Here is a 901585-nt window from a genome sequence, read left to right on the forward strand (position 1 = left end):
TCAATCACCACATTTTTCTTCACAGATTCAATTTGGGGCTTGCGGGGCGCGCGACTCAAGCTTGTTCCACGCGTCGCGGCTGTGGCACCGGTCTGAAACACCCCTCTCATGGTAACTACGTGCTTAATCTGCCGTTGACGGGATTCCCCGGCTGATTCATCATCTAGTGGTTCGGTGCAAATCGGACCCCCAAGCCTTGGTGAATCATCGACCGTCCCGAAGGGGGCGCAAGGCGGATGATTCGCTCCGGCCCAAGGGCTCCGCCGCGCACCGCAGATGGGACTGACCGACTGTCCTGCAGGCCGCCCGGAGGGCGTATCTGTTGGCAAGTCTGTGGACCAGCAGGTATAGAACAGAATCGGAACATGGCCTCTTGTGCCATATCCCCGATTCGGGGGACAAAGTGGGGCTGACAATGGATTTCAAGGCGAGCGAAAACGTGCCGGGTGATGTGACGAATGAACTGGATACTGGCACGGGCGCTGCGCCCGCCGCGGGGGATGAAAAGGCTGTGACAATGAAAACGATGGATGCAGGCTCGGACGCGCTGATCGCCGCCAAGGCGACCGAGGCGCTCGGCAATGCCATGGTGGAAGCCGCCAAGGATGCCGCCAAGAGCGACAGCAAGAAGGTCAACGACCGCCGCTTCACGATTCAGACCGATGCTGCGCGCGATGCACGGCTGACCGATTTCGGCAAGGAGACGCTGACCGATCGCTACCTGCTGCCCGGAGAGACCTATCAGGATCTCTTCGCCCGCGTGGCCGATGCCTATGCCGATGATCAGGATCACGCCCAGCGCCTCTATGACTATATCTCGAACCTGTGGTTCATGCCCGCCACCCCGGTGCTCTCGAACGGCGGCACCAACCGGGGTCTGCCGATCTCGTGCTACCTCAATTCGGTCGAGGACAGCCTCGAAGGGATCGTCGGCACGTGGAACGAGAACGTGTGGCTCGCGTCCAAGGGCGGCGGGATCGGCACCTATTGGGGCAATGTCCGCGGCATCGGTGAGCCGGTGGGGCTGAACGGCAAGACCAGCGGCATCATTCCTTTTGTGCGCGTGATGGATTCGCTCACGCTGGCGATCTCGCAGGGGAGCCTGCGGCGCGGGTCGGCCGCGTGCTATCTCGACATCTCGCACCCGGAGATCGAGGAGTTCCTCGAAATCAGGAAGCCCTCGGGCGACTTCAACCGCAAGGCGCTAAACCTGCACCACGGCGTGCTCGTCACCGACGAATTCATGAACGCGGTGCGCGAAGGCGCCGAATTCACCCTGCGCAGCCCGCGTGACGGGTCGGAGCGCGGCAAGGTCGATGCGCGTTCGCTGTTCCAGAAGCTGGTCGAGACCCGCCTCGCCACCGGCGAGCCCTATATCGTCTTCAATGACACCGTGAACCGCATGATGCCCAAGCATCACCGCGATCTGGGGCTGAAGGTTTCGACCTCGAACCTGTGCTCGGAAATCACCCTGCCGACCGGGATCGACCACCTCGGCAATGACCGCACGGCGGTGTGCTGCCTGTCGTCGCTCAACCTCGAAACCTGGGAAGAGTGGAAGGGCGACAAGCAGTTCATCGAGGACGTGATGCGCTTCCTCGACAACGTCCTGCAGGACTATATCGACCGCGCGCCGGACGAGATGGCCCGCGCCAAGTACTCCGCCAGCCGCGAACGCTCGGTCGGCCTCGGGGTGATGGGCTTCCACTCCTATCTCCAGCAGAAGGGCGTCGCCTTCGAAAGCGCGATGGCCAAGGCGCTGAACCTCCAGATGTTCAAGCACATCCACGCCAAGGCCTCGGAGGCCTCGATGCTGCTGGCGCAGGAGCGCGGGCCTTGCCCCGATGCCGCGGACATGGGCGCGATGGAGCGGTTCAGCTGCAAGATGGCGATCGCGCCGACCGCGTCGATCAGCATCATCTGCGGCGGCACCAGCGCCTGCATCGAGCCGATCCCGGCCAATATCTACACCCACAAGACCCTGTCGGGCAGCTTCATCGTCAAGAACCCCTATCTTGAAAAGCTGCTCGACAAGAAGGCCAAGAACTCGACCAATGTCTGGAACTCGATCCTCGAACGCGGCGGATCGGTGCAGCACCTCGACTTCCTGACGCCGGAGGAAAAGGCGGTCTACAAGACCAGCTTCGAGATCGACCAGCGCTGGCTGCTCGAATTCGCCGCTGACCGCACGCCCTATATCGATCAGGCCCAGTCGCTGAACCTGTTCATCCCGGCTGACGTCGACAAGTGGGACCTGATGATGCTGCACTATCAGGCGTGGGAACGCGGCATCAAGTCGCTCTACTACCTCCGCTCGAAGTCCGTGCAGCGCGCCGGCTTCGTCGGCGGGGTCGAGGCCGATAACACCTCCGAAGCGCCCAAGATCGAACTCTCCGCCAATGGCGAGCAGACCGATTACGAGGAATGCCTGAGCTGCCAGTAGGCCGCACACCGCAGCGCCCGGGCGGCCCGCAACGCCGCCCGTCAGCGCCCGCGAAACCGGGGGAGAAACCGCAATGAACCTGCCATTTGTCGTCGCGCTCATCGGCCTTGCCGTCAGCGCCTGGTTTGCCGTCCAGTCGGTGCGCGAATTGAAGCGCAACAAACCCGGTCATCTGCGCAATGCGGCGGTGATCCATCTCGGCATGGTGGGGATGCTCGTCCCCTTCTGCCTGATCGTCATGGCCTTTTACTGGCCCAACTGAATCCGAGCGCCCGCCCGGCGCGTATCTGCTATACAAGAACACCCGAAGGAGTATCCGCCCATGTCGCTGCTCGAAGCCCGCTCGACCTACAAGCCGTTCCAGTACCCCTGGGCCTATGACTTCTGGAAGCGCCAGCAGCAGATCCACTGGATGCCGGAAGAAGTGCCGCTCGGCGAGGATTGCCGCGACTGGGCGCAGAAGATCACCGATCACGAGCGCAACCTGCTCACCCAGATCTTCCGCTTCTTCACCCAGGCCGATGTCGAGGTGCAGAACTGCTATCACGAAAACTACGGCCGGGTGTTCAAGCCCACGGAAGTCAAGATGATGCTCGCCGCCTTCTCCAACATGGAGACGGTGCATATCGCGGCCTATTCGCACCTGCTCGACACCATCGGGATGCCCGAGACCGAATACAGCGCCTTCCTCGAATATGAGGAAATGAAGGACAAGCACGACTTCCTCGGCCAGTTCGGGGTCGATACCGATGAAGACATCGCCCGCACCCTCGCAGCCTTCGGCGGCTTCACCGAAGGGCTTCAGCTCTTCGCCAGCTTCGCCATGCTGATGAACTTCCCGCGCTACAACAAGATGAAGGGCATGGGCCAGATCGTCAGCTGGTCGGTGCGCGACGAATCGCTGCACTGCGAAGGCATCATCAAGCTGTTCCACACCTTCTGCGAGGAACGCCAGTGCCTCACCAAGTCGGTCAAGGAAGACCTGATCGACATCTGCCAGAAGACCGTGCGCCTCGAAGACGCCTTCATCGACCTGGCCTTCGAAATGGGGCCGGTCCACGGGATGAGCGCCAAGGAGATCAAGCGTTACATCCGCTACATCGCCGACTGGCGCCTGAAGCAGCTCGGCCTGCAGGAAATCTACATGATCGAGGAACACCCCCTGCCGTGGCTCGCGCCGCTGCTGAACGGGGTGGAACACGCCAACTTCTTCGAAACCCGCGCGACGGAATATTCGAAGGGCGCCACCCGCGGCGACTGGAACACCGTGTGGTCAAGCTTCGACAAGCGCCAGAAGGCCAAGGCCGCGAACGAGCCGGGCGCCGAAGGCGAGGCTGAGGCCGGGCTGTTTGGGGCTGAGGCTGCGGAGTGAGTGAGGGAATGGGGGGCTACAAATCTCTCCCGTTCGCTACCTATGATTTGGCGGTGTATCTACCGGGCGGGGCCATATTGCTTGTCCTCGCCCAGTACTCATTGGAAACCATTTTAGGGAGCCCGGCGCTCGCACAAGTCAATCATTTCGGCAGCGACCTAGTAAATACCGTAATCCTCGCGATATTATGGATTTCGGCGAGTTACCTTGCCGGCCATCTCGGTGCATACCTGTCTTCCATTTTCATTGAAAAATTTGTCCATACGGCCTTAAGCTATCCTTCAAACGTATGGATTAAGAAGGAAGAATACACGGCTGCAGGAATTTCATGTGACCAGTTCACCAAATCATTTCTTACACAAAAGATTTCTGAGGCATGGAATAAGCACAGGTCAAGGCTTACCTCTATTGCTCTTTTTGTTTTTCTTTTCCCGATTTGGTTGCCTTTGTCGTTCTTTATATGGCTGAAGCCGGTAAGCTTCTATGATCCCAAGCTCCCGGAAGGATTATTGCCAGATGTTAGGAGCGAGTTTTCCAAGATCAGCCGGACGGTAAAGGTAGAAGAGGGCACTCGGTGGGAAAAAATGGTTGAGCATCACGTTGCGAACAATTGCCCTCTCGCTTATCAGAGGATGTACAATTATCTGGTGATATATGGTGCCTTGAGGCTTCTCTCCTTTATAATGATCATTGCTGGATGGGTAATCATTGTGAAGTCTGTTGTGGCCTTTTTTAGTGTAGATGGATGGGTTCTATCATACAGGCGCTCAGCATTATATTTCGCAGCGTCCATTGGGGCCTACTTCGCAATGCTTGCATTTGCCAAATTCAACAGGCGTTTTTTTGAGGAATGCATTTTAGCCCTCTTACTGGCAGATAATCCTCGAACAAAAAATGCGAACGCCTCCTATAAGTTTCGAAGCTGGGGTGCGATCGCACGGCGCTAGAGTGCCCTGCCGCCTCCGAGAGCGGTTAGGGGTGGGCCAGCGCGACGCTTCCAACTCGCGGGACGCTCTACAAACCCCGGCGTAGGCCGGGGCCCAGCTTCTTTCCGCTACGTTTGCACTTGACCGCACTGGATCCCCGGCCTGCGCCGGGATGACGTGGGGTGGGGTGGCGTTGTTGACGCGCCCACCCCCGGCCCCTCCCGCAAGCGGGAGGGGTGAAGTGAAGTAGTCCCCCTCCCGTAAACGGGAGACGAGAATTGGGGCGCTTAATCCCCCTCCCGCTTGCGGGAGGGGTTAGGGGTGGGCGCGGGGCCACCGCAGATAGAAGGAAAATCCCAAACCCTCGGCGCAGGCCCACCCCGCTGCGACTAACTTCGCCTTCGGCTCAGTAAGTCTCGCGACCCTCCCGCAAGCGGGAGGGTTGATCCGCGCGCAACCGCTCCACCTCGATGCGGATCGCGGTCACCACGCCTTCGATATTCTCCCGCACAGCGGCGTTGGTGAACCGCAGCACGGTAAAGCCGCGCTCCGCCATCCATGCATCGCGGCGTGCGTCGTGTTCCGGCGCGACGTCGTGGCTGAAGCCGTCGAGCTCCCCCACCAGCTGCAACTCCCGGCACAGAAAGTCGGCGAAGAACGGGCCGACCGGCATCTGGCGGCTGAATTTTGCACCAAGCTGGTTGCGCGCAAGAAACACCCACAGCGCCCGCTCCGGCCCCGTCGCCTCGCGCCGCAGGGTGCGCGCGCGGGCGGTGTCGCGGGGTGTCCACTCAGGCATTTCAGGAAGTTATCGCAAGTCGAAGGTTTGGACAAGACAGGCCCACCCCCGGCCCCTCCCGCAAGCGGGAGGGGAGTTAAGTCCCCCTCCCGCTTGCGGGAGGGGTTAGGGGTGGGCAAGTGCGCGGCCGCATAAACCAACCCCCGCTACCACCCCCTTTCCTACCGCCCCGCCCGCGCCTTACCCTCGCGCCCATGCCCCGGCTGCGCTTTCTCTCCCCTGCGCCCGTCGCTCCGGCCTTGCCGCGCGGCCCGGATGCGCTGGCGACGGGCGAAACACAGCCCCTCTCCCCTGTCCGTCAAGCGCGCGAAATTCCTCGCATAGTGCTGATTATAAGGGATAAATTGCGGGACGCCTTGCTTGACAGGGTGTCAAGTTTGTCAAGTGCGGGCGGCCCCACACCAGCCGCGCTTCGATCCGCCCCAGCGGTGGGCGAGGCCCTCGCTCACCAGCACGTTGCCGAGGCTCTGCCCGCCGCGGGTGATGATCCTGAGCTCGCGGCCAAAGCGGTCCTGCGTGCGCCCGCCGGGGGGTGTCTCCAGCCGGAAGGCCCCGGCGTTGAGCAGTTGCCGCAGCCGCTCGGTCGCGCGGCGGCCAAGTTCGCGTTCGCGCGGGCAGCCGGGGCGGGTGACTTCGGGGGTGTCGATATCGGCGATGCGGATCTTGGTGCCGCGATACCAGATGGTGTCGCCATCGACGACGCAGGTGACCCGCACCGGGCCGGAGCAGACGGGGAACAGCGCGCGCTCGGTCCCGTCCTCATCCTCGCGGCCCTGCGCCTCGCCGGTGTCGGGCCAGAGCGCAAAGCCGCCTGCAGCCGCCAGCGGCAGAGCAACAAACGCCAGCCAGCGGCGGCGCAAAGGCGTCGGTCGTGTCATGCTGCTATCCCGACACTCAGAATATCGCGGATGCAGAAAGGTTCCAGTCCTTTTGACCCCGGTCAAATACCGAGCGGGCGCGGGTGCCTAAGCCGGGGCATCATCAGGGAGAGACACATGTCCGCACATACACCGAACGAACTGGCCGATATCTTCGCCGGGGATACCGCCGCGCTGCACCAGCTGAAGCTCACCAACGCGCATTTCGCCCGCTTGGCCGAGCGGCATCATGTGGTGAACCGCGAAATTCACCGGATCGAGAGCGAAGTCGAGGCGGCGAGCGATGAACGGCTCGAAGGACTGAAGCGGGAGCGGCTCAATCTGCTCGACGAGATCGCGGCGATGCTGGAGCAGGTTCACGCCGAATAGCCGAGGCTTGCGCGGGCGGGGCATGAGGCGATGCTCCGCCTGCAACCCTTGGCGGGCGGGCGCTCAATCCTCGCGCGGGGTGGTGCGGCGGTCGGTGCCGGAACGGCGATCGCCCTTGCGGCGGTCTGGCCCTTCAAAGGGTCGGTCGGCTTGCCGCCGGTCGCCCTGTCGGCGTCCCCCGCCTTCCGGGTCTTTGCCTGGCTTTTCGTCGGGACTGTCGGTCATGGTGGCCCCCTTTCTCCAAGCGTTTACCATGATTTGCGGCCAAAGCCTAATTGCTCGGCGCGGTGCAGCCGGGCGCGGCGATGCAGCAAGCCGCTTGCTCCGCGCAGGGCCAAGCCTTAGGGCGCGGCGAAAGCGCGATCCGCGCGCGGAGACGACAACGCCGGTGACTGACAAGCAGATCCATCCCAAAGCCGAAACGCTCGATCTGGCGAAGGCCGAAGTGCTGATCGAGGCACTGCCCTATTTCCAGCGTTACGCGGGGCGCACCTTCGTGGTGAAATATGGCGGCCACGCGATGGGCGATCCCGAAGCAGCGCGCGACTTTGCCGAGGATATCGTGCTGCTGAAAGCGGTCGGCATCAACCCGGTGGTGGTCCACGGCGGCGGGCCGCAGATCGGCCAGATGCTGAAGCGGCTGGGGGTGGAGAGCACCTTTGTCGACGGGCTGCGTGTCACCGACGAGGCCACCGCCAAGGTCGCCGAAATGGTGCTTTCGGGCGCGATCAACAAGGAACTGGTTGGCTGGATCGCAGGCGCGGGCGGCAAGGCGATCGGCATTTCGGGCAAGGACGGCGGACTGGTGACGGCCCGCAAGGTCACGCGTACCACCCGTGATCCGGACAGCAATATCGAACAGGCGGTCGATCTGGGCTTTGTCGGCGAACCGGCGGAGGTCGATACGTCGGTGATCGATACCATGGTGGCCGCGGGCATGATCCCGGTGATCGCACCGATTGCTCCTGGTAAGGACGGCGCGACCTACAATATCAATGCCGATACCATGGCGGGCGCAATTGCGGCGGCGCTGGGCGCGGCGCGGCTGTTCCTGCTGACGGACGTTGCAGGCGTGCTGGACGGCGAGGGCCAGCTCCTCACCGATCTCACCCCGGCAGACATCGCGCGCCTTCGCGATGAAGGCGTGATCCGCGGCGGGATGGTGCCAAAGCTCGAAACCTGCGTGGCTGCGGTGCAATCGGGCTGCGAGGCGGCGGTGGTGCTCGATGGCCGGGTCGGCCACGCGATGCTGCTCGAATTCTTCACCGCGCGCGGGGCCGGGACCCTGGTGCGCGCCTGAGGCGGGAACACAGATATGGCGCAGGGCGTATTAAGAAGCTAATACGCCTGCAAGGGACATGACAGCGCGCGGCAAGGCTCCGCGTGCGCCAAGGAAAGCAATGGCAATGCAAGGACTGGCCGTACTCATCGATATCCTCGTGATGATCACCCAGGTACTGGTGATGCTGATCATCGTGCAGTTCCTGATCGGGCTGGCTTTCGCCTTCAATGTGGTGAGCCCGAGTAACGAATTCCTCCGCCAGGTCTATGACTCCATCGACCGGCTGCTGACCCCGGTGCTGCGCCCGATCCGCAACATCATGCCCAATACCGGTGCGATCGATTTCTCGCCGTTGGTGCTGATCCTGGGATTGCAGATCCTGATCCGGGTGCTGGACGGGATCCAGAGGAGCTATTGATGGCTGAGGCAATGGTGATTGACGGCAAGGCCTTTGCCGACGCCCTGCGCGCGCGTCTGGCAGAGCACGCGGCGGCCTTTGCCCATCAGGCCGGGCGGCGCCCCGGCCTTGCGGTGGTGCTGGTGGGGGACGATCCGGCCAGTCAGGTCTATGTCGGGGCCAAGGGCAAGGCTTGCGAGGCTGCCGGCATGGCGAGCTTCGAACACCGCCTGCCTGCCGATACCTCGGAAGCGGCGCTGCTCTCGCTGGTCGAGCGGCTCAACCATGATCCAGAGGTCGACGGCATTCTGGTGCAGATGCCACTGCCGGCCGGGCTCGACGAACAGGCGGTGATCGCTGCAATCAGCCCGGACAAGGACGTGGATGGGTTCCATGTGATCAATGCCGGACGGCTCGCAGTCGGGCAGAAGGGGTTCGTCCCCTGCACGCCGCTGGGTTGCATGATGTTGCTGAAGGACCGGCTCGGCGATCTGTCGGGGCTGGACGCGGTGGTGATCGGGCGCTCGAACATCGTCGGCAAGCCGATGGCCCAACTGCTCAATGATGCCAACGCAACGGTCACCATCGCGCACAGCCGCACGAAGAACCTCGCCGATGTGGTGCGCCGCGCGGATATCGTGGTGGCGGCGGTGGGCCGACCTGAAATGGTGCGCGGGGACTGGATCAAGCCGGGCGCCACCGTGATCGATGTCGGCATCAACCGCCTGCCCCCTGCCGAGGGCAAGGAAAAGGGCCGGCTGGTGGGCGATGTCGCCTTTGCCGAGGCCTCTGCGGTTGCGGGTGCCATCACGCCGGTGCCGGGCGGGGTGGGGCCGATGACGATTGCCGTGCTGCTCAGGAACACGCTGGTCGCCGCTTATGCCCACGCCGGGATGACCGCGCCCGCGGGCCTGTGACCCTGACGGAGGACAGAATGCGCCGCATCACCTGCGCACTTGCCATGGCCGCTCCCCTCGCGCTGGCGCTTGCGGGCTGTGTCGGCGGAGGCGGGCCGCCCAAGCCGAACAAGCGTCAGGTCGCGCTGATCGACCGAATGCTGGTCGGAGCGCCGGGATCGGCCCAGCCGAGCACGATTGTCGCGGCCGACATCGCCTTTTCGCGCGCGGCGCGTGAGCGCGGGCAGTGGACTGCTTTCCGTCTGTTTGCCGCCCCCGGCGCGCAGTGGCATCAGGCAGGCGCCCCGCCCTTTGCGATCGAACCCTGGCTGGCGGGCCAGACCGATCCTGCCGAGGCCGTGCAGTGGGAACCGCGCGCGGTCGCGATCAGCTGCGATGGCGCCGTGGCCGTGAGCCAAGGGCGTTTCCGCGATCCCGACGGCACGGTCGGCAATGATCTCAAGGTGTGGGAACGCCAGCCAGACGGCGCCTATCGCTATGTCTTCGGCGCGAGCGGGCCTGACGTGCCTCAGCCGCCACCGCGCAAGCCGGTCGAGGACGGCAATATCGTCGTCATGGCACTCGATTCGGTACTGGGCCTGATCGCCACTTGCCCGCGCGGCGGGAACCCCGCGCCGCCGCCGCCCGCGATTCCGGTGGGCGAGGACGGCAAGACGGACGCCCGCCTGTCGCGCGATGGCACGCTGCGCTGGCGCTGGGAGCACCGCGACGACGGCACACGCTATGCCGCAGCCGATTACTTCTACGAAGGCCGCTGGAAGCTCGCCTTCGAACAGACTCTGCTGCCGAGCGGGGGCGAGTGAGCACGCGATGGTTCTGACCGAGCTGTTCCTGTCCGCCTTCGTCACCTTTTTCGTGGTGATCGATCCGCCCGGCTGCGCACCGATCTATGCCGGGCTGACCAAGGGGGCATCGCCAGCACAGGCGCGCAGCATGGCGCTGCGGGCGACATGGATTGCCAGCATCATCCTGCTGATCTTCGCGTTGTTCGGCCAGCAATTGCTCGGCGCGCTGCATATCGAGCTCAATTCCTTCCGCATCGCAGGCGGGCTGATGCTGTTCTTCATCGCCTTCGACATGGTGTTTGAAAAGCGCACCCAGCGCCGCGAGGAACGTGCCGAGAAAATCGCGGCTACCCCGGAAATCGAAGATGTCTCGGTGTTCCCGATGGCGATGCCGATGCTGGCCGGGCCGGGCGCGATTGCGGCGGTCATGCTGCTGATGAACGAGGCCGATGGCTGGCCCGACAAGTTCGAAGTGCTGGCCGCGCTGGGTGCAGTGCTGATCATCACTGCCGCCGCGCTGGTCGCCGCTGGCCCGCTGATCCGGCTTTTGGGCGACAAGGTCGAAGCGGTCATCACCCGGCTGCTCGGCGTGCTGCTGGCCGCGCTGGCGGCGCAATATGTGATCGACGGGCTGAAGGGCAGCTTCGGGCTCTAGCCTGCCCGCGCACTCCACGGTAATGCGGCCCGCCGACGCACGGCGCGGCCAGAAGGATGGATCGACGATGTTCAAGCATTTCGGCGGCTCGCTGCTGTTCACGGCTGCGGGCCTTGCGCTGGGCGGCTGGTATGGCTGGGCGCTGACCGGCACCCTCGACGGGATGCTTGGCATCGTGTGGATCTGCGCCGTTCTGGCAGTGCTGGAAATCTCGCTGTCCTTCGACAATGCCGCGGTCAACGCCTCGATCCTCAAGGACATGGACCCGGTCTGGCAGCGGCGCTTCCTGACATGGGGTATTGCGATTGCGGTGTTCGGGATGCGGATTGTCTTCCCGCTGGTGATCGTGATGGTTGCAGCCAGCCTTGGCCCCATCGAAGCGATGAAGCTCGCACTCAATTCCCCGGCCGAATATCAGCGCATCGTCAGCGATGCTCATATCGGGTTGATGGGTTTTGGCGGAGCGTTCCTGGGGATGGTCGGCCTCAAGTACTTCTTCGATTCCGACAAGGACGTGAACTGGATCGAGACGATCGAGCGCCCGCTCGCCAAGGTCGCCGATATCGAGGCGGTGGCGATCGGGCTGGTGCTCGCCGGTACCTGGGCGACATCGACGATGCTGGCCGATGATGATGCGCTGACTTTCGTGATCGCCGCCATTGCGGGTGTGCTGACCTATCTCGCGGTCGAGATCGTCAACCACGTGCTTGAACCGCCCACGCCGTCTGCGGGCGATGTGGCGAAGGCAGGCTTCGGGGCATTCCTGTATCTTGAAGTGCTCGACGCGAGCTTCTCGTTCGACGGGGTGATCGGAGCCTTTGCGCTCACCAACAACCTCATCATCATCGCCATCGGCCTTGGCATTGGCGCGATGTTCGTGCGTTCAATGACGATCTTCCTCGTCAACAAGGGAACGATGAGCGAATATCGCTATCTCGAACACGGTGCCTTCTATGCGATCATGGCGCTGGCGACGATCATGTACATCAACACCTTCGCGCACATCCCGGAGGTGATTACCGGGCTGATCGGGGCGGTGCTGATCGGGCTGGCGTTCTGGTCTTCGGTGCGCTGGAACCGGGCCAACCGCGATGGCGGTGCGGCCTAGGCCCAGTCGCCCAGCAGCGGGGTGAATTCGTCCACCCGGATCAATTGCCACACCCCTCCGGTAAGGTAGGGGTCATCCGCCAGAATCGCGCGGGCGGCGGCTTCGTCTTCGGCCTTCACGATCAGCAATGATCCGATGATCAGCCCGTCCGCGCGCTTCAGCGGGCCGACGATCACAAAGTGTTCGGCATTGGCGTGAACGAATTCGAGATGCGCGGGGCGGTGGATCGCGCGCAGCCGTCCGCCGTCTTCGCCGTCGCGGCAGTGAAAGCAGAACATGCGCATGATGGTGAGGCCCCTGTTGCTGAGGTCGCAGGCTAACGCTGCCGTGCGGCGCGGGTCAAGGGACCGGGCAGGCAGGGCCGTTGCAAAGACTGCGCTTGAAGCGGAGCCTTCGCGGGTTCAGACGCCGGGTTTGTCCCGCGAATCGTTGCAGGTGAAACCATATGGCCGATCACTCCGCCGCTGCTGCCCGCCTCTCTGGCATCGACCGCACCGACCTGCGCCGCGCCTACCGGCAGGAGGAGGAAGCCTGCATCGCCGAGCGGATCGAGCAGGCCGCCCCGGCGGCGCGGGTGCATGCCGCAGCAGCGCAGCTGGCCGTGGCGCTGATCGAGGGCGCGCGCGGCAAGAAGGCGAGCGGCATCGACGCTTTCCTGCAGCAATATGGCCTCGACACGGATGAAGGCATCGCGCTGATGTGCCTTGCCGAAGCGCTGCTGCGCGTTCCTGATGCCGCCACCGCCGATGCGCTGATCCGCGACAAGATCGGCCAGATCGACTGGGGCGAGCATCTCGGCGAAAGCAATTCCACCTTCGTCAACGCCGCGACCTTCTCGTTGATGCTGACTGGCGAAGTGCTCGACCCGCCCGAAGCGCATCAGAAGGGATTGGGCGGGGCCTTCAAGCGAGCGATGAACCGGCTGGGCGAACCGGTGATCCGCACCGCGACCGCCCAGGCGATGAAGATCCTCGGCGGGCAGTTCGTGTTCGGCCGCACCATCGAGGAGGCGTTGAAGCGCGCTGCGCCGGAACGCGCCAAAGGGATCACCCACAGCTTCGACATGCTGGGCGAGGCGGCGATGACCTTCGCCGATGCCGAGAAGTACCGGCTGGCCTATGACGCCGCGCTTACCCGGCTGGCGCGCGAGGCGGGGGCGGGCGTGACGGGCTCGCCGGGGATCTCAGTCAAGCTTTCCGCGCTGCACCCGAAATACACCTTCTTCCACGCCGAAAGGGCGCGGGCAGAGATGGTGCCGGTGGTGCGGGCGCTGGCGATCAAAGCGCGCGATGCCGACATTCACTTCACCATCGACGCGGAAGAAGCCGAACGGCTGGAGCTGAGTCTCGACATCATCGAGGAACTGGTCGCCGATGATGACCTGTTCCGCCGCCCCGATGGCAGCCGGTGGGAGGGCTTTGGCCTTGCCATTCAGGCCTATCAGAAGCGCGGTGTTGCCGTCTGCGACTGGGCGGGCAAGCTGGCGCGCAGGCACGGGCGCAAGCTGTTCGTGCGGCTGGTGAAGGGCGCCTATTGGGACAGCGAGATCAAGCTTTCTCAGGTCGGCGGCTACACCGATTACCCGGTCTTCACCCGCAAGGTGGCGACCGACGTGTCCTACCTCGCCTGCGCCGCGCGCCTGTTCGAACACAGCGACGTGATCCGCCCGGCCTTTGCCACCCACAACGCGTATACCATTGGCGCGGTCAAGCAGCTCGCAGCCGGGAAACCCTTTGAATTCCAGAGACTCCACGGCATGGGCGAGGAAGTCTATGACGCGCTCCACGCGCTGGAGGGCAATCAGCGCACGCCGGTACGCATCTATGCGCCGGTGGGCGGACACAAGGAACTGCTCGCCTATCTGGTGCGCCGCCTGCTGGAGAACGGAGCCAACACCAGTTTCGTCAACCGCATGGGCGATGCCGACATTCCGGCCGAGGAACTGGTCGGCGATCCGGTGGCGGAACTGGCCGCGCTCAGCCCGCGCCGCAACCCGGCAATCCCGCTGCCTGCCGATATCTTCGGGCAGCGCCGGAACAGCGCCGGAATCGACCTGTCCGACCCGACCGTGCGCGAGCCCCTGATAGCGCGGCTGGCGGCGCTGGAGAGCGTGCAATGGCAGGCTGCACCGACCTTCCCTGCCGCCACACCCGGCGAGATTGCCCCGATCACCATGCCGCACGATCTGGCACAGGTGGTTGGCACGCGCCGCGATGCGACTGCCGAGGAAGTCGAGGCCGCCTTCACCCGCGCTGCCGCGATCCAGCCCGGTTGGGACGCTCTTGGCGGCGAGGCCCGCGCGCTGCTGCTCGAAGAGGCAGCAGAGCTGTTCGAGGCGCATACCGACGAATTCCTCTCGCTGTGCCAGCGTGAGGCGGGCAAGACCCTGCTTGATGCCGTGCTTGAACTGCGCGAGGCGGTGGATTTCCTGCGCTATTACGCCGCCGAAGCCCGCCGGCATTTTGCCACGCCCTTGCACCTGCCAGGGCCGACGGGGGAGGAGAACACCCTGAGCCTCCATGGGCGCGGGATCTTCGCCACGATTTCCCCGTGGAACTTCCCGCTGGCGATCTTCATCGGCATGGCCAGCGCGGCGCTGGCGGCGGGCAATGCCGTGATAGCCAAGCCCGCCGAACAGACCCCGCTGATCGCGGCGCTGGCGGTGAAGCTGTGCCATCAGGCGGGCATCCCGCCCGAGGCGTTCCAGCTGCTGCCCGGTGCCGGGACAGTCGGGCAGATGATCACCGCCGACCCGCGCCTTGCCGGGGTCGCCTTCACCGGATCGACCGAAACCGCGCGCATCATCAACCGCGCACTGGCGAACCGTGATGGGCCGATTGCGACCTTCATCGCCGAGACGGGCGGGCAGAACGCGATGATCGTCGACAGTTCAGCCCTGCCTGAACAGGTGGTGCGCGACGTGCTGGGCAGCGCCTTTCAAAGCGCCGGGCAACGCTGCTCGGCGCTCAGGGTGCTGTACCTGCAAGACGATATTGCCGATGCCATGCTGGACATGATCCGCGGCGGGTTCGCGGCGCTCAACGTGGGTGATCCGGCCGAAATCGCCACCGATGTCGGCCCGGTGATCGATCCTGACGCGCAGGCGGCGCTGGAACGGCACGTGGCACGCAGCCAGACAAGCGGGCGCATCGTCGAGCGTCTGCCGGTACCGGAAAGTACCGCCAAGGGCTGCTTCGTTGCCCCGACGATCATCGAGATCGGGTCGATCCGCGAACTGACCCGCGAACATTTCGGCCCGATCCTGCACGTGGTGCGCTTTCGTGCGCGCGATCTGGCGCAGGTCATCGAGGATATCAACGCGACCGGCTTCGGCCTCACTCTCGGCCTCCACAGCCGGATTGCCGAGACCCGGCGCTTTGTCCGGTCGCGTGTGAGGGTCGGCAATTTCTACGTCAACCGCAACCAGATCGGCGCGGTGGTGGAAAGTCAGCCCTTCGGCGGCGAGGGCCTGTCCGGCACCGGGCCAAAGGCGGGCGGGCCGCACTATCTTGCCCGCTTCGCCACTGAACGGGTAATGACGATCGACACCACCGCGGCCGGTGGCAATGCGAGTCTGCTCGCAGCGGGGTAAGGGAAGGCGATGGCGCGCAGCTTCAAGGTCGCGAGCTACAACATCCACAAGGGCATCGGCACCGATGGCAAGCGCGATCCGGCGCGAATCCTCAAGGTGCTGGCCGAGATCGATGCCGACATCGTCTGCTTGCAAGAAGCCGATCTCAGGTTCGGCACCCGCGCATCAGTGCTGCCGCCCTTCCTGATCGAGAGCCATACCGATTACGAGCCGGTGCCGCTGGACGTGCAGCACGACTCGATGGGTTGGCACGGCAACGCGATCCTCACCCGGCGGGATATCGTGGTGGAGCATCATGACATCATCCACATTCCCTGCCTCGAACCGCGCGGGGTGGTCACAGCCACGCTGAACCTCGGCGGGGCGAGCATCAGCGTGTTCGGGATGCATCTCGACCTGTCGGGCCTGTGGCGGGCGCGGCAGGCCCGCACCATCGCGGCGCTGGGAGAGGCGGCGCGGGATCAGCGTCCCACCGTGCTGATGGGCGATCTCAACGAATGGCGGGCCAGCGCCGGGGCGTTCCGCGAATTCGGGCGGCATTTCAACCTGCTGGATCCCGGCCCCAGTTTTCCGAGCCGCCGCCCGCTGGGCCGGCTCGACCGGATCATGCATTGCCCGGGGCTGAGGGTGACAGGCTTCGGCGTCCACCGCAGCGTGCTGGCGGCGACCGCGTCGGATCACTTGCCGGTGTGGGCAGAGTTCAGCCTCTAGCGATGCGCTAGAGCGTCTGTCCGTCGTCGAGCACGAAATCGGTGCCGGTCACGAACTCGGAAGCGTCCGAGCACAGGAACAGAATCATAGCGTCCAGCCCCTCCTCGCCCATCAAGCGGCGCTTGGGGAAACGGGCGATCTGCTTCTGGCCGCCTTCCGTGTCGAACCACGCATCATTGATCGCGGTGCGGATGTAGCCGGGGGAGATGGTGTTGACGTTGATACCCGTGCGCGCCCATTCGCGGGCCAGCGTGCGGCCCGCCTGCACCACGCCCGCCTTGGACGCGGCATAGGCGACGAGGCCGGGGGAGGGCTCGAAGGCAGTGATCGAGGCGATCAGCACGATCCGGCCATTGGTCACTCCACGCGCGATCATCCTTCGCGCACCTTCGCGTGCCGTCAGTATCGCGCCCTTGAGGTTGATCGCGAGGGTCTGCTCGATCTCGTCTTCCGAGATGGTCGTCGCCATGCCTGCCCCATCGACGCCCGCATTGGCGATGACGGTGTCGATCTTGCCAAAGATCGCGTCCGCCTCGTCGAAGCCGGCGATGATGTCCGCCTCGCGCGCCACATCCATGCGGATCGCGGCGGCGTTCGGGCCGATTTCTGCGGCGAGCGCCTCCAGCCGATCCTTGCGCCGTGCGCCGAGCGCCACCTTTGCGCCGCTTGCAGCCAAGATGCGTCCGAAGCGCGTGCCAAGGCCCGAAGATGCGCCGGTGACGAGCGCGGTGCGCCCGGTGAGGTCGAAGGAGAATGTCATGCCTGCCTGCTTAGCTGCTTATCGGGCCGCAGGAAGCTCTCCGTTCACATATTTCATCAACGTGCTTTGGAAGTGGCGAACCCGGCTGTCCTGATAGTGGCCGAGTTCCATCATCCCGTCCTTCATCGCCTTCATGCCTTCCTGCACATAGGGCAGGTTGGCCATGTCCTGATCGAACACATTGGCGAGCTGCGGCCCCATGATGTCATTGGCCCAGGCGAAGGGTTCATCATCCGGGATATAGGTCGGCGCAACCGCGCGGGGGCGTTCCTGACCCTTGGGCGTGGGGAACAGCAGGCGGATTTCCATGATGCACCAGTCGGGCGTGTCGCCCGGCAGCCAGCGATACACCAGCGTCGGCAGGAACCCGATCCACGGCGAGAAATTGGGGAAGATGTTGTAGGTGAAATTGTCGAGGATCTCGGTGTCCGAGGCGTCAGAGTAGTCATAGCCATATTGCTCGGCAAAGCCCTTGCGCCCGGCCTCGGCCAGCAGCTTGCGCGCGCCCAGCGGATCATCGGCTTCGTAGCCTTCCTCCGGCCCTTCACTGGCGGAAAAGCGCCGGTTGGTGCGCGCGTCCTGCCCGCCGGAAAACTCGTTCATCTTCTCCAGCACGTAATCGGAATTCTTGCCCTTCACGTGCGGGGAGAGCACGCCCGACGGCGTGATCGCGCGGTTGAAGTGGTCGCCGATGAGATCATACCGCGTGTTGGCATCGCCGAGAAAGGCGAGCAACTGCGGGTGGGTGGTGATCGAGTGCCAGGCCTCCATGAAGGCCTCTGCCGTGGCCTTCCAGTTGGCGGGGATCTTCTTCTGCACCCACATGCCGGTGTAGCGGTTTTCGAAATCGTACCGCTCGTAATGCGACGCCGCCGGGCCGAGCCAGGTCTTGAAATCGGGCAAGCTGTGGTTTTCTGTGAGCATCACGAAGCCCTGCCACAGCTCGACGCGGGCTTCGGGCAGGCTCATGTCCTTGCCTTCGAGATGCTTGAAATCCCACGCGCATGGGATTTCCTTGAGGCTCCCGTCATTCCTCCAGGTGAACCCGTGGAACGGGCAGCGCAGCTGCACCGAATTGCCGCTCTCGGTGCGCAGCTTGCGGCCACGGTGGAGGCAGGCGTTGTAGAAGGCGCGCACACTGCCGTCCTTCTGGCGGATCAAGAGGAAGCTCTTGCCGGCGATGTCGAACACCACGGTATCGCCGGGATCGGGCAATTCATCCTCGCGCGCGGCGAACAGCCAAACGTTGGGCCACATCTTCTCGCGTTCGAGACGGGCGAATTCCTCGGAAATATAGGGCGCGACCGACAGCGGCTCGTCACCCATTTCCATGTGGGTTTCCTCGAACAGGTAATCGGGCGGGCGGCGGGTGTCGCCGTTCAGCATGTCGGTATAGCTGATCCCCGGGCAGCGGTCGGCGCGGGCAATATCCTTGATCTCGTTCATCGGGTTGCTTCCGGTCCTCTGTCAGGGCGTGGCCCCGTCCCTCATCCTCGCACTTTGTGCAGTGTCTCCGGATAAGAATATCACACAGGTTCGGACGCGCGGCACACTATCGGATTGGAGAGGAACATGGCGGATTGGAGAGGAACATGAGCCTGCCGGGAAAAATCGCGTCGCTGGGCGATATCATGCAGCTGGCGTTCGTGCCGGAAGATTTCGATGCGGCGGTGACGCACTGGACGCAGACCATGGGCGTCGGCCCGTTCTTCATCATCGAGGGCATCCACCTTGAGGGCATGAAATATCGAGGGCATCCGACCGAGGCCGTGTTCGACCTCGCGCTGGCCTACTGGGGCGATATCCAGATCGAACTGATCCGCCCGCGTGACGATCACCCCTCGATCTATCGCGGTGAATACGGCGCGACCGGCAATGGGCTGCATCACGTGTGCATTCTGGTCGACGATATCGCCGAGGCAAGGGCCGTGTGCGCGGAAGCCGGGGCGGAAGTCATGATCGAGGGGCGGTTTGGCACCAGCGAGGTGATTTATGTCGATGCAGGGGGTGGCCCCGGAACGCTGGTGGAAATCCTCCAGCAGGCCAAGGACGGACCGGATCTGTTCGGCATGATCAAGGCGGCAGGAATCGGCTGGGACGGCTCGGAGCCGCTGAGAAGGTTGGGGTAAACACAACACCCCGCCCCGGGCTTGACCCGGGGCCCAGCTTTTCTGCTGATCGCGCCACATCAGGCAAAGGAGCGGGGCCCCGGGTCAAGCCCGGGGCGGGGAAAGGCTTAATCAGACGCCCCCAGATACCCCAGCTGCCCGGCCTTGAAGATCGTCTGCGCGCGGTTGACGCTGTCGAGCTTCTCGCCTGCGCGGTGGATGTGGTAACGGATTGTTGCGTGTGACCGGTTGAGGATCATGCTGATCTCCTTGTCGGTCTTGCCGATTGCCGCCCAGCGCAGGCATTCCACCTCGCGCTTGGATAGCACGCAGTCCGAAGGGATGCGCCGCTTGGTGCGGTTGGCCTGCACGTAACCCGCCACAAAGCACCGCGTCACCATGGCGAACAGCGCGCCATATTCGGCAAATTCGGCCGAGAGATCTTCCTTGTCGCGGTCCATCGAGATGAAGCTCGACGCGCTGATCTGGCCGAACGGCAGATGCACCGGGATCACGATCGCCGCCTTGCACAGCGCGCGGCGTTCGAAATCATTGAGGTCGATCTCGGCGAGATAGTGGTTGCGCCAGCGGGTGTTGAAGCCGTGGCGGTTCACCCAGAACGGCTCGCTTTCATAGCGGCAGGCGCGCGGCAGCGGCGAATGCAGCGCCAGCCGGTGATCCTCCCACCAGCGTGCGCCGTCGTCCAGCCAGCGGAAGATATCGGCGTTGAGGATCGTGCCATCGGCATCGACCATCGGTTCCTTGGAGGAAATGTCGTCGCACACCGCGATCTGCATCCCCCGCTCCTGAGCGATTCGCGCCAGATTGACGGCAGCATCGTGGATGTCCTCGGGGCAGGTGATGGTGACGGAATCGAGCAATTGCTCAAGGGATTCGCGGCCTTGCGGCGTCCGCAGCTCGACAACATTATGGGCCATTGTCAGCCTCGCTCCTCTCGTTTCTTCTCCCGCAGGGACAGCCTAACGCAATTTCCGACAATGTCCCTCATCATTTACGTAGGGGAACCTCAGGCCGGGCGGGGCTAGCGAAAGAGACAGGGAGAGATCCAAGGATGATGTTTGCAGGTGCGAATTTCGGGATGGTGCTGAAGGCTCTGGCGGGGGCGATCCCGCCAGAGCGTCCGGCGCTGGTGCATGGGGATCGGGTGGTCACTTGGGGCGAGCTTGATGCGCTTACCGACCGCATCGCCGCAGGCCTCGCCGCGCGCGGATTGCGCGCGGGCGACATCGCCGGGCAGATGCTGCGCAACACGCCCGATTATATGCTCGCATGGTTCGGTTGCGCCAAGGCGGGCGTGGTGCCGGTCAATGTGAACTACCACTACCGGCAACGCGAACTGGCCGACATCTTCACCCGATTCGGCCTGAAGGCGCTGTTCACGGAAAGCGACTTTGCAGAGTTGGCCCGTGCCGCCATGCCTGCTGGCACGTTGACGGTGAATGTCGGTGCGGCCGAGTGGGGCGTCTTGTGCGAGAGCCCGCTCCCCGAAGGCTTTGCCATCCACGACGACCCCGCAGCCCTGTTCCTCACCGCGACCGGCGGCACCACCGGGATGCCCAAGGCGGTGATGTGGCCGATGGATCAGGCGTGGCAGGCGTTCAATATCGGGTTGTGGCAGCGCCCGCCGGGCACGCCGCCGCTGATTGCGGGCTCGCTGGAGGAGCAGGTGGCCGAGGCGGTGCGGATCGGCCCCGATCACCCGGCCAGCACTTCGCCGGTGCTGCTGCTCTCCCCGCTGATGCATGGCGCGGGGCAGTTTTCCGCGCTGATCCATCTGCTCAAGGGCGGCACGCTGGCCTTGCTGCCGGGGCCGAAGTTCGACGCTGATCTGGCGCTGGACGAGATCGCACGCATCGGCGCGCGGGGGATCTTCATCGTCGGGGACGCCTTTGCCTTGCCGCTTGCCGACCGGCTGGATGCGCGGGGCGACGGGGCGCAAGTGCTGGCGTCGCTCCGGTCCATCACCTCGTCGGGCGCGGTGTTCTCGCCTGCCTTGAAGCAGCGGCTGATCGCGCATCACCCCTCGCTGATGATCGTCGATGCGCTGGGATCATCGGAAAGCTCGGGCACAGGCATCGTCATCACCACCGCGCAAGGCAGCACCGGAGGGGGCAAGTTCCAGCCGCTCCCCGGCCGCGACACCAAGCTGTTCGACGAACACCTCAAGGAAATCCCCCCCGGCACCGACGGCGTCGGCATCGTCGCGCGTACCGGGCCGTTGCCGCTGGGCTATCTTGGCGAGGACGCCAAGAACGCGCAGACCTTCCCCGTGATCGGCGGCCAGCGCTGGCTGATGACCGGCGACCGCGCGCGCTGGGCGGCGGACGGGAGCCTCGAATTCATCGGCCGCGACAACATGTGCATCAATACCGGGGGCGAGAAGGTCTTTCCCGAGGAGGTCGAGGCGGTGCTGCTCGATCATCCCGCGGTCAAAGACGTGCGCGTGGTGAGCCTTCCCGACCCGCGCTTCGGGCGCAAGGTGGTGGCTGTGGTGCAGGCCGATGTTGCGGTGGGGGGTGCGGTCGATGAAGCTGCGCTAGACGCCCACGCCCGCGCCGGCCTTGCCGGTTACAAGATTCCGCGGTTCTACATCTTCACTGATCGCTCGCTGCGGCTCAACAACGGCAAGCCCGATTACAAGACCGCACAGGCTATCGCCGATGCGGCAGCGGGATAGCAGAATGGCGGAACGCTACTTCACCTCGGCAACGATGGTGAAGGCAGGGTTTTCGACGAAGCCGAAGAATTCGCCCATGATGCGCTGCACCGTGTCGCCTGGCATATCCTCGGCGGTGAAGCCTGCCATGTCCTCGATCGCGAACAATTCGACATAGTCGAAAGGCGGTGGGCCTTCGCCGATCAGCCGCTGTTCGGCGCGATAGGTGACGAAGGAGCCGACCCGCTTCAGCCCGCGCATGGCGGGGTAATCGGTGTCGCGCACCCAGGCTTCGAAATCGTCTTTCGCAACGCCGGGCCGCAGGGTGTAGGTCAGGACGAGATTGGGCATTTTCGGTCTCCTTGCCTGCGGTTTCCTGTGAACGGTCAGCCGAGCAGCCTGCGGGCGAGCCAGCCACAGCCTGCCGCTCCCGCCAGATGTGCAGCCAGCAGGGCGGCGATCCAGACGAGCCGTCCCTCGACAGGCACGCTTATCACCACGATGATGGCGCTGGCGATCCAGAAGCCAAGTCCCGCCAGCACAGCCGTTCGCACAGAGACACCGCGCGCCCGGCGGTCACGCCAGGCCACTACGATCCCCACGCCCAGCGCCGGCACCGTGCCAATTGCGTAACCGAGAATGACGGCAAAGATTGAACCTGCAATCAGTCCGCCCACGACCTGCTTCGGCACGGCACCGGGATCGCCGCTGGCAAGGTCGCTAAAAACCGCAAGCAGAGTGGAGAGGATGGCAACCGTGACCCCTCCCACCACCGGCCCCGCGAGGCCGAACAGCGCCACAATGCCCAAGCTGCGGGCGATGGAAGCGCCCGCTTTCGTTGCGGAGGGATCATCGTGGGCCGTCATTGCCGCGATCCTATTGCACCACCGCCGGGCTTCCCATCCCCTGATCGGGTGAGGCAAGGCCGATGCAAGACGATGGGCGAGCGCCCTGGCGGCGATTACCCGAACAGCCGCCCGGCGACCGCGTCGAGCTTGGCCATCACTGCCGGATCATGCTCGTCCGGCGCGGTGATCACCGCATCATCAAGCGCCGTGTCGATGGGCGAAGGCTCGCGGATCTCGGGCAGGGCCTCGATGAAGTTGCGGATCATCGCCCGGGCGAGCGCGCCGTTGGCCTGCATCTGGCCGACCACCTGCGCGACATCAACCGCCTCGCCCTCACGCCAGCAATCATAGTCGGTCACCATCCCCACAAGGGCGTATGGCAACTCGGCTTCGCGGGCGAGCTTGGCTTCGGGCATGGCCGTCATCCCGATCACATCCGCGCCCCATGCACGGTACATCCGGCTTTCCGCGCGGGTGGAAAATTGCGGGCCTTCCATCGCCAGATAGGTCGCGCCGACTGCGACCTTGCCCTTGGCGGCAGCGATGGCGTGGGCGGCCATGTCCGACAGGCGCGGGCAGACCGGATCGGCCATCGAGACATGGGTGACAAAGCCACTGGTGTAGAAAGTGCTGGGCCGGGCGAAGGTGCGGTCGATGAACTGTTCGACCACGGCAAAACGCCCCGGCTCCAGTTCCTCGCGCAAGGAACCCACTGCACTGACGGCGAGAATGTCTGTGCAGCCTGCGCGCTTCAGCGCATCAATATTGGCGCGCGAATTCAGTTCGGTCGGGCTGATCGGGTGGCCACGGCCGTGGCGCGGCAGAAAGCGCACCTTCACCTCGCCGATCCGGCCGCACAGGATCTCGTCAGAGGGATCGCCCCAGGGCGTTTCGATCGCGATCCACTGCGCGTCCTCGATGCCGTCCATGGCATAGAGGCCCGATCCGCCGATGATCCCGATGCACCATTCGCTCGCCATGCGTGGCTCTGCCCTCTCCTGTGTTCTGCGTGAGCGGCTTAGGTCAGGTCGAAGCGGGTCGGCAAGGCCTTGCGGATCACCTTTTCCGCCGCCGCGAAAGGTTCGGCGATCAGCGGCAGGCCCTGCATGGTGGCAAAATGCCGCGCAAGGCCGGGCCATTTGTCGAGCGGGGTTTCCGCCACCAGCGCGATCTGCCCGATCACGGCTGCGACCGTGATATCGGCAATCGAGAGCGCATCGCCGGCAAAGAACGCCCGCCCGCCAAGCCGCGCTTCCAGCACGTCGAAGATGGGCGGCAGTTGTGTGGCCCAGGCCTCGCGCGCCTTGTCCAGCCCGGGTTCCTCCCCCTTAGAAATGGCGAAGAAGATCGGGCGAAAGATGCCGAGGCCCCCGGCCATCGCCAGTGCGGTATCGGCATATTCCTCGATGAACAGTGCCTCGCCCAGAGCCATCGGATCATCGGGGTACAGCGCCGGCGCGGGGTGCTTTTTCTCGATGAAGGCGCAGATCGCGGAACTGTCGGCGATGGTCCCGGCCACACCTTCTTCCGCCACCGCGCGGTCGCGCAGCACCGGGATGCGTTTCATCGGCGAGATGTCGCGGAACCACGCAGGCGGATCGAACACGTTCACCGCCTCGATCTCGTAAGGCACACTTTTGGCGATGCACACCCCTGCAACCTTGCGTACGAAGGGCGATACCGGGCTGCCGTAGATCACCAGATCGGGGCGGGAATCAGTCATGAGCGCGTCTCTCCTCGGCAAGCTGTTGGCTGCCTCCATAGGCATGCGAGCCAATAGCGCAATCGCTAGGCGATGAAGGTTGCTGCGCCGCTTACAATCCCGCCACAGCAGCGATTGCGTTTTCGGATGCAACGCGCCACTTTGCGCGGGCGAGAGACGAGTCCCCCCATTTGCAGGACGAGAGAGGAACCACCATGGCTACCCAGTACAAGAACCTCATCAACGGCGAGATGGTCGCGACCGACCGCTGGCTCGACGTGGTGAACCCCGCCAACGAGCAGGTGATCGGCCAGGTCCCGGCCTGCGGCAAGGCCGAACTTGACCGCGCCGTCGCCGCCGCCCGCGCCGCGTTCAAGACCTGGAAGAACACCCCCATCGAAGAACGCCGCGCCGCGATCATGGCGATCTCCGGTGCGATCAAGGCCAATGCCGAGGAACTCTACCGCCTTCTGACCAGCGAACAGGGCAAGCCCCACGATCAGGCGCGCGGCGAAATCTATGGCGCTGCCGCCATGAGCGCGGCGCAGTCCACCCTTAGCCTTGATGACGAGATCAACGAGGACAGCGACACCCGCCTCAGCCGCACCCGCCGCGTGCCGGTGGGCGTGGTCGGCGGGATCGTGCCGTGGAACTTCCCCGTCATGATGGCGATCCAGAAGATCGTGCCTGCCATGCTTTCGGGCTGCACCATTGTCCTGAAGCCCTCGCCCTTTACCCCGCTGACCACGCTGCGCATCGCCGAGCTGATCGCGGACAAGGTGCCCGCGGGCGTGGTCAACATCATTACGGGTGAGGATGACCTCGGCCCGATGATCACCAGCCACCCGGATATCGACAAGATCACCTTCACCGGCTCGACCGCAACCGGCAAGAAGATCATGGAAGGCGCCTCGGCAGACCTCAAGCGCATCACGCTTGAACTGGGCGGCAACGACGCCTCGATCGTGCTCCCCGATGCCGATCCCAAGAAGGTTGCCGAACAGCTGTTCTGGTCGAGCTTCTCCAACGCAGGCCAGATCTGCGTCGCCGCCAAGCGCGTCTATATCCACGAGGATATCTATGACGAGCTTTCGGCGGCGATCGTCGAATACGCCAAGACCGTGAAGGTCGGCGACGGCAGCGAGCAGGGCACCGGCGTCGGCCCGATCCAGAACAAGAAGCAGTATGACCGCGTGCTCGAGCTGATCGAGGATGCCAAGTCCAACGGCTACAAGTTCCTGCTGGGCGGCAATGTCGATCCCTCCGGCACCGGGTATTTCGTGCCGCTGACCATCCTCGACAACCCGCCCGAAGACGCCCGCATCGTCGCCGAGGAGCAGTTCGGACCGGTCATGCCGCTGATGAAGTTCTCTTCGGAAGAGGAAGTCATCCAGCGCGCCAACAACTCGGAATATGGCCTTGCCGGCGCGGTGTGGACCGGCAACCCGGAAAAGGGCGTCGAAATCGCCGAGCAGCTCGAAACCGGCACGGTGTGGGTCAACGAATACCTCCACCTCTCGCCCTTCGCGCCGTTCGGCGGGCACAAGCAGTCGGGCTTCGGCGCCGAATATGGCAAGGAAGGCCTCAAGGAGTTCACCTATGCGCAGGTGATCACCGTCAAGAAGGACAACGTCCCCGCCTGATCCGGTGGCGATTAGCGTTGAAGAACTGAGCGCCGGGCTGGCGCGGGTGGCATCCCGCGCCGGTCTCGGCGCTTTGTCGTCTCAGCCGCAGCGTCTCACAGGCGGAGCGGTGATGGAAAGCTGGCGGTTTTTCGCTGGCGGCTGCGATTACGTCCTGCGCCGCGCGCCAAGCCTCGCCTTCATGGAGGGGCGGCCCTATGGCCACGCGGTCGAGGCGGCGCTGATCGAGGCGGCCCGCGCCAAGGGCGTGACCGCGCCGGAGGTGGTGGCGGTGCTGGAAGAGGGCGACGGGCTGGGCTCAGGCTTCATCATGCGCGCGCTGCCGGGGACGGCTGATCCCAAGGTGATCCTCGGCTGCGACGATCCTGACGGGCTGCTGCGCGCAATTGCCCGCGATCTGGCGCGCATCCACCGCCTGCGGCAGGCGGACGTGCCCGAAGGCGTGCCGGTGATGCACTACGGCGCCGCTATCGCCGACCTCAAGGCGCAGTTCATGGAGGCAGGCGGGGATCGCCCGATCATCGCACTGGGGCTGAAGTGGCTGGAGGACAATTGCCCCGCGCAAGTCGAGCCCGTCCTCAACCACGGCGATTACCGGATGGGCAATCTGCTGGTCGAAGGTTCAAACCTCACCGGCGTGCTCGACTGGGAGATCGCCCATTTCGGCGACCCTCACGAAGACCTCGCCTTCGGCTGCATGGCGGTGTGGCGCTTCCATCGCTACGACCGCCCCGCGCTGGGGCTGGGGAGCATCGCGGACTACATCGCCGCCTATGAGGCCGAGGCGGGGGTGAAAGTCGACCCCGCCCGCTTCCGCTTCTGGACGATCTACCGCACCGTGTGGTGGGCGCTCGGGTGCCTCAAGATGGCCGCGCAATGGCGCTCCGGCGCGGACCGGATGCTCGAACGCGTGGTGATCTCGCGCCGGACGAGCGAGCAGGAACTCGATCTGCTGCTGCTGCTGGAGGAGGATGCGCCGATGGTTGAGCGGCTGCGTCATGTCTATCCGCCCACCACGCTCGATCACCACTATGGGGAGGCGGACGTGGGAGAATTGGCGTCTGCGGTCTTGGAGTGGTTGGCCACAATCAAGGATAAACTCAGCGGTCACGACCGCTTTCAATTGGCGGTGGCCCGGAATGCCTTGGGGATGATCTCAAGGGAGAGTGAGTTTCTTCCGCTTCCCACCGACACGGAAACGGCAGGAGCGTGCCTGTCAGGCGTCCTCTCGCTTTATGAGATTGGCTTCCTTCAATCTCTCAGGGAAGGTGTCTTGAGCAAAGTGATGGTCGACTCCCCGAAGTATCCTGCGCTTACCGTTGCGCTGAAGAAATGGGCACCAGTGCAAGAGGATCTTGATTGATGGACTTCGCCATCCCCGCCGACCTGCAAGCCTATCTCGACGAACTCGACGCCTTCATCGCCGCCGAGATCAAGCCGCTCGAAGCGCAGGACGACAATATCCGCTTCTTCGACCACCGCCGCGAGCACGCGCGCACCGATTGGGAGCGCGGCGGGTTGCCCCGGCACGAGTGGGAGGAGCTGCTCAAGGAAGCCACCCGCCGCGCCGACAAGGCGGGCCATTGGCGCTTCTCCGCGCCGGTGCGCTACGGCGGCAAGGACGGCAGCAACCTGTGGATGGCGGTGATCCGCGAACATTTCGCGCGGATGGGCCTCGGCCTCCACAATGACTTGCAGAACGAGCACAGCATCGTCGGCAACTTCCCCTTCGTCGCCATGTTCGACCAGTGGGGCACGGAAGAACAGAAGCAGGAATTCATCCTCGGCGGGTTCGAGCGCACGCGGCGGGTCGCCTTTGGCCTCACCGAACCGCACCACGGCTCAGACGCCACGCACATGGAGACGGTCGCGGTGCGCGAGACCCGTGACGGCGTGGACGGCTGGCGGATCGATGGCGAGAAGATGTGGATCACCGGCATGCACGTCGCCACCCACTGCGCGATGTTCGCGCGCACCAGCGGCAAGGCGGGGGATGCGAGCGGGATCACCTGCTTCCTCGTCCCCAACCCCACCCCCGGCCTCGAAATCGAGGAGTGGATGTGGACCTTCAACATGCCCACCGATCACCCGCGCCTGTCGGTGACGAACGTCTGGGTGCCGGACAGCGCAATCCTCGGCGTGGAGGGCCGCGGCCTCGCGCTGGCGCAGAGCTTCGTCCACCAGAACCGCATCCGTCAGGCCGCCTCAAGCTGCGGCGCGGCGCTCTATTGCATCGATGAAAGCGTGAAATATGCCCGCGAGCGCAAGCCCTTCGGCGAGGAACTGGCGCGCAATCAGGCGATCCAGTTCCCCTTGGTAGAGTTGGCGACGCAGGCGGAAATGCTGCGGCTGCTGATCTTCAAGACTGCGTGGGAGATGGACAACATGCCCCATGAACAGATTGAACGTACCATCAGCGACAAGGTCTCGATGTGCAATTACTGGGCGAACCGGCTGGTCTGCGAGGCGGCGGACCGCGCGATGCAGGTCCACGGCGGCATCGGCTATTCGCGGCACAAGCCCTTCGAACACATCTACCGCCACCACCGCCGCTACCGGATCACCGAAGGCAGCGAGGAGATTCAGATGCGCAAGGTGGGGGCCTACCTGTTCGGGTATTTGGGGCCGAAGCGGGGCCAGTTTTCCTGACGCTCGACTAACCCCGCCGTCTCCACCACCCGGCGAGCAGGCTCCCGATCACCACGTGCCACACCGCCGAAATCGCCGCTGGCACCGGGGCGAGCGCGGCTTGGCTCACCTGCGCGAATTGCGCAGCGAAGGCGGGGGTTTTCGCCAAGCCCGACCCTAGCCCGGAATTCTGCATCCCGACCTCGATGCTGATCGTCCGCGCCTCGATCTCGCCGAGGCCCAGCACCCGCGCCAAAACGTAACCCAGCGCAAAGCCGCTCGCGTGGAGCAGGAAAGTCGCCAGCAGCAGCATCCCTGCATGCTCCATGATTTGCGCCTTCGACCCGCCGACGATCCCGCCGACGATCAGGATGACGAGCACGATGGCGACCAGCGGCAGCACCGCATTCACCCGCTCCGCCGCGCGGGGAAACAGGCGATTGAGCAGCGTCCCCAGCACCACCGGCACCAGCACGATGCTGACCATCTGAACGAGCAGGTTCAGCCGGTCGATCTCGACGTAAGCCCCCGCCAGCGCGCCCGTCAGCAGCGGGGTCAGCGCCACGGCGGCCAGCGTCGAGGCCATGGTCATCGCCACCGACAGCGCGACATTCCCGCGCGCGATGAAGGCCACCACGTTCGACGCCGTCCCGCCGGGGCAGCAGGCCACCAGGATCAACCCCACCGCCAGCCCCGGCTCAAGCCCCAGCACCTGCGCAATCGCGAAGCCCGCCAGCGGCATCACTGCGAATTGCAGCCCCACCCCTGCCAGCAAAGCGCGCGGCATCCGAGCCAGCGCGCGATAGTCGTCAAAGCTCAGCGTCAGCCCCATCGCCAGCATGATCGTACCCAGCGCGAGGCTGAGCAGCGGCTGGCCCGCCACCGCGATCCGCCCGTCGGTCATCCATGTGAAACCCGCCGGCCACACCCACGCCAGTCCGACCCCCAGCACGGTAAGCAGCGCAAAGTTGTTGGTGATCATGCGCAGCATTGCTTGCCCCTTAAGCCGCCGTTCCTGATCGACCAACGACATTCCCGCCCCTAGCAATATCGTTTCGCACCGCTAGTCTCCCGCGCCAACAGAGGGAGACTTTTCATGCGCCATTTCGCCGCCGCCCTGCTTGCCGGGGCCGCCTGCCTTGCCAGCCTCATTGCCGCCCCGCTTGCGGCCCAGTCGAAGGGCAAGGCCGCCAAGACCGAAGACAAGTGGAGCGTCGAGGCGCCCAGGGGCGCGAAGATCAGGCAGGTGCCGATCCGTACGGACGAAGGCACATGGATGGACGTGGATGTGTCGCCCGACGGGCAGACCATCGCCTTCACCCTTCTGGGCGATATCTACACCATGCCGATCACCGGCGGCACGCCCAAGCGCATTGCGGAAGGTCTGGCATGGGATGTCCACCCGCGCTTTTCGCCCGATGGCACGCGCATCGCCTTCACCTCGGACCGCGGGGGCGGGGACAATATCTGGGTGATGAACGCCGACGGCAGCGACAAGCGGCAGGTGACGAAAGAAGACTTCCGCCTCCTGAACCAGCCCGCCTGGTCGCCCGACGGACGCTTCATCGCCGCCAAGAAGCATTACACCACCGAACGCTCGCTCGGCACCGGCGAGGTATGGATCTACCATGTCACCGGCGGCGGCGGGGTGCAGGTGGTGGAGCGCGCCAATGACCGGCTCCAGAAGGAACTGGGCGAACCTGTCTTCGCCCCCGATGGCTCGGCGATCTACTACACCCGCAACACCACCGGCGGGAATGTGTTCGAATACGCGCAGGATTCGCAGAGCGGCATCTTCGCCATCGAACGCCACGATCTGGCCACCGGCGAAGTCACCACGGCGGTCTCCGGCTATGGCGGCGCGGTGCGTCCCGCGCCTTCGCCCGATGGCAAGGAACTCGCCTTCGTTCGGCGCGACAAGGACCAAAGCCAGCTCTGGGTGAAAGACCTCGCCAGCGGGCGCGAGCGGATGATCTACGGCAAGCTCGATCTCGATGTGCAGGAGACCTGGGCGGTGACCGGGGTCTATCCCAATATCGACTGGCTGCCCGACAGCAGCGGAATCGTGTTCTGGGCAGGCGGCAAGCTCAACCGCGTGAACCGCGACGGGTCGGGCCATGCGGTGATCCCCTTCGCCATCAACGACACCCGCGGCATTGCCGACGCGCCGCACCCGGTGATCGAGGTATCGCCCGAGAGCTTCACCACCACCATGCCGCGTTTTGCCATGCTGTCTCCCGATGGCGCACGGGTGGTGTTCGAAAGCCTCGGACGGCTCCACGTCAAATCGGCCAAGGGCCGCGACCTGCCGCGTCCGCTGACCGGCGATGATGCCGACGTGGTCGAAGCCTTTCCCGCATTCAGCCGCGATGGCCAGACCCTTGCCTATGTGCGCTGGAACGATGCGTCGCTGGGCGAAATCGTGATCGCCGATGCGAACGGCCAGAATCGCCGCGTGCTGACCGGGCCGGGGCATTTCGGCAACATCGCCTTTTCGCCCGATGGCAGCATGATCGCCTTCGAAAAGCGCCGCGGCGGATATCTCACCGCGCCTGCCTTTTCCGACAATGCCGGGGTCTATGTGATGCGCGCGGACGGCACGGACGAGCCGCGCCTTGTCAGCCGCGACGGGGCGAGCCCGCAATGGGGCGCTGGCTCTGACCGGCTGTTCATGCTGGGCCGCGAAGGTGGCGGGCTGGCGCTGGTCTCGACCGACCTCGACGGCGAGGCGCGGCGTGTCCACGCCAAGGGCGAACTGGCCAATGATCTGCGCATCGCACCCGATGGCCGCACGATCGCCTTCCGCCAGAATTACGAGGTCTTCGCCATGCCGCTCGTCCCCGGCGGCAAGCCGGTCGATGTCAGCGAGAAAGCGACCGCGTTGCCTGTGACCAAGGTCAGCACCGGGGGCGCGGACTATCTCGGCTGGGCCAATGGCGGCGAGACGCTGTTCTGGTCGATCGGTCCGACGCTCCAGAGCGCGCGGGTGAGCGAATTCTTCGCCGCCGCGCCCAAGGCCGATGGCGACAAGACCGCAGCCTATACCCCGCCCACCACCGGTATCCCGCTCGGTGTGACGGTGGAAAAGGCCAAGCCCACCGGCACCACCGTCATCACCGGCGCGCGTATTCTGACCATGAAGGCAGGCCTTGCTGCCGATGACGCAGGCGTGATCGAAAATGGCGTGATCGTCATCGAAGGTGACCGCATCACCGGAGTCGGCCCGGCGGGGAGCATCGCCATGCCGGCGGGCGCGACAATGATCGACGCCAGCGGCAAGGTGATCATGCCCGGCCTTGTCGATGCCCATGCCCACGGGCCTTACGGGGTCGGCGATCTGATCCCGCAGCAGAACTGGACGCTGTTGCAGGATCTGGCGATGGGGGTGACGACGATCCACAATCCGTCATCGCAGGCCAGCACCGTCTTCGCCGCTGCCGAACGCCAGCGCGCCGGGCTGACGCTCGGCCCGCGCATCTTCTCCACCGGCGAGATCATCTACGGGGCCAAGGCGCCGGGGGTCTATGCCCGGATCGATTCCTACGAAGACGCGCTGGCCCATGTGCGCCGGATCAAGGCGCAGGGGGGGATTTCGGTCAAGAATTACAACCAGCCCCGCCGGGAACAGCGCCAGATGGTCGCCCGCGCGGCGGCAGCGGAAAACATGCTGGTGGTGGCCGAGGGCGGATCGCTGTTCGGGATGGACATGAACCTTGTCGCCGATGGCAATTCGACCATCGAGCACAATGTCCCGGTCGATGTGTTCTATGAAGACGTGCTGCAGTTCTTCGGGGCCTCGAACAGCAATTACACCCCGACGCTGGTGGTGACCTACGGGGGCCTCGCGGGCGATCCCTATTGGCGGCAGGCAACCAATGTCTGGGAGAACCCGCTGATGGTGCATACTCCGCCCAAGATGCTGCTGGCCGAGACCGGCCGCCGGGTGAAGGCGCCGGAGTGGGCCTTTATGGATGACAACAATGCCCGCGAGGCACGCAAGCTGGCACAGCGCGGGGTGAAGGTCAGCATCGGCGCGCATGGCCAGCAGGCGGGTGTGGGGGCGCATTGGGAACTCCGCAGCTTCGTGCGCGGCGGAATGAGCCCGGTCGAGGCGCTGAAGGCCGGGACCATCGTCCCGGCGCAGTCATTGGGCATGGCCAAGGACATCGGCAGTATCGAGGCAGGCAAGCTGGCCGATCTGGTGATCCTTTCCGCCGATCCGAGCGCGGACATCGCCCATTCGGACGATGTCGAGCAGGTGATGTTGGGCGGGCGGCTTTATGATGCCAAGACCATGAACGAAGTCGCCACCGGCACGGCGACGCGTCGGCCCTATTGGTGGGAAGGCGAGGGCGCTCTGGGTGCAGGCGGATCGCAGGAAGTGACTGCCGAGGGCCGGGGCCATGCCGATGGGGATGACGGGTAGCCAGCGATGTCGTCGTCCCGGTGAGCGCCGGGATGGCGGCTGGCGTTGACGGGTTCTGACCCTCGTCAGACCCCCGCTTGATCGCGTTCACCCCCCCCTCAAGGTCGGTTTGGCCCCGGTTAGACCCGGCCTTGCAGGTGCTTCACGTGAAACAATCGGCCTCCAGCAGCGTGCGCAGGTCTTTCAGCGCCTTGGCGCGCAACTGGTGGACGCGCGGCACGCTGACGTCCAGCACGGCGGCTATTTCGGTGAGGTTCAACTCCTCGACGAAGAACAGCTGGAGCACCAGTTTCAGCCGGTCTGGCAGCTTGATCATCGCCGCGATCAACCGCTCCCGATCCTCGGCGGCGCACAGCGCCTCGAAGGGGTCGGGATCGTCGCTGGCAAAGGCTAGGCTGGTTTCGTCATAAGCGTCCTCGATCGGGGTGAGGCGCACGCCTGAGGCTTCGATGGCGAGCAGTTCGGCATCGGAAACCTCCATTCTTTCAGCCAGTTCGGCGCGGCTCGGCTCACGGCCCAGTGACCCGCGAAGGGCTGCGAGCGCCCGTTCATAGGCGGTGCGCCTTGCCCGCGCGGTGCGGCTGTCGAGGGCGGTGCGGCGCACCTCGTCGAGCATCGCCCCGCGCACCCGGATCTTGGCATAGGCGGCAAATCCGTCCTCGGTTGGCCCCGCGTGCCGCTGGGCGCATTCGGTAAGGGCGAGGATTCCGGCCTGCACAAGGTCTTCGATTTCAAGGCCTTCCCGGCCCCGACCGTTGATGTGCCAGGCCGTGCGGTGGACCAGCGGGAGGAACCGGCGCACGCGGTCTTCGACCTCGGCACGCGAGGGGGAATAGCCTTGCGCCAGAGCGCCAAAGGCGGCGGGGTCATGCTTCATGCGGCAAGCTCCTGCATCTGCGGCGCGGCAAGGCCGGGGGGGTGCTCATCGCGGGCGCCGATCACGCCCACCACCGCAATCGGCTGGGCGGCGGGCAGCTCGGCGATCGACAACACTACGCAGCGCGGGCTGCGCGTCTTGAGCAGAGCGGCCAGCGCCCGACGCGCGGGAGGCTGCACGATCAGCGCAACCGGGCTGCCTTCGGCCTCGGCGACAGCGTTGACTTCGCGCACAATCATGCTGCCGCAATCCGGCTCGATCAGCGGTTGTCCGGTCGCGGGATCGACCATCCCGCCAAGGATCGCGCTTTCCAGCCCGGCATCGAGCGTGACGACCTTGAGCGGTTCGTCCGGCCCTGCAATCCGGGCCACCAGACGCGCGCCCAGATCGGCCCGCACGGCATCGATCACCGCGTCGAAATCACTGGTCTTCTGCAAGGCCAGCGCCAGCGAAGTGAACAGCGGCTGCGGGTGGGCAAGGCCAATCCCGTCGGCCAGCAGCGCGCGCAAGGTGCGGGTCAGCGCAGCGAGCGGGAGCGGATCGGGATAGACCGCCTCCACCAACGCAGGGGCGCGGGTCTTGAGCCCATCGACCCAGTCGCGCACCTCGTCCGGGCCGAGCAGCTGATGCGCTTCTGCCAGCAGGGCCTGATTGGCATGGGTGGCGATGACGGTTGAGGGATCGACCACCAGGAAGCCTTCGGCAATCGCGTGATCGCGCGCGGCGGGCGCGATCCACAGGGCCGGGCAATCGAAGCTGGGGTCGCGCGTCGGCTCGCCGGTCAGGCCATGTCCACCTCCAGCCATGGGGCGCACCTCGCCCGCGTCGATCGCGAGCAGCTTGCCGGGGCGCAAGCTCCCGCGGGCAACGCTGACCCCGCCCATCAGCACGGCATAATCCTGCGCCGCCAGATCGAGCGAGTCCCGGATGCGGAACTGCGGCAGGACAAAGCCGAGATCGCGGGACAGTTGCTTGCGGATCCCCGTGATGCGGGTGATGAGCGGCGCCCCCGCTTGCGCATCGACCAGCCCGACAAGACCATAGCCCAGTTCGATGGTGACCAGCGTGCTGTCGGCCACATCGGCCAGCACGATTGTGTCGGGGGAGGGTTCATCGATCGGTTCGGGGAGTGGCGCGGGCGCGTCGGCGCGGCGCTTCAGCTGCCACCAGATCACCGCGGCGATGGCCGCGCCGGGGAGGAAGATCGTCTGCGGCATGGCAGGGACAAGGCCCACCGCGCCAAGGATCAGCGCCACCGGCAGCCACCCGCGCGGATCGGCGAACTGGCCACCGATCTGTCCGGCAAGGTCGCGCTGATCGCTGACCCGCGTCACGATGGCTGCGGCGGCAATCGACAGCAGCAGCGCCGGCACTTGTGCCACCAACGCATCGCCTACAGCCAGGGTGACATAGGCTTCCCCTGCCGCGCTGGCCGACAATCCATGGCTGATCATGCCGATGGCAAAGCCGGCGATGATGTTCACGCCGAGGATCAGCAGGGCTGCCAGCGCATCGCCTTTCACGAACTTGCTGGCCCCATCCATCGAGCCGTAGAAATCGGCCTCGACGCTGACTTCGCGGCGGCGTTCGCGCGCTTCGTCTGCGGTGACGAGGCCCGCGGCGATATCGGCATCAATCGCCATCTGCTTGCCGGGCAGCGCATCGAGCACGAAACGCGCCGAGACTTCCGAGACGCGGCCTGCGCCCTTGGTGATGACGATCATGTTGATGATCATCAGGATCGCAAAGACGAACAGCCCGACGACGAAATTGCCGCCCACCAGAAAGGCAGCGAAGCTTTCGATCACGTGGCCTGCTGCCGCGCCGCCTTCATGGCCGCCCACCAGCACGACACGGGTCGAGGCGACGTTCAGCGCCAGCCGCAACAGGGTCGCGAACAGCAGCACGCTGGGAAAGCTGGAGAAATCGAGCGGGCGCCGCGCGTTCAGCGCGACCATCAGCACCGCAATCGAAATCGCGATGTTGAGCACGAAGAAGATGTCGAGCAGCAGCGCCGGGATCGGCAGCACCATCAGCGCCAGCAGCACGAAGATGCCGACCGGAAGTGCCAGCGTCGCGGGCATGGCCTGGAACCGGGCGAACGGCCCGACGAGAGCGGGGGACGGGTTGCGCATGGTCACAGGCCGAGCGCCTTCAGCCGGTCATAGGTGCGGCGGACTTGCGCCGGAGCAGCGAGCGGATCGCTGCCGAAGGTTGCTCCCAGCACCTGCGACATCGAAGGTCTTCGGGGAGGTCTGAACCCCGGCTGCGCTGCCGGGGCGGGGAAGGAGCCCAGTGTCAGCGGTGGGGGCGTGCCGGGGCCGAACACGGCCTCATCCGCGATCAGATAAGGCGTGGCGGTGAAGCTTGCCCCGGCATCGCCTCCGATATTGCCGTACTCCGCGCGGGCAAGGCGCATGGGAGAACTTTGGTTTGCAGTGGCCCGGTCGAGCGCGCGACCCATCTTGCCCTCGATCACGCCCATCACCTGCGCAAGGCTGCGCGCTTTGCCATCCGGGCTGAAGAAGATCGCGCGGTTGGCGGCAGCAGGCCGGGCGAACAGCGCCGACGCGCTTTGCCCGGGGTCGGCCTGCAATTCGGACAGGAACCGCCCGGCGCCCCCGGCTCCGAGGAAATGGGCAAGGTAGAGCTCGGCGTGACTGGGCTGGCGACCAAGGATCGGCGTCAGGTGCGCGCGGTTGTCTTCTGCGAGACCGGCGGCCATCAGCGAGGCAATCTGAGGATCGTTGCGCAGCGCGAGAATCGCCTCGCGCCGGGCCGGATCGGCGACATAACTACCACCGGCAGCCGTCGTCCTGATCTGGTCGGCCACGCTGCCAAGGCCAAAGCGATGCCCGTGGCGCTTGACCGTGTCCAGCCAGGTGCTGTCGATGAACTGGTACAGCCCGGTGGCGCTCGATGTCGCCGCGCGGGCATCGGGGTTCATGGCGGATTCGACCTCGGCCTGTGCAAGCAGGTAATCGAAATCGATCGTGGTGCGCTCGGCGGCACCGGCAATCGCGGCCTCGACCGAGCCGGTCGGGGCGGCGATCTGGCGCATGGCGGGCAGGGGCGCGCCATTCCGCATCGCCGCATGGGTGCGCGCGGCCTGTTCGAAACCGGCACGGATCGATCCGGCCGGAATGCCGAGGGTAGGATAGGACTGACTCACAGATCCTCCGCCTGATCGGGAGCGCCGCAGAGGGCAGCACTTTCACAGGCGGAGGGTTAGCAAACGCCGTGCCAGATGGGCGTGGGCGCGGATACGCAAGAACGCGTATGTCGTCAGAGCTAGGCTCGCGCCGGTGTGTAACTGGCGCGTGCAGCATGGCGCCCGCCGCCGAGCGCCTCGATCCGGGCGGCCACATTGGCAGCCAGCAGGTTGCGCACCCGGCGGTTGACGTCGTTGAGCTTGCGCGCCGTCTCCGCCAGCCCGCGCGTTTCGCCGTCGAGCATCTGCGGGCCGATCATGGCGATTGCATCGCACAGGCTTTCCTTGGCGTGCGCCGCCTCGATCAGATCATCGGCATCAAGCGCGGCAAGCGCGTGCCGCTCGCGTTCGAGCACGGCAATCATCTGCCGCAGGCTTGCCGCCAGCGTCGTGTGATGCGCCGCAGTGGCGGAAAGGCCCAGGGTGTCGGCCATCGGCTCAGCTCCGTTCGGGCAGCGACAGCGTGACCTGCGCGGCGATCATGGCGTCTGCGATCTTGGTCGGGACGAGCGGATAGGAGCCGTCCTGCAAGGCGGCACGGATCAGCGCGACACGCTCGGCATCGACCGGCGGCGTGGCGGCATCGCTCACGCTGGCGGTGGTCACTTCGAGGCTGATGCCGCTCGTGCTTGCGGGGGTGCCGGAGACGACGGCCGAGGAGCGAGAGCGCGCCTCGATCTGCGCGCGGTCGCCAGCGGCCACTGCGCGCGCGGCGCTGACGCTCGGCAATTTGCTCAGTTCGACAGAGGGCATGGGCAATGTCCTTGATGGGTTCCTGTGGACGAGAACGGCGGTCGGTGGGCGAGTTTAAGGGGGCGTTAAAACTATCCTATCCCGCCGGAATGATGGCGAGGCCGGGGCGCTCGATCCGGGCGCGCAGAGCCTCAGCCTTGCGGCTGGTGCGCACGAAAATCCACTCGCCGACTGCGCCCGCTTCCATTGCTTCGCCGGCCTGCTGGACGCTGAAGCCCCGTCCACGCACCATGATGGTCAGCGCATCGCCGCGCTTGACGGCGGGAGCGGGCTTGGCGGCTATGGAAACTGCCGACGCATCAGATGACGCGGCGACGGCAACGAAAATGCGCCAGTTGGTCGGGCCGGGACATTCGACCTGCACCGCTGCGCGCGACGTGCCATGCCAGCTCACCGCGAGCGGCCCCTGGCAGGCGGCCAGCTGCAAGCGGGGATCGGCCGGGGTGCGTGCGCCGCCCGGCGTGCCGATCGCGGCACCGGTGAAGGTAGCAACCGCGCGGTCAATCGCGGCCGGTTCGGTAACGGCGCGGGACTGGGCGGCCGCAGGCGGGCCATCACACAGCGCCACCAGAGCGGGCAATACCAGCGGAGCAAAACGCCAGCTCTCGCTGGAAATCGGGAGGGTAATCATGCTCGTAACCTTCCTTGTCCTGCGCCCTTGATTGGGGCGCTGTAATGCGAGGACCGACAGCCCGGCCCGCCTTGACCCGGATCACGCAGCAAAAGACATGCCAAGATCGCCCTGCGCACTGCCGACACGCCAACAGGCTTGCGTGGGTTACGTAGATGTCCGGGCAGGACACGTGGGGGTGATTAAGCGCGTTTTGGTAGAGGCATCGCACGAAGTTTCAGCTTGTGATGATCCGCCATGCCCTTTGCTTCCGGTTTTCTGTCCCGTTCTGTCCGCGCTGTGACGGCGTCTGCCGCCCGGCCCGAAGCTGACGTCCCCGCCCCTGCCGCTGCGCCCGCTGGCCGCCGCGCCGAGGAAGCCCGCCGCGCATTGCTCGACAAGATTGCAGAGTTCGTCATCCGCCACGATCTGGCGGTGACCGCGCCCAACCTTGCGACGATCTGCGGCGCGCTGTCGGGCTCCCACCCGGAACTCGCCCGCGCGCTGGTGCAGCGCGAGGTTGCTGGCGATCCGATCGACCAGCGCTGGCTTGATACGCTGGCGCGGCTCGACCCGGACGGCAACAGCCGCATTGCCGAGCTCGAGACGCTGACCGACAAGCTCGAATATGCGATGATGCGCTTTGCCCAGACTGCCCGCGCCGCGCAGACCGAAACCAGCGACCATCGCGGCGCAATCGGTGTGCAGATCGAGGCGCTGGCCGGGCCGGAGGAGCTGGCCGAGGTGCTCGACCTCTCGCGCGCCATGCTTGCCCGGATCGAACAGGTGGAGGCCGCGATGGCCCGCAGCGAGGCCGAGACCGAGCGCCTGCGCGAAAGCCTCGCCAAGGCGCGGATCGAGGCCGATGTCGATCATCTCACGCGTCTGCCCAACCGCCGCGCCTTCGAGCGACGGCTGGTGTCGGCTGCGCTGGAGGCGCGCTGCAAGGGCGAACCGCTGGCGCTGGCCTTCTGCGATGTCGATCACTTCAAGGCGGTCAATGATCGCCACGGTCACGATGCCGGCGACCGGGTGCTGTGTGCGCTTGCTGGAACCTTCACCGAAATGGCAGGCGATGCATGCTTCGTCGCGCGCCACGGCGGGGAGGAATTCGTGCTGATGTTCTATGGCATCGGCAAGGAAGCGGCGCAGGGCAGGCTTGATGCGATCCGACGGGCGCAAGCCGCGCGCCAGTTGATGAACCGCGAGACTGGACAGCCTTTCGGGCGCATCACCTTTTCCGCTGGCGTTGCCGAAGTTACCGAGGACGCGGACACCCGCAGTGCGCTTGCCCGGGCCGATGCGGCGCTCTACCGGGCCAAGCAGGAAGGCCGCAACCGGGTGATGCTGGGCTGACAATTCCGCTCAATGCAGCGCAGGTGATGCGACTGGCACACGGCCTCAACCTTGGGGCGGGGCGTCATAAGCAAGGCTGGCATAGACTTCTGCCCCCTTGCCCGGCGCAATGATCGTGCGCACCGCAACGCCGCTGCGACGTGCCTCAAGCGCCAGCGCCTCGGCCCGCGCCCAGGCCTCCGCTTCACCGCCTGCGGGATGCGCGGCGAAAACTGTCAGCGTGGCGCGCGGATCGGGTGCCTGTGCGGCCAGCCATTCGCTCAGTCCCGGCCCATGCGCGACCGGACGGAACAACGCTTGTGCCGCGGCGATTTCGGGCTTCGGCACAGGCCGGGTTTCTGCCTTGCGCGCGGCGCTATCGGCGAGACGGCGACCGGTCTCTGCTTCGGAAGCGGGCAGAGTTGAAAGTGTCAGCAGGAACAGGATCAGCGCCAGATCCGCAAGGATCAACTGCCAGCCATGCCCACCACGCGGCGTGGCTGCTGCGATAAAGCGGTTCATGCAACCCCCCGCAGATGCGTGCGTCGTTCCTGCGCGTCACAATCGATCCGGCCGATCTGGTCCGCGAACCATTCGGCCAGAGCGTCCCGGCTTTCCTCGTCCGCCAGCCCGCGCCGCTCGATCGCGCCTGCCAAGGGGTAGCAGACGAGATGCGCCAGGAGCGCGCCGTAGAGCGATGTCAGCACCGCGCTCGAAATCGCGCCCATGATCAGCGCCGTGGCTTCGCTGCCGGTGGTGGGCGCAAGCCGGGTGAGGCCGAAAAGTGTCCCGACCAGACCGAAGACCGGGGCCAGCTCGCCCGCCCAGATGAACACCTGTGCCGCGCTCAACCGGCGCGCTTCACTCAGCGCGCGTTCGCTGCGGCGAACTGCCCCCAGCGCGTCGATCACGCCGTGGCGCAGATAGGTTTCCAGCATGAGTCCCAGCGCACGGTCGGGCGGGAGTGGCGGGCTCGCGCGGTGGTGACCGTCCCTGTGGATCGCGGTGACAGCCTGGGCAAGCGTCTTGCGGTTCTGCTCGCCATCGAAGCTGCGCCGCGCCAGTCCGCCCGCCGCGCGCAAGGCCGCCCCGCAATCGCGCCAGCCGGAGCGGGCAGCCGTGGCGAGCACAGTACCGGCTACGACGATCCCCAGCGAAGCCGGATCGAACAGGCTGGTGATGGCGGTAGGCACTGCGGTTCCCCTCGTCTTCGACTGCACCGCCCCAGAACGGCAGGCCAAAGAGCGGATTAAGCCCTTGAGGGTAACGGCAGCCGCTTGCCCTGTTCCCGCTGAACGGGCGGCAAAAGTCTGCCGCCTCATCGCTTGCCTGCCCTGTTGTCCCTCAGCGCGGCGCATTTGGCACGCTTCCTGCTGAACCACTGGCGAGCGCGGGTCTTTCCCCGCATCACAAGGAGCTGTCCGACGTGAACGAGCGACTTTTCGGTATCCACGGCGCCGCGCTGACCCTGCGTTCGCAGCGCATGGGCGTGATCGCGTCCAACATCGCCAATGCCGCCACCCCCGGCTACAAGGCGCGCGACATTGATTTCAACGCCGCGCTTGATGCCCGGCTGGCGCGGGCGCACGGGGCCAGCAGCGCCAGTCCCGATGCCGGGATGGTGTGGCGCCGCCCGACCATGCCCTCGCTGGATGGCAACACGGTCGAGCTGAACCGCGAGCAGGTCGCCTTTGCTGAAAATGCGGTGGCCTATTCCGCCACGCTCAGTTTCGTGCAGGGCAAGGTCAACACCATTACCCGCGCGCTGAAGGGCGAATGACGATGTCTGATCGTCAGCCCATGACCCTGTTCAGCCTCACCACCCGCGCCATGAGCGCGCAGATGGTGCGGATGAATGCGGCGACTTCGAACCTCGCCAACGCCGGTTCCGTCTCCTCGACTGAAGAGGGCGCCTATCGCCCGATCCGCGCGGTGTTTGCAGTGGAGCTCGACCGCGCCTCTGGCCTTGCCGGGGTGACATCGAGCGGCCTCGTTCGTGCCGAGACCGCACCGACCAAGCGCCATGATCCGTCTCACCCGCTCGCCGACAGGGATGGCTACGTCTTCGAATCCCCCGTCGATGAGACCGCCGAGATGGTCGAGATCATGGAGAGCGCGCGTCAGTACCAGAACCTGGTTCAGGCGCTCCAGACCGCCAAGCAGCTGATGCTTGAAACCCTGAGGAGCCAGTAATGGAAACCACCGCCATCAACCCCGCTGCGCAGACCACGCTTGACCGGCTCAACACCCCCTCGCGGGTACGCGGCAGCGGGATGCAGTCGCTGGGGCAGGCCGATTTCCTGCGCCTGCTGACCACCCAGCTGACCATGCAGGACCCACTGGAACCCACCGACAACAAGGAAATGCTCGCGCAGATGGCGCAGTTTTCCGCGCTCGCGGCCACCACTGAAAGCGGCGCAACGCTTGAGGACATCTCGGCCAAGCTCGACCGGTTGATCGCGGCGCAGGAAGCCACCGCGCGTGCCGTGACCGCCCCCCAACCCTGATCATCGTTTTCCCTGCTGAAAGGATCACAGCCCCATGTCGTTCTTCACCTCCCTGTCGGGTCTGCGCAATGCCGAGACCGATCTGCGCGTCATCGCCCACAATATCGCCAATGCCGAAACCGTGGGCTTCAAGAAAAGCTCGGCCCAGTTTGCCGATCTGGTGGCCACCGGCGCGCCCACCGATCCGCGCCGCACTGCTGGCATCGGCGCAACCGTTTCGGCGATCACGCAGGATTTTGCGCTCGGCCCGCTCGAACAGACCGGCCGCAGCCTTGATATCGCAATTGACGGCGACGGGTTCTTCGCGCTCGAAAACCCGTTTTCGGGCGATCTCAGCTTTACCCGCAACGGCAATTTCCAGCTGCGTGCGACCGGCGAATTGCAGGATGCCAACGGCAACCGCCTGCAGGCCTTCCCCGTCGATGCGGCAGGCGTACCCACCTCGGCAGTGCCGACCAGCGTGATCGTGCCGCTCACCAATGCGGCGGGCTCGGCGCTCGCCAATGTCACGATCGACAACCGCGGGATTGTCAGTGCGGCCTATGCCGATGGCAGCGCGACCCCGATCGGCCAGATTGCCCTCGCGACCTTCGCCGCCACCGGAGGCCTGCGCTCGATCGGCCAGACCAAGTGGCAGGCTTCGGGTGACTCCGGCCCGCCGATCTTCGGCAATCCCGGCATCGGCAACAACGGCGAGATGATCAGCGGCGCGCTCGAACGCTCCAACGTCGATCTGGCTGAGGAAATGGTTTCGCTGCTCACCGCGCAGCGCAACTTCCAGGCCAATGCCCGCGCAATCGACACCGCGACGCAGATTTCGACCACCGTCATCAACCTGCGCCAGCAGTAAGGGCGGCTGACCGATGGACCGGCTGATCTACACCGCCATGACCGCGATGAACGCGGCGATGGACCGGCAGCGGGTGGTGGCGAACAACCTTGCCAACGCCTCGACGCCGGGCTTTCGGCAGGAGATCTTCGCGGTCACCCCCGCCACCCTGCAGGATGGCTCGCTGGAGGCCCGCGCCATGGCGCGCGGCAATGTCCGGGGCGCGGACATGAAGGCAGCGCGCGTGGTGCCGACTGGCAACCCGCTCGACGTGGCTTTGGAGGGCAAGGCGCTGATCGCCTACCAGTCGCCCGACCGCCAGGGCGAGATCTATTCCCGGCGCGGCGACCTCAGGGTGGCCACTTCGGGCGTGCTGGAAAATGGCGAGGGGCTGGCGGTACTGGGTGAAGGCGGGACACCGATCACGGTGCCGCCCGGTTTCAGCATCAGCCTTGCCGCCGATGGCACCGTGCTCGCCAGCGACCCTGCGACACCGACCGCCCCCGCCGAAGCGATCGACCGTATCCGGCTGGTGAACCCCGAAGGCAGCCCGCTCGCCAAGGGGATCGACAGCTTTCTGAAGGTGCCGGGTGGCGGCGTTCTGCCCCCCGATCCGACCGCGCGCCTCACCCCCGGTGCGCTTGAAATGTCCAATGTCGAGACCGCCGATACCCTCGTCCAGATGATCGAGGCGCAGCGCGCCTTCGAACAGCGCGCCAAGATCATCGCCACCGCAGGCGATCTCGATGAAGCCTCCAGCAGCCTGATGACGCTGCGCTGACCCTGATTTCGACCGGAGAACCGATCCATGCCCACTTCCGCCCTTCACGTCGCCCGCACGGGGCTTGAGGCACAGGATGCGCGGATGCGCGTCATCGCCAACAACCTCGCCAATATCGGTACCACCGGGTTCAAGCGCGACCGCGTGGATTTTGCCACGCTCGCCTATCAGGAACAGCGTGTTGCCGGGCAGAATTCGACCGGGCAGACCGCCTTTGCCGTCGGTCTCAACCTCGGCACCGGGGTGCAGGTGCAAGGCACCACGCGGATTGCAACCCAAGGCACGCTCAACGCCACGGGCGATGTGCTCGATCTGGCGCTGGACGGCGACGGGTTCTTTCAGGTGGAACTGCCGCCCGGCGGCCAGATCGGCTTTACCCGCGCGGGCAATTTCACCCTCTCGAATGATGGCACGCTGATCACGTCGCAGGGTTTCGCGCTGCAACCGCCCCTGCAGGTGCCGCAGGGCGCGCAGTCGATCACCATCGCCCCTGATGGCACGGTGAGCGCGCTGACCCCAGGCAATGCCGAGCCGACGCTGCTCGGCCAGTTGACGGTCGCCAGCTTCGTCAACCCGGCAGGCCTGCGCGCGATTGGCGACAACTTCCTGGTCGAAACAGCCGCCTCCGGCCCCGCCGAGCTTGGCTTTGCGGGCGAGAACGGGCGCGGGCAGATCCGTCAGGGGATGCTCGAACAATCCAATGTCAACGTGGTCGAAGAGCTGGTCGAGATGATCGAGGCCCAGCGCGCCTACGAGATCAATTCCAAGATGGTGAGCGCGGTCGACGAGATGCTGCGCAACGCCAACCAGACATTGTGAGGGAACTTATGAAGGGCCGCATCACTATCCTTGCCGCACCCTTGTTCATCACCGCCTGCATGGGCAGTGGGGGCAAGGGGCCGCAGATGGGCTTCACCGCGCCGCCGCCGCCGGGGGCTGCCATGATGGCCGCCGGGGCAAGCGATCCGCTGCTGGTCGCCGCGCCGCAACCGATCGCGCAGGGCGGCAGTGCCGGGGCGATCTTCCAGACGGGATCGGGCTATGCCGGCCTCGTTACCGGCACCCGCGCGCGGGCATTGGGCGACATGGTGACGATCATCCTCACCGAAGCAACCACCACCACCAAGAGCACCCAAGGGCGCACCAGCCGCGAAGGCAGCTTCGGGATTACCCCGCCCGCCAGCGGCCCGCTCGATTTCCTCAACCCCGATGCCCTTAAAGCTGCGGCCGAAGGGTCGTTCAGTGGAGGGGGCAATGCTGCGCAGCAGAGCCGCCTCAACGGGGCTGTCGCGGTGACCATCGCTGCGATCTACCCCAACGGCACCGCCGAAGTGGTCGGAGAAAAGCAGATGATGTTCAGCCAGGGCGAGGAATGGGTGCAGTTCGCCGGCCGCATCCGCCTGATCGACATCGACAGCGACAACCGCCTCGCCTCCTCGCAGGTTGCCAATGCCCGGATCATCTATTCGGGCAAGGGCGCGGTGCAGCAGGCGAGCCGTCCGGGCTGGCTCAGCCGCTTCTTCAACATGATCTCGCCGTTCTGAGGAGGCCTGCTGCCATGACCCGCATCCGCATTCTTGCCCCGATCCTCTATCTGCTGATCGCGCTCGTCGCCGGGCAAGTCCCCGCCCCTGCTGCTGCCGAGCGCATCCGCGATCTCGGCCAGTTCGAAGGCCTGCGCGCCAACCAGCTGACCGGCTATGGCGTGGTCGTTGGTCTGCAAGGCACGGGCGACAACAACCTGCAATATGTGACCGAGGCGATGAAGGGCGTCTCCGGGCGGCTCGGGCTGCAACTGCCGCCCGGTGTCTCGCCGATCCTGCGCAACTCGGCCGCCGTGATCGTGACGGCAGAGCTGCCGCCCTTCGCCAAGCCGGGGCAGCGTATCGACATTACCGTCTCCACCCTTGGTCAGGCCTTGAGCCTGAGAGGTGGCGCGCTGATCCTCACCCCGCTCTACGGGGCGGACGGCCAGATCTATGCGATGGCGCAGGGCAATGTCGCGGTCGGCGGGCTGGGGGTGACGGGGCGCGACGGTTCGCAGGTCAGCGTCAATGTCGCCACCGTGGGCCGCATCGCTGACGGGGCGACTGTCGAACGCGCCGTCGCCACCGGGTTCGACGCCGCACCGTCGCTGCGCTTCAATCTGCACAAGGCTGATTTTCTCACCGCCGCGCGCGTGCGTGACGCGATCAATACCCGCTATCCAGGCCTTGCCACCATCGCCGATGGCGTGAGCATCGAGCTCGCCTTGCCCGCTGGCAACGATCTGCGTTCGGGAATCATGGCCGAGATCGAAATGCTCGCCGTTCAGCCAGCGCCAATGGCGGCAAAAGTGATCGTCAATTCGCGCACGGGTACGGTCGTCATCAATGATGCCGTGCGCCTCGCGCCCGCTGCGGTCAGCCACGGCAAGCTGGTGATCCGCATCGACGAGAACCCGATGATCGTCCAGCCCGCCCCGTTCAGCGATGGCGTCACCGCGCAGGAAGAAGCGACCGACATCACGGTCGAGGAAACCGCGGATCGGGTCGCCTATATGCCCGCGGCTGCCTCGCTGACCGAAATCGTCGATGCGCTGAACCTTCTCGGCGTCGGCGCATCGGATCTGGTGGTGATCCTCGAAAGCCTCAAGCAGGCCGGCAGCCTGCAAGCCGAAATGGTCGTCCTGTGACCGGGCCACTTGCCCCCTACGGCCCGGTTGCCCCCGGCAGCTCGGCACGCTCCCAGCCCCCCTCGCCGGAGCGTGCCGAGCTGCGCAAGGCGGCTGAAGGTTTCGAGGCGATCATGCTGCGCAAGATGCTGGCGAGCGCCCGTGCGGCGAGCTTTGCCGAGGATACGCCTTTGACTGGCGGAGGGATGAAGCAGTTCCAGGCGATGCGCGATGAACACCTCGCCGATATCGCCGCTGCCACCGGCGCCTTCGGGTTTGCCCGGAGTATCGAGGCGAGCCTCGCGAAACACCTCTCGGCTACACCGGCGCAACAAGGAAACAGCTGATGCCGAGCGCGATCTTCACCATTGCCCGCAGCGGTTTGACCGCGACCCGCCGCAGCCTTGAGCTGACGGCGCAGAACGTCGCCAATGCTGCCAACCCGGATTTCTCCCGCCGCTCGCTGACGCAGGGCGAGCTGGTGATGACCGGTTCGATCGGGCTCAATGCGGTGGATTCGCTTGGCGGGGTGCGTCCTGGCGTCGTGGAGCGCGCGGAAAGCGCGCTGGTGCAACGTCAGGCGCGTGATGCATCCTCGGCTCTGTCCACCGCCGATGCCGAGTTCCGCGCATTGCGCGACGCGGAAAGCGCGATCGAGACGTCGGGACTGTTTGCCGGGCTGGTTGACTTCGAGGCGGCGCTGACCCGGCTCGAAGGCAATCCGCTGGAACCTGCGTTGCGGCTTTCGGCGCTGGAAAGCGCACGCAAGCTGGCAGGCAATTTCCGTGTTGCAGATGGCACGCTTGCGAATGCGCGTGCGCTTACCCAGGGCGAGGCCAGCAGCGAAATTCTGGCCGTGAATGAACTGGCGGGTGATCTGGCCAGGATCAACGCCGATCTGGTTGGTGCGCGCGAAGGCACATCCGGGCGCGCGGCGCTGCTCGATGCCCGAGACAAGGCGCTACGGGGGCTGGCCGAACAGTTCGCCATAACTCCCACGATCAATGCCAATGGTTCGGTCGATGTTGCGCTGGCCGGGATGCCGGGCGTTGCGCTTGTCACGGGCGCGACTGCACAGAGCGTCAGCGTCACCTTCGCCGCAGATGGCACGGCCAGTTTTGCCGTGGGCGGGGCCGGCTTTGCGCCTGCGGGCGGAGCGATGGCGGGCCGTGCCAGCGCGCTTACGGAAATGGCGGTGCTTCAGGCGAGCCTCGATGCGCTTGCCGCCTCGGCCATCACTATTGCCAACGGCGCCCAGAGCGCCGGCGTGGCGGCGGACGGTTCTGCGGGCCAGCCCCTGTTCGCTGGCACCGGCGCGGGTGACATCGCGGTGGTGCTGGCCTCTGCCGCTGGCCTTGCGACTGCGCCCGCCGGGGCGGCTGCGGGCAGCCGCGACACCGCCAATCTCGCCGCGCTGATTGCTGCGCTGGGTGCGCCGACCGGGCCGACAGCCGGTGCCGATACGCTGCTGATGGGCCTGTCCAGCCGCGTCTCTGCACTGGAAACCCGCCGCGACGGGCTCGCGGTGGTCTCCGCCAGCGCCGAGGCCGAGCTGTTGCGCGAAACCGGGGTCGATCTCGATACGGAGGCCGCCAATCTTGTCCGGCTGCAACAGGCCTTCGAGGCCAATAGCCGGGTGGTCCAAGCCGCCGCCGAGCTGTTCGACACGATTCTGAGCATCCGATAGGGGAGCGCGCCGCCATGACGTCCGTCACCAATTCGACCGGTTCGTTCTTCAACCGCTCGCTCGCCCAGATGGCCGATCTCAGGGCGGGGATCGAGCGTACCCGTTCGCAGATCGCCACCGGACGACGGCTTGAGCGCGGGTCGGATGATCCTGCCGCTGCGGCGCAGCTTCGCAGCGTTGCCCGGCGCGAGACACTGATTGGTGTCGAGAGCGACAATGCCGCGCGGCTCGGGCAGGATCTCGGCGCAGCGGCCAATGAAGTGCAGGCGGTGACCGCTGTGCTCCAGCGCGCCCGTGAACTGGCGGTGCAGGCAGCGAGTGCTCCGCTCGGAGCCGATGGCCGACGCGCGATTGCCTTCGAGCTCGAACAGCTCGGGCAGGAGTTGTTTGCCCGCGCCAATGCGACCACGGCGACCGGCGAACCGCTGTTTGCAGGTCTGGCATCAGGACAGGCCTTCACCCGCGACGCTCTGGGCAATGTCACCTATGCCGGAACGCCAACAAGCGGCGCGGTTCCGCTTGCACCTGGCACCGCGATCGAGCGTGGACTGCCCGGCAACGAGGTGTTCCAGTTCGATCTGAACGGCACGCCCAGCAGCGCCTTTGCAGTGCTCGGCGGGCTGGCGGCTGCGTTGCAGGGCGGCGCGCCTGATCCTGTTGCAGCAGCCAATGCCGCGATCGAGGGGATCGACACCGCGCTCGACACGGCAAGCCGCGCCACCACCATCCTCGGTACCCGCATGTCATGGGTCGATCAGGTGCAGCAGCAGCAGGGCGAGCGGCGCGTTGCCCTGGCCGAACGTCGCAGCCGTGTCGGCGATACCGACATCGCCGACGCCATCGCCCGTTTGCAGCAGACCATGACCGCGCTCGAAGCCAGTCAGGCCGCCTTCGCCCGCGTCAGTTCGCTGACCCTGTTCAACGCGCTGCGTTAAGGAGCTGAACCCGTGTTTGTCGCTATCGGCATTGTCGTGCTGCTCGCCATGGTGTTCGGCGGGTTCATCCTCGCCGGCGGGGCCATGGGCCCGGTGCTGGCCGCGCTCCCGCTTGAATTCATGATGATCGGCGGTGCGGCCACAGGCGCGACGCTGATCGGCAATTCGATGCACGAGATCAAACTGCTCGGTGCAGGGATCGGCAAGATCTTCAAGGGACCGAAATACACCGATGAGGATCACATTGATGCGATCGCGCTGACGAGCAAGCTGATGAAGCTGCTGCGTGCGGAAGGTGCGGTGGCGCTGGAAAGCCATGTCACCGAGCCGGGTAGCTCGGCCATCTTTTCCGAATATCCGCGTCTCCAGGCCGACCCGGTCGTCACCGCGATGATCTGCGATCCTCTGACACTGATGGTGGTATCGTCCGGCACGCTCGATACCCATGCGGTCGAGGAAGTGATCGACAGTGCGATCAAGACCCAGCTGCACGAGATGGACGAGCCGCAGCACATGATCCAGTCACTCGCCGACGCGCTGCCGGCCTTGGGGATCGTCGCGGCGGTTCTCGGCATCATCAAGACCATGGGCGCGATCAGCGAGCCGCCCGAGATCCTCGGCAAGATGATCGGCTCGGCGCTGGTGGGTACGTTTCTGGGGGTGCTGCTCGCCTATGGCTTTGCCGGACCGCTGGGCGCCCGGTTGAAGCAGATCAACGCCCACGACAGCCAGATCTTCCATTCGATCAAGCAGGTCATCATCGCGAGCCTGCATGGCTATCCGCAACCGCTGGTGCTGGAAGCGGCGCGTTCGGGCCTGCCGCCTGCGCACCGGCCGAAGCTGACCGACCTGCTCGACATGATGCGCGGGCGCTGAGATGGCCCTGTCTGATCCCACCCAGTCCGGCGAAGGCGCGGCAGCCGCGATCCCCGCTCCGATCATCGTCAAGAAGGTTACCATCGTCGAAGGTGGCCACCACGGCGGGGCGTGGAAGGTCGCCTATGCCGATTTCGTGACGGCGATGATGGCGTTCTTCCTGCTGCTGTGGCTGCTTGGCGCGACCGAGGAAAAGCAGCGCAAGGGGATCGCCGATTACTTCTCCCCGACGCTGGTCAAGCTGCGGCAGGAAAGTGCAGGTTCGGACGGGATGCTGGGCGGCAGCTCTCTAACCGATGTTGATAATTATCCCAATGCGATGGGCCAGACCGGCACGCGCGCGATTACCATTCCGCGCGGCGTCACCGGTGGGCCGGTGGAAGGCGGCGGGCGCGGCGAGCTGGAGTCCGAAAAGCTTAAGGAACTGCGCGACACGATCGAGAAGAAGCTCGTCCAGCGCCGCCAGCTCCGCCATCTCGCGCGGCAGGTGCGGGTGATGCGCGCGCCCGAAGGCATCCGCATCGACCTGATGGACAATGCCGATTTCTCGATGTTCGAGCTTGGCACCACGATCCTCACCAAGGAGGCGCGCGGGCTGTTGGAGGTCATGGCCGAGACGCTGAAGGATGAAAGCGCCCCGCTGATCCTGCGCGGTCACACCGATTCGCTGCCGTGGCGCGGCGGTGTTGCGACCAACAACTGGTCGCTTTCCGCCGGCCGGGCCGAGGCGACACGTCAGGCGCTGGTGCTGGGCGGGGTGCCGCAGCCGCGCTTCGCCCGGATCGAAGGCGTCGCCGCGACCGAGCCGCTGGTTACCGACAACCCCGCCGATCCCCGAAACCGCCGCATTTCGCTGCTGCTGCTCGACCGAAAGAGCGCCCCCCGGCCCGAACGCAGGGGGCCGCCGGTCAAGGCGAGGCCTGCGGATTAAGGCGCGGGGCTGCTTGGCGCGCCAGCCGGTTGGTCACCCTTTGCGACAAGTTTCTCCAGCGCGCCGTGAACCTGGGCGAAGGTCTGCGTGGGCGGGTCCGAAGGACGCTTCGACGGATCGCAGACCTGATCGAACATTTTCTGCTGCACGGTGCCGGCTGCGGGCTTGGTCAGGCTGCCCATGCTCTTTTCGCGCCCCACCAGCGTTTCGCCGAGGAAGATCACGCTTTCCCAGTACTGGACGGTCCCGGCCTCGCAATCGATGTTGTAGAGCAGCGCGCTCTTGTCATAGTCGCCGACCCTGGTCGACATGGTGTAGGATTGGACATCCCACAACCAGATGAAATGCGGATTGCGCGACATCGGCCCCGGGAGGTTTCCGCCGAGCAACGTGATGCCCTTGCCCCGGCCCTGCTTGTCCTCGAACAGGCGCAGGAAGTGGAACGGCCCGCCGGGCGATATGCCCTTGCCATAGCGGGTAGACACCGGGGTCAAATCAATCCGGCAAGCCGCGATTTCCAGCCCGAGGAGATTGACCGGTTCCTTGCCTTCATTGATGCGCTTCAGCCGGGCCTCGGCCGATTTCATCACCTGCTGTTCGATCTGGAGCTGGTTCGCCCCGCGGAAGATGCGCAGGTGCTTGAGGATCGCAGCCTTGGATTCGGCGATGGCCCGCGCCTGAAACTGCTGGCCTTCATAGCCGACCATGTAGAGTGCTTCGGCACAGGTGAGTGCATCGGGCGCGCCGTACCAGAACACCGGGGCATAGCCGTGGGCCTTGTCACAAGCAGTCAGATTCCGACCAAACTCCGGGGTCATGATCGCTTTCGGCGGCATTTCGCCCAGCTTTTCGCCCTTCTTTTCGGGCAGGATCAGCCGACCGCCGGGAAAATTGGCCTTGATGAGTTCGCCGCCGATGGATTGTCCGGGCTCTCGCACAGGGCCGGAGACCTTATCCGCCAGCGCCTTGTAACGGCCGCTGAAATCGATGAAGCGGGCATTGCTGTAGCGCCATAGGGCATCGGACACGCCGGTCGTGACGGTGCCCTCGGTGTAGAGCGCGGCCTCACCCTTCGGATCGTAGTATTTGTAGAACAATGCAGTCAGGCCCACCGGCTCGTAAAGCGCCGCGCAGGATTTGGCATCGGGGACGAACGGCTGTTGTGCGGCAGCAGGCGCCGGGATTGCAGGCGTGCCGACACTGAGCGCAGCGGCCAGCACGCTGGCAATCGCGCGGCGGGGCAATTGCCGATCGGGAGCAGAGGTGGGGATCATGGTGCCCTCATCCGGTCGCAGGAGGATTTGTGGCCGAGGGAGCAGCCGCGCTCGAACATCGCGCGGGACTTGGCCGGATCGGCAGGTGCGCCGCGCCCTTCGCCATAGACGAAGCCGAGTGTGAAACAGGCATCACCATGGCCGCCGTCGCAGGTTCGGGTGAGCAGGGCGATGGCGGGTGCCGTCTCGACCGGACCGCCCTGCCCGGTGATCATGATCCGGGCGAGATTGGTGCAGCCCATCGGCTCGCCCAGATCGCAGGATTTGCGGAACGCGGCGCGGGCGCCTGACCCATCGGCCGGGCCGCCATCGCCCTTCAGCAGCATTCCGCCGTAATTGTAGCAGCCCTGCCGATGATCGGCTTCGCAGGCGCGGCGATAGGCGGTGCGTGCGGCGACCGGATCGCGCGCACCGCCGCGTCCCTGATCGGTCATGATACCGAGGTTGAAGCACGCCTCGCGGAAGGCCCCTTCGCAGGCCTGCGCGAACAGGCCGCGCGCGGTCGGCGGGTCGCTCTGCATCACAGCATTGCCAAGCACGCTGCACCCTTGCGCATTGCCGCGCTCGCAGGCCATGCGCCACCAGACCTGCGCACCCGCAGGATCGGCCGGGCCACCCTCGCCCCTGTCAAGCATCAGGCCGTGATTGGTGCAGCCAACGGCGGCGCCAGCCTCACAGGCGGTTCGATAGGCGATCCGGGCGGCAGCCAAGTCGCCGCGTTCGCGAGCGGCATCGGCTTTGCGGAACGCCTCGATGGCAGCGGGAGGCGGCGCGTTTGCTGCCGGCTGGGCGGCGACTGACACCGCGCCAAGCGCCAGCGGCAAGGCCAGCAGAGCAAGGCCCGCGCGCCGCAGACGATCCCGAACAGCAGGGAGACGAAGGCACAACAGCAAAGGCCATCCTTTCATCGCGGAAAGCGTGGATGGCCTGACCATATCCGTCCCGGTCAGCATCGGAAATCCCCTGAACGGGTAGGCGGGAACGGGCAGGAATGCCGCAACGCAAAAGCCCGGAGCCTTGCAGCTCCGGGCTTTCCGTGTGGCCCGCCCAAGGGGTGCAGGCGGGTGCGGGGGGGCGGATTAACGCAGCAGTGACAGCACGTTCTGCTGCGACTGGTTGGCCTGAGCCAGCATCGCGGTCGAGGCCTGACCAAGGATCTGCGCCTTGGCGAGTGCAGTGGTTTCCGCCGAATAGTCGGTATCTTCGATCCGCGAACGGGCGTCCGACAGGTTGGTCGAAACGTTGGTGAGGTTGTTGACCGCCGAGATGAGGCGGTTCTGCCCAGCGCCCAGCGTGGCGCGGGTGGTCGAGATTGTCTCGATGTCGGTGTCGATGGCAGCCAGCGCAGTGCGCGCGTTCGAGCCGTCGGTCCCGCTGACGTCGAACGTGGCGGCGGCGCCGCCGCCGGCAATGCCGCTCAGGTCATCGAGGGTCAGATCGATCGTGTCGGCATCGTTCGCGCCGGCCAGAACAGTGACGGTGGAACCGCCATCGAACAGGTTGATCCCGTTGAATTCGGTGTTCGAGACGACCTGGCCGATCTGCGCGGTCAGTTCGTCGACTTCGGCCTGGATGTTGGTGCGGTCGGTATCCTGATAGGTGTCCGAACCAGCCTGCACCGCCAGTTCGCGGATGCGCTGAAGCATGTTGGTGACTTCGTTGAGTGCGCCTTCAGCGGTCTGGGCAAGGCTGATGCCGTCATTGGCGTTGCGAATGCCCTGGGTCATGCCGCGGATCTGCGAGGTCATCGAAGTGGCGATGGCGAGACCTGCGGCATCGTCGCCCGCGCTGTTGATGCGGCGGCCGGTCGAAAGGCGCTCCATTGCAGTGCCGAGCATGCGGTTTGCCGAAACGCTCGCGTTCTGAGCGCGCAGGGCCGAGGAATTGGTGTTGATCACAGTCATTGGTCGAAACTCCTGAATGGTCAGGCAGGACGAACAGGCCCGTCGCTGCTGGCCCTTAGAGCGGCTGGCTCCGGGAATGTTTAAGTCAGAAAAAATAGGATGGAAAAACAGTGTTTTGAATTGAGAGCGGCAGTGACTTGCCGTGATCGAGGCAGGCCAGCGCGGGTGTTCGCAGCGGGCGGAATAAGGAAAGTTACGAGGGCTTAAATTTGCCACATCTCCAACGTGCGGGCGGCAGAAGATTGCCTTGTGAGACAACACAAAGGGGCAATCATGATCGAAGCGGCGACAAAGACTGTGCGCGGCGATGCGGCTGCGGCGCCAGCAGAGGCAGGGGTTGCGGGTGCGGCGCATGACGCCCTGATCGGCATGACCGTGCCGCTGATGGGCGTCGCCTGGCAGCGTGATCGGATCGTGATCGGCGACACCATGTCCCCCGCCATGGCTGCCGCCATCGCACGCAGCGGAAGGATTGCCGTTGCCCTGTCGCATTCAGCCTCCCCTGCCTTGAGCATCGCAGCACCGCAGACCGGCGGCCGGCGCATCGCCTTGGCCTATGACCCTGCTGATCTGCCCGCAGCACGGGCCGCACTGATTGCCGCTTCGGCGCTGGGCGGCTGGCCGGTGGCAGGCGATCCGCAATCGCTGGCTCTGCTGACTCTTGCCGAACGCATCGCAGCGAGCGAAATTCCCGTCCTGCTCGAAGGGCCGACCGGCACCGGCAAGGAAGTGCTGGCGCGCTTCGTTCACAACCTTTCGGCCCGCAGCCAAGGCCCCTTTGTGGCCGTCAATTGCGCGGCCATGCCTGAAGCGATGCTGGAGGCGCTGCTGTTCGGCCACAAGAAAGGCGCCTTCACCGGCGCTGCCGAGGCGGGCGAAGGGCTGTTTCGCGCGGCGGACGGCGGCACGCTGCTGCTCGACGAGATCGGTGAACTGCCGCTGGCGCTGCAATCGAAGATGCTGCGCGCGCTTCAGGAAGGCGAAGTGCTGCCGCTGGGTGCCACCCGCCCGGTCAAGGTCGATGTGCGCATCATCGCCGCCACCAACCGCAACCTCGCCGCCGAGGCCGAGGCGGGACGTTTCCGCGAGGATCTGCTCTATCGTCTCAATGTCTTTCCGCTGCGCCTGCCGGCCTTGCGCGAGCGGGCGGGCGATATCGCCCCGCTCGCCTTCGCCATGCTGTTGCGCCACGCAGGCGCGCCCGGCGCTCCGGCATGGTTCGCCCCCGATGCGCTGGCGATGCTGGAAAGCCACGTCTGGCCGGGCAATGTCCGCGAGCTTGAGAACGTCATTCGCCGAGCGATCCTGATGGCGGATGGCGCCGAGATGATCGCGGCGCAGCACATCATCTTCGATACGGCAGTGCGCCCTGTGGTGCAGGCTGCAGCCAGCTTTCCGACCAGCGCCGCAGCGCGGTCGCTCTCCGATGTCGCCTTTGCTTCGGAAGCGCGGGCGATCATCGAGACTCTTGGCCGTCATGGCGGCAACCGCGCCGCCACCGCCCGCAGTCTCGGCATCTCCGAGCGTACCCTGCGTTACCGCCTTGCCTCGATGCGCGGCGCCGGGATGCTCGCCGCAGGAGGGTCTGCATGAGCGGGATTCGGCCAAGCTTCGGGATCGGGGATGTGATGGCGTTGCGCAGTCAGGTGCTGTCCCGCAGTGCCGCCTTGCGCGATGTCCATGCCGCAAGCGAGGGCGCGCGGGCCTTTGCCCCGGCCCAGACGCCCGGTGCCGGCTTTGCCGCTACACTCAACACCGCCTTGCAGCAGGTCAGCGCGGTACAGGAACATTCGAGCGCGATGCAGGTCGCCTATGAACGCGGCACCGTGACCGATATCGCTCAGGTGATGCTCGCGCGGCAGGAAGCAGGCGTGGCCTTCGAGGCGACATTGCAGGTCAGGAACAAGCTGCTGACCGCCTATCAAGACATCATGCGGATGGGAGGCTGATAGATGGCCGACGCTGTTCTGCCCGTGCCGACCGAACCGGCGGGTCTGCCGCTTGCCCCCGCGCCCGCAGCAGCGGGATGGCGCACGATGCTGCCCCCGCCGGTCGCTGGGTTCGTCAGCCAGCCTGCGTTCGCTCGCGCTCTGCCTGCGCTGGGCGCATTGGGTGCCGTGGCGGCGGCAGGCGCGCTTTGGCTGGCTATTTCATCGGGGCCGGACCGGGTGCTCTATACCAGCCTCACCGATGCCGAGCGCGCCAAGGTGGTCGAGACGCTGGAGGCGGGCGGGATCGGTTACAGCATCGACAATGCCACTGGCGCGCTCTCTGTCTCGGAGAATGATGTCTACCGCGCCAAGATGCTGGTCGCGAGCAACGCCGGGATCGCCGCACCGGCAGGCGCCGAGGCGATGCTCGATTCCATGCCGCTCGGCACGTCGCGCACCCTTGAGGGCGAACGTCTGCGCCTGGCGCGCGAACGCGAGCTGATGCTCACGATCCGCGAGATCGACGGGATCGAGAGCGTGCGCGTCCACCTCGCCACGCCTGAACGTTCGGTCTTCGTGCGCGAGAACAACCCGCCCAGCGCATCGGTGATGGTGCGGCTGGTTGGGGGTCGGAGCCTGTCGCAGTCGCAGGTCGAGGCGATCGTCAATCTCGTTGCTGCGTCCGTGCCGGGCATGAACGCCGATGCGGTGCGGGTGGTCGATCAGAACGGTCGCCTGCTGTCCGATCCCAGGGAAAAGACGGGCGAGGGCCTGACCCTTCAACGCGAACATGAAGCCAAGCTGCGCGAACAGCTCGACGCGCTGCTGCTCCCCCTGCTGGGTGAAGGCAATTTTTCGGCGCAGGTGCAGGTGGCGCTCGATCAGAACGAAGTCACCACCGCGCGCGAGACCTATGATCGCGAAGGCGTGGTGCGTAGCGAAAGCGAGCGCAATGCCACCCGAACCGGCGCTGCGCCCGCAGGCGGCGTGCCGGGCGTTACCGCCAATACTCCCCCGCCACAGGCCCAGCTGGTCGATGGTGCGCCGCAGCCCGCCCCGGCGCCGGGCGCGGCGACCGATACCGAAACTGCGACGGACCGCAGCTACGAACTGGGCCGCGAAGTCGCTGTCACCACCGCACGGCCCGGCGGGCTGGCCAAGCTTTCGGTTGCGGTCGCCGTGAGCGATGCCGCGCTCAAGGCCGCTGCGCCGTTGACAGGACCGCAACTCGAAGCGCTGGTCAGTGCCGCCGTCGGCGCCAATGCGGAGCGCGGTGACATGGTCAAGGTGGTGGCGAGCACATTCGAGCCGGTGAACCTCGAACCGCCCGCCTTTTACGAACAGCCGTGGTTCGCGATGCTGGTGCGGTACGGCACGGCGCTGCTGGCGGTGCTGCTGGTGCTGCTGCTGGTCGTGCGCCCGCTGATCGCGCGGCGCGGCAGCAAGCGCAATGCCGGGGGTGAAGCCGATGAACGCGCGCTGGCCGCCGCCGGGGATGAGGCTTCGCGCGCCATGATCTCTGGTGCGAGCGAACCGACCGAAGGGCAGGGCAACCCGGCCCTGCGTGATGGCGATGGTGCAGGCGGCGTCGCGCTCGATCTCAGCGGAGCCGATCTGCCGCGTCAGGTGGAGCTGGTGCGGCGGCTCGCCGTCAGCCAGCCCGAACGTGCGGTCGAGGCGCTCCAGCGGATGCTCGAAGCCCCCGATCCGCGCACGTCTGGAACAGGTGCAGCATGAGCCTCGACAACGCCCTGACCGATCCCGAGGCGGATATCGCCGCGCCGGGCGCATTGCTCAATCGGGTTGACCGCGCTGCGGTGTTCCTGATGCTGCTCGGCGATGATGAAGCCAGTGGGCTGTTGTCGCGTCTTGCCCCTGACGAGCTCGAAAGGCTCGGCGCTGCCATGATGGGCCTGCGCGAGATCGAACAGCCGCACATGGCCGAAGCCCTCGCCGATTTTGCCGGGGAGGCCGCGCGCGAGATGTTGCCGATGCGTGGCCGCAATGACCGGGTGCGCATGCTGCTTGACAAGGCGCTTGGCCCGGCACGGGCGGATTCGATGATGCAGCGGATCGAGCCCGATGCGCCTCCCCGCAGCGTCGAGCTGGCCAAATGGCTCGCGCCCGGCGTGCTGGTGCGCCTGATCCTGGACGAACACCCGCAGGTGATCGCCGCGCTGTTGCTGCTGATCGACCCTGAACCAGCGGCTGAAGTGCTGGCGATGCTGCCGCTCGAACTGCAGACACTGGTGGTTGAACGGGTGGCGAAAAGCGGCGCGATCTCGCAGGCCGCCATCGGCACGCTCGACACGCTGCTGACCCAGCGCATCAGTGCAACCTATGGCACGGCGGCGCTGATGCTGGGCGGGCCGAGGGACGCGGCGAACCTCATCAACCTTGCCGCAGGCGAGGTGCGCAATAGCGTGTTGCCCGCCATTGCCGAGCGCGATGCACCTCTTGCAGAGCGGATCGAGGAAGAGCTGTTCACCTTCGAAATGCTCTACCAGCTCGATCCCATGTCGATGGGCCGCCTGCTGCGCGATGTCGACAACACCAAGCTGGTCGATGCGCTCAAGGGCCTTCCGGAACCCGATCGTGCGCCCTTCTTCGCTGCCATGTCGAGCCGCGCGGCGGACGGCGTGCGCGACGAGATCGAACTGCGCGGGCGCCTTGCCAAGAGCGAAGTCGCCGCCGCGCAGAAGGCTATCGTCGAAACCGCGCGGGCGCTGGCCGACGCGGGCGAGATCGTGATCGGAGGCGGCAGTGGCGAATTCGTCTGACTGGCTGGAGGCCGTGGCCGTATCGGACACCGCCGCGCCCGGGTGGCTCTCGCTGCTGGACAGCGCGCAGGGTTTCACCGATGTGCTGCCGTTCGGCGGCAAGACGGCGCAGGCACCCGAACCCGAAGTTCTGATCCCGCCAGATCCCGAGCCCGTGAAAGAACCGCAGGCCGATCCGTGGGAGGCGGCGCTCGCGTCAGCCTTTGCCGATGGTGAAGCCGCCGGCCGTGCTGCTGCCGAAGCGGAAGTCGAGGGCCGCCTTGCCCGTCAGCGCGCCCTGCGGCTCAGCTTTCGGGCGCTTGATGAAGCTGCATTGGAGGCGCTTGCCGATGATCTCGCCGCCACAGTCAGCGCCCTGTGCGAAGGCGTGCTGGGCGAAGCGGCGCGCGATCCTGACAATTTGCTGGCACGCTGCCGTGCCGCCGCCCGGCGGATCGGCGGAGCAGCCGACACGCTGGTGTTGCACCTTCATCCGGATGACATGACGCTGATCGAGCCCGATGCGTTGGCAGGCTGGCGCGTGGTCGGTGATGCGGCGCTCGAACCCGGCAGTGTCGTGATTGAAGGCCCGGATGGCGCGGTCTGCGATGGCCCTGCCGAATGGCGCCGCGCGATTGCAGCGGCGGTGCGCGGATGATCGCCGAATTGCAGCTCGATCTGGCGCGGATGCGGGCCACGCCGCTCGCCTGTGGCCCGGTGCTGACCGGGCGCGTGGTCGCCTGTGATGGCGGGCTGATCGAAGTGGCGGGCCTGCCGTTGCCGGTCGGCTCGCTCGGCAGGATCGAGAACGACGCCGGGGACGAATGCCTGGCCGAGGTGATCGGATTTCGTGCCGGGCATTCGCTGATGATGCTGCTTGGCGATACCATGCTGCTGCGGCCGCAGGCGCGGGTGCGTGCGCTGGGCGCGCCTGGCGAGGTGCGGGTCGGCGCAGGCCTGCTGGGGCGCGCGGTGGATGCGCTGGGCGAACCGATCGACGGCGGCCCGCGGCTCGATCTGCCCCACGCCTGGCCGCTGGCGGGCAAGCGCGAAGGCGCGCTGGAGCGGGCGAGTGTCACCCAGCCCTTCGATTGCGGCGTTCGCGCGATCAATGCGCTGGCCACCATGGGCGTCGGGCAAAGGCTCGGGATCATGGCGGGATCGGGCGTGGGCAAATCGGTGCTGGTCGATACCATCGCGGGCCACGCCGTCGCCGATGTCACCGTGGTCGCACTGATCGGCGAGCGCGCGCGCGAGGTTTCGGACTTTGTGAACCGTCACATGGCCGGGGCGCGGCGCGGCGGGATCGTGGTGGTTGCTGTCCCGGCCGACCATGCCCCCAACCTGCGGCTGCGCGCGGCGCAATATGCCAGCAGCATCGCTGAATATTTCAGAGCGCAGGGCAAGCGCGTGCTGCTGATTCTCGACAGCCTCACCCGCGTCGCCCACGCCGCGCGCGAACTGGCGCTGGTGCTGGGAGAGCCGGGTGCGGCGCGGGGCTATCCGCCGTCGGCGCTGGCGGCGATCACGCGGCTGGTGGAGCGGGCGGGCAATTCCGCACGCACGGGCGGGGCTGTGACGGGGATCTACACCGTGCTGGCCGATGGCGATGACACCAATGATCCGGTGGTCGATACCGCGCGTGCGATTCTGGACGGGCATATCGTGCTGTCGCGCGAATTGGCTGCGCGCGGCCATTATCCCGCGATCGACATTCCCGCGTCCTTGAGCCGGGTGATGGATGATATTGCCCCGCTCCCGGTGCGCGATGCCGCGCGGCGGCTGCGCGGCTTGATCGCCGCGCGCGAAAGCGGGCGCGATCTGGTGATGATGGGCGCATACCGGGCTGGCGGCGACCCGCTGCTGGACGAGGCGCTGGCGCTCTCCGGCCCGATCGATGCCTTCCTGACACAAGCGCGGGGCGAGGCCGAGGCGCTGGCCGCCAGCCATGCCGCGTTGCTTGCGCTGATGCCGCCGCATGACGCGTGAGGCGCGCCGCCTTGCGCTGCTCCGTCGCCAGAGCCTGATCGCCGAAGTGGCGCGCAAGCAGGCGATCAAGGCGCTGGCCGAAGCGATGGAGGCCGAGGCGCATTGCCATGCACTGGCTGAACGTGCGCGCGCTCTGGTGGCTGCGAGTGCGCCTCAGCCGGGGACTACCAGCGGTGCGGCTCTCACCGGTCGCGCGGGCTTTGTCGCAGGGCTCGCCCAGTTGGCGCGCCATGCCGGTGAAGGCGCCGAGGATGCCGTCCGCCAGCGCGCATGGGCGGCTGAGGCCTATGCTGGCAAGGATGCCCGCGCCCGCCGCCTTGCCGATCTTGAGGCGGATGCCCGTGCGGCGCTCGAAGCCGTGCAGGAACGGCGAGAGGCGAACCGCGCGCTGCCGCTGGCACGCAAGTTGCAAAGTCGGCCCCGGGGCTGATCGCAAGCCCGCCCATTTCAGAATGCCAAGGGGAAAACCATGATCCCGTTCCTGACCGATCTGCCGAGCCTCAACAGCCCGATGCCCGCCACAGCCCTTTTGCCGCAGACGGCTGCGCCTGCCGGTGGCATCGGAGCGGATTTTGCCGGATTGCTGGACGCGGCCTTGCCATTGCCTGCCCCTTTGCCAGAAGAAAGCGCCGAGACGATCGCCGCTGTGCCTCTCGCCGCGTTGCCGCCGGGCGGCACGATCCTGCCGCCGACGGGCAAGGCCTTGCCGGGAGCGGCGCAGGCTATGTCCAGCGGCGACCCTGCGGCTGAATTGCCTGATGCACTGTCGCAGCCGCCCTTCGCGCCGCCAGTTGCCATGTTCTCCAGGGCTGAAGATGCAGCCCCTGCGCTGGTCGAGGCATTGCCGACCGCAGATCAGCCGGGTGCGTTTGCCCTCACCTTCGCCGGAACGCCCAGCGAAACCCAGACCGGCGACCCCGTGTCGCAGGCCCCCGTTCCAGCGACCGCATCGCTGTTCGTCACAGCACAGGAAGCCGGTTTGACGCCTCCACCCGCGCCGTTGATGTCCGCGCCGCTGATGTCATCCCTGCGCCGGGATATTTCAGCAATGCCGCCGCGCCCGGCCCTGCCAGGCATGGTCAAGGACGCATCGCCGTCGGGCATTGCTGCCTTCCCTGAAGGCCTGCCAGCACCGAGTGACGAGCCGATCCTGCCCACGGCATCCCTGGCAACGCCTGCGCCTGCTCCGGCAGCGGTTGAGACCATCGCCGCCGCCGCCGCCTCTTTGTCCGAGCCTGCATCCTCTGCTTCTGGCCCCGCCACTGCGCCGCAGATTGCGTCCGGCACCCCCGCGACCGAACGTGGCGAGGCGCGGATCGCCAGCGCGCCGCAGCTTGAAAATGCGATTGCCCAGGTTGGCGAACTGCGCGAGGCGTTGAAAGCGGCGCGTCCGGAAATGACCTTGCGCCATGACGAGTTCGGCTTTGTTTCCCTGCGGCTCGAAACGGTCGGCGCCGATGGCTGGCGGGCGATGCTGGCGAGCCGTGACCCGGGCTTTGTTCCCGCGATCCAGACCGCGCTTGCCGAACGGGCGCTTGCCGTCAGCGCTTCGGCCAGCGCCGATCCCTCCGGGACGCAGACGGGAAGCGGTCAGCATGGCTCTGGCGATCAGCGTTACGGGTCATCCCCTAACGGTGGCCAAGCAACGTCTCAACCATACTCGGGGCAATCAGGGCCGCGAGACGGCGAGGCTGCGTCCGACCACCGCCGCTCCTCCACCGCCGCCGCGCTTGCGGAGCGGGTCGAGGAGCAGGAGGCCGATGCCAGCCCAGCCCTGCGCAGAGGCGGGATGTTCGCCTGAATGCGCCGGAACGAAACAGGGAGCTGACAGGCCATGGGCAAGGGCGCTGGAAAGAACGGGGACAGGCCCGACAACGCCGGTGACGGCGCAAGCAAGGGCAAGGGCGGGATCATCAAGATCGCGCTCGGCGCGGTGCTGCTCCTCGGCATCGGCGCAGGCGGGGCCTATGGTGCCTTTGCCATGGGCCTGTTCGGCAATGTCGGCGGCCCGGCCGAACCTGATCAGCCCAAGCTGGTGCTCAAGGGCGAGAACGACCCCTATACCCTGCCCGGCGCCGAGAAGGAAAAGGACGCTGCTGCGCCGGTCTATGGCGAGGGCGGCAGCAAGTATCGCACCGCCTATTATTCCTTTGCTGACAGCTTCACCTCCAATCTCGCGGATTCGCCGGGACTGGTGCAGGTCGAACTGGCAGTTTCGACCCGCCATGACGGGCGGGTGCTGCAATGGGTCAGGAATCACGAACTGGCGATCCGTTCGGCGATCCTCGCCCAGCTTGCCGCCACCACCGAGGCCGAGGTCTATGATGTTGCCGGCAAGGAGAAGCTTGCGAAGCGCCTGACCAAGGCGGTCAATGATGTGCTTGAAGAGAACGAAGGCTTCGGCGGGGTCGAGGCGGTGCATTTCCGCGGGTTTCTGGTCCAATGAGGATGGCCCACGCTTTTGCCGCCGCGCGCCCTGCGGCGCTGCATTGCCCCGAACTCACGTCGCGCGGCCCCCGGCCTGAGGAACAGGCCGCGCTGCTGACGGCATGGCGCCGTGATCTGGCGCGGATGCTGGCCGATGATCTGTCGGGCCTGCTGTCGGGTGACCGGCTGGAGGTGATGATCGGCGAGCCTGAAACCTTGAGCGGCGCCGAGGCGCTGGAGCGGATCGGGCCGGTTGCCGCCAACAGCCTGCTGCGGGTCGGCATGACCGGCGAAACCGCGCTGCTGTGCTTTGATTTTGCCACCGCGATTGCCTTGACCGATCGCAGCTTTGGCGGTGACGGACGCATTGGCGGCAGCATGCCCGATGCACTGCCGCGCTCGGCCGCGCTGCTGGTCGAGGAGGCCGCGACCGCCATCGCCGGGGCAATCACCCGCGCCAGCCAGGGCGATGCGCCAATCGCCAACGGCAGCGCCGCGCAAGGGGCGCCCGGCGGCGAAGTGATCGTCCGCAGCGAAAGCGCCAGCCGCCTCAAGCCCTTTGCGCTTGATGAAGCGGTGCTGCTGAGCGAGATCGTCATCGCCAACCGGCAGGGTTGCCAGTGGCGTGCGGGGCTGGTGGTAGCGGCCGAGCGGATGAGCCGCCTGTTGCCGGGCGGAGATCGGCGGTCGCGCCCTGAGGGCGCGCGCAGGCCTGCGACCGGCATGGCGGGGCCTTTTGCCGACATGCCCTTGCCGCTCCACGTGGTGCTGGCCGAATTCGATCTCTCGCTGATGCGGCTCGAAGCGCTCAGGCCGGGCGACACGATCCCGCTGACAATGGGTCGGCAGGTGCCGCTGATGGTGGGCGAGACGGTGCTGGCCCACGGCAGCGTCGGCACCGCCGAAGATCGCATGGCCATCCGCGTGACCCGTTTTCCCCAATCTCCCCCCGTCCTTGCCGAAGGTGTTGCATCATGACTGCATTTCAGCCCGCCGCTTTCGCCCGCTTCGGCGATGTTGCCGTGCGCCTGTCGGTCGAACTGGGCCGAACCGAGATGCCCTTGCGCGACGTCCTGATGCTGGGCGAGGGCAGCACGGTGATGCTCGACCGCATGACTGACGAGCTGCTTGATGTCACCGCCAATGGCCGCGTGATCGCGCGCGGCGAAGTGGTGGCGGAAAAGGGCCGCTTTGCTCTGAGGATCGTTCATCTGGTGGGTGACGATGGCGCCGATGTGCCGCCCTCGCCCGGCTATGCCCCGTCTGCCTCGTCCACCGCCGAGCCGCCCGTGCCGACGCCAGTGCCGGCGGTGGGGCCGCAGACCTCCGCGCTTGACGATCTGCTCTGATAGGGGGGCGGGACGATGCTCGAATACCTCCTGCGCCTTGCGCTGCTGCTGCCGCTGCTGGGCGGGCTTATCTGGGGGAGCCTGTGGCTGACCCGCTGGCTCCAGGCGCGCCTCCACGGCGTGCAGGCAAACAGCGCAGGCGAAAGGCATCTGCAACTCGTCGAAGCCCGCCTGGTCGCACCGGGGATGAAGCTTGCCGTGGTGCGCTTCCATGACCGCGAGATCCTGCTGGGCTGCACCCGGCAGGGCATGGTGCGCCTCAGTGAAACGCGCATTGCGGTAACGGAGAGCGAATGATGCGACGAACCGCGCTTTTCCGTGCAGCCCTGCTGTGCCTTGCTGCGTTAACCATGTTCTGGGCTGCGCCGGTGCTTGCCGCTGTGCCGGCACCCGATCCTGTGGCGGCGGGCGTCGGCCCTGGGATCGGGGGAGCGATCGAGCGCGCGTTGGGCGATGGCGGCGCGGGGGATGACAGTCCGCTGAGCATGTCGCTCCAGCTGTTGGTGGTGATGGGCCTCCTCACCATCCTGCCCTCGCTGGTGCTGATGATGACCAGCTTCCTGCGCATTCTGGTGGTGCTGGCGATCCTGCGGCAGGCGCTCGGCCTGCAAGGTTCGCCGCCGGGGCAGGTGCTGGCCGGATTGGCGCTGTTCCTCTCGCTGTTCGTGATGGCCCCGACCCTCGATGTGGTGAACACACAGGCGATTGCCCCCTATGCCGCCGGAAGCCTTTCGGCCGATGCCGCCATCGGCAAGGCGGGCGAGGCCTTCCACGCCTTCATGATCGCCCAGACGCGCGAGGCGAACCTGATGATGTTCACCGATATCGCCGGGGGCGGCCAGTTCAGCAGCAGCGCGGATGTCCCCTTCTCGATCCTGCTCCCCGCCTTCGTGACGAGCGAGCTGGAGACCGCCTTCCAGATCGGCTTCATGATCTTCCTGCCGTTTCTGGTGATCGATCTCGTCGTCGCCAGCGTGCTGATGAGCCTCGGCATGATGATGCTCTCCCCCACGATCATCTCGCTGCCGTTCAAGCTGCTCTTGTTCGTGCTGGTGGATGGCTGGGCGCTCTTGATGGGCAGCCTTGCCCTGAGTTTCGCGCCATGACGGAAGACGCGCAGCTCCTTGCCCTTGCCGATCAGACCCTGTGGGTGACGGCGCTGATCGCGGGGCCGGTGCTGATCGCGGCGCTGGTGGTGGGCCTCGTGGTGGGGATCATCCAGGCCGCCACTTCGGTCAACGAACAGACCCTCAGCTTCATCCCCAAGCTGGCCGTGACAGCGCTGGTGTTCGTGGTGCTGGGCGCGGCGATGATGGCCTTGCTCACTGACTTCACAGCCGAGATCATGGCGCAGGTCGCCAATCTGAGCGCGTGAGGCGATGAACGCGCTCGATTTCGGCTTCGGCACGATCGAGGCACAGCTGTGGCAGATACTGTTCCTGTCGATCCGTTGCGGCGCGGCGCTGCTGGCCGCGCCGATGGTGGGCGGCATGGCGGTGCCTGCGCCGGTGCGCATCCTGCTGAGCCTTGTGCTGGGATACTTCATCGCCAGCTGGGTGCCGGTCCCCGCACTGCCTGAAATGATGAGCCTTGCGGCGGTTCTCGCCGTGTTTCAGGAAATCGCCGTTGGCCTGATGCTCGGCTTCGTGTTGCAGCTCGCCTTCGCCATCCCGCTCGTCGCTGCCGAACAGATTTCCGGCACCATGGGCCTGGCCATCGCCACTTCGATCGACCCGGCAAGCGGCGCGCAGTCGGGGGCGCTCGGCACCTTCTTCGGCCTTGTCCTCAGCCTGCTGTTCTACGCCATCGGCGCGCATCTGCTGTGGTTTGAACTGCTGATCGAATCTTACCGTCTGCTGCCCGCGGGCGCCTTCGCCTTCGGCGCATGGCGGGCCGAGAGCGTGGTGATGTTCATGGGTTATGGCCTGGCCGCCGCCGCCGCCATCGCGCTGCCGGTGGTGCTGGTGCTGCTGCTGGTGCAGATCGTCACCGGGCTCATCGCTCGTTCCGCTCCGGCGCTGAACCTGTTCGCGCTGGGCCTGCCTGCTGGCGTGCTGGCGGGGGTGGCGGCGCTGATCATTGCCATGCCGGTGATGGTCGGCCAGTTCCGGGGCGTCATCGAGACCGCCCTCGATCAGTCCGCCGCGCTTATCGAGGCGCGCTGAAATGGCTGAAGAGACTCCGGGCGAAAAGACCTTCGCCCCCACCCCGAAGCGCCGTGAGGATGCCGCCAGGAAAGGCGATGTGCTGCGGTCAAAGGAGCTTGCCACCCTTGCCGCCACGGGTGCAGGCGCGCTGGCGCTGTGGGGTCTGGGGGCATGGCTGACCGAAGGGCTGGGTCACCTTGCCCGCGCCGGGTTCACCTTTGACCGCGCCGCGCTCGACGGTTTCACCCCCGGCGCAGCGCTGGGCGATGCCGCATTGGCTACGCTGCCGCCGGTGATGGCGCTGGGCCTGATTGCCGCGCTTGCCGCCGCTGCTTCGCAATTGCTGCTGGGTCAGGAGGGGCGCTTTGTCGCCGGAAATGCTGCCTTCAAACCTTCGCGCATCAACCCGGTGAGCGGGCTCAAGCGCATCCTCGGCTGGCAGGGTCTGATCGAACTGGGCAAGGGCCTTGCCAAGCTGGCGCTGCTCGGCGGGATCGCCTGGGTGTGGGCCGGGGATCGCGTCGTGCCATTGCTGGCGCTTGGCAGCCTTTCGCTCGAAGCGCAGCTGGGCGTGGCCCGTGATGCGATCGTCAGCCTTGTGGCTGCGCTGCTGATCGGGCTGCTGGTGATCGCCGCCATCGACTACCCGCTGCAACGCTTCCAGCGCGACAAGCGGCTGAAGATGAGCCTGCAAGAGATGAAGGAGGAGAACAAGCAGGCCGAAGGCTCGCCCGAAATGAAGTCCGCCAGGCGCCAGCGCCAGCGCGATCTGGCGCGCGGGGGTGTGGCACGCGCAATGAAGGAGGCCCAGTTCATCATCGTCAACCCGATGCACTTCGCCTGCGCGATCACCTATGATCCGGCCCGCGCGCCAGCCCCGCTGCTGCTGGCGAAAGGCCGGGGCGAGACCGCGCTCGCGATGCGCGAGATCGCCGCCGAAGAGGGCCTGCCGGTGCTCGAATATCCGCAGCTGGCCCGCGCGGTCTACTTCACGACCCGCCCGAACCAGATGGTGCGCGAAGAGCTTTATGTCGCGCTCGCCTCGCTCGTGGCTTTCGTACTGGCATTGAAACGCGGTCAGCGCCCGCGCCGTCCGGTGGTGGAGGTGCCACAGGCCCTGCGCTTCGACGGCGATGGAAGACCGGAAAATCATCCTTAAACTTTGCCGCCGCCTTCCGTCCTCACCGGCATGACCACCGCAGGCTCCTCGATCATTTCCGCGCTCGGCGCTGGCAGCGGCGTCGATTTCATCACGCTGGCGCAGGACATTTCCGCCGCCACCTTCGCTGCGCAGCGTGACCAGATCGCCGCGCGCAAGACCGCGCTGGAGGCGCAGATTTCCGCAGCCGGCCAGCTGCGCGGGGCCATCACCGGCCTTGCCAGCGCACTGGGTGACCGCATCCGCACCGGCGATCTTGCCCCGCGCGGCGATCTTGCCAATCCCGCGGTTGCCCGCGTCAGCGTACCGGCGGGCCTGTCCCCGCGCGGGAACTTCCAGCTTGAAGTGACCCAGCTCGCCAGCAGCCAGACGCTCGTCGCCCCGGCGCTGGCCAGCCGTGATGCGCTGGTCGGCGAAGGCACCTTCACCTTGCGTTTCGGCACGGTGGATGGCGCGAGCTTCAATCCCGATGCCGCACGACCCGTGATCGACATCGCCGTCACCGCCACCGACACGCTCGCCACGCTGGCCGTCAGGATCAATCAGGCCAGCGGCGGGGCGGTGCAGGCCTATGTCGCCAACGGTACGGGCGGCGCGCAACTGGTGATGAAGGGGCGCGAAGGCGCGGCGAACGGCTTTGTCATCGAAACCACCGGTGCGGGCGGGGGAGCGGTTCCGGGCGATCTCGACTATCTCGGCTGGGCTCCGGCCAGTGATGCCGGACAATTGCAGGGCAGCGCGCGTGATGCGACCTTCCGGCTCGATAGCGTGGCCATGTCCAGCCCCACCAACCGCGTGACTGGCCTGCCGGGCGGCTTTACGCTGGATCTGACTGCCACCAATAGCGGCGCGCCAACCACGCTCAGCTTTGCCAGCAACCCGCAGGCGTTTGCGGGCGTGATGGAGGATTTCGTGACCGCCCTCAACGATATCGTGGGCGAGCTCAACCGGCTGGCTGCGCCGCTGGGGGGCGAGCTGGGCAATGATCCCGGCGCGCGCGAATTGCGCCGCGATCTGGCGGGCCTGTCCGGACGCGTGGTGATGCCGAATGCGGCGGACGGTGCGCCGCGCACGCTCGCCGATCTCGGGCTGGCGCTGAACCGCGATGGCACTTTCCGGCTCGATACTGCGGCGCTGAACCGGGCGCTGGAGACCAATTCCGATGCGGTCGCGGCGATGTTCACCACCGGGGTCAACGGCGTGTTCGCGACGATGGACCGGTTTGCGCGCGAGAACAGTCTCGTCACCGACCCCGGCACGCTGGGTGGCTCGTTGCGCCGCTTCGAACAGCAGGTCGCCGCGAGCGACGAGCGGCTGGCCCGGATCGCCGAGCAGCAGGAGACGCTGCGAGATCGCCTCACCCGCCAGTTCACCGCCTCCGAACGCCGGGTGGCGGCTTCGCAATCGACGCTCACCTTCCTGCGTCAGCAGATCGACATCTGGTCGGCGCGGGATCGGTAAGGGAGGCCTCGCGCGATGCAGATGCTCGCCCGCAATCCTGCCGCTGCCTATCGCCGCGTCGAGCTTGACGCGCGGATCGAAGCTTCGGGCAGTGCAGACCTCACGCGCATCTGTCTTGAGGAGGCGGAGGCCGCGCTTGGCCGTGCCTTGATCGCTTCAGGTCGGGGCCAGACCCCTGCCAGAGAGCCGCTCGAACGGGCGCAGACGATCATGCTGTGGCTCGCTCAGTCGGTCGCGCCGGATCATCCGCTGGGGGCCAGCCTCAAGGCCTTCTATGGCGGGCTGGCGGGCCAGATCAGGGGGCAAATCCTACAGGCGGATGCCGGGGCTTTGGCAAGGATTCACAGGGATATCAGGGATTTGCTTGAAGCGGCGGGGTAGTGTTTCACATGAAACATTTACGGAACACGGTCACTCACCGATAAACTCCGCGATGATCCGCGCCGCATCCTCCGGGTCCTGGAAGGGGTGGAAATGGGTCATGTCCGGGCGGTAGAGATCGGTTCCCTGCGGCAGGATGCCGGCCAGCTGAGGCCAGGTCGGCGAGCTCTTGAAATCACTGAGGTTGGTCATCTGCGCGCGCACCACCAGCGTGGGAATCGCAACCCGCTTTGCCGCCTCCAGAATGGCGCCGTTGCTGCGGCTTGACCCATAGACGCTGGCCTCGACTTCGGGCGCGCAGGCCAGTTCCAGCCCTTCTCCCGATGCTGCCGGGACAAGCCCGTGGCGGCAGTAATCCTCGAACACCCGTCGGTCGAACAGGTCATAGGGATCGCGCGTGGCAAAGCGTTCGATCATCGCTTCGACGCTGGCGAAGTCGCGCTTGCGGCGGATCGCGGGATGGGGGTTGTCGGCGGTGAACTGCGTTTCGGCCGCGGTGTAATATTCGGGCGCGAGGATCACGGGGTCGAACAGCACCAGACGCGAAAATGCCTCGGGATGGTCAGCCGCAACCTGAAGCAGCGTGTGCGCGCCCATCGAATGGCCGATGCCGACAGCTCCGGCAATGCCCGCTTGATCAAGGAAATCAGCCACATCGTTCGCCAGCACGCGCCAGTCGGCGATCGGCCCGGCGCGCGATTGGCCATGCCCCCGGATGTCGATGGCAAAGGCGGGATGATCGGGAAAGCGCGCGATGATGGCGTCCCACACCCGCCCGTGAAATCCGGTCGCATGCGCAAAGACAATCGGCACACCGCCGCCGATGCTGGGCCATTCATGCACCGCAAGATCAATGCCGCCGGTGGGGTAGAAGCGGGTGAGGGGGGCAGGTCGTGAAGCACTCATGGCCTCGACCAAGAGCATCGCCAGCCCCAAGTCAATCGCACGAATTTGGCAGGGGGTTACTGCACCGGGGCGGGGGCGCCCTCCGGCGTGGTGTCACCATCGCCGCGGTTGCGCAGGAAGCGCAGCGCCTCGGCCAGCCGATCCGGGGCCATCAGGCGCAGCAGGGCGAGATACAAGGCCACGCCCAGCACCACCGCCAGCGTCAATGTCACCAGCGGCACCGCGGCAGGCAGCGCCGGAAGCAGCAGCGCCACTCCCATCGCCATGCCGAGCGCGGCGCCCAGCGGCGGCGCCACGGCGCGCGCCAGCCCCGCCAGCGGCAGTTCCAGCACCCGGCGTGACAGTGCGATGGTGGCGCAGGTCAGCACCGCCATGCCGCCAACCCAGCCCCATGCAAAGCCCGTAACCCCCCATTGCGATCCAGCCATGAAGGCGGTCGGCATCACCACCGCGCCGAGCATCGTCACCCTGAGCGCAATGCCCGGAAAGCCGCGGGCATTGGTTGCGGGGGAGAACAGGATCTGCAGCGTCAGCATCGCCATTGCCAGCGCGAGGATCGGCAGCAGCGGCACGATCTCGATCCACTTGTCCCCCAGCAGCACCGGCACCAGCACCGGGGCGACCACGGCCATCCCGGCATAGGCAGGCAGGGCCACCAGCATCACCAGCCGGATCGTTGCCAGCACCGGCTCAGGCCCGGCGGCCTGCTGGCGCGAATAGGCGGCATAGGCGACTTCGTTGATCGGCGGCACGAACTTGGCGGCGAGCAATTGCGCGAGAAACAGCCCGGTGGTGTAGACGCCAAGGCTGTGGGGATCGAGCACTCGCCCGGCGATCATCACATCGGCCTGGCTCTGGACGAACCAGAACAACTGGGTGGCGGTCATCACCCCGCCGAAACCGGCGATGTGTCCTGCCCCGGCAAAGCGGAAAGTCGGCCGGATCGGTGCGCGCGCGGCCCACGTCATGCCGACTGCCTCGGTCAACAGCATCACCATCGGCGCAGCGACCAGCGTCCACACCCCCCAGCCTGACAGCGCGCCGGTAAGCGCGGTTGATGCGCCGATGACGGCAGCGGCAAGGCGCACCTGTGCCGGACGCCGGAAATCCATCCGCCGCGCCAGGATCGCCGAGGGCAGGGCGCAGAACGGCACCGCGAGATAGAGCAGCGATTGTACCCGCAACAGGTCGGCGACCTGGGGCTGTTCGAACCACAGCGCCACCAGCGGCGCGGCCAGGAACTGGGTGATTGCCAACCCGCCATTCAGCAGCATCAGCATCCCCAGCGTCTGGCGCAGGCGTTCCTCGCTGACCTCGTCCTCGCGGATCAGCGCGGACGCGAGGCCCCAGCCGTTCATCGTGCTGAGCAGCACCAGCATCACCTGCGCCATCGCGAACAACCCGTAATCCTGCGGGGCGAGCAGGCGGATCACGATCAGGGTCGAGGCCCATGACACGATCTGGGTCAACACCTGACTGCCCGATCGCCAGATGACCGCTGTGCGAACCTGCGATGCGAACGAAGGGGCGTCAGCCATGGACAAGCCCGCGCGGCACATTGTCGATCAGACCCGGCCCGCGCACTGCCTTGCCCCAGACGCGGGCCAGTACCTGTGCGGCGGTGCGGCTGTGCACGAACAGCAGATCGGCCATGTCATAGCCTTTGACCGCGCCCATTTGCGTTTTGTAGCCTGAATCGCCCGCACCAAGATCCATCAGGCTCTGACCGTCGGCGATGGAATCGGTGACGGCACGGTAATTGGCAAGCTTGCCGATCTCGTACTTGCCGAGCTCGCTGACATAGGTTCCGGCGATGCCATATTGCACCGGCCCGTCGTCAAGGTCGAAGCTGAAGGCGACCGTGCGCCCGTCGATCGTCAGCAGCGTTGCGCACAGGTTCTGCGCAAGCACCGGATCAGCCAGCGCCCCGCGCCACTGCGCGCGCTTGGCAGGCGACATGAACTTGGCGCCGCTGCCGTCGGTGGTGCGAGCGATCCAGCTGGCGGCCTCGACTGCGGCAAGCTCGGCCAGCACGTCATCGTTCCACCCATCGCCGCGCACGTGGCGCCAGGCGACCGTCCCCAGACTGGCGAGGCGTCGTTCCGCCTTGGCAAGGCGCTTGGCGGTGGAGGCGCGCGGCCAGCCATCACGCCGCGCCTGATCGAGGTCGATCACCCAGCTTGTCCCGGCAGGGCGGGAAAGCACCGTCCACCCGGCAAGCTGGGCGGCGTCGATGAGAACGGCGATCCCCGGATCGTCGCAGCGCGCCGGGCCAACGCGCCATACAGGGCCGAGCGCGCGCGCGGCGCGGTGATCGAGCGCATGGGCAAGCTCGAAGACGCTGCAATCAGAAGCAATCAGCGCCCCGCGCAGAGGCCAGTAGGAGCCGGGAACCTTGCGTGCGCGCGCGATTGCCGGGCCAAAATTCACGGTCGGGATTGCGGCCAGGACGGCGTCAGTGTCTGCGCCGCCGCGCCGGATCAGCAGGGTTCGTCCTGTACCGGTGATACCTGCGCCAAACCACGCGGCCCGCAGAAAGCCATGTCCCGACAGATTATGCGCCGACAGCACGTCGATTTCAGGCGGGAAGCCCTCGACGGTCGTCACCGTGAGGTGATCGGCTGCAATCCTGCTCTCGAACATGGCTCACCTTCTGCGCCCGCAGGCGATCGCGGTGACTGGCCATAGCGCCGCAGCGTAACCACCCGGTTAACCACAGGCTATAAAAGCGGATTTTCGAACCCTAGAACACCACGACGCTGCGGATCGACTTGCCTTCGTGCATCAGATCGAAGGCGGTGTTGATCTCCTCGAGGCCCATGACGTGGGTGATCATCGGGTCGATTGCGATCTTGCCGGTCATGTACATGTCGACGATCTTGGGAACGTCGGTGCGGCCCTTGGCCCCGCCGAATGCGGTGCCGCGCCAGTTGCGCCCGGTGACGAGCTGGAACGGGCGGGTGGCGATTTCCTTGCCCGCTTCGGCGACCCCGATGATGATGCTGGTTCCCCAGCCGCGGTGGCAGGCTTCCAGAGCGGTGCGCATCACTTCGGTGTTGCCGGTGGCATCGAAGGTGTAATCCGCGCCCCCGTCCGTCATTTCGACGATCTTGGCGACGATGTCCTCGCGGCTCATCCCCCGGCTGTCGAGGAAGTGGGTCATGCCGAACTGGCGGCCCCACTCCTCACGCGCGGGGTTGATGTCGACCCCGATGATCAGGTTCGCCCCCGCCAGCCGCGCGCCCTGAATGACGTTGAGGCCGATCCCGCCGAGGCCGAACACTACGACATTGTCGCCGACCTGCACCTTGGCGGTGTTGGTCACCGCGCCGACGCCGGTGGTGACGCCGCAGCCGATGTAGCAGGCGCTCTGGAACGGCGCGTCCTCGCGGATCTTGGCGACGGCGATTTCGGGCAGAACGGTGAAGTTCGAGAAGGTCGAACAACCCATGTAATGATAGATCGGCTGGCCCTTGTAGCTGAAGCGGGTGGTGCCGTCGGGCATCAGCCCCTTGCCCTGGGTGGCCCTGATGGCCGTGCACAGGTTGGTTTTGCCGGAGAGGCAGCTTTTGCACTGGCGGCATTCCGGGGTGTAGAGCGGGATCACGTGATCGCCCGGCTTCACCGAGGTCACGCCCGCGCCCACCTCGCGCACGATGCCAGCGCCTTCGTGGCCGAGCACGGAGGGGAAGATGCCCTCGGAATCGAACCCGTCGAGCGTATAGGCATCGGTGTGGCAGATGCCGGTCGCCATGATCTCTACCAGCACTTCGCCGGCCTTGGGGCCTTCCAGATCGAGTTCGACGATTTCGAGCGGCTTTTTCGCTTCGAAGGCAACGGCGGCGCGGGTTTTCATGAGGCAGTCTCCTTGAGGCCTGCCTATTCCCGCAGCTTTGCAGCTTGGCAAGCCTCACCCGCGTTTGGGGACTGCCTCATGGTCATAGGGACAGTGGCGGCAGGCCGATCCGCAGCACTTCCCGCGCTTGAGATGCGCAAGGCGGGTGAAGACGGTGTATCCGGTGTCGGGATCGCGATAGGTTGCCTCTCCGCGCGCGCAGGCGGCTTCGTGCAGAGCGTGCCAGGCGGGAAGCGTCATGACCCCATCCGATAATGCCCCGTCTGGCAGAGCGAAAGTGTCACTGATGCCATGCACGACATAAAATTGCCGCTCTGCGCAGGATAGCGGCTTGCACACTTGCTGCTTTTGCGCTCTCTCAGGCGTCTGCCATTCTTGCCGGAGAACGCCCCTTGCGTTTCGTTCTGTTTTTCGTCGCCCTGTTCCTTGCTGTCCCTGCCGCCGCGCCGCTGGCGGCTCAGGGCGTGCAGCAGACCAAGGGAAGCTTTGAGGACAAGTTCCGCCAGCTCGATGAAGTGCTGCCCGATCCCAACACCTATCGCAACGCCAGCGGTGCGCCGGGGCATGAATACTGGCAGCAGAAGGTCGACTACACGATCGAAGCGGAACTCGACGAACCCAAGCGTCGTCTGACGGCGCGGGCGACGGTGCGCTACACCAACAATTCGCCCGATACTCTCCCGTGGCTGTGGATGCAGCTCGACCAGAATATCTTCAGAACCGATTCGATGGCCGAGCTGACCGATGCTTTCGGCGGTGCCGGTCGCCGCGGGCCGAAGGTGACGCTGGGCGGAGGCAATGAACCGACCCGTCTTTCGATGGACGAGCTGCGCCGCCAGCAGGCGATGGCCGACAACAAGTATGGCTATGACATCAACGCCGTGCGCACGCTGGCGGGTGCGAACCTGCCGCATACCATCGTCGGCACGCTGATGCGGATCGACCTGCCCGAGCCGCTTGCGCCAGGGCAGACCACCGAATTCGCTATCGAATGGGCTTTCAATATCGTCGAGGAAGACGCCGTGGTGGCGCGTTCGGGCTACGAACACTTCCCTGATGATCCGCGCAAGGGCGGCAACGACATCTTCCTGCTGGCCCAGTGGTTCCCGCGCATGGTGGTCTATTCGGACTATGAAGGCTGGCACAACAAGGAGTTCCTCGGTCGCGGCGAATTCACGCTGGAATTCGGCGATTACGACGTCGCCATGACCGTGCCGGATGATCACATCGTCGCCTCGACCGGGGTGCTGCAGAATCCCGAGACCGTCCTGACCGCCGCTCAGCGCCAGCGGCTCGAAACCGCCAAGAATGCCGATGCGCCGGTGTTCATCGTCACCCCGGCCGAAGCTGCCGCTGCCGAGGCAGGCAACCCTCGCGGCAAGAAGACCTGGCGCTTCTCGGCGCAGAACGTGCGCGATTTCGCCTGGGCCTCCAGCCGCAAGTTCATGTGGGACGCGCAAGGCCACAAGCAGCCCGGCGCCGAGCATGAAACCGTGCTCGCCATGAGCTTCTGGCCCAAGGAAGGCGGCGAGCTGTGGCGCAAATATTCGACCGCCGCGGTGGTCCACACCATGAAGGTCTATTCGCGCTTCAGCTTCGATTATCCCTATCCCACCGCGCAGTCCGTCAACGGGCCGGTCGGCGGGATGGAATATCCGATGATCACCTTCAACGGCCCGCGCACCACCCTGAACAAGGACGGCAGCCGCACCTATTCCTTGGCCGAGAAGATGTTCCTGGTCGGCGTGGTGATCCACGAAATCGGCCACATCTACTTCCCGATGACGGTCAATTCCGACGAGCGCCAGTGGACCTGGATGGACGAGGGGCTGAATTCGTTCCTGGATTCGGTCGCGGGTTACGAATGGGATCCGAACATGCCCTGGACCCGCAGCGTTCCGCGCGATCTGGTCAGCTACATGGTCTCCAGCGATCAGCAGCCGATCATGACCCAGTCGGATTCGATCACCAACCTCGGCGCCAACGCCTATGGCAAGCCGTCGGCCGCCTATCACCTGCTGCGCGATACGATCATCGGGCGGGAACGCTTCGACTTTGCGCTGAAGGAATATGCCCGCCGCTGGAAGTTTAAGCGCCCGACCCCGGCGGATTTCTTCCGCACCATCGAGGAAGCCTCCGGCACCGATCTCGACTGGTTCTGGCGCGGGTGGTTCTACACCACCGATCACGTCGATATCAGCCTTGATTCGATCTACCGGCTGAAGATGGACACCAAGGATCCGGACATTGATCTGCCGCGTCGCCGCAAGGAGCGTGACGAGGAGCCGGAGCTGGTCGGTATCGGGCTCAACCGCGAACAGCGCCTGCCGATCTGGGTGCTCGAAAATCCGGGCGTGACCGATTTCTACGACAAGAACGACCAGTTCACTGTCACCCCCAAGGACCGCAAGGGCTATACCGACTTCCTTGATGGGCTGCTGCCCTGGGAGCGCAAGGCGTTTGACCGTGCGGTGAAGGAGGACGCGAATTACTACGTCCTCAATTTCAGCAACAAGGGCGGCCTCGTGATGCCGATCATCCTTGGCCTGACCTTCAAGGACGGGTCGAAGGAGAAGCTCAACATCCCTGCCGAGATCTGGCGTCGCAACAGCAGGGAAGTGGCCAAGCTGCTGGTCTATCCCAAAGGCAAGGAACTGGTGCAGGTGATGGTCGATCCCGATTGGGAAACCGGCGATGCGGATTTGGAAAACAACCACTACCCGCGCCGCATCATCCCCAGCCGGGTCGAAGCCTTCAAGGACGAAGCCAGCCGTTCGCGCGTCAGCCGCGATCTGATGGGTGAGGCGGTGGGGGCCGAGCCTGACAAGAAGCGCAAGTAATGCTGCGCTGTCTTGCGGCGCTGGCGCTGTTGCTGGCCCCGGTGTGGGGCAGCACGGCGCTGGCGCACCAGCAGAAGTTCACGATCACCACCATCGCGCACAATCCGCGCACGGGCATGATCGAGATCATGCATCAGGTGCCAGTGCATGACGCCGAACATTCACTGGTGGTGCAGCGCACGGGCAATCCCAACACCCACTCGCCCGATATCATCGGCAGCGAGGAAAGCCGTGAAGCTTTTGCCCGCTATGTCACGCGGCGGTTCCTGTTCCAGCTGGGCGATGCGATCATCACGCCCGATTATGTCGGGAGCGAAATCACGGGCGGGAGCCTGTGGGTCTATCAGGAAGTTGCTGCGCCTGCTGAGGGCGAACTGCGCCTCAGGGTCAATTCGCAGATCTTCACCGATGTCTGGGCGCGGCAGGAAAACCGGGTTAATCTTGGCGGTGGAACCAATGTTTCCACCTTCATCTTCCACGGCGGAGACGCGCCACAGACCGGGCTGCTGCCGCGCTGATCAGGCCCTGCGGCGTACCTCTGCCCGAGCGGCCGCAAAGCGCGCCTGCATATCCGGCAGCAGCGCCGGGCGGCCATAGCGGTAGCCCTGCACATGCGGGCAGCCGATCGCGCGCAGGAAGGTTTCCTGCTCCTCGGTCTCCACGCCTTCCACCACCACCCGCAGGCCGAGCGAATGGCCCATCTGCACGATCGCCTGAATGATCAACCGCGACTGGTGATCCTCGCCGATGGCAGCGATGAAATCGCGGTCGATCTTGACCTTGTGGATCGGGAAGGCGCGCAGGTGAGTGAGCGAGGAGAAGCCGGTGCCGAAATCGTCGAGGCAGATGGTAAAGCCGCAATCGTCGAGCATCGCCAGCGAGGCGCGCAATTGCCCCCCGGCGTCAAGCAGCATCGTCTCGGTCACTTCGATGGTGATGTTGCGGGGGCTCAAGGCGCTGTCGTCGATCACCTCGATCAGGTGACGGACGAAATCGCCCTGCCGCAGATCGGCTTCTGACAGATTGAGGCCGATCCGGGTGTCCGGGCCGAACAGGGCAAGGATCGCAGGACCATCGGCCACCACTTGATCGAGCATCACCCGGCTGACCCGGCGCGACAGGTCGGGATCGAGCAGGGCGGCGAAGATGTCGCTCGCGGCGATCAGCTGGCCATCCTCATCGCGCAGCCGCAGCAGCGCTTCGACCGAGACCACCCGGCCACTCTCCAATTCGAGGATCGGCTGATAGGCCGCCAGCGCCCGCCCGCCATTGAGCGCGCTGCGCAGGAGAGCAATGGCGCGCTGGCGTTCGGACTGGCGCGCTTCGATCTGGTGATCCCAGCATACCACCGTGCCGCGTCCGGCTTCCTTGCCGCGATAGAGCGCAAGGTCGGCCCGGCGCATGATTTCCTCGCTGCTTGCCGGGGTGTTCATCTGCGCCACCCCGCAGGTCGCTCCGATCTTGAGCAATGTGCTGCCGAGCGGCGGCATTTCGTCAAAGTCTGCCAGCACATCGGCAAGGACACCTGTCACGGCTTCGACGGACATTCCTGACGGGAACAGCATGGCGAATTCGTCGCCGCCCCAGCGCGCCAGGAAAACGCCTTTGGGAATACGGTTCTGAAGCTGTCCGGCGATCGTCTCCAGCACCCGGTCACCGACCAGATGGCCCAGCGTGTCGTTGACGTCCTTGAACCCATCGAGGTCGAGCAGCGCGACCGCCACCGTTGCGTGTTCGACATTCTGCATGGCAATGGCCAGACGACGATCGAAGGCTGCACGGTTGTAAAGGCCGGTCAGCCGGTCGCGTTCCGCGGCGCGCTTCAGCGCGACATTGCGCAGGTGTTCCTCGGTGCAGTCGAGGATGATACCCGCCACCGAATCCGGCTCGCCATCGACCTGAATGCGCTCGCCCACGACCCGGATGCGCCGCATTTCACCATCGCGCCGATGGATCGTGGTTTCGAACATGAAGGGTTTGCCGCCCTCGATCGTGTCATCCATCGCCTTGCTGACCATGGCGCGGTCCTCCGGCTGATAGAGATGCACCACGTCGCGCACGTTGATCGCAGGGCCGGGCTCCAGCCCGGTGATGGCATAGACCTGATCGGACCAGCGCAGCCGCTGCGTGGCAAGATCGACCCGCCAGCTGCCGATGTTCACGGCACGTTCGGCCTGACGAAAGATCTGGCTCGATTGCTGAAGCGCTGCATTGGCGAGGCTGAGGGCGCGGGTGCGGGCATGCAGCGCAAGGCTCTGTTCGGCAAGCTCTGCCAGCATCGCCAAGGGGGCGATCTGTTCGGGTGTGAAGGCTTCAGGCTGAGGAGAGATTGCGCACAAGGCGCCCAGCAGCACGCCGCCTTCGCCGCGGATTGGCACGCCGAGGTATGACCGGATGAAAGGCGATCCCGTAACCAGGTTGTTGGCGCTAAGGCGCGGGTCGGAGCGCGCGTCGGGGATCAGCAGCGGTTCCTCGCTCTGGACGCAAACGGAGCAGAAGGAATCGGTGATGGGGGTTTCGGTAAGATCCGTCCCGGTTCGCCCTAGAAACCACTGTCGTTCTTCCTCCACCACCGAAAGCAGTGCGATCGGGCAGCCGAGCATGGTGCTGGCGAGGTGCGTGATCCGCGAAAACACCTCTCGGTCGCTGATCGCCTCAAGGCCGAGGGCGCTCATGGCTTCAAGGCGAGGGGCTTCGATCACCCCCTGCCCTTGGCGCATCAGCGGTTAATAAACCGTCGCCTCAAATCACGGGAATCTATGGATAAGCCGGGTAACCTAAGCGGCTGGGCGGGCATATGGCCCCCCAGTGGGAGGAAAGTCCCGCTCCGACCGATCGTCTGCTGTCAGGATACCGGAAAAGTGGTGCGGTCGAGAAGACTCGAACTTCCACGGGCTTTCGCCCACAACGACCTCAACGTTGCGCGTCTACCAGTTCCGCCACGACCGCACTCGGGGTTTGTCGGAGCAGCCAAAGCGCTGGCCCCGCGGTAGGAGCGCGCCACTAGCAAGGGGTTTGACGCCGCGCAAGCTCTTTGACGCAAGCGTCTAAAAGCAGCCTATCCGGGCGCCCAGCCAAGGTCGGCAACGGCCGCGCCGGGGGGAATGTCGGTGATTGCTTCGGTGACAGTGACGGTCTCGCCCGGGGCAAGGCTGCGCTTGGCGGGGGTCACCGGCCAGTCACCGATATTGCGTTCGCGCGCGTCGCTGAACACCACCAGCAAATTGGGAACCTCGCGCGTTTCGGGGGCGGTGTTGGTGATCGTGCCGCGCACCCGGAAAATGGTCTCCCCGTTCTCCAGCGTTTCCTTGCGCTGCTGCGACTTGGGGAAATCGAGCTCCAGTCCAGGCTCGCCAATGCCGAAAGTGGGGCGGGCGATCGGCACCCAATCCGGCAGGCCGTAGTAATTCACGGCAACGATGGTTCCGGTCGCCAGCGCCGCGAACAGTGCCGCGGCCAGCGTCCACATCTTGAGCGTGTTGCGCCGCCGCGTGAAGGGCGCCCGGTAATCGAACTGCGATGCGCCCTCATCATCGGCATCCGCACCATCATCGTCATCGAAGGGAGGATCGGCCTCGGCTTGGTCGAAGGCGGGCAGACCGGTGGGCGGGCTGGCGGGCGGGTCGCTGGTAACCGGCGCGGGCGATCCGGCATCGGCCTGCTGGCCCAGTCCCCGGCGCAGCGCGCGGGCCGCAAGCGAACCTTCGTCCACCGGCGCTGGATCAGCATCCGGCGTACGCCAATGGCTGACCGATGGCCCTGCGTTCTCAGGTTCGGGCTCAGGTTCGGGCCGAGGTGCTGGCGGTGCCGGCGGAGGTGGCGCGGGCGGAGCTGCCGCCGACGGAGGCGGAGCGGTCGGTTGAGCCGCAACCGGAACGGGCGCAGGCGAGGCCAGTTCCGTTTCCGGCGGTTCCTGAAACCAGCTGTGCTTGCACTTGGCGCAGCGCACGGTCCTGCCCTCGCTGCCGATGGCAGCATCGGGGACTGCATAGCGGGTGCCGCAAGCTGGGCAGGCGATGATCATGACAGTAAATGCAATAGTCTTCACGCACCCTTGCACAAGAGCAGGTGCGCCGGGGGCGGCCATTTACCCGCTGTTTTCCACATTGCGGGGCAAATCTCGGCCATTCTGCACCTTTGGACGCGATGTTCGGCTTTTCCCTTTGATGCCGCGCTGATAGGTGCCGGGCATGAACGACCGCCTTGATGGACAGGTGAAATTCGACAATGTCGGGCTGCGCTACGGCACCGATCCCGAAGTGCTGAGCAATCTCAGCTTCACGCTCTATCCCGGCAGTTTCTACTTCCTTACCGGGGCAAGCGGCGCGGGCAAGACCAGCCTGCTGAAGCTGCTCTACCTTGCTCAGCGGCCATCGCGCGGGGCGATCCGGATGTTCGGACAGGATCTTGTCACCATGCCGCGCGAACGCCTGCCGGAACTGCGGCGGCGGCTGGGCGTGGTGTTCCAGAACTTCCGTCTGGTCCCGCATCTGACTGCTTTCGACAATGTCGCCCTGCCGCTGCGGCTTGCCGGGACTGACGAGAAAAAGGCGACCAAGGCCGTCGGCGACATGCTCGACTGGGTGGGCCTGTCGCACCGCGCGCACGCGATCCCGGCGACCATGTCGGGCGGCGAACAGCAACGCGTCGCCATCGCCCGCGCGGTGATTGCCCGGCCCCGGATGCTGATTGCCGACGAGCCGACCGGCAATGTCGATCCCGATATGGCGCTGAAACTGCTGCGCTTGTTCGAGGCGCTGAACCACCGGGTCGGCACGACCGTGGTGGTGGCGACCCACGATGTCCACCTTCTCAAGAAAGTCCCGGATTCGCTGATCATGCGGCTGAACAAGGGCCAGCTTTCCGATCCCACCGGCGCGCTGCGCTATCCCCCGCGTCCGATCGGGCCTGCCGGAGACGCTGGCGCATGAGCACGCCGCCGCCGCTTGCCGCCGCGCCTGAGGGTGTGGAGACCGAGGCTGCCCCCGAAGCGGGGGTAACAGGCCGTCGCCGCTCGGCCGCACGGCTGCTGCCTCCGGCGCGTCTTGCCAGCCCGATCCCCTGGGTGATCGCCATCCTGATCGCGCTGGTGGTGATCGCCGCGGCCGGAGGGCTGGCGCTGCGCAATCTCACGGCCACCGCCCGCGCCGATCTGGCAACCGCGGTAAGCGTGCAGGTGATCGAGCCCAATCCCGATCTGCGCGCCGCACGCGGCGCGGCCGCCGTCAAGGTGCTGACCGCGCTCGACGGGGTGAAGTCCGTCCGGCAGGTGCCAGAAGCGGAACTTGCTGCAATGCTCGAACCCTGGCTGGGCGAGGGCGTGTCCGGCAGCGAAGTGCCGATCCCGGCGCTGATCGACGTGGAGCTCAGCGGCAAGGCGGGGCCGCAGCAGATTGCCCGGATCGAGGCCGCGCTCGCCGCCGAGGTGCCGGGCGCGCGGGTCGATGCACAGGGCGATTTCCTGCGCCCGGTCTATGGCGCGCTGGCGGCGCTGCAATGGCTGGCGCTGGGTCTTGTCGCGCTGGTTGCGCTGGCGACTGCGGCGGCGGTGTGGCTGGCGACGCGCAACGCCTTTGCCGGAGCGCGCGAGACAGTCGAGATCATGCATCTGCTTGGCGCCACCGCGCGCCAGATCGCCGTGGTGTTCCTGCGCGATGTGCTGCGCGAGGCGGCGCTGGGCGCGGTGCTTGGTGCGCTGACGGGGGCGGGCGCGGTGTGGCTGCTCGGCCAGCAATTCGCCGCGCTCGATAGCGGCATGACGGGCGGCGGCACCTTGCTGCTGGGCGATTGGCTGGTGATCGCCACCATTCCGGTCGCTGCGGTGATGCTGGCGCTGGCAACGGCCCGGATCACCATTGCGCTTGCCCTCAAGGACATGCTCTAGGGCGCAACGATGATCCGGCGTGTGTTCTCTGTGATGTTTCTGGTCTGGGCGATCGGCTTCCTGTGGTTTGCGGTTGCCTTGCCCAAGCCGGCCGGTGACGCGGCCACCGATGCGGTGATTGTCCCCACTGGCGGGCCGGGGCGGATCGCGCGGGGCCTGGAGGTGCTCGATCAGGGATGGGCGGACAAGATGCTGGTCAGCGGTGTCGATCGCGAGGTGCGACCGCAGGAATTCGCGGCAGAATTTGCCGTCGAGCCTGAGCGGATGGCCTGTTGTGTCACGCTCGGCTTTGCGGCGGTTGATACCCGTTCCAATGCAGCCGAAACCGCCAAGTGGGTGGCGCAGAACGAAGTGCGCTCGCTGCGGCTGGTGACGACCGACTGGCATATGCGCCGGGCCGCTGGCGAGCTTGACCGAACGCTGCCCGATCACGTCACGGTGATTCGCGATGCGGTGCCTTCGCAGCCTGATCTCGGCACGCTGTTCCTTGAATATCACAAGCTGATCGCCAGCCGTGCGGCGGGACTGGCGGAGCTTTGAGCTGGCTGATCGCCGCCCTGCGCTCGCTTGCGTTCTATGTGCTGTTCTATGTCGGCTCGGCGCTGCTGGTCGTGGCCTCGGTGGTGGCGGTGACAGCAAGGCGCGGCTGGCTGCGCGGGATCGTGGGGCGCTGGGGTGCCTGGCACCTGTGGTGCGTGGAAAACGTGCTGGGGATCGAGGTGGTGCTTGAAGGGTCTCTGCCGCAGGGCCCGGTGCTGATCGCGGTCAAGCATGAGGCCTTCTTCGAGGCGATCGATACGCCGCGGCTGTTCGCCTACCCCGCCGTGTTCGCTAAGCAGGAACTGTTCCGGATTCCGGGCTGGGGCTATTCGGCGGTGGTCTATGGGTTGATCCCGGTGGCGCGCGAGGAAGGCGCCAAGACCTTGCGGCAGATGCTGGCGCTGGCAAAGGAGCGGGTGGAACAGGGCCGGCCGCTGGTGATCTTCCCCGAAGGCACCCGCGTCGCGCACGGTACGCGCCCGCCGCTGCAGGCGGGGTTTGCAGGCCTCTACAAGCTGCTCAAGCTGCCGGTGGTGCCGATTGCGGTGGATAGCGGACGGCTCTACCACCACGTCGTGAAGCGCCCGGGCCGGATCACCTACAAGGTCGGCGAGACGATCCCTGCTGGCCTGCCCCGTGAGGAGGTCGAGGCGCGGGTTCACGCTGCGATCAATGTGCTGAACGGGCAGGGTTGATCCGCGATCCAACGCCCCTTGGATTGAGGTCGCTTTCAGACCCTGCCAGGGCCCTGCCTGATCTGCCTCAGCCCTGCCTTAGACCCCCGTCAGCCCCTCTCAGACCCCCTCCAGAGGTGTGTTGAAGCCGGGGTTTCACGTGAAACATCGGCTGGCGTGTTATGCCCCGTGTTCGCGGCCGAAGTCGGGGCGTTCGTCGTCCTGCCCTTGCTCGATCACCTGACGGCGGATGGCGCGGGTGCGGGTGAAGAGGTCGAACAGGGTGTCCCCGTCGCCCGAACGGATCGCCCGTTGAAGCGCGGTGAGATCCTCGGTGAAACGGCCCAGCATCTCCAGCACCGCCCCCTTGTTGGTGAGGAACACGTCGCGCCACATCACCGGATCGGAGGCGGCGATGCGGGTGAAATCGCGGAAACCCCCGGCGGAGTACTTGATCACCTCGCTCTGGGTGACGTCCTCCAGATCGCTCGCGGTGCCGACGATGGTGTAGGCGATAAGGTGCGGGATGTGACTGGTGACGGCCAGCACCAGATCGTGGTGCGCGGCGTCCATCAACTCGACCTTGGAGCCGAGCTGCGTCCAGAAGTCCGAAAGCGTTTCAAGCGCCGCGGGGTCTACGCCTTCGGGCGGGGTGATGATGCACCAGCGGCCCGCGAACAGCGTGGCAAAGCCCGCTTCCGGCCCGCTCTGCTCGGTCCCGGCGACGGGGTGGGCGGGGATGATGCAGGCCTCGGGCAGCGCCTGCTTCAGTGCGGCGGCGACCGCCTCTTTCGAGGAGCCGACATCGCTGATGATGGCATCAGGCTTGAGGCCGGGCGCGATGGCCCGCGCCGCATCGCCCATCGCGCCGACAGGGACGCACAGGATCACGAGGTCGGCATTGGCCACGGCGGCCTCGGGGGTGTCGTGGACGGCCCCCACCAGCCCGCGCGCCGCCGCCCTTGCGCGCACGGCAGGGTCGCGGTCCCAGCCGGTGGTGGCGATGTGCGGTGCGCGTGCCTTGGTGGCGAGCCCGATCGAGCCGCCGAGCAGGCCGAGGCCGATGATGGCGAGGCGCTGGATCGTCATGCCGCCTCTCCGCACAATTGCCGAAGGGTGGCGATGACGTCGGAGGTCGCCTCGGTGGTGCCGATGGTGATGCGGAGGCTGTTCGGGAGGCCCTGACTGGGCAGGTGGCGCACGGCATAGCCCGTCTCGGACAGCGCCTCGAGCGCGTGCGCGGCGGTCACCGCGCCTTCGAAATGCACGAGCAGGAAGTTCGCCTCGCTGGGACTCGCCGAGATGCCGTGGTTGCCAAGTGCCGCGATGGCCTCGACGAGACGGGCGCGTTCGCGGGTGTTGTGCTCACGGGTGGCGGTAACGAAGGTCTGGTCGCCCAAGGCCGCCAGCGCCGCCTTCTGCCCGCTGACCGAGACGTTGAACGCGCCCCGCAGCCGGTTGACGAGGTCGACGAGGTGGGCCGCGCCGGTGACCCACCCGACCCGCTCCGAGGCAAGGCCGTAGGCCTTGGAGAAGGTGCGGCTGACGAGCACGTTCTCGTGCGCGGCGGCGAGCTGGAAGGCGGCGGACTGGAAGGCCGGGTCGACATATTCCCCGTAAGCCTCGTCCACCACCAGCAGCACGTCGGACGGGAGCCCGGCATGGAGACGGGCGACTTCGGAGGGGGGCAGGAAAGTGCCGACGGGGTTGTTGGGATTATCGAGAAGAACCACTTTGGTTCGTTCGGTGACAGCCGCAAGCAGGTTGTCGACGCTGGCGCCGTAGCCCTCCGGCTCGGCGAACACCGGGGTCGCGCCGACCTTCTGGGCCAGCAGCGGGTAGAGCGAGAAGGAATAGCGCGACGCCAGCACCTCGTCCCCCGGCCCGCACAAGGCCTGCACCGCGCAGTGCAGCAACTCGCCCGAGCCGGTGCCGCAGACGATGCGATCGGGATCGAGCCCGTGGATCTCGGCGATCGCCACACGCAGGCCCCGCGCATCGGGATCGGGATAGTCGGCTGCGACATGACCCTCAGCCAGCGCGGCCAGAGCCGCGGGGCTGGAGCCCAACGGGTTCTCGTTCGCCGACAGCTTCACCAGCGGCTTGCCCGAAGCCGACTTCGACTTGCCGGGGACATAGGCGTGGATTGCGGCGATCCAGGGTTTGGGTTCGGGTCTACTCATGCGAGTGGCGCGATAGCCAGTTTGGCCTTGCGAATACAGCGCGAAAACGCGAGGCCTGCGGGGAGCGATTGACATGGGCGGGGGGCTACCCCAAGTCGCGGGCCACGATGAACGCTGCTCCGCCTGTTTCTCCGGTCTACCGCCTCCCCCACCCCCTGCCGCTCGACAGCGGACAGGCGCTGGATGGCTGCGAGATCGCCTACGAGGCCTATGGCACGCTCGCCGATGACAAGAGCAACGCCGTGCTGGTGTGCCATGCGCTGACCGGCGACCAGTATCTCGCCAGCCCCCACCCGATCACCGGCAAGCCGGGCTGGTGGGAACGGATGGTCGGTCCGGGCAAGCCGATCGACACGAACCGCCATTTCGTGATCTGCGCCAATGTTATCGGCTCTTGCATGGGGTCGAGCGGCCCCGCCAGTCTCGCCCCCGACGGTCAGCCCTACGCCATGCGGTTCCCTGTCATTACCATCCGCGACATGGTGCGCGGGCTGGTGGCGCTGCTGGATGGGCTTGGGATTGCAAAGCTTCACGCTGTCGTCGGCGGGTCGATGGGTGGGATGCAGGCGCTCAGCCTCGCCGCCAATTGGCCTGAACGCGCCGCGCGGGTTCTGGTGATTGCCTCGACCGCGCGTCACTCCGCACAGAATATCGCCTTCCACGAAGTCGGGCGGCAGGCGATCATGGCCGATCCCGCTTGGGCTGGTGGCGATTACTACGCCAGCGAAGCCAAGCCCGACAACGGCCTCGCCGTGGCGCGGATGGCGGCGCATATCACTTACCTGTCGGAAGCGGGCCTGACCGAGAAGTTCGGCCGGCGCTTGCAGGACCGCGAGGCGAAGGGCTTCAACTTCGATGCCGAGTTTCAGGTGGAAAGCTACCTCAGGTATCAGGGCAGCGGCTTCACCCGGCGGTTTGATGCGAACAGCTACCTCTACATCACCCGCGCGATGGATTACTTCGATATCGCCGAGGAGCACGGCGGAAAGCTGGCGGACGCCTTCGCGGGGACCCAGGCGCGGTTCTGCCTTGTCAGCTTCGATACCGACTGGCTCTATCCGACCAGCGAGAGCCGCCACATTGTCCACGCACTGAATGCGGCGGGGGCGAAGGTGAGTTTCGTGGAACTCTCAGCGCCGCACGGGCATGACAGCTTTCTGCTCGAACACGATCAGCTGGACCGGGTGGTGAAGGGGTTTGTCGAGTGATGCTATTGCATACGCCCGCCACAACGTTTGGCCTTCGACCCGATCTTGCGGCGATTGCCTCGCACGTAAAGTTCGGATCGCGCGTTCTCGACATTGGGTGTGGGGATGGCGCCTTGATGGACGCGCTGCAAACGCAGATGGGCTGCGATGCGCGCGGGATGGAGCTGGACGGCGAACAGGTCGAACGCTGCGTGTCGCGTGGGCTCAGCGTGGTGCAGGGTGATGCGAACCTCGACCTTGCCAACTACCCCGACAAGGCGTTCGATTACGCGATCCTCAGCCAGACGCTCCAGACCGCGACCCGACCCGATCTGATGCTTGATGAGCTGCTGCGGGTGGGGCGGCGGGCGTTTGTCTCGTTCCCCAACTTCGCCCATTGGCGCACGCGCATGGCGCTGCTGCTGGGTGGCCGGATGCCGGTGACTCGCGCGCTGCCGGTGAGCTGGTACGCAACGCAGAACATCCACCACGTCACGGTTGAGGACTTCCGCGACCTGGCGCGGATGAAGGGCGCGACCATCGAGCGCGCGTGGTTCTTCTCGGGCGAAAAACAGATCGGCGCGCCAGCCGCTAACTGGCGCGCCGAATTCGCAGTGTTCGAATTGAGCAGGTGATTGGCGGTCACGCTAGCGCGCGACGCAGACCTCCCGCCCCGCCTCCCCACCCGGCCGCCATAACATAGTGGTACTTTTGGTGGCCGGGTGGGGAGGCGGGGCGGGGGGTCCGAGGGGTCACGCCAGTGTCCCCTTCACATCAAGCCCTATGCAGCATGCACAGCTTGTGGCCATCGAGATCCAGCACATAGCCGAGGTTCAGCGTGCCCATCGGCCCGACGCGCGGACCCGGCGGGTCTTCGATCGACTTGCCGCCCGCAGCCACAGCCGCATCGTGGAACGCCTGCACCTGCTCCAGCGAATCGCAGGCAAAGCCGATGGTCGAGCCATTGGCGCACGTCGCGGGCTGATCATTGATCGGCTCGCTGATCGAGAACATCCCGCCATTGTGCATCCAGAACGCGCGCTTGTGGCCGGTGGCGGCGACGTTGATCATCCCCGGCCCGGCGCCGAGCGTGGCGAGCACGGTGTCGTAGAACGCCTTGGCGCGATCGAAGTCGCTGGTGCCGATCATGATGTGACTGAACATTTTTCTAGCTCTCCTCTCATCGGAAGGGTTGCGGATTAGGACGGATTTACCCGCGCGGCAATGTGCATTTCCGGTAGCCACAGGTTCATCTGGCAGGGCATACAGGGTGCCATGCCGACATTGATCCTTGCTGCGGCGCTGCTGCTTCAGGCCGTCTCCGCTCAGCCATCCGCCGAAGCGCCTGTGATCTCGCAGGAGAACCGTGCGTTGCTGCGTTGCGCGGCGGCTTTTGCTCTGGTGAGCGCAGGTCAGGCACGCGGAGAGGCAGACGCCAGCCGCTGGCCGACGCTGGGCCTGCGCGGACGCGAATTCTTCGTGCGGGCGCTGGCGCAGTTGATGGACGCGACCCAGCTTGACCGGGATGGTATCGCCGCACTTGCCGAGGCCGAGGCCCGGGCGCTGTCCGCCAACGGCGATGTCGGCAAGATCATGCCCTCGTGCCTGCTGATGCTCGAAGCATCGGGGGTTTGATTACTCCCCGGTTACTGGTGCGCGGTGCTGGATTTGCCGCGCGAATTGCGGCACAGATCGCAGCCGTATGTGGCACCTCCATCAGTTTCCGCTTTGCCCCTTCAGCCGCAAGATCCGGCTGCTGTTGAGCGAAAAGAACATCCCCTTCGAACTTGTGCGCGAAGACCCTTGGGCCGCGTCGGACATGTTTTTCAATCTCAACCCGGCCGGGCGCACCCCGGTTATCGTCAACCAGGACAGGAACATCGTCATCCCCGATAGCCGCGCGATCGCGGAGTATTTCGAGGAGACGGTGGACCGCAATCCGATGATCAACGGCACTGCTGCCCAGCGCGCCGAGATCCGCCGGCTGGTGGCGCTGTTCGACGAGAATTTCTACGCCGATGTCACCGCGCCATTGCTGTCCGAACGCATGAAGAAGCGTATCCTGCGCCAGCCCCCCGACAGCGGTGCATTGAGAAACGCGATGAAGATGGCGCACGGGCATCTCGACTATCTCGACTGGCTGATCGACAACCGCCCGTGGGTGGCGGGATCGACCATGAGCCTTGCGGACCTCGCAGCGGCGGCGCAGATCTCGGTTGCGGATTACCTCGGCGGGATCGACTGGGCGGGGCATGAGCAAGCGCGCGGCTGGTATGCCGTATTCAAGAGCCGCCCGAGCTTCCGCCCGCTGCTCACGGAGCGGATGGATGTGATCAAGCCGCCCGCGCATTACGCGCTGCTGGATGGGTAGGAGTCTTTTGTGTTCCGCGTCGCCTCCGCGATGCGAAATCCTCGCTCATGCGACCTGAAGGTCGCGTCGCTGCGGGCGGCCAGTCGGCCTTGCGGATTGCCTGCGGCAATCCGATAATCGCTCTGATTGGAGAGATAGTCTATGATCGAGGATCCCCGCACCATCACCGACGCCGAGTGGCGCGAGAAGCTTACTCCGATGCAGTATCACATCCTGCGCGAGGCGGGGACCGAGCGCGCCTTCACCGGCGAATACGACAAGTTCTACGACGAGGGCGAATACCACTGCGCCGCCTGCGGTACGCAGCTGTTCTACTCGACCGCCAAGTATAACAGCGGCTGCGGCTGGCCGGCCTTTACCCGCCCCGCCACCGACGAAGTGATCGAGGAGCACCGCGACGTCAGCTATGGCATGATCCGTACCGAAGTGCGCTGCGGCAAGTGCGGCGGGCATCTCGGCCATGTCTTCCCAGACGGGCCGCGCGATCAGGGGGGCTTGCGCTATTGCATCAATTCCGCCGCGTTGATCTTCACCCCGACCGAAGATTGACAGACCCGGGCGCTGATCGGGGGAGAGCCGCGGGGTGGCGGGTTCACCGCCGGTTACAACTTGCCTATGCAAGGGCCGCTGCCCCACCTTTGGTCTGGTGGGCATCAGATGGACATCGGAATGTCGAAACGGGGTGAGCGTTTGCAGAAGAAAGGCGTGCGCGGGACGCGCCGGGCAGCAGCAGATCGGGCAACCGAAACGGCACGTGGCGGTTCCGGCGGTGACGGCGGCAAGCCGTCCTCTCGTCTGCGCCTGTGGGTCAAACGCGCCTTCATTTGGGGTGGAGCTCTGGCGCTGCTGGGCCTTGTGGTTCTTGCGGTTGCTGTTGCCATGGCCGCACAATCACTGCCGAGCTACGCCACGCTCAAGGCCAACCAGCCTGGCCAGACGATTGTCGTGCGCGCGCGTGACGGGCGCGAGATTGTCGAACTGGGGCCAAGCTTCGGCGAATGGCTCGATTACGACGATATCCCGGTGAACATGACCAACGCCATGATCGCGGTGGAGGACAAGCGGTTCCATTCGCACCTCGGCGTCGATCCCGTGCGTCTGACTGGCGCAATGATCGAGGGTGTCACCGGCTCGCGCGCGCGGCTTGGCGGCACCTCGACCATCACCCAGCAGCTGGCGCGCAACCTGTTCCTCAACAACAACCGCTCGCTTGACCGCAAGGCGCGCGAGGCGGTTCTGGCGATGGCGCTCGAATGGAAGTTCTCCAAGCAGGAGATTCTCGAGCTCTATCTCAACAAGGTCTATTTCGGCGGCGGCGCCTATGGCATTGATTCCGCCTCCCGCAAGTTCTTCAGCCACCCCGCCACCGAACTCAGCGTGGGCGAAGCAGCCATCATTGCCGGCCTTGTGAAGGCGCCTAGCCACTATTCTCCTACCGCCGATGCCGATGCTGCCGTCGAGCGCGCTCAGGTGGTGCTGAGGCTGATGCGCGAACAGGGCTATATCACCGCCGACCAAGCGATGGTCGATGTCAGCGCGGTGCAGTTGAAGGAAAAGGCGGGCCAGAACTCGGTGCGGTATTTCACCGACTGGGTCCTGCCCCAGCTCGATATCATCCTGCCTGAAACCTACGAGCCGATTGAGGTGTGGACGACACTCGACATCGGGATGCAGCGCGCCGCGACCGCCGCGATCGAGGCCAACACCCCCAAGGGCGCGCAGGGTGCGCTGGTCAGCCTTGACCGTGACGGGGCGATCCTCGCGCTGGTGGGCGGCACGGATTATGTCGCCAGCAATTTCAACCGCGCCACGACCGCCATGCGCCAGCCGGGTTCGGCGTGGAAGCTGTTCGTCTATCTTGCCGCGCTTGAGGCCGGCTACACGCCCGAAGATAAGGTGGTGGATACACCCGTCACCATCGACGGGTGGAGCCCGCGCAATGCCAATGGCCGCAATGTCGGCGAAACCGATGTGCGCACTGCCTTCGCCTATTCGATCAACACCGTCGCGGCACAACTCGGTAATGAGGTGGGGTTTGGCACGGTCGCATCGATGGCACGGCGGTTCGGGATCAATTCGGAAGTGGACACCTACCCCTCGATGGTGCTCGGCTCCTCCGAAGTGCGGGTGATCGAGATGACGCAAGCCTTCGCCGGGGTGGCCGCCAAGGGCGTGCCGGTGGAGCCTTACGGCATCACCAAGGTGACAGGCGCGAGCGGTGATGTGCTCTACCGCCGCGAGGCACCCAATCGTCCGCAGCAGGTGCCTGATTATGTGGTGGCCGGGATCACCGATCTGCTGCAGGCCGCAGTGCAGACCGGCACGGGGCGCGCGGCGCAGATCGGGCGGCCCGTGGCGGGCAAGACCGGAACCACGTCGTCGAACAAGGATGGCTGGTTTATCGGCTTTTCCTCCGGCATCACCACCGGCGTGTGGATGGGGCGCGACGATGCCAAGGCGGTTCCCGGCCTGCAAGGCGGACGCGCACCCGCGCAGGCCTTTGCCGCCTACATGCGCTACGCGGTCAAGGATCGCCCGGTCGAGGAATTCGATGTCACGCTTGAACTGCCCGAGTGGCAGCTTGAGCCGGACGAGGAAGCCTTGTTCGGCAGTCCGGACGATTATTACTACATTGATGAACAGGGCAACCTGATCGAACCGGGTCGGCGCGACCCTGGCAGTGATCCGTTGGGGAGCGACGGTGAGCGCGCGGGCTCTGCGCCGCCGGCGGCCAGCGTGGACTTTCTCGAACAGGCAACCGGCGGGGCATTGCCCCAAACCCCCCGACCGCCGCGCCGCGCCGCCGCCGCCGCCTCAGCAGCAAGCGATCAAGCCGGGCGACGAATAGAGCGGTTTCCGTATCGCCAATGATCGAAACGAAAGGGCGCCGGAATTGCTTCCGGCGCCCTTCGTGTCTGGCAATGTAGCGAGGCGATCAGCGCAGCCGCACCGGAACGAAGGCGGGCGGCGCCGTGCGGCGCTGGATGCGCAGCAGAATTGCCTCGCGCTTCTCGGCGATGGCAGCATTGACCTGTCCCAGCAGCGCTTCGACCGTGGCGACATCCTGATAATTGGCCGACAGAATGATGTCGCCGCGACGCAGACCCTTGCGGGCGGCGTCCGAATTGGGATCGACCGCCGCGATCACGACGCCGCTGGTATCGGCCGGCACGCCGAGCGAACGGGCGATCTGCGGGGTCATCGGCATGACCTGCATCCCGAGCTTCTGCTCGATCGTCTGATCCGACGAACCGGGTGCCATCGGTTCTTCCGCGTCCGGATCGAAGGTCTGCGCCTGTTGCTGCAACTCCGCCTCGCTCGGACGTTTGCCGAGGGTGACATTGATCGCCAGCCTCTTGCCGTCACGCAGCACTTCGACCGGCACCTTGGCGCCCGGTTGCAGATTGGCGACGAGGAAGCTGACGGTCTGATCGGAGGAGACATCCTTGCCGTTGACCTTGGTCACGACATCGCCGGCCTTGATCCCGGCCTTGCCTGCGGGGCTTGTCTCCTCGACCGATTGCACCAGCTCGCCGCGGCGCTTGGGCAGGCCGAGCGAGGCAGCGAAATCCTCGTCGATCGGCTGCAGGCGCACGCCCAGATAGCCGCGCTCGATCTCGCGTCCGGCCTTGAGCTGCTCGACGATCGGCGCAGCGATTTCGGCGGGGATGGCAAAGCCGATCCCGACGCTGCCGCCCGAGGGCGAGAAGATCGCGTTGTTGATGCCGATCACATTGCCGCGCATGTCGAACAACGGCCCGCCGGAGTTGCCCTTGTTGATGCTGGCATCGGTCTGGATGAAGCGGTCATAGGCGCCGCCCTGGCCGGTGTTGCGGTACACTGCCGAGATGATCCCGCTGGTCACGGTGCCGCCAAGGCCGAAGGGGTTGCCGATCGCCACCACCCAGTCGCCCACGCGCGCCGCGCTCGAATCGCCGAAGGTGACGAAGGGGAAGGTCTTGTTCGCCTTGATCTTGAGCACCGCAAGGTCGGACTGCGGATCCGCGCCGATCAGGTCGGCTTCGTACTCCGTCCCGTCGGGCAGAGTGACGGTGATCGATTCCAGCTTGGCCCGGTTATCCGGTGAAACGACGTGGTTGTTGGTCACCACAAAGCCATCGGCCGAGATGATGAAGCCCGAACCCAGCGACTGCGCCTCGCGGGTCTGGGGCTGTCCGCCGCCACGGCGGTTGAACAATTCGGCAAAGGGCGTGCCCGCAAAGGGGTTGTTCTGCACTTCGATGCGCTGGCGCGTGGCGATGTTGACCACGGCCGGTTGCAGCTGCGCGGTGAGATCGGCGAAGCTCGCCGGAGCGCCTGCAACCGGCACCACGCGATCCATCACTGCATCATCGTTCTGCGCCACCTGCGCGCCCAGCGGCGAGCCGGTGATCAGCGATACAGCCGCGCCGCCCACCAGCAGCGCGCTCGACAATCCGTATACATAGCGCACTTTGTTCACGTCCTTTTGGTCCTTATCCTTGAGAGGAATGCGCAAGGTTCCCGCAGCGTTCCTCAAAGCCATTGACGGGGCCGACCACATAGGCCGGGTTCAGTCCCCAAATGCCCTTCAGCGGGCTGAACGCGAATTGAACGCGACCGGCATTCGCCGTTGCCGGTCTGCGTTTGATCGATTGCGTCAGCCTACCGCTCGCCCTTGAACTGGCGGAAGTACTCACTGTCCTCTGACAAGACCATCGTGCTCTGCCCTTCGCCGGCAAGGAAGGTCTGCCGGTAGGACTGCATCGCACGGTAGAAGTCGTAGAACTTGGGATCCTTGCCATAGGCCTCGGCATAGATGCGCGCGGCTTCGGCCTGAGCTTCGGCCTGAATGATCTGCGCATCGCGCTGGCCGGCGGCACGGATCGTGGCGGCTTCTTCCTGACGGTCTGTCTCCATCCGGGTGAAGGCAGCGTCGAGCGGACGGCCTTCGGGCAGGTCGGCTGCCTTGATGCGCACATCCAGCACCTGCGCGCCGTAATTGCGAGCCTGCTTGTCAAGCGCGGCGGTGATATTGGCCATCGCCGTCCCGCGCTCGGCATTGATCAGTGCCGAAAACGGCCGCCGCCCGAGCTCCTGCCGCAGCACCGAGGTAAGGATCGGGAGCAGCTGCGCTTCGAGCTGGCGTTCGCTTCCTGCACGTTCGACGAGCTTCACCGGATCGATGATGCGATAGCGCGCATAGGCATCGACCTGGAGGCGCTGCTGATCGTTGGAGAGCACCTGGGTGCGCTCCATGTCGAGATCGAGCACCCGGCGATCGATCATCTGCACCTGTTCGACGAAGGGCAGACGGAACTGGATGCCCGCCCCGGTCTGGCCATAGGGTACGTCCGGCTTGAACTTGTTGAAGACCCGCACCGGCTTACCGGTGAAGATCACCACGCCCTGATGGGTTTCAGGCACGATCACCACGCTCGAAAGAAGGGCGATTACCACCACGACTGCGCCGACGATTAGCACCTTGGCGTTCTGAAACAGACTGGTCATGGCCTTATTCCCCCTGTCCGGACTGCGGGGCGCGGCGCTTCATTTCGGGAAGCGGCAGATAGGGCAGCACATTGCCGGATTCGACGATGGTCTTGTCGGTCTTCGACAGGATCGCCTCCATGGTCTCGTAATAGAGGCGGCGGCGCGTCACTTCGGGCGCGAGCCGGTACTCCGCGTAGATGTCGTTGAATTCCCGTGCATCACCTTGCGCGCGGGCCAGCACCTGCTGGGCCACGGCGCGCGACCGGTTGATCGCCGCGTCGGCATCCTGCTGCGCCGAGGAAACGTCCTTGAAGGCTTCCTCCACCCGGCCTGGCGGATCGACCTTGTTGATTTCGATCCCCTGCACCGAAATCCCCGAACGATAGGCATCAAGCCGCGCCTGCATCCGTTCGCGCACGTCCTGTTCGATTTCCGCACGGCCCGCGCCGGTCAGCACCGTATCGAGGTTCTGCCGCGCGACTGCCCCGCGCATCGCCGCCTCGCCGATTTCCAGCAGGGCGTTACGCGGATCGTTGAGCTGATACTTGTAGAGCGTCAGGTCGGAGATGTTCCAGCGGATCAGGTAGCTGAGATCGACAAGGTTCTGGTCGCCGGTCAGGATCAGCTTTTCGGTGTTGGTGCCGGGGATCTCTTCCGAGCGGATCTGGGTCACGTTTTCCTTTTCGACCATCTGGATCGGCCAGGGCGCGGTCCAGTTCGTCCCCGAATCGAGCGTGGTCGAGTACTTGCCGCCGAACCACGTCACCACGGCCTGTTCGCCGGGCTGGACAAAGTGGACACTGGTCACGGCAATCCAAATCGCCGCGACACCGCCGATGATCACTGGCACCCAGCTCTTGCCGCCGGGGCGTTCAGGCAGGCGAAAGCCACCGCCCGGGCCGCCACCGCCGCGGCGCGGGCCTTCGGGGCCGCGGTTCTTGAAGATGTCTTCGATGCTGGCCGAGCGCCGCTTGCCGGGCTCGCCACCGCCGCCGGGCAGCCATGGGTTGCGCGGGCCACCGCCGCTTCCGCCCGCGTCGCCATCTCCCGAAGCGCCGCGGTCACCGGGATCGTCGCCGCCGCCGCCCCAGGGGTTGTTCTTGCCAGCCATGGCGAGCCCGCGAGAGGCTCTGCCAAGACGTTCTTTCCAGCCGTCCAGTCTCTGCATTCCCACGTTATAGGCACGCGATCTCACGAAAAACAGGGGTTGGCTTCGCTAATTTCATGGCTAGGGATGGCCGCAAGACCCCGGAAGCCGCCGCTGCCGCTTCCGGCGAGGACAAAAGGCCATGACGACCGATCCGGAACAACGGGCGCAGGAACGTGCGCGGCAGGCGGAGCTGATTCGCCAATACCTTCCCCCGCAACTTGATGCGCGCGTACAATCGGCGCGGATCATTTCCGGCCGGGTGGTGGTGGTAGCCGAGGCCGGTGATGTCGCCACCGCTGATCGCCCCGCGCTCGAAGCGGAGTTCAAGGCCGCGCTGGCCAATGTACCGGGCGCGCAGGATGTGCGTATCGCGCTGACCGGCGAACGGCGCCGCATCCGTCTGATCGCAATTGGATCGGGCAAGGGCGGGGTCGGCAAGTCGACCGTGACCACCAATCTCGCCGTCGCGCTTGCGAGAATGGGGCGCAAGGTCGGCGTGGTTGATGGTGATATCTACGGCCCCTCCCAGCCGAAACTGCTCGCCACCGAAGGCCAGAAGCCGATGGTGGAAGGTGACAAGCTGGTCCCGCTCGAAAGCCGCCACGGCGTGAAGGTTCTCTCGATCGGTCACATCGTCGCGCCCGGCAAGGCGCTGGCGTGGCGCGGGCCGATGACCGGGAAGGCGCTGAGCCAGCTGATCGATGCGGCTTGGGATGACACCGAAATCCTGCTCATCGACCTGCCACCCGGCACCGGTGACGTGCAGCTTTCGATGCTGTCCGATCATCGCCCGGATGGCGCCGTGCTGGTGTCGACCCCGCAGGATCTCGCTTTGATCGACGCTGCGCGTGCAGGGCAGATGTTCGATCAGGGCAAGGTGCCGATCATCGGTCTGGTCGAGAACATGGCAGGCTATGAATGCCCCCATTGCGGCGAGGTCAGCGATCCCTTCGGTCAGGGCGGGGTCGAACGCTTTGCCGCGGCGCTCGAAATCCCGTTCCTCGGTCGTATCCCGCTGACCATCACGACCCGCACCGCCGGGGACGCGGGCAACCCGCCTGCTGCCGGGGACGGGCCGGAAGCCCTGCCCTTCACCGCAATCGCGACGCGGCTTGACCACTGGCTCGATACCGGGACGATTTAGGCGATGGCACTGACCCGGCGCGGCATTCTGGCCGGAGCGGCGGCGGGCGGAGGCTTGCTGGTCGCATGGTGGCTGATGCCGCGCAGCTATAGCACCCCGCTGGTCGCGGCCAAGGGCGAGCATATCTTCGGCGCATGGCTCAAGATTGCCAATGATGGTGTCGTGACGGTTGCCGTACCGCAGCTGGAGATGGGGCAGGGCATTACCACCTTGCTGCCGCAGATCGTTGCTTACGAACTGGGCGCCGACTGGCGGCAGATCGCGGTCGAGCCTGCGCCGGTTTCGGGTGCCTATGGCAATGTGCCGCTGGCGCGCAAATGGATCGCGCTGTGGGATCCCAGCTTTGCCGGGCTGTCAGACCGCACCGATGCGATGATGGCGGCGCGCTTTGCCGGAAGCCAGCGGTTCAACGCGACGGCGGCAGGCACCGCGATAGAGGCCTATGAAATGCCTTGTCGCGAGGCCGCTGCCGCAGCGCGGGCGATGCTGGCGCAGGAAGCTGCCTCGCGCTGGGGCGTCGCCTGGGAGGAATGCGAGGTCGAGGGTGGTTTCGTCACCAATGGCACCAACCGCGCCACCTTTGGCGAACTGGCCGAGGGCGCGGCAGATTACACCCCGCCCGACCCGCCGCCGCTGCGCACCGAGCCTCCGCGTGAAAAGCCGCTGCCGGCCGAGGTCGACGCAGCGCCTGCCTTCCCCCGGCTCGATCTGCCGTCCAAGGTCGATGGTTCGTTCCGCTTTGCCGGAGACGTGCGCCTGCCGGGGATGGTGTTCGCCTCGATCCGCCACGGGCCGGAGAGCGACTCCGAACTCGCCGGCTTCGACCGCAACGGCGCTGCCGGGATACGCGGGCTTAGGGGGATCGTCGAAAGCAAGCGCTGGCTCGCGGTCGCCGCTGATACCTGGTGGAGCGCCGAGACTGCGCTTGAGGCGATGAAGCCGAAATGGACGACCGGCGCGCCGGTTGGCAGCAACGAGATCGCCGCCAAGCTCGATACGCTTCTGACTGGCGGCGCGGCGTTCACGATCGCCGAGACCGGGTTCGGCGGCGAGGCCTTGAAGCGGGTCGATATCGGGCGGCGATATGAGGTCGAACCGGCCTATGCCGTCCCGGTCGAAACCGCCACGGCAGCGGCACGGTTCGTGGATGGGCGGCTTGATCTGTGGATCGCCAGTCAGGCGCCTGAACAGGCCCGCATCGCTGCGGCCCGCGCCATCGGCATCGCAACCGAGGATGTGGCGCTCTACCCCATGCCCGCCGGGGGCAGTTTCGATGCGCGGCTCGAGCATGATCACGCCATCGAGATCGCGCTGATCGCAAAGGAGCTGGACAGGCCGGTGCAACTCACCTGGCCGCGCCGTGACGAACTGATCCGCTCGCGCCCGCGCCCGCCTGCCTGGCTGCTGCTGGGTGCGCAGCTGGCCAAGGCCGGGGCCGGGGGCGAAGGGGGCGCGATCGATGCGATGCGTATCCGTATCGCCACGCCGCCGGCGGCCCGCGAATTCGGCAGGCGGCTGTTCGGCAATCTCACCCCTGCCGCCGCGATCCGAGAAACCGCGGGCGAGCCCGATCCCCTCGCCTGCGAGGGCGCGGTGCCGCCTTATCAGCTGCCTGCGGTGCTGGTGGAACACGTGCCGGTCGATATCGGGCTGTCGGTGGGGCGGGTGCGGGGCAATGCGCACGGGCCGGCGATTTTCGCGATCGAGAGCTTCATCGATGAAATCGCGGCCAAGAACGGCCGTGAGCCGCTGTCCTTCCGCATGGCGATGCTGGGAGGCGACGTGCGACTTGCCGCGTGTCTCCAGCGCGCAGCACAGCTGGCCGGATGGGATGGCGGGGTCGATCAGAGTGGACAGGGTCTTGCCTGCGCACGGATCGGCGACGGGCCGGAGGCTGCGCGCATCGCCTGTGTCGCCACCGCGCGGCAGGGCGAGGGTGGGGTGCGCGTCACCCGCTTGACGGCGGCCGTCGACATCGGGCGGATCATCAATCACGACATCGCGCTCCAGCAGATCGAGGGCGGGCTGGTGTTCGGCATGGGCATTGCGCTCGGCAATCCCGTCAAGCTGCGCGGCGGGCTTCCCGAAAACACCGACTATGCGGGGCTTGGTTTGCCGCTGATGGCTGATTGCCCCGAGATGCGGATCGAATTCCTCGCCAGCGAAGCCCCGCCTGCCGATCCGGGGGAGCTTGGCGCCGTGGTTGCCCCGCCAGCGATTGCCAACGCGCTGTTTTCCGCTACGGGGTTGCGGTTGAGACGCTTGCCCCTACTTTCGGACGGCATATGACCCGGACATTTTTGCCACATGACGCCCGGGCAATCGGATGCGCCCGGAAACGAATGCTCTGCCAACCGTTAGGCGGGCTATGACCTGGCAGACCCAGCGCCTTCCGGGCGACCACCCCCCCGTTTCCAGCGGCAAGATCGGCGTTTTGCTGATCAACCTCGGCACGCCCGACGGGCCAGACCCTGAATCGGTCAAGCGTTACCTCAAGCAATTCCTGTCCGACACGCGGGTGGTGGAGATCCCGCCGATTGCCTGGCAACTGATCCTGCGCGGGATCATCCTCAACACCCGTCCCCAGAAAAGCGCGAAAGCCTATCAGAAGATCTGGACGGAACGCGGCTCACCGCTGGCGGACATCACCGCGCGTCAGGCCGAGGCCATGGTGGGGCGCTTTGGCGAGAATGTGCAGGTCGATTGGGCAATGCGTTACGGCAATCCCTCGATCGAATCGCGTCTCACCGCGCTGATGGCCGATGGCTGCGACCGCATTCTGATTGCGCCGATGTATCCGCAATATTGCGCCGCGACGACCGCGACCGTGTTCGACGAGATCGCCCGCGTGCTGAAGAAGATGCGCTGGCAGCCCGCGCTTCGGTTCGTGCCGCCCTATCATGATGATCCCGGCTATATCGCCGCGCTCGCCGATGACCTGACCCGGCAGGCGCGTGCGCTGACCTTCAAGCCTGAGGTGATGCTGCTCAGCTTCCACGGGATGCCGCAGCAGACGCTGGAAAAGGGCGATCCCTATTATTGCCACTGCATGAAGACCGCGCGCCTGCTGCGCGAGGAGCTTGCGCGCCGCCCGGAGTTTGAAGGCGTCAGGTTCGAAACCACCTTCCAATCGCGCTTTGGCCCGGCGGCGTGGCTCGAACCTTCCACCGATGCGACCCTGATGGCCGAGGGCGACAAGGGCACCAAGCGGCTGGTCGTCGCCGCGCCAGGCTTTGCCGCGGACTGCGTCGAAACGCTGGAGGAACTGGCACTGGAGGGCCGCGACGAATTCATGGAGCATGGCGGGGAGGAATATGCTGTGCTCGATTGCCTCAATACATCGGACGATGGCCTCGCGATGATCGACGCGATGCTGCGGCGCGAGCTTTCAGGGTGGATTTGACGCGGGCGGTTGTTTACACCAAAGTCAGTTGCGAATCCGAACCTTCACCGGAGCATCGAGACCCCCATGGCCACCCTTGCCGAAGCCCCGCGTTCCGCCTCTGGCGCCCCCGACGATGCTCCCCGCCATTGGGGAGAGGGTCGTCTGACTGAAGCCGATCTCGCCCACATCCCCGGTGAGGCGGGCTGGCCGGTGGTCGGCAACACCTTCACCATGCTCGCCGATCCCCACGCCTTTGCCGAGCGAATGATCAAGACCCACGGCAAGGTCTACAAGAACCGCGCGTTTGGCGGCTGGCAGGTCGCCCTGATCGGCGCGGAGGCGAACGAGCTGCTGTTGTTCAACAAGGACAAGATCTTCTCCAGCGAACAGGGCTGGGGGCCGGTGCTCGACCAGCTCTTCCCGCGGGGTTTGATGCTGATGGATTTCGAGCATCACCGGATTGACCGCCGCGCGCTCTCGATCGCGTTCAAGCCCGAACCGATGCGGCATTACTCGGGCGCGCTCAATCGCGGGATCGCTCGCGAGGTGGCGGGCTGGGCCGGGCCGAAGGAGTTCTACCCGGCGATCAAGAAGCTGACGCTCGATCTGGCCGCCGACAGCTTCATCGGCCTGCCCTGGGGGCCTGAGGCCGACAAGATCAACGAGGCTTTCGTCGACATGGTGCAGGCCTCGGTCGCACCGATCCGTAAGCCGCTGCCCTTCACCAAGATGAAGAAGGGCGTCGATGGCCGCGCCTTCCTCGTCGACTATTTCACCCGCGAGACCCTGCGCCGCCGCGCGGAAGGCGGCGGGCAGGACATGTTCAGCCAGTTTGCCACCGCCACCCGCGAGGACGGCTCCCTGCTGCCGGTCGATGAAGTCGTCGATCACATGAACTTCCTGATGATGGCGGCGCATGACACCATCACATCATCAGCCACCTCGCTGATCTTCCACCTCGCGACCAATCCCGAATGGCAGGAGAAGCTGCGCGAGGAGATTTTCGCGGTCACCGGCGGGCCGGACGGCGATGGCAACCCCCGCCCGCTCGATTACGACGATCTGGCCAAGCTCGACCTAACCGAAATGGCGTTCAAGGAATCGCTGCGGATGATCCCGCCCGTTCCATCAATGCCGCGCCGGGCGCTGCGCGAATTCGAATATGGCGGCTACCGTATTCCGGCGGGTGCGATGGTCGGGATCAACATCTACTGGACCCACCATTCCGAAGAATATTGGGACAATCCCTTCACCTTCGATCCGATGCGCTTCACCCCCGACAAGGTGAAGGCCCGCCACAAATATGCCTGGGTGCCGTTCGGCGGGGGCGCGCATATGTGCCTTGGCCTGCACTTTGCCTACATGCAGGTGAAGATCCTGCTCGCCCAGCTGCTCCAGCGCTACCGGATCGAGGCGGCGTCGGGTTATAACCCCGAATGGCAGGACTGGCCGATTCCGCAGCCCAAGGACGGATTGCGGGTGGAGTTCAAGCCTCTCTGATTCCTACCCCTCCGTCAGCCGCCTTCGGCGTCTGCCACCTCCCCATCCCTGCGGGACGGGGAGGGATTTGACCCCTTATTCCTCCCCGTTCGGAACGAATGGGGAGGTGGCAGCGCGAAGCGCTGACGGAGGGGTCTTCATCTCTCAAAAATCGACCGCGATCCCGTCGCCCCGCTCCCAGTCGCCGTAGCGGGTGGGGGAGAGCTTCTCGTCATTCTTGACCGCCTTGGGCACCGGCACCGGATCATTGGTCCAGTGCGGGGGCTTCTTGAAGTTCTTCGCGGCTTCGGACTTTTCCTTGGTCATGGGGGTCAAATGCGCGTGCTGGCGCTTTGTTTCAAGGACGGTTAGGGGCGAGCGATGCCTCAGACCCCCGGATTGTCCGTGCGCCGCGCTGCGCTTCGCTTGCTTGATGCGGTGCTGCGCCGGGGCGAGACGCTGGAGCAGGCCGAAGGCGCGGCGCTGTCCGATATCCGCAAGGCCCCCGACCGCGCGCTGGCCAAGGCGATTGCGGGCGAGACTTTGCGCTGGCTGACCGATCTCGACGCCCTGATTGACAGCGCCACGCAGCAGAACCTACCCGATGATGCCAAGGCGCGCATGGTGCTCCGGCTGATGCTGGCGCAGGCGCTGCGGCTCGACACGCCGCCGCATGCGGTGATCGCGACCGGCCTGCCGCTGCTGGCAGGCGGACCGCGCCGGCTGGCGCATGGGGTATTCTCGGCGCTGATGAAGCGGGGCGATTCTCCCCTCCCGCCTGCGGGAGGGGCCGGGGGTGGGAATGTTGATCAGGCCCACCCCAACCCCTCCCGCGAGCGGGAGGGGCTATCCCTGCTGCCCGATTCCCCGACCCTGCCCGGACGCGTCATCGCCCGCTGGGGCGCGGAGAAAGCCGCCGCCATTGCCCCCGGCCTCGCCTTCCCGCCCGAGCTTGATCTGGCATTGAAGGACGCCGACGAAACGCAGGCCCGTGCTGTAGCGATGGGCGGCATCAGCCTCGCCCCCGGCCATATCCGCCTGCCGAGGGGCGCAGCAGTGGAGAGCCTTGCGGATTTCAAGGCGGGCGACTGGTGGGTGCAGGATCTCGCCGCCTCGCTCCCCGCCCGCTTGCTGGGCGCCGGGGGTGGCAGGAGCGCGCTCGATCTGTGCGCCGCGCCGGGCGGCAAGACGATGCAACTCGCCGCCGCCGGATGGAAAGTCACCGCGCTCGACATGAGCAAGCGGCGGCTCGATCTGCTCAAGGACAATCTGAAGCGCACCGGCCTGAAGGCCTCGCCGGTGCGGGCCGATGCCCTCACATGGGAGCCCAAGCACCGCTTCGACGCAATCCTGATCGACGCGCCCTGCAGCGCCACCGGCACCTGCCGCCGCCACCCGGACGTGCTCCACCGCATCGGCAAGGGGCAGATTGCCGAGATGGTGGAACTGCAACGCACGATGGTGACGCGCGCGGCGGCATGGCTCAATCCGGGTGGCGTGCTGGTCTATGCCGTGTGCTCGCTGGAGGCCGAGGAGGGCGAGGAACAGGCGGCGTGGATCGATGCCAACCTTGGCCTGACGCCCAAGCCGATCACGGCGGAGGAGCTCCCCGCAGGCCTCACGCCGACGCCCGAGGGCTGGTTGCGCACCCATCCCGGGATGCTGGCGGATCAGGGCGGCCTCGACGGGTTCTTCGTGGCGCGGTGGGTCAGGTAATCAAAACCCCGTCACCCCGTGCTTGACACGGGGCCAGGCTTTTCTTCGATGGAGTGGGCAGAAAGAAGCCAAGCCCCGTGTCAAGCACGGGGCGACGATGCTTGGATTGTGGCCTATGCGGTCGCTTGCGGCAATTGTGCTTTCGGGATGATGCTCGGGCGCAGCGAATGGCTGGAAGTGGTTGGTTAGCGGACAACTCTATTTTTCGCCTCCCCGGACTTGATCCGGGGCCCCGCTGCCTTTCAATGCAAGACAAGAAAGAAGCGGGGTCCCGGGTCAAGCCCGGGAAGGCGTGAGTGCTGAACGACCGCAATGGGGTCGATAGCCGAAAGTCAGCTTTTTCCCGAATGACCAAGAAAGCAGCCTTTCCGCTCAACCCTTCACATATTTCTGAAACGACTTCCTCAGCTTCATCAGCTTGGGGGGGATCACCGCGAGGCAATAGGGATTGCGCTGGCCTTCGCCGTCCCAGTATTCCTGATGGTAGTCCTCGGCCGGATACCATTCTGCCGTCTGCGCGCCGCCATCGAGGCCTTCGATGGTGGTGACAGCCATCTTGCCGTTCTCGGCATTCCAGCGCCCGATCGCGGCCTTGGCTTCCTCGCCCTGTTCGGCGGACAGCGGGAAGATCGCGCTGCGATACTGCGTGCCCACGTCGTTGCCCTGCCGGTTCAGCTGCGTCGGATCATGCGTGCCGAGGAACACGTCATAGATTTCCGCAAGGCTGATGACGCCCGGATCAAAGGTCACGCGGATGCCCTCGGCATGGCCGGTGGTGCCGGTGCAGACTTCCTTGTAGGTCGGGTTCGGCTTGGTGCCGCCGATATAGCCGCTCTCCACGCTCTCCACGCCCACCACATCGCGGAACACCGCCTCGGTGCACCAGAAGCAGCCGCCTGCAATGATCGCCGTTTCCATATTGCTCACTCGAATTCTCCGCTGGTTTCTGGCACAGATAGGGGCATCAGCCGTTTTTGCCAGACGGACACACAATCCATCCGCGTTTCAGGAGAGACCTTCGTGAACAGACTGATCCTTGCCGCCGCTGCCAGCGGTCTTGCCCTTGCCGCGCCGCTCATGGCGCATCAGCACGGCGATCATGCCGGGCATGGTGCGCATGGGGATGACCATGTGCGCGACACCGCCACCTTCATGAAAATGCACGGCGAACAGGTGTCGGCGGCGATCAACCACCCCACCCGCGCCGAAGATGCCAAACGCGATGTCCACCGCAATCCGGCAGAGGTGCTGGCCTTCTTCCATGTCGGCCCGCACATGAAGGTCGGCGAATATTCCCCCGGCGGCGGATGGTATTCGCGCCTGCTCGGCCACTATCTGGGCGGTGAGGGGCAGCTGGTCGGGATCTATGCCAATGCGCTGACCGCGACACCCGACCCTGCCCGCCAGCAGCGCATTCGTGATCAGGCCGCAGGCTTCGGCAAGGAAGTGGCGGGCTATACGGGCCTGCCGGCAGAGAAGTTCTCCGGCCTGACGCTCGATGCCATTCCCGATGACCAGAAGGGCACCTTCGACCGCATCCTGGTGATCCGCGCACTGCACAGCCCGACCCGCATGGGCACCGCCGATACCGAGATCCGGGCGATGCGCGAGCTGCTCAAGGATGACGGGCTGATCGGCATCATCCAGCACCGCGCCAAACCCGATGCGCCGTGGGCCTATGCCAATGGCTCGAAGGGCTATCTCAAGCAGCAGGACATGATCGACTTCATGCGCTTGCAGGGCTTCGAACTGGTCGCCGCGAGCGAGATCAACGCCAACGCCATGGACACCGCCGATCATCCGCAGGGCGTGTGGGAAATGCCCCCCTCGCTCGCCACCAAGCGCGATGACCTCAAGGACAAGGGCGAAAGCGACCGGATGACTCTGCTGTTCAAGAAGGCGAAGTAATCGCGCCTTTGTCTGCCGCGATTTCCGAGCCGTTCGGTGTTCCACCGAACTCGAAATCGCTATAAAGGGCGGCGGCATGAGTGCTATCACCGTCGCCGCCCTTCAGCTCCCCCTCGGTTCCGAGGACGAAGCCACCAATATTGCCGCCGTCAGCGCGCTGGTCGAACAGGCCGCCGCCGCTGGCGCGCAGCTGATCCTGCCCCCGGAGCTCTTTTCCGGCCCCTATTTCTGCCGCGAGGAAGACGAGGCGCTGTTCGCCCTCGCCCGGCCCACGCCTGAGCACCCCAGCGTGATCGCGATGCAGGCGCTCGCCGCGAAGCTCAAGGTGACGATCCCCACCAGCTTCTTCGAGCGTGACGGACACCACTATTACAACACCCTCGCGATGATCGGCTCGGATGGCGCGATCATGGGCACCTATCGCAAGAGCCACATTCCCGATGGGCCGGGCTATGAGGAAAAATACTATTTCCGCCCCGGCAACACCGGCTTCAAGGTGTGGGATGTGCCGGGGGAGGGCGGCGCGCTCGCCCGCGTCGGTGTCGGCATTTGCTGGGACCAGTGGTATCCCGAATGCGCGCGGGTGATGGCGCTGATGGGCGCGGAGCTGCTGCTCTACCCCACTGCCATCGGGTCCGAACCCTATGACGCCGATCTCGACACGAGCCGGATGTGGCGGCGGGCAATGATCGGCCATGCCGTGTCGAACTGCATGCCGGTGGTCGCGGCCAACCGCATCGGCACGGAAGGCGGGCAGCGGTTCTATGGCCATTCCTTCATCAGCGACGAATGGGGCGATCTGGTCGCGAATTATGGCGCGGACGAGACCGGCGTGCTGACTGCGCGGCTCGATCTGGCGCGTGCCGCCACCCACCGCGCCGGCATGGGCTTCTTCCGCGACCGCCGCCCGCAGCTTTACGGGCGCATCGCCGAGGATATCTGAGGCTGTCCAGCACCTACCTCGTCGCGCTGGGCAGCAACCGGCGGCACCATGCCCATGGTGATCCGCGCGGGGTGCTGCTGGCGGCGATGGAGGAATGCGCCGCCTTCGGCACAGTGACAGCGCGCTCGCCCGTGATCGCCACGCCGCCAATGGGCGCGGCGCAGCGCCGTTTTGCCAACGCCGCGCTGGTGCTGGAGAGCGAACTTGCCCCGCCCGCTCTGCTCGCTGCGCTGAAGCACACCGAACGCCAGTTCGGACGGCGCCGCGGCCAGCGCTGGGGCGACCGTGTGCTGGACTGCGATATTATCCTGTGGAGCGGCGGGATCTGGCGTTCCCATGGCCTCGCCATCCCTCACGCCGCCTATGCAGGTCGCCGCTTCGTGCTTGATCCGGCCTGCACCATCGCCCCCGGCTGGCGCGATCCGGCAACCGGTTTAAGCATCGCGCAAGCCCAAGCCCGCTTGACCCGCCCGCGCCCCCTGCCTAGGTGAGCGCGCTCCCGCCAACGCGCGGGAACGCGTGTGGGCCCGTAGCTCAGTAGGTAGAGCAGCTGACTTTTAATCAGCGGGTCACAGGTTCGAATCCTGTCGGGCTCACCATTTTTATCAATGAAATCAAGGGTATATTAGGGAAATCTTCGACCAGAGGATTTCCCTGAAAAGGTATAAACAGGTATAAACTGTTTTCTGGAGATTCGGTGGTGTTTGCCTGGCTGTTCAATAATAGGGCGGGTCTCAGGCGTCCGGCCAATTTCCTCATGAATGGTGATGGCTCTTTCGTCTCGGCAAAGGCATGGTAATCAAGGACTATCTCAGTCCCAAGGAAGCCCATGAACGCCGTCGAGATCGAGGAAGCTGTAGCCGAGCTAATCCAGCAACCGTATGAACCGCTTGCCTTTATCACCGGCTTCATGGCAGCCTACGGCGCTTCGGCCACAACGATAACCCGCCTCAAAGAGGGTGACGGCAACACATCGGATCTGTTGGATGGCATCCTTTGGAAGAAATGGGTCCACTTCCAGCCATCCGCTCCGGGGCAGACCTCGGATGCGTTGGATGCAATTGAGGCCAGCCGGAAGACGGCCCAAGGCAAGGTCCGGTATGCCATCACCACAGATGGAAACGAATTTGCCGCCCGTGACCTGAAGACCGGCGAAGCCCTCTTCTGTCCGTTGCCGGACCTTGAAAACCGCTTTGGCTTCTTCCTGCCGATTGCCGGAATCGACCGGTATGAGGTGGCTGACGAGAATCCGGTTGATATCAAAGCAACGGGTAGGCTTGCCAAACTCTATGACGCACTGATCGCAGAGAACCCGGACTGGGCAACAGATGCTCGCCGGCACGACATGAACCAGTTCATGACCCGTGTGATTTTCTGCCTCTTTGCGGAAGATACCGGCATTTTCCCGGACAACATTTTTTCCGAAACGCTGGCCACTCGTTGCTCAGCTCACCCAGAGAATATCGCTCCAACACTGGAAACGATGTTTGAGGTGATGAACCTCAACGACAAGGATGGCAGTCGAGACGGGAAACCGACTTGGGTCTGCGCCTTCCCGTATGTGAACGGCGGTCTGTTCGCCGGATCGCTGAAAGTCCCTGAATTTGACTGGATGAGCTGGCGCTACCTACGGGATGCCGGGAAGCTGGATTGGAAGGTTATCAACCCGGACATTTTCGGGTCCATGATCCAATCGATCGTCAATACCGACGAGCGTGGTGAACTGGGGATGCACTACACCTCGGTTCCCAACATCCTGAAGGTGCTGAATCCCCTTTTCCTCGATGGGCTGCGGGAAGAGGTTGAGGCTGGATGGGGCAGCAAGGCAAAGCTGCAAGCCGTCCTAAAACGGTTGATGAAGATCAGGGTTTTCGATCCGGCGTGTGGCTCGGGCAATTTCCTTGTGATTGCCTACCGGGAAATGCGGGAAATCGAGATCCGGGTTCTCAAGCGGTTGCAAGAGCTGACCGGCGAGATGGCTGGGCTGTGGTCCCACGTCGAGCTGAAGAACTTTTACGGCATTGAGATTGGAGACTTTGCCGCCGAAACGGCCAAACTGGCGCTGTGGATCGCACAGCATCAGATGAACCAAAAATTCGAAGATGCGTTTGGGAAGCTTCCACCCGAACTTCCACTAAGGACAGGCGCTACTGTCGTCTGCGGAAATGCTCTCCGGCTCGATTGGTCGTCAGTGTGCTCGCCACCTTCTGCCGAACTGGAAACATATATTGTTGGCAACCCCCCTTATTTGGGAAGGCAGCGACAAACAAATGAGCAGAAGCAAGACAAAGAAAAACTGTTTTCGGGTAGGATAAAAAATTACAAGTCACTCGATTATGTGTCGGGATGGTTCCTAAAATGTAATGATTTTGTGACCATGGCCAGCGGCCGCTCTGGTTATGCGTTGGTTGCAACGAACTCAATATGCCAAGGTCAGCATGTTTCTATTCTCTGGGAAAAACTTCTTGCGGCAGGTGTGGAAATCGGTTTTTCGCATACTTCCTTTGCGTGGAAGAATAACGCCAGAAACAATGCTGCTGTCATAGTAGTAATAGTGGGAATATTGAAAAATGTTCATCCACTTAAGAAGAAAATATATGATAACGATCTTGTTTATGAATGTGACAATATAACTCCATACATAACAAGTGGCCGAAACGTTATAGTCCACCCAGTTTCCAACGCATCTTCTAATAAGCCGAGAATGCAGTTTGGGAATATGGCTCTGAATGGTGGAAGTTTAATCTTTGACCAAAGGGAAAGGGATGAGTTCCTCCATAGAAACCCTAATGCAGAAAAATATTTTAGAAAGCTCGTTGGCTCTGAGGAATTCATCCGTGGCACGATGAGGTATTGCCTTTGGATACGTCAAAATGATTTGGAGGACGCAGCCAGCATACCCGATATTGCCGATCGCATAGCTACTGTTCAGCGCCTGAGACTGGAGAGCTCAGATGCCGCTACTCGACGGATGGCTGAAATGCCATACCGGTTCCGTGAGCAGCACGAGTCTCATAGCTACTCCCTCATAGTGCCGAGGGTGTCATCAGACAGAAGAATTTATATTCCGTGCGGAGTTTTAGATTCTGAATGTATAATTTCAGATTCTGCATTTGCCATTTTTGATGCGCCTCTCTGGACCATGTCCGTCATAAGTTCCAAGATGCACATTTGTTGGATCCGAGCGGTTTGCGGAAAGTTGAAGGGTGACTACAGATATTCCAATACAATCGGATGGAACACCTTTCCCATTCCGGATCTGGATGAAGGCTCACTCACCGAACTCGCAGCCAGCGCAGAAACCATTCAGTTAATCAGAGACAGCCATTTCCCATCGACTATCGCAGAGATCTACGATCCGGAGGGCATGCCAAGGGATTTGCTGGATGCCCACCGGTCCAATGACGAAGTGATTGAAAAGCTGTATGTTGGCAGGACATTCAAGAACGATACCGAGAGGCTTGAGCATCTGTTCAAGCTCTACACGAAGATGGTAGCCTCAAAGGGCAAGGCATAGGGGGCCACGTCATGCAGGAATTGGTGCATGTCACGTACGAGCAGACCGGCGAAAGTCAGCATCAGGATGCCATGGGCATGCGGGCCATGCAGCGCCGTGTCTTCAAGGAGCGTGGCTCTCAATATCTGTTGGTGAAGGCCCCGCCCGCCTCCGGTAAGTCTCGTGCCTTGATGTTTGTCGGCTTGGACAAGCTCGAAAACCAAGGGATCAGGAAGGTCATCGTGGCCGTCCCCGAAAAGTCTATCGGCAACTCGTTCCGCACAACGAACCTCACCAGCGGTGGGTTCTTCACCGACTGGGTAGTGGACTCCCGTTGGAACCTCTGCACCGACGAACCGGAAACCCGGACGGTGGAGAAGGGCAAGGTTCAGGCCTTCAAGTCGTTCCTGACCCAGCCGGACAAAATCCTCGTATGCACCCATGCCACCCTGCGCTTTGCCTTCGATGACCTTGGCCCGGAACCGTTCGATGGCTGCGTCCTTGCCGTTGACGAATTCCATCATGCCAGCGCTCATGAGCAAAACCGCCTTGGTGAGGTGGTCCGTGCGCTGGTTGAACGGGACAAGGCTCATATCGTAGCCATGACCGGATCGTATTTCCGTGGGGATGCGGAGATGGTCCTTCGACCGGAGGACGAGGCCAAGTTTACCCGTGTCACCTACACCTATTTTGAACAGCTGAATGGCTACGAGCATCTCAAGTCGCTCGGCATTGGCTACCATTTCTACAAGGGTGTGTACCTCGACAGCATCTCTGAGGTGCTCGATTGCAACAAGAAAACGATCATCCACATTCCGCACACGGCAGCGGCGGAAAGTACCAAGGACAAGTACAGCGAGGTTGGTCACATCCTCGATGCCATCGGTGATTACAAAGGTGTTGATCCGGCCACGGGCTTCTACCTCGTGCAGTCGGGAGACCGCTTGCTGAAGGTCGCTGACCTTGTGGAAGATGATCCCGAAAAGCGGATGCGGGTGCAGGCATCGCTGCGGAAACTCGAAGATCGGGATGCCGTCGACATCATCATTGCCATGGGAATGGCAAAAGAGGGCTTTGACTGGGTTTGGTGCGAACATGCGCTGACTGTGGGCTATCGGTCATCGCTTACCGAAATCATCCAAATCATTGGCCGGGCCACCCGTGATGCCCCGAACAAGGTCCATGCCCAGTTCACCAATCTGATCGCTGAACCTGATGCAACGCAGGACACCGTGATTTCAGCGGTGAACGATATGCTGAAGGCAATCTCGGCCTCCCTGTTGATGGAGCAGGTGATGGCCCCAAAATTCAAGTTCTACACGAGGAAAGACCCCGATGGTCCCGCCGGTGGCGGCGATGATGCTGACATCGAGATCGACAGCAACACCGGCGAAATCCACATAGGCATCAAGGGCTTTAAGGAGCCATCAACGGAACGTGTCCGGCAGATCGTGGAAGAGGACATCAATGATCTTGTAGCCAACGTTTGTCAGGACACCGTAATTGCCACCCAGGCATCAGCCAATCCCAACGTGACTCCCGAAGAGGTCAACAAGGTTTTCATCCCACGGATCATTGAATCCCGTTATCCCGACCTCTCGATGGATGAACAGGAGGAGGTCCGTCAGCAGTTGGTTGCCCGGATGAGCATCGTAGCAAAGGCCAACGACGAAGCCCGAAAGAGTGGCCGTGTCGGCATTTTGGAAATGATCAAAAAGTTCATCAACGTTCAGGACCTGAACATTGACCTGATCGACAGCATCAACCCCTTCCAGCAGGCATATGAGGTTCTGTCCAAGTCGCTCGACAGCAAGACGTTGGCCCAGATTCAGGAGGCCATTGCCGGCAAGAAGGTGAACCTGACCGAAGAGGATGTGGTCAACCTGTTTCCCAAACTCCAACGGTTTGTTGAACAGCACAAGCGGCAGCCGTCCCTGAACTCTGCCGATCCCGTGGAGCGGGTGCTGGCCGAGGCTCGTGCATGGCTCGTGGCCAAGAAGCGTGAGCGTCAGCAGCAGGAAGCTTCCCAGTAACATGTCGAAGCCATCCCTTGACGATATCCTGAATGGACCGGACCCGCTCGGCATCCTGCACGATGACACCCCGATCAAAGTCCGGACGACGGTGGATGACCGCACCAAGGCTGGCTTTGATGAGATCAATACGTTCGTCGATGCACATGGCCGTGAACCAGCGGAGGCTGACGGCGCTGATATCAAGGAAAAGGGGTTATCCCGCCGCCTTCAAACCATCCGTGCCAATCCGTCACTAGTGGCTGCGCTGGCGGGCATAGATCGGCATGGCTTGTTGGCCGTTGGCGGAGAGGACGAAACATCCACCCCGAAGAGCCTTGATGAGATTCTGGACCTCATCGATGATGACGGTGACGACGACAGCATTTTTTCTCTCCGTCACGTGAAGCCACGAGAGGAATTAGATCAGGCTGATTTCGTAGCTCGCCGGCAACCGTGCCGAGATTTTGATAAGTTCAAGCCGCTCTTTGAAAAAGTCCAACGGGAGTTGGAACTCGGTGTCCGCAAATCGGTGGAGTTCAAGGTCGAAAAAGAGATCGACCAAGGGCAGTTTTTTATCCTGAAGGGGCTAATTGCCTATGTGGCCGAGGTCGGGGAAACCTTCATCAAGAACGGCAAGGAAAATGCCCGTATCAGAACGATCTTCTCAAACGGTACAGAGCTGAACAACCTTCGCCGCTCTTTGGCCAAGGAACTCTATCGATATGGTGACGGTAGACGGATAACTGACCCGTTGCCGGGAGTGCTGTTCGGCGGAGAGCCAGGGGAAACCGATATAGGCACCGGGACCATCTACGTCCTTCGAAGTCTCTCCACCGATCCGAACGTTGCCCCGCACAAAAACGTCCTGCACAAGATCGGTGTGACCTCAATGTCGGTCGAACGTCGGATTGCCAACGCCGAGAATGATGCGACATATCTGCTAGCACCCGTTGAGATCGTTGCCAGCTACGAGCTGTTCAACATCAACAGCACTAAGCTGGAAAACATGCTCCATCGCTTTTTTGCAGCCGCTCGTGCGGAGATCACAATTCCTGATCGGTTCGGCAAACCTGTCCAGCCACGGGAGTGGTTCTTTGTCCCACTCCCGGCCATCCGGGAGGTGGTAAGGCGTCTGGAAGATGGCTCCATCACCCGAAGCCGTTATGATCCAATGACTGCTTCGATCGTCGATATCTGAGCCATTCAAATGACCCAGCCACAGATCAAATCCCGCCGCCAGCACATCCGCCTGTGGTTCGAGTTCTACAAACTGGCCCTTGATGACCCTGCCTTGCAGGACAACCTCGCCAAGGTCCGCACCTTCTACGAGCCATGGGGCGATCCCCGTGGCGTGGACTTTCGTGTTTGGTGGAAGGATCACGGCTACCTGTTTGGCGCTACGCAGGTCGAGGAGGCAACCAAGGTCTCGAGGGCTCCGAACGTCCTGAACCTCTCGATCCCCCTGAACCTGCCTGTCACGAAGACGCTACCTGACGTCAAAAGGCTGATTGAGGCGAAGCAACGAGAACGTTTGCAGGAACTGGGGCTGAATCCAGATGCAGCTAAGTCGCTTCATGCGGGGTTCGGCACCTATGAGATAAACGCAAAAGAGCTCCGTGGGCGACCGCTCCACGAAGCTCATGTGATTTACTGCATCTGGTTGGAGATGGGGAAGCCGACCATCAACTCGGACTTCTTACAGGCGGTCAGGGATAGGTTGCTGAACCGTCCAAGGGCAAAATGGCTGCCGAGTTTTCTGATGAGAGAGGCTGACGTTGATCGAAAGGGAAGCCGCCGCTTTGCCGAAGAGCAAATTCGGCAAATGCGGCGGTCTATTAAGAAAGCCCAAGACGTTTGCGAGGCTGTTTCTAAAGGGAAATTTCCCTCATGAATTGAGCTTAGTTAAGAGCCAACATCAATCGAAATCAGATTTTCTTTAATCGAAAATCCTTCAACGTATATCTCTTCATTGATGTAAAGGTCGACGTACCTCGACAATCCGTCAAATATATCATGAAAATATTTTGACTGAAGTGGCTCAATTTTACCGCAGAATTGAATAAATTTTACGGCATCATTTTTAATGATTCCTCTGTCGGTTCGCATAATATGGATATCTAAAGTTTCGAGGCTCAACTTAAGATTTTCCCTAGTCATTTCGACGGAATCATCAATGCATCGCAGATGCGGTGCCATCTCCAGCTCATTCTTTCGGAGTGCTAGATCCAAGAACACGATGCACGGCTTATGAAGGCGGGAGATTCCCCACTGATGGAAGTTCAGAAAATAACGAGCCATCTTCATGGATAGACTGCCAATCTCCCCTCTCCCAATCTCAGAAACATGGAAGTAGAGATCGTCGGTAATGACGTCGGATTGTCGATATGAATTGATGATATCACCTGAGTCTGAAATCTCACATACTATAAGGTCAACTTTTTCACCGGATTTTACTTTTGTATACATATGTTATGTTCCATTAAGATTCGAAATTTGCACTAAGAAATCGAAGTTATGAATGATTGACTGCTCAAAAACAGGTTGATGCCGTCCGAGTGACGCCCGTGTCGCTGTCGTTAAGGAGCTGCTTTCGGAGGGGCTTGGGGAGCTGCCATGCCGTAAGCGCTGTTTTCAGCCCACGTGGGCGTGCGGCAGGAGCTCGTCTATCCGCGATGCGGGGTGACCATTGGCGAGACTGGTGAGCGTCGCGGTCAGCCATGTGTGCGGGTTGATGCCGGTGAGTTTGTGCGATGCGGGGTGACCATTGGCGAGACTGGTGAGCGTGCGCGGTCAGCCATGTGTGCGGGTTGATGCCGGTGAGTTTGCAGTTCTCGATGAGTGTGGCGATCACCGCCCAGTTGTCGCCGCCCTCGTCGGAGCCGGCGAACAGAGCGTTCTTGCGGTTGAGAGCCAGCGGGCGGATGGCGCGCTCGACTGCGTTGTTGTCGAGATCGATGCGACCATCGTCGAGGAAGCGCGTCAGGCCATCCCAGCGTTTGAGGGCGTAGCTGATCGCTTCGCCGAGCTTCGCCTTGGCGCTGACCTGCCGGCCGCGTGCTTCAAGGAACCTGTAGAGGTCGTCGACGATCGGCCGGCTGCGCTGATCACGGACGCGGCGACGCTCGTCAGCAGATAGGCCGCGGATCTCGTCCTCAATGGCGTAGAGGGAAGCAACGTGGCGCAGCACGTCGGCGGCCACCGGCGAGCTCTCGGCAAGCTCGTAGAACTTGCGGCGCACGTGCGCCCAGCAGAACGCGAGGCGGATCTGCTGGTGACGCCGGGCCAGCGCCGCATAGGCACCATAGCCGTCGACCTGCAGGATACCGGCAAAGCCGTGCAGATGCGCTTCGGGTCGCTCGGTCTTGCGATCCGCTGCGTAGACATAGGCGACCATCGGCAGGTCGCTGCCGCCCCAAGGCCGGTCATCGCAGGCATAGGCCCAGATCTGGCCGGTCTTGGTGCGCTTGCGCCCGGGTTCGAGCACGGGCGCGGTGGTCTCGTCGGCGAACAGCCGCTCGGATCGTCGCAATCGCTCGAGGATGTGATCGCGTAAGGGACGCAGATACCAGGCCGCTCTGCCGACCCAGTCTGCAAGGGTGGAGCGGTCAAGCTGGATGCCCTGCCGCGCATAGATCTGCGCTTGCCGGTAGAGAGGCAGGTGATCGGCATACTTGGAGACCAGCACCTGCGCGATCAGTGCTTCGGTGGGGATGCCACCTTCGACGATCCGTGCCGGCGCCGGAGCCTGCACAACCGCGTTCTCGCAGGAGCGGCAACCATAGCGCGGACGCCGCGTGACCAGCACGCGGAAGGTGGTGGGGACGACATCGAGGCGTTCGGCAACATCCTCGCCGATCTGGTGGAGCGCGCCGCCGCAGCACGGACAGGCCTTCTCCTCGACATCGACGATCTGCTCGATCCGCTCAAGATGGGCGGGCAGCGACCCGCGGTTGGTCTTGCGCGGGCGTTCGCTCGGAGCCTTGCTTGCCTTGTTCCTGGCGAGCTCGGCCTGCGAGAGTGCGGCCTCAACTTCCTCGAGCGCCAGCTCGAACTGGTCCGCATCGAGCTGTTCAGACTTGCGGCCAAAACGATGACGCATCAGCGCATTGATGATCGCCTGCAGCCGCTCGTTCTCAGCCCGAAAAACCTTGAGAATATCCAGCTCGTGGGCCTGTTCGAGGACGAGCGCGCGCAGCGCGTCAACGTCATCGGGAAGGTCCGCTTCCATCAGCATGAATAGGTTGAATCAGTCCGCGCGCACCCCGTCAAGCCGCAATCTGGGGCGCGATCGGACGGCGTCCGCCGTGCACGCGGCGCCAGTCCAGACCTTCGAGCAAAGCGCCCAGTTGGGCAGCGGTGAGCCGCATCACGCCCTCCTGGATCCGGGGCCACTTGAACGCACCTTGCTCCAGTCTCTTGGCCATCAGGCACAGGCCCGTTCCATCCCACCAAATGAGCTTGATCCGGTCCGCGCGCTTGGCGCGGAACACATAGATCACGCCGGAATAGGGCTTGCCGCCATACTCTGCTGCCACCAGCGCCACGAGCGAGTCCGCTCCCTTCCGGAAATCCACGGGCCGCGTTGCCACCATCACCTTCGCGCCGGGTGCAGGACCGATCATTGCGATGCCCGGAGGGCGGTGATGACCGCGGTGATCGTATCCGCATCAGCGGCGCTGCCGATCCTGACAAGCGCGCCGCCGATCTCCAACTCGATCGCGCTGGCTCTGGAGCTTCTGCGTTGCGATGCCCGCTTGCTCGCTACAGTCGGCGGCGATGGCTCTTGCTCCTCGACTACCGCTGGCACGAACATCGGAGCCTCGCGAGGCCGGACTGGTAACGCGATACCGCGCTCCTCCATCTCCTTGCGCAGCAGGCGGCGCCAAGTGAAGAGCTGGGATACCGACATGCCATGGCGGCGCGCCACCGCGCTCACACTCTCCGTGCCCGAATAGCTCTCCGCGACGATCGAGGCCTTCACCTCAGGCGGCCAGTCCCGGCGCTTGCCGACACCGGTGAAAACCTCGAAGCGCCGCACACTGCTGATACCAGCATCATCACATGACATCGTCATAGCACCAGCGCCCTCTACAATCAGGGCGCGGACACTCGGCGCTCCGCGTCACCCGTGCAAGGTGGGCTCAGGACATCGCTTACGCCATGCCTGAGCTAATTCTCGCCGAACGTCGGGATCGGGGTGAACAGACAAGAGCGCAAACAGCTCTGCGGTATCGGCATTTTCGAACTCCATGATTTGACGTGCTAAGGGTGCGGCGAACTCTTCGTCCGCTAGGCACCATTCGATAAGAAGATCGGTCGTCGCCCAAGCTCTAAAGGGCTCGGAGTGCACCAGTGTACGGCGGACCGCCATCTTTCCAGCATTGGCCAAAGCTTCGAGAGCTGCCGAAGGAAGGTCTGACCTAGATGCGAGGGCGCATTGCACTTGCGTTGAGTTGTGTGCAGCCAATGCAACAAGAAGTTCTGGCGCAGTCCCTTCGGGAATTGATGAGCAAACTGCTGACAAGAACTCGGCATCATTTCCAACGATAAATGATTCGGAATCAAAAGAGATTGAGATTGTGGTAGTCATGTTATTCTCCAATATTGATAAATGTTGATGTGTGGATTTGCATCCACAATCTCAACTTAGATGAATTGGAGAATGAATCAGGGACATTGGATGATTCTTAGATTTGTCCGAGATATTTTTCGGAATGTCCGCATAAATAAGGGATAAAGATATCAAATATATAGGTTTCATTATCCCATGCCACACATCCAACCCGCCAGAATCCAGACGGCGATCCGCCAGTGGGTAAGCCTTAAGCAATGGCAGCACCCATTCGCTGTGACGTTGACGCTTAAGCAGGTTAGGTGGATTGATGGCGGCGTAGTGGTCACATTGTCGCCTGAAATTGCCTCAAGGAACGTTCGTCATTTCCTGAACGTGCTCAACAAGCAGGTTTATGGCTCCGCAGCACAAAGGCATGGGAAGCGACTTAGGTCGCTTGTTACCTTCGAGGGATCAGGTGCCAAGCGGCTTCATTGCCATTTAATGATCGACTGTCCTCGAACCGATCTCGTCGAGACATTTCCCGCCTTGGTGGCCCGTGCGTGGTCTGCTGCTGACTGGTCTGATTGCCAGATTGATGTTCAGCCCTGCGACGATGGATGGCTGACATACATGACGAAGTTCAGGGACAAGCCTGACTTTGCTTCTGCCTTCGATTGGGACCTCTGCCACAACCCGAACTGACATTCGGTGCTGTGGTGCGGTCGCTGGGTATAGACCCCTTCACGCAATCCCAATCCTACATCCCAATCCACTAAAGGGCCCGCAGACCGCAGCGGAGCCTTGATTCATAACTATACCTATTTGAAATCAGAATGATAAATCGAAAGGAAATAAGCCAATGGAAGCAATCCGATTAACAAACTTCAACGTACCAATTGATACAAGAAGACGCTTTGATGCAATCTGCCACGCCAGTGGCAGAACGAGGACGTCAGTCCTCGTTGAACTGATGACCAATTACGTCCTTGAAGAAGGCCGACGTCTGATAGAACGCCGTAAAGAGCTTGGTGATTTCGATAAGCGATTTCAGGGATCTTTGGGGATCCGGGGTTCCACCGATCAGGTGGATATCTGTCACCGACCCACCCATTCAGTGCAGGAGCATTGGGGAGACAAGGAGTACGATCTACCCGATCCAATTTTTTCAGATGGTCAGGGAGATTGGTGATGCTGTCCAAAGTCCAGAAACCGAAATCGAAACAGGAACTGATCAAAGCCCTTCAGTCAGCCCCGATCCAATCGGTCACTGTTTACGAAGGATCGGACCTGAACCTGATCCCATCAAAATCCGATCTCGTTCGACAGAAGGCGTCGGTGATAATCGTCCGCTGACAAGTGATTATATTTTCTATGAAAGATAATCGGTTCGGATAACCGATTGAGTCCATTGAACGTTTTCCGGCACCTGATCCGTGGCCCATTCCCACTGATGATATTATCGTGAAATCCTACGCAATCATAATTAGTTAGGACACGAAAATGGCTCTCGGGAAACAGGCCAAGGTGCTAAATCCGAAACAGGTCGATGCCCTTCTTCATCATGTCGGCAATCTGAGAAACGGTCCCCGCAATCAAGTCATCGTCCTTCTTTCGGTCAAGGCTGGTCTCCGTGCAAAGGAGATCGCATCGCTGCGATGGTCTATGGTCTTAGGAGCTGATGGGAAGGTGGGAGACTGCATCCACTTGACTGATGGCGCCTCAAAGGGACGGTCTGGTCGAATGATCCCGATTAACAAGCAGCTTCGGGCGCTGCTGATCGATGCTTATGAAATGGCAAAGATAGACGCTCGGAAAAACACTTATGTCGTGTTTACCGAACGTTCACCACGCACATCAGCCCAGGCGGTCGTGAACCTGTTCCAGCGCTGGTATCGTGATTTGGGTTTGGTCGGCTGCTCGTCCCACAGCGGACGCCGTACCTTTATCACCAATGCGGCTCGGAAGATTTCCACGGTTGGTGGATCACTGCGGGACGTTCAAAATCTAGCAGGGCATTCCTCGCTTCAGACCACGCAGCGATACATCGAGGGGGAAACTGAAGCGAGGAAGCGGATTGTGGACTTGGTGTAAGGTGCATCTTCGTAGGGAAAAGAGCACCCCACCTCGTTGAGAGCCTGAACTACTTTTTCGAGGCAAACTTCGTTCTGATTTCGGACGAAGCTTTGGAAAGCTGCTCATCCAGATCACCTTCCAGCACCATGGACCTGAGGACGGAAAGTGCCTCTGCAGCGTGTTCGATGGTATCACACTGGATGGCAAACATCCCCTTTTTCAGTTCGATAGCGTTTCGGCCGTATTTGATCGGCAGGAAATATGTGCCGTCCCCATCCATCCAGACCCAAGAAGTACGAGGCAAAAAGCCATCCTTGGCATTCTGAATGAGGCTGATCTGCTGATCGAGGCGGCGAACAAGCCGCTGACGACGCTGAACAGCGACATTGACGGCTTCCGGCTTCTTGGCGGCAACAAACTTGAATTCCATGGTCACATCTCCTTGTTGATGTAACCATCGTCGGCAGAGCGCAATTAGAAGGCCACCGATTCCAGCTCCGCATTTCTGCCTTCTTGGCCGGACTGGGCATTGCCAGAATATGGGATTGATCAGGAACGCAATGGGAAGCAACTTCTTCCCGCAGCAGCTTGTTGCCGTACTGATTGAAATTCAATGCATCAGAATCAGTCTTTTCCGACGTGAAAGGTGATACTTCCATCAGCATTTTGACGAATTTGAGCATCCCCCGTGGCAACAATGGAAGCCCCAATTCCAGCTTTGATTGAGGTGCCACTGGTCGTCATGGAGCTATCATTGCCAAAACTAGCAGAACCTCCATTACTCCCAAATACGATCTTATCGGACGAAAATATATTTGTTTGATCTATTTTTAATATTCCGTGTTTTGCAAGTGCCTCGATTACATTTTGAGCCGTTATTTCAACCCCTAAAAGGCTTAGCTCGTTTTGCAAATCTTCTGCGGCTTTTTTGGTATTAGCTGAACCATTACTTAGTTTCTGGACCCATGCATAAATGGCATTTGACGCTACCCCATACCCGAGTTGGGCCAAGATGGTTGAAAGCTCTGTCATAGAATATTCCTAAGTGCCTTGGACAGCTCCACCATCAAAAAATTTCAAGTGATGTCAAGTTTCTAGGTGATGCACTTCTTGGCGTTTGACCATCATAGTGGTGTTCCCAGCTCGTCGAGGCTGCGAACAAGCCGCTGACGGCGCTGAACAGCGACATTGACGGCTTCTTAGTAGTGACCTGCCCCCCGTTGGTCCCGCGTTCATAACGAGAGTCCGCCGTTTTGATATTCGTGCTCGCCCGCCGGCACAAGCGCGCCGGGTGTGATGCTTCCATCTTGCAGGAACGCCCGGCGCGCTTGTGCCGCCGTTCGGTTCCCCAGGGATGAGTGCGGCCTGACGTTGTTGTAATCGTAGCGCCAGACCGCCAGCTTGCGCCGGGCATCGGCGAGGCTGTCGAAGAGCTCCTCATTGAGCAGCTCGTCGCGCAGCGACCCGTTGAACGATTCAATGAACGCATTCTGCTGCGGCTTGCCCGGATCGATGTAGTGCCACTCGACCCGGTTCTCGCTCGCCCACTTCAGGATCGCCCGGCTCGTAAACTCCGTCCCGTTATCGCTGACGATGCAAGCCGGTTTGCCATAGAGCCGCACCAGCGTGTCGAGTTCACGTGCGACCCGTGTCGATGCCGGATGTATTCTCCCCAAAAGTGCCGAACGAAAATTCCCCAGTTTGAGGTGAGCGCCAATTCGCTCCGGGGCTAGCCCCGGAGCGAATTGGCAACGACCCACACGGATCACCCCTATGCTTCCCGGATCGACGGGAGGCGTGGCTGGTGATCAGACTTGAGGAAATTGTCATGATCCATGACTTGAAGCGGCAGGGACTGTCGGTGTCCGCGATTGCGCGGCAGACGGGCCTTGACCGCAAGACGGTACGCAAACACCTGGCCTGCGGCGTGAAGGCGCCGGTCTACAAGCCCCGGCCACCGCGTCCGCGTGAGCTGGAACCCTATGAGCCGTACCTTCGCGATCGCGTCGCGCTGTATCCCGGGTTGTCTGGCAAGCGCTTGTTCCGCGAAATCGCTGCGATGGGGTTCAAGGGCGGCTACACGACTGTCACGGACTTCCTGCGCCAGTGCCGCCCGCCGCGAGTGGTCCAGTTCGAACGGCGCTTCGAGACACCGGCGGGACGGCAGGCCCAGGTCGACTTCGCCCAGTTCAAGGTGGCGTTCAGCGATGAGCCGGGTGTGACCCGGATCTTCTGGCTGTTCTCGATGGTGCTGGGTCATAGCCGCTGGCTGTGGGGCCGGTTCTGTCCGACCCAGGATCTGCAGACGGTGATGCGCTGCCACATCGACGCCTTCGATGCGATGGGCGGTGCCCCGTCAGAGGTGCTCTACGACCGCATGAAAACCGCGGTGATCGATGAGGATGCCGAGGGTATCGTGATCTACAATCGGTCGCTGGTTGCCTTGCTGGACCATTACGGCGCTTTGCCGCGTGCATGCCGGCCCTATCGGGCCAAAACCAAGGGCAAGATCGAACGGCCTTACCGCTATATCCGTCAGGACTTCTTCCTTGGCCGCACGTTCCGCAACGCTGATGACCTGAACCGGCAGTTCCGCGAATGGCTGGACACGGTCGCCAATGTTCGGCTGCATGCCACGACCCGGCGGATCGTGAGCGAGCACTTTGCTGAGGAGCAACCCGCACTGACGGCCTTGCCTGCAGCGCCTTACAATGCGGTGCTCACGATCGAGCGGCGGGTCAGCCATGAAGGCATGGTCTCGGTTGGCGGCAATCTGTACTCGGTGCCCGACGCCACGCGCAAACGGGTCGTGGAAGTGCAGAATCATCCCCGTGAGATCAGGATCTTCGAGGATCGCAAGCTGATCGCGGTGCATCCGGTTCTTGATGGTCGCAATCAGCGCCGGGTTGATCCGTCCCATCGGCGGCTTGCTCAACCCCGCGCGGCAACAGTGCCGCCGCCTGCAGGGCTTGAGATTACGAGGCGCTCGCTGGGCTTCTACGAGGCGGTGGGACGGCGACTGGCTGGCAGCGAGGTGCGGCCATGACGGAGATCATCGACCGTATCCGCACGAGCCTGGTTGGACTGAGAATGCCCCGTGCGCTCGAGGTGCTTGATCATACCATGCGGTGTCTGGAGCGCGGCGAAATGACCGCGCTTGAAGCCATCGATATCCTGCTCTCGCATGAGCATGGCAATCGGGAAAGCAGGCGCTTCACTGTCGGGCTCAAGACCTCACGGCTCATGCCCATGAAAACCCTTGAAGGCTTCGACTTCTCGTTCCAGCCTTCGCTGGATCGCGGCCGCATCCTCGCACTGGCGCAGCTCGACTTCATCGAGCGCGGCGAGGTGGTCCATCTGCTGGGACCGCCGGGCACGGGCAAGAGCCATCTGGCGACAGCTTTGGGCGCGGAGGCTGTCCGGGCTGGCAAGCGGGTTTACCGCGCCAGTCTGGCTGAGGTGATCGACATGCTGGTGCGCGCCGAGCGCGATGGGCGGCTTCCTGAACGGCTCCGGTTCTTCAACCGGAACACCCTTCTGATCGTCGACGAGATCGGCTACCTCCCGGTGACGCCGGGCGGTGCCAACCTCTTCTTCCAGCTGGTCAACTCCCGTTACGAGAAGGGGGCGATGATCCTCACATCCAACCGCGGCTTTGCTGAATGGGGTGAGGTGTTCGGGGATCCGGTGGTTGCAACGGCCCTGCTGGATCGCCTGCTGCACCATGCCATCGTCATCCAGATCGAGGGCGCAAGTTACCGCTTGCGCGCCCACTCCGACCTCGTGCCCGAGCACACCAGAGCGATCTCCGCCATCACCCCGCCGCCACCGCCAAAGAGACGCGGAAGGCCACCGAAGGAGCGCACACACGATCACTGGAACGGCTGATCACCGAAAACACAAACTGGGGAATTTCAACCCGGCACTTCTGGGGAAATTTTAGTCAGCGTTGACAACCCGAGCGCCCGAGATGCTGGTGTCCCCCAGCAGGCACAGGTTCTCCCGGCAGGCGTCATCGTTGATGGCCAGGATACGCAGCCTGCGGGAAGCGCCGAAGGTGTCTGCCACAAAGTCCATCGACCAGCGATCGTTCGGCCGCAGCGGCACTGGCATCGGCGTCCGACTGCCGCGTACCCGTTTGCGACCGCGCCGTCGCCGCACCGACAAGCCTTCTTCGCGATAGAGTCTGTAGAGCTTCTTGTGGTTCATCACATGCCCCTTGCGTTCGAGCATGACGCCCACACGCCGGTATCCAAACCGACGGCGCTGAGCGGCGATCTCGCGCATCTCCTCGCGGATCTCGGCATGGTCAGGCGGACGTTCTCGCCTGACCGTCTTGGGGTCGACGCCAACCAGCCCGCAGGCCCGGCGCTGTGAGATCTGGTAATCTATCTCGCATCACGCCGAGCGCTACGTCCCGTCGCTGGCCTGACGTCGTCAGACTTTTCCCAAGAGGTCCTTGAGGATCGCATTGTCCAACACACTTTCGGCCAGCAGCCGCTTGAGCTTGCTGTTCTCCTCCTCGAGCAGTCGCAGACGCCGCGCCTCCGATACCTCCAAACCGCCATACTTGGCCTTCAGCTTGTAGAAGGTGGCAGGGCTCAATCCATGCTTCCGGCAAACCTCGGCAGTCGGCAGCCCAGCCTCCTGCTCCTTGATCATGCCGATGATCTGCTCCTCGGTAAAACGACTCTTCCTCATTCATCTGCTCCTTCGATCAGGGCAGACTCTACATCAAATCGAGGGAGCCAGCGGGGGGCAGGTCAGTAGCAAAAAGCTTGAATTCTTCGATCACATCTAATTGCTGATGTGACAGTCGTCGGCGTCCCTCGTTATGAGTGCCACTGTTTCAGGAGTGCGCTCTGCTATCCGCCAAACTGCTGAAGGTTGATGGCCATTTCTCGGCTGAGCGGCAGATTTTTGGCATAGAACCGTTCGATCTGCTCCACGGAAGTCCCGGCGTTCTTGGCAAGGTTGAAGATATTGACCTGACCGTGTGACAGGATGATCCTCATACAGATAGCGGTATGGCGGAGTGAGTAGATCGTATATTTGATCTTGGCCTCGGGATCGTCCTTTACCCCGGCATAAGTCATGACCTCACGAAACTGCCGCTGAACGATTTTTGATGCGGTTTCACGGTTGGCGTAGTCTGGATAAAACAGATAATCATCCGGACTGGCGTCGGGATATCTTTGCCTGATTCTGTCGTAGACCGACACGGCTGCCGGCATAGTGTTTGCCACACGGTAGCCAGTTTTTCCGTTCCTGATGGTCAGAAGCAGACGCCGTGGATCTTCGGCGACCGTCACATCTCTATGCCGCAACGCATAAAGTTCGGAGATAATGGGCCGAACAAACGAATGTGACGTGAACAGGATCAGGTCGTAGAGTTCCTCGGTAATGGGGACTCCTCGAACCAAGGTGCGGCTTTCGGCCAGTTCCTGTGCGGCCTTTAAGACTGCCTGATATGCATCTTTGTCTTTCGATACAAGCGGATAGAACGGGAAATAAGAGCGAGGATTGTCTTTCTGCCTTGAACGTGGCGTTGCGGGAATAGTATCAATTACGCCATCGTCTCTGGCAACTTTCAATACATTCCGAAATGTCGCCGTCAGCATATTACGAGTTGAAGCCGATAGGTCTGGCCGTTTGGTTGCCAATCCATCCATGAATTCTTGGTAGTCTCGGGTTCTGAGCTCTCGTACATCACGGACATGAAATGCTTTTTCCAAGCCCCATTCTGGGTTGTTAAGGCATAGCCGGATCGTTCGCACGTAGTTTGCGTTACGCTCACCTTGGGCAACAAGGCGCTCCCCCTTGGCTATGAGGCGTGAAGCGTAATGGCGGAACGTGAATTCCCTTTCGACCCGCTTCTCACTTCCAAGCAGCTCGAAGGCCATTTCCCTTGCTGCAATTCGGGCTTGGACTCGAGACGTCTCTTTGGTCGAACGGACAATGTAGCGTTTGATGCGAGGATCACGGATGCGGACCTGCCAGAACGGACTGGCACCCACTTTGTAGATGGCCAAGCCTCGGCTGATCGTGATAATCTTACCATCGAGGGCGTTCTTCGACTTTCGGGGCATTCCATCCTATTAGCCGAAAAGAACTTTTCAGGCAAAAGCTATAAACAGATGGTGTAAACATCATTCTAAGTATCTGAATTAAAACAGATCACAGCGAACTTTTAATCAGCGGGTCACAGGTTCGAATCCTGTCGGGCTCACCATTTTTGCGTTCAGCGCGGGACGGCCACCTTCTTGCAGGTCATCGGCATCATCCGCCCGACCGTCCAGGTCGCCTCGTCGCCCTTGCTCCAGAACTGGTGCGTCGCGCTCATGTATTTCGCGCCCGAGGCGGCCTTGTCGGCGGGGAGGGTAACGGGCTTGTTGTCGTTCATCTGCACCATGATGCGGTCGCCCGAGAGGTTGTCGACCTTCAGCCGGGTTCCGCCACCGCAATCGTAATAGGCGCTCATCCCCGGCCCACCCACCGGCGCGCAGGCTGCCAGTGCAGCAGTGGCCGCGATTGTCGCAATGATCGCGATTTTCATGATGTTACCTCCCATACAACCCGGCGAGGATACACCCGATCAGGCGAGGGTCAAAGCCCCGAAGGCGTCCCGCGCCCGTCCAGCCACCGCGCCGCGCGCACGCCGCCGGTGATCAGGAACGGCACCAGCACGATGCTCAGCACCACCTTGGCCAGCACCTGACCGATCATCAGGTTCATGATCGGGAACAGGCCATAGAAGGCGAGCGTGATGAAGATCACCGAATCGACCGCTTGGGACAGCGCCGAGGCAATCGCGCCGCGCACCATCAGGCCAATGGTGGTTTCCTCGCCGCTGCCCTTCAGGCGGTCGAAGATCCAGATATTGAGCAGCAGCGAGGTGATGTAGGCGGCCGGCCCCGCGGCCCAAACCCGCCAAACCGTCGAATGCACCCGCTCGAAGGCGGCCAGATCATCGGCGCGGCCCGCCAGCATCTCGGTCGAGGCGGGGAGCTTCAGCACCAGCAGCATCAGCAGCGAGGCGATCAGCAGCGGCAGGAACCCCCACCACACGATCCGCTGGGCGAATTGCCGCCCATAAAGTTGCGATAGTGTGCTGGAGATCACCACCAGCAGCAGGAAGGCGAAGATCCCGCTTTCGACCGCCAGATCAGTTGGCCACAATTGCACCTGCTTGAAGGCGAGAACGCCCGCCAGAACCGTCATTCCGCCATAAAGCAGCGTGAATACGAACAGGCCCAGCGGCATATTGGGCGGCGGGGCGGCAGCTGCGGGCGCGGTGTCGGTCATCGCCCGATTGCTAGCCAGCCGCTACGCAAATGAAAAGCGCGCCGGCAGGCCCTGTCACCAACGCTTTTACCGGCACTTTTGCGCAGGCTTGCGCGCTGTCGGGGTGCATGGTGCTTGCAACCCCTTCCGCAAACTGCCACGCCAAGGCGTCGCGTGCCGGGCCGTGTGCCGGTGAGAGCGACAGGGGTCATAACGCTTTCACGCAAATGAAGGGCATCTGCTGCCGTGAACGAAAGTCTCACGTCCACCCTGCCAAGCCTTGCCGGGGTGCTCGCCATTCTGGCCATTGCCTTCGCGCTGTCGTCCGCGCGGCGTCGGATCAACCTGCGCGTTGTCGGCTCGGCCTTTGCCTTGCAGGCGCTGACTGCGCTGATCGTTTTGCGCACCGATGCGGGTGTGGCCGTGATCGGCGGGCTGTCACAGGGCGTGATCGCGCTGCTCGATTTCTCCAAGGTCGGGATCACTTCGGTGTTCGGCCCGATGGAGAGCAATCCCTTCGCCAACACCTTCGTGATTGCCGCGCTGCCGGTGATCGTGTTCTTCGCCGCGATCGTCTCGATCCTCTATCACCTCGGCATCATGCAGCGGCTGGTGCGCTGGGTGGGCGGGGCGATTGGCTGGATCACGGGGATCAGCAGGGTCGAAGCGCTGGGCGCTGCGGCGAACATCTTCGTCGGCCAGTCGGAAAGCCCGCTGGTGGTGCGGCCCTATCTGGCCGCGCTCAGCCCGTCGGGTCTGTTCACTCTGATGAGCGTCGGGATGGCGGGTGTCGCCGGTACGATTCTGGCCGCCTATGCCAGCTTCATTGGCGAGGAAGCGGTGCCGTTCCTGCTGGCCGCTGCCTTCATGTCGGCGCCCGGCGGGATCCTGATGGCCAAGATCATGATGCCTGACGATGCGCTGGCCGCAGCCGGCCGTGACGATGGGATCGCTGCCGCTGCCGTGGCGCGGGCGCGGGGCAAGACCAATGCCCTCACCGAAGCGACCCGCGTGGTCATGTACGACGAGAACGGGCAGGAGGTCGAACTCCCGCAGGCGCGCATCAGCGCAGTCGGCCCGGCCTCGATCCTCGAAGGCGGCGCCAAGGCTGACGAAGTGAGCGCGGCCGAAACCTTCGAGGAAGGTCAGCGCCCCGCCAATATCATCGAAGCCGCCGCCCAGGGTACCCAGACCGGTGTCAAGCTGGCCGTGGCGGTCGGCGCGATGGTGATGGTGTTCGTGGCGCTGGTGGCGCTGGCGAACGGGATGCTGGCCGGGATCGGCAGCGGGATCGTGGGCCTTGCCGATGGCATGGGTTCCCCGCTCAGCGCCGAGACCGCGGCCTGGCTCGAAGGGATCAGCTTCCAGCAACTGCTTGGCTATGTGTTCGCGCCGGTGATGTTCCTGATCGGTATTTCCGACTGGGATCAGGCGCAGATTGCGGGCGGTTTGTTCGGCACCAAGATCGTGCTCAACGAATTCGTCGCCTTTATCGATCTGGGCGCAATGACCGATGGCCAGCTGACCGAGCGCAGCCGGGCAATCGTCACCTTCGCGCTGTGCGGCTTTGCCAATTTTTCCTCTATCGCGATCCAGATGGCGGTGACGGGCGGGCTTGCCCCGAACCAGCGCCCGGTGATCGCGCGTCTGGGGCTGAAGGCGCTCGCCGCCGGGAGCCTCGCCAACCTCATGAGCGCGGCGCTCGCCAGCCTGTTCCTGCCTTTGTAATCTGCTTGGCAGGCCCGTTCGGGCGGGTGTAAGGCGCGTGTCATGATGAACATTGCCTCCGTCTCGCTCGCTCAGCCGCTCGAAACCATCGCCGATGAACTGGGCCGCAGCTTTGCCGAATATGGCTTTGCCGTGGTGCGCGATCACGGCATCCCGCAAGAGCTGATCGACGAGGCCGAGGCGGTCTCGAAGGCCTTCTTCGCGCTGCCCGACGCGGTGAAGCGCGCCTACAAAATCGAAGGCGGCGGCGGCGCGCGCGGCTACACCCCGTTCGGGACCGAAAAGGCCAAGGATGCCGAGGTGTTCGACCTCAAGGAATTCTGGCACGTCGGGCGCGATCTGCCCGCAGGCCACCCGCTGGCCGAATTCATGGCGCCCAATGTCTGGCCGACCGAAGTCGAAGGTTTCCGCAAGACCATGAGCGCGCTGTTTTCGGCGTTCGAGGTTGCTGGCGGCCGCGTGCTCGAAGCCATCGCGCTGCACCTTGGCCGCCCGCGCGATTTCTTCGCGGCCAGCGTCGAGGACGGCAATTCGGTGATGCGCCTGCTGCATTATCCCCCGCTCGGCGACGATGCGCCCGAAGGTGCGATCCGCGCCGCCGCGCATGGCGATATCAACACCATCACGCTGCTGCTCGGGGCCGAGGAGGCGGGGCTCGAACTGCTGACGAAGCAGGGCGAATGGCTGCCGATCCCGGCGGTGAAGGGCGCGCTGGTGATCAATGTCGGCGACATGCTCGAACGCCAGACCAACGGCCGCCTGCGTTCGACCACGCACCGTGTGGTCAACCCGCGCGGGGATGCAGCCAAGCGGTCGCGGTATTCGATGCCGTTCTTCCTGCATTTCCGGCCCGATTTCATGATCGAACCGCTGCCCGAATGTGTCGAGGAAGGCGCCGCGAATCCCCCGCTGCCCCCGATCAGCGCGCATGATTTCCTGATGCAGCGCCTGCGCGAGATCAATCTCGCCTGACGGGCGGCTTTTCGACCCCATTGATCTGTTTCGGAAAAATCCCCGCGGGCGTTGCTGCGATGCAACACCCGCGAGAGGAACTCGCGCAAATCCGACACTTTTCTGGCGTTTGTGCGGACTCGCATTAAGGAATCGCCGCGTCGCGGCAGGGCATTTCATCAAACTGTCACAGAACAGTCGCTTTGCCGCAAGCGTTCGGGCCTAGGGCAGGCCTTATCACGTCAATTCAGTGTGTCTCTCTCCACCGCAAACAGGGGCTCAGTCCATGAAGCTTAAGTATCTCCTTGCAGCGAGCGTCGTCAGCCTTGCTGCGACCACCACCATCGCCACGCCGGCCTTCGCGCAGGAAACCACCTCGACCGTCCGCGGCGACGTTGTTGACCAGAGCGGCAACCCGATTGCCGGCGCCACCGTCGTCGTGCTCCACGTGCCGTCGGGCACGCGTTCGACGCAGACGACCGATGCAAACGGTGGCTTCAACGCTCCCGGCCTGCGTCTCGGTGGCCCCTTCACGATCACCGTGACGGCTGAAGGCTTTGAAACCGCTGAGCAGGAAATCGGCTTCCTCGCCGCAGGTCAGGCACAGCGTGTCAGCGTGGCGCTGGCCGACATGGGCCAGACCATCATCGTGTCGGGCGCGCGTCAGACCTCGTCGATCAAGCTCGCCACGGGTGCAGCCACCGTGCTGACCGCCCGCGACATCGAAGGCGTTGCCAACATCAACCGCGACATCCGCAACCTTGCCGCGCGCGATCCGCTGGTGACGCTCGACGCCACCAACAATGGCGCGATCAGCATCGCCGGACAGAACAACCGCTTCAACCGCTTCACCGTGGACGGTGTGGCGTTCGGCGATCCCTTCGGCCTCGAATCCGGCGGTCTCGTGTCGTCGCGCGGCCCGGTGCCGCTTGATGCCATCGGCGAATTCTCGGTCGAAACCGCGCCGGTCGACATCCAGCAGGGCTTCTTCCAGGGCGGTGCGATCAACACCCAGCTGCGTTCGGGTGGCAACAATTTCACCTTCCTGGGCAGCGCCTATTACCAGAACGACGATCTGCGCGGCACCCGCGCCCGCAATCTGACCCGCGTCGGCGCGTTCGATTCGCAGGTCTATGTGGCGCAGGTCACCGGCCCGATCATCAAGGACAAGCTGTTCTTCGCGGTCACCTACGAGCGCACCCGTGACACGGTTCCGGCCGATATCGATCCTGCGCAGCTGGGCATCACCCCGCAGGACATCCAACTGATCAGCGACACCGCGCGCAACACCTACAACTTCGACACGCTGGGCGTGGCCAACGACATCGTCGAAAGCGACGACAAGCTGGTGACCAAGCTGGACTGGAACGTTGCTGACGGTCACCGTCTGTCGGCGACCTATATCTGGAACGAAAGTGCGCTGCTCGCCGGCCAGACCGGCGTTGGTGCGCTCAATGCCATCGGCAACGGCAACCCGACCTTCAACCTGCTGTCGAACAACTACACGCAGGGCGCGAAGAACCACTTCGGGATCATCCAGTCGAACAACCAGTGGTCGGACAGCTTCTCGACCCAGCTGCGCGTGTCCTATGCCGACTACGTGCGTCTGCAGGTGCCGGTGGGCGGCAACCGTGACTTCGGTCAGTTCCTGGTCTGCCTCGATCCGGTGAACCCGGCTCCGCCGCCGGCTGGTGCGCCGCAGAACGGTTCGGCCCCGGCGGTCTGCTCGCCCGGTCAGGAACGCCTTCAGTTCGGCCCGGACATCAGCCGTCAGGCGAACGAGCTCGACAGCCAGTCGCTGGCTATCGAATTCCAGGCGACCCTCAAGCTGAACAACCACACGGTCAAGTTCATCGCCGAGCGTCGTCGTCAGGACGTGCGCAACCTGTTCGCCCAGCGCGTGTCGGGTGCGTGGCTGTTCGACAGCATCGCCGATTACGAAGCCCAGCGCGCCAACGAACTCGACATCGCGATTCCGCTGCGTGGCGGCATCGACACCGTGACCGCCGAATTCCAGAACAACAGCTGGACCTTCGGGATCATGGACACGATCGACGTCACCGACAACCTGACGGTTGTTGCGGGCATGCGTTACGACCTGTTCGACACGCCGGATCGTCCGTTCTTCAACGAGTTCTTCCTTGATCGCTTCGGCTTCGCCAACACCGCGAACCTCAACGGGCGCGACCTGTTCCAGCCGCGCTTCGGCGTGAACTGGAAGCCGACCGACCGCCTGCAGCTGCGCGGTTCGGCCGGTCTGTTCGGCGGCGGCAACCCGCTGGTGTGGATCTCGAACAACTTCTCGAACCCCGGGCCGACGCTGCAGCGCGTCCGTCTGCGTCGCAACGCCAACGGTACGTTCTCCTCGCCCGAACAGGGTGTGCTGGGTCTGAGCAATGATCAGCTGCAGGCGATTGCCGCGCAGACGCTCAACAACGTTACTGGCGGCACCGGCATTCCGCAGTCGCTCGTCGATGCTGTGCGTCAGGCTGGCTTCATCGGCTCGCCGACCAACGCGCTCGATCCGAACTTCAACCCGCCTTCACAGTGGCGTTTCTCGGGCTCGGCCGATTATGAAGCCAACCTTGGCCCGCTCGGCGATGGCTGGAACCTCGGCGTCGACGTGATCTATTCGAAGGTCAATGACGCGCTCGAGTGGACCGATCTGCGTTCGGTCCAGACCGGCACCCTGCCGGATGGTCGTCCGCGCTACAACGTGCTGACGGGTGCGGCTGGCGAAAACACCGACATGCTGCTGACCAACACCGGCTTCGGCGAAAGCTGGAACCTGGTGGCACGCTTCAACAAGCGCTGGAGCTCGGGCTTCTTCCTGAACGGTTCCTACACCTTCCAGGACGTGACCGATCAGAACCCCGGCACTTCGTCGGTGGCGTTCTCGAACTACACCAACACCGCCTTCACCGATCCGAACTTCGCGGCTCAGGGCATCGCCAACTATCAGCGCGATCACCAGTTCCGCCTGGTGGCCGGGTATGACGCCGAGTTGTTCGGTGACAACAACACCCGCGTTGAACTGTTCTACAATGTCCGTTCGGGTCAGCGTTACAGCTTTACCTTCCAGGACATCACCAATGGCCGTTCGTCGGTCTTCGGTGTGAACGGTCGCGGCGCGCGTGGCCTGCTGTTCGTTCCGGACGTGAGCAGCCAGACCGCTGACCCGCGCGTGGTGTATGATTCGGCGGCGACCTTCGCGGCGTTCCAGAACTTCGTGAACAACTCGGAGCTGGCCGCCTTCCAGGGCCAGATCGCGCCGAAGAACATCGGCCGCACGCCGTGGGTGCACAAGCTCGACCTCTCGGTCCGTCAGGAAGTGCCGTTCGTGTTCGGCGGCAAGCTCGAACTGCTTGCCGACGTCGAGAACGTGCTCAACCTGATCGACAAGGACTGGGGCACGATCCGTCAGGTCGGCTTCCCCTACACCGCGCCGGTGGTGAACGTGCAGTGCCTCCAGGCAGTTGGCGGTGCGGCAACGGCGAATGCGGGCCAGCCTTGCGCGCAGTACCGGTTCTCGAACTTCCGCGCGCCCAACGAAGCGACCCAGATCAATGGTTCGCTGTGGGGCGTCCGCTTCGGGGTTCGCGTCCGCTTCTGATCGCGGTAGCAAAGCACCAGACCATGAAAGGGCGGCCCGGCGACGGGTCGCCCTTTTGCTTTGGGGCATGAGGGAGAATCATCTTCTGGCCTGACGATCAATTGTTCGCGCGGGAGGCGTCGGTTGTCTGTGCCTCGCCAGCGGCAAGTGCCAGCAGCTGCCCGGCCAGCTTCCGGCAGGTATTGATCCCTTGTCGACGCACCAAGGCTCGCTCCAGCGACGCTGCGGCGCTCCCCAGTTCGGGTTCGTCAAACATCGCGGCTGTGCCTGCCACCTTGTGCGCGAGCCGGATCAGACGGTCGCGCGCCGCGTCGGCTTCGGGGCTTGAGGCAGCCTTCGCTGCGCCTGTGGCCAGTACGCCGCCCTCGCGCAATGCTTCTTCGACCGCCTCTATCACCTCCTGCCGCCGGGCCTGCCAGCGGGTCATCAGCTGCGGCGAACGCGCCAGCGCCGAGGCACGCGACGCGGATTGCGAGGGCGGCACGGTGCCAGCCTGATCCGCTTCCACGATGCGGGTCGGCAGCCAACGTTGCAGTGCGCGGGCGAGCTGGGCAAAGACCACCGGCTTGGCAAGGTGCGCCTGCATTCCCGCCGCCCGGGCTGCGGCGATATCCTCGGGAAAGGCATTCGCCGTCAGGGCGACGATCGGCAGCAGGCCCGGCCCGATCCCTTCGGCCCGGATTGCGCGGGTCGCCTCCAGTCCATCGCAATCGGGCATCTGCATATCCATCAGCACCAGATCGTAGGGACGCCCGCGCATGATCGAATCGATCACCATTGCGATCGCCTCATTGCCATCATGCGCCACCGCGACCTCCTGACCGCAGCGCTCCAGCATTTCGCTCACCAGCAAGCGGTTGATGTCGTGATCCTCGACCAGCAGGATCCGCGATTTCACAGGTAGCGCAGCCAACGGCCCCGCCGGCTCGGCGAGGGCGACGGGCAGGGTTGCCGACGGCGCTGGCGGGGCCAGTGTCGCGGGCAATATCAGAGTAAAGCGCGATCCCGCACCCGGTGCGCTCTCGACCTCGATCCGCCCACCCAGCAAAGCAGCCAGCTGGCGACTGATCGACAGGCCAAGGCCGGTTCCGCCGTAGCGCCGCGCGATGTCACTGTCTTCCTGGGTGAAGGGATGGAAGATCGCTTCCAGCCGCCCCGGACTTATCCCGATGCCGCTGTCGGCCACAGTGATCCGCACGCCGTCCGGGCCGATCAGGCAGCTGATCCGGATCTGCCCTGCTTCGGTGAACTTGACGGCATTGCCGATCAGATTCAGCAGGATCTGTCGCAGCCGCAGACCGTCTGTCAGCAGCCAAAGGGGATGTTCCGGCGCGCCGTCACCTTCGCCCTTGGCGGCTTGCGCCGGCGCCACGATCAGTTGCAACCCCTTGCGCTCGGCCGCCTGCCGGTGGAGTGCGGCACATTCGGCAAGGCTTGCATCGACATCGACCGGGGCGCGGTCGATCGCGAACTGTCCGCTCTCGATCTTGCTGAGATCGAGCACGTCGTTGAGCATCATCATCATCGTGCGGCCGGATTGCACGATCAGCTCGGCAAAGCGGCGCTCGTCGTCCGCCAGATCGCCCTGCAGGATCAACTCGGCAAAGCCCAGCACCCCGTTCATGGGGGTGCGAATCTCGTGGCTCATATTGGCGAGGAATTCGGACTTGGCGCGGGCCGCGTTCTCGGCATGGCGGCGGGCGCGGGTCAGAAGCAGCTCAAGCTCGACCCGCTCGGTCACATCGCGGGCCGCCACGACAACACCTTCCCGCTCGGCTGTGTCGGGGTTGCGGATCACCGCGCAATCGGCTTCGAGGAAGACGGGGGAGCCATCCGCCTTGTCGGCAAAGCGCCGATAGGTGACGCGCTCGCGCTCGCTCTGGCCGTCCAGCAGCCGCCCGAGCGCCTGCATCGTGCGGTCGCGGGTGTCGGGATGCAGCCGGTCGGCCGCGGGCCTGCCCAGGAACACCTCTGGCGCCACCCCCAGCACTTCACGAACCGAAGGCGAGGCATAGGTGCATACACCCTCCATGTCATAGCGCAGGATCGCATCGCTGATATTGTCGGCGAGCAGATCGATCTCGCGCTTGCCCGCCGCGAGCTGGGCCATCATCCGGTCACGCCCGGCAAGGATCGCGGCAACCGGAAGGCCGGTCAGGAAATTGGCGGCGATGAAGGCCTGCAATAGATGCAGTTGCGCGATGCCGCCGCCCGCAGCATCTGCGATGGGGCCTTGGCCTGACCATGTCATCGCCCCTGCCACCACCGCCAGACCGCCGACATGGAGCGCACTGCCAAGACTGCCGAGCCTGAAGGCGTGGAGCAGCGTGATCGGCTGGATCAGGAACACCAGCGGATAGAGCGTCTGGTCGAACACCAGATAGGCACAGGTCGTGCCGCCCGCGAGCAGCGCAGCGCTTTCGATCCGTCCGGCGGGGGCAGCAGGCAGGGTGCCACGCCACCGATCAACCAGCAGCAGCAATGCCGGTACGATCAGCACCATGGCCATGCTGTCGGTCAGGAACCAAGCGGTTGTCCCGGTGCGCACTTCGGCCAGCGTCTCACCCATCACCGGCGCAGCGACCAGCGCCGAGAGCAGCGGTCCGACCAGCCCCCCGGCCCAGACGAAGCGGGCCAGATCGGCCAACCGGTCCATCCGGGGCTGACGTGTGCCGCCCTGCCGGGTCAGCGCCAGAACCGCGACAATCTCGACAAGGTTTGCGACCGAGAACAGCAAGGCCATCGGTTCGGGTTGCTGCGCCACGACATTGGCGGCAAGGCTGGCCGTCACCGTCGTCGCGAGGAAAGGCAGTTCGTTGCTCAGCCGGGCGCGCAGCAGGAACGCAACGGCGCAGGCATTGGGAAGCCAGATTGGGCTTACCGCGCCGTCCGATCGTGCCAGAACAAGGCTGATGCAGGCCAGCGCGAGATAGGCCGCCCCGCCAAACACCATTGCGTTGAGGCTGCCCCGGTCGATCGGCCCGGCTGTCACACCAACCACAGCGGCCAGGCGCGCCAAAGGCGAGTGCGGTGCCAGCGCCCCGCGCGTTGCATCATGCGGCATTTCGGTTTGCAGCATTTGGGCGCGCGAACCGCCCTCACCCGGCGGGGCAAGGTCATCTTCGGCGTCCGGCAAATCGCCCACTACGCCCCGTTCATCATCCAGTGCGCGGTCGATCGCTGCACTCCATCGCCAAGCGCCCGGGCTTTGATATAAAGGCAATCAACGGACTGCGGCTGAAACTGCATCCGAAACGGAGCGATAACGGAGCAGGTCTTTCGCCGATGCCGACCACCCGCAACTTCCGCACGCGCCGCCGTCGGCTGAGCTGGCCGCTGATTGCGGGTATCATCATGCTGCACCTTGCGGCGCTTTATGGGCTTGCGCGCGCACTTGCGCCGGATTTTACCGCCGTCGTCGAGCGTGAGGTCGTGTCGGCCTTTACCGTTACGATCACGGCGCCGCCAGACCCTCCGCCCCCGCCGGACAATCAGCCTGAACCTGATGAAGGCGCGGCTGGCGATCCTGGACGCGATGCGGTGCCGCAGCCGGTCACCGGTCAGCCACCCAAGGTGCGGGTCAAGCGGGATGACCCGCTTCCGCGGGCGTCATCGACCGGCACGGCCAATCAATCCGGAGCGGCCACAGCCGGCGATGGCACGGGTGCCGCTGGAAGCGGGCTTGGCACAGGCAGCGGCAATACGGGCAGCGGGCGCGGCGGAGTCGCTGTGACGAAGCCCGTGCACATCTCGGGCAGCATCGACAATGCCCGCGATTTTCCCGTGCCGCCCGGAGGGCGCGCGGCGCGGCGCGGGACACAGGTGATTGTGCGGGTGATCGTAACCCCCGACGGGCGCGCCCGCGATTGCCGGGTCTACCGCCCGAGCCCCGACCCTGAGGCCGACCGGATCACCTGCCAGCTGGTCGAATCCCGCCTCGGCTTCCGCCCCGCAACCGATGCCAACGGCAACCCGGTCGCCGCGCCGTTCTACTGGCGGCAGGAGTGGTTCTAGGTGGCATTTTAACTCGTTTCTGCGGGTCATGCTGATATAGGCTTCTGGGAAACGAAGGATATTCGAGTGAGCGCGATCCATCCGGTGATCCTGTGCGGCGGCAGCGGCACCCGGCTGTGGCCGATGAGCCGCAAGGCCATGCCCAAACCGTTCCTGCCCCTGGTGAGTGCAGAGACCCTTTTCGAACAGGCGGTGCGCCGCGTGGCAGGGGATGAACGCTTCGCTCCGCCGATGGTGGTGGCAGGCGCGACCCATGCCGATATCATCACGGCGCAATTGGGTGACGCGCCCGGCGCGCGCCTCGTGATCGAACCTGCCGCAAAGAACACTGCGCCTGCCATCGCTCTTGCGGCGGCGCTGTTGCCCGCCGATGCGGTGATGCTGGTTTGCCCGAGCGATCACCACATCGCCGATGCCGCCGCCTTCCGCGCTGCCGCGCTGGCCGCTGCGGCTTTGGCGCGCGAGGACTGGCTCGTCAGCTTCGGCATTGCGGCAGACCGCCCGGAGACCGGCTATGGCTATCTGCGGCGTGGGGAGCCGCTGGCAGGCGGCTATGCGATCCGCACCTTCGTCGAAAAGCCTGACCGTGCGCGGGCCGAGGCCTATCTCGCGTCGGGGGAGTATAGCTGGAACGGCGGCATCTTCGCCTTTCGCGCCGGGCAGCTGCTGGCTGAAATTGCCGCCTATCGCCCTGAAATGGCGAGGCTTGTTCTCGAAGCGGTGGCAGGGGGTGCCACCGATGGCGTGTGCTTCCATCCCGCGCGCGAACCCTTTGCCGCGATCGCGGGCGATTCGATCGATTATGCCGTGATGGAGAACACCGCCCGCGCAGCGATGGTGCCTGCGGACATGGGATGGTCGGACATCGGCAACTGGGCCGCGCTCGCCGACGCGCTGGTGGGTGAGGCCGATGACAGCGGCAATATCGTGCGCGGTAGAGCCGATCTGGCGGCGTGCAGCGGGGTCTTTGCCATGACTGACGGCCCGCGCATTTCCGCTGTGGGGCTTGAGGATGTGTGCATCATCGTCTCAGGCGGCGAAGTGCTGGTGACCACCCGTGACGGCGCGCAGGCGGTCGGCAAGCTGCCGGGGGCAATCAACCAGTGACTATACGCCGGCTCCCGACCCGCATGGTCGAAAAGGTGTGGGGCCGCGATGTCTTGCCCGCGCCCTTTGCCTCGACGCATGGTGAGCGGATCGGCGAGATCTGGTTCGAACCGCCTGTCGAAGTGCCGCAGGTTCTGGTCAAGTATCTGTTCACAAACGAAAAACTGTCGGTGCAGGTGCATCCCTCCGATAGCACCGCCCTGCCGGGAGAGGCGGGCAAGGAGGAATGCTGGCTGGTGCTCGATGCCGAACCTGACGCAAGGCTTGCGATCGGGTTCGAGCGCGAAATGACGCCTGCCGAAATCGCAGCGGCGGCGCAGGATGGCTCCATCGAAAGCCTGCTCACCTGGCACCCCGCGCGCCCCGGCGATCTGTTCTACCTGCCCGCCGGGACTGTCCATGCCATTGGCCCCGGCCTTGCGCTGGTCGAGGTGCAGCAGACCAGCGACACGACCTTCCGCCTGTATGACTATGGTCGGCCAAGAGAGCTTCATCTCGAGCGTGCGCTGGCCGTTGCCGAGGGTGTTCCCTACGCCGCCTGCCACCGGCGCAGCATTGCCGATGGGCCAGTGCTGGTCGATGGCCCGCATTTCCGGCTCGACCGGATCGAAGGCGCCCCCGATGCCGCGACGCTGGCGGCCTATCCCGGCGCCTTGCTGGCCTTGCCGCTTGAGGGCGAGGTTGCCGCGAAGGACGGCTCGGCGCGGGCCGGGGCGGGGGAGTGTCTGGTCGCCGATGGTCTCGGCAGCCTCGATTTCAGCGCCGCACACGTCACCCTGCTCACCCGCGCCGCCTGATCCGTCGTTGTTTCACGTGAAACCGCGCCGCACACCCTCGCAGATGGGGGTCTAGAGGGGGCTAAGGGGGGTCTGGCAGCCAGCAAGCGCCGCGCAGAACCGATCAGGCCCCCACCAGCAGGCGCTCGATTTCGGTCATGCCATAGGGCTTGCGCAGCACCGCGTCCGCCCCCAGCCGTTCGAACCCGCCTGCCCCTTCGGCATAGCCGGTCGCCAGCACGAACCGCACCCCGGCCGCGCGCAGGGCAGCGGCAATCGGTTCGGAGCTTTCCCCGCCGAGGTTGAAGTCGATGATCGCGAAATCGGGCCGTGCCTCGGCCAGTGCCGTCAGCGCCCCTGCCACTGAACTTTCGATCCGTACCTCGGCCACGCCCAGACGCTTGAGGTTTTCCTCGGTGTCGAGCGCGATGATGATGCTGTCTTCCACCACCAGCACCCGCTCCGGGGCCTGCCCCGTGCCGTCCTGCGCGCCCGCGCGTGCCGGATCGGATTGCGGCGCTGGGGCAGCGGTGCGGCGCGCACCAGCATCCGCCAGAGCGAGATAGCGCGCCGGGACGAGGAATTCTGCCTCCACCCCGGCGAGCTTGTAACGCACATCGGCCTCGCCCCCCAGATCATGCGGGATCGAGCGGGTGATGATGGTCGAACCGAAGCCGTGGCGCGTTGGCGCACTCACCGGCGGCCCGCCCGCCTCGCGCCAGCGCAGCGCCAGATCGCCGAAGGCGGTGCGCGCCAGCGCCACCTCGACCGTTCCCGCCCGCGACGAAAGACTGCCGTACTTGGCCGAATTGGTCGCGAGTTCATGCACCACCAGCGCAAGGATGGTGTAGGCCTCAGGCACCACCATCACGTCCTCGCCCGACAGGCGGAGACGCGCGCGGTCGGTGCCGCAATAGGGCGCCAGTTCAGCCTCGATCAGGCGCAGAAGGCTGGCCGGCCCCCAGTTCTTGGCAGTGATGTTGTCATGCGCGCTCGCCAGCGCGGCGATGCGTCCACCGATGATCGCGGCAAAACCGGGGACGCTCAGGGCCTCGGCCTGCGACTGCGCCACCAGCGCGCGGATCAGCCCGAGGATATTGCGCACCCGGTGGTTGAGTTCCGCGATCAGCAGATCCTGCTGTTCGGCAGCGCGGGCGCGTTCGCGGGTCAGATCGGCGCTCATGCGCAGGATCACTTCGATCAGCGTGCGGCGCAGGCGCGCGGCGATTTCGCATTCCTCCGCGCTCCATTCCGCCGAATGGCCGCGCACGGTTTCGGCCCAGGCGGCAAAGCTGGCGCGCGGCTGGAGCAGTTCGCCGGGCGCGGCGACGGCCTTGGTCGGATCGCCCGCCCAGGTCACGGTGCGGTCCAGCGGGCGGCGCCACAGCACCAGCGAATCCCGCGTGCCGCGCGACAAGGGCAGCACCAGCGCGCCCGCCGCGCGATGAGCGAAAGGCGCGGCTTCCGGCACCGCGTCGGCAAGCCGCGTGGTGGCATGGGTCGCACCGCCCAGCGTGGTCGCGAGCAGCGGCGCGAGCGCGCGGAATTCGGCTTCTTCCGGCGCCTCGCCGCTGGCGCGATATTCGCCGTCGGCAAACAGCGAAATGCCGTCATGCTGGATCGTGCCGCGCAGCAGTTCCTCGATCATCGGCAGGCTGTCCGCCAGAGTCACGCCGCCCGCCAGCCGCAGCAGCAGCCGGTCATTCAATTGCCGGGCGCGTTCGCGCAGGGTTTCGGCCTGCGCCACAAGAATGCGGTCGAGCATCAGCGAGAAGGTCTGGCTGAGCAGTTCCGCCACGGTGCGCAGCGAATAGGGCGGCAGGCGGGCTTCGCGGTGGTGGCACGAGATCATGCCCCACAGCCGGTCATGCCGCACGATCGCAATGGCCAGCGATGCGCCCACCCCCATGTTGCGCATATAGGCAAGGTGCATCTTGGAGTGCGAACGCAGCATCGACATCGACAGGTCGAGCGGCGTGTCATCCGGCCCCAGCGCCGGGATGATCGGCACGGCTTCGGCGTTCATGTCGGCGATGATGCGGAAGCGGTTGCGGCGGAACAGCTCGCGTGCCTGCTGCGGAATGTCGGCCGCCGGGTAGCGCAGGCCCAGAAAGGGTTCGAGCGCGTTGTGCCGGTCTTCCGCGATCACCTCGCCGCTCTCGTCGGGATGGAAGCGGTAGATCATGACCCGGTCATATCCGGTCATCTGCCGCACAAGCCGCGCGGCGGTATCGCACAGGGCAGCGAGGGTGCTGGCCTGTTCGAGCTGGGCGATGACAGGGACGATCATGCTGACGTGATCGGCAAAGTCGTTGCGGGCGTGGGGTTCGAATTCGATGATCGAAAGCCCGCAGGAGCGGTGGACGGCGCAATCGAACAGGGCATTCTGGCCGGTGAGGTCGACACCGAAGCGGCGCTCGAGCGTATCGACCCCGGCAAGGCCCGCCAGCGCGGCTTCGATCATGGCGAGGGCGGGCGGCGCGATGATGCGGGCCAGCGGCGTGCCGGGCGCGGGAGGTTCGGCAAGGCCCAGCAATGCGCCGACATTGGCCGAAGCGTGGGCCACGCAGCCCTGCGCATCGACGGCGATCAACCCCCCGAAGCTCTGGATGGCGGCGATGTGGTGGATCGCCTCACGGTCGCATTCGGTGAGCGAATCGGGGCGCTGGTGGAGGTTCACAGGGTGAGACTTTCAGGCGCCCGCGCGTCTTCGGCGACAGCGAGGAAATGAGCGAAGACGGCCTCTGCCGCGTGGGTTGCGCCTTCGGCTTCGCTGGCGGCGGCGGGGCATTCGATCCGGGCGCGCAAGGCCTGCCAGAAGGCCATCATCGCCGCATCATCCAGAAAGGCGACGGGCCATTGCCCCTTGCCGATGCGGGCAACCTGCCGGGCAATGGCGCGGTTGCCAAGCGCGGAGCCCGCCAGCACCCATGCGGTGCCAAGCGCATGGCCGGGGCGGGTACGGCCAAGCGTGAACAGCGGGGCGGGTGGGGGGAGCGTTACCTCCATTCGCGCAAGATCAGCGGCGATCAGCGGTGTCTGCGGCGGCGGGACGAGATCAGCGGGGGCATGGGCGGCAAGCCAGGCTTCCAGCGGCGCGCGGGCGGCGTGCTGGAGCGCGAGAAAGCGGGCGTAATCGCTGCGGGTCTGCCATCCGCTGGCAGACTGCATCGCATGGTCGAGCAGGTCGTGCGCGGCCATTGTTGCGGCGCGCAGATGGCTGCGCAGATCTTCGCCTGCGGCCTTGCCTGTCCCGCCGTCTGTCCTGACCGGCGCCATGCCACCCGTCCTTCCCGCCCGAATCGGCTCCCGAGCCGATCTGCCACGCGATCCCGAACGTAAGGCAAACAAGGCAATAATTTATGTCAGTTATCTATGACACATGGGTGGGCGTCTGGCAATCGGGAGAGCGGGCAGTGGTCAAGGGGCGAGCAGCCGCCCGCCTTCCTTTTTCACCGCTGCCTCCAGCGGGCCTTTCATCACGCTGAGCAGCATCGGCAGGTTCATCGTGATGATCACCTCGCCATCGCGCACATCGACCCCGCCGGGGATGCTCATGCCCATGACCTCGGCGGTGATGTCCATGCGGTCTTCGTTGGGCCAGCCGGTTGTCACATTGGCGAGGCCGGGCGGGAAGAACCCGGCGATTTCATCGGCGTGGGCGCGCATCCGGCGGCGGACTTCGTCCTTGGGCAGATCGTGGGGGAGGGTGACGCGCATGGCTGTCAGCGTTCCTTACCGGTGGGGATCGCCGAGAAATCCGGCAGCGGGACGCCGGTATCGGGGGCCTCGCGCATATCCTCCAGTGCTTGTGATCCGCCATAGCGATATTCGAGATAGCGGCTCTTGATCGCCAGATCGTCCAGTGCGCCCTCGGCCAGCCGCCGGGTGACCCGGTCGACCTCGCCCGAAAGCTTGGTCAGGCTTTCGACGAGGCGTTCGTCGGCCGTTTTCCCGGCGTGCTGTTCCTTGCGCAGATGTGCGGGGATCTTGCGGTAGTTGTCGATCGTCTCGGGGATGTACTCGCCCACCAGTTCGCGCACTTCGGCCATCGCCGGTTCGTTATCGCCGAGGCCCTTCAGTTGCAGCCCCAGCGCATCGAGCTGCACCCCGAGCTGATCGACCAGCGCCTGCGCGGGCGCAGGAAGGGCTGGGCGCTGGGCTTCGAGCCACAGCTCGGTGCGTGCGACCATCTGCGCCGGATTGCCCAGCTTCAACTCGGCGCGCTTGGGGACTTTCACCTTGCCCGTCATCGCGAACACGCCGACCGCAACCACGGTTGCAACGATGGTCGCCATCAGGCCCCAGAACAACAGCGGGCCGACGACCGCGCTGAAAATCCCCGCGCCGACCCAGATCGCGAAGACAGCCAGCGCGATGTTGCGTACCCGCTTGAGCAGCGCCTTGGTCTTGACCTCGGCCGATGCCCTGCCGATGCTCGCCCCGCGCGGAGCGGGCCGATGCGTCCCGCCGTCGCGCTGCACAGCGAGGCTCTGCTTCGCCTCGCGCAGGATGCGTTCGCTCTCGCGGGTGCTGTCGGCCATCAGCGATCCAGCGCCAGCAGCGACGGTTCACTCGCTGCGACCTTGGCCTGCGCCTGCGCCTGCCCTTCGGCGCGGGCGATATAGCCTTTGGACTTCTCGACCTCGGCGCTGAGGGTGTTGACCGTCTGCTTCATCGAATCGAGCGCGCGCACCTTGAAATTGTCGACCTCATCCATCGTGTCGTAGATGTTCTGGAAGGCGCGTTGCAGCGTCTCCAGCGGGATGGTCGAGGCGGCGGCCTGTTCATGGATCTGCGCGGTCTGTTCGCGCAGCAGCGTGCTGGTCGAATCGATGATGTTGCTGGTGGTCTGGTTGAGGGCGGTGATCTGCCCCAGCACCAGCCGCTGATTGGTCATGGCCTGCGCCACGGTCACCGCGGTACGCAGCGCGCCGACCGTGGTGGTGCTGGCGCGGTCGACGCCCTTCACCAGTTCGACATTGTTCTTCTTGACCAGATCGAGCGCGAGATAGCCCTGCACGCTCACCGCCATCTGGGTCAGCAGGTCCTGCGTGCGCTGGCGGACATAGAACAGCGCACTTTCCCGCAGCGCCTTGGCCTTGGCCGGATCGGAAGCATCGAGTTCCAGCGCCTTGGCCTCCAGCCGCGCATCGAGCGTCTTGGCGATGTGGATCATCTGTTCCAGCTCGCCCATCGCCGCCCACAGCTTCTGGCGTTCGGTGTCGATCGCAGCGTTATCGAGATGCAGTTCCTTCTTCCCGCTTTCGAGCCGTGTCAGGATCGAGGCGATATGCCCCTGTGCCGAGGTGTAGCTGTCGAAATAGTTCTTCAGCTTGTTGCCGAAGGGGATGAACCCCAGCAGCTTGCGCGGGCCGGACAGCTTGCCCTTGCGACCCGGATCAAGGTCTTCGACCGTGCGGCGCAGCTCGGCGAGATCCTTGCCGACAGAGCCATCGGCATCCATCGCCCGCACCGGCCGGTCGAGGAACCGGTTCGACATCGCCGCCGCCGCGCGGATCTGTTCCTGACCCATGCGGGTGATCTGATCGACCTTCTCGCCGAACTGCGGCGAGTTGGCATCGACGCTGACCAGATCATTGACGAAGGCATCCACCTTGGTGTCGAGCTTCGACTTCTGTTCGTCGGTCACCGGCACGAGGCCCGCTGCCTGTTCCGGCGCGACCTGCGGCACGGGATCGGGCGGGGTGAGCGAAAAATCGGTCGCGGTCATCGTCGCCGTCTTGGTTTCGGTGCTCATGTTCGCGTCTCTTGCTCCCTCGGTTCCGCCGCGACCCGCGCGGGGACAATCTGCTGACTGTATTAGTGATCTAAAACACACCTTTCAAGCGCGCGTTATGATGGTAAGCCCTAATGCGCCTCGGGTCTATCGCCTGCACCGCGCCCAATGCCGGGATATCATGGCAATGCTGCGCCTGGCAGGCTATCTGCGGCAAAACGCCAGACTGCCAAGGAACCGGCAATGAACGAAAAATCCGCCTCGGAGGCTCCGGCCTCGCAGACCGCCGTGCTGACAACGGTGGTGCAGACGATCCGCCAATGGTGGACGGTGCACGTCATCGGCCAGGTCGATCAGAGCGAGGTCACGGAAAGCCGGCGCGAGGACAGCAAGCTGTCCGAAAACTACCTGTTCATGACCGCCATGAGCGGCGGTATCGCGATCCTTGGCCTGCTGCTGTCATCGCCTGCGGTGGTGATCGGGGCGATGCTGCTGTCGCCGCTGATGGGGCCGATCATGGGGCTGGGCTTTGCGCTGGCGATCGGTGACTGGGACTGGCTGAAGACATCCTTGCGCACGCTGCTGATTGGCAGCGCGATGGCGGTGCTGCTGTGCGCCGTGCTGGTGTTCTTTTCGCCGATCCAGACCATCACCAGCGAAATCGCGGCGCGCACCCGGCCCAATCTGTTCGATCTGTTCGTGGCGCTGTTTTCGGCACTGGCGGGTGCCTATGCGATGATCCGGGGCAAGGAAGGCGCGATTGTCGGCGTGGCTATCGCCACCGCGCTGATGCCGCCGCTGGCGGTGGTCGGCTTTGGCCTCGCCACCTGGAACTGGACGGTGTTTTCAGGCGCGCTGCTGCTGTTCGTGACCAACTTCATCACCATTGCGCTTACCGCTTTCGGCATGGCCAAGCTTTATGGCTTCAGCAATTCATTGAGCGCGCGCAACACCATGTTCCAGAACATCGCCTTGCTGACGGTTTTCTTCGCGCTGGCGGTGCCGCTGGCCTTTTCGTTGCAGCAGATCGCGTGGGAGACCAACGCCCAGCGGGTGGTGCGCGATGCCATTCGCGAGCGGTTTGAACGCCCGGCGCAGATCGATGCGGTGGAGATCGATTTTGCCGCCGATCCGGTGGGCGTCAGCGCCATCGTGTTCTCGCCAGTGATCCGCCCCGATGCTGAAAGCGAAATCAGCCGGGCTCTGACGCAGCGGCTTGGCAGGCCGGTGGAACTGACCCTGACACAGACCCAGACCGAAACCGGTGCAGGTGCGGCCCAGCGCGCGCAGCTGTCCGCCACGCGCGCGGCAGAGGAAGCCGCAAGCCAGCAACGCCTCCAGGCCCTCGCCACGCGCCTGTCGCTGGCGGCCGGGGTGCCTGAAAACGAAGTGACGATCGACCGCAACCGCCGCCGTGCGGTGGTGCAGGCACGGCGGATCGAGGGCGCAGGGCTGGGGGTCTATCGCACGCTGGAGGCGCGGATCGCGGCGAGCGAGCAGGACTGGACGATCGAGCTTGTCCCGCCCGGCGTGCCGCTGCCCGCGATCATTTCTTTCGGTGCGGAAGGCCCGGACGCAGCAGGCGAGCGGGCCTTGGCGGTGATCGGCTGGGCCGGCCTGCGGCTGGACCGCGGCGTGGTGCTGACCGGCCCTGCGGAACAGGCCGAGCTGGCCGCCGCGATGCTGCGCGAACAAGGTGTCGTCGTGAATATCAACTCCGCCCCCGCCCCGCTGCGCGCACGGTGGGCGGAAGAATAGGACAAGGAGGCTATCATGGGGGGATTGGCAAAGACCGGCTTGAGCGGGCTTGCGCTGCTGGCGCTTGCTGTCACCGCAGGCGCGACGAGCAATGGCGAAGAGGTCGATCCGCTGGTCGCGGTGGTTGAGCTTGACGATGCCGACCGGTTTGCAACGCTGTTTGCAGAGACGGAAGGCGCGCCCGATGCGGCGCAGATCCAAAAGCGTTATCTTGATCCCGCAGGCCGGGCGGTGGCCATCTTTACCCCGAATCGGATCAGGGATGCAGATCACCTCGCTGCCGCGATAGCGGGCGATCCGGCGGCCTATCGCGACGCGATCACGCGCTGCCTGCCGTGGGTGCGCGGCACCGAGCCCGATCTGCGGGCAATCTATCTCGCCTATCGCGGACTGCTGCCCGAACTGCCCTTGCCGCGCGTCGCGATGGTGTTCGGCGCGGGCAATAGCGGCGGCACCGCGCAAGCGGACATGCAGGTGCTGGGCCTTGAAGTGCTCTGCCGCAGGACGCCCGACGAGGCCACCTTTCGCCGCGTGATGCGCGATTTCTACGCGCATGAGACGGCGCACACCTTCCAGCGGCTCGACCGCAAGCGGCTTGAAGCCGATCCGCTGCTGGCAGGCGCGATTGCCGAAGGGACGGCGGACTATCTGGCGCTGCTGGTCACTGGCGAAGTGCCTGATCCGGCGCGCAACCGCTGGGCCGAGGCGCGGGCGGATTTCGTCTGGGCCGAATTCGCGCGCGACATCGAAAAAGCGCGCGATCCGGCACTTGGCGAGGCGCAGCGCTATGGTGTGTTCCGCCGCTGGGTCGGCAATGCCGGGAATGCGCCGGAAGGCTGGCCCGACGAACTTGGCTACTGGGTCGGGATGAAGATCGCCGCCGGTTACGTCGCCAACGCCAAAGACCGGCGCGCCGCCATCCGCGAACTGCTGCGCTTCGATGATCCGCGGGCGGTGCTGGCGCAAAGCGGGATCGTCCTGCCCACGCCCTCACCAGCCGATTGAGTTTGCCTCAGGCCGCCAGATCGATCGGCACAATCTCGCCCGCCAAATAGAGCTTTTTCGCCTTGGCGCGGCTGAGCTTGCCCGAGGACGTCCTCGGCAGGGTGCGCGGCGGCACCAGTTCGACGATGCAGCTCATGCCGGTGACCGAACGCACCTTGTCGGCGATCTGGTCGCGCAGTTTTACGCGCTCTTCGGGGTCGGAGACCTTGCAATGCACCAGCACCGCCGGGGCTTCCTCGCCGTTTTCCATCTCGATCGCAAAGGCGGCGATGTCGCCGTGGTTGAAGCCGGGGAGCTGCTCCACCGCCCACTCGATATCCTGCGGCCAGTGGTTCTTGCCGTTGATGATGATCATGTCCTTCGCCCGGCCGACGATGAACAGATAGCCATTGGCGGTGTAGCCCATGTCGCCGGTGTCGAGCCAGCCGTCCTGCAGGCAATCCGCGGTCGCTTCGGGGTTGCGGAAGTAGGAGTGCATGACGCTCGGGCCGTAAGCCCATACCTTGCCGATCTGGTGATCGCCGCGCAGCGAGCCGTCTTCACCCCGGATCGCCACTTCCATGTCGGGCAGCGGCTTGCCGCAATTGACGATCGCGCGGTAGCGGGCCGGACGCGACAGATCGCGCGGCGCGCCCGAGAGGCGTTCTTCCTCGACCAGTTCGACGCGGATCCCTTCGCCCGGCGGCATCACTGTCACCGCCAGCACCGCTTCGGCAAGGCCATAGGACGGGGTGAAGCTGGACGCCTTGAACCCGGCTTCGGCAAAGGCGTTGACGAAGTTCTGCATCACGTCCGGGCGGATCATGTCCGCGCCGTTGCCCGCGATGCGCCAGCGCGACAGGTCAAACCGTTCGGCGACATTGCTCTGGCTGGAAATGCGGCGCGCGCAGATATCGTAACCGAAGGTCGGCGAGTATGACAGCGTGTTGCCCGGATTGCGGCTGATCATGTCGAGCCACGCCAGCGGGCGGCGCGCGAAGGCATCGGGCTTCAGGTAATCGCCCGAGACCTGATTGGCGATCAGTGAGAGCAGGCAGCCGACCAGCCCCATGTCGTGATACCACGGCAGCCAGCTGACGCAGCGATCATTCGCGCCCAAGTTCATGGTGGTCGCATGGCCGTAAAGGTTATGCAGCAGCGCGCGGTGCGTCACCGCCACCCCGGTCGGGAAACGGGTCGAGCCGCTTGAATATTGCAGATAGCAGATATCGTCCGGACTGGCCTGCGGCAGATCGCATTCGGGCGCGGGGCGCTCGGCGAAATCCTGCCAGCTTTCGGCGGCACAGTCCTGCCGTGCGGCGGCGGCGGCGGCCATTTCGGCGATTTCCTCGGGGTAGAGCAGGATCTTCGGGTCCGAGCTCATCAGCTGCACCGCCAGCTGGTCGATGAAGCTTTCCTTGCCGCCGAAGCTGGTCGGCAGCGGCAGCGGCACCGGCCACGCCCCGGCGTAGACGCAGGCGCAGAACAGTGCGGCAAAGTCCGCCCCGGTTTCCGCGATCAGCGCAACGCGGTCTTCCTTGCCGATCCCGGCCGCGATCAGCCGGCGGGCCATGACCAGCGCATCCTCGCGCATTTCCGCATAGGGATAGACCCGCGCCAGTTCCCCGCGCATGTCATGAAAGTTGAGCCCCTTCAGGCTCTGCGCAGCGTAATCGATCGCTTCGTTGAAGGTTGCAAACTGCGCACGGATGCGCGGCAGGTCGCAATCATTCGGCGTCGGCGTCAAAACGGCGTCGGTCATATTTTTCAACGATACCCGTCAGTTGCGGCGCGTTCCGTGGTATGTCCCCGCTCGCGCTCTGGCGTTACCCCCGATCGCCAGTCATAATCTGGCGAATTACCAAGGTTCGCATTTAATAGAGAAGGTGGCACGAATAAGGCGAAATGGTGTCACGTAAAGCGAATTCGTCATCATCCGGTCGTGGAACCGGGGAGGATTCCGGGCGGGAACGCCAGGTTGGCAAGCGGGCGAAGCCTCCGCTGACCGAGGCCGCCCTGCGTGATCTGGCGCTGCATTATGCGGCGCGCTTTGCCACGACCGCTGCGCGGCTGGAGGCCTATCTCGTCCGCAAGATCAGGGAGCGCGGACTGGCCGATGATGGGAACGGGCGGACAGTCGATCTGGACATTCCCGCGCTCGTCGCAAGGCTGGTGGAACTGGGCTATGTCGATGATGATGCCTATGCCCGCATGCGCGCCCGCGATCTCGGCGCGCGGGGCTATGGTGCGCGGCGGGTTGACGAAAGCCTGCGCCATGCCGGCGTTGGCGAGGCGCTTCGCCAGAGCCACGCTCCGGGCGAGGCCGCCAGCCGACAAGCGGCTGTCCTGATGGCGAAGAAGCGGCGGCTTGGCCCCTTCGGCGGCTCCCGGCCTCAAGGCGATGATCCGCTGCTGGCGCGCAAGGCCCACGAAAAAGCCGTTGCAGCAATGCTGCGCGCAGGCCACCACTATGATCACGTGCGCTTCGTGCTCGCCGCCGCCAGCGAACAGGACGTGGAACAATGGCTGGACGAGGCAGCCGATCAGGAAGGACATCAAGGCTTATGGTAAGACGGATGCTGACAGCGGGGGTAATGGTGCTGGGCGCGCTGGCGGCGTGCTCTCCGGGGGAGACTGCCACGGCGCGGGCGCAGGCTCCCGCTGCTGCGGCGGCCCAGACAGCGCGGCATCCGGTTTCCGGGCTTGAAGTGATCGATCTGGTGGTCGAGCGCGGCGCGCAGAAACTGGCCTTCAGGGTCGAACTGGCGGCCTCGCCCGAAGCACAGGCGCGCGGGCTGATGTTCCGCACCCAGCTGGGTGACTTCGAAGGGATGATCTTCCCCTCCGCTGCGCCTGAGCCGCGCAGCTTCTGGATGAAGAACACGCCGCTTTCGCTTGATATCATCTTCATCGGGCCGGACGGGCGGATCGCCAATATCGCAGCCAATACCGTGCCCTATTCGCTCGATTCGGTGACCTCCAACGGCCCGGCCAGCGCCGTGCTGGAACTGCGCGCGGGGCGTGCTGCCGCACTCGGGATCGTGCCGGGTGACAAGGTGATTTACACGCTGCCGCGGTGATCTTCCTCTTGGCGCTCCGGCGCAATTGGGGTAGGCGCGCGCTCATGGGAATCCTGATGAAAATCTTCACCTGGTGGGACGGGGCCACCATTGGCACGCACCTTTGGGCCAGCCGCGCCAAGGGCGAGCACGTCGGCACCGATGCTGCCGGCAACAAGTATTACCGTGAGCGCGCCCGCACTGCCGGGGTCAACACCGGATCCTACACGGCCCGCGAAAAGCGCTGGGTGATCTATAACGGCGCCAATGATGCCAGCCGCGTCCCGTCCGAATGGCATGGCTGGCTCCACGGCACCTATGACGATGTGCCAGAAAGCCACCTGCCCCCGCCCAAGGTGTGGGAGGCTGATTATACCCCCAACGCCACCGGGACAGTCGCGGCCTACCGTCCACAGGGCGCGCTTGAGCGCGGTGGCCAGCGCGCCCGCGCTGTGGGCGATTACGAAGCGTGGACGCCCGGCGGCGCGAACAGCTGAGACCGGCGGACATGCGCGCCCTCCGCCTTGCTGCCGCGCCGCTCGCCTGCGGGCTGGCGCTGGCTCTGGCCGGGTGCGACGATGGCGCACCCGAGCCCGAGACGGTCAAGGTCGCGCTTGATGAGGCCGATCCTGCACCCGCCGCCTCGGCGGCCCCTTCTGGCAATGATGGCGCGACCCCGATGGCCGAGCGTGTCGCGGTGCTGGGTCTTCTGAACAAGCGCAACAATGTCTCAGAGGACATCCGACTCAAGCCTGGCGAAAGCCGCGAGTTCGGGCCGGTGATCGTCCGCCTGTCGGCCTGCGAACGCACCGCGCCGTGGGAAATGCCGCAGGAGACGGGTGCCTTCGTCCAGGTCGACATCCGCGAACGCGGCGCTGCGCAGCACCGCCGCGTGTTTTCAGGCTGGCTGTTCCGCGAATCGCCCAGTCTGAATGTGGTTGAACACCCGGTCTACGATGTCTGGGTCAAGGACTGCACGATGCGCTTTCCAGGTGAGGAGGCTTCCGCCGCGCCGTCACCCACGCCGTCGCCCGCCGCTTCGGGCAGTCCGGCACCGCGCCCGACGCCGTCCGCCACGCCTGAACCCGCGCCTGCTGCATAGCCTTCGGCAAAGCTGCGCCACGCCATGCCGAGGCTGGCGCGCGGCTGACCTGCCGCCTTCTCCACCAGCCGCCGATAATCCGCCTGCGCCATTTCAGTCGCGCCCATCGAGCGCAGGTGCTCGGTCATGAACTGGCAATCGAGCAACACGAAGCCCGCCCGCCGCATCAGCGCCACCAGCCATGCCAGCGCGACCTTGCTGGCATCCGGCACGCGGCTGAACATGCTTTCGCCGCAGAACACCCGGTCGAAACTGACCCCGTAAAGCCCGCCGACAAGGCTCTGCCTTCCGTCCGCATCCGTCAGCCAGCATTCGACCGAATGGGCGTGGCCTGCACGGTGCAGGCCAAGATAGGACTGCACGATCCGCTCTGAGATCCAGGTTTCGGGATGGTCGGCGCGCGGTTCTGCGCAGGCGCGGATGACCTGTTCGAAGGCGCGGTCGACCGTCACGGTGAAGCGATCCGCGCGGATCACCTTGCGCAGCGAGCGTGCGATGTGCAGCCCTTCCAGCGGAATGATCGCCCGCTCGCGCGGCTCCACCCAGAACACTTCGGCATCCTCGCGCCGGTCGGCCATGGGGAAGATTCCGCTGCGATAGGCAAGCAGGAGGGTCTCGACCGGGATCGGAGGGCGATGGGGCGCGTGCATGGTTGCGCTGCACAATACAGGGGGAAAGGGTTTGAGGCAAAGAGGATTGCCTAACCCAAGCGGCTCGGATAAGGGGCCGCTTCCGCCAGTGCAGGGGTGTAGCTCAGCTGGTAGAGCATCGGTCTCCAAAACCGAGGGCCACGGGTTCGAATCCTGTCACCCCTGCCATTCTTGTTTGCGAGCCCGGCTCCGCGGGCTTGTCCTCGCGGCAATTCCTTCACTTCGTGCCGGGCCGCTGCGGGCGGGCGGTCGCCCTTGCGACGCCTGTGGCGTCGGCTCGTGCTTGCCGCCGCGAGCTCGGGATGCGGTCATTTACCGCCTTCCCCGTTCATCCCCCCGCAAGGCGAACCGTGTATTCCTGTCGACGAACCGATTGACCGACCTCGCACAGGAGGCACGAAGATGAGCGCCTACACCTTCCGTTCCTCGCGCCCCGATCATTGGGTGAGCCCGCGGCCGACGCGGGATCCGGCGCGGCGGCGGGCTATTCACGGCCCGTTGCAGCCGATGCAGGCCGAGGCCGGTCTGCTGGCGCGTCTGTTGCGCCTGGGCTGACGCGGCGCGCGCGCGCGCCAAGCCGCCTTGCATTTGCCCGGCGGCGCGCGTATGGGCTGACACGTCTTTTCCGACATCGGCAGATCATCCAGCCCCTCCGGCGACCTTGTCCCGGGCGGCGCGGACCCCTACCTGAAAGCCGACCGGACACGACACGGGCATTACGCGAAGGAAACGGGCTATCATGGCCGAACAGAAGCAAGTCGCAGAAGAAAAGAAGCGCAAGACCTCGCCGGCCGAGTTCTTCTCGCAGGTGCGCGCCGAGGCCACGCGAATCGTGTGGCCGACCCGTGAGGAAACCGTGCGCACGGCGATCTTCGTGTTCATCTTCATGGTGATCTTGTCGCTGTTCTTCCTCGGCATCGACAGCGCCTTTGGCGCGATCGTGCGCACCGCGATCAGCTTCCTGCAATAGCCCTGCGCGCTGCGCTGCGCCCGTCAGACCCCATTCTCAAGGACATCGTCATGGCCCGCTGGTACATCATTCACGCCTATTCCGGTTTCGAGAACAAGGTGCGCGACGCAATCATTTCCGAAGCCGAACGGCTCGGCCTTTCCGAAGGCGTCGAGGAAGTTCAGGTCCCGACCGAAACCGTCACCGAAGTGAAGCGCGGCAAGAAGGTGCAGGTCGAACGCAAGTTCATGCCCGGCTACGTGCTGGCCAAGCTGAACATGACCGACGACATCTACCACCTCGTCAAGAACACCCCCAAGGTGACCGGCTTCCTCGGCTCGGGCAACAAGCCGCAGCCGATCTCCGAACGCGAAGCCGCACGCTATTTCGGCGGGGTGGAAGAGGCCAAGGCTGCGCCCAAGCGCGATATCAGCGTCGATTACGAGATCGGCGATTCGGTCAAGGTGCTCGAAGGCCCCTTCGCCAGCTTCAACGGGATCGTCGAGGAACTCGATTTCGACAAGGCCAAGGTCAAGGTCAGCGTGTCGATCTTCGGCCGTGCGACCCCGGTCGAGCTCGATTTCGAACACGTGGAATTGTCGAAGTAGTGACCTTTGTGTGCGTGCCTGCCTCCGCAGGCACGTCCTCGGCGCTGTTCCTTCGTCGCTTCGCTCCTGCGGGCGCGCGCGGTCGCGCTTGCGGCCTCTGCGAGGCCGGTGCAGCGCCACGATTGCAGGGGTGGACTGGGCCAGTGAAAACCCGCCCCGGCATCTGCCAGAAAAAGCGCCGCTTCGCCTCGCGAGAGGCGGCGGAGCAGGTGGCCTTGCGCGCAGATGTAACCTTGCGTGCCTACAAGTGCGCGCTGTGCAAGGCCTTCCACCTCACCAGCCGCACCAAGGGCCTGCGACGCCCGCGCGCGGCCGGGGATGGCGATGCGACCAGCCGCAAGGCCTAGCCCCGCGCCGCGCCGGCCATTACACGCGCTATGCCCGCTTGCGGGATTGGGCTTCCGGGTCCGTTATGACGGGGTCTGGGTGGAAAGCTGCCCGTCTGCAATTTCGGCCAAAAGGCCCCCGATCCCGATACGCACGGGCTCAAAGCCATACCGAGCGCCGTTCCACCCGCCGCTGGAACGCCGCCGCAAACGAGGACGCGCGCGCCCGCAGCAGCAGGCGGCGTCCTTCGGCGCTTCGGGTAAAGACGAGGTCGGACGAACCTACCTGACCAATCCAGAGTTCGGCGAAGCGTTCCGCTGCTTCCTTGCGCGCGCCAAGCGCAGCAGGGACCGCATGGTAATCAAGACGCCCGCGCGCACCCAGCCATGACTGGCGCACCATCAGGTAGCGCGGATTTTGCACCGGGCCGAGAATCTCGGCAACGGCCTGCATCACCTGACGTTCGGCGGCGCGGCTTACGCCGGTGAGGATCACGTCCTTGCGCCCATCCAAGCTCGTGCGGATTTCGACCGCGGCGTTCTCCCAGTCGCCAAGGCCGATCACGCCGACATCGAACAGGGCGCGCAGTGTGACCCACACCACCTCGCGCAGGGATCCTTCCAGCGAGCCGTTGCGCCAGGCGAGCCGTGCGGCCTTGGCGAGGCGGGGCAGGCTGGCGAGGGTCGCGATGCCCGCAATCCCCATGCCGACCAGTCCGAAATCGCTGAAGCTCTCCACCCCGCGCAGCGCATCGGCAGCGGCCATGCCCCCGGCGCCTGCCGCGCTCCAGCAGAGCGCGTGCAGCGTGTCGCTCCAGCTGAGCGCGCGCGGGGCGTAGCTGGCCGCTGCGGTCTCGCGCACCCTTGCGCGCGGCGTGCCTTCACCGAGCGACACCCGCCAGCGCTCGGCAATGGCCGGACGGTTGGCGGCGATGGCAAAGCTGCGCTGGTTGCTGCCGTCAGCCGATAGCGCAGGATCAATCCCAAGCCGCGCCAGACCATCCTCGATCAGCGTCGAGGGGCCATTGGCGATCCCCTCAAACGCCTTGAAGCGCCGCGCGACCACATTGAGGTCCGACACCTCAGAGGCACCGCCATCGCGCAGAAAGCCCCAATCGAAAGTCTGCGCCAACGCCTCCCAGCTTTCACGATCCGCCGGGTCGATGGTGGCGAGATGCCAGATATTGGCGACCTTGTCGGGCCGGGCAGCATCGATCCTGATCGCTCGTCCGCGCGTCTGGTTGGAGAGCATGAAGGAGGCGGTGTTGCTCGCCAGCACCAAGCTGTTGAGCACCGGGGCATCCCACCCTTCGCCCAGCAGCGATTGCGTGCCGACAAGGATATGCAGGTCGCCGCGCGTGAACATCTCCGTGATCACCCGCACCAGCGCCGCCGAGCTTCCGGAGCGGCAATCGATGCGGACATGGTCCGGACAGCCCGGCACAGCGGCATCGCGGAAGCCGTCAGGATCAATCCCAAATGCCCGCGCTGCCGCCTGCAGGCTGTCCATGGCGCGTCTGGGGATCAGCACCAGACTGCCGGTCAGCACCGCCAGATAGTCTTCATCAATTGCCGAGCGCCGCAGCATCTCGAAGATCGGTACCACGCCAAGCTTGGCGGGACGGTATTCCGCGTCGGGCCGGGACGGCAGCTCGCCCGCGCGGATATGGTCGGACAGCACCACCATACGCAGGTCCGCGCCGAGCGCTGCGGTCTCCGCCTTGGCGATGGCGATGATCGAATCGAGCTTGGCGAGGCTCGCCGTCATCAGCCTGAAGACCGAGCGCGTGTGCCGTAGCTGCACCCTTCCGCCCTCGATCAAGCCCTCGCGGTGCAGGCGCTCGCGCAGGTGCTTGAGCCGCGCGGGATCGAGCGGAAAGCTGTCGGCATGGCGGAACAGCACCCCGTCCAGAAAGCGTTCGAGCCAGAACAGCGAGGGGGCCGGAACATGGCTGGCGCGCACGCCGAGCAGCTTGAGCGGTGGTCCGGGCAGTTCGCGGCCTGCCGCAGCGAGCAGGACCAGCACGGATGACAGCATCTCGGGCGCTTCGAGGATCGCCTCTATGTTGCCTTCGGGGTCAGTCAGCCACGGGTGCGCGACCAGCCAATCGAGCAGGCCGCTGTCGCTGCGCAGGTCGCGCGCCAGGTCTCCCACCGCCGCGCGCCGTCGGTCGAGCAGTTCGAGCGCATCGCCGGTCGGCGTGGACAGGATCAGGTGATCCTGATGCGGGCACAGATCGCCGTTGCGGACGAGTTCGGGGATGCCGATTTCAACGTCGATCGGTCCGCACAATTCCTCATAGCGCGACCATTCGGCGAAAGTGGCGTCGTAGGGCGGGGTCGCGGTCAGCGCGACAAGGCGCACATCTTCAAGACGCTGGGCGAGTTCGATCAGGGACTTCCACCACTCCCGTCGCAGGTGATGCGCCTCGTCGAGCACAAGTGTGAGCGGCCCGTGGGCATTGAGGTTGGCGATCAGCGCGTCGATTTCCTCTGCGCGGCGAAGGCTGTCGAGCGCCTGATAGGTTGTAAGGGTCAGTTCCGCAGGATTGCCGAGATCGCGCGAAATGGTGCGAGAAGGCGGCGGCGCATCGAGGAACAGCGGGACAAGCCGCTGCTCCCACTGGTCGCGAATGGCGATGGTTGGCGAGAACACCAGTGCCGGCCTGCCGAGGCGGCGGACGATCTCCAAGCCAAGCACGGTCTTGCCCGCGCCCGGGGCGGCGACAACATGCAGCCGGCGATCGTCAAGATGCTGATCCATTTCCTCAAGGACGCGCGCCTGATAATCGCGCCACTTCGCCTTGAAGTTCATCTCCTTGAGCACGTCGAAGCGATAGCAGCGTCGATCGACCGCAACTACGAAAATTTGTGCGCATTATGTCCGCTTTGGGGTCGATAGCCGAATGTCCGCTTTCGGCGTGGCGTGAGCGATTGCGGACATTTCCTACCTGCCTGCCAGCCGCTACCCTGCGCGCCGGCTCTTTCCCAAAGTTCGGCGCGGTCTCACAGGCCGTTGGATCGGCGAGGCGCATGACAAGGCCCCGCTCCCCCTGTCCGTCAAGTGATGAGAATTGCAGTTTTATTGTTTTATATCATGATGTTGTCCGAGAAGGGTTTACTTGACAGGGTGTCAAGTTTGTCAAGCGGGATCGGGCGGGGGGCGCAGCGGCTTGCTTTTTGCGCCGGATGCCCCTAACCGCGCGCCTTCGCTTGCCTGCGTGCGAGTGATTCCGTGCGGGAGCCCGGGCCATGCACAAGGCCGGGGCGCTGGACCGCTTAACATGAGCCCGCATCGAAAGAGGCGGGCAACAGTGCGACAGGAGTAAGGCCTCATGGCCAAGAAAATCGAAGGCTATATCAAGCTGCAGGTGCCTGCGGGCTCTGCCACCCCTTCGCCGCCGATCGGCCCGGCGCTGGGTCAGCGCGGCGTCAACATCATGGAATTCTGCAAGGCGTTCAATGCCGCCACGCAGGAAATGGAAAAGGGCATGCCGATCCCGACCGTGATCACGGTCTATGCGGATCGCTCCTTCACTTTCATCACCAAGACCCCGCCCGCCAGCTTCTTCCTCAAGAAGGCAGCCAACCTCAAGTCGGGCTCGAAGGAGCCGGGCAAGGTGTCGGCCGGAACCATCAAGCAGTCGCAGATCCGCGAGATCGCCGAAGCCAAGATGGCCGACCTGAATGCCAATGACATTGATCAGGCGATGAAGATCATCGCCGGTTCGGCCCGTTCGATGGGCCTCGAAGTGGTGGAGGGCTAAGCACATGGCAAAGATCACCAAGAAGGCGAAGGTGCTGGCCGGTCTCGATCGCGAGAAGCTCTACACCATCGACGAAGCGCTGGCCGTGCTGCGCCAGTTCAAGGGCAAGTTCGACGAGACTGTCGAAGTCGCCATGAACCTCGGCGTCGATCCGCGTCACGCTGACCAGATGGTGCGCGGCATGGTGTCGCTGCCCTCGGGCACCGGCAAGGACGTGAAGGTTGCGGTGTTCGCGCGCGGCGACAACGCGGAAAAGGCGCTGGCTGCCGGGGCCGACAAGGTTGGTGCGGAAGACCTCATGGAAGACATGATGGCCGGCAACCTCGATTATGACCGCGTCATCGCCTCGCCCGACATGATGGGCGTGGTCGGCCGTCTCGGCAAAATCCTTGGCCCCAAGGGCCTGATGCCGAACCCCAAGCTCGGCACCGTGACCCCGAACGTGGCGCAGGCCGTGACCGACGCCAAGGCTGGCCAGGTCGAATTCCGCGTCGAAAAGCAGGGCATCATCCACTCCGGCATCGGCAAGCTCAGCTTCTCGGATGACGCGCTGAAAGCCAACTTCAAGGCGCTGACCGAAGCTGTGGTGAAGTCGAAGCCGAGCGGTGCCAAGGGCAAGTATGTCCGCAAGGTCTCGCTGACCTCGTCGATGGGGCCGGGCCTCAAGGTCGACCTGTCGGAAGTCGAAGGCGCGTGATCTGAAGCGCTGCCGGACGATCCCTCAGGGTTCGAACGGTTGACAATGCGAAATACGAAGGGGCCGGGTGCTGCGTCAGCATCCGGCCGCTTTTTCTTGCGATCTACGTCATTTGGACCACTTGTGTTTGTCGCGCGCGATGCCATCTTGCTTGAAGGTAGTGCAGCATCCTCTCCCTCCAGCCGCGCACCGGAAAATCGAGGCAGACAATGGTAGCTTCTCCTGATGACAGCCTCTGGCTCAGTCCAAAATGGCTGGTGCTTGCTGTCGCTCTGACCTGCGATGGCCTTCTGATCAGCTTTGACGCTCGGCTCGGCATGGCCGCAACTGCGGTGCTGCTGGCGGTGTTTGCCGGATGGCTGTATCTGGCGCTGCGCTTTGGATCGCTCAGCGGCGCGCCTTCGGGACGTCAGGCATTGGTGGCGCGGGTGCAGCAGCAGTCGAGCAACCGCCGCGCGGCGATGCGTTCAGGCGCGCAGGAGCGCCCGGATCTTTACGAGGGCACCTGATCGCTGGGCCAGTGCCTTTGCGCCTGACACTCCGGCATCAAAACTGGCCCGCGCGCCCAGCAAGGCACGATTGGCGAATGTCGGTTCGAGCAGCATCAGGCTTGAGCACGCAGCACTATGCGTGCCGAACATCGCCTTGTGTGCGCCGTCACCCTCGGTGAAATCGAACCAGCGGTAACGCTCTTCGGCAAACAGCCGCTCCAGCGCATCCATCTGCAGCACCGTACCGGGTGATAGCCGCGCCCAGTCCGGATCATAGCCGAGATGAGCGTAGACCAGCGTGCCGTGCGCCGCCGGCCCCACCACCGGTAGCGACAGATAGGCCACCGCCTGACCGCCTGCGTACAGCAGGAAGGCGCGCATCCGGTCAGCCTCCGCCGCCTCCAGCATGACGCGGCGCGCCTCTGGCGTATCCGGCAGTCCGGCATCAAGCAGCCGCGCCTGATAGGTTCGCGCCGACAGCGGCAGGGCTGCGGCGAGGAACGCCTCGATCTCGGCCGGTGAGCGGTGTTCGGTGACGGCATAGCCGCCCGCTTCCTCGTGCAGCTTCTTGGCCTTGCGTCGCAGCGTCGAGCGGGTCTTGCCCGAAAACTGCGCCATATAGGCCTCGAAGCTCTGGCCCATGTCGATGTAATGGCGGCGATAGTCCTGTCGTCCGCCTGCGACAAAGCCGGGATAGCGTGCGCTCACTTCGGCCAGCCGCGCGGTCGGGGCGGACAGCACGCGCACCCCGTCGCGTCCACTGGGCGGGGCTGTCGGCAGCGCGCCGGCGAGCACATCGTCAAGGTTGAAGGCCCAGGTCGACAGCTGGCGCTGCACGCGCAGCAGGCGGCGCGAGCCGAGGGTGAAGTCGATCGCTCCCGATGCCATCGCTGCCCGGCCCTAAAGCGCGCCGTAAAGCGCGTTGGAGACGAATTGTTCGGCCATCCGCATCCCGGTGCGCACCGCGCTCGCGGGGAGAGGTTCGATCGTACGGATGCGGTTCGAGACCGGGGGCGGGGTATCCGCATAGGTGCCGGTGTCCACATCGCGCATCCCGGCCAGTGTCTTGACGAGTCCGGAAAAGCGGCGACGTACCACCTTGTTCACCGCCAGCCTGTTGCGGTTGATGAGTTCGAAGGAGTGGCTCACCAGCGTGAAGCTCTCCTGCCCGCCATCGCGTGCGTGGCGGATCGCGGCGATCATTTCGGCAAGGGTCAGGGCGGTGATCTGGGCATGGCGCTGTCCGCCGCCGAGCGTGCCGATGCTGCCGACCGGCACTTCAATAACGCCGCAATGCTCGCGTGGATCGCGCACCTCCGGCGCAAGGCTGATCCGGCAGTCGCCGCCGGGCAGGGCGGGGCAATGGCTCGTGTCATATGCGATGCCGAGCATGGCGAGCGCCCGCAGCGTGTCATCATTCGCGCCATAATTGCCCGCGCGGAAGGCCACGGGCGCAGGCGCTCCGGCAGCGATCAGCGTGCGCTGCGCATAGTCAAGGATGGAGTATTGCTCATCGATCGGGAAGTCGGCGATATTGCGCCCGGTGCGCCGGGAAGCGAGCGGGCTGGCGCTGCCCGCCAGTTCGAGCCATTCGGTGTGGCAGTGCAGCTGCACGTCCTGACCGCCCTCGATGATCGGCGCGACGATGTCCTCGATGGCTGCCACGCCCCATACCAGCGCGGGCATGGGATCGACGAAGAACACGGCTTTCTGGTTGTGTTCGTTGAGCAGGGCGATCTTGTGGCTGATCCCGGCTGGCCCATCAGGGGTAAGGCAGGCGATCGAACGGGCATAGTTTTCCGCCCGGTCAGCCGTTCCCGGCCCGGTATACAGCCCCGAGGAATACTCGGTGTCGATGGTGATGTAGACACGGGTCATCCTGAGGCCGAGTGTAAGGCCAAAGGGTTAAGACCGGGTGATGATGTCTCCTGCGCCTTCTCCCAGAGGTCAGATGCCGCCTGGCGTGAAGTCATAACCGTGGGTGGCAAGCCCGTCCGTCAGGGCATCGCAGCAGCTTTGCAGCGCCTCGGCTGAGGTCGAGCGGACGACGAAATTCGCCCCCACCCGCCCCTCGCGGAAGAAGGGGTATGAACCGATCTGGCAGCCTTCGTGGGCGGCCTCGCACTCGCGCAGCAGATCGGCAATTTCGCTTTCGGCGACCCAGCAGCCGATGGTCTCGGACAGGAGCGGCGCACCGCCTTCGAGCTGGCCGGTGAGCGCATCGAGCATGCCGGCGGTGATATGGGGAACGCCTGCCATCAGGAACAGGTTGCCGCGCCGGATACCGGGCGCACCCGACATGCGATTGGGAATGAGATCCGAGCCTTCCGGCACCCGCGCCATGCGCAGCCGCCCTTCGTTGAGGCCGCCGCGGGTTTCGTAATAGCGTTCCAGCAGCGCGCGCGCTTCGGGGTGAATGACGACCGGCACGCCTAGCGCCGCAGCGACTGCGTCTACGGTGATGTCGTCATGGGTCGGCCCGATCCCGCCGGTGGTGAACAGGTAATCATAGGCGCTGCGCAGATCGTTCACCGCCGCCACGATCCGCGCTTCGACATCCGGCACCACCCGCACCTCGGCAAGGCGAATGCCCTGCACCTGCAGCCAGGTGGCGATCTGCGCGATGTTCTTGTCGTGGGTGCGGCCTGAAAGGATCTCGTCGCCGATCACGACGAGCCCGGCGGTCCATATCTTTTCGGGAGAGGTCATGCCGGTGTGGTTAGGGGAGAATTGCCGGGAGAAAAAGGGCTTCGTCATATCCCTCAGCCGTTCGCCTCGAGCGAAGTCGAGAGGCCACCCGAGAGGTGTCTCGACTTCGCTCGATACGAACGGAAGTGGGGCCTTATTCAGCCGCTTCGAGCTGCTCCTCGCCGCGCTGCGCGTTGGCCCCGGCGCGGGAGAAGGTGAGGATGCCGTCGATCAGCGGGTCGTCCTTCATCCGCTTGCGGTCGACCACATATTCCTGATTGAGCCGCCACGGGTAGCTCACCGAATTCCTCGGCATGATGTGCTTGCCGCGCTGGATGTAGCCCGACGAGAAGTCGAACACGTCATCCTCGATGATCTTGGCTTCGTCGGCAGGGGTGAGCACCGGGGTGGCGATCGTGCTGCCGGTCTGGCGCATATGTTCAAGCACGCGGCACACGTAATCGGAATTGATGTCCGCCCGCAACGTCCAGCTGGCGTTCAAGTATCCGAACACCACCGCAAGATTGGGCAGGTTCGAGAACATGCAGCCCTTGTAGTAGAACCGCTCATTGAATGCGACCGGATCGCCATCGACGCTGATGGCGATCTTGCCGGCGACCGCCAGTTTCAGGCCGGTTGCGGTCACGACGATGTCGGCAGGCAGAAACTGCCCGTCGGTCAGGCGCACGCCGCCCTTCTCGAACTTGGCGATATGCCCCGTCACAACGCTTGCCTTGCCCGCCTTCATGGCCTTGAACAGGTCTTCGTCCGGCACCAGGCAAAGGCGTTGATCCCATGGATCATAGGGCGGGGTAAAGGCGGCCTTGTCGTAATCCGGGCCGAGCGATTTCTCGATCTTCTTGTAGAGCGCGTCCTTCACCTTCTGGGGGGTTGTCGCGCGCCAGCTTGAACGAGAAGTCCTGCATCTTGATGTTCTTGAACCGGGTGATCCGGTAGGCGAGCTTCTCCGGCAGCACGGCGCGCAGGAAGTTGGCAATCGCGTCCTTGGCCGGGCGCGTGAACATCCAGGTCGGGGTGCGCTGGAGCATGGTCACATGGCCTGCCTCCTTCGCCATCGACGGCACGATGGTCACCGCGGTCGCACCCGAGCCGATCACCACAACCTTCTTGCCCTTGTAATCGAGGTCATCGGGCCAGAATTGCGGGTGGATCACCTGGCCTTCGAAATCGCCGAAATCGAAACCGGGGTCGTAAGGCTCATCGTAATCGTAATAGCCCGAACCAAGGTAGAGGAAATTGGCCGTGAGGTGCGTGCGCGAGCCGTCGTTCAGCTCCATTTCGACGTGCCAGCACGCCTCGTCATGCCGGAAATCCGCGCTGACGACCTTGTGGCCGAAACGGATATGCTGGCGGATGCCGCGCTCGTCGACGATCCGGTCAAGATATTCGAGGATCGCGGGCGCATCGGCGATGCTCTTTTCATGTCGCCACGGCTCGAAATCGAAGCCCAGCGTGTGCATGTCGCTATCCGAGCGGATGCCGGGATAGCGGAACAGATCCCACGTGCCGCCCAGATTGTCGCGCCGTTCGACGATGGCATAGGAGTGGTGCGGCGCCTTGAGCTCCATGTGGGCAGCCATTCCGATGCCGGAAATCCCGGCACCGACGATCAGCACGTCGAAATCAGGCGGTGTTGCGAGCATATCGGGGCCTCTCTCTCCCTTGTTGCGGGCGATGTAACCACAGCTATCGCGCAAAAGCGAGTCTTGAATGGCAAAGTGCAACTGACTTTGCCCGCGCCGTCCCGCCACCCGGCCACACGACCGCGCGAAACAAAATTACTGTAATCGCGGCCATGGTGGCACCTTGCTGCATTGCAACAGGAAATGTGGCATTTTTGCTACTGTCGGCGATAACTTGACTGTGACTCTTGTTAGGGCGCGCGTCCCTGATAGGTTCGCCCACGCTAAACCAAGTCCGGCGAAAAGACCGGCTGGCAAGTGGAGAGAGAAAAGCCATGACGCGCAAGTTCGCATACGTCGCCTGCAGCCTGATGGCCTGCAGCGCGCTTACCACCCCTGCCTTCGCTCAGGACGAGGAAGGCGAGGCGCAAACCGCCCGCAGCACCGACAACGTCATCATCGTGACCGCGACCCGCCGCGCGCAGGACGTGCAGGACATTCCGCTCGCGGTGACGGCCATCGCGCCGCAGCAGCTCGAAGCGCAGCGCGTTGTCAACATCCAGCAGATCTCCGCGCTCGCGCCGTCCTTCACGGCCAGCCAGGCGCAGCTTGCCTCGGGTTCGGTGGTGCTGCGTGTGCGCGGTATCGGGACCACCTCGAACAATATCGGCTTCGAAAGCGCGGTCGGCATCTTCATCGATGGTGCCTATCAGGCTCGCCCCGGCGTGGCGCTGTCCGAATTCGTCGATGTGGAACGCGTCGAAGTGCTGCGCGGCCCGCAAGGCACGCTGTTCGGCCGCAACACCTCGGCGGGCGCGCTCAACATCACCAATGCCCGCCCGGATGTGACCGAGTTCAGCGGCTTCGTGAATGCTGAATACGGCAATTTCGATGAAAAGAGCCTGCAGGGCGCGATCAACGTGCCGATCGTCGAGGATACGGTCGCGGTTCGCCTGACCGGTGCCTACCGCCAGCGTGACGGCTTCCTCGATGTGGTCAATGCCGCCGGTACGAAGATCGGCGAGACCAACGACGTCGACCAGTGGCTGGTGCGCGGCCAGATCGGCTGGGATACCGCCAGCGGTCTGCGCGGGCGCATCATCGCCGACTATTCCCGCAGCCAGTCGAGCTGTTGCGGCGCGATCGAGCTGTATCAATCGCCGTTGGTGACCAATGGCATTTACGCGGCAGTCGGTGCAGGCGCGAATGGCGGCAACGGCCAGCCTGTCGTCGCCACCAACCGCAATGATCAGGGCGCCTTCGAACGTGCGATGGACAATCGCACCGTTTCGGCCAACTTCGCGCCGGAAGCCGATATCGACAACTACGGCGTGACCGGCGAGCTTGAATTCCCGGTTTCGGACAGCGCTGACCTGATCTTCATCGGTTCGTACCGCAAGTACAAGAGCTTTGAACGCTACGATTCCGATTTCACCGCGCTTGATATCTTCAACGTCCCGGCGCTGAACCTCGAAATCGACAACTGGACGGCGGAACTGCGGCTCCAGGGCGAAACCTTCGGCGGCAAGCTCAACTACATGATCGGCGGGTTCTATTCCGACGAACAGATTGATCAGTCGGTGAGCTTCTCGCTGGGGACGGATTTCAACCGGAACTTTGGTGCGCTGCTCGGCGGCGCTCTTGGCCCGGCTCCGCTGACGGTGTTCACCGGTCTCAATCCGGCCGGCACCAGCAACACCAACCGCTTCCAGCAGGATGCCAAGAGCTACGCGATCTTCACGCATAACTCGCTGGAAATCACCGACGGGCTCGAACTCACGGTGGGTGCGCGTTATTCGTGGGAAGACAAGTCGGGTGGCTTTACCCAGACTGCGGTGAACAACCAGATCTGCCCGGCAACGCTCAATGCACTGGGTGCGATCGGCGGGGCCAACCCCGCTCTGGTGCCGCCGTTCATCGGCATTGGCTGCTTCGGCTTTACTGCGCCGGCCAACCTGCCGCAGGCCGCCGCTTTGCCGCTGGTCCGCACCTTCCAGTCGGACTTCAACGACGAAGAACTGATCTATACCGTCAAGCTCGGTTATGAATTCAGCCCGTTTGTGACCAGCTATGCCAGCTTCACCCATGGCTACAAGGCGGGTGGGATCAACCTCGACACCACGGCAGCCGTGAACGGCGCGGATCCGACCTTCCTTTCGGAAGAAGTCGATGCCTGGGAACTGGGCCTCAAGGGTCAGACCCCGAACGGCGCAGTCACCGTCAATATTGCGGCGTTCTACGAGAAGTTCACCAACTTCCAGGTGCTCGAATTCACCGGTACGGCCTTCGCCACCTTCAACGTGCCGGTCGCCGAAACCCGCGGCGTGGAAATCGAAAGCCTCATCCGGCCCGCTGACGGCCTGACCCTCAATCTTGCCGCGACCTTCCTGAAGGCCGATTATCCGGAGGATTGCGCGGGCAACCAGACCTCGGTGCAGGTGGTGGCGCTGTGCGGCAATGATCTTACCAACGCGCCGCAGGTCGTCGCGCTGGCCGGGGCGATGTGGGAGAAACCGATCAACGATTCGATGGAGTTCTTCATCACCGGTCAGGTCCGCATCGAAGGCGATCAGCGCACCTCGACGCAGGCGGTGATTCTGCCGACGGTTGCAGCTGGCTCGACACAGGCCCAGGTGCAGGCTGCCGTCGCCGGGGCTCCGCCGATCATCGCTGACATTCAGGACGGCAAGGCCTTCGTGAACCTGCGGACGGGCCTGCGTTTCGGCGATGGGGCCTATGCGATCGAAGGCTGGGTCAACAACCTGACCAACGAAGTGGTGCGCGGTGTGACTTTCAACACCACCCTGCGCGGTTCGGGCGCGACCAACTCGCGTTCCGCCTTTACCCTGCCGCCGCGCCAGTACGGCGTGACGCTGCGCGCCCGGTTCTAAACCCAAAGGGCTTCGGCCAAGCAGAAGGGGCGGCTCGGTTGACCGAGCCGCCCCTTTCTTTTGGCGCTTGCGCTCCTGCTTTTGCAGGAGCGCGCAAGCCTTACATCGACCTTGCGATCAGCATCTTCATGATCTCGTTCGATCCGCCATAGATGCGCGCGATGCGGGTATCGCGGTACATGCGGGCGATGGCGTAGTCGTTGATATAGCCCGCCCCGCCGTGGAACTGGAGGCACTTGTCGACCACTTCCGATTGCAGCTCGGTGACCCAGTATTTCGCCATGCTGGCGGTCGCCACATCCAGCTTGCCTTCGAGCAGCTTGGCGATGCAGTCGTTGACGAACACGCGGGCTGCCGTGCCGCGCGCCTTGAGGTCGGCCAACACAAATTGGGTGTTCTGGAAGTCCCAGATCGTCTTGCCGAAGGCCTTGCGGTTCTTGACGTACTCAACCGTCACATCGAGCGCCTTTTCGATCCCCGCAATGGCGCCCATCGCGATGACCAGACGTTCCTGCGGCAGTTCGCCCATCAACTGGTAGAACCCGCGCCCCTCGACCCCGCCGAGCAGATTGTCGGCCGGAATGAACACGTTATCGAAGAACAGCTCCGAGGTATCCTGCGCATCCAGCCCGATCTTGTCGAGCTTCTTGCCGCGCTGGAAGCCTTCGGCACCTTCGGTTTCGAGCAGCAGCAGCGAGATGCCCTTGGCGCCCTCGGCCGGATCGGTCTTGGCAACGACGATGATGAAATCGGCCAGCTGTCCGTTCGAAATCCAGGTCTTCGAACCGTTCAGCCGGTAGCCGTTGCCGTCCTTCAGCGCGGTGGTCTTGATCGATTGCAGGTCGCTCCCCGCGTCGGGCTCGCTCATCGCAATCGCGCTGACCAGATCGCCGCTGACGAGGCGGGGGAGATATTTCTGCTTCTGCTCCTCGGTGCCGTGGCGCACCAGATAGGGCAGGATGATGGTGTTGTGCAGGCTCGCGCCGAAGCCGTCGACCCCGTATTCGCCCTGCTTGGAGATCACCACCATGTCATGACGGAAGTCCCCGCCGTGGCCGCCGTACTCGGTCGGTACGCTGACACCGAGCAGGCCGGCAGCGCCTGCCTCGCGCCAGAATTCGCGTTCGACCATCCCGTCCTCGCGCCATTTCTCGACCCGCTTTTGCGGCGCGTGCTGGGCGTAGAACTTGCCGACTGCATCGGCAAAAATGGCGATCTCTTCTTCTTCCATGAAGGCGGGTTGCGGCACGTCGATGACGGGCATGTCTCTCTCCTGATGTTCCACGTGAAACCCCGGCGCTGGCAGGGGGCTGGAGGGGGGCTAAACAGGGTCAGCGGTGGGTCTATCCCCGTGCAAACCCGTTCAAGCCCCCCGCAAAGGCAGGCTTACTTTCCGGTCCAGTTCGGCTTGCGCTTCTCGGCGAAGGCCGCCGCACCCTCTCGCGCGTCGGCCGAAACGAACACCGGCGCGATCAGCTTGGCCTGATTGGCGTAGCGTTCGTCCATCGCCCAGCCGCGCGATTCCTTGACGATCTGCTTGGACACCCGCACCGCCAGCGGGCCATTCGCCGCGATCTTCGCCGCCAGCGTCTTGGCGGCATCGAGCGCACTGCCTTCGGTCACTTCGTTGATGAGGCCAAGCTGGAAGGCGCGGCTCGCGTCGATGAAATCGCCGGTCAGGGCAAGCTCCAGCGCCACGCGCTGCGGGATCTGGTCGGGCAGCATCATCACGCCGCCCGCCGCCGCCACAAGACCGCGCTTCACTTCGGGAATGCCGAACTTGGCGCCTGCATTGGCGACCACCAGATCACACGCGATCATCAGTTCGAGCCCGCCTGCCAGCGCATAGCCTTCGACCGCGGCGATCAACGGCTTCTTGGGCGGAGCCTGCACCACGCCCCCAAAGCCCCGGCCTTCGACCGTCGGGCTTTCGCCGCGCAGGAAGCCCTTCAAATCCATCCCCGAACAGAAGGTGCCGCCCGCGCCCGTCAGAATGCCGACGCGCAGATCGTCCTCGGCGTCGAGCCGATCCATCGCCGCGGCAATCCCCTCAGCCGCGGCCTTGGTCATGGCGTTCTTGGCGTCAGGGCGGTTGATGGTGACAATGAGGACACCGTCCTCGACTTCAGTCAGCACCTCTGGGGTATCGCTCACAGCTCTCTCTCCTATCGAATTTGGCATTGCGTTTTGAAACGCAATTCTTGTGCGGGTGGTGCAGTGGGTTTACGAACCCGTCAACCGCATTTTCGCTACATCGTGAGAGGAACATCATGGCTGAGGCTTACATCATCGACGCAGTCCGCACCCCGCGCGGGATCGGCAAACAGGGCAAGGGCGCGCTGGCCGCGTGCCACCCGCAGCATCTGGCCGCGACCGTGCTGAAGGCGATCAAGGACCGCAACAATCTCGATACCGCCACGGTCGATGACGTGATCTGGTCGGTCTCCACGCAGGACGGGATGCAGGCAGGCGACATGGGGCGCATGGCGGCGCTCGATGCGGGCTATGACATCACCTCGTCCGGCACCACGCTCGACCGCTTCTGCGGCGGCGGCATCACCAGCGTCGCGCTCGCCGCTGCGCAGGTGATGAGCGGGATGGAGGATTGCGTCGTCGCGGGCGGCACCGAGATGATGAGCCTCACAGCCGCCATGGGCCAGGAAAAGATGCGCGCCGGGATCAAGCCGCCGATGATGGGCAGCTACAATGCGCGCCTGCAGAAGGTGCACCCGCAGTCGCATCAGGGCATCTGCGGCGATGCGATTGCGTCGAAGGAAGGCTTCACCCGCGAGGAGCTGGACGAAGTCGGCTACCGCTCGCAGCAGCGCGCCGCCGAGGCGATTGCCGAGGGCCGCTTTGCCAAGTCTGTGGTGCCGGTGGTGGATGACGAGGGCAATGTGATCCTCGACCGCGAAGAGTATCCCCGTCCCCAGACCACCCGCGAAGACCTCGCCAAGCTGGAGCCGGCCTTCCCCAAGATCGCCGACGTGCCGCTGGACGAGCAGGGGACCACGTTCCGCAAGCTGATCAACCAGAAGTATCCCGATCTGGAGATCAAGCACTTCCACCATGCGGGCAATTCCTCGGGCGTCGTGGACGGTGCGGCGGCAGTGCTGATCACCTCGAAGGATTATGCGCAGAAGCACGGGCTGAAGCCGCGCGCGCGCATCGTTGCCACCGCCAACATGGGCGATGATCCGACGCTGATGCTCAACGCGCCGGTCCCGGCCGCCAAGAAGGTGCTGGCCAAGGCGGGCCTGACCAAGGACGATATCGACCTTTATGAAATCAACGAGGCCTTCGCGGTCGTCGCCGCCAAGTTCGTGCGCGATCTCGAACTCGATTGGGACAAGGTCAACGTCAATGGCGGCTCGATTGCGCTGGGCCACCCGATCGGCGCGACCGGTTCGATCCTGATCGGCACGATCGTTGACGAGCTGGAACGGCGCGGCGGGCGCTATGGCCTCGTCACCATGTGCGCGGCGGGCGGCATGGCCCCGGCAATCATCGTCGAGCGGGTCGACAACTTTGTCGACTGAGGTCGCTGACAACACCCCGGTCGTGATCGGGGTGGGCCAGTATTCGGAGAGGGTGGGCGAGCCCGGCTACGAAGCCCTCTCCTATGTGGATCTGGCGGGCCGCGCGCTGGCCGGAGCTATCGCGGACAGCGGGGCGAGCGGTGATGTGGCGGGTGCCATCGACACCCTCGCCGCGATCCGCGCTTTCGAAATGTCGCGGCCCGACAGGAAGCCGCCCTTCGGCGCGGCCAACAACGTGCCGCGCGCGATTGCCAAGCGCGTCGGCGCGAACCCGGCGCGGGCGATCCTGACGACAACGGGCGGGCAGACCAACCAGCAGTTGGTGGGCGAATTTGCGCAGGCGATCGCTGCGGGTGAGAGCCAGTGCGCGGTGATCGTCGGCTCCGAGGCGATCTCGACCGTGCTGGCGCTGTCGGCCAAGGGCGAGATCCCTGATTGGTCGGAGGATGTGCCGGGCGATTTCGAGGATCAGGGCTTCGGCGTCGAGGAACTGATGGAGCCCGCGCTGTTCATGCACGGCGCGAGCGGGGCGATCCCGCTCTATGCGCTGGCTGAGAACGCGCGGCGGCATCGGCTGGGCATGGGGCTGGAGGAATATCGCCTCGCAATCGGCAAGCTGTTCGCGCCTTTCACCAAGGTGGCGGCAGCGAACCCGCATTCGGCGGCTCCGGTGGAGCGCAGCGCCGAGGAACTCGCCACCGTCACTGACCGCAACCGGATTGTGGCCGAGCCCTATCCGCGCATGACCGTCGCCCGCGATCAGGTGAATCAGGCGGCGGCAGTGATCGTGGCTTCGGCGGGGCTGGCGCGCGCTTTGGGTGTTCCTGAAGACAGGTGGGTGCACATCCACGCCGTCACCGCCGCGACTGAGCTGAAGCTGTCGCAGCGGCCCGATCTGGCGGGCAACCCCGCCTCGCTCGCCAGTGTCGATGCGGCGCTGGCGCGGGCGGGGAAGGGGATCGGCGACATCCGCTACATCGACTTCTATTCGTGCTTCGCGATTCCGGTGTTCAACCAGTGCGACCACTTCGGCCTCGCCATCGACGACCCGAGGGGGCTGACGCTGACCGGCGGCTTGCCGTTCTTCGGCGGGGCGGGGAACAATTACTCGGCCCACGCCATCGCCGAGGCGGTGCAGCGGGTGCGGGAGGATCGTGGCAGCTTCGCCCTCGTGGGCGCGAATGGCGGGTGGATGAGCAAATACGCGACCGGCATCTATTCGACCGAACCGGCGGACTGGTCCGCGAACGACCGCTTCACCGTGCTCCCCAAGGCGACCGACAAGGTGCCTGTGGCGAAAGATCCGGTCGAAGCCGCTACGGTCGAGACCTACACCATCAACCGCGGCCCCAAGGGTGCCGAGGCGATCTTCATCGGCCGGTCGGATGCGGGCGAGCGGGTGGTGGGCAATGCCGACCTTTCGGACGCGGCGACTGCTGAGGCCTTCGAAAGCGGCGAGCCTTTCGGCAATCGCCTGACTCTGACGCAGGACGAGCGCGGGCGGACGGTGGGGCGGCTGGCCTAGCGCCGCTCGCCGCCCAGAAAATCGAGCGCGTCGAAGCCCTCGGGCGCGGCGACCTCGACAATCGGATCATCGCGGTCATCGAACTCGGTGCGGAGCGCGCGGCTCATGATCGCGTGCATGTGGTAGAGGCAGGTGATGTAGGTGAGTTCGAGCACTTCCTCGTCCGAGAACTGCGCCTTCACCTCGGCGAACAGCGGATCCGGCACCCGCCCGCCGTGGCATACCAGCCGGTCGGCATAGGCAAGGACAAGGCGCTCCTTCGCGTCGAACACGTCCGAGGTCTGCCACACGGGCAGGGCGGCGATCTTGTCCTCGCTCACCCCCAGCCCGCGCAGGCTCTTGCAGTGCTGCGAGAACACGAATTGCGAACCCGTCGCCCACCCTGCCCAGGTCTGGCCCAGCTCGCGCAGCACCGGATCGAGCTTCCTGTCGGGCGAGCGGTAATAGGCGAACCCCTGCGCGGCGTGCTTCAGCGTGTCGGGCGAATTGGCGAACACCGTCCACCAGTCGCCCCGCGTGCCGGTGGCGGTGCCGGGTTCGGCCACCGGATCGCGGCTGCCGAACAATTGCGCATAGAGCGGCTGGGCGACCTTCGCATCCGCCTCTGCCAGCGGAACTTCCCTCAGACGCGGCATCAGGCGTCCTCCGCCATCGTCGCAGGCGCGTGGCGCACATCCTCCGGCCCGAAAGCGCGGGTGGTCGCCGCGAATTCCAGCATGATCCCGTTCGGGTCGGTGAAATAGACCGAGCGCACGAACACCCCTTCGTGCATCTCCTTTGCATAGCCCGCGGGGCTGTCATCATGGTTGAACACCATGTGGGTGTGCGGCACGCCGGCCTCCTGAAGCCGCTCCAAAGCCGCCTCCAGCTCGGCCTCCTCCATGTCGAAGGCGAGGTGGTTCATCGAGCCGACGGCCGTCTTGGCGTCGAAGGGAAACTTCTTCACCGAGGCGATCCCCGGCGCGGCGGGCGGAGCGTCCTTCCACCAGAAGAACGCCACCGCATTGCCCCCGCCGCAATCGAAGAAGAAATGCTGTCCGCCGTCTGGCAGTTCCACCGTCTTGAACAGCGGCATGTGCAGCACCTCGGTATAGAACCGCACCGTCTCGGCCATGTCGCGGCACACCAGCGCGATGTGGTTGATGCCTTTCGTCCTGATCATCAGCCTCTCTCCTCTGGCGCGTGAGACTGCCTGCTTCCCGCGCGGCTTGCAATTGCTTGCGCGAATCGCGGGTTTCGGGTATTTGGTTTCAATTGAAACTATCTATCCGTGACAGAGGACTCCCGCCCATGAACGTCCAGAGCAAAGACCTTTTCGATAACCCCGCTGGCCTCGACGGGTTCGAATTCGTCGAATTCTGCGCGCCGGAAAAGGGCGTGCTCGAACCGGTGTTCGAGGCCATGGGCTTCACCCGCGTGGCGCAGCACCGGTCAAAGGACGTGCACCTGTGGCGGCAGGGCGGCATCAACCTCATCGCCAATTACGAGCCCAAGAGCGCCGCATGGTATTTCGCCCGCGAGCATGGCCCCTCGGCCTGCGGGATGGCGTTCCGGGTGCGCGATGCGGCCAAGGCCTATGATCACCTCATCGCCAAGGGCGCCGAACCCGTCGCGGTGCAGACCGGCGTCATGGAACTGCGCATCCCGGCGATCCGCGGCATCGGCGGGGCGATCCTCTATCTCGTCGACCGTTACGAGGGCGCGCAGGGCGGCAACGGCCTCACCATCTATGACATTGATTTCGAATATCTGCCCGGCGTCGAAAAGCACCCCGTGGGCGCGGGCTTCCACACCATCGATCACCTGACCCACAACGTCTATGGCGGGCGGATGAAGTACTGGGCCGACTACTACGAGACCCTGTTCAACTTCCGCGAGATCCGCTTCTTCGACATCAAGGGCGAATATACCGGCCTTACCAGCAAGGCCCTGACCGCGCCCGACGGCAAGATCCGCATCCCGCTCAACGAGGAAGGCGAGGGCGGCAAGGGCCAGATCGAGGAATTCCTGCGCGCCTTCAACGGCGAGGGCATCCAGCACATCGCGCTGATCTGCGATGATCTGGTGGCCTGCTGGGACCGCCTGCAAAAGCTCGGCGTTCCCTTCATGACCGCGCCGCCCGCGACCTATTACGAGATGCTCGCCGAACGCCTCCCCGGCCACGGCGAGGATGTCGAGGCGCTGAAGATGCGCGGCATCCTGCTTGATGGGACGACGGAAGGCGGCCAGCCCCGCCTCCTCCTCCAAATCTTCGCGCAGGCGCAGGTCGGGCCGGTGTTCTTCGAATTCATCCAGCGCAAGGGCGACGAGGGCTTCGGCGAGGGCAACTTCAAGGCCCTGTTCGAAAGCATGGAACGCGACCAGATCATCCGCGGCGTGCTCAATGTCGAGGAACCGGCGCAATGACCCACCCCGTAAACCTCGCCGGAATCCACCACGCCGCCTATCGCTGCAAGGATGCCAAGGAGACGGTCGAGTGGTACGCCCGGGTGCTCGGCATGACCTACACCACCGCCTTTGCCGAGGATCACGTGCCCTCGACGGGCGAGTATGATCCCTACATGCACATCTTTCTCGATGCGGGGAACGGCAACATCCTCGCCTTCTTTGAGCTGCCGAACCAGCCGGAGATGGGCAAGGATCCCAACACCCCGGCATGGGTGCAGCATCTGGCGCTGAAGGTGCCTTCCGAAGAGGCGCTGCTGGCGGCCAAGGCGCATATCGAGGGGCAGGGCATCGACGTGCTCGGCCCGACGCATCACGGCATCTTCAAATCGATCTACTTCTTCGACCCCAATGGCCACCGGGTAGAGCTGGCGGCGGACATCGGCACGGCCGAGCAATACGCCGAACTCGCCCGCGTTGCGCCTGTCATGCTGGAGGAATGGTCGGCGACGAAGAAGGCCCCGCGCCACGCCGACTGGCTGCACGAAATCGCCCGCGCGGAGCACGCGGCGAAGGGGTGAAGAACCCTTTTTGATCCAGCGCAAAGCGCGCCGCCGCCGTCTCCCCCACCTTGGCACCATCCAAAGAGGGGGGGATTCGGCCCATGCGCATTCTGTTCGTTCATCCCAATTACCGTTCCGGCGGGGCCGAGATTGCCGGGACATGGCCCCCGGCATGGGTTGCCTATCTCACCGGCCCGCTGCGGCGCGCAGGGTTTGACGACATCACCTTCATCGACGCGATGACCGAAGGCCTGTCGGACGACGAACTGCGCCAGCGCATGACCGCGCTTCAGCCCGATGTGGTCGGCACCACCGCGATCACCCCCTCGATCTATGCTGCCGAACGCGTGCTGGAAATCGCCGCGCTCCATGTGCCGCAGGCGGTGCGGGTGCTGGGCGGCATCCATGCCACTTTCATGTACCAGCAGGTGCTTGCCGAGGCCCCGCACATCGACGTGATCGTGCGCGGGGAGGGCGAGGAGATTGCGGTTGAACTGTTCACGGCGATCAAGGAGGGCCGCTGGCCGCAGGATGCCCGCAGCATCAAGGGCCTCGCCTTCCGCGAGGGCGAACAGGTCATCGCCACCGAGGCTGCGCCCACCATCAAGGATATGAGTTCGATCAAGCCCGACTGGGACGTGCTCGACTGGAGCCAGTATACCTACATCCCGCTCGGAACCCGCGTCGCCATCCCCAATCTCGCGCGCGGCTGCCCGTTCACCTGTTCCTTCTGTTCGCAGTGGAAGTTCTGGCGCGACTACCGTGTGCGCGATCCCAAGGACGTGGTCGACGAGATCGAGGAACTGCACGAAAAGCACGGCGTCGGCTTCTTCATCCTTGCGGATGAGGAACCGAGCATCAACCGCAAGACCTTTGTGAAGTTCTGTCAGGAGCTAATCGACCGCGGCCTGCCCGACAAGGTGAAATGGGGCATCAACACCCGCGTCACCGACATCTATCGCGACAAGGAATTGCTGCCCTTCTACCGCAAGGCGGGTCTCGTCCATGTCAGCCTCGGCACGGAAGCCGCCGCCCAGATGAAGCTCGACCGGTTCAACAAGGAAACCAAGGTCGAGGAGAACAAGGAAGCGATCCGGCTGCTGCGGGAGGCCGACATTTTCGTGGAAGCGCAGTTCATTGTCGGGCTGGATAACGAAACGCCCGAAACGCTGGAAGAGACGTTCCAGATGGCGTGGGACTGGCAGCCCGATCTCGCCAACTGGGCGATGTATACGCCCTGGCCCTATACCCCGCTGTTCGAGACGCTGAAGGATCAGGTCGAGGTTCACGATTTCTCGAAATACAACTTCGTCACCCCGATCATGAAACCTGCTGCGATGGAGCGCGGCGAGCTGCTCGACGGGGTGATGAAGAACTACCGCCGCTTCTACAGCCGCAAGGCGCTGTTCCACTATCCGTGGCGCGGGACCGGGTTCCGGCGGCGCTATCTGCTCGGGTGCCTGTGGGCCTTCCTGCGCGCCGGGTTCAAGCGCACCTTCTACGACCTCGGCAAGGCGGGTTACTGGGGGCCGCAGACCAAGAAGCAGCTCGATTGGCACTTCGATGAAAGCCGTCTCGCCGCTGCTGACGCCGCGACCGACTGGGAAACCAATGCCGACAAGGCCGCGCAGGCACAGGAACGCCGCGAGGCGGTGCGCGCCCAGATGAAAGAGCGGGGTGAGAACCGGAAGCGGGATCGGATCGATGTCGATTGAGGCGCGGTTCCACGCGCGGCGACGTGAGGGCGCGCTGATCGGGCCGAATGCGGTGCTTCAGGCGGTAGCAGTGATGGAACAGCGGCTTGGGGTTGCCGAAACTCAGGCGATTCTCGCCGACGCGCAGATCGCCCGGCTCCCTTCGGGCGCGCACATGATCCCCGAGATCGAGGCGCTCAGGCTCCACCGCTGGCTGGCGCTGCATGATCCGATGGGATGCTTCGTGATCGCCGAGGAAGCGGGTGCGCGCACCGCCGATTACATCATCGCCAACCGCATCCGCGCGCGCCGCCTGCTGGCTGCTGCGCCGCCTGCCTGCCGTCCTTGCCGCCCCGGTGTTGATGGCAGCGATCAGGAAGCACGCCTGGACTTTCATCGGCGCAGGGGCCTTCACCACCGCAGGGGCCTGGGCCTTCACGATCGACCGCTCGGGCGCGGACGACACCACCATGCCGCCTGACAGCCTGTTCCACTGGTACGCGGCGGTCTTCACCCGGCTCTATCGCGCCCTGGTGGCACCCGACTGCACCTGCACCATGCAGGAGCCCGATTGCGAGATCGTGCCGCGCCGCAGCTATCGGATCGCGCGCCGAGCCTGATCCGCTATTCAGGTGCGGGGCCACAGCTCAGGCGGATTTCGCTGCCCTTCAGATCATAGGTCAGGGACGAACAATGGGCGATCTGGTCGCGCCCGATCCGCGTCAGCAGGTCAGGACGCCCGCGCCCCTTGCGGCGGCTGACGATGATCCGGCCCTTTTCGAAGCGCGGATCATCGGCGGCGATATCGCCCACGCGGTCAGGCTCGCCGTAATCCTCGATCCGCACCGCAAAGCGATCCACCACCAGTTCGCCGAGTTCGATCGGACGGGCGATCCGCATCATCCGGGTGGGCCGCTCGACGGCGAAATGCATCAGGGCAAGGCCATCCGAGCCGGGCTCGAACCCGCCGTCCTGATGGGTCGCGATGAAGTTGGCGGTAGGGGCCGTGATGAGGTTTTCGGCGCGTTCGGGGACGAAGATCATCATCAGCTTCTTCTTGCCGACCGGCACCTCGGTCCCGATCCGCGCATTATTGCCCCCGGCACGCTTCATCGGGAAGCGCAGCAGGCGCTCGCCTTCAACCGGCGGACGCAATGCGAAGGTAATCCGGTCATGGGGCAGGTATTGCGGGCCGATCACCCCATCGGCCCTGTCTGATACCGCCCGGCCAGCCCAGCTGACAGGGAGCATCGCCGGCCCAGCGCCGAAATCGGCCGCGACCGAGGTGATCTCACCATCGACCGTGACCGGCCCGAACTGCCACCCGCGCCGGTAGTCGCGCATCAGCCAGAGCCGCTGGGCGACGTCCGGGTTGATGATCGGCGGCCCGAATGCCTCAGCCGTTACCTCCAGCCGGACAAGCTCGCCATTGAGCGTGAGGGTGACGAGGTTGTTACCCTCCAGCACCAGCTCTGCCGGCAGTGGGGGGAGCGGCAGGGGGGCGGACCCTGGTGCAAAGGCGTCAGGCGGCGCAGGCTGCTGCGCTCCCAGCGCGGGGGCAAAGGACAGCGCCGCAAGCAAGGCAAGCACATGAGGCAGGCACGCTGGCATCGGATAGCACTCTGAAATCAGGGCCTTGCAGTCTAGCGCGCAGCCCCGGTCATCGCAATCATTCAGCCGCGGCGCTTCGCCTTGCGCTCCGCTTCGCGTTTCAGCGCGAGCATCTGGCCGACATCAACCACTTCGGCGCGGGCCTTCATCCAGCGGATCATGGCGATGGTCCAGACCAGCATCGCGGCCAGAAACAGGCCCAGCGCTATGAAGAATGCGGGCTCGCCTTCATGGGCTTGGGCATAGATCCCAAAGGCAGCGACCACGGGCATCAGCAGAGCTACCCACAGGCCCATCAGCAACCAGCCCCTGCGGCCACGCGGTACGATGTTGAAATTGCCGGGGCCGCGCCGATACAGTACGAAGGGTTTGTCTTCATCACGCATCGCTGTTTCCTTTACTGGCATCGCCTGGCGGGCGTCCGCGGCGCGCGGGTGTGCTGCGGGCGGGCTTTACCCCGCGCCGCGTCAGCGCCTCGCGCAGCAGAATCTCGATCTCGGCGTTGACGCTGCGCAGTTCGGCATCGGCCAATCGCTGGATTGCATCGTGCAGCGCCGGATCAAGACGCAGGGCAAAGGCTTTCTTGGCAGGCATGTTGGCAAAATCCGCCCTATCCCCTGCGGGCGGCCTTTCTCCTTTAGTAAAGCGACCCTGCGTTCACGACCGGCTGGGCTTCCTGCTCGGCGCAGAGCACCACCATCAGGTTCGACACCATCGCCGCGCGGCGTTCGTCATCCAGTTCGACCACGTTCTTCTCGCTGAGCTGGGTCAGCGCCATCTCGACCATCGAGACCGCGCCCTCGACCAGCTTGGCGCGTGCCGCGATGACGGCTTCGGCCTGCTGGCGGCGCAGCATCGCACTGGCGATTTCGGGGGCATAGGCAAGGTGGGTGAGACCGCATTCGTCGACCGTGATCCCCGCCACCGACAGCCGCTCGATCAGCGCAAGGCGCAGCTCGGCGCTCACTTCCTCGTGGTTTTCACGCAGGGTGATTTCGGTATGTTCGATATCGTCATAGGGATAGCGCGAGCCGATCTTGCGAACCGCCGCTTCGATCTGGGCGGTGACGAATTCGCGGTAATCGTCGACATCGAACAGCGCCTGCGCGGTGTCGGTCACGCGCCACACGACTTGCGCCGCCATTTCAATCGGGTTGCCGCGCGCGTCGTTGACCTTGATCTTTTCGGAGATGACGTTGTTGGCACGCACCGCGATCTTCTTGCGGGCGAGCCACGGCAACACCCAGCGCAGGCCTTCGTTGCGATCAGTACCCTTGTAGGCGCCGAACAGCTGGATCGCGGCGGCTTCGTTGGGGTTGACCATGTAGAACCCGCTCAGCGCCAGCACGCCCGCTGTCAGGCTGATGATCGCCCCGATCACCGCCAGCCCGTTTTCCTCTTCCGGCCCGACGCCGGCGATGAACAGCATCACTGCCAGCGCCACCAGCGCAAGGCTGACCAGCAGCATCACATAGCCGCTCTGCGTCGCGGCCGGGGTTTCGCGGCTGCGATTGAGGGCAGGGGTATCATCAAGTGCCATGACGAATCTCCAATTCGATATAATTATGATATCATATTTATATCAGATTCGTGGCCCGTCAAGCCGATTTGGCCAGACACTGCGGCTGGGCTGCTCATCATCGCTTGGCGAGAGGGCTGGTTTCGCTGTAACTGTCTGACACGGCCGGGCCGCAGCAAAAGGGGGGCAGACACTGGTGCAAGGCGGCAATGACAGCCCGATTGGCGCGCGCCCGCTGGTGTTCATGAGCTATTCGCGCGGCGATCTGGCGCGTGCGCGGCCGGTGATCGATCTGCTCGAAGGGGCCGGGTTCGATGTGTGGTGGGACGGGCGGCTGGAGGGCGGCGAGAACTTTCTCCAGACCACCGAAGCCGCGCTCGAAGGGGCCGATTGCGTGGTGGTGTTGTGGTCGGCAACCTCGGTGGCCTCGCACTGGGTGCGCGACGAAGCCCAGCGCGGGCGCGAACGCGGATGCCTTGTGCCGCTGACGATTGACGGCACGATGGCGCCACTGGGCTTCCGGCAGTTTCAATTGCTCGACATCAGCGGGTGGGACGGCTCCGCGGGCAGCGATCTTGCACAGCGCATCCTTGTGGCGGTGCAAGCGCGGACGGGGGTGGACGTCGCGGCGTCACCGGTTTCGCGTCAGTCCCTTGCCAGCCACGCTTCATCGCCTGCCCAGGCTTCGTCCCAAGGCGGCCTTGCGCTGTCGCGCCGGACGCTGATGATCGGCGGCGCAGGCGTGGCGGGCGCAGCGGGCCTTGCGGGCGCCTGGCAGTTCGGCCTGCTGGGCTCTCCCGCCTCGGCGGCGATCTCGATGGTGGTGCTGCCCTTTGCCAATCAGACCGGCGATCCTGACAAGAAGTATTTTTCCGACGGCCTCTCACGCGAACTGCGCACCAAGCTTGCCCGCAATCCGCGCCTCAAGGTCGCGGCGCCGACATCATCAAGCGCGATCGAGAGCGAGGATGATTTCGCCATCGGCCGCAAGCTCGGGGTCGGCCACATCCTGCGCGGCAGCGTCCAGCGCGATGCGGTGCGGGTGCGGGTCAGCGCCGAACTGGTCGAGATCAGTGGCGGACTGGTGCGCTGGGCCGAAACCTATGACCGCGCGCTGGAGGATGTGTTCGCGGTGCAATCGGAAATCGCCGAGACCGTCGCCGTATCGCTGGTGGCCGAAATCGCCAGCGCCAGCGAAGCCCAGCGCGCTGCGGCAGCGCAGCAGGAAATCGGCGGCACCAGCAATGTCGCCGCCTATGAAGCCTTCCTGCGCGGCATGGCGCTGTATGATCTTTCCGCCGGGGAGGACACCAACCGCGCGGCGGTGGAACAGTTCGATGCCGCGATTGCCGCCGATCCGAACTATGCCGCCGCCCATGCGATGCGATCATCGATGCTCGCCTCGGTCGCCAACACCGCGAGCAACAGTGCCGAATCGCGCAAGCTGTTCGAGGAGGCGCTGGCTGCGGCCAAGCGATCAATCGCCATCGAGCCGCGCCTGTCGCGCGGGCATCTGGCGCTGGGCTTCGTGCTCAACAACGGCTGGCTCAACACGGCCGAGGCTGCGACGCACTACAATGCCTCGCGTGAGCTTGCGCCGGGGGATGCCGACGTGCTGCGCGCGGTCGCCAATTTCCTCGCCTATGGCAAGGATACGGCGGGCGCGGTGCGGCTGATCAATGAAGTGCTGGAGCTTGACCCGCTCAATGGCCGGGCGTTCCGTTCGGCAGGCTATGTGCTGCTGTTCGCGCGCGATTATGCCGGCGTGGTGGAGCGCATGAAGCAGGGGCTGGCGCTCAATCCGAGCCTGTCGGGCGCGCAGTTCGGCATTGCCATCGCGCAGCTGATGCAGGGCGATCCGGCAGCGGCCACGGCATCGGCCGATGCCGAGGTGGGCGAGGCCTATGCCCTTGCCGTCAAGGCCATCGCTGCGCATCAGCAGGGCGATGCGGCAGGATCGGATGCGGCGCTCGCCAAACTGGTGGCCTATGGGGATGGTCGCCGTTACCAGCGGGCCGAGGTGCACGCCCAGCGGGGTGAGACCGAAGCGGCGCTGGCCTTGCTGGAAGAGGCGCTGGAAGTCCTCGATCCCGGCCTGCTGTGGGCGCCCAATGACCCGCTGCTCGATCCTCTGCGCGGCGAGCCTGCGTTCCAGCGTTTGCTTTCCCGTATCGGCTCATGATACCACCTCAGCGCCCAATAGGGGGCTTATGAGGGGTACGAGCAATGAAGAAGATCGTGACTGTCGCCGTTGTGGCGGCTGGCGCTCTGGCGTTGTCAGCCTGCGGCGCCAAGGAAGAAGAAGCACCGGCCGAGGCCGCCGAAACCGAAATGATGCCGGCCGCTGAAGAAGCGCCCGTCGCCGAAGAAGAAGCGCCCGCTGCCACCGACGATGCAGCCGCCAATGCCGATGATGTCGACGAGAACGGCAATCCGATCGTTCTCGACTGACGGAAAATTTCACAACAACACGGTGCTTCCCTGCGCGATGACCCGAAACGGCCGGGTCTGCCGCGCAGGGATTACCTTCGCCCGGTGAAGGCCTGTGCCGGAAAGGCTGGCCCCATCACCCGCTGCAGCCACAGCTGCACCAGCGGATGCATGATCCGGGTATAGCGGCTGGGCTTGCCGTTCTGCCCGCAATTGACCCCGCCGCTCACCACGCCGATCAGGACAGGCGCGCGCATCACATTTTCCGACAGGATCAGAGGGCCGCCGCTGTCGCCATTGCAGGCCTGCTGACGGCCGGTCTCGCGCGCACAGAGCACCAGATCTTCGCGCGCACCGCCAAAGCCGGTGATGGCAGAGCAGCTGTTCCGATCACGCAGCGCCACCCGCCCGCGCAGCAGACTGGTCGGTGCCCCGGCAACGCCGGGCTTGGTGCGCCCCCAACCGAACACGAACGCCTCCATCCCATCGGCGATGGTGCGCTGGTCGACGCCCTCGCTGTCCAGCGTAATGCGTCGCAGTTCGCCCGCAAGCGTGCCGCTTCGTACGGCTCTCGTGTCATATCTGATAAGCGCAATGTCGAAGGCGAGCGCCCGGTCGCGTCGGCGACCCAGAAAATCGGGGTGCTGGAATGTTTCGAGGATCCGGTATTCATGCCCTTCCCGGCGGCTCGCGGGATTGTTGACCCCGAGCCGGATCAGGTGGCCGCTGTTCGCGCCGACCGCCACGCCCTGATCCATCAGGCAATGGGCTGCGGTCAGCACCCAGCCCGTGGCGATCACCGAACCGCCGCACAGCACCTTCTGGTTGGCTGGCACGGTGATGTTATTGTCCTCACCCGGGCGCTTGATCACATCGGGGCGCCACACCAGCGCGGCCCATGGCGCGGTTCCCGCCTTGACGGGAGTGCCCCTGATCACCCGCATGAGCGGTTTGCACACCCTGTCGCGATAGAACACGCCTCGGAACTCCACCACATGGTTCCGGCATGACCGGGCGCGGTCATCCTCTTCTGTTTCCGGCCCGTCAGCTTCGGGCATTTCGGGGATTTCGTCACGCCCATCGGACAGCCCTGCATAATCAAAGCCACCGCTGTCTTCGGTCAGCGGCGCGGCGGGATCGGTCTGGATGCGCTCCGCCAGCACCTTGCAGGCTTCACGGTCTCCGGCATTGCAGGCGATGTCGTATAGCGCATAGGCGCGCGGCACGTTGGCGGGCATGATCTGCCCCTGTTCCAATACCGCAGCAAGCTGGCGGCAGGCCTCGAAGCCATCGGCCGTGCAGGAGCGGAACAGATAGTACTCGATCCGGTCGGCATCGCCAGGATCGGGGGCGGAGGCGCTGTCCGCAGACGATACCATCAGATCGCCGACCACCCCGCAGATCCAGCGCGTTTCGTTGGTATCCGAGGCAGTCTCGCACACTGGCCCGAGCAGCACGATGGCGCGCGCAGGATCCTCGCGCGGGCCATCCTTTTCGGCATAGAGTAGTCCCACATCCCTGCAAGCTTCGCGCTCGCCGGCATCGCACGCGCGGACCAGCAGCGGTTCGTTGCGCAACGCTTCGAAGTTGATGCAGCCGCCTTGCCATTGCTGGCAACCGCGCTCGTAATAGGCCAGGCCAGCCTGCACTCGGTCTTGGTTCGGGGTGTCGTGCCATTCCCCGCGGAAGATCGCCCGGCCAAGCACGATGCAGGCGTCCAGATCACCGGCATTGCAGCTCAGTTTCTGGAACTGACGGGTCTGCGGCCCCGGTTCGCTTTCGAGGCCGCGCCAATATTCGAGCCCGGCGTGGCAGGCTGGCACATTGCCCTGCTGACATGTGGCAATCAGGAGCTGGCGCCCGCGCTCAAGCGCACCGGGATCGCGCGGCGCGGCAATCAACTGCTTGGCCAGAGCCACACAGGCTGTCGGCATGCCGCCGTCGCAGGCCACCCAGCGCACCATCTCGGCGGCCTTGGGTTCGGGCGCTCCGAACACGCCTCTCGCGAGATTGTCTGCATGGGGTTCGCACGCCGACAGCACGCCCCCCTCGCACGCCTTGGCAAAGGCATTGGGAGCCGTCAGGTCACCAGGAAGCGGATCGGCGCTTTGCATCAACAGGCCGAGCAGGTTGCAGCCATTGGCATCGCCGCCATCGCAGGCCTGGCGATAGAGCACCTCGGCGACCGGGCGCACCAGCAGGCGTCCTTCGCCGCTCTGGTAAGCAATCCCGAGTGTCGTGCAGGATGCTGCCATTCCGGCATCGCATTCGGCCTCGGCCCGGTCGGCCTCGGCCTGCTGCCGGCTCAAGAGCGCGTCGTCAGGTAAAACCGGCACTGATCGTTCGATCGGCTTGGAATAACTGCGCACCGTCGGCACGCCCTGCGGCTCCTGCGCGGCAACCGGTGTGGCTGCCACGGCCAGCAGAGCCAGCACCCACTCCACCAGCCTCGATCCACGCCTGCGCATTGCCGCGCTCCCCCAATACCCGGTAATAATGCCTCTTTCCCCGATCAGCGTCAAACCGGCGGGCCTTGCGCGGTTCGTGCTTGTAAGCCGACATGACTAGCGATTAAGCACCCAAGAGCCTGTCGCTGACGGCGGGCGGGAGACGAAGCGCCCATGCCTGCCGATCTGCCAGCGAGCCTGCCTGCCCCGATCCGTGACAGCTGGCAGTCGCATCTGGCGCTCGGCATCACCGGGCATCGTGCTTCCAACCCTTCGTTTGCGGCCCATGCCGCGGCAATTGCGACGGCGCTGGAGGCGCTGTTCGCCCGGATTGACACGATTGCAGCAGGCCTGCCGGGCGCGCGCGGTGCGGTGCGGCTGCATTCGCTGCTGGTCGATGGGACTGATCAGGTCGCCGCCGAACTGGCCTTGGGGCGCGGTTGGGAACTGGCAGTACCGCTGCCCTTCGGTGCCGATCTCAACGCCGCGATCAACGCACACCCTGCCAGCGCGGGCGATGCAGCGGCGTTGCTGGCCAGCAGGCCGGTTGCCGATCCCGCCGTCACTGCGCGGGCTGATGCGATCAGGGCGATCACCGCCCGCGCGCAGCTGTTCGAACTTGCCCACCGCGATGCCGAGGTCGAAGCCTTGTGGCTTGCCACGCTTGCCGATCCCGAAGACCGCGTCGCCGCCCGCGCCTTTGATGCGCTTGCTTCGGACAATGTTGCGCTCGCCGGAAGGGTGATGATCGAACGCACCGATCTGATGGTCGCGGTGTGGGACGGCAAGGTGGCGAACCTGCCGGGAGGCACCGGCCACACTGTCACCGCCGCCCTGACGATGGGCGCGCCAGTGCTGTTGATCGACCCGGCCCGGCCCGATGCCTGGCACATCCTGACCCGCCCCGAAGAGCTTGGCCACCTGAGGAGGACAGGCGCGGACACAGCCGCCCCCGACATGGCGCGGCTGGAGGCGATCATTCGTCAGGCGGTGGTCGCCGAGGGCTGGAGCCCGGCGCAGCTGGCGCGCGAGCAATGGCGGCCGCGCAGCGCGCGCCGGTTCGGGCTCTATCGCCGGATCGAGCGTGTGTTCAGCGGTGAGGGCGGGGCTTTTGCCTCGCTGCGGCTCGAATTCGAAGCGCCTGAGGCCATTGCCGCAGGTAGCGGAGCCGGGGTGATCGCTGCTGCCGAGGCGTTGCCCGGCGGTGACGGCGCAGTGGCCGCGCGGCTGGCCCGCGATGTGCTGCCGATGTTCGCCTGGGCCGACGGGATCGCCAGTCGCCTTGCCGACGCCTATCGCAGCGGAATGTGCGTCAACTTTGTGCTGGCGGCGCTGGCGGTGATCGTCGGTCTGGCTTTTCTGCCTACGGGTCTGAGCGAATTCAAATGGGCCTTTGCCGGGGTCGAGCTGCTGCTGCTCGCCGGGATTCTGGCGCTGACCATGGCAGGGTCCCGGCGCGGCTGGCACCGGCGCTGGTTTGCGATGCGGCGCGTGGCTGAATACCTCCGCCATGCTCCGGCGCTGCTGCTGCTGGGCGTGGCGCGCCCGACCGGGCGCTGGCCACGGCCGGGCGGGAGCGGGGGCGAGGCAGAGTGGCCCGAACATTTCGCCCGCCATGCGCTGCGCGATGTCGGGCTGCCGCAAGTGCGCGTGACCCGCGACTACCTGCGTGCTGGGCTGCGCACCGCCGTCTTGCCCCATGTTGCCGCGCAGCGCGCCTATCACGCTGCCAAGGCACACCGGCTGGAAGCGGTGCATCACCGGCTCGACCGCACCGCAGCTACCTGCTTCGTTCTCGCGGTCGCTTCGGTGTTGGCCTATCTGGTGATCAAGGGCGCTGGCGTGGCCGGTATCATCCCCAAGAGCCTTGCGGCTGACCTGTCGCCGGTCTTCACCTTCCTCGGCGTTGCCTTCCCCACGCTCGGCGCGAACCTTGCGGGCATCCGCTATTTCGGCGATTTCGAACGCTTCGCTGCGATTTCGCGGGTGGCGGCGGAACGGCTTGCCGGGATCGAGGCCCGCATGACACTGCTGCTGTCAGGCACGCCCGCAGCGTTGACCTATGGCGCGGCGGCGGATCTGATCCATGCCCTTGATGAAGCCGTGGTCGAGGAAATCGCCAGCTGGCAGGCAGTGTTCGGGGCCAAGCACCTCGCCCTGCCGGCTTGAGGCGCATCATCCCAGCAGCATGACATTCATCAGCCGGCCGGGAACGAGGAAGGCGGCAATGCCGGGGATCATCAGCGCGGTCAGATAAGTGAACACCAGATGCCGCTTGTGCGCCCGGATATCACCGCGTCGGGCGGTCGCGATGACCTTCCAGGCAGCGTGGAAGGTGATCGGCACGAACAGGTGGATCCAGCTGTAGCCGCCCGAAGACTGGATGAAGATCGCCGAGGTGGCGGTCACCAGCATCAGCGCCAGCCAGACCTTGCCGAGCCGCTTGTGCAGCGCGGTGCCCTTCCTTGCGAGCAGCAGCCAGCCGCCCAGCGGGATCGCGGGCAGCACGGTCGCGACATGGATGATGATCGGCAGCTTGTTGTAGTAATGCAGGTTCTCGACCATCCCGAGGCCCGCCCGGCCCAGCGCGACCAGCACGGCAAAGCTCATGGTGAAGCAGGCGAGGCTGACGGCGGTGCGGGCCACGGGGCCGATGTCGAAGCGGTCCGTGGTGCGGGCCGAGGTGCGGCGGATGGCAAAAGGCAGGGTGATGGCGTTCATCGCGGGTCTCCTGTGCAGCGGTGTGTCGGTTGCTGAAATCAGGATGGCGCCGGGCCGCTCGCGGGCAATCGCGCCTGCGCAAATGGCGAGGATCCTTCGCGAAATGACCCGAAATGCCGCGCTTTGCCACTTTACGAAGCGCGAACGGACGGGCACTTGCCTTGCATGAGCCAAGCGGCAGAGCCTTTCACGCCCCATCCCTTGCGCCAGATTCTGATCGATCTGGCGGTGATGAGCGTGATCGGGGTGTTTCTCGGCCTGATCGGGCCATTCGGCAGCGATGCCATGCCGCTTGCGCCGCGACTGCTGAGCTGGCTGGCCTTCGCCTATCTCGGCTATGCGATCTATCGCCCGATGGGTGTGGTGGTGACATGGGCCGAGCGCAGGCTGGCCCTGCCGCGCGCCGGGCTGTGGGTGGCTGCGGTGCTGATCGCGACCGTGCCGATGAGCTTTGCCGTGCAACTGCTCGACAGCATGCCCGATCCGGTGCTGTGGCCGGGGCTCGAGATGATGATGGCGCATTATTCGGCGGTGCTGGTGATCGGCGGCGGGGTGACGCTGCTGTTCAACCTGCTGAAGCCGGGACGCTCGCCCGACGCGGACGCGCTGGCGGTGCCGCCTGCCAGCGCCACCCGTCCAGCACAGGCTTCCCTCGCGCCTGAGCCTGCACCGCCTGCCGCGCCGTCCAACCCGCTGCTCGACCAGCTCCCGCCCGCACTCGGCAGCGCGATCATCGCGCTGGAGATGGAGGATCACTATGTCCGTGTCCACACCGCGCTGGGATCGGCGCTGGTGCTGATGCGGATGCGCGATGCCGTCGCGCTGCTGGGCGAGCTTGAGGGGATGCAGGTGCATCGCAGCTGGTGGGTGGCGCGCGGCGCGGTGGAGGATGTCCTGCGCGATGGGCGCAACATCCGTCTGTGCCTGCCGCGCGGGATCGAGGCACCCGTCGCCCGCGCCAAGGTTGCCGAATTGCGCGACGCGCGCTGGATCTGACACGCAAAAAGGCCCCCGGTGTCGCCACCGGAGGCCTCTCTCAATCAGTCAGCCAGCGCCTCAGTGATACTTGGCGCAGGTCACGTCGAAGCGATCAGCGTTCATCACCTTGTTCCAGGCCGAGATGAAGTCGCACACGAACTTGCCCTCGTTCCCGCCTTCGGCATAGACCTCGGCCTGGGCGCGCAGCATCGAGTTGGAACCAAACACCAGATCGGCGCGGGTGGCGCGGTATTTCTCCGCCCCGGTGGTGCGGCAGGTGCCGACATATTCCTCGTCGCCCGAGCCTTCGACCGGAGCCCACTTGGTGCTCATGTCGAGGAGGTTGCGGAAGAAGTCCGGCGTCAGCGTGCCCACGCGATCGGTGAACACCCCGTGCTTGCGGTTGCCGCTATTGGCACCCAGCACGCGCAGCCCGCCGACCAGCACGGTCATTTCCGGGATCGACAGGCCGAGAAGATGCGCCTTGTCGATCAGCATCTCCTCGGTGCGGACATCGGCCTTGGTCTTGAGGTAGTTGCGGAAGCCATCGGCGAAGGGTTCGAGCGGCTCGAAGCTTGCCGCGTCGGTGTGTTCGTCGGTGGCATCGCCGCGCCCGCCCATGAACGGCACGGTCACGTCGAAGCCGGCATCCTTCGCCGCCTTCTCGACCGCCGCCGAGCCTGCCAGCACGATCGCATCGGCCACCGAAAGCTCGCCGCGATGCTGTTCGATCACACCCAGCACACGGCTGAGTTCCTCCGGATCATTCGCCGCCCAGCCGCTTTGCGGCGCCAGCCGCACGCGCGCGCCGTTGGCACCGCCACGGTGGTCCGAATTGCGGTAGGTCGAGGCCGAGGCCCAGGCCGCCTTGACCAGTTCGGAGACAGTCAGCCCGCTGCCGAGGATCGCCGCCTTGAAGCGCGCGACTTCGGCATCCGACGCCGGACGGCCGGGAGGCACCGGATCCTGCCAGATCAGGTCTTCCGCCGGGACTTCCGGCCCCATGTAGCGGATCTTCGGTCCCATGTCGCGGTGGCACAGCTTGAACCAGGCGCGGGCGAAGGCATCATCCAGCGCCGCCTGATCGTTCAGGAACTTCTCGGAAATCTTGCGATATTCCGGATCGCGCTTCAGCGCCATGTCGGCGGTGGTCATCATCGTCGGCACCTTCTTCGACGGATCGCGCGCGTCGGGGGCCATGTCTTCCTCGGTCTGGCCGATCGGTTGCCATTGCCATGCACCGGCAGGCGACTTGACCAACTCGTAGTCATACTTGAACAGCAGGCGGAAGTAGTCGCCGCCCCACTGGGTCGGATTGTTCGACCACGCGCCTTCGATGCCCGAAGTGGTGATGTTGCCGCTGGCGATTTCACCCTCGTCGACCAGCCAGCCGAAGCCCATCTGGTGCAGTTCCTCGCTTTCCGGAGCGCCTGCGAAGGTGTCAGCCGGGGCTGCGCCATGGGCCTTGCCGAAAGCATGGCCGCCAGCGGTCAGCGCCACGGTTTCCTCGTCGTTCATCGCCATGCGGGCAAAGGTTTCACGCATGTCGCGGGCCATGCCTTCGGGATCATGCGGGTTGCCCTGCGGCCCTTCGGGGTTGACATAGATCAGGCCCATCTGGATCGCGGCGAGCGGGTTGTCGAGCGCCGCACCTTCCTTGGGGCGGATGCGGGTGGGAACGCCTTCGTTGACCCACTGTTCTTCGGTGCCCCAGTAGACGCTTTCCGGCTCGTAGACGTCAGCGCGCCCACCGCCGAAGCCGAACACCGGCCCGCCCATCGATTCAATCGCCACGTTTCCGGCGAGGATGAACAGATCGGCCCAGCTGATGTTCTTGCCGTATTTCTGCTTGATCGGCCAAAGGAGCCGGCGGGCCTTGTCGAGGTTGCCGTTGTCGGGCCAGCTGTTGAGCGGAGCAAACCGCTGCTGACCTGAGCCCGCCCCACCGCGCCCGTCACCGGTGCGATAGGTGCCGGCGGCGTGCCAGGCCATGCGGATGAAGAACGGGCCATAGTGGCCGTAATCGGCCGGCCACCACGGCTGGCTGTCGGTCATCAGCGCGGTGAGGTCGGCCTTGAGGGCATTGTAATCGAGCGCGTTGAACGCCTCGGCATAGTCGAAATCCTCGCCATAGGGGTTGGCGCTGCGGCCACCTTCCTTGAGGATGTCGAGCTGCAAGGCCTCGGGCCACCAGTCGCGGTTGGTGCGACCCAGCAGGCTGCGCATTTCGGCGGAACCGTGGAACGGACAACCGCCGCCTATTTCTCCGGTCTTGGCATCCATGATCGTTTCTCCTCTCGACTGTTATCGTGTCAGACTCGCCCCGCAGGGACAGGCCTATGAGACGAAGATTACGCTTTCAGGATGGCCCGTCCAATCGATTAATGCGCAGGGATTGATTGAGCAGGGCGATTAATCAGCCTCGTCATTGCGAGCGGAGCGAAGCAATCCATGGATTGCTTCGTCGCATGCGGCTCCTCGCAATGACGAACAAAAAAGGGCGGGCTCTCCGATGAGAACCCGCCCCCTTTGCTGAAGCGGTACGAAGCGCTTTACGCCGCCTGCGCCACGTCCTCGACCGGTTCGTTGCGGATCAGGAAGTCGAACGCGCCGAGGCCTGCCTTCGCGCCTTCGCCCATGGCGACGACGATCTGCTTGTGCGGCACGGTGGTGCAATCGCCTGCCGCATAGATGCCGGGCAGGTTGGTCGCACCGTGATCGTCGATCACGATCTCACCGAACTTCGACAATTCGAGGCCGGTCTCGCGCAGCCATTCGGTGTTCGGCACCAAGCCGATCTGCACGAACACGCCTTCGAGCTGGATGCGGCGTTCCTCGCCATTGGCGCGGTTCTTGACCACCAGCCCGCTGACCTTGCCGTTTTCGCCGAGGATCTCCGTGGTCTGGCCGTTGGTGATGATCTCGACATTGGGCATAGAGCGCAACTTGCGCTGGAGCACTTCGTCGGCGCGCAGCTTCACGTCGAACTCGATCAGGGTGACGTGGCCGACAATCCCGGCAAGGTCGATCGCTGCCTCGACCCCGGAATTGCCGCCGCCGATCACCGCGATGCGCTTGCCCTTGAACAGCGGGCCGTCGCAGTGCGGGCAATAGGCCACGCCCTTGTTGCGATACTCCGCCTCGCCCGGCACGCCGAGATTGCGCCAGCGCGCGCCGGTGGAAAGGATCAGTGACCGGGCGCGTAACGAAGCGCCGTTGGCCATCACGACCTCGTGATAGCCGCCGATTTCCTTGGCCGGCTTGAGTTCGACCGCGCGGGCCAAGTCCATCAGGTCGATGTCATATTCGCCGACGTGCGCCTTCAGGCTGTCGGTCAGCTTCGGCCCTTCGGTGTAGGTCGTGCCGGGCAGGTTCTCGATCCCGAGCGTGTCCATCAGCTGCCCGCCGAAGCGTTCCGCCGCGATGCCCGTGCTGAAGCCCTTGCGCGCGGTGTAGACCGCCGCCGCCGCGCCCGCGGGGCCGCCGCCCACCACCAGCACCTCGAACGGCGCCTTGGCGGCGAGCTTTTCGGCCTGCTTGGCGTCGGCATTCTTGTCGAGACGGCTGAGGATCTCGGCCAGTTCCATCTTGCCGTTGTAGAACGGCTCGCCATTCAGGAAGGTCGCCGGCACGGCCATGATGTCGCGCGCCTCGACTTCGCTCTGGAAGGTGCCGCCTTCGATCAACGTGGCGGTGATGCGCGGGTTTTCGAGCGCCATCAGGGTCAGCGCCTGCACCACGTCGGGGCAGTTGTGGCACGACAGCGAGAAGAACATCTCGAAGTGATAATCGCCCTCAAGCGCGCGCACCTGTTCGATCAGGTCGGCGTCAACCTTGGGCGGGTGTCCGCCAGCCCACAGCAGCGCGAGCACCAGTGAGGTGAATTCGTGGCCCATCGGGAGCCCCGCGAACCGCACCCACTTTTCCGCGTCACTCTCCCGGCGGATGACGAAGCTCGGCTTGCGATCATCGGTGCCGTCGAAGCGTGCGGTCACGAGATCGTGCAGCGACGCGATCTGTTCGATCAGCGCGCGCGTCTGGCGTGACTTCTCGCATTCGCCGAGCGAGGCGACAAGTTCCACGCCTTCACGCAGATTGCCGAGATAGGTCTTGAGCTGGGCCTGCATGGCAGCATCGAGCATGGGAATCCTCCGGGCGCGGGCAGAGAGGCCGCGCGGGTCAAATTGATGCGATCCGTGGGTGGGCAACACGAGGCCGGACGCCTTCACCCCAAATGGGGGGGAGGGGTGGTGACATCCGGCCCCGGCTACGACCCGAGGGCTCTTTGAAAGGCTCTCGGGCTTTTACGACCAGCGCAAGTCCAGGGGGGGTAGGTCCTGCGCGGGCCGGTCTTGTCGGGTCAGGTCAGATCTTGCCGACGAGGTCGAGCGAAGGAGCCAGCGTGTCGCTGCCTTCTTCCCACGCCGCCGGGCAGACCTGACCGGGGTTGGCGCGCACGTACTGCGCGGCCTTGATCTTGCGGGTCAGTTCGTTGGCATTGCGGCCTACGCCTTCGCAAGTGATTTCCATGATCTGGATCACGCCGTCCGGATCGACCACGAAGGTCGCACGGTCGGCAAGGCCCACGCCTTCACGCAGCACGCCGAAGTTGTTCGACAGCACGTGGTTCTGGTCGCCCAGGAACGGGAAGGTCAGCTTGCCGATCTTGTCCGAGGTGTCGCTCCACGCCTTGTGGCTGAAATGCGTGTCGGTCGAGACGGCATAGACTTCGACGCCCATCGCCTGGAGCGTGGCGTACTTTTCGCCCATGTCTTCCAGCTCGGTCGGGCACACGAAAGTGAAGTCGGCCGGGTAGAAGAAGAACACCGACCACTTGCCAGCGAGATCCGCGTCGGTGACGGTGAAGAAGTCCTTGCCCTTCTGGAAGGCGGTGGCGGTGAACGGCTGGATGGTCGAACCGATGATACCCATGGGAGTTTGTCCTTTGGTTGGGTGGTTGAGAGAGGGTTGATCTGACGATGCCCAAATAGGGATTATTGCGATGCACAAAAGTTGATTTGTGCGATTGCGAAAATCGCTTTTTTCAATCAGCGGCGTGGGAACCGATCGGATTTGGCGGTCAGGCTCATGCGGCGCCCGTGCAAGCTCCGAGGACACGGGCACAGCGGTTGGTCTGCTTTTCGGGGTTGCCGCCGGATTTCGCTATGGCCGAAACTGGGTGGATTGGCGAATGGCGGGTTTTATTCAATGCTGCCCGGTGATCAGCTTTCGCGTAATGACATCCCCGGCGCGGGCAGTGAGACCGAAATTGCAATCGGCACCGCGCGGCTTTCGAGCCGCCACCCCGAACTGACACAAGCGCCCTCAGCAAGCACGCATGTACGCCGACGCTAACAGCTGAGGCGGATTTCCTGCGCGCTCTTGATGTATTCAATCATGCTGCACTGCTCTAGAGCGGTGCGACCAATTTCGAACGAGAATATCGGATTTGGGCCCTTGTTGTCCGGAGCGGTCACGACGATTTCCGATGGGTCGTCATCGGCTGAAGCCGGTTCGGGAAGCCTGTCGCCTGCGCCCAACCCATCAAGCCGATCGCGAACGCGCACGGCAATGGCATCGAAACTGAACGGCCCGATAACCAGCGGGCGACCAAGACGAACAAGCCTCACCGGCCGTTGGACTCCGAAAAAGATGGGCTCTTCCCAGACTTCGTCAGTAGCCACACCATCATAAGCCTTGGCAATCGCTGCACCGGCGGCGGCAGAGGCAATGGGATAGGAGCCTGTATTTTCGACCGCAAAGAGAAGTCCCATCGACCCACCATCATGGGTAAATCGGGTGAAGCTCTGCGTATCGATCCTGCCAAACAAAGGAAAACTATACGGTGTGGCCAATGCCCCGCCGAGCCGTATCGCGACACGATCATGGGGAAGGGCCCAAGGACCGACGCTGCCATGACCCTCTATACCAGACACGCCCTCAAACCAAGAAACGCGCGCCTTGTGCGGCATGCCTTCAACGGTAAACTTGATCGACCGGTTGCGTCCGGTCAGCACTTTGGTTTTACCGATCTTGATATTCGACTTTCCCATCGGGAAGGCTGGCTTGATCTCCAAACGGGCAGCCGTTTCCGGGAGCAGGTTAAAGAAGTCAATCGCTCCCGTATGGAGCGCGATTTCCAGCAGCTCGCCCTTAACCTCGACCTCTATAGGTTCATCGAGGTCGAGGCTAAGGGCGTCATCTTGCGCAGCAACGGCTTGCGCCGTCACTGCCATAAACGAAGCGATGGCCCAACAGGCCTTCGTGCAATTCGCTCTTGCCCACACCATTGCGACAAGCTCCAAATGAAGCTTTGTTTCGTTTCACGTTTTTAGCTTAGACGCAATACGAGACCGGTCTCCTTAGTCGGATCAAAAACACAGCGACCAGAATGGGGTCGGAACCTGAAGGGCAGCTTTTTGCGCAGCTCCCTCGAAAGCGGACCTTCACCCCTCGCCGTTTCCTACGTCGCACACCGCTGATATCGTGGCAGCCGGCTCTTTCCTATCGTTGTGTCCGGCCTGCGAGGCCGTTTGCTCTCCAAGGCGTGAGAAAAGGCCCGCGTCCCCTGTCCGTCAACTTGCGCAGAGTGGTTATAAGAACCTGTAATTAATATGAAAAGTGCATAGGTCACAAGTTGACACGGTGTCAACTTTGTCAAGCGCTTTGCCGAATAGGGGGCTTTCGCTGACCCAATCTGCCCGCGTTCTTGTTGCGCTACCGCTTACGCTACTTGAGCGCGTCCTTGCTGCGCTACGCTTACGCTACTTGAGCGTGTTTTTGCCGCGCTACGCTTGCGCTACTTGAGCGCGTTCTTGCCGCGCTACGCTTGCGCTACTTGAGCGCGGTGCAGCAGCTTGTGGTCCGCCAGCACCAGCGCCATCATTGCCTCGACCACCGGCGTGCCGCGAATGCCGACGCAGGGATCGTGGCGGCCCTTGGTGACCACCTCGACCGCCTCTCCGGCCGCGTTGATCGATTCCACCGGGGTGAGGATCGAAGACGTCGGCTTGAACGCCACCCGGCACACCACCGGCTGCCCGTTCGAAATGCCGCCCGCCGTGCCGCCCGCGTGGTTGGCGAGGTAAACCGGCTTGCCATCCGGTCCCGGTCGCATCCGGTCGGCGTTTTCTTCGCCGCTAAGGCGTGCGGCTTCGAAACCGTCGCCGATCTCGACGCCCTTGACCGCGTTGATGCTCATCATCGCGGCGGCGAGGTCACTGTCGAGCTTGGCATAGATCGGCGCGCCCCAGCCTGCGGGGACGCCCTCGGCGACGCATTCGACGATCGCGCCGAGCGAGGAACCGGCCTTGCGTGCCGCATCGACCTTTTCTTCCCAGCGCTTGGCCGCAGCGGCGTCAGGGCAGAAGAAGGGGTTCTTGGCGATCTCAGCATAGTCGATGTTGGCCGGGTCGATCCGGTCACCGCCCAGCTCGCAGACATAGGCGGTGATGGTGACTTCGGGGATCACCAGCCGCGCCACCGCGCCCGCCGCCACCCGCGCCGCCGTCTCGCGTGCCGACGACCTGCCGCCGCCGCGATAGTCGCGGATGCCGTATTTGGCGTCATAGGCGTAATCGGCATGGCCCGGGCGGTATTGCTGGGCGATCTGCGAGTAGTCCTTCGAGCGCTGATCGGTGTTCTCGATCATCAGGCTGATCGGCGTGCCGGTGGTCTTGCCCTCGAACACGCCCGAGAGGATGCGCACCAGATCATCCTCGCGGCGCTGGGTGGTGAAGCGGCTCGTCCCCGGCTTGCGGGCATCGAGGAAGGGCTGGATGAAGTCCTCGGAGATCGTCAGCCCCGGCGGGCACCCGTCAACGACCGCGCCCAATGCAGGCCCGTGGCTCTCTCCCCAGGTTGTAAAGCGCAGCACGCGCCCGAAGGTGTTCCAGCTCATGCTGGCTCCATTACTCAAAGTGCCGTTCGTGTCGAGCGCAGTCGAGACACCTTGACTGATGCATCTCGACTTCGCTCGATGCGAACGGGGATTTGTGCGGGAGAACACTAGCCAAGCGAGCGTGATTAGGTCAGGAACTTTGCGCTCAAGTAGCGAAGCGGTAGCGCGACAAAGACTCATGATCGCAAAACTCTCAGGCAGACTGGACGCGACCGGCGAGGACTGGGCCATCGTCGATGTCGGCGGGGTGGGCTACCTCGTCCACTGCTCCAGCCGCACCCTCGCCGCCTTGGGCGAGTTGGGGGAGGCCTGCACCGTCCACACCGAATTGCAGGTGAGCGAGAACGACATGCGCCTGCTGGGGTTCGCCGAGCAGGCCGAGCGCGACTGGTTCCGCGTGCTGACCGGCGTGCAGGGCGTGGGGAGCAAGGTAGGCCTCGCGATCCTCTCCGCCCTCTCGACCGGCGAACTTCGCGACGCCTGCGGGCGCGGCGACGCGGCGATGGTGGCGCGCGCGCAGGGCGTGGGGCCGAAGCTGGCGGGCCGGATCGTCAACGAGCTGAAGGACAAGGCGGGCGCGATGCCGGGCGGCTCGGGCGGGTTTGCGCCGAGCGCGGCGGCGGCTCCTGCCGGCAGCAAGGGCGCGGACGCGGCGAGTGCCTTGGAGAACCTCGGGTTCAAGCCTGCGGTGGCCGCACAGGCCGTGGCGCGGGCGCTAGAGGAACTGGGCGAGGGCGCGAGCGAGGGTGATCTCATCCGGGTCGCGCTGAAGAAGGCGGCGGGTTAGAACACAGTCAGGACAGGAGAGAACCCATGCGTATCGCCATCACCGCCGCTCTGGCGCTTGCCGCCACCCCGCTCGCCGCGCAGGACATGAGCGCGTTCAAGCCCGGCCCGGTGCTGGCCGAATTCGGTTCCCATGCCCCGGTGCCGGGGGTGGAGCAGCTACCCTCCGATACCGAATTCGCCATCGCCTTCGACGTTTCCACCCCTGCCGCCGAAGGCGGCGTGAATCGCGGCTTCGACAGCGCCGCGCGCTTCCTCAATATGCACGTTGCCCACGGGGTGCCGCAGGAGAATATCCGGCTGGTGGTGGTGGTCCACGGCAAGGCCGCACTCGAACTGCTGACCGATGAAGCCCACGCCGCCAATGGAGCTGCGCGCGGGGGTGATAACCCATCCGGCAAGCTGGTGGCGGCGCTGCTGGAGGAAGACGTGCGCTTCATCCTGTGCGGCCAGAGCGCGGCGGCGTACGGCATCAAGCCCGAGGATCTGATCCCCGGCGTGGAAATGGCGCTGTCGGCGATGACCGCGCACGCGCTGCTGCAACAGAGCGGCTTTACGGTGAACCCGTTTTGACAGGCCCCACCCCCCTCCACGCGCCAATCCATTCAGGCACCCGCCAACCGGGCGATCCCGACGCGGCCCTGCGCCCGCGCAGGCTCGCCGAGTTCGTCGGGCAGGAAGCCGCAAAGGGCAACCTTGCCGTCTTCATCGCGGCCGCGCGCGCGCGGGGGGAGGCGATGGACCATACCTTGTTCTTCGGGCCTCCCGGCCTCGGCAAGACCACGCTGGCGCAGATCATCGCGGGCGAGTTGGGCGTCGGCTTCCGTGCCACCAGCGGCCCGGTGATTGCCAAGGCGGGCGATCTGGCCGCGTTGCTCACCAATCTCGAACCGCATGACGTGCTGTTCATCGACGAGATCCACCGCCTCTCGCCTGTCGTGGAAGAAGTGCTCTATCCCGCGATGGAGGACCGCGCGCTCGATCTCATCATCGGCGAGGGGCCGAGCGCGCGTTCGGTGCGGATCGACCTGCCGCCCTTCACCCTGATCGGCGCGACCACCCGGCAGGGCCTGCTGACCACGCCCTTGCGCGACCGCTTCGGCATTCCGGTGCGCCTCAATTTCTACACCCATGAGGAGCTGGAGCGCGTCGTGACCCGCGCCGCGGGCCTCATGGGTCTCGCCATCGCGCCCGACGGCGCGCACGAAATCGCCCGCCGCTCGCGCGGGACGCCCCGTGTCGCCGGACGGCTGCTCCGCCGTGTGCGCGATTTTGCGGATGTCGCAGGCAGCGCCACCGTCACCCGCGCGGTGGCGGACGAGGCGCTGACCCGGCTGGAGATCGACCGGCTGGGCCTTGATCTGATGGACCGCCGCTATCTCACCATGATCGCCACCACCTACAAGGGCGGCCCCGTCGGGATCGAGACGCTCGCCGCAGGCCTCGCCGAGCCGCGCGACACGGTCGAGGAGGTGGTCGAGCCCTACCTGATCCAGCTCGGCCTTGTCGCCCGCACCGCACGGGGGCGGGTGCTGAACGATGCAGGCTGGATGCACCTTGAAATGACGCCGCCCAGAGAATCACCCCCGCCTCAGGCTGGGTTGTTCGAAGACTGAGACGGGTCCTTGCGGGCTGGTGCGGGTTAACCTTTTGCCTAACCTCGCTGTGGTTTTCGGTGCCAGTTCGGGACAGCCAAGCGGAAATCCCGCGATTTCATGGCGATTCCGGCGGGCTGATGACCGCTTGGATAGTTAACCCAATTGCCCCTTGGCGCCTTCTGACATCAAAAGAAGGCTGGATTTGGAGGAGTTGCGGCTGTCCCGCCGCTCCTGCCACACAAGCAGGGTAACGACCATGTCGCTCAAACTGGCCATCGCGAAGCTTTCCGCCGCTGCTGCGGGTGTCGCATTGTTGCAAGGCGGCGCTGTGCGCATGGCCGAGCCGATGAACACTGCTGCGCCGGATTACTCGACCAACATCGACAAGAAGCTGGTGCAGGTCGATCCGGTGACAGGCGCCCGCTATATCAAGCAGGATCGCGATCGCGTGATCCCCATGCCGGAGGAGCGTCGTCGCCGCATCGTCGAGCGGACGATCGAATGCCAGCCGGTCGGTCCGGGCGCAGCCGGTGCTGCCAGCATGCCGGCAGGTGCGGTGCAGGCCTATTTCGATCCGGCTGAATGCCCGCCCATCGCGCAGGTTGCCTATATGCCCGCACCGCTGCCTCCGCTTCCGCCGATTTCAGGCGGTGGTGGCCCTGGCGGCGGCTGGGGTGGTGGCTGGGGCGGCGGTTTCGGCGGCGGCCTCGGTTTTGGCGGTGGCGGCTTCTTTGGCGGCTTCTTCGGCGGCGGCGGTTCGTCCTCCGGCGATGTTTCGGTGGTGAGCACCACAACCACTGGTGGCGGCGATCCGGGCACGACAAGCAGCAGCAGCACCAGCGGTGGCAGCAGCGGCATCGTTATCGACATCGATATCGACAATTCGACGTCCACCACTTCGTCGTCGGGCCAGATCAGCTCGTCGACGGGTCAGGTTTCGACGTCGACCTCGACCGGTCAGGTGTCGAGCAGCACCGGCGCAGTGTCGAGCACCAGCTCCTCGGGCAATGTCTCGTCCTCGACCGGGGCGGTGTCGTCCTCGGGTAATGTTTCGTCGTCGACCGGGGCCGTGTCCTCGTCCGGCAACGTGTCGTCTTCGACCGGGGCGGTGTCGAGTTCGACGGGCGGTGTTTCCAGCTCGTCGGGTAATGTATCGAGTTCCTCGGGCAATGTTTCGAGCTCTTCAGGGAATGTTTCGAGCTCTTCAGGGAATGTCTCGAGTTCATCGGGCAACGTGTCGAGCTCGTCGGGCAATGTCTCGAGTTCCTCGGGCAATGTCAGTTCGTCGACCGGGGCAGTCTCAAGCTCGGGCTCATCATCGTCCTCCTCGTCGTCATCTTCGAGCTCGTCGTCGTCCAGTTCGTCGTCTTCATCGGGCGGCAGCAGCGGCAAGCCCGGCACCACTTCGGGTGGTTCGGGTTCCTCATCGTCGAGCTCGTCGTCGTCCAGTTCATCGTCCTCGTCGGGTGGTAGCTCGGGTGGTTCTTCCGGTTCATCGTCCTCGTCAAGCAGCAGCAGTTCGTCCTCCTCGTCCTCGGGCGGGGCGACCAGTGGAGGCAGCACCTCAGGCGACATGACAAGCAGCACCAGCAGCTCGTCGTCTTCGTCGTCTTCGTCCTCCTCGTCGAGCAGCAGCGGCTCGTCTACTTCAGGAAGCAGCGGTTCTTCGGGATCGAGCTCGTCCAGCAGCAGCTCATCGTCTTCTTCGGGCTCGTCGTCTTCTTCGAGCAGCAGCAGTTCCTCGTCCTCGGGCGGTCACGAAGTGCCTGCGCCGCCGATGACGGTTCTGTTCGGCCTCGCCGCCGCTGCGATCCTCGGACGCCGCAAGATCTTCGGCTGAGACATAATCTTTCGCCAAAAGCAAAGGGGCGGCCCGTTCAGCGGACCGCCCCTTTTGCTTTGCCTGTCGGGGCAGAGTTCAGGGTTGCTTGGTGACCGGCTGGCCAGCCTCTTGCCAGGCGAGCATCCCGCCATCGAGATGCTCGACCGGCTTGCCCGTCACCGCCGCCAGCTTTTCGCCCGCCATCCCCGATCTCTTGCCCGACCGGCAGTAGAGGACAACCTCGCGCCCATCTGACAGATCGAGTTGTGCAGGGTCGAAGCGGTCGAGCGGGATGTGCTCCGCGCCGGGGATCACGCCCTCGGCCACTTCCTCGTCGGTGCGCACGTCGATCAGGCGGACATTGCCCGCCTTGATCCGGGCCGCGAGCTCTTCCGGCGAAATGCCAACCAGAGGTGAGGCTTCTGGCAGCGGCACAGCTGCATCATCCGCCGCATCCGCCGCACCCGCCATCGCCAGTTCGAAGCCGAACGGTGCCGAGGCCGGTGCCTTGTTCCGCTCACCTGCCTTGCTCGCATCGCCTCCGCACGCCGCAACCAGCAGCGGGAGAGGCAGCAGGAGCAAGGACAGGCGCGTTGGTGTCATGCAGGCCCTTATGCCGCAAGCTTGCGCAGGACGTAATGGAGAATCCCGCCGTGACGGTAATATTCCATCTCGTTCGCGGTATCGATGCGGCACAGCGCGGTGAAGCTGAACTGGGTGCCGTCCTCGCGGGTAACTTCGACCGTGACGTCCTGACCCGGGGTCAGGTCAGCGAGGCCGCGGATCGAGAAGGTGTCGGTCGCCGTAAGACCGAGGGTCTGGCGGGTATCGCCATCCTTGAACTGGAGCGGCAGCACGCCCATGCCCACGAGGTTCGAGCGGTGGATGCGCTCGAAGCTCTCGACGATCACCATGCGCACACCCAGCAGGATTGTGCCCTTGGCCGCCCAGTCGCGCGACGAGCCGGTGCCGTATTCCTTGCCGCCGATCACCACCAGCGGGGTGCCAGCTTCCTTGTGCTTCATGGCGGCGTCGTAGATCGGCATGGTCTCGCCGCCGAAGGTCGAAAAGCCGCCTTCGACGCCCGGGACCATCTCGTTCTTGATGCGGATATTGGCGAAGGTGCCGCGCATCATCACTTCGTGGTGGCCGCGGCGCGAGCCGTAGGAGTTGAAGTCCTTCTTGGTGACCTGATTACTCATCAGGAACTTGCCCGCGGGTGAGTCTTCCTTGATCGAACCGGCCGGCGAGATGTGGTCGGTGGTGACCGAATCGCCGAGGATCGCCAGCGGCTTGGCGTCGATGATGTCGGTCACCGGCGCCGGCGTCATGGTCATGCCCTCGAAATAGGGCGGGTTGGCGACATAGGTGCTGCCCGCGCGCCACTGGTAGGTGTCCGAGGGCTCGACCGTGATCGCCTGCCAGTGCTCGTCACCGTCATAGACGTTGGCATAGCGGCTTTCGAACATCGAGCGGTCGATATTGGCGGCGCGGTGCTCGGCAATCTCGGCGTTCGAGGGCCACAGGTCGGCCAGCATCACGTCATTGCCGTTCTGGTCCTGCCCGATCGGCGTGGTGGAGATGTCTTCGGTGACCGTGCCCTTCAGCGCATAGGCCACCACCAGCGGCGGCGAGGCGAGGAAGTTGGCGCGCACGTCGGGCGAGACGCGGCCTTCGAAATTGCGGTTGCCCGACAGCACCGAGGCAGCGACGATGTCATTGCCGTTGATCGCGGCGCTGATGGGCGCGGCCAGCGGGCCGGAGTTGCCGATGCAGGTGGTGCAGCCATAGCCGACAAGGTCGAAGCCCACGGCATCGAGGTGCTCCTGCAGGCCGGACTTCACGAGGTAGTCGGTCACCACCTGCGATCCCGGCGCGAGCGAGGTCTTGACCCACGGCTTGGGCTTCAGGCCCTTCTCGTTGGCCTTCTTGGCGACCAGACCGGCGGCGATCAGCACATCGGGGTTCGAGGTGTTGGTGCAGGACGTGATCGCAGCAATCACCACGTCACCGTCGCCGATGTCGTGATCCTTGCCTTCGACGCCCACGCGCGCCGGGGCGGCCTTGCCATAGACCTTCGACAGGTCGCCGTTGAACAGCTCGTCCACCTCGGGGAGGATCACCTTGTCCTGCGGGCGCTTGGGGCCGGCGAGGCTGGGGACGACAGCGGCCATGTCGAGGCTGAGGGTCTTGGTGAAGACCGGCACGTTGGCCGGATCGAACCACATGCCCTGCGCCTTGGCATAGGCTTCGACCAAGGCGATGGTCTCCTCGCTGCGGCCGGTCAGGCGCAGATATTCGATGGTCTTGTCGTCGATCCCGAAGAAGCCGCAGGTCGCGCCATATTCGGGGGCCATGTTGGCGATGGTGGCGCGGTCGGCGAGGGTGAGGTTGGCAACGCCCGGGCCGTAGAACTCGACGAAGCGGCCCACCACGCCAACCTCGCGCAGCATCTGTACGCAGGTCAGCACGAGGTCGGTTGCGGTCACGCCTTCGGCCATCGCGCCTTCGAGGTAGAAGCCGACCACTTCGGGGATCAGCATCGAGACCGGCTGGCCGAGCATCGCGGCCTCCGCCTCGATCCCGCCCACGCCCCAGCCGAGCACGCCGAGGCCGTTGATCATGGTGGTGTGGCTATCGGTGCCGACGCAGGTGTCGGGATAGGCAACCATCACGCCGTCCGGGCCTTCCGAAGACCACACCGCCTGCGCGATGTGCTCAAGGTTGACCTGGTGGCAGATGCCGGTGCCCGGGGGCACGGCGGAGAAGTTCTTGAAGCTCTTGGAGCCCCACTTGAGGAAGTCGTAACGTTCTGCATTGCGCTCATATTCGAGCGCCATGTTGGCTTCCATCGCCTTGGGGTGGCCGAATTCATCGACCATCACCGAGTGATCGATCACGAGGTTGACCGGCACCAACGGGTTGATCTTGGCGGTGTCGCCGCCGAGCTTCTTGATCGCATCGCGCATCGCGGCCAGGTCGACCACGCAGGGCACGCCGGTGAAATCCTGGAGGAGAACGCGCGCCGGACGGTACTGGATTTCCTCGCCGGTGGTGGGGTTGTTCTGCCAGTCGACCACCGCCTGAATGTGCTCGCGCGCGACGGTGAAGCCGCCGTCTTCGAAGCGCAGCAGGTTTTCCAGCAGCACCTTCATCGAGATCGGCAGCTTGCTGATGTCACCGAGCTGCTCAGCGGCTTTCGCGAGCGAATAATAGGCGTATTCCTTGCCGCCCACATTGAGGGTCTGGCGGGTGCCGAGCGAATCCTGGCCGATTGCGGTCATGAGAAGGTTTCCGTCCTTTCTTGTCCCGCCCCCGATCCACCAAGGGCGCGGAAATTTCGCCCGCGCACCTGCGCTGTCTCGCGCGCGAGGTCAAGGGGGCCAAGGGACATTCGCCCTCGGGAAATGGTATCAGGCTGGCAAGTCGGTCGGGGCAGTGCGCGCGGGACGGGCGGCGAGCCAGCATCCGGTCACGATCAATGCCGTTCCCGCCAGCGTCGGCCAGGTCACCGCCTCGCGGAAGAACAGCCAGCCGAACAGTGCCGCCCAGACGAAGCCGGAATATTCGGTCGGCACCAGCGCGCTTGCCGGGGCTCGGGCATAGGCCCAGGCGATCGATAGCGAGCCTGCCACCGTCAGCGCGCCGGCCGCCAGCAGCGGCATCAGCGCAACGCCCGAGGGCATTTCCCACAGGAACGGAGCAAGGGTCAGCAGCACCAGCCCGCCGATACCGCTATGGAAGGTCGCAATCTCCAGCGGCCCTGCCACCTGCGCTTGCCGCCGGATGATGATGAAGTTGTAGGCATAAAGCAGCGCCGAGACGAACAGCGAGGCGACACCCAGCGCGGCGCGCTCGTCGAATTCGCCCTGACCGATGCGTCCGCCGACAATCACCAGCGTGCCTGCAAAGCCGAGCACGCTCGCCCCGATGGCCGCGCGGCTGATTTCCTCTCCCAGCAGCACGCGGGCAAGGTATAACGCCACCAGCGGCGCGATGAAGCTCAATGCAATCGCTTCGGCCAGCGGCAGTCTGGTGAGCGCGAAGAAGAAGGTCAGCGCCATGAAGGCCGACACCACCCCGCGCTCCAGATGCAGCTTCCAGACAGCCCTGGTCGGCATCGCTGGCCCGCGCGACAGCCACAGGGGCGCGATCAGCGCGGCCCCGATGAAGGCGCGCAGCACCGTGGCGGTATAGGCCCCGATCATCAGCGCGGCCTCCTTCATGAAAGCGTCCATCAGCGACAGGAAGCCGACGCCCGCCAACGCGGCAGCAAAGGGGAGAAAGGCGTGATGGCGCGCGGTCATGCCGCCGTCCATAGGCGCGCTCTCGGCGCAGGTCACGCCTGCGCATATTCATGCAGATGAAAGCCAAGATAGTTGATAGATATGGGGCGCTGCGCCTATGGCTGCGGCACAGGATTGCGCCCCGATGTGATGGCGGGCGCGGGGCGAAAAGGCATTATGGCGATGAAGTTTTCCGTGACATTGGCAGGCAGCGGTGCGCTCGCGGTCCTGCTGGCAGGTGCTGCGCTGGCGCAGAATGCCGCGACGCCTCGCCCCGGAACCCCGCCGATGAAGGCTGAGGAGCAGGGCGGCCCGCTGGTGATCGAGATGCCCAAACCGGGTGGAACCTTCGCCGATGCTTTCCCGCAGACCGTGTCCGATCCGGTGGTGCAGGGCGGCATGGAAACCCCCGCCCCGCTGGTCCAGGCGTGGACCGTCGGGCAGGCTGCGCGGCTGGTCGCGGTGATCGAGGGTATCGGGGCTGAGGGCCTTGATCCTGCAGATTATGATCTCGAACCACTCAAGGTCGCGCTGGCGTCCGGGCCTTCGGATGAATTGAATCAGCTCGCCTCGCAAAGCTTCGTGTGGCTGGTCGAGGATCTGCGCGACGGTCGCACGCCCATGGAAGCGCGCGAACAGTGGTTCGTGGTCGATCCCGACCGCGAACGTTATCGCACCGGCGATATTCTGGCCGAGGCTTTGGCAAGCGGGGACATTGCCGGGACGCTGGCCAAGCTCAATCCGACCCATCCCGATTACGCGCGGCTGCGCGACGAGCTGGCAAAGACACCTGCCAGCAACACAGCCCGGCACAAGCTGATCCGCGCCAATATGGATCGCTGGCGCTGGCTGGCGCGCGATCTCGGTCCGCAATATCTCATCACCAACGTGCCGGAGTTCCAGCTGCGCTTGACGGTGAAGGACCAGATTATCCGCACCTATCGCACCATCGTCGGCAAGCCGGGGCGCACTGCCACGCCGCAGCTCGCTGAAATGGTCGAAGGCGTGGTGTTCAACCCGACCTGGACCGTGCCGCAGTCGATCGTCAAAGGCGAAGGACTGGGGGCCAAGGTGCTCGCCAACCCCGCCTGGGCGAAACGCAACGGCTATGTCGCGACCAGGGGCGCGAACGGCTATATCACCGTGGTGCAGCAGCCGGGGCCGGGCAATTCGCTGGGGCTGATGAAGCTGGAGATGCCCAATCCCCATGCGATCTTCTTCCATGACACGCCCTCGCGTCATCTGTTCGCGAACGAATTTCGCGCGCTGAGCCACGGCTGCGTGCGCACCGAACGCGCGCTGGAGCTGGCGATGACGATGGCAATCCTCGGCAAGGGCGCGACCAAGGACGAGGCCGTCGCCATCTCGACCTCGGGCAAGTACACCAAGGTGATGCTGGAAAAGCAGTGGCCCGCCTATATCACCTACTTCACCATGGCGACCGACATCAACGGCGAGATGGCGACCTTCAAGGACATCTATGGCCGTGACACCAAGGTGTTGGCGAGCCTCGACAAGCCGCGCGTGCGCGAACGGACTTATGTGCCGACCGACGAGGTGATCGTGATCGAGGATGATCTCAGGGACAGCTAGGCGGGGGGCAATTCGTCGAGCATGGCGATGACCTGTCGCCGGTAGAACCACGCTGCGGGCAGGACGAAGCAGGACAAGGCAAGCGCCTCCTCCCAGTGCGACGGTTCGCCCGAGACGCCGGGCAATCCCCACATCCAGCGCGCCGCGACGTAGGCTGCGGCCAGCCCGGTGATCATCGCGACGAGCAGTCCTGCTGGCGTGCGGATGCGCTCGCCCAGCAATAGAGCGACCGGCAGGCCGAATATCGCGAGGTAGAAGGCCACCATGAAGGTGCCGCCGATCGAACCCAACGCTATCGCAGCGCCGCCGACGACAAGGAAACTCAGAAGGTCCTCAAGCGATGTCGCGGAGAAGGCCCCACCAAAGCTGGCGGCAATGACATATAAAAACATCAGCGAACCAGTGCCGACCACTCCCGCGGCGATACTTGCCGGGGCAATAGCAGAGGCAGTAGCGGCCAGCCGTGTTGCCGGAGTGCCGAAGCCGCCCCTGTATGCCACGCCTCAGTAAGCGCTGGCGGCCGGGGCGGTGCCGAAGTCGAGCGACTTGCGTTCGTAGCGCGCCAGTTCGGGGAGCGGCTGGATGCTGCCGTCCTCTTCCAGACCGAGCGAATCGGCGAAAAGCAGCCGCCCGCCTGAAAGGTGCATCAGCGCGATGCGGAACTGTTCCTCGCCCATGGCAAAGCAGCCGTTGGAGCGCCCGAGCCGGCCCCACTTTTCAAGGTGGGCGCTCTCGGCATAATCGGCACGGTGCATCACGATGTAGCGGCGCAGCGCCGCCTCGTTGCTCTGGTCAAGTCCGCCGAGGCGGACCGAGGTGCCATAGCGCCCCTTGTACCACTCCCAGGTCACGTAGGCCCCGCGGCTGGTGGCGTTGGAGCCTTCGGTGTTGGAGAACTGCTTCAGCCAGCCGTCATGCTGCGGGTCGGAGCCCTGCCCGTGGCTGACATGGTAGGACTGCACCTCGCCCCGGTCGAGATTCACGAAATGAAAACGCGGCTTGGCCGAATGCAGGCCGAAATCGGCAATGGCCACGATGTCGCGCTTCCAGATCGCATCACCCGCCCGCGCCAGTTCGCGCTGGGCGATGTCGAACAGGATGCGGTCGCGCGGGCTTCCGGGCGCAACCGAGGCAAATACGCGCGCGGGCAGGGCGAGTGCTGCCCCGGCTGCCAGAGTGCCTTTCAGAATGTCGCGACGCTGCATTGCGCCGTAACGTAAACCGGCAGCGTCGCGTTCCCAATAACGCAATTGGCGCAAGCGCGCGTTTTGTCGCAGCTGTGCCTCGTTTCATGGCGCTGGCGCCGGGCAAGATCGTTCTGAAGCGTCTTTTCAATCGCTTCGCCGCTTGCGATAGGAATGGCTTGGGTGGCGAAGGAGCAAAGGCGATGAAGGCCGTAATCGTCAAGGCAGGCGGCGTGCTGGCTGCAGGTCTCGCGCTGGTCGCTGTGCCGCTCGTGGCGCAGGAAGCCGAGGTTCCCCCGGTCGAGCATTACCACAATGACGAGGATGACAACGCCCTCGCCGCGATGCCGACCAAGGTCATCAGCGTGGAGGATTTGACCCGGCTGATCAACAACCGCGGGATGAGCCTGCAATGGATCGCAGGCCCGGCGCGCGGGGAGGTGCGGGTGCTGGTGGATACGGCCACCGGGCAGTGGACGCTTATGGGCACGCACAGCACTGCAGCAGGTGCCTATGTCAGCGTGGACGGTTTCATCAGCGAGGTCGGGGACAAGTATTTCCAGTTGACCGGCAATCTCACGATCCTCGACACGCCTGATCAGGGACGCATCTGCCGCGCTTTTGGCGATTGGCGATTCGAGATTACGCAGAACCGCAAGTATTACCGCTTGCGTCATTTCGAATGGTGCGACGGGCTGACCGACTACATCGATATCTATTTCTGAGGCCAGCGCCGGTTTTCGTCCGCCATCGTCAGCATCGAGGCGGCATGGCGGGCAGCGACGATGCGCGGATCATCGCCGTATCCGCCGCCCAGCGCGCTGGCGACGGGCAGGCCGCGCCGACGGCTTTCGGCGATCACGAAGCGGTCGCGCAAGGCCAGACCTTCATCGGACAGGGCAAGGCGCCCCAGCTTGTCCTCGGCGTGCGGATCGACGCCTGCCTGATAGAGCACGAAATCGGGCGCGAAGTCAGCCAGCACTTCGGGAAGGTGGCGCGTGAGGGCCTCCATGTAGCCATCATCGTCTACCCCGTCAGGCAGGCCGACATCGCGGCTGGAACGCGCCTTTCGAACCGGAAAATTCTTTTCGGCATGGAGCGAGAGAGTGAAAATGTCCTCGCGCCCGGCGGTGAGGCTGGCGGTGCCGTCGCCCTGATGCACGTCGCAATCGACGATCAGCACGCGGGCCGCGTCCCGTTCCGCGATCAACCGGTTGGCGGCGACCGCCAGATCGTTGAAAACGCAATAGCCCGCTCCGGTGTCATGCAGCGCATGGTGGCTTCCGGCGGCGGAGTTGGCGGCGTAGCCGTGCTGGCGGGCCAATTGCGCTGCGAGCCATGTCCCACCGTTGGTATGACGTACGCGCGAGGTGATTGCCGGGGTGACGGGAAAGCCGATCCGCCGCTCCTTCTCGCGCGGGACTGCGGCACGGAACACCTGATCGACATAATCGGGGCAATGCACCGCTTCCAACCATTCGCGGGGCATGGGCTGCGGCGCGTGTTCGGTGATCGCGGCGCCGCTGGCGCGCAATTCCTCCATCACGAGATAGTATTTGTCGAACTTGAAGGTGCCGCGTTCCGGGGGCGGGGCCCCATGCCTTACGGCGTAATCGGCATGGTGGACGACGTGGAGCATCGCGCTCTCAACCCGGCAGCCAGCCTGTATGTTCCGCAAGGATCTTGCAACCCAGCGCGATCAGGATAACGCCGCCCGCCCGTTCGGCCCATGCGCCCCAGCGGTCGCCTGCGATCCGGCCCAGAAACACGCCAGCCCCGCTCAGCGCGAAGGTAACGAGCCCGATCACCGCCACCGCAAGCCAAGGCGGGACATCGAGCGTCGGCAAGGTAATGCCTGCTGCCAGCGCATCCACGCTGGTTGCAACGCCCGCGATCAGCAGCGCCTTGCCGGTCAACTCATTGGCAGCCTCCTCCTCGCCGACATGCCCGCCCAGCATCCGTACCCCGAGGAAGGTGAGCAGCCCGAAGGCGATCCAGTGATCGACCGCTTCGATATAGGCGAAGGCGACCGCGCCGACCCCCCAGCCGATCAGCGGCATCATCGCCTGAAACACCCCGAAGGTGAGCGCGATGGACACGCCGCCCACCATCGTCGGGCGGAATCGTGCGCCTTGGGTCAAGGCGACGGCAAAGGCGTCCATTGCCAACGCGATGGCGAGCAGCAGGGCTTCGATCATGGAGCGATCGGCGAGGGGGCCTCCGCCAGCGCAGTCAGTTCGGCGAAAATCGCATCCTCGCTGCGGCTCGCCGCATTGCGCCAGTTGGCGGCGGTGTCGAGGTTCACCGCCTGCCCTTCAGCAGTCAGCACCAGCAGCGCGGGAGTGCCTGCCATCTCGGCAAGGCCAAAGCGCCGGGGAACGGCAAGGTTATGCCCGTCGCCCGTCTGCGGCAGGCCGACATTGACGAACACCAGCTCGTACTTGTCCGCTACCAGTGCGGTGAAACGCGGGGTTTCCAGCCATCCGGCGAGTGCGCGGCTATCATGACACCAATTGCCGCCCATCACCAGCAGCACCCGCGTGCCATTGGCACCGGCGCGGGCAAGTGCGGCGTCGACATCGCCCATGGCATCGGGCGAAACGGCGTAGGACTTCGCCTCGGGATGGGCAGCAGCAGCGGACTTGGGCTCCGGCCCGCCTGCACAGGCGGCGAGCGCCAGCGCCGTGCTGGCCGCAATCAGAGCGCGGATCACTCGGCGGCTTCGGCGGGAGTCGCGTGGGGATCGAAGGCGGTGGCCTCGCCCCGCTCGATGGCAGCGGCCTTTTCCTCGACCAGCTTGACGATGTGATCGAGCATCGCCTCGTCGTCGATCGCATGGGCCTTCATGCCGCTGAGGTAGACCATGTGCTTGCCATTGCCGCCGCCGGTCAGACCGATATCGGTCTCGCGCGCTTCGCCGGGTCCGTTGACCACGCAGCCGAGCACTGAAAGGCTCATTGGTGTCTTGATGTGTTCAAGCCGCTTTTCGAGCGTTTCGACCGTGCGGATCACGTCAAAGCCCTGCCGCGAGCAGGAAGGGCAGGATACCACCCTGACCCCGCGCGTGCGCAGGCCCAGGGCCTTCAGCATGTGGTACCCGACCTTGATCTCTTCTTCGGGCTCTGCCGACAGGCTGACGCGGATGGTGTCGCCAATTCCGGCCCACAGCAGGCTGCCCATGCCGATGCTCGACTTCACCGTGCCGCCGATCAGCCCGCCCGCCTCGGTGATGCCGAGGTGCAGCGGGCAATCGACCGTTTCCGCAAGGCCATGATAGGCCGCCACGGCGAGGAACACGTCTGAGGCCTTCACCGCCACTTTGAATTCGTGGAAATCGTGATCCTGCAACAGCTTGATGTGATCCAATGCGCTTTCGATCAGCGCTTCGGGGCAGGGCTCGCCATATTTTTCGAGCAGGTCTTTTTCGAGGCTCCCGGCGTTCACCCCAATGCGGATGGCGCAGCCATTGGCCTTGGCGGCGCGCACCACTTCGGCAACGCGGTCGGCCGAGCCGATATTGCCCGGGTTGATGCGCAGACAGGCCGCGCCCGCGTCGGCGGCTTCAAGGGCGCGCTTGTAGTGGAAATGGATGTCGGCAACGATGGGAATGCGCGCGCCGCGGGTGATCTTCTTGAAATCGCGGGTCGATTCCTCGGTCGGGCAGGACACGCGGATAATGTCCGCGCCCACTTCCTCGCACCGTCGGATCTGATCGAGGGTCGCCTTCACGTCCTCGGTCGGGGTGTTGGTCATGGTCTGCACAGTGATGGGAGCATCACCGCCGACGGGGACATTCCCGACCATGATCTGGCGACATTTGCGGCGCTCGATGGTGCGCCAGGGACGGATGCTGGACATGGGAGCGCATATAGCCGCGCGCGCGTGACGGAGCAATGACCCGCGCGCTTGACTTGCCAAGGCATCGCGTCAGTCTGCGCGGCGAGAGGGGGAGACCATGCTGACCGACACCGCAATCGAACTGCGCTCTGCATCGCCGAGCCTGCTGATGCGGGCAATCAAATGGGTGGTGAGCCGGCAGACTCCGGTCTTCCCGCTCGACGAGGCGGGCTTTCATGCGACCATGGCGGGCCGCAAGCTGCCGCTCGACGCGCCGATGCCCGAGGGGTTTCGCAAGCGCTTTGCCGTCGAGGAGCGCGAGCTGCTGGGGCACAAGGTGGTGACGCTGCATCCGAAATCAGGGCCCCAAACTGGTGAGCGCGCGTGGCACATGCTCTATTTCCACGGCGGCGGGTTCGTGAAGCCGATGTTCAAGGTCCACTGGCCGCTGGTGGCGGAGATGGTGAAGGTGTGCGGCATCAGCGTCACCGTGCCGCTTTACCCGGTGGTGCCGGAAGCAAGCTATGCCGCGCAGGATGCGCTGGCCGATGCGGCGTGGGCGGATCTGGCGGCGCGGCACGATCCGGCGCGGATCATCCTCAATGGCGATTCTGCGGGGGGGCATATGGCGCTGGCGCTGGCCTTGCGGCTGGCAGCGGCAGGCGGGCCGACACCCGGCAAGCTGGCGCTGTTCGCGCCCTGGCTCGATCTGGGGCTGGCGGACCCGGCGATTGCTGCAGTCGAGCCGCATGACGTGATGCTCAAGATCGGAACCTTGCGTGCCTGCGGGGGGCTGGTGGCTGCGGGGCGGGCGATGGACGATCCTGCCGTCAGCCCGCTCTACACCCCGATGGAATATCTCGCATTGCTCCCGCCGACCCGCATCTGGACCGGGCGGCATGACCTGTTCATTATCGATTCGCGCAGCTTCCTTGGCCGACTGCGCGCTGCCGGGGTTGATGCGAAGCTCTATGAATACGAAGCCGCGCCGCACGTCTTCATGGCGATCCTCCCCACCCGCGAGGCGAAGGATGCGCTGCGCCTGCTCGGCGATTTCATCGCAAGCTAGAGTTTGAGCTCGTAGAGGAATTCCGGGTCAAGGTGGTCTCCCACCTTGAAGGTGATGTCGGCGATCTTGGCAAAGCCATACCGCTGGTAGAACCGCTGGGCGCCGAAGTTTTCCGAATAAACGCTGAGCAGCACCGCATCATGCCCGCCCGCGCGCGCCTGTGCCAGCGTCCAGTCCATCAGTTTCGCGCCGATGCCATGGCCGGTATGGGTCGGCAGGCAATAGAGCTGGCCAAGTTCGATCGGATCGCGCGCACCGCTGAGCGCGGTGTAGTGGCTGGGGTGGCGCAGCTTGCAATAGGCCACCAGCGCGCCCGCATCCTCGACCAGACAATGCGTGCATTCGCTCCCGGCGATTTCTGCGGCGACCGGGCCGGGGCTGTGCACCTGCGCCAGAAAGGCGGCGAGGTCTTGCGGCGTGTAGAGGTGGCCGAAGGCGGCGATGAAGGTCTCTGCGCCGAGAGCTGCGAGCGCGGGCGCATCTTCGAGTGTGGCGGGACGGTAGATCATGGCGCGCGCCCTAGCCTGTGCGGGGCGTGCTGTTAAGCTGGCGAAAGCCGCAGGGCCGCGTTATGCCTTGCTGCCATGAAGAAACTCATCGCTGCGCTTGCCCTCGCCCTCCTGTCTCAACCCGCGCTGGCCGAGGAAGCCCCCAAATGGTCGCTCGCGATCCACGGCGGTGCGGGGACGCTCGATCCCGACAAGATGACGCCGGAAAAGCGCGCCGAATACGAGGCCGCCTTGCAGAAGGCGCTTGATGCGGGCGCGAAGGTGCTCAGCGATGGCGGCGATGCGATGGACGCGGTCAAGGCGGCGGTGATCATCATGGAGGATTCGCCGCTGTTCAACGCCGGCAAAGGCGCGGTGTTCACCTGGGAGGGGACGAACGAGTTGGACGCCTCTATTATGGACGGGCGGGATCGCAGCGCGGGCGCAATTGCCGGGGTGAAGACGGTCAAGAACCCGATCCTGCTCGCCGATAAGGTCCGCACCGACAGCGAGCATGTGTTCCTGATGGGCGCGGGCGCGGAGGCTTTCGCGCTGGAAAAGGGCTTTGCCGTCACCCCGCCCGAATATTTCGCCACGCCTGCGCGGCGCGAGGCGCTGGAGCGGATGAAGGCCAAGCAGCTTTCGGCGCTGGATGTCGATCACAAGTTCGGCACGGTGGGCGCAGTGGCGCTCGACCAGAACGGCAACCTTGCGGCTGGCACCTCGACCGGCGGGATGACCGGCAAGCGCTGGGGCCGGGTGGGCGATGCGCCGCTGATCGGCGCGGGGACCTATGCGGATAATCGCGCCTGCGCGGTGTCGGCGACAGGGTGGGGCGAGTATTTCATCCGGGTCGGTGTGGCGCACGAGATTTGCGCGCAGTTGAGTATGAACGAGCTTTTCAGACAGGGGCTGGCAGCGCTGGGCATATTCCCGCCCGCAACAAACGAGCCGACGATAACCGCGCAAACCATCGCCGACGAAGTCATGGACGATGTGGCGCGATTGGGCGGCGATGGCGGGGTGATCCTCGTCACGCCCGATGGCGAAGCGATCTTCAGCTTCAACACCACCGGCATGTATCGCGGCCGGGCGACCAGCGCAGGGGTCAACGAAGTCGCGATCTTCGGCGGCGAGGAGAAGGCCTCGGCGACGCCCGATCACTAAAGCTCCTTCCCCTTGGGGAAGGGGTTGGGGATGGGGGCTCTGCCCTCTGGGAGGTGGTAGCCCCCACCCCCTGACCCCCTCCCCCAAGGGAGGGGGAACCCGGTCAGTAGATCTTCCCCACGATCGGCAACCCGCGCTCCGGCTCGGCGAATTCCTTGATCACCTTGCCCACGCGGGACAGGGTCAATTCGCCGATGGGTTGCATGGAATCTTCGGACTGACGGGCCCGGAAATAGCAGGCGAAAGTGAGTGGCGGCTGGCCTTTCGGCCCTTCGGCAAACCCGATGTCGATGTAGTTATACTCCGTTCCGCCAATCAGCCCGCTGGTGCCGGTCTTGTCGCCCGCCACCCAGCCTTCGGGCAGACCCGCACGGACACGCTTGAGGCCGGTCTGCGTCTCGACCATCCAGCGCTTCAATTCGGCCCGCTCGGCCTCGGGCAGGACGTCGCCATAGACGATCTTCGCCACGGTGCGGGCCATGGCGGCAGGGGTGGTGGTGTCGCGGAATTCGGCCGTGGGGACGTTGTTCATCTCCGGCTCGTAACGATCGACCCGGCTGACTTCGTCGCCGATGCTCCGCCAGAAGGCGGTCAATCCGGCTGGGCCGCCCAGATTGCGCAGCAGGATATTGGCCGCCGGATTGTCCGAGGTGACCTGCGTCGCCCGCGCCAGTTCGCGCAAGGTCGCGCCGGTCGCCAGTCGTTCGCGGGTGAAGGGGGCATGGGCAAGCAGATCCGCCTCGCTCCACGTCACGCGTCTGTCGGCATCGATCAGCCCTGCCGCATGGCGTTGCAGCAGCAGTGCGGCGAGCGAGAACTTGAACGAGGAGGCATGGCCAAAGCGGCGATCCCGGTTGATGCCGACCGCCATCCCACTGACCGTATCATAGATCTCGACCCCCAGCGTGCCGCCGCCTGCTGCCTCGATGATGCGCAGTTCGGCGGCGAGCCGTCCGATCGGGCTCTGGTCGGGCGGAATGCAGGCCGAAGCCCCCAGCGCGAGGCTGCCGCCAATGAAGAACCTGCGATCAATCATCATGAGTACTTGTCCGCCTTGCGTTTGCCGAACCGCATGTCGGCTTCGAGCCTGGCGCGCAATTGCGCATAGAAGGCTTCAAGGAAAGCCCGCTCGTCGCCCGCGCCGGGCTGCCAGCCGATTTTGCGGCAGATCGTGTCGTGAACCGCCTTCAGCGCCTCGGGCTGGGCATCGCGCAGCATCCGTTCCAGCGTCTGCAATTCCTTCTCGCCATAGACCGCAAGTTCTGCATCGCCAAAGCTGTAGCGCACCCCGGTCAGCTCGCTCGCACCCTCGGCGGCTGCGGCCCCCTTGGTCGACAGCGCGTCGGCCAGCGCGGTGCGCGTTCGTTCGACCACCCATGTCCCGGCGACGATATCGCCGGCGCGCAAGCGGTCACGGTTGAAGAACGGGAACAGCAGGAACAGCACGAACCAAGCCGTCATCACCCAGCCTAGCGGGCCGATGTCCTCGCCCGCATTGCTGAGCGCCAGCAGTGTGAACAGCGTGACCAGCGGATAGAAGATCTCGATATCGCGCAACAGGTTGCGGGCAATCACCGCTTCGGGGGTCAGGCGGGCGCTGCCCCGTGCGGCGATGCGGATGCCGACCATCCGTTTGCCCAGTGTCGCGCCGCGCGGGCCGAGTTCCTGCACCAGGAAATAGCCATACCAGGTGGCGAACCCGATCAGGGAGAAGATCACCAGCAGGAACTCCGTCGCGCCGCCTGGCGGCCCATCGGCGCTGATCTTGGTGCTATCAAGCAGCCCGCCCGCGACCCACAGCAGCACGAGATAGAAGATGACCAGACTGAACACGACGATCATCACGTCGATCACCAGCGCCGCGGCCCGGCTCCCGCGAGAGGCGATGGTGATCGGCAAAGCCAGCCCCTCGGGCGTGATCAGCGTGCGCGTGCGGCGGTTGTCCCTCGCAAGGGCAGATGACCGGGCCGGAATGGCTGCGGTGGGGCTCATCCGGCCTCCGGGAGCGTTGCATCGCCTGACGGGCGCGGGCGGTAGAGGAAGAAATAGGCGAGCCAGAAGGTCAGCATCGTCCCCCCGATCACGAACCGGCTGTCCGCGCCATCGACCAGCTGGCGCGGGAAGGCTTCAAGCAGGGCGGCAATGATCATCATGATCACTACGCCGACCATCACCACCGCAGAGCGTCGCCCCGCTGCCGCGGCCGCTTCGAGCACCGGCAGGTTGCCCGGAAAGGCCATGCTGCGTCCTATATGCAGCCCCGCGGCGCCCGACAGCAGGATGCCGAACAGCTCGGTCGTGCCATGGACCGAAAGCCACGCGGCCAGCTCCACGACCAGTCCCTGTCCATCGAACAGCCACAACAACGCGCCCAGCATGGCGAGATTATGCACCAGCAGCATCAGCGAAGGGATGCCGAAGGCAAAGCCCAGCGCGAAGGCAAGGATGCACACGGCAGAATTGTTGCTGAACAGCTGCGCGGCGAAGGCCGACAGTCCCATTGCGCTGTCTTCCGTGGCGAGCGTCTTGAGCAATTCCTCGCGGCTTGCCCCCGGCACGCGGGTCTCACCTGCACCAGCGGGGAACAGGCGATAGAACCACGCCTCGTCCGAGGCGACCAGCAGCCAGCCGACGATTGCGCCTGCGACCATCACGAACAGCGCGATGCAGATATCCAGCCACAACGCCCGCACCGCGCGGCTCCAGCCGCCCAGCAGAAAGTCTTTCAGCCAGCGCACGAAGCCCTGCCGCGGGCCATAGACCTGGAACCATGCGCGCTGCACCAGCGCTTCGAGATAGGCGAGCGTGGCCGCATCGAGGCTGGTCTCGCGCGCCACGGCAAGGCTCGATGCAGCGGTGCGATAAAGCGCGGGCAACGCGATCAGATCGTCGTCGGCAATGCGCTTCAGCCCTCCGCCTTCCATGCGCCGGACGATATCTTCCAACCTGCGCCAATCGCCTTCGCGTTCCAGACGAAAGCGATCCGATCGCAGGGCGGCGCTTTCGATATCGGGCGGAGCGGCGACCTGTCCGCGCCCGAACCATGAGGAGATGACTGGTGCCTTCATGGGTGCCTTATCCGATTGCCTCGTTGCCGCGAATCGTCAGATAACGGTCAATCAGGCGCGTGCCGATCGCGTCCCAGGGGGCTTCAATCACGTCGATCCCCATGCGCCGCAGCCTGCCCAGTACCAACTTGCGTTGCTGGGTCAGCGTATCGGCTGTGACGGCGCGGGCGAGGGTGGCGATATCGCCCGGCGGGGCCTGAGTCATCCGCTCCAGTTCGGCATCGGCCATCGTGACGAACAACACCAGATGCTTGCCGACCAGCCGCCCAAGGCTTTCGACCATAAGTTCGGCGCTGGTGGGATCGGTGAAATCGGAGAACACCACCACCAGCGACCGGCGTTTGAGGCGTGCGGTGAGGGTCGCCAGTGCAAGAGTGAAATTGGGCTCGGCGGCTTCGTAATCCAGGCCTGCGGCGGCGCTTTGCAGGCGGTGGAAGGCGCGCGGATCGCCGATGAAGGGCGTCATCACCTGCGGCCTGCGGGCAAAGCCGAACAGTGCGACCTTGTCCCCGCCCTTCAGTGCGACATAGGCGCATGTGAGTGCCGCCGAAACCGCGCGGTCAATGCGCGGCAAGCCGTCGACCGGCTCGCACATGGCCTGCCCGCAATCGAAGGCGAACACGATCTGGTTGTTGCGCTCGCTCTCGTTCTCGCGGGCGTAGAGACGGGTGTGGCGCGCACTCGCCTTCCAGTCGATCCGGCGGCGGTCCATGCCGGGCTCGTATTCGCTCAAGGCCTCGAACTGCGTCCCCTCGCCCCGGATGCGCCGGGCGATGAGGCCAAGCTGGGCGTTGCGCAGAAAGGTCTGCAAGTCGGGCGATCGCACTGGCGAAAGATCAGGCCAGATCCGCACAGTAAGCTCAAGCGGCCGGGACACTTGCCGCGCGCCGAGGCCGAGGGGGCCGTGCCACCTGAGCCATGCCGTGCCCAGTTGCGCCGATCCGCGCCGGGTGGGCGTGACTGTGATCGAGCCCTCCCACAGCCCGACTTCGGGCGAACGCGGGACGGGGATCACCGCCCGGCCCTGTTCCAGCAAACGCGGGTCGCCCTCCAGCGCGGCTTGGACATCGCCCCGGTGGTACTTCGCAAAGACCGCGTGTGCGGTGAGGCGCGCAGGCTGGCCGACTTCGGTGTCGGAGGGCGTCTCGATCCCCCAGCGCGTCACGGCGCCTGCCAGCAGCGCGTCGATCAGCACCAGCAGCACCAGCGCCGCCCCTGCGAGCGGTGCGATCACCCACGCCCCCGGCGCGGTCGCGGCGATCACCACCGCAACCGGCGCGAGGCCTGCCGCACACCAAGCCGCTCGCTCGGTCGGCACAAAGGGCACGTTGACGCGCGGGAGAGCGAAGCGCGCCATGCCTTAGCGGGGGGCTTCGGTCACTTCGACCAGATCGGCGACCAGCGCCTCCATGTCGCGGCCCTCGATCTCGGCAGCGGGGGACAGCGTCAGGCGGTGGCGCAGCACCGGCACAGCGAGCGCCTTGACATCATCGGGGATCACGTAGTCGCGCCCCTCCAGCGCCGCGCGGGCGCGGGCGGCGCCGGACAGCAGCACAGCGGCGCGGGGTGATGCACCAACGGTCAGTTCGGCATGATCGCGGGTGGCGCGGATCAGGCGGACGACATAGGCGGTAATGTCGTCCGCCACGGTCACTTGCGACAGCGCTCCGCTGGCCGCTGCGATCCCTGTGGCATTGGTGACGGCGCTCACGCCCAGATCGGCGGGCCGCTGCGGGCCGGAACGCTGGCCGAAGCGGGCAACGATACGCGCTTCCTCCGCCGCGTCAGGGTAGGGCACCAGCAGCTTGAACAGGAAGCGGTCAAGCTGGGCTTCGGGCAGGGGATACACGCCCTGATTCTCGATCGGGTTCTGGGTCGCCACGACCATGAAGCTTTCGGGCAGAAGATGTGTTTCCCCGTCCAGCGTAACCCGGCGCTCCTGCATCGCTTCAAGCAGGGCGGCCTGGGTCTTGGGCGGAGTGCGGTTGATCTCGTCTGCCAGCAGCAGATCGCAGAAGATCGGCCCACGGGTGAGAGTGAACTGGCTGGTCTGGAAGTTGAACAGGTTCGAACCCAGAATGTCGCCCGGCAGCAGGTCAGGGGTGAACTGGATGCGCCCGAAATCGAGGCCCAGCGCGGTCGCAAAGGCATTGGCGAGGAAGGTCTTGGCAGTTCCCGGCGGGCCTTCCATCAGCACATGGCCCTCGGACAAAAGCGCAACCAGCAGCATATCGACCAGCTGCTCCTGCCCGACGATCGCCTTGGCGACTTCGGCGCGGATTGCATCGGCAAGGCTGCGGACATCGGCTAGGCTTGTGGTCATTGGTTGTTGGTCCTCAGGAAAGCTTGGCGTTCAGATCATCGAGCGCGCGGGCGGCGGCAAGGATGTCGGTGGGATTGGTCGCTGCCTCGAGCCGGGCGGCGCGACGGGAGAAAGGCTCCTCATCGGGAAGGCGGCGGGCCAAAGCGGCATCGATCGCTTCGGGGTCGGGCCGCGCAAGGCCCAGCCGTTCGGCCAGTCGCCGGGCGGAAAGTGCGGCATAGGGCGCGCCCAGCAGGGCATAGCGGCGCGCGCGCAGGATCAGGCCGGCACCATTGGCGATCAGCTGGCGCTTGCCAAAGGCGATGTCGGGGCCGGTAGCAGTAGCCGGCGGCCCGAACCGCTGGAATGCCCGCCAGCCGATGATCAGCAATGCCACCATCAGCGCCAGTGTCGCGGCCAGGAACGGCGGGCGGAAAGCCAGCGTCAGCAAGTTCTCGCTCGCACCAAAGCCATTCAGCGTCAGGTCGAACACCACCTCGTAGATGTCGCCCCCATAGGTCAGCTCGTCGATCAGCGCGATGGCGGCTGATGCGCGGGCGGGGTCAGCAAGGCCGTAATTATTGGCAAGATCGGGATCGACAAGAAAGGTGACCGGGTAGGCATCCTCGTCAGCCGTGCCGTCTGCGCCCAGACTGACCTCGAAGGCGAGCCTGCGGTTGCTTGCATCAACGATCAGCTGGCGCTGCCCATCGCCCTTCGCAGGCTTGGCGTAGAGCACCGGCGCAGCGGGCAACTGGCCGGTGTGACCAAGTCCGCTCCAGCCTGCCGGGGGCGCACCCTTCTGAGTCCCATCGACCAGCAGCGAAAACGTGTAGGGCGCGGGCAGATCCCTCGGCCAGCGGCTTGCCTGCACCCCGTCCAGCACCACCCAGCCGCGCTTGAACTTGGCGCGCACTTGCAGCGGCAGGTCATCGGACGGCTTGCCCGCCCGCCACTTGGGGACGATCACCAAAGTCGGCCCACTATAGCGGCGTTCGTTCAGCACCTTCGCCAGCTCCTCGGCATCGGCACCTGGCGGCGGGGTGAGAACGAGCAGGCCGTCGGTCTCAAGCTCGGCCGGGCTGCGCGAACGGGTGACGGTGTAGCCCTGCGCCTCGGTCAGTCGCACCAGCCCGGCATAGCCGTTCAACCCGTTGCTGGCGGCGTGGGCCTGGCCCTGGCCGCCTTCGCCGCCGAAGTCCGCGCCCGCGCCGATCAGAAAAGCGAGCGCCGTGAACAACAGCACGCCGACAGCGACCAGCGCCAGCGCGCCTCCGCGCGAGAACGCACCTTGCGTAGGTGCGGCCGCGTTCATGCGCCGCGTCCTTGCGGATCGATCCGGGCGAGCGCGAACTGGGCATAGGCTGCGCGGGCGGCTTCCCAGTCGGCGCGTTCGAGCGTCCGGAGCGCAAACAGGCTCGCCTCCACTCGCTCGGCGATGACCCTGAATGCCGTGCGCGCGGCATCGGGCAAGGCGGGCAAAGCGGCCAGCTCGCGCGCGGTGCTCGATGGCTCGACCCAGTCCGGACGCACATTGGCGATCTGGCTCACGCTGCGCTGGAGCAGCAGGTGGGTGGCCGCATCGAAACGCCCCTGGGCGGCAAGCCGGTCTGCATCCTCAAGCAGCGCGATGCTTGCTGCCCGGTCGGGCTGCCATGCGGCTTCTTCTCCCCCATTGCGCCCTCCCTGCCGTGCGCCTGCGCCAGGGCCGATCAGACGCACCAGCAGCACCAGAGCAAAGCCCGCGACTGCCGCCACCAGCGCCCATTGCAACCACCACCATGACGCCCCGAGCGCCTCGCCAACCGGGGAGAACAGCCGGGCGAAGAATTTGAACAGCTCGATCAGGGCCTCTTCGAACCAGCCGGGCTGGCGCGGAGGGACTTCGGGAAGCGGCACGGGTTCGAATTGCAGACTGCCATCACCGCGGAGCGCGTCCCAGCCATCGGGCGGCGAGGCGCCTGCGCCGGTGTCGGCGGCAGGAGGCTCGGCAAGGGGAGATGAAGTGGCCGCTGCGGTCATTCCGGCATGGTGGTGGCACGCACCGCGCGCGGGCGCAACTCGAAACCGCGCCTTTCCGTCCTAGCCCCTCGCCCGGGCTTGCGGATAGCTGCCCAGAATGCGCAATTCCTTGGAATGGAAGGCGCATTCTTCCAGCGCGCGGTCGACTGCCGGATCGCCGGGCGCGCCGATGATGTCGGCATAGAAGGTCGTTGCAGAGAAGCTGGTGCCTTGCTGATAGCTCTCCAGCTTGGTCATGTTGACACCGTTGGTCGCAAATCCGCCCAGCGCCTTGTAGAGCGCGGCCGGAATATTCTTCACCTCGAAAATGAAGGTCGTCATGACCGCCTCGCCAACCAGTGCCGCGACCTCCAGCGGCTCGCGCGCCAGAACGACGAAGCGGGTCATGTTGTCGGCGCTGTCCTCGACATTATGGGCGATGATGGTCAGCCCGTAGAGCTCGGCCGCGATGGCCGGTGCGATCGCTGCAACCGAAGGGTCGCCGCGCTCTGCGACATAGGCGGCTGCACCCGCAGTATCGGCATGGCTGAGCGGCACGATGCCGCGTTCTCTCAGAAAGCGCCGTGACTGGCCGAGCGCTTGCGGATGCGAATAGGCGGCTTCGAACCGGCGCCCTTCGGCGTTTTCCCCCAACGCCATCAGCGCGTGGTGGATTGGCATGAAATACTCGCCGACGATCGAAAGGCCGCTTTCGGGCAGCAGGAAGTGAATATCGGCGACTCGGCCGTGCTGCGAATTCTCGATCGGGATGATCGCCTGCGCCGCGCGCCCGTCCTTCACCGCGTCGAGAGCATCTTCAAAGCTGAAGCACGGCAGCGGCAGCAGCTCGGGGCGGGCTTCGGTGGCCGCGCGGTGCGAATTGGCGCCGGGCGAGCCTTGGAAGGCAATCGCGCGCAGCGGTTCGGCAGCGGCAGCAGCACGCATCCGGTCGACGATTTCAAGCGCGGGGCCGGGAAAGGATCGCATGATGCGACAGCGCCTAGAGGCGCAGAAGGCACGGCACAAGCCTGCTTGCAAAAGGTGCAAGAATTCGTGCCACGATCAGTCTTGCGCGCGCCGCTGGCCGACACTATGGAGCCGCCGGGATGACACAGGACAATTCTTCGCAGGATAACGCCGCAGGCCAGACCGGTGGTGGCGATTTGTTCAACACCGCTGCCGGCTGGGTGCTGTTCGCGGCTGGCCTCGGGCTGGGTCTGTCGATCCTCTCGGGCAAGTATTTCCACGGCAATGATCCCCAGCGTCCCGAACAGCTGGGCTACGTGATCGAAGGCGTTGCCGAGGATGCGGCCGGCCCGGCAGAGGTGTCGATTGCCGAGGTGCTGAACTCGACTCCTGTCGAAGAACTGATCGCGGCAGGCGAAAAGGCCTATTCCAAGTGCCAGAGCTGCCACACCATCGACGCAGGCGGTGCCAATGGCATTGGCCCCAATCTCGCTGGCGTGATGGGCGGCCCGGTCGCGGCCAAGGCCGGCTTTGCCTATAGTGCCGAACTCAAGGCGCTCGGCGGCAATTGGGACTGGGATCGGATGGACGCCTGGCTCAAGAACCCCAAGGGTTATGTCGCCGGCACCAAGATGAGCTTTGCCGGCCTCTCCAAGGTCGAGGAGCGCGCGGCGCTGGCGGCTTACCTCAACTCCAAGGGCGGCAACGTGCCGCTCCCGGCCTTTACCGCGGCTGCGGCTCCGGCCGAAGGCGAGGCTGCCGAGGCTGAGGCAGAAGGTGTTGCCGCTGCCGAAGCTGGCACTGATCCGGCGGCTGCCACCGAGTAAACTCCGAGAGGGCGGCCCTATGCCGCCCCTTTGAAACCCTGCGCGATGACATACCACTCCGACGAGCCCTTGCGGCTTGCCGGAGGTTTGGCGTGCTTGACGGTCGTAAAGTGCTTTTTCAGCAGGGCGAGCAGATCGGCATCGGTGCCGCCCGCCAGCACCTTGGCCACGAAGGCACCGCCGGGCGCAAGGTTTTCGACCGCGAACCACGCCGCGGCCTCGACCAGGCCCATGGTGCGCAGGTGATCGGTCTGCTTGTGGCCAACCGTGTTGGCTGCCATGTCCGAAAGCACCAGATCAGGCGGCCCTCCGAGGGCCTCGGCCAGCGCTTCCGGCGCTTCGTCCGCCATGAAATCCATCTGGAATATCGTCACGCCTTCGATCGGCTCAACCGGAAGCAGATCAATCCCCACCACCTCTGCCTTGGGCTTCTTGGCGCGCACCACCTGTGTCCAGCCGCCCGGCGCGATCCCGAGATCGACCACGCGGGTCGCACCCTTGAGGAGCGCGAATTTCTCGTCGAGTTCGATCAGCTTGTAAGCCGCGCGGCTGCGATAGCCGTCGGCCTTGGCCTGACGGACGTAGGGATCGTTGAGCTGACGTTCGAGCCAGCGCACCTGCGAAGCCGTACGCCCACGTGCGGTCTTGACCCGCTTGCCCGGTGCCTTGACGCCGCGGGTCATCGCCGACCGCGCTGGCGGTTGAGCGCCTTGAGCGAGCGTTCCGACTGACGTTCTGCGGCCATGATGCTCCTGAGGATGCCTTCGCGGATACCGCGATCCGCCACGCCCAGACGCCGGGCGGGCCACAGGTCGAGGATCGCTTCGAGAATAGCGCAACCGGCCACCACCAGATCGGCGCGGTCCTGCCCGATACAGGGCAAGGTCGCGCGCTCGTAGGGCGTCATCACCGACAGCCGCGCGCTGATGTCGCGCATCTCCGCCGCCGGGACGATCAGTCCGTCGACGGCCTTGCGGTCATAGCTCGGCAGTTCGAGATAGAGGCTGGCGAGGGTCGTTACCGTGCCGCTCGTGCCAAGCAGTCGGATGTCGGGGTGCCGCGCTGCCTGGGCCACGCGGGAGGCGAAGGGGGCAAAGCTTTCCGCCACCATCTCGCGCATGCGCGCGAATCGGCTGATGCGCGCTGCCTCGCTGTCTTCGCCGCGGCCAACCGTGTCGGTCAGAGAGACCACACCCCAAGGCACGCTCTGCCAGTCGAGGATGCGCGGCACACGATTGGTTTCGTCCGCTTCGACAAGCACCAGTTCGGTCGACCCGCCGCCGATGTCGAAGATGACCGCCGGGCCTTCGCCGGATTCGAGCAGGATGTGGCACCCCAGCACGGCAAGGCGGGCTTCTTCCTCGGCGCTGATGATGTCGAGCGCGATGCCGGTTTCGCGGCGCACGCGCTCGATGAACTCCGGGCCGTTCTCGGCGCGGCGGCAGGCTTCGGTCGCGACCGAGCGGGCGAGCCGGACATTGCGCCGCTGGAGCTTGTCGGCGCAGATCATCAATGCGCCAAGTGTCCGGTTCATCGCGGCATCGGATAAACGGCCGCTTGTCGCCAGCCCCTCGCCCAGTTTGACCACCCGGCTGAAGGCATCAATCACGGTGAAATCCCGTCCGGATGGCCGGGCGATCAGCAGGCGGCAATTATTCGTGCCGAGATCGAGCGCAGCATAGGCTTCACCGTGGCTGGTTGGCTTGAAAGTCCCGATGTCGGCGAGGTCGGGTTCCGTCCGACCACCATGCGGATCAGTACCACGAAGATGGCGACGCGCTTCGCCGCCTGCGGCCTTGCTCCGGCCGTTGCCGGGTCTGATATCGGGCTGAGGGGGGCGTTGATAGCGAAAATCGGCTATCTTGCCGGACTTGCCGCCCCGGTTGTTCCCAGCAGTTCTGTTCTTGTCCGGCGGGAGTGTTTCCGCCATGTTCGCAATGCTTCCATATCACCAGGCGTCTTTTTCCGGACGCATGGCACTTGCATTCACGGTAACCCAAGGATGCGGCAAGAGCAAGCTGGCCGGGTGCAACGCGCGCTTGACCTTGGCCTTGCACGAAACTAGGAGGCGCCCTCGTTGTTTCCGCCAGTACTTGTCTGGCGGATGGTCGATGCCCCGTCCTCTAATGGTAAGAGAGCGGACTCTGACTCCGTCAATCAAGGTTCGAATCCTTGCGGGGCATCCAGCCTGATTATCCTTTGACAACAAAGCCTGCCCGCTTTGACAAAATTCCTGCCCTCATGTGGATGCGGGCGGCGGTGAGGGCCGCGCCGACTGGCAATCCTGATGCTGCCAGTTCGCGGATTAACGTCTGAATTGTCGAGAAATTTCCTGCGAGTGCAGTGGGCGTAGCGCCTGTTGGGAAACTGGGCGCCTTGCAGTAGGATCGCACATCACGTTCGCGACGCGAGGCGGTGCCCATGAAAAGAGCTCACGAAGATGACCGGCGGTTGGTCTACGAAACGGTAGATCTCGACGAGTTTCGCCGCGATCCCTATGCTGCGCTGGTGGACGCCGACATGCGCCCCGTTGGCCTGGCACGCGACGAATCTGGTCGAGCTAGCCACATCCTGCTTTCCCGATCGGAATATGCCTCAATCGTTAAGGCCCGCGATTTCTGGATCCGAAGCCAGCTGGATCTTGCCGAAGTTGAAGTAGCGCCTGCTGAAGGCAGCGATTGACGGCCATCAGCGCGCTGTCGAAGTCCGACCTCCGGGCATTAAGCGGAGGGATTCGAGACGGAAAAAAATGCCGCTTTGCTGCGCGCTTGGTTGCCGGGCCATGGGCTTCGATGGTCGCATTTTGGGACTTTGCGGTCATTCCCTCGCGATGTCTTCAGCGGCAGGTTCTTCGCCAATACCGTCTGCAAGCCCCTATGCTGAGTGAGAGGGCTGGCGAGCATTAGAAAGAGGGGGTGAGCTCTTTCTCGTGATCGGTGCCAGTCTCGTCGTCCCAAATCAGCTTGATATGTGCGCGCCGGGGACTGCTAAGGTCGAGCGCCGCAAGGACATCGACGGACTGATGCTGCTCGAGGATCGGGACCGGAAACTTTGCCGAGATGTCCTCTTGGATGAGGATTGAATTGCTACTTTGAAGGTCGATTATACGCTCGATGGCTTTGTTGGCGGGCCGCTTTCGGGCGATACATTAGAAGGTTCGGTTGCCTTCAAGGTTTCACGGGAGGATAGCCAGTTCCCGAATCCCTTGTCCGCGATCGGTGAACCAGGCGATATTCGAGAACTGTTTCTGCAAGGTCGGCTCAACTGGCAGCCAAATGATGCGCTCACCCTTCGCGCGACAGGCTACATCATTGATGTCAATGCGCCCGGGATCTTCGAGGAAGAATATCTGCCCAACGATCGTGACCTCTATGACGCGAGCTATGGTCCGTTCAATGGCGGTCGGACAATCGGCAGGTTCGAGCTGTTGCAGGAATCTCCCAAGCGCACTGATGAACGCGACTATGTGTTTGGATTGGCGGCCACATACGAGCTTGCAAGCGGGCGGATCGATGCGGCGGTTTCGTATGCTCGTGAAGAAGAGGATTCGCGTGGGAACGACCTGGACTTCACCGCCCTTCCGACCGCAGCCGGTGCGAGCATTTTCGAACAGGATGTCTGGAACGCCGAGGTCCGGTACACGTCGCCGGCCAGCGAACGATTCGAGTATCTTTTCGGTGGATCGGTTTACTTCGAGCGGGAAGAACTGCTGATCGGCACTCTGGTCGGGTCCGGCACCTTGGCGGATTACGCCTACGCACCTCCTCAGAGCAGAAATTCGCGCGATTTTGCGATCTTCGGCTCGGCGACATTTGGCCTTGGCATAGAAGGTTTGAGCCTGACGACGGGTCTGCGCTACGATAATGCCTATCGGAAAACGGATCAGGTCGCTGGGACCCTGAATTTTGGTCCGCTTGGGGACGCGGTCTTTCAGGAACTCTCGTTCGACGACACCTTCGAAGCTTTTCTCCCTCGATTTGCTTTGACTTACCGGCCGACGGATCAGTGGACAGTTTTTGCCGGTGCCGCGCGCGGGTATATCCTGGGAGGGTTCAACCTCACTATCGCGCAGGAAGCCGTGGCTGATGATGTTGTTCGCTACGGCAGCGAGAGCGTGTGGAGCTACGAGATCGGCGTGAAGCACAGTTTTGCCGATGGGCGTGGCTATATCAACGGCGCGGCCTTCCTCATCGAAGCTGATAATTGGCAGGAAATCAGAACTATCACCAATGAGCAAGGGCAAGTGCAATCATCCGCCTTTATCGCGTCCGACGCCGCGATTGAAAGCAAGGGGTTCGAGGTCGAACTGGCTTACAATCTTCTTGAGAACCTGACCTTGAACGCGAGCATTGGTTACACTGATGCTGACTACACTCGATTGTTCATTGATTCCCAAACAAATCTCGCTGGAAACTTGGTCAAGTTAGTTCCGGAATATGACGCAAATCTGGCTTTACGATACGCGCATTCAACAGGTTTTTTCATTCGTAGTGAGATCAGTGCGCTGGGTAGAACAGCGCTCGACGAAAGAAACCGCTTCTCCCGCGATCCAGTCCAAGTACTGGGAATCCAAGCTGGCTATGAAGCCGATGGATGGTCAATCCGTGCGTTTGCTGAAAATCTGACCGACGAGCGATATCAAAGCGGGGCCGGCTTCGATAACTTCGCGTTCGGCTTCGATGGCAATTTCTACTCGGTATATGACACGCCGCGGGTAATCGGCCTAGAAACCAAGGTGAGGTTCTAGATTTCAACCGTATGGGCGCTCACCAATGACCAGTCTCGAGCTGGTGCAATAGTCGCCGAGCGTCCATTATGGGGTCGCTTCCCGAACGGCAGGAATTTTTCAGAAGAGGCGCAAAGCCGCCATTATCGGCCCGAGCTGAGCCGTGACGGCTCACGACCCAGAGGCGGTCGTTCGAGCCCATTCCATCGAGCGTCTGGTTCCGATAAAAGCCGTCACTGCGTTGGCGGGGCACGTTCTGTTGACCGCAAGCGGGGCGAAGCCGAATGACTCCTTCCTGTTCGGTAATGTCTCTCCGATGTTACACGGTGACATCGCGATTTCTCTGCGCTAGAGGCGCGCCCGCAATGTCCAGCCTTCGCGCCTTGACCCACAGTTATGCCCGGCTCTCGCTGGTGCTCGTGGTGCTTGCCCTGGCGGTAAAGGCGCTGGTGCCAGCAGGCTACATGATCTCGTCCACTGGCGAGCGATTTCTGACGGTGACGATCTGCGCCGATGCCAGCGGCACGCCGAAGCAGATGCGGATTGCCATTCCGGACAAGAATGAAAAAGGCGGCGACCATTCCGAGGCGGGAGACAAGTCTCAGCCTTGCGCCTTTTCGGGGCTTGGCCATGCCGCGCTCGGCGGGGTTGATCCGCTTTTGCTGGCCGCTGCACTGGCGTTCGTCCTGCTGGTCGGGCTCGCGCCGCTCCGGGCGCCGCCTGCCCGCGACATTCCTTTCCTGCGCCCGCCGCTGCGCGGGCCGCCTTCCCTTTCCGTCTGATCGTCAGGCTCTGCGCGCGGGTGTCTGACCCCGGCGCGTAAAGCCACTTCGCTCACTGACCCGCCAAGGCAGGTCGATGGCGCTCCGCCGCATCACAGGCGCGCGTCGACGGAAATCGGGATACATCATGCAAATCAACCTTATTAAGCGCGCTTTGTTGGGCGCGACCATGCTTGCCGCAACGACTGGCGCTTTCACCGCCCCGCTTCAGGCGCAGGGTATCGGCCAGCGGCAGGACGAGATCATCGTCACCGCCAGCCTTCAGGGCACGCCGACCGCGCCCACCCCTGACGCCGCCCGCAAGGAGCTCGAGCGCGTCCCCGGTGCAACCGGCCTCGTCGAGGACGAAGGCTTTGCCGATATCTTTGCCCAATCAATCGGTGATGTGCTGGAGCTGACCCCCGGCGTCTTTGCCGATACCAGCGCACAGCGCGAGAGCCGCATCTCGATCCGCGGATCGGGCCTCAATTCGAGCTTCGAGCGCCGCGGCCTCACCGTCCTGCGTGATGGGGTGCCGATCAGCCGGGCTTCGGGCGCGACCGAGTTCCAGGAGGTCGATCCGCTCACCATTCGCTACATGGAGGTGTTCAAGGGTGCCAATGGCCTGCGCTATGGGGCGGCATCGCTGGGCGGGGCGGTCAATATCGTCAGCCCGACGGGCCGCACCGCCCGCGCGCCGATTGCCCTGCGCGCCGAGGGTGGAAGCTTCTCCACCTTCCGCGGCAATGCTTCGCTGTCCGGCAAGAGCGGCGATGTCGACTATTGGGGCGGGATTACCGGCCTCACCAGCGACGGCTATCGCGAGCACAGCGAGGTGCGCAGCCTCTATGGCCACGGCAACCTCGGTTGGCGGGTGTCCGACAACATAGAGACGCGCTTCTACGTTACCGCGCTATCAGACAATTTCGAGTTGGCGGGTTCGCTTCGCCTTGCCGACGCGCTCGCCAATCCGCGCGCGGCGGGCCGGCCGGTGACGGCGGGGCCGTTCTTCCCCGGCGGGCCGGTGACCGTGCTCGATCCCGGCCCGGTGGCGGACGATTGGGACCGCAATCTCGATGTTTACCGCGTGTCGAACCTCACCGTGATCGAACTCGGCTCGGCCGATCTCGAGTTCGGCGCATGGTATGCCCGCCGCAATCTCGACCACGCGATCACCCGCTTTGCCGGGATCATCGTGCAGGGCGAGGACGAGGTCGGCGTCTCCACCCGCCTCTCAGGCAGCCTCCCGTTCCTCGCCGATCAGAGCCGCTGGCAGGTGGGGGCGATCTACGCCTTTTCGAGCAATGACGCGAAGACCTTCGCCAATGAATCGGGCGCGCGGGGGGCATTGCGGACGCGGTCCGATCAGGATTCGGACACGCTGACGATCTTCGGACAGGCCGATCTCGGCCTGACCGATGCCGTCACGCTGATTGCCGGCGGGCAATATGCCCGCGCCACCCGCGACGTGACCGCGATCCTCAATGCGGTGACGGGCCGGGGCGAGTATGACCAGTTCAACCCACGCGTCGGCCTGCTGGTGGATGCCGCCGAGGACATCCAGTTCTTCGGCAACGTCAGCCGCAGCTTCGAAGCGCCTAGCCTTGCCGACCTCACCAGCGGCGGGGCCTTCCCTTTCGCTCCGCTCGATCCCCAGCGCGCCACCGTGTTCGAAGTGGGCACGCGCGGGCAGGCGGGGATCGTCTCGTGGGACATCGCGCTTTACCGGGCGGAGCTGGAGAACGAGTTCCTCGACCTTGCCGTGCCGGGCGCGCGTGGGCTGATTACCGTTACCACCAATGGCGACCGCACGATCCATCAGGGCCTCGAGTTCGGACTCGATGTGCGGCCCTTCAAGGCGGCGCTGGAGAAGAACGGTCAGGCCCTGCGGCTGAGCGCGGCCTACACCTTCAACGACTTCACCTTCGATGACGACGTGGTCTATGGCGACAACCAGCTTGCCGGGGTGCCGCGCCATGTGCTGATCGCCGAAGCGCGGTTCGACCAGGTGGACAAGTTTTATCTCTCAACCACCATGCGTTGGATCCCCGATGGCCCGTGGGCGGACTATTCCAACACCGAGCGCGCACCGGGTTATGAGACTGTCCAGATCACCGCCGGGGTGACGCTGACCGATGGCATCGAGCTGTTCGGGTCGGTCGAGAACCTGTTCGATACGGTGTTCATCTCCAACGTCACCACCAACGCCAACCAGCGCCTCACCAACGAGGCGATCTACACCCCCGGGCAAGGGCGCGCCGTCTTCGGCGGCCTGCGTGCGCGGTTCTGAGGAGGCTGCAATGAGCGTCAAGACGAAGACGGCACGCTGGTCATACTCCAAGCACCAGTGGTTGGGGTTGATCGGCGGAATCAGTCTGTTGGTGTGGGGCCTCTCCGGCCTCACCCATATCGCGATGGTGCTGTTCGGCCCGCAGCAGGCGACGTTCATGCCGCCTACTTCAAGCGTGGCGCTCGAAGGGGCGCGGCCGATTGCCGAAACTCTCGCGAAAGAAGGGATTGCCGAAGCGGTGGCGGTGAAAACCGTCCCCGCTCCGGGCGGCGGGGTGCTGTGGCAGGTCACTCCGGCTGCGGATGGCGCGCGGCGCTATTTCCGTCCCGCCGATGGTGGCGAAGTCACAGACGGTGACCGGGCGCAGGCCGAATTCCTCGCCCGCCACTACCTCGCGACTGATCGGGGGATAAGATCGGCGCGGCTCCAGACCGAATTCGACGCCGACTACCCGTGGGTCAACCGCCTGCTGCCGGTCTGGAAGCTGGAATTCGCAGGCGACGACGGCCTTACCGCCTATGTCCACACCGAAACCTCGAGCCTCGCGGCGGTGAACAACACCACCAAGACCCGCCTGCAATCGGTGTTCCGGGCGCTCCACACCTGGGAATGGGTGCCGCCGGGGATGGACTGGCTGAGGGTGGTGGTGATTGCCCTGATGGTCGGGAGCTTGCTGGCCCTCGGCCTGACCGGCGTTGCCATGCTGGTGACCGTGCGGCGCAAAAAGCGCTTGCCGGGCGCGCGCGGGTGGCACCGGATCGCGGGCTATGTGCTGGCGCTGCCGCTGATCATGTTCTCGGCCTCGGGGATCTACCATCTGATCCAGTCGGCACTGGTGCCACCGGGGAGCCAGCTCAAGATGGGCCAGCCGGTCAATGTCGCGAGCGGCAAGTGGCCGGTCGAGACCGACTGGGCGCTGATCGCCAAGGGGCGCGATATCGCCTCGGTCGCGCTGGTCGAAGGGGCTGAGCGCCAACCGCTCTACCGCATCGGTCTGGCTCCCCCGAAAGATGCCATGGGCGGCGGCGAACATGATCACGGCGCTGGCAAGCCTTCCCCCGCGCACGGCATGGCCGGCCACGATCACGCGGCGATGATGGCGGCGCAGGCAAAGACGCCCACCACCGATGCCGAAATCCGCGAGGCGCGCTTCGCCGGTATCAAGCCCGATGGTCCGGCGATCTATCTCAATGCCGCAACCGGTGCGGTGGAGGCATCAGGCGATACGGATCTCGCCCTTGCCATCGCCCGCCGCTTTACCGGCGCGCCCGACAGCGCGGTGACAGGGGTGGAGCTGGTGACCCGCTTCAGCCACGAATACGACTTCAGGAACAAGCGCCTTCCGGTGTGGCGGGTCGATTACGGTGCGCCAGTCAATGCCAGCTTGTTCGTCGACACTGGCGCGGGCGTGCTGGTCGACCGGGTGGCGGACGGGGAGAAGCCCGAACGCCTCGTATTCAGCTTCATCCACAAGTGGAACTTCCTGTTCCCGGTCGGACGCCTCGCGCAGAACGTGATCGTGGGCGTGTTCGCCATTGCCCTCATCGGGTTCATGGCGGTGTTGGGGCTCAGGATGGACCTGATCCGTCGCCTCCGGTCACGGCGTCACAGCCAGAGGCGGGACGAAGGCGTCAGCGCAATGTAAGTCAACAGAGCGGTCTCCGACCATTCTGATCATGGTGTTGTCTGCTCCTCGTCGTCAGCGAGGAGCAGACTGATCATATCTCGGTGTTTTCAGCGAGTGCGAGCGCGTCTTCGATGTCGATCCCGAGATAACGCACCGTATTCTCGATCTTGCTGTGGCCGAGAAGGATCTGAACAGCACGTAGATTGCCGGTCGCCCTGTAGATGATTGAAGCCTTGGTTCGCCGAAGGGAGTGGGTGCCATATTCGCTTCGCATCAAGCCGATCCCGGTCACCCATTCATCGACAAGCCGGGCATATTGCCGGGTGCTGAGGTGCCCGTTGCGATCAACACGGCTTGGAAAGACATAATCGTCCACTGTCCCACCTCGGCGCTCAAGCCACGCCAAAAGACTGGTCCGGGCATCTGGCAGCAACTCAACCTGAACAGGACGGCTTGTCTTCTGTTGCATGACAATCGCGCGCGTTCGGATTTGCCCGCCACTCACGATATCGCCGATCTTCATTCGAACCAGGTCGCAGCCGCGCAGTTTGCTGTCGATGGCAAGGTCAAACAGTGCTCGATCACGCAAGCGGCGGCGTTCGTTGAGATAAAATCGGATCTGCCAAATCTGCTTCGGCTTTAGTGCGCGCTTCGCTCCAACACTCCTCCCCGCATTCCAGGCGGGCCGCTGGGTGGCGGTCGTTACATTTTCAGACGTCTCCATGATCGTTCTCCTGTGACCAAAATGGCCACTGGAAGATGTCTGCTGGCCTGAAGATTGAAAACGCGGTGCCGCTCACGATCAGCTATATGCCCTGCCAACGCCGTCATCGCCGCTCCACGAACCGCCGGTTTTGGCGAAATCGGACGTTCCGGTAGCTGGTGCCGATTGGCAGCAAGGTCCCAGAAGCCGCCACTGCGATGATCGGAGCACAAATGACCGCTCACGCGGGAGCGCCTCCGAATTTCTGCCATTCGGCAAACGACCTGGTTCACGTCATTGAAAACGCGCGTTCGATCGTCGAGAATTGGACAGCAAAAGAAAATGGTTGGTCAGGCCAATTGACAGCCGCTCTGCCTTAAGTGATGCATCGCCCGTCTGGGCGCGCGCTCGATCTTGCTCGGCATCAGAAAAGGTTCAATTGCGTATGCCTCGCGTCAATCGATCGGCCGATAGCCACCGGCACAATGCGCCCCTTTTGCTGAAGGCGATGCACGCGGGGCTTGCTGCTGTGCGCGGCGAATCCTGTCTGCAAGGGCTCCTGATTCCACGTCTCGTGCGGGGACGGACAGTGCTTGTCGCTGCGGGGAAGGCCGCAGTGTCGATGATGGCCGGGGCGTGCGACATTCTCGGACCCGAAGTCGCCGAGGGGATCGTGCTGACCCGGTATGGACATTGCGGCGCCATCCAGTTGCCGGCTGGCGTAGAGCTCATCGAGGCGGCCCACCCGGTTCCCGACGCGAATGGCGAGGCGGCTGCACGCCGGATTCTGGCGCTTGCGGCAGGCTTGACCGCCAGCGACCGGCTGATTGCGCTGATTTCGGGTGGGGCCTCGGCGCTGCTGACCTTGCCCGCCGCTGGGGTCACGCTGGCCGAAAAGCAGGCGCTCAATCGAACGTTGCTGGCGAGCGGGGCTTCGATTGCGGAGATCAACTGCGTGCGCAAACACATCTCGGCAATCAAGGGCGGACGATTGGCGCTGGCGGCATATCCGGCGCGGGTGGAAACCTACTGCATTTCCGATGTGGCAGGCGACGATCCGGCGCTGATCGCATCCGGACCGACCGTGCCTGACACCACCACACAGGCCGATGCATGCGCGGTGCTCTCACGCTACGGGATTGTGCCTTCGCCGGGGGTGGCAGCCGCGCTGGCCGATCCCGTCAACGCTCTTCCAGACCCCGGCCATCCCGCCTTTGCTGGAGCAAAGGTGAGAGTTGTTGCCCGGCCGCTGGCTGCGCTTGAGGCGGCGGCTGGGGTGCTGGCCGCGGCGGGGTATGATCCCGTGATCCTCGGCGATGCGATCGAGGGCGAAGCGCGCAGGGTCGGCGCACAGCATGCAGCCTTGGCGCTGGAACATCACGCGCGCAGGAATAAGGTCGCGCTGATATCGGGCGGGGAATGTACGGTCCGGCTGAACCCCGATGCAGGGCGCGGCGGGCCCAATGCCGAATATCTGATGGCGCTGGCGCTCGGCGTGGATGGCGCGGCGGGAATCAGCGCGCTGGCGGTCGATACCGACGGGATTGACGGAAGCGGCGACAACGCCGGGGCGGTGATCGATCCGACAACGCTCACCCGTGCTGCTGCCGCCGGGATCGACTGGCGTGCGGCGCTGGACGCCAACCGTTCCTATGACAGTTTCGCCGCGCTGGGCGACCTGGTGATGACCGGGCCGACACTCACCAATGTCAACGACCTGAGGATTATCCTGATCGACCCTTAAGTCGGCCAAGTCGGCTGCCTTGCAAATTGTCCTGACCAAATTATAGACTGGTCAGATAGTCTTCAGGGAGCGAACGACAATGCTGGATCGACGCACGGCGCTTGCCTCCCTTTTGGCGACCACGGCGTTGTCGGTGTCGGGTTGCCGCACCTCCATGCGTGCAGAAGCCGACTGGTTGGTCGATCCCTGGGGCCGAGCCGAGCGCATTGTTGCTGCGATCCGCCGCGTGGCGATCCCGCCGCGCACCTTCCCGCTCGCCGACTTCGCCCCGGCTGCGGAGGACGCCCGCCCCGCGATCCTCGCCGCGATCCGCGCTGCGCATGAGGCAGGCGGTGGGCGCGTCGTGATTCCGGCGGGCCTGCACCTCAGTGCCGGGCCTATCCACCTGCGCTCCCATGTCGAGCTGCACCTTGCAGCGGGTGCCACGCTGCGTTTCCTGCCGGGCGAGGAACTCTACTTGCCCCCGGTGCGCACCCGCTGGGAGGGAACGGAGTGCTACACCCTCTCCCCCCTGCTCTATGCCGAGGACTGCGAAAACATCGCGCTCACCGGCCCCGGCACCATAGACGGGCAGGGCGCGGCCCACTGGCTCCCGTGGCGCGAGACCCAGAAACCGGCGCAAACCCTGCTTCGCGACATGGGCCGCGACGGGGTGCCGGTAGAGCAGCGTATCTTCACCGGAGAGCGCCGGTTGCGCCCCCATTTCGTCCAGTTCAACCGCTGCAAGCGCGTGCTGGTCGACGGGCCGCGCCTGATCGATTCCCCCTTCTGGATGGTTCACCCATTGCTGTGCGAGGACGTGATCATCCGCAATATCCGCTGCAAATCCGATCATGTGAACAGCGACGGGGTGGATCCGGATTCCTCGCGCCGGGTGCTGATCGAGAACTGCGATTTCGACGTGGGCGATGACGGTGTCTCGCTCAAATCGGGGCGCGATCAGGATGGCTGGCGGGTTGGCATCCCGACCGAGGATGTGGTGATCCGAAACTGCACCTATAGCGGCCACGCAGGCGGGGGCATGGCGATCGGGTCGGAAATGTCGGGCGGGGTGCGCAACGTCTTCGTGGAGGGCTTCCGCATCCCCAAGGCGCGCCACACCTTGTATTTCAAAGCAAATCTCGACCGCGGTGGGCGGATCAGCGATGTCTTTATCCGCAACATCACCGCCGGCGAGACAGCCTCGCTGCTGGTCTTCACCAATGATTACCACTCGTATCGTGGCGGCAATTTTCTGACCGTGTTCGAGCGGGTGCTGATCGAAAATGTGACGGTCACCCGCACCGGAACCGGGATCGCCATCGGCGGCCACCCGCGCGCGCCGGTGAGCGATGTGGTGATCCGGGGGGTGCGCATGGGCGAAGCTGCCCAACCGCTGCTGCTTAGCCATGTCGAGAGGGTCGTGCTCGACAAGGTCGCCGCCGCCGGGCGCATGGTGACGCTGGGCGCGGCACTACCGGTGCCGGATTCGCTGCCCGGCGGTTATTGACGGCTTGACGGCAGCCGAGTGGTCTGCCAATTCGATCCCAGAGGTCAGGCCAGTTTGAGCGGGCCAAGTGGGGTGTGTGATGCAAGGCAAGCGGCTCTACGAACGCGTGGCGCAGGCGGTGGCTGGCGATATTGTCGCAGGCCGTTACAAGCTGGGTGACCGCCTGCCGTCCGAACGTGATCTGGCCGCGCTCCACGATGTCAGCCGCCCGACCATCCGCGAAGCGATGATCGCGCTGGAGGTTGACGGGCTGGTCGAAGTCGTGACCGGATCGGGCGTCTATGTTCGCGCGCTGCGGCGCAAGCATGGCAAGCCCGCCCCCGCCGATGTCGGCCCGTTCGAGTTGCTCGAAGCGCGCGCCCGGATCGAGGGCGAATCCGCTGCGCTCGCCGCCTCGCACATCACCGATGAGGAGCTCGCCGCGCTTGAAGCGCTGGTAGCGGAGATGGAGGCTGAGAACGCACGCGATGTCGTCATGTCGGAAGATGCCGACCGGCGCTTTCACATGGCGATTGCTGCGGCCACCCGCAATTCGGCGATGGCGCAGGTAATCGAGGGGCTGTGGGAGGCGCGCAACCAGTCGCTCCAGAACCTGCGCTTTCTCGAAAAGGCGCGCGCCGAGGGGGTGAAGCCGCGGATCGAGGAGCATTCGGCCATCGTCGCCGCGCTGCGCAGCCGCGATCCGCGCGCGGCGCGTCATGCGATGCGCACCCATCTACGCGGGGTCGCCGACATGGTATTCGCTGCCACCGAGGCCGAGGCGATGGAGCGCATCCGCGCCGAAATCGCCGGGGAACGCCGCCGGTTCCAGCTGGGAGATTGAGTGACGTGACCCGCCTGCATTTGCACCCGGACCGGCTGTTCCCGGCCGATCCCGCCACCCGCGAGATTGCCCGCAGGCTCTATGCCAGCGTGAAGGCCCTGCCGATCATCAGCCCGCACGGCCACACCGATCCTGCGTGGTTCGCGGACAATGCGCCTTTCCCCAACCCGGCGGCACTGCTGATCACGCCCGATCATTACGTCTTCCGGATGCTCTATTCGCAAGGCATTCCGCTGGAGGCGCTGGGCGTCCCCAAGCTGCCCGGTGCCGACGGCCCGCCGGTCGAAACCGACCCGCGCAAGGTGTGGCGGCTGTTCGCGGCCAATTACCACCTGTTCCACGGCACGCCGTCGCGGATGTGGCATGACTGGGTCTATTCGCAAGTGTTCGGCCTCACCGAGGTGCTCTCGCCGGAAACCGCCGACCACTATTACGACGTGATCGACGCCAAGCTCGCGCAGGACGATTTCCGCCCTCGCGCGCTGTTCGAACGCTTCAACATCGAAGTGATCTGCACCACCGAAGACCCGCTCGACCCGCTGGTGCATCATGCCAGATTGCAGGTCGATGGCTGGGGCCGCAAGGTCATCACCGCCTTCCGCCCCGACAATGTGCTTGATCCCGATTACGAGGGCTTTGCCGATAATGTCGCAAGGCTCGGCGCGATTACGGGCTGCGACACCGGCACCTTCCAAGGCTATCTCGATGCGCTGAAAGACCGCCGCGCCTTCTTCAAGGCGCACGGCGCGACCTCGACCGATCACGGCCACCCCACCGCCACCACCGCCGACCTGCCCCGCACCGAGGCCGAGGCGCTGTTCGCCCGCGCACTGGCGGGGCAGTGCGCGCCGCAGGACGCCGAGACCTTCCGGGGCCACATGCTCACCGAAATGGCGCGGATGAGCCTTGAGGACGGGCTGGTGATGCAGATCCACCCCGGCTCATCACGCAATCACAACGGGGAGGTGTTCGCGCGCTTCGGGCGGGACAAGGGCGCGGATATTCCGATGCGGACCGATTACGTCGCCGCGCTGCGCCCGCTGCTGTCGCGCCACGGCAACGATCCGCGCCTCAGCGTGATCGTGTTCACCCTGGACGAGAGCACCTATGCCCGCGAACTCGCCCCGCTGGCCGGGCATTACCCTGCGCTGAAGCTCGGCCCGGCGTGGTGGTTCCATGACAGCCCGGAAGGCATGCGCCGCTTCCGCGAGAACACCACCGAGACGGCGGGGTTCTACAACACGGTCGGCTTCAACGACGATACGCGCGCGTTCCTGTCGATCCCGGCGCGCCACGATGTCGCCCGGCGGATGGACTGCGCGTTCCTTGCCCGGCTGGTGGCGGAACACCGGATGCTGGAGGATGATGCGCATCAAGTGGCGCAAGACCTCGCCTACAACCTCGCCAAGGCGGCTTACCGGCTCGGCGCATGAGCACTGCTGCTGCCTCTCAGCCCATGACCTGCCACCGCTGGGTGATCTGCGCGCTGCTGTTCTTCGCCACGACCATCAACTACGTCGACCGGCAGGTGATTGGCATTCTGAAGCCGACGCTGAGCGCCGAGTTTGGCTGGTCCGAGACCGATTATGCCGACATCGTGTTCTGGTTTCAGGCGGCCTATGCGCTGGGCCTGCTGCTGGTCGGGCGGCTGATCGACCGGGTGGGGGTCAAGTGGGGCTATGCCCTCGCGGTTGCCGTGTGGAGCCTGTTCGGCATGGCCCACGCCGCCGCTTTCAGCATCGCCACTTTCGCCATGGCGCGATTTGGCCTTGGGCTGGGCGAGGCGGGGAACTTCCCCGCCGCCGTGCGCGCCACGGCCGACTGGTTCCCCAAGAAGGAACGCGCCTTTGCGACCGGCATCTTCAATTCGGGATCGAATGTCGGCGCGATCCTGACGCCCTTGCTGGTGCCGATCATCGTGATCGATCTGGCGCTGGGTTGGCAGGGGGCCTTCATCATCACCGGAGCGCTCGGATTTGTGTGGCTGGTCGCATGGTGGCTGATCTACCGCGAGCCGGAAGGCAACGCGCGGGTTAACGCCGCTGAGCTCGCACATATCCGCAGCGATCCGGTGGAGGCGACGACGCCGATTGCCTGGAGCGCCTTGCTCAAACACCGCCAGACCTGGGCCTTCGCCACCGGCAAGTTCCTGACCGATCCGATCTGGTGGTTCTTTCTGTTCTGGCTGCCCGATTTCTTCGGCAAGAATTACGGGCTTGATCTCAAGTCCTTCGGCCCTGCGCTGATCGCGATTTACCTGCTGGCGGACGTGGGGAGCATCGCGGGGGGCTGGTTCTCAAGCTTCCTCATCAAGCGCGGGTGGAGCGTCAATGCGGGCCGCAAGAGCGCGATGCTGGTCTGCGCGGTCTGCGTCTTGCCGGTGAGCCTTGCGATCTATGCCGAAAACCTCGTGATCGCGGTCGGGATCATCGGGCTGGCGGCGGCGGCGCATCAGGGGTGGTCGGCGAACCTGTTCACCCTCGCGTCTGACCTCATGCCGCGCCGCGCGGTGGCCTCGGTGGTGGGGCTGGGCGGGATGGCGGGCGCGGTCGGCGGCATGCTGATGGCGAAATATGCGGGATACGTGCTGGAGAATGTCGGGAGCTACACGCCGATCTTCCTTCTCATCGGATCGATGTATCTGATCGCGCTGGCGGTGATCCATGTGCTGGTGCCCCGGCTTGATCCGGCGAGGATCGAGGCATGAACCAGACCACGCGCCTCTCTGCCGCCGCACTGGGCGAATTGCCCGCCGATTGGGCGCGCCCGGCCTATGACCGCAGCCAGCCCTGCGGCGTGGTGCACCTCGGCACCGGAGCCTTCCACCGCGCGCATCAGGCCTGCTTCTTCGATGCGCTGCTGGCGGCTGGGCATCCCGGGTGGATGATCCGGGGGGCAAGCCTGCGTTCGCCTGCCGTGGCGCAGGCGATGAACCCGCAGGATGGCCTGTTCACCGTGCTGGTGCGCGAGGGCGGGGATGAGCGCGCGCAGGTCGTGGGATCGGTCGCCGATGTGCTGGTTGCCCCCGATGATCCGGCGGCGCTGGTGCGCGCGCTGGCCGATCCGGCGACAGCGCTGGTGACGCTGACCGTGACCGAGAAAGGCTATTGCCTCGATCCCGCCACGGGCGCGCTGCGGGTGGATGATCCGGCGGTCGCCGCCGATATCGCCAATCTCGCCGCGCCGCAGTCCGCGCCGGGTTTTCTTGTCGCAGGCCTTGCTGCGCGGCGGGCGGCAGGGGCGGCGCCCTTCACCGTGCTCAGCTGCGACAACCTGCCCGAAAATGGCCAGCGGACCCGCGCCGCCGTGATCGCGCTGGCCGAGGCGGTCGATCCGGCGCTGGCGGCGTGGATCGCCGCCGAAGTCGCCTTCCCCTCCTCGATGGTCGACCGCATCGTGCCTGCGACCACACCCGACGACCTCGACAATTTCGAAAGCGCGACCGGCTGGCGCGACGAGGCGCTGGTCAAGACCGAGCCGTTCACGCAGTGGGTGGTGGAGGACTGGTTCTGCAATCGCCGTCCGCCGCTCGACACAGTCGGCGTGCAGTTCACCCGCGATGTCGCCGGGTGGGAGAAGGCCAAGCTGCGGCTCCTGAACGGCGCGCATTCCGCCATCGCTTACCTCGGCGGGCTGGCGGGCCATGCTTACGTGCATCAGGCGATGGTTGCCCCCGGTTTTGCCGCGCTGATCGAGGCGCTGTGGGACGAGGCGGAGGCGACGCTCGATCCGGTCGATGGCTTTGACCCCGCCGCCTATCGGGCGCAATTGCGGGCGCGCTTTGCCAATGGCGCGCTGATGCACCGCACGCACCAGATCGCGATGGACGGGAGCCAGAAGCTGCCGCAGCGCTGGCTCCAGACGATCCTTGCCACCCGCGCCGCCGGTCGCCCGGTGCCGCGCGCGCTGACTTTGGCGCTGGCCGGGTGGATGCGCTGGCAGGCGGGGGTGAGCGATGCAGGTGTGCCCTTCGTGGTCGACGATCCGCTCGCCGCCGAGACTGCCGCCGCGCTCGCCGCTGCTGAGGGCGACCGGGCCGAGGAAGTGCGCGCATTGCTCGCGATCGGGGCAATCTTCGGGAGCGAACTGCCCGCCGATGCCGACTTCGTTGCCGCTTTGACCCGCGCTTACATCAGCATCGCCGATGGCTCTGCGGGCGCAGCCGTGCGGGCCTTTGCCGGGGGGCGGGGCTGAGCCATGGGACAGGCGCGCATCCTTGCCATGCATCCGGATGACAATGTCGCGCTGTGCCTCGATCCGGTCGCAGCGGGTGACGCGCTGGCGGGCGGGGTAATCGCTGCCGAAACCGTGCCCTCCGGCCACAAGATCGCGCTCCGACCCATCGCGCCCGGCGAGGCGGTGCGCAAATACGGGCAGGTGATCGGGCTTGCCAGCGCCGCGATTGCGCCCGGCGCCCATGTCCATGTCCACAATGTCAGCGCCGAGGTGGGCGGGATGCGCAGCGCCGCCGGTTCTGCTCCCGTGCCCGCGCTGCCTGCGCGCCGCGCCACTTTCCGCGGATACCGCCGCGCCTCGGGCAAGGTCGGCACACGCAACTATATCGGCATTCTGACCAGCGTGAACTGCTCGGCCAACGTCGCCCGCGCGATTGCGGCGGCCTTTCCCGATGCGATGTTCCACGATGGCGGCGCGGTCGATGGCGTGGTCGCGCTGACCCACACCACCGGCTGCGGCATGACCCCGGCGAGCGAGGGCACAGCCAACCTCGAGCGCACGCTCCAAGGCTACTGCGCCCACCCCAATTTCGCCGCCGTGCTGGTGGTGGGGCTGGGCTGCGAGATGATGCAGATTGCAGGCTTTGCCGACGCTGCCGAGGCCGCGCGGCAGAGCGTCACCCTGCGCACGCTCACCATTCAGGACGAAGGCGGCACCCGCGCCGCGATCGAGGCAGGGCGGGCGATGGTGCGCGAGTTGATCGCCGAAGCCAGCACCTGTCAGCGCGAGGAGGTCTCCGCCGAACACCTCGTCCTCGGTCTGCAATGCGGCGGGTCGGACGGGTGGTCGGGCGTCACCGCCAACCCGGCGCTGGGCCGCGCGGCGGATCTGCTGGTCGCGGCAGGCGGCACGGTGATCCTGTCCGAAACCCCGGAAATCTGGGGCGCCGAGCAATTGCTGTTTGCCCGCGCCGAGACCCCCGCGGTGCGCGCCGCCTTGCAGGAGCGGCTCGACTGGTGGGCCGATTACGTCGCCCGGAACGGCGCGGAACTGAACAACAACCCCTCTCCTGGCAATATCGCTGGCGGGCTGACGACGATCCTCGAAAAGTCGCTGGGGGCGGTGGCAAAGTCCGGCTCCAGCCCCCTGCGCGGCGTCTATCGCTACGGCGAGCCGATCGACCGGCGCGGCTTCGTGTTCATGGACTCGCCCGGCTATGACCCCTGCTCGGCGACCGGGCAGATGGCGGCGGGGGCGAATATCCTCGCCTTCACCACCGGGCGCGGGTCGGTGTTCGGCTCCAAGCCCGCCCCCTGCATCAAGCTCGCCAGCAACCGCGCGCTGGCTGAGCGCATGGCCGAGGACATGGATATCGATTGCTCCCCGGTGCTGGACGGGGTGAGCCTCGACGCGATGGGCGCGGCGATCTTCGACCTGCTGCTGCGCACGGCGAGCGGAGAGAAGTCAAAGTCCGAAGACCTCGGCCTCGGCGATCTCGAATTCGTGCCCTGGCAGATGGGAGCAGTGATGTGAGGCGCGCGCTGCTTGCGCTGGCGCTGGCGGTGCAGCCGGTCGCGGCCCATGCCGCGCCGTCCGAAGGGGAGGTTGAGACTGCGCTTACCCAGCTGGCCGATCATGCCGCGCACATCCTGATAACCGAGGAGGGCCGGGGTCGCGCCGATTACGATATGGTCGCCGCGCGCTGGCATTCCTACGAGGATCACTGGCACACCGGCCAGCTGGTCTGGGCCTTGCTGGAGACGGGCGCGGTGCTGGATCGGCCCGATCTGGTCGCCGTCGCGCGGCGCGGGGGAGACTGGTGGATTGCGACCGAATATCCGGCAGGCCATCCGCTCGCCGGGCTGGTCGCGGCGGCGCATGGCGACCGGCTGGGCGATTTGATCAACTGGACCACCATCGCCGACGGCACCCCCGGCCTGTTCGCGCTGACCCGTGCGACGGGCGATCCGCGCTATGCCGATACCGCCATCCGTTCGGGCCGCTGGCTGTGGGAGAACACCCGCGTCCCCGCTGGCACTCCGGGGGGGAGGGGCTGTTCTACAACATCATCGATCCGGCCACCGGCGAGGTCTGGCGCGACTGGGACGTGCACACGCAAGGCGCCGTCCGCGATGCAGCGCAAGCCGTCAGCGCCCCTGCACCCGTCACCCGTGTCGCTCGCCCCAATATCGAAGGCTTCCTGTTCCACGACATGTGCCGCCACACCGGCGAGCAGGTGTGGTGCGAAAGGTTCATCGCGCAGGCCGACGCGCTGCTCGCCCGCCAGCACGAAAGCGGACTGTGGCTGGAGTTCGAGCCCAACGAAGCGGACGGCAGCCAGATCCACCCGCGCTTCAACATCTGGAACGCCGAGGCGCTGCTGCAAGCCTATGAGGTGTCGGGGGATCGGCGCTATCTCGAAGGCGCAGCCCGCACCGCGCGCTGGGCGCAGAAGGTCATGCAGAAGGACGGCACGCTGTTCTATCGCACCAATATCGAGGGAGCGTCCAACCGGGCGGAAGTGACGGGATCAGCCGTCGCCTTCAACGGGGTGCTGATGCTGCGACTGAAGGACTACGGCTTCACCGAGTTCGGCCCGACGATAGAGGTCTTCGCCGACTGGCTGCTCGCCAATCGCTATGCCGACGAACACCCTGATCGCAATCTCGCAGGCGCGGTGATCGACACGCGGCTGAAGCTGTCGGGCGGCAAGGTGGCCTTGCTGAACCGCGATGTCGGGAGCACCTTTGCCCTCAGGTTCCTGTCGCTCTACCTGCGCGACCGGCGCGGCGAGGACGTCAACGCATGGCTGAATGGACGCGCGCCATGAGCGGGCTGACCCGGCGCGGCGCAATGAAGGCGGGGGTGGCCGGGGCCGCGCTCGGCACGCTGGCGCGTCCGGTGCTGGCGCAGACGCCTGCGCCTGAGGCCGTGCCCTTCCTCACCAACCTGCCGGGGCGCGAGCGGACGGCGCTCGACGGGACGTGGAAAGTGATCCTCGATCCCTTCGACGTCGCGGGCCGCAAGCCGAGCAAGCGCCGTTCGTTCTGGCTCGATACCGCCGAAACGCGCGAAACCGGCCTTGTCGAATATGAATGGGCCTCCAGCGACGAGATGCAGCTTCCCGCCGCCTGGAACGACGTCACGCCAGAGCTGACCTATTACGAAGGCCCGGCCTATTTCCGCCGCCTGCTCGATGCGTCCCCGCGCCCCGGCATCCGCCAGTTCCTGCATTTCGAAGCGGTCAATTACGCTGCGACCGTGTGGCTCAATGGCGTGGAGATTGCCCGGCACGAAGGCGGTTTCACGCCCTTCGCGGTCGAGATCACCGATCTCCTCGCCCGCGCGGGCGCCGGGCCGCACAGCCTTGTCGTGCGCGCCGACAGCCGCCATGGGGCGGACAGCGTGCCGGGGCTCGATTTCGACTGGAAGAACCGCGGCGGGATCACCCGTTCGGTGTGGCTGGTGGCGGTGCCGGAGACGCATATCCGCGATAGCTATGCGCGCCTCGAAGGTGAGGCGCTGGCGATCGACGTGACGCTCGATGGCCCGGCGCGCGAGGGGCAGACGGTGGTGGCGGCGCTGGCTGGCCGCAGCGCGCGCGCTGTCAGCGATGCCGGGGGCCGGGCGCAGCTGCGGATCGCCGCCAAGGGCCTCGCGCGCTGGTCGCCCGCGGCTCCGGTGCTGCACGATCTCACCCTCACCGCCGCCAGCGACCGCCTGACCGAGCGCATCGGCCTGCGCTCTATCGCCACCCGTGGGCGCGAGATCCTGCTCAACGGGAAGCCCGTCTTCCTGCGCGGCATCTCGATGCACGAGGAAGCCTTCGGCCCTGAAGGCGCGCGCGCGGTCAGCATGGCCGAAGCCCGCGCGCTGCTCTCCGAGGCCAAGGCGCTGGGGTGCAATTTCGTGCGTCTTGCCCACTACCCCCACGCCGATCATGTCGCGCGCCTCGCTGACGAAATGGGCCTGATGCTCTGGGCCGAAATCCCGGTCTATTGGGAGGAAATCGACTACGCTTCCCCGCGCACACTGGCGCTCGCCCGCGCGATGATGGGAGAACTGGTGCTGCGTGACCGGTCGCGCGCCAGCGTGGTGATGTGGTCGGTCGCCAACGAAACCCCGCAGTCCGAGGCGCGCCTCAGGTTCCTCCAGACTGTGATTGCCGATGTCCGCGCGCTTGATCCTTCCCGCCTGGTCACCGCCGCTCTCAACAAGAATGTCGATGTCGGCGGGGTGAGGGACGGGGAAAGCGTGATCGAGGTGCGCGATCCGCTGGGCGCGAGCCTCGATGTGGTCGCCATCAACCAGTACGAAGGCTGGTACGGCACCCGCACCCCCGCCGAAATCGCCGGGGTCAGCTTTCGCAACACTTACGACAAGCCGCTGATGTTCTCCGAATTCGGGGCCGATGCGCTCTATGGCCAGCGCGGCCCGCGCGAGGACCGCTGGAGCGAGGATTATCAGGCGTGGCTCTACGAGGAGACGCTGAAGGTTATCGAGCGCACCCCCGGCTGTGTCGGCCTTGCGCCCTGGGTGCTCAAGGATTTCCGCTCGCCCCGGCGCTGGCACGGGCGCTTTCAGGACATGTGGAACCGCAAGGGCCTGCTGTCGCCCGAAGGCCGCCGCAAGGCCGCGTTCTTCGTGTTACAGGATTTCTACCGCAGAAAGGCCGCACCATGAGCATCCTTGCCGCAAGCCTCATGACGCTCGCCGCGCCACCGGTCTGCGATATTCGCGCGCATGGTGCGGTATCGGACGACGGGGCGCATGATACGGCGGCGATCCAGGCGGCGGTCGATGCCTGCGCGGGCACAGGCGGGACGGTGCGGATCCCGGCAGGCGAGTGGTCGACCGGCACAGTGCGGCTCGGTTCGGACATGGTGCTGGAACTGGCTGAAGGCGCGGTGCTGGCGCTGCACCCCGATATCGCGCTGTTCCCCGAGGTCGAGATCGCGCCGGATGCCGATATCCGTCCGGCCCGCGCGGCGCTGATCGCCGACGGGGTCAGCGGCCTGCGGATCATCGGCAAGGGCCGGATCGAGGGCAATGGCGAGGCCTTCTGGGACAAGGATTTCTACGCCTCCGGCTTGGCGCGCCCCACGCTCCCCCGCCCCGGCCCGGCGATCGAACTGGCCAATTGCCGGGATACCCATGTCGAGGGCATCACCCTGACCAATATGCCCGCCTATGCCCTGCGCTTCCACCGCTGCGACGGGGTAAGCGCGCGCGGGGTGACGATCCGCAACGATCCGCGCAGCCCCAACACCGACGGCATCCAGATCCGCGACACGTCGAACGCCGTGATCAGCCGGGTCGATATCCGCACCGGAGACGATGCCATTGTGCTGAAGTCCGGCGACCGGGTGGTCGACAATATTCTGGTCGAGGACAGCTACCTCGAAAGCGACGATGCCGCGCTGAAGTTCGGCACCGGATCGCGAGTGGGCGTGACCAATTCCGTGTTCCGCAACCTCACCATCACCAATTCGCGCTACGGGATTGCCCTGTTCATGATCGACGGCGGCACGCACCGGCACAACCTGTTTGAGGATATCGCGATCACCACCGGCGGGCGGCATCCGCGCCAGTTTCCGATCTTCATCGACATCGACCGGCGCACGGCAGACCGCACATTCGGCCGGATCGTCGATACCACCTTCCGCCGCATCGCCATCACCACCTCGGGCGCGAGCCTGATCGCGGGCAACCCCGCCGCGCCGATCGAGGGGCTGGTGCTGGAGGAAGTCGTCAGCGATGTGCGCGGCGCGGTCGACGTCACCCGCCGCTCGGCCAAGCCGCGCGGCAATGTCCAGATCGCAGCCCAGGCGGGCAGCACCGACTATTCGACCCGGCCAGCGCATTTGGTGCTGGCCCATGTCCGGGGGCTGGAGACGCAGGAGGTAACCTTCTCCGAGGCCGCCACGACCGATCGACGGCAGGCGATCATCGGGATCGACGTGACGGCGAAGGAGGCTGGCGATGGACCGGCGTGATCTGCTGAAATCGGGCGGGCTGGCCGCGCTCGGGCTGAGCGCGCTGGGCGGCCCCGGGCCGGTTGCGGCTGCCCCCGCCTGCACCCCCTTCGCCCCGCCGCGCGAGCTGACCGAACGCCTGCGGGCGGCCGCCGCCCGCCCGGTGCTGCGGACCGACAGGCTGGGGAGCGATCCCGTCATCATCGCAAGCATCGACGTTCTGCGCCGCGACGGACAGTACTTCATCCGCGTGCGCGACCGTGACGGGGCGGAGGGCTGGACGCTCACCAATTCCGAACAGTTCCCGGCGATGTACCCCCTGATCGGCCTCAAGCTCGCCCCTGTCTTCGTCGGCCGCGATGCGCGCGATCTCGAGGCGCTTCAGGCCGAGGCTTACCTCTACGACAGCAATTACAAGTGGCAGGGCCTGGCGCTGTGGAGCTGCATGGCGCGGCTGGAACTGGCGCTGCTCGACCTGCTGGGCAAGCGCACCGGCCTGCCGATCAACCGTCTGCTGGGCGATCCGGTGCGGAGCAGCACCGGCGTCTACTTCGCCAATGGCGACCGCGCACGCAGCGCCGAATGGGTGGTCGAACGCCTGCAACGCGATGTCGCCCGCAGCGGGGCCAAGGCGGTGAAGTTCAAGCTCGGCGCGCGCATGGCCGAGACCGAGGCCAGCACCGCGCGCGACCGCAAGCTGATCCCACTGATGCGGCAGGCATTCGGCCCCGACATGGTGCTCTATGCCGATGCCAATGGCTCCTTCGGCGTGGACAGCGCGATCACGATGGGCCGGTTGCTGGAGGAGCATGATTACGGCTTCTTCGAGGAGCCGGTGCGCTGGGATCATCTCGCTGAAACCAAGCAGGTGGCCGACGCGCTCACCATCCCGATTGCGGGCGGCGAGCAGGATCCCAGCCTGTGGTCGCTGGAATGGCAGCTGGCCTCGGGCGCGATCCGGATCGTGCAGCCTGACCTTATCTATTTCGGCGGGCTGATCCGCTCCTTGCGGGTGGCGCGCATGGCCGAGGTTCTGGGGCGGAAGTGCGTGCCGCATATCTCTGGGCGGGGGCTGGGCAGCCTCTATGTCACGCATTTTGCCAGCCTGTTGCCCAACACCACCGACTATCAGGAATACAAGGGCGATCCCGATCCGGTGCCCTATGAAGTAACGGGCAAGGGCGGGCGGTTCGTCGCGGTGGACGGGCGCCTGCCGGTGCCGACTGCGCCGGGCCTCGGGATCACCTTCGATCCCGATTACCTTACCTCGCTTGAGCCGGTTCCCGCATGATCGCAAGCCACGCCTGGCGCCGCGGGTTGTCGCGCCGCAGCCTGCTGGCGGGGCTGGGGTTCCTTGGTGCCTGCGCGTTGCCACAGGGGCGTGCGCTGCTGGATCGGACGTCGGCGCGGGGTTCTCCGCGCAACATCGTCATCGTGATGGCCGACGACATGGGCTACGCCGATCTGGGTTGCTTCGGATCGGAGGTGCCGACGCCGAACCTCGACCGTCTTGCATCAAGGGGGATGCGCTTCACCCAGTTCCATTCGACCGGCAAATGCTTTCCTTCACGCTCTGCCCTGTTGACTGGGCTCTATCCGCAGCAGACCGGAACCGATCGGTCGGCCCGGGCGCCGATGCAGGGCGGGGTTACCATCGCGGAAAGCTTGCGGGCGGCGGGCTATCGTACCCTGATGGTGGGCAAGCATCACAGCACGACCCACCCGATGGATCGCGGCTTCGATCACTATCGCGGGCTGCGCGACGGATCGGCCAATTATTTCAATCCCGGCACGGTACCGCGCACGGGCGAGCCGGAGCCGGCCCGAAAGGAACCGGAAGGCCGCTGGTGGTGCTTCGACCGCGATTGCCGTCGGGGCTATCTGCCGGACACGGCCGATTTCTACGCCACCGATGCATTTACGGACTGGGCGCTCGAACTGCTCGATCGCTATCGCGATGCGCCCGTGTTCCTCTATCTCGCCTATACTGCGCCGCATGATCCATTGCAGGCCCGGCCAGAGGATATGGCGCGGTTCAGGGGACGCTATGATGCGGGTTATCATGCCGTTGCCGAGGCCCGCTATCGCCGCCAGATTGCACTGGGGATCGTCGATTCGGCGGCGCCGCGTGCAGCGCCGGGCTGGCCGGACTGGGATACCCTGAGCGCGGAGGAGCGGGCCGACGAAGCGCGCCGGATGGAAACCTATGCCGCCATGATCGCCCGGCTCGATGCCAATATCGGTCGGGTGATCGCGCGGCTTGAGGCGCAGGGGCAGCTCGACGACACGCTGTTTCTGTTCACGTCGGACAATGGAGCCAGCGCCGAGGAAGTGCTGGGGGCGGACGGTGCCGATATCGGAGCCGACCATCCCATCGGCAGCGTCGGGCGCTGGGCCAGCCTGCGGGCGGGCTGGGCCGAGGTTGCCAATACACCGCTGCGCTATTTCAAGAACTACAGTTTCAATGGCGGACTGCTGGTCCCCACCCTTGTGCACTGGCCCGCTGGCGGCATCCCGGCGGGCGCGATCCGGCGTGATCCGCTGCATCTGATCGACATTCATCCCACCCTGCTCGGCATCGTCGGGAAAGGGTTTGACGACAGCTTGGGGCCTGACAGCCATCCGGCGCTCCCGCTCGAGGGTCTCGATGTGTCGCGACTGCTCGCCGATGGCGATGGCATGGTGCAACTGCCCGATCGCGCGCTCGCCAACCGCTGGGGCGGTGGGCGCATGATCCGCAAGGCTGGCTGGAAGCTTGTCTCCCATGCTGCCGACACCGGTCGAGACGCCGGGGAGTGGGAGCTGTATGATCTTGAGCGTGATCCCTGCGAGACCCGCAATCTCGCGCGCCGCGAACCCGACCGCGCGGCGGCGCTGGCAGCAGATTATCGCGGCTGGGAGGCCCGCGTCCGATCGGGTTCGCCCTTGACCTCCCCGGTGGCGGACTGACCGCACCATTCGGGTGCGAGTGCGAGGCAGATCGCGCCCGTCGCTGTCTCCCAGCGTTGGTTGCGGGTCGATTGGGGGACGGGCGGCTCCGGGCGGCGCATCTGGTAGTGGAACACGCTGATTTGCTGCGGCATCGCGGCGGCAGCATCGGTGACGTGATCGACATTCTTGCGCGCATCGTCGACGAAGATCACCGCGTCGAAATCGCGCCCGAGGCTGGCGAGTAGCACCCGCAGCATCACGCCCTTGTGCAGGCCGGCCGCGTTCATCACTCCGTCGCTAACCCCGACGGGACGGCCCTTGCCGAAGCCAAGGCGCACGAGTTCCTGTTCTCCCAGCACTTCCTTCGCCGCCGCCAACACCGCATCGGGCGGCAGAACACCGCGCTTCACGCATAGCGGGGGGCCGCATTCAGGCGCGCGGGGAAAGGCGATACCGGCGCGGGCCAGTTCGCGCAGGGTCATGTCGCGCATGTCCTCGCCGCGCGCGGTGAGGGCATACGTGGCGATCCCGGCGGCATCGAGGCGGGCCAGTTCCCCTGCCAGATCCGGCTCTGTCGGTGCGAGCGATTTGAGATACATCAGCGCGCGTTCCACCGATCGGAATTTTTCCGGCTCGCTGTCTTTCATGTCGTCCAGCTGAGGCCCGCCTAAAGGGTCGTAAAGCAGGGTCGAGTCGACATCAAAGACGACCAAGACCCGGTCTGGCCCCACTCTGGAAGCCGTCTGCAACGCATCATCTATGGCCGAAGCCATTGAATCGATTGCGATAACCTTTGCGGAAGAGACTTTTCCGGCCATTCCGGCCTGCGCGGGACGCTCTGGGAGGCCATTCAACACCGCGAATCCCAACATCGCAAGCGCCATCAGCGCCGCCCCGTGCCTGCCTTGCCGTATCGCCATCACCTCAGCCTTTCCGCCCGCGTCTCCTCCAAAAAAGAAGGACACCCGGGCGGGGTGTCCTTCGAGAATGCGCGCCAACCGGAGAGAGGAAACCGCGCCCCTGGGGAGGCTCAGAACGTCATGCGCGCACCGATCTGATAGGTCGCACCGAAATCCTGAACCCGTTCGAACAGCGGGAAGCCGTTGCCTCGATAGAACCGGATATCGCGCTCGCTGGTGATGTTGATCGCATCGACATAAAGCTGCAGCCAATCGGTCGCCATGAAGCGCAGATTGATATCGTACTGGGTATAGGCAGCGCGGAAGCGATCCTGAGGGAAACCCTCGATGTCGGCAAAGGTGGTGGTGGATATCCCCGCCAGCGTCTCGCCCCGATGGTTGACCGACCCGCGCAGCGAGAAGCGCTTGTCCTCATAGCCCAGCGAGAAGTTGCCGGTGATGTCGGCCTGCCCGGGGAAAGGCAGGTCAGCACCAGGCCGCAGCGAGGTTTCCGCCCTGCTGTTCGCCAGCGTCAGGTTGCCGGTCAGGAACAGTCCTGACAGGATGCCCGGCGCATTGGGGAAGGTTTGCGAGTAGGAAAACTCGACCCCGGTCACCCGCGCCTTGGCCCCGTTGATGACGGTTTCGATGCTGCGGAAATTGGGATTGATCCCGGCTGGAATGGTGATCGGCGCATCGGCGAGGATATTGGTTTCCAGATCAAGGAAGAAGTCACGGATTTCCTTGTGGAACACCGCCGCCTGGAGCACCGTGGTGCTGGACGGAAACCATGACACCGAAAGGTCGAAATTGTCCGAGGTGAGCGCCGCAAGGTTGGGGTTGCCAGCCACCAGATCGCGGGTGTTGTCGGGGTTGGTGTTGTCGAAGCCGACCCGCTGGCGGTTGCTGGCATCGTCGAAATCGGGTCGGGCCAGGCCCTTGCCATAGGATGCGCGCACCAGCAGCTCCGGGGTCGCATCCCAGCGCAGCACGACGCTGGGCAGGAAATTGGTGTACTCCCGCTGGGCCGTGCCGAGGAAGATCGGGATCACCGGATCATCATCGGCATTGTTGCCCTCGCCATCGGCTTCGAGGAAGAAGCCGGTGCTGTCGAAATTGGTGTTCTCCATACGCACGCCGGCGATGGCGAGGAAGTTGGAGGCGATCTGGAACCGGCCCATCAGATAGGCCGCGAACACATCTTCCCCGACCGAGAAATCGCTTGCGGCAGAGTTGTCAGCGCGGAAGAAGCCCGGGACATTGAGCAATTGATCGCGCGAATTGAGGTAAAGTTGGCGGGATTCGGCCAGCGCCGGGAAAGGGCCGAAGGTTCCAAACCGCGGCTGCCGGGTCAGCAGCGGCAGCTCGTTCAGACGGACATCAATGCCGCCAATGGCCGGATCGCCATTGTACTCAAGCTTGTCGGCGGACTTGTCGCGCTTGCGCAGCTTTATGCCGGTCTGGAACGAGATGTCGCTGCTTGCATCCCAACGCAGATCGGTGCGCACCGTGAAGATATCGTCAACCCGCTCTTCCTCGATGAACAACAGGCTCTGGAAGCGATACTGCGCCAGATCGGTCGGATCGGGACGGGTTCGGTCGCGGAACGCCTCGATAAAGGCACTGTCGCGGTCATAGATCACGTTGGTGCCGATATCGTCGATCTGGAAGCGCCCGCGCACGCCGTCGCGCTGGGTCCAGCGCGAGCGCGAGAAATCGATCTGCGATGACCAGGTGACATCGCCAAAGGTGTTGCGGTGTCCGCCGGTGATGACGAATTGGCGGTCAGTGGTAGGCTGGAAGAAGGTCTGATTGCGCTGGCGCACATCGATGAAGCGACCGCCACCCTCGGTGATTTCCTGGATCTCGCTGCCCGTCGCGCGTTCGATCTGCCATTGCGACTGGATGCGGATGTCCTCGTCCTCAAGCCGGGTTACCTGCGTCCGGAGATAGAGCTCGTGATTGTCATTGGGACGGTATTCGATGTTGAGTGTCCCGCCGAAGCGTTCACGATTGCCGACTTCGAACCGCTGATTGACCTCGCGCGGGTAGAGGAAGAACTCTCCATTGCGCGACAGCCGCTGAAAGCCATCTTCGTTGCGCAGATCGTCGCCTTCGATGAAGCGCTTGAAATAGCTGCCGGTAAGCGCCACCCCAAGCGTGTCATTGAGGAATTTGCGGGCAAGGCTGACGGAAGCCTTGGGGCCGACCGTCTTCGCATATTCGCCTGCTGAACCCTCGACGCGCAGGACCGTCAGATCGCCCTTGGTGTCGTAGGCCGAGAGCGATTTCAGCTCCACCGCGCCGCCGATCGTGTCACCGTCCATGTCGGGGGTATAGGTCTTGGTCACTTCGATACTGCCGAGCAGATCGGACGGGATCACGTCGAGCGCAACCGTGGTCGAACCGGCTTCAGAGGTGCCGACACGCGCGCCGTTGACGGTGATCTGGGTGAAGCTCGAAGGCAGGCCGCGGATCGATACGGTCCGACCCTCACCCTCGTCGCGCTCGATGGTGATACCGGGCAATCGTTGCAGCGCCTCGGCCGTGTTCTGATCACCGAACTGGCCGACGTCGTCAGCGGTAACGACGTTCTTGAGCGTGTCGGCCCTTCGCTCGGCCAGGATCGCTTCGTTGAGCGCCCCGCGCTGGCCCGAGACGATGATTTCGTCCTCCGCCTGCGTCTGGGCAGGGGTTACATCCTGCGCCGCAGCGCCGCTTGCCAGCAGATTGCCGATTGCCAGCGTGCTGACGCCGATTGCCAGACGCGCCTGCGTCCCGAACCCGTTCATGGACGGAGCCTTCATTTCGCTTTCTCCCCCAAAGCCGGCCGCTGATCGCCCCTGAGCGTCATGCCGATCATTCAGTGCATACTGATTAGGCCGCACTTACATAATTGGCAAGTATGATTCTGCATTTTGGTCTGTCCAATTATGCAGAGCCGGGCTCACCACCCCCCTTATTCGCATAAGTCATAGAAATAGAGCGCGAAATCATGTCGATCGGGAAGGCTCAGGGGCACCGCGCCGGCGCGGTCGACCGTTAGCCTTGCAGGCGCGCCCTGTCCGGCGACGGGTGTAAGTTGCACGGTTTGACCGGGCGGCAGCAGCGTTTGCAGCTTCGCCTGGCTGCGCGCGCTGGCCTCCCGCAGCACCAGGAGATAACCCGAAAGGCCGTCGGGCGCGATCGACTGGAAGCCGGTCCAGGCGGTGCCGTCCGGCTGTTCGCCAATCGGCAGGATGTGGCCCGCGTGGATCCGCGCGGCGTGATTTCGATAGGTGCGGATCAGATCGGGATCGGCAAAGGCGCCCTGCGGCATCCCGGTCGCCTCGAGCCACGCGAGCGGCTGGGCCATCATGGTGACGGCGAAGGCATAGTCCTGCCCCGCGCGCACCGGGGCGAGCTGGTCGCCGGGCGGGTAGCGATCGGGATTGCGGGCCACATTCAGGAACTCGATCTGCAGGAATTGCGGCGGCACATGGGCGGCCAGCATCCACAGGTTCCTGAGGGTTCGATGGGGGTAGTAATTGCCCCAGTCGGTGTAGCGGTTCTCCACGAACAGGTTGCCGTAAGCATTGACCGGGTCGAGATATCCCGGCCTTCGTCCCGCGGTCGCATCGAGGTTGAACACCGCCTGCCCGCCAGTCGCGCTGTGGACTTTGGCAAATAGCCTGGCGAGGTTCGCGGCGGCGGCGCGGGTGGGCTGTTCGATCCCGTCGATCTTGAAGATGCGGATGCCGTGCTGGCGCCAGAGCCCGATCAGGATGTCGGCGTCGCGCTCCCACAGGGCATAATCATCGCGCCGGGTGGGGTTGAACCACAGGCCGATTTCCATGCCGAGTTCGCGCCCGCGCGCCACCACCGGCCCCAGGCCGCGCGGAAAGCGCGTGGGGTGGGGCCGCCAGCTTTCCGCCGACCATTCCTCCCACAGCTGCCCCTCCTTCGCCGCCGAATTCTTCGAAAGGCCCGCCTGCCAGCCATCGTCCAATTGCAGGTGGGTGAGGCCCATGCCGTGCGCGGCCTCCAGCTGTGCCAGCGCGAAGCTTTCGGACATGGCGGCATCACGGTTGCGATCACCCCAGGTGTTCATCAGGATCATGCCGTCGCGGGCGTGATCGTAAGTGCGCCGCGTCGCCATGTAGTCGCGCCGGGCGAGCAGCAACGCGGCATCGCCGTGCGGCACAACGCCGAGGGTGACCGTATGCCCCTCCTGCCAGATGTCCGGCGAGAGGGTGGCCGGGTCGATCCCGCTCCCCTCGATCCGGACATTGCCCGCTTGCAACACCATGTCATGCCCCGGAAAGGCGATCTGGTCGGCGCCCAGAGGCGCTTCCTTGATCACGAACACCTGCCCCGGCCCGAAGCGGTCGGTCAGGGTCAGGGCGCCCGCGGTCAGCGCGAGGGGCTGGCGATAGAGCTCGCCCGGCTGATCCGTCACCAGCCAGTCATGATAATCGGTCGCCGCGCGAAAGGCGGTGGCGGTAAAGGCCCAATGCCCGGGCGGCAGCGCCAGCCGGTCGATCACGTCGCCATCGGGCGCGCGGGCAAGATCGGCGCTCTCGATCACATCGCGCCCGGCCTTCGCGGCCTTGCCCCCGGCGCGCGGCGCACCGCGATAGGCGAGCGTGCAGGGGATTGCGGGCACCTTCGGAAACACCCGGCAGGTGCGCCGCACGTCGAGGGCCTTCCCCTCGGTCTCGACCGTCAATTCGAGATGCGCGGGGCGGATCGCCGTCGCCGCCACCTGCCGCAAGGATAGCCGTGCGCTGTCAGTGGGTTGGACTGTTCCCAGTGGCGCAAGGTCAGGCGCCTGCCCGGTCATCGCCCAGCCTGCGTCGCCCTCGCCAAAGCCCAGCCACACCGTCGCCAGTGCGCCATCGTTCCACGCCATGCGGCGCATGATCCGGCTATTGGCGAGCACCACCTCCACCCCGTCGAAGGCGATCCGCGCATCCTCCAGCGCGATGCTTTGCGGTGCCTCGGCGGCGGCGGCGGATGAGGCCAGCAGCGTCGCCCCGGCGAGCAGGCCCGCGCGGATCACTCACCCGCCTCGGCAGTCAGCCCGCGCGCAGAGTGGTAGTAGTCGCGCAGCACCTCCCAGGCGAGCTTGCGCTGCCCTTCAGGGTCGATCAGGCCCTTGCGGTTCCAGTAGCCCTGAAACCGCCCGTGAAACCGCCGGGGTGAACGGAAGTCCTTCAATATCCACGGCGACATTCCGGCATAATTGGGGATGCGCGCCGTCATGGCGACATATTGCCGGTAGATTTCCGCCTGATAATCCTCGCTCCAGCGCACCGAAGGATCGGCGCGGTAGCCGTGGAGCGCGCCTGCGCCGAATTCACTGAGGATGATCGGCTTGTCGAACCGCGTCTCCCACCTGACGCCTGCGACTTCGGGGGGAGTCAGCGGCCCGTACCACCCGTCATAGCGGTTGATTGCCAGCACATCCAAGTGCGCAGCCAGCGGATCATTGACGCGGATCAGGTTGCCGTCATCGAGCCCGCCGGCCTCGGGCATCTTGTCCATCGCAGCCGAGATCAGGCGCGAGGGATCGGCGGCGCGCGCCTCGTCAATCAGGCGCTGGAGGAAGCGGTTGCGGGCATCGTTGATCGGGGTCTCGTTGGCGACGCTCCAGATCACCACAGAGGGCCGGTTCATGTCGCGTGCGATCATCGCCCGCAGCATGGCGCTGGCCTCGGCATAGGTCGCCTCGCTGCCAAAGGCGATGTCCCAGTAGACCGGGATTTCGCTCCACACCAGCAGGCCCATTTCGTCGGCGAGGCGCACCATGGTTTCGGTGTGGGGATAATGGGCGAGCCGCACGAAGTTCGACCCCAGCGCCTTCGCCTCGGAAAGCAGCGCGCGGGCGGCGGCTTCGTCGAGGACACGGGTGGGCGTGGTGCCGATGGCTTCCTCGTGGATCGACACGCCCAGCAGAGTCAGAGGCTGGCCATTGAGGAAGAGCTTGTTGCCGCGCCGCTCGATGGTGCGAAAGCCGATGCGGTCGGTGACGCTGTCCGCGCCAGCCGCGAGGGTGAGGCGGTAAAGCTGCGGGCTTTCCGGGCTCCACCGGGCGGCCTTGCGCGGCAGCGGGATGGTACCCGAGACCCGCCCCTCGGCATCGGCCTTTGCGCTCCAGCTGCGGCTGAGGTCAGGCAGGCTGAAGCGCACCTCGGCTCCCGCGCTGTCCGGCCCGTCGAGCTGCGCGGCAAAGGCAATCCGCCCCGCGCTGTCGAGACCGATGCGGTAATCACGGATGAAGGTTGCGGGCAGTTCCACCAGCCGCACCGGGCGAGTTATCCCGCCATAGTTCTGCCAGTCGAAATCCTCCGCCGGGATGGTGTCGAGGCCATGCGCGGCGTCGACCGAGACGACCAGCGAATTGCTGCCTGCCTGCAATTTGCCCGTCACCTCGAATTCGAACGGGGTGAACCCGCCGCGATGCCGCCCCAGCAATTCCCCGTTGAGGAACACGCGGGTGTCGTAATTGGCGGCTTCGAAATGGAGCACATAGCGCTTGCCCGGCTGCGGCGCGGCTTCGACCTTTCGCCGGAACCACACCATGCCTTCATACATCGCCATTTCGGGTATCTGGCTGTTCCAGTCCCCCGGAACCGTCATCAGCGGCGAGGTATCCCAGTCATATTCCAGCAGCGGGTGATTGGTCGCCGGGCGATCCTGCGGGAAGTTGCGCTGCATCCCGCGCTTCCTGATGCCGAGCCGCGAGCGATCGACGATGTAGCGCCACTGGCCTGAAAGATCGGTGCCGGTGCGGGCGCGGATGTTCTCGATGGTAACGGGAGGCTCGGCAGCGGGCTCCGGCACCGGGTCCGCCCGCGCGGTTCCGGCAATCAACGCCAGAAACAGACTCAGCGCCTTGATGTTTTGCAGCCCAGTCATGGCGCCCTCCCTTCTGCATCGCACGTCTTTGTGCGGGGTAACAAGCCCGTCACCATCGGTCAAGAATTGGTAAGGACAGTTGATCTTTCTTGACAGACCAATATTTCCTGCCGAGATAGCGCGGACATTTCAGGCAGCCCGATGGGACAGGGCGGGACAGGATTGAGGGGCCATGAAGATCACATCGGCACGGGTAATCGTGACGTGCCCGGGACGCAATTTCGTCACCCTCAAGATCGAGGTTGAAGGCGGCTTGACCGGGATCGGCGACGCGACATTGAACGGGCGCGAGCTGGCGGTGGTCTCCTATCTTCAGGATCACGTCTGCCCGGCGCTGATCGGCAAGGATGCGCGCCGGATCGAGGATATCTGGCAGTTCCTTTATCGCGGCGCATACTGGCGGCGCGGGCCGGTGACGATGCGCGCCATTGCAGCGGTCGATGTGGCGCTGTGGGACATCAAGGCCAAGGCCGCCGGGATGCCGCTCTACGACCTGCTCGGCGGCAAGAGCCGCGACAAGATCATGGTCTATGGCCATGCCAATGGCGCGGATATCGACGCGACGGTGGAGGCGGTCGGCCAGTATATCGCGATGGGCTACAAGGCGATCCGCGCCCAGACCGGGATTCCGGGGGTCAAGGACGCCTATGGCGTGGGCCGGGGCGATCTGTTCTACGAGCCTGCCGATGCCGCCCTCCCCTCGGTGACGGGCTGGGACACGAGGAAGGCGCTCAACACCGTGCCCAAGCTGTTCGAGAAGCTGCGCGACACCTATGGTTTCGATCACCACCTGCTGCACGATGGCCACCACCGCTATACCCCGCAGGAAGCCGCGCATCTGGGCAAGCTGCTGGAGCCCTGTCAGCTTTTCTGGCTGGAGGATTGCACCCCGGCGGAAAATCAGGAGGCCTTCAAGCTGGTCCGCCAGCACACCACCACGCCGCTCGCGGTGGGCGAGGTGTTCAACACCATCTGGGATGCCAAGGACCTGATCCAGAACCAGCTGATTGACTATATCCGCACCACCATTGTCGGCGCGGGGGCGTGACGCATCTGCGCCGCATCGCCGATCTCGCCGCGCTCTATCAGGTGCGCACCGGCTGCCACGGGGCGACCGATCTTTCGCCTGTGACGATGGGCACCGCGCTCCATTTTGACAGCTGGGTGCCCAATTTCGGCATTCAGGAATATATGCGCCACACGCCGGAAACCGATGCGGTGTTCCCGCATGATTATCGCTTCGAGGATGGCCACATGATCGTCGGCGAGCGCCCCGGCCACGGGGTCGAGATCGACGAGGAACTGGCAGCGAAGTATCCCTACAAGCCCATGCAGCTCCCCGTCGCGCGGCTCGAAGACGGCACGATGTGGAACTGGTGAGGGCGTGGCAGGTGAGGGCGACCCGCGCGGCATCGTCTGCTTTGGCGAGTGCATGATCGAACTGAGCCGGATGAGCGGCTCGGGCGATTGGCGGATGGGCTTTGCGGGCGACACCGCCAATGTCGCGATCTATGCCGCGCGCGCCGGGGTGGATGTTGCCTATCTCAGCGCGATTGGGGCTGACCCCTATAGCGCGGAACTGCGCGACTTTCTGACCCGCGAGGGCGTGGACTGCCGCCTCGTCCTCACCCATCCCACCCGCGTCCCCGGCCTCTACGCCATCCGCACCGACGACCGGGGCGAGCGCAGTTTCACCTATTGGCGCGACCAGTCCGCCGCGCGCGATTTCTTCGCACTGCCCGATACTCCCGCCGCGCTGGCCGAGGCGGAGCGGGCGCGGATGCTTTACCTTTCGGGCATCACGCTTTCGCTCTTCGATGAAGCGGGCCGCGCCAAAGTCGCGGCACTGGCCGAGGCGGTGCGCGCCAGTGGGGGCGCGGTGGTTTTCGACGGCAATTACCGCCCGCGCGGTTGGGACGATGCCGCCGCCGCTCGCGCCGCCTTCGCCGCCATCGCGCCGCATTGCTCGATCGTTCTGCCGACCTTCGAGGATGAGGTCGCGCTCTTTGGCGATGACGACCCACAGGATTCGGTCGAACGCTGGCACAGGGCGGGCGCGCAGGTTGTGGTGGTGAAGATGGGCGATGCGGGCGCTGTGCTGTCGCAGTCGGGCGCGCCGCCGCGCCTCATCCCCTGCCCTGAGCGCAAGGCGGCGCGGGACACCACCGGCGCAGGCGATTCGTTCAACGCAGCCTTCCTTGCCGCGCTGCTGATGGGGGCCGCTCCCGAGGCCGCTGTGCGCGCCGGGCACCGCCTAGCGGGAGAGGTCGTCATGCACCCCGGCGCCATCATCCCCATGGAGGCCATGCCGCAATGATCCGCCCGCAGCGTAACGCCTGCCGCCACTTCGCCGACCTGTCGGGCGTGTGGCGCATCGCCTTCGACGAGGACGGCACCGCCGATTGGTCACACGGCATCCCCGCTGACCGCGCCTACCCCATCGCCGTGCCGGGAAGCTGGAACGAACAGCTGGCCGAGGCGGGCTTCATGAACTTCTGCGGTGCGGGCTGGCTGGAAACCGAGGTGTTCCTCCCCGCGCTGGCTCCCGGACGGACGCTGGCGCTCTATTTCGGCTCGGTCGATTATTACGGCGAGGTGTGGCTCGATGGCGAGCATCTGGGCGCCAGCTCTGCGCCGATGCTGCCGTTCGAAGTCGCCGTGCCAGCCCACCTCGCCACCGGGCGGCTGGCGCGGCTGGTGGTGCGGGTCGATGCGCAATTGCACCCGGACGAGGCGACGCAGGGGATCACCCAGGCGACCTATGCCGAGGAACGCCGCCCGCGTGACGAATACCTTCCCGCCGTGCGCTTCGACTTCTTCCCCTATGGCGGGATCAACCGCCCGGTGTTGCTGGCGGAGACCCCCGCTCAGGGCCTCACCGGCTGGCGCGCGGCGAGCGACCTCACTGGTGTGACGCTGGCGGTGGAGGCCAGTGCCGGAGCGACGGTGCGCGCATTGCTGCACGATGCCAGCGGGGGGACGCTGAGCGAGGCCCCGCTTGCCGATGGCCATGCCGAACTGCGGCTCGAACCCCTCGTTCCGCAGTTGTGGAGCCCGGACAACCCGCACCTCTACCGCCTCGACATCGAGGTGCTGGATGCCACCGACGCGGTGATCGATGCGGCCAGCCAGCACATTGGCCTGCGCAGTTTCACCATCGACGGCGCCCGCTTCCTGCTCAACGGCGAACCGATCACCCTCAAGGGCTTCGGGAAACACGAGGAAAGCCCCCTGCACGGACGCGGGCTGAACTTGCCGCAGCTGGTCAAGGATTTCCACCTGCTCAAGTGGATCGGGGCGAATTCGGTGCGCACCTCGCACTATCCCTATAGCGAGGAATTCCTCGATCTGGCGGACCGGTTCGGGGTGCTGGTGATTGACGAGGTGTTCTCGATCAATCTCGATTTTCGCCGCATCAACGCCGCCACCCTCGCCAACCACAAGCGCGCCGTCGCCGAGCTGATCGCCCGCGATGCCAGCCGCACCTGCGTCATCGCATGGTCGCTGGCGAACGAGCCGGGCTATCTCGCCGAACCCAATTACCGCGAGGCGAGCACCCCCTATTGGCGCGATCTGTTCGCGCACGCGCGGACGCTCGATCCCACACGGCCCATGACCCACGCCAATGTCGGCTATGCGGGCAATGACGATCCGGCTTTCGCGGAAGCGGACTTCATCGGCATGAACCGCTATCACGGCTGGTACTCCAACCCCGGCCAGATCGGCGCGGCGGTGGAGGCCCTGCGCCACGATCTCGATGCTGTGGCGGTCCACGGCAAGCCGGTGATGCTGCTCGAATTCGGGGCCGATGCGCTCGCGGGCCAGCACGCGACCTATGACCAGCTATTCACCGAGGAATATCAGGAGCGCCTGATCGCCGCCTATTGGGCCGAGATCGAGCGCCATCCGGCCGTGGCAGGCGGCCACGTATGGAACTTCGCCGATTTCCGCACCGCGCAGCATGGACGGCGGGTCGTCCATAACTTGAAGGGCGTGTTCACCCGCACCCGCGAACCCAAGATGGCCGCCTGGGCGCTGCGCCGCATGTGGGGGGCGGCATGAGCGAGATTCGCCCGCTTGCCCGGAAGGGCATGATCGGCTGGGCGGCGGGCGATTTCGGCTTCAACATCTTCTGGCAGACGCTCAACCTGCTGCTGCTGCCGTTCTACACCGATGTGCTGGGGCTGGACGCCGCGCTGGCTGGGACGGTGTTCCTGATTGCGAGCCTGTGGGACGGGTTTGCCGACACCATCATCGGCGCGCTGGCTGACCGGACGCGCAGCCGCTGGGGATCGTACCGGCCCTATCTGATCTTCGCCTCGCCAGTGCTGGTCGCCTCCTTCATCCTCGCCTTCCTGACGCCCGATTGGGAGCAGGGCGGGCTGTTCCTCTATGCCCTGCTCAGCCAGATCTTCCTGCGCACCGCCTATTCGCTGGTGTCGATCCCCTATAGCTCGCTGTCGGCGCGCATCTCGCAGGATGCCGACGAGCGCGCCAGCATGGCGGGCTGGCGGATGTTCTTTGCCTTCTCCGGCGGGGCCTTCGTCACCTTCGTCATGCCGCAGCTGGTGCAGTCGCTGGGCGAGGAGACGAGCGCCAACACCTATATCCTCGCCGCCGGGGTGACCGGCCTCATCAGCCTGCCGTTCTTCTGGCTGACCTTCGCCGCCACCTCCGAGCCCGAGCGTTTGCGCGACGCCAATCCGCGCGGATTCTCGGTGACGGCGAGTGTCGAGGATTTCCGCGACACCCTGCGCATGGCGGCCGCCAACGGCCCCTTGGTGCGCATTTTCGGCTGCATCATCGTCTCCAGCCTCGCCTTCACGATGACCAACAAGTGCCTGGTCTATTACGTCACCTACTATCTCGAACGCCCCGATCTGGTGCCCCGCATCGTTCCCTTCGCGCTTGCGATCAACCTCGCCTTCGCGCCGCTGTGGGCAATGCTGGCACGGCGAACCAGCAAGCGGGCGACTTGGCTCGCGGCCAATGCGCTGAGCGCGGTCGGCTACACCGCCTTCTTCCTCAGCCCCTCGCGCGATCCGATCATCGCGAGCGCGCTGATCGCGGTGATCTCGGCGGGGAATGTCGCCTATCAGGTGCTGTTCTGGGCGATGCTGCCCGACACGGTCGAATACAACGCGTGGAAGACCGGCCAGCGGCATGACGGCAAGGTGTTCGGCATAGCCTCCTTCGCCAAGCAGCTGGCACTGGGGCTGAACGGCGGCCTGCTCGGCGTGCTGCTGGTGTGGATCGGCTACACCCCGAATGTGCCGCAGTCCGAGGCGACCTTGTGGGGGTTGAAGGCGATCATGGCGCTGGTGCCGCTGACCGGCGTGGCGCTGTCGGCATGGCTGATCTGGGGCTACCCGCTCGATCGGGACATGCACCGCAGACTGGTGGAGGGACGTTATGACGGCACGCATTGACCGGCGCAGGGTGTTGGCGGGGATCGGCGCGGCGGGAGTGGCGCTGGCCGCCCCCCTGCCCTTGCTCGCCGCCAACACGGGCCGCGCGACAATCGCCAAGGTCGAAGCCTTCGCCGTCCCGCGCGCGGTGTTCGTCAAGCTCACCGCTGACGACGGCACCACCGGCTGGGGCGAGGCGGGGCATTCGGGCGGCAAGCTGGTGGCCGAAGTGATCCGCCGCGAACTCGCGCAAATCTACGAAGGCGCGGACGTGTTCGATGGCGATGCGCTGTGGGCGCGGGCCTATTACGAAATCGACGAACTCGGTCCGGGCGGCCTTGCCAGTCAGGCGCTCGCAGGCGTGGACTGCGCGCTGTGGGACCTGCGCGGCAAGCTGCTCGGCCTGCCAGTATGGGCGCTGCTGGGCGGCAAAGAACGGGCGAGCTTCCCGGTCTATGGCAGCTTCAGCCGCGATCTCGGGCGGGGCCGCTACATGACGCCCGACGATGCCGCCCGCCGCGCGGCGGAAATGCTCGGCGAAGGCTTCACAGCGATCAAGGTGCGCATGGCGATCCGCGAGGAGAACGCCGATCCGGCTGACGATCCGACGCTCCCGACGGCTCGCGCGGTGAGGAAGGCGATCGGGGATAGCATCCCGCTCTATGTCGATGCCAACAACGGCTACCGCGCCGCGCGGGCGATCGCGGTGGGCCGGGCGCTGCACGAGGAGCTTGGCGTCTCCGTGTTCGAGGAACCCTGCGCGATGCACCACTATGCCAGCATGGCTGAGGTGTCGGGCGCGCTCGACATGACGATTGCGGCGGGCGAGCACGAATACACGCCCTTCGCTTTCCGCGACCTGATCGATCACGGGCGGCCCGATCTGCTCAACCCGGATGTCTCGAAGCTGTCGGGGCTGACCGCGGCACGCCACGTCGCCTCGCTCGCCTGGCTGCGCGATCTGCCGATTTCGGTGCACAATGCCCGGCCCACGCTGCTGTCCGCCGCGCACGCCCATTTCGTCGCCTGGGCGCCGACCGCCAGCCGCCCGCAGGAGCATCCGGGCGCGGTGCGGCTGAAAGAGCTGTGGCGCTATTTCCGCGCGCCGCTGTTGCCCAAGAACGGCGTTTTCACCGTGCCCGACGCCCCTGGCTTGGGGCTGGAGCCCGACGAGGCGGCGATCCGCGCCGACGCAGCCTAAAGCCTCTCGGACACCTTATACCGATCCCGCTGCGCCGCCGCTTTGGCGCGGGCTTCCTCGATCGCTTCGATCTCGGTCGAGGCGAGCAGATATTCCAGCACCCGGCCCAGATGTTCGCGCATCGCTGTGCGTGCCGCGACCGGGTCGCGCGACCGCAGCGCCTCGATGATCGCGCGGTGTTCGTCGATCACAGGCTTGTGGCCTTTGGTGCGGGACTTCTCGAAGGTGCGGATGCATTGCGGGGAGCGGTTGCGCACCATCCACAGATGCTCGACCGCCGATTGCATCGCGCTGTTGCGGGTGCACCCGGCGAGGAATTCGTGGAACCTCTTGTCCACCATCTCGCCCGCGCCCGCGCCCGAAAGGTTGGCGGCCTCCATCTCGGCGAGCAGCCGTTCGAGTTCGGCGAGTTCATCGTCGGTGATGTTCGCGGCGGCGAGCGCAGCGGCCTCGCCTTCGATCAGGATGCGCGCTTCGGTCAGTTCGAAGGCACCGATATCGCGCTCCACCCCCTCGCGGCTCGGGGTCTGGCTGATGACATAGACGCCCGATCCGATTCGGACTTCGACTAGCCCTTCGATCTCCAGCGCAATGACCGCCTCGCGCACGGTAGGGCGGCTGACGTTGTAGAGCGCGGCCAGCTCGCGTTCGGCCGGCAGGCGATCGCCGGGCTTGTACTCGCCCGAGGCAATCAGCCGGGTCAGCTTTTCGGCGAGCGCCTGATAGAGACGCGTGGTCTGTTTGGTCGGGAGCGGTTGCATGAGCTGACACTGTCCTTACCAATTTGACTTGGCAAGTCCGACTATCCTGATTGTGTGCCCGTCGCCCTGCGAGCAAAGCGGCCTTTCGCCATTCCATCCACAAACGGTTATGATCGCGCGCTGCGCATGACCCCGAAAGTTGCACAGCGGCGTTCTGCGGAAATACCCGCAATTGTTCAGGTCCGGGAACGACTGGGTCTGGGCCGGGAGCAGCCGGCGCATCTTTGCTCAAGGTTTTCGGCTTCCTGCCCCCTACCATCGCAACCCCTGAGGCGAATTGGATCGTTCAACGGGCCCTTTGCGGACACCAGAGGTCGGACTGCCCTCCCCTCCGAAAATCCGGCTTGCCCGCTCTCTCATCAAGGTGGTGCGCTTTGTTTTCGCATAGAGGGGCTCGCCCTCGAACTGGCAGCATCAGGATAGCCAGTCGGCACGGCTTTCGCGCCCCACGCTCATCACCTTCTTTCAGGCACGCCGCTCGACCGCCCGGCTAATCCTTGCCAGCATGACCCCCGCAGGCTTGGCCACCCTGCGCGATTCCATTGCCATTCCTTCCGGCGAGACGCTGCGCGGCTTGAGCAAGCCGCGGGGCGTAAGCTGGTCGGTGCTGATCGCCAATTCCGCGGCGCAAGGATTGCTGGCGGTGGGGGTGCTTGCCTCGCTTTATGCGGGCTATCTCGTGCCTGAGTTCCGCGTCACCGCGTCGCAGATGACCGCGATCGTCAACGGGTTTGCCACGATCCTGCTGTTCGCGCTGATTGACCCGCAGATCTCCGCGCTGACCGACGACGTGCTTGACGGCAGCGTGAGCGAGGCGACTTTTCGCAGAGCGATGGTCTGGGTCTCGCTGAGCCGCCTGGTTGGCACACTGATCGCACAGGCGATCCTTGTGCTGGCCGCTGTCGCAATCGCTTGGGCGGCCGGATGGCTCTAGCAATTGCGGACTTCTAGCGGCAACTAACCCCCAGTTGTAGTCATAAGCGGGTTCGAGGCTCGATCCCGAAAGCTGCCCAGCGGCTTTCGGCGGAAACAGACGTTCATGGCTCTAATCGGGAACGACCGCCTCTGGTCGGCAGCCGATATCGCCCACCCGCTTTACACTCCTCGCTGTTCTTTTCGCGCGACCGGAACGAAGGCGATCAATGCTGATGTCGCCGCAAGGGCGCCGCTCGATTGCCGCAGGTGAGAGATATGGTGTGGCAAGTTCAGCCACACGCGCCCATTTTCGGTTCCGCAGTTCAGAAGCGCGGCACGATCAGCCCTCGATAACCCTCTAAGATCGCCGCCTGTGCCAGCTCTTGCGTGGACTCGACGTCTCGCGCCAGCATCCGGCCTCTCCATCTTTGGTCGGTCAGATCGTCGGGCGTAATCTCGAAAGCCCGAAGAACTGTGACGTTGCGGCCATCGAGCAGTGGTCCGATATCCACTCGAACTGCAACCAACACCGTCGGCTGCAACGTCCCGACCTGATTGGCCTCGCGCAGCGCGGTCTCGGGAGCAAGCGATGGTCTTGTGCGCGACATCACCTCCCGCCGCATGGCGTCTTGCTGGACGATCGGCGAAGGTGCCGTTAGTTGACGGTGCAACCGGCAACAATGCGAGGGGCAAGATTGCTATGCCGCGCCGTCTTCTATCCCGACTGGCCGCAACGTTCCTGTTAGCCGCCGCATTGGGGCCTGCGGCGCTTGCAGACACCGCCCCTGATCTCGGCGCCCTGAAGGGCAAGGCTGCGGCCGGCGATACTGCCGCACGGGTGGAGCTGGTACAGGCACTTCTTGCCTCAGTCCCCCGCACGCCGCGCGCTGATGTGCCTTCGCCTGCGCTGTTCGCGGCGCAATGCTGGTGGACCGGTCTGGATCAATCTGCCGCCATCGAAGCGCGCACCCTGTCAGAAGCAACTCTGGCCGAGATCGAGGCTGAATTTGCGGCGCGCGAGACGGAGCTTCGCCTCGTCCCGAGCGACAAGTCATGGCAGAAAGCGACGGATGAGCAGCGGTGGGGCGATGGCGCATCGGATCGGTTCGGCACGCGCAACCGCAACATCCGGGAGAGCCTGCCTGCGACAGCCGCCATACTGTTGCAATTCGCGCAGAACCGAAAGCACGATGAGGCACTGAGCCGGGCCGAGGCGCTGGATTGGGCGCGTCCCGAGACCCACGCGCTGATCGCGCAGCTGCATATCCTCGCTGGCAATCTGCCACAGGCTGAAGAAGCGGCGCAACGAACCCTGCAGCTTTATCGCGGCCACTACAGCGGTCATTCGGTTCTCGCCCAGATCGAGTTCCGACGCCTGAAGGGCAGCTATGTCTGCGATACTGCGCTTGCGTGGGAGCGTCTCGTCCAGGCCGACATGCACAATGATGAATCGACCTTGTTGGTGACCAACCTGATCGAACTCTATCAGCTCGAGCGGGATCCGATGCGGCTGAAGGCCCTGCGCGACCGGCTTGATAACCGTATCCGCTACCATGAACTGGCGGCCAGCTGGGGCGAACGCATGACCGGGATCAGCCCCTACAGGCCCTATCTCAGTGAGGCGCAGCTTGCCCAGTTTCGCACTATGCGCGATCAGGCCGACGTGGAATTGGCCAAGCTGAAACCGGCTGACAAACCTTAGTCACAGCCTCCCGATATCAGGAGAGGACACCAAGCCTTTTTGGGCCAGGTCACCCGCCCCCTGACGATCCCCGCGATCAGCCGCGTTACTTGCCGATCTCGGTCGGATAGGGCGGCGGTGCCTTGACCGGGGACACGGCGCTTTCCAGCTGCTGCAACACCGCCGCGATGGCAGTTTCAAGCTGCGTGTCCTGCCCGCGATCGAGCGCCAGCGGATCGAGCTCGACCCTGATATCGGGCGCTACGCCCTCGTTCTCGATCGTGAAGCGGCCCTGCGTGTCGTAGAACCGGAAATTGGGCACAGCCAGCCGTCCCCCGTCGATCAGGTTGGGATTGGCGCTGATACCGATCAGCCCGCCCCATGTGCGCGTGCCGATCAGCGTGCCGAGCCCGCTTTCGCGGAACGCATAGGGCATCCAGTCGCCCCCCGATCCGGCGTCCTGATCGATCAGCATCACCTTGGGTCCGTAGATCCCGCCGCCAGGCGTTGCGTAGGGAATGCTTTCGCGGTCTTTCCAGCCCGCCAGCCATTTGCGGCTCAGGACGTCGATGATGTAATTGGCCGCCTGTCCGCCGCCGTTGGAACGTTCGTCCAGGATCAGCCCCTGCTTGTCGGTCTGGGCGAAATACATCCGGTTGAAGAAGGTGAAGCCTGCGCCTGCGGTGTTGGGCATGTAGACATAGGCCACCCGCCCGCCAGTGGCCTGATCGACGCGCCTGCGATTGCCCTCGATCCATGCCCACAGGCGCAGCTGGCCCTCGTTGGCGACCGGCTCGACCGTCGAGGTGCGGCGCGGGCCGGCGGGGCTGGCCGCCACAGTCAGCGCCACCTGCGACCCGCGCACGCCAGAGAGGGCGGCGTAGATATTGTCGGCAGCGGTCAATTCCTGCCCGTTCACCGCAAGGATGTAATCCCCTTCCTTCACGTCGACGCCGGGTGCAGCCAGCGGGGCGGCAAGGAACGGGTTCCACTTTTCGCCGGTGAAGATCCGCTTGATCCGGTAGCGTCCGCCCTCGACCGCAATGTCGGCGCCCAGCAGGCCCGGAGCTGCGGCGCTGTTGTCGTAGACGTCGCCTCCGCCGATGTAATTGTGGCCAACCCCCATTTCGCCTGCCATCTCGACCATCAGTTCATTGAGGTCTTCGCGCCGTCCGACATGGGCGAGCAGCGGTTCGAACTTGGCGCGCACGCCTTCCCAGTCGAGGCCGTGCATGCCCGGATCGTAGAAGTACTCCTTCTCCATCCGCCACACATCGCCGAAGATCTGCCGCCATTCGGCCATCGGATCGATATTGAGGCGCACATCGCCGAGGCTGACCGGCTTGGGTTCAAGCTTCTTGGCCGCATCAGCCGTCATCAACGCTCCGCTGGCCTTGGTCAGCAGCAGCTTTGCGCCCTTGGCATCGGTCTCGATCGCGACAATGCCCGTTGCGACTTCATCGGCCTTGCGCTCTTCGAAGTCGAAACGCAGCAGGCGGTTGCGCTCGTCACCGCTGTCCGGCCCGGTGGCCGCGCCGGGCTGCACCTGCTCGACAAAGAACAGCGCCCCGTCCTTGGCTGTGGCGAGGCTGGCATAGAATGCTTCTGCCACCGGCAGGGCGACGATCCGGCGATCGAGGCCGACCGGATCGACCTTGGGCGCTGCGGCGCTGGCAGGCTTGTCATCGCCCTTTTTCGCCTTGGTATCCTTCGCGCCGCTCTCCTCAGGCTTTTCCGGTTCCTCGTTGGCGAGGATCGGGGCCAGCGGCGATTGACCCGCCGGATCGAGCACGGCAGCATAGAGCCCGGCGCGATAGGGGCGATCCTGCGTCGTCATGTCGAGCCCGGAATAGACCGAGCCGGCGTTGGTCGAAGCTGCGAAGAACAGCAGCTTGCCATCCTTGGAGAATTGCGGGCTGGCGATGTCGGCAAAGCCGCTGGTGACCGCAAAGGCGCGGCGCGCATCGAGATCGTAGAGGCTTAGCGCGGCGTTCTCGTTCGCGCCGCGGGTGGTGAAGGCCAGCCAGGTGCCGGTCGGCGAAAGCACGGCGTCGAAATCGCCGTTGCGGCGCGGGCTTGAGGCGATCTGCCAGCTGCTGCCGCTGGCAACGTCCATCGCGTGAAGCGTCAGCTTGTTGCTGGCATAGATGATGTGCTTGCCCTTGTTGCCCCAGCCAACCAGCTGGTAGAAATGCGCGCCCAGGGGCAGGCGCCGGGCAGGCTGAATCCCGCTCTGGTCCTCGATCACCAGTTGCTGTCCGGCGCCGTCATCGGTGATGTAGGCGATGCGCGTGCCATCATCCGACCAGATCGCGGTATAATCGCGGGTAGCGGCGCTCTGCGAGATGTTGCGGGTGGCGCCCTTGTCGGTCGGCACGGTGAACACTTCGCCGCGGGCCGTTACCGCGACGCGCGCCCCCGAAGGCGAGAGCGTGGCGCTGGAGATCTGCTTGGACACATCGCGCCAGCCCGGTCGCCGCGCGGGCAGATCGGCGACCAACGTGATCGGCAGGCGTGATGTGACGCCACTGGCAACGTCCAGCGCGTGCAGCACGCCGCCGGCCTCGTAGACGATGCGGCCGTTCTTGGCGGTGATGTTGCGGATGTCCCACTCTGCCTCGCGCGTGACCTGCGCGGTCTCCCCTGTGGCGGGATCATAGCTAAAGATGTTCGCGCGGGTGTTCCATCTGTCGGACAGGAAGTACAGCTTGCCGCCCATCCACACCGGATCGAATTCGCTGGTGCGATCACCCGCGATCGTGGTCGCGGTGCCAGCGGCAAAGTCGATCAGCTGGATCGAAGGCGCGCGTCCGCCGCGATAGCCGCGCCAGCCATTGACCCCGCCGGTGAGCACTGCATTGGCCGAACCCCAGGGGACATTGGCGAAGACCTTGCCCGTTTCGTCATAGCTGCCGGCGAAGACTTCAGCTTCGGATACCTTCTGCGGCAACCCGCCAGCCAGTGCGACGTGATAGAGCTGGCCGGAGCGTCCGGCGCGCCGTTCCCGGGCGCTGACCATCGCCACCGCCTTGCCATCCGGTGTCCAGTCGATCGCCGTATCGTCGCCCGGGTGCCAGGTCAGCCGCTGTGGTTCCCCGCCGCGCACGTCGATCACGAACACATCAGCATTGCCGTCGTAATTGGCTGTATAGGCGATCTTTTTCCCATCGGGAGAAAACACCGGATCGCGCTCGTCGGCAGGATGCGAGGTCAGGCGCACCGGATTGCTCCCGTCCGGCGCGGCGATCCAGATGTCGCCCGCATAGACAAAGGCCAGGGCATTGTCCGCCAACGCCGGATCGCGCAGCAGCTTCGTTTCGGTCTCCTGCGCCTGAGCGCCCGGCGCGGCGAGCGCGCTCGTGGCCATCAGGGCAGCGGCGATCCAGCGGTTGGTCATGAATTTTCTCCCCCACGATAAAGCAAGTCCGCACCAGCCTTAGCATCTTTTGCGGCAGACCAAAGGCTGTCGGTCGAGCGCTGGCTGGCTTTGGGCGATGCCCTGCCAGCGCGCCCGATGTTTCACGTGAAGCACCTGCGAAGCACCCGCCAAGCCAAGCCTATTGCGGGTCTAACCGGCCCCTACTAGGGGTCTAACCATGACCGACAAAGACCTGACAGATCGCAAGTTCTACCGCGCGGGCGAGGAAACCCGCTTTGCCGAAGGCGCGCCCGAGCGCACCCCGCAAACCGCCCATCCGGCGTACAAACTCGCCTTCCGCGACACTGATTTCCTGCTGCGCGACGAATTGCGCCCGGTGCGCTTCCAGCTTGAGCTGCTCAAGCCTGAAATGCTGCTCGACGAAGCGCGCGTGGGATCGACCCTGGTGATGTACGGATCGGCCCGCATCCCCAGCCCCGCGCAGGCCGAGGCGCGGATCGAGGCGGCGAAGAATGGCGACGAATGGGACCAGAAGGTCGCCGCCCGCCTCGCTGAAAAAGCGAAATATTATGACGAGGCCTACAAGCTCGCCCGCCTTGTCAGCGAAAAGGGCATTATCGAAAACGGCCTTCGCCAGTTTGTCGTCACCACCGGCGGCGGGCCTTCGATCATGGAGGCGGGCAATCGCGGCGCGTCGGACGCGGGCAGCGAATCCATCGGGCTCAACATCGTGCTGCCCCACGAACAGGCGCCCAACCCCTATGTGACGCCCTATCTCAGCTTCCAGTTCCACTATTTCGCGCTGCGCAAGATGCACTTCCTGCTGCGCGCCCGCGCGGTGGCGGTGTTCCCGGGCGGGTTCGGCACCTTCGACGAATTCTTCGAGCTCGTCACCCTGATCCAGACCGGCAAGATGAAGCCGATCCCGATCATCCTGTTCGGGCGTGACTTCTGGACACGTGTGGTGAATTTCGAGGCGCTGGCCGAAGAAGGCACGATCTCGAAAAGCGATCTCGACCTGTTCACCTGGTGCGAAACCGCCGAGGAGGCGTGGGATTGCATCGCGGATTTCTATGAGATCCGCGAGCCGTCCGATCTGACCGATTGATGCCCTAACGGCCCGTGGCCTGCGCCGAAACCGGGCGCCTGCTCGATCGCGCGCAGCACGAATTGCCGCCCCAGCCTGACCGCGTGTTCGAGCGGCTGTCCGTGGCCGAGCAGGGTCGCAATCGCTGACGACAGCGTGCAGCCTGTGCCGTGGGTGTGGGGCGTGTCGATGCGCGCGTGATCGAAGGCGACCGCCCTTGCACCGGGGACGATCAGCACATCGACGATCCGCTCGCTCTCGGCCTCCTCGACCCTATGTCCGCCCTTGGCCAGCACCGCCGTGCCGGTGGCTTCGGCGAGGTCGCACGCCGCGTCGATCATGTCCTGCTTGGAGACGAGCGGACGGCCCGCCAGCGCCGCCAGTTCTGGCAGGTTGGGCGTGATCAGCGTGGCGAGAGGAAACAGGCGTTGCCGCAGGGCTTCCACTGCCTCAGGCGCGATCAAGGCCGCGCCCGATGTCGCGATCATCACCGGATCGAGCACGACAGGCGCGCGCACGCCCTCCAGCGCGCCGGCGACATGACCGATCACGTCCTCGTCATGCAGCATCCCGATCTTCACCCCGTCCACGCCAATGTCGGCGATGCATGATGTGATCTGCTGCAACACCATCGCGCCGCTGACAGGCACAATGCCCTGCACGCCGACGGTGTTCTGCGCGGTGATGGCCGTCACCGCCGTCATGGCATAGCCGCCGAGCATGGTGATGGTCTTGATGTCGGCCTGCACCCCCGCACCGCCGGAGGAATCCGAACCGGCGATGGAGAGGATGCGGGGAGGGGGGGAGGTCATCATGTGCGGGCTATTAGCAAGGGTTGGCCGCGGGCGTCACACCTTTCGCACGTCCTGCCATCCCGGGCCGGGCCTCGACCTCGGCAGATCCCGCTCAGAAGGTCTCCACCGGCAGGGCGATGGTCACCACGCCGTCGCCGGGTTCCACCGGCGGCCCGGTGATGCCGTAGAGCGCATAGCCGTCCACCGGCGAGATCAGCCGTTCGACCTCCTTGCCGGTGTAGTCGCGGATCACGCCGATCAGCTCGCCCTTGGCCAGCGGGCGCGGGCGCGGGTCGGCGGGGTGGTAGATCCCGGCATGGTGCGCCGCGACCGAGGTGGTGCCGTCGAACAGCCGTGCAGGCGCTGCGGGCGCGGCAGGCGTGGCATCGCTCATGCCGAGGATCGCCAGCGCGTTTTCGACCCCGGCGACAATCGCGGCGACATGGCTTTCCTCGCGGCTGCCGTTCTGGCCGATCTCGATGAGGATCGTCGGCTTGCCCATGGCCACGCCCTGGCGGTTCAATGATCGACCGCTGTCGATCTGCGCCTGGGTTTCCATCGCATAGCGCACGATATTGGGAAAGCCGAAGCCCTGCGCGACCTTGAGCGCGAGCGGGAAATCCGTCGCGAGCGGCCCGCCATAGACGCCGATGAAGGCATCGAGGAATTCGGCCCCGTCGCCGCTGTGCACGTCCATCAGGAAGTCGCTGCGCGCCACCACTTCGCGCGCGATGAGGTCGGCGATGCGCTGGGTCTGGGTGCCTTGGGGGTCGCCGGGAAAGACGCGATTGAGGTTCTTGCGGTCAACCGGATTGACGTTGGGCGAGCGGCCTTCGAAGCCGTTGATGTTGGCAACACGCACCAGCACCAGCGTGCCGGCAAGCCGGGTGGGGTCGATCCGCTCGGCGAGCCGTTCAGCCGCGATGATCGAAGCGAATTCGAAGCCGTGGACGCCCGCCACCACCGCCAGCACCCGGCCCGGCTTTGCGCCGTGGATCACACTGACGGGAATGAAGGTCGCCGGGTCGCTGCCTTCCGGCACAGGAATGCGCAAATCGGTGCGGGTGCCGGGCGCGATGGTCTCTCCGGCGATAACGAAGGCTGGCGGCGCAGCGGCCTTGAGCGCCGGGGCGATGAACAGCAGCAGGGCGGCCCCGATCAGGTGCAGAAGCTTGGTCATTGCGCGGGATGGTAACGCGGCAGGTTCTCCAGCGCCACCGGGTTATAGGGCGGGTCACGGAACAGCAGCGGATAGTGGAAGGCGCGCAGTTCGCCATGGAAGGCGCGCACGCCGTCTTCATAGGCGATCATAGCGGGCGTATCGGTCCCAGCCAGCCGTTCAAAGCCGCGCTCGACCAGCGCCGTGGGGGAGAGCAGGGCGGCAAGCCCGGCGGCGCTGTCACGTGCCAGCCGCCCGTCGCGATAGGCGCGGGCGAGGGGCTCGGCCTGCATGTCGCCGACCCGCTGGAAGGCGTAATACCACTTCCATTCGAACGGCTTGGTGACTTCGGCCAGCGGCGCCCATTCGGGATGGCGGGCGATGAAGGGCTCCATGGTGGCTGCCTTGGGCTTGTCCCAGGCATCGTTCACCGCCTCGCGCTGGAGCATAAGGATTTCCGCACCATCGGGGACGGGAATGGCCGCCTCGATCGCAGCGCGCGAAACGGCCGGGACAACCAGAGCGAGCGCCAGCCACACCCCGACCAGCGCGGTCAGCATAACGGGCGGGGAGGCGGGCAGGCGGCCCTGCGCCGCGATGATCGCGCCCCAGATGGCCAGCCCGCCGATTACCAGTGCGCTCGCGATCAGCACGGGGCCAAGGCCAGCGCCCTCGATCGCCGCGCCGGTCCAGAAGGGCAGCAGCAGCGCCAGCGCCAGTCCCGCAAAACGTACGGCGGCGCGCGGGACCCACAGGCGCGCAGGCGCTCCGGCGGTGGCGACCAGCAGATCGTGCCGGCCTGCCACCCGCTCGCCCGCGCGCAGATCGTGCAGCAGCAGAATCAGCAACAGCGGTGCGACGGCGGCGGCGAGGAAAGCGAAATCGAACCGGCCAATCAGGCCGAAATCGGCATTGGCGGTGTCCGCTTCGTGGATCTGGCCTTCCAGCGCCAGCATCCGCACCCGGTGGAGCCAGGGCGCCGTGTCGCGCTGGCCCATCGCGGCAAAGGCGAAGTCGGACGGCGGGGCATAGGTCAGGTGGAACGCGCCATAGGCCGCGCCGCCCCAGTCCGACTGCTTGGAAATGGCATCGGCGCGGTCGCGCGCATCCTCTTCGAGCAAGGCCGCTATGGTCGCGCGTTGTTCGCGCACTTCGGCGATGCCGAAGCCGGTCGCCGCGGCCGAAAGCAGCAAGGCGAGCGCCAGCCACAAGGCAGCCCCCCGGTCACGGGCCAGGAACCGCGTCTCGCGCAGCAAGCCGTTCATGGCCCAAGCCTCCGCGCGCCCGCCACGATGATCCCGGTCAGCACCGTCAGCCAGCCCAGCAGCAGTGCCAGCGGCAGGGCGGCGCGGGCCGTGCGTTCGGCTGCCGGGTCAGGCGCGAAGCGGAAGGTGTCGAGCAGCCGCCAGGCGGCCGCATTGACCCGCGTACGCTGCTCCGCTTCGGGATCGGAGCTGCGGGCGGCATCGTCGGCGTAGCTCAGCCCGGTGGCGTGCAGATCATTTAGCCCCTGCACGAAATCGAAGCGCAGGGCCTCGCTCTGGCGCAGGAAACGGTGGTGGGTGGCAAGGTCGGTTCCCGCCAGCGTGCGCGAGGCCGCCCCCACGGCCAGCGTCGGCGAGGCAAGGCCGAACCATGTCACGATCCGCGATTGCGCCGCCTCGCGCGCCATGCGCTCTTCGGCATGGGCGTTCATCAGATCGGTCAGCTTCTTCTCGGCATGGCCCGCCACGACCCCGCGCCAGTTGATCGGAAGCTCCTCGACACTCTGTGCCTCGTATTGTTCGAGCACCTGCTTCTTGAGCGCCTCGAAGGCCGGATCGGCGGCGTTGTGACCATCGCCCAGCTTCCGCTCCTTGGCGAGCATCACAAGATCGCTCTCGATCTTGCCCGGCGCGTCGATGGCGGCGCTGGCGGCGTTGATACCGATGCGCGGCACGATCAGGGCAAGTGCCAGCCAGACGAAGACCAGCAGGCCGAGCGCGACGCTGCGCTGGCGCGTCCACAAGGATACGGCCAGCACCAGCGCCGCCCACACCGCAAGGTAGAGCGCATAGCCTGCCACCAGAAGTGCCGCGGCCAGTGGTGCCTCGCCCATGGCCACACCCCATAGGGCGAGCACCGCCACCGGCAGCAGCAGCACACCTGCCACCCCGGCAAGCGCCATCGCCTTGCCGCCTGCAAGCCGCAGGCCCGATTGTCCCTGGGCCAGCAGCACCGGCAGCGTTCCGCTCTCGCGCTCGCGCAGGATCACGCCGTGGCCGATGATGATCAGCAGCAGCGGGACGAGAAGTTGATAGAGATTGGCCGGGGTCAGCCCCGCAAACCCGCCCAGATCGGCAGCCGCACGGGTATCGGCAAACATCGCGGTGTTCTGGCGGTGGCCTTCAAGGAAGATCGATTGTCCCGTTACCGCGTCCACTCCCGGATCGAAGGCGGCGAGCGGCGGCGGGGTGCGGAAGGCGTAGTGGCCGTAATGCACCATCCGGTGCGGATGGCGATCGGGCTGGGCGAAGAAGGTTTCCTCCGCGCTTGCCTGCCGTGCAGTGCGACGCTCCGCCTCGTCAGCAACACGCAGGGCCGTCAGCGCACTGGTGGCGATGACCAATATTGCGACGATCAGTCCGGCCAGCAGCACCACCCGCGAGCGCGCCCACAGCCGCCATTCCTCACGCGCGATCCGGGCAAGGCTGCTCATGCCGCCTCCCGGGCGGCAAAGGCGGCGTGAACGGTTTCAGTGTCGATCCGCGCGCCCTCGACGCCCGCCTCGAAGCTTCCCACCAGCCGCCCGCCGCGCAGCAGGCCCACGCGGGTCGCCACCTGACACGCGCCATAGACATCATGCGTCACCATCAGCACCGTGCGCCCGGTCGCCGCCAGCGCCTTCACCATGTCGTGAAATTCGTCGATCGCAACCGGATCAAGGCCCGAAGTCGGCTCGTCCAGCAGCAGGATTGGCGTGTCGCGCAGCAGGGCGAGGGCAATCGCGGTCTTCTGCCGCATCCCCTTGGAATAGGACTGCATCCGCCGCCCGCGCGCCGCGGCAGGCAGAGCGACCTGATCGAGCGCAGCATCGAGCGCGGCCCGATCCACTTTGCGTCCCGCCAGTTCAAGGAAATAGCCGAGGTTCTCATATGCATCGAGATGTCCGTAAAGCGCGGCCGCCTCGGGGAGATAGGCGATCTGCGTGCGCGCGGCCTCGACATCCTCGGTGACGGGGCGTCCGCCAACCAGCACTTCGCCGCCCGAAGGCGCCAGAAAGCCGAGGAAGGTCAGGAGCGTCGTCGACTTGCCCGCCCCGTTGCCGCCGAGCAGCGCATAGACCTCGCCCGGATGGGCCGCAAAGGAGATATCGTCCAGCACCACTGCGCCATCGCGCGTGACGGATAGAGATCTGGCTTCGAGTGCGGGGTTCATCACAAGGGCCTTTGACAGGGTTCAGAAAGCGAAGCTGGCCGTCACGCGGGCATTGCGCGGCGTGCCGGGCTGCACCCAGAGCTGCGAGAAGGAATTGGCGTACCAGGTGGTATCGAACAGGTTGTCGATATCCAACCTGAGGCGGATCCCGGAGGCCAGTTCAGCCTCGGCAAACAGGCGCGCGAGGGTATAGGCAGGCAGTTCGAAGGTGGTGCCGGCCTCGCCCAGCCGTTCACCCACGTGCAGCACCCCGCCGCCGAACCGCACATCGCGCGCGGCGATCTGCGTGGAATAGGCGAGCTGCACATTGAGCGTGTGTTCGGGGACGTTGATCAGCCGGTCGCCCGCGCGGATCGGACGAGCGAAATCGGGATCGGCCACGTCGTTCTCGATTTCGGCATCGACATAGGCGTAGGACACCCACAGGTCGAGCCCGGGGGCAATCTCGCCCTCAAGGTCGAATTCGAAGCCCCGGCTCTGCGCCTCGCCGCCCGCGATGGTGAAACCGGCGTTGACCGGATCGGCAACCAGGATGTTGCCCTGCTGGATCGAGAACACGCTGGCGGTGGCGGTCAGGCGGCCATTGGCGGCGGCGTATTTGATGCCTGCTTCAAGGCTTTCGGACTGGTTGGGATCAAACGCATTGCCGGCGAAATCCGCGCCGGTCAGGGGCCGGAAATTTTCGCCATAGGTGGCATAAAGCGAGACTTCGGGGGTCGCCCGCCAAACAGCGCCGACCTGCGGGCTGAAGCGGTTTTCGCCGGTGCGCGATACTTGCCCGTTGGCACGGTTGGTGAGGCGCTGGTCGTAATCGTCGTAACGCCCGCCGATGCGCAGCTCGAAGCTTTCGGAAAAGCCGATCTGGTACTGGGCATAGATGCCGGTCGCCTTCTGCACCTCGACCCGGTCAGTGAGCGGGGTGGGGTTCGGCAAGGGAAACCGGCCATAGACGGGATTGAAGATGTCGATTGCCTGAAGCTGCTGTTCGGTCGGGTTGCTGGCGAGGCTTGGGGCGCGGGCGCGCAGGAACACCTGATCGTTCTCGAAGCGGTCGGTGTCCGCCCCGATTAGCACACGGTGATTGATGTCGCCTGTCATGAAGTTCCCTGCCAGTTCGGCGCGGGCAACGAAATAGGTCGCATCATAATCGCGCGAACGGCGCTGACGGGTCAGCGTGCGCCCGTCGCGGAAAAGCTGCTGGCGGCTGCCGGTCAGCTCGGCCTCGGTCGAAGTGCCGGAAAGCGAGGTGTCGCGGTAGTTGATCCCGACCAGCGCGCTCCAATTGTCCGAGAAATCGTGCTGCAATTCGATCTGGTGGCCCAGCACTTCGGCGATGTTCGGCCCTTCGCCAGGTTCGCCGAGGAAGCGGCTGCGCGGGATCAGGCCAAGTTCTCCATTGACCGCGACGACCCCGCGATCGAAGGGGATTTCCTGACGGGCATATTCCAGTTCGTAAACCACGCGGGTCGCCTCGCCGAGCTTCGCCGCAACCGAGGGCATGAAGCCAAAACGCCGGGTTTCGACCGTGTCGCGGAAGCTGCCCGCGTCCTCGTAGAAGCCGACAAAGCGCACGCCGACAGCATCGCCGAGGGTCGTCTGCAGGTCGGCATCGGCGCGCCAGGTGTCGAAGGAACCGGCCAGCAGGCGGATTTCACCCGCGCTTTCGAACTTCGGGCGTTTGGTGACGAGGTTGACGGTGCCGCCCGGCTCGCCGCGTCCGAACACGGCGGCGCGCGGGCCTTTCAGGATCTCGACTGCTTCGATCCCCGACATGTCGCGCGGGCCTGCAAACCCGCGTCCGGCATTGAAGCCGTTGACGAGATAGTTGCTGGGCAGGTTCTCGTCCCCCACGAAGCCGCGCACAGCAAAGGCGTTCCACAGTCCGCCGAAATTGTTCTGCCGCGCAATCGAAGCTGAAAGGTCGAGCACCGCGTTCAGATCCAGCGCATTGATGTCCCGCAGCAGTTGCGGGCCGATCACCTGTTCGGCCTGCGGAACTTCCAGCGCGTCGAACTCGCCGCGATAGGCTGGGCGGGTGGCGGTGACGAGCAGGCCATTGTCGGGGGCAGCCTCCGCTTCGGCCTCAGCTTCGGCAGACGTCGCCGTCCCGGCGAGCAGGGGCGCGGCGAGCGCGATGATCGAGGCACCCAGAAGTGGCCCGGCAAGACCGGTGCGAAATGGCTTCATTGCAGATCCTTACGAGAAAGTGGCAGGCGCCGGACAGGATCCGCACGCGACCGAGGGATGTTATTTTGTCTCACGCGGTAGGCATCCGACATTGCCCTGTCAATCGCTCTCGGCGCGCGCCATCCATCAGGCTTGGCGGGGGTATCTGCGGGTGGTGGATGGGGGGTATTGCGCGTGGAGCGCCTTGGCACGCGTCGGGCGGTCCATCAGCTCGCCGCCGCAATTGGGGCAGCGGTCATCGAGGTCTTCGGCACATTCGGCGCAGAAGGTGCATTCGAACGAGCAGATGAAGGCGCCGGGCGCCTCGGCGGGCAGCAGCACGCCGCAGGTTTCGCAATCGGGCCGCATTTCGAGCATCTTGCGTTCTCCTTTGATCCGTTCGCCTCGAGCGAAGTCGAGAGGCCTTGGTGCTGGGTGTCTCGACTGCGCTCGACACGAACGGATGTAGTTCTAGACCGCCGCGCGCACGGCCTCGCAAATGGCATCGACCACCTGCTCAACCTGTGCCTGATCATCGCCTTCGGCCATGACGCGGATCACCGGTTCGGTGCCGGAGGGACGGATCACCAGGCGACCCTTGCCGGCGAGAGACGCTTCGGCTTCGGCGATGACGGCCTTGACGTTCGCGTTCTCCAACGGCTTGCCACCGTCATAGCGCACGTTCTTGAGCAGTTGCGGCACCGGATCGAAGACGTGGAGCAGTTCGCTCGCCGGCTTGCCCGAGCGCACCAGGCTCGCCAGCACCCGCAGCGCCGCAACGGTGCCATCGCCGGTGGTGGCATAGTCGAGCAGGATCATATGGCCCGATTGCTCGCCGCCGACATTGTATCCGCCCGCCTTCATCGCTTCGAGCACGTAGCGGTCACCCACCTTGGCGCGCACCAGATCAAGGCCGCGGGCATTGAGGTAGCGTTCGAGCCCGAGATTGCTCATCACCGTCGCCACGATCCCGCCGCCCCTCAGGCTGCCGCGATCCTGCATCCGGCCCGCGATCAACGCCATGATCTGGTCGCCGTCGACCGCGCGGCCCTTTTCGTCGACCACGATCAGCCGGTCAGCATCGCCATCCAGCGCAATGCCGATATCCGCGCCTTCCTCGACCACCTTGGCCTGGAGCGCGGCAATCGCGGTCGAGCCGACCCCGTCGTTGATATTGGTACCATTGGGCGTGACCCCGATCGCGACCACCTCCGCGCCCAGTTCCCAGATCGCGCTGGGCGCCACCTGATAGGCCGCGCCATTGGCGCAATCGACCACCACCTTGAGGCCATCGAACCTGAGTTCGGCGGCCACCGACTGCTTCACCGCGTGGATATAGCGTCCGCGCGCATCCTCGATCCGGCGCGCGCGGCCGATCTTCTCGGCGGGGACGAGGGGGATATCGGTTTCCATCAATCGCTCGATCTCGGCCTCGGCTTCGTCCGACAGCTTGAAGCCGTCGGGGCCGAACAGCTTGATGCCGTTGTCGGCGAAGGGATTGTGGCTGGCCGAGATCATCACGCCGAGATCCGCGCGCATTTCGCGCGTCAGCAGGGCAATGGCAGGGGTGGGGAGCGGCCCGGTCATGATCACGTCGATCCCGACGCTGGTGAAACCTGCCACCAGCGCGCTCTCCATCATGTAGCCCGACAGGCGCGTGTCCTTGCCGATTACGACCCGATGCCGGTGGCCGCCGCGCACGAAATGGCGGCCTGCTGCCTGCCCCACCTTCATCGCGGTCGCCGCAGTCATCGCCCCTGCATTGGTGCGGCCTCTGATCCCGTCCGTCCCGAACAGCTTGCGTCCCATGAATTCCCCTGCCCCGTCGTGCCAGCATGATTGTCTCGCGCTTCTGGCGCGGTTATCGCCCAAAGGGAAGGGCGCGAGGCCCGTTTAAGGATAGGCCATTGCTGGAAAGTGAAGACCCGGGCGCAGGGACGGGCAAGTTTGCGCTGGTATCGATCCGCCTGCCGGTGGCGCTCACCTTTGCAGCGCTTGTCGGCGGACTTGGCGCCGGGATCATCGGTGCGGCGGCCGGGGCGCCGCAGAGCCTGAGCGACATCGCCGCGCTGATCGGCGGGCTGTGGCTGCGCGCCTTGCAGATGACCATCATCCCGCTGGTCGCGGCGCTGCTGGTGCTGGGTCTGGTGCAGATGATCATCGCCGCGCGGGTCGGCACGGTCGCGCGCCGCATGCTGCTGATCATGGTCGTAGCGCAGCTGGCAGGCGGTGCCTTCACCGCGATCGCCATGCCCGCCTTGCTCGCCGCCTTCCCGGTACCGGAGGGCGCGAGCGCGTTCCTGGCGCAGACGCCTTCCGACGTGGGCGAAGTGCCAAAGGTGCTGGACTTCATGGCCTCGCTGGTCTCGCCCAATATCATCGCCGCCGCTGCCGAGACGGCCATGCTGCCACTGACGCTGTTCTTCGTGATGTTCGCCGTCGCCATCACCCGGCTGCCCGAAGATCAGGGGGAACGGCTGCTGGGGTTCTTCCACGCACTGGGCAATGTCATGCTGCTGATCATCGGCTGGGTGCTCGCTGTCGCGCCCGTCGGCGTCTTCGCGCTGGCATACGGCGTGGGTGTGCAGAGCGGAGGCGGGGCCTTTGCCGCGCTTGGTCACTATGTCCTTACCGTAACCGCGATGGGGACGTTCGTGCTGGTGCTGGCCTATGGGGTCGCAGCCGGGCCGGGACGCACCGGCCTGTTGCGCTTTGCCGGAGCGGTGCTGCCCGCGCAGGCGGTGGCGCTTTCGACCCAGTCCTCGCTCGCCAGCCTGCCGGCCATGCTCGACAGCGCGGGGCGGCTGTCCTTGCGCGCCTCGACCGCCGAATTCGTCCTGCCGCTGGCAGTGGTGATCTTCCGTGCGACGTCTTCGGCGATGAACCTTGCGGTGGTCTATTACATCGCCGCGCTCGCCGGGATCGAGATCCCGCCGAGCATCGCTGTTGCGGGCATCCTGATCGCCGCAGTCATCAGCCTTTCGGCGGTCAGCCTGCCCGGATCGATCAGCTTTGTCGTCTCGATCGGGCCGATCGCGCTGGCGATGGGCGTGCCGGTCGAGCCGCTGGCGTTGCTGGTCGCGGTCGAGATGCTGCCCGATCTGATGCGCACGCTGGGCAATGTCACGATGAACGTCGCTGTCACAAGCGCGGTTGACCGCGCCGCAGGTGAAGCTAACGGCGCAAGCTGACGTTGCAGCCTTGACGCTGCAACCCTTCGCCCACATCTGCGTTGCTGCTAAAGACCCGCTGCAATCATTCAACGCCCCTTGGAGGACACCCATGGCTTTCGCACTTTCCCCGCTGCCCTATGCCGACACCGCTCTGGAACCGGCGATCTCGGCCGAGACACTGTCGTTCCACCACGGCAAGCATCACCAGACTTACGTGGACAAGATGAATGCCGCGATCGAAGGCACGCCCCACGCCGACGCCTCGCTCGAAGCGATTATCGCCGCCTCGCGCGGGACCAATCAAGGCCTGTTCAACAACTCGGCCCAGACCTGGAACCACGCCTTCTACTGGCACTCGATGGCGGCCGAAACCACCGCGCCTTCGGATGAACTGGTCGCCAAGATCAACGACGCCTTTGGCTCGGTCGACGCGCTGAAGCAGCAGCTGAAGGACCGCGGCGTAGGCCACTTCGCCAGCGGCTGGGTGTGGCTGGCCGAGAAGGACGGCAAGCTCAGCATCGAGGAAACCCACGATGCCGACACGCTCGCCGACAGCGGCTTCAACCCGCTGCTGGTGCTCGACGTGTGGGAGCACGCCTATTACCTCGATCACCAGAACAAGCGCCCGGCCTATCTGGATGCCGTGGTCGAGAACAAGCTCAACTGGGCCTTCGCGAGCGAAAACCTCGCGCGCGGAACGGTGTGGACTTACGCCTAAGTCTGTTCTGAACGGATAAGAGGAAGGCCCGGGGCAGCGATGCTTCGGGCCTTTTTCGTATCAGTCCCGCGAACTCACCCCGTTGCCGGATGCCACCGTATCCAATTCTTCGAGGATCGCGGCGTGGGCCACGTCGTCATCAGTGGAGCGCCTCGGGATAGCGCCATTGGCCAGCATTTCGGTAAGCGCGGCACGGGCGCGGCCCACCCGGCTCTTGATCGTGCCGACCGCGCAGCCGCAGATGGCGGCGGCCTCTTCATAGGAAAAGCCGCCCGCGCCCACCAGCAGCAGCGCCTCGCGCCGTTCGGCGGGCAGGGTCAGCAGCGCGCGGTGCAGGTCGGACAGATGGATCGGTTCTTCCTGCCCGGCGGGCGCGGTGAGGATGCGTTCGGCCACGCCTTCGTCATATTCGCCGCGAAAGCGGTTGCGGCGCATGTCGGTGAGATAGGCGTTGCGCAGGATCACGAAGGTCCAGGCGCGCATCGAGGTGCCGGGTTCGAAGCGGTCCTGCGCGGCCCATGCCTTGAGCAGGGTTTCCTGCACCAGATCATCGGCCAGATCAGGCCGACCGCAAAGGCCGCGCGCAAAGGCGCGCAGATGCGGGACGACCTGTGTCAGCTCGCGCTTGAAATCGGACTTTTCGCTTGCCGAGCGTGTGTCGCCTGAACGGCTGCCGTCGCTCATCGGCTCTGATCCTGCCCGCTGGCACCCTTGCCGCCTGGCGGGGGCGCATCGAGCCGGTCGAGCAAGTCCTTGAAGCTGTCGGGCAGGTCTTCCTCGACCACCGAATCATAAAGCTGCTTGAGGCCGTCCGCCCATTCCGGCGGGCGCTGGCCAGCGCGGTTGCCCGCTCCGCCGTTCTTGCCGCTCTGTCCGTGATTCGAGGCCATTTTGCTCGATCCGCCCTTGGTCCCAGTGTCCGATCCCGCTGCGGAACCCCTTCCCGCTGGTCGATCAGGACAACGGTTTGGACGATTCGGGAACGATGCGCTACCTGTTTGGTTCCGCCCGTGGTCGCTGCGTCCCGCTCTGCGTCACCGACGGGACACGGCACAGGCAGGAATTTCGCATCATCGAACCCTTCGCGCTCAGCCCTGATGCCGATCCGGTCGGCCCGCCACCACCGCCGCAATCGGGGCGGGCGCGGCGTTGGCTCGTGCTTTATCCGCGCGCCATCCCGTTGGTGATATTTCTCGCGCTGGCGGCCATCACTGCGCTCAGCGTGTTTGCCATCGAAAGCAATGCCCGCGCCCGCGAACGGGCGGTGATGCGGGAATATGCGCAAGGCGTGGCCGCCGCGCTGGATCGCAGCGGCAGCGGGTTTTCATCATATCTGCGCGCCGGAGCGGCGCTGTTCGCCAGTGTCGAGGAAGTCAGCCCCGAGACCTTCGACAGCTTCGTGCGTGCGCTGAAACTCAACACCGATTACTCGGGTGCGGAGGGGATCGGCTGGATCCCGGTGATCGAGGCACGCGACATAGATGCCTTCCTCGCTCGCACCCGCCTGCGTCAGCCTGCTTTCCCCGATATCTACCCCCGGCCCGCCAGCGCAACCGGACGAATTGCGCCGGTGACGATGTTCGCCCCCGCCAATTCCCGCAACCGCCGCGCCTTGGGCTATGACATGTATTCCGAACCCGCCCGCGCCGCCGCGATGGCCGAAGCGGAGGTGACCTTGCGCCCGGCTGCATCGGGGCGAATAGTCCTGGTGCAGGAAACCAGCGGCACTGCCCCCGCCTTTGCGATCTACATGCCGGTGTTTCGCAAGGCCGACAGTGCGGGGGAGCGCCCGCTGGCAGGCTTCGTCTACACGCCCTTCCGCGCCCGCGAGTTCCTCGATTCGGCGATTGATCGCGAAGGTGCCTCGCGTTTCGGCGTGCGGCTGTATGATGGTGAGCCGAGCACCGGACACCTGCTGGTCGCCCATTCGATCAGCGATGCCGCCAAGGAAACCGTGGCCCAGGAAGTCACGATTGCCGATCGCAAGCTGATGCTGGTCGTCGAAAGTGCTGATGCGCAGGTGCTCTCGCCACTGTCGATGGTGACCTTGCTGTTCGGGCTGGCCTTGGCGAGCCTGTTGATGCTCCTCGCAAGGCTGCTGACCCAGCAGGCGTTCGAGGACCAGGCGCGGCTGGCCTTCTTCGAGGAACAGCATTCGATCCGCAACTCCTTGACCCGCGAACTCAACCACAGGGTGAAGAACACGCTGGCGAACGTCCTGTCGATCCTGTCGCTGACCCGCCGCCGGGCAAGCGGGCTCGATGACTTTGCCGATAGCCTCGAAGGGCGCATCCGCGCGCTTTCGGCGACGCATGACCTGCTGACCGTTACCGATTGGGGTACAACCCCGATCCGCGCCGTGATCGAGGCAGAGCTCCAGCATTTCCGTGCCGTGCTGGATGATGCGATCCTGCTGGATGGCCCGGAGCTGGAACTGGCACCCAATGATGCATTATCCTTCGGGCTTGCCGTGCATGAACTGGCCACCAACGCTGCCAAGTATGGCGCGCTGAGTGTTGCGGGCGGGAATGTGACGATCCGCTGGCGCCGGGTCGAAGGGGGCGCGAACGAGACCCCGCTTGCCGAGGTCGAATGGCAGGAAACCGGCGGGCCGCCTGTCGCGTCCGAACGTCGCCGAGGGTTCGGCACAGAGCTGATCGAGAAGGTCGTGGCGCACGAATTGCGCCAGCCGGTGACACTCGATTTCGCGCCATCAGGCGTGCGGTGCGTGCTGCATGTGCCTGTGCGTCGCCCGGCTGACTTCCGGATCCGCGAAAAGGAAGCGGATCGCCGGGTGAAGAAGAAGTAGTTTCAGGCCACCTTGGGTCGCGGGAGGTCTGCATCGCGCAACAGCGCGATCACAAATCAAAGAGGTCTGGTCGATCCGAAGAACAGCGCCTGGCTGATCGCCGCGCGCACGGTGGCCTCCTGGAACGGCTTGGTCACCAGATAGGTTGGCTCGGGCCGGTCGCCGGTCAGCAGGCGTTCGGGATAGGCGGTGATGAAGATCACCGGCATCGAGCCAACCCCTAGGATGTCGTCCACCGCATCGAGCCCCGATGAACCATCGGCGAGCTGGATATCGGCCAGCACCAGCCCCGGCATTGCTTCAGCCACCGCTGCGCGGGCCTGGGTCCGGGTTGCCGCCGTGCCGCTGACCGTGTGACCGAGGCCAGTGACGAGGTCTTCGAGTTGCATGGCGATCAGCGGTTCGTCCTCGATGATCAGCACGCTGGTGGTCTGCTCCCGCTCGATCTCGGCGATGGCTTCGGCAACAAGCGCGTCGACCTCGGCTTGGGAGCGATCGAGGATCGTGGCGGCTTCGGCTGCGGTGAAATCTTCAAGTGTGGTCAGCAGCAGCGCCTGCCGCGCTGGCGGCGTGATCACCCCCAGCCGCGCCTGTGCGCCCGCTTCATGCTCGCTGGTGGCACTGCCCGCCGCCGCCGCGCCCGATGCGCTCGACCAGACCTTGCTGAAGGCGCGATAGAGCGGCACGCGTCCGCCGGACAGGCTCGCCTTCAGTTCCTCATCCGCGAGGACGGCTTCGAGCATCTCGCGCACATAGGCATCGCCGCTCGCCTGCGATCCGGTAAGCGCGCGGGCATAGCGGCGCAGGAAGGGCAGGTTGGCCGCGATCTGGCTGGCAAGAGACATGAGGCACCTTTGGCTGCGTGGAACGGGGCTGGCGAGGTATCAATCGATTCGAGGCCATAGCGGTTCCCCGCCTCGCCGTCGCGCCTATCCCGCAATATACTGGATTCACGAAATAATCGGATAGTTTCCCCCACGGCGAAAAAAAATTTTCAGAGCCTGGGAACCGTGTGCAGGGCCGATCATTATGCATTTGTCACCGCCGAGACCCCCCTCCCGTCCAAGCGGCTGGTGATACGATCCCGAAAGGCCTCCGTTGTTATCGCAACGGAGGCCTTTTTTCGTGGCGGCGCCCCTTGGGCCGCGCAGACCGCCCGCCCCGCCTCACACGTCAGCGCGACCGTTCAACCAAGCATCCTTTCGTAGATCGCATATTCGCGGTTGATCTTGCTCTGGATCGTTTCGGCAATCGCGACCATTCCCTGATTGTCTTCGAGGATCCAGCCTATCTCCCCACGGGTGGATTGGAATTTGGTGTTCGCCTGTTGCCGGATCGTTTCGATCATCATGAAGGCGAGCTGGCTGGCAAGACGGCTGTTGTGGAGCTCTTTCAGCACCCCCATCAGCGGCACCCGCATGCCTGCGCCCTTCGGATGCCGCAGCCAGCGCAGCATGGTGATCCAGCCAAACGGGAACAGCTTGCCCTTGATCTTCGCCAGCGCGTCATTGACGTCGGGGAAGGTCAGCATGAAGGCGACCGGGCGTCCGTCCACCTCGGCGATCATGTTGAGTTCTTCATGGATGATCGGTCGCAGCTTCTTGCCGGCATAGGCGACTTGGGCAGGGCTGAAGGGAACGAAGCCCCAGTTGTCCGACCACGCATCATTGAGAATGCCGAGGATGGTCGCCACTTCCTTGTCCCAATCGGCCTTGCGCACCTGGCGGACATTGATCCGCGCGTTTTTCTGCCCCGATTGCACGATCCGCTGGATCAGCGGCGGGAAGGGGCGGGTGATATCCAGATCATAGGTGTAGAGCGTCTTGGCGCGAGCATAGCCTGCCGCCTCGATCCAGCCGGCATAATGGGCCGGATGATGGCCCATCATGATCATCGGCGCGTGATCCTGACCTTTCACCAGCAGGCCGGGTTCTTCCCAGATCGACAGCGAGATCGGGCCGAGCACGCGGGTCATTCTCTCGCCCGCCAGCCAGGCTTCTGCTGCAGCCAGCAAGGCGCGGGCGACGTCCTCATCCTCGGCGTCGAAATAGCCGAAGAAGCCGGTGCCGGGGCCAAACCCCTGTTCGGCGGGCATGGCGAGCGCGAGTTCATCAATATGGGCCGAAATCCGTCCGACCGGCTGGCCGCCGCGATGGGCGATGAACAACTGCACCCGCGCATGACCGAAAAACGGGTTCTTGTCCGGATCGACCAGTTCGATCTGCTCGCTTCTGATTTGCGGGACGAAATGTTCCAGACGATCGGAAAAAGCGCGCCCCAGATCGACGAAGGCGGCCCGCTGGTGCTTGCCGCTGACCGGTTCGATCCTTATTTCCGCCCCGCGGGTCAGCACATCCGTCACGCAGTCATCCTCGTATCAGTCGGGTAAGTTTAATCTGTATCAAGGTGTCTGTGTCGCGCTCGCGCCATCTGCGCAAGGCTGTCGATCACTGTCACCAACAACACGCGTTTGGCGCAAGGCCCGATTTCAGGTAGGGCGAGCCTCAGGAATCCATGCCGATGACCATGCATCAGACCATCCCCGCTCAGCCTGCAAAGGCGACCCCCAAGCCGTCCAGAGCCCAGTTCATGGTCGAGGATGACAAGGCGATGCTGCGCGCCGCGCGTGATCTGACCAAGGGGTTGGGAGAGGCGAGGCCCGGGATCTACTGGCCTGATATGCTGCTTTCGGCTGCCGTGGGCTACGCCGGCATTGCGGTGGCGATCCTTTCGGACGGTCTGGCCGTGAAAATTGCCGCCGGTCTGGTGGCGGCGCTGGCGTTGTACCGCGCGCTGATGTTCATCCACGAGCTGACCCACATTCACCGCGATGCGTTGCCGGGCTTTCGCACCGGGTGGAACCTGCTCGTCGGCATTCCGTTGCTGACGCCGTCCTTCATGTATGAAGGCGTCCACACCATTCACCACAAGCGCACGCAGTATGGCACGGTGGAAGACCCCGAATATCTGCCGCTCGCGCTGATGAAGCCGTGGAGCCTGCCGCTGTTCGTTCTCGTGGCGCTGCTGGCCCCGGTCGCGCTTATCATCCGCGCGGCGGTGCTGGTGCCGCTGGGCGCGCTGATCCCGGCGGTGCGGACCTTTACCTGGGAGCGGTTTTCGGCGCTGTCGATCAACCCCGAATTCCGCCGCCGCCCCCCTGAAGGCGATTTCATCGGCCGGGTGCGCTGGCAGGAGGCCGGGGTGTTCGCGTGGTCGTGGCTGCTGATCGCCAGCACGTTCCTGCTGGGCTGGGGGCCGCTGGTCACCGCGCTTGCGATTCTTTCGCTCACGGCGGTACTCAACCAGCTGCGCACGCTGGTCGCACATCTGTGGGAGAACGAGGGCGAGCCGATGACGGTGACCGCGCAGTTCCTCGACAGCGTCAACGTGCCGCCGCCCGGCCTTGCTGCCGAGATCTGGGCGCCGGTCGGGCTGCGCTATCATGCGCTTCACCATCTGATGCCCTCGATGCCCTATCACGACCTGCCCGAAGCCCACCGCCGTCTGGTGCGCGAGCTGGGAACGGGTTCGACCTATGAAGGGGCGAACCACCCGGGGATGCTGGTGCTGGTCGGGCGGATTGCCCGGAGCACCATGGGGAAGAAGGACTGATTTTCGGTTTCGCTGACGCGAAACACAGACTGTCTGCGCCACCGAAGGTGGCCTAATCCAGAAAGCAGATCATCGCACAGCGCCGCTCCATCGGCATGCCGAGGGCCGCAGCGCCTTCGTGACTTTCGGCCAGATGTTCGCGGCCCTCGAAATTCTCGACTTCGACAAAGCCGAAGCGGGCGTAGAACGGCGCGTTCCAGGGAATGTCGCGATAGGTGTTGAGGGTGATCGCCCGGTAGCCCGAATTGCGGGCGTCGATCATCATGGCACGGATCAGCAGCGATCCGACCCCGCAACGCTGGTGCGCGCGGACGACGCTCAGCTCGGCTAGGTGCAGCTCGCGCCCGACTGTCCGGATCGCTGCAAAGCCGATGATTTCGTCGGCATATAGTGCTGCGAGGCTTCGCCCCTTGCCGATGATCCGCGCATGATCGGCGGCCGATGCCGTCGGCGGGATCACGGTGCCGGCAAGCGAGGGCTCTTCGCGCAGCAGGCTTGCGGCATCCTCCTCGACGCGGTGGAACGCCTCGGCATCCTCCGGCCGTGCGAGCCTGATGTTGTAGCCGCTCACTCTTCCGTCCGGATCAGCACCGTCTCGCCCAGCAGCAGGAACAGGAAGAACGGCGCCCAGGCGGCAAGGAACGGCGGGTAACCGCCAAAGCTGCCCATCGCCAGCGCCGCGTTGTCGACCACGAAATAGGCAAAGCCCAGCGCCATGCCGATGATGGCGCGCACGAATAGCTGGCCGGATCGCGCCAGGCCGAAAGCGGCAATCGAGCCGAGGAGCGGCATCAGCAGCGCCGATAATGGCCCGGACAGTCGGTGCCACCACTTGGCGCGCATTTCATCGGTGTTGCGCCCGGCAGCTTCATAGGCCTCGATGCTCTGGCCCAGCTCCCAGAAGCTCTGGGCATCAGGGTCGATCGATTGCAGCATGATCCGTTCAGGCGTCAGATTTTCGCCCACCACCAGCGCCGGGAGCTGATCGGTCATCGCGCCCGCCACATCGAAGCGCACCGGGTTTTCAAGCCGCCAGCCGGGGCCGGCATAGGTCGCCCGCGGGCTGCGCACCTGTTCGCGGATGATGCCGCCGGGCGCACGTTCGTACCACGTCACCCCGGTCAGCACGATTGCGTTGCCCGCACCCGAGAGGGTTGCAGCAGCAAGGATATTGTTCCCATCGGTGAGATAGACGCTTGATCGCACCCCGCCGATGCTCGCATCGACATCGGGGATCGGGCCATATTCCGCCGCCTCCCACGCTTTCAGGGTGGCATTGGCGCGGGTCACGATCCGTTCGTTGAAGCCAAAGCTGAGCCCGGCCACCAGCGCCGCAGTCAGCAGCAGCGGGGCCAGCACCTGATGCGCGCTGAGGCCTGCCGCCTTCATCGCCACAACTTCCGAATTCTGGTTCAGCGTCACCAGAGTGATCAACGTCGCCAGCAGCACCGAATAGGGCAGAAAGCGCGATATCAGCTGCGGCAGGCGCAGGCTGGCATAGCGCAGGATTTCCGCCTGACCATTGCCTTCCGGCGCGAGGATCTTGCCCGTCGCCGACAGCAGATCGAGCGCCAGCAGCACCAGCACCAGCATCACCAGCACCGCAAGGATGCGCAGCACGAACATCTTTGCCAGATAAAGCGTCAGCGTGCGCGAAGGGAAGAAATCGAGCTGCATCGCCGGGCCTTACTCTGCCGCTGCCAGTTCAGCGGGGGCGGGATGGCCGCGCGGGCGCTTGCGCGCGAACAGCTTGCCCAGCCGTTTCGACAGCTTGGCAAAGGCCATTTCCAGCGCGCCGATGGCCTGCCCGCCGGGGACATAGGCGACGCGGTAATACATCCACACGATCAAGGCGGCGAAGATGAAGAAAGGCACCCACAGCGCCAGCACCGGATCAAGCCGACCAAGCGCCGCCACATCCTCGCCGTACTGGTTCACCTTGTGATAGGCGACCACCATCACGATCGACACGAATACGCCAAGCGCGCTGGTCGATCGCTTGGGCGGGATCGCCAGCGCCACCGCCAGCAGCGGCATCAGGAACATCATCACGATTTCGACCAGCCGGAAATTGAAGCTGGCAAGGCTGGCGTCGCGCTGCTGCGGCGCGCTCTTTTCGCTCCAGCCGATGCTGAGCAGTTCGGGCAGGATATATTCGCGGGTCTTGTCGCCGCGCGCGCGGAATTCCTCGATCGCAGGCAGATCGATCGGCAGATCATGGCGGCTGAAGCTCAGCACGCGCGGCGTGTTGGAGCCGGTGTCCTGAATGATCGTACCTTCGGTCAGGCGCAGAATGATCGTGTCGGGGTTGTCGCGCGTGGCGAGGAATGCCCCTTCGCGTGCGGAAATGCTGAGCACCTGTCCCTTGCTGTTGGCAACGCGGGCGAAGATTCCGATCAGCTTGCGCCCTTCGTCCTCGCTTTCCTCGATCCGCAGCGCCATGCGGTCGGCCAGAGTGGTGAATTCGCCGACCTTGATCGAAGCGCCCAGCGCGCCCGACCGCAGCTCGTATTCCATCTGCTCGTAATAATAGCGGCTGATCGGCTGGATGTAGAACACCAGCGCAACGTTCACGGCCACCAGCAGCATCGTGATGATGTAGGGCATCCTGAGTAGCCGGTTATAGGACAGGCCCACGGCGCGCATCGTGTCGAGTTCGGATGAAGTCGCAAGCTTCCTGAAGGCGAGCAGCACGCCCAGCAGCAGGCCCAGCGGGATCGCGAGGCTCGCATATTCCGGGATCAGCGCGCCTAGCATCTTGAACACCACGCCCACCGGCCCGCCTTCGACCGCAACGAAATCGAACAGCCGCAGCATCTTGTCGAGCATCAGCAGGCTGGCCGCGAGCGCGAAGACACCCAGCATCGGGATGACCGTCAGCCGCAGGATGTAGCGGTCGATGCTGGGGATCAGTTGCAGCACGTGATGTTCCGTAGATAACCCCGCGGCCCTAGCGTGTCTGGCCGCCCGCGTCATGCCCTCAATTGGGGGTGGGTGATCAGCTGTGGCTGGGTCTTGCGGGGGTTACGCCTTCTCCAGCGTGCATTGCAGGGGGTGCTGGTTCTGGCGGGCGAAGTCCATCACCTGGTTCACCTTGGTTTCAGCGACTTCATAGGTGAAGATCCCGCACACCCCTACGCCGCGCTGGTGGACATGGAGCATCACGCGGGTGGCCTGTTCCAGATCCATCCCGAAAAACCGCTTCAGGACGAGCACCACGAACTCCATCGGGGTGTAATCATCGTTGAGCATCAGCACCTTGTACTGGCTTGGCTTCTTGGGCTTGGCGCGGGTCTTGGTGGCGATGCCGACCTGTCCGGCGCCATCGGTGTCCTTACCGCCATCCTCGTCACCCGCGCACAGGGGTGCGGCGAGCGGCAGCGCGGCACTGTCGGCGAGTTGGGGAACGGGCATGCGTGGCATAGCTCCCCATTATGGGATTCGCGGGCGCGAGTGCAAGCAGTTGCTGCGCAGCCGCCGGCAAAAGAAAAGGCCGGCCAGACTTGCGTCTGACCGGCCAGCGCCTTGCGGCGCGCTCTCGTGAACCGGGTTGGGAGAGAGAGGAGAGAGGCCCGGTCCAGAAATCTTTCGCTTAGGCAGCCTTCGAGATCTTCTCGGCGGCCACGCTCACGCGGTTCGAAATCGGGGCGAAGGCATCGTTGTAGAGCTTCACCCAGGCTTCGGTGCGCTTCGAGCCATAGGCAACCACGGCGTCGAAGTTGCGACGGGCGATTTCGCCCTGCAGCTGCATCAGTTCGGTCGGCGACTTGATCGCGGCGATCTTCTTGGCGTCTTCCGTGACGGTTTCGAGCACGGTCTTGCCGGTTTCGACGTTGTCCTTGAGCAGGTCCTGTGCGCCGGTGAAGAAGATCTTGCCGCTTTCGACCACGGCTTCGACATTGGCCTTGGTGAATTCGGTCGCTTCGCTGGCGAGCACGGTGCTCTGAGCGTAGGCGGTCTTGGCGCGGGTCTGGACGTCAGCCAGCATTTCCTTGGCGGTGGCGGTGATGTCGGCGTTCTTGGCAGTGGCCATGATGGTATCCTTGAGCTTGATGACGGGGTTGGTCTTGGGCGCGCTGGTCTTGGGGGTGGCGGGCTTGCTCACCTTGGCGGCAGCCTTCTTGGCCAGCACGGGCTTCTTGACCCCAGTGGTTTTGGTGGCGGTCTTCTTGACGGCCGTCTTCTTGACGGTCTTGGCTGCGACCTTCTTGGCCGGGGTTGCCTTGCGGGCGACCGGGGCCTTCTTGGGTGCAGCAATCTTCTTCGCGGCCGGGACGGCTTCGACCTTCGGCGCTTCGACGGCCTTGGCCGAGGCTTCGGCGTAAGCCTTCTCGGCGGCGGCGTCGATCTTGGCGACGGGAGCCTTCACTTCAGCAGCAGTGTTTTCAACTTCGGACATGATGACCTCGCTTCATGTTGCACTGCACAAAATAGCGAGTGCGGGTGCGAAGTCAAGCATTTTTGTGCAGCGCACAAAAACGTAGGAATCTATATGAAATCAGGATTTTGAAGCTATCTTGTCTTCACATAGCGTCCCGGCGCGTCCTCGATGATCTTGTCGCCCTTGCCCCCGGGAACCCGCTTGCCCTGCGCAGGCACACGGGTATCGGACTGGCGGTGGAGCCATTCCAGCCAGTGCGGCCACCAGCTACCCGGATGTTCGGTGGCGCCTGCGACGAAATCCTTGAGGCTGGGCGCGGCGCTGTCGCCCACCCAGTACTGATACTTCCCCGCCGCCGGGGGATTGACCACGCCCGCGATATGGCCTGACCCGGCCAGCAGGAACTCCATCGGCCCGGTAAAGTGCCGGGTGATGCGCCACACGCTTTCGGCAGGCGCAATGTGATCCTCGCGCCCCGCCTGCACGAAGCTCGGCGTGGCCACCTGCGTCAGATCAATCGGCGTCCCGTCTGCTTCCAATGCGTCCGGCACCACCAGTTTGTTGTCGCGGTAGAGATCGCGCAGATAGGCATTGTGCCACTTGGCCGGCAGGTTGGTGACATCGCCGTTCCAGTGCAGCAGGTCGAAGGCCGGGTAATCTTCGCCCAGCAGGTAGTTGTTGACGACGTAATTCCAGATCAGATCGCGTCCGCGCAGTGCGTTGAAGGTCGCCGCAAGATAGCGCCCGTCGAGATAGCCTTGCGGTGACAGCTGTCCGATCATGTCCAGCTGGCCCTCGTCGATGAAGTGCTTGAGGTCGCCTGCTCGCTCGAAATCGACCTGCGCGGTGAAGAAGGTGGCGGACTTGACCTTGTCGGCCTCACCCCGCCGCGCCAGCACCGCCAGGGTTGCCGCCAGCGTCGTGCCGGCCACGCAATAACCGATGGTGTGGACGGCGGGAACATCGAGCCGCGCGCGCACATGGTCGATCGCTTCGATCTGGGCGCGGATGTAATCGTCCCACACCACGTCGGCCATGCTTGCGTCAGCCGATTTCCAGCTCACCACGAACACCGAAATGCCCTGATCGACCGCCCATTTGATGAAGCTTTTCTTCGGTGTCAGGTCGAGGATGTAGAAACGGTTGATCCATGGCGGGAAGATCACCAGCGGCACTTCCAGCACGTCTTCCGTCGAGGGGGTGTACTGGATCAGCTGATAAAGCGGCGTTTCATACACCACCTTGCCGGGCGAGGCGGCCAGGTTTTCGCCGAGCTTGAAGGCTTCCGGGTCGGTGTGGGTCAACTGCCCGCGCTTCAGATCGTTGATGAGGTGCTGCATCCCGCGCACCAGATTGGCGCCCTTGGTTTCCATCGTGCGTTTGAGCACCACCGGATTGAGGGCCAGGAAATTGTCCGGGCTCATTGCTTCGGCCAGCGCGCCGACGGCAAATTCGAGCTGCTGGCGCTTCAGCGGATCCAGCCCTTCCATGCCCTTGACCGCCTGCCGGAAGTGGTCGGCCAGCATCAGATAGGTCTGGTGGAGCAGCAGGAAAGCAGGATGCTCGCGCCACGCCGGATCGGCAAAGCGGCGATCGCTGCGGGGTAGGGCAGCGGCATCGGGAGCTTCGGCAGCCTGACCGCCAAGCGCGCCGGCAGCAAAGCTCTGCATCACGCCCGACCACAGCTGCATCTGATCCTGCGCCAGCTTTGCCGAGGCTTCGAACATCCCCTTGGGCAGCTGCCCGAGCATCGACTGTGAAATCACCAGCCATTGCGCCGGGTCGATCGGGCTTGCGCCGGTCGCAACCTTGCTCGCGGCCCGCGTTGCCTGATGTGCCGCGAAATCAAGCCAGAGTTGCTGCAATTGCGCGCCGGTTGCCGCCCATTCGGCGACCTCGCTGGTATCCATGCCTTGCGACATCAGCGGTTCCAGACCCTTTGCGCCCATCATTTCGCGGATCGCCTCGCCCTGCATGGCGAGGAAGCCCTTGAGGCTTTCGCCTGCCGCCTGCATCGGGTTGGTATCGTCTGTCATGGCCTCGAACTCGTCCCTCTTGCGCGTCGCGCGCTGGTTGTGCCGCCAATTGCTGCGCGCCGCAATTGCCGAAAACGCCTTCCCACTCACGGCCATCTTCGCCTAGGGAGAGCCCGGCGCGGCCCCTCGGGCCTGCGCAAGACAAGGTGATGACGTGACATGAATGACCAGTTCTACCGCATGAAGCGAATGCCGCCGTACGTGATCGCGGAGGTCAATGCCATGCGTCATGCCGCAAGGCTTGCGGGGCAGGACATCATCGACCTTGGCATGGGCAACCCTGATCAGCCCCCGCCGCAGCACGTGATCGACAAGCTGTGCGAAGTGGCGGCCAAGCCCGACGCGCACGGCTATTCGCAGTCCAAGGGCATCCCCGGTTTGCGCCGCGCGCAGGCGGGCTATTACGCGCGCCGCTTTGGCGTGGAGCTCGATCCCGATACCGAAGTCGTCGTGACGATGGGTTCGAAAGAGGGCCTTTCCAGTCTCGCCACCGCGATCATTGCGCCGGGCGATGTGGTGCTGGCGCCCAATCCGTCATACCCGATCCACACCTTCGGTTTCATCATTGCCGGCGCCACGATCCGTTCGGTTCCCACGACGCCCGATGACCACTATTGGGAATCGCTCGATCGGGCGATGAATTTCACCGTGCCGCGCCCCAGCGTGCTGGTGGTGAGCTACCCGTCCAACCCAACTGCTGAGACGGTAGAACTGCCGTTTTACGAGCGGCTCGTCGCTTGGGCGAAGGAAAATCAGGTCTGGATCGTTTCCGACCTTGCCTATTCCGAACTCTATTTCGACGGCAAGCCAACGCCCTCGATCATGCAGGTGCCGGGGGCCAAGGATGTCGCGATCGAATTCACCAGCATGTCCAAGACCTATTCGATGGCTGGCTGGCGCATGGGTTTCGCGGTCGGCAACAAGCAGCTGATCGCGGCACTGACGCGGGTGAAGTCCTATCTTGATTACGGCGCCTTCACCCCGGTTCAGGCGGCGGCCTGTGCGGCATTGAACGGCCCGCAGGACATCATCGATACCAACCGTCAGCTCTATCACAAGCGCCGCGACGTGATGGTGGAGGCGTTTGGCCGGGCTGGCTGGGATATCCCGCCGCCGCCAGCGTCGATGTTCGCCTGGGCTCCGTTGCCCCCGGCGCTCAAGTCGATGGGAAGTCTCGAGTTTTCCAAGCAGCTTCTGACGGAAGCGCAAGTCGCGGTGGCGCCGGGCGTCGGCTATGGCGAGAATGGCGAAGGCTATGTCCGGATCGCCATGGTCGAGAACGAGCAGCGGCTGCGGCAGGCAGCGCGCAACATCAAGCGTTACCTCCAGTCGAAGGGCGTCAACAGCACGGCTGCCTAGGTTCGCCGGGCGCTTATTGTACAAATCCGTCCAAAATAGAAGAAATCTGCGGCGAATCGCGTTAGCTTGCTGACGACCGGGATAGATTTCTGGAGGAATGGCACATGGCGTCCGGAGCCGCTCGGCGGCTGACCGACAGACAGCGCGCCGTTATGGAACGCATTGATCGCCGCGTACCGATCAAGGTCATCGCGCTTGAACTTGGCGTGTCCGAAACGCGGATCAATCAGCATATCCGCGCGCTCAAGGACATCTACGATGCCGGTAGCCTTGGCGAACTGGTCGAAAACTACCGCGCAACACAGACGCCCACCGATGCCGAAACACCCCCGGAAAACAACCTGGGCGAAACTGCGAATGCAGATTTGCTGAAGCCCTTCAGTGAAGCTGCATACACAAAAACGCAGGTTAACCCGACGCCTGACTTGGCTGATTTCGGGCCTCGGGATGACCCGGGTCAGCTTGTTCTGAGCGACGCAATGCCGCTGATCGAGCAGGCGCCCTGGCTGAAGCCAGGCGAACCCAAGGTTGTCCCCGGAGTGCTCGATGGTGAGCATGCCGTCCTGCTTCGACTGGGCGCCATTGTCGGGATTGCATCGGGCATACTGGCTTCGGTGGTTCTTGCGGTAACCGCAGCAATGACGCTGAGCGAGGCGACGGAAGGCAAGGCGCACTACTCCGCGGAAACTGGGGTCGTGGCCGGGTGAGCACCGGCTCCGCAGAGGAAAACCGATGGAAAATCGTATCACTGTCGATGCGCTGCATCTCAAGAAACTCATCCGCGAGGCCGAGGCGCTTTCCGATGAGGCAATCATTGCAATGGCGCGGCTCAAGCAGGCCATGCTGGTGGCCCGGCAAAACCCGCAGATCGAAGTCTATACCGGCCAGCGTGCGCTGGTGCGCCTGACCGAGGCGGAAAGTCACGCCCTCGCCATGTCGAGCAACCTGCTCAGGGTGCATGACGAGCTGAGCAAACTGGCCCGGGTTCATGCGGGTGGCGATCTGGGAGAGCCAACCGTGATCCCCAAGGCGGACCTTGCTGCTGCTCCGGCCGAGCGGGAGCGGGAGCGAGCCTGAACCGATGGGCGACATGCTCGATTTCTTCAACGCGTACCGGGCCCCCGCCCAGCATCTTGTCAGCCTCATTCTGGCGGGCGCGATCTGGCGCTGGGGACGGGGGCCGGAGCGTTGGTTGATCGCGGTATTCATCGCGACGATGGTGCTGCCCGTCTATGTGATGTGGTGGTTGCAGCCCGATGCGGCTTCGTCGAGCGTCCTTGCTGCTGCCTATGTCTTTCTCGATGTGATCGCGGCAGCGCTGTTCGTCGGCATCGCGCTTCATGCCAATCGCAATTATCCGCTGTGGATCGCCGGTTTCCAGCTGGTGGCCCTTGCGGCGCACAGCATCAAGGCGGTGGTCGATAGCGTCTCGCCCATGGCGTTTGCGCTGCTCATCATCGGTCCGTCCTATTGCCAATTGCTGCTGCTGATCGGCGGCTTTGCGCGTCATGTCCTGCGCGAGCAGCGGTTTGGCCCCTACCGCGAATGGCGGCTGGCGCCACCCGGCCCGGGCTGGTTGCGCGCCTGACGGCTGGGAATGCGCCCGATGCCATATGCACCTTTCCCCTTTCGCTTCGCGGAGACGCCATGCTGACTCAAATCCGCAGCCTTCCGCGCGAGCCTGTCATGACACAGGAGCAGCGCACCTCGGCGATGATCGCCTACCTGCGCAGCGTCGTGCTGGCCCCGCCAGCCACCCACGAGCGCGGTCATGCGATCTTTGTCGATGCCAACAGCGCCTGGCTTGGCGATACGCCCTTCGGCCTTGGCAGCATGAGCGCCCTTTCCGGCCGGATGCGCGCGCTGCTGGGTGAGGCCCTGCGCCATGATGCGGTCGGCATCATCCTGGCGCATAGCCACCCTTCCGGACAGTGCCGACCCAGCGCCTGCGACATTGCCGCCACCCGCCGGCTGAGCGAAGTGGCGCGGGCGCTCGATATCGCCCTGATCGATCACCTGATCTTCACGGCGAAGGCGGTCTATTCGATGCGAGCAGGAGGACTGTTGTGAACGCCATCTCAAGAGCGGACCAATTCCCCGCGAATGACACCCTGATCCCGCGCTTTCGCGAAGCGGGCGACATCACGCTCGATCTGTTCCACCGTGACGGGCGGGTGGATGACTGCTGGCTTGGTCTTCACCCCCGCGAATTTGCACTGATGTGGCGGCTGGCCGAACAGCCGGGTGAGCGCATGACCCGGCGCGAACTGCTGGCCGAAGTGTGGCGCATCCACTTCGAGCCGGAGACCAACAGCGTAGCGGTGCATGTGGCAAGGGTGCGGGCCAAGCTTGAACCTTTCGGCCTGTCGCGCCTGATCGCGACCCACCCCGACGGCGGCTACTTCCTCGATCTTCCCACGCCTTCCGGAATGGCGGTATTGGCGGTTCCGCGACCGGCCTGAGACCCTGCACGGGGCTGGGGCGAGGCTCTGGACAGGGGCAGTCGGATCGGCCAATCTCGCGCGCACTTTCAGCCTTGAGGGATCAGCCTATCATGTCCGCAACCGCCACCACGCTCGCCAATGACCGCGTCGCCATCACCCTTGGCGAAGATGGCGTCGCCGAGGTTCGCTTCACCCGCGCCGACAAGATGAACGCGCTCGACCCCGAGATGTTCGAACGCATCATCGAGGCAGGCAGCGCGCTCCAGCGGATGAAGGGCCTGCGCGCCGTGGTGCTGTCGGGCGAGGGCCGGGCGTTCTGCGCCGGGCTCGACCTGTCGAATTTCTCGCGCAAGCCGGCCGAGGACGAGCCTGCCCTGACCGAACGCACCTATGGCAACGCCAACCGCCCGCAGCAGGTGGCGATGCAGTGGCGCAAGCTCCCCGTGCCAGTCATCGCCGCGATCCACGGCGTGTGTTTCGGCGGCGGCCTCCAGATCGCCAGCGGGGCCGATATCCGCATCGTCCACCCGGAAACCCGGATGGCGATCATGGAGATGAAGTGGGGCCTTGTCCCCGACATGGGCGGCTATGTGCTGTGGCGCGGGCTGGTGCGCGACGACGTTCTGCGCGAGCTGATCTACACCAACCGTGAATTCAACGGCGCAGAAGCGCAGGCGCTGGGGCTGGCGACCTATGTCGATGACAACCCCCGTGACCGCGCGCTCGCCATCGCCCGCCAGATCGCGCTCAAGAACCCCCACGCCATCCGCGCCGCCAAGCGGTTGCAGGCCGGCATGTGGGAGAATGACACCAATGCGATCCTGATGGAGGAAAGCATCGAACAGCACGCGATCATGCGCAGCCGCAATCAGGTCGAAGCGGTGATGGCCGAAATGGAGCGCAGGAAGCCGAACTTCGAAGACGTGTAAGCCGACGCGGCCAGCGTCCGCATTGGGGATTGCGCATCAGCCCTGCTCATGGCCGCAACTGGGTGGTAAGGCGAACGGCGGCTTTGCGGCCTTATTTTATGAAAGAGGATACGACCTTACTTTGGCACTAACCCAGATAAACATTTACCAATATCGCCTGACTCAACAAAAAGATGGTACGGCTCAGCTGTCAAACTACCAGTCTCTGTGACAGCCCTAATTACTCCGAAAGACTCCATGGCTTTCTTTAGCGCTTCAGTCGACAAATCCCCTGAGGAGGACAAATACGGCGAAAGTGCAGCTGACCCGGAGCTTACCCCAAAGGATTGAACCCTAACACTACCTTTTGCTCGGTTTTGGCTGGCCGCAACTGCAAGTGGCATTGGCCCTCCTATATTCAGGGATGACTTGGTTGTAGTGATATCGGCAGTTAGGCGAAGCCCGATACCAATTGCTATACCGCCCTCTGTTATGTTTCCAGCGGTACATGGTCTGATCGTGTAGCGATAATAATAATAATTTACACGGTACGTCCCTTTTGATGCTGCCACACTGCCAACCACCGAGGTGAGCCGACCATCTTTGTCGATTCTCTCGATCGTAACACGCTCATCGACCAAAGAGAGTTTCTTGAGGATGTCGGCAGACGGCATGCCAACCAGAGAAACTTCCTTCCCTCCAACGTCAGGCAAGGAAGTGGCCTTCGTGGGTGTCAGATATTTTCTCCCAGCGAGCGGCTCCGCTGATTTCGTAACCGTCCCAAGAGGAGTATAACTTGCACCAGATTGTTCGTTGGCGTGCGTCGAAATTGCGAGCTCATCAATTGTCATAGGCTCTGCCAGCGGAGTGCTATTTTGAGCTAACCCCGAGGTGGTAATTGCAACAACAGCGGCAGGTAGCAATTTAAGCGTACGCATAGTTCCCCCTCCCTTGCATCTATACAGGTGTTTGCCCACACTAGCGAATTTTTGCAACGCTTTTATATGGGCGTCGCGTGTAATCATCTTGCATAGAGTGCCCAAAAGAGAATGTTCGATTTTCTATGGGCAGACCCGCTTCGGTAGGGAATTTTACCGGAGCAAGGTTCCACACTCGGGGCATCGGAGAAAGAGCAAGTTACCAAAGTCATAGCGAGGCTACGACGAGTTGACTTCCGCTCCGGGGTCGATAGCCGAATGGCGGGAATTTTTCAGAAGCGGGGAAAAGCCGCCCTACTGCTTTCGGGATCGAGCGTGTGCTTCGCTTATGACCGATGGTTGGTGGTTTGCTGCCACTTCGCCAGACCGGTTCCCCGGACTTGATCCGGGGGAGCGCTGCCTTTTTCTCCGCCTGTCAGCAAAGAAAGCGGGGTCCCGGGTCAAGCCCGGGAAGACGGAAAATCTGACTGTCAGCTTCGTGATCGGTTTGCGGATGTCGGCCCTTAACCACCGACAGCCACAGCCGCAATTTCCTACAGCCTCCTGCGCGCCTATACTGGCCCGCACCCGGCTCTTTCCCATTGTCATCCCACGGCCCGCGAGGCCGCAAGAGGCGCCAGACAAGGCCCTCTCCCCCCTGTCCGTCAAGCTGACGGATTGGCAGGCAAGACATTGCTTTTCATAGGATAAATCGCAATCAGCCAGCTTGACAGGGTGTCAAGTTTGTCAAGCTCTGGCAGGCTCAGCCGAACACGGCCCCGGCTGACCTGCTCAGCCAAACACGGCAACACACTGGATGCCGTCGAGCACCTGCTTGCCATCGGCGTCCCACATCCGCAGTCGTTCCGAGGAATAACCTGCGTCGGCGTGCTGGCTGGCGTTTTCGGCGAGATACCAGCCATCGCGTGATTGGCTTTCCGGGTCGAGCACGTTGAACGACCAGTTGACCGAGCTGATCGGGCCAACGCGCTGCATCGCCCGCATCGCGCCCGGCGGCATGACGTCGCCCATCAGGACGAGCTTGGATACGGGGTCGAGGCTGTGATCCTCGGTCAGCCGCGCCCATCGCCGCACGGTCGCGCCGCGATCTGCGCCCTTGGTCTGGCCGTGGCGCAGCGCGAAGTTCTTGGCGACAAAGGCAGGCGCGAAGCCGTGGGTGACTTCGGCATTGTCCTCGGGCGGGCCGGGCCAGTCTTCGGGCGGCGCGGCGGGGGCAAGCGCATTGGCCTCGCGCCCTTCGCCGAACAGCCAGAAGGCGCTCAGGGCAACGCGGCCCTCGGAGAGGATCTCGCTGCGGACCTGCGTGACATTGCGCCCCTGGCGGACGATCTCAGCGGTCAGCACGATCTCCTCACCCACTGGCGCAACGAAGGCGATCTGCCCGGCGCGCAAGGGTGGCAGCCCGGAAAAGGCGCGGGTGGCCATGGTGTAGGCGATCAGCGCGGAGGCTCCGCCGTACAATGTGCGTCCCTGCATCCAGTCGGCGGCGTGGGTCAGGCGGGCAGGGCCGGGCTGGCCGGTGATGGGTTCGAGCAGGCTGGCAATGGTCATGGCCGATGCCATGCCGCCTGCTGCGCGCCTCGTCCAGATTGACGTTAGGGAAGGGGCTCGCCCAATCATACATTGCCAAGGGCGCGCCGAATCGCTAGTGCGCCGCTTCCGTTCGGGGCATCGTCCCCGGAAGGCTCGGCCCGATGGCGGAGTGGTGACGCAGCGGACTGCAAATCCGTATACGCCGGTTCGATTCCGGCTCGGGCCTCCACCTTTGCATTGCGCCCGCGTCCCGGCACCATTAGGGGCGCGAGCAGGAATGCCGCTTTAGCTCAGTCGGTAGAGCACATCATTCGTAATGATGGGGTCACGTGTTCGAGTCACGTAAGCGGCACCATTTTCCGCCTATCGCCGTTCTCCAGACCTGCTCGGGTAGGCGGGCCGTGCCGCGCGTGGTTAGCTTATTCGCCTAAGGTACAATTGGCCAGCGCCGCTCCGAAGCGCACATTCGGCTCAGAAGGCCGTGTGGCGAGAGGAGAAGCACCATGCTTGAGCAGGCTTTGAGCAATTTCGAAGGCAAGTCCCTGATCAAGGGCAAGTACGACAATTTCATCGGCGGCCGCTGGACCCAGCCGGTAAAGGGTCAGTATTTCGACAATATCTCGCCCGTGAACGGCAAGCGCGTGTGTCAGGTGGCGCGCGGCAGCGCTGAAGATATCGAGCTGGCGCTCGACGCCGCGCACAAGGCCAAGGCCGCCTGGGGGCGCACCTCGACCACCGAGCGTGCGAACATCCTCAATCGCATCGCTGATCGGATCGAGGCCAATCTCGACATGCTGGCGCTGGTCGAGACGATCGACAACGGCAAGCCGATCCGCGAGACGACCGCCGCCGACCTGCCGCTGGCGGTTGATCACTTCCGCTATTTCGCCGGGTGCCTGCGCGCACAGGAGGGCGGGATTTCGGAGATCGATCACGACACCATCGCCTACCATTTCCACGAACCGCTGGGCGTGGTCGGCCAGATCATCCCCTGGAACTTCCCGCTGCTGATGGCGGTATGGAAGCTCGCCCCGGCGCTGGCAGCTGGCAATTGCGTGGTGCTGAAGCCCGCCGAACAGACCCCCATGAGCATCATGGTGCTGATGGAAGTGATCGGCGACCTCTTGCCCGAAGGCGTCGTCAACGTCGTCAACGGCTTCGGCATTGAGGCGGGCAAGCCGCTCGCCACTAGCCCGCGCATCGCCAAGATCGCCTTCACCGGGGAAACCACCACCGGACGGCTGATCATGCAATATGCCTCCGAGAACCTGATCCCCTGTACGCTCGAACTGGGCGGCAAGAGCCCCAACATCTTCTTTGCCGATGTGATGCGCGAGGATGACGACTATCTCGACAAGGCGCTGGAAGGTTTCGCGATGTTCGCGCTCAACCAGGGCGAGGTCTGCACCTGCCCGAGCCGCGCGCTAGTCCACGAATCGATCTACGACCGCTTCATGGAAAAGGCGATTGCCCGGGTGAACGCGATCAAGCTGGGCAGCCCGCTCGATTTCGACACCATGATCGGGGCGCAGGCTTCGAACGATCAGCTGGAGAAGATCCTGAGCTACATCGAAATCGGCAAGGGCGAAGGCGCGAAGGTGCTGGCCGGCGGTGGCCGCCATATCCACGAAGGCGAACTGGTAGAGGGCTACTACGTCAAGCCGACCGTGCTCGAAGGCCACAACAAGATGCGCATCTTCCAGGAGGAAATCTTCGGCCCGGTGCTGTCGGTGACCACCTTCAAGGACAATGACGAGGCGCTCGCCATCGCCAACGACACGCTTTACGGCCTCGGCGCCGGGGTGTGGAGCCGCGATGCCAACACCTGCTATCGCTTCGGCCGCGCGATCGAGGCGGGCCGGGTGTGGACCAACTGCTACCACGCCTACCCGGCCCACGCGGCCTTCGGCGGCTACAAGCAGTCGGGCATCGGGCGCGAGAACCACAAGATGATGCTGGAACACTACCAGCAGACCAAGAACCTGCTCGTCAGCTACAGCCCCAAGGCGCTGGGCTTCTTCTGAGCCAGGTCACCGCAAGTCGCGTCTCCCGCACCACCTCTCTCTCTGGCGCGCGGCTTGCGGAAGTCCCCACGGGGCGGATGGCTCATCACGGGTTGTCCGCCCCGAACTTGTTCGTGAGGAGAGAGGCAAAGTGAACCAGCCAGCACGCCCGCCCGCCCGCATTCTGGCGACCCCGGCGGCGCAGGAATGGATCGAACGGCTGACGGCAAGCCACGGACCGCTGATGTTCCATCAGTCAGGCGGCTGCTGTGACGGATCCGCGCCGATGTGCTTCGTGCGCGGCGAATTCCGGGTGGGTGGGCAGGATGTGCTGCTCGGCCATATCGCAGAGGACACTCCGGTTTGGATCGGTGCGCGCCAGTTCGAATATTGGCGCCATACTCAGATCACCATCGACGTGGTGCCCGGTCGTGGTTCTGGCATGAGCCTGGAGGCGCCCGAAGGCGTGCGTTTCGTTACCCGTAGCCGGGTTTTCAGTGATGAAGAGGCCGCCATGCTCGCAGCCACCGGCGATCCTGCGTCGGGGGCGGACTGGTCGGCGGAGTGATCCTCCATGCGGGGCCTTAAATCACTTGCCGCAGGGAAAAAATTCCAACACACTTGCGTAGGGGAGAGGGCAATGCCCTCTCGGGAGACTTGGGAGAGACCATTGCACGCACCGCGCCCTTCGGCGGCTGGCGGTCTTGTCGTTGCAAGTTCGCACGCTGCCTGCCCGGATGAGGCTGTCGCTGAAATCGCGCGCGCGATTGACGGACGCGCGTTGGCCGGCGGGATCATCTTCTGTTCCAGCCGCTATCCGCGCGAAGAACTGGCAGCGGCACTTGGTCGGCGCATTGGGGGTTTTCCGCTCGCAGGATGTACGAGCGCGGGCGAAATCACCGGACGCGGTTATGATGTCGACAGCCTGCAATTCATGGGCTTCCCGGCCGAGGATTTCACCTTCCGGGTGCTGCACGTCACCGACATCGACGGTTTCGATCGTGAGGATGCCCAGCGCCAGATTCGCCACCTTGTCGCAAATGCCAAGCATGAGGGGCGCATTCTGGGCGAAGCGGCCAGCCAGGTGGCCTTGTTCCTTGTCGACGGGCTTTCGCACCGTGAGGAATTGCTGACCATGACGGTGCAGGATGCGCTGGGCGACATACCGTTGATCGGCGGGTCAAGCGGCGACGGCTTGCTGTTCAGCGAAACCGGGGTGCTGTGCGAAGGGGCATTCCGCAGCGGGACAGCAGCGATCGTGATGCTGACCAGCGCGCGCCCGATGCAGGTCTATTCCGAGTGTTTCTATGAACCCGGCGCGGCCCGGATGGTGGTGACGGCGGCTGACCCGGAAAAGCGTATCGTCCATGAAATCAACGCGAGCCCTGCCGCCGACGAGTATCGCCGTCTTGCAGGTTCAGCGGGGGCCGAGCTCGACACCGCCTTTTTCGCTGCCCACCCGCCGATGGTGCGCGCTGGCGGCACCTATCATGTTCGCGCGATCCAGACCGCCAACCCCGACGGCAGTCTGACCTTCTATGGCGCCGTCGATCGCGGGATCGTGCTGGGGATCGGCGAGCCGGTGGACAAGATCGCCCGGATGGAAGGCTTCTTCGCCCGGATGCGCGACGAGGTGGGCGAGATCGACCATGTCCTGTGCTTTGATTGCGTTTTGAACCGCATCGATGCCGAGATCAGCCAGACCGCGGGCCGGGTGTCGGACATCTATGCGAGGAACCGGGTGGCAGGTTTCAGCACCTATGGCGAACAGTTTCGTGCCGCCCATCTCAACCAGACGCTGAGCTGTCTGGCCATTGGTCGCTGATGATGGCCGCGCCCGAAAGCGACGAGGTTGCCCGGCTGACCGAAAAGGTGCGCAAGCTCGAAGCGATCAACGCCGCGCTGATGGACCGTGTCGAACGCGCCAGTGACCTTCAGGGTGGCGCCTTCTCGCTGTTCGAGAATGCGATCACGCTGGAGGCGATGGTGCGGGGACGTACCGGAGAGCTTGAAGAAGCCATGGTCAAGCTTGCTTCGATCAACGCCCAGATCGAAGCTGCTCACCACGATGCCGATGCTGCGCGCGCGCGTCTGCGCGATGCGATCGAATCCCTCAGCGACGGCTTTGCTCTGTTCGATGCCGACGACCGGCTGGTGATGTGCAATACCGCCTTTCTCAGAATCTGGCCCGAATTCCGCGACGTGGTCGACAGCCGCCCCACCTTCGGCGAACTGGTCGATCTCCTGTCAGGAAACGGTAGCGCAATCGGATCGCTGGTCGCCCCCGAACGCTGGAAGCAGGATCGGCTCGCTCGCCATCGCAACGCCGGTGCGCACGTCCAGTTGCTGTCCGATGGTCGCTGGCTGCAAATCAACGAGCTGCGTACCAGTGAAGGCGGAACCGTCAGCATCTATACCGATATCACCAGCGTAAAGGCCGAGGATGCCCGCCAGCGCGCTCGGGAATTGGCAGAGCGTAACCTCGCGCTGCAGTCCACGCTCGATACCCTGTCGGAAGGCGCCTGCCTGTTCGGGCCGAAGGGGCAGCTTCAGGCTTGGAACGACGAACTGGCGAACATGCTGCGGTTGAACCGCGACATCGAGGGCCATATCGGCACCCACGCGGCTTTCGTGAACCACTGTATCGAACAATGCCGGCTGGACCGGCCGCAGGCGGTCGAATGGCGCGAAGGGCGCGGGCCAAGGATCAGCACCGAATGCATGCTGGGCAGCCGCAATTTCGTGATCCGTTCGGTGACGCTGGCGACTGGCGGCATGGCCTTTGCCTTTGACGACGTGACCGACCGCATCCGCTTCCAGAAAAGCATGACCGAAGTCGCAGAGACACTCGACCGGGCGGTCAAGCAGCGCACCGCCGAACTGGTCGAAGTCAACCGCCAGCTGGCAGAGGCGAAGGATGAGGCGGAACTCGCCAACCAGTCCAAGACCCGCTTCCTTGCCGCAGCCAGCCATGACCTGCTGCAACCGCTCAACGCGGCGCGGCTGTTCGTTTCGGCGCTGGATCAGAAACGGTTGGCCGAAAGCACGCGCGGGCTGGTCGATCAGACGGCAATCGCGCTCGATTCGGTCGAGGATCTGCTGGAATCCCTGTTCGAGATCTCGCGCCTCGATGCCGGGGCGATTCAGCCGGAAATCCGCGTCATCGATCTCGACCGGATGCTCTCGGCGCTGCGGGTCGAATTCGCGCCGCTCGCCCGTTCGCGCGGGCTTGTGTTCGATGTTGCGCATACCGGCCTGTTCGTCACGAGCGATGCACAGATGCTCCGCCGGGTGCTGCAGAACCTTGTTTCGAATGCGATCCGCTATACCGCCGCGGGCAAGGTCGAGGTGACGGCGCGGCGTGAGGGCGATCAGGTGACGGTTGCCATCATCGATACCGGCCCGGGTATCGCCCGGCATGAGCAGGCCTTCGTGTTCGAGGAGTTCCGGCGTCTCGATGCGACGCGCAAGATCCCGGGACACGGGCTTGGCCTTGCAATCGTGCGGCGCAGCTGTGCCAAGCTCGGCCACAGGATCGCGCTGCAATCGGCGCTGGGCGAGGGGTCGACCTTCGCCATCACGCTGCCTGCGGCTGAGGCTGCGCGCAGCGATTCCCCGTCGCCGATTCGGCCCGGTCGTCGCCAGGCCGCTGCTTCAGGTGCCATCCTGGTGATCGACAACGACGAATCGATCCTCGCCGGAATGCGCGCCTTGCTGGAAAACTGGGGGCATGCGGCGATTACTGCGGTCAGTCCCGATCATCCCGAAGTGATCGCAGCGGCGCGATCGGGCCTGTCGCTTATGCTGGCGGATTATCATCTCGAAGACAGCCTGACCGGCGATGAAGCGGTTGCCCGGATCCGTGCTGTGCATGGCGGCAATCTGCCCGCCGCCATTGTCACGGCAGACCGCAGCGAGGAAGTCCGCGCCAAACTCGACGCGGCAGGCCTGCCGATCCTGACCAAGCCGGTCAAACCTGCCCAGCTGCGCGCCTTGCTGCGGCAGTTGGCCATGCCAGCCTAGAGCGTTTTCCAGTCAGGTGGAATCACCTGACGGTTCGGAAAACGCGGCAAACCAATAAATTAGAGCGGTTGATCTGGCGCAGCCAGATCGGAATCCGCTCTAGCCTTCGAACCCGACCCGTCCGGCGAGGATCACCGCCTGCGTGCGGCTGAACACGTTCAGCTTGCACAGGATGGCTGACACGTGCGCCTTGACGGTGGTCATCGATATGTCGAGCTCGTGCGCGATCTGCTTGTTCAGCCGCCCCGCGACCAGATGGCCGAGCACCACCCGCTGCTGCGGGGTGAGGCTGTCGATCAGCTTGCGGATCTTTTCCTCTTCCTCGTCGGCAAGAGGATCGCTTTGCAACTCACCCGGGACATAGATCTCGCCGGAAAGCACTTGCTGAATAGCGTCGATGATTGTTGTCCGGTCCAGCGTCTTGGGCAGAAAGCCCGCCGCTCCGGCGGCAAGCGCATCGCGCACGGTCACGCGGTCATAGGAGCCCGAGACCATCACCACCGGCAGGCTTGGAAAATCGGCCCGCAGCTGTTCGAGCGCGGAAAAGCGCGATGCATCGGGGATGTTGAGATCGAGCAGCACGATATCGGGATCAGGCGCAGCTTCAAGTTGGGTCAGGGCCTCGGTGAAGCTGCCCGCCTCGGCAATGGCGCAATCGGGGAAGCTGGACAGGAGGATCGCACGCAGCCCGTCGCGGATAAGGGCGTGATCATCGACAATCAGAACGCTTTCGAGCGGTGGGGCGTCGGTCATGGCGGTGTCCTAGCGCGGCGATCGGGAAAGAAAAAGACGGGCGGAGCGCTGTGGCCCCGCCCGTCCTTGCGGCCCTTACTTGGGCAGCTTGAAGACCCAGAGCGATCCGCCCTGGCTGATTTCCTTGAAGGTTTTGGCGACCTCGCCGCCCCACAGCGGCACCGCGCCGCCCCAACCGGACATGACCGCGACATATTGCTCGCCGTCCATCTCCCAGGTCACGGGCGAGCCCACCACGCCGGAACCTGTCTGGAACTTCCACAGCTCCTTGCCGGTCTTGGCGTCGAAGGCCTTGAGGTAGCCTTCGGGCGTACCGGTGAAGACCAGATTGCCACGGGTCGTCAGCACACCGCCCCACAGCGGCGCCTTGTTGAGGTATTCCCACACAATTCTGCCGGTCTTGGGATCGATCGCGCGCAGCGCACCGATGTGATCATCGGCAATCGGCTTGATGGTAAAGCCGGCGCCAAGATAGGCGGCGCCTTTCTTGTAGGCGATGGGTTCGTTCCAGATGTCCATGCCCCAGTCGTTGGAGGGGACGTAGAACATCTCGGTGTCGGGCGAATAGGCCATCGGCATCCAGTTCTTGCCGCCGAGGAAGCTCGGGGTGGCGAAGACCGATTTGCCCTTGTCCGCTTCGCCCGGCGCGCCGGGACGATTGTCGACATTATAGACCGGGCGACCCGTCTTGAGGTCAATCTTGCTTGCCCAGTTGGGCTGCATCACGAATGGGGTGGCATTCATCAGCTTCCCGTTGGTGCGGTCGAGAATGTAGAAGTAGCCATTGCGGTCGGCCTTGGCGCCAAGCTTCATTGTCTTGCCCTTGAACTCGCCGTCAAAGGGGATGAACTCGTTCACGCCGTCAAAGTCCCAGCCGTCGTTGGGTGTGGTCTGGTAATGCCACTTGATCACCCCGGTGTCGGGATCGATCGCTATGGTCGAGGCGGTGTAGAGGTTGTCGCCCGGGCGCAGGTGGCTGTTCCACGGGGCCGGGTTGCCGGTGCCGAAGAAGACGAGATTGGTGTCGGGGTCATAGGTGCCGCCGAGCCAGGTCGCGCCGCCCCCGGTTTTCCACATGTCGCCTTGCCAGGTCGCATTGGTCTTGCCGGTGATGCCGTTGTCCTTGCCATTGAGGGTTCCCATGTGGCCTTCGATGACAGGGCGGGTCCAGACCACTTCGCCTGTATCGACATTGCGGGCCTGCACTTCACCCACGATCCCGAATTCGCCGCCGGAATTGCCGGTTATGACAAGGTTCTTGACGATGATCGGCGCAGCGGTGGCGGAATAGCCCGCTTTGTAGTCGGCGGTCATCTTGTTCCAGATCACCTTGCCGGTCTTGCGATTGAGCGCGACCAGTCGCGCATCGAGCGTTGCGAAGATCACCTTGTCGCCGTGGATCGCCGCGCCGCGGTTGACCACGTCGCAGCAGGGCATGATGCCGTCGGGCAGGCGATGGTTGTACTCCCACATCTTCTCGCCTGTGCGCGCATCGAAGGCGAACATGCGCGAATAGGAGCCGGTGACATAGATCACGCCGTCATAGACGATCGGCTGCGATTCCTGCCCGCGCTGCTTTTCCCCGCCGAGCGACGCGGCGAAGGCCGGCACCATGCGCGCGACATTTTCGGTGTTGATCGCATCAAGCGGGCTGAAGCGCTGTTGCTGCGGCCCCATGCCATAGGTCAGGACATCGCCGGTCGATGCGGCGTCATCCATCAGCTGATCCATGGTCGGCCCGTCTTCGGCCAAGGCCGGTGCCGTCAAGGCGATGCCGGCGAGCGCGGCGCTCGCGGCGAGAATAGTGGTCAAGCCCTTCATCGTTCCCTCCTCGTTGTGTTCTTCGTTTCCCGCTGGCCATGCAGGCTGCTGACGGGTGACGCCCCATAAGGAGCGTCCAGACTACCCCCCTTGGCCGATGCAACAATTGAACCTTGGAACTAGGCAGCGCGGTCAGCCGATGGTGCGCGTTGCGGCCGCCGCCTGCCAGGTGACCCCATGCTTCGCGAACAGCGCGGCCATCCGGCCATCGGCGGTCATCGCCGTCACGATATCCTCGACCGCGAAGCCCAGCGTGCGGCTGTCCTCGCGTACCGCCATGCCGATATCCCAGCCCGGCGAGGGCATCATCGGCAAGGGGCTCTTGCGCAGCTTTGCGCCGCTGCCTGAACGTTCCGCGATCGAGGCTTCGATCTGGGCGCGGGTTGCGACTGCCATGGTCGCTTCGCCGTCATGCACCGCGACCGCAGCGGAATAGCCGTTGGGATAATGTGCCACATCCCCGCGCAGAATGCCGCCGAACCCACCGACAAGGTAGAAATCCGGCACCGAATCGATCTCGGCTGCCACCCTGCTGCCGACAAACCGCTGCGGCGGCATCTCGCAGTCGCGGGCGTCGGAGGAACACAGCGCGGTGAATTCCTCGCGGTAATAGGGGGCGACAAACACCACCTGATCCTCGCGCGCGGACAGCTGCATGTCGAACGGCACGTGCAACATCAGGTCGCAGCGCCTGAAGCCCAGCAGCCCCCCGCGCCAGATAACGTTGCGCAGATCGTCTGAGAGTTCCTCGTCGGCGGTGAACAGCGCGATTTCGGATCTGACGCCAAGCTGTTCGGCGATTGCCATGGCAAGATCGACGTCGATCCCGGCGGGCCTGCCACCACCCAGATCCCATGACCATGGGCGGTTGTCGGCATAAAGACCCACGCGCAGAACGCCCAGTTCCCTGACCCGCGCCAGCGGTGCCGCGCCCAGTGGCCCGGAAAGCGCCATGGCGCAGCCCGCACCGATCGCACCGGCCAAAAACCCCCTGCGGGTATCGGCCACCTTATTCTTCCGTGTACTTCGTTTCGAGGAAGGCGCGGATCGCCCAACCGGCTTTCTGGCCCAGGACGTCTCCGAAGGGCGGCATATAGACCTTGCCATCGTGGCTCGATCCGTTGCGATAACGCTCCATGTACCACTGATCGCCCGAAGCACCGAGTTCGAGGTAGCGCAGGTCAGGCGCAATCCCGCCCGAAATCGCTTCCAGCCCGTGGCAGCGTGCGCAATTCTGGTTGTAGGCCGACGAACCGATCTCGATCGCGCGGGTGTTGCCGCTATACGGATTTTCCTCAAGCCATGCCTCGCCGATGTCGGGCAGGTCCGACGTGTCAACGGCTTGCGGCGTCACGTCGCCATGGGCCATGATCTGCGGCCCGGCGACCAGCGCCAGAGAGGCGATTGCTGCACCTGCCAGGATGCGTCCCGCGTAGTTCTTCATCTCACAAACCCCTTTTGTGCCTCAGGTGCTGTGCCGGCAGGCGCAGCAACAATCTCCCGTGGCATCAGATTACGCGTAAGCCCCCGAATCCCCATTGCACTTTGGTACAATCGCGGGTCGCAAGCGTGTCTGTAGGATGCGGGACATGATGTTTCGTCACAGCTTTATGGCCTTGGCCGCAGCTCTGGTCGCCAGCTCCGGCGCGGCTCAGACCGCCTATGTCAGTAACGAACGCGGCTCCACCGTCAGCGTGATCGATGTCGCCAGCGGCACCGTGATAGACACCTTCGATGTCGGCCAGCGCCCGCGCGGGATCCTGTTGAGCAAGGACGGCAAGTATCTCTACATCTGCGCCAGCATCGACAACGCGGTGGAGATCCGCGATGCGAAGACCGGCGCACTGATTGCGGTGATGCCTGCGGGTAATGATCCCGAACAATTCTTCCTTTCGCCTGATGGCCGCCACCTGTTCGTCGCCAACGAGGATGACGCGGCGGCCACCGCCATCGATCTCGAAGCCCGCAAGGTCGCCTGGCAGGTCGAAGTCGGCGAGGAGCCCGAAGGCATTGCCGTCAGCCCGGATGGCAAGTGGTTGCTGGTTGCCAGCGAGGAAGAGAACATCGTCAGCTGGATCGACGTTGCCACGCGGGAAACCATCGCCGAGCTCGAAACTGATGCGCGGCCCCGGCATATCGAATTTACCCCCGATGGCCGCCACGTGTGGATCGCCGCCGAGATTGGGCAGACCGTCCACGTGGTCGACGTCGCCAGCCGCGAAATCATCGACACCATCGCTTTCGCGCCGCCTGGAGCCATGGCGTACAAGGTGCTGCCCTGCGGTATCCGCTTCACGCCCGACGGCACGACCGCGGTCATCGCGCTGGGCCGGGCGGATTCGATCGCACTGGTCGACGTCGCAAGCCGCACCGTGCGCTCCTATGTCAAGACGGGTGGGCGACCCTGGCACCTTGCCATCACCGCCGATGGCAAGCGCGCTGTGGTTGCAAATGGCACCAGCAATGATGTTGCCGTTGTCGATCTCGCCAGTGCCAGCGTGGTGTCGCGCATCCCGGCCGGTGAAGGCCCGTGGGGGGTGGTGCTGGCGGAGTAGGGCGGTTCAACACACAGAATTTATGACCAATGAGGGCCGCCCAAGCGGCCCCGGCAGGAGGGGTGCAATGCGGAATTCGAAGGGCCTCATGCTGGCCAGTGCAGCGCTGTCTTTGCCGGCGGTAGCGCAGGCCGAAAGCGCAGCGGCAGGGCAGGAGGAAGCCCTGACGACCATCATTGTCACGGGCATCGTTCCCGATGACAGCCGGTTGATGCCCGGTTCGCGCGATGTGGTGGAACGTGAGGACATCGAGGAGCGCGCCCCGATCTCGCTGCGCGACCAACTGATCGCGATTCCGGGCATCAACGTGGTCGAGGAGGATGCGGGAGGGCTTGCGCTCAACATCGGTATCCGCGGGCTCGATCCGCGCCGCTCCTCGCGCATCCTGCTGATGGAGGACGGGGTGCCGATCGCGCTGGCGCCCTATGGCGATCCCGCAGCGCATTACGCCCCGCCAGTCGAACGGATCGAGCGGATCGAGGTGGTGCGTGGGTCCGGACAGATCCTCTACGGGCCGCAGACCGTGGGGGGGATGATAAACTTCGTCTCCACCCCTGTCCCTACTGACGGGGCGATGGTGCGCGGCGAGGCGCGCGGCGGGACGCGCGGGTTATACGGATTTCAGGGCGCGCTGGGCACCGGTAGCGAAAAGGGCGGCGTCCTGATCGAGGCGACCGCGCGCGGCGGTGACGGTATCCGCGACAGTCACGATTTCGACATCTGGGAGGTGTTGGCAAAGGGCCGGGTAATGCTGGGCGAAACGCATGAGCTGCGCCTGCGCGCCAGCCATTATCAGGAACGCTCCAACATCACCGAGACGATGCTCGGCACGCTGGAATACGAGGCCGATCCGTTCCAGGCCCCGACCGGCCGGTTCGACCGTTTCGAGCAGGACCGCACCCATCTGCAGGCCAGCCATGTCTGGACGCCAGGCGACAAGGTGCAGCTGACCACCACCGGGTATTGGGTGCGCACTTTCCGCGCCAGTTTCCGCCAGACCGACAAGCCCGGAGGCTGGGACGATGCCCCCGATGAACGCGGTCTGGCAACGGGCTGGACGGTGCTCGACCGCTGTTTCGACGAGGACGATCCCGAACCCGGCACCGGCGGCAGCGCCGACAACCAGATCACGCCCGAAGCTTCGGCTGCGTGCGGCGGACGCTGGCGTCCCCGGCGCTTCCATTACTACGGTATCGAGAGCCGCCTCGATGCCGGGCATAACCTGTTCGGGCTGGAGAACACCATCACGGCAGGCGTGCGCTGGCATCAGGAGCGCGTGCAGCGCGATCAGTTCCGCAGCAGCGATCCGGCAATTCGCAGCCTCGATTTCGCGCGCAGCCTCACAGGCTCCGCCCACCGCGAGGATGCCGCGATCGATGTCCGCGCCTTCAGCGGCTATGTCCAGAACAGTACGACAGCGGGCGCTGTGACCATCACGGGCGGCTTGCGGTTCGAGCACATCGAGACCACCACGCTGGTGCGCCGCGCTAGCAGCACTGCGGTCGATATCACGGTGGATCAGACCGACACGGTGCTGCTCCCCGGCCTCGGCGCGGTGTGGCAAGTCGCAACCGGCACCGAGATTTTCGGAGGGGTTCATGCGGGCTTCGCGCCGCCGCGCCCGAGCCGCGACATCGGCACGGAAGGCCCGGCCCCGGTTGCGCCCGAACGCTCGACCAATTGGGAGCTCGGTATCCGCAGTCAGCCTCGACCGGGCGTCTCGCTGGAAGCGACCCTGTTCCGCACCGATTTCCGCGAAATCGTGATCAGCAGCGCGCTTGGCAGTTTCGTCAATGGCGGGCGTACCCGGCAGGAGGGGCTTGAGGTGGCAGGGCGGATCGATACCGGGCCGCTGACGGGCAGCGATCACAACCTGTGGCTGCAAGCGGCCTGGACCCACGTTCCCACTGCCCGGTTCGGCACCACCAGCGACGCTGCGTTCAGCGCGGGCGATGGGGGTGTGACCGGCGCGCCGTGCGACGATGACGACGGCTGCTTCAACGGCAATGGGATCATCGCAGGCAGCCGCCTGCCCTATGCCCCGCGCAATACCCTGTCGCTGACTGCGGGCTATCAGCACCCGGCGGGCATCGAGGCACGCTTCGGCCTTGATTACCGCAGCAGCCAGCAGCCCGATCCCTTTGCGCGGGTGCTTGATACTGCGATCAATGCCAGTGGGTGTTCGGATGCACTGTGTTCGGGTCTGGCCGGGGCCATTCCGGCCGTGACCCTGTTCAACGCCGGGTTGTCCTATACGCCGGACAAGGGGCGCGTGACCTTCTTCGCCACGGCCTGGAACCTGTTCGACAAGCAATACCTCGCCAGCCGGGTCGACGGGATGGCGGCAGGGCGCCCGCGCACGATTGTTGGCGGCGTACGGATGCGTTTCTGACCGGGCCTTCGTCCAAAGGTGCAATGTCGCGCGCTGCGCAAACCTGTCATTCAGGCCAGCACAAGAACCAACCATCACAGGGAGAAGACCCGTGGCCCTTCGTTCGATTTCCGCCAGCGCGCTGCTGGCTCTGGCACTGACCGCCTGTTCGGGCGGCGAGCCGGCAGCGGAAGGCACCGCCGCCCCGGCACCCGAGGTGCCAGCCGCCGAAGCTGCTGCGCCTGACGCGACCGCTGCGCCCGAGGCTGAGGCAGCAGAAGTTCCGGCGGTCGAGGAAGTGCCTGCCGCCGCAGCGGAGAAGGCTGCGGCTGTTGCCCCGGTCGCCGCGCCTGCGCCGGCTGCTGCACCTGCGCCCGCCGTGGTGAAGGTCGCAGCGGTCGCCGCCGCTCCGGCAGGTTATGCGCGCTGCGCGGCTTGCCACACAGCTGACAAGGGCGGCGAGGACAAGCTTGGTCCCAATCTTTATGGCGTCTTCGGTTCAGCGGCGGCGCAGGGCGGGTTTGCCTATTCCGATGCGCTTAAGGCATCGGGTCTCAAGTGGGACGAGGCGAGCCTGCACAAATGGCTCGAAAATCCGCGGGCCATGGTGCCGGGCAACCGCATGAGCTTTCCGGGGATCAAGGACGCGGCCAAGCGTCAGGAAATCATCGACTACCTCAAGCAGCAGAGCTGAGGGTCGCAAGGGCGTGGGCGCGGGCCGTTGTGAACCGCGCCCGCCCGCAAAAGCAGGTCAGGCCGTGCGATAGATGCTCGGCTGGATATTGGTGAAATTTGCGATGTCGGCCATCACCGCGCCTGTCGCGGGCGAGCCCATCGCCGCGTCGATTGCGGCGGCATCGCGGAAGCGCAGCACCGCCATCGCCGCCACGGGCTGGGCCGCGTCGGCAGGCCACAGGATCTCGGCCCCGGTCAGGCCGCTCGGCCCCCAGCTCGTCTCGACCAGCGGGATGTGGGTGTCGCGGTAATAGTCCGCATCGAAGGTCGCGCCTTCGTGGAGGGGGTAACTTACCACCAGATTGGCCATATCAGTGCTCCTGTTGCAAGATCCTTGCCGCGGGGACGGCGACCGGCACAGCGGTCACAAGCGTGCGTCCCGCGGCGTGCCAGCCATCGGTGCCTTCGGCGAGCCAATGGACATTGCCCACTCCCGCCCGTGCGAGACGGCGGGCGGCGTTCCAGCTCATCCAGCAATCGGTGCGGCAGAACAGGATCACCGGCTGATCGGGCGCTGCAAGGCGGGCCTCGCCAATCGCTGCCTCAAGCGCTTGCCAAAGTTCGGTGTCGACCGGTGCGCGCCCTGTCTCGGGAAACCACAAGGCACCGGGGATGGTGAGGTGTTCGCGCGTGAGCCTCCAGACCCCGCTGACAGGATCGCGCAAGCCCCCTTCGGCGGGCATCACGTCGATGAACAGCGCATCGCGCCCCGGCTCCAGGGCCAGCGCGGCTGAGATGTCGATGACGGCAGCAGGGGCGGGATCGGCCTTGATCGGGCTGCGGTAACGCGCCGCGCGGTAACCCTCGGCATCGAACAGCGCGGGTTCGCCAGAACTGGCGGCAGGCTCTTGGGCGGCCCGCGCCGGAATTGCCAGCGCCAGCGCGGCCATGCCTGCCAGAACGCCATTCCTCACGTGCATTGCGTCCCCCTTGTCCCAAGGTCCTATATGCGCAAGCCAGCAGCAGAGAATACATTGGCCATTGGTATGATAGGCAAGCTTCTCTCGCTCGTGATGCTCGCGGCGCCAGCCGCAGCACTGGCCCAGCCGCTTCCAGCGGATCCGCTCGATTCCCCGATGTGGGATTATCACGCGGCCAAGCTGTTCAAGGGCGCAAGCGTGGTGTTTGACGATCGGGTGCAGGTTGTCCTGCCGATGCTTGCTGAAAACCAGCACGTGATGCCGGTCACTGTCGATGCCCGGATGCTGGGCGATGTGGTGCGGATCGTCATCTTCGCTGACTTGAACCCGATTCCGGTGGCGGTGGAGTATGAGCCGATCAAGGCGCAGGCCTTTGTCGCGACCCGGATCAAGCTTGATCAGCGCACTCCGGTGCGGGCGGCGGTGTTGACGGCGGACGGCGTGTGGCACGTTGCGGGAGGTTGGGTCGATGCAGCCGGCGGTGGCTGTTCGGCCCCGCCGCTCAGCCGGGTGCGCGGCGACTGGGCCGATCATCTGGGTGAATTGCGCGGCGCGGTGTGGAGCACGGGCGAGGCGACCCGTCTGCGCCTGTCATTCCGTCACCCGATGGACACCGGGCTGGTCGAAAACATCCCGGTCTACAATATCGACGAACTGACGGTGAGGGACGCGGCCGGCACTGCGCTTGCGCGGATGGCGATCCATGCCTCGGTCAGCGAAGATCCCTCTTTCACTCTGATGCTGGCTCCCGGACTTGCGGGCGATCTGGCCGTAGCAGCGCGCGACACCGGGGGGCTGGAATTTGCCGGGACGCTTCCGCCTGGCAGCGGCAGCCGGGTCGCTGCCGCGATAATGCGATGATCGCACGGCGGCACCTTCTGGCCGGGGCCATGGCTCTGCCGCTGGCTGCGCGCCTTGCTGCCCCCTGTGCCGCCAGCGCGCAGGAATTCGCCGGCACCTACACCCCTGATGCGACCGCCATCGGCGATGGCATCTGGATGGTACGCGGCGCGGACGAGGCGCTCGGTTTCGCCAATGGCGGGGCGATTGCCAATTGCGTCATCATGGCGAGCGATACGGGCGCGATCGTGATCGACAGCGGCCCTTCGCTTGGTTTCGGACAGGCGCTCGGCGCGCTGGCACGCCGGTTGACCGGGCAAGCGGTCACGCGGGTCTACATCACCCATCTCCACCCCGATCACAGCTTCGGCAACGGTGCCTTTGCCGGAGCCGAGATCCATGCCCTGCCCGGGACGCGGGCCGAGCTTGAACGCGACGGCAGCGGCTTTTCCGATGCGATGTACCGGATGCTGCATGGCTGGATGGCCGGGACCGAGGTGATCCTGCCAAACGCTGCTGCGGACCAGGGCGAGGTGATCGTTGGGGGACGCCGCCTCAGGTTGCTGGCGCTGTCCGGTCATAGCGCGGGCGATCTGGCCATTCTTGATGTGGCCAGCGGCACGCTGATCGCGGGCGATCTGGTGTTCCACAATCGCGCTCCGGCGACGCCTCATGCCGAATTCGGTGGTTGGCACGTGGCGCTTGATCGGCTCACCGCGACGTCGCATCGCCAGTTGGTGCCTGGCCATGGCCCGCTGTGCGGCACTGGCGTGGCAATTGCCCAGACGCGCGACTGCTGACCTGGCTGGAGACCAGTCTGCGCCATGCTGTTGCGAAAGGCCTCGACATGGCCGAGGCTGCCAACCTGCCGATCCCGGAGCGTTTTGCCGGCATGGCGGCGGCGCGATACGAACTGACCCGCTCGGTCTCGCATTTCTACCCCCGGCTTGAGGCTGAACTCCTGCCGCGCATCGACGGTTAGCCACCGCGCACCCCCCGCTTGTCCCTGAGGTCTTAGACCAAGGAACGAGAACCAAAGTCCAATTTCGGCGCAGGCCGGGCGAGCGCAGCATCAGCGCGCCGCTTTGGACGGCGGAAAAACATAAACAGGGGGAAGGACATGAGATTGAGACATCTGCTCCATTGCGCTGCGGCCGCCTTGGTTATGGGGAGCGCCAGCACCCCGGCCCTTGCGCAAGGGACCGCGACCCAGCAATTGCTTCAGCGGCTGCACGAAAAGGGCATTCTCACCGACGAGGAATATGCCCAGATCATGGCCGAAACCAATGCTGCGCCGCCACCCGCTCCGGCTCCTGCCGCTGCGGCTCCGGTTGCAGCGCCGGCGAGCGGCGAGGCGGCTGATACCAGTCGGTTCGTGAGGATGACCGACAAGGGCATCGGGCTGGAAGTCGGCCCGGCAACAATCAAGTTCTCCGGCTCGATCAACGCCTTTTATGTCAACGACAACCCCGATACGCCCGGCCCGACCACTGCGGTCGGCGGCGGGATTGCATCGGTCGGCACCGACAGCTCGAATGCGGTGCGCAACGGGCTCTTGCCGGGCTATCTGCTGATCGATGTGACGACTCAGCAGGCCGGGCTCGATATCGGCGCGCATTTCGGGATGTATCCGGGGATCAACTCGGCCAACTGGGGGCCATTGGGCGCCAATAATGGCGGCCAGCCGACGGCGCTGGCAACCGCGGGGATCGACTTCCGCCAAGTCTACATGACGATCGGCGGCGGGTTCGGGACGGTCAAGCTTGGCCGCGACATCGGCCTGTTCGGCTCGGAAGCCATCCTCAACGATATCACCCTGCTCGCCGCTGGCCCTCCGGGCGGCAATGTCGCGCCGGGCAACACCACCTTGGGCCGGATCGGATCGGGCTATATCTACACCGATTTCCAGCCGCAGATCACCTATACCAGCCCCAGTCTCGGCGGGTTCCAGGTTTCGGCCGGGGTGTTCCAGCCACTGCAATCGCTGACCGCGCCGGCGCAGACCAACACTGCCCCCGGCTTTCAGGGCAAGCTGACCTACGACAAGACGCTGGGCGATGTCGCGCTGAGGCTGTGGGCTTCGGGCGTCACCCAGAAGCACGAAACGATCGGTGCAGGCACCGGGGGCTTGTGTCCTATACCGGACGCGGGATGGACGCCGGCGGCAAGGTCACGGTCGGGCCGTTCTCGGCGGTGGCCAACTGGTACACCGCCAAAGGTCTGGGGACGACCGTGCTCAACTTGCTCGATACCGATGCGCTGGGCAACCCGCGCGGCAGCGACGGGTTCTACGTCCAGGGCCTGGCGACCTTCGGCAAGGTCTCGTTCGGCGCAAGCTATGGCGAGAGCAATCTCGATCTGACCGCCAACGAAACGGCGGTCGGCAACACGCTGGTGCGCAAGAATTCGAGCTATGTCGGGCAGATCCGTTACGGCCTTACCGACTGGGTCACGCTGCTGGGCGAATATACCCGCGCCACAAGCGAGGCGCACGGTGGCAATGAAGCGGACAGCGACAGCATTGCGCTCGGCGCCATCCTTTTCTTCTGATCCTGCGCCGGTTATCGGGATCGGCACGGGTCGGAGCCGGGGTGAGATGTCCTCATCCCGGCAACCGGCCCGGCTGATCGCCGCGGGTTTCGGAGAAAACGGGAAAATGGACGCCACCACCTTCACGCAGCCTGGCCTGGCTGGCCAAGGCGAACGCTACAACCACGTCGCGCGGGCGCTTCACTGGATCATTGCGCTGCTGGTGATCGGGAACATTGCGGGTGGCCTGCTGCATGATGCGCTGGAGGACACCATCAACCTCATTCCGATCCACAAGTCGGTCGGGATGACGGTGCTGGCGCTGACTTTCGTGCGGATTGCGTGGCGCCTCACCTGGCGCGCGCCTGCACATCCGGCGGGCATGGGGGCTCTGGAAGTGCTGGCGGCCAGAGCGACGCATCTGGTCTTCTACGCGCTGATGCTGGCGATGCCGCTGTCGGGCTGGATCATGGCCTCGGCGGGCAAGTATCCGCTCAACTGGTTCGGGCTGGTCGACCTGCCGAAACTGGCCGTGACCCGCGCCGACCCCGCCTATCTGATCGGGCGTGAGGCACATGAACTGCTCGGCTGGCTGTTTGCCGCGCTCGCGGTGCTGCATATCGCGGCCGCCCTGCGCCACCATTTCATCCTGCGGGACGGGGTGCTCAAACGGATGTTATGACCTTGCCCACCCCAACCGCATTGCTTCCTTGCTTGAAAGTCCCGTGATGAAAATGCTGCTGCGCCTGTCCACTTGTTCGCTTGCTCTCGCTCTGGCTGTTCCGCTGGCCGCGCAGGACGAGGCAGCGCAGGATAGCCCGCCCGTGACGGTCGACAGTGAACCGCGCCCGGAGATCATCGTGACCGGGCGCGGGCTGGATCCGGCGCTCTCGACCGGGATTTATGCCACAACCACGCTTGAGCGTGAGGTGATCACCGCCAGCCCTTCGGGCCGGATCGAGGACGTGCTGCGGGGTGTCGCAGGCTTCCAGCAGTTCCGCCGTTCGGACAGCCGCTCGTCGAACCCCAGCGCGCAAGGGGTGACGTTGCGCGCGCTGGGCGGCAATGCCACGAGCCGCGCGCTGGTGCTGCTGGACGGGGTGCCGCTCGCCGATCCGTTCTTCGGCTATATTCCGCTTTCGGCCATTGCCCCCGAAACGCTCGGCACGATCCGCGTGACGCGCGGCGGCGGATCGGGGCCGTTCGGCGCAGGCGCGCTGGCCGGGACGATCGACATGGAGAGCGCCGAGCCGGGCGCAGTCAATCCGCTGCTTGCCAGCGCCGCAATCAACGACCGTGCGGAAAGCGAGCTTTCGGGCGTCCTCACCCAGCGATTGGGGCGCGGCTTTGCTGTGGCAAGCGGGCGCTGGGATCGCGGGCAGGGGTTCTTCACTACGCCCGCTGATCAGCGTGTCCCCGCCAGTGCCCGCGCGGCTTTCGATAGCTGGAACGTGGCGCTTCGCGCTGTCGCGCCGCTGACTGACGAGGTCGAAGTGCAGGCCCGTGTCGCGGCCTTCCGCGACAATCGCACGCTGCGTTTCGAAGGCGCGGATTCCTTCAGCCAGGGCGAGGAAGCCTCGATCCGCTTCGTCGGGCGCGGGGCGTGGCAGTTCGATGCGCTGGCCTATGTGCAGGCCCGCGATTTCGGGAATGTCGTGATTTCCTCGACCCGGTTCACCCCGACCCTCGATCAGCGCCGCACGCCCTCGACCGGGATCGGCGGCAAGTTCGAACTGCGCCCGCCGCTGCTCGAAGGCCACGACATCCGCATCGGCGCCGATTACCGCCGCGCCGAGGGGGAGCTTCAGGAAGAAGCGATCAGCGCTTTCACCGGGGCGATCACCGAACGCCGCCGCGCAGGCGGGGCGACCGAGAACCTCGGCATCTTCCTTGAGGACGACTGGCAGATCGGCCCGCTGACCCTCAATGGCGGATTGCGGGCCGACCGCACCAGCATCACCGATGGCTTTTTCCGCGCGGTCACCGCCAACGGCCTGCCGGTGAACACGATCGCAGCGGCTGACCGTTCGGACTGGTCGCTGAGCTGGCGGGCGGGCGCGCTGTTCTATGCCACACGGCGGCTCGATATCCGTGCAGCGGCCTATACCGGGCTGCGCTTGCCGACTCTCAATGAGCTGTACCGTCCCTTCGTGGTCTTTCCGGTGGTGACGCAGGCCAACGCCGATCTCGTCAATGAGCGGCTGGAGGGCTTCGAGATCGGGTTCGACTGGCAACCGGTCAATGAACTGGTGTTTTCGGTCACGGCCTTCGACAACAAGGTGGAAAACGCCATCGCCAATGTCACCATTGGCCCCAATCTGCGGCGCCGCGAAAATCTGCCCGCGATTGCAGCGCAGGGAATCGAGGCGAGCGTGGCGGCGAAGGTCGGACGCGTCAGCTTTGAAGGCGCGATTGCCTGGACCGATGCCGAAGTGCGGGGCGAGGGCGCCTCGCTCAATCTTGACGGCAATCGTCCGGCGCAGACACCGGAGTTTGCCGCGACGATGACGCTGGGCTGGGAGCCTGCCCCCGGCTGGCGGGTGGCCGGCACCTTGCGCCATGTCTCGACCCAGTTCGAAGATGATCGCGAGACCGACCGGCTGGCTCCGGCCACCACCCTCGACGCCTTTGTCGCCGCGCCGCTCTATGGCCCGCTTTCACTGATCCTGCGCGGCGAAAACCTCACGGATGAGGCGATCATCACCCGCAATCAGGGCGGGTCGATCGATCTGGGCGTGCCGCGCACCGTCTGGCTGGGTGTGCGCTACGGTTTCTAGGCGGCCGCCCGGTAGCCTGCGCCGCGCACCAACTGGCCGGGCCGTGCGCCGGTTGCCTCGTCGAAGCGGCGGATCATTGCGCCCGCCACGAAGGTCGCCTCATAGCCGGTGGCGCGCTGGTGCAACCGGCGTCCGCCTGCGGGCAGATCGCGCACGACTTCGGGCAGGTGGAGCGTCAGGCCGTCGAGATCGATCACGTTGCAATCGGCCCGGCCGCCCACCTTCAGTGTCCCGCGGTCATCAAGGCCCACGGCCCGCGCAGCCTTCTGGCCCAGCATATGCACTGCTTCGGCGAGGCCCAGTTGCAGCGACCCGTCGCCCTTGACGAACTGGGTCAGCAGATAGGTCGAATAGCTCGCATCGCAGATTGCCCCGTAATGCGCCCCGCCATCGCCGAGGCCGGGGACGCAATGCGGGTGGCGGAGCATTTCGTGCGCGCTTTCGAGCGATGCGTTTTCGTAGTTGCCGAGCGCGGCGAGGAACAGCCCGCGCCCCTCGGTTTCCAGCAGCCGGTCATAGGCAACTTCCTGCGGCGTGCAGCCGCGTGCGGCGGCTTGCCCTGCCATGCTCATGTGCGCTGGCGGGGCATAATCGGGCGGGTTGTCCAATGGGAACAGCCAGCGCCAGTTGCGCGCCAGCTCGTTGAAGGGGTGGCCGGGGGTGAAGTCCTCGGACAAAAGCGCCGCGCGCATCGCCGGGTCGCGCATCGCTGCAACCTGCTCTGGGATCGAAAGGTGGGCGATTTTCTGCCAGCTCGGACACAGCACGAAGGGATGCACCGTCAGTTCCAGCCCCGCGATCAGTCCGATCGGGCGCGGCATCACCTGTGCGTTGGCGACCCCGCCGCCCGCATTGGTGCGTTCCAGCATCTCCAGCACGCGCCGCCAGCGTGGCGGGCCGTCATTGCCCGAGGCAAGCGTGAAGGTCGCCGGGCGCCCGCTCGCGGCGATCACCCGCTCGATCACCGGATATTCCTTGTCCCACCCGACAAAGGCATCCAGCACCACCTGAAACGTCCCCGCGCCCGCATCGGCCATGCCGCGGGTGATCGCTTCCAGCTCGGCGATGTCGGTATCGAAGGTCGGGATCGCATTGCCATCGGCGGTCTTGTGGATACTGAGCCGCGATGTCGCAAAGCCGATCGCGCCGGCGCGCATCGCCTCGGCGGTGAGGCGGCGCATCAGGGCAAGATCATCCTCCGTGGCGACCTCACGCGCGGCGCCGCGCTCGCCCATCGCATAGACCCGCAGCGGCGAGTGCGGCAGGTAGGCGGCGACATCAATGTCGCGCTTTCCGGCGGCGACCGTGTCGAGATATTCGGGGAAGGTTTCCCAATCCCACGGCAGGCCTTCGGTCATTACCACATCGGGGATGTCCTCCACCCCTTCCATGACGTTGATGAGCATGGCGTGATCCTCGCGGCGGCAGGGGGCAAAGCCGACCCCGCAATTGCCCATCACCGCCGTCGTCACCCCGTGCGAGGAGGAGGGGGAAAGCTCCTCCGCCCAGATGCATTGCCCGTCATAGTGGGTATGCACGTCGATGAAGCCAGGGGTGACGACTTTGCCCCTGGCGTCGATCTCCTCAGCCCCGCGCCCGCTGACCTGCCCGATGGCGGCGATCCTTCCGGCTGCAATGGCGACATCGCCTTCGATCAGATCGCCGCCCGTGCCGTCGGCAATCGTTCCGCCCCGGATCACCCAGTCATAATCGGCCATGCTGTCTCCCGTCGTCTCGCGCTCCGGATGATGCGCGAGGATGGGGGGCGGCAGCAACTGCCACTTTTACCTCACCGACCGCGGGGTTAGGATAGAGGCATGACCCAAGCCCCGAACCCTCTGCCCCGCCGCGTTGCCCTTGCCGGGGCGAGCGGGACTATCGGGCAGGCGGTCGCGGCGCGGCTGGCGGCCGATGGCCATGCCGTGACGGCGCTGGGCCGTGCCGAGCTGGCAGACCCGGCTGCGCTGATCGCGGCGCTGCGGCAGACGCAGGCCGAGGTCGTCATCTCCTGCATCGCCTCACGCAGCGGCGCGCCAAGAGATGCGCGGGCCGTCGATTACGAGGCCAATTCCCGGCTCCTTGCAGCAGCGCTTGAGGCGGGCGCGGGCCAGTTCATCCTGCTTTCGGCGATCTGCGTGCAGAAGCCCCTGCTGGCCTTCCAGCACGCCAAGCTGGCCTTCGAGGCGGAGCTCGCCGCGAGCGGCATTACGTATGCCATCATCCGCCCCACCGCCTTCTTCAAGTCCTTGTCCGGGCAGGTAAAAAGAGTGCAGGCGGGCAAGCCCTTCCTGATTTTCGGTGACGGCGAACTGACCCGCTGCAAGCCGATCAGCGACGCTGATCTGGCGCGCTTCATCGTCTCGGCAATCGACAATCCCGACATGGCCGGGACAATCCTCCCCATTGGCGGCCCCGGCCCGGCGATTTCGCTGCGCGAGCAGGGGGAGATGCTGTTCCGGGTCGCGGGCAGAGAGCCGAAATTCAAGTCGGTCTCGCCGAAGATCTTCACGCTTGCTGAGCGCATTCTGAACCTTGGCGCGCCTTTTTCCGGATGGTTTGCGGAGAAGGCCGAGTACGCCCGGATCGCACGCTATTACGCGGCTGAATCGATGCTGGTGCTTGATCCGGCAACCGGTACCTACTGCGCCGACCTCACCCCCGAATTCGGCGTAGAAACGCTGGAATCGCATTATCGGCGGTTGCTAGAAGGGGGCTGAGAGGGGTCTAAGCGGGGTCTGGACCGGGCTAACGCGGGGCAAGATGCCAGCTGGCAGGGGGCAAAGTGGCACCTAAATGCGGCACAAAAACGCTTTGTGACGAATAATTAAAAGTAAAAACAAGGCTTTGCGTGCGGCGTACCCGTATTCCTTCAGGCAAATCGAGCAATTCCACACCGGCCTCGACCGCCATGCGCTCGACCAGCAGGGCCAGCAGCGCGCGGTCGGGCCAGATCCCGCAATAGCGAACGCCGTCCTTGTAGGAAACGACCGCCCGGCCTGCCGCGTCGGTCAATTCGGGAACGAGATCGCCCGCCAGATCCTCGCGCCAGCGGGTGACGGCAAAGCCATCCGCGCTGCCGGCCACCCCGTCGCGCAAGCTCTCGACGCGGGTGACGGTCACGCCGGTCAGCGCGCGCAAGGCCCCCGGCGCAAGGCCATCGGGGATCGAGAAACTCTGCGTCTTGCTCCCCGATCGCGGGCCGATGAGCACCGGACATTCGAGCGCCGCGAGTTTGTCCACAAACCCCTCCGGCACGATCGGCAGGGTCGGGATCAGCACCATGCGGTATCCTGACAGGTCGGCTTCGGGCGATACAATATCGACGTCGAGCCCGCGCGCACGCAGCGCCGAATAGGTCTCGAACACCAGCTCCAGGTAGCGGAAGCTCTGTCCCTGCGGCTGGATGCCGACCACCCATGCCGCCTCATAGGAGAACACCAGCGCTGCCGGAGCCTTCGCGCACACCTGCGGGCCGATGTCCGCCAGCACCTCCGCCGCCGCGCGCACCTCTGCCGCCGCCTCGGCCTCGCTGCTGTCGGGACGCAAGAGCCCTGCGTGCATCTGCTCCTGCGCGAACGGCGCCTGCCGCCAGCGGAAATAGCTCGTCAGTTCCGCCCCGTGGGCGCAGGCCTCCAGCGTCCACAGCGCCACCATCCCCGGCAGCGGCGCGGGGTTGAAGCGCGCCCAGTTCACCGGCCCGGGCTGCTGCTCCATCACGCCCCAGCGCCTGCCTGAACACCCGCGATAGAGATCGTGATGGAAGGCGGCGATATCGGGATGGCCCTGCCGGAAATAGGCGCGCTTTTCCTCCGATGAGAACCAGAACTGTTCGAGGAACCCCAGCGGATAGGAATCCCACGTCGCCACGTCGATATCGCGCCCGACATCATGGTGATCGAACTCGGTGAAGAAGCCCATGAAGTTGTGCGTGATATCGACGCCGGGCGAGAGCCTGCGCAGGATATCGACCTGTTCGCGGTTGAAGCTTGCCACCTGATCCGAGGCGAAGCGGCGATAGTCAAGCCAGTGCGCGGGGTTCGCCTCGGTGACGGTCAGGTGCGGGGGATCGACCTCGTCGAAGCTGCGGTATTCCATGCTCCAGAACACGTTGCCCCACGCCGCGTTCAGCGCATCCGGCGTGCCATAACGCGCCGCCAGCCATTCGCGGAAGGCGGCAGCGGCGGCGGCGGAGAAGCTCAGCACCGTGTCATGGCAGCCATATTCATTGTCGGTCTGCCACATGGCGAGGGCCGGGTGCTGGCCGTAGCGTTCGGCGAGTGCGGTGACGATCCTGCGGCACTCGTCGCGGTAGCCTTCGTGGCTGAAGCAGTAATGCCGCCGCGATCCGAAACCCCTCGGGCGGCCCTGTTCGTCGATGGCGACCATGTCGGGCATCCGGTCGACCAGCCACTTGGGCGGGGTCGCGGTCGGCGTGCCGAGAATGACCTTCAGCCCCGCCGCCGCCAGCGTGTCGATGGCGCGGTCGAGCCAGTCCCAGTCGTAATGGCCGGGTTCGGGTTCAAGGCGGCTCCACGCGAATTCGCCGATCCTCACGAGGTTCAGGCCCATGGCGGCCATACGCCGCGCGTCCTCGGCCCACATTTTCTCGGGCCAGTGTTCGGGATAGTAGCAGCAGCCGAGTTTCATTCGGGCAGTCTTTCCAATGCGATAAGCCACGCTGTTTCGGGGTGGGTGAGGGGCAGGGCAAGGCCATGGCCTATCAGTGCCGCCCCGGAAAGAGTTATCCCGGTGCGCCATTGATCGGGATTTGCGAGGTAGTGCCGGGCCTTGCGCGGCCATGGCTCGGGCAGGGTGACGCGGTAGCGAGCCTCAGGTTCAAGCCCGGCGAGGCGCAGCGGGGCGGCATCGAACACCGGCGAAAAGGCTGTCTGTGCGGCGAGGGCAAGGGCCTTGCCCTCGTGCGTCACCATCAAGCCGGTGACGTTCGGATCGGGGTGGGCGAGGCGGTGCAGTTCGCCTGCGTGCAGCACGCCGCACCACGCCTTGTAAAGCGCGATATGCGCCGCGAGGGTTGCGCGCTCCTGCTCACTCATGCGCGCAGGGTCTGCCTCCACCCCCATGTGCCCAAACATCGCGACCTTGGCGCGGAAGTCCATTGCCAGCCGCCTGCCGGTGATCGGATTGGGCGAGGGGCCGACATGGCTGCCGAGCACTTCGAGGGGGAGGAATTGCGACCATGCAGGGATAATGCGCAAGCGTTCGATGGCGTCATTGTTGTCGGAGGGCCAGACGCGCTGGCAGCGCTTGAGGACGCCGAAATCGATCCGTCCCCCGCCGCTCGAACAGCTTTCGATCTCGACTTGCGGGTGCGCGGCGCGAAGGCGGTCGAGGAGGGCGTAGAACCCTTGCGCCTGGCCGGGGGCGGTGGGGAAAAGATCGCGGTTGTGGTCCCACTTGAGGTAGGTGATGGGGTATTCGCGCAGCAGCGCGTCGAGCCGTGCGAACAGGTAATCGCGCACCTCGGGCAGGGCGAGGTTGAGCGCCAGTTGCCCGCGCATGGTGGGGCGCGCACGGCCCTCGGCATGCAGGCACCAGTCGGGATGCGCGCGATAAAGGTCGCTGTCGGGGGAGACCATCTCCGGCTCCACCCACAGGCCGAAATCCATGCCGAGTTCGTGGACGCGGGTGATCAGAGGGCCGAGGCCGTTCGGGAACACGTCGGGCGATACCGTCCAGTCGCCAAGGCTGCTCTGGTCGTTGCGCCTCCCCCCGAACCAGCCATCGTCGAGGACGAAGCGTTCGATGCCTAGGGTTGCGCCATCTTCGGCGAGTGCGATCAGCGCGGGTTCGCTGAGGTCGAAGCCCAGAGCTTCCCATGAATTGAGATGCACCTTGCGTGGCCCCCAGTGCGCGCGGGCGGGGAGGATCTCAGCGCGCAGATAGGCGTGGAACGCCTGTGCCAGCGCCGAGCGGGTGGGGGCGAGGGCGAACACGGCTTCGGCCCCGACAAGGTCGGTGCTCGCCAGCAGAGTGACCCCGGCAGCGCCCCCGCTTATCGCCATCTGCAATATGGCGCGGCCATCGCCTTGCCCTTGGGTGTCGCACTCGATCTGGGTGGCGTAATCGCCGCTCCAGGCCAAATGCGCGCCCAGCACTTCGCCCGTCGTCGGGTCATCCAGCAGCAGCCAGTTGCCGCCGCCAAAGCCCGGCTTGCCGACGCCTGAGCGGGACGCATAGCCATCAGGCGTGATTGCGCGTGGTGTCTCGCGCATCTCACCTGCCCAGCGGCCCGCATAGGTCGTCATCGCGGTGAAGCGCGCCGGGATCGGCAGCACCAGTGCCGGGTGATCGGCAAGGGTGAAGTCGCGTGGTCCGTGATTGCTGATGTCGCACCTGACCGTTACGACATCGCCCGAACGGATGCGCCACCACATATCGACATAAAGGCCAAGCGTTGTTTCGTGCCATGCGATCCAGAGTTCGCGCTCGCTGACATCCCATTTACTGACGCGGAAATCCGAGGCGACTTCGCCCGCCTGCGGTTGGGCATGATCGACAAGGCGCACCGCCGGCGTCCCGCTCCACCCTGCCTTGCGTTCGGGCAGCAGGCCGGGGACGGGCGGCACATCGGGCTGGCTTTCGTGCCGCCCGCGTGCTCTGGCCGCCGCCAGCGCAGCAAGGTCTTCGCCTTCGGGCAAGAGCGCGCCAAGATAGATGCAGTCAGCCGCCCCGCCTATCTCCAGCGCAAACACAAGCGTCAGCGCCTTCCCATCCAGCCGCAAAAGCTCCATGACCAATTTTCTCCCCAAGCACATCGCCGCGATCGGCAATCAGCACTTGCCTGCTATCCGGCAATGCGCTGTAATCGCCTCTCAGGCGAGAGGAAATGCGCAATGTTCGATACCATGCCAGTGGCGAATCTGGTCCAGATCGCAGTGTGTATTGGCCTGACCACTGCTGTGGCGCTGGCCACCTGGCTGACGATTCGTCGTGACAAGCATGATGGCTCGCGCCGCGACGTCTACCTTGCCGGGGGCAAGCTGTCGTGGCTGTTTGTGGCGGGATCGATCACGCTGACCAATCTCTCCACCGATCAGCTGGTGGGGATGAACGGCAACCAGATGCTGCTCTTGGCATGGTGGGAGATTGCGGGCTTTGTGGGCCTGATGATCCTCGCCTTCGTGTTCGTGCCGATCTACTACCGCAACAATTGCACCACCGTGACCGAGCTGCTCGAACAACGCTATGGCGGGCGCAGCATCCGCACGCTGATTGCGGGGCTGTTTCTGGCAGGCAATGTGCTGATCTACCTGCCGGCGGCGCTCTATTCAGGCAGTCTGTTCATGCAATCGCTGTTCGGCGAGGACGTGTCACTGCTGGCATTTGCCACAATCCTTGCGGTGATTTCGGCGGGCTACACGATCTTCGGTGGATTGCGCGCGGTGGCGGTGATGGACACATGGTCGGGGATCGGCATCCTCGGTCTTGCCATGCTCATCGTGGTGCTGGGGCTGGCGGCGGTCGACTGGGACATCGTCACCGGCGTTCCGGCCGAGCGCATCACCATGCTGGGCGGCCCGGACAGCCCGATCCCCTGGCCCACGCTGCTGACGGGGATGATCTTCATCCAGATCTTCTACTGGTCGACCAATCAGAACCTGACTCAGAAGGCGATGGCCGCGCCCTCGGTTCGCGAGGCGCAGAAAGGCGTGATGGTAGCTGCGATCATCCGCATCCTGATTGTCCCGCCGATCGTGGTCATCCCCGGCATTATCGCCTTCAAGCTGTTCGGCGTGGTCGGCGACAAGGCCTACGGGATGCTGGTCGCCGAAATCCTCCCGCCGTGGCTGTCAGGTGCCTTCGCGGCCATGGTTGCGGCGGCTGTCATCACCACCTTCAGCGCGGTGCTGAATTCCTCGGTCGCGCTCTATGCGGTCGATTTCCATGAGCAGTTCATCGGCGAGGTCAAGAACCACTGGACGCTGTCTGCCGGGGTTTCCAGCCTGCTGACCCTCACCGCGATCCTGCTGGTGCCGATGTATGCCAGCGCCACCAGCATCATCAATCTGCTCCAGCAATTGAACGGCCTTCTGTCCATGCCGATCCTCAGCGCCTTCATCGCCGGTCTGCTGTTTCGCGGGGTGCAGGCCCCGGCGGCGATTGCCGGGGTGGTGTGGGGTGTGGCGCTGTATGGCCTGTTCACCTTCCACCTTGCGCCTGCCGGGATCATCACGCTGCATTACATCCATTTCATGGTGGTAACGCTGGTTTCGAGCGTGGCGGCAGCGCTGGCCTTCAACCGCTTTGCGCTGGGCGGACGAGCGGTTTTTGCCCCGACCTCGGCCTTTCGCGGAGCAGCAGCATGAGCATCGACCTCGCCCGCCCGCACCGGCGTTTCAATCCGCTCACCGGCGGGTGGGTGCAGGTCTCCCCGCAGCGCATGGGGCGGCCCTGGCAGGGCGAGACGAGCGCGCCCGATCCGCTGCCGCCTGCCTATGACCCGGCCTGCTACCTTTGCCCCGGCAATGCCCGTGTCGGGGGCGAGGCGAACCCGGCTTATGAGGGCGTCTACGTCTTTCCCAACGACTTCCCGGCGCTTGCCGACGAGGCGGGCGAGGGCGGTTCCGATGATCCGCTGTTCCGGGCCGAGGCCTCTGCGGGCGTGTGCCGGGTGATCTGTTTCTCGCCCGATCACGGCAAGTCGCTCCCCTTGCTGACGCCTGCACAACTGCGCAGCGTGGTCGATTGCTGGGCCGATCAGACCGCCGAACTGGGCCAACGCTTCGCCAGCGTTCAGGTGTTCGAAAACAAGGGCGCGATGATGGGATGCTCCAACCCGCATCCTCACGGGCAGGTCTGGGCGACCACGCACTGGCCGCAGGAAGTGGCGACCGAAGACCACCACCAGCGCGCTTACATGGCCGAGCATGGCGGCGCTCTGTTGCTCGACGTGGCAGAGCGCGAAGCGGCGAGCGGCGAGCGCGTGGTCGAGATCAATGATGATTGGCTCGCCACCGTCCCCTTCTGGGCGGCCTGGCCGTTCGAGATCCTCCTGTTGCCGCGCTTTCCTGTCCAGCGCCTGCCGCAACTGACGGGGGCGCAGCGCGACAGCCTTGCGGCGATCCTCAAGGCGTTGACCACCCGTTATGACAACCTGTTCGAGACCAGCTTTCCCTATTCGATGGGCTGGCATCAGGCGCCCTTCGGCTCGAACGTCGCAATGCCCGATATCGACCACTGGCAGCTCCACGCCCATTTCTACCCGCCGCTGCTGCGCTCGGCGAGCGTACGCAAGTTCATGGTCGGCTACGAGATGCTGGCCGAACCGCAGCGCGACCTTACTCCCGAACGTGCGGCGCAGATGTTGCGTGCTGTCAGCGGGATGGTGCATTACGCAGGCTGATGGGGGGATAACAGCATGGACCGCCGCGACCGATTGATCGCCCGCGCCCGGCAGGGCTACCGGCTGGCCTACGGGGCCGAGCCGACGCGTTTCTTTGCTGCGCCGGGGCGGGTCAACCTGATCGGCGAACATGTCGATTACAATGATGGCTATGTCCTGCCTTGCGCGATCGACCGCGAGACGATCGTGGCGCTTGGCCCGGCTGATCGCGAGGCCAAGGTTCCGCGTTTCGAAGCGGTCGCGCTCGACATGGGCGACATGGCGAGCGCGCGCGACGCTTTCGACCTGATCGGTCCGATCCTGCCGGGGGAGAATGCCTGGCAGAACCATGTGCGCGGGGTGGTGCAGGCGCTGGCGCGCTATGGCCATCGCATCAGGCCAGCGCGGATCGCGATTGCCGGGGATGTGCCGATCGGGGCGGGGCTGTCCTCCTCGGCTGCCTTCGGCGTGGCGGTGGCGCTGGCCGTGTCCGAATATTCCGGCCTTGGCCTTGCGCCCGACAGGCTCGCCAAGGTGGCGCAGATTGCCGAGAATGATTTTGTCGGTTGCGCCTGCGGGATCATGGACCAGATGGCCTCGGCCGCCAGCGTGGCGGGCCATGCCCTGCTGCTCGATTGCCGCAGTCTGGAGACCATGCCGATCCCGATCCACGCCGGTCTCGCGATTACCGTGATCGACACCGGCATCCGCCGCAATCTCACCGAAAGCGCCTTCAACCAGCGCCGCGCCGAATGCGAGGCGGCGGCGGCGCATTTCGGACTGAAAGCCTTGCGCGATTGCGACAGTACCCGCCTGCTGCTGGCCGAGCCGGACCTTGATCCGGTGCTGTTCCGCCGTGCTCGCCACGTGGTGACCGAGATGGACCGGATCGAGCCGGTCGGGGTCGCACTGGCGCGGGGAGACACGGGCGTGCTGGCCGCGCTGATGGGTGAGGCGCATCGGTCGCTGTCGGAGGATTTCGAGGTCTCGCTCCCCCCCATAGACCGGCTGGCGGAATTGGTCGCGGATGCGCTGGGCGATGCAGGCGGCGTACGTCTGACCGGAGCGGGGTTCGGCGGCTGTCTTGTCGCTGTAAGCCGGCACGATGCGGTGTCGGTAATCGACGATGCCATCGGCCGCTACAACCGTGATGCCGATCTGCCCGCGCGTGCCGAACAGTTCCGCCCGGTCGACGGGGCTGCGCCAGTCGTGCTGGCCTGAGCCTTTTGTGGGTTCGCAAGCACTTCCCTGCAAGGGTGATTTACAGATATAAAAATATCTTTATATGATCCCGCGCTATGGTGATCGAGGACATCTTCAAGGCACTGGGCGATCCGACCCGCCTGCGAATCGCCCGGCTGCTGTCGGCGATGGAACTGGCCGTGGGCGAACTGGCGCAGGTCTTGGGGCAGAGCCAGCCACGCGTGTCGCGCCATGTCGGCATATTGTGCGATGCGGGTCTTGCCGAACGTCGCCGCGAAGGCAGCTGGGTGTTCCTGCGTCAGAGCGAGCCCGAAGGCGCGTCCGCAGCCCTGATCGAGGCGGTGCAGGCCTTGCTTGCCACCGCCGAGGCGACCGAGCCTGACTTTGCCGCGCTTTGCGAATCCGACCGGCGGAAACTCGCTGCGATCCGCGAAGCGCGCGAGATGGCGGCGGAAACCTATTTCGCCCGTCACGCCGGGGAGTGGGACGAGCTGCGCGCGCTGCACAGTGCCGATGCCGAGGTGGAACGGCGTCTCGCCGAGGCACTGGCCGATGCCCCGCTTGGGGCGCTGCTGGACATCGGCACCGGGACGGGCCGCATGGCCGAGCTTTTCGCCGAAACGGCCGAACGTGTCGTGGCGCTCGACAAGAACCTTGAAATGCTGCGGGTGGCGCGGGCCAAGCTGCAACACCTGCCGGCTGCACGGATTGAACTGGTGCAGGGCGATTTCGCTGACCTGCCCTTCGCCGATGCCGCATTCGATACGGTGCTGCTGCATCAGGTGCTGCATTTTGCTCCCGACCCCGCCCCCGCTCTGGCTGAGGCCGCGCGGGTGCTGCGTCCCGGTGGGCGCATTGCCATCGTCGATTTCGCGAGCCACGATCACGAGGAACTGCGCACCCGTCACCAGCATGCGCGGCTTGGCTTCTCCGACCGCCAGATGGCCGAATTGCTCCGCGCGGCAGGCTTCGCTGCCAGCCCGCCGGCCGCGCTCGAAGGCGGGACGCTGGTGGTCAAGATCTGGACAGCCAAGCGCCGCGCCGCCCCCGCTTCTCCCAAATCCCCCGCTCTGGAAACCGCCCGATGACCCCGACGCTGGATCAACTCCACGAATATCGCACCGCCACCGATACGCCGCTGTTCTCCGGCCTGCCCGGCGATGTCGCGGTGAGTTTCGAATTCTTCCCGCCCAAGAGCGAGAAGATGGAGGCGCAATTGTGGGACGCGGTGACGCAGCTGAAGCCGCTTGGCCCCAGCTTCGTCTCGGTAACCTACGGCGCGGGCGGTTCGACCCGCGAGCGCACCCATGCCACGGTCGCGCGGATCATCGCCGAAGGCAAACTTCCGGCTGCCGCGCACCTGACCTGCGTCGCGGCGAGCAAGGCGGAAATCCGCGAGGTTGCTGAACATTACTGGGAAGCGGGCGTGCGCCACATTGTCGCCCTGCGCGGTGACGCGGGCGAACCTGGCGCACCCTTCACGCCGCACCCCGAAGGCTATGCCAGCGCGGCGGAGCTGGTCGCGGGCCTCAAGGCCATCGCTCCATTCGAGATTTCGGTCGCCGCCTATCCCGAAACCCACCCCGACGCGGCCTCCCCCGCAGCCGATATCGACAACTTGAAGCGCAAGCTCGATGCCGGCGCCACCCGCGCGATCAGCCAGTTCTTCTTCTCGGCCGAAACCTTCTTCCGTTTCCGCGATGCCTGCGCCGCCGCCGGGATCGATGCGCCGATCCTTCCCGGCATCCTGCCGGTAACCAACGTCGCACAGGCGCGCAAGTTCGCTGCGGCCTGCGGTGCGGCAATCCCGGCTTGGATGGACGGCTTGTTCGAAGGCCTCGATGAAAAGCCCGCCGCCCGCCAGCTGGTCGCCGCCACGGTCGCTGCCGAACTTTGCCGCAGGCTCTATGCAGGGGGCGTGCGCGACTTCCACTTCTACACCCTGAACCGCCCCGAGCTCGCCTATGCCATCTGCCACTTGCTCGGGAAGCGCCCCACTGGAGAAGCCGCATGAGCGCCCGCGAACGTCTGACCGCCGCTGCGAAGGACCGCGTGCTGATCTTCGACGGCGCCTTCGGCACGCAGATCCAGCTGAGGAAGCTCTCGGAAGAGGATTACGCCGGCGATCTCGGCCTGCCCGCCGACCAGAAGGGCAACAACGATATCCTCGCGCTCACCCGTCCCGATGTGCTGAGCGACATCACCCGCGCCTATTTCGAGGCGGGATCGGACATCGTCTCGACCAACACCTTCTCCGCCAACCGCATCAGCCAGGCCGACTACGCCGCCGAGGGTCTGGTGCGTGAGATCAATGTCGCGAGCGGCAAGCTCGCCCGCGCGCTGGCGGAGGAATTCGAGGCGAAGGACGCCAAAAACGGTATCAGGCGCCCCCGTTTTGTCGCGGGCGCGATTGGCCCGACCAACAAGACGCTGTCCCTCAGCCCCGACGTCGAAGACCCCGGCTTCCGCGAGATTGATTTCGATTACCTCGTCGACGTCTATCTCGAACAGGCCCGCGCACTGGTGGAAGGGGGCGTGGACTTCATCCTGATCGAGACGGTGTTCGATACGCTCAACGCCAAGGCCGGGATCATGGCGGTCAAGCAGCTGGAGCGGGAATTGGGGCACGAAGTTCCGGTGATGATCTCGATGACGCTGACCGATCTGTCGGGCCGCAACCTGTCGGGCCACACGGTCGAGGCGTTCTGGTATGCGGTGCGCCACGCCAAGCCGCTGACCATCGGCCTCAATTGCAGCTTCGGCGCGGAGCAGCTGCGCCCGCATGTGAAGGTGCTCTCCCAGATCGCCGACACGCTGCTGATGATCTACCCCAATGCCGGGCTGCCCAACGAACTGGGCGAATATGACGAAATGCCGGACACCACCGCCGGGCTGGTGAAGGACTGGGCCGATCACGGGCAGGTGAACATCCTCGGCGGGTGCTGCGGGTCTTCGCCCGCCCATATCGCCGCGATTGCCAAGGCCGTGGCGAATTCCGAGCCGCGCAAGGTGCCTTCGCCTGAGCCGGCGATGAAACTGGCCGGGCTTGAGGCCTTTATCGCCGCCTAGAACACCCCTCCCCGTTCGTGTCGAGCGAAGTCAAGACACCAGCGCGGGGCCTCTCGACTACGCTCGAGGCGAACGGAAATAGAGAACGAAAATCGTGACCCAATCCTCCTCCTCCCGCTTCATCAATATCGGCGAGCGCACCAACGTCACCGGCTCGGCGGCGTTCAAGAAGCTGATCATGGCGGGCGACTATGCCGCCGCCGTCGAAGTCGCGCGCCAGCAGGTCGAAAACGGGGCGCAGGTGATCGACGTCAACATGGACGAGGGCCTGCTCGACGCGGTCCACGCGATGACGACCTTCCTCAAGCTGATCGCCGCCGAGCCCGACATCGCGCGGGTGCCGGTGATGATCGACAGCTCAAAATTCCACGTGATCGAAGCCGGGCTGAAGTGCGTCTCCGGCAAGCCCATCGTCAATTCGATCAGCATGAAGGAAGGCGAGGCCCAGTTCCTCGAACACGCGCGCATCTGCATGGATTACGGCGCGGCGGTGGTCGTCATGGCCTTCGACGAGACGGGGCAGGCCGACACCAAGCAGCGCAAGGTCGAGATCTGCAAGCGCGCCTATGACCTGCTGGTGGCGGAAGGCTTCCCGCCCGAGGACATCATCTTCGATCCCAACATCTTCGCGGTGGCGACCGGGATCGAGGAACACAATAATTACGGCGTCGACTTCATCGAGGCGGTGCGCGAGCTGCGCGAATTGTGCCCCCACGCGCACTACTCGGGCGGTCTCTCCAACCTCTCCTTCAGCTTCCGCGGCAACGAGCCGGTGCGCCGCGCGATGCACTCGGTGTTCCTCTACCACGCGATCCCCGCCGGGCTCGACATGGCGATCGTGAACGCGGGCCAGCTCGACGTTTACGACCAGATCGACCCGGCGCTGCGCGAAGCCTGCGAGGATGTGATCCTCAACCGCGATCCGGACGCGACCGAGCGCCTCATCACCCTCGCCGAAAGCTTCAAGGGCAAGTCGGTCGCGGACGAAAAGGCCGCCGAGGAATGGCGCGGCTGGGTGGTCGAAAAGCGGCTGGAACACGCGCTGGTCAAGGGCATCGACGCGCATATCGTCGAGGATACCGAACTCATGCGCGCCGCCATCGCCGAGAAGGGCGGACGCCCGATCGAGGTGATCGAAGGCCCCCTGATGGACGGGATGAACGTGGTCGGCGACCTGTTCGGTAGCGGCAAGATGTTCCTGCCGCAGGTGGTGAAGTCGGCGCGCGTGATGAAGAAGGCGGTCGCCCACCTCATCCCCTTCATCGAGGCCGAGAAGGACCTGCTCCCCGAGGAAGACCGCAAGGCCAAGGGCAAGATCATCATGGCGACGGTGAAGGGCGACGTCCACGACATCGGCAAGAACATCGTCGGCGTGGTGCTGCAATGTAACGGCTATGATGTGATCGACCTCGGCGTGATGGTGCCCTGGCCGACGATCCTTGCCGCCGCCAACGACAACAAGGCGGACATGATCGGGCTTTCGGGCCTGATCACGCCGAGCCTCGACGAGATGGTGACCGTCGCCGAGGAAATGCAGCGCGCCGGCATGACGATGCCGCTGCTGATCGGCGGGGCGACCACGTCCAAGGTGCATACCGCCTTGAAGATCGACCCGGCCTATGATGGCCCGGTGATCCATGTGCTCGATGCCAGCCGCGCGGTGGGGGTGGCGTCAAAGCTGCTCTCCGATACCCAGCGCGATGACTACGTCGCCGAAGTGGCCGACGAATACACCCATGTCCGCGATGCGCGCGCCGGAAAGTCGGCCAGCGTGCTGTTGCCGCTCGAAGAAGCGCGCGCCAATTTCTATGACGCCTTCCTGTCGGACAAGCCGGCGCCGCCCGAACAGCCCGGTCTTCACGTGTTCGACGACTGGAGCCTCGAACATCTGCGCGAGTTCATCGACTGGACGCCCTTCTTCCGCGCGTGGGAGCTGCACGGCAACTACCCCGCGATCCTCACTGACGAGGTGGTGGGCGAGACCGCGACCCAGCTGTTCGCCGATGCCAATGCGATGCTTGATCAGATCATTGCCGAAAAGTGGCTGACAGCGCGCGGCGTGGCTGGCCTGTGGCCCTGCGCACGCGACGGGGATGATGTGACGATCCACCTCGTCGAGACCGAGGAACATGTCCGCCTCCCGTTCCTGCGGCAGCAGGTCAAGAAGAGCCGCGAGCGCGCCAATATGTGCCTTGCCGACTTCATCGACCCGGCAGGCGACTGGATCGGCGGCTTTGCGGTGGGCATCCACGGGATCGAGCCGCATTCGGCGCGCTTCCAGGCCGACAAGGACGACTATTCGGATATCTTGCTCAAGGCGCTGGCGGATCGTTTCGCCGAAGCCTTCGCCGAAGCCCTGCACCAGCATGTGCGCAAGACGCTGTGGGGCTATGCGCCCAATGAACAGCTCACCAACGCGGCGCTGATCAAGGAGGAATATCGCGGCATTCGCCCCGCGCCGGGCTATCCGGCGTGTCCCGATCATTCCTTGAAGCCGATTCTGTTCGATCTGCTCGATGCGCCCGCCAATGCCGGGCTGACCCTCACCGAAAGCTTCGCCATGTGGCCCACGGCGGCGGTAAGCGGCTTCTATTTCGGCCACCCGGAAAGCGAATATTTCGGCGTCGCCCGCATCGGCCGCGACCAGCTGGAAGACTATGCGGCGCGGCGCGGGGTGAGTGTGGAGCAGGCGGAACGCTGGCTCAGGCCGAATCTTGATTGACGCAGGCGCAGGCGCGGCGATGATGGGGGCCATGATCCGCCGTCTCTTCGCCGCTCTCGCCCTTGTCGCCGCTCCGCTCGCCGCTCGGGACGCCCCGCCGCCTGCGAGCGTGGTCGTGGCTTTCGACCGCGAGAGCATCACCCCGCTGATCGTCGAAGGGCTGGCGAACAAGGACACGGGCCGCGCCGTCGAAGCCAATGATCCGGTGCGGATTGCCTCGATCTCTAAGCTCATCATGGCGCTCACCGCGCTGCGGCTGATGGACGAGGGAAAGGTCGATCTGGATCGCGATGTGTCGGACTATCTCGGCTGGACACTGCGCTCGCCCTACCACCCGGACGCGCCAGTTACGCTGACGCACTTGTTGACGCATCGCGCGGGGCTGTCGGACGCGGGCGGCTATTTCATCCCGCTGGGCGACAGCCTTGAAGCCAAGCTGGCCGACCCTGCTGCGTGGCGCGAGGTCGGCAAGCCGGGCAAGGCGGCGTTCGAATATGCCAACCTCGGCTCCCCCTTGGTGGCGACCGCGCTGGAGGCGGCAAGCGGCGAGCGGTATGATCGCCTCGTGGAACGGCTGGTGTTCGCGCCACTGGGCGTCAAGGCCTGCCTCAACTGGATCGGCTGCGATGCCGATATGCAGGCGCGCGCCGTGACGCTCTACCGCCACACCGGCGAAGTCGCCGCCGATGCGCCCGAGCGCCTGCCGCCCGCCTGCACGATTCCGGTCGCAGAGGGCGTGCCTTGCGATCTCGACGCCTATGTCCCCGGCACCAATGCCTCGATCTTCTCGCCACAGGGGGGCGTGAGGATCGGGATGGTGGATCTTGCCAGGATCGGACAGGCGCTGTTCGATACGCACGGGACGGAGCACTTCCTTTCGGCGAAGACCCAGACCCTGTTGCTCGAGACGATGGTCTCCGCGGCCAACGAGACGCCGCCGTTCGGTGCCGCGGCAGGCTTCTGCGGCTATGCTCTGGCAACCTACGTGCTGGTCGATGCTGCGCCCTGTCAGGACGATCTGTTCATGGACGGGGTCGAACGTTTCGGCCACGGCGGCGAGGCCTATGGCCTGCGGTCAGGCCTGTGGATCGCATTCGGCGAGGGCACCAGCTTCGCCTATTTCACCACCGCCGTTCCCCCGCCGACGGGCGAGGTTGAAACCGCCGCATCCGACCCGCGCGAATCGGCGCTGGTGGCGCGCGCGCTGGCGATCGTGGCCGAGGCCGACGACTAGGCCATGACCGCCATTGCCGAGCCCCGTCCCGGCACCACCCTGCCGCCCCACCGGATCGTCTGGGTCGGCGGACTGATGCTGCTTGCGCTCTATGCGGCGCTATGGGCGCTCGTGCCAGCCGATCCGGCGCTGCTGGCGAAGCTGTGGTTTCTCCCCGGCGTCGGGGTAATCGGCGCGATCATCGCCAACACCTCGGGGACGGGTGGGGGCGTGGTGTTCGTGCCGGTGTTCAACGCCCTGCGTGAGTTGGGGGTGATGAACCTCTCGCCGCTCGCCGTGGTCGGCGTGTCGATGGGCATCCAGAGCTTCGGCATGACGATGGGGAGCCTGCGCTGGACCGACCGGCTGCTGCACCAGCCTGAGCCCGGCCCGCTGGAAGCGCAGGTGCGGCTCAGGGACTTTGCCACCGTGGTGCTCGCCGTGCTGGCGCTCTCGCTCCCGGCGATGCTGGCGACCCAGCGCCTGACCGCCTTCGATCAGCAGGATGTGCTCTATGCCTACAAGGGCTTTTCGATCCTGCTCGGCACTGCGCTGATCGTGGCGACCTGGACCTTCAACGCCGCCCGGCCCGAACGCACGCAGCTGGCGCGCATCGACCTTGCCGTGCTGCTCGCGCTGGCGATCCCCGGGGGCGCGATCACCGCGCTGTTCTCGGTCGGGATGGGGGAACTGGTCGCGCTCTACCTGTTCATCCGTCACTACCCCGTGCTGCTATGCACCGGGGCGGCCTGCGTGATTTCGGCCGTCAGCTGCCTTGTGGGCGTGGTGTGGCATATCGGCGCGGGCACGGTGCAGTGGGAGGTGGTGCTGCTCGCCGCGCCCGCGGCGGTGCTGGGGGGATTTCTCGCCCGGCCGGTGGCGCTGTGGCTGGGGGCGAAACGATTGAAGACGCTCGACGGCAGCTGGATCGTGCTCTCGGCGCTCTATTTGCTGTGGCTGAACACGCGCTAGGGCATTTCGCCCGATTGACGCGGTGCAGCAATATGGGCAGGGCGGGGGCGTCTTCTGCGCGTGAAGTGATTCTCGTGCGGGCAGACGAGCGGGAGAGCCCGATGCCTTCGCAAGAAGGCAAAGGCGCCGAAGGAGCAACCGCCCCGGAAACTCTCAGGCCACCGGACCGCTCGGCTGCATGACACTCTGGAAAGCGCCTCCGGCTTCGTGCTGGCGGCCACCGAAGGGGAGGCTGGCCGCCTGCGGCTCGCCGAAGCTCTCAGGTCACCCGACAGAGGGGGCAGTTTTGCGGCGGCGCGCCTGCGTCGTCGGACTGCCGTATTCTGTTCCGGAAGGCCCTTGATGAGCGACCACGACACTGAAGACACCGTCGAAGACCTGCCGCTCGACGCGCTGCCGCTTGATGCCTGGCACCGGGCGCGAGGCGCGCGGATGGTGCCGTTTGCGGGCTACGAGATGCCGATCCAGTATGAGGGGATCGTCGCTGAGCATACCTGGACGCGCGAGAACGCGGGCCTGTTCGATGTGTCGCACATGGGGCAGCTGCTGCTGTCCGGCGCTGATCTCGATGCCGCTGTGGAAGCCGTGCTGCCGATCGACCTTTCGACGCTGAAATCCGGCGCGCAGCGTTACTCGCTGCTGCTGGATGAGGACGGCGGCGTGCTGGACGACCTGATGGTGTCACGGCTGGATGACGGCTCGCTCTATCTCGTGGTCAACGGTGCGACCAAGTGGGACGATATCGGCACGCTGCGTGAAGCGCTGCCTGATGACATCACTCTCAATCACCTCGACGAGCACGCGTTGCTGGCGCTGCAAGGCCCGAAGGCAGCCGAAGCGCTCGCGCGCCATGTGCCGGACGTTGCGGCGCTGACCTTCATGAAATTCGGCCAGTTCACGCTTGCAGGCCATCCGGTGCAGATCGCCCGGGCGGGCTATACCGGCGAGGACGGGTTCGAAATCTCGCTCCCCGCCGAGGCCGCTGCCGAGATTGCCGATCTGCTGTGCGCCGAGCCGGAAGTGAAGCCCATTGGCCTTGGCGCACGCGATTCGCTCAGGCTGGAGGCGGGACTGCCGCTCTACGGCCATGACCTCTCCCCCGAAACCAGCCCCATCGAGGCAGGACTGGTCTTCGGCATCAACAAGCGCCGCCGCACGGAAGGCGGCTTCCCCGGTGCGACACGCATCAACCGCGAGATTGTGGAGGGAACGCAGCGCAAGTGGGTCGGCCTCAAGCTGGAAGGCCGCCTCCCGGCGCGCGAGGGTGCTGAGGTGTTCAGCGGCTCCGAGAAGATCGGCACCGTCACCAGCGGCGGCTTCTCGCCCACCCTGCAGGCGCCCATCGCCATGGCCTATGTCGCTTCGCAATACGCCGCCGTTGGCACCCAGATCGAGGTGGAAGTGCGGGGCAAGCGCCTCGCCGCCACCGTGAGCCCCACGCCTTTCGTACCCCACCGCTATTTCCGAGGGAGCTGAACCATGCGCTATTTCACCGATGAACATGAATGGATCGACGTTGCGGGCGATATCGCGACGGTCGGGATCACCGATTACGCGCAGGGCCAGCTCGGCGACATCGTATTTGTCGAACTGCCCGCCGTCGGCACCGCCGTGCAGAAAGGCAAGGACGCCGCCGTGGTCGAGAGCGTCAAGGCTGCCTCCGACGTCTATGCGCCGATCGACGGCGAAGTGACCGAGACCAACGGTGCGCTGGAAGAAGACCCCGCGCTGGTCAACACCGCGCCCGAGGGTGAGGGCTGGTTCTTCAAGATGACCATCGCCGATGCCGCCCAGCTCGAAGGGCTGATGGACGAGACCGCCTACAAGGACTTCGTCGCCTCGCTCTGATCCGCCAGGCTCCTCTTTCCTCTCCAATCCTCAGGGTGAAACCCGATGCGCTACCTTCCTCTCACTGACACCGACCGGCAGGCGATGCTGGCGAAAATCGGCGCTTCGAACATCGACGATCTGTTCGTCGACGTGCCCGAAGTCGCCCGCCTGAACGGCCCAATCCACGGGTTGCCGATGCATGCGAGCGAGATGGCGGTGGAACGCCACATGAAGGCACTCGCGGCGAAGAACCTCGTGGCGGGCGAAGTGCCGTTCTTCCTCGGCGCGGGGGCTTACCGGCATCATGTCCCCGCCAGCGTTGACACCATCATCCAGCGCGGCGAGTTCCTGACCGCCTACACGCCCTATCAGCCGGAAATCGCGCAGGGCACCTTGCAGGTGCTGTTCGAGTTCCAGACGCAGGTCGCGCGGCTTTATGGCTGCGCGGTGGCGAACGCCTCGCTCTATGACGGCTCGACCGCGTGCTGGGAGGCCGTCGCCATGGCCACCCGCGTCACCCGCCGCAAGCGCGCCGTGCTGTCGGGCGCGCTGCATCCCCACTATGCGCAGGTGGTGAAGACCATGGCGCATTTCACCGGCGACACCATCGCCGACGCGCTCCCGGCGATCACCGCCGAGCCGGATCTTGACGGGTTGATTGCCCGCATTGACGACGAGACCGCCTGCGTCGTGGTGCAATATCCCGACATTCTGGGCCGCATCAGCGACCTGACCCCGGTCGCCGAAGCCGCCCATGCCAAGGGCGCGCTGCTGGTGGTGGTGAACACCGAACCCGTGGCACTGGGCGCGATCAAATCGCCCGGCGAGATGGGCGCGGATATCGTGGTGGGCGAGGGCCAGTCACTGGGCGTCGGCCTGCAATTCGGCGGGCCTTACCTCGGCCTGTTCGCCGTGCGCGATCCCAAGCATGTGCGCCAGATGCCCGGCCGGCTGTGCGGCGAGACCACGGACGCGGAGGGCAAGCGCGGCTTCGTGCTGACGCTCTCGACCCGCGAACAGCACATCCGCCGTGAAAAGGCGACCAGCAACATCTGCACCAATTCCGGCCTGTGCGCACTGGCCTTCACCGTCCACATGACCCTGCTGGGCGAAAAGGGCCTGCGCCAACTGGCGGCGGAAAACCACCGTTTGGCCTGCCTTGCGGCGGATCGTCTGGCCAAGGTGCCGGGCGTCGAAGTGCTCAACAATGCCTTCTTCAACGAATTCACCCTCATGCTCGGCGGCAAGCCTGCGCGCCAGATCGTGCGCGATCTGGCCGACCGCGGCGTGCTTGGCGGGGTGTCGCTCGGGCGGCTTTATCCGGGGGTCGAGGCGCTGGAGCACGCGCTGCTCGTCGCCGTAACCGAGACCACCACTGAAGAAGACATCGAGCGCCTCGCGCAGGAGCTGGAAGCCAGCATAGCCACCTCTATTCAGGAGACCGTGTGATGAACGCCCCCAACAAGAGCGGCTGGAAGCCGGAGATGACGTTGGCTGAGGACGGTTTCCATGGCGGGCCGGCGACCACCACCGGCAACCGCGCGCTGATGCTGGAAGAGCCGCTGCTGTTCGAAATCGGCCGCGCCGATGTGACCGGTGTGGATCTGCCCCCGGTCGATCCCGCCGCCCCGACCCGTCTCGGCGGCCTCGCCCGCAGCGAAGCCATCGGCCTCGTCGGTCTGACCGAGCCGGAGACTGTGCGCCATTACACGCGCCTCAGCCGCCAGAATTACGGGATTGATCTCGGCTTCTTCCCGCTCGGCAGTTGCACGATGAAGCACAACCCGCGCCTCAACGAGAAGATGGCGCGGCTGCCCGGCTTTGCCGACATCCACCCGCTTGCGCCCCAGAACGCGGTGCAGGGCGCGCTTGAGGTGATCCACCAGCTCGGTGAATGGCTCTGCACGCTCACCGGCATGCCTGCCGTCGCCATGAGCCCCAAGGCCGGCGCGCATGGCGAATTGTGCGGCATCCTCGCGATCCGCGCCGCCCACGAGGCCCGCGGTGACGCGCGCGAAGTGGTGCTGGTGCCGGAAAGTGCCCACGGCACCAACCCCGCCACCGCCGCCTTCGCCAATTACCGGGTCGAGGATATCCCCGCGACGCCCGAAGGCCGGGTCGATGTGGCGGCGCTGAAGGCGCGGCTTGGGCCCGATGTGGCGGCGGTGATGATCACCAACCCCAACACCTGCGGGTTGTTCGAAAAGGACTTCCGCGAAATCGCCGATGCGGTCCACGCCGCGGGCGGATACGTCTATTGCGACGGGGCCAACTTCAACGCCATCGTCGGCAAGGTGCGCCCCGGCGACCTTGGCGTCGATGCCATGCACATCAACCTCCACAAGACCTTCTCCACCCCGCACGGCGGCGGCGGGCCGGGTTCTGGGCCGGTGGTGCTGTCCGAAGCCCTCGCGCCCTTCGCCCCGCTGCCCTTTGTGCGTCGCGACGGCGACGGTACATTCTACCTTGTCGAGGAAGAAAACCGCGAGGAACGGGGCCCAAGCTTTGGCCGCATGACCGCCTTCCACGGCCAGATGGGGATGTTCACCCGCGCGCTGACCTACATGCTCAGCCACGGTGCGGACGGGCTGAAGCAGGTGGCCGAGGATGCGGTGCTCAACGCCAATTACATCCTGCGCTCGATGGAAGACATCCTCCACGCGCCCTTCGCCGCCAGCGGCCCGTGCATGCATGAGGCGCTGTTCGGTGACAAGGACTTCACCAATGGCCTGTCCACGCTGGACGTCGCCAAGGGCCTGATCGACGAGGGCTATCACCCGATGACGGTGTACTTCCCGCTGGTGGTTCACGGCGCGATGCTGGTCGAACCGACCGAGACGGAAAGCAAGGCGGCGATCGACCAGTTCATCACCGCCTTCCGCGCCGTGGCGACCCGCGCGCTGGCGGGCGACGAAGGCCTCAAGCAGGCGCCCTATTACGCACCGCGGCGGCGGCTCGATGAAACCGCAGCGGCGCGAAAGCCCAAGCTTGCTTACGAGGGGTGAGCTGCCTTTCCCCTCCCCTTGGCGAGGGGTTGGGGTGGGGGGCGAAGGCGAAGCCGACGGCTCCACGCCAGCGGCCTCGCCCCACCCCCGGCCCCTCCCTGAAGGGAGGGGAGACTAGCGTTCAGGAGAGGCGGGCCGCGTGTCTGCCCCTTCGTCTTTCGTGTCATCAACCACGACTATGCGGAACTGCTTGAGATTCATGATCGCAAGATAGAAGCCGACCACCGCCAATACGCTTGATCCGAGCACGGCAAAGCCTGCGCCCTGCGCGCCCTTCCAGTCGATCGCCATCTCCAGCATCAGAAGCGCAAGGATTGTCGGGAACAGGCGGACGAGGAAGGCGACGTGCGCCTTGCCCGCCGAAATAAGCAGGCTCTCAAGGCTCGCGCCCACCAGCTCCACCGCTCCTGCAATGCTCAGGATGATCATCGCCCAATAGAAGCCGGTGAATTCCTCTCCCGCAATCAGCGCAAGTCCTTCGCGGCCGAACAGGATCGCAGTGATCACCGCCGTCACCCCGGCCATTGCTGCGATGTTGGCCATGCGCCGCGCCATCTCCACCGCACCGTCGCGAGATTGCACCAGTTCGGGCAGGATCGCCTTTGAGATCGTCTGCGCCAGCGCGATCAGCGCGACGCCCAACTGGTTGGCGATGCGGAAACCGCCCGCCAGATAGGCCCCGCCGAAGGTACCGACCAGCAGGATCATCACCTGCTTGCCCGCCACCGCAAGGCTGCCCGACATGTTGGTGGACAGCACGAATTTCCACGCATCCTTGTGGCGGGAGGGAATGGCGCGCAGGCTGATCGACGTAAGGCTGACCGGCTGGACGCGCGCGGCGACCACCCACAGGGCAAAGGCCGTGGCCACTTCCGATGCAGCAAAAGCAAGGATGAAGCCGGTCACATCGGGCATGAACAGCCACGCCAGAACCGCACCGCTCGCCCGGATCACCGGCTGCACAGCCTCGGCCCCGGTCGCCTTGCCATATTCCGAATGGAGCCGCAGCATCCCTGTCGGGGTGGTGCGGATCGTTACCAGCGAAATGACGCAATACCAGAAGGTCAGCCACAAGAGGTCGGGCGGCACATCCAGCCACAGATGGGCCGTCAGCACCAGCACTGCCGAGGCAAGCGTACCGACCGCCATCGAGAGGAAGTCCAGCGCCACCGCAAACCCGGTCGCCTCGCGCGCGCGCTCGATATCGACGCCGGGCCTGTCGGGATCGGCGCCCCAGCGCACGATGAACTGCCAGGTCTGAAAGCTGGAAAAGCCGGTGATCGCCTGTCCCAGGGCAATGATCAATGCAAAGTGGCCAAAGCCATCCGTGCCGAGCGTGCGGGCGGCAATGGCCAGGTAGACAAGGCTCAGCACCGCGTTGAATCCGCGCCCACCGAGCAGCCAGCCCATATTGGCAAAGACCCGCTTCATGCGTGTGTCAGCTCAGGATGCCGGCCGGAAGACATTTACCATAGGGCGCTGGCCTTAGCCGCAAAGCGCAGGCCTAGCCAAGCCGCGATAGCGCAGGAAATGCAACAAATGCGGCAGGGCGCATGACCCTGCCGCCTGAAGCGCGCTGTCTCACCCCATCGTCGGAATGACAAAGGCGTTGCTGCCGTCTCCGCCGCCGTCGGGCCAGCGCTGGGTGATCTTCTTGTTTTTGGTCCAGAACCTGAGGCCCTCGACACCATACTGGTCGATGTCGCCAAAGCCCGAACGCTTCCATCCGCCGAAGGAGTGATAGGCGACCGGCACCGGGATCGGCACGTTGATCCCGACCATCCCGACATTCACCCGCGCGGCGAATTCGCGCGCGGCGTGGCCGTTGCGGGTGAAGATCGCGACACCGTTGCCATACTGGTGTTCGGAGGGCAGGCGCACCGCTTCCTCGAAGTCCTTCGCGCGCACGATCTGGAGCACGGGGCCGAAGATTTCCTCCTGATAGGATTTCATCTGCGGGGTGACATGGTCGATCAGCGTCGGGCCGACGAAGAAGCCTTTCTCGTGGCCCTGCAAGGTGAAGCCTCTGCCGTCGACGACGATCTCCGCGCCCTCTTCCTCTGCGGTGCTGATCCACTGTTCGATCCGCGCCTTGTGCTCGGGTGACGACCGGGCCGTAATCCGCGTCGGGATCGTTCGAGACGCCGATGCGCAGGGCGGCGATCGACTTCAGGAGCTTCTCCTTGAGCCGCTCGGCGGTGTCCTCGCCCACCGGCACCACCACCGGCAGCGCCATGCACCGCTCCCCCGCCGAGCCGAAGGCCGCGCCGGTGAGGTCGTTGACGACCTGATCGAGATCGGCATCGGGCAGCACGATCCCGTGGTTCTTCGCGCCCCCGAAGGCCTGCACGCGCTTGTTGTTGGCCGAGCCGCGCGCGTAGATGTATTGCGCGATGTCGGAGGAACCGACGAAGCTGATCGCGGCGATATCGGGGTGGTCGATGATCGCGTCGACCATTTCCTTGTCGCCGTGGACCACCTGCAACAGGCCTTCGGGCGCGCCCGCTTCGAGAAACAGCTCTGCCAGCCGCACCGGCACGGAGGGGTCGCGCTCGGAGGGTTTGAGGATGAAGGCATTGCCCGCCGCGCAGGCCATGCCGAACATCCACATGGGGATCATCGCCGGGAAGTTGAACGGGGTGATGCCTGCCCCGATGCCGAGCGGCTGGCGCATCGAATAGACGTCGATCCCCGGCCCTGCGCCGTGGGTGTATTCGCCCTTCATGATCTGCGGCAGGCCGCAGGCATACTCGATCACTTCCAGCCCGCGCTGCACGTCGCCGCGCGCGTCGGGCACTGTCTTGCCGTGTTCGCTGGAGAGCATCTCGGCCAGCGATTGCATGTTGGCTTCGACCAGTTCCTTGAAGGCGAACATCACCCGCGCCCGGCGCTGCGGGTTGGTCGCGGCCCAAGCGGGCTGGACGCGTTTGGCCGTCTCCACCGCGCGGGCGAGCAGGGCTGCATCGCCGAGCGCAACTTCGGCCTGCACTTCGCCGGTCGAGGGGTTCCAGATGGCGTGCTTGCGGGTGGCGGTGGGGGTCTCGCCGACAATAAAGTGGTCGATCTGACGCAGGGCCTGAGTCATTGGGGGGTGTGTCTCCTGTCTCTGCCGCCCCAATGCCCCCCAAGCGGGGGTTTCGCAAGCCTTGCGGCTCCCCTCAAAAGTGCTGGCATAGGTGGGCGCGGCAGGGCAGGTTGCGCGGTGAACGAAACAGAAAAGGGTAGGCCAATGGGCAAGGCATGGCAGATGGTTGCGGCGCTGGCCGCGGCATGGAGCGCGGGCGGCGCGCTGGCGCAGGATAATTCGGCACTGTTCGTCGAGGGCAGTCTCGAACTGGCGGCCACCGGCTACACCTTCACCGAAGGCCCGGCGTGGGACGGGGCGCGGATCATCTTCAGCGACATTCCGGGCAATGCGGTCCACGTGCTGAGCCCCGGGGAGGGCGCGGCGCAGGTGCTCTACGCGCCCAGCATGAACGCCAACGGCCATACCTTCGACTTGCAAGGCCGCCTCATCAACGCCGAGCACGGCAGCGGAGCGATCACCCGCTGGACGCCGGAAGGCGGACGGCAGGTTGTCGTCGCAGCCTATGAGGGCAAGCGCCTCAACAGCCCGAACGATGTTGTGGTGCGTAGTGACGGGCTGATCCTGTTCACCGATCCGCCCTATGGCCTTGGCCAGCGCGAGAGCGAGGTGGGCTTCTCAGGCGTCTTCGCCTTCGACGAGGCTTCGAGCAAGGTGGTGCTGATCGACGACGCGCTCAGCCGCCCCAACGGCCTCGCGCTCTCGCCCGACGAGCAGGTGCTCTATGTCGGCGATACCGCGACACAGACCGTCTGGGCCTATGATCTGGCCGCCGACGGCACGGCTTCGGGCAAACGGCTGGTGGTCGATGTGACCGATGACAGCACGCCGGGGCGGGTCGATGGGGTGCGGGTCGATACTGCGGGGCGCGTGTGGTTCACTTGCCCCGGCGGGATCTGCGTGGTCGATCCGGAGAACGGCGCGGTGGTGGCGCGGCTCGCCACGCCCAAACGCGCGACCAACCTTGCGTGGGGTGGGGCTGACCTGTCCCAGCTTTACATCACTGCGCTGACCGACGTGTACCGGGTCAAGACGCGTGCGACGGGTGTGGGATCGTCGAGCCGCCAGTAACTCCCCTCCCGCAAGGGAGGGTATCATCAATCCGATGCGATCAGCGTGATCTCCGTCTGCCGCCCGTCGATATAGCGCACGCTCTCGCCGTCGAAGAAGGCGTCCTCCTCGGTTCGGAAATCCACCTTCTGGCCGCCCCATTCGGGTACCTCGGCATAGGACGTCAGTTCGATTGACCACGCCGTGTTCGCCCGGATCGGCCCGCTCCCGCGAGGGTCAGCCTTCTGGTTGTCCCAGAAGCCGATGGCTGGTCCTGCGCCATGACCATGGTGGCCGATGGGGTGGGTGTAGATCGACGGATCGAGCCCTGCCGCGATGCTGTCCGCCCGTGCGATGGCGAGCGCTTCATTGCCGGATCGCCCGACCTTGAAGGCGCGGGTCAGGAAATCCTGCACCTTGTTCGAATTGGCCAGCCCCTGCCGCAGCCCCGCAGGCGCCTCTGTCTCGCCGGGCTTCAGCACATAGGCAAGGTGCTGGGTATCGGTGTTGAGGCGCAGATAGGTGATCCCGAAATCGGTCCACAGCAGGTCGCCCGGCTGGATCACCTCCTCGCCCTCCAGCATGCCCTTCACCCCCTGCCGTTGGATCGCCACGGAAGGGTGGAACCACGGCGTCAAGCCCAGCGCCATCAGCCGGTCGCGATACCACCATTGCACTTGGCTTGCCGTGGTGACGCCGGGGGTGATGACCTTCCTTGAGAACGCCTCGCCAATCACCGCATGGGCGATGCGCACGACGGTGGGGTAGAGCTCCATCTCGGCAGGCGTGCGGGTTTCGAGCCAGCGGATCGCCAGCCCCTCGCCGCTCACCACGCGCTCGTGCAGGGCGGGGGGCAGGGCGGACATGAACCTGTCGTACTGGCTCAGCGTCATGCCGTCGGCGAACTGGTAGAGGTCTGACGAATTGATCGCGATTTTCGCCGGGTTTCTGGCCGCGATGATGTCGGCCACCGCCTGCCACTGGTCAGGCTGTTCATCCGGGTTCCAGGCGGGCGCGAACAGCCCGCCTAGGCCGTAGCGGCTGACCGTCAGCCGCTCGATGGGCTTGCCCTCGCCGGGGTCATGGAAGATCAGGATCGTCCGCCGCCGCGCGTGCATGTTCTCGGCATCGAGCATGGTGGCGACCACCGGCTCTTCGAAATATTCGCGCGCCACCAGCAGCCACAGGTCGATCCCCTCCTCGCGCATGATCTGCGGAATGAGAGTGTCGAGCCGCTCGGCAAGGATGCGGTTTTCGAGCGCCGCGCGCTCGCGTGGGGCAAGGATCGCCGGAAGGGCGGGGGCGGCGACCTCGGTGTCGCTCAGGGGCAGGGGAGCATCCGCCAGCGCCGGGCTTGCCGCCAGCGCCGCAGCCAGAATGATGCAATGCCGTCCGATCATGCCCTACCCCCTGTCCGATGCTGCCGACAGTGGCGCAGCAGACGGGCGGGATCAAGCTACTCCGATCCGTCGTCGAACCCGATGCGCTCGGCCGCGGCGCCGCTCATGATGAAGCCGATCGGGCGCTCGGTTTCTTCCTGAAGATGCGCGATCAGGCTGGCGGTGCGGGCGAGGAGCGAGATGCCCTTCAGCGCCGCCAGCGGGAACCCGGCGTCGAGCATCACCGCAGGGATCGCGCCGTTGACGTTGATCGGCAGGCTACGCCCGATGGCTTCGGGCAACACGGCTTCAATGGTGCGCAGCATGGCGATGTGGGGGCCTTCCATGCCGTGCTCCTTGGCGAGCGCCAGCAGGCGGTGGGCGCGGGGGTCGCCGCCGGAGTGCTGGGGATGGCCGAAGCCGGGGATTGCCTTCTTCTCGGCCCGCAAGGCCTTGATCGCGGCGATGGCGGTGGCGGCGGGATCAGCGCCCTCGCTGTCAGCGACCACCTGCGCGTAGAACCTGCCCGCCACTTCCGCGCTGCCCAGCACCACGCTCCCGCAGCCCAGCAGTCCTGCCGCAACCGCGCCGTGGAAGGCTTCGGGCGCGGCGGCATAGGTCATGCGGGTAGCGACGACGCTCGGCACCAGCCCGTGTTCGGCGATCGCGCACAGCACTGCGTCGGCCAGCGCCTTTTGCGGGGGAGACGGCTTGGTTCCAGTTACCAGAAGCCAGAAATAGCTAGTAAAATCGACATGGCCGATCACCTCGGAACACAGGTCGAGCCCTCGCACGGTGATGCTGGTCGCATCGGAAGTGCAGATCGAGGTGACGGCGTTGTCCTGCTTGCCGATGCGCATGGAAAGTCCTTTTCGATATTCGAAGTTGATTTCGTTATGCGAAGAATATAGTGTCTCATCTCCAACAAGGCAAGCAGATGGGATGTTCAGGATGACCGCTCGGCCCCTAGCAGGCGTTACCGTGCTCGAAATGGGCACGTTCATCACCGGCCCCGCTGCCGGGATGCTGCTCGCCGACATGGGCGCGGATGTCATCAAGGTGGAGCAACCCGGCACGGGCGATCCGTTCCGCAGCTTCAAGGGTGAACTCTACTCGCCCCACTTCCAGACCTACAACCGCAACAAGCGTTCCATCACAATCGACCCCAAGAAGGAAAGCGATCTTTTGGTGCTCGATCGGCTGGTCGAGGATGCGGACGTATTCATCCAGAACTTCCGCCCCGGCGTCGCGGACCGACTGAAGGTCGACGCGAAGCGCCTTCAGGGCATCAACCCGCGGCTGGTCTATGCCTCGATTTCTGGCTTCGGCAGCGAAGGCCCGGAACGCGATCGCCCCGCCTTCGACACCGTCGCACAGGCAGCATCCGGCTTCCTCCGCCTGCTGGTCAACCCCGAACACCCCCGCGTTGTCGGCCCTGCCATCGCCGATGCCATGACGGGTTTCTACACTGCGCTGGGCATTCTTGCGGCGCTCAATGAACGCCACACCACGGGCAGGGGACGGGTGGTCGAAACCTCGATGTTCGAGGCCATGTGCCACTTCAACCTCGACGATTTCACCCACCTGCTCTCCGCCGATCAGGTCATGGGGCCTTACAGCCGCCCGCACGTCTCGCAGAGCTATGTCTTCCAGTGTTCGGACGGTAAGTGGCTCGCGCTCCACATGTCCTCCCCGCCCAAGTTCTGGGAGAATCTCGCCACCGCGGTCGGCCAGTCCGACATGCTCAGCCTGCCCGCCTTTGAAAGCCGCGAGGCGCGGATTGCGCATTACGAGGATGTGGTCGCCTTCCTCGCCCCGATCTTCGCGCAGAAAACCCGCGCGGAATGGACCGAGACCCTGACCCGCCTCGAAGTGCCCAATTCGCCCGTCTATGACACGACCGAGGTGCTGGCGACCGAACAGGCGAGGGTGCTGGGCATCGAAGTCACCGACCCGGACGGCCCCAAGGGAGAATTCCGCACCATCCGTTTCCCCCTGTCCTTCGATGGCGAACGGATGGACAGTGTTACCGCGCCGCCCCTATTGGGGGCAGACGATGCGGCGATCCGCCGCTCCATCGAAAGGCCGGTGCATGGGATCCGCAGGGGCTGAAATCGCGAGCAAAGACCCGGAGTTCCTCTCGACGCTGGAGCGGGGCCTGCGTGTCCTGAAGGCGTTTGACGAGGATCACCCGGAAATGACCTTGTCAGAGGTCGCCGCCAAGACCGGGCTGCCCCCGGCTGTGGCGCGCCGCTGCCTGATCACGCTGGTGGAGCTGGGCTATGTCGGCCAGCACGAACGCAAGTTCCTGCTGCGCCCGGCGGTGCTGACGATCGGTTCGGCCTTCCTCGCCTCGATGCAGATCGAACAGGTGGTGCTGCCCCCCTTGCAGGCGCTGCGCGATCAGACCGGGGACAGTGCCAGCCTCGCCGTGCTTTCCGGCGCGGAGATTCTCTATGTCGCTCATGTCTCGACCGATCGGCGCTTCCGGGTGGCGGCGGGCGTCGGCACGCGGTTCCCGTTCCACGCGACGTCGCTGGGCAAGGCGCTGGCGGCGAATCTGCCCGAGGGCGAGCGTGCCGAATTGCTGGCACACGCTCCCTTCCAGCGGTTTACCGAGCGCACGGTCACCGATCTTGCGGCGATGACCGAGCGGCTCAATCTCATCGCCTCGCGCGGGTACGATTCGGCGCTGGACGAGCTGGATTACGGGATCGTTTCAGTGGCGGTGCCGATTTTCGGGCGCGGCGGACGGGTGATCGCCAGCATCAACTGCTCCACTTCGACCACCCGTATTTCGCAGGACGAACTGGTGCGCACCCGGCTGCCTTTGCTGCGCAATGCGGCGGGCGAGATCGAGGCGTCACTCAAGCGCTGGCCCGCGCTCGAAGCCAGCTTGCAGCCCTGAAATTGCCTGAAAATGGCCGCGCAAGGCCCGGCCTAAGGCCCCTCTGAGCCCGTTCTGGCGGGTGCAAGGCCCGATCTGGAGCGGGCAACGGCACCCCTGCGCCAGTGTGAAAATCCGGCCTGGCGTGGCTGCTTTGCCACATTTCAGACTTTTCGCATATCGAAGTTGACTTCGCATTGCGAATTTCCTAACCCGCCAATCGGGAGGGATCGCCAAGAAAGCGACGCGTCTGCGCGCGCACAGGGGAGAGAGTTATGAAGTTTTCGGGCATGAGCCGCACGGCCAAGGGGCAACTGGGCCGCAAGCTCGTCAGCAGCGCCGCAATCGCGGCAGCCACCATCGCCGCAGCACCGCTTGCCGCGCAGGAGGCTCCGGCCGAACCGGCCGCCGAAGATCAGGGCATTGTCGTTACCGGCCTGCGCCGCAGCGAGACCCTTCAGGATACCCCGGCGGCGATCACCGCCTTCGATTCGCAGGCGATCAGCAATGCCGGGATCGAGCGTCCGGCGGACTTCATCGCGCTGACCCCCAACGTCAACCTCGTCGAGACGCAGAACGCGGGCAATGCCTTTGTCATCATTCGCGGCATCACCCAGAACCGCAACTCCGAACCCAGCGTCGCCGTGATCGTCGACGGCGTGCAGCAGGTGAACCCGGCGCAGTTCAACCAGGAACTGTTCGACATCGAACAGATCGAAGTGCTCAAAGGCCCGCAGGGCGGCCTTTACGGACGCAACGCCATTGGCGGCGCGATCATCATCACCAGCAAGGCCCCGACCGATGAATTCGCCGGCAACATCACCGCGGGCGTCGACAATGGCTTTGGTTACTACCTGCGCGGCGGGATCAGCGGGCCGATTGCCGAGAACGTCAAGTTCCGCATCGCCGGTTCGTGGTATGACACCAACGGGTTCATCGACAACACCTTCCTCAATGAAAAGGCCGATCCGGTCGAGGACTTCTCCCTGCGCGGCAATCTGCTGATCGAGGCGAGCGACCAGCTGACCTTCGACCTGCGCGCCAGCGTCAACCAGCTGCGCACACAGGGCCTGTATTACAACATCGTGGGTGACGTGAACGACATCGCCGATGTCGTCGTCAACAACCCCGGCCAGAACGACCGCGACATCTACAACGTCGCCCTGAAGGTCGAATATGCCGGCGACAATGCCGTGCTGACCTCGATCTCGTCGTATGACACGCTCAAGGAAGTGCTCACCGGCGACGCCTTCGACTTCAAGCCGATCCCGGAAAGCTTCTTCTTCAACCTGTTCGAATTCCTGTTCGGTCCCGGCAACGGCTTCGACCTCAATCAGAGCCAGTATCTCAACGTCAAGGCGTTCAGTCAGGAAGTGCGCCTTGCCTCGCCCGAAGATGGCCGTCCGTTCAACTGGATGGTCGGCGGCTATCTGGTCGATACCACCCGCTTCATTTCGACCGGCAACATGATCGACACCGGCAACGGAGTGTTCCCGGTGTTCCGCAGCCCCTCGACCAATCCGCTCAACCCGCAGTTCAGCTTCCTGTCCGACGGGCAGGAGAACTTCGCCTGGGCGCTGTTTGCCAATGCCGGTTACGAAATTTCGCCGGAACTGCGCGTCGATGCGTCGCTGCGCTATGACCGTGACCGTCGCCGCCAGACCACGCTGACCCCGCAGGGTTTCCTGCCTAACGTGCCGGGCGTGCCGCAGGCGCAGAGCGGCGAGGTGCGCACCGCGGTGTTCGACGATTGGCAGCCCAAGATCACGCTGACCTATGAACCGAGCCCCGATGTCACGCTTTATGGTGGCTATTCGCGCGGCTTCCGTTCGGGCGGCTTCAACCAGACCGGCGTCGGTGCCGAGGCCGTCAATAATGGTATCGTCGGCGTGGGCGACATCTTCCGTGCGGAAACTGCCGATACCTTCGAAGTGGGTGCCAAGGCCCAGATTGGCCCGGTGCGTCTGGGGGCGGCGGCCTATACCACCAAGTCGGAGAACTCCTATTTCTTCGTCTTCCTCGCGCAGTCCTCGACCCAGAACCTCGGCAACATCCCCGAGACCCGGATCAACGGCTTCGAACTGGAGGCGAGCGCGGAAATCCTGCCCGATTTCGACATCAATGCCGCGATCGGCGTGACCGACAGCGAGATCAAGGCCTTCCCGGATGCATCCGTGATCGGCAATGAAGCCCCGCAGATCTCGCGCTATACCATGAACCTGGGCGCACAATATGCCGGGCCGATTTCGGACACGCTCGATGGCCTGCTGCGGATTGATTACCGCCGCATTGGCCGCACCTGGTGGGAGCCGTTCAACACCACCTCGCGCGATCCGGTTGATCTGGTCGATGCGCGGGCGGGCGTGACCTTCGATAACGGGGTGACAATCACCGCCTTCGCGCAGAACCTGTTCAACGAGATCTACAATGCCGAATTCTCGCCGGGCGGCTTCGTGTTCCGCGCCCGTCCGCGGCGTTACGGGTTCGAAGTCGGGTTCAAGTTCTAACGAAAGGCTCAGGCGATGACCAAAGTGCTGGTGCTCTACTATTCGAGCTATGGCCATATCGAGGCGATGGCTGCTGCGGTTGCCGAAGGCGCTGCCAGCGTCCCCGGCACCGAGGTCGTCGTCAAGCGCGTTCCCGAACTGGTGCCTGAAGAGGTCGCCAAGGGTGCGGGGATCAAGCTCGATCAGGCGGCCCCCCTTGCCGACCCGAACGAGCTTGCCGATTATGACGCGATCATCTTCGGCACCCCCACCCGCTTCGGCAACATGGCAGCGCAGATGCGCAACTTCCTCGACCAGACCGGCGGGCTTTGGTTCGCCAAGGCGCTGGTCGGCAAGGTGGGGAGCGTGTTCGTTTCCACCGCCAGCCAGCACGGCGGGCAGGAGACGACCATCACCTCGTTCCACACCACCTTGCTGCATCATGGCATGGTGATCGTCGGCCTGCCCTACACCTTCGAGGGCAATAGCGAGATGGGCGAGATCAGCGGCGGCACCCCCTATGGCGCCTCGACGCTGGCGGGCAATGACGGTAGCCGCATGCCGAGCGACAACGAACTCGCCGGCGCGCGTTTCCAAGGGGCGCACGTCGCGAAGATCGCTGCCAAGCTGGCTGCCTGACAATCCAAGGGACTGACGGAGAGAGCACGATGACGAAGATTCTGGCCAACCGCCTCCACCACACCGCCTATGTGACCAAGGACCTTGAGGCCACCCGCGCCTTCTACGAGGACGTGCTCGGCTTCCCGCTGATGGCGACCTATTGCGAGAAGGACGAGCTGTTCGGCAAGGAGCGCACCTATTGCCACGTGTTCTTCGAACTGGCCGATGGCAGCGCGCTCGCCTTCTTCCAGTTTGCCGACCCTGAAGATCAGGCCGAATTCGGCCCCGACATTCCCTCCAGCCCCTTCATCCACATTGCGCTGCACGTGGACAAGGACGGGCAGGACGAGCTCGCCCGCCGCATCGCCGCGGCCGGGATCACCGAGCCGCAGACCTATGTGCTGGAGCATGGCTACTGCAAATCGCTTTATGTGACGGATCCCAACGGGATGATCCTCGAATTCACCCATGATGATCCGCGCGCCGAGCCGCTGGACGCCGAGCGCCGCGCCAGCGCGCACGCCGAACTTAAGCGCTGGCTGGCCGGGGATCATCACAACAACAACCCCTTCCGCGCCGAAGAAGCGGCGTGAGGCACGGGGGGACGCGCCTGCACATGCTTGCCGCGCGCGTCCCTTCTCCGGTCGATCTGTCCTATGGCGAGGTCGTCGTTGCGGACGGCACGCTACCCATCGCCATGGCGGGCGCCATAGATTCTGGGGGCGCGCCGCTGATCCTGCTCCATGGCTGGAGCCTCGATCACCGCATGTGGGCGCCCCAGCTTGAGGGGCTGGCGGAGGACTTTTTCTGCGTTGCGCCCGACCGGCGCGGCTGTGGCCAGGCCACCGCCCCCGCTGATTTGGCGCGCGAGGCCGAGGACGTGATCGCCATCGCCGATTTCCTCGGTTTCGAGCGGTTCGCGCTGGTCGGCCTGTCGCGCGGGGCGACGGTCGCGCTCGATGTGGCGCGGCGTTACGGCGCGCGGCTGACCGGGCTGGTGGTATCCGGCGCACCGCTCCCGGCGCTGGTCCCGCGCGAGGAAGTGATCGATCTTGAACATTTCCGTGCGCTGGCCGAGGCGGGCGATCTGGAGCGCCTGCGCGCGGAATGGTCGCGTCATCCGCTGATGCAGACCCGTTCCCCCGCCGCCCGCGGGTTGATGTTCGACATCCTTGCCGATTACGATGCGCGCGATCTGATCACGCCGGGTGAGGCTCCGGGCCTCCCGCGTGAGGCCCTGGCGATGCTGGCGGTGCCGGTGCTGGCGATGACGGGCGCGCATGACACGCCCTGGCGGCGCGATTGCGCGCGGGCGCTCGCGGCAGTCGCCCCGCGCGCGCGTCATCTTGAAATCGCCGATGCGGGCCACCTCGCCAATGCCGACAACCCGGCCGCGTTCAACGCTGCCATCACGCAATTTCTTCAACCAAGGGCCAACGCATGACCACCCGCTTTGCCACCACCCATGTCGGCAGCCTGCCGCGCCCTGAGGCCCTGCTCGACCTTGTGTTCAAGCGCGAAGGCGGTGAGGCGGTGTTGGAGGCCGATTTCGCCGCGGCGGTGGAAGAGGCCACGGCCTATGTCATCCGTCGCCAGATCGAGGCGGGCATCTCCATCGTCAACGACGGTGAGCAGTCCAAGCCCAGCTACGCCACTTATATCAAGCACCGCCTGTCGGGCTTCGGGGGCGAGGCGGGGCAGTATGAATTTGCCGACCTCGAAGCCTTCCCGGGCGCCAAGGCGCAGGTGTTCGGCAACAAGGGCCGCGCCAAGCGTTCTGCCCCCGCCTGCACCGCACCGATCACCGTGATCGACATGGACGCCCCGCGTATCGACGCAGAACGCCTCGTCCGGCTGGCGAATGGCCACGCCACCTTCATGTCGGCAGCGTCCCCCGGCGTGACCGCGCTGTTCTTCCCCAACCAGTATTACGCCAGTGACGAGGAATATGTCTTCGCCCTCGCCGAAGGGCTGCGCCACGAATACGAAACCATCGCGGCCGCCGGGATCACCTTGCAGGTCGACTGCCCCGATCTCGCGATGGGCCGCCATGTGCAGTTTACCCACCTCTCCACTGAGGAGTTCCGCAAGCGCATCGGCATGAACATCGCCGCGCTGAACCATGCGCTGCAGAACATTCCGGCAGAGCAGCTGCGAATGCACCTGTGCTGGGGCAATTATCCCGGCCCGCACCACTGTGACGTGGCGCTTGATGAAATCGCGGACATCGTCTGGAGCGCCAAACCCCAGACCGTGCTGCTGGAAGGCGCGAACCCGCGCCACGCGCATGAATTCGCTTTCTTCGAGCGAAACCCCTTGCCCGACGACAAGATCCTGTGCCCCGGCATGGTCGAGCCGCAGTCGCCCTATATCGAGCACCCCGAGCTGATCGCCCAGCGCATCGGCCGCTATGCCGATCTGCTGGGAGCCGAGCGCGTGATGGCAGGCGTCGATTGCGGCTTTTCGGTCCACGCGGGCAGCAATGCGCTCGATCCCGAAATCGTCTGGGCCAAGCTCGCCGCGCTCGCCGAAGGAGCCGAGATCGCGGGCAAGCGCTACTGACGGGACAGGTGCCATCTTGACCGAACGCGCCGCTTGAGGCAGTGGCACGCTCCTGCCCGGGCGGGTGTAGCTCAATGGTAGAGCAGAAGCTTCCCAAGCTTACGACGAGGGTTCGATTCCCTTCACCCGCTCCAGCCCTTAGCTATTGTCGTGCGGGTTTCCGCGCCGCCAGCGTCAATCGCGCGCCAGATCGATCTTGGATACCTTGCCAGCGGCATTGCGCGGCAGATCATCGACGAAGGCGATGTGGCGCGGCACCTTGTAGTTGGCCATGTTCTCTCGCGCCCAGCCGAGCAACTCGCCCGCCTCGGCTTGCGCGCCGGGGCGCAGGACGACGAAGGCCTTGCCGACCTCGCCCATGCGTTCGTCCCGCACGCCGATCACCGCCGCCATGCCGATCGCGGGATGCGCCGCGAGCAGCTTTTCGACCTCGGCAGGATAGACGTTGAACCCGCCCGAGATGAACATGTCCTTCTTGCGGTCGGTGATGCGCACATAGCCGTTCGCGTCCATCGTCCCGACATCGCCGGTGTTGAGCCAGCCGTCGGCGTCGATTGCCTCGGCGGTGGCGGCAGGATCGTCGAGATAGCCCTGCATCACCCCGATCCCGCGCACCCAGATTTCGCCGGTCTCCCCGCGCGGCAGTTCCCGCCCGTCCTCGTCCGCGATGATCACTTCGTTGCCCGGGATCGCCGCGCCGCAGGTGCCCGCGATCAGCTCCACCGGATCGCCGGGGCGGCACGAGGTGATGTTGACGCATTCGGTCATGCCATAGGCGGTAATGATGTCGCGCATGCCGAGCTCGGTGCGGATGCGCTCGACCAGTACCGGGGGCACTGTCGCCGCCCCGGTGGTGCCGCCCCTCAGCGAGGAGGTGTCGAACGGCGCGCGCTCCCGCTCGGCCAGCAGCATCTGGAAGATCGTCGGCGGGCCGGGGAGGAAGGCGATGCGTTCCTGCGCAATCAGGCGCGCAGCCTCGGCGGTATCGAACTGCGGCATCGGCACCATCACCGCGCCCGCGATCAGGCAGGCGACCCAACCGACCTTCATCCCGAAGCTGTGAAAGAACGGATTGGCGATGAGATAACGCTCGCCTTTCGCAAGACCAGTATTGCCGATCCACACCCCGACCTGCGGGATGATCCGTCCATGGGTCATCAGCACGCCCTTGGGCTGGCCGGTGGTGCCGCTGGTGAACATGATGTCGGACAGGTCATCGGCGGTGAGGCCCGCAAGGCTGGCGTCGATGCGCGCGTCGCCTGCGCCCTTGCCGGTGGCGAGGAAGGCGTCCCAGTCGCGGTCCATCAGGATCGTCTCGGCCAGATCGGGCAGCGCCTCGTCGGCCAGCAGCGCCGGATAGTCGATGCCGAGGAAGTCGGTCACCGCGAACAACATCCGCGCATGAGTGCGGCGCAGGATATCACCCGCCTCCCGCCCTTTGAGGCGGGTGTTGAGCGGCACGATCGCTGCCCCGCAGGCCTGCGCGGCGACGGCGGCGATCACCCATTCGCGGCGGTTGGGCGCCCAGATCGCGATCCGGTCGCCGCGGGTCACGCCGCGTTCAAGCAGCGCTGAGGCTGTGCGGCGGCATTCGTCCCATAGCTCGGCAAAGGTAAAGCGCGTGTTCCCCTCGATCAGCGCGAGTTCATTGCCCCAGCGCCGCGCGGCAGCCGCGGCGGCGTGCGGGATCGTGGCGGGCAAGGCGCTCATGCCGCCCCCATGTTGGCAGGGCCGAAATAGGCCTTCATTCCTGCGACCTTGCCTTCGGCATCAAAGGCGAAGACATCGATCACGTCGATCCGGGTATCGGCGCCGTCCCAATGCAGATCGACATGGAAGGCAAAGGCGGCATGACCGGCGGCGCAGCGCACAGGCCCGTCGAGTGTCAGGCGCGCGCCCGCGGCGATCCCGACCGCGAAGAATTCGCGCAGAGCCGCCTGGCCGACGCGGGGCGGGGTGCCGACCGGGTCCTCGACCATCGCGTCCTCGGCGAACACCGCGCAGACTCCGTCGAGATCGCCGCGATTATAGCTGGCTACATAGGCCTCTACGGCCGCCACCATCCGGTCAGTGTCCAGCATTCTCAGGCCTCCGGGTAATAGCGGCTGATGGTGTCGACCACGCAGGCGGGCTTGTCCGCGCCCTCTATCTCGACCGTGACCCGCACCACCGATTGCACCGCGCCCTTCACTTCCTCGACGCCGACGATCTCGCCCCGACCGCGGATGCGTGCGCCCACGCGCACCGGATTGAGGAAGCGCAGCCGGTCCGCGCCGACATTCACCGCATGGGTGAAGCCGCGCACTTCAATGAGTTGCGGCAGGAAGTGGTTGACGAGGCTCATGGTCAGATAGCCATGCGCGATGGTGCCGCCGAAGGGGCCGGTCTTGGCGCGTTCGACATCGACGTGGATCCACTGGCGATCCTCGGTCACTTCGGCAAAGCCGTCGACCCGCGCCTGATCGATGGCGAGCCATTCGGTCGGGCCAAGCTGTGTCCCTTCGGCACCGATGAGATTGCGCGGGCTTTCAAACAGTGTGGGCATCTTCAGGCCCTCTGGCTCGACACGGACAGCACCTCGCCGGTCATGTAGCTGGCGAGGTCGGAGGCGAGGAAGATCATCGCATTGGCGACTTCCCACACCTCGGCCGGGCGGCCGAAAGCCTCGCGCGCGGCGAGATCGGCGAGCAGTTCGTCGCTCGTCACTTTCGCCAGAAACGCGTGCATCGCGATCGACGGCGCGACGGCATTGATCCGCACGCTATGTTCGGCGGCTTCGAGCGCGGAGCAACGGGTGAAGGCCATCACTCCGGCCTTGGCGGCGGCATAATGCGCCTGTCCCTTCTGCGCGCGCCAGCCGAGCACAGAGGCATTGTTCACGATTGCGCCGGTCTGGCGGGCCTGCATCGGAGGGAGGAAAGCGCGGGTCATGCGCATCACGCTGGTGAGCGTCACGTCGAGCACGCGGTGCCATTGTTCGTCGGTCATTTCCGTGACCGACACCTCGCCGCCGAGGCCCGCATTGTTGATCAGCACATCGACATGGCCGAGCCCCGCCAGCGCCGCATCGCGCAAAGCATCGACATCCTCCTGCCGGGTGACGTCGCACAGGCAGGTGAGCGGCCGCTCGCACCCGACTTCGGCCGCGATCCGGTCGGCCGCTTCGCCCAGACGGCGCTCGTGGAAGTCCGAGACCAGCACCCGCGCGCCTTCCTCTGCGGCGCGCTTGGCGACGGCAAAGCCAATGCCCGTTCCGGCGGCGGCGGTCACCACCACCGTCTTGCCCTTGAGAAGATCACGCGGCGGCGGATAGGCGGGTGTCAGGCTCATGCGTCCCCCCTCGGTTCGCGGGGCAGGCCGAGACCCCGTTCGGCGATCAGGTTGCGCTGGATCTGGTTGGTCCCGCCATAGATCGTGTCGGCCCGCGAATAGAGGAACAGGTTGGGCAGCATCGGCCATTCGTAGCCGTCATGATCCGTAACCTCGCCCGCCTGCCCGAGCACCTCCATCGCCAGCTCTCCGAGGCTGCGGCGCCAGCTTGCCCACTGGATCTTGTAGGTCAGCGCCGCGCCATCGACGCTCGCGTGATCGGTGTTCGAGAGCATCCTGAGCGCGCCGTAACGCATCAGGCGCAGGCCGATTTCTGCCTTGGCGATGCGCTGGCGGATCAGCGGATCCTTCGCCGCGCCGTTTTCCTTGGAGGCGGCGATAATCGCATCGAGTTCGTTTCTGAACGCCATCTGCTGGCCCAGCGTCGAAACCCCGCGCTCGAAGCTCAGCAGCGTCATCGCCACCCGCCAGCCATCGCCGACCGCGCCGATCAGGCTGTCCGCCGGGCAACGCGCGCCGTCGAAGAAGGTCTCGTTGAATTCCGCATCGCCGTTGATCTGGCGGATCGGGCGGATTTCGATGCCGGGCTGATCCAGTTCCATCATCAGGAAGGTAAGGCCCTTCGGCCCCTTTGATCCCTCCTCGGACCGGGTGACGACAAAGATCCAGTCCGAGATATGCGCAAGGCTGGTCCAGATCTTCTGGCCGTCGACGATCCACTCGCCGTTCTCGAGCCGCGCCTTGGTGCGCACGCTGGCGAGGTCGGAACCGGCGTTGGGCTCGGAAAAGCCCTGACAGAAGATCGTCTTACCCGAAGCGATATCAGGCAGGAAGCGGCGCTTCTGTTCGTCGGTGCCGAGCGCCAGCAGCGTCGGCCCGGCAAGTTCGATACCGATATGGTTGACCCGCCCCGGCACGCCCGCGCGGGCATATTCCTCGGCAAAGATCACCTGCTGGGCAAGGGTCGCATCGCGCCCGCCCCATTCCTTGGGCCAGCCGATACAGCCCCAGCCATGCGCGCCGAGATGCTGTTCCCATTCCTTGCGCCGCTCGGCCTTTTCGGTGAGCGTGGTGATGCCTCTGATGTCGGCGAATTCGCCCGCCATCTGCGTATTGAGCCATTCGGCACATTCAGCGCGGAACTCCTCCTCCGCAGGCGTAAATCCCAGTTTCATGCCGTCTCTCCGAGCACCATCGCGGCGATCTGCTCGCGGTGCCAGTCGTTCTTGCCCAGCAGCGTCTGCAGCGCGCGGGCGCGCTTGAAGAACAGGTGGGCGTCGTGTTCCCAGGTGAAGCCGATGCCGCCGTGCAGCTGGATCATGTCCCCGGCGCAGCGAAAGGCGGTGTCGGCGCAGAAGCTCTTGGCGGCGTGGAGTGCGAGGGCAGCTTCCTCTGATCCCTCGTCCACCGCGCAGGCAGCCCAGTAGACCGCCGAGCGGGCCTGCTCGATTTCGACCATCATGTCCGCGAGGCGGTGCTTGTAGGCCTGAAACGATCCGATCGCGCGGCCGAACTGCACGCGGTCGCGGGCATAGGCGACAGTGCGATCGAGCGCGGCCTGCGCGAGGCCAAGGCCATCGGCAGCCAGCGTGACGAGGCCAGCCTCGGTCGCAGCCTTGGCGGCTGCGTGCGGGTCGGCGAGGGGTTCGCCTTCGGCTCCGGCCAGCTCGACACGCGCAAAGGGACGGGTTTGGTCCATGGTGGTTTGGGCGGTGATGCTCACGCCCGGCGCATCGGCGCGCACCAGCCAGCTGCCGCCCGCCCCGCTGACCAGCAGCAGCCCGGCGGCGCTGCCATGAGCAACAAAGGCGCTGGAGCCGGTCAGGCTGTCGCCCTCTGCCACCAGATCATCGGCTTCGACATGGGCGGCGATGGTCTCGCCCGAGAGCAGGGCGGGGAGCCACTCGCTACGCTGCGCCTCGCTCCCTCCTGCGGCAATCGCCTGCGCCACCAGTGCCAGCGAGCCGAGCATCGGCAGCGCGGCGACCTGCGCGCCCGCCGCCTCGGCGATGATCGCCAGTTCGACAAGGCCCAGCCCCGCGCCGCCCGCCGCTTCGGGAATGCCGATGCCCGACAGGCCAAGCTCCTGACAGAAGGCCTGCCACAGGGCATGGTCGATCCCGTCCGTCGCCATCGCCGCGCGGGTGCGTTCGGAGGTGGCATTCTCGGCGAAGAAGGTCTGCGCCGTCTCCGCGATCATGCGTTGTTCGTCGGTGAACACGAAATCCATGGCTCAGCTACCCCACACTTTGCGCGGCGGGGTACGCGCGGCGAGCAGCCGCTCCACCGCTGCGCCCACTTCCTCCGGCTGCCAGCGCGCGCTCTTGTCCACGACGGGGCCTTCGCGCCAGCCGTCCTCGATCATGATCTTGCCGCCTTCCAGTTCGAACACGCAGCCGGTGACATCGCGGCTCTCCGCGCTGCCGAGCCACACCACGGCAGGCGCGATATTGGCCGGGTCCATCACGTCGAAGTCCGCGCCTTGCGTCGCCATCTTGTCGGCAAAGGCCTGCTCGGTCATGCGCGTGCGTGCCGAAGGGGCGAGGGCATTGGCGGTGATCCCGTAGCGGCCCAGTTCCGCCGCCTGTACCAGCGTCAGCGATGCGATGCCGCCCTTGGCGGTCGAATAGGCGGCCTGCGCAATCGAGCCCTGAAGCCCTGCGCCGCTGGTGGTGTTGATGATCCGCGCGCCTGGATCGCGCCCGTCCTTCTGCTTGGCGCGCCAGTAGTTCACGGCATGGCGACTGATGCAGAAATGCCCGCGCAGGTGGACGTGCATGGTCGCATCCCATTCCTCGATCGTGGCCGACACAAACATCCGGTCGCGCACGATCCCGGCGTTGTTGACCACCACGTGCAGGTCACCAAAGGCGGCGATCGCAGCTTCGACGATCCGGCCGGCAGCGTCCCAGTCGGTCACGTCCTCGTAATTGGCGATCGCCTTGCCGCTGGCAGCGATGATTTCGGCCACCACTTCGTCGGCGGCGCTAGTGTCGCGCCCCTCGCCGCCCAATGAGGTGCCGATGTCGTTGACGACAACATTGGCACCCTCGGCGGCAAACGCGAGCGCATAGGCCCGCCCCAGTCCGCGCGCTGCGCCGGTGATGATGACGGTTCTTCCGTCGCAGATACCCATTGTCACAGCCTTTCGATGATCGTCACGTTGGCCTGCCCGCCGCCTTCACACATGGTCTGGAGGCCATAGCGCCCGCCGGTGTCCTCCAGCGCGTGAAGCAGCGTCGTCATCAGCCGCGCGCCGGTGCCGCCGAGCGGGTGGCCGAGCGCGATCGCCCCGCCCCGCAGGTTGACCCTGTCGTGCGGAATGCCGAGCTCCTTCATCCACGCCAGCGGCACGGAGGCGAAGGCTTCGTTGCATTCGAACAGGTCGATATCCTCCACCCGCATCCCGGCCTTGGCGAGGGCGTGCCGGGTCGCGGGGATCGGCGCGGTGAGCATCCACACCGGATCATCGGCACGCACCGAAAGGTGGTGGATGCGCGCGCGCGGTTTGAGACCGTGCTCCTTCACCGCGCGCTCGCTGGCGATCAGCAGCGCGGCCGAACCGTCGCAGTTCTGGCTGGCGACCCCGGCAGTGATGGTGCCTTTGCCGCCGACTGGATTGAGTGCGGCGAGCCCTTCCAGCGTGGTGCCGGGGCGGATCGTTTCATCCTGCTCCAGCCCTTCGAGCGGCGCGATCTCGCGGGCGAAGGCGCCGCCGGTTGTGGCGGCATGGGCGCGCGCGTGCGAAGCGACGGCGAATTCTTCCATATCCTCGCGGGAAATGCCCCACTTGTCGGCGATCATCTGGGCCGACGCGATCTGGTTCAAGAGCCCGTCGCCATAGCGTGCGACCCAGCCGGGCGAGGTGTTGAAGGGGTTGTCGAAGCCATAGGGCTGCCCCGCATACATCGCCGCCGAAATGGGGATGGCGTTCATCGCCTGACTTCCGCCCGCCACGACAAGGTCCTGCGTCCCGCTCATCACGCCCTGGGCAGCAAAGTGGACCGCCTGCTGGCTCGATCCGCACTGCCGGTCAACCGTGGTGCCGGGCACGTGCTGGGGGAGCCCCGCGACGAGCCATGCAGTGCGTCCGATATCGCCGGCTTGCGGCCCGATGGTATCGCAGCACCCCCACACGCAATCATCGACCGCGCCGGGATCGATGCTGTTGCGGTCAAACAGGGCGCGCAAGGGGTGCGCGGCGAGATCGGCCGGGTGCAGCGCGGCGAGCGAGCCCTTCTTGCGGCCCATCGGGCTGCGCACGGCGTCGATGATGTAAGCTTCAGGCAAAGGTGTTCTCCGGTCCGATGGGATGCGCAGCCCCGATCACGGCAGTATCGATGCGGGCGAGGTGGGAGGCGCGGCTGCCCCATGCACCGCCGAGCGCCCAGGCGCGCTTCATCCAGAAATGCAGATCGACTTCGTAGGTGTAGCCCATCGCGCCGTGGACCTGGATTGCGCTTTCGGCGGCGAGATAGGCGGCATCGGTGGCGACCACCTTCGCATGGCTGACGTGGAGCGAGGCGCTGGCCGCGCGGTCATCGAGCGCCTGCGCCGCGCGCCAAAGCACCGGCCGCGCAAATTCGAGCGCCACGGCGACATCGGCGAGCTTGTGCTTGATCGCCTGAAACGCGCCCACCGGCTGGCCGAACTGGGTGCGGATCTTGGCGTATTCGACCGCCTGATCGAGCATCGCCTCGGCCAACCCGACGAGCTGCGCAGCGCTCATCAATGCCCCGAGATCGAGCAGCAGTGGATCATCGCTCGGTGCTTCGTGCAGCGCGGCAAGGCGGCGCAAGGGATCGATGCTGGCGAGCGGCTCGCCCTCGCCGTCCGCCACCCAGCCGTTGATCCCATGAGCGGCGAGGGGGCGGTGTTCGCCCGCCACGACAGCGGCAAGATCGCCCGTCTGCCCTTGCGCGATCAGCCAGGGGGTGGCGACAAAGGCGCTTTCCACCAGCGGCTCGGCGAGGCACACGCGGCCACATTCGCGCGCAATCAGTGCGGCGTCGAGCAGGCCCATGCCAAGCCCGCCATGGGCCTCGGGCACCAGCAGGCCGGTGAGGCCCATCTCGACCAGCCCCTGCCAGAGCGCGGGATCGCGGTTCGGCCCGGCGTCGAGGCGGCGCAGCACTTCCGGCCCATGGGTGCCCGCGAGATAATCGCGCACAGCCTCGGCCAGTTCGAGCCGTTCGGGAGCAATCAGCATATCCATCAGCCCGCTCCCACCCGCGGCAGGCCGAGCAGGCGCTCGGCGGTGATGTTGCGCTGGATCTCATTCGATCCGGCGTAGATCGGGCCGGAGAGCGAGAACATGTAGCCCTCCAGCCATTCGTTGATCGAACCATCGGCCAGCGCACGCAGCTCTGCCGCCGCGCCGAGCAATTGCATCGCGGTGCGGTGCATCGCGCGGTCGAGTTCGGACCAGAAGATCTTGTTGAGGCTCGCTTCCGCCCCGATCTTGCCGCCCGCCATGATCTTCGCGGCGACGGCATAGGTGTTGTAGGCATAGGCCTGCGCGTCCATCCACGCCCGCATCACCGCCTCGCGCGCGGAGGGCGCGGCGGCAGCCTCGTGCTGGCGGAACAGTTCGACCAGCCGGCGCGCGGCGGCCTGAAACCGCCCCGGCGAGCGCAGCATCAGCCCGCGCTCGAAACCGGCGGTGGCCATGGCGACGCTCCAGCCCTCCCCTTCGCCCGCCAACCGGTTGTCCACCGGCACGCGCACATCGTCGAAGAACAATTCGGCAAAGCCGGGATGGCCGTGGAGCTGGCGGATCGGGCGGCGGGTGATGCCCGGCGTATCGAGATCGAACAGGATGAAGGACAGACCCTTGTGGCGCTGGCTGCCCTCCTCGGTGCGGAACAGGCCGAAGCCCCAGTCGGCAAAGCTCGCGCGGCTCGACCAGGTCTTCTGGCCATTGATCACGTAGTGATCGCCGTCGCGGTAGGCGGTGGTCTTGATCGCCGCCATGTCACTACCCGCGCCGGGCTCGGACCAGGCCTGCGCCCAGATCACCTCGCCCGCCGCCATGGGGGTGAGGAAGCGGGCCTTCTGCTCGGGGGTGCCATATTCCATGATGGTGGGGCCGAGCAGGAAGATGCCGTTCTGATTGACCCTGAGCGGCGCGCCCGCGCCCCAGTATTCTTCCTCGAAGATCAGCCATTCGATGAGGTCGAGCCCGCGCCCGCCATAGGTCTCGGGCCAGGTCACCATGCCCCAGTTGCCGCTGGCGAGCTGGCGTTCCCAGCCGACATGCTGGTGATAGCCTTCCTCGCATTCGAGCGTGAGCAGCGGCGCGGGCGGCACGTTGGCCGCAAGCCATTCGCGCACCTCGGCGCGGAAGGCCTGCTGTTGTTCGGTGTAAGCAAGCTGCATGGTCAGAACTCGGCGGCCTTGCCGGTTGCGACAAAGGCATCGCGCGCCTTCTGGCTGTCTTCGTGCATGTACATTTCGAGCGTGAAGCCCTGCTCCCAGCGATAGCCGCGATCGACATCGCGCGGTTCGAGGCCGTTCAGCGCCTCCTTGGCGATCACCAGCGCCTTGCGGCTCTTGCTGGCGATGACGGCGCAGAAGGCGCGGGCTTCGGCTTCCAGAGCGGCGCGCGGTACGACCTTCTCGACCGCGCCGAGGCGGTAGGCTTCCTCGGCCGGGATATTGCCGCCGGTGAAGAAGGCCGCGCGCACCTTGTGCAGCGGCAGCATGCGCGAGAGGTGGCTGGCCCCGCCCATCGCCCCGCGATCGACTTCGGGCAGGCTGAAGAAGGCATCATCGGCGGCAATGATCGTGTCCGACGCGCCGCAGATCCCGATCCCGCCGCCGATCACGAACTTGTGCACGGCGGAGACCACCGGCACTTCGGCCTCGCGGATCGCCTTGAAGGTGAGGTAATTGCCGCGATTGAGGAGCGTGATGCGTTCGGGGTGCGCCTGCATCTCCTTGATGTCCACCCCGCCGCAGAAGCCGCGCGATTCCGCTGCGGCGCGGATGAGGACGCAATTGACCTCCGGATTGCGCGCGGCGGCGGTGATCATGTCGGGGATCGACAGCCAAGTGGCGCTATCGAAAGCGTTGACGGGCGGCACGTCGAAGACGATTTCGGCGATGCGGTTCTGGATGGTGGTGGTGATCGGCATGGATTTACCCTCCGTTCGCTTCGAGCGCAGTCGAGAAGCCGGGCGCAGGTGTCTCGACTGCGCTCGACACGAACGGCTCCGGGGAAAGCGCGGCGATCCGCGCCCGCGCTTCGGTTTCGATTCTGGCGAGCAGGTCGGCGCAGGACGGCAGATCATCGAGCCGGCCCGCGACCTGCCCCGAGGCCATCAGCCCGCCGATGGCATCGCCTTCGACCACGGCCTTTTGCAGCAGCGTCGGCGCGGCGGCCGCAAGCATGGCTTCGGGTAGCGACATTTCGCCGTGGCTGGTCATGCGCGCGCGCGGCAGCGAGAAGTTCGCCCCAGCTGGCACCGGTGGCCCGCTTCATGGCGAAGGCGGCCAGCAATCCGCGCCGCCAGCGCGCCAGTGCGCCGCCCGCCTCGATCCTCTCGAGCATCGGGTTGCGGATCATCCGCTGCGGGATGCCGTCGATCTTGCTGGTGACGATGATATCCTGCGTCCCCGCGCGGGCATAGGCGGCCTTGACCGCGTCGGGCACCGGGCTGTCGCTGGTCATCATGAAGCGGCTGCCCATTGCAATCCCGGCCGCGCCATAGGCCAGCGCCGCCGCAAGCCCGCGGCCGTCGGCAAAGCCGCCCGCGGCCGCGACCGGCACGCTCACGGCATCGAGCACTTGCGGCAGCAGCACCGTGGTGGCGACCGAACCGGTATGCCCGCCGCCCTCGCCGCCTTGCACGGTGATCGCCTCGCACCCGAGGCTCACCATCTTCTGCGCGTGCTTCAATGCGCCCACGGTGGGGATGCACACGATCCCGGCCTCGCGGAAGCGCGCGATCATCGAGGCATCCGGCCCGCGCCCGAAGCTGACCGCGCGCACGCATTCCGCATTGGCGATGATGATTTCGACGATCTCGCGCGCGCCGGGCTGGAAGCTATGGAAATTGACCCCGAAGCGGTGTGGCGTGTGGCGGCTGGTTTCGGCAATCGCTTCCGCCAGTTCGGCAGGCTGCATCACTGCGCCTGCCAGAAACCCGAAAGCCCCCGCATTGCTGCTCGCTGCCACCAGCCGCGGCGTTGCGATCCAGCCCATCGCGGTCTGGATCACCGGCAGGCGGCTACCCAGAAGGGCGGTCAGCGGGGTGGCGAGCACATCGGCCATGGTCAGCCCTTGTCAGCCTCGCGCGCCTTGTTCTTCTCGGCCATCGACTTGCCACTGAACCCGGCGATGTAGTCGCCCGAGACGAGCTGGTTGTTGGCGTGGGCGAAGTGGTGGTAGCCGAAGCTCGCGTCGATCCCGGCTTCCTTGCCAGCCAGCGTCTCCATGTGATTGACCGCCTGCTTGGCGAGTTGCAGCGCAAGGCGCGGCTGTTCGGCAATGCGCGCGGCGACGCGGGCGACCTCGGCTTCCAGATCGGCGCGCGGCACGACCCGGTTGACCATGCCCATCTGGTAGGCGCGCTCGGCGCTCATGCGTTCGCCGAGGAACAGGAATTCCTTGGCGATGCGCGGGTTCAGTTCATGCGCGTGGGCAAAATATTCGACGCCGGGGAAGCCCATCTGCAACACCGGGTCCTGGAAAAAGGCATCGTCACTGGCGATGATCAGATCGCACACCCAGGCGAGCATCAGCCCGCCCGCGATGCAGGCACCGTGAACCTGCGCGATGGTCGGCTTGGGCAGGGCGCGCCACCGCTTGCACATGCCGAGATAGACTTCCTGCTCGCGGATATAGGCCTTCTCCGCGCCGCCCTTGTTGGCGTGATCGTACCACATCAGCCGGCGATCGAAGCTCGAATGGAAGTCGCGCCCGGGGCTGCCGATGTCATGTCCGGCGGTGAAGTGCTTGGCATCCGACTTGAGGATGATGACCTTGACCTCGTCGTCATCGACCGCACGCTTGAAGGCGTCGTCGAGCGCATAGGTCATCTGGCTGTTCTGGACGTTGTGGAACTGCGGCCGGTTGAGCGTGATCCGCGCGATACCGTCAGCCGCGTGGTAGAGCACCGGCTCGTCAGTCTCGTAGACCGGCGGCTGATCAACCTTGGGAACGATGGCGTCGCTCATGATGCGCTCCTGATGGCAGGTGGGTTGTCGGCCAGCACGCTGTGGCGGATGCCATGCGGATCGAGCCGCGCGATGATGGCGAGCTGTTCTTCGGTCGGCAGCGCGGTCTCGCCCGCCACTGCGTCGATCAGCGGGAAGCCGGTAGCCGCCTCGACGTCGGCAAAGGTCACGCCGGGGTGCAGCGAGATGACCCGCACCGCGTGGTCTGGCCCGCCGAAATCCATAACGCACAGGTTGGTGACGATGCGCTTCAGGTCGATGGCGGAGTAGTTGCCGCCCGCGATCCGCCGCGCGGGGTTGTAGCCCGGCGAGGACACCCGATCGACTTCGCCTGCCACGAACACTCGCGGTCCATGGGCGGGGATGAACATCGAATTGGCGTGATAGATGCCGTTGCCGGGGAAACCGCGCGCGCCGAGCATCTGGGTTTTCGGCTGGGCATGGGTGCCGCCCAGCGCCGAAAGGTTGGTCTGGCCGAAGCGGTCGACCTGCGTTGGCGTCACCATCGCGTGCCGCCGCCCGCTCCACACCGCACTGTCGAAGAAGCGGCTGAAGGGCAGGTAACCCGCGGCCTTCCGGTCGTCATAGGCGCGCGGGCCGATCGGCACGGGCTGTTCGACAAGGAAGGCCTCGCCGTCGGTCATCATCAGGCCGGGTGAATGGGTCAACTTGGCAAGCCCCACGCCGAGGCGCGGGATCGGGCCGATACCGGTGCCGACCAACTCGCGGTCCGTGCGGAAGGCCTCCGCCACAGCCGCGATGCACAGTTCCGCGAGAGTCGCCATCAGAACACCGGCAGGGGGAGCGCCCCGACCGCCTCCATACCGCCGACCGAAGCGAGATAGTCCGCCTCGCTCGCGCCCACGAATTGCGCCGCCACACTGGCCCAGTCGCCCGGGTCCTTCGCGGCCGCCGCGTATTTCTTGAACCAGCCCATATCCCAGCCGTAGTCAGGCGGGAGCGAGGTCGGATGCGCCCCGCCCTTCGCCTCGGTCACGCCGGTGACGAAGCAGCGTTCGAACAGGTTGGCGCGGACATCGTCCGGAAAGGCATCTTCCATCGCCGGGACGAGTTCCTCGCACGAGACGAAGCACTGGTCCGCCGCCTTGGCGAACCATTCGTCGTAATAGGTGTCCGGGCCGAGCGCCTGGACATTGCCGCGATGGTCGCAACGCTGGACGTGGATCAGCGCGGCATCGAGCTTCAGGGCGGGCATCGCCACCATCACCTCGCCATCGTCATAGGGCGACTGCACGGTCTTCAGCCCGCCGAGTTCGACAAGATCGGTGCCGAGCCCGACGCGGGTGGGCAGGAAAGGGAGCTGGAAGGCGGCGGCCTTGAGGCCCCACTGGAACATCCCTTCGTCGAGTTCGAGCACCTCGATCGCGCCGGCCTCACGGGCCTTGCGGAACCACGGTTCGAGCGGGATCGCGTCAAGCGAGACGAAGGCGAAGACCAGCTTCTTCACCTTGCCCGCCGCGCACAGCATGCCGACATCGGGGCCGCCATAGGAAACGATTGTGAGGTCTTTGAGATCCGAGCGCAGGATTTCGCGCACCAGCGCCATCGGCTTGCGGCGCGGACCCCAACCGCCGATGCCGAGCGTCATGCCGCTTTCAAGTCGGCCGACGATCTCGGCGGAGCTCATCCGTTTGTCGAGCGTACTCATTCGGCTGCCTCGGCCTTCTGCGCCTCGGCCATCGCCTTCTGCCAGGCCCATTCGTGGCCCCAGATGCTGATGCCAATATGCTTGGTCACTTCCCAGCTCGCCGGATCGATCACCAGACTGTCGCAGCCGATTTCGAGATCGAAGCCGCCCGGGGTCTGGACGTAGAAGCCGACGGTCTCGTCATTGAAATGCTGACCGAGGCTGGCGCTTTCGGGATAGCCCATCGCCTTCATCCGGTCATAGGCTTTGCCCACTTCCACCAGGCTGGGATATTCCAGCATGACATGAACCGCGCCCGACGGCGGCACTGGCCCTTCGCCGAAAGCGATCGAGTGATGGCGGCCATTGTCGGCATGGAGAAAGGCGAAGTGCATCGCCGGGGCGTCGGGGCCCATGAGGTGAAAGGCCGGCATATCGGTTTCACGGAAGCCGATCACGTCGCGGTGAAAAGCCAGCGTCGCCGGAAAATCGGGCGCGGAAAAGACCGCGTGGCCCATCCCCATTGCGCCGGTGATGAAGTGGGAAATGCCGAGCGGCGAGACGAATGGTTCATCCGTGCGGCTGTCGCCGCAGTAGAATTCAAGGCCATTGCCCGCCGGATCGCTGGTGGCAAACCCTGCCTCGACCCCGCGCAGCGCTGCCGCCTCGGGGGTGAAGCGCTCGACCGGGCGACCGGCCGCGGCAATCCGGGCCGCGAGATCATCCAGCGCGGCATCGTCGGCCACTTCATAGGCGGCAGCCTTGAACCATTCGCGGTTCGATTTCTCGATTCGGAACCGGAACGGCCTGTCGTCGATGCGGAACTGCATCGCGCCGTCGGCAGCGTCAGGCGCACGCATGACACCCGCCAACTGGGTTAGAAACCTGTCCCACCGCTCTGGCTGGGCCGTTTCGATAATGACATAGCCAAGCGCCTTGACGCCCATGGCCTCTACTCCCCTTTCACGAGGTCGAGGAAGTACGGACGTTCTCCCCCGCCATCGACATTGATCCGAGCTCCGCTCACCCATCCGGCGAGGGGCGAGCACAGCCACAGCACTGCCCCGGCGATGTCTTCGCCCGTCCCCATCCGTTGAAGCGGCATCGAGCGGCCTACTGCGGCCTGCGCTGCGGCATCGCCATAGGTCGCCTCGGCAGTTTCAGTTGCCATCAGCCCGGCGATGATCGCGTTGACGCGGATACCCTGAGGTCCCCACTCCTGCGCGAGGCTCTGGGTGAGATTGAGCAGCCCCGCCTTGGCTGCGCCATAGGCTGCCGTGCCGGGCGACGGGCGGATCGCCGACACGCTGGCGATGTTGACGATACTGCCGCTCCCCGCCTGCGCCATGTGCGCATGCGCGGCCTGCGAGAGATAGAGGGGTGCCATCAGATTGAGCCGGATGATCGCTTCGGAAAAGCGCGGGCTCGCTTCGGCAGCGACGACGGCGGGCGATCCGCCGGCATTGTTGACCAGGATGTCGATCCGTCCGGCCTCCGCCACGATTGCGTCCACCAGCGCGCGCACCGCCTCGGGATCGCGCACATCGACAGGGCGGAAGACGATTCCGTCCATCGCTTCGGTAGGGGCATTGCGGGCGCAGACGAAGACGCGCGCACCGGCATCGGCCAATGCCAGTGCGACCGCACGGCCCAGCCCCTTGGTCCCGCCGGTCACCAGCGCGACCTGCCCCATAAGATCAATTGTCGGCGTCTTGGCCAAGCTGGCCGCTCCCTTCCCTGCCCATTTTTCTGAATCGCGGCATGCGACTGCTGTTAAAACGTCAATATCGGAAGCCAAATGGCTTTTCAATTGACGATTTGCGTATCAAACGATAAAAAATTTTACGAGACCAATGTCGAGGGCTGAGTCGGTCAAGCCGACCAGCTTCGCAAGAGAGGAGCCGGTCGATGGGCGTTGCTGTGAAGCGTATGGATGTCGAAGGGGTTGTGCCGAGCGCGGAGGAGCTGCTGGAACGGGCGCGCGCCATGGTTCCGGTGCTTAAGGCGCGTGCGAAGGCGTGCACCGCTGCCCGCAACGTGCCGGCTGAAACCATCGCCGAAATGAAGGAGGCGGGCTTCTTCCGGATTCTCCAGCCCGCCCGTTTTGGCGGGTACGAGATGCACCCCAATGCCTTCTTCGAAGTGCAGAAGGTGCTGGCCGAAGGCTGCATGTCGACCGGCTGGATGTATGGCGTACTTGGCTGCCACCCCTATGAAATGGCCCTGTTCCATGAACAGGCGCAGATCGAAGTGTGGGGCGAGGATCCCGACATGCTGGTGTGCTCGACCTACCAGCCGGTCGGCAAGGTCACCCACGTTGAAGGCGGTTTCCGGCTGTCGGGTCGCTGGGGCTTTTCGACCGGGTCGGTGCATTCCGGCTGGATTCTGCTGGGGGCGTTCTGTCCGCCCAAGGACGACGGCACGCCAGCCGAAATGCGCACCTTCCTGCTCCCGCGCAGCGATTTCGAAATCGACGAGAACGCGTGGCACACCTTTGGTCTTCAGGGGACCGGCAGTCACGACATCATCGTCGATGACGCATTTGTGCCAGATTACCGCACCCACCGTTCGATCGACGGCTTCCTGTGCAAGAACCCCGGGCAGGAGGTGAACACCGGCCCGCTGTATCGCCTGCCCTGGGCGCAGGTCTTCACCCGTTCGGTCTCGACCGCGGCTTTCGGCGGGGCGCAGGCGGCGATCAATGCGGCGATGGCGATCATGCAGGATCGGGTTTCGACCAATACCGGCAAGGCTTCCAAGCAGGATCCGATCCTGCACGCGGCGCTGGCGCGGGCGATCGCCGAGAAGCAGGAAATGGAAACAACCCTGCGTCTGACCTTCGATGATCTGATGGGCTATGCCGAGCGGGGCGAGGATATCCCGATGGAAAAGCGGGCATTCTTTACCTACCAGTCGAGCACGGTCGTACGCAGGCTTGCGCGCCTGATCGACGATGTAGTGCAATTGTTCGGCGGACGGGCAATCTACATGACCAGCGAAATCATCCAGCCGTGGCTCGATCTCCACGCGGGCCGCGCCCACGTGGCCAATGATCCGGCCAACCGCACCGGCGACGCGATCGGCACGATGCTGGGCGAGGCTCCGCTCAACCCGTTCCTGTAAGGAGCCTCGCGATGGGAGGGCTGAGCGAGGCGACCTACAAGGTCGCGGGCGGATATGACATCCATCTGAAGGAGGCAGGCTCCGGTCCCGTCGTCGTGTTCCTGCACGGCAGCGGGCCGGGCGCTTCGGGCGCGTCCAATTTCCGCGACAACTGGCAGGCCTTCGTCGATGCCGGTTTCCGCGTGATCCTGCCCGATCTGATCGGTTACGGTGCCTCGTCCAAGCCCGAAGGCATCGACTACACGCTCCAGCTGTTCGCCGACACCGTGTTCGAGGCGCTTGAGGCGCACGGGATCACGCAGGCAAGCCTTGTCGGCAATTCGCTGGGCGGCGGTATCGCCTTGCAGATCGCGCTCGATCACCCCGGCTTCGTGCGCAGCTTCGTGCTGATGGCGCCGGGCTGCATCGAGGATCAGCCGGAATACTTCAAGATGCCCGGCATTGCCCGGATGGTCTCGAATTTCGGGGGGGCGGACTTCAACCTAGAGGAACAGCGCCGACTGGTGCGCAATCTCGTCCACCCCGATTTCGCCGACCGTATTGCCGATGCGCTGGTGCAGGAACGCTTCGCCGTCGCGCGGACCCAGCCCAAAGACGTGCTGGTGCGGATGCGCACGCCCAACCTTGCGCCCCGGCTTGGCGAACTGCCCCAGCCGATGCTGGTCATGTGGGGCCTGCAGGACGATTTCTGCCCCGAAAGCGGCGCGCGGCATTTCCTTGCAGCGGGCTGCAATGTGCGCTGCATGACCTTCAATCACGTCGGCCACTGGGTGCAGGTCGAACGTGCCGCCGAATTCAATGCCCATGCCATCGCCTTCCTGAAGGGCGCCGACGCATGACGGAGGGCTATCCGCTGATCCCGGAGGATCTGCCCGATACCTTCAAGGCGGCGATGCGGCGGCTGGCGGCCTCGGTTTCGATTGTCGTGGCCAAGGGCGATGAAGGCCCGGTCGGCATGGCGGCGACCTCGATCACCTCGCTCACCGTGGATCCGCCCGCGGTGCTGGTCTGCGTCAACCGCATGACGAGCCTGCACGCGCTGCTGGTCCCCACCGCGCCGCTTTCGGTCAACCTGCTCGCCCGCCACCACCGCGAGGTCTCGCAGGCCTTCGGCGGCGGCACCCCGCGTGAGGAGCGGTTCAAGGTCGGCGACTGGCAGGAGGCGGCGAACGGGTTGCCGATGCTCGCCGATGCGCAGGCCAACCTCGAATGCGTGATCGACGCGATGCTCGCCTACGGCACCCACTCGATTGTCATTGCGCGGGTCATTCGCGCACGGGTGAGCGACACCGTCGCCCCGCTGATCTATCAGGACGGAGGCTACCTGTGAGCCGTGACGATGTCGCCGCGCTGCACGGCAGCCAGCTCTATCAGGCGTTGCGCGACGGGCGCACACTGGCGCCGCTGATCGCCCGCGATCCGGCGCTGACCATCGACGATGCCTATGCCATAAGTCTCGACTTCCTCGCCCGGCGGCGGGCCGATGGCGAGCGGGTGATCGGCAAGAAGATCGGCGTTACCAGCAAGGCTGTGCAGGACATGCTCGGCGTGCACCAGCCCGACTTCGGCTTCCTGACCGATGCGATGCATGTCACCGGCGATATCGACATTGCCGCGCACCGTCTGATCCAGCCGCGCGCCGAGGCGGAGATTGCCTTCATCCTCGCCGAGCCGCTGCGGGGGCTCGGCGTCACCGCCGAACAGGTAATCGCCGCCACAGCTGCCATCGCGCCGTGTTTCGAGATCGTCGACAGCCGCATCACCGACTGGAAAATCGGCATCGTCGATACGGTCGCCGACAATGCCAGCTGCGGTGTCTTCGTGCTGGGCGAGGCCCGCGCCGATCCGCGCGCGCATGATCTGCCGAAGCTCCACGTCACGGTCACCAAGAACGGCGCGCCCCTTTCGGAAGGCTATGGCGCGGCGGTGCAGGGCGACCCGGCGCAGGCGGTGGCATGGCTCGCGAACACGCTCGGGGCCTACGGGGTCACGCTGGAGGCAGGGGACATCATCCTCTCTGGTTCGCTCGTCCCGCTCGAACCGGCGGTGGCGGGGGACGTTTTCGCAATGGAACTGCACGGCGTGGGCGGCTGCACCGCCCGCTTCGTTTGAGGAATGAATATGGGCAAAGTGAAGGCCGCGATCATCGGTTCGGGCAATATCGGCACCGATCTGATGATGAAGATGATCAAATATCCGCAGAACATGGAGCTTGCCGCGGTGGTCGGCATCGACCCGGCGAGCGAAGGCCTGGCGATGGCGCGGCAGCATGGAATCGCCACCACGCATAAGGGGATCGAGGGACTGAAGGCACTCGATTGCTACAAGGATATCCGCATCGCCTTCGACGCGACCAGCGCCTATGCCCACAAGGTGCATGATGCGGCCTTGCGCGCCGATGGCATCCGCGTGGTCGATCTGACGCCTGCCGCGATCGGCCCCTTCACCGTGCCTCCTGTCAACATGGAGGCGCACCTCGATGCGCCCAACGTCAACATGGTGACCTGCGGCGGGCAGGCTACAATCCCGATGGTCGCCGCGGTCAGCCAGGTGGCCAAGGTGCACTATGCCGAGATCGTCGCCTCGGTCTCCTCGCGTTCGGCCGGGCCGGGTACGCGCGCCAATATCGACGAATTCACCCGCACCACCGCCCGCGCCATCGAGGCGGTGGGCGGCGCGACGCGGGGCAAGGCGATCATCATACTTAACCCCGCCGAGCCGCCGATGATCATGCGCGACACCGTCTTCACCCTTTCCGAAGGTGCGGATGAGGACGCGATCCGCGCTTCGGTGGAGGCGATGGTGGCAAAGGTGCAGGCCTATGTTCCGGGCTATCGCCTGAAGCAGCAGGTGCAGTTCGAACGCTATGGCGACAATAACCCGCTCAAGATCCCCGGAATGGGCGAGTTCACCGGCATTAAAACCATGATCCTGCTCGAGGTCGAAGGCGCAGGCGATTACCTGCCGAGCTATTCGGGCAATCTCGACATCATGACCGCGGCGGCCAAGGCCACCGGCGAGCTGATTGCTGAAAGGGTTGCGGCATGAACGTCCAGTTCGACGTCGAGCGCGGCGACAAGCTCTATATCCAGGACGTGACCCTGCGCGACGGGATGCACGCGATCCGTCACATGTACGGGGTTGATCACGTGCGCGCCATCGCCGCTGCACTTGATGCTGCTGGCGTCGACGCGATCGAGGTCGCGCATGGCGACGGGCTTTCGGGCATGAGCTTCAACTACGGCTTCGGCGCGCATACCGACTGGGAATGGCTCGAAGCCGTGGCCGAGGTGCTGACCCGCTCGGTGCTGACCACGCTGATCCTGCCGGGCGTCGGCACGGTCGAGGAACTGCGCCGCGCCTATGACATCGGCGTGCGTTCGGTGAGGGTGGCGACCCATTGCACCGAGGCGGACGTGTCGAAGCAGCATATCGGCATCGCCCGCGATTTGGGCATGGATGTCTCGGGCTTCCTGATGATGAGCCACATGATCGATCCCGATGCGCTGGCCCAGCAGGCCGCGCTGATGGAGAGCTACGGCGCGCAGTGCGTCTATGTCACCGACAGCGGCGGCACGCTCGACATGGACGGGGTGCGCGCGCGGCTCGAAGCCTATGACCGGGTGCTCAGGCCCGAAACCCAGCGCGGGATGCACGCGCACCACAATCTCGGCCTCGGCGTCGCCAATTCGATTGTTGCGGCGCAATTCGGCGCGGTGCGGATCGATGCCAGCCTTGCGGGCATGGGCGCAGGGGCGGGCAATGCCCCGCTCGAAGTGTTCATCGCCGCCGCCGACCGCAAGGGCTGGAATCACGGCTGCGACGTCATGGCGCTGATGGATGCCGCCGAAGACCTCGTGCGCCCGCTGCAGGATCGTCCCGTTCGGGTCGATCGCGAGACGCTGAGCCTCGGCTATGCCGGGGTCTATTCTTCCTTCCTGCGCCATGCCGAGAAGGCCGCGGCGGATTACGGGCTCGATACCCGCGCGATCCTCGTCGAACTCGGCCGCCGCAAGATGGTCGGCGGGCAGGAGGACATGATCGTCGACGTCGCGCTCGACATGCTCAAGGCGCAAGGCGCGCATGGCTGAGGTCTCGCTCCACCGCCCTTATCCGGCGAGCGCGGTCGAGCGGTGGGATTACGAAACCGATGTGGCGGTGATCGGCTTCGGCGCGACGGGAGCCTGCGCGGCGATCGAAGCCGCCGATGCGGGCGCAAAGGTGATGCTGTTCGAGCGCAATTCGGGCAGCGGCGGGGCCTCGGGCCTGTCGGGCGGCGAGATCTATGTTGGCGGAGGAGGGGGGACTGACGCCCAACGCGCTGCGGGGTTCGACGACAGCACCGAGGACTTCATCGCCTATCTCAAGGCGGCGGGCGGGCCTTGTGTGAACGAAGCCAAGTGCGAACGCTACGGGCGCGAGGCGCTGGCGCATTACGACTGGCTCAAGGCGCAGGGCGTGCCCTATCGCGGCAACTACCTGCCGGGAAAGCACATCGAGCCGATGGACGATTCCACCCTGATCTGGTCAGGCAGCGAGGCGGCCGCGCCGTTCTGCGACATCGCCAGGCCCGCTCCGCGCGGCCACACCATCCGCCATATGGGCTGGGGCGGGGGGCGGCCGCTGGTCGATGTGCTGGAAGCCAGCGCGAGGGCCAGTGGCGTCGAAGTGGTGGTCGATGCCCGCGCGCTCGCGCTCATCGCAGAGGGCGGGCGCATCTGCGGCGTGGTGGTGCGGATCAACAACCAGACCCGTTTCGTGCGCGCTGACAAGGGGGTGGTTCTCGCCACCGGGGGCTTCGTGTTCAACGAGGAAATGCGTCGCAAATACTGCCCCGAGACCTTCAAGCTCGGTGATCCGATCGGCGACAAGGATGATGGCACCGGCATCCTGCTCGGTATCGGCGCGGGCGGCGAGGCGATCCACATGGAGCAGTTCTTCACCACCTGCCCCTGGACCATGCCCGAGAGCCACGCCCACGGCGTGTTCGTCAACATCCACGGCCAGCGCTTCATCAACGAGGATTGCTACCATGGCCGGGTGAGCCGCTGCGCGGTCGACCAGCCGGGGGGCAAGGTCTACCTGCTGCTCGACAATGCGCATTTCAGCCAGCCGCCGGACTTTGCGCGTATCACCATCGCCGGGACGGGCGAGACGTGGGAGGAGGTGGAGGCTGAACTGGGCATGATGGCGGGGACGCTGTCGGCCACGATGGGGTTCTACAACACCCATGCCCGCGAGGGGCGCGATCCGCTATTTGACAAGCGCACGCCGATCCTGACTCCGCTCGACCAAGGCCCGTTCGTCGCGCTCGAACTGGATTTCCAGGCGAGCTATTTCAGCTTCTTCACGCTGGGGGGGCTCAACACTTCGGCGAATGGCGAGGTGCTCGGCCGCGACGGTGCGCCGGTCCCCGGCCTGTTCGCCGCTGGACGCTGCACCTCGGGCCTGCCGGCCTGGGGGCATGGCTATTCCTCAGGGCTGAGCCTTGCCGATGCGACCTTCTTCGGGCGGCAGGCGGGCAAGGCGGCAGCGGGTGGCTGACAGCAACGCCGGCCGCTTGCAGGCTCTCGAGGATCGCGAGGCGATCCGCAATCTCATCGCATCCTACGGCCCGCTCGCCGACAGCGGGGATGGTGAAGGGGTGGCAATGTTGTGGACCGAAGAAGGTGTCTATGCCGTTGATGGCTTTCCCGAAGCGCGCGGCCATGCCGCGATTGCAGGGCTGATCACCGGGGCGGTGCATCAGGCGCTGATGGCGCGCGGCTGCGCTCACGTGCTTGGCGCGCCGGTGATCGACCTCGACGGCGATCGGGCGACGGCGCTGTGCCATTCGGTCGTGCTGGCCAAGACTGACGAGCGCTGGGAGGCGGTGCGCGTGGCCGCCAACCGCTGGGAGCTGGCGCGCACGCCCGCAGGCTGGCGGGTGACACGGCGTGACAATGCCCTGCTCGACGGGCGGGGGGCGGCGCGGGCGCTGCTGGCGCGCTAGCTCACCAGTTGGCCGCCATCCACCACCAGCACGCTGCCGGTGGCCTTGCGCGCCTGCTCCGAAGCCAGAAAGGCGACCGCTTCGGCAATGTCCTTGGGCGCGCAGCTTCCGTCGACAAGCTTGGGCATTCCGCGCCGGATCATGTCCCAGTCAAGGTCGCCTGAAGGTGGTGTCTGCCGGGTCATCGGCGTATCGACGTGGCCCGGACACACCGCATTCACGCGCACGCCGCGCGCGGCATATTCAGCGGCAAGCGCGGTGGTCATGCCCACCACGGCGTGTTTCGACGCGCAATAGCCGGCGGTATAGATCATGCCCCGCAACCCCGAGGTCGAGCCGATGTTGACGATATTGCCCCGGCTCTTGAGGAGATACGGCAGCGCCGCCTTGCAGATCACGAAGACAGAGGTGGTGTTGATCCGCAGCAGGCGCTCGAAATCGGCGACGGCGAAATCCTCGGTCGGCCCCCACTTGAGCATTCCGGCGACGTTGCAGACCACGTCGAGCCCTTCGCGCGCGGCGGCATCGACAAGCGCCCGACAGGAGGCATGATCCTCGGCGTCGTAAACGACCGGCGTTGCCGTATCGCCGATCATCGCAGCGGCTTCGGCAAGCCCCGCCGCATTGATGTCGCCGATGGTGACGCGCGCGCCCTCGCGGGCAAACAGGATTGCAATCGCCCGTCCGATCCCCGAAGCGGCACCGGTAACGAGCACGTTCTTGCCTGCAAATCGCATGTTTCCGGTTATCCTAGCCAAATGTGGCGGGCGCTTCGCCCATGCTGCTGACTGTGGCCGATCCGCGCTCGTCGACGGAATGGATCAGGCACGAAAGACGCCGCGAGCGGGTCTTTGCGATCCACCAGCGCCCGCTCTGCTTCACGTAGATATCATCATACTCGACCCCCATCAGCGTGAGCGTGCGATTGGCGAGGTTGATCGAGTGAAACAGCAGCGACCATTGCCCGCTCGCGCGTTCGTCGGTCTCAAAGGTGATGATCCCGTTCGCGCCATGATGGATGTCGAACACGCCCGGCGCGCAGCCCATTTCGCGATAGACTGCGACGAAGGCGTTGCGCCCTTCGAACGGCGGAAAACCATCATAGGCGATCACCGCGCCCTCGGGCAGCAGGGCATCGCGCACTGCCTCGACGTCCTTCGTGTCGCAGGCGCGCAGGTAGCGGGCCTTGAGGTCGCGAATGGCGCGGTCGTCCTCCAGCCGCGCCAGCCGCTGCTCCAGCACCGCAAGCTCCATCAGAAACGAGCGCCCAGTGTCACGCCGAAGGTGCGCGGATCGGGGAAGTAGCCCAGCAGGATGCCGCCGAAGCCCGGGCCGAAGTCGATGAAGTTCGACGGCGCGTCTTCCTTGGTCAGGTTGCGCACGAACACCGAGAGATCGGCCTCGATCCCGCCGAGCGGGAATTCCGCCAGCGTGGCCCGCAAATTGACGATCGTGCGCCCGGGCGATTGGCTCGATCCCGCGACCTGATCCGAGGCCGTCGGCCCGGTCAGGGCATAGGGGAAGGTGAAGTATTTCGAGGAATAGTTGAGGTCGGCATAGATGTTGAACCGTCCCCAGTCGCCTTCTGCCACTTTCCAGTCGGTACCGATCGAGGCGGTGGTGCGCGGCGCATGCGGGAAGGCGCGATTGTTCGACACGTCCACCCCGCCGTCGATGAAGCGCTTGTATTCCGGATCGAGCAGCGCCAGCGAGGCGTTGATCGTCAGGGCATCGACGGGGCGCAGCACGGTTTCGATCTCAAGCCCCTGAATACGCGCGGCAGCGGCGTTCTGGATCACCGACGCGGCCCCGGTGGTGGCGGTGAAGACCGACAGCTGCATATCCGTGCTGTCGTTGCGGAAGGCCGCAAGGTTGATGATCAGCCGGTCATCGAGGAAGCGGCTCTTGATGCCGAATTCGTAGCTGTCGACCTGTTCGGGCAGGTAAGGCTGGCACAGCTCCAGCGCGCCGCTCGGGCAATCTGCGGTGGGCGCAGCGAAGACGTTGCTCTCGCCGTTGAACCCGCCCGATTTGAAGCCTTGCGCAAAGCGGGCGTAGAGATTGATGGTGTCGCTCGCGGCATAGCTGAGCGTTACCGTCGGGGAAAAATCGGTAAAGGTCGCTGCCGGGATGTCGCCATAGGCCAGATCGGCGATCACAAGCGGGCTGAAGATGCCGTTGGCGGGATCGAAATTCACTCTGAAAAAGCGGCTGATATCCTTGGTTTCCTCGGTATAGCGCGCTCCCAGCGTCAACTTGAGCCTTTCGGTAAGGTCATAGTCGAGCTGCGCATAGATCGCCCATGCTTCGGTGTTCGAACCATAATTGGAATCGAGATCGACCCCGCCACCGAAATAGGTCTGCGGGTTCACCGTCTCGGCCTTTTCGTCGAAATAGAACGCGCCCAGCACATAGGCGAGCCGATCTCCGAAGGCTGTTCCGGTCAGCTGCAACTCCTGGCTGAAGGCGCGATAATCGGAGATGCGCTGGGTGAAGGCGACCGGGAAGGGCGAGCCGTCGAGGTCGAGCCCGTCGGCCCATGCCAGATCGCGATAGGCGGTGATCGATTTCAGCTCGGCATCGCCCAGTCCGGCTGTCAGGGTCAGGGCATGGCCATAGCTGCGCGAGCGTTCATAGACCGGCGCATCGATCGCCGCCCTGGTGACCCGATCGGGATTGGCGACGGTATCGAGCGGGAAGAACGCCCCGCCGAAGGCATACCTGGGCGAGCCGGGATCGAAGATGTCGCGCGGGTCACCATTGCGGTTGACCCGCAGCAGCTGCGAGAACGGCGGGGTCTGGTTCGACTTGCTGTAATCGTAGGTGTAGTCTGCCGTGACGTTGTCGGCGATCTCGGCGCGCAGCTGAACCATGAAGCTGCCACTGTCGATCGAGTCGGTGCGGTTGCGACCGCGTCCATCGGGTGCGGTGAGCTCGATCAGCCCGTCACGCGTGCGATACTGGCCCGAGACCTTGGCTGAGAAGGCGCCCATCTGCGGCAGATCGAGCACGCCCCGCAGCCGCACCTCGTTGAAGCTGCCATAGGTGATCTCGGCCATGCCGCCGGCCTCGCCGCTGGGCTTCTTGGTCACCAGATTGACCGCGCCAGCCAGCGCGTTGCGGCCATAAAGCGTGCCCTGCGGCCCACGCAGAATCTCGACCCGTTCAAGATCGGCGATGTCGAAGATCGAGCCCTGCGCCTTGGCGATATAGACCCCGTCGAGATAGAGCCCAACAGCCGGTTCCCAGGTGATCGCCGGGTTGATCGTCACCGATCCGCGGATCGCGATCTGCGAGATGGTCTTGGAAGCTGGCGCTCGCTCAAATTTCACGTTGGGCGCGACGGTGCCGAGATCGTCGATCGAATCGATCCCGCGGGTTGCGAGGAACTGGCTGCCCAGTGCGGTGATCGCGATCGGCACATCCTGCACGTTTTCGGCGCGCTTCTGCGCCGTTACGACAATCAGGCCGATGCCATCGGACGCATCTTCGACCTCAGCCGTGTCCTGCGCTGCGGCAGGCACAGCAAGCCCGCCGACCAGTGCGCAAACCGATGCTGTTGTGAACAATGCCTTCATGCTGCCCTCTCTTCTGTCAGCCTCATTGGGCCGCCTCATTATGCGTATTTTTTGTTATCCTAGTTTACGCGTTTATGATAAAGATGGCAATCGAAATACTTTTAGCGTAGCAAAAATAGAAAAAATCTGCGCGATTCAAGGAGGGAGAATGCTGTTTGCTCTGGCGCTTGCCGCTGCCCTGCCTGATGCTGATGCCTGCTACGCCGCGACCGAGGAACCCGAAGCGGCGCTCGCTCTGGCGCAGGGCTTGCAGGGCTTTATCTATGGTTATCCGGTGGTCGATTTGCTCAAGCAGCGGCATAACGAGACCAGCCGCGTTGCGCCCGATCAGCCTGTGGCGGCACCAGTCAACCGGATCGCCATCTATCCGCATCTGCTGACCCCGGAAACGCAGGGCCAGTTGCGGGCCGCCAATGCCGACACACTCTATCTCAATGCCTGGCTCGATCTGTCGCAGGGGCCGGTCATGCTCGACGTCCCGGCGCTGGGCGCGCGTTACTACACACTTGCGTTCATGGATCTTTACGGACGCCCCGTGCATCTCGGCACCCGGACCAATGGCGGGGTCGCTCGGCGCTATGCGCTGGTCGGGCCGGGCGCCACGCCGCCTCCGGGGGGCGAGGCGGTGATGCTTGCGACCGACACGGTGTGGATGCTCGGACGGGTGCTCGCGACCGATGCCGCAGACGTGGCTGCGGCGCGGGCGCTGGCACAGCGGATCCGTATCGGCGCCCCGCCGGGAGCGCCGGTTAAAGAGGCCGAACCGCTGCGCCCGTTCGAAAGCATCGCCTTTTTTGCCATGCTCAATACCGCGCTGAAGGAATTGCCGATGCGTGCGGGCGAGGACGCGCTGATGGCGCAGTTTGATGCGGCAGGCTTCGGGCCCTCGGTCAGCTTCGATGCCGACGCTCTGCCGCCCGCGCGCGCGCTGGGGCTGGGGTGCGCGCTGAGGATTGGGCCGCAGGTGCTGGCCCGGCGCGGGTTCAAACCGACCAACGTGCGCAACGGCTGGATGTGGTCCGGCGAGATGGCCGATCCGGGCTACGATTACCTGTTGCGGGCCGAGGTGGCGCGCGGTGGCTATGTCAATGATCCGCGCGAGTCGATCTATCCGGCCGCGATCACCGATGAACGGGGCGAACTGCTGACGGGTGAGCGCAGCTACCGCATCCGCTTCGCCCCCGGGGAGCTGCCGCCGGTCGATGCCTTCTGGTCGCTCTCGGCCTATGACCGCGCGTCCTCGCAGCTGGTTGCCAATGCCATCGCACGCTACAGCATCGGCGATCGCACCGTCGGGCTGGTGCGTGATGCGGACGGCGGGCTGACGCTCCGGCTCTCGGCCACGCCGCCGCCCGGCGGCACCGCCAACTGGCTGCCGGTGCCGCCGGGGCCATTCCATCTCGTGCTGCGCCTCTATCTCCCGCAGGCTGCCGCGCTCGCAGGCGATTATGCCCCGCCACCGGTCGAAAGGGTCGGCGAATGACCCGCCCGACCAGCACTATCGATGCCTTCTCGCCCCATGCCTATGCCGACGGGGTCAGCATCGCTGCGCGCTTTGCCGCCGTGCGCGAACAGGTCGCGCTGCTGTACCTGTCAGGCAACCGCGACGAGCGCGCCTTTGAGGCCCCGCACGAATTTTGCATCGACCGCAGCCCCAACCGCCACCTCGCCTTCGGCTACGGAGCGCATCACTGCCTCGGCCGGATCCTTGCCGAAATGGAGGTTGAGGCGCTGATCGCCGAGATCGCCGCGCGGGTGGAGGCGATCACGCTTGCGGGCGAGCCCGAATGGGTCAAGACCAACCATACCGGCGGCCTCAAGCGCCTGCCGGTGCAGATACGGATGAAGCCATGACCGTTACCGCCTCGCTCGAAGCCCGGATCGACCGGCTGGAATCGCTCGACGCGATCCGTCAGTTGCCGGCCAAGTATGCGCTCGCGCTCGATATGCGCGACATGGACGCGATGGTCTCGCTGTTCCCCGCGGATGTGCGCGTCGGCAAGGAGGCGAGCGGGCGGCTGGCCCTGCGCGCCTACATGGACCGCACGCTGCGCTCGCCCTTCACCGGCACCTCGCACCACATCGGCGGCCACGTGATCGAGTTCGACGATCCCGATCATGCGCACGGGGTGGTCTATTCCAAGAACGAGCACGAGACCGGTGACGAGTGGGTCATCATGCAGATGATGTATGTCGACGATTACGTGCGGCAGGACGGGCGCTGGTTCTTCGCCCGCCGCTTGCCGCTCTACTGGTACGCTACCGACCTCAACAAGCCACCCGTCGGCGACAACAAGATGCGCTGGCCCGGCACCGAGTGGGTGGAAGGCAACTTCCACAAGCTGTTCCCGAGCTATGCCGAATACTGGGCGCGCGAGGGCGACCACGGCGGGCCGGTGGCCGAGCCTGCCCCGCTCGAGGGCTTCCTCAATGCGATGCGTCGAGGTGCCGCTGCCCCGAAGGTGAAAGTGCGCGCGGACTGATTAACTGTGAGGCCTGAATTGTGCGCTCGGAGTTCAGCTCAGATCGCTGAGGTGAGCTTTTCATCGATCCGGGCAAGCGTGATGGAAAATCCGCAACGCTTATGCGAATCCAGTGTGAATTCCTGATACCTTGTGAAGAGGCCTCCCAGGTACTGGTCAATCTCGTCTTGCGTGTAGTCGAGTGCGTTCACGCTCCGATAGCCCAGAGCCGATGCGCGCTCGACCGCTGCTTCGCCGTCGTCGACGCCGAAGAAGACGTTCATGACTCCCTCGCCGCGATGCGCCAGAAACTGTGATATCGCGCTATTCTTCTCCCGGCCGGGCATCGGCGCGCACAATTCTATCCCCGCATCCCAAGCGATAGAGACATTGATACCCCAAGGTTCACCGGTCCAGTCGGCATCGATAAATGTGGCACCGAGTAGGTCGCTGTATTTCGTTTTCGCTTCCGCCAGATCGTGCACGGCGATCATGATGCGATTGACACCCCTAAGCCCCATTCGGTTTCACTCCAAAAAGCAGAATTGATGCAGGATAAAGCGACAGCAGCACGGCGAATGCTCTTGCCTACCGGCTATATTCGCCAACCCTAACTCGCGTTGGCTCCGGTCAGGTCATTTGCCGCGATATAGCCGAAGGTCAGCGCCGGGCCGATGGTCACGCCCGCGCCGGGATAGCTTTCGCCCATCGCCGAGGCGGCGCTGTTGCCGATGGCGTAGAGACCGGCGATCGGCTGTCCCTTGCCGTCCAGCACCCGGGCCCGCGCGTCGGTTTTCAGCCCGCCGTTGGTGCCGATATCGCCGGGATAGATCGGCATGGCATAGAAGGGCCCTTTCTCGAGCGGGCGCAGGCAGGGATTGGGGCTGACGCGCGGATCGCCGTACATCTTGTCATAGGTCGCCGCGCCGCGCTGGAAATCGGGGTCCTCACCCTTGGCCGCATGGATGTTGTAGCGCGCAAGCGTCGCCTCCAGCGCCGCCGGATCGCAGCCGATGGCCTGCGCCAGTTCGGCGATGGTGCGGCCCTTCTTGAGGATACCGCGCACTGCCGAGGAGTGCGCCCAGTCCGGCACGATCGGATAGAGCGGGCCGACCGGATAATTGTGGCGATAGGTGCGATCGAAGATGAACCACGAGGGGCTGGCATCGCCATGCTCGCGCTGGCGGCGGGCCATGACCTGACCGGTGACGTGGTAGGACGCCGCCTCGTTGAGATACCGCTCGCCCTTCTGGTTGACCATCAGCGAGCCCGGCAACGCGCGCTCGATGGTGCACAGCCGCCCACGATCCTCGCCGGGCACGTAGAACACCGGCGCGGCCCAGGCCGACTGCATATTCATCACGTCCGCGCCCAGCGCCTGCCCGGCGCGGATCGCATCGCCAGTGTTGCCGCTGGTGCCGCCGGACAGCAGCGGCTCAGGGTAGAGCGGGGCGTTGGCGGCGCGCATATCGAGGTTCTTGTCGAAGCCGCCCGCGGCTAGCACAACGCCCTTGCGCGCCGCCACCCGCATAAGCTTGCCCTTGCGTCGGATCACCGCGCCGGCAACCCTCCCGTTCTCGCGCACCAATTCCACCAGCGGGCTCTTCAGCCATAGCGGCACACCCGCATCCTTGAGCGCCATGCGCAGGCCACCCGCCAGCGCATTGCCCAGCGTAAGCCGCCGGTCCTTGCGCGAAGTGAAGCGGAACGGCCAGTCGAACCAGTAGCGCGCGAGGCTCTTGGCGAGATGCCACGGCCAGCCCTTGGCCCGGAACAGCAGGATGTAGGTCTCGTCGAAATGCCAGTTCAGGTATCCGAACAGCGAGGCCGCAGGCGAGGCGAAGCGCAGGGTGCGCACATCATCGCCCAGCTTCTTCCCATCAATGGGCAGAGGCATATGCGTGCGATAGCCGGTGGGCGATCCGCCGGGGTTCTCGGCGTGGTAGTCGGGATAGGGGAAGGCGTGGTATTCGATCGGGGTGTTGTTCCCCATCCAACGCAGCATTCCGGCCGCGTTCTCCACATAGGCGCGGATGTTTGCGTCCGGCACGTTGGGCGCGGAAAGCGCGCGGACATAGGTGAAAGCGTCCTCGACGCTATCGTGAAAACCTGCCGCGGCGGCCTGGTCGCTGGCCGGGATCCAGATCCCCGCACCCGAGGTCGCCGAGGTGCCGCCCCACAGGCTTTCCTTCTCGACGATCAGCACCTCGGCATGATTCTTCGCCGCTACCAACGCGGATAGCATCCCGCCCGCGCCCGAGCCGACCACGAGAACGTCAACTTCCTTGTCCCACTGCGCTGCCATGACCGTGCTCTTTCGCGTCAGGAGGGAATGTAGAGCTGCGCGGCCTTGCCGCCATCGACCGGCAGCGCCACCCCGGTGATGTAGCTAGCCGCATCGGAGAGCATGAAAACGATCGCCTCGGCCAGTTCCTCCGGCTCGCCGCCGCGTCGCATCGGGATCGCATCCGCCGTCCTGGAGGCAAGCTGGGGCGCCTTGGCGGCGAAATCGAGCGTGGCGGCGGTGTTCACCTGCCCCGGCACGATCGCATTGACCCGGATGCCCTGCGGCGCGCCCTCCATTGCCGCGACCGCAGTGAACTGGATCAGCGCCGCCTTTGAAGCGGAATAGCTGGAGTAATTCGCCATCGCCCTGATCGCAGTGGTCGAGGAGATGTTGACGATCGATCCCGAGCCTTGCGCCGCCATCACCGCCATTGCTGCCTTGGTGCCGACGAACACGGCATCGGCGTTGACCGCGAAGTCCTTGCGCCAATGCTCGAGCTTGAGCCGCGATATCGGCGCATAGTGGGTCGACATGGCGTTGTTGACCAGCATGTCGAGCCGCCCGTGACATGCCGCGATGTCGGCGATCAATGCCTCGAAAGCGGGAAAGTCCGTCACGTCGAGTGTAACGGCCTCGATCTTGCCGCCTTCACCCGCGATCCGTGCTCGCGCGGTTTCGAGCTGCTCGGGGCGTCGGCCGCAGATGACCACCTGAGCCCCGCGCCGGGCCAGCAGCGCGGCGGTGGCCAGCCCGATTCCGTCGCTGCCCCCTGTCACCAGCGCGACCTTGTCCGCCAGATCCTGCTGCATGGCTTTCTCCCGTTCCGCGCCGTCATTGCGATTTATCGGGGCGCGATTGAAAAACGCAATTGACGTATATAATACTCTAGTGTCAAGCTGACGCGTAAATTTTTAATGCTCTGATTACGAATTTCGTAGAATAGGACAATCCGATGGCTGATCTTTCCGGCAAGGTGGCACTGGTGACCGGAGCCGGACAGGGCGTCGGGCAAGGCATTGCACTCGCACTGGCGGCCGCAGGAGCAGCAGTGGCTGTGACCGGCCGGACGCTCGCCAAGCTTGAGCAGACCTGCGCGCTTATTGCCAAGCGCGGGGGCAAGGCACTCGCAATCGAAGGCAATGTCAAGGACTCGAGCGATCTTGCCGCCATGGTCGAACGCACTGCGGAAGAGCTCGGCGGGCTCGATATTCTCGTTAACAATGCGCAGGAAGCGCCCAATGGCGCGTTGCTGGAGGTGAGTGACGAGAAATTCATCGCTGGCTTCGAATCCGGCCCGTTGGCCAGCTTCCGGCTGATGAAGCTCGTCCATCCCCACATGCTTGCGCGGGGAGGCGGGGTGATCGTCAATCTGGCTTCGTCGGCGGGCATCCGCTGGGACATGAGCGGCTACGGCGCCTACGGCGCCGTCAAGCAAGCCACTCGCGTGCTCAGCCGCGCCGCGGCAGCAGAATGGGGGCGCGATGGCATCCGCGTGCTGACCATTGCGCCGCACGCCGAGAGTCCGGGCCTCAAATGGTGGGTGGCGAACAACCCCGACGAAGCCGAAGCCTTTTTCCGGACGATCCCGCTGGGTCGCATCGGGCGCCTGGAGGAGGATGTCGGCAGGGCAGTTGCTGCCTTGTGTTCGGATGATTTCGGCTACCTAACCGGGGCGACTATCCCGCTCGACGGCGGCCAGGCCAACTTCGACTGAGCGGGCAATGGAGAAGCTCGTCTGTCTCCTGTGGGCCGAAGCGGGGGTGGATCGCGAGCGGTTCAACGCCGGGCTGCTCGAACGCCTGCCAACGGCGCTGGCCGATGCCGGAGCCAGCCGCATCCGCCTCAATGTCGAGGACGCGGGGGTCGCTGCGGGAGCGCCGCTGCGTCAGTCACGCGGCCCGCGCCAGCATGATGCGGTGGTGCAGTTCTGGGTGCCATCTGCCAACCATCTGCTGCGGCAAGACATCGATGACGTGCTCGATAGCCTCTGCGTGTCATGGCATGGTTGGGTGGTGGCGGAATCGATCATCATCGCCAATACGGCCCACCCTCCGGTGCGCGGCGAGCGGACGCGCGGATGGGCGCAGATGGCCTTTCTGACCTTGCCCGCAAGGCTCGGGCGTGAAGACTGGCTGGAAATCTGGCAGGATCACCACACGCTTGTCGCGATCGAGACCCAGGCCAATTTCGAATATGTGCAGAACGTGGTGGTTCGCGCGATCACCCTCGGTGCGCCGCCCTATGTCGCGATTGTCGAGGAATGCTTCGAACAGGCCGCGCTGACCGATCCCTTTGCGTTTTTCGACGCGGCCGGCGACCCGCAGCGGTTCAAGGCCAACCTCGATCGGATGATGGCAAGCTGCGACCGCTTCATCGACCGTGGCACGATCGATGTTATCCCCACAGGGCAATACAGTTTCTGATCTCAGTTGCGACGCGATTATCGGCTGACGCTGCGCAAAAATCACTCTTTGCGTAAAAAAATTGACTAGGAAATCCGCAAGACGCCGCTATAGTGAAGCGCAACGACGGCAATGCGTCGACTCGTGGGAGGGAATGGAATGGCATCGAAGGTGGCGCTTGTCACCGGTGCGAGCCGTGGTGCAGGCCGCGGCATCGCGCGCGGCTTCGGGGAAATGGGCTATACGGTCTATGTAACGGGCCGCACCCTTGCGCCGGGCGATGCCAAGGGCTGGGACGGCACAGTGCTGCCCGGGACGGTCGCGGAGACCGCCGCCGAAGTCACCGCCGCAGGCGGCGCCGGGATCCCGGTGATGTGCGACCATGCCGACGATGCGCAGGTGGCCGCGCTGTTCGCGCAGATCGCCGAGGAGCAGGGCCGGCTCGATGTGCTGGTCAACAATGCGACTTTTATCCACCACCAGTTGATCGAGAAGAAGCCCTTCTGGGAGAAGGATCTCGATGCGGTAAGGATCCTCGATGTCGGTCTGCGTTCCGCCTATGTCGCCAGCTGGCACGCGGCGCGGATGATGGTGCCGCAGGGCTCGGGCGTGATCGCTTTCGGTTCGTCCTTCGGGGGGTCGTGCTATATGCACGGGCCGGCCTACGGGGCGCAAAAGGCGGGCGTCGATAAGTTCGCGCACGACATGGAGCATGATCTGCGCGGCACCGGTGTGATCGCGGTGTCGATCTGGATGGGGCCGCTGGTCACCGAGCGATCGCTGATCGCGCAGAAGACCAATCCCGAGCAGTACGAAGGCTTCATCGAGGCAGCCGAGAACCCCGAATTCACCGCGCACATCATCGACGCCATCGCCGCTGCGCCCAATCGTGACGACCTTTCGGGGCAGACTCTGATCGGTGCCGAAATCGCGAAGGTGCTGGGTGTCACCGACCGCGGCAAGGACAAGCCGAGCTACCGCGAAATGCTCGGCAGTCCGCGCCCAAAGAACCCGGCCGCCGTTTATTGACATGGCCGCGCGGTTCCACCTTGCCGACCTGTTCGAGACGGTCGCTGGCACGGTGCCGGACCGGATGGCCCTTATCTCCGATTCTGCGCGGCTGACCTTTGCCGATTTGAATGACCGCTGCGACCGCCTCGCTGCGGGGCTCGCGGCGCATGGCATCACGCGTGGCGACACGGTTGGCCTCTATCTCCAGAACGGCCCCGCCTATATCGAGACCTTCATCGCTGCCTGCAAACTTGGCGCGGTACCCTTCAACGTCAATTACCGCTACCGCGCTGAGGAACTGCGCTATCTCTTCGCCAATGCCGATTCTGCGGCGATCATCCATGATGCGGAGTTTGCGCCGCTGATGCGCGAGGTGCGCGGCGACGTGCCGACGCTGAAGGTCTCGGTCGCAGTCGCGGATGGTTCACAGGCGGATATTGCGGGCTCAGTCGCCTACGCCGATCTGCTGGCGCATGACCCCGGCGGGCCGTGGGAACGCAGCGAGGATGATATCCTGCTTTCCTACACCGGCGGCACGACCGGGATGCCCAAGGGCGTGATGTGGCCGCATCGCGCCTTCATTTTCGCCTGCGCGGGCGGGGCTGGCTTCTTCAACCCGCACGGGCCGATCGCGGTGCCTCAGGACATTGCCTCACGCGCGACTGACAGCTACCCGCTCTCGCTGTTCCCGCTTGCGCCACTGATGCACATGGCGGCGATGTGGGCTGTATGGAGCGCGCTGCTTAACGGCCTCACAATTATCCTCGACGAAGGCCGCGTGTTCGATCCCGAGCGCGTGCTCGATACGGCCGAGCGCGAGGGCGCGAGCATGCTGCAATTCGTCGGCGATGCCATGGCTGGCCCACTGCGCGATGCCCTCCGCGCGCATCCGGGGCGCTGGGACCTGTCCAAGGTAGTGAATCTCGGTTCGGGCGGTGCGGTGTTTTCGCAGCATCTCAAGGACGATCTCAAGGCGCTGTTGCCCGGTGCGTCGATCACCGACGGCATGGGTTCGACCGAAACTGGCGTGTCCGGTCAGGCCCAGACTTCGGGCGAGGGCATGATGCGGCTGGTCGCCAGCGATCAGCAGCAGGTGGTAACCGACGGACGGATCGCCGAGGTGGGCGAGACCGGCTTCGTCGCCCGCGGCGGCAATACGCCGGTCGGCTATTACAATGATCCGGTGAAGACCGCCGAGACCTTCGTCACTATCGACGGCCGGCTGTGGGCGGTATCGGGCGATGCCGGTCGGCGTGATGCCGACGGGATGATCACGGTCTTCGGACGCGGTTCGACCTGCATCAATTCGGGCGGCGAGAAGATCTTCCCCGAGGAAGTCGAGGAAGTGCTGCGCGCCCATCCGGAGATTGCCGACGCGGTCGTGGCCGGACAGCCGGATCCGCGGTGGGGCGAACGGGTGGTGGCAATCCTTGCCGCGCGTGATCCGGCGACGCTCCCCTCCTATGACGCCATCAAGACCTTCGCCGCCGAGCGGCTGGCGGGCTACAAGGTGCCCAAGGCGCTGGTGTGGGTCGATGAGGTGCGCCGCTCGCCCGCCGGCAAGCAGGACTACCGCTGGGCCAAGGAACTGGCAGCCAGCGCGTCATGAGCCAGATCGATCCCGTCTTTGCCGCTGTCACCGCGCCGGGCACGCCGTTCGAACTGGTCGAGCGCGACGGCCTGCTGCAATTCGCCAACGCCGCGCCCGATCTGGCGCTGATGATCGATTCCGCCCGGCGGCACGGCGACAAGACCTTCCTCGTCGATTTTTCCTCCGACGGCAGCGAGCGGCGGCTGACTTTCGAACAGGTTTTCGTCTGGCGTGACGAGCTGGCCCCGATGCTCGGCATCAGGCGCGGTGATCGCGTGGCGATCTGCATGCGGAACCGCGCGGAATGGATCGTCGCCTTCATGGCAGTGATCAAGGCGGGCGGGGTGGCAGCACTGCTCAACAGCCGCGGCTCTCCGGCCGAGCTGGTGGCGATGATCGACGAGGTGACGCCGCAAGTGGTGCTGGCGGACAGCCGCCGCGCCGCGCTGATACGCGAGGGCGGTTATCAAGGGCGGATGCTCGACCTGACCCGGCCGTTCGGCGAAGCGGAAATCGCCCGCCGCGCCGCCGCGCCAGTAGAGCCGACCCTTGCGACGCCGCTCGATCCGGCCGCGATCCTGTTCACCTCGGGGACCACAGGCCGCGTCAAGGGCGCGGTGCTGACCCATCGCAGCCTGATCACCGGGCTGATGCTGATGCAGCTGTCGGGTGCGATGGTGCTGCACAACATGGCCCGCGCACACGGAATGGAGCCTGCGCAGCTGGTCGCCGCGATGCCGCAACAGGCGGTGCTGCTGGTCTATCCGCTGTTTCATATCTCGGGCCTTGGCGCGGCTTTCCTGTCGCCGCTGTTCGCCGGCTCCAAGGTCGTGATCATGCGCCGCTGGGACGCGGAAGAAGCAGCGCGCCTGATCGCGGCGGAGAAGATCACCATGTTCTCCGCGGTGCCGACGATGCTGTGGGATCTGCTCCACCGCGCAAAGCCGGGCGAGGCTGATCTCAGCTCGCTGCGCAACATCGCCTCGGGCGGGCAGGCGCTGCCGGTCAACCTGCTCGATGCGATCCGCGAGGCCTGTCCGCAGGCGGTGATGGGCACCGGCTACGGTATGACCGAGGCTTCTGGCTCACTCGCCCAGGCGGTGGGCGAGGACTTCCTGAGAAAACGCTCGTCTGCCGGGCGGGTGCTGCCGCTGGCGCAGGTGCGAATCGTCGCGCCGGATGGGACGGTTCAACCGACCGGCGCAAGCGGCGAAATCCAGCTCAAGGGCGCGATGGTGATGGCCGGATATTGGAACCGGCCCGAAGACACCGCTGCCGCCTTCACCGAGGATGGCTGGCTGCGCACCGGCGATGTCGGCTACATCGACGAGGAAGGCTACATCTTCATCGTCGACCGGGTGAAGGACATGGTCATCTCGGGCGGCGAGAACATCTACTGCGCCGAGGTTGAACGCGTGCTGGGCGAACTCGGTGGAGTCGGCGAATGCGCGGCCTTCGGCATCCCGGACGAACGGCTCGGCGAATTGCTGGTCGCGGTGGTGCGCGGTGAAGGGCTGACGGAAGCGCAAGTCAAGGCCTGGGTCGGCGAACGGCTGGCGCGCTACAAGGCACCCGGCCACGTTGCGATCGTGAGCGAGCCGTTACCGCGCAATCACGTCGGCAAGGTCGACAAGATCGTCCTGCGCGCCGCCTGGCCGAAGCTTTACGGAGAGCAATGAGATGGGTTTCCCCAAGGACATCGGCATCATCGACTGCATGCTCGGCATTCCCGAGGCCGAGGACCGCTCCGACTGGTTCACCGCCTTCCGGCCGCTGATCAAGGACGCCGAGACGCTCCAGCAGTTTTCCATGCCCGCGCAATACATGTTCAAGGACGTACCCCAGACCGGCCATGCCGACGACTACGTCACATGGACGGTCGAGCAGATGGACAAGCACGGCATCGCCCAGGCGCTGATCGGCTGGAACGAGAACGCCACCTCGCGCCGCGCCAAGGAAATGTATGGCGACCGGTTCTTCTTCGATCTGCCCTGCGATCCCAACAAGGGGATGGAGGAAGTGCGCCGCATCAAGCGCATCCATGCCGAAGTGGGCCTGTCGGCGATCAGCGTGTTCCCCGCCGGCACGCTGCCGCAGGTGGCGATCAATCACAAATACATGTTCCCGCTCTACGCCTGCGCGGTCGAACTCGACATCCCGATCTGCCTCAATGTCGGCATTCCGGGCCCGCGCATCCCGATGGAAACGCAGAAGGTCGAGCATCTCGACGAGGTGTGCTGGTTTTTCCCCGACCTGAAAATCGTGATGCGCCACGGAGCCGAGCCGTGGCAGGATCTCGCGGTCAAGCTGATGCTGAAGTGGCCGAACCTCTACTATTCGACCAGCGCCTTCGCCCCCAAGCACTACCCCAAGGCGATCATCGACTACGCCAACACGCGCGGCGCGGACAAGATCATCTACGCCGGATACTTCCCGATGGGCCTCAGCCTCGAGCGGATCATGTCCGACATGGAGAACGTGCCGCTCAAGGACGAGGTGTGGCCCAAGTTCCTGCGCGACAATGCACGCCGGGTTTTCAAGCTCTGAACGACTGACGGACAACCGGCGAGGCCGGGGAGGACAAGATGACTGATACCGCAACCGATGCCCGCACCGCGCCTGTGGCCGTGTGGCAGGTGCTCGAGAAGATGAGCAAGGAGGAGCGCGAGGCGTGGCGCGTGGCGGATATCGCCAACCGTCGCCCGGCCGCCGAGCGCAATCTCGACATCGGCTATCCGTTCGGCTGGTATCCCTTCATGCTCGGCCGCGATCTGGCGGTAGGCGAGGTCAAGCCAGCGCGCTATTTCGGGCGCGATCTGGCGGTCTGGCGCGGCGAAGACGGGCAGGCGCGCATGATGGACGCCTATTGCAAGCACCTCGGCGCGCATATGGGCCACGGCGGCAAGGTGCACGGCAACCTGCTCGAATGCCCGTTCCACGCTTGGCGCTATGACGGCGAGGAAGGGGTGGTCAAGGAGATTCCCTACGCCAAGGCGATCCCTCCGCAGGTCAAGCGCAAGTGTACCCGCACCTGGCACATCCGCGAAGCCAACCAGTGGCTGTGGGTCTGGTATCACCCCGAAGATGCAGCGCCGATCTACGACGTGGTCGAACTGCCCGAAGCCAGCGATCCCGACTGGACGCCCTACGACATCGTCGAATGGAAGATCTTCGGCTCGATCCAGAACATGGCCGAGAACGGGGTCGATTTCGCCCACTTCAAGTTCATCCACGGGACCGCCGAACTGCCCACCGCCGAGATGGAATGGGGCGAGTGGGACCGCGCTTCGGTAGTGCGGGCCAAGATGGGCACCCCCAAGGGCATGGTCGACGGGGCGATCACCAGCGCCGCGATGGGGCCGGGGCAGGCCTGGGTGCGTTTCACCGGCATCTGCGAGACCCTGCTGGTCGCCTGCATCATCCCGGTCGAGCAGGACGAGCTGCAGGTGATCTACTGCTACACCCAGCCGCGCGCGCAGGCCGAGGGGCCGATGGCAGGGGTCGCCCGCGCGATCATCCGCGACGTCAACAAGCAGCTCGATCAGGACAAGGTGGTGTGGGACCGGATGCGCTACGAACCCCATCCGATCATCTGCGACGGCGATGGCCCGATCCCGCATTTCCGCAAGTTCTATGCGCGCTTCTACGCCGCCGGTGACGGGGTTCCGGCCTCGCAGCGCAGCTGAGGAGCAAGGCCGATGATACCCGATCCGACCAAGGCCACCCGCCGCGCCGTTCTTGCCGGAGGGACCGCGCTGGCCGCTGTCGGCATGGCCGGGGGCGGGGTGGCTGGACAGGCGAAAGGAATGGGCGAGGTGCTGGACAGGCATGATGCGCTGGGGCTTGCCGATCTGGTCCGCAGGCGAAAGGCTTCGCCTAGCGAGCTGCTCGAAGCGGCCATCACCCGCGCCGAGGCGCTCAACCCGCGCTTCAACTTCATGGCGCAAAAGCACTACGACTTTGCCCGTGCCGAAATCGCCCGTGGCTTGCCCAAAGGCCAGTTCACCGGGGTGCCTTGGCTGCTCAAGGATCTGGCCGCCTATATCGAAGGCCTGCCGACCGAGGGCGGAAGCCGGATCAACAAGGGCCAGCGCGGGCTCTTCACCACCGAACTGGTCGCGCGCTATCGCCGCGCCGGACTGGTGGTTTTCGGCAAGACGACAACCCCCGAATTCGGGCTGACAGGTACCACCGAAAGCGCCCTGATGGGCCCCACGCGCAACCCCTGGAACCCCGCGCGGATTGCCGGAGGCTCATCGGGCGGCGCGGCGGCGGCGGTGGCAGCGGGCGTGATTCCGGCCGCCCATGCGAGCGACGGCGGCGGGTCGATCCGCATTCCGGCCTCGTGCTGCGGCCTGTTCGGGATGAAGCCCTCGCGCGGGCGCACGCCGATGGGGCCTTATCGTACAGAGGGCTGGGGCGGGCTTTCCACCCAGCATGTCATCACCCGGTCAGTGCGGGATTCGGCTGCGCTGCTCGACGTGACGCACGGGATCGAGCCTGGATCGCGCTATGCGGCCCCCACCCCCGACGGCACGTTCCTCTCGCAGGTCGGGCGCGCACCGGGGAAGCTCAGGATTGCGCTGATGCGCACACCCTCCAACGGCGCGCCGGTCGATCCCGAATGCATGCGGGTCCTGAACGAGACGGCGAAGCTGTGCGAAAGTCTCGGCCATCATGTCGAGGAAGCCGTGCCCAAGCTTGATGCAGCAGCGCTCGGTCAGGCCAGCTTCGTGCTGATCGCCTCGTCGCTGTCCGCCGATATTCTCGATCGCGCCAAGTCGCTGGGGATCGAAACCGGGCCGGATGTGCTCGAACCGATCACGCTGGCTTTCGTCGAGTACGGGAAGACCACCACCGGTTCCGATTTCGCGCGGGCCAACAACACCATGCAGGGTGCGGCGGTGACGGTGGGGCAGTTCATGGCGGATTACGATGTGATCCTCTCGCCGACGCTCGCGGCGCCGCCGCTCGAACTGGGGCGGATAAACCTCACGCCCGGCGTGCCGTTTGCCGAATGGGGGCAGCGCGCGGCGATGTTCTCGCCCTTCACCCAGATGGCGAATTTCACCGGTCAGCCGAGCATGTCGGTGCCGCTCGGCATGTCGGCCGATGGCCTGCCGATCGGGATGCTGTTCACTGGCCGCTATGGCGAGGAAGCGCTGCTCTTCCGCCTTGCCGGGCAGCTCGAAAGCGCCGCGCCCTGGGCCGGGCGGCGCGCGCAGGTCTGACAGACACCAGTTTTCCGGAGAACGAACGATGCGGGGATTGCAGGGCAAGGTGGGGGTGGTCGCCGGCGGCGGTCGCGGGATCGGCGCAGCCACCGCGCGGCGGCTGGCCGAGGAAGGCGCGAGCGTCGTTATCGGTGACATCGCCGAGGACTGGGCGAAGGAAACCGCCGAGGCCATCCGTGCCGAGGGCGGCAGAGCCATCGGCGTCCATCTCGACGGCACCAGCGCCGCCTCACAGGCTGCGATCGTGCAGGCGGCGCTCGACGAATTCGGCACCCTCGATTTCTACCACTCCAACCTCGCGGGCGGGACTGAGGGCGATATCGACGCGCTCCACTGCCCCGAGGAGGTGCTCGACCGCTCGTTCGCGATCAACACCAAGAGCCACATGTTCGCCACGCAGGCCGCGCTGCCGGTGATGCTTGAAAGGGGCAGCGGCGCGATGATCTACACCTCGTCTGGCGCGGCGATCGGGGGCAATGCCTTCCAGGTCGCCTACCCGATGACCAAGAACGCGATCCACGCACTGGTGCGCCATGTCGCGGCGAAATACGGCAAGAAGGGCATTCGCGCCAACGGGGTCAGCCCCGGCGTGGTGCTGACCGAGGCGGTCAAACAGCACCTCACCGAGGAGTATGTCGAGAATGCACTCAGGGGCGTGCCGCACACCCGGCTGGGCCAGCCGGAGGACATAGCGGCGGCGGTTGCCTTCCTCGCCTCGGATGACGGCGCATGGGTCAACGGGCAGGTCTGGCACGTCAACGGCGGCATGATCAAGCGCGACTGATGGAAACCGCGCCCCCCCGCTCGAACCCGTGGCTGGTGCTTGGCATCCTGCTGCTCATCTACATTTTCAACTTTGCCGACCGCTACCTGCTGACCGGGCTGGTTGGGCCGATCAAGGAGGAGTTCGGGGTTGGCGACAACCTTATGGGCCTCTTAATGGGGCCAGCCTTCGTGGTGTTTTACGTGCTGATGGGCGTGCCCTTCGCGCGGTTGGCGGATCGTTCCTCACGGGTGCGGATCATCGCTGGGGGATGCATGATGTGGAGCCTCGCGACGGCGGCGACGGGGCTTGCCAGCGGCCCGGTCAGCCTCGCACTGGCGCGGGTTGCAGTCGGGCTGGGCGAGGCGGCTTTCGTCGCGCCGGCCTATTCGCTGCTGTCCGACTATTTTCGGCCCGAACGCCGCGGCCTGGCCTTCGCCATACTGGGTCTTGCAACCTACATCGGCCAGATTGCAGGGCAGGCGGGCGGACCGGCGATCGCTGAGGCGACCGACTGGCGCATGGCCTTCTTTGCGATCGGGCTACCGGGCATTGTCCTAGGATTGATCGCGCTGGCGGTGGTTAAGGAGCCACCGCGCGAAGGGCAGATCGAGGGCGAGGTGCAGGTGATCGTCCCGCTCGGCAAATTGACCGCGATGCTGGGGCGAACCCCCAGCTTCATGCTGATGGCGGTGGGCTTCGGGCTCGGGATCATGTCGGGCATCTCCTTCGGCTACTGGGGGCCGGAACTGTTCGCGCGCAGCTTTGCTATCGATCCGGTCGAGGCGAAGACCGCCTTTGCAGTCAATTTCGGCATGTCGGGACTTATCGGGATGCTCGGCTTCGGGGTGCTGGCCGACCGGCTGTCCAAACGCAACCGTGCCTGGCCGGCGCTGCTTTCGGCCATAGCGCTCGGCGCAGCGACGGTGCTGGTGGTGGCGACGGTATGGGCACCCACCTTCGCTATCGCCAAATGGCTGGCGATCCCCTGTGGCCTACTTGGCGGCGGGTGGTCGGTGGGGCTGTTCGCAGCGCTCCAGTACATGCTGCCCTCGGCCTACCGGGCCAGCGCCACTGCGCTGTTCGTCGCGGTGACGACCTTGCTAGGCTACTTCATCGGCCCGTGGCTGACCGGAGCGCTCAGTGAGAGCTTGGGCGATAATGCCGCCTCGCTGCAACAGGCGCTGACCATCATCGTGCCAGTCGGTCTGCTGGCAGGGCTGCTGGCCTTTCTCGCGGCAAGCCGGCTCGAGCGCGACCGGATCGCGCTGTCCGAAGCGGCATGAGCGCAGCCTCTGCCTGCGGGCTTTTGTGATGCCGCCGCGACGCAGAACGCTTGCCCGTCAGCTTGACGAGGCGTCAAATTCGGAGTTTGTGGGCAATATGTCCAACGACTTCCAGATTGACGATGCCGACCGCGCGATCGTCGAGCAGCTGCGGCTGAACGGCCGGGCGACCAACCAGCAGATCGCCAATACGCTTGGCCTCACCGCAGCGACCGTATCGGCCCGCATCCGGCGGATGGAAGACGCCAACAAGCTGCGCGTCGTAGCGGTGTCCGACTTCTCGGCGCATGGCTACAACGTGTTGATGGAGGTCGCGATTGAGGTCGATGGCCGTCCGGCGATCGACGTAATCGAGGAGCTGGTCCAGTTCCCCGAAGTGTTCGCCGCCCATCTGGTGACCGGACGCTATGACATCGACATCCTGGTCGCGCTGCACGATTTCGATGAGCTGCCCGACTTGTTTCTCAACAAGTTCGGCAAGATCCCCGGCATCCGATCTATGGTTCCGGCCATCGCGGTCGACGTAATCAAGTACAAGTTCGACGTTGCCCCGATCGATGCGAGGGAAGAGGTATGAGCATAGCCCAGCTTGACGAACTCGATCGCCAGCTGATCGAGGCGCTCGCCCGCGACGCACGGGTATCGAACCGCAAGATCGCACTGGATCTGGGCGTTACCGAAGGCACTGTGCGCGGGCGCATCAAGCGGCTCCAGCAGGACGGCCTGATTTCCTTTACCGCGATCACCAGTTTCGGCCTGGCGGACTCGGCTCGGATGGCGTTCATCGGGGTGGAAGTGAATGTCAGCGACGTGCGCGGCGTCGCTGAGCGCATTGCCGAGCTGCCCGCCGTCAATGCAGTGATGATCACTATGGGGCGGTTCAACATCCTCGCCATCTGCCTGTTCAACTCGCTCGACAATCTGCTCGAACTCGCCTCAAACCAGATACTCTCGATGCCCGGCGTGCATCACGTCGAAACCTCAATCGCGGTCAAGACCGTCAAGTACAACGCCCGCGTCGTGCGGATCACCGCAGCCGATCGTGCGCGGATCGAGACGCTCGATGACGATGCGTAATATTGAGATATATAAATTACGCGAATGCGATAAATAGACTATTTTCGGCTTGCCCATACGTAGACCTATTGCAAAACTCCTGCGTTTCCCTTAGGAGAGTCGAAACTCTTGGAGGGAGAGGCATGGCGACCACTGCAGATTATGGCTTGGGCGATTTCACCTACCCGCGCGGCTGGTTCATGGTCGCGCGCTCGGACGAGGTCGGTTCGACCCCGCTCTCGGTGCGCTACTTCGGCGAGGACATGGTGCTCTACCGCGGCGGGCAGAGCGGCAAGGTCTTCATGATCGAGGCCTATTGCCCGCACATGGGCACGCACCTTGGCCGCAACACCACCTCCTATGTCGTCAAGGACGGCGAGCATGTGCAGGGCGACAATATCCGCTGCCCCTATCACGGCTGGCGCTTCGGGCCGGACGGCAGGGTCAACCAGATCCCCTATTCGCCTGCCCCGATCCCGAAGTCGGCCTGCGTCAAGAGCTGGAAGGTGGTCGAGCGCGCCGGTTGCCTCTGGGCCTGGCACGATCCCGAAGGACTGGAACCCGATCACGAGTTGCCGCCTTTCGAGAATTACGATGCGCCCTTTTGGGTCAACTGGAATGTGCGCGAGCTGGGTGAACTCGCCTGCCACCCACAAGAGGTGGTCGACAACATGGCCGACAAGGCGCACCTTGAACCGGTGCACGGCTCGATCGCGATCGACAGCTTCGAGAACGCCTTCGAAGACCACGTCTGCCGCCAGATCCTCTCAGCCGGGCACCGCACGCTGGCGGCTGACGGCGGGGAGCCGATGACCAACGATACCTGGTATGTAGGCCCCGGTATTCTCCAGTCGGTGATGATCGGCGCCAACCCCTCGCACATGCTGATCGCGCATACGCCGATCGACGACGGGGTGATCAAGGTGTGGTACGGACTGATGGTCAAGGTCGGCAACCAGATGCCGACCGAGGAAGACCGCGCGCTCGCCTCGTCCTACGAAGAAGCCGGGGTCGATGCCTTCGCGCAGGATTTCGAGATCTGGTCGAACAAGCGCCCGTGCATCCACCCGATGATGGTGCGCGGCGACGGGCCGTTTGACAAGGTGCGGATCTGGTATCGCCAGTTCTACAACCCGCGCGCGCAGGCCAAGACCTTCCAGGCGCGGGTCAATGGCCGCTACACCACTCGCGGCACCAAGTCCGCCCCGTGGGAGACCGCCGCCTGACGGGCGTTGCGGACTTAGAGCACGCATCAAAAAAGGGCCGCCTCCATCGCCGGAGCGCGGCCCTTTTGCTTTGCGCGCGGCAATCAGGTGGCGGTCGCGCCGCCGTCGACCACCAACGGATGACCGGTGACGAAGCTCGCCTGATCCGAACACAGCCACAGTACCGCGGCAGCGATCTCCTCGGCTTGCCCCATGCGGCCCATCGGGGTCATGCCGTCCATCACCTTGCGGATTTCGGGATTGGCGGTGAGCGGCGCGGTCATTGGGGTTTCGATCACGCCGGGACAGACTGCGTTCACCCGGATACCTGCCTTGGCCCAGCGCAGCGCGCCGTGGCGGGTGAGGCCGATCACGCCGTGCTTGGTCGCGGTGTAACCCGGCTGCGCGCCATTGCCGACCAGCCCGTTGATCGACGAGGTGTTGACGATCGCGCCCTTGCCCTGCGCCAGCATCACCTCTGCCTCCTCGCGCATGCAATACATCACGCCCGACAGGTTCACCCCGATCGCCCGCGCCCACACCGCGTCGTCATATTCGTCCGCACCCATGTTGTTGATGCCGGCATTGTTGTGGGCGAAATCGAGGCGGCCATAGTCCCTCACCGCGCGGGCGATCAGCGCCTTGACCTCGGCCGCCTCGGCCACGTTGCACCGCTGGTAAAGCGCGGTGCCTCCGGCGGCGGCGATCATCGCGGCGGTTTCCTCGCCACCTGCATCATTGACGTCGGAGACCACCACTGCCGCGCCAGAGGCGGCGAAGGCCAGCGCGGTCGCGCGGCCGATCCCGCCGCTGGCGCCGGTCACCAGCGCAACCTTGCCATCAAACCCGTAATTCATCCCGCCTCTCCTTGATATGCGTAACAATTAGGCTACAAGATAACGCAAAGAATGGTCAATGACCGATTTAAGGGATAGGATTCGAATGGTTGATGCCCTTCTGGCCCCGACTCGGCTGGGTGACATCCGGCTCGCCAACCGCATCGTCATGGCCCCCATGACCCGCGACCGGGCAGGACCGGACGATGTGCCGACCGATCTCATGGTAGAATATTACGCTCAGCGGGCAAGCGCGGGGCTGATCGTCACCGAGGGCGTGCAGCCTAGCCCTGCGGGGAAGGGTTACTGGCGCACGCCGGGCATTCACTCGGAGGAACAGATCGCGGGCTGGCGCAAGGTCGCCGGGGCGGTTCATGCAAAGGGCGGGCGGATCGTGATGCAGTTGATGCATTGCGGGCGGGTGGTGGTGCCGGCCAATCGCGGTTTCGAGGCGGAAGTGATCGCGCCCTCGGCGATACCCTGTCCGGTGCCGGTTCCAGGGCCCGACGGCACGCCAATGCCCTGTGCAAAACCTAGCGCGCTTGCTGCAGACGAAATCCCCGCCCTGCTCGCCGAATATGCCGAGGCCGCGTGCAACGCGATCGCTGCCGGGATGGATGGGGTCGAGCTACATTGTGCCAGCGGCTACCTCGTCAACCAGTTTTTCAATCCTGCCAGCAACCACCGGACCGACGAGTATGGCGGATCATCGGAGAACCGTATCCGCTTTCCCGTCGCGGTGCTCGCCGCGCTGGCGGGGGCGGTCGGGGCAGGGCGCGTCGGTTTCCGCATTTCCCCTGGCAACCCCTATAACGGCATGGATCCGTCCGATCCTGCGGCAACCTTCGTGCCGTTTCTCAGGGCTGCCGCGCCGCTGGGCCTCGCCTATTGCCACGTTGTCGACATGGGGCTGGACGATCTCGATACGCTGGCGATGGTGCGCGATGCCTTCGGCGGGCCAGTGATCGCCAACAACAACCTCAAGCCCGACAGCGCCGCCGCGCTCATAGCAGCAGGCTGCGCCGAGGCGGTGAGCTTCGGGCGCGCCTTCATCGCCAATCCCGACCTGGTGGAGCGCATCCGCGCCGGCGCGCCCCTCGCCAAACCGGACTACAGCCTGCTCTACACCGGCGAGGAACGCGGCTACACAACCTACCCGGCGATGGTTGCAGGAGAGACAGCATGACCGCCAACCCCACATCTGGCCGCTATTCGCACCTGCTCTCGCCGGGCCGGATCGGCGCGCTCGAAATGCGCAACCGCATCCTCGTCACCGCGATGGGCGTCAGCCTGTCGGAGCCCGACGGCACAGTTGGTGAGCGGCTGATCGCCTATCACGAGGAGCAGGCCAAGGGCGGAGCGGGGCTGATCATTACCGGGGTCGCCGGGGTCGCATGGCCGACCGGCGCGGTGCAGCCGAACCAGACCGCGATTTCCGACGATCGCTTCCTGCCCGGCCTCAGCGCGCTGGTTGAACGCGTACACGCCCACGGCGCGAAGATCGCCGCCCAGCTCCATCATGGCGGACTGGTGGCCGGATACTCCGCCGATGCCTTTGGCGAGGAGCTCTGGGCGCCGTGCTATCCGCCGCCGTTCAAGGGCGATTTCATCGACTATTTCCTGCCCGAGGAAATGAAGGCCTTCAGCGGCAAAGTGCCGCAGATCCGGCTGCTCACCCGCGAAGACATCGACCACGTGGTCGAGCAGTTCGGCGCCGCCGCCGCGCGCGCCAAGCAGGCCGGGTTCGACGCCATCGAGCTCCACGCCGGACACGGCTACCTGATCTCGTCCTTCATCTCGCCGAAAACCAACACCCGGACCGACGAATACGGCGGCTCGCTCGAAAACCGCACCCGGCTGCTGATGCGGGTGATCGCGGCGATCCGCGAGGCCGTTGGCGTGGACTTCCCGCTATGGGTCAAGCTCGATTCGGTGGAAGTCGGCAAGGAGGGCGGCATTACCCTCGATCTCGCGATCGAAACCGCGCGCATGGTCGAGGCGGCGGGTGTCGATGCGATCACCGTCAGCGCCTATCACGATGGCGGACAGGGCAAGCTGCATTCGGCCAGCAATATCCCGCACGAGCCGGAAACCAACATCCCCGCAGCCGCCGCGATCAAGGCCGCGGTCGGCGTTCAGATCATCGCTTCAGGCCGGGTCGAGCCGGAAGCGGGTGACCGCCACATTGCCGAGGGCGTTTACGATTTCCTCGCCATGGGCCGCAAGCTGCTGGCCGATCCGCACCTGCCCCGCAAGATCGCCGGCAATGCGCCCGAAAGCGTGCGCCCCTGCGTCTATTGCTACACCTGCGTTTCGACCGCCTACGTGCGCGAGCCGCTGCGCTGCGCGGTCAATCCCGAGACCGGCTTCGAGTGCGAGCGTGCCGCGCCGGAAGTGGCGGGCAAGCGTTACGTCGTGATCGGCGGCGGGCCGGGCGGGATGGAGGCGGCGCTGCGGCTCGCCGAGGCGGGCAACCGTGTCACCCTGATCGAACAGGGCGCGCGGCTCGGCGGGACGCTGCGCATCGCGGCGCTCGCCTATCCCGCCAACGAGCGCCTGCTCGACTGGCTGGTGCGCGAAATCGGGCGTTCGTCGGTCGAGGTGCGGCTGGAGACCACCGCCACGCCCGAACTGCTGCGCAGCCTCGCGCCCGATGCGGTGATCGTCGCAACCGGCGCGCGGCGTGACATGCCCGCGCTGGCCGGGGGCGATCTGCCGCACGTGTTCAGCGGCGACGACATGCGCAGGCTGCTGCTCGGCGAGGGTTCGGACGAACTGAAGCGCAAGACCGGGCTTGCCACGCGCCTTGCGACGAAGATCGGCGCGGCGACGGGGATCACCGCCAATCTCGATTTCGTGCGCACCGCCTCGCGCCGCTGGATGCCGCTGGGCAAGCGGATCGCCATCATCGGCGGCGAGCTGGTGGGGCTGGAGCTGGCCGAATTCCTGCACGAGCGCGGGCGCGAGGTGACCGTGCTCGAACCCGCCCCACGGCTCGGCAAGGGGCTGCTGCTGGTGCGCCGGATGCGCCTGATCGCCGAACTGCGCGAACACGGCGTAGCGATGCATGGCGGGGTCAAGGATCTCCTGATCGGCGAAAGCGACGTGACCTTCACCGATGTCGGGGGCGAGGCGCGCATGGTGGCGGCCGACAATGTGATCGTGGCGATGGGGGCGAGCGGCGATGTGGCGCTGGCCGAACGCCTGCGGGCCGAGGGCTTCACGGTCGAGACCGTCGGCGACTGCAACGGCGTGGGCTATATCGAAGGCGCTATCCGCGGCGCGGCTCAGACGGTCGCGCGGCTGCTTGGGGCCTAGGCTCAGCCCCCGCCGCATTCCGCAGCGCCCGCCTGTTCGGGCGAGGCAGCCTGCTGCATCGCTGCCACATCGAAGCGCACCAGCCCGAACAGGGTGGTGTACATCAGAGCCCCGCCCTCGTCGGTCTTGAGCCCGGTGAAAGCGCCGTTGAAGCGCGGGTCGGTGCCACCGTCGATCGACATCACCAACCCGCCGTCGTCGCGGTCGAAGCCGAGCTGGAACAACCGCCCGGGCCGGGCTTCGAGCGTGCCATTGAGCACCACCATCCGGCTCCCGCGCGACAACAGCGGGACGGTGGCAATGGTGCCGACATCGCGGCGCTGCCAGACCGCCCGCCAGCGATCCGCGCGCATGTCCCAGCGATACATCGCGATGCCGCGCGGCAAGGGACGCACCGTTCCTGCCAGCAGTCCGCGGGTGAAGCTGCCGGATATCGGCATCGGCTTGGACCCGCCCGACAGGATTGAGTTGATCACGAAGGCATTGCCATCGTCCGCCACCACCGATTGTTCGGACTGCACAACCGGAAAGTCCGGGCCGAAGTCGACTGTGATCTGGTCGGCAATGCGGGGCGAGAGCGTGCCGGGGCGCTGGCGCCAATCCTTCGGCAAGCCGTTGCGCCAGAAGGCGACCAGCCGCATCTTGCGTGCGCCGTCGGTCAGGATCACGAGTTCGTCGTCGTCCTCGCCAAAGCCCATCAGCGTCGGGGTCGCGCCGGTGCCGTCGGCGATCTTGCCGGTCGGCAACCGCTCGCCGGGATCATAGGCCGCTTCCCACGCCCCGCTCTCCGGCTCCGTGCCGATCCGGCCCGCATCATCGACGGCAAGGCGATAGAGCTTGCGGTTCGAGGCAATGTAAACCGCCCCGCCGCCAAGCTCCGGGCTGGTGGCAAAGCCGTTGGTGAAGACCTCGCCTTCAGGCGCGCGGTAGGTGTCGATGACGGCAAAGCTGTCGCGGTCGAGCGTGGCGATGGTGCCGCCCAGTGTGCTGACCACCAGATAGCCGTTGAACGTCATGCCGAGCCCGAATACGCTGTCGGCGGGGAAGATCGTCGCAGCGCGGGCGCGGGCATCGTCGAACAGACTGTCGGGCAGGCGCACCTGCTGCGGCGGGGCGAGGCCTGAGAACGGATCGGCCGGGTCGAGATTGTCGATCCGCACCAGCCCGCGCGCATTCGCGCCGATGAAGCCGTGGTCGCGGGTGAACAGCGAATAGAGCACGCCCTGTGCGACCTGATCCTCGACCGCCGTCTGCAAGCGATTGGGCTGGCGGGCGATGGCAGTGCCGATCGCCGCCTCGTCGCCGCTCGCCAGCAGGGCCGCCAGTTCGTCGGCCAGCGCGCTGCGGGCGGCGACAGATTGCGGACGATAGCCCGGCAGTGCCATGCGGACCGGCTGCCGCGCGATCTCGACAAAGGCGCCATCCACAAGGTGCAGCTTGCGCAGCGCCGTACCCGAGAAGAACCACACCACCCGCTTGCCGCCAACGTCCGCATCATAGGCCGGTATGCCGAGTGTGTCGGCATAGGCGACCGCGGCTCCACCGGCGGTCAGGCAGTAATGCCCGCGCGGCACGGCGGCAGGGGTGCTGTCAGTGGCCGCATCGTTCCAGTGGCTCTGGTTGTTGGGGCTGTCGGCGAGGAAGGGGTTGCGCGGAAAGTCGCCCGCGGTGGCGCTGGTCGGCACCGCAAGAAGGCTTGCCAGCAGGGCGGCAAACCTGGCCAGACGGGATCTTGTCATTGCAGGGCCCTCCTTTGAAAGAAGTTGGGCCGGAGCATTGCTGCTCCGGCCCGCTATCGGCACCGCCCACCCCCGTGAGGCGGCGCTCAGTAGTTGAACCCGAAGGTCACGCCGAAGGTGCGCGGCAGGCCGAAAATGCCGCCCGCATAGCCGAGTGGGCCGAAATCGATCCCGCGGAGCAGGTTGTTGTCGTCGAACAGGTTCTTGCCCCAGATCATGATCCGCGCTTCGCCGCCGCTGAGCGGGATCTTGTCAATGACGATCTGCGCATCGACGAGGTTTACGTTGTCGCCGCGGATCTGTTCGTTGAAGGGCGAGGAGATCGTGTTGTTGAAGCTGTATTTGCCGTCTTCGTAGGTGTAGCCGACGCGCGCCCGCAGCTCGGTTCCGTTCGAGCCGAGCGGGAAGACCGCGTTGGCAGCGAAGTTCGCGGTGAAGGGCGAGGTATAGGCGGGCCGCGCGAAGGCAGCGATGTTCTGCACCCCGTCGGCCGCAACGACCGGCTGCCCGGCGAGCAGTTCCTTGAACTTCACATCGACATACCCGATCGAGCCGTCAAACGAGAATGTGTTGGACACAGCCGCCTGGAAGTCAGCCTCGATCCCGGTGTATTCGACCTTGCCCGCGTTGCGCACCACCGACTGGAAGGTGCCCTGGCCGGTCAGGGTGGGCTGGAACACCGCAAGGCCTTCGAAGATGTTGTGATAGCCTGCCACATTGAGACGTAGACGGCGATCGAACAGCTCGGTCTTTACGCCGAGTTCGTAGGAGGTGACTTCTTCCTCGTCGAAGTTCGGCACGCTGCCGTCGGTCGACAGCGGGTCGGAGGCATTGAAGCCGCCCGAGCGATAGCCGGTCGCCACGCGCGCATAGACGCTGGCTTCCGGGCTGAATTCGTACCGGCCCATCAGGTTCCACGTCAACTTGCTGAAGCTCGCGTCACCCACCTGCGGCGTCGCGAGCGGTGCCGCTCCGTTCTGGGTGCGGATGATGCCCTTGTCGTCCCAGGTGTAGCGTGCGCCAGCGGTGATGCTCGCCCCGCTGTCACGCCCGCCGGGGTAATAGGTGACCTGGCTATAGACCGCCTTGGAGTCCGCGTCGGCCGAATAGGACAGCGTCGCCGGGGTCACGACAAGACGGTAACGCGCCGGGTTGGAGGCCTGGAAAGCCCCGGAAAGGGGGCCGAAATTGCTGAACACGGCTGTGTTCGTGTCGAGCACGAAGCCGCTGAGCTGCGGGTTGAGCTCCGAACCCTCTTCCCAGAAATAGAAGCCGCCCACGACCCAATCGAGCGTGTCGGTATCACCCGAGAACTCCAGCTCGGCCTGAAATTGTTCGTGGCGCCGATCATTGCTGGTCGTGAACAAGCCGGCGTTGGTGGTCGGTACCGGCAGGCCGGCAACGAAATCGATCGTTGCTTGGGGCGTTCCCTGCGGGAAAACAAAGGGCAGCAAGGCCTGCGCCGGGGTGCCGGCAAAACCGTTGAACAGGGTTGACTGCGAGAAGGCCGGGCCGCTGAAATCGCCCATCCCATCGAAATCGGTGCCATTGATGGTGTTGTTCCAGCGTCGGTAACCGGTCACCAACTTTGCGGCGAAGCCACCGAAATCATTGTAGATCTGGAAGTTGTGGCCCCAGATTTTATCGCGCGTCGGCTCGTTGTCATCGAGGCAGATCCGATCGCGGAACGCGCGGGTTGGCACCGCTAGCGCAGCGCATCGCGGATCGGTGAAGGTCGCATTGGCGAGATATTGCGCAACCGGTGCCTGCTGGGTCTGGACGATCTGGACGCCGTTCACGGTCAGTGGCGGGCGCGGGGTGCCGTCGGCCACGTTGGTCAGCTGGAAAGCGAGAGGCGTACCGTCAGTTCGAGTCCAGTCGAAGATGTACTGGACATAGCCTGTCGTTCCGATGTCAGCCCGGAGCGCGCCGCGGAACGAATCGGTCTTGAACGAGCCGGGATCGCGGGAATCGCGACTTTCCATCAAATCGTCCACCGTGCCGTCCCGCTGACGGCGGGCATAGGACAGCGTCGCCTTGATTGCGCCGCCGATCAGGCCGGTATCGACAGCAATGCGGCCGTTGAAGGCATTGTAATTGCCGTAGCCGATTTCGGTGCGGATGCCGAATTCATCGCTCGGCGCGCGGGTCACGAAGGCGATTGCGCCGCCGGTGGTGTTGCGGCCGAACAGCGTGCCCTGGGGGCCGCGCAGTACTTCGACCCGCTCGACCTCGGCCATGTCCATGCCGCTGGCACCTGAACGCGCGATGTAGATGCCGTCAAGATAAAGGGCATTGGCGGTATCCAGGCCGAAAGTCTCGCTCGCCGGGCTGGTGATCCCGCGCATCGAGATGACCGCAGCATTGTTGCTGGACTGACCGGTTATGACAGTGACGTTCGGGGCAAGGCCGCTCAGGTCACGCGCATCGTTGACTTGAAGCTGCTGGAGCTTTTCGCTGCCCAGCACCGAAATTGCCAGCGGCACTTCCTGCAGGTTCTGTTCGCGCTTCTGCGCGGTCACCACGATTTCACCGATCGTGGCCCCGGAGGCCGGTTCGGCGTCCTGCGCAGCCAGCGGCATGGCCGTAACGGCAAGGCTTGTTCCCACAAGCAGCCGCATCTTTGCGGCGCGGCTCAAAGCAGATTTCATAGAGAATCCCCTCCTCCTATCGGCACCTTTGCAGTGCTCCACAGCGTGGGATTGCATTAATGCGTAAAAATTGTCAATCAATGATACGCATTGTGATAAGATTGTGGGAATGAATGCCGTAGATAGGGCGATTTTTATGGGGTAATGTGCCGATATTTGCGCTGCAGCCAGAGGCGCGCAGGTGCCGGAATCGCGCTCTTTTGGAAAAGATTTCCTGGCCGCGGGGGCGCACCGCATAACTCGCCCTCCACCGCCCGAAGGTGTGGACAGGGCCGTCGCGGCCCGCCGTTCGATCCGGCGGTTTAATGCCTGTCCCCTGGACGTGGCGCTGTTGCGCAACCTTCTCGGGCAGGCGCCTTGCTGCATCTGCGTGCCGGTCTGCACGGCATCTGCACGGCAATCGCGCTGAAACCGCATAGGGGCCGCGGCAACTTCTCGATCTCCATCGGCAAACAGGCCTGCGAGCAGATGGAGACCATGCATGACACTTGCCCCCACTCAACCGACCCGATCCCGCTTTAGTTTCGCGATCAAGGCAGGCGCGGCCATCGGTTTGCTGTTGCTCGCTGATGGGCTGCTTTATGGATATCAAGGCGGAGCGGTGCTTGGGCTGTTCGCGCTGGTGTGGGTGGCGGTGCTGGCGCTGGCGCGTCCCGCGGTGCGCCGGGCGCGCGGGGGCTGGGCGGCTCTGGCGCTGGCGGCGCTGTATGCAGCCGCGCTGATCCATGATCCGGGGCCGCTGGCGACGTTGCTGTTGCTCGCCGCGATCGGGACGGCGGCGTTGCTGCCGGGCCATGTATTCGACCATGCCGGGCTGTGGGCGCTGCGCCTCATCATGCTGGGCTTGAAGGCGCCCTTACGCCCCCTGAGGGATGGCTGGCGGCTGGCGAGCCTTTCGGGGAATGGGGGTTTGCTGGGCAAGGCGATGATCCTCAACATTGTGCTGCCGCTGACGGGTGGAGCGCTGTTCCTTGCCCTGTTCGCCAGCGCCAATCCGGTGCTGGATCAGGCATTGTCAGGGATCACCCTGCCGGATCTTTCGGCGCTGATCGGCCATGTCTTCCTGATGGGGCTGGTGCTGGTGTTCGTGTGGCCGACGCTGCGCCCGCGCGCGCTGCGACTGGCGGGAGGTGCAGGCGGGGCAGGGTTAGGGCTTGGACAGCGCTGGCCCCATCCTTCTGTGACCATGATGCTGATGGCGCTGGCAGTGTTCAATGCGGTGTTCGCGCTGCAGAACGCGCTCGACATCGTCTTCCTGTGGAGCGGCGCGCCGTTGCCCGTGGGCGTGACGCTGGCTGAATATGCCCATCGCGGCGCCTATACCTTGATTGCCACGGCGCTGCTGGCTGGGCTGTTCGTGCTGGTCGCGCTGCGCCCGGGATCGCAGGCCGCTGGCACGCCGCTGGTGCGCGTGCTGGTGCTGGTGTGGGTGGGGCAGAACCTGCTGCTGGTGGCATCGAGCATCCTGCGCCTTGCTGATTACATTGCCGCCTATTCGCTGACCGAGTGGCGGATTGCAGCGCTGGCGTGGATGTTGCTGGTGGCGAGCGGGCTGATGCTGATCTGCTGGCGGCTGATGACGGGCCGATCGGCGGCCTGGCTGATCAACGCCAACGCACTGGCGGCCGGGGCGGTCCTGACTGCGGCGAGCCTGGCCGATACCGGGGCAATCGCGGCGCGATGGAACGTCGATAACCTGCGCGATCCGGCGCAGCTCGACCTGTGTTATCTGGAGCGGCTGGACAGTTCCGCGCTGCTTCCGCTGATCGACCTTGCGCGGGCGCCGGTTGGCCCGGCGATGCGCGACCGTGCGGCTTACCTCAGTGTGAGAGCGCACCGGCGTCTTGCCGCGCAGCAGGCCGATTGGCAGAGCTGGACCTTGCGCGGCGCGTTGCGTCTGGCCGAGGCCGAGGCGAAACTGGCAGCCGCGCCGCTTGCCCAGCCGCGCGCTGCGCGTCATGGCCGGACATGCGGGGGCGAGATCCTGCCGCCGCCTGCGCCGCCGGTCACGCTGCCAACTGCGCCATTGACGCAAGACGAAAACCCGTGATGCTTGCCGCCATGGAGCGCACCATCCTTGTCGTCGATGACGATCCCCACATCCGCCAGCTGCTGGTCTTCGCGCTCGGCAAGGCGGGGCTGGCGGCGGTCGAGGCGGAAGATGGCGAGCAGGCTCTTGCCCGGATCACCGCCGATGCACCGGATCTGGTCATCCTCGATATCAACATGCCGCGCATGGACGGGCTGGAGGTGTGCCGACGCGTGCGCGCCGCCAGCGCCGTGCCGATCCTCTTCCTGTCCTCGCGCGATGACGAGATCGACCGGGTGTTGGGGATCGAACTGGGGGCGGATGATTATGTGGTGAAGCCCTTTTCCCCGCGCGAGGTTGTGGCCCGCACGCAGGCGATCCTGCGCCGTGCCTCAGGCGTAACTGGCGCTCATGCCGGCGTGTCGGCGGATGAAGGCAAGCTCATCCAGCATGGCTGTCTGAGGCTCGATACCGAGAGCTGGCGGGCGAGCTGGGATGACCGGGACGTGGCACTGACCGTCACCGAATTCGCGCTGCTGCGCACCCTTGCCGCGCGGCCCGGCAAGGTCTTCAGCCGCGATGAAATCATCGACCGGCTGCACGGCCCCGGATTTGCGGTCACCGATCGCACGATCGACAGCCACATCCGCAATCTGCGCGCCAAGTTCGCCGCTGTCGGCGCAGAGAGCCTGATCGAGACGCGGCCCGGCATCGGTTATGCGCTTGGAGCTTGTCGGGGTTCCGGCGCGACATGATCCGCGCAGCGAAGGCATGGCTCAAGGCCCGCTGGCCGCGGCTGCGGCTGCGCACCATCGTCTTTGCCACGCTGTTCACTGTTGCCGCGCTGCCGGGAATCGCGGCGATGTTCCTCAGGGTCTACGAGAATACGCTGGTGCGCCAGACCGAGGCGGAGCTGGTTGCGCAAGGGGCGGCGCTGGCGGCGGCGGCTGAGGCCATGTGGCCGGGAGCGGCCGAGCGAACAATCCCCGATCCGCAGGATTTCCGGCCCGAGGTGCCGACCATTGATCTTAGCAGCAGCGCGATCCTGCCCGAACGGCCCGCACCGCAAACAACTGCGACTGCACCCGAACCTGAGGCAGTGGCAGCCGCGCGTGCGCTGGCACCGGTGGCGGCGCGCACCCGGCAGGTGACATTATCGGCGATTGTCCTGCTCGATCAAAAGGGGCAGGTCGCCTCGATCAAGAACCCCGGAAGCCTCGCCGCCCTGCCCGAAGTGCGCGCCGCACTGGCAGGGCGGCCGGAAACCGTGCTGCGCCGCAACGGCGATTACCGCGCCACTTACAACTTCGAATGGCTCAGCCGCGCCGCCGCCTTGCGGGTGCATCATGCGCGGCCGATCATGGTCGAAGGGCGCGTGGTCGGGGTGTTGCTGCTGTCGCGTTCGGCGCGGGCGCTGTTCAAGGGGCTCTATGCCGATCGCGGCAAGATCGCGCTGGGGATTGTCGCCATTTTCGGCCTGCTGATCGTGCTGTCCGGCGTGCTGTCACGCGGGATCGTGCGCCCGGTCGAGGCACTGGCCCGCGCCAGCCGCGCGCTTGCCTCGGGGCGGCAGGAGTTTCCCGATCCGCCGCGCACCGCAGCGATCGAGATTCAGGCGCTCTACGCCGATTTCGCCCGCATGGCCGAGGCGATCGAGCGGCGCTCGCGTTACCTGCGCGATTTCGCCCATGCGGTGAGCCACGAGTTCAAGACCCCGCTGGCGGGCATCAGAGGCACGCTGGAAATCCTCGGCGATCATGGCGACACGATGGCGACGGATGAACGCCGCCGTTTCCTTGCCAATGCCGATGCCGATGCGGCGCGGCTGACGATGCTGACGTCGCGTCTGCTGGAGTTGGCGCGTGCCGATCTCAGCGCCGATGATGCGGCGGGACGTGCCGATCTGGGCGCGGTGCTGCGGCGGCTGCGGGATGCTTATGGAAGCGAGAGTTTTGCCGTGGAAGCAGCAGTCCCCGCTGGCCTGCCGCTGCTGGCAATCCGCGAAGCGTCGCTTGAGGCAATTGTCAGCGCGCTGATCGACAACAGCCGGCAGGCGGGCGCAAACCTGATCGGTTTTGCGGTGCAGCCCGACCTGAGCGCAGGGGCGGTGCGGATCATTGTCACCGACGATGGCCCCGGCATCCCCGCTGCCGACCGCGAGCGGATCTTCGAGCCGTTCTTCACGACTCGGCGCGCAAGTGGCGGCAGCGGGCTGGGCCTGTCGATCGTCAAGTCGCTGATCGAAGCGGCTGGCGGCACGCTGCGGCTGGCGGACGGCGAGGGCGGGGCGAGCTTCGTCCTCACCCTGCCGCTCGCCCGCTGACGGCCCGCGCTTACTCCCAGATCTTCCGCGTCTCGCCGATGGTCGCCTCGCGGATCTGCGCGCGGTGGAAGGGCAGGCGATGCCAGCGCTTTTCCGCATAGGCGCGGGTCTGGTCGGCAAAGTGGGGCGAGGCGGGATTGGTGGACTGCGAGTAGCTCAGGATCGCATCGGCGACCGGGCCGCTCTCGTCGAAGCCGACGATCTGGATATAGCTTGTCCCATGCACCGGCATCAGCCCGCCATAGGGTGCGGGGCGCGCGTCCTGATAGTTGAGCACGCCCGCCGTTCCGGGGCCGCCGTGGATGGCGATGGCTTCATTGCCTGCCATGACGCGCTGCACCGAGCCCCATGGCGCATCGAGCGCAATGCCTGCCTCGTCAAGTTCGGTCACGGCCTCGGCCAGCGCGGTGAGCAGATTCTCGCCCTTGGCACCATCGGTGGCGAGGGTGTTGGGGGTGGCGACGGGATTGCCCGCGTCGAAGGGAACCTGCCACAGGCCCGGCAGCTTGGCCGCCCTCGCCCAGAAGGCGCGGAACAGCGCCGCGCCGCGGCTGTCTGCCTCATATCGGCGGTCCCACTGGCCCAGCACCGCGCAGCCGCGCGCCGTCACGTCGGGCAGGGTGGCGGGAGCCGCGCACAGCGTCGTCATTTCGTCCATCACCATGTCTGCCGCGAGGCTCTTGTTGGCAAAGGCGAGCGCCTTGGCGCGGGCATGATCGACCTTGCCGCTCGCCAGCATCGCCTCGGTCTCGGTGAAGTTCGAACGGGTCCGCAGCGACAGGGGCTTTTCATACTTGCCCAGCACCGGGGACAATTGCCGGTGCGGGATCGCCGGGTTGCTGATCCAGTAGCTGTCGTTCGAATTGGTGAGGTAGCTGCGCACCGTGGTTGCGGCCTGATCGGTAGCAGGCATGAGGCCGGGCGCGGGGGTGCCGGCGGCCACATCCCAGTCGCAGGACGACTTGCTGCCATCGAGCAGGATCGCAAATTCGGCGAACAGCGGCGCGATCGGGGTGGCGCAGGTCTTCGCCTTCTCGCCCGAGACATTCGGCACCGCGGTAACATCGGCATGGAGCGCGTCGCCGTGGCGGTCGGCCGCAATGGTGTTGACCCAGGGAATGCCCAGCGTTTCGCTGACGGCCGCCTTGATCTCGCCGACATTTCTGGCCTCGCCGATGCGCAGCCAGGTCTCGATCCCGCGCTGGTTGCCGCGATTGGCGTCCTTGAGCGCAAAGGCACTCTGCGTGCTCCAGGTGATGCCGCGTGCGGGGATAACAAAGACCGGGCCGAAGCGGCTGCTGTAGAGCGTGCGGGTGACGTCAGGCTGGCCCTCGGGCATTGGTACGGTGACAGTCTGCGGCGTCATGGCTTCGCTCTGGCCGTCGACCATGTAGCGGGTCGGGTCAGCCGGATCGAGCGCCAGCTGGTAAAGCGTGAAGTGCCGCGCCTCGGTCACGGTGTGGGTCCAGGCGACGTCCTTGTTGAAACCCAGCGTCACCATCGGGGTGCCGGCCAGGCCCACACCCATCACGTCATACCCCTTCGGGCCGGTGATGTGCATCTGCCAGAAGCGGTTGGGGCCTTTCCACGGAAAGTGCGGATTGCCGATCACCAGCCCGCGTCCGTCCGCCGTGGCATCGCCGCCAAAGGCCCAGCCATTGCTGCCCATGCCCAGTTCACCGGGATCGGGCAGGCTTATGGTCACCTTCGGGGCAGGGCTTCCCGGCGGCGCGGCATTGGCGATGGCGGGGGCAAGGTTGAGCGAGCTTGCCAGCAGCATCTGCTTTTCATTGAGACGGAGCATGTCGTCGGCGGTGATGGGGCGCACCCACGCCTTGCCGCGACATTCGGCGGGGATGCCTTGCGCGCCGGCGTCCTTGAGGAAGCGGTTGTAGCCCGCGACATAACCCGCCAGCAGATCCTGCGCGCGCGGGCTCAGGGTCTTCGCGCTTGTCCGCAGGGCAGGCAGATCGATCACCGCGCGGAAGAACAGGTCGGACGACAGGTTGTCGACCTCCTCGAAGCCGAGCACCGCCTTGGCGTCTGGCCCGAAATGCTTCGAACGTTCGCCCGCAACGGTCACGAATTCCTCGGCCAACAGGCACAGGTTGTCCTCGGCATAGGCATAGGCCACGCCATAGCCCACGCCGCGCCAGTCGCGCGCTTCGATATGGGGAATGCCGTAAGTGGTGCGGGTGATGCTGGCGGAATAGCGCTTGCCCGCAAGGGCCTCGCCCGCCGGGGCCAGTGCCATGACGGCGCAGCCCGCCGCCAGAATTGCCGTCCGCATCCGCATCATCACTCTCCCGCAACGCTTTCAGGTTGTTTGGAGCAACCTATCGGCAAGCCTGCGGGCAAGTAAAGGGGGCGGGACAGCAAAGGGGCGCTGCGACCTTTCCCATCGCAGCGCCCCCATTTGCGTGACGATCTGTCAGTTGATCAGAACGTGAAGCCGGCGGTCAGCTTGTAGAAGTCGCCGTCATTGCCGCTTTCGATGTCCGCGCCAGCGGTGAAGCGGGCGAAGAAGCCGTTGCTGGTCTTGAACTGCACGTAGGGGCCAAGCCACTGGTAGACGCGCGCGGTCGCGCCGCCTTCGTTGCGGCTGTTGCTCAGCAGTTCGTAGTGCGCGCCGGCCGAGACCTTGTCGCTGAACTTGTAGCCCGCGTTGATCCAAGTGTGCAGGAAGTCGAGCGCGCCGACATCGTTGCGGTTGCGCAGCGCGGCATAGTAACCGCCGTAATATTCCGCTTCGAAGGTGTCGTCGGCATAGTTGACGGTCAGGCTCGGCACGATGCCGTCAGCGAAGTTGCCGCCGGTTCCGGTCGGGACGTCGTTGGGGCCGCGCACGCCGCGCGACAGCAGGGCGCCGTTGGTGAGGCCGAGCTGCGGCTTGATCACGAAGCCGCCGCTGTAGATCGCTGCGCCGACGCCGAATTCGGTCCACAGGTCCGAGCCCAGAGCCGTACCGAAGGCGTCAGTGGTCCAGATGATGCCGTAGAAGCTGAAATCGACGTTTTCGCTCACGGGGATGAGGCCGTTGAACGCCGGGTAGAAACCGAAGAACGAATCCTGGTTGAGCGTGACGGTGAAGCTGTCCGAACGGCCGCCGTTTTCGGCACCCTGTGCGGCGGCAGCAGCAGCCATGACGGCGGGGGTGATGGCAACCTCGCCGCTGCCCGCGCCAACTGCGATCGGCACCGCTGCCGGAGCAGCTGCCGTGTTCAGATCGAATACGGTGATTTCAGCATCGTCGCTGGGGGTGGCAACCGAAATCGTGGCGGCTGCGGCTTCCATCGCGATACCTTCGGGGCCTTGCGCGAAGGCGGGTGCCGAAAAAGCCGATGCGATGGTCAACGCCGAAACGGCGCTGGCAAAACGAATGGTCATATGGAACGCTCCTGAAAGAGAGGTGGGACCGTTCCGCCTGCGTGCTGCGCCTGCGCCTTCTTTTGTTACGAATGGGCTTCGTTCACAGCAAGAATCATCAGTAGCGTTTAGTGTGCGTTGCACAATTCTTATTGCGACCGGAATGCGAACATTGTCTTTGCTGTGTTGCAGCAAAGAAACATCTGCAAATCTGCAAACTTCGGAATATACCGATCTCAGCCTGCCGCATGTTCGCTGCGCAGGCTCTCCATGTCGATCACGAAGCGATACTTGATATCGCTGGCTTCCATGCGGTCATAGGCTCTCTGGATGTCCTGCATCGCGATCACCTCGATATCGGGCAATATGCCCTTTTCGGCACAGAAATCGAGCATCTCCTGCGTTTCCGCGAGTCCGCCGATTCCGCTGCCGGTGAGCACCTTGCGGCCCAGCAACACTCCGGTGTGTATCTCGGGCATCATCCCGATCAGCCCGACCAGCACCTGAACCCCGTCGATTCGCAGCAGGTGGAGATAGGGCGCGACATCATGCCTGACCGGAATGGTGTTCAGCACCATGTCGAAATAGCCCGCATGGGCCTTCATCGCCGCCTTGTCGGCGGTGTTGAGAAATCCCTGCGCGCCCAGTTTTGCAGCATCCGCGCGCTTGCTTTCCGAGCGTGACAGCACCGTCACCTCTGCCCCCATGGCCGCCGCCAGCTTCACTCCCATGTGGCCAAGACCGCCGAGCCCTGCCACCGCGACCTTGCTGCCCGGGCCGACCTTCCAGGTGCGCAAGGGGCTGTAGGAGGTGATCCCCGCGCACAGCAGCGGCGCGGCTTCGGCCATCGGCAGGCCGTCCGGCACCTTGAGCACGAATTCCTCGCGAGCCACGATCCGTTCGGAATAGCCGCCGAAGGTGAGGCTGCCGTCGCGCCGGTCTGTGCCATTATAGGTGCCGGTCATCCCGCCATCGAGGCAATATTGTTCAAGATCGCTCTCGCAGTGGCGGCATTCCATGCACGAATCGACCATGCAGCCAATCGCCACCCGGTCACCGATCTTGTGCCGGGTAACACCCTCTCCGATGGCGCTGACGATCCCGACGATCTCGTGGCCCGGCACGATCGGATAGGTGGTGAAGCCCCAGTCGTTGCGCGCAGAGTGCAGATCGGAATGACAGATGCCGCAATGCGTGATCTCGATCAGCACATCGTCATGGCGCAGGCCCCGGCGGATGATCTGCATCGGGCCGACGCCGCTATCGGGCGCGGTCGCGCCATAGGCCTTCGTGGGGTATTCGTTGGTTGCGCTGGTCATGCAACGTCTCCTGTGAAGTGCAGTATCGAACCCGCAGGGTTCGCAAGGGCGACGGCCCGCCGGCCGGTAGGCCGCCCCCCGCGGAGGCGTTGGCGAAGCCGATAAGCCGCGAGCGCAAAAACTACTTCGGCGGCATCCGGATTGCCCCATCCAGCCGGAACTGGTGGCCGTTGATGTAGCTGTTGCGGGCAATCTCCAGCACCAGCGAGGCAAATTCCTCCGGCTCGCCGAGGCGCTTGGGGAAGGGAACGCTGGCGTTCAGCTGCGCCCACATCGGCGGATTGCGATCCTTCATCCCCAGCATCAGCGGAGTGGCGAAGATCCCCGGCATGACCGAGTTCACGCGGATCCCCATGTCCATCAGATCGCGCGCCATCGGCAGGACCAGCCCGTTCACCCCGGCCTTGCACGATCCGTAGATCACCTGCCCGATCTGCCCGTCCTGCGCCGCGACGCTGGCGGTGAGGATGATGCAGCCGCGCTCGCCGTCATCGTTCAAGGCTTCCGCATTGGCCATCCCGAGCGCCGAGATGCTGGCGACGCGGTAGCTCGCCACCAGAATGCCCTCGGCCCCGAAAGCGTAGTCTTCGGTGGAGAGGCGCTTGTACTGGCCGCTTTCCTTGTCCCAGCCCAGCGTCTTGCCGCGCCGCGAGGCCATTGCGCAGTGGAGCGTCACGCGTTCCTGACCATGGGCAGCGCGGGCGGCGGCGAAACCGGCCTCGACTGAAGCCTCATCCATGATGTCGACATGGTGGAAAGTGCCGCCGATTGCGCGCGCATGCGCCTCGCCCGCTTCATCGTTGATGTCGAAAATGGCGACCTTCATGCCGGCATCGGCAAAGGCCTTGGCGCTGGCCTTGCCGAGGCCACTCGCTCCGCCCGTTACAACCGCGGCCATGCCTGGTTCGATCTTCATGCTTGTCCTCTCGTGCTGGATTTTGTCCGACGCTAAGCATTTGCACGGCGCGAGGCTAGCTCTCCAATTTGCGGCATCTGCCGCGGCGGCCCACATTACAGTTCCGTCATTCCCCGGTCGGACAGCGGTCATCGAAGGGTCGCGCCTGCGTCATGCAGCCACCCTAGAGGCGCTGGCGGAAACGGCCCGCTGTGCCGGGCGTCAACAGGGGAAAATCGATGAACCGCATCCGTCTCGCTTCGGGGGCAGCCGCCTTTGCGCTGGCCGCCAGCCTTGCCGCACCTGCCTTTGCCGGAGAGCTTGCGGGCATTGTGGCCGACGAAAGCCAGACCGAGGCGCTTCAGTCGGCGGAAGTCGTGATCGAGGAACTGGGTCGCCGTACGGTCACCGCGCGCGACGGCAGCTATGTTTTTGCCGACGTGCCAGAGGGTACCTACACCGTTACCGCCCGTTATGTCGGTGCGCCACCGGTGAGCTTCACCGTCACCGTTCCCGCGACCGGCCGGGTCTTGCAGAACTTCGGCCTGGGCGAGGCCGGGTCGGACATCCTCGTGCTCGGCCAGAGCGCCAACCTCGCCTCGGCCCTGTCGCGCAAGCGTGCGGCCGATGGCGTCTCGGATGTGCTGACCCGCGACTCGATCGGGCAGTTTCCCGATCAGAACGTGGCGGAATCGCTGCGCCGTCTGCCCGGCATCAACGTGCTCAACGATCAGGGCGAAGGCCGCTTCGTGACCGTGCGCGGGCTTGATCCGAACCTCAACGCCACCTCGTTGAACGGCGTGCGCGTGCCTGCGCCGGGCATCGATGAACGCGGCGTGGCGCTGGACGTGATTTCCTCGGAGATCATCGAATCGATCGAAGTGAAGAAGTCGCTCACCCCGGACATGGACGCCGATACGATCGGTGCCTCGATCGAGATCAAGACCACCAGCGCCTTTGACCGCAAGAAGGACCTTTACGTCGCCAAGATCGGCGGCAGCTACAACGACTATTCGGGCCAGCTGACCCCGGACGTCGGGTTCGATTTCGCCACCAAGCTTTCGGACAATTTTGGCGTCAGCGGTGGCCTGTCCTATTACAACCGCGAATTCGAGAGCGACAATGTCGAGGCTGACGGGTGGGAGCAGGACGGCAACCTCGTCTATGCCGAGGAGGTCCAGTATCGCGATTACGATGTCGAGCGCGAGCGTATCAGCGCAACGCTCGGCTTTGATGCGCGCGTGGGCGAGCATACCGAGCTTTACCTCAAGGGCGTCTACAGCGAATTCAACGATCAGGAATTCCGCCGCGACGTGATCTTCCGTCTGGAACGTGCCAATGTTTCTGGCACGGGCACAAATGCGGTGTTTGATGATAGCAATGGGGCCAGAATTCAAATTCGGCGTCGTGTGAAGGACCGGTTTGAATCGAGCAAGATCCGTACCCTTGTATTCGGTGGCGAAAGCCGGTTCGGCGCGCTCAAGGCCGATTATTCGGTGAGCTGGGCGAAATCGGGAGAGACGAAGGACGGCTCGCTCGATCCGACGCGCTTCGATGCCAATTTCCGCAATTCCGGGACGCAAATCGGATTCGATTACAGCAACCCGCGCATCCCGCTCTATTCCGTCACGGGCAACAACACCGGCTTCCGCAACCCCAACAACTACGGGCTGAACTCGATCGAATTTACCCAGACGTCTGTGGGCGAGGACGAAGAATTCGCTGCGCGCTTCGATCTAGGCTACGAAATTGCCACCGATGCCGGGACCCTGACGATTCAGGGCGGCTCCAAGGCGCGCTTCCGTCAGAAGGACTTCGTGGGCAGATTCGAATTCTGGGAGAATGACGATCTGACGCTGGCCGATGTGCTGGGTGCAGGACAGACCTATCGTCTGCCGGGTCTTGATCTGGCCCCGCTTCCCGGGTTCACCGAGGCAACCCGGTTCTTCAACGCCAATCGCGGGGCGTTTGAACTCAACGAAATCGACACCGCGATCGCCAGCAATGTCGAGAATTTCACAGTCGATGAAGACATCTTCGCCAGCTATCTGCTGGGCCGCTGGGAAAGCAGCAAGCTGCTGGTGATCGGGGGGCTGCGTTACGAACGCACGTTCAATCGCCTGACCGGCAATCTCGTTCAGTTCATCGAGGAAGACGGCACCCTGCCGGGCGGCGGAATTGCGCCCGAAGACACGGTGATCGTCTCGCCCACCACCACCGAGCGCAATTACGACCACTGGCTGCCCAGCCTCAACATCCGCTATGCCGCGCAGCCCAATCTGATCATGCGCGCAGCCGCCTATCGCAGCCTCGTGCGCCCCAATATCGCCGATCTTGCCCCCCGAACCATCATCGAGGATGACGAGGCCGAGGCCGGCAACCCCAATCTGGTGCCTTACGAAGCCTGGAACTTCGATGCGACGGTCGAATATTACATGTCGAACAACGGCGCGATCACGGCCGGATTGTTCTACAAGGAAATCGACAACTTCATCTTCAGCCAGCGGATTACCGATCCCGATCCGCTGCTGGGGGTCGATATCACCCGGCTGGACACGACCCTCAACGGGCGCACGGCGGAAATCTTCGGGATCGAGCTCGGTTTCTCGCAGCAGCTCGATTTCCTCCCCGGCTTCCTGTCGGGCTTCCTGGTGCAGGCCAACTACACCTTCACCGATGCCAAGGGGCTGATTTCGGACGGTAACATCGCCTCGGTCACCGACACGCCGACATTCCGTGAAATCGCCTTGCCCAGCGCCAGCCGGCACACCTTCAATGGCGTGCTCGGTTACGAGAAGGGGCCGGTCTCGCTGCGTCTGGCGGGCACCTATCGCGATCTCTACCTCGATGAAATCCAAGGCAGCGCCGAGGAAGACCGGGTGGTGGACAGCCTGTTCCAGCTCGATTTCTCGGGCCGCTACAATTTCACCAAGAACTTTCAGGCCTATTTCGAGTGGATCAACATCAACGATGCGGAATATTTCGCCTTCAACCGTCTGGGCGGGCGCGAGAATGTCCTGCAGTTTGAACGCTACAACTGGACGATGAAGGGCGGCATCAGGCTTACGTTCTGAGGCCGGTGACATGATGATCAGACCATTGCACGGCTTTGCCCTTGTTTCGCTGGCGATTGCCGGAGCCTGCACCACGGTCCCGCCTGTCATGGGCGATCCGGCCGTGACCGTGACCGCGCGGGGCCAGACCCCGCCGGTTGGCACCGTGCGCGAGGATGCGGCAGACGATCCGGCGATCTGGCGCAATCCGGCTGATCCAGCCGCCAGCCTGGTTGTCGGCACGGACAAGAAGGGCGGGCTCTACATCTATGACCTGAAGGGCGCGCAGAAGAGCTTCATGCCCGCCCCGGGGCTCAACAATGTCGATCTGGTCGAGATCGAGAATGGCGGCATCCTTGTCATCGCCAGCGACCGCAGCGATCTGACGCGTGCGCATCTGTTCCTTGCCACGCTCGATCCGGCCAGCGGCGTGCTGACCCCGGCGGGCCGGATCGCGGTGGGGGCAGGGGAGGGCTACGGCATCTGCATCGCCAAGCCGGCGGGGCGGGACGAAGTGGTGGTGTTCAGCGCCCCCAAGAACGGGACGATCTACCGCACCACTTTGACCCCTTCGGTAAAGGGTTTTGCCCCTGTCACCACGACGCTTGCTCAGGTCGCGACCCAGCCTGAAGGCTGCATTGCCGATACACGCACCGCGACGCTCTATATCGGCGAGGAAGATGCCGGGATCTGGGCGATCGACATGAATACCGGTGCCAAGCGGCTGGTCGCCGCAATCGACAACAGGATGCTGGTCGCGGACGTCGAAGGCCTCGCCATCGCGCCAGAGGGGGCGGACGGCGGGTATCTCGTCGCCTCATCGCAAGGGGACAACGCCTTTGCCGTCTACCGTCTGCCCGGCGTGACGCCCATCGGGCGCTTCCGCATCGCTGCGGGGCAGTTCGGCAGCGTCGAGGAAACCGACGGGATCGAGCTCGACAACCGCGATTTCGGGCCGGATTATCCCGGCGGGCTGTTCATCGCGCAGGATGGGGTCAACCCGCCTTATGCGCAGAACTTCAAATATGTCCGCTGGGACGAAGTGCTTGCCGCGCTGAAGGCCACCCGATAAACCGCCCGGGATGACCCAGCCACTGATCACGCCCGACCGTCGCCGCTTCCTCGGCGCGACAGCTTCTGCCTTTGCCGCCCTTGCTGCCAGCGGGTGCATGACACGAGGCACTGCGCCCGTGGTGGCCACGGCGGGGAGCAGCGGGAGCTTTGCCGGATATGGCGCATTGCGCCCCGATCCGGCTGGGTTCCTCGATTTGCCTGAGGGGTTCTCCTACCGCGTGATCTCGCGGCTTGGCGATGGGATGGACGACGGCGGAACCGTGCCTGACCGGGCCGACGGGATGGGCTGTTTCGACATCGGTAACGGCGAGATCGCGCTGGTGCGCAACCACGAGCTGCAACCGCGCCACGATGCAGGCGGCACAATCGCCAAGGGCTTTGGCAAGCGTAACGGCGAATATGTACCCGGCGGCACCACCACCATTGTGCTGGATGCGACGAGCCTGACCGTGAAACGCCAGTTCCGCAGCCTTGGCGGCACGATCCGCAATTGTTCGGGCGGGGTGACGCCGTGGGGCAGCTGGCTGACCTGCGAGGAAGCGCCGACCGGCCCCGGTCAGCCCTATGGCGATGGGCTGGAACAGAACCACGGCTGGGTGTTCGAAGTGCCTGCCGCCGCGCGCGGGCTCGTCGATCCTGTGCCTCTGAAGGCGATGGGGCGTTTCAATCACGAAGCCGCGGCCGTCGATCCGGCGACCGGCATCGTCTACATGACCGAAGACCGCGACGACGGGGTGCTCTATCGTTTCGTGCCGCGCGTGCCGGGCAAGCTGGCCGAGGGCGGGCGGTTGCAGGCGATGGTGATCGAGGGGCTGGCCGATACCCGCAACTGGACGTCTGCCGCCATGCCGGTGGGCAAGGTCTTCCCGGTGCGCTGGGTCGACCTCGACGACGTCGAAGCGCCGAGAGACGATCTGCGGATCCGTGCTGCGGCCAAGGGCGCGGCGCTGCTGGCGCGCGGCGAGGGTCTGCATATGGGCGTGAACCGCGGGCTGAGCGAGGTTTTCGCCTGCTGCACCAGCGGCGGCGCGCAGCAATTGGGGCAGATCCTCAAGCTGATGCCCGGCAATGCGGGCCAGCCCGACACAGTCGCGCTGTTCTTCGAAAGCGAGAGCAAGGCCCAGTTCGATTACGGGGACAACCTCACCGTAGCCCCCAACGGCCATCTGATCGTGTGCGAAGACCAGTACACCGATGTGGTCGACAACCATGTCCGCGGGATCACGCCCGAAGGGCAGCCCTATACCCTGGCGCGCCTGATCGCGCAGACCGAGCTGGCTGGCGGCTGTTTCTCGCCCGATGGCAAGTGGCTGTTCGTCAATGCCTATTCGCCCGCTGCCACGCTGGCGATTACCGGGCCGTGGGCGGCGTAATCGGCACGGCGTGGACGGTTTCCTGCTCGCCTTGCTGCTGGTCTTCGCGCTGGCGAGTGGCGGGCGCGACCAGTGGCTGGTGGCGCAATGGTCTGATCGCTTCGGCCAGAGCATGGCTCTGCTGCTGACGGCGATCGCTTCGGCGGTGCTGGCCGCCGCGGCGATGGCGTGGATCGGAGCCGAATTTGCCGCCCTGCTGCCGCGCCGCGCGGCGCAGATGCTGGTTGCCTTTGCGCTCGGCTTCGCGGCGCTGGAGCTGGCCTTGCCGGTGCGCCGCAAGACCCCGCAGGAGCCGACCCGTTCCTTGGGGGCCATCGCTGTCGTGCTGTTCGCCCGCCAGATTGGCGACGGCGCGCGCTTTGGCGTGTTTGCGCTGGCGGCGTGGGCGACGGTGCCGCTGACGGCGGGTCTTGGTGGCGCGCTGGGCGGCGCGGCAGCAGTGGGGCTGGGCTGGGGGATGGGCGAGGGCGGACTTGCCCGCTTCCCCTTGCCGATCCTGCGCCGCGTGCTGGCCGCAGGGTTGCTTGTTGCGGCGCTCTTCATCGGTTTGAACGCTCGTTACGCGACACTTTAATCGATTTGTTCGATTATTGCGAATTGCATAATTCTGCAACGATCCAGCGTTTCATTCGTTATATTAAAGAACATGAAAGCGGCAGCACATTGCTGCCTACTTGACAGTAATGGAGGACACCATGGCAGACGCCACCACGAATTCCAAAGCCGCACTGATTGGCGAGCTTAACGGCTTGCTTGCCGATCACTTTGCGCTTTTCATCAAGACCAAGCATTTCCATTGGCATGTCAAAGGCCCGCGCTTTCGCGATCTGCACCTGTTGTTCGATGAGCACGCGCTGGAAGTGCGGGATCAGATCGATCTGATTGCCGAACGGGTGCGCAAGCTTGACGCCGATACGCTGACTTCGCTCGGTTCCGTGACCGCGGCGACCCGGATCAAGGATCAGGACAGCACCACGCTTGCGGCCGAGGACATGATCGCCGAATTGCTGGCCGACAACACGACGCTGATCGAACGGCTGAAGGGCATGAAGGATCTCGCCGAACAGGCAGGTGACAATGCCACCGACGGGCTGCTGGACGACTGGACCGACATGGCCGAACAGCGCGCCTGGTTCCTGCGTTCGCTGCTGGCCTGAACGCGCCCGCGCTTGAGCGCATAGCTATCCATGACGGGTCGCCCCTGTTGCCGGGGGCGGCCCGTTTGCTATGCAGGAGTCATGGCCGATATCACGATCATCGAGGGCGCCGATCCGGCGGCGATTGCCGCTTGGCTGGCCCGGAAGCTGGAGGAGCGCCTCAGCGGAGCAGGCGCAATCACTATCCCCGGCGGATCAACCCCGTTCCCCATCCTTGCTGCGCTGATCGAAGCGGGCGGTGTCCATTGGGCGGCTTGGCAGGTGTGGCCCAATGACGACCGGATCGTGCCGGAAGATCACGAGGCGTCGAATACTGGCAAGATGCGCGCCTTGCTGGAGCCGGCGGGCGCAGGCATCGTGCCGCTTGTCGAGGATGCCCGGCCGCCGCACTTCGCGCTGACCTGGCTCGGCATGGGGCCGGACGGGCATATTGCCTCGCTGTTCCCCAATACCGATCCCCAGATTGACGAGCCGCGCGCCGTGCTACGCCTCACCCCTAATCCGCTCCCTCCGCATGCGCCCTTCGATCGCATCACCCTGACGATCCCGGCGCTGCTTGATACTGATGCGCTGGTATTCACACTGGGCGGCGCGGCTGACAAGCGCGCGGTGTTTGAAGGCGCGGTGGCGGGCGCGCATGATCTCCCCGTCGCCCGCCTCCTGCGCGCAGCCGCCGCGCGGGGCGTGCCTGTGACTGTTTTCACCTGATGGCGGCATGGCTCCCCGCCCCGCTCCACCGCGCGTTGATGCCGCTGGCCCACATGCTGCGGCATTACTGGCGGCGCTGGCGCAAGACCCCGATCGCCGGGGTGAGCGTGATCGTCACCAATCTTGGCGGCGACGTGCTGCTGCTGAAGCATTCCTACGGCCCGGATGTCTGGGGTCTGCCGGGCGGCGGGCTTGGCAAGGGTGAAGACCCGATGGAGGCCGCGCAGCGCGAGTTGCGCGAGGAACTGGGCGTCGAGCTTGTCCGGCTTGAGCCTGTCGGCACGCTTGAGGAAGTGCTGTCGGGATCGCCGCATACGGCGCATATCTTCACCGGCGTGTGCGATCGCCAACCGCAGCCCGATCGCCGTGAGGTGACCGTGGCGCGGTTCTTCCCCTCGCACTCCCTGCCTGAACCACTGGGTCGCACCACGCGCGACAGGATCGCAGTCTGGAAGGCGCGGGGGACAGGGTAGGAGGTCTGCGCCACCGAAGTTGGCCACCAAATCAGAGCAATCGCAGTTGCGCCTCGTCGCGGACGGGCTTCTCATCCTCGGCCCCTTCGAGATTGCCCAGCGTCAGGCCCATTAGCCGGATCGGTCGCGGTAGGGGTAGTTCGGCTTCGAGCAGCGCGCCGGAGAGGGCTGCGAATTGCGCCTTTCCGCTCACATAGTCGGGCAGCGAGGCGCTGCGGGTCATGATCCGGAAATCGGTAAACTTCAGCTTGAGCGTCACCGTCCGCCCCCTCGCGCCCGAGGCTTCGATCCGTTCCCATACGATGTCGATGATGGTGGCGAGGGTTTCGCGCAGCGCCGCGCCGCTGCCGATATCCTCGGAGAAGGTCCGCTCCCCGCCGACCGACTTCCTCACCCGGTGTGCGGCCACGGGCCTGAGGTCGATGCCGCGGGCGGCGCGGAACAGGTAATCGCCCATGCTGCCGAAATGCTCGCGCAGGAAGGCGATGTCCTTTGCCGCCAGATCGGCCCCGGTGGCGATGCCGAGGCGCTGCATCTTCTCCTCCGCCTTGGGGCCAACCCCGTGGAACCGCCGGATCGGCAGGCCCGCCACAAATGCCGCGCCTTCGCCGGGGCGGATCACGCACATACCGTCAGGCTTGTTCTGATCGCTCGCAAGCTTGGCGAGGAACTTGTTGTAACTCACCCCCGCGCTGGCGGTCAGCTGGGTCTTGGCGCGGATTTCCTGCCGGATCAGCGTGGCGATGCGGGTGGCGCTGCCGATCCCGAGGCGATCATCGGTGACATCGAGATAGGCCTCGTCAAGGCTCAGCGGCTCGATGATTGGCGTGTAATGCTCGAACACCTTGCGGATCTGGCGGCTCGCCTCCTTGTAGGCATCAAAGCGCGGGCGCACGAAGATGAGGTCGGGACACAGGCGGCTTGCCGTGATCGAGGGCATGGCGCTGCGCACCCCGAATTTGCGCGCCTCGTAGCTGGCGGCGGCCACCACCCCGCGCCCGCCTGCCCCGCCGACCGCGACCGGCTTGCCCTTGAGGTCAGGATTGTCGCGCTGCTCGACGCTGGCGAAGAAGGCATCCATATCGACATGGATGATCTTCCTCAGACCGAGCTCGTCCGTGCGAGCCTCTCTGCCATCATCATGCAAAGGCGCATCGCTTGCCATGCGGCACGAATAGAACCTTGTGACCGGGGAAGGAACCATTGCTGGAACGAATCGCGCCGTCTGCCATTTTGTGCAGATGCGAAAAGAACAGTGGTCTTCTGGCGAACCGATGGGCAAAGACCCCGCGATGGCTACTTCGCACGCTTCTCCCATGCCTGTTCGCAAGGCTCTCGGGGAAACCGAGCTTTTGTGGATGATGGCGATGCTGATGGCTCTGAACGCCTTCGGCATCGATGCAATCCTGCCCGCGCTCGATGCGCTGGCCCGCGATCTTTCGGTGAACGGCAATGACCGGCAATTCGTGATCGGCGTCTATCTGCTCACCGCCGGGATGGGGGCGCTGGTGCCGGGCGCGCTGGCTGACCGCTTTGGACGCAGGCCGATCCTGCTGGGCTCGGTTGCCGTCTACATCGTGCTGTCGGTGCTGTCCGCGCTTGCCCCGACCTATGATGCGCTGATTGCGGTGCGCGCCGCGCAGGGATTCTTCGCCGCCGGGATCGTCGCCTTGCCGCCTGCGATCATTCGCGACCGGGTGGGCGGGGACAAGATGGCGCGGATGATGAGCCTGATCTTCGTGATCTTCCTGATGGTGCCCGCCGTTGCACCGACGATCGGCGAGGCGATCCTGCAGGTCGGCAACTGGCGCGCGATCTTCGGCGTCATGGCGGGGCTCGGCGTGCTGATGGGCGCTTGGGTTCACATTCGCCTGCCGGAGAGCCTCTCGGACGAGAACAAGCAGCCCATCGAACCGCGCGCCATCGCCGCCAACATGACCCGCGCGCTCGCCTTGCCGAGCACGGCTGGCTACGTGATCGGTTCGGCGCTGGTGTTCGGGGCGCTGTTCGGCTTCATCAATTCCTCGCAGCAATTGATCACTGAAACCTTCGGAGCGGGCGACATCTTCCCGCTGGTGTTTGCGGTATGCGCCGGATCAATGGCGCTCGCCAGCTGGTCGAATTCGCGCATCGTCGAACGCTTCGGCGCGCGGCGGGTGAGCCATACGGCGCTGTTCGCCTTCATCGTCATCAGTGCTTGCCAAGTGGTCTTCGCTTTCCAGCCGGACGAGCAACTGTGGCAGTTCGTCCCGCTGATGGCGATCAACATGGCGCTGCTCGGCTTCATCGGCAGCAATTTCGGTGCGATTGCGATGAACCCCTTCTTCGCCATCGCAGGCGCGGCAAGCAGCGCGCATGGCTTTGTCCGCATGACCATGGCCGCTGTGCTGGGCGGGGCGATTGGCTATGCTTTCGATGGCACGGCGCGCCCGCTGGCGCTGGCCTTGCTGGCGAGCGGAATTACCTGCCTGGTGCTGGTGCTGCTGAGCGAGAAGGGCAAGCTGTTCGGGCCGAGCGACGCTGAACTATCGCGCTGATCCGGTCGCGCAAGCGGCCGCAAGGGCGCCGATAAACTTTGGCGCCCGCCCGCAGCGACGCGACCTTCAGGTCGCATGAGCGAGGACTTCGCACCCCGGATGGGGTGCGGAATATCAAGGCGCCCCCAGCCTCCGCCACGCGAGCCCCGCAAATTCGCATAGCAAGGGCCGGGTGTCGCGCGGGTCGATGATGTCCTCGACATTGAAGCGTTCGGCGCTGCGGAAGGGCGAGGTGACCTTGGCCAGCCTTTCGCGGATCTCTTCCAGCAGCGCCTCGGGATCGTCGGCGGCCTCCAGCTCCGCCTTGTACGCGACCTCCAGCCCGCCCGCGATCGGCAGGCTCCCCCAGTCGCCCGATGGCCAGCAATAGCGATACTGGTAGCGATCAGCATTGCTCATCGCGCTGCCCGCGATGCCATAGGCGCGGCGCAGGACCACCGAGGCGAGCGGCACGGTGGCGCGGTAGATCGCGTTCATCGCGTTGACGCCGTAGCGGATCGTCCCCGCCATCTCCGCCTCGCGCCCGATCATGAAGCCGGGGTTGTCGACGAGGTGGACGATAGGCAGGCGGAACTGGTCGGCGAGGCGCACGAAGCGTTCGACCTTTTCGCTGGTCTTCGCCTCCCACGATCCGCCAAGGTAGCTGGGATCGCTGGCGATAACGCAGACCGGCCAGCCATCGAGCCGGGCGAGGGCAGTGATCGCGGCGCGGCCCCAGTGCCTGCCGATCTCGAACACGGTGCCTTGGTCGAAAACATGATCGAGACAGCGGCGCATCGAATAGACCTGTTTCGGGTCGCGCGGGACGAGGCTGAGCAGCGCCTCCTCGCGCCGGTCTGTCGGATCATCGCAGGCCGCACGGCGGGCGGGCTGGCCGACATATTCGGGCATGAAAGAGAGGAAATGCCGCGCGCGGGCGAAGGCCTCGGCCTCGCTGGCCACCTCGTCATCGACCACGCCGTTGCGGGTGTGGATCGCCGATCCGCCAAGCGCTTCCTTGGCCTCCTCGTGATTGGCCGCGCCGCCCTTGTAGGCCTCGCCCAAGCCATCGACCACGGCAGGCCCTGCCGCGAAGATCTGGCTGAGGCCCTTCACCATAATCGAATAGTGGCTGGCGACCGTCCGCGCCGCCCCAAGCCCCGCCGTCGGCCCCAGCGCCAGCGCCACCACCGGCACCGTGTCGAGGTTCGTCACCACATCGCCCCAGCCGGGCACCGCGGGGATATAGGTCGCGCCGATCTGTTCGAGCGTTTTTACGGAGCCGCCGCCGCCGGTGCCGTCGATCATGCGGATGATCGGGAGTTTCAACTGGTGCGCCATCATCTCGGCCTGCACCATCTTGCGCGCGATGCCTGCATCCGCCGCGCCGCCTCTGATGGTGAAGTCGTCGGCGGTGGCGACCACCGGGCGGCCGTTGATGGTGGCCTTGCCGAAGAGGAAGGGGGCGGGGGTGACGCTGGCGAGGTCGCCGTTGGCGTCATACTTGGCGGAGCCTGCGATCTTGCCGATCTCGCGGAAGCTACCCTCGTCGCAGAGCGCCGCAAGCCGCGCGCGGGCGTCCATCTTGCCGCGCCCATGCTGCCGCGCAACCTTGTCCGCGCCGCCCATCTGCTCGGCCAGCGCCTCGCGGCGGCGCAGTTCTTCGAGTTCCTTGGCCCAGGTCATGCCGTCAATCTGCCGCTGCGTTCGAGCGAAGTCGAGAACCCTTTGTGCCAATGTGTCTCGACTTCGCTCGACACGAACGGAAAGGGACTATTCCGCCGCAGGCACCACCCGGCACAGCACCGCCTCGACCTGCACCTGCCCGCCTGCGCTGACCGCCAGCCCCTCGACCCTGCCGTCGAAGGGCGCGGTGAGGGCGTGCTCCATCTTCATCGCCTCGAGCACCATGAGCCGCTGCCCGGCGGTGACGGCCTGGCCCTCGGCAACATCGACGGCGATGACCTTGCCCGGCATCGGCGCAATGATCGCCCCATCGGCGGCGGAGGCTTGGCCGGTGCCGCGAACCGAGCGCAGGAAACCAATGGCCCGACCTTCCGAAAACAGCACGATTTCATCGTCGGTCACTGTGGCCGAGAAAGCGCGCGCATTATCGTCGCCGTCCGCCAGCATCATCGTCCCGAAATCCGAATGGATTGGGACAGTCGATCTAGCGCGCTCGATCACCCGCCTCTCGCCCGCATGGCTAAGGGCGACCCTTGCCGTCGAAGGTGCATTCAGCCGGAAACCCTGGGGCAGATATTCAGCCTCTGCGGGCTGGTCGGCCAGAGCGAACCCTGCTGCCGCTTGCCACTCGGCCTCGTTTGCCGCGTCGGCCGGAATGAGTTCGCTCTCGTTCCTGGCGATGAAGCCGGTGTCGAGATTGGCCGCGCGAAAATCGGGATGGTCGGCGCATCGACGCAGGAAGGCAGCATTGGTTCGGATGGGCCAGACCTGAAGCCCCCTCATCGAGTCGATCAGTGCATCGATTGCATCGTCCCGCTCATTGGCGAAAGCGATGACCTTGGCGATCATCGGGTCATAGAACGGCGACACCTCCGCGCCTTCTGCCACGCCCGTATCGATCCGGTAGGACAGGCCGAAGTCGAGACGCTCCAACCGCCCCGTGCTCGGCAGAAACCCCTTGGCCGGGTCTTCCGCATAAAGCCGCGCCTCGATCGCATGGCCGTTGATCGACAGCTCCTCTTGCCGCTTGGGCAGACGCTCGCCGCTCGCCACGCGCAGCTGCCATTCGACCAGATCGACCCCGGTGATCTCCTCGGTGACGGGATGCTCCACCTGCAGGCGGGTGTTCATCTCCATGAAGAAGATGCGGTCGGCGCGCAGGCCTTCGCTGGCATCGGCGATGAATTCGATCGTGCCCGCGCCCTCGTAATCGACCGCTTTCGCCGCGCGCACGGCGGCGGCGCAGATCGCCTCGCGCGTCTCGGCGTCCATGCCGGGGGCGGGGGCTTCCTCGATCACCTTCTGGTGGCGGCGCTGGAGCGAGCAGTCGCGCTCGAACAGGTGGACGACGTTGCCGTGGGCATCGCCGAACACCTGCACCTCGATATGGCGGGGCGAGGTGATCCATTTCTCCAGCAGAACCTCGTCATTGCCGAAGCTGGCCTTGGCCTCGCGGCGGCAGGATTCGAGCGCGGCGGCGAAGTCAGCCGGGTCATCGACCTTGCGCATCCCCTTGCCGCCGCCGCCTGCGACCGCCTTGATAAGGACGGGGTAGCCGATGGCCTCGGCCTCCTTGGTGAGCCGCTCGACCGACTGGTCCGACCCGTCATAGCCCGGCGTCACCGGCACGCCGGCGGAGCGCATCAGCTGCTTGGCGGCGTCCTTCAGGCCCATGGCACGGATGCTGGCAGGCTTTGGGCCGACCCAGATCAGCCCCGCGTCGATCACCGCCTGCGCGAAGTCGGCGTTCTCGGACAGGAAGCCATAGCCGGGATGGATCGCATCCGCCCCGGTCTGCTTGGCGGCCGCGATGATCTTTTCGCCCACCAGATAGCTTTCGGCAGCAGGCGAGGGGCCGATATGCACCGCCTCGTCGGCGCTCCGCACGTGCAGCGCCTTGGCGTCGGCATCGGAATAGACCGCGACGGTCGCGATCCCCATGCTGCGCGCGGTGCGGATAATCCGGCAGGCGATCTCGCCGCGGTTGGCGATCAGGAGTTTGGTAATCATGGGAGCGGGATTAGCCCCACCCTCCGTTCGTGTCGAGCGCACTCGAGACACTCGGCAAAGCCTCTCGACTGCGCTCGAGGCGAACGGAATCGGGCTCAGCGTGGCCGAAAATCCGCAATTCCCCAGTCGATCCCGCCCTCCGGCATCTTCTCGCGATTGATGACCGCCGAGAGAAACGCGCGCACGCCATAGAGTGCCTTTTCGCCGCGCGGGACATAGGTGCGGCTGTTCCACGCCTCCACGCCTCGGCTGCGCACCTTGCGCCCGATTGCGCCATAGATGCGCGCGGCAGACAGCACTGCCCAGCGGCTGCGGAAGGGGAGCTTGGCCGCGCCCACGCGCGCCGCCGCCTCGTGCTTTTCCACCAGCGCCACCAGCCGCGCGGCCATTTCGGCGAGTTCCTTGCGGTGGTGGGGCTTGGTGTGCTGGCCGGGCTCGATATCCTGTTCGACCAGCCATTCGATCGGCAGGTAACAGCGCCCCGCCGCATCATCCTCCACGATGTCGCGCGCGATGTTGGAAAGCTGGAAGGCAAGGCCGAGATCGTTCGCGCGGTCGAGCGTCTCCTGATCCTCGGGCGAGACGCCCATCACCACCGCCATCATCACCCCCACCGCGCCCGCGACATGGTAGCAATAGCGCATCATGTCGGCCTCGGTGCGCGGGCGCCAGTCTTCGGCGTCCAATTGGAAGCCTTCGATCACGTCCTCGGCCATTTGCGGGGTCAGGCCCACTTCGGCGGCGACCACGCCCAGCGCGTCAAAGGCCGGATCGCTCGTCGGCTTGCCTTCGAACGCCAGCGCGGTCAGGCGGCGGATGCGGGCGAGACGCTCGGCCAGATCGGACTGGTCGCCCAGCTCGCCGCCCATGTCCTGATTATCGGCAATGTCGTCGGCCCGGCGGCACCAGGCGTAGAGCAGCCAGGCGCGTTCACGCGTGGCATTATCGAACAGCTGCGAGGCGGCGGAAAAGCTCTGCGATCCCTTCTTGATCGACAGCCGGGCGTGTTCGACCAGCGCGGCGCGGGTTGCTGCATCGACCGCCATCGCCCGAACCTTACAGCTCCTCGGCCTTCATGCGGAAGATCGGGGTGTGGGGCTGATAGGCCGCCATCTTGGCGAGCAGTTCGTGGATCGATGTCGCCGCGATCAGGATGTTCTGATGCGCGGGCCGCACAAAGCCGACCGCCGCCATCTTGGCGTTGAAGGCCAGCAGATCGTCATAGAAGCCGAAAGCGTTGAGGATGCCGACCGGATCGGAGTGATAGCCCAGCTGCGACCAGCTCATCGCTTCCCACAGCTCGTCCATCGTGCCGACCCCGCCGGGCAGGGTGATGAAGCCGTCCGACAGGTCGGTGAACTTCTGCTTGCGTTCGTGCATCCCGCTGACGGTGACGAGTTCGTCGCAATCGTGATTGGCGACTTCGGCGCGGACGAGGCTTTCGGGGATGATGCCGATGACCTCGCCGCCCGCATCCTTCGCCCCCTTGGCGACCGCGCCCATCAGCCCGAGCTTGCCCCCGCCATAGACGACGCCAATCCCGCGCCCGGCGAGTTCGGCGCCGACGTCATAGGCAAGCTGGATATAGCGCGGATCCTCGGGCGAGGCCGAACCGCAATAGACGGCGAGACGTTTCACGCAGGCACCTTCGCCAGATCCTCCAGCATCAGGCCCGCCGTCGCCTTGGCGCTGCCGACCACGCCGGGGATGCCTGCGCCCGGGTGGGTGCCTGCGCCGACGAGGTAGTAGTTGTCGATCACGTCATCGCGGTTGTGGCCGCGCAGCCAGGCGCTTTGCCACAGCACAGGTTCCAAGCTGAAGGCGCTGCCCATGTGGGCGTTGAGGTCCGCCTTGAAGTCCTTGGGCGCGTAGCTGAACTTGGTGATGATCCGGCTGTGGATGTCGGGGATCAGGCGGCGCTCCAACTCGTCGAGGATCATCTTTTCGAGCTTGGGCGCGACTTCGTCCCAATCCAGCGGCATCTTGCCCATGTGGCTGACCGGGACGAGCGCGTAGAAGGTGCTCTTGCCCTCAGGTGCCATGCTCGGGTCGGTCACGGTCGGGTGGTGGAGGTAGATCGCGAAATCCTCCGGCACCACGCCGTTCTTGTAGATGTCGTCCAAGAGCCCTTTGTAGCGCTTGGCGAACAGGATCATGTGATGCGGGATGCCGGGCCAGGTGCCCTCCAGCCCGAAGTGGACCACGAACAGGCTGGGCGAGAAGCTCTTTCGGCCCAGCGACTTGGCCATCTGCTTGCCGCGGGCGCTGTTCGACATCAGGTCCTTGTAGGAATGCATGATATCCGCGTTGGAGGCGACCGCGTCAAAGCGCTGCTTGAAGCCGCTCTTGGTCTCGACCTCGGTCGCCTTGGTCCCGAGGGTATGCACCTGCACCACCGGATCGCCGACGCGCATTGTGCCGCCCAGCCGCTCGAAATGGCGCACCATGCCTGCGATCAGCCGGTTGGTGCCGCCGCGCGCCCACACGTCACGGCGCGGGCGTGGGCCGCCGCGGCGCCCCACCACACGCCGCCGTCCTTCTCCAGCTTGTGGATCAGGGCGTAGATCGACGAGGTGTTCATCGGATTGCCGCCAACCAGCAGCGTGTGGAAGCTGAGCGCCTCGCGCAGCTTCTCGTTTTCGACATAGCTGGAGACCATGCCGTAAACCGAGCGCCACGCCTGTTCCTTGATCAGCGCAGGCGCGGCCTTCAGCATCGACTTGAAATCGAGGAAAGGCTTGGTGCCGAGCTTGAGATAACCCTCGCGGTAGACCCGCTCGGAATATTCGAGGAAGCGCGCATAGCCCGCCACATCGGCCGGATTGAGCTTGGCGATTTCCGCGTTGAGGCTGGCTTCGTCGTTCGAATAGTCGAAATTCGTGCCGTCGGGCCAGTTGAGGCGGTAGAAGGGCATGACCTTCATCAGCTCGACATCTTCGGCAATGTCGTGGCCGGTAAGCGCCCAGAGTTCCTCAAGGCAGGGCGGATCGGTGATCACCGTCGGCCCGGCGTCGAAGGTGAAGCCGTCCTTCTCCCAGAAGTATGCCCGGCCACCCGGCTTGTCGCGGCTTTCGATGACGGTGGTGGCGATCCCTGCCGATTGCAGCCGGATGGCGAGCGCCATGCCGCCGAAGCCTGCGCCGATCACGCAGGCGGTGCGTCCGGCATAGCGCTCGGCCAGCGCCGGGTTCACACCCTTGGCGCCCGTGAGATTGAGCTTCGCGTCGGCGTTCATGCCGGGGTCTCCGTGTTGAGAGGCTTACCTGAGGAAAAGAGTGCGCGAATGGCGCGCGGAATAGCTACGGGGGGCTTGCCGGTAAGGATGCGCAGGCGATCAGGCCAGGTGGAGCGGCCCGCATAGAACCGTTCCACCAGCGCGCCCCGCAGGGCGTAGAAATGTTCGAACACCACCACGCGCTTGTCCGGCTCGGCGGCCTCGAACAGCATCCGGCTGAGCATCCGGTAATAGGCGGTTGCGCCCCAGTGCCGCTTGGCCCGGCGCTTGCAGAAGGCGGCGAGTTCCGCCCCCGTCACCTCGGGCCGACGCGCGATCAGCCCGGCAATGGCGAGCGCATTATCGACGGCGAAGGGCAGGGTGTAGCTGGTGAGCGGGTGCGAGAATCCGCCGCGCGCGCCAGCCACCGCCACGCCCGGAATCGCGATTTCGGCAAGGGCGGCGTTGAAATCCCCGCCCGAAATCACTGGCAGGATGCCCGCTTCCTGATCGATCACCTCGCCCTTCCAGCCGTTGCGATGGGCATATTCGGCCACCCGGCCCTTCAGCACGTCTGCGTCCATCTTCGGTTGATCGGCATAATAGGTGTCCTCAATGAACACCTCGTCTTCCGACAGGGGCAGGACGTAGACGAAGCGGTAGGCCGCGCCATTGCCGTGGGGGGCGACCTGATCGACGCTCGCATCCATGATGACAGGCCGCGTGAGGCCGTGAGGCGTCTCGCACTTGAAATGCTGGCCGAGGAACACCTGCCAACCGCCGCTGAGCGCCTTGGACGGCTTGAACGGGCGGCAGTCGATCACGCGCCGCGCCGCCAGCCGGGTGCCATCCGCCAGTGTCACACCGCCTGCATCAAGGCCAGCAGCCTTGGTTTCCAGCATCACCTGCTCGGCCGGCAGTTCGGCCATCAGCGCGCGGTGGAATTCTGCACTGGCGAGCGAGCGGTAGGCGGTCGGCAAGGTGCGGCCAAGGCGCGGGAAGGTGATGTCATAGCCTTCATCCCAGCCATTGAGGGCAAAGCCTGCCATCAGCGCCCGCGCGCCGGGGCGGATATCGGTTTCGAACCAGCTCCAGCGGTGATGCCCGCCCAGCGTGCGCCCGGCCTCGATAAGCAGAAACCGGCAGTCCGGGGCATGGCGGTGCAGAGCCAGCGCGATGAGCCCGCCCGCAAGGCCGCCCCCGACGATGATCACGTCGTGCGCGGCAGGTGTTTGTGAAACCTGATCTTGGTTTGAGTCGGGCATGTCCGAACGGCACTAGGCGAGGGCGAGCCATACGGCAATCGCTCGCGCAAATCGGATGTTGCAACATCACGCGGAAACAATATGTGGCACGCGAGTTTTTTCTCGTGCCCCCCCCCGCACAAGGACCGCAGCCTGTGACGCTTCGTTCGATCTTCCTCCCGCTTGTCCCCGCCCTGCTTTGCGCTGCGCCGGCGCTTGCTTCGGAAGATGCCGCGCTGGCTGAAGTCGTTGCAGATGCCGGTGCCGAAGAACAGGCCGAGGTCGCCGTTTCGGTGCAGTCGGCGCCGCAGCAAAGCCAGCCGGGCGGAGCGCCACCGACCTTTGCCTTCACCAAGCCGGTGTTCGACGACACCTGGGCCACCATCGGCCTCGGCGTCGGGATGGTGCCGAGCTATGCCGGGTCGGATGATTACATCGCCTTCCCGCTGCCGCTGATTGTCGGGCGCGTGGCCGGGATGGGGATCAGCCCCAATGGCCCGGGCTTCCTGATCGACCTCAACCCCGGCAAGCCGGGGCTTGCGCCGCAGAAGGGCGCGCGCATCGCCTTCGGCCCGGCGTTCCGCTTTCGCAATGATCGCAATGTCCAGATCAAGGATGAAGTCGTCGCCCGCGCGGGCAAGCTTGATGCCGCGCTTGAAGTGGGCGGCCATGTTTCTGTGGCCTGGCGCGGGATCTTCAAGCCGGTCGATCAGCTCGGCGTGGGCGTGCAGGCCCGCCGCGACGTACTGGGCGCGCATGGTGGTCTGGTGATCGAGCCGCAGGTGACCTACCGTGCGCCGATCGGCAAGGCCATCGTGTTGCAGGCACAGATGAGCGCCGAGTTCGTCGATGACAGCTTTGCCGAATACTATTTCACCATCAATCCCGCGCAGGCGCTGGCGACCGGCCTGCCGCAATTCCGCGCCGACGGTGGGCTGAACCGCATCGGCACTACCGCGATCCTGTCCTATGATCTTGACCGCAATCCGCTGAACGGCGGGTGGTCGGTGACCGGGGTGGGCGGCATTTCGCGGCTGCTGGGCGACAGTGCCGATACGCCCTTCACGGCGCAGCGCGGCGATGCCAACCAGTTCATCCTCGGATTGGGTCTGGCTTACACCTTCTGAGGCAACCGGTCTGGCGCGGGGTGCTCTATTTGCTTGCCGCGCCGCCCTTTGCCAGTTCCCGGGCGACTTCGGCACGGATGGCGCTGGGTGTGAAAGACCCGCGGCCCTTGCGGTAGATGACACCCAACATCACCCGGTCGACTTGCGACAATTCCTCGGCAGCAGCAGGGTTGGAACCCTGCTGGTCGAACAGGCGCAGGATCGAGCTGGCCGGGACTTCATCGCGCACTTCGGGCTCCAGCATCACCATCGCCTGCATGGTGATGTAGTCGGCCAGCTGGTTGACCGTCAGACCGTCGATCGCGCTGGCATCGATCACGGTGAAACTGCGCGCAATGGCCGGGGTGCCGATCTGCCCCGCCAGTCCGCCGGCGTTCTCATCGGCGCGGAAGAAGGCGACCGAATTGTTGCGCTGGCGTTCGATCTGATCGGCCTTTTCGGGGAGGTAGTGCCAGTTATAGGCCACGCGCGGCGTGCGGGTGAAGCGCCGCAGCTCTGCGCCGTAGAGCGAGCCGAAGACCTTGGGTTGCTCATCTTCCAGCCACCGCACGAAGGCGGGCGCGCCGCGCGGAAAGGCCACCGTGGCGTTGGGGGTGCAACCGGGCGCAGCCAGTTCGTTGCCGATTGCGGCAAGGGTTTCGGCGATGCGGGCGCGCAGAGCTGCCTCAAGCTCGGCGTTGATATCGTCGAACACCATGCACACCGGCCCGTCCCGGCGGGCGACCTTGCGGCCGCTGACCGGGGTGATCGCGCGCCACAGGAATTCGCGCACTTCCTTTTCGGTCTGCCCTTCGACGATGATCTCACCCAGTTCCTCGGGCGCCTCGGCCTCGGCTTCGGCAGCGGTGCTGGCGTGGGCTGCACCGGCAGAGGCCAGCAGAGCAGCAAGCGAGAACAGGGCAGGGCGGATCATGCGGGGGCTCCGGGGAGGGTGTTACGAGATGGCAGGCTGAGGCCTTCACACGCGTGAACGCAGCGTGAATTGCGATGGTTCCGACGCTCAGGGGCGATCCTTTGTCGCGGTGCGGGCAATTTCGTCGCGGATCAAGCCTGCGCTGAAATAGCTGCGCCCGCTGCGATAGAGCGTGCTCAGCACGACCCGGTCGACCGCCGACATTTCCTCTGCCGCAAATTCATTGGCGCCCGCATCGTCGAACAGGCGCAGGATCGATCCTTGCGGCACTTCCGCGCGCACGCCGGGTTCAAAGGTCACCAGCGAATGCATGGTGATGTAATCGGCCAGCTGCGTCGGAGTAATGCCTTCCAGCGCGCTGGCCTGAATCACGGTGAAGCTATGCGAGATGGCATCGGTGCCGAGCTGCTGCACGATCCGGCTTTCCGCGGAGTTGACGCCGCCCGTGAAGAACAGCGTCCTTTGCCACACATCCTCCAGTGTGCCGCCCGCGCGCTGGGTTTCGCGCATCTCGCCCTTGCCGGCGACATAATGCCAGTTGTAGGCCATCCGCCTGGGCCGGATATGGCGTCGGCGTTCCGGACTGTACAAGGCGCCGAACACCTGCGGCTTCTTCTTCCACAGCCAGTTCACGAAAGCGTGCGCATCACGCGGGAAGGCGACCGCGGTGTTGACCGTGCAGCCCGGATCTTCAAGCCTGGTGCCGATGGTGGCGAGGTTTTCGGCGATGCGCTGGCGCAGCTGCCGTTCAAGCTCGGCGTCGATATTGTCGAAGCTGATGCACATCGGCTCCATGCGCACCGCGATCTTGCGCCCGCTCATCGAAGTGATCGATCGCCACACGAAATTGCGGATTTCCTTTTCGGTGGTGCCTTCGACGATGATCTCGCCGCTGGAATCGACCTCGATGTCCCCCTTTTCGATGGCGGCGGTGATCGCCGGATCGGTCAGCTTGTCGAACCGGAACGGCTGCGCCGCGGGCGCTGTCTGCGCGGACGCGGCGCTTATCGGCAGGGCCAAAGCCGCGCAGGACAGAAGCATGGCAATGCGAGGGGGCACAGACGACTCCATCAAGCAATTCAGCAATATAAGCCGTTTCGGCGATGAATGGCCGATGAATTCCCGGCACCGCTGGCCGTGGCAGGGCTTGCCTGCAAGCCGGCAAGCGCGCATCACGCGTTCCGGGGTTGGAAGACGAGGGCGAGGGGTAAAGGACATGAAGACAGTTTTTCGCAAGGTGGCAGGTTCGCTCGGCGTTCTGGCCGCAGCACTGGCAACCCCGCTTGCGGCTGAGACCGTGGCGATCCGGGCAGGCAGCGTCATCACCGATGCCGCAAGCCAGCCGAGCGGCGCTGCGACCATCATCGTCTCCGACGGTAAGATCGTGTCGATCACGCCCGGACACGATCCGGTGACCGCTGACCGGGAAATCGACCTGTCAGCCAAGACTGTCCTTCCCGGCCTGATCGACCTCCACACCCACCTCACCGGTGATCCGGGCGGCGATTTCTGGAAGGAGGCGACCGAGCCAGAGGAATGGGGCGTGGTCGTGGGGGCCAAGAACGCGCGCCTTACCGCGCTCGCGGGCTTCACCACCGTGCGCGAGGCGGGCAGCGGGCGCGACACCGCCTTTGCCCTGCGGCGCGGCACGGCCGAAGGGATCATTCCCGGCCCGCGTGTCGTGGCGGCTGGCCCGGCTCTGGCGATCATCGGCGGGCATGGCGACGTCAATGGTTTCCGTTCGGAGGTCAATGAACTGCTCGACAGCGGTTTCAACTGCACCGGCCCGGTCGAATGCGCGGCCAAGGTGCGGCTTGCCAGCCAGAACGGCAGCGACGTGATCAAGATCACCGCCACGGGCGGCGTCCTCAGCCAGCAGGGCCGCGGACTCGAAGCCCACTTCACCCCCGCCGAAATGAAGGCGATTGCCGACACCGCCCACTCGCTGGGCCTCAAGGTCATGGCCCATGCCCACGGCGCGCGCGGCATCCAGCAGGCGGCCGAAGCAGGGATCGATTCGATCGAGCATGGCACTTATCTGGACGAGGCGGCAGCCCGCGCGATGAAGGCCAGCGGCACAGTGCTTGTGCCGACGCTGATGGCGTTTCAGGGCGTGTCCGAAGGGTTGGGCAAGGGCGTCTACACCCCGGTGGTCGAAGACAAGATCCGCGCGGTCGAACCGCTGATGGGATCGCTGGTCAGCCGGGCGCGCCAATATGGCGTGACGGTCGCCTTCGGCACGGATGCGGGCGTGTTCCAGCATGGCCGCAATGCCGAGGAACTGGCGCTGATGAAAAAGCAGGGCATGACCGACCGCGAAGTCCTCGCCAGCGCGACCACTGTCGCGGCGAAGGTGCTCGGCATGGAAAACCAGATCGGTCGCCTCGCGCCGGGCTTCTCGGCGGACATCATCGCAGTCGAGGGTAACCCGCTGGCGGATGTGACCGTGCTGGAGAAGGTCGACTTCGTGATGGTCCGCGGGCGGGTGATCGAGTGAGGCTCGACGCCCCCACTGCACACCCTCTAACCCCGCCCGATCCCGGGAGAGTCTGCTTCATGGCTGAGAGGCGGCAGTAAGCTTCGCCCGCTCTGTCGAGCCGGAACCAGTTTACGAAAGCGCAGGGAGCGGGCGTGTCCTTGTGCCTACAGGGCGCTTGCCAAATCGGTGCGCGCACGGCAGCTAACGCCTTATGGGCGCATTAATTCCCGACCGCCGCACGGTTCTCGTGGCACTCGCCATCACGGCGGCGGCCATCGCCATCCTGCTCGCCATGGGCCGCTCGCCGATCTGCGAATGCGGTTATGTCAGCCTGTGGCACGGGCAGATCAACGATGCGGGCAACAGCCAGCACATCACCGATTGGTACACGCCGAGCCACATCATCCACGGGATGATCTTCTACGCCTTCGGCTGGTGGCTGTTCGTGAAGCGCGGGCTGGGCGGGGCGCAGGGCTATCGCTGGGGCTTTCCGCTGGCGGTGCTGCTGGAGGCGGCGTGGGAGGTGCTGGAGAATACGCCCATGGTGATCAATCGCTTCCGCGCCGTGACCGCCAATTTCGGCTATTCGGGCGACAGCGTGCTGAACTCTTTCGCGGATATCGGCTGGATGAGCTTCGGCTTCTGGCTCGCCCTGCGCCTGCCGGTTCGGGTCACGGTGGCGCTGGCGGTGATCGGGGAACTGGTTGCGGGCTATGTCGTGCGCGACAATCTGACATTGAACGTGATCATGCTGCTCTATCCGATCGATGCGATTGCCGAATGGCAGGCGGCAGGCGGGGTCGCCTGAGGCTGGACTTGAGGCTGGCCTTGGCCTAATTCCCTTTCATCCCCGGGGAGCCGCTTGGCTGAGAGGTGGGCTTTGCACCCCACGACCCGTCGAACCTGAACCTGTTAACACAGGCGGAGGGAGTGGGCTGGTCGTATCGGCCATGGTTCCCGCTCGCTTTCCGCCATGAGGAGAGAGCGCATCATGGCCGACATCAACAGTCCCGTCGAAATCGGCGTCACCACGGGGCCGATCCGTGGCAGCCGCAAGGTCTATGTCGGGGCGCGCACCGGCTCGGGCATCCGCGTGGCGATGCGCGAGATCGATCTTGAGGGCGGCGAGCCGAGCGTGCGGGTCTACGACACCTCCGGCCCTTACACCGACCCGCAAGCCCATATCGACATCAACGCCGGCCTTGCGCCGCTGCGCCGCGACTGGATTCTCGCGCGCGGGGACGTGGAGGATTACGAGGGTCGCGAGGTCAAGCCTGAGGACAACGGCCAGCTCGGCCCGGATCGCTCGGGCGGCGTCCCCGGCTTTCCCAACGTGGTCAAGCGTCCCCTGCGCGCCAAGGCGGGAATGAACGTCAGCCAGATGCACTATGCCCGGCGCGGCATCATCACGCCGGAGATGGAATATGTCGCCGAGCGCGAGAACCTCGGGCGCGAGATCGTCAAGGATCTGGTGCGTGACGGGGAAAGCTGGGGGGCGGAAATTCCGGACTACATCACCCCGGAATTCGTCCGCTCCGAAGTCGCGCGGGGCCGCGCGATCATCCCCTCCAACATCAATCACCCTGAATCCGAGCCGATGGCGATCGGGCGCAACTTCCTCGTCAAGATCAACGCCAATATCGGCAATTCCGCCGTGGCGTCAGATGTGGCGCAGGAAGTCGACAAGATGGTCTGGGCGACCCGCTGGGGCGCGGACACGATCATGGACCTTTCCACCGGGCGCAACATCCACGACACCCGCGAATGGATCATCCGCAACTCCCCCGTCCCCATCGGCACCGTGCCGATCTATCAGGCGCTCGAAAAAGTCGGCGGCATCGCCGAGGAACTGACGTGGGAAATCTTCCGCGACACCCTGATCGAGCAGGCCGAACAGGGCGTCGACTACTTCACCATCCACGCGGGCGTGCGCCTGCCCTACATCCCGCTCACCGCCAAGCGCGTCACCGGGATCGTGTCGCGCGGCGGCTCGATCATGGCCAAGTGGTGCCTCGCCCACCACAAGGAGAGCTTCCTTTACGAGCACTTCGACGAGATCACCGAGATCATGAAGGCCTACGACATCGCCTATTCGCTGGGCGATGGCCTGCGCCCCGGCTCGATCCGCGACGCCAATGACGAAGCGCAATTCGCCGAGCTCTACACCTTGGGCGAACTCACCAAACGCGCCTGGGAGCAGGACGTGCAGGTGATGATCGAAGGCCCCGGCCACGTGCCGATGCACAAGATCAAGCAGAACATGGAAAAGCAGCTGGAGGCCTGCGGCGAGGCGCCGTTCTACACCCTCGGCCCGCTCGTCACCGACATCGCGCCGGGTTACGACCACATCACCAGCGGCATCGGGGCGGCGCAGATCGGGTGGTATGGTACCGCGATGCTCTGCTACGTCACGCCCAAGGAGCACCTGGGCCTTCCCGACCGTGACGATGTGAAGGTCGGCGTCGTCACCTACAAACTCGCCGCCCACGCCGCGGACTTGGCCAAGGGCCATCCGGCGGCACAGGTGCGCGACGATGCGCTCTCCAAGGCCCGCTTCGAGTTCCGCTGGCGCGACCAGTTCAACCTCAGCCTCGACCCCGAAACCGCCGAGCAGTACCACGACCAGACGCTCCCGGCGGAAGGCGCGAAGTCGGCGCATTTCTGCTCGATGTGCGGGCCGAAGTTCTGCTCGATGAAGATCACGCAGGAAGTGCGCGATTTTGCCGCCAAGCAGAACGCCGGGATCGAAACCTTCGTCGCCTCCGAGGAAGAGGCCGAGGCGGGCATGGCGGAAATGAGCGCCAAGTTCCGCGAAGTCGGCAATCAGCTCTACGTCGGCGCGGGTGACCGCGAGCATGATTGAGGCCACGCCCCGCGCCGCTCTTGCCGCCGCAGGGCTGCTGGCGCTGGCGGGGTGCGCCGCCGAGAGCGAGCCACCGGCACCGCAGCTTGACGAAGCCGCGGTGCTCGCCGCCTCGCTGCCGGTGGCGCAGAGCTTTCAGGCCGAACTGCAAGCCCAGCTCAAGGCCGCCATCGCCGCCGGAGGCCCCAAGGACGGGGTCTCGGTCTGCCAGCAGGCCGCCCCTGCCATCGCCATGGCGCAATCCGAGGCGAGCGGCGCGCAGGTCTCCCGCATCGCCGCCCGCCACCGCAACCCCGCAGGCGGCGTGCCGGAGGAACTGGCCGAGGCCTACGCCGCGCTCGAAGCAGCGCCGCTCAAGGACGGCAAGCCCAACCGCCAGATCGTCCAGACCGGCAGCGGCGCGCAGGCCAAGGTCCATGTCCTCTCCGCCATCCCGATGCAGGAACAGCCCTGCGCGGTGTGCCACGGCACCGCCATCGACGCAGGCCTCAAGGCGCATATCGACAGCCTCTACCCCGGCGACCTCGCCACCGGCTTCTCACCGGGCGAACTGCGCGGCGCGCTGGTGGTGAGCTGGGACGCGGGGCGCTTCCTGAAATGAGCCGCCGCGCCCTTGCGCTGCTCGCCCCGCTGGCGCTGCTGCCGGGCGGCTGCGTCTCCACCCCCGATGCCGCCACCCCGATTGCGCAGGCCGAGACGCCGCGCTTTGATCCCTTTGTCTTCTTTCTGGGGCCGAGCCGCGGGGAGGGCGTGCTGGACAAGGTGCTGTCCGATCCCGTCGCCGTGGCGGTCGAGAGCCGCGGGCGGATCATGATCGCGCGGCATCACCAGGCCAGCTGGGACGCGCCGGATACCCGCTTGCTGGTGCTCGACCAGACCGTGCGCGAAGAGGGCAAGCCCCCCCGCGAGCGCCAGTGGCGCCTCACCGAAATCGCGCCGGGCCGCTACGAAGGCAGCCTGACCGACGCCATCGGCCCGGTCACAGGCCGCGCCGAGGGCAACCGGCTGGTGCTCGAATACCGCATGGAGGGCAGCTTCAAGGTGCGGCAGGAACTGACGCTGTCGGAGGACGGCACCCGCGCGCATAATGTGCTGAAGGTGAGCCAGCTGGGGGTGACGGTGGCGGTGCTGGTGGAGGATATTGTGCGGGGGTGAGGGGGCGGCTCTGCAAGGGGGGAGCCTGTCTTGAGCTTTCCAAAGGGTGGTGAAGGGGCAGGCGGGGTTGATCTGAGGGGCTGGCCTCCACATGCGCTCGCGCCTGAGCAGGGTTTTACGCAGAGACGCAGAGGCAAGGAGGGCGCGGTGGTGAGGTCGTCACTATTCTAGCCCTATCTCAAATCAAGCCTCGGTGTCATCATCGTGGTTTGGGGTCGACCGATTCACAACTAGACCACCAAAAGGCCTAAGGTTCGAGTAGTCTATTGGGAAGCTTCCTTGGATCCATCGATCAATTAGATTATCCTCAGCTGCCTCGTCTTCATATCTTACATTTTCATCCAGAATTTTTAAAGCGTCTGCAAGTTTGTTGCTTAATACTATCTTTCGCTTTTGACTGACCCTCTTTTTAAATTCTTCCTTTAACCAGTCGTTGAGTATCGCAACCTTGTCGTAAGTCACCCCATAATCGCCATCGCGTGAAACTATCATGATGTTTGCGTGGTCAGTTGAAGATTGAGCACAATGAATTATCCACTCCCAATTAAGGGCATCACCAATGGATGTGTCGCCCGACTTTCTAGGTGGATAGCCAAGTGAGAAACGCTTTCTTGCGAGATTTCGAATTGTAAATCGAAGTGGATCTGGACGCTTTAAATTTATATTTGAATTATGAGCAAATAATTTTTTAAGCCCTCGGAATACGGGATCGTATCGAGCGGGATCACTTAAAATAAGGCCTACTCTATTTTGAACTTTATTATATAGCTTTTTCGATTCCTTTATCTTCCTATTGAAAGCGGTCACTGACTTGCTCCCGCTAACAATCATGGGGGCTGACTCAATATTTGGAAAAGATAGCCTTTTGATTGAGTCAAATATAACTTTTTGTCGATTCTTCAAAAACTCCATTTTTACTTGTTCAGTCACAATAATGGAGTCGAGATGTTTAACTAGCGAAGCAATTTGTCGGTCGGCTGCTTCTCCCGGGAGGCGATAGAAATCCAGCATTATGTTGGTGTCTATGAACACCAGCCATTTTTCGTTATCGGCCATGCTACCCCCTTCTTATCATTCAGATTATCTCTGATAATCTTCGCGTCAAGCGTTGATGGAAGAGGCCACCTATCAGCTCAAGAAAGTAGTTTTCATCGACTCGCCCCCCTTTCCTACACTCCACCCCCTGAGTCATCCTCCCCCGATGACCCAGCCTCGCACCCCCCGCCCATCACCCCGCAGCGCCGCGCCAAGGCTCCGCGCTGTTCCCGCAACCTCGCCTGGCGCGCCCACCTCCGCCGTCAAACCCCCGCGCCACGATAGCTGGTCGCGCGCCAAGCAGGCCGCGTTTCTGCGCGCGCTCTCGGCTTCGCACTCCGTCTCGGAAGCCGCGCGCTCGGTCGGCAAGTCGCGGCAGTCGGCCTATCAGCTGCGCTCGAAGCTCAAGGGCCAGCCCTTCGATCTGGCGTGGGAGGTGGCCTTTCACCATTCCTATGATGTGCTCGCCCACACCGCGCTCGAACGGGCATTGAACGGCGTCGAGGTGCCGGTGTTCTTTCAGGGCGAGCAGGTCGGCGCGTATCGGCGCTTTGACGAGCGGCTGACGGTCGCGCTGCTGTCGCGCTTTACCATGGGCGGCAATCCCGCCTTCGGCCGCCTCGGCGCGATGGCCGAGCGCCACGCGCGCGATTTCGAGACGCTGCTGGCGAAGCTGGAAGCGGGCGAGGCGGTGGCAACTGGCGCGCTCTCGCCGGACGACCCGGACGAGTTCGCTGCCTTGCGCGGCGGCTTCGGGGCTGCGGAAAAGGGGGGCTTCCCCTGTCCGTCAAGCATGAGTGATGACGAATTAATGAAGGTATTACAGGAGCATGGCTGGAAAGGTGATGCTTGACAGGGTGTCAAGTTTGTCAAGCTCTTGTGTTTCGACCGCGCCTCCGCACGGTCGTCCTCGGTGTGTTTTTTTGTTCCGCATCGCCTCCGCGATGCGAAATCCTCGCTCACACGCCCTGCGGGCGCGTCGCTGCGGGCGGCCGCTTGGCCTTGCGGCCCCTTGCGGGGCCGGAACAGGGCGTCATGGCCACCCTTGGACGGTCGCACTTGCGGGCCTGCGGCCCGAAACAGCGCTTTCTTTCCCCAGATTAGGAGAAACCCCCGATCCGTGTTACACATTCCCCTGCTGACGTCGAAATTTGCGACGGACTTCGAAATTTGCGCTCCGCCGCCTGGCCCTCGGCCCCCGGCGTTAACCAGACGACGACTTCCTTTCATCGGACGATTTGACGCACTCCCCCTGCCGCGTGTCGCGGTGGGAAAAAGCATTGTTCTTGAAAGGAACACACCATGAGCAAGACCGGAACCGTAAAGTTCTTCAACACCGACAAGGGCTATGGCTTCATCCAGCCCGATGATGGCTCGTCCGACAGCTTCGTGCATATCACTGCCGTGCAGGCCGCCGGGATGCACAGCCTCGATAAGGACCAGCGTCTGTCCTACGAGCTTGAGCGCGGCCGCAATGGCAAGGAAAGCGCAGTCAATCTCGCCGCGGCGGACTGACCTGAATACCGGGGCGGGCAGGGCGTTGATGAAGCGCCCTGCCTGCTCGTCTGAATGACTCCCGCCTACCCCCTCCCAAGGCAGGATACCCCCTATGGCCCAGACCTACGAATTCTACTGCGAACGCGCCGACGAAGCCGCCAGCCTCGCCAAAAAGGCAACACTCGACAATGTGCGTGACCGCGAATTGCGATCGGAACGGACCTGGCGCGGGCTTGCCGAACACGCGCGCAAGACCGCCGAGGAGCGCGTGAAGGCCGATCATGCCCGGGCCGAAAAGCGCGCGGCCGAGGCCTCGCTTTCCTGAACCTTGCCGCCGATTTCGCTGGTATTGCTACGGTCAGCGCCCCATATTTTCTTTGGGCAACAGGAAACTGAACGCAAAGGAGAGGATGCGATGAGCACCATGCAGTTCCAGTTCAACACCGACAGTTCGGTGATGGGCACCCACGAGGTTGCCCAGCGGATCGAGGCGCAGGTGCGCCAGCGGCTGGAACGCTTCGAAGAGCGGCTGACCCGCGTCGAGGTGCATGTGACCGATGTGAATGGTCGCAAGCACGGCGGCGATGACAAGCACTGCACGATCGAGGCGCGCCCGCGTGGTGGTCGGCCGATTGGCGTGACCGGCAAGGCTGCCGATGTCGATGCGGCAGCGCGGATCGCCGCGAGCACGATGGCGGAACGGCTGGAGCGGGTGTTCGGCAAGGCGGATCGTCACCGCCACGATCCCTCGCCCGACAAGCAGATCTGAATCGATACAAGCGGTGCAGGGGGCTTATTGCCCCTTGCGCCCGAACACCTTTGACCGCAGTCCGCGCCCGCTGAGGCCGGGCAGCCCCGGTTGACTGGGAGTTGGCGCGATGACCGGAGGCGGAGGAGGCGGCGGCGCGGCAGGCGCGTCTGCGTGACGCAGCTCGAAGCGTCCGCCAATCCCCTCGGCCAGCTTGCGCTTCTCGGCCCATTCGTTTGCCAGCGCCATTTTCTCGTCCTGATCCGCCGGCATCAGATCGACCGGGTAGGCCCGCTCGTCGATGACGTTGGCGTCGGGGACCTGTTCTGGGGCGAGGAAGCCGTGGGCGACATGCTTCAGGGGCACCAGTTCGTAGAGCGGCATGTCCGCGATCTCGCCATTGCCCAGCCGCGCCCCGGCATCGTGATGCAGCACGCGGTAGGACAGGCTGCGATCCTCGGGGCCGAAGGTGTCGCCATCGGGAATGACATAGCCATTGGGCATGGTCGCCACCCGCAGGAAGGCAAAGATGGTTTGGAGATTGGCGCCCCAGGGCAGGACATTGGGTTCGATCAGGATCTCGCGCCCGAGCCAGTGGCGCGCGCCGAATGTGCGGATTCCGACCCGCTCTGCCTCGCCCGGGGCTGCGCGGGGGCCGAACAGCTGAGGGTGGAGATTGACTGCCCCCGGCACGCCGGATTCGGCAGCCAGCGCATCGAACAGCTCGCCGCGCAGCAGCAGATCGGACTGAGTCCAATGCACCGCGAGGGGCATGGCATGTTCGATCGCGATCCGCGCCATCAGCGCTAGCACTTGCAAGCGGCGCTCGAACTGCGCCTGGGTCGCGCCTGCGGGCCCGTGGCCGGCCGCCTCGAGCATCGCGGCGACCTTGGGATCGCCCTCCACCCCGCCCAGCACCCCGTGCGAGACTTCGAGCAGGATGTGTGTATCGGTCCGCGCGATGCGGTCGCGGATGTCGGGGGTGAGGATGCCGGTGTAGGAGGATGCCAGCGCCGGGCGGAACACCTCGGGATTGCAGGGGCGTTCGATGTACTCTAAAGTCACCATCAGGTCTTCGGCAGCATCATACAGGCGGTAGAACAGCCCTGGATTGCTCTCGGGCATGTTGAAGCTGATGGGGGAGCGCATCCCCTCGACCCGGGTATAGGCACGCATGATCGCTTCGAGATCCGGCACGCGGCGGTCGAACAGAAGGGCGGCTTGCAGGCGGTTGGGGTAGAGCATCGCGCGTATCGGACCTTACGCAAGGAACGTCCATGTTCTTATCGCCTTGCGGTTAATACCGGGTTGATCTTGCTAGCCTCGTCCCGCGTCCCGCATTCGGCGAGCAGGCCGTCTATGGCCTTGGCCACGCCGAAAAACCCGGCCTTGGCATGCGGCCAGGTGGTGCGGTCGAGATCGCCGAGCAGGGTGACAACCCGCCCCTCGCCAACCAGCGGGGCCAGTTCGGGCCACAGCGCGTCGCGGGTCCAGCCGGTGGGGAGGTAGGGCACAGCGAGCCGCGTGATCCCCGCCTCAGCCAGCAGCGGGGCGAGCGGCGCGCCCTCGGCCCACACCGCCGCTGGGCACCCGAACGCCGCCGCGGCCTCGGCGTGGCCGCTGGCGAGGGCGTCCTCGGCAAAGCCTCGGGCGTGGAAGCCGAGCGTTCCGGGCGAGCGTGCCCCTGAGCGACCTGCGGCAATCACTAGCGCCGGGGCGGTGGGCAGGGCCAGCGGCGCGTGATGCGCCGCCTCGTCATGGAGCACCAGCGCGAAGGGTTTGGCCAGATCGGCATCGCGCACGGGCGCGGGCAGGTCGAGCTTCTGACGGCCATAGTCCTGCTGCTCGGTGAGCGGTTCAGCCTCATCCCCCGCGAGCCGCGCAGCGGCGAGCGCCCCCTCAGGGCGACCGGCAGTGTAGCGCGCGATATTGTCGGCGCGGGCAATGTAATGCTTGCCCTTGGTGTGCAGCCCCGCGACCCAGCGCCACGACAGCGTGTTCGAGGCGGCATCGGCGTCCATCAGGTGCCGAAGGAAGAAGTCCGCCCCCAGCCGCCAGTCAAGTTTCAGGGTGAAGATCCAGATGCTCGCAAACCACATGCGCGCATGATTATGGAGGTAGCCGGTTTCGGTCAGTTCGTGCACCCAGACGTCAAAGGCTTCGATCCCGGTGCGGCCTTCGGTCGCCTTGGTATAGGCGGCCCGCAGCCCTGAATTGGCGTCGAGCGCTGCAAGCGCATTGTCTCTGCCGGTGCAGAAATCGTCCCAGATCGCCGGACGCTGTTCGAGATAGCCCTTGAAGTAGATCCGCCAGAACACTTCGGCGATGAACTTCTCGGCGCCCCGCGGGGAATGCTGTGACAGCACCGCATCCAGCACTTCCGTCTCGCTGATCAGGCCAGCATGGAGCCACGGCGAAAGCTGGCTGACATTGTTGCGCCCGTGGCCATCGCCGGGGCCATTATCGGCATTGCGGGTGTCGGCATAACGGCGGCCGGCAGCGGGGAGAAACTGGGCAAGGCGATCAAGGCCGCGGGCACGGGTAGGGGTAAAGTCCATGGCCGGGCAACCCCTTGGCGTGGGTCTGGTTCCGCCCTATCCTCAGATCTCAAGGAGACACGCCCATGACCCGTCGCCCCACCATGATACTCGCCGTGCTGCTGGCCGCTGCCGCCTGCACTCCCGCCCAGACCGACGGGATCGACCCCAAGGGCGAAACCTTCGATGCGGTGTTTGAGGATGATGTCATCACGCTCACCGGTACCGAGCCTTTCTGGGGCCTCAAGATTGAGAACGGCGAGGGGTTGTGGACCACGCCTGAAAACCAGCCGGGTACGCGCTTTGCGCTGACCCGCTTTGCCGGGAACAACGGGCTCGGCTATTCCGGCACACTCGAAGGCGAACCATTTACCGCCACTCTGACCCCGGGCGAGTGCAGCGACGGAATGAGCGATCGCAGTTTTCCCTTCGTCGCTACTATCGCTTTGGGCGGGGAGACTTTGAAGGGATGCGGCTATACTGAAAGCCAGCCGTTCACCGGCGATCCCGCGCCCTGAGGCGCTTCTACACAGGGGAAGATCATGACGATCACCGGAGGCTGCCTGTGCGGCAAGGTGCGCTACACATGCGAAAGCGATCCGCTGCTGTGCGTCACCTGCCATTGCAAGAATTGTCAGCGCCAGGCAGGCAGCAGCCTGTCGGTGATCATCGGGGTGCCGGAAGGTGCAGTTGCCTTCGAAGGCGAGCTCACGACCTATAACGACACCGGCGATAGCGGCGCGACTGTCAGGCGGCAGTTCTGCGGCACCTGCGGATCGCCGGTCTTTACCCGGGTCGAAAGCCCGCCGGGGATGATGTTCATCAAGGCCGGGACGCTGGACGACACCAGCATTCTGAAACCCGCTTTCCACTGCTATGCCAAGAGCAAGCAGGACTGGGTCGATCTCGGCAAAATCCCGGCCTTTGAAACTGTCCCCGAGGGCCTTTAGAACAGCCCCGGTAACTCGCGCTGGGCCGCGTTCGGCCGACGCGGCATCAGCGCTTCGCGCTCTGGCAGATCAAGGCCGATGCGTTCCCGCTGGGCCTCGTTCAGCCCGCCTGCGACATTATCTGTCCCGGCACCCGAGATCGGCGTGCACACCCGTCCGGCAAGGAAATCGAGCGCCGCAGCAATCGAGGCTTCGGCAGGATCGCCAAGCGGCCGGGTCAGGTCATCGCCTGCGCGGCAGGTGTTCGGCACAACGCTGGCAAGGCCGGTGTAGTACTCGCCCTGATTGTTGGCATTGACTGTCTGGAAGGCTACCGCCCGCACCCGCAGATCGCAGGCTGTCAGGTCAAAGCCCGCCTGGCCTACTGGCTTGCCGAAGGAATTGGCGCCTACCAGGGCGATGTTGTTGCCCAGATAGGGCAGCAGCGAATTGGTGACGAGTTCGCTCGCCGAGGCGCTTGCTCCGGTTGTAATCACGGCCACCTTGGTCGGCGCAATCGCATTGGGTTCGGACTGGAGGTTTCGGGTCTGGTTCTCACTCGCCTTGGATGGGCGCAGCACCGTCCGGCTCCACACTTGACCGACCCGGCCAGCGCCCATCAGGTCGCCCATTGTGTCGCCAACGCTCACCAGTCCGCCGCCGTTATAGCGGAAATCGATGATCAGCTCGGTCACGCCTTGTGCAGCGAACTGGCCATAGGCGGCCCTCAACTGGTTGGCAGCATCCGCGATGATAAAGGTGCGAAGGTTGATATAGCCAACCCGCCGCCCGCCATCGTTGAGAATAAGCGCGCCGTAACGATCCGACACCGGGTCGAGCGAAAACTCGGTCTTAGTGATATTGCGTTCAATGGTTGTGCCGTTCGGCTGAACGAAGCGCAGGACGCGAGATGTGCCGGCAGTCGAGGGGCCAAGGGCATTCGCGACTGCCTGCCCACCGCCGCTGGCAAACAGGCTTGAGACTGTCTGAAGGGTGTTGCTGCTGGTGCCGATCGCGATGATCTCGCTCCCGCGGTCAAGCCCGGCGGCAAAGCCATTGGCGCTTTCGTAAGCCTCAGTCACGAACAACCGCCCATTGGGCGTGTCGTAGAACAGGCGGATGCCGAAGCCGGCCGATGCGCCAGAATTGATCAAGGCGTTTTCTTCCGCGATCGAGTTCGCGAAGGTGAAGAAGCGGTCACGCCCGAGATTGCGGGCCGGGGCTACACGCGCATCGAGGTAACTTTGCAGATCGTTGAAGGCACCCGGATTGGCCGCAGCCAGCAGATCGGGAAAGAGGTACCATTCGTTGAGCACACCATCGGCGAAGTCCTGCTGAGCGCGCAGGCTGCATGCCGTGTTCGTCGGGGGCGGTGTCGGGGTGGGTGTCGGCGATCCGCCACCGAATGACGGGGGCGAGGATGATCCTCCGCCACCACATGCAACGAGGCTGACAGAAAGCAGAAGGCTCAGGACAGTGCGACCGGTTTTCATTGAAACAGCCAACTCCGGGATCAAGGGGGTGGGGGTTACTGGGAGACAGAGGATGCAATTACGCCGGAGCAAGAGCAAGCCACGCCCATATGAAAATCCGGCGAAATGCCGAAAAACGTGACCATTTTGCCTGCATTTGCTGGGTTTTCCTCAGAAACCGGCAAAAACTGCCTTGCCAAGGCTCGTCTACGGCATCCGAACGCACTAGCACGGCATCAGGAACTGACAGAATCATGACCGATTTTCCCGACTGGCTTGCACCCCAAGTGCCTGCGCCCGCGCGCCATCCTGGCCTCGCGATTGCGAAGCTGGGCTCAGCTCAGACGCTCGCGCGCGGCGGCTTTGCGCTGACCAGTCCGGCCTTCCGGGCAGGGGACGAGCTTGATGCCAGCTTCACCGCAACCGAGGAAGATGCCGTCGCGCCGCCGGTTGAATGGACCGCGCCGCCGCCGGGTTCGCAGGAACTGGTGCTGATTGTCGAGGACGCTTCGTCCAAAGGGGGCGAGCCCGCTTGTCATTGGCTCGTCTGGGGTCTGGCTGGCCAGCGCGGAAAGCTGCTCGAGGGGGAAACCCCGCCACGCACTGGGAAGAACGCGGTTGGCAATTCCGAATGGCTGTTGCCTGATCCGCCCGAAGGCGAGACGCGCCACTATCTCTTTCAACTTTTCGCCACCGACCTGCCGCTGGTGCTGATGCCCGGCGCGGGGAGGGCGGAACTGCTCGCATCATTGCAAGGGACGGTAACCGCCTGCGCAACGCTTCACGCCACCTTCACCGGAGGCGGAGAGGATGATGATGCGGATTTTGACGACGACGATTTCTGATTAACCTGCCACTTACATAAGGGAGTTGATGATGGCTGGCACGACCAACGCACTGCAGAAGCCGGTGACGCTTTCGGGTGAACTCGAAGCGCTGATCGGCAAGGGCCCGATGACCCGCGCTCAGGTTACCTCGAAGGTGTGGGAATATATCAAGGCCAACGGTCTTCAGGACACCAAGGACAAGCGTCAGATCAATCCCGATGCCAAGCTCGGCGCGGTGATCGGCAAGGACCAAATCTCGATGTTCAAGATGACCGCTGCGGTCTCGAAGCACCTGAGCTGATCCTGACGCCCCGCAAATCCGCGGGATGACAGACAAGCGGCGCGCGGCCCTTCAGGGTTCGCGCGCCGTTTTGTTGTCACGACTCACCCACCACGCCAGCCAGATGATGGCGGGCTGGGCGAACATGCGCGGGACGTGATAGGCAAGTCCAAGGCCGCCGTCGGCCCGCGCCAAGTCGAGCATGAAGTGGTTGATGTTGGCAGGCCAGACGCACAGCGCATAAAGCGCCAGCCCCCAGCCAGCCGCGCGGCGCAAAGGCGGCGAGAAAGGCTGGACAAGGCCGATCGCCCCGAAGATTTCCGCCACGCCGGTCCCCAACACCACCGCTTCAGGCGCAGGCACCCAACCCGGCATGATCGCCAGGAACGGGGCGGGCTCCAGCAGGTGGATCACCCCTGCCAGCAGATAGAACGCGGCGAGCAGCCAACGCATGACACACTTGGTCACGCACCCGGTTCCCATCCCGGCGGAGCCAGCGTGAAGCCGGAAAAATCGAACCCCGGCACGACCACACACGAGACGATGCTGTAACCATGGCGCGGCTTCCCAAAGGCGCGCGCGGCCTGCCACGCGTCCGGTGCGACGAGACCCTGCAATTGCTGCCCGGCGCTGATATCGGCACCAAGGATAATCGAGCGCGCCGAGGCATAGTCGTTTTCGGCAAGGCGCAGTTCAAGCGGATCGCCTGCCTGCCACAGCCACAGCTCGGTCGCATCGACCTTGTGCCAGTGTGAGGCCTCACCAGCGCGCAGCAGGAAGATGATCGCGGTGCCGCTCGCTCGCCCATCCGGGCCGGGCGGGCCGCGCCATGTCTCGCGATACCAGCCGCCCTCGGGATGGGCAGCCAGGCCCAATTGTTCGATCAGCCTGGCCGCGCTATCCATGTCGTGATCCTTGCCTGACATTTCTTTCCCGCCCGTCCGGGCGCTCTAGCTTCGGGAGCTTCCTTGATGCAACTCTCCGCCACCTCCCGCCTTGCTCTTGTTGCAGCAATGCTGATGGCCAGCCCGCTCGCCGCGCAGGATGCGCCGGTCGATGCTGCCACCGCGACCGCCAATGCTGCGCTGGAAGCAGCCCCGGTGTTCGACGGCCATAATGACATCCCCAACCAACTGCGTGATCGCCGGGCGAACCAGATCAACAGCTTCGATTTCGAGGACACCACCGACACTGGCGAAGACCATTCCCAGGGCCGCGCGCTGCATACCGATCTGGCGCGCCTGAAAGAGGGCAAGGTCGGGGCGCAGTTCTGGTCTGTCTACGTCCCCTCCAACCCGGATGAGGCGGAGGCGGTACAGGAGGTGATCGAGCAGATCGACGTCACCAAGCGCCTGATCGCGCGCTATCCGCAAGCCTTGCGCTTTGCCACCACTGCCGACGAGGTGGAGCGGGCCATGGCCAACGGCAGGGTCGCGTCATTATTGGGGATGGAGGGCGGCCATTCGATCGGATCGAGCCTTGCCGTGCTGCGCCAGCTCCACGCGCTGGGCGCGCGCTACATGACGCTGACCCACAACAGCAACACGCCCTGGGCGGATGCCGCGACCGATACGCCGGTGCATGACGGGCTGAGCGAATTCGGCAAGGATGTGGTGCGCGAGATGAATCGGCTGGGGATGCTGGTGGATCTCAGCCATGTCAGCGAGGCGACGATGATCGATGCGCTCGACGTGGCCAAGGCACCAGTGATCTTCAGCCATTCGGGCGCGCGGGCGATCAACGGCCATGCGCGCAACGTGCCGGACAGCGTGTTGCGGCGCCTGCCCTATAATGGCGGTATCGTAATGGTTGTGGCTCTCCCGCGCTTCATCAACGAGGAACTTCGCCAGTGGGGCGCGCAGCGGGATGCCGAAGCGGCGCGGCTGAAGGCGCTGTGGCTTGGTCAGCCAGCCAAGGTCGCCGAAGGCTTGGCGGTGTGGGACAAGGCCAATCCCGAACCCAAGAGCACCATTGCCCATATGGCCGATCACATCGATCACATCCGCGAAGTCGCCGGTGTGGAGTCGATTGGGATTGGCGGCGACTTCGACGGGATGCCGAGTGGGCCGATCGGGTTTGAGGACGTGCGCGGCTACCCGCTGCTATTTGCAGAACTCGCACGGCGTGGTTACTCGCAGGCGGAATTGGAAATGATCGCCAGCCGCAACATCCTGCGGGTGATGCGCGCCGCTGAAGCCTATGCGGCCAGCGTTGCGGATCAGCCGCCCATCGAAACGCTCATCAATCCGCCTGCCGGTGCGGAGTGATCAATGCGCCGCCCGAGCGAGAGCCGGGATGATCCACACGAGGCTCATCGCCACCACCGCAAAGCCGAGGCTGAAGCCCAGCACATAACGCAGCCCGGTATTGCTGACTGCACCGCGCGCTGCTTCGTCGTGGATGCGGATGGTGTCGTTGTTTTCGGCCATTATCGCTCTCCCCTGTTCTGATTGACGCTACGGAAAGATGTTCCGTAACGTCAATCAACAGTCAAGAGCCTGGAATGTTCCGAAAAGTGCCAATCAGTCGCGCAGCAGTTCGTTGATGCCGGTCTTGGAACGGGTTTGGGCGTCCACTGTCTTGACGATCACCGCGCAGTAGAGGCTGGGGCCGGGGCTACCGTCAGGCAGGGGCTTGCCGGGCATCGATCCGGGGACGACCACCGCATAGGGCGGCACTTCGCCCATGTGGACCTTGCCGGTGGCGCGATCGACGATCTTGGTCGATGCGCCGAGATAGACCCCCATCGAAAGCACCGCGCCTTCGCCCACGCGCACGCCTTCTGCCACTTCAGCGCGCGCGCCGATGAAGGCGTTGTCGCCGATGATGACCGGCTCGGCCTGAAGTGGTTCGAGCACCCCGCCGATTCCTGCGCCGCCCGAGATATGGACGTTGGCGCCGATCTGTGCGCAGGACCCGACTGTTGCCCAAGTGTCGATCATGGTGTTCTCGCCGACATAGGCGCCGATATTGACGAAGCTTGGCATCAGCACTGCGCCCTTGCCGATGAAGCTGCCGCGCCGCACCACCGCGCCGGGGACAACCCGGAACCCGCCCTCGCGGAAGCGGCTTTCGCCCCAGCCCGCGAACTTAAGCGGCACCTTGTCGAAGGCGGATTCGCCGGCCGCGCCATGTTCCATCACGCGGTTGTCATTAAGGCGGAAGCTCAGCAGCACTGCCTTCTTGAGCCACTGGTTGACAGTCCAGCCACCATTGCCGTCCGGCTGGGCTACGCGCGCTTCGCCGCTGTCGAGCAGGGCAAGGGCGTCGGCGACGGCATGGCGAACCTCGTGACCAGGGCTCACGTCCGCGCGGTTTTCCCAGGCGGCTTCGATGGCGGCGATCAGCTTGTCACTCATGCAGGTTCTCCGGCGGGCAGTGTTTGCCTCGCGCGCCTAGCGGTGACGGGAGAAGACGGCAAGCGTTACGCGGGCATTCCTGCAGCGAGAGCGAATTGGTGGGCCCGCTCCGCCAAGGGCCGCACGCGTTCGCTCATCGCCTGAGCATGGGCGCTGGAGGCCGTCCCGTCGATAACCCGCTTCTTGATGCCCTGCATGATGCCCGCGAGGCGGAACAGGTTATAGGCGAAATACCAGTCCATCGGCGGGACGGGGTAGCCGGTGCGCGCCACGTAACGCGCCACCGCTTCCTCGACGCTGGGGATGCCGAGCGCCGCCAGATCGAGGCCCATCAGCCCCGCGCGCCCGTCGGCGGGCTGGAACCAGTTGAGCATCAGGTAGCTGAAATCGGCAATCGGATCGCCCAGCGTCGACAGCTCCCAGTCCAGCACCGCGATGATGCGCGGTTCGGTCTTGTGGAAGATGACGTTGTCGAGCCGGTAGTCGCCATGCACCACGCTTGATCCGTGCTGCGGCGGAATGGTCTGCGGCAGCCATGCGATCAGCGCTTCCATCTCCGGCATGTGTTCCGTTTCGGAGAGCTTGTACTGCTTGGTCCAGCGGGCGATCTGGCGCGCGCAGTAATCATTGGGTTTGCCGAATTCGCCCATGCCGATCGCCTGCGGATCGTTGAGGTGCAGGTCGGCCATGGTGTCGATCAGCGCATGATAATGGGCGCGGCGTTCCTCCGGCGAGAGGCCGGGCAGGGCACCGTTCCACAGAGAGCGTCCATCGGCCAGGCTCATTACGAAGAACTTGGAGCCGAGAACTTCCGGATCTTCGCACAAGCCGAACGTGCGAGGAACCGGGAAGCCGGTAGGGTAAAGACCTGACATTGCTGCATATTCTCGGTCAACCGCGTGGGCCGAGGGCAGTAACTTCCCGAAGGGCTGGCGGCGCAGCACGTAAGATGCGCCCGGCGTGTCGATCCGGTAGGTCGGGTTCGACTGGCCGCCCTTGAACTTGGTGTAGCTGATCGGCCCGGCGAAGCCTTCGACATTGGCCTCGAACCAAGCGGTCAGCGCGGCAAGGTCGAGCGCGTCCTTCTCGGTCACTTCGACCGTGCCAACCATTTCCTTGTCGAAATCGATGTTATTCGTTTCTGGCATTAGTCAAACACCACGACAGTGCGGGCCGAATGTCCAGCGCGCATGGTATTGAAGCCCTCGTTCACTGCTTCGAGCGGGATGCGCTCGGCGATGATCGTGTCGAGATCGAGCAGCCCGCGCAGGTAGAAATCGACGAGGCGCGGAAGATCCACGGGAAAGTGGTTCATCCCCATGATCGCGCCCATCAGTTTCTTGCCGCCAAGCAAGTCCATCGCGCCGAGGCCGACCTTGCAATCGAGCGGCATCATGCCGAGGATCACCGCCGTCCCCCCGCGCCGGAGGCTCGCCACCGCCAGATCAGCCGAGGCCTGCCGTCCGACCGCCTCGATCCCCCAATGCACCCCGCCGCCGGAGATGGCGATGATCTGCTTGGCGGCGTCTTCCGCCAGCGCATCGACCGTATGGGTCGCGCCCAGCACTTCGGCCAGCGCCCGCTTTTCCGGCAGAGGATCGGCGGCGATGATCTTGCCCGCGCCCGCGATTTTCGCGGCGTTGATGGCCGCCAAGCCCACGCCTCCGCAGCCGACCACCAGCACGGTTTCGCCCGGGGTCACCTTGCAGGCGTTGAAGATCGTCCCCGCACCGGTCGTCACCGCGCAGCCGAGCAACGCCGCGCGGTCGAAGGGCATGGCCTTGTCGATGGCGACGCAGGCGTGTTCGTGGATCAGCATCTGTTCGCTGAGGGCCGAGAGGTTGAGCATCTGCGCCACCGGCGCAGAGCCATCGGCAAAAGCGATGCGCGGGGCTTCACCCTTCTGGCGGCGCGTGTCGCCGCCAAGGCACAGCGCCATGCGGCCCGTCACACAAAACTCGCAATGCCCGCAGAAAGCCGAGAGGCAGGAGACGACGTGATCGCCCGGCTTGACCGTGCGCACTTCGCTGCCGACCGCGCGAACCACGCCCGCAGCCTCATGCCCCGGAATGCAGGGCAGGGCGTGGGGGTAGTGGCCGTCGATGAAGTGCAGATCGGAATGGCACAGGCCGCAGGCCTTGGTGTCGATCAGGACTTCATGCGGGCCGGGCTCGGCATAGGTGACTTCGGCGATTTTGAGGCCCTGACCGGGGGCCTCAAGGATGGCGGCTTTTGCCATGAGCAATACTTTCCGTTCGGTTCGAGCCCACCGCCTTGCGGTAAACGGGCGGGCCTGAAAGGATAGTCGAGAACCGTTCGTGTCGATGTGTCTCGACTACGCTCGACACGAACGGGTGTGTTTTTCTGCGTTCAGCGCGCCACGCCCATGTCGCCCGAGCTGAAGCTCTGGCCGTCATTGGCCGCGCGTCCGTGATCGCCGCGCAGGGCGTTGGCCGTCGGGCCGGGGCGCGGAGCGTGCTTGGCGAACTCCATGTGGGCGATGGAACGCGCGTGGACCTCGTCCGGGCCATCCGCCAGACGCAGGGTGCGCTGGTTGGCATAGGAGCGCGCGAGGCCATAATCCTCCGACACGCCGCCGCCGCCATGGGCCTGGATCGCATCGTCGATGATCCGCAGCGCCATGTTGGGGGCCTGCACCTTGATCATCGCGATTTCCTGCTTGGCCGCCTTGTTGCCGACCTTGTCCATCATGTCGGCAGCCTTGAGGCAGAGCAGGCGGGTCATCTCGATGTCGATGCGGGCGCGCGCGACGCGCTCTTCCCAGACCGAGTGCTTGTAGACCGGCTTGCCGAAAGCCTCACGCTCCTGCAGGCGGCGGCACATCTTTTCGAGCGCCTCTTCCGCCGCGCCGATGGTGCGCATGCAGTGGTGGATGCGGCCCGGCCCGAGGCGGCCCTGCGCGATCTCGAAGCCGCGGCCTTCGCCCAGCAGCATGTTGGTGACGGGGACGCGCACGTCCTTCATCTCCACTTCCATGTGGCCGTGCGGGGCATCGTCATAGCCGAAGACGGGCAGGTGGCGGATGATGTTCACGCCGGGGGTGTCAATCGGCATCAGCACCATCGACTGCTGGGCATGACGCTGAGCGGCAAAGTCGGTCTTGCCCATCACGATCGCGACCTTGCAGCGCGGATCGCCAAGGCCCGACGACCACCACTTGCGCCCGTTGATGACGTAGTGATCACCGTCGCGCTCGATCCGGGTTTCGATGTTGGTGGCATCCGATGATGCGGTGTAGGGCTCGGTCATCAGGAAGGCCGAGCGGATCTCCCCGTTCATCAGCGGACGCAGCCATTCTTCCTTCTGCTCGCGCGTGCCGTAGCGGTGGAACACTTCCATGTTGCCGGTGTCGGGCGCGGAGCAGTTGAACACTTCGCTCGCCCAGCCGATGCGGCCCATTTCCTCGGCGCATAGCGCATATTCGAGGTTGGTGAGGCCCGGCCCTTCGAACTCGAAGGTATCGTCGACATGGTGGTGGCTGTCATTGCGCGGGGGCATGAACAGGTTCCAGATGCCCGCTTCCTTGGCGAGCGCCTTCTTGTCCTCGATGATCTGGATCACCTTCCAGCGATCACCTTCAAGATCCTGCTGCTTGTAGGTGTCCATGTTCGGCCGAACGTGCGTCTCGATGAAATCGCGCACGCGGTTGCGCCAGTAGACCTGACGTTCGGTGGGTTCGAAATCCATGGGGGTGTTCCTCTCTCGTCCTCAATTGCAATCGAATCTGAATGTGACCGTGGCAGAGGCTTGGGGCCGCGCCAAGCTCTCATTTGTGCGGCGCTGGCACTCCGTCGGCGGCTAGAATTGGCCCGTCGGGAAGTGGGGTTACGGCCTTGCGGCTGGCTTTCGCCCGGCGCTCTGCGAGCCGGTTGACCCGCTCTTCATGCTCCTCGCGGGTGATGGGAAAGCGCGCCAGCCACCATGCGGAAATGACCGCGAGCAGCAGCATGGCGCTGCCGTAGGAGAGCAGCAGGCTGGTTAGCACGTCTTGCGGCACAGTGCCGGGAACAGCATCGGGGGCAAGCTGCGAAAAGGCGATGATCTGGCCCGACAGGAAGATCCCCGCCCCGGTCGCGCATTTCTGCACCAGCCAGTTGCCCGAGTAGAACGATCCCTCGGCGCGCCGCCCGGTGCGTTCTTCGAAAGCTTCGACGATCTCCGCGATCATCGATGTGGCGGAAACCAGCGAGATAATCCCCAGTCCCGTCGCAATCATCGCAAAGCCGAAGAACAGCGCCGCCGATGCGGTGCTGCCGGGTGAGGGCCAGAACCCCACAAGCAGCAGCGTGTAAGGCACCATTCCCAGAACCGTGCCGACAATCATGCCAAGCCCGGCGGCCTTCGCCTTGCCGAAGCGGCGGTGCAACGGGCCGATGGTGACGAACATCAAGACCACCGCACCAAACAGCACAAGCGGGAAGAACATCAACTGGGTGCGGGTCAGCTGCAGGACGAACAGATTGATGTAATTGGTGATGGAGAAGTTGAGCCCCTGATGGATGTAAGCCGCCAGTCCCCCTGCCGCAAAGATCAGGAAGGCACGTTCGGAAAAAGCTTCGTGGATCTCGGCAAAGGCACCCTTGATCGTAAAGGGGCCTGGTTTGGTGTCGGGCAGGCGGGCGACCAGCCTGTGCTGGCCGAGCGCCGATCCGATCACCGAGACTGCCATCAACACCGCGCCGAAGACGCCGAACGCGTAGTAACCTTCGCGCTGCAACAGCCCCTCCGGTCCCGGCATGAACACCGTATAGGCCAGCACCATCATGCCCAGCCCGCCGATCCAGCCACCCAGCGCGCGGTACCGGAACAGGGTGGTGCGCTCGTCGTAATCGGCGGTGATTTCGGGGACGAGGCTGATCGAGGGTACCTCGCAGGCCGACAGCAGCACCCGCACCGCGATGGCGATACCGACAAGGCCCATGAAACTCGGCGCTTCGCCGGTTGGCGGGCTCCACATCATCACCCAGGCAAAAGCGAGGGGAATCGGGGCCGCATAAAGCCATGGCAGGCGGCGGCCCCAGCGGGTGTAGGTGCGGTCGGAAAGGTTGCCGAGAACCGGATCGACCACCGCGTCAACCAGCAGCGCGATCAGCAGGGCGAGGCTGACCAGCCCTGCGTCCATCCCCAACACCTGATTGTAGAAGATCAGCAGGAAGAAGGAAAAGCCATTGTCCTTCACTCCGAAGGCCACGGCCCCAAAGCCTTGCACCAGCTTGAGCCGCATCGGCAGCTTGCCCGCGATGATGCCCGTACTCCTGCTCACGCACAGCACCTGATGCTGGTAGTCAGCCTGCCGAATCCGGCCAATTTCTCTCTCCCTTTTTCGGTTTCGAACCTAGACCGATTGGGTGGCGCGTCAATCGTGCTCAGGCTGACGCTACGGCATCGTGGCATGTATCAAGACCGCTTGCAGGCGTGCTCCGAATGCCACTAACGTAAGCGTCAAGTGAGAGACACCAGAGAGGAGACTCGGCCCATGGCTGATCTGGAAACATTCCGCACCGAAACCCGAGCCTGGCTCGAAGCCAACTGCCCGCCCGAAATGCGCGAGCCAGCCCGCGATGACGAGGACGTCTATTGGGGTGGCCGGCGCGCGACCTTCAAGAATGATGCGCAAAAGGCATGGTTCGAGGCCTGCGTGGCCAAGGGCTACACCGTACCGGCGTGGCCCAAGGAATATGGCGGCGCGGGGCTGTCGCCGGCCGAAGCCAAGGTGCTGCGCGAGGAAATGAGCCGCATCAATGCGCGCCCGCCGCTTTCGAGCTTCGGCATCTGGATGCTCGGCCCGGCGCTGCTGCAATTCGGTACCGAAGGCCAGAAGCAGCGCTTCCTCAATGAAATCGCCCGCGGCGAGATCCGCTGGTGTCAGGGCTATTCGGAACCCGGTTCGGGCAGCGATCTGGTGTCCTTGCAAACCTATGGCGAAGACAAGGGCGATCACTGGGTCGTCAACGGACAGAAGATCTGGACGTCCTATGCCGATCAGGCCGACTGGATCTTCTGCCTCGTCCGCACCGACAAGAACGACAAGTACAAGGGCATCACCTTCATGCTCTACGACATGGCAAGCGAAGGGGTGACGACAAAGCCGATCCTGCTGATCAGCGGCAATTCACCCTTCTGCGAGACCTTTTTCGACAATGTGAAGGTCCCCAAGTCCTATGGCGAGGATTGCCCGGCCTATGTCGGCGAGGTGAACCGCGGCTGGGACGTGGCCAAGTATCTGCTCGGCCACGAGCGCGAGATGATCTCGGGCGCGGGCGGGGGCGAGCGCAGCGCCGCGATCGGCGCGATGATGAAGCGCCATGCGGTCAAACTTGGCGACGAGCTTGATCCCGTCCTGCGGGCAGAGCTTGCCATGTTCGATGTCGACGCGCTGGCCTATACCGCGATGGGCGAGAAGTTCCTCGACGAGATCAAGGTCGGCAAGGCGCACCCCGCGCAGCCGAACATGATGAAATATGTCGGCACCGAGCTGAACAAGCGCCGCCACGAGCTGATGATGGCGGTCGGCGGCTCGCGCTCTCTCGAATGGGAGAGCGAGGACACCGGCGGCGGCAAGCCAGCGCGCGGCTGGCTTCGCACCAAGGCGAACTCGATCGAGGGCGGCACCTCGGAAGTCATGCTCAACGTGATTTCCAAGCGCATCCTTGATCTGCCGGGAGCCTGATCCGGCCACAGCATTCACCGGGCCGCTTCCGCCTGACGGGAGCGGCCCGCATGACACCAGAAATCGGGAGAGGGAAAACCAATGCCCCTGTATCACAATGACGATCAGGCGATGCTCGCCGATACCGCCAGCGGCTTCATGGCCGAGGAAGGCAATATCGCCAAACAGCTGCGCCACTGGCGCGACCGCAACTGCAAGGACGGCTTTGGCCACGGCCTGTGGAAGCAGATGGCCGAAATGGGTTTCACCGGCATGCTGGTGGACGAGGCCGACGGCGGGCTCGGTATGGGCCATGTGGAGGCCGGGATCGTGCTCGAGGAGATCGGCCGCAATCTCACCCCTTCGCCGTTTCTGACTTCGTCCGTGCTGGCGGCAACCGCGCTGAAGCACGGCTCGGATGATATGAAGGGCCGCTATCTGCCCGGCCTCATCGCAGGCGACAGCGTGTTCGCCGTCGCCATTGACGAGACCGCAAAGCACCGCCCCAGCCGCATCGCAACCCGCGCCGAGAAATCGGGTAACGGCTTCCGCCTGACGGGCTCCAAGAGCTTCGTGGTTCAGGGCGCCAGCGCCGATATGATCGTGGTCGCCGCGCGCACTTCCGGCAGCGATGAAGACGCGGACGGGATCACGCTGTTCGCCGTGCCGAAAGATGCGAGCGGCATGACCCATGACGCGGTACGCCTGGTCGACAGTTCCATGGCGACCCACACGAAGTTCGACGGGGTCGAATTGGACGGCGATGCCGTCATCGGCGAGATCGACGGCGGGCGCGCGGTGCTCGATGCGATGCTCCTGGCAGGCCGCGTCGGCGCAGCAGCCGAAGGCGTGGGCGTTGCCCGCGGGGCGATGGACATGACCGTCGATTACCTCAAGCAGAGGAAGCAGTTCGGGAAATTGATCGGCGAGTTCCAGGCATTGCAGCACCGCGCCAGCCACCTCTATTCCGAAGTCGAGATTGCCCGCGCTGTTACGATCAAGGCGCAGCAATTGCTCGATGCGGGCGCGGAAAGTGCTGATCTGATGGCGAGCGTCGCCAAGGCCAAGGTCGCCAGGGCAGCGCGGCTGGCGGTGCAGGAAGGCGTGCAGATGCACGGCGGCATCGGCATGACCGATGAATACGACATCGGCCTCTACATGAAGCGCGACCGCGCGCTGGCCGAGTTCCTCGGCGATGCCTTCTTCCACGCGAACCGCGTGGCCACCTTGAGCGGATATTGATCACATGGACATTCAATCACTTTTCAGCCTCGAAGGCCGCATCGCTCTGGTTACCGGGGGCAGCCGCGGGATCGGCAAGATGTTCGTCGAAGGCCTGCTCGCGGCAGGCTGTGCGCGGGTCTACATCTCGGCGCGCAAGATCGAGCAGATGCAGGCGACCATTGACGAATTCGGTGCCGATCGCGTGATCGGCATCCCCGCCGACCTCAGCCAGATGGACGGCATGGTGGCCCTTGCCAACGAGATGAAGGCGCGCGAGACCCATCTCGACATCCTCATCAACAATGCGGGCGCTGCCTGGGGCCAGCCCTATCTCGAATTCTCCGAGGCCGGCTGGCACCGGACGATGGATCTCAACGTCAAGACCCCGTTCTTCCTGACCCAGAAGCTCCACGATCTGCTGGTTGCAGGCGGCAAACGCGGCCATCCGGCCAAGGTGATCCACGTCTCATCGATTGACGGGCAGCGGATCAACCCATGGGAGACCTATGCCTATCAGGCCTCCAAGGCGGGCGTGATCCAGCTCACCCGGCGCATGGCCGCACGGCTGATTCAGGACAATATCGTGGTGACCTCGATCGCGCCGGGCGCCTTCCCGTCCGAGATGAACAAGGCCGCCAAGGACGCACCCGATGCATCGGCTTCGGGCATCCCGGCCAAGCGCATCGGTACGGCGGAAGACATGGCCGCGGCTGCGATCTACCTGTGCAGCCGCGCGGGCGATTATGTGGTGGGCGAGACGCTCACCGTCGATGGCGGGGTGGTCAACGCGCATCTGCCCAGCCACTTTGCCGATCCTTCGGGCGGACACTGAGCCCGCCGCGCGGACTTCGAAAAAGGGCCGCAGGAGCGATCCGGCGGCCCTTTTTGCATCAGGCGTTACACCTCAATAATTCCATTGGGCCTGCACGCGGACAACTTGCCCTTCGGCCTGCCCGAAGCGGCGTTCGTCGGCCTCCTTGCGCGAGGCCCAGCCATAGGTGGTGGTGATTTCCAGCGCGCGATCGAGCTGGAATTCGAAGCCCAGTTCCAGTTCTTCCGTCTCCAGCCGCGGGGCGTTCACCGCCGCCTTGAACCCGCCGCGATAATACTGCCAGCGGGCGAAGGGATAAAACGGTCCGATGGGGGAGTTGTCGATTTTGCCCATCAGCTGCACATAACCACCGGTGATCGGACGTTCCTCTATCCGGCCGGTGGCGGGAATGAATTCCGGCCCCGTTCCCCAGTTCCATTCCGCCTGAACGCCGATCGGTTGCGGATAGAGGATCGCATGAACGAGCGTGCGGTTGTCCTTGAACGAGGCCGGGCTTAGCCCGCCGGTGCGGATTTCTGGGCGGATACGGTTTCGCATCACCGAACCGCCGATCTCGAACACCTGACCCTCCAGCCCCAGCCCGTCCAGTTCGAAAGGCCAGGTGGCAAGACCCACCAGCATCACGTTGTCGTCAGCCTCGGTGCGGTTGAGACCCTGCCCGTTGAACGCACCGACGCCGAAGGCACCGTAATTGCCGAAAAGCTTCTGGCCATCCGCTGCGAGACGATCCCAGATCGCTTGCACCTTGGGCGGAGTGTAATAGGCGACGATCCCCAGATCGCGCTCGCCCGCTGCGGCGGTGTTGATGCCGTCCGTACGATCGAGCGCAAGGCGGTTCGACGAGGACTGCATGTTTTCCCATCCGTAAGGCACTTTCGACTGGCCAAGCCGGATACGGAACGACTTGTCATCGAAGGGAAAGACATCGGCATACATGTCACGCAGGGACACGGTGCCCTCGCGCCTCTCGCCGACCGACTGGTTGGAAACGGCGGCGACGAAATCCGGCTGGAAGTAAAGCGAGACGTGATCATTGATGTCGCCCTGCAGGATCATGCGCAGCCGGCGGAAGCTGAACGTGCTGTCGTCGCGCACCCCGCTGTCGTGGATCGAGCGCAGGCGCGAGATTCCAGCCGGGGCAGTCGCATCGCCCGTGACGATCTGGCTGAAGCGCAATTGGGTATATCCGCGCAGGCGCAGCTTTTCGTACCACGCCTTGGGCTTTGATGCCTCAGCCGAGGCAAGCCGGATGTCTTCCGTCGGCGCTGGAAAGCCGATAGCGGCCGGGCTGGCAGGCGGGTTGGGGGAGGTGGTTTCGGCGATCGTCGGGCTGACCGGTGCTTGCACGATATCTGCCGGGGCAGGCGCAGGCGTGCTCTGGGCCTGTGCCGATTGCAGCGTGCTGACCATCGCTTTCAATTCGTCGATCTGGCGCTGGAGGTCAGCGATGGTGGCAGCCTGATCACCCGGCTGTTCCTGCGTCGACTGCGCCATGGCAGGCACGCTTGCCCCAGCCATCAGAGCGGCAAGGACAAGCTGGATTGATGATCCGGTGACGTGACGAGACATGATAGGCACTTTTCGCATTTCGGCCCGCCCCAAAGCAGGCGGCACTGCGCGCCTATGTCTGCTTCATGTCGCTTCTGTGACAAATATGACTGAAATTTATCCGTCGGAACGAAGACCGCGTCGTGCGTCCGCTCAAGTTGTTGATGTGCTTGCGAGGGCGGCGTCTGTCTTGCTAGTCTGCGATCTTGGAGAGCGAGGGGGCATCAATGATTTACCGGTATCGCCGAGCAGGGAGTGGCGGGGCATGATCGCGCGCCTGTTGGCAGAGGCGCTTGGTACGTTTTTCCTGTTCGCCACCGTGATGGGGGCGGGCATCATGGCCGACAATCTTGCCGGGGGGAATGTCGCCGTGGCACTGATTGGCACGACGCTGCCGATCGGGGCGATTCTGTATGTGGTCATCGTCATGTTTGGCCCAGTGTCGGGCGCGCACTTCAATCCTGCGGTGACCCTCGTGTTCTGGCTGCGCGGCGAGATCGAAAGCAGCGCGGCGATTGCCTATGTGGCAACCCAGATTGTGAGCGGCATTCTTGCCGCCTTTGCCGTCCACCTGATGTTCGATTTGCCGTTGGTTCAGCTGGCAACCGTGCCGCGGACAGGGGTTGGCCAATGGGCGGGCGAGGGCGTGGCGACCTTCGGGTTGATCCTGACCATTCTGGCAACCTTGCGCGCTCGGCCCGAAGCGATCCCGACGAGCGTGGCGCTCTATATCTTCGCCGCGTGCTGGTTCACCTCCTCGACCAGTTTCGCCAATCCCGCGATCACGATTGCCCGCAGCTTTACCGACACGTTCACGGGCATCGCGCCAGCCGACATTCCCGGCTTCGTGATTGCGCAGATTGCAGGTGCGCTGCTTGCGATGGGCGCAGCGCGGGTGCTCATGGAAGGCGAAGCGCCTGCCGCTGGCCTATCGCAGGATTAGCTCATCAGCCCACGCACGAAGGGGATGAGGCCGGTCTGACGAGCGCGCTTCATGCGTTCGGCTTCAAGGATCGCGCAGACCTTGGCAAAGCATTCATCGACGTCGTCATTGATGATGACATAGTCGTAGCCGTCCCAGTGGCTGATCTCGGCCCGGGCGCGTTCCATGCGGGCGGCGATGACGTCGGCGCTGTCGGTAGCACGGCCCTTCAGGCGGCGGTGCAGTTCCTCTATCGAAGGTGGCAGGATGAATACCCGTACCACATCCTGCTGATCCTTTTGGTAGAGCTGCTGGGTGCCTTGCCAGTCGATGTCGAACAGGAAGTCCTGCCCTTCCTTGAGTGCGGCGCGGATCAACCCCTTGGGCGTGCCGTAGCGGTTGCCGAAAACCTCGGCCCATTCGTAGAAATCATCCTCCTCGACCATCTGCTGGAAGCGTTCGGGGGTGACGAAATGGTAATGCACTCCGTCGATTTCGCCGGGACGAGGCGGACGGGTCGTGGCGGAGACCGAAAGCTTGATCTCGCTATCCCTGGCCAGCAGCATCCGCGACAGCGTGGTCTTGCCTGCACCTGAAGGCGAGGAAAGGATGAACATCAGGCCCCGGCGTTGGAGCTTGTCGGAGGATTTGTCTGTGGCGTCGCGCATAGGCCCCGTTGCACCATCAGGGGCGCACAAATCAAGCGGCGGTCAGGATTCGCTGTCCGATGTCTTGCTTGCGAGATTGCGGCCACGGCGTTTGGCTTCGAGCCGCTTGCCGCGATCATAGAAAACCTTGGCGGCCAGACCCCCCGCGACAACCGCAAGGCCAAGCGGCGAACGACGGGCAAGGCGGCTGGCGCCCCACAATGCGGCAGTGGTTGCCAATCCTCGCGCGTCTACCAGACGTTCTGCCTTGGCCGCATCGTAGCTTTTGCTCAGCAGGCCCTTTTCCATCCGCTCGCGCAGCATGGCTCCGGCGGCGCGGAAAACGATGTCTGCAATCACCAGATTGGTCGACGCGACAGGGCTGGGCAGCGGCAGGCCGCCGGGGCCAGTCGGGTCAGGCGAGACCGTCGGATCGGCAGCGGTGCCAGACGCTGCGGGCTTGCCGCGCCTGTCCCTGCGTGACCGCTTGCCCCGCGCCATTGTGCCTATTTCTTGCGGCCGAAATCGATGCTGACGACGTTCGAGCCATCAGGGTCGGTGTCCGGTCCGTCATTCTCGGCGTCTTCGTGGGCTTCGGGCTCCAGCTCCTCGACCGCGGCCTGGAACTGCAGCCCGAAATCGACCGCCGGATCGACAAAGGCGGTGATCGCGGCGAAGGGTATGGTCAGCTTGGCCGGCACCTGATTGAAGGTCAGGCTGACCGAGAAGCTGTGCGCCAGAACCTCAAGATCCCAGAACTTGTTCTGCAGCACGATGGTCATTTCATCGGGGAACCGTTCGCGCAGGTGGCTGGGAATGGACACCCCCGGCGCCCCGGTCTTGAAGGTAATGTAGAAATGATGCGTACCAGGCAGCGTTCCGCCGCCGCTGACGATCGAGCCGAGCACCCGGCCGACCACGGCGCGCAGCGCCTCCTGCACGATCTCGTCGTAAGGGATCAGACTATCGGGCGTGTCGCTGTTCATGACTTGCGGATTCGTGGCGGCACAAGTGATCTTGGTCAAGTCCTTTGCCGCAAGACCTCACCGGTTTGACAGGGCTTCGCAAGCACATGCGCCTCGGCCTTGTCAGCGACGCCGCAAAGTCTATAGCGCCCGGATATGCCCAGCACCCCCGCCCGCACCGGCTCGGTTGAGCGAAACACCACCGAGACCAAGATCGCCATCGCCGTCAATCTCGACGGAACCGGCGCCTATGATGTCAGCACCGGCATCGGCTTTCTCGATCACATGGTCGAGCAGTTCAGCCGCCATTCGCTGATCGACGTGACGATGAAGGTGGAGGGCGATCTCCATGTCGATCAGCACCACACCACCGAGGATTCGGCCATCGCGCTGGGTCAGGCGATCGCGCAGGCGCTGGGCGACAAGGCCGGGATCGGGCGTTACGGCGCGGCCTATTCGCCGATGGACGAGACGCTGAGCCGGGTTGCTCTGGATATCTCCGGGCGGCCTTATCTGGTGTGGAAGGCGAAGTTCACGCAGGAACGCCTCGGCGAATGGGACACCGAACTGATCGAGCACTGGTTTCATTCCGTCTCGCAGAGCGCCGGCATTACGCTCCACATGGAACTGCTCTACGGCACCAACAACCACCACATCTGCGAGAGCCTCTACAAGGGCTTCGCCCGCGCGATGCGGCAGGCGGTGGAACGCGACCCGAGGAAGGGCGAGAGCGTGCCGAGCACCAAGGGGCAATTGGGTGGCTAGCATCTTCATCGCCAGGCTCACCTACAAGGTGCCTCTCGCCCGGATCGACGAAGCGCTGGTCGATCACCTCGCCTTCCTTAAGGCAGGGCAGGCGGCGGGCCACTTCATCGCCTGGGGGCCGTGCGAGCCGCGTGACAGCGGGCTGGTGTTCATCAAGACCACCAGCCGCGCCGCTGCCGAGGCGCTGATGGCGGGCGATCCCTTTATCGCGCAGGGACTGGCCGACATGACCATCACCGAATGGACCCCGCGTTTCGCCTTCCCCGGGCTTGAGGCATTCAATGGCTGAAGTCATCGCCCTCATCGATTACGGTGCGGGCAACCTTCACTCGGTTCACAACGCACTCAAGGCGGCGGGAGGCGAGGTCACTGTTACCGCCGATCCCTATGTGGTGCGCGCCGCGGACCGGATCGTGCTGCCGGGTGTCGGCAGCTTCAGGGCCTGCGCCGAGGGGCTCAACGCGATTTCCGGGATGGTCGAGGCGATGCAGGAGCGCGTCCACGTGGGCGGCGCGCCCTTCCTCGGTATCTGCGTCGGGATGCAACTGCTGGCCGACCGCGGCCTCGAACATGGCACCACCCCCGGTCTCGGCTGGGTGCCGGGCGAGGTGCGGCTGATCGAGCCCTCCGACCCGTCGATCAAGGTGCCGCACATGGGCTGGAACGATGTCGCCATCCTGCCCCATGCGCGCGGCCATGCGGTGGTCGAGGAAGGCGAGGCCTATTTCCTCCACTCCTATCATTTCGTCGCGACCGATCCGCATCATGTCGCCGCGATGACCGATCACGGCGAAGGACTGGTCGCCGCCGTTGCCCGCGACAATATCATCGGCGTGCAGTTTCACCCGGAGAAGAGCCAGGCTTACGGGCTGGCAACGCTCCGGCGCTTTCTGGAGTGGTATCCGTGATCATCTTCCCCGCCATTGACCTTAAAGGCGGCCAGGTCGTGCGCCTTGCCGAGGGCGACATGGACCGCGCCACGATCTACGGCGATGATCCGGCCGCGCAGGCGATGATCTTCGCCGAGGCCGGGGCGGAGCACCTGCACGTGGTCGATCTCGACGGCAGCTTCGCCGGCGAAAGCCGCAACCGCGCGGCGGTGGAAGCCATCGTCGAAGCCTTCCCCGGATACGTGCAACTGGGCGGCGGCATCCGTGACGCAGCGGCGGTGGAGGGGTGGTTCAACCTCGGTGTGGCGCGGGTGGTGATGGGCTCGGCCGCCCTCAAGAACCCCGAATTCGTGAAAGATATGGCCCGCGAATGGGAGAACGGCATCGTCGTCGCGGTCGACGCGAAGGACGGCATGGTCGCGACCGAGGGCTGGGCGGAAGTCTCCGACGTTCCCGTCACCGACCTCGCCCGCCGGTTCGAAGATGCAGGCGTTGCCAGCCTGCTGTTCACCGACATCGGGCGCGACGGCTTGCTGAAGGGCGTGAACATCGACGCCACCGTGGACCTCGCCCGCCGCGTCGACATTCCGGTGATCGCCAGCGGCGGGGTGAAGGGGCTGGACGACATCCACATCCTCTCGCTCCACGCGCATGAGGGGATCGAGGGGGTTATCACAGGACGCGCGCTCTACGAGGGACGACTCGATCTGGCAGCAGCGATCCAGATCGCTGCCAGAGGCTAGCCGTGGCGCTCCTGCAATTTCTTCTTGCTGCCGGGCTGCTTTTCCTGCTCAACAGGCTTCGCACCGGCATCCTCCATGGGCGCATCAAGCTTGCGATCGGTGTGATCCAAAGAAGCGAGCAGCCAGCACTCTATCGCTACCTGCTGGCTTTGTTAGGTGTTCTCGTTGTTCTCTTGTCCGCGATCCTCGCTGCCACCTTTGTTGGCGCAGAAGATAGCGCAGTGCTGCCGATCCTGCTGGCGGTGGGCCTGTTTTCCATCGCTGCGCTGTCATTGCTCGCGGTCTTGATGGGTATCACTTCGGGCATAATTCCCTGGAAGTGGGACCTGATATACCGACGCCGGGAGCCACTCTGGTTTTGGCCGGTTTTCGGGTTCCATTTGGCCTTTGCTCTAGGCTTTGGTGCGTTGGGCGTCGGGGTGCTTTACAAGGTGATGACATGACCGATCGCATCCGCGTGAACTTCGTCGATCTCAATGGCGCGGGCGATCCGGTTGAACAGGCGCGCGCCGAAGCAGGGAGAGCTCGTCATTGAGGCGGCGATGCGTTTGACCAAAGAGCGAAGGAAAGTTGATGAACGGCCTTTTCGAGCTTTTCTTTTCTGATATTCTCTATGCGATAGCACTTCCCCCAATTGCTGTCTATGGGTTGCTCTCATCTTTCAAGGATTACTCAACGGGGCGCCCGCCGCTCTTTCCATTGACCAATATTGATCGCGAAAGCAATCCGACAATTTTCAATTTGATAATTGGATTCAACTTCACAACATACTCTTGTGTCGGGCTCGCTGGACTGTATTACATCTGGAAAGTGCTTTCATGACCGTCCGCATTCGCGTCATACCCTGTCTCGATGTGGCCGAGGGCCGCGTGGTCAAGGGCGTGAACTTCGTCGATCTGAAGGACGCGGGCGATCCGGTGGAGCAGGCCCGCGCCTATGATGCGGCGGGCGCGGACGAGTTGTGCTTCCTCGACATTTCCGCCAGCCACGAAGGGCGCGGGACGCTGCTCGACATGGTGCGGCGCACAGCCGAGGTGTGCTTCATGCCGCTCACCGTCGGCGGCGGAGTGCGCTCGCCTGAGGACGCGCGCGCGCTGCTGCTCGCGGGGGCGGACAAGGTGGCGGTGAACAGCGCCGCTGTCGCCCGGCCCGAACTCGTAGGGGAGATTGCAGAACGCTTCGGCAGCCAGTGCGTCGTCGCCAGCGTCGACGCGCGCCGCGTTGTTCCTGTTGAAGAGGGGGGCGCGGCAAGATGGGAAATCTTCACCCATGGCGGGCGCAAGCCGACCGGGATCGACGCGGTGGAATATGCCCGCAAAGTTGCCGACCTGGGGGCGGGCGAATTGCTCGTTACCTCGATGGACGGGGATGGCACGCAGAGGGGCTATGACCTCGATCTGACCCGCGAAATCGCCGAAAGCGTCAGCGTGCCGGTGATCGCGAGCGGCGGGGTCGGGAGCCTCGAACACCTCGTGGAAGGCGTCACCAAGGGCCATGCCAGCGCCGTTCTGGCGGCCAGCATCTTCCACTTTGGCCACCACACCATCGCCGAGGCGCACGCGGCTCTGCGAGCAGCGGGCTTGCCCGCGCGCGGGGTTTGACGGAAAAGCAGCCGCATGGACACCCTCACCCGCCTTGAAGCGACCATCGCCCAGCGCCTGACCGCCTCGCCTGAGGACAGCTATGTGGCGAAGCTCCACAGCAAGGGCCTCGCCAAGATTGCCCAGAAGCTCGGTGAAGAGGCGACCGAGGCCGTTATCGCCGCGCTCGCCGGGGACGAGGCAGAACTGGTGGGTGAGGCGGCCGACGTGCTGTTTCACCTGATGGTGCTGCTCGCCGAGAAAGGTATCCGCCTCGAACAGGTGCTGGCCGAACTCGACCGACGCGAGGGGCTGTCCGGTCTCACCGAAAAAGCCAGCCGGAGCGAATAATGCCGATCGACCCGACCCTGCCCTATGACGACGCCAACATCTTCGCCCGGATCCTGCGCGGGGAAATCCCCTCGCAGAAGATTTATGAAGACGAGTGGGCCTATGCCTTCGAGGACATTAACCCGCAGGCCGAAGTTCACACCCTGGTGATTCCCAAGGGGCGCTATGTGAGCTGGGATGATTTCTCGGCCAAGGCCTCTGACGCCGAAATCGGCGGGTTCGTCCGCGCGGTGGGCGAGGTGGCGAGACGCAAGGGGCTGGTCGAGCCTGGTTACCGCCTGCTCGCCAATATCGGCCAGCACGGCGGGCAGGAAGTGCCGCACCTTCACGTCCACATCTTCGGCGGCCAGCCATTGGGGCCGATGATCGCGCGCCGCTGATTATGGGTTAACCCCCATTCCGCTGCCGTTCATCGGGAAATCGCCACGTCGCGGCTTTAAAGCGATTCCACGCTAGGCTAGGTGGCAGCCATGACCTCTCCCAATCCTCCCGGCGGCGTCCTTGATGGCGCGCGGCATCTTTATGCAGTGCGGGTGTACTATGAGGACACCGACCTGTCGGGGATCACTTACCACGCCAATTACCTGCGCTGGTTTGAGCGGGCGCGCAGCGATCTGCTGCGAATGCTCGGCATTGACCAGCGCGCAGCGATCGAGACGGGTGAGGGGGCCTATGCGCTCTCGGAAGTGAACCTCAAATACCTGCGCCCGGCCAAGCTCGACGATGACGTGGTGATCGAAACCCGCTGCACCGAACTCGGCGCCGCCTCGTGCCGGATGCACCAGATTGCGCGGAGGGGCGACGAGAACCTCTGCGAGGCCCATTTGCGCGTCGGCTTTATCACGCTAGACGGCCGACCGCGCCGCCAGCCCGCCGCTTGGCGCGCGGCCTTTGAGACCTTCATGAACCAAGGAAACCCCCACACGTGACGCTCGCCATGCTAAGCGCCGCCGCCCCTGCTGTTGCCCCGACGCGGCTCGATCCGGTCGAACTGTTCCTGCAGGCCGACATCGTCGTGCAGGCGGTGATGATCGGGCTGATCCTCGCCAGTATCTGGGTATGGATGATCATCGTTTCCTTCTCCTTGCGGATCGGCGGACTATCGAAGAAGTCGGCTGAGTATGAAGCCGAATTCTGGGAGCAGCGCGACCGTGAGGCGCTGCTCACCAAATCGGTGCGCAAGGAAATCCCCGCCGCGCGCGTGGCCGCTGCCGGGCTGGACGAATGGCGCAAGTCCACCGCGAAGCAGCCGGTCGACCGCGAGGCCACCCGCCAGCGCATCGCCGCCGCGATGGAAAGCCAGATCGCCGAGGAAGCCGACCAAATGGCCGGGCGGTTGAACTTCCTCGCCACGGTCGGATCGGTCGCGCCTTTCGTCGGCCTGTTCGGCACGGTGTGGGGGATCATGAACTCGTTTTTCCAGATCGGCGCGCAGCAGAGCGCGAGCCTGGCAGTGGTCGCCCCCGGCATTGCCGAGGCGCTGTTTGCGACCGCCATCGGTCTGTTTGCCGCGATCCCGGCCGTGATCGCCTATAACCGCTTCGGCGGCACCGTGGATCGCTATGAGGCGAGCTTGCAGCGTTTTGCCGACAAGCTCCACATGGGCCTCAGCCGCGAACTGGACCGGGTGTGATGGAGAGAAACCAAAGCCCGTTCGTGTCGAGCGAAGTCGAGACACCAGCGCGGGGCCTCTCGACTTCGCTCGAGGCGAACGGAGGGGAGGACTAGGCCATGGGCATGAACCTTTCTTCCTCCTCCCGCCGCGGCAAGCGCAGCCGCCGCGCGGCGATGTCGGAAATCAACGTCACGCCGCTGGTCGACGTGATGCTGGTGCTGCTGATCATCTTCATGGTGACGGTGACGCTGCCTGCCGTGGGCGTGCCGGTCGAACTGCCCGAAAGCCGCGCCGCCCCCGTCGAAGAGCAGCCCGACCAGGTTACAATCTCGATCGACCGGCAAGGCGTGATCTATATCGAGGATGCCGCTGTGCCGACCGGAGGCTTGCCTGCCGCGCTTGAGGCGTTGGACCGCGGGGGCGAGCCGCCGCTGATTGTGCTGCGCGGTGATCGGTCGCTGGATTATGGACGGGTGATGCAGGTAATGGGCGAGCTGGGCCGTGCGGGCTTCACCTCGATCTCGCTGGTCACCGACGGTTCAGTTACGCCGCCATAATCCGCGCATGATGGGACCTGTCGCCTTTCGCAACGACGAGAAGATCGGCCTTGTGGCCGCCGTGGTACTGCATGGCGCGCTGGTGGCGGTGCTGCTGATGCAGACCGTGCGCTCGGAAGTCTCGGTGTTCCCGGAGCGCATGACGGTGAGCCTTGCAACCGAAGTGGGGCTGGAGGCAGCCGCGCCCGATCCGGTGGCCGAGAGCCGCGCGGCCATCGCCCCGACCCTGTCGGAAGAACCCGCTCCCGCGCCGGAACCCGCCAAGCCCGAGCCTGCCGCCCGCGTCGCACCCGCTCCGCCGCCCAAGCCGCCGGCGCGCACCGCGACCAGCCAGCCGGCTCCGCCCGCACGCGACCGTTCGCGCCCTGACCGCACGCCGGCCCCGCGTGCGAGCGCGACCCCCGCCAAACCGGCAGAAAAGGGCGGCGGTAACCGCATCGGGGACGATTTCCTCGCCGGTGCAGGCAGTTCGACCACCACTACCGAAACCCGCATTCCCGCCGCGCAGATCGGTGCGAGTGCCAAGGCCTCCATCGGGCAGGCGCTGGCGCGGCAGGTCAAGCCGCACTGGACGGCGCCTCAGGGGCTTGATGTTGACGAACTCGTTACATTGATCGACTTTGATCTCAATCCGGACGGGAGCCTCAAGGGCCGCCCGCGGGTGCGCAGCCAGAGCGGGATCAACGACTCCAACCGCGCTCAGGCAGCGCGCCATGCCGAAAACGCTATACGGGCGGTGCAACTGGCCGCACCGTTCGATTTGCCGGAAGAATATTACGAGGCCTGGAAGAGTGTCCGGGGCGCCCGTTTTGACAGGAATACATCACGATGAAATCCGTTTTCACTCTCGCTCTGCTGTTGACCGCTGCGCTTCCGGCCGCTGCCCTTGCGCAGGACCTCGGCGCGCCGATCGGTGAGGATGGCGCGGTCGAGCGTGCTGCCACCGACGCCTCTGCAGCCCAGGCGGAAGACGGCATTTCCTTTACAGTGACCGACGAAAGCGCATGGTCGGATATCGGCATCGCCATCCCCGCTTTTGCGACTGACCGTGATCGCGCGACGCCGGCCAACGAGGCCGGAACCGGCGCGCTGGGCCGTGAAATTGCGCGCGTCATCACTGCCAACCTCAGGAACAACGGGCTGTTCAAGCCGGTCGGCCCGGACAGCCTGCCCCAGCCAAGCTTCCCGCAGATCACCGCGCCTGCCTTTTCCACCTGGAGCGGGCGCAGCGCAGAAATGCTGGTGCACGGCTATGTCCGCGCGCGTGATGATGGACGGCTGGTCGTGGGCTGCTATCTTTATGATGTCGCCTTGCAGAACGAGCTGGTGCGCGAAGGCTGGGTCGTCGGCCCGGCCGACTGGCGGCGCGCGGCGCACAAGTGTTCTGACCTCATCTTCTCGCGGCTGACCGGGGAAAGCCCGTTCTTCGACAGCCGCATCGCCTATATCGCCGAAACCGGCCCCAAGGATCGCCGGGTGAAGCGGCTCGCGATCATGGACAGCGACGGGGCCAACCACCGCTTCCTGACGCTCGGCAGCGCCACCGCGCTGACCCCGCGCTATTCGCCCGACTATTCGAAGATCCTCTATCTCTCCTATGTCGACGGCAATCCGCGCATTTACGTCTATGACCTCGGCAGCGGCAAGCAGACGCTGGTGACCGAGAACAAGAGCCCCACCATCGCCCCGCGCTGGTCGCCCGATGGCCGGTATATCCTTTATTCGATGGCGGTTGCGGGCAATACCGATATCTACCGCGTCCCTGCAACCGGGGGGCCTAGCATCAAGCTGACCGACAACCCGGGGATCGACGTGGGCGGTTCCTATTCGCCTGATGGCAGCAAGATCGTGTTCGAAAGCGACCGTTCGGGCAGCCAGCAATGCTATGTGATGAACGCCGATGGGTCGAACCAGAAGCGCATCAGCTTTTTCGGCGGACGCTGCGCCACGCCCGAATGGAGCCCGCGCGGCGATCAGATCGCCTTCACGCGGATTGCGGGCGATTTCAACATTGCGGTGATGAACACCAGCGGCGGGGGTATGCGCGTGCTGACCCGTGGCTGGCAGGACGAGGCACCCACATGGGCGCCCAACGGCCGCATCATCCAGTTTTTCCGCACCGAACGGAACACCGGGCGTTCGGGCATCTGGCAGGTCGATCTTACCGGCCAGAACGAACGCCGCCTGCCGACCCCGGTCGACGCCTCGGACCCCGCCTGGGGGCCGATCCGTCCGTAACTGCCTGCCACTCATGAAGGGAACGAAAGCGATGAACACCAAGTTTGCCACGATCCTGCTGCTGTCCTCGGTAATGGGCCTTGCGGCCTGCGCCAAGAAGGCCCCCGAAACTCTTCCGCCCGAGCCGCAGGCCACCGCTACGCCTTCCCAGCCTGCGCCGCAGGTGCAGCCCACCGGCCCTCAGGTCGGCACGCAGGCGCACTTTGCCGCTGCTGTCGGCTCTTCGACCACGATCTATTTCGACACCGATCGCTACAACGTCGATTCGCAGGACGCCGCCGCGCTGCAGGCGCAGGCGCAGTATTTTGCCCGCTATCGGCAGGTTACCTTCACCATCGAAGGCCATGCCGACGAACGCGGAACCCGCGAATACAACCTTGCTCTGGGTGAGCGCCGCGCCAATGCCGCCAAGAACTTCCTCGTCAGCCTCGGCGTCGATGCCAACCGGATTTCGGTGGTGAGCTACGGCAAGGAACGCCCTGTGGCACTCGCCTCGAACGAAAGCGCGTGGGCGCAGAACCGCCGCGCCGCCAGCGTCATCATCAACTGATTATCAGCTGCCGGGCAGGCCGGGCGCAAGCTCGGCCTGCACCGCATAGGGCGCGGGCGAAGCGGCAATCTCGGCGCCAGACAGATCCCGCGCGCTCGTGACCACGCACAGGCCGGCCAGGGCAAGTACGGAAAACAGGCTGGAGATGGTCAGTTGCTGGCTCATGTCTCGGTCTTGTGTTTGCATTGCAACATTTCACAATGCAACTGGTTCCCGTATCTCACGCCTTCCCTTGGCCCACCACCTCGCCTAGATTGACCGCGTGACCCAATCGACCAACGACATGACGTATTCCCAGCGCAGGCCGTGCCGATGAGCCGCGCGCGCCGCTCCATGGATTGGGGCTTTCCGCGCTGGCGGCCCTATGGTTCTTCGCAGGAAGCGGCGAATGTGCGCATCTGTGACCGCCACGGTTGCGACGAGCCCGGCGATTGCCCCGCGCCCAAGGCCCCCAACAGCCGCGACCGGTGGTATTTCTGCCAGAAGCACGCCGCCGAATACAATTCGAAGTGGGATTACTTCGAAGGGTTGGAGCAGGCCGAGAAGGAAGAACGCGCCCGCGCGGAACGCCGCGAAAATGCAGGCTATGCCGAGGCCGCGCATTACGGCTGGGCAGGGTCAGGCGATGGTTCGCGTTCCGCTGACGAGATGCGCGCGCTTGAAGTGCTGGGGCTCGAAGCAGATGCCGATTTCAACGCGATCAAGAAGGCTTACCGCGCCCGCGCCAAGGAAGTGCATCCTGACGTGAAACCCGGCGATGCCGAGGCTGCCAAGCAGTTCCAGCTGATCCAGACATCGTACGAAGTGCTGCGCGCTGCCGAAGAGCGGCGCGAGTGGCGGGGCTAGGGTTACCCCGGCTCGCTCTCGTCATAGACCCAGTCGGGCCTGCCGCCACACCAGGCGAGGATCGGGCCGCACAGCAGCAAACCGGCAATGAACCCGCCCAGATGCGCCTCCCAGGCAAGGCCGAAATTCTCCGCACCCAGCAGCAGCGGGATCGCGAACAGCGCGATCAACGGAATGTGCAGCTTGATCCATTCGACAAAGGCGCGGGCAAGCTGCGGGCTGAGCAGGGCTGCGGGGGCGCCGTGCGGATCGGGATGACGCATCAGAAAGCCGAGCAGCCCGAAGATTGCCCCCGACGCGCCCAGCATCGGGACGGTGCTTGCCGGGTTGATCGCCAGCCATAGCGCGGCGCCGGCAAGGCCCGAGCCGAAGAACAGTGCCATGAACCCCATGAAACTGCGCGGACCGAAAGGGCCAAGCCGCTCCATGATCGCCGGGCCAAGCGCGGCGAGAACCGAAAGGTTGAAGACGATGTGCATCAGCCCGCCATGCGCGAACATGTGCAAGAACAGCAGTTCGAAACGCCCCTCGGCAAGCCGCGGCCCTGATATGGCCCAGCCGATCATGCTGCCCTGATCCCACAGCAACCAGACGAAAGCGATGACCATCGGCACGGCCAGCACGATGGTCGGGATCCGTCGGTTGCGCTTGATCAGGGGGTCGACATAGGTTTCCGGCTGAAACAGTGGCGGCGCTTCAGGCTCGCTCTCTTCACGTCGCAGAAAGCTCATCCTTGCACCATACCTCTCCGGTTCACAGTGCCTCCTTGAACACCCGTCCGCTCTTCATCACCAGCTTGAGATTGGTGGCGGGATCGCCAATGAAGTCAATGCTTCTCGCCGGATCACCGTCCCATACGAGGATGTCCGCCAGCGCGCCCGGTTCGATCACCCCAAGCTTGCCCGGATAGGGCGCCCGCTCGCCCGACATCGCCAGAAGCTCGCCCGCAGCGCCGGTCGCCATCCTGAGCGCATCGAAGGGTGACATGAATCGGGTGAGCTTCGCCAGCTGCCGCCCCTGACTGGCCGATCCGCCGGGGTTCATCAGGATATCGGTGCCGAAGGCCATCTTCACGCCTTCGGCCCGGCCCTTCTCGAAGGCGCGCACCGTGCCGGCCGAGACCTGTTCCTGCTTGGCAATCTGCACTGGATCGGTCTTGGGATTGGCGTCTTCATCGGCGAGGAAGGGCTGGATTGACCACCAGGCGCCTTCGGCCTTTATCATCCGGATTGTCGCATCATCGGCGAGCTGGCCGTGCTCGATCGACTTCACGCCCGCCCTGAGCGCGCGCTGGATACCTTCGCTGGTATAGACATGGCTGCACACATAGGTGCCCCAGTCCGCCGCCGCGCGCACCGCTGCGCGCATTTCCTCTTCAAGGAACTGCGCGGTGTCGAGCGGATCGTAGAGCGAGGATACACCGCCGCCCGCCATGATCTTGATCTGGCTCGCCCCTTTCATCAGCTGCTCGCGCGTGCGGCGCAGCACTTCGGCCTCGCCATCGGCAATCGCGGCGACCCCGGTGCGTTCAGTATAGTCGGCCGGATCGCTGTCCATCCGCGGCAGGGTGTTGAGGAAGCGGAAGTCGCCGTGGCCCGAGGTTTGCGAGATCATCGCCCCGCTCGGGAAGATGCGCGGTCCGGCAAGGATATTGCGATCCACCGCCATCTTGAGTCCGAACACCGGCCCGCCGGTGTCGCGCACCGTGGTGAAGCCGCGCATGAGGGTCGCGCCTGCCTCTTGCCCGGCGATGAGGTGGACGAGCGCGATATCCTGCGTCAGCGCGGCAAGCTGGCTGACGCTGACGAGGGTGGCGTGCCAGTGGCAATCGATCAGTCCCGGCGTGACGCTGCGACCGCCGCAATCGACCCGCACCGCATCCTGCGGCCCTGTTCCTGCGCCGACGATGGCACTGATTTTGCCACCTTCGACCACGATTTCGCGGCCGGTATGCATCTTCGGACTGTTGCCATCGAAGAAGGCAAGGTTGGTGAGTACCGTCGGACGTCCGGGGGTTTGGGCGCGAGCGAAGCTCGGGGCGAGCCCGAAACCGGCAAACATGCCCAGCACCGCCGCGCTCCCACCCAGCGCCTCACGCCGCGAAATGTCGGCTTCGATCCGGGCAAAAGCCTGCTGCGTCAGGGGCGACCCACACAGGCAGGGGTTGATCCATGCCGCCCCCGGTTCGGCCCCCGCATGATCATGTCCGCAACATTCAAGTCCCATCGCCGTCTTTCTCCATTGCGAACCATTGATACGCAAGCAGATTAGGTCTGGCCGAGAACTGTGGCATCAATAAGCCGTTCCGGCGTCAGGCTGGCCCCGCGAACCCCTTGCCTTTGCTGTCGATCTGCGGATCGGGATTGTCGTTCCACCACGCCACATCGGTCCAGGGGCGCACGTCGACCTCGTGGCTCCAGCAATTGCGCGGCTGGTGGGCGAGGTGCCAATAGGTTTCGGCCAGCGCGGCGGGATCGATGATCCCCTCGCGGCCCTTCTTCTGCTTGAAGGCCTCGTATTTGTCCCCCAGCAGCTTGCCGAGCGTGTCGGGCGCATCGACCGCGCCGTCGACCACCACGTGCGCAACATGGACGCCCTGCGGCGCGAATTCGGCGTTGAGGGTCTGGCACAGCATCCGCCGTCCGCCCATCGCTGCGGCATGGCTATGCTGCCCGGCATTGCCGCGCATGGCGGCGGTAGCCGAGGTGACCAGCAACGTGCCATGCGCGCCGATCTTGGCGCGCTCGACCATGTGCGGGAACAGCGCATGGGCAAGCCGGAACACGCCATAGGTGCCGAGCCGCCAGCCAAGCTCGAAGATCCGGTGCGGGGTCTGATCGAGCGTCCGGTTCCCGATCTGCGCGCCGAGATTGTAGAGCGCGGCATGGATCGGGCCGATATCGCGTTCGGTGCGTTCGATCAGTTCCTCGATCGTGCCGTCCTCGGCCGCGTTGAGCAGGGTGCCGCTGGCTGAACCGCCCGCTGCCTCGATTTCTGCGACCAATCGCGCCAGGCCCGCCTCGTCCGAGCGCCGGGCCATCACCGCGTGGTAGCCGCCTGCCGCAAAGCGCTTGGCGGCATTGCCTCCGATCCCTGCGCCCGCACCAATCACGAGGAACACGGGCTTGCGGCTGTCTGTCATGCTGGCTTCTCCTTGTCCCCTCCCGCTTGCGGGAGGGGTCGGGGGTGGGCAACTGTCACTTAGACATGTTCCAGCGCCTGCGCGAAATCGGCGATCAGATCGTCAGCGTCCTCAATCCCGACGCTGATGCGCACCAGATTGTCGGTGATGCCAAGCGCGTCCTTACGCGCCTGCGGCACCGACAGGTGCGTCATCGACGCGGGGTGGCTCGCCAGCGTCTCCGTCCCGCCGAGGCTGACCGCCAGCTTGGCGATGGTGAGGTTGTCGAGGAAGCGAAAGCACTCCGCCTCGCCGCCCTTGATGAAGACCGAGAAGGTGCTGCCAGCGCCAAGGCAATGACGATCATAAATATCCTGCTGGCGCGGATCGGCGATGAAGCCGAGATAGCCGAGCCCTTCGACCTTGGGATGGGTGCGCAGGTATTCGCACACCTTTGCCGCATTCTCGCCCGCCCGCTGCATCCTCAGTTCGACCGTCTCCAGCGAGCGCAGCAGCATCCATGCGGTGTTGGGATCCACGATCCCGCCCATCGTGTTCCTGAGCGCACGCACCGGCGCGATCCACTTTTTCGCTCCCGCGATTGAGCCAGCCACCAGATCGGAATGGCCGCCGACATACTTCGTCAGCGAATAGGCGACGATATCCGCCCCGTGTTCCAGGGGGCGCGACCACAGGGGGCCGAGGAAGGTGTTGTCGATGGCGATGGGAGTGCCATCCAGCGCCGCATCGCGCGCATCGCGCACCGCTTCGACATCGACCAGCGCATTGGTCGGGTTGGCGGGGCTTTCGAGGTAGATCATCGCCACCTTGCCGCCCTGCGCCTCGGCCTGTGCCTTGGCCTTCTCAAGCACCGCGTCGAGCTCTGTGCGGGTCGCCCCGGCGGGGAAATCGACATAGGTCACGCCGAAGCGGCTCAGCACCTTGGCGACGAAGCCTTCGCTGGCCGCATAGAGCGGGCCGGAATGGACGATCACGTCATTGGCGCTGGCATAGGCCATCATCAGGATGCAGATCGCGGTCATCCCGCTGGAGAAGGTCAGCGCGTCTTCGGCCCCGTCCCACACGGCGAGGCGATCTTCGAGGATTTCCTGATTGGGGCCGTTGAAGCGCGAATAGACGAGGCCTTCCGCGCCCCCTTCGCGCAGGCCGGTGATGCCTTCGAAATGGCGCTTGCCTGCGGCGGCGCTTTCAAAGGCGAAGGTGCTGGTGAGGAAGATCGGGGCCTTGAGCGAGCCTTCCGACAGCACGGGATCATAGCCGTGGCCCATCATCAGCGTGGCGGGCTTCAGCGGCCTTCCGCCGATCTCGCGGCGGGCGGGCTTGGGTTTGCGACGGGGGGTGGGGGTGACGACAGCATCGACGGCGTCAGGCATGACGGCGCATCCTTCCTATGCTCACGCTCCCAGGAAGGCGGGAGCCGTTCGGCGGTGGGCAGGGCGCCCGTTCCTAACCTCCGCAGGAACGCCTCTCCGCTGCCACCGCTGTGCTGGGATAGAGGCTACCGTGTGCGCACGATCCTTTCAAGCGAAGCATGGAAGGTTTCACACCAGCGCAGCAATTCCCCACACCACGCCGACGATCAGCAGCACCCCCGCCAGATCGAGCAGCGCCCCGGCCTTGACCATCTGTTCGATGCGGATGCGGCCCGTTGCCCAGGCAATCGCATTCGGCCCGGTGCCCGCCGGGAGCATGAAGCCCCAGCTTGCCGCCAGCGCGGCCGGCAGGGCGAGCAGCACCGGATCAGCCCCCAGCGCCACCACCAGCGCGGCGACCACAGGGATGATCCCCGTTGCCGTTGCCACATTGCTGGCAAATTCGGTGACGATGATCACCAGAGCCGTCACCGCAAGCGCCACCAGCAGCAGCGGCCATGCTTCAAGCGGCAGCAGCGCCTGCCCGATCCACCCGGCGAGGCCTGAGGCCTGCATGCCCCCCGCCAGCGCCAATCCTCCGCCGAACATGAAAATCGTGCTCCATGGCGCGCGATCCGCCTCGTGCCAGACCAGCAGTGGGCATCCGGTTCCATCAGGCAGGAGGAACAGCGCCAGAGCGGCAATCACTGCGATCGTCCCGTCCGTCCATGATCCCGGCGGCAGAAGTGGTGCGACGAGCGGCTGCGTGACCCATGCAAGGAAGGTCGCCAGCACCAGCGGCACGAGGCGTCTTTCAGGCGTGCTCCACACCGCGCGGCTGTCAATCGCGGCGCGCGCTGCGGCGGTATCGAAAGGGTGCGCTGCGACACGCTGCACCCGCGCGACGATCCAAGCGGCCAGCGGCACGCTCAGCAGCACCAATGGGATACCAAAGAGCGCCCACTGCACGAAGCTTATGCGCACCCCGGCGATTTCGTCGAGCAGGCCAACCGCAATGGCATTGGTGGGCGAGCCGACAATCGTGCCGAGCCCGCCGATGCTGGCGGCAAAGGCGATACCCATCGGCAGAGCGCCCGAAATGCCTTCCTTTTGCCCTACCGCTGCGCTGCTTGAGGGTGTTTCTTGCCGCCCTACCGCTTCGCTGCTTGAGGGTGTTGCTTGTTGCCCTATCGCTTCGCTGCTTGAGGGCGTGCCCCCCTCCAGAACCGCCAGCGCCATCGGCATCATGATCAGCGCGGTCGAGGTGTTCGAGATGAACATCGACAGCAGCGCCGCTGCGATCATGAAGGCCAGCAGCAACCGGTCGGCGCTGCCGCCTGTGCCGATCAGCCGCAGGATCGCCAGGCTCAGCCTTCGGTGCAGTCCGGTGCGCTCGATCGCCAGCGCGATGAAGGCCCCGCCCAGCAGCAGAAACAGGATCGGCGAGTAATAGGTGCTTGCCGTTGCCTCGGCGCTGGATACACCGGCCAGAGGCAGCACCACGAACGGCAGCAGTGCGGTTACGGCGAGCGGCACCGCCTCGGTCATCCACCAGGCGGCCATCCATACCACCAGCCCCGCTACCAGCCAGGCCGCCGGCGCAAGGCCCGCAGGGGGCGGCAGCAGCGCAGCGAGGGCGAAGGCGAGGGGGCCAAGCATGAGGCCGATCCGGCGCGCTGTCATGGCCGGAGCCTATCAGCCCGATGGGCGAACCTGCAAGCCTTGCTTCACAGCCCGATGTTCCATGTGGAACATCTGCGGGGAGGGGGTCTGGCGCGGGTCAGAACCCGGCGAGAAGGGGGCAAGGGCTGGTCAAGCAGGGGTCAAGCAAAGGGCAGGGGCTGATCTGGCACGGCCAAGCAAAAGGGGGCGAGCCAACCGGCCCGCCCCCCTTTCGATCCGCGCGTTGCCTGCCGCCTTACTTCGGTGCCAGCACCATCAGCATCTGGCGCCCTTCAAGGCGCGGGAACGCTTCCACCTTGGCGACTTCGGCAACGTCATCCTGAACCTTCTTCAGAAGGTCCATGCCGAGATGCTGGTGCGCCATTTCACGCCCACGGAACCGCAGCGTGATCTTCACCTTGTCGCCATGCTCGATGAACTTGTGCACGTTGCGCATCTTCACGTCATAATCATGCGTGTCGATGTTCGGCCGCATCTTCACTTCCTTGATGTCCTGGGTCTTCTGCGTCTTGCGCGCGAGGTTCGCCTTTTTCTGCGCCTCGTAGCGATACTTGCCGACATCAAGGAACTTGCACACCGGCGGGTCCGCGTTGGGGGACACTTCGACGAGATTGAGGCCCTTCTCGTTGGCCTGCTCGATCGCTTCGCGGGTGTACATCACGCCAAGGTTTTCGCCTTCGTCATCAATGACGCGGACCTTGGGGACGTTGATCATGTTATCAAATCGAGGGCCGCTTTTTACAGGCGGGGCCAACGAGCGCCGGGGTGGACGTGATATGGGGTGTTCTCCTGTGGTTACGTCTTGTTGCGCGCTCCTTAGTCCGAAAAGCCGGGGAGCGCCAGATGGAGTCTTACGCTGCCGCCTGCCACAGTGGGAAACGGGCGATGCGGCCACCCGCAGGCATCAGCGCCTCGATCCGGCTGGCCGGTTGCAGCGCGCCGAGGATTTCAGGCGCGCCGGCATCCATCCCGCCGGTGAGAGTGCCGAAGGCGGGCAGGATCATGCGTTCGGCTCCGTTTGCGCTGCGTCCGACCACGGCACAGGGGCGGGCGATGTGGCGGTTGCGGACATTGACGCGCAGCTTGGGGTGGTAGTGGCCCGACAGCTCTGGCGCGGTTTCGCCACGCTTCGCTTCGTGACGCAAGGTGACGCCGCCGACTTCGAGTTCCGGCACGATCGTCCCGCCGAAGCCCTTGGGAAGCGCCTCGTCGTGGTTGCCGGTGATCCACACCCAGTCCAATGCGCGGGTCAGCGCCTCCAGCATCCCGGTGCAATGCGCATCGAGCCTCAGCGCGCCGGCATCATCGTGGAAATTGTCGCCCAGCGTGATGACCCGCCGCGCGCCCGTGACCCGCACCGCATCGGCCAGCCGTTCGAGCGTGTCGCGGCTGTCATAGGGCGGCAGCATCTGGCCCCGCGCGGCATACCAGCTCGCCTTTTCCAGGTGCAGATCGGCCACCAGCAAGGCGCGTTCGGCCGGCCAGTAGGCAGCGCGCCCCTGCCCAAGGGCAAGTTCGTGTCCGGCAAAGGAAAAGGGGGTGAACATAGCGGGAACCATTGCGGTGTCTTTGCCTGCAAAGATTCGCCTTGGCAATGCCAGCGCGGGACTTGTGCGGCGCGCGCCTTGCCCTATGGTGCGCGGGAATGACGGACGGGGATGTATGACGGACTGGACACCTTACACCGAACGCGCGCGCGTATGGTTCGAAGCCTTGCGCGACGATATCTGCGCTGAGTTTGAGGCGATCGAGCGGGAGGCCGGTTCTGACGCGGCCTTCCAATACACGCCGTGGCAGCGCGAAGAGGAAGGCAATGCCGATCCCGGCGGCGGCACGCAGGGGCTGATGAAGGGCAAGGTGTTCGAAAAGGTCGGCGTCAATGTTTCGACCGTGCGCGGCAGCTTCGCCAAGGAATTTGCCGGCAGCATCAATGGTGCGAGCGCAGAGAACCCCGGCTTCGTCGCCACCGGCATCAGCCTGGTCGCGCACATGGCCAATCCGCACGTGCCGGCAGTGCATATGAACACCCGCTTCCTGACGACGACCAAGGCGTGGTTCGGCGGCGGCGCTGACCTCAATCCGCCGATCCCCTATGCCGAGGACACAGCCGATTTCCACGCCGCGATGCGCGCGGCCTGCGATCCGCATAACGAAAGCTATTACGAACGCTATTCAAAATGGGCGGAGGAGTATTTCTACATTCCCCACCGCAAGGTCGGCCGCGGAGTCGGAGGCATTTTCTGCGACCATCTGGAATGCCCCGATGACGCCGCATGGGAACGCAACTTTGCCTTTATTCAGGACATCGGAAAGCAGTTCCTCGCTGCCTTTCCGGCAATCGTGAGAAAGCGCATGAACACGCCTTTCGATGCGGCGGACGAGGCGCAGATGTTCGAATACCGGGGCCGCTATGCCGAATTCAACCTGGTCTATGACCGCGGCACGATCTTCGGCCTGAAGACCGGCGGCAATATCGACGCGATTCTGATGAGCCTGCCGCCAAGGGCGACGTGGTCATAAGGCGAGATGCTGGTCTAGGGTGGGAAGTGGCTGTCAGGAGCGACAAGGCCCGCAGCCTTATCCAGTTTCGCCGCCGGAGGAAATCCGGCCCGGGGCAAGCCAAGCTCCCCCGGGCCAGTCAGTTGGTTACAACGGTGCCGGAGCCTCTGCAACGATGGGGATGAAGATGGTGTAGCAGGAAGTCCCGCCCGTCGTCCCTGAAGTGTCGATCGAGCAGTAGGTGTAAAAGCAGCCGGTCGAGTTGCAGTCGGTCGAAGACCAGCTACCCTTGGTCCCGCGGCCGGATTTCTTCTTCGCTTCAGCCATGTCGGGCGCCGCGGCCATAGCCGCAGCGACGACGGCAAGCGCGAACGAGAACTTTGACATAATTTTCATGGATGCGAACCCTTTCAAAATGCTGCCATAAGCGGCAGCAGCCCGAAAAAAATCGCGCGCCTCCGGCAATGTCAACTTGGCGAGACCAAAACGAAGTCTTGTTGCTTCTATAAGGTTCAATCGCTTTAGTTTTTATTCGGATGTTGCTTGAATAATTTCTTTAATTTCAAGGGCATATGTCAGATTCTGTAAGATAGTTATATTTTAAGGTATCAGATGGCTATCCCGAGTCGCCTCATGCGCGTTTCCGTTTGCGGCTTTGCGGATCTGGCGCTCATGCGCTCCGCAAATGAAGCCACTTTGTCACAGTGCAGGCATGCGTCCTTCTTCGCACTTGCGGCAACAGCGCCCGGCGCACATATTCACTTGTGATGCTGCGCCAGTACGAACTCGTCGAGAAGGTTCTCGATTACGATCCCAACGCCGACGAGGCGATGCTCAACCGTGCCTATGTCTATACCGTGCAGAAGCACGGCACCCAGAAGCGCGCGAGCGGCGATCCCTATTTCAGCCACCCGGTCGAAGTCGCCGGGCTGATGACCGACCTGAAGCTCGACATGGCGACGATCATCACCGCGCTGCTCCACGACACGGTCGAGGACACGCTGGCGACGATTGACGATATCGAGGCCCATTTCGGCCCCGAGGTTGCGCGGCTGGTGGACGGGGTGACCAAGCTCTCCAAGATCGAAACCATGCCGGAAAACGAGCGCGCGGCGGAAAACCTGCGCAAGTTCCTGCTGGCGATGTCCGAGGATATCCGCGTGCTGCTGGTCAAGCTGGCTGACCGGCTCCACAACATGCGCACGCTCCACTTCATCAAGAAGCCGGAAAAGCGCCAGCGCATCGCCCGCGAGACGATGGATATCTACGCGCCCCTCGCCGAGCGCGTGGGCATGTATGAATATATGCACGAGATGCAGGCGCTGGCCTTCCGCGAGCTGGAGCCGGAAGCCTATGCCACGATCACGGGCCGGCTGGAGCAATTGCGCTCGCAGGATGGCGGGCAGGTCGATGCGATTGCACTCAAGATCAAGCAGCGCCTTGCCGAGGCGGGCCTCAAGGTCGAGGTCTACGGGCGCGAAAAGCACCCTTTTTCGATCTGGCACAAGATGGCCGAACGCCATGTCAGCTTCGAACAGGTGACCGACATCATGGCCTTCCGCGTCCTCACCGAGACCGAGGAGGACTGCTACCGCGCACTGGGTATCCTGCACACGACCTGGCAGTTCCTGCCGGGCAAGTTCAAGGACTACATCTCGACACCGAAATCGAACGGTTATCGCTCGCTCCACACGTCCTTGATGTACGAAAACTCGATGCGGGTCGAAGTGCAGATCCGCACGCGCGAGATGCACCGTACCAATGAATTCGGCCTTGCGGCGCACTGGGCCTACAAGCAGGGCGACAGGCCCGACGGGGCGGTGGGCTGGCTGCGCGACCTGATCGAGATTGTCGATGCCAGCCACGATGCCGAAGAGCTGCTCGAACACACCCGCATGGCGATCTATCAGGATCGCATCTTCGCCTTCACGCCCAAGGGCGCGCTGTTCCAGCTGCCCAAGGGGGCGACGGCGGTGGATTTCGCCTTTGCGGTCCACACCAATCTCGGCACGCAGACTGCTGGGGTGAAAATCAACGGGCGACACATGCCGCTGCGCACGCCGCTCAATAACGGCGATGTGGTCGAGATCATCAAGAACCCCCACGCCAATCCGCAGCTTTCATGGCTGGGCTTTGTCGTCACCGGCAAGGCGCGCGCCGCGATCCGCCGTGCGGTGCGGATGAAGGAGCGCGCCGAGGTCGCCGCGATCGGATCGAAGCTGTTCGACGAAATCGCTGCCCGCGTCCCCGCGCGCATCGGCAAGAAGGCGATCCGCGCCGCGGTCGAACGGCTCGGCATGGATGAACCCGATGACCTGATGTATGCCATCGGCGCGGCCAAGATCCCCGACCGCGAGGTGATGGAGGCGCTCGTTCCCGGCTGCACCGCGGGCATCGAGGAGGACGAGCACTGGGAGCGGCGCGAGCGCGCGATCTCGATCCGGGGCCTCACGCCGGGCGTCGCCTTCGACCTTGCGCCCTGCTGCCACCCGGTGCCGGGCGACCGCATCGTCGGCATCCGCCGCAAGGGCGAGACCGTGCTGGTCCACGCCATTGATTGCATGGAGCTGGCGAACGGGGTGGACAGCGACTGGATCGATCTGGCCTGGGGCAATCGCTCGGTCGGCGCTACCGGCCAGCTTTCGGTGACGATCTACGACCGGCTCGGCACGCTGGCGGAAATGGCGGGCATCTTCGCGCAGAACAAGGCCAATATCATCACCCTGATGCAGGCCCAGATCGACCCGCCTTTCGTGACCTATGATGTCGAGGTGGAGGTGCAGGATGTGGCACACCTCAACCGCATCATCTCGGCCCTGCGCGCCAGCGACGCCGTGGCGCAGGCTGAGCGCCAGTAGGAGGCTTTAGCCTCCCGCCGCAACGCGCCGCACCGGCACGCGGATGTTGCAGATGTCCGCCCCGCCAGCGGGCGTGATGAAGAACGGATCGCGGCGGTTGGCGATGGCTTCGGCGTAGGTCGCGAAGGTGTCGCTTTCGGTCGAGAGATATTCGAAAAGCGGCCGTTCGCCCGCAGGCAAGTCGCTCGCCACCCGCACCGTCAGGATCGGCGTGCGCTTGTCCCTTTCGAACTCGGCATAGAAGCCCAATTCGCCCTTGCCCCTTGGGAGGCTGGAGAGGTGCTCCATCCCCTCGATAACCCGGCCCACCAGCGCGATATTGCGATCGAGATGGCGCGGCGCGTGGCCGATCACGGTATAAAGCTCCGCGCCCGATCCGGTATCCGGCGAATAGTTCCGCCCTACGCCGACCATGCCGTAGCAGTGGGTGGGCCAGACCTCGCCATGCTCACCTTCGATCTTGCCAGCCATCTGCCAGCCATTGGAGAACCCCGCTTCGCCCTTCGTTACGTAGGGGTCGAGAATTCGAAGCGGTGAACCAAAGCCGAGATCACAATAACGCTGAAAGTTGTTTTCGCCGGCGGGGGAAAGATAAGCGCATTTGGCGGGCGCAACATACTCTGCCTCCCCCATCACCATCAGCCCCTCTGGCAAGGGCTTCGGCTCCCCCGTCGCCTCGGGGTTGTCGTAATTGGGATCGCCCCACTGGGTGACGTAATTGTCCTGCACCCGGTTGACCGAGATGCCATCATACCACTTGGCGCGGGCGAACAGGCGGATGTTGTGGACCCAGCCCTGGCTGAAGGGCGCGGGCATCAGCTGGATCACCACCTGACGCGGCTTGCCCTCGGCATCGGGCGCGAGGGTCATCACCAGCAGATCCTCCGCCGGGATGCGCGTCCAGTCCGCCTTGGGCGCGGCGGCGACAATCTCGGACGGCGCAGGCGCGGTAGTCTTTGTTTGCCCTACCGGTTCAGCCTGCGGCTGTGCTTCGCGTCCGCTGCTTGAGGGCGAAGGGTCCTGAGCGGAAGCAGGCAGGGCAAGGGCGAGGGCGGAAGAGGCGACCAGAAGCATCTTTTTCATCGAGCAAAGGTGCCACCACGCGCCTTGCGAAGCAATCCATTCGCGGCTAGTGGGCCGGGCTTGCCCCGAAAGGCGCTCCCGTTCTCGCGCTCAAGTAGCGGACGCGAAGCACAGCCGCAGGCTGAACCGGTAGCGCAACAAGGGGCCTCGCGGAGCAGTGGCCGAGTGGTCGAAGGCGCACGCCTGGAAAGTGTGTATACGGCAAAACCGTATCGAGGGTTCGAATCCCTCCTGCTCCGCCAACACCGCCTTTCTGGCTGGTTCTTCCCGCTTAAAAAGCACGGAAAAAACAAAACTTTAGAGCGCCCTCTCTGCTTCCGGCCATTGCATTCTGATGCGACCCGTCGCGATCTCATGCGGGTAAGGATGTGCGGAAAAAATGGGAAATCTCACCGCTGGCATGCTCCGGGGGGCGCTTGAGCCTGGATGCCATCACGACGGCGATGGGCTTTTCCTGAACGTCACCCCGACCGGTACCCGTTCATGGTCCTCTACGGACAAAAGGCGTTTGGGGCTCGGATCGCACGGTCTGCTGACACCACACTGTTGCTCCTAGAGTGGGTCCATCGAGGAGGCCTTGCCAAGCGGCATTTGTCCAGACAAATTGCAGGGCGAAATCGTCACAGGAGCAACCATGCTGCATTCATCCTCCCACTTCCGGCGCTCGATTGTCCTTGCCATCGCCGCGGCTGCGATGGTGATGGCCGCTCCTGTCTTATCTGAAGGAGACACCGCACCTGCCGCCCCCACCGCTGACAGCCGCGCCGCCGCGCCGGAAGAATTCCGGATGTGGATCGATGCGCGCGCGGGCACCGGCGAACCGGTGCATTGGGTCTCGGAAGGGGGGATCTACGAATACCCCAGCGGCAAGAAGCTGTTCGGCATGATCGGGTTCGATTCAAGCCGGGTGTTCTGGCCCGAAAAGCCCGGCGATCCGGTGGTGCACCTGACTCGCAAGACCTATGCCTACACCGATCCGGAAACCGGCGAGATTCTTACCGAATACAACGGCCAGAAGGTCGAGCCGATCGCCTATCCCTATCAGATGATCTCTTACCGCTACGAGAACGGGCGCATCTATGGCGATGTTGAACAGGGCGTTGCACCCGCGGTTCAGAAGATCGAAGCGAAGACGGGGATGACCTGGCGCTGGATGGGGAAGGACACGCTCGCCATAACGGCGCCGGTGTTCCTCGATTTCCCGCTCCCCGGCGGCGGGCGGTACGAAGCCTGGGAGAACTATGACTTCTTTATCCACCGCCCCGGCACCAATGCCGAACCGCACCAGATGGCGTGGCAGCGCTATGGCGCGCTCCCGCCGTTTGCGGGCAAGGGGCAGGCGATCTATCACCTCTTGTCGTGGCGGGTCGACAGCAACACCAAGTTGCCGGAGCGGCTGCGCGAATGGGCTGAGCGGGAAAAGCCGATGTGGCTCAATCCGCCGCGCGACCTCAATGAGATTCGCGCGCTCCAGCAGGGCAAGGCGATGGAGGGCTGGGCGCGCTGATTGTGCCGCGCGCGGTGCTTGCAGTATGATCCAGATCAAGGACGCATCGCCCAAGCCTTGACAAACCCGCGTTCCACGTCGAATTTGTCCGGACAACTTTCCGGCTCAGCTCAAAGGTGCCGCCCATGGCCAAAGATCTGCCCCCGCCCTACACCGCAATGAGCCGTCATCCGATGATGCCGCGCACCTCCCATGACGAGGCGGCGCGGTTCAATTTCCTGACCCATTTCAACCGCTATCTTTCCGGCACCATCGGCGCCGGCAACCGGCTCGCCTATGAAAAGCGGGTGCTGCCCGCCTTCCGGGCCGAACATGGCCGCGATCCCGAGCACCGCTACGAAATCCGCGACGCGATGAACCAGGATCCGTGGCACCGCATGTGGTCGGCGCTCAAGCGCAATTCGATGGAAATGCGCCAGCACAACGGGCGGCAGGTGGTGCTGCGTCAGCTCGACGAGCTCGATGCGATGGCGCGCCAGTTCAACGAACATTCGGGGATGCTCGAACTCGATCCGGCGATTGCACAGCCCGAGTACCAGACCGCGGTCGATATTCACTGCCAGCCCGGCGGTTACCACGGCGAGGAACGCCCCGGGGATGTGACGGTCGGCGCGAATTACGATGTCGGCCTGTTCGCGACCACGGGCGGCGCACTCGGCGGACTCAACGACGGGGGCGGGCAGGCGGTGGTCGGCTGGGTCAAGGCCGAGCGGCCCGACTGGCGCCCGCGCCGCATTCTCGATATCGGCTGCACCATCGGCCACAACGCTGTGCCAATCGCGCAGGCGTTCCCCGATGCCGAGGTTATCGCGATTGACACCGCCGCTGCGTCCCTTCGCTACGGAGCGGCGCGGGCGGCGGCGCTGGGGGTGAAGAACATCCGTTTCGTGCAGGCCTCGGGCGAGGACCTGTCGCGCTGGGCCGACGGGCATTTCGACTGGGTGCAGACCACCATGTTCCTGCACGAATTGTCGGCCAAGGCCATGCCGCGCATTCTGGCCGAGGCCAATCGCGTGCTCGCGCCCGGCGGGTTGATCCTGCACATCGAGCAGCCGCAATATTCCGACGAAATGCCGCTGTTCGAACAGTTCATGCGCGACTGGGATGCGTTCAACAACAACGAGCCGTTCTGGTCAGCGATGCACGGGCAGGATTTGAAGGAAGTCATGGCCAAGGCCGGTTTCCCGCACGACAGCCAGTTCGTCGCCGGGGTGCGGGCGGTGGTCGACCCGGCGATTTTCCCGCCCTCTCCCGATGCGGCCGAGGAGGATTATGGCCGCGCCGCGATCTGGAACGCCTATGGGGCCTGGAAGCCGCTCGCCAAGGCGGAAGCAGCATGAGCGAGGAACTCGACTGGATCGCGCTCTCGGGCCGCCGCGCGAAGGGCAAGCGTCCGGCCTTCTTCGACGAACCGGCATTGGACCGGCTCTATTCGACCGTTTTCGCGCTCGCCGCCGAAGTCTCGGCATTGCGCGAGCGGCAGGATACGCTCGAACGGCTGCTCGAGGCGCGCGGGGGGCTGACGCGCGAGGAGATCGAAAACTTCGTGCCTGACCGCAAGGCGGGGGACGAGCGGGGGCTGGCCACACAGGCCTATATCGCGCGCATCATGCGCGGCTTCCAGCAGGAGGTCGAGGCGATGGAGGCGCATGATCCGCCGATCATGGACATCGTCGAGAAGCTCTCGCGCGAATAGGGATCACGGCGCGGACGGGGTGCCGACAACAGGGGGTCAGAAGCGATGGAATTCCTCGTAACCAACGAACTTGCCATCCTGAGATGGGTGCACATTCTGGCGATGGTCTACTGGCTGGGCGGCGAATGGGGCGTGTTCCAGACCAGTTACCATGTCACCAATCCGGCGCTGTCGCTGGACGAACGGCGGCGTCATATGGAGACGGCCTACCGGATCGACATTCTCGCGCGCACCGGTATCGTCCTCCTGCTGCCGCTGGGGCTGCACATGGGCAAGCTGTTCGGCTTCGTCCCGCTGCTCGAAGGGGCAGGCGTGTGGTGGATGTGGCTGTTCTTCGCCATCTGGCTGGCGATGACCTGGACAGCCTTCATCAAGCGCGAGACCGATATCGGGATTGCGGTTACCCGCACCGAGGAATGGCTGCGTTATCCGCTGATCGCCGCGCTGGTGGTGGCGGCGGGGATGGCCTTTGCGGACAGTGGCCCGATCGCCTCGGGGCCGGACAACCTGTGGTATCCTTCCAAGATGGGACTCTATGCCTTCGCGCTTGTCATCGGCCTGTTCCTGCGGCTGGTGATGCGGCGCTGGACCGAGCGGTTCCGGATCCTCGCCATGGGGCCGAATGCCGAGCAGGAAGCCGCGCTCGCCCGCGAGATCGCGACCGCGCGCCTTGCGGCCTATATCTATTGGATCACCATCGCCTCGGTCTGTTTCCTCGGCGCGGTGAAGCCGTTCTGAGGGAGAGCCTGCCATGCCCGCCTACATGATCGTCACCGCTGCGATCCGCGACCGCGAGGCCTTTATCGCGGGCTACGGCGCGGCGGCGGCGGCGCTGATCCCGCAATTCGGCGGCGAATACCTGCTGCGCGGCCCGGGCGCGGAGTGCCTCGAAGGCAGCTTCGGGGAGGGCGCGAGCATGGTGATCTCCAAATGGCCTGACCGCGCTGCGATCAAGGCCTTCTGGAACAGCCCCGAATATGCCGAGGCGCGGAAACTGCGCGAAGGCTTGGCCGATGTGCAGGTGCTGGTGATCGACGGCCCCGATCTCGTCACTCCAGAATCTGGTTGAGCTCGATCAGGATCCCGTCGGGGTCGAAGAAGTTGCAGCCCATCACGCGGATCTCCGGCCCGCCGTTGCGGCCCGGATAGGTTTGCAGCCGCGCCTCTGCGGTGAAGGTCACGCCGGGTACCTGCTTGGCACGCGCGCAGCGGCCTTCGACATCGTCGGTGTTGAGCACCAGCACGACATCGCCCGCCGGCCCATGCGCTTGGGATAATCGCCTGCAGGAATCGCCGGATCGACCCACTCCATCAGCCCGACCCAGCCGACCCAGGGATCATTGGCATTGAGCAGCACCAGCCGCGCGGTCGCGCCCGGCTCGCCCGCCGGCAGGGCGACGCCCGAGGTCTGGACAGTCGTATCGTAATTGACCTGAAGCCCGATCACATCGCGGTAGAGCGCGAGCGACTTTTCCATGTCGCGCACGATAATCGTGGCGCGGCGCACGTCGGTCGGCAGGCGATCCCTTGGCGCAGCAACGCCGGGAGAGGCGGGCGCGGCGGCGACGGTGCGGGGCGCCTCGTTGCCGATATTGACGGCGCAGCCCGCCAGCAGGCTGGCGGCGGCGGCCAGTGCGATTATTCTCATGCGCTTTCTCCCACGGCGCCGTCCGCAATCAGGGCGGCAATACGTTCCTCGTCGTAGCCCAGCCTTTCCAGCACCTCGCGCGCATCGCGTCCCGGTGTCGGCAACTCCTGCGGCGCGCCGATGCGCGTTCCCGCCATTTCGAGCGGGATGGTTGGCAGGCGCACTTGGGTGCCGTTGTCGAGGGTCACGTCCTCCAGCCCGCCGTGTTGCAGATGGGGATCGTCGAACAGGTCTTCGGGCTTGCCGATCGGTGCAAAGGGCAGGCCGGAGCCGTCGAGCTTCGCGATCACCTCGGCGCGGGTCATCGTGGCGATCAGCGTGCGGATTTCAGGTATGATCCGGTCGCGCGCCGCCACGCGGGCGTTGTTCTCTCGCAGGGTTTCGTCGGCCCACAGCGCATCGAGCGCGAAGAGGCGGCAGAACTTCTCCCACAGCGCATCGGTGACCACGCCGATGAACACCGGCTCGTCGCGCGTCTCGAACACGTCATAGATCGCCCAGGCCGAGACGCGCGCGGGCATGGGCGCGGCGGGGCTGCCGGTGACGGCGAACTGCGCCATATGCTGGCCGACGAGATAGGTGGTGGTCTCGAACAGGCTGGCGACGACCTTCTGCCCGCGGCCCGTGCGGTGGCGTTCCTCCAGCGCGGCGAGCACGCCGATGACGCCGAACATCCCGCCGGTCACGTCGATCACGCTCGCACCGGCGCGCAAGGGGCGGCCCGGCGGCCCGGTCATGTAGGCGAGCCCGCCCATCATCTGCGCGACCTCGTCCAAGGCGGTGCGCTGTTCGTAGGGGCCGGGAAGGAAGCCCTTTTCCGAGCAGTAGATCAGGCGCGGATTGGCAGCGGCGCAAGTGTCATAGTCCAGCCCCAACCGGTCGAGCGCGCCGGGGCGGAAATTCTCCACCAGCACATCGGCGCGGGCGATGAGGTCTTGCGCCACAGCGATCCCCTCAGGCGATTTGAGATCGAGGCAGATCGACTGCTTGCCGCGGTTGTACATCGGGAAATAGCCCGCGCCCGATCCCTTGAGGCGGCGCGTGTTGTCGCCGCCGATGGGCTCGATGCGGATCACCTCGGCGCCGAGCCCTGCAAGGATATGGCCGACCACCGGCCCCATCACCATGTGGGTGAACTCGACGACGCGGATGCCCTTGAGGGGTTCTGGCGCGGTCATGATGCGATCCTCTGTGCGTAGTCCTTCATCGGCCCGGCATCGGGGGTGAAGCCGTAGAGCGGCTCGTCCGGCAGCGCCTCGGCAAGGATGGCGCGCACTTCGAGCAGCCTGTAGAGGTCGATCCCGGTCTTGAGGCCCATGCTGTTGAGCATCAGCACGAGGTCTTCGGTCACGAGGTTGCCGGAAGCGCCCGGCGCAAAGGGACAGCCGCCGAGCCCGCCCAGCGAGGCATCGAAGGTGGTGATCCCTTCGTCCAGCCCGGCTACGACATTGGCAAGGCCAAGCCCGCGGGTATTGTGGAGGTGGAGGGTGGTCATCCGCTCCGCCCCCACCGCCGCACGCACCTTGCGCACCAGCCTGCGCACCTGCGCGGGATCGGCATAGCCGGTAGTGTCGGAGAGCGAGAACTCCTGCGCCCCCGCCTCCGCCGCCTTTTCTGCAAGCCGCACCACGGCATCCTCGCTCACCGCGCCTTCCATCGTGCAACCGAAGGCGGTCGAAAGGCCGACGGCAAAGTGGATGCCCGCCGCCCGCGCGATTGCCGCCGCCTCGGCGATCTCGGCCAGCATCGCGGGGTGATCCTTGCGCACGTTCTTGATCGAGTGGGTCTCACTCATGGAGAAGGGGATGCTCATGGCGTGGACCCCGGCCTCGGCGGCACGTGCGGCTCCCTTGGCGTTGGGCACCAGCGCGACGACATTCAGCCCCTCGATCGTGCGCGCGAAGGCGACGAGGTCAGCGGTGTCGGCCATCTGCGGCAACAGGCTCGGCGGCACGAAGCTGCCCACCTCGATCTCGCGCACCCCGGCGGCTGCCTCGGCGGCGATCCAGCGTTTCTTCGCGTCGAGCGGCATGATCGCCTTGATCGATTGCAGTCCGTCGCGCGGGCCGACTTCGGAGATGAGGATTTCGGTCATGTGGCGGTCTCCCGATAGGCCCATGGCCGCAGCTTCCGGTCAGCGGCCAGCCACGCGAGTATGGCGGGTTTTTGCTTGAGGGTCAGGTCGATGGCGTCGAGGCCCTCGGCCAGCATCGCCTTGGCCTCCGGATCGATGGCGAAGGACCAGCTGTCGTCGCCTGCGCTGACGGTCTGCGTGGGAAGGTCGATACGCACCATCTGCCAGACAAGGGCGCGGACCACCGCTTCTGGCAGCTCGATCGGCAGAAGCCCGTTGCGGATGCAGTTGCCCTTGAAGATCGGCGCGAAGGACGGGGCGATGATCGCCTCGATCCCGAACTCGGCCAGCGCCCAGACGGCGTGCTCGCGGCTCGATCCGCAGCCGAAGTTCGCGCCCGCCAGCAGCAGGCGGGTGCCGATGGCATCGCGCTGGTTGAGCACGAAAGCCGGATCGCGCACCCGCGCGGCGGCATCGGTGTATCGCCACGGGGCGAACAGCCCCTCGGCAAGGCCGGTGCGCCCGGTGGTCTTCATCTCGCGGCTGGGGATGATCGTGTCGGTGTCAATATTGTCGCGCAGCAAGGGCACGCCGGGGCTGGTGATGGTGGAGACGGGCTTCATGCGGAGGCCTCCTCGCGGGCGAGCAGGCGCGGATCGGCGATCACTCCGGCAAGCGCGCTGGCCGCTACCGTTTCGGGCGAGGCGATATGGGTGCGGATGCCGGGGCCCTGCCGTCCCTCGAAATTGCGGTTGGTGCTGGATATGACGCGCGAGCCCTCGGCAAAGCCCTCGCCGCCCGCATAGAAGCACAGCGAGCACCCGCTCATGCGCCATTCGAACCCGGCCGCCTCGAAGACCTTGTCGAGCCCCTCGGCCTCGGCCTGCCGCTTGACCGCGAGCGAACCGGGGACGACCAGCGCCTTGCGGATCGTGGGCGCGATGCGGCGGCCCTTCAGCAGCGCGGCGGCGCGGCGCAGGTCGGATATGCGGCTGTTGGTGCATGAGCCGATGAAAGCAGCGTCAATCGGCGTCCCGGCCAGCGGCGCTCCGGCGGGCAGGCCGATATAGGTATGCGCGCGCTCGGGCCCGTGTGGCACAGTAGCGGTGACCGGGATGGTGTGTTCGGGACTGGTGCCCCAGCTGACCATCGGGGCGATGGCGGCGGCGTCGATTACGATCTCGCGATCAAAGCTGGCATCGGCATCGGAACGCAGCGTCGCCCAATATGGATCGTCGAAGGCTTCGGGGGCATAGGGCCGCCCCGCGAGGTAGGCGAAGGTCTTGGCATCGGGCGCGATGATCCCGGTCATGGTGCTGAATTCGGTCGCCATGTTGGCGAGCGTCAAGCGCCCTTCCATGTCGAGCGCCGTCACCGCCTCGCCCGCGAACTCCACCGCATGACCCGCCCCGCCGCCCGCGCCGTGCGTGGCAATCAGCGCGAGCGCCATGTCCTTGGCCGTCACGCCGGGGGCAAGCTGGCCGGTGAAGGTCACGCGCATCGTTCTGGGCCGCTCCATCCTGAGCGTGCCGGTGACCATCGCGTGCTCGGCCTCGCTGCTGCCGATCCCCCAGGCGAGCGCCCCGAACGCGCCTTGCGTGCAGGTGTGGCTGTCGGGCGCAACCAGCGTCAGGCCGGGCAGCACGATGCCCTGTTCGGGCGAGATCACATGGATGATCCCCTGATCGCGGTCGTTGACATCGAACAGGGTGATCCCCGCTGCGCGGGCGGCTGCGCGGGTTTCGGTGATGAAGCCCTCGCCGCCAGGCATCAGCGTACCGTCCCCGCGCCCGGGGCGGGTATCGACGATATGATCCATCACCGCAAACACCCGCGCCGGATCGAGCACGGTGCGCCCTGTCTCGGCCATGCGCCTGAGCGCCGCCGCCCCGGTGCGTTCGTGCAGGAATACCCGGTCAATCGCGATCAGGTGCGCGCCACCCGCCGTTTCGGCGATGCGGTGTGCGTCCCAGATTTTGGCGAACAGGGTTTGTGCCATGGGCGGCGCGTCAGCCCTTCGCCTGCATTTCCGCGTCGATCGCGCGCCAGTCCCTAGTCACAAAGGTCTCCTGAATCGCGGTGCGGGTTTCCAGCTGGCCATTGCGGATCCAGTGCCACGTGCGGCAGCGGTGCTGGCCGCAGTCGGAAATCTGGATCTGCTCGTAGAGATAGAGCGAAGGATCGCCGGTCCGCTGCCAGTAGAGCATCATCGTGCGGTTATACTCGTCGAGCGGCACTTCGGCAGCCCAGCCTTGGATCAGCTCGTTGTTCCACCAGATCCGCCCGTCACGATAGGTCGCAGGGAAATCGCGTACTTCGGTGCGACCGTCGGGCCAGGTGTAGTGGTTGGTCTGGTGATAGGGGATGTCGGGATCACCGGTGATGCGGCACAAGAGGCGGCTGGCGTGCTCGTCGATCTTCTCGTTGGCCGCATTGAAATAGGAATAGGTGCCGTCCCACACGCCTTCGTGGCGGGCGAGCAGCGGCATGGCTGCGGCAAAATCGGTCATCGGGTCTCTCCCATGATGGTGCTGAGTGTATCATGCCAGCGGCGCGCGGCATCGCCTGCGATGATCCGCGCGCGGGCGCGGCGCTGGAGCGTGTGCGGATCGAGCGCGGCGGGCGCAAGCGGGATCGCATGGGCGGCGCTTGCCTCGTACCACGGCGCGAAGAAGGCCTCGGCGCGTGCGATTTGCCACGCCCTTTGCAGGTAGGTGCCGAAGCGGTCGGGCGTCATGTCGGGATAAAGCCTGTCGGGTTCTCCCGGAGGCGGCGCGGGCCACAGCACCGCTTCCGCTCCCAGAGCCAGCGCCGCGGCCTCGACGGCAGCTTGCGGATCCTCGAAATCGCCGGATTGCCCGTGACCGGGTGCGTCGATGGCGAGGGTGCCGTCCTCCGGCTCCGCCATTTCGCCCGCCGGTGCATGGAGCACGAGCCGCTCTGCCCCGCGCGTGCCTTTCCAGTGGATCAGCCCGCCTTCCAGCGCGATCCAGCCTTCGTGCGCATCCTCGGCGAGGGGCGGGCAGGGGGCATCGCCGCCATGCGCGCTCAGAAAGGCGAGGCTCGCGTCCTGATGCTCCGCGGGGGTGGCGACCTTCCTTGCCTCCCACCCGGCAGGCATTGGCCCGAGCCGGTCGATATGCGCCTGCAAGGGATCGCCGTCATAGGCGCTGATGAGGCAGGGCGGCACCTCGGCCTCGACCGGCGGAATGTCGCGCGGCGCACGCAGCACCGCGCCGTAGCCCGCGCGGTAGGCATTGCCCGCGTCGAGCATCTCCGCCACCGCCTGCGCCACGCGGGCCACATCCGCGTGCGCGACCGACAGGCGCGCTTCCTCGCGCGTGTCGAACCACGGGAAGACCCAGCTTTGTTCGAGGATCCGGTTCCACAGCCAGGCAAGGTGCTCGCCATAGGGGGAGGGGTGAAATTCGGGCAGGTATCGCTCGCCGAAGATGCGCATTTCCTCGGCATTCCAGATCGCATAGCCGCCCACCGCCAGCGCCCGGAACCGCTGCGGCTGGCGCTTCAGCGCGGTGACGAGGATGATCCCGCCCGAATGGAAGCCATAGGCCGCACAAGGCCCGAGGCCGAGCGCATCCATCGTTTCACACAGGGCATCGGCAAAATCGGCAATCTCGGGCGTGCCGGGCAGCGGGTCGGACTGGCCGAAGCCCGGCGTGTCGGGCGCGATGCAGGTAAAATGCGCGGCCCACTTGCGCATCAGCGGTTCGTATTCGGCCGAGGAGCGCGGGCTCTGGTGCACCATCAGCAGCGCCGGACCCGTCCCGCAGCGGCGGTAATGCACGCGCCTGCCGGTGCCGGGAATGGTGAGCATATGCCGTGTTATCATCACGCCAAAGTTGTCCGGACAAATTTCACTCGACAAGCCTCTACGCGCGTTTATTGTCCGCTGTCAAAGTGGAATCGAGCGAAAACAGGACGGCGCGCGCAATGGCAGAACTGATCGGCACGAAGATGATTTCGGACGGCAAGACGGCCCGCCAGCTGTTCGAGGAGGTGATGGCCAACCCCGCGCGCCGCAAGTTCGGTTTCGGGCAGAAGCTCGCGATCGTCAATGTCGATGTCCAGCAGGCCTATACCCGGACCGACATGTTCAAGACCGCCTACGAGACCGATCCGCGCCAGATCGAATACATCAACACTATCAGCCGCCTTGCGCGCGAGCGCGGCATGCCGGTGATCTGGAGCCGGGTCGCCTACAAGGCTGATGCGGGCGATGCAGGGGTGTGGGGCACGCGCACCGATACCGAGGACAGCTTGCAGAACATCAAGTATGGGTCGACGCGCCATGAATTCGATCCGCGCTGCGACATTCATCCCGATGATCTCGAATATACCAAGCGGATGCCCAGCGCCTTCTTCGAGACCCCGCTGGCGAGCTATCTCACCTTCCACCGCGTCGATACGGTGGTGGTGACGGGCGGCTCTACCTCGGGCTGCGTGCGGGCAACGGCGGTCGATGCGCTGAGCCACGGCTACCGCGCCATCGTCCCGATCGAGACCTGCGCCGACAAGCACGAAAGCTATCACTTCGCCAATCTCACCGACCTGCAATTGAAATATGCCGATGTCGAGCCGGTGCAGGCGGTGATCGACTGGCTGGAGGCGCGCTGACATGCAGGAGGGCGCGGCCGATCCGGGGCTCTACGATTACCATCCCTATAATGCGCGGCGGAAGATCGTATGGCCGGGTGGCAAGTCGGTCGCGGTATGGGTCGCGCCCAACCTCGAATATTACGAGATCGATCCGCCCGCGCACCCCAGGCGCAAGTCATGGGCGCGCCCGCATCCCGATGTGGTGGGCTATTCCCACCGCGACCATTCCAACCGGGTGAGCCACTGGCGCATGGCCGAGGTGATGAGCCGCCACGGCTTTCCGGGCTCGGTCAGCCTCTCGGTCGCGCTGTGCCAGCACCATCCCGAAGTGGTCGCCGATGCGGCGGCGCGGGGGTGGGAGTTCTTCAGTCACGGTATCTACAACACCCGCTATTCCTATGAAATGACGGAAGGTCAGGAGCGCGCGATCATCGAGGATTCGATTGCCACGGTGCGCGCGGCGACCGGGCAGACGATCCGCGGCTGGCTCGCCCCGGCGCTGACCCACACCCCGCGCACGCTCGATCTGATTGCCGAATATGGCCTCGATTACACCTGCGATCTCTATCACGACGATCAGGTGCAGGAGGTGAAGGTGAAGACCGGACGGCTGGCTTCGATCCCCTACAGCCTTGAAGTCAACGACCACTACGGCTTCTTCGTCTACAACATGTCGGGGCGCGAATATGCCGAGACGCTGATCCGCCAGTTCGAACGGTTGGCGGCCGAGGGCGAACATTCGGGGACGGTGATGTGCATCCCGCTGCATGCCTACCTGATCGGCCAGCCGCACCGGATCGGCCCTTTCGAGGAAGCGCTGCGCCACATCGCTGCCGATGGCCGGGCGTGGATCGCACGCGCGGGCGAGATCGTGGATGCGTGGAGAGCCCAGCAATGAGCGTCCTGCCCGACAGCTACACCCAATATCCCTGTCGCCGCGAGGGATACGACCATGACCTGTATGAATGGTCGAACATGCACGCCCGCCCGCCGGTCCGCTGGCCGCAGGGCTCGGTGGCGGTGTTGCTGTGCGTCAGCCTCGAGTGGTTCCCGATCACGCCGGGAGGCCCCTTCACCGCGCCCGGCCACATGGTCACGCCCTATCCCGATTACCGCCACTACACCGCGCGCGATTATGGCAACCGGGTGGGGGCATGGCGCTTCCTCGAAGCTTTCGAGAAGGCGGGGGTGAAGGCAAGCTTTGCCACCAATGCCGCGATTGCCGAACGCTATCCCGAACTCGCTGCGGCGGTGATCGCGGGCGGGCACGAGCTGATAGCTCACTCGACCGACATGAACGGGACGATCGATTCAACCATCTCGCCCGAAGCCGAAGCCGCGCTGGTTGCCGAGGCGATGGCGCGGATCAAGCGGGCTAGCGGCGTGCGCCCGAGCGGCTGGCTCTCGATCGCCCGTCAGCAGAGCTTTGCCACGCCCGATATCCTTAAGGATCAGGGCCTCACCTACTGCTGCGACTGGGTGAACGACGAGCTGCCCTACCGCTTCGCCAACGGGCTGATCAACCTGCCGCTCAACCACGAACTGTCCGACCGCCAGATCATCACCGTTCGGCAGAAGAGCGCCGACAGCTGGGCCGAGAGCATGCGCGACGCCTTCGACTGGCTGGCGCGCGAGGCGGCGAAGAGCGGCGGCGGGCGGATGCTGCCGATCCACCTCACGCCCTACATCATGGGCCTGCCCTATCGCATCGGCGCGCTGGAAGGGCTGCTCGCTCACCTGACGGGGCGCAAGGAGGCATGGTTCGCGCGCGGCGATACCATCGTCAACGCATGGGAGGCACAGGCATGAAGGCCCTGAACCCGCGCACCGGCGAGGCGGATTACGACTTTGCCGAGACCCCGCGCGAGGGGATCGCCAATGAGGCCGCGCGGCTGCGCACGATGCAGCCGGGATGGGAGGCGCTCGGGCCGCAAGGCCGCGCCGCCGTGATGCTCCGCCTTGCCGATGCGATGGAAGCCGCAGCAGGCCCGATCATCGCCGCGCTTGCCGTCGATACCGGGCGGAACACGATTGCCGCAATCGAGGTGCAGGGCTGCATCGCCAATATCCGCCGCTGGGCCGCGCGCGGGCCGGAGCTGTTCGCAGGGCTTGATCGCGGGCCGAAGCCGTCGGTGACGCCGGGGATCGAGATCGTCACCCATTACAGCGCCTTCCCGCTGTTCGGGGCGATTGCGCCGTGGAACTTCCCGGTCATCCTCAGCCATATCGATGCAGTGCCTGCGCTGATGGCAGGGGCGGCGGCGCTGGTGAAGCCGTCCGAAGTCACGCCCCGCTTCGTCGAACCGATGCGCGCCGTTCTGGCGCAGGTGCCCGACCTGCCGCTCGCCTATGTGATGGGCGGGGCCGACGTCGGCCAGGCGCTGATCGAGGCGGTCGATTACATCTGCTTCACCGGCTCCACCGCCACCGGCCGCAAGGTCGCGGAAAGCGCGGCGCGGCGGCTGATCCCGGCCAATCTCGAACTGGGCGGCAAGGATCCGATGATCATCACCGCCAGCGCCGATCCGGTCTGGGCGGCGCAGGTGGCGCTGCGATCCTCGATCGTCGCGACCGGTCAGGCGTGCCAGTCGATCGAGCGCATCTATGTCGCCCGCGCCATCGCCGAGCCGTTCCTCGCCGCGCTGGTGAAAGGTGCCGAGGCGGTCCGGCTGACCCATGTCGACCCAGCGGGCGGCCATCTCGGCCCGTTCATCTTTCCCCCCAGGCGGGCAAGGTGCAAGCCCAGATCGACGCGGCGGTGGCAGCGGGCGCGCGGGTGCTGACCGGGGGCACGGTCGAACGGCTCGGCGGCGGTGCCTATCTGCGCCCCACGGTGCTCGCCGATGTGACGCCCGACATGGCGGTGATGCGCGAGGAGACCTTTGGGCCGGTGCTGCCCGTCACGCTGTTCGACACGGCCGAGGAGGCGATCGTGCTTGCCAATGACAGCGCATATGGCCTTTCTGCCGCTGTCCTTGCCGGGTCGCTGCAAGAAGCCGAGGCCATCGCACCGCTGCTCGATGTCGGTGCGGTATCGCTGCAGGACGGCGCGCTGACCTCGATGGTCGGCGATGCCACCAACCTCTCGCGCAAGGGCAGCGGGTTGGGGCCAAGCCGGATGGGCGATTCCGGGATGCTGCGCTTCCTGCGCGAACAGGCGCTGATCCGCCAGACCGGCACGGCGCTCACCATCAATGCCTATGCCGAGCGGGGTGGGGCATGAGCAACCGCGCCGCTCTTGCTGCCGCCATGCCTGCGATGTTGCAGCACGAAGGCTGGTGGGAGGGCTGGTATCGCCACCTCGACGCCGACGGCACTTTGCTCGACGCGCATCGGGCGCGCACCCATTGCGAATTCCCCGACAGTGGCCCCTGGCACTACGTCCAGCACAGCTTCCTCGCCTGGGAAGACGGGCGCGAGGCCAGCTACACCTTCGGCGGGCGGCTCGAGGGCGAGCGGCTGGTGTGGGACACGGATCGCTTCTCCGGGTATGGCTGGCAGACCCACGAGGACACACTCATGCTGCGGCTCGACCGGCTTGATGTTCCCGGCGCGCATTATGTCGAAATGATCAGCATTGCGCCGGACGGGCAAAGCCGCGCGCGCACCTGGCAATGGTTCAAGGACGGCGCCCCGTGGAAGCGCACCCTGTGCGACGAGAGGAGGATCGCGGCTCTATGAAAGCTTGGGAAATCGGATCGCGCAACGCGGGCGAGCGCGGCATCGGAGGCTTGCGCCAAACCGAGCGTCCCGAGCCGGTAGCAGGGCCAGGCGAGGTGCTGGTGCGGGTGATCGCCGCCGGGCTCAACTACCGCGACCTGATGGTGCTGCGCGGGCAGTATGGCAGCGACTTGCCGCAGAGCCGCATTCCCCTGTCCGACGGGGTGGGAAAGGTTATTGCGGCGGGTGAGGGCGTGACGGGCCTCGCGTCTGGCGACCGGGTGATTGCACCGCATTTCCTGAGCTGGCTTGACGACACGGCCTATTCCCCCGCGGTGTTCGCGCAGGACATGGGCGTCACTGCCGACGGCTGGCTGGCCGAGTGCATCGTGCTCCCCGCCGCCGCCGCGCTCAAGGTGCCCGCCAGCGTGCCCGACACCACCGCCGCCAGTCTCGCCGTGGTCGGCGCGACGGTGTGGCACGCGATGGTCGCATTTGGCGGCGCGCGCGAGGGGAGCCTCGTGCTGGCGCAGGGCACCGGAGGCGTCTCTATCTTCGCGCTGCTGCTGGCCAAAGCGCTCGGTGCGCGCTTTGCCATCACCTCTTCCAGCGATGCCAAGCTTGACCGCGCCCTGGCGCTGGGGGCCGATTATGCGATCAATTACCGTGACCGCCCGGACTGGGGCGCGGCGCTGCTCGAAGCGACCGGGGGGCGCGGCGCGGACGTGGTGGTCGACACGCTCGGCTTTGCCGCGCTGGGAGAGACCATCGCGGCCTGCGCACCCAACGCCCGGATCGGAACGCTCGGCGCGCTCGCGGGTTCGCCGCAGGACGTTGCCAGCGCCAGTCAGGGCGCGCTGATTGGCAAGAACATCGCCATCAAGGGCATCGCCAGCGGCAGCCGCGCGATGCTGGAAAAGGCGCTAGGGGTGTTTGCCGCGCACGGCCTCGCCATCCCGGTCGACCACGAGTTCGCCTTCGCAGATGCGCCTGCCGCCTTCGCCTGCCTCGATGACGGCGGCCATTTCGGCAAGGTGGTAATCCGCCTCTAGCGGATGAGCTCGACCAGTTCGTAACGGTTCATCATGTAGCCGTCGATGGAACCGTACACGAGGATGCTGTCCTCATCCGCGGTCACCCACATGTCGAAATCGGGATGGTGTTCGCCGCCCATGCCCGCCTCGCTGTCATCGACATAGCGATAGCGGCGGCACTGGAAGGTGCCGGCAGCGACCGTCTTTTCCTCCTCGCCGACATATTCCATCGTCATTTCGACCTCGGCGATCTGGGGCGCGGTAGCCCCGCGATGGTCGGGCGAGGGCAGGAAGAAGCGCAGTTTCCGGCGGTGCGGCCCCCTGGTGTGATCCATCAGCCGGGTGGTGAAGCCGTCGCCCACCACCGGATGGGTGCCGAAAGCGTCGAACTCCCCCGAATCGCGCACTTCCGAATGGCGGCCCAGCGCCGGGCTGTCGCTTTCGCAGATGATTGTTCCCTTGGCGGGATCGTGATTCATCCAGCCCGAACCGAGAAACTCGTCGCCCACGGTCAGGTGCACCAGCAGGTTGCGCGGCTTGCGGTCCGGCCCGATGTGGCAGATGATGTCGCGCATCACTGTGGGATCGGGCTCCTCGATCTCGCAATGCGCGCTCATGATCACCGAGCCATCGGTATGATGGGTAAAGCGGAAGCTTTCGCTCCCGCGCTCTGTCCCTTCGCGGCCCGGTTTCATCGAGAGGTAGCGGATTTTGCCGCTGACGGTGCGGTGCTTCATCATCAGATCACTCCTGCCTTGGCGAGCCGTTCGATCACCTCGGCCTGCGCGCGCTGGAAATAGTCGCGGTCGGGGACAGCGGGCTGACCGCTGTCCATCATGCCGTCAGGGCCGCGAAAGGGCTCTGCGGCGGCAGCATAGCTTTCCGCGAACAGGGCGGGACGCTGGCGAGCGAGGTAATTGGTCATCGCCGGGGTGCGGCGAGCCTCCCGAAGCCCGGCGAGGTCAATCGCGGCGAAGGCAGTGAAGGTCTCCCCGTCGCCCGATTGCGCCACAATGCGGCCCTTCCAGTCGACCACCTGGCTGTTGCCGTCGGCACTCGCAAGCGGCATCGCCGTGCCGGAAATTCCCGCCGTATTGGCCGAAACGACATAGGCGAGGTTTTCAAAGGCGCGCGCCTGTTTGGCGATGTCCTTGTGGGTGGCGAGCGGCGAGCCGATCTCGCTGGAGGAATGGCAGAACACCTCTGCCCCGCGCAGCGCGAGGGCGCGGGCAATTTCCGGGTAGAGAATTTCCTCGCTGGCAATGCAGGCTAGGTTTCCGATTTCGGTGCGCGCGATCGGGAAGACGCCTTCGATCCCGTATTTGTCGAGATAGGCCTCCCACACATCGTGCGGGGAGGGCGCGAACATCGACAGCAGGCGGCGATAGCGCAGCACCACCTCGCCCGAAGGCGCGATGATGAAACTGGTCTGGAAGTAGAAATCAGGGAAGGCATCGTCGGCTTCGTAGGCATTGCCCGCGAGGAACATGCCCAGCCTCTGCGCCACGCCGCCGAGCGCCTCGTATTCCGGGCCATCGGCAGAAAAGCCCACCCGCGCGGCGAAATCGGGAATGGAAATGCGCCCCGGATAGGAGGTGAACAGGTATTCGGGCAGCACCACCAGCTTGACCGGCTTGCCTGAATATTGCGCCACGAAGACAGCGCTGGTGCGGATCTGGCCTTCGATTTCCGCGATATGTTCAAGGATCGCGGCGCGTGCGACGGCAGTATCGGGCAGGCGTTCGAGCGAGCGAGCGGTCAGTTGCATTGCCATTGCGGAAAAGGGGGTGGTGTCGGTCACAATGTCTCCCATGGCGAAAGCGAACGGAGCGCGGGTGAACGCGGCGGCGCCCAATCCTGCGGCAAGCGTGCGGCGGCGGTCAATCAGCGGCATCGAACCCCAATGCGCCCGGGTTCATCAGGCCGCGCGGGTCGACCTTCCGCTTGAGCGCATTCAGGATCGCCCAGCCGGCGGGGTCGTGGCGCTCACGCAGCGGATAGGTGCGGGCGATCTGCAAATGGATAGCGCCGAGGCTCTGGAAAATGGCGATGACCTCTGCCTTGAGCTTTTCGACCAGCGCAGTCGCTTCGGGACTGTCGGCAAGCCGCGGCAGGCGGGCGAGGTGATCGGCTTCGATGGCGTGGGCGTGCAGGGGGTTCTGCTCTCCCGGCCAGTAGAACACCGGCTCGATCAGGCAGGACGAACGCCCGGTGGCGGCGATCAGCGCGCCGGTTTCGACCTTGAGCCGCGCCATCTCGGCGACATTGGCATCCCATAGGGCCTGTAGCCGTTCCCACGCCTCGACAAGGCGCGAGTGGGGGAGGAAGCCGTGCACCGGCACCCAGCGCTCGCCTCCGGGGCCGAGCATCGAATTGGGCGGCGGGAAGGGATTGGCGCGCAGGATCTTGGGGATCGAGTTTTCGACCACGCTCCCGCCATGTTCGCGGACGATCCCCTCGATCGTGCGCATGTCGGCATCAACCGCGGACTGGTGCCGCCCCTCGGAGATGCAGTGCAGGCTGAAGGGCACCCCGTCGAGGAAGCTCCGCCCGGCAAGCGCGACCTTTGCGCCTTCCTTCATCGCCTTGAGGATGCCGCCGGATTTTGCTTCGGCCTTGAGCATGTTGCCGAGCTGGCGCGCGTCCTTGACCAGCGAATCGCGCTTCATCCGCTGCGCCTGGAGGAAGGGATCGAAAGCGAAGCTTTCCGAAGCGAGTTCGGCACGGGCGATGGCGCTCATCGCGCCGAGCAGCGCATCATGCGTCGCGAAGCTGAAGGAGCCATAGGCGAAGGCGGCGGCCTCGCGGACCAGCTTCAGCCGCACACGCGCCTTAACACCGAAGGCACCGCAATCGGCGGCGAAGAGACCGGTAAGGTCGGGGCCGTAGGGACGGAAGAAATCGGAACCGGTCGAGATGATCGTCCCGTCGGCAAGCACCACGTCGAAGCTGATGGCGCTGTCGACCGCGCTGCCACCCCGCGCGCCCCAGAAGATGCCGTTCTGGCTCATCCCGCCGCCCACCGTTGCGCGGATGCCAGACAGCGTGCCCCAGGCAAGGGCGCGCAAGCCTCGCGGGGCGAGCGCGCGGTGGAGCTTGTCCCAGCTGATCCCAGCCTCGACGGTGGCGATCATGTCGGTCTCGTTGACCTCGATGATCGCGTCGAGCGCCGCGGTGTCGATCAGCAGGAAGGGACCGTCGTCATAGAGATAACCGCCAGTATAGCTCATCCCCCCGCCCCGCGGGACAATGGCGATGCCCGCCGCCGTGGCCGCGCCGATCCCGGCGGCGAGTTCATCGACCGATGCCGGGCGGAACACTGCGAGCGGCTCAGCCCCGCGCGACAGCACATCGTGGCTGTGCAGCGCAAGGCTGGCCGGATCGGTCAGCAGCGAGCCCTCCGCCACGACCTTACGCAGCGGGGCAAGCGGATTGTCGTGAGCAAGGCTGGCCATCAGGCGGGCTCCGGCGCGGCATGGGAGGGATCGGCTTCGGCCTCGGGGAAGCTCTCCGGATAGCGGCCGAGCAGCAGCAGCAACGCGCCTCCCGCCACGAACAGGCCTATGGCGACGGTGAGGATCGCATCATAGCTGCCGGTGCGGTCGAACACCTGCGCATAGATCACCGGCGAGGCCGCCGATCCGAGGCCGAAGGGCATGTAGAGCATCCCGTAGATCCGCCCGTAATTGGCCATCCCGAAATAGCGGCCCGTGAGGTAGGCGATGAGATCGCTCTCGGCTCCGGCAGCAAAGCCGAGCAGGAACCCTGCGATTGCTGCGAGCGGGAAGGTGATGCTCTCGCCCAGCAGGATCCACGCCGAGATCGCCGGCAGGCACAGCAGCGGGAAGGCGACGAAACCCTGCCACAGGCGGTCGAGCAGCGCGCCGGTGATCAGCCGTCCGGCGAAGATGCCGATGCCCAGAATGCCCATCACGCTCGCAGCGGTGGCTGCATCGACGCCACGCAGCCCCAACATGGTCGGCAGGTTGATGAAGGCGCCCCCAAAGGCCGTGGCGATACAGGCGATCGACAGCCAGATGATCCAGAACCGGTAATCCGCGAGCGCCGTACCGAGCGTTACGCCGGTGAGCCGCCCGCTCTCGCTCTCGATAGCACGTGGGCGTTCCTCGGGGGTTGGTTCGCGGAACAGAAAGAAAGCGATCGCCAACGCGGCAATCGGGAACAGGGCGACCGCCGCGAACATCGCGCGCCAGCCGAGTGCCGCGATCACCTCGACCGCAAAGCGCGGAACGATCATAGCGGCAAGGCTGGTACCCATCAGCAGAATGCCCAGCGCGAGGCCGCGATGGCGGTAGAACCACAGGTTGATCGCCCGGCTCCACGTCACCGGGGTCGAGCCGATGCCGACGAGGCCGATCATCACCCAAAAGCCGTAATAGACATAGAGCGTCGAGCGCGCATCCGCAGTCGGCGTGAGCGCCACCGCTCCAAAGGCAAGGGCAAAGGCGAACAGCGACCACAGCGCCACGGGGCGCACGCCGAAACGATCCGCCATCCAGCCGAACACCGGGGCGAGCACGCTGGCGATCACGCCGAACAGGGTGATCGGCAGCACCGCCTCGGTCTGGCTCCAGCCGAATTCGTCCCGCAACGGCCCAACAGTGAAGCCGATGACGTTGTAAGGGATCGGTGAAGCGCCGCACATCACCCCAAGAACGCCCGCAAGCAGAACCTTCCAGCCCTTGGCGAATTCGCCCCTCTCGTCGGGTGGCACGGCGATGCCGGGGGGTGTTACGGAAGTCACGCTCTCTCCTTTGCGCGAGGGGATGCCGGCAGGGCGGCAGGCAGAAGGTGACGCAGCCGCGCGATACTGTCCAGAAGGCCGATGCTCCGGGGCCTAGCGGGCATGGTAGAACTCCGTCAGGCTGCCGTCGGGATCGCGCACCGCGACAAGATCGACCGTGCCAAGCTCGCCGACCGGGACGGCAACTGCGGCATACACAGGCTCGACACCGTTTGCGGTGAGCAATGCGCGATATTCGCCCAGCCGCTTCACGGGATAGCGCACCGAAATAATCCCCCAATTGGGCAGCGCGGCATGGGCGGACAGATCGCGTCCGGCGAAACCTTCGAATTGCATGACCTCGACACGGCCGTCTTCACCCGGCAGCAGCGGCTGGGCGACTGCGGCGCGGCGCACCAGCGTGGTCGCAAGATTGGCGGGAACCGAGAAGTTGTTGGAACGCGGCTCTGGGTCGGTGAACGGTGCGTCGAACAAAACCCCAAAGCCGAGCCGGTCGCGGAAGAAAGCAAGCGCGGCAGGTTGGTCGCGCACCATCCGCATGGTGTTGAAGGCCTGGCTAAGACGTCCCACTGGAAAACCGTCGAAGGGCGGAGCAGATCTCTGATAAAGCGCATAATTGACGCCGTGCGGTCCGCGGATCACGACATTGACCAGATCCGATCCGCCGAAGCTGAAGGCATAGGGCGGGCTTTCCGCCCACCACCCGCGTGCAATGGCGGCATCGAACATGGTCTGTACATTTTCGCTGCGCAGCATGATCGAAAAGATTCCGCCTGTATCCCACGGCCGCGCGGCGAGGCGGATTGGGCGCTGGCTCTCGGCATCGTCGAAGCGGACATAGCGGATGCAGCCGGTTCTCGATGTGGGTGCGCAGATTTTCAGGAAAGCGCCCGAAACAGTCTCGGGCAGGTGCCAATAGGCGAGTTCCGCCCGCGCCAATTCCCCGCGTGCGACTTCGCGCCAGCCGCCGTCCTGCATCAGCCAGGCCGCGCTTGCGTCGAGGTCGGCGACGCTGACCACGACCTCGCTCCAAGGCGCTACACCATAATCTGCAGCCTGCGGTTCGGCCTTCGCGGGAAGCGCGGCGCCGGCTGCAAGGGCCAGCGCCGCGATGATGATGTGTGCAGCCGCGCGCACTGTGTCAGTCAAAGGTGAAGCCGAAATCCACGCCAAAGGTCAGCGGCGGGGCGGCAAAGACCTGATTCTGGCGGGTCGGCACGTTGAAGGTATTGGCACGGAAATATTCCCGATCCGTCAGGTTCTTGCCCCACAGGGTTACGCGCCAGCGATCGGTGCGATAGCCGATCCGGGCATCGATCCGTGTGCCCGGGCTCTGCTCGGTACCGGGAACATTGGCGACAAGACCGAAGGTCTCGTCTTCATAGGCAATGTCGCTGCCGAAGAAGAGTTGGCCCGAACCAATGTCGGTTTCATAGACAAAGCCGATCAGCCCCTTGAATTCGGGCGCGTTCTTGAGGTCGAGGCCAAGCGCGCAGTCGATCACCTGCGCTTCGTATTCGGGCGTTCCGGGTGCCGCGGTGACCCCGGTGCAGGCAAGGCCGGGTGTGGTGTTGGTGCTGTTCGAAAGCAGTCCGGCCTGCTGGAAATTGACGTTGCGATATTCGGCATCGAGGAAGCTGGCATTGCCATAGATGGTAAGGCCGTCGGTCAGCTCGATCCGACCTTCGATCTCGGCGCCCTGAATGCGTGCCTCCCCTGCATTGATGCGGGTGAAGGCTCCGCTTGGCAAGGTGCCGCTGATCTGGAGGTCCTGATAGTCATTGTAAAAGGCGGTGGCGTTGAGGGTGATGCGCCCGTCCCAGAACTGGGTGCGCAGGCCTGCCTCGATCGAATCGAGCTGTTCCTCGTCAACCCGGCGGAAACACGCGGTCGGGTTGAAGCAGTCCGACGAGAACCCGGGCGATTTGAAGCCGGTCGCATAGGACGCATAGAGCATGACATCATCGGTGATCGCGTAATCGGCCTTCACCGTCCAGGTGACGTTGTCGGTGTCCGCGGTACCGGTGATGTTGGTGCCGAACCCTGCGAGCGGCCCGCCGGCATTGCCCACGAAGTCGCGATCCTCGGTGGTCCAGCGCAGGCCGCCGGTCAGGGTCAGCGCGTCGGTCACTTCCAGTTCCGCCTGACCAAACAGCGCGAAGCTGCGCGTATCGACGAAGTTCTCAAATGGGAAGATGAAGGTGTAGCGCAGGTCGACGTTCTCCTCGTAATAGAACGCGCCCGCGGTGAGGTTGAACGGCCCGTCCAGCGTCGTGTTTATCAGCAGTTCCTGGCTGAATTGGTCCTGCTTGGTGCGCTGGAAAAAGGGGAAGCTGATGAAGCTCGACAGGTCATCATTCATCGCCCGCAAGGACGTAATCGAGGTGATGGTGAAATTGTCGTAGACGCCGTTCAGCTCGATCGACGCGCCATAGGTCTCGACCGAGCTGGCATAGTCGGTGAAACAGCCGATCTGCAGGAAGCCCGGCGGGGTCGCGGTTGAACAGGTGACGCCGGGGGCCGGTTCGAGGGTGAAGATATCGCCGTCGCGGTCGGTGGTGATGGCCGGATTGCTGCTCGATGCGGCTAGCGTGCTTGGAACGGGGTCCGAATTGTCCTTGGTGTAGTCGAAGATCGCGGTGACGTTCCAGTTCGCACCCATCTCGCCATACAGGCTACCGCGGAAGGACAGCACCTCCTCGTCGCCGATCTTGGTCCCGGCGAGGCCAGCGAAATCGCCATTGGGATTGAGGGTGAAGTATCCGTCGCGCTCGCGGTAAAGCCCCGACAAGCGCACCGCGAGGCTGTCGGCCAGCGCGAGGTTGACGATGCCGCGGCCCTGGATGCGGTCGAAATTGCCGTAGCCGAAATCGGCCGAAACGGAGTTTTCGCCGAGTTGCGGGCGGACCGAGGTGAACTTGATCGCCCCGCCATTGGTGTTGCGCCCGTAAAGCGTGCCCTGCGGCCCGCGCAGCACTTCGACCTGTTCGATGTCGAGCAGGTCAACAAGGCTGCCGACGGTGCGGCCGAGATAGACATTGTCGATATAGATGCCGATCGCCGGGTCGACTGCGCCGCGCGATTCGTCCTCGCCGATGCCGCGGAAGAAGATGCGGGCCGAGTTCGAGGTGCCGGTTCCGGTGGTGATGACCACGCCGGGGATCTGCGCTTGAAGATCGTTGGCATCCTCGATCTGGCGGAGTGCGATGTCTTTTGCGCCGAGCGCGGTCACGGAAGCAGGCACATCCTGGAGGTCTTCCGAACGACGCTGCGCGGTGACGATGATTGCTCCCGAATTTGCCTGCTCGTCAGTGGCTTCGGATGCGGCGCTATCCTGTGCCCACACGGGCGCGGCGCTTGCGAAAAGTGCAATGGCAGAGGTCATGCCGGCAATCGCCGGCCTCAGTCGGATGGGCGTATTCATTGGATGAACTCCTTGAATGTTGCGCGGTTGGCCGCCTTATGACGATCCAGTTGTCCCTTGCCTGCTGCGCGAAGTTGTCCGGACAAAAGCTTGCTTGTCAAGCGCGCTCATGCAATTTGTCCGGACAAAGAATGTCAGAAATTTCGTGCAGAGTGCCTTTTGCGCAACAGCATGACACGAAGGAGCCTCGTCTTGGACATGTCCGGCCTTGCCTATCCGGTCCTCGTTTATTCGCATCTGCTGCTGTTCGTGCTGTGGCTTGGCGCAGATGTGGGCGTGTTTCTGTTGGGTCAGCATTTCCGCAAGCGCGAGAAATGGTCGCTTGATCAGCGCATCGCGCTGCTGACGCTGCTGGTCGAGGTCGACATGGTGCCGCGCAGCGCCTGGGCGCTGATGGTGCCGCTGTCGCTGAGCGTGGTCGCTGCGGGAAGCTGGTGGGACGTGCCGGTTTGGCTGCTGATGAGTGCTTGGGCGGTGGGGCTGTTCTGGCTGTGGCTGGTGTGGGATTCCCATGCTCACGACCAGACTCCGCGCGCGGCTCGGAATCGCCGGATCGAGGGGGTGCTGCGCTGGGCAATCGGCTGCTTCTACCTGTGGCTCGGAACGCAGAGCCTGCTGCTTGGACAGCCGCTCGCGCCCGATTGGCTTGCGGCGAAGGCGCTGTTGTTCGGCCTGATCTTCGTGGCTGCGATCATGATCGATGTCACCTTCAAGCCGGTCGGTGCGCAGCTTTCCGCGGTGCTTAGCGAAGGTTCGAGCGATGCCACCGAGATCCCGCTGCGCCGCACGATGGACCGCACCCGCGTGTGGGTTTGGACGGTCTACCTGCTGCTGCTTGCGACCGCGTTTCTGGGCAACGTCAAACCCGTCTGATCGGTGTGTGCGGGGTGCGGCACGAAAGGCACAATGCACTTTTCGCAGCAATGGTTGCGCCTGCCTTCAAGAAATTTGTCTGGACAAATTCTGGCAGCTTGGCAGAAATAGGGGCGGGGAAAATTCGGGACGCCATCACCGGCGCGTTTTCCAGGGGAGATAAAGCGATTATGAAACAGCTTGTTCGCAGCATCCTGCTGACAGCCACGATGCTCACGCCGGGCGCGCTGCTGGCGCAGACCGCAGGTGATCAGGATTCCGACCAGCCGGTCGCAGTCACGACTGGCGGCAACGAAATCGTGGTCACCGCACGCAAGACCGAGGAAAGGCTACAGGAAGCGCCACTTGCGGTTGCGGTGGTCACCGCCGAGGGCATCGACCGGCTTGGTTTCAACAGCTTGACCGATCTCACCCGTGCCACCGCTGGCCTTGTGTTCGACGACAGCTTCGGGCGCGACGCCAACCGTCCGGTCATCCGCGGCCAAGCCAACATCCTCGGCGATTCGGGCGTGGCCTTCTTTATAGACGGCATCTATTTTAATGGCTCGCTTGCCGACTACGACATCGATAGCATCGCCCAGATTGAAGTGGTCAAGGGGCCGCAAAGCGCGCTCTACGGCCGCAATACCTATTCGGGCGCGATCAACATCATCACCAAGGGGCCGGCCGATCGTTGGAGCGGGCGGATCCAGGCCGACATTTCGGAAGGCACTGCCTATGACATTTCCGGCAATATCAGCGGGCCGATTGCGCCAGGACTGGGGCTGATCGTCGGCGGGCGCTACTTCAAGAACGAGGGCTTCTTCACCAACCAGTTCGATGGCAGCCCGATCGGCGAGCAGGAGACCAATTCCGCCTTCGCGATGCTGAAATATGACGATGGCGGCGCGCTGCGCGTGGGCCTGCGCGGGAACTATACCCGCACCCGCGACGGCCAGCCGGCGATTTTCGCCACCGATGCCAACGACAATAACTGCCTGTTCGACAATGGCGGGCTCTATCGCGGCGAGGGCCGCTATTTCTGCGGGGTGATTCAGCCACGCCCGATCAGCACCGACTACACTGAACAGTTCGAAGGCGAGTTCGTAGGCAATGCCATCGACACCTGGAACGTCGGCCTCAACATCGACATTGATCTCGCCGACAATCTCACGCTCACTTCGCTGACCGGCTACAATAATCGTGAATCCGTGCAGCGCACCGATGGCGATTATTCGCCGGGTCGCTTCCAGGGCGTGATCTTCGCCGGCTTCCCTCTGGGCGCCCCACCTGCCTTCTTCGGCTTTGCCAGCTCGCAGACCGATTTCTCCTTCTCCAACCAGTCCGAGCGCAGAGACTGGCAGCAGGAATTGCGCCTGCAGTACACCACCGATCGCGCACGCTTCCTGCTTGGCGGGTTCTACTGGGAGCAGGAGAGCAGCTCGACCGACAACCGCGTGCTGCCGCCCGGCGCACAGGCCGAGGCTGATGCCAACATGCGCGCTGCGCGCCTCGCGTTCTGCGCGCAGAATCCGCTTTGCAGCGCGCCGGCGCCGTTCCCGCCCTTCAGTGCGCTGGGCACATTGCAGGAAAGCCGCAACAACTCCGAAGACGAGATCCGTAACATCGCCGTGTTCGGGTCGGTGTCCTTCGACATTACTGACAGTTTCTCGATCAGTGCGGAAGGACGCTATCAGGAGGAACGGATCCGTACCGTCTCGCAGACGGCGACCGTGGCGGCAGGCAATATCGGTGCCCCGGTGGTCGCAGAGGCAACCTTCCGTGAGTTCCTGCCGCGCATCACCGCCGATTACCAGATCAGCCCCGACAACCTTCTGTATGCGGTTTACGCCGAGGGGCAGAAGCCAGGCGGCTTCAACGGCCCGGCAGCGATCGCTGTAGGTCGGGGAACTTTCGGTGCCGAGGATGTGGTGTCCTACGAAATCGGCTCGAAGAACACCTTCCTCGATGGCGCGCTCCAGGTGAATTTGGCGCTGTTCCATAACACGATCAAGGGATATCAGCTGACCCAGCCGGTGCAGATCGGTGGGCCTGACGATCCGCTCAATCCGCAGCTTGCTCCGCAGCTTATCTCGGCGATCAATAATGCGGGTGACGTGCGGATCACCGGCCTCGAGCTGGAGCTGCTGGTTCGACCCTCGCCTGAGCTGACGCTGACCGCCAACTATGCCTATGCCAACAGCCGCTTCCGCCGAGGGCTCGATGAGAACCAGGGCGTTCTCAACGACGTCGCCGATGATGGTCTTGTCAATTGCTCGACCGGAGACCAGTTCCCGACCCAGTCGGGCTGTCAGTCACTGTTCGGCGACCTCACCGGCCAAAGCTTGCCGCGCGCGCCCGAGCATACGGTGTTCGTAGACCTCGATTATCGCCGCGATATCGGCAATTCGGGGTGGCAGGGCTTTGCCGGGATCAACGCTTACCTGCTTTCGAGCAGCTTTGCACAGGTTCACAACCTCGCCGAAACGGGCGATTCGATCGTGTCCGATCTGCGTATAGGCGCGCAGAACGACAATTTCCGGGTGCAGTTCTTCGTGCGCAATCTGTTCGACGAGACGGCGGTCAACCAGCTTATCCGCTACGCAGATGCTAACCGTGACCTGCGCCGCAGCTTCATCGCTGGCCTGCGTCCGCCACGTCGTTTCGGGGTGATCGCCGAAGTGCGCTTCTGACGGCCGACCCAATCCTGATCGCCACAAGGACGGCGGGGGCCTCGCGCTCCCGCCGTTTTCTTTTGCAGGGTCGGGTTAGGCGCGGGTCAGGAGGGCTTCGACGGCGGCCTCGGCGCTTTCGAAGGCGGCTTCCATGCCGCTTGCGGCACGACCGAGGTGCTCGCCTGCGAAATGCAGTCGCGCGCCGCGGTGGCGGGTCATCTCCGCGAGGTCTGCCGCCATGCCGGTGCCGATGTGATGGTAGATGCCGCGCGCGCCGGGATTGTTCTGCCAGCTATGGAGCCGCAGCACTCTGAGCTTGCCCTGCGAGGACGGACGCATCGCCGCGATGCGTGCGACGATGATGCGCTTGGCCTCTTCAGGCGGCAGGCGATCGATCAGGTCTGCGCCCGCCCCGGTGGTCCACAGCTTGAGCATCGGCGGTGCCGAGCCAAGCACGAATACCCGCCCGATCAGCGGATCGTCGCTCCACAGCGTTTCGGGCAGGCCGTCCTCTTCCCAGAAGGGTTCGCTCGCCGCGATGTAGGCGAAAGTCGCGCGGGTATAGGGCAGTTCGGCGATCATCCGCGCCGCAGCCGGGGCAAGGGTTGTCTCGACCGGCACGTGACGCAGCGCGGCGAAGGGGATGGTGCAAATCGCCTGGGCGGCACGCAGCGTGCCGTTGGCGAGGTGCAGCGTCACTCCGTCGGCTTCCTCGATCAAGGCGCGGACGGTCTGGCCTGTGCGCACATCGCCCCGCAGGCTCGCCGCCATGGCTTTGGGCAGGGTCTGCGATCCGCCCGCGATGGTGGCGATGGGGCCAGGCTGGCTGGCGTAGATTGCGAAGGTGCGCGCCAGGCTCAGCTGCGACATGCCGGCAAGGCTGTTGCCGTTGAAATTGGCCGCGATGAGCCGCAGTGCCTCCTCGCTCGCCCCGGCATTGCGCAGTGCGGCGAGCACCGAAATGTCGGTATCGGGCGCGGCATCGCGCCACCCGTCAGGGCTCGCCAGTCGCGGGAAGGCGCTGGCGTAATGGCGCAGCAAGGCCGCGGGTTCGACCCTGCGCTCGCTATCGGCGAGTCTGTTGCCGGGACTGTTCGGCCAGTCGGCGGGCGTTGCCGCCACACCGTTCACGGCATAGAGGTTGCCCGGTGCGTCGGAGACTCCCGCGCCTGCACCGCCGCCATTATCCAGCCCGACGCCAAGTTCGCCTGCGGTCCTGCGCAATCGGGTGTAGCCCGCGCCGACCTGGATACCCCCTGCCTCGGGCGCCCCGGGGAGATCGCGCAAGGTGTGGAGCCGACCGCCGATGCGCTGCTCTGCCTCGAGCACGACGACGCTTAGCCCCGCCGCCTCGCAGGCCCGCGCGGCATGGAGCCCGGCGAGCCCTGCGCCGATTACCGCGACGTCCACTTCGGTCTGCCCGCGTGCCAGAGCCGGAGCGGCACCGGCAATGATCGCGGCGCTGCTGCCAGCAAGGAAGCCGCGCCGCGATGTCGCGATCAATGGCCCTCGCCCGACTTGTCGACCGTACCGGCAGCCTCGCGCGCCTTGTCGGTCAGCATCTTGAACTTAGTCCAGGTCGTCTCGTTGGGACGCGCGTCGTCCTTGGGCGGGGCCTGTTCATAGATCGGGTAATTGGCCCTGATCTCCTTCTTCAGCACCTCAGGCAGTTCGTCAAACCCGCCGGGCAGCTTGCGGCCCATCGCGTTGAAGACCATCTGGCCCGGGCGGCTGCCCATCTTCATCCACGGCGCCCAGCCGGAAATGCGCACCCAGCTGATCATCGGGTAGGCGGTCGGTTTGGTGCTGTCGTAAAGTTCGCTCCTGAGCGCGCCGAAATCGAAGATCTCCATCGCGTGGTATTCGCCGCCGACATATTCCTGATAATCGCCAGTGAGTGGATTGGTGTAGAACAGCGGGGCCTCGAACGGCATGAAGACATAGGGCCCGGCCTCGCGCAGGCTGCCGAGGGTGAAGGGCGTGCCGTCCGCGCCGCGCGCGAAATTGGGGCGGCCGTTGACGGGATCATTGTGGATATGCATCACCTCGACCGTCTCGCCGGTATAGGGGTTCTCCCATTGCCGCACGACCTCGCCAGTCTTGGGATCGAGCATCAGCATGACTTCGCGGCTGACCAGCCGCCAGCCCTTGCCGCGCTGCGGATCGTTCACTTCGACGCAGCGGCGGATGTTCATGCCTTCGCCCTTGAACAGCAGCTTGTCGCGCACCCCTGGGGCGCGGCCGTAGATGTTGCCCGACCAGTGATAGACGGCTGGCTTGTCTTCCGAGACGCCGCATTGCAGGCGCTTGGAGATTTCAAGCGCGTCCTCTGGCTTTGCGGGGTCGAGCGTGCGAGCCTGCGCGCCAGCGGCCGCGAGCATTGCGCAGGCGGCCACGCCGACTGCAAGCAAACCGGATTTCATCAGTGTCATCATTTCTCTCCAAACCAGCATCATTATCGAAAAGCCACCGGGGAACCGCGCATTTCCTCCTTGACTTTAGATTTGTCCGGACAAATTGTGAAGCCTGAATTCCGGCTGACGCCCAGTACCGGAAATCGCGAGGATGATGTCGTGTTTGTCGCTGCCAGCCTGCTGTTCGTTCCCGGTTCGCGGCCCGACCGCTTTGCCAAGGCGCGCGCGGGTGGGGCGGGGCTTACGGTGATTGATCTGGAGGACGCGGTTGCGGCTGACGACAAGGACAGCGCCCGCGCCGCCGCGCTGGCCGAGGTTGAAAAAAAACCGCAAGGCTGGGCAATCCGAATCAATCCCGTTCGGACAGCAGCCGGGGTGCGCGATCTTGCCGCGTTGCTCGATGCAGAAACACTGCCTGCGACGCTGCTGGTTCCGATGGTAGAGGAGGCGGGCGATCTCGCTGTCATCGCCGGCGCGCTGGGGGAACGGTGCCCGGCGCTCATCCCACTGATCGAAACGCCGCGAGGCCTGCGCCATGCGCTGGCCATCGCCAGCCATGACAAGGTGGCAGCGGTGATGTTCGGCGGGGGCGATTTTTCCGGGGAACTGGGCGTCGAACTGGCGTGGGAACCGCTGCTCACCGCCCGCCAGCAATTGGTGCTGGCCTGTGCCGAGGCGAGGAAGCCCGCGATCGACGTGCCGTTTGTGAAGCTTGAGGACGATGCTGGGCTCGTAGAGGAAGCGGCCCGCGCCCGCGCGATCGGCTTTGTGGCCAAGGCGGCGATCCATCCGGCGCAGCTTGCCGCGATCCATGCGGCCTTCCTGCCGTCCACCGCAGAGGTCGCCGAGGCGCGCGAGGCGCTGGCCGCTTACGAGGCGGGCGGGGGGCGGGCAATCCGCTTCCGCGGGCGGATGCTCGAGGCGCCCTTCATCATCCGCTATCGCGCGCTGCTGGCGCGCCACGAGGAGCTAGGCAATGCGTGATTCGTATATCGAGGTATCCCCCGGTCGCTTCCGCGAGGTCCAGGGGCGCTATTTCGAGGATTTCGTGGTCGGGCATGTCTATGAACACCGCCCCGGACGCACGATCACCGATGCCGACAATGTGTGGTTCACCCTGCTGACGATGAACACCCATCCGGCGCATTTCGACTACGAGCTGTCCAAGGACACCGAATTCGGCAAGCCGCTTGTCGTCTCGCCCCTCACCATCGCGCTGATGACCGGCATGAGCGTGTCGGACACCAGCGGCAAGGCGATTGCCAATCTCGGCTGGGACGAGGTGCGCATGACCAAGCCGCTGTTCGTGGGCGACACGCTCTATTGCGAGAGCGAAGTGCTCGAAAAGCGCGAGAGCAAGAGCCGCCCCGAACAGGGCATCGTCACCTTCAAGACCATCGCCAAGAACCAGCACGGCGATATCGTCGCCCATTTCAAGCGCACCGTGCTGGTGTGGAAGCGCGGCTTCGGCGCGCTCGATAACTGACCAGACACACTCCAAGGACCCAATCACATGGCCACTGCCGCAGCTATCGCAAACCAGATCCGCACCATCGATCCCGATGAGGAACGCGCCTTCATGGACGCGATCGACCGCTGGATGGAGCGCGAGGTGATCCCGGTGATCAAGCACCACGATCACAACGACCTGTGGCCCGCCGAACTGGTGGAACAGATGGCCGAGATGGGCCTGTTCGGGGCCACCATCAGCCAGGAATATGGCGGGCTGGGCCTGCCGGCGACGACCTATGCCAAGATCGTGATGAAGATTTCCAGCCACTGGATGGCGATCACCGGGATCTTCAATTCGCACCTTATCATGGCTGCTGCGGTCGAACGTTTCGGCACGGTGCAACAGAAAGCCAAGTGGCTCCCCAAGTTCGCGAGTGGTGAGATCCGCGGAGGCCTTGCACTGACAGAACCGAATGCCGGCACCGATCTTCAGGCGATCCGCACCGTAGCGAAGAAGGATGCCAACGGCGATTACATCCTCAATGGCACCAAGACCTGGATTTCCAATGCCTTGAACGGCCAGTGCTTCGCGCTGCTGGCCAAGACCGATCCGGCAGCCGAGCCGCGTTACAAGGGCATGAGCCTGTTCATCGCCGACAAGCGGGAAGGGCTTTCCACCGGCAAGAAATTCGACAAGCTCGGCTACAAGAGTATCGATTCAGCCGAGCTTATCATGGAGGACTACCGTATCCCGGCTGACCAACTGATCGGCGGCGTCGAGGGGCAGGGCTTCTTCCAGGCGACCGGTGGGCTTGAGCTGGGCCGTATCAATGTCGCCGCGCGAGGGGTTGGGCTGGCCGAGGGCAGCCTGCGCCTCGCCACCGAATATGCCCAGCAACGCCACACCATGGGCAAGCCTATCGCCGAGCATCAGGCCATCCAACTGAAGCTTGGCGAGATGGTCACACGCGCACGGGCCGCACGGTTGCTGACGCTCGATGCCTCGGAAGCCTACGACCGGGGGGAACGCTGCGACAAGGAAGCAGGCATGGCGAAATACTTCGCCTCCGAAGCCGCAGTCGAAAACAGTCAGGAAGCGATGCGGATCTACGGCGGCTATTCCTATTCCAAGGAATATGACATCGAACGCTATTACCGTGACAGCCTGCTGATGTGCATAGGCGAGGGCACCAATGAAATGCAGCGCATGATCATCGCCAAGCAGCACCTCAAGGAAAACCCGGCCTGAACGGGGGCAGGCGGCGCGCGATGGAACCGGCAACCGATCTTCCGCTCCGGGGCTTCCGGATCATCAGCGCCGAGCAATATGGCGCAGGGCCATACGGCACGATGTTTCTTGCCCAGATGGGCGCCGAGGTCATCAAGATCGAACCGCCCGGCAAGCCCGGCCCCGATGGCCAGCGGCGCGGCGGGGGCGACACTGCGCGCGCGGTCGGCCCGCATTTTCTGCGTCCCGGCGAAAGCGTATATTTCCAGGCGTTCAATCTCAACAAGCGGTCGCTGACACTCGATCTTGGCAGCGATGCCGGGCAGGAAGTGCTGCACCGTCTGGTCGGGCAAAGCCACGCGGTCGCCAACAACATGCGCGGCGACCTGCCGGCGCGGCTGGGGCTGGATTACGCGGCGCTCGGCACAATCAATCCCGCTATCGTCTGCGCCCACCTGTCCGCTTACGGGCGCGACAACGCCCGCGCAAAATGGCCAGGCTATGATTACCTGATGCAGGCCGAGGCGGGCTATTGCCAGCTCACCGGAGAGCCCGGCGGTGATCCGCAGCGCATGGGCCTGTCGATGGTCGACTTCATCACCGGCACGATCTTCTGCATCGGCCTGCTCGGCGCGCTGGTCGATGCGCAGCGCAGCGGCAAGGGGCGCGATGTCGATACCGACCTGCTTTCCGCCGCAGTCCATCAGACGAGCTATCCGGCGCTGTGGTACATGAATAACGGCGACGAGACCCAGCGCACCCCGCGCAGCGCGCACCCGACGGCCACGCCGAGCCAGATGTTCCGCGCTGCCGACGGTTGGATGTTCGTGATGTGCCAGCTGCCCAAGTTCTGGGACATCCTGACTACCCGCATCGGGCGCGAGGATCTCGCCGCCGATCCGCGCTTTGCCACCAATGCTGACCGACTGGCCAATCGTGACGCCTTGACGCAGGCGCTTGATGCTGAGTTTGGGAAGCGGCCGATGGCGCATTGGCAAGAACTGCTCGGCGGGCATGTGCCGGTTGCCCCGGTCTATGAACTGGGCGCGGCGCTCGATAATCCGTGGCTCGATCAAATCGGGCTGCGCGATACCATCGCCCATCCCGACGCGCCGGAATTGCACGTGCTCAAGAGCCCGCTCAAGTTCGACGGCCAGCGCCCGCCCAACCGCGCCGCGCCGCTGCTGGGCGCCGATAGCGAGGATATTCTCGCAGACCTCGGCTATGATCCCGACGAGATTGCCCGGCTGCGCGCTGGCGGCATCGTCTGACGCGCGCAGGGGCAGGACAGCGCAATGGGCAAGCTTGACGGTATCAGAGTCATTGATCTCACGCAGTTCCTGCCGGGGCCCATGATGACGGTGATGATGGCCGATCAGGGTGCGGAGGTCATCAAGATCGAGCCTGCCGCGGGCGATCCGGCGCGCGAACAGGCCCCCTTCGACACTTATGACGGGGCGCAGCATTCGGTATGGTTCGCCAACCTCAACCGCGGCAAGCGCAGCCTGGTGCTCGACCTGAAAAGCGATGCGGGCAGGGCCGCCTTGCGCAAACTGATCGCCGATGCGGATGTTTTCGTCGAAGGCTTCCGGCCCGGCGTGATGGCGCGGCTCGGTTTCGATTACGCAAGCGTCAGCGCGATCCGGCCCGACATCATCTACTGCTCGATTTCCGCTTTCGGGCAGGAGGGCGCGCTGTCGCATCATCCGGCGCACGACATGGCGGTGCAGGCGCTCGCCGGGTTCCTGTCGGTCAATGACGGAGCGGACGGTACCCCGGTCGTCCCCGGCGCGCCGAGCGCCGATCTGGCCGCGGGGCTTACCGCTTTGTCGGCGGTCCTGATGGCGCTGGTTGGGCGGGCGCGGACCGGTGAGGGTGCCTTTATCGACTGCGCCATGTTCGATAGCATGCTGCCATGGTGCGCCCATATCGCGGGAAGCGCCATCGCGGGCGGCGACCCGCCGCGTTCAGCCTCCCAGCGCAGTCTTGGCGGGGCAGCCTTCTATCAGGTCTACCGCACCGCTGATGCGCGCCACGTGGTGCTCGGAGGGCGCGAGATCAAGTTTGCCCGCAACCTGCTGACCGCATTGGGACGGGAAGACCTGATCCCCCTTGCTGAGGCACCAGCGGGCAAGCAGGGTGCGCTGATCGCGTTCCTGCGCGACACGTTCGCCACCCGCACGCGGGCCGAGTGGGAAGCATGGTTTGCCGACAAGGACGTGGCCTTCGCGCCCGTGCTCGATTTCCGCGAGGCGCTTGATGCGCCCCATATCGCCAAACGGGGCCTGCTCGTCACCGGCGAGGGCGGGGGTAAGCACATCGTCTCGCCGATCCGCTTTGCCGGAGAGCATTGGACCCCGGGTCGCGTGCCGGGTCTCGGAGAAGGCTGGAAATGACCTGTGGTCTAGGCCTCGACGTCGATATGCATCGCATAGGCGAAGCGGTCGCCGGGGTGGTGGCTGACAGAAATCTCGAAGATCCGTCCCTTATGATCGAAATAGCAGCGCAGGATGCGCAGGACCGGACTGGCTTCCTCGACCTCAAGGATGGTGGCCATGCGCTCGTCGGCGGGGATGGCCTGGATGTCCTGTGTGACCTTGCCGATCCGGACCCCGGCAAGCTGCTCGATTTGGCTGAACAGCGTACCCGCCCCGAGATCGAGCGCTGCCACCGCATCGCCGAGCAATTCATGGAAATAGGCGTCGGTTACCGCGATCGGCGGCACGTCGCCCGCATGGCGGCGCACCCCGCGAAAAGCGGTCCATTCGCCATGGGTCGGCTCGGCCAGTTGCACGGCGACCTCGGACGGCAAGGCGCCGCGGCCCTCCAATGCGTAGGTGACTTCGCTGCCTTGCGCATATTGCAGCAGCTCGCCCACATTGGAGAGCGGCTGGTGCAGCGCGCCGCCGCGTGCCGCCGCGGGCTGGACTGTGGTCCCCGATCCGCGCCGTCGCTGGATCAGCCCTTCCGCTTCCAGCCTGCGCAGCGCCTCGCGAATGGTGTAGCGGCTGACATCGTATTTGCGGCACAGCACCGTTTCGGTCGGGAATTGCCGCCCGCCCGCGAATTCGCCCTTCATGATCGCTTCACGCAGTTCGCCTGCCAACTGCAGGTAGCGCGGGATGCGCTGCGGCTTTGCTTCTTCGGCTATCGTGGCCACTTCAAGCTCCAAATCTCCGGCGGTCTGGCAGGCGGTGCATCATGAGCGAACCGTTGCTGACCGGACTTGGCGCAAGGTTAGCGCGCCCGGTGACAAAAGGCGAGCGCCAGCGTGCGCGGCTGCACCTGCTCGACTGGCTCGCTTGCGTTGCGGGGGGGCGGGGCACCGAGGCAGCGGCGCTCGGTGCGACCATTTCCTTCAATGGCTGGGAGCGGGCGACCTACCTTGGCAACGTGCTGGAGATGGACGACGTCCACCGCACCGCCCTGCTTCATCCCGGCCCGGTGGTGTGGCCCGCAGCGCTGAGCATGGCGAGCGCCACCATGGACGCGCGGCTCGATGCGGCGGTGCGCGGCTACGAGGCGATGATCGCGATTGGCGCGGCCTGCGATGCGCATCACTATGCCCGCTGGCACCCGACCGGGACGATGGGCGGGTTCGGAGCGGCGGCGGCATTCGGCTCGCTGATCGGCTTTGCCCCGGTTGAATATGCCCATGCGCTCGCCAATGCCGGGTCGGTCGCGGGCGGGCTGTGGCACATGCGCCATGCGCCGGGCGTCCTGACCAAGCAGTGGCACATCCACCACGCGGTGCGCACCGGGCGCGATGCGGCACTCCACGTCCATTACGGCGCGACCGGGCCGCTGGAACTGCTCGAAGGGACGCAGGGGCTGTTTGCAGGCATGACCGAAGCACCCGGCCCGCTTGCGGGCGGCAGCGAGGGGTGGCTGATCCACGAAGTCAGCTTCAAGCCCTTTGCCGCATGCCGCCACGCGCATCCCGCGATCGATGCCGCGCTGGAGCTACGGGAGGCAGGGCGACTTGAGGCACCCTTCCATGTCGAAACCTATGCCGACGCGCTGACCTTTTGTGACCGGCCCGATCCCGCCACCGAGCTGGAGGCCAAGTTCTCGCTCCAGCACGCGGTCGCCGTGGTGGCAGACGGGCGCCGTGCCGAGCCAGAGGACTTCACCCCCGAGGCCATCGCTGCGCTTGCGTCGTTGCGTGCGCAAGTGTCGGTGGCCGAGGATCCGGCGATCACCGCGCGCTTCCCCGCGCATTTCGGGGCGCGGGTCAACGGGCTGGAACTGGTCGACACAATCGGCGATCCCGAACGGCCGGTGAGTGCCGAGGGCATCATTGCCAAGATGCATAGCCTCGCTCGCTGGGGCGGCTTGGCCGCGAGCGAGGCCGAGCGCGCCGCGCGACTGGCGCTGGAGGGCGATGATGGTGCTGCGATTGACGCCTTGCTCGAGGAATGGATCCGGTGAGCGCGACGCAGGCCATCCTCGATTTTGCGGCTGCGGAGCACCGCCTTCCGGCAAGCGTGCGCGCCGATACCGCACGGCTGATTGTCGACACGCTGGCAAGCGGTGCCGCGGGCGCGCAGTCCACCGAGGCGCAAAAGCTGAAATACGCGATCCGCGCGCTGGGCACTAATCCGGATACCCGATTGCTGTGCGGCGGCGAGGCTCCGGCGGCCTCGGCAGCGTTCTTCAACGGCTTTGCGATCCATTGCCTCGAATGGGATGCCGTCCACGAGGGGGCAGTGGTGCACGCCCTTTCCGCTGTAACCGCAGCGGTGATGGCGCAGGCCCACGACAACGGCGGGGTGGGCGAGGAGTACGTCCTTGCTGCGGTGGCTGTCGGCGTCGATATCGCCAGCGGACTGGGGCTTGCGGCGACCGGGCCGATGGCGTTCTTTCGCCCTGCCACGGCAGGTGTGATCGGCGCGGCACTGGCGGCGGCGCGCCTCGCCGATATTCCCGCTGACCGGTTTGCCGATGTGATGGGCCTTGCCTATTCCTTCGCCAGTGGAACGATGCAGGCCCATGTCGAGGCATCGATCGCGCTACCGTTGCAGATCGCGAATGCCGCACGCGCGGCGATCACGGCGGTCGCGCTGGTCGAAGCGGGCATGTCCGGCCCGCACGACGTGCTTGAAGGCCCTTTCGGCTATTCCCGCCTGATCGAACCGCTCGATCTTTCGCGCTACACTGACAATCTCGGCAAGGTCTGGCGGATCAGCGAAGTCGCGATCAAGCCCTTCCCTTCGGGGCGGGCCAGCCACGGCGCACTCGGCGAGCTTGAGGCGCTTTACCGGGCCGGCCTGCGGATCGGCGATGTCGCGCGCATAGAACTTCACGCGCCCCCGCTGATCGAGCGCCTCGTCGGGCGTCCCTACCGGCCGGACATGAGCGCCGCATACGCGCGGCTATGCCTCGCGATTCTGGCGCCGTTGATGTTGCGCGACGGGGTGATCGACCCCGATCTGTTCGATGGCGCTGCGCTTCATGCACCCGAGCTGGTGGCGCTGGCGGGCAATGTCACGGTGAAGTGTGATGCCAATCCCGACGAGAACGCGATGGCGCCGCAGCGCCTCGTCGTCACCTGCCGCGATGGCCGCGTCATCGAGCGCGCGATCCCGGCCAATCTCGGCAGCCCGGCCCTTCCGATGAGCCCTGCCCAATCCGCTGCAAAATACGGCCTGTGCCGCAGACTCGCGGGACCGGATGTCGACCCGCGCATCTTTGATGATCCAATTTCTTACATGGCGAATCCCTGATGACCTACCCGACCTATTTCGAAGCGCTCGACCACAAGCAGATCCTCGCCGACTATCCGATCGGCGAGGCCTTTACGGCGCGCTACACATCCATGAGCCGCGACGAGTTGTTCGCCGTTCAGGATGCCCAGTTCCGCAAGCTGATGCAGCGCGGCTGGCAGGTGCCTTTCTACCGCCGACTGTGGGGCGCCAAGGGCATTGAGCCGGGCGACATTCGCGGCCTTGAGGACATCACCAAGCTCCCCGTCTACGACAAGAGCGACCTGATGGCCTCTATCGCCGACTATCCCCCCTTCGGCGACTTTCACGGCATGGGCGCGCCGGAAACTCGCGCGCCGAGCATCTTTCACACCACCAGTGGCACCACCGGAAAGCCGCAGACGCTGATCTTCGGCCCCAAGGGACGCGAGGTCGGCAACCTGCTGGTGGGACGGATGTATCGCTGGATGGGGCTCCAGCCGACAGATGTCGTCCACTCGGTCTACGGCCACGGCATGATCAACGGCGGGCATTATATCCGCGAGGCGGTTACTCACTTTACCAATTCGGTGTTCCTCAGCGCCGGCACGGGGATCGAGACCCGCTCTGTCAATCAGGTCCGGCTGATGGCCGATTTCGGGGTGACCGCCATCGTCGGGTTCGTCGATTACATCAGGAAGCTCGCCGAAACCGCCGAGGCCGAGGGGCTGTTCGACCGCATCAATATTCGCATGATCATCGGCCATCTCGGCACCGAGGACCGCGCCAGCACCGAGGCCGCGTGGCAGGGCGCGAAGGCCTATGACTGGTACGGGGTCGGCGACACCGGCACCATCGCGGGCGAGGGGCCGGAGCGCGACGGGATGTATGTCTGGGAAGACGCGCAATATCTCGAATTGCTCGACATCGAAAGCGGCGCGCCGGTGGCGCGGGGCGAGACCGGGGACATGGTCGTCACCTGTCTCTACAAGGACGACATTGCCCCCTGCATCCGTTTCAACACCCACGACATCACGCACGAACTGGATGGGCGCGGCGAGATTGTGTTCAAGCGCATCGCAGGGTTCAAGGGCCGCAGCGACAACATGGTGAAGCTGCGCGGGATCAATGTCTTCCCGCACGCGATCGGCGCGATCATCGAAAACCGGCCCGATCTGACCGGCGAATACGTGTGCCATCTGCGCCGCGACGCGAGCCAGAAGGACCACATGACCGTGACGCTCGAAAGCCGGGGCGGCAGTGATGCAGGCGAACTGTCGGAATTGCTGCGCCGTGGACTGGGGGTCGAGGTCGAAGTGGCCCTCGTTGCCCCCGGCGAAACGGCGGCGGCGACCGAGATCGACACGCGCCAGAAGCCGCTCCGGCTGATCGACAGGCGCGGGGTCTAGAGGCAGGGCGATGATCGACTTCGACGCTCTTGAAGCTGCCAATGCCCCGCTCAACGCCTTTAGCGATTTCGACCGCTCCGCGACCTTTGGCAAGGGGCCGCTGGCCGGGCTGACCGTGGGGATCAAGGCCAATATCGCGGTCGCCGGGATGCCGTGGCACGCTGGCCTTGCCGCCTACGAAACCCGGCTGGCGGATCGTGACGCGGACACGGTTGCTCTGCTCAGGCAGGCGGGGGCGGCGATCATTGGCGTGCTGAACATGGAGGAAGGCGCGCTCGGCGCGAAGAGTGACAACCCGCATTTCGGTGCGGTGCAAAACCCGCATCGTTTCGGGTTTTCGCCGGGCGGTTCCTCCGGTGGGAGCGGCGCGGCGGTCGCGGCCGGATTGTGCGATATTGCGCTGGGCACCGACACCATGGGATCGGTCCGCATCCCCGCGAGCCATTGCGGGGTCTACGGCTTCAAGCCGGCCACCGCGAGCGTCAGTCAGGAAGGGTTGGAGCCCGCCGACCTGTCGCTCGATGCCATCGGGCCGCTGGCTCGCGACCTCGATGTGCTGGAACGGGCCGCGCGCGTGATCTCGGGCTTCGGCGACGACGCGCTGGAGGGCGCCGGCGCAACGCTGACCGGGCATGGGGTCGATGTGCATCCTGAGGTCGCGCGCGCCTTCGATGCCGCGCTTGCCGCCCTGCCTGCGCCGCCCGCGACAGTCTCGCTCACCCACCCGCAGTCGCGCATCCGCTTTGCCGGTTTCATCGGCGTCTCGCGCGAAATGGCGGCGCATCTGCGCGGGGTTTCCACCTCGGACAGGCTGGCAAAGCTGCTCACTTATGGCCCCCGCCGTAGCCTTGCCGACTGGGCCGAGGACCGCGCCATCCTCGAGCGCACCGCCGCCGAGGTGCGCGCGGTGGTGGAGGAGCACGGCTTCCTGATCCTGCCCACCGTCCCCAATCCGCCCTTCGCGCACAGCGAGCCGGAGCCCGCAGCACAGGCCGATTTTACCTGCCTTGCCAATATCGCCGGCCTTCCGGCCATCAGCATCCCGGCGGGATGGACCGCCGACGGCCTGCCGATGGGTATACAACTGGTGGGCCACGCAGGCGCAGAAAGCGGCCTGTTTGCGCTCGCCCGCGCACTCGACAACACATTGCGGGCCTATCGCCCGCCCAGCCAAGGAGCCTGAAGCCATGCGCATCATCTGCCTGTTCAACCTGAAGCCCGGCGTCGACGTTTCCGATTACGAGACATGGGCCAAGACCCGCGATATCCCGATGGTGAACGGCCTCGGCTCCGTGACGTCCTTCACCGTCCACAAGGCCACCGGCGTGTTCGGCGACGATGCCGCGACCCCCGCCTACCAGTATATCGAAGTCATCGACATCACCGGCATGGACGCCTTCATCGCGGATATTTCGACCGCGGATTTCCAGGCCGCCGCCGCGCCCTTCCAAGGCTTTGCCGATGCCCCGCAGTTCATCCTGACCGAGGATCTGTGACATGAGCGGTGCGTTTGCGGGCAAGACCATTGTCGTCACCGGATCGGGCAGGCAGAAGGGGCTGGGGCAGGGTATCCTTCAGGCCTTTGCTGACGAAGGCGCGAACTGCGTCGTCTCCGACCTCGCAATCGATGCCGAGGCGACGAGCGTTGCCGAAGACCTGCGCGCGCGCCGCGCGGCGGTGGCGACCATTGCCTGCGACGTGTCGAAGGCGGATCAATGCCGTGCCTTGATTGCGCAGACCGTCAATCGCTTCGGCGCGGTCGATATCCTCGTCAACAATGCCGGGATCGGGTTCAAGATGAAGCCGCTGCTCGATGTCGACACCGCTGACGAATGGGATCAGGTGATCGCCGTCAACCTGTCGGGCGCGTTCTATTGCACGCAAGCCGCGGCGCGGGCGATGGTGGAGCGGGGGCAGGGCGGGCGGATCATCAACATCGCATCGCAAGCCGCCAAGACGGGCTTCCCGCACCTGCCTGCCTATGTCTCGTCCAAGCACGGCATGGTCGGCCTGACGCGGGCGAGTGCGGTCGAACTCGGCAAGCACGGCATCACCGTGAACGCGGTCTGCCCCAACCACGTAACCACCGGCCTCGGCGCGCAGCAGAACGAATATTTCTCGAAGCTGCTCGGCTTTGCGAGGGTCGAGGACTATCTCGCCAACATGGCCGCCAAGAACCCGATGGGCCGGCCCGGCCTGCCCTCCGACACCGCCGCCGCCTGCCTGTGGCTGGCGAGCGATGCGGCCTTTTATGTTACCGGCGAGGCGCTGAATGTCTCGGGCGGGGAGGAAATGCACTGATGCCCTTGATCGAAGAACGGATGGACTGGCCTGACGGTGCAAAGATGGCGCTCAGCGTCGTCGTCAATGTCGAGGAAGGCAGCGAGATGACCATCGCCCGCGGCGATCGCGGGATGGAGCCGGTCGACGAGCTGGGTGTCTTCGTCAAGTCGAAGATGCGCAATTATTCCAACGAATCCAATTACCTCTACGGGATCAAGGCGGGCGCCCCGCGGATCGTCAAGCTGCTGAAGACATACGACATCACGGCCAGCTGGACGGTCGCGGCCATGTCCCTTGAAAACCATCCCGAGATCGCGGAGGCCATCGTCGCGCTGGGCCACGAACCCATCAGCCACGGCTGGCGCTGGGTGCACCAGTTCAAGATGGACGAGGCCGAGGAGCGCGAATTCATCCGCAAGGCGGTGGACAGCATCACCCGCACTTGCGGCGTGCGCCCCTATGGCTGGCTTTCGCGCTACCTGCTCACCGACAACACGCGGCGGCTGCTGTCCGAGGAGGGCTTTACCTATCACATGGACGATTATTCGGGCGATGTGCCGTTCTGGGATCGCGAGACTGTACCCGGAAAGCCCATGTGCATCGTGCCCTATCAGCTCGACAGCAATGACATGAAGATGTGGACCGATCCGGCGCTGACCCCGCACCAGTGGCTCGACTACGCCAGGGCCAACTTCGATCAGCTTTACCGCGAGGGCGCGGAGGGCAATCCCAAGATGATGAGCCTCGGGCTGCATCTGCGCATCATCGGGCGACCGGGGCGGATCTGGGCGCTGGAGGCGTTCTTCCGCCATGTCCGCGCGCACGAGGGCGTGTGGGTGACGACCCGCAAGGCGATTGCCGATCACTTCATGGCCGCGCACCCGGCATGAGCCTCAGCCTCTCCCTTGAGGGCGCGGTGGCGCGCCTGCTGATCGACCGCGCGGACAAGCGCAATGCCTTCAACATGGCCATGTGGGAGGCGTTGCCCGCGCTGGTTGCCGAGGCGGTCGCCGATCCGGCGGCGAAGGTGCTGGAACTGCGCGCCGCTGAACCGGGCAGCGCGTTCTGCGCCGGAGCGGACATCCGCGAACTGCTCGCCAACAAGGATGACGCCGATTGGCGCGCGGCCAATCAGGCTGCGATCAACCGCGCGCAATTCGAACTCGCGCGCGCCGATATTCCCACCATCGCCTTTGTCGAGGGCGACTGCGTGGGCGGGGGTTGCGGGATTGCGATGGCCTGCGACATTCGCGTTGCTGCCCCGGCGGCGCGCTTTGGCATCACGCCCGCCAAGCTCGGCCTCGTCTACCCGCTGCACGACGTGAAGCTGTTGGTCGATCTGGTCGGGCCGGGGCAGGCGAAGCGGATGCTCTACACCGGCGAATTGCTCAGCGCCGAGGAGGCGCAGCGGATCGGGCTGGTCGAGATCATCGCGGACAGCAGCGATAGTCTGGTGGCGCAGATCGCCGCTGCGTCAGGTAGCAGCGCGCGCGCGATCAAGGGCTTTGTGCGCCGCGTGCTCGGCGGGCAGGCGGAAGACGATCCCGAGACGCTGGCGACCTTCGCCGCCGCTTTCACCGGCCCCGATTTTGCCGAGGGCACGGCGGCCTTTGTCGAGAAGCGCAAGCCGGAGTTCAAGGCATGACCATTCCACACGGCACGATCATGGGCGGGCTTTCGACCGTCCCCGATCTCGCACAGGCGATTGCCGCCTATCACGGCGTTCTCGGGCTGGAGAAGGTGGAGCATGGAATGCTCGACCCCGATCTCGCCGCCAGCTGGGGCTGCCCCGCCAACGCCGGTTCGCCCTATGCGGTGCTGCGCCCGGCGAGCGGCGCACCATGCTGGTTCCGGCTGGTCGAGCAGCCCGCGCATCCCGCCTTCAAGCCCACCACCACCTATGGCTGGGCCGCTTTCGAGACCACGGTGGAGGACGTCTGGCATTGGCCCGATGCGCTCCCGCCCGACCTGTTCCGGATCGTTGGCCGGCCGAAGAAGCTCGAGAATGTCGCGCCTGCCTTCATCCCGATGCAGGCGCTGGGGCCGGGGGGCGAGATGGTTTATCTCAATCAGGTGCTTGCCGACATGGCGGATACCGATCTGCCGCGTGCTGGCTCGCCTGTCGACCGGATCTTCATCGTGGTGCTTGCCACGCCCGACCGTCAGGCCGCCATAGAATGGTATGTCGAGCGGCTCGGGCTGGAGCGCGGGGTCGACTACACCTTGCCCTATTCGATGATCAACAAGGCCTTCGCCCTGCCATCCGAAACACAGACCACCATCACCATGGTCAAGCACGCGCGCATGCCGATTATCGAGGTCGATGATTACCCCGCCGCTGCGGTACCGCGCGCCCGGCATGGCGGGCTGCTTCCGCCCGGCAATGCGCTGGTGACGCTGGCGGTGCGCGATCTCGATGCCTGCACGGCACAGTGGATCGCACCGCCGGCCGTCCGCGAGAGCGCGCTTTACGAGGGCCGCCGCGCTGCCACCGCAATCGGCGCAGCGGGCGAACTGATCGAATGTGTCGAGGTGGGGCTATGATGCTGTTCGCCTTCCGCTGCCTTGATTCGCACGGCAGTGGACCGGCCCGCGAGGCGGCGCTGGCCGCGCATCTTGCCCATGTCGAAGCGCATATTGACGATTACGCCGTCGCCGGGCCGCTGAAGGAGGGCGAGCGCACCGTCGGATCGCTACTGGTCATCAAGGGGCAGAACATGTCCGAGGCCCGCGCGCGGCTGGAGGCCGATCCCTATTTCGGCGCCGGGGTCTGGGCCACGATCACTTGCGAGGAATTCCGTGCGGTCGCCGGTGACTGGGTCGGCGGCGCTGCGTGGAAGCGGGCTGGCAATTAGTTCCCGGTGCGGGTGCAGCTGCCCTGCATCCAGCGCAGATTGATCCCGACGAGGCTCGCATCGGGAGAAGCCCAGCTGTAGCTTTCTGCCCGCTCGGGATCGTCCTTGTGGACATAGAGCACCAGCGAGGGCTTGTTGCGGCTGCTCTTGGCCCAGGTGACGTTGCGCAACCGGATCGACACGTCCGGTGCCACACCATCGCCGGGGATCGTTACGCGCCCGCCCTGATCGAAGCTGGCGAGGTTTCCGGCGAAGGTCCAGTCGGGCGTACCGTCGGGCTTGGCGGCGAACTTGCGGACCGAGACCCAGCAGGTGAAAGGCCGCGCGCGGCGGATCTCGCTGCCGTCGATCTGCCACCCCGAACCGCCCTCGCGCGGCGCGAGACCGGGTATGGCGCCTTCCTGCCATTCGCCCTGCGGCGCACCGAAAGCATCGATGCCGCGCCAGCGTCCGTCCGCGCCGACCTCGATCATGACTGGTGCCGGGCGGGAGCGCCCCTCCTCCTCGGCGAAGTAGGCGTCTTCGGTGTTGCTCCAGATTCCGGCGGCCAGCGGGCCTTGCGCAGCGGCAAGGGCGGGGGCGGCGAGCGCGCAGGCAAAAGCGCAGGCAAGCGCGTGGGAGCGATAAGTCCTCATGGCGCTTGCATATCGCATGGCGGCATGGTTGGAAAGCTGTCCGGACAAATTGAGAGGAGGGATGTCATGCGCTGGATCATCACGGTGGCGCTCGCCTTTCTCGCCCTCGCGTCAGCCCCCCTACAGGCCCAATTATCCGATCCGGCAGCGCGGGCGGTGGTCGAGCGCGCGGTCGCGGCCCATGGCGGGGACCTGTGGCTCGAACCGGCAACGCTCGAACTGGTCGGCACGGCGACGTTCTACGATCCCGCGACCGGCGTGGTGCGCTCCGAGGCGGATGACTACCGCATGTGGCGCACTTTCGAGGAGGGGCGCACGGCCGCGCACGAGGCTTCGGGCAAGGTGCGGATCATCGCGAGGTCCGGCGAAAGGGTGATCTTCGAGGTTGGCTATGACGGCGAGACCACCTGGACCGAACGCGGCATCATGCCCCGCGTCGAAGCTGACGCCTATTGGGCCAGCAATTTCGGCTTCGGCATCATCCGGTCTGCCCTGCAAGACGGTTTCGCTTTGCACTTCGCGCCGCCGCGCGACATCGGCGGGCGGCGGACGAACATGGTGCGCATCCTCGACCCCAACGGCGTGCAGACTTTGTTCGGATTCGATGCAGAAAGCGGCCTCGTCACCTACATGGCCTTCGACGCGCCGCGCGGATTTCACGAGCGGCTCTACAGCGATTTCGTGCGGCTGGAAAACGGCTGGGTGCAGGCCCGGCGGGTGACGCTGCTGTATGACGGGATCGTCTCCAACAGCGTGTTCTGGAGCGAAACCCGCGTGAACGGGGAGGTTGAACCGGCGTTGTTTCAGCCACCCCGTCCCTGATTTCTCATACCAGCGTGACCGGACGCGAGGCGATCATTTCCTCCATCACGAAATGACCCGTCACCACCGAAAGATCGAACCCGTCGACCAATTGCTGGTAGAAGCGGTCATAGCCGCTGATCCCCTGAGTGACGACCTTGATGAGGTAGTCCCATTCGCCGCCGATGCGGTAGAGATCGACCACGCCCGAGATTCGTTCGACATGGTTCTTGAAGGCGATTGCCCAATCCTTTGAATGGTGGGGCGTCTTGATCATCACGATTACGACCAGATCGAGACCGAGCCGTGCGAGATCGACCTTCGCCCTTTGCCCGCGCAGCACGCCCTCGCACTCCAGCCGCTGAAGGCGGCGCCAGCAGGCGTTCTGGGACAGCCCGACTTCCTCGGCCAGCGCGCGCTGGCTGAGCGAGGCATCGTGCTGGAGCGCCATCAGGATCTTGCGATCAATTTGGTCAATCTCGACGATCTGTGTGGTCATACGAACGATATCTTAGCGTGAATCTCCGAAAATCGGTAATGAAATCGCGGTCGGATTGGGAGAAAACCTGCGCATGACCAAGCCGCTCTCCTACCCCGAAGCCGACGAAGCTCACGCCCTGTTCGATGCCTTCCGCGCCGATATCCGTGCCAAACTGGCGCAAGGCACGCTGGGCCACTCGATCATCGGCAAGGGCCGGATGGTCGACGGGCCGCTCGGCCCGCAGCCGATGCTCTATGCCGATTACGCCGCATCGGGCCGGGCGCTGCGCGAGCTCGAGGATTTCGTGCTCGAACACGTCCTGCCGGTCTATGCCAACCCGCACACGCAGGCGTCCTATTGCGGCCGCGCGATCAACGCCCTGCGCCGGGCGGCGCGGGCTGAAGTAGCCCGGCTGTGCGGGGCGGGGGTGGGCGATGCGGTGATCTTCGCCGGTTCGGGCGCCACCGCGGGTCTTCAGAAGCTGGTGCGCCTGCTCGGGGCCGATCAGTGCGATGACGCAGGGCAGCGTGCTCTGGTGCTGCTTGGCCCTTACGAGCATCATTCGAACCTTCTGCCATGGCGCGAAAGCGGGGCGGAGGTGATAGCCTTGCCCGAAGACGCAGACGGTGGCCCTGGTCGCGAGGCCCTGATCGCGCAATTGCGGCGTGGTGCTGGTCGCCGGATCATTGGTGCCTTCTCCGCCGGGTCCAACGTCACCGGCGCGCTGACCGATGTCGCCGATGTCTCACGGATCGTGCAGGCGGCGGGCGGCAAGGTGATCTGGGACTATGCCGGAGCTGCGCCCTATGTCGCGATGCAGATGCAACCCGCCGCCGACGTGCATATCGATGCGCTGGTGTTCTCGCCGCACAAGTTTGTCGGCGGCCCGGCATCGTCGGGCGTACTGGTGATGCGGCGCGATGCGGCTGTGCTGGACAAGCCCTCCGCGCCCGGTGGCGGCACGGTCAGCTTCGTATCGCCGGGCGGGCATGATTATCTCCCGGATCTCGCCTCACGCGAGGAAGCAGGCACGCCCAACGTCATCGGCGACATCCGCACCGCACTCGCGGCAATCGTGCGTTCGGAGATGAGCGAGGCCGGGCTCGACCAGCGGGCTGCGGCCATGTGCCGCGCCGCGCTTGCCCGGTGGCGGGCCAATCCGCGGATCGAGGTGCTGGGACGCGAGATGGCCACGCACCTGCCCATCGCCGCATTCCGGATCAGGGACGCTGACGGAGGTCTTGTGCACCACCAGCTTGTCACCCGCATACTGAGCGATTGCCTCGGCATTCAGGCCCGCGGTGGTTGCGCCTGCGCGGGTCCCTATGTCCATCGCCTGCTCGGCATCGACGATAAGCAGTCGCAGGCCATTCATCGGGCGATCCGATCCGGCGAAGAGCTCGAAAAGCCTGGCTTCGTGCGGGTCAATTTCTCTTGCCTCTTGAGCGATGCGGAACTTGCCACGCTGATTGCTGGCGTGGAGCGGGTGGCTAGGGAGTTCGACAGCCTGTCGCGCCATTTCGTCGCGAACCCGGTCTCTGCCATATTCGAGCCTGTGGCAATCTAAAGTCCGAAGGAGGTGCTCTTCTGCTTGTCGAGGGGCAAATAGGTGACGATGCCCCTCCCAGCATCGGCGCTGGACCGGAAGTTTCGAGCTTCGGCTTGAGGCGGTCTGGGGGTTGTCAGAATGACGGCAGGGGAAGGGTACCGCCTTTGATCTTCTCGGCAGCTGGGCGAGGGAGCGGAAGGTCTTGTGGAGCGTCGATATCGGTGGACAAACCTCGCAGATAACTGAGCAAGCTTCTGGGGTAAATTTTGGGGTGGCCCACAAGCTGGGGACATCAATAAACATGATAATTCAATACATTAGTAGATAAATTTGAATCCCTCCTGCTCCGCCACCGGCCTTTAGAAAAGGCTGAGAAAAAATTTCTCATACCGGCCCCTTTTCCCTTCTGCGTCGCGATAGCTGCTGAGCTTAGAGCACATTGCGTCGTCCCCACGGACATCAGCGTGAACCGCAAGTGGCCACTTTGCCGTCGTTACAACCCGGGCCTCGATCCACAGTGGCTGCGCCCGTCTGCGCGCATAACCTCACCGCGCATGGCGCATGGCAAAGGCGGGATAGCTTTCCGTGTCGCCCCGGCGGATCTGCGCCTCCATCAGCGCAACCGCGGTATCGACATCGGCATTGGTGGCCCCCGTTGCCTGCGCCAGTTTCAGGCCATGATAGACCGTCGCGGGATATTCGGTGGTGTAGGGATAGGCGCTCGGATCATCCACCGGCAGATCGAAACTCACCCATCTTTGCCGCGCAATATCGGCAGGCAGGCCAAGGACCTGTGCCATGTGCCGCCAATCGCTGAACCAGCGGCCCTCCAGTCGCGCTGGCAGGTTGAGGAAACAATAAGGCCCGGTCGCCAGAAAACGCCGCGCCAGAAACCTCTCTGCAAAGGCCAGCTGCAATTGCAACCAGCGCGGATCGTCATGCAATCGCCGCCCCCAATCGAGCACGTAGCCAATGTAGTAGACGATCGAGCCGGTGTAGACGCCGGGCCGCTGCCCTGTCCGGATTGATGCCCAGAAGGTCGGATTGGGCTCGCTGTCCCAGGCATTGCCTTCCCAGAACATCCCCAATTGCCCCATCCCCGGCACCGCGAGCGCCCGCACCGCGCGGTCGAGATTGGCGGACAGGATTGCATCGAAACGCTCTGCCGCTGGTAGCCAGTCAAGCCCCGGCACAGCGCGGAGCAAGGCAGAGGCCAGCACCAGATCGCGCATCGACCAAGCCCAGTCACGGCCCTGATCCTGATCGACCAGCTTGCCGCTGGCGCCGCGATAATCGGGGGTCACGGTATTCAGCACGGTGCAGGCGGAGAACACCTGCTCTTCGATGAAGAAGGGATGCAAATCGGACAGTAAGGCGGGAATCAACGCCGGGCACGGGCGGTGCGCATTGTCGATGTCCCAATCGAACCGCATCCCGGGACTGACGGAGATGATCCTCTCTTCGGGATAGTTCTGGTAATATTGCTGCACTTTCAGGGGCGTATTGGCTGTATCGAGCAGCAGCGGCAAGCCATCGGCCCCGCGCACATGCCACGGGATCGATGCCGCAGTCAGCCCGTAATTCATGGTGACGCGCCGCATCTCTGCACTGCGTTCGATGATATAACGCGCCTGTCGCTGGATGATCGGCCCCACTTCATCGCGCAATCCCGTGGTTCCCATGGACGGCGTGAACCCGCCCTTGTCGAGCGGCGTGTAGTTCGGGACCGGGTCGAGATAGGGCCAATCCGATGGGGCCTGAAGCCTCGGCCCGATGCCCCACGGCAATAACAGGCCCGAGGCTTGCCAGCGGTTCAGTTCCCGATCGGACAGAGGCCAGGGGCGCGATGCCATGACCCAGCGCTGGAAGTCGCCATGGCCGTAGAGCGGGAAGCTGCGGCCAAACACGCTCGCCTGATAGCTGACCGCCGGGGTCTCCGCCGCCAGATTGGTCCAGCGCTGCCGCTCTACCACCACCACATCGAACGGCTTGCCATCGATCGGGGATGCGGGTTGCAGATACCAGATCAGCGCCCACGGCCCCTTGCGCAGAAACACCCGGACGGTGTGCTGCCCGGCGCTCTGCCATAGGGCAGCGGGATCATCAGCGGTGAAGATCGTGTCACCAAGGCGCACCGGCGGCGCGGCAGCCGCCATGGCGGGGTCACGCGCGATTGCACCACCGCGGTCGTTTACTTGCGCTCGCAGTGGCGTGGACGCAGGGCCGGACGAAAGAAGACCGGGTGCAAGCATTGCTGCTGCGCCACTGGCCATCATCAATCGGCGAGACATCATCCTGTGTTTCTCCCGTGGAGCGCCTGACCCTGTGCCGATGCGGCAAGTTGTATGACCGCCTGTGCGCTGTTCCTCAACCGCCATGGCCTCACCGTGCGACCCGATAGAGTGGGAACGGGCAGCCCCTGACCTCGGCCAGATCGGGGTTTGAGGCGGCCCATGCTGCTCTTGCCGGGTCTCTGGGGAGCACATAATCGACCTTAAACTCGGCGACGAAAGCGCGGCTGCCCTGAATGCCCAGGCGCCCGCTTGCCATGTTGCGCGGCTCCATCATGGTGGCGAGTCCGCCGAGCGCCCCTGCGCGGGCGGCGAAATTGTCGTCGCCCAGCACCAGAATGCGCGGATTGGGGGTGTCCTTCAGGCAGGTCTGGAGCGTCTGGACGTCCGCTGGGCGGTCGAACTGCGCCCACTCGCGCGTACCGGGCAAGCCGCTCGCTGCAAGATGCGCCGCGCCGAAGCCTGCCAGCACCGCGCCCGCGCTCGCCGCCGCAAGGGCAGCGATGGTCGCACGTTGGTGGCGTGTGATGCCCTGCGCGACGCCCCAGCAGGCGATGGTCAGGAACAGCGCCCAGAACGGCGCGCTGAAATAGCGGTACTCAAGATAGCCGGTCAGCACCTGCGGGGCCATCATCAGCGCCAGCGCCGCCGTCACGCCCGCCAGCACCCACAAGCGCGCAGAGCCGCGCGGACGCCCACCCGTGAGCCAGATCAGCGCAAGGGGCGCAGCCACGAGCGCTGCGCCGCCAAGGCCCAGCGGGCTCAGCACCAGCGAGGCGAAGGTGCGGACCAGTCCAAGGCCATTGCCCGCCACCCGCGCCGCCCATCCTAGCGGATCGTCGCTGAGCGAGGGCCGCGCGTTCGGCCACCAGTCGGTGACATAGGCAGCCGGGTCGATCGCGGTCGCTATGCCCGCATTGTCCGTCGCAAACAGGGTGCCGAAAGTGCTGAGCGAATAGGCGATCCACGGCGATATGACGATCAGGCTCGCCCCCAGCGCCGCCAGCGCGTGCGCGGGGCGACGGGTCAGCCACAGCACCGCGCCCGCGACCAGCGGCGGTAGCAGCACCGCGTCGAAACGGTTCATCAGTGCAAGGCCCGCCAGCGCGCCCACGCCCGCCGCCTGTATCAGCGTCAGCGCCCGGCCTTGCAGCAGCCCCAGCACGATCAGCGACAGGATCAGCAATTGCAGCGGGATCGTCCGCCCTGCGCCAAGCTCGATCAGCAGCATGTTCGGCCCCAGCAGCAGCACGCCCGCCGCCGCCAGCCCCACCCATGGCGCACCAGCCACCTGTCGCCCGATCCGCTCCGACACCAGCGCGAAACCCGCAAAGGCAGCAAAGGCGAGATAGAGCCCGGTGCGCGGCCCGGTGCCCAGCACGCCGTCGGTAAGCGCAATCAGCACCGGGGTCAGCGGTGGGAAAGCCGCCGAGTAAGCCCCCGCATCGGCATAGCTGCGCCAGTGGTTGAAGCGGTAGAAATCGCCGAATATCGTCTGCGACAATTCGTACAGCGCCCAGGAATCGGGCGAATAGGGCGGGGCGGCGATCACGCTTGCCAGCACCGCGCCCAGCACCGTCAGCACCAGCAGCACCGGCGCCAGCCACCCGGCGCGGCGGTGGGTGGCCTCGTCCGGCGTATAGCCCCCGGTCGCGGCGACCAGCGCCTCCTTCAGCAGCGCCAGTTTAGAGGCAAAGCCGCCGATCTTGGTCGGCACCTTGCCGTCCTCAGGATAGCGCCGAACCACCGGCACATGGCCGACCTTCAACCCCAGTTGCCCGGCGCGCACGGTCAGATAGAACAACAGGTTATAGACCGAGAACTCCGCGCGGAACGGGCGCACATCGGGGTGCAGCAGATAGGCGGCCGAATAGGCGCGAAAGCCGTTGGTGGTGTCGGTGAACCAGTGCCGCCCGGCGATGCTGAGCAGCGGGGCGTGGATCAGGCGGTTGGCGATGGTGCGTTCGAGCGGCGTGTTCTCCGCCGCCCCGCCTGGCAGATAGCGTGAGCCTTGCACATAGTCGCAGCCTTCCTCCAGCTTGGCGACCATCTCTGCCACCGCCTCGACCCCGTCCTTGCCATTGCCGTCGATGGTGACGATCCCGGCATAGCCCTGCCTGAGACACCAGGCATAGGCCATGCGCAGCTGGGCCGAGAGCTTGCCCGGCCCGGTCTTGGTCAGCACCGCGCGTACGCCTGCTTGGCTCACGAAATCGGCATCGAGCGATCCGTCGGTGGATCCGCCATCGGCCACGATCACATCGACCGGCAGGCCGGCCGCCTGAATGCGCAGCAATTGCCCCCGGATGCGCTCGCCCTCGTTGATCACCGGGATAACGAGCGCGTGGGCATTGCGGCGCGTGGCGTAGAGCGCGGCCTCGTGCGCGGGGACGTCCCAACCGCTGTCGTCGATGATGGTGGGCGGCTGCATGGTCATGGCCGCTCCGCCTCGGGCGCGAAGACGACGAATTTGCTCAGGGCGAAGTTGACGCAGAATGATCCTCCCGCGCCCGCGACAAGGATCGCCAGCGGCCACGCCTCCGGAAGCGCGCGGTCGAGCAGCGCCACGATCCCCACCCGCACACCCAGCGTCGCCAGCGCCACCCCGCCATAGAGCGCCGCGCGTCTGCCGGAGAGCGTGCGCGGGCCGCTCTGGAAGCTCCAGGTCTGGTGGATCACGTAATTGAGGCTCGCCGCCAGCGTAAAGCCGATGGCCGCCGCCAGCCACAGCGGTGCGCCCGCGAAATGGTGGAGCGCGAAGGCGATGGCAAGATCGAGGATCACCCCCAGCACCGTCACCACGAAGAAGCGGATCATCTCGCTCACAGCCGATCCTCCTCGGCCAGCCAGGCGTCTACGCCTTCGGGCAGCGACGGCAGCGCGGCGAGATCGACGGGGGCGAGGATCACCGCGTAGCAGGTGGCGGTGCCGATGGCCGATCCGTCGAGCACATCGAGCGTCAGCACCGTGGCGCTCCCCGGCGCAAGCGGTGCGGGCATCGTGATGCGCGCTGCGTTGGCGATGCCGTAGCGCGGGAAATCGCTCCACGGCGCGCCGGTCGCCGCGCGGGTGAAGGGGGAGTCCTCGGTGACGGTCAGCATCGCGCCGCGTCCCCGCGCGAAGGGGCCGGTGCGCCGGAGTTCCACCGAGGCAAGGCCGGGCTCCGCCGCTCTTACCGTCACCCGCAGGCGGCTGGGCGAGGGCTGCTCGACCGTGCAGGGCACCTCTGCCCCCGGCCCTTGCCCGCCCGACGGCACCCACAGGATGTGCTGCGCGTTGCGCGCAATCGGGCGGTAATAGGTGTGGAGGCTCTCAAAAAACGGCCATTGCGCGCGCATCAGCCAGCCCTCCCACCCGCTGTAATCGGGCGCGATGGTGGTGATCGCGGCGACCGAGCGGTTGGCGACCTTGCTCGCCGCCATGGTGCGGTAACGCGGGCCGAGCGCGTGGATCAGCGATCCCACCGGGGTCGCGCTCGGGGCTCCGGCGGCGATGTCGAGCGAGGAGGTATAGGCCGACATCAGGCGGCGATTCTGCGGCACTTTGCGCGCATCCCAGTCGGCGGCGAGGCGGCGCATCGCGGCGAGATCGGCGGCATATTCCGGCGTGACATGGAAGCCGAGCGCGGGGTCATAGGCGGTGCGATCGGTGCTCGCCCGGACGCTGACAAAACGTTGTGCTTCGATCCCCACCATGCCCAGCGCGGCGAGAGTGGCAAACGTGGTGACCACCGCCGGGGTCAGCGCCCGGCACAGCAGCGGGCGGGCGAGGCGCAGCACGCCGCGCCCCCACACGATCAGCGGCGCGCAAGCGCCCAGCACGAAGGTGATGCCGTTGTACTCCGCCCCTACATGCCCGCCGATCTGCGGGATCAGCGCGGTGCCGAGCACGCTGGCGCCGACGAACACGAAGGCGCTCCCCCGCACCGGGGCGCTCCGGGAGCGCAGGCGCTGGAGTGTCGCCCACAACACGCAGGCGGTCAGCAGGATGAGGCTCGCCGCCGAGAGGGGGTCAGCGTGGTGCAGGATGTTGGGGAGGTCGCTCACGCCGAGGATGCGGGTGCTCCTCTCCCACGGGGCGAAGAACCAGAACTGGTCGGCGGCGACGTCGCGGAAGTTGTACTGGAGCCACGGCCCCGGCGCGCCGTGGGTCAATGCCAGCAACAGGGCTCCGGCTGAAGCAGCGGTGCCGAGGGCGACACCTGCCAGCATCCGCGTAAGAATCGCCCTGTGCCGGTGGAGCGCCAGCACCAGCGCGCCGATCAGCGCCAGCACCAGCGGAATGCCCGCGTCGTTCGACCACAGCATGCCCAAACCGGCGACACTGCCCAGTAATGCGCCCTCAACCACGCCGCGACGACCATGCAACGCCCTGCGCACGCACAGCACGAACACCGGCAGCACCAGAAACGGCAGCGCCCCGCGCACCGGCCTGAGCGACACGCCCGGGTCAAGCGTCGCCGGCCACGCCAACCCAACCGCTCCGGCCACCATCGGCCCGGCACAATAGAACAGGAACGCGATCACCACCGCCGCCTGCCAGCGCCACTGCAGGGGGATCGGGCGGATCAGCCAGGCGCAGGCATAGGCCGTCGCGAAAGCCCCCGCCACCACCGCCGCCTGCGCCGCGAGGGTCGAGGCGAACAGTGTCTTTCCGAACAGCACGAACACCGGCAGCAGCACCATGACCATGGTGATCCCGAGGTAGGACTGGAACGCCGTCCCCAGCTGCTCCCCGCGCGCGAAATGCTCCGCCGCGAACCACGTCTGCATCGCGCCGTCGATCGAATGGAGGCTGTGATCATACCACAGCACCCCGCCCCGCAGCGCCAGCACCGCAAGTCCAACCCCCGCGAGAGCGGCGAAGCCGCGCGAGCGCCCTCTCACCCGCACCACATCAGGCATAGGCATGCCCGAACACGTAACCCGAATGCAGGGATGCGAATTCGGGCGCGGTGTCCTTCACGGCTTCGAACAGGTCGTAGATATTGTCGATCTTCCCACCGAGGATCGAGATCACCCGGCTGCCCTCGGGCTTCTGGTGGTAGAGGATCGGGCGGCCATCATCGCCCTCGTTCTTGATGAGGATCGTCTTCACCTCATAGATCGACCGGCGATAGCCCGCCCCGGCGATGCACGGCAGATAGCGCGCAGCATCGCGCATCATGAAGGCATAGCGGGTGTCGGGATCGCAGCTGGCAAAGTAGCGATAGGGATCGCGCTGCGCCGGATCATCCGCCCAGCTGTCATGCGGGGTGTAGCGCACATGAGTCAGCGAATAGAGCCCCTCCGAAGGGTAGGGCATCGCCGAGAAGAACGGCCCGTCCATCACCGTCACCCCGATCCCGTCCAGCTCGCGCGGGGGCTCGACCAGCGCCAGCTCGGCAATCTCGTGCTTCAGCGCCGCGCCCGGCAGCCCGGCCTTGGCCAGTACCGTGTTGATCCGGGCATAGGTGACGTTGAAGGCATAGCGCGCGCTGACCTCGCTTCCGTCAGACAGCGCCGCGATCGCGCCGCTGCGGTGATCCGCCAGCCCGACCAGTTCGGTGTTCAGCCGCACCTCGACCCCCGCCTCGGCCAGCCGCTCACCGACCGCGCGGCCCAGGATCTTGTGATCGAAGGCGACTTCGTGACAGGTGAAGACGTCCTCCACCATGTCCGGATTGAACAGCGCCCGGTGCCCCGGCCCAGCGGGCGCGATGGGCGCGCCCATGTCGCGGAACATGCGGTGGAATTTCTTCGCCGTCACCTTCGAACGTCGCCGGGCGATGGCGTAGAGCATCTGGAAATCGTCGACCACGGCCTCGGGGAAGTCCGCCAGAAAGCGGCGGTGCAGCAGCATCGACTTGACCGCAGTCGAGGCCGAGCGCGGATAGTGAAACCCCGTATGCACCCGCGCCTGATTGACCCGCGAGGCGCGGTCCATCAGCCGTGGCCCGGCCTCCACCACCAGCACCCGCGCCGCAATCGAGCGCAGATAGAGCGCCAGACAGCAGCCATAAAAGCCGCCGCCGATCACGACGTAATCATATTGGGTGGTGGGGGCGGGCGCGGGCATCAGCCGGGCTTGCCTTGGGCGGGCGGAGCCTCGCGCTCCAGCTCGACATTGAGATCGAAGGCGACCTGCTGGAACAGGTCGATGCGGTTCACTTCCTCCGGCACCACGCTGCTGCGCGCGCCGCGCTGATGCTTGAGCAGGTGTTGCAGGCCAAGGCTGAGGCCGAGCGTCGACACCCCCATGAACACCGCACTCATCGCCAGCATCGCATTGGTCGTCAGCCAGCCGGGAGCCAGCCGCTCCACCATTGCCACCGCGCCGAGGATATAGGCCCCATAGGCCAGCCCCAGCAGCGCAAGGATGCCGGACGACACCGACACCAGCGACAGCACCGTGGGCGTGAGATAGACCAGCAGCGTCTGAAACAGCTGCATCCGGCGCGACAGATCGCGGAAGGCGGTGCGGCTCACCACATTGCGCGGGGTGTGGAACACCGCCAGCGGCAGGCGCGGATCGCGCGGGGGGAAGCGCAGGGCGAGGCGCGGCTCGTCATGCGCCAGCACCAGATTGAGCAGGGTGCGCGGGATCACCACGGTCTGGAAATCGCTCGGATCGACCTTGAACCCGGCGAGCTTGCCCAGCGCATGGAAGGGCGCGGCCAGCAGCGCCTTGACCGGGCGGCGCGCGGGGCGGTGGGCGAGGCTGAAGGCATTGGCGTCCTCGGCAAAGCTGAGGAAGGCCAGCACGTCCAGTTCGGCAACTTCGTCGATATTGCCGATCACCACCAGATCCCCGATGGCTTCCTCGGCGGCGGCGACGCGGCGGTCGTAATACTCGGTCCCGCGCCGCACCACGAACAGGCGCAGGTTGGGCACGTCGCGCACCAGATCGAGGAAGGCGGCGCGCTGGGTATCGTCGACCACCAGAATGATCTCGCGGAAGCGGTAGGCCTGATCGAGGCTCGCGGCGACATCGCGCACCGTGTCGAAGGTGGCAGGCGTGCTCGGCAGGTCGGAGAAGCAGACCGAGACGACCACATCCTCGCGGCGCTTCCTGAACTGGCTGGCGTCGGGTTCACGCATGGATCGTCTCCGCTTGGGTGAACGCCGCGACCAGCCGCGCCGCGCAGGCGCGCACGGCGGCAAGGCCCTCAGGGGCGCGCTTCATTTCGATCGAGACCGCCTTGGCGTAACCGGCGGCGTTGAGGGCGCGCAGCACCGGGGCAAGCGCGGCGGGATCAGCCGGGGCGGGGGCGAGGTCGGGCTCGCTGACATGGACATGGCCCAGCCGCGCGGCGAGGCCGGGGACGCGCGCGGGCACGCTGGCGAAATCGGCGTTCATATGCATCGCGCCCAGATCAAGGATCAGGGCGATCCCCGGATGGTCCACGGCGTCGACGAAGGCTTCGGCCTCGTCGAGTGTGGTGAGGAAATTGGTGCCATAGGCGGCTGGATTGGCCTCAATCGTGATGCGGGTTCCGGCGGCGAGGGCAGCTTCGCCCAAGCTGCGGAAGCACGCAGCGGCGTCCTCCAGCGCGTCGGCCAGCGCCATACCCTCCGGCACACGGCGCTGGAGGGGGGAGCCGAACACCAGATTGGGAATCCCGAACCGCTCGGCCAGCGCAATGGCGCGCGCCATCCCGGCCTCGAAGGCGGCGCGGGCCTCGCTCGGGCCGAACAGCGCGGCTCCGGTGACAGCGAACAGCAGCGATTGCATCGACACCAGCGTGAGGCCCGCATCGGCCATCTCGCTGATCGCCGCGCGGGCGCTGGCTGCATCGGGCGCGAAGGGATTGGCGGCGGCGTGGAAGAACAGGCCGGGCGCGATTTCGAGGCCGGTGATCCCCGCCTCGGCAAGGATGGCATAGGCCTCAAGCCGTTCCTCCGGCAGCCACGCGATATTGGACATGGCGAGCCTCATGCCACGGCCCTTTCGCTGGCGAAGAACGCGGCGAGGGCATCGAGCGTTTCGGCGGCGCTGAACTGGTAGGGGCCATCCGCACCCCACAGTCCGGCATGGCGGGTGCGCATATCCTCGTGGTGGAGGCGCGCCGGGCTGTCCGGCATCGCCCGCCCGGTGAGGCGCGCATGGATCGCGGCGGCGGTCAGCGGCTCGGCGGTGAGGTGGAGGTGAGTGAGACCCGCCCCAGCGCGATGCCGATGTCCTGCCACAGTCGGTCGATCGGATAGTATTGGTAGGTCGTATCCGGGTGGTGGAACTGGCTCGCGGCAAAGCCAAGCGCCGTCACCGCATCCTCCAGCGCCGCGCGCCGGGGAGCGGCATTGAGGGCAGGCCGGTCGAGCCTGAGCATTCCCGTCACCGGATCGGGGGTGTAGAGCCCCTTCACCCACGCCGCGAGGCTGGCGGGCAGGGCAGCGACCAGCGCCGTGTGACGCGCCTCGGGCAGCAGCGATGGTACCGGGTTCAGCAGATCGAACAGGAAATTCTTGCGCAAGCCCTGCCCGAACAACGCGGGCAGGCGGATGATGAGGCTGCGGGGGAAGTGGTCTTCGACAAACGCCTCCAGCAAGCGGCGATGGCGGCCATAGGCGAGGGTCTGCTGGAAGGCGGAAGTGCCCTCGTCATCGCCTGCGGCAAAGTCGGCGAGCACGGCGATGGAGGAGATCAGCACGAAGCGTTCGGCGCGCACAGTGGCGAGCTGCGCCATCAGCGCCTCGATCTGCGCCGCGTCGCGCTCCGGCGCGCGGTTGGCTTCGAGCATGGAGCCCGGCGCGGCGGCGCACACCAGCGTGCCGAAGGACTTTCCGGCAATAGTGTCGATATTGGCGCTGTTATAACATTGCGCAAACTGCGCCTGCCGCAGCAGCGCGCCGCCGACAAAGCCGGTATGGCCGATGAGGCCAGTTCCATCCTGAAGGCTTGCAGAATTATCCATCGCGTCTCGGAACCATCACTGCTTTCGCATTCGGGGAAATGTTTCGGTCGATTACACGGAAGCAGAGCGGCTGCGATCCGCTTGAAGGGGTAAGTCTGCTCATAATTCAGATTGATATCCATAAGGTTAACGAAGTCCGGCTGCGATCCGGATGCAGCCGACGTCACGTCCGCGCGGTGCTGTGCTGCACCGTCGCATGGCTGCTCGTTCACCAATGTCCGGGTGGCAGTACCCTTATCAGCTGCCCGTTCGCCGAATTCCGCGCATTACCGGGATGAACCTGGACCGACAGTCACTCAGACATGCACAGCCACTTTATCAGCACCGGCAGGGTGGTGCTCGGTCGATCAAGCCACACCTCGCCAAGCGGCGCCCGCGTGCGGCCAAATACAGGGCGCAGGTCATTTCGCCCTCAGGGCTTTTTGCCACATTGGCGATCGAGAATGCCCAGTATCACGGTTGCTCCGTGTCATAGGCCAGACGGAAACCGACGTTGGACGCGCCAAGCCCGGGGTCTCGGGCCTGGCGCGATTCGGGCCGGTACCGCTGGCAGTAATTGGGGGCACATAGATATGATCCGCCCTTGACCACGCGGTTGAGCTTGCCCGGCCCCGTTCCGTCATGGGCGCTGTTCTGGCTCGGCCCGCGCGGATCGCGCGTCTGGGCGGGATCATGGCCCGGGCTGTATATGTCGGCAGTCATTTCCCAGACATTGCCGACCATGTCGTAAAGGCCGAAGGCATTGGGCCGATAGCAGCCAACCGGCGCCACCCCCTTGAAGCCGTCGGAGGCTTCATTGACCACGGGAAACACGCCTTGCCAGCTGTTCGCTTCGGTACCACCGGGCTGCTCGGTGTACTTGGCCGCACCGGCACTTGCGGCATATTCCCACTCGGCCTCGGTCGGAAGCCGTCCGCCGCGCCAGCGCGCATAGGCAACCATGTCGTCCCATGCGAGATGAACCACAGGCTCGCGCGGCTGGGCGTCCGGCCCGGCCGGGCCATAGGGTTTTTTCCAGTTTGCGCCCGGCACATAGGCCCACCAATCGGAATAGTTGCGGCTCGGTTTGTCGGGCCGCACAAAAACCGCAGAGCCGGATTCCAGCAGGTGGGCAGGTATCTGCTCCTTCGGAACACCGAAAGCGTTCGGATCGACCGGCTTTTCGGCAACTGTCTGATAGCCCGTGTCCGAAACGAAGCGTGCAAACTGTGCGTTGGTAACCTCGTGCGGATCCATCCAGAAGCTCGAAACGGTGGTTTGGCGGACCGGGCCTTCTTCGGCGTAGATCGCGTTCTGTCCCATGGCGAAGGTTCCACCTTCGATCCGCACGGGCGTGTCGCTGAGCAGCTTGCAGTCAGCACGAGAAGGGGGCGATCCCCTGTCACCATCAGTCGAAGATTGATCCTTGCAGGCGGCAACCGACAGGAAGGTCGCTGCCGCCAGGGCTGCACAAACCACAGACTGCGTGACCTTCATTGTTCGGCCGCTTTCCCACTTGTCCGACATTGTCCCTTTAGCCATCTCTGCGCGATTTCGGGAGAGCGGAACGCGAGCCTTCGCCGTACATCTGTTCGAGCTGCTGGGGATCGGACGAGACCGCCGGGAGTAGTGCTCTAAAGCCCGCGCCAGATCCTTGCGGGCGCATTATCCTTTGCGCCCCAGCGCGACGGAGTGCAGCGGGCGGGGCGGAAGGTCTTGGAATAGCACAGCCGCACCTCCTCCAGCCAGCCGCGGGCATTGAGCTTCACCCCGATCGCCTCCTCGCGCCAGCCCGGATTGGCATCGGCAAAGGCCGCGCGGATGCGGCCTGCGGTGAGGTTGTCCTCACGGCTGATGCGGTCGTAATCGGGGATGCGCAGCCCTTCCCAGAGGATGCGCGTGACCTTGAGATAGGTGGCGGGGCGCCGGGCCATGCAGCTGCCGTGCTTGGCCCATTGGCGCGCCACCAGCCGCTCGGAGGGCATCATGCACAGGCTGGCGCGCACCTCGGCGGGGGTCAGCGCGGCGCTGGTGTTGCACCATTGCGGCCAGCCTTGCCCGCTTTCCGGCCAGAGCCCGTGAACGACAAGCCCGAAGCTGCCCTGCTGTCCTGAACACTGGAAAGCATGGGCGCGCTCATCAGCGCGGGGCTTGCAGAACTCGGGCGACCAACTGAGCGCCATGGTGTAGCCTGTCACCGGCAATTCGCGGCGTGGGCCATCAGGCGTGATCGCCGGAACGCGCGCGACCTGCGGGGCGCGGCATTGGTAGGCCTGCGCCACAACGGGAGAGGGCAGGGACGCCAGCATCGCCAGCACCCCCGCCCACGCCGCTTTGGCTGTGTACCGTGTGATCGTAGGGCTTAGTCGAATGTCGAGGGATCCATGCCGCGCGGCCCGTGTTCGAACCAGGCCTTGGCGTCAGGACGGAACAGGAACCACAGCGATGCAATCTGCATCCCGGTGATAACGAGCGTGATGATCGACTGCATCAGCGGCGCTCCGACCAGAGCGAGCGGGATGCCGACAAGGCCGATGACGGTCAGAACCACCATGATCCACTTTGCGACGGTGCTGGCCCGGCGCGAGATGAAATACCACAGCAGCAGCGAAATGGCGAAGCCGAAGGCGCTGGCACCGATCAGGAACCCGGGGGTTGCCATGCCGAGTTCAGCCACTGCCGGATCGGCTTCAAGCTCAGCCATGGTGGAGTTGTAATTCAGAATCGTATTGCCGATGCCCAGCGCAATCGAGCCAAGAAACAGCTGGTCAAATCGAATGATGGAAGCCGGTCGCATGAAGATCCCCTTTTAGCTGCGATGGCGCGCAAGCTAACACACCGGAAACCCAAGTCTATTCGAAAATGGCAGGGCCATCTTCCTCGGCGCCGGGCTCGCGTGTGAACCAGCGGGCAGCTTGCGGCGTGAGCAGGCTGGCCATTGCGACGGCTACCAGCAGCGCGCCGGTGAGCGCGGCAGGATCGAGAAAGGCAAGCCGCAGGGTGCCAAAGCCCAGCACCAGCCACCGCGCGAAGGGCGCTGCAAAAAGGTAGATCCACACCAGCGGGATCAGCGCGATGGTGAACTCGGCCGACAACGCAACGATGGTCCAGTCACGGTCCCACGCGAACCACGGCACGTGCAACGCATAGACCAGCTCGGCCAGCGGCAGATCGGTCAGGCCGCGCACCAGCCGCAGCAGCGCCGCAGCGAAAAAGGCAGCAGCAAACACGCGGATCGTCAGCGGGCGCGGCCCCGTGATGATCTTCATAGCGGGGTGAAGTCGAGGCCGATATCAGCGGCAGGGGCGCTTTGCGTCAGCCTTCCGACCGAGATGTAGTCCACCCCGCTCGCGGCCTTGGCGGCAATGGTCTGGAGGTTCACGCCGCCGCTCGCCTCGGTCGGGACGCGGCCTGCGACTATTTCCACCGCCTCGGCCAGCGTGGCAGGGTCCATGTTGTCGAGCAGCAGATGGCTTGCCCCTGCCTCAAGCGCCGGCTCGATCTGGTCGAGCCGGTCGACCTCGCAGATGATTTTCTCCACCCCCGCCGCGCGCGCCCGGCGCACCGCTTCCCCGACGCTGCCAGCGACCGCGACATGGTTGTCCTTGATCATTGCCGCATCCCACAGCCCCATCCGGTGGTTCTGCGCGCCGCCCTGCCGGGTGGCGTATTTTTCGAGGAACCTGAGCCCGGGAATGGTCTTGCGGGTATCAAGCAGGGTGCAGGCCGGATTGCCTCCCGGCCCCCGCATCGCGGTGACGTATTCCTGCGTCAGCGTGGCAATGCCGGACAGGTGCTGGACGATATTGAGCGCAGAGCGTTCGGCGGTCAGCAGCGCGCGGGCCTTGCCTGCGATGCGCATCAGATCGGTGCCGGCTGCCACCTTGTCGCCGTCATGCACGAGGGCCTCGATGGTGCAATCGGGATCGAGATGGCGGAAGAACGCCTCAGCCAGCGGCAGGCCGGCAACGACGATCGCATCGCGGCTGTCCATGACGCCGGAAAAGCGCGCCCCGGTGGGGATCACGCTCTCGCTTGTCACATCCCGCCCGCCGCCGGGGAGGTCTTCGCCCAAGTCCTCGGCGAGCGTGGCGCGGATGAATGTGGCGAGGTCGAAGCCGGGGAGGGTGAAGGCAGTCATTGCAGCACCCTAGCCGTTCGCCTCGAGCGAAGTCGAGAGGCAGCGCGACGGTGTCTCGACTTCGCTCGACACGAACGGGGATGGGAACTTCGGAGCCGCAGGCTCCGCAAGCACGACCGTGCGCCCGCAGCGGGCGCGGCTTTGCCGCGCGTCTAGCGAGGACGGGCGCGCGGCGGCGCCCCCGCAAACATCAGTGCACGAACCGCGCCACCACATCCCTGTAACTGCGGCTCACCTTCACCTCGGCCCCGCTTTCCAGCACCAGGAAGCATTCGCCGTTGGTGTGGGGCTTTACCTGTCGCACAAGGTCGAGGTTGACGATGGTCGAGCGGTGGACGCGCTGGAACTTCCTCGGATCCAAGCGGCGCTCGAGGTCCTTCATCGTCTCGCGCAGCACCAGCGAATTGTCGCCGGTGGAGATGATCATGTAGTCGCCTGCCGCCTCGATATGCTCGATCGTGTCGACCTCGACGCGGAAGATCTGGCCGCGGTCCTTGACGTTGATGAGCTTTTCGAACCGGTCGGCGCTTTCGCTGGCGGGCGCGGTCGTCTCGACGAAATCGGCGGCACGTTCGGGGGCGATTTCGGCGAGGACATCGAGCAATTGCCCGGCATCCTCGGCCGATTTCTTCTCGGCAAGGCGCTGGCGCACGCGTTCGATGGTATCGGCGAGCTTCTGTTCGTCGACCGGCTTCATCAGGTAATTGACGGCATTGGCCTCAAAGGCACGGATCGCGTGTTCTTCGTAAGCCGTGACGAAGACGAACAGCGGCGGTTCGATCTCCATCACGCCCTTGACGACGCTGAAGCCGTCAAAGCCGGGCATCTGGATGTCAAGAAAGACCAGATCGGGCTTTTCGGTCTTGATCTTGCGGATCGCCTCACGGCCGTTGGCGCAGGTGTCGATGATCTCGACATCCTCGAACGGCTGGAGCCGCAGTTGCAGGCCCTGAATGGCGAGCTTCTCGTCGTCGACAAGGATGGTTCTGATGGTCATGCGGGAGTTCCGATGGTTCGTGGGGGGGGATTGACGGGAACGACTTTGCCTGCCTGCTGTGCGGCAGGCGGTGCTGCCGCAGGTTCAGGCTCGACCGAGTCTCCCCGAGTGAAGGGAATTTCGATCAGCACGGTGAAGCCGCCCCCAGCTTCCGAACGGGTTTCGAACAGGTGATTGCCGCCATAGGCCTGCGCCAGACGATTGCGGATATTGGCGAGGCCGACACCGGTCGAGACCGGGCGCCCCGGCACCGGAGGATCGCGGGGATCGGCGGGAAAGCGCGGCCCGTCGTCCAGACCTGGCCCGGTATCCTCGACCGTGATCCGCAACCGATCGCCGATCACCCGCGCGGTAAGCGCGATGCGTGCGCCTTCCTCTTGCGGGCTGACGGCATACTTGATCGCGTTTTCGACCAGCGGTTGCAGCAGCATCGCGGGCAGTTGCGCCTCCAGCGCGGCATCCTCGATTTCGAAATGGGTGCGCAGCCGCTCTTCAAAGCGCATCCGTTCAATGTCGAGATAGAGCTGCAAGGTCTCGATCTCCTGCGCCAGACTGACCTGGCTGCCCGGCTCGGCGATCAGCGTGTGGCGCAGAAAGCCGGAAAGGCGGGTGAGCATCGCATTGGCAGGCTCGGTCTGCTTGAGCAGTACCAGCGTCGAGATCGAATTGAGCGTGTTGAACAGGAAGTGCGGGTTGAGCTGGTAGCGCAGCATGGCGAGCTGCGCCGCCGTCGCCTGCGCTTCGAGCCGTTCCAGACGGTCAGCCTGCTCTTCCACGGTCAGAAAGAAATTGATTGCGTAATACAAGGCGCTCCACCCCACCAGCAGGGCGAGCGGAATGAAAGACAGGCTGATGACGCGCTGCGCGAAGGTCGTCTCCCGGCTGGCGCCGTAATAGATCCCCTGCACCCATGCATCGATCGAGGTGTTGAGGATCACTGCGCCTGCCAGCACCAGCGCAGTCACGCCCCAGGTGATCAACGGACGCTGCTGGATCAGCACGCGGTAAATCACCGACAGCAGCAGCGTGATCGAAAAGCCCGTGATGGTCGAAATCAGGATCAGCGCCAGCAGCGCGAAAGGCTGGCCATTGGCGAAAGCGATCACAGCGCGCAGCAGGAAGGCCGCGCCCCAGCCAGCCAGCTGGAGGTTCCAGAACGCCCGGTTCTTGCTCGCGAAAAACGGCGCAGCCTGGATCTGGAGCACTGACATAGGTGGCAGGGTCTAACGCATTTCGTCGCAAACCGCACCGCAAATCGGGTGCGTCGCCGCTGCGCGGCCACGGTTTGGCGCAGGCTTCATCGCTTTGCCGCCTGTGCAAGTCCGGCTTCGGGATTGATCTCGCGGCGGAAGTGTGTGGCCCAGTCGGCGCGGCCTTCGGCCTTCATCAGAGCCTTTACCAGCGGCACCTCGGCGGCCATGCGTTTCGCGCGTTCGTCCCATCCATCATAGCGCCGGCGCAGGCGGACACCCGAATCATGCTCCGCCCCCCAACGCTTCATGAAGGCCGGCCCTGCTGCCGGATCATAACCGGCATTCGCGAGCAGCCATGGCACCAGCCGATCCGCCTCGCGTTCGATCCGGCGCACATTCTTCGGCTTGCGTCCGACGCGGTCGAGCCAGGCATCATGGCCCAGCACATTGTGGGCCAGTTCATGTGCGACCAGTGCGGCGAAAATCTCTTCTTCGGGATAGGCGAAGGCGGGAAATTCGATCCCGATCACCACGCGGCTGCCATCTGCGACAGCCCTTCGGCCTTCGCCCATCAGTTCAAAGCGGGTCGCACAGACCTCGACCGGCTGGACGCGGGCCTCCCCCCCGTCGGCAAAGCCGATCGCTATGCCGCCATGCTCGGTCAGCATTGCTTCGACATGGTCGTGCGCCCAAACCAGCCGCTGCCAGTCCATTGCCGTGCCGGCGGGCCAGCCATTGGGATCGAAACGTTCGAGCCGCACGATCTCGCGGTTGCGCGTGAAGTTGCCTGTGGCCGCAGCAGGCGATCCCCGCGCGGCGGTCTGCACCGCGAAATCCCGTGTCAGGCCCAGTGCGGCGCGGGCGACATTGGGCGCGCCGTAACTTGCCATGTCCTGCAATTGCAGTCCGATGGATGCCACCACCTCGGGGCAGAAGGCGGCATTGGCGGCAGCGAGCGTCCAGCCCACATCCTGCAACCGCTGATCGGCGTCCTGATAGCGGGCAATCGCCGCGCGTTCGGCAGTATAGTCGATTGACTGCGCGGGCGGCTCGGCCTGACCGGCAGCCAGAAGCCCCGGCAGAAGCCCCGCCAGCACCAAGGCACGCATCACCCGGCCGTATCCTCCGCCAGCGCGGCCTTCAGTCGTTCATAGCCCACCGCGCCGCCAATCGGCGTGCCTCCCGCGATCCATGCCGGCGTTCCTGAAAAGCCGAGAGACCGGGCGAAATCGAGATTGCGGGCGATCTCTGCCGACACGGCATCAGAGGCCGCATCGCGCGCCGCGCGTTCCATGTCGAGCCCAGCCGCCCTCGCTGCAGCGGCGACATCGCCGGTCTTGAACATGGCGTTGTGGAATTCGGTGTACTTCCCCTGCAACCCCGCCGCCAGCGCCATGCGCGAGGCCGTGTCGCTGCCTTCGAAAATCGGCCATTCGCGGATCACCACCTTCAGATCAGGGTCTTCGGCGACAAGCCGGTTCACGTCCTTGAGGCTCGATTCGCAATAGGGGCAGTTGTAATCGGTGAACTCCACCAGCACCCGCTTGCCCTGGGGATTGCCAAGCACCACGCCGGGGAAGGGGTCGAGCACGGCATCGCCCAGATCCGCGAGCCGCTTGGCCGATTCCTGCGCTTCGTAGGCCTCGGCCATTTGCGGCAGAAGATCGGGATTGCCCATCAGGAAGCTGCGGGTGCGGTTGTCGGCAAGGCCGGAGTAAGACCAGATCGCCGCACCGAGAAAGCCGAACACCAGCGCGGTAAGCGCGGTCAGCAGCGAATGACGCAGGGTCGATGGGGCATTTTCGGGCGATGTGGACATGGGTTTCCCGTCAGCTGGAGATCAAACCGCGCCAGCCTAGCGCCGGTTGCGCACCCGTTCCAGTTCGGCGCGTGCTTCAAGCGCGACATCTTGTGCGCGAATCCAGTCTGCCGAGCCATAGGGCAGGCTTGCTTCGGCGGCCTGAGCATTCTGCAGGGCTTCGGGATAGCGGCGGTTCATCACCTGCTGTTCGGCACTGGCAAGGCGGGCGCGCGGGATATCGCCGCGCGCAGCGTAGACCACGCCGAGCTGATACCACGCAAAGGGATTGTAGCGATCACGCTGCACTGCGGCGCGCAGCACCTGCTCGGCTTCGGCATAGTTGCGTTCATTCTCGGTCGCGATCAATGCATGACCCAGCATCCCGGCGATCAGCGGGTGGGCGCGGGTGAGTTCGGTCGCGCGGCGCAGCGGCACCAGCGCATCGTGCGGACGCCCGGATTCGAGCAGCACCTGCCCCTTGAGTTCAAGGAACCACGGGTTGTCCGGCTCCAGCGCGATCAGCGCATCGGCTTCGGCCAGCGCCAGATCGACCCGCGCATCCTTGTGATAGGCATATGCGCGGGCGTAGCGCGCCGGGATGCTGGTGTCGCTCTGCGGGAAAAAGGTCAGCACCCGGCGCGGTTCGGCGAGGTAGCCATAGAGCTTGGCCCGTACTCGCAGGAACCGCTCCTGCAGTTCGGGATCGGGCTCTGTGTCCCACGCCGGATCAGCTTCGAGCAGCCCGCGCAGGATCTGGATACGGTCGCCCGATAGCGGGTGGGTGCGCGCATAGGCCGCTTCATCCGCCTGACTGAAACCGCGCCGGATTTCGTTTCCGCGCAGCCGTTCGAAGAACTTGATCATGCCCTTGCCGGTGATCCCGGCGCCGGAAAGATAGCGTGCGCCGGCCAGATCCGTGGCTGCTTCCTGATCGCGGTTGAAGCTGAGGAAGCTGCTCATCGCAGCCTGCTGGCCCGCCATCAGCGCTGCCATCCCGGCATCGCCCGCGCCTGCCAGCACTGCCCCGACACCGATCAGCAGCGACAGGATCGAGATGCCGTTGGCCGCCTTGGTTCGTTCGTTGAAACGCACCACGTGACCGGCGGTGATGTGGCCGAGTTCGTGGGCGAGCACGCCCTGCACCTCGTTGGCGGTCCCGGCTTCGTTGATCAGGCCCGAATGAACATAGATCGCCTGCCCGCCTGCGACGAAGGCGTTGATCGAGCTGTCGTTGATCAGCACCAGTTCGACATTGCCGGGTTCAAGTTCGCTCGCCTCGATCAAGGGGGCGGCGAGGTCGAGCAGCAATTGTTCGGTTTCGGCATCGCGCAGGATCGATTGCGCCGCGACCGGCTGGACGACCAGCGCCGCGCAGGTGAACACCGCGAGCAGGCGGGCGAGAAGGTTCGGGCGACCGCGCATCGCGACAACCCTACCGGACTTGCGCCTTAACGCAAACTGAAGCGGGATGAGAAACTGTGCCTCCCTGTCCGGCCGGGACGGGGAAGGGGCTTGGTTTTACCCAACGATCTTGCGGGCGGCGCGTTCAATCTGGGCGATGTCTTCGGGCATTTCGGCGAGGATTTCCGCACAGCCGACCTCATCGCGGCGGATCAGCACCAGCGCAAATTCTGGCCCTGCGCCGTCGAGCGCCTCCAGCGAGATCGCCTCCAGCGCACGCAGCTGCTGGGCCAGCGCCTCGCGCACGGCATCGGGATCTTCGATCGGCTTGCCCTGTTCCTCGCGGCGCAGGCGGCGTTCGGCCTTGACCACGGCCTTCACACCGCCCTCGGTCTCTTCGAGGAAACCGGCAAGGCTCCCGCGCCCGAGGTTGAGGCGATGCGCGTGGCTCAGCACGGCAGCATATTCAGTCAGCCGGGTCTTGTCGTAATCATGCCCGAACACGAGCTTGACCACCGGGGTCATCGGCGCGCGTTCCTGCACCGTCAGGCCACTTTCGGCGATCAGTTCGGCATAGTCTTCCGGCGCTTCCTGCGCGGCGAGCGAGAAATCGTAGGCGCGGCTGACGGCAGCATAGAGCGCCGAGCGGCTGCGGTCTTCGCTGTTGTCGGCATTGCGCGCCAGTTCGCGGGCCGAAGCAAGGCAGTCATAAAGCCCGGCATCATCGGGCAGATCATCGAAGGCCGGTGCGAAATCATCCTGGTCGTCCAGTGGCTCCGGCGCGAAGACGGTCTCCGGTTCGTCAGCCGGAGCGGATGCCAAAACCGGAGCCGGAACCTGAGCGGGTTCTTCCGCGGTTTCCTCGTCGAACATGGCGGCATCGAAGCCCGCCAGATCGATTGCCTTCTTGGTGGGGGCCTCGATGTAATCGGCGAGCGAGGCGAAGCTGTAGCTGGCGCTTTCGGCCTCGCCTTCGTCCTCGTCATATTCCTCGTCGTCATCAGGCAGAGCGTACTGGCTGAAATCGGGCAGATCTGAATCGCCGAACTGATCGTCGGCAAAATCTTCAGCGAAATCGTTGAAATCGGGAGCCGCTTCCTGCGGCGCGGTTTCGCGCGCGGGCGAATCCGCCCAATCGGTCACTGGCTCGGCCGGGCGGAGCGCAGGCTCCTCGTCAAGCTCCAGATCGCTGCCGAGTTCGAGCGCCTGGTCAATTTCGAGCAGCAGCTCGTCGGCGGTCAGCTGGTCGGCCATTTCCTTCCAGTTGATCACGCCATAGATGAAATCGATGGTGTCATCATCGCTCGAATAGGGCAGCAGGATCCCGCGGTAGAGGATCGATACGCCTGCGTGATTGACGAATTCGGCCTCGAACCCGATCGGCGCCTGATTGGCGAGGATCTGCATGTAGTGATCGGTGATGCGGCTGAGCAGCGAGCGCGGCGGCACGTCGGACAGGCGGGCGATCGGCCCGGTCGATCCGCACTCATGGGCCAGTTTCTCGCCAAGAAAGCGCACACCGGGGTTTTCGATCCCCTCGCTGAAATCGAGCAGCACCGAATGGGGGCCGAAATCGGTCAGGCTGGCCGGATCGAGATCGGCAATGTCGGGGAACATCCGTTCGCCCAAAAGGCCCGCCCAGTGATTATAGGCGCGCACCTGCATGCGGCGTTCGTCTTGGCCAATGGCGTGCGGTGGCAGCTCGCGCGGGGCGGCCAGCTCGGTGCTTTCCTCTTCGGATGCCTCCCAGCCCCGATCCGCCGTCGCATCGGGATCGAAGGTGCCGCGCAGAGTGTCCATGGCTGTAATCCGCCCCTTGGTGAACGTGTTTCGAGACGTTCTGGCGGCTTGTGGTAAACATCACGTTAAACGGGAACGGGATTGTTGGGGTGGAGGCAGTCAGGTTTGCCTGCTCGTCTGCCCAATCGGCACGCTACAGGAAGTAGCGCATCTTGATGGTCATGCGACTGGTGCCTTCGCCCTGCTTGAACACCGCGTCCCTGAACTTGGGCGGGGCCATCTTGACCGGCGCATCGCGCGAAAAGCCATAACCTTCCTTGGGCATCATCCCCATCGCGCGATCGGCCTTGCCGTTGTCGTTCTCGTCATGCAGCAAGGCGATGGCATAGTCCCCCGGCTTGACCCCGGTGAAGCGGATTTCGATCGTGTCGGCCGCAGGAACCACGGTGCGATGTGCGCCGGGATCCTTGATGCATTTGGGAAAGATGTCCGCGCGCGTGGTCATGCACGCGCGCACTACGCCCTTGCTCGACCTGAGATCGGTGACCGTGATGACGACCTCCCCCGCCATTGCCGGTGCCGTCGGCAAAGCTGCCGCAAGACCCAGCGCCAGCGTAGTTCGCCGTACCATCACGAGGCCACGGCCTCTTGCGCATGTCCTGCTTCGGCCACGATCCGCCGCGACAGGCCCCTGTCGGTGCCGCACAATCGATCCCATACCCGGAAATAAAGCCCGAAATTGCATCTGTATTCCTCGTGATGGCGCTCGTGATGGCTGGCGGTTATCAGCCACTGTCCCAACGGCGAATGAACAAGCCAGCGCGGGAACAGCTCCCAGCCCATGTGATTGGTGACACCCATCACTGTGGCGATGGTCAGCACCACCCCGAGCATGGCGAGGTGGATCGGTACGAAGAACACCAGCACCGGAACCACCACTGCCCCGGTGATCGCCTCAATCGGATGAAAGCTCATTGCCGTCCACGCAGTCGGCGGGCGGCTGTCATGGTGGACGGCATGGGCAAGCCGGAACCACCTGGGCCGGTGCATCCAGCGGTGGCTCCAGTAGAAACAGGTGTCCTGCACGGCGAGATAGATCAGCACGCTCAAAGGGTGATACCACAGCGGCAGCGCGGCCCAGTCGGCGGTCATCTCAGTCCAGCCATGATGGTTCCAGCCCCACAGCACGATCCCGGCGGGTGCGCCGTAAATGCCCGCCGAAAGCAGCGACCAGCGCATCTCGCGCCTGATCTGCGCGCGCTTGCCAGCATAAAGTCCGGGCCGCATCTTTTCCGTGAGCCAGGCGAACAATCCGCTGGTCAGCACGTACCGCAGCGCGACAATGACGGTAACGACAAGACTGACAATCAGCAGCGCAAGCGGAACGGGGGTTTCGGCGGGGAGCATTACGGGCTCGCTATGCCGCAATTTCCGCCCACGCGACAGGGATAACTGGGCCTTGGGTCAGTCGATCGCTGTGCAAAGTGGATCGATCAGCGCCATGTGCCGCCGCATCGCCATCCGGGCTAATCCTTCCACCTGCGTCTTGCGCCGCGCCGGGGCGAGCGGATCAAGCGCGGCCGGACGCAGGATTTCCGCATCATAGCCATCAGCCACGATCACTCCGCAGGTCTCCGGCCGATAGGCCTCACTCTCGAGCGGTACACGATCGAAGCCCGGTGGCACGCCCCAGTAGAACCGGTCGCAGAAATCGAGGTAATCGGGCCACTTGGCATCGCTCATCAGATCGGCGCGGGTGACCTTGATTTCGACGATGACCACCAACCCCTTGGCATCGATCCCCATCAAGTCGGCGCGGCGGCCGTTCTTCAGCGGCACTTCGGCAAGGCACCAGACGTCGTTGCGGGCGAACAGCCGCCCTATGCCGCGTGCGACATCAGCGGCGCCAAGAGCCGGGGCGAGGGCCGAATCAGTAGGAAGAATGAAGCCGCCAGACATGATTCAGCGTTGGAACGAAAGTGGAACGCAGTCAAGCTTTCGGTCAGGCCGGGTTTCCGCCTTCCAGCACCGCGATCATTGCCGCGCGGGCCGCATGAAACTCGCGCCACAGCACCAGCGCGGGCGGTGCCGTGTCCTGTCCCCGACGTGCCAGAGTGCCGAGTGCGGCCAGCCCGGTATCGAGCATCGCGGCGCAATCAGCGACGTTCTGAGCCACAAGCTTGCGCTGCCATGGCGAGGCGCGGGCGATTACCGCGCCGAGTTCGCCGCTGATCTCACCCGGCTCGGACGCAATCCGGGCGAGCATTGCCAGTGCGGCTGCCTGCCCGTGCAGCGCCACCAGCGCATCGGCCAGCGTGTCGCCAGAACCATCGCCATCGACCGCCTGGCGGGGCGCGTTGGCAGGGGGAATCGTTTCGGGCGGGAGCGTGGCCATGCCCCGGAGCCTAGGCGGGCGTCCTTGCCGATTGGTTAAGCCTGTCCCTGTCGGCCACGCGGCACCATGAATGGCGTGGAACAATTGTCTGGCGCCGGCTTGAACCTCTTGCTAAGCGCCGCCCCGCGCGCGACAATCGCATGCACAATTGGCCATGCACCCGTAGCTCAGCTGGATAGAGCGCTGCCCTCCGAAGGCAGAGGTCACAGGTTCGAATCCTGTCGGGTGCGCCAGATTCTTCAAGCAAGTTCAGAGAGTTGGATATTCAGTCCGACTCGGGAAAGTCGGCTCGGTGCACAGTATGTGCACATAACGCGGATTTCCGACCCTCCAGACCGATGGCGCAAACGAAAAACCGCCGGAAGGGCTGGCACCCTTCACAGCGGTCATATCGATAGCGTCACGGCTATTTCTCCCATTTACGCGACCAGCGAATCGGGCGCAAGGGCAATCCTTGCGGGAGGTGCTTCATGAGCATCTCTTTGGCACACAACGGGCTTCCACCCGGCGTCACCCACTTCAGCCTGACTGATCTGATCGAGAAGATCGCACCAGGGTCTCGCCGCGAGGAGCGACTGTCGGCGACCGCGGTGCGCGTCCTGAAGCACTACTTGCTCGGCTGCCGGTCGTCCGACTTTGAGCCTGGCAAGATTTGCGGCGTGTGGGAGCAACCACAAACCACGGCTCAGACTCTGCGCATCTCTACGAGGGTCCTGCACAACGCCGAAGCCGAGCTTGAGCGCGGCGGGTTCATCGAGAGGACCCACGTTCCCCATGCGCGCCGCAGCGGTCAGCGGCGTGATGGCGTGATCGTCACCCTTGCGGGGATCAGCCTCCGACCGCTCATCGATGGCTATGGCAGGTGGAAGGCTCGGCTTGAGGCCATGGAGCTACATGAGCGTGCGGTGGCTTCACTGCGGCATGAGGTGATCATGCTCGGTCGCCAAATCAGGACAAGCGAGGCGGTGGAGGCTGTCGAGCAAGCAGATCGCATTCTGCCACGGGGCCGGGTGTCACGCATCGAGTCCATCGAGAGGCTGGAGACCCTGAAGGCGTCACTAGAAGCTCTTCTGGTGCAGCTGGATCTTCCGTCTGGTGACACGAAATCTTCCGTCCGGACGGAAGAAATCTTCGCACCCAATATACCTATCCAAGACTCATCGAAAAACTGTACCCGCGCGCCCGCCGTGCAACTCGACGCGGATCGGTCGGCCGCCATCACTCCAGCCACGGCGGCGAATCTGGCGAGTGAGGATTATCGGGCTCTGCTGCCATCCGTGCGGCCACCGGGCTGGCCAGATATCGTCGACGCCTCGGCCATCGCGTGCCGCTGGCATGGCATCTCCCAACCCGCCTGGGCTGCAGCCTGCGACAGGATGGGCCGTGAGCGAGCGGCGCTGTCGGTGCTCGTCATCGACCGGAACGCGCGGCTTCCGGCAGAGCATCGATACCGCGCCCGATCAGGTCGGAGGTGTCTGGCCGGGCTGGCGCGCAACGCCTCAAGCCTCGGCCCCATGATCGAGGCTGCAAAGGGCTTTGCGGGGAGGAGCGTGCCTGACCGTCCGTTCGAAGCCGCACCGTCTTGCGAGGACGGCGGGAAGAGCTTTGCCAGCGCCTGTCAGGCGGTTCTCAGAAGGTTCGGTCCAGAGGAGCGCGTATAATGCCGGAGGCCTCCAATTCACTCTGGGATACGCTCCAGCAGGGCAATCGCTGGTGGCCGAGCTATCAGAACAACCGAGACGATCCACTGAGCTGGCGGCACGCTGCAGCGATCATGCTTCGAACCGTTGACCACGAGCCGGTCTTTGCAGCCCTGCCCGCCCTGTTTTGGGAGCTTGATGATCTCACCGGGGAACAGGTTTGCCATCGCCTATCGGGTCCGATTTCTCCCATCGATCATAGCATTTGGATTGAGGTCTGGCTGGAGCATTTCACCAGCTGGAACGATCCCGTGAAGCAGCTGATCGAGCAACACTGCATTGCGCCGGACGCGCGGCAGTTTGCGGATCTGCTGACACGGTTGGATGGCATCGCTTTTGCCGACTTCGTCCTCGCAGCTTACGAGCAAACGATCTTCATGTCGTCGACGGACAATTTTGCGGCCGGAGCCGACCCGTTGCCACTGCTATCTGCAGACCTCACCGCGCGGCCCTTCCTGCGGCTTTCCCGGAACTATTTTCTGCGTTTCTGGAGCGAGCTTGGAGAGACGGCAACGCTGCCCGACGACGCGTTCGACGGGATCGATTTCAATCGCTGTGGCGGACCCGCCCTGATGCTGGAACACGGGCGATGAATGGCCCGCTTCAAGCAGCTTTGCGACTTTCAGGTCGCTTGGCTTCGTTCGGAAAGCCGGGACCGAAAATCGAAGCCCAAACGCAACACCTCAAGGGTCGACGGGCGGCATATAGAAATACACACTCCACGCTACACACGAGCGGTTTGGGTGCTCTGCCAAACTGGCGGATTTCTGCGGTTCTAGGTTCTAGACAGGATCATAATCGCGCCGGCAAAGCTGTTCCAGCAGCGCAATCGGTCTATAGCCAGTCTATAGAAGCGCCATATATCAACAGGTTGACTTGTAGACCGTGGCTTCGTTCCCCCATCATTGCAGGAGGGTGCGATGGCGAAGGTTGAACAGCTCAACACCAGCGTTTCAGCTGCAATCTACACACGGTTCAGCACCATCGCGGCCGAGCGGAGTCTGTCGAACGCTGCCCTCCTCAGGGATCTGGTGGAGGAACTGCTCGAGGCCACAGACGCGGGTCGTGCCTTGTTCCAGAAGGAGGCTGCGCCTCGGCTTGATGCGACTGTCAGTGCCTTGGTGCACCAGCTGCGTGACCTCGTGGTCGAGCTCGGCCGGGCGCAGAACGAAAATGCCCGGCTTTTCGCGAAGCTCGTTGCAGACTGGAATGGCGGGGAAGCAGCGAGCCAACGGGCGCATGAAAGCATCGCCAATAAGATCCGGCAGCGCAACTCGGAAGCCTACTCGGCCTTCTACCAGCAGGTCGAGAAGCTTCTGGCTGGCTTCGAGGCGCTTGAGCCGAGGCTGGTCGAGGTCCTGGAACCGCACCTCACGCGAATATCCAAGCAGCTGGCAGAGTCGATCAGGCTCGCTGGCGAGCCGCGCAAAATCACGGCCCTTTACCTCAGCAACGATCGCGCCCTTTCGCTCAAATTCCTGTCAGCCTGCGCGGTGCTGACGATCTTCGTCGGGGCGCTGATCGCAACAATTTTGCCGACCCGGTTCGATGGTTGGTCGGTGTGGCAGGCGGCCAAATTGATCGACAGCGATGCGCAGATGTGCCGGCTCATCGAACGCGAATACGGGACGGCGGATTGCCGCGTGCCGGAGCGCGAACGCGACCTTGGGCTTGCGATCATTGCGCGGGAGAACCGCAGATGATGACGCTCGCACCATCGCCGGCGGCGGAGTACTATACCGCCAACTATTACACCGCCGATCATGCGGTCGATACGAGCGCATGGTTTGGCCGGGCAGCCGAAGCGCTCGGACTGGCGGGAAAGGTCGACCAGCAGGTCTTCTCCGATGTGCTCGACGGTAAACTGCCTGATGGTTCGGTGATCGCAGCGAAAGACGGCGTCCACAGGCCGGGCGTCGATCTGACCTTCTCCGCCTCGAAATCGATTTCCTTGCTGGCGATGTTGGGCGGCGACAAACGCCTGATCGAGGCGCTAAAAGAATCTGTCGCAGCCACGCTGAGCTGGGCCGAAAATAACGTCATCGAAGCGCGTGTGTGGGACGCGGAACTGGGGCGTCAGATCCCTGAGAAAACCAAAAATTTGCTGGCTGCCACCTTCCTCCATGATGTGAATCGCAATGGCGAGCCGCAATTGCACATTCATGCCGTCACCGCCAATGCGACCCTGGCCAGCGACGGCAAGTGGCACGCGGTTCGCAACGACCAGCTCTACCGCTCGCAGCGTTTGCTCAGCGCCATTCACAATGCCGATCTTCGCGACCGGGTCGAGGCGCTGGGCTATGAAACTGTTCCAGCCAAACGCGATATCGACGGCGCATTCGAGATCAAAGGCGTGAGCCGGGAAGCTGTCGATGCCTTTTCGTCCCGCCGTGCCGAGATCCTCGCCGCACTCGCCAAAGAAGACCGCGGGAGTGCGCGCGAGCGTGAGCTGGCGGCTCTGTCGACGCGGCGCGGCAAGGAACCGGAGCCCGATGCCGCGCGGCAGGGTGCGGCGTGGAACGAAACGGCCCGCGCCATCGGCTTCGACCCTTCGCCGCTGGTCGAAAGTGCCATGGCCCGCGCGGCAGGTGAGCAGACTGTCTGGTCGCGGGTGATGGAAGGCGTGCGCGGCATCGGCGCGCGCGGCATGGCGATCGCCAGCGCTATGGGTCTGACCCCCAAGGATAGGGACCCGCTGGTTCCGGAACGGCTCGGGCGGCTTGAACCCAAAGCCTTCGCCGCGGCGCAGGCGGTCGCCTCTGCCGCGCGCGAGCTTGGCGAGCGGGAGGAAGCGTTTTCCCGCAACGACCTTATCCGCACCGCGCTCCAGCATCAGGGGCCGATTACGGTCGCCAGCGTCGAGGCACGGATCGACCAGTTGCATCAGCGAGGTCTCCTGATCGGTAGCGGCGCGGCAGACAAAAACCGGATGGTTACAACCGCGCAGGCGCTGGCCCTGGAGGAGAAAGTCATCGCGCTGGCAATGGCGGGAAAGGACAGCGTTCAGCCCATCGCGGACAAGGACAGCATCATCGCCCGGCTTCAGGAACAGGCGCGGGCCATCGGGCTTCGCCGCCTGAACACCGGGCAGGAGCAGGCTGGCGTCGCGATCCTCACCTCGAAAGACCGCGTGCATCTGGTTCAGGGCGGCGCGGGTGTGGGGAAGTCGGCGGCGCTGGCTCCGGTCGCAGCCATTGCGCGGGAGGAGGGGCGGCAGGTGGTGGCACTGTCTCACGTGGGGCGGATCGCGCGGGAGTTCGGGGAGAAGACGGCCAGTACGGCATCGACCGTCGATGGGTTCCTGGCTCGGTATGCCCGTGTGATCGATGGTAGTGCCAGCGCGGATAAGGTGGCAGCGGCACGGGCGGAGCTGTCCGGCGCGCTAGTGATGGTGGACGAGGCGAGCCAGATCGGCACTGACCGGCTCGCGCGTCTGATCACCCTCGCCAACCAGATGGACGTGGGCAAGCTGGTGCTCGCCGGTGACATCAAGCAGCTGCCCGCCATCGAAGCCGGAAAACCATTCGCCCAATTGCAGCAGCAGGATCTGGGTAAAAGCGAGATCACCGAGAACCTGCGCGCGCAGACCCCGCAGATGGTCGCGATCAATAGCGCGCTTCAGCAGGGTGATGTCGCCGAAGCCTTTGCTGTTCTGAAGCCCGCCACCACCGAGGTGGCTTCAGGCAAGATCCCCGATGCTGCCGCTGCCATGTGGGCTAATCTCCCCAAGGACGAGCGCGACAACACCATTCTGCTCGCCGCCGGGCGTGCGATGCGCAGCGCGGGCAATGCCGCCGCGCAGGAGGCGCTGATCGAACGCGGCGAAATCGGAGAGCGGGGCATCAGGCTCGCCGTCCTCGACCGGGTCACCATCACCCGTGAGGGCGCTCGCCAGCTCCGGGGCTATCACGAGGGGCGGGTCGTAGCCTTCGAGACCAATCTGACAAGGCAGGGCTTTGCCCGCGGCGAACGCGGCACGGTGCTCGACATCAGGGATGGCAAGGTCGAACTCGCCATGCCCGACGGCGAGATCCGCCGTTTCGATCCCGACCGCCTGCCGCGCAACTTGAAGCACGACGCGGTTACCATCTTCGAGCGCAAGCCAATCGACCTGCACGAGGGCGACCGGATCCGCTGGACCGCCAAGGATGGACAGCGCGGCCTGCTCAACGGCGATATCGCCCATGTCGCGCGGATCGATGGAGACACGATCACCGTTAAGGCAGGCGACGGCCACCTCCATAATCTGGTGCGCGGCGATCCGATGCTCGAGCGGCTCGATCTTGCCTACGCCATCAACGTTCACGTTGCACAGGGGATGACCGCCAAAGACGGCATCATCATGATGTCGGAGCGCGAGCGGATGCTCAACACCTCAGCCTCGTTCCTGGTCGCGGTAACCCGGATCGCGGAGAACGCGGCGCTGGTGACCGACAACCCTTCACGCGTCGAGCGACAGGTCGAGGCACAGACAGGCGAAAAGACGAGTGCGACCGAGACTGCGCGAGCTGCGGACAAGAAGCCAGCGCTGCCGGACTACATCAAAGAGGTTACCGCCAAGGTTGATGACAAAATGGCAGCCATGATCATCGCCGATTACTACAAGAGTGTCGAGGCGAAGAAGGAAGAGGCGCGCAATCCCGGTCGCACGCAGCATGAGAACGAATACGACATCGATATGGAGCGGTGAGCATGACCATCTCCGAACAGTACAACCTGTACCCCATTATCGCACAACTTCACATGCCCACATGTGAACATGAGGACCGCCGCACATGACCACGCATTCACATCCCCACACCTATACATCAGCGCGGACAGTCGCGATTATCAGCCAGAAGGGCGGTGCCGGGAAGACTACGCTGGCGATCCATCTCGCCGCTGCGGCCGCTCGTGCAGGGCGCGTCAGCCTGCTGATCGACACCGACCCGCAGGCCAGCGCCTCGCAATGGGGCGAGTGGCGGCAGGGCGCTGCGCCCGAAGTGATCGACAGCGCCCCGCCGCGCATTCCGGCAAAGATCGCGGCGGCTGCCCAGCAGGGGGCCGAGTTGATCGTCATCGATACCCCGCCCCATGCCGATCTTGCCGCCAGCAAAGCGGCCGAGTGCGCTGATCTGGTTCTGATCCCGTGCCGCCCCAGCGCGTTCGACCTTGCCGCGATGCGCACGACAATCCGTCTGGTCGAGCTGCTGGCGCGTCCCGCCTTCGTGGTGTTCACCGCAGGACCGCCCCACGCCCCGCACATCTATGCCGATGCCCGCGAGTTGGTGGCAGGGTTCGGCGGCGAGACCTGCTCCATCATCCTGCCGGACCGCGCTGCCTATCGCCACGCGGTCGCAGCCGGGCAGACCGTGTTCGAGCTCGATCCCGGCGGCAAGGCAGCCAGCGAGATCGAACAACTTCACATGTGGACGTGTGAACAGCTTCACATGTCCACCATCGCACACGAGAGGAAATCCGCATGAACCGCTTCGCCAACCTTGCCGATCGCACGCCCAAGGATGAGGCAAAGGCTACCGCGCCCGCCTCGGCACAACCCATCGCTCAGATCCCCACCCCGCCGAGCCGCGTCGGTCGCAAGGCAATCTCTGGCTACTTCGCGCCTGAGCTGTCGCTGGCGCTGCACACCTGCGCCCGCCGTCATGGTCTCAGCCTTCAGGACCTCATGGCCGAAGCCTTCGACGACGTCCTGCGCAAGTATGGCGAGAGCCCAATCGGGCGCTAGTCGATCCCTTCGCCGGAAGGGGAGGAATGGTGTAAGGCTATGAGGTGGTGAGGGAATGTGAGATTGTGCCCCTGTGAAGATGTGAGCATGTGAACGTGTGAACAGGGGGCGGTGCGCCCGATCCAACAGATGAGCGAAAGGATGAGGCGATGAGGTTCTGGAACTGGCTGACCGACTTCCTGCTGGGGCCGATCGAGCCCGTGCACCCTCCCCGGGACGAGGGGATCTCGATCAATCCTGCCACTGGCCTTCCCATGACCACGCCCGGCATCGGCGGCGTCGATGTTGGCGGCAATCCCTACGGGCACGATCTGCATCGCTGGGACGACCATCATATCGATCATGGCCATCATCATGACGCGGGCTCGATCGGCAGCAGCTTCGATCATTGGTCCAATACCGGTGCAAGCGGGTTCGACCCGTGGCGCGACTGATGATCAAGAGGGCGCTGTGCAATCCCGAAAATCTTGCAATGATCCTGATTTGTTCTATGATGGCGAGGAGCGCCGCTGGTAACTGGCGCTTGGTGGGGCCCATTGGGCTGACAGTCGTGCCTTCGGGCGGTTTGATAATCTTCGCATCACGGTGCCTTGCGCCCGTATCGAAGATTTCGTGAGCCTTCGCGAGAAGGAGTGAGTGCGCCCAGGCCAGCACGGGAGCCGTCGAAGACCTCGAACCTGCCGACACTGGCGGTTCGAGGGAAGCTGTCACACTCCCATCTTTCGAAAGGCTCATCATGACCACCGACAAGCGCCTCCCTGCCGGCTTTCGTTTCATCGAGCGTCCTGCCGCCAACATCGCCCAAAGGGTTGCATTCCACCTCATGCGCCATTGGCGGTGGTCAGGTATCGTCGCAGCGCTTTTCTGGATCGCAGCGTCTCTGGCGGGCTTCATCGCGCTCGCCACATTCCTCGGCAAGGATGATCCGATCCGAGCGGGTTACGCCGGGTTCCTCATGACCATCCCGCTGATATTCGGCCTTCTCTGGCAGGTCGCGTACATCGAGCAACGCACAGCGCCAGTCTGGTTGATGCGCGCCGCACTTGCCGTCGCGAACGATGACGAGCGCGCCTACATCTACACCATGATGACGGAGCTCGCCCTGTCCGAGTGGCGAAAGGCGCCGATCACCTGCGGCACGGTGTTCGACCTGTTCAAGCAGGCGCGCCTGAACTTCGGCCATGTCATCCGCCGTAAGCGGGAACGGCTCATCAAGCAGCGCGACCAGCAGATCGAGGCGCTGGGTCAGCACTCTCCTCTTGGTAGCGAAGAGGCAGGTTGAGCCCTAGCCAGAACCCGTTTCTGCTAAAACCACGCGCCAAGAGCTGAGGGGCGATAAGCGCGACCTGAGCGCCCGGTCGAGCCCATTGGCGGCAATGGCCGGTTTTAGGACGCAGCCCGCGACCCCCGGATGGCCGGGTCTGGGTGGATTTTGGCCATTTCACCCCGCCCCGGACTTGATCCGGAGCCCCGCTGCTTTCTCGCGTCGGAGCCGGAAAAAGCTGGGTCCCGGGTCAAGCCCGGGACGGGGTGTGGCGAATGACTGATTTGGGGTCGGTTGCTGAATTTCGGCTTTTGGCAGAACTTCGATCGAAGCTGACTGGCCGGTATTGGCGAACCCAGTCATTCAGCATGCCTTTTGGGGAGGGCAGAAAAGTCCCAGACCTCGCCATTGTCGCTTTCAGTAGCGACCGTGCTAACCTCGACACGATAGGCGCGTGACCTGCGCCGCAGCGACGAAATAAACCACAATCAGGCTATTCCGTGATCCTGCCACCGAGGGCGGGATCAAGGTACCATGAGGGGCCAAGCTCGAACTCGGCAGAAGCCAATGGAACTGGGCCATCCGGCTGCGACGAGATGTAGGGCGACGTTGCATACTTCGGCTGCCGGCCTTTCCTCAGCAGATTGCTCGCGATCACGGTGCGGGCTTTCAACGTTGTGAGCAGCCAGTCGAGATCCTCGAGCATCTGCACCACACCCCGGCCCGCGACGATGTAGTAGAGGCAGCGTTGGAAATCGTCGCAGCGGGTCGACAGGATCTGTGCGAGCCTACCTTTCGCCTTGGCCAGTCCCTCATGCACCGCCGTCAGGGCATCGTGCAGCTCGCGCGCCGCATAGTAGGCGTCGAACGCCTCCACGCCGATGCAGGCATTGGCCAGCATCCGGCGGGTCGGTCGATTGCCGTCCTCAAGCGCGGCGTCCTGTAGCATGATGTCGAGGTCGAAACAGCCGACGTCGAGGGCGCTTTCCATGGCAATCTCCTTTGGATGGTCACGATATGCCCCGGCAGGATGATCGGCAATGCGGCCCGTGAGAATACGGGGCCGAGACGGGGCGCAATGCAATTGCGACAACAACGCTGTCCGAGGGCGAGGGCGCCACAGCCCATACTTCCCGCCATCCCCGCCAACACGCGCACAGGTCTGGCAGTAAGGTGAAGGGGGAGTGGTGGTGTCGATCCAGCAAAGGAGATCGACATGCCAGTAAGCCCCATGGATATCGAACGACGCATCAAGGCCCTGCGCGGCCAGGCACGGCAGGAAGTGCAGGGCGCGCCCTATGCAGTCTACGCCCTGCTCGACCCTGGCAGCCCCGACGAACCGTTCGAGCCTGGACCCTTCAATGGCACCCCGTTCTATGTGGGGCAGACCTGTGAGATCGAAACCCGCATCACCTGCCACTTGCGCTCGCCCCAGCACCTCACCGCTGAACCGGCCCTCGTGCATCGTCATATTGCCTGGCTGTTTGCGATCGGCAGGCTGCCGCGGCTCGCCATTCTCGAAACGGTGCAGACCCGCAGCCAGAGCCTGATGGCAGAGCTGCGCTGGGGGCAGCACATGCTGCGCGCCGGGTTCGAGCTGGCGAATAACAGCCCGGATTTCGCCCGGCTGATGACTGCCGCCGAGCTGGAACTCTGGCTCGACTATCGTCGCTCCAACATGCAGGCCAACGATGCTGTCCGCGAAGGTGTCGCGATTGTTCACACGTGCACATGTGGACATGGGGACAGGTGGATCGATCCCGCTGATCATGCCCTGTGCCGCTCGAAGCGACTGCGCCTCACCCGGATTGCGGCAGAAACCCAGCAATGCCCTCGCTGCGGGAATACCTGCGAATGGCGGCTCGATGATTGGGATCTCCTGACGGCGCAGTGGTCGTTGCCTCCCATGTGAGGTGGGAACTCGGGTTCCCATGCCACGCAGTCTGCGGGCAAACTCCCGGCATCGATGGGCGTTTGTCGCATAAATCCTAACTATTGCGACAAGGTCGGTGCCGTCTGATCCTGCCCATGGATCGATGTCGCAAAAGTTGGTTGCAGAATTGAAGAATTTCGCGCCATATCTGCGACATGCTTATTGGCTACGCACGCGTTTCGACGGACGATCAGGATCTCCGGCTTCAGCGGGACGAATTGCAGCGGGCTGGCTGCGAGCGTCTGTTCGAGGAAAAGCTTTCCGGCGCTAGGCGTGACCGGCCCGAGCTGCAACGCATGCTCGACCATCTGCGCGCCGACGATGTCGTGGTCATCACCCGGCTCGACCGCTTCGCCCGATCCACCCGCGACCTTCTCGACATTGCCGAGCGGCTCAACACGATCGGCGCAGGTTTGCGTTCGCTAGCGGAGCCTTGGGCGGACACCACGTCACCCGCAGGCCGCATGGTGCTGACAGTGTTCGCAGGCATTGCCGAGTTCGAACGCGATCTTATCCGCGAGCGGACATCATCGGGCAGAGCTGCGGCGAAGCAGCGCGGCGTGCGGTTCGGACGTCCCGCCAAGCTCAGCGCCGAGCAGGTCTCACTTGGCCGTCGCCTGATTGAAGAAGGTCAATCGGTGCGAGAGGTGGCAAAAGTACTGAATTGTCATCACGCAACGCTGTACCGCCATGTCGGTTAGCAGGAACCCGCCACGTAGGGTGTGCTGTCAAGTTCCGTAAATCAAAGTGCGCTCACCGGTTCTTTTGGACCATAGATTTTCTGAGCTAAAGTCGGGCTTTCCTGCGGATTTTGGCGACCTAGCGACATTCGAGCGGGGAGTTATGACCGTCATTCAGTTCCGCTCCGTTCTCGGAAAATTCCAGATTGGGGACCAAATAGCCATCATCGGTTTCCAAGCCCAAAAGTACGAGACCGATCGTGACAGCTATCGGTATCAAGGCCTCAGCTTGGAATTCATGCAAAGTCGAAAGCCACCGTGTCTTACTAGAGAATTCCGCAGGGAGACATCGCGGATTGCGCGAAGCTTTGCGAACGGCCATGTCATCTGTCGATGACAATGCGAGAGCAGTTTCCACGCACTAGCGCCGCCTATCCCGAAGCGTTGGATTGGGATCAACCGTTCGATTGGACGGAGGCGAACAGCCGGGCAAGAGCTCTCACCCTTATCGTTATCCAGAGACAGCAAGCGGCGCTTGGTCACGTACAACTAATGGCATTTTGCGACGCAGTCGCCGATGACGTCGGCGATCTGGCGCCAAGAGATGAGATAAGCGTTCGCGCAGACACCATCGACGAATTCAGGATCCTTTTCGGCCTGCTCTCCATCGAGGCGACACTTGCGCTTGGAATGCATGGCGATTGCTACGGGTGGGTTATGTGGACGCTCGCACGAGGCTGCGACCGCCACGGCAGAGTGTTTGATGTCTATTGGTCGTTCTTCCCACCCGACTCATTGGCGGCTCCCGACTATCGCAACCTCAGCTTGCAGTACCTTCCTCGCTGGGTCGATGCGGTCTTCATATTGGCCAGGAAGTTCGGCGGTCTAGACGGCATCGCGACCGCTATTTCGGATCAGTGCTGGCGCGCATGCAATGATGCGCTCCTGCTCGGGGTGGATCCGGACGAATGCTTTGCTGGCCTTACCGCATTAGCCAACTGGGCGGTCAACTCCGGTGCCCCGCAAGCAGAGCACTGGGTACTGATTTTGATGGGCATGTGGGACAAACCGCTACCCGATCAGTCTCGCGCGCGCATCGGTATTCTAATGATTACTGAGGCAGACCGATACACGGGTCGCGATGTCCAATCTTGGGCGCTCGAACTGCTGGAGAATTGGCGTCCCCTTCTCACGGAGCATCTTCTTCTCCAAGTGCTCGCAGCGTCCGTGACCACACGAGAGGATTGGCTGTCCAAGCGCGATGAGGTGCTGCTGGCAGCATCGGAGTTGGCGCGGTTCTACCGCGAAAACGCAGCCAATCCCGCTAGCGCCCTACAGGCGCTGGAGAGCCGGGTCGGGATCATCCATCCGCTGTTCTATACGCTAACGGAGTACGGCACTGTCGATGACTTGCTCGATCTGCTGGGCGCTTGGTACGTGACACCAGACGGCAGAACTTGTGACGGGGACGTCCTGGTTGTGGCGACATCGCACCGTCATGGCGTTGGCTATCTCTGGCCTGGAGGTCGGTTAATAATTCGGCGGGAGGATAACCAAGGTAGCTTCGCCCGGATGATGGCAGCCGCCTCTTATGCGCAGCGTGATTTTCATCGCGTTGGTGGCGTCGGCGACCAGTTCCCTGCCATTGCATACGACCGGCTTGGTCAACCAGATGAGCAGGCCGCTGGGGAGTTCGGCGCAGCGGTTCGGGACCACTTTGAACCAGCACTGCTGAATGCTGAGTTGCCGGCCCGATCTGCGTCGCGATCATTACTGACGATCCCGGCTCTGCCCGTGCCGGTGGGCGCGTTGCTCGCCCTGGAGACCGAGGCGCCTATAGCGCAGGAGGTAAGCTTGCGACAGCCACTGCCCGAACGCACTATCCGACGCGTCGCTGTGTGGCCTGGCTCGACGATGCACGCGGGGTTTGAGGTCGAGGCGATCGAGCATGTCGCAGGCATAGCTGGATGGCAGCTCGACATCGGGACTGACGGCGATGATCCGGAAGCTTTCCTAAGGTTTTATAATTGCGCAGATGCAGACCTGCTGTGGGTAATCGGGCACGGCGAGCATTCGCCATATCGGTTGGAGGAAAGCGGTCTCGCGATCGGCGAGCGAATTATTACCGCCGACACTCTGACGCGCGATACTAACGCGGGAGACGAGCGCCGGTTGCTTGTCCTCAACGTCTGTAGTGGCGCAGCAACCCAGGTGCGCGGCGGCATGGCGAGAATCGGGCTTTCCCACGAGTTAACGACACCGGAGCAACAGGTGATTGCGCACCTTTGGCCAATCGGCATGTACGCTGGCCTCGCATTTGGAGCAAAGTTGGCACTCGAATTAGCCCATCGACCGGTAGCCGATGCCTATCGCGCGACAGTTCGGGGGCTCGCGCATCCTGTAGAGCTGTGCGACGAGCTTGTAGCCCGATTGGGCGGTGATCTTGGCATTCATGACCGTATTCGCCCTAACATCGCTCAGATTGGTAGCGTATTGTCGTGGGGGGCACCTGTTCTGTTGACGTGAGCGACGGTATTACCAAAGGCCATTCGATTGCGGCGTTGCACCAGATCACATTTCACGGATCAGAATGAGCTGTTACAATGCATCAAACATCGTAGGTTACGCCTTGGAAGATATTGAGGAGTTCAGCGACGACCGCCAGAAGGGTTGGTGCGTGCACTGCGGCGCGTCAATTACTGCTTCTTCCACCAACTGGGATCACGTTCCCACGAAGGGGCTACTTGACCGCCCATTGCCACCCCATGTCCCCCAGGTAGAGGTATGCTCAAGCTGCAATAATGGCTTCTCACTCGACGAAGAGTATTTCGTCACGTTTCTCAGTTGCGTGTTCTCGGGCTCGACTGATCCCGCTTCACAAATTTCTCCCAAAGTGCAGCGGGCGCTGGAGCGAAATCCTGCCCTCCGCGCCAGGCTGGCGGCTGCCCATAAAACGTACACCACGGTCGGCGGAGCCGCGAAATCGGTCTGGCAGCCTGAACTGGAGCGCATTCGTCGCATCGTGCTCAAGAATGCGCGGGGGCACGGATTCTATGAGTTCGGTGAGCCGATGCTGGAGGAGCCAGATTTCATCGCAGTGATGCCACTTCAGTCCCTGAATGACGAGCAACGAATAGATTTCGAAAATGTCGCAATGGACGTGTGGCCCGAAGTAGGAAGCCGGATGATGACAAGATTCATCACCGGTCAGGATATGCAGGGCGGGTGGGTCGTGGTCCAAGATGCCGTGTATCGCTACGCAGTGTTCCAGGAAGGAACCCTGACTGTCCGCTCAGTCATCCGCGAATACCTCGCGACGGAGGTCCGCTGGGACTAGCTAACGTCCATTTGGCGTCAAATCGGCAGTCCACAGCACCTGCCTATCGTCGCCCCTTCCCAAGACAATCTGCCATTTTAGGAAGCATGCCGTGAGATGCGGAGCACATGGAGGCAAGCCGTCAAGAATGACAAGTGGCGCGCTGCTGACGTGACGCGGACCTTCGAGGTTTACTCGGATCGCAAGTTGGTCCTCGCTCCTCACCATCGAACCTAGGGGTGTATGAAAGGCCTCTGCGTCGTGCAGGCTGGTTTCATCCAGCTCAATCTGAACCCCGGGGATGTGCAGACCCTTCCACGCGTCATTCTCCTCGCATTCGAAGGCTCTAAAATAACCCAGCTGGTCCAGTTCATCCAGACAGACTGCGAAGGGCTTACCGCCGCTCATTACGATCAGGCAGCGATGCTCGTAACGCGAGCGTGGCAGTACCAGGGTGATCTGACCAGCGGCAGAAATCGGAGCAGCAAAACATTGCGATGGATCTAGCATGATGGTCAGTCCTAGCGACGCTGCAGCGGCTCAATGAGCATGCCCCAATAGAGTTCAGCAGCACCTTCTTGAGAAAGCTTTTCATCGACACTGCGACGAAACGCCATGCCCATGGCTTTCAGGTAAAGCATCTGCTCGTCGGCCTCTACGTTCAGGTTCTCGTTGAACGAATTACTGTCGTTCGTCTCGTCCGCAGAATAAGCGATGCCACTGGCGAAGTGGGCGCCCCCCATGAACACAGTGCAGCGAGCGATGGCGCGCCCATCGAGGTAGATGGCGGCGCTGAAGCGGTTGGCATCGATGCGCCGGAACGCGCCTTCGATGCCTTTATTACGAGCCTGAAGTTCGACCAGCGACGCCTCGAAAAACCGCGCGATATAATTGAAGGTCTCATGCTGAAAGGCGTCCCGGTCGCGCTCCGTAAAGGTCTTGGCGATGCGCAGGTTGCTGGAACGCGGGGCCCAATTAGTTGCTCCTTCAGGCAGTGACTTCACCTCGAGCGGCGTTGGCACAGGCGTAGAACGCGGCTGGACTGTCCGCTGCAACTTTTCAGCGGCGGCCCGAATGGCTCTAGCGACTTCAAGGAATGCCGTGTCACGGTCTGGCCACTGGGTAACGGGTTTGCCGTCCGTGGGCGTGGCCAGTATCTTACCGAACGGAGTTCGATGCCATTCACAGGGCCGCAGAATTACCGGAATGACCACGGCCTTACCGGCTTCGTGTCTTTCCATGGCGCGCAGCATCTCGCGGTCGTAGCAGTAATCGGACGCCAGGAACGCTGGGCTGACCAGCAGCAGAATGATGTCAGCAGCTTCCAGATTCCCACTGATGGCGTGGTCGATGACCTCACCAGCGGTGATACGGCGGTCATGCCAAGTCGTGATGACCTGCTGGCGGCTTAGGATGGCGAGCTGCTGCTCCAACTGGTTGCGCAGCGTTTCGTCCTCGTGGGAATAGGAAAAGAAGACCGATAGCATCAGGCGGCCACCTTCGTTGCAAAGACGCAGGGCTCAGCGTCAGTCGGAGCGGCAAAGATGGGCCACCAGAAACGGTGCGCGGTCCAGCCAAGCTCTCTGCCGCCCTGCTGCTGAAGCAAGATGAGTGCGGGCTTGGACCTGGGTTCGTCGAGCACCTTGCGACGAAGGGCCGTACCGAGGATTGATCTGCCTGATTTGTCGCCCGATCCAGCCTTCGACAGCTTTCTTCCTGTCTCTGCCCATAGAAGGATTTTTCCATCACCGCTGGTGCCCGCATAGTAGTCGATGAGTGAGCGCATGGCGTTCCACTCGAACTTTACGGAATCGAATTCCATGCTGCCTTCAATGGCGTCAAGGATAGCGAACGCCATCTTGCGATCGACCTCAACAAATTCGTCTGTGTTGCGCCATTCCTGCTTGATTAGCGTCTCAAGCTTCGCCTGGATCGACGCCATGACGTTTCCGCCCTTAGTCTGGAAGTCGGTGGGTAGCAGCATGTCGCTCGGGGAGACGGCGACGACGTCGCTCAAGACGATCTTATTCGGCGCGCAGGGCCGCACTCGGCGCGCGGCGTCGGACTGAATGAACACCACGCCCGCATCGTGAGCGCCGGACTCAAAAGCCTTGCGCAGCGAGTTTTCGAGCGAGTTGATGGTGTAGAGCCGGTCGTAGACGGCGCGCGAGGTGTAGAACCGCGTCACTGCGAGGTCGCGAGGGTCCCTGTTTCCGTACATCCGTGAATGCTGAAGCACGGTGTCGGCCTGCATGGTCCTCGGATTGCGCCCATAATAGAACGCAATGAGGTTTGGGATGGTGATGCCCCGGTCGAGAATGTTGCCCCCAACCCAGATGTTGTAGGGCGTCCTGAGCTTCAATTCTGCGTTCGCGTCGAGCAAGGCCATGACGTCGGTGTCGGAATTGACCTTCTCGACCACAACATCATCGCATTGCAGCGCGTCGATGAAGGCGTCGAACGCTTCATCGCGCGGGGGCATCCGCCCCTTGTCGGCAAGCACGGATGCCTCAAGGTCATCGTAGGCCTCGTCGAATAAAGGCCTCAAGCGAGCGGGGGCATTTTCCGCCGCATCGACAATGGCGTTGAATATCCAGTCGATGACCTGGTCTTGCCAGGAATGCGCCGCGCGCTGGATGTCATTGTGGATGACCATGGCGTATTTCTTGGGGCGGAGTCCGGCTTCGCGCTGTTGCCACTGCCTCACGCCAACCGCGACCACGAAGGTCGTTATCGCGCGGCGCAACCCTTCCGTATTGTCGCTGTCGAGAACGTTGCCCTGATTGATGCGCCGCCTGTCCTGCTTGCGAAGCGCATCCTGTTCTTGCTCTGACACTTCGACGATGAGCTTGGTTCGAGGATCGTCCTCTTCGAAGGCACCAAAGTAGTGGTCGCCGCCGACATAGCCTGCGTGGATTGGTAGCAGCTCGGTAAACGCTGGGCGCTTGGGCTTAAAAACATAGCTTTCGCCACTGGACGTTTCTTCGTAACCCTCGGGCTGCAAATAAAGGGAATAGGGAGTGGCGGTCACCTGCAGGAAGGCGACGCCTTCACTCATTTCACGGAGCTGATCGATCTGGTCGGCAATCGTGCCCTGGCTGATGGTCGGCGCTCCCTTCTTCCGCACAAAGCGCACGCTGGCGAGGTCAGCCTCGTCATCGATGATCAAGACCTTGCGTTTCTGCAGACCTTCATGGTGTTGCATGAAGGCAATGAGGCGTTCCAGATTCTTCGCCTGCTTCTTTGCGACGATGACGATCTTGCGGCGCAGCTCGCTGCGAGTGAGCTTGCCGGGTAGGTTCATGATGTCGAGAACTAGGAATTCATCGTCGTCGATGAATTCTTCAAAGTCCGCGCCAAGCCGCCTCACCGTCTGAGCCGAAAGCGTCTTGGTCCCCTTGGTGAGCACCAGCGCGATGTCAAACCCACGGTCGAACGCCTTGGCTATCACGCCGACGAAACCGCGCGTTTTGCCGGATTGGATTTTACCAAGAAGCATGCCCGGCTTGCTGTTGCTGGTGCCCGCCGTCTCCAACTGGTCAACGATGTTCTCGATGCAGGCGGCAAGCTCATCATCGTCATTGCGGAAGCTTCTGAGGCGCGAATAATACGCCGAGCCATCCTTGAGCGCTCCCAGCTTTCGGTCGTTGCGCTTCAGCCAAGCACGAATCTGAGCTTTACGGAACACCGGCCCAGAAGCGAGTTCACTTAAGGGAAGTGGGAAGTCCGCAGCCCGTGTCCGCCAGTTCGTAACAGCTTGGCTCGACACGCCAGCCATTGCTGCGATCTCGCTAATTCCTACAAGTTCGTGATCCACGGGCGACATCCTTTGTGTACAAGATACACATCGTGTATGATATACACATGTGCGCTGTCAACACGCGTGATTTCACCCCCCCCGATATCACACTAGCAATTTCCCTGTTGGAGTTCATGGTTCGTTCTCATTTTGACCTTGCGGCGACATCACTTCTCGGCCAGTATCCCAGCATGAGGCTTACCCCAGAATGCCGCGTTTACGCGCCTACACGGAGCTTCGAGGGGATTTTCGATGCTTAGTTTCTACGAGTTCTTCGCAGGAGGCGGCATGGCCCGCCAAGGGCTAGGTGATGGGTGGCGATGCGTTTTCGCCAACGACTTCGATCATAAGAAGGGTATGAGCTACCAAGCGAATTGGGGCACGGACGGCGAGTTGCGCGTTGGTGACGTACGACAAGTTTGTGCGGCCGATTTGCCGGGGGTCGCGGATTTGGTGTGGGGATCGTTTCCCTGCCAAGATCTGTCTCTCGCCGGCGGTGGTGCCGGACTGAAGGGAGAACGATCTGGAACGTTCTATCCTTTTTGGGATGTCATCGACGGCCTGATCGCTGATGGTCGCGCCCCTAAATTGATTGCGTTGGAGAATGTCTGCGGAACACTCACGTCGCACGGCGGAAAGGATTTTGAAGCCATCTGCCGCACGTTCGCCAAGTCCGGCTATCGGTATGGCGCGCTGGTCATCAACGCCGCGTTGTTCGTGCCGCAATCCCGACCGCGTCTTTTTGTTATCGGCGTGCGTAACGATATTGCAATCGACCCAGCGCTGATTTCACCGGGGCCAATCGATCCATTCCACACTGCGGGGCTTTGTCGCGCCCTGAGCGGCGTCTCGACCGAAGCCCGAAAGCAGCTGATCTGGTGGAACTTGCCCACGCCTCCACACCGGAATTCGACGTTCGCAGACATCATCGAAGACATACCTAGTGGCGTCACCTGGCATACCCCGGCTGAGTCCAGGGCGCTGTTGAATATGATGTCGTCGATCAACAAAGCCAAAGTCGCCGCCGCCAAGCGCGCTAACCGGCGAATGGTAGGCGGTGTTTACAAGCGCACGCGCCTTGATGAGAATGGTGTCAAAGTGCAGCGCGCGGAAGTTAGGTTCGATGATGTGGCGGGCTGCCTCAGGACGCCAGCTGGCGGCTCGAGTCGCCAAACTATTCTCGTCATTGACGGTGACACAGTTCGTTCTCGCCTCATTTCGCCTCGGGAAACAGCGCGCTTGATGGGGCTACCTGACGAGTATCGCCTTCCGAAGAATTACAACGAGGCCTACCATCTGACTGGCGACGGCGTCGCGGTGCCGGTGGTAAGGCATCTCGCATGCCATCTGTTCGAGCCACTGCTTTTGCGCCGCGACCGACTCAATATGATTGCCGCCTGACACAGTATGTGAGAGCAAACTTAGGTTGTAGATTGAAGTCGACGGAAAATATGACAGTCATACCCTGTAGCCAGAATGCAGAGCTTCGCGAGATGATCGAAACCTATGCGGAGGTTTTGAAGACCGAAGCTCACAAGCTTGGCGCGCATGGCCTCAGCGAGCATGAATTCTACAATAGCGGGTTATTCCGAGGCGCGATCGAACGGGTGCGCGGGCAATTCTCCGCAACTATGAGTGAAAAGCGGCAGTTCGTGCGGCATATCCTCAATCATATGCAGGATCGCGAGCTGATTGTTGATTGGCAGTCCGCCGGCGAAGCTAATCGCCATGATTATTCAGTGAGCATGCCGTCCGGTCGTGTTGCAGTAATCGAGTCGAAGGGGTGCCTTGACGGCAATAACACCAACATCTTCGACCGTCCTCCTCAGGCGCAAGAGTTCATCGTATGGAGTGTCTGCACAAACCCAGGCGCAAACCCACGGCATAATGTATGGTCTGGAATACATACACGCCTTAGCGCAGAAATCATTTCACGACAGCAACGCGTGGACGGCGTGGTAGTTTGGGACATGGTGTGTGGAACACTTGGTCGCCCATGCCCAAAATTAGTAGGTGCGCCTGGGCGAGCGACTGAGATCGGGCCTTACTCGCTGCCGCCACCGTGTCTTTATGTATTTCCAGCAACGATACCTAGCCCGCGTAACAATCCGCATCCCCGTCCCCAGGCGCTCGGCGATGTCCAGTTTCTACAAGCTCTCCACGATTGCTTTGGCGGTCGCGATGAAGAGGTTAACTACGTCGATTTTCAGGTAGAGCACCGTGGCGCGGAGACGATGCGGACCACCCGCGTTAGTCGGGACGGTAGCATGGTTCAAGAGTCTGGCGCGACGGCCATACGCCGCACATGATTGAAGCTCCGTCTGAGCTGAGAAGCAGGACGATGCGGGCAGTGAATTGCCGGGACACCTCCCCGGAGCTCAAGTTGCGGAAGGCACTGTATGCCGCTGGCTACCGTTATCGGCTGTACCGAAAGGATTTACCTGGATCCCCTGACTTGGTTTTCGTCAGCCAAAAAGTTGTCGTCTTCGTGCACGGTTGTTTTTGGCATGGGCACACATGCAAGCGCGGAGCGCGAGTTCCCAAACCAACTCTGAATACTGGCGCAAGAAGACTGCCAGAAACGTGTCTCGCGACACCCGCGTGGTGTTTGATCTCAATGCCCATGGTTGGCGTGCCGAAATCGTTTGGGGATGCGAACTGAACAGCATGCAAGCCGTCCCCACCCATCTAACACCGGTGCTGGAAGGTGCCAAGAGATGCGTTAGGCGCGACCAGATATCATAGCCCGTTCAATAGCCGCACCGATCACCTCGGCCGCATCCAACAAGTGCGCATCCTCGAAGTGGGCGTACCGCGAAGTAGATTTGACCGTCGCATGGCCTAGCAGCCGACCGATCATTGGCAGGCTCTCCCGGCCCATCACAGCATGGCTGGCATAGGTGTGCCGCAAATCGTGCGGCCTGACGTCTTTAAGCTGAGCTTCGTGCCTGAATTTCGCCCACGGACTATGGATCGTCTGGATCGGCCGAAGGTAGCGCCAGTTCCAGAAGATCGAGGTATTCTTGCCGCAGCGCGGGACAGAGAGAATCGAATCGCGGGCCTCATCGCCAAGCCAGACGGTCTTGGGGCCGGTATTGCTGTCCCGAAGGTGAAGTCGGTGGCCTTTGACGTCTGACCATTGAAGAGACAGAATTTCACCGACCCGGCATCCAGTCAGAACGAGCAACAGAATCGCCGAGGCATAGGCCTGCTCTGTTCGGTCTTCACCCGCGCGTGCCCTGGCCAGCACAGCACCTAGTCGGGCCAATTCGTCGTCTGACAGGAAGCGATTGCGATGGTTCTTCCGGTTTTGGCGGATGCCATAGCAGGGGTTCGTATTCTCTACGCGATAGCCCCATTCCTCAGCCTTGTTCAGCGCTGCCCGCAAGATTTCCAGGCAACGGTTGGCTGCGCCGGGACCAGACCTGTCTGTCAACGCGACAAACCACTTCGTCACTTCGGCTTCGTTCAGGCTATCCACGGAAGCCTCCGGGAATGCCCCATCTATGTGGCAGCGACGGTAACCGGTGGCCGTTTCCCGCGTGGACGGCTTCCATTTGGGCGAAACGCGATCCCAGTATCTGCACGTTGGCAAGTGGTTTCGCCTCTAGGCGCTAACGAGAACACGATTCCGTATTCCAGAGTGCTGCGGGGCTCGCTGGGAGTCGGAAGGCCTGCATCACGAAAATCGTGAAGCCACGTCCCAGAATCGGGACGCCTATTCCCGAAAATCGTGATGCCGCGTCTTGGAAAGCGGGACGCCCAGTCCCGGAATCGCGGCAATTGGGAAGCCAATGCCGAGCGCATATAGAAAAATCAGACCGAAATCCGAAAAAACCCGAGACAACTAGACCTGAAAACTTGAGTTTCGTCTCGGAACATCAAATTCTCATCTGAGTGTCTAACAAGGCAACCATGCAGAGGCAGATCATGCAAATGCTTAGCCCCAAGGAACTGGCGCAACAGTCCGGATGGCCAGAAGGAAGGATACGGCGAATGATCAAAGCGCGCATGCTGCGGCACGTTCGCGCCGGCGGCCTGATCTTGTTGCCATCGGATGCTATTGTCGAATTTTGCAAGAACTTTGAGGTGCCGCCATGCCAAGACAATCCATCGGCCCCAGGCTCGTCCGTAGAAGGGGCAAGCCCAATTACTACGTCCGGTACATCGAACCAGAAACAGGCAGGCAGAAGGACGTATCAACAAACACTCGAGACAGCGAAGAAGCGCAAGAAATCCTCGAAGAATTCTTGAGAGATCGGCGTCTTTCAAGGAGCAGCCGGGCGTTGCCGCCGTACAGGGTGAAAATCGCTGAAGTTCTTGACGCACACCATGCGCGCCTTTCAAAAACGGAACGGGGAGACCGGTTTCTGTGCTCGATGCAGCACATCCTCGAATTCTGGAAGGATGCGTGCCTTGACGCGATCACGCCGGACGCCGTGCTCGATTACGAGACGCAGAACGTTCGCACAGATAAGAAGCCCGGTCGTGCTCGCGCGACGGTGCGTCGTGAGCTAAGCGACCTCAGGGCTGCCGTCAAAGCCGCAGCAGTCAACCACAAGGTTCACGCGATCGTTTTCCCTAAGCTTCCGCGCGATGGAGCACCGCGGGAGCGCTGGCTGAGGCGGGACGAGTTTGACCAGCTGTTTGCCGAGGCAGCCAATGAGTATCGTTCTGCCGAGCCACTCCAGCTGTTCCTAATGATTGCTTATTACACCGGCGCGCGCAGCGGGGCGATCATGGGCCTGCGTTGGTCGGACATCGATTTTGACCGGAACGTAGTCGATTACCGTCTGCCTGATCGCGGTGAAGTGACCGTCGACCACAAGCCGCGCGCGATAACGCCAATGGCGCCGCCGCTGCGAGCCTATCTGTTGCAGCGATACAAGGCTTACGAGACCGTCCCCGAGTTCGTGTTTCACCAGAAGCTCGACCACACGCGACGTGTCAATTCGGTGGTGAAGGGCTTTCGCGCTACGGTGGAGCGATGCGGCTTCAAGGATGTCACCCCGCACACGCTTCGCCACACGAGAGTGACAGAACTGCGGACAATGGGAATGCAACCTCATCAGGTGGACGCATTTTTGGCTATGACAGCTGAGACTCAGAACCGGGTCTATACTCACGCTGACGACGATGATCTTCAGGCCATGGCCATGCGGATTGCGTGAGTCGATCTACCTCGTTTCGTTCCTCAATCGCGACTTTGTCAGCGAGTGCGTTCTCCGGGAAGATGCACAGGGCCCCTGTTCCGCCATCGATCAATTTCGGGTATGGAAGGTGGTCAGGAGATGATGATGGCGACCCACACTTCGATGCTGCATGTCCGGATGGACTCTGAGTTGAAAGCGCAGGCTATTGAAGCCCTGAATGCAATGGGGCTTTCCACGTCAGACGCTGTCCGGCTGCTGTTTCACAGGATCGTAGCTGACCAGGCTTTCCCACTGGAATTGCGGGTGCCGGGCCGCGCAAGCCTGGAAGAGCAAGTGCCTGTCGATAAATGACCCTACCCAGCAGTCACCAATTGAGATACACAATTGGAACCAACGATCTTGGTACACATGAGTTCGCGTAACGATTGAAAGGTGCCGGCGAGAAGCGCCAAAATCCGTAGAAGTTCACAAAACGAGAGCAAGGAAAAATCCAATGATTCCATATAGATATGGAATCTGGGCGCCCTCCGAAGGCAGAGGTCACAGGTTCGAATCCTGTCGGGTGCGCCAAATTTTCCAAAAAGCGCAGTTCTCCGCCAAACCCGCAAAACCGTTGGGGTTTTCTTGACAAATTGGTCCTAAGGCTGGTCCTAACGGAGCCGAGCCAATGAGCCAAAATGCGAAAGCAATCCCGGGGTGCGCTTACCTCTATCAGCGGGGCGGGCGTTACATTGTCCGAGTTCAAATCCCCAAAGAACTCAGGGCGGCGCTCGGCAAAAGCGAGTTCAAGAAGTCGGTTGGCGGCGATCTGGCGCTAGCGAAGCGGCGATCTCATAGTCTTGTCTCTCAGTTCCTCGCCGAGATTGACAGCGCGAGGCGCGGTGCGGTGCAACCGGGTGCAGAATTCCACATGTCGGGCAATCAACCAACTGCGGAAGACATCGACGCCGCCTGCTACGCGCATTTCAAGCGCATGGCGTTGAACGTTAGGGGGAAGGTGGCCCAACCAGTCGGGGACGAGCCACGCGCACTCAGCAATCGCGCCGAGGGCCTGCGGCTGATGATCGAAAACCAAACTTCAGCCAATGCTCATGATGCTTGGAGCAGTATGAGCGTGGAGGCGAAATGGCTCTGCGATGAGCATAGCTGGGACATCGCGCCCGACAGCGGACTTTTTGAGCATCTCTGCCGGACGATGCTGCGCGCCCGCCTCCAGTGTTATCGAGATGAATTGCGGCGGCTAGGGGTCTGCACCGTCCGCTCACTGACTTCGAGGTGCATGAACCGCTGGAGAATATCGAGCAGGCTGTCGGCAGCCAACACCTCATCCCATAGGTAGTGGGTCTTCCAATTACCCTCGACCGGAGGATTGCCCGCGCCGAAGTGGTGCCCTCGGTTGAACGGCAGGAAGAAGGTGTTGCTTCCCTTCAACTCGGTGGTCATCCAGACTTCGTCGGGATCGACAGCGAAATGCACCAGTGCCCGTTCCTTGAAACGAAACAGCAGATCGCGACCGTCGCGGTCAGTCATGTACTGTTTGCAAGCGTGCTCGGCACGCTGGCCAGTCAGCGGGTTCTTCAGCTCCGCCGTCACCACGGGCAGGCCGTTAATGGCGATTACCACGTCGATGATACATTTGCGCTTCCCGCCATCCGGACGCTTGAGCACTTCGGACACGAACTCGACTTGACGGGTGATGGTTAACCGGTTCGCGGCATAGCGCGCCGCAGCTTCCGGGTTCATGCCGGAGTTGGGCTGGAAATAGGCCAGCCTCAACGTCTTGCCGTAGCACTTGAACCCATGCCGTAGCACGCTCAGTGCGCCCTTGGCCGCCCTAAGTTTGAGAACCGCGTAGCTTGGGCTAGATTTTACCTGACCAAAGCAGGCCTGATGAATGCACCCAAACGAGGTGTCTGGGGCCTTACTGAGGCTGGAAGAGCTGCCACACTTACTTCCGAGCAAGCGGCAAAGGTTTTCCAAGGCGTCCAAGCAGCTATGCCCCGCGATGAAGATGAGCAGCAAGCGCCTGACGAAACGAACTCTGGTTCTGCCACGAGCTACTGGTTTGTTGGTGCCGTGTCCGTCGTCAGAACATTTGGCGCAACTCGCGGCGTAGATTAGCGGAGAGCGGGCCTCGTCTGGGGGTTGATGTTAGGCGGCGAGCTTGCGGTGCTGCAAGCGCCGATGTTCGATGGTCTGTCGCTTGATCCTTTCACGCTGTTTGATGATCGCCGGAGCCCTACCGAAGTAGGCGTCGGCGGGCGTCACGTTGGCCAGGCTTTCGTGGTAACGCTGGTGGTTGTAGTGCTCGACGAAGGCCTCGATCTGGGCCTCGAGGTCGCCGGGCAAGAAGTAGTTTTCCAAGAGGATGCGGTTTTTCAGGGTCTGGTGCCAGCGCTCGATCTTGCCCTGGGTCTGAGGGTGGCACGGTGCTCCGCGCACGTGGCTCATCTCGTTGGCCTCGATGTATTCCGCCAGTTCACCCGCGATGTAGCTGGGACCATTGTCGCTGAGCAGCCTGGGTTTGTGCAGCACCGTGGCGCTGTCGCAGCCGGAAGCTGCCAGGGCGAGGTCCAGCGTCTCGGTCACGTCTTCGGCCCGCATGTTGGTGCAAAGCTTCCAGGCGATGATGTAGCGCGAGAAGTCGTCGAGCACGGTGGAGAGATACATCCAGCCCCACCCTATGATCTTGAAGTAGGTAAAATCGGTCTGCCACATCTCGTTCGGCCGGGTGGTCTTGGTGTGGAACTGATCGGCGGCCTTGATCACCACATAGGCCGGGCTGGTGATCAGGTCGTGGGCCTTCAGCAGACGGTAAACCGTGGATTCCGACACAAAGTAGCGCTTCTCGTCGGTAAACCGCACCGCCAGCTCGCGCGGTGACAGCTCGGACTGTTCCAGCGCCATCTCGACGATCTGGTCCTGCACCTCGGGTGCAATGCGGTTCCACACCCGGCCCGGCGCCGATGGCCGGTCTTCCAGCGCCTCCGGCCCGCCCTCAAGGTAGCGGTCATACCAGCGGTAGAACGTCCGGCGGGCGATGCCGAGCTGGTCCAGCGTGCGCTTGGCAGGCAGATGCGATTGCTCGACGATCCTGATGATCTCGAGCTTCTCGGATGCGGGATACCTCATTCGTCGCCCTCCCCATCCGCAATCATGCTTTTTTTCAGCAGCCGGTTCTCGAGCGTCAGATCGGCGACGCATTCCTTCAAAGCGCGGGCTTCGCGTCGCAGATCCTGCACTTCGCCAGTGGTCGCGGCACGGGCAGTGTCACCGGCCAGGCGGCGCTTGCCCGCTTCCATGAACTCCTTCGACCAGGTGTAATACAGGCTCTGAGCGATGCCTTCCTTGCGGCACAGCTCGGCAATGCTGTCCTCGCCACGTAGCCCGTCGAGCACGATGCGGATCTTGTCTTCGGCCGAGAAATGGCGACGGGTTGCACGCCGGATGTCCTTCACGACCTTCTCAGCAGGGGCCTTTGTGGGAGGGGATTTTTTCAAGGAGGGTTGGGTCTTCATCTTCGTTCCTTCGTCACTACGACGAAGCCCCAACCCTCCTTAAATCACAACCTCAAATCTGTGCCATTGGTGCTGACGGGGGACAGCGCGCAAGGACGTTCAGAATGCTGCCCCATAATCGCCGTTACCTGCTCGCTGCACTGATTGTGGTCGTGCTGGGGGCGGTGATCGGCTGGACTTTGCGCGATTGGGTGCCGCTTGCATCGTGGCAGCAGGCAGGTGCGGCAACCGGTGCGCCGCTTTCCCGGGAGCTTGCTGCCGATCCGTCACCGAATAGCCTTGCGACAATGCCGATCACGCCGGGTGAGTGGCAGTGGCAAGGCAAGGGCGGGACATCGGCAGCGCAGTTTGCCGATGCGCTCGTGACCGTCACCTGCGACCTTCCCGGGCGCGCTGTCAGTATCGGGGTGCGCGGCGATCTTCCCGATGGCGCTCCCGTAACCGTCCTCACCACATCGCAGAGCCGCGTCTTTCAGGGGCGCAAGACCGCGGGGCAGGTCGTCGTCAGTCTGGCAGCGGATGATGCGCTGCTTGATGCCATCGCCCTTAGTCGCGGACGGTTCGGGATTGCAGCGCAAGGGATTGATCCGGTTTATCCCGGAAGCTGGGCCGAAGTCAGCCGCGTGGTCGAGGATTGCCGCGTTCCTGCGGGGCGATAGCGCGCGGGTCTGAGCGCGGGACGCACCCGGCGTGCGATCGTCACGATCTTTGCGTGGATGAAGCCTCTCGATCCGGAAGGCGACGCTCGGCTGCGGCGAGAGCCTCGGGATCGTTGATGTTGGTGAAGGGATCAACTGCCTCTGCTGCAAGCCATGGGACATGAACTGCGCCGCGCTGCTCGGCAAAACGCCAGAGCGAGCGGCCGCCCTGCGCCGCATAAGCTTCGAGCGCTGGCGCATCCGCCTGCCAAAGCGCAGCCATAGGCTGATAGCGGCCTGCGCTGACCGGGATTGCGGCAGTGTGCTGGCCGATCGCTGCGCTCAGCCGCTGCGCCAGATCGCGCGGCAGGAAGGGCTGGTCACAACCGATCAGCAGGACATGGCGACGGCCTTGATCGGCTGCGAAGCGGAAGGCGCTGGCCAGCGCGTTGATCGGCCCGGCACCGGGCCATGCATCGTGCAGCACCGGCAGGGGGACCGTGCCGATCTGCGCGACTTCCCGCGCGGCAATGGCGCAGCAATCGGACTGCGCAGTGGCCATCGCGATGGCGTGATCGAGCAGCCTGCGCCCGGCCAGCAGGCGCAGCGGCTTGGCCCCGCCGATCCGCTCGCCATCTCCTCCGGCGGCGATGACAATGGCGGGCGCCGTCATGGCTAGTTCGGCCAGTACAGCCACTCCCCGCGCGGGTCGAAGGGCTGGGCCATGGTCTTGTCGATTTCGACCGGGGTTTCAAAGGTGCTGGGGTAAAGCGGCGGCTTGCGCCCGCGATGGTGCGCAGCGATCAACGCCTCCAGCTCGGCGCGCTTGGCCGGTTCACGGGCGGCGAGGTTGGTCTGTTCGGTAGGATCGGCGGCGAGGTTGTGAAGCCAGACCTTGTTCTGCCTGGCGTTGACCTGCAGCTTCCAGTCCCCGGCGCGCACCGCCTTGTAATAGCCGCTGCTCCAGAACAGCGGGGCATCGGCGCGTTCGGGGGCGCCCTTGCCAGTCAGCGCGGGGAGCAGGTTGCGCCCGTCGATGGTGACGCCTGCGGGCAAGGGCGCGCCTGCGACAGCGGCAAATGTCGGCATCACGTCAACCTGCCCGACCGGCAGCGCAATCCGCGATCCGGGCGCGATCCGCGCCGGCCAGCGCGCGAACAGCGGCACACGGATACCCCCTTCAAAAAACGTTCCCTTGCCGCCGCGATAGGGGGCATTGGCGCCTTCGATCCCGACATAGCCGGGCGCGCCGTTATCGGACGAGATCACCACCAGCGTGTTATCCGCCAGCCCCTCTGCCGCGAGCTTGGCCATGATCCGCCCGACGCTGCGATCGAGCGCGCGGATCATCGCGGCATAGACACGGGCGCGGTGCGGAGTGATGTTGCCCACCGCTTCGAAATCCGCGCGGGTCGCCTGAAGCGGCGAATGGACGCCCCAATGCGCAAGGTAAAGGAAGAAGGGGCGGTTGCGGTTCGCTTCGATCACCTTCAGGCTTTCATCTGTCCAGTAATCGGCAAGGTATCCGCCAGGTGCGAATTTCGGCCTCGCATTGTAGCTTGTGGCAAAATGGCCCGAGGCCCAGAAGAACCGGTCGATCGGGTCGAAATCAAGCTTGGCATTGACCACATCGGGGTGATCTTCAGGCAGGTGGAGCAGCCCGTCCATGTTGAGGCTTTCATCAAAGCCCTGCGCAATCGGATGGAACGGCGCCGCGTTGCCGAGGTGCCACTTGCCGATGTGGACGGTGTGATAGCCTTGGCCCTGCAGCACCTCGGCAATGGTGACCTCCTCGCCCGGCAGGCCCTGCCCGTCAAACGGCGGGGCGCTTGCCTCGGCTGCGGCGTCATAGATCACCGGGGGACGATCTGGCAGCAGATCGGCCGACACCATGGACACCACCCGGGCAAAGCCCGCCGGGGTGGGGGTGAATTCGAACCCGGTGCGCGTGGCATAGCGCCCGGTCATCAACTGCGCGCGCGATGGCGAGCAGGTGGCGTTGCCGGCGTAGGCCTGCGTGAAGATTGCACCTTCCGCCGCCAGCCGATCAATGTTGGGGGTCTTCACCCGCCCGCCCGCGATCCCCCCGCCAAAGGTCGAAATATCATTGATGCCGAGGTCGTCGAACAGGATGAAGACGATGTTGGGCGGACGCTCGGCTACGGGCGCAGCGGCCTCGGCCGGCCCGGCTTGCCAGGGGATCGGCTGGTTGGGGGCAATCTCCTGCGTGGTGCGCCAGCGGATCAGCGCCAGCGTCAGATCGGTGCGCCACACCCACGCCGCACCGGCCAGCACCCCGGCAAGTGCAAGGGTGCCAATGGCGGCCTTGTGCCAGCGTTTCATCCGCCGTGCTCTTTCTGCTGCTGCGCGACGTCGAGGATCGCGGCGACAAAGCCTTCGGGGTCATCTTCCTGGATGAAATGCCCACCGCGCAGCGTCCGGTGGGGCTGGCCCGCAGTGCCGGGGACGCGCCCGATAAAGCGGGTTTCGCCTGTGCGGGTGATCGGATCGCCATCGGAAAAGGCGCAAAGGAAGGGCTTGTCCCACTGCTCGAATACCCGCCACGCCTTCTGCTGATCGGGCACGGCGGGGTTCCCGGCGAAAGGCACCAGCGCAGGGAAGATCCGCGCGCCGGCCTTGTAGCGGGCATCGGGGAAGGGCGCGTCATAGGCCGCGATCTCGGCGGCGGAGAGCCCGCGTTTTGTCCCCTTGTTGACGATCCTGCCAATCGGGAACAGCGGGCTGTATTTGGAAAAGGCCCGCCAGATTGCGAAGGCAGGCGGCGCGGGGCCGCCTTCGGGCAGGCCGCCGTTCGAAAGCACCACGCCGGAAAACCGTTCCGGCATGGCCGCGACCAGACGCAACCCAACCAGCGAGCCCCAGTCCTGACAGGCGAGCGTCACGGTCTTCAGATCGAGCATTTCGACCCATTGGCGCATCCAGCCGACATGGGCTGCATAGGAATAGTCGGACTTGGCAGCTGGCTTGTCGGACTTGCCGAAGCCGATCAGGTCGGGCGCGATCACGCGAAAGCCTGCCGCCGCCACTGGCCCGATCATATGCCGGTAGAGGTAAGACCATGTCGGCTCGCCATGCATCATCAGCACCACCGGGGCATCGCGCGGGCCTTCGTCGACATAGTGGATGCGCAAGGGCGTGCCGGTGGCGGTATCGCGCACCTCGCACCAATGCGAAGCGAAGGGGAAATCGGTGATGCCGGCAAAGGCTTCATCCGGCGTGCGCAGGACGTGCATGGAAAGTCTCTCCCCCTCGGTCGCGGCATGCGGCTCGCAGGCCTGCCGCGCCCTTTGCCGGTCAGGCTATGGTGCGGGGCGGGGCCTGTCAATTTGCGGCGCCGTTCTCCTGCGCTGAACAGCTGCGCGCACCGCGTGACACCCACAGGGCAGGGCGGGCATCGCCATCCGCAGGCGCATGGAGAAAGCCGTCCGTCGCCATGTCGTCCCAATCTTCCGGCATCATCGGTGCGCCGTCCAGCCGCAGCCAGCGCCCGTCTTCGGGGAAGGTCACAAAGCTGGCAAGACGCGCCGCGCGCCGGGCGGCAAGAGCGGCCACATGGTCTTCCAGCGCCACATCGCGCCTGTCCCAGTCGAGCGGGATATCCTGACAATAGGCGTTGTTGTTGCCCCCCTGACTGCGCCCGCATTCATCGCCCGCGGTCAGCATGATTGTGCCGGTCGAGGCGAACAGCGTCCCCAGCAGCGCGCGAAGGTCTGCGGCGCGGCGGGCGAGGATTTCGGGATCGTCGGTGGGGCCTTCTGTGCCGCAGTTCCACGAATGGTTCTGCCCATGCCCGTCGCGGTTATCCTCGCCATTGGCGTGGTTGTGGCGCTGTTCGTAACTGACAGTATCAGCCAGCGTGAAGCCGTCATGCGCGGCGAGGAAATTGACGCTCTTGCAGCCTTTGGGGCAATCATCGCCGAACGCGTCTGATGACCCCGCGATGCGCGTCGCCAACGCGCCCACGGTGGCCTCGCCTTTCCAGAAGCGGCGCACATCGTCGCGGTAACGGTCGTTCCATTCGAGCCAATTGGCGGGGAATTGCCCGAGCTGGTAGCCGCCGGGGCCAATGTCCCACGGCTCGGCGATCATGATGCGGGTTGCAAGGCAAGGCTCAGCGGCGATTTCGGCGAAGATCGGGGCGGCAGGGTCAAAACCGGGGCCGCGGGCGATGACCGGCGCGAGGTCGAAGCGGAAGCCGTCGATCCCGGCATGGCGCACGAAATGGATGAGCGTATCGATCATCAGCCTGCGCACGGCAGGGTTGGCGAAGTCCAGGGTGTTGCCGCAGCCGGTATCGTTGATCAGGCTGCCGTCGGGCGCGCGGGCATAGGCGGCAGGATCGAGGCCGCGCAAAGACAGCGTGCCGCCGTGAATGTCGCTCTCGCCCGAATGGTTGAACACCAGATCGAGGATCACCCCGATCCCGGCCGCGTGCAGCGCCGCCACCGCTTCGCGCAATTCGGCCACGCCGCCGGGACACAGGCCGGGGTCGAGCGCCATCATCGCCACCGGGTTGTAGCCCCAGTGGTTGGCGAGGCCGAGCGGCGGCAGATGCCGTTCGTCGATCCAGGCGATGACCGGCATCAGTTCCACCGCGCTGACGTGGAGTTTGTTCAGATGGGCGATCACCGCCGGATGGGCGAGGGCGGCGATGGTGCCGCGCTGCGCGGGCGGGACATCGGGGTGGAGCAGGGTGAAGCCGCGCACGTTGATCTCGTAGATCAGCCCGCCGCGCGCGAAACGGGGGGGCTGATACGGGACTTGCGCCAGCGGCCCCGTCACCACGGCGCGGGGGACGAGATCGGCGGTGTCCTCGCCATATTGGCCAAGGCGCGGGTCCTGGACGAAGCGGCGGTCGAGTTCGAGGGCGTAAGGATCGACCAGCAGCTTGGCGGGATCGAACCACAGATTGCGGGCGGGATCGTAAGGCCCGTGGGCGCGATAGCCGTAGCGGGCGTCGGAGAGGTCTCCGGGGAGGTCGAGCGTCCATTTCTCCCCCTGCCGGGTCATCGGCAGGCGGGTCTCGGCCTCACCCTCGAACAGGCACAGGTCGAGGCCTTCCGCCAAGGGCGCGCGCACGGCGAAGGCGGTCGATTTCCCCGTTACATGGCTGCCTAGTTTCAAACCCGTCTCCGTTCGCCTCGAGCGAAGTCGAGAGGCCCTGCTTGTGTCTCGACTTCGCTCGACACGAACGGGCTGGTGTTCACGTCACCACATCGGGCGCGGTGCGGCCCGTGTGCGCGGCGATCCCGGCCACGGCCTCGGCGGCAGCGATCAGATCGGCGAGCATCGCCGGGGTCTCCTCGCCAAGCCGACCGTCCTGCCCTTCGTAGCGTTCGAGATAGACCCGCAAGGTCGCGCCTTCCGTCCCCGTCCCCGACAGCCGGAACACGATCCGCGAGCCGCAGGCGAACATCACCCGCACGCCTTGCCGGTGGCTTTGCGAGCCGTCGACCGGATCGGTGTAGCCGAACTGGTCGGCGGCGGCGACGGTGAGCGGGCCGAAGCTCTTGCCCGGCAGATCGCCAAGTGAGCCCTCCAGCGCCGCCATCAGCGCATTGGCCTTGTCCGTCGCAATCGCCTCGTAATCATGGCGCGCATAGTAATTGCGCCCGAACCGCGCCCAATGTTCCTCGGCAATCTGCGCGACGGGCTTGCCCGTGACGGCGAGGATGTTGAGCCACAGCAGCACCGCCCACAGCCCGTCCTTCTCGCGCACGTGATCGCTGCCGGTGCCGGCGCTTTCCTCGCCGCAGATCGTGGCTTTTCCGGCGTCCAGAAGCGTGCCGAAGAACTTCCACCCCGTGGGCGTCTCCCACAGCGGGATGCCGAGCGCCTCGGCCACCCGGTCCGCCGCCGCGCTGGTGGGCATGGAGCGGGCAATGCCCTTCAGCCCCCCGGCATAGGCGGGCGCGAGGTGCGCGTTCGCCGCCAGCATCGCCAGCGAATCCGAAGGCGTGACGAACACCCCCTTGCCGATGATGAGGTTGCGGTCCCCGTCTCCGTCCGAAGCCGCACCGATGGTGGGCGCTTGCGGGGCCATCATCAGGTCGTAGAGCTCCGCCGCGTGGACGAGGTTCGGATCAGGGTGATGCCCGCCAAAATCCTCCAGCGGCACGCCATTGCGGACAGTGCCCGCCGGAAAGCCCAGCCGCCCTTCCAGTATCTCCCGCGCATAGGGGCCCGTTACCGCGTGCATCGCGTCGAACGCCATGGTCAGAGCGCCACTCGACACGGCGGCGCGAATGGCGGGGAAATCGAACAGTTCCTCCATCAGATCGGCATAGTCGGCGACGGGATCGATCACTTCGACCACCATATCGCCCACTTGGCTGATGCCGATCCGGTCGAGATCAACCGCGCCTTCCACCATCATCCAGCGGTCGATGGTTTGTGTCCGGGCATGGATCGCCTCGGTCACGGCCTCGGGCGCGGGGCCGCCATTGGCGATATTGTACTTGATGCCGAAATCCTCGTCCGGCCCGCCGGGGTTGTGGCTGGCCGAGAGGATCAGCCCTCCGCTGGCGCCATATTTGCGGATCACGTGGCTGGCGGCGGGGGTCGACAGAATGCCGCCTTGCCCCACCAGCACCCGCGCGTAGCCATTGGCCGCCGCCATTTCGATCGCCCGGGCGATCACCGTGCGGTTGTGATAGCGCCCGTCGCCGCCGATCACCAAGGTCGAGCCCGCTGGGCGCTCGGCCACGTCGAACACCGACTGAATGAAATTCTCGGCATAATTTGGCTGGGCAAACACCCGCACCTTCTTGCGCAGACCCGAAGTGCCGGGCTTCTGGCCTTCGAAGGGCGTGGTGGCAAACGTCTGGATCATCCCTGCTCCTCGATCAACTGGCGGTAAAGCGCGGCATAGGCAGCGCCGCTTGACCCCCACGAGAAATCCGCCTTCATGCCGTTCTTCTGAAGCTGCCGCCATGCCGCCGGACGGGCGAAGAGATCGACCGCGCGGCTGACCGCCATCGCCAGGGCATTGTGGGTGACGGCGTTCATCTGGATGCCGGTTGCGACCCCTGCGGAAAGCGCGGCCAGGTTGGCGTCGATCACCGTGTCGGCCAGACCCCCGGTGCGCGCGACGACCGGCACGCAGCCATAGGCAAGGCCGTAAAGCTGGGTCAGGCCGCAAGGCTCGAACCGGCTGGGAATCAGGATCGCATCGCCCCCGCCTTGCAAGCGGTGCGAGAGCGCCTCGTCATAGCCAATCCGCACGCCCACGCGTCCCGGATGGCGGGCGGCGGCAGCGTGGAACGCCTGCTCGATCTCGGCATCGCCCGAACCCAGCAGCGCCAGCCGCCCGCCGATGCCGACCAGATGATCGAGCACGCCGACCAGCACGTCCATGCCCTTCTGCCAGGTCAAGCGGCTGACGACGATGAACAGCGGGCCGTCATCGCGGTCGAGCCCGAATTCTTTTTCGATCGCACGCTTGTTCTTCCCGCGCGCCGCCAGCTTGGTCGCGGTAAAACGGGCGGCCAGATGCGGATCGGTAGCGGGGCTCCATTCGGCCGCGTCGATGCCGTTGAGGATGCCGTGAACACGGTTGGAACGAGCGAGGATCAGCCCTTCCAGCCCCATGCCGAATTCGACGCTGCGGATCTCGCCGGCATAGGTCGGGCTGACGGTGGTGATTGCGTCCGCCAGCTGCATCCCGGCCTTGAGCAAGCCGACCCCGCCATAGCTTTCGACCGCATCGACGTGCCAGGCTTCGGGCGGCAGGCCCAAGTGCGGGAATGTCTCGGCGGGGTAGTAGCCCTGAAACGCCATGTTGTGGATGGTGATGACGCTTGGGACCACGCGCCCTCCGGCCAGAGACGCAAGCTTCAGATAGGCTGGCACCAGCCCCGCCTGCCAATCGTGGGCATGAACGAGATCGAAGGCGCCCCCCTTTACTGCCCCGCCCGAAATATCGGCAGCGGCGCGGGCAAAGGCGGCAAAACGGCGCCAGTTGTCGTCCCAGTCGCGCCCGCTTGCATCGGCATAGGGCCCGCCCTCGCGGTTGAAGAGCGCCGGCGCATCGAGCACCAGCAGCGGCTGCGCGCCGAGCTTGCCTGCCAGCAGGCGCGCAGGCGTGCCGAGCAGCGCGTCCCACTTGTGTACCGCCTTCGTCTTACCGAGCTTCGCCAGCACTGCCGGATAGCCGGGGACGAGGGTCGTTACCTCCACTCCCTGCGCAGCCAGCGCGGCAGGGAGCGCGCCCGCCACATCCGCCAGTCCGCCGGTCTTGATCAGCGGCGCGGCCTCCGAGGCAACAGAGAGGACCTTCAGCTTCATCCCTGAATTCGCGCCATCATGTCGCGGGTGACCAGCACTATGCCCTTGTCCGATACCCGGAACCGGCGCGCATCGAGTTCGGGGTCTTCGCCGATCACCATGCCTTCAGGGATACGCACCCCTGAATCGATGATGACGCGCCCCAGTCGTGCGCCGCGCCCGATATTGCAATAGGGCAGGATCACCGCCTCATTGACGGTCGAATAGCTGCCGATCTTGACCCCGGTGAACAGCAGGCTGCGGCGCACTTCGGAGCCTGAAATGATGCAATCGCCCGACACCAGTGAAGACACGGCAAAGCCGCGCCGCCCGTCCTCGTCATGGACGAACTTGGCAGGAGCTGCGACCACCGCGTCGGTCCAGATCGGCCAGTCGCGATCATATAGGTTCAGCTTCGGCACGGTGTCGGTAAGGTCGAGGTTCGCCTCGAAATAGGCGTCCAGCGTCCCGACATCGCGCCAATATTCCTCGATCTCCTCAGCGGCACGGATGCAGGAATTGGTGAAGCGGTGCGCGACCGCTTTGCCGTGCTTGACGATGTAGGGGATGATGTCCCCGCCGAAATCGCGCTTCGAATTGGGATCGTCGGCATCGCGGCGGAGCTGCTCGAACAGGAAGTCGGTGTTGAAGACGTAGATCCCCATCGATGCTAGCGCCATGTCCTCGTTCCCCGGAATGCCCGGCGGGTCCTTGGGCTTTTCGACGAAGGCGGTGATGGTGTCCTTGGCATCGACCTGCATCACGCCGAACCCGGTCGCCTCCATGCGCGGGACGACAAGGCAGCCCACGGTCACATCCGCGCCCGAATTGACGTGCTGTTGCAGCATCAATTCGTAGTCCATCTTGTAGATGTGGTCGCCCGCGAGGATCACCATGTATTTGGGCGCGAGGCTGGCGATGATGTCCATGTTCTGGAACACCGCGTCGGCCGTGCCTTCGTACCACTGGTTTTCCGCGACGCGCTGGCTGGCGGGCAGGATGTCGAAGCTTTCGTTACGTTCGGGCCGCAGGAAGGTCCAGGCGCGCTGCATGTGGCGGATCAGCGAGTGCGCCTTGTATTGCGTCGCAACGCCGATGCGGCGGATGCCGGAATTGATCGCGTTGGACAGCGCGAAGTCGATGATGCGCGACTTGCCGCCGAAATAAACCGCAGGCTTGGCGCGCCGGTCGGTCAGTTCCATCAACCGGCTGCCGCGTCCGCCAGCCAGCACATAGGCCATGGCATCACGCGCCAGCGGGCGGCCAGAAGTTACCTCTCTCATCCCAACGTCTCCCCTTTGTTGGTCTTTGTTACCCAGCGTACCCTTTGAATTGCAGCATTATCGTGGCGAGCGGCGGCAACACGATATGAGCGGCACCGTCTGCTGCGGTAACCTGTCCCAGATTGCCCTTGCCGCTGCCACCGTAGATTTCCGCATCGGAGTTCAGCACTTCGGCCCACACCCCGTCATGCGGCAGGGGCAGGCGGTAGTGGCTGTGAAGCGCAGGCGTCATATTGGCGATCACCGCCACCGGAGCCTCTCCCGGGGCCTTGCGCAGCCACGCGAACACCGAGTTTTCGGCGTCGTCAGCGATCAGCCATTCGAACCCCTCACCCTCGCAATCGCGGGCATGGAGCGCCGGGGTCTGGCGGTAGAGGCGGTTGAGGTCACGGATCAGATCGGCGACGCCGCGATGCGCGGGCGCATCCATCAGCTCCCAGTCGAGCGCGCGCTCCTCGCTCCATTCGCGGCGCTGGGCGAATTCCTGCCCCATGAACAGCAGCTTCTTGCCGGGATAGCCCCACATCATCGCATAATAGGCGCGCAGGTTGGCAAATTGCTGCCAGTCGTCCCCGCTCATCTTGCCGAGGATCGTGCCTTTGCCATGAACCACCTCGTCGTGGCTCAAGGGAAGGACGAAGTTTTCCGAGAAAGCATAGACGAGGCCGAAGGTGATCTCGGCATGGTGGTATTTCCGGTGGATCGGATCGCGGCCCATGTATTGCAGCGTGTCGTGCATGAAGCCCATGTTCCACTTGAACCCGAAGCCGAGCGCCGTGCGCGGGCCTTCATCGAAGGCGGGGTGCGAGACGCCGGGCCATGAGGTCGATTCCTCGGCAATCGTCATCACGCCTTGGTGCTGGCCATAGAGCGCCCGGTTGGTGGCGCGCATGAATTCGACCGCTTCCCAATTCTCGCGGCCGCCCTCGGCATTGGGGATCCACTCGCCGTCCTTGCGGGAGTAATCGCGGTAAAGCATCGAGGCGACGGCATCCACGCGCAAGCCATCGACATGATACTGCTCGGCCCAGAACAGCGCATTGTTGACGAGGAAGCTGCGCACTTCCTTGCGCCCGTAATTGTAGATTGCGGTGTTCCAGTCGGGATGGAAGCCGAGGCGCGGGTCTTCGTGTTCGTAGAGCGCCGTGCCGTCAAAGCGGGCGAGGCCGTGTTCATCGACCGGGAAGTGCGCTGGCACCCAGTCGATCAGCACGCCGATCCCGGCGCGGTGCGCGCCGTCGACGAAGCGGGCGAAGCCCTCGACATCGCCGAACCGGGCCGAGGGGGCGTAGAGCCCGGTCGTCTGGTAGCCCCAGCTCGGGTCATAGGGGTGCTCTGAGACGGGCAGGAATTCGATATGGGTGAAGCCCATGTCGGCGGCGTAGGGGATCAGGCGGGCGGCCATTTCATCCCAGGTTAGGAACCAGCCATTGTCGGCGCGGTGCCATGATCCGGGGTGGACTTCGTAGATGGAAATTGCCTCGCGCCGGGGATCGACGCTGGCCCAATGCGCGCGGTGGGCATCATCGCCCCATTCGCGCTTGCCAGGGCGGGCGACGATGCTGGCGGTCTTGGGGCGCAGCTCGCTGGCGAAGGCGAAGGGATCGGCCTTGAGGGGCTGCACTGTGCCGTCCGGGCTGGTGATGCGGTATTTGTAAGCCGTGCCTTCACCGATGTCGGGGATGAAAATCTCCCACACGCCGATATCGACCCGGCGGCGCATCATGTGGGCAGCGGGATTCCAGCCGTTGAAATCGCCGACGAGGTTCACGTTTCTCGCGTTAGGCGCCCAGACTGCGAAATGCACCCCCGAGCAGCCCTGATGTTCGATCACATGCGCGCCGAGCTTGTCGAACAGGCGGAAATGGGTGCCTTCCGCAATCAGGAAATCGTCCATCGGGCCGAGCACCGGGCCGAAGGAATAGGAGTCCGTCACCCACCATTCATTCCCGTTCCCCCGGCAGCGATACTTCACCGGCTTGGGCTTGCCCCGCAGCTTGCCCTCGAACAGCGGGCCATCGACGCGGGTCATTGTGCCGAGCCTGCCGCCCTTCAGCGAAAAGGCCTCGGCTTCCTCCGCCCCGTGCAGGATGGCGCGGGCGAAGGTGCCCGCTGGCCCGTCATGCGGCCCCAGCAGCGCGAAGGGATCGGCGTGGGTGCCGTCCAGCAGCGCAGCGAGGGCCTCTGGCGGTGGTTTCACTTCACGCCCCAGATATCGCGGGCATATTCGCCGATGGTGCGATCAGAGGAGAACCAGCCGACCTGCGCGATGTTCATGATTGCTGACTTCCGCCACGCGGCTCGGTCGCACCAGCGCGCGTCGACCTCGCGCTGGGCGGCGGCATAGGCATCGAAATCGGCGGCCACCATGAACCAGTCCGAATGCATCAGCGCGTCCATCAGCCCCTGATAGCGCCCCGGATCGTCCGGGCTGAACACCCCGCTGGCAATGGAATGCACCGCCTGCGCCAGTTCGCGGCTGCCTTCGATCACGTCCGCCGGATTGTACCCTCCCGCGCGCTTCAACGCGACCTCCTCAGCCGTCAGCCCGAAGATCACGATATTGTCGCGCCCGACGCGCTCCATGATCTCGATATTCGCCCCGTCGAGCGTGCCGATGGTGAGCGCCCCGTTGAAGGCGAACTTCATGTTGCCGGTGCCGGAGGCCTCCATCCCCGCCGTCGAGATCTGCTCCGAAAGGTCGGCCGCCGGGATGATCTTTTCCGCCAGCGACACGTTGTAATTGGGGACGAACACCACCTTCAACACCTCGCCCACGGATGGATCGGAGTTGATCCGCCGGGCGATGTCATTGGCGAGTTTGATGATCAGCTTGGCGTTGTGATAGGTCGGCGCGGCCTTGCCGCCGAAGATCTTCACCCGTGGCACCCAGTCGCGTTCAGGGTGGCTGCGGATCTGGTCATAGAGGGCGACCGTCTCGATCAGGTTCAGAAGCTGGCGCTTGTATTCATGGATGCGCTTGATCTGCACATCGAACAGCGCATCGGGATCGAGCCGGATGCCGGTGAGTTCGCGCAGGTGGTTGGCGAGATCGACCTTGTTGGCGCGCTTGACCTCGTCCACCCGTTCGCCCAGCGCGGCATCGCCCGCCATCGCGGCAAGGGTGGAAAGCTGCTCGGCATCGGCGATGAACCCATCGCCAATCGCCTCGCGCACCAGCCCGGTGAGGCGCGGGTTGGCCTGATGCAGCCAGCGGCGGGGGGTGACCCCGTTGGTCTTGTTGTTGATCCGCGCAGGGTAAAGCTTGTGGAGGTCGGCAAACACCGTCTGCTTCATCAGATCGGTGTGCAGCGCGGCCACGCCGTTGACCGAATGCGCGCCGACGAAAGCAAGATTCGCCATGCGCACCCGGCGCTCGCCATGCTCGTCGATCAGCGAGATCGCGGCGATGGCAGCATCGTCAAGCCCCGCCTTCCGCGCCTCGCGCAGCACATGGGCATTGATCGCATAGACGATCTGCATATGGCGCGGCAGCATCCGTTCGAACAGCGGCAGCGGCCAGCTTTCCAGCGCTTCTGGCAGCAGGGTGTGGTTGGTATAGGCGATGGTGCGGCGGGTAATGTCCCAGCTTTCCGCGAAGGTGAGGTGATGGTCGTCCATCAGCAGCCGCATCAGCTCCGCCACCGCGACCGAGGGATGCGTGTCATTGAGCTGGATCGCCGCCTTGTCGGGCAGGCTGCGCACATCGCCGTAATACTGGACGTGGCGGCGCACGATGTCCTGAATGGAGGCGGAGGAGAAGAAGAACTCCTGCCTAAGGCGCAATTCCTGCCCCGCCGGGGTCGAATCCGCCGGATAGAGCACCCGCACCAGCGTATCGGCGCGCACCTGTGCCGCCAGCGCGCCCGCGTGATCGCCTGCATTGAACGCATCGAGCGCGATCGGATCGAGCGCGTTGGCGTTCCACAGCCGCAGCGTGTTGACCCGCTTGCCCTGCCAGCCGACCACGGGGGTATCGAAGGCAGTCGCTTCGATGGTTTCGCCCGGAACCCAGCGGATCACGCCATCATTGCTGGTCACCTCGCCGCCGAAGCCGATGCGATAGGCGCTTTCCCGCCGTTCGAACTCCCACGGGTTGCCGTGGGCGAGCCAGGTTTCGGGCAGCTCCACCTGCCAGCCTTCGTCGATGCGTTGGCGGAACATCCCGTTGATATAGCGGATGCCATAGCCGAAGGCGGGGATGTCCAAGCTGGCGAGGCTTTCCATGAAGCACGCCGCCAGCCGCCCCAGCCCGCCATTGCCGAGCGCGGCGTCAGGCTCCAGCTCCTCCAGCGCGGCAAGATCCAGCCCGTGCTGTTCCAGCGCCGCCGCCATTTCGCGCGAGGCACCGAGGTTCGACAGGGCATCGCGCAGCAACCGGCCGATCAGGAATTCGAGGCTGAGGTAATAGACCCGCTTGGCCCCGGCCTCATGCGCGGCGGAGGTGGAGGCGAACCAGCGGTCGATGATGTCGTCGCGCAGGGCCAGCACGGCGGCGTTGTACCAGTCATGCGGCTTGGCCGCGCGTTCGGTCTTGCCGACCCGGTGGCGCAGCGCAGCAAGGATGCGGGCGTCGAGCTCCGAGGTCTTGCGGTCGGGGCTCCTGGTGGGGCTCCCATTGGGGCTCCCATTGGTGCTGAAAGTCACGCGGCGCACACTCCCTGATCCGGTCTGGCTGGCATGAGGGAGAGAGATTTCGCCAGCCGTCGAGCCCGGCCGATGCCCCCATCGCCTTCGTCACCACACTAAGCAGCAGCGAGGCATTGCAGCAATCGCCGAAATGGCGTGACAGTCGTATTCATGGGCTGGCGGGCTGTGCGATCGCTTGCCAAGGCGGGCGGGCGGGCCGATGCGGGACACAGGACTGGCGGGAAGGGGCGCGGATGGAGCAGCTGCACGCATTGGCACAGGCCTGCGGGCTGGCGCGCGAATGGAGAAATGTCGAGGGGCGGCAGCAGGTCGTCAGCGATGCGGCGCTGGCGGCGGTGCTGGCGGCTTTGGGCCATGACGTCGCGGGTGAACGGCAGATCGCTCGCGCGCTGGCTGATGTCGACGCCGAGCGGACGCGCTTGCCGGCGATGCTGGTGGCGGATGCTGGCGGGTTGATCGACCTGCCCTTCACGCCGATCCGTGCCGAGGCGACCGGTGAGGATGCCGTCACCCGCCCGCTGGTGCTTGACGGCCACCGCCTGATCGCACCGCAAGCGCCGGGCTATTACGATCTGGCGCTCGATGGCCGTGCCGTGCGGCTGGCGGTGGCGCCTGCCAAATGCCCCTTGCCCGCAAGAAACAAGGGGCGTCCGTGGGCCGTCGCGGTGCAGATCCCGGCCCTGCGGGGTGCGCAGGCAGCGCCCTTTGGCGGGTTCGGGGAACTGGCCGATGCCGCGCGTGTCCTGGGCGCGGCAGGGGCCGATGCGCTGGCGATCAACCCGGTGCACGCGCTGTTTCCGGGACATGGAGTGGGCTACAGTCCCTATTCCCCCTCCAGCCGGTTGTTCCTGAACGGCGCGCTGGCTGATCCGGTGCTGGCGGGCTTGCCGCCGCTGCCCGAGGCCAACGGGCCTGCGCTCATCGACTGGGCTGCGGCTCTGCCCGCACGGCTGGCGCAGCTGCGTGCCGTGTTCGCGGGGCTTTCCCCAGAGATGCGTGCCAAGGCCACTGCCACGGATGACGCGATGCTGCGCCGCCATGCCCTGTTCGACGCGCTCGATTGCCACTTCCGCGCGGCCAGCGGTGCGCATGGCTGGCGCGACTGGCCCGCCGCCTTCCATGATCCTGCGGGCGAGGCTGCGCGCCGCTTTGCCGCCGAACACCCGGACGAAGTCGCCTTCCACCTGTTCGTGCAATGGCTCGCCCGGCAGGGGCTTGCCACCGCGCAGGCTGCTGCGAGGCAAGCGGGCATGGGGATCGGGCTGATCGGCGATCTGGCCGTGGGCGTCGACCCTTCGGGGAGCGATGTCTGGAGCCTGCGCCACGCAATGCTCGACGGCCTCACCATCGGCGCGCCGCCCGATCCGCTGGGGCCGCTGGGCCAGAACTGGTCGATCACCGGCTTTTCGCCCCACGGCCTGCGCGCGAGCGGATATGAACCATGGATCGCCATGATCCGCGCCGGACTGGCATCGGGCGGGGGGCTGAGGATCGACCATGCCTTCGGCCTCGCGCGGCTGTGGGTCATCCCCGAAGGCGGCGCGACCGGCGATGGGGCCTATCTCAGTTACCCCTTCGAAGACCTCATCCGCCTTGCCACGCTGGAGGCGCACCGCGCGGGCGCTTTCATCATCGCCGAGGATCTCGGCACCGCGCCCCATGGCTTCACGCATGCTGTGACGGATCGGCAAATGCTGGGGATGCGCGTGCTGTGGTTCGAACGCGCCGCCGATCACGGCTTCATCGGTGCGCAGGATTACGAAGCGCTCAGCGTCGCGATGAGCGGCACGCATGACACCGTGACCGTCGCCGGATGGTGGAAGGGGCGCGATCTCGACTGGGCCGAGGAACTGGGCCGCCTGCCCGAAGGCATGACCCGCGCCGAGGCCGAGGCGATCCGCGACTGGGACAGGGGGCTGCTGTGGTCGACCCTCGATCACACTGCGCCGCGCCCCGCGCCCGATGATCCCGCCCCGGTGGTCGATGCCGCGATCGGCCATATCGCCGCTACGCCCAGCGCGCTTGCGCTGGTGTCGCTGGAGGATCTGCTGGGCCTTGAGGAACAGCCCAATCTGCCCGGCACCATTACCGAACATCCCAACTGGCGGCGCAGGCTGGCTGCCCCGACCGACGCGCTGCTGGGCGATGCGCGGGTGCAGCATCGCTGCGTCATGCTGGGCCGGTCCGCGCTTTAACGGCCTGTTGCAAAAGTATTACACGCGGCACGATTTGTGCGCTGCAATGGCTGCAAACCGCCTTTATCGTTGACGATTGGCGTCTCACGGGCAAGCTTTGTGCCTGCTGGCACGGCGCAAGGGGGTCGCGTTCAGCGGCCTGCCAACAATTCGAGGACGCGCGCCCGGGTTCCTGCCCGGCGTAGCATCCCGAAAAGTCGAAGCCACCAGAACCGTGACACGTCACCGGACAGCCGGGCGGCGGGTCGCCGGTTCCATCATGCCATTTATCCCGCCGCCTGCCATCACGTAGCGGCACCGCTTGTTTACCGATCAGGGGAATATGATGCGAAACAACAACAAGGTTCTTCAATCAGGGTCGTCGATCGCCATCGGCTCGGCTTTGCTTGTCGCAGCCATGACCAGCACCGCGGCGCAGGCTGCCGAAGGCGAAGCTGCCGAAGCGCCCGTCGATGTGACCATCACCTCGGTCGCCGGCCTTGCCATGGCGCAGGCGGCCGCGGGCGAAGTTGCCGATGACGTGGTCGACAGCGGCAATCAGCTGATCGTCACCGGCACCCGCCGCGCCAACCGCACCGTCGCCGACAGCCCGGTGCCGATCGACGTCATTCCCGCCGAACAGCTGCGTCAGTCCGGTCTGGTCGAAACCGCGCGCCTGCTGCGCGATCTGGTGCCTTCGCTCAACTTCCCGCAGCCTTCGATCACCGACGGCACCGACGCGATCCGCCCCGCCACCTTGCGCGGTCTGGGGCCTGACCAGACGCTGGTGCTGATCAACGGCAAGCGCCGCCACGTGGCCGCGCTGCTCAACATCAACGGTTCGGTCGGGCGTGGCAGCACCGCGGTTGACCTCAACCAGATCCCGGCCTCCTCGATCGGTCGCGTCGAAGTGCTGCGCGATGGCGCGGCGGCACAGTACGGTTCGGACGCGATTGCCGGGGTGATCAACTTCCAGCTCAATGATGCGCGCGAAGGCGGACGCATTTTCGTCAATTACGGCGGCTTCAACACCCGCATCGCCGGGGTCAATCAGGTCACCGGCGTCAATGGCGTGGCCGGACAGGTGCCGACCCTGACGCCCGATGGCGTGCTGCAGCTGACCGACACCGGGCGCGGCCTCAACGTCAATGACGGCGAAGTGCTGACCGTGTCGGGCAATATCGGCCTGCCGCTGGGGCCGGAAGGCTTCATCAACATCACCGCCGAATATCGCGATCGCAACGACACCAACCGTGCCGGTTTCGATCCGCGGCGCAACTATGCCCAGAGCGGCCCGCTCGACCCGCGCGAGCTGACGCTGGATCGGCGCTATCACCGTTATGGCGACCCCAAGACCGAAGACCTCAACATCGTCGTCAACATGGGCGCGCCGATCAGCGATACGGTCAATTTCTACGCCTTTGCCACCTATGGCACGCGCGATGCGGAATCCGCCGGCTTCTATCGCCGCGCGGCCGACAACCGCAACGTCGTGGCGATCTATCCCGACGGCTTCCTGCCGTTGATCAACACCGACACCACCGATTTCTCGATCGTCGGCGGGCTTGATGGGGATATCGGCGGCTGGCTGTGGGATCTGTCGCTGGCCTATGGCGAGAACAAGACCGATTTCCGCGTCACCAACTCGGTCAACGCCTCGCTCGGCGCGGCGAGCCAGACCGAATTCGAAGCCGGTTCGATCGCCTATAACCAGCTGATGGCCAACCTTGGCGTCAGCCGCGAACTGGAGGTTTCGGGCATCGAACAGATGACCCTTGCCTTTGGTGCGGAATTCCGCCGCGAGGAATATCAGCTGGGCGCTGGCGAGCCGAACAGCTTTGCCGCAGGCCCGGTGCGCGTGGGGGCCAACAACCCCTTCATCACCGGTGCAGGTGCGACCGCCTTTGCCGCGCCGGGCAGCCAGGTGTTCCCGGGCTTCCAGCCGGTGATCGGCGGGGTCGATGTGACCCGTCCCAACAGCCGCGAGAACATCTCGCTCTATGCCGAACTCGATACCGACATCACTGCGGCGTGGAACGTGCAGGTGGCAGGCCGGTTCGAGGATTATTCGGACTTCGGTTCGACCCTCAACGGCAAGCTTGCCACGCGGCTTGAGCTGTTTGACGGTTTCGCCCTGCGCGGCGCGCTGTCGACCGGGTTCCGTGCGCCGTCGCTTCAGCAGCAGTTCTTCGCGGCGGCTGCGACCAACAATATCGGCGGCGTGCTGGTCGATGCGGTGACCCTGCCGGTCAGCAACCCGGTTGCCCGGGCGCTGGGCGCGACCGATCTCGAGGCGGAAAAGTCGTTCTCGTGGTCGGCAGGCGCGGTGTTCAACAAGGTCGACGGGCTCAACATCACCTTCGATTACTACGAGATCGACATTGATGACCGCATCGTGCTGACCGACAACCTCACCGCCAGCCGCGATGCGACCGGCGCGCCGAGCGGCAACAATCCGGGACGCGGGATTGCCGAAATCCTCAATGATGCCGGCTTCACCAGCATTTCGGCGGCGCGGTTCTTCTTCAACGGGATCGACACCCGCACCCGCGGTTTCGACGTGATCGGCACCTATCGCACCAGCCTGGGCGATGATGCCACGCTGTCGCTGACCGCCGGTTACAACTGGAATGATGTCGACATCACCGGGCGTCGCAGCACGCCGGGCGATCTGGCGCAGGTGCCGGGGATCAACCTGTTCGGCCGTCTCGAATCCGAGCGGATCGAGCGGGGTCAGCCGCGTGACCGCATCAATCTGGGCGCTGATGTCGAGTGGAAGTGGCTGAGCGCGACGCTGCGCACCAACCGTTTCGGCGAGGTGTTCTCGGCCGGTGCGTCGCCGATCAACGACCTGTTGCTCGAACCGCGCTGGATCACCGACATGGAAGTGCGCCTGCGTCCGCAGGGCGGCTTTGCCGAAGGCTTCGAGCTGGCGCTGGGGGCGAACAACCTGTTCGATCAGTACCCCACTGCCAACCCGACCGGGCGCGGTGTGGATCCGGTGACGGGCAATCCCGGCAACCTGTCGGTCAACAACTACTTCCTGCCGTTCTCGTCGTTCTCGCCTTTCGGGTTCAACGGACGGTTCCTCTATGCCCGCGTGAGCTTCGTCTTCTGAGACAGGTGATCGCGTGACACACCCTGGGCGGTGCGGAGAGCAGGCATGGGCCTGCGCCGTGCCGCCCGTCGGGTGGGCTCTGCACCCCTTCAGGCCCGGCTGAGATTTCGCCAGACCCCTGGCAGACCCCGCTCAGCCCCCCTGTTGCGGGGGTGTTTCATATGAAACATCGCTCTGCACATGGAGCATGTAATCGACGATCTCCGGCACCGCAGCTTCATCGACCGGCGCCTTGTAGAGCGTGATCATCTTGCCCACGATCGATTCCCACTTGTCGCGGCTGACCCGCGGCTGTTGCAGTATGGTCGAGGGCGAATGGCAGGCGGTGCAATTGGCGATCACGGCATCGCGCCCCGGCCCATCGGGCAGGTCAATCGGATCATCAGGCAGCGTGATGCTGGTGTCGGCGAAGACCACCTCCGCCGGGCGGTCGCAAGCGGCCAGCAGCAGGATGGCAGGCAGGGCAAGCAGGCTTCTCATCGCGCCCTCAGAGTGATGCGTTCGATCACGTTGCGGGCATAGCCCGAGGGGTTCCAGGCGAGCTTGTCAGGCTGCACCACGCCGTTGACATTGCGCGCGCGCACGCCAATTTCCTCAAGATCACCAGATACTTGGGGAATCTCTACGCGCCAGCGGCGGAAGGCATGGGGGCCGTGTTCGTCGGGGCCAAGCTGGCAGGGGATTGCCCAGCTCCCGTCACCCCCGGCGCCGACCAGATCGACCCGGTCGAGCGCACAGTCTCCGCCGAACGCGATCCCCTCCAGCACGAGTGGTTGCCCCAACGCCACCACATCGCCTGTCGCATGACTGGTGATGAAAGCACGCGGCGGCATTGTGGTGATTTCGACGGTCGGGAAGTCCTTGTCCCCCGGCGTGATCGGCTGCGCGGGGATGCGATAGGACTTGGCGACGTAGTAGCTGTCATCCGCGCCGCTCAGCACCTCGATCGTGGCCAGCATCTTGACCCAATAGGTCGAAAACCACCCCGGCACCACGATCCGCAAGGGAAAGCCGTGGAGCAGCGGCAGCGGCTCGTCATTCATCGCCCAGGCGACCAGCACATCATCGCGCAGGGCAATATCTATCGGAATGGACTTGATGAACTGCGGTGCGCCGTCGGTCAGCGGCACGTCAAGCCCGGCAAAGCGGACGCGCTTGGCCCACGGCGCGGTGCCACCCGCCTTGGCCAGTACATCCTTCAGCCGCACCCCGGTCCACTTGGCGCAGCCCATTGCGCCGTTGCCCCACTGGGTGCCGGTGACGCGGGGTTCCGAAAGGCCGCGCCCGTTGCCCGCGCACTGGTTGATCGCGACGACCGAGACGTGCTCCCCGGCAGCGGCAATCTCGTCCAGAGTCAGCGACACGGCCTGCTTCACCGCGCCGCCCACCGCCACGCGGTGCTCGCCCGCCTTCACGACTGTCGGCATGTCCCAGTTCCAGCGCACGAACATCCGGTCATTGGGGGTGATCACCCCCTCACGGAACGCGTCCATCGGCGCTTCGAGCAAGGGCGGACGGATGCGCTGGACAATCATTTCACCCTTGCCGGGAAAGGCGGGGGCGGTGGGTCTGAGGCTCGGCCCGCCGGGAAGGGCGAGGTCGATCATGCCGCTCTGCGCCACCTTCGCGAGGGCAGGCGCCGCCAGCGCCGCGCTGCCTGCCCCGGCAATCAGCGCACGGCGGGAGAGCTTGCGTTCATTCATGCGGTCGCCCCTTCAAGCCGCGCGATCAGCGCGCCGATGTCTGCCACGGCAAGGCCATGCGCCGCGATCAGATCGCCAATATCGTCGATCCGCGCCATCTCGCCATCGTCGCGCATGATCGAACAGATCACCGCTGCATCGCCCGCGCCCGCCATCCGGGCAAGGTCGATCGAGGCCTCGCAGGCCGAGGGGCGAGCCAGCACGCCGCCCGCTTGCGCGATCAGCGGGAAGACATGGCCGGGTGAGTGGATGTCGGCGTTGCTCGCCCCGTCGGCCATCGCCACCTGCACCGTATGCGCGCGGTCGGCCGCCGAAATGCCGGTCGAGACACCGTGTGCCGCCTCGATCGAGCGGGCAAAGGGGCGTCCGGTCTGGCGCGCGGTGCCGGGATTGACGAGGCTCAGGCCGAGTTGCGCGGCACGTTCGGGCGTCACGGCCAGACAGATCAGGCCGCGGCCATGCGTCGCCATGAAGTTGATCACCTCGGGCGTGACGTGCCGCGCGGCGCACATCAGGTCGATATCCCCGCCGCGCAGCCGGTCGCCGGCGATCACGACGATCCGTCCTGCGGCAATCGCCTCCAGCGCAGCCTCCAGTGGGCGTTCCATCACGCCAGGCCCCTCCCGGCGGCAAAGCTCTTCGCGCCCAGCACCACCTGCCTGCCGACCAGTTCCAGCTGCCCGCGCGCGCGCTCGTCAAGGCATTCGCCATCGGGCGAGAACAGCCCGCGATAGGTGCGGATCGTCGCGCCCATCGGGGTCGGCCAGCCGCGCAGGGCATGGGTGATCGCGCGCATGGTGAGGAGCGTGCTCATCGAGGCCTGATCGCCGAATGCCGTGGCGATGAGGCCCACCGCACGGCCATCGAGATAGGGGCGTTCATCGCGCGCCAGGTCCTCAAGGTAATCGAGCGCGTTCTTGACCACGCCCGAAATCGTTCCGTGATACCCCGGCGCGGCCACCAGCAGGCCATCGGCCTCGCGCACCGCCGCGACCATCTCGGCCCCTTGCGAGGGATCGTGCTGCGGCCCGAGATAGTGCGGCAGGGCGGTGAGATATTCCCCGCCGAACACTGTCACCTCGGCCCCTGCGTCCGCCGCGACCTGCGCCGCCAGCCGGAGCGCCTGTTCCGTCGAGGAGCCGGGGTTGACCGTGCCACCGAGGGCTACAATTCGGGTCATGCGGAGATTGTCCTTTCGGTCAGCCATGCGGCAAGGCGCGCGGTCTGTTCGGGGGTGAAATGGAGGCCAAGCTTGGTGCGCCGCCACAGGATGTCATCGGCGGTGCGCGCCCATTCTCGGGTCACGAGATATTCGGCTTCGGCAGCGGTCAGCCCGTGGCCGAAATCCTCGCCCAGATCGGCGGCGCTGGTCGCATCGCCAAGGAAATCGGTGGCGAGCGTGCCGTACAGCCGGGTCAGGCGCCGGGCCTGCGCCTCGCCGATGAACGGGTAACGCCGCGCCAGAGAGCGGGCGAGGGCGGGGGCATCGAAGCGCCCGAAATTGCCGCCGGGAAGGTTGGCAGAGCCGGTCCAGTCCGCACCCTTCAGCACCGGCAGGAACGGCACCAGCCGCGCGATCGCTTCGGCGGCGAGTTCGCGGTAGGTGGTGATCTTGCCGCCGAACACCGACAGCAGCGGTGCCTTACCCGCCTCGTCGTCGACCTCGAAGCGATAGCCGCGCGTCGCCGCCTCGGGCCGGCCAGAGCCATCATCGACCAGTGGGCGCACGCCGGAATATGTCCACACCACGTCCGCAGGGGTGACAGGCGTGCGGAAATATTCCGAAGCCCCCTCGCACAGATAGGCGATTTCCTCAGGGGACGCGCGCACTTCATCAAGGCTCCCGTCATGATCGACATCGGTGGTGCCAATCAGAGTGAAGTCCTGTTCATAGGGGATCGCAAAGAAGATGCGCCCGTCAGGGAGCTGGAAGAAATAGGCGTAATCGTGGTCGAACAGCTTGCGGACAACGATATGCGACCCGCGCACCAGTCGCATCCTTTGCGACGAAGGCTCGCCCGCCCGGCCCAGCAGATCGAGCACGCGCGGCCCAGCGGCATTGACCACGGCGCGCGCGGTGAAGCTTTCGCCCCCCGCCTCGATCCGCCAAAAGCCGCCCTCGCGCACCAGCGCCGTCACCTCGCAGCGGGTGCGCACTTCGGCGCCCTTGTCTGCGGCGTCGCGGGCGTTGAGCACCACCAGCCGCGCATCATCCACCCAGCCATCGGAATAGGCAAAGGCGCTGGTGTAGTCGTCCTTCAGCGCCTCGCCCGCCGGGTGACTGCCCAGCCGGATGCTTCGGGTTGCAGGCAGGTATCTGCGCCCGCCGATATGATCGTAGAGAAACAGCCCCAGCCGCACGAGCCAGCGCGGGCGCAGACCGGGGCGGTGGGGCAGGATGAAGCGCAGCGGCCAGATGATGTGCGGCGCAATGCCCCACAGCACCTCGCGCTCGGTCAGGGCCTCGCGCACCAGAGAGAACTCGTAATGTTCGAGGTAGCGCAGCCCGCCGTGGATCAGCTTGGTAGAGTTTGACGAGGTGCCTTCCGCCAGATCGCCGCGTTCGAGCAGCAGGACTTTCGCGCCGCGTCCGGCGGCATCGCGTGCGATTCCGGCGCCATTGACGCCGCCGCCGATCACCGCAAGATCATAGGCCGCGCCGCTCACAGCGCCCACCATGCAAAACCAAGCGCGACCGTGAGCGAGGCGATGGTCGCCGCCAGCACCGGCATGACCGCGCGCCAGCCGAGATCCAGCAGCAGATCGGTACGGGTGCGCATCGCGGTGGCGGTGACGGCAAGCAGCAGCAGCGTCTTGGAGGCGGTCAGCGCATGGGCCGCCAGCGCCGGGGGCAGGGTGACCAGCGAGTTCACGCCCACCAGCGCCAGGAAGGCGAGGATGAAGCCCGGCAGCACCGGGATGCGCGGCTGGCCGACTCTTGCGGCCAGCGGCTGGGCGCGGGCGATCCACAGGGCGGCCAGCGCCACCAGCGGGGCGAGCAGGGCGACGCGGGTGAGCTTGACCACGGTCGCCTGAGCGCCGGCTGGATCCGATACGGCAAAGCCTGCGCCGATGGCCTGCGCCACGTCATGGATCGCTGCCCCGGTCAGGAACCCGGCCTGCGCGTCGTTGAATTTCAGCGCCCCTGCCAGCATCGGATAGGTGACCAGCGCAATGGCGCTGGCAGCGGCAAGGATCACCAGCGTCAGGGTGAATTGCGCCTGATCCACCCGTTCGCGCCCGATCACGCCGTAAAGTGCCAGTGCCGCCGATGCGCCGCAGATCGCGGTGGCGCCGCCGCCGAGCAGGCCGACAGCAGGGCTTTGCCCCGTGGCCCGCGCGGCGAGCATTGCGGCGATGATCGCGGCAGCCATCACGAGTGCAAGGCCCGCAAACGGCACGAGGCCCATCTCGGCCACCTGCATCGCGGTGACCTGACAGCCGAGCAGCACGATCCCGGCGCGCAGGCCATGGCGCGAAATCCAGTCGAGCCCGTCATGGGTGCGCGCATCGCCCGCCGCGAAATTGAGCGCAAGGCCAAGCAGGAGGCCCGCAAGGATCACCGGCACACCGTAATTCTGCGACAGCCACGCCGCCGCGGCGCTGGCGATGGCGGCAATGGCAAGCCCCGGCACAAAGCGCGACAGTGGCTTTCGCGCAGGTGGCGCGGCAGCCGGTGCAGTGTCGGCGAGCATCATCTCGCCGAACAGATCGCCGGCGTAAGCATCGAAATCAGGGCGACGCTCGCGCCTCATGGGTGGCTGTATCCAGACTGTTTCTGTCTCACGGTGTCACAAAGCCTATCCCCCAGCCCGGCGCAATGCAACCGCTGCTGTCCGCTCATGCCAGTCCCGTGGCCGGTTCAGCCGGACGGCGAATGTCGGGCAGCAGCCAGTGGAACCACGCCAGCGCCACCAGATAGGACGATGCGGCAAACAGGAAAAGCGGAACGAAGCCCAATCCGGCATCCAGCACCCGCCCGGCAATCAAGCTGATCGCCACCCCGCCCATATTGCCCATGAACGCTCCGAAGGCGGTCACCCGACCGACCTTGGCGCCCGGAACAACATCGGTGATGGTCGAAAACAGCGAGAGCGAAAAGCCCTGATGCCCGGCCATCACCACCCCGATCATGACGGCCACCGGCCAGAAGGAATTGAGCTCCATCACCAGCGGCAGCGGCGCGACCAGCAGGGCCGATGCGAGCATCACGCCCTTTCTCACCCGGTTGGGGGTCAGCCCGCGTTCCAGCAACCGGGTCGAAACCCAGCCGGCCAGCAGCGCGCCAAGGCCCGATCCGGCAAAGGCAATCGCCAGCGGCACCGCCAGTTCCAGCGTCGAGAGGCCGAATTCCTTGCGATAGTAATCGGCCAGCCAGAAATTGATGAACCACCAGGTCATGTCGGACAGTGCCTTGGCGCCGACAATCGCCCAGGTCTGGCGGTTCATGAGGATCGCGCCGTAACGCGCGCTCTCGCCGCCGGCGTCGGCGCTGCTCGCCAGCGTGCGCTCACGCAACTGGGCGACCCCGCGGGCCAGCCACATCCACGCCAGCAGCGACACGAAACCGCCGATCCCGCCTGCCACCAGCGCCCCGCGCCAGCCCACCGCCAGCGCCAACGCCGGGATGACAAAGGGCATCGCAATCGTCCCCGCGCCCGCCAGCATCGTCGCAAAGCCAAAGGCAAAGCTGCGTTTGTCGGGTGGAAACAGGCTCGCCACGGTCTTGATGGTGAGCGGCGTCTGCACTGCCTCGGTCACGCCAAGGCCGACGCGTGCGGCGACGACCTGTGCGGTGCTGATCGCCCACCCGTGAGCCATCGCGGCAAGGCTCCATGCAGACGCGCCGACCTGCATCGAACGGTTGACCCCCAGCCTGTCTACCAGCCAGCCGGTGAACAGGAAGGCAAAGGCGGCAGAAAACTGGGTGACGGCGGCAAGATCGCCGAAGTCGCTGTCGCTCCAGCCGAAATCGGCCATCATGTCGGGCTTGAGAATGGCGATGATCGGGCGGTCCATCGCGTTGAATACGCCCGCGATGCACAGCACCGTGAACAGCGACCAGCGCAGCCGGGCAGAAATGGGCGAGGGGGCAGGGGCGGCAGCAGCCATCACGGGTTCCTAACGGGCGCGGCAGGGGAAGGGCAAGCGGCAGCATTGATGCAAAAAGGGCCGCCGGATCGCTCCGGCGGCCCCTTTGCTGTGTTCAGGGCCGGGCGCCGATCACCGGAACCGGGCGCGCAGGGACACGCCGATGTAACGATCCGCATCGCGCGGGATCTGCAGCCGCCGCCCGTTTTCGACATTGAGCAGGACGTAGCTTTCATCGGTGATGTTGCGGACGTGGAAGGTCAGGCGGTACTGGTCTTCGGGATCGGAGAAGCCGACCGATGCGTTCCAGATGCCATAGGCCTCGATCGGGCCAGCATTGCCGAGATCGGAGAACTGGCTGCTGGTGTGGCGGAAATCGGTGTTGAGATACAGCACCGCCTTGTCGCCCAGATCGGTCGTGTAGTCACCGCCGATGGTATAGACGAACTCCGGAGCGAGCGGGAGGCGGGTGCCGTTGCGCGCGTCGGGGGCGTTGGTCAGCGGGTTGGGGTTGAACTCCTTCACGCGGGCATCGGCATAGGCCGCGCTGGCGCGCAGATTGAGCCCGGCAATCGGGTTCACGATCAGATCAGCCTCGAAGCCCTCGCTCTTGACCGTCCCGGCGTTGGTCAGGTTGGACACCGTCGCGCCGTTGACGACGATGAAGTTGTTGGCCTGGAACCCGTCATAGGTGACAGTGAAGGCCGACACGTTGAGCTGGACGCGGCGATCCCAGAACTGCGACTTCACCCCGATTTCAAAGCTGTCGGACAGCTCTTCCGAAATCGGCGCGGCATTGTTCGGAGCCGTGTGGTTGAAGAACACGTTGAACGCCGGACCCTTGTAGCCGCGGGTGTACGAACCGTAGAGCATCACGTCCTCGGTCGGTTCGAACTGGATGACCGCGCGGCCCGAAAGGTTGCCGTTGGTGGTCTCGCCCCGGCTGGTGTTGGTGCCGTTGCCACCATTGGCGACAAGGCCGCCTGCCGGATTGCCGACCACGCCCGGCCCGGTGGCCGGCAGGCCGGTTGCCGCGTTCACGCCCGGCGCACGGGTATGGGTGAATTCCAGATCGTCCCAGGTGTAACGCAGGCCGCCGGTCAGCGAGAGCTGCTCGGTGAAGCGATAGGTCGCCTGGCTGAAGATCGCATAGTTCACCGACCGCACATCGCTGCGCGAGGTCGCGGTGGGGAACAGGGTGTTCACGGTATCGCCAAGGTTGCACGGGGTGGCCCCGGTGCGCGGATCGACCGGCAGGGTCGAGCTGGCGCAGGTGATGTTGCGGCGCGTGAAGTCCTGCGAGTTGTCCGACTGCCAGGCGAAGACGCCGGCCTGATAGAAGAACGGCTTGGTCTGATCGGAGGCGATGCGGATTTCTGCCGAGACCTGCTCGGTCCGCACCACGCCGTCATCGTGCAGCTGGCCCGCACCCACGATCGCGCGCGGCAGGAAGTCGCCTTCGCGCAGTTCGCGGTTGAACCAGTTGCGATAGCCCAGCACCACGCTGAGGGTATGGCTGTCGCTGATGTCGAAATCGCCGGTGCCGGTCAGGCTCCACTGCTCGTCCTGGGTCGAGGTGACGAGGTTGTGGTTGATGAACCGCTGATCCTCGCCCAGCGCAACGCCGTTGGGCAGGCCGAGTTCGGCATCCTGCACCGCGCCGCGGCTGGCGCCGGTCACGTCGGCGCAGCAATCATCATCGGCCTTGTAGTAATCGGCGATCAGGCGGACGCGGTTGCTGCCGTCGTCATAATCCATGATCCCGCGCAGGCCGTAGCGTTCATAGCCGTTGACCTTGCGGTTGCTGGCGCCGTTGATGTTGGTGATGTTGCCGTCGAAGCTGCCGTAAAAGCCGGTCAGGCGGGCGCTGAGATTTTCGGCAATCGGCCCGGACAGCGCCGCGCGCAGGCGGAATTCATCGCCTTCGAACCAGTCGGCATTGACTTCGGCCTCGAGCGTGTCGGTGCCGCCCTTGGAAACGATGTTGACGAGGCCCGCCGAAGCGTTGCGGCCGAACAGCGTGCCTTGCGGGCCACGCAGCACTTCAAGCCGTTCGAGATCGACAAGGTCCATGAAGGCCTGACCCGACCGCGACAGCACGACGCCATCGACAACGGTGGACACAGAAGGCTCTGCCGCGACCGAGAAACTGATGGTGCCGACGCCGCGCATCACGATCGCGCTATTGGCGCTGGTGGTGCCCTTGCGGAAGGTCACGGACGGCACGACAGTCGAGATGTTCTCAAGGCTGAAGACCACGGCCTGCTGCAACCGGTCGCCCGAAACCGCAGTGATCGCGATCGGCACGTCCTGCACGTTTTCTTCGACTTTCTGTGCGGTTACAACGATTTCCTCGACCTGCGCCATAGCAGGCGCAGTGTGCATCAGCGCCAGCGAACTGGCGGAAAGGGCAAGCGTCTTGAGCGCGATTCGCGTGGTGGCGGACATTGGTGTTCTCTCCCCTGCATGATGATCGATCCGTTCTGGCGACCCCTTGCGGATCGTCGCCCCTGTGGCCGATCTTTCGCACATCGGGTTGCGCTTTCTGCGCTGGTATGTCAAGCGGTGTCAGATTGGGTTGGCGCGTAGTCCGGGACAGGAAAACGGGGTCTTGATGGTGCAGATCACTGCCATCGAAGGAGGGTTCGACCTGCGAATTGCAGGCCGGACAATCCTTGCCCACCGATCGGATAATCCATCTATTTCATTGTCTTGTGGTAATCCGCAAGTGACGATGGTGCGCGGCAATTTCCGCCTTTCGGATGCCCCTGTGGCATTGCGGCCACTGGCTTGCGCAGAAATGCAGGGTGAGGGCCAATGGTTGCTTTCGAGCGCCGATGGCAGCGCGAAGGCCGCTGTGACTCTTGCGCCGGGCGCATCGCGGCTGACGGTGCGGGCGTTCGGGCCGGAGGATCGCGTCACGCTCGACTTCACTCTCGCCCCCGATGACGTGCTGTGGGGCGGCGGCGAGCAGATGAGCTATCTTGCTCTGAATGGGCGAAAATTCCCGATCTGGACGAGCGAGCCGGGCGTCGGGCGCGAACCCGGTACGCCGCTGACCGATCAGGCCAGTGCCGATGGCTCTTTTGCGGGCGGGGATTACTGGACGACCAATTACCCTGAACCCACGGTGCTGTGCTCGGGCGGCTGGGCGATCAGCCTTGCCAATACGGAATATGTCGAACTCGACGCGACCGAGGCGGGACGGCTGCGCGTTCATGTCTGGTCGGGCGAGATGGCGATCGACCTGTTCGAAGGCGCGCCCGCTGACCTCACTCGCCAGCTTGCCGCGCGCTTCGGCCCACGCCAGAGCCTGCCCGAATGGGCGCTGGGCGGGGCGGTGGTCGGCCTGAAGCAGGGCGAGGCCTCGTTCGCGCGGCTCGAAAGGCTTATTGATGCGGGCGCGGCGGTCGCCGGCCTGTGGTGCGAGGACTGGGTCGGTATCCGCGAAACGAGCTTCGGGCGCCGCCTGTTCTGGGACTGGCAGTGGAACCCCGCCCGCTACCCCGATCTGCCCCAGCGCATCGCGGCGTTGAAGGCGCGCGGCATCCGCTTCCTCGGCTATGTGAACCCCTATCTCGCGGTCGACGGCCCGCTCTATCCCGAGGCGGTCGCGCAAGGCTACTTCGCCCGGCGGCTCGACAGCGACGCGCCCTATCTCGTCGATTTCGGCGAGTTCGATGCCGGCGTGGTCGACTTCTCCAATCCCGCCGCTGCCGATTGGTTCGCGGAAGAAGTGATCGGCAAGCGGATGCTCGATTTCGGCCTTGACGGGTGGATGGCCGATTTTGGTGAGTATCTCCCCACCGACCTGCGCCTCCACGATGGCGATCCGATGCAGGAGCATAACCGCTGGCCCGTCCGCTGGGCCGAAGTCAACGCCCGTGCGGTCGCCTCAAGGGGGCGGACAGGCGATGTGCTGTGGTTCATGCGCGCAGGCCACACCGGGGTGCAGGCCCATTGCCCCTTGCTGTGGGCGGGCGACCAGTCGGTGGATTTCAGCCGCCATGACGGGATCGGGACGGTGATCACCGCCGCGCTGTCATCGGGGCTGGTCGGCAATGCCTTCAGCCATTCGGATGTCGGCGGCTACACCAGTCTGTTCGGCAATGTGCGGACCGAGGAGCTGATCCTGAGGTGGTACGAACTCGGCGCCTTCAGCCCGGTGTTCCGCACGCATGAGGGCAACCGGCCGGACGACAATCTCCAGATCGACTCCTCGCCCGAACTGATCGCAGGTTTCGTGCGCTGGAGCCGTGTTCACGAGAGCCTCGCGCCCTATGTGCGCCACCTCGTCGCCGAGGCGCGAGATGCCGGCCTGCCCGCCCAGCGTGCGCTGTTCCTCCACTATCCGCAAGATCGCGAGACCTTCACGATTCAGGATCAGTTCCTCTATGGCGCAGACCTGATGGTGGCACCGGTGATCGAGGCGGGGGCGGTGATGCGCAAGGTCTATCTTCCGGAAGGGGCATGGCGGCATGTGTGGAGCGGGCAGGACTTCGCGTCCGGCTGGCATAACGTGCCTGCACCCATTGGTGAGCCGCCGGTTTTCTATCGTCCTGACAGCGCCTTTGCCGACCTGTTCGCCGGAGTAGCCGCATGAGCCGCGCCAACATCAAGGATGTCGCCGCCCGCGCAGGCGTCGCGGTCAAGACGGTCAGCCGCGTGCTCAACGGCCACCCCTATGTCAGCGCCGAGTTGAAGGCGCGGGTCGAACAGGCGATGGCCGAGCTCGACTATCGGCCGAGCGTTGCCGCACGCATCCTGTCGGGTGCGAAATCGGGGCAGATCGCGCTGATCTACGACAATCACAGCCCCTATTACATGTTCCAGATCCAGAAGGGCTGCTGGGACGTGTGCCACGAGAACGGCATCCGCTTGTTGGCGCAACCCGTCGACGTCGCCGACCCGCGCGTCGGGGAGCAGGTGCGCGGCCTTGTTAGCGAGACCCATGTCGACGGCATCATCCTGTCCTCGCCCGTCACCGACTGCGATCCGGTGCTGAGGGCGCTTGAGGGGATGGATGTGCCGTTCGTGCGGATCTCGCCGGGGACCAACCACGCGCTCACCTCCAGCGTGTTCATGGACGACGCGCAGGCCGCCGACGACATGACGACGCACCTCATCAATGCAGGCCACCGCCGGATCGGGTTCATCAAGGGCCATGCGAACCACATGGCCTCCGATGACCGGCTGTTCGGCTACCGCCGCGCGCTTGACCGTGTCGGCATCCCGTTCGAGCCGGGGCTGGTGGTCGATGGCGAATTCGACTTCGATTCCGGCGTGGCGGGCGCGCGGGCGCTGCTCGATCAACCCGATCGCCCGACCGCGATCTTCGCGTCGAATGACGACATGGCCGCCGGCGTGCTCGCTGTGGCGCATGACCGGGGGATCAACGTGCCTGCCGAGCTTTCGGTCGCGGGCTTCGACGATACCACGCTGGCGCGCACCGTCTGGCCGCCGCTCACCACCATTCGCCAGCCGATGGCCGAGCTTGCCCGGACGGCAACCCAGATCCTGATCGCAGGCGGGGACATCACCCACAAGCGCCTGCCCCATGACCTTGTCGAGCGCGCCTCGGTCGCTCCACCCAAGAGGAACTGACAATGAGTGAACTGCCCCTGCCGCCTGCAACCCGTACGCTCGGGAGCAGCGGGATAGACGTCTCCCCCATCGCCTGGGGCATGTGGCGGCTGGCCGAGGATGGCCGCACCGCTGCCGACGCGGCCAGGCTGGTGCACGCGGCGCTGGAAGCGGGGATCACCTTCCTCGACACGGCCGATATCTACGGCTTCGACGGTAATGGCGGCTTTGGCGATGCCGAGGTGCTGCTGGGCGAGGTGCTGGCGACCCAGCCGCGCCTGCGCGATCAGATGGTGCTGGCGACCAAGGGCGGTATCCTGCCGCCGCTGCCTTACGACCAGAGCGCGGCCTATCTTAACAAGGCCATCGAGGATTCCTTGCGCCGCCTGAAGGTCGACAGTGTCGACCTGTGGCAGATCCACCGTCCCGATATCCTCGCTCACCCGCAGGAGGTGGCGAGGGTGCTCGATGATGCGGTGGCGAGCGGCAAGATCAGGGCGCTGGGGGTGTCGAATTTCACGCAGGCCCAGATTGCCGCGCTCCAGCATTTCCTTGGCAACAAGCTGGTCAGCACGCAGCCGGAAATCAGCCCCTTGCGGATCGACTGCTTCGAGAACGGCGAACTGGATCAGGCGATGATGCTGGGGCTGACCCCGCTGGCGTGGTCGCCACTGGGAGGCGGGCGTCTGGCCGCGCCGGAAACGCCGCGCAACAAGGCGGTGGCGGCGGCGCTCGATGTGGTGGCCGAGGCGCAAGGCGTGTCGCGCACGGTCGCGGCCTATAGCTGGCTCATGGCGCATCCGGCGGGGATCATTCCGATCATCGGCTCGCAGAACGCCGCCCGCATCGCGGAAGGGGCGCAGGCGCTCAAGGTCCGCTGGACGCGCACCGATTGGTACGCCGTGCTGGTCGCGGCGCGGGGCGTGCCGCTGCCCTGATTGGCCCCACGAGAACACAAGATTTGGACGAGGAACCTGAGGAAATGAGCCAGCCCCCCCTTGCGCAACAATGCGAAATCGCGTGGTTTTCCGCGCTGTGTGACGACGATTACGAATTCCTCGGCGTCCCCGATCCCTATCTGCAATCGAGCTGGGAGCATTGCCGCAACCTCGTGCTGCGCGCCGAGGAAGGCGGGTTCGACAACATCCTCCTGCCCTCGGGCTACCAGCTTGGGGTCGACACCACGATCTTCGCTGCCGCCGTCGCGACGCAGGTCAAGCGCATCAAGCTGCTGTGGGCGACCCGCATGGGCGAGGACTGGCCGCCGCAACTGGCGCGCCGGATCGCGACGCTCGACCGCATCCTCGGCCCGAATGCGGCCGGCACCGGGGGCAGGCTCAACGTCAACATCATCTCCTCGGACATGCCGGGCGAAAAGATCGAGAGCGGCCCGCGCTACCGCCGCGGCACCGAGATCATGAAGATCGTTCGCACGTTGCTGAACGGCGAACACCTCGATTTCGATGGCGAGTTCTACAAGCTCAAACTCGATCCGCCGCGGATCACCACCCTCAGTGGCAAGTGTCCGCCGTTCTATTTCGGCGGCCTCAGCCACGAAGCGCGCGAATGTGCGGCTGAGGCGGCGGACGTCTACCTGATGTGGCCCGACATGATGGACAAGGTGCGCGAGAACATCGTCGACCTCAAGGCCCGCGCCGCCAGTTACGGGCGCACGCTCAAGTTCGGCTACCGCGTCCACGTGATCGTGCGCGAGACCGAGGACGAGGCGCGCCACTACGCCGACCGCCTGCTGTCGAAGCTGGACGACGAGGCGGGCCGCGCGATCCGCGAAAAGAGCCTCGACGCCAAGAACTACGGCGTCCAGCGCCAGCAGGAGCTGCGCGGCGCGGCCGATGGCGATGGCTTTGTCGAGGAGAACCTGTGGACCGGCATTGGCCGCGCGCGTTCTGGCTGCGGGGCGGCGATCGTCGGCACGCCCGACCAGGTGCTGGCGAAACTGCGCGCCTATCAGGCCGAGGGGATCGAGGCCTTCATCCTGTCGGGCTATCCGCACATGCAGGAGGCCGATCTGTTCGCGCGCCATGTGCTGCCGCATATCCAGCACGGCCCGCTGGAGATGTGATCCACCACCCCGTCCCGGGCTTGACCCGGGACCCAGCTTTCTTGCTGCATATCCGCCGCAAGAAGAATAGCTGGGCCCCGGGTCAAGCCCGGGGCGGGGAAAAAGTCCAACACCACCCCTCTTCCGGAATTGTAGGCCGCGCCAGCCGCCCCCTTCGCGCGAATCTGCGCGGGGTCATGCCCCTGCTTGCCGCCCCCTAGGCCCCCTCCAGACCCCGCTTGGCCCCCGCTTGCGCGGTGTTTCACGTGAAACCTTCCCCTACTGCACCCTTGCCCTCGGCGCGGGGTCGATAATTTCCTCTTTTCCGCGTCCCCTCACGGTGACAAGACGTATCTCAAATCGAAACCGATTTGAGAGGAGAGACCCCGATGAACCTCGAGTTCACCCCCGAAGAGCAGGCCTTCCGTGACGAAGTCCGCGCCTTCATCGCCGAGAATTATCCCAAGCATCTCGCCGATTTCGGCATGCGCGAAGACATGGAACGCGAGGACTTCCTCGCCTGGCACAAGGTGCTGGGCAAGAAGGGCTGGTCGGTTCCGGCATGGCCGGTCGAATATGGCGGCACCGGCTGGACCCCGACCCAGCGTTACATCTGGTCGGAAGAAAACGCCCGCATCAACGCCGTCATGCCGCTGCCTTTCGGCGTGTCGATGGTCGGCCCGGTGATCTACACCTTCGGCAATGCCGAACAGAAGGCCAAGCACCTGCCCGGCATCGTCAGCGGCGACGTGTGGTGGTGCCAGGGCTATTCGGAACCGGGTGCAGGCTCCGACCTTGCCAGCCTCAAGACCACCGCCGTGCGTGACGGCGATCACTACGTCATCAACGGCCAGAAGACCTGGACGACGCTTGCCCAGCACGCCGACTGGGGCTTCTTCCTGTGCCGCACCGATCCCACCGCCAAGGCGCAGGAAGGCATCAGCTTCATCCTCGTCGACATGAAGACGCCGGGCGTGGAAGTGAAGCCGATCAAGCTGCTCGATGGCGGCTACGAGGTCAACGAGACCTGGCTGACCGACGTGCGCGTGCCGGTCGAGAACCTTGTCGGTCAGGAGAACAAGGGCTGGACCTATGCCAAGTTCCTGCTCGCCCACGAACGCAGCGGCATCGCGGGCGTGGCGCGCAGCAAGCGCGGCGTTGAAAAGTTGCGCGAAATCGCGACGCACGAGACGCTCGATGGCCAGCCGCTGATCAAGGATTTCGACTTCGCCAAGAAGGTGAGCCAGCTCGAAATCGATCTCGCCGCGCTGGAAATCACCGAGCTGCGCACGCTGGCGGGCGAACAGGCGGGCAAGGGGCCGGGGCCGGAAAGCTCGATCCTCAAGATCAAGGGTACCGAAATCCAGCAGCGCCTCACCGAACTGACGCTGGAAGCGGTCGGTACCTACTCTGCGCCTTACATGGGCGGGGTGTCGAACGACAACGGATCGAATGAACACCCGGTCGGCCCCGACTATGCCACCCACGCGGCGGCGACCTATTTCAACATGCGCAAGACCAGCATCTATGGCGGATCGAACGAGATCCAGCGCAACATCATCACCAAGATGATCCTCGGTCTGTAAGGCCTGAAGGACGGGAGAGAATTCGTGGATTTCAACTTCACCGAAGAACAGGGCATGGTGCGCGACGGCCTCTCGCGGCTGGTGCGTGAGCAATACGGCTTCGAGGAGCGTCGCAAGGCCATCGCCAGTGCCGAGGGCTGGCGGCCGGAAATCTGGGCGCAGCTGGCCGAATTGGGCATTCTCGGGATGCCGTTCTCCGAGGCCGACGGCGGCTTCGGCGGCGGCGCGGTCGATGCCATGGTGATCATGGAGGAATTCGGAAAAGGCCTTGTTGTTGAACCCTTTATCCCCACAGTGGTGTGCGCTGGCGGGTTCCTGAAGCACGCCGGAACGGCGGCGCAGAAGGAAGAGCATATCGGCGCGATCGTTTCGGGGAGCGCGGTCTTCGCCTTCGCCTATGCCGAGCCGCGCGGGCGCTATGACTATGCCGATCTTGAGACCACCGCGAAGAAGGACGGGGCGGGCTATGTCCTCAACGGCCACAAGGCGGTCGTCATCGGCGCGCCCTGGGCGAGCCACCTCGTCGTCACCGCCCGCACCGGCGGCGAGCGGCGGGATCGCTCGGGCGTCTCGGTGTTCGTGCTTGCCAAAGACACGCCCGGCGTGACCACCCGCGATTATGTGACGGTCGATGGCCGCCGCGCATCGGAAGTCTATTTCGAGAACGTGTCGGTCGGTGCCGAGGCGCTGATCGGGGCCGAGGGCGAAGGGCTGGCGCTGATCGAGACCGTCACCGACGAAGCCATCGCCGCCCTGTGTGCCGAAGCCTGCGGGGCGATGAAGGTCGCCCATGCCATGACGGTGGAATACAGCCGCCAGCGCAAGCAGTTTGGCGTGCCGATCGGCAGCTTTCAGGTCCTACAGCACCGCATGGTCGACATGTACACTGCCTACGAACAGGCGGTGTCGCTGACCTATCTGGCAACCCTGCGCCTCGGCTCGGACGAGCGCACCCGCAAGCTGGCTGTGAGCGCCGCCAAGGTCGGCGTGGGCCAGGCGGCGCGGCTGATCGGGCAGGAAGCGGTGCAGATCCACGGCGGCAACGGCGTGACCGACGAATATGCCATCGGCCATTATTTCAAGCGGTTGACGATCTTCGACAGCGAATTCGGCAATGTCGATCACCATCTGAAGCGCCACGTCGCGCTGAGCTGAGGCCCGCGCCTTTGATCAGAAAAGGCCCCGCTCTCACAATGGCGAGAGCGGGGCTTTTTTGTTTCGGACACAGGGGTTTAATCGCGGCCCTTGGGTTTGCCCCTGAACTTGCCCTGCGGCTTTCCCGTCGCCTTGCCCGGCCCCTTGGCAAAATGCCGGGGCTTGGCCTGAGTGGCCCCCGGAGCAGAGGGCTTGGCCTTGAAGGGGCGCTGCGGGGCGGGGCCGGCATTGGGCTTGCCGCGCCGGGCATTCTCGCGCGCGGCCATGCGCGGCGGCTCGGTAGAATGCTCGATGGCAATATAGCCGCCATTCTCCTCGCTCCCCGCTGTTGCTGCGACCGCGTCTGCAAATTTGCCTGCAATGGCACGGGGGATCTGGAAATAGGTTTCGGCATGGGCGATGCGGATCGCGCCGATTTCATTGCGGGTGATATGGCCGCGGCGGCAGATGAGCGGCATGATCCAGCGCGGATCGGCGTTCTGGCGGCGGCCGATATCCATCCGGAACCACACCGTATCCTCGAAGCCCTCGCGGTGGCGGGCTTTCTGCGCCTCGCGCTGTGCTTCGAAACTCTGCGCCAGCAGTTCCTCGGGTTCGGGCATGGCGGCGCGGTGGGCCTGTACCAGCATCGCCGCGATCTCCTGCGGGCTCTTCGTTTCCAGCAGCTTGTCCGCCAGTTCGCGATCGCCATCGGTCACTTCGACGGGCTGCATCAGCTTGTCGAGCAGGCGCACCTTGTCGGCTGCGATGATCGCTTCGCGGTCAGGCGCGGCGGTCCATTCGGCGTTGATCCGGGCATGGCGCAGCATCGCTTCCACCCGCTTGCGGCGCGGGAAGGGAACGATCAGCACGGCCACGCCCTTCTTGCCGGCGCGGCCCGTCCGGCCCGAACGGTGCTGCAAGGTTTCGGCATCGCGCGGAATTTCGACATGAATGACGAGGCTGAGTGAGGGCAAGTCGATCCCGCGCGCTGCCACATCGGTCGCCACGCACACCCGCGCACGGCGATCGCGCAGGGCCTGGAGCGCCTGATTGCGTTCCGACTGCGAATGTTCGCCCGACAGCGCGACGACGCCGAAGCCGCGCTCCTGCAAGGTCGCATGGAGGTGGCGGACATTGTCGCGCGTCGCACAGAACAGGATCGCGGTTTCCGCCTCGTGAAAGCGCAGCAGGTTGACCACCGCGTTCTCGATTTCCGAGGGTGAGACGGTGACCGCCTGATAGGCAATATCGCCATGCCCGCGTTCCGCCGTCCCGGTCTCGATCCGCAGCGCATTGCGCTGATAGCGGCGGGCAAGGGCTTCGATCGGGCGGGGCATGGTGGCCGAGAACATCAGCACCCGGCGTTCATCCGGGGTCGCGTCGAGGATTTCCTCCAGCTCCTCGCGAAAGCCCATGTCGAGCATCTCGTCGGCTTCGTCCAGCACCACGGCTGACAGCGCGGACAGGTCAAGCGCACCGCGTTCGAGATGATCGCGCAGACGCCCCGGCGTGCCGACCACGATGTTTGCGCCTGCCGCGAGCGCCCGGCGTTCGACCTGCGGGTTCATCCCGCCCACGCAGGTGGCAATGCGCGCACCGGCCGATTTGTAGAGCCAGTCGAGTTCACGCGCGACCTGCAGCGCCAGTTCGCGGGTAGGGGCAATCACCAGCGCCAGCGGCCCGGCGGCGCGGCGCACCCGTCCATCCTCGCCCAGCACCTGATCGGCAAAGGCCAGCCCGAAAGCGACCGTCTTGCCCGAACCGGTCTGCGCCGAGACGACCAGATCGCGACCATGCGCGTCCGCCTCCAGCACGGCGGCCTGAACGGGCGTGAGTGTTTCGTAGCCGCGCGCGGTCAAGGCCTCGGCGAGGCCAGCGGGACAATCGGGAAAAGACATGGGGAAGTAGCTTTCAGGCAGAGATGCGCGCTTGGCCAGGCGAAGCGCAAAAACGATGACGCGCAGCGCATCAAAGCGCGCCCCATACACACTTCGATGCGGTTTGGCTTGCGCTTTTGTGTGCGGGACTGCGTTATTCCGGTGCGGCGGCCAGCAGGTCGAGCAGATTGCGCGCCGCCTCGCGGTCTTCCTCGTGCGCGCAGGCGATATCAAGATCAGGCGCATCGCCCAGCACCACCAGCAGGCTCCACAAGGCAAAGCGTTGCCCGCGGTCCTGCATCATGCCGAAATCGACCCGCATCCGCTCGATCCCGTCAGGCAGGGCGGCGGGGGCGATGGCGGCAAGATCGCGGGTGCCGAAATAGCGGTGGAGGAGGTCGGCCATGTCCATCAGTGAGCAGCTCAGGCCGTCTTGCGCACGATCAGTTCGGGCGGGAGCACGAGGCTTTCGGTGGTCTCTCCCGCCAGCCGCCGCAGCAGCAGATCGACCAGGCCCCGCGCGCCCGCAGCGATATCCTGCCGCACCGTGGTCAGCGGCGGCACCGTCTGGCGCGCGATCGGCAGGTCATCGAAGCCGACCAGCTTGACGTCCTCCGGCACTGACAGGCCCTTGTTGCGCAGTTCGGTCAGGCACAGCGCCGCCAGCGTATCGGTGGCCGCGAAGATCCCGTCGACATAGCCGCCATGCGCGGCGAGATGTCCGGAAATTTCGGAGCTGGCGCGTTCGGGGGAAAGATGCGTCGGCAGCGCCATCACGCGAGGCAGGCCCAGCCGCGCGGCGGCATCCTGCGCCCCGGCAAAGCGCGCGGCGAATTCCATCGGGCCGGTATCGCCGAGGAAGGCGATCTGCCTTGCCCCGGCAGCAATCAGGCGTTCTGCTGCCAGCCGGCCGCCCAGCCGGTTGTCCGTTCCAACCACACAGTGCCGCTGGCCCTCGGTGTGATTGCCCCACACGACCATCGGGTTGTAGCCATCGGCAACATCTTCGATCCGGTCGAACTGATCGGACTGGCCGATCACGATCACCCCGTCGATCATGCCCGAGCCGATGAAACGGTCGAGCCAGTCGGCATCCTCATCAGGCACCACGCGGCGCAGCATCAGGTCATAGCCGTGCTGGGTCAGCTCGTCGGCGAGGAAGCCGAGCAAGGTCATGAAGAAGCTGTCGGAAATCTGCTGGCGGGTGTCGTGGCCGAGCGGAATGACCACCCCGATCACGCCGGTCTTCTGGCGCCGCAGGCCGCTTGCCATCTGGTTGGGGCGGAAGCCGTGTTCGCGGGCGAGCGCCTCGATCTTCTCGCGGGTCTTGGCGTTGACGAGGGTCTTGCCCGCCAGCGCCCGGCTCACCGTGCCGGGGGAAACGCCCGCCAGCCGCGCCAGATCGGTGATGTTGCGTACCGTGCCTTTGGTATCCCGATCCGGCATGACTGTTCCTAGTTGGAGACAAATTCCTGTTCGCGCGGTCTGCGATGTCCAGCATCCACCATCAAGGTAGCTACTGCACCAGCCAGCATCAAGACGCCGCCAAGCATCAGCACATGGCGCGGATCGCCGCCCAGCAGCGGACGGTAGATGAGCGGCATGGTCAGCGTCTGGATCAGCATCGGGATGACGATGAACAGGTTGAAGATCCCCATGTAGATCCCGTTGCGCTGCGGCGGGATGCAGTCGGCGAGCATCACATAGGTGTTGCCCATCATCCCGGCCCAGCCGATGCCGATCCCCAGCATCAGCACGAACAGCGCCAGAGGCGTGGCAGCGCCAGGGATCATCAGCATCGCCGCGCCCGATGCGGCAAGGCATACTGCATGGGTCTGGCGCGCGCCGAAGCGCCTGACGACAGGGATCAGTGCCAGCGCGCCTGCAAAGGCGATGAAGTTGTAGAGCGCGCCTGCCTGCTGGGTGGTGAGCGTCGCCTCGCGAAAGAGCGCGCTCGCCGGGTCGCTGGTGCCGTAGATGCTGCGCCCCACGGCAAAGGTTATGTACTGCCAGTAGGCGAACATCGCATACCACTGGCACAGCATCGCGCCGGCCAGCTGGCGCATCGGGCGCGGCATGTCCCGGATCGCCTCACCAATTTCGGCAAAGGTCCCGCGCATCGTCAGTGGCCTCGCTTCAAGCGCAGCCTGTTGCTCGGCATCGAGCGGCAGTTCCGGCACCCGCCACACCGACCACACGATGGTCGAAATCGATAGAATCGCACCAATGATGAAAGCGATGCGCACAATCACGGGAATGCCGTTCGCATCCAGCACATCGCGGGCCACGAAGGCGGTGAGGAGTGAGGGCGCAAGATAGGACAGAGTCTGGGCAAGGCCGGTAAAGGCGCTCTGGGTCAGGAACCCGGTCGATCGCTGGTCGGATGCGAGCCGGTCGGCGACATAGGCGCGATAGGGCTCCATCGTGATGTTGTTGCCCGCATCGAGGATCCACAGCAGGCTGGCCGCCATCCACAGGGCGCTGGAATAGGGCATGGCGAACAGGGAAAGTGTGCAGATCACCGCGCCGATCAGGAAATAGGGCGTGCGGCGGCCAAGGCGGGAATTGGTGCGGTCACTCATCGCGCCGACGATCGGCTGGATGATGAGCCCCGTCATCGGCCCGGCCAGCCACAACAGCGGCATGGTCGCCTCGTCCGCGCCGAGGAAACCGTAGATCGGCCCCATATTGGCCTGCTGCAGCCCGAAGCTGAACTGCAGGCCGAAAAAGCCGATGTTCATCTCGATGATTCGCAACAGCGAAAGCCGGGGCTTTTCGTTCACTTGATGCCTCTCCCGCAGATATTGTGCCACGTCGGTCTGTGCCGCGCTATGGTGCAGAACTGACACGTTTGGAGGCTCTTTGCAAACGATTGCAAGAATCTTGTTGCAAACGTTTGCAGGATGAGTAGGTGTGGCATCGTCGTCGCCGCAGAAGCGCGAACTCGAGAGGAGAGAGAAGATGAAACTGCGTCACGCGCTTTGCGCGAGTGCTGCCCTGTCCGGCCTGCTTGCAACCCCCGCCTTCGCTCAGGATGATGTGGCCGAGGATGAAGGCAGCGAGATCATCGTCACCGCCGTTGCCCGCGGCCAGAACCGCATCGAAAGCTCGGTTTCGGTCAGCACCATCGGGGCCGACACCATCGCCAATCTGGCCGCGCCGTCCGCAGCCGACCTGATTCGCCAGATCCCCGGCATCCGCTCGGAAGCCTCGGGCGGTGAAGGCAATGCCAACATCGCGGTGCGCGGTATCCCGGTTTCCACCGGCGGTGCGCGCTACATCCAGCTGCAGGAAGACGGCCTGCCGATCCTCGAATTCGGCGACATCATCTTCGGCAATGCCGACAACTTCCTGCGCGCCGATCGCTCGGTCGCCCGCGTCGAAGCGGTGCGTGGCGGCTCGGCCTCGACCTTCGCCTCGAACGCGCCGGGTGCGGTGATCAACTTCATTTCCAAGACCGGCCAGCTGGAAGGCGGCGCGATCCAGGCCAGCGTCGGCCTCGACTTCGAAAGCTACCGGCTCGATTTCGACTACGGCGCGCCACTGGCGGAAGATCTCTATTTCCATGTCGGCGGCTTCTACCGCACTGGGGAAGGCCCGCGCGATATTGGCTACAACGGCTTTGACGGCGGCCAGATCAAGGCCAACATCACCAAGGAATTCGACAGCGGCTACATCCGCTTCCACGCCAAGTATCTCGATGATCGCACCCCCACCATCCTGCCGCAGCCGGTGCGCGTCGGCGGGACGGGCGGCAACCCGGATTATCAGGCGATCCCCGGTTTCGATCCGCGCAGGGATTCGCTCTACAGCCCGTTCCTGAACCCGGCGGTGACGCTGGATGGCAACAACAACCCGGCCAGCTTCGACTTCCGTGAAGGCCTGTCGGTGCAGAGCCTTGCCTTCGGGATCGAAAGCGAGTTCGACGTCGGCGGCGGCTGGACGGTGACCAACCGGTTCCGCTTTGCCGACAATTCCGGCAGCTTCCAGTCGCCCTTCCCGGCCGGGGTCGATGCCGCGCAGACGGTCGCCAACAACCCGTTCCTGATCGACGACGACAACAACCCCGAAACCCCGCGCGTGCTGCCCCCCGGCTTCGGCGGGGCGCGGCTGTCCTTTGCCAGCGGCCCGAACGCCGGTCAGGCGATCACAAACCCCGGCACGCTTGGCGGGAACGGCCTGCTGGCGGAAGTCGTGGTGTTCAACGTCCGGCTGAACAGCCTCGACAACGTTACCAATGATTTCCGCGTCAACAAGCAGTTCGATTTCGGCGGCGGCTCGGCCAATTTCACCACCGGCTTCTACATGTCGCGCCAGACGATCAACACCGATTGGCTGTGGACCAGCCACGTTCAGACGGTGCAGGGCGATGGCCAGGCGGTGCTGGTGGATATCGCCGATCCGAACGGCAATCTTGTTACTCAGAACGGCACGATCGGTTTCGGGGCGAGCTTCTTCGGCAATTGCTGCCGCCGCAATTACGACGTCGACTATTCGACCTATGCGCCCTTTGCCTCGCTTTCGCTGGAGCTGGACCGGCTGACCATCGACGCCTCGATCCGTTACGATTTCGGCGATGCCAGCGGCACCATCACAGGCACGGACAGCGGCTTCGGGATCGGGCTGACCAGCTTCGACTTCGACAATAACGGCGCGATCAGCCCGGCTGAGGCACAAACCAGTGTGCTACCGCTCGGCAATGCCCGTCCGGTCAATTACGACTTCGACTATTTCAGCTTCTCGCTCGGCGCGAACTACCTCGTGACCGACGATCTGGGCGTGTTCGCGCGCTACAGCCAGGGCGGGCGCCACACGGCCGACCGCAGCCTGTTCTCGCCCGCAGTGAGCGCGGTCGACGGCAGCCTGCCGGGCGGCGATGCCGGGGTGATCGCGCGGGTCGATCAGCTGGAAGCGGGTCTAAAGTACCAGTCCGGCGGTCTCGCGCTCTATGCCACCGGTTTCTATGCCGAAACTTCGGAAACCAATGTCGACATCGCGCCGGTGGTGCTGTTCGACACCACTTTCGAAGCCTTCGGGATCGAACTGGAAGGTGCCTATCGCACCGGGCCGTTCACCCTCTCGGCAGGTGCGACCTGGACCGATGCGGAGATCAAGGACGCGCTCAACCCAGACACCATCGGCAACACCCCGCGCCGTCAGGCCGATCTGGTCTATCAGGCGACCGCGCAATACGACACCCGGCAGTTCACGCTCGGCGCCAACATCGTCGGCACCACGGAAAGCTTCACGCAGGACAATAATGACCTCGTCCTGCCCGCCTTTGCGCAGGTGAACGCCTTCCTCGCCTTCCGCCCGATTGAGCGGGTCGAGCTGGGCCTCAACGCCACCAACCTGTTCAACGCCACAGGCTTCACCGAGGCGGAGGAAGGCTCGATCCCGGCCAACGGGCTGGTGCGCGCACGCTCCATCGCTGGTCGCACGGTACTTGCCTCGGTTCGGTTTGATTTCTGATAACCGCAATTGAGGCACATGGGCTGGCCGCCACTCTCCCCCGGCGGCCAGCTCTCCTTATGATTGATGCAAGGTGGTGGATTATCGTGATGAGCAGTGCCTGGAAGCCCGAGCACCTGCGCAGGATCGAGACGGGAGCGAGGCTCGCCATTCCTGCGGTGACGCGGGCGGAGCGGTCGGGTCTGGCGTCTGACCGGTTCTATTGGGATATGTGGCCGGTGCAGGACACGGCCGGCCAGCGTGCAAGCCTTGCCGGGCGCGCCTTGTGGATGGCGCTGACTGCGCCTGATCGCGGCGATCCGGCGCTGCGCCATTTCGAGGCGAAGATCCACTGGCTGGAGCACCGGGACGGCGGCTGGGTCGATCACGGCCCGGTGCTGCTCGATATGCCCGTTCCCTATGAACGCGAATGGGCCGGATCCGCGCTGCTGGATGGCGACGTCTTGACACTGTTCTTCACCGCTGCCGGAACTGCGGCGAGGGCGGGGGGCTATCAGCAGGAACTTTGGGCCACCAGCGCGCCGCTTGGCCGTGATGGCTGGCCGCAGGACTGGTCGGTCCCGGCGCCGCTCGTGACCGGCTATGGCCCGCATTACATGCCCGCTGACGCGCAAGAGGGCGAGCCGGGGCGGATCAAGGCCTTCCGCGATCCCGCCTATTTCCGCGATCCCGCCGATGGCAGCGAATACATCGCCTTTACCGCCTCGCTCGCAGGGTCAGGCTCGGCCTTCAATGGTGCCTTCGGATTGGCGCGCAAGGGGCCTTCAGGGTGGGTCTTGGCCCCCCCTTGCCTCCATGCAGAGGGCGTCAACAACGAGTTAGAGCGCGCTCATCTGGTGTTTCACGGGAAACATTACTACGCCTTCTGGTCGACGCAGACCGCGACTTTCGCGGATGATCTGCGCCACGCACCGGGGGGGCTTTACGGGATGGTGGCGGACAGCATGGCCGGGCCGTGGCGGCCGCTCAATGGCAGCGGTCTGGTGCTCGCCAACCCGGCAGATCAGCCCCAGCAGACCTATAGCTGGTATGTCGACGCCTCGCTTGCGGTGTGCAGCTTTGTCGATGTTCTGCCGGACGGCAGTTTCGGCGGCGTGCCTGCGCCCTTGCTCCAGCTGGAGCTTGACGGAGACGTTTCGCGGGTGCGCGCCTTCGAGCCCGAGAACGCCGCCTGATGGCCCGGGCCATGTTGGGCGCGATCGAGGCAGGCGGCACCAAATTCGTGCTCGCTGTAGGGCCATCGCCCGACCGCATCCTTGCCCGCCACACGATCCCTACCCGCACGCCCGAGGCGACCTTGGCCGAGGCGGCGGAATGGCTGGCGGGGAAGGGCGGGATCACGTCGCTCGGCATCGGGTCTTTCGGCCCGGTGGAACTTGACCGCACCTCGCCCAAGTGGGGCTTCATCACCAACACCCCCAAGCCCGGCTGGGCGGATTGCGACATCGCCGGCTACCTCGGACAGGCGCTGGGCGTTCCGGTAGGGTTCGATACCGACGTGAACGCGGCGGCACTGGCCGAATATGCGGCGGCAGGCGGGGCGGGCGGAGGCCTCGCCTATCTCACCATCGGCACCGGAATCGGTGGAGGCATAGTGCTGGATGGCAAGCCGGTGCATGGCGCTGCCCACCCCGAGATCGGCCATATCTACCCCCGCAGGCATCAGGACGATGTTGATTTTGCAGGCATATGTCCTGCTCACGGCGATTGCCTCGAAGGGTTGGCGAGCGGGCCGGCGATCATCGCGCGCTGGGGTGTGTCGCTCTCGCAATTGCCTGCTGATCATCCCGGTCACGCGATCATCGCCGATTACATCGCGCAGGCCTGCCATAGCTTGTTTGCCAGCGTCGCGGTGGAGACCATCGTGATCGGCGGCGGGGTGGCGAACACACCGGGGCTGACCCAGCGGGTGGCCGAGCGCGCCCGGCAGCTCGACAATGGCTATCTCCCCGGCGGCGTGCGCCACCGCATCATCGCCCCGCGCCTGGGCGGGGATGCCGGGATCACCGGCGCGCTGATGCTGGCCGAGACGGCTGGCAGGGCTTGAGAATTGCCTCTCCCCCCGCGATAAAGGCGGTAGAGAGAGGAAGGGGTCGCCATGTTCCGCTTGATTGCTGCCGTTCTGGCGCTGCTGGGTCTCGCCGCGCCGCTCGCTGCTGAGGAGCAAGGGCGGCTCATCGAATATGAACGCGTTCCCGCAGCAGGCCTACCCGACCAGCGCCTGACGATCTGGCTGCCGCCCGGCTATGACGCGGGCGACGCGCGCTATCCGGTGCTCTACATGCACGATGGACACAACCTGTTCGATGTGAAGAACAGCAATTTCGACAAGATCTGGGCGGCGGACAAGGCGATGCTGACCGTCGTCGCCAGCGGCAAGGTTGAACCGCATATCATCATCGGCATCTGGGCGCCTGGGGCGGACCGGCACCGGCAATATCTCCCCCGCAGCCTCTATGAAGCGACCAGCGGTTCGCTGCGGGCGCAGATGAACATGATGACCAGTGGCGGTCAGGTGATCTCCGACCGCTATCTCGAATGGATCGCGGGACCGCTGAAATCGTGGGCTGATGCGAGCTTCCGCACCCGTCCGGGGCGTGACGATACCGCCATCGTCGGATCGAGCATGGGCGGGCTGATGAGCTGCTATGCCTTCCTCGAACGCGCCGACGTGTTCGGGCGGGCGGGATGCATCTCCTCGCACTGGCCAGCGTTCGATCCGCGCGCCGTGACGGCAGGGGGCGACGAGGCCGGGCTGGCGGCGCTGTGGGACGCTTGGTTCGCGGCAAGGCTCGGCCAGCCTGACGGGCGCCGGGTATGGATGGACCACGGCACCGCGACGCTTGATCAGTTTTACGCGCCCTATCAGCAGGTCATTGACGCAAGGTTCGCAAGCGCGGGCTGGCAGAAGGGCCGTGACTGGGAGAGCAAGGTCTACGAAGGCGCCGAGCACGAGGAAAACGCCTGGGCCGCGCGCCTGCCCGAGATTTTCGGCTGGCTGCTGGCGAAGCGCGATTAACGCAAGCCGAAAGCCTCTTTCGCCAGCGTCTCCACCACCGCCTTGTCGGGCGCGCCCTTGGGGGAGACCCAGCTCCCGCCGACGCACAGCACCGGATCGAAGGCGAGCCATTCGGGCGCGTTCTCAAGGGAGATCCCGCCGGTCGGGCAGAAGCGGACATTGCCGAAAGGCGCGGCCAGCGCCTTCAGGGCGGGCAGGCCACCCGCCGCCATCGCCGGGAAGAACTTGAACCGGTCAAGCCCGAGATCGAGCCCGCGCATGATGTCGCCCGCATTGGCAATGCCGGGCAGGAACGGCACACCCGCCGCAATCGCCGCCTTGCCCAGCGGTTCGGTGAGGCCGGGCGAGACGATGAACTCGCTCCCCGCTTCCAGCGCCGCGTCAAGATCACGCGGGTTCAGTACCGTGCCTGCGCCGACAATCGCGCCAGGAACCTGCTTCATCGCCCGGATCGCATCGAGCGCGGCCGCGGTGCGGAGCGTGACTTCGAGCACGCGTAATCCGCCTTCCACCAGCGCCTCGGCCAGCGGGACAGCGTGGGCCACATCCTCGATCACGATCACCGGAATGACCGGCGCGGTGCGCATGATGGCGTCGATATTCATGGCCTCACATCCCCCCGGTGGCTAGCATCGCGCTGGCACCCTGTTCGGCCCCGTCGGCAAAGCGGCGCATCATGCCGAACAGTTCGCGCCCCGTGCCATGCTCGGCGCGCGGATCAGGCGCGGGCTCGCGGCTAGCAAGATCGGCGGTGGTCGAAAGTGCGCCCGTCACTGCGCAGACCTTGACCATGTCGCCATCGCGCAGCCGCGCCAGCGGGCCGCCGCCCAAGGCTTCGGGCGTGCAGTGGATCGCATTGGGCACCTTGCCGCTCGCGCCCGACATGCGGCCATCGGTGACCAGGGCGACCTTGAAGCCCCGGTCCTGCAACACGCCGAGCGGCGGGGTTAGCTTGTGCAGTTCGGGCATCCCGTTGGCGCGCGGGCCCTGGAAGCGGACGACGACGACCACATCGCGGTCCAGCTCGCCTGCCTTGAAGGCGGCGGCGACGGCGGCCTGATCCTCAAACACGCGGGCCGGGGCTTCGATGGTCCAGCGGCTTTCGTCCACTGCCGAGGTCTTGAAGCACGCGCGGCCCAAATTGCCGGTGAGCAGGCGCATCCCGCCATCGGGCTTGAACGGATTGCTGACAGGGCGGAGCATCGTGTCGTCCATGCTCGGGCCAACCTCGCGCCATACCAGCTGCCCCCCGTTTTCAGTGGTGCCATCAAGGCCGGGTTCGCGGGCGTAATCGGAGAAGTCCCCGCGTCCGACGGTCAGGATGTCGCCGTGGGCAAGGCCCGCCTCCAGCAATTCGCCGATCACGAAGCCCATGCCGCCCGCATTGTGGAACTGGTTCACATCGCCCGAGCCATTGGGATAGACGTGCGCGATCAACGGGACGGCGCTGGAGAGTTCCGAAAGGTCGTCCCAGTCGAAGATCACCCCTGCCGCGCGTGCCATGGCGGGCAGGTGGATCGCATGGTTGGTCGATCCGCCCGTCGCCAGCAGGCCGACCGCGGCGTTGATCACTGCCTTTTCATCGACGACGAGGCCCAAGGGGCGGTAATCATCGCCCTTGCGCCCGATCTGGGCGACCCGGTGCACCGCCTCGCGGTCGAGCGCCTGACGCAGCTGGGTGCCGGGCTGGATGAAAGCGCTGCCGGGAATGTGCAGGCCCATCATCTCCATCATCATCTGGTTGGAATTGGCGGTGCCGAAGAAGGTGCAGGTGCCGGGCGAGTGATAGCTCGCCATCTCGCTCGCCAGCAATTCGGCGCGGGTCGCCTTGCCTTCGGCGTAGAGCTGGCGGACGCGCTGCTTTTCCTTGTTGGGAATGCCGGTGGGCATCGGGCCACTCGGCACGAAGATCATCGGCAGGTGGCCGAACCTGAGCGCGCCCATCAGCAATCCGGGAACGATCTTGTCGCAAATGCCCAGCATCAGCGCGCCGTCGTACATCGCGTGGGATAGCGCGACCGCCGCCGACAGCGCGATTACGTCGCGGCTGAACAGCGACAGTTCCATCCCCGTCTCGCCCTGCGTCACCCCGTCGCACATGGCAGGCGTGCCGCCCGCGACCTGCGCGGTGGCGCCGACTTCGCGGGCGTAGATCTTCAGCCGGTCGGGATAGCGGCCATAGGGCTGGTGGGCCGAGAGCATGTCGTTGTAGCTGGTGACGATGCCGATATTCGCGCCGCGCCCTGCGACCAGCGCCGCCTGATCCTCTTGAGCACCGGCATAGGCGTGGGCGAGGTTCGAGCACGAGACGGCATTGCGCTCACCCATGTTGTCGCCTTCGCGGCGGATCAGATCGAGATAGGCGCTGCGGGTAGGCTTTGACCGTTCGATCACCCGCTGCGTCACCTTGTGCAGGGTGTCGTGAAGGGGCTTACTCATGCCAGGTTACTCCGTCGCGTTCTGCCAGCGCGATGGCCGCGCTTGGCCCCCAGCTGCCGGCGGTATAGGTCTTGGGGGTCAGGCCTTCCTCGCTCCACAGGCTGCGGATCGCATCGACCCATTCCCACTGCGCTTCCACCTCGTCACGGCGGACGAACAGAGTCTGGTCGCCCTCGACCAGATCGAGCAGCAGGCGTTCATAGGCAATCCGCCGCACCGCGCCGGTGAAGGCATCGGGCATGGCAATGTTGAGCGGCACGGAGCGCAACCGGATGCCCTCACGGTCCAGACCCGGCACCTTGGCCATCAGCGAAAGGGTGATGTTCTCTTCGGGCTGGATGCCGATCACGAGCCGGTTGGGCTGCATCGTCGCGCCCTTTCCGGCGAAGATCGAGTGCGGCACTTGAGCGAACTGGATCACGATCTCGGTCACGCGCTTGGGCAGGCGCTTGCCGGTGCGCAGGTAGAACGGCACGCCCTTCCAGCGCCAGTTGTCGACATGCGCCTTGATCGCGACGAAGGTCTCGGTGCCTGATTCCTTGCCCAGTTCCTCGTCATAGCCCGGCACCGCCGCGCCATTGATGGCCCCGGCGCGATATTGCCCTGTGACAGTCTCGCCGCTTTCGACCGGACGCAGGGCGCGCAGCACCTTGACCTTTTCATCGCGCACCGCGGTCGCATCGAAATGGGCCGGTGGCTCCATCGCCACGAGCGCGAGCAGTTGCAGCATATGGTTCTGCACCATGTCGCGGATCGCGCCGGCATCGTCGTAGAAGGCAACGCGCCCTTCGAGGCCGACCGTCTCGGCGACCGTGATCTGCACATGGTCGATGTGGGCGGCATTCCACAGCGGTTCGAACATGATGTTGGCGAACCGCAGTGCCAGCAGGTTCTGCACCGTTTCCTTGCCGAGATAGTGGTCGATCCGGAAGATGCGGCTTTCGGGAAATGCCCCCGCCACCGCATCATTGATCTCGCGGCTGCTCGCCAGATCGGTGCCGAGCGGCTTTTCGAGGCACATGCGCACATTCTCGCCCGTCAGCCCCGCCGATTGCAGCCCCTTGATGGTGGGGCCGAACAGGCTCGGCGCGGTCGAGAGGAAGATCGCGAGGCCGCGCGCAGGCGTGCCGACCTTCTTCGCCAGATCGTCGTAACCTTCCAGCGTGGTCGCATCGAGCGTCTGGTAGACGAGGCGGTTGAGGAACCCCGCCATGCGCCCGCGGCGTTCGGCGGGGAGATACTTCTCCAGCGCCGCGCGGGCGAAATTGCGGTATTCGCTGTCGCTCATGCTGCTGCGCGCGGTGCCGATGATCTTGAGATCGGGCGCAAGCAGCCCGTCGGCGTCGAGCGCGAACAGGCTCGGCAGCAGCATGCGCTGGGCAAGGTCGCCGGTGGCTCCGAACAGCAGCAGGCGGTCAGCGGTGAAGCTCATGCAAATGGCCCTTTTCCTCGTGCGCCCTACCTAGGCGCACGGGGAATTATCCGCCAGTGGGCGCATACTTATTCAAATGCGCTGGCGACCTCCGGCCCGTCTGCAGCCGGCTTGCGCGCGAACACCCCGAACCCGGCGATGATCGCATAGCACGCCGCCGGCAGCACCAGAGCGAAGGCGAGGCTGGTCGCATCGGCCAGCGCGCCGTACATCGGCGGGATGATCGCGCCGCCTGCAATCGCCACGTTGATGATCCCCGATCCGTCCGCCGCGCGCGGCCCCAGCTTCTCGCAGGCGAGGGAGAAGATGGTCGGGAACATGATCGCGTTCATCAGGCCGACCGCGAGCAGGGTGTAGCCAGCAACCGGCCCGGTCATGTTGGCGGAGATCGCGATCAGGGTGATGGCACCCGCAGCGACAGCCGCGAGCGTCAGGCCCGGGCTGACGAAGCGCAGCACCAGCGACCCGATGAAGCGGCCGATCAGCGCGCCGAGCCAGTAGAGCGTCACCATCCAGCCGATCACGCTTTCCGGCTGGCCGAGGATTTCTTCCTGCGCCAGATAGTTGATGATGAAGCTGCCGATCGCGACTTCCGCGCCGACATAGAGGAAGATGCAGGCCGCGCCGTAGCCGAACCGCGGGCGTGCGAGCAGCGCGAGGCCGTCGGCGAGGCTGGTGTCCTCGTGCTTTTCGCCCTTCAGCCGGTTGCGGAACATCCACACCGCGCCCGCCACCAGCGCCAGCGCGGCGGCAAGGCCGAGATAGGTGCTGGTGATGATCGCGCTCTCGGTCTGGCGATAGGTCTGCAAGGCCTCGCCCGACAGGTCGGCGGCGGTGACATTGGCAATCGAGCCGAGGATGATCCCCGCGCCCACCAGCGGGAACAGCGTCGTGCCGAGCGAATTGAACGCCTGTGCGAAGGTCAGGCGGCTGTGGGTCGTGCGCTCCGGCCCGAGCAGGCTGATCAGCGGGTTGGCGACGATCTGCACCAGCACCACCCCGGTCGCGAGCACGAAATAGGCGAACAGGAACATCGGGAACAGCGCGGTCTGGCTCGCCGGGATGAACATCAGGCAGCCCGCCATCATGGTGACAAGGCCCGCCACCGCGCCGCGCATATAGCCCAGCTTCTTGACCAGCCGCGCGCCCGGGATGCCGATCACGGCATAGGCGATAAAGAAGCAGAACTGGACAAGGCTCGCCTCGAAGAAGTTGAGCGTGAACAGCTCCTTGAGCTTGGGGATGATCACATCATTCAGCGACGTGATCCCGCCGAAGATGAAGAACAGCGCAAAGACGAAATAGTTGAGGCCCGGCGCATCGACCTGCGGTGCGTCCGCGTCTGCGCCTTGCGCATAATCCCCCACTGCGCCCGCACCCGGTGCCAATGCCATGCTGTGTCTCTCCCCATGTCGCTTTTCGTTGCGAACGTTCACAATCCGCGCGCTTGCTCAGATTTGCAAGAGCCTTGCGCACAAATCCAGTGCGAATAGCAATGCAGCATCAGCTTGCGCGCGGGCGCCTTCCCGCCCTAGAAGCGTGGCCCATGAACGGGGGACCGAAGAGACGGCCGACATCCTTCGATGTGGCGGAGCGGGCGGGCGTCAGCCAGCCGACCGTCAGCCGGGCGCTGTCCGGCTCCCCTGCGATTGCCGAGGCGACCCGCCGCAAGGTGATCGCAGCGGCAGAGGCGCTGGGCTATTTCGTCGATGAACGCGCCGCCCGGCTGCGCCGCGGTTCGACCGGCACGCTCGCGGTGGTGGTGATCTGCCGCGAAGGCGACAGCGCGTCGAGCATCAACCCCTTCGCCTATGCCCTGCTGGGGAGCGTGTGTGTGGCTGCGTCCGAACGCGGGTTCGAGACGCTGGTGAGCTTTCAGGCGCGCGAGCAGGATTTCTTGGGCCATTATCAGGAACAGGGCCGGGCCGATGGGCTGGTGGTGATCGGCACCACCACCAACAGGCAAGCGTGGGAATATTTCCGGTCGCTGGAGAGCGAGACCCGCCGGGTCGCCTATTGGGGATCGCCCTTCGACGAGCTCGAATGGGTGCGGTCCGACAACCACGCTGCGGGGGTTCTGGCGGTCGAACACCTGCTGGGCGCAGGCTATCGCCGCCCGTGCTTTCTCGGCGCGCTGAACACGCCGCAGGTGCAGTTCACCGAACGTTATGAAGGCTATGCCCAGGCCATGCGCGCCGCCGGGCTGGAGCCGTGTCTTGCCCCGACGGTCAATGCCGCCACCCGCGAGGAGGAAGGCCGCCGCGCCGCGCGCCGGTTGATCGAGCGGGGCGAGGAAGTGGACGCGGTGTTCGCCGCCTGCGACGCGATGGCGCTGGGCGCGATCGAAGCCTTTGCCGCTGCCGATATCGCCGTTCCCGGCGCGGTGGGCGTGATCGGCTTCGATGATCTGGTCGCCGGCCGCTTCAGCCGCCCGCCGCTCACCACCATCGCCCCCGACCCGGCCGAAGCGGGCGCGGCGCTGGTCGAGGCGGTGCTGGAGGATGCCGTCGAGGCCCGCCGCCGCGTGCCGGTCAAGCTGATCGTGCGCGGCAGTACCGCGCGCTGATTATGTTCCGCACGCCCTCCGGCGTGCGAAATCCTCGCTCATGCGGCCTGAAGGCCGCGTCGCTGCGGGCGGCCGGTCGGCCTTGCGGTCGCTGGGCGACCGATCAGTCCTTCCTTGCCGAGCGCGGGGAGGATCGGGATTACCCGTGCGCGCCGAACTCGTTCGCGATGGCGGTGGCAATGCGCAGGCTCAGTTCGTGCGAACGCGCAATCGGGGTGATGAAATCGCGCTCGATCGCGCCATAGCCTTCCTCGCCGCCGTCGGGATAGTCGGAAGGCTCGTCCAGCGGGAAGTCGCGCGGGCCGGGCACCCTGACGGGGAAGGCGCGCCGCAATTGCGCGAGCGCTTCCTCCACCCGCAAGGTCAGCACCATCTCGATCACATCGCGGCGGCTGATGTCGTTCGCTCGGCTGAAGGCGGGGACGGCAACCGCTTTCAGGAACATGTGCTGGAGCAGCGCCAGCCGCAGCGCCTGCAACACGCCGATGCGGCGACGCACATGCTCGCGGCCCTCGTCGGGGGCTTCGCCGGGCAGCAGGTCGAGCAGGCGGTGAAGCTTGATCGCGTCGATCCGAAGGCGTGAGGCGAGGCGCCGGAACACCCCCGTCCGGTCATCGCCGACAAGGTATTCCGCGAGCGCGGCACAGCTTTCCGAAAGGTGGCTCTCGGTCCCGCGATAGGTGCGGCTGGCCCAATAGGCCGAGTTGAACAGCTCGCCATAGGCCGCCACGGTCTTGATGCTGCCGAGCGCATTGGCCGCCTGCACCAGCCGCATGATCTGTCCTCCGCGCGGAGATTCTACAAGTAAAGCAGCGATTTCCTCGCGGTTGGCTTCGGCTGCGCTGCCGATCCCGGCGATGACGTTGACGGGGTAGCCGAGCTGCTGGAGGATCGCATTGTGCGGGATCGCGCGGATCTGCCTGAGGCTCATCTCGCGGTCGGCGTTGATGTCCGATTGGCGGCGGGAAACACGGCTGCCGGTGGGGTTGAGCAGGCCCAGCCCGAATGCGGTCACCGCGCGGGAATAGGTGCGGCTGGCGAGGTGATCGCCCTGATGCTCCTTGATTGCGCGGTAGAAATCGAGGCTCAGGTCGGTGCGGTGGTAAAACGGATCGGCCGGTGCGGCGAGATCGGTTTCGGCCGGACGCAGTTCGGCGATGCGGGTGAGCGTCGCCAGCGCCAGGTCCGCCGTGGCGAAGAACAGGTAGCCGTCGCCGCCCTGGAAACTGACCTCGGGCTCCAGCCGGATGCCAGCCCGCGCAAAGCGCCGCCGCGCCCAGGGGGAGAGCGGCCATTCGAGCCGGTCACGAAAGCTTGCCGGATGCGCGCCGCGGCCCATGCTCTCGCCATGGGTGTTGAACACCAGCGCCGCCACATCGCCGAGGCCATTGGCTGCCATCGCCTCGGCAAGACGGCCCTGAAGGCGCTCGATGGCAAGGCTCGCCGGAATCTGCCCGACAAAGCGCCCGGCGTCCGAAAACCCGGTCTGCACCGCCACGCGGCCCCGTTGCCGCGCATAGGCGCGATAGGCCGGTTCTGCCAGCAACGCATCGAGGAACCGCCCGCCATGTTCCAGCGCGGTCTCGGTCTCGAACAGGGGTGAGACATCGACCTTGTCCTCCACCCCGAACAGCTTGGCGAAATAGAGCGCGGCGAGCACCGTGGCGGGCTGTTCGCACTCGGCCACCAGCATCCGGATCGGCGCATCGGCATCAATGTGCTTCACAATCTGCGCCATGGCGAGGAACTGGCGGATTGCGGTCGAACTTTCCGTCGCCAGCGCAGCGAAATTGGTGCGCAGAGGCGCCGCTTCATCGACCATGCGGCGCAGGGTGACGATCGCGCCCTTGCTGGCCAGGTCGATGACCTCGCCTTCGGGCAGACGACGGCGGACGGCATTGTGGAGCTGCTTGGCGTTCACCCGGAAGTGGATCCAGCCCATGCCAAGCCCGTCGGCGCGCATCGACGCCGCGAGCGTGAGAAGGCGCACTGCGCGTTCGGATGGCGCACCCTCTGCCTCGGTCTCCAGCGCGGCGATGATCGGCGCAAGCGAAAGCAGGTTGTCGGGGCTGTGGGTCGTCAACCGGTTGGCAGCGTCGGCCAGCGCCTCTGCGCTCGAGAGGTCGCCTGCGAAATCCTCTGCCCGGGCAGCGGCAAAGGCCGCAGCGGGCTTCATCGTGGCGAGCAGGGGGTGGGCGGCATCGAGAGCCTCCAGACTGGCGGTGTAGCGCGCCAGCCGTTCGGCCTTTTCGGCGAGACGGAAGGCAATCGAGGTATGCCAGCCGATATCGGTACGACCGTCCATGTCGTAGCCGACCCAGCTGGCAAAGCGGAACGGCAACGGGCGCAGGCTGCGCCATTCCTTCGGCCAGCGAGACTGGGCTTCGGTCAGCAACCGCGCGACGATTACATCGCGCGCATCCTGTGCCTGCGCCATTGCTGCCATCGCTGCGTCATGCTCATGTGCCAGCGTGACCGGCGTGCGCGTTGCCGGAACGGCGCAGGCAGCGTCATCGACCGCGCCGGTTCCCGACGCAGCTGCGGCAACGGCTTTCGCCTGCGCAGGTGTGAGCAGGAAGGTCGGATGCGCCGTGAATACGACGTGCAAATGCGGCCGCTGCCAGCGAGCGGCGAAGGTTTCGAAATCGTCCTCATCGCCTGCAAGCGGCGCGGTTTCAGCAGCCGGAGCCAACAGGCTGCGCAGCTTGTGCGCGCGCGCCTTCAGCCCTTCGCATTCCAGCTCCGTTACCAGATGGGTGAGGTCATCAAGGCTGACTTCGCCTCCTTCCAGCGCGCGCGACAGATCGAGCGAAAGCTGGAACACCGGGTTGAACAGCGGGGTTTCCCGCGTGCGCTGGTGCAATTCGCCCAGCCGGGCTTCGAGGGCGGCAAGGGTTTTCATGCGTGTTCCGAGGCAAAGGCAGCGGCCGCGCCGAACAGGCCCGGCTGGGGGTGGACAATGAGCTTGACCGGGATCGCGTTCATCAGGCTTTCGAACCGTCCCTTGGCCTTGAACCGCGACCCGAAGCCCGACGAGAGCAGCGTCTCGCGGATACGGTAGCCGAGGCCGCCTGCGATCACGACGCCGGCAAAGCCGCCCTGCGCCAGCGCGAGATCGCCCGCAACCGAACCCAGTGACAGGCAGAACCGGTCAACGGCGGCGGCGGCCAGCGAGTCCTCGCCGCTGGTGCCGAGGCCCCAGATGGTGATGGCATCCAGCTCCGGCACGCTGCGCCCTTCCAGGGCGGCGAGGGCTTCGTAGATGTCGACAATGGCGGGGCCTGCCACCACGCGCTCGACCGAGACGCGGATATGCCTTTGGCGCAGGCGGGCGAGGATCGCATCCTCGATGGAGTCGAGCGGGGCAAAGTCGATATGCCCGCCCTCGGTCGCCTGCACCCGGTAATCGCCACTCGCGGAGCGATAGAGATGTGCCACGCCAAGCCCGGTGCCTGGTCCGATCACGCTGATTGTGCCCTCACGGCCGAGCGGCTGGTCGGGGCCGGCAAGGTGCAGGAACTGGCTGTCGTCCGCCCGCGCCACGGCATGGGCCACGGCGGCGAAGTCATTGACGAGGGTGAAGCGTTCGACCCCAAGCTTTTCATTGATGAGCGCGGGGCGGATGATCCACGGATTGTTGGTGAAACGGATCACCGGATTGGGGTTGCCGGGGCTGCCGACCGGTCCTGCAATCGCCATGCTGACCGCCGCAGGCAGCGTGCCGCCCTTGCGGGTGCGGAAGGCTTCCCATGCGGTCTGGAAGCTGGCGTGATCGGCAGTGTGGAGCGTTTCGGGTTCGTCGAGACTGATCGCGCCATCGCCGCCGATGCTGGCAATGGCGAAGCGGGCATGGGTCCCGCCGATATCGACCACCACAACGTCCTGCATTGCTCTCTCCCCCGTTCCGTGCATCAGCGGGAGAGGCAATAGCAGGCGGCGCGCGGGAATCCCACGCGCCGCATACTTATTCAGATTTTGCGATCCAAAACCTATTGGGCCGTGACGCCCATTTCCTCAAGCAGGCGGGTCGCGCCGTCGACCTTTTCCATGGTCCACAGCATGAAGCGGCTATCGACGTGGATGGTGCGGTTGATGGTCGGATCGTACATCCAGTCGGCGACCACGCCCTCGATCGTGCCGTCGAAGGCAAGGCCGACGAATTCACCGCGTGCGTTCAGCGTCGATGAGCCCGAGTTGCCGTTGGTGATGTCGACAGTCGAAAGATAGTCAACCGGCAGCGTACCGAGTTCGGGGGCGACATAGCGGCCGTAATCCTTGGCCTTGATCAGCGCGATCATCGTCTCGGGCGCATCGAATTCGCCGCGCCCGGTGTGCTTGGCAACGATCCCTTCCGCCGTGGTGAAGGGCGTCCAGATCTGGCCGTCAACCGCCTTGCCGGTCACCTTGCCATAGGTGAAGCGTAGCGAGCCGTTGGCGTCCGGATACATGGTCTTGCCCTGCGAGGCAGCATAGGCGAGGCGGGCTTCCATGACCTTGGAGCGGGCCTTCTGGACATTGCCGGAATTGGCCTTTGCTTCGGCTTCCTTTGCCATTGCCTCGTCATAGGTGGCGACCGCGAGCTGGATGAAGGGATCGCTTGACGCCTTGAAATCGGCGACAGACTTGCCGAGCCACTCCATGCGCTTGGTGGTGTCGCCCAGTTCGGTTGCCGCATACATCGCATCAAGATCGCGGCCTTCCATGAAGGCATCGAAGCTGGCGTTGCGCTTGTCTGCGGGCAGGGTGCGATATTCGCCGATACCTTCTGCCCAGATCGCCTTGTCGATTTCAGCGACAAAGCGACGCTCGATCCGCTGCATGCCCTGTGTCACAAAAGCACGGTCGCGCTCCTGATAGCCGGGTTCGCGATCCTTGTCGGGCTTGGCCTGTTCATTGGCCCAGCGGTAAAGCTGGCGGGCTGCACCATAAAGCTGGCTGCGGCTCAGCATGCCGCGCTTGGCATCGGCCAGCGCCTCGGCGTTGCTTTCCCCGATCAGCCGGTCGAGTTCGGCCAGCGCCGGGCCATATTGTGCCTGGCGCTTGGGATCGGCCTTGATCCAGGCGCGGAAACCCGCCTCTTCGGCTTGCTTCTTCTGGGTCAGCGAAATGGCATCGGCGCCTGCCAGCTGCCCGGCGATCTTCTTCTCGTAATTCTCGACGCCCTGAAGCGTTGCGGCATAGGCGATGGTTGCCGCCTGATTGCCCGCTGTCAGCGCGTCGATCAGATCCCCATATTCGGTCAGCCTGCGCTGTTGATAGGGGTAAAGTTCTTCAAAATTGAAGCGCGCTTCCTCGGCAGTGCGAAGACGTTCGGTGGTGCCGGGGAAACCGGCGACCATGATGAAGTCGCCCTCCTTCACGCCCTGTTTGGCGATTGGCAGGAAAGCCTTGGGCTTGAACGGCACGTTGTCCTTGCTGAACGCAGCGGACGAGCCATCAGGCGCGACGTAGGCACGGTAGAAAGCGAAGTCGCCGGTGTGGCGCGGCCACATCCAGTTGTCCTTCTCGCCGCCGAAATTGCCGACGCCCGCCGCCGGGGCATAGGCGAGGCGCACGTCCTTGATTTCAAGCTGCTGCTGGAGCCAGTACTGCGCACCGCCGAAATAGGCGCGAACGTCGCAGCGGCGGTTGGCCTGCTTTTCGCACGCTTCGACCAGCGCCTGGCGGTTGGCCTGCAAACGGTCGTAACGGGCGCGGCCATCGAGCTTGTCGGCGCCCTTGAGCATGGCGGCGGTCACATCGCGCAGGTCTTCGATCACATAGATGCGGCTGCCCGGCGCTGCGGGAATTTCATCGGCCAGCGTCTTCGCAAGGAAGCCATCGGCGAGGTAATCGTTCTCGGGCGACGAATTGTACTGGAGCGATCCCGCAACGCAGTGGTGGTTGGTCGCGACCAGACCCTCTGGCGACAGGAACGCCGCAGAACAGCCACCCAGCGATGCAATCGCAGTGAGCGGCGGACGCTGCAGATCGCCAAGGGTCTTGGCATCCAGTTCAAGCCCGGCGGCCTTCATCTGATCGGCAATCGCGCCGGTCTGGCTCGGCAGCCACATGCCTTCTTCGGCCTGCACGATGGCGGGCGCGGACAGCATCAGGGCGCTGGCACCGGCAAGGAGAAACTTCTTCATCATTGGCATCCCTTGATCTTGCGCCGCGCCTTGCCGGTCTGGGCAAGTGGCGGCGGACATGGCTTGGCCCGTCACCGGGCGAAGTTGGGCTGTTAGGCGAGATGCCCGCGTGGCGGAAGGGGGGATCAGCCCCCTTCGACGAACAGCCGACTGGCGGGGTTGAGCACCAACAGCAGCCGCACCGCGCCTGTCCCGGCGATCGGGGGCGAGCGGTGGATCGCGGGCCGTTCAGTGGCAAGCTTGCCCTTGAACAAGCCCACGTCAAAGGTGCGGAGCCGCTGAGGGTTCAAGGGTTCCTGCCCTGCCGCGACCCGATCAGCATTGCTTTCGTCAAGCCAGTCGGTGCCTTCGCCAACATAGGTGGTGATCAGCCGCGCGGTGACATAGTCTGCGTGCCATTTTCGGCAGGAATCGGTGCGCACCACCTCCAGTCGCAGTTCCAGCCGGGCAAGGTTCAATGCGGCGCAGAACCGCTCCGCCAATTGTGCTGCATCTGCTGCCAGAGCAGGGTGAAGCGCCTCGCCACCGAAGCCGTTTGCCTGCAGCCCTGCGGCCAGCATGGCGGCACAGTCGGCGGGTGTGCATTCGAACCGCAGGTCGGCTGGATCGCCTTCCACCAGCGCCGCGAAGTCGGCGAACGGCGCGCGCTCCCAGATTGCCAGACTGCAATCAGTTTCGCCGATGGCGTCAAGCACGGCGGGATGATCGGCTGATTGGCTCGTGCGGGCAAGAAGTGTGGCCATGCGTCTTTGGGTGTCCATTGGATGAAGTTTGTGACGTTGTAACATTGCATTACGCAAGGAAGATCACTCCCGCAAGCCCGCCGCGTGCTAAAGCCTCTTGCGAGCGATTATCATCTGGGCCATGACGCCATCCACCCAATCCATCCCATCTCCGGACCAAGGACGCACCCCCTATGAATAGCACCCTCAAACTCTGGACGCAGCTTGGCCTCGGCACGGCGCTGGCCGGCGGATTGCTTGCAGCTTGCGGCGGCGAGGCGGGCGGTGAAGGTGGTGCGGGCGAGGCCGGGGCACCGGCTGGTGCGGCGGCGACTGCGGGAGAGGGCGAAGGCGGCGCTGGCGGAGAAGGTGGGGGCGGCGAAAGCGGTGAAGGCGAGGGCGGCGTCGCGGTCTCTGACGCGGCCACCAATCCTGTCGCCTATGGCACCGCGCTGGCCGTGGCCGAAGCCCACGTGGTTGCCGCGCGCGATGCCTATGCAGCGGGCAAAAAGGACGCGGCGGCGGAGATGTTCGCTCATCCGGTCAGTGAAGTTCTGCTCGAGATGGACCCGGTGTTCACCGCGCTGGGGGTGGCGGACTTCAAGCCGCTGTTTACGGCCGGTTCGGATGCCGCCCTGGCAGGCAAGTCGGTTGCCGAGGTCAACAAGGCCTATGACGCGATCATCACGGCGCTGCGCGGGGCAGCCACCAAGGCGCCAAAGTCCGATGCCAGTGCCGCAAAGGTTTCGACCGGCGTGATCGCTGACCAGATCGAACGCGCCAGCGCGATGTATCGCCAGCTCGGCACGAATGACGCCTACGAGCCCTATCTCGACGGCTACGGTTTTGCCCGCGTGGCAGCGAGCGCCTTTGCGCGCGATGCTGCTGCGATCAAGGCCGAAAACCCGGCCGCCCATGCCCGCATCACCGAAGCGCTGACGCTGCTCGGCAAGGCCTATCCCGATGCTGCCCGTCCCGCGAAGTTGCCGGTTGAGGCTGGTGCGCTGTCGGCGGCTTCCTCCAAAGTGATGCTCGCTGCCGCCGATTGAAAGCAGGAAGTCAGCCCGGTCGGGCGGGCCAGATCCCCGCTATTAATGGCGAAAACGGGACAACGTGCGCAGATTTATCCCTGCGCGCTTGTGTTTACCATTCCTGATACCAGCCTCCTTCGATGTAAAGGGCTGTCGCTGCTGGGCCGCGACAGCACTCGCGCTTACACTTAGTTTTGGCGTATCGACCAGGCTAGGGCTTGCGCCGGCACAGCCGCCCCGTTCCAGGCCTTTGGCGGTGAAGACGCCTGTGAGACGGTTGATAATGTGCTCGAAATGACCGAACAGGTAGCCGATTTCGCGTCCGCCGCCCCCGATATCGCTCGCCGTAACCTCTGCGCTGCACCGATGTGGCGGTAAAGCTCGGTCATGAAGGACTGGCAGAAGCGCATGATCTCGCGCACGCCCTTGCCCTTGGGGTTGAAGTTGCTGCCGCACTTGCCGCCGCCCATCGGCAGGCCGGTCAATGGGTTCTTGAAGGTCTGTTCGAAGGCGAGGAACTTCAGCACGCTTTCGTTCACCGAGGGGTAAAGGGGATGCCGCCATTGTAGGGGCCGATCGCGTTGTTGTTCTGCACCCGCCAGCCGCGCTGGATGCGGATATCTCCGACATCGTCTTCCCAGCACACACGGGAGGAGACCACACGGTCCGGCTCGGCAATGCGGCGGAGGATCTGCTGGGAGTGATACTCCTCCTTGTCCTCCATGAATTCAAAGATGTCCTGGGCCACTTCCTGGACTGCCTGGACGAATTCCGGCTGATGCGGATTGCGCTTCTTCACGCCCTCCATGAAGCCGTTGAGATCGACGTGATCGGTCACTGCCGTGATATTCCCCCCCTGAGATTGATCTATGCGCCCGATGAAGACTCCGCTTGTCGTTTTGCGGCAAGTTATCAGGGCAAAGGGCAATTGTTGCAAGCAGGCAGGGGGAAGGGCGAAAGAAGCGGTCAGATGGCAGAGCTGAACTTGCGGATGGTCTGCGCGCGGTAGCTGTCGAACAGGGCAGCAATCACGCGGGCATAGGGCAGACCGCCGGGCAGGATTGCCAGCCGGGCGCCATCAAAGCTGGCGAGCCCTGCGTCGATGAAGGGCGTGAGCCGGTCTGCCGCAGCCGCTGCCAGATCGCCCGGCAGCAGCGCCTCGCCGCGGCACAGCAGCGCCTCGATCACCGCACCGCGGCGCTGGTCTTCGGGGCTGCGGATGATGCCATGGTTCGCCGACAAGCGTCCTTCGCCCGACATCTGGCGGTAACGGCCATTGTGTTTCTCGTTCTGGGCGAGCAGGCCCGGAAAGCCGCTGATCGCGGTTGCGCCGAGCCCGATCAGCACATCGGCCTGATCATCGGTGAAGCCCTGGAAATTGCGGCGCAGGGTGCCGCCGCGGGTAACGCGCGCCATCGGATCGTGGGGCAGGGCGAAGTGATCGAAGCCGATCGCTTCATAGCCGCTGGCGGCGAGGAACCCGTGCGCCTGTGCGGCCATGGCAAAGCGCGCCGCCGCGCCTGGCAGGGCATCTTCAGGGATCATCGCCTGCCGCGGGACAAGGTGCGGGACATGGGCATAGCCGAACACGGCGACCCGCTCGGCCCCGATCTTGACGGTCTGTTCCAGACTGTCCTCAAGATCGGCTTCGCTCTGGTGCGGCAAGCCGTACATCAGATCGAAGTTGAGCGAGGTCACGCCCGCACGGCGCAAGAGCTCGACGCTGCGGCAGATCATCGTCAGCGACTGTTCGCGCCCGATCGCCTTCTGGCAATGGGCAGCGAAGGTCTGCACCCCCATGCTGGCGCGGGTGATGCCGACCTCGCCCAGCACCGGCCCCCAATCGGGCGTGAGGCTGCGTGGATCAAGCTCGATCGACCATTCGGTGGCAAACAGCGGGAAATGGGCGTGGAGCGCATCCACCAGCGCAAGGAATTCGCTTGGCTGGATGGCATTGGGGCTGCCGCCGCCAAAGGCGACCCGGCGCACCCTTGCGCCCGCAGGCAGCAGGCTGGCGGCCGTGGCCAGCTCCTGATGCAGCGCATCAAGATAGGTTTCCACCCGCGCCCGCTTGCCCGATGCGCCGGTGTTGCAGCCGCAGTAATAGCAGATCTTCTCGCAAAACGGGATGTGCAGGTAGAGCGATACGTCCCCCTCCGCCCCGGCGATGGCGCGCTCGATCGCGCCGTCTTGCAAGGGGCCGAAATCGGCGGCTGTGGGATAGCTGGTGTAACGCGGCACCGGCGTGGCGAGGAGTTCGGGGTGATAGGTCCACATGAGCCGCTTAGAGCCGAGCGGGTGCCATACGTCTTTGCGCGAGATCAAATGCGGCGCTTGTCCTTTTCGCGGCAGGCGCCCGCATGACAGCCCTTGGGGTGGCAGTTCGGATCCTGTGCAGGCGCATCATCGCCCAGCGGAATGGTGATCGTGCCGCCGTTGCACAACTTGGCAGTGATCACCTCGGCCTGCGCAGGCAGAGGTCCGAGCATCACCGGCACCAGCGCGGCCAGTGCGAAGGAAAGCAGGCGCTTCATGCCTCGTCCTCCCCAAGTTCCTCATCGTCGATCAGGATGCGATTGGCTGCGCCGTCCATGTCGTCATACTGGCCGTGCCGCATCGACCACAGGAAGGCGACAAGGCCGAGCAACCCCATGCCGAGCGCAATCGGGATCAGGAAGGCAAGGCCGGTCATTCCTTGGCGCTCCCGGCGAGACGCAGCGAATTGGCGACCACCACGAGCGAGCTCACCGACATGGCGATGGCGGCGATCAGCGGCGTGACAAGACCCATCAGTGCCAACGGGACAGCGAGGACGTTGTAACCTATCGAGAAGGTGAAGTTTTCGCGCACGATGGTCATGGTCTTGCGCGCCACGCGCACGGCCAGCGTGACCGGCATCAGTGTCTCGCCGATAAACACCGCATCAGCGGCCTGCTGGCTGGCGTCAGAGGCAGTGCCGGGCGCGATCGAGGCATGGGCGGCAGCAAGCGCGGGGCCATCATTGAGGCCATCGCCGACCATCAGCGGGCGGTGGCCCTGTGCCTTCAGCGCCTCCAGCGCGGCGAGTTTTGCCTGCGGGCTGGCTTCGGCCTGTGCGGCAAGGCCCAGTTCGGCCGCGACCGCATCGACCGGCGCAGCGCGATCGCCCGAGAGGATGCTGGCAGAAAGGCCGTACGCCCTTAGCGCGGCGAGCGCCTGCGGGACATCGCTGCGCAGCGGATCGGCAAAGCGGATAGTCTGGCGGCGATCCCCGATGCGCAAGGTAGTGGCGAGACTTTCGCCAGCATCATCGGGCCGTTCAAGCGCCACAGTCACGCCCTGCCAGCGCCCGGTGAGGCCCTGCCCGCTGGCCTCCCGCAGATCCTCGACAGGGGCGGGGCTGACCCCTTCGCGCAGCAGCGCGGCGGCAAGGCCGCGGCTGAGCGGGTGACGGCTGGTCTGGGCGAGGCCCAGTGCAACGCTGCGCGCCTCGGCATTCAGCGCGGCGACATCGGCGCGCGGTTCGCCCAGCGTCAGCGTGCCGGTCTTGTCGAACAGCGCCACGTCGCATTCGGCGAGGCGTTCGAGCGCGCTGCCGTCTTTCACCAGCAGGCCGCGCTTCAACAGCGCGCCGCTCGCCACGACCTGCGCGGCGGGAACGGCCAGACCCATGGCGCAGGGACAGGTGATGATCAGCACGGCAATCGCGATGGTGAGCGACTGGTGCCACCCCGCGCCCGCGATCATCCAGCCGACAAAGGCCAGCGCGGCGAGGCTGTGGACCACCGGCGCGTAGAGGCGGCTGGCGCGGTCGGCGATGCGGACATAGTGGCTGCGCGATTGCCCGGCCTCGTCCATCAGCCGTGCGATTTCAGCCAGCGCTGTGTCCTCGGCCACGCGGGTCAGGCGCACCCGGATCGGTGCCGTGAGGTTGATCGCGCCGGCATGAATGATTGCGCCGGGGGCGACAGGCTCGGGCGCACTTTCGCCGGTCAGCATGGCATTGTCGATCGCGCTGGTGCCTTCGGCTACCTCGCCATCGGCGGCGAGTGCCTCGCCCGCGGCGACCAGCACCAGCATGCCGGGGTCAAGATCCTTCGCCGCCACCCGCCGGGTGGTGCCATCCGGGCCGATCACGCTCGCGCTCTTGCCCATCCGCCCCAGCAGCGCGCCGATCCCGGCCCGCGTCCGCGTGCGCATTTCGGCATCGAGCGCGCGTCCGGCGAGCAGGAAGAACAATAGCATCACCGCGCTCTCGAAATAGGCATGGCCGCCGCCGGTGATGGTTTCATACAGGCTGAGCGCAGTTGCCAGGATCACGCCGATCGAAATCGGCACGTCCATGTTGGTGCGCCTGTGGCTGAGTGCCATCCACGCGCTCGCAAAGAACGGCCGCCCTGAATAGGCGATCACCGGCAGCGCGATCAGCGCCGAAAGCCAGTGGAACAGATCGCGGGTCGTCCCGTCTGCGCCTGACCAGATGCTGACCGAAAGCAGCATCACGTTCATCATCCCGAAGCCCGCGACGCCCAGTGCGCGGTTGAGCTGCTTGCGCTCCTTGCCGTCATCCCCCAGCGGATTGTCGGCGACCGGGGCCGCTTCAAACCCCAGCGCCAGCAGCGCATTGGTTAGCGCGCCTTCATCCAGCGCCGGATCGTGACGGATCGCGACCCGCTTGGCCGAGAAATTGGCCCGCGCGGCGGCGATCCCGGCAACCTTGGGCAATTCGCGCTCGATCTTGCCGATACAGCCTGCACACTTCATCCCCGGCACGGTAAAGCGGGTGGTGGCAAGCGCCTCGGTTGCAGGGGTCAGCACAGGGGTGGGGGTGGCAATATTCACCGGACTTCGCTTTCCCCGGCCCATTCGTTCCCGCCTGCACGGATCACCATGCGCAGCCGCCAGCGGCCCGGCGCGATGTTCTCTGCGGACAGCCAGCGACCTTCGCCCGCGGGGCTAAAGGTGAGGGCAGTGGTGCCGCGATCACCAAGCGGACGCTCGGCTTCGGCAGTGATCACCGCGCCTAAGGGAACGGCGGTGGTTTCCAGCACCACGCGGCCATCGGCCCGGCGCTGCGGTTCGGCCTGCCAGCCCAGCGCCTTCGATGCTTCGGCCTTTGCGATCCAGCCATTATATTTCTGGCTGGCGACATAGGAGTTATCGACCACCGTGCCGTGAAAACTGCCCAGCGCAAAGCTCGCCATAAGCAGATTGACCGCGATCACCACGGCAAACCCGCCGACGAAAACCATCGCCATGTGGCGGCCGGTGAAGGTGCTGGGCTTGTGCATCATGGGTTCCCCGGCATGGCAAAGGTTGTTTCGGCAAGGTCGGTTTCGCCCTGTTCGTCAAGGCTCTTGAGACGGAAGGTAAAGCTGCTTGCCTGTTCGCCCCTTGGCAGCAGCACATAGGCGCGCACCACCTTGGTTTCATTGGCAGGGACGTCGATCACCTGCACCGGCGCGGCGTTTTCCAGGCTCACGCTTTCCGTCCACATCACCGCGCCTTGCGGAAGGCCGACGAGGGCCACTTCCATTGCTCGCGGGCGGGCTTCCATGTTCCTGAGCCGCAAGGTGTAGGCATTCCTGACCGAGCCATCCTTCAGCAGCATGAAGGGCGGATTGCGATCGGGCGATACGGTGAGATCGGTGTGGGTGCGGGTGCCGAGTGCGAACAGCAGGCCCGCACCGATGGCCCCCCAGACGCCGAAATAGATGAACACGCGCGGACGCAGCAGGGCCTTCCACGCAGGCGTTGCGGGCGCGCCTGCCGCTTCGGCCTCGCATTGTTCCAGTGTGGCATAATCGATCAGCCCGCGCGGGCGGCCGACGTCCTTCATGACGCGGTCGCAGGCGTCGATGCACAGCCCGCAGGTGATGCAGCCGATCTGCTGGCCTTCGCGGATATCGACCCCGGTGGGGCAGACCGCCACGCACATGTTGCAATCGATGCAGTCGCCATAGGCATCGGGGTTCTTCGCTGCCTTCTTCAGCGAGCCGCGCTGTTCGCCGCGCCAGTCCTTGTAGGTGACGATCAGGCTCTTTTCATCGAGCATCGCGGTCTGGATGCGCGGCCAGGGGCACATGTAGATGCACACCTGTTCGCGCATGAACCCGCCGAGCCAGAAGGTCGTGCCGGCCAGAATGCCCACGGTCGCATAGGCGACCAGCGCGGCCTCGCCGGTGAAGAAGTCCTGCGTCAGGGTCGGCGCATCGGCGAAGTAGAGAATCCAGGCGCCGCCAGTCGCCAGACTGACCAGCATATAGACCGCCCACTTGCTGGTTCGCCGCGCGATCTTGCCGGGCGTCCACGGTGCCTTGTCGAGCCTTATCCTGGCATTGCGGTCCCCGTCGAACAGGCGATCAATATGCTGGAACAGATCGGTCCATACCGTCTGGGGGCAGGCATAGCCGCACCATGCGCGGCCAACCGCGCTGGTCACCAGAAACAGGCCAATGCCCGCCATGATCAGCATGCCTGCCACGAAATAGAATTCGTGCGGCCAGATTTCGATGTCGAACATGTAGAAGCGGCGGTGGGCCAGATCGATCAGCACTGCCTGATCAGGGGCATAAGGCCCGCGATCCCAGCGGATCCAAGGGGTGATCCAGTAGATCCCCAGTGTGACGATCATCACCAGCCACTTGAAGCGACGAAACGGCCCGTCGATCCGCTTGTTATGGATCGTCTTGCCCTTTTCATAGAGGGCGGACCCCATGAAGCCGACGTCCTCCGCGACGGACGCGAGGCGAGGGGGCGCAGCCTCGGAATCGAGCGCTCCTGCCCAATCGCGGGCCTTGCCCGGCGTGGCAGGGGTGCGCTCTGAATCCCTCAGGTCAGCCATCATTCTCCGCCTTTGCCGTCTGGGCAACCTCGGTTGTGGCGTCCGCTTGCGGCTCTGCGGGCGCTGCCTGCTGGCCACCGCCGCGCGAGTGGACATAAGCCGCCAGCATCTTGATCGTCACCGGATCGAGCCGGTCTTTCCACGCGGGCATCACGCCGTGGCGGGGCTGAAGGATCTGCTTTTTCACCTCGGCAGGGGTGCCGCCGAACAGCCAGATCGCGTCATTGAGCGCAGGCGCACCCATGGCGATCATCCCTTCGCCGCCCGCACCGTGGCAGGCCGCGCAGTTATCGGCATAGGTCTGTGCGCCGACCGGGCTCGACTTGCCCTTGCCCGACAGCGAGAGCACGTGGCCGGTGAGCGCGTCCACCTGCGCAGGCTCGAACAGGCCGTCGAAGGCGGGCATGTAGTTGACCCGTGTCTCATCGGCGGCTTCCCAGCGGATGCCGTGGGTGAGGGTATATTCGATGTCGGTCAGCGTGCCGCCCCAGATCCAGTCGTCGTCATTGAGGTTGGGGTAGCCTTTGGAACCGGCTGCACCGGCACCGTGGCACTGGACGCAGTTGACCTTGAAGGCCGCCGCACCGCCTGAAACCGCGGCCTGCATCAGTTCCGGGTTGTCGGCCAGCGCTTCTATATCGGTCGCGGCGATCTGGGCGATGATGCCCTGCCGCGCAGCTTCTGCCGCGCTCATCTCCTTGGCGAGCTCGCCCCGGCTGGACCAGCCCAGCGTGCCGGCGGTCGCCCGTTCGAACAGCGGCCAGGCCGGGTAGAGGATGACATAGACCAATGCCCAGGCGATCGTGGCGTAGAAGGTCCACAGCCACCAGCGCGGCAGCGGCGTGTTGAGTTCCTCGATCCCATCCCATTCGTGGCCGACGAATTCGGTGCCGGTGGGCTGGTCGATGCGCTTGTTGGCCCCAGCTGCGTCAGACATGGTCTTCTTCCTTGAAAATCGAGTGCTTGGCTGCGTCCACATGGCGCTCTGCGCCGGGGCGGAAGTGCCACAGGCACAGTGTCAGGTAGAGCGCGAAGATCACCGCAAGGCCGTAGGAATCGGCGAAGTGGCGCAGGGTTTCATAAAGGCTCATCGGCCCTTCTCCCGGCTCAGTTCCTCCTGCGCGGCGACGTTGTTCACATCGACCAGCGTGCCGAGCATCTGCATGTAGGCCACCAGCGCATCCATTTCGGTGACGCGCTTGGGATCGCCGTCAAAGTCGCGGATCTGCGCCTTGGGATAACGCTCCGCCAGATCGCCGGTGTCGGCATCGGGATTGGCCTGCGCCATGAGATCGGCCTCGGCCTTTTCGATGTCGGCATCGGTGTAAGGCACGCCCACGCGCCTGAGAGCGGTGAGGTTGGCGGCCGGATCGGGAACCTTCAGATCGGTCTCCGCAAGGAAGGCATAGCTCGGCATGATGCTTTCCGGCACCACGCTGCGCGGCGCCTTGAGGTGCTGGACGTGCCATTCATCCGAATAGCGCCCGCCCACGCGCGCCAGATCAGGCCCGGTGCGCTTTGACCCCCATTGGAAGGGGTGATCATACATCGATTCCGCCGCCAGGCTGTAATGGCCATAGCGTTCGACCTCGTCCCGGAAGGGCCGGATCATCTGGCTGTGGCAGGTATAGCAGCCTTCGCGGATGTAGATGTCGCGGCCTGCCTGTTCGAGCGGGGTATAGGGCCGCATCCCTTCAACCTTCTCGATCGTGTTGTCGATCCAGAACAGGGGTGCGATCTCGACGATCCCGCCGACAGCAACAGTCAGCAGCGTCGCTGCGGCGAGGAGCGTGACGTTCTTCTCAAGCTTCTTGTGGCCCTCGAAGACGTCGCTTTGGGGTGCGTTCTTGCTCATATGCGCGTTCCTTCTCGCACCGCTCATTCAGCGGGCTGGGCCTGCGGTTCGGGGAGGATGGGGCGATCGGCGGCTTCATCATGCGCGGTGTCGCCCATCGGGGCTTCCTCACGCAGATGACCGGCAATGGTCATCCAGATGTTGTAGGCCATGATCACCGCACCAGCGAGGTACATCAGGCCGCCCACGGCGCGCAGGATATACATCGGGTGGAGCGCGGCGACGGTATCGACGAAGCTGTTCACCAGATAGCCGTCCGAGCCATATTCGCGCCACATCAGGCCCTGGGTGATCCCGGCCACCCACATCGAGGCGGCGTAGAACACGATCCCCAGCGTCGCGAGCCAGAAGTGCCAGTTGATCATGCGCAGCGAATAGAGCCGCTCACGCTGCCACAGGCGCGGCACGAGATAATAGACACAGGCGAAGGTGATCATCCCGTTCCACCCCAGCGCGCCGGAGTGCACGTGGCCGATGGTCCAGTCGGTGTAGTGGCTCAGCGAGTTCACCGCCTTGATCGACAGCATCGGGCCTTCGAAGGTGCTCATCCCGTAGAAGGCGAGCGCCAGCACCATCATGCGGATGATCGGATCGGTGCGCACCTTGTCCCATGCACCGTTCAGGGTCATCAGCCCGTTGATCATGCCGCCCCACGAAGGCATCCACAGCATGATCGAAAACACCATGCCCAGTGTCTGCGCCCAGTCGGGCAGGGCGGTGTAGTGCAGGTGGTGCGGCCCCGCCCAGATGTAGAGGAAGATCAGGCTCCAGAAGTGGATGATCGACAGGCGGTAGGAATAGACCGGCCGCCCGGCCTGCTTCGGCACGAAGTAATACATCATCGCCAGGAAGCCTGCGGTCAGGAAAAAGCCCACCGCGTTGTGGCCATACCACCACTGGGTCAGCGCATCCTGCACGCCTGCAAAGGCCGAATAGCTCTTGGTGCCGAGCAGGCTCACCGGCATCGCCAGATTGTTCACCACATGCAGCATCGCAATGGTGATGATGAAGGCGAGGTAGAACCAGTTGGCGACATAGATGTGCGGTTCGTGGCGGCGCACGATGGTGCCGACGAACACCGCAAGATAGGCCAGCCACACGATCGTCAGCCACAGGTCGACATACCATTCCGGCTCGGCATATTCCTTCGACTGGGTAATGCCGAGCAGGTAGCCGGTCGCGGCCAGCACGATGAACAGCTGGTATCCCCAGAACACGAAGCGGGCCATTGCGGGGAAGGCCAGCGTGGTGCGGCAGGTGCGCTGCACGACATAGAAACTCGTCGCCAGCAGCGCATTGCCGCCAAAGGCGAAGATCACGGCAGAGGTGTGGAGCGGGCGTACCCGGCCGAAATTGAGGTAAGGTTCGAGGTTCAGCCAGGGAAAGGCCAGCTGCGCGGCGATGAACACGCCCGCCAGCAAGCCCGCAATGCCCCAGAACATCGTCGCGATTACGCCCCAGCGCACCACGTCATCATCATAGCGGCTCGGCCCCGGAGGCATCCTGAAGATGCTCTGCGCCTTGGCCAGCGGGTCATAGGTACCCAGCGTTGCGAGCATGACGATCACTGCCACCAGTGCGACAATGCCCATGTGAATGGCAAAACCGCTATCGGGTGTCAGTGCGATTGCGACAATGGCAGAGAGCAGGACAAGCGCCCAGACTCCCAGCCGCCTTACGACTGCTTCCATGATGATTTATCCCTTCCGTCAGCGCGCCCCCTAGCGCGCTCCCGTGATCCCTGTTGTTGATCTAGATCAAAAATGTGTCAATTTTTGGGTGTCAGTCCGGCTTGACGACTTGCCTCCCGGCAAGGCGGGCCAGCGCCGAAACGTCTGAAAGACGGACCTTTGAACGTCCCTCGGTTGTCACCAGACCGGCCTCGCGCAGCTCGGTCAGCTGGCGGCTGACAGTCTCGATGGTCAGGCCAAGGGAATCGCCGATGTCACGGCGGCTCATCGGCAAGGCAAAGGCGCAGGGGCCTTCGGTGCAGCCGGCCAACCGTTCTGCCATCGAGACGAGGAAATCGGCGATCCGTGCGGCGGCGGACTTGTGCCCCATCTGCATCATCCGCGTGCGTGATCGGTGGAGCGCCTGAAGCGAGCGGGTCAGCACGGATCGCAGCACTGCCGGATCGGACTGGGCCGCATCAAGAAAGCGGTCAGCCGGGAAGATCACCAGATCGCAATCGGTCAGCGCCACCAGCCGGAAATCACCCCATGCTTCGCCAGGGCTTTTGCGCAGCACCGAAACCAGATCACCGGCGAAATGGAACGCCAGCACCTGGCAAGGCCCGGGTGCAGTGCTGGTGCCATTGCCGTTCGCGGTGCCATTGCCATCACCATTGCCGGAATGAGGCGCGACCAGCTTGGCAGAGCCGCTGGCGATCCATACCAGCCGGTCTTCCTCGGTATCGGGGGGCAATTGCTGGCCGCGCAGCAGATGCACAGCCTCCCCTGTCGCGCACAGGCGGTCTGCCGTAGCGGCATGGCCCGTTCCAGCCGGCAAGGCGGCCCGGAATGCGGCCAGCCCGGAATCGAGCGCGGAAGGACTGATGGTCGCCATGATGGGGCTGCAATGGCCCAGCCTTGCGCAAAGGTCTTTGATCCCGATCAATGAGTATCGGGGCGGTGCCGGGGTAACGGCGGCCCACAGGCAGCAAGCATCCTGGGTCGCGGAGGGCGGCCACTGCTGCCGATGAAGGACGAAAACATGAAGAATCTTCTGATGCTTGGCGGTGCTGCTCTGGCGCTTGCCGCAACGCCCGCCATGGCGCAGGATAGCAATGATCGTGCCGGTGACATTCAGGTGAAGCTGCTTGGCACCTATGTCGCGCCTGATGGCAAGATCACCGATATCAACGTGAACCTGCCGGGCCTGCCCGCCACCACCCAGACCAAGGCGAATGACAATTTCGTGCCGACGCTGGCGGTGGAATATTTCGTCAGCAACAATGTCTCGATCGAGACGATTGCCGGCACCACCCAGCATGATGTCGATGCGACCGCCGGCCTGCCTGCCGGGGCCGAACTGGTCTCGAACGCGCTGCTGCTGCCCGCCACGGTGACGGCCAAGCTCCACTTCGATCTGGGCGGGGTGAAGCCCTATGTCGGCGCGGGTGCGGCCTATTTCATGTGGCTCAAGGATGACCCCGGCGCCGCGACCCTGCCGCTGGGCGTGACCGAGACCAATCTCTCGGACGAATTCGGCCTTGCGCTGCAAGCCGGATTCGATGTTCCGGTGAACGACAAAGGGCTGGGGATCAGCGTCGATGTGAAGCGGTACTTCATCGACACCACTGCGCGCTGGTTTGTCGGCAACACGCTGGCGATCGAGACCGAGCACAAGCTTGATCCGTGGGTGATCAGCGCCGGGCTGAGCTACCGCTTCTAAGCGCCCCTTGCTGGTGAAAAGACCCCGCTGGCCCTTGTGGCTGGCGGGGTTTTTCGTGGCTGGTGCCAGCCTGTTCTTGCGGGGGTCTTGCGGCCTCGTGCTTCGCGCTTGCCCCCTGCTTGACCCGGGCTTGCCCCCCTCTTGCCCCATCCCTGCGACGCCTTTCGGGGTTGTTTCATGTGAAACATCGGCCCTTCGGCCGCGCCCGGTCTAAGACCTTTGTCTGACAGCGCGGGCCGTGTAGTCTGAGGTAAAGCAGGGCAAAATCAGGGAGAGTCGAGATGATCCACGCTGTCGAGCGGCCTAGGCCCCATGTTCCAACCCATTGTTCCTCGGAACAATATGAGGAAATGTACAACCGCTCCATCGAAACGCCGGGGGAATTCTGGCTGGAACAGGCCCGCCGGTTGGATTGGACGAAATCACCGACGGTGGGCGGGGAGTGGTCCTACGATCCGGTGGGCATCACCTGGTTCGAAGACGGCACTCTCAACCTGTGCCACAACGCGGTCGACCGCCATCTTGCAGACAAGGCGGATACCACGGCGCTGATCTTCGAGCCTGATGATCCCGCCTCACCGGGCCGCAGCCTGACCTATGCCGAGCTGCACCGTGAGGTGGTGCGCATGGCCAATGCTCTGAAAAAGCTTGGTGTTTCGCGGGGTGATCGGGTCACGATCTATATGCCGATGATCCTCGAAGGGGTCACCGCGATGCTCGCCTGCGCAAGGCTGGGAGCGGTGCATTCGGTGGTTTTCGGCGGCTTCTCGCCCGAGGCTCTGGCCAGCCGGATCGAGGATTGCGACAGCCGTTTCGTGATCACCGCCGATGAAGGCCTGCGTGGCGGTAAGTCTGTGCCTTTAAAGGCGAATGTCGACGCCGCGCTGGCCGAACCCGATCACGACACCCCGATCAAGGGGATGCTGGTGGTGCGCCATACCGGGGGCGAGGTCGCCATGACCGAGGGGCGCGATCACTGGCTTCACGATCTCGCCAGCGATGAGGATTGTCCCTGCGAAGTGATGAGCGCGGAAGACCCGCTGTTCATCCTCTACACCTCAGGTTCGACCGGCAAGCCCAAGGGCGTGCTCCACACCACCGGCGGATATGGCGTCTGGACGGCGACAACCTTCCATTATATCTTTGATTATCAACCGGGTGAGGTGTTCTGGTGCACCGCCGATATCGGCTGGGTGACGGGGCATAGCTACATCGTCTACGGCCCGCTGATCAACGGAGCCACCGCCTTGGTGTTCGAAGGCGTGCCGAGCTACCCCGATCACGGGCGCTTCTGGGACGTGGTCGACAAGCACAAGGTCAACATCCTCTATACCGCCCCCACCGCGATCCGAGCGTTGATGCGCGAGGGCGATGCCCATGTCACCAGCCGCTCGCGCGCCTCGCTGCGCCTGCTGGGGAGCGTGGGCGAGCCGATCAACCCGGAAGCCTGGCGCTGGTATTTCGACGTGGTGGGCGAGGGCCGCTGCCCGATTATCGACACCTGGTGGCAGACCGAAACCGGGGGCTGCATGATCACGACGCTCCCCGGCGCGCACGACATGAAGCCGGGCAGCGCAGGCCTGCCCTTCTTCGGAATCCGTCCGCAACTGGTTGATAATGAAGGCGGCGTGCTCGACGGCGCGACCGAGGGGAACCTGTGCATCACGCATAGCTGGCCGGGGCAGGCCCGCACCGTCTACGGCGATCACGACCGCTTCGTGCAGACCTATTTCAGCACCTACGCCGGAAAGTATTTCACCGGGGACGGGTGCAAGCGCGACGCGGACGGTTATTACTGGATCACGGGCCGTGTCGATGACGTGATCAACGTCTCTGGCCACCGCATGGGCACCGCCGAGGTCGAGAGCGCGCTGGTGCTGCACCCCAAGGTCGCCGAAAGCGCGGTGGTCGGTTACCCGCACGACATCAAGGGGCAGGGCATCTATTGCTACGTCACGCTCAACGCGGGTGAAGAAGGCACGCCCGGACTGCTCGCCGAGCTCAAGCAGTGGGTGCGCAAGGAAATCGGCCCGATCGCGACGCCCGATTGCATCCAGTTCACCGACGGCCTGCCCAAGACCCGTTCGGGCAAGATCATGCGCCGCATCCTGCGCAAGATCGCCGAGAACGATTTCGGATCATTGGGCGATACCTCGACGCTGGCTGATCCCTCTCTGGTCGAGCGGCTGATCGAGGGGCGCCAGAACCGCTGAGTGACGCGGCGCCGGGGCGGCCATTATGCTGCCGCCTCAGCGCCGCCGTGACTTGCGCTCCAGATTGCGTTTGGCCTTGGGGGCGTATTCGACGAAGTTTGCTTCGATCGCCTCGCTCACCTTGCTTATGACTTCGGCAGGGTCATCCTCTTCCTTCACGGGAAAAACGGTGAGCTTGTTGGCGCCTTCCCCGCGGTGACGGAACACCCATTGCGCATCATCGCGATACTGCCGCACATCGAAGGTCGTAGTGAAACGGTCTCCCCAGACGATGTCCTCGATGAGATAGTTCGAGCCCATATGAAGTTCGTAATAGCAGGTTGCCTGCGAGGTCGAGCGCCTCTCCTTGCGCTGCTTTATGCTCCGCTCGTCTTCGGTTTCGAGATGGGTCACGACCGCGGTGCCCGCTGGCAGACCGAGACTTGCGACGGGGTCGGCCCGCAGCACCGCTTCGATTTGCAGATTGGCACTGGCGATGTCCACGAACTGCTGGTCGCTGGTTTCGTCCAGATTGCCCGGAAAATGGAATGCGAGTTCACCAAGCCCATGACCGAACGGCATGCTGGCGAAATCCTTGGCGGCCCAGATATGCAGTTCACAAGGAGCCTTGTCGTCTGGCTCGGCTGCGGCCCGCGTGTCCTGCGCCAATGTTGGCGCGGCAAGGAAGCTGACCGCGGCAAGGCTGGTCAGAATGTAAGCACAGAAACGATTGGCCATGTTGTATGGCTCCAAAAAAAGGCCGCTGCAGCGTGAGCTGCAACGGCCTGTTTTTGAACTAAGTTATGGATCAGATCAAGCTTCGCGGGTGCCCGAGAGCGGCATCGCGCCGAAGGCCCCGGCATTGACCGAGCCGGTCAGCATGTCGCCATCGATGGTCGCTTCGCAATCGAGCGTCATCGGCATCGGCACGGTCATGTTCATCTTCCAGCTGATGGTGTTGCCGCTGACGGTGCCGCCGGCAATGTCCATCGAGCCAAGGCTGCCGACCAGCGAACCCGAGAAGGTGTCGCCATCAGGCACCACGGTGAGCGTGCCGGTCTGATCGCCCATCGGGCTCTTGACGATGGTCTTGTAGGTACCTGCAACGGACATATTCAACTCCCTCCTTGGATCCGGACCCTTGCGCGGATCGGGATTTCGAACGCGTTGTTTACACTCATGTCAGCGCGCTTCAACCGGATTTGGATCGAAGCGCGCTGAAACTGTGCGGCTTACTCGCCTTCCATCTCCCGCTGCTCGATCGGCAGGCCGAGCGGTTCGAGCTGTGCGCGCACCGTGCTGGCATCGCCGACGACGACCCACACGAACTTGTCGGTTGCAATCGCGGCGCGGGCGGCCGCATCGAGGCTTTCAGTGGTCTGGGCGCGGTAGATGCCGGCCAGCTTTTCCTGATAGTCGTCGGGGCGGCCGAACAGAGCGTTCGACTGCATGGCGCCAAGCACTGCGGCGAAGTTTCGGGGCGGCCGAACAGAGCGTTCGACTGCATGGCGCCAAGCACTGCGGGCGAAGTTTCGAATCGGCCCGGCAGGCCGCCGACTTCGTTGGCCTGGGTGCGTTCAAGCTCCTCGGTGGTGACGCCCTTCTCGGTCAGGAATTCGCGCGTTTCGCGGATCATCTCCGCCAGCGAATCCCCGGTGCGGTCAGCCTGAACACCGCCGGAAATGCTGTAGACCACCGCATTTTCGCGCGCCTGCGAACCACCACGCACGCCATAGCTCCAGCCCTTGGTCTCGCGCAGGTTCATGTTAAGACGCGCGAGGAAGTTGCCGCCCAGCGAGTTGTTGGCGCTGTTGAAGTCGATGAAGGCCTGATCGCCCGCATCAAGCGGGGTGACCTGTGCGCCAACAATGATGCTTTGCGGCGAGTTGGGGCGGTTAACGAGGATGATGCGGTTGCCCTCGGCCGCGGTGGTGGCGGCGAATTGCTTGGTTCCCTTGGCGCTTGCGGGAGCCTTCCAATCGCCGAACACCGCGTTGAGTTCCTTCATCACCTCGGCCAGCGGACGATCGGAAATGACGAAGACCTCGCCATTGTCGGGACGGATCCAGCTGTCCTTGAAAGCGATCAGATCATCGCGAGTGATGCTGCCGACACTCTCCACCGTGCTGACACCACCATAGGGGGTTTCCGCACCGAACAGTTCCGGGGTCAGGGTGCGCTGCGCAATGCCCTGCGGCGACTTCATCTGCTGGCGCAGGCTGACGATGGTCTGATTGCGCACGCGCTCCAGATCGTCAGGGTTGAAGGCCGGCTCGCGCATGATCTGGCGCATCAGGTCGAGGCTGGGAGCAAGGTTGGCGGTCAGCGCTGAAAGGGTGAAGGTCGAACGGTCATCGCCGCCGCCGACCGAGATGGTCGCGCCCAGACGTTCCTTCGCCTCGGCGATCTGCTGCGAGGTAAGCTTGGCAGTGCCTTCGTTATAGAGCGACAGCGTCAGACCTTCCAGACCCGCCTTGTCGGCCGGATCAGCCGCGCTTCCGGCATCAAAGCTCATCGCCACATAGGTCGCCGGCACCGCCGTACGGCGCGCATAGGTGACCTTCATCCCGTTGTTCAGCGTTGCACGCTCGATCGCGGGGAAATCGAGTTCGGCGACGCTGTCGACCGGCGGCTTGGGACGCTCGACCGAAACGCTGATGGTTTCGGCCGCACGATCACGCTCGGAGGCATTGGCGCCATCGGCCTTGACCGAGGCCGCTTCCTCATAGGTGGCATCGCGCGGGCCGGGCTCCAGCACCACGGTCATCGCCGGACGGGTCATCCAGCGGGCCATCGCGTCCCGGACTTCAGCGGGCGTAAGTTTGGCGAGGGTTTCGAACTCCGTGGCGTAAAAGGCGGGATCGCCGGTCATCACACGCCCTTCAGCAAGGGTCTGGGCCTTGCCGGTGAAGCCGCCGACCTGTTCGAGACCGCGGATCGTCCGGGCAAGCGTGCTGGTGACTGCACGGCGCACTTCGTCTTCAGTCGGGCCTTCGGTGATCAGCCGCGCCACCACTTCGTCCATGCGCTTCTCGAGAGTTGCCAGTTCGACGCCCTGCTTGAGAGTGCCGCTGACGCTGAGGATGCCGATGCGCTGGAAGGCTGAGTTGCTGGCGGAAACGCCAACCGCCAGCTGCTCGTCGCGGACCAGCTCCTGATCGAGACGGCTCGATGCCAGGCCCCCGAGGATCGAAGCGCCCACTTCAAGCGCGATACGGTCCTTGCCGGTAAGGCCTTCGACAGCCCAGTAACGGGTGATGCTTGTGGCAGCGACCTGATCCTTGAAGGTCTTGCGCACCGGCTCGGCGAGGGTGGGGACATCGGCCATCGCCGGTTCGTTGACCGGGCCGCGTGCGATCGCGCCGAAATACTTTTCGACGAGCGGGCGCGCTTCGGCAGCGGAAATATCGCCTGCAATCACCAAGGTCGCGTTGTTGGGGCCGTAATTGTCACGGAACCAGTTGCGCACGTCCTCCATCGAGGCAGCGTCGAGATCTGCCATCGAACCGATCGTCGAGTGGCGATAGGGGTGGCCTTCAGGGAACAGGGTCTTCAGCACCTCGTAGAACACGAGCCCGCCGGGCTGGTTGTCGCCCTGGCGCTTTTCGTTCTGCACCACGCCGCGCTGGTTATCGAGCTTCTCCTGCGTCACCGCGCCGAGCAGGTAGCCCATGCGGTCGCTCTCCAGCCACAGGGCGCGCTCCAGCGCGGGACGCGGCACGGTCTGGAAATAGTTGGTGCGGTCAAACCAGGTGGTGCCGTTGAAATCGGTTCCGCCAATCTCGGCAAGATACTGGAAGTAATCATCCGGCGCGTTTTCCGAGCCGTTGAACATCAGGTGTTCGAACAGGTGCGCAAAGCCGGTCTTGCCCTTGGGCTCGTCCTTGGAACCGACATTGTACCACACGGTCACATTGACGATCGGCGCCTTGCGATCCTCATGCACCAGCACCTTGAGACCGTTGGCGAGATCGAATTCCTCGTAAGGAATTTTTACCTGAGAGACGAGCGCCGGAAGATCGGCGGTCGGCTGGGGAGTGGTGGCGGCTGCCGTGGGAGCTCCCTGAGCCAGTGCAGGGGTCAAGGGGGCGGCAATCGCAAGCGCAAGCGCTGACAGGCTGGCGGCAGCAAAACGATAGGTCATGGACAAAGGCTCCAGTGGTGAATTCAGGTTGAAGACGAGAGCGTTAACGCGCGCTGGTGACGGTGCGGCGACTGCTGGCTTTTGCCAGCAGATCATCGCGCCAGAAATACACGGGCTTCAGCCGGTGATCGACGAACAGCCGCATCTGGTCGGTGTAATGCGGACTTCGGGGCCGGGTGGTGGCCGCTCCGAAGGGCTGGACCGAACGTGAGGTAACGCGCTGGCCGGGCTGCCATTCGATCCACATGATGAAGCTGTCCCCGTGCTTGAGGCTGAGGCGGCCATCTTCTGCGACATCCCAGGTGGTCGAAGCGCGCAAGGTGTCCGATCCGCCGTCGAGCGGCAGGTCAAGCCCGCCCTGCCTCAGTCGCAGAAGTTCGCCCATTGGCGGATCGAGCCGCCCGAAATGGGTCATCAGGTGATCGCTTGCCGCGCCGAGCTTTTCGGTCACGTCCGGGAACGGCTTGTTCGAATAGTCGGCGGACATGAAATCGCGGATCACCAGCAGGGCGAGCGCGTCGGCGCGGCCCTTGCCGTCAGCAGTGAAATCCCAGGACAGCAGCAGATCGCGCGCCTCGGCAAGCCGCCCGCGCGCTTCCATCGTCTCCAGCCCGTCAAACAACCGCGCAACATAGCCCAGCCGTTCATAGCCGGTGTCATACTTGATTGCCTCCAGAGTCTTGCGGTCAAGCACCCTGGCTTCCGAAAGCAGCTTGTAGGCGCGCCATGAGCGGTTGGTCTGCTTCAGTTCAATACCCATCACCGGCGAGAACGCCTGAGGGTCAAGATCGCTCCCGCTGCCTGCTGCGGTGAAAGGGGTGTTGTTCGAATTGTAGAGCCAGCCACTTGCCGGGTTCACGATCCGGGGCAGGGCAGCGTAATCGACTGCGCCCTGCCAGATCAGATCGCTGCGGTCGCCGGGCAGAACCGAGCGCCAGTTGGCCTCGACACCTTCGGGCCGAGCCGGGATCGCGGCATTGTAGACATAGGCGATGGTGCCGGTCTTGTCGGCATAGATGAAGTTGGTTGAAGGGATCGCAAGGCGTGCCAGTTGCGCTTCCCACTCTTCGAAGCTGGTTGCCTTGTTGATGCGGTAATAGGCATCGAGCTGCTCCAGCCGCCCGATTCCGCCATAGCGGATCGCGAAGGCACCTTTGTCGTTGCGGATCACAGGCCCGTGGACTGAACGCAGCACCTCGCGCCGGATCGGCAGCACCACGGGGCCAACCTTGACCGGAAGCGTCACCCACCTGCTTTCGAGATCGCGCCATTCCCCGTCGAGCCGGTAGTGCATCCCGCTCTCGTCAACCTCCAGTTGATAGACGTCGATCATGTCGGGGGTGTTGACTGTGTTGGTCCAACCCAGATGTTCGTTGTGACCAAGGAAGGGGAAGGGCGATCCGGGGAAATTCGCTCCGGCAAAATGCCAGCCCTCGCCGCTTTCCACGACAAGTTCGTACCACGCCACGCCGCCACGCAGCGGTTGGTGCGAGTTCGAGATCAAGGTGGTTGTCCCGCCGCCTTTCTGCGGAGCGACCGCGAAGGCATTGGAGCCAAGGTGCTCCGCATCCTCGCCCAGCGGCAGGACCAGTGCGCGCGCCTGCTGCCGGGCTGTGGCGGGGGCCGGCGCGGCCACTGGGAGCGGATCGCGCGGGAAGCCGGGAATATCGGGGCCATGTTCGCGGCGCAGGTCCTCTCCAGCCACCAGAGGGCCGATCACGCTGTCGAGACCGAAGAAGAACGGCTGGCGCAGCGCGAAACCAGCGGCCACGTCGATCCCGGCGACCGGGAACAGGTTGGCAAGCTTCACCTCGCCGGGGTGTTTGGCGGCATATTGGTTGAGGCCCGCGGCATAGGCCTCGAACAGCGCGCGGGTATCGGCTGGCAGCTTTGGGTATTCGCGTTCTGCCGTGCCGCGCGCATCGATCAGGTGGTAGACATAGTCGACCCTCGCCCCGTCTTCGCCCGCAATCGCGCCGTAGCGTCCGCGCGCCATGGCAACCACGTCCTGCAAGGTGAAGAAATCATCCTCGGCATGGGCGATGGCGACGCCGTAAGCTGTGTCGGCGTCTGTCTTGCCGTAGATGTGCGGCACACCGAAATCGTCCCGGATGATCTCGGCGGAATAGACGCGGCCTTGTCCGGGCGCGTTGGCCGCGCTGGCGAAGAACGGTTCCCAGCTGGCGAGTCCCACCACCGCCAGCACAAGCACCCCCACCAGCGCAAAGGCGCCGCGCTTCACCCAGATCATGACGGATGTCTCTCCCAAACCGCAGGCTGCGTTGTTGCGCGCAGGAGGTGGGAGGTCAAGGCTTGCGGTCTTCGCAACAGGCCCCTTGCCATGGCTGCCGATCAAACCCACCTATTTCAGTAACACACCTGCCGCGCGATTTTTGCACGACGGGACTTGTGTTGCCAATGTGCAACACTATCTGATGACGGCAACCTTTGGAGGGGTTAGACGATCATGAATCTCGAAAAGTTCACCGACCGCGCGAAGGGCTTCCTGCAAGCCGCGCAGACTGTCGCGATCCGCCTCAATCACCAGCGCATTACCCCGCTGCATATCGCCAAGGCTCTGCTGGAAGACAGCGAGGGCATGGCCGCCGGCCTGATTCAGCGCGCAGGTGGACAGGCCCCGCTGGCAGCGACTGCGGTGGATGCCGGCCTGTCGAAGATCCCGGCGGTGACCGGCAGCGGCGCTCAGGCGACCCCTGGACTCGACAATGATGCAGTGCGTCTGCTCGATTCTGCCGAACAGCTCGCCGACAAGGCGGGCGATTCCTATGTCACCGTAGAACGGATGCTGACCGCGCTCGCCCTGTCACAGGGCGCGGCAGGCGAGGCCTTGAAGGCGGCAGGTGTCACCCCGCAGAACCTCAACACCGCCATCGAACAGCTGCGCGGCGGCAAGCGCGCGGATAGCGCCGGGGCGGAAAGCACCTATGACGCGATGCAAAAATTCGCGCGCGACCTCACCAAGGCGGCGCGCGACGGCAAGCTTGATCCGGTGATCGGCCGCGACGAGGAAATCCGCCGCACCATCCAGATCCTCGCCCGCCGGACCAAGAACAACCCCGCCCTGATCGGCGAACCCGGCACCGGCAAGACCGCGATTGCGGAAGGCCTCGCGCTGCGTATCGCCAATGGCGATGTCCCCGACAGCCTGAAGGGCCGCACGCTCATGAGCCTTGACATGGGGGCGCTGATCGCAGGTGCGAAGTATCGCGGCGAGTTCGAGGAGCGGCTCAAGTCGGTGCTCGACGAGGTCAAGCACGCCGAGGGCCAGATCATCCTGTTCATTGATGAAATGCACACCCTGATCGGCGCGGGCGCGAGCGAAGGCTCGATGGATGCCTCCAACCTGCTGAAGCCTGCGCTGAGCCGCGGCGAGTTGCACTGCATCGGCGCGACCACGCTCGACGAGTATCAGAAATATGTCGAGAAGGACCCCGCGCTCCAGCGGCGGTTCCAGCCTGTCTATATTGACGAACCGACCGTGGAGGATACGATCTCGATCCTGCGCGGTATCAAGGACAAGTACGAACTGCACCACGGCGTGCGCATCACCGACGGTGCGATCGTCGCCGCGGCGAAGCTGTCCGACCGCTACATCCAGAACCGCTTCCTGCCCGACAAGGCGATCGACCTGATGGACGAGGCCGCCAGCCGCATCCGCATGGAGGTGGAGAGCAAGCCCGAGGAGATCGAAGCACTCGACCGGCGGATTATCCAGCTCAAGATCGAGGAACAGGCGCTCCAGAAGGAGACTGACCAGAACTCGAAGGATCGGCTGGTCGCTCTGCGCGAGGAGCTGGCGAACCTCGAACAGCAGTCGGCGGAACTGACAACGCGCTGGCAGAACGAGCGCGACAAGATCGAGGCCGAGGGCAAGATCAAGGAACAGCTCGACGCGGCGCGGCTGGAGCTTGAACAGGCCCAGCGCGAGGGCGATCTCGCGAAGGCGGGTGAGCTGTCCTACGGCACGATTCCGGCGCTCGAAAAGCAGCTTGCCGAGGCGCAGGGGCAGGCGGCCAACGCGTTGCTGCGCGAGGAGGTGACTGAAGAGGATATCGCCGGTGTCGTCAGCCGCTGGACGGGCGTTCCGGTCGACAAGATGATGGAAGGCGAGCGCGAGAAGCTGCTCGACATGGAGAACATCCTCGGGCGTCGCGTGATCGGGCAGAGCCAGGCCATCGAAGCCGTCTCCAAGGCCGTGCGGCGCGCGCGCGCGGGTCTGCAAGACCCAGGCCGCCCGCTCGGCAGCTTCCTGTTCCTCGGCCCCACTGGCGTCGGCAAGACCGAGCTGACCAAGGCGCTCGCCGGGTTCCTGTTCGACGATGACAGCGCGATGGTGCGCATCGACATGAGCGAATTCATGGAGAAGCACGCCGTCGCCCGCCTGATCGGCGCGCCTCCGGGCTATGTCGGCTATGAAGAGGGCGGGGTCCTGACCGAAGCGGTGCGTCGCCGCCCCTATCAGGTGGTGCTGTTCGACGAGGTCGAGAAGGCGCATTCGGACGTCTTCAACGTGCTGTTGCAGGTGCTCGACGACGGCCGTCTGACGGACGGGCAGGGCCGGGTGGTGGACTTCAGCAACACGCTGATCATCCTCACCTCGAACCTCGGCAGCCAGTATCTCGCCAACCTGCCTGACGGGGCCGAGGTCGCCAGCGTCGAAAAGGACGTGATGGACGTGGTGCGCGGGCATTTCCGGCCGGAGTTCCTCAACCGGCTGGACGAGATCATCCTGTTCCACCGGCTCGCGCAGGAGCACATGGCGCCGATTGTCGAAATCCAGGTGGGCCGGGTGCAGAAGTTGCTCAGCGACCGCAAGATCACGCTCGATCTCACCGAAGCGGCGCTGCGCTGGTTGGGGCGGGTCGGCTATGACCCTGTCTATGGCGCAAGGCCGCTGAAGCGCGCGGTGCAGCGCTATCTGCAGGACCCGCTCGCCGAGATGCTGCTGGAGGGCAAGCTGCCCGATGGCGCCACGCTGGCGATCGACGAGGGCGACGGGCAGCTGACAATGCAGGTCGCCTGACGGGCGCACGTTGGTCTGTTGCGGCCAGCGCGCGGCCTTTAATCTTCTGAGCCAACAAAAAAAGGCCCCGGTTTCCCGGGGCCTTTCCTTTGTCCGTTTACCGAAGGATTAGAATTCCTTGGTGACGTTGACCGTAAACTGACGACCGAAGACGTCGTTACGGCTCGCCGGGATACAGAACCCGGCGCCGATCACCTGACAGCGACGGTCGAACAGGTTGCGCACCGCAACGTTGAAGCGGAAGTTGTCATCGGTCCGATAGAACATGTTCAGGTCGGCGGTGATGAAGTCTTCCAGCTTGTCGAACTGACGTGCGTCAGGCGTACGGTCAAACCGCGAGAGCAGCTGCTGACCGGTGTACTGGATCACCGAGCCGATGCCCCAGTTCTTGTTGGTGTAGTTCAGGGTGAACTGACCAGCCCAGGTCGGGTCGCCGACAACCGCGTCCGAACGGGCCGGAGCCACGCCGGTGATGTCGGTGACACGGTTCAGCACGACCTGCAGGTTACCCGCCATCTGAAGGTTACCCTTGATGCCGATGCCGTCGAGCGAGGTGCTGTAGAGCAGCGCGCCCTGAATGCCTTCGAAGTCGATGGCATTGCCGTTCACGAAGCCGGTGCGCACGCCCGGGTTGTTGGCGTCGGCGATAACTTCACCCAGCGAATCGCGGCGGATCAGCGAGCAGAACTGGTTGCCGTTGGCCGGATCAGCGGTGTTGAAGTTGTCGTTGTCGAAGCAGCCCGAGTTGATCTCGGCAGTCGTCAGCTGGGCAATCGGCCCGCTGATGGCGATGTTGATGTAATCGACCGTCAGCGAGAGGTTGCGGATGAAGCGCGGACGCAGGATCACGCCCAGGCTGTAGCTGTCGGCCTGCTCGTTCTCGAGCGCCGGGTTACCGCCGATCACGATCGGAACCGAAGCCTGAGCTGCCAGCTGCGGACGCCCGATGTTCGGGAAGGCAGCGAGGAAGGCAGCGCAGTTACGCTGACGCGCTTCGGGGTTCGGACCACCGGTGACCACACCCGGGATACACAGATCGGGGATGAAGCCGAACGCGTTGGCCTGCGGCAGGAACAGTTCGGTCAGCGCCGGAGCACGGAACGAACGGGTGAAGTTGCCGCGGAACTCGATATCCCGGATCGGCGCGATGCTACCACCGGCCGCCCACGAGAAGAACCCGCCGTTCACGGTGTTGTCGACGTAACGACCGCGACCGTAAACGATGGCCGATTCGATCAGCATGTCGTTTTCCGGCGTGATCAGCGGCACGAGGACTTCGCCGAAGACTTCGTTCAGGGTGAACTGACCCGAAATCGGCGTGATCGCAGCACCGCGACCGCGGCCGAGCCGTTCGAATTCCGACGGCAGGAACGCACCCTTTTCACGGCGGTATTCGTAACCGGCGTTCACGCTGACGTCATTGCCGTTCAGCTTGAACAGCGCGCCACCGAGGTTGGCGTTGAACACGATCTGTTCCATGTTCGTTTCGGTGACGTTGTCCGAAGTGACGTAGTCAAGCGCTTCGGGGCTGGCGAGCAGACCGAAGAAGTTGAACGGAACGCACTGCGAATCCGCGATCGGCGTGAAGCCCGACTGGACCGGGGTTCCGGTGAAGCCACCCGGAAGGTTGGCCGCACAGACGATCTGGCCCTGAGCGTTGGTGGCAACGTTGGTTGCGTTGGTGAAGTTCTGAACGTTGATGTCCTGACGGAAGTCGACAATGTTCGACTTGCCGTAGGTGAACGAGGTTTCCCAGTTCCAGTCGTTGTTGAACAGCTTGAAATCACCACGAGCGCCCAGCACGCCGCGCATGAATTCGGTTTCCGAGAAACCGGTGAGGTCGGCAAAGCCAACGTTCGCGCGCGAGATGGTGAAGTTGGTCACGCCAGCGTTCTGCAACACGCCGCGGGCCTGATCGGTCAGGAACGGGTTGTTGATGTTGAACGTGAGCGCGCTGCTCGGCCCGCCGAACAGCGGGGTGTTGAAGGTCGGCTGCTGCACCAACTCGTCAGCGCGCGAATCGAAGTACTGCGCTTCAACGAAGACGTTGATCTTGTCGGTCACGTCATAGTTGGCGAACAGGTTGGCACCGAAACGACGCAGGTCCGAGGTCAGCTGGCCGAAGTCAGAGAACTGGAAGCCGTCGCCGCCGAAGCCGCGGATACCCTGAGCAGCGGTACCTGCGATGTTGAGCGGACGAGTCCCGACGTTGAAGGGAACCAGGTTGCCCTGCGCGTCGAACTGGAACGCGCCAGTGCCGCTCAGACCGTTGATCGCACCGCCGGCGCTGGTAACGCCGAGCGGGCCGCCGAAGATCACGCCGTTGTTCGACAGCGCGAAAATGCGCGAGCCGAAGAACAGCACGTTGGCCGGGTTGCCATCGGCACCGCCAGTGTCAAGGCCGACACCCGGAGCCAGACGGTTCGGGATGTCGACAGTGTTCGGCTGGTTTTCGATTTCGTTCAGGAAGTCCTGACGCTGGGCGTTCAGGATACCGTCGGTGTAGGTGTAGAACGACGAGATCTGCAGGTGACCGCGGCCACCGGCGAACTGGGTCCCGTAGACACCTTCAAAGCGGTAGAAGTGGCCGTCGCCTTCCTCGTAGATACCCGAAGTCGCGTTGAGCGAGAGGCCTTCGTACTTGTCATCGAGGATGAAGTTGACGGTACCGGCGATCGCGTCCGAACCATAGACCGGCGCACCGGCGGTCGAAGCGATGTCGACCGACTTCACCAGCGCGGTCGGGATGATGTTGACGTCAACCTGGTTACCCGGAGCGCCCGGGCCGAACAGCGACGGCGGGTTCGAGGTCACGACGCGGCGACCGTTGATCAGGGTCAGCGTACGGTTCGAGCCGAGGCCGAAGTTGTTGATGAAGTTCACGCCCTGACCGAACGAGGCCTGGTCGCCGTTCGGCGTGACCGAGCCGCGGATCTGCGGGAGGGTGTTCAGCGCGTCAGCGACGTTGATGAAGTTACGCTGATCGATGAATTCACGGTCGATCGTGGTGGTCGGCTCGAACGGCTGCAGGTTCGGGTTGCGAATACGCGAACCGGTGACGACGATGGAGCGCGCTTCTTCAGCCGGTGCGTCGGTGGTGACGACGGCTTCTTCATCCGCGGCGTCCTGCGCGAGCGCCGGGTTCGTCAGCGTGAGGGCGACAACCCCGACGCTGGTAAACAGGCCGATACGACGATCAGCTTGGAAAAACCTTTTCATGCTTGAGAGTCCCTTGTTGAGAGCGGAGCACCCCGCTACCTTCCAATTAAAGGACATTCTCCCTCGGCGCGCAACGCTCCGGGGTGTTCCTGAACAGGAATTCAGAATTAAATTACCCAACGTTGCAGTTTTGCAACATTAGGTCTGAGGCGTTACATCGCCCGTACAGCCGCCGCCCGGCATCCATGCCGCTGGCTTGTTGAGCGCCATGCAACTCTCAAGACGAACCAATCGCCACAAGGTTCCGCGACCGCGCCCGGTTTGGCAGCAAAAAGGAATGTCTGGGCGCGTCGGCCGGGACGGGAAATGCCATTTTTGACCGCTTGATTTGCACCGGGCGCTCCAATAGGCGCTTGGCCAGACGCAAGTGGCGAAGTGAAACTGATTGCCCGGCGCCAGCCAAGGAGAGAGAGATGAGCACAGCTTATATTGTCGAAGCCGTCCGCACCGCCGGTGGGCGGCGTGGCGGCCGTCTGGCCGGGGTTCACCCGGTCGATCTGCTGGCCAAGTCGCTGGATGCCGTGGTCGAGCGTTCGGGCATTGATCCCAAGGCGATCGACGATGTGGTGACGGGCTGCGTGACGCAGGCGGGCGAGCAGGCGATGCAGGTTGGCCGCATGGGCGTGCTGGCGTCGAGGCTGCTGCCCCAGTCCACCCCCGCCGTCACCATCGACCGCCAGTGCGGTTCCAGCCAGCAGGCGATCCAGTTTGCCGCGCAGGCGGTGATGAGCGGCGTGCAGGACGTGGTCATCGCCAGCGGCGTGGAAAGCATGAGCCGCGTGCCGATGGGCTCGAACGCGACTTTCCACATGAAGGAAGGTCTCGGCCATTACATGTCGCCCGAATTGCAGGCGAAGTATCCCGGCATCCAGTTCAGCCAGTTCATGGGTGCCGAGATGATCGTCAAGAAGCACGGCTTCACCAAGGACGATCTCGATCGCTTCGCGCTCTCCAGCCACGAACGCGCGATTGCCGCGACCAAGGCCGGCGCCTTCGAGCGCGAGATCGTGCCGGTGGAAGTCGAGACCCCCGAAGGCACCCAGATGCACACCGTCGATGAAGGCATCCGCTTCGATGCGACGCTGGAAGGCATCGCTGGCGTCAAGCTGCTGTCGCCCGATGGCGCGATCACCGCGGCTTCGGCCAGCCAGATCTGCGACGGTTCCTCGGCGGTGCTGGTGGTGAGCGAAGCGGCGCTGAAGGCCCACGGCCTCACGCCTCTTGCTCGCATCCACAACCTCACCGTGACCGCAGGCGATCCGGTGATCATGCTGGAAGAACCGCTGTTTGCCACTGACCGCGCGCTTGAGCGGGCGGGGATGAAAATGGCCGACATCGACCTTTACGAGGTCAATGAAGCCTTCGCGTCGGTGCCGCTGGCATGGCTCAAGCACACCGGCGCTGATCCGGACAAGCTCAACGTCCATGGCGGCGCGATTGCGCTCGGCCACCCGCTCGGCGCGAGCGGCACCAAGTTGATGGCGACGCTGGTTCACGCGTTGAAGCGCCACGGCAAGAAGTATGGCCTGCAGACGATGTGCGAAGGCGGCGGCGTCGCCAACGTGACCATCATCGAGGCGCTTTAGATTTTTACCGTCACCCCGGCGCAGGCCGGGGCCCAGAGCCGAAAGGCTCCACCCATCCGATCGAGATCCCGGCCTTCGCCGGGATGACGAATTTTGATTGAGAGGAAAATCCAATGGAAGTTTCTGCCAATACCCCCGCCGTCGTCACCGGTGGTGCCTCGGGCCTCGGCGCGGCGACCGCCCGCGCTCTGGCAGCCAAGGGCGCCAAGGTCGCGATCTTCGACATGAACGAGGAAAAGGGCGAAGCCCTGGCGGCCGAAATCGGCGGCATCTTCTGCAAGGTCAATGTGACCAGCGATGAAGACGTCGACGCCGGTTTCGCCAAGGCCCGTGCCGCCCACGGTCAGGAGCGCATCCTCGTCAACTGCGCCGGGATCGGCAACGCGATCAAGACCGCCAGCCGGAGCAAGGAAGACGGCTCGATCAAGCACTTCCCCATCTCGGCCTTCGATTTCGTCATTCAGGTGAACCTGATCGGCACCTTCCGCTGCATCGCCAAGTCGGCTGCGGGCATGATGACCCTCGACCCGATCGACGAATTCGGCGAGCGCGGCGCGATCGTCAATACCGCGAGCGTAGCCGGTGAAGATGGCCAGATCGGGCAGGCGGCCTATTCCGCTTCGAAGGCCGGTGTGATCGGCATGACGCTCCCCATTGCGCGCGACCTCATGAACGAGGGCATCCGCGTCAACACCATCCTGCCGGGCATCTTCGACACCCCGCTGCTCGCCGCCGCGCCGCAGAACGTGCGCGATGCGCTGGCCGCGAGCGTGCCGTTCCCCAAGCGCCTTGGCATCCCGACCGAATATGCCAAGCTCGCCATGACCATGATCGAAACCGGCTATTTCAACGGCGAGGACGTGCGTCTCGACGGCGCGATTAGGATGGCCCCGCGCTAAACCTTTCGGGCGGTCAGGCGAGGCTGCCCGGATGATGAAGCCGCCCGCGCGTATCCCGCGCGGGCGGCTTTTGTTTGAGAGGCTCCTAGATCGGACGCATCCAGTTGTAGAGGAAGCGAGGTATCTGCACACCCGACTGCGCGATCCCGCTTTCGGTCGCTTCGTGATACATTTTGCGCACACCTGCACTGGCGTCCTTGTCGAGGGTGCCGTCGGCTTCCAGCTCCTGCACCGAGCCGAGCATGTCGCTGATCAGGCCCCGGATCGGATTATAGCCGCTTTGCACGGTCGAAGCCGGAGCTGCTTCCGCCACCTTGCCCGCGATCAGTGCCTTGACCGGAGCTTCCATCCCCGGCGTGCGGCTGACACGGGCGAGGCGCATCAGGGTTCCCTTACGGTCGCTCTCGTCCCACGTGAGAGCGGGCGGTGGATCGTCGAGCAATGCGAGCAAGGGACCGCGCCAGCCCTTGGCAACGGTCGAAAGCACAACCCCCTCAGCCTCCCACGGATGGGCGGCGCCCGCGCGATAAATCTTCACCGCCTTGAATTCGGGGTAAGTCAGTTCGACCAGCAGATCGCGTTCCTGATCGTCGATCCGGCCATCGGCTAGCAGATAATCACGCACCGCCGCGACATCGGCCTGGAGCAGCACCGAACTATCCCGATTGGCCGCCCGCCGCCCTTTTAAGAATTGCAGCAGCCCAGGTTCCGCAGGGACGGTGCGATCGACCTTGCCATATGCGCGGACATGTTTCTCGCCCTCGCTGCCGACGGGCGGTCTGCCCTGTGTGATAGCAAGATAATCGCACGCTTTCTGCACCTTCAGATCGCAGGCGCGCTTGTGATAGTCTCTTGTGAGCTGGAAGTCGGCTTTGGGATTGGCCTCTCGCCCGAGAATTTCACCAGCCTTCAGGCAGGCATTGGGAATGCTGTAGGTATCGCACGCCTTGCGATAGGCGGCTGTTGCCCCGTCCCAATCCTGCGCCTCTTTTGGGGCGGCGAAAAGGCCGAGCGGCGTTTGCGCATCGCCCAGCTTGAGGCAGCCTTCGCCATGGCCAAGGTCGCACGCCCGGCTGTAGGCCGCCCTCGACTTCATCGCGCCATCGACAGATCCGAAGAACGATCCGACATTGTAGCTCGCGCCGAGCGCCATGCACGAAGGCACATAGCCCTTGTTGCAGGCGGCATCCCACAGCTTGCGGGCCTCGTCGCGGTTGCTATCGGACATGGCACTGGCCCGCTTGTGCATCGCCTCGGGGCTCTCCTGCCGCTGACCCCACGCGGGAGCGGCGCCGCCCCCCGCCAGCGCCAGCGCCGCCGCCAGCAGCCCTGCCATCAGGGCGCGCATCATTCGGCACCTTTGCCCATGGCCGGAAGCGCGCGGGTTGCGACAAAGCCGCGGCAATCAACCCCGCCATTGGCTTGCGGCTTGCCTTCGAAGGCCATCAAACCGTCATCGCGCGGGGCGAAGCGCCCTTCCAGCCGCGCCCAGCCATAGCCCTTGGGCTCGACGATCCATTCGGCCGGCATGAGCCGCACCGTTCCGTCCTTGGCGATGGTGCCGCGCATCGAGAAACTGCCCGCGACCTTGCCGAGCCGTTGCCAGGTCTGGCTGACGATCGGAAAGAAGGCGAGCCGGGCGCTGATCCGATAGGGATAATTGGCCATGTCGTGCGGCTCCACCCCGGTCACTTCAAGCATAGCGCCGTGCTCGCCATCGGGGCAGATATAGCTGCCGCCGTAGACCCCGGTCAGCCCTTTGGGATCGGCGGGCATCTGCGCTTGCGCGGCGCTAGCGGGCAGCATGGCCAGCAGCGCCGCTGCGGTGATGGTGGCCCTATTGCTTGCGATCATGTCGAAATGTCCCCCTTTGCTGCGGATGGGCTGGCACCCTTCCAGCCCCGCGCAAACATAAACCCCGATCGCGCGCCAATGCCATCACCTGTTTGGGGGGTGGCGGCCTAGCCATGATGACATGGCCGACCCCGCTGAGCGCCACTCGCATTTGCGGGGCTTTTCTTTTGCGCGCGCGGTGGCATCACATGCCGCAATTCAGGAGAGAGCCTCGATGAGCCAATACAGCCAGATTATCCTCGACAAGCGCGAGGGCATCGCCACCATTACCTTGAACCGTCCCGACAAGATGAACGCCTATACCCGCACCATGGGGCAGGAGATCATGGCGGCGATGGACGATATCGACGCGGATGACGCCGTGCGCGCCGTCATATTTACCGGCAGCGGCGAGCGTGCGTTCTGCGCAGGCGCTGACCTTACGCCCGAAGGGGGCGGGCAGGTGTTTTCCGATCCCACCGAGGTATCCGACCTGTCCGACCCCAAGGTACGCGACGGCGGGGGGCTGCTGACGCTGCGCCTGTTCGAGAGCAAGAAGCCGCTCATCAGCGCCTGCAACGGCGTAGCGGTGGGCGTCGGCGCGACGATGCAACTGGCGATGGACATCCGCCTCGCCAGCACCACGGCGCGTTATGGCTTCGTCTTCGCCCGGCGCGGGATCGTGCCGGAGGCAGCATCGAGCTGGTTCCTGCCCCGGATCGTCGGCATCAGCCAGGCTCTGGAGTGGTGTTACACGGGCCGGATCTTCGATGCCGAGGAGGCGCGGGCAGGGGGGCTGGTGCGTTCGGTCCATACGCCTGAGGATCTGCTCCACGCCGCCAAGTCGCTCGCCAGCGAGATCGCCGAGAACACTTCCGCCATCTCGGTCGCCATGACGCGGGCAATGATGTGGCGGCTGGCGAGCGCCGATCACCCGATGGAAGCGCACAAGATCGATTCCAGAGCGATCTATCGCCTAAGCAGGGGTGCTGACGCGAAGGAAGGGATCGCCAGCTTCCTCGAAAAGCGCCGCGCCATGTATCCCGGCAAGGTCAGCGCCGACATGCCGGATTTCTACCCCTGGTGGGACGCGCGCCGCTATGAGTGAGGAAGGCGGCGAGCTGGCCGGGTTTCTGCCCTACCAGCTCTCGGTCACGTCGAACGCGGTCAGCGGATTGATTGCGGAGCGTTACCGCAAGCGGTTCGGGCTCAAGATCCCCGAATGGCGGATCATGGCCGTACTGGGCGACGGAGCCAGCGCGGGCGGGTTGACCCAGCGCGCGCTCACCGCAGCGACGGTGATGGACAAGGTCGCGGTCAACCGTGCCGTCAAGGTGCTGGAGGAACGCGGGTTGATCGCCCGCGTGCCCAACCCCGGCGATGGCCGTTCGCACCTGCTGGCCCTGACGGGCGAGGGGCGGGCGATCCATGCCGAGGTGATGCCGCTCGCCCGCGCGACCGAACGCGATCTGTTGAGCGGTCTGGCCCTTGGAGAGGAGGCCCTGTTGCGCGGACTGCTGGCAAGGGTGCGCAGCCGCGCGATGCAACTGGCGGACGACAACGAAATGGGGCCGGAGAAGGTCTGAACCTCCCCCGGCCCCTGTTCCGGTTCCCGATTGACCGGCCGGTTACTTGTTGACCAGGTTATCCGAGATCGAGCAGGCTGCCGGGCCGAGAATGACCACGAACAGCGTCGGCAGAATGAACAGGATCAGCGGCACCGTCATGATCGCGGGCAGGCGCGCGGCCTTTTCCTCGGCGCGCATCATGCGCTCGTTGCGGAATTCGGCCGACAGCACGCGCAGCGCACTGGCGAGCGGCGTACCGTAACGCTCGGTCTGGATCATGGTCGTGACCACACCCTTCACCGCTTCCAGATTGACGCGGTAAGCCAGATTGTTGAACGCCATCTTGCGTTCGTTGAGGAAGCTCAGCTCGATCGCGGTCAGGGCGAATTCATCACCCAGTTCAGGGTAGGCGCGGCCGAGTTCCTTGGCGACGCGGTTGAAGGCGGCATCGACGGTCAGGCCCGCCTCGGCGCAGATCACCAGCAGATCGAGCGCATCGGGCAGACCGCGCTGAATTTCCAGCGTGCGCTTGGACGCCTTGTTGCTGAGGTAGAGTTCCGGTCCCTTGTAGGACAGGAACACGCTCATGGCGAAGGCGCCAAGCCTGGTCATCGGGCTCCAGTCAGGCCAGAACTCGACCACATAGATCAGCAGACCCATCATGCCGCCGATCACGATCGGCAGGATCGCGCGGGCGCCGATGATGAAGACCGCCAGTTCCTTGTTGCGATAGCCGGCATGGGCGAGCTTCTGCTGGATCGCCTTGATCTGGCTTTCCTGCAGAACGTTGAGCTTGTCGAGGCTGCTCTTGACCTTGTCGGTCGTGTCGGTGCGCCGCACCAGGCTGTTGCGCTTCTTGGAGGCCGAGGTGACGATCCCCGCCTTCAATTGCTCGCGCCGCGCTTCGAGTGCGCGCACGCGCTTGGCCATCGGGTCGCGGATCGTGACGGCAGCGTAGATTGCCAGCATCACGGCCATTGCCGCCAGCGCTGCCAGGAAGGTGCCGACGAGAATGACGTCGAAACCAAGCAGCGTGGGTCCTGAGGGTTGATCGATCATGGTCCTGTGCCCTTCGCCGTCAGATTTCGAAGTTGACCATCTTGGCCATGATGAACACGCCGATGCCCATCCACACACCGGCGCCAAGGCCGGCGACGATCAGACGATCGTCGGTGAAGAAGGTGCTCATGTAATCGGGGTTGATGTACATGATCGCACCGAACACGAGGAAGGGCAGAGAACCGACGATATAGGCCGAGGCCTTCGATTCCGAGCTCATCGCCTTGATCTTGAGCTTCATCTGCGCGCGCTTGCGCAGCACGTCGGCAAGGTTCGACAGCGTCTCGGCCAGGTTGCCCCCGGTCTCGCGCTGGATCGCAAGGGTGATCGTAAAGAAGTTGAATTCAGCAATGCCGAGCTTGTCGGCCGTGTCCTGAAGCGCGTCTTCCATCGTTCGGCCGACCTTGATGCGGTCGATCACGGCCTTGAATTCGTAGCCGACAGGGCCAGGCACTTCCTGTGCCACGACGCCGAGCGTCTCGGTCACGGGCAGACCTGATCTGAGGCCGCGCACCAGCAGCTCGATCCCGTCGGGGAACTTGGAGACGAAGGCGTTGGTGCGCTTGCCGATCAGGTAACCGACCACCATGTGCGGAATACCGGCCCCCACAAGCGCGCCCACGCCGAGCGAGAGCAAAAGCGCCTTGGTGGCGATATACATCAGCACCGTGATCGCCAGCGCAAGACCGATCGAGGCGTAGATATACTGGGAAACGGTCCACTTCTTGCCGGAGCGGTTGAGCCGCACTGCCAGCGCCTCGAGCCGCGAACCCGAGCCTGCAACCTTGTAGGCCTTCGGCTTGCGGGCAGCGATCGCGCGCTTGAACTGTGCGTCCACCTTGGCATCGAGGCTGTCGGAATGGCGGTAACGCACCGCTTCCATCCGGCGCTTCTGGGCCTTGGCCACGCCGGATCCGGCCACAACCAGATAGCCCATGACCAGCACGGCGAAGATCACCAGCGTAATGAGCAGGGTTTGGAAAAAGTCCATGCTGTTGCTTCCTGCCTACGTCCGCCGGATTGCGGCGGTCCCCTTCCTGTGCGGGCGTCTGCGACGGACGCCGCGCTGCTGCGCGTTGCCCGTCGCTTCGCCGCGCCTTACTCGGCCGTTTCCGGCTCGCTCTTGGCCTTCTTGGCCAGCAGCGATTTGAGGTCGAACCCACCGAGCAGCGACTTCTTCTCGCCGCCGATCTCCGACAGATCATCGCTGCTAACCCCCATCACGCGCTCGGCGATCTGGCGGATTGCAGCCGTTGCCTTGCTCGAACGGTTGGCATCGACGAACACCTGACCCAGCTTGGCCGCATTCGAGGCTGCCTTGATGTCATAGGGGATCACGAAATCGACCTTGCGTTCGATCGAGGCCTCGAAGTCCGCCTTGCTGATCTCGGCCAGGGCCGGCTGGACCTTGTTCGCCACGATCATGGGATGCGCATGGCTGGCATTGGCCTTGAGCCAGGACAGGATGCGGATCGTATCGCGCGCCGAGGCGAGCGTCAGTTCGCAGGTCAGCATCACCAGGTTCACGTCTGCCAGCACCTGCGGGAAGTTGATCAGCATGTTGCGCGGCAGATCGATCACCGTCATCTCGAAGGCCTGACGGAACTCGTCCTCCAGTTGCACGAAGGCCGAACCATCGGTCATCAGCGGCTGGTTGATCGGGGCTTCGGCCGACAGGATCGACAGGTTGTCCCCGGCACGCACCATCGCACGTTCGATGAACAGCGGGTCGATCCGGCTCGGGTTCTCGATCGCGTCGGTCAGCCCGCGGCCCGGCTCCAGATCGAGGGCCAGCGCGCCGGTGCCGAAATGCACATCGAGATCGAGCAGCGCGGTCGGCGACTTGTGTGCCTCGCTGAACAGCCAGGCGAGCGAGGTCGCCAGAGTCGAGGCGCCCACCCCGCCGCGCGTGCCGACCACCGCGGTCGAGATGTGGCGCTTGGCCGCATCGGCATCACCCGCCTTGGGGCTCATGAACACCGCCAGCGCCTGATTCAGGGCATCATGCACCTGCTGCGGCGACAAGGGCTTGAGCAGGTAGTCATGGATCCCGCTCGAAAGCAGGTCGCGGTAGAGGCGCACGTCATTGACCTGGCCGATGGCAATCACGACCGTTCCGGGCTCGCACACTTCGGCGAGCGCGTTGATGTCGTTGAGCGGATCGCCGCTTTCCGACAGGTCGACGATCAGGATCGCCGGCGAGGCGCTGACCGACAGGGATTGCACCGCGTTGCGCAGGCCGCCCTTGTTGCACTTTTCCGGCTGCCAGCCGAGCTCGATCACCACCGGACGCAGCACATCAAGCGCGTTGTCGTCGCAGATATAGGCCGCAAAGGGGTCGCGATTTCCGGGCAGGCCCGATTTCCAGGGAGCATTCATGGCTTAGTTACCTCCTCCGCCGCCGCCACCGCCGCCGCCTGCACCGGCGCTGCCGGCATCCATCAGGCCGGCCTTGCCGGTGGGTTCCATCTCACGATATGACGAAATCGCCTTGTTCGAGGTGGCGATCACGGTTTCGCTGGCGCCCTTCTTGCCCTCGAGCAGATCCTGCGGATCGGCGACCATCGCGGCAAGGTTGCCGTTGATTGCACAACCAAACCCCGGGCTTGTGGCATTGCCGTAGTTCATGTCCGATTTGGCCGACCAGTCCGGGCAGCCCGGAACGCTGGCAGTGGCGCGGGTGATCACCACGCGCGCCTGGCCCGGCTGGAGAGCGCCCGCTGTCACCGGTGCGGTATCGCTCAGCATCAGGCCATAACGCGCTGCCAGATCGCGGATCGCGTTGGCGACGGCCGGGTTCTGGCTCGGATTTTCGATTGCGAGACGATCGCCGTAACGAAGGTCCATCGCTTCGAACCAACCGTTCAGGCGCTGCTGTTCCGAAATCGGCAGCCCGGCACTGTTGGTGTTGACGTCGAGCACCATGTTGGTGCGCTCCACCACCGGCTGCTTGGTGCTGTACAGCGATGTGTTGGTGGGCATCCCGCCGCAGCCAGCAAGGCCGAGGCCGAGCGCCATCGCCAGAGCGAGCTTAGGCAGCGTGGTGTGTCGTGCATTGGGCATCGTGATCACCTTTCTCACGTTAGAGGCTGAAGCCCGGGGCCGCAGCCTTGGCCTCGCGTTCCTGCTTGCGGTTCTTCTTGTCCGCACGGCGCGGCTTTTCGGGGCTGGTCGGCACGATCGCGGCCGGATCGGCCTCGCTCACTTGCGGGGCAGGTGCGTCCGGCTGCGCAGCGGTCGGGCCGGGGCGCTGTTCGCCCGAGACGCCCGCGTTGTTCTGATAGCCGAGCAGCTGCTGGAACTCGTTGGCCGAACGATAGCCGTCAGTCGGCAGCTTGATGTCCTTGGCGTCGACCGGCTTGACCAGATAGGGGGTCACGACGATCACCAGCTCGGTCTCGCCGCGACGGAATTCGCGGCTGCGGAACAGGTTGCCAAGGATCGGCACGTCACCCAGACCCGGTGCCTTGTCGATCGCCTGCTGCGAGCCTGCGCTCATCAGACCGGCGATCATGAAGCTCTGGCCCGAGCCCAGCTCGACCGTGGTTTCGGTGCGGCGGGTGGTGATCGCGGGAACCTGGAAGCCGTTGAGCGTGATCGCCCCCTGGGTCGAAAGCTCCGAGACTTCCGGGCGGACGCGCATCGAGATGCGGCCGTTGGACAGGACGGTAGGCGTATAGGCCAGGCTCACGCCGAACTGGCGGAACTGCACCGTCACCTGGCCGAGGCCCTGCGCGATCGGGATCGGGAATTCACCCCCTGCAAGGAAGGTCGCGGTTTCGCCCGAAAGCGCGGTAAGGTTCGGCTCGGTGATGGTGGTCACCAGGCCAAGACGTTCCGACAGGTCGAGCGCGCCCAGCGTGTTGATCCCGAACAGACGGCCAAGGCCCGACAGCGTGGTGCCGCCGTTGCTGTTGACCCCTGCGCCGGGGATTTCGATGGTCAGCGGCGTGCCGTCGGGGTTGAACAGCGGCAGGCCGGTCGGGCCGGTCGCCTGAACCACCCGGATCGGGTTCTGGATGCCATTGCCGACCGCCAGCGGGCCGGACACGCCGACTTCACCGGTAACGATCGAGCGGCCATTGCCGACCCCGAAGCGGAAGCCGCTGGTGGCGTCGAAGGTCTGCAGGTTGCCGCCGATTTCGCGCAGCAGGCTGCGGTTGACTTCGGCGATCTTGACCTGAAGGTTGACCTGCAGCGGGGTGGCGGTGCGCAGACGGCTGATGACATTGGCTTCTTCACCAAGGAAGGCCTGCACCAGACGTTCTGCCTCGGCGGCATCTTCCGGCGCGCCCACGGTGCCGGTCAGCAGCACGGTGTTGGCCCCCATCGTCGCCACGTTCACCTCGCTTGGCATCGGGCATCGCCATGGCGAGCATCTGATCGATGCTGCCGATGTTCGAGCCGACCCGGATGTTGGCCGAGAAGATCACATCGCCGCGTTCGTTGCTGGCATAGACGGTGGTCTCGCCGCCCGCCTTGCCGAACACGTAGAGCTGGCGCTGGGACTTCACCTGGACGTCGGCGATTTCGTCATTGGCGACGAAAACGTCGGTCATCGTGCCAGGCACGGTCACCAGCTGGCCCTTGCCGATCGACAGGACGATTTCCTGCGACGGGCTGACGACGGCCTGCGCGGTGGCGGTTGCCGCCGGCATGGCTGCCATCGGGACTGCGGCGAGCGCAGCAACCAGCAGCTTGATCTTGAATTTGCGTGTCATGGGTTGGCCCCCTTCGGATGTTCCGCTGACCGCCCGAAGCTCAGGCGCATGAAGCGTGGTCTTGATCGACATGGTCGCGTGTCCCTCAGTTGGCCCCGGTGCGGCGTGCGGCGCTTGCCGGGCCAGCAATGATCGCGGTGCTATTGGCCTTTGCGCTGACCGGTGCTTCCTCGGTTTCCTTGCCGCGGGTCACCCGCACGCTCGGGCCGGTGTAGACCGGGGTGGCCTTGGCCGAGGGAGCGCCGCCGCCGCCATATTGCTGGGTCGGAGGCGGAGCCTTGGTCGGCACGGTGGTGCGCTGGAAGCGCGACACATCGCCGCCGGTGACGAAGGTCGTACCCTTGTCGAGCGGGCGCGACATCGCAGCCTTGAGCAGCTTTTCTTCCTGCTCGGGCGTGGCGCCGGCCGGGATCTGCAAATCACCCGAGGCAACCGCGCGCTCCAGTTCCGACTGGTTGTCGGCCAGCGAGCGCAGCGCCAGGCTGAGCGTGCCGATGGTCTGCGCGACGGCCACCTTCTCGGCAATCTTGGGCGTCACTTCGAGCGTGACGGTGCGGAATTCGGTGACGACCGTCTTGCCGTTTTCGTCGGTGGTCTTTTCGACCGTCTGGTCGGTCGCCAGCACACGCAGGTTGCGCATCACGGTTTCGGCGGTCTTGAGCGACTGGCCTTCACCTTCGGCATCGACTTCCTGCGTCAGCACGAGATCCACGCGGTCGCCCGGGAACACGAAGCCTGCCACCCCGGTCATCGCCGACACCGGCACCGTCACGGCGCGCATGCCCGGCCCGAGAGCCGCTGCGAGGAAACCACGGTCGCCCGGCGCGACAAGCGAGCCTTGCGTGACCGGCTCACCGGCAGTGATCGGATAACGAACGACAGTGCCGAGCAGCTTCTCCATGTCGGCTTCGCCTTCGATGAAGTAGGCATCCTGCACCAGCTCCTGCGGCCAGGGCTGGAAGCCCAGCGCATCGGCGGTGATGATCGTGCCTGCGGTCAGGGCGCGCTTGGCGACCAGCACCCGCGGGCCGGTCGGCACGGCGGCGGCTTCAGCAGCGGGGGCAGAGCCTCCGGCGAACATGCTGCGCGCGGCAAAGGCAGTCCCGATCGCAATGATCAGCGCACCGAGCAGCAGAACCAGTTTCTTCCTATCCATGGCTCAATTAGCCCCCTCGTAAAAGCCCGTGGTTGGTTAGCGGGCAGGTATGGTTGCGATGCGTAAGTCCTGACTGGTTAAAATCGGGTTATGCCGCCTGAGCCGCGATCGCGGCTTCGGGGAAATAGTGGACGGCGAGCACCCAAAGGCCGCCGAAAGCGATGGCCACTCCATAGGGGATGGCGAGCCGGTCCTTCTGGCGGCGCATCACGTGCCACACGCCCATCACGAGCGTCAGCACGCCGCCGGCGATCGCCATGATCAGCAGCAGTTGCATGAACTGGTCAGGGCGCACCCACAGCGCGAGCGCGGTCAGCAGCTTCACATCACCGCCGCCCATCACCTTTAGTGCAAACAGGACAGCAAGGATGGCAAAGGCGCCCAGCGCCACGCCCACCTGCATGGCCGCATCCGGCCACAGCGCAAGCCCGCTCGACCACCAGAACAGCGGTGCGCCCAGCGCGATGGCCGCGTTCAGCCAATTGTCGATCCGGCGGTGCCTGATGTCGGTGACCGACGCAAAGACCAGCGCGATTGCCAAGGCGCTCAGCAGACCGTAGGAAATGAAGCTCATCGACATTGTGCCCCTTGAAGTTGCCGTGCGCGGTGCACGGGCTGTCCTTCTTTGAGACACTGCTACAGGTTATGACTTACCAAATAGTAACCACGATCGGAGGCCAGCCATTCACGCTCTGACGATCAGCGCCGCGATTGATCGCCGGGCGATCCCGCCTCATGCCAGCGAGACGATCTGGCACGCTGCCGATGGTCACGCCATCCGCCGCATCGACTGGCCCGGAGCCGAACACAGCGATGCCTCTCCCGCGCGCGGTTCGATCCTGTTCCTCCCCGGGCGCGGCGACTTCTACGAAAAATATCTCGAAACACTGGAACAATGGCACCGCGCCGGGTGGCGGGTAACCGCTTCGGATTGGCGTGGGCAGGCCGGGTCAGGGCGGCTCGGCCGGGATGCGGTCACCGGCCACATCGAGGATTTCGGCATCTGGATCGATGATCTTGCGTTCTTGTGGGACCGCTGGACGCGCGAAACCCCCGGCCCGCATATGATTGCGGCCCATTCGATGGGCGGGCATCTGGTGCTGCGCGCTTTGAGTGAGCGACGCATCGTGCCTCAGGCCGCGGTTCTGAGCGCGCCGATGACGGGGATGAACGGCCCGCCTCTGCCGCTGGCCATGCTCCATGCCGTCGCCAAGCTGATGTGCGCGGTGGGCGATCCCATGCGCCAGGCGTGGAAATGGAGCGAGAAGCCGGGTGAACTGCCATCGGGTCGCGCCACGCTGCTCACCCACGACCCGGAGCGCTATGCCGATGAGGTCTGGTGGCGCGAACACCGTCCGCAGCTGGTGATGGGCCCGGCGAGCTGGCGCTGGGTCGAACGCGCCTATGCCTCATGGGGCAAGCTGGAGCAGCGCGCGGTGCTGGAAGGGGTCGCAACGCCAGTGCTGATCCTTTCGACTGCATCCGACAAACTGGTAAGCCACGCCGCCAACCTGCGGGCCGCAAGGCGCTTGCCCAAAGGCGAGATGGTCGCCTTCGGGGCTGAGGCCCATCACGAGATCCTGCGCGAAGTTGATGCGGTGCGCGATGCGGCGATGGCCGCGATTGCCGAATTTCTGGGCCGGGTGGCGCCATGATCCACGACATCGCGATCATCGGGGCCGGGATGGCCGGAGCCAGCCTTGCAGCAGAACTCGCCCCCCATGCGCGCGTCCTGTTGCTGGAGGCTGAGGATACGCCCGGTTATCACGCGACCGGGCGTTCGGCCGCCTTCTGGGAGGAATGCTACGGCGGCCCCGGCATTGTCCCGCTGACCCGCGCTTCAGGCGGCTATCTTGCTGACCATGGCTTCCTGACTCCGCGCGGCGCGCTTTACATCGGGCGGGGCGAGGATGCGGCGGCGATGGCTGCCTTCCGTGACAGCTATCACGGCACCGGTGTGAGGATTAACCGGCTGGAAGCCGAGGCACTCGCGCAGATCGTGCCGCATATCCGCCCCGAATGGAGCGAGGCGCTGCATCAGCCCGCTTGTGCGGATATCGATGTCGCCGGGCTCCATCAGCATTATCTCGGCCTTGCGCGCCGGGGCGGGGTGGAAGTGGTATGCCGCGCACGGATTGCTGGGCTTGCGCAGGCGGGCGGCGCGTGGACGCTGACGAGCGAGCAGGGCGAGACCTGGCGCGCGGCCACCATCGTCAACGCCGCCGGCGCCTGGGCCGATGTGGTGGCACAGCTGGCCGGGGTGCGCCCGATCGGTATTGCGCCCTTGCGCCGCACGGTGGCCGTGCTGCGCGTCGCCCCGCAGGCCCCCGCTGATCTGCCGCTGGTGATCGACGTGGGAGGGAGCTTCTATTTCAAGCCGGATAGCGGCCGCTTGTGGCTGTCTCCGCATGACGAGAATCCGTCCGAGCCCTGTGATGCCGCGCCCGAAGAACTGGATGTCGCCATCGCGATCGACCGGTTCCAGTCCGCGACTGACTGGCGGATCGAAGCGGTGGAGCGGCGCTGGGCTGGCCTGAGGAGCTTCGCGCCCGATCGCCTGCCGGTGTATGGCTTTGACCCTGACGTGCCGGGATTCTTCTGGTTTGCAGGGCAGGGCGGCTTCGGCATCCAGACGGCGCCTGCGGCTGCGCGGCTCGCGATGCAGCAACTGACCGCGCAGGGGCCTGATGCGATAACTGCGAGCATCGCCGGGGTGGCCTATGCACCTTCGCGTTTTCGCGTCCCGGCCAAGGTGTTAACGGCCTAGCCAAGCCAGTTTCGATCTGGCAGGTTCGCCTCGTCAATCAACCATTGAGGGAAGGGGAAAGCCGATGGCTCACAAGTTTGAAATCTACAAGGACAACGCCGGCGAGTTCCGCGTGCGCTTCAAGTACAATTCGGAAGTGATGTTCTCGACCCAGGGCTATTCGAGCAAGGCCAGTGCGCAGAACGCGATCGATTCGATCAAGAAGAATGGCCCCGGCGCAGAAGTCGAAGACAATAGCTGATTTTCACGCTCGTCATTGCGAGCAGGGCCGAAGCGACGCTGGCCGTGGCCAACCAAGCCATGGCCTGATGTTGGCGCGGGCGGCGCGGGTCAGCCATGGATTGCCGCGTCGCCTGAGGCTCCTCGCAATGACGAGGCTAATGCGCGAAGCCGGACTTCGGATCGGCCTGCCGCAGGGCTTCTTCGCTTGCAAGGGTGTCGGCGCGCTCGTTTTCGGGGTGGCCGGAATGGCCCTTCACCCATTCCCATGAAATTTTGTGCGGCCGCGCTGCCGCGATCAGTTCGCGCCACAGGTCCTCGTTGGCGACCGGCTTCTTCTGGGCGTTGAGCCAGCCGCGCTTCTGCCAGCCGAAGATCCACTGGGTCATGCCATCGATGACATAGCGGCTGTCGGTATGGACGGTCACCGCGCAGGGCTCCTTCAAGGCAGAAAGCCCACGCAGCACGGCGGTCATTTCCATGCGGTTATTGGTGGTCTCGGGCGCACCGCCGACCAGTTCCTTCTCATGCGCGCCATTGCGCAGGATCGCGGCCCAGCCGCCGGGGCCGGGATTGCCCTTGCAGGCTCCGTCAGTGAAGATGTCGACCTGTTTCATGGGCGCGGCCATGGCGCGGCTTGCCTTATCCGGCAAGCAGGCTGGCGCCATGTTCGTGGTAAAACCGCCAGCGCGCCGTGAATTGCATCGGGTCCTTGCGGGTGACGAGGGCATCCTCGGGGGTGTCGAGCCAGTCCTCGGCGCGGGAGGCGACGAAGCGCAGACAGGCGCCTTTGGCGATGGCCGGGAACAGCGCGCGTTCGCCAGGCTCCAGCCGGCGCACGCTCTGATAGCCCTCGATCAGCGCCGCGCCGCAATCCGCGCGGTAGGCATTGGCAGCATCGAAGCACCACGCCGCATGCGTGACCGCAAGATCGAGCAGCATCGGCCCGGTGCAGGCGAAATAGAAGTCGATCAGCCCTGTCACCTTGTCCCCGCGCATCAGGACATTGTCGGGGAACAGATCGGTGTGGGTCTGTGATTGCGGCAGGGTGGAAAGATCGAGCGCGGCGGCGGCGTCCGCTTCGGCAAGCATGGCGGGCAGTCCCGCGTCGATGGTTGCCAGACGCTCGGCCCCGCAGGCGCGCAGGATCGCGGCACTGGCGGCAAAGTCCATCGCGTTGGCACGGGTGCGCGGAAAGTCCTGCGCGGCGAGATGCAGGTTCGCCAGCACTGCCCCCACACTGCGCGCCTGAGCGGGAGTCGGGCGGGTGGGGGAGACGCCGGGCAGGAACTCGATCAGCGCAGCGGCTTTGCCCTCGACCATGCGGTAAGACGCGCCGCCGCGATCGTGCATGGTGCGCGGCACCGGGCAGCCTTTGGCCGCGAGGTGATCGAGCAGATCGAGGAAATAGGGCAGATCGGCATAGTCGATCCGCCGTTCGTACAGCGTCAGGATGAAACGCGTGCCTGATCGGCCGTTTCCGGTGGTCTCCACCAGCCAATTGGAATTGGAGACGCCCTCGGCAATGCCCTTGGCCGAGACCAGCTCGCCCACATCATATTCGCCGATCAGCCGGGCAAGTTCCTCCGCGCCCAGATGGGTGTAGACCGCCATGTGCGCCCCCTCTTGCGCCGCAGCTATTCGGTCAGCTGGCGTGGCAGCTTGAAGACCATCTTTTCCTCGGCAGCAGTGATCGTCTGTTCCGAGATGGTGCGCACGCTGGCGATGGCATCCACCACCTCGCGCACCAGCACTTCAGGCGCCGAGGCTCCGGCGGTGAGGCCCAGCGTCTTGACCCCCTCCAGCCAGCCGAAGTCGATTTCCGAGGCGCGCTGGATCAGCTTGGCGGGCGTGCCGAGCCGCTCTGCCACCTCCACCAGCCGCAGCGCGTTGGACGAATTGGGCGATCCGATCACCAGCACCAGATCGCAGTCCTGCGCCAGTTCCTTGACCGCCGCCTGCCGGTTGGACGTGGCATAGCAGATGTCCTCGGCGCGCGGCCCGGAGATATTGGGATAGCGCCATTCGAGCGCCTGAATCACCTCGCGCGTGTCATCCACCGAAAGCGTGGTCTGCGTGAGATAGGCCAGTTCCTCGTCAGCATCGAAGGGCAGCTTGTCGACATCCTCGATCGTTTCCACCAAGGTCATCTGCCCCGGCTCGACCTGACCCATGGTGCCGATCACTTCCGGATGGCCTTCGTGGCCGATGAAGATGATGTGGCGGCCCTTTTCGATCTGGCGTTCGGCCTGACGGTGAACCTTGGAGACCAGCGGGCAGGTGGCATCGACATAAAGCAGCTTGCGGCGCTTGGCCTCGGCCGGAACCGCCTTTGGCACGCCGTGGGCGCTGAACACCACCGGGGCATCATCCGGCACTTCATCAAGTTCCTCGACGAAGATCGCGCCCTTGGCCTTCAACCCTTCGACGACATATTTGTTGTGGACGATCTCGTGCCGGACATAGACGGGCGAACCATAGCGTTCGAGCGCCTTCTCGACGATCTCGATGGCCCGGTCGACACCGGCGCAGAAGCCGCGCGGTGCGGCGATCAGCAGGTTGAGGGGCGGGCGCTGGGCCAGCGTGGCACCATCGGCATCGGGCGCAGGAAAGGAGGCGTTCATGTCGCTCCCTCTAGCGCAAGCCGCGCGTCCTCGCTAGGGCGCATTGGATCGTAGGAATGAGGACGGCCCCCTGATGAAGTTTCGCGTGCGCGCCCTTTTCGCTCTTTCCACCGTGGCGGTGCTGGCCGGTTGCGCCAAGGAAGGCGAGCTGGTGGTTGATCAGGGTGTGGGTATTACCAGCGTGCTGTCGCTGTGTCCGGCGGTCGGGATTCCCGACTACACCGGCGATATCACCACTTTCCGTGGTGCTGGCGATACGACGGTTGCCAGTCTCGATGTGACCGCCGCGATGACCGATCTGCGCAGCACCTGCAATGACAGCGCGGCCCAGATCTATTCCGAGGCGAGCTTCACGGTCAACGCGCGCCGCACCGACACGCGCGGCGCGCGCACGGTGGAGCTGCCCTATTTCGTGACTGTCCTGCGCGGCGGGAGCGCGGTCATTTCCAAGCGCATCGGCACCGTCTCGATCACCTTTGCTGACGGGCAGGAACGCGCCAGCGCGACCGCCAAGGCCGGTTCCTTCGTCAACCGCGCCGATGCGGCATTGCCCGATGACATCCGCGAAAAGATCACCAAGCGCCGACGCGCGGGCGATGTCGACGCGGCGCTCGATCCGCTTGCCGATCCCGAAGTGAAGGCCGCCATCGCCCGTACCCGGTTCGAAATGCTGGTCGGCTTCCAGCTGACCGAGGACCAGCTGAAGTATAACGTGACGAGGTAGTTTGCTTTTCGAACGCGCCTCCGCGCGTTCGTCCTCGGCGCGTTTCCTTCCCCCGGATCAAGTCCGGGGTACGGAGCACCTGCGGGCGGCCGGTCGGCCTTGCGGTCACCCTGTGACCGTTTTTGTCTTTATCGCTCTCCCGTCCCGGGCTTGACCCGGGACCCCGCTTCCTATCTTGCACGCGCGATATTCCGCGCCATCGCTACGAGAACGCCATGACCCAAACCCTCTATGCCGCTTACGCCGCGCTGATCGAAACCGTGCTGACCGAACTGGTCGCCGAGGGCGTGCTGCCTGCCGGCACCAGCTTTGCCAATGTCACGCTCGAACCGCCGCGCGATGCGTCGCATGGCGACCTTGCCACCAATGCCGCGATGGTGCTGGCCAAGGGGGCGGGCATGAACCCGCGCGCGTTGGCTGAGGCGATCACGGCCAAGTTGGCCGCACACCCCGGCATCACCAGCGCCGAGATCGCGGGGCCGGGCTTCATCAACCTGCGCCTCGCACCCGAGGCATGGCTCGCCGAACTGCGCGCCATCGCGCAGCTTGGCGCCGACTATGGCCGTTCGCAGATGGGCGGCGGCACGACCGTCAACGTCGAATATGTTTCGGCCAACCCGACCGGCCCGATGCACATGGGCCATTGCCGCGGGGCGGTCGTGGGCGATGCGCTGGCCGGCCTGCTCGAATTCGCGGGCCACAAGGTCATCAAGGAATACTACGTCAACGACGCAGGCGCGCAGGTCGATGTGCTCGCCCGCTCGGTGCATCTGCGTTATCTTGAGGCGCTGGGGGAAGAGATCACCATCCCGGAAGGTCTCTATCCCGGTGAATATCTGAAGCCCGTCGGACAGGCGCTCGCCGCCGAGTTCGGGGATCAATACGCCGCCGCGCCGGAAGCCGAATGGCTGATCGCGTTCCGCACCCGCGCCGTCGCGGCGATGATGGACATGATCCGCGCGGATCTGGCGACGCTCGGCATCCGGCATGATCTGTTCTCCTCCGAGGCCGAATTGCAGGCATCCGGCAAGGTCGATGCGGCCGAAGCCTGGCTGCGCGCGCATGATCTTGTCTATGACGGCGTGCTCGAAGCGCCCAAGGGCAAGGCCCCGCCCGAGGACTGGGAGCCGGTCGAGCTGCCGCTGTTCCGCTCGACCAGGTTCGGCGATGATCAGGATCGCCCGATCAAGAAGTCGAACGGCGCCTGGACTTATTTTGGCGCGGACCTCGCCTATCACTTCCAGAAAGCCCAGACCGCCGATGCGCTGGTGGACATCTGGGGCGCGGACCATGCCGGGACGGTCAAGCGGATCAAGGCCGCCGTCGCCGCGCTGACCAGTGCGGACGGGGCGGCCCCCAAGCCGTTCGAGGTCAAGCTTGTCCAGATGGTGCAGCTGATGAAGGGCGGCCAGCCGTTCAAGATGTCGAAGCGGGCGGGCAATTTCGTGACGCTGGCGGACGTGGTCGAGATGGTCGGCAAGGACGTGGTGCGCTTCACCATGCTCACCCGCAAGCCCGACGCGCAGATGGATTTCGACTTCGACAAGGTGGTCGAAGCCTCGAAGGACAATCCGGTGTTCTATGTGCAATATGCCCATGCCCGGATCCGCTCGACCTTGCGCAAGGCGGCTGATCTTGGCCTGCCCCCATCTGATGCCGACCTTGCGCGGCTGGGTGCCGAGGAGCTCGCGCTGGTCGCCCGCGCGGCGCAATTCCCGCGCGAGATCGAAGCTGCCGCCCGTGCGCGCGAACCGCACCGGATCGCCTTCTATCTCTATGATCTGGCGGCTGACCTCCATTCCTACTGGAACCTTGGTAATGACCGCCCGGAAAAGCGGTTCATCGTGGAACAGGACGCGGGGCTGACGTCGGCAAGGCTTTTCCTTGCCGCGGCAATCGGGCAAGTGATCAAGGGCGGGCTGGGCGTCCTTGGCGTCGAAGCTGTCGAAAGCATGTAACGCCCGGATTTGGGGGCATGAGGGTATTTGCATGATCGATGCCGAGTATGAGGAACTGAACGACGGCGCCGACGAGGCGTTTGGCGACCAACTCGATCTGGCCGATACGGACAGCCTGCCGTGGCTCGAATCCGATGAGGAGGACGAGGACGCGGGCGGGCTCGACATGATGCAGATCGCCGGGTTCTTCACCGCTCTGGTGGCCTTGCTGGGCGCGGTTGTTGGCGGGGTATGGTATTTCTCCAACCGGGCGGTCGAGGGCAATCTGGTGGCCGATGGCAGCGTGATTGAAGCGCCTGCGGGGCCGATCAAGGAACGCCCGGACGATCCCGGTGGCAAGGAATTTGCCGGTACGGGCAATGTTGCACCCGTGGTGGGCGAGGGCGGATCGCGCCCGGCCGTGGTGGCGGAAAAGCCCGTCCCCGCCGCGAGCGCCGCAGCCACGCCGTCCCCGGCCGCGACCAGACCGGTTCCTGCCGAGACACCTGCCCCCGCTGCGCTGGCCGGGGTCGGTGTTCAGATCGCCGCCTACGGCACCCGCGCCCGCGCTGAACAGGGGTGGAGCGACATAACCCGCCGCACGGACAAGCTTGCGGGTGTGAAATACCGGATTGTCGAAGGCAAAGTCGATATCGGCACGGTCTATCGTCTGCAGGCGGTGGCAGCTGACCGGGCTGCGGCGGAACGGCTTTGTGCCGCGCTCAAGGCCGACGGGCTCGATTGTCAGGTGAAATAGGGGCTTTTTGCTGGGGTGTCGGACTGGGTTTTCCCCGCCCTTGACCCCCTATTGCCCTTGCTAGACCCCCTCCAGGGTGCGACTCTACCCCCATGATTCCGGCGATTTTCGGTCTTTCCGGCCCGCAACTGACGGCCGATGAGCGCGCCTTTTTCCGCGAAGCCGACCCCGCGGGCTACATCCTGTTCGGTCGCAATTGCGAGAATCCGGCACAACTGCGCGCCTTGACGGATGATTTGCGCGCGATCCACGGGCGCGACCGTCTGCTGGTCTCGATCGATCAGGAAGGGGGGCGCGTGGCCCGCCTGCGTCCGCCACATTGGGCGGGCTATCCATGTGCCGAAGTCTTTGCAAAGCTTTATGAAATTGCGCCCGCGAGTGCGATCGAGGCGGCGCGGGCCAATGCCACGGCTATGGGGCTTGAGCTGTCGGCGATGGGGATCACGGTCGATTACCATCCCCCACTCGATCTGAGGGTGCCGGGTGCGCATGACGTGATCGGTGATCGCGCCTTCGGGGCTGATCCGATGCAGGTTGCCGCGCTCGGCCGCGCGGTGCTCGAAGGGCTCGCCGCAGGGGGCGTGACGGGGTGCATCAAGCATATGCCAGGCCATGGCCGCACCGACGTCGATACCCACAAGGCGCTTCCCACGGTGACCGCCTCGGCTGCGGAACTGGAAGATGATCTGGCTCCGTTTCGCACGTTGAATCAGGCGCTTGTCGGCATGACTGGGCACCTTGTCTTCACCGCCTGGGATGACGAGAACCCCGCCACGCTGTCTGAAACGGTGATCCGCGACGTGATCCGGGGGGCCATCGGCTTTGATGGCCTCTTGCTCACCGACGACATCGACATGGAGGCGCTGGGCGGTTCTATCCCGGAACGCTCCGTCCGCGCGCAGGCGGCGGGGTGCGACATCATCCTGAATTGCTGGGCGAAGATGGATGACATGGCGGGCATCTGTGAGGTGCTGACCCCCATGTCCGAGGCAACTGCCGCGCGGCTCGACCGGGCGCTCGCCGGCACGCGCATTGCCCCTGCCATTGACCCGCAAGCCCCCGAGCTGCTGACCAAGCGCGATGCGCTTCTGGCGCTTGCCGAGGCCGCCGCATGAACGCGCCCGATCAGCCCTTCATGTTCCCGCCCGATGCCGGACGACAGGACACGGATGCGCTCTATCTTGAGCTTGAAGGGTGGGAAGGGCCGCTCGATCTGCTGCTCGATCTTGCCCGTCGGCAGAAGGTTGACCTTCGTCAGATTTCGATCCTTGCCTTGGTCGATCAGTACCTCAATTACATCGAGCGGGCCGGCGCGCTGAAGCTGGAACTCGCGGCTGATTACCTCGTGATGGCAGCCTGGCTTGCCTATCTGAAATCTGCCATGCTGCTGCCCAAGGAGGAGCAGGAAGACCCCTCGCCCGAAGAACTCGCTCTTCGCCTGCAACTTCGGTTACAGCGCCTCGGCGCCATGCGCGAGGCGGCAGCGCGGCTGATGGGGCGCGACCGGATCGGGCGGGACGTGTTTCTGAGAGGCGCGCCGGAAGGCCTGCGCACCGACCGCAAGACCGTATGGCGCAGCGATTTGTTCACGCTGATTCAGGCCTATGGGCAGGTCAAGGCCCGCACCGCGCCGCGCATCTACCATGTCGCGAACCGCCCGGTGATGACGCTCGATTCGGCGCTTGAACGGGTATCGGCGATGCTCGGGGTGACGCTCGAATGGATGGAAATCAGGGATTTCCTGCCGCCCCATGCCTCTCCCGAACTGAAACGCTCGGCGCTGGCGTCGTCCTTCGTTGCGGCGCTGGAACTCGCCAAGCGCGGGCGGGCCGAACTGGAGCAGGAGGGCGCTTTTGCTCCCTTGCGCATCCGACGTCTCAAGGACGCCGCAGGACAAGGACTGGGGGCATGAGCGTGGAGGAACCCGGCACGCTCGAACGCGCCGTCGAGGCGACGCTGTTCGCCGCCGAGGAGCCGCTGAGCGTTGACGCGCTTGCCGCCCATCTGGGAGGGCTTGCGGCCACCGACGTCCGTGAAGCGCTGAGCCTGCTCGAAGCGCACTATCGCAACCGCGGTATCTATCTGGTCGAGCGCGGTGGGCGCTGGCATTTCGAAACCGCGCCTGATCTCGCCCATTTGCTGCGCCGCGAGAAGGAACAGGTACGCCGCCTGAGCCGCGCCGCGACCGAGGTTCTGGCGATCATCGCCTATCACGAACCGGTAAGCCGGGCGGAAATCGAATCGATCAGAGGTGTGCAGACAAGTGCAGGCACGCTGGATGTGCTGATGGAGGCGGGCTGGATCCGCCCCGCCGGCCGCCGCGAGGTTCCGGGGCGCCCTGTGATTTACGCGACAACAGCCACCTTCCTTGACCATTTCGGCCTCGCCAGTCGGCGCGACCTGCCCGGCATCGAGGAATTGCGCGCTGCTGGCCTGCTCGATCCGGTCGACGAGGCGATGGAAGCCGCGCTCGAAGGATCAGGGCGCTTCGAGCCCGACGAGGACGATGAGGCCGAGACTGACTAGAATCGCCGATTGGTCGTCACCACTGGCGCCTGCGTCCGATCATACCTATACTGGTTCCAACACTAGCAAGAGAGAACTCTCATGAGTATCGGTTGGCCGCAGCTTCTCGTCGTCGCACTGCTTGTGCTCGTGCTGTTCGGGCGCGGACGCATTTCCGAGATGATGGGCGATTTCGGCAAGGGCATTTCGAGCTTCAAGAAGGGCATGAACGAAGCGGACGAACCCGCCGCGAGCAAGGCGCGGATCGAACCTCCGGCCGCCACGGGCGCGCCTGCTGAAACGCCCGCGCCCACGGCGGACAAGAACGACACCACCGGCGTCTGATCCTCGCAGACAGGAGGCGGCGCGTCCGCACCCATAATGTTCGACATCGGCGCTGCGGAACTGCTGGTCATCATTATCGTCGCGGTCGTCGTGATCGGGCCGAAGGATCTGCCGATGGCGATGCGCACGGCGGGCCGCTGGATCGGCAAGATGCGCCGCATATCTGCCCATTTCCGTTCAGGCATCGACACCATGGTGCGCGAGGCCGAACTGGAAGACATGGAAAAGAAGTGGAAGGCGCAGAACGAGGAAATCATGCGCCGCTCCGCCGCTCTTACCGATGAGGCCGCTGGAGCCGATACGGGCGGAGCGGTGATGACCGGGCCTGCGCCTGCTGCCGGCCAGGAACTGTCTGCCGAGCCTTCGACTGATAATCCGGCCCCTGACACTCCGGCTCCCAAGGGCAGCGACCATGTTCAAGGTTGACGATCTTGACGAGACCCGGGCGCCGCTGCTCGATCATCTGATCGAATTGCGCACCCGCATCATCCGCTCGCTGCTGGCACTGGCGCTTGGCTTCGGCGTGTGCCTCTATTTCGCGGACGACATCCTCGGCTTTCTGGTATGGCCACTGAAACAGGCCTTCCCCGACGGCGAGGGGCAACTGATTTTCACCAAGCTGCCCGAAGTGTTCTTCGTCGAGCTGAAGGTTGCGCTGTTTGCAGGCTTCATGGTGAGCTTTCCGGTGGTCGCCAACCAATTGTGGGCGTTTGTCGCGCCGGGGCTTTATGCACGTGAGAAGAAGGCGTTCCTGCCGTTCCTGCTTGCAACCCCGGTGCTGTTTTTGAGCGGCGCGGCGCTGGCCTATTTCGTCGTGATGCCGACCGCGTTCCGGTTCTTCCTTGGCTATGGCGGGGAGGCCGGGGGCTTGCAGGTGCAGGCCTTGCCGAGCGCGGGAGAATATCTCGGGCTGGTGATGCAGTTCATCCTTGCTTTCGGGATCACCTTCCTGTTGCCGGTGTTGCTGTTGCTGCTGCACCGTGCCGGGATCATCACCCGCGCGCAGATGGCAGGCGCGCGCCGCTATGTGATTGTCGGCATATTTGCCCTTGCCGCGATCGTTACGCCGCCCGATCCCGGTTCGCAGGTGATCCTCGCCCTGCCCTTGCTGCTGCTGTTCGAGATATCGCTCGTGCTGATGCGGCTGCAGGAAAAGGCCGTGGAAGGCGACAGGGCCGCGCGCGCAGCCGAGGAAGCGGAACAAAAGGCGGCGGCGGAGTAGCTTACTCGCCGCGCACCTTTACCCCGCCGATCCACACCTGCCGCACCCTGGTCTGGCGCAGTTCTTCGGGCGAGGCGAGCAGGGGGTCGCGGTCGACCAGCAGGAAATCCGCGCGCTCGCCGGGGATAAGGCGGCCAAAGCGTCCCTCGGCAAAGCCGGCATAGGCTGCATCGGAGGTAAACCCGGCAAAGGCCTGTTCGCGGCTGACGGTTTCCTGCGGAAACCAGCCGCCAAAGGGTTCGCCCGCCGCATCGGTGCGGCTGATCGCGGCAGCCATCCCGGCCCAGGGATCGGCGGGCTCCACCGGGGCATCGGAGCCGAAGGCGAGTCTGCCGCCGACCTTGAGGACAGAGCGCCACGGATAGGCGCCCTCCAGTCGTCCCGGCCCCAGACGTGCTTCTGCCATCAGCCGGTCGGAAGTCTGGTGGAGCGGCTGCATCGAAGCGATCACCCCGTGCTGGCCCATACGTGCGATGTCGGCAGGATCAATGATCTGTGCGTGTTCGATCCGCCAGCGCCGGTCGCCCTTGTAGCTTTCGGACAGTTCCTCGACCGCGCCCAGAACCTCGGCATTGGCAGCATCGCCGATCGCGTGGACGGCGGTCTGGAAATTGTCCATCGCCGCACGGCTCATCAGGTTCCTGAGCTGCGAAGGGCTGAGCAGCGGCAGGCCGCGGGTGCCATGTTCATCGGCATAGGGCTCTTTCAGGCTCGCCCCGCGCGATCCCAGCGCGCCGTCGAGGAACAGCTTGATCCCGCCCATCCGCAGTTTGTCGTCATAGAGCCAAGCCGTGGGCTCAGGCCCGGCCATCAGTTCGAGCGTATCGACCGAATCGGCATAGGACATGATGCGCACCTGCAGGCGCCCTGCGTCGCCCGCCCGCCGGAATGTCGTCCAGTCGGCGGGCTTGGTACCCATGTCGGCCACCGCGGTGACACCCTTGGCAAGCAGCACGTCCTGCGCGGCGGCAAACGCAAGATCGCGGTCTTCCGGGCGCGGGGCGGGGACGACCTTGCCGACCAGCGCAATGGCATTGTCGATGAATACGCCGGCCGGATTGCCCTTGGCATCGCGGATGATCCGCCCGCCTGCCGGATCGGGAGTCTTGGCGGTTACACCCGCAGTGGTTATGGCGAGCGTGTTGGCCCAGTTCGCGTGATTGTCGGCACGTTCGAGCCACACCGGGCGATCCGGCACGATGGCATCGAGCTCGGCCGCGGTCGGGAAGCGGCCGAGACCCCATTTCTCCTGATTCCACCCGCGCCCGAGAATCCAGGGCGGCCAGGATTCTCCTCGGCAAAGGCCTTGATCTTCGCCAGGGCGTCTTCGAGCGAGGTGGTGTCCGACAGGTCGAGTGTAAGCGCGGCAAAGCCGATGTCCATGACGTGGACGTGGGCATCGATCATGCCGGGGATCAGCACCTGCCCCTCGCCATCAAGGCGGTAATCGACCGGCGGGCGCGCCTCGCCGCGTTCGAGAATGCTCACGACCTTGCCATCCTCGTCGAACACGAGCCCGGTGAAGCGTTTGACTTTGCCTGTCGCATCGATCGTTACCCCGTCGACATTGTCGACCAGCGTATCGGCGAGAGCCGGGGCCGAAAGCGCAAACAGGGAAGCGACGGTCAAAACAGAAGCAAGAACGGGGCGCATGATGATCCTTGAAATCGGGCAGGGCAAAAGCTCAGAAGCCGGTGCCTATCGTCTTCGTGCAAGGATGCCAACTTTCAGCCGCACATGAAATCCTTTGGCACATTCAGCCCAAGCCTGATTGCCCTTGCGGCTGCAAGCGCCTAATCGGCGCGGCACTATGTCAATCCAGAGCGCATCTCTCAGCCCCAAGGGCGCCGCCGCCACCCCGGCCGACCTCACCCTCGACGACGTGCGGGCCGCAGCGGCGCGAATTGGCGGCGCGGTGGTCAACACGCCGATGATGCACTCGATCACTTTGTCCGAGATCACCGGCGCCGACATCTGGCTGAAGTTCGAGAACCTTCAGTTCACTGCCGCCTACAAGGAGCGCGGCGCATTGAACGCGCTGCTGCTCCTGACAGAAGAACAGCGCGCGCGCGGCGTGATTGCAGCCTCGGCGGGCAACCATTCGCAGGGCTTGTCATACCACGGCACAAGGCTGGGCGTGCCGGTCACCATCGTCATGCCCAAGCCGACACCGACCGTGAAGGTCATGCAGACCGAGAGCGTCGGCGGCACGGTTGTGCTGGAAGGCGAGACTTTCGATGAGGCCTATGCGCATGCCCGCAAGCTCGAAGGCGAGCTGGGTCTGACTTTCGTCCACCCTTTCGACGATCCCCACGTGGCGGCGGGCGCCGGAACGGTTGCGCTGGAAATGCTCGAAGTAAAGCCCGATCTCGATTGCATCGTCACGCCAATCGGTGGGGGCGGCTTGATTTCGGGCATGGCGACGGTCGCCAAGGCGCTCAACCCCGATATCGAAGTGGTCGGTGTGCAAGCGGGACTCTTCCCGTCGATGTTCGACCGCATCAAAGGTGCGAACCTGCCCTGCGGTGGAGACACGCTGGCCGAAGGGATCGCGGTCAAGGTGCCGGGCGATTTCACGGCGAAGGTGATTGCCGAGCGGGTCGACGACATCCTGCTGGTCGATGAACCGGCGCTGGAGAAGGCGGTCGCCTTGCTGCTCCAGATCGAAAAGACTGTCGTCGAAGGCGCCGGCGCGGCGGGACTGGCGGCGGTGCTCGGTAATCCCAAGCGGTTCGCGGGCAAATCGGTGGGCCTCGCGCTATGCGGCGGCAATATCGACACGCGCCTGCTCGCCAATGTGCTGCTGCGCGATCTCGCCCGGCAGGGCCGCCTGGCGCGGCTGCGGATCACCTTGCAGGATCGTCCCGGCGCACTGTTCAAGGTGATGCGCCTGTTCGACGAACACAACGTCAACATCATCGAAATCTATCACCAGCGCATCTTCACGACGCTCCCGGCGAAGGGCCTGATCACCGATATCGAATGCGAGGCCCGCGATGCCGAGCAGGTGGAACGGCTTGTCGAAGGGTTGCGCGCGCAGGGCTACACGGTGCAGCTCGTCGAACTCGGCTGATTTTCCGGCACAGTGTCGCAGGGGCGCAAAGGGCTGCACGCCCCTTTGCGCCATGATGGATGCATTTTTGCGGCGGGCCGTGCGCGGGCCTGCACAAATCGCGACTTTTTCATGGTTAAGGGACTTTTACCGGAACGATGGTGCGGGCATAAGATTTTCTTAACGTTTCAGCAGCGCGATTCATGCGCGAACAGGCAGGCCCCACCCGTGACGGCACCGATCCGCTTTCCCCGGTTCTTCGTGACAAGCCCAGCGCCATGTCCCTATCTGCCGGGCCGCAGCGAACGCAAGGTGTTTACAGAGCTGAAAGGGCCGCACGCCGATCAGTTGAACGAAGCACTCGGCCGCATCGGTTTTCGTCGCAGCCAGACTGTCGCCTACCGGCCTTCATGCCTCGACTGTCAGGCGTGTGTTTCGGTGCGGGTCGTGGCTGGACAGTTTGAGCCCTCGTCGACGCAGAAGCGCGATCTGAAGCGCAATTCCGATCTGATCGTCACGGAATGCCGCCCTTGGGCGACCGATGAACAATTCGCGCTGCTCGCCCGTTATCTCGGCGCGCGACACCCCGATGGCGGGATGTCGGCAATGGACGAGATGGATTATGCCGATATGATCGAGCACACGCCGGTCAGCAGCGTCGTTACCGAGTATCGCGAACCGGGACCGAACGGCAAGCCGGGGCGACTGGTGGGCGCCTGCCTGACCGATCGGCAGGGCGATGGGCTGTCGATGATCTATTCCTTCTACGAACCTGATCATCCCGGCCGCGCTGGCCTTGGCAGCTTCATCATCCTTGATCATATCCGCCGCGCGGCAGCCGAAGGATTGCCCTACGTCTATCTGGGCTATTGGGTCGAAGGCAGTCCGCGGATGCAATACAAGGTTCGCTATCGCCCGCTTGAGCGGCTGACCCGCGAGGGCTGGCAACGCATGGACCCGCAAGAACAGCATCGCCTGATTGCCGCCGCCACCGCGCCGCGGCGCGAACAGAGCGAAACCCTGGCCGGTGCGCGGGGCAAGGATGGCCAGCCTGTCAAGTTCACGGCCAGCTAGAACTGCCCGCACGCAGAGCTTTCTCACGCTCGGTCTCGCCATAGCCGCAGGATTGGGCCAGGGGACGCTGGCACTGAGCGCATCCCCGCTCGCCGCGCAGGCGCAGGCGGGCGATGCGGATGCGCCTGAACCTAAGGACGAGGCAACGTCAGAGGGGTTTGACGAGGCTTTCGGCTCTCCGCCCGGCGCCGAGCCTGAAGCGGAAGCCGATCTTGCGCCTGTCCCTGCACCCGTACCGCGTTCGCTCGACGAATTGATCCCGGCCGATGCCGTCACGAATCCCGAAGCCTGGGCCGCCGCCGGGGTATCCGATAGATCGCCTGCGCTGCCGACCTCCGATCTGCTGCCTGATGCCGCGCTGACCGGCCTTGAACCCTTTGCCGACGGACAGCCTTTCGCGCTTTCGCTTGATGCGACCTTTGCCGATTTCGCGCTCGACCTGCCCGAGCCGCTGCCTGCCGATCCCGAGGTTGAAGCCCTCGTCAGCATTACCGCGCCGCTGGGCGGTGAACTGCCGGAACTGGCGGAAACCCGGATCAGTTCGGCCCTTGTTCTGGCCCTGCCAGCCGCGCGCGAGAGCTTTCCCGAACAGCGCGAATTCATTGCCCGCTTCCGGGATCTTTCGACCTTGCAAGAGCTTGATGACGGCGAGGAATCCGCGCCCCAGGTCACAGCCCGCGCCAGAGCCGATGCCGAACTGCTGGGCGACATGCTGCGCACCTATGGCTATTATGATGGTGAGGTCGTGCGGCAATTGTCGGGCGGCCGCCGGGCCAGCAGCAATGGTGCCAGCGAAAGTGCAAGTGGCGGCGCAGGCAATGGTGCCGACGCCGCCGATGCGGAAGCTGCCGCAGTTGAACCAAGGGTGCGCTTCGATATCCTGCCGGGCAAACGCTATGCCTTCGGACGTATCGACCTCGGCGATCTTCCCACTTTGGCAGAACCTGACGCCAGCCGGCTTGTGGCGGCTTTCGACATCAAGCCGGGCGACCCGCTTTATGCCGACCGCATCATCGAACGCGAGATCGAGCTGCGCGTGGCGTTGGGTGAGACTGGCTATCCCTTTGCCAAGGTGGCCGAGCCGGAGCTGCTGATCGACCATGATCGGCAGGAGGGCGATCTTTCGCTCAATGTCCAGCCGGGCGGCAAGTACGTTTTTGGCGACGTGGTGAGCAGTGACCCGCGTTTCCTTTCGGGCCGTCACCTGTCGCGCATCGCCCGTTTTGATCAGGGTGATGTGTTCCAGCAGAGCCTTGAGACCGATCTGCGCCGGGCGGTGATTGCCACCGGGCTGGTGTCCAGCGTCACCGTCACCCCCGCGTGAAATCCGCAGCCCGCAGGATGGCGAGCCGGGTGAGGTTGCGCTGGATGTGGAATTCGATCGGGCGCCCTTGCGCACCATCGCAGGCGCGATCGGTTACGGCACCGAAGATGGCTTCAAGGTCGAAGGGCTGTGGGAGCATCGCAATCTGTTCCCGCCGGAGGGGGCGCTGCGGCTGCGCGGCATCCTCGGCACGCGCGAGGCGCTGGCGAGCGTGGGTGTTCGGCGCAACAATTTTCGCGGGCGCGATCAGGTGCTGAATGTCGATCTGTTCGCCAGCGATATCACCACGCTGGCGGTGGATTCGCGCGGGGGCGGGGTGCGCGCCACCTTCGAGAAGGTGTCGAACCTGCTGTTCCAGAAACCGTTGAGCTGGCAAGTTGGCGGCGAACTGGTTTTCACCGATGAACGCAACCGATTGGTGCGGACGGCTCCGGGCGGGCCGGCACCGCGTCGCAGCTTTCTCATCGGAGGACTTTTCGGCAGCGTGACGCTCGATGGCAGCGATGATCTGCTCGATCCGACCAGTGGTTATCGCGCCACGGCCTTTCTTGCGCCTGAAGTGTCGCGATCGGGCGGCACCGAAACCTTCTATCTGCGTGCGCAGGGCGATGCGAGCTATTACCAGTCTTTTGGTTCGACCACGCTGGCAGGGCGGGTTCGGGCGGCGACCATTCAGGGCGCGGCGGCCGATGATATCGCGCCCTCGCGGCGGATCTATTCCGGCGGCGGGGCGTCGGTGCGCGGCTATGGCTTTCAGGGGGTTGGTCCGCGCGATGCGGTGGGCAACCCGATCGGCGGGGCATCGCTCATCGAATTCGCACTCGAGGCGCGGATTGACACGCCGCTGTTCGATGGCGCGCTGGAAGTGGTTCCGTTCATTGACGCAGGTTCAGTCGCGCGCGGATCGGCCCCCGACTTTGGCGATATCCGCGTGGGTGCAGGGGTAGGGATCCGTTACAAGACCACCTTCGGCCCGATCCGTGTCGACGTCGCCACTCCGATCAATCCGACCCCCTTCGATAGTCCGGTGGTGGTCTATGTCAGTCTGGGACAAGCGTTCTGATGGCTGACGAGGCAGGCATTCCCGAGGCGGCTGCGCCGGCGCAGTCAAGCGCTCCTGTCAGCACCCGGCGGCGCTGGGGCAAGCGGCTGGGCTGGGCGCTTGCGCTGCTGCTCGCACCGTTCCTGTTCGCCGCTGCCTTCCTTGCGACCCCGATCGGCAAGCGCTTCATCGCTGACCAGATCGCCGCCATTGCGCCCGCCTCGGGCCTGCGTTTCAGCGTCGGGCGGATCGAGGGCGACATCTACGGCAAGGCGGTGCTGCGCAGCGTGGTGGTGAGCGATCCCAAGGGTGCCTTCCTGACCATCCCCGAAGTGCGGCTAGACTGGCGACCGCTGCACTGGCTGTGGAGCGGGCTCGATATCCGCGAGGTCACGACCCGGCGCGGGCGGCTGACCAGACTGCCCGAACTCCTCCCCGGCGATCCCGACGCGCCGCTCCTGCCCGATTTCGATATCCGCGTTGATCGGCTGGTGATCGATGACCTCGTGATCGCCAAGGGCGTTGCAACCGACAAGGACGAACGCGCCGACCTCTCTGCGCGGATCGATATCCGTGATGGCCGTGCACTGATCGACGCCAAGGCCAAGCTCGGCTCCCAGGATCGTATCAGTTTGCTCCTCGACGCCGAGCCGGACGGAGACCGCTTCGATATCGAAGGCGATTACCGTGCGCCAGCCGGCGGTGTCGTGGCAGGGTTGGCGGGCTTCGAGGCTGGCTATTCCGGGCGGATCGTTGGCGATGGCACATGGCGGCGCTGGCGCGGCGCGGCGGTGGCGCGGCGCCTGGGTGCAGCGGGGCGCGATGAGGCGCCAGTGGCAGCGTTCCGGATCAGCAATGATGCCGGACGTTACGGCGTGCTCGGGCAGGTGCGTCCCGGGTTTGACGACACCACCTTCGCCGGGCGGGTGCTGAGCGACAGGCTCTCGCTCGCCGCCAGTTTCAACCTCGAGCGCAGCGTTATCGAAGGGCGGGCAGCAGCGGTGACGGATGGGCTTCATCTGCGCGCTGGCGGCGTGGTCGATCTGGCTGACAAGGCGGTAGACGGCGCCCGCATAAGCCTCGATCTGCGCAATCCCGACCTGCTTGGCGAGAATATGCGGCTCGAAGGCGCGCAGCTTGCGGCCAATCTTGCTGGCGGCTTTGATGACCTGTCGATCAAGCACGAAATTGCGGTTGCGCGGCTCACCGTGGCTGGCGTGGTCGCCACAATGCTCCGGCAGGAAGGCAGCGCCCGGCTTGAGGGTGCTCGGCTGATCATGCCGCTGGCGCTGACAGCCGAACGTGTGACGACCGGCAATCCCCAGGCCGACCCTCGCCTTGTGGGGGGACGGGCTGACGGGCTGCTGACCTATGATCTGGCATCGCAGAAACTGGCGATTGATCGCGGGCAGGTCAGCTTTCCTGGTCTCACAGCCGAACTCAGCCTGCGCGGCGATATTCCCGCCGGCGCCTATGCGCTTGCAGGGCCACTGACCGTCAGCCGACTTGCGGTGGAGGGCGTGGGCGAGGTGACGGCCAAAGCCAAGTTTCTGGCCAAGTTCGGCCCTGCCGTCCCATGGAGCCTGCGCGCCAATCTTGCAGGCGAGGTCAGCCGCATCGCCAATGCCACGGTGATCAATCTTGCGGGCGAGCAGATCCGCTTCAAGGGCGAATTGGGCGCGGGCGCGGGCGAACCAGTGATCCTGCGCGAGACAATCATCACTGCCCCGCGCTTGACCGCCACGATCGACAGCAAGCTGGTGAGGAATGGCGCGACGGCGCGCACCGTTCTCGCAGGCGATGGGCGCCAGACGCAGTATGGCCCGTTCAGCTTCGAAGCCGAGATCAGCGGAGATGATGGCCCGCGCGCGGTGCTGGTGTTGGCCGATCCTCTGCCTGCCGCCGGGCTCAAGGATGTGCGCATTGCCCTCGCTCCGAGCGAGGCGGGCTTTGGTCTCGATGTGGCCGGGCAATCGCTGCTGGGCGCGTTCGACGGCGCGCTTGAACTGTTGCTGCCCGCCGATGCGCCGACCCGCGTGGCCATCAACCGGCTGGAAGTCTATCGCACCAATGTCACCGGCGAGGTGGTGCTGGGCGAGGCGGGCGCTTCGGGCGATCTGCGGCTGGCAGGCGGCGGCGTGAACGGCACGGCGACCTTCCGCCCCCAACCGGGCGGTGCGGTTGGTTTTGCCGTTGACCTGGCGGCGCGCAATGCGAGCTTCGGCGGCGAAACCCCAATCAGCATTACCCGCGCGGATATTGCCGCGACGGGCCGCTACGCCGAGGGTAATACCCGGATTGATGCCGATATCAGCGCTGCGGGCTTCGAATATGGCGCGCTCAGCCTTGCCAGCCTGACCGCGAAGGCCGCCATCGAGGATGGCCGCGGCACGGTCATAGGAAGCATCGCCGGACGCCGGGCCGATCGCTTCGCCGTCAATTTCGACGCGCAGGTTGCCCCCAGCCGCATCGCTGTTGCGGCGCGGGGACAATATGGCGGCGCCAACATTGCCATGCCGCGCCGCGCCGTTCTGACCGCGCGCGAGGAGGGTGGCTGGAGCCTTGCACCGACCCAGTTCGGCTATGCCAATGGTTACGCCATCGTCGATGGCACTTTCGGCGGGGACGAGACGGCGCTGCAGCTCAAGCTGGCGCGGATGCCGCTGCGCCTGCTTGATCTGGCGGGAGCGGATTTGGGCTTGGGCGGGCGGTTGTCAGGGATTGTCGATTATCGCCAGGAGGGCCGAAGCGCGCCAGAGGCTACGGCGAGGGTGCGGATCGATCGCTTCAGCCGCGCCGGGCTGGTGCTTTCTTCCAAGCCCGTCAACGTGCTCGGCGTGCTGGAGCTCGGGCCTGATCGGCTGACCGGCGCTGCGCGTCTGCTCGAAGGGAATGAGCGGCGCGGCGATGTATCGCTGCGCATCGTCGGGATGGCGCCCGATGGTGCGCTTTCGGAGCGGCTTGCCAACGGGCAGCTCGATGGACGGCTGGCGTTCGATGGAGCGGCTGAAACCCTGTGGCGGCTGGCTGCGATTGAGGCGTTTGATCTCAAGGGGCCGATCGCCATCGCCACCCGCGCCACCGGAACGCTGGGCGCGCCGCGTATCAACGGCACCTTGTCGAGCGACAACCTCACCGTCGCCAGCGCATTGAGCGGTACGCGGATCGACAATGTCGCCGCGCGCGGGCGCTTTGCCGGTTCGCGGCTGGAAATCACCCGCTTTGCAGGAGCGACACCGGGCGGCGGCACGATCATCGGCAGCAGTACGGTGGATCTGGCCGGGATCAGCGCGGAGCGCGGCCCGGCAATCGACCTGCGCGCGGCGGCCAAGGATGCCCGGTTGTTGGATGCCAACGGGCTTGAGGCGACCATAACCGGGCCGCTGCGGATCGTGTCCAACGGGATTGGCGGCACCATCGCGGGGCGCGTCACGATCAACCGCGCGCGCTGGGCGCTGGGGGTGGCGGCCGAGGACATGGCATTGCCGCGCATCGCCACGCGCGAAGTTGGCGGAGATCGCGCGTCGGGACGCACGCAGGCATCAGGCCGCGACGCGGCGTGGCGCTATCTTGTCAATGCTTCGGCTTCCAACCGGGTCGCGGTTGAAGGGATGGGGCTGGACAGCGAATGGGGCATCGACATCGCTCTGCGCGGCACAGTGGAAGACCCGCGCATCGGCGGCACCGCGCGGCTGGTTCGGGGTGATTACACCTTTGCCGGCACCCGTTTCGACCTCACCCGCGGGCGCATCCTGTTTGACGAGAACGAGCCGATCAACCCGCGGCTCGATATCCTTGCCGAAACCGCCCGCAACGGCACCAATGTCGATATTGCGATCACCGGCAATGCCATGTCGCCCGCGATCGCCTTTTCCAGCGATCCCGCCTTGCCCGAGGAGGAAATTCTGGCGCGGCTGCTGTTTGGCGGTTCGGTGACGTCGCTTTCCGCGACCGACGCGGTGCAATTGGCGGCGGCGCTGGCAGCCTTGCAAGGCGGGGGTGGGGGGCTCGACCCGATTGGCGAACTGCGCCGCTCGATCGGGCTCGATCAGTTGCGGATTATCAGCGCCGACCCCTTGATCGGGCGCGGCACCGGCATCGCCATCGGGAAGAACATCACCCGCAAGATCTATGCGGAGCTCGTGACCGACGGGCGCGGCTACAGCGCGACACAGGTCGAATACCGCATCACCAGTTGGCTGGCGCTGCTGGGCACGGTTTCAACCATCGGACGCGATTCAGTGCTGATGCAGGTCAGCCGGGATTATTAGAGCACTTTCTGACCATTCCGACCCGCCTTGACGGAGCCGATCCGGCCGCGCAGCCGCCGCAGGCGCGAACGTGCGCCCGCAGCGTCGCGCGCGCGAGGATCATGAACAGTAAAGTTCCGCTTCGGCAGCGCGGCGCCGCACCAGGCCCTTGAGCACGCGGCCGCCCGCGCGGTTCCAGCGCGCGAATTCGCGTGCAGCACCGGCGTGATCGCCTGCGATATGCTTTCTGGTGAGGGTAGCGCGGGCAATGGCCCCGGTGTTGTAGTGGAAGCTCACCAGCGCATCGAACTGGCAGGGCGTGGTGGGGGCCGTGCCGATCGCAGCTTCGACTTCGGCAGCGTAACGCCGCAGATCATCGGCAAGGCGGGCGTCGCACTGCGCCTGCGTCCAGCGTGTACCAGGGCCGATGCGACCGCCGTTGAAGAGGTCGCGTCCGGTCGCTCCCCAGCCGATGGTCCATGGCGCGGCTCCGGTGCCGGGGTCAGGATAGGCCTCGATCATGCCGTCGGTACGCAACCGGGCGCAGCCTTCGAAGCGCTTGATGAGCGCAACGCCCTGCGGGCCGATCGACCGCTGCTCTGATGGCGTTGCCGTGGATGTGACGGGCGCCGGCGTGCCGCTGTGCGCGGGCAGAGCCGCAAGTCGGCGCATCAGCGAAAGCAAGGGGGTGGCGGGCTGATAGGGCATGGCGTTGGCCTCCTTCTGGGCGTGAGGCCGGACGATTCAGCATGATCGGACGGAGTAGGAAAACGATTTCCTCGGCAAGGGTGACAAGAGTTCTTGACTGACAAGAGCTCTTGACTGTAAAGAGTTCTTGTCAGGGCCGTACTTGCAACAGCGTCTACGTGCAAAGATGCCTAAGAAGCGGATCGGAAGCCTCGTTGGAAAACCGTCTGAAGCACTATCGTGAGCTCAAGGGCTGGAGTCAGGGTGAACTGGCCCGTCGGCTCGGCGTTTCGCGGCAGACGGTCAATGCGGTCGAGACCGACAAGTATGACCCGTCTCTGCCCCTCGCCCTGCGCATGGCGCGGCTGTTTGAGGTCGCAGTGCCTGACCTGTTCATCGATCACTGGGAGCCTGAAGCATGATGAGCGAAATTGAGACCCCGCGCCCTCCGGTCAAGTGGCGCAAACTTGCGCTGCAGCTGACATCCGGTCTGATTGTCGGTGGCCTGGTCGGCTATGGCGTAGGCTATTTGGCTGGTGGCTATTTCGAAGCCCGGGGACTGGAGGATGTGCCGCTGTCGGTCGAGATCGCAGGGTTGGTGGCGGTCGTCTACCTGCTGATGGCGGGTGTGGTTCTTGCTGGATCGTTAAGCCCGTCGTTCGGTGCCAGAATCCTCAATGTCGAGGATGCCGACGAGGTGCGCGAGTTGCAGGCGCAGTTCGTCAATTCGGGGATAGCGATGCTGTTGTGGGGCTTCGCGCTCCTTGGCTTGGCATTGGCTGCACCTATCGGCCCCCTCACTGCGCCTTTGGCCTTGACGATATGTGCGGGCGGATTGCTGGGAGGCGTGTGGTTCGCGTGGAAGGCCTATCGCGCCGCCGATGAGCTGATGCTGGCAATGAACCTCGAAGCAGGGGCCATCACCTATGGGTTGGTGTTGCTGGTGCTCGGCGGCTGGGGGATGCTCGCGCATCTCGGATATGTGTCGGCGCCGTTACCGATCGATATCCTGACAGCCTGCTATGTACTGGTGATTGTCGCTGCCTACATCGCTATCGGTCGACGCGGTTTGCTCAAGGTTCGCTGACCAAGACCTCATCCAGCAAAAAGGGGCGCCCGCATTGCTGCGGGCGCCCCTTTTTTTGCCTTGTCGGCCGATCAGAAGCGGTAGGTCGCCGAGGCGCGGAACGCCCGTGCGTCAGCCGAATCGCGCCCGAAGGTGCTTTCGAAACCGATCCCGAACTGCACCGGTCCGCGACCGATCTGCGCCGACAGGCCGAGCTCGAACCAGTCGGTATCAGCCTGACCGATCACGAAGTTGGCACCCGGACCAGTGCCCTGCGTGAAGTTTGCCGCCAGCAGCTGCGGGCCGTTCTCGAATTCGTGCACATACTGCGCGGTCGCATTGATCTGCACGGCCTTGGCCTGGGTTTCGAAATCGAAGCCGGCGCGGGCCTGCTTGCTTTCGAACCGGTCGCGCTCAAGCGTCAGACCCAGCGTACCGCCGTTTTCGCGGATCGTGGTCAGATCGACGCTCGCATAGCGACCTTCGATGCCCGGAGAGATGGTCCCGATGCCGGTCTCGATGTCATAGGACAAGCCGATAGCACCCGAGATCAGCAGATCATCGCTCGAAGATTCGAGGGTTTGCGCAGCGCCCAGGAACTGCACGGAACGCTGGGTGTCGAAGCCCATGCTACCCATGCTGAACTGGGCATCGATCACCGGGCCATCGGTCAGCTTGTGACGCATGTAGAGCGATGCCGCATAGGTATCATTATCCACGCGCTGGCCAAGCGGAACGTCGGCTTCCAGAGTGCTGAAGTAACCCGAGATACCGATCATGGTATTGTCGCCCGGGTAGAACTCGACGCCACCCGACAGGTAGTAGCCCGAGAATTCGGTGTTGCGGGCGATGAACTGCCCGGCAATTTCGGCACCGGCGTCATAACCCGGCAGCGAGTCCGAATCCCCGGTCACAATCCCGCCGGCAAGGAACATGGCGACGTTTTCCGGCAGGTTGATTTCGACCATTTCGGTCTCTTCCGCGCCGCCCTGCAGCGCCATCACGTCGAGGCCCAGTGGCTGGCCCATCGGCGAGAGGCTCATCTGCGCAAGGTTCAGCGGAGCGCCCTTGACAGCGACCTTGCCTCCGGCCCGGCTCTTGTCCGCTTCACGCAGGCGGCCATCGATGAAGTTCTGGAGCAGGTTGATGCTCTGGCCCGAAAGCGAGCGCACCGCCTGCTCGTTCACCGGGGCAAGCGAGTTGAAGGTGTTGCGGATGGTGTCAACGCTCTGGAAATCGAGCGCATAGAGCCCGGTCAGAGCAGCGTTGGCGCGGTTCTGGTCGAACAGGTTGGCATAGGCCGACTGCACCGGGTTGTCGCGATCCACGACCGTGCCATAGCTCGCCGCGCGGATTTCCATCTGGACGCGATTGGCTTCGTAGATGAAGCTCTGGCTCAGAATCGGCGAGATGGTAGTGGCGGTGAAGGTCCCGGTCACGCCGCCGTCTGCGGTGAGAATGGTGAACCTACGGCCGTTGCCATTGACCTGCTGGCTGATGCCGATGCCGAGGCCGACCACACCGCCGACGTTGGCTTCGCCGGTAACGGCCAGACGGTCGGACTGTCCGGCAGCGTTGATGTCGGCTAGGAAAGTCGTGCCCGAGGACATTACCAGGTTGCCGTCAATGTTCAGCGTACCGATCGTTCCCATCGTGGCCGGCGAGAACACCCCGGCAACGCTGGTCACGAACGGCGCACGTACGGTGCCGGTGCCTTCGAGCATCCCGGAGAACAGGGTGTAATCGCCCACCGAGTTGATGGCACCGTTGACGTTCACCCGCCCACCGAACTGGTTGATGTCGATCAGCGAGGTCAGATTGCCCGCGCTCGCGACGGTCAGGCCGGCGTTGCCGCGCACGGTCAGCTTGTCGATGGTAACGGTGCTGCTCAGCGTGGTAGTGCCGTTCTGGCTCAGGGTGACATCGAAGTAACGCGGAGCCACGCCTTCGCCGATCACCGGATCGATATTGTTCGGCACAAAGCCGGTCGCACCGGGCAGGCCATTGGCCAGCGTCGGAGCAGGCAGACTCGGAGCCTGAGTTTGCGGCGCGTCTTCGGCGATTTCGACTTCGCCGTCGATGGCGATTTCTTCCGCGCCGCCACTGATCGCAATGTCTTCGACACCCGTGATCGCGATGTCCTCGACACCGCCGTTGATGGCCATCAGGTCATCGATCATGCCGTTGATCGCAATGTCCTGAACCGCGCCGAGCACGTTCGCTGTGCCCGGCAGTGCAGCCTCGACCGCCTCGACGCCGTCGCCGGCGCCCGGAAGCAGGTTCGAAAGGTCAGCCTCGCCGAGGTTGTTCGACACGGTCGCCGCAGGCGGCGGCGGAGTGAAGGTGCCTTCGGTTTCCCCGGTTCGAACGTCGGTGCAGAAATCGCCCGGCTGTTCGAACTCGATGCAGACGCCGCCCCAATCGCCCCCGGTGCCGCCCAGGCCGAGCTCGGGCGTGGTCGGAACGCCGTTGACGATCTGGCCGTTGGCGTCGATCACGCGGTAGGCCGGGTCAAGCAGCGTCACCCAGTGGTTGGCATCTTCCCAGTTGCCGTTACCGGCACGCGTGCCGACATAGCGGTAGGGGTTGTTCTCGGCGATGTACTGCCAGAACAGCGACAACGGCTGATAGAAGCTGGTGCTGCCGATCGCGCCAAAAGGCTGTGCGCCGAAGAAGCGCGAACCGCCCGAGAGCACGCCGATCACCAGATCTTCGTTGGTGAAGGTGTTGTTTTCCGCGCCAAGGATCAGCGGACCGCCCGAATCGCCTGGGCCGGTGGTACCTTCGTTGGGCAGCGCATCATCGCGGTGCGCGTTGATGTCGAACACGAAATTGCGGTTCTGCGAGTCGAAATCGAGTTGATAGAGGTTCTGCGTCAGCGAGTTCCCAGCACCGAACAGCACGGCGTTGCGATCCGACAGCGAAAGGAAGCCGCCGAGCATGTTTTCGGCTGCGCGGCGCCGGAAGTCGACCCCGAGGTTCGAGCCGGCTGTGGCACTGCCCGAGCGGCCGTAACCGACGATGTTGACGTGATAGCCGGTGCCGCGCACCGGATCGATGGCTTCAGGCGCGGGCAGGGTGCTGAACAGCAGCGCCCAGGTCGGGATGCCGACAGCCGGGGTGTCAAGGCTGGCGAGCGCAATGTCGGCTTCGATGAAGCCGAGCGCGGCCGGGTTCTGCACCGAACGGGCATCCCAGAAGATGCGGTTGATGTTGAACACGCTCAGCGCGGCATTGGTCTGGCTGTTCGCGAACCATGACTGGATGCCGGGAAGGGCATTGACGTTGAACGACACCGCTGCGCGGACCTGGGTGCCGTCATAGGCGGTTTCGGGCCGGGTGTTCACGCAGTGTGCGGCGAACAGCACGGTCCGCGGATTGATCAGCGTGCCGGTGCAGATGCCGATGCCGCCCTGACCGGGAACGTTGGTCACGATCATGCCGACGCCGCGATAGACATCGTCATTGTCGACGATGTCAGCAGGGGTCTTTGTTTCGTTGGGAACCACTGCAAGCGCGGGAGTTGCGGCGGCGGCAGCCGCGAGAGCAAGGGTGGCCGAGCCGGCCAGCAGGCCGCGGCGACGGAAATGGTCGATGTTCATGAAGGCCCTCTGTCTGTATTGTTCTTGAACGTCACGGGACGGTCATGGGTGATACCGTAACGCGTGAAAACGTCGTGACAATTCGAAAAAATCGAACCACGTCGGGTTTTTTCTGACCGTGGCGCGATAGCCTCAGCGCAGCACCAGAAAGGCCGTGTATCCGGCATAGATTGCCGCGAGCAACGCGCCTTCTGCGCGCGACAAGCGCCAACCGCTACGTAGTTGCACGATCAGCAAGGCCGTCACGCCAAGCATCACCCAGATGTCAAACCGGGCAATCTCGGCGGGGACTTCGATTGGGTGGATCATCGCGGTCAGGCCGAGAATGCCGCACAGGTTGTAGATGTTGGAACCCACGACATTGCCGAGAGCGACGTCCCCATGCTTGCGTATGACTGCGACAACGCAGGCGATCAGTTCAGGCAAGGAGGTGCCGATTGCCACCACGGTGAGGCCGATGACGCTTTCGGAGACACCCGCTGCACTGGCGAGAACCTTCGCTCCGTCAACCAGCCAGCCCGCGCCGAAGATTGCTGCGGCCAGTCCGGCGATGATCATCCCGCCCAGCACCACGGGGGCGGTGTCAGCCGGCACCGGGCGATCTTCGGCTTCGTGTTCGTGGCGCAAGGCTTCTGCATCGTGTGCGGCGCTCTCCGACTTGTAGGCCCACCACAGGTAGGCCACGAGTGCGGTTACCAGCAGGAGGCCATAGGCAAAGCCGATGACACCGACCATCACGGCGCCTGTCGCAAGCAGGGCCGTGCCTCCCAGTGCCAGCGAGTCCCGCTTGAATGCGGCGGGGTTGACGCTGATCGGCACAATCAACGCGGAAATACCGAGGATCAACAGGATGTTGGCGATGTTCGAGCCCACGACGTTGCCGATCGCGATGCCCGGCGATCCGCTCAGTGCCGCCTGCACGCTGGTTGCAAGCTCGGGCATGGAGGTACCGAAGCCCACGATCGTCAGCCCGGCCAGCAATGGGGAAATTCCGAGCCGGGTCGCCATGCCGACTGCGCCGCGCACCAGCAACTCACCACCCAGAGCGAGCAGAACAAGGCCACCGGCAACAAGCAACAGCGATTCGGTCATGGTATTCCTGCAAAATTGAGGCTTGGTCGGGGTTCTATCGATCTGGCTGCCCAAGGTGAAGTCAACAGTCCGCCTTGGATTGCGTCCCATGCAACCCGATGATATTTTTCTTCCCGGGAGGGTCGCGCATTCAAGGGGGGGTGAATGAGCGCAACGCATTGGGATCGACGTTCGGTGCTGCACGGTGGCGCGGGCATGATCGGGGCTTTGGCAGCAAGTGGTCTTGCCGCAGGCCCTGCCCAAGCTGCTGACAGCATGGTGCCGCTGGCCGGCATGAACATGAAAAACTATCATCAGGTGATGGCCAAGATTCTCGCGCGCTCGACGCGGATCGCGGTGCCATCCTACCGGTTCGGACTGGTGATGCGCAACGGTATGGGCGCGAGCAGTGGGCAGGGCTCGACCAAGGTCGATCTCACTGCTGATCTTGTCGGTGTCGATGTAGCGATGATGCGACAGATTGCCCATCTGGCGTTCAGCGATTTCATCGAGCGGCTTCGTGCTACCGGGCGTACGGTGCTCGGCTGGAACGAGATTTCTGCGAGCGAGGGGTTCAAGAAGCTCGATCCCACGCCTGATCCCTTTCTGAAGAAACCCTTTGCGGATTCGCGCACCGTCGCTGTGGTGAGCCCGGAATATCTGCCGCTTTTGACGATAGGGCCTGAAGCGCCCCTGTCCGACCGTTCGCCATTCAATCTTGGCAATGCCCGCGCGCTGAACGCCATGTCGGCGGCGCTCAAGTGCGTGGTCGTCATCCCCAGCCTCGTCATGGACTTCGCAGCACTGACCGGCAGTGGCCATTCGACCTATGGCGGCGGCGCGAATGTCGGCATTCAGCCTGGCCTGTTCCTTGTGCCGTTGTTCACACACTGCAATTTCTTTCACGCCAAGATCGCACTGGCTGGAGACATGGCACGGGTCATACTCGAGGACCGGGTGGCTGTGGGTCAGGCGGGGCAGCTGGTGCAGACCGGCAGCTTCAACAACAACGCCGAGATCGAGCAGTGGAACGCCTACGTCCGTTCCAACGCCTGGTGGACAGAGCCGAACATGGTCGCTCCTTCGCGTCCGACCTTTGGTTACAACTATTCGACCTACCAGTACCGGGTCGATCCCGCACTTTTGCAGGCCGCCGCGCTCGATGCTGCGCGGGCTACGCACGCGCTTTACATGGGGGTGATCAATGCCAATCCTGCGGCTTAGCCTTGTCGCGGCGCTCCTCGCGTTCACGGACCCTGCCAGCGCACAGACCAACCCGCTTGAGGGCGACACGCGCGCGCCACAGGCCGCAATCGCTGTCGATCCATCGGGCGCTCTGATCATCCCGGCTGAGGCGCGAGGGAAGCTTCTGCCGGATCAGGACAATGCCGCCACCGGCGGTGTCGCCTTTACCGACGAGGAGGGGTGGTACCGCTTCACCATGCCGAATGGCGGCACGATCGGGATGGTCGGCCCGATGCGCTCCTTCACCTTCGAGGCGGGTACGCTCGAGACCACATGCGCCGCGCAGCGCATCCCGGGGGGCGATTTCGCCGAGTTCCCGATGAGCCAGATCCAGGCTGAGATCGAATCGATCTACCCCGCCTTCGACCAGATCATCACCACGCTTGGCTTCGCGATCGATGCGCGCAAGACAATGCTGCTTGATTATGCCGGGCAGCGCACCGCCGTACCGTTCAAGATCCTCGCCTGGGACGCGCATGATGCCGATGGCGTAAGGGCCACCTGGGCGATCATGCCCGCACCTTCGGGAGTTCTGCTGTTCGCCTGTTCGGCCGAGGGGGGATTTGGGCACAACCGCGAGGTGATCCAGCGCTATCTGCGGATCGGATCGGGGATGACGGCCAAGCCCAAGTAAAGCGAAGGCCCGCAAGAGCATCGCTCCTGCGGGCCTCCGCAATTATGGCTGGCGATGGCCTGCGGCTGCTGACAGCAGGCCTCGCAAACCGATTACATCGAATAGTACATGTCGAATTCGACCGGGCACGGGGTGGTTTCGGTGCGGATCACCTCTTCCCACTTGAGCTCGCAATAGGCCTCGATCTGGTCCTTGGTGAACACGTCGCCCTTCAGCAGGAAGTCGTGATCGGCGGCCAGCGCGTCAAGCGCCTCACGCAAGCTGCCGCACACGGTCGGCACTTCGGCGAGTTCGGCCGGCGGCAAATCGTAGAGGTTCTTGTCCATCGCGTCGCCCGGGTGGATCTTGTTCTCGATCCCGTCGAGACCCGCCATCAGCAGCGCCGCATAGGCGAGGTAGGGGTTGGCCATCGCATCGGGGAAACGGAATTCGACACGCTTGGCCTTCTCGCCCGCACCATAGGGGATGCGGCACGAGGCCGAGCGGTTGCGGGCCGAATAGGCCAGCAGCACCGGCGCTTCAAAGCCCGGCACCAGACGCTTGTAGCTGTTGGTGGTCGGGTTGGTGAAGGCATTCAGGGCCTTGGCGTGCTTGATGACGCCGCCGATGTAGTAAAGGCACATTTCCGACAGGCCGGCATATTCGTTGCCCGCAAACATCGGCTTGCCGTCTTTCCAGATCGACATGTGCGTGTGCATGCCGCTGCCGTTGTCCGCCTTGATCGGCTTGGGCATGAAGGTCGCGGTCTTGCCGTAGGCATGGGCGACCTGATGCACGACATACTTGTAGATCTGCATGCGGTCGGCGGTCTGGACGAGGGTGCCGAAGGTCAGGCCCAGTTCGTGCTGGGCAGCGGCAACTTCGTGGTGATGCTTGTCGCAGGGCAGGCCCATTTCGAGCATGGTGGTGACCATCTCGGCGCGGATGTCCACGGCGCTGTCCACCGGTGCGACCGGGAAATAGCCGCCCTTGGCGCGCGGGCGGTGGCCCATGTTGCCGTTTTCGTATTCCTTGCTGGTGTTGCCCGGCAGTTCGATATCGTCGATCGCGAAGCCCGATCCGGCATAGCCGTCTTCGAAGCGCACATCGTCGAACATGAAGAATTCTGCTTCCGGCCCGACATAGACGGTGTCACCGATGCCGGTCGACTTGAGGTAGGCCTCGGCGCGCTTGGCAGTGGTGCGCGGATCGCGGCTGTACCAGTCGCCGGTCGAAGGCTCGACGATGTCGCAGTTGATGATCAGCATCGGGGTGGCGCTGAACGGGTCGATCCACGTCTCGGTCAGATCGGGCTTCAGGATCATGTCGGATTCGTTGATCACCTTCCAGCCGGCGATCGAGGAGCCGTCGAACATCAGGCCGTCTTCAAGCTCGTCCTCGCCCATGACGCTGGCGACCATGGTCAGGTGCTGCCACTTGCCCTTGGGATCGGTGAAACGCAGGTCGACCCATTCGATTTCCTCGTCCTTGATCAGCTTCAGGACGTCTTTTGCTTTCGACATTTTGGTATTGCCTCCGGGTATTGTCTTGGCCGGCTCGCCGGTCTGGCGGGCGGGAGAGGGTGAAAAATCAGATGGCGTCGTCGTTTGTCTCGCCAGTGCGGATCCTGAGGGCGCTTTCGATCGCGGTCACAAATATCTTGCCGTCGCCGATCCGGCCGGTCTGCGCAGCGGCTGCGATCGCCTCGACCACCCGTTCGGCCTGATCGTCGGCGACGACCACTTCGAGCTTCACCTTGGGCAGGAAGTCGACGACGTATTCGGCGCCGCGATAGAGTTCGGTATGGCCCTTCTGGCGGCCGAAACCCTTGGCTTCGGTCACAGTGATGCCGGACACGCCGATTTCGTGCAGCGCCTCCTTCACCTCATCGAGCTTGAAGGGTTTGATGATCGCTTCGATCTTTTTCACGTCGTCCCCGTCCGCGCCTGGCTGGTTGCTGACCGAAATCTAAACAAGAATCGTGCCAAGCTTTAAGGTGGTGGCTGTGAACGATCCTTGCCGCTTGAAGACTCAAGGGTGAAGATGTCTTTCGCCGATGGGGTGCGATTAGCAAGATTATGGTGCGCTGCGCAATGGCTGCACAGCATCTGATCGGGGCTTGCCTAAAATTTAAGCAGCGCCGAGCCGAAGGCCCGTGGTTTCGGGCAGGCCGCACATGATGTTGAGGTTCTGGATCGCAGCGCCGGACGCGCCCTTGCCGAGGTTGTCGAGGTGGGCGACGAGGCGCGCCTGCGTGCCGTCTGCGTTCGCGTAGACATGAAGCGTCATGCCGTCACCACCTTCGACATCCTGCCGCAGGATCATTTCACTGTAGCGGGTTTCGACCACGACTATGATCGCGCTGCCTTGGTAGAACGCCGTCAGATGCTGGGCGAGTTGTTCTGGCCGACCCGCACGGGGCATCGCTTCAAGCGGCAGGGGAACATCGACCAACATTCCCCGGAAAGTCGGCACCACAGCTGGCGAAAACACCGGCGCGAAGGCGAGACCGGCATAGGCCTGCATTTCCGGCAGGTGCTTGTGACCGAGCTGCAGGCCATAGGCGCGAAAAGCGATGCCGGGATGCCCTTCGAGGTTCTCGAACTGCTCAAACCGCTCGATCAACGCATTGCCGCCGCCCGAATAGCCGCTGACCGCGTTGACGGTGTAGGGCCAGTCGGCTGGCAGCAGTCCCTCTCGCACCAGCGGAGCGACCAGTGCGAGGAAACCTGTGGGATAGCACCCCGGATTGCTTACGAAACGGGCATTGGCGATCGTCTCGCGCCCGATGATCTCGGGAAAGCCATAGGTCCACCCCTCGGCCACACGATGCGCGCTTGAGGCGTCGATGAGGCGGGTGCCTGCGCTTTCGGCGAGCTGCACCGCCTCTTTCGCGGCCTCGTCCGGCAGGCACAGGATCGCGATGTCGGCGGCGTGAAGCGCATCGCGGCGGGCAGCTTCGTCCTTGCGCTGGGCATCGTCGAGCACCAGCAATTCGAACTCGTCGCGCCCCTGCAAACGCTCGCGGATCTCAAGGCCGGTCGTACCCGCAGCCCCGTCGATGAATAGCCGGATCGCCACCGCTTCAGCCTTCGGGGGGCGCGAGTTCGCTCGCCCGGCACCAGCCCGCAGGCCCGTGCGGCCCAGGACAGCCCCACACCCATTCGCCTGCGACATCAAGCAGTTCGAACCGGCTCCCGGCGGGAAGCTGCGCGAACACCTCGGCATCGTCGCGCGGGTTGAGTCGGAGGCCTGCGCCCTCGGCACCGACAGCGTGAGCATGGGGGATGACGTAATGCGCCGCGAGATGGCTCCCCGCCAGCGCCATATGCGCCAGATCGCCGCGCAAGGGCAGGCTGCCGGGCGCGGGTTTTTCGACCGGGCCTTTCAGACCCAGCACGCCCTCGGGGACGGCATAATCGGTAGGGTTGCGCGTCGCGCCGCTCATCTGCGTTCCGTTGGCCTTCTCAGGTGACGCGCGCGATCTCTCCCCAGAGCGCGGCGTGGCAGGCCCGTTAGCGGCAAGCGGCGCGCTCGGCAAGCTTAGCTGCCGTAGCGGGAGCGGATAGCGTGCCACGCGCCGCGCAACCCCAGTCCGCGTCCGCCCCTCGCCCGACCTGGCTTGCTGGTCGGTGACCATGCGAAAGTGTCGTAATGCACCCAGTCCACCCCCTCTCCCACGAAGCGGTCGAGGAACAGGCCGGCGACGCTCGCGCCAGCAAGGCTGTCCACCCCTCTCCCACGAAGCGGTCGAGGAACAGGCCGGCGACGCTCGCGCCAGCAAAGGGACTGCTGGCCGAGTTCGCCATGTCGGCCACGTCGGAATTGAGGTATTCGCGGTAGGCTTCGTGCAAGGGCAGGCGCCAGGCAGCATCATCGGCTGCCTTACCGGCGGCCAGAAATGCCTCGGCAGTCTCGTCCCGGCGAGCGAATAGGGCAGGGAGATCGGGGCCGAGCGCAACCCGCGCCGCGCCGGTCAACGTAGCGAAATCGACGATCAGATCGGGGTTTTCCTCCGAAGCACGGGTCAGCGCGTCACCGAGGATCAGCCGCCCTTCTGCGTCGGTATTGTCGATCTCGACCGTCACACCCTTGCGGCTCTTGAGCACATCGCCCGGACGGAACGCTCCGCCGGAAATCGCATTTTCCACTGCTGGAACAAGCAGATGGAGCCGCACTTTCAGCCGCGCGCCCATCACCAGCCCGGCCAATGCCAGCGCATGCGCTGCGCCGCCCATGTCTTTCTTCATCAACCGCATGCCGCTGCCCGGCTTGATGTTGAGGCCCCCGCTGTCGAAGCACACCCCCTTGCCGACCACCGCCAGCACCGGGTGGGTCGGATCGCCCCAGGTGAGGTGCATCAACCGCGGCGCATGGTGCCTGGCGGCGGCGCGGCCGACGGCATGGATCATCGGGTAGTCCTGTTCGAGGGCATCGCCCCGTACCACCGTCAGCTCGGCCTTGTGCGCCTTGACGAGGCGTTCGCACTCGGCCTCAAGGGTGGCCGGCCCCATGTCTTCAGGCGGTGAATTGACCAGATCGCGCAGCAGGATTTCTGCTTCCGCTTCAGCCACTTGTCCATCAATCTGCGCAACCTGCGCGGTCAGCAGCACGCGCGGGCCAGCGCCTTTGTCCTCGCTCTTGTAGCGGTTGAAGCGATATTGCCCCGTCACCCAGCCGAACATCGCCGGGCCGGGGTCTCCGGCGGCGAGACGATAGACCCCCTCGGGCAGTTCCTCGGCAAGCTTGGCAAGGCACCAGCTCGACAGGCTTTCGGGGTTCGCCACCCCGCTGACCACGAACCATGAATCCCCTTCGGGAACAATGGCATATTGGTAGCCGCTGCCATCAAACTTCTGCCCTGCGAGCACCGCGCGCTGGCCAGCCGAAAGCCCCTTGGCAAAGGCTTCGAAGCCGTCCTTGTTCACAAGATGAATGGCGATGGCGTCTTCGCCGCGGTCCGGGCGGATCAGTGCTTTGGGTTCGGTCATGCCTGTTCCATAATCGCCGCAAGCCGGATGTCACCAGCAGATTCGTCGAGGGAGCCAAACGCCGATGAAAGCCGCAATGTTTCATGTGAAACGGCCCGCGAGCAGGGGTCTGGCGGGGGTCAGGCAAGGGGCAAGCACGGGCCAAGCCCGCGCAAGCGCCATGCTGGCGCGGGCGGCGACGGGTCTGGCCTGCGTGCTGATCGCGGCCTGTTCCTCGCCCGAGGAGACCGCCGCCGGAACCGGCTCTGCCCCTTCGCACACCACTGCCGAAGCGGCCGCACCCCCACCTGCCGCTTCCGCCTTCAGCGACAATGCCAATCAAGGCGAAGCATCCCGCGAGTTCGCCTACAGCTGGCCCGCCGAGGCTGCCGCCATCCCCGCACTGGCCGCGCAGCTCACCGCCGAGCGCGACCGGCTGCTCGCCGAACAGAAGGCCGAATGGGCCGAGGCGCTCGCCGAATTCGCAGGGGAAGACTGTGTCGCCTGCACCAATCGCGCGTTCGAGAAGAGCTGGGAGGTGGTCGCCAACCTGCCGCGCTACCTTTCGCTCTCGGCCAGCTTCTACGCCTATACCGGCGGCGCGCATGGCAATGGCGCCTTCGATGCGCTGGTGTGGGATCGCGAGGCCGGGGCCGGGCTTGATCCCAAGGCGATGTTCCGTTCCCAGGCCGCCTTGCAGGACGCTCTTGGCGCGGCGTGGTGCAAGGCGCTGAAGGCCGAAAAGATCAAGCGCTTCGAAGGGGAAGAGGTCGACGACAGCTTTTTCCCCTGTCCGCCGATTGCCGATCTGACCGTTCTGCTGGGATCATCCGACCGCAAGGCCTTCAACCGCATCGGATTGATCGCCGCGCCTTACGTCGCCGGTTCCTATGCCGAAGGGGCGTATGAAGTGACGCTGCCGGTGACTGCCAAGGTGATCGACGCGGTCAGGCCCGAATATCGGGACGCCTTCGCGCTGCCGAAGTAGCTTTTTGCCGCGCCGGTCGCTATGTGAGCGCCATGCACGAATATCAACTCGTTGACGGCGATCAGACCGTCTACCGCGACGGCACGATCAAGCTCCACACCGCTGAGGGCTTTGAAGGCATGCGCAAGGCCGGGCGCCTCGCCGCCGAAATCCTCGATGCCTGCGCCGATCTGGTGAAGCCGGGCGTGACCACCGCCAGTATCGACGATGCCGTGCGCTGCATGATGCTCGATGCCGGCGCGATCCCCGCAACGCTCGGCTATCGCGGCTATGCGCACAGCTGCTGCATTTCGATCAACCATGTGATCTGTCACGGCATTCCGGGCGACAAGGTGCTGAAGGATGGGGACATTCTCAACATCGACGTGACGCCCTTGGTCGACGGCTGGCACGGCGATACCAGCCGGATGTTCTACGCGGGCGAGCCCTCGCTGAAGGCGAGGAAGCTCGTCGAGGTGACCTATGAATGTCTGATGCTCGGCATCGCCGCGGCACAGCCCGGCGCGCGGCTGGGCGATATCGGCGCGGCGATCGAAGCCCACGCCAACCAGTTCCGGTATGGCGTGGTGCGCGAGTTCTGCGGGCACGGCTTGGGCCGGTTGTTCCACGACGCGCCCGAAGTGGTCCACGCTGCCAAGGCCGGCACGGGGCCGGAGCTGAAGCCGGGGATGTTCTTCACCATCGAGCCGATGATCAACCTCGGCAAGCCCTGGGCCAAGGTGCTGGGCGACGGCTGGACCGCGGTGACGCGCGACAAGTCGCTCTCCGCGCAGTTCGAGCACTCGATTGCGATTACCGAGACGGGGAACGAGATTTTCACCAAGAGCCCGACGGGGCGGGATTGCCCGCCTTACGTTTAGGTTTTTCGCACGCCCCTCCGGGCGCGCGATCCTCGCTCGACGGGCAGCAAAGCTGCCCCCGCTGCGGGCGGGCGGTCGCCCTTGCGGCCCTGCGGGCCGACTTACCCTCTTTCGTCATCCCGGACTTGATCCGGGATCCAGCTTCTATTGCAACTGCCTTGGCTACTAATCAGCGTTGATTATCATCACTTTGGTAAACGGAGGTGGGTATGCCGAAGGCTCAGTGGCGTCCGAATTGGTTTGCTCTTACCGCAGTTGTCGCGCTCGGCGCTTGCTCCAGCGGGGCCAACGATTTCGACTATCGCTTCAGCGATGAGGATCGTGATGAGATCGCTGATCTGGCAGCAGACGTTTGCTACGACACGGTGTCGGAACATGAAAAAATAAGCGAATTAGAAGCCCGAATTGCCGACCTAGAGGCGCGATTAGGACAGTAGGCAGCGGGGCCCCGGCTCAAGGCCGGGGAGGCGAGGTCGCAAGCGCCTACAAAAACAACACCGCCAGCACCGCGCTCATCACCACCACCAGCCCCACCGAAAACCCCAGCATCGCCAGCACCGGCCGCGTCACCCGCCCGTGCAGCACCCAGTCATACCCTGCCGACACCAGCACCGTAATCGGCACCTGCACCGCAATCGCGACCGGATCGGGCAGGCCCAGCACCTGCACCACGCGGGCATAGGCGGGGGTCATCAGCGCCAGCGTCGCGATCAGCATGGCTTGCCGGTGCGCGGCAGTGTCGCGCGCCCTCGCGAAGTGCAGCGCGGCGAAGTATAGGGGCACGAAGGTCGCAAAAGCGGCGATATTCACCACCGTCACCTCCGGGCGGCCCAACTCCTGCCCGATCCGCCAGGCAATGACCCCGCCGCTCACCAGCATCGCAGCCACGAGCGCGATCGAGGCGCGGCCCGTCGCGCGGTGGGCCGCCAGTTTGAACCGCGCCGCAAGAAAGCTCTGTGTGGCGAGCAGGGTCAGCCAGGCAATCATGCTGACAGCGTGGAACACCACAATCGGCGTGTAGCGGGCCTGCACCTCGGGATGGGCAATCGCCTTCAGTCCGAAGGCAAACAGCGTGAAGCCCAAGAGCCCCAGCGCGATATTGCCCATCAAGGTGTTGGCGCGGGTGTGGCTTTCGGGGGCTCTCACTCAGTTCTCTCTCGCGGCGCGGATTGCGGCCCCGGCGGCGAAAGGCGCGATTGCGACCAGCCCGAGGCTTATCGCACCAACGAAGCCGAGGCTGATGTGATCCTGACGGGCGAGCGCACCTGCACCGAAAATCAGGATCGGCAGGGCGAGCGGGATCAGCAGCAGGCCGGACAGCGCCGCGCCCGCCCTCAGCGACGCGGTGAGCGCGGCGATCATCAGGCCGATGGCGGCCAGCCCCGGCGTGCCCGCCAACAGGCCTAGCAGGAGGATCGAGAAGCTCTCCCCCTCGATCTTGAGCAAGGCAGCGGCGGGGAAAGTCGCCAGCAGCAGCGGCGGGCCGAAGCTGAGCCAGTGGGCCAGCAGGCGCACCGCCATCATCGCCTCTTCGGCCAGCCCACGCAGTTTCAACTGATCGAAGAAGCCGAGGTCGATGTCCCGCGCCACCAGTTTCTCCAGCGGCAGGATCGCCGCCAGCAGCGCCGCGATCCAAACCACGCCGCCGCCCGTCTTGGCGAGGATGTTGGCGTCCGGCCCGACCGCAAAGGGGAACAGCATGGCCACCGCGACGAAGAACACCACGGGAAGTGCGGCACCACTTCCCGTGAACGGGAAGAACTGCGCCAGATCGCGTTTGAGCAGCGCGAGGATCATGCGAAATCCTCCTCTGGCGCAGGCGCGAAGTCCTCGATCGCAAAGGCGGTCATCCCCGGCACATCCAGCGGCTGGTGCGAGGCGACGAGCGCAATCCCGCCGGTTTCGCAATGTTCGCGCACAAGCGCGCTGACGAGGGTTTGCGAGGCGGTGTCGAGGCCGGACAGGGGCTCGTCCAGCAACCACACGGGCGCTGCCTGCCCCAGCACGCGGGCCAGCGCGGCGCGCTTTTTCTGGCCGGTGGAAAGATAGCGCACCGGCACCTCGGCCAGCGCATCGAGCCTCAGGCGCGCCATGATCACCGCCGCTGCGTCAACGCCGTCCAGCGCGAACCACAACGCCAGTGCGCGGGCGAGCGGCAAGTCGGGATCAAGCCCGGTTCGCTCGTCCAGCAACGCCAGCGCGCCGTCCCGCCGCATCTCTCCGGCATAGGGCATGGTCAGCCCCGCGGCGGCGCGGATCAGCGTCGTCTTGCCCGCGCCGTTCGCGCCCGTGACATGGCACGCCGCGCCCGCTTCGAGCCGGAACGACAGCCGCCGGAACAGCAGCCGCTCGCCCCGGCGGCAGGCGAGGTTGTCGGCGATCAGCGAAGGGCTTGAGGCTTGCATTGGACCCAAGCGTTAGGGAAAAGGGCGCGCGCAAACAAGCGACCCCAAGCAAGGATGCCCCCAATGCCCGTGCCCGAACTGACCGCCGAGGAAGTGCAGCAACTGCTCAGCCAGCACCCGCAGTGGGAGCTGGCGCGCGAAGGCAAGGCGATTACGCGCACCTTCCAGTTCGGGGATTTCTCCGAGGCCTGGGGCTTCATGTCGCGCGTCGCCCTGCTGGCCGAGGCGCAGGATCACCACCCCGAATGGTTCAACGTCTACGCCAAGGTCGAAGTCACGCTGACCACCCATGACGCGGGTGACGCAGGTGGCTTGTCCAGCCGCGACGCAACACTGGCGCGCAGCATTGACGAGATTGTCGCTGGATAGTTGCACAAAAACGGCCCGGAGGGCCTCAAGGCCAACCGGCCGCCCCAGCGAAGCGCGCGTCAGCGCGTGTGAGCGAGGATTTCGCACGCCGGAAGGCGTGCGGACAAATTACTGCCCCAGGGGCCGCAGGCTGTTCCTGAGCTGCTTCCTCACCTTGCCCGGCATCCAGCGCTTGGCGAAAGCCATGCGCTTGGCGGTCGGGCCGACGAAGTAATCGAGCTTCGTGCCGTGCACCGCGTCCCAGATCGCTTCGGCGACGCGTTCCACTGGCGTGATCTCCAGCCCGGCGGCCTTCACCCGCTCGCGGATCGCCTCGTTCGACTTGCGGTTGCCGGTGCCGTTCAGAAGCGGGGTCTCAATAAAGCCGGGGCATACCGAGGCAACCGTGATCCCGTCGCCCACCCATTCGGCATCGAGGCTTTCGGAGACCGCGCGCACGCCGAACTTGGTGGCGCAATAGACGCTCATCCCGGCGCTCCCCGCGATCCCGGCGGCGCTGGCGATGTTGACCAACGCCGATCCGGGGCCGGTCTTCTGAAGGTAGGGATAGACCGCCTGCGCGCCATACAGCACGCCCTTCAGATTGATGTCGAGGCAGCGGTCGATTTCCTCCGGGTCAAGCTCGCTCAGCGATCCCCCGGTGCCGATCCCGGCATTGTTGACCAGCGCATCGATCCGGCCACCCGCCGCCGCCGCGAATTCCGCCAGCGCCGAATCCCAGCGCGCCCGGTCGCGCACGTCGAGACGGCCCGCCCACTTGGCCTCGCCCGCGATGGCCCCGAGGGTTTCTGCCATCCCGGCCTCGTTGATATCGGCTACCCCGACGAACCAGCCGCGCGCAGCAAAGTGCAACGCCGCCGCCCGCCCGATGCCGGAACCCCCGCCGGTGATGAAGATGCTGCGCTGTGCCACTGTTTGATCCCCTCTCGATTGCTATTTGCAACCTTCCTAGAGCGCACGAGCAGGCTTGTCAGCAGGCTTGTCGCGGCAACTCACAGTGCCGGATTGGCGTAGAAGTGCCAGGTGAAGATCGCCATCGCCCCGCGCTGCGGCGACCATGGTTCGGCAAGCTGGCGGGTCGCTTTCTCGGCGGGGCGTTCTTCCAGCCCCAGCAGCCGCTTCACCCCTTCCTGCACGGCGAGGTCGCCCGCCGGCCAGATGTCGGCGCGCCCTTCGGCGAACAGCAGATAAATTTCCGCAGACCAGCGGCCGATGCCCTTGATCCGGGTAAGCAGGGCAATCGCCTCCTCGTCGCTCGCCGGCAGGCTGTCGAAATCCACCTCGCCTGCCGCGACCAACTCGCACAGACTCCGGGCATAGCCCTGCTTCTGCCGGGAAAGCCCGCAGGCGCGCAAACTGTCGTAATCGCGCGTCAGCAGGCAGGCGGGGGTGAAATCCGGCCCCAGTTCCGCCTCCAGCTTACACCACATCGAAGCCGCCGCCGCGACCGAGACCTGCTGGCCGACGATGGTGCGCAGCATGGTCTTGTAGCCACGCTGCCGGATGCGCGGCTCGGGATAGCCGATGCGCGCCAGTTCCAGCGCCAGCCGCGGCTCGCGCGCCGCCAGCGAATCCAGATCACCGCGCAATTTTTCGGCTGAAAGCCCCACTGCCACTTTCCTTAACTTGCCTTGGCCCCAAGAGTGTCTTAGCAGCGCGGCTGCACTCTCCCAGCGCAGGGTCTTGCGCGCAATAGCCGAAAAGGAACTCCGATCCATGCCCAGACTGGTCGTCACCAACCGCGAAGGCGAAACCAGCGAGATCAGCGTCGATGACGGCCTGACTGTGATGGAAGCGATCCGCGACAATGGCTTTGACGAGCTGCTGGCGCTGTGCGGCGGGTGCTGTTCCTGCGCGACGTGCCATATTCATGTGGACCCCGCCTTTGCCGACAAGCTGCCCAAGATGAGCGAGGACGAGGACGATCTGCTCGAATCCTCCGATCACCGCGTGGCCACCAGCCGCCTGTCGTGCCAGATCCCGCTGACCGCCGAGCTTGATGGCCTGCACGTCACGATTGCGCCGGAAGATTGAGGCAACGGGGCGGGGCGCGCAATGGACGCTGACCTCGCCCGGTTTCTGCGTGACGAGTTGGGCCATGCTCCCGAAGCCGGGGCAGGGCCTTGGCCAGAGAGCTGGAACGTGCGCGGCCCGGTGTGGCTGTGGCAAGGGAGCGATGGTGCTCCGACCAAGGGCGCGTGGTATTTCCTCACCATCGACGGCGAAACGGCGCAGGCAATCCGTGCGGGCGCAGTGAACGCTGCGGCGTGGGGATCGGTCTATGTCGAGGCCACGGTTGGCGGCACGACATGGCGCACTTCGCTGTTTCCCTCAAAGGCGCACGGCGGCTGGCTGCTGCCGTTGAAGGCAGCGGTGCGGAAGGCGGAAAAGATCGTGGACGGCACTGAGGTCGAGGCTGTGCTGGTGCTTGCCTGACGGACTTCGTCGTTGCGGGTAGCATCCCAAGCGCCTAATTCACCCTGCATGAACATCACCCGGCCCTTTGGCGATACGCTCGCCCTGATCGGCAATACCCCGCTGGTGCGGCTGGCTGGCCCCAGCGCAGCGGCAGGCTGCGACATTTACGGCAAGTGCGAATTCGCCAACCCCGGCTCCTCGGTGAAGGACCGCGCGGCGCTGTGGATCATCCGCGATGCCGAGGCGAGCGGCGCGCTCCAGCCGGGCGGAACGGTGGTCGAAGGCACGGCGGGCAATACCGGGATTGGTATCGCGCTGGTCGCCAATGCGCGCGGTTACAAGACCATCATCGTCATGCCCGACAATCAGTCGAAGGAGAAAATGGACACGCTCCGGGCGCTGGGCGCGGAGCTGGTGCTGGTGCCGCCGACCAAGTTTGCCGACGCGGGCCACTTCGTTCACACCTCGCGCCGCCTGGCTGAAGAAACGCCCGGTGCGGTGTGGGCCAACCAGTTCGACAACATCGCCAACCGCCGCGCCCATATCGAGGGCACCGCGCCCGAAATCTGGGAGCAGCTGGGCGGGCGCGTCGACGGCTTCACCTGCGCGGCAGGCACCGGGGGGACGATCGCGGGCGTGGGCCTTGGCCTCAAGGCCTTGGACGAGAACATCCGCATCGCGCTCACCGATCCGCACGGCGCGGCGCTTTACAATTACTACGCCCATGGCGAACTGCGGGCCGAGGGGTCGTCGGTCGCGGAAGGGATCGGGCAGGGGCGCATCACCGCCAATCTCGATGGCGCGATGATCGACACCCAGTATCGCATCAGCGACGAGGAGGGCCTGCATTGGGTCGCGCGGTTGTTGCGGGACGAAGGCCTGTGCCTTGGCCTGTCATCGGGCATCAATGTCGCGGGCGCGGTGGCGCTGGGCAAGGAACTGGTCGCGGAAGGCCACCCCAATCCGCAGGTGGTGACGATCCTGTGCGACACGGGCTTCCGCTATCTTTCGACGCTGTACAATGCCGAATGGCTGGCGGCCAAGGGCCTGCCGGTGTTCGAATGGCTCAAGCAGCCGGCAGGAGCCTCGGCGTGAAAGGCCTGCCGCTGATCGAGCGTTTGCGCCGGATGAACCAGCGCAGCCTGTTCGGTGAGGCCGCTACCTCTGCCCTGCCGGAAGGCGAGACGGAGGACGCGGGCGCGGCTGGTACCTTGCGGACCGAGTCATTGCAGCGCGTGCAGGTAGGGCTGTTCGGGATCGCGGCGATGGTGTTCCTGGTCGGGCTGGCGAGCGTGATTGGCGGGCAGGCCGACCGCATCGAGGAACTCGCCGTGCCCGAAGCCGCCCCCACGACCGAGCCAAGCGTGGCACCCACGCAGGCCAACCCGCTTGCCGATGCGGGCGTGGTGCCGGATATCGTTGCCGAACCAAGCCCGTCGCCTGCCTTGCCGCCGCTCGATCTGCCGCCGCCGCGTCCGGCGGGAACCGGCAATGCCTCGCCGCAGCCCTAGCATCGCCCGGACGGTGGTGCTTGCGGTCCTGCTTGCCGCAGCGATCGCTCCGGCGATGAGCGGGTGCAGCGCCGCGCCTGAACAGCCGTCCGGTGGTTCAGGGGAGCGCGAGCGGCTCGGGCTGATGACCAGTCTCCCGCTCTATTGGCCGCTTGATGCGGCGTTCGGCGATCTGGCGGTGGGTGAGGCCGATATGCCCTGGCAGCGTGCGGCGCTGGAAGGCGCCTATGTGCTTGAGCCGCTCGACACGCTCTCACCCATTCCCGCGCTGTCCCCCGATGCGCCCGACACCGATCCGCTGGCGGGCCTCGATCGGCTGGCGGTGATCCAGCCGCGCGGGCTTTCGCCTGCCGACAATGTCGCGCTGGATGGCTGGGTGCGGGCAGGGGGGCGATTGCTGCTGGCGCTCGATCCGGCGCTGACCGGGGAGTATGATTTGCCGCTGGGCGATCCGCGCCGCCCGGTCGATACTGCGCTGATCCCGCCGGTGGTGGCCCGCTGGGGCCTTGCGGTGCGCTTTGACGAGGCGCAGGAACTTGCCGTGGTCCGGCAGGCGTTGGCTGAGGCTGCGCTCCCGCTGGCGCTGGCGGGCGAGATAGCCATCCTCGATCCGTCGGCGGCTGACTGCACGGTGCTGGCAGGCGGCGCGGCGGCGCGCTGTGCGGTAGGCCGGGGGCAAGTCACCCTGATCGCCGATGCCGCGATTTTCGAGCATCCCGAACTCGCCGGAGAGAGCGCCGCAGACTTGCGCGCCGTGGTTGCGGAGGCCTTGCGCTGAGCGCCGCGGGAAAATGCGGGAAAGGCAGGACTCGGAGTCGCGCCGATCCGGGGAAACTACGGGATTGCACCGATATGGTGGCAGTTTTTCAGCGATTTATTGACCCTTTGGGTGAGCTTGGTGAACAGACGTCAATCCAAAAATATACGTAAAATCAAATTTATACCAAGTTTTCCCGCAAAATCCCCGAAAAATCCCTTTTCTCCCGGGGTCTTCGACTATAAGACCGGAGTCCATCAGACATGCCTGTATGTCTCGCGCCGTGCCTGTGGGGGTCGGCGCACCGTGCCGCACGCGTGCGGCCGGGACGGGGAGGGCGTGTCCGGGGGAATTGAGTGCGGCATGTCGCGGAACGCCAGGAGGGCGCGCCGCGAGGGGATAGAGGGGACCGCAGGCACGTGTCTGCTTTTGGAGGATATAACGGCCAAGCTTACTCGCCTGCGGGCGAGAAGGGTCGCTTTGTCCTTCCGCCCGAGTTCCGCAAGGCGGTCAAGGAAAGCTCCGGCGGCAACCGCACCTTGTGCCTTGCATCGCATGGCAAGTTTGATTGCCTGATCGGTTTCGGCCTGTCGCGCCGGGAACAGCTCAACGCGCAGCTCGATCGCGAGGAGGAGCGGGCGATCCGCCTGGGTGATGCGAACTTCGACCGTGATGTGCGCGCTGGCCAGCTGTTCGGCTTTTCGCAACTGCCCTTCGATGACAGCGGCCGCTTTGTCATGCCCGAGCATCTGCGCGGTCTGGGGAAGGTGGGCGAGGGGCTGTACTTCCACGCGGCGGGCGATTTCTTCTTCGTCTGGGCGCCGGAAGAACTGCTGCGCATGGGGCCTGAATGGAAAAGCGCGCAGGCCGCCTGCCAGACGCTGATGGCCGCTGCCCGGAAAGGGGGGGCAGCATGACCGATGCGCCCCACATTCCGGTGCTGCTTGACGAAGTGATCGCCGCGATTGCCCCGCGCCCCGGCATGACCATCGTCGATGCCACCTTCGGTGCGGGCGGCTATACCACCGCGCTGCTGGAGGCAGGCGCGCGCGTTCACGCCTTCGACCGCGATCCCGATGCGATCACCGCAGGGCAGGCGTTGGTGGCGCGTTTCGACGGGCGGCTGGTGCTGCACCCGGCGCGCTTTTCGGCGATGCGCGCGCAGCTTGCTGCGATCGGCGTCGAGAGCGTCGATGCGGTGGTGATGGATATTGGCGTCTCCTCGATGCAGCTCGATCAAGGCGAGCGGGGCTTTGCCTTCATGCATGACGGCCCGCTCGACATGCGCATGAGCATGGCTGGCGAAAGTGCGGCGGATTTCCTCAACACCGCTGATGAAGGCGCCATTGCCGATGTGCTCTACAATTACGGCGAGGAACGCCAGTCGCGCCGGGTGGCCCGCGCGATCGTTGCTGCGCGCCCGCTGGCAACCACCGGCGATCTTGCCCGCGTGGTGCGCCGGGCTCTGGGTCACAAGCCCCATGACAAGAAAGACCCCGCGACCCGCACCTTTCAGGCGGTGCGCATCCATGTAAATGACGAGCTGGGCGAGCTGGAAGCCGGGCTGGCTGCTGCCGAGGCGTTGCTGACAACAGGCGGCGTGCTGGCTGTTGTCAGCTTTCACAGTCTTGAAGACCGGATCGTGAAGCAGTTTCTCAAGTCAGCCAGCGGGGCAGGCCGCGCAGTCTCGCGCCACCTGCCCGGTGAAATTCCCGGCCCTGCACCGACTTTTGCGCAGGTCTCCAAGGCGATCCGCCCGACCGAAGCCGAAATCCTGCGCAATCCCCGCGCCCGTTCGTCCACCTTGCGCCATGCGATCCGCACCGGTGCGCCGCCAAGGAGCCTCGCTGCATGATGAACCCCTCAAAGGCCCGTTCGCTCGGCTGGGTTGCCGTGCTGGCGATCTGTTTTGCGCTGGTGATGGCGCTGAGCTTCAAGGTTCACGCGGTCAAGAGCGAGGTGTTGCTGGCCGAACGTCAGCTGATTTCGCTCAAGCGCGAGACGATGCTGCTGGAGACCGAATTCCAGACCCGCGCCAGCCAGCGGCAACTGGCGGCCTGGAACTCGGTCGAATTCGGCTATTCCGCTCCGCGCGCTGGCCAGTTTCTTGATGGCGAACGTCAGCTTGCCAGCCTTGGCCAGCAGCGTGATCCCAATGCGCCTGCGCCGATCCGCCTAGCGCGGGCCGACAGTGCCGATCCTGCCGCTGTCGCCAAGGAGGCGCCGCCGATGCGCTCGCCGATATCGGGGCTACCGTCACGCTCGCGTCTGCGGATAGCGAAAAGGATGCCGGTGCGGTGTTCGCGCAGGCCTTCGGCGATTTCCTGATCGAGGCCTCGCCCATCCGTCCGGCGCGGGCCGAGACGCCATCTGCGCCGGGCAAGATCGCTGCGGCCCAGGGGCTCGGCGAATGAATACTCTGGCTGCCCGCGCAGCCGCCATCCCCTCGATCCCCGCCGGCCGCGTGCGCAGCGTAAACCTGCGGGCGCAATGGCTGCTGACCGCGCGCCTCAGAGTGCTGTGGCTGCTGGGCGGATTTGTCGCAGTGGCGCTGGTGGCGCTGCTGCGGATCACTTCGCTCGGGCTTGCGGGACAGGCGCTGGAACGCACCAGTCTTGAAGAGGCCCTGCTGCCCCCGCGCGGCGAGATCACCGACCGTAATGGTGCAGCGTTGGCGCGGGCCTTCCCGGCCTATGCCCTGTGGTTCGACCCCAAGGCGATGGGCGATGACGGCGCGCCGCTGGTCCACGGCCCCGAACAGGTCGCGCGCGAACTGAAGGCGATCTTCCCCGATATTGATGAGGCGCGCATGGCGCGTCGCCTTGCCTCGGGAAAGCCGGGCTACCTGCGCCGCCGGATTCTGCCGGAAGAAGCCAACAAGGTTTTCGCGCTGGGCGAAATTGCGCTGGAGATCCCGCGTGAGACTGATCGCTATTATCCGCAAGGCACGCTGGCTGCGCACGTGCTGGGCTATGTCGCCGAAGGGCAGGGCGGGCAGCTGGGCATGGAGCAGGTGCTTGACGAAAGGCTGAGCCACCCCACCAAGCGGGTCGAGCCGGTGGCGCTCTCGCTTGATCTGAGGGTTCAGGGCGCGCTTGAGGATGAACTGCGCAAGGGGATGCTGGCGACCAACGCGATCGGCGCGGCGGGTATCGTGCTTGATGTCGATACGGGCGAGGTGATGGCGCTGGCGAGCCTGCCCGAATTCGATCCCAACACCGCCGGCGCGAGCGGCGCGACCAATGTGTTCAACCGCGTTACCAACGGGGTTTACGAACTTGGTTCCACCTTCAAGCCGCTGAGCGTTGCGGCTGCAATCGATGCTGGTGTGGTGCGCGATCTGGGCAAGGCCTGGGATGCCAGCCCGGTGCAGGTCGGACGGCGCACGATCAAGGACATGAAGCCCAAGGGCGCGACCCTGAATGTGCCGCAGGCGCTGGTCTATTCCTCCAACACCGTCACCGCGCGGGTCGCCGATGCACTGGGGCCGGAACGTCTGCGCCGCACCATGATTGATCTGGGGATGGACAGCCGCCCCTACATCGAACTGCCCGCACGCGGCTATCCGATCTGGCCCAAGGGACAATGGAGCCGCGTCACCAACATGACCGTCAGCTATGGCCACGGGCTCGCCGTCACCCCGCTGCATCTGGCAAGCGGCTATGCAGCGATGGTCAATGGCGGGATCTGGCGTCCGGCGACGCTGATGAAACTTGATCCCAAGGATGCGCCGCGCGGACGGCGGGTGTTCAAGGAATCGACCTCGCACCGGATGCGCCAGATGCTGCGCATGATCTCGCTTTATGGCACTGGCAAGCTGGCCGATGCGCCCGGTTACCGTGTGGGCGGCAAGACCGGATCGGCCGAGAAGGCCAACCGCGGGGGCTATGCCAAGACCTCGCTGGTATCGTCCTTCGCGGCGGCCTTCCCGCTCGATGCGCCGCGCTATGTCGTGGTGATCGTGCTGGACGAACCCAAAGGCACGGCAGCATCGAGCTTCCAGCGCACGGCGGGTTATACGGCTGCGCCAGTGGTCGGCAAGCTGGTGCCGCGTATCGGTCCGATGCTGGGCGTGCAGCCCGACGAAAGCCGCGATGTCGACATTTCCGACCTGCGCTATCTGGTGGACAAGCACTGATGCGGCTGGCGCACCTTCTGGAGCAGGCCGGGATCGCGGCGGCAGGGGCGGGCGATCAGACCGTCACCGGCTTTGCCATCGATCACCGCAAGGTCGCCCCCGGAACCATCTTCGGCGCCTTTCAAGGTGTCAGTTTCAATGGCGAGGACTACATCCGCCCCGCCATTGCCGCGGGCGCGGTTGCCGTCGTCGCCCGCCCTGAAGCCCGCGTCGACGGCGTGCCCCACATTGCCGACGTCACCCCTCGACGCGCCTTTGCACGCCTCGCCGCGGGCTTCTTTTCTCCCTATCCGGCCACCATCGTTGCGGTGACCGGGACCAACGGCAAGACTTCTACCGTCGAGATGACCCGCCAGATCTGGCGCATGGCGGGCGAGCGCGCGGCAAGCATCGGGACGCTGGGCGTGACGACGCCGGACGGCAGCGTATCGACCGGGCTGACCACGCCCGACATCGTCACCTTCCTTGGCAACATGGCGGGCCTCGCGCGCGAAGGCGTGACCCATGTGGCCTATGAGGCATCGAGCCATGGTCTCGATCAGTATCGCAATGAAGGCCTGACGGTTGCGGCGAGCGCCTTCACCAATTTCAGCCGCGATCACCTCGACTATCACGGCACGATGGAGGCCTATTTCGCGGCCAAGATGCGGCTGTTCACCGAAGTGGTCGCGCCCGGCAGTCCGGCGATCATCCATGACGCGGGCGATGGTTCGGAATGGACGGCCAAAGCGATTGCACAGGCAAAGTCGCGCGGGCTTGATGTGCGCACGGTGGGCGAGGGCGGGAGTTTCCTCAAGCTGATTGCACGCGAACCCGGCCAGTTGGGACAGGTTCTTCAGATCGAATATCAAGACGAGATGCGGAAGGTAGGCCTGCCGCTGATCGGGGCCTATCAGGCGGCCAATGCGCTGGTCGCGGCAGGGCTGGCGATGGCAACCGGTGTTCCGGCCTCTGCCACCTTCGACGCCCTGACGCGCCTGCAACCCGTGCGCGGACGGCTGGAGCGCGCCGCGCTCAATCAGGCCGGCGCGCCTGCCTATGTTGATTACGCCCACACGCCCGACGCGCTGGAAGCCGCTATCGCCGCGCTGCGCCCGCACGTCGCCTCTGGCGGTCGTCTGATCGTGGTGTTCGGCGCGGGCGGAGACCGGGACGCGGGCAAGCGTCCGCAGATGGGCGCAGTCGCCGCGCGTGCGGCCGATATCGCCATAGTCACCGATGACAATCCGCGCAGCGAAGACCCCGCCGCCATCCGCGCCGCGATCATGGCGGGCGCAGGCGCGAATACCCGCGAAATCGGGGATCGCCGCAAGGCCATTGCCGCCGCAATTGGGGAAGCAGGGGCAAGCGACATTGTGCTCATCGCCGGGAAAGGCCACGAGCAAGGGCAAATCTTCGGGTCAGGAGACACCATGCGGATCGAAGCTTTCGACGATGTCGAAGTGGCGCGCGAATGCGCCGGAGGGGCTTGCTGATGAACGCGCCCCTGTCTCACCCGATGCTTCACCAGTGGCCCGTCGCCGCTCGCGATGCCCTCCCGCTGGCGCTGTGGAACGCCGCCGAGATCGAAGCGGCAACCGGCGGAATCGCCAGCCATGACTTTCAGGCTGCGGGGGTCGAAATGGACTCGCGCGACGTAAAGCCGGGTGATGTGTTCGTGGCGTTGAAGGGCGAGGCGATGGATGGGCATCGCTTCATCCCCGCCGCCTTCGCCAAGGGCGCGGTCGCAGCCATCGTCGACCGGCCGGTCGATTATCCGCACGTGCTGGTGAAGGACACCGCGCAGGCGCTGCATGATCTGGCTCATTTCGCGCGTGACCGTGCGGTTGATGCGGTGCGGATCGGGATCACGGGTTCGGTCGGCAAGACCGGGATGAAGGAGGCGATCTTCGCCTGCCTCGACCGCGCCAGCCGGGGTGCGGCGCATCGTTCGGTGCGCAGCTACAACAATCATGTCGGCGTGCCGCTGTCGCTGGCGCGCATGCCTGCGAGGGCGAAATTCGGCGTGTTCGAAATGGGGATGAACCACCGCCATGAAATCGCGCCGCTGGCCGCGCATGTGCGTCCCCACGTCGCGCTGATCACCACCATCGCGCCTGCCCATATCGAGAACCTCGGCAGCCTTGAGGCGATTGCCGATGAAAAGTCGGAAATCTTCACCGGCCTCGTAGCCGGCGGGGTGGCGGTCATTCCGGCGGACAGCGAGTGGGCCGAACGGATGATCGGCCACGCGCGGGCGCTTGGTGCGCAGATCGTGACCTTCGGCCGGAGCGAAGGCGCGGACGTGCGCTTGCTCGATGCGATTCCGGCGGCGGGCGGTGGTTCGCTGGTGACGGCTGACCTTGGCGACCGGCGCATTTGCTACACCATTGCCGAGCCGGGCGAGCATTGGATCGTCAATTCGCTGGGCGTCATGGCCGCCGTGCGCGCCGCCGGAGGCGATCTGGCGAGTGCAGGGCTGGCGCTGGCTGAGATGGGCGGACTGAAGGGCCGCGGCGCGCGTCACACGATCACGCTCCCCCAAGGCGGCACCGCGCTGCTGATCGACGAAAGCTACAATGCCAACCCGGCTTCGATGCGCGCGACACTGAAGGCTCTGGCAGCGACGCCCGCCGTGCGCCGCATCGCGGTGCTGGGCAGCATGAAGGAACTCGGCGACTTTGCCGATGCCTTCCACCGCCAGCTTGCCGAACCGCTGATTGAGGCGGACGTAAGCCATGCCATTCTCGTCGGGTCTGAGATGCAGGCGTTGGCCGAGGAACTTGGCGCCTGCGAACTGGGGAAAGTTGCGAGCGGTTCGCTTGGCAAGGGGCCAAGCTTCGCTCATTGCCAAAGTCCGGACGAGGCGATTGCGATGCTCGGGCAATTCGGCCTGACGCAAGGGGACGCGGTGCTGGTCAAGGGTTCCAATTCGGTCGGTCTGGGCCGGCTGGTTGCACACTTTACCGACACCGCCCGCACGGCAGGCTGAGGGCCAAGGCATAAGGCGCAAAGGACGCCAAAGGACGATTTCATGCTCTACCTGCTTGCCGAGTGGCTTGGCTTTGAAGGCATCCTCAATCTGGTTCGCTACCAGAGCTTCCGGGCAGGCGCGACGCTGATGACAGCGCTGATCATCGGTCTGTTGATCGGTGAGCGGTTCATCAACTTCCTGCGCGTGCGCCAGGGCAAGGGCCAGCCGATCCGCGAGGACGGGCCGCAGACCCACCTTGCCAAGCGCGGCACGCCGACGATGGGCGGCCTGTTGATCCTGACCGCGCTGACCTGCGCCATGCTGCTGTGGATGGATCTGACCAGCCCCTTCGTGTGGGCCTGCCTTGCCGTGACCATCGGCTTTGGCTTCATCGGCTTTCTCGACGATTACGACAAGGTTTCCAAGAACAGCCATGCAGGCGTGCCGGGAAGGGTGCGGCTGGGGCTGGAATTCGTGGTGGCAGGGATCGCGGCGTGGATCATCGTGAGCGAGATCAACACCAACCTCTACCTGCCCTTTCTTACTGGCGTGAGCATTCCGCTGGGGCCGGCCTATTATGTCTTTGCCGCCTTCGTGATCGTGGGCGCGGGCAATGCGGTCAACCTGACGGATGGGCTGGATGGCCTTGCGATCATGCCGGTGATCATAGCGGCAGGCACCTTCGCGATCATCGCCTATCTGGTCGGGCGCGCGGACTTCAGCGCCTATCTCGGTATTCCGCACGTGCCGGGCGCGGGCGAGCTGGCGATCTTCTGCGCGGCGATCATGGGGGCAGGGCTTGCCTTCCTGTGGTTCAACGCGCCGCCTGCCGCTGTGTTCATGGGCGACACCGGGTCGCTGGCACTGGGCGGGGCGCTGGGCGCAATCGCCGTGGCGTCGCACCATGAAGTCGTGCTGGCGATTGTCGGCGGGCTGTTCGTGCTCGAAGCGGTCAGCGTTATCGTGCAGGTGTTCTGGTTCAAGCGCACCGGCAAGCGGGTGTTCCGCATGGCCCCGATCCACCACCATTTCGAGCAGCTCGGCTGGAGCGAGAGCAAGGTCGTTATCCGGTTCTGGATCATTGCCATCGTGCTGGCGCTGATCGGGCTTTCCACCCTGAAGCTGAGGTAGGCTGCGGCACGTGATCACCTCCCCCGCCTTTGCCGGAAAACGCTACGCGGTGCTCGGCCTCGCGCGTTCGGGCGCGGCAGCGGCTGAGGCACTTCTGGCAAGCGGGGCGCAGGTTGCGGCATGGGACAGGCAACCGCACGCGCGTGAACCGTTTGAAGGGCGCTGCCAGCTGATCGATCCGCTGGAACTCGATCTTTCCGGCTTTGCCGGCGTGGTCGTGTCGCCCGGTGTGCCGCTCAACAGCCACCCGATCGGGCCGCATGTGTGGCAATATGGCCTGCCGGTGATCGGCGATATCGAACTCTTCGCTTCCGCCCGCGCCAGCTTGCCGCCGCACAAGGTGGTCGGCATCACCGGAACCAACGGCAAGTCGACCACCACCGCGCTGGTTCATCACATCCTCCAGACGGCGGGCGTGGCGAGCGTCATGGGCGGCAATATCGGCGATCCGATCCTGGGACAGCAGCCCTTGCCCGAAGGGGGCGTCTATGTGCTCGAACTGTCGAGCTTCCAGATCGACCTCACCTTCACGCTCGATTGCGACGTCGCGGCGCTGACCAACATCACTCCGGATCATCTTGATCGCTATGCGGGGTTCGAAGCCTATGCGGCATCGAAGGAGCGCCTGTTCCAGATGCAGGCGAGCGGGGTGGCGGTGATCTGCACCGAGGATGATCCGACCTGCGCGATTGCCGAAGGGCTGGAGACCGCAGGCAAAGCGCTGGTGCGGGTCAAGACGGCCGATCTTGACGCAGCCGGGCTGGCAGCAGGGCGATCACCCTCGCTCGCCGGGCCGCACAATGCCCAGAACGCGGCCGTGGCGGTGGCGATTTGCCGTCAGCTGGGGCTGAGCGATGAACAGATTGCCGCAGGCCTCGCCTCCTATCGCGGGTTGCCGCACCGGATGGAGCGGGTGTGCGAGGCTGGGGGGGTTGTCTATATCAACGACAGCAAGGCGACCAACGCTGCCTCCGCCGCCCCCGCACTCGCGGCCTTTCCTCCCGATCCGGCGGTCAATGACGGCGCGCCCCGCATCCACTGGATCGTCGGAGGCCTGCCCAAGGAGGACGGGCTGGGTGCCTGTGCCGATCACCTCGGCAATGTCGCAGTCGCCTATACCGTGGGTGAGGCCGGGCCGATGTTTGCAAGCCATCTCGAAGGGCAGGTCAAGGTCGAACGCTGCGAGCTCATCAGCGAGGCGGTGCGGCGTGCCGCCGACGCTGCACAGCCGGGAGAGGTCGTTCTGCTGTCTCCCGCCTGCGCGTCCTACGACCAGTTCCGCGATTACGAAAAGCGCGGCCATCACTTCCGCCAGATGGTGGGTGTGATTACGGGATGCGACACGGGCCTTGATGCCGAAAGCCGGAGCATCCTGCCATGACCGCGCCCGCCTATACCCCCGTCCCGCGCGGCTCCGGCAAATATCTGCCCCCGGTTCCGGTGCAGCGCCGCTGGCGTGACGAAGTGCGGATCTGGTGGCGCGAGATCGACAAGGTGCTGCTTGGCCTCATCGTGCTGCTGATGGGGATCGGCCTGTTGGCGGTTGCCGCTGCCTCGCCCGCCAGCGCTGACCAGCTTTCCACCGCCAAGGTGACGCTTGACGAATTCATGTTCTTCAAGCGCCATGTCGTGTTCCAGCTGATGGGCCTTGGCCTGATGATCGGCCTCAGTTTTCTTGACCGGGATCAGGCGCGCAGGCTTGGCATTCTTGTTGGCGCGGTGATGCTGGCGCTGCTGTTTGTGGTGCCTTTCATCGGTGAGGAAAAGAACGGCGCGCGGCGCTGGATCAATGTCGGGATGAGCCTTCAGCCCTCGGAATTTCTGAAGCCCGGCTTCGCGATCATCTGCGCCTGGGTGCTGAGCTGGCGGCTGCGCGATCCGCATTTGCCTGTGGTCGCCTATGTCACCGGTTTCTTTGGGCTGATTGCAGCGCTGCTGATGCTTCAACCCAACCTTGGCGATGCGATCCTGTTCGGCGGGATCTGGCTGGTGATGGTGTTGCTGGCCGGGGTGGCGTGGCAGCGCATCGCCGGGCTGATCGGCGGGGGTCTTGGCCTGCTGGTGCTGGCCTATATCTTCTATGACAACGCTCGCCACCGCATTGACGGATTTCTCGGCGGAGGCACGGCCTTCGATCAGGTCGATCTGGCCCAGCGCACCATCACCGCCGGCGGCTGGACCGGCAGCGGATTGTGGCTCGGCATCCGCAAGATGAACCTGCCCGAAGCGCACACCGATTACATCTTCTCGGTGATCGGCGAGGAATTCGGCCTGATCATGTGCGGGATCATCGTGTTGCTCTATTGCGGGCTGGTGCTGCGCGCGCTGACCCGGATGGTAGGTGAGGACAACCTGTTCGCGCTGCTGGCCGGCGCGGGCCTCATCACCCAGTTCGGCGGGCAGGCCTTCATCAACATCCTCGTCAATCTCAAGCTGTTCCCGTCCAAGGGCATGACTTTGCCGCTGATTTCCTATGGCGGTTCATCGACACTGGCGGTGTGCTTCACGCTTGGGCTATTGCTGGCGATCACACGGCGCAATCCGTTCCTCGCCCGCGAAGGCGGCGGCTTGCGCGAGCTGATCGAACGCAAGGATACGCCCGCATGACGAGCCCGACCCCCCATGGCGCATCACGCCACTATGTGCTGGCCGCAGGCGGCACCGGTGGTCACCTGATCCCGGCCTTCGCGCTGGCGGCAGAACTGCACCAGCGCGGCCACCATGTCGCGCTGATCACCGACGAGCGCGGCGCGAATATTCCGGGCAAGCCCGATTTCCTTCCCGCCCATGTGCTGCCCGCAGGCCGCTTCGGCAAGAACCCGCTGGGCTGGCCCAAGGGTGTGAGCGCAGTGCTGGAAGGCCGATCGATGGCCCTGCGCCTGTTTGACACGTTTCAGCCCTCGGCCATTGTCGGCTTCGGCGGCTATCCCGCACTGCCTGCGTTGCTGGCCGCGACCGCTGTCAAACTGCCGAGCATTGTCCACGAACAGAACGCCGTTCTGGGCCGCGTCAATCGCCTGCTGTCGGGCCGGGTGGACGCGATTGCGACCTCCTATGACAAGGTCGACCGCCTGAACCCCAAACACGCGGGCAAGGTACATCTGGTCGGCAACCCGGTTCGGGCCGAGGTGCTGGCGCTGCGCGAACAGGATTTCCCTGCCTTTACCGATGAAAGCCTGTTCCGCATTCTGGTGACGGGCGGATCGCAGGGCGCGCGGGTGCTGTCCGAAGTGGTGCCGGATGGCCTCGCCATGCTCCCGCCGGCGCTGCGCCAGCGCTTGCAGGTGACCCAGCAATGCCGCCCCGAAGATCTTGAGGCGGTGCGTAAGCGCTATGCCGAGCACGACATCCCCGCTGAACTCGGCACCTATTTCGAAGACATGCACGAACGCCTGGCGGATGCGCACCTGTTCATCGGGCGCGCCGGGGCATCGACGATTGCCGAGCTGACCGCTGTGGGGCGCCCGGCGATCCTTGTGCCGCTGCCGATCGCGACCGACGACCACCAGGCAGTCAACACGCGCGAGATGGTGAAAGCTGGCGGGGCGCGCATGATCCGGCAGGAGGCGTTCCAGCCCAAGGAACTCGCCAAGCAGATCCAGGTTATGGCGATGAACCCGCAAAGCCTTGCCAATGCGGCGCACTGCGCCTTCAACTGCGGGCGGCCTGATGCGGCGAAGGATCTGGCTGACCTCGTAGAAAGCATGAGCGGCATTGATCTGATGGACGTGATCCGCGTGGGCGAGGGCGCGCACAAATCAGCGCAGACCGCCACCCGCCCGCAGACCGCGACCCGCGAAGCGGCCAAGGAACAGGCGGAAGCATGAAAGGCGTCGGCACCGATATCGGCATCATCCACTTCGTCGGCATCGGCGGGATCGGTATGTCGGGCATCGCCGAGGTGATGCACAACCTCGGCTACCGGGTGCAGGGCAGCGACATTGCCGAAGGGCCGAGTGTCGAGCGTCTGCGTGCGCGCGGGATCACCGTCCATGTCGGCCACCGGGCTGAGAATGTCGCGGGCGTGGCGGTGGTCGTCACCTCCACCGCCGTGCGCCGCACCAACCCCGAAGTCGCCGCCGCCTTGGAAGCCCGCGTCCCCGTGGTGCGCCGCGCCGAGATGCTGGCCGAGCTGATGCGTCTCAAATCCACCGTCGCGGTGGCGGGTACGCATGGCAAGACCACGACCACCAGCATGATCGCGACGCTGCTGGATGCAGGCGGGATTGACCCCACCGTCATCAACGGCGGGATCATCGAACAATATGGCTCCAACGCGCGCCTAGGCGATAGCGACTGGATGGTGGTCGAGGCCGACGAGAGCGACGGGAGCTTCCTGCGCCTCGACGGCACTATCGCGGTCGTCACCAATATCGATCCCGAACATCTCGATCACTACGGCGACTTCGACGGTGTGAAGAAAGCGTTTGTGGAGTTCATTCACAACGTCCCGTTCTACGGCGCGGCGGTGCTGTGCGTGGATCATCCGGTGGTGCAGGCGGTGATCGGGGCGGTGCGGGATCGCAAGGTCGTGACCTATGGCTTCTCGCTTCAGGCCGATATCTGCGGGGTGAATGTCCGCTCCGAGGACGGGGGCAACACGTTCGACGTGATCGTGCGCCAGCGGGGTCTTGAGGATCGCCGCATCGAGGGCGTCCACCTGCCGATGCCGGGCCGCCACAATGTCCAGAACGCGCTCGCGGCGATTGCGGTCGCCATCGAGATGGGCTGTTCCGACGAAGTGATCCGCACCGGCTTTGCCCGCTTCGGCGGCGTGCGGCGGCGCTTTACCAAGGTCGGCTCGGTGGCACTGGACGGCGGGAATGTCACCGTGATTGACGACTATGCCCATCACCCGGTCGAAATCCGCGCGGTGCTGGCGGCAGCGCGCGAGGCGGTAGGCAGCACCGGCGGGCGGGTTATCGCCGTGGCCCAGCCGCACCGCTATTCGCGGCTCAATGACCTGATGAACGAATTCCAGTCGTGCTTTGATGATGCCGACATCGCCTATGTCGCCCCGGTCTATCCGGCGGGCGAGGAGCCACTGCCGGGGGTCGATCACGCGGCGCTGGTCGCAGGCATGAAAGCGCGCGGGCATCGCGCTGCACGCGAGATTGCCGGGGCTGACGCTCTGGCCGAGGTGCTGGCGGCTGAGATCGCTCCGGGCGACATGGTCGTGTGCCTTGGTGCGGGCGACATCACAAAGTGGGCGGCGGGGCTTGCGCCCGCCATCACGGCCCGCAAAGGCGGCGCGGCATGAACCAGCCCGGCGACAGCTTCATCTATGACGATGGCTCTGCCCCCACTTGTGCGGTCGAAGGGGCGGTGGCCTCGCCCATTCCGCTGGAAGGCATTCGCGGCAAGCTCACCTGCAAGGCCCCACTTGCGCCCTATACCTGGTTCAAGACTGGCGGGCCGGCTGACTGGCTGTTCGAGCCCGCTGATCTCGAAGACCTCAAGTGCTTCCTCGAACGGCTCGGCGGCGAGATCCCGGTGATGGCGCTGGGCCTCGGATCGAACATGATCGTGCGCGACGGCGGGGTGCCGGGCGTGGTGGTGCGGCTGGGTAAGAGCTTCGCCAAGGTCGACCACAGCGGCGAGATGGAGCTGACCTGCGGCGGCGGGGCGAGCGGGATTCTGGTGGCTTCCACCGCCCGCGATCTGGGGATTGCGGGGCTCGAATTCCTGCGCGGGATACCCGGCACCGTCGGCGGCTTCGTGCGGATGAACGGCGGCGCCTACGGGCGCGAGGTCGCCGACGTTCTGGTGGATTGCGCGGTGATCCTGCACGATGGCAGCTTCATTACCCTGAACGCGGCGGAGCTGGAGTATTCCTACCGCCACTCGGCCCTGCCCGAAGGCGCGATTGTCGTTTCGGCGCGGTTCCGCGGGCATCCGGGCGATCCGGCGGCAATCGGCGCCGAGATGGACCGCATCGCCGCCGCGCGCGAAGCCTCGCAACCCTTGCGCACCAAGACCGGCGGATCGACCTTCAAGAACCCGGAAGGCCACAAGGCGTGGGAACTGCTCGACCGCGCGGGTTGCCGCGGTCTGACGTTAGGCGGCGCGCAGGTCTCCGAAAAGCACACCAATTTCCTGATCAACACGGGCAGTGCCACCAGCGCCGACATCGAAGGGCTGGGCGAAATGGTGCGCGACAAGGTCTACGCCGCGACCGGCGTGAGCCTCGAGTGGGAAATTCAGCGGGTGGGGCGGCCGTGAGGCACCTTCCCTCCCCGTTTGTGTCGAGCGTAGTCGAGACACCCCGCGCCAGTAAGCCTCTCGACTTCGCTCGAGGCGAACGGATTTTTGTATGACAGTCACCAAACCCCTCCATGTCGCGGTTCTGATGGGCGGCTGGGCCAATGAACGGCAGGTCTCGCTCACCAGCGGTGCAGGCGTGGCCGATGCGCTCGAGAGCAAGGGCCACCGCGTCACCCGCATCGACATGGGGCGGGACGTGGCGCTTCGCCTGCATGAGGCCAAGCCCGATGTCGTCTTCAACGCGCTCCACGGCGTTCCCGGCGAGGACGGGACGGTGCAGGGGATGCTCGATCTGATGGGGCTGGCCTATACCCATTCGGGCCTCGCGACTTCGGTGATCGCGATCGACAAGCAGCTGACCAAGCAGGCGCTGGTGCCGCATGGCATCCCCATGCCCGGCGGGCGGATCGTGACGCGCGAGGAACTCTACCAGCGCGACCCGCTGCCGCGGCCCTATGTCCTGAAGCCCGTCAACGAAGGGTCGTCGGTCGGCGTTGCCATCGTCACCGCGGATAGCAATTTCGGCAACCCGATCAACCCGGATGCAAAGGGGCCGTGGCAGGAATTCGCCGAACTGCTCGCCGAACCCTTCATCAAGGGCCGCGAACTCACTGCCGCCGTGCTCGACGGCCCCGACGGCCCACGCGCATTGGGAGTCACCGAACTCGTCGTTGCCAACGGCTTCTACGATTACGAGAACAAATACACCGCCGGGCGCACCGAACACATCTTTCCGGCGAAACTCCCGCCCGAAATCACCGCCCTGTGCGAGGCCTATGCGGTCAAGGCGCATCAGGTGCTCGGCTGCCACGGCACCAGCCGCACCGATTTCCGCTGGGACGAGGAGGCGGGTGAGGACGGGTTGTTCGTGCTCGAAACCAACACCCAGCCCGGTATGACACCGCTCAGCCTCGTGCCTGAACAGGCGGCAGGCTGCGGGATCAGCTATGCCGATCTTGTCGAGATGCTGGTGGCAGAGGCGCTGAGGGGCCACGCGCTGAAGCAGAAGGGAGACACGCATGGCGCAGCAGATCAGGCGTAACGGGGCCTCAGGCGTGCGGCGCGCGGCCAAGGCGCAAAGCCGCGCGGTCACCGTGCGCAAGGCGCGCGGGTCGGCAGGCGGTTTCATCGACAGGATGATGGGCCTGCTGCCCTTTACCGAGGAACAATGGAGCCGCATCTGGCTCGCGATGATCATTGGCGGCGGAGTAGGCATTGCCTTTGTCATCGCCAGCCTTGCAGGCCTGCCCGCGCTGGCGCAGGCGCAGGTCGCGCGGATTGCTGCCGATGCCGGGTTCGAGGTGCGGCACGTGCGCGTCACCGGCACGGCCCGCATGGACGAACAGCAGGTCTATGCCCGCGCGCTCGCCCAGCGCAATCAGGCCATGCCTGAAGTCGACATCGCGAAGCTGCGCGAAGAACTGCGCGCGTTGCCGTGGGTGAAGGATGCCCGGGTCTCGATCCAGCTCCCCCACACGCTCGCGATCGACATTGTCGAGCGCGAACCGCACGCGGTGCTCGAAAAGCCCGACAGGCTGATGCTGATCGATGCCACAGGCGTGGAGCTTGAGCCGGTCGCTGCCGACAAGGCGAAGGGAATGCTGCGGCTCGCCGGGCCGGGGGCGGCGAGGCAGGCCCGCGCGCTCGAAACCCTGCTGGCTGCCGCGCCCGCACTCGGCCCGCAGGTTGAGGCAGCCGAATGGGTCGGCAACCGCCGTTGGAACCTTACCTTCAAAACCGGGCAACTGCTCGCCCTGCCCGAAGGCGAGATCGAAGCGGCAAGCGCACTGGTCAAGTTTGCGCGGCTGGATGGCCAGAACCGGCTGATCGGCGGCAAGGTGATCGCCTTCGACATGCGCACGCCCCCAAGGCTCTACATGCGCATGCCGGAGGGCGCGATCCAGCCGAAGCTCGTAGGCGATGGTGGCGGGGAGACCACCTGATGGCATCACGAGCAGCCTCTCAGCGGCGTCTGGCGCGCACCTATGCGGCGGTCAATATCGGCTCGTTCCGCGTGTCGGCGATGATCATGGGCGAGACCGAGAACGGCGAGCTGCAGGTGCTGGGATCGGGCCACCGCGCCAGTGCCGGGATCAAGCGCGGCTATGTCACCGACATGGCTGCCGCTAGTCACGCGATCCGTGATGCGGTCGAGCGGGCGGAAAAGAGCGCCAGCACCCCGGTCAGAGGCGTGTGGATCGCCTGTGCCGGGGCGGGCCTCGCCAGTTCGGTGGTCTCGGTCGATATCGAAATCGGCGGACGCCGGATCGAGGATGAGGATGTCGAACAGCTGCTGATCGACGCGCAGGACATGATCCAGCCCGACGGGCGCAAGGTGCTGCACGCTCAGCCGGCCCATTACACGCTGGATGGTGCGCACGGGGTGGCCAATCCGCGCGGCCTCCATGCCGAACGGCTCGGGGTCGACATCCACGTCATGCTGGCCGATGGCGCTCCGGTGCGCAATCTGACCGAAGCGGTGCAGAATGCCCATCTCGAAGTCGAAGGCGTGGTTGCGGCCCCGATCGCGGCTGGTCATGCCTGCCTCACCGTCGAGGAGCGCGAACTGGGCGTGGCATTGATCGAGATTGGCGCGGACGTGACCAATGTCGCGGTGTTTGCCGGCGGAATGCTGCTGGGCCTGCACGCGGTGCAGATGGGCTCGGCCGATATTACCGATGCCATCGCCAGCAGCTTCGGGATCCGCCGCTCGCAGGCAGAGCGGCTGAAATGTGTCGCCGGTTCGGCCATTGCCAGCCCGGCGGATCACCGCGAACTGATCCCGGTCAATGGGCCGGGCGAAGCGGGCGGCGAGGCGGGCGAGGGCGCTGTGGCCGGGCCTCTGGCGCGCGGGGCGGATGACAAGAACCGGATCGTGCGCGCCGAACTGGTCAGCGTGGTGACGCAGCAGCTCGCAGTTCTTACCGGAGAGGTCGGCAAGGCGCTCAAGGGCATGGGCTTTTCCGGCAGTCGGGCAGGGCAGGTGGTGCTTACCGGTGGCGGCGCCGAATTGGCCGGGATGGCCGATTTCATGCAGGGCGCGCTGGGACAACCGGTCAGGCTTGGACGCCCGCCGCAGCTTGCCGGGATGCCCGAAGCGCACCACGCACCCGGCTTTGCAACGCTTGCGGGGTTGTGTCTCTATGCCGCCGAAGACCCGATCGATATTCGCGCAGTCGGCGTGGGGCGCGGAAAGGTCTACAAGGCCTTCACGCGCGAAAGCGGGCTCATGGCGCTGCTGATGCGGCTGTTGCGGGCGGTGAAGGAGTATTTCTAGATTGCCCGCCGCGCGCTCCAGTCAGGATGGCAATGACGCAGGCGCGCCACCCGGCGCTGTGGATAAGGGCAGTGCCGGTATAAAATGTACACCATGATTATGTCACAGAGGATGTAAGCGGGGACATATGAAGGAAAATCCCTTTCCCCGCGGCTGGAGGACTAGCTGATGAGCATCAATATCGGACCCGCAGCGATCGACGACCTGCGTCCGCGCATCACCGTGATCGGGATCGGCGGGGCCGGGGGCAATGCCATTGCCAACATGATCGAGGCCGAGATCGAGGGTGTCGAATTCATCGTCGCCAACACCGATGCCCAGGCGCTCAGCACCTCGCCGGCTGAACGCCGCATCCAGCTCGGCCCTGACATTACCGGTGGCCTTGGCGCAGGGGCGCGCCCTGAAGTGGGCAAGGCTGCCGCCGAAGAAACCGTGGCCGAGATCGAAAAGGCGCTGGAAGGCGTCAACATGTGTTTCATTGCGGCTGGCATGGGCGGCGGCACCGGTACCGGCGCTGCGCCCGTGATCGCGGAAGCCGCGCGCCGCATGGGCGTCTTGACCGTGGGCGTCGTGACCAAGCCGTTCCTGTTCGAAGGCACGCGCCGGATGCGCTCTGCCGAAGCGGGGATCGAGGAGCTGCAGCAGCACGTCGACACCCTGATCGTCATTCCCAACCAGAACCTGTTCCTGGTCGCCAAGGCGGAAACCACCTTCAAGGAAGCCTTCCAGCTGGCTGACGAGGTGCTTCAGCAGGGCGTGCGCTCGATCACCGATCTGATGGTGATGCCGGGCCTCATCAACCTCGACTTCGCCGACGTGCGCTCTGTCATGAGCGAGATGGGCAAGGCGATGATGGGCACCGGTGAGGGCGAGGGCGAGAACCGTGCGCTGGAAGCGGCCGAACAGGCGATCGCCAACCCGCTTCTTGACGGGGTCAGCATGGCGGGCGCCAAGGGCGTGATCATCTCGATCATCGGCGGTGAGGACATGCGCCTGCTCGAAGTCGATGAAGCCGCCAATCACATTCGCGAGCTGGTCGATGAAGACGCCAACATCATCTGGGGCAGCGCCTTCAATCCCGATCTCAAGGGCAAGATCCGCGTCTCGGTCGTTGCGACGGGCATCGAACAGGGTGCCTTGGGCGCAGTCGACCGCCCGCAGCCGGTGGCGCTGGGCGCGTCGCGTGCGCCCAAGCGGCCGGTGCTGGAGCTGTCCGAGGATGAAGGCCTGATTGCACTGCCCTCTGAAGATGAGGACCAGGCTCCCGCTGCCGTGGCCCCGGTACCGCCGATCTTCGCCCCGGAGGCCGCGGAGGAGGATGACACCTTCGATCTGGGCGGAGCCGAGGAACTCGGTGAAGACGATGGCGAAGACGAGGCCGAGGCCGAAGCTGACGACTACCCCTCTGCTGCGCCGTTTGAATTGAGCGGGATGCAGGCCGGGGACGGCTATGGCGACGAGTACGAAGATGACGTCGACGAGATTGTCGACCCGCTCGCCGGGCTGCGCGGTGCCGAGGATAGCGGATTTGGCTTTGGCGAGCCGGCCCCCGCGCCGAGCGCCGATGACGGAATGCTCGACCTCGGCGCAGAATATGCGCCCTACGAGGACGCCGAGGACGCGCCTGGCGGCCCGGTGCAGGATGATCTGCTCGCCGATGCCGACCGGCTGGCGGCAGAGGATCGCCCGGTCGAGGCCCGGCTCGGCGGGAGCCGGCGCCGTGGGCTGCTTGGCGGTGAGAGCGAGGGCGGCAGCGGCGGCGCTGGCGGCAGCGGGTCTGCGGGCGGAAGCACGTTGTTCGAACGCATGGCCAACCTGTCGCGCAGCACCGCACGCGATGATGACGACGACGATGGCGATGATGACGGCCCGGCGCTCAGCATTCCGCGTTTCCTTGGGCGGCAGAACAACCAGTAACCGGCAATCCGGCGCGCGCGCGGCGCTGTTTGCCGCGCTGATCCTTTGAGGGTCTGGCGGGCGGCGTGAGGGACGCTAGAGCAGGAGCGATGGTGTCGCCTCTCCCCGTTTCCCGTCTGCTTGCCCTTGCTGCCACATCGGCCCTTTTGCCACTGGCCAGCCCTGCCGCAGCGCAGGACCTTGTGGCACGCGAAGTCGTGCAGCCGCTGCCTTCGCCTGAAGTGCAGCGCCTCAACCGGGCGCTGGTGGCGCTTGCCAAGACCCCGCGTGACCGTGATGCGCTGATCGAAGCCGGGCAGGCGGCGCTTGGTGTCGGCGATCTGGAAGCGGCGATCGGCTTTTTCGGCCGGGCGGCAGAGGTCGACCCCGGCCATCCGCGCGTCGCGCTGGGGCTGGGTTCAGTCTATCTGCGGGCGGGCCGCGCGGGTGAGGCGCTGGTGCAGTTCGAACGTGCGCTGGCGGGCGGCATCCCCGAACAGGAAGCCCTGACCGACAAGGCGCTGACGCTCGATCTGGTCGGCGATCAAGCGGCAGCGCAAGACACCTATGCCCGCGCCCTGGCGCTCGACCCTGCCAATGACGAAGCCCGTCGCCGGCTTGCGGTGTCCCACGCCATTTCAGGCAACCGGGTGCGGTTCGAGGAGGCGCTTCGTCCGCTGCTGGACAAGCGTGACATGGCAGCGCAGCGCGCAAGGGCTTTCGGTCTGGCGATCATGGGCGACAGCGGCCGGGCCACGGCGATTGTCGAGCAGGTGATGCCGCGCGATCTGGCGACCCGGCTGGTACCCTATCTTGGCTACATGCCGCGCCTGACCAAGCCGCAGCAGGCTGCCGCAGCCAATCTCGGCATCTTTCCGCGCGCGGCGGATATCGGCCGGGACGATCCGCGATTGGCCCGGTTTGCGGCCGAGGAACGCGGCGAAGGTCGGCTTGCACCCAGCGGCCCGCCGCTTGACGCGCGCACCGCGCCCCCGCCGACGCTCGCTGAACTGGCGCCGCCGCGCGCTGCCCCGGCGTCTGTTCCGCCGTCTGTTCCGGTGCCCGCCCAACAACCTGCGCCCGCCCCGGTGTCGGCTCCTCCTCCGGTTCCTGCGCCCGCTCTGGCGCCCGCTCCCGCACCCGCACCCGCACCCGCACCCGCCCCGCCAGTGCGTGTGGCCGATGCATTCGCCGATCTTGGCAGCGCGCCGCTGCCCGATGCCCGGGTGGCGGGCGATGCGGTCGACATTTCGCGAATCGCGGTGAAACGCGAAGCGCCGCCCGAAAAGCCCAAGCCCAAGGAGCCGCCCAAGCCCGTCCACCCGAGCCGCGTCTGGGTGCAGGTGGCGACCGGCAAGAACCTCAAGGCGCTGGGGTTCGACTGGCGGCGGATCAGCCGGGAAGGGGGCAAGCCGCTTGCCGGATTGCAGCCGCACACCACCCGATGGGGCGAGGCCAACCGGCTGTTGGCAGGCCCGGTGGACAGCCGCGACAAGGCCCAGGCCCTGGTGCGCGAGCTGAAGGCAAAGGGACTCGACTCCTTCCTTTATGTTAGTCCTGAAGGTGAGGAAATTCAGCCTCTTAAATAGAAATTAGCAGGTGTCCCCTGCTTTCTTTGCACAGGCTTTGCACAGGCCTTTCCGGTTCTCCCCAGCAGCCCTGATGCCGATGATTGCCAAGCCATGGTGGTTGCGTCCATTCGTGCCAGCGATGGTTCACCAGACCCGCCCCCACGCGAAAGCCCGGCCATGAGAGCGCACAACATGGACTATTCCGCCGAGGACGATGCCGCCCCCGTCGAAATGCTCGCCAGCCTGTTCGCGGCGCGCGGATGGCCTTGCGAACTCGTCTCGGAAGACGAGATGACCGGCGAAGTGCAGGGCAGCTGGGCCAATTACCAGCTGCGCGCGATCTGGCGGGCTGAGGATGGGGTGCTCCAGTTCCTGTGCCTGCCTGACATCCGCGTCACCGAGGACAAGCGTGCCGCCGCCTATGAGCTGCTGTGCCTGGTCAATGAACAGATGTGGCTCGGACATTTCGATATCTGGTCGAACGGCGACGTGCTGCTCTACCGCCACGGCGCGCTGCTGGGCGATGATGGGCGCCTGAGCCTCGACATGGCGCAATCGCTGGTGGAGATTGCGATCGACGAGTGCGACCGCTTTTACCCCGCGTTCCAGTTCGTGCTGTGGGGTGACAAGAGCCCGCGCGCCGCGCTGGAGGCCGCCATGGTTGACGCGGCCGGCGAGGCCTGAAAGGCTATAGGCCAATCTTCGCATCCGGGCTGATGCTGTCGCGGCCCTGCTTTCTTGCGCCTTTGCCGGGCTGAGGCAAAGGGCGCCCGCACTCCCTCGGCAGGTTCGGGGTGGGGCCAACAGGATATTATCATGGTCAACAACCTACTTATCATCGGCTGCGGCAACATGGGCGGGGCGATGCTGGCGGGCTGGCTGGCGGCGGGCGAGGAACCGGCGCGTTTCTCGGTGCTCGATCCCGCCTTGCCCGAGGCTCCGGCAGGCGTTGCGCTCTATCGCGAGGCGAGTGCGGTGCCGGGCGAACATGACGCGGTGATGCTGGGCTTCAAGCCGCAGCAACTGGCGATGCTGGGGCCGGGCCTGCAAGGCGTGACCGAAGGGCGAACTGTGTCTTCGCTGCTCGCCGGGATCACGCTGGCGCAGCTGGCCGAGGCCTTTCCGCAAGGCGCGGCGCATATCCGGGTGATGCCCAACCTTGCCGCCCGCATCAACAAGTCGCCGGTGATCCTGTGCCAGAACGGGCTGGACGAGGCAGGCCGCGCCGCCGCCTTCGCGCTGTTCGATCGGCTGGGGAGCGCAGTGTGGCTGGAGGACGAGGCGAATTTCGATCTTGTCACGGCGCTCGCCGGATCAGGGCCGGGCTTTGTCTATCGCTTTATCGACGCGCTGGGGGCGGCAGCGATCGACCTCGGGCTCGACGAGGCCACCGCCGCGCGGCTCGCGCTTGCGACGGTCGAGGGTGCCGCGGCACTGGCGGCGGCTTCGGATGTGTCCCCCGCTGCCCTTGCCGATCGGGTTGCCAGTCCGGGCGGCATGACCCGCGAGGGGCTGAACGTGCTCGACAAGGATGATGCCCTGCGCCGCCTGCTCGCTGCGACCCTGGCCGCCACGCGCGACAAGGGGGCTGCGTTGTCGCGAGGCGATTAAGATTAACGGCTGTTAATCTGAACGAATTGCGCCGATTGCATGCCGGTTTCGCTTGAAAAGCGCGGACGAAACCCCGATATTCGCACCCATTGGAGAGCGCGGGATTTTCCGCTGCTCGCATACAAGGATCAAAGGTTTCGCAATGGCTGACTGGAATGACCCCTCGCGCAATGCGCAGCGGCTTGGCTCCGTGCCTCGCGCCGGAGGCGATGTCGCCGGCCGCGTGAGCTATGACGAGGGCCTGCGCAAGCACATGCTCTCGATCTACAACTACATGACCTCGGGCATCCTGCTGACCGGGATCGTCGCGCTGCTGGCCTTCACCAGCGGTGTTGCCGAAACGATCTTCACCGGCGGTATCCTGCGCTGGATCGTGGCGCTTTCGCCGATGGCCGTGGTCTTCGCCATGAGCTTCGGCGCGAACCGGTTCAGCACCGGAACCCTCCAGCTGCTGTTCTGGGGCTTTGCCGTCCTGATGGGCCTGTCGCTTTCGTCGGTGTTCCTGATCTACACCGGCGCGTCGATCGCGACGACGTTCTTCGCCACTGCGGCGGCCTTTGCCGGCCTTTCGCTGTGGGGTTACACCACCAAGAAGAACCTGTCCGGCATGGGCAGCTTCCTGATCATGGGGGTGATCGGCCTGCTGGTGGCCATGGTGATCAACCTGTTCCTGCAGAGCCCTGCGTTCCACTACGCGATCAGCTTCATCGGCGTACTGATCTTCGCTGGCCTGACCGCCTATGACACGCAGCGCCTGAAGGAAGAATATGCCTACCTGCGCGGCACGGAATTTGCGGGCAAGGCGGTGATCCTCGGGGCGCTGTCGCTGTACCTCGACTTCATCAACATGTTCACCTTCCTGCTGCAGTTCCTGGGCAACCGGGAATAACGCCGGGCCAACCGGCCTTACGCAGATGTTGAAATGTCGGATGCCCGGAGCCTTACGCAGGCTCCGGGCATTTGCTTTGTAAGGCAGGGCAGCTATCGCGGTGCTTCAGGCTGGAGCAAGCAGCGGGCAGCCATGCTGGCCCTTGCGGCCAGCCCCGGCCGCAGCAGGAGAGAGTTACCCCCATATGAGCGCGGCCCCGCAGAAGTTCTCGACTACCCGTTCCCCCCGCCTATCCGGCACACGCGGTTCGCTTGGTCTGGCGATCACCACGCTGGCGGTAGGCAGTGCCATTCTGGCCGCCTGTGCGCCGCCGCCTCCGCCGCCGCCGCCCCCTCCGCCCCCTCCGCCGCCGCCGGTGGTCGAGGCCGTGCCCTATCGTCCGCTTCCACCCGGCGGTGCGCATTACGTCATGGACATGCCCGCGCGCGGGCCAGATGGGCAGCGCATCACCGTCAATTCGAACCTTTCCGACGATCAGCTGGTGTGGAACCTGCGTTCGGCCTGGAACGTCGCCGCGCTCAACTGCCTTGCGCCCGAATATCAGCCGATCCTCGATGGTTACCGGGCGTTCCTGACGAAGAACACGCGTTCGCTCAAGGCGGTCAACGACCGGATCGAAAAGAGCTATACCAGCCGCTTCCGCGTCCGCCGCGATGCTATCGTGGCGCGCGATGGCTACACCACGCAGGTCTACAACTTCTTTGCGGAGCCTGCCGCGCGTGCCGGGTTCTGCCGCGCGGCGCTCGACATGGCGAACAATGCGCTCGCTGCTCCGCCGAGCGATCCGCTCGCCTTCGCGCGCGCCAGCTTCGGCGGGCTGCTGGCGCCCTTCGAGCAGTTCTTTGACGAATACGAGGCCTATCAGATCGCCTCGGCGGAATGGGATGCCAAATGGGGCGCGCAATATGGCCCCTCGCAGCCCGGCTGGGTCGCGGTGCAGCAGGCACGAGCAGGCTTTGCGGTTGGCAGTGCGCCGGGTGTGATGCAGACCGTGCTCGATCCGGAGACCGGTCTTCCGGTGCCGGTCATCCCGGTCACGGAAGGGGTGGTCTCGCAGCCTGTGGTCGAGCCGATTGCGGCAGGCAGTGGCAGCGGATCAAGCGAATAGCGCGCCGCCTGACAGTCGCAAAATCGCCGTTGCAAGGGTCCGCGCTTCGGGCTAATGCGCGCGCTCGTCTGGCCCTGAGTGGCAGGCGGAAAGCTGGAACGGGGCCGTAGCTCAGATGGGAGAGCGCGTCGTTCGCAATGACGAGGTCAGGGGTTCGATCCCCCTCGGCTCCACCAGGCTTTTTTGTTTTCGCCCTCAAGCGCCGGGCGGCGGACGTCCGTCCGCCTTGGCTTCGCCGCATAAGCGGCGGCGGCCGGTCGGCCTTGCGGCGCTATGCGCCGTTACAGCCCTATCAATCTTGCTTTGCTGGACGCCCCTTGTCGTCAAGTTCGCCTGACGCTACACCTCGCTTCGCGCCAAGGTAACGGGAATGCGGTTCGATTCCGCAGCTGTCCCTGCAACTGTAAGCGGTGAGTGTGAGATGCGCGCCCGATCACTCGGGCAGCCACTGGGGCCGCAAGGCCTTGGGAAGGTGAGCACCCCATGCGGCGATCCGTGAGCCAGGAGACCGACCGGGGCGTGTCGCTCTTTGCCGGGCTCAGGGATTGGCCAGGCGCGGAAACAGACTTTCGTTGTGAGCGACATCGCTGGGCCGGGGGAGGGGAACCTCTCGCGGCCACCATGTTGCTGATGACGGGAGGAATCCGTGAAAAATTTTGCATTGTTGGGCAGCGTCGCTGGGGCGGCGCTGGTTGGAGCTGCGCCGGTGTGGGCGCAGGAGGACGGCAAGACGCAGGGCCAATGCTATGTGACGGGTGGCAGCGACGAGCCGGGGAGCGAGGCGTGGACCTGCTATCCCGGCAAGGACATCCTTGTGGCGGCCAGCCGAGATGCGGCTTTCCTGCGCGAAGATTACACCGGCTCAGCGCTTGTGATCACGCCTGAGCAGCTCGAAAACCGCCAGACCCGCGACATTGCCGATATCCTGCGCGATGTCCCCGGTGTCGCGGTGGCGGGCGTGGCGGGTCAGACCCAGATCCGCCTGCGCGGCAGCGAGGCCAACCACGTCCTCGTGCTGGTCGACGGGATCGAAGTCTCCGATCCCTTCGCGGGCGAGTTCGACGTGGGCACCTTGCAGGCCGAACCCGGCGCGCGGGTCGAGGTGCTGCGCGGCCAGCAATCGGCGCTCTATGGCCCCGACGCGATCGGCGGCGTGATCGCCTATGAAAGCGCCAGCGGGCGCGGGCGGCCGGGTTTTGCGGCGCGGCTGGAAGGCGGCACTGACAACACCATCAACGGCGCGCTGCGCTATGGCGCTTTCGGTGACAGCTGGGACGCGGCGCTCTCTGCCGTCGTGGTCAGCACCGATGGCCAGCCCAATGCGCGCGGCGGCACGCGCGACATTGGCCGCGACAGCTACACGCTGGCGGGCAAGGGCAGCGTCGAACTGGCCGACGCGCTCACCCTGCGCGCCGCCGCCCGCTTCATCCGCACCGAGGGCCAGACCAACGACAGCAATTTCGACACCGCCAGCCCCACCTTCGGCTTCATCATCGACAGCCCCGGCGTGACCTTCACCAACGAGGCAATCTATGCGCTGGTGGGCGCAAAGCTCGACACGCTGGACGGACGCTGGACGCATGACCTTTCGGCCCAGATCGCCAATGTGAACCGCGAGACTGACAGCCCCTTCGGTATCACCTCGGCAAGCGAAGGGGATCGTTTCAAGGCGTCCTATGTCACCGCCTTCAAGCTGGCGGATGAACACAACCTCACTGTCGCTGCTGATTACGAAGTCGAAGGCTTCCGCAACACCACGCCGGGCGGCTTTGCCTTCAACGGGCGGCGCGAGATCGAGCAGGTGGGGCTGGTGGGCGAATATCGCTATAGCGGCGAGGCGTTCGACCTGTCGGCGGCGCTGCGCCACGATTTCAACGACCTGTTCCGCGATGCCACCACCTTCCGCGTCGGTGCAGGCTATCGCGTCACCGACACCACCCGGCTCCGGGCGGCGGCGGGATCGGGCGTGAAGAACCCCGGCTTCTTTGAACTCTACGGCTTTGTCGACGGCCGCTTCATCGGCAATGCCGCGCTGCGCCCGGAAAAGTCGACCGGGTGGGAAGTGGGCCTTGACCAGCAGTTGGGCGACAGCGCCAGCGTGGCAGTGACCTATTTCGACAGCGAGCTGGAGGGTGAGATCTTCACCACCTTCCCCCGCCGACCTTCATCGCCACCCCGTCCAATCGCACCACGACCAGCCAGCAGCGCGGGATCGAAGTGTCATTGAACGCCCGCTTCGGCCCGCAATGGAGCTTCGATGCGGCCTACAGCTACCTCGATGCGGAAGAGAACGGCATCGAGGAAGTCCGCCGCCCGGAACACATCGCCAGCGCGGCGTTGACCTGGACCGCGCCGGGCGATGCCGCCTCGGCCACGCTGGTGGTGCGCCACAATGGCGCGACGGGCGATGTCGCCTTCACCGATCCGAGCTTCGTGCCGGTGCGGGTGCAACTGGACGATTACACCCTCGTCAACCTCAACGCCCGGGTGAAGCTGACCGACCAACTGAACGCCTTTGCCCGCGTCGAGAACCTGCTGGATGAACGCTACGAGCAGGTGTTCAGCTTTGTCTCGCCCGGCCGCAGCGCGGTGGTGGGCGTAGAGGCGCGGTTCTAGGAGAAACCCGTTCTCCTCGAGCGAAGTCGAGAGGCCGCCCCGACAAGGTGTCTCGACTTCGCTCGACACGAACGGTCGGGCTTTCGCCATTATCCTCGCATTCGCAGCAATTATTCCCTATGCGCGCGCCATGCATTTCCTTGACCAAGCCAAGATCTATGTGAAGTCCGGCGGAGGCGGCCCCGGTGCCGTCTCTTTCCGGCGTGAGAAATATGTCGAATATGGCGGCCCCGATGGCGGCGATGGCGGGCGCGGCGGGGACATCGTGTTCGAAGCCGTCGCGGGCCTCAACACCCTGATCGACTTCCGCTATTCCCAGCACTTCAAGGCCCGCGCGGCGGCCACGGGATGGGCAAGGACCGCACCGGCGCTTCGGCCAAGCCGCTCGTCATCAAGGTGCCGGTCGGCACTCAGGTGCTTTCCGAGGACAAGGAAGAAGTGCTCGCCGATTTCACCGAAGTCGGCCAGCGCGTCGTTTTCCTTGAAGGCGGAATGGGCGGACGCGGGAACGCCAGCTACAAGACCTCGACCAACCGCGCGCCGCGCCAGCATCAGCCGGGCATTCCGGGCGAGGAAATGTGGGTGTGGCTGCGGCTGAAGCTGCTGGCGGATGTGGGTCTGGTCGGCCTGCCCAATGCTGGCAAATCGACCTTCATCAACGCGGTCAGCAATGCACAGGCGAAGGTCGGCGACTATGCCTTCACAACGCTCGTGCCGAAGCTGGGCGTCGTGCGCCACAAGGGCCGCGAATTCGTGCTCGCCGACATTCCCGGCCTGATCGAGGGCGCGGCAGACGGCGTCGGGATCGGCGACCGCTTCCTTGGCCATATCGAGCGCTGCCGGGTGCTGATCCACCTGATCGACATCACCGGCACCGAAGACGCCGACCCCGCCGAAGCCATGCGCATCGTCGAGGAGGAACTGGCGGCTTACGGTGACAAGGAACACACGCGGCTGGATGAAAAGCCCCGGCTGGTGGTGCTCAACAAGCTCGATCTGGCTGACGCCGAACTGGTTGAGGCCTATCGCGAGGAACTGCTTGCGGCGGGCGCGGACAAGGTCTTTGCCGTCTCCGGCGCAACCGGGGCGGGCATTCCGGAACTGATGGACGCCGTGCTCGGTTATCTTCCTGACCGCACCGCGACGGAAACCAAGGCGGTCGAAGTCGAAGATGACGACGATACGCCAGAATGGTCGCCGCTCTGATCCTTCGCCCGCCGAATGCCGCAGCAATGACAGGCCAAAGCCACCGGGACATCCCATGACCATCGAGACCCTGCTCGACTTCCGCGATACCGAAAAATGCCCGCGCCTGGTGATCAAGCTCGGCTCGGCGCTGCTGGTGCATCCCGATGGCGAATTGCGATATGAATGGTTGCGCAGTGTCGCGGCCGAAGTCGCCAGTGCGCGGCAGTTGGGCCAGGAAGTCATCATCGTATGTTCGGGCGCGGTCGCGACAGGCGCGGCCAAGCTGGGGCTGCCGGGGGGAGGGCGTGAAACCCTTGCCCATGCGCAGGCCGCAGCCTCGGTCGGGCAGGTGTTCCTGATTGCGACCTGGGCGCAGTTGCTGGCCGAACATGGGCTGGTTGCGGGGCAGATGTTGCTGACGCTCGATGATCTGGAAGGCCGGCGGCGCTATCTCAATGCCTCGGAAACCTTGCGCGAGCTGCTGGCGCGCGGGGTGGTGCCGATCATCAACGAGAACGACAGCATCGCCACGTCCGAAATCCGCTTCGGCGACAATGACCGGCTGGCGGCGCGGGTGGCGCAGGCGGCGGCGGCGGATGGCGTGCTGCTGCTGACCGATGTCGAGGGGCTGTATGACCGCGATCCCTCGCATCCCGAAGCCGAAATTCTGCCCGAAGTGCGCGGCGTGACTGACGAGATCCACGAGATGGCGAGCGACAAGTCGTCATCGGGCAAGGGGTCGGGCGGCATGACGTCGAAGCTGCTGGCCGCCGAAATCGCCGAGCGGGCGGGGATTGCGCTGGCGATCATCAAGGGCACTGATGATCTGCCGATCTCCTGCGCGATGGCGACTGGGCTCGGCACGCTGTTCCTGCCCACGCGTGATGACAATGCGTGGAAGAGCTGGATCGGCGGGCGCCTGCGCTTCAACGGCTCGATCCGTGTGGACGAGGGCTGCGTGGCGGCGCTCCATCGCGGCAAGAGCATTCTGGCGGCGGGCATCACCGGGGTCTTTGGCGAGTTCGAGCGCGGCGACGTGATCAAGGTCGAAGGCCCGGACGGCAGGACTATCGCCAAGGGCATGGTCGAATATGACTGGGACGAGTGCGATGCGATCAAGGGGTTGCGCAGCGAGGAAGTGGCCGAGCGGCTGGGCCATCTGCCGCGCTCCTGCGTGATCCACCGCGATCATCTGGTGCTGCTGTGACCATTCTGGCCATCACTGGCGCGACCGGCTTTGTCGGCAGCGCGGTGCTGGCCGAGGCATTGGCGCAGGGCCATCAGGTGCGCGCGCTTGCGCGGCGCGACCAGACGGAGCGCGCCGGGGTCGAGTGGGTACGCGGCGATCTGGACGACGAGAGCGCGCTCGCTGCGCTGGTCACAGGGGCGGATGCGGTCATTCATGTGGCGGGCCTCACCAACACGCCTGATCCGGCGGAGTTCACCGCTGCAAACGTCACCGGCACCGCCAATGTCATCGCCGCTATGAAGGGGGCAAGGGTGCGGCGGCTGGTGTTCGTATCCTCCCTTGCCGCGCGCGAGCCGAAGCTGTCGGCCTATGGCGCCTCCAAGGCCCAGGCCGAGGCGGTGGTGGAGGCATCAGGCCTCGACTGGACGACAGTGCGTCCGCCCGGCGTCTACGGCCCGCGCGATGTCGACTATCTCGACATGTTCCGCACCGCGAAATGGGGCTTCGTGCCGCTGCCGCCGGGCGGGGCGAGTTCGATCATCCATGCCGATGATCTGGCGCGGCTTCTTGTCGGGCTTGCGGGAAGCAATGCCGCACCGACGAAGAAGAAAGTATTCGAACCGGATGACGGGCGCGAGGGCGGGTGGAGCCACAAGGAACTCGCGCAGGCGATCGGCCGGGCGATGGGCAAGCGGAGCGTGTTCGCCCCGCATCTGCCGCGCTTCGTCCTCGATCTGGCGGCAGCCGGAGACCGGCTGGCGCGCGGTGACCGTGCCAAGCTCACCCCCGACCGGGTCGGCTACATGGCGCACCCCAACTGGGTCTCGCGCTCGCATTGCCGCGTGCCGCCGGGCATCTGGCAACCGCGCATTGCAAGCGAGGAAGGCCTGAAGGCCACCGCCGAGTGGTACAAGCGCGAGGGGTGGCTTTAGCGCCGGTAGAATTCACGCAGGATAAACGCGCAGCTGTACAGGAACATGAGCCTTTGCAGCAGGCCTTGCCCTGCGGGCCACTGGTTCATGGCCAGTGGAATGACGACCGCGATTGCCAGTCCGATCCATGCGACAAGATCGCCGCGCGATCCGCCTTTGGCGAACAGGCTTGCCGCACATGCGCCTGCGAAAGCCGTTCCGACGATCGCCGATGCCAGTGAGTGGAGTTTGTCCTCAAGCAGGTCAGCGGCCATGCCGGCGGTTATCGGCGCGTGAGACCAAATCGCTGCCGCAACCATCCCTGCGCCAAATATGGCCAGAGCTTGGCGCACAAGCCGACGGCGTTCATTTTCTGCCAAGGCCGCGACAAGGGTTCCAACGCCAAACCCGGCAAAGCCAGCGCGCATGATCCAGGCCCCCGGCATTGCCTGCCCTGCCTGTTGCGATGTGGTGTGGCGGAGCCAATCGTACGCTGGCGGAGCAAATGCCGGGCCGATGATCATGGCACTCACAAGCAACACAATACCGATAGTGGCCGCCGATTGCGCCAGCTGTGCCTGTCTCCTGCTCCGATGCACAAACCCGCCTCGATTTTCGCGATGCAAGCGACTGTGGCAGGCTTGTGTTGCAAATCAGAGGAACGGCTCCTCGCCCGGCTTGTGGATGCCGCATTCGGTCTTGTCCCAGCCCTTCCACCGGCCCGAACGCGGGTCTTCGCCGGGCGCGACCTGCGAGGTGCAGGGCGAGCAGCCGATCGAGGGATAGCCTTGCGCGATCAGCGGGTGGCGGGGCAGGTCGTGCTGGATGAAATACCCCTCGATCTGGCCCGCGTCCCAATCGATCAGCGGGTTGATCTTGAGGCGTCCTTGCGCGTCCGAGGTATCGACCTCAAAGCGCGGCAGGTTCGCGCGGGTCGCGGCCTGGAAGGCCTTGCGGCCGGTGAAGCTGGCATCGTAGCCTGCCAGCGCCTTTTCGAGCGGGCGGACCTTGCGGATCTCGCAGCAGCCATCGGGATCGTAGGACCACCTGAGGCCGGTCTCGTCACGCTTGGCGAGTTCCTCGGCATCTGGCGTCAGCACCACCAGATTGAGGCCCAGCCGCTCCACCAGCGTATCGCGGTAGGCCAGCGTTTCGGGGAAATGCTTGCCGGTATCGAGGAACAGCACCGGCACTGCCGGGTCGACGCTGGCGACCAGATGCAGCAGCACCGCGCTCTCCGCGCCGAAGCTGGAGACCACCGCGAGATCGCCCGCCAGCCCGTCACGGATCACCGCTTCCAGCATTTCCTGCGTGCTGCTGCCGCGAAACATCCGATTCAGCCGCACCGCATCATGCTCGGTAAAGCGCGGCGCGAGGTCGAGGCTGTCGCGGGTGCGCCCTTCGCTGGCGAGGCCGAGTTCAGGCTTCATGGCGCTTCTCCGCAATGGGGGCGCGGGCATCGGCGGCACGTTGATACACATTCTCCCACGTCGCGAAGGCGCGGCGCGCGTCCTCCTCATCGAGGCGCTTGTCGGGGGCGAAGCTGTCGAAGCCGCAGCGGCGCATGTGGCTGAGCTGGTCGATGAGCACATCGCCCACCGCGCGCAGTTCGCCGGTATAGCCCGCCTCGCGCAGGATGCGGGCCGCGGAATAGCCGCGCCCGTCACCGAACGCCGGGAAGTTGACCTCCACCAGTGCGAGGCGATCAAGGAAGGGCAGCAGCAGGCGCGCATCGTCGCCCGGCTCGATCCGGACGGCGGTGGCGTTGGTCTGTTCGAGCACCGAGTCCACGGTGACGGCGGCGTGATCGACCGGTTCATCATCGCGGAAACGGAACTGCACCTCGTCGGGGGAAGTGCCCAGATCATTACCCATAAAGCGCCTCCTTGAACGGCTCCATGCCGATGCGGCGATAGGTATCGAGGAAGCGCTCGCCCTCGGTGCGGCTGGCGAGATAGACGTCGGTGACCTTCTCGACGGCGGCGATCACGCCGTCCTCGTCAAAGCCGGGGCCGGTGATCTTGGCGAGGCTGACGTCTTCGGCCTCGCTGCCGCCGAGCGAGAGCTGGTAATTCTCCACCCCCTTCTTATCGACGCCGAGGATGCCGATGTGGCCCGCGTGGTGGTGCCCGCAGGCGTTGATGCAACCGGAGATTTTCAGCTTCAACTCGCCGACAGCCTCAGTGCGGCCGGTCTGGGCGAAACGCTCCGAAATCCGCTGGGCGAGCGGGATCGAGCGGGCGTTGGCGAGGCTGCAATAATCGAGGCCCGGGCAGGCGATGATGTCCTCGATCGTGTCCATATTGGCAGCGCCAAGGCCCGCTTCGTCGAGCGCCTGCCACACCGCTTGAAGGTCGGCAATCCGCACATGGGGCAGCAGCAGGTTCTGGGTGTGCATCACGCGCAGTTCGTCGAAGGAGTATTCGCGGGCGAGGCGGGCGACGACCCGCATCTGCACCGAGGTCGCATCGCCCGGGATGCCGCCTGCGGGCTTGAGGCTGATGACGGCCGAGACATAATCGGGGTGGCGGTGGGGATGGGTGTTGTTCAAGGCCCATGCCTCAAACCCCCCGCCCCGGACCTGATCCGGGGCCCCGATGTCCCTGATCCGCTCGGGAGTGAGCGGGGTCCCGGCTCGGGGGCCGGGACGGCGGAGGGGTTCGGGGAGTTCGAAGAAGCTGGCAATCCGCGCCAGTTCCTCGCGCGGGGGTTCCACCCCCACGCTGAGCAGATGCGCGAATTCCTCTTCGACCTGACGGATATACTCCGCCGCGCCCAGTTCGTGGACGAGGATCTTGATGCGCGCCTTGTACTTGTTGTCGCGCCGCCCGTAGCGGTTGTAGACCCGAAGGCACGCCTCGGCATAGGTGATGAACTGGTCGATCGGCACGAAATCGCGGATCAGGGGCGCGATCATCGGCGTGCGGCCCATCCCGCCGCCCGCATAGAACTGCGCGCCGATCTCTCCGTCACGCTTGACGATCCGCACGCCGATATCGTGCAGCCGCATTGCCGCGCGGTCCTTTTCGGAGGCGATCACCGCGATCTTGAACTTGCGCGGGAGGTAGGTGAATTCCGGGTGGAAGCTCGACCACTGGCGCATCAACTCGGCATAGGGGCGAGGGTCGACCACCTCATCCGCCGCCGCGCCCGCGAAGTGATCGGACGAGATGTTGCGGATGCAATTGCCGCTGGTCTGGATCGCGTGCATCTCGACTGTCGCCAGATCGGCGAGCGCATCGGCGCAGTCTTCCAGCTTGATCCAGTTGTACTGGATGTTCTGGCGGGTGGTGAAGTGGCCGTAGCCGCGATCATACTTGTCGGCGATGTCGGCCAGCATCTCCATCTGGCGCGAATCCAGCGTGCCATAGGGAATGGCGACGCGCAGCATATAGGCGTGAAGCTGGAGGTAGAGCCCGTTCATCAGCCGCAGCGGCTTGAACTGGTCCTCGGTCAGCTTGCCTTCCAAGCGGCGGCGGGCCTGATCGCGGAATTCGGCGACGCGGGCATCGACCATCGCCTGATCGTATTGGTCATAGCGGTACATATTCACCCGTTCCCCAGGATTGCCCAAGCAGCGACAAGAGCTGCGAGGACGAGGGCTGCAAAAAGAACTATTCGGATCACGCTCTTCGAACCCGCCGACACGGTCGCATCGATCCAGCCTTCCAACCGGGCAAGCTCATCCGCGTCATAAAGCGCTGGCGCCCCACCTGCGATCGCTTTACCGATTGCGGGTAGCTCATCGGCATACCGTGCCGCGGCCGCGCGATCATCGGCGAAGCGATAAACCGAGAGGTAAGTTGCCTTCACCAGATCAGGTCCCTTGGGGTCGAGTTCGCAGGCCTCACAGCGATGAAATGGCTCATGCTTGAGATCGCCACAGGCAATGCAGACCGCACGGGCCTGCCCTTCTCGGAGAAAATCATCGTCTCCGATCACTGTCAGATCACCCAGTCCCAGCCGGTCTTGTCGGCAGTCGGCACTGCGAGGTCGCGCCGCACGGTCGGGCCGAGCGCGCGCACCCGGTCCTTGATATGCGCGGGGCGGACGTGCCCGGCGGCGTCGATGCTGGCGTCGATGGCGTAAGGGACGTTGACCCGGCGCGTGGCGACTTCGCGGGCGAGGATTTCCTCGGCGTCGTCGCCCACATCGACGGCATCATCGACGAACAACGACCAGCCCGCGCCGTCCCACCAGGTCACCGCGCCGGTGCGCAGGTCGTTGCCGGTGAGGATTTTCATTGCGCTGCCTCCTGCACCAGCCTCGCCACGGCCATATCCTCGCGTGCGGTCACTTCGCCGATGACGATCAGCGCCGGGCTCTTGACGGCATGCGCCTCGACCAGATCGGGCAGGCCTGCCAGCAGCCCGCGCAGCACCCGCATTTCGGGCCGAGCGGCGTTCTCGATTACGGCGACGGGCATGGACGGGGCGAGGCCATCGGCCATGAGCTTTTCGGCGATGGCGGCGGCGGTGGAGACGCCCATGTAGATCACCAGCGTGCGGCCCCGTCCGGCGAGGCCCGACCAGTCCTGATCGGAGAGGCCCTTGCACTGGCCGGCCACGAAGCTGACGATGCTGGAGGCATCGCGGTGGGTGAGCGCGATCTGGCTGGCGGCGGCCGCGCCATTGGCCGCGCTGATGCCGGGCACGACCTCGACCGGAACCCCGGCCGCGCGCGCATCCTCCGCTTCCTCGCCGCCGCGCCCGAAGATGAAGGGATCGCCGCCCTTCAATCGCACCACGTCATGGCCCGCGCGCGCCTCACGGATCAGCAGCGCGTTGATGTCTTCCTGCGGCATGGTGTGGCGGGCGCGCTGCTTGGCGACGCTAATGAGCCGCGCGTCCGGGCGGGCAAGGCCCAGAATGTCCGGGCCGATCAGCCCGTCATGGACGATCACCCGCGCCTCGGAAATCAGGCGGGCTGCACGCAGGGTGAGCAGGTCCACCGGACCCGGCCCTGCGCCGACGAGATAGATAGTGCCAGTCTTTCGCATGGCACCGCAGATGGGCGAGACTGCCTATGCGTGCCAGCGAGAATGGTTTGGCCTGCCAGAAGCGCAGCTATTCGCCCGGTGCGGCTCTGCTTTCGAGCGCCGCGATCAACGCATCGAACTGCGCATTGCCGCGCAGGTTGATGTCGCGCTGGGGGAAGGGGATCTCGATCCCGTGCTCCTTGAACAGCCACCACAGGTTCTTGAGCACCGCACTGCGGACATTGCCGACCCCCTGCTCGGGATCGACGATCCAGCAATGGATCACGAAATCGACCGAATTGTCGCCATAGCCGCTCATCCAGACGGTCGGCGGCGGCGTGTCGAGCACGCGCGTGGCCTGTCTCGCGGCTTCGAGCATCAATTCCTCGGCCAGCTTCATGTCGGCGTTGTAACTGACCCCGACCCGCACCTGCATCCGCACCCGCTTGGAGGAATAGGACCAGTTTTCGACCTGGTTGATCATCAGGTTTTCGTTGGGGATGAGATATTCACGCTCGTCCCGCGTCGTCACCGAGACTGCGCGGATGCCGATCTTGCGGATCTGGCCGAAGGTCTCGTTGCCGGCCATGTCGGTCACCGCGATGACGTCGCCCGGCTTGATCGACTTGTCCATCAGCAGGATGATCCCGGCGATCAGGTTGCCGAAGGTCTTCTGCAACCCGAAGCCGATCGCAAGGCCGAAAGCCCCGCCGAAAAAGGCCAGTGCGGTCAGATCGATGCCGAGCAGGTCGATCCCGACGAAGAAGGCCGCGGCCCAGACGATGATCGTCAGGATCTTTTCGGACAGCACTTTCTGCGTTTCATCGAAGCGGCCGACATTGCGGATCACCCGGCGCCCGAAGCGGTTGAGCAGGATCGCTGCGGTGATCACCAGCAGGATGACGCTGGCGACCAGCAGGGCATCGAACAGCGAGAAGCGGATATCCCCCACTTCCAGCGCGAATGCATCTAGCCGGTCGAGGAAGGCTCCAGCGGTTTCGCTTTGCTTGGTGACGCCTTCCCTGAGCTTGTCGGCTGCTTCCACGACTTCGACCGGCTCGGCGGGGGACGGCGCAGAGGCTGGCGAAGCGTCCGGCGGGACGCTGGCGGGGGTGCCGGGCGCGCTCATCCGACCCGCGCCAGAGCTTGCGCCAGATCGGCGATGAGATCCTCGGGGTCTTCCAGCCCGATGGCAAGGCGCAGCGCGGGCCTGCCGCCGGTGCCGGTCATGCAACTGCGGTAATCCTCCGGCCGGATCGGCAGGGCAAGGCTTTCGAACCCGCCCCAGGAATAGCCGATGCCGAACAGTTCCAGTGCGTCGGCCACGCGGGCCGAGGCCGCTGGATCATCGCTGGCCAACACGAAGGCGAACAGCCCGCAGCCACCGGTGAAGTCGCGGCGCCACAGGGCATGGCCGGGATCGGAGGGGAGCATCGGACACAGCACCCGCGCGACCTGCGGCTGGGCTTCAAGCCATTGGGCCACCGCCAGCGCGGTGCGGGTCTGCGCCTCCAGCCGAACGCCCATCGTACGCAATCCGCGCGCCGCCAGCGCCGCATCGTCGGGCGAGACGACCTGCCCCAGTTCCTGCGCGGTGCGACGCAGCGCCGTGTACCACCGCTTGCCCGCACTGGCGCTGCCCATCATCACGTCGGAATGGCCGCCGACGTGCTTCGACAGGCTCATCATCACGATGTCGCAGCCATGTTCCAGCGCCGCGAAGCCGAGCGGGCTTGCCCAGGTGTTGTCGATCATGCTGACGGCACCGTGCTCGCGGGCAATGGCGGCAAGGGCCGGGACATCGCACATCTCGAAGGTGAGGCTGCCGGGGGCCTCCAGCCACACCGCCTGCGCGCCCTCTGCCAGCGCCGCGAAAGCCGTCAGATCGCGCGGATCGAAGAAGGTCGTTGTCACCCCCATCCGCGCCAGCAGGCCGGTCGCCATGCTGCGCGAGGGGTCATAGGCATTGTCAGCCATCAGCAAGCGGTCGCCGGGCTTCAGCACGGCGAGCATGCACCCGGCAATTGCGGCTACACCGCTGGGATAGAGCTGCGTGCCGTAAGCCCCGCGCTCGATCTGAGTCAGCGCCTCGGCCAGCGCCCACTGGGTCGGTGCGCCGCGCCGGCCATAGAAGAACTGCCCGTCGACATTATTGCCGCCCGCTGCGTGGCGATCGGCGTCCTTGTCATAAAGATGGGTCGATCCGCGCCACACCGGCGGATTGACCACCGGGCCGGTCCATTCCTTGCGCCGTCCCCCGCGCACCAGCCGCGTGGCAGGCTTCAGGTGGCTGTCATCTCCGCCGCCGCTCATGCGTCAGGCCGTCCGATTTCGGGGCCTTGGGCCTTGGGCGTATCGGGATCAGCACCCCATTCGCTCCAGCTGCCATCATACAGCGCAAAGTCGCTCTCGCCGATCAGGTGGAGCGCGAACAGCAGCACGCTCGCCGTCACGCCGCTGCCGCAACTGGCGACAATCGGCCGGGTCATGTCGAGGCCCGCATTCTCGAAGGCCGAACGGATTTCCTCGGTCGATCGGTAGGTGCCATCGGGGTTGAACAGTTCGGTGAAGGGCAGGTTCAGCGCCCCCGGAATGCGGCCCATCGGCAGGCCGTGGACGGGATCAGTCCCGGTGCCATAGACCCGGTCAGCCGAACGCGCATCGACCACCTGTTCGCGGTCGGCATCGAGATTGGCGAGCATATCGGCCTTGCTGCGCACCCGGCGCGGGCCGGTGAGCTGGACGGGACTGGCCGGATCGCTTGTCCCGGCGCCGATTTCCAGCGGACGATGGTCGGCGCGCCACTTGGCAAGTCCGCCGTCGAGGATCGCGACCCGTTCCCACCCCATCGCGGTCAGCATGAACCACGCGCGCGCGGCAGTGCGGATCGCGCTGTCATCATAAAGGATGATCGCATCCTCGCCCCGCACGCCGAGCAAGGCAAGCCGCGCGGCCAGCTGATCGGGGGTGGGCAGGGCATAGGGGACGGGCGAGCCGCTATCGAACAGGCTTGCCAGCCCGAGAAAGCGCGCGCCGGGGATATGACCGGCGGCATATTCAGCCGCCGCATCGCGCTGCGCGGCGGGCAGGTGATGCGAGGCATCGAGCACGGCAAGGCCCGGTGCATCGAGATTGCGGGCGAGCCACTCGGTCGAGACAAGCGCGGGAAGGGAAGTGTTCATGCCGCCGACCCTAGCCCGGTCAGACGGATGCTGCCAAGCCTTGCTTCAGGCTGCGCTGGCGGGTTGGACGGGCGGCTGAGAAAGCGGCTGGGCGATCAGGCCGGGGATTCCGCCGGGCGGGGCATCGAGCAGAATCGGGTGGACACGCCCCGCGCCGCTGGCACTCGGCGGGCCGATCACGAAGCTGCGGCTCATCGCGCTTTGCCCTTCGCCTTCCAGTGTGACGTGCAGCAGCGGAATGAACAGCGGCGCGTTGCCCTGTCGCAGCAGAGAGATCGCAGACAGTGGCAGTTGCACGTCACCGGTGATGCTGCGCGCCTGATGCGGCCCGACGCGCGCGATCCGGTCAAGCCGCTGGGCCGCGCCGGGGGCCGGGGCATTGTCAGCGCCGCGCTGCGCCGAGGCAAGCTGCACCGCAACCCCCAGGTCGTTCACCGCCCTTTCGGTGCGGTTGGCTACGGTCAGCCGGTAGCCCAGCGTGAACATCATCACGCTACGGGTCGCCCCGGTGATTTCGAGCGTGAGATCGAGGCGGGGCAGGGCGGCGTCATCTGCCGCGCGCGATCCGCCCGCCGCCAGCGGCGCGGCAAGGCGCAGCACCGCAGGCTTGCGCCGCCGCCATGCCAAAGCAGATCCGCCCAGCAGCGCCAGCGCGCCAAGCCCACCAGCGGCATAGGGCCACCAGTCGGGCAGCACCGAGGCGCCCAATGCCGAAGTTTCGGCGGGTAGGGCTGTCGTCGCTGGCGGGGGCGGGGAGGCAGACGTCGTTGGCGGCAGAGGTTCAGCCGGCAGCGTGGGGGACTGTTCGGGTTGGTCGGCAGCCGCCGCGACCGGGGTGCTCTCAGGCGCTGGGCTCGGAGCAGAGGTGGGCGCCGGGGCGGGCGCACGCGTCTGCGGGCGGGTCGGGGATGGGGTCGATTGTGGCAGCGGCTGGATCACCGGGGTCGCTGTCACCGTGGGGGCAGCTTCGGGCTGAACGCGCGGCGGGATCGCGACGCCGCTGCGCTCGTCTGCCGGGCCTGCGGGGGCCGGGCTGGGTGACGGGGTAGGTTCTGGCAGAGTGAAACTGCCGGGCGCGGTCTGTCCGGCGAGCGGGGCAGTGGCAGCCGTGGCAAGGCCCAGCGCGATCAGCGCGGCCGGGGGACGATGCAGGCGGGGCTTGGACAAGGTGCTCATGATGACCGGTCAGGCAGTGCTGGCGCGTGCCAGCTGAACATTTGCTGGCCCCATAGGGAACCTTGTCCGCCTTCGTCCAGTTGCCTGCTTGCGCCCATCCCCCATTCAAGGCAACAGCCCCTCCCATGACGACGACATCCGACACCCCCAAGCCTGCCCCGCAATTCCTTGGCCGTGACACCCCGCTGCCTGCCTCGCCCGAAGAAGCGGTGCTCGATTACGTGCCGAACCCGCGGGTGGGCCTGACCTATATGGTGCGCTTTGTCAGCCCTGAGTTCACCTCGCTGTGTCCGGTGACCAACCAGCCCGATTTCGCGCATCTGGTGATCGACTATGTGCCGGGCGAGACGATTGTGGAGAGCAAGAGCCTGAAGCTGTTCCTCGGCTCGTTCCGCAACCACAACGGCTTCCACGAGGATGTGACTGTGGGCATCGGCGTGCGTCTGTTTACCGAGATGCGCCCGCAGTGGCTCAGGATCGGCGGGTACTGGTATCCGCGCGGCGGCATCCCGATTGACGTGTTCTGGCAGAGCGGGTCGCCGCCTGAAGGCCTGTGGCTGCCCGATCAGGGCGTGCCGGGCTATCGCGGACGCGGGTGAGGTTGCCCCGGCTTGCCCGCCCTTGAAGCGCGTCAGGCCGCGGCTTGCCCCCCGCCAGACCCCCGCCAGACCCCGTTCAAACCCCTGCCAGCACCGGTGTTTCGCGTGAAACATCGGGGCTGAGGGTCAGGCGTTCGGCACGCTGAGTTCAAGCTGCACGAATTTCGGTACGGTCTTGTTGGCCTCGCGCCATTTGGCGAGCGGGAAGGCCCCCGCACCCAGCGCCGCGAGCGGAATGCCGGCCTCGGCGAGCGAGTAGGGCGAGATGCGGTGCCGGGTCATGAACCCGCCACAGCCGTCGCTGATCAACGGGGTTTCGAAGTGGAGGCCCTGGCTGTTCTCGGTGGCATTTACCACTTTGCTTACAACAAGTTGCCCGTGGCCGAGATCGAGCACAACGTCGGTCCCGACCGGCACCCCGGCCAGCCCGGTGATGCGCGCGCCGGTCTTGGAAAGATTGCGCAGGATCACGTCGTAGTAGTGATCCTCGTGGATCAGTCCGACCTTGCGGAAGATGGTGATGCGCTCGGCGCGGTGGCGCGGCGGGCCGCTGGGGCGGAAGATCACCGAACCTTCCGCGAATTGCTGCGTCACCTGATCCTGCGTCAACGGGCGGGAATAGATGTAACCCTGCACCAAATCCGCGCCGCGTTCGCGCACCAGATTTAGCTCGTCCATTGCCTCGACACCCTCGGCGACGGTTTCCATCCCGAGCGCCTTGGCGAGCGCGACGATCGCGGTGATGATCGCGGGGTTGATGTCCCCGTTCTCAGTGCAGCCGCGCACGAAGCTCTGGTCGATCTTGATCTTGTCGAAATGCCCATGCTTGAGATAGCCGAGCGACGAATAGCCGGTTCCGAAATCGTCAAGCGCGAGCCGCACGCCCAGCTTCTTGAGATCGCGGAAGATCGCATCCACCGTTTCAAGATCGCCGGCGAAGACGCTCTCGGTGATTTCCAGTTCGAGCCGTCCGGGGGACAGACCCGAAGCGTCGAGTGCGGCGGCAACCGCCTTGCGGTATCCGGGGCGGACAAACTGCTTGGCGGACACATTGACCGCGACCTTGATCGTTTCGGGCCACGCCAGCGCGTCCATGCACGCCTGACGCAGCGCCATCTCGCCGATCCTGATGATGAGATCATCATTCTCGGCCACCGGGATGAACTGCGCCGGGCTGATGTCGCCTTCTTCGGAATCATGCCAGCGCAGCAGGGCCTCGAAGCATTTGACTTCGTTGGTGACCGGGTCGACCAGCGGCTGATAGGCGAGTTTCAGTTCGTCGCGATCAACCGCGTCGCGCAGCCGATCGCCCAGCATCGCGGTCTTGGAGGCCGCTTCGCGCAGCTCGCTGGTGAAAAAACAGAAGGTGCCGCCGCGCGTTTCCTTGGCGGAATAGAGCGCCATGTCGGCCGCACCGGTCAGCTCGTCTGCTTCGAGGCCGTCATAGGGCGCAATGGCGATGCCGACCGAGGTGCCGATGATCGCCCGCCGGCCATTGATCTGATAGGGCTGCGAAAGCGACTGGACGATGCGGTTCGCCAGTTCTCCCAGTGTGCCGCGGTCATCCATGTCGGGCAGCAGCACCTGAAACTCGTCGCCGCCCAGACGGCCGACTTCGCCGCTGTCCTTGACGATGCTCTTGAGCCGCTCGGCCACCTGCTTGAGCAGTTCGTCGCCGGCCGGGTGGCCCATCGTGTCGTTGACCTGCTTGAAGCGGTCGAGATCGAGCATCATCAATGCGCAGCTGCGCTGGCTGACCCGGAATGCGGCGAGCATCGCGGTAAGCCGTTCGTTCAGCTTGCGGCGGTTGGCAAGGCCGGTCAGCTCGTCGACCTGCGATTGCCGCGCAACCTGAGTTTCGTAGGCATATTGGCTGGAGATATCGACCGCACTGCCCCGATAGCCCTTGAAGGTTCCAGCCGCGTCAATCAGCGGGCGGGCGTTCAAGCGCCACCAGCGAGTGCTGCCGCGTCCGTCCGGCACGGCGACGATTTGTTCTTCAAGCCTGGAACGGGCCTTCATCTTGAAGGCGAGGCTGCGCTGAGCCGGTGCTCCGGCTTCGGGCTCGACATCGCTGAACACGCGCGTGATCGGCTGGCCGATCAGCTCCCCGCTCGTGTCCCCCAATTCGGTGATCGCGCGCTGGGACAGGAACGAGAGGTTGCCTGCCTCGTCGGTCGCCCAGAACATGCCGACGCCGAGTTCCTCGACCTCGCCGAGCACGGCGGTGCGTTCGGGCCGCGCCCGCCGTTCGCCGGCTTGGCCTTCAGTCGCCGAGCGGGACGGCTCGCGCGTGGATTTCAGAAAGCCCAATGGCATGCCTTGTCCTTGTTCCAGAGCGCACCTTGCCGCGACCGGGCCGAACGGAGGCCGCGGGCAGTGTGCCGCCGACTGTCGCCATAGGCCCGATGCAGTTGAAAAAGCGTTACGCGCGTGAGCCCCGATTGCCAGGTGGCAGGAGGGAGGGAACTGATGTTCGGCATTTGCGTTGTCGAAACGTGCAGCTCCTGTGGCATTTTCTTGCCCTTGCTCGGCACAGCGTGTAATTTTGCTGCATTACCGCCGAGCGTTCGGGATCACGCACAGCGTTTTTGCGAAGATCGGGGGACGGCGTCATTTCTGTAGACACTCTGTTCGCGAGCGCGCCTGCCGCGTTGACCAATCCCGTGCGCACCCGCGCAGACTGGGAAGCAATGCGCACTGCGGCGCTGGCTGATCCTGGCGCGTTCCACGGCGAAATCGCCGGACGGAATATGCATTGGTTCGTGGCCGATTGCGGCGCTGACGGCGCGTGGCTTGCGAAAGGCGAGGACGGCCGCTGGCACGGCTGGGATGCCGCCAGCGCCGCGCCGGTCAGCCCCGATCTGCCGGACGATTTCACCCCCTGGCATACGGGCTTTGACGGCTCCTGTCCGCCGCATTGGCGCTGGTTTCTCGGCGGGCGCACCAATGCCGCCTTCAGCGAACTCGACCGGCACGTGCTCGCCGGGCATGGGCACGAAGCGGCGCTGATCTTCGAAGGTGACCGCTGGGACATGTCCGCCAACGGCGGCAAGGGCGCGCCGATCGACTGCTTCACCGTCAGCCGCAAACGCCTGCTGCTTGAGGTGGCGAAGTGCGCCGTCGCGCTTGAAGCGCTGGGGCTCAAGCCGGGCGACCGCATGGCCTTGAACATGCCGAGCATCGTGCCGCAGATCTACTGGACCGAAGCGGCCAAGCGGATGGGCGTCGTCTATACGGCGGTGTTCGGGGGCTTCTCGGACAAGACCCTGTCGGATCGCATCGCCGACACCGCAGCGCGCGTCATCGTCACCAGCGACGGCAGCTACCGCAACGCGCAGGTCGCCGCGTTCAAGAACGCCTATACCGACCCGGCGCTCGACAATTTCGTGCCGGTGACGACGGCGCTGGCGATCCTTGGCGGGCTCGATCTGGAACTGCCCGAAGGCGGCCATGAAACGATCCTCGACACCGTGCGCGAGGCGCTGGCGGGCGAGATCACGGTTGACCGTTCCGACGTGATGCGCGGCGTGGGCCGGGCGCTCATCAATCTGGGCAGCGAGGGCCGGATCACGTCTGCCGATGCCGCGCGGGTGCGGATCGCGATTGCCTCGAGCCTCGTCACCCTGCCGCCGCGGGTCGAGGCGGTGATCGTGTGCCGTCATACCAACCAGCCCGACATGATCTGGCGTGAGGAGCGTGACCGCTGGAGCCACGAGCTGACCGACGTGGCGCTGGTCACCGTGCTGGAAAAGGCGCGCGGCGCGGGCTTTCAGGTCGCATCCGAAGCCGAGCTGATGGCGCTGCCCGACAGCGATTTCGTCCGCGCGATCTGGGCGTCGTCAAAGCCGATGCCGGTCGATGCCGACTATCCGATGTTCTTCATCTATACCTCGGGCAGCACCGGCAAGCCGAAGGGGATCGTCCATTCGCACGGCTATGCTGCGGGCGTCGCCGAGACAATGGCGGCGAGCTTCGACGCGCGCCCCGGGGATACGCTGTTCGTGGTCGCCGATCCGGGCTGGATCACCGGGCAGAGTTATCTCATTTGCGCGCCGCTGATGACGCGGGTGACCTCGCTGGTGAGCGAAGGCTCGCCCGTCTTCCCCCACGCGGGCCGCTTCGCCTCGATGATCGAGCGGCACCATGTGACAATCTTCAAGGCGGGGGTGACCTTCCTCAAGTCGATCATGTCCGACCCTGCGAACCTCGCCGAGGTCGAACGCTACGACATGAGCGGCTTGCGTGTGGCGACCTTCTGCGCCGAGCCGGTGAGCCCCAGCGTGCAGGCCTTCGGGATGGAGCACGTCACGGAGCGCTACATCAATAGCTACTGGGCCACCGAGCACGGCGGGATCGCGTGGACGCATATGTTCGCCAACGACGATTTCCCGCTGCGGCCCGATGCCCACGCCTATCCGCTGCCGTGGATCGTCGGCGATGTGTGGGTCGAGGATGAGGCTGGCACAGGCGCGCCCGCCCCCTTCGCCCGCGCCGACGATGGCGGCGTGTCGTGGCGCAAGGCCGAAACGGGCGAGAAGGGCGAGATCGTGATCGCCGCGCCTTACCCTTACCTCGCGCGCACCATCTGGGGCGACATCGCGGGCTTCAAGGTTGCCGATGGCCGGGTCGATCCCGCCTGGCGCGGTGACGCCAAGCGGTGGGAAGAGGGCTACTGGCGGCGCTGGAAGGGCGCCTGGGCCTATACCCAGGGCGATTTCGCGATCCAGCACGCGGACGGTTCTTTCTCGCTCCACGGGCGCTCGGATGACGTGATCAACGTTTCGGGCCACCGCATGGGGACCGAGGAAATCGAAGGCGCGGTGCTGCGCGACAAGGCGCTTGCGCCGGACTCGCCGGTCGGCAACGTGCTGGTGGTCGGCGCGCCGCACCGCGAGAAGGGGCTGACCCCGCTCGCCTTCGTGGTGCCGGTCGCGGGGCGCAAGCTGACGCACGAGGACAAGCGCCGGTTGTTCGATCTGGTGCGGACCGAAAAGGGCGCGGTCGCGGTGCCTGCCGACTTCATCGAAGTCTCGCAATTCCCCGAAACCCGCTCGGGCAAATATATGCGCCGCATGGTCCGCGCGCTGGTGGTGGGCGAGGACGTGGGCGATGTGACCACGCTGAGGAACCCTGAGGCGCTGGACGAGTTGAAGCGCGTCATCGACGACTGGCAGCGCAAGCAGCGCATGTCGGACGAGCAGGCACTGTTTGACCGGCACCGCTATTTCCTCGTCCAGTACAACACGGTCGCTCCCGGCAAGCAGGTGGCGACCGTCACCGTCACCAACCCGCCGGTCAACGCGCTCAACGAACGTGCGATTGACGAGCTGGTGCTGGTCACCTCGACGCTGGCGCGTGACGAGAATGTCGTCGCGGTGGTCTTCACCGGCGAGGGCACCTCGTCCTTCGTCGCCGGGGCGGACATCCGGCAGATGCTGGAGGAGATCCACACCGTCGAGGAAGCCATGGTGCTGCCCAACAACGCGCACCTTGCCTTCCGCACCATCGAGAGCATGAACAAGCCCTGCGTCGCGGCAGTGCAGGGCGTGGCGCTGGGCGGCGGGATGGAGTTCGCGCTCGCCTGCCATTACCGCATTGCCGAGCCGACCGCGCGCTTCGGCCAGCCCGAAATCCGCCTTCGGCTCCTTCCCGGCTATGGTGGCACCCAGCGCCTGCCGCGCCTGCTGGCTGACCGGCGCGGGGCTGAGGGGGTGCGCGACGCGCTTGACCTCATCCTCGGCGGGCGGAGCATCACGGCGGAAGCGGCGACCGATATCGGTCTGGTCGATGAACTGGTTGAAGGGGCGCATGATGCGCTTTCGCAGGCCCATGCGGCGGTGCGCGACTATGTGAAGCACGGTGCGGACTCCGCGTTGGGCCGTGCCTTCGCGGAGCGGCAGGCGGCGGTCTCGCGTTGGGAAAGCGCGTCGGACATCAGCCTCGATGCGGTGCTGGAGGACGACTTCCTCCAGCGCATCCTGCGTCAGCTCGACTGGGCGGGCCGTGGGCAAGCCGGGGCGCGGGCCTTGGAAGCCGTGCGCGCCGGCCTTGAGCAAGGCATCACCCAGGGCACCGCGCGCGAGGCGAAGCTGTTCGCCGAGGCCATCGTCGATCCCGAGGGCGGCAAGACCGGCATTCGCCAGTTCATGGACAAGGTCGCCCCGCCGCTCCCTGTCCGCCGTGACGGCGTGTGGATCGATGCCGAGCATGAAATGCGTGCACAGGCGTTGGAAGCGGCAGGCGATCTGCTGCCCGTGGGCGCGCCGTTCTATCCCGGCGTGACCCCGATCCCCAGCCACCAATACGCCTTCGGCATCGCCCGCGATCCCGACACCGGCCAGCCCCGTTTCGGCCCGCCCGCGAGCCACGAGAAAGAGCTGATCGTCAAGACGCCCGCGCCCGCGCCCAACGAAGCGCTGCTTTACATGCTGACGAGCGAGGTCAACTTCAACGACATCTGGGCGCTGACCGGCATCCCCGTCTCGCCCTTCGATGCGCATGAGGAAGATGTGCAGATCACCGGCTCCGGCGGCATCGCGCTGGTCGCGGCACTGGGCAGCGAGACGCGGGCGCAGGGGCGGATCAAGGTCGGCGATCTGGTAACGGTCTATTCCGGCACCAACGACCTGCTCTCGCCGCAGGTCGGCAATGACCCGATGTATGCGGACTTCAGCATTCAGGGCTACGAGACCGAGACCGGCAGCCACGCCCAGTTCCTGACGGTGCAGGCCCCGCAGATGCACAAGGTGCCGCCTGATCTCACGCTCGAGCAGGCGGGAAGCTATGTGCTGAACCTCGGCACCATCGCGCGCTGCTTGTTCACGACGCTGGAGATCGCGCCGGGGCGGACGCTGTTTGTCGAAGGGGCGGCGACGGGGACGGGGCTCGATGCCCTCAGGTCTTCGGTGCGCACGGGCTTGCAGGTGACGGGCCTCGTGTCCTCGGAAGAGCGCGCGGCGTTCATCACCAAAGTGCAGGGCGCGGTCGGCGCGATCAACCGCAAGGATGCGCGCTTTGCCGATCTCTACACCGTGGTGCCGGAGGACAAGGCCGAGGCTCAGAAATGGGAAGCGGCAGGCGCGCCGCTGATCGAGGAATACAAGGCGCTCAATGGCGGCAAGCTCGCCGATTATGTGGTCAGCCACGCGGGCGAGACGGCCTTCCCACGCTCGTTCCAATTGCTGGCCGAAGGCGGAACACTGGCCTTCTATGGCGCCTCGTCCGGCTATCACTTCAGCTTTATGGGCAAGCCGGGCACGGCCTCACCTGAGGAAATGCTCCGGCGCGCAAGCTTGCGGGGCGGCGAGGCGGTGCTGATCTTCTACGGGCCGGGATCGAGCGAGTTGCTCGACGAGACCGGGCTCGAAATGATCGAGGCCGCGCGGCGCTTCAACGCCCGCAGCGTCATCGCCACCACCACCGACGGCCAGCGCGAATTCCTGCAATCGCTGGGGCTGGAGGACGCGATCGAGGGCATCGTCTCCCTTGAATCCATCCGCCGCCGCGAGGGCGCGAATTTCCACTGGCCCGACACCATGCCGCGCCTGCCCGATGCCAAGGCCGATATCGAGGTCTTCAAGGCCGCCGTGCGCGATTATCAGGACCGGGTGATGAAGCCCTTCGGTTCGGCGGTGGGCAAGATCCTGCGCTCGCCCGACAATCCGCGTGGCAGCCCCGATCTGGTGTTCGAGCGGGCGGGGCAGGACACGCTTGGCATTTCGACCTCGCTGGTCAAGCCCTTCACCGGGCGGGTGATCTTTGCGGAAGACCTGTCCGGCTGCCGCTTCACCTTCTACGCTCCGCAGGTCTGGACCCGCCAGCGGCGCATCTACATGCCGACCGCGCAGATCTTCGGCACGCACCTGTGCAACGCCTACGAGGTCGCGCGGATGAACGACATGATCGCGGCGGGCCTGCTCGAAGTGACCGAGCCGGAAGTCGTGCCGTGGGACGGCTTGCCGGAAGCGCATCAGGCGATGTGGGACAACCGCCACACCGGATCGACCTATGTGGTCAATCACGCCCTGCCCGAAATGGGCCTCAGGAGCCGCGATGCCTTGCTCGAAGCATGGGCTGCGGCTGCATCTGCAAGTTCCGGGGAACCGGAAGGCTGACACGTGCGTTGCGATTTTTGAAACGTTCTTCCCTCTCCTCCCCAGAGAATGAACGAAACACAAAGCGAAGCCCGGCTTCGCGGTAATTCTGTGAGGAGAGAGCTTATGGCCAAATCGAAAGCCGCTGCCGCTGCGCCCGCCTTGCAGGGCGATGTTCCGGGCCGTCTCGCAGGCAAGATCGCGGTCGTCACCGGCGCGGCGGGCAATCTCGGCGGGCATATCTGCACGCATTATCTTGCAGAAGGCGCAACCGTGGTGATGACGGGCCGCGCGCCCGAGCGCACCCAGGCCGCCGCCGAGGCGCTCTTGAAGGCGACCGGGGCCGATCCCGCGCGACTGGCGACTGTTGCGCTCGACGGCGGCGACATCGCCTCGGTCCGCGCCGCGATCACGCAAGTGGTGAAGCAGTTCGGCCGGATCGACATTCTGGTGAACAACGCCGGGAGCGCCGGGCCGAAGCAGCCGATCGAGAACCTGCCGCTTTCCGCCGAGGAACTCGGCCAGCTCCAGAAGCAGGGCAGCACCGACAGCGAGACCGTGGCCGATGCGCTGCGCAACATATTCGGGGTCGCATGGAATGTCGCGCGGGTCGCGGCGGAGCATATCCCCGAGGGCGGCTCGATCATCAACGTCTCGACCATCTTCAGCCGCACGCCCTATTATGCGCGCGCGGCTTACGTTGTCCCCAAGGCGGCGATGAATGCGTGGAGCCGTGAGCTCAGCCTTGAACTTGGCCCCAAGGGCATCCGGGTGAACCTCGTCTATCCCGGCCCGATCGAGAGCGAGCGCATCCGCTCGGTCTTTGCCGCGATGGATGCAGCGCGCGGGGACGAGGCAGGCACCACCGCCAGCCAGTTCTTCGACATGATGAGCCTTGAACGGGCCACCGGCGGGAACGACAAGGCCAAGACCTTCCCCACGCCGACCGACATTGCCACCACTTGCGTGTTCCTCGGCTCGGACGAGAGCGCGGCTTACAACGGCCACGATTTCGAAGTCACCCACGGCATGTCCGTGCGCAAGGAGCAACGCTCGACCTACCTTGCGCGGCCGACCATGCGCTCGATGGACGGCACCGGCCTTGCTGTGCTGATCGCGGCGGGGGATGACTGGGAAGAGGCGTTGGAAATCGCGCAGGTGCAGCTCGCCTGCGGGGCTGCCGTGGTGCTGGGCTTGCCGCGTGCGGCCGACGTTGCGATTGCCGAAAAGCGTTGCAAGGCGCTGGGGCTAACTGAAGGCCTCTCGATCATCCGCTTCAGCCGGAAAGATCCCGCAGGCATGGAAGCCGCGCTGGAGGATTACACCAGGGGCGGCACTCCGATCAGCGGCGCGCTGTTCCTCCCCGCTCTGGGCGCAGGCGAGTTGAGTGGCGCGATCACCGCTGCCGATGATGCCGTCGTCGAGGCGCTGATGGACGCCGAACTGGCGGGCAACATGGCCTTGGCGCGCACCATGAGCCGTTACTGGAAGCGCCACGACAACCTGCTCCAGCCGCCACGCTTCGTCTTCGTCAGCCATGCGAGCGACGGGAAGGGCGACATCTACGGCCACATCCTGCGCGCCGCGACCGAACAGCTGATCCGCATCTGGCGCGACGAAAGCGCAATCGACACCGCCCACGGCCGTCGCCGGCAAGCCGAGTGGGGCAACCAGATCGTGCGCTTCACCAACACCGAGGCCGAGAACATCCGCTTCACCGCGGGCCATGCCGCGCGCATCCTGCTGAAGGAAAGCAAGCTCGGCGAGATCACGCTCTATGTCCCCGCGAACATCGGCGAGGCGACGGGGGCGAGGAAGGCCATGCCCGGCTTCTCCGAGAACATCACCGGGCTGCATCTCGGCAAGGTCGCGCTGATCACCGGCGGGTCAGCGGGGATCGGCGGGCAGGTGGCGCGGCTCTTGGCGCTGGCGGGCGGCAAGGTGATGATGGTCGCCCGCCGCGAAAGCGAGCTGGCAGTCGCCCGGGCGCGGATTGTCTCCGAGCTGGAGGATATCGGCTTTGCGGGGGTCGAGCGGCGGGTGCAGACCCTCGCCAATGTCGATGTCAGCAATTTCGAGAGCCTGAAAGGTGCCGTTGACGCGACGCTCAAGGCCTTCGGGCGGATCGACTACCTCATCAACAACGCGGGCGTTGCCGGCGCGGAGGACATGGTCGTCGACATGGGGGTCGACGCGTGGAACTACACGCTCGATGCGAACCTCGTGTCGAACTACTTCCTGATGCACCACGTCGCCCCGCTGATGAAGGCGCAAGGGTCGGGCTACATCCTCAACGTCTCGTCCTATTTCGGCGGGGAGAAGTATCTCGCGGTCGCCTATCCCAACCGCGCGGATTACGCCGTGTCCAAGGCGGGCCAGCGCGCGATGGTCGAGAGCATGGCGCGCTATCTCGGGCCGGAGGTGCAGTTCAACGCGATCGCGCCGGGGCCGGTGGATGGCGACCGCCTGTCCGGCACCGGCGGCAAGCCGGGCCTGTTCGAGCGGCGCGGCAAGCTGATCCTCGAGAACAAGCGATTGAACGCCGTCCACGCCGCCACGATCAAGGCGATCCGGCGCGGGGTGCGGGTCGAGGCGGTGCTGGCGCGGCTCGCCCGCAATGACACCGTCAAGATGAGCCACGATACCAACAACCCGCGCGAACTGCGCGAGCTGGCGCTGGCCTGCGCGCGCGAGGGCGATGGCACCTGCACCTGGGACCAGTATCTCCTGACCCCGCAGATCGCCGCCGGCCTGATCGGGCGTCTGAGGCAGGCGGGCCTGTTTCTCGACGCGCCCGAATGGAACGACCGCTCGCCTGCCGAGGACGGCGAATGGCTGCTGCGTGTCCCGCCCGAGGATGCGCCCTTCCTGCCCGCCGACAAGATCGCGGCCGAGGCCAAGAAGGTCGGCGGCGGGGTGCTGTCCAAGCTCTATCTCGGCAAGATGCCGACCGAGCACGACGTGGCGCAGGCGACGGTGTTCTTCCTCGCCGACCGGGCGGTTTCGGGCGAGACCTTCATGCCCTCGGGCGGGCTCTCGGTCGAACGCTCGACCACCGAGCGCGAGCTGTTCGGCAGCCCCAAGCAGGAGCGGCTCGACCAGATGCGCGGCAAGACGGTGTGGATCATCGGCGAACATCTCGCCGATTACCTCGCCGAAACCGCGCGCGCCTTCATCGAGGATTGCCATGCGGCGAACGTGGTCGTCATCACCCGCACCGCCGAGGCTTTCGAGGCGATCAAGGCGCAGCTCGAGCCCGAGACCGCCGAGGCGCTGACCTCGCTGGTCAAGACCACCGACATCGAAGCCGCGATGGACGAGGCGCTGCTCGCCTGGGGCAAGCCGACCACGATCCTCTCGACCCCGATGTCGGCGCTGCCCGGCAAGCTGTTCGACAGCGCCGATCCGCTCACGCCGGACGAATTCCGCACCGTGGTGGCCGACAACCTCACCCACCATTTCCGCGTCTCGCGCCGCGCCTCGCTCTATGATGATTGCCAGCTGGTGCTGACCAGCCCCGACGTGCCGATGGGCGACAAGTCCCCGGCCTTTGCGCTGGCGAACTTCATCAAGACCACGCTCCACGCCTTCACCGCGACTCTGGCCGTGGAGAACGAGCGGCTGGTGCATGATGTGCCGGTCAACCAGATCAACCTCACGCGCCGCGTCCAGTCCGAAGAACCGCGCGATCTCGACGAGCATCTGGAGGAAGTCCGACGCTTCGCCCGCGCGGTGCTGCTGGTCGGCGCGCCGCTGCCGGATGCGGAGGATTCGCGCTACCGTGCAAGAATCTATCGCGGCATGTCGATGACGGTGTAAAGCGCGGGTGTGATCCAGTACCTGTCCTTCGAAAAGCCGATCGAGGCGCTCGACAAGCATGTGGCAGAGCTTGCCGCGCTGCCCGAAGGCGTGGCCGAAGCGCGGATGCTGCAGGAACGGGCGGACAAGCTGCTTGCAGACACCTATGCGCGCCTCTCCCCGTGGGAGCGTACGCTGGTCGCGCGCCACCCTCAGCGCCCCCGCTTCGAGAAGCTGGTGGCGGGGCTGTTCAGCGAATTCCTCCCCATCGCGGGGGACCGCACCTTCGGCGACGATCAGGCGATCATCGGCGGCTTTGCGCGTTTCGAGGGGCGCAAGGTGGTGGTGATCGGTCATGTGAAGGGCGAGGACACGCCGGGGCGGCTCAAGCACAATTTCGGCATGGCCCGGCCCGAAGGCTATCGCAAGGCGATCCGGCTGATGGAACTGGCCGACCGGTTCGGCCTGCCGGTGGTGACACTGGTCGATACCCCCGGCGCCTTCCCCGGCGTCGATGCCGAGGCGCGCGGGCAGGGCGGTGGCGCTCGCCGCGGCGAACCGTGTGCTGATGCTCGAACACGCAGTCTATTCGGTGATCAGCCCCGAAGGCTGCGCCTCGATCCTGTGGCGCAGCGCTGCGCAGGCAGCGACGGCGGCCGAGGCGATGAAGGTGACAGCGGGCGACCTACTCAAATTGGGCGTCATCCACCGCATCGTCTATGAACCGAGGGGCGGGGCGCACCGCGACCATGCCGAGACCGTCAAGCGCCTGACGCTGGCTCTGCGCGCCGAGCTTGATGCGCTCGCCGCGATGACCCCCGCCGAACTGCGTCATGAGCGCGAGGAGTTCTTCCTCCGGCTGGGTTAGTCCGCCTTCTTCTGCTCAACCGTGAAGGGCGCGGCATAGCCCGCAGCGCCAAAGGTGGCGGCGATCAGCTTGTTGGTGTCGAAATAGACCTGCCAGTAGTGGTCAGTGTGGCAATAGGGGCGCACCGCCAGCACCGTCCCGCGCTCGTTGAAATCGAGGATTTCGACATCGGGCGAAGGCTCTGCCATGACATTGGGGATCTCGGCCAGCGCGGGTTTCAACCGGGCGATGGCGTCGAGTGGATCGACCCCGAAGGCCAGCTGCGCCGTGCGATCGACCCGGCGATAGGGATGCACCGAGTAATTCTTGACCACATCGCCCGACATCTTGGAATTGCCGACGATGGTCTGGACGTTGTCGGGGCTGGTGATGATGGTGTTGAACAGGCCGACTTCTGTGACCGTGCCTTCCACCCCGCCGCCGATTACATAGTCCCCGACCTTGTAGGGCCGGAAGATGACGAGGAACGCGCCCGCTGCAAAATTGCCCAGCAGGCCCGACCATGCCGCGCCCACGGCCAGACCCACGCCTGCCAGCAAGGCGGCAAAGCTGGTCGTCTCGATCCCGAAATAGCCCAGGATTGCCACCACCAGTACGATGTTGAGCACGACCGAAAGGATCGAGGCGATGTAGCGCTGCAGGGTGGGATCGAAATTGCGCGCCGTCAGCACCCGGCTCAGCACGCCAATCGCAAAGCCGATCAGCCAGCGCCCGACCATGTACAGGACAAAGCCCGCCAGTATCTGCAAGGCCGCCGCCGTAATCAGCGCAGAAATCGCCGCCCAATCCATGTTCATCGTATCCCCCCGATCGAACGCGCGGCCTCTACGCCCCGCAGCGGCGATCATGCCGAAATAGGCGAGGTTTTCAAGACAATTGAGGAGAGGTGTGGTGCCGGCTGTCGGAATCGAACCAACGACCTGATGATTACAAATCAACTGCTCTACCAACTGAGCTAAGCCGGCACAGGGCTTGTGGTGGGGCGCTCTAAGCCCAGAACGCCCCGCCCTCAAGTAGCAAAGCGGTAGGGCAGCAAAAACGCCCTCAAGTAGCAAAGCGGTAGGGCCACTAAAACGCCCTCAGGCAGCGAAGCGGTAGGGCAGCAAAAACGCCCTCAAGTAGCAAAGCGGTAGGGCAGCAAAAACGCCCTCAAGTAGCAAAGCGGTAGGGCAGCAAAAACGCCCTCAAGTAGCAAAGCGGTAGGGCAGCAAAAACGCCCTCAAGCAGCGAAGCGGTAGGGCAACTAAAACGCGCCGAAAGTCCAGCCTTCCGTGCGCGCGATAGCCGGGGTGAGAGCGCAGGGGTGCCACAACTCCCGCTCTCCATGCACCCGGCGGAGCCAAGCGGCGGTCAGCAGCGCGTCGGCGGAGTGGTCGTCGATTCCGCCTTCGCCCGCGACCGGGGGGAGCCGAGATGATCAAGCGCGTCGTTCAGCGCGGCAAAGCTGCGCACTTTGGTCGCCGCTCCCGCCACACCGCCAAGCCGGGCGGCAACCGAGGTGTAGATTTCGGTCACCACCGATCCGCTGTCCGGCAAGGGGTCGACCGGCCACACCGGCACCCGCCCGCCGAGCCGGTGCAGCATCCGCATTCCGGTGAGGCTCGACTTGCCGACCTGCGCAGCGCCGACGAGATTGAAATTGCTCACCGGCCGCACGCCCTGATTGCGCTGGGCAGCCTCGGCTACCCGGAAACGGCCCTCGCGGTTTGCGGCTCCGGGGAGAAGGAAACGATCGCCCACTTCGCCCGCGCCGTGGCGGAAATAGCGAGAGGCTTGCGCGTGGCTGACAAAGCCGCCCGCCTCAAGATTGGGATCAGCGGCGCACAACCGGTCAATCAACGCCCATAGCCCGCGCGCATCGGGCGGCGAGGCGTCCCAGCCGGGAAAGAACGCGCCTGCATCGGCAAACGGCAGGCCGATACCGAGATCGAGCCCCACCAGCGTCGGTGCTTCGAGGCTGACGAGCAATGCCAGCACTTCGGCGCGCGCCCATCCGCGTGGATCGGGCGGGGCGATCAGCACCGGTGGCCCGCCATCAGCCCGCGCTACGGCGAGAGCGATGCCCTTCTGGCGCGCGCCCTTCGCACCCGACCAGTCGACCGCAAGGAAGTGGGAAAAGCGGCTCACCCCCGCCGCTCGCCGCGCAGCTTGTCCCAGTAGTCCAGGCGCTTTTTCACTTCGCGCTCAAAGCCGCGTTCGACCGGCGTGTAGAACTGTTCCGGCGCCATGCCTTCGGGCCAGTAATTGTCGCCGGAAAAGCCCTCGGGCGTGTCGTGGTCGTAGGTATAGCCCTTGCCGTAGCCGAGACTCTCCATCAGCCCGGTTGCCGGGTTGACGATATTCATCGGCGGCATCAGGCTGCCGGTGGCCTTGGCTGCCTTCCACGCGGCCTTTTGCGCTAGATAGGCGGCGTTCGATTTGGGCGCGGTGGCGAGGTAGAGGCAGGCCTGCACCAGCGCCAGTTCCCCCTCCGGCGAGCCGAGGAAGCGATAGGCTTCCATCGCCGCCATGCATTGCGGGAGCGCCTGCGGATCGGCCATGCCGATATCCTCCACCGCCATGCGCACCAGCCGCCGGGCGAGGAACAGCGGTTCTTCCCCCGCCACCAGCATCCGCGCCAGCCAGTAGAGCGCGGCTTGCGGATCGCTCCCGCGAACGGACTTATGGAGCGCCGAGATGAGGTCGTAATGCCCGTCGCGGTCCTTGTCATACACCGCGACGCGGCGTTGCAGGAACTGGCCGAGCGCGCCCGGATCGAGCGGCTCGGTGAGCCCCGCGGCATAGAGCGTCTCGGCCTGCCCCAGCAGGAACCGACCGTCGCCATCGGCCTGCGCGATCAGCGCGGCGCGGGCTTCGGGGGTGAGGGGGAGGGGGCCTTCGAGGCCTTCCGCCTTGTCCAGCAGCGCGGCGAGGGCGGCCTCGTCCAGCCGGTTCAGCACCAGCACCTGCGCACGGCTGAGCAAGGCGGCGTTCAAGGCAAAGCTCGGGTTCTCGGTGGTCGCGCCCACCAGCGTCACCACCCCGCGCTCCACGAAAGGCAGGAAGCCGTCCTGCTGGGCGCGGTTGAAGCGGTGGATCTCGTCCACGAACAGCAAGGTCTTGCGGCCCGCGCTGGCCAGCTTCTCGGCCTCGGCAAAGGCCTGTTTCAGATCGGCCACGCCCGAAAACACCGCGCTGATCGCGGCATAGCGCATCCCCACGGCGTCAGCGAGCAGGCGGGCGATACTCGTCTTGCCGGTGCCGGGCGGCCCCCACAGGATCATGCTGGAAAGGCGTCCCGCCGCCACCATCCGCCCGATCGCACCCTCAGGGCCGGTCAGGTGTTCCTGCCCGACCACCTCGGCCAGAGACTGCGGGCGCAGCCGGTCGGCCAGCGGCGCATCAGGCGTGGGCGCGCCCTCGCGCGTGGCAGCGGGGGAATCGTCTTGTCCGAACAGGTCAGCCATTCGTCGGGCGTGATAGGACACCCAGCGGAAAAGGAAACTCCCGCGCGCCTGCCCGCTTGAAACGATAGGTCAAAGATATATCTTGGATGCATCTCGCGACCCAAGGAGGATCACATGAGCTGGAACAGATATGGCCGTGGCGGCGGCTGGGAGAAATTCGCCGAGACAATGGCAATGATGGCGATGCAGAACGCCGGGAACATGAACTTCGGTCCCGGGATGAAGGCGCGCTGGCGTTTCGACAGCGACGAGGACGCGGAGGACGGCAGCCGCCAGCGCCGCCGCGAGCGCCGTGGACGGATGTTCGCGCAGGGTGAATTGCGGCTCGCGCTGCTGGCGCTGATCGCGGAGAAGCCCTCGCACGGCTACGAGCTGATCAAGGAAATCGAGGAAATGACCAGCGGCGCCTATGCCCCAAGCCCCGGCGCGGTCTATCCCACGCTGCAGATGCTCGCGGACGAGGGCCAGATCGAGGAGGCCGAAGCCGAAGGTGCGAAGAAGCCCTTTGCCGCCACCGATGCCGGACGCGCCGAGCTGGAGACCCGCAAGGACGAAGTCGAGGCGCTGATGCGCCGTCTGGGCCGTCACGGCGAACGCACCACCACGGTGCGATCGCATGACCTGTTCCGGGCGATGGGCAACCTCGGCTCCGTGCTTAAGAACCGCGCCCGCGCGGGCAAGCTCGACGAGGCGACGATCAACGAAATCGTCGACATGATCGACGAAATGGCCAAGCGCATCGAACGGCTGTAACGCGGCGCGGATTGTCGCGAGCGCAGGAAAGGCGTATTTCCTCCCCGTCCGGGTCGCAGCGGATGGGGAGGGAGAGCCCTTGAACGGTTCGATAATCGGTGGCCGGGCCAAGGCGCCTTGGCATCTGTGGGTGCTGGGCCTTGTCAGCCTGCTGTGGTTTGCAGGCGGGGCCAACGACTATGTCATGAGCAAGACCGAGAATGCTGCCTATCTTGGCATGGCTGCTGACAGCATGGGTATCAGTGTCGAGGCGATCCTCGCCTATTTCAACGGCTATCCGCTGTGGGCGACGGTGTGCTGGGCGCTGGGCGTGTGGGGCGCGGTGGCGGGATCGATCCTGCTGATGCTGCGAACGCGCTTTGCCCTACACGCCTACGTGATGTCGCTGATCGGGCTGGCGGGATCAACCGGCTACACCTTCATGTCCGATGTGCCGGAGGAATTCGTCAGCACCGGGCAATTGGTGTTCAGCGTGCTGATCTGGGCCTCGGTCATTGGCATGGCCGCCTATGCGCGGGCGATGACGAGGGCCGGAGTGCTGCGGTGATCCGGGCTATGCGGCCTGCGCCTCGGCAGCCTGAAGCGCGCGGCGTTCCTCGACGAGGCTCACATAGGTGTCGGCGACGACCGCGTTGATTGCTTCCCAGCTGTATTCGCAGGCGCGCGTTTCGCCCGCCGCGCCGTGGGCCGCGCGCAAAGCGGGGTCGGTGCAGTAAGGCGCAATGGCTTCGGCAAAGGCGATCGCATCACTATCCTTGCTGCCGGATGGCGCGACGAGCCGCCCGGTCACACCCTCGGCGACAAGGCTTGCGCTGCCGGTGGCGCCAGCGGCCACGACCGGCAAGCCGCTCGCCATGGCTTCCAGCGTGACGTTGCCGAATGTTTCCGTGACGCTCGGGTTGAAGAAGATGTCGCCGCTTGCCAGCGCCTGTCCCAACCCTTCGCCGGTTTTGAAGCCGGCGAAGATTCCGCCCGGCAGATTCGCCTCGAACCACCCGCGCGCCGGGCCGTCGCCGATCACCAGCACCTTGTGCGGCACCCCCCGGCGGCGCAGCTGGACAATGGTTTCGGCAAAGACGTCCAGCCCCTTTTCCATCACCAGCCGCCCCAGGAAGACGATCGCCACATCATCGTCGGCAAGGCCGAGGCTGCGGCGCCATTCGGGATCGCGCCGGGCGCTAGAAAAGATCGTGCGATCGACTCCGCGGCTCCACAGGCCGATGCGGTCATGCATCTGCATCGCCAGCAACTCGTCGATCATCGACTGCGAGGGCGCGACCAACGCATCGCAGCGATTGTAGAACCGCTTCAGCATCCTGACGATCAGCGGTTCGAGAAAGGCCATGTTGTAGTAGCGCGGGTAGGTTTCGAACCGGGTGTGGACGCTGGCGAGCACCGGAATGTCGTGCGCCTGCGCCCAGCGCAGCGCGCCATGCGCAGCGGGATCGGGTGAGGAAAGGTGGACGATATTGGGCGCAAAGGCGGCCAGGTCGCGCTTCACTTCCGCGCCGAGGTGAGTCGGCATGCGGTATTCCCCGCGCCCCTTCACCGGCATCGGCACATTCGGCACACCGACCAGATCGCCGGTCGGGGGAAAATCGGGATTGGCGACCTTGGGCGAATAGACGCGCACCTTCGCGCCTTTCGCCAGCAGTGAGCCGACGAGGCGATTGAGGGCCTGATTGGCCCCGTCGCGGGTGTAATTGTAGTTGCCGCTGAACAGGGCAATGCGAAGATCGGACGTTTCCATGGAGCCGCCCTGTTAGTCAGATTCGTGTCGCTTGGCGAGTGGCGCAAATGTCCCATCTGATCGTGGCGACAGGGCAATCGGTCGCCGCCACATCATTTCACGTTGACTCTTTCCAGCGCAACTCTAGTGCGGCCCACGGGCCACGCGGTCCCAACGCCGCGCGTGCTCTCTGCAAGGAGAGAATACATGACTGACTACGTTCGCGGGCTCGCGCATGAGCCTGTGTTAAAGCCTGAGCGCCCCTTCTTTTCCTCGGGCCCCACGGCGAAGTTTCCCGGCTGGTCGCTGGATAAGCTCAAAACCGATTCGCTTGGTCGCTCGCACCGCTCGGCGCTGGGCAAGGCGCGGTTGAAGTATGCGATCGACCTGTCCCGCGAACTGCTCGGCATTCCCGATGATTACCTGATCGGTATCATGCCCGCATCGGACACCGGCGCGATCGAAGCGGCGATGTGGTCGATGCTCGATCCCGCGCGCCCGGTCACGGTCGCGGCGTGGGAGAGCTTCGGCAATATCTGGATCCAGGACGCGGTGAAGCAATTGAAGCTGCCCAACCTGCAGGTGCTGACCGCCGATTATGGCGAGATCCCCGATCTCACCACCATCCCGCAGCGCAATGACGTGGTGTTCACCTGGAACGGCACGACGTCCGGCGCGATGATCCCGAACACCGACTGGCTGGAGCCGGGCCGCGAAGGCATCACCATCAACGACGCCACCAGCGCGATCTTCGCGCAGGAAATGGACTGGTCGAAGCTCGATGCCACCACCTATTCGTGGCAGAAGGTGATGGGCAGCGAAGCGCAGCACGGGATGCTGATCCTCAGCCCCAAGGCGGTCGCGCGCATCGAATCCTACGACCCGCCGTGGCCGCTGCCCAAGCTGTTCCGCATGAAGAAGGGCAACAAGCTCAACCTCGGCATCTTCGCCGGGGAAACGATCAACACGCCTTCGATGCTGGCGACCGAGGATTACATCGCGGCGCTCGAATGGGCCAAGGCGATCGGCGGGCGCAAGGCGCTGGTCGAGCGGGCCAATGCCAACGCGCAGATCGTCAAGGACTGGATCGAGGCCACCCCGTGGCTGCGCAACATGGTGCCGAACCCTGCCCAGCAGACCAACACCGGCGTGTGCATGGTGTTCCAGGGCGAATGGTACGACAGCCTTTCCGACGAGGACAAGGCCGCCGTTCCCAAGAAGATCGTCAAGCTGCTGGAAGAACGCAACGTCGGCTACGACTTCAACGGCTACCGCGACGCGCCGCCGAGCTTGCGCATCTGGTGCGGTTCGACCGTCGAGCAGGAGGACCTGAAGCGCCTGCTGCCGTGGATCGAGTGGGCCTACGAGAAGGTCAAGAACGGCTGATTTGCGTTGCGATGTGTGCTCCTGCGGAAGCAGGAGCCCATTGCTGACGGCTTCCCTCATTTCTGGGCTCCTGCTTTCGCAGGAGCGCACAAGGATATTCCCATGACCAAGCCCAAAGTTCTGATTTCCGACAAGATGGACCCCAACGCCGCGCGCATCTTCCAAGAGCGTGGCTGCGATGTCGATGTCATCACCGGCGAAACACCCGAACAGCTCGCCGCCCGCATCGGCGAGTATGACGGCCTCGCCATCCGCTCCTCGACCAAGGTGACGAAGGCGATCCTTGATGCCGCCACCAACCTCAAGGTGATCGGCCGCGCGGGGATCGGCGTCGACAACGTCGATATTCCCTACGCCAGCGGCAAGGGCGTGGTGGTGATGAACACCCCGTTCGGCAACTCGATCACCACCGCCGAACACGCCATCGCGCTGATGTTCGCCCTCGCGCGGCAACTGCCCGAGGCGAATGCGCAGACGCAGGCGGGCAAGTGGCCCAAGAGCGGGTTCATGGGCGTCGAAGTCACCGGCAAGACCCTCGGCCTGATCGGCGCGGGCAATATCGGCTCGATCGTCGCCAGCCGCGCGCTGGGCCTGCGCATGAAGGTGATCGCCTATGATCCCTTCCTCACCGAAGACCGCGCGGTGGAAATGGGTGTCGAGAAGGTCGATCTCGACACGCTCTTGAGCCGCGCCGATTTCGTCACGCTGCACACCCCGCTGACCGACGAGACCCGCAATATCCTCAGCCGCGAACGGCTGGAGAATGCCAAGAAGGGTATCCGCATCATCAACTGCGCCCGTGGGGGCCTGATCGATGAAGCGGCGCTGAAGGACTGCCTTGAAAGCGGTCAGGTGGCGGGCGCGGCGCTCGACGTGTTCGAGACCGAGCCGCCCGCCGCCGATCACCCGCTGTTCGGCACGCCCAACTTCATCTGCACGCCCCACCTCGGGGCCTCGACCACCGAAGCGCAGGTCAATGTCGCGCTGCAAGTGGCCGAGCAGATGGCCGATTATCTGGTGAACGGCGGCGTCACCAATGCGCTCAACGTCCCCTCGCTGAGTGCCGAGGAAGCCCCGAAGCTCAAGCCCTACATGGCGCTCGCCGAAAAGCTCGGCAGCCTTGTGGGCCAGCTCGCCCACGGCAACCTCACCCACATCAGCATCGAGCGCGAAGGCGCGGCGGCGGAACTGAACGGCAAGCCGATCACCGCAGCGGTGCTTTCGGGCTTCATGCGCCGCTATTCGGACACGGTGAACATGGTCAACGCCCCGTTCCTCGCCAAGGAGCGCGGGCTGGATGTGAGCGAAATCCGCCATGACCGCGACGGCGCCTTCAACACCCTTGTCCGCGTCACCGTGGAAACCGCCCAAGGGCCGCGCTCGGTCGCCGGCACGCTGTTCGGCACCGAGGCGCCGCGTCTGGTCGAAATCTTCGGCATCGGGATCGAGGCGGAACTGGCCGGGCACATGCTCTACATCGTCAACGACGACAAGCCGGGCTTCATCGGCCGCATCGGGACGCTGCTGGGCAGCCACGGGATCAACATTGGCACCTTCAACCTCGGCCGCCGCGAAGCGGGCGGGGAAGCGGTGCTGCTGCTGAGCCTTGATGACGCCCTGTCTGCCGAAGTGGTGGCCGAAGCCGAGAAGCTCGAAGGCGTGAAGCTGGTCAAGGCGCTGTCGTTCTGATCTTTTGCCCTTTTTCGTCATCCCGGACTTGATCCGGGATCGCTCACGGCATGGCGCCGCGCCTGCCGAAAGCGATCCCGGCTTTCGCCGGGATGACGATTTGGGTAGGGGCCTGAGGCTATGACCCAACCCAACGATCTCCTGCCTGAAGGCCTTGAAGACCGTCTGCCGCTTGAAGCAGCGCGGATCACCGCCGCCATGCGGGCGTGCCTCGATGTGATGGCCGCGCATGGCTATGACCGGGTGCGTCCGCCGCTGCTCGAATTCGAAGCCTCGTTGGCAGGCCGCATGGCGGGCGTTACCGTCGGCGAGACGAGCACGATGTTCCGCTTTGTCGATCCGGCGAGCTTGCGCACGCTTGCACTGCGCAGCGATATGACCCCCCAGATCGGCCGCATCGCCGCCACCAGCCTTGCCGCCGCGCCGCGTCCGCTGCGCTTCGCCTATTGCGGCGATACCGTGGTGATCAAGGCGAGCCAGCTCGATCCCGCGCGCGAACGCCTGCAACTGGGCGCGGAGCTGATCGGCAGCGACACCGTGGCGGCAGCGGGCGAGATGGTGATGCTCGCCATAGAGGCTTTGAAGGCCGCGGGCCTGACCGGCATCTCGGTCGATTTCACTTTGCCCGATCTGGTCGATACGCTGGCCGAAAAGGCTTTCCCGCTGGCCGGCGAACAGATCGAAGCGGTGCGGCGCGAGCTTGATACCAAGGATGCAGGCGGGCTGCGCGCGGCAGGCGGCGCGGCCTATCTGCCGCTGCTCTATGCGACCGGGCCGTTCGAAACCGCGCTGGCGGCGCTCCGGGATGTCGATGCGGGCGGGGCGCTGAAGTCACGGCTTGACGGGCTGGAGGCGATTGCCGCGCATATTGGCGATGCGGCGCGCATCACGCTCGATCCGACCGAGCGGCACGGGTTCGAGTACCAGTCATGGTTCGGCTTTACCCTCTATGCTGATGGCCTGCGCCGCGCGGCGGGGCGGGGCGGGACGTACCGGATCGCGGGCAGCGAGGAGGCGGCGACGGGCTTCACGCTCTATCTCGACCGGCTGGCGGAGATTGCGCCCCAGCCTGAGGCAGCGCGCATGTGCTACCTGCCGCTCGGCCATGACCGCGCGGCGGCGGCACGGTTGCGCGCCGAAGGCTGGCGCACCCGCGCACAACTGGCCGAGGGCGAGAACCCAGGCGCGCTCGGCTGTACCCATATCCTCACGAACGAGGGACCAGCGCCGCTATGACCAACGCACCCAAGCCGATCACGCTCGAAAACGACCCGCTCGCGCCCTATTGCATAGCACCCGCATGGCAGGTGGGCGGCCTGCTGTTCCTGTCGGGTCAGGCGAGCATTGGCGCGGATGGCAGCATCGTGGGCATCGGCGACTTTGATGCACAGCTCGCGCAGACCTTCGCCAATATCGAGCGGGTGCTGGCAGCGGGCGGGAGCGACCTGTCGAAGGTGGTCAAGGTGACGATCTACCTCACCGACATGGGCAACTTCCCCAAGATCCTCGAAGCCCGCCAGCGGTATTTCACCCCGCCTTACCCAGCCGACACCACGGTTGAGGTAAAGAGCCTCGCGCTCCCCGAACTGATGATCGAGATCGACGTTATCGCGAGCGTGTGAGGGGCTACCCCAGCACTGTCTTCAGCCATGCATCCATCACCGGGGTTGCCGGGTAGTCCGGCTCACCCAGCTTGCGGTTGATTTCGGCATGGCCGCGCAGCCCCTCGCCTGGGAAGCTGCCCACTTCGACCTTGGTGCCTGCGCGCCGCAGCGCCTCTGCCAGCGCCTTGTTCTGCGCCACGCCGTCCGCGCGCTGCACGTGGATCAGCAGGAATGCAGGGGCATTGGGCGCAGCGGCATGGGTAAGGGGCGAGAGCGCCTTGTGTCGCGCCGGATCGGTGCCGAAGGCCTGTTCGTAGGTGCGCTTCATCATCGGCCCCGCGCCGGCGATCTGGGTCGACACATCATAGGCCGCCCCGTCATTGGGCATCACGCCGTCGATATCGGCAAAACTGAGGCCCGCAGCCTTCAGATAGCGCTCGTCCGTCCCCACCAGCGCCACCAGATGCGCGCCTGCGCTATGCCCGGTCAGCACCACGCGGGAGCGGTCGATCCCGAGCGTGTCAGCCTGCTTCAGCAGATAGGCGAGCGCCGCCGCCACATCGGCGGCCTGCTGTTCGACCGTCGCCGCAGGCACCAGTCGGTAATCGATCGAGGCGAAGGCATAGCCCTGTTCCAGCATATGTCCCGGCATCGCGCGGCCCACCGCATTGCTCTTCGACCCTCGTTTCCACCCGCCACCGTGGACGAACAGCACCAGCGGCGCGCGCTTCGCATCCTGTGGCACCCACAGATCAAGCGCCTGCAACGGATCGCTGCCATAGGCGAGGGTCTGCTGCGGCGCCGGGGCCGCGACTCTGGCCTCAGCCCCGCCACCCCGCCGCGCGCCCATGCCCTGACGCCCGCCGCGCGCCTCCATCCTTTCGCGGATTGCGGTGCGGCATCCTTCCGACAATTGGGCGGCTTTCTCGCGCAGGCAGGCGCGCATCGCGCCCCGATCACCTTCGCACAGCGCGCGGATTTCCTCGCGGCATTCGGCCGGCAGGCGCGCACCTTCGCGCTGCTGGGCAAGGATCGGGCTGGCCAGCGCGGCAACACCGGCAAGGGCAATCAGGGACTTGGCGGCAAGTTTCATCGGAGCATCCTTGAAAACGGGGTTCTGCCACCTCAACGCCGCAGCGCCCGCAACCCTTCGCGCCCTTGCTCTCGCACCGGCAAACGCCTAGGCGGCACCGCGGCCTTTCGCCAGCATCGCAATCCGCCATCAGCACAAGGAATACCATGGCCAACGTCACCGTGATCGGCGCCCAGTGGGGCGATGAGGGCAAGGGCAAGATCGTCGACTGGCTCGCCAGCCGCGCCGATGCCGTGGTCCGCTTTCAGGGCGGCCACAATGCCGGCCACACGCTGGTGATCGACGGCAAGACCTACAAGCTCAGCCTGCTGCCATCGGGCATCGTGTCCGGCACGCTGTCGGTGATCGGCAACGGCGTGGTGCTCGATCCCTGGGCGCTGCGGGACGAGGTCGCCAAGGTCGAGGGGCAGGGGGTCAGCATCACCGACGAGAACCTTGCGATTGCCGACAATTGCCCGCTGATCCTGCCGCTCCACCGCGATCTGGATGGCCTGCGCGAAACCGCGGCGGGCAAGGGCAAGATCGGCACCACCGGACGCGGCATCGGCCCGGCTTATGAAGACAAGGTCGGCCGCCGCGCGATCCGGGTGTGCGACCTCGCCCATCTCGACACGCTGGAGCCGCAGCTTGATCGCCTTTGCGCCCACCACGACGCGCTGCGCGCCGGGTTCGGCCAGCCGCCGGTGGACCGCGCCGCGCTGCTCGAAGAACTGCGCGAAATCGCCCCCTTCGTGCTGAAATTCGCCCAGCCCGTGTGGAAGCGGCTCAAGAAGGTCCGCCGCGCGGGGGCCAAGATCCTGTTCGAAGGCGCGCAGGGCGTGCTGCTCGATGTCGATCACGGCACCTATCCGTTTGTCACATCGTCCAACACGGTGAGCGGCACGGCGGCGTCGGGCAGCGGCCTCGGCCCCAATTCGACCGGCTTCGTGCTCGGGATTGTGAAGGCCTACACCACCCGCGTCGGCTCCGGCCCGTTCCCCACGGAACTGGAGGACGAAATCGGCCAGCGTCTGGGCGAGCGCGGCCATGAATTCGGCACCGTGACGGGCCGCAAGCGCCGCGTCGGCTGGTTCGATGCCGTGCTGGTGCGCCAGTCCTGCGCGATTTCCGGCGTCACCGGCATCGCGCTGACCAAGATCGACGTGCTCGACGGGCTGGAGAAGGTGAAGATCTGCACCGGTTATCGCCTGCGCGGCAAGGTGTATGATTACCTTCCCAGCCACGCCGCCGATCAGGCCGAATGCGAGCCGATCTACGAGGAGATGCCCGGCTGGAGCGAAAGCACCGCAGGCGCGCGCTCCTATGCCGATCTTCCGGCGGCGGCGATCAAGTACATCCAGCGCATTCAGGAACTGATCGAATGCCCGGTGGCGCTGGTCTCGACCTCGCCGGAGCGCGACGACACGATCCTGATGCGCGATCCCTTCGTGGATTGACCTGTCCCTGCCCTGCCCGCCGGGGAGGGGAGATTCGGATTGATCGTGCAAGGCAGAGCGGGGTATCCTGCGATGGATGAAGCGCCTCACCGCCCTTGCCGTGCTGGTTGTGACCGCCTGTGCCAATCCGCCGCCCAAGGTGGGTGAGGGGCCGTCGGCGCAGCAGCCCCCGCTGGCGCGCGATGCGGCGCGGATTGTGCCCGAGCGGCGCGTCACGACGGTCGATTACCTGATCGTCGACAAGTCCGAACGGCTGATGGTCGCCTATGCCGCCGGGCAGCCGGTCAGGGCGTGGCGGGGCCTGCAATTCGGGGCGTCGCCACAAGGCCACAAGCAGTTCGAAGGCGACGAGCGCACACCCGAAGGGCGCTATTTCATCGAAGGCCGCAATCCCGGCAGCGCCTATCACCTCAGCCTCAAAGTGTCCTATCCCAATGCCGCTGACCGGGCCTTTGCGCGCCAGTACGGGCGCTCGCCGGGGGGCGATATCTTCCTCCATGGCCAGCCCAACGGCCTGCCGTTCGGGCGGATGCCGGGCGACTGGACCGATGGCTGCATCGCCTTTTCCAACGCCGAGATCAGGGAATTGTGGCGCATTGTGCCGGATGGCACAGTGATCGAGATCAGGCCGTAAAATGGCCTCCGTCCCTCAGGGGAGCAGGTTGGAGGTGGGGGCGCCGCGCCTCGGTGTCGCAGGCCTAATCCTACAGCAATTACGCAGATTTACTTGACCTGATCTGGTTTTGTTCCATAATCGTTCCAACACTGTTGGAGTCGAATCGATGCTCACCAGCCTGCGCGAACAAGCCGATTTTTCCTATGACGTCGCCGATGACGGGGCAGGCCTGCCCGCCCGCGTGGCGATCTTCGGCGAGGATGAAGGCCTGCGCCGCCAGATCGGTGCGGATCTTTCGGGCGCGGGGTTCCGCAGCATTGATGGCGGGAATATGCGCGCGCTGCTCGAAGGGCCGATTGCGATACTGGGCGATGTGGTGGTGGTCGATTGCCTCGTCACCGGCTCGCGCGGGATCGACGGGATGATGCTGGCAGGGCTGGCGCGGCTCGATATGCGGGTGGCGCGGTCCGGGGCGAAGCTGATCGTAGCGACCAATCTGGCGGGGCTGGATGATGTGTTTGCGGTGCTCGATCAGTCCAATCCGGAGATTCTGGTTTCGCCCAGCCGGGCCGAACGGGTAATCGCTGTGGGCCGGGTGATGGGAGAGGCAGGGGCCGCGCGCCTCAGGGAAATGGGAGACGAAGACCGCGTGGCGCTTTTGCGCCTGTCGCAGCAGGTCGAAGCGATTGCCCATTCGCTCGACCGGATGGGCCACGCATCACAGCCCCCGCAAGCCAGCGCACTGGGCGAATTGAAGCGTGATTATCGCGCGCAGGACAGCGCCTTGCCGGCGGGCTTCGCCGTGACCGCGCGGGCCGATGCGCCGCCCTTGCCCGATCCGCGCACGGTGCGCCAGATCATCGCCAACCGGCAGGCGCGGGCGCGGTTCTTCGACCCGGCGCTGTTCGGCGATCCGGCGTGGGACATGCTGCTCGATCTCACGGCGGCGCATGGTGAAGGCGCACAGGTTTCGGTCACCTCGCTGTGCATCGCTGCGGGCGTTCCGGCGACGACCGCGCTGCGCTGGCTGACGCAGATGGTCGAAAGCGGGATCTTCATCCGCGTGCCGGATCCGGCCGACAAGCGCCGCGCCTTCATCGCGTTGAGCGAAAGGGCGATAGCCGCGATGTCAGGCTATTTCGCCAGCCTGCGCACCCCGGTGCTGCAAGCGGCCTAGGCGTCGCCCTCAGGGGCTTCGGGCCGCCAGCGCAGGATCAGGGCAAGGCCGGTGACGGCGTCTTGCGCCGGCGTGTCGCCATCGGCCAGCGCCTGCCGCGCAGCATCCGCCCGCGCGCGGGCCAGGATCCCAGGCGGCACGGCGCCATCCAGCAGCAACACATCGGCCTCGCCCAGCCAGCGGGCTTGCCGCAAGGTCAGGTCTTCGGGATCGGGACTGGTGAGGGTGATATCGAAAAGCGCTCCGTTGCGCGGTGAGGCATCTCCCGCAACCCAATCGTCAACCCGCTGAAAAGACGCAGGATCAAGCGGGTCGAGCGGGCCTCCTTCGCGCAACGCCGCATCCACCGCGCGCCGCCGGTCCGGCCCTTCGGGAAACCGCGCGCGCAAGGCAGGCCGCGCCGCCTCAAGCGCCCGCGCCAGCGCGCCCAGCGTTTCGGGCAGCATCCGCTCCAGCCTGAGCCGCACATGCTTGGCCAGCCCGGCCGATGCCCCACCCGTGCCAATCGCGACCAGCAAGGGATTGCGATCCAGAAGGGAAGGCGTTGTAAAATCGCACAATTCCGGCCGATCAACGACATTGACCAACATCCCCGCACAGCGCGCGTTGATGGCTGCCACCTCGCAGGCCTGCGCATCCTCATAGGCGATGAAGGCCAGCCGCACGCCCTCGTCGATGGCGCGGGCCAAGTCCTCGACGATCCTGCCACCGGCGCGCTCGACCAGCCGTCGCTTGGGCTCTGCCGCCGGGCCATCGCCAAGCACCAGCACCGCTTGCCCGGTGATCTGGTGGAACAACGGCAGGCTGGCGATCTGGCCCATCAGTCCCTCAGGCGAGCCATTCCGGCACGCGCTCGGCGTCCATGATCGCGCCCGCCTCGATCCGGTCGGCGACCACGGCATAGCGGTCGCCATCCACCAGCACTTCGGCGACGAACCCGCGCGAATTGTAGGACGAGGCCATCGTCGCGCCATAAGCGCCCGCCGTGCGGAACACGGCAAGATCACCCGCTTCCAACGCATCGCACTCCCGGCCCATGGCGAAAGTGTCACCCGTTTCGCAGATCGGGCCGACGATGTTCGCAGTCATCCGTGCGCCGCGCGGCTCAACCGCAACGAAGTGGTGATAGGCCCCGTAGAGCGCCGGGCGGGCCAGATCGTTCATCGCCGCATCGACGATCACGAAAGGATCATTGACCCCGCGCTTCACGCGCACCACGCGGGTCAGCAGCACCCCGGCATTGCCCGCGATCACGCGGCCGGGCTCGAAGATCAGCTTGACGCCCCAGTCCTTCGTTACCCGCGCGACCATTGCGCCATATTCGGCGGGCTGAGGCAGCACTTCGTCCACCTTGTAAGGCACGCCCAGACCACCGCCCAGATCGACATGGGTGATCGTGTGACCAGCACCGCGCAGCGCCGCGATGAGCGTGCCGAGCTTCTGGAATGCCGCTTCAAGCGGGGCGAGATCGGCCAACTGACTGCCGATATGCACCGCCACACCGCGCAAGGCCACACCCGGCAGTCCAGCGAGCTTGCCGAAGATCTGCCCTGCTTCGCTGATCGGCACGCCGAACTTGTTATCGGCCTTGCCGGTCGAAATCTTGTCATGGGTTCCGGCATCGACATCGGGGTTGATCCGCAGCGTGCATTGCGCGGTCATGCCCTTTGCGGCAGCGATCTCGGCGAGCTCCAGCCCCTCCTCCTCGCTTTCGATATTGAACTGGCCGATCCCGGCGTCGAGCGCGGCGACCATTTCGGCTGCGGTCTTGCCCACGCCCGAGAACACGATCATCTCCGGCGCGATCCCTGCGGCCAGCGCGCGGCGCATCTCGCCGACGGAGACCACGTCTGCTCCCATGCCAGCCGCGCCCAGCACCTTCAACACGGCAAGGTTGGGGTTGGATTTGACGGCAAAGGCGATCAGCTTGTCCGGCACGCCGTCCAGCGCCTCGCGGAACACCCGTGCATGGCGTTCGAGGGTAGCACGCGAATAGACGTAGACGGGAGTGCCGACCGCCTCAGCGATCAGCGGCAAAGGCACGTCTTCGGCGTGCATCACGCCGTCACGATAGGTAAAATGATCCATTGTTGCAGTCTATTCCGGGGGCAGATCGAAGGGGTCGTCCTGGCGTTCCTCCGAACGGCGGCGCAGCTCCACGCTGCGTTCGGGGGCGGCCAGAGCATCGCGGCGGAGCAATTCGTCGGCGGTGGGATTGTCGGTTGCACCATAGGGGCTAGGCGGCGGCTTTGCCCCCTGTGGCGGCGCAAGCGGAGCCTGCGCACCGCAACCGGCCAGCAGCAAGGTGGCGCAGCCAAGCATGGCAATCTTGCGCATCATTCCTCCATCCCCAGCGCCGCACGCGCACGGGCCACCTGCAAACGGACCTGATCGGGTGCGGTTCCGCCAAAGGATGCGCGTGCCGCAACCGATGCATCGACTGACAGCGCGGCATAGACGCTGTCATCGATCCGTGCATCGATCGCCTGAAGCTCGGCCAGTGGCAACCGGTCGAGCGCCAGACCCTGCGATTCCGCCAGTTTCACTGCGGCGCCTGTGATGTGATGGGCCTCGCGGAACGGAATGCCGCGCACCCGCACCAGCCAGTCGGCAAGATCGGTCGCGGTGGCATAGCCAAGTTCAGCCGCCGCGCGCATCCGGGCGGTGTTGAAGGTGGCGCCCGCGATCATGCCGGTCATCGCCGCGATGCTCAGCGCCATGAGGCTGGCCGCTTCGAACACCGGCGGCTTGTCGTCCTGCATGTCCTTGGAATAGGCCAGCGGCAGCCCCTTCATGGTGATCATCAGGCTGGTGAGCGCCCCGATCACCCGGCCCGAATGGCCGCGCACCAGTTCGGCGGCGTCGGGGTTCTTCTTCTGCGGCATGATCGAGGAGCCGGTCGACAGGCTGTCGGGCAGGCGGATGAAGCCGAAGGGCTGGCTCGCCCACAGGATCAGTTCCTCGGCGAGGCGCGACAGATGCAGCGCGGTGGCCGAGCAGCACCACAGGAAATCGAGCGCGAAATCGCGGTCTGACACGGCGTCGAGCGAATTGGCGGTGGGCCGGTCGAAGCCCAGCGCGCTTGCGGTCGCCTCGCGGTCGATGGGAAAGCCGGTGCCGGCCAGCGCCGCGCTGCCGAGCGGGCATTCGTTCATCCGCGTTCGCGCGTCGGCAATCCGTGCGCGGTCGCGGCGGAACATCTCGTAATAGGCCATCAGGTGGTGGCCGAGGGTGACCGGCTGCGCGGTTTGCAAATGCGTGAAGCCGGGCATGATGCTGTCCGCGTGTTCGCCCGCGCGGGTGACGAGCGCGCGCTGCAACGCGGCAAGGCCTTCGTCCATCTGGCCAAAGGCATCGCGCACCCACAGGCGGAAATCGGTCGCCACCTGATCATTGCGGCTGCGCGCGGTGTGGAGGCGTCCCGCCACCGGGCCGATCAGCTCGGCGAGGCGGGCCTCGGTGGTCATGTGGATGTCCTCGCGGTCCCAGTCCTCCGGCACGCCGTCGCGCGCATATTCGGCGGCGACCGCATCGAGCCCGTTGGCGATGACCGCTGCATCCTCGACAGCGATGATCCCTTGCGCCCCCAGCATCGCGACGTGCGCCTTGCTGGCAGCGATGTCCTGCCGCCAGAGCGCCTTGTCGAACGGAATCGAGGCGTTGATTTCGCGCATGATGGCGCTAGGGCCGTCAGCGAAGCGACCGCCCCACATGGCGTTGGTCGCGCTGTGCTGATCCCTGTTGGCTTGGGAGCCTGTCATGTCCCGCTCGTCGCTCATTCTCGCCTGTTCGTTCCTGCTGCTGGCGGGATGCGATAGGCCCGCCGACGCGCCAGCGCAACCGGCTGAGACAGGCGTGGCCGCGGGCGTGGTCGAGCGCAAGTTTGCCGGCACGCCGCTACCCGATCTGCAATTCGCCGACCCGGCAGGCAATGCGCTGGATCTTGGGGCGCAGGATGGGCCGGTGCTGATCAACCTGTGGGCGACATGGTGCCCGCCCTGCGTCAAGGAAATGCCGCAGCTGGATGCGCTGGCGAGCGAGCTGGAAGGCGAGGTGCGGGTGCTCACCATCAGCCAGGATATTCGCGGGGCCGAAGTGGTCACGCCGTTCTTTGCCAAGGGCGGCTATGTCCGGATCGAACCATGGCTTGATCCCGACACGAAGCTCTCGGCGCAGTTCACCCCTGAAGGCGTGCTGCCGCTGACGATCCTGTTCGATGCAACCGGCAAGGAAGTGCTGCGGGTGGCGGGCGGCTATGAGTGGGACAGCCCCGAGGCCATCGCCCTGATCAGGCAGAGCCTTTCGGCGCAATGATCACAGCGTCGGGGTCTGCCCGCCGTCGACCTTGATTGCCGAGCCGGTGATGAACCCGGCGCGCGGCGAGGCGAGGAAAGCGGCAATGTCGCCGAATTCCTCCGGCCTGCCGAGACGCCCTGCCGGAATGGCCGCGATCGAGCGCGCGGTGACCTGATCCGCCGCAATCCCGCTTCCCGCTGCCATGGCGGCATGAAGCCCCTTGAGCCGGTCCGTCGCGATCTGGCCCGGAAGCAGCAGGTTGACCGTCACGCCGTCCGCCGCGACCTCGGCAGCGAGGGTCTTGCACCACGAGGCCAGCATCGCGCGCACCGCGTTGGACAGCACGAGGCCGGGGATCGGGGTGACAAGGCTGGTCGAGGCGACCGCGAGAATCCGCCCGAAGCCGCGCGCTCGCATGTCGGGCAGGAAGGCCTGCGCCAGCGCCAGTTGGGCGTTGAACATCCGGCCCATGACTGCGCCGAAATCATCCGGGGTGGTGGTCGCCGCAGGCCCCATCGGCGGCCCGCCCGCGTTCAGAACGAGAATATCGGGAGAGTGGCCCGCGCCGCGCAGGTGATCGATGATCGCTTGCGGGGCGGCAGGATCGTCAAGATCGGCTGTGATATGAACAAGCCCGACCGGCGCTGCTGCCGAACGCGCGACGGTGATGACCTGCGCGCCCTCATCGGCCAGCGCAACGGCAATCGCCCGCCCCAGCCCCTTGCTCGCGCCGAGCACCAGCGCTGTCTTGCCATCAAGCTGGAGATCCATTGGCCTCGTCCTTCTGGAACTGGCGCAGGCACGCGCTGTGTTTGCGCTCGGAAGTTTCCGCCTCAAACCATCCCCCGGATGGATGTGTCTGGCAAAAACTGGTGGGCGGTAACGGGCTCGAACCGCTGACCCTCTCGGTGTAAACGAGATGCTCTACCAACTGAGCTAACCGCCCCACGATGCGCGCTGTCTAGCGTGTGCCGCAGCAAATGCAATTGCGCTGTAGCTTGCGGTGCTGCGCGGGGCTAGGGCTGCGGACATGACACTGCGGCGCATCCTCGTTCTTGGCACAGGCGGCACGATTGCCGGCGCAGGCGGCAGTGCGACCGGCGCGGGCTATCGCGCGGGCGGGCTGGCGCTGGACGCGCTGGTCGCGCATCTCGGGGCGCTTGGCCTTGCTGCCGAACTCGTGCCGCAGGAAGTGGCGCGGATCGGCTCGCAGGATATCGGCTTTGCCGAGTGGAGGGCATTGCACGCGGCCTGCACCGCGGCGATGGACGATCCTGCGATCGATGGCATCATTATCACCCACGGCACCGACACGGCAGAGGAGACCGGGCTGCTGCTTGATCTGACCTTGCCCACTGCCAAGCCCGTCGTCCTTGTCGGCGCGATGCGTCCGGCGGACGCAGTGGGGGCGGACGGGATGAGGAACTTCGCCAATGCGGTGAAGGTTGCAAGCGACCCTGCCGCTGCCGGGCGGGGCGTGATGCTGGTGATGGGCGACGCGGTGCTGGCCGCGCGCGATGCGAGGAAGGCGGCCACCAGCGCCATCGACGCCTTCCGCACCTTCCCGCGCGGGCCGCTCGCGCGGGTGACGCCTGCCAGCCTCGACTGGTTCGGCCCCGCGCACCGCCTGGGTGAGGCCGCGCGCTATCCCTTCCCGCAAGAACTGCCGCGCGTGGCGATCCTGACTGCCGGCGCGGGGATGGACGCCCAGCCGGTCGACGCGCTGCTCGGGATCGGCGCGCGCGGGATCGTGCTGGCGGGCATGGGGCAGGGCAACGCGCCCCGCACGGTGCTGGAGGCCCTCGCCCGCGCCGCGGCGAGCGGCGTGCCGGTGGTCCGCGCCAGCCGGGTCGACGAGGGGCTGGTCGACCGCAATGTCGAGGTCGATGATGACGCTCTGGGTCTGGTCGCCGCCCGCGCGCTCGGCCCGGCCAAGGCGCGGATGCTGCTGATGGTGCTGGTGGCGAACGGGGTTACTGATGCGAAAGCCGTGCAGGCGGCGTTTGATGGGGGGTGAGGGGGGTAGCGTCAGCTAGGCCGCAATTTGTGCCAAAAGCTGCCGTTCAGCAAACCGACCCCATTGCGGACGTTTCGAGCCGACCTATCAATGGCCGGGCATGGTCAGCGGTGCCACGTTCATGAGGCAAACGAATATCTGGCTACTTGAAAGGGGGATGGATGTTCATTCGAAGACAAGACGTGATTGATCGTTTTGCCGCCAACTTCCGCGAAACCACTGATGGGCAGATAATTTTTCAGCCGCCCAAAGCGAAGATTGGCGTCCCTGTGACGTGGGAGGAGTATGAGGCCGTCACATCCTCGTTTGAAAGAATGCAGATGGAAAATATGGCGATCACTTGGGCCGTGTTTATTGCTGCCGGCGCATTTGGCATTTATTATGTGATTGCGGAAGATCGTTATCTTCCATTTTTCTTGGCTTTAGGGATGGCATTTTTATTCTCGTCTGCTTTAAATTTTCGAGATGGTCTTGGATTACTTCTGCCTTTTATCCAACGCCGTGACGAACTCCTGAAGGTCCGCGGTATGGGGACTGATGACAGCATGTCCGAATGAACTATCCTTGCCGTCCGCAAACCACCCATTTGCGGTCATTCGCGCGTCGTATCTCTATCGCTGAAAGCGGCCATTCGGTCTGTGCACTAAACACCCCGCAACCTCGTCGCCCCGGACTTGATCCGGGGCTTGGCTACTCTTCGGAGAGGGCGGACAGGAAAAAGCCCTGCCCCGTATCCCCAGCCTTCGCCGGGGCAAGCAAGTCCGGGGCGACGAGTGCTAGGTGGGCAAGGGCTAACCCCCTCACCCCCAGGGCGTGACCAGATATTTCTCGCCGGTCTTCATCTGGCGGTAGTCGAGGATCGCGTCCTTCTCCAGCATCCCTTCCAGCGTCACCTTGGCCTTGTAATGGCTGGCGAAGGTGGTGGTGAGATTGTCGATCACCCGCTTGCGCATCCGCACCACGGTTTCCATGCCCGCACGCTGGAGGAAGGGGGTCAGCAGCCAGCCCGCGACGCACCATTGCAGGCCATAGGAGGGGGTGAGGATCGTCGGGTTCTGAAGGTCGAGCCGGCCGTAGATGTACATCTTCTTCTGCTGGTTCGAACCATAGCGCGAGAACTCGCTCATCTGGCTGACCGCGACCTGCTCCATCGCCTTCAGCACGCCGTCCGAGGCCTGTCCGCCGCCGATCGGATCGAAGCCGAGGAACGCGCCGGTCTCGGCAATCGCGGCGCGCAGATCGGCCATGTAGGTGGGGGCGGAGGAATTCACGACATATTGCGCGCCCTGCGACTTGAGCAGCGCCACGTGCTCGTCCTTGCGCACGATGTTGACCAGCTTCATCCCGTCCTCGATGCAGATGCGATTGAGCATCTGGCCGAGGTTGGAAGCCGCCGCGAGGTGGACGATGGCGTTGTGGCCTTCCATCTTCGCGGTCTCGACAAAGCCCAGCGCGGTCATCGGGTTGACGAAGCTGGAGGCGCCGGTCTCGGACGAATGATCACCCAGCGGCAGGCACATCATCGCGTCCGCAATGGCGTATTGCGAGAAGGCATTGCCCGGCACGCAGGCAACCCGCTGGCCCATCAGCGCCTTGGCCATGTCGGAATCGCCCGTGGCGATCACCGTCCCCGCGCCCTCGTTACCCGCCGGAAGCCGCTGGCCGTGGCGCGCCTTCTGGCCCGACAGGAAGGGCTCGGGCATGGTGGCGACGACCTTGCCGGGCGTATATTCGGCGCTCTCGAAATCCGCGGCGCTGGTGAGGATCGCAAGATCGCTCGGGTTGATCGGCGCGGCTTCCATCTTGACCAGCACCTGATTGCCGGTCGGCGCGGGGAAGGTGTTTTCCGCCACCTCCAGCGTGAGCTTGCCGTCGGCGGTGAGAGTGGTGAAGAGCTGCTTTCCGGTGGTCGTCATTCTGCGTTCTCCTGTGATGGCGCGTTGTTCTGTCTTTCGCGCGGTAACAATTCCACCAGCGCGACCATGGCGGCCCAGACGGCCAAGGTCGGCTGAAGATAGGGGATCGGGTTCTGCTTGAGTTGATCGGTCAGGATGCTGGGGATGAAGAAGATCAGCAGCGCCACACCGACACCGTAGAACAGAATATACTCGGTCGATCCCAGATAGAGGATCAGGATCACCGCCAGCGCGCTCACGAACAGCACGATCATGAAATCGATGGGAGCGAGCCCTTCGGCACCGGCCAGCACAAAGCCAAGCACCGCGCCGAAGACGATGTTCATCCCGCTGATATTGGCGCGATATTCACGCTCGGAAATGTGCCGGGAGGGCGGGATCTTGTACCAGTTGGCCATTCTTAGTCTCCGCGGTCGTTCGGATAGCTCGCTGCAACGAAGTAGAGCCCGTGGGGGGGCGCGTTAAGCCCCAAAGCATTGCGGTCGCGCGCGGCCAGTGCCTCGGCTATGCGGCTTTCCGGCCATGTGCCTGCGCCGACCAGCTTCAAGCACCCCACCATCGAGCGCACTTGGTGATGGAGGAAGGAGCGCGCGGCGGCGTGGATGTGCACTTCCTCGCCCACTTTCTCGACCCGCAGCTCGTCCAGCGACTTCACCGGATCGGCGGCCTGGCAATGGACCGAGCGGAAGGTGGTGAAGTCATGCCGCCCCACCAAGGCCTGCGCGGCCCGGTGCATCGCCTCTGCGTCGAGCGGCTGGGGGACATGCCATGCGCGGTTGCGCTGCAAGGTCAGCGGCGCGCGGCGGTTGGCGATGCGATAGAGATAGCGCCTGCCGGTGCAGGAAAAGCGCGCGTGCCAGTCGTCCGGCACCACCTCGCAATGGGTCACCGCGACGGGATCGGGGCGAAGATGCGCGTTCAGCGCCTCCATCAGCCGGAAGGGATCGATGGGCTTGGCGATATCGACATGGCAGCGCATGGCCAGCGCATGCACGCCCGCATCGGTGCGCCCGGCGGAGTGCAGGGTGACAGTCTCGCCGGTGATGCGGTGCAGCGCATCCTCGACCGATTGCTGCACGCTCGGCCCGTGGCTCTGGCGTTGCAGCCCAAAGAAGGGCGTGCCGTCGAATTCGAGAGTGAGGGCGAAACGGGTCACCCCAACACCGTCCCCGCCGCCACCGCCCGACCGCGCAGAAACTCCGGGCGGTCCAGCACCGGCTTGCCCGCGCGCTGGAGCTTCAAGGGCCGGATCGCGCCCGATCCGCAGGCGATGGTGAAATCCGCGTCCAGCACGGTGCCAGGTGCGCCGTCGGCATCCACCACTTCCGCCAGCAGCAGCTTCACGCGCTCTCCCTCCAGCTCGAACCACGCGCCGGGGAAGGGGGCGAGGCCGCGCACCAGCCGCTCGATCGCGGCGGAGTCCTGCGACCAGTCGATCTTCGCCTCGGCCTTGTCGATTTTCGGTGCGTAGATCGCCGCCGCGTCGTCCTGAGCCTCGGGGTGAAAGGCGGCGAGATCGGCCAGCACCTCCACCATCGCCGCCGCGCCGACTCCGCCGAGCTCCGCAAACAATTCGCCCGTCGTCTTGCGCCCCACCGGCACGCTGACCTTGTGGAGCATCGGCCCGGTATCGAGCCCCGCTTCCATCTGCATGATGGTGACGCCCGTCTCGGCATCGCCCGCCATCACCGCGCGGTGGATCGGCGCCGCCCCTCTCCAACGGGGGAGCAGCGAGGCGTGAATGTTGAGGCAGCCGTGGCGGGGCGCGTCGAGCACCGGCTGCGGCAGGATCAACCCATAGGCCGCGACCACCGCGACATCGGCGTTCAGAGCGGCGAAGTCCGCCTGCTCCGCCTCGCCCCTCAGCGACTTGGGCGATCTGACCGGAACCCCCAAAGCCTCCGCCGCCATCTGCACCGGCGACGGCATCAGCTTCTTGCCCCGCCCCGCCGGACGCGGCGGCTGGGTGTAGACGCACACCACCTCATGCCCCGCGCCGTGCAGCGCCCGCAGCGCCGGCACCGCGAATTCGGGCGTCCCCATGAAGATGATGCGCATAAGCTTTGCCCGGAGCCTTTGTGAAGCGGAGTGCAGCCCCTATCTCTCCCCTCATGGCATCGCAAGAGATCGAAGCTCTGAGTTCCGCGCTCGCCCGCCTGCCGGGCCTGGGGCCGCGTTCGGCACGGCGGGCGGTGCTGTGGCTGGTCAAGCACCGCGAAAGCGCGCTGCCCGCGCTGCTCGAAGCACTGGCGGGCGTGGCCGAGACGCTGGTCGAATGCCACATCTGCGGCAATGTCGACACCCGCGACCCCTGCGGCATCTGCGCCGATCCGCGCCGCGATGCGCGGAGCCTTTGCGTGGTCGAGGAAGTCTCGGACGTCTGGGCGCTAGACCGCGCGCGGCTGTTTCCGGGCCGCTACCACGTGCTCGGCGGCAGGCTCTCGGCGCTCGACGGGGTGGGGCCGGAAAACCTCAACATCGCCAGCCTGCTTGCCCGCGTCGAAGCGGGCGGGGTGGACGAAGTGGTGCTCGCCATGAACGCCACATTGGAAGGCCAGACCACCGCGCACTACCTCGCCGAGCGGCTGGAGGCTTTCCCCTTGCGCGTCACCCAGCTTGCCCACGGCTTGCCGGTCGGCGGCGAGCTCGATTATCTCGACGAAGGCACGCTGGCGCAGGCGCTGAGAGCGCGGCGGCCTGTGGCATAACGCCGCGTTGAATAAATCGCGCGCCTCGCTTACATAGCGCCCCATGGCTATCCGCGAAATCCTCGAAGTGCCGGACCCCCGGCTCAAAGTCGTCTCGACCCCGGTTGAACCGCATGAGTTCAATGACGACCTGCGCACCCTCGTCGAAGACATGTTTGAGACGATGTACGATGCCCCCGGCATCGGCCTCGCCGCGATTCAGGTCGGCGTGCCGAAGCGGGTGCTGGTGATCGATCTCCAGCCTGAAGACCCGGACGCGCCGCCGGTCGAATGCGAGCACAACGGCCACAAGCACACGCACCCGGCGACCAAAAAGGAACCGCGGGTGTTCATCAACCCCGTGATCCTCGACCCGGCCAAGGAGCTTTCGACCTATCAGGAAGGCTGCCTCTCGGTCCCCGAGATCTACGCCGACGTCGATCGCCCGGCGACCTGCCGCGTGCGCTATCAGGACTTGGACGGCAACACCCACGAGGAAGCGCTCGACGGGCTGATGGCGACCTGCCTCCAGCACGAGATGGATCACCTCGAAGGCATCCTGTTCATCGACCACCTCTCGCGATTGAAGCGGGCGATGGTGCTGAAGAAGCTCGAAAAGATCCGGCGGGCGGCGTAGTTTGCTTTTCGCTCGCCCCTTCGGGCGAGCGTCCTCGGTGCGTCTTTGTTGCCCTATCGCTTCGCTACTTGAGGGCGGCGTTCCTTCGCTTCGCTACGGAGCACCTGCGGGCGGCCTTGCAGGTGTGCTTCGCACGTCTGCGCCTTCGGCTTCGACTCCGGCCTTGCGGCGCTCTGCGCCGAGGCTTGTGCCACTTCCCCCGCCCCGGGCTTGATCCGGGGCTAGGCTTTCTTGGGATATCGCGGAACCGCTCTAGCGTTCCCCATACGTTCCGTGTAGGAATGCGTCATGGACCCTGCGATTCTCTCGATCATTGCTCTCGTTCTCGGTGCCGCGCTCGGTTGGTTTCTGGCCTCGCGACCGATTTCCGATCTGCGCGCGCGACTGGCTGACGCCGAGCGGGAGGCGGGTGAGCAGGAGGGCGAATTCAAGCGCGCGATTGCCGAACTGGGCGAAGCGCGGATCGAGGTTGCGGCGCTCAAGGAGCGCGCCGGTCAGACCGATGGGCTGATGGCGCGGCTCGATGCGGTGCAGGCCGAACGCGCGCAGCTCGCAGAACGACTCGCCGCGCTCGAAAGCGCCTCGGCGGAGCGCGAGAAGGCCTTTGCCGAACAGAAGGCCGCGCTGCTGGCCGCGCAGGAATCGCTCAAGAAGGAATTCGAAAACGCCGGTAGCCGGGTGCTGGAACAGGCGCAGAAGGCGTTCCTTGAACGGGCCGAGGCGCGGTTCCGCCAGTCGGAGGAAGCGGGCGAGGCCAAGATCAAGGCGCTGCTCTCGCCCGTGGGTGATCGGCTCAAGGCCTATGAGGAACAGGTGCAGGCGCTCGAAACCCGGCGTTCGGATGCCTTTGCCGGGCTCTATCAGCAGATCGAGGCGATGCGGCTGGGGCAGGAAGAAGTCCGGCGCGAAGCGCAGCGGCTCGGCAATTCGCTCACCAACGCCCCCAAGGCGCGGGGGCGCTGGGGCGAAAAGGCGCTGCAGAACCTGCTCGAACAATGCGGGCTGGCGCAGCACACCGATTTCCTGATGGAACATTCGGTCGACACCGAAGACGGCCGCCTGCGTCCTGATGCCATCGTGCGTATCCCCGGCGGCAAGGTGCTGGTGATCGATTCCAAGGTCTCGCTGAATGCCTATCAGGAGGCCTTCGAGGCGGATACGGACGATGCCCGCGCGCGGGCGCTGGGCGAACATGTGCGCTCGATGCGCAACCACGTGCAGACGCTGGGCGCAAAAAGCTACCAGAGCCAGTTCGAAGAGGCGCCCGATTATGTGGTGATGTTTGTCCCCGGCGAGCACTTCGTCGCCGCCGCGCTCGAACATGATCCCGACCTGTGGAACTTCGCCTTCGACAAGCGCGTGCTGCTGGCGACGCCCACCAACCTCGTCGCCATCGCCCGTACCGTCGCGCAGGTGTGGCGGCAGGATGGGCTGGCCAAGGAAGCGCAGGAAATCGGGCGGATGGGGGCAGAGCTCTATGATCGTCTGCGCGTCGCCAGCGAGCACCTGAAGCGTGTCGGCGGCGGGCTAGAAAGCGCGGTCAACAATTACAACAAGTTTGTCGGCAGCTTTGAACGCAATGTGCTCACCAGCGGGCGCAGGCTGGCGGAAAAGGGCGTCGAGATCGGCAAGCAGGCGATCGAGGAAGTGCCGCTGGTCGAATCCGCACCGCGCTACAACGCCGCCGATGGCGATGCGGTGGAGGCCGAATATCCCGCGCTGGAGACCCGCAAGGACGCGGCGGAGTAGGGCGCTTTCCTACACCGGCCTGTCGCGGCATCATCGCCCCGGCTCTTTCGCATCGTCCGCTCCCGCTTATGCCGCAGAACCGGCGGAAAAGGCCCGTTCCCCTGTCCGTCAAGTACCGGATTAAGGGGTCAATGATTTGAATATATTGAATTAATTGAAAGGTCGTCCGCTTGACAGGGTGTCAAGTTTGTCAAGTGGATTGGTCCACTGCGGCCAGCACTTCGTAGGCCAGCACCGCCCCCGCGACGGCGGCGTTGAGCGAATCTGCACGGCCCTTCATCGGCATGGTCACGCGCAGGTCGCAGGCCATCTCGTAATCCTCGGGAAGGCCTTGCGATTCATTGCCCACCAGAATGAAGCACGGCGCCTGATAGGGCGCGCCGCGATAGGGCACCGCATCGCGCAAGCTGGCTGCGACCAGTTGGCCCGCTGCGGCGCGCAGCCACGGCAGGAATTCCTCCCACCGCGCCTGCGCAAGGCCCACGGTGAACACCGCGCCCATGCTCGCGCGCACCGCTTCGGCGCTGAAGGGATCGGCGCAATCGTCGATCAGGATCAGTCCGCCCGCGCCCACCGCATCGCAAGTGCGCAACATCGTGCCGAGATTGCCCGGATCGCGCAGCGCCTGCGCCACCAGCCAGATCGGCGCGGCTGTCCGGTCCAGCTGTGCAAGCGACGTGTCCCATTCGTCAAACACGCCCGCGACGCTCTGGGTGTTTTCCTTGCCGGTAATCTTGGAGAGGATATCCGGCGTGGTCGCGATCACCTCGCCGCCCGCCGCCATGACGTCAGCCTCAAGCCGCGCGAGCAAGGGATGCTCGCGGCCCTCGGCCATCACCAGTGTGCGCGGCACCCGGCCCGAGGCGCGCGCGTCCTCGAGCAGCCGTAGCCCCTCGACCAGGAATTGCCCCGCGCGCTTGCGATGCTTCTTGTCCCGCAAGCTCCGCAGGTACTTGACGGTCGGGTTGGAAAAGCCGGTGATGTGCTTGCGCATGAGCCGTCTGGGCCGCCGCCCTCAATCCTCGCCGAAGCCGTTTTCGACCAGCGCGGCCAGTTCGGCCAGCACGTGATCGGCGTTCTCGCCTTCGACCAGCAGTTCGATGGTATCGCCCTTGGCCGCGCCCAGCATCATCAGACCGAGGATCGATCCGCCTGCGGCGCTATTGGGCGCCTTTGTCACAGTCACGCTGACGCCAGCGGGCAGGGCCGCTACCACGCCGACGAATTTCGCACTCGCCCGCGCGTGCAGCCCGCGGCGGTTGACGATGGTGACAGTCTTGCGCGCTTCCCCCACGGCGATCGCCTCAGGCCTTGGCTCGCGCTGGCGGAGCGGAATCCTGCCCCAGCAGCTCGCTGGCGATAGTGATGTAGTTGCGACCGGCGGTCTGCGCGGCGTGGACAGCGGCGGTCACGTCCATCGATTTGCGCGCACCTGCAAGGCGGATCAGCATCGGCAGGTTGATCCCCGCGATGACCTCGACCTGTCCGGCATCGAGCAGCGAGATCGCGAGGTTTGACGGGGTGCCGCCGAAAAGATCGGTGAGGATGATGACGCCCTTGCCTGAATCGACCGCCTCGATGGCCCCTGCGATGTCGGCGCGGCGCTGCTCCATGTCATCATTGGGGCCGATGCACACGGTGACAATCCCGTCCTGCGGGCCGACAACGTGTTCCATCGCCTCGACGAATTGGTCGGCGAGGCGACCGTGAGTAACCAGGATCAAGCCGATCATGCGTGAATTTGGGTCCGTTAACTGCCCGCCCGGAGACAGGACTTACGCGTTTCTACCGGTCTGGACAATGCGGCATTAGCAATGCGCCAGCGACTTGCGGGCCTGCACCTAGCGCCGGTCTCCTTCGATGGCGTCTGCGGCGCGTGAGCCCAGGTTGCGATGGCGGACAGTGGGCGAAAAACCGGCAGCGCGCAAGCTTTCTGCCATTTGTTCAGCAGTGAAGACCGAACGATGTCTCCCACCGGTACAGCCGAAGGCAACGTGGACATAGGGCTTGCCCTGGGCAGCATAGCGCGGAAGCAGCATCAGCAGCAGGTCGCGGATGCGCGCAAAGGCATCGGCAAAAGCCGGATCACGCCTGATGTGATCGCCCACGGCTGCATCCTGCCCGGTCTGCTCACGCAAGCCCGGTACCCAATGCGGATTGTCGAGAAAGCGCATGTCGAACACCAGATCGGCGAGCGGCGGCATCCCTCGCGCAAAGCCGAAGCTCGACAAGGTCAGCGTCATGGGGGAGGTGCCGCTGGTGGGGCCGAACAGTTCGCGGATGCGCCCTTGCAGATCATTGCTTGTCATCGCCGTGGTGTCGATCATCACCTCGGCCCAGCGCCTGAGTGGCTCGAGCAATTCGCGTTCGGCGGCGATGCCCTCCATCACCGGGCGGCCATCGGCCATGGGATGACGGCGGCGGGTTTCGTTGAAGCGCCGTTCGAGCTCTCCCCCGGCGCAGTCGAGAAACAGGAAGGTCAGCGCGATGCCGGGCTGCTGGCTGAGTTCCTTGACCAGCCCGATGATGTCAGCCGGGACGAAGCCGCGGGTGCGCGAATCGAACCCGATCGCCAGCGGCCCGCGCGTCTCGTCGGGCATCGAGACCAATCGCTTCAGCATCCGTACCGGGAAGTTGTCGATCGTCTCCCAGCCGAGATCCTCCAGCACGTCGAGCGTGGTCGATTTGCCCGCGCCGGCCAGCCCGGTGACGAGCAGCAATTGGCGGGGTGCGACAGTGTCCGATTCGGGGTTGGGGTTCTCGGTCATCGCGGATTATCTTGCCCGTCGGGCGCGCAAAGGGAAGTCGGTTTGATTGCGAGGCCATGCAGCCGCAGCGCCCATGCCGCGCGCGCTGCTGGGGCGATGGAGCCGGGATCGAAGTCCAGAACAGGCACCGCCACACCTGCAATCACGCGTCTGGGCAGCGGCGCGTGAGGCAGCCGGTCGGGCAGCGGGCCGCCCAGCGTGAGGATCAGCGCAACCGGGACGGACGCGGCCAGCGGAAACTTTGCAAGGCCCACCCCGCGCACTTCGAGAAGGCCTGCGATATTGGGCGGCGCGCTGGCGATCAGACAATCATTCTGCGCGGTCAGCGTCACAGCATCATCGCCGATCAGACGCGCACCGTGCTCAATCAGGGCGAGGGCAAGGCTCGATTTTCCGCTTCCGGGCGGGCCTTCGATCAGCAGCGCGCCTCCATCGATGGCGACGGCGCTGGCCGGATACACGATGCCGCTCACGCTGCGGCCGGCAGAGCAAGGCGCAGGCAGGCGCCGGGCGCTCCATCGGCGCGGGCCTCGGCCGTCAGCGTGCCATCGTGCGCTTCGGCAATGGCGCGGCCGATGGCAAGGCCGAGACCGGAGTGGTTGCCGAAGCTTTCCCCTTCGGGCCGGTCGGAATGAAAGCGACGGAACACGTCTTCGCGCCGTTCGGGGGCGATGCCGGGGCCTTCGTCGCAGACTTCGGTGATGATCTGGGCTCCAGCCCGCCGGATCGTGATGTTGACGGTGCCATGCTCGGGCGAGAAGGATACGGCGTTGTCGATGAGGTTTTCCGCGACCCGTTCCAGTTGCGTCGGCACCCCCATCACCCGGTGTGCGCCCGGGGCAGCGTCCAGCACCAGCTGCCGCCCGCCGTTCATTCCGCGATCGTCACGGCTGCTGATCAGGTTGGCGAACAGACTCGCCAGATCGACCCGTTCCAGCGTGGCGCGGCTGATTTCGGCATCGACCCGGCTGGCCGCGGAAATCTCGGTCACCAGCCGGTCGATCCTGCGCACGTCATGGGCGGCAATCCCGATCAGTTCCTGCCGCAGCGCCGGATCGTCGACGCGCGGCAGAGTGTCTATGGCGTTGCGCAGGGAAGCCAGCGGGTTCTTGATCTCGTGCGCAACGTCCGCGGCGAAGCTGTCGACCGCGTCGATCCGCTGACGCAGCGCGCCGGTCATGTCCGAAACCGCGCGGGCGAGCAGGCCGATCTCGTCGCTGCGCTGGGGCAGGCGCGGTACTTCGACTTCCCGCTCACGCCCTTGCCGCACCCGCACTGCGGCGCGTGCCAGCAGCCGCAGTGGCGTGACGATGGTGCGGGCGAGGAACAGCGACAGCAGCGCCGATGCGGCCATCACCATCAGCATCGCGAAAAACAATGTGGAACGCGCAGCGCGTACGCTTTCGGTGATGTCGACCGCATTGCGCACGGTCAGCAATGTTGCCCCTTGCAGGCCGACTGGCGCTGCCGCGGTGATGACCGGCGTACCGTCGCTCCAGTCGTAAAGGCGCACCTGGGACAGGCCGAGTTCGCGCGCGCGCGCAAGTTCGGGCCAGGCATCGGCTTCCTGCGCCTCGGGCTCGACATAGTCCTGCACTGGTTCGGCAGCGACGATGGTGTCCACTGTTCGGTCAAGCCAGCGCGCGAACCGCTGCTCCCAGTCGTCGTCGGAGATATCGTTGAAGCGGAACGCAGGATCGGCCAGCGCGAAGCTGTCTGCCGTCAGCCGCCCTTCGGCGTCGAACATTCTGAGGCGCATGCGCTGTTCCTTGCCGATCTGCACCAGCAGCGCCTCCTGCCGCTGGCGGGTCGCGCCGGCCAGCGCCTCGGCCGTGATCTGCGCCTCGATCCGGGCGAGCTTGAAGCGTTCGTTGATCAGCTGCGTGCGATAGCTGTCGAGATAGAACAGACCGCCGCCCAGCACCAGCAGCGGCAGGATGTTGACCGCCAGGATCCGGCCCGTCAGCGCAAAACGCCCGGTGGCGCTCAGCTGCTCGCCGCCGTTTGCGCGTCGCTGCGGATCAGCCATCGGTGAAGCTGTAGCCCGCGCCATAGAGCGTATCGATCGCATCGAAGCCCGGATCGACCAGCTTGAACTTGCGCCGCATCCGCTTGATGTGGCTGTCGACGGTGCGATCATCGACGAAGACATCATCGGGGTAGGCGGCGTCCATCAGCTGGTTGCGGCTCTTGATGACGCCGGGGCGGATCGCCAGCGCTTCGAGGATCAGGAATTCGGTCACGGTGAGGCTCACCGCCTCGCCTTGCCAGGTCACCTGATGGCGGGCCGGATCCATGAACAACCGGCCGCGCGTCAGCGTGGCGGGGGTTGGGTCTGCCGGAGCGGAGGTGCCGGCGCCGGTGGTCATTGGCTCTGCCCGGCGCAGAATTGCGCGGATCCTGGCGATCAGCAGGCGCAGGCTAAAAGGCTTGGCGATGTAATCATCCGCACCCAGCTGGAGCCCGGCCTCCTCGTCGCTTTCATCATCCTTGCTGGTAAGGAAGATCACCGGCAGCGACGACTCCGCACGCAACCGGCGCAGCAATTCCATGCCATCCATCTTGGGCATCTTGATGTCGAACACGGCGAGGTCAGGCGGGTTGTCGAGCAGTGCCTTCAGCGCCGTTTCGCCATCGGAATACAGCCGTGTGGCAAAGCCTTCAGCCTGAAGCGCGATAGAAACGGTGGTCAAGATGTTGCGATCATCGTCAACCAATGCGATCTGGAGCTTGCGCGCCTCGCCAGAGGCTGCATCGCCAGCCGCCACCGGCGCGGCGGACAGGGCAGGGTCGGTGGTGTCGTCGGACATCGCCTTTATTCTCCTTGCCGCTGCGCCTTCATGCCCAAACGGGTAGCGCCAACGCGCACCAACCGCAATGCTGACAGCGGCATCGGAGGCTGCATCCAGAAGCTCCGATTTGGCGCCCATCATATTTGCTATGCGCTGTCCTGTTTGACGCCGGTGGCGCGGCAAACTAAGGCGCTTGGCAGGGATCGAATGGCTTGGCCAACTGTTTTCCGCCCGGTGTTGCATACGTATGCGCAGATGCTACGGAGCGTGCATGGCAGGGTAGGGGGATTCGTTCGGATCGAGCGTACCTTTCCCAGCCGAACATCACTCTGCCGCCCCGCCCAGGAGACGTAAGTTGACCGCCCTCGCAACCCCGCTGGCCGCCCAGAACCTCAAGACCAACGCGCGCATCCACGCCAACCTTGGCACTTCGGCGCTGGTCGAACACGCGCTGAAGAAGGGCGAGGGTCAGCTGACCAAGCACGGTGCGCTGCTGGTCGACACCGGGCGCTTCACCGGGCGCAGCGTCAAGGACAAGTACATCGTCCGTGACGCCGAGACCGAGAACACGATCAACTGGGGCCCGATCAACCAGCCGATGAGCCCTGAGCACTTCGCGAACCTCAAGGCGGACTTCCTGAAGGAACTCGAAGGGCAGGAAGAACTCTACGTCGCCGACCTGTTCGGAGGCTCGCAGCCCGAATATCGCGTCAACGTGCGTGTCATCAACCAGCTGGCCTGGCACAACCTGTTTATCCGCACGCTGCTGGTGCGCCCGACGGCGGATGAGCTGGCGAGCTTCGTCCCCGAATACACCATCATCAACCTGCCGAGCTTCAAGGCGGACCCGGAACGCCACGGCTGCCGCAGCGACACGGTGATCGCGGTGAGCTTCACCGAAAAGCTGATACTGATCGGCAACACCGAGTATTCGGGCGAGATGAAGAAGGGCGTGTTCGGCCTTCTCAACTACCTGCTGCCTGCGCAGGGCGTGATGCCGATGCATTGTTCGGCCAATATTGGTGCCGATGGCAGATCTGCGATCTTCTTCGGCCTGTCGGGTACCGGCAAGACCACGCTTTCGGCTGACGCCAGCCGCACCCTGATCGGCGATGACGAACATGGCTGGTCGGACACCGCGGTCTTCAACTTCGAAGGCGGCTGCTATGCCAAGATGATCAACCTTTCGGCCGAGGGCGAGCCGGAGATCTATGCCACCACGCAGATGTTCGGCACGATCCTCGAAAACGTGACGATGGACGCAGGCACGCGCGAGCTCGACTTCACCGACGGCAGCAAGACCGAGAACACCCGCGGCGCTTACCCGATCGAGTTCATCCCCAACACTTCGGAAAAGAACCTCGGCCCGGCACCGTCGAATGTGATCATGTTGACGGCGGACGCGTTCGGCGTCCTGCCTCCGATCGCGCGCCTGACCCCCGATCAGGCGATGTACTACTTCCTCAGCGGCTACACCGCCAAGGTTGCCGGCACCGAAATCGGCGTGACCGAGCCGGAAGCAACCTTCTCGACCTGCTTCGGCGCCGCCTTCATGCCGCGTCACCCGAGCGTTTATGGCAACCTCTTGAAGGAGCGCATCGGCAAGGGCGGCGCGGAGTGCTGGCTGGTCAACACCGGCTGGACCGGCGGCAAGTACGGCACCGGCAGCCGCATGCCGATCAAGGCGACACGCGCGCTGCTCAATGCCGTGCTCGACGGCAAGATGGACGCAGTGGAATTCCGCAAGGATCCCAATTTCGGCTTCGAGGTGCCGGTTTTCGTCCCCGCGCTGGCCGACGCGGGTCTCGACCAGACCATCCTCGATCCGCGCAGCACCTGGGCCGACGCGTCCGAATATGACGCGACCGCCCAGAAGCTTGTGCAACTGTTCATCGACAACTTCGCGCAGTTCGAAGCCCACGTCGATGAAGGCGTGCGTCAGGCTGCCCCGGCACCTGTCGCGGCCTGATCGGATCACCAGTTAGGGAGAGGGGTCCCGCCCGGCGCAAGACCGGTGCGGGGCCTTTTCCTTTGAATTGCCACGAACCTGCGCCACACTCCCGCTGACGATTCGATTTGGAGGAGGGACGCAATGAGCATTCTTGACGGAATTCTGAAGAATATCGGCGGCGCGCCGGATGATGTGGTGAACCTTGCCAAGCAGGTCGGGCTTGATCCGGCGATGGTGGAGAAAGCGATCGCCACCCTTGGCCACACGCATCAGCTGGAAGGTGACACGGTCGAGCTGGCGGCGGAGAAAACCGGGATCGGTGCCGACGCGCTCAATCAGATCGTCGCGGCCATCGGCGGCGAAGGCTCGCTCGCCAACTTTGCCAGCATTCTCGACCGTGACGGGGATGGCAATCCGATGGACGATATCATGGACATGGCCAAGGGCCTGTTCGGCAAGAGCTGACGTGAATCTGGGAGGGGGCAGCGCATTTTCTCCCCTCCCGGATCAGTTCAGGCCTTGGCCCCGGCGATATAGCGGGTCACCGTGTTGGCCATCACGCTCAGCGGCGCATTGCCGCCCAGCACCAGCGCAGTGTTGAAGGCGCGGAAATCGTAGCGGCGCCCCAGTTCCGCCTTGGCCCGCTCACGCTGGCGCAGGATTTCCGAATGGCCGATCTTGTAGCCGCAGGCCTGCCCCGGCCAGCTGCAATAGCGATCGACTTCGCTGGCGACCTCCTCGACCTTTGATCCGTTGCGCTCGACGAAGAATTGCCGGCCCTGTTCGCGCGTCCACTGCTTGGAATGCAGGCCGGTGTCCACCACCAGACGGCAGGCGCGGAAGGCCAGGCTTTGCAGATAGCCCAGCCGTCCGACCTCGAAGCCCTTGTAAGCCCCCAGTTCGTCAGCGATCTGTTCGGCATAGAGCGCCCAGCCTTCCGAAAAGGCGTTGAAGGCGAGGATCGAGCGGATCAGCGGCAGGCGGTTCGAAAACTCGCCCTCCCACACATGGCCGGGGATGGCTTCGTGGAAGGTGAGGTCGGCCAGATCATACTTGCGGTGCAGATCTGTGGTTCTCAGGTTGATCCAGAAGCGCCCTGGAATGCTGCCATCCTTGCTCCCCGCGCCGCCATAAGCGCCGGGCGCGCCGGGTTCTTCGCTGAGCGGCAGGCGCACCACCTCCATGCGCGGGTTGACCAGCTGGGTGAAGGCGCGCGGCATCTGTGACCTGATCCATTGCAGGCGCTCGTCGATGAAGGCGAAGATCTCCTTGCGGCCCGGATCGCCTTCGGCAAACTTGTAGCGCGGGTCTTCTGCCAGCCCGCGCATCCGTTCACCGACGCTGCCCTTGGTATAGCCGATCTTCCTGAGGATCGGGTCCATCTGGCCGTGCAATTCGTTGAGTTCGGCCAGACCCTGCCGGTGGATTTCGTCGGCTGAGAGATTGGTGGTGGTCGAAGCCTTCAGCGCCCAGCCGTAATACTCCTCGCCCATCGGCTGCGCCCAGACACCGGCGGAATCATTGGCCTCAGCGCGCTGGGCCTTGAGTTCGGCCAATTGCCGTTCAAGGGCAGGGACGATCCCGCGCGCGGTGATGCGGCTCGCCTGCGCGGCGGCGGTTTCGCTGTCGGTGAAGCTGGTGGCAGCGAGCGGCGCGACATAGGCCTCGTCCGCTGCGGCGATGCTCGCTTCCATCTGCGCGATCGCCTTGTCGAGCAGGAAGGCCGGCGGCACCACGCCCATTGCGCGCGCGGCGCGGATGCGTTCCCGCTCGCCATCAAGAACGGCGGGGACTTCGATCAGCCGGTCGAGATAGGGGCCGAGATCGTCCTTCTGCGCGAGTGGCTGACCTGAACCGAAGAAGCGCGGCATGTCGATATAGCCGCCGACATTCTGGATCACGACATAGGGCGCATTGCGCCAGCTGCCGACGGCAACATCGCCATAGGGCAGGGCCATGCCTTCCAGCGCGCGGCTGAAGGCGGTCTCCACCACCTCGAAGCCGATCTGCTGATCGCTGGTCAGGCCATCGCGGGGATAGGCCTTCACCTCTGCGACCATGTCTTTCAGGCTGGTGGCATAGGCCTGCCGTCCGGCCTCTCCGGGTGTGCCGAAGGTTGATCGCCATGCGGCATATTCCCCCGTGTCGACCCCAAGGCCGGTGGCACGGCCCGGCTCATGGGCGAGCATCCGGTAAGCGATTGCATCGAGCGCAGCGTCCGGTGCCAGCCCGGCAATCGGACCGCTGGCGGACAGCACCGGGGGAGTGTTGCTGGCGCGCGCGGCGGCCGGAACAAGGGCAAGAGTGGAGGCGCTGCCCAGAACCGACAAGGTCTGGCGGCGGGTGAAATCGGCGAATTTCTCTCTCATGTCCCAAGGTTTGGCGGGGGGCTTGCGCCAAGTCAATTGCGCCGGGCAGGCATGCCGGGCTAGAGCGCGGTGCATGACCGATATCGTACTTTCGATCGTGATGCTGGCTGCGCTTGCGCTGCTCGCCGGGGCCTATGCCCTGTGGCGCCGCACGGGCGAGGCGAAGAACCCGGCGCTGATGGTGCTGCTGGCGGTGATCGCCGTGGTCAATGTGCTGATCTGGACGATCCCCACCAGCACGGGTGAGGCTCCAATCGACCAGCTGAAAGCCGCCGGGGGAGAGTAAAACCCCACCCAGCGGCATTCGCTGGGCTATTCCGGTATTCTCCAGGTGATTGCGCCGGTGTAGCTTCCTGTCACAGGCTTGCCGGTGCCATCGCGCGCTGCGTCGAACCGGGCGCGCCTGGTCACCAGATCGCAGGTCGCCGCATCAAGTGCGGCATGGCCGGTGGAGCGGGTGATGGTGCAACCTGTCACCGCGCCGCTTGCGTCGATGGCGAGGGTGAAGCTTGCGCTGCCCGACATCCCTTCGCGCAGCCAGCGTGAACGATAGTCGCTGTCCCGCACCCAGCCGCCGGGATTGCCGCGCGGCTTGGCCCCGACCGGCTTGAACGGCGATGCCGAGGCGGCCGGTTGAGGAACGCCGAAATCGACTGGGCCGGTTCCGGTGCCGATGGGCAGGCCGGTGTTGATGGGCACGGTGATCGGATTGTTCAGCCCCAGATCGACCGGGAGCATGTCCGGACGCGGGGTGAGCGTGGTGATCGGCGCTGTCGGCGCAGCCGGGTTGGTGGTGGGGGCCGCGGGTTCGACCGGTTCGGGCGGAGGCGGCGGCACCGGCAGGGGCTTGATCGTGAAGCCCTTGAGACGCGGTGCCTCGGGTGCAATCGTCGCGGTCACGGCAAGCCCAACGACCAGCAAAGTGCCGACCGCAGCGGGAATGCCGAGAGCCCCTGCAAGGGCGGCGGGGTTGGGGCGGCGGGTATGGGAGGCATAAGTCATTTCCGGGGGTTCCTCTCTCCATCACGTGGGAGCGGTGGCCGGAAGCACCTTGTCGCAAGCAAAACCCTCCGGCCTCGCTCACGCCGGAAGGTACTATGATTTTTGATAGGGACGAAGCGGTTTCGCGTTGCGTTTCAGGACGCTTTTTCTGTCCTATCGCTTCGCTACTTGAGGACGCTTTTGTTTCCTGCCCGGCCTCCGCCGGGCAGTCCTCGGAGCGATTTTTTGTGTTCCGCATCGCATCCGCGATGCGAAATCCTCGCTCACACGCCCTGCGGGCGCGTCGCTGCGGGCGGGCGGTCGCCCTTGCGGTCGCTGCGCGACCGAAACTTTGCCAGACGCAGATTTTCTCTCTGATCCGGCCCGGCGCAGGCCGGACAGCACGCAATCAAAGACACCCTTACTTGATCGGGCAGTCCGGGCTCAGGCGGAAATCCAGATAGTTATCGACCGAGCGCATCAATTCCTCAAGTTCGTTCTCGAAGAAGTGGTTGGCGCGCGGGATTTCCTCGTGGTGGATGGTGATGTGCTTCTGGGTGCGCAGCTTGTCGACCAGCTTCTGCACCGCATTGGGCTGCACCACGGTATCCGCCGCGCCCTGCACGAAGATGCCGCTCGCCGGACAGGGGGCGAGGAAGCTGAAGTCATACATATTGGCCGGCGGCGCGACCGAGATGAAGCCGCGCACTTCCGGGCGGCGCATCAGCAATTGCATCCCGATCAGCGCGCCGAAGGAGTAGCCTGCGATCCAGGTGCTCTGCGCTTCGGGATGGATCGACTGCACCCAATCGAGCGCGCTCGCCGCGTCGGACAGCTCGCCGATGCCGGAATCGAAGCTCCCCTGCGAACGCCCCACGCCGCGGAAGTTGAAGCGCAGCGTGGCGAACCCGCGGTCGGCAAAGGTCTTGTAGAGCCGCTGCACGATCCGGTCGTTCATCGTGCCGCCGCCTTCGGGGTGCGGATGGAGGATCATCGCCACCGGCGCACGCGGGCGCGGGGGCGGGGAGAAACGGCCTTCAAGACGGCCTTCCGGGCCGGGAAAGATGACTGAGGGCATCGGGCAAACCTTGTGATCGAGAGCGTCCGCGCCGGGTGGCGCTGGCCATTGCGCGGCCTATATAGGGCCACACGCGAAAATCGCAATTTCTTGTGAGGAAAAGGCCATCCCCGAACGGGTCTATCTCGATCATGCCGCCACGTCGCCCCTGCGCCCCGAGGCCAAGGTGGCGATGGAGGAGGGTTTTGCCATCTGGGCGAACCCCTCGTCACCCCACGCCGAAGGCCGCCGCGCCCGCGCCGCGCTGGAGGATGCGCGCGAGCGGGTGAAGCGGGCTCTCGGCTGGCAGGGTGAAGTGATCTTCACCAGCGGCGCGAGTGAGGCCCTGTGGATCGCGCTCAACCGGGCGAAGGTGGAGCGGCGGATTGTCAGCGCGGTCGAGCATGACGCGGTGTTTAGAGCCGCGCCGGATGCTGAGGTGGTGCCGGTGATCGATGGCGAGGTCGATTCCAACACGCTCCCCGATTGCGCGAACGCGCTCGTCGCAGTGCAGCACGTCAATTCGGAAACCGGAACGATCTTGCTGCCCTTCGTGTGCAACACCCTGCTCGAAGCCGTCCGGGAGCGCGGTGGGCTGCTGCTCGTCGATTGCTCCCAAAGCGCCGGTAAGGTTGCGCTTCCCGAAGCCGATATGATTGTGGTCAGCGCACACAAGTTCGGCGGGCCGATTGGGATTGGCGCTCTTTTGGTGCGGGACTTCAACCTGCTCGACCCCGTAGGCGGGCATGAGCGCGGCTACCGGCAGGGGACCGAAAACCTGCCTGGAGTGCTCGGCATGGCGGCGGCTCTGGAAGCGGGCGGGCTGGAAAGTTGGGCAACGAAGGTCGAACAGCATTTCGACTTCAAGAACGCTCTGTTCCGGCACGGCGAAGTGATTGCCCACGGCATTCAATGCTCGCACATCATCGCCGTCGCTCACCCCACTATGTCCGCCCAAGCCCTCCTCATCCGCCTCGACGCCATGGGCTTTGCCGTCTCGGCGGGGAGCGCCTGTTCCTCAGGCACCTTGAAGAAAAGCCGGGTGCTCGATGCCTTCGGGGTGCCCGATGATGTCGCCGCGCGCACGATCCGGGTGAGCATGGGGTGGTCGACCACGCCCGAGGAGCTGGAGCGGTTTGCGGAAGTCTGGGCTTCGTTATGTTGAACCTCCATCGTCTCACCGGACTTGATCCGGGGCCCCGCTTTCTTGAACCGCAACGCAAAGGCAGCGGGATCCCGGGTCAAGCCCGGGAAGACGAAAGGGGTAGTTGATGATCTACCTCGATTACCAGGCCACCACCCCCCTCGCGCCCGAAGCGCGCGAGGCGATGTTGCGCTGGCTCGGCGGACCAGACAGCGACACCTTCGGCAATCCCCACTCGCCCCACCGCATGGGCCGCATGGCCGCCGCCGCGGTGGAGACCGCGCGTGAACGGGTCGGGGCGTTGCTGCCGCCTGGAGGCAAGGTGATCTTCACCTCCGGCGCGACCGAGGCGATCAACATGGTGCTGCAAGGCACTCCGGGCGACGTCATCACCTTCGCCACCGAACACGCCGCCGTGCTCGATTGCGCCCGCGCGGTCGCGGCGCAGGGGCGGCGCTTTACCGTTTTGCCCGTGATGCCGGATGGCCGCGCCGATGTGGACGCGCTCAAAGCTGCAATCACGTCGCAGACGGGCCTCGTCGCGGTAATGGCGATCAATAACGAGATTGGGGTGCGCAATCCCCTCTCACAGGTTGTTGCTTGCGCGCGTCAGATGGGGGCCAGGGTGCTGGTCGATGCCGTCCAGGCCTATGCCAGGGTGCCTGTAGAAGCGGCTGCGGACTACATCGCGATCTCTGCGCACAAGTGCCACGGGCCGAAGGGGATCGGGGCCTTGTGGATCGGGCCGGATTCCAGACCCCCGCTCGCCCTTGTTCACGGGGGCGGACAAGAGGCCAGCTTGCGGTCAGGCACCCTCTCGCCTGCCCTTTGCGCGGGGTTCGGCGCGGCGGCGCAGGTGGCCGAAGAAGGGTTGGCGGAGCAAATGTTTCACGTGGAACATTTATGGAACGTAGCGCGGGCAGCTTTCGCCGGGTGGGAATTGAACGGCAGCGTGATCGACCGCTGGCACGGCAATCTCAATATTCGGCGTGATGGCCTGGACGTTGGACGGCTGATGAGCGACTGCCGCAACGTGATGTTTTCGGCCGGTTCTGCCTGTGCCAGCGGGTCAGGTCGGCCGAGCCATGTGCTGAAGGCGATCGGCTTGACCGATCTTGAGGCAAAGTCCTCTATCCGCCTCGGATTCGGGCGCTATACGAGCGTGGCCGACATCGAAACCGCTGCCGCCATGATCAATGCTGCCGTGAAGGAACAGGGCCTGTGAGCATCCCAAAGGAAACGATTGGCGTCACCTTTATCGATCCGCGCGGCAAGCCGGTGGAAACGACCGCCGAACCGGGCGACAACCTGCTGCATGTCGGGCAGGCGGCAGGGCTGCCGCTGGAAGGCACCTGCGAGGGACAGATGGCCTGTTCCACCTGTCACGTGATCGTCGCCGCCGAATGGTTTGATCGCCTTCCTCCGGCCTCGGAGGAAGAGGAAGACATGCTCGATTTCGCTGCCGGCGCGCGCCGCACCAGCCGCCTGTCATGCCAGATCGAACTGACCGCCGAGATGGACGGTCTGAGGGTCAGCGTCCCGTCCGAAAGCAATGATCTGAGGCGCATGTAAGGGCCCAAGCCTGTGGAAAGCCCTCTCCCGCGCGCGGGCGCGGGTTGCTAGACGAAGGGCCATGTCTGATCCGACCATCACCGACACCCCTGACGACGGCTTCGATGCGATCGTCGATGCGCCCTTCGATGCCGCGCTGTCCGAGCGCTATCTCGTCTATGCCCTCTCGACCATCACCGCACGCTCGCTGCCCGATCTGCGCGACGGGCTGAAGCCGGTCCACCGCCGTCTGCTGTGGGCGATGCGGCAGCTGAAGCTGGATCCCTCCAGTGCCTTCAAGAAGTCCGCCCGCGTGGTCGGCGATGTGATCGGCAAGTATCACCCGCATGGCGATGCATCGGTCTATGACGCGATGGTGCGCCTCGCGCAGGATTTTGCCCTGCGATATCCGCTGGTCGAGGGGCAGGGGAACTTCGGCAATGTCGACGGCGATAATGCCGCCGCCTACCGCTACACCGAAGCGCGCCTGACCAGGACCGCATTGGAACTGATGGCGGGGCTGGATGAAGGCACAGTCGATTTTCTGCCGACCTATAATGGCGAGGAAATCGAGCCGGAAATCTTCCCCGGCCTGTTCCCCAACCTGCTTGCCAACGGCGCGAGCGGGATTGCGGTGGGTATGGCGACGAGCATTCCCAGCCACAACGTCGCCGAGATCATCGACGCGACTTTGGCGTTGATCGACAATCCGTCGGTCAGCCACGAGCAATTGATGGAGCTGTTTCACGGCCCCGATTTCGCCACCGGCGGCCAGGTCGTCGATAGCGCCGCAGTCATCGCCGAGGCCTATCGCACCGGGAGAGGGTCTTTCCGTCTGCGTGGGCGCTTTGCTGCGCCCGAGGCCAAGGACGCCGATGATGCCGCAGCCGGGATCGAGCGGCTGGGCGGCGGGCAATGGCAACTGGTCATCTCGGAAATCCCCTATCAGGTGCCGAAATCCAAGCTGATCGAGCAAATTGCGCAGCTGATTGCGGACCGCAAGCTCCCCATCCTCGAAGACGTGCGTGACGAGAGCGACGAGGCGATCCGTATCGTGCTCGTGCCGAAAAGCCGCAATGTCGATCCGGAACTGCTGAAGGAAAGCCTGTTCAAGCTTACCGACCTTGAAACGCGCTTCAGCCTCAACCTCAACGTGCTCGACGCGCGGCCCGGGTTCGGCCGCACGCCGATGGTGATGGGACTGAAGGAGCTGCTCGAAAGCTGGACCTTCGCCCAGATCGACATCCTCCAGCGCCGCGCAAAACACCGGCTGGAGAAGATCGCCGACCGGCTGGAATTGGTGCGCGGCTATATCATCGCCTTCTTGAACCTCGACCGGGTGATCGAAATCATCCGCACCGAGGACGAGCCCAAGCCAGTGATGATGGCGGAGTTCGACCTGACCGACCGGCAGGCCGAGGCAATCCTCAACATGCGCTTGCGGTCCTTGCGCAAGCTGGAGGAAATGCAGCTCAGGAAGGAACAGGATGAGCTGCTGGCCGAACAGGCCGAATTGCAGGCCCTGCTCGAAAGTCCCGCCAAGCAGCGTACCCGCCTGAAGCGCGACCTGCGCAATCTGCGCAAGGACTATGCCGAGGACACCGTGCTAGGCCGCCGCCGCACGCTGATTGCCGAGGCTGCCCCGGCGGTCGAATTCAGCATGGAGGCGATGATCGAGAAGGCGCCGGTGACGGTGATCCTTTCGCAGAAAGGGTGGATCCGCGCGGCAAGCGGTCATGTGCCGCTGGATCAGGAATTCAAATACAAGGAGGGCGATGGCCTCGCCTTCATCTGCCACGCCCAGACCACCGACAAGCTGCTGCTGGCGGCCAGTGACGGGCGGTTCTTCACGCTGGGCTGCGACAAGCTGCCCGGCGCACGCGGCTTTGGTGAGCCGGTGCGGACCATGATCGACCTTGAAAGCGAAGCGAGCGTCAGTGCGATGATGGTTCATCGCCCAGGCGGCAGGCTGCTGCTCGCCTCGAGCCACGGCAAGGGCTTCATCGCCGAGATGAACGAACTGCTGGCCGAAACCCGCAAGGGCCGGCAGGTGGTGAACTTGAAGGACGCTGCGCGGTTGCAGGTGATCCGGCAGATCGGCGATGGCCACGATCACGTTGCCTGCGTCGGCGACAATCGCAAGCTGGTGGTGTTCAACCTCGAAGAACTGCCTGTGATGGCGCGTGGGCAGGGGGTGCAGTTGCAGCGTTATCGCGACGGCGGGCTGTCGGATGCCACGACCTTCGTGCTTGCGGATGGCCTGAGCTGGCAGATGGGCGGCTCTGGCGAGCGCACCCGCACCGAGACCGAAATCCGTATGTGGAAGGTCGCCCGCGGGGCGGCCGGGCGGATGCCGCCGCAGGGTTTTCCCAAGTCGAACCGGTTTGATTGAGGGGCAGAAGAAAGGGGCCGCGGGTGCGAAGTCCACGGCCCCTGATGTGTCCTGAAGGCGATAAACCTTACTGCGCGCCGCCGCTGGCTGCGCCTGCTTGCGCCCCCGCGGTCGCCTTGGCGATCTGATCACGGCTGTAGAGCACCGCCAGCTGACCCTGCGGATTGACAGCGAAATGCTCCTTCTTGAGCAGCAGCGCGCCGCCTTCGGTTTCCAGCGTGATCTTGTCCGCAGCCATGTCGACACTGGCCAGCTTGCCGATCGGGCTACCGCCTGCTGAAACCACCGCAGCGCCCTGAACCAGAGCAGCGTCACGCTTGGCCGTGGCTTCGGCAACGCGCTGATCCATCATCGTGTTGATCTGTTCCTGCGTGGCGTTGACGCTTTTGCCCTTCTCGCCGTCAAACAGCATGCTGGGCGGGACCGGGGTCTTGTGCTTGCCGGTGTCGATCACGACAACCTGTTCGGTAACTTCGGTCACGGTGCCGACAGGGTTTCCGTCACTGCCAAAGATCGTTGCGCCGACGTCCTGTGCCAGCACGGCCGCAGGGGTGGTAGCCAGAACGGAGGCCAGCAGCGCCAGCTTTGCGGATTTCATCACTTGAACTCCCTTTCATTGGACAGAAAAGCGATGCCGAAAGGGCGGCATGCTTCCGGGGGATACGCGGGCAGATGCAGCCAAGGGCCGCGATGGGAAGGCCAGATGCGGCCAGAGAGGATGATCGGATCGCGGCCGCATCAGCAGCCGCACACCGGTCGAGCCCGCACCGGAAAATTAACCTGCTACGGACGCTGGCGACAACCGGGGGAGGGGCGATCCGTCCCGCTTTAGGCCCCGTTCGCCCCGTGCGTACCTTGGGAGGCGGCCTTTGCCAGTTCCTCGTCGAGCAAGGCGGCAGTGCGGATCGAATCGGGAAAGCCTTCGGCAACCCATCGTGCCTCGACCGCCTGAAGGATGCGTGCCACCTCCGGACCGGCGGTGATCCCGCGCGCGACGATCGCGCCGCCCTTGATGGGAAAGACCGGCACAGTCCAATCGATCAGCAGGCGTGCATCGGCGCCGAGCAGCAGCAGGCGGTCGATGGCCGCTGCGGCGGTCAGACGATAGGCGAGCGCCCGCGGATCGGAGGTGTCATCAGGCCTGCGTTCGGCGGCGCTGACGAGCCGGCCGCGCTGGGTCTTGGACAACCTCAGCCGCGCCGCGACAGTCTCGGCAACTTGGGGCGAAGGCGGCAGCAACGCGGCGAGGCGTCGCACCGGATCGGGTGCGATGTCTTGCTTGGCCTCGGCGGCAATCAGCTGTTCGAGCGCGGCAAGGTGTCCCGGGCAGGTCTCGGGCAGGATCACCCCCAATGGCCCGCTCGCCCGCATCCGGACAAGGGTGGCATGGGGATCGGGCAGGGTGAGCAGGGCCAGCAGTTCGGCAGCGATGCGTTCGCGGCTGAGGCCTTTCAAAGTATGCGCAAGTTCGCGGCAGGCGTTCTCGGCTTCGGCATCGAGATCTGCCCCGAACCGGGTCTGGAAACGGTAGTAGCGCAGGATCCGCAGGTGATCCTCTGCGATGCGTTGGTGAGCATCGCCGATGAAGCGCACGCGGCCTTCTGCCAAATCGTCCAGTCCACCGAAAAAATCTTCGATTTCGAGCGTTTCCGGGTGCGCGTAGAGCGCGTTGATGGTGAAATCCCGGCGCGCGGCATCATCGGCCCAATCGCTGGCGAAGGCGATGGTGGCGCGTCGGCCATCGGTCGCCACGTCGCGGCGCAGCGTGGTAACCTCGACCGGCCCGTCTTTCAGGATTGCGGTCACGGTGCCGTGCTCTATCCCGGTCGGCACAGTGCGGATCCCGGCGCGTCCGCAGCGGGCGATGACCTCGGCTGGCATCAGCAGCGTGGCGCAATCGACATCAGCCACCGGCACGCCCAGCAGCCCGTCCCGTACCGCACCGCCCACCCAGCGGATGTTTGGCGCACCGAGCGCAGCAGTCAGCAGGGCGAGCCCCTCGCGCCGTGTCCAGCTGGCGTCATGCAGATCATGCAGCATCCGACAGGCCCTCCCATGCAATGCGCCGCGACAGGTTGGCGATGATCGCCGCAGTCACGCCCCAGATGCGGAAGCCCTGCCAGTCCATCTCCAGATAGCGCCGGTTCGCCCCGCGCCAGAATGTCTCGTGCATGGTCCAGCTCGCGGGATCGAGCAACAAGCCGAGCGGCGCTTCGAACCACGCCTCGACCTCGGAAGGGCTGGGGACGAGCGGCAGGCCGGGCGGCACCACGCCTACCACCGGCGTCACCAGAAAGCCGGTACCGGTGTGGTAGACATCACTGGTGCCGATCACCCGCACCACCTCGCGCGGCAGGGAAAGCTCCTCCTCGGCCTCGCGCAGGGCGGCCGTAACCGCGTCTTCGCCCGGATCGATCTTGCCGCCGGGAAAGGCGACCTGCCCCGGATGGTCGCGCATCGCGCGGGGGCGCTGGGTCAGGATCACCTGCGGATCGTGCGGCACGTCGGTAATCGCAATCAGCACCGCAGCGGGTGTGGCACGGCCATCACGGGCGAACTGCTCGTCGCTCAGCAGATCGGGGATATCGCGCGCATGGCCCTCTGCGAAGGCGCGGGCGAGGGGTTCGTAAAGGCTCATGGCAGCAAGGTGAACGTTGCGCCCTGACTGGTCACCTGCCAGCCATTGTCCTCGGCACCTTCAGCCAGAGCGATGTCGGCCAGCTGCGCCCAGGTTGATCGGTTGAGCCGCGCCTCGCACCCGCGCCGGACGTGGAGATAGAGCGCCGGATTGTCGGCACTGCCTGCCGCGCGCAAGGGGTTGTTCGGCCCGGCGATTACCAGATCATCGGTGTTGAGCCGGAACACCAGGGCATCATCGGCGCGCACGCAATCGGTAGCGATGAAGGCAGCATCCTCGACCTCGATGCTCAGTTTCTCGAACGGGGTGACGAGCCAGTGATGCCCGGCATTGTCGCGGGTTAGCAGGCCCGCAAAGGCCCGCACCATTGCCTCGCGCCGGATCGGCCCGCCTTCGTGAAACCATGTGCCGTCGGCAGCGATCACCATGTGGCTCTCACCCACCACCTGCGGCGCCCAACCTTCGACGGGCGGAAGCTTGCGCTGTGCGACCAGTTCGGCGATCTCGGCGAGCGTCAGGCTGGCGAGGTAGGGGGGCGGTTCATAAGGCATTGCGGTAGCAGGGATGACAGATGGGACGGGCGAGGTGAAGGGGGTAGCTTCCCCTGCTCACCCCTCCCAGGGGCCCAGCATTCCTTCGGCGGGCATGGCGGCCAGGGCATGGCCGCGGGCAAGCAGGCGGTGCGGTTCATAGGGGCCGGGGCAGCGCCACCCCCCGGTCATGGCTGCGGAAAAGCCCCAGCGCCCGTAATATTCCGCATCCCCGATCAGCACCTGCGGGAGCGCAGCGCCTCCGGAAGCCGCAAGCCGCGCATCCTCGGCGATCATCGCGCTCATCAAGCCGATGCCGAAGCCTTCGCCCTGCCGTTCCGGCACGACCGCGACGGGGCCGACCATCACAAGCGGCACCTGACCCTGCTTTGTCTGCAGGCCGATCGGCCAGCACTGGATCGTCGCCACCAGCATGTCGTTTTCATCGAGCGCGGCAAGGCTCAGGCCCGGAAGCCAGCCCATGCCTTCGCGGATGCGATAGGCAGTGCGGGCGTGGCGATCTGGCCCGAAGGCACGGTCCAGCACCTCCTCGATCATGGCGGGTTCGACCGCTTCGAGCGGGATCAGGGTCGCGGCGCTGGCCGCGGGCGTTGCTGCATTCATTGCGCGACGAGCTTCAGCACCTTGCCGCCCTTGCCATTCTCGGCGATCCACAGCGCGCCGTCCGGGCCGACGGCCATCGCCCTGAGGCGGTTGTCGAACTCCCAGCGAGCAATCTCACGCGCGGTTTCGCCTTCCAATGCGACCTCGACCAGCGCCTGCGAGCCGAGGCCGACCATCAGCGCGCGGCCTTCCCAGCCGGGGAACATCCCGCCCTTGTAGACAACCATGTCGCCCGGCGCGATCACCGGGGTCCAGCTGAGCGCGGGTTGGGCAAAGCCGTCAGCCGGATCGTGATCGGGGATCGGATCGCCGTTGTAATGATCGCCGTTGGATCGCACCGGCCAGCCGTAATTGGCGCCGGGCATGACGAGGTTGAGTTCATCCCCGCCAGCCGGGCCATGTTCGACTTCCCACAGGCGGCCTTGCGCATCCCAATCCATGCCGAGAATGTTGCGATGGCCGTACGACCAGATCTCAGCCGTTACGCCGCCCTTTTCGGCCATCGGATTGCCTGCGGCGGGTGTGCCGTCGAGGTTGAGGCGCACGATCGTGCCGAGGTTGTTGGTGGTGTCCTGCGCGGGCTGCATCTTCTGCCGCTCGCCGCTCGCCACAAAGAGATATCTGCCGTCGGGCGAGATGCTTAGGCGGTGCGAATAATGCCCGCGTCCCGTCACCTTGGGGCTTTGACGCCAGATCACACTGAGGCCTTCGATGGTGCAACTTTCCGCCTCTCCGCACACCAGCGCGCCCTTGCCGACGACAGCGCCGCGGGTGTCGCCCTCACCGGCTTCGGCCCAGCTGAGATAGATCGTGCGGCGGTCGAGAGTCTCGGAGGTTTCCGACGGCAGAAAAGCGATGTCGCCAAGCCCGCCCTGGCCGCCATAGTCGACCTTCGGCAAGCCGCTGACGGTGCCGATCTGCCCGCTTGCGGTATCGAGGAACTTCAGCGTTCCTGCCTTTTCGGTCACGAACAGCACCGGCGTCCCGGGCGCAAAGGCCATTGCCCAAGGCTCTTCGAAGGTGGCCATTGCGGCCATCGCGAAAGGCGCGCCTTCGACCGCCACCGGCGTGGGCGCGGTTTCCCCGGTTTCGGCATTCGCACAGCTTGCCAGCGCAAGAGCCGGGATGGAAAGTGCAGCGAGCAATCGGGATGAGAGGGTCATGCTGGGGGTCACTCCGGGTTTCAGCGTCACGGGGGAACCGCTCGTGATCGGGGTCGACGAGGCAGGCCGCGGGCCGCTCGCCGGGCCGGTCGTTGCCGCGGCAGTCCTGTTGCACGGAGCGATACCGGCAGGTCTCGACGATTCCAAGCGCCTTTCCGCCAAGCGCCGCGCCGCGCTTGATCAGGCAATCCGTTCGGGTTGTTGCTGGGCGGTGGCAGTGGTCGAGCCGGAGGAGATCGATCGGGTCAACATCTTCCAGGCGACCATGCTCGCCATGACCCGGGCTGTGGCCAGCCTGACAGGCGCGCTGGGCGCCGCGCCGCGCGAGGTTCTGATCGACGGCAACATGACGCCGCAGGGTCGCTGCGCCGACTGGGACTGGCCGGCCCGCGCAATCGTGGGCGGGGATGGAATTGAACCCTGCATCTCGGCCGCTTCGATCATCGCCAAGGAATGGCGCGACCGGCTGATGCTCGAAGCGGCGCAGGTACACCCGCATTACGGATGGGAGCGCAACAAGGGCTATGGGACGGCCGAGCATATGGAGGCCTTGCGTCTGCATGGGCCGACGCCGCTCCACCGCCGCAGTTTCGCACCGGTCTCGCAGTTGTCGCTGATCTAATCGCACAACAACCCGGTCAATCGCGCGTCATGTGAGTCTTCGCCGCCACACCCCCGCATCTGGAGTCTTGCCCGGACGGGCGGACTCAACATCTTGTGCCGATCACCTTTCGTTCCGTGCTACGCGCCTACCCTGAACCATAAGATCCGCAAAATTAGGTGCTTGACGCGGACTCTTCAAAGACTCATGCCTGTGGATAAGTTCTAGGCGTAACAAGCGGGGCATGTCCGGTGAGTGTGACAGAAAAGGTGAAGTCGCGGGCAAAAAGCGTTGCAAAGACGCAGGAAATTGCGCGCGCGCCGGATCTGCCGTTAGGCCGCATCCTGCCTGGCGACTGCATCGAAGCTATGCGCTCGCTGCCTTCGGCAAGTGTCGATCTGGTCTTCGCCGATCCGCCCTACAACCTGCAACTGGGCGGCGATTTGAACCGCCCCGACGGCAGCCATGTCGATGCCGTGACCGACCATTGGGACAGGTTCGATTCCATGGCAGTCTATGACAAATTCACCCGCGAATGGCTGACCGAAGCACGCCGCGTGTTGAAGCCGGATGGCGCCTTGTGGGTGATCGGCTCCTACCACAACATTTTCCGCGTCGGTGCGATCCTCCAGGATCTGGGCTTCTGGATCCTCAACGATATCGTCTGGCGCAAGACCAACCCCATGCCCAATTTCAAGGGTACCCGCTTTACCAATGCGCACGAGACCCTGATCTGGGCGAGCATGGGCGAGAAGGCGCGCTACCACTTCAATTACCGCGCCATGAAGACCTTGAACGATGAACTTCAGATGCGTTCGGACTGGGTGCTGCCCATCTGCGCGGGGGCGGAGCGGTTGAAGGAAAACGGCAGGAAAGCGCATCCGACCCAGAAGCCGGAGGCGTTGCTTTACCGTGTGCTGCTGGCGACCACCGAAAAGGGCGACGTGGTGCTCGATCCGTTCTTCGGCACCGGCACCACCGGCGCGGTCGCCAAGCGGCTTGGCCGTGAGTGGATCGGTTGCGAGCGCGAGGATTTCTACCGCAGTGTCGCCGAAAAGCGCATCGCCAGGGAACTGCCGCTCGATGAAAGCGCGCTCACCACGATGCAATCGCCCCGCACCGCGCCCAAGGTGGCCTTCGGCGCGGTGGTCGAGAACGGGCTGATCCCGCCGGGCAGCACTGTGTTCGACAAGAAGCGCCGCTGGATCGCAACCGTGCGCGCCGACGGCAGTCTGGAATGTCAGGGCAAGACCGGATCGATCCACGGGCTCGGCAAGGAATTGCAGGGCGCGCCCTCATGCAACGGCTGGTCTTTCTGGCACTATGAGACGGCGGGCGACGTCCAGCCGATCGATGCAGCGCGCCAGCTGTACCTGCTGGCTTCGGAAGACTAGAATCTGCGTCCAGCGAACATTGCTGCAAAATGAACGACTTGTCCGATAATTCGGGCGGTCTTGCCGCAGACACAATTCATCGCATCTCGCGGAAACTCAAGGCCCTGCTTCCTCGTAAAGCTTGCGCCGGTCATCTCCCCCTGACCGACCGGCCACAAAAGCATGAGGAAAAAATGACCATGAAGAACAAGCTCGGCCTGATCGCCGCGGGTGCCGCCGCGATGGCCCTGTTCCCCGCAGCGGCTTCGGCAAAGGAAGGCCCCTATATCGGCCTGAGCGGTGGCCTTGTGCTGCCCGGTGACAGCAACAACAGCGGCGCTTTCGACGCGACCGTTCCTGCGACCGACGATTTCGGCGCGATCCCGGCCGACACTCCGCTGGGCTGGAACACCGAGTTCGACAACGGCTACGCCATCAACGGCCAGATCGGCTATGCTTTCGATAACGGTTTCCGGGTTGAGCTGGAAGGCTCCTACACCCGTTATGACGTCGATCGTCATTCGGGTCTGACCGTCGGCGGCGCCAACATCGACGGCGTTGATGTGGCCGTTCTCACCCGCGGTGCACCGGCTGCTACCAACCCGACCGTTGGTGCGGTGATCGCCGATGGCCGGGGCCGGGTTTCGAACTTTGGCCTGTTCGGCAACGTGTTCTACGACATCAACACCGGCTCTTCGTTCAAGCCCTATGTCGGCGCCGGCATCGGTTACCAGTGGGCTGACATTCAGTTCCGTCCTTCGGGCGTGGACGTGGCCGACGACAATGACGGCGGCTTTGCCTACCAGCTGATGGCGGGTGCGAGCTTCGCCTTGTCGGACAATGCGGAAATCTTCGGCCAGTACACCTGGCGCGATCGCACCGACACCGCCGAAGTGCCGCTCAACCTGCTGCCCGCCACGCTGGGTGTGGAAACTGGCCAGTCGATCATTTCGGCCGGGGTGCGGGTGAAGTTCGGCCGCTAAGCCGAGGTCAGGGTCCCACGCTCGATGAAGGCCGCGCTGGCAACGGCGCGGCCTTTTTCTGTGCGTTTGGCTGGTGCATTGGCGCACGCGGGCTTTGCCTGTGCGGCGCGGGCGCCTAAGGTCTGATGATATGTCTCAGGCAGTCTATCTCCATCCGCTCACGCTCGTCTCCGGCCCGCAGGCAGTGGAGGGCGATGCTGTCCGGCTCGGTGGGTCAATGGCCTACGCGCGCGAGTTTGCGCTGGTCGTGCGACAGGATGGCGCGGTGGTACAGCGGATTACCGGCACGCGCGATGCGATCGAAGGGGCGATGGCGCGCCTGTCGGGCGATCCAGCCGATGAGGCAGCGGCGCAGTGGACCAACCTCAGCAAGGTTCATGCCCCGCTGCAACTGGGCGAGCGGACCATCCGGTTCGATCAGCCGCAGGTGATGGGCATCCTCAACGTCACCCCCGATAGCTTCTCCGATGGCGGCCAGCATGATGTCCTCGAAGCTGGTCGCGCCCATGCCGCGGCTATGCTGGAAGCAGGCGCGGCGATCATTGATATCGGCGGGGAGAGCACGCGCCCCGGTGCTTCGGCGACCTTCGAGGATGAGGAAATCCGCCGAATTGTCCCCGCGGTCGAATATTGTGCCAGCATGGGGGCGGCGATCAGCCTCGACACCCGCCGTGCGGGCGTGCTGGCGGCGGGGCTGGATGCGGGCGGGCATATGGCCAATGATGTTTCCGCCCTGCGCTATGACCCGCGCTCGATCGAGTTGGTCGCTGCGCGCGGCTGCACCGTGGTGCTGATGCATGCACCGGGGGCTGGCGAAGATCTGCACAAGGGCGGCGATTATGCCGATGTCGTCAGCGAGGTGTTCGACTTTCTCAAATCCGCTCGCGCGCGCGCCATTGCTGCGGGCATTGCCGAGGATCGCATCATCCTCGATCCCGGCATTGGCTTCGGCAAGTCACTTGGCGAAAATCTCGCCTTGATGAACGCCCTGCCGCTGTTCCATGCGCTTGGCAGCCCGCTGATGCTGGGGGCGAGCCGCAAGCGGATGATCGGCGCGCTCTCGAACGAAGAAGCGGCAGACCAGCGCCTCGCCGGATCGATCACGCTGGCGGTCAAGGCGATGGAGGCAGGCGTGCATCTCCTGCGCGTCCACGATGTCGCCGAGACGGTGCAGGCGCGCAATGTGTGGCGCGGCCTGCGCGATGCCGGGCTGACTGATTTCAGCCAGTTGCCGCCGCTCTGAACAGGCTTTTCCTGCCGCCATTCTTCTGTCACGGAGCGGGGCCACAAGTCTTGCGCACAACCCCTCTAGGAGTCATTCCCATGCGCCTCTCGCTGCTCGCTGCCACCACTCTTGCTGCCGCCGGCTTGCTCGCCGCGCCGATCATGGCGCATGACGACGAGCCTGCCCCGGCCCGTACCGCACCGGTGCCGGTCAGCCTTACTCCCGACCAGCTGCTCCAGCCCTATTATGAAGCGCTGCGCCAGCAGGTCGAAATGCCGGTGGCAGGCCCGAACCCGTCGCTGAGCCCGGCGACGCCGCTGACCCGGATCGCCTTCGGCAGCTGCAACCACCAATCCGCGCCGCAGCATATGTGGGCGCAGATCGCCTCGGCCAATCCGCAGCTGTTCCTTATGATCGGCGACAATGTCTATGGCGACAATGGCTGGGACGCGGATGCCGGGCTGGAGAGCCTGCGCCGCGCCTACGCGCTCCAGGCCTCGCATCCCGAATTCAAGGCGTTCCGGGCGAAGTATCCGATGATGGCGACCTGGGACGACCATGATTACGGCCTCAATGATGCCGGCGGCAGCTTCCCGATGCGGCGCTGGGGCGAGGCGCTGTTCGAGAGCTTCTGGGGATCGTCGGATGCTGTGCGCTCGCGCCCCGGCGTCTATGACAGCACCATCACCGGGCCGGAGGGCAAGCGGGTGCAGGTGATCCTGCTCGATACGCGCTATTTCCGTTCTGACCTGAAGCGCATGGCGTGGTCGAAGGACCGTCCGCCGCTGGGGGGCTACCTGCCTGATGATAGCCTCGACAAGACCATGCTGGGCGAGGCGCAATGGGCCTGGCTTGAGCAGGAGCTGGCCAAGCCTGCTGATCTGCGCGTCGTGGTTTCCTCAACCCAGGTCATCACCACCGCCCACCAGTTCGAAGGCTGGACCAATATGCCGGTCGAGCGCAACCGCCTGCTGGAGACGCTCAAGAACCGCGCGGCCAGCGGTCTGGTGATCCTGTCCGGTGATCGCCATGCAGCCGGCATCTACAAGGCCGCGCACAAGGGCGAGACGATGTGGGAGCTGACCAGCTCGTCGCTCAACCTCTCCTTCGGCAGCGACAATGATCGCAGCACCGCGCGCGAGCCTGATCCGGCGCGCGTGACTAAGTTCTTCTCGGAGGAGAATTACGGGCTGGTCGACATCGACTGGAAGGCTAAGCGCCTGACCATGACCTTGAAAGGCAACACCAGCGCGACGCTGGCGAGCCAGACGTTCACCTGGTGAGGTCGTTTGCCGGAGCGGCTGCTTTGCGCAACCTGCGCGGTGATCGGGGAGAGAGGCGGATGATGCTCAGAGCACTCATGCTCGCGGGACTGGCGGCGGCGATCGCGGTCCGCTGATCGGGGAGAGAGGCGGATGATGCTCAGAGCACTCATGCTCGCGGGACTGGCGGCGGCGATCGCGGTCCCGCTGGCGGCGCAGGACACGGTCGATATCTTCGGCACCAAGGTGGTGGCCGGCAAGAAGCTCGACAAGCTGATCGAGAAAGCGCAGGCACACCCGCTCGGCAGCGAAAAGAACCCGGTGCGGGCCGACATGCCCGGCGGCCAGCGTGCCTACCTCAATCGCCTGCGCTGCGCCGATGGCAAGCGGCCGACCTATGCGCGGGTCGGCAGTTTCGGGGTAGGGGTCTATGAACGGATCATCGACGGTTACGAGGTGACCTGCCAGAACAGCACCCCGGCAACGACGATGATCTACATGGATATGTATCACCCAGGCCACAAGGAGCCGGCCGCGGTGGCGGGTTTCTCCATCGAGCCAGCCTGATGCCAATCAGGCGGACGCAATGTTTGACGTGAAACATTTCAAAGGGTTAGTGTAGGAAATCCCCTCCGGCAATCCATCAGAGCGTAAACCCGCCGTCCGAGACCATCACATGGCCCGTGATGTTCGAGGCGGCATCGCTCAGCAGGTAGAGGATGCTGTCGGCCATTTCCTCTGACGAAGCAAAGCGGCCCAGCGGCGTGGTCTTGGCCATCGCTTTGAGGGTCGCCTCCCGGCCAATCGCGGCGACCGAGCGCTGAAAGTCCTCACCGCTTTCCCAGATCGCAGTGTCCACTCCGCCTGGGGCTATCGCATTGACACGTATGCCTTTTCTGGCGTTTTCGGCGGCCGCGATCCGGGCCATGTGGGCAACCGCCGCCTTGGACACGCCATAGGGCCCGATCCCCGGCACCGGCTTGAGGCCCGTGGTCGAGGCGACCACCACGACGCTGCCCGCCTTGCCGTCCATCGCTCTGAGCGACGTCGCCAGCGTCATGAAGGCACCGTCAAGGTTCACCGCCATCACCCGGCGCCATTCGGCCAGCGCAAGCCCGGCAATAGGGCCGCCCGAACCTATGCCTGCGTTGACCACGGCGTGGTCTAAACCGGTCAAGCGGGGTTCAAGCGCCTGCCAAAGGCCCTCGTCGGCAACGCTGCCGGTGATGCGATGAACCTCGCACGCCCCGAGGTCTAGCGCCTCCATGGCAGCGCCATCCACATCGACCAGAAACAGCTTCGCCGCGCCGCGCGCCGCGAATGCCTTGGCACAGGCCGCTCCGATCCCCGAAGCCGCCCCCGTGACGAGCGCCGTGCGCCCGGCAAAATCCTGAATGCTTGTCATCACCGCAGGGCTAGGCCGGGCGTGCGCGGCAATCAAGCAGCGTTGTCGATCCCGAGATCGCTAAGCTTGCGGTAGAGCGTCGAGCGCCCGATCCCCAGCCGGCGCGCCACTTCGGTCATGCGGCCACGATAATGGCCGATGGCGAGGCGAATCACGTCGGCTTCGATTTCCTCGAGCGGGCGCAGATTGCCGTCTGGGGTGTAGAGCATGATGCCCACGCCTTCGTGCGCGCTCGCCGTCGTCACGCTGCCCTGTTCGCCAAGCATTTCCGAAAGCTGCGGAAAGCTGTCGGCGGTGAGCGAATTGCCTTCTGCATATACTGCTGCGCGGAACAGCACCGATTGCAGTTGGCGGACATTGCCCGGCCAGTCATAGGCGGCGAGCAGCGCCAGTGCGGAATCGCTGACCGAAAGGTGATTGAGCCCCGGCTGTTCGCCGATCCGGGCGAGAAAGTGGCGGGTCAGCGCCGGGATGTCGCCCGTGCGATCCCGCAGCGCGGGCAGCAGGATGCGGGTCGCGCTCAGCTTTGCGGCAAGGTCTGCGTCGAATTGTCCTGCGGCCACGATCCGTTCCAGCCCGACATTGCTGGTGACCAGAAGGCGCACATCGACGCGGAAGCCGTAGCTTGCGCCCACCGGGCGGATGATGCCGGTTTCCAGCGCTTCGGCGAGGCGTTGCTGGAGCGCTGGTGTCAGGCGGTCGATCTCGTCGAGGATCAGCGTCCCGCCGTCGCAATGCTGGAAGGCGCCGATCTGGCGGTCAAAGGCGCCGGGAAAGCTGCCGGGCTCGTGACCGAACAGCACCGAATCGATCGAGCCGGGGGGAATCGAGGCGAGGTTGACGATCCGCAAGGCTTCCTTGGCGCGCGGGGACGCGCCGTGCATCGCGCGCATCAGCATTTCCTTGCCGGTGCCGCTTTCGCCTTCAATCAGCACATGGCCATGCCCACGCGCGGCCTTGGCAGCCTGCGCCAGCGCGGCGCGGAATTGCGGCGCGGTGCCGATCATCGCGTCGAAATCGAGATGGGCGGCCATTTTTTCGGTCAGCGGCGCAAGTTCGTGGCGCGGGGCTTCGCGGGTGGTGACGGTGCGCAACGCCTCCATCAGCCGGTCAGGCGAAACGGGCTTCACAAGATAATCGCTTGCACCTGCCCGCATCGCTTCGACTGCCAGCAGCGGAGAGGCGCTGGTGGTGAGCATCAGAATCGGCAGGGCAGGGCGGCGCGATTTCAGCTCCGCGATCAGCGTGCAGGCATCATCGCCCGGCACCCATTGATCGAGCAGGATCGCGGAGAGCTGCATCCCCTCGCGCGTGCCGAGCATGGCGATCGCCGTTTCAGCATCGGGCGCAACCACGGTGCGCCAGCCATCGCGAGCAGCAATCGCGGTGATCAGCCGGCTTTGCGCGGGCTCATCATCGATCAGCATCACGATTCGTGCGTCTTCCTGCGCTTCGGGGTGGCAATCAATATCCGCCATCAGCTGTGCCGCTCGCTTTCCCAACCATGTTTGCAGTGCGGGCGGGTTGACCCCGGACCACCACATCACGCCTGCTTAGGACGGAGGGGTAAAAACGTGATTAAGACTGTGCCGCAGCGGGACAGCTGGGATCGGGGCGCAGGGGCTGTGCCTCTCACTAAAGGTGACTTGAGATAGCGTGCCGGCTTCGATACGGGAGCGGAACAGGGTCTTGCGGCCCGATTTTTCGCCAACCACTCGGCAACCAAATGCACGCACGTGCGTTCGGAAGCCCAAGGGGAAGATACAGCATGAGTGTTCACGACATGGAAAAGGCGCAGGCCACCTATTCGGGTTTCATGGCCACGCTGAAATGGGCCATTCCGGTGATCGCGGTGATCGTGTTCGCCGTTGTCGCTGCGATCGCCAGCTAAGCCGCCGTCCCAGTGAAGATCGCCATCCTGAAAGAGCGCGCCTCGGGCGAGACGCGCGTCGCCGCCACGCCGGAAACGGTGAAGAAATTTGCTGCGCTTGGCTGCACCCTTGCGGTCGAGGCGGGCGCGGGGGTGGTCTCTTCGATCACCGACGAAGCCTACGCAGAGGCCGGAGCCAGCATCGGCACCGCCGCTGCGACGGTCAAGGATGCCGATATCGTCCTTGGCATTCAGGCGCCGGAGGTGAAGCTGCTGAAGGGAGCAAAGCCCGGCGCGATGGTGGCGGCGCTGTTCGATCCCTTCACCAAGCGGGATGTGGTCGACGCCTATGCCGCAGCCGGCTTCGAGGCACTCTCGATGGAGTTCATGCCGCGTATCACCCGCGCGCAGTCAATGGACGTGCTGTCCTCGCAATCGAACCTTGCCGGGTACAAGGCGGTGCTGGCGGCAGCGGACGCCTATGGCCGCGCCTTCCCGATGATGATGACGGCGGCCGGCACCGTGCAGGCCGCGCGCGTCTTCATCATGGGCGTGGGCGTGGCGGGCCTTCAGGCGATCGCGACCGCACGCCGCCTGGGCGCGCAGGTCTCGGCCACCGACGTGCGTTCGGCGACCAAGGAGCAGATCCAGTCGCTGGGCGCCAAGCCGATCTTCGTCGAGAATGTCGCAGGCATCGAAGGCGAAGGCTCGGGCGGCTATGCCACCGAAATGAGCGAGGAATACCAGAAGGCGCAGGCCGAACTGGTGAGCGGCCACATCGCCAAGCAGGACATCGTCATCACCACCGCATTGATCCCGGGCCGCGCCGCGCCGCGCCTCATCACCGACGCGCAGATCGCGACGATGAAGCCCGGCAGCGTGATCTTCGACCTCGCGGTGGCGCAGGGCGGGAACGTGGAAGGTTCGGTCGCCGACGAGGTCGTGGTCAAGCACGGCGTCAAGATCATCGGCTACGCCAACACCCCCGCCGCGCTCCCCGCCGATGCTTCGGCGTTGTTCGCGCGCAATCACTACAACTTCCTTAGCGCGTTCTGGGACAAGGAGCAGGGCAAGCCCGTGCTTGACGAGGAAATCGGCAATGCGATCCGCCTGACCCAAGGGGGCAAGGTCGTCAACGAACGCCTTCAGGGGGCCTGATCCATGGACTTCATTTCAATTCTCAGCATCTTCGTGCTGGCCTGCTTCGTGGGCTATTACGTTGTCTGGTCGGTGACCCCGGCGCTGCACACCCCGCTGATGGCGGTGACCAATGCGATCTCCTCGGTGATCATCGTCGGCGCGCTGATCGCTTCGGCGGAAGCCGGTAGCCCGGCGGCCAAGTATCTCGGCCTGTTCGGCGTGGTGCTCGCCAGCATCAACATCTTCGGCGGCTTTGCCGTGACCGAGCGCATGCTCGCGATGTACAAGAAGAAGGAGAAGTAAGTGATGGACTTCTCGCTTCTTGCCGCCGGGGTGTCCGGCGAAGGCGCGACGCCGGCCTGGGCGATGCTCGCCTACCTCGCTGCGGGGGTGTTTTTCATCCTCGCGCTGCGCGGGCTTTCCAGCCCGGCGACGTCGCGCGCGGGCAATCGCAACGGCATGATCGGCATGGCGATTGCGGTCATCACGACGCTCGTTACCCATGATATCGCGAACATCGCCGAAATCGGGGTCGCGATCTTCCTCGGCGGTATCATTGGGGTCACCATTGCCCGCCGCATCGCCATGACCGCGATGCCGGAACTGGTCGCGGGCTTCCACAGCCTCGTCGGCTTGGCGGCCGTGGTGGTCGGCTTCGGTGCATGGCTTGACCCGCAGTCTTTCGGCATTGCAGACGAGGCGACGAAGCAGATTTTCGCCGTCAGCCGGATCGAACTGGGCCTGGGCATTGCCATCGGGGCGATCACCTTCTCGGGTTCGGTGATTGCGTTCCTCAAGCTGTCGGGCCGGATGAGCGGTTCGCCGATCCTGCTGCCCGCACGGCACATCATCAATCTCGGCACGCTGGCCGCGATCCTCGGGCTGATTGGCGCCTACACCGTCTCGCCGCAGGGCGGCGCGGCTGAAGGCTGGATGATCTACGCCATCGCGGTGCTGGCCTTCATCATCGGCTTCCTGCTGATCATCCCGATCGGCGGCGCGGACATGCCGGTGGTGGTTTCGATGCTCAACTCGTACTCGGGCTGGGCGGCAGCGGCGATGGGCTTTACGCTGGGCAATTCGGCGATGATCATCACCGGGGCGCTGGTGGGTTCGTCGGGCGCGATCCTCAGCTACATCATGTGCCGGGCGATGAACCGCAGCTTCATTTCTGTGATCGCGGGCGGCTTTGGCGCCGATGCAGGCGCGGGCGGTGGCGGCGGGGCGCGCGAACAGCGGCCCTACAAGCAGGGCAGCGCCGAAGACGCCGCCTATATGCTCGAACAGGCCGAGAAGGTCATCATCATCCCCGGCTACGGGATGGCGGTGGCCCAGGCCCAGCACGCGCTGCGCGAAATGGGCGACAAGCTCAAGGAAAAGGGCGTGGAGGTGAAGTATGCCATCCACCCCGTCGCGGGCCGTATGCCGGGGCACATGAACGTGCTGCTGGCAGAAGCCTCGGTGCCTTATGATGAAGTGTTCGAGCTGGAGGACATCAACTCCGAATTCGCCCAGTGCGACGTCGCCTTCATCATCGGCGCCAACGACGTGGTGAACCCGGCGGCCAAGACCGACAAGTCGAGCCCCATCTACGGGATGCCGGTGTTCGATGTCGACAAGGCCAAGCAGGTGTTCTTCATCAAGCGGTCGATGGGCGGCGTCGGCTATGCAGGGGTGGACAACGACGTGTTCTACATGAACCAGACCGTCATGCTGCTCGCGGATGCCAAGAAGATGGTCGAGGAAATCGTCAAGTCGCTGGATTAAGCATCGCGCCGAAAAGTGGGAACCGGTTTTCGGCTCATCGGCGATGCGCCAACAAGAAGGCCGCGATGAAGAAGCTGCTGATTGGCCTTTTGCTGATTGTCGGATTGGCGGCCGGGGCGTTGTTCTCCGGCCTCGCCAACCCCGTGGTCGAGTGGAAGGTCAAATCCGCGTTGGTCGAGTCCGGCATCGGTGAAAAGCGCGCCGAATGCATGGCCGAGCGGATGGTGAAGCGCCTCAGCCTCGGGCAGCTGTGGAAGCTGCGGCAAGGCATGGCCGCGCAGGCCGGTGAGCCGGAGGAAGGCTTCGGTCTCGGCGAGCTGATCAAGCGCCTCGACCGGGTGAACGACGGCGAGGCGGTGGCGGTGCTCACCACCTCTGCCGGATTGTGTGCGCTCGGAATTGGCTAGCGCGTGATCGTCTGAGGTTTTCTGTCCGCCTACCGCGTTGCTGCTTGAGGCGTTTCTCGTCCGCCTACCGCGTTGCTGCTTGAGGCGCTTCTCGTCCGCCTTCCGCGTTGCTGCTTGAGGCGCTTGCATTCCCTCCCCCCAATGCGCCAGAGTGCGCTGCGGAGAGGGAGACAATTATGAACCGAATGGCCTTTGCCGCCGTGCTGCTGGCACCCGCCCAAGTTTTTGGCGCGCCGCTCGCTGCTGAAACGCACCGCGTCGATGCGGGCGAGGGCGCGGCGATCCGCTTGCAGGAGGCGCTGATCCTCGCCGCGCCGGGGGATACCATCGAACTGGGCGCGGGGCGCTTTGTCCTGACCGACGGCCTCAGCCTCGATGTCGACGGGGTGACGGTGCTGGGCCAGGGGATGGACAAGACGATCCTCGACTTCACCGGGCAGCAGGGCGCGGGCGAGGGGCTGCTCGTCACCTCGGACAATGTCACCCTGCGCGGCTTCGCGGTCGAGAACACCAAGGGTGACGGGATCAAGTCCAAGGGCGCGGACATGATCACCTATGACAGCATCCGGGTCGAATGGACCGGCGGGCCCAAGGAAAGCAACGGCGCCTATGGCATCTATCCGGTCGAAAGCACCGGCGTGCTGGTGGTGCGGTCGAAGGTCTCGGGTGCGTCGGATGCCGGGATCTATGTCGGGCAGAGCCGCGACATCACGGTGCGTGGCAATCTTGTTGAATACAACGTCGCCGGGATCGAGATCGAGAACAGCCGCAACGCGCTGGTGACGGGCAATATCGCCACGCACAACACCGGCGGCCTCTTGGTATTCGATCTGCCGGGCCTGCCGGTGATGAACGGCGGCAACGTGATCCTGCGAAACAATGTGGTGAAGGACAACGACACCCCCAACTTCGCCCCGCCGGGCAACATCGTCGCGAGCGTGCGGCGCGGCACGGGCGTGCTGGTGATGGCCAATGATGGCGTGCTGATCGAGGATAACGCCCTTGAAGGCAACGCCACTGCGCACATCATGGTGATCGCCTACACCCAGCCGTTCGAGGACGCGCGCTACAATCCCCATGCCCGCAACGTGGTGGTCGGCCCCAACGCCTTCGAGCGCGGCGGGGACGATCCGCAGCTCGATGGCAAGGAGCAATTGCTCGCGGCCTTCGGCGGGGCGCTTCCGCCGGTGATGTGGGACGGGCTGGCCGAAAGCCCGCAAAGCGCGCTCAGGATTGCGCCCGGCGTGACCGGATGGACGCTCAATCTGTCCAAGGTCGGGCAGAGCCTTGCCGAGGCGCAGCCAGGGCCGCTGATGCTGTCCGCGACGACAAGCTGGAACTTTCCCGAAGTGGGCGCGCCGGCAGCGCTGGAGGCGCGGCTGAAGTGAGGTGGGGTGCGGGCCTGCTTACGCTTGCCTGCGCCACATTCGGCGCGGCGCTCGGCCATGCGACGGTGATCGAGCCTGAGCCGGTCAACGACGCGGCAATCACCGGTGCGGCTTTCCCCAAGGCGTTGAGCGAGTTTGCGTTCTTTCAGGATGTCCGGGATCAACACCCGAGCGCGGGTGTCTATCCCTATGCGCTCAAGACCCCGCTATGGTCGGACGGGGCGGAGAAGCTGCGCTTTATCTATTTGCCCGAAGGCACGCAGCTGGCTGCCGATGGCGACGGGCTGCTGCAATTCCCGGTCGGCGCGGCGATCATCAAGACCTTTGCCTTCGGCGAGGGCGAGGCTCGCCGGTTGATCGAAACTCGCGTGCTGCTCCACCGCACGGATGGCTGGGTGGCGCTGCCCTATCGCTGGAACGCTGAACAGACCGAGGCGACGCTGGCGCTGGCGGGTGGACGTATCGATCTCGTCACCCCGGCGGGGGAGGCGATGTCCTATGCCATTCCGAACAAGAACCAGTGCAAGACCTGCCATTCCAAGGACGGCGAGGTAATCCCGATCGGCCCCAAGGCGCGCAATCTTTCGGCTGAGTGGCTGGGGCTGATGGCGGAGACCGGCGTGCTTGACCGGGTACCCGAAGGCGCGGACAGCTTGCCAGACTGGCGCACACACGCGACCGGCCCTGCCACGCCGCTCGCCCGCGCTTATCTCGACGTCAACTGCGCCCATTGCCACCAACCGGGCGGGGGCGCGTCCAACAGCGGCCTCGATCTGCGCTGGGAGCAGTCCGACGCCCACGCCATCGGCATCATGAAGCGCCCGGTCGCTGCCGGACGCGGGGCGGGGGGGCCCCCCCACCGCCGCTCATGAAGCGGGGGGGCATGATTTCTCGATCCTGCCCGGCGCGCCCGATGCCTCGATCCTGCTCTACCGGATGGACAGCGCCGAGCCCGGCATCACCATGCCCGAACTCGGCAAGGCGACAATCGACAAGGATGGCGTCGCGGTGGTGCGGCGCTGGATTGCGGAGATGAAATGATCAAGTGGCTTGTGCGCGGTGTGCTCGCGCTGCTGGCGGTACTGGTTGTCGCCTTTCTGGCGTTCCGCACCCCCGATACCGATCCGGCTGACATGCGCGCCAAGTATGGCGGGCCGCCCTCGCAATTCGTGGAAATCGGGGACGGTGTGACCGTCCACCTGCGCGACGAGGGGCCGAAGGATGCGCCTGTCATCATGCTGCTGCACGGCTCCAATGCCGATCTGCACACGTGGGAGCCGTGGGCGCAGGCGCTGAAGGACCGTTACCGCGTGATCCGCTTCGATCAGGTCGGCCACGGTCTTACCGGCCCGGACCCGGCCCATGATTACAGCCGCAAGAATTATGCCGAGGACATCCGCGAAGTTTGCCGATGCGCTGGGGCTCAAGCAGTTCATCCTTGGCGGCAATTCGATGGGCGGCAAGCACGCGCTGGCCTTTGCCGTAGCCTATCCCGAGCGGGTCGCGGGTCTGGTGCTGGTCGACGGCAGCGGCGGGCCGATGTTGCCGATCAAGGGAGGAAAAGCGCGCAAGGATACCGGCGGCGGCAATATTGGTTTCAAGATCGCCCAGACGCCGGGGGTCAATTTGCTTGTAGAACAGATCACCCCGCGCAGCCTCATCAAGCAGAGCCTTGAACAGTCGGTCTCAGTCAAGTCGGTGGCGAGCGAGGCGGCAGTTGACCGCTATTGGGAACTGCTGCGCTATCCCGGCAACCGCCGCGCGACGCTCAAGCGGTTCGGCTATGCCTATGAGCCGCTGACCGAAGCCGAGATTGCCGCGCTCGCCATGCCGACGCTGATCCTGTGGGGCGAGGAAGACCGCCTGATCCCGGTCGAGGCCGGCGAGTGGCTGGCAAAGACGATCCCCGCCGCGCGGCTGGTGGTCTATCCCGGGATCGGCCATCTCCCGCATGAGGAAGCCGTTACCGCCACGCTGACCGATCTGGAACGCTGGCTTGCCGAGCGCGATGTCACGGCTGTGGCTGAATAGTCGTAAGCTCCGGCATGTGTCCACTGGACGCAGGCAAGCCTTGCGTTTTAAGCATGTGAGCACCTCCACTCGCAATCACAAGGACTTGGGCTCTTGCGCAAACTCTGGATCATCGGCGGCATGAGCTGGGTGTCGACCGCCACCTATTATGATCGCATCAACCGCATCGTCCAACGTCGTGCCGCCCCGATGGCGAGCGCTCCGCTGCTGATCGAGAGCCTCGATTTCTGCCAGCTTTACGCCCTGCGTGAAGAGCGCGACTGGCAGCGCGCGGCAAGCGTGCTGATCGACAGTGCGCGCCGGCTGGAAGGGGCAGGGGCCGGCGCGCTGATCATCGGCGCCAATTCGATGCATCGCCTGTATGATGATGTTGCAGCTTCGGTGAACATCCCGATCCTGCACATTGCCGAATATGTCGGCCTTGCGATGAAGCGTGCGGGGGTTGCCAGCGCGGCCTTGCTGGGTACGCGCAACGTGATGACCGAAAGCTTCTACAGGAAACGGCTGGTCGCCCACGGGATCGACCTCTTGCCGCCCAACCTCGATTACGTCGAGATGCTCGACCGGATCATCTATGATGAACTGATGGTCGGCAAGGTCACGCGCGAGGCCGAGCGGACCATGAAGACCATCATCACCAACAAGGCGCAGGAAGGCGCCGCAGCGATCGTGCTCGCCTGCACCGAGCTTGATCTGGTGGTCGATATTGATGCGAACGTCCTCCCCATCTTCGACAGCACCCAAATCCATTGCGAGGCCGCCGCCGACTGGATTCTCGAACAGGAAATGACGGGATAATGCTCTGCTCGTCGGGCAGGACAGGCGCTTGGTCGATTTGGCGGGTTGCAAGGGGTGCAACCCGTTAACTTTTGCGCCAGTGGCGGCCACGGATTTTGTCACGGAAACGTACACGGCATGATCCGGGTCTTCGGGTCGCACCGACAGGCCCTTGGGGCTGCTTTCCTTCCCCCCCAATCACCGGAAAGTGGCCCCATAATCCTGACGATTTGCCCTCCTTGTTCCTGACCATATCTGCCGCCTGTGGTCCATGTTTGGGTTGAGGTGCGGCGCGCGCTCCCCTAATCGCTGCTGCGTGATGAACCGTGCTCCTTACGCCGCCAACCCCGAGGCAGCGCCCCTGCGTGAATTCGGCGGACCTGCAGGCGGCGAACGCCGCGGGCCGCGCACCGCCTTCCAGCGCGACCGTGATCGCATCATTCATTCGATGAGTTTCCGGCGGCTGAAGTCGAAGACGCAGGTCTTCATCGCGCCCGAAGGCGATCATTACCGCACCCGCCTGACCCACAGCCTGGAAGTCGCGCAGATCGGCCGCGTGATTGCCCGCGCGCTCGGGCTGGACGAAGATCTGACCGAGGCGCTGTGCCTTGCGCATGATCTTGGCCATCCGCCTTTTGGCCATGCTGGCGAGGCGGCGCTGTCCGATGCGATGGAGCGGCACGGAGGCTTTTGCCACAACGCGCAGGCGCTGCGCACGGTGATGCGGATCGAATGCCCTTATCCTGCCCATGATGGGCTGAACCTCACCTGGGATCTACTTGAAGGCCTTGCCAAGCATAATGGCCCTGTAAACGCGCCGGGCTGGGCGCTCGCTGAACTCGACGATGCCTTCCCGCTGCAGCTCGGCACCTGGCCCTCGCTGGAGGCGCAGGTGGCGGCGGTGGCGGACGATATTGCCTACGACAATCACGACATCGACGATGGCCTGCGCGCGGGGTTCCTGCAGCTCGACGATCTGCTGAGCCTCGATTTCCTCGCAGATCAGTGGCGGATGGTCGAAAAGCGCTATCCCCACGCCCCGCGCGAGCGTTTGTTGCGCGAGATGATCCGCGACCAGATCGGGCTGATGGTGAATGATGTGATCGAACACACGCGCGAGACTGTGAAGGGGCTGCGATCAGTCGCCGAAGTGCGTGAGGCTGGGCGGCAGTTGGCAGGCTTCTCACCTGCAATGGCAGCGCAGGAGCGGCGGCTGAAGACCTTCATGTACGAAAGGCTCTATTACCACCCCGAACAGATCGCCGCAGCCGAACGTGCGCGTGATGTGGTGGCGCGGCTCTATGCCGCCTATGCGCAGGATCAGACGCTGATGCCGGATGACTGGCAGGCGCGACTGCCAGACAGCGATCCGCAGCGCGGCCGTGTGATCGCCGATTTCATTGCCGGGATGAGCGATCGTTTCGCCATGCAGGCGGTCCGCGAAATCTACGGCACCGCACCTGCCGGGCTCATCAATGTCTGATCCGCGCCCGGTCGGCCCCGTTCGCGTGGCGCTGGTCGGGGCGACCGGGCTGGTCGGCCGGCGTGTGATCGAAATTGCCAGCGCCAGCGATGAGGTGCGCATCCTCGGTATCGCCCGGCGCGAGGCGCCATTGCCGCCGGGCGCGCGCATGGAAATGTTCGTGGCGCAAGCCGACAAATGGGGCGAAGTGCTTGAGGCCGTGCGCCCGCGCGCCTTGATCTGTGCGCTTGGCACCACATGGAAAAAGGCCGGGCGCGACGAGGCTGCCTTCCGCGCGGTCGATCACGATCTGGTGCTTGCCACCGCCAAGGTGGCGCGGGCCGCAGGCGTGCCGAACATGGTCGTGGTCAGCGCGGCGGGGGCCAATGCCCGTTCCAAAAGCCTTTACATGCGGGTCAAGGGCGAGACCGAGGAGGCGCTGTCCAAGGTGGGCTTCAAGCGGCTCGACATTCTCCATCCCGGCTTGCTGCGCGGTGAGCGGGTGGACGACCTGCGCTTTGCCGAGCGTGCTGCGTTGATCGCCGCCCCGCTGGTCGATCCGCTGCTATCGGGATCGTGGGAGCGGTATCGATCGATTGACGCCGGTCTTGTGGCCGAGGCCGCGCTCGGCCTTGCGCTGCGCCGCGCAGGCGGACGCTTTACGCACGATAACGAGGCGATGCGTCGTGCCGCGCGCGAATGGCGTCGCCTCGGCGAGACAGGAGAGGTAGCGTAATGGACTGGGCTTTCGTGTTCTCCGCGGTCAACCTGATGGCGCTGGTCGCGTGGGCGGTGCTGATTGCCCTGCCGCGCTGGCCTGCTCTGCTGGCGGCGGTGCTTTATCTGGGCGTCGGTCTGCTTTGCCTGATATATGGTGTGTCGCTGATCGGCCTGTTGAGCGGTGCGATCCCCAATCCGCAGGGTGGCGGCGCCGATTTCACCTCCATCGAAGGCGTGCGCGCGGTGTTTGCCAGTGATGCCGGGGTGACGATCGGCTGGACGCATTATCTCGCCTTCGATCTGTTCGTGGGCCTGTGGATCGCGCGCGATGGCGATGCAAAGGGCATTTCCCGTTTCGTTCAGGCGCCCGTGCTGCTCGCGACGCTGATGGCCGGGCCGCTTGGCCTCGGCATCTGGTTGCTGCTGCGTGAGCCTGCCGCGCGCAGGCAGGGTCGGTTTCGTTAGAAATCGGGGCTGGACGGCGCTTGTGGGCAGGCTATCGTCGGCGGCAAAAAGCCACCGGGGAGAGACGTCAACATGGCCGAAATCGCGCAGCATCAGTTCCTGACACTTGACGATATTCTGACCCATTGGGCAGCGCTTCAACCCGATGCCCCCGCGATCGAGGACGCGCAGCTTGCGGTCAGTTACGGCGAGCTTGACCAGCTTTCGCGCCAGCTGATCGGCTGGCTCGCCGCCCGCGGCATCGGGGCGGGCGACCGGGTCGCCTTTCTGGGCAAGAATGCCGCGAGTTACGGGGTGCTTTATTGCGCCTGCGCGCGCGCCGGGATCGTGATTGCGCCGGTCGGCTGGCGGCTGGCGGCGCGCGAAATCGCCTATATCCTTGCCGATACCGAGGCCAAGCTGCTGGTGGCCACGCACGACTTCATGGAGCTTGCGAGCATGGCCATGGCCGAACTGGCCACCCCGCCCGAACTCATCGGCGATGCCGCAATGCTGGAAGGCGCGCGCGTCTGCGATCCGGCGGACTTCACCCCCTGCGGCGTGGATGATCCGATCCTCCAGCTCTACACCTCAGGTACCACTGGCCACCCCAAGGGCGTGCTGCTGTCCAACGCCAACCTCACCCGGCTGCGCAATGAGGGGATTGCTGCGGGGCTGACCTATTACACCGATTACCGATCCGGCGATTGCATGATGGTCGCCATGCCAATTGCCCATATCGGCGGCACGGGCACTTTCAATCTCGCCATCATCGCCGGGATCCGCTGCCGCTTTGAAGCCGAATTCACCCCAGCCGGGGTGCTTGCGGCGATCGAGGCGGGGGCCACGCACATGTTCATGGTGCCGGCGGCCTTGCAGATGGTGATCCAGCACCCGCAGGCGGCAAGCACCGATTTTTCGAACCTGCGCTACCTCATTTACGGCGCCGCGCCGATGCCGCTCGAACTGCTCAAGCAGGCGGTCAGCACCATGCCCACCACCCAGTTCCTGCAAGCCTATGGCATGACCGAGACGACCGGCACGGTCTCGATCCTGCCGCCCGAGGATCACTCGCTTGAAGGCAACCAGCGGATGCGCTCGGCGGGCAAGGCGCTGCCGGGGGTCGAGATCGAAGTGCGCGGGCCCGACAATGTCGAGGTGCCGCGCGGGGATATCGGGGAGGTGTGCATCCGCTCGCCCTCGAACACGCAGGGCTACTGGAAACTGCCCGAGGCGACCGCCAAGACCATCGACCCCGACGGCTGGCTCCACACCGGCGATGCAGGCGTGATGGACGCCGACGGCTATGTCTACATCCAGGACCGGATCAAGGACATGATCATCTCCGGCGGCGAGAACGTCTACCCGGCGGAAGTGGAAAGCGCGATTTACGGCCACCCCGCCATCGCCGAGGTCGCCGTGATCGGCGTGCCGAGCGCCAAGTGGGGCGAGGAGGTCAAGGCCTGCGTCGTCGCCAAGCCGGGCATGGAGATCGACGAGGCCGATGTGATCGCCTGGGCGCGCGAGCGCATCGCGGCCTTCAAGGCGCCCAAGAGCGTCGATGTCATCCCGCTGATGCCGCGCAATGCCAGCGGCAAGATCCTGCGCCGCGAATTGCGCGCACCCTATTGGGAAGGGCAGGAGCGGCAGGTCTCGTGAAGCAGCACGCCCCCGCTACTCTGCGAAACCGCGAGCCGATTGCGGCGGTGCTGGCGCAGGAACTCCCCGCACAAGGCACCTTGCTCGAAATTGCGGCAGGGACGGGGGAACACGCGGTGTTCTTTGCCGAACGCTTCCCTGCGCTGCACTGGCAGCCGACCGACCCTTCGCCCGAGGCGCTGGCCTCGATTGCGGCCTATAGGGCTGACTATCCCGGTACCAATCTCGCCGCCCCGCTGCTGCTCGATGCTTCAGCACCCGGTAGTTGGCCGATCGACGAAGCTGCTGCAATCTTGTGCATCAACATGGTTCACATCAGTCCGTGGGAGGCGACCCAAGGGCTTTTCCGGGGTGCTGCCCGAATTTTGGGCAGGAGCGGCGGGCCGCTGATCCTTTATGGCCCCTATCTTGAGCAAGGCCTTCAAACAGCGCCGTCGAACCTTGAATTCGATGCCAGCCTGAAGGCTCGCAATCCGCACTGGGGATTGCGCCAAGCCGAAGCAGTCGATGCGCTCGCTGCCCAGCACGGAATGGTCCGCACGGCGCGCCACGCCATGCCGGCCAACAATATCATTCTGTTTTACCGCAGCGCTTAATCGATCGCGCGTTCACCGGCGCGGCCAACCGACTTGATATCGTCGCCAAGGCCCTGAACCGTGTTGCAGGCGGTGGTGCCGAACGAGAGCGCGGCGACGGCGGCGATGAAAATGGTCTTGCGAATCATGGGCAGGGGCGTCCTTTCAGTGTTCCGGTATAGCAACGCACGAAACTGGAAAACTATTCCTGACTAGCCGCTGAAGCTATGCGCTTTGCCGTCGCAATGCGCGCTTTGGCCAACTGCCGTTCGCGCCAGGCAATCAGCAGACCGGCGGCGATGATCAACGGCGCGCCAAACCACAGACTGGCAGGCGCGGCGCGATCGAAAATGGCATAGCCGTAGAAGCTCGCCCACAGCAGCGCGGTATAGTCCATCAGCAGGATCACTGCCGCCGATCCGAACCTCAGTGAAGTGGTCAGCAACACCTGTGCCGCAGCGCCCACCAATCCCATGCCGAGGATCAGCACCCAAGTCAGCGGATCATGCGCGGTGGTCACGAAAGGCAGGGCAAGCGCCGCTGCAGGCGCTGTCAGCGCGGCGAACCAGAAGACGATGCTCCACGGGGTCTCGGTGGTGTTGAGGTCCTGGATCTGGAAGCTGATCAGCGCCACCATGAATGGCGCGACGAGTCCCACGGCGATGCCTGCCACCGTCACGCCCTGCTCGAGCCCGCCAAAGGGCTGCATGACCACGATGACGCCGGCAAATCCCATCGCCACAGCGGCCCAGCGATAAGGGCCGATCTTCTCTCGGAACAGAACGATGGCGATCACAACGGCAAAGATCGGTGCGGTAAAGCCCAGCGTCGTTGCTTCGGCCAGTGGCAGGAGCAGCACCGCGCCATAGGTGAAGATCATGCCGAGCAGGCCGCTGGCGGCCCGTCGCGCATGGGCGGGCAGGCGCTGCGTCCTGAGCATCGCCAATCTGCCGGTCAGCGCCAGTCCCGCACCCAGCAGAACCATGGTGAGCAACTGCCGCCAGAAGATCAGTTCAATGAGATGCGCGCCCCGCTCTCCGGCGAGCTTCACCAGCATGCCCATTGTCGCCAGCGCAAAAGCGGCGAGCAGCCGCACGAGCAGCGCGAGCAAGGGGCGGGGGCGGGCGATCGAGCCATCCATCGGCTTGCGGCTTGGCCGAGCGGCAGGGATTGCGCAAGCGCCCTGCGCCCTTACATGGGCGGCTCTATGGACATGATCGCGCAATTCGAACTGATGAGCGATGCGGCGCAACTGGCGCTGCTGGGCGGCCTGTTATGGGCCTTTGCCGCGATTGCTGCGATAATGGAGCGGCGAAGGTCGAGGGCGCGCGACATTGACCGGCTGGAGCAGGTCGGCTGGGTGCCGTGGATGGGTCTGTTCATGCTCGCTGCGCTGCTCGGCGGGGGGTGTCTGGCGATGAGCCTGCCTGCGGTTCTCGGGGGTCTTTGATATTCGCACGCCCTCCGGCGTGCGGTATCCTCGCTCACGCGGCCTGCCGGCCACATCGCTGCGGGCGGCCAGTCGGCCTTGCGGCCAGCGATGCTGGCCGTTTCTCCGGCGAATATCTGTCCAATGCGTGTGTCGTCTCGAACCCGAAGGGTTCGCAAGCGCGACCGCGCGCCGGCCGATTAGGCCGAACCGCCTGCCTTACAGGCAGGCCTCAAGATAAGCCTGGTCAAACCCGAACTGGCGCGCCTTTTCCAGCGTGTAGGGGCGCAGGCCCGACGAACGGAATTCGCCGAGGATCTTTCCGTCCTCGCTCTCGTCGAGATATTCGAACTTGAACAATTCCTGCGTCACGATCACGTCGCCTTCCATCCCGATCACCTCGGTGATGTTGGTGGTGCGGCGCGAACCGTCGCGCAGACGCTTCACCTGCACGATCAGGTCGACCGATTCGGCGATCTGGCGGCTGATGGCTTCCTTGGGGATCTTGATGTCGCCCATCAGGATCATGTTTTCCATACGGCCAAGGCATTCGCGCGGGCTGTTGGCGTGGAGCGTACACATCGAACCATCGTGACCGGTGTTCATCGCCGCGAGCAGATCGAAACACTCCGCGCCGCGAATTTCCCCGAGGATGATGCGGTCAGGACGCATACGCAGGGCGTTCTTCACAAGGTCGCCGATGGTGATCGCGCCTTGGCCTTCGAGGTTCGGCGGACGGGTTTCGAGCGGCAGCCAGTGCGGCTGCTGCAGGCGGAGTTCCGCCGCGTCTTCGATGGTCAGCACGCGCTCGCCCGGATCGATCATCTTCGACAGGGCGTTGAGCATGGTCGTCTTACCCGAACCCGTACCGCCCGAGATGACGATGTTCATCCGGCACGCGCCCGCAATTTTCAGCGCAGTACACATCTTGTCCGACATCGAGCCGAAGTCGCGCAGCATGTCGAGCGTGATCGGCTTTTCGGAAAACTTACGAATCGAGATTGCGGTGCCGCGAAGCGAGAGCGGCGGGACGATCACGTTCACACGCGAGCCGTCTTTCAGACGGGCGTCGGCCAGCGGCGTGGTCTGGTCGACGCGGCGGCCGACCTGGTTGACGATGCGCTGCGCGATCTGGAACAGGTGCTGTTCATCGCGGAAACGGATCGGGGCGAGTTGCAGCTTGCCCTTCTTTTCGATGTAGGTCTGGTCCGGGCCGTTGACCATGATATCGGACACGTCCGGATCGTTCAGCAGCTCTTCGAGCGGACCGAAACCGAGCAGTTCGTCGATCAGCACCTTTTCCAGCGCGAATTGCTCGCGCCGGTTGAGCGTGACCTTGAGCTCGGCCAGCACTTCCATGATGATCGGGCGGAATTCCTCGGAGAGCTCCTCCTTGGATAGCGTTGCTGCCGCTTCGGGATCGACGCGTTCCAGCAGCCGCGGGAGCACCTGCTCCTTGATCTTGTGGACGCTGGCTTCAAAGCCGCCGACTTCGGAATTGGCCTCGTTGACCGCCGCCATGCGTTCGTTGAGCCGGTCGATCGCCTCGGAGGTGGTGGCCGGACGGCTGGCTGAGGGTGCCGGAGCGGGTGCGGGGCGCGGCGCTGGGGCTTCACCGGGGATCGGTGGGAACTGTTCGCCACCGCGCGGGGCTGCACCCGCACCCTTCATCGGCCGTGCGACGCCGAAGGCGGGCCGTGCGCCCGGCTTCATCCCGCCAGCATTGCCCTTTTTTCCGAATGCGCTCATTCTAGGCCCCCGAGCCTCCTGAAAATCATCAGCGCACCTCACCCCAAGGAAGCGAAAGGTGCGTCTCGAAAAATGGTGAATAGGCAGGAAAGGTTGTTTTTTTCCTAAACTCCCAGGCGGCAGGCTGCGCGTTAGGCTTGCCGTTAAGTTGCGGTCGGTTAGAGGAACAGGAACGCCAGCAAGGAAAGAGCCAGACCATGTGCGGAATAATCGGGATCGTAGGCGCGGCCAGCGTTGCCGAGCGGTTGGTGGATGGTCTGCGGCGCATGGAGTATCGCGGCTACGACAGCGCCGGGATCTGCACCTTGCATGATGGCGCGCTGGTACGGCGCCGGGCTGAAGGCCGACTGGCTCATCTTGTCACGGTGCTGGCTGGCGATCCTGCGCCGGGCGATGTCGGCATCGCACATACGCGCTGGGCGACCCATGGCGCACCGACAGCGGCCAACGCCCACCCTCATGCGACCGGGGAAGTCGCGATTGTCCACAATGGCATTATCGAGAATTTCAAGGAGCTGCGCGCTGAACTCGCGCGAAAGGGCCGGGTGTTCGAGAGCGAAACCGACAGTGAGGTGGTGGCGCACCTGATTTCCGCCGAGGTCGAGACCGGCGCCGACCCGGTTGAAGCCGTGCGCAGCGTATTGCCGCGTCTGCGCGGTGCCTTTGCCCTCGCGATTGCGTTCCGCCAGTATCCCGACATGCTGATTGGTGCGCGTCTGGGATCGCCGCTGGTGCTGGGTTACGGTCCCGACGGCGAGGAAGCCGAGATGTATCTTGGCTCTGACGCATTGGCTCTGGCCCCGCTGACCCAGCGTATCACCTACCTCGAAGAGGGTGACTGGGTGGTGCTGCGGCGGGATTCGGCGCAGATTTTCGATGCTGACGGCCAAGCGGTAACCCGTGAAATCCGCGCTTCGGGTGCTTCGGCGGCAGCGGTGGAGAAGGGCAATTATCGCCACTTCATGCAGAAGGAGATCTACGAGCAGCCCACGGTGGTGGCGCAGACGCTCGCCTCCTACCTGCGCCGCTCGGACAATTCCGTGGCCTTGCCGCAGATCGATTTCGATCTTTCGCAGGTACGGCGCCTCACCATCGTCGCCTGCGGCACCAGCTTTTATGCGGGGATGGTGGCGAAATACTGGTTCGAACAATTCGCCCGCGTACCGGTGGACATCGATGTCGCAAGCGAGTTCCGTTACCGCAATCCGGTGCTGGAAGAGGGCGGACTTGCACTGTTCATCTCCCAGAGCGGCGAGACCGCTGACACGCTGGCGGCGCTCAGGCATTGCAAGGCCAACGGGCAGACGATCGGCGTCGTGGTCAATGTGCCGACCAGCACAATGGCACGTGAAGCCGATCTGCTGCTGCCGACCCATGCCGGGCCGGAAATCGGCGTCGCTTCGACCAAGGCCTTTACTTGCCAGCTTGCCGTTCTGGCCGCGCTTGCCGCGCACATGGCGGTGAAGAAGGGGCGTCTTACCCGCGACCAGGAGGCCGAGATCGTGCGTCATCTGCTCGAAGCCCCGGCGGCTCTCAACGCTGCGCTTGCCTATGATGACGAGATCGCCGCGATGGCCCATCTTATCGCGCCAGCGCGCGATGTGCTCTATCTCGGGCGGGGACAGGATTATCCGCTGGCGCTGGAAGGGGCACTCAAACTCAAGGAAATCAGCTATATTCATGCCGAGGGTTATGCCGCCGGCGAGATGAAGCATGGGCCGATCGCCCTGATCGACGAGGCGGTGCCAGTGGTCGTGATTGCACCGTCAGGCCCACTGTTCGAGAAGACCGTCTCCAACATGGAGGAAGTGCGCGCGCGCGGCGGACAGGTGGTGCTGATTTCGGATGCCGAAGGGATTACCGCTGCGGGCGAGGGTTGCATCGCCACAATCGAGATGCCTGTTGTCCACCCGCTGATCGCGCCGCTGGTCTATGCCGTTCCGGTGCAATTGCTGGCCTATCATGTGGCGGTGGTGAAAGGCACCGACGTCGATCAACCGCGCAACCTCGCGAAATCCGTCACGGTGGAATGACGAGCCATTTCCTTCGGCCTGTCTTAACCATTATATCGCCCGAACTTCGGTGTGTCTTTACCCCAATCTAACCTTTGGCGGTTAAGCGCGATGGGGTGACGCAGCCTCACCTCTCCTCAACGCCTGTTGTTCCGGGCGAATTGTCGATCGCCGATGTCCTCGGCCTGTCGCGCAATCCTGCGTTTGATCCGGCCCGTCTGCGCGGTGACGAATATGCCGAACTCGCCAATGCGAGCCGGAACCGGCTGTTTGCCAATACGCTGGTTATGGCATTCGTCGCCATCGTCTTTGCGCCGCTTATCGGGCTGACCGTCGTCATACCTTGGGGTGCGGTCTTGGCCGTTGTGCTCTACAAGTCGCGTCAGACCGATTTGTTGCTGGCCGATCCCGCCCAGCGGCTCGGCGCGGCATCGCTGGAGCGGTGGCAAAACATCAATGCGGTAGCCGCTGCGGCCTGCTGGCTGGCCGCGCTATGGTGTTTCCCGTTCCTGGCCAACGGCGCCGAGCAGACGACATTGCTGCTGGTTGTGCTGGTGTTGATGATTTCATCGACTTTCGTGTTCTCGACCTCACCGCTCAGTGTGCTGATCTACAATGGCCTGCTTGGCCTTGGGGCAGTCGGGAGCCTTGCTGTTCAGGGCCAGTGGCATGCCGTCTGCGGGGTGATTCTGTTCACGATTGCCAGTCTGGTCGCCACGGTGCAGATCCGCACCACATTCCTCAAGGCCCGTCTTGCCGAGGCAGCAGTGGCGGAAAAGGAGGCGGTGGTTTCGCTGCTGCTGCGCGAATTCGAGGAAAACGAGGCAGACTGGCTGTGGGAAATCGATCCTGCACGGCGTCTGCGCGCTGTCAGCCCGCGCTTTGCCTTTGCGCTGGGGCGCTCGCAGAGCGAGGCTGAAGGCAAGCCCCTGCTGGAGATGATCTCGGGGCGCAATTGGGAAAGCGGACAATTCCCGCCGAGCCTGCATGATCTGGCCGAGCGGTTGAAGAACCGCGAAAACTTCTCGAACATTCTGGTCGAGGTCTCGATCCTAGGAGAAGAACGCTGGTGGGAGCTCTCCGGCACCCCTGTGCTTGACGAGCACGGGCGCTTCATCGGCTTTCGCGGGGTTGGTTCGGATGTGACCGAACAGCGCAAGTCGTCTGAGAAGATTGCCTATCTTGCCCGCTACGATACGCTGACCCAGTTGCCCAACCGTCTGCAACTGACCGAGGCTTTGGGAGAGGCGCTGCGCTATGCGGTGCAGTGGCGCACGCGCTGCGCGCTGCTGATGGTGGATCTCGACCGCTTCAAGGCCGTCAACGATTCGCTCGGTCACATGACCGGGGACAAGCTGCTGGCCCAGGTTTCGGCACGACTGCAATCGCTGATGGACGAAAACCAGATGTGCGGCCGGCTCGGCGGGGACGAATTCGCGATCGTCATCCGCGATGCAAGTCGGCCCGACGTGATCGCTCAGCTTGCCCGGCGTGTAATCGCGCGCCTTTCTGAACCTTATCAAGTCGATCACCACACGCTTTATGTCGGGGCCAGCGTTGGTTCGGCAGAGGGGCCGCGCGATGGGCAGAGCGTCGAGGAGATGATGCGCAATGCCGACCTTGCGCTCTACCGGGCAAAGGATCTTGGCGGTGGAGAACATTGCCGTTTCGAACCGGTGCTGCACGCATCGGCAGAGGAACGCCGCCAGCTTGAAGTCGCGCTGCGCAAGGCGCTCGGGCGAGACGAAATGGTGCTCCACTATCAGCCCGTGGTCGACGCCCACAGCGAAAACGTCGTCAGTTTCGAGGCGCTGGTGCGCTGGAACAGCGCTGATCATGGCTTTGTCAGCCCCGGCAAGTTCATCCCGCTGGCAGAGGACACGCGCCTGATTGTGCCGATTGGCCAATGGGTGATGCGCAAGGCCTGCGAAGAAGCACGGTACTGGCCCGAACACGTGAAGGTGAACGTCAACGTCTCGCCCGAACAGCTGCTTGAACCCGGCTTCCACGATCAGGTCGTGCAGGCCCTCGCGGCGAGCGGGCTGCGACCCGAACGGCTTGAGATCGAAGTCACGGAAAGCATCTTCCTGCGTGATGCCAGCGTGGCCCGCAATGCGCTGGAACAGGTGATGGCGCTGGGCTGTTCAGTGGCGCTTGACGATTTCGGGACGGGGTACTCCTCGCTCGGCTACCTGCGCAAGCTGCGGTTCTCGACGATCAAGGTCGATCGCAGCTTTGTGCAGGGTGCGGCGCAGGGGAGCGCGGAGAGCCTTGCGATCATCAATGCCGTGGTGGCGATGGCCAAGAGCCTGAAGATGACGACCACAGCCGAAGGGGTCGAAACCAGCGAGGAGGCCGAACTGATCCGCGACCTTGGTTGCGACAAGATCCAGGGCTTCTATTTCGGCAGACCGATGACCGCCGACGACGCGCGTCAACTGTTCGCGAGGATTGCCGAACGCCGCGCCTGACGGCCGTCAGGCGCTCGCGAGGTTGGCGAGGATGCTTTCGAACAGTCGGCGCCCGTCTGCGCCGCCCAGTGCAGCAACTGCGGCGGGTTCGATCGCGCGTTCCGGGTGCGGCATCATGCCCAGCACCCTGCCGTTGTCACTCAGTACACCAGCAATGTCGCGGGCCGAGCCGTTGACGGCCTCGGCATAGCGGAATGCAACCCGACCTTCGCCTTCGAGCCGGTCGAGCGTTTCGGTATCGGCGTAATAATTGCCATCATGATGAGCGACCGGAATGCGGATCGTCTCACCGACAGTATAGCCGCTGGTGAACAGCGACGCGGTATTCTCTACCGTCATTGCGACCGTGCGGCAGATGAAGCGCTGTCCGGCATTGCGCAGCAGCGCACCGGGCAGCAGGCGCGCCTCGGTCAGCACCTGAAAGCCGTTGCATACGCCCAGCACCGGCACGCCGCGCTCCGCTGCTGCAATCACCGCGCGCATGATCGGGCTGGTTGCCGCCATCGCGCCTGAACGCAGATAGTCGCCATAGGAAAAGCCGCCGGGCAGTGCGATCAGGTCAAGCCTTTCGGGCAGGTCGGCATCGCCATGCCACACGCGAAGTGCCGGTTGGCCTGACACGGCCTCCAACGCGCTTGCCATGTCCCGGTCGCAGTTGGAGCCCGGGAAGGTGATCACCGCCGCCCGGAACGTCATTATGCAATGCTCTCGATCGAGAAGCTTTCGATCACCGTGTTGGCGAGCAGCTTTTCACACATCGCCTTGACCGTGTCGTGATCGGTGCCGTCTGCCAGATCGAGTTCGATCAAGCGTCCGATGCGGACATCTTCGACCCCGCCGAAGCCGAGACCTTCCAGCGCATGATGCACAGCGCGCCCCTGCGGGTCGAGCACGCCGGGCTTCAGTCGGACGAGGACGCGCACTTGCATGGCCTGATGCTCCATTATGACCGGGTGCCGGCGCGGTGCGCCGATTCACGCGCCGCTATAGCGTCCCGGCGGGCCGGTGCAATCGCGCTGATGCGGCTAATTCACCGCATCGCAGCATCCTTTCACGGCGCGGATGCGGTTCCGGGGCATTCTTGCTGTTCGCCTGCTGAGCGGTCGCGGGCTGGCACGACACGGATTTCGACGGCCATCGCCGGATCCAGATATTGCAGCGCTGCGGCTCGGATGTCCTCAGGCTGGACCGCGCCGACAAGTTCCGGGATACGCAGCCAGCGATCGATCTGGCCGGGCTCGGACTGCGCCTGACCGGCAAGCCGCATCCAACCGCCCAGATCCTTGAGCGCATTGTTGTAACCATCGAGCACCGGTTTGCGGGCGCGTTCGAGCAGATCGGCGCTGGGCCCGACTTCGCGCAGATCGGCAAGTAGCCCGAGCACTGCCGTCCGGGCCGCCTCGATCTCGTTCACGTCGATCGAAGCAAGGATCGCGAAGGTGCCATAGCCGGGGTAGATGCTGCTGGTCGCACTGCTGGCCGAGGGCGAATAGGCCTGACCCAGCTCCTCGCGCAGCCGGTCGGTCAGTTCGAGCCGGACGACCCTTGCAAGCAGCGAGAGACGAATATCCTCTGCCTGATCTTCGTCATCAGTGGTCGGCCAGATGAAACGCAGTTGCGCCTGATCGGCCTCGCCCTCGTGTTCGATAACGGCAAGGCCGCGCTTTGGCGTGAAACTGCGCTGGCGTGCGTCCTCGCGCGGGCGGAATTCGGCCTCGCGCGCGGGCAGGGCGCCCAGCGTTGCCGCAACGGCCGCAATGGCAGCATCCTCGTCCAGATCTCCCACCATCGCCACCTCGATCGCGCCGGTCGCCAGCCGGTCGCTGATCGCGGCTTTGAGGCCATCGTAATCGAGCGCCATATAAGCCTCCTGCGATTGCAGCGAGAAGCGCGGGTCGCCATCTGAAAGCAGCGCGCCTGCGGCAGCGCCATAGGCCCGTGCCGGGGTCGATTTCAGAGTGCGAAAGAAATTGTCGATGCCCTTGCGGAACTGTTCAACCCCCTCGCTGCGATAGCCAGGGTCGGTCAGAAGGGCGGCAATCACCTGCATCTGCAATTCCAGATCCCGCGGCGTTGTCGTCCCGCCCATGGCGAAGGCGTCGGTCTGGCTGCTGAGCCCGAAGGCGACGCTGCGCCCGGCAAGGACGGTCTGGAGCTGATCGAGATCGTGGCGGCCCAGCCCGCCCGCCGCGAGCGAATCCGCCAGATATACCCTGAGCGGGTCGTCGCGGGTCGCCAATAGCGAGCCGCCATCCACCCGCACCAGCACCTGAATGCGATCCTTGCGCACATCGGTGCGCTTGAGATTGAGCCGAACGCCGTTGGCAAAGCGGATACGGCGAATGCCGAACCGGTCTTCCCTGCTGTCCTCGATGACAGCACCCGGCGCGCCAAAATCGTCATAGCCGAAGACAGCCGGGCCATCGCGTGTCGGCGCTTCGATGGGCAGGGCCAGTCCTTCGCCAAAGGCGCTGCGAAGCGCCGCCTCGCCGCCTTCGGGAGCGGTGCGTCCGGTGAAGCGGATCAACGGATCTTCGAGCGGAGCGGCATCGTCCAGCAAGGCCTGCCACACCGCCTGCGGGGTGATTGCAGCCGCGCTGCGTTCGAATTCCGCGAGCTGCCATTCGGGGGTCGTCGGCACCTGATCATCGCTGACCAGCGCCAGTGCGCCCCCCATGAATACCGAGTGTCCGCGGGTGTCGGCAGCCTTGGCCGCATTTTCGAGAGCAGTGCGGATATTGGCAATTTGTTCGTCGACCTCGGCCTGCGTAAAGCCGTAAGTCAGCGCCTGATTTACCTCGCGTACAGCGGCCAGCATGCCCTTTTTCCACTCTCCATCGACGCTGGAGATCGTGAGGCTGGTGATCCGCGCGTCCTCGAACAGGTCGCCCGAACCGAAGCTGGCGGCGCGAAACGGTGCATCGGCCATCCGAGCGAGGCGTGCGAGACGGCGGCCAATGATCGCATAGCCGATCGCGCGCAGACGGGCCGCCCGGCGATTGGCCAGCGTGTCGGGTTCGTCGCGCCATTGGGCGAGACGGCTTATGGTGACACTTTCTGACAAGGCCGGGTCGAGATAGATGTCGGTCAATCCCCTGGCGGAAACATCGATCGGGCCGGTGACTGGTTTCAATGGTGCCGGTGCGGCCTGCCAATCGGCAAAGCGGGTGCGGATAGCCGCTTCGACCAGCTCCACCGGATAGTCGCCGATCACCACCAGCACCGTGTTCGCAGGCACATAGGTGCGCTCGTAAAGTGCGCGGATCTGTGCTGCATCGGCGGTTTCAAGCACTTCGATCGTGCCGATCGGAAACCGCTCCGCATAACGCGCGCCGGGTGCAAGGAAGGCGATATTGTCTTCGAAGTTGCGCTGCTGAAAGCCAGCCCGGTCGCGCCGTTCAGCGAGGATCACGCCCCGCTCCCGGGCAACGGCTTCGTCGGAGATGGTGAGTTCGCTCGCCGTCTCGCGCATCAGCATCAGCGCCGTTCCCAGCAGCGCTTCGTCATTGCGTGGCAGGTTGAGCATGTAGGTGATCGCCTCGAAGCCGGTCGAGGCGTTGGTGTCCGCTCCGAAAGCCAGCCCCTCGCGTTCGAGCAGCTTGATCATCTCGCCTTCGGGAACCCCCTTCGATCCGTTGAAGGCCATATGTTCGAGATAGTGCGAAAGGCCGCGTTCGCTGTCGGTCTCCTCCAGCGATCCCGACGCAATCCGCATCCTTACCAGCGCCGTGCCTTCCGGCGTTGCATTGCGGCGGATGATGTAGCGCATCCCGTTGTCGAGGCAGCCAAAGATATAGCCGGTGTCGAGCGGTACATCGCTAGCCTCGAAGGCCCAGACCGGCGCTGTTGCTTCCTCCGGGGCGCGGGCGGCGGCTCCAGCTGTGTCCTGCGCCGCAAGGGCTGAAGGCAGCGACAGCGCAGACAGCGCCAGCAGCACAGCTGCGGCCGAGGGGTGTTTCCGAATGAAAATGGAAAGCTCTTTCGAAATCTGGACGCTCAGCCGGAAACTAACGTCTCGCGCCTGCGTGTCACCCCTTTCTTGGGAGCCTTACTTCTTCAGCGGCGGCGGGCCGCGCAGGCGGCTGCGGGCGTGCGACAGGTCGAACACCTCGCCCGGGCCATTGTCCTCGCCATTGAGCAGGCCGAGACGGCGCGCAACTTCGCGATAGGCCTCCTCTTCGCCGCCCAGATCGCGGCGGAAGCGGTCCTTGTCGAGCTTTTCGCCCGTCGCCATGTCCCACAGGCGGCAGCCATCGGGGCTGATCTCGTCCGCGAGGATCACGCGGCTGTAATCGCCATCATAGAGTCGCCCGAATTCGAGCTTGAAGTCGATCAGGCGGATGTCGATCGCGGCAAACATCCCGCACAGGAAATCATTGATGCGGATCGCCATCGAGGAAATGTCGTGCATCTCCTCATGGCTGCACCAGTTGAAGCAGGCGATGTGTTCTTCGGCCACCAGCGGATCGCCGAGCGCATCATCCTTGTAGTAATATTCGATCAGCGTGTGCGGCAGCGGCTCGCCTTCCTCGATCCCGAGGCGCTTGCTGATCGAGCCGGCGGCGACATTGCGCACCACCACTTCCAAGGGGATGATGTCGACCTGCCGCACCAATTGCTCGCGCATGTTGAGGCGGCGAATGAAGTGGGTGGGGATGCCGATATGCCCGAGGCGCGTGAAGACGTGCTCGCTGATACGGTTGTTGATCACGCCCTTGCCGTTGATCGTGCCCTTCTTCTCGGCGTTGAAGGCGGTCGCGTCATCCTTGAAATACTGGATCAGCGTGCCGGGCTCGGGCCCTTCGTAGAGGATCTTGGCCTTGCCTTCGTAAATCTTGGTACGGCGGGACATTGGCAGTTTCCCTTTGGCCTGATGGCCCTTTTCAGCGAATGGTGCCCGAGGGCGGATTTGAACCACCGACACGCGGATTTTCAATCCGCTGCTCTACCCCTGAGCTACTCGGGCATTCGCTGCGAGCGACGGGCTTGGAGGGCCCGGCGAGCAAATGAGAGCGGCCCTATGGCGAAGGCTTTGGGGCTTGGCAAGGGGGTTTTGCGTGCTGGCTTCAATCCTGCTCGCGCCATTGCTCGGATGCGAGCGTTTCCGGGTCGGCAGGTGGGCCCGGCACAGCATAGGAATCCGAGAACCAGCGCGCCAGATCGCGGTCACGGCAGCGCGCCGAACAGAACGGGCTATGCTCGGCCCTTCTGGGCTTGCGGCAGATCGGGCAGGGCTTTTGGACAGATGTATTCATGCTGAGAGAAGTTGGGCATTTGCTGCCTCGATGGCAAGCGTTGGATCGATAACGATCTCCAGCACCCGCCCTGTGCGCCGCTCCAGCTCTTCAAACCACGCCGCCTTTAGTTTTGCCTTGAGTGCAGGATGCAGTGTCAGCTGGATCACGCGCCCGGCGCTGCCAGCTTCTGCTGCCAGCTCCGCCTGCCGCAGCGCCATGCGTGCCGCCATGCCGAGACGGTGATGCGCGAATCGGTGGAGCAGCGAAGGCCCTTCCAACCGAGCCACCAGCTGGACAAAGCCGAAGCCGTTCATGGCCGTTCTTTCATGCGGCCAGCCTGCCAGCGCCGCCTCCAGCGCATCATCAACCGCGCGTCGATCAGCTTTGGCGGCGAGCGTTGGAAAGTCGATGCCGATATTCCCCCCGATCCCGAACCAAGCGAGCGCGCAGGCGATCGTCGGCACTGCTGCCAGCGCCACATCACGCGGCGCGCCGATCCCGTCGACGTCGATCACTGTCATCGCCGGAGTGACACTGACCAGCACCTCGCCGCCCGGAAAATCGAGACTGGCGCTTGATGCGGCGTGCCATACTTCCTCCCACAGACCGGCCGGAAAGCGGCGGACGATGCTGCCGGACGACCATAAAGGCGCGGCAGGACCGGCATCGATGCCTGTGATTCGCACTTGCGCCCGCTTGAAGCGCCCACGCTCGGAGATACTGGCGCGGGTTACAACAAAATCGAGCAACTGGCCTTCCGTCACCTGCGCAGGCAATTGATCGACCAGCGTCTCAGTACCGTCTTCCAGCAGCGCCACGCCGCGCCGCGTGCCTTTGAGTTTTGCGGTCAGCTTGCCGGTGCACCGTGTTCCGACAGCAAGCTCACCGGGCCATGCCACATGTGCGGCCAGCACCCGTTCGCCTTCGACCAGCAAGGCGCGGGTTTCGCCGATGCCCTGTTCGATCAGCCACTCAGCCGCTGCGCTAACCAATGCGGAACCCCGCTGCCTTCAGCAAGGTGCGCGCCTCGTAAAGCGGCAAGCCCATCACGCCCGAATGGCTGCCGTGGATCCATTCGATCAGGCCCTCGGCCGCACCCTGTATGGCATAGCCGCCCGCCTTGCCGCGCCACTCATCGCTGGCGAGATAGGCCGAGATTTCCGCACTAGAAAGCCGTTTGAAGCGCACCACCGTCTCGCTCAGCCGTTCGCGGCAGGTGCCGTCAGGCGCGCGCAGGACGACGCTGGAGAGCACCTGATGCCGCCTGCCGCTCATCAGTTCGAGGCAGGCGCGAGCCTCGGCCTCGCTTTCCGTTTTGGGCAGAATGCGCCGACCCACCGCCACGACGGTATCACCCGCCAGTACATGGCCGGGAGCGTCCACGGCCATCGCTTTCTCGCGCCCCATGCGCAGGGCATAGGCGCGGGGCAGCTCGCCCTTGAGCGGGGTCTCATCGATATCGGCGGGGGTAACGGAATCAGGAACGAGACCCATCCGCGCGAGCAGTTCCCGCCGCCGGGGTGAGGCCGATGCCAGTGTCAGATGAAGAGGCGCGCCCATCAGCGGCGCTGCCCGTTATTGCGGGCCGGGGCCGCCGCGACCCGGCATGAAGCGGTAGGTGATGCGCGCTTTGGTGAGATCGTAAGGCGTGAGCTCACACAGCACTTCATCGCCGACCAGCACGCGGATGCGGTTCTTGCGCATCTTGCCCGCCGTGTGGCCGAGCACTTCATGGCCATTTTCAAGCTCCACCCGGAACATCGCATTGGGCAGCAGCTCAACCACGCGCCCGCGCATTTCGAGGAGTTCTTCCTTGGCCATGTAATTCCTTTTTATTTCCTTTGCGGCGCACAATACGCCCGTCGATGTGCGGCAGCGCTTTAGCGATGCGGGAACCAAAAGGGAAGGCTCGTGCGTTAGGGGTGCAATCTGCGGGTTTTTGCAGGTTCTGTTCAGGAGGCAACGGGCACTCCTCTGACAAGAATCGGCACAACAAACAGGCCCGATCAGGAGCGGTAAAAAGCCGCCCTGCCGTTCGAACCGCTTTCAAAGGGACACCATGAACCTCTCTTCGCTTTACCGCGCCAGCCTGCGGGCTGGCACTTGTGCTTTCAGCCTTGTTGTTGCCGTGCCGCTGGCCGCAGGGACCGGCGCGGCGCCTGGCGCTGCTGCTCAGCCCCAGCCCGAGCCTGTCGCGCAGAGCGAGGAGGACGAGCCCGAAAGCGCCAGCGGTACCGCGGCTTCGGCGAGCGATGAAATCGTGGTGCGTGCAGGGCGGTTGCGGGGACAATTGATCGTCGATCAGGCGCCGCTGTTGCAGCTTGATGAGACGGCCATCGCATCGGAAGGCGTGACATCCATCACTGATCTCATCGCCCAGATCAGCGCCCGCACGGGTTCCGCGCGCGGACGCGGGGGTGGCGATCGCCCTGTTATCCTTGTGAATGGCATCCGCATCGGCTCCTTCCGCGAATTCGCCAACTACCCGCCCGAAGCCCTCGCGCGGGTCGAGGTGTTCCCTGAAGAAGTCGCCCAGCGGTTCGGCTTTCCGCCCGATCGCCGTGTGATCAACCTGATCCTCAAGGACAATTATTCGAACCGCCAGCTCGATCTCGAATTCGAGGCGCCCTCGCGCGGGGGGTACACCCGCAACGAGCAGCAGCTCGGCGTCCTCAAGATCGCCGACGGCGGACGAATCAACGCCAATATCCAGGTGCAGGACACCACCCTGCTGACCGAGGCCGAGCGCAACATTCCTCAGGCCGCCGGTTCGGTCTCGCAGGTGGCTGGCGACCCTGACCAGGCGCGTTTCCGCAGTCTGCTTGCCGATACCTTCGATCTTGAGGGCAACCTGTCCTGGGCCAAGGCGTTGATCGACAGCGGCACGTCGCTGAGCGCGAACCTCAATTACGCCCGCAGCGAAAGCCGCAGCCTCGATGGTCTGAACACAGTTGTCTTGCGGGACGATCCGCTCGCCGAGGGTGTGCTGCGGACCTTTGGGGCCGATACGCCGCTGGCACGGCGGACCTCCAGCGATACCATTTCGACTGCTGGATCAGTGACCAAACCGGTCAATCGCTACCGAATGACCACGACCTTCGACGGATCGCTGGCCGAGACCGAGACAGAGATCGACCGGCGCCTGAGCCCGGCGCAGATTGCCGCGCTCGAAGACGCGGCGCTGGCTGGAACTCTAGCAGTGGATGGGCCGCTGCCGACCGCGGCGGGCAACGGCTTTGATGTCGCGCGCAGCCGGGTGATCACCGGTAGCTCGCTGACAACGCTTGACGGGCCGGTGGCCCTGCTGCCGGGCGGGGAAGTGCTCGCGACCTTTGATATCGGGGTCGACTGGCAGCGGATCGAAAGCGGCGACACCCGGTCGGCGCAGGATGTGACGCTGACGCGCCGTCAGCTGTCGACGGGGGCCAATCTTGTGGTTCCGATCACCAGCCGCCGCGAAGGTTTTGCCGACGCGCTCGGCACCTTCACGCTTAATCTCCAGGTCGGCGCGCAAGACTTCAGCGATTTCGGCGTACTGGGTGACTGGAACGCGGGCCTGACCTGGGCGCCGTTCGACAATCTCGATCTTTCCGCGACCTATATCTGGCGGGAAGTCGCGCCGGGTCTGGCGACGCTCGGGAACCCCCAGATCGTCAATCTGAACGTGCCTGTATTCGATTTCGTGCGGGGCGAGACGGTGCTGGCCGATGTCACCACCGGCGGCAATCCCGATCTCCCGGCTGAAACCCAGCGCGACTGGAAATTCGCCGCGAACTGGCAGCTGCCGTTCTGGGACAACACCCGGCTGACAGTGGAATATATCCGCAATCGCTCGGACAATGTGGTCAGCGCCTTCCCGCAGATCACGCCCGAAATCGAGGCGGCTTTTCCAGGACGCGTAACGCGTGATGCGGACGGGCGTCTGGTCGCGATTGACCGGCGCGCGGTGAGCTTTGCCGAGACCCGTGCCGACAGGGTGCAGTTCACCTTCTCGACCAATGGCAGCATTGGCGCGCCTGCTGGCGGGCAAGGCGGCCCGTTTGGCGGCGGCGGTCGTCCCGGTGGGCGCGGCGGCGCACCGGCTGGCGCGGCTGCACCTTCGGGCGCTGCGCCTCAGGCCGGTAGCGGTGGCGGCGGATTTGGCGGCGCACCGAGCGCGGAACAGCGCGAGCGGTTCATGGCATTCCGCACGCGCCTTTGCGCCGATGATGGTCTCACCTTCCTCGAAAGGCTCGTGGCCGCCATCGAAAACGGCGAGGATATCTCGGCCGAGTTTCCCGGGATCGACGCTGCACGTCTGGCACCGATGATGTCGCAGTTGCGGGGCGGCGACGGCAAGGTTGACCCTGCGCGGCTGGCGCAGTTCCGCACGCGCATCTGCAGTTTCGATCCGGCGATGATGGGCGGCGGTCGCGGTGCTCCGGCAGGCGGTGACGGCGCTCCCGGAGGCGCTCCTGCTGCCGGCTCACCCCAGATGGCTGCCTTCCGCGCCCGTGCGTGCGGCCCGGACGGCACGACCGCAATTGCCGAACTTGTCGGCAAGATCGAGCGTGGCGAGGACGTTTCTGCCGAACTCCCCGGCGTCGATCCGGCGTTCATCAAAATGGCGCTCGACCGTTCGCGCGGGCCTGATGGCACGATTTCGCCCGAGGCGCTGGCACAGTTCCAGCAGCGTTTCTGCGCGATGGCGCCTGCTGGGGGTGGTGCTGCACCTGGAGCAGCGGGCGGTGGCGGCGCACCTGCGGGCGGGCCGGCGTTCAACCCGCTGGCGGGTGGACGCAATTTCCAGGGCTGGCGTTACTTCTTCAACCTCACCCACACCATCGAGCTCGACAACCAGATCCTGATCGCCCCCGGCCTCCAGCCGCTCGACCAGCTGGACGGGCAGGCGACCGGTGCCTTCGGCTTGCCGCGCCACTCCAGCCGCCTTGAAGCGGGCCTGTTCGGTAAGGGCATGGGCTTCCGCCTGTCGGGTATCTACACGGGAGAAACCCGGCTCGATGGTTCGGGTCTGCCGGGCAGCACCGATCTGTTCTTCGACGACATCGTGACCTTCAACCTGCGCGTCTTCGCCAACATGGGCGAAGTGACGGGCAAGAACGAGGGGCTGTGGAAGGATCTGCGGCTGTCGCTGGTGGCGGACAACCTGTTCGACGCGCAGCGCCGGGTGCGTGACAGCAACGGCCTCACGCCGGTCAATTATCAGCCCTTCGTGATCGATCCGCTGGGGCTTTACCTCGGTATCGACATCAGAAAGCTGTTCTAACGCCGGTTCTGGGTGAGCGCTTCTGCGCAGGCATGGCCGCTCGCCCAGGCCCACTGGAAGTTGTATCCGCCGAGCCAGCCGGTCACGTCGACCGCTTCGCCGATGGCATAGAGGCCCGGCACCCTGGCGGCCTCCAATGTGCGGCTGGAAAGCTCCGCAGTGGAGATGCCCCCGGCGGTGACTTCGGCCTTGGCATAGCCCTCGGTGCCATTGGGGGCAAAGCGCCAGTCGGCGAGCTTTGCCTGCGCGGCGCGCAGGTCCTTGTCAGAGAGGTTGCCGAGTTCTCGATCCAGCGAGAGCCTGTCTGCCAGCGCATCGGCGAGACGATCTGGCAGGCGTTCGCGCAGCAAGGTGCGAAGATGCGCGCGCGGACGGTCGCGCTTGGCTTCCAGCAGCCAGTCGCTCGCTGCATCGGGCAGGAAGGTGATGCCGACCGGCTCTCCATGCCGCCAGTAACTCGACACTTGCAGGATGGCCGGGCCGGACAGGCCCTTGTGGGTGAACAGCGCGGCCTCGGCGAATTCCGCCTTTCCGGCGCGGGCCAGCACCGGGGCGGCGACGCCGGACAGCTCGCGGAACAGCGCCTCCTCGCCCCCCAGTGTCAGCGGCACGAGGGCAGGGCGGGGCTCTACCACTTTCAGTCCGAATTGCCTTGCGAGGCGATAAGCAAAGTCGCTCGCACCCATCTTGGGGATGGAGGGGCCTCCGGTGGCGATCACCAGCGCAGGGGCCTGCCAATCGCGGCCATCGGCGGCAGTGACGGTAAACATCCCGTCCGCGCTGCGCGCCACTTCGGCAATCTCCACACCGCAGGTCAGCGTCACCCGATCCGGCGGGCATTCTTCGAGCAGCATCGCCACGATCTGCTTGGCCGAACCGTCGCAGAACAGCTGGCCCAAGGTCTTCTCATGCCACGCGATCCCGTGCCGCTCGACCAAGGCGATGAAATCTGCGGGCGTGTGGCGGGCGAGCGCGCTCTTGGCGAAATGCGGATTGGCCGAGAGGTAATTCGCCGGTCCCGCGCCAAGATTGGTGAAGTTGCACCGCCCACCGCCCGAGATCAGGATTTTCTTTCCCGGCGCCTCTGCCTTCTCCAGCAGCGCCACGTTAAGCCCGCGCTGCCCCGCCTGTCCCGCACAGAACAGCCCGGCCGCGCCTGCGCCGAGGATGATGACGTCGCTCGTTTCCACGAACCTGCCGATAGGGGGCCGCGCGGGAATTGCCAATCGCGCCCTTCCATCCCTATTGGACGGGCATGGCCCGAACCCCGGCAGGCACCCCTCACGATCCGCGCGGCGCGGAACGCTTCAACGAGGAGCGCGCCGCCTATACCGTTGCGTCTGCCCAGCCCGATCTGGAGGGCGGGGTGCAGGCGATCCGCGACACGGTGAAGGTGCTGAAGCCGGTGCCGGGCGTCTACCGCATGCTCGATGCGCGCGGCGAGGTGCTCTATGTCGGCAAGGCGCGCTCGCTGAAGGCGCGGGTGGCGAACTACACCCAGATCGCGCAGCTATCGGGGCGGCTCCAGCGCATGGTCAGCCAGACCCGCGCGATGGAAATCGTCATCACCAATTCCGAGGCCGAGGCGCTGCTGCTGGAAGCGCAGCTGATCAAGCGGTTCCGCCCGCCTTTCAACGTGCTGCTGCGCGACGACAAGAGCTTCCCCTTCATCCTGCTGCGCGCCGATCACGCCTTCCCGCGTATCCAGAAGCACCGCGGGGCGCGGCGGGCGAAGGGCAATTACTACGGGCCGTTCGCCAGCGCGGGGAGCGTCAACACGACGCTCAACGCGCTGCAGAAGCTGTTCCTGCTGCGCTCCTGCACTGACAGTTTCTTCAACAACCGCGACCGACCCTGCCTGCTCTATCAGATCAAGCGGTGTTCGGCGCCCTGCGTGGGGCGGATCGACGAGGCGGGCTATGATGCGCTGGTGCGGCAGGCGAAGGATTTCCTGTCGGGCAAGTCGGGCGCGGTGCAGGCCGATCTCGAGCGGCAGATGGCCGACGCGGCGGAGAACCTCGATTTCGAGACCGCGGCGATGCTGCGCGACCGGCTGCGTGCGGCGACCTTCATTCAGGGCTCGCAGGCGATCAATGCGCAGGGTCTGGGCGATGCCGATGTCTTCGCGCTGGCGGCCAAGAACGGGCAGATGAGCGTCCAGTCCTTCTTCATCCGCGGCGGGCAGAACTGGGGCCACCGCGCGCTCTTCCCGCGCCACACGGCGGATGTCGACGAGGCGCAGGTGCTCGCCGACGTGATGCTGCAATTCTACGAGGAAGTGCCGCCGCCGCCGACCATTCTGGTCGACCGCGAGCTGCCCGAAAGCGCGCTGATCGAAGCGGCCTTGTCCGAGCTGGTGGGGCGCAAGGTGCGGCTCTCCGTCCCCGAGCGCGGCGACCGGCGCAAGCTGATGGCGCAGGCGCAGAGGAACGCGGTCGAGGCGCTTGAACGGCGGCTGGCCGAGACCGGCACCAAGGCCCGGCTCAACCGCGAGCTGGCCGAGTTTCTGGAACTCGACGCGCCCCCGCAGCGGATTGAGGTTTACGACAACAGCCACATTCAAGGCGCCAAGGCGGTCGGAGCGATGGTGGTCGCCGGGCCGGAGGGCTTCGAGAAGGGGCAATACCGCAAGTTCAACATCCGCGAGGCGCAATCGAACGACGATTTCGCGATGATGCGCGAGGTCATGGCGCGGCGGTTCAGGGCTTGGGCGGATGAGGATTCCGTTCGTGTCGAGCGCAGTCGAGACACCGATGCGCCCGAAGGGTCTCTCGACTTCGCTCGAGACGAACGGAAAGGTGGCCATGAAACCATCCTCCCCGACCTGATCCTGATCGACGGCGGCAAGGGCCAGCTATCCAGCGTCATGGCGGTGCTGGAGGAGATCGGTATCGCTGACGATGTCGCGGTGATCGGCATCGCCAAGGGACCGCATCACGGGCGCGAGGGGCGGGAGGTGTTCCACTTCCCTGACGGGCGCGAGAAGGTGCTCCCCGTCAATTCGCCGCTGCTGTTCCACTTGCAGAACCTGCGCGACGAAGTGCACCGCTATGTCATCGGCGCGCACCGGGCCAAGCGATCGAAGGCGATCACCGCGAGCCCGCTCGACGAGATCCCCGGCATCGGCCCTGCGAGGAAGCGCGCGCTGCTGTTGCACTTCGGCACCGCCAGCAAGGTCCGCGCTGCGGCGCTCGAAGACCTGCAACGCGCCCCTGGCGTCAGCGCGACAGTCGCGCGCAAGGTCTATGATTTCTATCACACGGGCGGCTAGGGTGGGTGCATGATCCTGCCCGATGCCTCCATTACCATCGAACGCCTTGGCCGCGAGGGCGAGCCTCTGGTGATCATCGACAATTTCACCGGCCAGCCCGAACGGCTGCGCCAGATGGGCATGGCGGCGCAATATCATCCTGCCGGGGTCGATTATCCCGGCATTCGTGCGCTGGCCGATCCGGCCTATCTCGATCTGCGGCGCGAGCTGATGATGCAGGTCATGTCCCGGGTGTTCGGGCTGACCCGCGGGGTGCATTGCGAGATCGCCGCCTTCTCGCTGGTGACGCTCGCTCCTGAGCAGCTTTCGCCGCGCCAGCGCATTCCGCACCACGATCATTCGGACGCCGGGCGGGTGGCGATCATGCACTATCTCGATGGGCCGGAGAGCGGCGGCACCGCGTTCTACCGCCACCGCCGCACCGGGTTCGAGGCGATTACTCCGGCGCGCGAGGCAGCCTTTGCCGCCGCACTGGCGGAGGACGAACGTGAATATGGGCCGCCGCCGCCGGGTTATCCGATGGGGAACAGCGCCGCCTATGAACAGATTGGTGCGGTTGAAGCGCGGCCCGACCGGCTGGCGCTGTATCGCGGGCGTCAGCTCCATTCGGGGATCATCCCCGATCCCGCCGCACTGTCTGAGGATCCCGCCGCCGGACGGCTGACGGTCAACATGTTCCTTTACGGCAGCTGAGGGGCAGGCCCGGCGAGGCCTACCCCTGAACCTTCGCGATTACTGCCCGTCGAGCGCCTTGCTCACCAGCACGTTGACCGAGACGCGGCGGTTCTGCGCGCGGCCGGCGGCGGTGGTGTTGTCGGCGGCCGGATCGGCGGTCGCCATGCCGGTGGGGGTGAGCATGCGATAGGGCTTCCACTTGCACACCTGCTGCAAATGGTTGACCACGGCTGCTGCGCGCTTTTCCGACAGCGCCTGATTGACTTCGGGCGAGCCGGTGGAGTCGGTGTAGCCCAGCACCAGCATCAGCGAATTCTCATTCGCGTTGGCAGCCTGCGCGGCGGAGCACAATTCGGCCTTGGCGCCGGGCGTCAGCACGGCCTTGCCGGTGTCGAAATAGACGTTGGTGGTGCTCTTGAGGTTGTACTTGTCGATATCGCCGAGACGCCCGCGCAGGGCTTCGGTGGCGGCGGCGTTCTGCTTGATTGCCGCGCCCTGTTCGCCGAACTGCTGCTGGGTGCCTCCGCGGATCATCGCTGCGATCTGGCGGTCATCGCTGGTGAAGCGCACCTCGCTGGCGACAAGCCCGCCGCCATATTGCATGGTCTTAACGATCACCGGCAGGCCATTGATGAGCGCACTCTGATCGAAAGTCTTGTTGCCGATGCCGAGAAACCCGCCGCGGGTGCGGATTTCCGTGTCCGGGTGCAGCGTGATGGCAGTGGTGGTGCCATCATCGGCCGTTACCTGAATACGCTGACCCTGCCGGGCCGAAATGATGCCGGTGACCTTCGGCCCTTCGTTCATCTCGACCATCGGCGGCAGATTGCCGTAGACGGTGGTGAGCACCTCGCCTCCTTCATCGGGACGGGCAGTGATCTGGGCCGAAAGGCCGGAGGCGGCAAGGCAGCTGCCGGCCAGAGCGAGCAACGCAAGCTTGCGCGACATGGATCTTATGGTCTTCACGGGGGTATTCCTTTTGTTTGCGGGCCAGCGATCCCGGAGTGGTCGGCCCTTGTTTGGTGTCGTGCGTGACGGTTGGGTGTTCATCAACACCTTGCTCGCAAATGAACAAGCCTTCTGGATTGACCCCGGGAGGGGGCAACCGGGGGCGAGGATACGACGAGTTGAGCCTGCCCGTTGCCTGTCAGGCCAACGCAAAACGCCGTGCATGGAAGGCCGCATCCTTGCGCAGCTGATCATGCTCAACCCACACAGAGTGCGTTCCCGAACAGATCTTGTGCGGCAGGGCAAGGCGGCAGATCGGGCCTTTGGTAACGTCCGATGCATCGAGGATCGCGCATTGCGAGGTACCGGTGTTTTCGTCGATCAGGAAAGTGATGAGATAGCCCGAATCCTCAGCCGAACCGCCCTTGCGCGGGATCATCGGGCTTTCGCTGGCATAGACCCCTTCGGGCAGGCGGTAGACCTGTTCCTCACCGGTCTGCGTGTCGTGGCGAACATAACCGTTGAACAGGAACCAGCCGGGCCGGGTGGTGGTGGACCAGACATAACGGCTCTTGCGCATCGCGAAGGCCGGATTGATCATCCCGAATTCGACGATCCGCTCGCTCAGGCGTTCCTCGCGGGTTTCGCCGGTTTTCAGGTTGAAGCGCCAGCGGTGCAGGCGGCTCTGGAAAGAGTGTTCGTCGACATAGGCCATCATGTGGCTGTAGCGGCCCATTTCTTCCAGCGGATCGGGCATGGGCTTGGCCTGATGATAGCCTTCGAGGATCACCTCGTCGCCTTCTTCCCATGCATTGGTCCAGTGCAGGACATAGGTGGGCGCGGCTTCGAACCAGCGGATATCCTCCGGCTGGCCGCGACGAGGAATCAGGGCAAAGCGGGTGGGGACGCCTTCGTGCAACCGCGCGGCGTGGATGTTCCGGTCAAGCAGCTCCTCGTCCCAGAACAGCGGCATGTCGTTGAGGATCGACCAGTTCTTGGTGATCGCCATATCATGCGGCAGGCGCGGCCCCGGCAGCGGGACGGGAACATAATGCACCAGCACGCCGGTGCGATCGACCACGCCGTAATGCATGAAGGGCGGATGCTTTGAATAGTTGAAGAACATCAGCTCACCGGTCGCCTCGTCGACCTTGGGGTGGGCCGAGATGCCGTCCAATGGCACCCACGGTGCCTTGCCGCGACTGGCGAGCGTGACCGGATCCAGCATCCACGCCTCGCCGCACTGGTAGAGCGTGGCATAGGCCGTGCCAGCATGGACGATGATGTCGGTGGAGCCGGTATCCTTCAGCCCGCCATGCGCGCCAAAGCCGGGGCGCTTCGAGGTTCCCCACGGATCCATCAGCCCGCCCCATAGCGATTGCCCCGCGATCTGCTCCGCCTCGAAGCAATGGGTGCGCACGAAGCGGTTGCGATAGCTTGCCTTGCCGCCGCTGATATTGACCTGATGGATCATCGAATCGCCATCAAACGGATGGTGGCGGCCGAGCGGCTGATGCACCTGGTTTTCGGTGTTGCGCAGATAGATGCCATCGATGTCCGCGGGGATCGCGCCTTCGATCACCGGCAGCTGCGCGACGTCGACTTCCTCATGCAGCGGAGTCCAGGGCCCGGTCAGATAGGGGTGGTTCGACGGTTCCAGCGTGGTCTTGACCGGTGGATGGCGCGTGATCTGCATGATGTCCTCTCCCAAGTGCCAAGACTAGCAATGGGCGGGAGGCTTGCAAGCTGGTATGAAGCGCAAGGGCGCCTCGCTGGAAATTTGATCCCGATCAAGGCAGCTCCGCCCAACGGGTCGATAATGGGTTCCATCAATGGGAGACACGCCATGAAATCGATTCTGCTGCACATCGACCACGACAGCGCGATGAAAGCCCGTTTGCAGGTCGCGCTCGATATTGCGCGGGCCACCAATGGCCACATCACCTGCTTGCAGGCGGTCAGT

General features: G+C 64.9%; 813 protein-coding genes, 13 tRNA genes, 20 pseudogenes and 3 riboswitches (1 of these 849 cut by a window edge). Of the genes and pseudogenes, 455 read left to right on the top strand and 391 right to left on the bottom strand.

The window, feature by feature from the left end; all coding sequences use genetic code 11:
- Positions 1 to 415: 415 nt before the first annotated feature.
- The 4 genes from CHX26_RS03565 (at position 416) to CHX26_RS03580 (ending at position 4762) form a co-directional block, all read left to right on the top strand.
- Positions 416 to 2443, top strand: a complete 2028-nt coding sequence (locus CHX26_RS03565; RefSeq protein ID WP_104941186.1) for a ribonucleoside-diphosphate reductase subunit alpha — start codon at positions 416 to 418, stop codon at positions 2441 to 2443.
- A 73-nt stretch (positions 2444 to 2516) separates the two neighbouring features.
- Positions 2517 to 2705 carry a hypothetical protein gene (locus CHX26_RS03570; RefSeq protein ID WP_104941187.1) on the top strand — a complete coding sequence of 63 codons (189 nt, stop codon included), beginning with the start codon at positions 2517 to 2519 and terminating at the stop codon, positions 2703 to 2705.
- Between the two features lie 60 nt (positions 2706 to 2765).
- The gene (locus tag CHX26_RS03575) at positions 2766 to 3815 is read left to right on the top strand and encodes a ribonucleotide-diphosphate reductase subunit beta (RefSeq protein WP_104941188.1); all 1050 of its coding nucleotides are present in this window, start codon (positions 2766 to 2768) and stop codon (positions 3813 to 3815) included.
- Positions 3812 to 4762 carry a hypothetical protein gene (locus tag CHX26_RS03580; RefSeq protein WP_172449672.1) on the top strand — a complete coding sequence of 317 codons (951 nt, stop codon included), beginning with the start codon at positions 3812 to 3814 and terminating at the stop codon, positions 4760 to 4762. Before CHX26_RS03575 ends, CHX26_RS03580 begins: the two co-directional genes overlap by 4 nt.
- A 385-nt stretch (positions 4763 to 5147) precedes the next feature.
- Here the strand turns inward: CHX26_RS03580 and CHX26_RS03585 are convergent, their stop codons facing one another.
- Both CHX26_RS03585 and CHX26_RS03590 read right to left on the bottom strand, forming a co-directional pair.
- The gene (locus tag CHX26_RS03585) at positions 5148 to 5540 is read right to left on the bottom strand and encodes an endonuclease domain-containing protein (protein ID WP_104941190.1); all 393 of its coding nucleotides are present in this window, start codon (positions 5538 to 5540) and stop codon (positions 5148 to 5150) included.
- Positions 5541 to 5920: 380 nt separating this feature from the next.
- Positions 5921 to 6418, bottom strand: coding sequence for a thermonuclease family protein (locus tag CHX26_RS03590; protein ID WP_104941191.1), 498 nt, complete (start codon positions 6416 to 6418; stop codon positions 5921 to 5923).
- 117 nt (positions 6419 to 6535) lie between these two features.
- On the opposite strand from CHX26_RS03590, the gene CHX26_RS03595 reads away from it, so the two are divergent.
- Positions 6536 to 6787 carry a YdcH family protein gene (locus CHX26_RS03595; protein ID WP_104941192.1) on the top strand — a complete coding sequence of 84 codons (252 nt, stop codon included), beginning with the start codon at positions 6536 to 6538 and terminating at the stop codon, positions 6785 to 6787.
- Positions 6788 to 6850: 63 nt separating this feature from the next.
- On the opposite strand, the gene CHX26_RS15820 is transcribed toward CHX26_RS03595, so the two are convergent.
- Entirely contained in the window at positions 6851 to 7012 is a 162-nt protein-coding gene (locus tag CHX26_RS15820; RefSeq protein ID WP_172449674.1) for a hypothetical protein, read from the bottom strand.
- 178 nt (positions 7013 to 7190) lie between these two features.
- Between CHX26_RS15820 and argB the strand changes: the two genes are divergently transcribed.
- The 6 genes from argB to CHX26_RS03625 all read left to right on the top strand — a co-directional run bounded on the left by argB (position 7191) and on the right by CHX26_RS03625 (position 11931).
- Complete coding sequence (argB, locus tag CHX26_RS03600) at positions 7191 to 8087, top strand: acetylglutamate kinase (protein ID WP_104943235.1); 897 nt, start codon at positions 7191 to 7193, stop codon at positions 8085 to 8087.
- A gap of 100 nt (positions 8088 to 8187) precedes the next feature.
- Positions 8188 to 8487: a YggT family protein gene (locus CHX26_RS03605; protein ID WP_335682316.1), complete on the top strand. Its 300-nt coding sequence runs from the start codon at positions 8188 to 8190 to the stop codon at positions 8485 to 8487.
- On the top strand, positions 8487 to 9383 hold the full coding sequence (folD, locus tag CHX26_RS03610) for a bifunctional methylenetetrahydrofolate dehydrogenase/methenyltetrahydrofolate cyclohydrolase FolD (RefSeq protein ID WP_104941194.1): 897 nt from the start codon (positions 8487 to 8489) through the stop codon (positions 9381 to 9383). Before CHX26_RS03605 ends, folD begins: the two co-directional genes overlap by 1 nt.
- A 17-nt stretch (positions 9384 to 9400) precedes the next feature.
- Positions 9401 to 10186 (top strand): hypothetical protein, encoded by a 786-nt coding sequence (locus tag CHX26_RS03615; protein WP_104943236.1) that lies wholly within the window; start codon positions 9401 to 9403, stop codon positions 10184 to 10186.
- A 13-nt stretch (positions 10187 to 10199) separates the two neighbouring features.
- Complete coding sequence (locus CHX26_RS03620) at positions 10200 to 10823, top strand: MarC family protein (RefSeq protein WP_104943237.1); 624 nt, start codon at positions 10200 to 10202, stop codon at positions 10821 to 10823.
- Positions 10824 to 10890: 67 nt separating this feature from the next.
- On the top strand, positions 10891 to 11931 hold the full coding sequence (locus CHX26_RS03625; RefSeq protein ID WP_104943238.1) for a DUF475 domain-containing protein: 1041 nt from the start codon (positions 10891 to 10893) through the stop codon (positions 11929 to 11931).
- On the opposite strand, the gene CHX26_RS03630 is transcribed toward CHX26_RS03625, so the two are convergent.
- Positions 11928 to 12209 (bottom strand): YciI family protein, encoded by a 282-nt coding sequence (locus tag CHX26_RS03630; protein ID WP_086739785.1) that lies wholly within the window; start codon positions 12207 to 12209, stop codon positions 11928 to 11930. The two genes, CHX26_RS03625 and CHX26_RS03630, sit on opposite strands and share 4 nt — an antisense overlap.
- 167 nt (positions 12210 to 12376) lie before the next feature.
- On the opposite strand from CHX26_RS03630, the gene putA reads away from it, so the two are divergent.
- Positions 12377 to 15523 (top strand): bifunctional proline dehydrogenase/L-glutamate gamma-semialdehyde dehydrogenase PutA, encoded by a 3147-nt coding sequence (putA, locus tag CHX26_RS03635; protein ID WP_104941195.1) that lies wholly within the window; start codon positions 12377 to 12379, stop codon positions 15521 to 15523.
- Between the two features lie 9 nt (positions 15524 to 15532).
- Positions 15533 to 16234, top strand: coding sequence for an endonuclease/exonuclease/phosphatase family protein (locus CHX26_RS03640; protein ID WP_104941196.1), 702 nt, complete (start codon positions 15533 to 15535; stop codon positions 16232 to 16234).
- A 7-nt stretch (positions 16235 to 16241) separates the two neighbouring features.
- On the opposite strand, the gene CHX26_RS03645 is transcribed toward CHX26_RS03640, so the two are convergent.
- Positions 16242 to 16994, bottom strand: a complete 753-nt coding sequence (locus CHX26_RS03645; RefSeq protein WP_104941197.1) for an SDR family NAD(P)-dependent oxidoreductase — start codon at positions 16992 to 16994, stop codon at positions 16242 to 16244.
- 18 nt (positions 16995 to 17012) lie between these two features.
- Entirely contained in the window at positions 17013 to 18440 is a 1428-nt protein-coding gene (locus tag CHX26_RS03650) for an aromatic ring-hydroxylating oxygenase subunit alpha (RefSeq protein ID WP_233997259.1), read from the bottom strand.
- 146 nt (positions 18441 to 18586) lie between these two features.
- On the opposite strand from CHX26_RS03650, the gene CHX26_RS03655 reads away from it, so the two are divergent.
- On the top strand, positions 18587 to 19123 hold the full coding sequence (locus CHX26_RS03655; RefSeq protein WP_104941198.1) for a VOC family protein: 537 nt from the start codon (positions 18587 to 18589) through the stop codon (positions 19121 to 19123).
- Positions 19124 to 19230: 107 nt separating this feature from the next.
- On the opposite strand, the gene CHX26_RS03660 is transcribed toward CHX26_RS03655, so the two are convergent.
- Positions 19231 to 20040 (bottom strand): helix-turn-helix transcriptional regulator, encoded by an 810-nt coding sequence (locus tag CHX26_RS03660; RefSeq protein ID WP_104941199.1) that lies wholly within the window; start codon positions 20038 to 20040, stop codon positions 19231 to 19233.
- Positions 20041 to 20174: 134 nt separating this feature from the next.
- Between CHX26_RS03660 and CHX26_RS03665 the strand changes: the two genes are divergently transcribed.
- Complete coding sequence (locus CHX26_RS03665; RefSeq protein ID WP_104941200.1) at positions 20175 to 21800, top strand: AMP-binding protein; 1626 nt, start codon at positions 20175 to 20177, stop codon at positions 21798 to 21800.
- Positions 21801 to 21815: 15 nt separating this feature from the next.
- On the opposite strand, the gene CHX26_RS03670 is transcribed toward CHX26_RS03665, so the two are convergent.
- The 4 genes from CHX26_RS03670 to CHX26_RS03685 form a co-directional block, all read right to left on the bottom strand.
- Positions 21816 to 22130 carry an REDY-like protein HapK gene (locus tag CHX26_RS03670; RefSeq protein WP_104941201.1) on the bottom strand — a complete coding sequence of 105 codons (315 nt, stop codon included), beginning with the start codon at positions 22128 to 22130 and terminating at the stop codon, positions 21816 to 21818.
- A 35-nt stretch (positions 22131 to 22165) separates the two neighbouring features.
- Entirely contained in the window at positions 22166 to 22645 is a 480-nt protein-coding gene (locus tag CHX26_RS03675; protein WP_104941202.1) for a hypothetical protein, read from the bottom strand.
- 95 nt (positions 22646 to 22740) lie between these two features.
- Complete coding sequence (gene mtnP / locus CHX26_RS03680) at positions 22741 to 23607, bottom strand: S-methyl-5'-thioadenosine phosphorylase (protein ID WP_104941203.1); 867 nt, start codon at positions 23605 to 23607, stop codon at positions 22741 to 22743.
- 38 nt (positions 23608 to 23645) lie between these two features.
- Positions 23646 to 24350, bottom strand: coding sequence for a glutathione S-transferase family protein (locus tag CHX26_RS03685; RefSeq protein WP_104941204.1), 705 nt, complete (start codon positions 24348 to 24350; stop codon positions 23646 to 23648).
- Between the two features lie 194 nt (positions 24351 to 24544).
- On the opposite strand from CHX26_RS03685, the gene CHX26_RS03690 reads away from it, so the two are divergent.
- From CHX26_RS03690 to CHX26_RS03700, 3 genes are read left to right on the top strand one after another with little or no spacing between them, the layout of a single operon-like run.
- The gene (locus CHX26_RS03690; protein ID WP_104941205.1) at positions 24545 to 25972 is read left to right on the top strand and encodes an aldehyde dehydrogenase family protein; all 1428 of its coding nucleotides are present in this window, start codon (positions 24545 to 24547) and stop codon (positions 25970 to 25972) included.
- A gap of 4 nt (positions 25973 to 25976) precedes the next feature.
- A complete protein-coding gene (locus CHX26_RS03695) occupies positions 25977 to 27335 on the top strand; it encodes a phosphotransferase (RefSeq protein WP_104941206.1) in 1359 nt (452 codons plus the stop codon).
- A complete protein-coding gene (locus CHX26_RS03700) occupies positions 27335 to 28621 on the top strand; it encodes an acyl-CoA dehydrogenase family protein (RefSeq protein ID WP_104941207.1) in 1287 nt (428 codons plus the stop codon). The genes CHX26_RS03695 and CHX26_RS03700 overlap by 1 nt, the downstream gene beginning before the upstream one ends.
- A gap of 7 nt (positions 28622 to 28628) precedes the next feature.
- Here the strand turns inward: CHX26_RS03700 and CHX26_RS03705 are convergent, their stop codons facing one another.
- On the bottom strand, positions 28629 to 29591 hold the full coding sequence (locus tag CHX26_RS03705) for a bile acid:sodium symporter family protein (RefSeq protein ID WP_104943240.1): 963 nt from the start codon (positions 29589 to 29591) through the stop codon (positions 28629 to 28631).
- A gap of 105 nt (positions 29592 to 29696) precedes the next feature.
- Between CHX26_RS03705 and CHX26_RS03710 the strand changes: the two genes are divergently transcribed.
- A complete protein-coding gene (locus CHX26_RS03710) occupies positions 29697 to 33026 on the top strand; it encodes an amidohydrolase family protein (protein ID WP_104941208.1) in 3330 nt (1109 codons plus the stop codon).
- Positions 33027 to 33168: 142 nt separating this feature from the next.
- On the opposite strand, the gene CHX26_RS03715 is transcribed toward CHX26_RS03710, so the two are convergent.
- The 6 genes from CHX26_RS03715 to CHX26_RS03740 form a co-directional block, all read right to left on the bottom strand.
- The gene (locus tag CHX26_RS03715; RefSeq protein WP_104941209.1) at positions 33169 to 33903 is read right to left on the bottom strand and encodes a sigma-70 family RNA polymerase sigma factor; all 735 of its coding nucleotides are present in this window, start codon (positions 33901 to 33903) and stop codon (positions 33169 to 33171) included.
- Positions 33900 to 36038: a flagellar biosynthesis protein FlhA gene (locus CHX26_RS03720; RefSeq protein ID WP_104941210.1), complete on the bottom strand. Its 2139-nt coding sequence runs from the start codon at positions 36036 to 36038 to the stop codon at positions 33900 to 33902. Before CHX26_RS03720 ends, CHX26_RS03715 begins: the two co-directional genes overlap by 4 nt.
- A gap of 2 nt (positions 36039 to 36040) precedes the next feature.
- The gene (locus tag CHX26_RS03725) at positions 36041 to 37075 is read right to left on the bottom strand and encodes a transglycosylase SLT domain-containing protein (protein WP_104941211.1); all 1035 of its coding nucleotides are present in this window, start codon (positions 37073 to 37075) and stop codon (positions 36041 to 36043) included.
- Between the two features lie 119 nt (positions 37076 to 37194).
- Entirely contained in the window at positions 37195 to 37548 is a 354-nt protein-coding gene (locus CHX26_RS03730) for a flagellar protein FlgN (protein WP_104941212.1), read from the bottom strand.
- A gap of 4 nt (positions 37549 to 37552) precedes the next feature.
- The gene (gene flgM / locus CHX26_RS03735) at positions 37553 to 37867 is read right to left on the bottom strand and encodes a flagellar biosynthesis anti-sigma factor FlgM (RefSeq protein WP_104941213.1); all 315 of its coding nucleotides are present in this window, start codon (positions 37865 to 37867) and stop codon (positions 37553 to 37555) included.
- A 76-nt stretch (positions 37868 to 37943) separates the two neighbouring features.
- Positions 37944 to 38498 carry a flagella basal body P-ring formation protein FlgA gene (locus CHX26_RS03740; RefSeq protein ID WP_104941214.1) on the bottom strand — a complete coding sequence of 185 codons (555 nt, stop codon included), beginning with the start codon at positions 38496 to 38498 and terminating at the stop codon, positions 37944 to 37946.
- Between the two features lie 237 nt (positions 38499 to 38735).
- On the opposite strand from CHX26_RS03740, the gene CHX26_RS03745 reads away from it, so the two are divergent.
- On the top strand, positions 38736 to 39833 hold the full coding sequence (locus CHX26_RS03745; protein ID WP_104941215.1) for a GGDEF domain-containing protein: 1098 nt from the start codon (positions 38736 to 38738) through the stop codon (positions 39831 to 39833).
- 45 nt (positions 39834 to 39878) lie between these two features.
- Here CHX26_RS03745 and CHX26_RS03750 read toward each other — a convergent pair whose 3' ends face one another.
- The gene (locus tag CHX26_RS03750) at positions 39879 to 40334 is read right to left on the bottom strand and encodes a hypothetical protein (RefSeq protein WP_104941216.1); all 456 of its coding nucleotides are present in this window, start codon (positions 40332 to 40334) and stop codon (positions 39879 to 39881) included.
- Complete coding sequence (locus CHX26_RS03755; protein ID WP_172449676.1) at positions 40331 to 41005, bottom strand: MotA/TolQ/ExbB proton channel family protein; 675 nt, start codon at positions 41003 to 41005, stop codon at positions 40331 to 40333. Before CHX26_RS03755 ends, CHX26_RS03750 begins: the two co-directional genes overlap by 4 nt.
- A 233-nt stretch (positions 41006 to 41238) precedes the next feature.
- Here CHX26_RS03755 and flgB point away from each other — a divergent pair, with 233 nt between their 5' ends.
- The 13 genes from flgB to CHX26_RS03820 are packed head-to-tail and all read left to right on the top strand — an operon-like array spanning position 41239 to position 51011.
- Positions 41239 to 41592: a flagellar basal body rod protein FlgB gene (gene flgB, locus CHX26_RS03760; protein ID WP_104941218.1), complete on the top strand. Its 354-nt coding sequence runs from the start codon at positions 41239 to 41241 to the stop codon at positions 41590 to 41592.
- Positions 41589 to 42005, top strand: coding sequence for a flagellar basal body rod protein FlgC (gene flgC / locus CHX26_RS03765; RefSeq protein WP_104941219.1), 417 nt, complete (start codon positions 41589 to 41591; stop codon positions 42003 to 42005). Before flgB ends, flgC begins: the two co-directional genes overlap by 4 nt.
- Positions 42005 to 42319 carry a flagellar hook assembly protein FlgD gene (locus tag CHX26_RS03770; RefSeq protein WP_104941220.1) on the top strand — a complete coding sequence of 105 codons (315 nt, stop codon included), beginning with the start codon at positions 42005 to 42007 and terminating at the stop codon, positions 42317 to 42319. The genes flgC and CHX26_RS03770 overlap by 1 nt, the downstream gene beginning before the upstream one ends.
- 34 nt (positions 42320 to 42353) lie before the next feature.
- Positions 42354 to 43169 carry a flagellar hook-basal body protein gene (locus tag CHX26_RS03775; RefSeq protein ID WP_104941221.1) on the top strand — a complete coding sequence of 272 codons (816 nt, stop codon included), beginning with the start codon at positions 42354 to 42356 and terminating at the stop codon, positions 43167 to 43169.
- A gap of 13 nt (positions 43170 to 43182) precedes the next feature.
- A complete protein-coding gene (locus tag CHX26_RS03780; RefSeq protein WP_104941222.1) occupies positions 43183 to 43929 on the top strand; it encodes a flagellar basal body rod protein FlgF in 747 nt (248 codons plus the stop codon).
- 27 nt (positions 43930 to 43956) lie between these two features.
- Positions 43957 to 44748: a flagellar basal-body rod protein FlgG gene (gene flgG, locus CHX26_RS03785; protein ID WP_104941223.1), complete on the top strand. Its 792-nt coding sequence runs from the start codon at positions 43957 to 43959 to the stop codon at positions 44746 to 44748.
- An 8-nt stretch (positions 44749 to 44756) separates the two neighbouring features.
- Positions 44757 to 45473 (top strand): flagellar basal body L-ring protein FlgH, encoded by a 717-nt coding sequence (locus CHX26_RS03790; protein ID WP_104941224.1) that lies wholly within the window; start codon positions 44757 to 44759, stop codon positions 45471 to 45473.
- Between the two features lie 14 nt (positions 45474 to 45487).
- Positions 45488 to 46603, top strand: a complete 1116-nt coding sequence (locus CHX26_RS03795; RefSeq protein ID WP_104941225.1) for a flagellar basal body P-ring protein FlgI — start codon at positions 45488 to 45490, stop codon at positions 46601 to 46603.
- Entirely contained in the window at positions 46600 to 46929 is a 330-nt protein-coding gene (locus CHX26_RS03800) for a rod-binding protein (RefSeq protein ID WP_104941226.1), read from the top strand. Before CHX26_RS03795 ends, CHX26_RS03800 begins: the two co-directional genes overlap by 4 nt.
- On the top strand, positions 46929 to 48269 hold the full coding sequence (gene flgK / locus CHX26_RS03805) for a flagellar hook-associated protein FlgK (protein WP_104941227.1): 1341 nt from the start codon (positions 46929 to 46931) through the stop codon (positions 48267 to 48269). The genes CHX26_RS03800 and flgK overlap by 1 nt, the downstream gene beginning before the upstream one ends.
- Positions 48270 to 48283: 14 nt before the next feature.
- Positions 48284 to 49204, top strand: a complete 921-nt coding sequence (locus tag CHX26_RS03810; RefSeq protein WP_104941228.1) for a flagellin N-terminal helical domain-containing protein — start codon at positions 48284 to 48286, stop codon at positions 49202 to 49204.
- A 12-nt stretch (positions 49205 to 49216) separates the two neighbouring features.
- Positions 49217 to 50080 (top strand): flagellar motor stator protein MotA, encoded by an 864-nt coding sequence (gene motA, locus CHX26_RS03815; protein ID WP_104941229.1) that lies wholly within the window; start codon positions 49217 to 49219, stop codon positions 50078 to 50080.
- Between the two features lies 1 nt (position 50081).
- Positions 50082 to 51011 (top strand): flagellar motor protein MotB, encoded by a 930-nt coding sequence (locus tag CHX26_RS03820; protein WP_104941230.1) that lies wholly within the window; start codon positions 50082 to 50084, stop codon positions 51009 to 51011.
- Here CHX26_RS03820 and CHX26_RS03825 read toward each other — a convergent pair.
- From CHX26_RS03825 to CHX26_RS03835, 3 genes are all read right to left on the bottom strand, one after another.
- A complete protein-coding gene (locus CHX26_RS03825; RefSeq protein WP_104941231.1) occupies positions 51008 to 52285 on the bottom strand; it encodes a hypothetical protein in 1278 nt (425 codons plus the stop codon). The genes CHX26_RS03820 and CHX26_RS03825 overlap by 4 nt on opposite strands.
- Positions 52282 to 53172 carry a tetratricopeptide repeat protein gene (locus CHX26_RS03830; RefSeq protein ID WP_172449680.1) on the bottom strand — a complete coding sequence of 297 codons (891 nt, stop codon included), beginning with the start codon at positions 53170 to 53172 and terminating at the stop codon, positions 52282 to 52284. The genes CHX26_RS03825 and CHX26_RS03830 overlap by 4 nt, the downstream gene beginning before the upstream one ends.
- Positions 53173 to 53364: 192 nt before the next feature.
- The gene (locus tag CHX26_RS03835; protein WP_104941233.1) at positions 53365 to 54189 is read right to left on the bottom strand and encodes a flagellin N-terminal helical domain-containing protein; all 825 of its coding nucleotides are present in this window, start codon (positions 54187 to 54189) and stop codon (positions 53365 to 53367) included.
- Between the two features lie 273 nt (positions 54190 to 54462).
- Between CHX26_RS03835 and CHX26_RS03840 the strand changes: the two genes are divergently transcribed.
- Genes CHX26_RS03840 through CHX26_RS03925 form a run of 18 tightly spaced genes read left to right on the top strand, consistent with a single transcriptional unit; the run spans position 54463 to position 69792 of the window.
- A complete protein-coding gene (locus CHX26_RS03840; RefSeq protein ID WP_233997260.1) occupies positions 54463 to 55782 on the top strand; it encodes a sigma-54 interaction domain-containing protein in 1320 nt (439 codons plus the stop codon).
- Complete coding sequence (gene fliE, locus CHX26_RS03845; protein ID WP_104941234.1) at positions 55779 to 56138, top strand: flagellar hook-basal body complex protein FliE; 360 nt, start codon at positions 55779 to 55781, stop codon at positions 56136 to 56138. The genes CHX26_RS03840 and fliE overlap by 4 nt, the downstream gene beginning before the upstream one ends.
- Before the next feature lie 3 nt (positions 56139 to 56141).
- Entirely contained in the window at positions 56142 to 57857 is a 1716-nt protein-coding gene (gene fliF / locus CHX26_RS03850; RefSeq protein WP_233997261.1) for a flagellar basal-body MS-ring/collar protein FliF, read from the top strand.
- The gene (locus CHX26_RS03855) at positions 57854 to 58900 is read left to right on the top strand and encodes a flagellar motor switch protein FliG (protein ID WP_104941235.1); all 1047 of its coding nucleotides are present in this window, start codon (positions 57854 to 57856) and stop codon (positions 58898 to 58900) included. The genes fliF and CHX26_RS03855 overlap by 4 nt, the downstream gene beginning before the upstream one ends.
- On the top strand, positions 58884 to 59537 hold the full coding sequence (locus CHX26_RS03860; RefSeq protein WP_104941236.1) for a FliH/SctL family protein: 654 nt from the start codon (positions 58884 to 58886) through the stop codon (positions 59535 to 59537). The genes CHX26_RS03855 and CHX26_RS03860 overlap by 17 nt, the downstream gene beginning before the upstream one ends.
- Positions 59501 to 60868: a FliI/YscN family ATPase gene (locus CHX26_RS03865; protein WP_442956917.1), complete on the top strand. Its 1368-nt coding sequence runs from the start codon at positions 59501 to 59503 to the stop codon at positions 60866 to 60868. The genes CHX26_RS03860 and CHX26_RS03865 overlap by 37 nt, the downstream gene beginning before the upstream one ends.
- Positions 60858 to 61298 (top strand): hypothetical protein, encoded by a 441-nt coding sequence (locus CHX26_RS03870; RefSeq protein WP_104941237.1) that lies wholly within the window; start codon positions 60858 to 60860, stop codon positions 61296 to 61298. Before CHX26_RS03865 ends, CHX26_RS03870 begins: the two co-directional genes overlap by 11 nt.
- 39 nt (positions 61299 to 61337) lie before the next feature.
- A complete protein-coding gene (locus CHX26_RS03875; RefSeq protein WP_104941238.1) occupies positions 61338 to 62669 on the top strand; it encodes a hypothetical protein in 1332 nt (443 codons plus the stop codon).
- Between the two features lie 33 nt (positions 62670 to 62702).
- Positions 62703 to 63314, top strand: a complete 612-nt coding sequence (locus CHX26_RS03880; protein WP_104941239.1) for a flagellar basal body-associated FliL family protein — start codon at positions 62703 to 62705, stop codon at positions 63312 to 63314.
- Positions 63311 to 64273, top strand: a complete 963-nt coding sequence (locus CHX26_RS03885) for a flagellar motor switch protein FliM (protein WP_146107641.1) — start codon at positions 63311 to 63313, stop codon at positions 64271 to 64273. Before CHX26_RS03880 ends, CHX26_RS03885 begins: the two co-directional genes overlap by 4 nt.
- Positions 64270 to 64644, top strand: a complete 375-nt coding sequence (locus CHX26_RS03890) for a FliM/FliN family flagellar motor switch protein (protein ID WP_104941241.1) — start codon at positions 64270 to 64272, stop codon at positions 64642 to 64644. Before CHX26_RS03885 ends, CHX26_RS03890 begins: the two co-directional genes overlap by 4 nt.
- Positions 64645 to 64659: 15 nt before the next feature.
- A complete protein-coding gene (locus tag CHX26_RS03895) occupies positions 64660 to 64941 on the top strand; it encodes a flagellar biosynthetic protein FliO (protein WP_104941242.1) in 282 nt (93 codons plus the stop codon).
- Complete coding sequence (fliP, locus tag CHX26_RS03900) at positions 64938 to 65750, top strand: flagellar type III secretion system pore protein FliP (RefSeq protein ID WP_233997262.1); 813 nt, start codon at positions 64938 to 64940, stop codon at positions 65748 to 65750. The genes CHX26_RS03895 and fliP overlap by 4 nt, the downstream gene beginning before the upstream one ends.
- Positions 65747 to 66019 (top strand): flagellar biosynthetic protein FliQ, encoded by a 273-nt coding sequence (locus CHX26_RS03905; RefSeq protein ID WP_104941244.1) that lies wholly within the window; start codon positions 65747 to 65749, stop codon positions 66017 to 66019. The genes fliP and CHX26_RS03905 overlap by 4 nt, the downstream gene beginning before the upstream one ends.
- A gap of 4 nt (positions 66020 to 66023) precedes the next feature.
- Positions 66024 to 66809 (top strand): flagellar biosynthetic protein FliR, encoded by a 786-nt coding sequence (locus CHX26_RS03910; RefSeq protein WP_104941245.1) that lies wholly within the window; start codon positions 66024 to 66026, stop codon positions 66807 to 66809.
- A gap of 1 nt (position 66810) precedes the next feature.
- Positions 66811 to 67950 (top strand): EscU/YscU/HrcU family type III secretion system export apparatus switch protein, encoded by a 1140-nt coding sequence (locus CHX26_RS03915; RefSeq protein WP_104941246.1) that lies wholly within the window; start codon positions 66811 to 66813, stop codon positions 67948 to 67950.
- A 30-nt stretch (positions 67951 to 67980) separates the two neighbouring features.
- Positions 67981 to 69411, top strand: coding sequence for a flagellar filament capping protein FliD (gene fliD, locus CHX26_RS03920; protein WP_104941247.1), 1431 nt, complete (start codon positions 67981 to 67983; stop codon positions 69409 to 69411).
- A gap of 15 nt (positions 69412 to 69426) precedes the next feature.
- The gene (locus CHX26_RS03925) at positions 69427 to 69792 is read left to right on the top strand and encodes a hypothetical protein (protein ID WP_104941248.1); all 366 of its coding nucleotides are present in this window, start codon (positions 69427 to 69429) and stop codon (positions 69790 to 69792) included.
- A 30-nt stretch (positions 69793 to 69822) separates the two neighbouring features.
- Here the strand turns inward: CHX26_RS03925 and CHX26_RS03930 are convergent, their stop codons facing one another.
- From CHX26_RS03930 to CHX26_RS03950, 5 genes are all read right to left on the bottom strand, one after another.
- Complete coding sequence (locus CHX26_RS03930; protein WP_104943244.1) at positions 69823 to 70698, bottom strand: alpha/beta fold hydrolase; 876 nt, start codon at positions 70696 to 70698, stop codon at positions 69823 to 69825.
- 56 nt (positions 70699 to 70754) lie between these two features.
- Complete coding sequence (locus CHX26_RS03935) at positions 70755 to 72236, bottom strand: lipopolysaccharide biosynthesis protein (protein WP_104941249.1); 1482 nt, start codon at positions 72234 to 72236, stop codon at positions 70755 to 70757.
- Positions 72229 to 73341 carry a GNAT family N-acetyltransferase gene (locus CHX26_RS03940; protein ID WP_104941250.1) on the bottom strand — a complete coding sequence of 371 codons (1113 nt, stop codon included), beginning with the start codon at positions 73339 to 73341 and terminating at the stop codon, positions 72229 to 72231. The genes CHX26_RS03935 and CHX26_RS03940 overlap by 8 nt, the downstream gene beginning before the upstream one ends.
- A gap of 100 nt (positions 73342 to 73441) precedes the next feature.
- Positions 73442 to 74554 (bottom strand): S-(hydroxymethyl)glutathione dehydrogenase/class III alcohol dehydrogenase, encoded by a 1113-nt coding sequence (locus CHX26_RS03945; RefSeq protein WP_104941251.1) that lies wholly within the window; start codon positions 74552 to 74554, stop codon positions 73442 to 73444.
- Positions 74555 to 74608: 54 nt separating this feature from the next.
- A complete protein-coding gene (locus CHX26_RS03950; protein ID WP_104941252.1) occupies positions 74609 to 74794 on the bottom strand; it encodes a DUF5522 domain-containing protein in 186 nt (61 codons plus the stop codon).
- A gap of 152 nt (positions 74795 to 74946) precedes the next feature.
- Between CHX26_RS03950 and CHX26_RS03955 the strand changes: the two genes are divergently transcribed.
- Together CHX26_RS03955 and CHX26_RS03960 are read left to right on the top strand one after the other, a co-directional pair.
- The gene (locus CHX26_RS03955; RefSeq protein WP_172449682.1) at positions 74947 to 77394 is read left to right on the top strand and encodes a M1 family metallopeptidase; all 2448 of its coding nucleotides are present in this window, start codon (positions 74947 to 74949) and stop codon (positions 77392 to 77394) included.
- Complete coding sequence (locus CHX26_RS03960; RefSeq protein WP_104941253.1) at positions 77394 to 77912, top strand: DUF6702 family protein; 519 nt, start codon at positions 77394 to 77396, stop codon at positions 77910 to 77912. The genes CHX26_RS03955 and CHX26_RS03960 overlap by 1 nt, the downstream gene beginning before the upstream one ends.
- Here CHX26_RS03960 and CHX26_RS03965 read toward each other — a convergent pair whose 3' ends face one another.
- From CHX26_RS03965 to CHX26_RS03975, 3 genes are all read right to left on the bottom strand, one after another.
- Positions 77913 to 80096, bottom strand: a complete 2184-nt coding sequence (locus CHX26_RS03965) for a sensor domain-containing phosphodiesterase (RefSeq protein ID WP_172449684.1) — start codon at positions 80094 to 80096, stop codon at positions 77913 to 77915.
- Positions 80097 to 80256: 160 nt separating this feature from the next.
- Positions 80257 to 80343: transfer RNA gene (locus tag CHX26_RS03970), tRNA-Leu, on the bottom strand.
- 109 nt (positions 80344 to 80452) lie between these two features.
- Entirely contained in the window at positions 80453 to 81442 is a 990-nt protein-coding gene (locus tag CHX26_RS03975; protein WP_233997263.1) for an MJ0042-type zinc finger domain-containing protein, read from the bottom strand.
- A gap of 142 nt (positions 81443 to 81584) precedes the next feature.
- Between CHX26_RS03975 and ftsE the strand changes: the two genes are divergently transcribed.
- From ftsE to CHX26_RS03995, 4 genes are read left to right on the top strand one after another with little or no spacing between them, the layout of a single operon-like run.
- The gene (gene ftsE / locus CHX26_RS03980; RefSeq protein ID WP_104941256.1) at positions 81585 to 82325 is read left to right on the top strand and encodes a cell division ATP-binding protein FtsE; all 741 of its coding nucleotides are present in this window, start codon (positions 81585 to 81587) and stop codon (positions 82323 to 82325) included.
- Entirely contained in the window at positions 82322 to 83278 is a 957-nt protein-coding gene (locus CHX26_RS03985; RefSeq protein WP_104941257.1) for a cell division protein FtsX, read from the top strand. Before ftsE ends, CHX26_RS03985 begins: the two co-directional genes overlap by 4 nt.
- Before the next feature lie 9 nt (positions 83279 to 83287).
- The gene (locus CHX26_RS03990) at positions 83288 to 83818 is read left to right on the top strand and encodes a YdcF family protein (RefSeq protein WP_104941258.1); all 531 of its coding nucleotides are present in this window, start codon (positions 83288 to 83290) and stop codon (positions 83816 to 83818) included.
- On the top strand, positions 83815 to 84513 hold the full coding sequence (locus CHX26_RS03995; RefSeq protein WP_233997264.1) for a lysophospholipid acyltransferase family protein: 699 nt from the start codon (positions 83815 to 83817) through the stop codon (positions 84511 to 84513). The genes CHX26_RS03990 and CHX26_RS03995 overlap by 4 nt, the downstream gene beginning before the upstream one ends.
- A 159-nt stretch (positions 84514 to 84672) precedes the next feature.
- Here CHX26_RS03995 and CHX26_RS04000 read toward each other — a convergent pair whose 3' ends face one another.
- Together CHX26_RS04000 and hisC are read right to left on the bottom strand one after the other, a co-directional pair.
- Entirely contained in the window at positions 84673 to 85581 is a 909-nt protein-coding gene (locus CHX26_RS04000) for a prephenate/arogenate dehydrogenase family protein (RefSeq protein WP_104941259.1), read from the bottom strand.
- A complete protein-coding gene (hisC, locus tag CHX26_RS04005) occupies positions 85578 to 86675 on the bottom strand; it encodes a histidinol-phosphate transaminase (protein WP_104941260.1) in 1098 nt (365 codons plus the stop codon). The genes CHX26_RS04000 and hisC overlap by 4 nt, the downstream gene beginning before the upstream one ends.
- 107 nt (positions 86676 to 86782) lie before the next feature.
- Here hisC and metX point away from each other — a divergent pair, with 107 nt between their 5' ends.
- Both metX and metW read left to right on the top strand, forming a co-directional pair.
- Positions 86783 to 87883 (top strand): homoserine O-acetyltransferase MetX, encoded by a 1101-nt coding sequence (gene metX / locus CHX26_RS04010; protein ID WP_104941261.1) that lies wholly within the window; start codon positions 86783 to 86785, stop codon positions 87881 to 87883.
- Positions 87883 to 88497: a methionine biosynthesis protein MetW gene (gene metW / locus CHX26_RS04015; protein WP_104941262.1), complete on the top strand. Its 615-nt coding sequence runs from the start codon at positions 87883 to 87885 to the stop codon at positions 88495 to 88497. Before metX ends, metW begins: the two co-directional genes overlap by 1 nt.
- Positions 88498 to 88636: 139 nt before the next feature.
- Here the strand turns inward: metW and CHX26_RS04020 are convergent, their stop codons facing one another.
- A complete protein-coding gene (locus CHX26_RS04020; protein ID WP_104941263.1) occupies positions 88637 to 89026 on the bottom strand; it encodes a VOC family protein in 390 nt (129 codons plus the stop codon).
- Between the two features lie 111 nt (positions 89027 to 89137).
- Here CHX26_RS04020 and CHX26_RS04025 point away from each other — a divergent pair, with 111 nt between their 5' ends.
- The 4 genes from CHX26_RS04025 to CHX26_RS04040 all read left to right on the top strand — a co-directional run bounded on the left by CHX26_RS04025 (position 89138) and on the right by CHX26_RS04040 (position 93104).
- Positions 89138 to 89497 carry a hypothetical protein gene (locus tag CHX26_RS04025; RefSeq protein WP_146107642.1) on the top strand — a complete coding sequence of 120 codons (360 nt, stop codon included), beginning with the start codon at positions 89138 to 89140 and terminating at the stop codon, positions 89495 to 89497.
- A gap of 67 nt (positions 89498 to 89564) precedes the next feature.
- Positions 89565 to 90233 carry a glutathione S-transferase family protein gene (locus CHX26_RS04030; protein ID WP_104941265.1) on the top strand — a complete coding sequence of 223 codons (669 nt, stop codon included), beginning with the start codon at positions 89565 to 89567 and terminating at the stop codon, positions 90231 to 90233.
- 141 nt (positions 90234 to 90374) lie between these two features.
- Positions 90375 to 90782, top strand: a complete 408-nt coding sequence (gene msrB / locus CHX26_RS04035) for a peptide-methionine (R)-S-oxide reductase MsrB (protein ID WP_104941266.1) — start codon at positions 90375 to 90377, stop codon at positions 90780 to 90782.
- 120 nt (positions 90783 to 90902) lie between these two features.
- A complete protein-coding gene (locus CHX26_RS04040; protein WP_104943247.1) occupies positions 90903 to 93104 on the top strand; it encodes a transglycosylase domain-containing protein in 2202 nt (733 codons plus the stop codon).
- A 64-nt stretch (positions 93105 to 93168) separates the two neighbouring features.
- Here the strand turns inward: CHX26_RS04040 and CHX26_RS04045 are convergent, their stop codons facing one another.
- From CHX26_RS04045 to hflK, 3 genes are all read right to left on the bottom strand, one after another.
- On the bottom strand, positions 93169 to 94695 hold the full coding sequence (locus CHX26_RS04045) for a DegQ family serine endoprotease (RefSeq protein ID WP_104941267.1): 1527 nt from the start codon (positions 94693 to 94695) through the stop codon (positions 93169 to 93171).
- A 182-nt stretch (positions 94696 to 94877) separates the two neighbouring features.
- On the bottom strand, positions 94878 to 95723 hold the full coding sequence (gene hflC / locus CHX26_RS04050) for a protease modulator HflC (protein ID WP_104941268.1): 846 nt from the start codon (positions 95721 to 95723) through the stop codon (positions 94878 to 94880).
- A 4-nt stretch (positions 95724 to 95727) separates the two neighbouring features.
- A complete protein-coding gene (gene hflK, locus CHX26_RS04055) occupies positions 95728 to 96816 on the bottom strand; it encodes a protease modulator HflK (protein ID WP_104941269.1) in 1089 nt (362 codons plus the stop codon).
- A 178-nt stretch (positions 96817 to 96994) separates the two neighbouring features.
- Here hflK and CHX26_RS04060 point away from each other — a divergent pair, with 178 nt between their 5' ends.
- From CHX26_RS04060 to CHX26_RS04075, 4 genes are all read left to right on the top strand, one after another.
- Positions 96995 to 97999, top strand: a complete 1005-nt coding sequence (locus tag CHX26_RS04060) for an Mrp/NBP35 family ATP-binding protein (RefSeq protein ID WP_104941270.1) — start codon at positions 96995 to 96997, stop codon at positions 97997 to 97999.
- A gap of 3 nt (positions 98000 to 98002) precedes the next feature.
- Positions 98003 to 100288 (top strand): molybdopterin cofactor-binding domain-containing protein, encoded by a 2286-nt coding sequence (locus CHX26_RS04065; protein WP_104941271.1) that lies wholly within the window; start codon positions 98003 to 98005, stop codon positions 100286 to 100288.
- 79 nt (positions 100289 to 100367) lie between these two features.
- The gene (gene hemH, locus CHX26_RS04070; RefSeq protein ID WP_104941272.1) at positions 100368 to 101402 is read left to right on the top strand and encodes a ferrochelatase; all 1035 of its coding nucleotides are present in this window, start codon (positions 100368 to 100370) and stop codon (positions 101400 to 101402) included.
- Positions 101403 to 101468: 66 nt separating this feature from the next.
- Complete coding sequence (locus CHX26_RS04075) at positions 101469 to 102884, top strand: cytochrome P450 (RefSeq protein ID WP_104941273.1); 1416 nt, start codon at positions 101469 to 101471, stop codon at positions 102882 to 102884.
- A 144-nt stretch (positions 102885 to 103028) separates the two neighbouring features.
- Here the strand turns inward: CHX26_RS04075 and CHX26_RS04080 are convergent, their stop codons facing one another.
- Positions 103029 to 103190: a DUF1674 domain-containing protein gene (locus CHX26_RS04080; RefSeq protein WP_104941274.1), complete on the bottom strand. Its 162-nt coding sequence runs from the start codon at positions 103188 to 103190 to the stop codon at positions 103029 to 103031.
- A gap of 54 nt (positions 103191 to 103244) precedes the next feature.
- On the opposite strand from CHX26_RS04080, the gene CHX26_RS04085 reads away from it, so the two are divergent.
- Entirely contained in the window at positions 103245 to 104579 is a 1335-nt protein-coding gene (locus tag CHX26_RS04085; RefSeq protein WP_104941275.1) for an RsmB/NOP family class I SAM-dependent RNA methyltransferase, read from the top strand.
- A gap of 372 nt (positions 104580 to 104951) precedes the next feature.
- Here CHX26_RS04085 and msrA read toward each other — a convergent pair whose 3' ends face one another.
- Positions 104952 to 105497: a peptide-methionine (S)-S-oxide reductase MsrA gene (gene msrA, locus CHX26_RS04090; RefSeq protein ID WP_104941276.1), complete on the bottom strand. Its 546-nt coding sequence runs from the start codon at positions 105495 to 105497 to the stop codon at positions 104952 to 104954.
- Between the two features lie 102 nt (positions 105498 to 105599).
- Here msrA and CHX26_RS04095 point away from each other — a divergent pair, with 102 nt between their 5' ends.
- The 8 genes from CHX26_RS04095 to CHX26_RS04130 all read left to right on the top strand — a co-directional run bounded on the left by CHX26_RS04095 (position 105600) and on the right by CHX26_RS04130 (position 114832).
- Positions 105600 to 106487 carry a class I SAM-dependent methyltransferase gene (locus tag CHX26_RS04095; RefSeq protein WP_104941277.1) on the top strand — a complete coding sequence of 296 codons (888 nt, stop codon included), beginning with the start codon at positions 105600 to 105602 and terminating at the stop codon, positions 106485 to 106487.
- 76 nt (positions 106488 to 106563) lie between these two features.
- The gene (gene aguB, locus CHX26_RS04100; protein ID WP_104941278.1) at positions 106564 to 107430 is read left to right on the top strand and encodes an N-carbamoylputrescine amidase; all 867 of its coding nucleotides are present in this window, start codon (positions 106564 to 106566) and stop codon (positions 107428 to 107430) included.
- A gap of 26 nt (positions 107431 to 107456) precedes the next feature.
- Entirely contained in the window at positions 107457 to 107921 is a 465-nt protein-coding gene (gene folK / locus CHX26_RS04105) for a 2-amino-4-hydroxy-6-hydroxymethyldihydropteridine diphosphokinase (RefSeq protein ID WP_257790857.1), read from the top strand.
- 32 nt (positions 107922 to 107953) lie between these two features.
- A tRNA-Lys gene (locus tag CHX26_RS04110) sits at positions 107954 to 108029 on the top strand.
- 230 nt (positions 108030 to 108259) lie between these two features.
- On the top strand, positions 108260 to 110947 hold the full coding sequence (locus CHX26_RS04115) for a class I SAM-dependent DNA methyltransferase (protein ID WP_104941279.1): 2688 nt from the start codon (positions 108260 to 108262) through the stop codon (positions 110945 to 110947).
- An 11-nt stretch (positions 110948 to 110958) separates the two neighbouring features.
- The gene (locus CHX26_RS04120) at positions 110959 to 112959 is read left to right on the top strand and encodes a DEAD/DEAH box helicase (protein ID WP_104941280.1); all 2001 of its coding nucleotides are present in this window, start codon (positions 110959 to 110961) and stop codon (positions 112957 to 112959) included.
- A 1-nt stretch (position 112960) separates the two neighbouring features.
- A complete protein-coding gene (locus tag CHX26_RS04125; protein ID WP_104941281.1) occupies positions 112961 to 114139 on the top strand; it encodes a GIY-YIG nuclease family protein in 1179 nt (392 codons plus the stop codon).
- 9 nt (positions 114140 to 114148) lie between these two features.
- Positions 114149 to 114832, top strand: a complete 684-nt coding sequence (locus CHX26_RS04130) for a hypothetical protein (protein WP_104941282.1) — start codon at positions 114149 to 114151, stop codon at positions 114830 to 114832.
- Positions 114833 to 114843: 11 nt separating this feature from the next.
- Here CHX26_RS04130 and CHX26_RS04135 read toward each other — a convergent pair whose 3' ends face one another.
- The 5 genes and pseudogenes from CHX26_RS04135 to CHX26_RS15575 all read right to left on the bottom strand — a co-directional run bounded on the left by CHX26_RS04135 (position 114844) and on the right by CHX26_RS15575 (position 118531).
- The gene (locus CHX26_RS04135; protein WP_104941283.1) at positions 114844 to 115407 is read right to left on the bottom strand and encodes a hypothetical protein; all 564 of its coding nucleotides are present in this window, start codon (positions 115405 to 115407) and stop codon (positions 114844 to 114846) included.
- A gap of 165 nt (positions 115408 to 115572) precedes the next feature.
- Positions 115573 to 117175, bottom strand: a pseudogene (tnpC, locus tag CHX26_RS04140) (IS66 family transposase).
- Positions 117176 to 117206: 31 nt separating this feature from the next.
- Positions 117207 to 117563, bottom strand: coding sequence for an IS66 family insertion sequence element accessory protein TnpB (gene tnpB, locus CHX26_RS04145; protein ID WP_104941284.1), 357 nt, complete (start codon positions 117561 to 117563; stop codon positions 117207 to 117209).
- Positions 117560 to 118015 (bottom strand): IS66-like element accessory protein TnpA, encoded by a 456-nt coding sequence (tnpA, locus tag CHX26_RS04150; protein ID WP_104941285.1) that lies wholly within the window; start codon positions 118013 to 118015, stop codon positions 117560 to 117562. The genes tnpB and tnpA overlap by 4 nt, the downstream gene beginning before the upstream one ends.
- A gap of 48 nt (positions 118016 to 118063) precedes the next feature.
- Positions 118064 to 118531, bottom strand: a complete 468-nt coding sequence (locus tag CHX26_RS15575; RefSeq protein WP_146107643.1) for a hypothetical protein — start codon at positions 118529 to 118531, stop codon at positions 118064 to 118066.
- Between the two features lie 177 nt (positions 118532 to 118708).
- Between CHX26_RS15575 and CHX26_RS04155 the strand changes: the two genes are divergently transcribed.
- From CHX26_RS04155 to CHX26_RS04160, 3 genes are all read left to right on the top strand, one after another.
- Positions 118709 to 119197, top strand: a complete 489-nt coding sequence (locus CHX26_RS04155) for a hypothetical protein (protein ID WP_104941286.1) — start codon at positions 118709 to 118711, stop codon at positions 119195 to 119197.
- 157 nt (positions 119198 to 119354) lie between these two features.
- Positions 119355 to 119684 (top strand): hypothetical protein, encoded by a 330-nt coding sequence (locus CHX26_RS15580; RefSeq protein WP_146107644.1) that lies wholly within the window; start codon positions 119355 to 119357, stop codon positions 119682 to 119684.
- Between the two features lie 311 nt (positions 119685 to 119995).
- Positions 119996 to 120586, top strand: a complete 591-nt coding sequence (locus CHX26_RS04160) for a tyrosine-type recombinase/integrase (protein ID WP_104941287.1) — start codon at positions 119996 to 119998, stop codon at positions 120584 to 120586.
- A gap of 49 nt (positions 120587 to 120635) precedes the next feature.
- Here CHX26_RS04160 and CHX26_RS04165 read toward each other — a convergent pair whose 3' ends face one another.
- From CHX26_RS04165 to CHX26_RS04170, 3 genes and pseudogenes are all read right to left on the bottom strand, one after another.
- Positions 120636 to 120998 carry a hypothetical protein gene (locus tag CHX26_RS04165; protein ID WP_146107645.1) on the bottom strand — a complete coding sequence of 121 codons (363 nt, stop codon included), beginning with the start codon at positions 120996 to 120998 and terminating at the stop codon, positions 120636 to 120638.
- A gap of 194 nt (positions 120999 to 121192) precedes the next feature.
- On the bottom strand, positions 121193 to 121600 hold the full coding sequence (locus tag CHX26_RS15585; RefSeq protein ID WP_146107646.1) for a hypothetical protein: 408 nt from the start codon (positions 121598 to 121600) through the stop codon (positions 121193 to 121195).
- Positions 121601 to 121800: 200 nt separating this feature from the next.
- A pseudogene (locus tag CHX26_RS04170) lies at positions 121801 to 122226 on the bottom strand (integrase core domain-containing protein); the annotation flags it as partial.
- Between the two features lie 146 nt (positions 122227 to 122372).
- Between CHX26_RS04170 and istA the strand changes: the two are divergent.
- Together istA and istB are read left to right on the top strand one after the other, a co-directional pair.
- Positions 122373 to 123614, top strand: coding sequence for an IS21 family transposase (istA, locus tag CHX26_RS04175; RefSeq protein ID WP_104941289.1), 1242 nt, complete (start codon positions 122373 to 122375; stop codon positions 123612 to 123614).
- Positions 123611 to 124456 (top strand): IS21-like element helper ATPase IstB, encoded by an 846-nt coding sequence (istB, locus tag CHX26_RS04180; RefSeq protein ID WP_104941290.1) that lies wholly within the window; start codon positions 123611 to 123613, stop codon positions 124454 to 124456. The genes istA and istB overlap by 4 nt, the downstream gene beginning before the upstream one ends.
- Before the next feature lie 66 nt (positions 124457 to 124522).
- On the opposite strand, the pseudogene CHX26_RS16040 reads toward istB, so the two are convergent.
- The 4 genes and pseudogenes from CHX26_RS16040 to CHX26_RS04200 all read right to left on the bottom strand — a co-directional run.
- A pseudogene (locus CHX26_RS16040) lies at positions 124523 to 125269 on the bottom strand (transposase); the annotation flags it as partial.
- 164 nt (positions 125270 to 125433) lie between these two features.
- Complete coding sequence (locus tag CHX26_RS04190) at positions 125434 to 126600, bottom strand: integrase (RefSeq protein ID WP_146107647.1); 1167 nt, start codon at positions 126598 to 126600, stop codon at positions 125434 to 125436.
- 209 nt (positions 126601 to 126809) lie between these two features.
- Positions 126810 to 127124 carry an MliC family protein gene (locus CHX26_RS04195; protein ID WP_172449688.1) on the bottom strand — a complete coding sequence of 105 codons (315 nt, stop codon included), beginning with the start codon at positions 127122 to 127124 and terminating at the stop codon, positions 126810 to 126812.
- Between the two features lie 50 nt (positions 127125 to 127174).
- Positions 127175 to 127873 carry a queuosine precursor transporter gene (locus tag CHX26_RS04200; RefSeq protein WP_104941293.1) on the bottom strand — a complete coding sequence of 233 codons (699 nt, stop codon included), beginning with the start codon at positions 127871 to 127873 and terminating at the stop codon, positions 127175 to 127177.
- Between the two features lie 225 nt (positions 127874 to 128098).
- Between CHX26_RS04200 and CHX26_RS04205 the strand changes: the two genes are divergently transcribed.
- The 3 genes from CHX26_RS04205 (at position 128099) to CHX26_RS04215 (ending at position 134144) form a co-directional block, all read left to right on the top strand.
- A complete protein-coding gene (locus CHX26_RS04205; RefSeq protein WP_233997270.1) occupies positions 128099 to 129580 on the top strand; it encodes a NupC/NupG family nucleoside CNT transporter in 1482 nt (493 codons plus the stop codon).
- A gap of 42 nt (positions 129581 to 129622) precedes the next feature.
- On the top strand, positions 129623 to 130552 hold the full coding sequence (locus CHX26_RS04210) for an isopenicillin N synthase family dioxygenase (protein WP_104941294.1): 930 nt from the start codon (positions 129623 to 129625) through the stop codon (positions 130550 to 130552).
- A gap of 265 nt (positions 130553 to 130817) precedes the next feature.
- The gene (locus tag CHX26_RS04215; RefSeq protein WP_104941295.1) at positions 130818 to 134144 is read left to right on the top strand and encodes a TonB-dependent receptor; all 3327 of its coding nucleotides are present in this window, start codon (positions 130818 to 130820) and stop codon (positions 134142 to 134144) included.
- Positions 134145 to 134241: 97 nt separating this feature from the next.
- Here the strand turns inward: CHX26_RS04215 and CHX26_RS04220 are convergent, their stop codons facing one another.
- Positions 134242 to 137223, bottom strand: coding sequence for an ATP-binding protein (locus CHX26_RS04220; protein ID WP_146107648.1), 2982 nt, complete (start codon positions 137221 to 137223; stop codon positions 134242 to 134244).
- 206 nt (positions 137224 to 137429) lie between these two features.
- Here CHX26_RS04220 and CHX26_RS04225 point away from each other — a divergent pair, with 206 nt between their 5' ends.
- The 3 genes from CHX26_RS04225 (at position 137430) to CHX26_RS04235 (ending at position 140062) form a co-directional block, all read left to right on the top strand.
- Complete coding sequence (locus CHX26_RS04225; RefSeq protein ID WP_104941297.1) at positions 137430 to 138158, top strand: TonB family protein; 729 nt, start codon at positions 137430 to 137432, stop codon at positions 138156 to 138158.
- Positions 138159 to 138224: 66 nt separating this feature from the next.
- Positions 138225 to 139265 (top strand): mannose-1-phosphate guanylyltransferase, encoded by a 1041-nt coding sequence (locus CHX26_RS04230; protein ID WP_104941298.1) that lies wholly within the window; start codon positions 138225 to 138227, stop codon positions 139263 to 139265.
- A gap of 23 nt (positions 139266 to 139288) precedes the next feature.
- Positions 139289 to 140062 (top strand): class I mannose-6-phosphate isomerase, encoded by a 774-nt coding sequence (locus tag CHX26_RS04235; RefSeq protein WP_172449882.1) that lies wholly within the window; start codon positions 139289 to 139291, stop codon positions 140060 to 140062.
- Between the two features lie 103 nt (positions 140063 to 140165).
- Here CHX26_RS04235 and CHX26_RS04240 read toward each other — a convergent pair whose 3' ends face one another.
- The 5 genes from CHX26_RS04240 to CHX26_RS04260 all read right to left on the bottom strand — a co-directional run bounded on the left by CHX26_RS04240 (position 140166) and on the right by CHX26_RS04260 (position 145802).
- A complete protein-coding gene (locus CHX26_RS04240) occupies positions 140166 to 142721 on the bottom strand; it encodes an HWE histidine kinase domain-containing protein (protein ID WP_104941299.1) in 2556 nt (851 codons plus the stop codon).
- Positions 142718 to 143320 carry a biliverdin-producing heme oxygenase gene (locus tag CHX26_RS04245; protein WP_104941300.1) on the bottom strand — a complete coding sequence of 201 codons (603 nt, stop codon included), beginning with the start codon at positions 143318 to 143320 and terminating at the stop codon, positions 142718 to 142720. Before CHX26_RS04245 ends, CHX26_RS04240 begins: the two co-directional genes overlap by 4 nt.
- Positions 143321 to 143461: 141 nt before the next feature.
- Entirely contained in the window at positions 143462 to 143761 is a 300-nt protein-coding gene (locus CHX26_RS04250) for a polyhydroxyalkanoic acid system family protein (protein WP_104941301.1), read from the bottom strand.
- Positions 143762 to 143766: 5 nt separating this feature from the next.
- Complete coding sequence (locus CHX26_RS04255) at positions 143767 to 144585, bottom strand: hypothetical protein (RefSeq protein WP_104941302.1); 819 nt, start codon at positions 144583 to 144585, stop codon at positions 143767 to 143769.
- Positions 144585 to 145802, bottom strand: coding sequence for a toxic anion resistance protein (locus CHX26_RS04260; protein WP_172449690.1), 1218 nt, complete (start codon positions 145800 to 145802; stop codon positions 144585 to 144587). Before CHX26_RS04260 ends, CHX26_RS04255 begins: the two co-directional genes overlap by 1 nt.
- 222 nt (positions 145803 to 146024) lie before the next feature.
- Here CHX26_RS04260 and CHX26_RS04265 point away from each other — a divergent pair, with 222 nt between their 5' ends.
- Both CHX26_RS04265 and CHX26_RS04270 read left to right on the top strand, forming a co-directional pair.
- Positions 146025 to 147539, top strand: a complete 1515-nt coding sequence (locus CHX26_RS04265; protein WP_104941303.1) for a TIGR00341 family protein — start codon at positions 146025 to 146027, stop codon at positions 147537 to 147539.
- Between the two features lie 15 nt (positions 147540 to 147554).
- Entirely contained in the window at positions 147555 to 148544 is a 990-nt protein-coding gene (locus tag CHX26_RS04270; protein WP_104941304.1) for a hypothetical protein, read from the top strand.
- A gap of 7 nt (positions 148545 to 148551) precedes the next feature.
- Here CHX26_RS04270 and CHX26_RS04275 read toward each other — a convergent pair whose 3' ends face one another.
- Positions 148552 to 150285 carry a fatty acyl-AMP ligase gene (locus tag CHX26_RS04275; protein ID WP_104941305.1) on the bottom strand — a complete coding sequence of 578 codons (1734 nt, stop codon included), beginning with the start codon at positions 150283 to 150285 and terminating at the stop codon, positions 148552 to 148554.
- 143 nt (positions 150286 to 150428) lie between these two features.
- Between CHX26_RS04275 and CHX26_RS04280 the strand changes: the two genes are divergently transcribed.
- The 4 genes and pseudogenes from CHX26_RS04280 to CHX26_RS16190 all read left to right on the top strand — a co-directional run.
- A complete protein-coding gene (locus CHX26_RS04280) occupies positions 150429 to 151094 on the top strand; it encodes a regulatory protein RecX (RefSeq protein WP_104941306.1) in 666 nt (221 codons plus the stop codon).
- Complete coding sequence (locus tag CHX26_RS04285) at positions 151088 to 151603, top strand: DUF192 domain-containing protein (RefSeq protein ID WP_233997271.1); 516 nt, start codon at positions 151088 to 151090, stop codon at positions 151601 to 151603. The genes CHX26_RS04280 and CHX26_RS04285 overlap by 7 nt, the downstream gene beginning before the upstream one ends.
- A gap of 44 nt (positions 151604 to 151647) precedes the next feature.
- On the top strand, positions 151648 to 152079 hold the full coding sequence (locus tag CHX26_RS04290) for an NADH:ubiquinone oxidoreductase subunit NDUFA12 (RefSeq protein WP_104941308.1): 432 nt from the start codon (positions 151648 to 151650) through the stop codon (positions 152077 to 152079).
- A gap of 182 nt (positions 152080 to 152261) precedes the next feature.
- Positions 152262 to 152498, top strand: a pseudogene (locus tag CHX26_RS16190) (DUF2155 domain-containing protein); the annotation flags it as partial.
- 35 nt (positions 152499 to 152533) lie between these two features.
- Here CHX26_RS16190 and aat read toward each other — a convergent pair.
- On the bottom strand, positions 152534 to 153334 hold the full coding sequence (gene aat / locus CHX26_RS04300) for a leucyl/phenylalanyl-tRNA--protein transferase (protein WP_104941309.1): 801 nt from the start codon (positions 153332 to 153334) through the stop codon (positions 152534 to 152536).
- 92 nt (positions 153335 to 153426) lie between these two features.
- Between aat and CHX26_RS04305 the strand changes: the two genes are divergently transcribed.
- The 5 genes from CHX26_RS04305 to CHX26_RS04320 all read left to right on the top strand — a co-directional run bounded on the left by CHX26_RS04305 (position 153427) and on the right by CHX26_RS04320 (position 155238).
- Positions 153427 to 153502, top strand: a tRNA-Trp gene (locus CHX26_RS04305).
- Positions 153503 to 153736: 234 nt separating this feature from the next.
- Positions 153737 to 153889, top strand: coding sequence for a hypothetical protein (locus tag CHX26_RS15825; protein WP_172449692.1), 153 nt, complete (start codon positions 153737 to 153739; stop codon positions 153887 to 153889).
- A gap of 184 nt (positions 153890 to 154073) precedes the next feature.
- Positions 154074 to 154304 (top strand): preprotein translocase subunit SecE, encoded by a 231-nt coding sequence (secE, locus tag CHX26_RS04310; RefSeq protein ID WP_104941310.1) that lies wholly within the window; start codon positions 154074 to 154076, stop codon positions 154302 to 154304.
- Positions 154305 to 154354: 50 nt separating this feature from the next.
- On the top strand, positions 154355 to 154891 hold the full coding sequence (gene nusG, locus CHX26_RS04315) for a transcription termination/antitermination protein NusG (protein ID WP_104941311.1): 537 nt from the start codon (positions 154355 to 154357) through the stop codon (positions 154889 to 154891).
- Between the two features lie 143 nt (positions 154892 to 155034).
- Positions 155035 to 155238 carry a hypothetical protein gene (locus tag CHX26_RS04320; RefSeq protein WP_104941312.1) on the top strand — a complete coding sequence of 68 codons (204 nt, stop codon included), beginning with the start codon at positions 155035 to 155037 and terminating at the stop codon, positions 155236 to 155238.
- 139 nt (positions 155239 to 155377) lie between these two features.
- On the opposite strand, the gene CHX26_RS04325 is transcribed toward CHX26_RS04320, so the two are convergent.
- Positions 155378 to 158032 carry a DEAD/DEAH box helicase family protein gene (locus tag CHX26_RS04325; RefSeq protein ID WP_146107649.1) on the bottom strand — a complete coding sequence of 885 codons (2655 nt, stop codon included), beginning with the start codon at positions 158030 to 158032 and terminating at the stop codon, positions 155378 to 155380.
- A 520-nt stretch (positions 158033 to 158552) separates the two neighbouring features.
- Here CHX26_RS04325 and rplK point away from each other — a divergent pair.
- From rplK to CHX26_RS04340, 3 genes are all read left to right on the top strand, one after another.
- Positions 158553 to 158984: a 50S ribosomal protein L11 gene (rplK, locus tag CHX26_RS04330; RefSeq protein ID WP_104941314.1), complete on the top strand. Its 432-nt coding sequence runs from the start codon at positions 158553 to 158555 to the stop codon at positions 158982 to 158984.
- A gap of 4 nt (positions 158985 to 158988) precedes the next feature.
- Positions 158989 to 159681 carry a 50S ribosomal protein L1 gene (rplA, locus tag CHX26_RS04335; protein WP_104941315.1) on the top strand — a complete coding sequence of 231 codons (693 nt, stop codon included), beginning with the start codon at positions 158989 to 158991 and terminating at the stop codon, positions 159679 to 159681.
- Positions 159682 to 159890: 209 nt separating this feature from the next.
- On the top strand, positions 159891 to 160190 hold the full coding sequence (locus CHX26_RS04340; RefSeq protein WP_146107650.1) for a hypothetical protein: 300 nt from the start codon (positions 159891 to 159893) through the stop codon (positions 160188 to 160190).
- On the opposite strand, the gene CHX26_RS04345 is transcribed toward CHX26_RS04340, so the two are convergent.
- From CHX26_RS04345 to CHX26_RS04360, 4 genes and pseudogenes are all read right to left on the bottom strand, one after another.
- Positions 160149 to 161060 (bottom strand): GNAT family N-acetyltransferase, encoded by a 912-nt coding sequence (locus CHX26_RS04345; protein WP_104941317.1) that lies wholly within the window; start codon positions 161058 to 161060, stop codon positions 160149 to 160151. The two genes, CHX26_RS04340 and CHX26_RS04345, sit on opposite strands and share 42 nt — an antisense overlap.
- A 12-nt stretch (positions 161061 to 161072) precedes the next feature.
- On the bottom strand, positions 161073 to 162050 hold the full coding sequence (locus CHX26_RS04350) for a polysaccharide deacetylase family protein (RefSeq protein ID WP_104941318.1): 978 nt from the start codon (positions 162048 to 162050) through the stop codon (positions 161073 to 161075).
- A 69-nt stretch (positions 162051 to 162119) separates the two neighbouring features.
- Positions 162120 to 162881 carry a competence/damage-inducible protein A gene (locus tag CHX26_RS04355; RefSeq protein WP_104941319.1) on the bottom strand — a complete coding sequence of 254 codons (762 nt, stop codon included), beginning with the start codon at positions 162879 to 162881 and terminating at the stop codon, positions 162120 to 162122.
- Positions 162882 to 163014: 133 nt separating this feature from the next.
- Positions 163015 to 164524: pseudogene (locus CHX26_RS04360) on the bottom strand (flavin-containing monooxygenase).
- Between the two features lie 314 nt (positions 164525 to 164838).
- Between CHX26_RS04360 and CHX26_RS04365 the strand changes: the two are divergent.
- The gene (locus CHX26_RS04365; protein WP_233997272.1) at positions 164839 to 167394 is read left to right on the top strand and encodes a TonB-dependent receptor; all 2556 of its coding nucleotides are present in this window, start codon (positions 164839 to 164841) and stop codon (positions 167392 to 167394) included.
- A 100-nt stretch (positions 167395 to 167494) separates the two neighbouring features.
- On the opposite strand, the gene CHX26_RS04370 is transcribed toward CHX26_RS04365, so the two are convergent.
- Positions 167495 to 168658, bottom strand: coding sequence for an acyl-CoA dehydrogenase family protein (locus tag CHX26_RS04370; RefSeq protein WP_104941320.1), 1164 nt, complete (start codon positions 168656 to 168658; stop codon positions 167495 to 167497).
- Between the two features lie 122 nt (positions 168659 to 168780).
- A complete protein-coding gene (locus tag CHX26_RS04375; RefSeq protein WP_104941321.1) occupies positions 168781 to 169575 on the bottom strand; it encodes a crotonase/enoyl-CoA hydratase family protein in 795 nt (264 codons plus the stop codon).
- Positions 169576 to 169664: 89 nt separating this feature from the next.
- On the opposite strand from CHX26_RS04375, the gene CHX26_RS04380 reads away from it, so the two are divergent.
- Together CHX26_RS04380 and CHX26_RS04385 are read left to right on the top strand one after the other, a co-directional pair.
- Positions 169665 to 170933, top strand: a complete 1269-nt coding sequence (locus CHX26_RS04380) for an acetyl-CoA C-acetyltransferase (protein ID WP_104941322.1) — start codon at positions 169665 to 169667, stop codon at positions 170931 to 170933.
- Positions 170923 to 172458, top strand: coding sequence for an acetyl-CoA acetyltransferase (locus CHX26_RS04385; RefSeq protein ID WP_104941323.1), 1536 nt, complete (start codon positions 170923 to 170925; stop codon positions 172456 to 172458). The genes CHX26_RS04380 and CHX26_RS04385 overlap by 11 nt, the downstream gene beginning before the upstream one ends.
- On the opposite strand, the gene CHX26_RS04390 is transcribed toward CHX26_RS04385, so the two are convergent.
- Positions 172455 to 173093: a carboxymuconolactone decarboxylase family protein gene (locus CHX26_RS04390; RefSeq protein WP_104941324.1), complete on the bottom strand. Its 639-nt coding sequence runs from the start codon at positions 173091 to 173093 to the stop codon at positions 172455 to 172457. The two genes, CHX26_RS04385 and CHX26_RS04390, sit on opposite strands and share 4 nt — an antisense overlap.
- A complete protein-coding gene (locus tag CHX26_RS04395) occupies positions 173093 to 173620 on the bottom strand; it encodes a VOC family protein (RefSeq protein ID WP_104941325.1) in 528 nt (175 codons plus the stop codon). The genes CHX26_RS04390 and CHX26_RS04395 overlap by 1 nt, the downstream gene beginning before the upstream one ends.
- Positions 173621 to 173748: 128 nt before the next feature.
- Between CHX26_RS04395 and hppD the strand changes: the two genes are divergently transcribed.
- The 5 genes from hppD (at position 173749) to CHX26_RS15830 (ending at position 177720) form a co-directional block, all read left to right on the top strand.
- The gene (hppD, locus tag CHX26_RS04400; RefSeq protein WP_104941326.1) at positions 173749 to 174864 is read left to right on the top strand and encodes a 4-hydroxyphenylpyruvate dioxygenase; all 1116 of its coding nucleotides are present in this window, start codon (positions 173749 to 173751) and stop codon (positions 174862 to 174864) included.
- Positions 174861 to 175424 carry a VOC family protein gene (locus CHX26_RS04405; protein WP_104941327.1) on the top strand — a complete coding sequence of 188 codons (564 nt, stop codon included), beginning with the start codon at positions 174861 to 174863 and terminating at the stop codon, positions 175422 to 175424. The genes hppD and CHX26_RS04405 overlap by 4 nt, the downstream gene beginning before the upstream one ends.
- A gap of 83 nt (positions 175425 to 175507) precedes the next feature.
- Positions 175508 to 177121: a magnesium-protoporphyrin IX monomethyl ester anaerobic oxidative cyclase gene (bchE, locus tag CHX26_RS04410; protein ID WP_104941328.1), complete on the top strand. Its 1614-nt coding sequence runs from the start codon at positions 175508 to 175510 to the stop codon at positions 177119 to 177121.
- Positions 177111 to 177581: a hypothetical protein gene (locus tag CHX26_RS04415; RefSeq protein WP_104941329.1), complete on the top strand. Its 471-nt coding sequence runs from the start codon at positions 177111 to 177113 to the stop codon at positions 177579 to 177581. Before bchE ends, CHX26_RS04415 begins: the two co-directional genes overlap by 11 nt.
- Entirely contained in the window at positions 177571 to 177720 is a 150-nt protein-coding gene (locus CHX26_RS15830; protein ID WP_172449694.1) for a hypothetical protein, read from the top strand. The genes CHX26_RS04415 and CHX26_RS15830 overlap by 11 nt, the downstream gene beginning before the upstream one ends.
- A 4-nt stretch (positions 177721 to 177724) precedes the next feature.
- Here the strand turns inward: CHX26_RS15830 and CHX26_RS04420 are convergent, their stop codons facing one another.
- From CHX26_RS04420 to CHX26_RS04435, 4 genes are all read right to left on the bottom strand, one after another.
- Positions 177725 to 178690 (bottom strand): hypothetical protein, encoded by a 966-nt coding sequence (locus tag CHX26_RS04420; protein ID WP_104941330.1) that lies wholly within the window; start codon positions 178688 to 178690, stop codon positions 177725 to 177727.
- Positions 178691 to 178773: 83 nt separating this feature from the next.
- Positions 178774 to 179097, bottom strand: coding sequence for a hypothetical protein (locus CHX26_RS04425; RefSeq protein WP_104941331.1), 324 nt, complete (start codon positions 179095 to 179097; stop codon positions 178774 to 178776).
- Positions 179090 to 179305, bottom strand: a complete 216-nt coding sequence (locus tag CHX26_RS04430; RefSeq protein WP_104941332.1) for an Arc family DNA-binding protein — start codon at positions 179303 to 179305, stop codon at positions 179090 to 179092. Before CHX26_RS04430 ends, CHX26_RS04425 begins: the two co-directional genes overlap by 8 nt.
- 43 nt (positions 179306 to 179348) lie before the next feature.
- Positions 179349 to 180251 carry an SPFH domain-containing protein gene (locus CHX26_RS04435; protein ID WP_233997273.1) on the bottom strand — a complete coding sequence of 301 codons (903 nt, stop codon included), beginning with the start codon at positions 180249 to 180251 and terminating at the stop codon, positions 179349 to 179351.
- Between the two features lie 175 nt (positions 180252 to 180426).
- On the opposite strand from CHX26_RS04435, the gene CHX26_RS04440 reads away from it, so the two are divergent.
- A complete protein-coding gene (locus tag CHX26_RS04440) occupies positions 180427 to 182412 on the top strand; it encodes a TIR domain-containing protein (RefSeq protein ID WP_104941333.1) in 1986 nt (661 codons plus the stop codon).
- Positions 182413 to 182456: 44 nt separating this feature from the next.
- Complete coding sequence (locus tag CHX26_RS04445) at positions 182457 to 182681, top strand: hypothetical protein (protein ID WP_104941334.1); 225 nt, start codon at positions 182457 to 182459, stop codon at positions 182679 to 182681.
- Between the two features lie 71 nt (positions 182682 to 182752).
- Here CHX26_RS04445 and CHX26_RS04450 read toward each other — a convergent pair whose 3' ends face one another.
- On the bottom strand, positions 182753 to 185128 hold the full coding sequence (locus tag CHX26_RS04450; RefSeq protein ID WP_104941335.1) for a trypsin-like serine protease: 2376 nt from the start codon (positions 185126 to 185128) through the stop codon (positions 182753 to 182755).
- 153 nt (positions 185129 to 185281) lie between these two features.
- Between CHX26_RS04450 and CHX26_RS04455 the strand changes: the two genes are divergently transcribed.
- Positions 185282 to 187276: a hypothetical protein gene (locus tag CHX26_RS04455; RefSeq protein WP_104941336.1), complete on the top strand. Its 1995-nt coding sequence runs from the start codon at positions 185282 to 185284 to the stop codon at positions 187274 to 187276.
- Positions 187277 to 187282: 6 nt separating this feature from the next.
- Here the strand turns inward: CHX26_RS04455 and CHX26_RS04460 are convergent, their stop codons facing one another.
- On the bottom strand, positions 187283 to 187828 hold the full coding sequence (locus CHX26_RS04460) for a DUF2306 domain-containing protein (protein ID WP_104941337.1): 546 nt from the start codon (positions 187826 to 187828) through the stop codon (positions 187283 to 187285).
- A 165-nt stretch (positions 187829 to 187993) separates the two neighbouring features.
- Between CHX26_RS04460 and CHX26_RS04465 the strand changes: the two genes are divergently transcribed.
- Complete coding sequence (locus CHX26_RS04465; protein WP_104941338.1) at positions 187994 to 188824, top strand: LytTR family DNA-binding domain-containing protein; 831 nt, start codon at positions 187994 to 187996, stop codon at positions 188822 to 188824.
- Between the two features lie 60 nt (positions 188825 to 188884).
- On the opposite strand, the gene katG is transcribed toward CHX26_RS04465, so the two are convergent.
- From katG to aroC, 5 genes are all read right to left on the bottom strand, one after another.
- Positions 188885 to 191089: a catalase/peroxidase HPI gene (katG, locus tag CHX26_RS04470; protein WP_104941339.1), complete on the bottom strand. Its 2205-nt coding sequence runs from the start codon at positions 191087 to 191089 to the stop codon at positions 188885 to 188887.
- A 269-nt stretch (positions 191090 to 191358) separates the two neighbouring features.
- A complete protein-coding gene (gene ahpF, locus CHX26_RS04475) occupies positions 191359 to 192948 on the bottom strand; it encodes an alkyl hydroperoxide reductase subunit F (RefSeq protein ID WP_104941340.1) in 1590 nt (529 codons plus the stop codon).
- 223 nt (positions 192949 to 193171) lie between these two features.
- Entirely contained in the window at positions 193172 to 193738 is a 567-nt protein-coding gene (ahpC, locus tag CHX26_RS04480; RefSeq protein ID WP_104941341.1) for an alkyl hydroperoxide reductase subunit C, read from the bottom strand.
- A 419-nt stretch (positions 193739 to 194157) separates the two neighbouring features.
- Positions 194158 to 195042, bottom strand: a complete 885-nt coding sequence (locus CHX26_RS04485) for a hypothetical protein (protein ID WP_104941342.1) — start codon at positions 195040 to 195042, stop codon at positions 194158 to 194160.
- A 587-nt stretch (positions 195043 to 195629) separates the two neighbouring features.
- Positions 195630 to 196706, bottom strand: coding sequence for a chorismate synthase (gene aroC / locus CHX26_RS04490; RefSeq protein ID WP_104941343.1), 1077 nt, complete (start codon positions 196704 to 196706; stop codon positions 195630 to 195632).
- 178 nt (positions 196707 to 196884) lie between these two features.
- Between aroC and ruvA the strand changes: the two genes are divergently transcribed.
- From ruvA to ruvB, 3 genes are read left to right on the top strand one after another with little or no spacing between them, the layout of a single operon-like run.
- Entirely contained in the window at positions 196885 to 197493 is a 609-nt protein-coding gene (gene ruvA, locus CHX26_RS04495; protein ID WP_104941344.1) for a Holliday junction branch migration protein RuvA, read from the top strand.
- Between the two features lie 26 nt (positions 197494 to 197519).
- Positions 197520 to 198065, top strand: coding sequence for a DsrE family protein (locus CHX26_RS04500; RefSeq protein WP_104941345.1), 546 nt, complete (start codon positions 197520 to 197522; stop codon positions 198063 to 198065).
- Entirely contained in the window at positions 198062 to 199108 is a 1047-nt protein-coding gene (gene ruvB, locus CHX26_RS04505; RefSeq protein WP_104941346.1) for a Holliday junction branch migration DNA helicase RuvB, read from the top strand. The genes CHX26_RS04500 and ruvB overlap by 4 nt, the downstream gene beginning before the upstream one ends.
- A 135-nt stretch (positions 199109 to 199243) precedes the next feature.
- Here the strand turns inward: ruvB and CHX26_RS04510 are convergent, their stop codons facing one another.
- From CHX26_RS04510 to CHX26_RS04535, 5 genes are all read right to left on the bottom strand, one after another.
- Complete coding sequence (locus tag CHX26_RS04510; RefSeq protein ID WP_104941347.1) at positions 199244 to 199444, bottom strand: hypothetical protein; 201 nt, start codon at positions 199442 to 199444, stop codon at positions 199244 to 199246.
- Positions 199445 to 200047: 603 nt separating this feature from the next.
- Entirely contained in the window at positions 200048 to 200677 is a 630-nt protein-coding gene (locus CHX26_RS16045; RefSeq protein ID WP_146107652.1) for a hypothetical protein, read from the bottom strand.
- 331 nt (positions 200678 to 201008) lie between these two features.
- Positions 201009 to 201515 carry a rhodanese-like domain-containing protein gene (locus CHX26_RS04525; RefSeq protein WP_104941350.1) on the bottom strand — a complete coding sequence of 169 codons (507 nt, stop codon included), beginning with the start codon at positions 201513 to 201515 and terminating at the stop codon, positions 201009 to 201011.
- A gap of 8 nt (positions 201516 to 201523) precedes the next feature.
- A complete protein-coding gene (acnA, locus tag CHX26_RS04530; RefSeq protein WP_104941351.1) occupies positions 201524 to 204196 on the bottom strand; it encodes an aconitate hydratase AcnA in 2673 nt (890 codons plus the stop codon).
- 129 nt (positions 204197 to 204325) lie between these two features.
- Positions 204326 to 205219 carry a DMT family transporter gene (locus CHX26_RS04535; RefSeq protein WP_172449696.1) on the bottom strand — a complete coding sequence of 298 codons (894 nt, stop codon included), beginning with the start codon at positions 205217 to 205219 and terminating at the stop codon, positions 204326 to 204328.
- Positions 205220 to 205381: 162 nt separating this feature from the next.
- Between CHX26_RS04535 and CHX26_RS04540 the strand changes: the two genes are divergently transcribed.
- Positions 205382 to 206791 carry a L,D-transpeptidase family protein gene (locus CHX26_RS04540; RefSeq protein ID WP_104943254.1) on the top strand — a complete coding sequence of 470 codons (1410 nt, stop codon included), beginning with the start codon at positions 205382 to 205384 and terminating at the stop codon, positions 206789 to 206791.
- Here the strand turns inward: CHX26_RS04540 and CHX26_RS04545 are convergent.
- Positions 206788 to 207183: a hypothetical protein gene (locus CHX26_RS04545; protein WP_172449698.1), complete on the bottom strand. Its 396-nt coding sequence runs from the start codon at positions 207181 to 207183 to the stop codon at positions 206788 to 206790. The genes CHX26_RS04540 and CHX26_RS04545 overlap by 4 nt on opposite strands.
- A 111-nt stretch (positions 207184 to 207294) precedes the next feature.
- Complete coding sequence (locus CHX26_RS04550; RefSeq protein ID WP_104941354.1) at positions 207295 to 207996, bottom strand: murein L,D-transpeptidase catalytic domain-containing protein; 702 nt, start codon at positions 207994 to 207996, stop codon at positions 207295 to 207297.
- A gap of 182 nt (positions 207997 to 208178) precedes the next feature.
- On the opposite strand from CHX26_RS04550, the gene CHX26_RS04555 reads away from it, so the two are divergent.
- Entirely contained in the window at positions 208179 to 208700 is a 522-nt protein-coding gene (locus CHX26_RS04555; RefSeq protein ID WP_146107654.1) for a hypothetical protein, read from the top strand.
- On the opposite strand, the gene CHX26_RS04560 is transcribed toward CHX26_RS04555, so the two are convergent.
- The 4 genes from CHX26_RS04560 to ispG are packed head-to-tail and all read right to left on the bottom strand — an operon-like array spanning position 208691 to position 211833.
- Positions 208691 to 209614, bottom strand: a complete 924-nt coding sequence (locus CHX26_RS04560) for a histone deacetylase family protein (RefSeq protein WP_104941356.1) — start codon at positions 209612 to 209614, stop codon at positions 208691 to 208693. The two genes, CHX26_RS04555 and CHX26_RS04560, sit on opposite strands and share 10 nt — an antisense overlap.
- A gap of 7 nt (positions 209615 to 209621) precedes the next feature.
- Positions 209622 to 210173: a manganese efflux pump MntP gene (locus CHX26_RS04565; RefSeq protein ID WP_199797841.1), complete on the bottom strand. Its 552-nt coding sequence runs from the start codon at positions 210171 to 210173 to the stop codon at positions 209622 to 209624.
- The gene (locus tag CHX26_RS04570; protein ID WP_104941357.1) at positions 210170 to 210688 is read right to left on the bottom strand and encodes a thioredoxin family protein; all 519 of its coding nucleotides are present in this window, start codon (positions 210686 to 210688) and stop codon (positions 210170 to 210172) included. Before CHX26_RS04570 ends, CHX26_RS04565 begins: the two co-directional genes overlap by 4 nt.
- The gene (ispG, locus tag CHX26_RS04575; protein ID WP_104941358.1) at positions 210685 to 211833 is read right to left on the bottom strand and encodes a flavodoxin-dependent (E)-4-hydroxy-3-methylbut-2-enyl-diphosphate synthase; all 1149 of its coding nucleotides are present in this window, start codon (positions 211831 to 211833) and stop codon (positions 210685 to 210687) included. The genes CHX26_RS04570 and ispG overlap by 4 nt, the downstream gene beginning before the upstream one ends.
- Positions 211834 to 211930: 97 nt before the next feature.
- On the opposite strand from ispG, the gene CHX26_RS04580 reads away from it, so the two are divergent.
- Positions 211931 to 212881 carry an alpha/beta hydrolase gene (locus CHX26_RS04580; RefSeq protein WP_104941359.1) on the top strand — a complete coding sequence of 317 codons (951 nt, stop codon included), beginning with the start codon at positions 211931 to 211933 and terminating at the stop codon, positions 212879 to 212881.
- Here the strand turns inward: CHX26_RS04580 and CHX26_RS04585 are convergent.
- A complete protein-coding gene (locus tag CHX26_RS04585; protein ID WP_104941360.1) occupies positions 212878 to 213390 on the bottom strand; it encodes a GNAT family N-acetyltransferase in 513 nt (170 codons plus the stop codon). The two genes, CHX26_RS04580 and CHX26_RS04585, sit on opposite strands and share 4 nt — an antisense overlap.
- Before the next feature lie 75 nt (positions 213391 to 213465).
- Between CHX26_RS04585 and CHX26_RS04590 the strand changes: the two genes are divergently transcribed.
- A complete protein-coding gene (locus CHX26_RS04590; RefSeq protein ID WP_104941361.1) occupies positions 213466 to 214536 on the top strand; it encodes an isoaspartyl peptidase/L-asparaginase family protein in 1071 nt (356 codons plus the stop codon).
- 103 nt (positions 214537 to 214639) lie between these two features.
- On the opposite strand, the gene bla is transcribed toward CHX26_RS04590, so the two are convergent.
- From bla to CHX26_RS04630, 8 genes are read right to left on the bottom strand one after another with little or no spacing between them, the layout of a single operon-like run.
- Positions 214640 to 215575 (bottom strand): class A beta-lactamase, encoded by a 936-nt coding sequence (gene bla / locus CHX26_RS04595; protein ID WP_104941362.1) that lies wholly within the window; start codon positions 215573 to 215575, stop codon positions 214640 to 214642.
- Positions 215572 to 216528, bottom strand: coding sequence for an RDD family protein (locus CHX26_RS04600; protein ID WP_104941363.1), 957 nt, complete (start codon positions 216526 to 216528; stop codon positions 215572 to 215574). The genes bla and CHX26_RS04600 overlap by 4 nt, the downstream gene beginning before the upstream one ends.
- Positions 216525 to 217604: a stage II sporulation protein M gene (locus CHX26_RS04605; protein WP_104941364.1), complete on the bottom strand. Its 1080-nt coding sequence runs from the start codon at positions 217602 to 217604 to the stop codon at positions 216525 to 216527. The genes CHX26_RS04600 and CHX26_RS04605 overlap by 4 nt, the downstream gene beginning before the upstream one ends.
- Before the next feature lie 7 nt (positions 217605 to 217611).
- The gene (locus CHX26_RS04610) at positions 217612 to 218961 is read right to left on the bottom strand and encodes a DUF58 domain-containing protein (protein ID WP_104941365.1); all 1350 of its coding nucleotides are present in this window, start codon (positions 218959 to 218961) and stop codon (positions 217612 to 217614) included.
- A gap of 3 nt (positions 218962 to 218964) precedes the next feature.
- Positions 218965 to 219927, bottom strand: a complete 963-nt coding sequence (locus CHX26_RS04615) for an AAA family ATPase (protein ID WP_104941366.1) — start codon at positions 219925 to 219927, stop codon at positions 218965 to 218967.
- A 13-nt stretch (positions 219928 to 219940) separates the two neighbouring features.
- On the bottom strand, positions 219941 to 221221 hold the full coding sequence (locus CHX26_RS04620) for a DUF4350 domain-containing protein (RefSeq protein ID WP_104941367.1): 1281 nt from the start codon (positions 221219 to 221221) through the stop codon (positions 219941 to 219943).
- Positions 221218 to 221928 (bottom strand): hypothetical protein, encoded by a 711-nt coding sequence (locus tag CHX26_RS04625; RefSeq protein WP_104941368.1) that lies wholly within the window; start codon positions 221926 to 221928, stop codon positions 221218 to 221220. Before CHX26_RS04625 ends, CHX26_RS04620 begins: the two co-directional genes overlap by 4 nt.
- Positions 221929 to 221988: 60 nt before the next feature.
- Positions 221989 to 222894, bottom strand: a complete 906-nt coding sequence (locus tag CHX26_RS04630; RefSeq protein ID WP_104941369.1) for a prephenate dehydratase — start codon at positions 222892 to 222894, stop codon at positions 221989 to 221991.
- A 119-nt stretch (positions 222895 to 223013) separates the two neighbouring features.
- Between CHX26_RS04630 and CHX26_RS04635 the strand changes: the two genes are divergently transcribed.
- Positions 223014 to 223700 carry a c-type cytochrome gene (locus CHX26_RS04635; protein WP_104941370.1) on the top strand — a complete coding sequence of 229 codons (687 nt, stop codon included), beginning with the start codon at positions 223014 to 223016 and terminating at the stop codon, positions 223698 to 223700.
- Positions 223701 to 223717: 17 nt separating this feature from the next.
- Here the strand turns inward: CHX26_RS04635 and CHX26_RS04640 are convergent, their stop codons facing one another.
- Together CHX26_RS04640 and CHX26_RS04645 are read right to left on the bottom strand one after the other, a co-directional pair.
- Positions 223718 to 224383 carry an RlmE family RNA methyltransferase gene (locus tag CHX26_RS04640; protein WP_104941371.1) on the bottom strand — a complete coding sequence of 222 codons (666 nt, stop codon included), beginning with the start codon at positions 224381 to 224383 and terminating at the stop codon, positions 223718 to 223720.
- Positions 224380 to 225630: a Ppx/GppA phosphatase family protein gene (locus CHX26_RS04645; protein ID WP_104941372.1), complete on the bottom strand. Its 1251-nt coding sequence runs from the start codon at positions 225628 to 225630 to the stop codon at positions 224380 to 224382. The genes CHX26_RS04640 and CHX26_RS04645 overlap by 4 nt, the downstream gene beginning before the upstream one ends.
- 182 nt (positions 225631 to 225812) lie before the next feature.
- Here CHX26_RS04645 and CHX26_RS04650 point away from each other — a divergent pair.
- The 6 genes from CHX26_RS04650 (at position 225813) to CHX26_RS04675 (ending at position 233122) form a co-directional block, all read left to right on the top strand.
- Positions 225813 to 225886 (top strand) — tRNA-Gln (locus tag CHX26_RS04650).
- A gap of 235 nt (positions 225887 to 226121) precedes the next feature.
- Positions 226122 to 226382: a hypothetical protein gene (locus CHX26_RS04655; RefSeq protein WP_104941373.1), complete on the top strand. Its 261-nt coding sequence runs from the start codon at positions 226122 to 226124 to the stop codon at positions 226380 to 226382.
- A gap of 409 nt (positions 226383 to 226791) precedes the next feature.
- Positions 226792 to 228447, top strand: a complete 1656-nt coding sequence (locus CHX26_RS04660; protein ID WP_172449700.1) for a TonB-dependent receptor — start codon at positions 226792 to 226794, stop codon at positions 228445 to 228447.
- A gap of 344 nt (positions 228448 to 228791) precedes the next feature.
- Positions 228792 to 229208, top strand: a complete 417-nt coding sequence (locus CHX26_RS04665) for a DUF2946 family protein (protein ID WP_104941375.1) — start codon at positions 228792 to 228794, stop codon at positions 229206 to 229208.
- Between the two features lie 127 nt (positions 229209 to 229335).
- Positions 229336 to 231477 carry a TonB-dependent receptor family protein gene (locus CHX26_RS04670; RefSeq protein ID WP_233997274.1) on the top strand — a complete coding sequence of 714 codons (2142 nt, stop codon included), beginning with the start codon at positions 229336 to 229338 and terminating at the stop codon, positions 231475 to 231477.
- A 10-nt stretch (positions 231478 to 231487) separates the two neighbouring features.
- Positions 231488 to 233122: a PepSY domain-containing protein gene (locus CHX26_RS04675; protein WP_104941376.1), complete on the top strand. Its 1635-nt coding sequence runs from the start codon at positions 231488 to 231490 to the stop codon at positions 233120 to 233122.
- Positions 233123 to 233195: 73 nt separating this feature from the next.
- Here CHX26_RS04675 and CHX26_RS04680 read toward each other — a convergent pair whose 3' ends face one another.
- Positions 233196 to 233828 carry a tyrosine-type recombinase/integrase gene (locus CHX26_RS04680; protein WP_104941377.1) on the bottom strand — a complete coding sequence of 211 codons (633 nt, stop codon included), beginning with the start codon at positions 233826 to 233828 and terminating at the stop codon, positions 233196 to 233198.
- A 487-nt stretch (positions 233829 to 234315) separates the two neighbouring features.
- Here CHX26_RS04680 and CHX26_RS04685 point away from each other — a divergent pair, with 487 nt between their 5' ends.
- The 12 genes from CHX26_RS04685 (at position 234316) to CHX26_RS04740 (ending at position 250963) form a co-directional block, all read left to right on the top strand.
- Positions 234316 to 235551, top strand: coding sequence for a glycerate kinase type-2 family protein (locus CHX26_RS04685; RefSeq protein ID WP_172449702.1), 1236 nt, complete (start codon positions 234316 to 234318; stop codon positions 235549 to 235551).
- A 79-nt stretch (positions 235552 to 235630) separates the two neighbouring features.
- On the top strand, positions 235631 to 237040 hold the full coding sequence (locus tag CHX26_RS04690) for a glycoside hydrolase family 28 protein (protein ID WP_104941379.1): 1410 nt from the start codon (positions 235631 to 235633) through the stop codon (positions 237038 to 237040).
- 79 nt (positions 237041 to 237119) lie between these two features.
- Positions 237120 to 237863, top strand: a complete 744-nt coding sequence (locus tag CHX26_RS04695; RefSeq protein ID WP_104941380.1) for a FadR/GntR family transcriptional regulator — start codon at positions 237120 to 237122, stop codon at positions 237861 to 237863.
- Positions 237864 to 237868: 5 nt separating this feature from the next.
- A complete protein-coding gene (gene uxaC / locus CHX26_RS04700) occupies positions 237869 to 239296 on the top strand; it encodes a glucuronate isomerase (RefSeq protein WP_104941381.1) in 1428 nt (475 codons plus the stop codon).
- Positions 239293 to 240570 (top strand): MFS transporter, encoded by a 1278-nt coding sequence (locus CHX26_RS04705; RefSeq protein ID WP_104941382.1) that lies wholly within the window; start codon positions 239293 to 239295, stop codon positions 240568 to 240570. Before uxaC ends, CHX26_RS04705 begins: the two co-directional genes overlap by 4 nt.
- Entirely contained in the window at positions 240567 to 242057 is a 1491-nt protein-coding gene (locus CHX26_RS04710; RefSeq protein ID WP_104941383.1) for a mannitol dehydrogenase family protein, read from the top strand. The genes CHX26_RS04705 and CHX26_RS04710 overlap by 4 nt, the downstream gene beginning before the upstream one ends.
- 3 nt (positions 242058 to 242060) lie before the next feature.
- Positions 242061 to 243572, top strand: coding sequence for a UxaA family hydrolase (locus CHX26_RS04715; RefSeq protein WP_104941384.1), 1512 nt, complete (start codon positions 242061 to 242063; stop codon positions 243570 to 243572).
- 475 nt (positions 243573 to 244047) lie between these two features.
- Positions 244048 to 244869 (top strand): hypothetical protein, encoded by an 822-nt coding sequence (locus CHX26_RS15590; protein ID WP_146107655.1) that lies wholly within the window; start codon positions 244048 to 244050, stop codon positions 244867 to 244869.
- The gene (locus CHX26_RS04725; RefSeq protein ID WP_104941386.1) at positions 244845 to 246722 is read left to right on the top strand and encodes a glycoside hydrolase family 2 protein; all 1878 of its coding nucleotides are present in this window, start codon (positions 244845 to 244847) and stop codon (positions 246720 to 246722) included. The genes CHX26_RS15590 and CHX26_RS04725 overlap by 25 nt, the downstream gene beginning before the upstream one ends.
- Complete coding sequence (locus tag CHX26_RS04730; protein ID WP_104941387.1) at positions 246719 to 248035, top strand: glycoside hydrolase family 28 protein; 1317 nt, start codon at positions 246719 to 246721, stop codon at positions 248033 to 248035. The genes CHX26_RS04725 and CHX26_RS04730 overlap by 4 nt, the downstream gene beginning before the upstream one ends.
- On the top strand, positions 248022 to 249305 hold the full coding sequence (locus tag CHX26_RS04735) for a mandelate racemase/muconate lactonizing enzyme family protein (protein ID WP_104941388.1): 1284 nt from the start codon (positions 248022 to 248024) through the stop codon (positions 249303 to 249305). The genes CHX26_RS04730 and CHX26_RS04735 overlap by 14 nt, the downstream gene beginning before the upstream one ends.
- On the top strand, positions 249302 to 250963 hold the full coding sequence (locus CHX26_RS04740) for an arylsulfatase (protein WP_104941389.1): 1662 nt from the start codon (positions 249302 to 249304) through the stop codon (positions 250961 to 250963). The genes CHX26_RS04735 and CHX26_RS04740 overlap by 4 nt, the downstream gene beginning before the upstream one ends.
- On the opposite strand, the gene CHX26_RS04745 is transcribed toward CHX26_RS04740, so the two are convergent.
- From CHX26_RS04745 to CHX26_RS04760, 4 genes are all read right to left on the bottom strand, one after another.
- The gene (locus tag CHX26_RS04745) at positions 250900 to 251943 is read right to left on the bottom strand and encodes a DUF2608 domain-containing protein (protein WP_146107656.1); all 1044 of its coding nucleotides are present in this window, start codon (positions 251941 to 251943) and stop codon (positions 250900 to 250902) included. The two genes, CHX26_RS04740 and CHX26_RS04745, sit on opposite strands and share 64 nt — an antisense overlap.
- A gap of 32 nt (positions 251944 to 251975) precedes the next feature.
- On the bottom strand, positions 251976 to 254651 hold the full coding sequence (locus CHX26_RS04750) for a TonB-dependent receptor (RefSeq protein WP_104941391.1): 2676 nt from the start codon (positions 254649 to 254651) through the stop codon (positions 251976 to 251978).
- Positions 254652 to 254803: 152 nt separating this feature from the next.
- Positions 254804 to 256885, bottom strand: a complete 2082-nt coding sequence (locus CHX26_RS04755; RefSeq protein WP_104941392.1) for an alpha-galactosidase — start codon at positions 256883 to 256885, stop codon at positions 254804 to 254806.
- Complete coding sequence (locus CHX26_RS04760) at positions 256882 to 258744, bottom strand: glycoside hydrolase family 2 protein (RefSeq protein ID WP_104941393.1); 1863 nt, start codon at positions 258742 to 258744, stop codon at positions 256882 to 256884. The genes CHX26_RS04755 and CHX26_RS04760 overlap by 4 nt, the downstream gene beginning before the upstream one ends.
- 172 nt (positions 258745 to 258916) lie before the next feature.
- Between CHX26_RS04760 and manD the strand changes: the two are divergent.
- The 5 genes and pseudogenes from manD to CHX26_RS04785 all read left to right on the top strand — a co-directional run bounded on the left by manD (position 258917) and on the right by CHX26_RS04785 (position 265353).
- Positions 258917 to 260124 (top strand): annotated as a pseudogene (gene manD / locus CHX26_RS04765) (D-mannonate dehydratase ManD).
- Between the two features lie 4 nt (positions 260125 to 260128).
- Positions 260129 to 261061, top strand: coding sequence for a sugar kinase (locus CHX26_RS04770; RefSeq protein WP_233997275.1), 933 nt, complete (start codon positions 260129 to 260131; stop codon positions 261059 to 261061).
- Complete coding sequence (locus CHX26_RS04775; RefSeq protein ID WP_104941394.1) at positions 261058 to 262806, top strand: glycoside hydrolase family 2 TIM barrel-domain containing protein; 1749 nt, start codon at positions 261058 to 261060, stop codon at positions 262804 to 262806. Before CHX26_RS04770 ends, CHX26_RS04775 begins: the two co-directional genes overlap by 4 nt.
- A complete protein-coding gene (locus CHX26_RS04780) occupies positions 262803 to 264173 on the top strand; it encodes an MFS transporter (protein ID WP_104941395.1) in 1371 nt (456 codons plus the stop codon). The genes CHX26_RS04775 and CHX26_RS04780 overlap by 4 nt, the downstream gene beginning before the upstream one ends.
- Positions 264157 to 265353: a mandelate racemase/muconate lactonizing enzyme family protein gene (locus tag CHX26_RS04785; RefSeq protein ID WP_104941396.1), complete on the top strand. Its 1197-nt coding sequence runs from the start codon at positions 264157 to 264159 to the stop codon at positions 265351 to 265353. The genes CHX26_RS04780 and CHX26_RS04785 overlap by 17 nt, the downstream gene beginning before the upstream one ends.
- On the opposite strand, the gene CHX26_RS04790 is transcribed toward CHX26_RS04785, so the two are convergent.
- Positions 265350 to 266114: a FadR/GntR family transcriptional regulator gene (locus CHX26_RS04790; protein WP_104941397.1), complete on the bottom strand. Its 765-nt coding sequence runs from the start codon at positions 266112 to 266114 to the stop codon at positions 265350 to 265352. The two genes, CHX26_RS04785 and CHX26_RS04790, sit on opposite strands and share 4 nt — an antisense overlap.
- 454 nt (positions 266115 to 266568) lie before the next feature.
- On the opposite strand from CHX26_RS04790, the gene CHX26_RS04795 reads away from it, so the two are divergent.
- Positions 266569 to 267048: a lipid II flippase Amj family protein gene (locus tag CHX26_RS04795; protein WP_257790858.1), complete on the top strand. Its 480-nt coding sequence runs from the start codon at positions 266569 to 266571 to the stop codon at positions 267046 to 267048.
- Positions 267049 to 267352: 304 nt separating this feature from the next.
- Here the strand turns inward: CHX26_RS04795 and CHX26_RS04800 are convergent, their stop codons facing one another.
- The gene (locus CHX26_RS04800) at positions 267353 to 267637 is read right to left on the bottom strand and encodes a hypothetical protein (RefSeq protein ID WP_146107657.1); all 285 of its coding nucleotides are present in this window, start codon (positions 267635 to 267637) and stop codon (positions 267353 to 267355) included.
- A gap of 92 nt (positions 267638 to 267729) precedes the next feature.
- Between CHX26_RS04800 and CHX26_RS04805 the strand changes: the two genes are divergently transcribed.
- Positions 267730 to 268731, top strand: a complete 1002-nt coding sequence (locus tag CHX26_RS04805; RefSeq protein ID WP_146107658.1) for a hypothetical protein — start codon at positions 267730 to 267732, stop codon at positions 268729 to 268731.
- Positions 268732 to 268816: 85 nt separating this feature from the next.
- Here the strand turns inward: CHX26_RS04805 and CHX26_RS04810 are convergent, their stop codons facing one another.
- A complete protein-coding gene (locus CHX26_RS04810) occupies positions 268817 to 272107 on the bottom strand; it encodes a S41 family peptidase (protein WP_199797842.1) in 3291 nt (1096 codons plus the stop codon).
- A 199-nt stretch (positions 272108 to 272306) separates the two neighbouring features.
- Between CHX26_RS04810 and CHX26_RS04815 the strand changes: the two genes are divergently transcribed.
- Positions 272307 to 273197: an LOG family protein gene (locus CHX26_RS04815; protein ID WP_104941400.1), complete on the top strand. Its 891-nt coding sequence runs from the start codon at positions 272307 to 272309 to the stop codon at positions 273195 to 273197.
- On the opposite strand, the gene thiD is transcribed toward CHX26_RS04815, so the two are convergent.
- From thiD to glmM, 8 genes are all read right to left on the bottom strand, one after another.
- A complete protein-coding gene (gene thiD, locus CHX26_RS04820; RefSeq protein WP_172449704.1) occupies positions 273161 to 273991 on the bottom strand; it encodes a bifunctional hydroxymethylpyrimidine kinase/phosphomethylpyrimidine kinase in 831 nt (276 codons plus the stop codon). The two genes, CHX26_RS04815 and thiD, sit on opposite strands and share 37 nt — an antisense overlap.
- A gap of 91 nt (positions 273992 to 274082) precedes the next feature.
- Positions 274083 to 275150, bottom strand: a complete 1068-nt coding sequence (locus CHX26_RS04825) for a M14 family metallopeptidase (protein WP_104941401.1) — start codon at positions 275148 to 275150, stop codon at positions 274083 to 274085.
- A complete protein-coding gene (locus tag CHX26_RS04830; protein WP_199797843.1) occupies positions 275147 to 276394 on the bottom strand; it encodes a DUF3526 domain-containing protein in 1248 nt (415 codons plus the stop codon). Before CHX26_RS04830 ends, CHX26_RS04825 begins: the two co-directional genes overlap by 4 nt.
- Entirely contained in the window at positions 276391 to 277827 is a 1437-nt protein-coding gene (locus CHX26_RS04835; protein ID WP_104941402.1) for a DUF3526 domain-containing protein, read from the bottom strand. Before CHX26_RS04835 ends, CHX26_RS04830 begins: the two co-directional genes overlap by 4 nt.
- A complete protein-coding gene (locus CHX26_RS04840) occupies positions 277824 to 278546 on the bottom strand; it encodes an ABC transporter ATP-binding protein (RefSeq protein ID WP_104941403.1) in 723 nt (240 codons plus the stop codon). The genes CHX26_RS04835 and CHX26_RS04840 overlap by 4 nt, the downstream gene beginning before the upstream one ends.
- Positions 278547 to 278567: 21 nt before the next feature.
- Positions 278568 to 280733: a TonB-dependent siderophore receptor gene (locus tag CHX26_RS04845; protein ID WP_104941404.1), complete on the bottom strand. Its 2166-nt coding sequence runs from the start codon at positions 280731 to 280733 to the stop codon at positions 278568 to 278570.
- Between the two features lie 126 nt (positions 280734 to 280859).
- The gene (locus CHX26_RS04850) at positions 280860 to 281090 is read right to left on the bottom strand and encodes a DUF1272 domain-containing protein (RefSeq protein WP_104941405.1); all 231 of its coding nucleotides are present in this window, start codon (positions 281088 to 281090) and stop codon (positions 280860 to 280862) included.
- A 93-nt stretch (positions 281091 to 281183) separates the two neighbouring features.
- Complete coding sequence (gene glmM, locus CHX26_RS04855) at positions 281184 to 282521, bottom strand: phosphoglucosamine mutase (RefSeq protein ID WP_104941406.1); 1338 nt, start codon at positions 282519 to 282521, stop codon at positions 281184 to 281186.
- Between the two features lie 98 nt (positions 282522 to 282619).
- Between glmM and CHX26_RS04860 the strand changes: the two genes are divergently transcribed.
- A complete protein-coding gene (locus CHX26_RS04860) occupies positions 282620 to 283903 on the top strand; it encodes a dicarboxylate/amino acid:cation symporter (protein WP_233997277.1) in 1284 nt (427 codons plus the stop codon).
- Between the two features lie 91 nt (positions 283904 to 283994).
- Complete coding sequence (locus tag CHX26_RS04865; protein ID WP_104941408.1) at positions 283995 to 284603, top strand: superoxide dismutase; 609 nt, start codon at positions 283995 to 283997, stop codon at positions 284601 to 284603.
- Positions 284604 to 284663: 60 nt separating this feature from the next.
- Here the strand turns inward: CHX26_RS04865 and CHX26_RS04870 are convergent, their stop codons facing one another.
- Positions 284664 to 285287 (bottom strand): sigma-70 family RNA polymerase sigma factor, encoded by a 624-nt coding sequence (locus CHX26_RS04870; RefSeq protein ID WP_104941409.1) that lies wholly within the window; start codon positions 285285 to 285287, stop codon positions 284664 to 284666.
- Positions 285284 to 285493, bottom strand: a complete 210-nt coding sequence (locus CHX26_RS04875) for a NepR family anti-sigma factor (protein WP_104941410.1) — start codon at positions 285491 to 285493, stop codon at positions 285284 to 285286. The genes CHX26_RS04870 and CHX26_RS04875 overlap by 4 nt, the downstream gene beginning before the upstream one ends.
- Before the next feature lie 95 nt (positions 285494 to 285588).
- Between CHX26_RS04875 and CHX26_RS04880 the strand changes: the two genes are divergently transcribed.
- Positions 285589 to 287412, top strand: a complete 1824-nt coding sequence (locus CHX26_RS04880; RefSeq protein ID WP_104943261.1) for a CHASE domain-containing protein — start codon at positions 285589 to 285591, stop codon at positions 287410 to 287412.
- Between the two features lie 56 nt (positions 287413 to 287468).
- Here the strand turns inward: CHX26_RS04880 and CHX26_RS04885 are convergent, their stop codons facing one another.
- Positions 287469 to 288257 carry a response regulator gene (locus CHX26_RS04885; RefSeq protein ID WP_104941411.1) on the bottom strand — a complete coding sequence of 263 codons (789 nt, stop codon included), beginning with the start codon at positions 288255 to 288257 and terminating at the stop codon, positions 287469 to 287471.
- A 341-nt stretch (positions 288258 to 288598) separates the two neighbouring features.
- On the bottom strand, positions 288599 to 289774 hold the full coding sequence (locus tag CHX26_RS04890) for an N-acetyltransferase (protein WP_442956918.1): 1176 nt from the start codon (positions 289772 to 289774) through the stop codon (positions 288599 to 288601).
- Between the two features lie 158 nt (positions 289775 to 289932).
- On the opposite strand from CHX26_RS04890, the gene CHX26_RS04895 reads away from it, so the two are divergent.
- Positions 289933 to 291024 (top strand): fatty acid desaturase family protein, encoded by a 1092-nt coding sequence (locus CHX26_RS04895; RefSeq protein ID WP_104943263.1) that lies wholly within the window; start codon positions 289933 to 289935, stop codon positions 291022 to 291024.
- 52 nt (positions 291025 to 291076) lie between these two features.
- Here CHX26_RS04895 and CHX26_RS15835 read toward each other — a convergent pair whose 3' ends face one another.
- From CHX26_RS15835 to CHX26_RS04925, 6 genes are all read right to left on the bottom strand, one after another.
- On the bottom strand, positions 291077 to 291595 hold the full coding sequence (locus CHX26_RS15835; protein ID WP_233997278.1) for a GNAT family N-acetyltransferase: 519 nt from the start codon (positions 291593 to 291595) through the stop codon (positions 291077 to 291079).
- Positions 291592 to 292701 (bottom strand): LPS export ABC transporter permease LptG, encoded by a 1110-nt coding sequence (lptG, locus tag CHX26_RS04905; RefSeq protein ID WP_104941413.1) that lies wholly within the window; start codon positions 292699 to 292701, stop codon positions 291592 to 291594. The genes CHX26_RS15835 and lptG overlap by 4 nt, the downstream gene beginning before the upstream one ends.
- Positions 292702 to 292710: 9 nt before the next feature.
- Complete coding sequence (locus CHX26_RS04910; RefSeq protein ID WP_104943264.1) at positions 292711 to 293943, bottom strand: LptF/LptG family permease; 1233 nt, start codon at positions 293941 to 293943, stop codon at positions 292711 to 292713.
- A 105-nt stretch (positions 293944 to 294048) separates the two neighbouring features.
- Positions 294049 to 294438 carry an ATP-dependent Clp protease adapter ClpS gene (clpS, locus tag CHX26_RS04915; protein ID WP_172449886.1) on the bottom strand — a complete coding sequence of 130 codons (390 nt, stop codon included), beginning with the start codon at positions 294436 to 294438 and terminating at the stop codon, positions 294049 to 294051.
- A 178-nt stretch (positions 294439 to 294616) separates the two neighbouring features.
- Positions 294617 to 295423 carry a phasin family protein gene (locus CHX26_RS04920; RefSeq protein WP_104941414.1) on the bottom strand — a complete coding sequence of 269 codons (807 nt, stop codon included), beginning with the start codon at positions 295421 to 295423 and terminating at the stop codon, positions 294617 to 294619.
- Positions 295424 to 295536: 113 nt separating this feature from the next.
- A complete protein-coding gene (locus CHX26_RS04925) occupies positions 295537 to 297441 on the bottom strand; it encodes a PHA/PHB synthase family protein (protein WP_104943266.1) in 1905 nt (634 codons plus the stop codon).
- A 159-nt stretch (positions 297442 to 297600) separates the two neighbouring features.
- Between CHX26_RS04925 and CHX26_RS04930 the strand changes: the two genes are divergently transcribed.
- From CHX26_RS04930 to CHX26_RS04960, 7 genes are all read left to right on the top strand, one after another.
- Positions 297601 to 298800 (top strand): LL-diaminopimelate aminotransferase, encoded by a 1200-nt coding sequence (locus CHX26_RS04930; RefSeq protein ID WP_104941415.1) that lies wholly within the window; start codon positions 297601 to 297603, stop codon positions 298798 to 298800.
- 104 nt (positions 298801 to 298904) lie between these two features.
- Positions 298905 to 299507, top strand: coding sequence for a helix-turn-helix transcriptional regulator (locus CHX26_RS04935; protein WP_104941416.1), 603 nt, complete (start codon positions 298905 to 298907; stop codon positions 299505 to 299507).
- A 25-nt stretch (positions 299508 to 299532) separates the two neighbouring features.
- Positions 299533 to 299877 carry a hypothetical protein gene (locus tag CHX26_RS04940; RefSeq protein WP_104941417.1) on the top strand — a complete coding sequence of 115 codons (345 nt, stop codon included), beginning with the start codon at positions 299533 to 299535 and terminating at the stop codon, positions 299875 to 299877.
- A complete protein-coding gene (locus CHX26_RS04945) occupies positions 299837 to 300388 on the top strand; it encodes a hypothetical protein (RefSeq protein ID WP_146107659.1) in 552 nt (183 codons plus the stop codon). The genes CHX26_RS04940 and CHX26_RS04945 overlap by 41 nt, the downstream gene beginning before the upstream one ends.
- A 59-nt stretch (positions 300389 to 300447) precedes the next feature.
- Positions 300448 to 300870 carry a JAB domain-containing protein gene (locus CHX26_RS04950; protein ID WP_104943267.1) on the top strand — a complete coding sequence of 141 codons (423 nt, stop codon included), beginning with the start codon at positions 300448 to 300450 and terminating at the stop codon, positions 300868 to 300870.
- Positions 300867 to 301262 (top strand): winged helix-turn-helix domain-containing protein, encoded by a 396-nt coding sequence (locus CHX26_RS16050; RefSeq protein ID WP_233997279.1) that lies wholly within the window; start codon positions 300867 to 300869, stop codon positions 301260 to 301262. The genes CHX26_RS04950 and CHX26_RS16050 overlap by 4 nt, the downstream gene beginning before the upstream one ends.
- Before the next feature lie 92 nt (positions 301263 to 301354).
- Positions 301355 to 302173 (top strand): crotonase/enoyl-CoA hydratase family protein, encoded by an 819-nt coding sequence (locus tag CHX26_RS04960; RefSeq protein WP_104941419.1) that lies wholly within the window; start codon positions 301355 to 301357, stop codon positions 302171 to 302173.
- A 116-nt stretch (positions 302174 to 302289) separates the two neighbouring features.
- On the opposite strand, the gene CHX26_RS15595 is transcribed toward CHX26_RS04960, so the two are convergent.
- Positions 302290 to 303090, bottom strand: a complete 801-nt coding sequence (locus tag CHX26_RS15595; RefSeq protein ID WP_146107660.1) for a hypothetical protein — start codon at positions 303088 to 303090, stop codon at positions 302290 to 302292.
- Positions 303091 to 303861: 771 nt separating this feature from the next.
- Positions 303862 to 304641 (bottom strand): thioesterase family protein, encoded by a 780-nt coding sequence (locus CHX26_RS04965; RefSeq protein WP_104943269.1) that lies wholly within the window; start codon positions 304639 to 304641, stop codon positions 303862 to 303864.
- Positions 304642 to 304778: 137 nt separating this feature from the next.
- Here CHX26_RS04965 and CHX26_RS04970 point away from each other — a divergent pair.
- The 6 genes from CHX26_RS04970 to CHX26_RS04995 all read left to right on the top strand — a co-directional run bounded on the left by CHX26_RS04970 (position 304779) and on the right by CHX26_RS04995 (position 310649).
- Positions 304779 to 304852: transfer RNA gene (locus CHX26_RS04970), tRNA-Cys, on the top strand.
- 50 nt (positions 304853 to 304902) lie between these two features.
- Positions 304903 to 304978 (top strand) — tRNA-Thr (locus tag CHX26_RS04975).
- A gap of 148 nt (positions 304979 to 305126) precedes the next feature.
- Complete coding sequence (gene adh, locus CHX26_RS04980) at positions 305127 to 306647, top strand: aldehyde dehydrogenase (RefSeq protein WP_104941420.1); 1521 nt, start codon at positions 305127 to 305129, stop codon at positions 306645 to 306647.
- Positions 306648 to 306777: 130 nt separating this feature from the next.
- Positions 306778 to 307194 (top strand): DUF779 domain-containing protein, encoded by a 417-nt coding sequence (locus tag CHX26_RS04985; RefSeq protein ID WP_104941421.1) that lies wholly within the window; start codon positions 306778 to 306780, stop codon positions 307192 to 307194.
- Between the two features lie 102 nt (positions 307195 to 307296).
- Positions 307297 to 308451, top strand: a complete 1155-nt coding sequence (locus CHX26_RS04990) for an FIST N-terminal domain-containing protein (protein ID WP_233997280.1) — start codon at positions 307297 to 307299, stop codon at positions 308449 to 308451.
- Positions 308451 to 310649 carry a hybrid sensor histidine kinase/response regulator gene (locus CHX26_RS04995; protein ID WP_335682317.1) on the top strand — a complete coding sequence of 733 codons (2199 nt, stop codon included), beginning with the start codon at positions 308451 to 308453 and terminating at the stop codon, positions 310647 to 310649. The genes CHX26_RS04990 and CHX26_RS04995 overlap by 1 nt, the downstream gene beginning before the upstream one ends.
- 99 nt (positions 310650 to 310748) lie before the next feature.
- On the opposite strand, the gene CHX26_RS05000 is transcribed toward CHX26_RS04995, so the two are convergent.
- From CHX26_RS05000 to pedF, 4 genes are all read right to left on the bottom strand, one after another.
- Positions 310749 to 311402, bottom strand: coding sequence for a response regulator (locus tag CHX26_RS05000; protein ID WP_104941423.1), 654 nt, complete (start codon positions 311400 to 311402; stop codon positions 310749 to 310751).
- 75 nt (positions 311403 to 311477) lie between these two features.
- Positions 311478 to 313223, bottom strand: a complete 1746-nt coding sequence (locus CHX26_RS05005; RefSeq protein WP_104941424.1) for a methanol/ethanol family PQQ-dependent dehydrogenase — start codon at positions 313221 to 313223, stop codon at positions 311478 to 311480.
- A gap of 132 nt (positions 313224 to 313355) precedes the next feature.
- Complete coding sequence (locus CHX26_RS05010; RefSeq protein ID WP_233997375.1) at positions 313356 to 314177, bottom strand: transporter substrate-binding domain-containing protein; 822 nt, start codon at positions 314175 to 314177, stop codon at positions 313356 to 313358.
- Between the two features lie 55 nt (positions 314178 to 314232).
- Positions 314233 to 314667 (bottom strand): cytochrome c-550 PedF, encoded by a 435-nt coding sequence (gene pedF, locus CHX26_RS05015; protein ID WP_104941426.1) that lies wholly within the window; start codon positions 314665 to 314667, stop codon positions 314233 to 314235.
- Between the two features lie 148 nt (positions 314668 to 314815).
- Here pedF and CHX26_RS05020 point away from each other — a divergent pair, with 148 nt between their 5' ends.
- The 3 genes from CHX26_RS05020 (at position 314816) to CHX26_RS05030 (ending at position 318843) form a co-directional block, all read left to right on the top strand.
- Positions 314816 to 315778: a PQQ-dependent catabolism-associated beta-propeller protein gene (locus CHX26_RS05020; protein WP_233997377.1), complete on the top strand. Its 963-nt coding sequence runs from the start codon at positions 314816 to 314818 to the stop codon at positions 315776 to 315778.
- A 67-nt stretch (positions 315779 to 315845) separates the two neighbouring features.
- Positions 315846 to 318170, top strand: a complete 2325-nt coding sequence (locus CHX26_RS05025) for a TonB-dependent receptor family protein (protein WP_172449710.1) — start codon at positions 315846 to 315848, stop codon at positions 318168 to 318170.
- 91 nt (positions 318171 to 318261) lie between these two features.
- Positions 318262 to 318843 carry a c-type cytochrome gene (locus CHX26_RS05030; protein WP_233997281.1) on the top strand — a complete coding sequence of 194 codons (582 nt, stop codon included), beginning with the start codon at positions 318262 to 318264 and terminating at the stop codon, positions 318841 to 318843.
- Between the two features lie 57 nt (positions 318844 to 318900).
- Here the strand turns inward: CHX26_RS05030 and CHX26_RS05035 are convergent, their stop codons facing one another.
- Positions 318901 to 319194 (bottom strand): EthD family reductase, encoded by a 294-nt coding sequence (locus tag CHX26_RS05035; protein WP_104941428.1) that lies wholly within the window; start codon positions 319192 to 319194, stop codon positions 318901 to 318903.
- A gap of 1 nt (position 319195) precedes the next feature.
- Positions 319196 to 319804: a rhodanese-like domain-containing protein gene (locus CHX26_RS05040; RefSeq protein WP_233997282.1), complete on the bottom strand. Its 609-nt coding sequence runs from the start codon at positions 319802 to 319804 to the stop codon at positions 319196 to 319198.
- Between the two features lie 66 nt (positions 319805 to 319870).
- On the opposite strand from CHX26_RS05040, the gene CHX26_RS05045 reads away from it, so the two are divergent.
- The 6 genes and pseudogenes from CHX26_RS05045 to CHX26_RS05065 all read left to right on the top strand — a co-directional run bounded on the left by CHX26_RS05045 (position 319871) and on the right by CHX26_RS05065 (position 325950).
- A complete protein-coding gene (locus CHX26_RS05045) occupies positions 319871 to 320665 on the top strand; it encodes a quinoprotein dehydrogenase-associated SoxYZ-like carrier (protein ID WP_104941429.1) in 795 nt (264 codons plus the stop codon).
- Positions 320662 to 321444, top strand: coding sequence for an MBL fold metallo-hydrolase (locus CHX26_RS05050; protein ID WP_335682319.1), 783 nt, complete (start codon positions 320662 to 320664; stop codon positions 321442 to 321444). Before CHX26_RS05045 ends, CHX26_RS05050 begins: the two co-directional genes overlap by 4 nt.
- Before the next feature lie 47 nt (positions 321445 to 321491).
- Positions 321492 to 321626 carry a hypothetical protein gene (locus CHX26_RS16195; RefSeq protein ID WP_335682320.1) on the top strand — a complete coding sequence of 45 codons (135 nt, stop codon included), beginning with the start codon at positions 321492 to 321494 and terminating at the stop codon, positions 321624 to 321626.
- A 138-nt stretch (positions 321627 to 321764) separates the two neighbouring features.
- A pseudogene (locus tag CHX26_RS05055) lies at positions 321765 to 323194 on the top strand (porin).
- Positions 323195 to 323300: 106 nt separating this feature from the next.
- Positions 323301 to 323855: a cytochrome b gene (locus CHX26_RS05060; protein ID WP_104941430.1), complete on the top strand. Its 555-nt coding sequence runs from the start codon at positions 323301 to 323303 to the stop codon at positions 323853 to 323855.
- A gap of 46 nt (positions 323856 to 323901) precedes the next feature.
- Positions 323902 to 325950: a TonB-dependent receptor gene (locus tag CHX26_RS05065; protein ID WP_172449712.1), complete on the top strand. Its 2049-nt coding sequence runs from the start codon at positions 323902 to 323904 to the stop codon at positions 325948 to 325950.
- Here CHX26_RS05065 and CHX26_RS05070 read toward each other — a convergent pair.
- Positions 325947 to 327725, bottom strand: a complete 1779-nt coding sequence (locus CHX26_RS05070; RefSeq protein WP_442956919.1) for an N-acyl-D-amino-acid deacylase family protein — start codon at positions 327723 to 327725, stop codon at positions 325947 to 325949. The genes CHX26_RS05065 and CHX26_RS05070 overlap by 4 nt on opposite strands.
- A 42-nt stretch (positions 327726 to 327767) precedes the next feature.
- Between CHX26_RS05070 and CHX26_RS05075 the strand changes: the two genes are divergently transcribed.
- The gene (locus CHX26_RS05075; RefSeq protein WP_104941432.1) at positions 327768 to 328667 is read left to right on the top strand and encodes an NAD(P)H-binding protein; all 900 of its coding nucleotides are present in this window, start codon (positions 327768 to 327770) and stop codon (positions 328665 to 328667) included.
- Between the two features lie 28 nt (positions 328668 to 328695).
- Here CHX26_RS05075 and CHX26_RS05080 read toward each other — a convergent pair whose 3' ends face one another.
- Both CHX26_RS05080 and CHX26_RS05085 read right to left on the bottom strand, forming a co-directional pair.
- Positions 328696 to 330597, bottom strand: coding sequence for a beta-galactosidase (locus CHX26_RS05080; RefSeq protein ID WP_104941433.1), 1902 nt, complete (start codon positions 330595 to 330597; stop codon positions 328696 to 328698).
- A complete protein-coding gene (locus tag CHX26_RS05085; RefSeq protein ID WP_172449714.1) occupies positions 330594 to 332702 on the bottom strand; it encodes an alpha-galactosidase in 2109 nt (702 codons plus the stop codon). The genes CHX26_RS05080 and CHX26_RS05085 overlap by 4 nt, the downstream gene beginning before the upstream one ends.
- Before the next feature lie 102 nt (positions 332703 to 332804).
- On the opposite strand from CHX26_RS05085, the gene CHX26_RS05090 reads away from it, so the two are divergent.
- The 13 genes from CHX26_RS05090 to gcvPB all read left to right on the top strand — a co-directional run bounded on the left by CHX26_RS05090 (position 332805) and on the right by gcvPB (position 349307).
- Positions 332805 to 334277 carry a sodium:solute symporter family transporter gene (locus tag CHX26_RS05090; RefSeq protein WP_233997283.1) on the top strand — a complete coding sequence of 491 codons (1473 nt, stop codon included), beginning with the start codon at positions 332805 to 332807 and terminating at the stop codon, positions 334275 to 334277.
- Positions 334274 to 335314 (top strand): UDP-glucose--hexose-1-phosphate uridylyltransferase, encoded by a 1041-nt coding sequence (locus CHX26_RS05095; protein ID WP_104941435.1) that lies wholly within the window; start codon positions 334274 to 334276, stop codon positions 335312 to 335314. Before CHX26_RS05090 ends, CHX26_RS05095 begins: the two co-directional genes overlap by 4 nt.
- 15 nt (positions 335315 to 335329) lie before the next feature.
- Entirely contained in the window at positions 335330 to 336514 is a 1185-nt protein-coding gene (gene galK, locus CHX26_RS05100; RefSeq protein WP_104941436.1) for a galactokinase, read from the top strand.
- Between the two features lie 77 nt (positions 336515 to 336591).
- Positions 336592 to 337584 carry an ArsR/SmtB family transcription factor gene (locus tag CHX26_RS05105; protein WP_104941437.1) on the top strand — a complete coding sequence of 331 codons (993 nt, stop codon included), beginning with the start codon at positions 336592 to 336594 and terminating at the stop codon, positions 337582 to 337584.
- Positions 337581 to 338510, top strand: a complete 930-nt coding sequence (gene metF / locus CHX26_RS05110; protein WP_104941438.1) for a methylenetetrahydrofolate reductase [NAD(P)H] — start codon at positions 337581 to 337583, stop codon at positions 338508 to 338510. The genes CHX26_RS05105 and metF overlap by 4 nt, the downstream gene beginning before the upstream one ends.
- Positions 338507 to 339565 (top strand): homocysteine S-methyltransferase family protein, encoded by a 1059-nt coding sequence (locus tag CHX26_RS05115; protein ID WP_104941439.1) that lies wholly within the window; start codon positions 338507 to 338509, stop codon positions 339563 to 339565. The genes metF and CHX26_RS05115 overlap by 4 nt, the downstream gene beginning before the upstream one ends.
- Before the next feature lie 94 nt (positions 339566 to 339659).
- Positions 339660 to 342287 (top strand): methionine synthase, encoded by a 2628-nt coding sequence (gene metH / locus CHX26_RS05120; protein ID WP_104941440.1) that lies wholly within the window; start codon positions 339660 to 339662, stop codon positions 342285 to 342287.
- A gap of 31 nt (positions 342288 to 342318) precedes the next feature.
- The gene (locus tag CHX26_RS05125) at positions 342319 to 343521 is read left to right on the top strand and encodes a serine hydrolase domain-containing protein (RefSeq protein ID WP_172449716.1); all 1203 of its coding nucleotides are present in this window, start codon (positions 342319 to 342321) and stop codon (positions 343519 to 343521) included.
- Between the two features lie 3 nt (positions 343522 to 343524).
- The gene (locus CHX26_RS05130) at positions 343525 to 344472 is read left to right on the top strand and encodes a sulfite exporter TauE/SafE family protein (RefSeq protein ID WP_104941442.1); all 948 of its coding nucleotides are present in this window, start codon (positions 343525 to 343527) and stop codon (positions 344470 to 344472) included.
- A gap of 79 nt (positions 344473 to 344551) precedes the next feature.
- Positions 344552 to 344651: riboswitch (glycine riboswitch) on the top strand.
- A gap of 163 nt (positions 344652 to 344814) precedes the next feature.
- A complete protein-coding gene (gene gcvT / locus CHX26_RS05135; RefSeq protein ID WP_104941443.1) occupies positions 344815 to 345948 on the top strand; it encodes a glycine cleavage system aminomethyltransferase GcvT in 1134 nt (377 codons plus the stop codon).
- 3 nt (positions 345949 to 345951) lie between these two features.
- On the top strand, positions 345952 to 346320 hold the full coding sequence (gene gcvH / locus CHX26_RS05140) for a glycine cleavage system protein GcvH (RefSeq protein ID WP_104941444.1): 369 nt from the start codon (positions 345952 to 345954) through the stop codon (positions 346318 to 346320).
- Positions 346321 to 346365: 45 nt separating this feature from the next.
- Positions 346366 to 347751 carry an aminomethyl-transferring glycine dehydrogenase subunit GcvPA gene (gene gcvPA, locus CHX26_RS05145; protein ID WP_104941445.1) on the top strand — a complete coding sequence of 462 codons (1386 nt, stop codon included), beginning with the start codon at positions 346366 to 346368 and terminating at the stop codon, positions 347749 to 347751.
- Positions 347751 to 349307 carry an aminomethyl-transferring glycine dehydrogenase subunit GcvPB gene (gene gcvPB / locus CHX26_RS05150; RefSeq protein WP_104941446.1) on the top strand — a complete coding sequence of 519 codons (1557 nt, stop codon included), beginning with the start codon at positions 347751 to 347753 and terminating at the stop codon, positions 349305 to 349307. The genes gcvPA and gcvPB overlap by 1 nt, the downstream gene beginning before the upstream one ends.
- A gap of 114 nt (positions 349308 to 349421) precedes the next feature.
- Here the strand turns inward: gcvPB and CHX26_RS05155 are convergent, their stop codons facing one another.
- Both CHX26_RS05155 and CHX26_RS05160 read right to left on the bottom strand, forming a co-directional pair.
- Positions 349422 to 350738, bottom strand: coding sequence for a lipopolysaccharide biosynthesis protein (locus CHX26_RS05155; RefSeq protein ID WP_104941447.1), 1317 nt, complete (start codon positions 350736 to 350738; stop codon positions 349422 to 349424).
- A 150-nt stretch (positions 350739 to 350888) separates the two neighbouring features.
- A pseudogene (locus CHX26_RS05160) lies at positions 350889 to 352380 on the bottom strand (CoA-acylating methylmalonate-semialdehyde dehydrogenase).
- A 156-nt stretch (positions 352381 to 352536) separates the two neighbouring features.
- On the opposite strand from CHX26_RS05160, the gene CHX26_RS05165 reads away from it, so the two are divergent.
- On the top strand, positions 352537 to 353463 hold the full coding sequence (locus CHX26_RS05165) for an SMP-30/gluconolactonase/LRE family protein (protein WP_104941448.1): 927 nt from the start codon (positions 352537 to 352539) through the stop codon (positions 353461 to 353463).
- Between the two features lie 26 nt (positions 353464 to 353489).
- On the opposite strand, the gene CHX26_RS05170 is transcribed toward CHX26_RS05165, so the two are convergent.
- Positions 353490 to 354842, bottom strand: a complete 1353-nt coding sequence (locus CHX26_RS05170) for a M24 family metallopeptidase (protein WP_104941449.1) — start codon at positions 354840 to 354842, stop codon at positions 353490 to 353492.
- 56 nt (positions 354843 to 354898) lie between these two features.
- Positions 354899 to 355681 carry a citryl-CoA lyase gene (locus CHX26_RS05175; protein WP_104941450.1) on the bottom strand — a complete coding sequence of 261 codons (783 nt, stop codon included), beginning with the start codon at positions 355679 to 355681 and terminating at the stop codon, positions 354899 to 354901.
- A 91-nt stretch (positions 355682 to 355772) separates the two neighbouring features.
- Here CHX26_RS05175 and CHX26_RS05180 point away from each other — a divergent pair, with 91 nt between their 5' ends.
- From CHX26_RS05180 to CHX26_RS05215, 8 genes are all read left to right on the top strand, one after another.
- On the top strand, positions 355773 to 356933 hold the full coding sequence (locus tag CHX26_RS05180; RefSeq protein ID WP_104943276.1) for a CaiB/BaiF CoA transferase family protein: 1161 nt from the start codon (positions 355773 to 355775) through the stop codon (positions 356931 to 356933).
- Entirely contained in the window at positions 356914 to 357729 is an 816-nt protein-coding gene (locus CHX26_RS05185; protein ID WP_104941451.1) for an IclR family transcriptional regulator domain-containing protein, read from the top strand. The genes CHX26_RS05180 and CHX26_RS05185 overlap by 20 nt, the downstream gene beginning before the upstream one ends.
- A gap of 254 nt (positions 357730 to 357983) precedes the next feature.
- Positions 357984 to 360215 carry a TonB-dependent receptor gene (locus CHX26_RS05190; protein ID WP_233997284.1) on the top strand — a complete coding sequence of 744 codons (2232 nt, stop codon included), beginning with the start codon at positions 357984 to 357986 and terminating at the stop codon, positions 360213 to 360215.
- Positions 360216 to 360230: 15 nt separating this feature from the next.
- Positions 360231 to 360833, top strand: a complete 603-nt coding sequence (gene wrbA / locus CHX26_RS05195; protein ID WP_104941452.1) for an NAD(P)H:quinone oxidoreductase — start codon at positions 360231 to 360233, stop codon at positions 360831 to 360833.
- Between the two features lie 29 nt (positions 360834 to 360862).
- Positions 360863 to 361408 carry a VOC family protein gene (locus CHX26_RS05200; RefSeq protein ID WP_104941453.1) on the top strand — a complete coding sequence of 182 codons (546 nt, stop codon included), beginning with the start codon at positions 360863 to 360865 and terminating at the stop codon, positions 361406 to 361408.
- A 23-nt stretch (positions 361409 to 361431) separates the two neighbouring features.
- Complete coding sequence (locus tag CHX26_RS05205; RefSeq protein WP_104941454.1) at positions 361432 to 362259, top strand: alpha/beta fold hydrolase; 828 nt, start codon at positions 361432 to 361434, stop codon at positions 362257 to 362259.
- Entirely contained in the window at positions 362256 to 363377 is a 1122-nt protein-coding gene (locus CHX26_RS05210) for a cobalamin-independent methionine synthase II family protein (protein ID WP_104941455.1), read from the top strand. The genes CHX26_RS05205 and CHX26_RS05210 overlap by 4 nt, the downstream gene beginning before the upstream one ends.
- Positions 363378 to 363437: 60 nt before the next feature.
- Positions 363438 to 363511, top strand: a tRNA-Gly gene (locus CHX26_RS05215).
- Between the two features lie 40 nt (positions 363512 to 363551).
- Here the strand turns inward: CHX26_RS05215 and CHX26_RS05220 are convergent.
- From CHX26_RS05220 to CHX26_RS05300, 18 genes are read right to left on the bottom strand one after another with little or no spacing between them, the layout of a single operon-like run.
- Positions 363552 to 365087: a FadD3 family acyl-CoA ligase gene (locus CHX26_RS05220; RefSeq protein ID WP_104941456.1), complete on the bottom strand. Its 1536-nt coding sequence runs from the start codon at positions 365085 to 365087 to the stop codon at positions 363552 to 363554.
- Positions 365084 to 365458: a nuclear transport factor 2 family protein gene (locus tag CHX26_RS05225; protein WP_104941457.1), complete on the bottom strand. Its 375-nt coding sequence runs from the start codon at positions 365456 to 365458 to the stop codon at positions 365084 to 365086. The genes CHX26_RS05220 and CHX26_RS05225 overlap by 4 nt, the downstream gene beginning before the upstream one ends.
- 2 nt (positions 365459 to 365460) lie before the next feature.
- A complete protein-coding gene (locus CHX26_RS05230; RefSeq protein WP_104941458.1) occupies positions 365461 to 365922 on the bottom strand; it encodes a MaoC family dehydratase in 462 nt (153 codons plus the stop codon).
- 2 nt (positions 365923 to 365924) lie between these two features.
- Entirely contained in the window at positions 365925 to 366707 is a 783-nt protein-coding gene (locus CHX26_RS05235; protein WP_104941459.1) for an SDR family oxidoreductase, read from the bottom strand.
- Complete coding sequence (locus CHX26_RS05240; protein ID WP_104941460.1) at positions 366704 to 367882, bottom strand: acyl-CoA dehydrogenase family protein; 1179 nt, start codon at positions 367880 to 367882, stop codon at positions 366704 to 366706. The genes CHX26_RS05235 and CHX26_RS05240 overlap by 4 nt, the downstream gene beginning before the upstream one ends.
- Positions 367879 to 368937, bottom strand: a complete 1059-nt coding sequence (locus tag CHX26_RS05245) for an acyl-CoA dehydrogenase family protein (RefSeq protein ID WP_104941461.1) — start codon at positions 368935 to 368937, stop codon at positions 367879 to 367881. The genes CHX26_RS05240 and CHX26_RS05245 overlap by 4 nt, the downstream gene beginning before the upstream one ends.
- Positions 368938 to 368940: 3 nt before the next feature.
- On the bottom strand, positions 368941 to 369843 hold the full coding sequence (locus CHX26_RS05250; protein ID WP_104941462.1) for an SDR family oxidoreductase: 903 nt from the start codon (positions 369841 to 369843) through the stop codon (positions 368941 to 368943).
- Between the two features lie 2 nt (positions 369844 to 369845).
- Positions 369846 to 370997: an acetyl-CoA C-acetyltransferase gene (locus CHX26_RS05255; RefSeq protein WP_104941463.1), complete on the bottom strand. Its 1152-nt coding sequence runs from the start codon at positions 370995 to 370997 to the stop codon at positions 369846 to 369848.
- Positions 370990 to 371922: an acyl-CoA dehydrogenase family protein gene (locus tag CHX26_RS05260; protein ID WP_104941464.1), complete on the bottom strand. Its 933-nt coding sequence runs from the start codon at positions 371920 to 371922 to the stop codon at positions 370990 to 370992. Before CHX26_RS05260 ends, CHX26_RS05255 begins: the two co-directional genes overlap by 8 nt.
- Positions 371922 to 373085, bottom strand: a complete 1164-nt coding sequence (locus CHX26_RS05265; protein WP_104941465.1) for an acyl-CoA dehydrogenase family protein — start codon at positions 373083 to 373085, stop codon at positions 371922 to 371924. Before CHX26_RS05265 ends, CHX26_RS05260 begins: the two co-directional genes overlap by 1 nt.
- Before the next feature lie 2 nt (positions 373086 to 373087).
- Positions 373088 to 373843, bottom strand: a complete 756-nt coding sequence (locus CHX26_RS05270) for an enoyl-CoA hydratase family protein (RefSeq protein ID WP_104941466.1) — start codon at positions 373841 to 373843, stop codon at positions 373088 to 373090.
- A 4-nt stretch (positions 373844 to 373847) separates the two neighbouring features.
- Positions 373848 to 374060 carry a hypothetical protein gene (locus CHX26_RS16055; RefSeq protein WP_233997285.1) on the bottom strand — a complete coding sequence of 71 codons (213 nt, stop codon included), beginning with the start codon at positions 374058 to 374060 and terminating at the stop codon, positions 373848 to 373850.
- A complete protein-coding gene (locus CHX26_RS05275; RefSeq protein WP_233997286.1) occupies positions 373996 to 374982 on the bottom strand; it encodes an NAD(P)H-dependent flavin oxidoreductase in 987 nt (328 codons plus the stop codon). Before CHX26_RS05275 ends, CHX26_RS16055 begins: the two co-directional genes overlap by 65 nt.
- Before the next feature lie 2 nt (positions 374983 to 374984).
- Positions 374985 to 375887: an enoyl-CoA hydratase gene (locus tag CHX26_RS05280; RefSeq protein ID WP_104941467.1), complete on the bottom strand. Its 903-nt coding sequence runs from the start codon at positions 375885 to 375887 to the stop codon at positions 374985 to 374987.
- Positions 375884 to 376672, bottom strand: a complete 789-nt coding sequence (locus CHX26_RS05285) for a CoA-transferase subunit beta (protein WP_104941468.1) — start codon at positions 376670 to 376672, stop codon at positions 375884 to 375886. The genes CHX26_RS05280 and CHX26_RS05285 overlap by 4 nt, the downstream gene beginning before the upstream one ends.
- The gene (locus CHX26_RS05290) at positions 376672 to 377556 is read right to left on the bottom strand and encodes a CoA transferase subunit A (protein WP_104941469.1); all 885 of its coding nucleotides are present in this window, start codon (positions 377554 to 377556) and stop codon (positions 376672 to 376674) included. Before CHX26_RS05290 ends, CHX26_RS05285 begins: the two co-directional genes overlap by 1 nt.
- On the bottom strand, positions 377553 to 378482 hold the full coding sequence (locus CHX26_RS05295; protein WP_104941470.1) for a VOC family protein: 930 nt from the start codon (positions 378480 to 378482) through the stop codon (positions 377553 to 377555). The genes CHX26_RS05290 and CHX26_RS05295 overlap by 4 nt, the downstream gene beginning before the upstream one ends.
- A 5-nt stretch (positions 378483 to 378487) precedes the next feature.
- The gene (locus tag CHX26_RS05300) at positions 378488 to 379255 is read right to left on the bottom strand and encodes an SDR family oxidoreductase (RefSeq protein ID WP_233997287.1); all 768 of its coding nucleotides are present in this window, start codon (positions 379253 to 379255) and stop codon (positions 378488 to 378490) included.
- Between the two features lie 188 nt (positions 379256 to 379443).
- Between CHX26_RS05300 and CHX26_RS05305 the strand changes: the two genes are divergently transcribed.
- Genes CHX26_RS05305 through CHX26_RS05340 form a run of 8 tightly spaced genes read left to right on the top strand, consistent with a single transcriptional unit; the run spans position 379444 to position 386650 of the window.
- The gene (locus CHX26_RS05305) at positions 379444 to 380658 is read left to right on the top strand and encodes an acyl-CoA dehydrogenase family protein (protein WP_233997288.1); all 1215 of its coding nucleotides are present in this window, start codon (positions 379444 to 379446) and stop codon (positions 380656 to 380658) included.
- Between the two features lie 11 nt (positions 380659 to 380669).
- Positions 380670 to 381497 (top strand): alpha/beta fold hydrolase, encoded by an 828-nt coding sequence (locus CHX26_RS05310; protein ID WP_104941472.1) that lies wholly within the window; start codon positions 380670 to 380672, stop codon positions 381495 to 381497.
- Positions 381494 to 381988, top strand: a complete 495-nt coding sequence (locus CHX26_RS16060; protein ID WP_104941473.1) for a flavin reductase family protein — start codon at positions 381494 to 381496, stop codon at positions 381986 to 381988. Before CHX26_RS05310 ends, CHX26_RS16060 begins: the two co-directional genes overlap by 4 nt.
- Positions 381985 to 382770 carry a fumarylacetoacetate hydrolase family protein gene (locus CHX26_RS05320; protein WP_233997289.1) on the top strand — a complete coding sequence of 262 codons (786 nt, stop codon included), beginning with the start codon at positions 381985 to 381987 and terminating at the stop codon, positions 382768 to 382770. Before CHX26_RS16060 ends, CHX26_RS05320 begins: the two co-directional genes overlap by 4 nt.
- A 9-nt stretch (positions 382771 to 382779) precedes the next feature.
- Positions 382780 to 383706 carry an acetaldehyde dehydrogenase (acetylating) gene (locus CHX26_RS05325; protein WP_104943280.1) on the top strand — a complete coding sequence of 309 codons (927 nt, stop codon included), beginning with the start codon at positions 382780 to 382782 and terminating at the stop codon, positions 383704 to 383706.
- On the top strand, positions 383703 to 384749 hold the full coding sequence (gene dmpG / locus CHX26_RS05330; protein ID WP_104941474.1) for a 4-hydroxy-2-oxovalerate aldolase: 1047 nt from the start codon (positions 383703 to 383705) through the stop codon (positions 384747 to 384749). Before CHX26_RS05325 ends, dmpG begins: the two co-directional genes overlap by 4 nt.
- A complete protein-coding gene (locus CHX26_RS05335) occupies positions 384742 to 386202 on the top strand; it encodes an FAD-dependent oxidoreductase (protein WP_104941475.1) in 1461 nt (486 codons plus the stop codon). The genes dmpG and CHX26_RS05335 overlap by 8 nt, the downstream gene beginning before the upstream one ends.
- Positions 386195 to 386650, top strand: a complete 456-nt coding sequence (locus CHX26_RS05340) for a nuclear transport factor 2 family protein (protein ID WP_233997290.1) — start codon at positions 386195 to 386197, stop codon at positions 386648 to 386650. Before CHX26_RS05335 ends, CHX26_RS05340 begins: the two co-directional genes overlap by 8 nt.
- Here the strand turns inward: CHX26_RS05340 and CHX26_RS05345 are convergent.
- The 3 genes and pseudogenes from CHX26_RS05345 to CHX26_RS05355 all read right to left on the bottom strand — a co-directional run bounded on the left by CHX26_RS05345 (position 386647) and on the right by CHX26_RS05355 (position 390228).
- Positions 386647 to 387387, bottom strand: coding sequence for an SDR family NAD(P)-dependent oxidoreductase (locus CHX26_RS05345; RefSeq protein WP_104941477.1), 741 nt, complete (start codon positions 387385 to 387387; stop codon positions 386647 to 386649). The genes CHX26_RS05340 and CHX26_RS05345 overlap by 4 nt on opposite strands.
- A 13-nt stretch (positions 387388 to 387400) precedes the next feature.
- Positions 387401 to 387934 (bottom strand): annotated as a pseudogene (locus CHX26_RS05350) (nuclear transport factor 2 family protein); the annotation flags it as partial.
- Positions 387904 to 390228 carry a TonB-dependent receptor gene (locus CHX26_RS05355; RefSeq protein WP_104941479.1) on the bottom strand — a complete coding sequence of 775 codons (2325 nt, stop codon included), beginning with the start codon at positions 390226 to 390228 and terminating at the stop codon, positions 387904 to 387906. The gene CHX26_RS05355 and the pseudogene CHX26_RS05350, both read right to left, overlap by 31 nt.
- 148 nt (positions 390229 to 390376) lie before the next feature.
- Between CHX26_RS05355 and CHX26_RS05360 the strand changes: the two genes are divergently transcribed.
- Genes CHX26_RS05360 through CHX26_RS05370 form a run of 3 tightly spaced genes read left to right on the top strand, consistent with a single transcriptional unit; the run spans position 390377 to position 392711 of the window.
- Positions 390377 to 391711 (top strand): DUF1254 domain-containing protein, encoded by a 1335-nt coding sequence (locus tag CHX26_RS05360; protein WP_172449717.1) that lies wholly within the window; start codon positions 390377 to 390379, stop codon positions 391709 to 391711.
- Positions 391708 to 392082 carry a cytochrome P450 gene (locus tag CHX26_RS05365; RefSeq protein WP_104941481.1) on the top strand — a complete coding sequence of 125 codons (375 nt, stop codon included), beginning with the start codon at positions 391708 to 391710 and terminating at the stop codon, positions 392080 to 392082. Before CHX26_RS05360 ends, CHX26_RS05365 begins: the two co-directional genes overlap by 4 nt.
- The gene (locus tag CHX26_RS05370; protein ID WP_104941482.1) at positions 392079 to 392711 is read left to right on the top strand and encodes a nuclear transport factor 2 family protein; all 633 of its coding nucleotides are present in this window, start codon (positions 392079 to 392081) and stop codon (positions 392709 to 392711) included. The genes CHX26_RS05365 and CHX26_RS05370 overlap by 4 nt, the downstream gene beginning before the upstream one ends.
- Positions 392712 to 392749: 38 nt before the next feature.
- Here the strand turns inward: CHX26_RS05370 and CHX26_RS05375 are convergent, their stop codons facing one another.
- The 3 genes from CHX26_RS05375 to CHX26_RS05385 all read right to left on the bottom strand — a co-directional run bounded on the left by CHX26_RS05375 (position 392750) and on the right by CHX26_RS05385 (position 395786).
- Positions 392750 to 393184: a VOC family protein gene (locus CHX26_RS05375; RefSeq protein WP_172449718.1), complete on the bottom strand. Its 435-nt coding sequence runs from the start codon at positions 393182 to 393184 to the stop codon at positions 392750 to 392752.
- A gap of 116 nt (positions 393185 to 393300) precedes the next feature.
- Positions 393301 to 394995: an FAD-binding protein gene (locus tag CHX26_RS05380; RefSeq protein WP_104941484.1), complete on the bottom strand. Its 1695-nt coding sequence runs from the start codon at positions 394993 to 394995 to the stop codon at positions 393301 to 393303.
- A 17-nt stretch (positions 394996 to 395012) separates the two neighbouring features.
- The gene (locus tag CHX26_RS05385) at positions 395013 to 395786 is read right to left on the bottom strand and encodes an SDR family NAD(P)-dependent oxidoreductase (protein ID WP_104941485.1); all 774 of its coding nucleotides are present in this window, start codon (positions 395784 to 395786) and stop codon (positions 395013 to 395015) included.
- A 143-nt stretch (positions 395787 to 395929) separates the two neighbouring features.
- On the opposite strand from CHX26_RS05385, the gene CHX26_RS05390 reads away from it, so the two are divergent.
- The 13 genes from CHX26_RS05390 (at position 395930) to CHX26_RS05450 (ending at position 409546) form a co-directional block, all read left to right on the top strand.
- A complete protein-coding gene (locus CHX26_RS05390; protein ID WP_104941486.1) occupies positions 395930 to 396691 on the top strand; it encodes an SDR family NAD(P)-dependent oxidoreductase in 762 nt (253 codons plus the stop codon).
- Between the two features lie 7 nt (positions 396692 to 396698).
- A complete protein-coding gene (locus tag CHX26_RS05395; RefSeq protein ID WP_104941487.1) occupies positions 396699 to 397400 on the top strand; it encodes an EthD domain-containing protein in 702 nt (233 codons plus the stop codon).
- Between the two features lie 138 nt (positions 397401 to 397538).
- The gene (locus CHX26_RS05400) at positions 397539 to 398408 is read left to right on the top strand and encodes an SDR family NAD(P)-dependent oxidoreductase (protein WP_104941488.1); all 870 of its coding nucleotides are present in this window, start codon (positions 397539 to 397541) and stop codon (positions 398406 to 398408) included.
- Between the two features lies 1 nt (position 398409).
- Positions 398410 to 399999: an AMP-binding protein gene (locus CHX26_RS05405; protein ID WP_104941489.1), complete on the top strand. Its 1590-nt coding sequence runs from the start codon at positions 398410 to 398412 to the stop codon at positions 399997 to 399999.
- Positions 399996 to 401660, top strand: coding sequence for a class I adenylate-forming enzyme family protein (locus CHX26_RS05410; protein WP_104941490.1), 1665 nt, complete (start codon positions 399996 to 399998; stop codon positions 401658 to 401660). The genes CHX26_RS05405 and CHX26_RS05410 overlap by 4 nt, the downstream gene beginning before the upstream one ends.
- Position 401661: 1 nt before the next feature.
- Entirely contained in the window at positions 401662 to 402528 is an 867-nt protein-coding gene (locus tag CHX26_RS05415; protein ID WP_104941491.1) for an amidohydrolase family protein, read from the top strand.
- A gap of 38 nt (positions 402529 to 402566) precedes the next feature.
- Entirely contained in the window at positions 402567 to 403667 is a 1101-nt protein-coding gene (locus tag CHX26_RS05420; RefSeq protein ID WP_172449719.1) for a Rieske 2Fe-2S domain-containing protein, read from the top strand.
- A gap of 12 nt (positions 403668 to 403679) precedes the next feature.
- Positions 403680 to 405212: an amidase gene (locus CHX26_RS05425; protein ID WP_104941492.1), complete on the top strand. Its 1533-nt coding sequence runs from the start codon at positions 403680 to 403682 to the stop codon at positions 405210 to 405212.
- A 28-nt stretch (positions 405213 to 405240) separates the two neighbouring features.
- The gene (locus tag CHX26_RS05430; RefSeq protein WP_104941493.1) at positions 405241 to 405999 is read left to right on the top strand and encodes an SDR family NAD(P)-dependent oxidoreductase; all 759 of its coding nucleotides are present in this window, start codon (positions 405241 to 405243) and stop codon (positions 405997 to 405999) included.
- Positions 405999 to 407264 carry a spinster family MFS transporter gene (locus tag CHX26_RS05435; protein ID WP_172449720.1) on the top strand — a complete coding sequence of 422 codons (1266 nt, stop codon included), beginning with the start codon at positions 405999 to 406001 and terminating at the stop codon, positions 407262 to 407264. Before CHX26_RS05430 ends, CHX26_RS05435 begins: the two co-directional genes overlap by 1 nt.
- A gap of 97 nt (positions 407265 to 407361) precedes the next feature.
- Positions 407362 to 407841, top strand: coding sequence for an Lrp/AsnC family transcriptional regulator (locus CHX26_RS05440; RefSeq protein WP_104943282.1), 480 nt, complete (start codon positions 407362 to 407364; stop codon positions 407839 to 407841).
- Positions 407838 to 408341 carry an Lrp/AsnC family transcriptional regulator gene (locus CHX26_RS05445; protein ID WP_104941495.1) on the top strand — a complete coding sequence of 168 codons (504 nt, stop codon included), beginning with the start codon at positions 407838 to 407840 and terminating at the stop codon, positions 408339 to 408341. The genes CHX26_RS05440 and CHX26_RS05445 overlap by 4 nt, the downstream gene beginning before the upstream one ends.
- A gap of 122 nt (positions 408342 to 408463) precedes the next feature.
- Positions 408464 to 409546, top strand: coding sequence for a Rieske 2Fe-2S domain-containing protein (locus tag CHX26_RS05450; RefSeq protein WP_104941496.1), 1083 nt, complete (start codon positions 408464 to 408466; stop codon positions 409544 to 409546).
- An 83-nt stretch (positions 409547 to 409629) separates the two neighbouring features.
- Here the strand turns inward: CHX26_RS05450 and CHX26_RS05455 are convergent, their stop codons facing one another.
- Positions 409630 to 410382, bottom strand: coding sequence for an SDR family oxidoreductase (locus CHX26_RS05455; protein WP_104941497.1), 753 nt, complete (start codon positions 410380 to 410382; stop codon positions 409630 to 409632).
- 85 nt (positions 410383 to 410467) lie between these two features.
- Here CHX26_RS05455 and CHX26_RS05460 point away from each other — a divergent pair, with 85 nt between their 5' ends.
- Positions 410468 to 411547 carry an alkene reductase gene (locus CHX26_RS05460; protein ID WP_104941498.1) on the top strand — a complete coding sequence of 360 codons (1080 nt, stop codon included), beginning with the start codon at positions 410468 to 410470 and terminating at the stop codon, positions 411545 to 411547.
- Positions 411544 to 413679, top strand: a complete 2136-nt coding sequence (locus tag CHX26_RS05465; RefSeq protein WP_104941499.1) for an oxidoreductase — start codon at positions 411544 to 411546, stop codon at positions 413677 to 413679. Before CHX26_RS05460 ends, CHX26_RS05465 begins: the two co-directional genes overlap by 4 nt.
- 2 nt (positions 413680 to 413681) lie before the next feature.
- On the opposite strand, the gene CHX26_RS05470 is transcribed toward CHX26_RS05465, so the two are convergent.
- Both CHX26_RS05470 and CHX26_RS05475 read right to left on the bottom strand, forming a co-directional pair.
- Entirely contained in the window at positions 413682 to 415418 is a 1737-nt protein-coding gene (locus tag CHX26_RS05470) for a hypothetical protein (RefSeq protein ID WP_104941500.1), read from the bottom strand.
- Positions 415419 to 415504: 86 nt separating this feature from the next.
- The gene (locus CHX26_RS05475) at positions 415505 to 418069 is read right to left on the bottom strand and encodes a TonB-dependent receptor (RefSeq protein ID WP_233997291.1); all 2565 of its coding nucleotides are present in this window, start codon (positions 418067 to 418069) and stop codon (positions 415505 to 415507) included.
- Positions 418070 to 418550: 481 nt separating this feature from the next.
- On the opposite strand from CHX26_RS05475, the gene CHX26_RS05480 reads away from it, so the two are divergent.
- From CHX26_RS05480 to CHX26_RS05490, 3 genes are read left to right on the top strand one after another with little or no spacing between them, the layout of a single operon-like run.
- Positions 418551 to 420119: a DUF4153 domain-containing protein gene (locus CHX26_RS05480; RefSeq protein ID WP_104941502.1), complete on the top strand. Its 1569-nt coding sequence runs from the start codon at positions 418551 to 418553 to the stop codon at positions 420117 to 420119.
- An 11-nt stretch (positions 420120 to 420130) separates the two neighbouring features.
- A complete protein-coding gene (locus tag CHX26_RS05485; protein WP_104943283.1) occupies positions 420131 to 420853 on the top strand; it encodes a response regulator transcription factor in 723 nt (240 codons plus the stop codon).
- Positions 420850 to 422421, top strand: coding sequence for a sensor histidine kinase (locus tag CHX26_RS05490; RefSeq protein ID WP_104941503.1), 1572 nt, complete (start codon positions 420850 to 420852; stop codon positions 422419 to 422421). The genes CHX26_RS05485 and CHX26_RS05490 overlap by 4 nt, the downstream gene beginning before the upstream one ends.
- A 10-nt stretch (positions 422422 to 422431) precedes the next feature.
- Here the strand turns inward: CHX26_RS05490 and CHX26_RS05495 are convergent, their stop codons facing one another.
- The 4 genes from CHX26_RS05495 to CHX26_RS05510 all read right to left on the bottom strand — a co-directional run bounded on the left by CHX26_RS05495 (position 422432) and on the right by CHX26_RS05510 (position 428022).
- On the bottom strand, positions 422432 to 424720 hold the full coding sequence (locus CHX26_RS05495) for a penicillin acylase family protein (protein WP_233997292.1): 2289 nt from the start codon (positions 424718 to 424720) through the stop codon (positions 422432 to 422434).
- 140 nt (positions 424721 to 424860) lie between these two features.
- Complete coding sequence (locus tag CHX26_RS05500; RefSeq protein ID WP_104941504.1) at positions 424861 to 425808, bottom strand: DUF6733 family protein; 948 nt, start codon at positions 425806 to 425808, stop codon at positions 424861 to 424863.
- Between the two features lie 215 nt (positions 425809 to 426023).
- Positions 426024 to 427106 (bottom strand): NAD(P)-dependent alcohol dehydrogenase, encoded by a 1083-nt coding sequence (locus tag CHX26_RS05505; protein WP_104941505.1) that lies wholly within the window; start codon positions 427104 to 427106, stop codon positions 426024 to 426026.
- Between the two features lie 121 nt (positions 427107 to 427227).
- Positions 427228 to 428022 (bottom strand): SDR family oxidoreductase, encoded by a 795-nt coding sequence (locus CHX26_RS05510; RefSeq protein ID WP_104941506.1) that lies wholly within the window; start codon positions 428020 to 428022, stop codon positions 427228 to 427230.
- A 218-nt stretch (positions 428023 to 428240) separates the two neighbouring features.
- Between CHX26_RS05510 and CHX26_RS05515 the strand changes: the two genes are divergently transcribed.
- From CHX26_RS05515 to CHX26_RS05545, 7 genes are all read left to right on the top strand, one after another.
- Positions 428241 to 431075 (top strand): TonB-dependent receptor, encoded by a 2835-nt coding sequence (locus tag CHX26_RS05515; protein WP_104941507.1) that lies wholly within the window; start codon positions 428241 to 428243, stop codon positions 431073 to 431075.
- 10 nt (positions 431076 to 431085) lie between these two features.
- Positions 431086 to 432126 (top strand): phytase, encoded by a 1041-nt coding sequence (locus CHX26_RS05520; RefSeq protein ID WP_233997293.1) that lies wholly within the window; start codon positions 431086 to 431088, stop codon positions 432124 to 432126.
- Between the two features lie 10 nt (positions 432127 to 432136).
- Positions 432137 to 433501, top strand: a complete 1365-nt coding sequence (locus tag CHX26_RS05525; protein WP_104941508.1) for an alkaline phosphatase PhoX — start codon at positions 432137 to 432139, stop codon at positions 433499 to 433501.
- Positions 433502 to 433511: 10 nt separating this feature from the next.
- Complete coding sequence (locus tag CHX26_RS05530) at positions 433512 to 434075, top strand: hypothetical protein (protein WP_104941509.1); 564 nt, start codon at positions 433512 to 433514, stop codon at positions 434073 to 434075.
- Between the two features lie 121 nt (positions 434076 to 434196).
- Positions 434197 to 434658 (top strand): Dps family protein, encoded by a 462-nt coding sequence (locus CHX26_RS05535; protein ID WP_104943286.1) that lies wholly within the window; start codon positions 434197 to 434199, stop codon positions 434656 to 434658.
- 81 nt (positions 434659 to 434739) lie between these two features.
- Positions 434740 to 435366 (top strand): 6-phosphogluconolactonase, encoded by a 627-nt coding sequence (locus CHX26_RS05540; RefSeq protein WP_104941510.1) that lies wholly within the window; start codon positions 434740 to 434742, stop codon positions 435364 to 435366.
- A complete protein-coding gene (locus tag CHX26_RS05545) occupies positions 435366 to 435839 on the top strand; it encodes an NUDIX hydrolase (RefSeq protein ID WP_104941511.1) in 474 nt (157 codons plus the stop codon). The genes CHX26_RS05540 and CHX26_RS05545 overlap by 1 nt, the downstream gene beginning before the upstream one ends.
- Positions 435840 to 435870: 31 nt before the next feature.
- Here the strand turns inward: CHX26_RS05545 and dinB are convergent, their stop codons facing one another.
- Positions 435871 to 437004, bottom strand: a complete 1134-nt coding sequence (dinB, locus tag CHX26_RS05550; protein WP_104941512.1) for a DNA polymerase IV — start codon at positions 437002 to 437004, stop codon at positions 435871 to 435873.
- A 151-nt stretch (positions 437005 to 437155) separates the two neighbouring features.
- Between dinB and CHX26_RS05555 the strand changes: the two genes are divergently transcribed.
- Positions 437156 to 438376, top strand: coding sequence for a multidrug effflux MFS transporter (locus CHX26_RS05555; RefSeq protein ID WP_233997294.1), 1221 nt, complete (start codon positions 437156 to 437158; stop codon positions 438374 to 438376).
- 114 nt (positions 438377 to 438490) lie between these two features.
- Here the strand turns inward: CHX26_RS05555 and CHX26_RS05560 are convergent, their stop codons facing one another.
- The 6 genes and pseudogenes from CHX26_RS05560 to crtY form a co-directional block, all read right to left on the bottom strand.
- On the bottom strand, positions 438491 to 440041 hold the full coding sequence (locus CHX26_RS05560; RefSeq protein ID WP_104941513.1) for an acyl-CoA carboxylase subunit beta: 1551 nt from the start codon (positions 440039 to 440041) through the stop codon (positions 438491 to 438493).
- Positions 440042 to 440128: 87 nt separating this feature from the next.
- Positions 440129 to 442051 (bottom strand): acetyl/propionyl/methylcrotonyl-CoA carboxylase subunit alpha, encoded by a 1923-nt coding sequence (locus tag CHX26_RS05565; RefSeq protein ID WP_104941514.1) that lies wholly within the window; start codon positions 442049 to 442051, stop codon positions 440129 to 440131.
- A gap of 95 nt (positions 442052 to 442146) precedes the next feature.
- Positions 442147 to 443097, bottom strand: coding sequence for a phytoene/squalene synthase family protein (locus CHX26_RS05570; RefSeq protein ID WP_104941515.1), 951 nt, complete (start codon positions 443095 to 443097; stop codon positions 442147 to 442149).
- Between the two features lie 10 nt (positions 443098 to 443107).
- Complete coding sequence (locus CHX26_RS05575) at positions 443108 to 443689, bottom strand: TIGR00730 family Rossman fold protein (RefSeq protein WP_104941516.1); 582 nt, start codon at positions 443687 to 443689, stop codon at positions 443108 to 443110.
- Positions 443686 to 445175 (bottom strand): annotated as a pseudogene (locus CHX26_RS05580) (phytoene desaturase). Before CHX26_RS05580 ends, CHX26_RS05575 begins: the two are co-directional and overlap by 4 nt.
- A gap of 107 nt (positions 445176 to 445282) precedes the next feature.
- The gene (crtY, locus tag CHX26_RS05585) at positions 445283 to 446530 is read right to left on the bottom strand and encodes a lycopene beta-cyclase CrtY (RefSeq protein ID WP_104941517.1); all 1248 of its coding nucleotides are present in this window, start codon (positions 446528 to 446530) and stop codon (positions 445283 to 445285) included.
- Positions 446531 to 446664: 134 nt separating this feature from the next.
- Between crtY and CHX26_RS05590 the strand changes: the two genes are divergently transcribed.
- Complete coding sequence (locus tag CHX26_RS05590) at positions 446665 to 447636, top strand: MipA/OmpV family protein (RefSeq protein ID WP_104941518.1); 972 nt, start codon at positions 446665 to 446667, stop codon at positions 447634 to 447636.
- A 25-nt stretch (positions 447637 to 447661) separates the two neighbouring features.
- On the opposite strand, the gene CHX26_RS05595 is transcribed toward CHX26_RS05590, so the two are convergent.
- Both CHX26_RS05595 and CHX26_RS05600 read right to left on the bottom strand, forming a co-directional pair.
- Entirely contained in the window at positions 447662 to 448549 is an 888-nt protein-coding gene (locus CHX26_RS05595; protein WP_104941519.1) for a hypothetical protein, read from the bottom strand.
- Positions 448550 to 448636: 87 nt separating this feature from the next.
- Complete coding sequence (locus tag CHX26_RS05600) at positions 448637 to 449590, bottom strand: hypothetical protein (RefSeq protein ID WP_104941520.1); 954 nt, start codon at positions 449588 to 449590, stop codon at positions 448637 to 448639.
- 175 nt (positions 449591 to 449765) lie between these two features.
- On the opposite strand from CHX26_RS05600, the gene CHX26_RS05605 reads away from it, so the two are divergent.
- The 5 genes from CHX26_RS05605 to CHX26_RS05625 all read left to right on the top strand — a co-directional run bounded on the left by CHX26_RS05605 (position 449766) and on the right by CHX26_RS05625 (position 455046).
- Positions 449766 to 451046, top strand: a complete 1281-nt coding sequence (locus CHX26_RS05605) for a metal-dependent hydrolase family protein (RefSeq protein WP_104941521.1) — start codon at positions 449766 to 449768, stop codon at positions 451044 to 451046.
- A gap of 193 nt (positions 451047 to 451239) precedes the next feature.
- Positions 451240 to 451836, top strand: coding sequence for a DUF2585 family protein (locus tag CHX26_RS05610; RefSeq protein ID WP_104941522.1), 597 nt, complete (start codon positions 451240 to 451242; stop codon positions 451834 to 451836).
- A 33-nt stretch (positions 451837 to 451869) separates the two neighbouring features.
- Positions 451870 to 451976, top strand: a riboswitch (TPP riboswitch).
- Positions 451977 to 452019: 43 nt separating this feature from the next.
- A complete protein-coding gene (gene thiC, locus CHX26_RS05615; RefSeq protein WP_104941523.1) occupies positions 452020 to 453891 on the top strand; it encodes a phosphomethylpyrimidine synthase ThiC in 1872 nt (623 codons plus the stop codon).
- Positions 453884 to 454492: a c-type heme family protein gene (locus CHX26_RS05620; RefSeq protein ID WP_104941524.1), complete on the top strand. Its 609-nt coding sequence runs from the start codon at positions 453884 to 453886 to the stop codon at positions 454490 to 454492. The genes thiC and CHX26_RS05620 overlap by 8 nt, the downstream gene beginning before the upstream one ends.
- Complete coding sequence (locus tag CHX26_RS05625) at positions 454489 to 455046, top strand: DUF3833 family protein (protein ID WP_104941525.1); 558 nt, start codon at positions 454489 to 454491, stop codon at positions 455044 to 455046. The genes CHX26_RS05620 and CHX26_RS05625 overlap by 4 nt, the downstream gene beginning before the upstream one ends.
- A gap of 183 nt (positions 455047 to 455229) precedes the next feature.
- Here the strand turns inward: CHX26_RS05625 and CHX26_RS15600 are convergent, their stop codons facing one another.
- Positions 455230 to 456102 (bottom strand): PIN domain-containing protein, encoded by an 873-nt coding sequence (locus tag CHX26_RS15600; RefSeq protein ID WP_146107664.1) that lies wholly within the window; start codon positions 456100 to 456102, stop codon positions 455230 to 455232.
- A gap of 145 nt (positions 456103 to 456247) precedes the next feature.
- Here CHX26_RS15600 and CHX26_RS05630 point away from each other — a divergent pair, with 145 nt between their 5' ends.
- From CHX26_RS05630 to CHX26_RS05645, 4 genes are all read left to right on the top strand, one after another.
- On the top strand, positions 456248 to 456934 hold the full coding sequence (locus CHX26_RS05630; protein WP_104941526.1) for a hypothetical protein: 687 nt from the start codon (positions 456248 to 456250) through the stop codon (positions 456932 to 456934).
- A gap of 449 nt (positions 456935 to 457383) precedes the next feature.
- The gene (locus tag CHX26_RS05635; protein WP_104941527.1) at positions 457384 to 457596 is read left to right on the top strand and encodes a cold-shock protein; all 213 of its coding nucleotides are present in this window, start codon (positions 457384 to 457386) and stop codon (positions 457594 to 457596) included.
- Between the two features lie 94 nt (positions 457597 to 457690).
- Positions 457691 to 457903: a hypothetical protein gene (locus CHX26_RS05640; RefSeq protein ID WP_104941528.1), complete on the top strand. Its 213-nt coding sequence runs from the start codon at positions 457691 to 457693 to the stop codon at positions 457901 to 457903.
- Between the two features lie 90 nt (positions 457904 to 457993).
- Complete coding sequence (locus CHX26_RS05645; RefSeq protein WP_233997295.1) at positions 457994 to 458347, top strand: HPF/RaiA family ribosome-associated protein; 354 nt, start codon at positions 457994 to 457996, stop codon at positions 458345 to 458347.
- Between the two features lie 24 nt (positions 458348 to 458371).
- Here CHX26_RS05645 and CHX26_RS05650 read toward each other — a convergent pair whose 3' ends face one another.
- Entirely contained in the window at positions 458372 to 459571 is a 1200-nt protein-coding gene (locus CHX26_RS05650; RefSeq protein WP_104941529.1) for a hypothetical protein, read from the bottom strand.
- Between the two features lie 38 nt (positions 459572 to 459609).
- On the bottom strand, positions 459610 to 460884 hold the full coding sequence (locus tag CHX26_RS05655) for an FAD-binding domain-containing protein (protein ID WP_104941530.1): 1275 nt from the start codon (positions 460882 to 460884) through the stop codon (positions 459610 to 459612).
- 65 nt (positions 460885 to 460949) lie between these two features.
- On the opposite strand from CHX26_RS05655, the gene CHX26_RS05660 reads away from it, so the two are divergent.
- On the top strand, positions 460950 to 461381 hold the full coding sequence (locus tag CHX26_RS05660; protein WP_104941531.1) for a COG3650 family protein: 432 nt from the start codon (positions 460950 to 460952) through the stop codon (positions 461379 to 461381).
- Positions 461382 to 461405: 24 nt separating this feature from the next.
- Positions 461406 to 461813, top strand: a complete 408-nt coding sequence (locus tag CHX26_RS05665) for a GFA family protein (protein WP_104941532.1) — start codon at positions 461406 to 461408, stop codon at positions 461811 to 461813.
- Here the strand turns inward: CHX26_RS05665 and CHX26_RS05670 are convergent.
- Positions 461810 to 463108 (bottom strand): S41 family peptidase, encoded by a 1299-nt coding sequence (locus tag CHX26_RS05670; RefSeq protein ID WP_335682321.1) that lies wholly within the window; start codon positions 463106 to 463108, stop codon positions 461810 to 461812. The two genes, CHX26_RS05665 and CHX26_RS05670, sit on opposite strands and share 4 nt — an antisense overlap.
- Positions 463109 to 463518: 410 nt before the next feature.
- Between CHX26_RS05670 and CHX26_RS05675 the strand changes: the two genes are divergently transcribed.
- Together CHX26_RS05675 and CHX26_RS05680 are read left to right on the top strand one after the other, a co-directional pair.
- Entirely contained in the window at positions 463519 to 464109 is a 591-nt protein-coding gene (locus CHX26_RS05675) for a YbhB/YbcL family Raf kinase inhibitor-like protein (protein WP_104941534.1), read from the top strand.
- Between the two features lie 28 nt (positions 464110 to 464137).
- Entirely contained in the window at positions 464138 to 464392 is a 255-nt protein-coding gene (locus CHX26_RS05680; RefSeq protein WP_442956920.1) for an SWIB/MDM2 domain-containing protein, read from the top strand.
- A gap of 51 nt (positions 464393 to 464443) precedes the next feature.
- Here CHX26_RS05680 and CHX26_RS05685 read toward each other — a convergent pair whose 3' ends face one another.
- Positions 464444 to 464824, bottom strand: a complete 381-nt coding sequence (locus tag CHX26_RS05685) for a DoxX family protein (protein ID WP_442956925.1) — start codon at positions 464822 to 464824, stop codon at positions 464444 to 464446.
- 11 nt (positions 464825 to 464835) lie between these two features.
- The gene (locus CHX26_RS05690) at positions 464836 to 465276 is read right to left on the bottom strand and encodes a cupin domain-containing protein (RefSeq protein ID WP_104941536.1); all 441 of its coding nucleotides are present in this window, start codon (positions 465274 to 465276) and stop codon (positions 464836 to 464838) included.
- Between the two features lie 66 nt (positions 465277 to 465342).
- Here CHX26_RS05690 and CHX26_RS05695 point away from each other — a divergent pair, with 66 nt between their 5' ends.
- Positions 465343 to 466638 (top strand): dipeptidase, encoded by a 1296-nt coding sequence (locus CHX26_RS05695; RefSeq protein WP_104943290.1) that lies wholly within the window; start codon positions 465343 to 465345, stop codon positions 466636 to 466638.
- Here CHX26_RS05695 and CHX26_RS15845 read toward each other — a convergent pair whose 3' ends face one another.
- The 6 genes from CHX26_RS15845 to CHX26_RS05720 all read right to left on the bottom strand — a co-directional run bounded on the left by CHX26_RS15845 (position 466639) and on the right by CHX26_RS05720 (position 473014).
- Complete coding sequence (locus CHX26_RS15845) at positions 466639 to 466800, bottom strand: hypothetical protein (protein ID WP_172449721.1); 162 nt, start codon at positions 466798 to 466800, stop codon at positions 466639 to 466641.
- A gap of 93 nt (positions 466801 to 466893) precedes the next feature.
- Positions 466894 to 467730, bottom strand: coding sequence for a 2,3,4,5-tetrahydropyridine-2,6-dicarboxylate N-succinyltransferase (gene dapD / locus CHX26_RS05700; RefSeq protein WP_104941537.1), 837 nt, complete (start codon positions 467728 to 467730; stop codon positions 466894 to 466896).
- Between the two features lie 65 nt (positions 467731 to 467795).
- Entirely contained in the window at positions 467796 to 468878 is a 1083-nt protein-coding gene (locus tag CHX26_RS05705) for a phosphotransferase family protein (RefSeq protein WP_104941538.1), read from the bottom strand.
- Positions 468878 to 469969 (bottom strand): Zn-dependent alcohol dehydrogenase, encoded by a 1092-nt coding sequence (locus CHX26_RS05710; RefSeq protein WP_104941539.1) that lies wholly within the window; start codon positions 469967 to 469969, stop codon positions 468878 to 468880. The genes CHX26_RS05705 and CHX26_RS05710 overlap by 1 nt, the downstream gene beginning before the upstream one ends.
- 131 nt (positions 469970 to 470100) lie before the next feature.
- The gene (locus tag CHX26_RS05715) at positions 470101 to 471438 is read right to left on the bottom strand and encodes an acyl-CoA dehydrogenase family protein (RefSeq protein WP_104941540.1); all 1338 of its coding nucleotides are present in this window, start codon (positions 471436 to 471438) and stop codon (positions 470101 to 470103) included.
- A gap of 79 nt (positions 471439 to 471517) precedes the next feature.
- Positions 471518 to 473014: an MFS transporter gene (locus tag CHX26_RS05720; protein ID WP_233997297.1), complete on the bottom strand. Its 1497-nt coding sequence runs from the start codon at positions 473012 to 473014 to the stop codon at positions 471518 to 471520.
- A gap of 213 nt (positions 473015 to 473227) precedes the next feature.
- Between CHX26_RS05720 and CHX26_RS05725 the strand changes: the two genes are divergently transcribed.
- The 3 genes from CHX26_RS05725 to CHX26_RS05735 all read left to right on the top strand — a co-directional run bounded on the left by CHX26_RS05725 (position 473228) and on the right by CHX26_RS05735 (position 476456).
- On the top strand, positions 473228 to 474421 hold the full coding sequence (locus CHX26_RS05725; RefSeq protein WP_104941541.1) for an acyl-CoA dehydrogenase family protein: 1194 nt from the start codon (positions 473228 to 473230) through the stop codon (positions 474419 to 474421).
- 81 nt (positions 474422 to 474502) lie between these two features.
- The gene (locus CHX26_RS05730) at positions 474503 to 475642 is read left to right on the top strand and encodes an acyl-CoA dehydrogenase family protein (protein WP_104941542.1); all 1140 of its coding nucleotides are present in this window, start codon (positions 474503 to 474505) and stop codon (positions 475640 to 475642) included.
- 4 nt (positions 475643 to 475646) lie between these two features.
- Positions 475647 to 476456, top strand: a complete 810-nt coding sequence (locus CHX26_RS05735; RefSeq protein WP_104941543.1) for an SDR family oxidoreductase — start codon at positions 475647 to 475649, stop codon at positions 476454 to 476456.
- A gap of 72 nt (positions 476457 to 476528) precedes the next feature.
- Here CHX26_RS05735 and CHX26_RS05740 read toward each other — a convergent pair whose 3' ends face one another.
- Positions 476529 to 478025 (bottom strand): porin, encoded by a 1497-nt coding sequence (locus CHX26_RS05740; RefSeq protein WP_442956921.1) that lies wholly within the window; start codon positions 478023 to 478025, stop codon positions 476529 to 476531.
- A gap of 244 nt (positions 478026 to 478269) precedes the next feature.
- Here CHX26_RS05740 and CHX26_RS05745 point away from each other — a divergent pair, with 244 nt between their 5' ends.
- A complete protein-coding gene (locus CHX26_RS05745) occupies positions 478270 to 478947 on the top strand; it encodes an aquaporin (RefSeq protein WP_104941545.1) in 678 nt (225 codons plus the stop codon).
- Here CHX26_RS05745 and gmk read toward each other — a convergent pair.
- From gmk to CHX26_RS05760, 3 genes are read right to left on the bottom strand one after another with little or no spacing between them, the layout of a single operon-like run.
- Complete coding sequence (gmk, locus tag CHX26_RS05750) at positions 478944 to 479594, bottom strand: guanylate kinase (protein WP_104941546.1); 651 nt, start codon at positions 479592 to 479594, stop codon at positions 478944 to 478946. The genes CHX26_RS05745 and gmk overlap by 4 nt on opposite strands.
- A gap of 42 nt (positions 479595 to 479636) precedes the next feature.
- Complete coding sequence (locus CHX26_RS05755; protein WP_104941547.1) at positions 479637 to 480074, bottom strand: hypothetical protein; 438 nt, start codon at positions 480072 to 480074, stop codon at positions 479637 to 479639.
- Positions 480075 to 480079: 5 nt separating this feature from the next.
- On the bottom strand, positions 480080 to 480559 hold the full coding sequence (locus CHX26_RS05760) for an SspB family protein (RefSeq protein ID WP_104941548.1): 480 nt from the start codon (positions 480557 to 480559) through the stop codon (positions 480080 to 480082).
- 135 nt (positions 480560 to 480694) lie between these two features.
- Here CHX26_RS05760 and hisB point away from each other — a divergent pair, with 135 nt between their 5' ends.
- The 15 genes from hisB to pal all read left to right on the top strand — a co-directional run bounded on the left by hisB (position 480695) and on the right by pal (position 489827).
- Positions 480695 to 481303, top strand: a complete 609-nt coding sequence (gene hisB / locus CHX26_RS05765) for an imidazoleglycerol-phosphate dehydratase HisB (protein WP_104941549.1) — start codon at positions 480695 to 480697, stop codon at positions 481301 to 481303.
- A complete protein-coding gene (locus tag CHX26_RS05770; protein WP_104941550.1) occupies positions 481296 to 481592 on the top strand; it encodes a YciI family protein in 297 nt (98 codons plus the stop codon). The genes hisB and CHX26_RS05770 overlap by 8 nt, the downstream gene beginning before the upstream one ends.
- Positions 481585 to 482211, top strand: coding sequence for an imidazole glycerol phosphate synthase subunit HisH (hisH, locus tag CHX26_RS05775; protein WP_104941551.1), 627 nt, complete (start codon positions 481585 to 481587; stop codon positions 482209 to 482211). Before CHX26_RS05770 ends, hisH begins: the two co-directional genes overlap by 8 nt.
- Positions 482208 to 482936 carry a 1-(5-phosphoribosyl)-5-[(5-phosphoribosylamino)methylideneamino]imidazole-4-carboxamide isomerase gene (hisA, locus tag CHX26_RS05780; RefSeq protein WP_104941552.1) on the top strand — a complete coding sequence of 243 codons (729 nt, stop codon included), beginning with the start codon at positions 482208 to 482210 and terminating at the stop codon, positions 482934 to 482936. Before hisH ends, hisA begins: the two co-directional genes overlap by 4 nt.
- Positions 482937 to 482938: 2 nt before the next feature.
- Positions 482939 to 483379 (top strand): hypothetical protein, encoded by a 441-nt coding sequence (locus tag CHX26_RS05785; protein WP_104941553.1) that lies wholly within the window; start codon positions 482939 to 482941, stop codon positions 483377 to 483379.
- A 130-nt stretch (positions 483380 to 483509) separates the two neighbouring features.
- Entirely contained in the window at positions 483510 to 483758 is a 249-nt protein-coding gene (locus CHX26_RS15605; RefSeq protein ID WP_146107665.1) for a hypothetical protein, read from the top strand.
- The gene (gene hisF, locus CHX26_RS05790; protein ID WP_104941554.1) at positions 483755 to 484537 is read left to right on the top strand and encodes an imidazole glycerol phosphate synthase subunit HisF; all 783 of its coding nucleotides are present in this window, start codon (positions 483755 to 483757) and stop codon (positions 484535 to 484537) included. The genes CHX26_RS15605 and hisF overlap by 4 nt, the downstream gene beginning before the upstream one ends.
- Positions 484538 to 484552: 15 nt before the next feature.
- Entirely contained in the window at positions 484553 to 484867 is a 315-nt protein-coding gene (locus CHX26_RS05795) for a phosphoribosyl-ATP diphosphatase (RefSeq protein WP_104941555.1), read from the top strand.
- A complete protein-coding gene (locus tag CHX26_RS05800) occupies positions 484867 to 485247 on the top strand; it encodes a histidine triad nucleotide-binding protein (RefSeq protein ID WP_104941556.1) in 381 nt (126 codons plus the stop codon). The genes CHX26_RS05795 and CHX26_RS05800 overlap by 1 nt, the downstream gene beginning before the upstream one ends.
- Positions 485248 to 485337: 90 nt before the next feature.
- A complete protein-coding gene (locus CHX26_RS05805; protein ID WP_104941557.1) occupies positions 485338 to 485796 on the top strand; it encodes a YbgC/FadM family acyl-CoA thioesterase in 459 nt (152 codons plus the stop codon).
- An 8-nt stretch (positions 485797 to 485804) separates the two neighbouring features.
- The gene (tolQ, locus tag CHX26_RS05810) at positions 485805 to 486500 is read left to right on the top strand and encodes a protein TolQ (RefSeq protein WP_172449888.1); all 696 of its coding nucleotides are present in this window, start codon (positions 485805 to 485807) and stop codon (positions 486498 to 486500) included.
- Between the two features lie 98 nt (positions 486501 to 486598).
- Positions 486599 to 487039, top strand: coding sequence for an ExbD/TolR family protein (locus CHX26_RS05815; protein ID WP_104941559.1), 441 nt, complete (start codon positions 486599 to 486601; stop codon positions 487037 to 487039).
- A 7-nt stretch (positions 487040 to 487046) separates the two neighbouring features.
- Complete coding sequence (locus CHX26_RS05820; RefSeq protein WP_233997298.1) at positions 487047 to 487871, top strand: energy transducer TonB; 825 nt, start codon at positions 487047 to 487049, stop codon at positions 487869 to 487871.
- Positions 487868 to 489277: a Tol-Pal system beta propeller repeat protein TolB gene (tolB, locus tag CHX26_RS05825; protein ID WP_104941560.1), complete on the top strand. Its 1410-nt coding sequence runs from the start codon at positions 487868 to 487870 to the stop codon at positions 489275 to 489277. The genes CHX26_RS05820 and tolB overlap by 4 nt, the downstream gene beginning before the upstream one ends.
- Before the next feature lie 31 nt (positions 489278 to 489308).
- Entirely contained in the window at positions 489309 to 489827 is a 519-nt protein-coding gene (gene pal, locus CHX26_RS05830) for a peptidoglycan-associated lipoprotein Pal (RefSeq protein ID WP_172449722.1), read from the top strand.
- A 3-nt stretch (positions 489828 to 489830) separates the two neighbouring features.
- Here the strand turns inward: pal and CHX26_RS15850 are convergent, their stop codons facing one another.
- Entirely contained in the window at positions 489831 to 489992 is a 162-nt protein-coding gene (locus tag CHX26_RS15850; protein ID WP_172449723.1) for a hypothetical protein, read from the bottom strand.
- Positions 489993 to 490139: 147 nt separating this feature from the next.
- On the opposite strand from CHX26_RS15850, the gene CHX26_RS05835 reads away from it, so the two are divergent.
- Complete coding sequence (locus tag CHX26_RS05835; protein WP_104941561.1) at positions 490140 to 490673, top strand: J domain-containing protein; 534 nt, start codon at positions 490140 to 490142, stop codon at positions 490671 to 490673.
- Positions 490674 to 490675: 2 nt separating this feature from the next.
- Here the strand turns inward: CHX26_RS05835 and CHX26_RS05840 are convergent, their stop codons facing one another.
- The 7 genes from CHX26_RS05840 to pdeM form a co-directional block, all read right to left on the bottom strand.
- Entirely contained in the window at positions 490676 to 491404 is a 729-nt protein-coding gene (locus CHX26_RS05840) for a rhomboid family intramembrane serine protease (protein WP_104941562.1), read from the bottom strand.
- 22 nt (positions 491405 to 491426) lie between these two features.
- A complete protein-coding gene (locus tag CHX26_RS05845) occupies positions 491427 to 492899 on the bottom strand; it encodes a metal-dependent hydrolase family protein (protein ID WP_104941563.1) in 1473 nt (490 codons plus the stop codon).
- 85 nt (positions 492900 to 492984) lie between these two features.
- On the bottom strand, positions 492985 to 493815 hold the full coding sequence (locus CHX26_RS05850) for an SDR family NAD(P)-dependent oxidoreductase (RefSeq protein ID WP_104941564.1): 831 nt from the start codon (positions 493813 to 493815) through the stop codon (positions 492985 to 492987).
- Positions 493816 to 493874: 59 nt separating this feature from the next.
- Positions 493875 to 495188 carry a cystathionine gamma-synthase family protein gene (locus CHX26_RS05855; protein ID WP_104941565.1) on the bottom strand — a complete coding sequence of 438 codons (1314 nt, stop codon included), beginning with the start codon at positions 495186 to 495188 and terminating at the stop codon, positions 493875 to 493877.
- 168 nt (positions 495189 to 495356) lie between these two features.
- Positions 495357 to 496850: an SLC13 family permease gene (locus tag CHX26_RS05860; protein WP_104941566.1), complete on the bottom strand. Its 1494-nt coding sequence runs from the start codon at positions 496848 to 496850 to the stop codon at positions 495357 to 495359.
- 235 nt (positions 496851 to 497085) lie between these two features.
- Positions 497086 to 497565 (bottom strand): translation initiation factor IF-3, encoded by a 480-nt coding sequence (gene infC / locus CHX26_RS05865; protein ID WP_233997299.1) that lies wholly within the window; start codon positions 497563 to 497565, stop codon positions 497086 to 497088.
- Positions 497566 to 497701: 136 nt separating this feature from the next.
- The gene (pdeM, locus tag CHX26_RS05870; RefSeq protein WP_104941568.1) at positions 497702 to 498409 is read right to left on the bottom strand and encodes a ligase-associated DNA damage response endonuclease PdeM; all 708 of its coding nucleotides are present in this window, start codon (positions 498407 to 498409) and stop codon (positions 497702 to 497704) included.
- Positions 498410 to 498512: 103 nt separating this feature from the next.
- On the opposite strand from pdeM, the gene hemF reads away from it, so the two are divergent.
- A complete protein-coding gene (gene hemF, locus CHX26_RS05875; RefSeq protein WP_104941569.1) occupies positions 498513 to 499370 on the top strand; it encodes an oxygen-dependent coproporphyrinogen oxidase in 858 nt (285 codons plus the stop codon).
- Positions 499371 to 499496: 126 nt separating this feature from the next.
- On the opposite strand, the gene CHX26_RS05880 is transcribed toward hemF, so the two are convergent.
- Positions 499497 to 499745 (bottom strand): hypothetical protein, encoded by a 249-nt coding sequence (locus CHX26_RS05880; protein ID WP_104941570.1) that lies wholly within the window; start codon positions 499743 to 499745, stop codon positions 499497 to 499499.
- Positions 499746 to 500116: 371 nt separating this feature from the next.
- Here CHX26_RS05880 and CHX26_RS05885 point away from each other — a divergent pair, with 371 nt between their 5' ends.
- Entirely contained in the window at positions 500117 to 502207 is a 2091-nt protein-coding gene (locus CHX26_RS05885; protein ID WP_104941571.1) for a RelA/SpoT family protein, read from the top strand.
- A gap of 6 nt (positions 502208 to 502213) precedes the next feature.
- On the opposite strand, the gene CHX26_RS05890 is transcribed toward CHX26_RS05885, so the two are convergent.
- Complete coding sequence (locus CHX26_RS05890) at positions 502214 to 503290, bottom strand: peptidylprolyl isomerase (RefSeq protein ID WP_104941572.1); 1077 nt, start codon at positions 503288 to 503290, stop codon at positions 502214 to 502216.
- A 151-nt stretch (positions 503291 to 503441) separates the two neighbouring features.
- On the opposite strand from CHX26_RS05890, the gene CHX26_RS05895 reads away from it, so the two are divergent.
- The 6 genes from CHX26_RS05895 to CHX26_RS05920 all read left to right on the top strand — a co-directional run bounded on the left by CHX26_RS05895 (position 503442) and on the right by CHX26_RS05920 (position 507562).
- Positions 503442 to 503532 (top strand) — tRNA-Ser (locus CHX26_RS05895).
- 392 nt (positions 503533 to 503924) lie between these two features.
- A complete protein-coding gene (locus CHX26_RS05900) occupies positions 503925 to 504797 on the top strand; it encodes a DUF1838 family protein (protein WP_199797844.1) in 873 nt (290 codons plus the stop codon).
- A gap of 125 nt (positions 504798 to 504922) precedes the next feature.
- A complete protein-coding gene (locus CHX26_RS05905) occupies positions 504923 to 506137 on the top strand; it encodes a class I SAM-dependent methyltransferase (protein ID WP_104941573.1) in 1215 nt (404 codons plus the stop codon).
- Entirely contained in the window at positions 506134 to 506493 is a 360-nt protein-coding gene (locus tag CHX26_RS05910; RefSeq protein ID WP_104941574.1) for a hypothetical protein, read from the top strand. The genes CHX26_RS05905 and CHX26_RS05910 overlap by 4 nt, the downstream gene beginning before the upstream one ends.
- Before the next feature lie 45 nt (positions 506494 to 506538).
- A complete protein-coding gene (locus CHX26_RS05915) occupies positions 506539 to 507231 on the top strand; it encodes a hypothetical protein (RefSeq protein WP_104941575.1) in 693 nt (230 codons plus the stop codon).
- Positions 507232 to 507244: 13 nt separating this feature from the next.
- Positions 507245 to 507562, top strand: a complete 318-nt coding sequence (locus tag CHX26_RS05920; protein WP_104941576.1) for a DUF1330 domain-containing protein — start codon at positions 507245 to 507247, stop codon at positions 507560 to 507562.
- Here CHX26_RS05920 and CHX26_RS16150 read toward each other — a convergent pair.
- Genes CHX26_RS16150 through CHX26_RS05955 form a run of 8 tightly spaced genes read right to left on the bottom strand, consistent with a single transcriptional unit; the run spans position 507543 to position 514065 of the window.
- The gene (locus tag CHX26_RS16150) at positions 507543 to 507674 is read right to left on the bottom strand and encodes a hypothetical protein (protein WP_257790849.1); all 132 of its coding nucleotides are present in this window, start codon (positions 507672 to 507674) and stop codon (positions 507543 to 507545) included. The two genes, CHX26_RS05920 and CHX26_RS16150, sit on opposite strands and share 20 nt — an antisense overlap.
- Positions 507671 to 508141, bottom strand: coding sequence for a VOC family protein (locus tag CHX26_RS05925; RefSeq protein ID WP_104941577.1), 471 nt, complete (start codon positions 508139 to 508141; stop codon positions 507671 to 507673). The genes CHX26_RS16150 and CHX26_RS05925 overlap by 4 nt, the downstream gene beginning before the upstream one ends.
- Positions 508138 to 509319 (bottom strand): CaiB/BaiF CoA transferase family protein, encoded by a 1182-nt coding sequence (locus tag CHX26_RS05930; RefSeq protein WP_104941578.1) that lies wholly within the window; start codon positions 509317 to 509319, stop codon positions 508138 to 508140. Before CHX26_RS05930 ends, CHX26_RS05925 begins: the two co-directional genes overlap by 4 nt.
- Positions 509316 to 510236 carry a hydroxymethylglutaryl-CoA lyase gene (locus CHX26_RS05935; RefSeq protein ID WP_104941579.1) on the bottom strand — a complete coding sequence of 307 codons (921 nt, stop codon included), beginning with the start codon at positions 510234 to 510236 and terminating at the stop codon, positions 509316 to 509318. Before CHX26_RS05935 ends, CHX26_RS05930 begins: the two co-directional genes overlap by 4 nt.
- On the bottom strand, positions 510233 to 510838 hold the full coding sequence (leuD, locus tag CHX26_RS05940) for a 3-isopropylmalate dehydratase small subunit (protein WP_104941580.1): 606 nt from the start codon (positions 510836 to 510838) through the stop codon (positions 510233 to 510235). The genes CHX26_RS05935 and leuD overlap by 4 nt, the downstream gene beginning before the upstream one ends.
- Positions 510835 to 512214, bottom strand: a complete 1380-nt coding sequence (locus tag CHX26_RS05945) for a 3-isopropylmalate dehydratase large subunit (protein WP_104941581.1) — start codon at positions 512212 to 512214, stop codon at positions 510835 to 510837. The genes leuD and CHX26_RS05945 overlap by 4 nt, the downstream gene beginning before the upstream one ends.
- Before the next feature lie 10 nt (positions 512215 to 512224).
- Complete coding sequence (locus CHX26_RS05950; RefSeq protein WP_104941582.1) at positions 512225 to 512725, bottom strand: DUF3598 domain-containing protein; 501 nt, start codon at positions 512723 to 512725, stop codon at positions 512225 to 512227.
- The gene (locus CHX26_RS05955; protein ID WP_104941583.1) at positions 512722 to 514065 is read right to left on the bottom strand and encodes an alpha/beta fold hydrolase; all 1344 of its coding nucleotides are present in this window, start codon (positions 514063 to 514065) and stop codon (positions 512722 to 512724) included. The genes CHX26_RS05950 and CHX26_RS05955 overlap by 4 nt, the downstream gene beginning before the upstream one ends.
- 101 nt (positions 514066 to 514166) lie before the next feature.
- Here CHX26_RS05955 and CHX26_RS05960 point away from each other — a divergent pair, with 101 nt between their 5' ends.
- The 6 genes and pseudogenes from CHX26_RS05960 to CHX26_RS05985 all read left to right on the top strand — a co-directional run bounded on the left by CHX26_RS05960 (position 514167) and on the right by CHX26_RS05985 (position 519544).
- Positions 514167 to 514850 (top strand): isochorismatase family protein, encoded by a 684-nt coding sequence (locus CHX26_RS05960; protein ID WP_199797845.1) that lies wholly within the window; start codon positions 514167 to 514169, stop codon positions 514848 to 514850.
- A 1-nt stretch (position 514851) separates the two neighbouring features.
- Positions 514852 to 515730 (top strand): polysaccharide deacetylase family protein, encoded by an 879-nt coding sequence (locus CHX26_RS05965; protein ID WP_104941584.1) that lies wholly within the window; start codon positions 514852 to 514854, stop codon positions 515728 to 515730.
- On the top strand, positions 515727 to 516641 hold the full coding sequence (locus CHX26_RS05970; RefSeq protein ID WP_104941585.1) for a polysaccharide deacetylase family protein: 915 nt from the start codon (positions 515727 to 515729) through the stop codon (positions 516639 to 516641). Before CHX26_RS05965 ends, CHX26_RS05970 begins: the two co-directional genes overlap by 4 nt.
- Positions 516638 to 518055, top strand: a pseudogene (locus CHX26_RS05975) (aldehyde dehydrogenase family protein). The gene CHX26_RS05970 and the pseudogene CHX26_RS05975 overlap by 4 nt, the downstream one beginning before the upstream one ends.
- The gene (locus CHX26_RS05980; protein WP_233997300.1) at positions 518052 to 518513 is read left to right on the top strand and encodes a hypothetical protein; all 462 of its coding nucleotides are present in this window, start codon (positions 518052 to 518054) and stop codon (positions 518511 to 518513) included. The pseudogene CHX26_RS05975 and the gene CHX26_RS05980 overlap by 4 nt, the downstream one beginning before the upstream one ends.
- Positions 518510 to 519544, top strand: coding sequence for a zinc-dependent alcohol dehydrogenase family protein (locus CHX26_RS05985; protein WP_104941586.1), 1035 nt, complete (start codon positions 518510 to 518512; stop codon positions 519542 to 519544). Before CHX26_RS05980 ends, CHX26_RS05985 begins: the two co-directional genes overlap by 4 nt.
- Here the strand turns inward: CHX26_RS05985 and CHX26_RS05990 are convergent.
- The 6 genes from CHX26_RS05990 to CHX26_RS06015 form a co-directional block, all read right to left on the bottom strand.
- Positions 519541 to 520266: a DUF3108 domain-containing protein gene (locus CHX26_RS05990; RefSeq protein ID WP_233997301.1), complete on the bottom strand. Its 726-nt coding sequence runs from the start codon at positions 520264 to 520266 to the stop codon at positions 519541 to 519543. The genes CHX26_RS05985 and CHX26_RS05990 overlap by 4 nt on opposite strands.
- Complete coding sequence (locus CHX26_RS05995; RefSeq protein ID WP_233997302.1) at positions 520266 to 521420, bottom strand: nitrilase-related carbon-nitrogen hydrolase; 1155 nt, start codon at positions 521418 to 521420, stop codon at positions 520266 to 520268. Before CHX26_RS05995 ends, CHX26_RS05990 begins: the two co-directional genes overlap by 1 nt.
- Entirely contained in the window at positions 521407 to 522981 is a 1575-nt protein-coding gene (locus tag CHX26_RS06000) for an FAD-binding oxidoreductase (RefSeq protein WP_104941587.1), read from the bottom strand. The genes CHX26_RS05995 and CHX26_RS06000 overlap by 14 nt, the downstream gene beginning before the upstream one ends.
- Positions 522981 to 524291: an MFS transporter gene (locus CHX26_RS06005; protein WP_233997303.1), complete on the bottom strand. Its 1311-nt coding sequence runs from the start codon at positions 524289 to 524291 to the stop codon at positions 522981 to 522983. The genes CHX26_RS06000 and CHX26_RS06005 overlap by 1 nt, the downstream gene beginning before the upstream one ends.
- A gap of 93 nt (positions 524292 to 524384) precedes the next feature.
- Entirely contained in the window at positions 524385 to 525440 is a 1056-nt protein-coding gene (locus tag CHX26_RS06010) for a VOC family protein (protein WP_146107667.1), read from the bottom strand.
- Positions 525433 to 527715, bottom strand: coding sequence for a TonB-dependent receptor (locus CHX26_RS06015; RefSeq protein ID WP_104941589.1), 2283 nt, complete (start codon positions 527713 to 527715; stop codon positions 525433 to 525435). The genes CHX26_RS06010 and CHX26_RS06015 overlap by 8 nt, the downstream gene beginning before the upstream one ends.
- Before the next feature lie 198 nt (positions 527716 to 527913).
- Between CHX26_RS06015 and CHX26_RS06020 the strand changes: the two genes are divergently transcribed.
- Together CHX26_RS06020 and CHX26_RS06025 are read left to right on the top strand one after the other, a co-directional pair.
- Entirely contained in the window at positions 527914 to 528588 is a 675-nt protein-coding gene (locus tag CHX26_RS06020) for a hypothetical protein (protein ID WP_233997304.1), read from the top strand.
- Between the two features lie 170 nt (positions 528589 to 528758).
- A complete protein-coding gene (locus tag CHX26_RS06025) occupies positions 528759 to 531260 on the top strand; it encodes a TonB-dependent receptor (RefSeq protein WP_172449724.1) in 2502 nt (833 codons plus the stop codon).
- A 75-nt stretch (positions 531261 to 531335) separates the two neighbouring features.
- Here CHX26_RS06025 and CHX26_RS06030 read toward each other — a convergent pair whose 3' ends face one another.
- Together CHX26_RS06030 and CHX26_RS06035 are read right to left on the bottom strand one after the other, a co-directional pair.
- On the bottom strand, positions 531336 to 532745 hold the full coding sequence (locus CHX26_RS06030; protein ID WP_104941592.1) for a flavin monoamine oxidase family protein: 1410 nt from the start codon (positions 532743 to 532745) through the stop codon (positions 531336 to 531338).
- Positions 532742 to 533665 (bottom strand): DUF1838 family protein, encoded by a 924-nt coding sequence (locus CHX26_RS06035; protein ID WP_172449725.1) that lies wholly within the window; start codon positions 533663 to 533665, stop codon positions 532742 to 532744. The genes CHX26_RS06030 and CHX26_RS06035 overlap by 4 nt, the downstream gene beginning before the upstream one ends.
- A 96-nt stretch (positions 533666 to 533761) precedes the next feature.
- On the opposite strand from CHX26_RS06035, the gene CHX26_RS06040 reads away from it, so the two are divergent.
- The 5 genes from CHX26_RS06040 to CHX26_RS06060 are packed head-to-tail and all read left to right on the top strand — an operon-like array spanning position 533762 to position 538732.
- Positions 533762 to 534640, top strand: coding sequence for an HpcH/HpaI aldolase/citrate lyase family protein (locus tag CHX26_RS06040; protein ID WP_233997305.1), 879 nt, complete (start codon positions 533762 to 533764; stop codon positions 534638 to 534640).
- Complete coding sequence (locus CHX26_RS06045; RefSeq protein ID WP_104941594.1) at positions 534633 to 535142, top strand: MaoC family dehydratase; 510 nt, start codon at positions 534633 to 534635, stop codon at positions 535140 to 535142. Before CHX26_RS06040 ends, CHX26_RS06045 begins: the two co-directional genes overlap by 8 nt.
- A gap of 27 nt (positions 535143 to 535169) precedes the next feature.
- Positions 535170 to 536357 carry an acyl-CoA dehydrogenase family protein gene (locus CHX26_RS06050; RefSeq protein WP_104941595.1) on the top strand — a complete coding sequence of 396 codons (1188 nt, stop codon included), beginning with the start codon at positions 535170 to 535172 and terminating at the stop codon, positions 536355 to 536357.
- Between the two features lie 20 nt (positions 536358 to 536377).
- A complete protein-coding gene (locus CHX26_RS06055) occupies positions 536378 to 537607 on the top strand; it encodes a CaiB/BaiF CoA transferase family protein (RefSeq protein WP_104941596.1) in 1230 nt (409 codons plus the stop codon).
- 24 nt (positions 537608 to 537631) lie between these two features.
- Positions 537632 to 538732, top strand: a complete 1101-nt coding sequence (locus CHX26_RS06060) for a CaiB/BaiF CoA transferase family protein (protein WP_104941597.1) — start codon at positions 537632 to 537634, stop codon at positions 538730 to 538732.
- Between the two features lie 8 nt (positions 538733 to 538740).
- Here CHX26_RS06060 and CHX26_RS06065 read toward each other — a convergent pair whose 3' ends face one another.
- Entirely contained in the window at positions 538741 to 539496 is a 756-nt protein-coding gene (locus tag CHX26_RS06065; protein WP_233997306.1) for a GntR family transcriptional regulator, read from the bottom strand.
- Positions 539497 to 539537: 41 nt separating this feature from the next.
- Here CHX26_RS06065 and CHX26_RS06070 point away from each other — a divergent pair, with 41 nt between their 5' ends.
- Genes CHX26_RS06070 through CHX26_RS06115 form a run of 10 tightly spaced genes read left to right on the top strand, consistent with a single transcriptional unit; the run spans position 539538 to position 548567 of the window.
- Positions 539538 to 540767 (top strand): MmgE/PrpD family protein, encoded by a 1230-nt coding sequence (locus CHX26_RS06070; protein WP_104941598.1) that lies wholly within the window; start codon positions 539538 to 539540, stop codon positions 540765 to 540767.
- Positions 540764 to 542062 carry an MmgE/PrpD family protein gene (locus tag CHX26_RS06075; protein ID WP_104943302.1) on the top strand — a complete coding sequence of 433 codons (1299 nt, stop codon included), beginning with the start codon at positions 540764 to 540766 and terminating at the stop codon, positions 542060 to 542062. The genes CHX26_RS06070 and CHX26_RS06075 overlap by 4 nt, the downstream gene beginning before the upstream one ends.
- Positions 542062 to 543429 (top strand): phenylacetate--CoA ligase family protein, encoded by a 1368-nt coding sequence (locus CHX26_RS06080; RefSeq protein ID WP_104941599.1) that lies wholly within the window; start codon positions 542062 to 542064, stop codon positions 543427 to 543429. Before CHX26_RS06075 ends, CHX26_RS06080 begins: the two co-directional genes overlap by 1 nt.
- A gap of 10 nt (positions 543430 to 543439) precedes the next feature.
- Positions 543440 to 544612: an amidase gene (locus tag CHX26_RS06085; protein ID WP_104941600.1), complete on the top strand. Its 1173-nt coding sequence runs from the start codon at positions 543440 to 543442 to the stop codon at positions 544610 to 544612.
- Between the two features lie 4 nt (positions 544613 to 544616).
- The gene (locus tag CHX26_RS06090; protein ID WP_104941601.1) at positions 544617 to 544925 is read left to right on the top strand and encodes an REDY-like protein HapK; all 309 of its coding nucleotides are present in this window, start codon (positions 544617 to 544619) and stop codon (positions 544923 to 544925) included.
- A 1-nt stretch (position 544926) separates the two neighbouring features.
- On the top strand, positions 544927 to 545730 hold the full coding sequence (locus CHX26_RS06095; protein WP_104941602.1) for an SDR family NAD(P)-dependent oxidoreductase: 804 nt from the start codon (positions 544927 to 544929) through the stop codon (positions 545728 to 545730).
- Positions 545730 to 546602 carry a polysaccharide deacetylase family protein gene (locus tag CHX26_RS06100; RefSeq protein ID WP_172449726.1) on the top strand — a complete coding sequence of 291 codons (873 nt, stop codon included), beginning with the start codon at positions 545730 to 545732 and terminating at the stop codon, positions 546600 to 546602. Before CHX26_RS06095 ends, CHX26_RS06100 begins: the two co-directional genes overlap by 1 nt.
- The gene (locus CHX26_RS06105; protein WP_104941603.1) at positions 546599 to 547357 is read left to right on the top strand and encodes an enoyl-CoA hydratase/isomerase family protein; all 759 of its coding nucleotides are present in this window, start codon (positions 546599 to 546601) and stop codon (positions 547355 to 547357) included. The genes CHX26_RS06100 and CHX26_RS06105 overlap by 4 nt, the downstream gene beginning before the upstream one ends.
- On the top strand, positions 547354 to 548256 hold the full coding sequence (locus CHX26_RS06110; protein ID WP_104941604.1) for a VOC family protein: 903 nt from the start codon (positions 547354 to 547356) through the stop codon (positions 548254 to 548256). The genes CHX26_RS06105 and CHX26_RS06110 overlap by 4 nt, the downstream gene beginning before the upstream one ends.
- Entirely contained in the window at positions 548256 to 548567 is a 312-nt protein-coding gene (locus CHX26_RS06115; protein WP_172449727.1) for a YciI family protein, read from the top strand. Before CHX26_RS06110 ends, CHX26_RS06115 begins: the two co-directional genes overlap by 1 nt.
- On the opposite strand, the gene CHX26_RS06120 is transcribed toward CHX26_RS06115, so the two are convergent.
- Positions 548564 to 549202 carry a hypothetical protein gene (locus tag CHX26_RS06120; protein ID WP_104941606.1) on the bottom strand — a complete coding sequence of 213 codons (639 nt, stop codon included), beginning with the start codon at positions 549200 to 549202 and terminating at the stop codon, positions 548564 to 548566. The genes CHX26_RS06115 and CHX26_RS06120 overlap by 4 nt on opposite strands.
- A 66-nt stretch (positions 549203 to 549268) precedes the next feature.
- Between CHX26_RS06120 and CHX26_RS06125 the strand changes: the two genes are divergently transcribed.
- Entirely contained in the window at positions 549269 to 550024 is a 756-nt protein-coding gene (locus tag CHX26_RS06125; protein WP_104941607.1) for a hypothetical protein, read from the top strand.
- Between the two features lie 4 nt (positions 550025 to 550028).
- On the opposite strand, the gene CHX26_RS06130 is transcribed toward CHX26_RS06125, so the two are convergent.
- The gene (locus CHX26_RS06130; protein WP_104941608.1) at positions 550029 to 550502 is read right to left on the bottom strand and encodes an Lrp/AsnC family transcriptional regulator; all 474 of its coding nucleotides are present in this window, start codon (positions 550500 to 550502) and stop codon (positions 550029 to 550031) included.
- 73 nt (positions 550503 to 550575) lie between these two features.
- Here CHX26_RS06130 and CHX26_RS06135 point away from each other — a divergent pair, with 73 nt between their 5' ends.
- A complete protein-coding gene (locus tag CHX26_RS06135) occupies positions 550576 to 552051 on the top strand; it encodes an aminotransferase class V-fold PLP-dependent enzyme (protein WP_104941609.1) in 1476 nt (491 codons plus the stop codon).
- Positions 552052 to 552578: 527 nt separating this feature from the next.
- Here CHX26_RS06135 and CHX26_RS06140 read toward each other — a convergent pair.
- From CHX26_RS06140 to CHX26_RS06250, 24 genes are all read right to left on the bottom strand, one after another.
- Positions 552579 to 554189, bottom strand: coding sequence for a hypothetical protein (locus tag CHX26_RS06140; protein ID WP_104941610.1), 1611 nt, complete (start codon positions 554187 to 554189; stop codon positions 552579 to 552581).
- Positions 554190 to 554415: 226 nt separating this feature from the next.
- On the bottom strand, positions 554416 to 556761 hold the full coding sequence (locus CHX26_RS15965; protein ID WP_199797846.1) for a hypothetical protein: 2346 nt from the start codon (positions 556759 to 556761) through the stop codon (positions 554416 to 554418).
- Positions 556758 to 557141: a GtrA family protein gene (locus tag CHX26_RS06150; RefSeq protein WP_233997332.1), complete on the bottom strand. Its 384-nt coding sequence runs from the start codon at positions 557139 to 557141 to the stop codon at positions 556758 to 556760. Before CHX26_RS06150 ends, CHX26_RS15965 begins: the two co-directional genes overlap by 4 nt.
- 5 nt (positions 557142 to 557146) lie before the next feature.
- Positions 557147 to 559234: a hypothetical protein gene (locus CHX26_RS06155; protein ID WP_146107669.1), complete on the bottom strand. Its 2088-nt coding sequence runs from the start codon at positions 559232 to 559234 to the stop codon at positions 557147 to 557149.
- The gene (locus CHX26_RS06160; protein ID WP_104941613.1) at positions 559221 to 560381 is read right to left on the bottom strand and encodes an FAD-dependent oxidoreductase; all 1161 of its coding nucleotides are present in this window, start codon (positions 560379 to 560381) and stop codon (positions 559221 to 559223) included. The genes CHX26_RS06155 and CHX26_RS06160 overlap by 14 nt, the downstream gene beginning before the upstream one ends.
- Positions 560381 to 561403, bottom strand: a complete 1023-nt coding sequence (locus CHX26_RS15855) for a glycosyltransferase (protein WP_104941614.1) — start codon at positions 561401 to 561403, stop codon at positions 560381 to 560383. The genes CHX26_RS06160 and CHX26_RS15855 overlap by 1 nt, the downstream gene beginning before the upstream one ends.
- On the bottom strand, positions 561396 to 562229 hold the full coding sequence (locus tag CHX26_RS06170) for a sugar phosphate isomerase/epimerase family protein (RefSeq protein ID WP_233997307.1): 834 nt from the start codon (positions 562227 to 562229) through the stop codon (positions 561396 to 561398). The genes CHX26_RS15855 and CHX26_RS06170 overlap by 8 nt, the downstream gene beginning before the upstream one ends.
- 8 nt (positions 562230 to 562237) lie before the next feature.
- Positions 562238 to 562492, bottom strand: coding sequence for a hypothetical protein (locus tag CHX26_RS15970; RefSeq protein ID WP_199797847.1), 255 nt, complete (start codon positions 562490 to 562492; stop codon positions 562238 to 562240).
- Complete coding sequence (locus tag CHX26_RS06175; RefSeq protein WP_199797848.1) at positions 562426 to 563217, bottom strand: hypothetical protein; 792 nt, start codon at positions 563215 to 563217, stop codon at positions 562426 to 562428. The genes CHX26_RS15970 and CHX26_RS06175 overlap by 67 nt, the downstream gene beginning before the upstream one ends.
- Positions 563218 to 563670: 453 nt before the next feature.
- Entirely contained in the window at positions 563671 to 564693 is a 1023-nt protein-coding gene (locus CHX26_RS06180) for a formylglycine-generating enzyme family protein (protein ID WP_172449728.1), read from the bottom strand.
- 137 nt (positions 564694 to 564830) lie between these two features.
- Complete coding sequence (locus CHX26_RS06185) at positions 564831 to 565505, bottom strand: ribonuclease T2 family protein (protein WP_104941617.1); 675 nt, start codon at positions 565503 to 565505, stop codon at positions 564831 to 564833.
- Between the two features lie 53 nt (positions 565506 to 565558).
- A complete protein-coding gene (locus tag CHX26_RS06190) occupies positions 565559 to 565993 on the bottom strand; it encodes a hypothetical protein (protein ID WP_104941618.1) in 435 nt (144 codons plus the stop codon).
- Positions 565994 to 566048: 55 nt separating this feature from the next.
- Entirely contained in the window at positions 566049 to 566465 is a 417-nt protein-coding gene (locus tag CHX26_RS06195; RefSeq protein WP_104941619.1) for a hypothetical protein, read from the bottom strand.
- The gene (nadC, locus tag CHX26_RS06200; protein WP_104941620.1) at positions 566462 to 567337 is read right to left on the bottom strand and encodes a carboxylating nicotinate-nucleotide diphosphorylase; all 876 of its coding nucleotides are present in this window, start codon (positions 567335 to 567337) and stop codon (positions 566462 to 566464) included. Before nadC ends, CHX26_RS06195 begins: the two co-directional genes overlap by 4 nt.
- A 190-nt stretch (positions 567338 to 567527) precedes the next feature.
- Positions 567528 to 568334 (bottom strand): LytR/AlgR family response regulator transcription factor, encoded by an 807-nt coding sequence (locus CHX26_RS06205; RefSeq protein ID WP_104941621.1) that lies wholly within the window; start codon positions 568332 to 568334, stop codon positions 567528 to 567530.
- Positions 568331 to 569545: a sensor histidine kinase gene (locus tag CHX26_RS06210; protein WP_104941622.1), complete on the bottom strand. Its 1215-nt coding sequence runs from the start codon at positions 569543 to 569545 to the stop codon at positions 568331 to 568333. Before CHX26_RS06210 ends, CHX26_RS06205 begins: the two co-directional genes overlap by 4 nt.
- 86 nt (positions 569546 to 569631) lie before the next feature.
- Complete coding sequence (locus CHX26_RS06215) at positions 569632 to 570636, bottom strand: hypothetical protein (protein WP_233997333.1); 1005 nt, start codon at positions 570634 to 570636, stop codon at positions 569632 to 569634.
- Positions 570636 to 571346, bottom strand: coding sequence for a DsbA family protein (locus CHX26_RS06220; RefSeq protein ID WP_104941623.1), 711 nt, complete (start codon positions 571344 to 571346; stop codon positions 570636 to 570638). Before CHX26_RS06220 ends, CHX26_RS06215 begins: the two co-directional genes overlap by 1 nt.
- A gap of 36 nt (positions 571347 to 571382) precedes the next feature.
- Entirely contained in the window at positions 571383 to 572750 is a 1368-nt protein-coding gene (locus CHX26_RS06225) for a M48 family metalloprotease (RefSeq protein WP_104941624.1), read from the bottom strand.
- A 96-nt stretch (positions 572751 to 572846) separates the two neighbouring features.
- Positions 572847 to 574529 carry a PAS domain-containing protein gene (locus CHX26_RS06230; protein WP_104941625.1) on the bottom strand — a complete coding sequence of 561 codons (1683 nt, stop codon included), beginning with the start codon at positions 574527 to 574529 and terminating at the stop codon, positions 572847 to 572849.
- A 133-nt stretch (positions 574530 to 574662) separates the two neighbouring features.
- Positions 574663 to 575100, bottom strand: coding sequence for a DUF2141 domain-containing protein (locus tag CHX26_RS06235; protein ID WP_104941626.1), 438 nt, complete (start codon positions 575098 to 575100; stop codon positions 574663 to 574665).
- Positions 575100 to 575876, bottom strand: coding sequence for a sterol desaturase family protein (locus tag CHX26_RS06240; protein WP_104941627.1), 777 nt, complete (start codon positions 575874 to 575876; stop codon positions 575100 to 575102). Before CHX26_RS06240 ends, CHX26_RS06235 begins: the two co-directional genes overlap by 1 nt.
- Before the next feature lie 57 nt (positions 575877 to 575933).
- Positions 575934 to 576428, bottom strand: a complete 495-nt coding sequence (locus tag CHX26_RS06245; RefSeq protein ID WP_104941628.1) for an MmcB family DNA repair protein — start codon at positions 576426 to 576428, stop codon at positions 575934 to 575936.
- Positions 576429 to 576471: 43 nt separating this feature from the next.
- Positions 576472 to 576864, bottom strand: coding sequence for a hypothetical protein (locus CHX26_RS06250; protein WP_104941629.1), 393 nt, complete (start codon positions 576862 to 576864; stop codon positions 576472 to 576474).
- 156 nt (positions 576865 to 577020) lie between these two features.
- Between CHX26_RS06250 and CHX26_RS06255 the strand changes: the two genes are divergently transcribed.
- The 9 genes from CHX26_RS06255 to CHX26_RS06295 all read left to right on the top strand — a co-directional run bounded on the left by CHX26_RS06255 (position 577021) and on the right by CHX26_RS06295 (position 585571).
- Positions 577021 to 577097 (top strand) — tRNA-Arg (locus CHX26_RS06255).
- A 237-nt stretch (positions 577098 to 577334) separates the two neighbouring features.
- Positions 577335 to 578525, top strand: a complete 1191-nt coding sequence (locus CHX26_RS06260; protein ID WP_104941630.1) for a helix-turn-helix domain-containing protein — start codon at positions 577335 to 577337, stop codon at positions 578523 to 578525.
- Complete coding sequence (locus CHX26_RS06265) at positions 578525 to 579157, top strand: hypothetical protein (RefSeq protein ID WP_104941631.1); 633 nt, start codon at positions 578525 to 578527, stop codon at positions 579155 to 579157. The genes CHX26_RS06260 and CHX26_RS06265 overlap by 1 nt, the downstream gene beginning before the upstream one ends.
- 327 nt (positions 579158 to 579484) lie before the next feature.
- Positions 579485 to 580267: a hypothetical protein gene (locus CHX26_RS06270; RefSeq protein ID WP_104941632.1), complete on the top strand. Its 783-nt coding sequence runs from the start codon at positions 579485 to 579487 to the stop codon at positions 580265 to 580267.
- Complete coding sequence (gene mobF / locus CHX26_RS06275) at positions 580264 to 583254, top strand: MobF family relaxase (protein ID WP_104941633.1); 2991 nt, start codon at positions 580264 to 580266, stop codon at positions 583252 to 583254. Before CHX26_RS06270 ends, mobF begins: the two co-directional genes overlap by 4 nt.
- 85 nt (positions 583255 to 583339) lie before the next feature.
- The gene (gene parA / locus CHX26_RS06280) at positions 583340 to 584029 is read left to right on the top strand and encodes a ParA family partition ATPase (RefSeq protein WP_104941634.1); all 690 of its coding nucleotides are present in this window, start codon (positions 583340 to 583342) and stop codon (positions 584027 to 584029) included.
- Positions 584026 to 584289, top strand: coding sequence for a ribbon-helix-helix domain-containing protein (locus CHX26_RS06285; RefSeq protein ID WP_104941635.1), 264 nt, complete (start codon positions 584026 to 584028; stop codon positions 584287 to 584289). The genes parA and CHX26_RS06285 overlap by 4 nt, the downstream gene beginning before the upstream one ends.
- A 149-nt stretch (positions 584290 to 584438) precedes the next feature.
- A complete protein-coding gene (locus CHX26_RS06290) occupies positions 584439 to 584723 on the top strand; it encodes a hypothetical protein (protein WP_104941636.1) in 285 nt (94 codons plus the stop codon).
- Between the two features lie 302 nt (positions 584724 to 585025).
- Positions 585026 to 585571: a hypothetical protein gene (locus tag CHX26_RS06295; RefSeq protein ID WP_104941637.1), complete on the top strand. Its 546-nt coding sequence runs from the start codon at positions 585026 to 585028 to the stop codon at positions 585569 to 585571.
- 475 nt (positions 585572 to 586046) lie between these two features.
- Here CHX26_RS06295 and CHX26_RS06300 read toward each other — a convergent pair whose 3' ends face one another.
- A complete protein-coding gene (locus tag CHX26_RS06300) occupies positions 586047 to 586544 on the bottom strand; it encodes a hypothetical protein (RefSeq protein WP_104941638.1) in 498 nt (165 codons plus the stop codon).
- A 225-nt stretch (positions 586545 to 586769) separates the two neighbouring features.
- On the opposite strand from CHX26_RS06300, the gene CHX26_RS06305 reads away from it, so the two are divergent.
- From CHX26_RS06305 to CHX26_RS06325, 4 genes are all read left to right on the top strand, one after another.
- Positions 586770 to 587465 (top strand): hypothetical protein, encoded by a 696-nt coding sequence (locus CHX26_RS06305; RefSeq protein WP_146107671.1) that lies wholly within the window; start codon positions 586770 to 586772, stop codon positions 587463 to 587465.
- Positions 587466 to 587641: 176 nt separating this feature from the next.
- On the top strand, positions 587642 to 588187 hold the full coding sequence (locus tag CHX26_RS06310; RefSeq protein WP_104941640.1) for a recombinase family protein: 546 nt from the start codon (positions 587642 to 587644) through the stop codon (positions 588185 to 588187).
- Between the two features lie 372 nt (positions 588188 to 588559).
- Positions 588560 to 590692 (top strand): CHAT domain-containing protein, encoded by a 2133-nt coding sequence (locus CHX26_RS06320; protein WP_104941642.1) that lies wholly within the window; start codon positions 588560 to 588562, stop codon positions 590690 to 590692.
- Positions 590693 to 590756: 64 nt separating this feature from the next.
- Positions 590757 to 591503, top strand: coding sequence for a hypothetical protein (locus tag CHX26_RS06325; protein ID WP_104941643.1), 747 nt, complete (start codon positions 590757 to 590759; stop codon positions 591501 to 591503).
- On the opposite strand, the gene CHX26_RS15615 is transcribed toward CHX26_RS06325, so the two are convergent.
- The 3 genes from CHX26_RS15615 to CHX26_RS06340 are packed head-to-tail and all read right to left on the bottom strand — an operon-like array spanning position 591504 to position 595299.
- Complete coding sequence (locus CHX26_RS15615; protein ID WP_146107672.1) at positions 591504 to 591992, bottom strand: hypothetical protein; 489 nt, start codon at positions 591990 to 591992, stop codon at positions 591504 to 591506.
- Between the two features lie 11 nt (positions 591993 to 592003).
- Positions 592004 to 592969 (bottom strand): toll/interleukin-1 receptor domain-containing protein, encoded by a 966-nt coding sequence (locus tag CHX26_RS06335; protein ID WP_104941645.1) that lies wholly within the window; start codon positions 592967 to 592969, stop codon positions 592004 to 592006.
- Positions 592969 to 595299, bottom strand: coding sequence for a Z1 domain-containing protein (locus CHX26_RS06340; RefSeq protein ID WP_172449729.1), 2331 nt, complete (start codon positions 595297 to 595299; stop codon positions 592969 to 592971). Before CHX26_RS06340 ends, CHX26_RS06335 begins: the two co-directional genes overlap by 1 nt.
- Before the next feature lie 234 nt (positions 595300 to 595533).
- On the opposite strand from CHX26_RS06340, the gene CHX26_RS06345 reads away from it, so the two are divergent.
- Genes CHX26_RS06345 through CHX26_RS16265 form a run of 3 tightly spaced genes read left to right on the top strand, consistent with a single transcriptional unit; the run spans position 595534 to position 597943 of the window.
- Entirely contained in the window at positions 595534 to 596682 is a 1149-nt protein-coding gene (locus tag CHX26_RS06345) for a DNA cytosine methyltransferase (protein ID WP_104941647.1), read from the top strand.
- A 32-nt stretch (positions 596683 to 596714) separates the two neighbouring features.
- Positions 596715 to 597590: a hypothetical protein gene (locus tag CHX26_RS06350; protein WP_233997308.1), complete on the top strand. Its 876-nt coding sequence runs from the start codon at positions 596715 to 596717 to the stop codon at positions 597588 to 597590.
- A 32-nt stretch (positions 597591 to 597622) separates the two neighbouring features.
- Positions 597623 to 597943, top strand: coding sequence for a hypothetical protein (locus CHX26_RS16265; protein ID WP_442956926.1), 321 nt, complete (start codon positions 597623 to 597625; stop codon positions 597941 to 597943).
- Positions 597944 to 598003: 60 nt separating this feature from the next.
- Here the strand turns inward: CHX26_RS16265 and CHX26_RS06360 are convergent, their stop codons facing one another.
- Positions 598004 to 598762, bottom strand: a complete 759-nt coding sequence (locus tag CHX26_RS06360) for a tyrosine-type recombinase/integrase (RefSeq protein ID WP_172449730.1) — start codon at positions 598760 to 598762, stop codon at positions 598004 to 598006.
- 515 nt (positions 598763 to 599277) lie between these two features.
- On the opposite strand from CHX26_RS06360, the gene CHX26_RS15860 reads away from it, so the two are divergent.
- From CHX26_RS15860 to CHX26_RS16270, 4 genes and pseudogenes are all read left to right on the top strand, one after another.
- On the top strand, positions 599278 to 599535 hold the full coding sequence (locus CHX26_RS15860) for a hypothetical protein (protein WP_172449613.1): 258 nt from the start codon (positions 599278 to 599280) through the stop codon (positions 599533 to 599535).
- Between the two features lie 47 nt (positions 599536 to 599582).
- Positions 599583 to 600452 (top strand): tyrosine-type recombinase/integrase, encoded by an 870-nt coding sequence (locus CHX26_RS06365; RefSeq protein ID WP_172449731.1) that lies wholly within the window; start codon positions 599583 to 599585, stop codon positions 600450 to 600452.
- A 120-nt stretch (positions 600453 to 600572) separates the two neighbouring features.
- A complete protein-coding gene (locus tag CHX26_RS06370; RefSeq protein ID WP_233997309.1) occupies positions 600573 to 600785 on the top strand; it encodes a type II toxin-antitoxin system RelB/DinJ family antitoxin in 213 nt (70 codons plus the stop codon).
- A 316-nt stretch (positions 600786 to 601101) separates the two neighbouring features.
- Positions 601102 to 601302 (top strand): annotated as a pseudogene (locus CHX26_RS16270) (DUF6538 domain-containing protein); the annotation flags it as partial.
- Between the two features lie 350 nt (positions 601303 to 601652).
- Here the strand turns inward: CHX26_RS16270 and CHX26_RS06375 are convergent.
- Entirely contained in the window at positions 601653 to 602246 is a 594-nt protein-coding gene (locus CHX26_RS06375; RefSeq protein ID WP_199797850.1) for a type I restriction endonuclease, read from the bottom strand.
- A gap of 30 nt (positions 602247 to 602276) precedes the next feature.
- Here CHX26_RS06375 and CHX26_RS16275 point away from each other — a divergent pair.
- Positions 602277 to 602555 (top strand): annotated as a pseudogene (locus tag CHX26_RS16275) (winged helix-turn-helix domain-containing protein); the annotation flags it as partial.
- A 30-nt stretch (positions 602556 to 602585) separates the two neighbouring features.
- Here the strand turns inward: CHX26_RS16275 and CHX26_RS06385 are convergent.
- A protein-coding gene (locus CHX26_RS06385) for an IS3 family transposase (protein ID WP_104941652.1) occupies positions 602586 to 603952 on the bottom strand; the annotation gives its coding sequence in 2 pieces (ribosomal slippage) (positions 602586 to 603601 and positions 603601 to 603952; 1368 coding nt in all).
- Positions 603953 to 604056: 104 nt separating this feature from the next.
- Here CHX26_RS06385 and CHX26_RS06390 point away from each other — a divergent pair.
- Complete coding sequence (locus CHX26_RS06390; RefSeq protein WP_104941653.1) at positions 604057 to 604611, top strand: hypothetical protein; 555 nt, start codon at positions 604057 to 604059, stop codon at positions 604609 to 604611.
- A gap of 40 nt (positions 604612 to 604651) precedes the next feature.
- Here the strand turns inward: CHX26_RS06390 and mobA are convergent, their stop codons facing one another.
- The 9 genes from mobA to CHX26_RS06435 form a co-directional block, all read right to left on the bottom strand.
- Positions 604652 to 605263, bottom strand: coding sequence for a molybdenum cofactor guanylyltransferase (gene mobA / locus CHX26_RS06395; RefSeq protein WP_104941654.1), 612 nt, complete (start codon positions 605261 to 605263; stop codon positions 604652 to 604654).
- A gap of 2 nt (positions 605264 to 605265) precedes the next feature.
- Positions 605266 to 606933 carry a sulfatase gene (locus tag CHX26_RS06400; protein WP_104941655.1) on the bottom strand — a complete coding sequence of 556 codons (1668 nt, stop codon included), beginning with the start codon at positions 606931 to 606933 and terminating at the stop codon, positions 605266 to 605268.
- Positions 606930 to 607844, bottom strand: coding sequence for a haloalkane dehalogenase (locus tag CHX26_RS06405; protein ID WP_104941656.1), 915 nt, complete (start codon positions 607842 to 607844; stop codon positions 606930 to 606932). Before CHX26_RS06405 ends, CHX26_RS06400 begins: the two co-directional genes overlap by 4 nt.
- 88 nt (positions 607845 to 607932) lie before the next feature.
- Positions 607933 to 609690 (bottom strand): glycogen debranching protein GlgX, encoded by a 1758-nt coding sequence (gene glgX / locus CHX26_RS06410; protein ID WP_233997310.1) that lies wholly within the window; start codon positions 609688 to 609690, stop codon positions 607933 to 607935.
- 124 nt (positions 609691 to 609814) lie between these two features.
- Positions 609815 to 611443 carry an alpha-D-glucose phosphate-specific phosphoglucomutase gene (locus CHX26_RS06415; protein WP_104941658.1) on the bottom strand — a complete coding sequence of 543 codons (1629 nt, stop codon included), beginning with the start codon at positions 611441 to 611443 and terminating at the stop codon, positions 609815 to 609817.
- Complete coding sequence (glgA, locus tag CHX26_RS06420; protein WP_104941659.1) at positions 611440 to 612897, bottom strand: glycogen synthase GlgA; 1458 nt, start codon at positions 612895 to 612897, stop codon at positions 611440 to 611442. Before glgA ends, CHX26_RS06415 begins: the two co-directional genes overlap by 4 nt.
- Entirely contained in the window at positions 612894 to 614159 is a 1266-nt protein-coding gene (glgC, locus tag CHX26_RS06425) for a glucose-1-phosphate adenylyltransferase (RefSeq protein WP_104941660.1), read from the bottom strand. Before glgC ends, glgA begins: the two co-directional genes overlap by 4 nt.
- Positions 614160 to 614187: 28 nt before the next feature.
- A complete protein-coding gene (gene glgB / locus CHX26_RS06430; protein WP_104941661.1) occupies positions 614188 to 616359 on the bottom strand; it encodes a 1,4-alpha-glucan branching protein GlgB in 2172 nt (723 codons plus the stop codon).
- Positions 616356 to 618806 (bottom strand): glycogen/starch/alpha-glucan phosphorylase, encoded by a 2451-nt coding sequence (locus tag CHX26_RS06435; protein WP_104943306.1) that lies wholly within the window; start codon positions 618804 to 618806, stop codon positions 616356 to 616358. The genes glgB and CHX26_RS06435 overlap by 4 nt, the downstream gene beginning before the upstream one ends.
- 236 nt (positions 618807 to 619042) lie before the next feature.
- Between CHX26_RS06435 and malQ the strand changes: the two genes are divergently transcribed.
- On the top strand, positions 619043 to 621004 hold the full coding sequence (gene malQ, locus CHX26_RS06440; protein WP_104941662.1) for a 4-alpha-glucanotransferase: 1962 nt from the start codon (positions 619043 to 619045) through the stop codon (positions 621002 to 621004).
- A gap of 397 nt (positions 621005 to 621401) precedes the next feature.
- Positions 621402 to 624101: a TonB-dependent receptor plug domain-containing protein gene (locus CHX26_RS06445; RefSeq protein WP_172449732.1), complete on the top strand. Its 2700-nt coding sequence runs from the start codon at positions 621402 to 621404 to the stop codon at positions 624099 to 624101.
- Between the two features lie 132 nt (positions 624102 to 624233).
- Here the strand turns inward: CHX26_RS06445 and CHX26_RS06450 are convergent, their stop codons facing one another.
- From CHX26_RS06450 to CHX26_RS06485, 8 genes are all read right to left on the bottom strand, one after another.
- Complete coding sequence (locus tag CHX26_RS06450) at positions 624234 to 624581, bottom strand: sulfite:cytochrome C oxidoreductase subunit b precursor (protein ID WP_104941664.1); 348 nt, start codon at positions 624579 to 624581, stop codon at positions 624234 to 624236.
- A complete protein-coding gene (locus CHX26_RS06455) occupies positions 624578 to 625804 on the bottom strand; it encodes a molybdopterin-dependent oxidoreductase (RefSeq protein WP_104941665.1) in 1227 nt (408 codons plus the stop codon). Before CHX26_RS06455 ends, CHX26_RS06450 begins: the two co-directional genes overlap by 4 nt.
- On the bottom strand, positions 625801 to 626412 hold the full coding sequence (gene ribB / locus CHX26_RS06460; protein ID WP_104941666.1) for a 3,4-dihydroxy-2-butanone-4-phosphate synthase: 612 nt from the start codon (positions 626410 to 626412) through the stop codon (positions 625801 to 625803). Before ribB ends, CHX26_RS06455 begins: the two co-directional genes overlap by 4 nt.
- Positions 626412 to 626984: an NADPH-dependent FMN reductase gene (locus CHX26_RS06465; RefSeq protein ID WP_104941667.1), complete on the bottom strand. Its 573-nt coding sequence runs from the start codon at positions 626982 to 626984 to the stop codon at positions 626412 to 626414. The genes ribB and CHX26_RS06465 overlap by 1 nt, the downstream gene beginning before the upstream one ends.
- Complete coding sequence (locus tag CHX26_RS06470; protein ID WP_172449733.1) at positions 626981 to 628483, bottom strand: glycerol-3-phosphate dehydrogenase; 1503 nt, start codon at positions 628481 to 628483, stop codon at positions 626981 to 626983. Before CHX26_RS06470 ends, CHX26_RS06465 begins: the two co-directional genes overlap by 4 nt.
- Positions 628468 to 629559 carry a YeiH family protein gene (locus CHX26_RS06475; protein WP_104941668.1) on the bottom strand — a complete coding sequence of 364 codons (1092 nt, stop codon included), beginning with the start codon at positions 629557 to 629559 and terminating at the stop codon, positions 628468 to 628470. Before CHX26_RS06475 ends, CHX26_RS06470 begins: the two co-directional genes overlap by 16 nt.
- Positions 629560 to 629644: 85 nt before the next feature.
- Complete coding sequence (locus CHX26_RS06480; RefSeq protein ID WP_104941669.1) at positions 629645 to 630916, bottom strand: MFS transporter; 1272 nt, start codon at positions 630914 to 630916, stop codon at positions 629645 to 629647.
- Positions 630917 to 631027: 111 nt separating this feature from the next.
- Positions 631028 to 633343 carry a TonB-dependent receptor gene (locus tag CHX26_RS06485; protein ID WP_104941670.1) on the bottom strand — a complete coding sequence of 772 codons (2316 nt, stop codon included), beginning with the start codon at positions 633341 to 633343 and terminating at the stop codon, positions 631028 to 631030.
- A gap of 166 nt (positions 633344 to 633509) precedes the next feature.
- Between CHX26_RS06485 and CHX26_RS06490 the strand changes: the two genes are divergently transcribed.
- The 6 genes from CHX26_RS06490 (at position 633510) to CHX26_RS06515 (ending at position 641281) form a co-directional block, all read left to right on the top strand.
- Positions 633510 to 635498 (top strand): alpha-glucosidase, encoded by a 1989-nt coding sequence (locus tag CHX26_RS06490; RefSeq protein WP_104943308.1) that lies wholly within the window; start codon positions 633510 to 633512, stop codon positions 635496 to 635498.
- Positions 635495 to 636499 carry a LacI family DNA-binding transcriptional regulator gene (locus tag CHX26_RS06495; protein ID WP_104941671.1) on the top strand — a complete coding sequence of 335 codons (1005 nt, stop codon included), beginning with the start codon at positions 635495 to 635497 and terminating at the stop codon, positions 636497 to 636499. The genes CHX26_RS06490 and CHX26_RS06495 overlap by 4 nt, the downstream gene beginning before the upstream one ends.
- Positions 636500 to 636501: 2 nt before the next feature.
- Positions 636502 to 637416 (top strand): aldo/keto reductase, encoded by a 915-nt coding sequence (locus CHX26_RS06500; protein WP_104941672.1) that lies wholly within the window; start codon positions 636502 to 636504, stop codon positions 637414 to 637416.
- 44 nt (positions 637417 to 637460) lie between these two features.
- Positions 637461 to 638561 carry an LLM class flavin-dependent oxidoreductase gene (locus CHX26_RS06505; protein ID WP_104943309.1) on the top strand — a complete coding sequence of 367 codons (1101 nt, stop codon included), beginning with the start codon at positions 637461 to 637463 and terminating at the stop codon, positions 638559 to 638561.
- Between the two features lie 368 nt (positions 638562 to 638929).
- Entirely contained in the window at positions 638930 to 640126 is a 1197-nt protein-coding gene (locus CHX26_RS06510; protein WP_104941673.1) for an acyl-CoA dehydrogenase family protein, read from the top strand.
- Between the two features lie 24 nt (positions 640127 to 640150).
- Positions 640151 to 641281 (top strand): acyl-CoA dehydrogenase family protein, encoded by a 1131-nt coding sequence (locus CHX26_RS06515; protein WP_104941674.1) that lies wholly within the window; start codon positions 640151 to 640153, stop codon positions 641279 to 641281.
- Between the two features lie 77 nt (positions 641282 to 641358).
- Here CHX26_RS06515 and CHX26_RS06520 read toward each other — a convergent pair whose 3' ends face one another.
- The 4 genes from CHX26_RS06520 to CHX26_RS06535 all read right to left on the bottom strand — a co-directional run bounded on the left by CHX26_RS06520 (position 641359) and on the right by CHX26_RS06535 (position 645881).
- Entirely contained in the window at positions 641359 to 643161 is a 1803-nt protein-coding gene (locus CHX26_RS06520; protein ID WP_104943310.1) for a DEAD/DEAH box helicase, read from the bottom strand.
- A gap of 133 nt (positions 643162 to 643294) precedes the next feature.
- Entirely contained in the window at positions 643295 to 643552 is a 258-nt protein-coding gene (locus CHX26_RS06525; protein ID WP_104941675.1) for a hypothetical protein, read from the bottom strand.
- Positions 643553 to 643563: 11 nt separating this feature from the next.
- The gene (locus CHX26_RS06530) at positions 643564 to 644586 is read right to left on the bottom strand and encodes a LacI family DNA-binding transcriptional regulator (RefSeq protein WP_104941676.1); all 1023 of its coding nucleotides are present in this window, start codon (positions 644584 to 644586) and stop codon (positions 643564 to 643566) included.
- A gap of 8 nt (positions 644587 to 644594) precedes the next feature.
- Positions 644595 to 645881: an MFS transporter gene (locus CHX26_RS06535; protein ID WP_104943311.1), complete on the bottom strand. Its 1287-nt coding sequence runs from the start codon at positions 645879 to 645881 to the stop codon at positions 644595 to 644597.
- Positions 645882 to 646101: 220 nt separating this feature from the next.
- On the opposite strand from CHX26_RS06535, the gene CHX26_RS06540 reads away from it, so the two are divergent.
- From CHX26_RS06540 to CHX26_RS06555, 4 genes are all read left to right on the top strand, one after another.
- Positions 646102 to 648612, top strand: a complete 2511-nt coding sequence (locus tag CHX26_RS06540) for a TonB-dependent receptor (protein ID WP_104941677.1) — start codon at positions 646102 to 646104, stop codon at positions 648610 to 648612.
- Between the two features lie 89 nt (positions 648613 to 648701).
- The gene (locus CHX26_RS06545; RefSeq protein WP_104943312.1) at positions 648702 to 649787 is read left to right on the top strand and encodes a glycoside hydrolase family 68 protein; all 1086 of its coding nucleotides are present in this window, start codon (positions 648702 to 648704) and stop codon (positions 649785 to 649787) included.
- Positions 649787 to 650659 carry an ROK family protein gene (locus CHX26_RS06550; protein ID WP_233997311.1) on the top strand — a complete coding sequence of 291 codons (873 nt, stop codon included), beginning with the start codon at positions 649787 to 649789 and terminating at the stop codon, positions 650657 to 650659. The genes CHX26_RS06545 and CHX26_RS06550 overlap by 1 nt, the downstream gene beginning before the upstream one ends.
- Positions 650660 to 650710: 51 nt before the next feature.
- Positions 650711 to 651631 carry an alpha/beta hydrolase gene (locus CHX26_RS06555; protein WP_104941678.1) on the top strand — a complete coding sequence of 307 codons (921 nt, stop codon included), beginning with the start codon at positions 650711 to 650713 and terminating at the stop codon, positions 651629 to 651631.
- On the opposite strand, the gene eda is transcribed toward CHX26_RS06555, so the two are convergent.
- The 4 genes from eda to CHX26_RS06575 form a co-directional block, all read right to left on the bottom strand.
- Entirely contained in the window at positions 651628 to 652236 is a 609-nt protein-coding gene (gene eda, locus CHX26_RS06560; protein ID WP_104941679.1) for a bifunctional 4-hydroxy-2-oxoglutarate aldolase/2-dehydro-3-deoxy-phosphogluconate aldolase, read from the bottom strand. The genes CHX26_RS06555 and eda overlap by 4 nt on opposite strands.
- 4 nt (positions 652237 to 652240) lie before the next feature.
- Positions 652241 to 654070, bottom strand: a complete 1830-nt coding sequence (gene edd, locus CHX26_RS06565) for a phosphogluconate dehydratase (protein WP_104941680.1) — start codon at positions 654068 to 654070, stop codon at positions 652241 to 652243.
- Entirely contained in the window at positions 654063 to 655502 is a 1440-nt protein-coding gene (zwf, locus tag CHX26_RS06570) for a glucose-6-phosphate dehydrogenase (RefSeq protein WP_104941681.1), read from the bottom strand. Before zwf ends, edd begins: the two co-directional genes overlap by 8 nt.
- A 68-nt stretch (positions 655503 to 655570) precedes the next feature.
- Entirely contained in the window at positions 655571 to 656896 is a 1326-nt protein-coding gene (locus CHX26_RS06575; RefSeq protein ID WP_104941682.1) for a sugar MFS transporter, read from the bottom strand.
- Between the two features lie 152 nt (positions 656897 to 657048).
- Between CHX26_RS06575 and CHX26_RS06580 the strand changes: the two genes are divergently transcribed.
- The gene (locus CHX26_RS06580) at positions 657049 to 658068 is read left to right on the top strand and encodes a LacI family DNA-binding transcriptional regulator (protein WP_104941683.1); all 1020 of its coding nucleotides are present in this window, start codon (positions 657049 to 657051) and stop codon (positions 658066 to 658068) included.
- 139 nt (positions 658069 to 658207) lie between these two features.
- Here the strand turns inward: CHX26_RS06580 and CHX26_RS06585 are convergent, their stop codons facing one another.
- From CHX26_RS06585 to CHX26_RS06600, 4 genes are all read right to left on the bottom strand, one after another.
- Entirely contained in the window at positions 658208 to 660970 is a 2763-nt protein-coding gene (locus CHX26_RS06585; RefSeq protein WP_104941684.1) for a phosphoenolpyruvate carboxylase, read from the bottom strand.
- Positions 660967 to 661956: a glucokinase gene (locus tag CHX26_RS06590; RefSeq protein WP_104941685.1), complete on the bottom strand. Its 990-nt coding sequence runs from the start codon at positions 661954 to 661956 to the stop codon at positions 660967 to 660969. The genes CHX26_RS06585 and CHX26_RS06590 overlap by 4 nt, the downstream gene beginning before the upstream one ends.
- Positions 661957 to 662057: 101 nt before the next feature.
- Positions 662058 to 664196 carry a S46 family peptidase gene (locus tag CHX26_RS06595; protein ID WP_104943314.1) on the bottom strand — a complete coding sequence of 713 codons (2139 nt, stop codon included), beginning with the start codon at positions 664194 to 664196 and terminating at the stop codon, positions 662058 to 662060.
- A 125-nt stretch (positions 664197 to 664321) separates the two neighbouring features.
- The gene (locus CHX26_RS06600) at positions 664322 to 664939 is read right to left on the bottom strand and encodes a DUF1826 domain-containing protein (protein WP_172449734.1); all 618 of its coding nucleotides are present in this window, start codon (positions 664937 to 664939) and stop codon (positions 664322 to 664324) included.
- A gap of 173 nt (positions 664940 to 665112) precedes the next feature.
- On the opposite strand from CHX26_RS06600, the gene CHX26_RS06605 reads away from it, so the two are divergent.
- Positions 665113 to 665967, top strand: coding sequence for a hypothetical protein (locus tag CHX26_RS06605; protein WP_104941687.1), 855 nt, complete (start codon positions 665113 to 665115; stop codon positions 665965 to 665967).
- A gap of 213 nt (positions 665968 to 666180) precedes the next feature.
- On the opposite strand, the pseudogene CHX26_RS06610 reads toward CHX26_RS06605, so the two are convergent.
- The 12 genes and pseudogenes from CHX26_RS06610 to CHX26_RS06665 all read right to left on the bottom strand — a co-directional run.
- Positions 666181 to 666757, bottom strand: a pseudogene (locus CHX26_RS06610) (Glu/Leu/Phe/Val dehydrogenase dimerization domain-containing protein); the annotation flags it as partial.
- 158 nt (positions 666758 to 666915) lie between these two features.
- Complete coding sequence (locus tag CHX26_RS06615) at positions 666916 to 668226, bottom strand: radical SAM protein (RefSeq protein WP_104941688.1); 1311 nt, start codon at positions 668224 to 668226, stop codon at positions 666916 to 666918.
- Between the two features lie 44 nt (positions 668227 to 668270).
- The gene (locus CHX26_RS06620) at positions 668271 to 668483 is read right to left on the bottom strand and encodes a hypothetical protein (RefSeq protein ID WP_104941689.1); all 213 of its coding nucleotides are present in this window, start codon (positions 668481 to 668483) and stop codon (positions 668271 to 668273) included.
- Positions 668480 to 668641: a cbb3-type cytochrome oxidase assembly protein CcoS gene (gene ccoS / locus CHX26_RS06625; RefSeq protein WP_104941690.1), complete on the bottom strand. Its 162-nt coding sequence runs from the start codon at positions 668639 to 668641 to the stop codon at positions 668480 to 668482. The genes CHX26_RS06620 and ccoS overlap by 4 nt, the downstream gene beginning before the upstream one ends.
- On the bottom strand, positions 668638 to 670794 hold the full coding sequence (locus CHX26_RS06630) for a heavy metal translocating P-type ATPase (protein WP_104941691.1): 2157 nt from the start codon (positions 670792 to 670794) through the stop codon (positions 668638 to 668640). Before CHX26_RS06630 ends, ccoS begins: the two co-directional genes overlap by 4 nt.
- The gene (locus CHX26_RS06635; RefSeq protein ID WP_104941692.1) at positions 670767 to 671222 is read right to left on the bottom strand and encodes a FixH family protein; all 456 of its coding nucleotides are present in this window, start codon (positions 671220 to 671222) and stop codon (positions 670767 to 670769) included. Before CHX26_RS06635 ends, CHX26_RS06630 begins: the two co-directional genes overlap by 28 nt.
- A complete protein-coding gene (gene ccoG, locus CHX26_RS06640) occupies positions 671219 to 672646 on the bottom strand; it encodes a cytochrome c oxidase accessory protein CcoG (RefSeq protein ID WP_104943315.1) in 1428 nt (475 codons plus the stop codon). Before ccoG ends, CHX26_RS06635 begins: the two co-directional genes overlap by 4 nt.
- Positions 672647 to 672764: 118 nt before the next feature.
- Positions 672765 to 673709 (bottom strand): cytochrome-c oxidase, cbb3-type subunit III, encoded by a 945-nt coding sequence (gene ccoP, locus CHX26_RS06645; RefSeq protein WP_104941693.1) that lies wholly within the window; start codon positions 673707 to 673709, stop codon positions 672765 to 672767.
- Complete coding sequence (locus CHX26_RS06650) at positions 673702 to 673863, bottom strand: cbb3-type cytochrome oxidase subunit 3 (protein WP_104941694.1); 162 nt, start codon at positions 673861 to 673863, stop codon at positions 673702 to 673704. The genes ccoP and CHX26_RS06650 overlap by 8 nt, the downstream gene beginning before the upstream one ends.
- On the bottom strand, positions 673860 to 674627 hold the full coding sequence (ccoO, locus tag CHX26_RS06655; protein ID WP_104941695.1) for a cytochrome-c oxidase, cbb3-type subunit II: 768 nt from the start codon (positions 674625 to 674627) through the stop codon (positions 673860 to 673862). Before ccoO ends, CHX26_RS06650 begins: the two co-directional genes overlap by 4 nt.
- A gap of 23 nt (positions 674628 to 674650) precedes the next feature.
- Complete coding sequence (gene ccoN, locus CHX26_RS06660) at positions 674651 to 676318, bottom strand: cytochrome-c oxidase, cbb3-type subunit I (protein ID WP_104941696.1); 1668 nt, start codon at positions 676316 to 676318, stop codon at positions 674651 to 674653.
- Positions 676319 to 676409: 91 nt separating this feature from the next.
- Positions 676410 to 677192, bottom strand: a complete 783-nt coding sequence (locus CHX26_RS06665; protein ID WP_104941697.1) for a Crp/Fnr family transcriptional regulator — start codon at positions 677190 to 677192, stop codon at positions 676410 to 676412.
- Between the two features lie 147 nt (positions 677193 to 677339).
- Here CHX26_RS06665 and CHX26_RS06670 point away from each other — a divergent pair, with 147 nt between their 5' ends.
- Together CHX26_RS06670 and acs are read left to right on the top strand one after the other, a co-directional pair.
- Positions 677340 to 678020 (top strand): OmpW/AlkL family protein, encoded by a 681-nt coding sequence (locus CHX26_RS06670; RefSeq protein ID WP_233997312.1) that lies wholly within the window; start codon positions 677340 to 677342, stop codon positions 678018 to 678020.
- 281 nt (positions 678021 to 678301) lie between these two features.
- Positions 678302 to 680233 (top strand): acetate--CoA ligase, encoded by a 1932-nt coding sequence (gene acs / locus CHX26_RS06675; protein ID WP_104941698.1) that lies wholly within the window; start codon positions 678302 to 678304, stop codon positions 680231 to 680233.
- 36 nt (positions 680234 to 680269) lie between these two features.
- On the opposite strand, the gene CHX26_RS06680 is transcribed toward acs, so the two are convergent.
- The 4 genes from CHX26_RS06680 to CHX26_RS06695 form a co-directional block, all read right to left on the bottom strand.
- Positions 680270 to 680950, bottom strand: coding sequence for a hypothetical protein (locus CHX26_RS06680; protein ID WP_104941699.1), 681 nt, complete (start codon positions 680948 to 680950; stop codon positions 680270 to 680272).
- 75 nt (positions 680951 to 681025) lie between these two features.
- On the bottom strand, positions 681026 to 681325 hold the full coding sequence (locus CHX26_RS06685; protein WP_104941700.1) for a hypothetical protein: 300 nt from the start codon (positions 681323 to 681325) through the stop codon (positions 681026 to 681028).
- Positions 681326 to 681404: 79 nt separating this feature from the next.
- A complete protein-coding gene (locus tag CHX26_RS06690) occupies positions 681405 to 684356 on the bottom strand; it encodes a M16 family metallopeptidase (protein ID WP_442956922.1) in 2952 nt (983 codons plus the stop codon).
- A gap of 43 nt (positions 684357 to 684399) precedes the next feature.
- A complete protein-coding gene (locus CHX26_RS06695) occupies positions 684400 to 686607 on the bottom strand; it encodes an acylase (protein ID WP_104941701.1) in 2208 nt (735 codons plus the stop codon).
- A gap of 216 nt (positions 686608 to 686823) precedes the next feature.
- Here CHX26_RS06695 and clpB point away from each other — a divergent pair, with 216 nt between their 5' ends.
- A complete protein-coding gene (gene clpB, locus CHX26_RS06700) occupies positions 686824 to 689400 on the top strand; it encodes an ATP-dependent chaperone ClpB (RefSeq protein ID WP_104941702.1) in 2577 nt (858 codons plus the stop codon).
- A gap of 108 nt (positions 689401 to 689508) precedes the next feature.
- Here the strand turns inward: clpB and CHX26_RS06705 are convergent, their stop codons facing one another.
- The gene (locus CHX26_RS06705; protein ID WP_172449735.1) at positions 689509 to 692619 is read right to left on the bottom strand and encodes a TonB-dependent receptor domain-containing protein; all 3111 of its coding nucleotides are present in this window, start codon (positions 692617 to 692619) and stop codon (positions 689509 to 689511) included.
- 413 nt (positions 692620 to 693032) lie between these two features.
- On the opposite strand from CHX26_RS06705, the gene CHX26_RS06710 reads away from it, so the two are divergent.
- Complete coding sequence (locus CHX26_RS06710) at positions 693033 to 694205, top strand: acetyl-CoA C-acetyltransferase (protein ID WP_104941704.1); 1173 nt, start codon at positions 693033 to 693035, stop codon at positions 694203 to 694205.
- Positions 694206 to 694318: 113 nt separating this feature from the next.
- Positions 694319 to 695104 carry an SDR family NAD(P)-dependent oxidoreductase gene (locus CHX26_RS06715; RefSeq protein WP_104941705.1) on the top strand — a complete coding sequence of 262 codons (786 nt, stop codon included), beginning with the start codon at positions 694319 to 694321 and terminating at the stop codon, positions 695102 to 695104.
- 85 nt (positions 695105 to 695189) lie between these two features.
- On the opposite strand, the gene CHX26_RS06720 is transcribed toward CHX26_RS06715, so the two are convergent.
- Together CHX26_RS06720 and CHX26_RS06725 are read right to left on the bottom strand one after the other, a co-directional pair.
- Complete coding sequence (locus CHX26_RS06720) at positions 695190 to 696455, bottom strand: sel1 repeat family protein (RefSeq protein ID WP_104941706.1); 1266 nt, start codon at positions 696453 to 696455, stop codon at positions 695190 to 695192.
- A complete protein-coding gene (locus CHX26_RS06725; protein WP_104941707.1) occupies positions 696452 to 696958 on the bottom strand; it encodes a hypothetical protein in 507 nt (168 codons plus the stop codon). The genes CHX26_RS06720 and CHX26_RS06725 overlap by 4 nt, the downstream gene beginning before the upstream one ends.
- A 214-nt stretch (positions 696959 to 697172) precedes the next feature.
- On the opposite strand from CHX26_RS06725, the gene CHX26_RS06730 reads away from it, so the two are divergent.
- Both CHX26_RS06730 and CHX26_RS06735 read left to right on the top strand, forming a co-directional pair.
- The gene (locus tag CHX26_RS06730; RefSeq protein ID WP_104941708.1) at positions 697173 to 698045 is read left to right on the top strand and encodes a crotonase/enoyl-CoA hydratase family protein; all 873 of its coding nucleotides are present in this window, start codon (positions 697173 to 697175) and stop codon (positions 698043 to 698045) included.
- A complete protein-coding gene (locus tag CHX26_RS06735) occupies positions 698038 to 698523 on the top strand; it encodes a MarR family winged helix-turn-helix transcriptional regulator (protein WP_104941709.1) in 486 nt (161 codons plus the stop codon). The genes CHX26_RS06730 and CHX26_RS06735 overlap by 8 nt, the downstream gene beginning before the upstream one ends.
- A 42-nt stretch (positions 698524 to 698565) precedes the next feature.
- Here CHX26_RS06735 and CHX26_RS06740 read toward each other — a convergent pair whose 3' ends face one another.
- The 7 genes and pseudogenes from CHX26_RS06740 to CHX26_RS06770 form a co-directional block, all read right to left on the bottom strand.
- Positions 698566 to 699564 (bottom strand): type II secretion system F family protein, encoded by a 999-nt coding sequence (locus CHX26_RS06740; protein ID WP_104941710.1) that lies wholly within the window; start codon positions 699562 to 699564, stop codon positions 698566 to 698568.
- 19 nt (positions 699565 to 699583) lie between these two features.
- Entirely contained in the window at positions 699584 to 700555 is a 972-nt protein-coding gene (locus CHX26_RS06745; RefSeq protein WP_104941711.1) for a type II secretion system F family protein, read from the bottom strand.
- A gap of 107 nt (positions 700556 to 700662) precedes the next feature.
- On the bottom strand, positions 700663 to 701943 hold the full coding sequence (locus CHX26_RS06750) for a pilus assembly protein CpaE (protein ID WP_104941712.1): 1281 nt from the start codon (positions 701941 to 701943) through the stop codon (positions 700663 to 700665).
- Between the two features lie 3 nt (positions 701944 to 701946).
- Positions 701947 to 702627: a CpaD family pilus assembly protein gene (locus tag CHX26_RS06755; RefSeq protein ID WP_104943317.1), complete on the bottom strand. Its 681-nt coding sequence runs from the start codon at positions 702625 to 702627 to the stop codon at positions 701947 to 701949.
- 19 nt (positions 702628 to 702646) lie between these two features.
- Positions 702647 to 704285 (bottom strand): annotated as a pseudogene (locus tag CHX26_RS06760) (type II and III secretion system protein family protein).
- 85 nt (positions 704286 to 704370) lie between these two features.
- Positions 704371 to 705441, bottom strand: a complete 1071-nt coding sequence (gene cpaB / locus CHX26_RS06765) for a Flp pilus assembly protein CpaB (RefSeq protein ID WP_104941713.1) — start codon at positions 705439 to 705441, stop codon at positions 704371 to 704373.
- An 88-nt stretch (positions 705442 to 705529) separates the two neighbouring features.
- Positions 705530 to 706015 (bottom strand): A24 family peptidase, encoded by a 486-nt coding sequence (locus tag CHX26_RS06770; protein WP_442956923.1) that lies wholly within the window; start codon positions 706013 to 706015, stop codon positions 705530 to 705532.
- 211 nt (positions 706016 to 706226) lie between these two features.
- Here CHX26_RS06770 and CHX26_RS06775 point away from each other — a divergent pair, with 211 nt between their 5' ends.
- The 3 genes from CHX26_RS06775 (at position 706227) to CHX26_RS06785 (ending at position 708449) form a co-directional block, all read left to right on the top strand.
- The gene (locus CHX26_RS06775) at positions 706227 to 707096 is read left to right on the top strand and encodes an alpha/beta hydrolase (RefSeq protein ID WP_335682323.1); all 870 of its coding nucleotides are present in this window, start codon (positions 706227 to 706229) and stop codon (positions 707094 to 707096) included.
- A complete protein-coding gene (locus tag CHX26_RS06780) occupies positions 707093 to 708208 on the top strand; it encodes an NAD(P)/FAD-dependent oxidoreductase (RefSeq protein WP_104941716.1) in 1116 nt (371 codons plus the stop codon). The genes CHX26_RS06775 and CHX26_RS06780 overlap by 4 nt, the downstream gene beginning before the upstream one ends.
- Before the next feature lie 64 nt (positions 708209 to 708272).
- A complete protein-coding gene (locus CHX26_RS06785) occupies positions 708273 to 708449 on the top strand; it encodes a YegP family protein (protein WP_086607903.1) in 177 nt (58 codons plus the stop codon).
- Between the two features lie 136 nt (positions 708450 to 708585).
- Here the strand turns inward: CHX26_RS06785 and rnhA are convergent, their stop codons facing one another.
- The 3 genes from rnhA to ispH are packed head-to-tail and all read right to left on the bottom strand — an operon-like array spanning position 708586 to position 711051.
- On the bottom strand, positions 708586 to 709044 hold the full coding sequence (rnhA, locus tag CHX26_RS06790) for a ribonuclease HI (RefSeq protein WP_104943318.1): 459 nt from the start codon (positions 709042 to 709044) through the stop codon (positions 708586 to 708588).
- Between the two features lie 25 nt (positions 709045 to 709069).
- Positions 709070 to 710041, bottom strand: a complete 972-nt coding sequence (gene thrB, locus CHX26_RS06795; RefSeq protein WP_104941717.1) for a homoserine kinase — start codon at positions 710039 to 710041, stop codon at positions 709070 to 709072.
- A gap of 23 nt (positions 710042 to 710064) precedes the next feature.
- The gene (gene ispH, locus CHX26_RS06800) at positions 710065 to 711051 is read right to left on the bottom strand and encodes a 4-hydroxy-3-methylbut-2-enyl diphosphate reductase (protein WP_104941718.1); all 987 of its coding nucleotides are present in this window, start codon (positions 711049 to 711051) and stop codon (positions 710065 to 710067) included.
- A gap of 73 nt (positions 711052 to 711124) precedes the next feature.
- On the opposite strand from ispH, the gene CHX26_RS06805 reads away from it, so the two are divergent.
- The 9 genes from CHX26_RS06805 (at position 711125) to tatC (ending at position 718541) form a co-directional block, all read left to right on the top strand.
- The gene (locus tag CHX26_RS06805) at positions 711125 to 711775 is read left to right on the top strand and encodes a hypothetical protein (protein WP_104941719.1); all 651 of its coding nucleotides are present in this window, start codon (positions 711125 to 711127) and stop codon (positions 711773 to 711775) included.
- A gap of 215 nt (positions 711776 to 711990) precedes the next feature.
- Positions 711991 to 713733: an arginine--tRNA ligase gene (argS, locus tag CHX26_RS06810; RefSeq protein ID WP_104941720.1), complete on the top strand. Its 1743-nt coding sequence runs from the start codon at positions 711991 to 711993 to the stop codon at positions 713731 to 713733.
- A gap of 31 nt (positions 713734 to 713764) precedes the next feature.
- A complete protein-coding gene (locus tag CHX26_RS06815) occupies positions 713765 to 714469 on the top strand; it encodes an SPOR domain-containing protein (protein ID WP_104941721.1) in 705 nt (234 codons plus the stop codon).
- A gap of 92 nt (positions 714470 to 714561) precedes the next feature.
- Positions 714562 to 715584, top strand: coding sequence for a beta-N-acetylhexosaminidase (nagZ, locus tag CHX26_RS06820; RefSeq protein WP_104941722.1), 1023 nt, complete (start codon positions 714562 to 714564; stop codon positions 715582 to 715584).
- On the top strand, positions 715581 to 716381 hold the full coding sequence (locus CHX26_RS06825; protein WP_104941723.1) for a segregation and condensation protein A: 801 nt from the start codon (positions 715581 to 715583) through the stop codon (positions 716379 to 716381). The genes nagZ and CHX26_RS06825 overlap by 4 nt, the downstream gene beginning before the upstream one ends.
- A complete protein-coding gene (gene scpB / locus CHX26_RS06830; protein WP_104941724.1) occupies positions 716378 to 716995 on the top strand; it encodes an SMC-Scp complex subunit ScpB in 618 nt (205 codons plus the stop codon). Before CHX26_RS06825 ends, scpB begins: the two co-directional genes overlap by 4 nt.
- Positions 716996 to 717076: 81 nt before the next feature.
- Entirely contained in the window at positions 717077 to 717319 is a 243-nt protein-coding gene (gene tatA / locus CHX26_RS06835; protein WP_104941725.1) for a twin-arginine translocase TatA/TatE family subunit, read from the top strand.
- Positions 717320 to 717355: 36 nt separating this feature from the next.
- A complete protein-coding gene (gene tatB, locus CHX26_RS06840; RefSeq protein ID WP_104941726.1) occupies positions 717356 to 717745 on the top strand; it encodes a Sec-independent protein translocase protein TatB in 390 nt (129 codons plus the stop codon).
- A complete protein-coding gene (gene tatC / locus CHX26_RS06845) occupies positions 717732 to 718541 on the top strand; it encodes a twin-arginine translocase subunit TatC (protein ID WP_104941727.1) in 810 nt (269 codons plus the stop codon). The genes tatB and tatC overlap by 14 nt, the downstream gene beginning before the upstream one ends.
- Before the next feature lies 1 nt (position 718542).
- Here tatC and CHX26_RS06850 read toward each other — a convergent pair.
- Positions 718543 to 720194, bottom strand: a pseudogene (locus CHX26_RS06850) (amidohydrolase).
- A 157-nt stretch (positions 720195 to 720351) separates the two neighbouring features.
- Here CHX26_RS06850 and CHX26_RS06855 point away from each other — a divergent pair.
- The 5 genes from CHX26_RS06855 (at position 720352) to CHX26_RS06870 (ending at position 729304) form a co-directional block, all read left to right on the top strand.
- Positions 720352 to 721614 (top strand): threonine ammonia-lyase, encoded by a 1263-nt coding sequence (locus tag CHX26_RS06855; protein WP_172449736.1) that lies wholly within the window; start codon positions 720352 to 720354, stop codon positions 721612 to 721614.
- A gap of 207 nt (positions 721615 to 721821) precedes the next feature.
- Complete coding sequence (locus CHX26_RS06860) at positions 721822 to 722667, top strand: arginyltransferase (RefSeq protein ID WP_104941728.1); 846 nt, start codon at positions 721822 to 721824, stop codon at positions 722665 to 722667.
- Positions 722636 to 723991, top strand: coding sequence for a hypothetical protein (locus tag CHX26_RS16065; RefSeq protein WP_233997313.1), 1356 nt, complete (start codon positions 722636 to 722638; stop codon positions 723989 to 723991). Before CHX26_RS06860 ends, CHX26_RS16065 begins: the two co-directional genes overlap by 32 nt.
- A 46-nt stretch (positions 723992 to 724037) precedes the next feature.
- Complete coding sequence (locus tag CHX26_RS16070) at positions 724038 to 725054, top strand: autotransporter assembly complex protein TamA (RefSeq protein WP_233997314.1); 1017 nt, start codon at positions 724038 to 724040, stop codon at positions 725052 to 725054.
- Positions 725054 to 729304, top strand: coding sequence for a translocation/assembly module TamB domain-containing protein (locus tag CHX26_RS06870; protein WP_104941729.1), 4251 nt, complete (start codon positions 725054 to 725056; stop codon positions 729302 to 729304). The genes CHX26_RS16070 and CHX26_RS06870 overlap by 1 nt, the downstream gene beginning before the upstream one ends.
- Positions 729305 to 729403: 99 nt before the next feature.
- Here the strand turns inward: CHX26_RS06870 and CHX26_RS06875 are convergent, their stop codons facing one another.
- Positions 729404 to 729991: a lysozyme gene (locus CHX26_RS06875; protein ID WP_104941730.1), complete on the bottom strand. Its 588-nt coding sequence runs from the start codon at positions 729989 to 729991 to the stop codon at positions 729404 to 729406.
- A gap of 194 nt (positions 729992 to 730185) precedes the next feature.
- On the opposite strand from CHX26_RS06875, the gene CHX26_RS06880 reads away from it, so the two are divergent.
- Positions 730186 to 730392, top strand: a complete 207-nt coding sequence (locus CHX26_RS06880; RefSeq protein WP_104941731.1) for a helix-turn-helix transcriptional regulator — start codon at positions 730186 to 730188, stop codon at positions 730390 to 730392.
- Positions 730389 to 731057, top strand: coding sequence for a hypothetical protein (locus tag CHX26_RS06885; RefSeq protein WP_146107674.1), 669 nt, complete (start codon positions 730389 to 730391; stop codon positions 731055 to 731057). Before CHX26_RS06880 ends, CHX26_RS06885 begins: the two co-directional genes overlap by 4 nt.
- Before the next feature lie 71 nt (positions 731058 to 731128).
- Here the strand turns inward: CHX26_RS06885 and CHX26_RS06890 are convergent, their stop codons facing one another.
- Together CHX26_RS06890 and CHX26_RS06895 are read right to left on the bottom strand one after the other, a co-directional pair.
- Positions 731129 to 734638: an autotransporter domain-containing protein gene (locus CHX26_RS06890; protein ID WP_104941733.1), complete on the bottom strand. Its 3510-nt coding sequence runs from the start codon at positions 734636 to 734638 to the stop codon at positions 731129 to 731131.
- Between the two features lie 132 nt (positions 734639 to 734770).
- Positions 734771 to 735730, bottom strand: a complete 960-nt coding sequence (locus tag CHX26_RS06895) for a calcium/sodium antiporter (RefSeq protein WP_104941734.1) — start codon at positions 735728 to 735730, stop codon at positions 734771 to 734773.
- A 144-nt stretch (positions 735731 to 735874) separates the two neighbouring features.
- Here CHX26_RS06895 and CHX26_RS06900 point away from each other — a divergent pair, with 144 nt between their 5' ends.
- A complete protein-coding gene (locus tag CHX26_RS06900; protein ID WP_146107675.1) occupies positions 735875 to 736933 on the top strand; it encodes a hypothetical protein in 1059 nt (352 codons plus the stop codon).
- Entirely contained in the window at positions 736914 to 737588 is a 675-nt protein-coding gene (locus CHX26_RS06905) for a hypothetical protein (protein WP_104941736.1), read from the top strand. The genes CHX26_RS06900 and CHX26_RS06905 overlap by 20 nt, the downstream gene beginning before the upstream one ends.
- 92 nt (positions 737589 to 737680) lie before the next feature.
- Here CHX26_RS06905 and glnA read toward each other — a convergent pair whose 3' ends face one another.
- The 5 genes from glnA to CHX26_RS06930 form a co-directional block, all read right to left on the bottom strand.
- Positions 737681 to 739090, bottom strand: a complete 1410-nt coding sequence (glnA, locus tag CHX26_RS06910; RefSeq protein ID WP_104941737.1) for a type I glutamate--ammonia ligase — start codon at positions 739088 to 739090, stop codon at positions 737681 to 737683.
- A 67-nt stretch (positions 739091 to 739157) separates the two neighbouring features.
- Positions 739158 to 739496 carry a P-II family nitrogen regulator gene (locus CHX26_RS06915; RefSeq protein ID WP_054119870.1) on the bottom strand — a complete coding sequence of 113 codons (339 nt, stop codon included), beginning with the start codon at positions 739494 to 739496 and terminating at the stop codon, positions 739158 to 739160.
- Between the two features lie 201 nt (positions 739497 to 739697).
- On the bottom strand, positions 739698 to 740648 hold the full coding sequence (argC, locus tag CHX26_RS06920; RefSeq protein WP_104941738.1) for an N-acetyl-gamma-glutamyl-phosphate reductase: 951 nt from the start codon (positions 740646 to 740648) through the stop codon (positions 739698 to 739700).
- 4 nt (positions 740649 to 740652) lie between these two features.
- Positions 740653 to 741015: a hypothetical protein gene (locus tag CHX26_RS06925; RefSeq protein ID WP_104941739.1), complete on the bottom strand. Its 363-nt coding sequence runs from the start codon at positions 741013 to 741015 to the stop codon at positions 740653 to 740655.
- Positions 741016 to 741082: 67 nt separating this feature from the next.
- Positions 741083 to 742558, bottom strand: coding sequence for a leucyl aminopeptidase family protein (locus tag CHX26_RS06930; protein ID WP_172449737.1), 1476 nt, complete (start codon positions 742556 to 742558; stop codon positions 741083 to 741085).
- A gap of 64 nt (positions 742559 to 742622) precedes the next feature.
- Here CHX26_RS06930 and CHX26_RS06935 point away from each other — a divergent pair, with 64 nt between their 5' ends.
- From CHX26_RS06935 to CHX26_RS15620, 3 genes are all read left to right on the top strand, one after another.
- Positions 742623 to 743525 (top strand): PdaC/SigV domain-containing protein, encoded by a 903-nt coding sequence (locus tag CHX26_RS06935; protein ID WP_233997315.1) that lies wholly within the window; start codon positions 742623 to 742625, stop codon positions 743523 to 743525.
- A 32-nt stretch (positions 743526 to 743557) separates the two neighbouring features.
- Complete coding sequence (map, locus tag CHX26_RS06940; RefSeq protein WP_104941741.1) at positions 743558 to 744385, top strand: type I methionyl aminopeptidase; 828 nt, start codon at positions 743558 to 743560, stop codon at positions 744383 to 744385.
- 209 nt (positions 744386 to 744594) lie between these two features.
- Positions 744595 to 744822 (top strand): hypothetical protein, encoded by a 228-nt coding sequence (locus CHX26_RS15620; protein WP_146107676.1) that lies wholly within the window; start codon positions 744595 to 744597, stop codon positions 744820 to 744822.
- 46 nt (positions 744823 to 744868) lie between these two features.
- Here CHX26_RS15620 and CHX26_RS06945 read toward each other — a convergent pair whose 3' ends face one another.
- Genes CHX26_RS06945 through ccmA form a run of 3 tightly spaced genes read right to left on the bottom strand, consistent with a single transcriptional unit; the run spans position 744869 to position 746790 of the window.
- The gene (locus CHX26_RS06945; protein WP_233997316.1) at positions 744869 to 745531 is read right to left on the bottom strand and encodes a hypothetical protein; all 663 of its coding nucleotides are present in this window, start codon (positions 745529 to 745531) and stop codon (positions 744869 to 744871) included.
- Positions 745532 to 746182 (bottom strand): heme exporter protein CcmB, encoded by a 651-nt coding sequence (locus tag CHX26_RS06950; protein ID WP_104941742.1) that lies wholly within the window; start codon positions 746180 to 746182, stop codon positions 745532 to 745534. It lies immediately after the preceding gene.
- Entirely contained in the window at positions 746179 to 746790 is a 612-nt protein-coding gene (gene ccmA, locus CHX26_RS06955; protein WP_104941743.1) for a heme ABC exporter ATP-binding protein CcmA, read from the bottom strand. The genes CHX26_RS06950 and ccmA overlap by 4 nt, the downstream gene beginning before the upstream one ends.
- A 63-nt stretch (positions 746791 to 746853) precedes the next feature.
- Between ccmA and CHX26_RS06960 the strand changes: the two genes are divergently transcribed.
- Positions 746854 to 747159 carry a 4a-hydroxytetrahydrobiopterin dehydratase gene (locus tag CHX26_RS06960; RefSeq protein WP_104941744.1) on the top strand — a complete coding sequence of 102 codons (306 nt, stop codon included), beginning with the start codon at positions 746854 to 746856 and terminating at the stop codon, positions 747157 to 747159.
- A gap of 108 nt (positions 747160 to 747267) precedes the next feature.
- Here CHX26_RS06960 and CHX26_RS06965 read toward each other — a convergent pair whose 3' ends face one another.
- Positions 747268 to 748071, bottom strand: a complete 804-nt coding sequence (locus CHX26_RS06965) for an SDR family oxidoreductase (protein WP_104941745.1) — start codon at positions 748069 to 748071, stop codon at positions 747268 to 747270.
- An 80-nt stretch (positions 748072 to 748151) separates the two neighbouring features.
- Positions 748152 to 748769, bottom strand: a complete 618-nt coding sequence (locus tag CHX26_RS06970) for a DNA-3-methyladenine glycosylase family protein (RefSeq protein ID WP_104941746.1) — start codon at positions 748767 to 748769, stop codon at positions 748152 to 748154.
- Positions 748770 to 748875: 106 nt separating this feature from the next.
- Here CHX26_RS06970 and CHX26_RS06975 point away from each other — a divergent pair, with 106 nt between their 5' ends.
- From CHX26_RS06975 to CHX26_RS07130, 32 genes and pseudogenes are all read left to right on the top strand, one after another.
- Positions 748876 to 749193: a 2Fe-2S iron-sulfur cluster-binding protein gene (locus CHX26_RS06975; RefSeq protein ID WP_104941747.1), complete on the top strand. Its 318-nt coding sequence runs from the start codon at positions 748876 to 748878 to the stop codon at positions 749191 to 749193.
- A gap of 21 nt (positions 749194 to 749214) precedes the next feature.
- Positions 749215 to 749595 carry a DUF1905 domain-containing protein gene (locus CHX26_RS06980; RefSeq protein WP_104941748.1) on the top strand — a complete coding sequence of 127 codons (381 nt, stop codon included), beginning with the start codon at positions 749215 to 749217 and terminating at the stop codon, positions 749593 to 749595.
- Positions 749596 to 749643: 48 nt separating this feature from the next.
- Complete coding sequence (locus CHX26_RS06985) at positions 749644 to 750672, top strand: cysteine synthase A (RefSeq protein WP_104941749.1); 1029 nt, start codon at positions 749644 to 749646, stop codon at positions 750670 to 750672.
- A complete protein-coding gene (locus CHX26_RS06990) occupies positions 750669 to 751088 on the top strand; it encodes a hypothetical protein (RefSeq protein ID WP_233997317.1) in 420 nt (139 codons plus the stop codon). Before CHX26_RS06985 ends, CHX26_RS06990 begins: the two co-directional genes overlap by 4 nt.
- Positions 751069 to 751866: a hypothetical protein gene (locus CHX26_RS06995; RefSeq protein WP_104941751.1), complete on the top strand. Its 798-nt coding sequence runs from the start codon at positions 751069 to 751071 to the stop codon at positions 751864 to 751866. Before CHX26_RS06990 ends, CHX26_RS06995 begins: the two co-directional genes overlap by 20 nt.
- 398 nt (positions 751867 to 752264) lie before the next feature.
- Positions 752265 to 752762 (top strand): division/cell wall cluster transcriptional repressor MraZ, encoded by a 498-nt coding sequence (locus CHX26_RS07000; RefSeq protein ID WP_104941752.1) that lies wholly within the window; start codon positions 752265 to 752267, stop codon positions 752760 to 752762.
- Complete coding sequence (gene rsmH, locus CHX26_RS07005; RefSeq protein WP_104941753.1) at positions 752759 to 753700, top strand: 16S rRNA (cytosine(1402)-N(4))-methyltransferase RsmH; 942 nt, start codon at positions 752759 to 752761, stop codon at positions 753698 to 753700. The genes CHX26_RS07000 and rsmH overlap by 4 nt, the downstream gene beginning before the upstream one ends.
- Positions 753697 to 754173, top strand: coding sequence for a hypothetical protein (locus tag CHX26_RS07010; protein ID WP_233997318.1), 477 nt, complete (start codon positions 753697 to 753699; stop codon positions 754171 to 754173). Before rsmH ends, CHX26_RS07010 begins: the two co-directional genes overlap by 4 nt.
- Positions 754174 to 754255: 82 nt before the next feature.
- Positions 754256 to 755983 carry a peptidoglycan D,D-transpeptidase FtsI family protein gene (locus tag CHX26_RS07015; RefSeq protein ID WP_104941754.1) on the top strand — a complete coding sequence of 576 codons (1728 nt, stop codon included), beginning with the start codon at positions 754256 to 754258 and terminating at the stop codon, positions 755981 to 755983.
- Positions 755983 to 757458: a UDP-N-acetylmuramoyl-L-alanyl-D-glutamate--2,6-diaminopimelate ligase gene (locus CHX26_RS07020; RefSeq protein ID WP_104941755.1), complete on the top strand. Its 1476-nt coding sequence runs from the start codon at positions 755983 to 755985 to the stop codon at positions 757456 to 757458. Before CHX26_RS07015 ends, CHX26_RS07020 begins: the two co-directional genes overlap by 1 nt.
- Entirely contained in the window at positions 757458 to 758954 is a 1497-nt protein-coding gene (locus tag CHX26_RS07025) for a UDP-N-acetylmuramoyl-tripeptide--D-alanyl-D-alanine ligase (protein ID WP_104941756.1), read from the top strand. The genes CHX26_RS07020 and CHX26_RS07025 overlap by 1 nt, the downstream gene beginning before the upstream one ends.
- A 42-nt stretch (positions 758955 to 758996) precedes the next feature.
- Positions 758997 to 760067 (top strand): phospho-N-acetylmuramoyl-pentapeptide-transferase, encoded by a 1071-nt coding sequence (mraY, locus tag CHX26_RS07030; RefSeq protein ID WP_104941757.1) that lies wholly within the window; start codon positions 758997 to 758999, stop codon positions 760065 to 760067.
- 10 nt (positions 760068 to 760077) lie between these two features.
- Positions 760078 to 761448 (top strand): UDP-N-acetylmuramoyl-L-alanine--D-glutamate ligase, encoded by a 1371-nt coding sequence (murD, locus tag CHX26_RS07035; RefSeq protein ID WP_104941758.1) that lies wholly within the window; start codon positions 760078 to 760080, stop codon positions 761446 to 761448.
- Positions 761445 to 762674 carry an FtsW/RodA/SpoVE family cell cycle protein gene (locus CHX26_RS07040; RefSeq protein WP_104941759.1) on the top strand — a complete coding sequence of 410 codons (1230 nt, stop codon included), beginning with the start codon at positions 761445 to 761447 and terminating at the stop codon, positions 762672 to 762674. The genes murD and CHX26_RS07040 overlap by 4 nt, the downstream gene beginning before the upstream one ends.
- Positions 762671 to 763894, top strand: coding sequence for an undecaprenyldiphospho-muramoylpentapeptide beta-N-acetylglucosaminyltransferase (gene murG, locus CHX26_RS07045; RefSeq protein WP_104941760.1), 1224 nt, complete (start codon positions 762671 to 762673; stop codon positions 763892 to 763894). The genes CHX26_RS07040 and murG overlap by 4 nt, the downstream gene beginning before the upstream one ends.
- Positions 763891 to 765327: a UDP-N-acetylmuramate--L-alanine ligase gene (gene murC, locus CHX26_RS07050; protein WP_104941761.1), complete on the top strand. Its 1437-nt coding sequence runs from the start codon at positions 763891 to 763893 to the stop codon at positions 765325 to 765327. Before murG ends, murC begins: the two co-directional genes overlap by 4 nt.
- The gene (murB, locus tag CHX26_RS07055; protein ID WP_233997319.1) at positions 765324 to 766289 is read left to right on the top strand and encodes a UDP-N-acetylmuramate dehydrogenase; all 966 of its coding nucleotides are present in this window, start codon (positions 765324 to 765326) and stop codon (positions 766287 to 766289) included. Before murC ends, murB begins: the two co-directional genes overlap by 4 nt.
- A 91-nt stretch (positions 766290 to 766380) precedes the next feature.
- Positions 766381 to 767373, top strand: a complete 993-nt coding sequence (locus CHX26_RS07060; protein ID WP_104941762.1) for a D-alanine--D-alanine ligase — start codon at positions 766381 to 766383, stop codon at positions 767371 to 767373.
- Positions 767351 to 768274, top strand: coding sequence for a cell division protein FtsQ/DivIB (locus tag CHX26_RS07065; RefSeq protein WP_104941763.1), 924 nt, complete (start codon positions 767351 to 767353; stop codon positions 768272 to 768274). The genes CHX26_RS07060 and CHX26_RS07065 overlap by 23 nt, the downstream gene beginning before the upstream one ends.
- Entirely contained in the window at positions 768274 to 769608 is a 1335-nt protein-coding gene (gene ftsA, locus CHX26_RS07070) for a cell division protein FtsA (RefSeq protein ID WP_104941764.1), read from the top strand. Before CHX26_RS07065 ends, ftsA begins: the two co-directional genes overlap by 1 nt.
- Positions 769609 to 769776: 168 nt before the next feature.
- The gene (gene ftsZ, locus CHX26_RS07075; protein WP_104941765.1) at positions 769777 to 771525 is read left to right on the top strand and encodes a cell division protein FtsZ; all 1749 of its coding nucleotides are present in this window, start codon (positions 769777 to 769779) and stop codon (positions 771523 to 771525) included.
- An 89-nt stretch (positions 771526 to 771614) separates the two neighbouring features.
- Positions 771615 to 773093, top strand: coding sequence for an SPOR domain-containing protein (locus CHX26_RS07080; RefSeq protein WP_104941766.1), 1479 nt, complete (start codon positions 771615 to 771617; stop codon positions 773091 to 773093).
- A gap of 159 nt (positions 773094 to 773252) precedes the next feature.
- Positions 773253 to 773759 carry a YbjN domain-containing protein gene (locus tag CHX26_RS07085; RefSeq protein WP_233997320.1) on the top strand — a complete coding sequence of 169 codons (507 nt, stop codon included), beginning with the start codon at positions 773253 to 773255 and terminating at the stop codon, positions 773757 to 773759.
- Between the two features lie 132 nt (positions 773760 to 773891).
- On the top strand, positions 773892 to 774686 hold the full coding sequence (locus CHX26_RS07090; RefSeq protein ID WP_104941767.1) for a pyrroline-5-carboxylate reductase family protein: 795 nt from the start codon (positions 773892 to 773894) through the stop codon (positions 774684 to 774686).
- A 142-nt stretch (positions 774687 to 774828) separates the two neighbouring features.
- On the top strand, positions 774829 to 775575 hold the full coding sequence (locus CHX26_RS07095; RefSeq protein ID WP_104941768.1) for a Bax inhibitor-1/YccA family protein: 747 nt from the start codon (positions 774829 to 774831) through the stop codon (positions 775573 to 775575).
- Between the two features lie 184 nt (positions 775576 to 775759).
- Entirely contained in the window at positions 775760 to 776683 is a 924-nt protein-coding gene (locus CHX26_RS07105) for a hypothetical protein (protein ID WP_233997321.1), read from the top strand.
- A 100-nt stretch (positions 776684 to 776783) separates the two neighbouring features.
- Positions 776784 to 776859: transfer RNA gene (locus tag CHX26_RS07110), tRNA-Ala, on the top strand.
- Positions 776860 to 777013: 154 nt separating this feature from the next.
- A riboswitch (cobalamin riboswitch) is annotated at positions 777014 to 777214 on the top strand.
- A gap of 115 nt (positions 777215 to 777329) precedes the next feature.
- Positions 777330 to 778910 carry a TonB-dependent receptor plug domain-containing protein gene (locus CHX26_RS07115; protein WP_250645324.1) on the top strand — a complete coding sequence of 527 codons (1581 nt, stop codon included), beginning with the start codon at positions 777330 to 777332 and terminating at the stop codon, positions 778908 to 778910.
- Entirely contained in the window at positions 778907 to 779299 is a 393-nt protein-coding gene (locus CHX26_RS16125) for a TonB-dependent receptor domain-containing protein (RefSeq protein ID WP_250645325.1), read from the top strand. Before CHX26_RS07115 ends, CHX26_RS16125 begins: the two co-directional genes overlap by 4 nt.
- Positions 779300 to 779429: 130 nt before the next feature.
- Positions 779430 to 780505: pseudogene (obgE, locus tag CHX26_RS07120) on the top strand (GTPase ObgE).
- A gap of 55 nt (positions 780506 to 780560) precedes the next feature.
- A complete protein-coding gene (gene proB / locus CHX26_RS07125) occupies positions 780561 to 781694 on the top strand; it encodes a glutamate 5-kinase (RefSeq protein WP_104941770.1) in 1134 nt (377 codons plus the stop codon).
- A complete protein-coding gene (locus tag CHX26_RS07130) occupies positions 781691 to 782608 on the top strand; it encodes an NAD-dependent epimerase/dehydratase family protein (RefSeq protein WP_104941771.1) in 918 nt (305 codons plus the stop codon). The genes proB and CHX26_RS07130 overlap by 4 nt, the downstream gene beginning before the upstream one ends.
- Here the strand turns inward: CHX26_RS07130 and CHX26_RS07135 are convergent.
- The 11 genes from CHX26_RS07135 to CHX26_RS15625 all read right to left on the bottom strand — a co-directional run bounded on the left by CHX26_RS07135 (position 782605) and on the right by CHX26_RS15625 (position 791923).
- Positions 782605 to 783186 carry a DUF998 domain-containing protein gene (locus CHX26_RS07135; RefSeq protein WP_335682324.1) on the bottom strand — a complete coding sequence of 194 codons (582 nt, stop codon included), beginning with the start codon at positions 783184 to 783186 and terminating at the stop codon, positions 782605 to 782607. The genes CHX26_RS07130 and CHX26_RS07135 overlap by 4 nt on opposite strands.
- 54 nt (positions 783187 to 783240) lie before the next feature.
- The gene (locus CHX26_RS07140) at positions 783241 to 784017 is read right to left on the bottom strand and encodes a phosphoadenylyl-sulfate reductase (RefSeq protein ID WP_104941773.1); all 777 of its coding nucleotides are present in this window, start codon (positions 784015 to 784017) and stop codon (positions 783241 to 783243) included.
- Positions 784007 to 784462, bottom strand: coding sequence for a DUF934 domain-containing protein (locus tag CHX26_RS07145; RefSeq protein ID WP_104941774.1), 456 nt, complete (start codon positions 784460 to 784462; stop codon positions 784007 to 784009). The genes CHX26_RS07140 and CHX26_RS07145 overlap by 11 nt, the downstream gene beginning before the upstream one ends.
- Complete coding sequence (locus tag CHX26_RS07150) at positions 784455 to 786134, bottom strand: nitrite/sulfite reductase (RefSeq protein WP_104941775.1); 1680 nt, start codon at positions 786132 to 786134, stop codon at positions 784455 to 784457. The genes CHX26_RS07145 and CHX26_RS07150 overlap by 8 nt, the downstream gene beginning before the upstream one ends.
- Positions 786135 to 786136: 2 nt before the next feature.
- Entirely contained in the window at positions 786137 to 786529 is a 393-nt protein-coding gene (locus CHX26_RS07155; RefSeq protein ID WP_104941776.1) for a hypothetical protein, read from the bottom strand.
- A gap of 2 nt (positions 786530 to 786531) precedes the next feature.
- Complete coding sequence (locus CHX26_RS07160) at positions 786532 to 786831, bottom strand: DUF2849 domain-containing protein (RefSeq protein ID WP_104941777.1); 300 nt, start codon at positions 786829 to 786831, stop codon at positions 786532 to 786534.
- On the bottom strand, positions 786828 to 787586 hold the full coding sequence (cobA, locus tag CHX26_RS07165; RefSeq protein ID WP_104941778.1) for a uroporphyrinogen-III C-methyltransferase: 759 nt from the start codon (positions 787584 to 787586) through the stop codon (positions 786828 to 786830). Before cobA ends, CHX26_RS07160 begins: the two co-directional genes overlap by 4 nt.
- 67 nt (positions 787587 to 787653) lie before the next feature.
- Positions 787654 to 788694, bottom strand: a complete 1041-nt coding sequence (locus CHX26_RS07170; protein ID WP_104941779.1) for a mechanosensitive ion channel family protein — start codon at positions 788692 to 788694, stop codon at positions 787654 to 787656.
- Entirely contained in the window at positions 788691 to 789878 is a 1188-nt protein-coding gene (gene metC, locus CHX26_RS07175; protein ID WP_104941780.1) for a cystathionine beta-lyase, read from the bottom strand. The genes CHX26_RS07170 and metC overlap by 4 nt, the downstream gene beginning before the upstream one ends.
- Positions 789875 to 790747, bottom strand: a complete 873-nt coding sequence (gene sseA, locus CHX26_RS07180; protein ID WP_104941781.1) for a 3-mercaptopyruvate sulfurtransferase — start codon at positions 790745 to 790747, stop codon at positions 789875 to 789877. Before sseA ends, metC begins: the two co-directional genes overlap by 4 nt.
- A gap of 45 nt (positions 790748 to 790792) precedes the next feature.
- The gene (locus CHX26_RS15625; protein WP_146107677.1) at positions 790793 to 791923 is read right to left on the bottom strand and encodes a hypothetical protein; all 1131 of its coding nucleotides are present in this window, start codon (positions 791921 to 791923) and stop codon (positions 790793 to 790795) included.
- Between the two features lie 125 nt (positions 791924 to 792048).
- Here CHX26_RS15625 and queF point away from each other — a divergent pair, with 125 nt between their 5' ends.
- The gene (gene queF / locus CHX26_RS07190) at positions 792049 to 792522 is read left to right on the top strand and encodes a preQ(1) synthase (RefSeq protein ID WP_104941783.1); all 474 of its coding nucleotides are present in this window, start codon (positions 792049 to 792051) and stop codon (positions 792520 to 792522) included.
- A 126-nt stretch (positions 792523 to 792648) separates the two neighbouring features.
- Here queF and CHX26_RS07195 read toward each other — a convergent pair whose 3' ends face one another.
- Positions 792649 to 794841, bottom strand: a complete 2193-nt coding sequence (locus CHX26_RS07195; protein WP_104941784.1) for a putative bifunctional diguanylate cyclase/phosphodiesterase — start codon at positions 794839 to 794841, stop codon at positions 792649 to 792651.
- Positions 794842 to 795176: 335 nt separating this feature from the next.
- Here CHX26_RS07195 and CHX26_RS07200 point away from each other — a divergent pair, with 335 nt between their 5' ends.
- From CHX26_RS07200 to CHX26_RS07210, 3 genes and pseudogenes are all read left to right on the top strand, one after another.
- On the top strand, positions 795177 to 800639 hold the full coding sequence (locus CHX26_RS07200; protein ID WP_269467232.1) for an AMP-binding protein: 5463 nt from the start codon (positions 795177 to 795179) through the stop codon (positions 800637 to 800639).
- 105 nt (positions 800640 to 800744) lie between these two features.
- Positions 800745 to 804437 carry an SDR family NAD(P)-dependent oxidoreductase gene (locus CHX26_RS07205; protein ID WP_104941785.1) on the top strand — a complete coding sequence of 1231 codons (3693 nt, stop codon included), beginning with the start codon at positions 800745 to 800747 and terminating at the stop codon, positions 804435 to 804437.
- Between the two features lie 9 nt (positions 804438 to 804446).
- A pseudogene (locus tag CHX26_RS07210) lies at positions 804447 to 805284 on the top strand (carboxyl transferase domain-containing protein).
- Here the strand turns inward: CHX26_RS07210 and CHX26_RS07215 are convergent.
- The 4 genes and pseudogenes from CHX26_RS07215 to CHX26_RS07230 all read right to left on the bottom strand — a co-directional run bounded on the left by CHX26_RS07215 (position 805281) and on the right by CHX26_RS07230 (position 808730).
- Complete coding sequence (locus tag CHX26_RS07215; protein ID WP_172449738.1) at positions 805281 to 806081, bottom strand: mechanosensitive ion channel family protein; 801 nt, start codon at positions 806079 to 806081, stop codon at positions 805281 to 805283. The pseudogene CHX26_RS07210 and the gene CHX26_RS07215 overlap by 4 nt on opposite strands.
- Before the next feature lie 92 nt (positions 806082 to 806173).
- Positions 806174 to 806249 (bottom strand) — tRNA-Thr (locus CHX26_RS07220).
- Positions 806250 to 806527: 278 nt separating this feature from the next.
- Positions 806528 to 807411 (bottom strand): annotated as a pseudogene (locus CHX26_RS07225) (hypothetical protein).
- Positions 807408 to 808730, bottom strand: a complete 1323-nt coding sequence (locus CHX26_RS07230) for a replication-associated recombination protein A (protein WP_104941787.1) — start codon at positions 808728 to 808730, stop codon at positions 807408 to 807410. The pseudogene CHX26_RS07225 and the gene CHX26_RS07230 overlap by 4 nt, the downstream one beginning before the upstream one ends.
- Before the next feature lie 114 nt (positions 808731 to 808844).
- Here CHX26_RS07230 and CHX26_RS07235 point away from each other — a divergent pair, with 114 nt between their 5' ends.
- Entirely contained in the window at positions 808845 to 809483 is a 639-nt protein-coding gene (locus tag CHX26_RS07235) for a PadR family transcriptional regulator (RefSeq protein ID WP_104941788.1), read from the top strand.
- Positions 809484 to 809562: 79 nt separating this feature from the next.
- Positions 809563 to 810030, top strand: coding sequence for a hypothetical protein (locus CHX26_RS07240; RefSeq protein ID WP_233997322.1), 468 nt, complete (start codon positions 809563 to 809565; stop codon positions 810028 to 810030).
- Between the two features lie 6 nt (positions 810031 to 810036).
- Here CHX26_RS07240 and CHX26_RS07245 read toward each other — a convergent pair whose 3' ends face one another.
- Positions 810037 to 811233, bottom strand: coding sequence for a glycosyltransferase family 4 protein (locus CHX26_RS07245; protein WP_104941789.1), 1197 nt, complete (start codon positions 811231 to 811233; stop codon positions 810037 to 810039).
- A 186-nt stretch (positions 811234 to 811419) separates the two neighbouring features.
- Here CHX26_RS07245 and CHX26_RS07250 point away from each other — a divergent pair, with 186 nt between their 5' ends.
- The 4 genes from CHX26_RS07250 to CHX26_RS07265 all read left to right on the top strand — a co-directional run bounded on the left by CHX26_RS07250 (position 811420) and on the right by CHX26_RS07265 (position 815909).
- Positions 811420 to 812598, top strand: coding sequence for a phosphoserine transaminase (locus tag CHX26_RS07250; RefSeq protein ID WP_104941790.1), 1179 nt, complete (start codon positions 811420 to 811422; stop codon positions 812596 to 812598).
- 102 nt (positions 812599 to 812700) lie between these two features.
- Complete coding sequence (gene serA / locus CHX26_RS07255) at positions 812701 to 814287, top strand: phosphoglycerate dehydrogenase (protein WP_104941791.1); 1587 nt, start codon at positions 812701 to 812703, stop codon at positions 814285 to 814287.
- Positions 814288 to 814407: 120 nt separating this feature from the next.
- The gene (locus CHX26_RS07260) at positions 814408 to 815523 is read left to right on the top strand and encodes an ATP phosphoribosyltransferase regulatory subunit (RefSeq protein ID WP_104941792.1); all 1116 of its coding nucleotides are present in this window, start codon (positions 814408 to 814410) and stop codon (positions 815521 to 815523) included.
- Complete coding sequence (locus CHX26_RS07265; protein ID WP_104941793.1) at positions 815520 to 815909, top strand: RidA family protein; 390 nt, start codon at positions 815520 to 815522, stop codon at positions 815907 to 815909. Before CHX26_RS07260 ends, CHX26_RS07265 begins: the two co-directional genes overlap by 4 nt.
- 4 nt (positions 815910 to 815913) lie before the next feature.
- Here CHX26_RS07265 and CHX26_RS07270 read toward each other — a convergent pair whose 3' ends face one another.
- Positions 815914 to 816741 (bottom strand): alpha/beta hydrolase, encoded by an 828-nt coding sequence (locus tag CHX26_RS07270; RefSeq protein ID WP_233997336.1) that lies wholly within the window; start codon positions 816739 to 816741, stop codon positions 815914 to 815916.
- 389 nt (positions 816742 to 817130) lie between these two features.
- On the opposite strand from CHX26_RS07270, the gene CHX26_RS07275 reads away from it, so the two are divergent.
- From CHX26_RS07275 to CHX26_RS07285, 3 genes are all read left to right on the top strand, one after another.
- The gene (locus CHX26_RS07275; protein ID WP_104941795.1) at positions 817131 to 818420 is read left to right on the top strand and encodes an adenylosuccinate synthase; all 1290 of its coding nucleotides are present in this window, start codon (positions 817131 to 817133) and stop codon (positions 818418 to 818420) included.
- A 76-nt stretch (positions 818421 to 818496) separates the two neighbouring features.
- Positions 818497 to 819054, top strand: a complete 558-nt coding sequence (locus tag CHX26_RS07280; RefSeq protein WP_104941796.1) for a L,D-transpeptidase family protein — start codon at positions 818497 to 818499, stop codon at positions 819052 to 819054.
- A gap of 148 nt (positions 819055 to 819202) precedes the next feature.
- Complete coding sequence (locus CHX26_RS07285; RefSeq protein WP_104941797.1) at positions 819203 to 820213, top strand: MarR family transcriptional regulator; 1011 nt, start codon at positions 819203 to 819205, stop codon at positions 820211 to 820213.
- On the opposite strand, the gene CHX26_RS07290 is transcribed toward CHX26_RS07285, so the two are convergent.
- The 4 genes from CHX26_RS07290 to argH are packed head-to-tail and all read right to left on the bottom strand — an operon-like array spanning position 820210 to position 823926.
- On the bottom strand, positions 820210 to 821034 hold the full coding sequence (locus CHX26_RS07290; RefSeq protein WP_104941798.1) for a precorrin-2 dehydrogenase/sirohydrochlorin ferrochelatase family protein: 825 nt from the start codon (positions 821032 to 821034) through the stop codon (positions 820210 to 820212). The two genes, CHX26_RS07285 and CHX26_RS07290, sit on opposite strands and share 4 nt — an antisense overlap.
- Positions 821035 to 821041: 7 nt before the next feature.
- On the bottom strand, positions 821042 to 822301 hold the full coding sequence (gene lysA, locus CHX26_RS07295; protein ID WP_104941799.1) for a diaminopimelate decarboxylase: 1260 nt from the start codon (positions 822299 to 822301) through the stop codon (positions 821042 to 821044).
- Positions 822302 to 822310: 9 nt separating this feature from the next.
- Positions 822311 to 822553, bottom strand: coding sequence for a hypothetical protein (locus CHX26_RS07300; protein WP_104941800.1), 243 nt, complete (start codon positions 822551 to 822553; stop codon positions 822311 to 822313).
- On the bottom strand, positions 822550 to 823926 hold the full coding sequence (gene argH, locus CHX26_RS07305) for an argininosuccinate lyase (protein WP_104943326.1): 1377 nt from the start codon (positions 823924 to 823926) through the stop codon (positions 822550 to 822552). The genes CHX26_RS07300 and argH overlap by 4 nt, the downstream gene beginning before the upstream one ends.
- A 46-nt stretch (positions 823927 to 823972) precedes the next feature.
- On the opposite strand from argH, the gene CHX26_RS07310 reads away from it, so the two are divergent.
- On the top strand, positions 823973 to 824527 hold the full coding sequence (locus CHX26_RS07310; RefSeq protein ID WP_172449739.1) for a TlpA family protein disulfide reductase: 555 nt from the start codon (positions 823973 to 823975) through the stop codon (positions 824525 to 824527).
- On the opposite strand, the gene CHX26_RS07315 is transcribed toward CHX26_RS07310, so the two are convergent.
- Together CHX26_RS07315 and CHX26_RS07320 are read right to left on the bottom strand one after the other, a co-directional pair.
- Complete coding sequence (locus CHX26_RS07315; RefSeq protein ID WP_104941801.1) at positions 824528 to 825280, bottom strand: SDR family oxidoreductase; 753 nt, start codon at positions 825278 to 825280, stop codon at positions 824528 to 824530. It lies immediately after the preceding gene.
- Positions 825281 to 825379: 99 nt separating this feature from the next.
- Positions 825380 to 825455, bottom strand: a tRNA-Val gene (locus CHX26_RS07320).
- An 84-nt stretch (positions 825456 to 825539) separates the two neighbouring features.
- Between CHX26_RS07320 and CHX26_RS07325 the strand changes: the two genes are divergently transcribed.
- Both CHX26_RS07325 and CHX26_RS07330 read left to right on the top strand, forming a co-directional pair.
- On the top strand, positions 825540 to 826526 hold the full coding sequence (locus CHX26_RS07325; protein WP_104941802.1) for an asparaginase: 987 nt from the start codon (positions 825540 to 825542) through the stop codon (positions 826524 to 826526).
- A gap of 182 nt (positions 826527 to 826708) precedes the next feature.
- Positions 826709 to 827083 carry a hypothetical protein gene (locus tag CHX26_RS07330; protein ID WP_146107678.1) on the top strand — a complete coding sequence of 125 codons (375 nt, stop codon included), beginning with the start codon at positions 826709 to 826711 and terminating at the stop codon, positions 827081 to 827083.
- Between the two features lie 243 nt (positions 827084 to 827326).
- On the opposite strand, the gene CHX26_RS07335 is transcribed toward CHX26_RS07330, so the two are convergent.
- The 4 genes from CHX26_RS07335 to fmt are packed head-to-tail and all read right to left on the bottom strand — an operon-like array spanning position 827327 to position 830500.
- Positions 827327 to 828442, bottom strand: a complete 1116-nt coding sequence (locus CHX26_RS07335) for a zinc-binding dehydrogenase (protein ID WP_104941804.1) — start codon at positions 828440 to 828442, stop codon at positions 827327 to 827329.
- A complete protein-coding gene (locus tag CHX26_RS07340; protein ID WP_104941805.1) occupies positions 828439 to 828840 on the bottom strand; it encodes a hypothetical protein in 402 nt (133 codons plus the stop codon). Before CHX26_RS07340 ends, CHX26_RS07335 begins: the two co-directional genes overlap by 4 nt.
- Positions 828841 to 828842: 2 nt before the next feature.
- A complete protein-coding gene (truA, locus tag CHX26_RS07345; RefSeq protein WP_104941806.1) occupies positions 828843 to 829598 on the bottom strand; it encodes a tRNA pseudouridine(38-40) synthase TruA in 756 nt (251 codons plus the stop codon).
- A complete protein-coding gene (gene fmt / locus CHX26_RS07350) occupies positions 829595 to 830500 on the bottom strand; it encodes a methionyl-tRNA formyltransferase (protein ID WP_104941807.1) in 906 nt (301 codons plus the stop codon). The genes truA and fmt overlap by 4 nt, the downstream gene beginning before the upstream one ends.
- A 53-nt stretch (positions 830501 to 830553) precedes the next feature.
- Here fmt and recR point away from each other — a divergent pair, with 53 nt between their 5' ends.
- From recR to rmuC, 3 genes are all read left to right on the top strand, one after another.
- A complete protein-coding gene (gene recR, locus CHX26_RS07355) occupies positions 830554 to 831150 on the top strand; it encodes a recombination mediator RecR (protein ID WP_104941808.1) in 597 nt (198 codons plus the stop codon).
- 43 nt (positions 831151 to 831193) lie between these two features.
- Positions 831194 to 831766, top strand: a complete 573-nt coding sequence (locus CHX26_RS07360; protein WP_104941809.1) for a peptide deformylase — start codon at positions 831194 to 831196, stop codon at positions 831764 to 831766.
- A gap of 288 nt (positions 831767 to 832054) precedes the next feature.
- On the top strand, positions 832055 to 833515 hold the full coding sequence (rmuC, locus tag CHX26_RS07365) for a DNA recombination protein RmuC (protein ID WP_104941810.1): 1461 nt from the start codon (positions 832055 to 832057) through the stop codon (positions 833513 to 833515).
- Between the two features lie 190 nt (positions 833516 to 833705).
- Here the strand turns inward: rmuC and CHX26_RS07370 are convergent, their stop codons facing one another.
- The 7 genes from CHX26_RS07370 to CHX26_RS07400 form a co-directional block, all read right to left on the bottom strand.
- Positions 833706 to 834509, bottom strand: a complete 804-nt coding sequence (locus CHX26_RS07370) for a TrmH family RNA methyltransferase (protein WP_104941811.1) — start codon at positions 834507 to 834509, stop codon at positions 833706 to 833708.
- Positions 834510 to 834530: 21 nt separating this feature from the next.
- Entirely contained in the window at positions 834531 to 834809 is a 279-nt protein-coding gene (locus CHX26_RS07375; RefSeq protein WP_104941812.1) for an HPr family phosphocarrier protein, read from the bottom strand.
- A gap of 10 nt (positions 834810 to 834819) precedes the next feature.
- Entirely contained in the window at positions 834820 to 835248 is a 429-nt protein-coding gene (locus CHX26_RS07380; RefSeq protein WP_104941813.1) for a PTS sugar transporter subunit IIA, read from the bottom strand.
- 108 nt (positions 835249 to 835356) lie between these two features.
- Positions 835357 to 836283, bottom strand: coding sequence for an RNase adapter RapZ (gene rapZ / locus CHX26_RS07385; RefSeq protein ID WP_104941814.1), 927 nt, complete (start codon positions 836281 to 836283; stop codon positions 835357 to 835359).
- The gene (locus CHX26_RS07390) at positions 836280 to 836756 is read right to left on the bottom strand and encodes an HPr kinase/phosphorylase (protein WP_233997323.1); all 477 of its coding nucleotides are present in this window, start codon (positions 836754 to 836756) and stop codon (positions 836280 to 836282) included. Before CHX26_RS07390 ends, rapZ begins: the two co-directional genes overlap by 4 nt.
- Entirely contained in the window at positions 836753 to 838312 is a 1560-nt protein-coding gene (locus CHX26_RS07395) for a sensor histidine kinase (protein ID WP_104941815.1), read from the bottom strand. Before CHX26_RS07395 ends, CHX26_RS07390 begins: the two co-directional genes overlap by 4 nt.
- A complete protein-coding gene (locus CHX26_RS07400; protein ID WP_233997324.1) occupies positions 838305 to 839093 on the bottom strand; it encodes a response regulator transcription factor in 789 nt (262 codons plus the stop codon). Before CHX26_RS07400 ends, CHX26_RS07395 begins: the two co-directional genes overlap by 8 nt.
- A 337-nt stretch (positions 839094 to 839430) precedes the next feature.
- Between CHX26_RS07400 and CHX26_RS07405 the strand changes: the two genes are divergently transcribed.
- Positions 839431 to 841044: a phosphoenolpyruvate carboxykinase gene (locus CHX26_RS07405; protein ID WP_104941816.1), complete on the top strand. Its 1614-nt coding sequence runs from the start codon at positions 839431 to 839433 to the stop codon at positions 841042 to 841044.
- 123 nt (positions 841045 to 841167) lie between these two features.
- Complete coding sequence (locus CHX26_RS07410; RefSeq protein ID WP_104941817.1) at positions 841168 to 841491, top strand: hypothetical protein; 324 nt, start codon at positions 841168 to 841170, stop codon at positions 841489 to 841491.
- A gap of 47 nt (positions 841492 to 841538) precedes the next feature.
- Here CHX26_RS07410 and CHX26_RS07415 read toward each other — a convergent pair whose 3' ends face one another.
- Positions 841539 to 843395 (bottom strand): DUF885 domain-containing protein, encoded by a 1857-nt coding sequence (locus CHX26_RS07415; RefSeq protein ID WP_104941818.1) that lies wholly within the window; start codon positions 843393 to 843395, stop codon positions 841539 to 841541.
- 73 nt (positions 843396 to 843468) lie between these two features.
- Here CHX26_RS07415 and CHX26_RS07420 point away from each other — a divergent pair, with 73 nt between their 5' ends.
- Positions 843469 to 843681, top strand: coding sequence for a hypothetical protein (locus tag CHX26_RS07420; RefSeq protein WP_104941819.1), 213 nt, complete (start codon positions 843469 to 843471; stop codon positions 843679 to 843681).
- Between the two features lie 26 nt (positions 843682 to 843707).
- Here CHX26_RS07420 and CHX26_RS07425 read toward each other — a convergent pair whose 3' ends face one another.
- Positions 843708 to 844397 (bottom strand): TonB family protein, encoded by a 690-nt coding sequence (locus CHX26_RS07425; protein WP_146107679.1) that lies wholly within the window; start codon positions 844395 to 844397, stop codon positions 843708 to 843710.
- A 400-nt stretch (positions 844398 to 844797) separates the two neighbouring features.
- Entirely contained in the window at positions 844798 to 845454 is a 657-nt protein-coding gene (locus tag CHX26_RS07430; protein WP_086734251.1) for an alpha/beta hydrolase, read from the bottom strand.
- A 172-nt stretch (positions 845455 to 845626) separates the two neighbouring features.
- On the opposite strand from CHX26_RS07430, the gene CHX26_RS07435 reads away from it, so the two are divergent.
- The 4 genes from CHX26_RS07435 (at position 845627) to parC (ending at position 850520) form a co-directional block, all read left to right on the top strand.
- Positions 845627 to 846598, top strand: a complete 972-nt coding sequence (locus tag CHX26_RS07435) for an aminotransferase class V-fold PLP-dependent enzyme (RefSeq protein WP_233997337.1) — start codon at positions 845627 to 845629, stop codon at positions 846596 to 846598.
- A 106-nt stretch (positions 846599 to 846704) separates the two neighbouring features.
- The gene (locus tag CHX26_RS07440; RefSeq protein WP_104941822.1) at positions 846705 to 847802 is read left to right on the top strand and encodes a cysteine desulfurase family protein; all 1098 of its coding nucleotides are present in this window, start codon (positions 846705 to 846707) and stop codon (positions 847800 to 847802) included.
- Positions 847803 to 847804: 2 nt separating this feature from the next.
- Entirely contained in the window at positions 847805 to 848149 is a 345-nt protein-coding gene (locus CHX26_RS07445; protein ID WP_442956927.1) for a 2Fe-2S iron-sulfur cluster-binding protein, read from the top strand.
- A gap of 61 nt (positions 848150 to 848210) precedes the next feature.
- Positions 848211 to 850520, top strand: coding sequence for a DNA topoisomerase IV subunit A (parC, locus tag CHX26_RS07450; protein WP_104941823.1), 2310 nt, complete (start codon positions 848211 to 848213; stop codon positions 850518 to 850520).
- 67 nt (positions 850521 to 850587) lie between these two features.
- Here parC and CHX26_RS07455 read toward each other — a convergent pair whose 3' ends face one another.
- The 6 genes from CHX26_RS07455 to CHX26_RS07480 all read right to left on the bottom strand — a co-directional run bounded on the left by CHX26_RS07455 (position 850588) and on the right by CHX26_RS07480 (position 855475).
- On the bottom strand, positions 850588 to 851118 hold the full coding sequence (locus CHX26_RS07455; protein ID WP_104941824.1) for a hypothetical protein: 531 nt from the start codon (positions 851116 to 851118) through the stop codon (positions 850588 to 850590).
- 230 nt (positions 851119 to 851348) lie between these two features.
- Entirely contained in the window at positions 851349 to 852560 is a 1212-nt protein-coding gene (locus CHX26_RS07460) for a CCA tRNA nucleotidyltransferase (RefSeq protein WP_104941825.1), read from the bottom strand.
- Positions 852550 to 853158: a CoA pyrophosphatase gene (locus CHX26_RS07465; RefSeq protein ID WP_104941826.1), complete on the bottom strand. Its 609-nt coding sequence runs from the start codon at positions 853156 to 853158 to the stop codon at positions 852550 to 852552. The genes CHX26_RS07460 and CHX26_RS07465 overlap by 11 nt, the downstream gene beginning before the upstream one ends.
- Positions 853155 to 853709, bottom strand: coding sequence for a DUF1285 domain-containing protein (locus CHX26_RS07470; RefSeq protein WP_104941827.1), 555 nt, complete (start codon positions 853707 to 853709; stop codon positions 853155 to 853157). Before CHX26_RS07470 ends, CHX26_RS07465 begins: the two co-directional genes overlap by 4 nt.
- 57 nt (positions 853710 to 853766) lie before the next feature.
- Positions 853767 to 854312 (bottom strand): GNAT family N-acetyltransferase, encoded by a 546-nt coding sequence (locus CHX26_RS07475; protein ID WP_104941828.1) that lies wholly within the window; start codon positions 854310 to 854312, stop codon positions 853767 to 853769.
- Positions 854309 to 855475 (bottom strand): PQQ-dependent sugar dehydrogenase, encoded by a 1167-nt coding sequence (locus tag CHX26_RS07480; RefSeq protein ID WP_104941829.1) that lies wholly within the window; start codon positions 855473 to 855475, stop codon positions 854309 to 854311. Before CHX26_RS07480 ends, CHX26_RS07475 begins: the two co-directional genes overlap by 4 nt.
- On the opposite strand from CHX26_RS07480, the gene CHX26_RS07485 reads away from it, so the two are divergent.
- The 6 genes from CHX26_RS07485 to CHX26_RS07510 all read left to right on the top strand — a co-directional run bounded on the left by CHX26_RS07485 (position 855474) and on the right by CHX26_RS07510 (position 861486).
- Positions 855474 to 856097 carry a ribonuclease HII gene (locus tag CHX26_RS07485; RefSeq protein ID WP_104941830.1) on the top strand — a complete coding sequence of 208 codons (624 nt, stop codon included), beginning with the start codon at positions 855474 to 855476 and terminating at the stop codon, positions 856095 to 856097. The genes CHX26_RS07480 and CHX26_RS07485 overlap by 2 nt on opposite strands.
- 230 nt (positions 856098 to 856327) lie before the next feature.
- Positions 856328 to 857470: a site-specific DNA-methyltransferase gene (locus tag CHX26_RS07490; protein ID WP_442956924.1), complete on the top strand. Its 1143-nt coding sequence runs from the start codon at positions 856328 to 856330 to the stop codon at positions 857468 to 857470.
- Between the two features lie 173 nt (positions 857471 to 857643).
- The gene (locus CHX26_RS07495) at positions 857644 to 858432 is read left to right on the top strand and encodes an outer membrane protein (RefSeq protein ID WP_172449740.1); all 789 of its coding nucleotides are present in this window, start codon (positions 857644 to 857646) and stop codon (positions 858430 to 858432) included.
- Between the two features lie 130 nt (positions 858433 to 858562).
- The gene (folP, locus tag CHX26_RS07500) at positions 858563 to 859675 is read left to right on the top strand and encodes a dihydropteroate synthase (RefSeq protein WP_104941833.1); all 1113 of its coding nucleotides are present in this window, start codon (positions 858563 to 858565) and stop codon (positions 859673 to 859675) included.
- Between the two features lie 80 nt (positions 859676 to 859755).
- Positions 859756 to 860940 carry an alkaline phosphatase D family protein gene (locus CHX26_RS07505; protein WP_233997325.1) on the top strand — a complete coding sequence of 395 codons (1185 nt, stop codon included), beginning with the start codon at positions 859756 to 859758 and terminating at the stop codon, positions 860938 to 860940.
- A 132-nt stretch (positions 860941 to 861072) separates the two neighbouring features.
- Complete coding sequence (locus tag CHX26_RS07510) at positions 861073 to 861486, top strand: hypothetical protein (RefSeq protein WP_104941834.1); 414 nt, start codon at positions 861073 to 861075, stop codon at positions 861484 to 861486.
- Between the two features lie 76 nt (positions 861487 to 861562).
- Here the strand turns inward: CHX26_RS07510 and CHX26_RS07515 are convergent, their stop codons facing one another.
- Both CHX26_RS07515 and CHX26_RS07520 read right to left on the bottom strand, forming a co-directional pair.
- Positions 861563 to 862324, bottom strand: coding sequence for an SDR family NAD(P)-dependent oxidoreductase (locus CHX26_RS07515; RefSeq protein ID WP_104941835.1), 762 nt, complete (start codon positions 862322 to 862324; stop codon positions 861563 to 861565).
- 32 nt (positions 862325 to 862356) lie between these two features.
- A complete protein-coding gene (locus tag CHX26_RS07520; protein ID WP_104941836.1) occupies positions 862357 to 863802 on the bottom strand; it encodes a sigma-54-dependent transcriptional regulator in 1446 nt (481 codons plus the stop codon).
- A 290-nt stretch (positions 863803 to 864092) separates the two neighbouring features.
- Here CHX26_RS07520 and CHX26_RS15630 point away from each other — a divergent pair, with 290 nt between their 5' ends.
- The 15 genes and pseudogenes from CHX26_RS15630 to CHX26_RS07585 all read left to right on the top strand — a co-directional run bounded on the left by CHX26_RS15630 (position 864093) and on the right by CHX26_RS07585 (position 876585).
- The gene (locus CHX26_RS15630; protein ID WP_146107680.1) at positions 864093 to 864215 is read left to right on the top strand and encodes an aa3-type cytochrome c oxidase subunit IV; all 123 of its coding nucleotides are present in this window, start codon (positions 864093 to 864095) and stop codon (positions 864213 to 864215) included.
- A 12-nt stretch (positions 864216 to 864227) separates the two neighbouring features.
- Entirely contained in the window at positions 864228 to 865352 is a 1125-nt protein-coding gene (locus CHX26_RS07525; RefSeq protein WP_104941837.1) for an NAD(P) transhydrogenase subunit alpha, read from the top strand.
- 3 nt (positions 865353 to 865355) lie between these two features.
- Positions 865356 to 865637: an NAD(P) transhydrogenase subunit alpha gene (locus tag CHX26_RS07530; RefSeq protein WP_068862622.1), complete on the top strand. Its 282-nt coding sequence runs from the start codon at positions 865356 to 865358 to the stop codon at positions 865635 to 865637.
- Positions 865638 to 865640: 3 nt separating this feature from the next.
- Positions 865641 to 867101 carry an NAD(P)(+) transhydrogenase (Re/Si-specific) subunit beta gene (locus CHX26_RS07535; protein WP_104941838.1) on the top strand — a complete coding sequence of 487 codons (1461 nt, stop codon included), beginning with the start codon at positions 865641 to 865643 and terminating at the stop codon, positions 867099 to 867101.
- Positions 867102 to 867166: 65 nt separating this feature from the next.
- The gene (locus CHX26_RS07540; RefSeq protein WP_104941839.1) at positions 867167 to 867508 is read left to right on the top strand and encodes a hypothetical protein; all 342 of its coding nucleotides are present in this window, start codon (positions 867167 to 867169) and stop codon (positions 867506 to 867508) included.
- Positions 867509 to 867684: 176 nt separating this feature from the next.
- Positions 867685 to 868896, top strand: coding sequence for a parallel beta-helix domain-containing protein (locus tag CHX26_RS07545; RefSeq protein ID WP_104941840.1), 1212 nt, complete (start codon positions 867685 to 867687; stop codon positions 868894 to 868896).
- Complete coding sequence (locus tag CHX26_RS07550; protein WP_233997326.1) at positions 868893 to 869768, top strand: hypothetical protein; 876 nt, start codon at positions 868893 to 868895, stop codon at positions 869766 to 869768. The genes CHX26_RS07545 and CHX26_RS07550 overlap by 4 nt, the downstream gene beginning before the upstream one ends.
- A gap of 363 nt (positions 869769 to 870131) precedes the next feature.
- A pseudogene (locus CHX26_RS16200) lies at positions 870132 to 870236 on the top strand (alpha/beta fold hydrolase); the annotation flags it as partial.
- Positions 870237 to 870279: 43 nt separating this feature from the next.
- Positions 870280 to 870927: an alpha/beta fold hydrolase gene (locus CHX26_RS07555; protein WP_335682322.1), complete on the top strand. Its 648-nt coding sequence runs from the start codon at positions 870280 to 870282 to the stop codon at positions 870925 to 870927.
- A 93-nt stretch (positions 870928 to 871020) separates the two neighbouring features.
- Complete coding sequence (locus tag CHX26_RS07560) at positions 871021 to 871725, top strand: aspartate/glutamate racemase family protein (RefSeq protein ID WP_104941841.1); 705 nt, start codon at positions 871021 to 871023, stop codon at positions 871723 to 871725.
- 298 nt (positions 871726 to 872023) lie between these two features.
- Positions 872024 to 873187: a deoxyguanosinetriphosphate triphosphohydrolase gene (locus tag CHX26_RS07565; protein ID WP_104941842.1), complete on the top strand. Its 1164-nt coding sequence runs from the start codon at positions 872024 to 872026 to the stop codon at positions 873185 to 873187.
- Complete coding sequence (locus CHX26_RS07570) at positions 873180 to 873902, top strand: NAD(P)H-binding protein (RefSeq protein ID WP_104941843.1); 723 nt, start codon at positions 873180 to 873182, stop codon at positions 873900 to 873902. Before CHX26_RS07565 ends, CHX26_RS07570 begins: the two co-directional genes overlap by 8 nt.
- Positions 873902 to 874351, top strand: coding sequence for an ABA4-like family protein (locus CHX26_RS07575; protein WP_104941844.1), 450 nt, complete (start codon positions 873902 to 873904; stop codon positions 874349 to 874351). The genes CHX26_RS07570 and CHX26_RS07575 overlap by 1 nt, the downstream gene beginning before the upstream one ends.
- Positions 874352 to 874423: 72 nt before the next feature.
- Positions 874424 to 875989, top strand: coding sequence for a long-chain-fatty-acid--CoA ligase (locus CHX26_RS07580; RefSeq protein WP_104941845.1), 1566 nt, complete (start codon positions 874424 to 874426; stop codon positions 875987 to 875989).
- Positions 875986 to 876585, top strand: a complete 600-nt coding sequence (locus CHX26_RS07585; RefSeq protein WP_104941846.1) for a DUF938 domain-containing protein — start codon at positions 875986 to 875988, stop codon at positions 876583 to 876585. Before CHX26_RS07580 ends, CHX26_RS07585 begins: the two co-directional genes overlap by 4 nt.
- Here the strand turns inward: CHX26_RS07585 and CHX26_RS07590 are convergent.
- On the bottom strand, positions 876582 to 876713 hold the full coding sequence (locus CHX26_RS07590; RefSeq protein ID WP_104941847.1) for an Entericidin EcnA/B family protein: 132 nt from the start codon (positions 876711 to 876713) through the stop codon (positions 876582 to 876584). The genes CHX26_RS07585 and CHX26_RS07590 overlap by 4 nt on opposite strands.
- A 53-nt stretch (positions 876714 to 876766) precedes the next feature.
- Positions 876767 to 877705, bottom strand: a complete 939-nt coding sequence (locus CHX26_RS07595; protein ID WP_104941848.1) for a DMT family transporter — start codon at positions 877703 to 877705, stop codon at positions 876767 to 876769.
- 66 nt (positions 877706 to 877771) lie between these two features.
- Between CHX26_RS07595 and CHX26_RS07600 the strand changes: the two genes are divergently transcribed.
- Entirely contained in the window at positions 877772 to 878014 is a 243-nt protein-coding gene (locus CHX26_RS07600; RefSeq protein ID WP_104941849.1) for a hypothetical protein, read from the top strand.
- Between the two features lie 198 nt (positions 878015 to 878212).
- On the opposite strand, the gene CHX26_RS07605 is transcribed toward CHX26_RS07600, so the two are convergent.
- Positions 878213 to 879742: a CpaF family protein gene (locus CHX26_RS07605; RefSeq protein WP_104941850.1), complete on the bottom strand. Its 1530-nt coding sequence runs from the start codon at positions 879740 to 879742 to the stop codon at positions 878213 to 878215.
- 197 nt (positions 879743 to 879939) lie between these two features.
- On the opposite strand from CHX26_RS07605, the gene glmS reads away from it, so the two are divergent.
- Together glmS and CHX26_RS07615 are read left to right on the top strand one after the other, a co-directional pair.
- Entirely contained in the window at positions 879940 to 881775 is a 1836-nt protein-coding gene (gene glmS, locus CHX26_RS07610) for a glutamine--fructose-6-phosphate transaminase (isomerizing) (protein ID WP_104941851.1), read from the top strand.
- 95 nt (positions 881776 to 881870) lie between these two features.
- Positions 881871 to 884225 (top strand): putative bifunctional diguanylate cyclase/phosphodiesterase, encoded by a 2355-nt coding sequence (locus CHX26_RS07615; RefSeq protein ID WP_233997327.1) that lies wholly within the window; start codon positions 881871 to 881873, stop codon positions 884223 to 884225.
- 6 nt (positions 884226 to 884231) lie between these two features.
- Here the strand turns inward: CHX26_RS07615 and purQ are convergent, their stop codons facing one another.
- From purQ to infA, 9 genes are all read right to left on the bottom strand, one after another.
- Positions 884232 to 884921 carry a phosphoribosylformylglycinamidine synthase subunit PurQ gene (gene purQ / locus CHX26_RS07620; protein WP_104941852.1) on the bottom strand — a complete coding sequence of 230 codons (690 nt, stop codon included), beginning with the start codon at positions 884919 to 884921 and terminating at the stop codon, positions 884232 to 884234.
- Positions 884921 to 885154, bottom strand: a complete 234-nt coding sequence (gene purS / locus CHX26_RS07625; protein ID WP_104943332.1) for a phosphoribosylformylglycinamidine synthase subunit PurS — start codon at positions 885152 to 885154, stop codon at positions 884921 to 884923. The genes purQ and purS overlap by 1 nt, the downstream gene beginning before the upstream one ends.
- A 122-nt stretch (positions 885155 to 885276) precedes the next feature.
- Positions 885277 to 888162, bottom strand: a complete 2886-nt coding sequence (locus CHX26_RS07630; protein WP_233997328.1) for a M16 family metallopeptidase — start codon at positions 888160 to 888162, stop codon at positions 885277 to 885279.
- A gap of 111 nt (positions 888163 to 888273) precedes the next feature.
- Positions 888274 to 889077, bottom strand: a complete 804-nt coding sequence (gene purC / locus CHX26_RS07635; RefSeq protein WP_104941854.1) for a phosphoribosylaminoimidazolesuccinocarboxamide synthase — start codon at positions 889075 to 889077, stop codon at positions 888274 to 888276.
- Between the two features lie 39 nt (positions 889078 to 889116).
- A tRNA-Phe gene (locus CHX26_RS07640) sits at positions 889117 to 889191 on the bottom strand.
- Positions 889192 to 889291: 100 nt separating this feature from the next.
- On the bottom strand, positions 889292 to 889480 hold the full coding sequence (gene yacG, locus CHX26_RS07645; RefSeq protein ID WP_104941855.1) for a DNA gyrase inhibitor YacG: 189 nt from the start codon (positions 889478 to 889480) through the stop codon (positions 889292 to 889294).
- Positions 889477 to 890454 carry a ribonuclease gene (locus CHX26_RS07650; RefSeq protein WP_104941856.1) on the bottom strand — a complete coding sequence of 326 codons (978 nt, stop codon included), beginning with the start codon at positions 890452 to 890454 and terminating at the stop codon, positions 889477 to 889479. Before CHX26_RS07650 ends, yacG begins: the two co-directional genes overlap by 4 nt.
- Entirely contained in the window at positions 890447 to 891022 is a 576-nt protein-coding gene (locus CHX26_RS07655) for a Maf family protein (protein WP_104941857.1), read from the bottom strand. Before CHX26_RS07655 ends, CHX26_RS07650 begins: the two co-directional genes overlap by 8 nt.
- 15 nt (positions 891023 to 891037) lie before the next feature.
- The gene (gene infA / locus CHX26_RS07660; protein ID WP_007163491.1) at positions 891038 to 891283 is read right to left on the bottom strand and encodes a translation initiation factor IF-1; all 246 of its coding nucleotides are present in this window, start codon (positions 891281 to 891283) and stop codon (positions 891038 to 891040) included.
- Positions 891284 to 891521: 238 nt separating this feature from the next.
- Between infA and CHX26_RS07665 the strand changes: the two genes are divergently transcribed.
- On the top strand, positions 891522 to 894728 hold the full coding sequence (locus tag CHX26_RS07665) for a hypothetical protein (protein WP_104941858.1): 3207 nt from the start codon (positions 891522 to 891524) through the stop codon (positions 894726 to 894728).
- Here the strand turns inward: CHX26_RS07665 and CHX26_RS07670 are convergent.
- A complete protein-coding gene (locus CHX26_RS07670) occupies positions 894725 to 895918 on the bottom strand; it encodes an NAD(P)/FAD-dependent oxidoreductase (RefSeq protein WP_104941859.1) in 1194 nt (397 codons plus the stop codon). The genes CHX26_RS07665 and CHX26_RS07670 overlap by 4 nt on opposite strands.
- A 65-nt stretch (positions 895919 to 895983) precedes the next feature.
- On the opposite strand from CHX26_RS07670, the gene uvrC reads away from it, so the two are divergent.
- Together uvrC and CHX26_RS07680 are read left to right on the top strand one after the other, a co-directional pair.
- Entirely contained in the window at positions 895984 to 897999 is a 2016-nt protein-coding gene (uvrC, locus tag CHX26_RS07675; protein WP_104941860.1) for an excinuclease ABC subunit UvrC, read from the top strand.
- A gap of 9 nt (positions 898000 to 898008) precedes the next feature.
- Positions 898009 to 898692, top strand: a complete 684-nt coding sequence (locus CHX26_RS07680) for a DUF6445 family protein (RefSeq protein ID WP_104941861.1) — start codon at positions 898009 to 898011, stop codon at positions 898690 to 898692.
- A 39-nt stretch (positions 898693 to 898731) separates the two neighbouring features.
- On the opposite strand, the gene CHX26_RS07685 is transcribed toward CHX26_RS07680, so the two are convergent.
- Both CHX26_RS07685 and CHX26_RS07690 read right to left on the bottom strand, forming a co-directional pair.
- On the bottom strand, positions 898732 to 899622 hold the full coding sequence (locus CHX26_RS07685; RefSeq protein WP_104941862.1) for an OmpA family protein: 891 nt from the start codon (positions 899620 to 899622) through the stop codon (positions 898732 to 898734).
- Between the two features lie 199 nt (positions 899623 to 899821).
- Entirely contained in the window at positions 899822 to 901318 is a 1497-nt protein-coding gene (locus CHX26_RS07690; RefSeq protein ID WP_104941863.1) for a carotenoid oxygenase family protein, read from the bottom strand.
- A gap of 150 nt (positions 901319 to 901468) precedes the next feature.
- Here CHX26_RS07690 and CHX26_RS07695 point away from each other — a divergent pair, with 150 nt between their 5' ends.
- A protein-coding gene (locus tag CHX26_RS07695; RefSeq protein WP_104943333.1) for a universal stress protein crosses the window boundary here: on the top strand, positions 901469 to 901585 show its start. Its footprint extends 699 nt past the window's final position; the window shows 117 of its 816 coding nt (coding positions 1-117); the start codon lies at positions 901469 to 901471; its stop codon lies off the right edge, out of view.

The sequence above is a fragment of the Porphyrobacter sp. HT-58-2 genome, assembly GCF_002952215.1.
GTDB lineage: Bacteria > Pseudomonadota > Alphaproteobacteria > Sphingomonadales > Sphingomonadaceae > Erythrobacter.

What these genes read in the sequence shown, in the direction of transcription:
- CHX26_RS03565 (WP_104941186.1), top strand. Translation starts at nt 416, where the DNA reads ATGGATTTCAAGGCGAGCGAAAACGTGCCGGGTGATGTGACGAATGAA.
- CHX26_RS03570 (WP_104941187.1), top strand. Translation starts at nt 2,517, where the DNA reads ATGAACCTGCCATTTGTCGTCGCGCTCATCGGCCTTGCCGTCAGCGCC.
- CHX26_RS03575 (WP_104941188.1), top strand. Translation starts at nt 2,766, where the DNA reads ATGTCGCTGCTCGAAGCCCGCTCGACCTACAAGCCGTTCCAGTACCCC.
- CHX26_RS03585 (WP_104941190.1), bottom strand. Translation starts at nt 5,540, where the DNA reads ATGCCTGAGTGGACACCCCGCGACACCGCCCGCGCGCGCACCCTGCGG.
- CHX26_RS03590 (WP_104941191.1), bottom strand. Translation starts at nt 6,418, where the DNA reads ATGACACGACCGACGCCTTTGCGCCGCCGCTGGCTGGCGTTTGTTGCT.
- CHX26_RS03595 (WP_104941192.1), top strand. Translation starts at nt 6,536, where the DNA reads ATGTCCGCACATACACCGAACGAACTGGCCGATATCTTCGCCGGGGAT.
- CHX26_RS15820 (WP_172449674.1), bottom strand. Translation starts at nt 7,012, where the DNA reads ATGACCGACAGTCCCGACGAAAAGCCAGGCAAAGACCCGGAAGGCGGG.
- CHX26_RS03605 (WP_335682316.1), top strand. Translation starts at nt 8,188, where the DNA reads ATGGCAATGCAAGGACTGGCCGTACTCATCGATATCCTCGTGATGATC.
- folD (WP_104941194.1), top strand. Translation starts at nt 8,487, where the DNA reads ATGGCTGAGGCAATGGTGATTGACGGCAAGGCCTTTGCCGACGCCCTG.
- CHX26_RS03615 (WP_104943236.1), top strand. Translation starts at nt 9,401, where the DNA reads ATGCGCCGCATCACCTGCGCACTTGCCATGGCCGCTCCCCTCGCGCTG.
- CHX26_RS03625 (WP_104943238.1), top strand. Translation starts at nt 10,891, where the DNA reads ATGTTCAAGCATTTCGGCGGCTCGCTGCTGTTCACGGCTGCGGGCCTT.
- CHX26_RS03630 (WP_086739785.1), bottom strand. Translation starts at nt 12,209, where the DNA reads ATGTTCTGCTTTCACTGCCGCGACGGCGAAGACGGCGGACGGCTGCGC.
- putA (WP_104941195.1), top strand. Translation starts at nt 12,377, where the DNA reads ATGGCCGATCACTCCGCCGCTGCTGCCCGCCTCTCTGGCATCGACCGC.
- CHX26_RS03640 (WP_104941196.1), top strand. Translation starts at nt 15,533, where the DNA reads ATGGCGCGCAGCTTCAAGGTCGCGAGCTACAACATCCACAAGGGCATC.
- CHX26_RS03645 (WP_104941197.1), bottom strand. Translation starts at nt 16,994, where the DNA reads ATGACATTCTCCTTCGACCTCACCGGGCGCACCGCGCTCGTCACCGGC.
- CHX26_RS03650 (WP_233997259.1), bottom strand. Translation starts at nt 18,440, where the DNA reads ATGAACGAGATCAAGGATATTGCCCGCGCCGACCGCTGCCCGGGGATC.
- CHX26_RS03655 (WP_104941198.1), top strand. Translation starts at nt 18,587, where the DNA reads ATGAGCCTGCCGGGAAAAATCGCGTCGCTGGGCGATATCATGCAGCTG.
- CHX26_RS03660 (WP_104941199.1), bottom strand. Translation starts at nt 20,040, where the DNA reads ATGGCCCATAATGTTGTCGAGCTGCGGACGCCGCAAGGCCGCGAATCC.
- CHX26_RS03665 (WP_104941200.1), top strand. Translation starts at nt 20,175, where the DNA reads ATGATGTTTGCAGGTGCGAATTTCGGGATGGTGCTGAAGGCTCTGGCG.
- CHX26_RS03670 (WP_104941201.1), bottom strand. Translation starts at nt 22,130, where the DNA reads ATGCCCAATCTCGTCCTGACCTACACCCTGCGGCCCGGCGTTGCGAAA.
- CHX26_RS03675 (WP_104941202.1), bottom strand. Translation starts at nt 22,645, where the DNA reads ATGACGGCCCACGATGATCCCTCCGCAACGAAAGCGGGCGCTTCCATC.
- mtnP (WP_104941203.1), bottom strand. Translation starts at nt 23,607, where the DNA reads ATGGCGAGCGAATGGTGCATCGGGATCATCGGCGGATCGGGCCTCTAT.
- CHX26_RS03685 (WP_104941204.1), bottom strand. Translation starts at nt 24,350, where the DNA reads ATGACTGATTCCCGCCCCGATCTGGTGATCTACGGCAGCCCGGTATCG.
- CHX26_RS03690 (WP_104941205.1), top strand. Translation starts at nt 24,545, where the DNA reads ATGGCTACCCAGTACAAGAACCTCATCAACGGCGAGATGGTCGCGACC.
- CHX26_RS03700 (WP_104941207.1), top strand. Translation starts at nt 27,335, where the DNA reads ATGGACTTCGCCATCCCCGCCGACCTGCAAGCCTATCTCGACGAACTC.
- CHX26_RS03705 (WP_104943240.1), bottom strand. Translation starts at nt 29,591, where the DNA reads ATGCTGCGCATGATCACCAACAACTTTGCGCTGCTTACCGTGCTGGGG.
- CHX26_RS03710 (WP_104941208.1), top strand. Translation starts at nt 29,697, where the DNA reads ATGCGCCATTTCGCCGCCGCCCTGCTTGCCGGGGCCGCCTGCCTTGCC.
- CHX26_RS03715 (WP_104941209.1), bottom strand. Translation starts at nt 33,903, where the DNA reads ATGAAGCATGACCCCGCCGCCTTTGGCGCTCTGGCGCAAGGCTATTCC.
- CHX26_RS03720 (WP_104941210.1), bottom strand. Translation starts at nt 36,038, where the DNA reads ATGCGCAACCCGTCCCCCGCTCTCGTCGGGCCGTTCGCCCGGTTCCAG.
- CHX26_RS03730 (WP_104941212.1), bottom strand. Translation starts at nt 37,548, where the DNA reads ATGGCCGACACCCTGGGCCTTTCCGCCACTGCGGCGCATCACACGACG.
- flgM (WP_104941213.1), bottom strand. Translation starts at nt 37,867, where the DNA reads ATGCCCTCTGTCGAACTGAGCAAATTGCCGAGCGTCAGCGCCGCGCGC.
- CHX26_RS03740 (WP_104941214.1), bottom strand. Translation starts at nt 38,498, where the DNA reads ATGATTACCCTCCCGATTTCCAGCGAGAGCTGGCGTTTTGCTCCGCTG.
- CHX26_RS03745 (WP_104941215.1), top strand. Translation starts at nt 38,736, where the DNA reads ATGCCCTTTGCTTCCGGTTTTCTGTCCCGTTCTGTCCGCGCTGTGACG.
- CHX26_RS03750 (WP_104941216.1), bottom strand. Translation starts at nt 40,334, where the DNA reads ATGAACCGCTTTATCGCAGCAGCCACGCCGCGTGGTGGGCATGGCTGG.
- flgC (WP_104941219.1), top strand. Translation starts at nt 41,589, where the DNA reads ATGACGATGTCTGATCGTCAGCCCATGACCCTGTTCAGCCTCACCACC.
- CHX26_RS03770 (WP_104941220.1), top strand. Translation starts at nt 42,005, where the DNA reads ATGGAAACCACCGCCATCAACCCCGCTGCGCAGACCACGCTTGACCGG.
- CHX26_RS03775 (WP_104941221.1), top strand. Translation starts at nt 42,354, where the DNA reads ATGTCGTTCTTCACCTCCCTGTCGGGTCTGCGCAATGCCGAGACCGAT.
- CHX26_RS03780 (WP_104941222.1), top strand. Translation starts at nt 43,183, where the DNA reads ATGGACCGGCTGATCTACACCGCCATGACCGCGATGAACGCGGCGATG.
- flgG (WP_104941223.1), top strand. Translation starts at nt 43,957, where the DNA reads ATGCCCACTTCCGCCCTTCACGTCGCCCGCACGGGGCTTGAGGCACAG.
- CHX26_RS03790 (WP_104941224.1), top strand. Translation starts at nt 44,757, where the DNA reads ATGAAGGGCCGCATCACTATCCTTGCCGCACCCTTGTTCATCACCGCC.
- CHX26_RS03795 (WP_104941225.1), top strand. Translation starts at nt 45,488, where the DNA reads ATGACCCGCATCCGCATTCTTGCCCCGATCCTCTATCTGCTGATCGCG.
- flgK (WP_104941227.1), top strand. Translation starts at nt 46,929, where the DNA reads ATGCCGAGCGCGATCTTCACCATTGCCCGCAGCGGTTTGACCGCGACC.
- CHX26_RS03810 (WP_104941228.1), top strand. Translation starts at nt 48,284, where the DNA reads ATGACGTCCGTCACCAATTCGACCGGTTCGTTCTTCAACCGCTCGCTC.
- CHX26_RS03820 (WP_104941230.1), top strand. Translation starts at nt 50,082, where the DNA reads ATGGCCCTGTCTGATCCCACCCAGTCCGGCGAAGGCGCGGCAGCCGCG.
- CHX26_RS03825 (WP_104941231.1), bottom strand. Translation starts at nt 52,285, where the DNA reads ATGATCCCCACCTCTGCTCCCGATCGGCAATTGCCCCGCCGCGCGATT.
- CHX26_RS03835 (WP_104941233.1), bottom strand. Translation starts at nt 54,189, where the DNA reads ATGACTGTGATCAACACCAATTCCTCGGCCCTGCGCGCTCAGAACGCG.
- CHX26_RS03840 (WP_233997260.1), top strand. Translation starts at nt 54,463, where the DNA reads ATGATCGAAGCGGCGACAAAGACTGTGCGCGGCGATGCGGCTGCGGCG.
- fliE (WP_104941234.1), top strand. Translation starts at nt 55,779, where the DNA reads ATGAGCGGGATTCGGCCAAGCTTCGGGATCGGGGATGTGATGGCGTTG.
- fliF (WP_233997261.1), top strand. Translation starts at nt 56,142, where the DNA reads ATGGCCGACGCTGTTCTGCCCGTGCCGACCGAACCGGCGGGTCTGCCG.
- CHX26_RS03855 (WP_104941235.1), top strand. Translation starts at nt 57,854, where the DNA reads ATGAGCCTCGACAACGCCCTGACCGATCCCGAGGCGGATATCGCCGCG.
- CHX26_RS03865 (WP_442956917.1), top strand. Translation starts at nt 59,501, where the DNA reads ATGGCGCCGCGCGATTGCAGCGGCGGTGCGCGGATGATCGCCGAATTG.
- CHX26_RS03870 (WP_104941237.1), top strand. Translation starts at nt 60,858, where the DNA reads ATGACGCGTGAGGCGCGCCGCCTTGCGCTGCTCCGTCGCCAGAGCCTG.
- CHX26_RS03875 (WP_104941238.1), top strand. Translation starts at nt 61,338, where the DNA reads ATGATCCCGTTCCTGACCGATCTGCCGAGCCTCAACAGCCCGATGCCC.
- CHX26_RS03880 (WP_104941239.1), top strand. Translation starts at nt 62,703, where the DNA reads ATGGGCAAGGGCGCTGGAAAGAACGGGGACAGGCCCGACAACGCCGGT.
- CHX26_RS03885 (WP_146107641.1), top strand. Translation starts at nt 63,311, where the DNA reads ATGAGGATGGCCCACGCTTTTGCCGCCGCGCGCCCTGCGGCGCTGCAT.
- CHX26_RS03890 (WP_104941241.1), top strand. Translation starts at nt 64,270, where the DNA reads ATGACTGCATTTCAGCCCGCCGCTTTCGCCCGCTTCGGCGATGTTGCC.
- CHX26_RS03895 (WP_104941242.1), top strand. Translation starts at nt 64,660, where the DNA reads ATGCTCGAATACCTCCTGCGCCTTGCGCTGCTGCTGCCGCTGCTGGGC.
- fliP (WP_233997262.1), top strand. Translation starts at nt 64,938, where the DNA reads ATGATGCGACGAACCGCGCTTTTCCGTGCAGCCCTGCTGTGCCTTGCT.
- CHX26_RS03905 (WP_104941244.1), top strand. Translation starts at nt 65,747, where the DNA reads ATGACGGAAGACGCGCAGCTCCTTGCCCTTGCCGATCAGACCCTGTGG.
- CHX26_RS03910 (WP_104941245.1), top strand. Translation starts at nt 66,024, where the DNA reads ATGAACGCGCTCGATTTCGGCTTCGGCACGATCGAGGCACAGCTGTGG.
- CHX26_RS03915 (WP_104941246.1), top strand. Translation starts at nt 66,811, where the DNA reads ATGGCTGAAGAGACTCCGGGCGAAAAGACCTTCGCCCCCACCCCGAAG.
- fliD (WP_104941247.1), top strand. Translation starts at nt 67,981, where the DNA reads ATGACCACCGCAGGCTCCTCGATCATTTCCGCGCTCGGCGCTGGCAGC.
- CHX26_RS03925 (WP_104941248.1), top strand. Translation starts at nt 69,427, where the DNA reads ATGCAGATGCTCGCCCGCAATCCTGCCGCTGCCTATCGCCGCGTCGAG.
- CHX26_RS03930 (WP_104943244.1), bottom strand. Translation starts at nt 70,698, where the DNA reads ATGAGTGCTTCACGACCTGCCCCCCTCACCCGCTTCTACCCCACCGGC.
- CHX26_RS03935 (WP_104941249.1), bottom strand. Translation starts at nt 72,236, where the DNA reads ATGGCTGACGCCCCTTCGTTCGCATCGCAGGTTCGCACAGCGGTCATC.
- CHX26_RS03940 (WP_104941250.1), bottom strand. Translation starts at nt 73,341, where the DNA reads ATGTTCGAGAGCAGGATTGCAGCCGATCACCTCACGGTGACGACCGTC.
- CHX26_RS03945 (WP_104941251.1), bottom strand. Translation starts at nt 74,554, where the DNA reads ATGAAAACCCGCGCCGCCGTTGCCTTCGAAGCGAAAAAGCCGCTCGAA.
- CHX26_RS03950 (WP_104941252.1), bottom strand. Translation starts at nt 74,794, where the DNA reads ATGACGCTTCCCGCCTGGCACGCTCTGCACGAAGCCGCCTGCGCGCGC.
- CHX26_RS03960 (WP_104941253.1), top strand. Translation starts at nt 77,394, where the DNA reads ATGCTGCGCTGTCTTGCGGCGCTGGCGCTGTTGCTGGCCCCGGTGTGG.
- ftsE (WP_104941256.1), top strand. Translation starts at nt 81,585, where the DNA reads ATGAACGACCGCCTTGATGGACAGGTGAAATTCGACAATGTCGGGCTG.
- CHX26_RS03985 (WP_104941257.1), top strand. Translation starts at nt 82,322, where the DNA reads ATGAGCACGCCGCCGCCGCTTGCCGCCGCGCCTGAGGGTGTGGAGACC.
- CHX26_RS03990 (WP_104941258.1), top strand. Translation starts at nt 83,288, where the DNA reads ATGATCCGGCGTGTGTTCTCTGTGATGTTTCTGGTCTGGGCGATCGGC.
- CHX26_RS04000 (WP_104941259.1), bottom strand. Translation starts at nt 85,581, where the DNA reads ATGACGATCCAGCGCCTCGCCATCATCGGCCTCGGCCTGCTCGGCGGC.
- hisC (WP_104941260.1), bottom strand. Translation starts at nt 86,675, where the DNA reads ATGAGTAGACCCGAACCCAAACCCTGGATCGCCGCAATCCACGCCTAT.
- metX (WP_104941261.1), top strand. Translation starts at nt 86,783, where the DNA reads ATGAACGCTGCTCCGCCTGTTTCTCCGGTCTACCGCCTCCCCCACCCC.
- metW (WP_104941262.1), top strand. Translation starts at nt 87,883, where the DNA reads ATGCTATTGCATACGCCCGCCACAACGTTTGGCCTTCGACCCGATCTT.
- CHX26_RS04020 (WP_104941263.1), bottom strand. Translation starts at nt 89,026, where the DNA reads ATGTTCAGTCACATCATGATCGGCACCAGCGACTTCGATCGCGCCAAG.
- CHX26_RS04025 (WP_146107642.1), top strand. Translation starts at nt 89,138, where the DNA reads ATGCCGACATTGATCCTTGCTGCGGCGCTGCTGCTTCAGGCCGTCTCC.
- CHX26_RS04030 (WP_104941265.1), top strand. Translation starts at nt 89,565, where the DNA reads ATGTGGCACCTCCATCAGTTTCCGCTTTGCCCCTTCAGCCGCAAGATC.
- msrB (WP_104941266.1), top strand. Translation starts at nt 90,375, where the DNA reads ATGATCGAGGATCCCCGCACCATCACCGACGCCGAGTGGCGCGAGAAG.
- CHX26_RS04040 (WP_104943247.1), top strand. Translation starts at nt 90,903, where the DNA reads ATGTCGAAACGGGGTGAGCGTTTGCAGAAGAAAGGCGTGCGCGGGACG.
- hflC (WP_104941268.1), bottom strand. Translation starts at nt 95,723, where the DNA reads ATGACCAGTCTGTTTCAGAACGCCAAGGTGCTAATCGTCGGCGCAGTC.
- hflK (WP_104941269.1), bottom strand. Translation starts at nt 96,816, where the DNA reads ATGGCTGGCAAGAACAACCCCTGGGGCGGCGGCGGCGACGATCCCGGT.
- CHX26_RS04060 (WP_104941270.1), top strand. Translation starts at nt 96,995, where the DNA reads ATGACGACCGATCCGGAACAACGGGCGCAGGAACGTGCGCGGCAGGCG.
- CHX26_RS04065 (WP_104941271.1), top strand. Translation starts at nt 98,003, where the DNA reads ATGGCACTGACCCGGCGCGGCATTCTGGCCGGAGCGGCGGCGGGCGGA.
- hemH (WP_104941272.1), top strand. Translation starts at nt 100,368, where the DNA reads ATGACCTGGCAGACCCAGCGCCTTCCGGGCGACCACCCCCCCGTTTCC.
- CHX26_RS04075 (WP_104941273.1), top strand. Translation starts at nt 101,469, where the DNA reads ATGGCCACCCTTGCCGAAGCCCCGCGTTCCGCCTCTGGCGCCCCCGAC.
- CHX26_RS04080 (WP_104941274.1), bottom strand. Translation starts at nt 103,190, where the DNA reads ATGACCAAGGAAAAGTCCGAAGCCGCGAAGAACTTCAAGAAGCCCCCG.
- CHX26_RS04085 (WP_104941275.1), top strand. Translation starts at nt 103,245, where the DNA reads ATGCCTCAGACCCCCGGATTGTCCGTGCGCCGCGCTGCGCTTCGCTTG.
- msrA (WP_104941276.1), bottom strand. Translation starts at nt 105,497, where the DNA reads ATGGAAACGGCGATCATTGCAGGCGGCTGCTTCTGGTGCACCGAGGCG.
- aguB (WP_104941278.1), top strand. Translation starts at nt 106,564, where the DNA reads ATGAGTGCTATCACCGTCGCCGCCCTTCAGCTCCCCCTCGGTTCCGAG.
- CHX26_RS04115 (WP_104941279.1), top strand. Translation starts at nt 108,260, where the DNA reads ATGAACGCCGTCGAGATCGAGGAAGCTGTAGCCGAGCTAATCCAGCAA.
- CHX26_RS04120 (WP_104941280.1), top strand. Translation starts at nt 110,959, where the DNA reads ATGCAGGAATTGGTGCATGTCACGTACGAGCAGACCGGCGAAAGTCAG.
- CHX26_RS04125 (WP_104941281.1), top strand. Translation starts at nt 112,961, where the DNA reads ATGTCGAAGCCATCCCTTGACGATATCCTGAATGGACCGGACCCGCTC.
- CHX26_RS04130 (WP_104941282.1), top strand. Translation starts at nt 114,149, where the DNA reads ATGACCCAGCCACAGATCAAATCCCGCCGCCAGCACATCCGCCTGTGG.
- CHX26_RS04135 (WP_104941283.1), bottom strand. Translation starts at nt 115,407, where the DNA reads ATGTATACAAAAGTAAAATCCGGTGAAAAAGTTGACCTTATAGTATGT.
- tnpB (WP_104941284.1), bottom strand. Translation starts at nt 117,563, where the DNA reads ATGATCGGTCCTGCACCCGGCGCGAAGGTGATGGTGGCAACGCGGCCC.
- tnpA (WP_104941285.1), bottom strand. Translation starts at nt 118,015, where the DNA reads ATGACGATGTCATGTGATGATGCTGGTATCAGCAGTGTGCGGCGCTTC.
- CHX26_RS15575 (WP_146107643.1), bottom strand. Translation starts at nt 118,531, where the DNA reads ATGACTACCACAATCTCAATCTCTTTTGATTCCGAATCATTTATCGTT.
- CHX26_RS04155 (WP_104941286.1), top strand. Translation starts at nt 118,709, where the DNA reads ATGCCACACATCCAACCCGCCAGAATCCAGACGGCGATCCGCCAGTGG.
- CHX26_RS15580 (WP_146107644.1), top strand. Translation starts at nt 119,355, where the DNA reads ATGGAAGCAATCCGATTAACAAACTTCAACGTACCAATTGATACAAGA.
- CHX26_RS04160 (WP_104941287.1), top strand. Translation starts at nt 119,996, where the DNA reads ATGGCTCTCGGGAAACAGGCCAAGGTGCTAAATCCGAAACAGGTCGAT.
- CHX26_RS04165 (WP_146107645.1), bottom strand. Translation starts at nt 120,998, where the DNA reads ATGGAATTCAAGTTTGTTGCCGCCAAGAAGCCGGAAGCCGTCAATGTC.
- CHX26_RS15585 (WP_146107646.1), bottom strand. Translation starts at nt 121,600, where the DNA reads ATGACAGAGCTTTCAACCATCTTGGCCCAACTCGGGTATGGGGTAGCG.
- istB (WP_104941290.1), top strand. Translation starts at nt 123,611, where the DNA reads ATGACGGAGATCATCGACCGTATCCGCACGAGCCTGGTTGGACTGAGA.
- CHX26_RS04195 (WP_172449688.1), bottom strand. Translation starts at nt 127,124, where the DNA reads ATGAAAATCGCGATCATTGCGACAATCGCGGCCACTGCTGCACTGGCA.
- CHX26_RS04200 (WP_104941293.1), bottom strand. Translation starts at nt 127,873, where the DNA reads ATGACCGACACCGCGCCCGCAGCTGCCGCCCCGCCGCCCAATATGCCG.
- CHX26_RS04210 (WP_104941294.1), top strand. Translation starts at nt 129,623, where the DNA reads ATGATGAACATTGCCTCCGTCTCGCTCGCTCAGCCGCTCGAAACCATC.
- CHX26_RS04215 (WP_104941295.1), top strand. Translation starts at nt 130,818, where the DNA reads ATGAAGCTTAAGTATCTCCTTGCAGCGAGCGTCGTCAGCCTTGCTGCG.
- CHX26_RS04220 (WP_146107648.1), bottom strand. Translation starts at nt 137,223, where the DNA reads ATGCTGCAAACCGAAATGCCGCATGATGCAACGCGCGGGGCGCTGGCA.
- CHX26_RS04225 (WP_104941297.1), top strand. Translation starts at nt 137,430, where the DNA reads ATGCCGACCACCCGCAACTTCCGCACGCGCCGCCGTCGGCTGAGCTGG.
- CHX26_RS04235 (WP_172449882.1), top strand. Translation starts at nt 139,289, where the DNA reads ATGGTCGAAAAGGTGTGGGGCCGCGATGTCTTGCCCGCGCCCTTTGCC.
- CHX26_RS04245 (WP_104941300.1), bottom strand. Translation starts at nt 143,320, where the DNA reads ATGGCGCCGGTCAGGACAGACGGCGGGACAGGCAAGGCCGCAGGCGAA.
- CHX26_RS04250 (WP_104941301.1), bottom strand. Translation starts at nt 143,761, where the DNA reads ATGCGCGTCACCCTCCCCCACGATCTGCCCAAGGACGAAGTCCGCCGC.
- CHX26_RS04255 (WP_104941302.1), bottom strand. Translation starts at nt 144,585, where the DNA reads ATGGCCGACAGCACCCGCGAGAGCGAACGCATCCTGCGCGAGGCGAAG.
- CHX26_RS04260 (WP_172449690.1), bottom strand. Translation starts at nt 145,802, where the DNA reads ATGAGCACCGAAACCAAGACGGCGACGATGACCGCGACCGATTTTTCG.
- CHX26_RS04265 (WP_104941303.1), top strand. Translation starts at nt 146,025, where the DNA reads ATGAACGAAAAATCCGCCTCGGAGGCTCCGGCCTCGCAGACCGCCGTG.
- CHX26_RS04270 (WP_104941304.1), top strand. Translation starts at nt 147,555, where the DNA reads ATGGGGGGATTGGCAAAGACCGGCTTGAGCGGGCTTGCGCTGCTGGCG.
- CHX26_RS04275 (WP_104941305.1), bottom strand. Translation starts at nt 150,285, where the DNA reads ATGACCGACGCCGTTTTGACGCCGACGCCGAATGATTGCGACCTGCCG.
- CHX26_RS04280 (WP_104941306.1), top strand. Translation starts at nt 150,429, where the DNA reads ATGGTGTCACGTAAAGCGAATTCGTCATCATCCGGTCGTGGAACCGGG.
- CHX26_RS04285 (WP_233997271.1), top strand. Translation starts at nt 151,088, where the DNA reads ATGGTAAGACGGATGCTGACAGCGGGGGTAATGGTGCTGGGCGCGCTG.
- CHX26_RS04290 (WP_104941308.1), top strand. Translation starts at nt 151,648, where the DNA reads ATGGGAATCCTGATGAAAATCTTCACCTGGTGGGACGGGGCCACCATT.
- aat (WP_104941309.1), bottom strand. Translation starts at nt 153,334, where the DNA reads ATGCACGCGCCCCATCGCCCTCCGATCCCGGTCGAGACCCTCCTGCTT.
- CHX26_RS15825 (WP_172449692.1), top strand. Translation starts at nt 153,737, where the DNA reads ATGAGCGCCTACACCTTCCGTTCCTCGCGCCCCGATCATTGGGTGAGC.
- secE (WP_104941310.1), top strand. Translation starts at nt 154,074, where the DNA reads ATGGCCGAACAGAAGCAAGTCGCAGAAGAAAAGAAGCGCAAGACCTCG.
- nusG (WP_104941311.1), top strand. Translation starts at nt 154,355, where the DNA reads ATGGCCCGCTGGTACATCATTCACGCCTATTCCGGTTTCGAGAACAAG.
- CHX26_RS04325 (WP_146107649.1), bottom strand. Translation starts at nt 158,032, where the DNA reads ATGAACTTCAAGGCGAAGTGGCGCGATTATCAGGCGCGCGTCCTTGAG.
- rplK (WP_104941314.1), top strand. Translation starts at nt 158,553, where the DNA reads ATGGCCAAGAAAATCGAAGGCTATATCAAGCTGCAGGTGCCTGCGGGC.
- rplA (WP_104941315.1), top strand. Translation starts at nt 158,989, where the DNA reads ATGGCAAAGATCACCAAGAAGGCGAAGGTGCTGGCCGGTCTCGATCGC.
- CHX26_RS04340 (WP_146107650.1), top strand. Translation starts at nt 159,891, where the DNA reads ATGGTAGCTTCTCCTGATGACAGCCTCTGGCTCAGTCCAAAATGGCTG.
- CHX26_RS04345 (WP_104941317.1), bottom strand. Translation starts at nt 161,060, where the DNA reads ATGGCATCGGGAGCGATCGACTTCACCCTCGGCTCGCGCCGCCTGCTG.
- CHX26_RS04350 (WP_104941318.1), bottom strand. Translation starts at nt 162,050, where the DNA reads ATGACCCGTGTCTACATCACCATCGACACCGAGTATTCCTCGGGGCTG.
- CHX26_RS04355 (WP_104941319.1), bottom strand. Translation starts at nt 162,881, where the DNA reads ATGACCTCTCCCGAAAAGATATGGACCGCCGGGCTCGTCGTGATCGGC.
- CHX26_RS04365 (WP_233997272.1), top strand. Translation starts at nt 164,839, where the DNA reads ATGACGCGCAAGTTCGCATACGTCGCCTGCAGCCTGATGGCCTGCAGC.
- CHX26_RS04370 (WP_104941320.1), bottom strand. Translation starts at nt 168,658, where the DNA reads ATGCCCGTCATCGACGTGCCGCAACCCGCCTTCATGGAAGAAGAAGAG.
- CHX26_RS04375 (WP_104941321.1), bottom strand. Translation starts at nt 169,575, where the DNA reads ATGCCAAATTCGATAGGAGAGAGAGCTGTGAGCGATACCCCAGAGGTG.
- CHX26_RS04380 (WP_104941322.1), top strand. Translation starts at nt 169,665, where the DNA reads ATGGCTGAGGCTTACATCATCGACGCAGTCCGCACCCCGCGCGGGATC.
- CHX26_RS04390 (WP_104941324.1), bottom strand. Translation starts at nt 173,093, where the DNA reads ATGCCGCGTCTGAGGGAAGTTCCGCTGGCAGAGGCGGATGCGAAGGTC.
- CHX26_RS04395 (WP_104941325.1), bottom strand. Translation starts at nt 173,620, where the DNA reads ATGATCAGGACGAAAGGCATCAACCACATCGCGCTGGTGTGCCGCGAC.
- hppD (WP_104941326.1), top strand. Translation starts at nt 173,749, where the DNA reads ATGAACGTCCAGAGCAAAGACCTTTTCGATAACCCCGCTGGCCTCGAC.
- CHX26_RS04405 (WP_104941327.1), top strand. Translation starts at nt 174,861, where the DNA reads ATGACCCACCCCGTAAACCTCGCCGGAATCCACCACGCCGCCTATCGC.
- bchE (WP_104941328.1), top strand. Translation starts at nt 175,508, where the DNA reads ATGCGCATTCTGTTCGTTCATCCCAATTACCGTTCCGGCGGGGCCGAG.
- CHX26_RS04415 (WP_104941329.1), top strand. Translation starts at nt 177,111, where the DNA reads ATGTCGATTGAGGCGCGGTTCCACGCGCGGCGACGTGAGGGCGCGCTG.
- CHX26_RS15830 (WP_172449694.1), top strand. Translation starts at nt 177,571, where the DNA reads ATGCCGCCTGACAGCCTGTTCCACTGGTACGCGGCGGTCTTCACCCGG.
- CHX26_RS04425 (WP_104941331.1), bottom strand. Translation starts at nt 179,097, where the DNA reads ATGCGTGATGAAGACAAACCCTTCGTACTGTATCGGCGCGGCCCCGGC.
- CHX26_RS04430 (WP_104941332.1), bottom strand. Translation starts at nt 179,305, where the DNA reads ATGCCTGCCAAGAAAGCCTTTGCCCTGCGTCTTGATCCGGCGCTGCAC.
- CHX26_RS04435 (WP_233997273.1), bottom strand. Translation starts at nt 180,251, where the DNA reads ATGGCACTTGATGATACCCCTGCCCTCAATCGCAGCCGCGAAACCCCG.
- CHX26_RS04445 (WP_104941334.1), top strand. Translation starts at nt 182,457, where the DNA reads ATGAAGAAGATCGTGACTGTCGCCGTTGTGGCGGCTGGCGCTCTGGCG.
- CHX26_RS04450 (WP_104941335.1), bottom strand. Translation starts at nt 185,128, where the DNA reads ATGCGCAGGCGTGGATCGAGGCTGGTGGAGTGGGTGCTGGCTCTGCTG.
- CHX26_RS04455 (WP_104941336.1), top strand. Translation starts at nt 185,282, where the DNA reads ATGCCTGCCGATCTGCCAGCGAGCCTGCCTGCCCCGATCCGTGACAGC.
- CHX26_RS04460 (WP_104941337.1), bottom strand. Translation starts at nt 187,828, where the DNA reads ATGAACGCCATCACCCTGCCTTTTGCCATCCGCCGCACCTCGGCCCGC.
- CHX26_RS04465 (WP_104941338.1), top strand. Translation starts at nt 187,994, where the DNA reads ATGAGCCAAGCGGCAGAGCCTTTCACGCCCCATCCCTTGCGCCAGATT.
- katG (WP_104941339.1), bottom strand. Translation starts at nt 191,089, where the DNA reads ATGGATGCCAAGACCGGAGAAATAGGCGGCGGTTGTCCGTTCCACGGT.
- ahpF (WP_104941340.1), bottom strand. Translation starts at nt 192,948, where the DNA reads ATGCTCGATGCTGCCATGCAGGCCCAGCTCAAGACCTATCTCGGCAAT.
- ahpC (WP_104941341.1), bottom strand. Translation starts at nt 193,738, where the DNA reads ATGGGTATCATCGGTTCGACCATCCAGCCGTTCACCGCCACCGCCTTC.
- CHX26_RS04485 (WP_104941342.1), bottom strand. Translation starts at nt 195,042, where the DNA reads ATGGCAGTGACGGCGCAAGCCGTTGCTGCGCAAGATGACGCCCTTAGC.
- aroC (WP_104941343.1), bottom strand. Translation starts at nt 196,706, where the DNA reads ATGAGCTGGAACACCTTCGGGCGCGTGCTGCGCTTTACAACCTGGGGA.
- ruvA (WP_104941344.1), top strand. Translation starts at nt 196,885, where the DNA reads ATGATCGCAAAACTCTCAGGCAGACTGGACGCGACCGGCGAGGACTGG.
- CHX26_RS04500 (WP_104941345.1), top strand. Translation starts at nt 197,520, where the DNA reads ATGCGTATCGCCATCACCGCCGCTCTGGCGCTTGCCGCCACCCCGCTC.
- CHX26_RS04525 (WP_104941350.1), bottom strand. Translation starts at nt 201,515, where the DNA reads ATGACACCAACGCGCCTGTCCTTGCTCCTGCTGCCTCTCCCGCTGCTG.
- acnA (WP_104941351.1), bottom strand. Translation starts at nt 204,196, where the DNA reads ATGACCGCAATCGGCCAGGATTCGCTCGGCACCCGCCAGACCCTCAAT.
- CHX26_RS04535 (WP_172449696.1), bottom strand. Translation starts at nt 205,219, where the DNA reads ATGACCGCGCGCCATCACGCCTTTCTCCCCTTTGCTGCCGCGTTGGCG.
- CHX26_RS04540 (WP_104943254.1), top strand. Translation starts at nt 205,382, where the DNA reads ATGAAGTTTTCCGTGACATTGGCAGGCAGCGGTGCGCTCGCGGTCCTG.
- CHX26_RS04545 (WP_172449698.1), bottom strand. Translation starts at nt 207,183, where the DNA reads ATGTTTTTATATGTCATTGCCGCCAGCTTTGGTGGGGCCTTCTCCGCG.
- CHX26_RS04550 (WP_104941354.1), bottom strand. Translation starts at nt 207,996, where the DNA reads ATGCAGCGTCGCGACATTCTGAAAGGCACTCTGGCAGCCGGGGCAGCA.
- CHX26_RS04555 (WP_146107654.1), top strand. Translation starts at nt 208,179, where the DNA reads ATGAAGGCCGTAATCGTCAAGGCAGGCGGCGTGCTGGCTGCAGGTCTC.
- CHX26_RS04560 (WP_104941356.1), bottom strand. Translation starts at nt 209,614, where the DNA reads ATGCTCCACGTCGTCCACCATGCCGATTACGCCGTAAGGCATGGGGCC.
- CHX26_RS04565 (WP_199797841.1), bottom strand. Translation starts at nt 210,173, where the DNA reads ATGATCGAAGCCCTGCTGCTCGCCATCGCGTTGGCAATGGACGCCTTT.
- ispG (WP_104941358.1), bottom strand. Translation starts at nt 211,833, where the DNA reads ATGTCCAGCATCCGTCCCTGGCGCACCATCGAGCGCCGCAAATGTCGC.
- CHX26_RS04580 (WP_104941359.1), top strand. Translation starts at nt 211,931, where the DNA reads ATGCTGACCGACACCGCAATCGAACTGCGCTCTGCATCGCCGAGCCTG.
- CHX26_RS04585 (WP_104941360.1), bottom strand. Translation starts at nt 213,390, where the DNA reads ATGATCTACCGTCCCGCCACACTCGAAGATGCGCCCGCGCTCGCAGCT.
- CHX26_RS04590 (WP_104941361.1), top strand. Translation starts at nt 213,466, where the DNA reads ATGAAGAAACTCATCGCTGCGCTTGCCCTCGCCCTCCTGTCTCAACCC.
- bla (WP_104941362.1), bottom strand. Translation starts at nt 215,575, where the DNA reads ATGATGATTGATCGCAGGTTCTTCATTGGCGGCAGCCTCGCGCTGGGG.
- CHX26_RS04600 (WP_104941363.1), bottom strand. Translation starts at nt 216,528, where the DNA reads ATGAGCCCCACCGCAGCCATTCCGGCCCGGTCATCTGCCCTTGCGAGG.
- CHX26_RS04605 (WP_104941364.1), bottom strand. Translation starts at nt 217,604, where the DNA reads ATGAAGGCACCAGTCATCTCCTCATGGTTCGGGCGCGGACAGGTCGCC.
- CHX26_RS04610 (WP_104941365.1), bottom strand. Translation starts at nt 218,961, where the DNA reads ATGGCGCGCTTCGCTCTCCCGCGCGTCAACGTGCCCTTTGTGCCGACC.
- CHX26_RS04615 (WP_104941366.1), bottom strand. Translation starts at nt 219,927, where the DNA reads ATGACCACAAGCCTAGCCGATGTCCGCAGCCTTGCCGATGCAATCCGC.
- CHX26_RS04620 (WP_104941367.1), bottom strand. Translation starts at nt 221,221, where the DNA reads ATGAACGCGGCCGCACCTACGCAAGGTGCGTTCTCGCGCGGAGGCGCG.
- CHX26_RS04625 (WP_104941368.1), bottom strand. Translation starts at nt 221,928, where the DNA reads ATGACCGCAGCGGCCACTTCATCTCCCCTTGCCGAGCCTCCTGCCGCC.
- CHX26_RS04630 (WP_104941369.1), bottom strand. Translation starts at nt 222,894, where the DNA reads ATGCGATCCTTTCCCGGCCCCGCGCTTGAAATCGTCGACCGGATGCGT.
- CHX26_RS04635 (WP_104941370.1), top strand. Translation starts at nt 223,014, where the DNA reads ATGACACAGGACAATTCTTCGCAGGATAACGCCGCAGGCCAGACCGGT.
- CHX26_RS04640 (WP_104941371.1), bottom strand. Translation starts at nt 224,383, where the DNA reads ATGACCCGCGGCGTCAAGGCACCGGGCAAGCGGGTCAAGACCGCACGT.
- CHX26_RS04645 (WP_104941372.1), bottom strand. Translation starts at nt 225,630, where the DNA reads ATGGCGGAAACACTCCCGCCGGACAAGAACAGAACTGCTGGGAACAAC.
- CHX26_RS04655 (WP_104941373.1), top strand. Translation starts at nt 226,122, where the DNA reads ATGAAAAGAGCTCACGAAGATGACCGGCGGTTGGTCTACGAAACGGTA.
- CHX26_RS04665 (WP_104941375.1), top strand. Translation starts at nt 228,792, where the DNA reads ATGTCCAGCCTTCGCGCCTTGACCCACAGTTATGCCCGGCTCTCGCTG.
- CHX26_RS04670 (WP_233997274.1), top strand. Translation starts at nt 229,336, where the DNA reads ATGCAAATCAACCTTATTAAGCGCGCTTTGTTGGGCGCGACCATGCTT.
- CHX26_RS04675 (WP_104941376.1), top strand. Translation starts at nt 231,488, where the DNA reads ATGAGCGTCAAGACGAAGACGGCACGCTGGTCATACTCCAAGCACCAG.
- CHX26_RS04680 (WP_104941377.1), bottom strand. Translation starts at nt 233,828, where the DNA reads ATGGAGACGTCTGAAAATGTAACGACCGCCACCCAGCGGCCCGCCTGG.
- CHX26_RS04685 (WP_172449702.1), top strand. Translation starts at nt 234,316, where the DNA reads ATGCACGCGGGGCTTGCTGCTGTGCGCGGCGAATCCTGTCTGCAAGGG.
- CHX26_RS04690 (WP_104941379.1), top strand. Translation starts at nt 235,631, where the DNA reads ATGCTGGATCGACGCACGGCGCTTGCCTCCCTTTTGGCGACCACGGCG.
- CHX26_RS04695 (WP_104941380.1), top strand. Translation starts at nt 237,120, where the DNA reads ATGCAAGGCAAGCGGCTCTACGAACGCGTGGCGCAGGCGGTGGCTGGC.
- CHX26_RS04705 (WP_104941382.1), top strand. Translation starts at nt 239,293, where the DNA reads ATGAGCACTGCTGCTGCCTCTCAGCCCATGACCTGCCACCGCTGGGTG.
- CHX26_RS04710 (WP_104941383.1), top strand. Translation starts at nt 240,567, where the DNA reads ATGAACCAGACCACGCGCCTCTCTGCCGCCGCACTGGGCGAATTGCCC.
- CHX26_RS04715 (WP_104941384.1), top strand. Translation starts at nt 242,061, where the DNA reads ATGGGACAGGCGCGCATCCTTGCCATGCATCCGGATGACAATGTCGCG.
- CHX26_RS04725 (WP_104941386.1), top strand. Translation starts at nt 244,845, where the DNA reads ATGGCTGAATGGACGCGCGCCATGAGCGGGCTGACCCGGCGCGGCGCA.
- CHX26_RS04730 (WP_104941387.1), top strand. Translation starts at nt 246,719, where the DNA reads ATGAGCATCCTTGCCGCAAGCCTCATGACGCTCGCCGCGCCACCGGTC.
- CHX26_RS04735 (WP_104941388.1), top strand. Translation starts at nt 248,022, where the DNA reads ATGGACCGGCGTGATCTGCTGAAATCGGGCGGGCTGGCCGCGCTCGGG.
- CHX26_RS04740 (WP_104941389.1), top strand. Translation starts at nt 249,302, where the DNA reads ATGATCGCAAGCCACGCCTGGCGCCGCGGGTTGTCGCGCCGCAGCCTG.
- CHX26_RS04750 (WP_104941391.1), bottom strand. Translation starts at nt 254,651, where the DNA reads ATGAAGGCTCCGTCCATGAACGGGTTCGGGACGCAGGCGCGTCTGGCA.
- CHX26_RS04760 (WP_104941393.1), bottom strand. Translation starts at nt 258,744, where the DNA reads ATGACTGGGCTGCAAAACATCAAGGCGCTGAGTCTGTTTCTGGCGTTG.
- CHX26_RS04775 (WP_104941394.1), top strand. Translation starts at nt 261,058, where the DNA reads ATGATCCGCCCGCAGCGTAACGCCTGCCGCCACTTCGCCGACCTGTCG.
- CHX26_RS04780 (WP_104941395.1), top strand. Translation starts at nt 262,803, where the DNA reads ATGAGCGAGATTCGCCCGCTTGCCCGGAAGGGCATGATCGGCTGGGCG.
- CHX26_RS04785 (WP_104941396.1), top strand. Translation starts at nt 264,157, where the DNA reads ATGACGGCACGCATTGACCGGCGCAGGGTGTTGGCGGGGATCGGCGCG.
- CHX26_RS04790 (WP_104941397.1), bottom strand. Translation starts at nt 266,114, where the DNA reads ATGCAACCGCTCCCGACCAAACAGACCACGCGTCTCTATCAGGCGCTC.
- CHX26_RS04800 (WP_146107657.1), bottom strand. Translation starts at nt 267,637, where the DNA reads ATGTCGCGCACAAGACCATCGCTTGCTCCCGAGACCGCGCTGCGCGAG.
- CHX26_RS04805 (WP_146107658.1), top strand. Translation starts at nt 267,730, where the DNA reads ATGCCGCGCCGTCTTCTATCCCGACTGGCCGCAACGTTCCTGTTAGCC.
- CHX26_RS04810 (WP_199797842.1), bottom strand. Translation starts at nt 272,107, where the DNA reads ATGACCAACCGCTGGATCGCCGCTGCCCTGATGGCCACGAGCGCGCTC.
- CHX26_RS04815 (WP_104941400.1), top strand. Translation starts at nt 272,307, where the DNA reads ATGACCGACAAAGACCTGACAGATCGCAAGTTCTACCGCGCGGGCGAG.
- thiD (WP_172449704.1), bottom strand. Translation starts at nt 273,991, where the DNA reads ATGATGACCTCCCCCCCTCCCCGCATCCTCTCCATCGCCGGTTCGGAT.
- CHX26_RS04825 (WP_104941401.1), bottom strand. Translation starts at nt 275,150, where the DNA reads ATGACCAAGCTTCTGCACCTGATCGGGGCCGCCCTGCTGCTGTTCATC.
- CHX26_RS04830 (WP_199797843.1), bottom strand. Translation starts at nt 276,394, where the DNA reads ATGAACGGCTTGCTGCGCGAGACGCGGTTCCTGGCCCGTGACCGGGGG.
- CHX26_RS04835 (WP_104941402.1), bottom strand. Translation starts at nt 277,827, where the DNA reads ATGAGCAGCCTTGCCCGGATCGCGCGTGAGGAATGGCGGCTGTGGGCG.
- CHX26_RS04840 (WP_104941403.1), bottom strand. Translation starts at nt 278,546, where the DNA reads ATGAACCCCGCACTCGAAGCCAGATCTCTATCCGTCACGCGCGATGGC.
- CHX26_RS04845 (WP_104941404.1), bottom strand. Translation starts at nt 280,733, where the DNA reads ATGAAGCCATTTCGCACCGGTCTTGCCGGGCCACTTCTGGGTGCCTCG.
- CHX26_RS04850 (WP_104941405.1), bottom strand. Translation starts at nt 281,090, where the DNA reads ATGCTCGAAATGCGGCCCGATTGCGAAACCTGCGGCGTGCTGCTGCCC.
- glmM (WP_104941406.1), bottom strand. Translation starts at nt 282,521, where the DNA reads ATGGGACGCAAGCTGTTCGGGACGGACGGGATCAGAGGCCGCACCAAT.
- CHX26_RS04865 (WP_104941408.1), top strand. Translation starts at nt 283,995, where the DNA reads ATGGCTTTCGCACTTTCCCCGCTGCCCTATGCCGACACCGCTCTGGAA.
- CHX26_RS04870 (WP_104941409.1), bottom strand. Translation starts at nt 285,287, where the DNA reads ATGAGCGACGGCAGCCGTTCAGGCGACACACGCTCGGCAAGCGAAAAG.
- CHX26_RS04875 (WP_104941410.1), bottom strand. Translation starts at nt 285,493, where the DNA reads ATGGCCTCGAATCACGGACAGAGCGGCAAGAACGGCGGAGCGGGCAAC.
- CHX26_RS04880 (WP_104943261.1), top strand. Translation starts at nt 285,589, where the DNA reads ATGCGCTACCTGTTTGGTTCCGCCCGTGGTCGCTGCGTCCCGCTCTGC.
- CHX26_RS04885 (WP_104941411.1), bottom strand. Translation starts at nt 288,257, where the DNA reads ATGTCTCTTGCCAGCCAGATCGCGGCCAACCTGCCCTTCCTGCGCCGC.
- CHX26_RS04895 (WP_104943263.1), top strand. Translation starts at nt 289,933, where the DNA reads ATGACCATGCATCAGACCATCCCCGCTCAGCCTGCAAAGGCGACCCCC.
- lptG (WP_104941413.1), bottom strand. Translation starts at nt 292,701, where the DNA reads ATGCAGCTCGATTTCTTCCCTTCGCGCACGCTGACGCTTTATCTGGCA.
- clpS (WP_172449886.1), bottom strand. Translation starts at nt 294,438, where the DNA reads ATGCCCGTTCCCCAACTCGCCGACAGTGCCGCGCTGCCGCTCGCCGCA.
- CHX26_RS04920 (WP_104941414.1), bottom strand. Translation starts at nt 295,423, where the DNA reads ATGTCCGAAGTTGAAAACACTGCTGCTGAAGTGAAGGCTCCCGTCGCC.
- CHX26_RS04925 (WP_104943266.1), bottom strand. Translation starts at nt 297,441, where the DNA reads ATGACAGACGATACCAACCCGATGCAGGCGGCAGGCGAAAGCCTCAAG.
- CHX26_RS04930 (WP_104941415.1), top strand. Translation starts at nt 297,601, where the DNA reads ATGAATGACCAGTTCTACCGCATGAAGCGAATGCCGCCGTACGTGATC.
- CHX26_RS04935 (WP_104941416.1), top strand. Translation starts at nt 298,905, where the DNA reads ATGGCGTCCGGAGCCGCTCGGCGGCTGACCGACAGACAGCGCGCCGTT.
- CHX26_RS04940 (WP_104941417.1), top strand. Translation starts at nt 299,533, where the DNA reads ATGGAAAATCGTATCACTGTCGATGCGCTGCATCTCAAGAAACTCATC.
- CHX26_RS04950 (WP_104943267.1), top strand. Translation starts at nt 300,448, where the DNA reads ATGCTGACTCAAATCCGCAGCCTTCCGCGCGAGCCTGTCATGACACAG.
- CHX26_RS04960 (WP_104941419.1), top strand. Translation starts at nt 301,355, where the DNA reads ATGTCCGCAACCGCCACCACGCTCGCCAATGACCGCGTCGCCATCACC.
- CHX26_RS15595 (WP_146107660.1), bottom strand. Translation starts at nt 303,090, where the DNA reads ATGCGTACGCTTAAATTGCTACCTGCCGCTGTTGTTGCAATTACCACC.
- CHX26_RS04965 (WP_104943269.1), bottom strand. Translation starts at nt 304,641, where the DNA reads ATGACCATTGCCAGCCTGCTCGAACCCATCACCGGCCAGCCCGGCCCT.
- adh (WP_104941420.1), top strand. Translation starts at nt 305,127, where the DNA reads ATGCTTGAGCAGGCTTTGAGCAATTTCGAAGGCAAGTCCCTGATCAAG.
- CHX26_RS04995 (WP_335682317.1), top strand. Translation starts at nt 308,451, where the DNA reads ATGATGGCCGCGCCCGAAAGCGACGAGGTTGCCCGGCTGACCGAAAAG.
- CHX26_RS05000 (WP_104941423.1), bottom strand. Translation starts at nt 311,402, where the DNA reads ATGACCGACGCCCCACCGCTCGAAAGCGTTCTGATTGTCGATGATCAC.
- CHX26_RS05005 (WP_104941424.1), bottom strand. Translation starts at nt 313,223, where the DNA reads ATGAAGGGCTTGACCACTATTCTCGCCGCGAGCGCCGCGCTCGCCGGC.
- CHX26_RS05010 (WP_233997375.1), bottom strand. Translation starts at nt 314,177, where the DNA reads ATGGCGCTTTCCGGGCCACTGGGCGCGGCACCGCTGGCGCGGGTCAGG.
- pedF (WP_104941426.1), bottom strand. Translation starts at nt 314,667, where the DNA reads ATGAAGAACTACGCGGGACGCATCCTGGCAGGTGCAGCAATCGCCTCT.
- CHX26_RS05020 (WP_233997377.1), top strand. Translation starts at nt 314,816, where the DNA reads ATGTTTCGTCACAGCTTTATGGCCTTGGCCGCAGCTCTGGTCGCCAGC.
- CHX26_RS05025 (WP_172449710.1), top strand. Translation starts at nt 315,846, where the DNA reads ATGCGGAATTCGAAGGGCCTCATGCTGGCCAGTGCAGCGCTGTCTTTG.
- CHX26_RS05035 (WP_104941428.1), bottom strand. Translation starts at nt 319,194, where the DNA reads ATGGCCAATCTGGTGGTAAGTTACCCCCTCCACGAAGGCGCGACCTTC.
- CHX26_RS05040 (WP_233997282.1), bottom strand. Translation starts at nt 319,804, where the DNA reads ATGCACGTGAGGAATGGCGTTCTGGCAGGCATGGCCGCGCTGGCGCTG.
- CHX26_RS05045 (WP_104941429.1), top strand. Translation starts at nt 319,871, where the DNA reads ATGATAGGCAAGCTTCTCTCGCTCGTGATGCTCGCGGCGCCAGCCGCA.
- CHX26_RS05050 (WP_335682319.1), top strand. Translation starts at nt 320,662, where the DNA reads ATGATCGCACGGCGGCACCTTCTGGCCGGGGCCATGGCTCTGCCGCTG.
- CHX26_RS16195 (WP_335682320.1), top strand. Translation starts at nt 321,492, where the DNA reads ATGGCCGAGGCTGCCAACCTGCCGATCCCGGAGCGTTTTGCCGGCATG.
- CHX26_RS05060 (WP_104941430.1), top strand. Translation starts at nt 323,301, where the DNA reads ATGGACGCCACCACCTTCACGCAGCCTGGCCTGGCTGGCCAAGGCGAA.
- CHX26_RS05065 (WP_172449712.1), top strand. Translation starts at nt 323,902, where the DNA reads ATGAAAATGCTGCTGCGCCTGTCCACTTGTTCGCTTGCTCTCGCTCTG.
- CHX26_RS05075 (WP_104941432.1), top strand. Translation starts at nt 327,768, where the DNA reads ATGACCCAAGCCCCGAACCCTCTGCCCCGCCGCGTTGCCCTTGCCGGG.
- CHX26_RS05080 (WP_104941433.1), bottom strand. Translation starts at nt 330,597, where the DNA reads ATGAAACTCGGCTGCTGCTACTATCCCGAACACTGGCCCGAGAAAATG.
- CHX26_RS05085 (WP_172449714.1), bottom strand. Translation starts at nt 332,702, where the DNA reads ATGGAGCTTTTGCGGCTGGATGGGAAGGCGCTGACGCTTGTGTTTGCG.
- CHX26_RS05090 (WP_233997283.1), top strand. Translation starts at nt 332,805, where the DNA reads ATGTTCGATACCATGCCAGTGGCGAATCTGGTCCAGATCGCAGTGTGT.
- CHX26_RS05095 (WP_104941435.1), top strand. Translation starts at nt 334,274, where the DNA reads ATGAGCATCGACCTCGCCCGCCCGCACCGGCGTTTCAATCCGCTCACC.
- galK (WP_104941436.1), top strand. Translation starts at nt 335,330, where the DNA reads ATGGACCGCCGCGACCGATTGATCGCCCGCGCCCGGCAGGGCTACCGG.
- CHX26_RS05105 (WP_104941437.1), top strand. Translation starts at nt 336,592, where the DNA reads ATGGTGATCGAGGACATCTTCAAGGCACTGGGCGATCCGACCCGCCTG.
- metF (WP_104941438.1), top strand. Translation starts at nt 337,581, where the DNA reads ATGACCCCGACGCTGGATCAACTCCACGAATATCGCACCGCCACCGAT.
- CHX26_RS05115 (WP_104941439.1), top strand. Translation starts at nt 338,507, where the DNA reads ATGAGCGCCCGCGAACGTCTGACCGCCGCTGCGAAGGACCGCGTGCTG.
- CHX26_RS05125 (WP_172449716.1), top strand. Translation starts at nt 342,319, where the DNA reads ATGATCCGCCGTCTCTTCGCCGCTCTCGCCCTTGTCGCCGCTCCGCTC.
- CHX26_RS05130 (WP_104941442.1), top strand. Translation starts at nt 343,525, where the DNA reads ATGACCGCCATTGCCGAGCCCCGTCCCGGCACCACCCTGCCGCCCCAC.
- gcvT (WP_104941443.1), top strand. Translation starts at nt 344,815, where the DNA reads ATGAGCGACCACGACACTGAAGACACCGTCGAAGACCTGCCGCTCGAC.
- gcvH (WP_104941444.1), top strand. Translation starts at nt 345,952, where the DNA reads ATGCGCTATTTCACCGATGAACATGAATGGATCGACGTTGCGGGCGAT.
- gcvPA (WP_104941445.1), top strand. Translation starts at nt 346,366, where the DNA reads ATGCGCTACCTTCCTCTCACTGACACCGACCGGCAGGCGATGCTGGCG.
- gcvPB (WP_104941446.1), top strand. Translation starts at nt 347,751, where the DNA reads ATGAACGCCCCCAACAAGAGCGGCTGGAAGCCGGAGATGACGTTGGCT.
- CHX26_RS05155 (WP_104941447.1), bottom strand. Translation starts at nt 350,738, where the DNA reads ATGAAGCGGGTCTTTGCCAATATGGGCTGGCTGCTCGGTGGGCGCGGA.
- CHX26_RS05165 (WP_104941448.1), top strand. Translation starts at nt 352,537, where the DNA reads ATGGGCAAGGCATGGCAGATGGTTGCGGCGCTGGCCGCGGCATGGAGC.
- CHX26_RS05170 (WP_104941449.1), bottom strand. Translation starts at nt 354,842, where the DNA reads ATGATCGGACGGCATTGCATCATTCTGGCTGCGGCGCTGGCGGCAAGC.
- CHX26_RS05175 (WP_104941450.1), bottom strand. Translation starts at nt 355,681, where the DNA reads ATGCGCATCGGCAAGCAGGACAACGCCGTCACCTCGATCTGCACTTCC.
- CHX26_RS05180 (WP_104943276.1), top strand. Translation starts at nt 355,773, where the DNA reads ATGACCGCTCGGCCCCTAGCAGGCGTTACCGTGCTCGAAATGGGCACG.
- CHX26_RS05185 (WP_104941451.1), top strand. Translation starts at nt 356,914, where the DNA reads ATGGGATCCGCAGGGGCTGAAATCGCGAGCAAAGACCCGGAGTTCCTC.
- CHX26_RS05190 (WP_233997284.1), top strand. Translation starts at nt 357,984, where the DNA reads ATGAAGTTTTCGGGCATGAGCCGCACGGCCAAGGGGCAACTGGGCCGC.
- wrbA (WP_104941452.1), top strand. Translation starts at nt 360,231, where the DNA reads ATGACCAAAGTGCTGGTGCTCTACTATTCGAGCTATGGCCATATCGAG.
- CHX26_RS05200 (WP_104941453.1), top strand. Translation starts at nt 360,863, where the DNA reads ATGACGAAGATTCTGGCCAACCGCCTCCACCACACCGCCTATGTGACC.
- CHX26_RS05205 (WP_104941454.1), top strand. Translation starts at nt 361,432, where the DNA reads ATGCTTGCCGCGCGCGTCCCTTCTCCGGTCGATCTGTCCTATGGCGAG.
- CHX26_RS05210 (WP_104941455.1), top strand. Translation starts at nt 362,256, where the DNA reads ATGACCACCCGCTTTGCCACCACCCATGTCGGCAGCCTGCCGCGCCCT.
- CHX26_RS05220 (WP_104941456.1), bottom strand. Translation starts at nt 365,087, where the DNA reads ATGAGCGCCTTGCCCGCCACGATCCCGCACGCCGCCGCGGCTGCCGCG.
- CHX26_RS05225 (WP_104941457.1), bottom strand. Translation starts at nt 365,458, where the DNA reads ATGCTGGACACTGACCGGATGGTGGCGGCCGTAGAGGCCTATGTAGCC.
- CHX26_RS05230 (WP_104941458.1), bottom strand. Translation starts at nt 365,922, where the DNA reads ATGCCCACACTGTTTGAAAGCCCGCGCAATCTCATCGGTGCCGAAGGG.
- CHX26_RS05235 (WP_104941459.1), bottom strand. Translation starts at nt 366,707, where the DNA reads ATGAGCCTGACACCCGCCTATCCGCCGCCGCGTGATCTTCTCAAGGGC.
- CHX26_RS05240 (WP_104941460.1), bottom strand. Translation starts at nt 367,882, where the DNA reads ATGAAACTGGGATTTACGCCTGCGGAGGAGGAGTTCCGCGCTGAATGT.
- CHX26_RS05245 (WP_104941461.1), bottom strand. Translation starts at nt 368,937, where the DNA reads ATGGATTTCGTGTTCACCGACGAACAACGCATGATCGCGGAGACGGCG.
- CHX26_RS05250 (WP_104941462.1), bottom strand. Translation starts at nt 369,843, where the DNA reads ATGGGTATCTGCGACGGAAGAACCGTCATCATCACCGGCGCAGCGCGC.
- CHX26_RS05260 (WP_104941464.1), bottom strand. Translation starts at nt 371,922, where the DNA reads ATGGATATGCTGATTGCTCCCGAACGGCTCGAACTGGCCGAGGCTGTG.
- CHX26_RS05265 (WP_104941465.1), bottom strand. Translation starts at nt 373,085, where the DNA reads ATGCAGCTTGCTTACACCGAACAACAGCAGGCCTTCCGCGCCGAGGTG.
- CHX26_RS05270 (WP_104941466.1), bottom strand. Translation starts at nt 373,843, where the DNA reads ATGCCGATCACCACCACCATCCAGAACCGCATCGCCGAAATCGTCTTC.
- CHX26_RS05275 (WP_233997286.1), bottom strand. Translation starts at nt 374,982, where the DNA reads ATGGCCGATGTGCTCGCCACCCCGCTGACCGCCCTTCTGGGTAGCCGC.
- CHX26_RS05280 (WP_104941467.1), bottom strand. Translation starts at nt 375,887, where the DNA reads ATGAGCGACGCCATCGTTCCCAAGGTTGATCAGCCGCCGGTCTACGAG.
- CHX26_RS05285 (WP_104941468.1), bottom strand. Translation starts at nt 376,672, where the DNA reads ATGGCGACTCTCGCGGAACTGTGCATCGCGGCTGTGGCGGAGGCCTTC.
- CHX26_RS05290 (WP_104941469.1), bottom strand. Translation starts at nt 377,556, where the DNA reads ATGAGTACGCTCGACAAACGGATGAGCTCCGCCGAGATCGTCGGCCGA.
- CHX26_RS05295 (WP_104941470.1), bottom strand. Translation starts at nt 378,482, where the DNA reads ATGGGCGTCAAGGCGCTTGGCTATGTCATTATCGAAACGGCCCAGCCA.
- CHX26_RS05305 (WP_233997288.1), top strand. Translation starts at nt 379,444, where the DNA reads ATGGGCGTTGCTGTGAAGCGTATGGATGTCGAAGGGGTTGTGCCGAGC.
- CHX26_RS05310 (WP_104941472.1), top strand. Translation starts at nt 380,670, where the DNA reads ATGGGAGGGCTGAGCGAGGCGACCTACAAGGTCGCGGGCGGATATGAC.
- CHX26_RS16060 (WP_104941473.1), top strand. Translation starts at nt 381,494, where the DNA reads ATGACGGAGGGCTATCCGCTGATCCCGGAGGATCTGCCCGATACCTTC.
- CHX26_RS05325 (WP_104943280.1), top strand. Translation starts at nt 382,780, where the DNA reads ATGGGCAAAGTGAAGGCCGCGATCATCGGTTCGGGCAATATCGGCACC.
- dmpG (WP_104941474.1), top strand. Translation starts at nt 383,703, where the DNA reads ATGAACGTCCAGTTCGACGTCGAGCGCGGCGACAAGCTCTATATCCAG.
- CHX26_RS05335 (WP_104941475.1), top strand. Translation starts at nt 384,742, where the DNA reads ATGGCTGAGGTCTCGCTCCACCGCCCTTATCCGGCGAGCGCGGTCGAG.
- CHX26_RS05345 (WP_104941477.1), bottom strand. Translation starts at nt 387,387, where the DNA reads ATGCGATTTGCAGGCAAGAACGTGCTCGTTACCGGTGCCGCTTCGGGG.
- CHX26_RS05355 (WP_104941479.1), bottom strand. Translation starts at nt 390,228, where the DNA reads ATGAAGGCATTGTTCACAACAGCATCGGTTTGCGCACTGGTCGGCGGG.
- CHX26_RS05360 (WP_172449717.1), top strand. Translation starts at nt 390,377, where the DNA reads ATGCTGTTTGCTCTGGCGCTTGCCGCTGCCCTGCCTGATGCTGATGCC.
- CHX26_RS05365 (WP_104941481.1), top strand. Translation starts at nt 391,708, where the DNA reads ATGACCCGCCCGACCAGCACTATCGATGCCTTCTCGCCCCATGCCTAT.
- CHX26_RS05370 (WP_104941482.1), top strand. Translation starts at nt 392,079, where the DNA reads ATGACCGTTACCGCCTCGCTCGAAGCCCGGATCGACCGGCTGGAATCG.
- CHX26_RS05375 (WP_172449718.1), bottom strand. Translation starts at nt 393,184, where the DNA reads ATGATCGCCGTGCACGATCTGGCGGAAGCGAAAACGAAATACAGCGAC.
- CHX26_RS05380 (WP_104941484.1), bottom strand. Translation starts at nt 394,995, where the DNA reads ATGGCAGCGCAGTGGGACAAGGAAGTTGACGTTCTCGTGGTCGGCTCG.
- CHX26_RS05385 (WP_104941485.1), bottom strand. Translation starts at nt 395,786, where the DNA reads ATGCAGCAGGATCTGGCGGACAAGGTCGCGCTGGTGACAGGGGGCAGC.
- CHX26_RS05390 (WP_104941486.1), top strand. Translation starts at nt 395,930, where the DNA reads ATGGCTGATCTTTCCGGCAAGGTGGCACTGGTGACCGGAGCCGGACAG.
- CHX26_RS05395 (WP_104941487.1), top strand. Translation starts at nt 396,699, where the DNA reads ATGGAGAAGCTCGTCTGTCTCCTGTGGGCCGAAGCGGGGGTGGATCGC.
- CHX26_RS05400 (WP_104941488.1), top strand. Translation starts at nt 397,539, where the DNA reads ATGGCATCGAAGGTGGCGCTTGTCACCGGTGCGAGCCGTGGTGCAGGC.
- CHX26_RS05405 (WP_104941489.1), top strand. Translation starts at nt 398,410, where the DNA reads ATGGCCGCGCGGTTCCACCTTGCCGACCTGTTCGAGACGGTCGCTGGC.
- CHX26_RS05410 (WP_104941490.1), top strand. Translation starts at nt 399,996, where the DNA reads ATGAGCCAGATCGATCCCGTCTTTGCCGCTGTCACCGCGCCGGGCACG.
- CHX26_RS05415 (WP_104941491.1), top strand. Translation starts at nt 401,662, where the DNA reads ATGGGTTTCCCCAAGGACATCGGCATCATCGACTGCATGCTCGGCATT.
- CHX26_RS05420 (WP_172449719.1), top strand. Translation starts at nt 402,567, where the DNA reads ATGACTGATACCGCAACCGATGCCCGCACCGCGCCTGTGGCCGTGTGG.
- CHX26_RS05425 (WP_104941492.1), top strand. Translation starts at nt 403,680, where the DNA reads ATGATACCCGATCCGACCAAGGCCACCCGCCGCGCCGTTCTTGCCGGA.
- CHX26_RS05430 (WP_104941493.1), top strand. Translation starts at nt 405,241, where the DNA reads ATGCGGGGATTGCAGGGCAAGGTGGGGGTGGTCGCCGGCGGCGGTCGC.
- CHX26_RS05435 (WP_172449720.1), top strand. Translation starts at nt 405,999, where the DNA reads ATGGAAACCGCGCCCCCCCGCTCGAACCCGTGGCTGGTGCTTGGCATC.
- CHX26_RS05440 (WP_104943282.1), top strand. Translation starts at nt 407,362, where the DNA reads ATGTCCAACGACTTCCAGATTGACGATGCCGACCGCGCGATCGTCGAG.
- CHX26_RS05445 (WP_104941495.1), top strand. Translation starts at nt 407,838, where the DNA reads ATGAGCATAGCCCAGCTTGACGAACTCGATCGCCAGCTGATCGAGGCG.
- CHX26_RS05450 (WP_104941496.1), top strand. Translation starts at nt 408,464, where the DNA reads ATGGCGACCACTGCAGATTATGGCTTGGGCGATTTCACCTACCCGCGC.
- CHX26_RS05455 (WP_104941497.1), bottom strand. Translation starts at nt 410,382, where the DNA reads ATGAATTACGGGTTTGATGGCAAGGTTGCGCTGGTGACCGGCGCCAGC.
- CHX26_RS05460 (WP_104941498.1), top strand. Translation starts at nt 410,468, where the DNA reads ATGGTTGATGCCCTTCTGGCCCCGACTCGGCTGGGTGACATCCGGCTC.
- CHX26_RS05465 (WP_104941499.1), top strand. Translation starts at nt 411,544, where the DNA reads ATGACCGCCAACCCCACATCTGGCCGCTATTCGCACCTGCTCTCGCCG.
- CHX26_RS05470 (WP_104941500.1), bottom strand. Translation starts at nt 415,418, where the DNA reads ATGACAAGATCCCGTCTGGCCAGGTTTGCCGCCCTGCTGGCAAGCCTT.
- CHX26_RS05475 (WP_233997291.1), bottom strand. Translation starts at nt 418,069, where the DNA reads ATGAAATCTGCTTTGAGCCGCGCCGCAAAGATGCGGCTGCTTGTGGGA.
- CHX26_RS05480 (WP_104941502.1), top strand. Translation starts at nt 418,551, where the DNA reads ATGACACTTGCCCCCACTCAACCGACCCGATCCCGCTTTAGTTTCGCG.
- CHX26_RS05485 (WP_104943283.1), top strand. Translation starts at nt 420,131, where the DNA reads ATGGAGCGCACCATCCTTGTCGTCGATGACGATCCCCACATCCGCCAG.
- CHX26_RS05490 (WP_104941503.1), top strand. Translation starts at nt 420,850, where the DNA reads ATGATCCGCGCAGCGAAGGCATGGCTCAAGGCCCGCTGGCCGCGGCTG.
- CHX26_RS05495 (WP_233997292.1), bottom strand. Translation starts at nt 424,720, where the DNA reads ATGATGCGGATGCGGACGGCAATTCTGGCGGCGGGCTGCGCCGTCATG.
- CHX26_RS05500 (WP_104941504.1), bottom strand. Translation starts at nt 425,808, where the DNA reads ATGACCATTCGTTTTGCCAGCGCCGTTTCGGCGTTGACCATCGCATCG.
- CHX26_RS05505 (WP_104941505.1), bottom strand. Translation starts at nt 427,106, where the DNA reads ATGACCAGCGCAACCAACGAATACCCCACGAAGGCCTATGGCGCGACC.
- CHX26_RS05510 (WP_104941506.1), bottom strand. Translation starts at nt 428,022, where the DNA reads ATGAAGATCGAACCAGGCATGGCCGCGGTTGTAACGGGCGGAGCGAGT.
- CHX26_RS05515 (WP_104941507.1), top strand. Translation starts at nt 428,241, where the DNA reads ATGAACCGCATCCGTCTCGCTTCGGGGGCAGCCGCCTTTGCGCTGGCC.
- CHX26_RS05520 (WP_233997293.1), top strand. Translation starts at nt 431,086, where the DNA reads ATGATGATCAGACCATTGCACGGCTTTGCCCTTGTTTCGCTGGCGATT.
- CHX26_RS05525 (WP_104941508.1), top strand. Translation starts at nt 432,137, where the DNA reads ATGACCCAGCCACTGATCACGCCCGACCGTCGCCGCTTCCTCGGCGCG.
- CHX26_RS05535 (WP_104943286.1), top strand. Translation starts at nt 434,197, where the DNA reads ATGGCAGACGCCACCACGAATTCCAAAGCCGCACTGATTGGCGAGCTT.
- CHX26_RS05540 (WP_104941510.1), top strand. Translation starts at nt 434,740, where the DNA reads ATGGCCGATATCACGATCATCGAGGGCGCCGATCCGGCGGCGATTGCC.
- CHX26_RS05545 (WP_104941511.1), top strand. Translation starts at nt 435,366, where the DNA reads ATGGCGGCATGGCTCCCCGCCCCGCTCCACCGCGCGTTGATGCCGCTG.
- dinB (WP_104941512.1), bottom strand. Translation starts at nt 437,004, where the DNA reads ATGGCAAGCGATGCGCCTTTGCATGATGATGGCAGAGAGGCTCGCACG.
- CHX26_RS05555 (WP_233997294.1), top strand. Translation starts at nt 437,156, where the DNA reads ATGCCTGTTCGCAAGGCTCTCGGGGAAACCGAGCTTTTGTGGATGATG.
- CHX26_RS05560 (WP_104941513.1), bottom strand. Translation starts at nt 440,041, where the DNA reads ATGACCTGGGCCAAGGAACTCGAAGAACTGCGCCGCCGCGAGGCGCTG.
- CHX26_RS05565 (WP_104941514.1), bottom strand. Translation starts at nt 442,051, where the DNA reads ATGATTACCAAACTCCTGATCGCCAACCGCGGCGAGATCGCCTGCCGG.
- CHX26_RS05570 (WP_104941515.1), bottom strand. Translation starts at nt 443,097, where the DNA reads ATGGCGGTCGATGCAGCAACCCGCGCCGCGCTGGTCGAACACGCCCGG.
- crtY (WP_104941517.1), bottom strand. Translation starts at nt 446,530, where the DNA reads ATGCCCGACTCAAACCAAGATCAGGTTTCACAAACACCTGCCGCGCAC.
- CHX26_RS05595 (WP_104941519.1), bottom strand. Translation starts at nt 448,549, where the DNA reads ATGATCCGCCCTGCCCTGTTCTCGCTTGCTGCTCTGCTGGCCTCTGCC.
- CHX26_RS05600 (WP_104941520.1), bottom strand. Translation starts at nt 449,590, where the DNA reads ATGCTTCTGTCCTGCGCGGCTTTGGCCCTGCCGATAAGCGCCGCGTCC.
- CHX26_RS05605 (WP_104941521.1), top strand. Translation starts at nt 449,766, where the DNA reads ATGAAGACAGTTTTTCGCAAGGTGGCAGGTTCGCTCGGCGTTCTGGCC.
- CHX26_RS05610 (WP_104941522.1), top strand. Translation starts at nt 451,240, where the DNA reads ATGGGCGCATTAATTCCCGACCGCCGCACGGTTCTCGTGGCACTCGCC.
- thiC (WP_104941523.1), top strand. Translation starts at nt 452,020, where the DNA reads ATGGCCGACATCAACAGTCCCGTCGAAATCGGCGTCACCACGGGGCCG.
- CHX26_RS05620 (WP_104941524.1), top strand. Translation starts at nt 453,884, where the DNA reads ATGATTGAGGCCACGCCCCGCGCCGCTCTTGCCGCCGCAGGGCTGCTG.
- CHX26_RS05625 (WP_104941525.1), top strand. Translation starts at nt 454,489, where the DNA reads ATGAGCCGCCGCGCCCTTGCGCTGCTCGCCCCGCTGGCGCTGCTGCCG.
- CHX26_RS15600 (WP_146107664.1), bottom strand. Translation starts at nt 456,102, where the DNA reads ATGGCCGATAACGAAAAATGGCTGGTGTTCATAGACACCAACATAATG.
- CHX26_RS05630 (WP_104941526.1), top strand. Translation starts at nt 456,248, where the DNA reads ATGACCCAGCCTCGCACCCCCCGCCCATCACCCCGCAGCGCCGCGCCA.
- CHX26_RS05635 (WP_104941527.1), top strand. Translation starts at nt 457,384, where the DNA reads ATGAGCAAGACCGGAACCGTAAAGTTCTTCAACACCGACAAGGGCTAT.
- CHX26_RS05640 (WP_104941528.1), top strand. Translation starts at nt 457,691, where the DNA reads ATGGCCCAGACCTACGAATTCTACTGCGAACGCGCCGACGAAGCCGCC.
- CHX26_RS05645 (WP_233997295.1), top strand. Translation starts at nt 457,994, where the DNA reads ATGAGCACCATGCAGTTCCAGTTCAACACCGACAGTTCGGTGATGGGC.
- CHX26_RS05650 (WP_104941529.1), bottom strand. Translation starts at nt 459,571, where the DNA reads ATGCTCTACCCCAACCGCCTGCAAGCCGCCCTTCTGTTCGACCGCCGC.
- CHX26_RS05655 (WP_104941530.1), bottom strand. Translation starts at nt 460,884, where the DNA reads ATGGACTTTACCCCTACCCGTGCCCGCGGCCTTGATCGCCTTGCCCAG.
- CHX26_RS05660 (WP_104941531.1), top strand. Translation starts at nt 460,950, where the DNA reads ATGACCCGTCGCCCCACCATGATACTCGCCGTGCTGCTGGCCGCTGCC.
- CHX26_RS05665 (WP_104941532.1), top strand. Translation starts at nt 461,406, where the DNA reads ATGACGATCACCGGAGGCTGCCTGTGCGGCAAGGTGCGCTACACATGC.
- CHX26_RS05675 (WP_104941534.1), top strand. Translation starts at nt 463,519, where the DNA reads ATGACCGATTTTCCCGACTGGCTTGCACCCCAAGTGCCTGCGCCCGCG.
- CHX26_RS05680 (WP_442956920.1), top strand. Translation starts at nt 464,138, where the DNA reads ATGATGGCTGGCACGACCAACGCACTGCAGAAGCCGGTGACGCTTTCG.
- CHX26_RS05685 (WP_442956925.1), bottom strand. Translation starts at nt 464,824, where the DNA reads ATGCGTTGGCTGCTCGCCGCGTTCTATCTGCTGGCAGGGGTGATCCAC.
- CHX26_RS05690 (WP_104941536.1), bottom strand. Translation starts at nt 465,276, where the DNA reads ATGGATAGCGCGGCCAGGCTGATCGAACAATTGGGCCTGGCTGCCCAT.
- CHX26_RS05695 (WP_104943290.1), top strand. Translation starts at nt 465,343, where the DNA reads ATGCAACTCTCCGCCACCTCCCGCCTTGCTCTTGTTGCAGCAATGCTG.
- CHX26_RS15845 (WP_172449721.1), bottom strand. Translation starts at nt 466,800, where the DNA reads ATGGCCGAAAACAACGACACCATCCGCATCCACGACGAAGCAGCGCGC.
- dapD (WP_104941537.1), bottom strand. Translation starts at nt 467,730, where the DNA reads ATGAGTGACAAGCTGATCGCCGCCATCGAAGCCGCCTGGGAAAACCGC.
- CHX26_RS05705 (WP_104941538.1), bottom strand. Translation starts at nt 468,878, where the DNA reads ATGCCAGAAACGAATAACATCGATTTCGACAAGGAAATGGTTGGCACG.
- CHX26_RS05710 (WP_104941539.1), bottom strand. Translation starts at nt 469,969, where the DNA reads ATGGCAAAAGCCGCCATCCTTGAGGCCCCCGGTCAGGGCCTCAAAATC.
- CHX26_RS05715 (WP_104941540.1), bottom strand. Translation starts at nt 471,438, where the DNA reads ATGGATTTCGAACCCACCGAACGTCAGGTCTACTGGCGCAACCGCGTG.
- CHX26_RS05725 (WP_104941541.1), top strand. Translation starts at nt 473,228, where the DNA reads ATGGCTGATCTGGAAACATTCCGCACCGAAACCCGAGCCTGGCTCGAA.
- CHX26_RS05730 (WP_104941542.1), top strand. Translation starts at nt 474,503, where the DNA reads ATGCCCCTGTATCACAATGACGATCAGGCGATGCTCGCCGATACCGCC.
- CHX26_RS05735 (WP_104941543.1), top strand. Translation starts at nt 475,647, where the DNA reads ATGGACATTCAATCACTTTTCAGCCTCGAAGGCCGCATCGCTCTGGTT.
- CHX26_RS05740 (WP_442956921.1), bottom strand. Translation starts at nt 478,025, where the DNA reads ATGTCTCGTCACGTCACCGGATCATCAATCCAGCTTGTCCTTGCCGCT.
- CHX26_RS05745 (WP_104941545.1), top strand. Translation starts at nt 478,270, where the DNA reads ATGATCGCGCGCCTGTTGGCAGAGGCGCTTGGTACGTTTTTCCTGTTC.
- gmk (WP_104941546.1), bottom strand. Translation starts at nt 479,594, where the DNA reads ATGCGCGACGCCACAGACAAATCCTCCGACAAGCTCCAACGCCGGGGC.
- CHX26_RS05755 (WP_104941547.1), bottom strand. Translation starts at nt 480,074, where the DNA reads ATGGCGCGGGGCAAGCGGTCACGCAGGGACAGGCGCGGCAAGCCCGCA.
- CHX26_RS05760 (WP_104941548.1), bottom strand. Translation starts at nt 480,559, where the DNA reads ATGAACAGCGACACGCCCGATAGTCTGATCCCTTACGACGAGATCGTG.
- hisB (WP_104941549.1), top strand. Translation starts at nt 480,695, where the DNA reads ATGCCCAGCACCCCCGCCCGCACCGGCTCGGTTGAGCGAAACACCACC.
- hisH (WP_104941551.1), top strand. Translation starts at nt 481,585, where the DNA reads ATGGCTGAAGTCATCGCCCTCATCGATTACGGTGCGGGCAACCTTCAC.
- CHX26_RS15605 (WP_146107665.1), top strand. Translation starts at nt 483,510, where the DNA reads ATGAACGGCCTTTTCGAGCTTTTCTTTTCTGATATTCTCTATGCGATA.
- hisF (WP_104941554.1), top strand. Translation starts at nt 483,755, where the DNA reads ATGACCGTCCGCATTCGCGTCATACCCTGTCTCGATGTGGCCGAGGGC.
- CHX26_RS05795 (WP_104941555.1), top strand. Translation starts at nt 484,553, where the DNA reads ATGGACACCCTCACCCGCCTTGAAGCGACCATCGCCCAGCGCCTGACC.
- CHX26_RS05800 (WP_104941556.1), top strand. Translation starts at nt 484,867, where the DNA reads ATGCCGATCGACCCGACCCTGCCCTATGACGACGCCAACATCTTCGCC.
- CHX26_RS05805 (WP_104941557.1), top strand. Translation starts at nt 485,338, where the DNA reads ATGACCTCTCCCAATCCTCCCGGCGGCGTCCTTGATGGCGCGCGGCAT.
- tolQ (WP_172449888.1), top strand. Translation starts at nt 485,805, where the DNA reads ATGCTAAGCGCCGCCGCCCCTGCTGTTGCCCCGACGCGGCTCGATCCG.
- CHX26_RS05815 (WP_104941559.1), top strand. Translation starts at nt 486,599, where the DNA reads ATGGGCATGAACCTTTCTTCCTCCTCCCGCCGCGGCAAGCGCAGCCGC.
- CHX26_RS05820 (WP_233997298.1), top strand. Translation starts at nt 487,047, where the DNA reads ATGATGGGACCTGTCGCCTTTCGCAACGACGAGAAGATCGGCCTTGTG.
- tolB (WP_104941560.1), top strand. Translation starts at nt 487,868, where the DNA reads ATGAAATCCGTTTTCACTCTCGCTCTGCTGTTGACCGCTGCGCTTCCG.
- pal (WP_172449722.1), top strand. Translation starts at nt 489,309, where the DNA reads ATGAACACCAAGTTTGCCACGATCCTGCTGCTGTCCTCGGTAATGGGC.
- CHX26_RS15850 (WP_172449723.1), bottom strand. Translation starts at nt 489,992, where the DNA reads ATGAGCCAGCAACTGACCATCTCCAGCCTGTTTTCCGTACTTGCCCTG.
- CHX26_RS05835 (WP_104941561.1), top strand. Translation starts at nt 490,140, where the DNA reads ATGAGCCGCGCGCGCCGCTCCATGGATTGGGGCTTTCCGCGCTGGCGG.
- CHX26_RS05840 (WP_104941562.1), bottom strand. Translation starts at nt 491,404, where the DNA reads ATGAGCTTTCTGCGACGTGAAGAGAGCGAGCCTGAAGCGCCGCCACTG.
- CHX26_RS05845 (WP_104941563.1), bottom strand. Translation starts at nt 492,899, where the DNA reads ATGGGACTTGAATGTTGCGGACATGATCATGCGGGGGCCGAACCGGGG.
- CHX26_RS05850 (WP_104941564.1), bottom strand. Translation starts at nt 493,815, where the DNA reads ATGACAGACAGCCGCAAGCCCGTGTTCCTCGTGATTGGTGCGGGCGCA.
- CHX26_RS05855 (WP_104941565.1), bottom strand. Translation starts at nt 495,188, where the DNA reads ATGCCTGACGCCGTCGATGCTGTCGTCACCCCCACCCCCCGTCGCAAA.
- CHX26_RS05860 (WP_104941566.1), bottom strand. Translation starts at nt 496,850, where the DNA reads ATGACAGCGCGCCGGATCGGCCTCATGCTTGGCCCCCTCGCCTTCGCC.
- infC (WP_233997299.1), bottom strand. Translation starts at nt 497,565, where the DNA reads ATGATCAACGTCCCCAAGGTCCGCGTCATTGATGACGAAGGCGAAAAC.
- pdeM (WP_104941568.1), bottom strand. Translation starts at nt 498,409, where the DNA reads ATGGTTCCCGCTATGTTCACCCCCTTTTCCTTTGCCGGACACGAACTT.
- hemF (WP_104941569.1), top strand. Translation starts at nt 498,513, where the DNA reads ATGACGGACTGGACACCTTACACCGAACGCGCGCGCGTATGGTTCGAA.
- CHX26_RS05880 (WP_104941570.1), bottom strand. Translation starts at nt 499,745, where the DNA reads ATGAAAATTATGTCAAAGTTCTCGTTCGCGCTTGCCGTCGTCGCTGCG.
- CHX26_RS05885 (WP_104941571.1), top strand. Translation starts at nt 500,117, where the DNA reads ATGCTGCGCCAGTACGAACTCGTCGAGAAGGTTCTCGATTACGATCCC.
- CHX26_RS05890 (WP_104941572.1), bottom strand. Translation starts at nt 503,290, where the DNA reads ATGAAAAAGATGCTTCTGGTCGCCTCTTCCGCCCTCGCCCTTGCCCTG.
- CHX26_RS05900 (WP_199797844.1), top strand. Translation starts at nt 503,925, where the DNA reads ATGCTGCATTCATCCTCCCACTTCCGGCGCTCGATTGTCCTTGCCATC.
- CHX26_RS05905 (WP_104941573.1), top strand. Translation starts at nt 504,923, where the DNA reads ATGGCCAAAGATCTGCCCCCGCCCTACACCGCAATGAGCCGTCATCCG.
- CHX26_RS05910 (WP_104941574.1), top strand. Translation starts at nt 506,134, where the DNA reads ATGAGCGAGGAACTCGACTGGATCGCGCTCTCGGGCCGCCGCGCGAAG.
- CHX26_RS05915 (WP_104941575.1), top strand. Translation starts at nt 506,539, where the DNA reads ATGGAATTCCTCGTAACCAACGAACTTGCCATCCTGAGATGGGTGCAC.
- CHX26_RS05920 (WP_104941576.1), top strand. Translation starts at nt 507,245, where the DNA reads ATGCCCGCCTACATGATCGTCACCGCTGCGATCCGCGACCGCGAGGCC.
- CHX26_RS05925 (WP_104941577.1), bottom strand. Translation starts at nt 508,141, where the DNA reads ATGAGAATAATCGCACTGGCCGCCGCCGCCAGCCTGCTGGCGGGCTGC.
- CHX26_RS05930 (WP_104941578.1), bottom strand. Translation starts at nt 509,319, where the DNA reads ATGACCGCGCCAGAACCCCTCAAGGGCATCCGCGTCGTCGAGTTCACC.
- CHX26_RS05935 (WP_104941579.1), bottom strand. Translation starts at nt 510,236, where the DNA reads ATGACCGAAATCCTCATCTCCGAAGTCGGCCCGCGCGACGGACTGCAA.
- leuD (WP_104941580.1), bottom strand. Translation starts at nt 510,838, where the DNA reads ATGAAGCCCGTCTCCACCATCACCAGCCCCGGCGTGCCCTTGCTGCGC.
- CHX26_RS05945 (WP_104941581.1), bottom strand. Translation starts at nt 512,214, where the DNA reads ATGGCACAAACCCTGTTCGCCAAAATCTGGGACGCACACCGCATCGCC.
- CHX26_RS05950 (WP_104941582.1), bottom strand. Translation starts at nt 512,725, where the DNA reads ATGACCGATTTTGCCGCAGCCATGCCGCTGCTCGCCCGCCACGAAGGC.
- CHX26_RS05955 (WP_104941583.1), bottom strand. Translation starts at nt 514,065, where the DNA reads ATGATAACACGGCATATGCTCACCATTCCCGGCACCGGCAGGCGCGTG.
- CHX26_RS05960 (WP_199797845.1), top strand. Translation starts at nt 514,167, where the DNA reads ATGGCAGAACTGATCGGCACGAAGATGATTTCGGACGGCAAGACGGCC.
- CHX26_RS05965 (WP_104941584.1), top strand. Translation starts at nt 514,852, where the DNA reads ATGCAGGAGGGCGCGGCCGATCCGGGGCTCTACGATTACCATCCCTAT.
- CHX26_RS05970 (WP_104941585.1), top strand. Translation starts at nt 515,727, where the DNA reads ATGAGCGTCCTGCCCGACAGCTACACCCAATATCCCTGTCGCCGCGAG.
- CHX26_RS05980 (WP_233997300.1), top strand. Translation starts at nt 518,052, where the DNA reads ATGAGCAACCGCGCCGCTCTTGCTGCCGCCATGCCTGCGATGTTGCAG.
- CHX26_RS05985 (WP_104941586.1), top strand. Translation starts at nt 518,510, where the DNA reads ATGAAAGCTTGGGAAATCGGATCGCGCAACGCGGGCGAGCGCGGCATC.
- CHX26_RS05990 (WP_233997301.1), bottom strand. Translation starts at nt 520,266, where the DNA reads ATGATGAAGCACCGCACCGTCAGCGGCAAAATCCGCTACCTCTCGATG.
- CHX26_RS05995 (WP_233997302.1), bottom strand. Translation starts at nt 521,420, where the DNA reads ATGCCGCTGATTGACCGCCGCCGCACGCTTGCCGCAGGATTGGGCGCC.
- CHX26_RS06000 (WP_104941587.1), bottom strand. Translation starts at nt 522,981, where the DNA reads ATGGCCAGCCTTGCTCACGACAATCCGCTTGCCCCGCTGCGTAAGGTC.
- CHX26_RS06015 (WP_104941589.1), bottom strand. Translation starts at nt 527,715, where the DNA reads ATGAATACGCCCATCCGACTGAGGCCGGCGATTGCCGGCATGACCTCT.
- CHX26_RS06020 (WP_233997304.1), top strand. Translation starts at nt 527,914, where the DNA reads ATGTCCGGCCTTGCCTATCCGGTCCTCGTTTATTCGCATCTGCTGCTG.
- CHX26_RS06025 (WP_172449724.1), top strand. Translation starts at nt 528,759, where the DNA reads ATGAAACAGCTTGTTCGCAGCATCCTGCTGACAGCCACGATGCTCACG.
- CHX26_RS06035 (WP_172449725.1), bottom strand. Translation starts at nt 533,665, where the DNA reads ATGAAATCCGGTTTGCTTGCAGTCGGCGTGGCCGCCTGCGCAATGCTC.
- CHX26_RS06045 (WP_104941594.1), top strand. Translation starts at nt 534,633, where the DNA reads ATGCGTGATTCGTATATCGAGGTATCCCCCGGTCGCTTCCGCGAGGTC.
- CHX26_RS06050 (WP_104941595.1), top strand. Translation starts at nt 535,170, where the DNA reads ATGGCCACTGCCGCAGCTATCGCAAACCAGATCCGCACCATCGATCCC.
- CHX26_RS06055 (WP_104941596.1), top strand. Translation starts at nt 536,378, where the DNA reads ATGGAACCGGCAACCGATCTTCCGCTCCGGGGCTTCCGGATCATCAGC.
- CHX26_RS06060 (WP_104941597.1), top strand. Translation starts at nt 537,632, where the DNA reads ATGGGCAAGCTTGACGGTATCAGAGTCATTGATCTCACGCAGTTCCTG.
- CHX26_RS06070 (WP_104941598.1), top strand. Translation starts at nt 539,538, where the DNA reads ATGAGCGAACCGTTGCTGACCGGACTTGGCGCAAGGTTAGCGCGCCCG.
- CHX26_RS06080 (WP_104941599.1), top strand. Translation starts at nt 542,062, where the DNA reads ATGACCTACCCGACCTATTTCGAAGCGCTCGACCACAAGCAGATCCTC.
- CHX26_RS06085 (WP_104941600.1), top strand. Translation starts at nt 543,440, where the DNA reads ATGATCGACTTCGACGCTCTTGAAGCTGCCAATGCCCCGCTCAACGCC.
- CHX26_RS06090 (WP_104941601.1), top strand. Translation starts at nt 544,617, where the DNA reads ATGCGCATCATCTGCCTGTTCAACCTGAAGCCCGGCGTCGACGTTTCC.
- CHX26_RS06095 (WP_104941602.1), top strand. Translation starts at nt 544,927, where the DNA reads ATGAGCGGTGCGTTTGCGGGCAAGACCATTGTCGTCACCGGATCGGGC.
- CHX26_RS06100 (WP_172449726.1), top strand. Translation starts at nt 545,730, where the DNA reads ATGCCCTTGATCGAAGAACGGATGGACTGGCCTGACGGTGCAAAGATG.
- CHX26_RS06105 (WP_104941603.1), top strand. Translation starts at nt 546,599, where the DNA reads ATGAGCCTCAGCCTCTCCCTTGAGGGCGCGGTGGCGCGCCTGCTGATC.
- CHX26_RS06110 (WP_104941604.1), top strand. Translation starts at nt 547,354, where the DNA reads ATGACCATTCCACACGGCACGATCATGGGCGGGCTTTCGACCGTCCCC.
- CHX26_RS06115 (WP_172449727.1), top strand. Translation starts at nt 548,256, where the DNA reads ATGCTGTTCGCCTTCCGCTGCCTTGATTCGCACGGCAGTGGACCGGCC.
- CHX26_RS06120 (WP_104941606.1), bottom strand. Translation starts at nt 549,202, where the DNA reads ATGAGGACTTATCGCTCCCACGCGCTTGCCTGCGCTTTTGCCTGCGCG.
- CHX26_RS06125 (WP_104941607.1), top strand. Translation starts at nt 549,269, where the DNA reads ATGCGCTGGATCATCACGGTGGCGCTCGCCTTTCTCGCCCTCGCGTCA.
- CHX26_RS06130 (WP_104941608.1), bottom strand. Translation starts at nt 550,502, where the DNA reads ATGACCACACAGATCGTCGAGATTGACCAAATTGATCGCAAGATCCTG.
- CHX26_RS06135 (WP_104941609.1), top strand. Translation starts at nt 550,576, where the DNA reads ATGACCAAGCCGCTCTCCTACCCCGAAGCCGACGAAGCTCACGCCCTG.
- CHX26_RS06140 (WP_104941610.1), bottom strand. Translation starts at nt 554,189, where the DNA reads ATGGCGGCTGCCGCGCCGCCGGTGCGCCTTGGTGACACGATCTTCACC.
- CHX26_RS15965 (WP_199797846.1), bottom strand. Translation starts at nt 556,761, where the DNA reads ATGACCATGCAGCCGCCCACCATCATCGACGACAGCGGTTGGGACGTC.
- CHX26_RS06150 (WP_233997332.1), bottom strand. Translation starts at nt 557,141, where the DNA reads ATGATCCGCTTCTTCGTGGTGACGGTGCTGGGGGTGATCCTCGATCTT.
- CHX26_RS06155 (WP_146107669.1), bottom strand. Translation starts at nt 559,234, where the DNA reads ATGCCTATGCCTGATGTGGTGCGGGTGAGAGGGCGCTCGCGCGGCTTC.
- CHX26_RS06160 (WP_104941613.1), bottom strand. Translation starts at nt 560,381, where the DNA reads ATGCCCGCGCCCGCCCCCACCACCCAATATGATTACGTCGTGATCGGC.
- CHX26_RS15855 (WP_104941614.1), bottom strand. Translation starts at nt 561,403, where the DNA reads ATGCGTGAACCCGACGCCAGCCAGTTCAGGAAGCGCCGCGAGGATGTG.
- CHX26_RS06170 (WP_233997307.1), bottom strand. Translation starts at nt 562,229, where the DNA reads ATGTCCAATATCGCGTGGCTGCCGGAGGAACGGCTTGAGGCCTATGCC.
- CHX26_RS06175 (WP_199797848.1), bottom strand. Translation starts at nt 563,217, where the DNA reads ATGGATAATTCTGCAAGCCTTCAGGATGGAACTGGCCTCATCGGCCAT.
- CHX26_RS06180 (WP_172449728.1), bottom strand. Translation starts at nt 564,693, where the DNA reads ATGAAGGTCACGCAGTCTGTGGTTTGTGCAGCCCTGGCGGCAGCGACC.
- CHX26_RS06185 (WP_104941617.1), bottom strand. Translation starts at nt 565,505, where the DNA reads ATGCTGGCGTCCCTGCCCTCTCCCGTTGTGGCGCAGGCCTACCAATGC.
- CHX26_RS06190 (WP_104941618.1), bottom strand. Translation starts at nt 565,993, where the DNA reads ATGCGACCGGCTTCCATCATTCGATTTGACCAGCTGTTTCTTGGCTCG.
- CHX26_RS06195 (WP_104941619.1), bottom strand. Translation starts at nt 566,465, where the DNA reads ATGAAGATCATCACGGGGCCGCGCCCGCTGACGATCCGCGTGTTTGCT.
- nadC (WP_104941620.1), bottom strand. Translation starts at nt 567,337, where the DNA reads ATGACTGCCTTCACCCTCCCCGGCTTCGACCTCGCCACATTCATCCGC.
- CHX26_RS06205 (WP_104941621.1), bottom strand. Translation starts at nt 568,334, where the DNA reads ATGACCATCAGAACCATCCTTGTCGACGACGAGAAGCTCGCCATTCAG.
- CHX26_RS06210 (WP_104941622.1), bottom strand. Translation starts at nt 569,545, where the DNA reads ATGTCAGTGCTCCAGATCCAGGCTGCGCCGTTTTTCGCGAGCAAGAAC.
- CHX26_RS06215 (WP_233997333.1), bottom strand. Translation starts at nt 570,636, where the DNA reads ATGCGTGCCTTGGTGCTGGCGGGGCTTCTGCCGGGGCTTCTGGCTGCC.
- CHX26_RS06220 (WP_104941623.1), bottom strand. Translation starts at nt 571,346, where the DNA reads ATGTCCACATCGCCCGAAAATGCCCCATCGACCCTGCGTCATTCGCTG.
- CHX26_RS06225 (WP_104941624.1), bottom strand. Translation starts at nt 572,750, where the DNA reads ATGCGCGGTCGCCCGAACCTTCTCGCCCGCCTGCTCGCGGTGTTCACC.
- CHX26_RS06230 (WP_104941625.1), bottom strand. Translation starts at nt 574,529, where the DNA reads ATGGACACTCTGCGCGGCACCTTCGATCCCGATGCGACGGCGGATCGG.
- CHX26_RS06235 (WP_104941626.1), bottom strand. Translation starts at nt 575,100, where the DNA reads ATGGTACGGCGAACTACGCTGGCGCTGGGTCTTGCGGCAGCTTTGCCG.
- CHX26_RS06240 (WP_104941627.1), bottom strand. Translation starts at nt 575,876, where the DNA reads ATGCTCCCCGCCGAAACCCCCGTTCCGCTTGCGCTGCTGATTGTCAGT.
- CHX26_RS06245 (WP_104941628.1), bottom strand. Translation starts at nt 576,428, where the DNA reads ATGTCTGGCGGCTTCATTCTTCCTACTGATTCGGCCCTCGCCCCGGCT.
- CHX26_RS06250 (WP_104941629.1), bottom strand. Translation starts at nt 576,864, where the DNA reads ATGGCCACGCTCCCGCCCGAAACGATTCCCCCTGCCAACGCGCCCCGC.
- CHX26_RS06260 (WP_104941630.1), top strand. Translation starts at nt 577,335, where the DNA reads ATGAGCATCTCTTTGGCACACAACGGGCTTCCACCCGGCGTCACCCAC.
- CHX26_RS06265 (WP_104941631.1), top strand. Translation starts at nt 578,525, where the DNA reads ATGCCGGAGGCCTCCAATTCACTCTGGGATACGCTCCAGCAGGGCAAT.
- CHX26_RS06270 (WP_104941632.1), top strand. Translation starts at nt 579,485, where the DNA reads ATGGCGAAGGTTGAACAGCTCAACACCAGCGTTTCAGCTGCAATCTAC.
- mobF (WP_104941633.1), top strand. Translation starts at nt 580,264, where the DNA reads ATGATGACGCTCGCACCATCGCCGGCGGCGGAGTACTATACCGCCAAC.
- parA (WP_104941634.1), top strand. Translation starts at nt 583,340, where the DNA reads ATGACCACGCATTCACATCCCCACACCTATACATCAGCGCGGACAGTC.
- CHX26_RS06285 (WP_104941635.1), top strand. Translation starts at nt 584,026, where the DNA reads ATGAACCGCTTCGCCAACCTTGCCGATCGCACGCCCAAGGATGAGGCA.
- CHX26_RS06290 (WP_104941636.1), top strand. Translation starts at nt 584,439, where the DNA reads ATGAGGTTCTGGAACTGGCTGACCGACTTCCTGCTGGGGCCGATCGAG.
- CHX26_RS06295 (WP_104941637.1), top strand. Translation starts at nt 585,026, where the DNA reads ATGACCACCGACAAGCGCCTCCCTGCCGGCTTTCGTTTCATCGAGCGT.
- CHX26_RS06300 (WP_104941638.1), bottom strand. Translation starts at nt 586,544, where the DNA reads ATGGAAAGCGCCCTCGACGTCGGCTGTTTCGACCTCGACATCATGCTA.
- CHX26_RS06305 (WP_146107671.1), top strand. Translation starts at nt 586,770, where the DNA reads ATGCCAGTAAGCCCCATGGATATCGAACGACGCATCAAGGCCCTGCGC.
- CHX26_RS06310 (WP_104941640.1), top strand. Translation starts at nt 587,642, where the DNA reads ATGCTTATTGGCTACGCACGCGTTTCGACGGACGATCAGGATCTCCGG.
- CHX26_RS06320 (WP_104941642.1), top strand. Translation starts at nt 588,560, where the DNA reads ATGACAATGCGAGAGCAGTTTCCACGCACTAGCGCCGCCTATCCCGAA.
- CHX26_RS06325 (WP_104941643.1), top strand. Translation starts at nt 590,757, where the DNA reads ATGAGCTGTTACAATGCATCAAACATCGTAGGTTACGCCTTGGAAGAT.
- CHX26_RS15615 (WP_146107672.1), bottom strand. Translation starts at nt 591,992, where the DNA reads ATGCTAGATCCATCGCAATGTTTTGCTGCTCCGATTTCTGCCGCTGGT.
- CHX26_RS06335 (WP_104941645.1), bottom strand. Translation starts at nt 592,969, where the DNA reads ATGCTATCGGTCTTCTTTTCCTATTCCCACGAGGACGAAACGCTGCGC.
- CHX26_RS06345 (WP_104941647.1), top strand. Translation starts at nt 595,534, where the DNA reads ATGCTTAGTTTCTACGAGTTCTTCGCAGGAGGCGGCATGGCCCGCCAA.
- CHX26_RS16265 (WP_442956926.1), top strand. Translation starts at nt 597,623, where the DNA reads ATGCGGGCAGTGAATTGCCGGGACACCTCCCCGGAGCTCAAGTTGCGG.
- CHX26_RS15860 (WP_172449613.1), top strand. Translation starts at nt 599,278, where the DNA reads ATGATCAAAGCGCGCATGCTGCGGCACGTTCGCGCCGGCGGCCTGATC.
- CHX26_RS06370 (WP_233997309.1), top strand. Translation starts at nt 600,573, where the DNA reads ATGATGATGGCGACCCACACTTCGATGCTGCATGTCCGGATGGACTCT.
- CHX26_RS06390 (WP_104941653.1), top strand. Translation starts at nt 604,057, where the DNA reads ATGCTGCCCCATAATCGCCGTTACCTGCTCGCTGCACTGATTGTGGTC.
- mobA (WP_104941654.1), bottom strand. Translation starts at nt 605,263, where the DNA reads ATGACGGCGCCCGCCATTGTCATCGCCGCCGGAGGAGATGGCGAGCGG.
- CHX26_RS06400 (WP_104941655.1), bottom strand. Translation starts at nt 606,933, where the DNA reads ATGAAACGCTGGCACAAGGCCGCCATTGGCACCCTTGCACTTGCCGGG.
- CHX26_RS06405 (WP_104941656.1), bottom strand. Translation starts at nt 607,844, where the DNA reads ATGCACGTCCTGCGCACGCCGGATGAAGCCTTTGCCGGCATCACCGAT.
- CHX26_RS06415 (WP_104941658.1), bottom strand. Translation starts at nt 611,443, where the DNA reads ATGATCCAGACGTTTGCCACCACGCCCTTCGAAGGCCAGAAGCCCGGC.
- glgA (WP_104941659.1), bottom strand. Translation starts at nt 612,897, where the DNA reads ATGAAGCTGAAGGTCCTCTCTGTTGCCTCGGAGGCCGCGCCGCTGATC.
- glgC (WP_104941660.1), bottom strand. Translation starts at nt 614,159, where the DNA reads ATGAGAGAGGTAACTTCTGGCCGCCCGCTGGCGCGTGATGCCATGGCC.
- malQ (WP_104941662.1), top strand. Translation starts at nt 619,043, where the DNA reads ATGGAGCAGCTGCACGCATTGGCACAGGCCTGCGGGCTGGCGCGCGAA.
- CHX26_RS06445 (WP_172449732.1), top strand. Translation starts at nt 621,402, where the DNA reads ATGACCAGCACCGCGGCGCAGGCTGCCGAAGGCGAAGCTGCCGAAGCG.
- CHX26_RS06450 (WP_104941664.1), bottom strand. Translation starts at nt 624,581, where the DNA reads ATGAGAAGCCTGCTTGCCCTGCCTGCCATCCTGCTGCTGGCCGCTTGC.
- CHX26_RS06455 (WP_104941665.1), bottom strand. Translation starts at nt 625,804, where the DNA reads ATGAATGAACGCAAGCTCTCCCGCCGTGCGCTGATTGCCGGGGCAGGC.
- ribB (WP_104941666.1), bottom strand. Translation starts at nt 626,412, where the DNA reads ATGGAACGCCCACTGGAGGCTGCGCTGGAGGCGATTGCCGCAGGACGG.
- CHX26_RS06465 (WP_104941667.1), bottom strand. Translation starts at nt 626,984, where the DNA reads ATGACCCGAATTGTAGCCCTCGGTGGCACGGTCAACCCCGGCTCCTCG.
- CHX26_RS06470 (WP_172449733.1), bottom strand. Translation starts at nt 628,483, where the DNA reads ATGGTGGGCGCTGTGAGCGGCGCGGCCTATGATCTTGCGGTGATCGGC.
- CHX26_RS06475 (WP_104941668.1), bottom strand. Translation starts at nt 629,559, where the DNA reads ATGAGGCGCGAGCGTCGCCCTGATTTCGATGCTTACGCCGGCGATCTG.
- CHX26_RS06480 (WP_104941669.1), bottom strand. Translation starts at nt 630,916, where the DNA reads ATGGCTGCTGCCGCCCCTGCCCCCTCGCCCATTTCTGCCCGGCTGCGC.
- CHX26_RS06485 (WP_104941670.1), bottom strand. Translation starts at nt 633,343, where the DNA reads ATGTCCGCCACCACGCGAATCGCGCTCAAGACGCTTGCCCTTTCCGCC.
- CHX26_RS06490 (WP_104943308.1), top strand. Translation starts at nt 633,510, where the DNA reads ATGGTGCAGATCACTGCCATCGAAGGAGGGTTCGACCTGCGAATTGCA.
- CHX26_RS06495 (WP_104941671.1), top strand. Translation starts at nt 635,495, where the DNA reads ATGAGCCGCGCCAACATCAAGGATGTCGCCGCCCGCGCAGGCGTCGCG.
- CHX26_RS06500 (WP_104941672.1), top strand. Translation starts at nt 636,502, where the DNA reads ATGAGTGAACTGCCCCTGCCGCCTGCAACCCGTACGCTCGGGAGCAGC.
- CHX26_RS06505 (WP_104943309.1), top strand. Translation starts at nt 637,461, where the DNA reads ATGAGCCAGCCCCCCCTTGCGCAACAATGCGAAATCGCGTGGTTTTCC.
- CHX26_RS06510 (WP_104941673.1), top strand. Translation starts at nt 638,930, where the DNA reads ATGAACCTCGAGTTCACCCCCGAAGAGCAGGCCTTCCGTGACGAAGTC.
- CHX26_RS06520 (WP_104943310.1), bottom strand. Translation starts at nt 643,161, where the DNA reads ATGTCTTTTCCCGATTGTCCCGCTGGCCTCGCCGAGGCCTTGACCGCG.
- CHX26_RS06525 (WP_104941675.1), bottom strand. Translation starts at nt 643,552, where the DNA reads ATGGACATGGCCGACCTCCTCCACCGCTATTTCGGCACCCGCGATCTT.
- CHX26_RS06530 (WP_104941676.1), bottom strand. Translation starts at nt 644,586, where the DNA reads ATGCCGGATCGGGATACCAAAGGCACGGTACGCAACATCACCGATCTG.
- CHX26_RS06535 (WP_104943311.1), bottom strand. Translation starts at nt 645,881, where the DNA reads ATGAACATCGGCTTTTTCGGCCTGCAGTTCAGCTTCGGGCTGCAGCAG.
- CHX26_RS06540 (WP_104941677.1), top strand. Translation starts at nt 646,102, where the DNA reads ATGAAACTGCGTCACGCGCTTTGCGCGAGTGCTGCCCTGTCCGGCCTG.
- CHX26_RS06545 (WP_104943312.1), top strand. Translation starts at nt 648,702, where the DNA reads ATGAGCAGTGCCTGGAAGCCCGAGCACCTGCGCAGGATCGAGACGGGA.
- CHX26_RS06550 (WP_233997311.1), top strand. Translation starts at nt 649,787, where the DNA reads ATGGCCCGGGCCATGTTGGGCGCGATCGAGGCAGGCGGCACCAAATTC.
- CHX26_RS06555 (WP_104941678.1), top strand. Translation starts at nt 650,711, where the DNA reads ATGTTCCGCTTGATTGCTGCCGTTCTGGCGCTGCTGGGTCTCGCCGCG.
- eda (WP_104941679.1), bottom strand. Translation starts at nt 652,236, where the DNA reads ATGAATATCGACGCCATCATGCGCACCGCGCCGGTCATTCCGGTGATC.
- edd (WP_104941680.1), bottom strand. Translation starts at nt 654,070, where the DNA reads ATGAGTAAGCCCCTTCACGACACCCTGCACAAGGTGACGCAGCGGGTG.
- zwf (WP_104941681.1), bottom strand. Translation starts at nt 655,502, where the DNA reads ATGAGCTTCACCGCTGACCGCCTGCTGCTGTTCGGAGCCACCGGCGAC.
- CHX26_RS06575 (WP_104941682.1), bottom strand. Translation starts at nt 656,896, where the DNA reads ATGGCATTGGCACCGGGTGCGGGCGCAGTGGGGGATTATGCGCAAGGC.
- CHX26_RS06580 (WP_104941683.1), top strand. Translation starts at nt 657,049, where the DNA reads ATGAACGGGGGACCGAAGAGACGGCCGACATCCTTCGATGTGGCGGAG.
- CHX26_RS06585 (WP_104941684.1), bottom strand. Translation starts at nt 660,970, where the DNA reads ATGAAAACCCTTGCCGCCCTCGAAGCCCGGCTGGGCGAATTGCACCAG.
- CHX26_RS06590 (WP_104941685.1), bottom strand. Translation starts at nt 661,956, where the DNA reads ATGCAGGACGTTGTGGTGGTCGATATCGGCGGGACCCATGCCCGCTTC.
- CHX26_RS06595 (WP_104943314.1), bottom strand. Translation starts at nt 664,196, where the DNA reads ATGAAGAAGTTTCTCCTTGCCGGTGCCAGCGCCCTGATGCTGTCCGCG.
- CHX26_RS06600 (WP_172449734.1), bottom strand. Translation starts at nt 664,939, where the DNA reads ATGGCCACACTTCTTGCCCGCACGAGCCAATCAGCCGATCATCCCGCC.
- CHX26_RS06605 (WP_104941687.1), top strand. Translation starts at nt 665,113, where the DNA reads ATGAATAGCACCCTCAAACTCTGGACGCAGCTTGGCCTCGGCACGGCG.
- CHX26_RS06615 (WP_104941688.1), bottom strand. Translation starts at nt 668,226, where the DNA reads ATGTGGACCTATCACCCCGAACTCCTCGCCACGCCGGTGCCGCGTTAC.
- CHX26_RS06620 (WP_104941689.1), bottom strand. Translation starts at nt 668,483, where the DNA reads ATGAAGCGCCTGCTTTCCTTCGCACTGGCCGCGCTGGTGCCGGTGATG.
- ccoS (WP_104941690.1), bottom strand. Translation starts at nt 668,641, where the DNA reads ATGACCGGCCTTGCCTTCCTGATCCCGATTGCGCTCGGCATGGGGTTG.
- CHX26_RS06630 (WP_104941691.1), bottom strand. Translation starts at nt 670,794, where the DNA reads ATGGGCCGGGGAAAGCGAAGTCCGGTGAATATTGCCACCCCCACCCCT.
- CHX26_RS06635 (WP_104941692.1), bottom strand. Translation starts at nt 671,222, where the DNA reads ATGATGCACAAGCCCAGCACCTTCACCGGCCGCCACATGGCGATGGTT.
- ccoG (WP_104943315.1), bottom strand. Translation starts at nt 672,646, where the DNA reads ATGGGGTCCGCCCTCTATGAAAAGGGCAAGACGATCCATAACAAGCGG.
- ccoP (WP_104941693.1), bottom strand. Translation starts at nt 673,709, where the DNA reads ATGTCTGACGCAGCTGGGGCCAACAAGCGCATCGACCAGCCCACCGGC.
- CHX26_RS06650 (WP_104941694.1), bottom strand. Translation starts at nt 673,863, where the DNA reads ATGAGCCTTTATGAAACCCTGCGCCACTTCGCCGATTCCTACGGCCTT.
- ccoO (WP_104941695.1), bottom strand. Translation starts at nt 674,627, where the DNA reads ATGAGCAAGAACGCACCCCAAAGCGACGTCTTCGAGGGCCACAAGAAG.
- ccoN (WP_104941696.1), bottom strand. Translation starts at nt 676,318, where the DNA reads ATGGAAGCAGTCGTAAGGCGGCTGGGAGTCTGGGCGCTTGTCCTGCTC.
- CHX26_RS06665 (WP_104941697.1), bottom strand. Translation starts at nt 677,192, where the DNA reads ATGGCGACCATCAGTCCTTCCGCGCTCGATTCCGGGCTGGCCGCATTC.
- CHX26_RS06670 (WP_233997312.1), top strand. Translation starts at nt 677,340, where the DNA reads ATGAAGAATCTTCTGATGCTTGGCGGTGCTGCTCTGGCGCTTGCCGCA.
- acs (WP_104941698.1), top strand. Translation starts at nt 678,302, where the DNA reads ATGATCCACGCTGTCGAGCGGCCTAGGCCCCATGTTCCAACCCATTGT.
- CHX26_RS06680 (WP_104941699.1), bottom strand. Translation starts at nt 680,950, where the DNA reads ATGGCCAATCGTTTCTGTGCTTACATTCTGACCAGCCTTGCCGCGGTC.
- CHX26_RS06685 (WP_104941700.1), bottom strand. Translation starts at nt 681,325, where the DNA reads ATGTCCGTTGCAGGTACCTACAAGACCATCGTCAAGAGCCCGATGGGC.
- CHX26_RS06690 (WP_442956922.1), bottom strand. Translation starts at nt 684,356, where the DNA reads ATGACCTATCGTTTTGCTGCCGCCAGCCTGTCAGCGCTTGCGCTTGCG.
- CHX26_RS06695 (WP_104941701.1), bottom strand. Translation starts at nt 686,607, where the DNA reads ATGATCTGGGTGAAGCGCGGCGCCTTTGCGCTGGTGGGGGTGCTTGTG.
- clpB (WP_104941702.1), top strand. Translation starts at nt 686,824, where the DNA reads ATGAATCTCGAAAAGTTCACCGACCGCGCGAAGGGCTTCCTGCAAGCC.
- CHX26_RS06705 (WP_172449735.1), bottom strand. Translation starts at nt 692,619, where the DNA reads ATGAAAAGGTTTTTCCAAGCTGATCGTCGTATCGGCCTGTTTACCAGC.
- CHX26_RS06710 (WP_104941704.1), top strand. Translation starts at nt 693,033, where the DNA reads ATGAGCACAGCTTATATTGTCGAAGCCGTCCGCACCGCCGGTGGGCGG.
- CHX26_RS06715 (WP_104941705.1), top strand. Translation starts at nt 694,319, where the DNA reads ATGGAAGTTTCTGCCAATACCCCCGCCGTCGTCACCGGTGGTGCCTCG.
- CHX26_RS06720 (WP_104941706.1), bottom strand. Translation starts at nt 696,455, where the DNA reads ATGATGCGCGCCCTGATGGCAGGGCTGCTGGCGGCGGCGCTGGCGCTG.
- CHX26_RS06725 (WP_104941707.1), bottom strand. Translation starts at nt 696,958, where the DNA reads ATGATCGCAAGCAATAGGGCCACCATCACCGCAGCGGCGCTGCTGGCC.
- CHX26_RS06730 (WP_104941708.1), top strand. Translation starts at nt 697,173, where the DNA reads ATGAGCCAATACAGCCAGATTATCCTCGACAAGCGCGAGGGCATCGCC.
- CHX26_RS06735 (WP_104941709.1), top strand. Translation starts at nt 698,038, where the DNA reads ATGAGTGAGGAAGGCGGCGAGCTGGCCGGGTTTCTGCCCTACCAGCTC.
- CHX26_RS06740 (WP_104941710.1), bottom strand. Translation starts at nt 699,564, where the DNA reads ATGATCGATCAACCCTCAGGACCCACGCTGCTTGGTTTCGACGTCATT.
- CHX26_RS06745 (WP_104941711.1), bottom strand. Translation starts at nt 700,555, where the DNA reads ATGGACTTTTTCCAAACCCTGCTCATTACGCTGGTGATCTTCGCCGTG.
- CHX26_RS06750 (WP_104941712.1), bottom strand. Translation starts at nt 701,943, where the DNA reads ATGAATGCTCCCTGGAAATCGGGCCTGCCCGGAAATCGCGACCCCTTT.
- CHX26_RS06755 (WP_104943317.1), bottom strand. Translation starts at nt 702,627, where the DNA reads ATGCCCAATGCACGACACACCACGCTGCCTAAGCTCGCTCTGGCGATG.
- cpaB (WP_104941713.1), bottom strand. Translation starts at nt 705,441, where the DNA reads ATGGATAGGAAGAAACTGGTTCTGCTGCTCGGTGCGCTGATCATTGCG.
- CHX26_RS06770 (WP_442956923.1), bottom strand. Translation starts at nt 706,015, where the DNA reads ATGAGCTTCATTTCCTACGGTCTGCTGAGCGCCTTGGCAATCGCGCTG.
- CHX26_RS06780 (WP_104941716.1), top strand. Translation starts at nt 707,093, where the DNA reads ATGATCCACGACATCGCGATCATCGGGGCCGGGATGGCCGGAGCCAGC.
- CHX26_RS06785 (WP_086607903.1), top strand. Translation starts at nt 708,273, where the DNA reads ATGGCTCACAAGTTTGAAATCTACAAGGACAACGCCGGCGAGTTCCGC.
- rnhA (WP_104943318.1), bottom strand. Translation starts at nt 709,044, where the DNA reads ATGAAACAGGTCGACATCTTCACTGACGGAGCCTGCAAGGGCAATCCC.
- thrB (WP_104941717.1), bottom strand. Translation starts at nt 710,041, where the DNA reads ATGGCGGTCTACACCCATCTGGGCGCGGAGGAACTTGCCCGGCTGATC.
- ispH (WP_104941718.1), bottom strand. Translation starts at nt 711,051, where the DNA reads ATGAACGCCTCCTTTCCTGCGCCCGATGCCGATGGTGCCACGCTGGCC.
- CHX26_RS06805 (WP_104941719.1), top strand. Translation starts at nt 711,125, where the DNA reads ATGAAGTTTCGCGTGCGCGCCCTTTTCGCTCTTTCCACCGTGGCGGTG.
- argS (WP_104941720.1), top strand. Translation starts at nt 711,991, where the DNA reads ATGACCCAAACCCTCTATGCCGCTTACGCCGCGCTGATCGAAACCGTG.
- CHX26_RS06815 (WP_104941721.1), top strand. Translation starts at nt 713,765, where the DNA reads ATGATCGATGCCGAGTATGAGGAACTGAACGACGGCGCCGACGAGGCG.
- nagZ (WP_104941722.1), top strand. Translation starts at nt 714,562, where the DNA reads ATGATTCCGGCGATTTTCGGTCTTTCCGGCCCGCAACTGACGGCCGAT.
- CHX26_RS06825 (WP_104941723.1), top strand. Translation starts at nt 715,581, where the DNA reads ATGAACGCGCCCGATCAGCCCTTCATGTTCCCGCCCGATGCCGGACGA.
- scpB (WP_104941724.1), top strand. Translation starts at nt 716,378, where the DNA reads ATGAGCGTGGAGGAACCCGGCACGCTCGAACGCGCCGTCGAGGCGACG.
- tatA (WP_104941725.1), top strand. Translation starts at nt 717,077, where the DNA reads ATGAGTATCGGTTGGCCGCAGCTTCTCGTCGTCGCACTGCTTGTGCTC.
- tatB (WP_104941726.1), top strand. Translation starts at nt 717,356, where the DNA reads ATGTTCGACATCGGCGCTGCGGAACTGCTGGTCATCATTATCGTCGCG.
- tatC (WP_104941727.1), top strand. Translation starts at nt 717,732, where the DNA reads ATGTTCAAGGTTGACGATCTTGACGAGACCCGGGCGCCGCTGCTCGAT.
- CHX26_RS06855 (WP_172449736.1), top strand. Translation starts at nt 720,352, where the DNA reads ATGTCAATCCAGAGCGCATCTCTCAGCCCCAAGGGCGCCGCCGCCACC.
- CHX26_RS16065 (WP_233997313.1), top strand. Translation starts at nt 722,636, where the DNA reads ATGGCCAGCCTGTCAAGTTCACGGCCAGCTAGAACTGCCCGCACGCAG.
- CHX26_RS06870 (WP_104941729.1), top strand. Translation starts at nt 725,054, where the DNA reads ATGGCTGACGAGGCAGGCATTCCCGAGGCGGCTGCGCCGGCGCAGTCA.
- CHX26_RS06875 (WP_104941730.1), bottom strand. Translation starts at nt 729,991, where the DNA reads ATGCCCTATCAGCCCGCCACCCCCTTGCTTTCGCTGATGCGCCGACTT.
- CHX26_RS06885 (WP_146107674.1), top strand. Translation starts at nt 730,389, where the DNA reads ATGATGAGCGAAATTGAGACCCCGCGCCCTCCGGTCAAGTGGCGCAAA.
- CHX26_RS06890 (WP_104941733.1), bottom strand. Translation starts at nt 734,638, where the DNA reads ATGAACATCGACCATTTCCGTCGCCGCGGCCTGCTGGCCGGCTCGGCC.
- CHX26_RS06895 (WP_104941734.1), bottom strand. Translation starts at nt 735,730, where the DNA reads ATGACCGAATCGCTGTTGCTTGTTGCCGGTGGCCTTGTTCTGCTCGCT.
- CHX26_RS06900 (WP_146107675.1), top strand. Translation starts at nt 735,875, where the DNA reads ATGAGCGCAACGCATTGGGATCGACGTTCGGTGCTGCACGGTGGCGCG.
- CHX26_RS06905 (WP_104941736.1), top strand. Translation starts at nt 736,914, where the DNA reads ATGCCAATCCTGCGGCTTAGCCTTGTCGCGGCGCTCCTCGCGTTCACG.
- glnA (WP_104941737.1), bottom strand. Translation starts at nt 739,090, where the DNA reads ATGTCGAAAGCAAAAGACGTCCTGAAGCTGATCAAGGACGAGGAAATC.
- CHX26_RS06925 (WP_104941739.1), bottom strand. Translation starts at nt 741,015, where the DNA reads ATGAGCGGCGCGACGCGCAACCCTACCGATTATGCCGTCCCCGAGGGC.
- CHX26_RS06930 (WP_172449737.1), bottom strand. Translation starts at nt 742,558, where the DNA reads ATGACCGAACCCAAAGCACTGATCCGCCCGGACCGCGGCGAAGACGCC.
- CHX26_RS06935 (WP_233997315.1), top strand. Translation starts at nt 742,623, where the DNA reads ATGAAAGCCGCAATGTTTCATGTGAAACGGCCCGCGAGCAGGGGTCTG.
- map (WP_104941741.1), top strand. Translation starts at nt 743,558, where the DNA reads ATGCACGAATATCAACTCGTTGACGGCGATCAGACCGTCTACCGCGAC.
- CHX26_RS15620 (WP_146107676.1), top strand. Translation starts at nt 744,595, where the DNA reads ATGCCGAAGGCTCAGTGGCGTCCGAATTGGTTTGCTCTTACCGCAGTT.
- CHX26_RS06950 (WP_104941742.1), bottom strand. Translation starts at nt 746,182, where the DNA reads ATGATCCTCGCGCTGCTCAAACGCGATCTGGCGCAGTTCTTCCCGTTC.
- ccmA (WP_104941743.1), bottom strand. Translation starts at nt 746,790, where the DNA reads ATGCAAGCCTCAAGCCCTTCGCTGATCGCCGACAACCTCGCCTGCCGC.
- CHX26_RS06960 (WP_104941744.1), top strand. Translation starts at nt 746,854, where the DNA reads ATGCCCGTGCCCGAACTGACCGCCGAGGAAGTGCAGCAACTGCTCAGC.
- CHX26_RS06975 (WP_104941747.1), top strand. Translation starts at nt 748,876, where the DNA reads ATGCCCAGACTGGTCGTCACCAACCGCGAAGGCGAAACCAGCGAGATC.
- CHX26_RS06980 (WP_104941748.1), top strand. Translation starts at nt 749,215, where the DNA reads ATGGACGCTGACCTCGCCCGGTTTCTGCGTGACGAGTTGGGCCATGCT.
- CHX26_RS06985 (WP_104941749.1), top strand. Translation starts at nt 749,644, where the DNA reads ATGAACATCACCCGGCCCTTTGGCGATACGCTCGCCCTGATCGGCAAT.
- CHX26_RS06995 (WP_104941751.1), top strand. Translation starts at nt 751,069, where the DNA reads ATGCCTCGCCGCAGCCCTAGCATCGCCCGGACGGTGGTGCTTGCGGTC.
- rsmH (WP_104941753.1), top strand. Translation starts at nt 752,759, where the DNA reads ATGACCGATGCGCCCCACATTCCGGTGCTGCTTGACGAAGTGATCGCC.
- CHX26_RS07010 (WP_233997318.1), top strand. Translation starts at nt 753,697, where the DNA reads ATGATGAACCCCTCAAAGGCCCGTTCGCTCGGCTGGGTTGCCGTGCTG.
- CHX26_RS07015 (WP_104941754.1), top strand. Translation starts at nt 754,256, where the DNA reads ATGAATACTCTGGCTGCCCGCGCAGCCGCCATCCCCTCGATCCCCGCC.
- CHX26_RS07020 (WP_104941755.1), top strand. Translation starts at nt 755,983, where the DNA reads ATGCGGCTGGCGCACCTTCTGGAGCAGGCCGGGATCGCGGCGGCAGGG.
- CHX26_RS07025 (WP_104941756.1), top strand. Translation starts at nt 757,458, where the DNA reads ATGAACGCGCCCCTGTCTCACCCGATGCTTCACCAGTGGCCCGTCGCC.
- mraY (WP_104941757.1), top strand. Translation starts at nt 758,997, where the DNA reads ATGCTCTACCTGCTTGCCGAGTGGCTTGGCTTTGAAGGCATCCTCAAT.
- CHX26_RS07040 (WP_104941759.1), top strand. Translation starts at nt 761,445, where the DNA reads ATGACCGCGCCCGCCTATACCCCCGTCCCGCGCGGCTCCGGCAAATAT.
- murG (WP_104941760.1), top strand. Translation starts at nt 762,671, where the DNA reads ATGACGAGCCCGACCCCCCATGGCGCATCACGCCACTATGTGCTGGCC.
- murC (WP_104941761.1), top strand. Translation starts at nt 763,891, where the DNA reads ATGAAAGGCGTCGGCACCGATATCGGCATCATCCACTTCGTCGGCATC.
- murB (WP_233997319.1), top strand. Translation starts at nt 765,324, where the DNA reads ATGAACCAGCCCGGCGACAGCTTCATCTATGACGATGGCTCTGCCCCC.
- CHX26_RS07060 (WP_104941762.1), top strand. Translation starts at nt 766,381, where the DNA reads ATGACAGTCACCAAACCCCTCCATGTCGCGGTTCTGATGGGCGGCTGG.
- CHX26_RS07065 (WP_104941763.1), top strand. Translation starts at nt 767,351, where the DNA reads ATGGCGCAGCAGATCAGGCGTAACGGGGCCTCAGGCGTGCGGCGCGCG.
- ftsA (WP_104941764.1), top strand. Translation starts at nt 768,274, where the DNA reads ATGGCATCACGAGCAGCCTCTCAGCGGCGTCTGGCGCGCACCTATGCG.
- ftsZ (WP_104941765.1), top strand. Translation starts at nt 769,777, where the DNA reads ATGAGCATCAATATCGGACCCGCAGCGATCGACGACCTGCGTCCGCGC.
- CHX26_RS07080 (WP_104941766.1), top strand. Translation starts at nt 771,615, where the DNA reads ATGGTGTCGCCTCTCCCCGTTTCCCGTCTGCTTGCCCTTGCTGCCACA.
- CHX26_RS07085 (WP_233997320.1), top strand. Translation starts at nt 773,253, where the DNA reads ATGAGAGCGCACAACATGGACTATTCCGCCGAGGACGATGCCGCCCCC.
- CHX26_RS07090 (WP_104941767.1), top strand. Translation starts at nt 773,892, where the DNA reads ATGGTCAACAACCTACTTATCATCGGCTGCGGCAACATGGGCGGGGCG.
- CHX26_RS07095 (WP_104941768.1), top strand. Translation starts at nt 774,829, where the DNA reads ATGGCTGACTGGAATGACCCCTCGCGCAATGCGCAGCGGCTTGGCTCC.
- CHX26_RS07105 (WP_233997321.1), top strand. Translation starts at nt 775,760, where the DNA reads ATGAGCGCGGCCCCGCAGAAGTTCTCGACTACCCGTTCCCCCCGCCTA.
- proB (WP_104941770.1), top strand. Translation starts at nt 780,561, where the DNA reads ATGACCATCGAGACCCTGCTCGACTTCCGCGATACCGAAAAATGCCCG.
- CHX26_RS07140 (WP_104941773.1), bottom strand. Translation starts at nt 784,017, where the DNA reads ATGAAGCCTGAACTCGGCCTCGCCAGCGAAGGGCGCACCCGCGACAGC.
- CHX26_RS07145 (WP_104941774.1), bottom strand. Translation starts at nt 784,462, where the DNA reads ATGGGTAATGATCTGGGCACTTCCCCCGACGAGGTGCAGTTCCGTTTC.
- CHX26_RS07150 (WP_104941775.1), bottom strand. Translation starts at nt 786,134, where the DNA reads ATGTACCGCTATGACCAATACGATCAGGCGATGGTCGATGCCCGCGTC.
- CHX26_RS07160 (WP_104941777.1), bottom strand. Translation starts at nt 786,831, where the DNA reads ATGAAAATCCTCACCGGCAACGACCTGCGCACCGGCGCGGTGACCTGG.
- cobA (WP_104941778.1), bottom strand. Translation starts at nt 787,586, where the DNA reads ATGCGAAAGACTGGCACTATCTATCTCGTCGGCGCAGGGCCGGGTCCG.
- CHX26_RS07170 (WP_104941779.1), bottom strand. Translation starts at nt 788,694, where the DNA reads ATGAGCGCGCCCGGCACCCCCGCCAGCGTCCCGCCGGACGCTTCGCCA.
- metC (WP_104941780.1), bottom strand. Translation starts at nt 789,878, where the DNA reads ATGAGCGGCGGCGGAGATGACAGCCACCTGAAGCCTGCCACGCGGCTG.
- sseA (WP_104941781.1), bottom strand. Translation starts at nt 790,747, where the DNA reads ATGAACACTTCCCTTCCCGCGCTTGTCTCGACCGAGTGGCTCGCCCGC.
- CHX26_RS15625 (WP_146107677.1), bottom strand. Translation starts at nt 791,923, where the DNA reads ATGAGCACCTTGTCCAAGCCCCGCCTGCATCGTCCCCCGGCCGCGCTG.
- queF (WP_104941783.1), top strand. Translation starts at nt 792,049, where the DNA reads ATGACGACGACATCCGACACCCCCAAGCCTGCCCCGCAATTCCTTGGC.
- CHX26_RS07195 (WP_104941784.1), bottom strand. Translation starts at nt 794,841, where the DNA reads ATGCCATTGGGCTTTCTGAAATCCACGCGCGAGCCGTCCCGCTCGGCG.
- CHX26_RS07205 (WP_104941785.1), top strand. Translation starts at nt 800,745, where the DNA reads ATGGCCAAATCGAAAGCCGCTGCCGCTGCGCCCGCCTTGCAGGGCGAT.
- CHX26_RS07215 (WP_172449738.1), bottom strand. Translation starts at nt 806,081, where the DNA reads ATGAACATGGATTGGGCGGCGATTTCTGCGCTGATTACGGCGGCGGCC.
- CHX26_RS07230 (WP_104941787.1), bottom strand. Translation starts at nt 808,730, where the DNA reads ATGGCTGACCTGTTCGGACAAGACGATTCCCCCGCTGCCACGCGCGAG.
- CHX26_RS07235 (WP_104941788.1), top strand. Translation starts at nt 808,845, where the DNA reads ATGAGCTGGAACAGATATGGCCGTGGCGGCGGCTGGGAGAAATTCGCC.
- CHX26_RS07245 (WP_104941789.1), bottom strand. Translation starts at nt 811,233, where the DNA reads ATGGAAACGTCCGATCTTCGCATTGCCCTGTTCAGCGGCAACTACAAT.
- CHX26_RS07250 (WP_104941790.1), top strand. Translation starts at nt 811,420, where the DNA reads ATGACTGACTACGTTCGCGGGCTCGCGCATGAGCCTGTGTTAAAGCCT.
- serA (WP_104941791.1), top strand. Translation starts at nt 812,701, where the DNA reads ATGACCAAGCCCAAAGTTCTGATTTCCGACAAGATGGACCCCAACGCC.
- CHX26_RS07260 (WP_104941792.1), top strand. Translation starts at nt 814,408, where the DNA reads ATGACCCAACCCAACGATCTCCTGCCTGAAGGCCTTGAAGACCGTCTG.
- CHX26_RS07265 (WP_104941793.1), top strand. Translation starts at nt 815,520, where the DNA reads ATGACCAACGCACCCAAGCCGATCACGCTCGAAAACGACCCGCTCGCG.
- CHX26_RS07270 (WP_233997336.1), bottom strand. Translation starts at nt 816,741, where the DNA reads ATGGGCGCGCGGCGGGGTGGCGGGGCTGAGGCCAGAGTCGCGGCCCCG.
- CHX26_RS07275 (WP_104941795.1), top strand. Translation starts at nt 817,131, where the DNA reads ATGGCCAACGTCACCGTGATCGGCGCCCAGTGGGGCGATGAGGGCAAG.
- CHX26_RS07280 (WP_104941796.1), top strand. Translation starts at nt 818,497, where the DNA reads ATGAAGCGCCTCACCGCCCTTGCCGTGCTGGTTGTGACCGCCTGTGCC.
- CHX26_RS07285 (WP_104941797.1), top strand. Translation starts at nt 819,203, where the DNA reads ATGCTCACCAGCCTGCGCGAACAAGCCGATTTTTCCTATGACGTCGCC.
- CHX26_RS07290 (WP_104941798.1), bottom strand. Translation starts at nt 821,034, where the DNA reads ATGGGCCAGATCGCCAGCCTGCCGTTGTTCCACCAGATCACCGGGCAA.
- lysA (WP_104941799.1), bottom strand. Translation starts at nt 822,301, where the DNA reads ATGGATCATTTTACCTATCGTGACGGCGTGATGCACGCCGAAGACGTG.
- CHX26_RS07300 (WP_104941800.1), bottom strand. Translation starts at nt 822,553, where the DNA reads ATGATGCGCAAGATTGCCATGCTTGGCTGCGCCACCTTGCTGCTGGCC.
- argH (WP_104943326.1), bottom strand. Translation starts at nt 823,926, where the DNA reads ATGTGGGGCGGTCGCTTCGCTGACGGCCCTAGCGCCATCATGCGCGAA.
- CHX26_RS07310 (WP_172449739.1), top strand. Translation starts at nt 823,973, where the DNA reads ATGTCCCGCTCGTCGCTCATTCTCGCCTGTTCGTTCCTGCTGCTGGCG.
- CHX26_RS07315 (WP_104941801.1), bottom strand. Translation starts at nt 825,280, where the DNA reads ATGGATCTCCAGCTTGATGGCAAGACAGCGCTGGTGCTCGGCGCGAGC.
- CHX26_RS07325 (WP_104941802.1), top strand. Translation starts at nt 825,540, where the DNA reads ATGACACTGCGGCGCATCCTCGTTCTTGGCACAGGCGGCACGATTGCC.
- CHX26_RS07335 (WP_104941804.1), bottom strand. Translation starts at nt 828,442, where the DNA reads ATGACGACCACCGGAAAGCAGCTCTTCACCACTCTCACCGCCGACGGC.
- CHX26_RS07340 (WP_104941805.1), bottom strand. Translation starts at nt 828,840, where the DNA reads ATGGCCAACTGGTACAAGATCCCGCCCTCCCGGCACATTTCCGAGCGT.
- fmt (WP_104941807.1), bottom strand. Translation starts at nt 830,500, where the DNA reads ATGCGCATCATCTTCATGGGGACGCCCGAATTCGCGGTGCCGGCGCTG.
- recR (WP_104941808.1), top strand. Translation starts at nt 830,554, where the DNA reads ATGGCATCGCAAGAGATCGAAGCTCTGAGTTCCGCGCTCGCCCGCCTG.
- CHX26_RS07360 (WP_104941809.1), top strand. Translation starts at nt 831,194, where the DNA reads ATGGCTATCCGCGAAATCCTCGAAGTGCCGGACCCCCGGCTCAAAGTC.
- rmuC (WP_104941810.1), top strand. Translation starts at nt 832,055, where the DNA reads ATGGACCCTGCGATTCTCTCGATCATTGCTCTCGTTCTCGGTGCCGCG.
- CHX26_RS07370 (WP_104941811.1), bottom strand. Translation starts at nt 834,509, where the DNA reads ATGCGCAAGCACATCACCGGCTTTTCCAACCCGACCGTCAAGTACCTG.
- CHX26_RS07380 (WP_104941813.1), bottom strand. Translation starts at nt 835,248, where the DNA reads ATGATCGGCTTGATCCTGGTTACTCACGGTCGCCTCGCCGACCAATTC.
- rapZ (WP_104941814.1), bottom strand. Translation starts at nt 836,283, where the DNA reads ATGACCGAGAACCCCAACCCCGAATCGGACACTGTCGCACCCCGCCAA.
- CHX26_RS07395 (WP_104941815.1), bottom strand. Translation starts at nt 838,312, where the DNA reads ATGGCTGATCCGCAGCGACGCGCAAACGGCGGCGAGCAGCTGAGCGCC.
- CHX26_RS07400 (WP_233997324.1), bottom strand. Translation starts at nt 839,093, where the DNA reads ATGTCCGACGACACCACCGACCCTGCCCTGTCCGCCGCGCCGGTGGCG.
- CHX26_RS07410 (WP_104941817.1), top strand. Translation starts at nt 841,168, where the DNA reads ATGAGCATTCTTGACGGAATTCTGAAGAATATCGGCGGCGCGCCGGAT.
- CHX26_RS07415 (WP_104941818.1), bottom strand. Translation starts at nt 843,395, where the DNA reads ATGAGAGAGAAATTCGCCGATTTCACCCGCCGCCAGACCTTGTCGGTT.
- CHX26_RS07420 (WP_104941819.1), top strand. Translation starts at nt 843,469, where the DNA reads ATGACCGATATCGTACTTTCGATCGTGATGCTGGCTGCGCTTGCGCTG.
- CHX26_RS07425 (WP_146107679.1), bottom strand. Translation starts at nt 844,397, where the DNA reads ATGACTTATGCCTCCCATACCCGCCGCCCCAACCCCGCCGCCCTTGCA.
- CHX26_RS07430 (WP_086734251.1), bottom strand. Translation starts at nt 845,454, where the DNA reads ATGCCCTCAGTCATCTTTCCCGGCCCGGAAGGCCGTCTTGAAGGCCGT.
- CHX26_RS07435 (WP_233997337.1), top strand. Translation starts at nt 845,627, where the DNA reads ATGGAGGAGGGTTTTGCCATCTGGGCGAACCCCTCGTCACCCCACGCC.
- CHX26_RS07440 (WP_104941822.1), top strand. Translation starts at nt 846,705, where the DNA reads ATGATCTACCTCGATTACCAGGCCACCACCCCCCTCGCGCCCGAAGCG.
- parC (WP_104941823.1), top strand. Translation starts at nt 848,211, where the DNA reads ATGTCTGATCCGACCATCACCGACACCCCTGACGACGGCTTCGATGCG.
- CHX26_RS07455 (WP_104941824.1), bottom strand. Translation starts at nt 851,118, where the DNA reads ATGAAATCCGCAAAGCTGGCGCTGCTGGCCTCCGTTCTGGCTACCACC.
- CHX26_RS07460 (WP_104941825.1), bottom strand. Translation starts at nt 852,560, where the DNA reads ATGCTGCATGATCTGCATGACGCCAGCTGGACACGGCGCGAGGGGCTC.
- CHX26_RS07465 (WP_104941826.1), bottom strand. Translation starts at nt 853,158, where the DNA reads ATGAGCCTTTACGAACCCCTCGCCCGCGCCTTCGCAGAGGGCCATGCG.
- CHX26_RS07470 (WP_104941827.1), bottom strand. Translation starts at nt 853,709, where the DNA reads ATGCCTTATGAACCGCCCCCCTACCTCGCCAGCCTGACGCTCGCCGAG.
- CHX26_RS07475 (WP_104941828.1), bottom strand. Translation starts at nt 854,312, where the DNA reads ATGAATGCAGCAACGCCCGCGGCCAGCGCCGCGACCCTGATCCCGCTC.
- CHX26_RS07485 (WP_104941830.1), top strand. Translation starts at nt 855,474, where the DNA reads ATGCTGGGGGTCACTCCGGGTTTCAGCGTCACGGGGGAACCGCTCGTG.
- CHX26_RS07480 (WP_104941829.1), bottom strand. Translation starts at nt 855,475, where the DNA reads ATGACCCTCTCATCCCGATTGCTCGCTGCACTTTCCATCCCGGCTCTT.
- CHX26_RS07495 (WP_172449740.1), top strand. Translation starts at nt 857,644, where the DNA reads ATGACCATGAAGAACAAGCTCGGCCTGATCGCCGCGGGTGCCGCCGCG.
- folP (WP_104941833.1), top strand. Translation starts at nt 858,563, where the DNA reads ATGTCTCAGGCAGTCTATCTCCATCCGCTCACGCTCGTCTCCGGCCCG.
- CHX26_RS07505 (WP_233997325.1), top strand. Translation starts at nt 859,756, where the DNA reads ATGCGCCTCTCGCTGCTCGCTGCCACCACTCTTGCTGCCGCCGGCTTG.
- CHX26_RS07510 (WP_104941834.1), top strand. Translation starts at nt 861,073, where the DNA reads ATGATGCTCAGAGCACTCATGCTCGCGGGACTGGCGGCGGCGATCGCG.
- CHX26_RS07515 (WP_104941835.1), bottom strand. Translation starts at nt 862,324, where the DNA reads ATGACAAGCATTCAGGATTTTGCCGGGCGCACGGCGCTCGTCACGGGG.
- CHX26_RS07520 (WP_104941836.1), bottom strand. Translation starts at nt 863,802, where the DNA reads ATGGCGGATATTGATTGCCACCCCGAAGCGCAGGAAGACGCACGAATC.
- CHX26_RS15630 (WP_146107680.1), top strand. Translation starts at nt 864,093, where the DNA reads ATGAGTGTTCACGACATGGAAAAGGCGCAGGCCACCTATTCGGGTTTC.
- CHX26_RS07530 (WP_068862622.1), top strand. Translation starts at nt 865,356, where the DNA reads ATGGACTTCATTTCAATTCTCAGCATCTTCGTGCTGGCCTGCTTCGTG.
- CHX26_RS07535 (WP_104941838.1), top strand. Translation starts at nt 865,641, where the DNA reads ATGGACTTCTCGCTTCTTGCCGCCGGGGTGTCCGGCGAAGGCGCGACG.
- CHX26_RS07540 (WP_104941839.1), top strand. Translation starts at nt 867,167, where the DNA reads ATGAAGAAGCTGCTGATTGGCCTTTTGCTGATTGTCGGATTGGCGGCC.
- CHX26_RS07545 (WP_104941840.1), top strand. Translation starts at nt 867,685, where the DNA reads ATGAACCGAATGGCCTTTGCCGCCGTGCTGCTGGCACCCGCCCAAGTT.
- CHX26_RS07555 (WP_335682322.1), top strand. Translation starts at nt 870,280, where the DNA reads ATGCCGAGGACATCCGCGAAGTTTGCCGATGCGCTGGGGCTCAAGCAG.
- CHX26_RS07565 (WP_104941842.1), top strand. Translation starts at nt 872,024, where the DNA reads ATGAACCGTGCTCCTTACGCCGCCAACCCCGAGGCAGCGCCCCTGCGT.
- CHX26_RS07570 (WP_104941843.1), top strand. Translation starts at nt 873,180, where the DNA reads ATGTCTGATCCGCGCCCGGTCGGCCCCGTTCGCGTGGCGCTGGTCGGG.
- CHX26_RS07575 (WP_104941844.1), top strand. Translation starts at nt 873,902, where the DNA reads ATGGACTGGGCTTTCGTGTTCTCCGCGGTCAACCTGATGGCGCTGGTC.
- CHX26_RS07580 (WP_104941845.1), top strand. Translation starts at nt 874,424, where the DNA reads ATGGCCGAAATCGCGCAGCATCAGTTCCTGACACTTGACGATATTCTG.
- CHX26_RS07590 (WP_104941847.1), bottom strand. Translation starts at nt 876,713, where the DNA reads ATGATTCGCAAGACCATTTTCATCGCCGCCGTCGCCGCGCTCTCGTTC.
- CHX26_RS07595 (WP_104941848.1), bottom strand. Translation starts at nt 877,705, where the DNA reads ATGGATGGCTCGATCGCCCGCCCCCGCCCCTTGCTCGCGCTGCTCGTG.
- CHX26_RS07600 (WP_104941849.1), top strand. Translation starts at nt 877,772, where the DNA reads ATGGACATGATCGCGCAATTCGAACTGATGAGCGATGCGGCGCAACTG.
- CHX26_RS07605 (WP_104941850.1), bottom strand. Translation starts at nt 879,742, where the DNA reads ATGAGCGCATTCGGAAAAAAGGGCAATGCTGGCGGGATGAAGCCGGGC.
- glmS (WP_104941851.1), top strand. Translation starts at nt 879,940, where the DNA reads ATGTGCGGAATAATCGGGATCGTAGGCGCGGCCAGCGTTGCCGAGCGG.
- purQ (WP_104941852.1), bottom strand. Translation starts at nt 884,921, where the DNA reads ATGACGTTCCGGGCGGCGGTGATCACCTTCCCGGGCTCCAACTGCGAC.
- purS (WP_104943332.1), bottom strand. Translation starts at nt 885,154, where the DNA reads ATGCAAGTGCGCGTCCTCGTCCGACTGAAGCCCGGCGTGCTCGACCCG.
- purC (WP_104941854.1), bottom strand. Translation starts at nt 889,077, where the DNA reads ATGTCCCGCCGTACCAAGATTTACGAAGGCAAGGCCAAGATCCTCTAC.
- yacG (WP_104941855.1), bottom strand. Translation starts at nt 889,480, where the DNA reads ATGAATACATCTGTCCAAAAGCCCTGCCCGATCTGCCGCAAGCCCAGA.
- CHX26_RS07655 (WP_104941857.1), bottom strand. Translation starts at nt 891,022, where the DNA reads ATGGGCGCGCCTCTTCATCTGACACTGGCATCGGCCTCACCCCGGCGG.
- infA (WP_007163491.1), bottom strand. Translation starts at nt 891,283, where the DNA reads ATGGCCAAGGAAGAACTCCTCGAAATGCGCGGGCGCGTGGTTGAGCTG.
- CHX26_RS07665 (WP_104941858.1), top strand. Translation starts at nt 891,522, where the DNA reads ATGAACCTCTCTTCGCTTTACCGCGCCAGCCTGCGGGCTGGCACTTGT.
- uvrC (WP_104941860.1), top strand. Translation starts at nt 895,984, where the DNA reads ATGGCCCGAACCCCGGCAGGCACCCCTCACGATCCGCGCGGCGCGGAA.
- CHX26_RS07680 (WP_104941861.1), top strand. Translation starts at nt 898,009, where the DNA reads ATGATCCTGCCCGATGCCTCCATTACCATCGAACGCCTTGGCCGCGAG.
- CHX26_RS07685 (WP_104941862.1), bottom strand. Translation starts at nt 899,622, where the DNA reads ATGTCGCGCAAGCTTGCGTTGCTCGCTCTGGCCGGCAGCTGCCTTGCC.
- CHX26_RS07690 (WP_104941863.1), bottom strand. Translation starts at nt 901,318, where the DNA reads ATGCAGATCACGCGCCATCCACCGGTCAAGACCACGCTGGAACCGTCG.